Source organism: Mesorhizobium sp. UC74_2 (genome assembly GCF_042701485.1).
Taxonomy (GTDB): Bacteria; Pseudomonadota; Alphaproteobacteria; order Rhizobiales; family Rhizobiaceae; genus Mesorhizobium.
Genome location: NZ_CP170562.1, coordinates 4,629,742 through 5,538,660 on the forward strand (window position 1 = coordinate 4,629,742; position 908,919 = coordinate 5,538,660).

A 908,919-nucleotide genomic window follows, 5' to 3' on the forward strand; every position below is an offset into this window, starting at 1 on the left:
GCCGCCGACGTCGGCAGGATCGTCGGCGTTTCCTTCCTGACTTTCTGGGGCGGGCTGCTCACCGTCGTCGGCATGGCGATGCTGTTCGACCCGGCCGGCGTACCGGCACTCAGCCTGATTTCGCCTGTCGACGACCGCATCATCGGCGGAGCCATACTCGCCGGCATCGTGCTGGTGTTGTTGTGGCTGTCGCAGGGCAAGCGGCAGGTCTCGGTGCTCGGATGGACATTCCCGTTCCCTTCGGCACGCAGCGCGGCGGTGCAGATCCTGATCGGCGCGGTGGATATCGGGGCAGCGGCGGCGGCGCTCTACGTGCTTCTGCCGGCCGACGTCGCACCGCCGTTCACCGTGTTCCTCGCCCTGTTCGCGGTTGCGATCATCGCCACGGTTATCAGCCATGCGCCCGGCGGCCTCGGCGTGCTCGAAGCGACGATCCTGTTCGGCCTCGGCGCCGGTACACGGCCCGACGTGATTGCCGCGCTGGTCGTCTTCCGTGTCGTCTATTATCTGATCCCGCTGGCGCTGGCGGCGCTGGCCCTGCTCGTCTTCGAGGTCTACCGCGTGCGCAGCGCGGTCTCGACCGTGGCGGGCCGAACGGTCGCGCTGACCCGGCATATCGTGCCGCCGATCAGCGCCACGCTGGTCTTTGCCGGCGGACTGGTCCTGCTTCTGTCGGGTTCGGTTCCAGCCAACGGCGTCCGCACCGACTGGCTGAGCGACATCCTGCCCCTGCCCTTCGTCGAAGCCTCGCATCTTCTCGGCAGCGTCACCGGACTGCTGCTCATCATCATCGCGCGCGGCCTCTACCGCCGCATCGCGCTGGCGCGCTTCGCGGCGATCGTCCTGCTTCTGACCGGCGCCGCCTTCTCCATGCTGAAGGGGCTGGACTGGGAGGAAGCGATCGTGCTGACCGCCGTCGCCGCCTCGCTGTTCATCTACAAGGACGCCTTCTACCGCAAGGGCGACTGGCGCTCGTTCCGGCTGGACGCCACCTGGATCGGCCTTTCGGCGATTGTCATGACCGCCAGCGTCATCGTCGGATTGCTGGCCTACCGGCATGTCGAATATCAATCGACGCTGTGGTGGGAATTCGCCTGGGACGGCGACGCGCCGCGCTTCCTGCGCGCCAGCATGGCCGTCGCCATCGTCGCCGCCGCTCTCGCCATCGACATGGTCATCAACCGCCCGGCCCGGCTGAAGGGTCCGGTGCTGACGCCGGTGCCGGATGCCGTGCGGCGCATCCTTACGACCTCGTCCGGCACGGAGCCTTGTGTGGCCTTGCTCGGCGACAAATCCTTCATGATCTCGCCCTGCGAGAAAGCCTTCCTGATGTATGCGCGCTCCGGCAGCAGCTGGGTCACCATGGGCGATCCTGTCGGCGACCCGCAGGCCGGCAGGACGCTGATCTGGCGTTTTGCCGAAGCCGCCGACCAGGCCGGCGCGCGTGCCGTGTTCTATTCCATCCAGCCGGAATTCCTGACCCATTATCTCGACATGAGCCTGGCCATCCTGAAGATCGGCGAAGTGGCCCGCGTCGGCCTGACCGACTTTTCGCTCGAGGGAGCCGTGCGGCAGCCGCTGCGTTATGCCTATGGAAAGTCAGCGCGCGAAGGACTCACCTTCTCCGTCATCCCGAAAGCGGACGTCGCCAGCGTCCTGCCCGAACTGCGCGCGGTCTCCGACGAATGGATGGGCAAGAAGCATGGCAGCGAAAAGGGTTTCTCGCTCGGCTATTTCGACGACGACTACATGCTTGAATTCGACTGCGCCGTGCTGCGCAAGGGCGACGACATCGTCGCCTTCGCCAACCTGTGGCGCAGCGGCGATGGCGAGGAGCTGTCGGTCGACCTGATGCGCTACAGGCGCGGCGTCTCCAAGATCATGATGGATGCGCTGTTCGCGCACATCCTGCTGCTCGGCAAGGCGGAAGGCTACAAATGGTTCAACCTGGGGGCGGCGCCGCTGTCGGGGCTTGCCGATCACCCGCTTGCCTCGACCTGGAACCGGATCGGCACCTTCATCTACAAGCGTGGCGACGAAATCTACAATTTCGAGGGCCTGCGCGCCTTCAAGCAGAAATTCGACCCGGTGTGGACGCCGCAATATCTGGCCTGTCCCGGGGGACTCGCCATGCCGCAGATCCTGCTCGATATTACGACCTTGATTTCAGGGAACCCGATCCGAATCTTCAAACGATGAAAATCCTCGCCTCCCTCCTCGCCCTGCTGATTTTTCTCTGCGGCACCGGCTTCGCCAACGCGCAATCCAATACGGCGGCATCGTCCCTTTCGGTCGAGCGGCTGCAGAACGTGCGCCTGCTGCCCGCGAAAGGCGACGCCAAGGCGATGGTGGTCTACTTCTCCGACCGCGCGGGATGGACCGCGAATGACGACACCATGACGGCAGCGCTCAGCGAAGACGGCAACGTCGTGCTCGGCGTCGATCTTGCCGCCTATGCCACGGAACTCGACAAGGCCGACGGCGTCTGCCTCTATGTCGTCGGCGAGATCACCGACCTTGCCCAGACCGCGCAGCGCCAGCTCAACATCCAGACCTATCTGCCGCCGATCGTCGCCGGCACCGGCGAAGGCGCCACATTCGCCTATGCGGCGCTGGCCGATGCACCGGCCAACACGCTGGGCGGAGCGGTCGCTTCAGGCTTTGCCGACCGGCTGACGCTGCGCCTGCCGTTCTGCCCCGGCTCGACGGCGAGCAAGACCGCCGACGGCAAGGCCTACAGCTATGCTTTCGACAAGCCGATGCCGGAGGCTGCGACCCTGTTCGTCGCCGCCGATACGCTCGACACGATCCGCACGCAGGCCGCCCAGCAGCCGAACATCAAGGTGGAGGCGCTCGACGTCGACAACGCCACCACTCAGATGGTCGGCACCGTTTCCTCGCTGGTCGATGCGATCTCGCCGTTCGGCAAGCTGCCCGCCGTCGACCTGCCGTCGACGACGCCGCCCAAGGCGGTCGCCATCTTCATTTCGGGTGACGGCGGCTGGCGCGACATCGACAAGACCATGGGCGAATGGCTGTCGACGCAAGGGGTCCATGTCGTCGGGCTCGACGCGCTGCATTATTTCTGGTCCAAGCGCACGCCGCAGGAACTCGCCGCCGACATCACCACGCTGATCAAGGGTGCCGACCCGCAGGCGAAGCTGCCGGTGATGCTGATCGGCTATTCCTTCGGCGCGGATACCATCCCCTTCGCCTATCCGCTGCTGTCGAAGGATCTGCAGGACCGGACGAAGGTCCTCGGGCTGATGGCGCCAAGCCTTTCCACCTCGATGCAGGTCACCATCAGCGGCTGGCTCGGCATCGACGACAGCGGCTATCCGGTGCCGCCCGCGATCGCCGCCCTGCCGAAGGACAAGGTGCTCTGCATCTACGGCAAGGACGACGACGAGGGCGGCTGCGAGGACCCGGCTGTCAAGGACATCACCAAGATCGAGACGGATGGCGGCCATCATTTCGACGGCGAATACACCGACATAGCAAAGCGGTTCCTCGACAAGCTCTGAGCATCATCCTCCGAGGCACGCGCGGCGGCATCATGACGGATCGCAAGGCCGCCAGGTCAGATCCCGATCCCGGCTCTGGCTCAGCACAAGATCGGCATTGCGCAGATCGTTGCCTTCGACCTTCCGGCGCGCGACATCGGCCGAGAAGCCCAGGTCGAGCCACCGGCTCATCAGGCGGCGCTGCAATTCCCGGCGTGGCACGTCGATGAAGATGGTGCAGTCGAAATGCTGCCTGAGCATCGACCACGGCCCTGAATGGAGGGCGAGATAATTGCCCTCGACAAGCACGTATCTGACGTTCTGGCCGATCATGATCGCGCCGGCCCTCGCGACATCGAGCGCACGGTCGAACACCGGGGCAACCACGTCGGGCTCGATGCCCCTGATCCGTCGCAGCAGGATTTCGATGCCACGACAGTCGAACGTGTCGGGAGCGCCCTTGTGCTCCCTGCGGCCCAACCGGTCGAGCAGGGCGTTGTCGAAGTGGAAGCCATCGGCCTGCACGATGACGGTTTCATCCGGCGGCAGCGCTGCCGCCAGCGCTTCCGACAAGGTGGATTTTCCGGAGCCGGGTGGTCCCGCCAGAGCCGTCAGGTATCGCCTGGAGTGCTGCGCGCGGTCGACGATCGCCGCCGCAAGTTCCTCTACGCTCGACATGCTCAGCCGATCTTCTGGCCGGTCTTTGCCCAGTCGGCGAGGAACTGCTCGAGCCCCTTGTCGGTGAGCGGATGCTTGACCAGGGCCTTCAGCGTGGCCGGCGGGATGGTGGCGACGTCGGCACCGATCAGCGCCGCGCGCTTGACATGGTCCGGCGTGCGGATCGAGGCGGCCAGGATCTCGGTGTCGAAGCCGTAATTGTCATAGACCTGGCGGATCTCGGCGATCACTTCCATGCCGTCAAAGCCCATGTCGTCGAGACGGCCGATGAAAGGCGAGATGAAGGTGGCGCCGGCCTTGGCGGCGAGCAGCGCCTGGTTGGCCGAGAAGCAGAGCGTGACGTTGACCATGCGGCCCTCGGCACGGATGGCCCGGCAGGCCTTGAGGCCGTCGAGGGTGAGCGGCACCTTGATGCAGACATTGTCGGCGATCTTCGCCAGCACCTTGGCTTCCTTCATCATGCCGTCGAAATCGGTGGCGGTGACTTCGGCCGAGACCGGACCCTCGACGATGTCGCAGATCTGTTTGGTGACCTCATCGATCTTGCCGCCGGACTTCAGGATCAGCGACGGGTTGGTGGTGACGCCATCGAGCAGGCCCAGTGCGTTGAGCTCCTGGATTTCCTTCACATCAGCGGTGTCGACGAAGAATTTCATGGCTGTTCATTCCTGGTTGCATGGAGGGGTCTGGCCAGTGCCTGGCCGGTCGAGTAACCGCCGTGGTGCCCCCACCGCGAACGTCCTCCAACGGCATGCCGCAGGGAGCAGCGGCCGGCACTGGCCAAACTGGTTGGGCTCACGCGGGCACCGCCGGATCCTTTCCGGAAGCCCACAGAACCATGTTGCTCATCAGCCTGCCGTAGTGCGGCCAATCGAGGAATTCTGCCGACAGCCAGTGGGGACCGATGTCGGTCGTCCATGCCACGCTGCGGCCCTTGCCGATGCAGCGCGTGGCAAGCAGCGGCCAGTGGCTGTTGCGGTGGCCGCAGGTCGCCACGAGGATCGAGGAGCCGTCATATCGGAACGACACCTTGTTCAGTCCGAGAATGGCGGGCAGCGGTTCTTCGATCTCTGCCAGGATCGGGTGCGTGTCGCGGCGTATCGTCGGTTTCAGGCCCTCGGGTACCTCGAGGCCGTCGCTGTAGGGCAGGCACCGCACCGGAAGCACGTCTTCCACCGGCGTGTCGAAAAACTTCGCGCCGCCGAACATGCCCTGGAAGCCCATATAGCCACCGGCCATGACCAGGCCGCCGCCGGCCTCGACATAGCTTTTCAGGACCTCGAGGCGGTTTACACCGCAACGCCCGAGGCGCGTCTCGGGTGTCATCAGCAGGGAAAGCGCGCCGACGTCGGAGATGACGACGGCGCCATATTGTCGAAGGGCCTCGACGGAGGTCGGGAACTCCGAACCGCATTGTTCGGAGCCGATCTGGGTCACCGCGACATCGGCCTTTGCGAGAGCCGCGTTGAAGGCAATCGCGCCATTGGTCTGCGAGGCGCTGGCGATCACGTCACCGCCCACCGCAACCAGTGTCGTGGCCCGGAACGTTTCGCCGGCCAGCAGTATCTTCAAGGCTGCCATTGTGTTGCAAACTCCTTCGGCGGGCGAAGGCACACGGGGTGCGCCTCCGCCCCAACCGGTCAGAACTTGAATTCGGCGAGATTGTCCGGCGTGACGATCTTGGCCGGCCCGAGGATCAGTTCGCCCTTGGCGCCGATCGTGTATTCGCCGAGCCGTCCTGCCGAGAACTTGTCGCCCTCCTTGCCGGTGATCTTGCACTGAGCCAGCGCCTGGGCGGTCTGGTAGGTGAGGTAGCCGAGATCCGAAACGTTCCACCAGATGTCCTGGGCGGCGCCATCCTTGATGTATTTCGAGATCAGCGTCGCCGGCGCGAGACCGGTGAGCTTGACCTTGCCGATCATGCCGGCCTCCTCAAGCGCACGGGCCGCGGCAGGCAGGCCGATGCCGGCAGGCACGATGATCGCCTTCAGGTTCGGAAAGGCCTGCACCAGGGCCAGCGCCTGCTGCTGGTTGACCTGCTCACTCTCCTCGCCATAGGCAACCTGCACCAGCTTCATCCTGGCGAACTTCGCATCGCTGGCCAGCTTGCCCTTGATCAGCTCGATCCAGGCATTCTGGTTGGTGGCGGTCGGCGTCGACGACAGGATCGCGAATTCTCCTTCGCCGCCGGTGAGGTTGAAGGCGCTTTCCAGCATCATCTCGGCCAGGCTTGCGCCAAGGGCCTGGTTGACGAAGATCGAACGGGCATCGGCCGCGACATCGGAATCGTAGGAGATGATCTTGACGCCCTGCTTGGCGGCCCGTTTCAGCGCCGGCGCGACGGCATTGGCGTCATTGCCGGAAATGGCGATCACGCCGACCTGCTGCGACACCAGGCTGTTGATGAACTCGATCTGGGCATCGGCGGTGGCCTGGGAAGGCGCAACCTGAATGGCCTTGCCGCCGATCTCCTTGGCGGCTTCCTCTGCGCCCAGCTGGGCGGCCTTGAAATAAGGATCGGTGTCCAGCTTGGGCAGGAAGCCGACGGTCACCGGCTCCTTGGCGCATTCGTCCGCAATGGCGAATGTGGTCGGGACAAGAAAGGCAGCCGTTGCAAGAAGGGCCAGGCCAAGAGATTTCATGTTACTCCTCCTTTGGTTTTCGGGTCTTGTGGGTGGGGATGTTTCGATCATCCCTTTGTCTCGCGCAGCGCGCGCGACCTGCTTTGCGACTCCTCGAAGGAGCGCCAGTGGTTTCCAACCAGCAGCGAGCCGATCAGCAGCAGCCCGATGATCATGCCCTGCGCGTCGCCGCCGATCTGGTTGAGGGCGAGCACGTTGCGCACGATGGCGATCAGGACGAGCGCGAGCATCACGCCCGTCAGCTTTCCCTTGCCGCCGAACACGCTGACGCCGCCCAGAAGGACGATGGTGATCACGTCCAGTTCCATGCCGAGCGCGTTGTTGGCACGGGCGTTGGAAAGGCGCGCCGTATAGACCATGCCAGCGATCGCGGCCATCACGCCCGAGACGATGAAGAGGCCAAGCACCATTCGCCTGGTCCTGATGCCCGAATAGCGCGCCACTTCCGGATTGCCGCCGAGCGCGTAGATGCGTTTGCCGGTCGGGGTCTTCTGCAAGAGGACGGCGAAGATCGGAGCCAGGACAAGGAAAGGGATGATCGTCAGCGGGATCTGCGTGCCCGGCACATTGTCGATGCCGAAATCGACCAGCGACGGCGGCAGGACATTGATCGAGCCGGTGCCGAGCAGGATGTAGCCGAGGCCCCTGTACAGCGCCATCGTGCCCAGCGTGACGACGAGCGACTGCAGCGCGAGCGCCGAGACGAGGAATCCGTTGAAGGCGCCGAGGATGCCGCCGAACAGCAGCGTCAGCGGGATCGCGGCGGGCATCGGCACGCCGGCCTGCAGCAGCAGGCCGAAGATCACCGACGACAGCGCCAGGAGCGAGGCGATCGAGAGGTCGATCTCGCGCACGATGATCAGCAATGTCATCGGCAGGATGAGCAGCGCCTTCTCGGACACGCTGGCGGCAAGCTGCGACAGGTTGAAGCCAGACAGGAAGTTGGGGGCGAAAACCGTAGCGTAGCCGAAGACCAGCGCGCAGGCCGTGGCCAGAAGCAGATCCCAGAAGTCGATGGACGCAAGCAGCTTTTTCATGACGATCAGCCTCGCTTTGCCTGGCGGCCGCGGCGCACGATCAGGGCGTCGATGCCGATGGCGATAAGGATGACCAGCCCGTAGACCGCCTGCAGCCAGAGCGGATCGACCCTGACCAGCGTCAGCCCGTTGCGGATGAGCAGCAGGGTGAGTGCGCCGAGGGTCAGGCCGAGCAGCGTTCCGGCGCCACCCCTGATGGCGACCCCGCCGACAACCGCCGAGGCGATGACGGTCAGCTCGAAACCCACGGCGACGCGGGCGTCGATGGTGGCATAGCGCGAGGCCCATAGCGCGCCGCACAGGCCGCCGAGCAGCCCGGCGATGGCGAAAGCCGCCAGGATGCGCCTGTCGGCCGGAATGCCGATCAGCCGCGCGCCATCCGGATTCGAACCGACGGCGAAGAGTTCACGACCGAACGATGTCCGGTAGAGCAGGACATAGGCAGCCAGAAGCACCAGCGCGGCAATGACGACGATGAGCGGGATGCCCAGCATCCTGTAGCCGGTCATGTCCAGCCATCGCTGCGTGACCTCGTCGGCGCTGACCTGATTGCCGGCCGCCCACAAGGAATTGAAGCCGCGATAGATCGACATCGAGGCCAGCGTGACGACGATGGAGGGGATCTGCCCCCTGGTCACGACGAGACCATTCAGCAGTCCGGCAGCGAGGCCAACCGCACAGGCCACCGACAATCCGACCAGGATGTCGCCGCCGGGGAAGGCCTGGACCGCGCTTGCGGCCATGTAGGCGGAAAGGCCGATGACGGAGCCGATCGAAAGGTCGATGTTGCGGGTGATCAGCACCAGCATCTGGGCAAGGGCAGCGACGATCAGCAGGGCGGCATCCATCGAAACCGCCGTGAGATTGGCGGCGCTGACCATGCGCGGATTGATGATGGCAACGGGAATGACGACCGCCAGCATGGCTGCCAGGAGCCCGAGCTCGCGGCGCTTCAGGAAATCCAGCCGACCGGCTTTTCCGGCGCCCGGCTGATCATCCACGGAATGGGCCGACGCACTGGCGATGTCGCTGGTGGTGGCGGCCTCGAGGACCTTTTCCTGCGAGACCCCGCCCTTGATGAATTCGGCGGTCTTGTGCCCTTCGCGCAGGACAATGATGCGGTCGCACATGCCGATCAGTTCGGGCATCTCCGAGGAGATCAGGATGATGGCCATGCCTTGCGCGGCGAGATCGGCAATCATGGCATGGACCTCGGCCTTGCTGCCGACGTCGATGCCTTGCGTCGGCTCGTCCAGGATGAGGATGCGCGGTTCCGTGCGCAGCCATTTGGCCAGCACGACCTTCTGCTGGTTGCCGCCCGACAGTTCCTTGACCGGCTGCTGGTAGCCCGCGAAGCGGAGTTTCATCTGCTTGAGGAAGCCGGAGACCAGTTCGGTTGCCCGCCCCGCGTTGTAAAGACCGCGCGGAGCGGCCCGATCGAGACTGGGCAGGATCGCGTTGTCCAGGATCGAGAAATCGGTGACGAGGCTTTGTCCGAGGCGATCCTCCGAGACATAGGCGATGCGTGCGCGCATCGCATCGATCGCCGACGCGAACCGGACCGGCCCGCCGTCGATCAGGATGGTGCCGGCGTCGGGCCGGTCCACGCCGAACAGGGCACGTGCGATCTCGGTGCGGCCGGAGCCGACAAGGCCACCCAGCCCGAGCACCTCACCGGCATGCAGGGCAAGGTCGATGCCGGAGAAGGCGCCGGCTCGGGAAAGCCCCCTCGTCTCGAGAACGAGGTCGCCCCGGGTCTGCGTCCGCTCCGGATAGAGCTCGGTCAGTTCACGACCGACCATCATGGAGATGGCGCGACCACGGCTGAGCTCGGCCTTGGCGCAGACGTCGATCAGGCGGCCATCGCGCAGCACCGCGATGCGATCGGCGACATGGAAGATCTCGTCCATGCGGTGACCGACGAACATCATCGCCACGCCGCGGGCCCGCAGATCATCGACCACGGCGAACAGCCGGGTCACTTCCCTTTGCGAAAGCGCCGCGGTCGGCTCGTCCATGATGAGGACGCGGGCGTCGAGAGAAAGCGCACGCGCAATCTCGACCAGTTGCTGCTCGGATGTGCGCAGCGTCCCGAGCAGGGTTTCGGGCGGCACGTCCAGCCCGACGGTGGCGAGTATCGTCCCGGCCTTCGCCGAGGCGGTTGCGGCGTCTATGCCGCCGAAGCGGTCACGCGGCATATGCCCCAGATAGATATTCTCGGCCACGGACAGGTCGGGAAACAGTCCGGGATGCTGGTGCATGACGGCAATGCCGGCGGCCTGGGCATCGTGCGGCGACCGGAACGCGACCGGATGGCGATCGACATGGACGCTTCCCTCGGTCGGGGCATAGACACCGGCCAGCAATTTCACGCAGGTGCTTTTTCCGGCGCCGTTCTCGCCGAGCAGTGCCAGCACCTCGCCGGGACGCAGATCGAACGAGACATCCCTGATAGCGACGGTACCGCCGAATGCCTTGGTGACCCCGATCAGGCCAATGGGCGCGCCTGCGGCTGCCTCCCGCTGCACATCGCGATGCGCATCCATTCTCCGCCGACCTCCCGTAGCATCAAATGTTTTTTTAACTTGCTATATTAAATGAGATCGGATGACAATGGCGAAAATTGACTTCGCGGGAAGCGGCATGCGAAGCTCATTCATTACGAAGGGCTAACGCAACGATGCTCAGTGCGGCCTTCGCGACGAGGGCCGAGGCACGGAGAGTTCTCTTGAGCGGAAAAGGCAGCAATTCCATCAAGTTGAGGCACTACAACGAGCGTTTCGTGCTCGATGCCGTTCGCCGCATGAAAGAAGCCTCCAAATCGGACCTCGCCAGGGCGGCGAATCTCACGCCGGCCGCGGTCGCCGATATTGTCGATGGGCTTGAAGCGTCCGGTTTCGTTAAGCAGATTGGAAAAAGGTTCGGACAGCGTGGTTCGCCGTCCATCCTGTACAGACTGACGCCGGAACGCATCTACAGCGTCGGCATCAAGATCGGCCGGCGGGCGCTCGAAGCGGTGCTTGTCGATTTTGCCGGCGAGATCCGATCGCGGGAAACCCATGAATACCGCTATCCCGCGGCGGACATGGTGCTGCGCGGCGGCAACACGGCGCTGGCCAATTTCCGCAAGCTGGTGAACAGCCTCGACGAAGCCTCCATCGTCGGCGTGGGCATCGCTTCACCCTACTTTCTCGGCGACTGGGGTGACGAGCTCGGCTTTCCGGAAGACATCGGCGGAAGCTGGGCCGCCATCGAGCTGGAAAAATTCTTCGACATCGATCCGAAGACACCCGTCTTTGTCGAGAACGACGCGACCTCCGCGGCCCTGGCCGAACTGGCACAAGGCATCGGATCGCGGTATCGCGACTTCATGCATGTGTCGATCGACACCTTTGTCGGCGGCGGCCTCGTCCAGGGCGGCAAGGTGCATACCGGTCCGCATGGCAACAGCGCGGCGCTCGGGCCGCTGCCTGTCTCGCCGTCGAAACTCAGTTCGGCCTCGCGCAGCTCGGCAAAGTACCAGAGCCTGCTGCATCGTGCGTCGATCTATGTGCTGGTGAACCATCTCAAGGCCCACGGCATCGACATCAACCGCGTCCGCGAACTGGACCCGCTGCCTGCAGGCGCCCGCGAGCCGCTGCTCGAATGGATGGACGATTGCGCCGAGGCACTGGCCGAAGCCGTCATCGCCATCACCTCTGTCATCGACATCGAGGCGATCGTCCTCGACAGCATCCTGCCGCGATCGATCCATCAGGATCTGCTGGCGCGCGTCCAGGCGCAGTTCGGTTCCGCCAATGCGGTCGGCATCATCGCGCCGGACATCGTCTCGGGCCAGTTTGGTCCGGAAGCGTCGCCGCTTGGCGCCGCCCTGCTGCCCTTCTCGGTTCTCTTCGGCCCGGACTCGGGCGTGTTGATGATCGGCAAGGACAGGACCAAGCTGCCCGGCAGCCTGGCCACCTTCGCGGCAGGGTAGACAGCGGCAGCGCTGGGGCAGCCCGCGCCCCGCAACGGGACCGGAACCGATCTCACTCGATGGATGTAGAACCAACCGGCAGGTCAAAGACCAGGAGCCCCGGTTCGTCGAGCGGCAGTTGCGCGGCCACGTCGCCAGACGGGCTGAGGACAGCGGTCGGGCCCCAGCATATCTGCCCGTCCCTTTCGCCCGTCACGTCTGCCGAAACCAGCCACATCCCGGTCTCGCGACAGCGCTCGGCCCGCACCGCATTGTGGGCGTGCCGGTATTTTTCCGCCGTGTGCCGAGGCAGCATGTTGTTGGCCGGACATACGATGAGAGAGGCACCGCTGTCGGCCAGGGACTTCGACGCAGCGGGGAAATTGGTGTCGAAACAGATGTTGATGCCGAACTGCAACCTGCCGACCGCGAACACATCGGCACCATCTCCAGGATGGAAGCACCGTTCGCCGGCAAGCAGGCGGGTCTTGCGATAGCGCCCGACGAGCGCCTGATCGCGCACGACCACTGCGGTGTTGAAAAGCCGGTCTCCCGCGATCTCGATCAGGCCGAACACGGTCGTCGGCGCGTCCGGCTGAAACATGCGCAGCAATGCCGTGAAGGCCGGCGAGCCGAGATCGAGGGCATGCCGGCGCGCGGCCTGCCCATCGGTCAGATAGCCCTGGAGGAAACATTCCGGCAGGCACAACAGCGACACGCGCTCGCGCTGCGCCTTGTCGGCCAGATGCAGCATGTATCCAGTCGCTGCCGCGATATCCTCGCGGAATTCAGGCGTCTGAGCGGCCGCGATGCGAATGGTTGTCCCCATGGCGCGATCCTAGAGCAATTCCAGGAAAAGTGTGTAGCGGTTTTCGGTCCGGAATTGCGTTAAAACAAAGAGTTAGAGCGTTTCCGTCTTTCAAGAAAATGCCAGACCGCTGCGCGCTTTTGCTGGAATTGCTCCGCGGCATTTCCGCTTTCCGTGAATTGCGGGGCTGCTGCTGGCTCGCCTTTTCCACCTCGGTGGCCGTGCCGAACCGGCCGATGGCGCGATAGGCCCGTGTGTGAGACTGACAGAGGCACAGACATGGCGGAGATTTCGTTCCTTTCCCTGGCGCACGTCCCGCTCGCCGAGGCATGCGCAACGCTGAACGCCGGTTATGAAGGCTACGTCGTGCCGGTCGCCTTCGATCCCGTGTCGCTCGCCCGCCGCATCCAGGCGGAGCACATCGACCTGGTGGCGAGCCAGCTGCTGCGCGTGGACGATCGGAGCGCCGGGATCATGCTGATCGCGCGACGCGGCCACACCAGCCGCCTCGCGGCGCTCGGCATCGCGGCCCCTTTGCGCGGCGCCGGCATCGGCGCGCGGGCCGTAGCCGCGGCGATCGCCGAGGCGCGCTCGCGCGGAGACCTGCGGCTGGTGCTCGAAGTGATCGACAGCAACACCAAGGCGATCTCGACCTACACGAAGGCCGGCTTCGCACCACGCCGCAAACTGGCGGGCTACACGCACGATCCGGTCCCGCCCGCCGCATGGGAGGACAGTCTCATGCCTTGTGCGGCAGACGACATCCTGCCGTTGCTGCTCGGTGCCTGGCCCGATGATGCGAGCTGGCAGACGTCACCGCTTTGTTTTGCCGGCGCAACGAAGCCGATCGAGGCGTTCCGGACCGGTGACGCGGCCGCGCTGGTCGATGCGAGCGGACAGGCGGTGAGGCTGCTGGCCTTCGCGGTCCGCTCGCCACGGCAGGGCATCGGCCGGCGTTTCATGCAGAGCCTGCTGGCACGGTTTGCGGACCGGCCCTGGACGATCCCGGCAACACTGCCCGCCACCCAGGCCGCCGGCTTCCTGGCCGCTACCGGCTGGAAACAGGCAGCACTGTCGCAACTGGAGATGGAGCTGTCGCTGGCATAGGCGCGGTCATCGAGCCAGGCTGTAGCGCAGTATGGGGCGTGCAGCCGCGTGCCGCGCCACTTCCCTGAACCCTGCCCGGATAAAGGCCGATGCGACACCCGGAAATGTGTTGCGCGTGCTGCCAGCGATCGTCGTATCGATCGGATAGGCCTCGACGGCGGGAGCACCAGCCAGCCTGGCCGCGTTCAGCGCAGCTTCGATGAGTTCGCTCATCACCCCCTGCCGCCGGTGGCGATGGTGCACATAGAAGCAAGGTATCGACCAGACCGGGCTGTCATCCACCCGCACGAACCACGGCGCCTTTTCAAGCCAGGGCAGGCCGCTGCGCGGATACAGGCGGCACCACCCCACCGGCTTGTCTCCGTCGAAAGCCAGCAGGCCCGGTGGTGGATCTCCGGCAATCTGGTTGCGCAGCGCCTTCCTGTTCTCCTCGCGCGGTCTGCGATGGTAGGAGGCACCGACACACCAGTACATGCACCAGCATCCATTGCTCGCCCCGGCCCTTCCGAAGAGCGCCTCCAGATCAGGCCAGAGCTCGGGCGTTACGGATTGCACATGCATCGCGATGATCTCCGAAATGATCGTATCACCTGACTGCAGACGGCACCTAGATAAGCACCCTCCTGCAGATCGCCCTGATGATCTCGTCGGGTGCTACTGTTGCATCGATTGGCACTCCGAAATGAGCGTGCCGATGAGCTTCGACGCATTCCAGGGAACGACGGTGCTCAAACTCGCTGATGTCCCTTTTTTCGAGTGTCGCACGCCTCATCAAGCGAGCCCGAACCGTTTCCAGGGGAGCAACAAGGCAGAGTTTGTGAACAGGGGCGGTTTTGCCCAGAGCGGCGGCGAAAGTTTCGAAATAATCCCGATTGGTGAAAGCCATCGGCACGACAACAACAGTGGCATGTCGATGCTTGCGCCTCGCACCATGAACGATCAATCGACGCCAAAGGGCAAGATCCTGATAGTCTAGCGGCTGCCTCGCCATGCCAAGCGCCCAGGGAGGCAGCCGACGCAAAACGTACCCCACATCCTCGGGGTCGTAGAGAGCTGTATGCGCTACGCTACGCACCAGCAGCTCGGCCACCGTGGTCTTGCCAATGCCAAATGAACCATTGAGCAGAATGAACATTCGACCTCAGGGATTGGCCCGACTATCAGGCAGGAACGACTGTTGTAGCCCGTTGTTCCAGCTCGGCCGAAGCTTACGCCTGGATTGCCGTTCAGGCCATTCAAAGCGGCAGCACGGTTGCGGCGGCCTGCTTCAGCAGCGCGATCGTCTCCATGGTCCGCTGCTCGCCCATCCTCTCCCTGAGCACATAGATGCCGACCGTTCTCTTGCGCGCGGGGTCGGTCAAGGACAGCCGGTGCAGTCCGCGGCGCTCGAACTCCCTGGCCATCACATCGGTGTGGTTGATCACCGCATCGGTGTGTTCGACATAGTCGAGGCAGGCGGCGAGCGAGTTGGAGGCGAACGTATAGTGCTGCTGGTCGAAAGCGCTGTCGGCAAGGGTCTGCGTCCATGTCTCGAAGAAACGCTGGTGGCGCGCTTCCGGAACGGCGGTGCTGACCATCGGGAAGCGGTCGATGTCGGCCATGGTGCAGGGGCGCCCGAGAAGCGGATGGCCCGCGCGCACGAAATAGCCCGCGCCGACCTGCATGAGCGGGATCAGTTCGGTGCCGGTGTTGTGGCTCAACCCCTCGATCTCATGCGCCACGAACATGGAGATGTCCCCGCCGAGCAGCAGGTCCATGCAGCGCAGCTGATTTCCAAGACTGACATAAATGCGCGCGCCCGGATGGCGCTTCGAATGGTCGACCACCATGTCGCGGATGAACAGCGACCACCACGAATAGCCTGAGCCGATACGCAGACCTTCCTCGGTGCGCTGGCGCTGCCGCTCGAGCGCTTTCAGTGTGTTGTCGTAGAGACGCTGCATCAGCCTGGCATTCTGGTAGAGCGTCTCGCCATATTCGGTGAGCCGCACGCCGCGCGGCGTGCGGATGAACAGCGGGACGCCCATCGTCTCTTCGAGCCTGCGCATGTTGACGGTCAGGGAAGGCTGCGAGACCAGCGCGGCCGTCGCGCCGCCGCTCATCGTTCCAGCCTCCGCGACGGCCATGAACTGGCGCAGCATCTTGTTCATCGCGCGTGTCCTCCACCCATAGATTTTATCTATATCGAAGACGGTACTTCGTATTTTTCTTTCAATCCAGCCTGTGCGACCTTGGCGCGTCTAGACGACTTGCCGGAGATCCCCGGCAGGGGACGCAAGGTGCCCACAGGACCGCGGGAGGAACCGGTCGGTGGAACCGCATCACCGTCCCCGGGGAAACGGCCGGCGAACCCGGGAGGAACCTGAAATGCGATTCCATATGAACAGACGCCAGTTCCTGGCGGGTGGCTCGGCGACGCTCGCACTGGCGGCGGCCGGACCCGCATTCGCGCAGCAGCAGCGGCTGCGGATGATCTTCTGGGGCAGCCAGACCCGGGCGGAGCGCACCTATGCCGCCGCCGACCTCTTCATGAAGGCCAATCCCGGAACCGGTGTCGAGGGCGAGTTCCTCGGCTGGAACGATTACTGGGCGAAGCTGGCGACGCAGACCGCCGGCGGCAACGCACCCGACATCATCCAGATGGATTATCGCTACATCGTCGAATATGCGAGCCGTGGCGCGATCGCGCCGCTCGACGACTTCGTGGGGACGGCGCTCAATGTCGCGGACTTCGACCCGCTCCAGGTCGACAGCGGCAAGGTCGGCGGCAAGCTCTACGGCATCAGCCTCGGCGCCAACTCCGTGGCCATGATGGTCAACAGGGCCGTGTTCGAAAAGCTGAACCTGCCGTTGCCGAATGCCAGCACCACCTGGGATGATTTTTCCCAGCTGGCGGTGGAAATCACCAATGCCGGCATCCGCCGCAGGTTCTACGGCGCCGCCGACGGGTCGAAAAACGAGCAGATCTTCGAGAACTACCTGCGCCAGCGCGGCAAGGCGCTTTACACGGCGGACGGGCAGCTCGCCTTCGAGGCGAGCGACGTCGCCGAATGGTTCGACATGTGGGCAAAGCTGCGCGAAGCCGGCGCCATCCCGCCTGCCGACATCCAGGAGCTCGACCAGCAGAACATCGACACCTCGCTGCTGACCCAGAACAAGGTGGCCGTGGCCTATGCGAACTCGAATGAGCTGGTCGGCTACCAGAAGCTGAACAAGGAGCCGGTGGCGCTGGCGAATTTCCCCCGGCTCACCGCCGAGTCCAAGGGCGGCCACTACCGCAAGCCGGCGATGCTGTTCTCGGTCTTCGCCAAATCGCCGAACCAGAAGGCCGCCGCGGAATTCATCTCCTATTTCGTCAACGACCTGGAGGCGGCCAAGGTGCTCGGCACCGAGCGGGGCATTCCGGAATCCTCCAAGGTGCGCGACGCCTTGTCCGCGACGCTGGACGAGGTCGGCAAGACGATGCTGTCCTATGTTGCCGGCCTCGGCGACCTGGCGGCCAAGCTGCCGCCGTCGCCGCCGAACGCGGCCGGCGAGGTGCTGATCGCATTCCAGCGCACCGCGTCGGGCGTGGCGTTCGGTTCGCAGAGCAGTTCGGATGCCGCCCAGGCCTTCGTGACCGAAGCCGGCGCCATCCTGAAGCGCAAGACATGACAACGGAGTCGATAGCAGCGACGGCCGGAGATGTCGGCAGGGCCTCCGGCTGGTCGAGGCTTACGGAAGGCTTCGGTCCGGGCTATCTGTTCCTGACGCCCTGGCTGATCGGGCTGTTCTGCTTCACGCTCGGCCCCATCGTCTATTCCCTCTATCTCAGCTTCACCCGGTTCGATCTGCTGACGGCACCGGACTGGGTCGGGCTGGAGAATTACCGGCGCATCCTGACCGAGGATCCGAAGTTCCTCGCCTCGATGCGGGTGACCTTCCTCTACGTGCTGTTCTCGGTGCCGCTGAAGCTGGCCTTCGCACTGGCGGTGGCCATGCTGCTCAACAAGGGCATCAAGGGGCTCACCCTCTACCGGGCGATTTTCTACCTGCCGTCCCTGCTCGGCGCGAGCGTTGCGATCGCAACGCTGTGGCGCACCATCTTCTCGGCCGACGGGCTGATCAACCAGTTGCTGTGGTCCTTCTTCGGCATCAATGGGCCGAGCTGGATCACCAATCCGAAATACGCGCTCTGGACCCTCGTCGTGCTCGGTGTCTGGCAGTTCGGTTCGCCGATGATCATCTTCCTGGCCGGGCTCAGGCAGATCCCGCAGGACATGTATGAGGCAGCGAGCCTCGATGGAGCGAGCGGCTGGCGGCAATTCTGGAAGATCACGCTGCCGTTGCTGACCCCGATCGTCTTCTTCAACATGATCATCCAGACCATCGAGGCGTTCAAAAGCTTCACGCCGGCATTCATCATCTCTGGGGGCCTGGGCGGTCCCGTCAACTCGACGCTGTTCTACGCGCTCTACCTCTACCAGGAAGCCTTCAGCTTCTTCCGCATGGGTTATGCCTCGGCGCTGGCCTGGGTGCTGCTGGTCATCATCTCGCTGTTCACGGCGATCTCCTTCCTCACCTCCAGATACTGGGTGCACTATGACGACTGATGCACACCCGGGCTCTCTCGAGGCCGAACTGGCGGACCGGCGCCCTCTGTGGCGGTCGCTGCTCATCCATGCGGCGCTGATCGCGATCTGTTTCGTGATGATCTATCCGCTGCTGTGGATGATCTCGGCATCCGTCCGCCCACACGACGAGATCTTCAGCTCGGCGGGGCTGATCCCATCCTCGGTCGACTGGAGCGCCTACTGGCGCGGCTGGAACGGCCTGCGCGTCTCGTTCGGAACCTTCTTCCTGAATTCCTTCGTCATCGCGGGCCTCGCCGTCATCGGCAATGTGCTCGCGTGTTCGCTGACCGCCTTCGCCTTCGCGCGATTGGAATTCTTCGGCAAGCGCTTCTGGTTCGGCGTCATGCTGGTGACGTTGATGCTGCCCTATCAGGTCACGCTCATCCCGCAATATGTGCTGTTCCTGAAGCTGGGCTGGGTCGATACCATCCTGCCGCTGGTCGTGCCGAAATTCCTCGCCGCGGATGCGTTCTTCGTCTTCCTGATGGTGCAGTTCTTCCGCGGCATCCCGCGCGAGCTCGACGAGGCTGCAATGATGGATGGATGCTCGGCCTGGCGCATCTACTGGAAGATCATGCTGCCGCTGTCGACGCCGGTGCTGGCGACGGCCGCGGTCTTCACCTTCATCTGGACATGGGATGATTTCTTCGGGCCGCTGATCTACCTCAACGACATGCGCCAGTACACGGTGATGCTCGGCCTGCGCACCTTCACCGACTCGACTGGCGAGAGCGATTTCAGCGGCCTGTTCGCCATGAGCGTTGCGAGCCTGGTGCCGATCTTCCTGCTTTTCCTGGTCTTCCAGCGCCTGCTGATCGAGGGCATCGCCACGACGGGCATGAAACGGTGACGACAGGTCACCGAAGCCACTCCTCCAACTCATGAACGGTAGACTGATGAGCATTCGATTTGCAGCCATGGGCCTCAACCACGGCCACATATACGGGCAGGTGAACTGCCTGCTCGCAGCGGGTGCGGAGCTCGTCGCCTTCCATTCCCCGGAAGATGAGCTGGCGAGGTCCTTTTCCGCAAAGTATCCCGGCGTGAAGCGGGTCGGCGACAGGGCCGCCATCCTGGAAGACCGCTCCATTCATCTGGTGGTGACAGCGGCGATCCTGGACGAGCGCGCCGGCATTGCCATCGAGGCGATGCGCCACGGCAAGGATGTCATGAGCGACAAGCCCGGCATGATCAGCCATGCACAGCTGGATGCGATCCGCAGCGTGCAGGCCGAAACGGGTTGCATCTATTCGGTCTGCTATTCCGAGCATTTCGAGACACGTTCCACGGTCAAGGCCGGCGAGCTGATCAAGGCCGGCGCCATCGGCGAGGTGATCCACACGGTCGGCCTGGGGCCGCATGCCATTCACAATGGCCAGCGGCCGGACTGGTTCTTCGACCGCAGGCGCTATGGCGGAATCCTGTGCGATATCGGCAGCCACCAGTGCGAGCAGTTCCTCTTCTTCACCGGAACGCTGGATGCGGAAGTCGCCTCGGCTACCGTGGCGAACCGGGGCAACCCGGATCGCCCCGGCCTGCAGGATTTCGGTGACATGCACCTGAAATCGCCCAGGGCGACCGGTTACGTGCGGGTCGACTGGTTCACCCCGAAAGGCCTGCCGACCTGGGGCGACGGCCGCCTGACCATCCTCGGCACGGAAGGGTACATCGAATTGCGCAAATACATCGACATCGGCGGCAGCCCGGGCACCGATCACATGTTCCTGGTCGACAGGAAGGGAATACAGGCGATCGATTGTTCGAACGTCGAGCTGCCCTATGGCGGGCAATTGATTGCCGATGTCCTGAACCGCACCGAGACGGCGATGAGCCAGGCACACTGCTTCAAGGCAATGGAGCTGGCCCTCGATGCGCAGAAATTGGCGGAGCGCGGCACGGAGTGGGCCCAATGAGCAGGATTTTCAACGTCGCCGTCGTCGGTCTCGGCATCGGCAGAAGCCACATCACGGAAGGCTATGCCAGCAACGCCGACAAGTTCAGCGTCAAGGCGCTCTGCGATCTCGATCCGGGGCGGCTGAACGACGTCGGCGATACGTTCGGGGTCGAACGGCGCATCATCGACTTCGACGCGCTGCTCGGCATGGACGATATCGACATCGTCGATATCTGCACGCCGCCGGGCACGCATCTGGCTCAGGTCATGGCGGCCCTCAAGGCCGGCAAACATGTGATCTGCGAAAAGCCGCTGGTCGGCTCGCTGAGCCAGATCGACAGGGTGATCGCCCAGGAGAAGGTCTCCAGAGGGCTGCTGATGCCGGTCATGCAATATCGGTTCGGCGACGGCGTCGAGCAGGCCAGGGCCATCATCGACGCCGGCATCGCCGGCAAGCCCTATATCGGCACCGTCGAGACGTTGTGGCGCCGCGACGCGGACTATTATGCCGTTCCATGGCGCGGCAAATGGGCGACCGAGCTCGGCGGCGTGCTGATGACGCATGCCATCCACCAGCACGACCTCTTCACCTATCTGATGGGCGACGTCAAAAGGCTGTTCGGCCGGGTTGCGACGCGGGTCAACGCGATCGAGGTCGAGGATTGCGTGACCGCCAGCGTCGAACTTGCCAATGGTGCGCTCGGCAGCCTGACGGCGACGCTCGGCGCCGGGGACGAGATCAGCCGGCTGCGTCTGATGTTCGAGAACGTGACCTTCGAAAGCGATCATGAACCCTACAATCCCGGCGCCAGACCCTGGACGATCCAGCCGCGCAACGCCGATGCGGCGGCACGGATCGAGGCCTTGCTGAAGGACTGGAAACCATTGCCCTCACGGTTTCAGGCACAGATGGGCCGCTTCCACGAAACGCTGCTCGGAAGGGCGCCGCTGCCGGTCACCAGCGCCGACGCGCGCCGGTCGCTTGAGCTCGTGACGGCCTTCTATCATTCCTCCTCCACGCGTGAAGACGTAGAGCTGCCCATCGGCACGCATCACCCGCGCTATGACAGCTGGCTTCCGCCGCAGTATCGGGCCGCGTGACGGACAAGGGAGGGGGACCAATGGCCGCCAGTATCGAGCTGCGCAACATCACCAAGGCCTATGGCGACGTGAAAGTCATCCATGGCGTCGACCTGTCGATCGAACCGGGCGAGTTCACGGTCTTCGTGGGCCCTTCTGGCTGCGGCAAGTCCACCTTGCTGCGGCTGATCGCCGGACTGGAGCGGATCACCGGCGGCGACCTGCTGATCGATAGCCGGCGCATCAACGAGGTGCCGGCATCGAAGCGCGGCATCGCCATGGTGTTCCAGAGCTACGCGCTCTATCCGCATATGTCGGTTCGCAAGAACCTGTCCTTCGGCCTGGAGACCATCGGCACGCCGAAGGCCGAGATCGCGAGCCGCGTTGCGAAAGCCGCGGAAATCCTGCGCATCACCCCGCTTCTCGACCGGCGCCCGAAAGCGTTGTCCGGCGGGCAACGCCAGCGCGTCGCCATCGGCCGCGCCATTGTGCGGGAGCCCAGGATCTTCCTGTTCGACGAGCCGCTGTCGAACCTCGATGCGGAACTGCGTGTCCAGATGCGGGTGGAGATCGCGAAGCTGCACAACGATCTCGGCAACACGATGATCTATGTCACGCATGACCAGGTCGAGGCGATGACGATGGCCGACAAGATCGTCGTGCTGCGCAGCGGTGTCGTCGAGCAGGTTGGCGCTCCGCTCGACCTCTACAACAGACCGCGCAACCTCTTTGTCGCCGGCTTCATCGGCTCACCGAAAATGAACCTGCTCACAGCCGGCTCGAAAGACAGGCACCTGCAGGTGGCAGGCAATGCCTTGTCGCTGTCCCGCGCGACAGCGGGCGCGACGACACTGGGCGTACGGCCCGAGCATATCGGCATCACCGACAGCGAGGGCGTCAAGCTGGCGGACGTCAAGGTGGAGCTGATCGAAAGCCTGGGCGGGCAGACCCTGGTCTATGCCACGACCACGGACGGACAGGCGATGACGGTCGCCCTCAACGGCCAGCGACAGGTCGAGGTGGGGACAAGCATCCCGGTCTACATCGATCCGGCCCGCATCCATCTGTTTGCAGCGAACGGCAACGCGCTGCCTGAAGCATGATCCCGAAAAGATGGGAATGATGCCCAGGATATTTCGCGGATGAACGAGCAGGCTGTTGGCGGCGAGACCGAGGCGTCATGCGCCCCGGCCCTGCGTCGACAAGGTTACTTGCCGCAATAGTTATCGTTCACGATCGGCCCATTGCCCGGCTGTGGCCCGTCATAGGCCGATCCATAGGCACATGGACCGGCGCCACTGTTACCCTGGGACGGTCCACTCTGATCATGGATGCTCTGGGTGGTCGTCGTGTCTACCGCATTGGGATAGACCGGTTGTGGTTCCACCGTGGTCGGCCCCGGCTGGTTGGGATCGACGCGGTCGTTGACCATCGGATCACCCATACCCTGTGCCATAGCCGAACCGGCAAGTCCGACCGCGAAAGCCGAAGCGATGATGATCTTCCTGAGCATGATGCTCTCCTTCGTCTGGTTGCGGTTGCATAGGGCTAACCGGACAAAGGAACGAAGGTTCCGACAAAAATCGAGCGTTTCCGATCGGTCCCGGACCAGCTTCATTGAACGCCCGGCCACTCTATCGGCGCCCAGCCTTGAACAGCGGCGCGCGTGGCGTGCTCACCGTGACGGGCACATCTTCCGCGCGCACATAGATGCCGGTGACCTCCGCAAAGCCGATGAAGGTGCGCATGGCGTCGAGCTCCGACACATGACCGATCGATACGGCATTACAAGCGTTCCAGGTGCACATGTAGACGTGGCCGCGCCTGTCTTCCGGCCAACGGCGCAGGAAAGCTAGCGCGCGCTCGACCGTGGCAATCTCTTCGATCCTGCCGTCGAACATGACGTGCACGGGTTTGTTCGGCTGCCTGTCCATCGTGGCCTCCAACCCACAGCTGTGGGTTTAGATCAACGCGCCCATGCAGTCTCAGGTTTCAGAAATCTTCACCCGGGAGCATCATACCGCCCGGCAGATCGGGTCGTGTTCCGCCTGGGCCGCCGTCAGCGCCATCCGCGTTTCGGCCGTCAAATCGGTGGCCGGCCACCCTCGACAATTGCCGCATCGGCCGGCAACCGACCGCTACGCCTCGACACGAGCCGACGGATCACGACGTAAAAGACCGGCGTCAGGATCAAGCCGAAGGCGGTGACGCCAAGCATGCCGGCAAACACCGCGACACCCATGGCCTGGCGCATTTCCGCGCCCGCGCCCGTCGCGATGACCAGAGGCACGACACCCGCGATGAAAGCGAGTGACGTCATCAGGATCGGTCTCAGACGCAGGCGAGCGGCCTCCAGAACCGCGGCCAGCGGATCATGCCCCTTCTTTTCTTCTTCATGGGCAAATTCCACGATCAGGATGGCGTTTTTCGCCGCCAGTCCGACCAGCACGACAAAGGCGATCTGGGTAAAGACGTTGTTGTCGCCTGCGAACAGCCAGACGCCCGTGATCGCTGACAGCAGCGCCAGTGGTGCGATCAGAAGAACCGCGAACGGCAATGACCAGCTGTTGTACTGCGCAGCGAGGATCAGGAACGCCAGCAGCACCGCCAGGGGAAACACGATCATCGCCGTATTGCCGGCCTGCTTCTCCTGATAGGTCAGATCGGTCCATTCGAATGCCATGCCCGGGGGCAGCGTTTCGCGCATGATCTGCTCGATCGCCGCCGTGGCCTGCCCCGACGAATAGCCCGGGGCGGGTCCTCCGGTGATGTCGACGGAGGGATAGCCGTTGTAGTGCATCACCCGGTCAGGCCCGGAACTGGTCGCGACCGCAGCCAGGGCTGCGAGCGGGACCATCTCGCCGGCCGCATTGCGCACCTTCAGCTGCGCGATGTCGTCCACCTGCGTGCGGAACGGCTCGTCGGCCTGGACGATGACACGGTATGTGCGTCCGAAACGATTGAAGTCGTTGGCGTATAACGACCCCAGATTGACCTGAAGCGTATCGAAGACCTCGGTCAGGGGAATCCCTTGCGTCTTTGCCTTGACGCGATCGAGATCGACCTGGACCTGGGGCGCATTGACCTGGAAGCTTGCCATCATCCCGGCAAGCTGCGGTGTCGTCATGGCCTTCGCCATGACCTCGCCCTGTACCTTGGCAAGTGCCTCCAGCCCGGCGCCGGAACGATCCTCGATCTGAAGCTTGAAGCCACCCGTGGTGCCGAGCCCCGGCACCGGCGGCGGCGGGAAGATGCCAACGAAACCATCGGGTATCTGGCTGAATTTCCCCATCAGGCGGCCGGCGATGGCATTGGCGGAAAGCGATGGATCCTTCCGCTGGTCGAACGGATCAAGCATGGCGAAAACGACGGCGGCGTTGGGGAGATTGACGAAACCGTTCACCGAAAGGCCAGGGAAGGCGACGACGCTTTCAACGCCGGGTTCAGCCAGCGCGATCTTCGACATTTCCTTGACGACCGCGTCGGTTCGATCCAACGAGGCTCCGGACGGCAATTGGGCGATCCCGACGAGGTAATATTTGTCCTGGGCCGGCACGAAACCGGTCGGAACGCTCTGGAAGCCCATCCATGTCGCGCCGAGCAGGCCCGCATAGAGCAACAGCAGGATGCCGCTGACGCGAATGGCACGCCGCGCCGCGCCGACATAGGCGTTCGATGCGCGATCGAAGAAGCGGTTGAACAAACCGAATAAGCGCCCGAACAGGAGGTCGATGCCCCTGGTGAGCCAGTCTCGGCGTGCACCGGCATGATGCGGTGTCAAAAGCAGTCCAGCCAGGGCAGGCGAAAGGGTGAGCGAGTTGATGGCCGACAGGACCGTGGATATGGCGATGGTGACTGCGAACTGCCGATAGAACTCGCCCTGGAGGCCGGAGAGAAACGCCGACGGAACAAACACTGCCGCAAGCACCGAGGTGATCGCGATGATCGGCGCGGTCACCTCGTCCATCGCCTGGTGCGCCGCCTGCCGGGGTGTCCTGCCAAGGCCGATATGGCGCTCGACATTCTCGACGACGACGATGGCATCATCGACCACGATACCGATCGACAACACCAGTCCGAACAGCGACAGGGTGTTGAGCGAGAAGCCCAGCATATGCATCACTGCCAGGGTGCCGATCAGCGATATCGGAACGGCCACCAGCGGAATGATGGAGGCGCGCCAGGTCTGCAGGAACAGCACGACGACGATCACGACCAGCAGGATCGCTTCCAGCAGGGTTTCGACGACCGCCGCCAGGGACGCCCGAACGAAGACGGTGGGATCATAGGCGATCCGGTATTCCAGCCCTTCCGGGAAGTCGCGCTTCAGTTGCTCCATCTCGGTGCGAACGGCGTTGGAAACGTCCAGTGCATTGGCGCCCGGACGCTGGATGATCTGCATCGCAACAGCCGGTTCGCCGTCGAGAAGGCTGCGCAGTGCATAGCCGTCGGAACCAAGTCCGATCCGCGCGACATCCCGCAGACGCACGGTCTGGCCGTCCACACCGGTCTTGATGACGATCTCGCCAAACTCTTCCTCGCTGGACAGCCTTCCCCGCGTGCTGACGGTGACCTGGTAGCTCGCCGCCTGCGACGGTTGCTGGCCCACCGACCCCGCCGCCACCTGGACGTTCTGCTCGCGAATGGCGGCGATCACATCGCTCGCCGTCAGGCCGCGCGCCGCGACCTTCGCGGGATCCAGCCAGATACGCATGGCATATTCGCCCGCCCCCCAGATAACGACGTCGCCTACGCCCGGTAACCTGGCAATGGTGTCGCGCACCTGAAGGGTGGCAAAATTGGAGATGTAGAGGGGGTCATAGCGCTTGTCGGGCGAAACGAGATGGACAACCATCAGGATATCGGGCGACGTCTTCTGCGTGACGACACCGATCCGCTGCACTTCCTGCGGCAAACGCGGCAGGGCGCGCGACACGCGGTTCTGCACCTGGATCTGTGCCATGTCGGGATCGGTCCCGTGCGCGAAGGTGACGGTGAGCGTCATCCTGCCGTCGGTGGCAGCCTGCGAGCTCATGTACAGCATGCCCTCGACACCATTGATCGATTGTTCGAGAGGAGAGGCAACGGTCTCGGCAATGACTTCGGGATTGGCGCCGGGGTAACTCGCACTCACCTGCACGGTCGGCGGCGTGACGGACGGATATTCGCTCAACGGCAATTGAAACAGCGCAAGCGCGCCGACGATCAGCATCAGGGCCGAGAGCACGATGGCGAAGATCGGGCGGTTGATGAAAAAATGAGGCAGGTTCATCGGCGTGCCTCCCAGGCATCGCCGTCGTCAAGGCTGGATGCCGACTGCTGCGCCGGCACCATCGCCACCCGGTTCGGCGTCACCTGCATGCCAGGCCTGACAAGCCCCTTGATGATGATCGTTTCACCAGGCTTCAGGCCGCTGTCGACGATGCGCAAACCCTCGCTCATGGCGCCTAGGCCGACGGGCCGGTACTCGGCCTTGTCGCCGGCGCCGAGCACCAGCACATAGCGGCGCCCCTGATCTGTCCCGATGGCCTGGTCGTCGACAAGCACGGTTTCCCGCGGGGCGTCCGTCGCGAGTTTCACGCGGGCAAACAACCCGGGCATCAACAGTCCGCCCGGGTTGGCGAGCACCGCCCGTGCGCGAATCGTGCCGGTGCCTCGATCGACGCGGTTGCCCAGATAATCGAGCGTCCCGGTGTGCGGGTAGTTGGCATCGGTGGCGAGGCCGACCTCGACCGGAAACGAGGAGGAATTTTGACCGGCCTCCCCCTGGTGGGCACGGCTGAGGAAACTCAGATAGGTTGCCTCGTCTATGTCGAAATAGACATGCATCGGATCGACGGAAACGATCGTGGTCAGCAGCGTGGCGGCCGAACCCGATGCCCCTGTGACGAGGTTGCCCTCCGTCACCAGCACCCTGTCGGCACGTCCGGAGATCGGTGCGGTCACGCGGGAATAGGATAGCTCGAGTTCCGCCGCCGCGACCGCGGCCCTCGCTTCCTCCACCTGCGCCTGCCGTTCCCGCTTTCTGGACAGCGCATCGTCATGGGTCTTGCCGGAAATCGTTCCCGTCGGGGCAAGCCGTTGTGAACGGCCGAAATCGGTTTCCGCCTGGGCGAGCAGAACCTCGGCGCGCTGCTGTTGTGCCCTGGCATTCTGCAGCGCGACTTCAAACGGACGGGGATCGATCTGGAACAGAAGCTGGCCGCGCTCGACGAATCCGCCTTCCGGGACATGGGCGGATTCGATCATGCCGCCGACGCGCGGCCTGAGTTCGATCGTGCTCGGAGCAGCCACCATGCCGGTGAATTCAGCCCACGGCGCCATCACACGCGTGACCACTTCGGCGACCGGAACCTGCGGTCCGGGAGTGGAAGCGACCTCGCTTGTTTCAGCGGCTTTCGCCAGGCTGACATCCACGATCGGTGAATAGACATAAGCGAACAAGGCACCGCCGCTCAGCACGGCTGCCGTAAACAGGAATATTTTCGACCTGACGGTCATGTGAAGCGCCCTCGTCGTCGCAATGCGCGACGCCAGAACGACGCCGCTCGATGATCTTCGGCGACGCTACGGGTTCCCATGATGGGAAGGTCAACAGGGGTTCGAAACATTCGGGGTAGCCCAGCAGACCGGGCGGTGCGGATAGCCGCGGCTTGCTGTGGATCCTGCAGCGTCCCATCCACGCGCCTGCAGCGCGGCCAGATCGATGGTCCAGGCCAGCTGGAACAGGACACAGCTATTGTCCTCGCCGGCACATGACGATCTGCACCGCAACATGACAGCGCGCGGCTGCGTCGCGCAGGAGCAGCCCGATGTCCCAGACAGACCTAGCCATCGTCGAACGCGAGCCGGCCGTACGGCCCTGGCTGGTGATGCTGGCGCTGGCGATCGGCGGCTTCGCTATCGGCTCGACCGAATTCGCGGCGATGAGCCTGCTGCCCTACATCGCGTCGGGGCTCGGCATCGACGAGCCGAAGGCGGCGCATGCGATCAGCGCCTATGCGCTGGGTGTGGTGGTCGGCGCGCCGATCATCGCCGTGCTGTCGGCACGTGTCCCGCGCCGCACACTGCTGATGGCACTGATGGCAGCCTATGGCATCACCAACTGCCTCACCGCTTTGGTGCCCAACTATGAATGGCTGCTGGCGCTGCGCTTCCTGAGCGGCATGCCGCACGGCGCCTATTTCGGCGTGGCCGCGCTCGTCGCGGCATCGCTGGTCGGACCGAAGGAACGCACGACGGCCATCGCGCGCGTCATGCTTGGCCTGACGGTTGCCACGATCATCGGCGTGCCGGCGGCGACCTATCTCGGCCAGGCCTACGGCTGGCAGGCGGGCTTCGCATTGACCGGCCTGCTGGCGCTGGCCACCTTCATCATGGTGGCGCTGTTCGCTCCGCGCGACAGGCCGGACGAGGACGCCAGCCCGCTGCGTGAACTCGGCGCCTTCCGCAACCGCCAGGTGCTGCTGACGCTGGCGACCGCCATTGTCGGCTTCGGCGGGCTTTTCGCGGTCTATTCCTACACCGCCTCGACATTGCTCGAAGTCACCAGGGCCGATCCGCGCGTGGTACCGCTGGTGATCGGCCTGTTCGGCGTCGGCATGACGCTCGGCAACCTTATCTCAGCTTGGGCCGCCGACAAGGCGCTCAAGCCGACGGCCACGGTGCTGATCATCGCCAGTGCCGCCGCGCTCTTCGCCTTCCCCTCTTCGGTCGGTTCGCTGTGGTCGATCTCGCTGGTGGTTTTCCTGATCGGCTGCACCACCGGCCTCGCCATCGTGCTGCAGACCTACCTGATGGATGTGGCCCGCGACGCGCAGACGCTGGCCGCCGCCGCCAACCACAGCGCCTTCAATGTCGCCAATGCGCTCGGGCCCTGGCTGGCGGGCCTGGCGATCTCGGCCGGCTACGGCTTCCCCTCGGCCGGTTATGTCGGCTGCGCCCTGTCACTCGGCGGGCTGGTGCTGTGGCTGATCACCATGTGGGACGCGAAGCGGCGGAAGGTTTAGGAACGCGACTTCCCTTCTCCCCTTGAGAGAGAAGGTGGCCTCGCCAAGGGCGAGGTCGGATGAGGGGTGCTGGATGGAGTGCAGCTTTCCCGACTAACGACCGATGCAAGACGTTTAATCTCGCTCGATCTCGTTTCTTCCAACACCCCTCATCCGCCCTTCGGGCACCTTCTCCCTCAAGGGGAGAAGGGAGCGGAGTGTCGCGCTCCTACCGAAAACGCAAATTCTTCCGGGTGAGCTGATCGATCGCGGTGCAACCCATCAGCTTCATGGCGCGCTCGATCTCGATGCGCATCTGCTCCAGTGCGCGCTCGACACCGGCCTGGCCGGCGGCGGCGAGCGGGAACAGGTAATAGCGGCCGAGCCCGACTGCCTTGGCGCCAAGCGACAGCGCCTTCAGCACATGCGTGCCGCGCTGCACGCCGCCATCCATCATGACGTCGATGCGATCGCCGACGGCATCGACGATCTCGGCCAGCTGGTCGAAGGCGCTGCGGGAACCGTCGAGCTGACGCCCGCCATGGTTGGAAAGCACGATGCCGCTGCAGCCGATCTCGACGGCGCGGCGAGCATCCTCCACCGACATGACACCCTTCAGGCAGAACGGCCCGCCCCACAGCCGCACCATCTCCGCGACGTCGTCCCAGGTCATCGACGGGTCGAGCATCTCGGTGAAGTAGCGGCTGATCGACATCACGCCGCCGCCCATGTCGACATGGCTGTCGAGCTGCGGCAGCCTGAAGCTTTCATGGGTAAGGTAGTTCAGCGCCCAGGCCGGTTTCACCGCGAACTGGGTGATGCCGGCGAGGTTGAGCCTGAAAGGGATGGCGAAGCCAGTGCGCTTGTCGCGCTCGCGGTTACCGCCGGTGATGCTGTCGACCGTCAGCATCATCACCTCGACGCCGGCCTGCTTGGCGCGCGCCATCATCTCGCGGTTGAGGCCGCGATCCTTGTGGAAGTAGAACTGGTAGACCTGCGGCGCGCCGCTGATCCTGCGCGCCTCCTCCAGGCTGACGGTGCCGAGGGAGGAAACCCCGAACATGGTGCCGTACTTGCCGGCGGCGGCGGCGACCGCGCGTTCGCCCTGGTGGTGGAACAGGCGCTGCAGCGCCGTCGGCGAGCAATAGACCGGCAACGCCAGGTTCTGGCCCATGACGGTGACCGACAGGTCTATGTCGGTCACGCCGCGCAGCACGTTGGGCACCAGGTCGCAGGCCTCGAAGGCGGCGGTGTTGCGCCGGTAGGTGACTTCGTCGTCGGCGGCGCCGTCGATGTAGTTGAAGATCGGCCCCGGCAGGCGCCGCCTGGCCAGCTCCCGGAAATCGTGGAAGTTGTGACACTGGCTGAGACGCATGGAGCTGTTTCCCTGGATGCACCGCGAACCGAAGACAATCGCTTCAGAAGCATGCTGTGGCTTACGCCACCTTTTACACGACCGGCACCCGCAGACGATATCTAGCTGAGGGCCCGGTCGAGATGGGTATAGCCGCCATCGACGAACAGCCACTGGCCGGTGGTGTGGCTGGCGCGCTGCGACAGCAGGAACACGACGGTGGCGGCGATCTCGTCGGCGGTCGTCATACGCTTGCCGAGCGGGATGGCGGCGGTGATCTCCTGCAACCTGGCCTGCGGGTCAGGAAAGGTCGCCAGCCAGTTCGCGTAGAGCGGCGTCATGACTTCCGCCGGGATGACCGCGTTGACGCGGATGCCGTCTTCGAGAAGTGCGGCCGCCCATTCGCGCGTCAGCGACAGCTGCGCTCCCTTGGCCGCGGCATAGGCACTGGTGTTGCCCTGCCCGGTGACGCCGGTCTTGGACGAGATGTTGACGATGGCACCCCGGCTCTTCTTCAGCCACGGCAGCGCGTGGTGCACGACCGTATAGTAGTGGACCAGGTTGCGGTCGAGCGACCTGCGGAATTCGGCCGGGCCGGCATCCAGCCCGACGCTGTCGTTGACGCCGGCATTGTTGACGACGCCGTCGATCCGGCCGAAGACCGTTGCGATCTGGGCGACCGCTGCCTCGGTCTCATCGTCGGATTCGAGATTGGCCCGGACGAATGTTGCTGCCGGCGACAGCGCCTTGAGCTGCACCTCGAATTCTCTGCCGAGGGGGCTGCGGCTGACGATCGCGGGAATGGCGCCTTCGGCCGCCAGCCCAAGCGAGATGGCGCCGCCGATGCCGGCACCGCCACCCGTCACGATCACGACTTTTCCGGCGAGGCCGAGATCCATCGCGTCAGCCCTTGAACCGGTACTGGGCGCGCGACTGCGGCTTCATCTCGATAGAGAAGCCTGGCAGGACAGGTGGCATGTAGGCGGCGTCGCGGATCTCGCAGGGGTCGATGAAATGCTCGTGCAGATGGTCGACATATTCGATGACACGGCCTTCCTTGGTACCGGACACGCAGAGATAGTCGATCATCGACAGATGCTGGACATATTCGCACAGGCCGACGCCGCCGGCATGCGGCCAGACCGGAAGGTTGTATTTGGCGGCGATCAAAAGCACCGCCAGCACCTCGTTCAGGCCGCCCATGCGGCAGGAATCGATCTGCACGATGTCGATGGCGCCTTCGGCGATGAACTGCTTGAACATGATGCGGTTCTGGCACATCTCGCCGGTGGCGACCTTGATCGGCTTCACCGCCTCGCGGATTCTGCGATGGCCGGCGACGTCATCGGGGCTGGTCGGTTCCTCGATGAAGAAGGGTTTCGAGAAGGCAAGCTGCCTGAGCCAGTCGATCGCCTGCGGCACTTCCCAGACCTGGTTGGCGTCGATCATCAGGTAGCGGTCCGGACCGATGATCTCGCGCACGATGCTCAGGCGCCTGATATCATCTTCGAGGTCGCGGCCGACCTTCATCTTGATGTGGTTGAAGCCGGCGTCGATGGCTTCCTGGCAGAGCCGGCGCAGCTTTTCCTCGGAATAGCCGAGCCAGCCGGCCGAGGTGGTGTAGCAGGCATAACCCTCGCGCTTCAGCGTCGCCACGCGATCGGCCTTGCCGGCCTCGGCCTTGCGCAGGATCGCCAGCGCCTCGTCCGGGGTGAGCACGTCTGTCAGGTAGCGGAAGTCGATGATCTTCAGGATCTCTTCGGCGCTCATGTCGCCGACGAGTTGCCAGACAGGCTTGCCGGCCTGCTTGGCCAACAGGTCCCAGATGGCGTTGACGACTGCGCCGGTGGCGAGATGGATGGCGCCCTTGTCGGGGCCGATCCAGCGCAGTTGGCTGTCGCTGGTGAGATGGCGCCACATCCGGCCCGGATCCTCCGCGACCCGGCCGAGGTCGAGCCCGACGACGAGATGGCGCATGGCCTCGATGGCGGCGCAGCAGATCTCATTGCCACGGCCGATGGTGAAGGTCAGGCCATGGCCCTCGAGCCCGCCGTCGGTCTTCAGGATGACATAGGCGGCGGAATAATCGGGATCGGGGTTCATCGCGTCCGATCCGTCGAGATGCTCAGAGGTCGGGAAGCGCAGGTCGAGCACTTCCATATCGGTGATCTTGGCCATGACCGTTCCTTACGCTTGTTTATGCCGCGTCGACGACGCGCTGGCGCTGTTCACCCAGCCCCTCGATGCCGAGGCGCATCACCTGCCCGGCCTTGAGGAAGACGGGCGGCTTCTGGCCAAGGCCGACGCCCGGCGGCGTGCCGGTGGAAATGACGTCACCCGACTGCAGGCTCATGAAGCGGCTGAGATAGCTGACGATGTGGCGCACGGAGAAGATCATGGTCCTGGTGGAACCGTCCTGGCGCATGACGTCATCAACGGAGAGCCAGAGCTTCAGGTTCTGGGGATCGGGCACTTCATCGGCGGTGACAAGCCAGGGGCCGGTCGGACCGAAGGTGTCGCAGCCCTTGCCCTTGTCCCAGGTGCCGCCGCGCTCGATCTGGAACTCGCGCTCGGAGACGTCGTTGATGACACAATAGCCGGCGACGTGGTCAAGCGCGTCCGCCTCGTCGATGTAGCGGCCGGGCTTGCCGATCACCACGCCCAGTTCGACTTCCCAGTCGGTCTTGAGCGAGTTGCGCGGGATCTCGACATCGTCGTCGGGGCCGACGACGGCACTGGTCCATTTGTTGAAGATGATCGGTTCGGGCGGGATCGGCGCACCCGTCTCGGCGGCGTGATCGGCGTAGTTCAGGCCGATGCAGATGAACTTGCCGATCGCGCCGACGCAGGCGCCGAGGCGGACATCGGACTGGGGCGTTCCCTCAACCTTCGGCAGCGTCTCGGGATCGATGGCGCGCAGGCGGTCGAGGCCGGCCGGCGTCAACACGTCGCCGGCGATGTCGGGCACGATGCCGGAGAGCGACCGGATTTGGCCGGCCTTGTCGAGCAGGCCCGGAAGTTCGCGGCCCTTGAGGCCATAACGCACCAGTTTCATAGGGTCACCATTGTGGGAATGCGTGAGAAAACGCGCGGGCGACGACGTGTCGCCCGCGCAAGTCAGATCAAAGGGTCTCAGTCGTAGAGAACGGCAGCGATCTCGGGCTTGTCGATGTTGGTCTTGTCATACCAGTAGAAGCCGGTATCGATCTTCTTGTCGACGGTTTCGCCCTTGCTGGCCTTCACGGCGGCTTCGACGGTCTTGTAGCCGATGCCGACCGGGTTCTGGGTGATGGCGCCGGCCATCAGGCCGTCCTTGATCGCCTGCTTCTGCAGCGCGCCGGAATCGAAGCCGATGATGGTGACCTTGCTGCCGAGTTCCTTGGCGCCGTTGACCACGCCGATGGCCGAGCCTTCATTGGTGCCGAAGATGCCCTTCAGGTCGGGGTTGCCCTGCAGGATCGACTTGGTGATTTCCGTCGACTGCAGTTGGTCGCCGCCGCCATACTGCACCGAGACGATCTCGATCTTCGGATAGGCTTCCTTGATGCGGTTGACGAAGCCGTCGCGGCGGTCGATGCCGGTGCGGCTGGTCTGGTCGTGGGCGACCACCGCGATCTTGCCTTCCGAACCGATCAGCTCGGCCATCTTGTCGGCGGCAAGGGCAGCGGCGGCGACGCTGTCGGTCGCGGCGGTGGCAACCGGAATGTCGCTGTCGACACCGGAGTCGAAGGCGATGATCGGGATGCCGGCCGACTTAGCCTGCTCGAGCAGCGGAATGGCGGCTTGGCTGTCCAGTGCGGCGAAGCCGATGGCGGTCGGCTTCTTGGCGATGGCGGCGCTCAGCATGTCGATCTGGCGGTCGACCTGGGCCTCGGTATCCGGGCCCTCGAAGGTGACGGTGACGCCGAGATCGGCGCCCGCCTTGTCGGCACCGGCTTTCACCGCCTGCCAGAATTGATGCTGGAAGCCCTTCGAGATCAGGGCGACATAGGGCTTGTCCTGCGCCATCGCGGGCGCGGAAAAAGCAAACAGGGCGGCGCCGGCGGCGCCGATCAACAGACGTCTGGTAATCACTTCTTGGTCCTCCACTGATGTTGTTTTCCCACCACGCGCACTGGCGCGGTTCCTGACGGCGTGCAGGCCGCCAGAATTTGCGCGTCGTGGATCACGACGCGTTCCTGCTGCGCAGCATGTCGATGTAGACGGCGAGGATGATGATCGTTCCGGTGATCACCGTCTGCCATTCCTGGGGTACCGACATGATGCGCAGACCGTTGGCGAGCACCGAGATGATCAGCGCGCCGATCAGGGTGCCGAGAATGGTGCCGCTGCCGCCTGCGAGCGAGGTGCCGCCGATGACGACAGCGGCGATGGCGTCGAGCTCATAGCCCTGACCGAGCGCCGGCTGCGCCGAATTCAGCCGCGAGGCGATCAGCAGTCCGGCGATGCCGCAGATGGCGCCGGCCAGCGTGTAGACGGCGACCTTCCATCCCTTGGTGTTGACGCCCGACAGGCGCACCGCTTCTTCGTTCGAGCCCAGCGCGAAAGTGTAGCGGCCAAGCGCGGTACGGGTCAGCACCATGCTGATGACGATGGCGACCGCGAACAGCACCAGCACGCCATTCGGCACCGGCACCGCCGGGATGACGGTGCCGACGATCGAGCCCTGCGAAATCGAGGTGAAGCCGGGCGTGCCGTTGAAATAGATCGGCCGCGTGCCGGAGATGACCAGCGACAGACCTTTCAGGATCAGCATCATGCCGAGCGTGGCGATGAAGGGCGGGATGCGCAGCCTGGCGACGATGTTGCCGGTGACGAAACCGGCACCAGCGCCGGCCAGGATCGCACCGGCGACGCCGAGCGGCAACGGCAGGCCGAGGAAGGTCAGCACGACACCGGCGATGACCGCGCAGAACGTCATCAGGGTGCCGACCGAAAGATCGATGCCGCCGGTGATGATGACGACGGTGGCAGCAATGGCCAGCACGCCATTGACCGAGGTCGCCTGCAGGATCGCCAGGATGTTGCTGGTCTGCAGGAAATTGGGCGAGGCCAGGCTGAAGACGACGAACAGGATGATGAGGCTGCCGAAAGCGAGCAGCTTGTAGCGGGCACCACCGGCGCCTTGCGATTTGCCGATCAGGCCGGCGAAGACATTGTCGCTCATGTTGTTCTCCCTGCGCTGCCACGCAACGTCGCCAGACGCATGATCTCTTCCTGCGGCGCACCCGCCGGCAGGAAGCCGGTGAGCCGGCCCTCGCACATCACCGCGATGCGATGGCTGAGCCGCAGCACTTCCGGCAGTTCGGACGAGATGACGATGATGGCCTTGCCCTCGGCGGCGAGCGCGTTGAGCAGCTTGTAGATCTCGCTCTTGGCGCCGATGTCGATGCCGCGGGTCGGCTCATCGAAGATCAGCACCTTGCAGTCGCGCAGCAGCCATTTGGCGATGACGATCTTCTGCTGGTTGCCGCCGGAGAGCAGGCGTGCCGGCTGGCTGTCCGACGGCGTCTTGATGGCGAGCCTGGCGATGTATTCGCTCGCCGCCGCATGCATGGCCTGTTCGTCGAGAATGCCGAGCGGCCCGGTGAACCGTGGCAGGCTGGCCAGCGCGATGTTGTTGCGCACGTCGAGGCCTGTCGCCAGGCCAAGCGCCTTGCGGTCTTCGGACAGGTAACCGATGCCGCGGCGCACCGCATCCTGCGGTGTCGCGACGTCGACGCGCTCTCCGCCCATCAAGATCTCGCCGCTATCTGCCTTGTCTGCGCCGAAGATCAGCCGCGCCACCTCGGTGCGGCCAGCCCCCATCAGGCCGGCAAAGCCGAGGATTTCACCGGACTTGACTGCAAACGATACATCCCGCACCTGCGAGCCGCGCGTCAGGCCGCGCACTTCGAGCGCGACGGGCGCCGCCGACAGGTCGGGTGCCGCCGGTGCTTCATTGTCGATTTCGCGGCCGACCATCATCGAGATGATCTTCGAAATAGGCGTTTCCTTCGCGTCGACGGTGCCGACATAGGCGCCGTCGCGCATCACCGTGACGCGGTCGGCGATGCGTTTGATCTCGTCCATCTTGTGCGAGATGTAGACGACGCCGACACCGTCGGCCTTCAGGCGGTTGATGATGGCGAAGAGCTCGCCGACTTCCTTGTCGTTGAGGGCGGCGGTTGGTTCGTCCATGATCAGGATGCGCGAGCGGAACGACAGGGCCTTGGCGATCTCGACCATCTGCTGCCTGGCGATGGTGAGGGAGCCGACCAAAGTGCGCGGATCGAGCGAGAGCTGCATGGTCTTGAAGACATCGGCGGCATAGGCGTTGAGCGCGGCTTCATCGAGCAGCAGCCCGCCTGCCTTGCGCGGTTCGCGCCCGATCAGGATGTTCTGGGCGGCGGTGAGATGCGGCATCAGGATCAGCTCCTGATGGATGATGCCGATGCCGGCGGCGATCGCCGCGCGCGGCGAGCCGAGGTCGACCGGCTGGCCGCCGACCAGCACTTCGCCCGCATCCTGCCGGTAGATGCCGGCCAGGATCTTCATCAGCGTCGACTTGCCGGCGCCGTTCTCACCCATCAGCGCATGGACCTCGCCGGAGCGCAGGTCGAACCCGGCGCTCTTCAGCGCACGCACGCCGGGGAACGCCTTGTCTATGCCCCGCATGGTGACGAGGTCGGTCATGTCAGGCCGTCCAGCCGCCGTCGATGATGTAGGTGTGCCCGGTCGTGAAGGTCGCGCCGGCCAGGTAGACGACGAGATCGGCCACCTCGTCGGCGGTGCCGATGCGGCCCATCGGCTGGCGCGCGACGAAGGCCTTGCGGGCGGCCTCATAGTCGCCGGTAGCCTTCAGTCGTCCTTCGAGCGAAGGGCTGTCGACGGTTCCCGGGCAGATGGCGTTGCAGCGGATGCCGTGCGAGACGAAATCGGCGGCGACGGATTTGGTGAGACCGATCACCGCCGCCTTGCTGGCGGAGTAGGCGAAGCGGTTCGGCACGCCTTTGATGGAGGAGGCGACCGTCGCCATGTTGATGATGCAGCCGGAGCCGCGCTTCAGCATGCCGGGCAGCACGGCCTTGATGGTGCGGATCTGCGCCTTGAAATTGAGATCGAGGGCGAAATCCATCTCGTCCTCGGTGCAGTCCAGGATGGTGCCGTTGTGGACGACGCCGGCGCAGTTGAAGAGGATGTCGACGGCCCCGGTCTCAGCCGCCACGGCGTTGACCGCCGCACTGTCCAGCACGTCGAGCACGCGGGTATCGATGCCATCCCTGGCGAGCCCGAACAAGAGCTCTTCATTGATGTCCGTGGCGACGACACGGGCGCCGGCCTTGGCAAGCGCGATGGCCGAGGCACGACCGATGCCTTGCGCGGCCGCGGTCACGAGACAGCTCTTCCCTGCCAGGCTGGCCATGTGAATTCCTCCCGTAACGCGCCCGATCCCAGCGGACGGTTTCCAATATTTCAGCATCGGTCATGCTGTCAAGTGGTCAGACCACTTGCTGTCAGGTGGCCAGACCGATAGATAAAGCAGGCAGGCTTCCGCTGCGGTCGCCGCCAGATTATGGTCACCACGGGAACCGCGCCGATTTGCCGGCCGACCCGGACAGAGGGTACGGGTTTGAAACTTCAGGCTGTCTCGAACAGGAAGCTCTATCTGCAGATCGCCGACCAGATCCGCGATCAGATCCTGTCCGGCGAGGCGACGCCCGGACAGCAGCTGCCATCCGAGCGCGATCTAGCGGTCTCGCTCGGCGTCTCGCGGCCAACGGTGCGCGAAGCATTGATCGCGCTGGAAGTGGCCGGCATGCTGGAGGTCCGGGTTGGCGTGGGCGCCTTCCTGAAAGCGCCGGCCAATCCGGCCCAGGCCCTGCCGGAGGTCGGACATTCGCCGATCGAGGTCATGGCGGTGCGCCGGCTGCTGGAACCGGAAGCGGCAGCCCAGGCCTCACAGCACATTTCGGCGGAAGGACGGCGGCGGCTGAAAGCGGCGATCGTGGCCTTGCGCGAGGAGACGGCCCGCGGCGACTGGTCGAATGACAGTGACCGCGCCTTTCACATGACAATCGTCGAGAACTGCGGCAACCGGCTGCTGCGCGAGATGATCTCGCAGCTGTGGGCATCGCGGTCGGAAGGGATCGACCAGCAGTTCCACCGGCACCTCGCCGAGGCACCCGTGCTGCGCAGCCATATCCTGGACGATCACGAAGCCATCTGCACCGTAATCCTTGCCGGCGAGTCCGACCAGGCACGCGCCGCCATGGCCGCGCATCTGACCTATGTCGAAGAGGCGATGCTGCGCGTGTGGGATTGACGGCGGCGTCATCGCGGTTTCAGCGCCTTGCCGGGCCCATCCTTCGGCCCCCCTGGAAATGGATCCACAACCTTGCGAACGCCGGCTGAGCGCGAAATGCAGGGTCGCCCAGCATGCCGATGGCCCGGATGACAGGCGCGCGTGAACTAAGTTTCTGATTTGATATAGACTTTAATACAGGCATCTTTCCTTTTGCAGCTATTCTGTCACAAGATGGCGTGTCGCAAACATTTGGCGGGACGATTTCTGACAGGAGAGAAGCGATGACTTTTTTCTACGTGATTTTGGCTTTTATCGTCGGCTTGTTGCTCGGCTGGTTTTTATGGGGACGCCTGCGTGATGAACTTGCACAGGTGCGTGGCGATCTCGACAGCATCCGCAGCGAGCGCGACAGGCTGAAATCCGATACGAAGCGCCTGACCGGCGACCTGGAAAGCTGCGCCAGCGCGCGCACCGACCTCGAGCGGCAATTGCGCGAGGCAAAATCGTCCTCGCCAGCGCCGCTGCTGGCTTCATCGGCAACGCTTTCTTCAGCCGCCAGCAAGCCCGCGCAAGCCAAGGCTGCCCCGGCCAAGGCGCCCGCGGTGAAGGCAGCCGCGGCGCCTGCCGCCAAGGCAGCTCCAGCCAAGGCGCCTGCGGTCAAGTCGGCCCCGGTTAAGGCGCCTGCCGCCAAGCCGGCTGCGGCGAAGGCTCCAGCAGTCAAGGCGACCCCAGCCAAGGCACCAGCGGCCAAGCCGGCCACGGCAAAGGCACCCGCGGCCAAGGCAGCTCCAGCCAAGGCGCCAGCGGCCAAGCCGGCTACGGCAAAGGCACCCGCGGCCAAGGCAGCTCCAGCAAAGGCGCCAGCGGCCAAGCCGGCCACGGCAAAGGCACCCGCGGCCAAGGCAGCTCCAGCCAAGGCACCTGCGGCCAAGCCGGCGACGACAAAAGCTTCCGCGGTCAAGGCGACTCCAGCAAAGGCGCCAGCAGCCAAGCCGGCCAGATCATCGGCTGGAGACGACCTGCGCCGCCTGATCGGCATCGGGCCTGTCAATCAGCGTCGCCTGAAGGAACACGGCATCACGACCTATGCCCAGATAGCGGGATGGACCGCGGCGGACATCCAGCGCGTCGAGGAGTACCTCCAGTTCGACGGACGCATCGAGCGCGAGCGCTGGGTGCAGCAGGCCAAGCTCCTGGCCGCCGGCGATGAGAAGGAATTCGCGCGCCAGTTTCCGACAGCCGGCAGTTCCAACAACACGTGAGCATTCTCCAAACCGGCGGCGCGGATTCCCTCGCGCCGCCGGGAAAACGACAGTGATCAGCCGGTCGGGGTTTTCCTGCCGCGAGCAGACTCGCCAACACCTGCCGCACCCGGTGGCACGGCCTGGCGCGCACGGTCCAGTTGCCGCATTGCTGAAAACAGCAGTTCCCGGTCCCCGAGATGCGCCTCCCACAACGCGACGAAGATCGAATTGTCGGAGGTGTGCGGACCGGGCGCATCCTGCGCACGCCGCAGGCTCTCATCGGCAGTGCGCTTGGCCTGATGAAGCTGCGACAATGAGGCGTCGAGAGCCGCGCTGCATTCGTGGAAAGGGTCCGTTTCTCCGGTCAACCCGCCATGTTGCAAGGGTGCGCCGTGGACGCTGGAGGGCTTGTAATTGATCATCCCGTCCGTTTCCTAATCCTGTCATTGGCACTTCACCCAGGCAAGCCAGGCTCCCTCCTCAGTCGAGGTCGCGATGGGGCATCGACACCAATACAACGCGAATCCGGTTCTGCAAATAGAAACTGGAGTCAAATTGTCATGTTTTAGTCCGAACCGCCTTTCGTGGGATCGCGGACGTCTTTTGCGGCGGCAATCCCGCCACCTCAGGATCACTCGACCCTGCGCAATTCGGTCCACTGCCCTCGTGGATCAGACCTGTGGCGCAGCTCAAGCCCCGCGGTCCCATCTTCGAATTCACAGAGGGATGGCGCCGGTGTAGATGATAAGTCTGTCATGGCGCGAAGTGGGGAGCGATGTTCGGGAAACGCAAACGCGCGCTTCGCGCAGGCCGGCCGGCGGGGCCCGCCGGCGGCGAGCAATACGATACCGAACGCGCCCAGGCGATGGTGCGGATCATCCTCACCCCGCTGTTCGGATCCTATATCACCGTGATCACGTTCCTCGACGGCTTCCAGTCCGCCAGCCTGAATGCCGTCGCAGCCTATTTTGCCGCCTATATGCCGGTTTCGTTCTTTCTCTACTGGTGGATCATCCGGAAGCCGGGCGCCTATGTGCGACGGCGCGCGCTGTCGATGGGCGGAGACTACACCGCCATCACCTTCGGCATGTCGATCGGCGGCGCCGCGCTGCTTCCGGTCTATTCGGCACTGCTTTGGGTGACCGTCGGCAACGGGCTTCGCTTCGGCGCGCGCTACCTGGTCGTTTCCACTTTGCTGGCGCTGCTTTCGCTCGCCGTCACCACCTACTTCAATTCCTTCTGGTGGGATAACCCCTATGTGACCCTGACCCTGGTGATGACCACCATTCTGGTGCCGGCCTATATCTATGCGCTGCTCAAAAGGGTGCACGAGTCCTCCAACGCCGCCCAGGAGGCGAACCTCGCCAAGTCGCGCTTCCTGGCGCAGGCCAGCCATGACCTGCGCCAGCCGATCCACGCCATCAGCCTGTTCACCGCCTGCCTGCGCGATACCGGGCTCAACCGCGAACAGAAGCAGATGGTCGAGAACATCGATCGCTCGCTGCATTCGGTGTCCGGCCTGTTCCGCTCGCTGCTCGACATCTCGACGCTCGACAGTGGCAAGGTGTCACCTCATTTCGAAGTCGTCGCCGTGCAGGACATCGTCGATGAGGTGCTGGCGCAGAATGCGGACCGTGCGAAATGGTCGGGCACGCCATTCAAGCTGGTGCACACAAAGCTGCATGTGCGCACCGATGCCGCTCTGCTCACCACCATCCTGCAGAACATCGTTTCCAACGCGCTGAAATACGCGCCGGGCAGCGAGGTGCTGATCGGCTGCCGCCGCCATCGCTACGGCCTGTCGATCGAAATCCACGATCGCGGCGAAGGCATCGCCGAGGAACATCTGCCTTTTTTGTTCAACGAATTCTACCAGGTGCGCGAACGCGGCGACAAAGACATTGAAGGTGTCGGCCTCGGCCTGGCGATCGTCAAGCGGCTGGCGCATCTGATGTCCTTGCGGGTCTCGATCCGCTCGGTCAGGGAACGCGGCACCAGCGTGCGCATTGCCGGCCTGCCTGTCGTATCGACACCGGAGCGGACAAGACGGATGAGGCCGGACCGCTTTGCTTCGCCGCTGGAAGGCTTGCGGGTGCTGCTCGTCGAGGATGACGAGGACGTGCTGCTCGCCACCGCCACCCTGCTCAGGAAATGGGGCTGCGTCGTGCAGGCCGAAACCGGAGCGGATCTGTCCGTCGCGGCCTGCGATCTGGTCGTCACCGACTTCGATCTCGGCGGCGGCATCGTCGGTGCCGACTTCATCCAGGAAGTGCGCCGGCAGGCGGGCCGCGACATCCCCGCCATCGTCATGACCGGCCATGACGAGAACCGGGTGCGAGAGGAACTCGGGCAGCAGGACATCCCGATCCTGTCGAAGCCGGTGCGGCCTTCCGAACTGCGCTCAACCATGATCGCGCTGTCGCTGGGGCGCGAACGCAACCGACAGGTGCAGGCTGCCATCTAGAGTGTTTCTGCTTTTCGCGGAAACACTCTACCTTCTCGTTTTCAAGCAATTCCGGACGGGAAACCGCTACGCACTTTTCCTTGGACCTGCCCTGGCGGGGGCCTCCAGCCTGCGCGCCTCCTCGGTCTGGTTCAGGATCCAGTCGCGGAAGACCTTGATGCGCGAGGAATTGCGGCGGCTCTCGAGATAGACCAGCCAGTAGCCGTCTCCGTCCGAGCCCAGGGCCTCGAAAGGCTGGATGAGCTGGCCCTTGGCGAGAAGGGCATCGTAGAGATTGCGCGTGAGGATCGCGGCACCCTGGTCGGTGATCGCAGCCATCGCGTCATAGACCTGCGAGCCGAGGTCAGGCCCATGGATGGCACGATCAATATCATAGGGCACGCCGGCCGCCTCGAACCAGATCTTCCACCATGGATCGTCGGCGCAGCACAACGGCACTTTGTAGAGGTCTTCGGGCGTGTTGATGCCGCCGACGCTTTCCGCAAGGCGCGGGCTGATCATCGGGCAGTAATCCGCCTTGAACAGATAATGCGAGGCCAGCCCCGGCCAGCTGCCGCTCCCGGTGCGAATGGCGACATCGGTCGCCTCGCGGGTGAAATCGACCAGCCGGGGTGACGTCTCGACCTTCACTGCAAGCTCGGGATGCATCAGCTGGAATGTTCCAAGGCGAACCGCGAGCCAGTTCGACGCAAAGGTCTGCATCGTCGAGACGGAGAGCACGCCGCCTGCCCCGCCCTTTGCCGCCAGCCAGCCATCGGCCAATGTCGCAAAAGCCGAGGATGCTTCCGGCGCCAGCCGCGCGCCGGCCTCCGTCAGCTCTATCTGCCTTGTTTTGCGTATGAAAAGCGGCATTCCCGCACGTTCCTCCAGAAGCTTGATCTGGTGGCTGGCCGCAGACTGGGTCATGCCGAGTTCGTCGGCAGCCCTGGTGAAACTTCCAAGCCTGGCCGCGGCTTCGAACACACGGACGGCTCCGAGAGGGGGCAATTTCCAGCTCATGACACATTACTCCTCCTCATGCATGATACTCGACGTTCGATTGGAAATGAAGCGTTCTCGGGAGCAATATCCTTTCATCGGATCACAGAAAGGAACCCGCCATGACCACGCTCTCGCACCTTTCCCCTCGCCGTCATCTCGCCCGCCTGCTGCTCGCTCCATTCAAGCCACGCCCGCAGGACCTGCTCGCCCGCAGCGACCTGCCGGACTATCTGAAGCGCGATATCGGCCTGCTCGACGGCGACGCCGCCTTCTAGGCAAAAATCCGCAAGGGAGGATCACCATGACCATCGCCGCGGAAGCCCTGAAGCAGAGCCGCCAGGTCGTCGACATGTATGAAGCCTATGCCGACCGCTATGACGAAATCGTCGGCACCGAACCGATCGAACGCGTAAAGGCCGCGCTGAAGCGCCTTGCCGTCGAAGTCGGCGGCAACGGCGAGGCCCTGGAAATCGGGTCCGGAGCGGGCCGCGAGGCGGACCTGCTGGAAGAGCTTGGCCTGCGTGTAAGGCGCACCGACGCGACGCGGCGTTTCCTCGAGATCCAGGCGGCGCGCGGCAAGAAGGCCGATCTGCTGGACATCGTCACCGACCCGCTGGACGGCCCCTATGATGCCGTAGTCGCGCTCTGCGTCCTGTTCTACGTTCGCCGTGCGGAGATCGGAGACGTCCTCGGCAAGATCGCGCAATCCCTGCGGCCGGGCGGTGCCTTCCTCGTCTCGATGCGTCACGGCGACGGCGAGAAGAATGGCGACTACCAGACGGTGCTCTGGCGCCGAGACGATTTCGTGCGACTTCTCGAACAGGCCGGCATGACCGTTCTGTGGGAAGAGTTCGCCGTCAACAATGGCAATGGCGACGAATGGATCACCTTCCTGGCTACGAAGACGGCGTGACCCGACCGGCCCGAGCGTTTCATCTGCCGGAGGGCAGGCCCTCGAAATGCTCCACCGTCCCGTCGAGCCGAACCCATTCGTGTTTCGACTTTTCGAACACGGACAGCGCAGGGGGCGTGAAAGCCGGATCGGCGAATGAGCCGACCGCGACGCCGATCATTTCAGGCGACGCTTCCGCCTTCCAGTAGAGGGTCGAGCCGCAGGCCGGGCAGAAATACATGCGCACCTTGCGGCCGCTTTCGGCGGTGCGGATGAACTCCGTCGATCTCCCGGAAACCTCGGCGCAGGCAGCCGCGTAGAACGCGTTGGCGCTGAACGGCGAGCCAGTCCTGCGCTGGCAGGCAAGGCAGTGGCACAGCGCCGTCAGCTGCGGCGGTTCGCGAAGCGTCAGCCTGAGGGCGCCGCAGGCGCATCGGGCATTGGCGTGTCCGGCATCCTCGTGGATATGCAAAGGTCGCTCTGAGTTTGTTCGAGACATGGGAACTCCTTCCGCTCGCGCGGCGAAAATGCGTTGGATTTTTGGCTGAGATGCAGGCCCCAGGACGCGCTGCGGCGGGGGCCAAGGGCGAAGCCAGATCCGATGTCAGGCTCGCGAGGCTTTCAAGGTAGGCCGTGCCACGGTCGAAGTCCAGACACCGACCCGAATTGCACGCATCGGCCCGGACTGATTTTCAGAACGCAGGACGCGCGGATCAAAAAATATTGGAGCGTTGCGCGTTCGAATGAACGCACAGCGCTCTGATGTCAGCGCAGCCGCTTGCCGTCGTGGTCGAAGATCAGCGCGTTTTCCCGCCGGAATGAAACCGGCACCGAAGTTCCGAGACCCTGGTCGTGATAGCCGCGGCGTTCGACGCAGGAGTTTTTCCCCGCTGGACAAATGGCCATGCCAGATCGAATTGCCGCCCAGGTTCTCGATCAGGTCGATCTCCATCGTAAGCGAAACACCAGCCTCGGTTCCGATCTCGAAATGCTCCGGCCGCAATCCGATCGTTACCTCCTGACCGCCTCCGGGGCTGCAGGACAGCGCGGGCGCGAACGCGGTTTCCGCCAGGCCGATCGTGCCGTCGGGACGCAGGACACCCTTGAAGAAATTCATCTTCGGGGAGCCGATGAAGCCGGCGACAAACGCGTTGTCGGGATCGCGGTAGAGATCGATCGGGCGACCCTGCTGTTCGATGACGCCACGGCGCAGCACGACGATGCGGTCGGCCATGGTCATCGCCTCGACCTGGTCATGCGTGACGTAGATCATGGTGGCGCCGAGCTGCCGGTGCAATTTGGTGATCTCGACGCGCATCTGCACCCTGAGTTCGGCGTCGAGATTGGACAGCGGCTCGTCGAACAGAAAGGCCTTGGGGTGCCGCACGATGGCGCGCCCGATCGCAACGCGCTGACGCTGCCCGCCGGAAAGCTGTGCAGGCCTGCGCTTGAGCAGCGGCTGCAGTTGCAGCGCAGCCGCGGCCTCGGCGACGCGCCTTTCGACTTCGGCTTTCGCCATGCCATTCATGGAGAGGCCGAAGCCCATGTTCCGTTCGACAGTCATGTGCGGGTAGAGCGCGTAGGACTGGAAGACCATGGCAAGTTCGCGATCGCCGGGTTCGACGGCGTTGACCCGCCTTCCAGCGATGAACACATCGCCGGAAGTGACATCCTCCAGTCCGGCGATCATGCGCAGCAGGGTCGACTTGCCGCAGCCTGAAGGGCCGACGAAAACACAGAACTCACCTGCCCCGATGGCGAGATCGACGCCGTTGATGACGTCGACCACGCCGAAGGATTTCCTGACCGCTTTCAGCTCGATCGCACTCAAATCACGGCTCTCCCCTGCTCGATGCGCTGCGACGGCATTCATCCGGCCTTGCGTTGTGGCGACGGCCCGTTGAGCAACCAGTCGAGATCCGCCTGCGACAGCGTGATGTCGAGCGCCTGCAGGCTGTCGTCCAGCTCGCCCAGCGTCCTCGGCCCGATCAGGGGAACGGACGGGAATGGCTGCGCCAGCACATAGGCAAGCGCCACATGGATCGGGCTCTTGCCAAGGCGGCCGGCCAGTTCGATCGCCCTGTCGCGACGAGCGAAGTTGTCCTCGGAATACCAGACCCGCACCAGTTCCTCGCTGTCACGCCTGTCGCGGCCGGCACGTTCCGTGAAGAAGCCGCGCCCCTGGCTCGACCACGCGAAATTCGGCATCTGCCGCTGGATCAGCCATTGCCTCCAGCCGGCGTCGGAGGAGGCGACGCAACCATCCCAGATCGGCACCAGCATCTCGGCCAGCGAGAAATTGTTGGACAATGCATGGGGAGCCTGCCTGCCGTTCCTTTCGGCATAGTCGATCGCCGCCGCCATGCGCTCGCGTGTCCAGTTGGAGCCGCCGAATGGGCCACGGATGCGGCCTGCCCGCACCTCGGCATCCATGGCATCGACGAATTCGCCGACCGGCACGTCCGGGTTGTCGCGGTGCATGAAATAGACGTCGACATGATCGGTCTGCAGCCGGTCGAGCGATAACGTCAGCTGCCTGCCGATCGCATCGGGCGTGCAGAACGGCGTGTGAGCGCCCTTGCCTATGACGACGGATTCCGCGCGCGTGCCGCGATTGCGCTGCCATTCGCCGAACAGTTTTTCGGTATAGCCGCCGCCGTAGACAAAGGCCGTGTCGAAGAGATTGCCGCCAGCTTCGAAAAAGGCATCGAGCAAGATCGCGCCGGAGGAGAAGGTGCGGAAATCCTCGAAGCCGAGTGCCAGCACCGAAGACGGCTTGTCGAGGCCCGGGATCGGGCGCTTCGGGATGCGCGTGCCGTTGCGGGCAAGCCTGCGCCCCGAAATCGTGTTCGGGCGACCACCCGCTTTCTCGATGCCGTATTCGAGGCCGATCGCAGCACGCCATCTGTCCATGGCGCGCAGGTTGCCCAGGCTGTCGGCCCAGCCCATGCCCGGCCAGGCGAATTCCTGCCCACCGGCCATGATCGCGTCACCGGCCGCATCGACCTCGAAGGAATAAAGCCAGCCCTCTTCGTGGACTTCGACCGCCTGCTTGCCGTCGGCGGTGACGACATCGATGTAACCAGTGCCGCCCTGCTTGCCGGAGGCAAACCAGAAATCGGCGACTTCGATTTGTCCCTTCGTGCCGAAGATGCGCAGCACATTGTCCTGGGCGAGCAAGATGGAACAGGAGACCTCGGCGACAAGGCCGTTGGCAAATTTGAGCAGCGCAGAAGCCCATTCATCGACACCGGTCACACCGAGATGGCCGGCACCGGTGACGCTTTCGGGATCGAGGAACGGCTCGCCTGCCGCTGCACCGGCAATCAGGCGGGCCATGGAAACCGGATAGCCGCCGACATCGAGAATGCCGCCGCCGGCAAGGTCGTTGGCGAAAAGACGGTGCTCGGGCATGACGGACGGCATCGCATAACCGAAGCTGGAACGGATCAGCCGCACTTCGCCGATGGCGCCGCCTTTGATCAGCTCGACCAGTTTCAAGGTCTGCGGATGCAGGCGGTACATATAGGCTTCGCCGAGGAAGCGGCCTGCCTTGCGGGCAGCATGCATGATAGCATCCGCCTCGAAGGCGGTCAGCGCCATCGGTTTCTCGACCAGCACGTGCTTGCCGGCCTCGAGCGCCTTGATCGCCCATTCGGCGTGGCCCGGGTGAGGCGTGGCGATGTAGACCGCATCGACGTCCGGATCCTCGAGCAGCGCATCGTATCCCCGCAGGATCCGCGCGCCGGGAAAGGCGTCGGCGAGATCGGGCCTGCTGGGATCACGCGTGGCAATGGCGGCCAGAACGCCGCTGCGCGAATGCGCAACCCCACCGGCAAAAGCCCTGGCGATGTTGCCCGGGCCGACGATGCCCCAACGGATCTTGTTCGGCGTGTTCATGATGGTCTCCTCGATTGGCAGCGGGCCGGGACGGTCACTTGACTGCACCGGCCGAGATTCCGGCGATGAAATGGCGTTGCAGGGCGACGAACAGGGCAAGCATCGGTGCGGTCAGCACCACCGCGCCGACCATGATGCCTCCCCAGGACACTTTGGTGAGGCCGATCAGGCTGCCCAGCGCCACCGGCGCGGTCATCATCTCCGGCCGGCTGTTGACCAGCAGTGGCCACAGATAGTTGTTCCAGCTGTGCAGGAAGAGGATGATCGACAGCGCGGCGAGCGTCGGCCGTGTCATCGGCAGCGCGATGTGGAAGAACGTGCGCCATTCGCTGATGCCTTCGACCCGCGCCGCATCGAATACCTCTTCCGGCAGCATGGTGAAGGACTGGCGCATGAACAGCACGCCGAGCGAATTGAACAGCGGCGGCACGATCAGCGCGAACCAGCTGTTGGCCATGTTGAAGTCGCGCGCCACCATGATGAACTGCGGGATGACGACGACGAAATAGGGCAAGGTGATCGTGCCGAAGATGATGCCGATCACCGCCGTGCGTCCGACGAAGCGATAGCGGGCCAGCGCCCAGCCGGCCATCGCGGTGAGCGCCACCGACAGCAGCGTGTAGACGGTCGCCACGATGATGGAGATCACCATGGCGCGGATGAAATCCGTGTCGTGCTGCAGATTGGCGAAATTGTCGGCAAAGGCTGTCGACGGCAGCAATTGTATGGTCGAGCCGAAGATGCCGTCGTCGGGCAGCGTGGCGAAGACGAACATCGTCCAGAGCGGAAACAGCCAGATCAGCGCCAGCGGCAGGAGCACCGCGTGAAGCGCCATGGCGCGAGCGGTCCGGGAAGTGAAGGACGGCATCAGCGGCGTTCCTTTCCGGCCCACATGTTGAGCAGCGAAAGCGCCATGGCGATCGCCGCGATGGTGTAGGCGATGCTCGAGGCATAGCCGAAGTTGAACGACAGGAAGCCCTGCCGGTAGAGCAGCATTCCGAGCGTTTCCGTGGCGCCGCCGGGACCGCCGCGGTTGGTGATGAGGAACGGCTCGGTGAACAGCTGCATGGTGCCGATGATCGACAGCACGATGCAGAACAGGATGATCGGCCTGAGCAACGGTACGGTGATGAACAGGAACTGGCGGGTCTTCGAGACCTTGTCGAGCGTCGCGGCCTCGTAGAGGTCCTGCGGGATGGACTGCAGGCCGGCCAGGATCAGGATGGCGTTGTAGCCGGCCCAGCGCCAGGTGACGGCGATGATGATCAGCGCCATGGCCGCGGTCGGGTTCGAAGTCCAGGAGATCGGCGCGATGCCGATCAGAGCCAGCAGCTTGTTGATGATGCCGAATTCATAATTGAACATCAGCCGGAAGACGGCGGCATAGGCGACTTCGCCGACCACGACGGGTGCGAAGAAGGCAAAGCGGAACAGTCCACGCGCCCTGAGCAGAGGCGAATGCAGCAGCACGGCCAGCACCGTCGCCAGCGTGATCATGACCGGCACCTGCACGACGAGGATGATCAGCGTGTTCTTCAGCGCGTTGGCGAAGGCCGGATCGACCAGCAGGCGGCCCCAGTTGGCCTGCGGCGCGAATGTCCATGGCAGGCGACGCGTGTTGAGGAACGACATCCAGAACGAGCTGATGATCGGCCACACCCAGAAGGCGAGGAAGATCAGCAGATACGGCGTCAGGAAACCGTAGGCTGTGAGTGTGCGGGGCCGCATTCCAACTCCAGAAACAAGAGACACCGGCGACAGGACAACGTATCAGCCCGAAAATCGGGACTAGAGCGTCCATTGCGGTCGGAACAGACGCTCTAGTCCCCGCCGCCGGCGTCCCTGGGGAGGTTACTGGGACAGGGGCAGACCTGTTGCCAACTCGATCTGCCTGGCGGCATCGTCGAGCGCTGCCTTGGCATCCGGATAACCGCCTTCGATGTATTTCAGCTGCGTGGCGGTGAGGATCTTGTTGGCGTCGGTGAAATAGGTCGTGCCACGGCTTGGCTTGACCTTGGGCAGGGTCGACAGCACGTCGACCCATATCTTCTGGTCGCCCCAGTAAGGCTGGCCCGATTGCACGAACGGATCATCGAGCGCGGACAGCAGCGACGGCACCAGCCCGTAAGCCTTCAGCATGGTGACCTGGCCCTCGACCGTGCCCAGCGCGTAGCTGGTGAAGGCGTAGGCGGCTTCCTTGTTCTTGGAGGCTTCGGTGATCGCCAGCGACGAGCCACCCAGATTGGCCGCATGCGGACCGTCCACGGTTGCGCTGGGCAACGGATAGACGCCCCATTTGCCGGCAAGTTCCTTGGCATTGGAGCGGATCGTGCCTTCGTACCAGCCGCCGAAAATATGCGTCGCGACCTTGCCGGCCTTGGTAGCCTGGATCTTCTCGTCCCAGTTGGCGGCGCTGACGAGGTTGTTCGCCTTCATCTTCCGAACCGTTTCCAGCGCGGTGACGCAGCCGGGCTGGTTGACGGTGATGGTGGAACCGTCGGGCGAGAAGTAGCCGCAGCCTTGTTCGTTGGAGATCATGCGGAAGAATTCGTCGTCGCCGTTGAGGTCGGCCTCGGTCATGATGACACCGGGATTGGCCAGCGTGATCTTCTTGCCGGCGGCGATGAAATCGTCCCAGGTCCTGATGGACGCCGGATCGACACCCGCCTTCTCATAGAAGTCGCGGCGGTAGAACACAGTAACCGGACCGGAATCCCAGGGCATGGCATAGACCTTGCCGTTCGCTTCCAGTTCGACGCGTTTGAATTCGGGGAAAAGCTTAGCCGTGGCGTCGGTATAACCGAGCGTCTTCAGGTCGGCGAAGCAGTCGGGAAATTGGTTCCAGAATATCTCGGCTTCCTGGTTTTCGACCGTGATGATGTCGGGCAGCCCGGCGCCGCCGGCGGCGCAGCCGGCGAGGGTCTTGTCGAACACCTGCTGGTTGCCGAGGTCCTGGACGTTCACCTTTATGTCGGGGTGCTGCTTGTTGAAGCCGGCGACCGTCTCCTTCAGCGACGAGGCGGCGATGTTCCAGCTCCAGATCGTGATCTCGCCGGACTGGGCAAGCGCCGAACCCTGGCTGAGCGCAAGCGCCATCGCCGCGCACACGAGTGTGTTACGCATCCTGTTCCTCCCATTTCGATTGCTCTCTCCCGGAGCAGGCCGAGATTAGCCGATGGAACAGGCCGGTCTCCCGCAAACGGAACATGAATTTGCCGAATGGTAAGATCGCGGTATCCCGGCATCGATTGCATGCGTCCCGGCTTTGCCGGCTGGCCTTCCATTTGCGCTTGGAAAGGACCGCGTTACACTGCACGCGGTTCTTCGCTCGGCGAAAGGAGCTCTCTTCTTGGTGAACGGCAAGGTAGCGAGCGATTCCTACTGGCGTACCGGCGCAAGCACGGTTGAAGCCTTCCCCATGCAATTGCAGATGTTCCACACGCATCCCGTGGTCATGGAGGCGCCGCACTGGCACGCCCAGGTCGAGGTGAACTTCATCGTGGAAGGCAAGGTCCATTACCGGATGGCCGAGCGCGAGGTTCTGCTGACGAAAGGCGATCTCTGCCTGTTCTGGGGCGGCATCCCGCATCAGATGGACTGGCGCAGCGACGACACCATCTATGCGGGCGCGCATCTGCCGCTGGTGCATTTCTTCCGGCTGAACCTGCCGACCGGCGTCCAGCAGCACCTGATGGCAGGCCAGGTGCTCCTCCTGCGCGCGACCGATCCAGCCGATTGCTGCAATTTCGAGCGCTGGAACCTCTATGCCCGATCTGGCGATGCGACGAAGGCCGCGCACGCCGTGAACGAATTGCTGCTGCGGATCGAGCGCATGCGTTTCGAGCCTTATGAGCTGCTGCCCGGCGTGGGCGTCGCAACCGCCGCCGAGGAATTCGATCAGCGCGCGCTGCCATTGGCTCTGCGTCTTTGTACCTACATCGCCGACAATTTTCGCGACGACATCGGCATCGCCGACATCGCCGCCGAATTCGCCATCCATCCGAAATACGCCATGAGCGTCTTCCGGCGCTCCACCGGCATGACCCTCAACGAGTACCTGAACCTTTTGCGCCTCAGCTACGCGCAGGCGATGCTGATGCGCGAGGAGGACGCCAACGTGCTGCACATCGCCATGGAAAGCGGCTTCGGTTCGCTGAGCGCCTTCAACAAATCGTTCCGCAGGCTGGCCGGCATGACGCCATCCAGCTTCCGGCGTGCAGGATCAACGGCCTGACCCGCGCAGGCTGTCGTGCAGCCTTCGCAGGAAAAGGCGCCGCGTCACATGTTGAACATGCGCTTCAGAGACCGCGCGAAGGTCTCGTCGTCCTGCTCGCGGCGCATGTCGATGAACATCCTGGCGTCGTTGCCGCTCGGATAACGCAGGCGCTCCGCATCGTCGGTGGCGGCCGCAAAGATCGTCTCGGCGACATCCGATGTTTCCGCCGCCGGCAGGGTGGCAAAGGCTTCCACCGTGCCCTTCACCAGCTCGGCATATTCGGGCATGGACTCGTCGGAACTGAAGACAAGCGAACGGCTGCCGAAATCGGACTTGGTCATGCCCGGCTCGACGAGCTTGACCCGTACACCGATCGCACCGAGCTCGTAGGAAAGCGCCTCGGTAAGACCTTCCACCGCGAACTTGCTGCCGTGATAGAGCGAGCCCAGCGGAAACGCGACGCGACCGCCCATCGAGCTGATGTTGACGATCGTGCCGCAGCGGCGGCTGCGCATGTGCGGAACCACCGCCTGGGTGACCGCGAGCAGGCCGACGACGTTGGTATCGAACTGTTTGCGGATGGTTTCGAGCGACGTCGCCTCGAGCGGGCCATAAGCGCCGAAACCGGCATTGTTGATCAGGACATCGATCGAACCGAACGCGCCTATGCCTTCGGCGACCGCGTCACGGATGCTGACTTCATCCGTCACGTCGAGGCGCAGGACCCGGACATTGTCGAGCCGGTTGAGTTCGGTCTCGCTCTCCGGCGCCCGCATCGTGGCAATGACGTTCCAGCCACGGGCCTGGAACAGCCTGGCGGTTTCCCGGCCAATGCCGGTCGACGAGCCCGTTATGAGAACTGTCTGTGACATGCTAACTCCTTCGCCCGCCGCCATTCGGCAGGCCCTGACTTGCAGCCCAGGGATCGGGTCTGCGACGGGTGGCATGTAGCAATTCTGATTATGGAGATAATCTACAGGTGACGACAAGGGTCTTGAACCCAGGGTTCATAGTTGTAGGTTACCCTCCAGACACATCAAACGCTCCGGACTGGCTCAGCCGATGAATCGCGACCTGTTCGACGGACTGCCGCACTTCCTGGCTGTCGCCCGCCATGGCGGCTTCACCGCTGCCGCCGAGGCGCTCGATATCAGCCCGACCGCGATGAGCAAGGCGATACGGGCGCTCGAGACGCGCTACCAGACCAGGCTCTTCCAGCGCACGACCCGGCAGGTGCGGTTGACCGAGGCCGGCGCCGAACTGTTCCAGCGCCTCGATCGCGCGGCCAACGAGATCAGCGACGCGCTCGAGGCCCTGAGCACGGCCCAGTCGGTGCCGGCAGGCACGCTGCGCCTCACCATCCCGCGAAGCGCAATGCGTTATCCGATCCAGCCGATCATCGAGCATTTCCAGCTGCTGTACCCGAAGGTCGTGCTCGACATCTCGCTGAACGACGCGCTCGTCGATCTTGTCGCCGAAGGCTTCGATGCCGGCATCCGCCTGGGCGAGGCCATCGACAAGGACATGATCGCGGTGCGGCTGACGCCGGAAAACAGATGGGCCATCGCGGCGACACCCGACTATCTCGCCCGTTCGGGCACGCCGAGGCGGCTCGAGGACCTGCCGCGGCACAAGGCCATCCTGTTCCGGTTTCCATCCTCGCGAGCGCTTCACATCTGGGAGTTCGAGCGCGGCGGAAGGACGATCCGCGTGAAGATGCCCCAGCAGTTGATCGTGGACGACCGGCTGGCGCTCGTCCGACTGGTGAAGGCCGGCATCGGGCTTGGCTATGTCCAGGAGCTGGAGGTCCATGAGGAGGTCGAACGCGGCGAACTGCAGCTGCTGTTCGCCGACCAGATCGGCAAGGATGACGGCATCTTCCTCTATTTCCCGGCGGCGACGCAGAGCCAGCCGAAGCTGCGTGCCTTCATCGATGTGGTGCGGACGGTACACGGCCGGTAACGGCGTCGACCTTGCATGGATCGCGGCGGCGCGACGACCAGCTTCCTGTGGGCTTCCGCCATCTGGAAATTGCCTCGCCCGGCATCCTGTGTCATCGCCACGGCACATTGTGCTCGCGCGAGTCTCTTGGTAGTTTTGACCAAAAGATAAAAAAGCCAGCCAGGGGAACCAAGCAACATGTCGATTTCCAGCTCCTTCACGCCATCCCGCCGCACCGTCCTCAAAGGCGTCGGTGCCGGTGCCGCACTTGCCATGACCGGCGGCTTCGCCGGCCGCGCTTTCGCCGCCGACCCGATCAAGGTCGCCGCCGTCTATACGGTGCCGGTCGAGCAGCAATGGGTGAGCCGCATCCACAAGGCGGCCAATGCCGCCAAGGAACGCGGCGACATCGACTATGTCTTCTCGGAAAACACCGCCAACACCGACTATGAACGCGTGCTGCGCGAATATTGCGAGGCCGGCCACAAGCTGATCCTGGGCGAGGTCTTCGGCGTCGAGGACGCGGCGCGCGCAGTCGCCGCCGACTATCCGGACGTCGCCTTCCTCGCCGGCTCCAGCTTCAAGCCCGACGCGGCGAAGGCGGCCAATTTCGCCACCTTCGACAACTACATCCAGGACGCGTCCTATCTCACTGGCTTGATCGCAGGCGCGATGACCAAGTCGAAGAACATCGGCATGGTCGGCGGCTATCCGATCCCGGAAGTGAACCGGCTGATGAATGCCTTCATCGCCGGCGTCAAGGAGAGCGCGCCGGACAGCAAGTTCCAGATCGCCTTCATCGGCTCGTGGTTCGACCCGCCCAAGGCCAAGGAAACCGCCTTCGCGCAGATCGATGCCGGCGCAGACCTGCTCTACGCCGAACGCTTCGGCGTTTCAGACGCTGCCAAGGAACGCAAGGTGCTGGCGGTCGGCAATGTCATCGACACGCAGAAGGACTATCCCGACACGGTGGTCGCTTCGGCGCTGTGGCATTTCGAGCCGACCCTCGACCACGCCATCGCACAGGTGAAGGCCGGCGCGTTCAAGGCCGAGGATTACGGCGTCTATTCCTTCATGAAGAACGGCGGCTGCTCGCTGGCGCCGCTGGGTTCGTTCGACGGCAAGGTGCCGGCCGAGGTAATGGCCAAGGTCGCCGAGAAGGAAAAGGCGATCAAGGACGGCAGCCTGACGATCGAGATCGACGACAAGGAGCCGAAGTCGAGCTGATAGGGGTCGCGATCAGGGAGTTTCGAAGACATGCAGCATCGATCTGGTGCGTCCTTCGAGGCTCGCCCGCATGGTTCTTGGCAATTTTTTCAAAGCTGTGCAGGCTCGCACCTCAGGATGAGGGCTGTCGTGCAACGGCGCCCAAAATCCAACGTGTTTCGAAGTTTCCTCTCGACCTGCCACAACGGTCCTCATCCTGAGGTGCGAGCCCGCAGGTCGGTGCAAGGCAAGCCCTGTCTTGGCCGGGCGAGCCTCGAAGGACGCACCGGATGACATCACCTTCGAGCAGCTTCATCCAAAACGCTCCGGCACTCAGGCTCTCGGGCATCACGAAGCGTTTCGGTGCGCTGACCGCGAACGACGGCATTTCGTTCGAGCTTCGGCAGGGCGAGGTCATCGCCCTGCTCGGCGAGAACGGCGCCGGCAAGACGACGCTGATGAACATCCTGTTCGGCCACTATGTCGCCGACGAGGGCAGCGTCGAGGTGTTCGGCAAGCCGTTGCCGCCGGGAGACCCGAAGGCGGCGCTGGCTGCCGGCGTCGGCATGGTGCACCAGCACTTCACTCTGGCCGACAATATGAGCGTGATCGACAACATCGCGCTCGGCACGCAGCCATTGTTCCGACTGAAACTGGATCGTTCGGCGGCGCGCACCAAGATCGACCAGCTGGCCCGGGATTTCGGGCTGGCCGTCAAGGCAGATGCGCTGGTGGCCGACCTTTCTGTCGGCGAACGCCAGCGCGTCGAGATCCTCAAGGCGCTCTACCGCGACGCGCGGGTACTGATCCTCGACGAGCCAACGGCGGTGCTGACGCCGACCGAAACCGAGGCGCTGTTCAAGACGCTGAAACTGCTGGTAGCCAAGGGCCTGTCGGTGATCTTCATCTCGCACAAGCTCAACGAGGTGATGATGGCGAGCGATCGCGTGCTGGTGCTGCGCGCCGGCAAGTTGTCGGGCGAGCGCCGCACAGCTGAGACCAACCGCCACGAACTGGCCGCCCTGATGGTGGGGCGCGAAGTCGCGCCGCCTGTCGTGGCCAAGGTCGAGCGCGGGGCGCTGCTCTATGAGCTGAACAATGTTTCGACCGCACGGCGCGCGCATGGCACGGCGCTGCAGGAGATCGCGCTCGCGCTACATGGCGGCGAGATCACCGGTGTCGCCGGTGTTTCAGGCAACGGTCAGGCCGCGCTCGCCGGCCTGCTCGCCGGCATGGAAGCGCCGGTGTCCGGCACGGTGCGTGTCAATGGCGCCGCCGTGACGACATGGTCACCGCTGGCAGCCCTGAACGCCGGCATCGCCCGCGTGCCGGAGGACCGGCACAGACAGGGCGCCATCGCCGACATGAGCGTCAGCGAGAACGTCATCGCCGAGCGCTACCGCGACCGCCGCTTCAGCCGTGGCGGCCTTGTCGACTGGGCGGCCGCGCGGACCTTCGCGCAGTCGATCATCGACGACTATGAAGTGAAGTGCCCCTCGCCCGAGGCGCGCATCCGGCTGCTTTCGGGCGGCAACATGCAGAAGCTGATCCTCGGCCGCGCGCTCGATCCCGACCCCTCGGTCATCCTCGCCAACCAGCCCTCGCGCGGGCTCGATGTCGGGGCCGTCGCCTATGTGCATTCCAGGCTGCTCGAAGCGCGGGCGCGCGGCGCCGCGGTGCTGCTGATCTCGGAGGACCTCGAAGAACTGCTGGCGCTGTCCGACCGCATCGTGGTGATCTCGGAAGGACGGCTGTCGAAACCCTCGGCGCGCGGCGAACTAACCATCAGCCAGATCGGCGCCATGATGGCCGGGCACGAGGCGGCGTGATGGTTGGCGGTACATCTTGCGCCGGCTCTGTCCCTCTCATTGAGGTCGTGGAAAACCTCCGACGTTCCGGAATGGATCCCCGACACGCTTCGGTCGCTTCGCTCCCTCACGCGGTCGAGGATGACGGACTTCATTTTCGACCGGCGCCAATTGTGAATGTCGGCGCTTCCAACGCCAACGCTACCCACAAAATCAGAGCCGCCTGCGATGCTCGCGTCGAATTCGACGCCGCTGCCATCGGCGACATTGGAGATAGGTCGGAGCGCCCCATGCCACCCGTCATCCTCGACCTCGCAAGCGACCGCAGGGAGCGGCGAGTGTCGGGGATCCATGCCGGAACACCGCAGAACACGCACATGACTGGGCGTCTGCCATCGCCTCACGGACACCACCATGCGGCTTGAACCGAAACCAGCGCCGTCGCTGGCGATGTCGATCCTTTACCCGGCTGCGGCGATCGCGGTGACGTTCGTGATCGCCGGCGTGCTGGTGATGCTGGCAGGCGCCAATCCGTTCTCGGTGTTCCGGCTGGTGCTGAAAGGTGCGGCCGGTTCGCAATTCGCGATCCTGGAAACGCTGACGCGCGCGACGCCGCTGATCTTCACCGGCCTTGCCGTTGCCGTCGCCTTCCGCGCCAGGCTGTGGAACATCGGCGCGGAAGCGCAGCTCTATATGGGCGCCATCGTCACGGTGGTGCTGGGCACCGGGGCGCTGCCATTGCCGGTGATCATCCTGGTGCCGCTGGTGATGCTGGCGGCACTCATCGGCGGCGCGCTGCTGCTGGCCGGGCCGGCTTGGCTGAAGCTGCGCTTCGGCGTCGACGAGGTGGTGACGACGCTGTTGCTCAACTTCATCGTGCTTTTGTTCGTCTCCATGCTGCTGGAAGGCGTGCTGAAGGACCCGATGGCGCTCGGCTGGCCGCAGTCGCCCAAGATCATCGCCGAGGCGCAGCTGCCGCGCGTCATCACCGGCAAGCGCCTGCATTATGGTTTCGTCATCGCGGTGGCGCTGGCCGTCGGCCTGTGGTTCGTGATGAAGAAGACCGTGCTCGGCTACGAGATGCGCGCCGTCGGCCACAATGCCGAGGCGGCGCGCTTCCTCGGCATGCCGGTCAACGGCGTGCTGATGAAGACGGCGCTGCTGTCCGGCGGCATCGCGGCGCTTGGCGGCTTCTCCGAGGTCGCCGGTCTCAAGGGGAGCCTGACGCTCGATCTGTCGCCAGGCTTCGGTTACACCGGCATCGTCGTCGCCATGCTTGCCATGCTGAACCCGATCGGCGTGGTGTTTTCGGCGATCTTCGTCGCCGGCATCTTCGTCGGCGCGGCCGCCATGAGCCGCAGCGCCGGCGTGCCGAGCTACATTGCCGACGTGATGGTGGCGACCTCGCTGCTGACCATGGTGACGGCGATCATGCTGTCGAGATACCGGGTGAAGTGGAAATGATGGACGCCGTCGAGATCCTCTTCACCGCCAGCTTCTGGGTCGCCGCGATCCGCATCGCCTCGCCGCTGATCTTCGCCACCATGGGTGAACTGATCTGCGAGCGCGCCGGCGTGCTCAATCTCGGCATCGAGGGCATCATGACCGCCGGCGCATTCGCCGGCTGGTTCACCGTCTATATGGGCGGGGACCTGTGGACCGGCGTGCTGGTCGCCGCTCTGGTCGGCATGGCCTTCGGCCTGCTGCACTCGCTGCTCACCGTGCCGCTCGGCCTGTCGCAGCATGTCGTCGGCATCGGCGTGACGCTGCTGGCGACAAGCCTGACCTATTATGTCTACCGACTGGCCCTGCCCGAGGTGACCTCGCCGCCGAAGATCGAGCCGTTCCAGCCCTGGGCCGTGCCCGGCCTGTCGAAACTGCCGGTGGTCGGCGAAGCGCTGTTCACGCAGACGCCGCTGACCTATCTCGCCTTCATCCTGGTGATCGTCGTCGCCTGGGGGCTGTACCGCACGCCGCTCGGCCTTGCCGTGCGCGCGGTTGGTGAAAACCCGGGTGCCGTCGAGGCGCAAGGCATCTCGGTTACCGCCGTGCGCATGGGCGCGGTGATGGCCGGCAGCGCGCTGATGGCAATTGGCGGCGCGTTCCTGACCATGTCGGCGTTCAACTCGTTCTTCTTCAACATGATCAACGGGCGCGGCTGGGTCTGCATCGCACTGGTGGTGTTCGGCTCCTGGCGACCCGGCAAGGCACTGCTCGGCGCGATCCTGTTCGCCGCCTTCGACGCCTACCAGATCCGCCTGCAGCAGCTCTCCGGCGGCGTGGTTCCCTACCAGGTGTTCCTGATGCTGCCCTATGCGCTTTCGATCCTTGCCCTCATTGTGGTTGCAAGGCGGGCGACCTATCCAAAGGCGCTCATGGTCCCCTACCAGAAAGGCGAGCGATGAATTTCGACCTGATCGTCAAGACGGCAACGCTGGCCGATGGCCGCATCGCCGACATCGCCATCCAGGGCGACAGGATCGCGGCGATCGAGCCGAAGATCGAGGCCGAAGCCGGCCGCGTCATCGACGCCACCGGCAATCTGGTGTCGGCGCCTTTCGTCGATCCGCATTTCCATATGGACGCCACGCTGTCCTACGGCATTCCGCGCATCAACGCCTCGGGCACGCTACTGGAAGGCATCTCGCTGTGGGGTGAGCTGAAGCCGCTGCTGACGCATGAGGCGGTGAAGCAGCGCGCGCTCGCCTATTGCGATTGGGCGGTGTCGATGGGACTGCTCGCCATCCGCACGCATGTCGACACCTGCGACGACCGCCTGCTGGCCGTCGAGGCGCTGCTGGAGGTGAAGAAGGAGGTCGCGCCCTATATCGACCTGCAACTCGTCGCCTTCCCGCAGGACGGGCTCTACCGCGCGCCCAACGCGCGCGAAAACACCATCCGCGCGCTCGATCTCGGCGCCGACATCGTCGGCGGCATTCCGCATTTCGAGCGCACCATGGAAGACGGCCGGCGCTCGCTGACCGAGCTGTGCGAGATCGCCGCCCAGCGCGGACTGATGGTCGACATCCATTGCGACGAAACCGACGATCCGCTGTCACGCCATATCGAGCAGCTGGCCTATGAAACGCAGCGGCTCGGCCTGCAGGGCCGCGTCGCCGGCTCGCACCTGACCTCGATGCATTCGATGGACAACTACTATGTCTCGAAGCTGATCCCGCTGATCGCCGAAGCGCAGGTGTCGGCCATCCCCAATCCGCTGATCAACATCATGCTGCAGGGCCGCCACGACAGCTATCCGAAGCGGCGCGGCATGACGCGCGTGCCGGAGATGCTGAAGGCCGGCATCCGCGTCGGCTGGGGCCAGGACTGCGTGCTCGACCCGTGGTATTCGCTGGGCACCGCCGACATGCTGGACGTCGCCTTCATGGGCCTGCATGTGGCGCAGATGTCATCGCCCGCCGACATGGCGCGCTGCTTCGACATGGTCACCAACGTCAATGCCGCGATCATGGGACTGGACCATCTCGGCATCGAAGTCGGCAAGACCGCCTCGATGGTGATGCTGGATGCCGGCAACCCGATCGAGGCGATCCGCCTGCGCGCCGAAAGGCTGTGCGTGATCGCCAGGGGCAAGGTGGTGGCCGAACGGCCGAAGCGCGACATGGCGCTCAACATCGCCGGGCGGCCGTCGAGCATCAACCGGCGGCACAAGGCCTGACGCAAAGGGTGCGAGCGCTTTCAAGAAAGCTGGAAACGCTCTTTGTTTTCAAACAATTCCGGACGGAAAACCGCTATGCGCTTTTCCTGGAATTGCTCTAGGATCTCAGCCGCGCCGCAACGAAATCCCTGACCTGCGCAACGGCCTGCTCGCGGGAGATGCTGCCGGGCTGCAGCCCCAGCCTCAGCCAGAGGCCATCAATCAGGGCCGTAACGCCTAGCGCAACCTCTTCTGCCAGCGCGGCGGGAGCGAGCGGCCGCAACGCCGACATCAGGTTCGAACGCATGCGGGCATGAAGCACGGTCTGGATGCGGGCCAGGTTTTCGTCGCGTGGGACCTCGGCGCACAGTGAAAGCCAGGCGTGGCAGACAGACGGCTGGAAGAGATCCGGCTCGAAATTGCCTTCGATCACCGCATCCAGCCTTTCGGCCGGGGCGCGCGCCCGCCGCAGCCTGACGATCACCGCGTCCCGCAAGACGGCGTTGGCTTCGCGCATCGCGTGCTCGAACAATTCCTGCTTGCTGCGAAAATAGTGCAGCACGATGCCCTTGGATGCGCCGGCCTGCGCGGCGACCTTCTCCAGGGTCGTCCCGGCGGCACCCTCCTTCTGCAGGACCGCAAAGGCCGCCTGCCGCAATTCCCTGCGGCGGATGTCGCTGATGCGTGTGAGTTTCAAAATCCACTCCCGGTTCCGCGGGCATATTGACAGCGCCGTCCCATCAGATCAAGAATTGACCCATGGGACAACAAACATACCAATGGGTCAAAGGGAGATTGCCATGCACGGGTTCAAGGGTGTCGCTTCGTTTTTCGCCCTGGCGTTTTCAACGGGAGTCGCGATTGCCGGCGATGCGGATTCCTGCCGCACCGTGCGCATGGCGGAGCCGGGATGGAACGACCTTGCGTTCACCACCGGGGTGGCCAACGTCGTCCTCGACGCACTCGGCTACACGCCGAAGAGCGACATTCTGGGGATCAACGTCATCTACGAAGGTATGAAGAACAACGATCTCGATGTCTTCCTGGGCTACTGGAACCCGGCCATGGTCAGCTATTTCGATCCGTACAGGAAAGACGGTTCGATCGACACCGTGCGCGTCAACCTGACCGGCGCCAAATACACCTTTGCCGTGCCGACCTATGTCTGGGAGGCCGGCGTCAAGGACTTCAAGGACCTGAGCAAGTTCGCCGACATGTTTGAGCATCAGATGTACGGCATCGAGCCCGGTTCCAACCAGCTCATGCTCGATGCGATCGCCGACCCCGCACTCGACCTGAAGGGCTGGAAGGTGGTGGAGTCCAGCGAGGCCGGGATGCTTTCGGAGGTCGGCTACAAAATCAAGGAGAAGAAGTTCATCGTCTTCCAGGGATGGGCGCCGCACCCCATGAACACGATGTATGATTTCAAGTACCTCACCGGAGGCGACAAATATTACGGCCCGGACTTCGGTGCCGCGACCGTGTCGACGCAGACCCGCAAGGGCTACGCCGATGAATGCCCCAATGTCGGGCAACTCCTCAACAACCTCGCCTTCGACATCGATTTCGAAAATGCGGGCATGGGCTACCTGATCAACGATGGCATGCAGCCGCAGGATGCCGGCCTGAAGGCCATCAGGCAGAACCCGGAAAAGCTGGCTGCATGGCTGGCGGGCGTCACCACGTTCGACGGCAAGCCCGGGTTGGAAGCCGTCAAGGCAAAGCTCGGCCTGTGAGCACTTCCGTCGAACAGGACAGCTGGGCTGGCCGCAAGCGCCAGCTTCCCTTGCAGGACGGAACGGTTGCATTCGTCGAAGAAGCCGGCATCGAGCCGGCTGTCGTGCTGGTGCACGGCTTCACCGACACCAGCCGCAGCTTCTCCCTGCTGATGCCGCACCTGGCCGGGCATCGGCTGCTGATCCCGGACCTGCGCAACCATGGCGGCTCGTTCGGCGCGGAGCCAGACGGACTGGGCTGCTTCGCGTCCGACCTGATCGCGCTGGTCATGGCGAAGGATCTGCATCGCCCGGTTCTCGTCGGACACTCGCTTGGTGCGATGGTCGCGATAGAGGCGTGCGCGGCTGCGCCCGGCCTGTTCGGGGCACTCGTTCTCATCGGCTGCTCACTGCGCCCGCGGATCGGAGACGGGCATCCAGTCACCGCCGGCCTGAAGGCACTGCGCGATCCCATCCACCCCACGGATCCATTCTTCGACTATTGGCACCATTGCCGGGAGGACGTGCCCAAAGCCTTCCTTGAAAAGACTGCGCAGGAGGCATCCAAGATGCCCGCCGCGCGCTGGCGCTCGATGCTGGAACTGATCCGGCGTGTCGACCTCACCTCCAGGGTGCACGCGCGCGGCGGCATCGAAACCGTCCTCGTCAATGGCGTCCAAGATACGCTCTTCGGCAGCCGCGACCGCGCGGCATTGGTCTCGGCACTGCCGGAAGCGACGGTCGTCGATCTGCCGCTCACGGGCCACAACCCGCATTGGGAGGAACCCTCGCGGGTCGCGGCGGCGATCTGCAACTGCGCCAAGGGGAAAGCTGGCACACTGAAATCCGGACAAGACGTTGTAAAAGCCAGGATATCAAAACCGCGACGGGGTGCAGCATGAAGATCCTTTCCCACAGCGTCGACGTGCTGGCTGCGACATCCGGAGGATGGCGCATCTGGTCGCTTTCCGACGGCCATGTCGACATGGAGGCAGCTCTGTTGAGGGACGCCAGCGACAATCCCTTTCCGGCGATCGTGCAGGCCGAGGATCGGGTTCGCCTTTCCGTCAATTGTTTCGTCGTCGCAGGCCCCGATGGTCAAAGCGTCCTGATCGATTGCGGCGCCGGCGGCAGCTGGGAGCCGACCATGGGCAGGCTTGAGAAGGTGATGATGCGAGCCGGGATCGACCCGGCTTCGATCACGACCATGGCAGCCACGCACGCGCATGAAGACCATGTCAGCGGCCTCCTGACGCCGCATGGCCACGCGCTCTTGCCGAAACTGGAGGCGATCGTGATTGGCGAAGACGCCGTCAAGGGCTTCCTTGCAAAGACGCATCTCGCGGCATTCCGGCCTCTGCTGAAGCCCGTGCGGGACGGCGACCGGCTGGAGAGCGGACTTCAGGTGGTGGCGCTGCCCGGCCATGCTCCAGGCCATGTCGGCTACGCCCTCAGGACCGATGAAGACCATTTCCTGTTCTTCGGCGATGTCGTGCATGTCCCGGCACTGCAGTTTGCCGACCCGACACTCAGCTGGGGTTATGACGACGACCAGATCACAGCGCGCGCGACACGGTCGAAGATCCTGCGGCAGGCGGCAAGCCAAGGAACCTGGATCGCCGGCGTACATCTAGGCAGGCCAGGGATGGGCCGGCTGACGTCCGAAGAAGCATCCTACATCTACGAACCGGCAGCCTAGCGAAGCTGCGTGGTACTTTGGCCGGTGCCGAGCCAATCCGGCGCAAGGTACACCTTTCGGCAGGAGTGGCCGGGGCCAGCACAACGACGTGCAGGCCCCGGCCCAGGCAATCAATTCGATCTGGCCGGCAGCCACGATCGAACCGCTGTCAGGCCGCCATGCGGCCTGCCTTGATGTACTCCACCATCTGCGACACGACGGTGCCCCAGCCGTCGTGGAAGCCCATTTCCTCGTGCTTCTGGCGGCTGGCTTCCTCGCCATGGATGGCGATGGCGCGGTAGCGCGTACCCTTGCCGTTGCTGGCAAAATCCAGCACCGCGGTGAAGAACGGATTGGGCGATGGCCGATAGCCGCCGAGCAGCGTGTCGGTGGTGACCAGGCGCTCGAACGGCTTCACTTCGAGATAGCAGCCGCTGTTGGGGAACTCCTGGCCTTCGGGCGAACGCATGGTGAAGTTCATGGCGCCACCGGGGCGCACGTCCAGATCGCAGGCGGTGATCGTCCAGGGTTTCGGAACGAACCAGTGGCGCAGATGCTCCGCCGTCGTCCAGGCACGCCAGACGAGTTCCACCGGCACATCGAGCTCGCGTTCCAGAACGAGGTCGAGCTTCGGGTCGACCGTGATCTTGGGCAATGTCATGTGGTACCTTCCTCCTTCAGTTTGAGCAGATAGCTGTCCAGCCGATCGAGCCGGCGTTCCCAGAGATTGCGCTGGCGGCCGAGCCAATCCTCGGCAAGTCTCAGCTGATCGGCCGCCAGTTCGTAGGTCCTCACCCGCCCAGCCTTGTGCGAACGCACCAGGCCGCTTCCCTCCAGCACCTTCAGATGCTCGACGAAGGACGGCAGCGCCATGCCATAAGGCGCGGCTAGCTCGCTCACCGAAGCGGGCTGCGCTGAGAGCCGCTCCAGGACATTGCGACGCGTCGGATCCGACAGCGCGCGAAAGATACGATCCACGACTGTTGGATCGGGCATATGAGGCGGCGTGGCGCCAAGTGCTTGCGGTGTCATGTCCCTGCCCCTTCGAAAGCCTGCGGAGGCCTGCAACGGGGCGCTTGATAACCCGATAAAATACTTAGGTCAAATCCTTAGTTTTCGATACTGGACGGTACCGTCGTCAACAATGATGGACGATCAATCAGAAAATTTATAAATTTCTTGCTATTTGCAAAATATGAGTCATTTTGCACGGGCCCTATCGGGGCGGGACGGATAAAACGGAAAGATCAGGAATGACCGGAACGGGTGCAGCGGCGCTTCAGGAGCGCCTGTCCATCGATCGCGCGGCGTGCGTGGAGCTCGATGGAAAAGACGAACTGGCACCGTTCCGGGATCGCTTCGACCTGCCGCAGGGCCTCATCTATCTCGACGGGAATTCTCTCGGCGCCATGCCGCGCACGGTGCCGTCGGCCTTGACCGAGGCTGCGACACAGGGCTGGGGGCAGCAGCTGATCCGCAGCTGGAACGAACGCGACTGGCACAATCTGCCGCTGCAGGCGGGTGACCGGCTCGCAGGTCTTCTCGGTGCGGCACCGGGCGAGGTCCTGGTCGGGGATTCCACCTCGATCAACCTCTACAAGGTGCTGTACGCCGCCCTGTCGCTGAGAGCAGACCGCAAGACCATCATTTCCGAGCGCAACAACTTCCCGACGGACCTCTATGTCGTCCAGGGCATGCAACGGACGCTTTTTCCCGACCACGCCATGGTGCTTGCCGAGGACGGCGACGACAGCGTGCTGTCGCTGCTCGGAACCGACACGGCGGTGGTGAGCCTGTCCCATGTCAATTATCGCACCGGCCGGCTGCGCGACATGAAACGCATCACCCAGGCAGCCCACGCCAACGGCGCGCTGGTGGTCTGGGACATGTGCCATTCGGTCGGCGCCCTTGCCGTCGATCTCAATAGCGCCAAGGTCGATTTCGCGGTCGGGTGCACCTACAAGTACCTGAATGCCGGTCCCGGCGGCCCGGCCTGGCTTTATGCCGCCGCCCGCCATCTGCCGCTGGTGGAAAGCCCCCTGACCGGCTGGCATGGGCACAGGACGCCCTTTGCCTTCGACGGCACCTATGCGCCGGCCGCCACCATCGAGAAATTCCGCGTCGGCACGCCGCCGATCCTTTCCTACCTGCCGCTGCTGGAGAGCCTGAAGATCTTCCAGGACCTCGACATGGCAAAACTGCGTGCCAAGTCGCTGCGGCTGACCGACCTGTTCATCGAGCTTGTCGACACCGAGCTGGCCGATTTCGACTTCGAGGTGGTGACGCCGCGAGATCACGCGGAGCGTGGCAGCCAGGTTGCGCTGACCCACGACCACGGCTGGCCGATCATGCAGGCCCTGATCGATGCCAGCGTCATCGGCGATTTCCGCGCCCCCGACATCCTGCGCTTCGGTTTCACGCCGCTCTACGTCACCCACGCCGACGTGTGGGACGCGGCCATGACGCTGGCCGACATCATGCGCAGCGGGCGCTGGCGCGAGCCGCGCTTCGCGGAACGCAAGCTGGTGACGTGACGCCTGTTTTGAATTCGGGATGGAGACAGCTGATGACGATGAGCAAGATCGAACTGGCGGTTCCGCGACGTTCGGAAGTCTACGATGACGTGCGTGCGCTGGTCATCAGCTCGACCCTGACCCCCAACACGCGGATACGGGTCGAGGAAATCGCGAAACGCGTGGACGCCGGCACCACCCCGGTGCGGGAAGCGCTGTTCCAGCTTTCCGCCGAAGGGCTGGTGACAGTCAACCACCAGAAAGGCTTCTGGCAACCGGCGATCGACCCGATCGAACTGCGGCATCTGATCGACACGAAGACCGCGCTCGAGCAGCTGATCCTGCGGGATTCGCCCGAACACTGGAACGACAAGCACGAACAGGACCTCGTCGTCATCTTCCACCAGTTCAGGAAAATGGACACGCTGTCGCCGCTGGGCAGCTATGAGAGCAACCGCCTGTGGCTCGAAGGGCACCGGCGCCTGCACCTCGCCCTGCTGGCAGGATCGACCAACAACCCTGCCCTGCACATGGTCGACATCCTGAACACCAACACGGATCGCTATCGCTGCTACATCATGGGCGGCTGGCTGGAACAGACCGGCTCGACCGACCTCGTCGACGAGGTCCAGACGATGAACACGGTCGACGCGCATCTCGAACTCTACGAGCTCGCCATGGCGAGCGATTTCGCGGCGCTGGCCGCTGCTCTCGCCGCGCACAACGCCGAGGCCCACGCCCTGCTCGACAAGGCGCTCGAACGGCTTCTCAACGGCTGACCGGCTGGCGCCGCCATACAGGTTTCCCGAGGGACACGAACACCAGAAATCCAACAACGATCGAATGGGGAGGAAACCATGGACACGATCGAAAACGCAGTGAAACGAGAGGGAGGGTTGAGCCGCAAGCTGACCGCCAGCCAGATGGCGATGATCAGCATCGGCGGCGCCATCGGCACGGGGCTCTTCCTCGGCAGCAAATTCGCGATCGGCCTGGCCGGGCCAAGCGTGATCATCTCCTATATCATCGGCGGCGTCGTCGCGCTGCTGATCATGGGCTGCCTGGCCGAGATGACGACGGCACAGCCGACATCCGGTGCCTTCGGCACCTATGCCGAATGCTACATCAACCCCTTTGCCGGCTATCTCGTCCGCTATTGCTACTGGATCAGCCTGGTCCTGGCTGTCGGCCTCGAAATCAGCGCCGTCGGCGAATACATGACCTACTGGTTTCCGACCTCCGCGCCCTGGTTCTGGGTCGCGGCGTTCTCGGCGATCCTGATCGGTGTGAACGTGGCGAGCGTCAAAGCCTTCGGCACGATCGAATACCTGTTCTCGTCAACCAAGATCATCGCCATCCTCGCCTTCATCCTGGTGGCGGCCTACATCCTGTTCGCCGCGCCGCCGGCAGCGTCGGGCTTCGCCAACTATACCCGGCATGGCGGCTTCATGCCCAACGGCTCGTGGGGCATGTGGCAGGCCGTGATGGTTTCCATCTTCAGCTATCTCAGCATCGAGATGATCGCCGTAACCGCCGGTGAGGCCGACAATCCCCAGCAGGCCGTGCGCCGCGCTTTCTGGACAACGATCATTCGCCTGACGCTGTTCTATCTGCTGACGCTGTCGCTGATGCTCGCCCTCGTTCCCTGGACCGATATCGGCACTGGCGGCAGCCCCTTTGTGAAGGTGATGGAACTTCTCGGCATCTCCGGTGGCGGAGGCATCATGAACTTCGTCATCCTGATCGCCGCGCTATCGGCCATGAACAGCCAGCTCTATACCGCGTCGCGCATGCTGTTCAGCCTGTCGAGAGGCGGCCTGGCGCCACGCGTCTTCGGCACCATCAGCGCGCGCGGCATCCCGGTGAACGCGCTGGCCATTTCCTGCGTCGGCATCGCCATTGCCACGGCAATCAATGTGCGCTGGCCGGAAGACGCATTCCTGACGATGCTGTCCCTGTCGAGCTTCGGCGCGATGTTCACATGGCTGATGATCTTCGTGTCGCACTACTTCTTCCGGCTGCAATGGGAGCGGGAGGGTCGGCCGGTCCCGTCATTCCGCTTCCTCGGTTTTCCGTGGCTGACGCTGCTCGGCGCCTTCACCATGGTCGCCATCATGGTGAGCACACTGTTCTCGGAACCGTTCCGGCTGACCCTCATCGCCGGCGTGCCGTTCCTCGTGCTCCTGTCGGCAAGCTATCCGTTCGTGCGCAAGCGGCTGCAGACAGGGCTCGTCGCTTCGGCGAATCCCGGGTAAAAACAATCCCTTGCATGCATGGCCGTGGTGCGGAAGCGCCACGGCCACTTCTGCTTTGCCAATGCCCTACACACCACGTCTGCTGCGTGGAAGGCCCCATGATGGCCAGCACAATTCCTGCCCGATTACCATCCTGCGTCTTAAAATGCTTCACCAAAAGCAGGTCTAATCTCTTGCGTCCAAGTCATCGAAGATAAAGCTGCGTATTTCGTTCAAGCAGGGGAGGAGACCAGTTTGACCGCAACGTTATCGCACGTGCAGGTGCAGGCGCAGGAGCGGCCCGAGGACGAACAGCTCGGCCTGTTCGCCAACCTCGCCTATGGCTTTCAACATGTGCTGACCATGTATGGCGGCATCGTCGCCGTGCCGCTGATCGTCGGCCAGGCGGCCGGCCTTTCGCCAAACGAGATCGGCCTTTTGATCACGGCTTCGCTGTTCGCCGGCGGGCTGGCCACCATGTTGCAGACGCTCGGCGTCCCGTTCTTCGGCTGCCAGCTGCCGCTGGTGCAAGGCGTGTCCTTTGCCGGTGTCGCCACCATGACGGCGATCGTGACAGGCGGCGGCGGCCTGCCGCAGGTGTTCGGTGCCGTGATCGTCGCCTCGCTGATCGGCCTTCTGATCACGCCGGTGTTTTCGCGCATCACCAAATTCTTCCCACCGCTGGTGACCGGCATCGTCATCACCACGATCGGCCTCACCCTGATGCCGGTGGCCGCCCGCTGGGCGATGGGTGGCAACAGCGCCTCGCCTGAATTCGGCAGCATGGCCAATATCGGTCTCGCCGCCCTGACGCTGCTGATCGTGCTGCTGCTCAGCAAGCTGGGCAGTGCCACGATCTCCCGGCTTTCGATCCTGCTGTCGATGGTCATCGGCACCATCGTCGCCGCCGCGCTCGGGATGACGGATTTCTCCAGGGTGGCGGACGGGCCTTTCTTCGCCCTGCCGACGATCTTCCATTTCGGCCTGCCGGTGTTTGGAGTGGCGGCGACGATCTCGATGCTGATCGTCATCATCGTGACGCTGGTGGAGACATCGGCCGACGTGCTGGCGGTCGGCGAGATCATCGGCACCAAGGTCGATTCCCGCCGTCTCGGCGACGGCCTGCGCGCCGACATGCTGTCGAGCTCGCTGGCGCCGCTGTTCGGCTCCTTCACGCAAAGCGCCTTCGCCCAGAATGTCGGGCTCGTCGCCGTCACCGGCGTGAAGAGCCGTTATGTGGTGGCCAGCGCCGGCATGATCCTGATCGCGCTGGGATTGCTCCCGGTCATGGGCAGGATCATCGCGGCGGTGCCGCCTTCCGTGCTCGGCGGCGCCGGCGTGGTGCTGTTCGGAACGGTGGCGGCCAGCGGTATCCGCACGCTGTCCAAGGTGGAATACACCAACAACATGAACCTGATCATCGTCGCCACCTCGCTCGGCTTCGGCATGATCCCGATCGCGGCGCCGCAGTTCTACGAACATTTCCCGGCCTGGTTCGCCACCATCTTCCATTCCGGCATCAGCTCGGCGGCGGTGATGGCGATTGCCATGAACCTTCTGTTCAACCACTTCCGGGCCGGCAATTCCGACCAGCAGTCGGTGTTCGTCGCCGGCATGGAACGCACGCTGCGCTACCAGGACATCGCCTGCCTGCACGAAGGCGACTATTTCCTCGACGGCAAGCTCTACGATTCCACCGGCAAGCCGGTGCCGATCAAGCACGAGCATTGACAAGGAAAAGAGCGAGGCGCCGGCCCCCAACGCCACGCACTTACGGGCTGCCGCGAGGCAGCCCGTTCCTCATACAGCGGCGTCCCGGGCCTGCTCGTGCAGCCAGGCACACAGCTGCCGGGGCGCAAGGCGGGCATCATCGGCGCGCACCAGCGCAAAATGCCAGGCCGGACCGCTCAACACGCAGGAAAAGGGCGCTATCAGCTGCCCTGAGGCAAGAAGCGGTTCGAACAGGGAAGGCGACAGCAACGCCACGCCAAGCCCAGCGACGGCGGCGTTGGCGTCGAGCTCATGCGTCGGATAGTCGACCGACGCGAAGTGCAGATCCGCAGGCGTTTCACAGCGGACTGCCGCAAACCACCGCTCCCAGTCCGGGTGAGGCAGGAGTTCGAAACCGGCCAGCGCAGATGCGTCATCCAGCGTGCGCGTGCCAAGCAACGATGGTGCCAGCATCGGCGTCACTTCGACCGGAGTAAGCCGGTACTCGTCGAGCCCTGCCCAACCGCCGCGGCCCGTCCTGATCGCGACATCGAATGCATGAACGTCGCGCACATCGGCCGAGACATCGATCTCGATGCTGGATGGCACCGGACCAACGTAGCGCGCCAGGCGCGGGGCGAGCCAGCGCGAGGCAAATGTCGGTGGCGCCGTCAGCCGAAGCGGCGGTGTCGCGGCCAGGAATTCGGCGAGCGCGTCGGCGATGCCGGACAATGCTTCATGAACCCGGCCGGCCAGAATGGAAGCGGCGGCCGTCGGCACGACACGCCGGCCGACGCGCTCGAACAGCGGCTGGCCAAGCTCGGCCTCGAGGGTGCGGATGCGCAGGCTGACCGCTGCCGGCGTCAGGAACAGGCGCTCGGCCGCGCGCGCGAAACTGCCAGCCGATATGCAGGCTTCGAGCACCCGCAAGGATTCCAACGATGGCCGCATGAACAGTTTCTCTTGTGAAGCAGACAAGCAATGCGCGTTTTGAAAGTGGAACGCCCGGGCGCAGATGTCGGCCGAAACAGGAAAAATAGGAGATCGGCCGTGTCCCTGCAATCACAACATCTGTTCACGCTTTCCATAGCACTGCATCCGACGCTGGACCTCGGGCAGACGCCGGCCGGCGGCCGGCGCATCTTTCCTGTCGCTGGCGGACATTTCCGCGGCGAGCGCCTCAGCGGCGAGGTGTCGCCGCTGATCGGCTCCGACCTGCTCCTCGCCCGCCCGGACGGCACGTTCCAGCAGGATGTCAGGCTGCTGCTGGTGACCGACGATGGCGGCCTGGTGCTGATGACCTATCGCGGCATCCGACACGCGTCCCCAGAGGTCGACGAGCGGCTGCGCCGCAACGAACCCGTCGATGCCAGCGAATACTACCTGCGCACCACGCCCTGTTTCGAAACCGCGGCGCCGGCCCATGAATGGCTGAACCGGGTCGTATCGGTCGCCACGGGCGCAAGGTGCCCGGGCGGTGTCGAATATGAAGTCCACGAAATCCTCTGATGTGTCCCGGCTCGCCCGAAAGCCGGTTGTCCGGACAGTTGTGGAGGGCTCGATGAGAACGATGCGACGATATCTGCAGCGGGCATTGGACTGGCGTCGTCGTCAGCGGGCGAGGCGGCACAGCCGCCTGGAGCTGCTGGCCGACAGGGACCTGCAAGACCTCGGCTTCCAGCGCAGCGATTTCGACGGCCACGCCTATCCCATGCCGGCTGAGCCTCGGGCTATTTCGCCTGCAGCTGGGCGTCATAGGCACTGTCCAGACGGTCCATCATGCTCTGAAGCGCCTTGTCGACGTCGAACGCGGTCGGCCTGATCTGCAGTTGCAGGGCGGCGCGACGCAACAGGATGGCGACGTCATGCGGCGACAGCTCGGCGAGATTGTCCGCCGCGCGCACCAGTTCCTCGATCAACCACTCGTCGCTGCCCGATGGTACGCCCATGCTTCCCCGCGGAGCGCTGCCTGACCGTTCCTGTCTAGCACAATCGGGTAAACGAAGAAATCGTCCGACTTGTCGGCGCGGGAGCGCCCGAACCTATCTGGGCTGCAAATGGCTTGCCAGCTCGGCCCGGAGCGCATCCAGGCTCCAGCGGCCGGCACCGGCGGTAACGAGATACATGCAGACGACACTCGCCAGCATGAAGCCGGTTGCCTCCGTCGTCGGCCAATAAAAACCTGACTGATACCAGTAGGGAAACATGACGAGAAAATTGACCGAGAGGATGAATGCCGCGACGCGCGTGAACAGGCCGACGAGGATCAGCGCGCCGGCGAATATCTGCACCCAGCGCGAAGCCCAATAAAGCGTGAATGCCGGATGGTCCGTCCCGAGCGGTGGCTGCAAGAGGGTGGGAATGCTGCAGTACAGATACGTCAGACCGCAAACGATGCGCATGACGCCCAGCATGTGCTGAGAATACTTTTCTGGATTCATGACACGCGCCCCCGTCGTGTTTCATCTATTGCAAGAATGATGAATTTGTAAATCGACAAAATCACCACCAAGTCGATCGTGAAAAAATGCAAAATATGAAATAAGTTTCATTATTTGAACGATCATTTTCATATCATAAAATTCTCGCATCCTCCCCGATTTGTGCAGATGTATACTAGTATGCATGAGGATCACTTGATTTCCCCTCTCGGACACCGCCTGCCAGGCGACCGAACGCTCTCGACCATGCCGCCTCGGCTCCCATGCACGCCGAAATACGTCACTTGCCGTATTCTTGAAGCGGCGCCCGGCTGCTAGTTCGCAGGAGCAGCACGAGCCGTTACATGGAATCCTCGAAACCAGGCCGCGACAAGGTCGAACGCGAACGGCACGACATTGTCGACCTCCGACACGTGCAGTCGTTCCGCTCGGGGCAGCCCGTGCCCGAATGGCTGTTGTTCCTCGCGCCGCTAAGCCGGCAGGCAAATCGCGGCACGTTCTGCTTTGCGGCCGATGCCGATCTGTACGAGAAGCAGGGCAGATACTGGCTGCTGCCTGCCGATCCGCTGACCATGGAGTTCATGTTCGCGATCATCGGAACGCAGGACTGCACACTGGCTGCCGGCAGCCAGCAGGTATCCTGGCCGGCACAGATCATGACGGCGCGTTCGGCAGAGACGTGAGAATGCCTGCGGTGAAATTGCCGGTCAGCCACTGTCCCGCGGAGGCTGACTATCTGTCGTACGTCAGTTCACCCGGCTCGGGCACAGCGCCTTGAACTGACCGAGCGCGACGTCGTAGCCCGACGCGCTGGAGCCATCCAGCGGCTCTTTCCCATCCGCCTCGACCAGCAGGAATTCGGTCGCGGTACCGGCCGCTTCATAGTCCGGGTTCTTGCCCTGGAAGCGGTAGTCCTGTCCGTAGAAAGTCCTGAACGCGCCAGTTTCGCAGTTGGCCGTGATCTGCGGCTGCAACTCGGTCTTCATCGTGTCGGAGACGCATTTGCGCGTGACCTTCTGCACATATTCCCGGCAGTAGGCGATGGCGTTGGCCTTGGTGAGTTTGGCCGTGATCCTGGCGTCGGCGGAGCCGATGTCGGACTTGTCGGTCACTGTCACTTCCTCGCCGGCGCGCGAGCCGTAGAAAATCGTTTCGGCCTCTGCAGCGGCGCTCATGGCGAGCAGCAGCCCGATCGTGGTGACTATGCGCATCTTTGTTCCTTTCCAGCCACGGCCTTCATAACACGCCACGGCTCCCCTTTGCCTCCCATTCCTGCAGATGTTGCGGCACCTCCCCGGCATGCGCGACCTGCCGGGTTCGTGTTCGCTCCACCTTGGGCTTTTTTGGGGGCACCTTGCCCGACATCGCGCCGTGGCCCAAACGATTGGCGCCAGGCGAAGCAGCGGCGGCGCAACCGGCGATGGACGCCGCGCACCGGTTCTGGCTAGTCTTGGCGGCTGCAGTGGGAGGCACCATGCCATTGGATTCTATCGTCCTTACCGGGAAACATGTCGAGCTCGTGCCCCTGTCGCAGGATCATTGCAGCGCCCTTTCGGAAGCCGTGCGTGATGGTGACCTCTGGCAATTGTGGTACACCGCCATTCCTTCACCGGAGGCGATGAGTGCCGAGATCGACCGCCGGCTCGGCCTCAGGGCCACGGGAAGCATGTTTCCCTTCACGGTGCTGGAAGGCCCCGGCGGGCGGCCGGTGGGCATGACGACCTACATGAACATCGAGCTCGCGAAGCCGCGGCTGGAAATCGGTTCGACCTGGTATGCCGCCAGCATGCAGCGCACGCCGCTCAACACCGAAGCGAAGCTTCTGCTGCTGGGCTATGCCTTCGACAGGATCGGCTGCCTGGCCGTCGAATTCCGCACGCATTTCATGAACACGGCGAGCCGCCGGGCGATCGAGCGGCTCGGCGCCAGGCTGGACGGGATCCTGCGCCACCACCAGCGCATGGGAGACGGCACGCTGCGCGACACCTGCGTCTACAGCATCACGCAGCCGGAATGGCCGACGGTGCGTTCGCATCTGCGCTGGCAGATCGACAAGCCGCGCTGAGTGCGCAGGCCGCCTTCAAGGGAAGATCAGATAGGTCTTGCGAACCGTCTCGACGATGTTCCATTCGCCTTGCGTGTTGGCGGCGAAATAGATCGCGTCGCCGGCGCGGAATTCGATCGGCTCGCCGCCGTCCGGGGTAAAACTGCCCTGCCCCGAGATGAAACAGCTGTATTCGGCCTGCGGCACCTGGCGGCGGAAGCGGCCGGGCGTGCATTCCCAGAAACCGGTGGATCCGACCGGTAGCTCCTGATCGGCAGCGGTCCTGACAAGAGCTGCCGGCTCGCTGACCGCCACCGGTGGACCGAACGCGCTGTCGGCACGGATCAGGGTTGGGGACACGATGAGGTTCTCCTGGTTCAGGGAAGTGCGCGCGATCACTCGGGACGGCGTCCGACCGCCTATCGATCGTTCGCCGCATCGGCGAGAAAACTGAATAGACCTGAGAGATGGAAAAAGGCGTGCCAGTCGCTTTGGCTGTCAGGGTCGGCTGCCTCGGCACGGATGTCCGTCAGGCAATCGGCGACACTCGCCATCACTGGAGCCGGAACGGCGTCGAGATCGAACGCCTCTTCGAACCAGGTCTGCCAGAACGCGTCCTGAGCAACCGGATACCGGCTGATCCCACGATGCTCGAGCCGGTCGAAAAGCCCGTTCACGAGATTGCGCAATTCATGCAGATCGACCACGTCAGCCATCGTTTCACCCAAATGCAAACGTCGCTCGCAGGTGCAGGCTATGTCGTCGATTGCACGACGTCGAACGTTTCCAGTTCACCGTCGAGCATCTTCCCCAGGTGCAGGCGGAACAGTTCGAGTGCGGCATGGTCGAGGGGAATGGCGATGCGCGCCATCGAAAGACGGTCCGACACCTGGACCAGAAGCTGAAGGTGGCCGACGCGATCGGACTGGCTCGCCGTCAGGACGACAATTCCCGGTTCGACGATTTCCACCATGCTGTGCTGCAACGGAAAGCCTCCCAGTGCGGACAGGAACCCGCGCAGCCGGCGCACATCATCTTCATGGAGCGTGACGGTACCGCGTCCGCGGAACGCACCGCTCTCGACCGCCACATCAATGGAGCCCAGGTCAAAATCGCAATGGAATTCCGCTCGTGTCATGGGAGGTCGTGTGGCGGCAGCAAAACGTAGCGCTGCATCAACCTGAGTGTCGCGCCTGCGGCGGCTTCCAGTTCAGCTGGCAAATCAAGCCGTACCTGCAGGTTGTCGGTACCCTGGTCCACGCCCAAATACGCCGTGATCGGGTTGGGTCCGTCAAACTGGCACTCTGCCCATCTTGGTGGCGTTGCGTCGGCATCGGAGGTGTGGACCTCGTCGACAAACACTTTGCGCAAACCATGGTCGAGCTGCTCGCCGGCCAGGGCACTGATCTCATCGATCAGCGGGGTAAGGTTTTGAAGCAAGACCCAGTCGCCCAGTCTGGTCATATGTCCCCCGAGACACCCGGCATGTTGAGCCCTCCGATGCGTCCATGCTCCCGGCCCTTCCGGCAGCCCGCAACGATGGTAGTTCACGTATATGACTTATCATGACCTGCAACTGAAGTTGCGAGAGATCATCGCGGCTGAAAGCACCATCGCACCGCAATGGGCAAAGGTCGGTGAGTTGTCGCTTTCGCTGAAGGGGCAGCACGAACATGAGCTGGATGAAATCCCCGAGACTGTCTTTTCACTACCTCGACGACTTCGACATCCGCGAGCGCGACGCTGCCCACGCCAGCAGGCGACGCCAAGATTTGCAGCCGTTCCTGAACGGTGAAGATGATTGAGCCGAGGCCGGCAGCACTGCCAATGCCGCCCATTCGCACTCCCATCACGCCCAGACTGGGGATCAGAGTGCACGGCTGATCTAGCCCTTCGCCCGATATGCTTCGGGTACGACGAAGACCTCGTCGGCGCGGCCATAGCCGCCGTCCGGCACTTCCTCGATCAGCACCATGGTGTGCGGGCGCGCGGCCTCGCTGAAATAGTCGACGAACAGAGCGGTGACGCGGTGGACGATCTCCTCCTTCTGGACTTTCGAAAGGGCGGCCTGCGGCACCTTGATGTTGGCGAAAGGCATATCGGTTTCTCCGGATTTGATTGCGCTCAGATGACGCCGCCATTGGCGCGGACGACCTGGCCGTTGACCCAGCCGCCCTCGGGCGAGGCCAGGAAGGCGACGACCCGGGCGATGTCCTCAGGCTGGCCAAGCCGCCTGAGCGGGTTCATACCCGTGATGGCGCGGACCTGGTCCTCGCTCTTGCCCGCGAGGAAGAACTGCGTCTCGACCGGGCCGGGCGCCACCGCATTGACGGTGATGCCGCGCGGCCCGAGCTCCTTGGCCAGGATGTGGGTCATGGCCTCGACCGCCGCCTTGCTGGCGGCATAGACGCCGTAGCCGGGCTGATAGAGCCCGACGACGCTGGACGAGAAGGAGATGATGCGGCCGCCATCGCGCAGCCGCCGCGCCGCCTCGCGCATGCCGCGGAAGACGCCGCCGAGGTTGAGTGCGACCTGGCGGTCGAAATCTGCATCCGCGACTTCGGCGAGCGCGCCGAGCTTCATGGTGCCGGCATTGTTGACGAGCACATCGACACCGCCGAATGCCTGTTCGGCGGCATCGAACAGTGACACGACGGCGGACGCTTCGCCGATATCGGCCTGGACGGCGACGGCGCGGCCGCCTTCCCTTTCGATGGCGGCGGTGACCTGTTCGGCCTCCTCGCGGCCACGCGCATAGTTGACGACGACGGCGAAACCATCATGGGCAAGCCGTTGCGCCATTGCGGCGCCGATGCCCCTCGATGCGCCGGTGACGATGGCGACACGTTGCTGTTGCATGATCCGATCTCCTGTGCTGTGCGCTGGAGATAGCGATCGCGGCGTTCGGAATAATCCCTCTACTGCCGCCATCACTATTCGGATAAGCTGAACAATTGGATGGCTCCCTTCGAGCCGACTTACGGAGCCGCGACGCAAATGGACCGTCTCGAGCAGATGCGCCTGTTCGCGCAGGTGGTGGAACGGCGCAGCTTCACGGCGGCGGCTGCCGACCTCGGCATGCCGCGCTCAACCGCCACCGAAGCGCTGAAGAGCCTCGAAACCAATCTCGGCACCCGCCTGCTGGAGCGGACGACACGGCACGTGGCGCCGACGCCGGACGGGGAGGACTATTACCGGCGCTGCCTGGATATCCTCGCCCGGCTCGACGAGGCCGAGAGCGACCTGCGCGGCGGCCAGCCGCGCGGGCAGCTGCGGGTGGACGCGCCCGGCCTGTTGACCCACACCTTCCTTCTGCCGCGCTTGGCCGAATTCCTGGAGCGCTATCCGCTGATCGACCTGCATCTCGGGCAAGGCGACAGGCTGGTCGACCTGGTGCGGGAAGGCATCCATTGCGCGATCCGGGCGGGCGAGCCGGCGAGCAGCGGCATGATCCTGCGACGGCTGGGCACGATCGAGGAGATCACCTGCGCCAGCCCGGCCTATCTGGCGCGGCACGGCACGCCGCAAGGCCCGGACGATCTCGACGGGCACCGGATGGCGGGTTTCGTGTCGTCACGCACCGGCGAGGTGATGCCGCTGGAGTTCATGGTCGACGGCAGCGTGCGCAAGGTCGTGCTGCCGAGCCGCGTGACCAGCAACAACTCCGATACGGCGGCCGGCCTGGCGCGGCTCGGCCTCGGGCTGATCCAGGCGCCGCGCTATCGCTTCACACAGGACCTCGCCAGCGGTGCGCTGGTCGAGATCCTCCAGGCAACGCCACCGCCACCGACGCCGCTGTCGGCGCTCTATCCGCAGAACCGGCAGGTCGCGCCGCGTCTGCGCGTGTTCCTCGACTGGGTGACCGAGGTGTTCCGGCAGGCGCAGCTTTAGGCCGGTGATGCGGGAAGGCGGTAATATCACCGTGGGTGGTGGGTGCTTCCCAAAGACCCTCAAGGTCAGCGCGGGGGCCAGGGATCATAGTTTCTTTTGTCGATCAGGTCGTAGGCGACGATGCCGCGCTGCCGGCACCATTGCGAGGCTGTGGTTTCCGCCTCGGCCATCGCAGCTTCGGTGCGGTCCGGGTTCCGGGCAACAATCCAGCCCGAACCTTCTGTCTCCTGTCCGAGGGCGTCGAAGACAGTGACCTTGTAAAGCATCTGCTCACCGACGCGCAGGATCTCAAGTTGAAGAGACAGGGATTCGGCCACTCGTTCCCCCGAAGCTGTGACGCGATGCGCAAGAACAGATAGTTCAATTCACCAACGTAGTCGCGAGGATTCCCGACGCGACAAGCCGCAGTTGCGCGCGGTCAAAAATTTACCGGATTGTCCAAAGCAAATCCGCTCCATGATTGGAGCATGCGCATGCGATTTCCCGGCTGGATGTTCACCTTTGTCGTTGTCCTTTTCATGCACGGCGTGGCCGCTGCGGAGCCATGGCCGACGGCCGACCCGAAAGCCAGCGGCTGGTCGATGCAGGGACTTCAGGCGGTGGAGGAAGCCTCGAAGGCGCTGAAGCCGGCGGCCTTCCTGATCGTGCGGGACGGCAAGACGGTTGCCAGCTGGGGCGATGTGAGCGCCAAGATCAACGTCGCCTCGGTGCGCAAGAGCCTGCTCAGCGCGCTCTACGGCATCGCGGTGTCTGAAGGGCGCATCGACCTGTCGAAAAGCCTGGCCAGCCTCGGCATCGACGACAAGGCGCCCGGCCTGACCGACGTCGAGAAGGCGGCGACGGTGCGCGATCTCCTGATGGCGCGCTCGGGCATCTACCATCCCGCAGCGCATGAAACCAAGGACATGAAACGCAAGCGTCCGGAGCGCGGCAGCCACGCGCCGGGATCCTTCTGGTTCTACAACAACTGGGATTTCAACGCGCTGGGTTCGATCTACCGCAAGCTGACCGGCGAGGACATCTTCCAGAGCTTCGAGACGCGGATCGCCCGGCCGATCGGCATGGAAGACTATGCGCCCAGTGACGGCCACTATGTGACGGAGGCCTCCTCGGAGCATCCCGCCTATCCGTTCAAGCTCAGCGCCCGTGATGCCGCCCGCTTCGGCCAGCTCTACCTCAACGGCGGCACATGGGCCGGCAGGCAGATCGTGCCCACCGCCTGGGTGAAGGAATCGACGACGGCCTATTCATGGACGAAACGCGGGCGGCAGGGCTACGGCTACATGTGGTGGGTGTTGCCGCCAGAGCAGTGGGGACCGGGTGCCGCCTATGCCGCCGGCTTCGGCGGCCAGATCATCGCCTATGTGCCGGCCAGGAAACTGGTGGTGGTGCAGATGGTGGACCTGAAGCAGACGCCGAAGGGCATCAGGACCAGCGACTTCATCAAGCTGCTGAAGCAGATCACGGACGCTGCGCCTTAGCACGCGCAACCGGCAGGCACCTCACACCCTGACCGTGCCCATCTACCACCTGTGCCGTGATCCCGCGCAGGCCGAGCGCATGCGGCCATGGTTCAGCAACGCCAAATCGAAGGTGGACGCATGGGCGAATGCAGGACCGCAGGGATGACGTGAACGCCGAGCTGACCAGTTGGATCGAAATCGCGGCAACAGGCGAACCGGTTGCCAACAAAGGTTCTGACAGTTTTTGTCGGGTTTCCGCGATTTCAGGTGATCCGGCGGTCCATCCCCGGCGTAATCCCTTTGCTTTGCGAGAACCGGGGCTTGCGAGGGGGATGGACATGCGCGCACTTGTCTCGTCGTTCATGGTGTCGATTGTGGCTTGCGGAATGGCCATGGCCGACGGGATCGAGGGCAAATGGAAGCGAGGCGACGGCAACGCGCTGGTGCGCATCGCACCCTGCGGCAACAAGGTCTGCGCCACCAATCTGTGGATCGGCGACACCAGCAAGGGCGAGGCGACCGGCGACCGGCTGGTGATGTCGCTGACGCCGGGCGCCGCCGGCAGCTACTCGGGCACGGCCTACGATGCCAAGCGCAAGCTGAACTATTCGATCGTGCTGACGCCGCGAAAGGGAGGCCTGCTCACCCGCGGCTGTTTCGTCGGCAAACTGATCTGCAAGGACGTGTCATGGACCGCGGCCAGATGACGTCATGACCAGCAGTTCCATCATCGTGCTTTTCCGCAACGACCTGCGGATATCGGACAACAAGGCGCTCGCCGCCGCCGCGGACACCGGCAGGCCGGTCATCCCATTGTTCATTCTCGACGAAGCGGGTGCGGACGCAAGGCTCGCAGGCGGCGCCAGCCGGTGGTGGCTGCATCACTCGCTGGCCGCGCTCGGCAAGGCGATCGAGACGCTCGGCAACCGGCTGCTGTTGCGGGCCGGCGCGACCGACAGCATCGTGGCGGACACCATCAAGGCGAGCGGCGCCGACACGGTGCTCTGGAACCGGCGTTATGATCCGGCTGGAATGGCCGTCGACGCGGCGCTGAAGAGCCGCCTGCGCGCCGATGCATTGCAGGCCGAGAGCTTCGACGGGTTCCTGCTGCACGAGCCGTCGCGCGTGGCCACGCAATCGGGCGATTTCTACAAGGTGTTCACGCCTTTCCACAAAAGGCTGGCAGCGGACGGCGAACCGCGCGACCCGGTCGATGCGCCGAAGCAACTCGCACAATGCGACACGACACTGCCCTCCGAACGCCTGGACGCGCTCGGGCTGCTGCCGACGCCGGACTGGGCTGGCGGGCTGGCCAAACGCTGGACGCCCGGCGAGGACGGTGCGCTGGAGCGGCTGGAGACGTTCCTGGACGAACGCATGGCCAGTTGCGCCGAAGGGCGCGACAGGCCAGCCCAAGGCGCCACCTCCGGCCTGTCGCCGCATCTCGCGCATGGCGAGATCACACCGTTCCGGATCATGGCGGCGCTGCGGCGCAGGCGGGGACGCGGCGCCGAGAGCTTCGCCAGGGAACTGGCCTGGCGCGAATTCTGCTACCACCTGCTCTTTCATCGCCAGGCATTGCACCGCGAGAACTTCCGTCCGGAATTCGACACCTTCGCATGGCGCAGCACACCGGATGCCCTGAAGGCCTGGCAGCGCGGACGGACCGGCTATCCGATCGTCGACGCCGGCATGCGCGAACTGTGGCAGACCGGCTTCATGCACAATCGCGTGCGCATGATCGCCGCCTCCTTCCTGATCAAGGACCTGCTCATCGACTGGCGCGACGGCGAGGCCTGGTTCTGGGACACGCTGGTCGATGCCGATGCCGCCAACAACCCAGCCAGCTGGCAATGGGTGGCCGGATCGGGCGCCGATGCCGCGCCCTATTTCCGCATCTTCAACCCGGTGCTGCAGGGCGAGAAATTCGACCCGCAGGGCAGCTATGTGCGGCGCTGGGTGCCGGAACTGGGAAAAATTCCCGACCGCTTCGTCCACCGCCCCTGGGAGGCACCGGCAGCTGTGCTGCGCGACAGCGGCCTCGATCTCGGCAGGGACTATCCGCAGCCTATCGTCGACCACGCGCAGGCAAGAGAGCGGGCAATGGCGGCCTATCGGGCGACGCGCGGCGATGACTGATCCAATCGCGCGGCCGGCGCGTATCTTCTGCACATGCGCCGATGTGCCCGGGACAACGCCGCGGCCATCGGAACATGCGCCAGCCACCGGGAGACGACGCCGTGACCTACATCGTTGCCTACATCGCCTCGCTGATCGTGTTCGGCGCACTCGACGCCATCTGGCTGACCACCATGACCAGCCGGATCTACCGGCCGGTGCTCGGCGATATCCTGCTGAGCGACTTGCGGGTCGCGCCGGCGCTCGCCTTCTACCTGCTGTATCCGGTCGGCCTCGTCGTCTTCGCCGCCATGCCGGCGCTGCGCGCGGGATCGGCGGGAACAGCGCTCGCCCAAGGCGCGCTGTTCGGCCTGATCGCCTATGCCACCTACGACCTCACCAACTATGCGACGCTGCGCAGCTGGACGCTGCAGATCACGCTGATCGACCTCGCCTATGGCACGGTCGTCGCCGGCCTGACCGCGCTGGCCGCCTATCAGGCGGCGCGCTGGGTTGCGGGGTGAGGCTGTTCAACCTCGCGTGGGCGCCAGCCGGTAGTGGCTGACACCCCAGGCCGTGCCGTCAGCATGGCCGAACAGGCCTGACGTGGCGAGGAAGAACAGGCGCCAGCGGCGATGCCAGAGGGCGGACTCCTTGCCGTAGACCTCGCGCAGGATCGTGTCGATCTCGTCTGCCCTGGCTTCGAAATTGGCGAGCCAGGCATCCGCCGTGTGACGGTAATGCTCGCCGCTCCAGCGCCATTCCTGCTCGACGGTGAAGCTCTCTGGAAACGCGTGTATCAGGCCATGGCTCGGCATGAGGCCGCCGGTGAAGAAGTATCTGGCGATCCAGTCGGCGGGATTGTCGCTGTCAAAGCGATAGGGCGCCACGGCATGGCTGAAGACATGGATGAAGGCGCGCCCGTCCGGGACAAGCCAGCCCTTCATGCGCGCCAGCAGCAGCCGCCAGTTCGCCATATGCTCGAACATCTCGACCGAGACGACACGGTCGAACCTCTCACGGATCGTGAAATCATTCATGTCGGCGGTGATGACCGTCAGGTTGTTCAAGCCGCGTCTGGCCGCCTCCATGAGGATGAAAGCGCGCTGCGAATGCGAATTGGATACGCAGGTGATGCGGGCGTTGCTGAAGCGCTCGGCCATCCAGAGCGACAGCGAGCCCCAGCCGCAGCCGAGTTCGAGGATCGCCTGCCCGTCGCGAAGGCCGGCATGTTCGGCCGTGCGTTTCAGCGCCAGTTCCTCGGCTTCGGCGAGCGTGGTTGCGGAAGACGCGAACAGGCAGCACGAATACTTGCGGCGCGGCCCGAGAACCAGGCCGAAGAAGCGCTCGGGAAGCTCGTAGTGCTGGGCGTTCGCGTCTGCGGTGTGGATGGCGACAGGGTAGTCCGACATCGCCTCCGCGAACGCGCGGTCCGTGCCCTCCGCCGAGGAGCCGAGGCGGCGATCGGTGCGCGCGACCAGCAGGCCGATGGCGCTTCTCAGCACGGGATCAGGCCATGGAAACGCTTCGCCCAGTTGCGCGGTGCGGTCGATCAGTCCCATGAAGTCACCCGTGGTTTCATGCCCGGAGGCAAGGGAAAGAAAGTGCTGGTACGCCGCTGATAGGCCCGATAGGCATCGCCGCGCGTGGCCAGCATGTGCTCTTCCAGCGGCGGAACGCCGGACACATAGGCGAGCACCCAGTACATGCAGACAGGGGCGGCAAGGGCCAGCCAGCCCCACTGCCAGGCGCCGATGGCCAACAGCGGATAGGCAAGCCAGCCGAACCACTCGAAGAAATAGTTGGGGTGGCGCGACCAGCGCCACAGCCCAATTTCACAAACCTTCCTGCCACGAATGTCTGGGCCTCGGTTGGCCGGGTCGGCGGCGAAGCGGCGCAGTTGTGCATCGGCCGTCGCCTCGCCGATGATCGCAACCGCCATGATCGCGACCGCAAGCCAGTCCTGCGGGCGCAGAGCGGGTTCCGGATTGGCTGCGGCCAGCACCATGGCGAGGCCGAGCGGGATGCTGACCAAGGCCTGCTTCTGCAGGAGGACAAACATCTGGCGCGGCGCATCCGCGCCCCAGCCCTGCAGCAGCCTGGCATAGCGCGGATCATCGGTGATGCCACGCGTGCGCCGGGCGATGTGCAGGCCGAGCCGCAGCGCCCACAGGCAGGTGAACGCCGCCACCATGGCGCGGCGTGACGCGAGCGCGTCCGAACCTGTGGGCGGCAGGAGCGCGCCAGCCAACCCGACAAGGCCCACGCTGAAGGTCCACACCGTATCGACCCAGCCGGAATTCTTCGTCCGGCGCCATGCCAGCCAGGCCAGGCTCATGCCGCCACCCAGCGCCAGGGCGATGCAGAGGAGCGTGACCAGGAAGAGTGCGGGAGTCACGGCTCAGCGCTCCCTCACAGCCGGATCAGCGGCTGCAGCAGGCGGCCGAGGCGGCTCTGCAGGCGGATATTGCCCTGCAGCGCGACGATGCAGATACAGGGCTCGCCGTCGCAGACGACGGGCTTGTGCTCCATCGTTTCGTCGGCCTCGTCGAAGTCGCCGGGGCCGTAACGACCGAAGGCATGCTCGAAGGCGCCTTCCAGCACGCAGGTCCATTCATAGCCGCTGTGCTTGTGGTGCGGCAGCTTCGTACCCGGTGCGGCCTTCAGCATGAAGACCTTGATGCCATCGACCTCGGGAACGGACACGGAGCGCTGGCGAACGCCCGGCCCGACCCAGCGCCACGGCCCCAGCGCGTAGTCGTCGAGCGGGTCGGCCTGCGCGGTGTCCGCCGGCAGAACGCGTTCGTTCTCGATGAGCCGCAGGGCAACCTCCAGGGCATCGGCCTTCATCGCCACCGCCGGCGCCTGTTCCAGCAGAGCACCGCCAACGGCCTCGAATCGCGCCACCTCCTCGCGGCAGGCCGGGCAGCGGGCAAGATGCATGGAGACGATCAGCGCGCGTGCCTGGTCGAGCGTACCCGCTGCATACAGGGCGAGCGTCTCTTCGCTCGGGTGATGGGTGATGTGGTCGTTCATTGCAGTTCACCAAGCCGGTCGCGCAGGCGCTGCAGGGCAAGCCTGATGCGCGACTTCACAGTGCCAAGCGGAATGCCGAGCAGTTCCGCGATCTCGGAATGCGCGAGCCCGTCGAAGAACGACAGCCGGATGACCCGGGCCTGTTCTTCCGGCAGCGTCGCCATGGTCGAGCGGACAAGACCTTCACGCTCGGCGATGAGCAGATGCTGCTCGGGCTCATTCAGATCTTCCTCGTCCGGCTCGTCCTGCTCCTCCAGCCAGACGGCGGCGCGGCCTTCGCGCCGGATGATGTCGACGCTGACATTGCGGGCGATGGCGTAGACCCAGGCCGATGCGCTGGCGCGGGCGGGATCGAACTGTGCCGCCTTGCGCCACAGCCGGAGCAGCGTTTCCTGGGCGAGGTCCTCCGCCCGGTCGGTGCTGGCGCCCCGGCGCATCATCATCGCCTTCACGCGCGGCGCGTAAAATTCGAACATCGCCGCGAAGGCCGCCCGGTCCTGGGTTGCCGCGATGCGCGTGATCAGCCGGGCTGGATCGAATTCCACCATCACGTCGCAATATAGGTCCAAGCGTGCTGCGGCTGGCAAGAGATCACCACAATGCTGTTTCCCGTCGACTTTCCGACCGGATTACGCATGGCCGCGCGATTTGGATCACCCAAGCGATTCCGCAAAATCAGAGAATTGGAGCGTTTCCGCGTTTCCGCGAAAAACGGAAACGCTCCAGCCGTGATCCGATCGCACGCGCGGCACGTATCTGGTTGCGACGGCCGCTTTTCCCGGCCGCCGCAGGCAGGGGTGAAGCATGCAGCAGGCAAGAAAGCGCATCGCCGTGATCGGGGCAGGCATCTCCGGCCTCTCGGCGGCATGGCTCCTGGGGAAAAAGCACGAGGTCGTGCTCTATGAACGCGAAACGCGCCTCGGCGGCCATTCCAACACGGTGATGGTGAAAGGCGCGCCGGAGCCGGTGCCGGTCGATACCGGCTTCATCGTCTACAACGAGACGACCTATCCCAACCTGACAGCGCTGTTTTCGCATCTCGGCGTGAAAACCAAGGCTTCCGACATGTCGTTTTCGGTGTCGCGCGACGCCGGCCGGCTGGAATATTCCGGCGCCGGCCTCGGCGGCCTGTTCGCGCAGAAGCGTAACGTGGCCAATCCGCGCTTCTGGTCGATGCTGCGCGACCTTGTGCGCTTCTACCGTTCCGCTGCCGCCGACCTCGCCGACCTGCCCGCCTCGCACACGCTGGGCGACTATCTGCAACGCGGCGGCTATGGCGCAGCGTTCCGCGACGACCACCTGCTGCCAATGGCTGGCGCGATCTGGTCGGCGCCGTGCTCTGCCATCCTCGGCTATCCGGCCTGCGCCTTCATCTGCTTCTTCCATAACCATGGCCTGCTGATGCTGAACGGGCGGCCGCAATGGCGCACGGTCGACGGCGGCAGCATCGCCTATGTGCGCAAGCTGGCGGACGCCTTCAGCGGCAGCATCCGCCTCGGCGCCGACATCGCCGCGATCACCCGGCACGGCAGCCATGTCACCATCGCGGAGCGACAGGGCCGCAGCGAGCGCTTCGACGCAGTGCTGATCGCCACCCATGCCGACCAGGCGCTCGGACTGCTGGCCGACCCCTCATCCGAGGAACGGGCACTGCTCGGCGCCTTCCGCTACAGCCGCAACGATGCGGTGCTGCACACCGACACCAGCGCCATGCCGCGCCGGCGCGCGGTGTGGTCGAGCTGGAACCATGTCGACGGCAGCGCCGGCGACGATGCCGCCAGCGTGACCTACTGGATGAACCGGCTGCAGGGTTTCGAGACACCGCAGCCGCTGCTGGTGACGCTGAACCCGCGGCAGCTGCTCGACGAGTCCAAGGTGCTGCGTCGCGAGACTTATCACCATCCGATCTTCGACCGTGCCGCCATCGAGGCGCAGAGACAGTTATGGACGCTGCAGGGCGAGCGCCAAACCTGGTTCTGCGGCGCGCATTTCGGCTCCGGCTTCCACGAAGACGGGCTGCAGTCAGGCCTGGCCGCCGCCGAGGCGCTGGGCGGCGTGGCGCGGCCGTGGTCGGTCGCCGGACAATCGTCCCGCATCACGCTGCCGGAGAACTGGATGCAGGCACAGCAGCCAAGGGAGATCGCGGCGTGAGCGGATCGCTGCTCTATTTCGGCACCGTATCGCACCGCCGGCTGCGCCCGCGCCCGCACGCGCTGCGATACCGCCTGTTCTGGACGCTGCTCGATCTCGACGAGCTGGCCAGCCTGCCGAAGCGCAGCGTGCTGTTCTCCTACAACCGCCGCAACCTGCTGAGCTTCCACGACAGGGACCATGGCGACGGCTCGGGCGCGCCGCTGCGCCCCCAGGTCGAGCGCATCCTTGCCGACCACCGCATCGTCTTCGATGGCGGCGCGATCCGCCTGTTCTGCATGCCGCGCGTGCTCGGCTACGGCTTCAACCCGATCAGCGTCTATTTCTGCCATCAGCGGGACGGCCGGCTGGCGGCGATCGTCTACGAGGTGCACAACACGTTCGGCGAACGGCACAGCTACGTGTTCGACGCGCGGGACGGAAAGCAGCCCTCCGCGCATGGCTGCGACAAGCGCTTCCATGTCTCACCCTTCATGGACATGGGCATGCACTATGAATTCCGGACCCTTTTGCCGGCTGACCGTTTCGCGCTGGCCATCCGCGGCGCCGATGAGGACGGCACGCTGATCCATGCCTCGCTGGCGGGAACCGCCGCGCCGTTCGACAGCGCCGGCCTGACGCGCGGACTGCTGCTTTATCCGCTGCTGACGCTCAAGGTGATGGCGGCGATCCACTGGCACGCGCTGCTTCTGTGGCTCAAAGGCATCCACATCCGCCACAAGCCGGCGCCGCCGCAGGAGCCGACGACGCCGGTGCGGGCCTCACAAGATCAAACCGACGTCACGGCAGAGGCGTCAAACGCTCTTCGTCGCTCGGCAGCTTGACAGTCACGATGCCGGCCAGGGCGCGCCGCCATCCGGCTCGTGGTGCTCGGGCATCTGCTTCAGCTGGTCTTCGGTGAAGGCGGTGACGGCGTGAACCTCGCCGTCTTCGTCGCGCATCAGGTCGAGCTGGCCGGCGCGCAGTGCCACCGGCTTGGTGCCGATGCCGAGGAAGCCGCCGACATCGACGATGACCTCGCTGTCGCGACCGGCGCCATGGACATGGGAGATGGCGCCGAGATTGGCATCGTCCAGGCCGTAGACCGTGACGCCGGCCAGGGTGGCGGAGTTGATCTCGGCCGCGGTGAGACGGACATGATTGGTGTGGTCCATGGTTGTCTCCTTTCGAGCGTTGTCCTTTTCAGGCTCAGACAACCCCAACCATCGAGCCGACCGCCCGTTCCGAAAACCTGTGCCGGATGTCCTCGCCGCCGCGATCCGCGCGTTGCGGCATGGCCTGCTCAGAACCTGGCACCGGCGTTGATCGCAAAGCCGTGGCTGGCGCTGCTGCGGTTGCCGAACAGTCCGCGATACTCCAGACGCAGGGACAGGTCCTGCATGGTCTGGATGTCCAGGCCAAGACCGAGCAGGAAGCGGTCCCTCGCCGTTCCCTCGGCCGAGGCCGTGAAACCCGGCCCGGCGAAGATGTCGGCATAGTTCATGACGACCGAGCTGCCCGACTCGAAATCATGCTGGTATTCGAGCCGCAGCTTCGGGGTGACGGAACCGAAATCGACCGGGTATCTGTAGTCCAGCGTGACGCCGATGTTGCCGGTCTTGCTGCTGATGTCCTGTTCGCCATAACGCAGCGCATAGATCGCATCACCGGCTTCCGTGTAGGCCCCCAGCGTCGCCTTCGCCACATCGAGCCTTCCGTATGGCGTGATGCGCCATTGGTCGAACCGAAGCCTGGCGCCCGCGGAGATCGAGGCCAGCCACTGTCCGCCGTCACGGTTGCCGGTGACGAAATTTCCGTTCTGCGTGACGTAGCGCAGCGAATCGAAATTCAGCCACTGATAACCGGCCAGGCCGTCGATGAAGAACACGTCACCCGGGTGGTAGCTGGCGTAGACGACGGAGGTGTAGCTCTCGCCCTTGCTGCGGCTGCCCCTGTCGCCGATGTCGGTGTCGTCGCGGCCGTAACCGAAGCCCATGCCGAGCGTCAGGTCATGGTTGAGGCGATAGTCGATCCCCGTGCTGAGGCCGGTAGTCCTGAATTCGTAACCGGCATCGCCGTCACCCTTGCCGATGGCGATGGACCCTGCGGTCCACAGAGTGAGGCGCGCCCGGCGGCCGACGGCCGGTGCGGCATCGCCGAAAGCACTCCTGAACGGTGCCGTCAGGTCCGGTTTGGCCTGCAGGGCGCAATCCGGCTGCAGCGGCCGGCAGACCGTGTCGTAGCCCAGCGTGATGCCCTGGACGAAGCCGATCCCTTCCCCCAGCGGCTGCGTGGCGTCATCGTCGTGCAGGCCGTCGAGACGCTGCTGGAAGTTGCTGACCTGCGATGTCGCGAAGCGCCGCGCGGCCTGGGCCTGGGCCGCCATCATGCCGGTGACTTCCGGATCGGTGGTCGGATCGACCCGCGGCTGAACCGCGATCGTGACCGTTGCCGGCGCCGAGGTCGCGAAGTCGTTGGTCAGCGTGTAGGTAACAGTCACGGAACCGCCGAAGCGTGCGTCGGGCGTGAAGGAGAGATCGAAGCCGTTCAGCGCGGCCGTGCCGGCATTCTCCGGCGCCACCGATATCAGGGTGGCTGCCTTGAATGGTCCGCCGGCCGCCATCCTGGCGAGGTTGATCATCGTCGGCTGTCCGGCCACTGCCGAGACGCTTTGCGGCGCGGGGACCGGCAATGGATCGACCGTGACCGTCACCGTTGCCGGCACCGATGCTCCGCCCGGTCCATTCGCCACATAGTCGAACGTATCGGTGCCGGAAAATGTGGCGGCCGGCGTGTAGGTTATGACAAAGCCGGAAACGCTCGTCGTACCGTTTGCCGGAGCACGCGATACGGCAATCGAGGTGATGGAGCCGGCATCATTCCTGGTGACATCGACATCCACCGGCTTGCCGCCCATGGTGTGGGCCGTGTCGGCCGACACGGCTGGTACACCGTCGGCGATCACCAGGGAATAGTTCACCGTCCGGGTGCCGGGCGTTCCCGCGGTGCTGTCGGTGGCCGTCACCGAGATGCTGAAGGTGCCTGCCTTGTCCGGCGTGCCGCTCAGCACGCCGGTGTTGCGGTCGAGCCCGACGCCTCCCGGCAGGCTGCCCGAGACCTGGTAGGTATAGGGCGCGATGCCACCGCTCGCGGCGATGGTCGCGGCATAGGGTGTGCCTTGCAAGCCGCCCGGCAGGCTGGATGGTGTGACACTCACTTCTGGCGTCGCGACGACCAGCGTGTAGCCCTGCGTGACCTTCGCCGGCGTCCCGCCGGTGCTGTCGGTGACCTCGATCGACACCGCGAACGAGCCCGCCTGCGTCGGCGTGCCCCGCAATTCGCCGGTGCCAGGGTCGAAGCCGAGGCCGGACGGCAGGCTTCCCGACAGGGCGTAGCGGTAAGGGGCAATGCCGCCGGTAGCCGAGATGGTCTGGCTGTAGGCCCTGCCGGCGGTGCCTTGCGGCAGACTGACCGGGGCGAGACTCAACGCCGGAACACGGACGCCCAGTGCGTAGCCGATACTGGCCGACTGCCCGAACGCATCGGTGGCCTGTATGGTGAGCGGGAAGGAACCCGCCTCGGTCGGTGTACCCGAAATCACTCCTTCTATGAGCGTGAGCCCGTTGGGAAGCCGACCCGACTGCAGCACATAACCATAGGGTGCAACGCCACCATTGGCAGATAGCTGGACCGAGTAGCTCGCGCCGGCCGTCGCGTCTGTGAGAGCCCCCGGCGTGATGCCGAGGTTTGGCGCTGCAACCGTCAACGAGTAGCTGTTGGAAACGCTGAAAGGCGCGCCGCTGCCGGTCGTAGCGTCGGTCGCAACTATGCTGATGGGGTAGGTTCCGGGCTGTCTCGGCGTGCCGCTCAGCGTACCGCCGGAAAAAGCCATTCCGGCAGGCAATGCTCCACTCACGGCATAGCTGAAACTGCCGGAGCCGCCGGACGCCGTGAAGGCCTGCGAGGAGGTTTCGCCGTAACGCAGCGCGATGACGCCGCCGGCCGGCGACAGCGTCAGCGTCGGCGCCGCCACCTGGAGCGTGATATTGCCGTTGACAGGAAAGGGCCCGGTGCCGGTGCTGGCATCGGTTGCCGACACGGCGAGCTGGAAGCTGCCGACCTCGGTCGGCGTTCCGGAAATGGTGACGCCGTTCGCGCCGGTGCCGCTGACGGCGAGACCCGCCGGAAGCCCGGTTACCGCGACCTGCGTGTAGGGTGCGGCGCCGCCCGTGAAGGTGAAAGTCTGCGTGAACGGCCTGCCGGCCTGCGCCGACAATGAACCGGTGGGTGCGACCGCCGTCACCGGCGGCGTGACGGTGATGCTGACGGTGGCCGGCGCCGATGGTCCGGCCTCGTTGCTGGCGGTATAGGTGAAGGAATCGGGACCCGCATAACCCGGGACGGGCTGATAGGTGATCGATGTGCCTGACGGAAGCGCCACGCCATGCGCGGGAGGCGATGCCACGGCGACGGAAGTCGCGACACCGCCGCCGAAGCTGAGGGTAATCGCATTGGCACCGCTGCCATAGGCGACCGTGGCGGAGGCCGGGTTGGCGACGGGCGGGGTATCGGTGATGGTCAGCCGGTAGCTGCGCGTCCCGGTATAGGGGCCGGTGCCGGTGCTGCCGTCGCGCGCCGTGACCGTGAAATCATGGACGCCGGGCGTTGCGGTCGTTCCCGAAATCTGCCCGGTGCTGCCGAGTGCCATGCCGGAAGGCAAGGCACCGCCGGTGACGGCGTAGGTGTAGGGCGCCGTGCCGCCGCTGGCCGGATTGATCATGGCGGAATAGGCGGTGCCGACAATGCCATTGGCCAGCGTCGTTGCCGGCAGGACGATGGCGGCCGGATCGACGGTGAGCGTATAGGCGCGGGCGCCGGTCTGGTCGTTGGCGTCGGCGGCCGTGATGGTGAAGCCGAAGGATCCGCCGGCCGTCGGCGTTCCACTGACCGTGCCGCTCTGTTCGTCCAGCTGCAGCCCCGCCGGCAATGCGCCGCCGGTGCGGGTGAAACGATAGGGCGCGATGGCGCCGGAGGCCGACAGCGTCTGCGAATAGGGAAGACCGACGGTCGCGGCGGTCAGCGTCGTCGGCGTCACCGCTATGCTCGGCGGCATCACGACGAGCGAGAAAGCCTGCGTCGAGTCAATCGCATTGGCATCGGTGGCGCGGACGACGAAGTTGAAGGTGCCGCTCTGCGTCGGCGTGCCGGAGACCTGTCCGTTGGAAATCGACATGCCGGTGGGCAGCGCACCGCTGTGCAAGGCAAAGGCATAGGGCCCGGTACCGCCAGTCGCTGAAAGCGCTTGCGCGTAGCTCGTGTTGTAGGCGGCATTTGGCAAGACGCCCGGGCTGACCGAGATGACGACGAAGTCGACCGAATTGCTGGTGCTGGTCGATGCGAGGTTGGTCAGTCCCGAGGCACTCGCCACGCCTTCGGGAATTGTCGCTATCACCGTTCCGCTTCGCGTCATGCCGCTGACGGCGATGGTGTAGGTGGTGCCGGAGCCGCTGACGGTGGCGGTGGTGGCGCCGGCGGTGCCGGAAAGCTGGACGCCGGTTCGGGAAAACCCTGTCACCGCCCGCTCGAAAACGGCCGTGAAATTGACGGGGGCGGCGCCGGTCGGGCTGGCCTGGCCGGCGCCGTTGTTGATCGTGACGTTGGGCCGCGTGTTGACGATCAGGTTGCTGCCCGTCGCCGTGCTCCTGTCGCAGGCGGCGTTGCCCAGGAACTCGGCGGTGACCGCGTGGTTGCCGACAGGCAGCGTCGCGGTCGAGAAATCGGCATAGGAGTCGCCGGCACGGTCAGGCCGGCTGTAATTCAGCCCGGCGGTGGTCGACTGCGGACCCACGGTGATCTTGACGGAACCGCTCGGGGCCTGGCCCCCGTCGCAACCCATCGACGACACCCTGGCGCGGATCAGCACGGTCTGGCCGGGCAAGGCAGGATTGGGCGATGAGGAGACGCTCGTGGAGGTGCCGCCACCGCCCTGCTTCGTCGCGGTGGCGTAATTGGTGGTGAAGTCGAAATTGCCGCCGGTGCGGGTTCCGGTGAAGCGGATGTTGTCGCCGAACTGCCCGGTGGTGTTGTCCGTGGCAGTGGTCACATAAGAGCCCCTGCAGTTGAACGGAATGACGAAGCCGCTGGGTGGAATGGCGTCGCAGGTGATCGGCACACCCTTGATGTTGGAACTGGTGGCGTTGATCGACCGTATGTTGACGGAGCCCGGCGTGATCCTGATCGAATAGGTCATGGTGACGCCAGCGCCGGTGTAGGTAGCCGGCGAAATGGTGAGGGTGGCCGATTGCGAGAAGGCGGCCGGCGACGAAGCCAGCAGGCAGAAAAGCGCGATGCAAACCGCAAGGCCTGCACGGAAAGCAAGGCACAGCCGTGCCGCACGCTGGCCGCACGCGGCAACGTCATCCAGAACAAACACTTGAACCACCCCAGCACTCGCCGCGATCGCGGCCGGATCCCCATCCGATGGCCGCTTGAAACACGAGTCCTGCGAGGAGTCAGCAAGCCAATGGGCGGGCTTCCTGAAAAGGCGCCGCTTTGAGACGCTCGATCAATTGTTTCGCGAAATATCGAACATCCCGGCCGCGCGATTTTCCGGAACGTGGAAGTAACCAGACGCGTTGAGCCAAGATTGCCTGCTTGATCGGGCGCTGCCGTTTCGAAACGGATTTCGCTGCCGTGCCCGGTGGCGTATAGGCATGAATGGGAGAAGCTTTATCCACGCATGACCATACCGAGACTCTACTATGTGACAGCCGGGCTGGACCCGGACACGGCCTTTGCGACCTGGAGCGCGGTGTTGTCGCCACTGTTCGAACCGCGGCCATGGGCGCGCAGCAAGAGCCTGCCCACCGGATCGGCCAATGGCGCTATCCTCGGCGATATGATCATCGCCAAGGTGGCGTTCGAACCACAGGCATTCCTGCGCGACGCCGAACGCATTGCCGTCACTCCGGGCCACATCCTGCTGCATCTCTATATGAGCGGCGGTTTCACCGGAATGATTTCGGGGGAGCAGACCTCGATCGGACCCGGCAAGGTGGCGGTGATCGATCTTGCCCATGAGGTACGGACGCGTGCGTTCGCTTCCAACACGCTGTCGCTTGTCGTTCCCCGAACGATGCTGCCCGATATGGCACCCGGCACGCTGAAGCCACGGCTCGACGCCGCCCGCAACGAATTACTTGCCGCACACATCCGCTCGCTGCAGGAGCGCAGCATGCAGATCTCGGAGGAGGAAGTCGGCGCCGCCGTTGCCGATACGGCGGAGTTCCTGAAACGTCTGTTCACGCAGCCGGACCACCTGGCGCAGAATGCACGCAATGCCGAGGAAGACCTGTTGTCGCTGGCGCAGGCGGTCATCCGCGATCATCTTGCCATCGGCAAGCTGTCTCCGGATTTCCTGGCCGACAGGCTCGGCATTTCGCGCGCCTCGCTGTATCGGGTTTTTGCCCCACATGGCGGCATCATGCGCTATGTGCAGGAGCGCCGGCTGATCGCGGTGCGGGCAGCGTTGAGCGATCCGCTCGAAACCCGCAAGCTGTCGCGCATCGCAGCCGATCTCGGCTTCAACAGCGAAGCCCATTTCAGCCGCGCGTTCCGCCAGCGCTTCGGCATCACCGCGAGCGACTATCGCAGGACGCAGCTCGAGGCTTCATTGCACACCCAGCTGACCAGTCCGGAAGTCGTCAACCAGTGGTGGGTGGATGTCGCCACGCGGGCGCGACCGGCAGGTACCTAGCGGCGGCCAGCGAGCGCATTGGAAACAACATGAGGCTCAGGATTTCGCTCGGACCGCCCGCCACAGGCCGAACAGGAAGATCGCGCCGCCGAGTACGAAGGTGGGCACGAACAGCTGCAAGGCTTCCCAATCGCGCCATTTCAAAGAAAAGCCGGTGCATCCGGTCGGGCTCATGCCGCACGCGAAGGCATTGAGCAGATACCAGCCGGCAAAGGTAGCGCCGAAGATGACCGCGCCGAGGATCATGAGGATGATTGCGGATTTCATGCCTGCTGATAGCGGCAGGCGGGGTTCGGGGCAATGTGAAGGCGCCGGGTAACGCCGGCCTCGATGGAGAGCCCGCCCGGGTCGAGGGACTGGCGGGCGATGGTGCTGTTCGGCGCGCCGTCACGGTCTTCCTGACCATCGCGATCATGTTCCTCGCGGTTGCAAGCGATATGTGGCGCTGACGGATTGGCCCAGTCGGTCGCACCTTGACGGCGCCGGCGTGGTGGTTTCCAGTCGCGGCAACCGACAGAGAGGCGGCATATGGAAAAGATCATCCTGGACTGCGACCCCGGGCACGACGACGCCATCGCCATCCTGCTGGCGGCCGGCAATCCGGCCATCGACCTGCTCGGCATCACCACCGTTTCCGGCAACCACAATGTCGAGAACACGACGCGCAACGCGCTGTCGGTGTGCACCGCCTATGGCATCAAGGTGCCGGTGGCGAAGGGGTCGCCCGGGCCGATGCTGAGCGAGCAAGTGCTGGCGATCGAGATCCATGGCGAGACCGGGCTGGACGGCCCGGCGCTGCCGCCGGCTTCCTTCGAGCTGGACAGGCGCCATGGCGTGGACTTCATCATCGACACGGTGATGGCGCATGAGCCGAAGACGGTGACGCTGGTGCCGGTCGGCCCCTACACCAATATCGGCCTCGCCGCCCGCAAGGAGCCGCGCATCATCGAACGGGTGAAGCGGGTGGTGGCGATGGGCGGCAGCTATACGCGCGGCAACATCACGCCCGCCGCAGAGTTCAACATCTATGGCGATCCGGAAGCCGCCGACGTTGTGTTCCGCGCCAACTGGGACGTGACCATGGTGGGGCTGGACCTGACCCACCAGGCGCTGGCGACGCCAGAGCTGCAGGACAGGGTGCGCGCCGTGGGCGGGCCGATCAGCCAGTTCATTCTCGACATCTGGGACTTCATCGCGACGACGCATGGTGGCCTGCTGCAGATCGAACATCCCGCCGTGCACGACGCCTGCTGCGTGGCGGCTCTGATCGACCCGAGCGTCTTCACCACCGAGAAAGCCGACATCCGCGTCGAGATCGCCGGCCGGTGGACGAAGGGCATGACCGTGTGCAATTTCGAGAAGATGGGCGGCATGCGCCATTTCGGCGGCACCGCCAGCGAGCAGATGAACTTCCGCCACACCGTGGCAATGCAGCTCGACCACGCCAAGTTCTGCGACCTGATCGTGGATGCGCTGGAGCGGCTGACGGTGCGGAAGGGGTGAGTGGTCAGAGCTCCTGCGCCAACCCGATGAGCAGGCCCTCCGGCCCGCGGATGTAGCAGAGCCGATAGACGTCCTGGTAGTCGACGACCTCGCCTTCGAGCCGCGCGCCATGCTTTTGGAGCCGTTCCAGCGTGTCGTTGAGGTCATCGACGGCGAACATGACGCGCAGGTAGCCGAGCGCGTTGACCGGGGCGGTGCGGTGGTCGGCGACGACGGCCGGCCGGATGAAGCGGGAGAGCTCGAGCCGGCTGTGGCCATCCGGCGTGCGCATCATGGCGATCTCGACATGCTGGTCGCCGAGCCCGGTGACACGTCCGGCCCATTCGCCCTCGATCGTGGCACGCCCTTCGAGCTCGAGGCCGAGTTCGCGAAAGAAATCGACCGCCTTGCCGAGGTCCTCGACGACGATGCCGACATTGTCCATCCGTTTGAGCGCCATGTCGTGATCTCCAGATTGCCGGTTCTTTTCGGAGAATGATCTTTTCCAGAAACCGGTTCCCACTTTTTGGGATCATGCCCTTGGCGGCAAGACTGATCGCGCCGCCTGCGGATGGTCAAGCATGTTCGGCCCCACGCCATGCAGCCACGCCGGCGCGTTCGCGAAACTCAATCCGGCAGCATGTGATCCGCCACGCTGTAGCTGTGGCTGGCCTGGTAGGCGTTGCGACCCCGGTTCATGTGGGTGAGGTTGAAGGTGCGGATGGCGCGCAACGCACGGGGATTGGCAATGAATTCGCGGATCGAGGCAGCACCGCGCAGCTTGACGATGAACATGTCGGGGCCGCTCGGGAAGAACCAGCTGACGTCCTCCGGCGTCATGACGCTCTGTTCCAAAAAGGCTTCGTCGAGTTGGCCGGGCGTGGCCGAACCATCGCTGGTGAAATCCGACAGATGCACGATGAAGCGGGCGCGGACATCCTCGCCATCGGCATAAAGGGTGAACAGCTCCATCCAGCTCGCATTGACGCGGACGAGCGGCTTGTCCGAGGTCGACGGCAGGCAGGATACCGACCAGTAGAAACGCTCGGTCCGGCGCGGGATCGGGATGCAGGCCGGGCCGTAGAGCTTGAGCAGCTCCAGCACCTGCTTTCCTTGCGGGCGACGCAGCAGCTTCTCGAAGCGGGCGGCGTATCTGAAGCGCTGTTCAAGGGATTCCGAGCGCTCGGTGGTGTCGGGCAGGTCGATCTTGCCTTCGAGCCAATCACGCTGCTGGTCGAGATCGAGGAACTGGCGAAGACCGGTGGAGCGGATGGGTTTGGCCATTCAGGCATCCTGCGACAAGTATGTGCCCACCATTGTAACACCAACCCACGCAATGACCGGAATGGGACTGTCTCCAGACGGTCCGCCTTGGATCGTTCAGGATGGAATAGCAGCCGTTGAGTGAGCGGCAACGACGGCCAACCTGGGCTCCAGAGCCTGATGCCCAGGGGCTTTTTCCTGCTCTGCTTCAACGACAACGACCGTACCGATCGCGATAGTAGCAACGATCATATCGGCGGTCCCTTTGACTCCATTGATCGGCGCGGCGGCTCCTCTCGTTGCGTTCGCTTATGTTGCCCACCACCGCGCCGCCCACGCCGCCGGCGGCGGCGCCTATGGCAGCACCTTCCCATGAGCCGCTTGCCAGGCCACCGATTATCGCGCCACTGGCCGCACCGATCCCGGCTCCCTTTTCAGTCTGGCTGCACGCTGTCAGCGATAGGCAAACCAGCAAGCCTGAAATGACCTTCTTCATGTCTCATCCTCGTTACTCGAGCAATCAGGCACGGTTCATGTGTTGAAGCGCCGCACTGCCAGGATGCCTATGGCTGCCCACAATTACGGGTGCATTACGGCTGGCAAGACCACTTGAATTCGTGGTTTCCCAAGGTCGGCAGCGCGCATCCCGAGCCTGTAACTTTGCCGCAAGGCAAGCCCTCTACTGCGAGAAAGCAATTTTGACGTCGCGCTATCAGGCGACCATCGCAACCGGGATTTATTGAATGAACGTTCGCAGCAATTCGACCCATCTCGCGCGCCCTGGTTCGCTGGAGGTGACGGTCGTACTCGTTTCCTATTTCGGGCTGCTGGCGATTATGTCCGCCTTCATGCTGCGGATACCTGATGACCAGGCGGCCTTTCGCGGCAATTTTGGGATGGCTGGAAATGGCATTGTTGCTGTTCTCGCGTTTACCGCCGCGTTCTCCATCCGCATCGGCAATTTTCGAGCCTTTGGCTTCCGGACGGTTCCATGGAAATGGATGCTGGCTGGTGCCGCAATAGGATTTGCCGCCTACGGCGCTAGCCACGTTATGGAGAGCGTCTATTTCCTGCTCGTCACCGAAGTGAACACCCAGGCTGATTTCCAGGCTGGAGCCAAAGAAGGGATCGTGCCTTTGCTCATCCTGCTGTTCACAGGCGCTCTTCTTACACCAATTGGCGAGGAACTGGTGTTTCGCGCGGTCGTCGCCAACGCATTGAACCGTTATCCAGCGGGAATTGGTGTTGTTGGCAGCGCTCTGATTTTCGCCGCCGCCCACGGGCCAAGCGTCATCTTTTTCAACGCATTTCTGATCGGAATCCTCACAGCTTTCTTATTCAGGAAGACGTTGTCTATCTGGCCCGGTCTTGTTGTCCACGTTGTCTTCAACGCGCTCTGGCTCGTCACCTACGCACTCGCCTGACTGCCCTGGAGCGTTTCCGTTTTTCGCGGAAACGCTCCAGCCTTTTGTTTTTACGCAATTCCGGACGGAAAACCGTTACACACTTTTCCTGGAATTGCCCTGGCGGGCAGAGGAAGCTCGCCGCGATTGTTTCATGCATCATCCGGCACGGAAGTATCGCACACGCCGCGCCATCGCACAGCGAAAGTGCTGCCGCGTCCCAGCGAAGATTTCAACTCAATGAAACCACCATGACTGGTGACGATATCATGGACCATGCTGAGGCCGAGGCCAGCTCCGGAGCCGTGAGGATTGATCCGATAAAACGGTTCGAAGATGCGTGCATGCTTGTCGCTGGCGATACCCACTCCCTGGTCCGCGACACGAACGCTGCCATCCGCTTCGATGCCCACGCAAATCTCACCTGACTTGCCGCCATACTGAATGGCATTGCGCACCAGATTGGCGAAGGCTCTTTCCAAGGCATCGGAATCACCGATCAAGGAAACCTGTTTCGCCTTGCTGTCGAAGGAAATTTCGTAGCCCTCGGCAATGGCGAACGGCGCGAGATCGGCCACCACTTTTGAGACCACAGCATTGAGGTCCACCTTTGTTTTGCGCGGTGGTTTCTGCCGGTACTTCTCGATGTCCAGAAGTTGGTTGGTGATCGCTGCCAGCCTTTTGATGCCGTTTTGGAGCTGGGATTTTTCTTCGCTCGCCGGCAAGGTGCCGATACGGACCTGGAGGATGGCGATCGGTGTTCTCAACTCATGGGCTGCATTGACGAAGAACCGTTCTGTCGTCTCGAAGCCGTTGTCCAGTCTGCGAAGCGCCTTGTTGATGCCATCAACGACCCTCCACACTTCGGCTGGAAGGCCGCGAACATCCACAACTGCGCCTCGTGCGTCGAAGTCGATCGTGTTCAGGCGTCCGGTAAGATCATTGAAGGAGCGAAGCGACCATCTGGTGACCCAAGGAACGCCGACAAGCGTGATCGCGGCAAGGATCGCGGCCGGAATGGCGACCGCGGTATTTCCCAACCATACGATCAAGCCATGGAGAGACATGGAAACACCCCCCGCGAATATAGAGGCCTCGCCGGCGGCGGTAGCTATCCGTTCGAGCCGCGCGACACTCTTCGGATTGCCGACATAACCATGCAACTCAGCACTTCTGAACGTCCGCAGAAATGGAATATTCGCGGCGATAGCGCCTGGGACCTCCCCTTGCCTGATGACTTCACCGCCCGGCAATTCAACGACAAACCAAACGCTTGGCCATTCTTTCAGTGTGTTCGACAGGCTTTCGGTTGGAACCAGGATCGGCTTCCCGTTCGGTCCCACTTCGATCGAATCCGCGATCTGCTCCGACAACCATATGGATGGAATAGCACCGTCAGGGGCGATGCCAGAAGCAAGGTAAAGGACAAGAGCGAGGGAGGCTGCCGTAGCGAAGAGTTGCAGGACGATGAAGCCGAGCGTGAACCGCCAGCGGAGAGGTGTGCCGTTCATTTCATTCCGGCTCATGAAGGAAATAGCCGATCCCGCGGATATTTTTGATGACTATGTTCGCACCTGCCTCTGCGAGCTTGCGGCGCAACCGCGACATATTGGCTTCCAAGGTGTTCGATTGGATTTCCTCGTTGAAGGAATAGACATTTTCTTCCAGCGACGACCGCAAGACCGTTCGTCCGCGGTTCCTCAGAAGGGTCTCGATGATCAGGAGTTCGCGTCTGGTGAGTACAAGTCGGCTTCCTTCGACATGAATATCCAGGGTGCCGCGATCGTACGTAAGATTGCCCGCTGCGAGGATTTGCGAACCCGGCACCGGAGCACGTCTCAGAACTGCACTGATCCTTGCTATCAGTTCGTCGATCTCGAAGGGTTTGGGCAGGTAGTCATCCGCCCCTTCATTGAGTCCTGAAATCCTCTCACGTGTCGAACCAAGCGCGGAAATGATAATGGACCGGGCAGACTTGCCAGAGTTGCGCATCTCAGCAAGCAGGCTGCTTCCGTCGCCGTCCGGCAATTGTCGGTCAATGAGCACGATCTCGTAATCCGACATGGCGACTGCCTCTCGTGCTGCCGCAAGATTGGTCACCGAATCCAAAACGATACCATGTCTGGACAATGCGACCTGAAGCGCGTCGGCCATTTCCAGATCGTCTTCGACAAGCAAAAGCTTCATGAGATAGGGCGGGTGGGTCGTGTCATAGAAGCATCGTGTTCGACCGGAATTACATGAGCGTTACGGCCAGCCCGCATCTTCTCCGATCCGACCGAAGACACTTCGTCGAAAGAACCGTTGAAGGTAAACCTTTGTCGTCGAATGTCGACTTCAGAAATCCGGGCGCAAACCAGCCCCAACTCACCTGGCGCCGCAAGCAAATCCAACCCAGCGACTGATGGCTCTCCTCCCAAGGCGAGAAAGCGAAGCAGCCTAGGTGCATTTTGTAGCCAAGTGGAATCACTTGGCGTTACAAAAATGCGACGAAAACAAAAACTTAGAGCGTTTCCGCGTTTCCGTGAAAAACGGAAACGCTCTAGGTGCGGTTGAGATCAATCCGACTGATCACAACGTTTTTTCCGGTCGCCGGATCCTTGTCGGTGGTCGTCAAGCGCATCCGGTTGTTTGCGAGCTTCTCCAACCTGAGTTCCGCGGCACGGTCGCCATTGACTTCCTTGGCCCAGCGAATGCCCAAGACCAAAGCATTGTTCGCACGCTTGCCACGGAGGCCGGCGGGGCCGGTCCGGGAACCGTTGTAGACGCCGGTATAGGTTTTGCCGTCGGTCTTGACGTCGGCACCGATGGCTCGGGAGAAGACGACATATCCGGTGCATTTGCCATTCAACGACAGCGAGGTATCCGTCGCACGCGACGCAAATCTGCAGTCGATCTTGATAGGCTGAGACCCCGTCTCGGTTTTGACCGTGCCCTTGCCACCCCAACTTCCGCCCAGCGATTGGAGAAAGGCTGCGTCCGTGGCATGCGCGGGCCCCGCGAGACAGAGCATTCCCGCCGCCATGTAGCCAATGAATCTGGTCATGATCGATACTCCTTTGAGTCAGCGGATACCGGCATTCGAAACTTTCGTCCGAGCGGCCGCGATACGTGCGACAATCCGACGGTTATGTTCGAAAACGGGGCGGATCGCTTATCGTTCCGCTGTTCATCCGCCAGCCGCATGCCTGAATGGACGTTGTGGTCTGTGCCAGGATGATGGCCGCAACGTCGTCCGGCTCGCCATGTCCCCCAACGCAGAAGACCGGTTTGCCGGCTGCACCAGCCAGATGGGATTTGCCCTTCGTCCAAAAGGATGAATTCGTTTGAACGAAGTGCCGGATCGTCCGTTCTCAGCAAACCGGATAATTTCGGTGTTGCTCACAAACGAGGAGTCCCCATGAAGCTTTTCGCGAAACCCGTCTCCATTTTTGTCGGTCTTGGATTTCCGCGCGACGTGGAATCGGTCGAGGAGGCCTTTGAAATCCTCAACGAATGGGTCGGTTCGCGAAGCCCCACGCATGAGCAAGCCATTGCCACAGTTCGCGCGGCTCTCAGCGACGGTGATGTCTCGGTGGCGCGCCTCGCATTCGAAGCCTTCGCCCAGAAAACCGGGATTCTGGCACCCGACGCGCTGGAACTGGCCGCGGCAAGGGCTGCCGATGAATGGCTGTCTGCCTGATCTGACCTGACCTCGGCGGTCGTCTCACGCGGCCGTCCTTGTCCGAGGCGATCAATGGCAAAGACGCAAGCCAGCCGTCTGTGGCCTCGCGAACATCAACGCTAAACATCACCAGCATCTATCCTGTTAACGCAGCCCCTCGCGCCTCTAGGCCAACCCAACCAGCCGCGCTATCTTCCCGCAGTAACTTGGTGATTTGCTCGACATGAGCGGGGCCTTAGCGCCACCTGCCGGAGCAGCCTCGGTCCTCACCGCCGACAAAAGGGGAAGCTATGCCCCGCTCCATACAAGCCGGCTAATTTTAAACCATCTCTCGCATCGCCGCTCGCCTTACTTTGCGACCGGCTTGGCTCACTTCCATGCCTTTTCTATCCTCGGAGCAGCATGCCGATATCGACCAAATACTCACAGAAAACGGCTAGCACGATCTGCGACCGGATCGCGGAGGGTCAAAGCCTGCGCTCGATCTGCCGCGATGCGGACATGCCGGACAAGGCAACGGTTTTCCGCTGGCTGGCGGCTCGGGAAGACTTCGCCACGCAATATGCCCATGCCCGCGACGCCCAGGCGGATGCGCTGGTGGACGAGATGCTCGACATCGCCGATGACGGCAGCAACGACTGGATGGAGCAGCGCGGCCGCGACGGCGAGGTGACCGGCTGGAAGGAGAATGGCGAAGCGCTGAAGCGCTCGGCACTCAGGCTCAGCACGCGGCAATGGATCGCCGAGAAGCTGAAGCCGAAGAAATATGGCAACAAGGTCGCGCTCACCGATGCCGATGGCGGGCCGCTGACCGTGAATGTGATCCAGCGTGCCGCGCATCGAACTTCCGAATGACTGGGAGCCGCGCGCCTACCAGGAGCCTGCCTGGCAATCCTGGCTGAACGGCTGCAACCGGCAGCTGCTGGTATGGCACCGACGTGCCGGCAAGGACGACATAAACCTGCGCATGCATTCCGTCGGTGCGTTCAACCGCGTCGGCACCTACTGGCACATGCTGCCGGAATATTCGCAGGCGCGCAAAGCGATCTGGGACGCCGTCAACCCCAACACCGGCAAAAGACGCATCGACGAGGCCTTCCCTAAGGCGCTGCGCGAGAACACACGCGAATCCGACATGTTCATCCGCTTCAAGAACGGATCGACATGGCAGGTGGTGGGCTCCGACAATTTCAACGCGCTGATCGGCACGCCGCCGGTCGGCCTCACGGCCTCGGAATGGGCGCTGGCCAACCCGATGGCCTGGGCCTATCTGGCGCCGATCCTGGCCGAGAATGGCGGCTGGGCGTCGTTCATCTCGACGCCGCGCGGCAACAACCATCTGAAGGCGATGCTGGACCGGTTCCGCAGCGACGCAGCCTGGTTCACGCAGGTGCTGACGGCAAATGACACCGGCGCGATCTCGGACGCGGCGATCGAGGCGCAGCGAGCGGAATATGAGGCGCTGTTCGGCAAGACCGTCGCCGACCTGCTGGTGGAGCAGGAGTTCTTCTGCTCGTTTGCCGGTGCCACGGTGGGCGCTTATTGGGGCGCGGAGCTGGCCACGGCAGACGTGCAAGGGCGCATCGGCATGGTGCCTGTCGACTGGGGCGAGCCGGTGCACACGGCCTGGGATCTCGGCAAGGCGGCGAACAACCCGATCTGGTGTTTCCAGGTGATCGACGGGCGGCCGCGCATCGTCGATTTCTACCGGCCCGAAACGGATGACCTGGCTGATTGGTGCGAGTGGTTGGACAAACGCGGCTATCACGGCAACGATTATGTGCCGCATGACGCGGTGGTGAAGAACTGGGGCGACAAACGCACCCGGGTCGAGACGCTGAAGGCGCATGGCCGCAAGCCGAAGATAGTGACGATGGCAAGCGTGGCCGACGGCATCAATGCCGGGCGCGAGACGATCAAGCTGGCCGAGTTTCATCTCGGCCCCGACGAACGCGGCCAGCGCATGCAGCACGGCATCGACGGGCTGAAGATGTACCGCCGCACATGGGACGACGATCGCAAGAGCTTCGTCGACAGCCCGGTGAAGGACTGGGCCGAACATATCGGCTCGAGCTTCCGCTATCTCGGCCTGGCCTGGCGCGACGTGGCGCCGGCGTTTGTGCCGAAGAGACAGGCGGATGGGCCGACCTACCAGGTGACCGCAACGGGCGTGGTGCGCGCCGACATCGGCGTGAAAGCCGCGGTCGAGGCGATGATGCGGCGCAAGAAGAGGATGGACGGATGATGCGATTTCGCAAGTGCCCGGCTGGAGCGTTCTGACATGGCCAAGAAGACCGAAGCCGGCAAGGGTGCGGCGCTGCGCGACACCGGCCGGAAGTGGCTGGAGCGCATCAAGGCGGCCGAAGCCGACGAGAGGACGTTCCTCGACGACGCGGCGGTGGCGACTGCCGTCTATCGCGGCAAGGGCGCGCCGAAGACCGATGGCTCCTCGGACACGGCGCCGTTCGATTTCAACATCCTGTTCTCCAATGTCGAAACGATCGTGCCGGCGGTGATCAACTCGGCACCGGCGCCGGATATACGTCGTCGTTTCGGTGCCGACGACCCGGTGGCGCGCGACTTCGCGCAGCTGCTGGAGCGGGCGATCTCGGTGCAGATCGATGACAGCCGGCTGCAGAGCGAGCTGGAAGCGATGGCGCAGGACGGCTTCCTGGCCGGGCGCGGCGTGGTGCGGCTGCGCTTCATGAGCGATTTCATCGGCGGCGAGACCACGGATGAGGAGCTGAAGGGGATTGCCGACGACGACGACAGCGATGCCGGCGCGGATGACGCCGACCGTGGCGACCATGACGCCGGAAACAATGCTGGCGGTAGCGGAGATGGCGGTGCGATAGGTGCCGCAGGCGCCACCGGAAACGATGCGGGCGGCGAACATCTTGCCAATGAACGCATCGTGTTCGAGGCGGTGAGCTGGCGCGACTATCGCCATGGCAAGGCCAAGCGCTGGGACCAGCGGCCCTGGGAGGCGTTTCGGCATTCGATCGCCAGCGACGACTATGACCGCTTTGTCGACGGCGCGCTGGTGGCGCTTCAGGCCGACGACAGCGGCGACAGGGACGACAGCGACCACGAGGTCTGGGAGGTGTGGGACCGCAAGTCGCGCGCGGTGCTATTCATCGGGGCCGGTGACGGCAAGGTGCTGAAGAAAGTCGCCGATCCGCTCGGCTGGTCGGGTTTCTTCCCGACGGCGACGCCAGTGCAGCCGATCGAGGTCAACGGCAATCTGGAGCCGGTCAATCCGTTCTCGATCTACCGCAGGCTGGCCGACGAGCTTGACACCACCACCAAGCGCATCCGCGTCATCACAAGGCAGCTGAAGGTGAAGGGCTGGTACGGGGTGAGCCCGACCGACGTGCAGGCGGTGCTGGAAGCCGACGACAACGAGTTCGTGCCGGTCGCCGACGCCGAAGTGTGGGCCAAGAATGGCGGACTGCAGGCTGCCGTGCTGTTCTGGCCGGTGGAGCGGCTGATCGTGGTGCTGGCGCAGCTCTACGGGCTGCGCGACCAGACCAAGCAGGCGATCTACGAGATCACCGGCATTTCCGACATCGTGCGTGGCGCTTCCAACGCCGCCGAGACCTATGGCGCGCAGCAGATCAAGAGCCAGTGGGGCTCGCTGCGCATCCACAAGATGCAGCGCATGATCGAACGCGCCTCGCGCGACCTGTTCGTGATGATGGCGGAGGTGATCCCGGCGAAGTTTTCGCCTGAGACACTGCAGAAGATGACCGATGTGCAGCTGCTGCCGAGCGCGCAGGACCTGACGCCGGTGGCCCCAAAGCCGCCGCCACAAGGGCTGCCGCCGGAGGCGGTGGCCCAGGCGCAGCAAGCGGCGGCGCAGGAGGCGAGCCAGGCCGAGGCGGCGCGGCAGAAGAAACTGCAGCACCTCGCCGCATTGAACGGCCTGATGCATGAGCGGGTGACCGCCGGGTACCGCATCGATGTCGAGACCGACAGCACGGTGCGCGCCGACGTCAGCCGCAAGAAACAGGAAGCGACCGAGTTCATGTCGGCCTCCAGCGCGTTCTTCGCCTCGGTCGGCCCGCTGGTGCAGCAGGGCGTAATGCCGGCCAATGCGGCGATCACCATCTACGGATCGTTCGCCCGGCTGTTCAACCTCGGCAAGGCGATCGAGGATGTGCTCGACGACCTCATCGCCAAGGTGCAGCAGGGCGGCGGCGTGCCGCCACAGCAGGACGGCCAGGCCGATGCCGCAGCAGCAGCCGAGAAGCGGCGGCAGGAGGCAGCGCAGTTCGACCAGCAGATCAAGCTGCAGAACGCCGAGGTGGAGCGGCAGATCAAGCGCGAGAACGCCTCGCTCGACCTACAGATCAAGAACGCCGAACTGCAGATCAAGACCAGCCAGCTCACCGCAGTGCAACGGCAACTGCAGATGCAGCAGGTCGGCTTGGCCGGATAAACAGGAGACACAGCCATGCAACGCCTTTTTCACACGCTGCCCTCCGGGGTGCGTGAAGCCGCCGACGCGACCGTGGATCTGGCTTCGGCGCCCGCCTCGTCGCTCAAGGCTGTGACGCCGCATGCGACCGATACGCTGCCGAACGGCGTCTGCCGGGCGCTGTGGATAGGGGCCGCCGGCGACGTGGCGATGATCGCCGAAGACGACACGCTCGCCGTGACGCTCACCGCCGTGCCGGCGGGCAGCGTGCTGCCGGTGCGGGCGAAGGCGGTGCGCGCGGCGGGCACCACGGCAAGCAACATCGTGGCGCTCTACTGATGCGCCGCTACGTCTTTCGCGACGGCCATTTCCGCGACCCGGAAACCGGCGCGCCGATGCAGCTTCCGGCCGGGCCGCTGGCCAGGCCCGGCATCACCCGGCCGATGCCGGAATATGCCAGCCCGATCGACGGCCGTCTTATCAGCACCCGCCACGAGCGCCGCGAGGACATGAAACGCAACAACTGCGTGGAAGCCGGCGACATGCCGTCGCCGACCGGCGGCAAGATCAGGAACAAGGCCTTCGCCGCCAAGCGGGGCCTGACAGTCAGCGAGGACTACCGATGACCATCGAGAATGGCGAAGCCATGATCCCGGATGCCGCTGTCGCGAAGGGCGCCGATACCGCCAGCGACGATGCCGCGCTCGGCGCGGTATGGGACCAGATCGAAAGCGACAGCCAAGACACCACCGACGGTGGCCTGGCCGACCGTCGCGACGGTTCACCCCAGAATTCCCCGCTGGAAGGTGAGGGAACGGGAGGGGCGCGTGCGAAGGCCGAGGTTTCCTCGCCCCTCGCCGGCGCCGTGCCTCTCCCGGCCAACTGGCGCGGCATGGAAGGCGAATGGGGCAAGATCCCGGCGGACGTGCAGGCGAGGATCGCCCAGCGCGACGCCGAGCTGCACACCCGCATGTCGGAGCAGGGCCGGCAGATTGGCGCCATGCGCCACTACAACGAGATCTTCGAACGCAATGCCGACCTGCTGGCCGGACGGACCTTGCCCGACGGCTCGGCGCCGTCGATGGCCGAGGCGATCGACTTCCTGTTCAGCGCCCAGCGCCGGCTGGACGAGAACCCCATTGCCAGCCTGATCGACATCGCCGACCGCTACGGCGTGCGACAGCATCTCGCCGCGGCGCTGAGCGGCCAGATCGACATTCCCGCCGACCCGCAACCGCCGACGATGACGCCGGCCGACATTGCCTGGGTGATACGGGAAATCCAGCAGGAAGACGCCATGGCGCGATCCGCCAACGAGGAAGTGAGCCGCCTGGCCAAGGACAAGCCGCTCTATTCCGAGCTCGCCGAAGACGACATGGTGCATGCGATCCACAAGGCACGTGCCAGGCTTGGCGACACCGCTTCCCACGAAGCCGTGTTCGACCTTGCCTATGACATGGCCGTGAATGCCGACCCAGACCTGAGGGTCAAGGCAGCCGCCGCCGCCAGGGCCGCCGCCGCCGATCCGAGGAGAATGGCCGACGCACGCCGCGCCGCCTCCGTCAACGTGACCTCGACCTCCACCGGCCAGTCGCGGCAGTTCAGCGAAGACGAACTGCTCGGCCAGGCCTATGACGAAGCTCAGAACTCAAGGTGATCAAGATGGCAGGACCATCCACTGTGTTCACGCAGATGGTTTCGACCACGCTGCGTAACGCCGCGACGGAAGTCGCTGATAATGTGAGCAAGAACAATGCCTTGCTCGCCCGCCTCAAGAAGAAGGGCAATATCCGCAATCTCGATGGCGGCACCGAAATCCAGGTTCCGCTCGAGTATGGCGAAAACGGCACCTACCAGCGCTATGGCGGCTATGAAACCCTCAACACCAACGCCTCCGATGTGGTGACGTCGGCGAAATACGACTGGGCGCAGATCGCGCTGCATGTCGTGTCGAGCGGACGCGAACTGCGCCAGAACTCCGGCAAGTCGGCGATGATCAACCTGGTGAAGACCAAGAAGAAGAACGCGCTGCACACGGCGGCGAACAACTTCTCGATCGACCTCTATTCGGACGGCTCGCTGCCGAACCAGATCGCCGGTCTCGCCAACATCATCCAGTCGAACGGCCAGGGCACGGTCGGCGGCATCGACAGTTCGCTGTGGCCCTTCTGGCGCAACAAGTTCCGCGAGATTCCCGGCACGGACGCCTACACCAAGGACACGATCCTGGGTGAAATGAACCGGCTGTGGATGGCGCTGACGCGCGGCACCGACACGCCGGACCTGATCACGTTCAGCCATGACCTGTTCTCTGTCTACGAAGCCTCGCAGCAGCAGTTCCAGCGCTACCAGGATGCCGACCTCGCCCAGACCGGCTTCCTGTCCTACAAATACAAGACCGCCGACGTGATCTTCGACGACAATACCAACTTCGCCACCAATGCGGAGCGGGCCAACTTCCTCAACACCGACTATCTCTACATCTTCCAGCACAAGGAAGCGCAGTGGTCGCAGGACGAGGAGAAGAAACCGGTCAACCAGGACGCCGTGGTCATCCCCTACTACTGGATGGGCAATGTCGCCTGCTCGAACCGCTCGCTGCAGGGCCTCCTGCTCGACGCGGCTTGACACTGGGACCCTCAGGCGCCGGCGCGGCCCATCCGGGCCGCTTGGCTTCCGCGCCAACGGGGCGCGGCGCGCAGTCGCGCGCTCCAACGGTCAGATGACCGCTGGCACAGCAACATCAAACAAGGAGAACCAGATGGTTTATTCCGTTACCCCGATCGTCGGGCTGCGTCTCGGCGAGGTGATCAAGGCAGGCGAGGATGCCGCGGCACTGGGCACCGTCGTGACCGGCAATGACGGCCATGACTACATCCTGGCGCTGGCGACAGGCGCGATCGCCAATGCGGCGACCGTCACCCTGACCGAACCGGCAATGACGGTCGCCACCGGCGCCGGCGCGTGGACCAACACCAATGCGGCGCTCGTCGCGAGCGACCGTGCCTGGTTCAAGAAGACTGTGATCTAGGGGAAGTCTTTCGTCCTCGCGCTGTCGCCGCTACGCGGCTCCCCCTGCCCCTGCCGACCCATCGCTCCCCGGCTGGGCACGGCATCGGGCGCGAAGGCCCCCTCTCCGTCACTGCTCCTCCGGCGGCTAAGCGGCCACAGGCGCCACCCAAGCGCCGCCGCTTGAGCTGCAGTTCATCGCCCCTGCCAAAGGCGGCGGAGAGGTGGCTCGGCAAAGTCGGGATGGAGAGGGGGACCTTATGCGCAGCAAGGCTGAGAGGTCGACCGGACACAGCAGACATCAACATCAGAGGCGGGCCTTCGGGCCCGCCTCCCTCCTATCCGCTCACCTTCCAAGGAGGCCACCATGGCTGAGAACGACAAGCCGGTCATTCGACTGATCGGTTTCAGGACCACCTATGAAAAGCTGCCGGTGCGCAGCACCGATCCGCTCGCGGACAAGGCCGACCCGCAGGGCTTCCTGCTGAACGCGGCCGGCAAGCGCCTGATCGAGCCGCAGGAGGTCGACTGGGCGATCTACGCGCCCGGCCACAGCCCGCTCGGCACGCATACGGTGGAGCGCGTCAAGCACCTCATCCCCGATCCCGATCGCCATGGCGACGACCTCGACGGCACCAAGCTCGCCTTCATGACCGCGCGCTGGGAGAAGATCCGGCCGGCCTACGAAGCCTGGAAGGCCGGCAAGGAAATCCCGACCTCGGGCACGCCGCTGACGGCCTGGCCGGCGCTCAACGAAGAGCAGGTCAGGATCTTCCGCCAGGTCGGCATCCAGTCGGTCGAGGAGATCCGTGATCTCGCCGAAACGCAGATCGGGCGCGTGCCGCTGCCCAGCATGCGCGACCTGATCAAACAGGCGGCCGTGTTCCTGGGCAATCTCGACAGTTCGGCCGCCGCCGAGCGCGAAGCCAAGAAGGACGAGGAGATCAGCGACCTGAAGGAGCGCTTGATGGAGCTGGAAAAGCTGCTGGACAGCCGCGCCAAACCTGCCCCGGCTCATGTCGAAGTTCCAGCGAGCGAGGAGCTGACCAGCCTGCGCGCTCAACTCGACGCCAAGGGCATAGACTATGACCGGCGCTGGGCGGCACCGAAGTTGCGCGCGGCGCTGACCGAGGCAGCCTGACCATGGCGATCGGCGACGTGCTCAAGGAAGTCTGCGTGGCGGTGGGCGAAGCCATTCCGCCCGCCTTCTTCTCGACGGCGGCAGGCACTACCAGGACGTGGCAGCAGCTGCAGCTGCTGGCCAACGAGGCTGCCCGGCTGATCGCCGGCGGCTTCGACTGGCAGGTGCTGCGCAAGGTCGCCGAGATCTCCGGCAACGGCACGGCCGAAGGCTTCGATTTGCCGGCGAGCTTTTCGCGCATGCCGAAGAAGGCAAACCTGTGGTCGTCGCGCTATCGCTGGGACATGACCCATATCGTCGACAGCGACGACTGGCTGTCGTTCGAGTTCACGACGATCGCGCCGCTCGCCGGCGCATGGACCATGCATGGCGGGCAGATGCACATCCAGCCGGTGATGGCGGCAGGCGAGAAGGCGAAATTCTTCTACATCTCGAAACAGATCGTGCGGGCAAGCGACGGCACGCCGAAAGCCGCCTTCACGGCGGACGAGGACACGTTCCTGCTCGACGAGCGCCTGCTGCGCCTGGCGATCATCGCGCTGTGGAAGCAGTTGCAGGCACAGGACTTCGCGGCGGAACTTTCCGATTACGAAATCGCCTTCGACCAGGCCAGCGACAGCGACGGCGGTTCGAAACCAGTGCTGTCGGGCAACCTGCCGGTGAGCCGGAACGGCCGCATCACATGGCCGGGCACGGTGACGGGACAGGGCTGAAGGGCAGACCGATGAAAAGCGCCACTCTCGCACGGCTGGCACAACCGGCCCGTACCCGCCGCGCGCAGATGACCACCCTGCCCGCGCCGATGGCCGGCTGGTTCACCGCCGGCAACCTGGCCTCGATGCCGCAAGGCACCGCCATGCGGCTCGAGAACTGGCGCCCGACCAACACCGGCATCGTGCAGCGCGGCGGCAGCAAGACGCGCGCCACGATCTCGGACGGAACGAAGCCGGTCGAGAGCTTCATCTCCTACAACGCCACGCAGAAGAAGCTGTTCGCGGCGACGCGCACGGACATCTTCGACGTGACGACGGTGGCCAATCCGAACGTGCCGCCACCGGCGGCAGTGTCGGGCAGACGAGCGGCTACTATTCCTTCGTCAACTTCACCACCTCGGGTGACGAATACCTGACCGCGGTGAACGGCACCGATGCGCTGCTGCTCTATCATCCGAGCAGCGGCTGGAAGAAGATCACCGACACGTCGAGCCCGGCTATCACCGGCGGTTCGACGGCGACGCTCTCCTTCGTGTGGGTGTACCGCAACCGGCAGTTCTTCATCGAGGGCGGCGGGCTCAGGGCACGCTACCTGCCCGTCGCCAGCATTGCCGGGGCGCTCGGCACCATCGACCTGAACGGCGTGTTCCAGCGCGGCGGCTCACTGATGTTCGGCGCATCCTGGTCGGTCGATGCCGGCGACGGCCTTGACGACAAATGCGTGTTCGTCACCAACCAGGGCGAGATCGCCGTCTACCAGGGCGGCGATCCGGCAACGGCGGCGGGCTTCGTGCTGGTCGGCCGTTACGACCTCGCCCGGCCGCTCGGCCCACGCGCCACGATGCGCGTGGGTGGGGATCTGCTGATCGCAACCGAGATGGGCCTGCTGCCGCTGTCCCAGGCGATCACCAAGGACATCTCCGTGCTGGACCAGTCCTCCGTCAGCCGGGCGATTTCGCCGGACTGGCGCAGGGAAGCCAAGGCACGGCGGTCGCTGCCGTGGGAGATCGTCAAATGGCCGGAACGCGCCTATGCCATCATCAGCCTGCCGGTGACCAACGGAAGCCAGCAGGGCCTGTGCTATGTGCTGAACACCGAAACCGGTGCCTGGTGCACTTTCACCGGCTGGGATGCGCGCTGCCTGATCTTCCACAATGGCGAAGTGGTGTTCGGCACGAACAAGGGCAAGGTCAAGGACACCGAAGTCACCGGCACCGATGACGGCGTGCCGATCTACTACACCTGTGTCGCCAATCCTGACCATCTCGAGACATCTGGGGTGCTGAAGACGATCCTGCAGGCGCAGGCGACGCTGAAACGGGCGACGCCGAACGAGATCCAGCTTTCCGGCTCGACGGACTACCGCGTCAAGCTGCCGGCGCCGCCCAATCCCGCCCCGGACGTTCCGCCTGTCGGCATCTGGGGATCCGGCCGCTGGGACCAGGCGCTGTGGGACGCGACGATGGCGAGTGCCTTTCCCGACATCGTCAAGACCAGCATCGGCATGACCGGCTATGTCTTCCAGTGGCAGTTGCAGGTGACCGGCGCGCAATCCTCGGCGCCGATGGTCGAGCTGGTCAGCGTCGACGTGTCGTTCGAAACGGGCGCGCCGGCGCTTTAGGGCCGTCCATCGATGCAACCGTTCTGGGGCCATGACGAGGCCGTGGCGGCATGGGTCGCCCGGCACATACCAGGCTGCGAGCGCGGCTTCGAGACGTGTCGCGCCATGGGCGTGCTCGACGGCGAAAAACTCGTCGCCGGCATTGTCTATCACAACTGGGAACCGGAACATGGCGTCATCGAGATCTCCGGCGCGGCCAACACGCCGCGCTGGCTGACAAGGCCGGTGCTCTGGCAGATGTTTTCCTACCCCTTTGTCGGCATCGGCTGCCAGATGCTGCTGATGCGCGTTTCGCAACGCAACGAACAGTGGAACGGGCGCGGACTGCCGCGCCTGCTCAAAGCCTACGGCTTCGACAGACACACCATCCCCCGCCTCTACGGCCGGTACGAAGACGGGCACGTCTTCTCGCTGACCGACGACGCCTGGCGGGCCAACGGATTTCACAGGAAGGAGCTTGCTGCCAATGGGTAAGCCGAAAGCACCGACGCCGCCCGATCCGAAAGAAACGGCAGCCGCGCAGACGGGCACCAATGTGTCGACGTCGATCGCCAATGCCGCACTCGGCAACGTCAACCAGGTCACGCCCTACGGCAACCTGACCTACAACCAGTCGGGGACACACAAGTTCACCGACCCGACCACGGGCAAGACGATCGATGTTCCCACCTACACGGCGACGCAGACGCTGAGCCCGTCGCAGCAGGCTATCTTCGATCAGTCGCAGCAGGCGCAAGGCAATCTCGCGAAGATCGGCAACCAGCAATCCGCGTTCCTTGCCGACTACCTGAACAAGCCGATGGACTTCAGCAACCTGCCTGCCGGCGGCGATGCATCCAAGATCGGCACGCAACAATACCAGCAGTTCCAGTCCGGACCGCAGTTGAACACGCAGATCGCCGATGCCGGGCAGATCACCAAGGACTACGGGCCGAAGGACGGCTACGCCAGCAACACGCAGGAAGTGCGGGACGCGATGTTCTCGCGTCTCAACCCGGAACTCGACCGGCAGCGTGCCTCGCTGGAAACCTCGCTGGCCAACCAGGGCATCCGCATCGGCTCCACCGCCTATGACACGGCGATGAACCAGTTCAACCAGGGCGTGAACGACCAGCGCACGTCGGTGCTGCTGGCATCCGGCCAGGAACAGAGCCGGCTTGCCAATCTCGACGCGCAGCGCGCCGGCTTCCAGAACGCCGCGCAACAGCAGCAGTTCATGCAGAACAGTGCGCAGGGCGAATTCGGCAACACCGCCAGACAGCAGATGTTCCAGAACCAGAACAGCGTGACCGGGCAGAACAACGCGCTGCAGGACCAGCGCATGAATGCCCAGCTCGCGCAGTTCAACGCCGCCAACCAGCAGCGGCAGATGGCGCTGCAGGAAGCCTATGCGCGGCGAGCCCAGCCGATCAACGAAATCACCTCGCTGCTGTCCGGCGCGCAGGTGCAGAACCCGAACTTCGTCAACACCAACATGCCGAACATTCCGACCGTGGATTATGCCGGCCTGGTCAATCAGAACTACAACCAGAAGCTCGGCATCTACAACCAGCAGGTGGCGGCGCAGAACAGCCTTTTCGGCGGCCTTTTCGGCCTTGGCGCGTCGGCGATCATGAAGTCCGACCGCAGGGCCAAGAAGGACATCAGGAAGCGCGGCCGCATTGACGGCACCAACATCTACGAGTTCCGCTACCGTGGCGAGGACAGCGATGCGCCCAAGCATGTCGGGGTGATGGCGCAGGAAGTGGAGAAGACGCACCCTGGCGCGGTGATCGAGGTCGGCGGCGTCAAGCATGTCGACTACGCCAAGGTGCTTCCCGGCCTGTTCGGACTGGGGCAGGCATCATGGTGAGCTTCATCTTCGACGGCAACAAGCCGCGCCCGCCGATGACGCCGGAAGAACAGAGCCAGGCGCAGATGGCGCTGGCCACCAACATGCCGACGGACATCGGCAGCGGCCTCTCGGCGATCGGCCAGGCGCTGATCTACCGCCAGAACAGGGACGGCAGCTTCCCACCGGCTCCGGGCGCCAGCCCGCTGTCGGGGCTTTTCGGCCTCGGCCTCCAACGCAGCGAAAGGATCCCGCTCTGATGACCCTTTCCTTCATCTTCGGCAAAGGCCAGCAATACGAAACGCCCGAAGAGCTGGCGAAAGCGCGGGCCTCGGCCAACAGCCTGCTGACCGACCAGCCGATGCCGACCGATCTCGGCTCGGGTCTGAACGCCATCGGCCGGGCATTGCTCTATCGCGCGATGATGAGCGATATCCGTGCCTGCGAGAAAGCCGGCCGCGACAGTGCCACGGCCGCCTTCAATCCGATTGCCGGCGCGATGAGTGGTCCCGGCGCCTTCCCACCGCCTCCGGGCGGAGCGTCCAAGGTCGCGCAGGCACTGGCCGGCAGGCCGATTCCGAAACCCGACAACCCGAATGCGCCGAGCCGGTTCGATTTCGCGAGAGCGGACGCGCCGGGAGCAGCCACCGATGATGGCGGGCTACCGGACGTGCCGACGATGGAAGCCTATATCCGCCAGTCAGCCGGGCAGCGCGGCATCGATCCCGACGTCGCGGTGCGCGTGGCGCGCTCGGAAGGGCTTCAGCACGGAACCTGGCAGTCGAACGTCACCAGGAAAGGCGTGCGCGAGCCGAGCTACGGGCCATACCAGCTTCTCGTCGGCGGCAAGGGGACGGGTTTCCCGGAAGGCGTCGGCAATCGCTTCATCGATGCCACCGGTCTCGATCCGGCCGACACGGCCAACTGGCGGCAAGGCATCGATTTCGCCCTCGATACAGCCGGAAAACAGGGCTGGGGACAATGGTACGGTTCCAGGGCAGCGGGTATCAGTCCGTTCCAGGGGATCGGAACTGCCGGGCCTGCCGCTTCTGGCACGCAGGCGCCAAGGTCAATGCAAGACCTCCCGGTTCCCGGAGTTGCGCGAACCGCGCCTCAACCCGCAGCGATGCCGCAAGGCAACGCGCCCGCGCAGCCTCCGCAGGGCGATCAGTTCGACCTGTCACAACTTCCCGCCGCCGCCGGAGGCACCACGGATACATTCAACCCGTCGAAAGGGCCGACGCTACCGATGCTGCTCAACGCGCTGCAAAACCCCTGGCTGAACACAACGCAGCGCGGGTTGGTGGAGCGCGAAATCCAGCGCGTCAGTGGCTCGCGCTAGCGATCCTTGCTGGAACCACCGCAGGAGCGCGTCTTGTCCGATGCACTCAGGCGCGCGCCCCGAAGCCCGCACCCAGAACCGATCCTGGAAATGAACAATACAAACCTGGAGATCACTGCAAATGGTAACCGCTGACGAAGCCCGACGCGAACTGGCACGCCGAGAACTGCAGAGCAGGCGCGCGCAACAGGGAAGCCGGCCCGCGCCGGCTGACGACTATGGCAACAGCTGGTTCGCCCAGCTCACATCCGGTGCCAATGAAGGAATCGCCAAGACATTGGGGGCACCAGTCGACCTGACCAACAACTACATCGTCGGCCCGGCAATGCATGGCATCAATGCCATCGCGGGTACGGATTTCCAGCCTTCGCCAGAACCTTTCGGCGGTAGTGCCGGCCTGCTGCGCAGCCTCGAAGAGATCGGATCGATCAAACCACCAACGGATGATCCCGACAAGCAGCTCGGTCGACGACTGTCCGAAGAAGCTATCAGCGCGCTTCTTACCAGCATGGGTGGCATCGCAAAGGCCGAAGCGCCAATCCGCGAGACGTTGAAGGCCCTCTACAGCGGGCTTGGAAGCGGTGCCGGCGCCGCCTTTGCAGACTATGTTGCGCCCGACAACGCTTACGCCGAACTTCTCGGCAAATTCATTGGAGGACGGATCGGAAATGTCCCGTTTGAAATGGGCGGCCGTGCCGCCAGGCCGGTCTACGAAGCCGTTCCAGAGCTTGAGAAGCGGCAGGCGTTGCTGGAGGCAATGTACGAAAAAGCCGGCGATTTAGCGTCCCTGTCCGCGCCGGCCGCAGTGGACTATGTGAGACGGGCCTTCAAAGGTCCCTCTGTGATGAAGAGGCCGCGGCCAATGGAGCCTTTCAGGAAAGCCACCGGAAATCCCGTCTACGACGCGCTGACCGTTGGCCGGCCAACGGCTACCGCCGATTGAGCCGGTTGCCGTACCAGTTCTTGGCGTACCCGGCCACGCATCCCCAGAAGAAGGAAACGACGGCAGTCGAAATCGGGCTCTGAGGCAATGTGTTGCTGGATGGCGGCATTCCAATCAGACGATAAAGGGACAACAAGCCAACGGCAATCACGGCCGCGACAGCACCCCAGATGAATGGGTTTGTCTTCTTCATGGCATTGTTGCAGCCGGCTTGGCGGCAGCTCCCCGAACCCTTGCGATCATTCTCTCCTCCGACCTTCAGTGAACGGTAAGACATTCCCGAACGGTCGTTAAGGGCCAATTGGCCTGACCGGCACCGACCCTCTTTTTGTCACGCCTCCGATCTGCCGATGTGACCGACCCATGACGGCACGGGGCGAAAGACGGCCAGGACGACCAGAACGAAAGGATTCGCCGATGTCAAACGAGCTGCGCGCCTATGATCCCACCTGGCGCGATCGGGTTGCCGCCGCCCTGATCGGTGAAGGGAAACCAAGCCGCTACTATCGCGACGTCATTTCCGGCCTGGTCGGATCGGCCGGCATCGGCGGCACCGGATATTCCTTGTCTGATCTTACGCCCGCCGGCACCGTGTTCTCCGCCGACGAGATGGTCCGGAGTGCCCGGGACGGCAACTACGGCCAGGCGGCTCTCGATGCCGCGAGCATCATCCCTGCAGGTGTTGCTTTTCGGGCCGCTGCAAAGTTTGCGAAGGGTGCAAGACCCTTCGCAAACTTTGGCAGCAGGGTCGCGAGCGTGTATGATCCACGTGCGAAAAACCCGCGACCGTTCCACATCGACTACCCAACCGGAGCGCTGGCGGATGAAGTCGGAAATCTTACGCGGGACATCGAGGGAAGACCCCTCGTCGCAAGATACATTGCCGGCCGACGACTGGTGGGTGGGGCAAATACTGCACTGTCACCCACCGAAATCCGATCCATTGGCACGCAAGCGACGGGCCGACCAATTACGGAGGTTCCGCAGCGTGGGCCGACCGGGCTCGGATCTGATATGGGCCGTGTCACCCTCAACCGATACAGCCGTCGTCCCGAAAAAATCTTCATCTCGGAAAATCTGACCCCCCAACAGAGAGACAGGGTTCTCGCCCATGAGGTCGGTCACGTCATCGATCAGATGGCGGGCGAAATCCCCGTGGCAGGCCTCTCCCGTGAACTTGCATTCGTCTATGACGCATTGCTCACCGGACAGGAGCGTACCAGGAATTTTACCGGCCCTCAGCACCTTCGGTATCGAGGCGATGAAGTGCCGCGCGAATACATCGCCGAGGCCAGCCGTGCCTATATGGTCGATCCGAATTGGCTGAAGACCGTCGCTCCCAAAACCGCAGCCCGCATCCGCGAATATGTGAATTCACATCCCGAACTCAGCAAGATCATCCAGTTCAACAGCTTGGCCGCAACTGGCATCGGCAGCGGTTCATTGCTGGGGACGGAGAAGGCCGATGCGGGTGAAGCCGTCTCGGCGCCGCTTGCGTCGAAACCCGCAACAGCTCTGGCAACTGCGGCGGCAGTATCAGATGAACCAGGGCTGTTCGCCCGTACCGGCGAAAATGACAGTCCTGGCAAGGCGAACGGATTTGCTTTCAGAGGCGCTGACAACATCGTGACCGCGTCGAAGGGCGAGGACGGCGCGCGGGTTGCGGCAGGCCTGACCAGTCGAAACAGCCCGGCCCTGGACGCCTTGCTCGCTGGCGGCCTCAGCTGGCCGGCGTCGAAAGTCGATCGTGTCGCCAGGGCGTTGCTTATGTCCTCAGCCGAAAGGCGCTGAGCGATCCATTGCGTGAGTGATGAGGGCTACTCGATAGATGAGTTGCCGCCTACGGCTGCTCATCAGGGACTATCCCCACACGATGAATACGTTGCATCGCGTGACCTTGAGTGTTCGCCGACGATCACGACATAGCCTCCGGCATCGCCCTGAGGGCCTATCCATGAACTGCAGAGGAGATCGTCCATGCCGCGCGTGAACGGCGTCTACCAGCTTTTGCCGGGCGTCTACGGTGTTCCCAATGAGCCGATCGCCTCTGCTCCCTACAACAGCCAGTTGGATGACCTTGCAAAGGATGCCAATGATCCGCGGCCGATGGCGGCCGGAGGCACAGGTGCACAGACCCCTGGCGAGGCGTTGACCAATTTCGGTTTCACGGCTTTCGTCAAGTCGCTTGTCGGAAAAGCCAGCGATGTCTTGTTTCGCACGGCCATCGGCGCCGACGATGCGACAAACCTGACCAAAGGCACCCTGCCGGCCGGACGAATATCCGATGCCAGCCACGGCCAGCTCTCCGGCGGCAATCTTCATGCTGCCGCAACGGGCAGCGCCAGCGGTTTCATGTCTTCGGCCGACAAGACCAAGCTCGACGGGCTCGTCGAGAAGAACCTGACTGGCTGGATTTCCGGGCGTGATTTCACCAACGGCACGTTGATCACGACCAGTATCCCCGCAGCGGTCTCGGAGGGTGACGCGTTCCTGATCGAGATCGTCGGCAATTCGTACAACTCGCTGGTGCCGTTCGACATCAAGATTCAGGGCTATCTCTATGGCAATGCGATCATCAACCATGGGGCGCTCTCGACCGGCAGAAAGCCCACCGAGATCTGGCTGTTCAATGCCGGCGGCTTCCTGTGCTGCTGGCTGCCCTACATGGAATACTGGCAGGGCTATACGGTGTTTGCCAGCGTTGTCGGCAGCAATGCAGGTGACCGCCCCGCCAGGAACGTGGTGACAACCATCACCAACAGCGCAAAACCCGTCGGCCGCACCAAGGAGGTTTCTGTTTCGATTGTTCAAGCCGCGCTGAGCTCAGGAGCTGTCTTCAAGGGTCCAGTCGACGTTTCGAGCACGTCCGGCAAGGCGCTGCAGGCCATTACCTCGGGCGCCGATTATGGCATCTACGGCCGATCGACAAATGCGGGCTACGGCGGCGTGCTTGGATATTCGGCCGATCTGAACAGTTTCGGCATTCTTGGCTATGCAAATGCGTATTCGCTGTATGGCGCCGGCAAGCTCTACACTTCCGCCAACATCGAAGCTGGCGGCCACATTCTGGTGAACGGCGGTTATTTTTATGGCGGCTCGAACTATGCCGTTCTGGGCCCAAACGGAACGGGAGTCGTGTATCTCAGGCCATTGGGGCCTGGCAATTCGGCCGGCGAGGCAAGGGTCGACTCCAGCGGAAATCTCTGGGCTTACAATATCATCTACTCAGGCAATGGCGCGTCCTATCTCCACACGAACGGCAACGTCTATGGATCGGCGTGGGGCGGTTATCTTTCTGACTACATAAGCAGAGCCACAGTCGGCTACGTGGCCGGCCTGGGCGGCGACAGCATCGGCAGCCAGGTAGAAATGGTCAATGTCAGCGGTAGCACTATCGGCGTCAATTCGGTGGTGGATGGCAGCCTGCTTCGCGTCTGCATCGGAGACCAGAACGGGCAGTCGACGGGGCGACAGCCCGGCGGAGCCTGGCGAAACATCTCCACCGACGTCGCCAACAACAGATCGGTCACCTTCGTCCGAGCCTGGTAGAGGTAATCTCGATATGGACACGCAAGATATCACGATCCCGGATGCCGTGACGCAGCTACGCTGGGCGAGCCCGGACAACACGACCCTCGTGGCGCACGTCACGCTGCGGGACGGAACATCCTTTGATGCCAGCATTCGCGATGGCGACCTGCCGCATGTCCAGCATGTGTGGAACAAGGCCGTCGCCGGCGACTATGGACCTATAGCGGCCTATGAGCCGCCCGCCCCGCAGATACCCGACCGCGTGTCGTCCCGTCAGTTCAAGCTACAGGCGCACGCCGCCGGTTTGCAGAACCCCATCGAGGCTTGGATTGCTGCGCAGGACATTCCAACCCAAATCGCCTATGCGAGCGCGGCGACTTTCGTCCGAACCGACCCCATGTCGCGAGCCGGATTCGCAGCACTCGGCTTCACCGCGCAACAGATCGACGACTTCTATGTCGAAGCATCGCGGCTTTGATCGAACCGGCTTCGAGACTTCGCTTTGTGCGGCCCGCCTTTGCCGAGGGTATCCTTCTCATTTGAAAACCGCGCGGGAGACCCTTCATGCCGAGTTGCTACGATGCCGCAGGCGACTTGAGTTGCCTTTGCAAAGCTGAAAGAACAGGCGCGCTGTCCAATATCAGAACGGTGAGCAATCCTTTTGGCAAAGGCGTGCTATTTCTTCGCTGCTGACGCGACATACTTCCCTCATGCCGTCGTCGCAGCCCGGCGCGCAATGAGTTTATCCAGCTCTTTGCACGGCTTCATCTTAACAACGAGAATTCCAAATCAGGACATCGAAGTGGCGCGTGGGCTGCTTGGCAACGCAGTGCAAATCATCGACGTCTCTGCCTATGTCGAAGACTTGAACGTCAACACGTTCCGCCTTGGCATCGCGACCTATCTTCGCCTGTTCGCGGACGTTTTGCCGGAATTGCAACCGTTCGATCGAGCGATCTATCTGGATTGCGACGTGCTCGTGAACCAGGATCTGGCGACGTTGGCAAAGACAGAGATGATCGCGCCGCTGGTGGCCGCACACGACGATCAGCGTTATTTTGACGATGAGTTCCGCAAACGCCTGTCGATGCCTGCGGGTGCTCCTTACTTCAATGCCGGTGTCATGCTCCTCGATCTCGATACAATCCGGCGTGAGCGGCTTTTCGAGAAGACGCGCAGCTTTGCCGAAGAGCACCGCAATATCTGCAAACAACACGATCAAGATGCGCTCAACATCGTTTTCATGAACCGATGGCAAACACTCCACCCCAAGTGGAATGCCATGACCAACTTCAGCGGTCACATCCACTACGCAGACGCTTACATCCGCCATTTCAGTTGGGGCAAACCGTGGTGGAAGCGCCCGCTCGGTGTCGAACAGCCGGCGATGGACGAATATTATAAGCTGACCGGCGATACGCCTTGGGCAGCTATGTATCTGGGCAGATCAGATCACTGGGGGTTCTTGATGAAGCGGCTTGGGCGGAGTTTCGATCCCCTGCTTGGTTTCTTCGGCGACAAGCGGGCCAAGCGACGCGCGCCCTACAATGCCTTCAATGCACAGCAGGCCCAGATAGCAGACGCTGACGCGTTGCTCCTCGCCCGCTGGTTCCCAGAACGCACATGGAAACTCGATCCGCCGTATATGTGATTTGGAAATGATGGCTCGATAGTTGAGCCAGCGAACAATTCAGCCCTGAAAGCCAGGCCGAACGACGTGGCTCGCTAGGCCTCGACCAGGCAGAAAACAATCCGCACGGGTCGCGCGCGGACTGTTTCTCGCACGCAAGTCCGGCCCACACCTCACTTGTCCAAGACTGCACAGGAGACAGCCCATGCCCCGTGTGAACGGCGTCTACCAGCTTTTGCCCGGCGTCTACGGTGTTCCGAACGAGCCAATTGCATCAGCGCCTTACAACAGCCAGATGGACGACCTTGCGAAGGACGCCAACGATCCACGCCCGGTGACGGCCGGCGGCACAGGCGCACAAACGCCAGGCGACGCGCTGACCAATCTGGGGTTTTCGGCTTTCGTGAGATCATTGGTTGGCAAGGCCAGTGACGTGCTGTTTCGCACGGCCATCGGCGCGGACGACGCAACAAACCTGACCAAGGGCCGATTGCCGGCAGCGCAAAATACCGCTGGCGTCATTACCGCCGCAAGCGGCACCATCGACAATGCGGACTGGAACAGCCTGGTGGCTCCGGGATGCGCTCCCGCCCTCTATATGGGCAACAGCCAGAACGGACCCGGCGAGGGCACCTACTTCTATGTCTGGAATCTCGAATATAGCGGTGCGCAGATCACACAAATGGCTTGGCCGTATGCCTCTCCTCTTTCGAATGCATACATTCGCGGTCGCTATATTGGCGCTTGGACATCCTGGAAGAAGTTCGCCTACGAGAGTGACGTCGCCAAATTAACGGGTGCGACGTTCAACGGCGATGTCAAGGCGCCTCGCTTCTTGTCCGGCTATGCCGCGACTGATGTAGCCAACATTACGACAGCGGCTCAGATCATCTCCTATTCGCCACGCCGGGCAATCGAGTGGGGTTATCCCGGCAACAAACTTTATCCCAATACACTTGGAGCGGACGCGACGGGCTTCGGTCATATCCTGTTTGGCGGCGAGGCATCCGACACCTCCGGCAAGTGGAACGCGACAGCCGGCAACAAAGCGATCGGCTTGCGCAACGTGGGTGGCGGCAATGGCATCGAATTTTTTCATGTCCCGGCTGGGACCAACAAGGACTCGATTGCACTCGGCCGTATCAACGAGGGCGGCAACCAGGTTCTTCGTGGCTTCTACTTCGAGAACGAACAGAGCGGGCGTTACCGGCAACTGTGGAACATTCCTGCTGGGATGATCGGGTTTTTTGCGCTCGGAACTGCCCCAGCCGGCTGGCTGCCGGCAAATGGCGCAGGTGTCCTAAAAGCAGACTATCCGGACTTGTGGGCAGCCGCATCAAACACCGGAATGACGGTACCTGAATCGACATGGCAGGCCGGGTACTATGGCCGATACTCAGATTACAGCGCAGCCACCTTCCGTGTTCCACTGATCAATGGATCATTCGTCCGTGCACAGGATATGGGATCGGGCATCGATCCGGCAAACAGCTCGCTCGGTTACAAATATGCGGACTCAATACGCTCACACAATCACACTGTGACCATCGACGCGAACGGCAGTCACAATCACCGCCAACCAGTCTATCGCGGCTGGCAGGACGCTGGCACCTATGCGGCAGCGAACATTGCCACCGTTCTGAATGCATGGGCAGCAACCGACTATGATGGCGCCCATATTCACTCCGGCACCGTGGGTTACGCCGGTGGCACGCAAACCCAGCCCATCAACATCCCCCTTTACGCTGCCATCAAATATTGAGGCTGTCATGAAAGTGTACCATTTCGATATCAACACCAAACTGCTCACCGCCACCGCTGATGCACACCCAAATCCCATGCGGGAGGGTGAATTCCTGATACCTGCTTTTGCCACTGAAATCGCTCCCCCGTCGCTTGCGCCCAATGAAGCTGCAAAATGGGAGACCTATCAGTGGGCCATCGTCCCGATCGTGGTGGACCCCGGAACCGGGGACCTGGAATCGGTGAACTTAACTCAATATGCCGCTGATGTCAGATGGCGGCTTGAAACAGGCGGCACCGGAATTGTTTTTGAAAATATCTCGATCCCACTTGCGACAGACCGAGATTCACAGATTAAGGCCTTCGTCGCTCGTTACCAGGCCGACCAAAACCCCCAATTTACGATCAACTGGAAGTGTGCAGACGGTAATTGGAAGGCACTCAACGCCGCAAAGATTCAGGCTGCAAGCAATGCGATCTTACAGCACGTCAAAAGGTGGTTCGACGCCGAACAAATTGTTGTTCAAAAAATTGCAATGGGTGAGATCACAACTGCGCCGCAAGTAGACGCAGCATTTGCCATGATGTGAGCCATTCTTGCCCCGCATCGAAACGCAGGAGATGAAACTTATCTTGCTTGGAACCGGCATCCGTCTCACCGAGGCGCGCCGAGCAGGCATCGGTGGGCCCTCTCCATCGTTTACGCCAGCCGCCATATTCGCCAATGGGGAACAGGGGGCGTGGTACGATCCTTCTGACAGAGGCACATTATTTCGAGACACTGGTGGAACAGTGCCGGTGACGGCAGATGGCCAACGGGTTTCGCGCGTTTTAGACAAGAGCGGCAACGGGCATCACTTGGTGCAGCAGCTCAACGACAACCGCCCCTACTATAGGAGCGCGGGTGCGATCCCTTGTCTTGAACCCGCCGGTACTAGCGGTTTCATCAGTGGTGATCTGATCAACAATCCGATCGTCTACAGCGCGCGAAACAGTCCTCTCTAGATTGGTGTTCAGGCATCGCTTGAAATTGGAAACTCTTTCCCCTTGGGGCTTGTGCGGGATTCAACTGATAACATCTTCACCGGTTGTTCGACGACAGGTGTTAAGAACTGGTCGAGCCGACATAGGTGGGATGGTGACCAGATATTTTACTATAAGCCCGGCGTCGGCGAAAACCTATTTCATTGGGCCGATATGCAGACTAAGCAAGCGGCAATTGTCGCTAACGACTTCATCGATTTTCAAGTGGATGGATCCGCGGGTACGCTTGCAGCGAACAATGCCCCTGCCACTGGCAACATATCCTATGTGCCCGCCATAGGCACCCAGAATATGTCCACCGGCTCGCCTGATACCCACGCGTTCTTTGGCGGCATCATCGTGTTGCGGACCGTAATCCAAAACGACCGGGACAGACTACGAACCTATTTCCGCACGCCGCGCTGACCACTGCCGCCGCATGGCGGCACCCGATTTTAGACACTCTCCCAAAAGGACTTAGTCCCATGGATCGATCGCGTTTCTACGCGAGCGTTCGCGCTCGCACGTCCGGTGTTTTTGGCACGTCCCTCTCTCAAAGCCAGGTCGCCGGCATGGAAGTCATTCTTGATGCCGGCCAGCGCACGGGCCTGTCGCTGAAGCATCACGCCTATGTGCTGGCCACCGCCTATCATGAGACCGGTGGCAAGATGCAGCCCGTCAATGAAAACCTGAATTACACCAGCGCCGCACGTATCCGGGAGGTCTGGCCGAAGCGCTTCAGCAGCACCGCTGCTGCCATCCCCTATGTGGGCAACCCCCGGAGCCTTGCCAATCGTGTCTACGCCAACCGCATGGGGAATGGTCCGGAAGCCTCAGGTGACGGCTGGCGCTATCGCGGCCGCGCTCTGCCGCAGCTCACAGGCGAGGAAAACTATCGGAAGGCATCCAAACTCGTAGGTGTCGATCTGGTTGCTGATCCCGAAGCAGCCAATGACGCCGATATTTCGGCGCATATCCTTGTCGAGGGCATGCGGGCCGGCATGTTCACAGGCAGGAAACTGGCCGATTTCGATGTCTCATCGTCGGCCCGTCCGACAGACTATGACTATGTGGCGGCGCGATCGATCGTCAACGCAGATGTCCAGGTCAACGGCAAGCTGGTTGCCGGCTATGCCAAGGCGTTCGAAATCGCGTTGCGGGAAGCGGGCTACGCTGACCTGTCGCCGGTAACGACCTCGACAGAAAATCCGTTCGAGACGTCAAAGACAATTCCTGTCGCCACGCAACCTCCCATGCCACGGCCAACGACCCTGCCTGTGGCAACGCTCTGGGGGTTGATCCGCACGCTGCTTGCCACTGCTTTCAGCAAATCCGTCAAAGGAGCCTGACATGGGCCCGTATGTCCGCATCATTCTGCGCTACGGCGTGGGCGCCATCATTGGCTACCAACTCGGGGATCAGCTCTCGAACGATCCTGATGTGGTGACCGCGGCTACCGTTGTGGCGACCGCGCTTGTCGGAGTAGCTACCGAAGGAGCCTACTGCCTGGCGCGCAAATTCGGCTGGGACCGTTAACCATGTTGGCGCTCCTGCTCAGATTCTGGCCCCAAATCGTCGGTGCCGTTGCCACGATCTTCATCGGCTGGAAATTCCGGCAATCCGGCGCCGAGGCAGAACGCGCACGACAGGCGAAAGAGAAATTGGCGGCGGCCGAAGATCGCCTGGAGATGGACCGGGAGGCCACCGATATCGAACGGCACGTTTCCAGCCTGTCCGAGGACGAAGCACGGAAGGAAGCTCTGCGATGGTCAAGGCATTGATCCTTGCTGCTGCGCTGGCCCTTGCCGGTTGCGTCACCAAGCGAGACGGGCCGCTGCCGTCCGATCCACGCTCGATCTGGTGCGAATACAATTCGCCACGCCGGGATGCCCGGGCGGAGACACCTCGCGCCGGGCTGGATGAAATCAACAAACACAATGCCCTTGGTGAGAAATGGTGCGGGTGGAAGCCATGACAAGACATGTGTCCATCGATCCTGACGAACTGAAGCGCATCGTCAAGGAAGCCATCCGTGAGGAGCTTTCCGCCGCCGGATTGCGCATCGATGAGCCCGAACACCAATTTGAAGCTCGGGAGGATTTCCGGTTCCTCCGGAACTTCCGTCAAGCGCTGGCCGGCATATCGAGCAAGGTCGGCGCGGCCGTGATCCTGTCCATCGTTTCAGGGTTGCTTTGGCTGCTGTGGAATGGCGTCCAGGCCTTGCCAACGAAGTGAAGAACGAATGCCCGGTCGTGCAGGAACTGCTTCCATTCACGCGATGCCAGCCAGACGACAGCTGACGGCGCCAAGCAAGGGGAAACGTCCGTCAATCTCCGAGCAATTTGTCAGGATCGTAGACAGGTTTGCCTTGCAGAACCGTAGCAACCACCTTTGCGTTGCCGATGGCCTTGACCGGAACCTTGAGGATATCGCGGTCGATTATCGCAAGATCCGCGATCTTGCCGACCTCGATCGAGCCCGTCGTCCTGTCCTGATGCAACAGGCGGGCCGGGTTGATGGTCATCCAGGCGATCGCGGTAGCGACGTCAGGGGCACCGTCTTTCTGACGCGTGACAGCGGTCTGGATCTTGATCAGAGGCGACAGCTCGTCGGCGTCGAAATCGCTGCTCATCACCACATCGGCCCCCATGGCCTGAAGCGTGCCGGCGGGCATCATGGTGTCGGCCCTGTCGCCGATGAACTGGCGGATGAACTGTACATAGTCCGGATCGACGGAACTCGGGGCGAGCTGGAAATCGGCGACCACGCCCAACTGCTTGAAGCGAGGCAGATCGGCCTTGTCGACCAGATAGAGATGCGTCAGGCGGTGCGGCCCGGGCGCAGCATCGGCTTGCGCGATCGCGTCGAGAGCAAGCCGTGCACCACGATCCCCGGTCACATGATAGTGCAGTTGAAATCCCTTTTCGGACAGAACCTTTGAATAGCGGTTCAACGTGTCGATGTCGAAATAGAGAAAGCCGCGATCGAAACCGTGGTCGATGCCTGCTCCCGGCCGATAAGGTTCCAGAACCGCGCCGGTGCGCTGTTCTAAAATGCCGTCGACATAGATTTTGACCTGATTGAAGCGCAACAAGCTGTCCGGGTCATTTGAGAACTGCTTTGTCAGCGCTGCGACCTGCTCATCGAAAGGCATGTCCGGGTAGACGTAGAGCGCGTTGGAGGCCCTGACTGTCAGCGTGTTGTTGGCCAGTGCCTTCTGCCAGACCTTGACATGCCCCTGTGGCCAGAAACCTCCCGCATCACTCACGGTGGTGATGCCGTTCTTGGCCATGGTCTTCAGCGTCGGCAGCATGCTCTCATAGGCAAACTCGACATTCTCCGGTGTATCCGGGAACGCCAGGTTGCGCAGTTTCTGCTGTGCATTCTCCAATACCACACCGTTCGGCTTGCCTGTTTTCCTGTTGCGCAGGATGATGCCGCCGGGCGGATTGCCGTCGATCGCATCATAGCCGGCAGCACGCATGGCGGCCGAATTGGCCCATGCGCCATGGCCAATATCATCAAGAATCAAGACAGGGCGATCGGGTGAGATCTCATCGAGCAGCGCGATCGGATTGTCGCTCTGATCGAGCAGATTGGTCATGCTGACGCCAGAGCCGAGCACCCAGTCGGTCTTGCTGCTTTTCACACAGGCCTCGACCGTTGCAAGTGTGTCGTCGAGCTCGTCGAAGGGACCGAACTCGCACAGGATCTCGTTGACGCCGGCTTCGACGAGATGGACATGCGCATCCTGGAAGCCCGGCAGCACCATCTTGCCACCGAGATCGATGACCTCCGCTTCCTCGCCGGCGACTGCCACAACATCCTGCACCGCGCCAACGGCAATGATCATGCCGTTATCATCAATGGCCATGGCCTCGGCGGTCGGTGCCTTGGGATTGACGGTGTGAATGCTGGCGTTCGTCAGCACCTTGGTTTTGGCAAAGGCAGGCGGACTTAGCGCCATGCCTGCGGCCAGAAACAGTCCGGGAAGGTGCAATCGGCAATCGAAAATGCCAACCATCAATGGCCCTCCGAAACATGAGGCGATCTAAGCTGCTTTGCAGGAGGTACACAAGCAGCGATCTCTTCGCGCATGATTCTCTGGTTCGGTCCGGTGGTTTTAAACTCCCGCCTGCGCAGCAGATTCCGCGTCGACCGGGTGCGCCGAGTTGAACGACAGACGCACAGTCAGCCCTCCCCCTTCCGTCTCTCCGAGTGCAACCGTACCGCCATGCGCGTTCATGATCTGGTCGACGATGGCAAGTCCCAATCCCGTGCCTTCGCCTTCACGATCCCTGCCGCGCACGAACGGCTGCAGGACGTCGCGACGCTCATCCGACGGAATGCCCGGACCGTAGTCGACGACGCGGATTTCGGCCGGTGAGAGCGCCTCCACGACTATCAATTTCGTGCCGACGGCGTGCCGGACTGCATTGAGAAGCAGGTTTTCCAGTGCAACCCGGATCGCAGCCTCTGATCCGGAGAGCGAGACCGGGCGTGCCGGCGATCTCAGCTCGATGTCGATGCCGTGCTTGAGGGCCATCGGCACCTGATCGGAGACAACGGCCCTGGCGACGGCGGCAAGATCCATGTCGGCAAAGGTCAACGACTGGCCGGACAGACGCGCAAGCTGAAGCAGCGTGGTTACGATGGAACCGAGGCGTTTGGTGTCGCGGATCAATCCGTCGCGCAATTCGCCATCCGGCAATCGCTCCAGCTTCAGGCGCATCTTGGTCAAAGGAGTGCGCAATTCGTGCGCAGCATTGGCAAGGAAGTTGCGCTGAGCAGCAAAGGCGGCGTCGATCCGCATCAAGGCCGTATTGAAGGCTGCTACCATGGGCTTCAGTTCGCTCGGTGTGTCGGCGTCCGATATGCGTCTGCCATTGGGCAGCCCATCGATCCGCTCGGCGGATCGCACGACACGTTGTACCGGCCTTGCGATCGTGCCCCGGACGATGATGACGGCGATCGATGTGGTGGCAACAGGATGGCACCAAACAGTGGTAGCAGCCCCTGCGATCGCACCGGGACAAGGGCGACCAGAACGGTCTCCCAGTTCGAGAGCACGATCCCGCCAACGGAAACAATTTTCGGGCCGTCGCCTCGGCTGACCGACCTGATGCCCAGCATGTCGTGATTGTCTTGCCGGTAGCGGAACTCCGAATATTGAATTTCGCGCGGGGTCTGGTCGAACACCCGCTTGACCTCCGCGGGTTGTTGCCCATGTGAAATCACCTGCCGGCCATCGTCGATGACATACCAATAGGCCGGCTGGGCTTCGGCAAATTCGATGATGTTCGTGGCAAGCTTCTGCCTGTCGAGCGTGAGGTGGCCATCGGCATCATAGGCGATGGCGGCACCCAGCGTACGGGACAGTTCGCTGGTGTTGATCTGCAGGCGGTCTTCCGCGCTGATGCTGACGATGATCGCAAGTGTCAGAACCGTGCCGAGCAGCATCACGATCGCCATGCCGACGACCAGCAGCGCAGCGACAGGAAAGGCGATCGAGCGGTTCAAACTGTCACTCCAGAACCAGCATGTAGCCGATGCCGCGCACGCTCCTGATGACGGCCTCGCAGTCGGCATCGCGCAAGCGCCTGCGCAGGCGCGATATGTGTGAATCCAGCGCGTTCGATTCGATGTCCTCACCGATGTTATAGACGGAGGACTCCAGCGTTTCCCGCTGCACGACACGGCCGGCGCGACGCATCAGCGTTTCCAGTATCGCAAGTTCACGCCGCGGAATGTCGAGCACTTTCTGCCCGACGCTCGCCATCCGGTGGTTGAGATCGAAGGCCAGATTGCCGAATTGGGTCGAACCCAGCACGTCCAGGCTGTAGCGGCGCAGGACCGCACGTGCACGGGCGACAAGTTCCGTTGGTTCGAACGGCTTGCCGACATATTCGTCGGCGCCTTTGTCCAGGGCCGAGGCGATATCGTACGGATCATCCAGCGCGGTCAGGACCAGGGTCGCTGGCCGCGGTTGCAGCCGTCTCAGCACCGGAAGCAGCGAGAGTCCATCACCGTCAGGAAGCCTGCGGTCGATGACCACAAGATCAAATTTATGAGCCATAAGCGCGGCTTCGGCCTCGGCAATGGATCCAAAGGTGTCGGATATGCCGATCGCGCCCTCCATGATGGCTTTGAGGGAAGAGGCGAGTTCGCGATCATCTTCAACGATCAGAATATGCATGAAAGCTCACTTCCATCGAAACCCGGCACTCCAGGAGTGGACGCGGTCAGCCCTCATATCGTTCGCCATCTCGCGAGCGATAGTCCCTGCGATCCCTTTCAATGTCGAACCTTTGCAGGCATCGCGAAAAATCGGGGGTGTCGTCATCGAACCCATATGACAGGCATCGTTCCCGATCGCGTGTATTCTGGCACGCCGACAGCAATACACCGATGCATACGACATAGAACAAACGCATTTGCCGACCTCGAACTGTTTCACAGGCGGCCTGTTTCCGGGCGTCACATTGCAGCAATGTTACGAGCCGCCACGCTGCCAGCGATGCGAATGCATCCCCCGGTTTCATTTCCTTCCAGGCATTCGAGGTTCCGCGTCCCGGCATCTTAGTGGACAGCAGCTAGCCCGGATCTTGACGGACGGTTAGCCATCCCTTGCGGCAAATCGCCGATACAGCTCGCGGTGGCATTGATGTTCTCCGCGCCTTTCCTAAAATATCAGGTCTGCAGCGTGAGTCCCTACCGTCATGTCCGAGCAGGAAGCAAACCATCACGATCGCGAGCATCGGCAACGTGTGCTCAAAGGGGCTACCATCATCACCAGCATCCACAATTCGGAAATCCCTTGCGTGGTGCGCAACCAGCATACGAATGGCGCGGAACTCAAGGTGGCCGCCGATGCCATCATTCCTGAACGTTTCAGCCTCTATGTCCCTGTTGACGGTGTCGCCTATGAATCGCTGGTGCGCTGGCGCCGCAACGACCGCGTCGGCGTGCAATTCACCGGTACTGGCCCGAAACCGCGGTTCCACTACGGCTGACCCTCCAACCTTCGCTCGGACCGCTCACCGCTGCTCCACATCCTAGCCGGTTGACGCTCGGCATTGCCGCGGCTAGCTTCGGGTTGGAGCTGGTTCCGCCGCGAGGCGGATGAAAAGGGAACACGGTGCGGCCGAACCATCGGTCAAAGCCGCGACTGCCCCCGCAACTGTAACCGTTGAGCCTTCTTCCATGATGCCACTGGCCGCCTCGCGCGACCGGGAAGGCGGAAATGGGCGATGACACGGAAGTCAGGAGACCTGCCTGTTCCAGTCACCCATGCTTGATCACGAGGGGTGATCAGGCGCGGTCGTCCGTGGCGGTGACACGTGAAGTGTTGCCGCATGCGAGAACGGCCAGGAAGTGCGACTGAACGCAAATCTGTCCTAGCCAATCCGTCTGCGGTTCGAAATGAACCTCACGGCGCTCGACCGCGCCGTCAATCCTTTTGGGGGCGGATTTGAAGAAGACATTCTTGCTTGCCAGCACAGCATTGTTGGCTTTCGCAAGCCATGCCGGCGCTCAGAACAACAACATTCCCGGCAATGCCACGATGCTGGAACGCATTGTCATCACCACGCCGCTCCGACGCGAGACGACGCTGGAGCGTTCGACCTCGTCGGTAACGGTGGTCGACCGTGAGAGCATCGAGCACTCGGCTGCTCCCGACCTGCCTTCCCTGCTTAAATCCTACACCGGCGTTTCCATCGTCTCTTATGGCGGCCAGGGTGCTGCATCCAACCTCTATCTGCGTGGCATGTCGGCCAGCCAGACGCTGGTGCTGATCAACGGCGTGAGGGCAAGTTCGGCCACTACCGGCACCGCCTCGCTCGGCAATATTCCGCTCGAGTCAATCGAGCGCATTGAGGTCGCCAAGGGCGCGCATTCGGCGCAATACGGCTCCGACGCCATGGGTGGCGTCGTCAACATCATCACCAGGCAAGGCGGCCCTTGCGCAGACGGCCGCAACAGCTGTGGCTCGGTAACAGCTGGTGTGAGCTATCCGTGGGGAGGCACGTTGTCCGGCAATGTACGCGGCCAGAGCAGAAGCGGCTTCGACTATTCCCTCGGCGGCAGCCTGACCGGCACGCGAGGCTACGACTTCACGCTGCCGACCGCCTACGGCCATGAACCGGACGATGACGGTTTCCTGCTCGGCTCGATCAATGCCTCGCTGTCGAAGCAGTTCGACTGGGGCCGGATCTACGGCGACGCTCTGCTTGCCCGCAGCCGCGGCCAGTACGACGACTCGTATCCTGGCGCGAACGAAGTCGACACGACAAGTTTTGCCGGCAAGCTCGGTACCGAAATCAGACATTCCGAAGATTGGTCCTCGACCATCGAGCTGTCGAGTTCGGTCGATCGCTCCCGCAACTTCCGCGATGGCGTCGCAGGCGACAGCCGTTTTAACTCCAGCCGTCACGGTCTCTTTGCCTCCACCACCGGGAATTTCGACACCGGTGCCGTTGCGCATGTGCTGACCGGCGGTGCCGAAATCTATCGCGAACAGGTCAATTCGACCGTCGATTTCGATGTGAAGGCGCGAACGCTCGCTGCAGTGTTCAGCCAGTACTCGCTGTCCTATGAGGCGCTCACCATAGACAGCGGCATCCGCTATGACCACAATGGCCAGTTCGGCGGCGCCACCACATACAATGTCGGCGCGAGCTATGAGATCCTGCCAGACCTGAGACTGCGATCATCCTATGCCACCGGCTTCCGGGCGCCGAGCTTCAACGAACTCTATTATCCGAACTACTCCAATCCGAACCTCAAGCCGGAAAAGTCCAAATCCTATGAGATCGGGCTGAACTGGCAGGCGAGCGCCGACACCAATCTGGATGTTGCGTTCTATCAAACCTGGCTGACCGACGCGATCGCCTCCAACCCGCCGACCTACCTGCCCTTCAATGTCGCCAAGGCACGTATCACGGGTTTCGAAGCGGCACTTGCGCACCGGTTCAGCACCGAATGGAGTGGAAAGGTGAGCCTCGATGTCCGTCAGCCGCTGAACCAGGACAACGGCAAATACATCCCCTACCGCGACCGGCTCAAAGCAATGGCCGAGGTTACGTATAGCCCGATCGAGCAGTTGGACCTGACGACGCGCCTGCTCTACGGGGCGGCGCGCTACGCCAATGCCGCCAACACGACGAAGCTGCCGGACTATGTCACGGTGGACTTCACCGCGCTCTACGCATTGGATGCCTCATCGCAGGTGAAATTCGCGGTCGAGAACCTGTTCGACGCCGATTATTCGACGGTGACGGACTACCGCGCCCCCGGCCGCACTTTCAATCTGAGCCTCACCCGGACATTCTGAACCGCGGAGATGACGATGCAGGCAAGGGTACAGATCGCGACGACTACCGGCAGGGCTTCCTGCCGCTATGGACGAACTCTGCCCTTGAGCCTGATGGCAGGTAACCTGTTTCTAGCGGGCGCCTGCGCCGCCCTAGCCGCTGAAGCGCCGAAGCGTGTCGTTTCCATGAATGTCTGCACCGACCAGATGGCAATGCTGGTGGCGGATGACGGGCAGCTTCACTCTGTCTCCTACCTGGCCGGCGATCCGGCAACGTCGGTGCTGGCCGTGGAAGCACGACGCTTCGTGATCAATCACGGGCAGGCGGAAGAGGTTTTCCTGATGCAACCGGACCTCGTCCTTGCCGGGAGCTATACGACGCGTGCGACCGTCGGCCTGCTCAGGCAACTCGGCATTCGCGTTGAGGAGTTCCCGCCGGAAACCTCCTTCGACGACGTGCGAGCAAGCCTTCGGCGCATGGGCGATATCCTCGGCAGGCAAAGTCGGGCCGAGGCACTGGTGGCCGAACTCGACGGCAAGCTCGCCCGGGCGAGAGCACATCCCCACCGTGACCTCACCATCGCGACCTATTTTGCCAACTCCTACACATCGGGTGCCGGCACGCTGGTCGATGCGGTGGTCACCGCATCGGGCCTGACGAACCTGGCGACGAAGCTTGGCCTGTCCGGCACCCAGCAATTGCCACTGGAACTCCTGGTCCTGGCAAAGCCGGACATGCTGGTCGACTCGGAAGCACGCTATGCGACACCAGCCCTGGCACAGCAGACCTTCGTCCATCCTGCTTACAGGGCACTCAGCGAAGAGACCGCGCGCGTTTCAGTGCCGACTAGATATACCATCTGTGGCGCACCCTTCACGGCTACTGCCGTGGAGATGCTCACCGAGGCTGCCGCCAGTCGTTCAGAAAGCGGTCATGCAGGAGGGGCGCAGCCATGACAGACGTTGCGCGATACCGCACCCTGCTTTTTGTGCTCGGCCTGCTGGTTGCGGTGCTTTTCCTGCTGTCTCTCACCGTCGGCCCGGCAGCCATTGCTTTCAGCGACAGCATCAAGGCGCTGTTTTCCGGCAAGGGCGATGCGATCGCGCTGATCATGCGCGAGATCCGGCTACCACGCGCGCTGCTCGGCCTGATGATCGGTGCAACGCTCGGATTATCCGGCGCCGCACTGCAGGGCTATCTGCGCAATCCGCTGGCAGAGCCCGGGCTGATCGGCGTCAGCGCCTCAGCTTCGCTGGGCGCGGTGCTTGCCATCTACAGCGGCCTGACCATCATCTTCCCGCTGGCCCTGCCGCTCTCCGCCCTCTTGGCGGCAATGCTTGCGGTGGTCGTCGTGCAGGCGCTTGCCGGCCGGCGTTCCAACACACTCACCATCATCCTGGCAGGCGTCGCGGTCTCCAGCCTCGCGGGCGCCATGACGTCGCTGGCGCTCAACCTATCGCCCAATCCGTTCGCGGCACTTGAGATCATGTTCTGGATGCTTGGCTCCCTCACAGATCGCTCGATGATGCATGTCTGGCTGGCCGCACCCTTCATGCTGGCTGGCTGGGTGCTTTTGCTGATGCTTGGCCGCGCGCTCGATGCGCTGACGCTGGGCGCCGATACCGCGGCCTCGATGGGCGTCGACATGCGCCGCGTGCAACACCTGGCGGTGCTGGGTACGGCCGCCTCGGTGGGTGCTGCAACCGCCGTCGCCGGTGCCATCGGTTTTGTCGGGCTGGTGGTGCCGCATCTGCTGCGGCCACTGGTCGGCGCACGGCCGTCACGGCTTTTGCCTGCCTCCGCACTCGGTGGCGCGGCGGTGGTCCTTGCCGCCGACATCCTGGTGCGCCTCATAGCACCGGGCCGCGACCTGAAACTCGGCGTGCTGACGGCCATCGTCGGCGCCCCTTTCTTCCTGTGGCTTGTCTATCGCGAACGGCGGAGGCTGGCATCAGCCTGCTTGCCGTTTCCGGCCTGTCGGCCACACTCGGGCGGCAGCGCGTGCTGAGCGATGTTTCCTTCGCTGTCGGTCCCGGCGAATTCGTCGGGCTGATCGGGCCGAATGGTGCGGGAAAATCGACCCTGTTGAAGGCAGTACTCGGCCTTGTCGCCTCTCGGGGCAGCATCTCGATCGCCGGGCTCGAGGCCGCCACGCTCGGAGCGCGCGAGCGCGCGGCGAGCATTGCTTATGTCGCGCAGGAGCACGAGATCGCCTGGGCGATCCCGGTCGCAGCCGTCGTCGCGCTCGGACGTACACCATATCGGCCGGCATTCGCCGCCCTCTCATCGACCGATCACGTGGCCATCGAGCGCGCGATGCGGCAGATGGAAGTCGACAGCTTCCGGGACCGCGCCGCCACCGACCTTTCGGGCGGCGAAAAGGCGCGTGTGCTGATTGCCCGCGCGCTCGCCCAGGAAACGCCTCTGCTGCTCGCCGACGAGCCGACCGCGGGCCTCGATCCTTCGCATCAGATCACCTTGATGCGGCTGTTCGCCGACCAGGCGAAACAGGGTCGCAGCGTCGTCGCCTCCATGCACGACCTTGGCCTTGCAGCACGCTGGTGCAACCGGCTTATCCTGCTCGACCGGGGCCAGATCATCGCGGACGGCTCACCGGAAACGGTACTGACTCCTGAAAGCCTTGCCAGTGTCTATGGCGTCGAAGCCTATTTCGGTACGGCGGCAGGTCGTACCGTCATCCAGCCGCTCGATCTGGTTCAGCCTCCCCCTCAAACCGGAAAAAGACCATGACCGATCTTGAACCGCTGCTGCAGAGGCATCTTGGCGACTGGCGATCTGGCTGGAGCATGGGGTCGTTCGGCGCCATTGCCGAATTCCACCAGGATGCAGACGAGCAGCCGGTGATCGATGAGCCGCTGGATCTGACCCGCGCAACCCGGCGCGGTGCCATTCGGCTGGAGCGCCGACGTCTAGCCGAGGCAACCGCAGTTGCTTATGAGACGCTGAGCCCGAAGCGACATCGCTGGAGCCATGCCGTAGCGCTTTGCCTGCCGGAGGCGCGTGCGCGGCGCAACGGGCACAAGGTGCTGACCGAGATCGGCCCGGACGACGATGCCATTCGCGGCATCGACCGTACCGGCATCCTGTTCGACATGGGTCTCGGCCTGCCGCAATGCGATTTCTGCGTCCGCACCAGTGATCCGAAGCTGCTCGGTGAATTGCGCGCCAATCTCGGGCGATCGCTGTTCGAAGCCGGCAACGGCGCGACCACCGCCATCATGGCTGCGCATCCGCATCGCGTGGCGCTGACCGCGCTCGGGCGTGTCGAGGTCTATCAGAAGATCGGCGGCCCGGACACCGGCGGCGTTTCGCCAGCGGGACCGCATACACATCTCCTACCCAAGCTGCTGGCCAGCGGCCGCACCCATTCGGCCAACACGCCGATACCACAGGGATTGCTGCCCCTCGCCTTCCTGCATCCAGGCAATCCGGTCATCGGTCCGATGGGCGAGGATCAACCCTTCGACCTGGACCTGTACGCGGCATTCCAGAACCTGCTGACTCACTACGGAACCGCGGAGGCGCGCATGGCGAAACAGGCGATCAGCACAGCGATCGGCGGCAGCGTGCCGCCGCAAGACTGGACGCCTCCAGTCAGCCGCGCCGCCAAGGCAGCAGCGCGCATCGCGCTGCGCCAGGAAGCGAGGCTAGCTGCCTACCATGCCGATACCAGACGTGCCGACATCGTCACCGACTGGCAGGTGGCATTTGACCAGCTCGACCCGGAGGCTGCGGAGAGCATCGAAGACGAAGCGCCGGGGCACTGAAGCGGGCACGCCAGCAGAAACCTCGGATCATAAGCCGGCTACTTGGTAGCCTGCAGCTTGTCGACCGCTGCCGTAAAGCCCTTCAGTGAGACGGGGATGGTCACCGGCTTGCGCGTCACGGATTCCATGCCGATGCTCAGTGTTGTCCCCGACTTCAATCCCGTCAGCAGTTCCGGCGTGAGAGGCACGGCGGCATAGGCGCCGTTCTGGTCACTGGTCTGAATGGCAACAGGCGCCTTGTTGCCGGAATCAATCTGGTAAGATGCGCCAGCGGGCAGGAACAGGCCGTGCGGCAGTGCCAGCAACATGGCGAGGCTGCCATTGTCGGCCTGCCGGCGTACGGTCAGCGTCAACACGCGCTGACCGGTCTTGGACTCCGTCAGGTTCTGCGAAGCCTGGCACTCGAGGTCGGTTCCCGAACCGCCACTGGCGCAGTTTACGACCCAGGGATTGCCCTCGGGCTGCTTGGCGTCGGCGGCCTTCGCATCTGCAGGCTTGGCGCTGGGTTTGGCTTCCTCGGCATACACGCCAGAGACCGTGGCGCCCAGCATGACAAGCACTGTTGCGGCGCTCGCCCACATGCTCCATCGGGAGCCATAAGACCCACCCATACAGACTTTGCCTTTCGTCATTTCGCACCCCATACGCGGACCCGCGTGATCCCTACATCAGTGCATACTTTCTGGAAAGCGGAACTTCACCTGCCAGATTACATGCTGTTACCAAATAACCACAGTATTGATGACTCTTCTTGGGAGTGTTCCACTCAAGGACTCGCTAATCAAGTGATTTTGGATATTGTCCCCCAACCTGGGGATGTTGCTGAATGGTTTGGGGGAAACGCACGCCGTTTCGTGTTCAGGCTGGCGTGCGTGGCGCTGCCCGCATGGGGGCTCGGTATTTGCCACACGCCTCCATGCCACATGCGTATTCGCAGCACGCACGGCAGCTTCTCAAAACCTCGGCGCTGTCTACGGTAGCACTTGCGCTGTCGGGCATCACCACGGCGCAGGCCGATCCCGACGGGCTTTGGCAGCCACAGGTGCGTGCCATCATCGGCGCCGACAACCACGGCGCCAGTGCCGCCCTGGAAGGTTTCATCCTGCTGAAGCAGACCGCCGAGTCGGTGCTGTTTCTCGACGTCCGCGGCAAACATCGATTCGACGACGGCTTCGGCCAGGATGTCGGCATCGGCGTGCGCCGACTGGTCAACCCCGACCTGCTCGTGGGCGGCTATGCCTATGCCAACGTGCAGACCGTCGACGGCCACACTTACAGTGGAGCAACGCTCGGCATCGAGGCGATCACGGCCAATTACGATGGCCATCTGAATGTCTACCTGCCGTTTGGCGGCGACAGCAACGAGAGCAAAAGCAATTCCACCTTGTCGCTCGTCGGCAATCAACTGCTCGAGCAGGTATCCGTCCTCGACCGGCGCAGCTACAGCGCCTGGGGCGTCGAGGGCGAATTCGGCGTGCAGGTGCCGCTGGACCTGCCGGACAATCATTCACTGAGGCTGGATGTCGGCGGCTATCATTTCGCCGATCCCGACGGGCACGACGGCAGTGTTACCGGTGCCAAAGCCGGTATCGAATATGCCATTCGTGACGCATTCAGCGCCGGCTGGGACCTCACGCTCGCCGGCGAAGTACGCAGCGACAATCGCGACCACACCCAATTCGCCGGTTCGATCCAGCTCAGCGTGCCGTTCAATCCGCCTGCACGCAATGCCTCGCAAGAGGAGATCGCGACCGCTTATCCGGTGAGCGAGGGCCTGCGCAAACGGGTCAACGAGCGCGTGCGCGGCGATATCGGCGTGCGCGTCAACACCCAGGAGACGAAGCGCGACTTCACGCGCAACGCCATCAATGCCGCGACCGGCAAGGCCTTCGGCACCTTCTTCTTCGCCGACGGCGAAAATACACTGGGCCTCGGCACTCAGGGCGACCCGACGACGCTCGATGATGCCGTCGCCAAAGCAGGCAAGGATGGATTTGTCGTCGCCCTCGGCGGCAAGGGCAACATTTTGACCGCCGGGGCCATTCTGGCGCAGAACCAGACCGTGATCGGCGGCGCAGGTACCGTGAAGGCTCTTGCCCTCTCCGGAAACATCGAGACCTTCAGCTTCGGCGGCTCGAATGGCACCATCGCAGGAACGAACGCCGGCAATGCGGTGCTCAGTCTCGCAGACGGCGATACGATTTCTGGCATCACCGTAACGGGTGGCCGCGTCGGCATCTCGGGCGTCAACATCAAGGGCGCGACCCTGACCGATGTCACAGTAACCGGAACCGGCTCGCACGGCGTCGCCTTCACCGGCAGTTCGACGGGCGTCACAGGGACCAACCTGACGTCCAGCGGCAATGGCGGCGACGGGCTGCATATCGAAAGCGACGGCACCTTCAATTTCGCCGGAACCACCCTGCTCTCCGGCAATGCCGGCGACGGCCTCGATATCAAGGGCAAGGGCACCTACGCATTCGCAACGCTGAACGCGCAAAACAACGCCGGCGACGGCATCCATGTCGCAGGCACCTCCAGCACCGGCACATTCTCGACCACCGGCGGCACGGTCTCCGGCAATGGCGGCATCGGCGTCTTCGTGGACCCGATCACCGCCAGGATCACGCTGGGCTCGGTCGGCCAGAATGGCGGCACGTCGGGCATCGTGCTCGACAATGTGAGCGGCAGCTTCACCATCACCGGCCCGACGACCATCTCGAACACGAGCGGCGATGCGATATCGATCGCGAATTCGTCGGCGACGATCTCGTTCCTCGGCGGCGTTCTCATCACCAATCAGGCCTCCGGCTTCGCCGGAGTCGACATCGAGGGCAACAACGGCGCGATCAGTTTCGCCAACCTGCAGATCGCCCTGCAGTCAGGCAACAGCACCGGGCTCGATCTTTCCGGCGCGCTGGTGAACGGCAACATCACCGCGATCATCTTCAACCTGACCAGCACCACGCCCACCGGCACGGTCGGCGTCAACCTGGTCGGCGCGAGCGGCACCGGCGCCGTACGGCTCGGTGACCCCAACGCCCTGGGCGCGAATGCATCGATCGGCGGGGCTGGAGGCAATGCCACCGGTCCGGGAACCGGCGTGCTATTGTCCGCTGCGACAAGCCTGAATTTCATCTTCGGCGACGGCGAAGCCGGCACAGACGTCGGCTCGACCATCACGGCGGCGACGCCTGTCGCCGCAACCGACACCCTGCCGCTTGGCGGCAGCTACAACTTCCTCGACGCCAGGCTCATCGGCAACACATCCAATCTCGCAACCAACGTCTCGCTCTACTACGTCGACAACGTCACCGACGGCATCGACGACGGCTCGCGCGATCATCCGGGCACGATCCTCGGCGCCATGAACAGCACGGCGGCCGTCATCATACTGGTTGACCGCACCGGAACCGACGTCATCGACACCAATGCCGCCACGCAAGGGGCGCAGGCATCGCTGCTGCTCGATAACAACCAACGCCTGATGTCGTTCCTGGCCGGAGACACGATCAGCGTCGGCGGCGGCGCACCGGCCAACTTCCTGCTCACCGGTATCGATGTCGGCAAGGTCACCAACCCGTTCGCCGGCACCGGCTCGCCGATGCTGACCACCACCGCCGCAGCCAATACGGTGACCCTGGGCAACGCCAACCTGATCGAGGGCGTGCAGGTCAGCAATGGCGCCGGAGCCGCCTCGGTTTCCGGTGCGGGCTCCAGCGCAACGCTCCGCAACAGCGTGATCGGCGGCCTGGCGCTCAACGCGATGTCCGGCACGGTCACTGTCGACAGTACCACCCTGGACCAGCTGACGGTCACAGGCGGCAGCGTGGCCGTGGTCGGGGCCAAGGCCAATCTCGCCACCGGCGCCAATGTTGCGGCATTGTCCGTAACCGGTGGTCATTCAGGCTCGATCACCTTCGATGCCGCCTCGTCGATCCTGGCCAGCAACGGCACCGGCCTGCTGTTCGACAATGCCGACGGCATCTACGGTTTCAACGGCGCCACGACGCTCAGCGGCGGCGATGCGGGCATCGACATCCTGAACGGCTCGGCGGGCTCCTTCACCTTTGGCACCGGCGCCTCGATCGCCAGCCCATCCGGCACGGCGTTGACTGTCGACGGCAGCACAGCGACAGTGACCTTCGCCGGCTCGCTGACGCAGAACAGCGCCGCCACGGCAATTTCGGTAACCAACAATACGGGCGGCACGATCACCCTCGGCGGCATGGTGGTGGCCACCACCTCAACTGCCGACGCCATTCTGTTCCAGGGCAACGGCGCGGCGACGACGCTCTCCCTGAATGGCGGGCTCGACGTCAACACCACCTCGGGTATCGGCCTGCTGGCAAACGCCGCAGGCACGATCAACATCGCGGCGACCAGCGGCTTCGAATACATCAGCGCGCAGACCGGACAGGCAGTCGACCTGACCGGCGTGACTGCCAACATTGCGCTCGATCTGGTCTACGGCAATGGCGGCACGAGCGCGATCAGCCTGATGTCCGTCGACGGAACGTTTGCCGTCAGCAATTCGACCACCGTCTCGTCAACCAGCAACGACGGTATCCGGATCGTACAGTCCGCGGCCAATGTCTCCTTCGGCGGCACGACGACGATCACCGACACTGGTGGCAACGGCATCTATCTGCAGGACAATACCGGGACCGTCAGCTTCAACGGCAGCACGACGATCAGCAATCCGGGCGCGGCCTTCACGGCATCCGGTGTTGCCATCAAAGGCGTCAACGCGGCGATCGTTTTCAACAGCCTGGCCATCGACCTCGCGCAGCCCTCGACAACCGGCATCGACATGTCGAGCGCCGTGCTGGCAGGCAACATCACCGTCACGAATTTCGACCTCACCAGCAGCTCTGCCGCCGGCACGATCGGCATCGATATCAGCGGCGTGACGAGTCCGAGCAACAAGACGATCTTCATCGGCGACCCGAGCACGCCATTCGCGAGCGGCGAGAGCGCCACCATCGCCGGCGTCGACACCGGCGTGCTGGTGTCGCCACTCACCAATATCGGCTTCACCTTCGGCGACGGCGAAGCGGTGCAGGATGTCGGCTCGACGATCAACGCAACGACGCCGATCCGGTCGACCGGCGCGCTGCCCACGCTTGGCACCTACAACTTCCTCGACGCCAACCTGGTCGGCGACACCACCAACCTGTCCACCAATGTCTCCGTCTACTATGTCGACGATGTCACCGACGGCATCGACGACGGCTCGCGCGACCATCCGGGCACCATCACAGGCGCGTTGGCCGCCGCGGCCGACGCGATCGTGCTGGTCAACAATCCGCTGGACGGTGACGGCACCATCGACATCTTTTCGGCGACGCAGGGTGTCCAGACCACCGTGTTGCTCGATGCAAACCAGCGTCTTTATTCCTTCAACCAGAATGGCTCGACAATCAATATCGGCGGCGGCGCGCCGGGCACCTTCCTGCTGACGGGCATAAGCAACGGCACCATCACAAATCCGGGCATCGGCACGCCGATCCTGACGTCGTCGAGCGGGCTGAGCCAGACCATCACGCTCAGCAGCAGCAACACGATCGACGGCATTATCGTCAGCAACAGTTCGTCTCCCTCGATCAGCGGCACCGGCATCAGCGGTGGCGTTATTGCGAACAGCAATCTTGTCGGGATACTGCGCCTGGACAGCGCCATCGGAACGATGACAATCACCAACACGACGATGGCGAAGTTCCTTGTCGATGGCGGCAGCGTCAATGTGAACGGTACGAATGCCGACATATCGACAAACACCAGCGGCGAAGCATTCAGGGGATCAAGCGGCCATACCGGGACGATCAACTTCGACGCGGCATCGAGCGTTGTCGCGACCAGCGGTATCGGTTTCCAATTCGACAATGCAGACGGCTCGTACAGCTTCCTCGGCAACAACACGCTGAACGGCGATGACGCCGGCATCGACATCCTCAACGGATCGGGTGGCACATTCGTGTTCTCGACCGCCGGCTCGACCACGACAACGATCACCAATCCGACCGGGGTCGCCTTCAATGTCGATGCCAGTACGGCGACTGTGACCTACAACGGCAATATCACGCAGACGGTGAATCCAGCCGCGCTGGTGAATGTCACCAACCATAGCGGCGGCACCATCACCTTCCAGAACGGCACGCTGAGCGCCACCATGGGCACCGGCCTGCAGTTCAGCAATGCCGACGGCACCTACAACTTCAACGGCACCACGACGCTCAACGGCGGCGACGCGGGTGTCGACATCATCGGCGGTTCGAGCGGTACCTTCACCTTTGGCGCGGGCGCCTCGATCACCAGCCCGTCCGGTATTGCCTTCAACGTCGCCGCGAGCGCGGCGACCGTCACCTACAACGGCACGATCACGCAGAACAATGCGGCGAACGCGGTTTCGCTCACCGCCAACACCGGCGGCACGATCACCTTCGGCGGCGCGATCACGGCCAACACGACGACCGCGACGGCAATCTCGATCGCCAACAACACCGGCGGCATCTTCAATTTCAACGGACCGGTCACGACCAGCACGTCGAGCGGCACCGGCGTACTGCTCGACACCAACACGGGCGCGACAATCAACTTCACCGGCGGGCTCGACATCACGACGACCGGCGGCGATGGTCTGACAGCAATCAATGGCGGCACACTGACCGTCACCGGTTCCGGCAACACGATTGCGTCTGATGGCAACGGCCTCTTGATGGGCGGTATGAATGTCGGTGCCACGGGCATCAACTTCGACAGCATCTCGGCCGACTCCAGCATTGCCGGCATCGCACTGAGCGGCGTAACCCTGACAGGCGATGTGAATATCGGTGGATTGAAGGTCACCGGTGTCAATGGCGGCGCCTTCTCGGGACTGACAGGCCCGGGGAAAGTCAATCTGACCGGAACGATCGACCTGGACCTTACAGATCCAAACAGTATCGGCTTTGATTTCGGCGGCCAGATCGGCACCGTCAATATCGCGAACGCCACCGGATCCACACTGACGATCGATGGCGCCTGGCTCGGAATCCAGTTCAGCGGAGCACAGGGCGGCACGGCCAATATCGGCGGCAATGGCGGCTCGGCCACCATCACCGCGGCCCAGGCCACCGGTTCGGCGATCGCTTTGAACGGCAACACCATCGGTGGGCCAGTGCTCAACTACACTGGCGCGCTCAATGTCAGCGCAGGCAATGTGGTTTCTACGGCCGGCGCAGACCTTGCCGTCCTCAACCTCGCAGGCACCGTCACGTCGACGACAAACGACACAGCCTTCAATTTCGCCGTGGCGTCGGGCACCTACAACATCTTGAGCTTGATCACCCATGCCGGCGGAACCGGCGTCAATGTCGGTCCAGGCGCGCTCGCGACCGGGACCATCACGTTCTCAAGCGCATCGAAGACTTTCAGCACCGGCACCAACAATGCCGTCTCCATGGCCGGCCTGGGCACGCTGTCTTTCACCAATGGCGGCCTCGGCATCACGACCAGTTCCGGCATCGGCCTCGGAGCCGTCTCCGGCACCGTCAAGATTTCGGGCGGTACCGGCAACACCATCAATTCCATGCCCGGAACGGCAGTCAGCCTCAGCGGCACCACCGCCGACATCACGCTCAATTCCATCACCGCGGCCGGCGGCCTGAACGGCGTGTCGCTCAGCACCATGTCCGGCAGCTTCAGCGTTTCGGGCACGACGCAGGTATCGAACACGACGGGCGGCGGCATCGTACTGGCCGGCAACAGCGGAACAGTGTCGTTCCTCGGCACGACGACCATCACCAGTCTGACCACAGCCGCGGTCAAGATCAACGGCACCAACGGCGCGATCAGCTTTGCCGACCTCGACATCGCACTGACTGCCGCAAACACGACCGGCTTCGACGTTTCGGGAGCCGTCGTCAACGCCAACATCACGGCGACCGATTTCGACCTCACCAGCGCTTCGGCCACGAACACGACGGGTGTCAATCTGGTCGGTACAACTGGAACCGGCCTGATCCAGCTCGGCGACGGCAGCGCACCCGCCAGCGGCCAAAACGCGAGCATCGCGGGCACCCTCGCCAACCCAGGCGGCCCGACGACAGGCGTACTCGTGTCCAGCGCCACCAATGTCGACTTCATCTTCGGCGATGGCGAAGGCAGCACCGATGTCGGATCGTCGATCACCGCGGTAACGCCGATCGCCGCCACCGACGCGCTGCCCAACCATGGCACCGATGTCTACAACTTCCTCGACGTGACGCTGACCGGCGACACGTCGAACCTGTCCTCACCGTTCAGCGTCTACTACGTCGACAATTTCGACGACGGCACCAACAACGGCTCGCGAAGCAATCCAGGCACGATTGCCGGCGCGATCGCCAGCGGCCGCGACATCATCGTGCTCGTCAACAATGGCGGCACCATCGACGTCAACAGCGCATTCCAGGGTGCCGGCACAACGTTGACGCTGGCCAACAACCAGCGGCTCTATTCCTTCCTGGCCGGCGACACCATCAACGTCGGCGGCGGCGCCCCGGCGAGCTTCCTGCTGACCGGCGTCGACAGCGGCAACATCACCAATCCGGCCAGCGGCACGCCGACGCTGACGACCAGCGCGGCCGCAGCGAACACAGTCACGCTTGCCAACAACAACGTGTTGCAGGGCGTCCTGGTCACCTCGGGGCCGGGCGGCTATGGAGTCTCGGGCACCGGCAGCAACACGCTGACGATAACCGGCAGCAATGTCGGCGGACTGAGGCTCAGCTCCGCTACGGGCATGGCGAACCTCGGCGACACGCTCTTCAGCCATATCCATCTTGCCGGCGGCAGCATCGTGTTGACCGCCACCAATGCCGATATCAGCAGCACAACGGCGGTGAATGCGTTCGAAATTTCAGGCGGCCACACCGGCAACGTCACTTTCGATGCGGCGTCCACCATCAGCCAGACCGGTACGGCGCGCGGCGTCTCCATCACTAGCAAGACCGCGGGCACCGTCACCTTCGGCGGCCTTGTCACCGCCAACACCGGCGCGGCAGAAGGCGTCTTCCTGAGCGGCAACACCGGCGCCACGTTCAATTTCGACGGCGGCCTCGACATCGACACCACCACCGGCACCGGTTTCACCGCAACGGGCGGCGGCACGATCAATGTCGCCAGCAGCGCCAGCAACACGATCAACTCGACCGGTGGCCAGGCGATCAATCTCGCCAACATCACGAGCAACATCACGTTCGCCTCGATTGTCGCCGGCGGTGGGGCAAGAGGCATATCGCTGGATGCCGTTGCAGGCTCGTTCACGGTGTCGGGAACGACAACCATCAACGGTTCCACCGACGCCGGCATCCAGATCCAGAACTCGTCGGCCAACGCCACCTTCACCGGCAAGGTGACGATCCTCAACGGCATTGGCGCCAATGGCGACGGCGTGTGGATGGATACCAACACCGGAACCTACGATTTCAACGGCGGCGTCGACATCACGGTGAACGGGACCGGAGCGTTCGGTCTGCGGGCGCACAATTCCGGCACCGTCAACATCGCCAATGTCGCCGGCAACCAGATCACCTCGAACAACGGCACCGCGTTGTCGATCGATCCGACAGTGTTCAATGCCATATTCGACAGCCTGACGGCGGGCGGCGGCGTCAACGGCGTTTTGCTGGACCAGATGAGCGGCTCGCTGACGGTGACAGGCATGGTCACCATCAACAATTCAACCGGCAACGGCCTGATGATCGCCAATTCGGCGGGCACGGTAAGCCTCGGCAGCGTCGCCATCAATGGAACCGCCGGCAACGGCGTCGACATCTCCGGTGCCAACGGAGCCATCACGATCAGCGGCGGCTCGATCGGCGACAGCAACGATCCGGGCGGCATCGGCGTCAAGATCAGCGGCGGTACCGCGGCCGTCACCATCAATGCGTCGGTGGCAAAAACGACGGCAGGCGACCTCATCGAAGTCAGTGGCCGCACGGCCGGCACAGTCAGCTTCGGCGGCAATCTCTCGTCCAGCGCGCAGGGTGGCGGCATCGACGTCAACGGAAACAGCGGCACCGCAGTCATCAGTTTCAGCGGCGCGACCAAGGCGATCAACACCAGCGCCAGTGGCGCAGCCGCGGTTTCGCTCGTCAACAATGGCGGCGCCACGATCAATTTCCTCGGCGGTGGACTTGCCATCAGCAGCGGTGCAGGCACCGGCCTCAATGCCACCGGTGGCGGCACGATCAATGTGACGGGCAGCGCGAACCAGATCTCCACGACGACCGGCACTGCCGTCAACCTCGACACGGTCGTGATCGGCGCCAGCAATGTCACGTTCGATACGACGAACAAGACGGTCACGGGCGGCACCAGCGCCGTGGTGCTGAATACGGTAACCGGCGGCAGTATCGATCTCGGCAGCGGCACGCTCAACGGTGGCTCGGGCGCGGTGATCCGCGTCGGCGACGGCGCCGGCGGCGCCAACACCGGCGGCACGGCGGGACTTGTCTACAGCGGCAACATCGTCAGTGGCACCGGCCAGGCCGTCAACATCAGGACCGTGCGGCCGGCGCGCAGAACATAACGCTGTCAGGCAACATCACGCACGGCGTCAGTGGCCAGACGGGCATACTGCTCGACGACAACGCGGCTGGAACAATCACCTTCTCGGGCGCGTCGAAGTCGATCTCGTCGGGGTCGGCAACGGCCGTCAGCCTCACCGACAATGGCGGCGCAACGGTCAGTTTCCTCAATGGCGGGTTGAACATCACCGCCTCCGGAACAGGCTTCCTGGCCACGGGCGGCGGCACGATCAATGTGGTGTCCGGAGCCGGAACCAACGCCATCACCACGACCACAGCCACCGGCACAGGCGTCGACCTGAACGGGATCACCATCGGCGCCAGCAATATCGGCTTCGCGACGGTCAATGTGGATGGCGCCGCCACCGGTATCCGGGTGACCAATGTCACAGGCAGCGGCCTTTTCATCAGCGGCGGCACAATCCAGAACACGACAACGGCGGCAGTCGATATCAGCGGCGGCGGCAGCAGCATCAATTTCGCCAACATGACGATCAGCAATTCCGCCGGCCGTTCCCTGTCGGTTGTCGGCCGCGGCAGCGGCGCGATCAGTTTCGGTGGCGGCACTCTCACCGATACCGGCCAGGGCATGCTGTTCCAGAACAACACTGGCGGTTCGACAACATTCTCCGGCGGCACCCGCAGCGTCAACGTCGCAGGCGCGAACAACGCGCTGACCGTCATCAACAGCGCCAGCCACTCGGTAAGCTTCGGCGGTACGACCACGCTCCAGACCACGGGAACCGGCAATGCGGTGGACATTTCCAACGGCGCGACGCTCGCCTTCACCGGCACCGCCATCAATGCCAATGGCAGCGGCGCGGCTCTGCAGGCCGACGGCGGCGGCACGATCGTCATTACCGGAACGGGTGCGCTGAGCGCCGGCGCTACTGCAACGGCGGTCAGCCTGGACACCGTAGCGGTCGGCGCGGGTGGCATCACCTTCGCCTCCACCAGCAAGACAGCGGGCGGCACCACCGCCGTTCTGATGAGCAACGTGACCGGAACCGGAACGGTCAATCTCGGCACCGGCACGCTGAATGGCGGTTCGGGCGCGGTCGTCAGCATCACAGGCGGCACGGCCAGCTTCACCTACAGCGGCAACATCAACCAGAGCAACAACGCCGCTCTGCTCAGCGTCACCAACCACACGACCGGCACGGTCACGTTCCAGACCGGCACGCTCAGCGCCACCAATGGCACGGGCCTGCAGTTCGACAATGCCGATGGCACCTACAACTTCAACGGCACAACGACGCTGAATGGCGGCGATGCCGGCATCGACATCATCAACGGGTCGGCTGGCGCCTTCACGTTCGGTAGTGGCACCACGATCACCAATCCGACCGGCGCCGGCTTCCTAGTCAGCGGTGGCAACGGCAACATCACCTACAACGGCACCATTTCCAAGAACAATGCGGGCCGCATGATCGATATCCAGTCGCGTACGGGCGGCACCACGACGTTCAGCGGCAATCTGTCGGCAACGACAAATGCCACGGGCGGCATCTATGCCGCCAGCAACAGCGGCGGAACCTTCGATTTCAGCGGTGCCACGAAGACACTCTCGCTCAACGGCAGGGGTGTCGACCTCCAGGCCAACACCGGCGCGACATTCAATTTCACGAATGGCGGACTGGCCATCACATCGACCACCCAACTCGGTTTCAACGCCTCGGGCGGCGGCACGGTAACGGTTCAGGGCACGAACAACACCATCAGTTCGGGCACCGGGGGAGCGCTCAATATCTCCAACACCAGTATCGGGGCGGCCGACGTCACGTTCAGGTCGATTTCTTCGAACGGGGCAGCGAGCGGCATCGTCCTCAACAATACTGGAACCGCGGGTGGTTTGACGGTGACCGGCGATGGTGCTGCAGCCAACAACGGTTCGGGTGGCACCATCCAGAATTCCACGGGCGACGGCATCAGCCTGACGAACACCACCGACGTCAACCTTGCTCGCATGAACGTCACCAACAATCTCGGCGACGGCATCGGCGGCGCGACCATCAACGGCATGGTGCTGGATCGGTTAAATATTTCTGGAAACGGCAATGACGCAGGGACGGACGAATCCGGCATCAACATCGTTGACCTGACGGGAACCGCATCGGGTGGGGCGCACCGGACGGCGATCCTCAATTCGGTGATCAGCAACAACTACGAATTCGAGATCCAGATCACCAATAGTTCCGGAACGCTGACCAACCTCCAATTCCTCAACAACAGCGTAACCGCCAACGACAGCGGCGGTGTTATCGGCAACGCGTTCAACTTCCTGGGAGAGGGCACTTCAACCATGGGGCTGACCGTGAGTGGCGGCAGCTTCACCGGAAATTACAATCCTGCCAGCCCGCCCGCCAATCCAACGGCTACCGGACTCCATGCCGACACCAGTGGAACGGCAATGACGGTCAATGTGTCGGGTGCGACATTCACCGGCAACAATGTCGGCATCAACATCTCGACCGGACCGGGCAGCAGCACGGTTGTTTTCGACCTCGACAACAATACATTCGTCAATCAGCGCTCGACCGCGATCAATATCTTCAACAACGGCAACGCCCCATTCACCCGGACGGTCAACGGCACCATCACCAACAACATCATCGGGAATGGTGCCGACTTCTCAGGCTCGACTGTCGGTCGAGGCATTGATGTCGGCAACGAAGGTGCGGTCAACCTCACCGTGCTGATCAGCGGCAATACGATCCAGGACATCGGCACGCCGGGAACACTGACAAGCACCGGCAGCGCGGGTATCGGCTCCAACATCGGAATCGTGGGATCGCCAACGGGCGGTGGTACGACCAACCTGACAATCACGAACAACGCCATCAGCGATATCCACGACAGCCGCGCCATCGTGGTGGATGAAAGCAACGGCGCGACAGGCCCGCAGCCCACGGTGTTCGTCAACCTCTCCGGCAACACCATCAGCGGCTTCATTGGCGGCCAGGCCGGCGACGGCTCGAAGATTCGGCTGGATCAGGATAACGGCATCTTCCGTGTGACGCAGGGCGCCCCGGCAAGTGGCCCTGCCTCGCTCGAGGCCGTCAACACTGGCGTGACCGACGTGCAGATCAGTGTCGGCGGAACGGTTTCCTTCAACCAGGGCACTCCACCACTGCCGACAACCAATCCACTGCCGCTGCTCGCAGCCCCCGGCGGTGTTCAGGCTCCGGGCGACGACTTGTGGGGCGACGTGCTGACCGGCGAAACGCTGGACAGCATCATCGCCGCCGCGATCCAACGCTGGGCCGCCACCGGCCTGACCGACGAACAGCTCGCGGCTCTCAACGCCACGACCTTCGAGATCGCTGATCTCGGCGGCAATTATCTCGGCCTGGCGAGCGGCAACGTGATCCGGCTCGACGACAATGGCAATGGCCTCGGCTGGTATGTCGACCTCACTCCACTCAGCGATGAGGAATTTGCCAACCGTGTCGGCGAAACGCTCCTGTTTGCTGACGGAACAGCCGCGCCTGCCGGACGATATGACTTGCTTACCACCGTCATGCACGAATTCGGCCACGTACTTGGTCTTGGCGACGGCCACGCCGTCGATGACAGCTCCACCTTGATGTATGATGCATTGACACCAGGAGAGCGACGCCTTCCGGTCACCATATACAGTCCGCACGAAATTTACTATTCAGCTTCAACAGTAAAATGAGGCGTATATTACTGCATTTAAGAGCGAATTATATTGATATAACAGTTATACTTGATTGATTTACATCTTTGTTATTTACTTCAGAGTGAGATCGTGCATTATTGATCTTGGGTGAAAAAAGGGGGCATACCGTGGCAGAACCGTTTCTGTCTGAAATCCGGATCATGTCATTCGTGTTCGCACCGAGAGGTTGGGCACTGTGCAACGGACAGCTTCTGCCGATCGCCCAGAACCAGGCGCTCTTCTCACTCCTCGGCACGACTTTCGGCGGTGACGGCAGAGTGAACTTCGCACTGCCCGACTATCGCGGCAGAACACCCATCCATGTCGGTTCGGGACATACGCTCGGCGACAGAGGCGGAGAGCAGGCACACACGCTGTCGATATCGGAAATACCGCAGCATTTTCACACGCTGCTTGCGTCGAGCCAGACCGGCAATTCCAACAACCCGAATTTCGCGGGCACGGGCAACGTTCTCGCACAGGATCCCGGAAACGTTTATTCGCCGGGGTTTTCTCCCGGTGCCGCACCGCTCAACGCAGGATCCGTCGCCAATGTGGGCGGAAGCCAGGCGCATCTCAACATGCAACCATTCCTGACCCTGTCCTTTTGCATCGCGCTTCAGGGCATCTTTCCTTCGCCGACCTAGGAGACATCCATGGCACAACCTTATGTTGGCGAAATCCGCATGTTCGGTGGCAACTTCGCTCCGGCAGGATGGATGTTCTGCGAGGGGCAGCTTCTGCCCATCTCAGAAAACGAGACGCTGTTCCAGCTTATCGGCACGACCTATGGCGGCGATGGTCAATCCACTTTCGCGCTGCCGGATCTGCGTGGCCGCATCCCTATCCATCAGAGCAATGATTTCATCCTCGCCGAGACCGGTGGAGCCGAAGAGATAACGTTGACGGTTACCCAGATGCCGGCGCACAGCCATCCCCTGCTCGGATCGACCGGCAACGGTGCACAGGCAAACCCTCAAAACAATGTTCTGGCGAGCTCGACTGTCGTGAAGCCCTACGCGAATGAAAACGCAACCGCCAGTTTAGCTCCCACTTCGATCGGAACGGTTGGCGGAAGCCGTGCGCATACCAACTTCCAGCCGTACCTCTGCATCAATTTCATCATATCGCTGTTCGGGATATTCCCGTCACCGTCTTGAGAGAACGACATGGCCGACCCTTTCGTCGCTGAAATCCGAATTTTCCCTTTTAATTTTGCTCCCAGGGGCTGGGCTTGGTGCGACGGCCAATTGTTGCCGCTATCGCAGAACACAGCCCTTTTCTCCTTGCTTGGCACGACCTACGGAGGAAACGGCAAGTCGAACTTCGCACTGCCGGACCTTCAGGGCATGGCACCAATGCATCCAGGCCAGGGGCCGGGTCTTTCGCTGCACGATCTGGGCGAAACCGGCGGCTCGGAAACGGTCACTTTGCTTGAAAGCGAGATGCCCAACCATTCTCACCCACTGCGGGGGACCGTTGAAGACGGTACGCAGGGCACTTTGGCCCAGGGTATAACCCTCGCCACATCGGTTAGCGGCACCTTGTACCAAACAGCGACCGCGAGTGCCTCTCTGGTGCCTATGTCGGCGCAGGCTCTCGCCCCCGCCGGGGGCGACGGGCCGCACAACAACATGCAACCCTATCTCACCTGCTATTTCTGCATCGCGCTGCAAGGCGTTTTCCCGCCGCGAGGCTGATCCAAACCGACGCCCGGGAGGGGTATCATGGCCAATACTGAAGCTGCAGCGACGCCGGTCGCCGAGGCACCCGGTGCCGGACAGCCAGCCTTTTTCGAGTTGTCACGGTTGATGGTCGTGGCCGTCGACACCTCGACGTCATTCCTCTCCTACAAGGCGCAGACCAAGCCGAACGGCCCCTGGGAGACGAACTGGACGCCGATCGACAAGAAATACATCTATACGCTTGTGACCAGTGGGCTGACGAAGGACGGGCGCGTCGCCGTCGCGGGCCAGATCCAGGGCGGCGGCATTGCCTATATCGATGAATCCATCGATCAGTCAGGTGGCATCGAGCGGTGGAACGCGCCGACCCTGCTCGGCTCGCCTGGCGGCAATGTCAACATCGTCAGCCTGTCGATGGCGCGCGACGTCGATGGCCGCGTCGAGATCTTCGCCGTGGCCGCTACCACGGGCACCATCTGGTGGATCTACCAGAACCCGGACCAGATCGTCGAAAAAGACGTGACGATCACACCGCCCGGCACCACCACACCGATCACGGTGAAGGTGCAGGAGCGCATTCCTCCGGCAACGCCATGGAGTGCCTGGCAGCAGATCCCCGGCGGCCTGATCAGCATCAAGGCTTGCCGTCAGGGCGATGGCCGCATCGCGCTGTTTGGCATCAATTCGAACAACAACCTCTATCGCAGCGTGCAAGCCACGGCCACGGCCCTGAAGGTCGGCGACTGGTCACAGTGGGTGCAGATGGACGACGCCCTCACCGGCAAGATCCTATACATGGCGCCGGTCGTCGGTACCCTTGGCGCACTGCATCTGTTCGCGATCAACACGAACAAACAGGTGATCCACACGCTGCAGCAACCGGCTGCTTCAGACACCTGGACGCCATGGCTGCGCAACGGCTTCTCACGCACCGGCTTCAACATGGTGGCGACCGGCCTGGACGGCAACGGCCACCTGATGCTCGTGGCTGCCGATGCAACGAATGTGATTTCAGCCAACACGCAGACCGATCCTGCCGCGCTTGCCTGGACCGGCTGGCAAGACATGGCCAACTCGTCATGGCCAGTGCAGCTCGCGCTCGACTACAACGCCGACGGCCGGCTCGCCCTGTTCTCGCATTGGCTGCTGCCGCCGGGTTCCGGTATTGGCGGCCTGTGGACGATATCGCAGGCCGCGATCGACAGCACGGAATGGGAATTGGAGTGGACACAACTCGCAGCAAGCAGCATTCAGCAATATTCGGTGGTGCGCGATCTGACGCCGCCGGCCGGCTGAATGCGATGATGCAAGCGGAAGCCTCGTTGGCCGAATGGCCCAGCACGAGATCGGCCCGCCTGTCGTTTCGCCCTATCGGCGATGGCGACATGGTGTTTCTTGCGGCTCTCTACACCTCGACACGCATGGAAGAGCTCGCCCAGACCGGTTGGCCGGAGGCCGCAAAATGCGGCTTCCTCAACCAGCAATTCCTTGTCCAGCACCAGCACTACATGCGCCACTATGCCGGGGCGCATTGGCTGATCGTCGAATGCGATGCCACAGCCGTGGGACGGCTCTACTTCGTTCACTGGCCTCAGGAAATCCGCATCATCGACATCGCCCTGATGCCCGAGGCGCGCGGCAAGGGTTTCGGCACCGCCCTGCTGGAAGACATCATCAAAGAGGCAATCTCAGCCGGCAAAGCTATCTCGATCCATGTCGAACGCATGAATCCGGCATTGTCCCTCTACAGGCGGCTCGGTTTCCAGGAGGTCGAGGACAAGGGTGTCTATCTGCTGATGGAGCATCCGGGCGGCGCCGCGGATCCAACCCACACGATCATATAGACCCGAAGCTCTGTCCCGCCGGAGGCCGGATCAGGTGAAGACGGCCTCGTATCGCATTCCGTCATTCTGACGTGCGACCGGCACGATGAAGATATCCAGCCTGCCGAGCCTGGGGTGGACGAGCGGGTAGATGGCCTGCGACAAAGGCTCGGCCAGCGGACCACGGAAGGTCAGCGCGAAGGCGCCACCGCTGCGCAGGGCCGTTCCCAGCGCTCTCACCTCGAGCAGTTGCAACGCGAGCGGCGCGGATGTTTCGGCGACATCAAAATCCGTATCGATATGCGGCTCGAAATCCGCAGCCGTCAGCTCCACAACCATATTCTCTCCCCAGTTCGGCATGGTTTTGCGACTTGTGGCGATGGCTGTCCAGCCCTGCGGGATGGGATAAAACCGTGGGGCCGAAAACCTTCGTGTGAGGATCGGCCCAAACTCAACCGCCCTTGCGCAATTTGGCCACGTCATCGGGCTTGACGTCGGGCTGTTGACCTCCCCAGGTCGCGCGCGCCCAGTTGGCGAGATCGGCTATCTGCTGGTCGCTCAGCTTGTCTTCGAACGAGGGCATCGGCTGCATGCGTTCCAGGCCCGGAAAACGTTGCGCGGAAATACCCTTCAGGACGGTGTGGACGAAATTGCGCGCATCGGTGATGCGCATCGAGGCATTCGTGGCCAGCGGCACCACCACATGCGGAATGCCCTGGCCCTCGGCGCCATGGCAACCGGAGCAAAGGTTGATGTAGGTGGCTCGCGCCGATGCCGTGATGTCCGCGGCGACACTCACCGGCTCGGGGGCACGCGGCGGTTCGGACTGGCCAGGCACGGCATCGAGATCGAAAAGGAACGCCGACAGCGCCGTAAGATCGTCGTCGGTCATGTACTGCGTCGAAAAATGCACGACGTCGAACATCTGATTGGTCATCGCGCCTTGCGCGGAAATGCCGGACTTCATGAAGCTTGCCAGCAGCGGCACGTCGAACCCCATGCGTGTCAGGCCGTCCCTGGTGATGTCAGGCGCGTTGATGCCCTCGATGAGGGTTCCCTGCAGGTATCTCGACGGATCCATGCCCTGCAGCACATTGCGTGGCGTGTGGCATTCGCCGCAATGCGCCAGCGCATTGGCCAGATAACGGCCGCGGTTCCACAGCTCCGAGCGGGCAGGATTGTTTGCCGGCTTTTCTCCGGGCAGATTGACAAGGTTCCAGAACGTCAGCGACTGACGGATGTTGAACGGAAAAGCGAGTTCGTTGTCCCTGTTTGCGACCTTCATCGGCTCGCGCGTCATCAGATAGGCATAAACCGCATCGACATCCTGCGGCGTCATCTCCCGATAAGAGGCGTAAGGCATGGCCGGATAGAGATGGCGTCCACCCTTGCCGATGCCATCGCGCAGCGCGCGGTGGAAGTCGGCGCGGGTCCAACTGCCGATGCCGTTGTCCTTGTCCGGCGAGATGTTGCTGGCATAGATGGTACCGAACGGCGTCTCGAACGGCAGGCCTCCGGCCCAGGCCGCGCCCCCTTTGGCGGTGTGGCAGGCATAACAGTCCGCAGCCACCGCGACATAGGCGCCCCGCTCGGCCAGTGTCTTCATCTCGTCGGCACCGAGCGGCTGGTCGATGTCTTTCGCCACCACGCTCTTTTCGAACAGGCCAATAAAAATGCCTCCCGCAACAATCGCGGCCAGAACGACGAGTACCGCCACACCCCACAGCAGCCTGCGCACAGTCATGGAATGCTCCCTCAGGCTTTGACGAGGTCAGGCATCTTCAGAACCAGATCGCGCACCGCCTCATGATAGCGGACATAACCGGTGCAGCGGCAGATATGCTTGTCGAGCGCTTCAGTTATGGCCTTTTCGAGATCGGCCCTGGCGACCGGCTTGCGTTTCAACTGGTCGATGAAGACGGTGGCCCCGGTGACGAAACCCGGCGTGCAGTAGCCGCACTGAAATGAAAAATTCTCGATGAAAGCCTGCTGCACCGGCGACAGTTCGGAAATCGCACCGGCGGCATCGCGCTTGGCGTGCCCCTCCACCGTGCGCACCTTCTTGCCTTCGAACCAGTGCGCCCCGGTGATGCAGGTGCGGACCTCGTCCAGCGCACCGTCATCCTTTTCCACGATCACCGTGCAGGCATGGCAGATGCCCTGGCCGCAACCCATGCGCGAGCCGGTGAGATCGAGATATTCGTGGAGAAAATCCTGCATCATCATGGCTTCGGGCACGTCGACGGGATCGATCGCCCTGTCGTTGATGGTCAGCGACAGTTTTTTCGTGGGTAGCGTCATGCCAGTGCCCCCCGTATCTTTTCCGGCGTGATCGGCAAGTCATAGAAGCGCTTGCCGATGGCGTGGGCGATGGCATTGGCGAGCGCCGGCACCACGGCGATCATCACGACCTCGGCTATGCCCTTGGGTGGATCGGTTTCCGAAAGCGGTGCCAGTATTTCCGACGTCTGCGTCCACACCGCCACGTCCCTGGCGCGCGGCAATTCATAGCGGTTCCAGTTCCAGGTGCCGTCACCGGGCCCATCTTCGTAGAGCGGCAGATATTCCTTCAGCGCATGGCCGATGCCCATCGCGAGACCGCCCTGAAGCTGTCCGGAAACCAATTCGGGTACCACCTGCGTCCCGCATTCCATGATCGAATGATGCGACAGGATTGTCACGTCGCCCGAAGCGGTATCGACGACGATCTCGGCCAATGTCGCCATCGGCGCGTAGTAGGTGACGCCGGCATTGTTGCGCTGCGCCGGCGGATAGTGGACCGCCGCGCGATCGACGAAGTGCCAGCCGTCCAGTGTCATCAGCGCCTTGGTCTGGGCAGTCGCGCCGTCGCCATATCTGAGCGCGAGCGCATCCACCGGCAGGCGTGTCCTGCCGATGCCGGGAACATCGAAATCGGCCTGCGCCCACTGCCAGCGGTTGAAAGTGTGGACCGTCACACCTGTGACAAGACCGAGCCGATGCGCTTCGGCTGCTACCGCCTCAAAAGCCAGCGGTGGCATGCCGCCGGCATTCACCAGGCCGTTCTCCATGCGGATATCCTCGCGCCGCACGAAATAGGGCGCGATCGAACCGCCGCCGATGCCTTGCGACCACAGCGACTTCGCCGCCGGCCAGATGGCAAGCTCGACGAGCGCATGCGCAGCCTGCCGCGTGGCGTGGCCGAGGTAGTAGACGCTGTTGGTGGCGCTCATCGGTGACGTGAAACTGGGCGTCCAGCGCGGGTTGGCGCTGTTCCTGTCCTCGTCCGCCTGCGCCATCGTGTAGGGCTCGTCGGTGGTTTCGAGCGGCATCTGCGGCCAGCGAACCTTGCCGTATTCGGTCACATCGGGGACGCGACCGAGGATATCGCCCACCATGATCGCCTGCGAGGTCGTGGTGCCCGTGCCGATCTCATGCGCGACATGCGCGAAACTCACCTGCCCCCGGGCATCGAATTCGAGCGCGGCGAGCGCCGCCTCCGCGCCGGTGCCATAATCCTTCTGGACATGGCCGTAACCGACGCCGTAGCGCTTGCCGGGGTTGGCTGCATCGAAGGCCGCCTTTTTCGCCTGCCGTTGCGCCCAGAGCGGATGTTCCCTGGCCCTGAGCAGGATCTCCTCGTTGCGCAATGCGCCTGCCGGGATCGCCCCTTGCGTATTCTTCATGCCCGACTTGAAGACATTCTTCAGCCTGAGATCGATCGCATCCATGCCGAGCGCTTCGGCCGCTTCATCGACCATCATCTCGGTCGCAGACATGGATTGCAGCGTTCCATAGCCGCGCGTCGAGCCGGCGTCGACGGCACGCGAGGCAATGGCGGCGGCGGAGAAATCGCTTTTCGGCAGGTAGTAGATCGATTGCGCCGCAGTCGCTCCGACGAAGCCCACGGAAAATGAGAAATTGGCGCGGCCGCCGCCATCATTCTTGAAATGACCGGTCATGATGCGGAAATGGCCGGTCTTGCGGTCGACCACCAAAGTGTTGTCCATCCAGAAAGCGTGCCGCTTCAACCCCATCTGGAACTGTTCGTAGCGATCGTTGGCAAGGCGGACGGGACGGCCATCGCCATAAAGGCCGGCGACCACGCAGAAGAACGCGAAGATCGAGTGGTCCTTGGTGCCGTAGCCGACGGTATAGCCGACCTTGAGGTCGACTTCCTTGAGACGGAATTTCGACTTGGAGACGAGCACGGCCGAAACCTCGGCCACCTCATAGGGCGACTGGGTCGCCACCATGAGATGCAGGACGCCGGTCGCCGCGTCGTACCAGGCATTGCCGTTGTCGGCCTCCATGGCGGAAGCATCGACCGACTGCGAGAAATATTCGTTTCTCAGCACCAGGGCATCGTCGCCGGCCAAGCCGATCTCCTGCTCGATCTCGGCGGCGGCAGCCATGCCGCGTGCCATGGCATCACCCTCGACATCCGCCTCCGGCCATTTCGGATCGTCGCCGGAAAAGCCACCATAGATGACGGCATCCTTGAGTGGCGAGAACCGGTCGGGCGCGTCGGGCGTGCCGCCGTCGATGCGCACATAGCGCGCCGCGCCATAATGGGCGGGATGGCTGTAGGGCGCTTTCCCGCCATAGCGCACAACGGTATCGTCGAAACGGATCAACCGCTTGGCCGCGTCGTAACGGGCGAAATCGTGATAGATGAGCAGGGCGACCGGCTGGCCGAGCAGCCTTGCCGTCTGCCCCTTGGGCACCAGGAAAACATCGCCGTAGAAACCAGGCACCGGAATTGCGATGCCATCGGCGACCAGGTCTTCATGAAGAACGAGCCGGTCCGGCTTCAGCGCATCGCCGAGCAGGCCAAGATCGATGCCCTCGAAGGTCCGGTCGGCCCTGGTTGCATGGATCATGAAAGCATGCGCCTGCTGCTTTGGCCAGCCGTCGAGGTCGCGGGCGCGGTAGTCGCGCGAAAAGGTCTTTTCGCCGGTGACCTTGGCGATGGCGTCGAGCCGGTACTTCGGCTTGCCATCGGCCTTCAGCCAATCCGGGCCGGGACGCGGCGGTGTCTCGATCAAACGCGCCGCAGCGGGCGAAGACAGGAAGGAAACCTTGATGGCGATGCCCGCAACGGCACTGGCCTTGAGAAAATTCCGGCGCGAAAGGCTGGATCCCATCATCTTCTCCTGAGTCAGACCAGCATCGTCCAACGTGCGGGCTGCGCACCCGCCTGATCAGAAAGTCGACATATCTTCCACGAACCACCGAAGGTGCGGCGCGCGAACGGAAACGCTCCGGCGACAATTATGGGACTGCGCGGGTGTTTGTGCAACAAACCCGTTCAGGGATCTGCGGCTGCCGGAAAACGCATCGCTTCCGAGCCAGCCGTGCGCTTTGCGCCACAAGCCTTGGGGTCTGTTTCGCGGCCGGCGTTCAGCCCCAGGGCTCCGCAACACGCGGCCAGACAGGGCGTTTCAGCTTTTCATAATCGGTGGCAGCCGGATCGCTCGGGTAGGAGCTCGGCGACGACACATAGATGATCTCGGCCGCGATCGGCTCGAAGCCGGCGTAGAAATGGTTGGTCGACTTGATCAGCAGCACGTCCTTCGACAGCGGATCGACACCGAGGTTGGAGAAGATGTCCGGCTCGAAGGTCTGGGTGCGGTTGGTGTTGAGGATGACATCGATCTCGGTGCCTTCCAGCCTGACCAGCGCGGAGGCACCCAAGGTGACACGGCTCGGCCCGAAACTCTGCCAGCTCTCGGCGACAGCCTTCACCACGCGCACCCTGGCGTCGATCGGCTCACCCGCAAGCGGGCCAGCCTTGCCGCCGAAACGCAGGTCGATGACCGCGCCCTCGCCGGCGGCATGGCAGAAGGTGACGGCGAGTGGGTCCCAGATGGTGGCGACACCGACATTGTCCAGGCCACGCGCCAGCATGGCACGCAGCAGGGACGTACCGTCCCCGGCGACACCACCGCCCGGATTATCCCAGACATCGGCGATCACCACCGGCTTTGCCGTGCTGGCCGCGCGCACCTCCAGGGCTCGGTCGATGCCTTGGTCGGCCGCCAGCATCGGCATGGCCAGCTGCCCGCGCAGCGCGTAAAGCTCGCGCCCCAACTGCTCGGCCAGGGCATCGCCCTTGGCCTTGTCGTTGTCGGTGACGACCATGATGCGCGCGCCCATCTCCGGCACGTCGGCGGCCATGAAGCCGTGGATGACGGAAGCCGACAGCACGCCGTCCTTGCCGTGCAGCGCCTTGATGCGGTCGACGAAGCCGCGCATCGGCTGGCGACTGGTCGGCATCACCTCGATCATGTGGCAGTCGAAGGTCGAAATCACCGGCTTGATCTCGCCGCGGGCCGCGGCAAGCCCGAGTTCGACGACATGTTCACCGCGCTCATAAAAATCGGTGTGCGGAAATTCCAGGAAAGCAGCGAGCACATTGGCCGCGGCCACGCGCTTCGGTGTGAGGTGGCTGTGCGGGTCGAGCTCGGAAGCGACAACGACGTCTGGCCCGACGATGTCGCGGATATGGGCGAGAAGATCGCCTTCGCAGTCGTCATAACCCTGCGCCACCATGGCGCCGTGCAGGCCGAGGATGACTGCGTCGACCGGAAGGGCAGCCCGCAACTGGTCCAGGATCTCGTCGCGCAGCGCCTCGAAGGTCTGCCGCTGCACCAGCCCGCCGGGCTCGGCCCATGTCGCCGTGCCTTCGATGACGGTAAGGCCCTCGGCCGCCGCGCGGCGGCGCAGGGCGACGATCGGCGAGGAACACAGCGTCGGCGTTTCCGGATGTTGGCCAGGCCCCGCATAGAAGGCCATCTCGAAGGACGCCCTGTCGGTCGGCACCGGCGAGAAGGTGTTGGTCTCGGTCGCCAGCGAGGCGGTGAAGATACGCATGCGCTTTACTCGATTGATCCGTCGGAAGGTTGCCCTCCGCCGGTGATCGGCGGAGGGCATCCGGCAACTACTTCACCGGCGCGTAGGCAACCGCTTCGATCTCGACCTTGATGTCGATCATCAGCCGCGATTCCACGGTGGTGCGGGCCGGCGGCTCCTTGGCGAAGAAAGAGCCGTAGACCTTGTTCATGCCGCCGAAGTCGCGCGCGTCCTCGATCCACACCGTCGTCTTGACGACGTCGTCCATGGTGGCCCCGGCCAGCGCCAGCGCCGCCTTGACGTTCTCCAGAACCTGCCGGGTCTGCGGCTCGATGCCGCCATCGACCACCGAACCATCCGCACGTACCGGCACCTGGCCGGAAACAAAGACAAAATCGCCGGCGCGCACCGCCGGCGACAGCGGCACATGCGACGTTCCGAAAACCTGCTTGCGTGACATTTTCTGAAATTCTCCTGTTATTTGACGGCGCCCAGGGCAAGGCCCTGGACGAGATAACGCTGCAGCCAGGCAAACAGCACCGCCACCGGCAAGGTGGCCAGAAGCGCCGCCGCCATGACGTGATGCCATTCGATGGTGTAGCGCCCTGCAACCAGCGCGAACACCTGGATCGGCAGCGTGTAGTTCTCCTGACTGCGCAGAATGGTCAATGCGATGATGAACTCGTTCCAGGCATTGATGAAGGTGAAGATGGCGGTGACCGCGATCGCCGGCAGGCACAGCGGCAGGAACACCTTGCGCAAGGTCAGCCAGCGGCCCGCTCCCTCCATCCAGCTGGCCTCTTCGAGGTCACGCGGAATGGTGTCGAAATAGCTCTGCAGCATCCAAACGGTGAAGGCGACGTTGAAGGCCATGTAGACAACGCCGACGGCGGTCGTGCTTTCGATCAGCCCCCAGGCAGCGATCAGCCGGAACAGGCCGAGCACCAGCACGATCGAGGAGATCATCTGCGAGACGAGCAGGAACTGCCGCATCGCACCATAGCCGGCAAAACGAAAGCGCGACATGGCATAGGCTGCCGGGATGGCGACGATGATGGCGCCGACAGTCGCCAGCACCGAGACATAGAGCGAATTCAGCAAGGCGCGGCCGAAGCCGGTCGCCACCCACATGTCGGCGAAGTTCGACCAGCGGAATTCGCTTGGCCACCAGTTCGGCGTCAGCACTTCGGTGCGCGGTTTGACCGCGGTCAGGAACATCACCGCGAAGGGAAACAGCGTCACCACGATCAGCGGCGACAACAGCAGCCAGGCGACGATGGAGCGGACGAGCTTGCTTTTTCTCATGCTTCCCGCTCCCGCATGGCCAGGCGCACATAGATCATGGTGAAGATGAGCAGGATGGCAAACATCACCAGCGAGACGGCGGAAGCCTCACCCAGTTTGCCGACACGGAATGCCAGCTTGTAGAGGTACGTCACCAGGATATCCGTGGAGTTGGCCGGCCCACCCTGCGTCATCACCCAGATGATGGGGAAGGAATTGAACACGTAGATCATGTTCAGCACGATGGCGATGTTGATGAACGGCTTCAGCAACGGCAGCGTGATGGTGCGGAACTGCTGCCAGGTCGAGGCGCCTTCAAGTGCTGCCGCCTCGTAGAGATCGTCCGGGATCGAGGACAGGCCGCCGAGGAAGATGGTGACGGTGAACGGCACGGTGACCAGGATGCCGATCAGCACCTGCATCGGGAAAGCGGTGCCGGCGCTGGCCAGCCATTGGATGTTCTGGTCGATGATGCCGAGGCCCATCAGCGCCGAATTCAGCATGCCGCTTTCGCCGTTCAGCGCCCAGCGCCAGACCACGGCGGTCATGGTAAGCGAGACCGCCCAGGGCAGCAGGATGATGACGCGGGCAAGGCCGCGGCCATAAAAATCCGAATTGAGGATCATCGCCACCGGAATGGAGAGGATCAGCGCGCCGGCAACGACCGAAAGCGTCCACAGGCCGGTGCGCCAGAGCGCCGCCATGAAGTCGGGATCGCTCATCAGTGCCGCGAAATTGGCCAGGCCGGTGAAATCGCGCAGCTGGCCGAAGCGGCTGACGTCATGGGTCGAGATCTGCACCAGGTCATAGACCGGCCAGAAGATCACCACCGCCGCCAGGAACAGGCTGGGCAGGATGAGCAGGTAAGGCAGCGCGCGATTGTGCATCCGGGACTGTGTCTGAGAGTTTCTTGTCGCCGCGACAGGGATGCCACGGACATGAAAGCCAGCGGCGCGCCCCGCTGGAGGGACGCGCCGCTGTCTGGAGTTACTTCTTCAGCACACCGTTTGCCTTGGCAGCGGCTTCCTTCAGGATGGCTTCGGGCTCACCCTGTCCGAGATAGATCTTCTGGACGGCATCCGAGGTGATCTGGGCGATCTCTTCCCAACCCGGAATGATCGGCGCGAAGCGGGCATCGGGCAGCAGGGCGGTGAAGGCTGCGAGACCGGCGTTGTCGACGTAGTAAGGCATTTTCGCCTCTTCCTTGTTCACCGGCAGGAAGCCTTCATTCTGGGTGAACTTGGCGCGCTGCTCGGTGGTGAACAGGTAGTCGAGCAGCTTCCAGGCCTCTTCCTTGTTCTTGGAGTTCTTGAACATGATGATGGAATCGGTGACGCCATAGGTGCCGCGCGCGCCGGTCGGACCGGCCGGGATCGCCGCCACGCCATATTTCAGGTTGGGTGCCTCTTCCTTGATCTGGTTCATCATGAAGGGAGCGGTGATCATCATGCCGACCTTGCCCTGCTTGAACAGGGCCATGACGTCCTCGCGGTTCATCGAGGTGACGCCCGGCTGCGTCAGACCTTCGTCGATCATCGACTTGTAGAGCTTGGCCGCTTCCAGCGCGCCCGGTGTGGAGAGGCCCGAGGTGCCGTCCTTGTTGAGGATCTCGGTGCCGAACGACCACATGCCGTAATAATAATAGACGTCGGTCTCGATCTCCTTGCCCTGGATGCCGTAGCCGAAGGCGCCGGTCGCCTTGATCTTGCGGGCGTCTTCCTGCAGTTCGGCCCAGGTTCCGGGCGGGTTGGCGATGCCGGCCTTCTCGAACAGCTCCTTGTTGTAGTACATGGCGCGCGCCGAAGCGGCGATCGGCAGGCCGTAGGTCTTGCCCTCCATGATCGACGGCGACAGGAACGTCTCGATGAAGCGACCCTTGAAATCGGGCGTCAGATACTGGTCGAGCGGCTCGGCCACACCCTGCTGCACGAAATCGATCAGCCAGCGCGTGCCGATGATCGAAAGGTCGGCATTGGTGCCGGCGGTGATGTCGGTGGTCAGCTTCTGCAGCAGCACGTCCCACGGCACCACTTCGACCTTCAGAGTTGTGCCGGGATTGGCGGCCTCGAAGCCCTTCTTGACCTCTTCGAAATAGGGGCCGGTCTTCGAAGAGTATTCCGCAACGGTCACGCGGACTTCGCCCGCCTCGGCCTGCGCGGCCACCGCCAACATGCTCAACCCGGCCAGAAGGCCGGCAGTCCATCGTGCCAGTTTCATAAACTCTCTCCCATTGTCATTGCGAGCCCACCGTCCTTGCGGACCGATGCCCCGAGCAGCAACATGCGGCTTTTGCCCTTCATGTTATTTTCCTACATTATCGTGCAAAACGCGGCTTTCAAGCTGATTTTTCTGTTGCTTAATTACATTTTTGATACCATTTTCGCACCCTGCCAGGTTGGAGGAGACAGCGCGGGCAATGTCCAGTACGGAATTCCAGGGCAAGACCGTGGTGATCACCGGGGCCGGCGGCGGGCTCGGCTCGGCGCTCGTGGCACTGTTTGCCGAACGGGGAGCACGGGTGGTCGGCTGCGATCAGTCGGTCGAGGCCCTGAGCAACGAGGCCATAACCTCCCGCCATGTCTTCGACCTGACCCGGCGCGAGGAGATGGAGGCCGCGGCCAGCGCGGTGATCGCGCGGGACGGCATACCCGACATCCTGATCAACAATGCCGGCTGGACACGCGCGGAAACGCTTGCCGCGCTCAACGCGGCAACCATCGAACGCGAGCTCGATCTCAATCTCACCGGCGTCATGACCTTCGCCGATCCGCTGACCAAGGCGATGGCCGGGCGCGGCAGCGGCAGCGTCGTCTTCGTTTCGTCGGTCAACGCCATCGCGCATTTCGGCAACCCGGCCTATGCAGCGGCAAAAGCCGGGATCAATGCCTATGCCAAGGCGCTCGCGGTCGAACTCGGCCGCAGCGGCATCCGCGCCAATGTCGTCTGCCCCGGCTCGATCCGCACCGCGGCCTGGGATCATCGGCTCGAGAAGAACCCGGAGGTTCTCGGCAAATTGAAACGGCTCTACCCGCTTGGCCGCATCGTCGAGGCTCGCGAGGTCGCCGAGGCTGTCGCCTTCCTGGCATCGCCTCGCGCTTCCGGCATCACCGGCGTGGTGATGCCGGTGGATGCCGGTCTGACTGCGGGTTTCCTGCCCTTCATCGACGACATATTGGGAGGCTAGCCATGACCGACGTCTCGTTCCGCGGCCTGTCGAAATCCTACGGCCAGCACAAGATCCTCGAGGACATCAACCTGGAGATCGCCAGTGGCGAATTCGTCGTGCTGGTCGGCCCGTCCGGCTGCGGCAAGTCCACGCTGCTGCGCATGCTGGCCGGACTGGAAACGATCACCTCCGGCGATCTTCTCGTCGGCGGCATGCGCTCCAACGACCTGCCGCCGCAAAAGCGCAACATCGCCATGGTGTTCCAGTCCTACGCGCTGTTTCCGCATCTGAAAGCCTCGCAGAACATCGGCTTCGGCCCGAAGATCCGCGGCGAAAGCGCGCCGGTGGTCGAAGAGAAAGTCAGGAAGGCCTCCGGAATCCTCAACCTCTTCTCCTATCTCGACCGTTATCCGCGGCAACTGTCCGGTGGCCAGCGCCAGCGCGTCGCCATGGGCCGCGCCATCGTGCGCGAGCCTTCCGTGTTCCTGTTCGACGAGCCGCTTTCCAATCTCGACGCCCAGCTGCGCGTGCAGATGCGCACCGAGATCAAGGCGCTGCACCAGCGGCTGAAATCCACCATCGTCTATGTCACGCACGACCAGATCGAAGCGATGACCATGGCTGACCGCATCGTGGTGATGGACAAGGGCCGCATCCAGCAGGTCGGCAAGCCGCTCGAGCTCTACGACAAGCCGGCAAACAAGTTCGTCGCCTCTTTCATTGGCTCGCCGTCGATGAGCTTCGTTTCCGGGGCACTCAAATCGGAAAGCGACGGTATCTGGTTCGAACCGTCGGGCGGCGGCAAGCTGAAACTCGACAGCAACCGCACGGCCTTCGGAGCGATCGAAGCCGGCATCCGCCCGGAGCATTTCATCGTCGGCGGCGACAGCGCCGTCAGTCTGCGCGTCGACGTCGTCGAGCCGACCGGCTCGGAGACCCACGTCTATGGCGCCATCGGCGATGACGCCATCCGTGCGGTGTTTCGCGACCGCATCACTGTGAAGCCAGGCGACCGGTTGCCGGTCAGCGTTGCGCCTGGCAACATCCATCTGTTCGACACAGCCACGGGCCTGCCGCTGTGAAGACACCGGCGGACATCATCACCCGCCTGCAGATGATGGCCCAGGACGGCACCAAATCGGACCGTCGGCTCGCAGGCATGGTGCTGTCCGATCCCGATTTTGTCTCCAAGGCGGCAATCTCGGAGATCGCCGCTCGCGCTGGCATCAGCGAACCGACGGTGACGCGCTTTTGCCGCAATCTAGGCTGCGACGGCCTGCGCGATTTCAAGTTCTATCTCGCCCAGGCCATCGCCATCGGTGGCCAGTATCTTTCCGCAGAAGCTCCGGCCGGCGACGTGCGCGACCAGCGCATCGCTGCCGCCATCACCGAAGCCGCGATCGCTGCGATTCAGCGCGCCAGCGCCATGCTGCCGATGCCGAAGCTGATCGAGATCGCCGAACGCATCGCCGTTTCCGGAAACATCCTGTGCATCGGTTCGGGCGGCATCTCATCGATGATGGCGACCGAGATGCAGAACCGGCTGTTCCGGCTGGGGCTGTCCGCACTGGCACAGGTCGACGGCCAGCTGCAGCGCATGTACGCCTCGGTGGCAACACCTGAAACCACGGTGCTGGCCTTCTCCGTCTCCGGCTATGCACGTTCGGTGGTCGAAGCCGTCCAGGTGGCACGCCAGTACGGCGCCACCACCGTCGCCGTCACCGCACCCGATTCCGCGCTGGCCAAGGCAGCGGAGACGCTGATCCCGTTCCAGCCGTTCGAGGACGGCAACATCTACAAGCCGACATCCTCGCGCTTTGCCCTGCTTGCCATCGTCGACATCATCGCCACAGCCACCGCTGAAGCGCGCGGACCGAAGGCGCTGGAGAACCTGCGCCGCATCAAGCAAAGCGTGAACACGCTGAAGGTGGCTGATCCGCGCCTGCCGCTGGGGGACTGACAGTGGCATTTCCTTCTCCGAAAGCTCTGGGTACTGCCTTCCCGCGCGAATTCCTGTTTGGCGTCGCCACCGCGGCCTATCAGATCGAAGGGGCATTGACCGAAGACGGGCGTGGCGAATCGGTATGGGATCGTTTCCTGCGCCAACCCGGGCTTGTGATCGATGGCAGCGATGGCGCGGTCGCGGCCGACCACTATCATCGCTGGCGCGAGGATCTCGGCATCATGACCGAGCTCGGTCTCGGCGCCTATCGTTTTTCCATTTCCTGGTCCAGGGTCCAGCCGACCGGTGGCGGCGTGGTCAACGAAGCGGGGCTCGCCTTCTACGACCGCCTTGTCGACGGCCTGCTGGAACGGAACATCGAACCCGTCGCCACGCTTTTCCATTCCGACATGCCCGCCGCGCTGATGGATATCGGCGGCTGGTGCGCACGCGAAACGAGTGCACGCTTCGGCGATTTCGCGGAGCATGTGGCAAGAAGGATCGGCGACCGGGTCGGCAGCTGGTTCACCATTGCCGAACCCTACACCCTGATGCGTCACAGCTACGTGCTCGGCGAGCATGCGCCCGGCCTTCGGCTGTCGAGCGGCGCAGCGCTGCCGGTGATGCATCATCTTCTGCTTGGCCACGGTCTTGCCACGCGGGCAATCCGCTCGCATTCCAAAGCAAGAATTGGCCTGACCAACCATTCCTCGCCTTGTCGGCCTATTTCGCAGGCGACTGAAGACGTTGCGGCGAACACGATGTTCGACGCCCTGCGCAACCATACCGTCACCGATGCCGTCCTGCTCGGCCACTATCCGAAGGAACTGGAAGCCCTTGCCGATGCCGACTGGTCGGCCGTTCGTGAGGCTGACTTCGACATCATCAAGACCCCGATCGACTGGCTCGGCCTGACTTATTTCCACCCGATCGCGGTGAGCGCCCCAAAGGCGGCCGCCTCACCAGAGCCTTTCGATATCGCCGTAACCGGCGGCGAACCGGAAACAACCATGGGATGGCCGATCGTGCCGGCCGGCCTCGGCGAGGTGTTGACCGCACTCCGCGACCGTTATGGTGATAGCCTGCCGCCGATCGTCATCACCGAGAATGGCTGCTCAATGGCCGACCAGCTCTCCGAGCAAGGTCGCGTCGATGATCCGCAGCGGATCCGCTTCCTGGCAGGCCATCTGCAGGTGCTTGCCGAGGCGATACGATCCGGCATCCGTATTGACGGATACTTCATCTGGTCGTTCCTGGATCACTTCGAATGGGAACTTGGCTACACCAAGCGATGGGGCATCGTGTATGTCGATTTCGACACCCAGCAGCGAACGCTCAAATCGAGCGCCCGCTGGTATCGCGAACTGATCGAGGGCTGGCGATCCGCCCAGCCTTGATCAATCGACAATCGTTTCTGCCGACGAGAGAATGAAGATGAGCCCACGCCCCAAGACCATTGCTGAAATCGACACGCCGGCCGTACTGATCGACCTCGATCGCGCCGAACGCAACATCGCCAATGCACAGAAGGCGGCAGAAGCCGCCGGCGTGAAGCTGCGGCCACATATCAAGACGCACAAGCTGCCCTTCTTTGCGAAGAAGCAGGTCGAGGCGGGCGCCATCGGTATAACCTGCCAGAAGATCGGCGAGGCCGAAGTGATGGCCGATGCCGGCCTGACCGACATATTCCTGCCCTACAACATCATCGGCAAAGCGAAGCTGGAGCGGCTTCTGGCGCTGCACAGGCGCATCGCGCTGTCGGTGACCGCCGACAGTGCAACGACGATTGCTGGTCTTGCCGAGACCTTCACCGATCCCGGTCGTCCGCTCAAGGTGCTGGTCGAATGTGATACGGGTGCTGCCCGCTGCGGCGTCCAGACCGCCGAGCAGGCGCTGGCGCTGGCCAGGCAGATCGATGCGGCGCCGGGTCTCGCCTTCGGCGGCCTGATGACCTATCCAGCCGCCGGCGCGCCGGAAGGCGCCGAAGCCTGGCTCACCGCCGCGCGCGACCTGCTTCAAAAGGCGGGCCTTGCCTGCGAGACCGTGACCAGCGGCGGCACGCCCGACATGTGGCGGAAGCAGGATGCGGCGATCGTCACCGAGTACCGGCCCGGCACCTATATCTACATGGACCGCTACCAGGTGAAACAGGGCGCGGCGACAGCCGACGATTGCGCGCTGACCGTGCTCGCAACCGTGGTCTCGGCACCGACACCGACCCGAGCGATCCTCGACAGCGGCTCCAAGGCACTTTCCAGCGACCTGCTCGGCCTGCCCGACCATGGCGAACTGGTCGGCATTCCAGGTGCCCGCGTGACGGCGCTCAGCGAAGAACACGGCAAGGTCGAACTGGGCGGAGGTGCGACACTCGCGGTCGGCGACCGCGTGCGCGTGCTGCCTGATCATGCCTGCGTCGTCACCAACCTGTTCGACGAGGTCTACCTGGTTTCCGGTGACCGCGTCGTCGACGTACTGCCAGTCGCCGCGCGCGGCAAGCTTTCCTGAACCCAGACGAACGGAGCCTTCATGTCTGAACCCAAGAACCCATTTGCCGGCGACGCGGACCGCGCCTTCATCTGGGAAATGCTGATGCCGCGCGATTTCGAGGCTTTCGCCGCGCAGGACTGGTCGATGGTGGCCGGCGACTTCGACGAGATGCGTTTCCTCGGCATCCATGCCCATAATTCGCCCAACCAGGATGACTGGAACGCCGCCTTCCCGACCTTGCAGGCCTATCGCGATGAGTGGCTGCGCCAGGCCGCCGAATCCGCGTCGGTCGCCTATGCTGAGCCGTTGCCTTCGGCGCTGCTCAAGGCAGTGACGCTCAACCGCATCGACATCAACGGCAATGTCGCCGTGGCGCACAAGAAGTTCGACGGCACCGTGCCGCTGGCCGATGGCGGTGTCGACCGGCTGAACTGGCAGACACTCTATTTCTGCCGCAATGACGGCGACCGCTGGCGCATTACCGGCTTCGTCGGCTACATGAAATACCGCTGACATGCTCGAGGCGATCGCCTTGCGCACCAAGGCGATCGCCGTCAGAGCGTTTCCGTTTTTCACGGAAATGCGGAAACACGCTAACTCGTTGTTTTCACGCAATTCCGAACAGAAAGCCGTTGCACGGTTTTCCTGGAATTGCGGCTGAAACCGGCCGCGCGCGGGCAGTTTATTAACTGGCGCTGCAATAAGCTCCTTTCGGCCGTCGCATCGGCCACCGTCCGCATCCTGCGGGCGCGCATCGGAGCCGAGAAATGTCCGTGCATCGCCATCCCCGATTGGAAGGCCGCCTTGTCGATGGCATCGAGGCGACGGCATGTCGCTGAAAGGCTCCGCCAAGAGATTCCTCAAGCACGGCGCGATCCGTGCCGGCCTGGAAGGCGTCGCGCTGACACGCGCGGGCATGTTGTGGCCAGCGGCCGCGGGGCGCGGGGTGATCTTCACCCTGCATCACGTGCGCCCGGCGCGGCGTGGCGGCTTCGACCCCATTGCGACGCTTTCTGTCACGCCGGAATTCCTTGACGCGGCGATCCGCGTCTGTGTCGAGTCGGGCCTGACACCGGCGGCCTTGGACGATCTGCCGCGCTTGCTCACCGATCCCAACGACAAGCGCCGCTTCGTCGCTTTCACGCTGGATGACGGCCTGCGCGACAATGCCGAACACGCCGCACCGGTGTTTCGCCGCCACGGCGTGCCGTACACCATTTTCATCGCCAAGGGCTTCGTCGAACGCAGCCGCTCGATGTGGTGGGAAACCGGCAAGGTGCTGACGCGCTCCAAGGACCAGTTCGAGTTCGATTTCGGCAATGGCACGGAGACGGTCACCACACGAACCGTTGCCCAGAAGCAGGACGCTTACGAACGGATCGTCCACTTCGTGCATTCGAACAACGAAGATGCGGCCGTAGCGGAGATCGACCGGGCCGCCCGCTCGCGCATGATCGACCCGCTCGCCATCGTCGACCAGCTGATCATGACAGCGGACGAACTGCGGACCCTGTCAGACGACCCGCTGGTGCGCTTCGGCGCGCACACGCAGACCCACATCGCCATGGCGAGAGTGGATGAAGCGCGGCTCGCGGAGGAAATCAAAGGGTCGATGGATGCCGTCGAGGCCTATGTCGGCTACAGGCCGACCACCTTCGCCTATCCCTACGGAACCAAGGTTGCGATATCGCGGCGTGAATTCGACGCCGTTGCGAAGGCCGGCATCAAGCTGGCCGTCACCACACGTCCCGGCGTGCTGACGGCGGACAGCTTCAACCAGCCAACGGAGTTGCCACGCGTCTCCCTCAATGGCCACTATCAGCGGCGGCGTTATGTAAAGGCGCTGTTGACCGGCATTCCGTTCCGGCTGTTCTAGGCAGTTCCAGCCAAAATGCGTTGCTCAAGCGCCAGCCGGCAGCGGGCCCTCATAACGGGCGCGCGGGCGGATCAGCTTGCCTGACATGACCTGCTCGATGGCATGCGCTGTCCAGCCGACGCTGCGGCCGAGCGTAAACAGGCGGATGGGCGCATCGCTCGGCAAGCGGTAGGAACGGGTCAGCGCCACCAGCGCAAAGTCGACTGTCGGCTGCGCGCCGGTGGCATCAAGGGCTGCCTGGCGCAGCTCGAGAATATCGTCGTCCAGCCGCATGTCGGCCAGCAATGCTGCTCCGCGCGGATCGCCATCGGGATAGAGCGGATGGCCGAAACCAGGCAGCGGCCGGTCGTGATCGAGCCAGCGTGCCATCGCCGCGCGCACGCCGATCCGTGCCGCATCGTCCACAAGCATGGCGACGGCATCGGCCGCGGTGCCATGGCGAGGGCCGTAGAGTGTCGACAAGCCGGCCAGCAGGCAGGCGACGAGCGGCGCGCCGGTGGAAGCGGCGACGCGGGCCGCAAAGGCCGAGGCATTGAGTTCGTGATCGGCCACCAGCACCATGACGCGGCGCAACACCTCCGCCGCCTGTTCCACCCGCCAGCCCCTTGCCAGCCTGAGGTGCACCGGCTCCGCACCGGGTGCCGCCCCCAATGCGCCGGCGAGCGCCGCGATGGCCGGCATCGCATCCGCCTGCAACACGCCGGCGTTGCGCCCCAGCGAGGGCTGTCCCCTGGCCGCCAACCCAGCCAGCACGGAAAAAGCCTGCGTGATGCCTGTCTCGGCAGGTGCTCCCGATGTTGCGAAGCGGGGAGCAGCAGTGGTGGCCCACAACAGCCGTGCGGCGTCTTCCAGGCTGGCATCGCGCGAAAAGGTCACCGCATCCTCGCCACGGTAGATCAACCTGCCGTGGATGACGGTGGAGAGTTCCGTGGCGAACACCGGCTCGCCCCAGGCAACCGCACTTTCAGCGATCGCCGCGACGCGGCGCCCACGCGCCCGGCGCGTGGTCAGCGCCTCAATATCCTCTGATCGATAGAGGCTGCGGCGAGGATCGGCAGGATCGGGCTGCATACCGACCTGGTTGCGGCTGACATAGGCGTAGAGCGTCTGCGCGCGCACCCCCAGCCTGTCCAGCGCCTCGTCACGTGTCAGCCAGGTGCCCATATCGACCATATATTGATTCTGTTGATCAAGATTGATGACAATCAACAACAGCATTATCTCGGATCGAAAATTGGTCAAGGAGCAAGATGATGACAAGCGGACTGGACGATGTGATTGCCGCCGAAACCGTGCTGTCGGAAGTGGACGGGCAGGGCGGGCACCTGACGATCCGAGGACATGCCCTGCGCGATCTTGCCGGCCGCCGCGATTTCGCCAGCGTGACACATCTGCTTTTCGACGGTTTCTTCATCGATCTTCCCAACGAGAAGCAGTTGGCGGCAAGGCTTGGACGTGCCCGCGTCGAGGTGTTCGAACGTGTGCAGGCGTTGCTGCCGACGCTTGCCGCACTCTCCGTCTACGACGGCATGCGTGCCGGTACGGCGCTGATGCCCGATGGCGATACGCTTGACGATGCGTTGCGCCTGATCGCCGCGCCGGCTGTGCTGACGCCCGCGCTCTTGCGCCTGCGCAAGGGCCTCGATGCGATTGCTCCCAATGCCGACGCAGGCCACGCCGCCGACATGCTGGCCATGCTCACCGATACGGACGAACGCGGCCTGAGCGCCGCGCTAGACACCTATCTCGTCACGGTCTGCGATCACGGCCTCAACGCCTCGACCTTCGCCGCGCGGGTGGTGGCCTCGACCCAGGCGGGTCTCACCTCGGCGGCACTTGCCGGTCTCGGCGCCCTGAAAGGCCCGCTGCATGGCGGTGCGCCAGGCCCGGTGATCGCCATGCTCGATGCCATTGCCGAGGCTGGAGAAGCGACGGAATGGCTGAGCAGGGAACTGGCCGAAGGCCGCCGCATCATGGGTTTCGGCCATCGCATCTATCGCGTGCGCGACCCGCGCGCCGATGTCCTGAAGACCGTGGTGCGCCGCATCCCCGATGGTGCGGCAAGCCGCCGCCTGGCTTTCGCCGAAACGGTGGAACAGGCAGCGCTCGACGTCCTGAGGCGGGCCAAGCCCGGCCGGGTGCTGCAGACCAATGTCGAATTCTACACGGCACTTTTGCTGGAGGCAGCCGGGTTCCCGGAAGATGCGTTCACCTGCGTCTTCGCTGCGGGGCGCATGGCCGGCTGGATCGCCCATGCGCGCGAGCAGCAGGCAACCGGCCGGCTGATGCGGCCGCAGTCGCGTTACATCGGTCCAGTGCCGGATCTCGTCGCCTGAACGACGTGCTCAGACACCCTCGACAAGCACGATCTCGCCGTCCGCCACCTTCTGGCGGATGGCGGCGGCGCGCTGATATTCCGGCGAGTGGTAGCAGTCATGCGCCACCCGCAGGCTCTCGAACTCGATGATGACGTTGCGGCCACGACCCTGTCCCTCGGCCTTTTCGTGGTCGCCGCCGCGGGCGAGGAACTTCGCGCCGAAACGGTCGAAGGCGAGCTTCGCAGCCTCGACATAGGCCTTGTAGCCTTCCGCATCACGCACATCGACGCGAGCGATCCAGTATCCCTTGGCCATAAGCAGTCTCCATACGAAGCTTCAACGTTTCGGCTGGCTCAGGCAGCCGCCATCTCGTCCAGGATAGCCTGGGCAGCAGCGCGCCTGTCAACCGCGCCGACGATCGGCCGCGCCACAACGAGGTGGCTGGAGCCGTTGCGGATCGCGTCCGCCGGGGTGACGACACGCTTCTGGTCACCGCGGTCAGCGCCGGCCGGCCGAATGCCGGGTGTCACCACAGCCATGTCGGGACCAACGACCTTGCGCACGGCCGATGCCTCTTCCGCAGAGCAGACGATGCCACCCATGCGCGCCGACAGCGCCTGTTCGGCGCGCCGAAGCACCAGCGTGTGGGGATCATATTCGTAGCCGGCATCGATGACGTCCTGCTCGTCCATCGATGTGAGCACGGTGACGGCGAGCAGACAGAGATCACTGCCCTTGGCGGCTTCCACCGCCGCGCGCATCGTCTTCGGATAGGCGTGCAAAGTGAGCATGGTCATACCCATCCTGACGATGTTCTCGACACCCTTGGCGACGGTGTTGTCGATGTCGAGCAGCTTCATGTCGAGGAAGATCTTCTTGCCGTCGGCGGCAAGGTCGCGCGCGAACTCCAGCCCGCCGGCGAAGGCGAGCTGATAGCCGATCTTGTAGAAGGAGACGGTGTCGCCAAGCTCCTTCACCGCCCTCTCGGCCTCGGTAACGGTTGGAATGTCGAGGCCGACGATCAGCCTGTCGCGCATATCGGTCATGTCTATCCCCTCATTCTCTAGCCGCATGATCTGTGCCCGAAAACCGGTAACCACTTTTCGGGATCATGCTCTGGTGCGAGCCCGCTCGACAAGCGCCTGCGCCACCAGGTCCATGGCGTGGCGAAGCCGCTCGTCGACCAGATTGCCGTCCGCGTCGAAAGCGCTGCCGCCGTTCGGCACCGAGCATTCCGGCGTGACGATGTCCATGTGGCAGCGCAGCAGGATGGCGCGCAGATGGTTGATGGCGCGCACGCCGGCAAAATGCCCTTTCGACGAGGAGCACAGCGCCACCGTCTTGCCGGCCATCGGCTTCAGCTGCCGGCCGCCGTCATGGCGCACGATGCTGATCCAGTCGACGGTGTTCTTGAGCAGTGGCGACACGGAGCCGTTGTATTCCGGCGTCACAAGCAGCAACCCGTCATGGGCACCAAGCAGGCGCGCCAGTTTCATGACGTTTTCCGGGATGCCGGTTTCCTTCTCGATATCCTCGTCGAAGATCGGCATCGGATAGTCGGCCAGCGAGATGCGGGTCACATCCGCGCCCTGCATGGCCAGCGCCTTCTGCGCGACATCAGCCGTCCTGCCGCTGAAGGCACCGCTGCGGATCGAGCCCGCGAAGATGAGGATCCTGGGAATCACGGCATGGCGCTCCTTTGCCGTCCGGCAGCTATAGGCGATAGCGCCGCCGAATCAAGAGCGAAGCTCTGCCGAGCCTCAGGGCAGCGCCTCGAACGGATTGACGATGCGCACGCCGAGAGCGGCAAAATGCTTCACATTGTCGGTCAGCAACGTCAGGTCCCGGATTTTCGCGGTGGCAGCCAGAGCCACGGCCTCAAAGCCCGGGTCCGTACCCGCGGCCCTGGCACGATCCATCAGATGACCGGTTTCCGTCGCGATGGCCAGGTCCAGGGGCAGAATGCGCGCCGCATAGTAATGACGTATCTCGCCCCACCATTCGGCAAGATCGGCGGCCTTTCTGGCCGCACCGGTGCGCGCTGCCTTGGCAATACCGTCCTCGACCTCCGCTGCAGTGATCACCGACAGCCACAACTGGTCGGAATGGGTCACCATCCATGCAGCAAGGGACTCATCGGCTTCCGTTCGTCGGCGAGCCGGTGCTATCCGACTGATGACGTTGGTATCGAGGAGATACGTCAAAACCGGTCACGGCCAGAGACGCGTGCCGGCTTGCGCTCCGCCAGATCGCCTTCTTCCAACGGAGAACTGGTCAGAAGCCAACCGAGTTTCGGAACACGCGACAGCCGTTCGAACTCATCGTAGCTGATGATAACACCTTCGCGTTTGCCGTGGCGGGTGATGACCTGCGGCTCCCCGGCAATCGCACCGTCGAGTACCTGCGAAAGCATTGCTTTCGCATCTCTGAGCTGAATTTCCTCCATGGTGCGCCTACATATGACTACAGTAGTCATATGCAGGCAAAAGGCTCGAACTCGGCAAGACCTGGTGGTAACCGCAATGTCCGGCACGTCATTGCATCAAAGCCGACGCCCCCGGGGGCAATTCGCTAGTTCGCAGGCCGTCGATAGATCCACAGCCGCGTCGGCGGGATGTTGCGCAGCACGAAATGGAAATGCTCCACCGTGTAGTTGCCGCGTCCGGGCGGGATCGGCGACATCGGGCCGTAGGTCAGCTGAACCACCGGCCGGCCGGCCGGAATGCGGTCGAGCAGGCTTTCGAGGTAGCTGATGCGCTGGGCGACCGGGAAATTGAGCAGCGGAACGCCCGTGACCACGGAATCGAAGGTCAGGCCGCTATGTTCACCCAGCGTATCATTGAGGTTGAAGGCGTCGCCCTCGATGACGTTGACGCCCGGATAGAGTCGGCGCAGATGCTGGACGAAATCGTGGGAATATTCGACGGCATAGAGGTTTTCCGGCTTCACGCCGCGCTCCAGAATGGCGCGGGTGATGACGCCGGTGCCGGGGCCGACTTCCAGGACCGGCAGGCCGGAGCCGGTATCGACGATAGACGCCATCTTGCGGGCGGTGATCGAACTCGTCGGCACGATGGAGCCGACAGCCTTCGGCTTGTCGATCCATCCTTTGAAGAATTTCAGCTCGTCGTCAAACTTCTCGGCGAGCGACTTCCTCAATCCAGGGCCACGTCCCATCAAGCTCTCCTGACCGGCTCCCCCGGAACCCACTATGGATGCTACTTAGCAGTTACGCAGGGGTAGGCAAGGCAAACGTCCACCAATGTCGTGGACAAGACATTTTTTGTCGCCGCTCAGCGTTCGCTGAACGACTCGAAGAAATCCTTCATGCGCGAGAAGAAACCGCTCGACTGCGGGCTGTTCTCCTTCGACGACAACTGTTCAAACTCCTCCAGAAGCTCGCGCTGGCGCCGTGTCAGGTTCTGCGGCGTCTCCACCGCGGTCTGGATGTAGAGGTCGCCGATCTGCGGCTGGCGCAGCACCGGCATGCCCTTGCCCTTCATGCGGAACTGGCGGCCGTTCTGCGTGCCTTCCGGCACCTTCACGCGCGTCTGGCTGCCATCCAGCGTCGTCACCTCGAACGAACCGCCGAGGGCGGCTGTCGTCATCGAGATCGGCACCTTGCAATAGAGGTCGGCACCGTCGCGCTGGAAGAACTCATGCGGCTTGATGGCCAGGAAAATGTAGAGATCGCCCGACGGGCCGCCACGCAGCCCGGCCTCGCCCTCGCCGGCAAGCCGGATGCGGGTGCCGTCCTCGATGCCGGCCGGAATGTTGACCGAGAGCGAGCGCTCCTCGGTGATACGGCCCTGGCCGGCGCATTTCGGGCATGGATCCTTGATGGTCTGGCCGCGGCCCTGGCATTGCGGGCAGGTGCGCTCGATCGAGAAGAAACCCTGGCTGGCGCGCACCTTGCCGTGGCCGTGGCACATCGAGCAGGTGACCGGCTGCGTGCCCGGCTTGGCACCTGACCCCGAGCATTCGTCGCAGGTCAGCGACGCCGGCACGTGGATCTGAGCGGTCTTGCCGGCATAGGCCTCCTCGAGACTGATCTCCATGTTGTAGCGCAGATCGGCGCCGCGCTCGCGGCCGCCGGAGCTACGGCGGCGTCCGCCACCCATCATCTCGCCGAAGATGTCTTCGAAGATGTCGGCAAAGCCGCCGGCGGCAAAACCGGCACCGCCGCCATTCATGCCGCCATTTTCGAAGGCGGCATGGCCGAAACGGTCATAGGCCGCGCGCTTCTGCGGGTCCTTCAGCGTCTCGTAGGCTTCGTTGATTTCCTTGAACTTGTGCTCGCAGGAGGCATCCCCGGGATTGCGGTCGGGGTGGAACTGCATCGCCAGCTTGCGGAAGGCGCTTTTGAGCTCCTTCTCGTCGGCGCTCTTTTGCACGCCAAGCGTTTCGTAGAAATCAGCTTTCATCGAGAGCCTGTTCCAATCCCGCCGACCGATGGCTCAAGCAAAGGCCAACGTCTTTAGCGCATTGTTTCGACCAGTCGTCCAAAGACTGGCCTCCGATTTAGTAACGATGCCGCGCTAATGCCAGTACCGGCAAGGAAACGCTGCACTTTTCCGGTGCATGGTTGCAAAAAAGCCCGGCTTGGCGCCGGGCTTTTCTGGATTTTCGGCCCTCAGGCCACTTAAGCCGACTTCTTCTTGTCGTCCTTGTCGTCGATTTCCTCGAAATCGGCGTCGACCACATCGGAATCCTTGGCAGCATCCGCCTTGGCATCGGCTTCCGCGGCTTCCTTCTGCGAAGCCTCGTACATCGCCTGGCCAAGCTTCATCGAAGCCTCGGTCAGCGCCTGGCTCTTGGCCTCGATGTCGGCAGCGTCGTCGCCTTCGGCAGCCGTCTTCAGAGCGGCGATCGCGTCGGCGATCGCGGTGCGGTCGGCTTCGGAGACCTTGTCGCCATAATCCTTCAGCGACTTCTCGGCCGAATGCACCAGAGCCTCGGCCTGATTGCGGGCCTCGACCAGCGCGCGGCGCTGCTTGTCGGCCTCGGCATTGGCTTCGGCGTCCTTCACCATCTTTTCGATGTCGGCGTCGGACAGACCACCAGACGCCTGGATGCGGATCTGGTGCTCTTTGCCGGTGCCCTTGTCCTTGGCCGAGACGTTGACGATGCCGTTGGCGTCGATGTCGAAGGTGACCTCGATCTGCGGCACGCCGCGCGGAGCCGGCGGAATGCCGACCAGATCGAACTGGCCGAGTATCTTGTTGTCGGCAGCCATCTCACGCTCGCCCTGGAAGACGCGGATGGTCACCGCGCTCTGCGAGTCCTCGGCGGTCGAGAACACCTGGCTCTTCTTGGTCGGGATCGTGGTGTTGCGCTCGATCAGGCGGGTGAACACGCCACCCAGCGTCTCGATGCCCAGCGACAGCGGAGTCACGTCGAGCAGCAGCACGTCCTTGACGTCGCCCTGCAGCACGCCGGCCTGGATGGCGGCGCCGAGTGCGACCACTTCGTCAGGGTTCACGCCCTTGTGCGGCTCCTTGCCGAAGAACTGCTTCACCACTTCCTGGACCTTCGGCATGCGGGTCATGCCGCCGACCAGAACGACTTCGTCGATCTCGCCAGCCTTGAGGCCGGCATCCTTGAGCGCAGCCTTGCACGGCTCGATGGTGCGCTGGATCAGGTCGTCGACCAGCGATTCGAACTTGGCGCGGGTGAGCTTCAGCGTCAGGTGCTTCGGACCGGAAGCATCCGCGGTGATGAAGGGCAGGTTGATTTCGGTCTGAGCGGAAGACGACAGCTCGATCTTGGCCTTTTCGGCAGCTTCCTTGAGGCGCTGCAGGGCAAGCTTGTCGTTCTTCAGGTCGATGCCCTGTTCCTTCTTGAACTCGGCCGCCAGGTACTCGACCAGGCGCATGTCGAAGTCTTCACCGCCGAGGAAGGTGTCACCATTGGTCGACTTCACCTCGAACACGCCGTCGCCGATCTCGAGCACCGAGATATCGAAGGTGCCGCCGCCAAGGTCATAGACGGCGATGGTCTTGCCATCCTTCTTGTCGAGGCCGTAGGCGAGCGCGGCAGCGGTCGGCTCGTTGATGATGCGCAGCACTTCCAGGCCGGCGATCTTGCCGGCGTCCTTGGTGGCCTGGCGCTGGGCGTCGTTGAAATAGGCAGGAACGGTGATGACCGCCTTCTCGACCTTCTCGCCGAGATAGGCTTCCGCCGTTTCCTTCATCTTCTGCAGGATCATGGCCGAGATCTGGGAAGGCGACTGCTTCTTGCCGCCGGCCTCCACCCAGGCGTCGCCGTTGTCGCCATTGACGATCTCGTAGGGGACAAGCTTCTTGTCCTTTTCCGTCACCGGATCGTCATAGCGGCGGCCGATCAGGCGCTTGACCGCGAAGACGGTGTTTTCAGGATTGGTGACCGCCTGGCGCTTGGCCGGCTGGCCGACGAGGCGCTCGCCGTCGCCGCTGAAGGCGACGATCGAAGGCGTGGTGCGCGCGCCTTCCGCGTTTTCAATGACCTTCGCGTCCTTGCCGTCCATGACGGCGACGCAGGAATTGGTCGTCCCGAGGTCGATACCGATTACTTTTGCCATCTAGTCTCTCCACTAAGCAGGCTTTCAAGGACCCTGTCAGGCGTTCCGGCGAAAGCCCCTGTTCACAGAAATTCCGCGCCAGGCTGCCTTTCGGGCGGCCCGCACGGTTGCGGCGTATATAAGAACAGGCCGCCTTGCACGCAAGCATTCTGCGCCTCGGCTTTTCCACTGCCAATCATCCTTTTCGCTATCGGTGTGTCACAAGTCCTTCCATAGGCACAAATGTGAGCTAACGCCTTGAATCCACACATCGCTCTCATCGAACCCGATCTCGATTTCGACGCGCGGCGCGCCCATCGATCACATATGGAAACGGCATGTTAGAAAGCGCCAGAGCGGGATATCGGCACCAAAGTCCCATGTCTTTCGCGCTTTTCCGCACAAAATGGTGTGAAACCGGCGCCAAAGGCGCATTCCGGCGGCGAGAATCAGCCAAGGTGAATGGACGCTGTGTATCGGCTCGGCTAGGGTCCGCTCATCTCAGCGCATCGTCTCAAGCCTTCCCGGAATGCCCATCCTGCCAGCCTCTCCCCTGTTCGCTTTCGCCCGCAGATGTCTCGTTGCCCTTGTCACGGTGACCTTCGTCGCCGGCTGTACGGCTGCGACGCCGCCCGAGCAGGTGCTTTCCGTACCGGCGCCGGCGCAGAAATACGCGGCCATCGTCGTCGACGCCAAGACCGGCGCGACCGTGTTCGAAGTCAACTCGACCACGCCGCGTTATCCGGCTTCGCTCACCAAGATGATGACGCTCTACCTGCTGTTCGAGGCGCTGCAGAGCGGCCGCATCACCAAGGAAACGCAGATCCCGGTTTCGGCCAACGCCGCCTCGCAGCCACCGACCAAGCTGCGCTTCCGGCCCGGCGAGACGATCGACGTCGATTCCGCCATCCGCGCGCTGGTGGTGAAATCCGCCAATGACGTCGCCGTGGCGGTCGGCGAATATCTCGGCGGTTCGGAAGAAGGGTTCGCCGCTGCGATGACCTCCAAGGCACGCCAGATCGGCATGCGTTCGACCACTTTCCGCAACGCATCCGGACTGCCCGATGACGGCCAGCAGACGACGGCGCGCGACATGGCCGTGCTCGGCCTCGCGCTCAGGGCGCACTTCCCTCAGCATTATCACTACTTCTCGGAGGCCGATTTCATGTTCCGCGGCAAGCTGGTGCGCGGCCACAACGACATGCTGGGCCGCGTCTATGGCGTCGACGGCATCAAGACCGGCTACATCCGCGCATCCGGCTTCAACATCGTCACCTCCTACGATGCCGACGGCAAGCGTTTCGTGGTCGTGGTGATGGGCGCGGATACGGCCCGCCAGCGCAACGCCCATGCCGAAGCGCTGCTGCAGCGGGCGCTGAACCCCACCGGCTCCACGACACGTCTGCTCTATACGGCGGCGCAATAGCCGCCTGCGGTTCGGCTCAGACAGGCTCGGCGAAGAACCGCCGCAGTTCGCTGGCGACCAACTTTGGCTTGCCGACATTGTCCGCCGCGATGTGGCCGACGCCCTTGAGTTCGACCCGCTCCGCCTGCGGCAACCCATGCTGCAATGCGTCGAGCGCCATTGGCAGATAGGGGTTGGAATTGTCGCCGCCCATCAGCAGGACTGGTATGCGGATGGCGCTGAAGCGCTGCACCTGCCCGGCCGTGGCGGCAATCAGTTGCGCATCGTGGCGGAAAGTGGGCACCAGTTCACGGATGGCTGTCGCCTCCTCGCCGCTGCCGCGCAGCGCCATGCCCATGATCGGGACCAGCAGCAGGCGTGGCAAGCCTGTGAACCAGTCGCGCCGATCGCGCGTCCCCTTCATCACCGTGGCCATGGCGGCGGCCAGATTGCCGGCGGCAAGCTCGCGCTCGTAGCGTTGCACAAAGTCCAGCGGCGATGGCGTGCCGACGGGCACCGGCGGCTTGTACAGCGCAATTCTGCCCAGCGCCTGCGGCCGGCGCAGCGCCGTCCACAGCGTGGCGATGGCGCCGGAACTCAGGGCGAATACGTCACGTGCGCCTGTTTGCGCCAGCACCGCCGACAGATCGTCAACCTCGCTGTCGATGCCGTAGTCCAGCCCCGGCGGCCCGCTGAGGCCACGCCCGCGTCGGTCAGGCACATGCAGTGTGAAGCGATCGGCCAGCAACTCCGCCAGCTGGCTGAAGTTGCGGCTGCTCTGCATGCCGCCCGCCAGCAGCACGAGGCTGGGACCGGCACCGATCTGCCGGTAGCCGATGATCGTGCCATCACGCGAGACAGCATGATCAGCAGTCCATTGGGTCATGGCGCTCTCCGAGCTGTTGGGCGCGAGACCATAGCTCATGCGACGCATCTGCTCGATGACGCGCTCCATCTCGTCCTCGGGCAGGATCGGCGGCTCGCCGAGCGCTTCTGGCTTGGCGCCCCAGTGCTTGGTCTTGGCGAGGGCCTGCTCAATTGGGTTGAGGTCAGGGGAGCAGGGCGGCAAACACCAGAGCCTGGCAGCTCAGCCTTCCTTCGACAGCAAGGTCGCAAGTTGCGCCCGCGAGGCAATGCCGAGCTTGGTGTAGATGGCCTGCGTCTGGTTTCGAATGGTTGCTGGCGCCGAACCGAGGGCCGCCGCCGCCTGCTTGTAGGTTGCCCCAGCCGCAAGCGCCCGGGCCACCTGCGCCTCGCGCGGAGACAGCCGGTCAGATTTTGCCGTCTCCCTGAGACGCAATGCGACAAGATGCGAGTTCTCGAGGGTAACCAGCGAGGACGACAATACGACGCCTCGCCCCCTGATGGAGAACGTACCGGGTTCACGGACATAGCGCAGCAGCGATTTCGGCAATTGTTCGCCGCGCCAACCCGGCCAGACACCACGCAGAAATGCCTGCGATTCGCTGTTTGCGATATGCAAGCCGCCCTCCGCGTCGACAACCAGCATCTGTTCACCCAGCGTCCCGCGAGCATGACGTGTCGACACCTCCATCGCCAGCGAGATATGGTCGACCGCACATTGCAAAAGCTCGAGCTCATCCGGCTGCCAGTCGCGGCTGCGCGTGTCGCCGCGATAGATCGAGACGAAAAAGGCGGTTCGACTGCGCCGGTTGTGGTGCATGGCGCTGGCCCATTTGCGCAGATGATAGCGCTCGCACAGGGCGATCATGCCGTCGGTCTGCGCAGGCTGGGTCCGATCATAGGTGCCGATCAGCGTCCGTTTCTCCCGAAACGCCCGCGCCACCAGATCCTGGCTCTCGATTGTCGACCAGAATTTGGCAAACCCACCCGGCAGATTGACCGTCGCCGAGGCCGGCACGACGGTTCGGCCCGGCTCGAAACGCGACCAGCCGTACCAGGCGCTTTCGAAGCCCAGCACCGGTTTCAGCTTCTGCACCCCGAAGGCCGCAATCGCCTGAATATCCCGCTCACCGGCCAGCTTCTGGAGATCGGCGGCAAAGAGCGAAAATGCCTTGAGCTTCGAAATCACCACAAGTCCCGTCAGTTGTACTGGCGCAGTAGGTGTCTTGGGCAGTGTTGATCACACTACCGACGGCTTGCCGCAACGGCAAGGCGCGTGGCCGAGCACAGGCTGTTTGCCATTCTTCACCGATTCCATAGTGCATCTGCATCATTCGCAGGTTCGCCGAACCGGCTAACGTTTCTCCATCGCCGCAGGAGGATCGTAATGACGACAGGTTGGTTGTGGCATGAGCGCTTTGGCTGGCACGACACGGGCACAGCGGCGGGATTTCTGAAAGGCGAATTTCTGCAGCCGATGCAGCATGTTGAATCGCCGGAATCCAAGGCAAGATTTGCATCTCTCATCGAAGTTTCCGAATTGGCCAAATCGTTGCGCCGTCTCGACTGCGTGGCTGCCGGGGAAGAAGACATCCTGCGCGTCCACACACACGACCATCTCACGAAGATGAAGCTGCTGGGTGACGATGCCCGCGGCGGCGATATGGGTGACAATGTCTCGCCCTTCGGCCTGGGCGGCTATAAACTTGCCCTGCTGGCTGCCGGCGGCACCATCTCGGCCACCCGGGCTGTTGTCGCAGGCGATGTAGACAATGCCTATGCGCTTGTGCGTCCGCCGGGACACCATGCGCGTCCGGAAAAAGGCATGGGTTTTTGCATGTTTGCCAATGTCGCCGTGGCCATCGCCCACGCCCGGGCCAAGCTTGGCGTCGAACGGTTTGCTGTCGTGGATTGGGATGTGCACCATGGCAACGGCACCGAGGCCTGCTTCGAATCCGACCCCGATGTGTTGACGATCTCCCTGCATCAGGACGGCAATTTCCCGCCGGACACCGGCAAGGTCACCGATCGCGGCGTCGGTAAGGGTGCCGGTTCGGCCATCAATCTGCCACTTCCGGCGGGGTCAGGCGAAGGCGCATATCTCTATGCGTTCGACCGGGTCGTCCTGCCGGCGCTGCAGCGTTTCAGACCGGAGCTGATCCTGGTCGCCAGCGGGTTCGACGCGAGCAATGCCGACCCGCTGGGCCGTATGATGCTGACCTCGCGCGCCTATATCGAAATGACGCGCAGGCTGATGGACGCGGCCGAGACGCTGTGTGGTGGCCGGCTGGTGATGAGCCATGAGGGCGGCTACTCGCCCTTCTACGTGCCATTCTGCGGACTGGCGGTGGTGGAAACGCTGAGCGGCGTGCGCACCGGCGTCGAGGACCCCTATTTGCAGTTCTGGCAGGATTTGCCGGGGCAGAAATTACAGCAGAACCAGAAAATACTGGTCGACGACGTGGCGAAGGCCTGTGGCCTTTAGCGGATGATGGCCGGCGTGGAGAACCGCCGGCCGAAAACAGGGGAACAGGGACAATGCGAACCACCCAGCAACGCGCCCCGCACGGGCGGGCGGTACTGATCTTCAACCTGGTGTTGATGCTCTTTCCGCCGATCCACCTCTATTTCGCAAGCGGAAGCATCGACATGGCGCTGCTCTTCTTTCTGGGCAGCGGTGCGATGCTCGTCCTGACCATGCTGCATCTGCAGTCGAAGATGCAGGCATCGGAGGAGTAGCGTCGATGAACATGCTGATCGGCTATGGAATGCTGGCCGCATTTTTCGCAATTGTCGTCTTCGTTCTCGAACGCAACCAGCGCGAAAGCAAAAACTTCACCGACTATGCCGTGGCCGGCCGATCCTTCGGATCCTGGTTCCAGACCATGGCCTTCCTCAACACCTGGTTGCCTGGCACCATCTTCATCGCTTTCGCCGGCCTTGCCGCCTCGGCCGGCGTCATCGGCTATTATGTCATCTCGTATTCACTGCTGGCCGTGCTGTTCATGTTTTTCATGGCGCAGAAAGTGTTCGACTGGGGCCGCTCGTTCAATCTGCGCACACAGGCTGATTTTGTCGGCATGCGATACAATTCCACCAATGTCCGCAAAGTCGCCGCGGTCATCGGCGTCATCTCGGCGTTTCCATGGCTGGTGCTCGGCTTTCAGTCGCTCGGCCTGGTGTTTTCCTATCTGTCCTTCGGGGTCGTCTCGCCTACCGTCGCGGTTTTCATCGGCATTGTGGTGCTGGGAATCCGTCAGATCTGGACGGTTCGCATGGGCATGCACGGCATCGTCATTTCAGACATGGTGCAAGGCATCTTTGCCTATGGCGTCGGCGGCCTTGTCGCCATAGGCCTGATCGTCTGGCTGCTGGCGCAGGGCCATGGCTTCGACAGCCTTCCGCCAAGTTTTGCGACGCTTCCCGGTGTCGGCAGCAATCTTGGACCGCTCTATTATTTCTCGATCGTCGCAACCGGCGCGCTTGGTTCCTGGTGCTGGCCGGACATCTTCGTGCGGCTGTTCACCGCCCGCAGCGCCCAGGCGGTGCGCAACTCATCGGTGAAAGCCGCGCCATTGATGTTTCTCTTTCTGGCGATATTGCTGACCATGAGCCTTCTGGCCTCGCAATTGCCCGAGGTCGCGGCGGCACCTGACAATGTCTGGTTCCTCACAGCCGCCCATGGCGGACCGTTCGTCCTCGCATTGGCAGGCATTGCGGTCTTTGCAGCCACTGTCGGCAATGTGAACGCCATCACCGCCGCAATCGGCACCCACACCGCCCAGGACATTCTCCACATCGGCGCCGACGAGGCGACGACCACGCGCGCCGCCCGCGCCACCATTGTCGTCGTCACCGTGCTTGCAATCATCGGCGCGGTCCTCACGGTCAATGTCACCTCCGGTCTACTGACGCTGGCGCTCGCCTCGTATCAAGGCATCGTCCAGTTGGCGCCGGCGCTCTATCTCGGCATCTTCTGGAAACGCGGCAATGCATCGGCCGCCGTTGCCGGCATGCTGGTGGGCTTCGCCACGGCGGTGGTGCTGCAATATCTCTATCCGGTGTCAATCCCGGCGCTTGGCGGCATTACCTCCGGCATCGTCGGGCTGATCGTCAACACCACGATCTATGTCGTGTTATCCTATGCGATTCCGCACAGGCGCTCCGAAAGCGAACGTATCGAGACGTTGTTCAGCGACATGCAAGATGGGCCGGCCGCCGCTGCGGGCCGCACCCTATCAACTCGGACGGTGTAGAAAAAACGGCGCTTTGCGGCGTGGGCGAAATCGCGATCTTGCGAGGCTTCAGCTCTTCTTGAACATTCGCTTCAACTGGCCGTCAGATTGTCGCTGAAGTTCCTAGATAGTGTGACTTGCGACGCCAGAGGGTGGCGGCTCTGGCGCCGTGACTATGCCGAGCAGACGCCGCCAACTCCGCCAGAGCCTTTTGGGCCGCGACATTTGAATCGAGTGCATCTGCCAATCCACCCAGAGCATTTTGTAGCCAAGCGGAGCCATTTGGCGTTACAAAAATGCCACGAAAACAGAAACTTAGAGCGTTTCCGCGTTTCCGCGAAAAACGGAAACGCTCCAGTCTAGCGCCGGTGTGCGTCGCCGCCCTTGCTTTCCTCGTTGGGCGCGAGGCCGTAGCTCATGCGACGCATCTGCTCGATGACGCGCTCCATCTCGTCCTCGGGCAGGATCGGCGGCTCGCCGAGCATCAACGCCTGGACATACATGTGCGACAGCGTCTCGACCTCGATTGCCAGCCAGAGTGCCGCTTCCAGCGTCGTGCCCAGCGAGATCTGCCCGTGCTGGCCGAGCAGGCAGGCCAGCCGTCCTTCGAGCGCAACCAGCGCGTGGTCGGACAGCGCCTGTGTGCCGAAGGTGGCGTATTTCGCGCAGCGTATGGTCGAACCGCCGGCGACGCCGGTCATGTAGTGGAAAGCCGGAATCGTCTTGTGATGGCAGGCCAGTGTCGTGGCATGCACCGAATGGCAGTGCAGCACGACATTCACATCGCTGCGGTTGGTGAGGATGTCGCGATGGAAACGCCATTCCGATGACGGCATCCGGCCGACATAACCGCCCTCGAAATCCATCGCGACGATGTCTTCGGCATCCATGGTTTCGTAAGGCATGCCCGACGGGGTGACCAGGAAGCCGTCGCCCGAGCGCACCGACAGATTGCCGGCAGTGCCCTGGTTGATGCCGCTGGAATTCATGCGCCGGCAGATCGACACCATCTCCTCGCGCAAGGCCCTGTCGCTGCTGGTTGCTCCACTCATTGTCCACTACTCCATATGAAAAACCTGCTGCAGCGGCACCACCAGCGGCTCGTTGCTGTCGGTGACCTGCATGATGTCGGCCATGAAGTCCCACCAGCGGCGGTTGACCTCGGTTTGCGGCAGCGCGTCCATGGCATGGTCGTCGGCCCGCACCAGCGTCGCGAACAGATGATTGGTCTCGGGGTCGAGCCAGATCGAATAGTCCGAGACGCCTGCCTCGCGCAGCGCCTGCCGCAGTTCGGGCCAGATCGCGTCGTGCCGCTTCCTGTACTCGGCGGCCTGGCCGGGATCGAGCACCATTCGAAAGGCTATGCGTTCTGGCATGGCTGCCGCTCCGTTCAGACGATGCCGCCGCCAGCCGCGGCAATGGCCGGCCGTTCCGCGGCGACTTTCGCCCGATAGCCACTGGCGCGGTAGGCCGAGACCGGATCGACGGCCCCGCCCCGCTTCAGGCGCGCCATGGCCAGGATCGGATCGACGTCGGTGCGGTAGGCCGCCTTCAGCGTCTGCGTCGCCATCAGCGCGTCGTTCGCTTCCTGAAAGCCTTCCAGCGCCTTGCGATCGACCAGCAGTGCCGCAGCATAGGCTCGCTGCACCTCGATCGCCGACAGCATCAGGCTCTCGATCGGGTCGGTGACGTTGTGGCTCTGGTCGAGCATATGCGCCGGCTGGAAATCGCTTGCGCCGTTGAGCTCGGCATCGACCAGCTCGTTGAAGACGAGGAACAGCCGGTAGGGGTCGATCGAACCGGCATCGAGGTCATCGTCGCCATATTTGGAATCGTTGAAATGGAAGCCGCCCAGTTTGCCGAACTGGATCAGCCGCGACACGATCATCTCGATATTCACATTGGGCGCATGATGGCCGAGATCGACCAGGCAATAGGCCTTGTCGCCCAGCTCCCTGGCGATGATGTAGTTGGTGCCCCAGTCCTGCACGACGGTGGAATAGAAGGCCGGCTCATACATCTTGTGCTCGATGAACAGGCGCCAGTCCTGCGGCAGCGCGGCATAGATCGCCTTCATGGCGTCGAGATAGCGTTCGAAGGCGCGCGCGAAATTGACCTGGCCGGGGAAGTTCGAGCCGTCGCCGATCCACACCGTCAGCGCTCTGGAGCCGATCGTCTTGCCGATCTCGATGCATTCGAGATTGTGCTCGACCGCCTGGCGGCGCGCGCCGACATCGGCATGCGACAGCGAGCCGAACTTGTAGGAGAGCTTCTGGCCTTGCGCATCGGAGAAGGTGTTGGAGTTCATCGCGTCGAAACCGAGGCCAAAGCGCGAAGCTGCCTGCTTGAGACGGTTCGGATCCGCCTTGTCCCAGGGGATGTGCAGCGAGACGGTCGGCGTCGCCCGCGTCAGCTGGCTGATGACGGCGCAATCCTCGATCTTGTCGAACACATCGCGTGGTTCGCCCGGCCCCGGGAAACGGGCGAAGCGCGTGCCGCCGGTGCCGACACCCCAGGACGGGATCGCCACGCCGAAGGCCTCGACCTTCTCCAGGATCGCATCGACGGAAATGCCGCGCCGGTCGAGCTGTTCGCCGAGTGCCGCATAGTCAGCCTCGAGCGCTTTCCGGCGCGCGGCATTGCTCTGTTCGACGACATCACCCGCGATCACCGTTTCCATATCTTCCTCCTCACCATGTGAAAGCGCGCAGCAGGAAATCCGGCGTCGCTTGATGCTCGGCGTAAAGTTGCTGTTTTTCGACGGCTGTCGCGGTCTCGAGGATACCGGTCGTCACCAGAGCGGTGCTGAGTCCCGCCCCTCGCCCGCCGGCGATGTCGTGCTCGATGCTGTCGCCGACGCACACGACGCGAGTGCGATCCGGGTTGCCCAGCAGCTTCAGCGCGGCGGCGTAGATCTCGGCAAACGGCTTGCCGATCCAGGTCACCGGCCCACCGAGTTCGACATAGAGTTCGGCAATCGCCCCCGCCCCGAAACGCGGACCGACGGACGTCAGCATGATCTTGTCGGGGTTGGTGCAAAGGCAGACCACGCCACGCGCCGCGGCAGGTTCGAGCAGGCGGCGATAGTGGCCGAGATCGAAGCGATCGCCTTCGCTCGCCGCAAGCAGCACGATATCGGCTTGCGAACCATGATCGACCAGCGTCAGCGGCAGCCCATCGACCGCCGACCGATCGCCATCGCGCGAAACAAGCAGGCAGCGCACATTCTTCCCGCTGGCAAGCGAGCCGCGCAGGCTTTGCCAGGCGACCTCGCCGGAAGAGAGGAAATGCCCCCAGCTTCCGGGAACGAAACCAAGCTTTTCGAGCCGCGCTTCATTGGGCGCCGAGCGCTTGCCCGAATTGGACAGCAGCAAGATCGGCTTGCCGGCCTGCTTCAGCCGCACCAGCGTCTCGACCGCGCCGGGGTAAGGTGCAGAGCCGTCATGCAGCACGCCGAACTGGTCGAGGATGAAGGCATCGAAGCGGTCGGCAAGATCGCGAATGCCGGAAAGCTCGTGCACCATCACAGATCCCCCACGGCCTGCAGGCCACCCAAGGCAAGCCGCGCGGCGCCCGCTGCCGCCTCGGTGGATTGGGCAGGTAGTAACGGCACCTGCAGTTCGCGTTGCCGTATCGCGTTCCATTGCGCATTGGCGGCACCACCGCCGACGCTGCGCACCGATTGAAGCGGGTCGGCGCCGAGACCGGCCAGACGGTCAAACCCACGTTTTTCGATCGCCGCCATGCCTTCGAACATCGCCTTCAGGAAGTCGGCGTCGCTGGCCGGACGCGGCTGCAGCCGCGGCGCGAAAGCAGGATCGAAAATGGGGAAGCGCTCGCCCGGCTCCAGCAGCGGATAGAAGTGCAGGCCGGTCAAAACCGCCGGATCGATCGCGGCCGACAGCCGAACAATTTCTTCGGCGGAGAAGAAATGCGAGAGCACCTTGCCGCCGCTGTTGGAGGCGCCGCCCGCGAGCCACATGCCGTTGATGCGGTGGCTGTAGACGCCGTAGTCCGGCGCGAAGATCGGCCGGTCGCACAGCAGTTTCAGCGTCAGCGTCGACCCCAGTGCCGTGACCCCGTCGCCCGGCCGGTCGGCGCCGGTCGCCAGGAACGAAGCACAGCCATCCGTGGTGCCGGCAACGATCACGACCTCTTCGCCAAGCCCGAACGCCCTTGCCATGTCAGGTGCGATGGTTTCCACCGGTGCGCCGGGTGCAACCACGCGCGGCAGCAGATCCATGTCGAGGCCCGTCGCCGCGATCCATTCCGGCCACAGCCGCTCGACCGGGTCATAGCCGGTCTTCAGCGCGTTGTTCTCGTCGGTCGTACCGAAATGCCCCGCGAGCCGACCGGCGATCCAGTCGGCCTGGTGCAGTATCTTGGTAACGCCCGGCACCGACTGGAAGCGCAGCGCCTTTGCAAGCCCGGAGGTGGCGCCATGCGCGCCGCTCTCGGCTGGGATGACGGCGCGGATGCGCGCCAGCAACTCATCATCCTCGACCCGATCATTGTACATCAGCGGCGCGGCAAGCGGCTCGCCATCGCCATTGACCGGCAGCAGCGTGCCGGAAGTAGCATCGATCGCGATGGCATGAACGCTTGTCCGATCGATCCCGGCAAGGGCTTCGATCAACGCACGCTCGACCGCCTTCCACCAGATCGATGGATCGCGTGGATCGGGCCCGAATTCCGCGAGCCGGGCGCTGCCCTGCGCCACGATATCGAAGGACGGCGTCATCGCGACAGCACGAGCGCCGGAGGTACCGAGATCTATGCCAATGGCCAGAGCGTTTCCGCCTGTTTTGGAGACGCGGAAACGCTCCGTTTTTTGCCGAATTTGCTCGAGGGGGGTACCCATCAGGCGATCTTCTTCTGAGCTTTGCGGGCAAGCTCCTGCCGGTACTTTTCCGCATCCCAGTCGGTCAGCTGCCCGTGTTCCTCTTCGGTCAGCACACGGACTGGCGCATCGGCGGGAATGCGCGCCGTCACATCGGCAAGGCAGCGCGCCATGGCGTCGGCGCCGGGCACGGCATCGCCACGCATGAGAACGCCGACCCCGGGCCACAGGATCGCGATGGGCGCGGTGCCCAGGCGAGCGACCACGGCGGCGGCGTCTTCATCTTGCGTGGCGATGACCGAACCGGCGCCGAGGAAAATCACATGATCGGGATAGAGGCTGCCTTTTGCTGCCAGCGCGGTGCTCTGCGGATCGGTCGCTACCCAATGGGCCGCTTCGGACGAGGGTAACCGGTAATCGCTGCCGGCGATCAGCCGGGCCAGCCGGTCCAAGTCCGCGCCGGGCGCGGCACGCGGAGCGACATGCAACCTTGCCTTGACGTCGGAAAGCAGCGCCTCGGCCTCTTTCACCGTGCCGGCGCCGACGACCAGGCCGTGATTGGCGAGAATCAGCACGTCCGGCCGGTTGCCGCTGTTTTCCGCAATGGCGAGCGCCAGCGGCAGGCCGGGCCGCGCATAAGGCACATACGCCCAGTTGAGACCGGCAAGACGGGGCGCGACCTGATCGACGCAGTCGCCGCGCACGGCAAAAGCGATCGTGTCGACGCAATGGACGTGCAGCACGACGCGGTGCGGCATCAGTGCATGCACGGTGGTTTCGATCGATGGGCGCAGGCCCGAACCGTTGCGTTCGGTGACGACGAATTGCTGCGCCTGTTCGGCAGCGGGGTCGACAGCCTCGACTGCCGCTATCAGCGGCGCCATCTCGACCGGCACCATGATGTCACGCTCGGCGGCATGGGCGAGCCAGGTTCCGGACGCCTTGATCCAGAGCGTGCCGTCAACTTTCAGCGACGTGTTGCCGCCGGCCCCCTGCGTCAACAGAGGGTCGTCGCCGATACGGGCCGACAGGGTCTTCAGCGCGGCAAGCTCGGCTTGCCAATCGACCGCAGGCATGACGCGATCCTTTCCAGATTCAGTGTCGAAATCGGCCGGCAGGCGGGCCGGCCGATTTCATGGGAGGAGACACCAACGAGCGCCTCCTCCCGCAAACTCAGAAGTCGAAGTTGTTGATGTTGTCCTTGCTGAAGACGGTCGGCGCGCCGAGCAGGATCTCCGAGCCGTTGATGACGGAGAGATCGCCCAGCTTGCCGGCCTTCACCGAGGTTGCTCCCGGCGCCAGCGTGCCGTCGGCGACGGCACGCAATACATGGGCGGCGGCGTAGCCGAGATCGACCGGGTTCCACAGCACCACCGACTTCACGCAATCCGCGGCGACATAAGGCTTCATGGCGTTCGGCGTGGCGAGGCCGACGACCGCGACCTTGCCGCACTTCTTGGCCTGGGTGACCGCGTCGGCGGCAGCCGGCGTGGCGACACTGGTCATGCCGAAGACGCCCTTCAGCTCGTCACCATATTTGTTGAGCAGCGTGTTGGTCTGGTTGAAGGACAGGATGTTGTCTTCCTGCGCTTCCACCGTTTCCAGCCACTTCATCTTCGGATGGCACTTGGCCTGGTAGGCCGCCATTTCGGCGATCCAGCGCGCCTGGTTCGGCGTGGTGAAGGTGGAGGTGACGATGGCGAAAGCGCCATCCTCGCCGGTTTCCTTGGCCATGGAATCGACCATCGCCTTGGCGATGCCATTGAACTCGGCCTGGTTGACGAACCACTGGCGTGCATCCGGCGTCGAGTTGGCGTCATAGCCGACGACGTTGATGCCGGCGGCCAGCGCCTTCTTCAGCACCGGCGCGATCGCCACCGGATCGTTGGCGGCGAACAGGATGCCGTCGACGCCGCTGGTGATGTAGTTGTCGATCAGCGTGATCTGGTCGTCGATGTTGGCCTTGCTCGGACCATCGGTCTTGGCATCCATCGTGCCGATTTCCTTGGCGGCGTCGGCAATGCCCTTGGACGTGGCGTTGAAATAGCCGATGCCGACCAGCTTCGGCACGTCGACGACCTTCAGCGTCTTGCCCTTGCGGTCGGGCGCATTGGTCGGCGCGCCGCCATCGTAAGGCTTGGCCGCGACCGTTGCCGGCGTGGCATCGCAGGCGAGCGGATTGGTCGGCAGGTCGTCACCGCCGGTCCAGGCGGCGGATTGGGCATGGCTGAGGCTTGTCGAGAAGGACAAGGCCAGCAGTGCGCTGAGCACTTTATTACGCATTTTCATCCTCCAATTATTCGTCCGGACACTGATGAGCGGCAGTGAAGGACGCTTCTCCCTTGTTATCGAGTGCCGCTCCTCTCGAAGAGGTTGCTGGCGAGGATCGCCAGGATGAGTACCGCGCCGATGAGCATGATGGTGCCGTCGCCCTTCACACCGGCCAGAGACAGGCCGTTCTTCAGCGCCTGGATGAGGCAAAGGCCGATCATGGTGCCAACAATCGTGCCGCGGCCGCCGAAGATCGAGGTGCCGCCAAGCACCACCGCGGTGATGGCGTCGAGTTCGATACCGGTGCCCATGTCGGAGCGCGTCGTCGAGACACGCGAGACGAAGATGACGCCGGCCACGGCCGCCGCGAAACCCGATGCGGTGTAGAGGGCGAGCTTGGTCTTCTCGACCGAAAGGCCGGAGAAGCGGCTGGCGACCTCGTTGGAGCCGATGGCATAGACCGTGCGCCCCCAGCGCGTGTAGGCAAGGATGATCGAGGCGATGATCGCCGCCGCCACCAGGATCCAGAGCTGCGTCGGCACACCCAGCACCTCGCCCTGGCCGAGCACATAGAACCAGTCCGGGTAGCCGCGCACCGAACGCGCCTGGCTGATGCCTTCGGCAAGTCCGCGATATAACGCCAGCGTTGCCAGCGTCGCGATCAGCGGCGGCACGGTGAAGCGGGTGATGATCAAGCCGTTCACGAAGCCGGCAAACGTGCCGACCGCGATCGCAGCCACCGCAGCCGCCGGCAGCGGCAAGCCGATGTTCTGCCAGAACACGCCGGTCAGGATCGCGGTCAGGCCAAGGATGGAGCCGACGGAAAGATCGATGCCGCCGGTGGCGATGACAAAGGTCATGGCGATGGCGATGAGGCCGATCTCCGTCATCAGCCGGCCCTGGTTGAGCAGGTTGGAGACGGTGAAGAAACGATCGGACTGGAACGACAGCACGACCAGCACGACGACCAGCAGCAGGGCCAGGAAGGTTTCGTGACGGAGCAGGGATTTCCAGTTCATCCGTGCCCCCTCAGAGCCTGCCGCGCCGGCGCAGCATGTCGGCAAGCACCGTGGCCAGGATGAGCAGGCCGATGACCGCGCGCAGCCAGTAGGCCGAGACGTTGACGAAGATCAGCGCCGAGCCGATCGTGGCGAACAGTATGGTTGCCAGCGTCGAGCCGATGACCGTGCCCGAACCGCCGAGGATCGACACGCCGCCGATGACGGCAGCGGTGATGACGGTGAGCTCCAGATTGGGCGGCACCGTCGACTGGATCACCTGCAGCTGCGTGGCGAACAGGATCGTCGCCAGCCCGGCGAAGGCGCCGTGGATGACGAACACCGCGACCGTGCGACGCTCGACCGGGATGCCGGTGGCAAGGGCCGCCTCGGCATTGCCGCCAATGGCATAAAGCGAGCGCCCGAAGGCCGAGTAGCGCATCCACAGGGCAGCGGCGATCGTGAGAACGACCATGAAGACCAGCGGCACCGGCAGGCCCAAAATGCTCTTCTGGGCGATCAGGAAATCAGGCGGCAGGTCGGTGATCCAGGTGCCGCCGGTGACGCTGATCAGCCCGCCGCGCATGATCGACAGCGCACCCAGCGTCACCACGATCGAAGGGATGCGCGCGTAGGCGACCAGCATGCCGATGACCGCATTGACCGCCATGCCGACCACTACCGGCGCCAGCCAGGCGATCCAGACCGGATAACCTGCAACCGCCAGCGTGCCCGAGATCGTCGCCAGCACACCGATCAGCGCGCCGACCGACACGTCGATATGGCCGGTGATGATGACCATGGCCATGCCGATGGCGGCAACGGCGATATAGGCATTGCCGGAAAAGATCGTGGTCAGGTTGTTGGCGCTGATGAAGCGCGGATTGACCATCGTCACCACGACGAACAGGGCAACGATCGCGGCAAGGACGACGAGCTCCTGTCCATAGTCGGCAAACAGCCGCCGGAAGAAGCCGGGCCGCTGTGCGGCCGCAGAAGGACGGGTTGGCGGAAGATCGACGATAACACTCATCACGCCGCCTCCCCGCTCTGATGTGCCGTCATCGCCATGCCGACGCGTTCCGGCGTGGCGTCGGCCCGGTCGATCTCGCCGGTGAGGCGGCCACCGCTGATGACCAGCACGCGGTCGCTCATGCCGAGCACCTCCGGCAGCTCGCTGGAGATCATCAGGATGGCGACGCCCTGCTTCACCAGCTCACCCATGATGGTGTGGATCTCGGCCTTGGCGCCGACGTCGACGCCGCGCGTCGGCTCGTCGAGGATCAGCACCTTGGGATTGGTCTCCAGCCATTTGGCGATAACCACCTTCTGCTGGTTGCCGCCCGACAGTTCGCCGACCGGCTGTCCGATGTTGCGGCAGCGCACGCTGAGCCGCTTGACGGCGTCGAGTGCGCGCTGCGCCTCTTCACCCGCCTTGATGAAAATTCCGGACGAGAAGCGCTCTATCGAGGCCATCGACACGTTCTTGCGGATGGCCATCTGCTTCACCAGGCCCTGCTGGCCGCGATCCTCCGGCACATAAGCGATGCCGAGGTCGCGCGCCTGGCGCGGCGAGGTGATGCTGACCGTCCTGCCCTCGAGCGAAATCGAGCCCGAGGTCGCCGGCGTCATGCCGAACAGCGTGAGCGCGAGTTCGGTGCGGCCGCTGCCGACCAGGCCGGCAACGCCGAGAATTTCGCCGCGCCGCAGGGAAAAGGAGATGTCCTGCACATGGCGGCCGTGATTGAGGTTCCTCACCTCCAGCACCGTGTCGCCGATGACGGCTTCGGCCTTGGGGAACAGGCTGTCGATCGGCCGGCCGACCATCATGGAGACGAGAGCGGCCTCATCGACCTCCCCGATGTCGCGTGTGGCGACATAGCCGCCGTCGCGCAGCACGGTGACGCGATCGGCCAGCGCGAAGATCTCCGGCATGCGGTGGCTGACATAGACGATGCCGACGCCGCGCTCGCGCAGCTGCCGCACCACCGCCATCAGACGCTGCACATCCGCCTCCACCAGCGACGCGGTCGGCTCGTCCATGATCAGGATGCGCGCATCCTTGGAGAGTGCCTTGGCGATCTCGACGCGCTGGCGCTGCGCCACCGACAGCGTCAGCACCTTGGCGTCGACATCGAGGTCGAACGTGTCGAGCTGGTCGAGCAAGGCACGCGTACGCGCCCGCACCTCGCCCCAGTCGATCCAGCCGCCGGGCCGGCGCGGATAGTTGCCGAGGAAGACGTTCTCCGCCACGGTCAGCTCGGGAAACAGCAGCAGTTCCTGATAGACCGTGGCGATGCCGGCGGCGGAAGCGTCCCGCGTGGAAGCAAACCTCACTTCCTTGCCGTCGACCGTGATGGTGCCGGCATCGGGCGAATAGAGACCGGACATCATCTTGATCAGCGTCGACTTGCCGGCGCCGTTTTCGCCGAGCAGCGCATGCACTTCGCCCGGGCGCACGTCGAAGCTGACGTCCTTCAGCGCTTTCACGCCGACGAAGGATTTCGACATGCCGGTGAGGCTGACATAGGGGGCGACGGTCACAGGCTCGCCTCCTTCGCGGCTGTCTCTGCGCGCGCCGCATCGCGGGCATTGCCGGCCAGTTCACGCCAGCGATCGCGATAGGCTTCCAGGCCGGGCACGCTGCTCGCCGCAACCGGCACCGTCTCGTCGCGGAACGGCATCGTTCCGAGCGCCTTGAAGGCAAGGGCGGCAGCGCCGGTCGCCGAGCCTTCGCTCATTTCGGAATGGATCACCGTCTGGCCCGGGCGCAGTTGCGCCAGCATCGCCGTCAACAGTTCGATCTTGGCGAGACCGCCATCGACGACCAGAAGATTGTCGGAGCGGATAAGGTCGAGCGACAGGTCCGTCATCATCAGCACATAGAGGGCGGCAACAGCGGCACGCTCCTCGCCCTCGACATCGCCGCCGACGATCTTGCCGCTGGTTTCCGGGAACGGGCCGCCGGCAGCCCATGACGGCAGCGCGAAGATGCCGCGCGCCATCACCCGCTCGACTGCCTGCTGCGAGATCGGCTGGTTCCAGCTTTCGCTGATCAGGTCATACTCGCGCCCGCCCATGAAGCGCAGCGAAGGCGCCGGCTCGCCATCGACCGTGACGTTGGCGATCATGTCGCGCTCGCGGTCGAGCGCATCGAGCGGACAATCGAGGTTGATGATGATGACCCAGGTGCCGGTCGATACCAGCGTGAAGCCGGACAGGCCGGTCATGCGGTAGTAGGCAAGGGCGGCGTTGGAATCGTGCACGCCGTTGTGGACGCGGATCGAGCGACTGGACCCGTCCGGCAGCGCCACACGGGTTTCGCCGATGATCGCGCCGGCGGGCTCTATCTCGGGGAACTTCCCGCGCCAGTCCAGCCGGTCGACCAGTGAGGAAAAATCGCGCTTCAGCGGCGCCCACAACTGGCTGTGCGCGCCGAGATAGGACCATTCCGCGAGCGGGCGGCCGGAAAACCGCCAGCCCCAATATTGCGGATAGCAGAGGATCGCCTCCGTATTGGCGAAGACGCGCGGCTCCTCCTGCTTCAGCCAATAGATGTGGCGCGCGATCGAGAAGCCGAGCGGCAGCCAGGGCGTGTAGGTCTCCGAAAAATCCGGCAGCATCGGATCGATCACCCGCGCGATCGATGGCGGGATTTCCTGTTCGTAATCCAGCACGGGATGCAGAAGCTCCGCGCCACGCACCAGGGCGAAGGCGCAGCCATGGGCGGAAACCATAAGCCCACCGACATCGTGTTGGGCGACGACGTCGGCAAGCTCGCGGCTCATCCAGGCAAACAGGCGCTCGTCATCGAGCACATGGCGGCCGCGGTGATCTTTCCATACCGGCCTGGTGCGGCGCTCGTCTAGCAGGGCGCCGTCGGGTGCGAACACGAACAGCTTCGAATTGGTCTTGCCGAGATCGAAAACTGCCAGTGCGCCGCTCATCCTCCCTGCCCCCCACTTGGGGCGATGCGCAGGGCGATACCGGCGGCCTCCAGCATCTTGGCATGCTGGTCCGACAGGCCGTCGTCGGTGATCAGGACACCGATGCGGGTCAGCGGCAGGGCGGCGTGGCGCGCATGGATGGAGAATTTGCGGCTGTCAGCCAGCACGATGACCTGGTCGGCATTGCGGCTGAGATCCTGGATGGCGCGCACCATGAGCGGATGCGATTCCAGCAGCCCGTCGGCACTGATGCCCTGCGCGCCGAGGAAGAACTTCGAAGCAAAGAAGGCCGGCTGCGACGGTGAATAGAGGACACGCGGCTCGCGGTACAGTTCGCCGCCGGCAATCGTCAGGCTGCATTTGCCATGCTCGCCGAGATAGGCGGCGAGCGGCATGGAATTGGTGAAGAGGCGGACGTTGCGTTCGGCCAGCTTGACGCCGAGGTGGTAGCAGGTCGAGCCGCCATTGACGATGACGGCATCGCCGTCCATCACCATGGTCGATGCCAGTTCGGCGATCTGGCGCTTGGCATCGACGGCGAGGTCGCGGTTTTCGTCATAGGGTCGGGCGAACGCGGTCGTCTGCGAGGCGGCGCCATCGAGCGCGGAGATGCCGCCATAGACCTTCCGCGCGCCGCCGGACTGATCGATCTTGTCGATGTCGCGCCGGATGGTGGCTGCCGAAACGCCAAGCTGTTCCTGCAGCTCGCGCACCGACGCAAAGGGCCGGTCGCGCAGCAGCTCGATGATCTGCCGATGGCGGACCAAGTCGTTCAAGCCAGAATCCTCCCAAGACGATCGACAACCGACCATCATGAGCCAAGTTACGCAAAATCGATGCTTGCGCAAGTCATTTGTGAAAAACTTTGCTCATATTGCGATGCATATAACGCAGTTAGCAGCCGCAATATGAGTGACTTCAATCTTTCATGATTGACAAACCGCATGGCTTGGACTGATTTTAGCACTCATGCCGCGCCTGGGAGGCCGGCGGGAGGACCAGACATGCTCGACAAACAGCCGGCACGGCTCGCCAATCTCTGGAATGACGGGAAAGCGGCGGCGATGAGCGAACCGGAACGGCTCGTCTATCGCTCCAACCTGCTGGGTTCCGACAAGCGCATCACCAACTATGGTGGCGGCAACACATCATCGAAGGTCTGGCAGAAGGATCCCTTGACTGGCGAGGAGGTCGAGGTGCTGTGGGTGAAAGGTTCGGGCGGCGACAGCGCCTCGATCAAGCTCGACGGCTTTGCCACCCTTTACATGGACAGACTGCGCGCGCTGAAAAATCTCTATCGCGGCGCGGCACATGAAGACGAGATGGTCGGCTATCTGCCGCATTGCACCTTCAACCTCAACCCACGCGCGGCTTCCATCGACACGCCCTTGCACGCCTATGTGCCGAAGCCTTTCGTCGACCACATGCATCCCGACGCGATCATCGCCATCGCCGCCGCCAGGAATTCCAAAACGCTGACACAGAAGATCTTCGGCGACGCGATCGGCTGGCTGCCGTGGAAAAGGCCCGGCTTCGAGCTTGGCCTGTGGCTGGCCAAGTTCTGCGCCGAGAACCCGCAAGCGCGCGGTGTCATCCTGGAAAGCCATGGCCTGTTCACCTGGGGCGACACACCCAAGGCGTGCTACACGACCACGGTCGACGTGATCAACCAGGCCATCGACTGGTTCGAGCGCGAAACGAAAGGCAAGCCAGCCTTCGGCGGCACGGTCGTGCAAGCCTTGCCGGCGGCCGAGCGGCGCGCCATCGCGGCACGATTGATGCCGATCGTGCGCGGCATGATCTCGAAGCCGGGCGCGATGAAGATCGGTCATTTCGACGATTCCGACACGGTGCTCGACTTCGTCAATTCGGCCGAACTGCCGGCACTCGCCCCGCTCGGCACCTCTTGCCCCGACCATTTCCTGCGCACCAAGATCAGGCCGCTGGTCATTGGTTTCGATCCGGCCAACCCGGACATAGACGCGGTGGCGGCAACCCTGCCCGCGGCGCTCGACGCCTATCGCGCCGACTACCAGGCTTACTACGAGCGCTGCAGATATGCCGACTCGCCTGCCATCCGTGACCCCAATGCTGTGGTCTACCTGATGCCCGGAGTCGGCATGTTCACCTTCGCCGGCGACAAGGCCACCGCGCGCATCTCGGCCGAGTTCTACGTCAACGCCATCAATGTCATGCGTGGCGCGGCGGCGGTCTCCTCCTATGCCGGCCTGCCGGAACAGGATGCCTTCGACATCGAATACTGGCTGCTCGAGGAAGCCAAGCTGCAGCGCCTGCCGAAACCGAAATCGCTGGCCGGTCAGATCGCCTTCGTCACCGGTGGCGCCGGCGGCATCGGCAAGGCAACCGCCATCCGCCTGCTGCGCGAAGGCGCCTGCGTGGTGCTGGCCGACATCGACGAGGCGGCACTCGGCACTGCGCAGGATGAATTGGCCAAGGTCTTCGGCAAGGATCTCGTGCGCAGCGTCAGGCTCGACGTCACCGACGAAGCGGGCGTGGCCGCAGCCTACGCCGACAACGCCGTCGCATTCGGCGGCGTCGACATCCTGGTCTCCAATGCCGGCATCTCCTCCTCCGCGCCGATCGAGGATACGGAACTGTCGATGTGGAACCGCAACATGGACATCCTGGCCAAGGGCTATTTCCTGGTGTCGCGCGAGGCCTTCCGCACCTTCAAGCAGCAGAAGCTCGGCGGCAACATCGTCTTCATCGCTTCCAAGAATGGGCTTGCCGCCTCACCCAATGCAGCCGCCTACTGCACCGCCAAGGCGGCCGAGATCCATCTCGCCCGCTGCCTGGCGCTGGAGGGCGCGGACCATCAGATCCGCGTCAACACGGTGAACCCGGATGCCGTGCTGCGCGGCTCCAAGATCTGGACCGGCGAATGGCGTGAGCAACGCGCGGCCGCCTATGCGATGCAGCCGGATGAGCTGGAAGAGCACTACCGCAAGCGCTCGATGCTGAAACGCTCGGTGTTTCCGGAAGACATTGCCGAAGCGGTTTATTTCCTGGCGTCCGACATGTCGGCGAAATCGACCGGCAACATCATCAATGTCGACGCCGGCAACGCCCAGAGCTTCACGCGCTAGAGAAACTCCGTGCGGAGCACGCGCGGAGGCAAAAGCGGCAAATCGCGCGCGGTGGGGGCACCGCGCGCGGGAGGCGACTGGCATCGCCAGATGCCAGTCGCCTGACTTCAGAGGATGTTATGCTCCTCTCACGTAAGGCAGCAGCTCAAGTCCACCGCGGTAGATCATGTCGCCGGCGACATAGAGAATGACGACAAGGCCGACATAGGCGATCCAGCGATATTTCTGCAGCAGATTGGCGATGAAGCTCGCGGCGATGCCCATCAGCGCGATCGACAGGACGAGACCGAACACCAGCACCCAGGGATGCTCGCGCGCCGCGCCGGCGACGGCCAGCACATTGTCGAGCGACATGGTGATGTCTGCGATCACGATCTGCCAGGCGGCCTGCGCGAAGGTCTTCCTCGGCGCGGCCGTGCCGCCATGCGCGTCTTCGCCGGCAACGCCTTCAAGCGCTTGCTGGCCATGTCCATGCTGCAGTTCCTTCCACATCTTCCAGCAGACCCACAGAAGCAGCAGCCCGCCGGCGAAGAGCAGGCCGACGATCTGCAGAAGCTGGGTGGTGGCGGCGGCAAAGCCGATGCGCAGGACGGTGGCGGCGATGATGCCAAGCAGGATCGCCTTGGCGCGCTGATCCTTGGGCAGGCCGGCCGCGGCAAGGCCGATGACGACGGCGTTGTCGCCGGCCAGAACCAGGTCGATCATGATGACCTGGAACAGCGCCGTCATCGCTTCGGGGGTGAAAAAGGAATTGATAATTTCTGTCATACGGCACCCTTGATATCTGAAGGGCGGCGTAGCTTTCAGAGCTGCTCTGGCGCGATCGCGCTAGCGTATCGACATTTATTGCCAGAATTCAGGGACGTCTAAGCCAGGCCACCGGATTGAAAAATCCCAGTCCGACATCACAGCCTGGATGGCTGCCAGAGGGGCCCGGCCTGGTGGCTCTCACCTACTCGACATGACGGCAAAATTCAATGTCAAATTGTGGCGTGCCGGCAAGGGTGACAGCCGGCGCGGGCAGACCGCGATTCCACCGCAGGAGCCCCGGCGGTGGAACGAAGCGTTGCTCGAGGAGACTGCTATCCCTTCGCGAGGGTGGCGTTTCCGGAACCGGTCGGGACATTCCTCGCCTGCCATTTCCTGTGCAGGTAGAAATACAGCTTCACATATTGGCCGACGAGGATCGCGTTCAGGATCGTGCCTTCGCGGATGAACATGATCTGGTGCAGGAAGAGCAGGCCGATGCAGGCCGCCACCACCAGCAAGGTGCAGTCGAAGGCGGTTTTGATGTTGCCCCATTTCCGGCCCGTCCGCTTGAAGACCGTGTTGACGAACATGTCGATCGGCATCAGCACCAGATTGGCGCGGATCATCAGGAACAGGCCGAAGGCCAGCGCCGCGTCGCCGAACACCAGCAACAGCACCTTCTGGTAATAGACATCGAGCGCGATGAAGCTGGTCATCTTGAGGTTGAAATCCAGGAACACGGCAAGCGCGAAGGCCGGGATCAGCGAGGCGAAATTGGTGAGCTTGAAGTCCTTCGGCAGCACCAGATAGGTCAGGAACAGCATGATCAGCTCGAGGATGAAGTTGTAGGTTCCCTGGCTAAGCGGCGGAAACACCAGCGTCATCGTCCTTGTCAGGCTGCTTTGCGGCGAGATGCCGATGCCGGCCCTGATCGCCAGGCTGACGCCGACAGTCAAGATGTAGATGCCGAGCAGATACATGATCCACCGCGCCTTGAGGCTGCCGGTGCTTTGCATTTCGTCCGAGGCTGCTTGATGCGCCATGGATGTTCCCTCCCCTTTGTTCCGTTTCCACCCGCCGGGCCTCCTCCGCCCGCCAGGGTGTCGTGATCTTCGGCTGCCGGCTATTCCATGAACCGGAAGCGGTGCAATGAAATGAACAGGCTGAGCAGCTTGTTGACGACGGGCTCGCCCTCGTTGCGGTTGCCCATCTCTTCCAGCGCGGCATCGATGGCGGCGGCGCTGGTAGTCAATTCATCCACCGTCATATCCGCCATGACGCCATGGATTTCGAGCGGCATCACCGCCTTCTCCACCCTGTTGTCGGTGACGATGCAGGCGCCGGAATAGCGGTCGACCTGTTTCAGGCAATGACACATCTCATCGCTGTCCTGTCCGACGGCGACGAAATACGGCGTCGGGGCTGGCCAGAAGGTGGCGACGGCACCACGGGTCACGTTCACACCCTTGAACAGGCCGCTGACGATGTGGCGCTTGCCTTCGGCATAACGCTGGACGACGCAAAGCCGGCTCAGCGTCTTGCCGTCGTGTTCCTGGACGACCTTGCCGTCCCTGAAGGGAACCCAGATCTCCTGGTGGAATTTGGCATGGCCGCGCCCATAGACGTCGAACAGCAGGACCTTGGCCTGGCTGCCATCGGCCGAAACCTCCAGCGGCACAATGTCGAGCGCCTGTGGAGCCAGGTCATTCAGACCCGGACGTCCGGCGGTGCGCATGCCGGAATAGTCGATGTCGGCATTGCGCAGCAGCTTGCCGCCTTCGGCAATCAGCTCGCCATCCTTGAAGACGTAGAGCGGATTGATCCTGGACAGGCTGTCGGTCAGCACGATGTCGGCGAAACGGCCCGGTGTCAGCGAACCGATCTGGTCGTCCATGTGGAACGACCTGGCGGTGTTGTAGGACGCCATCTTGATCGCCTTGATAGGGTTGATGCCCATGTCGGCGCACAGCGAGATGATCCAGTCCATATGGCCCATCTTCTGCAGGCGCTCGATCGAGATGTTGTCGGTGCACAGCATGAAATTGTCCGTCGGGAACTTGCGGTCGACGATGCTGCGCAGCAGCGTCCTGATCACCTCGTTGCTGCCGACGCCGAACTTGATGTGCGTCGGGAAGCCGTAACGGATGCTCTTTTCGATGTCGTCGCCGGTCCAGACGTCATGGTTGTTGGAGACGCCGATCGCCGGCAGGTAGTTCAGTACCATGTCGGAGAGCGCGGTAACGCCCCAGTGGCCGTTGAGGAAGCCGCCCTTCTCCCGTACCCAGGCCGCCTTGTGGAAGTCGTCTTCGCTGCCCGAGCTGTAGGTGAAGTGTTCGAATTCACCCAGCCCGATGACCGGCTCCATCTCGAGCACGGCCTTCGTCACCGAAGCCGCCGTCTTCTTGCCTGGCGCGAAGGCATAGAGGCGATAAGGCAGCTTGTGATAATCCCTGAACAGGTCCTTCGCGGCCTGCACGCCGTCCTCGCCGGCGGCGCTCAGCAGATCCAGGCACTCGGCATAGATCGTCGTGGTGCCGCACGGCACCATCGCTTCGGCAAGTGCCGTCGGGTTGGCGAGCTGGGATTCGAAATGCAGGTGCGCGTCGATCAGACCGGGTATCGCGTAAAGCCCCTCGCCATCGAAGACCTGCCTGACCTGGATTGTCGCCTCGTCGGGATTCAGCGCCACGATGCGCTTGTCGTAGACGAGGATCGAACCCTGGTAGACCGTCTCGCCATGCACATCGAGGATGTTGAGGTTCTTCAGGAGAAGATCGGCCTCCTTCTTGCCGTGCAGGATGTCGAAGATCGCCCGGACCTTCTCGTAGTGATCGATCTTGACGTGCTGCATCGTGGCCGCTCCTCCCTCGCCGTGCTTATGCGGCTGATAAGAAGCGATTGAACCGCTTCCGAAAAGCAGTATTTTCTGCTCACATCGCTCTCTTTTCGAGAGCAGTAAGATGAGGGTATCCGGTGCTGCATTCACGCATCCTGCGCTATCTCGACGAGGTCGCGCGCAGCGGCTCGATCCGCGGGGCGGCGGAACGGCTGCACGTCGCCTCATCCGCCATCAACAAGCATGTGCTGCAATTGGAGGAAGCGATCGGCGAACCGCTGTTCGAGCGATTGCCGCGCGGCCTGCGATTGACACCAGCCGGCGAAATCCTGGTTGCCCATGTACGCAGGACGATGCGCGAATACAGCCAGGTCGAAGCGGAGATCCGCGATCTCAAGGCACTGCAAAGCGGCGAGGTCATCATCGCCACGATGAACGGGCTGGCCGGCGGCATCGTCCCGCAGGTGGCGGCCGCCTTCTGCGCGCGGCATCCGAAGATCAAGATATCGATCCGGGTGATGTTCATCCGCGACATCGTTCAGGCCGTGGCCGATGGCGAGGCCGACCTCGGCTTCGCCTTCAACCTGCCGGAACAGCAGCAGCTGGAAGTGCTGACCAGGATGGATGGCCGCCTCGGCGCCATCGTGTCGCCCGAACATGCGCTCGCCGGCATGGAGACCGTGCCGCTGGCGCATTGCGCCGACTATCCGCTGATCTTCGCCGACCGCAGCATGCTGATGTTCGACATCATGACGGATGCCTTCCACCAGGCTGGGCTCGATGTCGAGCCGAGCTTCCTGACCAACTCTATCGAGTCGATGAAATACCTGGCGGCAGCCGGTAACGGCGTCGCCTTCCTCAGCAAGTTCGACATCGCCGAGGAATACCGCAGCGGCACGCTGGCCTATCTGCCGATCCGGGATCGGGCCATGGGAAAGAACATCCTCTCGCTGGTGCAGCGCGAGCGACGCTCGCACGGCCTGGCGACCTCCATGTTCGCGGAAGAAATCGTCAGGGCGCTGCGCGCCACCATCGAGTGACGTAGCCCTGTGGGTCTGGAACGCTTCATCGCATCAGCGTTCCGGCGAAACACAACAGCGACCGGCAACATGCCGGCCGCTGTAGTCCAGATCGCCTCGCTTACAGCCCATTGTCCTTCAGGATCTGCGGCGCGTTTTCCTTGGTGATCGTCAGGGTCGGCAGGATGACGGTCTTCTCGACCTTTTCGCCGCCGAGGAACTTCAGCGCCTGGCGCAGGCCTTCGGCGCCCGGCGTGGCGTAGAGGAAGGTTGCCGACAACTCGCCCTTGTTGACGAGTTGCACGCCTTCATTGGGCAGGCCGTCGATGCCGATGAACTTCATCTCCTTCTCGCGGCCCGCATCCTTGGCGGCGAGATAGGCGCCATAGGCCATCGGGTCGTTGTGACCATAGACGAGATCGATCTTCTCGTTGTTGCGCAGCGCGGTCGCCATGATGTTGTAGGCCTGGTCCTGCTTCCAGTCGCCCGACTGCTTGTCGAGCAGGTACTTGATGCCCGACTCCTTGTCGGTGAATTCGTGGAAGCCGTCATGACGGTCATGCGCGGCCTGCGTGCCCATGCCGCCCCAGATCTCGACGACATTGCCGGCGGCCTTGCCCGTGCCGCCGAGCAGCCCGACGGCATATTCGCCCGCCGCGCGACCGATCAGCTTGTTGTCGCCGCCCACGAACTGCGTGAAATCATTGGTCTCGACATTGCGGTCGAGCACGAAGACCGGGATCTTGGCCTCGATCGCCTTCTGCACCACGCCGGTGAGACCAGCCGATTCCTTCGGCGAGATCAGAAGCGCGTCGACCTCCTGCTGGATCAGGTTCTCGACATCGGCAACCTGCTTCTCGGTCTTGTCCTCACCGTCGGTGATGATGAGATTGACGTTCGGATGCTTGGCGGCTTCGGCGAGGATGTCCTTGTTGAACTGCGCCCGCCACGGCTCGATGGTGGTGACCTGGCTGAAGCCGATGGTCCATTTCTTGTCCTCGGCGAAGGCACTGCCCGGCATCAGCACGGTGGTGGCGGCAAGCACTGTCGTCAGGGCTGCCAGCCCCAGGAATTCACGGCGTTTCATTTGCGTTTCCTCCGATTGTTCGAGACTGCGTCTCTTTTGTCGTCCGCTCCTCCGCGGACATTTTTGTCGTCCGCTCCTCCGCGGACGGTGGCGTCGACGCCGACCGCTTTCGCGGCAGGCGCAAATGGGAAAAGAGGTCGGCGGCATTGCGCTCCTGCACGAGCACGGTACCGATGATGATCAGGCCCTTCAGCACGAGCTGAAGGTTCGAATTGATGTTGTGCAGCTGCAGGATGTTGGACAGGAGCCCGAAGATCAGCACACCGCAGAAGGTGCCGGCGAGGCTGCCGCGACCGCCCATCAGGCTGGTGCCGCCGATGACGACGGCGGCGATGGCGTCGAGCTCGAGCCCGGCGCCGGCATCCGGCTTGCCCTGGCGGTATTGAGCCACATAGAGCACGGCGGCGATGCCGGCGAGCAGCCCCGACATGGCATAGGTCGCGATCTTGACGCGACCGGCAGCGATGCCGGAAAGTCTTGCAGCTTCCTCATTGCCGCCGATGGCGTAGACATAGCGGCCGAACGGCGTGAAGCGCAGCACGGCGCCATAGAGGACGATGGCGCCGAGGAAGAACAGTCCCGGCATCGGGATCACGCCGAAGGCGAGCGATCGCAGGGCCTCGAAATCCTCGGTCGCGTTGGAGCCGGTGTAGACCGGCAGCACGGCGTTGTTCTGCCCTGCGGTGAGGCGTGCGATGCCGAGTGCCGTCACCATCATGGCCAGCGTGACGATGAAGGGTTGCAGCCGGCCGGCGACGATGATGACGCCGTTCAGCGCGCCAAACAGCAGGCCGACGCAGGGCGCCACGATCAAAACGCCGAGCACGCCGAATTTCGAACTGACTTGTGGCAGCAGGAACCAAAGCGCGAGAGCGCAGAGGATGACACCGGCTACGGCAGGCAGCGTCACACCGCGCGTTAAATCGAGCCGGACAGCGCGATGCGACGCACCGGCCGCCGGCCTGGCGAGATTGGTGAACAGGAAGCGCGTGACGACGACGCCGAGGAACAGGGCGATGAAAGCCACGGCCGGGATGCCCATGACGGCTGCCGGCGTGGTGCCCGGCATGGTCAAGAGCATCGCCGTCACCACCGTGCAGATCGCCATCAGCGAACCGACCGAAAGGTCGATGCCGCCGGTGATGATCACCGCCGTCATGCCGGTGGCGATCAGGCCCGTGGTGGAGACCTGGCGCAGCACGTCGAGCAGGTTGCCATAGGACAGGAAGATGTTGCTGCCCTTGGAGGTGATCGGCGATGAAAACACGCCGATGAGGAAGATGGCGATCAGCCCCCAGTAGAGCTTGGTGCGCGACAGGACCTTCAGCGCGTTCATGCCGCGGTCCGCCCGTTGGCATGACGCGGTGCTGCCAGTTGCATGATGCGTTCCTCGCTGGCGTGGTTGCGGGGGAGAATGCCGGTCTGGCGGCCTTCGGCCATCACCAGGATACGGTCCGACAGATGCAGCAGTTCCGGCATCTCCGAACTCACGACGATGATGGCGAGGCCCTCGTCGGCAAGCTTGAAGACAAGATCGTAGATCTCGCGCTTGGCGCCGATGTCGATGCCACGTGTCGGCTCGTCGAGCAGCAGGACGCGCGGTTTGGTGGCCAGCCACTTGCCGATCACCACCTTCTGCTGGTTGCCGCCGGACAGCGTGTTGGCGATCTGGTCGATGCCGCTGCAGCGTATGCCCAGCGCCTTGACCGCGTCATCGGCGAGCGCCTTTTCACCCGATACCGAGCGCAGGCCGAAACGCGACAGCGTGCCGACCAAAGGCAGCGCGACATTGTCGACGATCGAAGCCTTGAGATAGAGCCCCTCCGCTTTGCGGTCCTCGGTGACCAGTGCGATGCCGAGATGGCGCGCATCGCGCGGCGAACGGATCGCCACCGGCTTGCCGTCGAGGCGGATGTCGCCGTCAACCCTGCCTTCCGCGCTGCCGAAAATCGACTGCAGGATTTCCGTGCGACCGGAGCCGAGCAGGCCACCGATGCCGAGGATCTCGCCGCGTCCGAGATCGAAGCCGACGCCGGAGATCACCCTGCGCCAGCCACTGCGGTCGGCTCGGTCGAAGGAAAGGTCGCGCACCGTCAGGATCGGCGTGTCGTAGTGGGCGGCGCGCATCGCCGTGGATGCGTCGAGCAGGGTGCGCCCGACCATGGCGGCGATCAGCCTGTCCTCGTTCAACTCGCTCATGGCGCGCGTCAGCACATGGCGTCCGTCGCGGAAGACCGTGGTGCGATCGGCAAGATGCATGACCTCGTCAATGCGGTGCGAGATGTAGACGATGGCGACGCCCTGCGCGGCCAGCTGGCGCATGATGCGGAACAGCCGCTGGCACTCGGCCGGAGACAGCGCCGATGTCGGCTCGTCCATGATCAGGATGCGCGCATCCTTCGACAGCGCCTTGGCGATCTCGACCAGTTGCTGTTCGCCAACCCGCAGGCCACCAACGCGTGCTTCCGGATCGAGATCGATGCCGAGCGAGGTGAGCAGAGAGCGCGATGCGGTGAGGCTGGCCTTGCGGTCGACGATCAGCCCGGCGATCAGCTTTTCCCGGCCAAGGAAGATGTTCTCGGCCACGGTGAGTTCGGGAACGAGGTTCAATTCCTGGTGGATGATGGCGATGCCGGCATCCTCGGCGTCGCGCACGCCGGAAAACCGCACCTGCTGCCCGGCAACCGAAACCGTGCCCTCATAGTCGGTGTAGACGCCGGAGAGGATCTTCATCAGCGTCGACTTGCCAGCGCCATTCTCACCCATCAGCGCATGGATCTCGCCGCGCCGCAGATCGAAGCCGACGTCGCTCAGCGCAACGACGCCGCCGAAAGCCTTCGAGACATTACTGGCGGCAAGGACAGGCTGCCCCGACGGAGGGACGCCATGATCCTGCGGAAACTCACGGTCGGCCATGACAGGAACGGCCTCCCTACCGTGCTGCCAGTCATGCAAAAAGCTAATCTAAACGTTTCGAATTAGTCAAGGATGGAGTCGGGCCATCAAGGCGATGTTTTTTTGATTCTTGCTAAAAACAGGAGAATTCCATAGGTATTGGCAATTGATGCGCTTCAAAACGTTTCGAAAATGACCGAGTCGAGTTCCAGAAAACCCCGAAAGAGCGGCGCGCCGACCATGCTGCATGTGGCGGAGGCCGCACGTGTTTCGGTGGCGACGGTCTCAGCCTATATCAACGGCACGACCACGGTCAGCCAGGAGCTTTCCGGCCGCATCGAGCTGGCGATCCGCGAGATCGGCTACAAGCGCAACGCCATTGCACGCAGTCTGAAGATCGGCACCACCCGCACCATCGGCCTGACGGTGCCACACATCACCAACCCGTTCTTCACTGACGTCGTCTCCGTCATCCAGCAGGCCTTCGACCGTGCCGGCTATGCGGTGATGCTGTGCTGCACCGACGAGGATCTGAACAACCAGGACGAGCAGATCCGGCTTCTGCTCGACCGCATGGTCGACGGCCTGATCATCGCCCGCGTCGGCGACGGCGCCTATCTGAGGGAGACCGTCGAACGCGCCAACGTGCCGGTGGTGCTGCTCGACCGCGAAGTCGACGGGGTCGACAGCGACCGGGTCGTGCTCGACAACCATCAGGCCGTCTTCGAGGCGATCACCTACCTTGTCGAACTCGGCCACCGGCGCATCGGCTACATCACCGGCGCCTTCAACATCACGCCGATGCGTGACCGCATGACCGGCTATCACGAGGCGCTGCTCGATGCCGGGCTCAACTTCGACCAGAGCCTGGTGCGCTCCGGCGACCTGCACGAAGCCGACGGCTACACTGCCGCCATGCAACTGCTTTCCCTGCATGACCGCCCGACCGCGATCTTCTCCGCCAACAATCCGATGGTGGTCGGCGCGATGAAGGCGATCCGCGACCTCGGCCTGTCCTGCCCGGAGGACGTCTCCGTCATCTGCTTTGACGATTTCCCCTGGGCCGACGTCTTCAACCCGCAGCTGACGACGATCGCGCAGCCGGTTCAGGCGATCGGCGAACAGACGGCGAGCCTGCTGCTCGACCGCCTGAACGGCAACCGCGAAGCGCCGTCGCGCCGGCTGGTGCTGAAAGGCCGGCTGATGGTGCGCAATTCCTGCCGGCCGGTGCAGGCAGGTGCCTTTGCAACGACCGCGGCAGTATCGTCTGACTGAAGCTTAACCGGCGTGCAGATCGCGCGGGATCGCTTCGCCGACGGTAAAGTCGGAGAATGATACGTCAAACCCCGGGCCTTGCGGCGAGCACGCCATGACGCCGACCCGGGCATCGGCCGCCGGGAACGGACACAGCCGCGCCATCTGCCAGGCCATGTCGCCGACCGAATATTGCACGCGCACGGCATCGCCGTGCCGGGTCAGGCGGATACGAACCGGATCGGTCGGCTTGGCAGCAGGCAGCGGAATGACGGACCAGTCCGAAACGCCGCGCGTAACGACGACGGAAAAATGCATCATGCCGTCGGTGTATTCGATGCCGGCCTTGATCCAGTGCCGTTCGTCCAGCCGCAGGAAAAGACCGGCCTGGTCATAGAGATCGGCATAGTCGCCGAGCACCGTCGCTTCCGCCGAAAAATCATCGGCGACCGCGCGGGTGTAGGCATGGCCGCTGTCGCGGATGAAACCGTAGAAGGTCTCGCGCCAGAAATCCGTATCCGGCTCGGTCGTAAGCTTCAGTGCACCGGCATCGCCGGACCGCGACTTGGGCTCATTGAACCAGGAAAACTGGGCTGCCATGATGAAGACCGTTCGCTTGGATGAAGGCGCGCCGGATGTCGCGGACTGTCCGGCTTGGAGCCGGTCGACAGGCCACGATTAACTTCCGGCTGGTTTCTGGGTCTGGCAAGCCAGCGAAAGGAATTCGCACACCCTGTCTTTCAGATTGGGCAACGCGTCCGGATCCTCGTTGAGGAAGTTCAGCAGGGCCGACTGGAACAGACCGTCGAGGGCCGCGTAGGCGACCGGCGGCGATATGCCGGGCTCTTTGCCGCTCAGGGCAAATGCCCGCGAAATCACGCGCCAGACCATCTGCTCCAGACTTTTGTCGATCTCGTGCACGTCCGCGCGAAACGCGTCTTCATAGAGCGCCTGCGCCCGCAGGTCATACCACAGGCGGTGAAGCAGGGCCTCTTCGCGCAGGGTCTGGACAAGCCCCTCGGCGAACCGGCTTTCAAGTTCCTGGTAGGAGGTCGCGTCAAGTACGATCTGGTCGTAACGCTTGACGCATTTTGCCTTGTACTCGCGCACGCAATAGGCAATCAGGTCGACCTTATCGCTGAAATAGTAGTGGATGGCACCGTGGGAGAAGCGCGACTTCTGCGCGATTTCGCGCAGGCTCGTGCGCGCATAACCCATCTCCGCCAGTGTCTGAAGGGCCGCCTCGACCAATTCGGCCCGACGTTCCAGGTACTTATCCACCGGAGGTCGCCGCTCGGTACGCTGTCGCGGGGCAGTTTGCATCAAATGCCTTCATTTCCAACTCTCTCGCGGCAATATGGTTTATTGCTTAAGTAAGTTCAACGTGCGCGGCCGCTTTGCGACCGTGACATTCTGGCGTTTCCCAGATCAGAACATGTAGCCACCACTGCAGACGAGCACCTGGCCGCTGACGTAATTCGATTCCGGAATGCAGAACAGATAGACCGCTCCTGCGGCTTCTTCCGGCGTGCCCGCGCGGCCAAGCGGGATGCCGGCTTCCATCGCCTTCATCACCTCGGGATTGACTCCCACCTTGATGTCCTTGCCTTCGATCTTGATCGCGCCGGCACCGCCCGCGACTTCGGTGAGGCGGGTCCTGATCAGGCCGAAGGCGACGGAATTCACGTCGACCTTGTAGCGCCCCCACTCCTTCGCCATGACCTTGGTCATGCCGTTGACGCCGGCCTTGGCCGCGCCATAGCCCAGTTGGCCGGCATTGCCGCCGACGCCGGCAAGCGAGGAGATGTTCACCACCTTGCGGAAGACCTCGCGGCCCTCCTCGGCCTCCCTCCTGGCCGCCAGCCGGATGAAGTCCGACGCCGCCCGCAACACACGAAACGGCGCCGTCATGTGAACGTCGACCATCGCGTACCATTGTTCGTCGGTCATCTTGCCGACGGTGTTGTCCCATGTGTAGCCGGCATTGTTGACGATGATGTCGATGCCATCAAATGCGTCGAGGGCCGTCTTCACCAGGCGATCGCCGAAATCGGGATTCGTCACCGAGCCGACACAGGCGACCGCTCCGGAACCCGACAGCTTCACCGCCTCGACTGCTTCCTCCGCCAGGGAAGCATCGAGATCATTGATGACGATGCTGGCGCCCTCACCTGCGAGTTTCAATGCGATCTCGCGGCCGATGCCGCGGCCGGAACCTGTTATCAGCGCCACCTTGCCATCAAGCTTTCCCATTGTTGTCCCTCCCATCCAGGAATTCGCGAACCGCTTTGGCGGCCTCGTCCGCGCTCGAGATCAGAAACAGATGACCGTCGTTGAGGACACGCAGACGGCTGTCGCGGATCAGCATCGAGAGCACGCGTGCATTGGCGAGCGGAACGACCGGGTCGTCGTCACCGGCCAATACCAGCGTCGGCTGCGCGAGCAGTGGAAGCCAGGGCATGCTGGTCCAGCCGAGCAGCGCCAGTTGCTGGTAGAGATAGCCACGACGGCTCGTCGTGCGAAACTCCTCGACCAGCAGGCGCTCGGTGCGCGCCTTGCCTCCGTAAATCTCACCGGCGATCTGCTTGCGGTAGCCGGCGTCATTGAACCGCCTCGGCGTCATGAATTTTGACAGCACCGAGAACCTTGGCGGCACCATCAGCATGCCTTGCGAGGTTGCCGCGAGAACCAGCTTGCGGCAGCGGTGCGGATTCTGCAGCGCGAACTGCTGCGCAAGCGCACCGCCCCAGGATACGCCCAGCACGTCCACCCGGCCGTAGCCCAGCCTGTCCAGCACAGCCGATGCCAGCATGGACAGCATCCACAGGCGGTAGGGCAGGATGGTGGCTTCGGATTTTCCCGAACCCGGCACGTCGAAGGCGATGATCTCGCGGTCCTCGAGCGCATCGGCGAAAGGCATCAGCATCTCCAGGCTGGCGCCAATGCCATTCAGCAGCAGCAGCGGGGTCCTGCGCCTGGCCGTGACACGGCCAGACGGCGACGCGGATATTCTTGCCGAAAACCCTGAGCTGGCGCGAAGACATCTCGCGCCTGTCGGGGTCGCGAGCCCGGTGTTCGGAGACTGTCTCGTTCTTGCGCCGCAAGGTCTCATCCACGCTCATGAACATAGGTCCCGGGTGCGGCACATAGTGGGGGGAATTCGGCGTTGCCTTCCGCTCGTGGCGCGCCAACCATCCTGCCGGCGCGGGCGGAGGTCCAGGCAACGCCATGATCCCACCAGCTGCCCGCGTGTCTTTCCGCCGTCGTCAGCCACTCTTCCGCCGACTCCGGTTTGTTCTCGTTGGTGAAGAAGCTGGCCTTCGGGTTTCCCGGCGGCGAGACGATGGTCTGGATATGGCCGCTGTTGCCGAGCACGAACTGGCTGCGTTCCCCCAGAAGCCGGGCGCTGCGGTACACGCTCTGCCAGACGCAGAGATGATCGTTGGCGGCGCCCAGGACATAGCTGTCGATGTCGAGCTGCGACACCGGCGCGATCGCGGTGCCGCGCACTTCCATCGCGCCGTCCTTAAGGAACGGATTCGCATCCACGAACGCCGAAAAATCATGGTTGAACTGCGCGGTCATGCCGGTCCCGTCGCCGTTCCAGTAAAGCACGTCGAAAGCGGCGGGCGTGGTGCCCATCAGATAGTTGGACACCCAGTAGTTCCAGATCAGGTCGTTGGGCCGCAGCATGGCAAACAGCAGCGTGAATTCATTGGCGCTGATGCGCTTGTTACGGCTCACCTTGCGCACCATCTGGCGGGCCATCCCGTTGCGCGGCTCAGCAAAGGCACTGAGTGAGGGCGCCTGCGCCATCGCCTTGGTGTCGAGCGGCGAGACAACCAGCAACAGGCTGTTGATCTTGCGGGTCTTCCTGGCGGCATAATAGCCAGCCAGCGAAACCGCGACGGGACCGGCGCCGCACACCGCCCACAGATTGACATCGTTCGAACCGGTGATCGCGGACGCCGTGCCGATGGCGGTATCGATCGAGTCCTGGTATTCGCCCATGCCCCAGCGATCGTGCCGCTTCTGCGGATTGCGCCAGGCCAGCATGAAAACAGTGTGGCCGTTCCTGATGTAGTGCTCGATGATCGAGCGGCCCGGCGCGATATCGAAAATGTAGAACTTGTTGACGATGGAAGGGACGATCAAGATCGGGCGCTCGTGCACCTTTTCGGTCTGCGCCCGATACTGGATCAGTTCGAACATGTCGGTGCGCAGCACGACCGAGCCCGGCGACACAGCCAGGTTTTCGCCGACCCTGAACGCACTGTCGTCGACCTGCGACGGAATCGGACGCAGCTTCGCGATGTCCCCGGCCAGGTTTCTGGCGCCCCGCACCAGGCTGGCGCCGCCGGTTTCGATGGCGGCACGCATCGCTGCCGGATTGCCAAGCAGGCTGTTGGTCGGAGCACCGGCCTCGACGAGCTGATCGAGCAGGAAACGTTCCTTCTCGTTCAGCGCGACGTCCGCGAAACCCTTCAGCGCGGATCGCCAGGCGAGGTAGCCCTGGAGCAGTCCCGCATAGAACAGGTTCTCGGTGTAGGCCTTGTCACCGAACCGGCGATCGCCCTGCTCAGGCTGCCGTTTCTCCGCCGTGCCGGTGGCGATCCTGGCGATATCGGTCCAGAAACCGAGCGTCGCCCTGCCGAGTGCCATCGGCTGGCGCGCCGCTCGGAACAGCAGATCGACCGCGGTCCCGTACAAATCGGACGGCAGGAAATTGCCCGTCACATTCTGGCCGAGCGCGCTGTCGATCGTCCGCCTGACCTGCTCGCTGGCCGGCCCGCCCTCATTGGCCGGCGCGGTCGGTGCCCGCTTTCCGGCGTTCATGCGGATGCCTCCGCGCGCCACTGATAGTCGGTGGACGACCTTGCGAATTCGATGAAATAGGCAAGCGAATCCGGGTTCGCCATCGCATCACGGCTCGCCGCTTTCCCGGGTTCCCAGCCCATCAGGATCTTGCGGATCGGCACTTCCATCTTCTTGCCGGTCAGCGTGTAGGGTACGGCGTCGATCGCGTAGATCCTGTCCGGCACATGCCGAGGGCTGTAGTCCTGCCTGAGACGCCTGTTGATGCCGGCGCGGATCTCGTCGGACATCTCGAAGCCCGGCTTCAACCTCACGAAGAGCGGCATGAAAAAATTGCCGCCGGGCAATTCGCAGCACACGATCAGGCTGTCGGCCACTTCCGGCTGCTGTTCGACGGAGCGATAGATCTCGGCCGTGCCGATGCGCACACCGTAGCGGTTCAGTGTCGAATCCGACCGGCCATAGATGTAGCAGCCGCCGCGCCGGTTGATCTTGAGGAAGTCGCCGTGACGCCAGACGCCGGCGAACACGTCGAAGTAGGATTCGTGATAGCGCTTGCCGTCCGGATCGTTCCAGAACTTCACCGGCATCGATGGAAACGGATTGGTGACGACCAGTTCGCCCACCTCATCCACCAGCTCCCTGCCGTCATCGCCCCAAGAGCGCACGTCCATGCCCAGCATGCGGGTCTGGATCTCGCCGGCATGGACCGGCAGGCTCGGCGCCGCCCCGACAAAGCCCGAGCAGATCTCGGTGCCACCGGACTGCGACGTAACCCAGAGGTCCTTCTTCACGCCCTTGTAGAACCAGGCGAAGGTTTCCGGCGTCGAAGGGGCGCCCGCCGCCATCACGCATTCCAGCGCCGACAGGTCGAATTTCCCACCCGGTTCCAGCCCGGCCTTTTCCATGATCTGCACGAAGGTCGGGCTGGCACCAAACATCGTCGCCCCGGTATCGGCGGCGAGCTTCCACAGGAAATCCGTTTCGGGGTGCGCGGGATTGCCGTCATAAAGCGTGGCAGCCGAGCCGGTCAGAAGCGCGGCCACCAGAAGGTTGAACATCATCCAGCCGGTTGTCGAATAGAAGAACATGTTCGATCCGGGCTTGAGATCGAGCTGGAAGTGCATGAGCTTCAGATGCTCGACGAGAACACCGACATGGCTGTGCACGATCGCCTTCGGCAGGCCCGTCGTGCCTGACGAGAACAGGATCCAGATCGGATGGTCGTGCGCCACGCGCTCGAATTTGAAGTCGGCGCGCGACGGTGCCCGAGCATCCATCAGGCTGTGCCACTGGGTGACATTGGCGACGCCCTCCAGCCTGGCATTCCGGTCGAGGTAGGGTAGCCAGATCACGTGCTCCAGCGTCGGCAGCGCATCGGTGATCGACCTGACGTCGCCACGCCGGTCGAAATCCTTGCCGCCAAAACGGTAGCCGTCCGCGGCGAAGATCAGTTTCGGCTCGATCTGCGCGAAACGCTCGATCACGGTCTTGACGCCGAATTCCGGTGCTGCGCTCGACCAGATCGCGCCGATGGCGATGACCGCGATCATCGCCACCGCCGTTTCGGGCAGGTTCGGCATGTAGGAAACCACGCGATCGCCCGGATTTATGCCCAGCTTGCGCAGCTGCGTTGCCAGCTTGCGTACATCGTTGCCGAGCTCGGCCCATCCCATCCGCCCGAGAGGCCGTATCTCCGAGAGATGATGGAAGGCAACGTCGTCCGGCCGCGCCTTCGTCTCGTAGCGCAGGAGATGTTCGGCATAATTGACCGTCGATCCCTCGAACCACTTCGCGCCCGGCATCCGCCGACTGTCCAGCACCTGCGCGTAGGGCATGCCCGATTGCACGTCGAAATAGTCCCAGATGCTGGCCCAGAACGCCTCGATCTCGGTGACCGACCATTGCCGCAGCGGTTCGTATTCCGGGAAGTCGAGACCGCGCTCCGTCTTCAGCCACTGCATGTACGCATGCAGGTTGGAGCGTTCGACGAACGCCCGCTTCGGCGTCCACAGCAATTCGCCTTCACTGACCATTTTCACCTCCCACGAATTCTGATGTTGCTGGCACCGCACTCATGGCGACCTCAGGCAATCATTCCGCCATCCACCACGAGGTCACTGCCCGTGATGTAGCTGGCTTCGCCCGAGGCAAGGAAAAGGACGCAATTGGCTATCTCGGCCGGTTCGGCGAAACGACCCATCGGAATGCGTGCCAGCGAGCGCCCGGCAAAGGCTTCCGCTTCCCCGGGGTCGAGCGCGGCGAGCGCATCGGCCACCATCTGCGTGCCGGCGAAACCGGGGCTTACCGTATTGACGCGGATGCCGTAGCCGTTGCGCGCGCAGTGGATCGCGGCCGAGCGGGTGAACATGCGGACCGCGCCCTTGCTGGCATTGTACGCCGGCAAACCAGGATCGCCGACCATGCCCTCGACCGAAGCGATGTGGACGATCGATCCTCCCCTGCCCTTCATCCGGGCGATCGCAGCCTTGGTGCCGAGGTAGATGCCGTTGAGGTTGATGTTGATCGTGCGGTTCCACTCGGCGTCCGAGATATCCTCGACGCTTGCGATCGAGCCGACACCGGCGCTCGAGACAAGCACGTCGAGCGGTCCGAACGCCTTTTCCGCAGCATCCAGCGCGGCATCCCAGGCCTTGGCATCCGTCACGTCCAGCCTGTGAAAGGCGGCCCTGTCGCCCAGCGTCCTGGCGGCGGCCTCTCCGCTGGCCGCATCGACGTCGGCGATCATCACCCTGGCGCCTTCGCGCACCAGCGCCTCCGCCGATGCCAGGCCGAGCCCCTTGGCTCCGCCGGTCACGATCGCCACCTTGTCCTGAACGCGTCCCATTTCTCCTCCCTTCGCGGTTGTCCCGCCGTGCTTTTCCGTTTCAGCTCACCTTCTCGAACAGCGTGACCACACAGGCACCGCCCAGACCCAGATTGTGCTGCAGGGCCAGACGCGCGCCCTCCACCTGGCGCGCGCCCACGACGCCGCGCAGTTGCGCGGTCAGCTCGGCGCATTGTGCCAGTCCGGTGGCGCCAAGGGGGTGTCCCTTGGACAGGAGGCCTCCGGACGGGTTGACGACGACGGCGCCGCCATAGGTGTTGTCGTTGTCGCTGACGAGCCTTTCGGCCTCTCCGGGACCGCACAGGCCGAGCGCCTCGTAGGTGATCAACTCGTTGTGGGCAAAGCAGTCGTGCAGTTCGATGACATCGATGTCGCGAGGGTCGATGCCCGTCTTGTCATAGACCTGCCTCGCCGCCATCCGCGCCATTCCCGCTCCGACCACGTCGCGCATATCGCGCGTTGCCGGATCGATTGCCGGATCGGTCGTCATGACCTGAGCCGAGATCACCACACGCATGTCGAGCCCGTGCCTGCGGGCGAATGCAGGTGAGCACAGCAGGCTCGCCGCAGCACCGCATGTCGGCGGGCAGGCCATGAGGCGGGTCATCACACCGTCCCACAACATGGGTGAAGCCATGACGTCTTCCACGCTTAGCGGCTTGCGGAAAATCGCCATCGAATTGTGTTCGGCGTGACGGCTGGCCTTGGCCCTGATGCTGGCAAAGGTTTCCAGCCTGGTCCCGTACTGCCGCATATGCGCCAGGCCGGCGCCACCGAAATAGCGGATGGCGATCGGAAGCTCCGCATGACCCGCCAGCCTGTCGGCTTCCTGATCGAACAGGTCGAACGGGCTTTCGCGGTCGGTGAAGACATTGCCGATGGCGCCGGGACGCATCTGCTCGAAACCGACCGCCAATGCGCACTCGACCGCGCCGCTCGCCACTGCCTGCCGCGCCAGGAAGAGAGCCGAGGAGCCTGTCGCGCAATTGTTGTTGACGTTGAAGATGGGAATTGCGGTCATGCCCGCCTGATAGACGACGCGTTGTCCCGCGCAGCTGTCGCCGTAGACATAACCGGCATAGACCTGCTGGATCACATCGTAGGACAAACCGGCATCCTGCAGGCACAGGGCAATTGCCTCAGCACCCATGCGCACATAGCTGTCGCCGGCATCCGGCTTCCTGAAGGGGATCGCTCCGACCCCCGCAACGACGACCTGCATGGACGCGGCATCTCCCTGGCGCACGGCGAACGGCCGAGCGCTCCTCCAATCGGCCGGCTCTTTTCCGGTTACAAAAAGGCTGACGACGCATCCGTCGATCGCCGTCAGCCAGGGGTCATGGTCTCTCGCGCGGCAAGCCGCGCATCGAGCTACCGATTGACCGTGACGATCGGCTCGCCGACGAAGCCGAAACTCTGCAGCACGCCGAGCAGTTCGCGGTGGCCGAAAGCCTGGCCTGCCGAAGCGAAGCCCGCACGCCTTGGTGGCTGCTGGATCAGTGAATAGGCAGCGTAGGCCTGCAGAAGACCGGTCTGCTTGTAGTTGCTGTTGCCATGGATGACGACATGCACGCGGGTCAGCGGACCGGAGGCGTGGACCGAGTCGATCGAGCGGTTGATGCGCGGATTTTCGCGCGGCGGCATGTTCGACTGGATCGACGAGGCGATCTTCTGCAATTCCTCGATCTGTTTGTCCATCGGCAACGGCTTGATGTTGTCTTCGTACATCTTCACCGTGGCGATGACGCCTTCCATGACCGGGCGCGCAAACACGCCGGCTGCCACCTTCACATTGGCGACGCGCGGATCATCCTTGAACCAGATCGGATGGCTGGTGCCGCCCCAGGGCAGGGCCAGCCCCATCTCGTGCTGGCCTGGAACGACGACGTCAAACTTGGTGCTGGTCGGCCATTCCTTGTATTCATTCTGCTCGAGATAGTACCACTTCGCCTTCAGGATGGTGAAAATGGTCTGCGTCGATGCCGTGGTCGGGAACCCGCCCCACAGCGTCAAGATGTCGAGTGTGTCGAGGCCCGGGGTTTCCAGCGCGATCTGTGCCGCGATCTCGCCGGTGGTGTACATGTGGGCGACGCCGGGAGAGAGCAGCAAGCCCTTCCTGGCGAAATCGGCGCCCCACTTTTCCTTGCACTCCAGGACCCAGTCCTGCTCTCCGGTGGTATCGAGATAATGACAGCCGGCTTCGAGACAGGCCTCGACCACGTCACCGCCATAGGAGATGAACGGGCCGACGGTGTTGCAGACCACCGATGCGCCCTTGAACAGCTTCACCAGGGAGGCCTTGTCGTGCTTGACGGTGGTGACGTCGAACCGCGCGGTTTCGGTGCCGGGCAGTTTGTCCATGACGTCCTTGACGAGCTTTTCGTTGCGGCCGACCGCCGTGAAAGGCACGTTCAGTTCACGCAGGTATTCGCAGATGAGACGGCCTGTGTAACCAGACGCGCCGTATACGATGACAGGCTTCTTGTCGGTCATGGAATTACCCTGAATGTTAGGTGAATTATCGCGGGTTCAAATGGGCGCGCGCCCTAGGTCCCCATGCCGCCGTCGACCGGAAGCCCGATGCCGGTGATGAACCGCGCGGCATCGGAGCAGAGGAAAACGACCGCATCGGCGATTTCCGGCTGCTCGGCCAGCCGACCGAGGGGCGTCTGTTCGACAACGCCGCCGACCGCTGTCGGAACATCCGGCGCAAGGCCGAGCGCGACGATGTCATTGGCCAGGGCGACACCCATCGCATTGGCGATCAGTCCCGGATAGACGCAATTGACCCGCACGCCATAGCCGAGCTTGCCGGCCTCGACCGCTGCGACGCGGGTCATGCGATCGACCGCGGATTTGCTGCCCGAATAGGCGGCGATGGCCGGAAACGCGATCGTCGCGGCGACCGAAGCAATGTTTACGACCGAGCCGCCGTTGCCTGCGGGGCCGCCCGGCCGCATGGCACGAAAGGCATGCTTCATGCCCAGTGCCGTGCCAACGCAATTGATGTTGAACATCCGCAACATGCTGTCGGCATCGATATCAGCCACGAGCGCCGTGACTTCGATGCCCGCATTGTTGACGACGATGTCGAGGCCACCGATCTGCTCGATGATTTGCGGAACGGCGGCTTCCCAGTCCTTGTCCTTGGTGACGTCCAGATGGACGAAGCCGGTCCTTGCTCCCTTGGCCGCGAGGTCCTTGGCGGTCGCCCGGCCAACATCATCCTGAATATCGCCAATCACGACATCGGCGCCGGCCGCGACCAAAGCGGCAGCAATGGCTGCGCCGATCGACTGGGCGCCACCGGTAACGAGAGCCTTCCTCCCCTTGAGATCTCCCATGTCAGCACCCGCTCGGCCTGGATGGGCTGCAGTCGCCGTTGAAATGCGTACCTCGCTTTTGCGAAACCATCAGACTCTCCTCCCGTAGATCGCTGATCGATACAAACCAGTATGGAAACGATACTTTACGACTGTCAAGTTTTCTTTTGACAAGTGTCAAGATTCATTGCGAAGCCTGCGATCCGTCGGGTGGAACATGGGCTCACGGAGTGCCTGTTCCACCAGATCGCCTGCCGCGTCCCCAAACAGAACCGGCTTGGAGAAACTCTAGAAAAGCTTCATCAGCCGAACGGTGCCGATGAAATCGTTGCGGAAGCCGCCCTGGGTGTTGAGGTCGGTGCCGATCATCCCCTGCACCTGCAAGGTGGGCGTCAGGAATGTGCTGCCGAACAGCCGCAACTGGTCGGAACGGGTCTTCGTGCCGGCATAAGTGTCGTTGACGAAATCCTTGCCGCCGAAGGTGCCCGAATAGCCGAACGAAACATTGGTCGTCGCCGAGAACTGATAGCGAAGATACGCCTGAACCTGCACGGAGGCGTCACGCGAGAACTCGATCCCGTTCTCGGAATGGTCGGATCGCACGGCGACGTCGAGAGCGCCGTCGAAGAAGAAGCCATTGCCGAGGCCCTGGATCAGGCCGATCTGCGGCGTGAAGGTCCAGGTGCCCGAGCCGATGTTGATTGCCCCCGGTTCGTCGCGGAAAGCGCCGGTAGGGAGGGAGACATAAGCCGTGACGCCAAGCGTGGTGCCGGTCGGGTCGGCGCTGCTCAGCGGCCATGCGGTGATACCGAACGTCAAGTCGCCAATGCCGCTCTTCGTCAGCGGTTCGGCCCCTCCGATCCGTGCCTCGGTGAAACCGCCAAACGGCAGGAAGGCCTGCAGTCCGACCGGTACCCCGCCAACGCTGGTGTAGTGCAGATAGCGTGCGATCCCGATTCCGAGGCCGAGTTTGGAATCCGGTACTTCGCCGACCCCGTCTACCTTCAGTTTCGAACTCTGCGAATACTGCCCGTAAAGCAAAAGCGCATTGGTCCCGGCAGGCAGCACCGTGTAGTCGCCGGGCATGATGTCAATTGCATTCGCGGGTACGGCAAACAAGACCGATGCAGCAAGCGCGATCGGGCTCATCCAGTGGCGCGGTCTGGTCATGCTCTCTCCCTCTCCCTCCGGCCGAAGCCGACTTGTCAAGCGTCAAGTAAAAATATTCAGTCGTCAAGGAAAATTTTGACAAGTGGATAAAAACGCTGCCAGGCCGCCTGTCCACGACAGGAAAGAGGCGTCGGGCGCAATCGTATCGGGCGCCGCAAAGACCGGACCAGCGGTGGAAAATCGGTGTCGGCGACCGAGGATGCTCGTTCAGGAAGCGCCTGCGATCCGACAGGCGCAGCATGGCCGCCGCGAACAATGGCGGTCCCCGCCTGTGCATGCCGGCGTCATGTCGAAGCTTGGTCGGAATGCCTCAATCCGAGGTGCGTTTGATTGCCCCGGCAACAGACATCACCGCCCCGGGGCGTGATGTCTGCCTCCCGCTCAGCGATGCGACAGACGTTCAGGGGCCATCAAACGACCAGGGCCACCGCCAGACCCGAAAAAGCCAGCAGGAAGCCGCAGATATAGATGCGGAACGTGGTCTGATAGCGGGTCGCCGCATCCGCGTGGATGCGGTTGTTGAGCATCCGGAACAGGACGATGGTGAAGAGAACGGCACTGCCGAACAGCGCCAGCGCGATGATGAAGTCAGAAGCACTGTAAAGAGCGGGCGACGAGCCATCGGCCTGCGAGGCCCAGTTGGCCAGGAACGCCAGCAGGAAGCCGAGGACGATGCCGACGGACGTGACCATCGGCTGTCGGTAGCCGGCAATCTCGCTCTCGAACTCCTTCTTCTGGTCGTCCATGCGGATCACCCCTTCCTGCAACGTCGATCCGGCAGATCGCTCCGCATCCTGAGGCTGCCGCATTCCAGAATGCCATGTTTTCACCCGCTCCGCAGGATGCAACTGTACGGACACTCGGGCTATGAAGCGTCCGCTTCGAAGAAATGCGGAAAACTCCGGCGAATCTCCGGCAGGTCGTCCAGCACCCTGCGCAGATGAATCTGCATGATCCCCGCTGCGCCGTCCGCGTCCGCCGCCGCCACCTTCTCTGTCAGGCGGCGGTGGTCGTCGACCAGCACATCCATATGGCCGCTCTGGATCGACAGCTTGCGCAGCCGGTCCATGTGCTTCTTTGCATCGGAAATGAAACTCCAGACGCTCTCCCGTCCCGCCAGCGCGCAGAACAGGCCATGCATGCGTTCGTCGGCCTCGAAGAAAAGCTCGGGGCTGTTCTCGTAGATCGCCAGTTCCTGTTCCTCGATCGCCTGCCTGATCCCGAGCAGGATGCGCCTGTTCGACTGGGTGGCCGCCTCCGCCACGATGGCCATCTCCAGTTTTTCGCGAACAAACTGCGCGGTGCGCACGGCATCGAGGCGGATCGGCGCGATGATGACACCTGCCCGCGCCCGCAAATCGACCAGACGCTCGGCGCTCAGTCTCGAAAGCGCTTCGCGGACCGGCGTACGGCTTACCCCAAGCATCTTCGCCAGCGCCTGCTCGCCAACCGGCTCGTTCGGCTTGAGTTCAAGCGAGACAATCTTGTGCGACAGCGTGCGATAGCAGTGCTCTGCCGCCGAAATCTTGGACTCTTGCGCCAATCCGCCAATCTCCATTCCCTGTGTTTTCTTGTATGCAAGTTCGCGAACTGTCAAGTATATCGGGTTGCCTCGGGCGACGAAGCCCCAGATATCGCTCGCTTGACACTCGATCATATTCTTGCATACAAGGATACAAACAGGGGAGGAAGCCTGTGATGTCGAGTGATCGGGCGAGATGCGGGACGAGCAGCCAAGGCGGCCTGCATGGCTGAGCTGGTCTTCGACGCGGGCGATATTGTCGGCGAAAGCATCATCTGGTCTCCCGCGGAGAAGGCGCTCTACTGGGTCGACATCGGCGGCAGCCGTATCCATCGGCTGGAACCAGCAAACGGTCGCCACAACCTCTGGCCGACACCGACCATCGTCACGTCGATCGGCATGCGCGGCGACGGCGGCTTCATCGTCGGCATGCAGCGCGACGTCTGCCTGTGGGCGCCGGACGGCGGTTTCGAGACTTTCGCTGTCCCCGAGCCCGACCTGCCGGACAACCGCCTCAACGAGGGCAAGGTGGCGCCGGACGGCTCGTTCTGGGTGGCTACCATGCAGAACAACCTGAACCCGGATGGCTCGCCCAGGGAGATGGATCGGGCTTCGGGCGCGGTCTACCGCATCGACCCCGACGGGACCGTGAAACAGCTGACACCCAACGAATACGGCATCTCGAACACGATGGCCTGGACCGACGACGGCGGCTTCCTCTTCGCCGATACCGTCGCCAACGAGATCTACCGGTTCGACCATGACGTCGATGGCCGGACAATCGGCAACCGGCGCACGATCGTGTCGGGGTTCGCGCCGGGCCTGCCTGACGGGTCGTGCATGGATGCGGCAGGCACGTTGTGGAACTGCCGCGTCGTCGGCGGTGCCGCCGTTGCCAACTTCGACACCGACGGTCGCCTGCTGCGCATGGTAGACCTGCCCGCCACATGGCCGACAAGCTGCACCTTTGGTGGAGACGATCTGTCGACGCTCTACGTCACCTCGGCCCGTTTCACCATGACCCCGGATCATCTTGCGGCGCATCCGCTCGAGGGCGGCGTGTTCGCGCTCAATCCAGGTGTCCGAGGCCGTCCGGAACCAAAATTCGGTCCGGGACCCCTATCCGTCGAAAAGGAGCAGAGATGATGGCCGAATTCAGCGGCAGGAGCATCGTCGTCACCGGCGGCAGCCTGGGCATGGGCCGCGCCTGCGCGGAGCGTTTTGCCAGCGCCGGCGGCAAGGTGCTGGTCATCGCCAACGACAAGGCCTCGGTCGACACGGCTGTCGCCGAGATCGGGACGAATGCGGCGGGTTTTGTCGGCGATGTGCGCAAGGCCGATGACATGCGGGCGGCAATGGGCCTCGCTGTCGAGAAGCACGGCGGCGTCGATATTCTGGTCTGCTGCGCCGGCATCCAGCGCTACGGGACGGTGGTGGATACCGCGGAAGACGTCTGGGACGATGTTCTCGACATCAACCTGAAAGGCATCTTCCTCGCTGCGAAATTCGCCATCCCGGAGATGAGGAAGCGCGGCGGCGGTGCCATCGTGGCGATATCATCGGTGCAGTCCTACGCCTCGCAGGCTGGCGTGGCCGCCTATACCGCCAGCAAGGGCGCCATCAACGCCCTGGTGCGCGCGATGGCGCTCGATCATGCCCCGGACAACATCACGGTCAACGCAGTCTGCCCGGCTTCGATCGACACGCCGATGCTGCGCTGGGCAGCGGATCTGTGGAAAGGCGACAGCACCGCCGAAAGGACGCTGGAGGCCTGGGGCAAGGGGCACCCGATCGGCCGCGTCGGCAAGGCGTCGGAAGTGGCCGACCTGGTGGCGTTCCTCGCCAGCGACAAGGCGCGCTTCATCACCGGTGCCGACATGAAGATCGACGGCGGCGCCCTGTCGAAACTCGGCATCGTGCTGCCCGAATAGGATGACAGGGATGAAGCCGGCGCCCGACTTCCGCTCGAAGGATTTCCTCATCGCGCATATGCGCGAGATCATGGATTTCTACCATCCGATCTGCCTGAACACCCTCGATGGCGGCTATTTCAACGAATATCGCGACGACGGGCTCATCACCGATGCCAAGACCCAGCACATCGTCTCCACCACGCGGTTCATCTTCAACTTCTCCATAGCGGCGGATGTGCTCGGCCGGCGCGACTACATCGATACCGCCGCGCATGGCGTGCGGTATCTCGCCGAGGTGCATCGCGACCCGGACCATGGCGGCTATTTCTGGGTGATGAACGGGCGTGAGCCCGCAGACACAACCAAGCATTGCTACGGCCACGCCTTCGTGCTGCTGGCCTATGCCTCGGCCGCCAGGGCCGGGATCGCCGGCGCGAAGGAAAAGGTCGCCGAGACCTGGGACCTGCTGGAACAGCGCTTCTGGGAGCCAGCGCGCCAGCTCTACAGGGACGAGATCAGCCGCGACTGGTCCACCGTATCGCCTTACCGCGGCCAGAACGCCAACATGCACATGACCGAGGCGATGCTTGCCGCCTACGAGACGACCGGCGAGACGCGCTATCTTGACCGGGCAGAGACACTGGCAAGGCGCATCTGCGTGGAACTCGCCGGCCAGGCACAGGGCGTTGTGTGGGAGCACTATCACGAGGACTGGTCCGTCGATTGGGATTACAACAGGGACGATCCCAAACACCTGTTCCGTCCCTATGGCTACCTGCCCGGCCATATGACGGAATGGACCAAGCTGCTGCTGATCCTCGAACGATACCGGCCGCGCGACTGGCTTCTGCCCACAGCCGTCACGCTCTATGAAACGGCGTTGGCCAGGAGCGCCGATCTCGAATTCGGCGGCATGCACTACAGCTATGGGCCTGACGGCAGGCTGTACGATCTCGACAAGTATCACTGGACACATTGCGAGACGGTGGCTGCAGCCGCAGGCCTGGCGATGCGCACCGGACGGGAGCGCTACTGGCAGGACTATGACCGGCTCTGGGGTTACAGCTGGCGGCACCTGATCGACCACGAGTACGGCTGCTGGTTCCGCATCCTTTCCCCCGACGGCGTGAAGCGGAGCGAGATCAAGAGCCCTCCCGGCAAGACCGACTACCACCCCTTCGGCGCGTGCTGGGAGATCCTGCGCGTTCTTGGGGAGGTGAAGTAGCACCAGGAGCAATTCCAGGAAAAGTGCGTAGCGGTTTTCCGTCCGGAATTGCGAAAACAAAGAGTTGGAGCGTTTCCGCGAAAGGCGGAAACACCAGGGCACCGGACCCGCGCCGCGCGCTCCGCGGATACCCGGCCTTGAAACAGGGCACGCCAATCAGAACCGGAGGAGAAGAAATGCTGAGGAAATCGTTGGTGGCCCTGGCCTTGGGCATTGCGTTTGCCGCGCCGGCACAGGCCAAGCCGAAATTCGTCTACCTGACGCAGACCGGCATCGACAACAGCTTCTGGCAATCGATCAAGAAAGGCATGGACGACGCCTGCGCCCAGTTCGACGCCGACTGTCAGCTGCTGTTCACCACGCCCAACGGCGACCTGCAGAAGCATCTGCAGAACCTGGAGACGGTGATCGAACAGGGTGTCGACGGCATCGTCACCGTCATCGTCAACGACGACCTCTATGACGAGGCCGTGAAGAAGGCGATCGACAAGGGCATCCCGGTCATCAGCGCCAATGTCGACGACACCAAGCGTGGCGACGGCAACGCCCGCCTCGCCTTTGTCGGCCAGGACCTTTTCCAGGCCGGTTACCTGCTGATGCAGGGCCTGTACAAGAAGATCCCCGAGGATCAGCCGGTGCATGCCCTTCTCGGTTTGTCCCGTCCGGGAGAAAGCTGGGCGGAAGACCGTATCGGCGGCGCGAAGAAATTCCTGGACGAGGCAAAGGCTGCCAATCCGAACCGCCAGATAGACTATGAGGTGATCGACTCGTCGAACGACATTTCGGTGACCGCGCAACGCATCTGCCAGTATGTGCAGGGCAAGCCGGAAACCAACGCCTATGTCGATGCCGGCTTCTGGGGTGCCGGTGCCGGCGAATGCCTGCGCGACCTCGGCATCAAGCCCGGCCAGCTCCACATGGCGACCTTCGACCTCGTGCCGGTCGTGCTCGACGAGATGAAGAAGGGCTATGTCGACCTGACGATCGACCAGCAGCCTTATTACCAGGGCTATCTGCCAATCCTGCAGCTGGCGATGATCAAGAAGTTCGGCCTGTCGGCCTTTGACGTGAACACCGGCAAGGCGCTGATCGAACCGAAGGATGTCGAAGCGGTCGAAAAATACGTCCAGATGGGGGTGCGCTGATCGGCCTGCCTTCCCTCGTCGACACAGCCTCCCGCTGAGGCGGGAGGCACGGAACCCTTCCGTTTTCACTGGAACGCGGAACCGATCCAATTCTTTGTTTTTCATGCAACTCCAGACGGAAGCCGCCACGCGTTTTCCTGGAATTACTCCAGCAAGGTTCAGCTCATGAACGTCAAGCTAAGATCCCTGATGGCACGTCCGGAGATGGCTGCGCTCGCCATCTTCCTCGTGCTCGTCGTCCTGTTCAGTTTCCTCAACGCCCGGTTCTTCACGACCGGCAACATGACCGTCTATCTGCAACCGATCCCCGAACTCGCAATCGTCGCCATCGGCATGACGATCCTGATCATCGCCGGCGAATTCGACCTGTCCGTCGGGTCCGTTTTCGGCCTGTCGCCCATGGTGACCGTGCTGCTGATGCAGGCCGGCTGGCCGGTGGCGGCCGCGATCCTGATCGGCCTCTTGGTGGCAGCGGCCATCGGCGTCGCCAACGGCCTGATGACGCTGCGGCTCAAGATACCCTCCTTCATCGCCACGCTTGGCATGCTGTTCATGGCGCGCAGCCTGGCCGTGGTGCTGGCCGGCGGCTTCCCGCCGATCTTCCCGCGCGAACTGGACGTATCGTGGCTGGTCGGACGTCTCGACCTCGGCATCGTCACACCGCGCGCCTCGCTGCTCTACATGATCGGCATCGCGCTGGCACTCGGCTTCGTGCTGCGACGCATGGATTTCGGCCACTGGATCTACGCGACGGGCGGCCAGCCGCAGGCGGCACGCGACATGGGCATCAAGACCGACCGGGTGAAGATGGCCTGTTTCGTGCTTTGCGCGACACTCGCGGGTTTCGCCGGCATCATCCAGAGTTTCCGCGTCAAGGTGATCGTGCCGAACCTCGGCACCGGGCTGGAGATGCAGGCGATCGCCGCGGCGGTCATCGGCGGCGTCGCGTTGACCGGCGGGGTCGGTTCGATCCTCGGCGCGATCGTCGGCACGCTGCTGATCGCGGTGATCGAGAACATCCTCGTGCTGAGCGGCGTCAACGCCAACTGGTTCATGTTCGCGGTCGGCGCGATGATCGTCATCGCCGTCGTTCTCAACACGCAGACCCGGCTCAAGGCCGAAAGCATGAAGGGAGCGTGAGATGAGCACCATCGCCAGCGAAATCGCACCCGTCATCACCGCGCAGCCATCGGCCAACCCGATCATCCGGTGCAGCAGCCTGCAGAAATGGTACGGCGCGGTGCATGCGCTCAAGGATGTCGACTTCCATGCCGAACGCGGCGAGGTCATCGGCCTGGTCGGCGACAACGGCGCCGGCAAATCGACGCTGATCAAGATCCTGTCGGGCGTGCATACGCAGGATAAGGGCCAGATCTTCATCGAAGGCAGCGAGGTCGCCATCACCGGACCGGAGGTCGCGATGCGCCTCGGCATCGAGACGATCTACCAGTACACGGCGATGGTCCCCGAGATGACGATCGCGCAGAACTTCTTCATCGGTCGTGAGCCGCTGAAGTTCGGCCGTCCCGGTCTCGGCGTCGTCGATCGCGACAAGATGCGGCGCGAATCCATGGAGGGGCTGAAGGGTGTGGGCCTGCACCTGCGTGGGCCCGACACGCCGGTGAAAGCGCTGTCCGGCGGCCAGCGCCAGGGCGTGGCGATCGCCCGCGCCATGCATTTCCGCTCCAAGGTGCTGATCCTCGATGAGCCGACGAACCATCTCTCGGTCAAGGAAACCAACAAGGTGCTGGACCACGTGGTCGAACTGAAGGCGCAGGGTGTCACCTCCATCTTCATCAGCCACAACCTGCATCACATCCACCCGATCTCCGATCGTATCGTTGCGATGGCGCGTGGCCAGAAGGTACTCGACGTGCCGCGCGACGACGTCAGCGTCGAAGAGATGACCCGCATCATCAGCTAGCCGGTGTCCCCCACCGGCCGCCGGCCGCTGGGGGCAGCGGCCGGCACCCCATTCGAAACGCATGCCAGGAGCCTTCCATGAAGCGGCCAAAGATCACCGATATCCGCGCAACAACAGTCACGGTTCCGCTCGAGGCGCCACTGCGCCATTCCAACGGTGCGCACTGGGGGCGCTTCGTGCGTACGATTGTCGAGATCGAAACCGACGTCGGCATCATCGGCCTTGGCGAGATGGGCGGCGGCGGCGAAAGCGCGGAAGCTGCGTTCCGTGCGCTGAAGCCCTATCTCGTCGGCCACGATCCGTTCGAGCTCGAGCAGTTGCGCTTCGCGATCTGCAATCCGACCGCCAGCCTGTACAACAACCGCACGCAGATGCATGCGGCGATCGAGTTCGCCTGCATCGACATCATCGGCAAGTTCCTGGGTGTGCCGGCCTATGACATCCTCGGCGGCAAGATGCGCGACATGGTGCCTTTCGCCAGCTACATGTTCTTCCGCCTGCCGAACAAGGATACCGGCGAGGGCGAGACGCGCACCGCCGACCAACTGATCGAACAGACCCTGGCGCTGAAGAAGAAATGCGGCTTCACCTCCCACAAGCTGAAAAGCGGCGTCTTCCCGCCCGACTACGAACTGGAGGTCTACCGCGCCTGGGCCAAGGCGCTGGGCGGCGACAGCGTACGTTATGATCCCAATGCCGCCTTCAGTGTCGAGGAGGCGATCCGTTTCGCGAAGGGCATCGAGGACCTGAACAACGACTACTACGAGGACCCGACCTGGGGTCTCAACGGCATGCGGCGCGTGCGCGAGAACACGTCGATGGCGCTGGCCACCAACACGGTGGTCATCAATTTCGAGCAGCTGTCGGCCAACATCCTCAATCCCGCGGTCGACGTCATCCTGCTCGACACGACCTTCTGGGGCGGCATCCGGCCCTGCATCAAGGCCGCCGGCGTCTGCGAGACCTTCCAGCTCGGCATCGCCGTCCACTCATCCGGCGAACTCGGCATCCAGCTGGCCACCATGCTGCATCTCGGCGCGGTGGTGCCGAACCTCGTCTTCCATGCCGACGCGCATTACCACCAGCTCGTCGACGACATCATCGTCGGCGGCCCGATGCAATATGTGAACGGCGCGATCGCAGTGCCGACAAAGCCCGGCCTCGGCGTCGAGATCGACCGTGACAAGCTCGGCAAGTATGCCGAACTCTACAAGTCGATCGGTGGCTACCCCTACGACCGCGACCCGTCCCGCCCGGGCTGGTTCTCGGTCGTGCCCAACACCCGCTGGGCAGACCCGCACGACAACCGGGTGGTGGAGTATTGACTGCCGAGGCGCGCGCAAGGTCGATAGGAGCACGCCATCATCCGAGAAAGCCTCGGCCGTTCACTTCAGCGGCCGCTTCTCCAGCTTCCGTGCCAATGTGCGGCGGTGCATTCCGAGCCGGCGCGCCGTCTCGGAAATGTTGAAGTCGGTCTCGACCAGCGTCTCGTGGATGCGTTCCCATTCGAGGTTCTTGATCGAGGTCGGGCGCTGCGACAGCGGCACGTCGACATCGCCCTCGGTCCTGCCGAAGGCGGCCTCGATGTCGTCGGTGTTGGCGGGCTTGGCGAGATAGTGGCTGGCGCCGAGCTTGATCGCCTCGACGGCCGTGGCGATACTGGCGAAGCCGGTGAGCACGACGATGCGGATCGACGGGTCGCGTCCGTGCAGCGCCTTGACGCATTCGAGGCCCGAGCCGGTGCCGAGTTTCAGGTCCACAACCGCGAATTCCGGCGTGCCCTGTTCGAGAAAGTCGGTGAGAGCCTGGACGCTGTCGCAGACATCGACATGGTAGCCGCGTTTCTCGAAAGAGCGTGCCAAAGTGCGCGCGAAAGCAGCGTCGTCTTCGACGATCACGAGCGAACGGTCAGATGCCATTTTCATCTCCTGCCGCCAGGGCATCGAGAGGCAATGTCAGCGTCACGCAAGCGCCTCGCCCGGTGTTGCGCGCGGTAACGGTTCCGCCGAGCTTCCTGATCACGTTGACGACCAGGAACAGCCCGAGCCCTCCACCCTCGCGCCCCTTGCTCGACATATAGGGCTTTCCGAGCGCCGCGAGTATCTCCTTGTCGAACCCTTTGCCGTGATCGCGGACCATCAGCACCAGGGCCTGCCCCTGCCGCCTGGCGGTGACGCCCACCCATTGCGGCGATGCCTCGAGCGCGTTGTCCAGCACGTTGAAGATGACCTGCTTGAGTGCCGCATCGGACACGATCGGCTCATCCGGTTCGAACTCGTTGTCGTAGTCGAGCTGCGCCGGCGACCTGTGATCGCGCCACTCGGCGACCAGCCCGTCGAGAAAGCCGCGCGCCGTGGTGTGGACGCTGCCCTCGCCGCGTGCCTGGCCGGACGACATCAATATGCCGGAGACGATGCGCTTGCAGCGGTCGAGCTGGGCCTGCATCTCGTCGACATCGCCAAGCAGTTCCGGATGCCGCGCGATGATGTCGGAATGGCGCCAGTCGCCGAGCAGCACGGAGATCGTGGAGAGCGGGGTGCCGAGTTCATGCGCGGCGCCCGAAGCCAGCAGACCCATGCGAACGATGTGGTCCTCCTCGGCCGACTGCTGGCGCAGGTCCGCCAGATAGGCGTCGCGTTCGCGCAGGTTGCGGTTGATGCGTGTCATGAACAGCACGATCAGCCCCGCCGCCAGGATGAAGCAGACGAACATGCCGCGAATGTGCAGGTCGAGGAGATCGCCGCCGTGATGCGACATCTCGATCGGCAGAAACACCATCGTCAGAAGCACGAAGCAGAGCGAGGCTGCAGCGACGAGCACCCATGTCGACCAGGGCGCCAGCAACACCGCGCCAAGCGTGATCTGCAGCAGATACAGCGAGACAAAAGGATTGGAAGCGCCGCCACTGAGGTAGAGCTGCGCCGTCAGCGCGGTCATGTCGAGCAGCAGCGACGCGAACAGGACGCCGTTCGACACCGGTCTTGCCATGCGCAGGAACAGCAGGCTGGCCAGGTTGAGGCCGACCAGCGAAAGCACGACGGCGGCCATTTCCGGCAGTGGCAGGTCGATTCCGAACCCCCACTCGATCGCCGCGATCGTGATCACCTGTCCCGCGACGGCAAGCCAGCGCAGCTGGATCAACAGAAGAAGGTTCTTCCTGTTGGTGGCATCCGGATTGAAAATGATCGTCCTCCCCAGAACGTTTCCGCTTGTCGCGGACCCGGTCGAGGCGTGTGTCTTCCAGCGTGGCGGCGGCGTCAAGGTCATCGGCGCTTCCCATCGGCGGCGTGATGCCGGCCGCGCAACAGGACAAAGCCCAATGCAGCCGAAAGCATGGCGGCAAGGCCGAACCATGTCAGCGCATAGACGAGATGGCTGTTGCGGAAGCTGACCACCGTCAGGCCGCCACGCGGCCAGGCATCATCGGCGATCGCATCCGCGTCCACGAAGAAGGGGGCGGCACCGGCAAGGCCGCGCGCGGCAGCGATGGCAGCGGCATCGCGTGAATACCAGCGATCATGGGCCGGATCGTTCTCGCGCAGAAAACCGCCACCCGGCTCGCTGATGCGCAACAGGCCGGTGACGGTGGTGGCGCCTTCGACGAGGCCGGCCTGCCGTGTGGCAGCAGCCTTGCGATCAGGCGGCACGAAACCGCGATTGACCAGGACGATGAAGCCTTCGTCGGTCCGGAACGGCGTCATCACCCAGAAGCCACCGCCCAAAGCCGTCACCGCCTGCGTGAACGTCTCGCGATCGTTGAGATAGGAGCCGCTCAGGCGCACCCGGCTGTATTCGTGTGTTTGTGGAGTGACGCCCGCCCATTCGGAAGGCCCTGGCACCGCGACCGCCGGTGCGTGGATACGCTGCTCGACGCGGGCGATGAGGTCCAGTTTCCACGCCCGTCGCTCGACCTGCCAGACGCCAAGGCCGACAAGGATGGCGATGCAAAGCAGCGAAAGCGCGAGGAACACGAAACGGATCACGGGTGAGCGCCGGGGGCGAAGCTCCCCCGCTTCTCTCGATCCGTTGCTGTTTTCGCCGACGTCGGTTCCCCCTGCGCCCTCGCCGGCGCTCACGGCATCTCGCTCATTTCGTGCAGCCCAGGCATCATGTTCGTGTTGAGATGATACATCACCCACAACGATCCGGTCAGCACGATCACCACCACGATGATGGTGAACATCATCGCCAGCATCGACCAGCCGCCTTCCGACGACGAGTTCATGTGCAGGAAGTAGATCATGTGCACGACGATCTGCACGACCGCGAAGACCATGATGACGATGGCGGCGGCCTGCTTGTTCTCGATCGCACCGGTCATGACCAGCCCGAACGGGATCGCCGTCAGGATGACGGACAGGACGAAGCCGGTCAGGTAACCCTTCAGCGAGGCATGGCCATGGCCGTCGTCATGCGTATCGTGGGCATGCGCGCTGTGGGCGTCATGCTTGTCATGGGCGGCGGCGGTATCGTGGTGTGCGCTCATCGCAGCATTCCCATCAGATAGACGAAGGTGAAGACGCCGATCCAGATCACGTCGAGGAAGTGCCAGAACATCGACAGGCACATCAGGCGGCGGCGGTTGGCCGCGATCAGGCCGCGCTGGCCGACCTGGATCATCAGCGTCACCAGCCAGATGATGCCGAAGGTGACGTGCAGCCCGTGCGTGCCGACCAGCGTGAAGAAGGCCGACAGGAAGCCGCTGCGCTGCGGCGTCGCCCCCTCGTGGATCATATGGGCGAATTCATAGAGTTCGATGCCGAGGAAGGCGAGGCCGAACAGGCCGGTCACGCCGAGCCAGATCTGCGTTGCGGCGACGCGGTTCTTCTCCATCGACAGCATGGCGAAGCCATAGGTGATGGACGACAAAAGAAGCATCGTCGTGTTGACCGCCACCAGCGACAGGTCGAACAGGTCCTTCGGCGCCGGGCCGGCGGCATAATTGGTGCCGAGCACACCATAGACGGCAAACAGGATCGCGAAGATGAGGCAGTCGCTCATCAGGTAGATCCAGAAGCCGAGCATGGTGCTGCCGCCCTCGACGTGGTCGTGCTCATCCTTCACATAGAAGGTCGGAACGGCTTTTTCGGCGGCCGTCACCGCGACGGCGCTCATGACCGCACCGCCAGGAGCTGGGTTCTCGCCTCTTCCGTGCGCGTGACTTCCTCGGCAGGAATATGGAAGTCGCGGTGGTAGTTGAAGGTGTGGCCGATGGCGACGACCAGCAGGGCGAAGAAGCCCACCGCCGCCAGCCACCAGATGTACCAGATCAGGGCGAAGCCGACGACGGTGCTGATCCCTGCCAGGATGACGCCGGTGCCGGTGTTCTTCGGCATGTGGATCGGGCGATAACCGGAGAGCGGCCGGCTGTAGCCGCGCTTCTTCATGTCCCACCAGGCATCGTTGTCATGCACGACCGGCGTGAAGGCGAAGTTGTAGGCCGGCGGCGGCGACGAGGTCGACCATTCGAGCGTGCGGCCATCCCAGGGATCTCCGGTGTCGTCGGCGAGCTTCTCGCGCCGCATGATCGAGACGAAGAACTGCAGCAGCATGGCGGCGATGCCGACCGCGATCAGGGCAGCACCCAGACCGGCGATGATGAACCAGATCTGCAGCGACGGATCGTCGAACACGCGCATGCGACGGGTGACGCCCATCAGGCCGAGGATGTAGAGCGGCATGAAGGCGAGCCAGAAGCCGACCACCCAGCACCAGAACGACACCTTGCCCCAGAACGGGTCGAGCTTGAAGCCGAACGCTTTCGGCCACCAGTAGGCGATGCCGGCGAACAGGCCGAACAGCACGCCGCCGATGATGACGTTGTGGAAATGCGCGATCAGGAACAGGCTGTTGTGCAGCACGAAATCGGCCGGCGGAACCGCCAGCAGCACGCCGGTCATGCCGCCGACCGTGAAGGTCAGCATGAAGGCCACGGTCCACATCATCGGCAGGTCGAAGCGGATGCGGCCGCGATACATGGTGAAGAGCCAGTTGAATATCTTGGCACCCGTCGGGATCGAGATGATCATCGTGGTGATGCCGAAGAACGAGTTGACGCTGGCGCCCGAGCCCATGGTGAAGAAGTGGTGCAGCCACACGAGATAGGACAGGACGGTGATGACGACGGTGGCGTAGACCATCGAGGTGTAGCCGAACAGCCTTTTGCCGGAGAAGGTCGACGTCACTTCCGAGAAGACACCGAACAGCGGCAGGATGAGGATGTAGACTTCCGGGTGACCCCATATCCAGATGAGGTTCACATACATCATCGGGTTGCCGCCGAAGTCGTTGGTGAAGAAGTTGGTGCCGACGTAGCGGTCGAGCGAGAGCAGCGCCAGCACCGCCGTCAGCACCGGGAAGGAGGCGACGATCAGCACGTTGGTGCAGAGCGAGGTCCAGGTGAAGACCGGCATCTTCATCAGCGACATGCCGGGTGCGCGCATCTTGACGATGGTGCACACCAGGTTGATGCCCGACAGGGTCGTGCCGACGCCGGCGACCTGCAATCCCCATATGTAATAGTCGACGCCGACCCACGGACTGTAGCCGATGTTGGAGAGCGGCGGATAGGCGAGCCAGCCGGTCTGCGCGAACTCGCCGACGAACAGCGAAGCCATCACCAGAACCGCGCCGCCGACCGTCATCCAGAAGCTGAAATTGTTGAGGAACGGAAACGACACGTCGCGTGCGCCGATCTGCAGCGGCACGACATAGTTCATCAGGCCGGTGACCAGCGGCATCGCCACGAAGAAGATCATGATGACGCCGTGGGCGGTGAAGATCTGGTCGTAGTGATGGGCGTTGAGGTAGCCCTCGGAACCGTTAAAGGCCATCGCCTGCTGCAGGCGCATCATGATGGCGTCGGCAAAGCCGCGCAGCAGCATGACGATGCCCAGCACCATGTACATGATGCCGATCTTCTTGTGGTCGACGGAGGTGAACCACTCCCGCCACAGATAGCCCCAGAGCCGGAACCAGGTGAGCGTGGCAAGCAACGCCACGCCGCCCAGCGCCACGACCGCGAAGGTCGCGACGACGATCGGTTCGTGCAGCGGGAATGCTTCCCAGGTCAGACGTCCGAAAAGGAAAGTGGTTTCCACGTTTTGCGGGACAGCCATGCGTCAGAGCCTTGAAGAAAGAGCGGGGACGTCGATTTGCGACATCGCGCCGGGCAGTTCGGGGCGCATCCACGGCCGGAGCATGCCGGCACCGCGGAGCGGAGAATGGTCCTTGGGACCGATGGCGTCGTCGCCGGCGGCGCGCGCCGCGCGGAACGCGGCTTCGGCTTCCTCGGCCGTGCAGATGGTGGCGACGTAGGATGGCCGCGGACCGAGGATCGAACCGCGACGGGCGAACTTGTCGTATTCGAGCGGCAAGGTGTTGTAGGCGCCTTCGAGGCCAAGCCCGCCCTTGGCGTTGATCGACATCATCTCGTTCATGCACATCTTGCCTGTTTCGACGCACATGTTGAGGATGGCCTGGTAGAGGTTGGGATCGACCGCGCCGTAACGGCGCACCGGCTCGTTCTCGCTCGGCCTTTCCAGCTCCAGATAGTGCGCCCGGTCCAGCGTCTGGCCGGCGGCCTTGGCCTTCGCCACCCACTGTTCGAAACCAGTCTCCGACTGGCCATGGAAATCGAAGCGCATGCCGGAAAAGCCGGCGCCGCTGTAGTTCGCCGAGAACCCCTTGTAGGTGCCTTCGTGGTTGATCACCGCGTGCAGCTTGGTCTCCATGCCGGGCATGGAATAGATCATGCCGGCGAGCGCCGGGATGTAGAAGGAGTTCATCACGCCGGACGAAGTGATGCGGAAATCGATCGGCCTGCCGACCGGTGCCGCCATCTCGTTGACCGCGGCAACGCCGTATTCGGGGTAGATGAAGAGCCATTTCCAGTCGAGCGACACGACCTCGACCCTGAGCGGCCTGTGCTCTTCGGTCACCGGTTGCCCGGGCGCGATGCGGTCGAGGCGGCGGTACGGATCGAGCAGGTGGGTGCCGAGCCAGGTCAGCGCGCCAAGGCAGATGATGATGAGCAGCGGCGCTGCCCAGATGACGAGTTCCAGCTTGGTGGAATGGTCCCAGTCGGGTGCGTAGGTGGCCGACGCATTGGACTGCCGATAGCGCCAGGCAAAGAGCACGATCAGCACCATCACCGGCACGATGATGATCAGCATCAGCAGCGTGGACACCACGAGCAGATCGCGCTGCTGCGCAGCAATGTCGCCGGCAGGCGCCAGCACCACGAAATCGCAGCCGCTGAGAATCACCGCCAGCGGCAGGATCAGCAGACTGGCGAGCCTGCGCCCGAGTCTATGTGAAGAGAACCAATGTGTGGACATGAAAGCGTCCGCCCGTCATTGTGCACTGCAAGATAGATGATGGAGTAGCCGAGCCGGACACGGCACCGACATTGGACAATTTGTCCAATCCCCCTGGAGAGTGCGATGCATCAAGATTTTAGGTGCACCGCGGCATGTCTCCGCGGCCTTGTTTTTTGCCGCATGATCCTCTTCCGGAAAGTCTGCAACTTTTTGCTTTGCGGACCTTCGGTTCGGGATCATGCTTCTGCACTGGGACGGCACCGCTGGGATGACTGAAGCCACACAAGCCGACGCGCACGGCGACCACCACGACGTCAATCCCGGCGACATCGCCGTCGGCGTCGTCATCGGCAGGACGTCGGAATTCTTCGACTTCTTCGTCTATGCGATCGCCTCGGTGATCGTGTTCCCGAAGCTGGTGTTTCCCAACAGCGACCCGCTGACGGCCACCGCCTACTCCTTCGCCATCTTCGCGCTCGCCTTCCTGACGAGGCCGCTCGGAACGATCCTGTTCATGGCCGTCGACCGCCGCTATGGCCGCAGCGCCAAGCTCACGATCGCGTTGCTGCTGCTCGGCACCTCGACCGTGGCCATCGCCTTCCTGCCGGGATATGCCACCATCGGTGCGGCCTCGGCCTGGCTGCTGGCGCTGGCGCGCATCGGCCAAGGCATCGCCTGGGGCGGCACCTGGGACGGTTTGCCGTCGCTTTTGTCGCTCAATGCGCCTGAGAACCGGCGCGGCCTCTATGCAATGGTGCCGCAGCTCGGTGCCCCGATCGGGCTGATCGTGGCCAGCACGCTGTTCGCCTTCTTCGTCGTCAACCTGTCGGCCGAGGACTTCTTCGGCTGGGGCTGGCGCTATCCGTTCTTCGTCGCTTTCGCCATCAACGTCGTTGCGCTGTTCGCCAGGCTGCGCCTTGTGGTGACGCCGGAATTCGCGCGCCTGTTCGAGAGCGGCGAACTCCAGCCGACACGTGTCCGCGAGACGATCAAGGCCGAAGGCCGCGTCGTCGGCATCGGCGCGTTCATACCGCTGGCGAGCTTTGCCCTGTTCCACATGGTGACGGTGTTTCCACTGTCGTGGGTGTTCCTGTTCACCAAGGAAGGTCCGGGTCGCTTCCTGCTGATCGAGGCGGGCAGCGCGGTGTTCGGCCTGCTGGCGATCGTCGCTTCCGGCCTGATCGCCGACCGCATCGGCCGGCGCTCGCTGCTGTTCAGCACGGCCATCGCGATCGCCGCCTTCAGCGGCTTCGCGCCGCAGCTTCTCGACGGCGGCACCGCGGGCGAGATCGCCTTCATGGTGCTGGGCTTCATCCTGCTCGGCCTCTCCTTCGGCCAGTCCTCCGGCGTGGTGGCTTCGCGTTTCTCGCGCCGCTACCGCTATACCGGCTCGGCCATCACATCCGACCTCGCCTGGATGTTCGGCGCCGGCTTCGCGCCGCTGGCGGCCTTGCTGCTGTCAGCTAATTTCGGCCTGATCTCGGCCGGCGCCTATCTGCTCTCCGGCGCCATCTGCACGCTTGTCGCACTGTGGATCGCCGGACAGGCTATCGACCGCGGCTGGCAGGAGAAAAGCTCGGCCGACTGACACCTGACGCGCTGCGATCCTGCAAGGAACGACATGCGCAAGATCGGGCGGCCGAGACGGGCAATCAGTCAAGGCGAGCCTTGCCTCCTGTCCTCACCCTACCGGATTGTCCAGGTTTCGTCTGACCACCTCAGAACTTGCCGACAACGTTGAGGAACACGCCCCTGTCGTCGAGCGTGAGGTCGCGAAGATCGTCGGAGAACCGGCCGAAATTGTAGCCCACGCCGACCTTGAAGTTCTCCCCGACGTGACGATAGAGCGCGACGAGTGCGCCATAGTCGACCGTGTCGGCCTCCGGCATCGCCAGGGCACGCGCTTCGACCAGCGCATCCCATTGCTTCACGATGTGCAGGTCGGCGCGCACGATGCCGAGATGCGCCGATGACCGTTGCCAGCCCTGATCGATGGCCACGTCGTTGCCGCTGACACGCTCGCGATAACGCACGTCGCCGATGCGGAAACCGTATTTGCCGCCGATCGAAAGCCACGGCACGAGATCGTAGGTGAAGTCCGCCGACAGTATGTGGCTGCGCTGCAGTGGCCCGAAACGGTCACCCGTCACGGCGCTGACCTGATCGTTGCCGGGCAGATCATAAAGCCAGGTGTATTTGAACAGGGCGTTCAGCCGGTCGTTGTCGACGGGACGGTAGGCGTAGCCGAGCGATGCCTCGACATAGTCGCCATCGCGGAAGGAGTTGATGCAGTTGTTGGCGATGATGCTGGCGTCGCAATTGCCGGATGCCGACCAGACACCCTCCAGATTTGCGAGCACGCGCCAGTTCGGGTCCGTCTTCCACGACAGGCCGGCAGCGAAGAGATAGGTGTTGACGTCGCCGCGGCCGGTGCTGGAACTGTCGAAGCGGGCCTCGCCGCGCACGCGGCCGGTGATGCCCGCTTCCTCATCATTGTAGCCGAGCGACATCGACACCGCCCTGCGGTTGAAACTGTCGCGCCGCTGGTACTGGCCGGTCTCCTTGCCGTTCTGGTCGAGGACGGCATAGATCCCGTCATCCTCGACCCGGCCTGCCTCGAAGGAGGCGTTGACTGTCCACATCGCGTCGGGCGTGTAGATGACGCCATAGGTCTGGTTCAGCGAACGCCGGCTGCCGAACATGTCGTAGCTGTCTTCGGAGAATGCCGACAAGGTGTCGTTGATCTTGCGCTTGACGCCGCCGACGATCTGGCCGCTGTCGCTACCGATCAGGTCATAATTGCGATCGAGATCGAAGGCACGGCTGGGGTCGAGCCTGTAGCCGATGTAATACTGGTCGTCGGCGGTGGGGTTGTATGTGATGGCGGCCAGGCCGCCGACACCGCCGGTGCCGTAGGAAATCTCGCCATTGAGGCCGATCTTCTCGGTCAGCTTGTATTCGGTGCCGACGCCGAAGCGGTCGTTGCGGTCGATGTCGCCGGAGCGGCTGATCGTCCCCTGGCCGAAGGCGTAATACAGCTGGTCGCTGTCGGGCCGGTATTCGACGCGCACGCCGCCATCGACCCTGTCGCCATTGTAGCCGGAACGGAAACCCGATCCCCGGGCCCGGAGCGGATCCGACAGTTCGGTGTAGGTGACGCCGAACGAAACCTTCCAGTATTCGTCCCACTGCCAGCTCAGCACGCCTTCGCCCTTGCGCTTGGAACGTGTCCTCAACGCGGGATCATCGATACCCGAAAGCGGTGCGACATAGCGATTGTAATCGTCGACCCGGTAGTCGTCATAGGTGACCTTGACCCCGACATCCTTGTTGACGGCGACATCGGCGAACGCGCCCCAGCTGCGCTCGTTGCCGTCCACCTGCGTGGACAGCGTCGAGAAGCCATCGTCCTTCTTTTCGAAATAGCCGCCGACGACGCCTTTCGGGCCGCCAGCGAACAGCTCGTCCACCGCCGCCTGGCCGCGCATGCGCCAGGCCATCGCGGAGTGGTCCCGCGATCCGGTGGTGGGAATGTCCTCGATGGAGAGACCGCCGTCGACCGAGCGCGAGGTGCCGAAACCCGGTCCCCTGGAGTGGGCAACCTCAGCCTCGAGGAAGGTGCGGTCCGACTGGCGCAGCTTGATGTCGGCGCCATAGGCGCGCTGGTGGGCCTCGCCGGTGTTCTCGTCCATGCCGGTCACGCCGACGCGGACCTTGTCGTTGATCCAGTGCTGGCCACGTCCGCCATAGACATAGCCGTCGACCTCGCCGACGGCCGGCGTGTATTCGTACTGGGAGATGATGTAGACCTTGTTGCCGCCCAGAGTCCCGTCGCGCACGGGATCGCTGGTGCCGGTCGTGGAGAAGATCGGCCGCGTCAGCAGCAGCGTGCCCTGCATGTAGTCGAACGAGTAGTCGTCGCCGTAGCGCAGGTTGCGCCGCTCCACCACCCGGCCGGTCACCGCATCACGGATCTCGAGCGTGATGGTTTCCGAGCCGATGGTGATGTCCTGGTGCTTCATCCAGTAGAAGGAGCCGCTGCCCAGGAATTCGTCGCGCTGCGGCAGCGTGTCGGGCTGCGCGGCATAGACGGTGGCTTCGGTCCTGCGCTCGCCGAAGGTGGTCGTCTCTTCCGAGCGGTAGACCGCGTTGGCGCCGTAGAGGCCGCGCTCGGAACGGATGAATTCCGTGCCGGTGATGCTCGTCTTGTAGTTGCCCCACATGACATGGCTGTCGCCGCGCTGCAGGCGGACATAGAACTTGCCCTTGGTCGGAGCGTCCTCGATGGCGGTCGAATCGTCGCCATAGACGGGATAGTAATCATCGGGGTCGAGACGGCGCAGCAACTGGCGCGGATCCTTCGAATCCAGCCCCTTGAACATGTTCTCGAACTTGTCGTTGCCGGTGTCGCCGGCGGCGGTGAGCAGGTATTTGCCCTGGATCTTGCCCTTCAGGTAGAAGGCCAGCCGTCCGTTGGTATAGACCTTGTCGTATTCGCCCGGCCGTACGTCCTCGATCTGGGGATCGCCGGAGCGTTTGCCGACAGTCAGGTCGGCGAGCGCGACATAGAACCAGTCATTGTTGGGGATGTTGATCTGGCGGCTGAAATTCAGCGCTCCGGTCTTGGCACCACCACGCACGGCGACATCGACGTCATGCTCGCCGGGCGGGAGGATGCGCTGCACGACGAAGGCCTGGTTCGGGTCGACCGGTATCGTCTCGCCCAGCGCCACCACCTGGTGGCCGGACGGCACGTTGCGGCCGAACACGGTGACGGCGCCACCGCGGATCGGGATGTTGCGCAGCGCCGTGCGATCCTCGCCCATGCCGGGTGCCGTCGCCTCGCGCGGCGCCACCGGCTTCAGGTCGGCATCGGTTCGCGCGATGGTCAGCGGCACCGTCTCGTCGTAGCGGCCCTGCGCGTCGTAGACACGCAACACGTAGAAATAGCCGACTTCCTTGCCGGTGTCGGGGTCGCGCTCATCCGGCATGACCCAGTTTCCCTCGCCGTTGATGGCGACAGGGAGCACCGCCAGCGCCGGCTCCCCTTCCCGCTTGTTCGTGCGATAGATGCGGATTTCCGAACGCTCGATGAAAGCCGGATAGTTGGCGGTGGCCAGGAAATCGATGCGCTCGCCTGCCTTGTAGACGCGGCGGATCGGCGTGGTGGAGATGTTGAGGGTCGGACGGCTCTCCAGCCCGTCATACTTGACCTGGATGTCGACGGCGTTGAGGCTGAGATCGGCCTTTCGCTGGGCGTCCACCGACTTGCCGGACGGTTTTGGCCGCGGTCCCTTGCGATTGTCCTTGTCTGAACGGGAGCCGGCTTCCCGGTTCTCCTGACGCAGGACTGCGGTCGACCTGCTCTCCATCGACGCTGATCGAGAAGGGGATATTGCCTTGCTCGCCAGGCTTCTCGGTCTCGGTGTTGCTGCCGGGCGCCACCGTTTCGCTGGAGCTGTCATCCAGCACCTTGCCGCGGATGGCGGGTTCGCATCCGCGTTCCAGGCAGGCACCCTGGGCAAGCGCGCTACCAATACCTGCCGGCATGACGAAGGCACAGCTGGCCAGCAGGAAGCCGGCACGCGTGGCGGCATCGATGCCAGCCTTGCGCAGCCCGGACTGGATGTGGGGATAGCGGGCTGCTTTCATCGGCCGGTCTCTATGCGTGTTTCGATTTCGAGCCTGTAGCGGCCGTCGACGGCCGACCAGCGTTGCGAAATCTCCTTCTCCAGTTGCTGGACGCGGCTGCGGGCGAGCTGCTCGTCGGCACCCGGTTCGATGTAGCTCAGGCGCAGCACCGACTGCTCCCTGGCCAGGACGGCGATCAGCTGATCGAGCCCTTTCTGCCATTTCGGATCGAGTGCCGTGGAACCGCGCTGGAACGCCTCGTCCTTCAGGTCGAGGCGCACCACCCGGCCGATGCGGGCGCCGAAGTTGAGCTTCGTCATCTTGCCGGCGGTCAGGCGCACCACGCGCGGATTCTCGGTCGTCAGCCGATAGCCGCTGGGCAAGGTGCGTTCGTCGAGCTTCATGATGAAGTTGGAGCCGATGCGCTTGTCCGGCAGGTCGGCGCAGGCGACATGGAAGCGCCCGTATTGATCGGTGGTGATCAGGAGCCCCCTGACGGTCACCACGCGCACTCCGGGCAGGCCGGGTTCGCCCTCGTCCTGGTAGCCGTTGCCATTCTTGTCGTCGAAGACCTTGCCGATGATGTCGCCGCAATCGAACACCGGCTCGGCGACGATCTCGACCCACGCCGAAGCTTCATCCGACAGCGGCGTGCCGCGTTCGTCCGTTGCCAGCGCCCGGTTGGTGTGCCGGCCCGGGCCAGCGGTGTTCAGCGCCAGCATCTGCAGGCGGATCTGCACCTTGGCATTCGGGCCGAAGTTGATGTTCCTGAAGATGACCTGACGGCCGGAGACCTCTGGGGTCACCGCGGTACCGTCGATGGAGGCGGAGCCGACCACGAAGCGGAAGCCGACGGGAATGGTGTCGACGATCGTCACCGGCCCGACATTGCGGGCTTCGTTGTTGGTGGCGGAGATGACGAACGGCGCCTTCTCGCCGATGCGGATCTGTCTGATCCCGGCCTGCTTGACCAGCGTCAGCGTTCCGGGTTTGCCGGTCGGCAGCGCCACCAGGGCGGTGCTGGCTGGCGAGACGATGCGCGTGCCGGAGGTGCGGTCGCCATTGGCGTAGGCTTCGCCCGTGGCGGTGTTCTTCACGCCGTCGGCTATGCCGGCCGCGGAATCGACGTCGGCGGTGCCCAGCACATAGGTGGCGCTGAACGTTGCCACGGCACCAGGGGTCAGCACGGCGACGCTTGCCGGCGAGAAGCTCGAAAGCTTGTTGGCGGCCGGCTTTCCGTTGAAAGTCGGGCCATCGTCCAGCGGCGCGACATCACGCAGCGTCGCGCTGCCGGTGTTGGTCACCTCGTAACGGTAGGTGATCTTGTCGCCCTCGCCACCGACCACGCCGTCACCATTGTCGTCGCGCAGCGCATCCGCCGTTTTCTTCAGCGCCAACGCCGGCTTGCTGTCGATCGGCACGACGGTGGGGTCGCTGTCGCCGGGCAATGTCGGGTCATCGGAGGTAGCGGTCACCGGAGGTCCGCTCGGCGGCGTGCCCGTCGCCGTCGCCTGGTTGACGACGCGACCGCTGTCGATATCGGCCTGCGTCAGCGCATAGATGGCCGTGGCGGTGCCGGCGGCGTTCGGCGCAAGCGTCGCCGGCGTCACCGCGAGCCCGGCGACGCCGATGCGGGCATCGTCGATCTTCAGGTTCGTCAAGGTGACGGTGCCGGTGTTGGTGACAGCAAAGTCGTAGGTCACCGTGTCGCCGGGATCGGTGCGGCCATTGCCATTGACGTCGACGATCTTGCCGGCGGTCTTCTTGAACGTCAGGCTCGCAGCCGACACCAGCGGCGTGGTCACGGCGCTGGGCGGACTGTCCACGGCGCCGCCAGCCGGAGACGCACCACTGGCGGTCGCCTGGTTGACGACAGAACCATTGTCGAGGTCCGCCTGCTTGATCAGATAGGTTGCCTTGAACGTGGTCGTGTCCACGGCCGCCGGCTGCAACGTCGCGATCGGGCCGCCGGTGAGCACGATATCCACCAGCGTGTCGGTGACCTTGACGTTGCGCAGCACGACATTGCCGGTGTTCTCGACACGGAAGGCGTAGACGATGGTGTCGCCCACATCCGTTCGCCCGTTGCCGTTGGTGTCCTGCACGGTCGCGGTCTTGACCAGGGTAAGCGTCGGCCGCTGCGTGGCATTCACCGTCTTCGAGGCCGGCGAGGAGGTGGTTGCGCCGTCGGTGGCGGTCGCGGTGTTGGTCACCGACCCGGCGTTGAGGTCCGCCTGGGTGACCGTATAGCTGGCCGTGCAGCTCAGCGTCCTGGTGGGCTCCAGCCCACCGGCCGGCAGGGCCGGACAGGTGACAGGCGTGATCTTGTTGTCGTCGACCGAGATCGGTTCGGTGATGGTGACATTGCCGCTGTTGGTGACGACGTAGCTGTAGGTGACCACGTCGTTGACGGCGGCATAGGGGTCGCCGGCGGTCACGTTCTTGACCAGCGTCAGGGCCGGCGACTGCACCGCGGTCACCGTCACCGTGGAAGGCGGCGAAGTGGTGGTGCCATCGGTGGCGGTCGCGGTGTTGGTCACCTTGCCCGCATTGAGGTCGGCCTGGGTGATGGTGTAGCTGGCGGTACAGGTCAGCGTCTTGTCCGGGTCCAGCCCGCCGGCCGGAAGCGCCGGGCAGCTGACCGTGTTCGGTGCGGCGATCTTGTCGTCGGCGACGCTGATCGGGCTGGTGATGGTGGTGTTGCCGCTGTTGGTGACGAGATAGCTGTAGGTGACGACATTGCCGACAGCGGTGTAGCCGTTGCCGGAGGTGGCGGATTTGACCAGCTTGAGGCCGGGCGTGCGCGAGATTGTCGTCGTGGCCGTATCGGTTTTCGAGACAGGGGCGCCGCTTGGCGGATTTGCCGTGATGGTGACGGAATTGACGCGGTCGGTGCCTGCATTGATCTGTGCCTGGTCGACGGCATAGGTCGTCGTGTAGGTCCAGATCTCGTCTATATCGAGCTTGCCGTTGCCGTTGGTGTCACCGCTCGGATTGGCGAGCGTGACGGTGGTGCCGTTCGGCAGCGTGTCGACCGGGTTGACATTGCTCAGCGAGACATTGCCGGTGTTCTCGACCGTGATCGTGTAGGTCAGCGTCGCCGGCCCGGTGATCGCCTGACGGTCGACCTCCTTCTTGACCTGCATGGCCGGCGCCTGGCTGATGGTCGTGGTCGCCGATGCGTCGACCGGGGTCGGTGTCTGCGTGCTGGTGACCGACGCGGCGTTGACCAGGCTGGTGCCGGCCTCGACGTCGGCCTGGCTGACGGCGAAGGTCGCCGTGTAGGTCCAGGTCTCGCCGACGTCGAGCACGTTGTTGGTCGAAATGCTCTCGCTTGGCGAACCGACATTGATCGGACGGGCGCCGGGCGCCAGCGTGTCGGTGACGCTGACACCGGTCAGCGACACGTTGCCGGTATTGTGCACGTCGATGGTGTAGGTCAGCGTGCCGGGTGCCGAAATCGAGGTCTTGTCGACACGCTTGGCGATGGTCAGCTTCGGTGCCGACGTGATCGTCGTCGTCGCCGAGGAACTGCCCGACAGCGCCGGCCCGCTTGGCGGATTTGCCGTGACCGTGACGGCGTTGACGCGGTCGGTGCCGGCATCGATCTGCGTCTGGTCGACGGCATAGGTCGTCGTGTAGGTCCAGACCTCACCGGTATCGAGCCTGCCGTTGCCGTTGGTGTCTCCGCTCGGATTGGCAAGCGTGACCGTGGTGCCGCTCGGCAGCGTGTCGACCGGGTTGACATTGCCAAGCGAGACGTTGCCGGTGTTCTCGACCGTGATCGTGTAGGCCAGCGTGCCGGGTGCGGAAATCGACTGGCGGTCGACCGCCTTCTTGACCAGCATGGCCGGTGCCTGGCTGATGGTCGTGGTCGCCGAGGCGTCGACCGGGGTCGGTGTCTGCGTGCTGGTGACCGAAGCGGTGTTCACCAGGCTGGTGCCGGCCTCGATGTCGGCCTGGAGGACATCAAAGGTCGCCGTGTAGGTCCAGGTTTCGCCGACATCGAGCACGTTGTTGTTCGACACGCTCTCGACCGGCGAGCCGGGGTTGATCGGACGGGCGCCGGGCGCCAGCGTGTCGGTGACGCCGACACCGGTCAGCGACACGTTGCCGGCATTGCGCACCTCGATGGTGTAGGTCAGCGTGCCGGGTGCCGAAATCGATGTCTTGTCGACGCGCTTGGCAACGGTCAGCTTCGGGGTCTTGGTGATCGTCGTCGTGGCCGAGGAACTGCCCGACAGCGCCGGTCCGCTCGGAGGATTTGCCGTGACCGTGACGGCGTTGACGCGGTCGGTGCCGGCATCGATCTGCGCCTGGTCGACGGCATAGGTCGTCGTGTAGGTCCAGGTCTCGCCGACATCGAGTCTGCCGTTGTTGTTGGCGTCTCCGCCCGGATTGGCGAGCGTGACCGTCGTGCCGTTTGGCAGCGTGTCGGTCGGGTTGACATTGCCAAGCGAGACGTTGCCGGTGTTCTTCACGGTGATCGTGTAGTTCAGCGTCGCCGGTCCGGTGATGGCCGTCGGATTGACGGTCTTCACCACTTCCATCGAGGCTGCCTGGCTGATGGTCGTGGTCGCCGAGGCGTCGACCGGGGCCGGCGTCTGCGTGCTGGTGACCGAAGCGGTGTTGACCAGGCTGGTGCCGGCGTCGATGTCGGCCTGGCCGACGGCGAAGGTCGCCGTGTAGGTCCAGGTCTCGCCGACGTCGAGCACGCCGTTGTTCGATACGCTCTCGACCGGCGCGCCGGGATTGATCGGTCGGGCGCCGGGCGCCAGCGTGTCGGTGACGCTGACACCGGTCAGCGACACGTTGCCAGCATTGTGTACTTCGATGGTGTAGGTCAGCGTGCCGGGTGCCGAGATCACGGTCTTGTCGACACGCTTGTCCACGGTCAGCCTCGGCGCCGTGGCGATCGTCGTCGTGGCGGTGTCCGTCTTCGAGACAGCGCCGCCGCCCGGCGGGTCGGCCGTGACTGTGACGGAATTGACGCGGTCGGTGCCGGCATTGATCTGCGCCTGGTCGACGGCATAGGTCGTCGTGTAGGTCCAGGTCTCGCCGACATCGAGCCTGCCGTTGCCGTTGGTGTCTCCGCCCGGGTTGGCCAGGGTGACCGTCGTGCCGTTGGGCAGCGTGTCGACCGGGGTGACGTTGCTCAGCGAGACGTTGCCGGTGTTCTCGACCGTGATGGTGTAGGTCAGCGTGCCGGGTGCGGCGATCGAATGGAGATCGACCACCTTCTCGACATGCATCGAAGCCGCCTGGCTGATGGTCGTTGTCGCCGACGCATCGACCGGGGTCGGCGTCTGCGTGCTGGTGACCGAAGCGGTGTTCACCAGGCTGGTGCCTGTGTCGATATCGGACTGGGCGACGGCGAAGGTCGCCGTGTAGGTCCAGGTCTCGCCGACGTCGAGCACGCCGTTGTTCGAAATGCTTTCGCTTGGCGAGCCGACATTGATCGGCCGTGCGCCAGGCGCCAGCGCGTCGGTGACGCCGACACCGGTCAGCGACACGTTGCCGGTGTTGCGCACGTCGATGGTGTAAGTGAGCGTGCCGGGCGCCGAAATCGAGGTCTTGTCGACACGCTTGGCGATGGTCAGCTTCGGTGTCGTCGTGATCGTCGTCGTGGCCGAGGAACTGCCTGACAGCGCCGGTCCGCCTGGCGGATTTGCCGTCACCGTGACGGAATTGACGCGATCCGTGCCGGCATTGATCTGCGCCTGGTCGACGGCATAGGTCGTCGTGTAGGTCCAGGTCTCGCCGATATCGAGCCTGCCGTTGTTGTTGGTGTCTCCGCTCGGATTGGCAAGCGTCACCGTCGTGCCGTTGGGCAGCGTGTCGGTCGGGGTGATGTTGCCCAGCGAGACGTTGCCGGTGTTCTTCACCGTGATCGTGTAGTTCAGCGTCGCCGGTGCGGAGATGGCCGTTGTATCGACGGTCTTGGCAACCGTCATCGACGGCGCCTGGCTGATGGTGGTGGTCGCGTCGGCCGTCTTGGGCGTCGGCGTCTCGGCGCTCGTCACCGAAACGGAATTGACCCGGCTGGTGCCGGCCTCGATCTCGGCCTGCGTCACGCTGTAGGTCGTCGTGTAGGTCCAGGTTTCGCCGACATCGAGCTTGCCGTCGCCGTTGACGTCTCCGGTCGGGTTGGCGAGCGTGACGGTCGTGCCGTTCGGCAGCGTGTCGACCGGCGTCACATTGCTCAGCGCGACATTGCCGGTGTTCTTCACGGTGATCGTGTAGTTCAACAGGCCGGGTGCGCTGACCGAGGCCTTGTCGACCTTCTTCTCGACAGCCAGCGAATGGAACTGGGTGATGGTCGTCGTTGCCGAATCCTGTGGCGACGGCGTCTGCGTGGTCGTGACCTGGACGGTGTTGACCAGCGTGCCGCCAGCTTCGATGGCGGCCTGGTCGACGGCGTAGGTGAAGACATAGGTCCAGGTTTCGCCGACATTGAGCACGTTGTTGGCGGAGATGCTCTCGGTGGGTGCCGGCAGCACCGCCGGGTCGCCGTTCGGCAGCGTGTCCGTGGGGGTGACGCCGGTCAGCGAGACGTTGCCGGTGTTGGTCAGCACGATGGTGTAGGTCAGCGTGCCGGGTGCCGAAATCGTCGCCTTGTCGACGGTCTTCTTGGTCGTGAAGGCGGCATTGCGGACGATCTGGGTGTCAGCCCGGCTGCTCGCCGGCGTCGGTGTCTGGGTGGTGGTGACCGAGGCCCTGTTGGTCAGCGTGGTGTTGGCAGGGTTGTCGATCGTTGCCTGGTCGACGGGATAGGCAAGGGTGTAGGTCCAGCTTTCGCCGACATCGAGCACACCGTTGGTCGTGACGCTCTCATTGGGCAATGGCAAAGTCGCCGGGTCGCCGTTCGGCAGCGTGTCGGTCACGTTCACGCCGGTCAGCGTGGTGTTGCCGGTGTTCCTGACGACGATGGTGTAGTTCAGCGTCCCCGGCGCCGAGATCGTGTTCCTGTCGACCGTCTTGGTGATCGAGACGCCAGGCGAGCGGCGTGTCGGCGGCACGGTCTTGGTGTCGGTGCCGGTGACACGCCCGGCCGACGTGTTGCCGGCCGCGGTGACGACATTGCGCAGTGCGGCCTGCTGGTCGATCTCCGCCTGGGTGACGGTGTGGGTATAGGCCGTACAGGTCGCGGTTGCGCCTGGCGCCAGCGTCTGCGGCGAGCAGCTGAGCGTCGTCGCCGGGGCGCCGTCCAGGCTGTCGGTGACGGTCAGGGCGGTGACGGTGACATTGCCGGTGTTCTTGACGGAAACACCATAGGTGATCACCTCGCCGGCGTCGGCGGTACCGTTGACGACGACGGTATCGGCGAGGCTCGCCGTCTTGGTCACGGTCAGCTGCCGCGTCTGGGCGATCGGTGTCGTCGTGCTGGAGGAATTGGTTACCGGCGGGCCGGACGGAGGCGTGCCTGTCGCGGTCGCGGTGTTGACGACCTGGCCGGCGTTGATGTCGGACTGGGTCAGCGTATAGGTGACGGCGGCGCCGCAGGACGCGGTAGCGCCCGCAGCCAGCGGTGCGACCGGACAGGTTATGGCGCCGCCGAGCAACGGATCGTTGACCGTCACCGGGTTGAGCGTGACGGTGCCGGTGTTCTTGACCGTGAAGGTGTAGGAAATGGTGTCGCCTTCGTCCGGCCCGTTGCCGTCGAGATCGTTGATCGCGCTGGCCGTCTTGGTGAGCACGATCGAGGTCGCGCCGGTGATCGGCGTGGTCGTCGTGGATGGCGGGCTGGTCACCTCGCCGCCGCTTGGCGGCCGGCCGCTGGCGGTAGCGCTGTTGTTGACGGTGCCGGAATCGATATCGGACTGGATCAGCGTATAGGTGACACTTGCCGTTCCCGTGGCGCCGGGCGCCAGCGTGGCAGGCGAAACGGCGAGATCGGTGACACCGATGCGCGCGTCATCGACATTGACCCCGGTCAACGGGACGTTGCCGGTGTTCTTGACGGTGAATGTATAGGTGATCTTGTCGCCGGCATCCTGGCGACCTGAACCATTGGCATCGACGATCGGGCCGGCGCTCTTGGTGATGGTCAGCTTCGGCGCCTGGGTTATCGGCACGGTGGCGGTGGCCGGCGGGCTGGTGACGTCGGATCCGCCTTCCGGCGGCGACCCGGTCGCCGTCGCGGTGTTCACCACCTGGCCGGCCGTGACCTCGGCCTGCGTCAGGGTGTGAGTGCCGGTGCAGGTCGCAACCGCACCGGGCGCCAATGTCGTCGGGCTGCAGACGGCGGCGGCGTCCAGCTTGGCGTCGTTGATGCGGACATTGGTCAGCGTCGTGTTGCCGCTGTTGGTGACCGTGAACGTGTAGGGGACCCGGTCGCCGGCATCCTGGGCGCCGCTGCCATTGGTATCGGCGATCGCGCCCGCGCTCTTGGCGATGGTGATGGCCGGGTTTCGCGGCGCATTGTTGAAGACGCAGGTGATGTCGTCGCCGGCAATGGGCCTTATCGTGCCTGTCCGCACGGCGCCGCCGGGCAACACCGTGGGCGAGCCCGCCTTGGCGTTGCTGCAGGTCAGGTTCGGCGCGTAGCTGCTTTGCGGGCTGGCGCTGCCGGCGGCCATCGCTTCGGAAATGGTATAGTTGGTGTTGACGGCGATGTTTGAAAGCTGCGCCTGGCCATTGACCGTCGTGCCGGCTCCCGTCGTGTTGACGTTGACCGGACCGTTGGTGCCGGCGATCGAAAGGGCGAACTGATCGCTCGCCGCCACGCGCGGACCGGCCAGCGTCTTCTGCACCGTGATACGGGCATCGTCGTCGATGATGGTGTAGGTGCCGGTGGCGGAGGGCGTGGCGCCGCAGGATTGCGTGCTGGCGATCGTGTAGCTTGCCGGATTCGGCGTGATCGTCAGCTGGATCGTTTCGTCGGGCTCGATCAGCGTGTCGTTGATGATGGCCATGCCCGTGGCGATCGGCTGGGTGCCATCATAGTTGCCGGCAGGAATGGTGACGGTGAATGTGTTTGTCCCGGATGGCGTGGTGTAGTCGGTGCCGAGCGTGGCAGTACCGCCGGTGATCTGGATCTCGACGGACGTCGGTGCGTTCAAAAGGCCCGCCACGCGCAGCGCGGGCAGGTTGGCTGTGGCGATGCTTTCCAGGCCGAACTGTTGCCGGGCACGAATTCAAGATAGGGCGTCAGCGTTATCTGGATGTTGTCGAGGAAATTGCCGGCAGTCGTGCCGCCGATGGCTTCGAAACCCAGCGTCTGGACACCAGATGGGCCGGGGAACGTGTAGGTGCCTGTCCGGTTTGCCCAGGCGGATCCCGAAACAGTTGACCTCACAATCTGCGTTCGCGTGCCATTGGCTGTCGGCGCGATGTTGAAGTCGGCGACTTCATTGCCGCCCGAGCGCGAGCGGTGGCTGAAACGGTAGGCGAACTGCTCACCGGCGACGAGGCAGACCGTCTGGTAGAGGCGCGAGGCGCGCTCGGCGTTCAGTTCGGCGAACTGGCTGCCCTCGGCTGCCGTCACGCCGTTGAACGGCGCGCGCCACAGCTCGATCAACGCGCCGGAGGCCGCCGAAGGCGAGGTGCAGTTGCCGCTGCCCTGTACGTTTGGATGTGTCGTCGACCAGCCGGGAACCGTGCCGTCCGTGACCTGGACATAACATCCGTTCGCCGCATTGGAAGGAACGAGAACGGGCTGTTCGAAGCCTTGGTTGATGAAGCTGCGCTGTACCTGCGCCTGCGAAGGCACAACGAACATCAGGACGGCGATCAGCGCGAGGAACCAAGAAACGGCGCGGGAAGCCGCCCGCTTTTCGCAGAAGCTTTCGTAAGGTCCTTTATGAACGACCTCAGCCAATTCTGCGGAATCGATCTCTTCGCGCCAAAACTTCAACCATCTCCCCCGATTTCAAATATTGGAAAACTCAATAGAAAACCCTCCCCGCAAGGCACGCCTTGCAAGGTAATATTAACAAAGGCTAATATACAGATATTCTAAAGTTTATTGTTGCCGCATTCGTCGAATCGAATAACCGCCTCAAGCTATTCGTCATCCCTCAGTATGAATAACCATTAATACTTTACAATGCGGTCTCGCGGCACATCAGGCCAAGGACAGCCCTATGTTGCATTCCAGCAACAACAGGTTGCACTGCAAGGCTTTGCAACCCAATTTCCCGATCACGGAATGCAGAAACGGTTGACCGCCCCCCGACGTCCCTCCAGCGAGCGCGACCGATACGGCTCCGCCAAGCCGCCATGGCAGGCAGAATCATTTCCCTTTGATTTAATGTTTCAGCTTTCGGAATTTCCGTTTCTCGGCTAGGCAAGTGGTGGGCAGCAAGGGGATAATCATGGCCGAAGACAAGGTTTCCAACGATCTGGTAACTGAACTTACCGCGGCAATCGTGGGTGCGTATGTCACCAAGAATCCGGTTCCGGTATCCGATTTGCCTGGCGTCATCGCCAGCGTGGCAGACAGCATCGGCAGGCTGGGACAAACTCAGGCAGAGGTCGCGCCGGAACCTCAGAAACCGGCAATTTCGATCCGGAAATCGCTCACCCACGATTATCTGATCAGCCTCGAGGACGGCCAGCAGTACCGCACGCTGAAGCGCCATCTCGGCAAGCTCGGTCTCACCCCGGAGGAATACCGCGCGAAATGGGGGCTTCCGGTCGACTACCCGATGGTCGCGCCGGCCTATGCCGCCAAGCGCTCGGAACTGGCCAAGAAGCTCGGGCTTGGCAGGAAGCCCGGCACCAAGCGCGGGCGGGGCAAGGCCAAGGGCTGAGCCGCGCGATCCCGGCGGGATACGAAAATCCGCATCCCGCCACCGGATTTGTGATCTTCTCGCGTATCGTGCCGGATAGCGGCATGTCGCATTCGCCGGCATCAGTCCCGACGCAAAATAGTGTTCACTTTCCAGAAGCGGTGAAGGCGGCGACGCAGCGGCTCGAAGGAAGCGCGGCGCATGTTGATGGCTGCCTCTCGCGGATGCCGGAGACCGGAACCGGAACGGAGAACGGTCGATTGTCGAAGTTGCGGCGGACGGGTAAACTGGGGGCAGCGAGCCGCTGGTTGCGTAGGGCCTCTGCCGGAGGCCGCGCAGAAGATTGAAAACTGTCTTCAATACGAGCGGTTCTCGAAAACGAGGGCTGAACGTATCGTGGTGTATTCGCCCTGTTGTTGGCATGGAGAACGACAATTGGCGCACGAGGACCATGAAAGCCGATATCCCACCGACCGGCTGCTGATTGCAAAGCTGGTGCTGATCGGGACTGTCGTCTGCATCGGTGTGTCCGCGATCTTCAACTACCTGCTGTCGTTCGGCGCCTTCACCCCCATACAAAAAACAACCATCACCGCATTCGCGGTGCCTGTCATCATTGGCGTGCCCGTCTTCACGTTGCTCAGCCTGAAGATCGATGAGATTCGCCGGCTCAGGAGAAAGCTGGCGCATTCGGCCAGCCATGACAGGACAACGGAGTTCTACCACGCTGACGTGTTCTCTTCCCTTGTGGATCGCCGCATCCGTGCACCGATGGGACCAACCCGCCCGCGAGGCGCTTTGCTGGTGGTCAACGCCGGCCAACTTCAGTCCACCGCGAAGCAATATGGTTTCGAATGGGCCAATGAGGCGCTGAGACAGATAGCGACGACGATCCGTGCATCGGTGCGCAAGGAGGATTTCGTCGGCCGGCTCGGCGAAACGGAGTTCGGTATATTCCTGCATCACGCCAGCGAAGAGGAAGCCCGGGACGTCGGTCAGCGCATCCGCGATGAAGTGGCCAAGGTCTTTCTCGCGCCACAGGGGAAAGCAATCGAGCTGGCCGTGCAGGTCGGCGGGATTTCCTTCGAGGACGCCACCACCGTCACCGAACTGCTGCGCGTCGCCGACAAGCAGCTCGAATCCGCCAAGCGCCAATCGGGCGGCCTGGAAATCAAGCGGCTGATCATCGACAGTTAAAGGCAGGCGCCCGCTCCGCCCGGGGGGGGGCAATCCGACATTGCAGCGCCAACCATTTCAGAGCAGCCCGTGCAGCCGCGCGGGCTGTTGACGTTTGCCCTACGGCCTGGATGCCAGGCGGCGCGAAGGACAATCGGCGCCAAGTATGGAATCCTCGCCCGCTTTCACCGCATTGGACGCGCACTTTCGCGATCACCACACTTTCATCAAGCGCTCAGAACTTTTTTGATTTTTTGATCAAACTTTCTTTACAGCGCCTTTTAGCCTCGCTTACAGTTGGCACCAGGTGTTCCACCGCGAGGTGGAATGAATCTGTGAGCCGCCAAGCCGCGTTTCCGGCACAACCGGCTTCCCAGCCGGGAGATTGAAGATGCGTCGCGTCGCCAAGCGGATATCGCAGACATCCGCCAAAAGCTTCGGCATGTATGACAAGGCGGCACGCCTTGCCGGCGAAGACCTCATTCATCTCGAGGTCGGCAGGCCACATGCCGACACGCCGGCCCACATCAAGCAGGCGACGATCGCGGCGCTCAACGCCGGCAAGGTTCATTATTCGGATCCGCGCGGCACGCTGGAACTGCGCGAAACCCTGGCCGCCAAGCTCGCCCAGCGCAACGGCATCAAGGCAGGCCCGCAGGATGTTCTGGTCACCAACGGCGTCACCCACGCCGCCTTCGTCGCCTTCATGGCGATGTTCGATCCCGGCGACGAGGTCATCCTGCTGCAGCCGCACTATCCGCAGCATGTCGGCAAGATCGAGCTGGCCGGTGCGGTGCCGGTGTTTGCGACGCTCGACGCCAAGGACAACTACACCCTCCACGCCGCGGCGATCGAGGCCAGGATCACTCCCCGCACCCGTGCGATCGTGCTGGTCAACCCGTCGAACCCGACCGGACGCGTCTACAGCCGCGTCGAACTGCAGGCGCTCGCGGATGTGGCGACACGCCATGACCTCATCGTCATTGCCGACGAAGTCTACGAGGACATCGTCTATGACGGCGCCCGGCACATCAGCATCGCCGCGCTGGACGGCATGCAGGACCGCACGGTGACGATGTTCGCCTTCACCAAATCCTACGCCATGGACGGCTGGCGCATCGGTTATCTCGCGGCACCGCAATGGCTGATGCCGGCCCTGCTCAAGATCGCCATGAACGATGTGACGCACGTCAACACCTTCGTCCAGGATGGCGCCCGCGCCGCGATCGAAGGACCGGAGGCCGTGCTCGAAGGGCTTGTCGCGGAAGACCGCGGCAAGCGCGACTTCGTGGTGCGCTCGCTCAACCAGATGCCCGGCGTGCGCTGCGCGCTGCCGCAAGGCACGATCTATGCCTTTCCCGACATCAGCGAGACCGGCATCCCGTCGCAGGAACTCGCCGACAGGATATTGCGGGAAGCGCATGTGGTGGTCGAGGCGGGAAGCTTCTACGGCGAGGCCGGCGAAGGCCATCTGCGCATCTGCTTCGGCTCGGAATCGAGCGAGCGGCTGGAAGAAGGGATGAAACGGCTGACCGCCTTTTTCAACGGGCTGTGATGACCTGCCCGCTGGGCATGTCGCGTGATCCAGGGCGAAATTCGCGGCAGACGGACCGATCAGTCGTCGCCGGGCCTCGCCCTCCACGATTTCTTGCCAGCGCGGCGAGTGCAGCAGCGCGGTGCCGTCGCGCCGATGACGCATCCTTCGGATCGCTTGACATTTATTTCGTTGCCAATACTGTTAGATTAGCTAACTATTAGATTTGCTAAATTGTTGGACCTATCCGGTCCGAGTGCAGGAGACCGGTTCCGGAAATCGCTTCCTCGACAGCAGGTATCACCTGCCTCAATTCCATCAGGGGGCATGACCATGAGCGACGACCTGGCTGCCGACAACGAGGCGCAGATCCGGCAACAGATCGAAGCCTGGGCCGCGGCGGTGCGACGCAAGGACATGGCCGCGATCCTTCGAGACCACGCCGACGACTTCGTCATGTTCGACGTGCCGCCGCCGCTTCTATGCAGGGGTATCGAAGCCTACCGGGCAACCTGGCCGTTGTTCTTCGATGCTTCACCCAGGCCGCCCGTCTTCGACATTCGCGAGCTCGACATCACGGCAGGCACCGACGTCGCTTTCGCCGTTGCCCTGATGCGTTGTGTCGTCGTCGAGAACGGGCAAGCCAGCGACCTGGATTTCCGGCTGACCATCGGTTTGCGCAAGGCCGGAGACCGATGGCTTTTCATGCACGAGCATCATTCGATCCCGGCTGCCGGCTAGGGCGACGCGGACTATCGCGTGCGTACGGCCAGTTGCCCGGGCGTCCTGCCGACGAAGCGCTGCAGCGATCGCGTCATATGCGCCTGATCGGAATAGCCGGCGATGTCGACGGTATCGAGGATCGACACCCCTGCCGACAGCAGTTCGACCGTGCGCTCCGCCCGCTCGATCTGGCGCACCGTGCCATAGGTCAGTCCGGTTGCACGCAGGAAGCGCCGCTGCACCGACCGTTCGGTGACGGCGACCGGCTTGCGCAGCATCGTCTGCTGCACGACCGGATCGCGGACCAGCGCACCCTCGCGCACGAGATGTTCGACGAAATCGAAGGCATTGTCGAAGTTCGGGATTTCCCAGCTTCTTCCTGCGAAGGCGACCTTGCTGGCCGAAACGGCGTCCAGTTCCCGCCCGACATTGACCAGTGCGTCGAGCGCGACTGCGGGCATGAATGCGCCGAGCTTGAACTCGATGCCAATGAATTCCGCATCCTGCGGTATGCCAGTCACGCTCGTCGTCGTCTCCGGTCCACGCACGACCGTCATCGGCCGGCCGTTCGCAGGTTTGACGACGACGATCTGCCAGTGAGGCAACGCCACCGACAGCATGTTCTCTTCGGGCACGCTCCATGTCCGCCAGATCCGTTCGACGAACTCCGACGGCTCCGTGCGGCTTTCAACCGAGAAGATCCTGGTTGCCCACTCCATCGGCTGAACCTACTCCGTCCGCCGACAGGCTGCAAAGAGTGCACCCAGCTCGCCGGGCGGGGAGACCTCGCTGTCGCTTTCTTTCAAGACCCGGCCCCCAGGTCATCGTAGCTCTTGCCCACATCCAACAGGAGACGATCATGACCAACAAGATCATCACGACCCAATACATTTCCGTCGACGGCGTCATCCAGGATCCCGTCGGCATGGAAGGCTCAGGCCTTGGCGACTGGACCGGCCCCTTCAGCCGCGGACCCAAGGGGGACCGGTTCAAACATCAGGAGCTGATGGATGCCGAAGCGCTGATCCTGGGCCGCGTGACCTATGACGGCTTTGCGGCGGTCTGGCCAACGGTCAACGATCCCGAAGGCTTCGCCGCGCGCATCAACGCCATGCCCAAGTTCGTGGCCAGCACGACGCTGAAAACCGCCGGCTGGAACAATTCCACGCTGATCGCCGGCGATCTCATCGAGGCGGCGAAATCCATCAAGACCGAGGCGAAGGGTGACATCCTGATCTACGGGAGCGCCTCGATCGTCCATCATCTGGCCCCTCATGGCCTGATCGACGAATACCGCCTGATGGTGTACCCGACCGTCCTCGGGCGCGGCATCCGCCTGTTTCCCGAAAACCACGCGCAGAGGCTGGCGCTGGTCGAGAACGAACAGTTCGGCGACGGCATCACCCTGCTGCGATACGTCAACGCGTAGCTCACCGCCTCGACAAGACCCGGGAAACGGCGCCGCGCGATCATGGACCATGATCGCGCTGGTTCCGATATGTATGGAGTACGATCAGGCCATGGTGAGATCGCCGGCAAGTGCCGATGCGGCCAAGCCGGCGATGAAATGAGGCAGATCGGAAACCGCAATCGACAGGACAGGCTCGTCAATGCCCGGCAGAGCCGATACGGCAGGATCAGATCAGAGGAAAGCTGGCGCACCCGACAGGATTCGAACCTGTGACCCCTGCCTTCGGAGCAATTTAGCCTGTCTATCCTAAATGCACGACAGGGCACGCTACAATGCGATATCTATCTGAAACGCCTAGACAATTCGGATTTTCATGCCGAACTGTCTATCCAGAATTTCGCTCTGATATCCATCCGGTTGCTTCCGTGGTGCTTCCGCGGAAACAGCCCCTCATCAGCGAGGGGAACCCCTCATGGCAAAGCTGACCAAACGAATCGTGGACGCTGCCGATGTTCGCGAGAAGGACTATTTCGTCTGGGACGACGAACTGCCCGGCTTCGGTCTCCGCGTGTTCGCGTCCGGCAAGCGCAGCTATCTCATTCAATATCGCGCCGCCGGACGCACGCGACGCTATACCATCGGTCTGCATGGCGTATGGACGCCGGAGACAGCCCGGCAGGAGGCGAAAGTCCAGCTGGGGCGCGTCGCGCGCGGCGACAACCCTTCCGAAGAACGCCAGCTCGATCACAAGGCCATCACTGTCAAGGAGCTTTGCGCTCTCTACACCGCTGACCTGAACGCCGGCCTCATCTTGGGCAAAGGCGGGCGGCCGAAAAAGCCGACCACCATCGTCACCGACACTGGTCGCATCGAGCGGCACATCATTCCACTGATCGGTGCGCGCCGGGTCAAGGATCTCACCAAGGCCGACATCAACAAGGTCTTGAAGGACATCATGGCCGGCAAGACACGCGTCGCCGTCAAGACGAAGAAGTTGCGCGGCAAGGCCATCGTGCGCGGCGGCGCGGGCACGGCGACTCGAACGGTCGGTCTGCTTGGCGGCATCCTCACCTATGCCGTGGACGCCGGCATCATCGAGAGCAATCCAGCGCACGGCATCAAGAAGCCCAAGGACAATGTCCGGAATCGCCGGCTGACAGAGGCGGAGTACCGCACCCTAGGCGAGATGCTCGTGAAGGCCGCAGAAAACGAAAAGTATGCAATGACGGTCGAGATTATTCGGCAGATCGCGCTCACCGGCTGCCGCCGCTCGGAAATGATTTCGCTAATGTGGATCGAGGCCGATACCGATGCGAGTTGCATGCGCCTTGTGGACAGCAAGGAAGGCGAGTCCATTCGCCCCATCGGGCTTCCCGTCGTCGATTTCCTGGAGGAGCGCCGCAAGACCGCCACGGGCACCTATGTCTTCCCCGGCCAGGGCGAGGACAATGCCTTCGGCAGCTTCCCAAACCATTGGGAACAGATATTCAAAGACAGCCCGCTCGCCGACGTCACGCCGCACGTCCTGCGTCACAGCTTTGCCAGCATCGCCAACGACCTCGGCTTCACCGAGATGACGATCGCGGCGCTGGTCGGCCACTCCAAGGGCTCGGTGACGAGCAAATATATTCACACGCTCGACACCGCCCTAATCATGGCCGCCGATACGATCTCCGGCTACATCCAAGGGCTGCTCGAGGGGATCGAATTCAAGCAGACGGCCTACGCACTGGATCGTGACTCTCGCCGAGCTGCGCTCGACCTCTTCCTGACCAAAGCGGTGGGAGAGCCGGCGAACGAAGCCGAAGAGCCGCGGCTTGCCGCCTAATCTACTGATGGTGTTAAGGAGCCAAAGTCCGTCGGGGCTTAGCGTATCGGTGAGCACTTCATTGCCGGACGCGATGCAGTCGAAAAAGCTTTTCGAAGAAATCGGCGATCTTCGGTTCAGCGCCATCGCCGACTAGTTCATTCGCTCCAAACCGGTAGACCTCATATCCGGCAAGGCGCAACTCACGGTCAGCCGACACCATGTCTGCATAGACCTTCAGTGACGGATGGTCGTTCTCCGAGAAGTGGTGCTTTCCATCGACCTCCAGCACGATGCGTTGTCGCCCAGGGAGAAGCAGCAGAAAATCCATGCGCTGACGTGGAAGAGGCAGACGATGACGTAGGGTTTTCACGACGGCTGGGTCATAGTGAAGATAGACCTGCGGCAGGAGGGCCGGCAGAGCCTCGCCCAAGACTGATCGATAGGTCTTGAAGTATGTGGCGAAGAGCTTGCGTTCGGCGTCCGAGGCCAAGGATTCTTGGAGGCGCGCTCCGAGATTTGCTGCATTGGTTCCTGGTGTGAAATCGCTCCACCAAGCGACAAGTTCGGACCAGAGAAGGCCGTTCGAGCCGATCGGCCGGTCGTAGACCAGGCAGCTCTCTTCGCCTGATAGAATCACGATGTCGTTGTTGATCGCGTCGGCGAAGCCGATCTCCGGCTTCGGTCCTCGCGAGGCAAAGATCAAGTTCTTGGGGCGACCACCGACTCCGCGCACCAGAGGGCGGAAGCCGAAGATCGGGTGACCAGAAAGTTCGCCTTCCTGCGCCAGCTCGTAGTCGTCGCGTGCAAGGATGTTGTTCAGGGCGGCGACCATCTGCGCCTGCTCGTCTCCCGACCTGGAAAGGGGGTGAACGGCTTCTTCGAGCAATGCACCAAACCTGGCTCTGGAGCAGTCGAATGCGCCGATTTCACCAAACAGATATTCCACCGACCAGTCGCCGGGATTGCGATCCATATGCTGAGCGATCTGATCGCGTAGGCTGCGACCGCTGCTTCCGAGGAAGCCTTCAAGCGGCGTGGAGAGAGGGAAATAGCGTCCGACCATCTCCACCGTGCTGCGCTCGCCGGCGAGGTCATCTCCGAAGGCACGCGCGACATCTCGTCGTGTGATGTGGGTCAGAGGCGGGTCGTTTGCCTCGATGACCTTACGGCTCGCTTCGTCGAGGGCGATGTCGCCACGATGAGCGGCGAACTTAAGCGCAAAACGCGCCAGTTCCTCTCGTGTAAGGTTCGCTAGCGTCAGGTCGATGCGCTGCCGCTTTGAGAGACCCTCCGCGTTAGGCACGACCAATCCCGCGATCCGCTGCGGCTCCTCACTCAGCTGGGAGTGGGTCATCGCCTGCAGAAATCCGGCGAGAAGCCCATGAAGGTCATCTGCCACGGCCTGTTTCCTTCTCCGCCGACATGACGGCAGCGAGCAAGTCGTGGCAGGTCACGCACGCTCCCTTCGCGATGGGCGCGCGTTTCTGGTCGCCAATCCAAGCGTGGAGCAAGGCTATGGTCTCCCTTTACGCATCGGCTGTCGGCCAGCGCAGCTTTCCGCGGCCGACACGCAAGGCTTCCACTAGCCTCGTGTCGCCCGGCAAACGGCCTGAAAAGAGGCTGGGCTTGGGATCGACAGCCGGCTTCTTGAACGCGGCGACTCGCTGATAGTCGGGCGTGGCCAGCCAAGTCCGCCCATCGCCCTCGTCAGTGACGATCCGATAAAGGCCAGCACGTGGGGCGGCCGCGCTATCGAGCAGGCGCTTGTAATGTTCGACAGACCACTTCTGGATGCCGCCGCTGAGGGCTTCGGTTCGGAACCGCGCCCAGAGCGCGGCCGTGTCGGGCGTCGGCCAGTCGCCGGCGTCCGTGTAGGCTGTGATCTCGTCGGATTCGAGCCAGGCCCGCATCTCGGCGGGTGTGACGAAGACTGGCTCGGCATCCTCGATCGCCGCCATGGCCGCGCGCCGTGACGGAAGGCCCGCGCGGATTAGCATCGACATCATGAATTGCGGGACGCCGGTTTCGACCGCCGCTGCGGCGCCGCCCGCCACCTTCTCCGGCGACCAGCCGAGGGACATGCGGCGGGTACGGATAGCTTCCAACGCCCAGACCAAGCGATAGGTGAAAGCCTCTTCGACCGCCCGCATGTTCTGCGGTCCGATCTTGGCGACATCATCGCCAGACACCCAACTCCGCAGGATGGCCTTCCAATTCGCCGGCAGCGCATTGGCCTTGTCGGGAATGAAGGGCCGCATGAACAGTAGACGCTCACCGAGACCGCCGAGCGCATCGACAAGCACGTCGATGTCGCCGCTCAAAGCCGCTTCGTCTGCCCGGTCGATGAGTTCGGCCAGCTCGTCGGCCATGGCGTCGATGGTGAGGCCAGCTTCAAGCCCGACACCCATGGCGAAATGTCCGCGTCGTGCCTGCGCCGTGGTGGTCTTCCAGATGAGATCGGCGCGCGCCTCGAACACCTTCCTGTGCAACGGGGCGACGTCCTCGTCCTCGCGGGCGATCTGGCGCGCCCAGAGCGATCCCTTGAGCGCCTCGTCCAAGAGCTTCGGCAGGTCGGCGCGATCGGAATCGAGTGCTTCGATCAGACCGAACACGGTCGCATCGAGTCGTTCGACGATTTGCGAAAGCGGCTCCTCGTCAACGGTCTCCTCTTCGTCATCACCGCCGCCTTCATCGTCGTCGCCATCAGCGTCGTACTCCGCACCGGCCGCCAGGCGCTCGGCGACCGCGGCTTCCTCCTCGGGCGATCGCCAGGCTTCGCGGGCATTGGCGAGATATTCCCAAGCGTCGTCGCGATCCAGGACACCTTCACGGGACAGGCGCTCAAGGATCTCGGCGACAATCTGGATGAGGCCGCTCTTCAGCGTGCGGGCCTTGGCGGAGGCGACCAGCTTTCGCCACTCCTTCTTTCGCCAGTCAATCTTGTCGAACATGACGTGGACGATGAGGCCTTCGACGTCCACGAAGGCGCGCCCGGCGCGGCCGGCGACGTTCGCGAACTCCTCGCCTTTGATCTTCTCGGACGCCCGATACAGCGCTGGCACCAACAGGACCGCGGCGTTGAGGTTGAGGCCCTGCGATAGCGTCGGCGACGCGACGATGACTTTCAGGATACCCTCGGACAACAGGGCTTCCAGCTCGCGCAGAAACGGGCTCGGCAGCCGGCCGTGGTGGATGGCAACGCCCGCCTTCAGGCAGGCAACGGCGGGATGGTCTTCGCCCAGCCATTCCTTTCCAACCTCCAGAGCGCGGGCGATCGACGCCTCATCCTCCAGCAGCGAGTCCAGATAGCCGCGCTTGCAAAGGTCCACGACTTGTTTGCCGTAGCTCTCGACCCAATTCGCCTGCGTGGAAAAGATCAGGGTCCGCTTGCCCTGGCCGGCGAATTCCCATGCCGCGAACATGGCGAGGTGCGAGTTCTTGCGCGGATAGGGCTTCTTCTCTTTCCCACGCGCCGGTTTCTGCACGACGAATTTGTCGAGGAACGGGCCATCGTCGTCGAGGTCGAGCCGAAGCAGCGCGTCCTTGCCCCGCCAGGTGAGTACGCCGAACCGCTGCCGCGTAGGGCGCCAGTCGGAACGCACTGGCTCGCCCGGCTCGTCGGAGCGTATCCATGCGGTGAGATCGTCGAGTTCGTCGCCGCTAGGCAGAATCGCGGAGAGGCAGACAATCCGGCGTTCGCCCGCGTCCGCGCGCCGAAGCAGGCGTTGCACCAGCGTCTCGTACCGGATTTCGCGCTCTGTCGGGCCGATCATGTGGCCTTCGTCGAGGACGATCAGGCCGACATCATCGATCAGTGACGGGTCGCTTCTTAGCGCGAAGTCGAGCTTCTCGGGCGTCGCGATGATGATTTCGCGGGAGCGCAAGGCGTCTTCATCGCCGGCCGAAAGGCCGCTGGCGCCGTAAAGCGAGGAGACGCTGAAGCCGAGGGGCGCGAAGGTCTTTCTGAAAGATCGCTCAGTCTGCGCCGACAAGGCGCGCAGCGGCGTGACGATCAACACCCGGCGCGCCGATGACAGGGTCATCAGTGCGGCGATCTCAGCCACCCGCGTCTTGCCGGCGCTGGTTGGCAAAGCGACGACCAGATCGTCAGTGACATCTGTTGAACGCTGGGCCGCTTCGCGCTGCGATGGCCATAGCTCCACCTCGGACGTCTTGCGGGCGTAAAGCGACGAGATGAACAGTCGGCGTAGGTCCGGGTATTTTTCCTCCGTCCCCTCTGGCGGCTCGGTCGGCAGATTCTGGTGCAGCGAATGCTGCCAAAGATCGTCGATCAGATGGCGGCAGAGGTTCGATATCCACCACAGCGGAACATTTTCCGCGTTGTCTGACAGGCTGACCGCGGTGGCGAGTAACGCCCGTGCGGTCTCGATCGGCTCGGGTTCGCCCGTCTCGAGTGCGAAATCAAAATGCGCCAGAGCCCGGCAGATCGTCGTGTTGAGGATGGTCGACAGCGCCTCATCGATGTCGCGGTCTTCGCCCATCAGCACCTCGCCGATCTGCTCATCGCCGTGCGCCTCGTCGTCCAACCATTCGCGAACGAAGCCGCGCAACTGGCCGAGATCGCGTAGGATAAGGTGCCGGATCGCCGTTTCGCCCGGCGAAGCATTGAGATCGTCCGCAACCTCGTTAAAGAGCGAATAGGCGACGGCCGAAAAGCCGGCCAGGTGGTAAGCCGCAGCGGCGATCGTGCGGCGGAAACCGCGATCAGCCGACTCCGGATCGCCATTGCGCACCAAGGCTTCGAAGGCATTGGCGGCGCGCTCGAACGCCTTGCTGGTCAGATCCGACGCACCGGCCTGAGCGCGCAGTGCCATCGCTCCCCGAAGCAAGGCGAAGCCGTGCTCGGCAAGATCGGTTTCGATCGTCGCGCCGAGAGGCGGTGCATTCGCCGGCAGCACGCCTTCCTCGCGCATCAGCGACCAGGCGGCGCCACGATAGAGCAGGCGTCCGAGGATGCCGTCGACGGTCGCGGCAGTCAGGAACGCGGTCAGTTCGTCAATTGTCTCCAAGGTCTTCCGCCTCCTGGTACATGGCCGCGATGAAGTCCTGGTGATCTTCGACGTGGATGTTCACGACGTAGTGGTCACGATTGGTCCCCGTGGCGTCGAGGTCCTCCTTGAGCGAAGCATGCGGACCGTTGCCCGACACTGTGAAGAGCATATGGTCGATGCGATCGGCGCGAAGGGATTTTAGGCCCACCTCGTCACGGAGGCTGCGGCCCAGCGTGTTGTCGTCGGGGTCGTTGCTTTCCAACAGGCGGTTGGCGACGAACAGCAGGGAATCGGGCGTGCAGCGGCCATTGTCGCGGTCGAGCACTTTGCGGGCGCTCGTGACCGTGGCCTTGCCGAGTACCTTATTGCTCTTAGCTTCGCCTTTCAGGAGCCAGAGCTTCTCATCGGCCCCCCCGTAACCGGCGCCGATGAAGTCGTCGCCGCGCATGGCCATGTTGCGGCCGTCCTTGTAGCGGAGGCGGCGCACTGGGACGCGCAGGCCGATCTCTTCCTCGACTAACTCGGTAGCGAGAATCTCGCCGAGATCACCGGAGCGGCCGCTGGGCGTCTGGGGCATGGCCTCGCTGAGGATCTTGGCGGCGACCTTGTATCCGAGCCGAGCCACGTCCTCGGCGATGCGTTCGAGCCGGTCGTAATGTGAGCGGATCGTCTCGGTGAGGTCTTCGCGAATCTCGTCGCGGCCGCCATCCTTCTCGATATAAGTCCAGTAGCGTTTGCGCTTGTCTTTTCTTTGGTGGCGTCGCACCACCTCTCATACAATCCCACGCCGTCCCCCCGCTACCATCATTGCGCTGCACAGTTCGATCAGTTGGTGATCTCTGCGCATGCGCTCAATTCCACAGACACGACAGTGGCGCCGCCGCCAGCCGGTCGCCGAACGGCACGACGTCTGCGCTGTCATAAAGGACGACACCGAAGGCAAAGCGATCCCCGCACGCCTCGGCCAGTGCCCGAAGGCCGGCGAAGTCGCCGGCCTTTACCGTGGCGCTCGCCTTCACCTCGATCCCGACGATCATGCCCTCATCGCGCTCAAGTACGATATCCACCTCGCGCATGTCCCGGTCCCGGAAATGATGCGGCGTCAGTCGCAGATCCGAGGCGCTCATCAGCTTCAGCACTTCCGAGAAGACGAAGCTTTCCAAGAGCGCGCCGAATGTGCTGCGATCGGCCTTCACCCTGTCGAAGGTGAGCCCGCGCACGGTCGCCAACAAGCCGGAGTCGAGAAAGTGCAGCTTGGGCGTCTTGACGATGCGCTTCAGCGCGTTGGTGAACCACGGCTGCACTGTCGTGATCAGGAACACCTGTTCGAGCAGTCCGACATAACGCTGCCCCGTCTTGTGGGTGACGTTGATGCCGGCGGCGAACTGCGAATAATTGACCAACTGTCCCGAGTGCTCGGCCAGTAGCCGCACGAACTTCGGAAGCTCGGTCAGTTTCTCCACGTCGGCGATGTCGCGCAGATCGCGCGTCAGGATCGACGTGAGATAGGAGCGTAACCAGTCCTGTCGCCGTCGCTCATTGTCGCGACTGATCGCCTCCGGAAACCCTCCGACCAGGACGAGTTGAACCAGATCGTCACCGACGATCGCGTCCCGCTGGCTTTGGGGCTTTCCCTCGAAAAGGCGCTCGAGGAAAGTCGGCGTCCGGCCTTCGATCTCGGCCCTGGCCAGCGGCAGCATCTGGATGGTCTCCATCCGTCCGGCCAGGCTGTCGGCGATCCGCGGCAGGGTCAGCACGTTTGCCGATCCCGTCAGCAGGAATCGTCCAGGCCGATAGTCCTCGTCGATCGTCTTCTTGATCGCCAGCAGCAGGTCGGGCGCGCGCTGGATCTCGTCGATGATGGCCTGGTCCGTTCCCCTGATGAAGCCGGCCGGATCGGATTGGGCCGCCGCGAGAACCGTCTGATCGTCCAGCGTGATATAGGTTCGGCCGGCGTCGCCCATCTTGCGGACGAGCGTGGTCTTGCCCGCCCGTCGCGGCCCCACGATGAGGACCACCGGGGTATCCGAAAGGGCTTCTTCCGCCCGTCGCTCTACAAACCGTCCGAACATACCAGCTCCGAATCCAGCTAATCGGGATTATTGGGCCCGGCTGTTTGGGAGTCAATGATCCGCTAATTGGGAGTGATTGGACCGCAATCTGGGAGGCTTGAAGGGGAAGGCCTTCCCCTGCGGCCGAGCCCAAGGTCTCGGCCGACCCCTTCAGCGGGGAGACCCCGCAACGCCCCCTGTAGAGTGAGAGTGCGGACGGGTTTTCCGTGACGGGTTGAGGACCGGAAGAGAGTCTTCCGGCGCCCGTCGCGGAGAACCGCGATGTCCAGATATGACCGCACCCCTCGCACCGGCGCCGACCGGGCGAACCTCTATGACGAAATCACCGACAAGATCATTGCCGAGCTGGAAGCCGGCCGCGTGCCGTGGGTCCAGCCCTCGGGCACCTCGGCGGCGAAGGCTCCGCTCGGCTTGCCGCGAAACGCCGCGACCTCGCGCAGCTATAGCGGCATCAACGTCCTGATCCTCTGGGGCGCCGTCATCGAACATGGTTTCCCCGGCCAGGGCTGGCTCACCTTTCGCCAAGCGCTGTCGCTCGGCGGCCATGTCCGCAAGGGCGAACGCGGCACCACCGTCGTCTATGCCGACCGCTTCACGCCGGAGGACGAGAAGCGCCGCGCCTTCAAGGCCGGCGAGGAAGCGCAGGCGATTCCGTTCCTGAAACGCTTCACGGTCTTCAATACAACGCAATGCGACGGTCTGCCCGAAGACATCGAGGCGGCCGCACCACCGCCGCCGCCCGGCATGATCGAGCCCCAGGTCGAGGCGCTCATCAAGGCGACTAGCATCGACTTCCGCATCGGCGGCAACAGGGCGTTCTACGTGCCGTCGCTCGACTATGTGCAGGTGCCGCCGCCGGCCGCCTATTTCGAGCCAATCAACTGGCATCGGACGGCGCTCCATGAACTCGGTCACGCCAGCGGCGCAGCGCACCGGCTGAACCGAAACCTCTCCGGCTCCTTCGGCTCGAAGCTCTATTCGGTCGAGGAAATCACGGCCGAGCTGATCTCGGCCTTTTGCTGCGCCTCGCTCGGAATCGTCCCGACCGTGCGCCATGCTGATTATATTGGCTCCTGGCTGGATGTGCTGCGCGAGGACAATCGCGCCATCGTCCGCGCTGCCTCGCAGGCCAGCAAGGCGGCGGACTGGCTGCTGTCCTTCCAACCGGACGCCGAGCATCTTCCCGACACCGGCGATATGCGGAGGGCCGCCTGATGCGTTTCCGCCGCTGGCATCGCCCCGAACCCTACCTGGACACCTCGCGCAAGCGCGCGGCGTTCCATCGCAAGCAGCGTCTCGAACGCGAGGCCCTGCCGCTCTTTGCCGATGACATCGCCGCCATGCAGCATGGCGTCGATGAGGAAATGGCTCGCCGCGCCATCTGGTGGGACGAGTACGAACGCGACCGTCGCGATCAGCGCGCGGCCTGGTGGCGGAAAGGCCGTGCCCGGCTCTTTGCGCTGCCCAATCCGCTGCGCGCCCGCGTCCGCGAGATCTGGCGGACCTGCCCATATCCCGCCGATCCGGCGAGCTTCGCCGATTTCCTGCATCAGATCGCGGTCGGCAAGCTTGATCCCTACCGGCCTCCATGGGTCTTTCATCAGGAGTGTTCGGCTCGCATCACCCGCAATCCGTCGAGCTTCCACGACGCCTTCCGCCAGATCGGCAAGCGCAAGGTCGCGGGTGGCCCGAACAGGCTCGACAGCGACGAGCGGCTGTTCTGCGGCAATCTCGGTTCGGGCATCCTGTTCCTCAACGAGCGGGTGCGTCCCATCGACCAAGGCGCGGGTTTCTACGCCGCGTCCGACCATCGCCTCCGCGATTCCCATCTTCATCACGCCGATCATCGCGTTGAAATTGAGGTGCGCGGGCAATGTTCGGATGCCGATGTGGCGTTGATCGAGCGGCTCGCGCGGACCGCCGAGACGCGGCCCGTCACCGTCCAGCGAATCGTCCCCGTCACTATCGCCGGAGGTGTCCGGCCATGAGCAGGCCCGGATCAGGTCACAACGGCGGGCCGCCGCTCGACCCGCCCGTTCGCCATGAGCGCGGCCAGTGCAAGAACTGCATCCACTGGCACGCGCCGCCGGAGAACGAACAGCGTGCCTACGAGATGTTCCGGCTCGGCCTTTCGCGAAAGCGCGTCAAGCGGCCGTCCGGCACATGCGACCGTGTGCTTCTTGATGGCCGATCCTCCACCGCCTTCTCGGCGACGACCGCCGAGTTCGGTTGCCTCAATTTCGAGCCGAAACCCCGACCGCCGCGCCCTGTCGGCGCGGCTTCGTCACGATCTGGCGGAACGGCCGGATCGCCTGGCAGGGACCGGAGGAGAAGACGCCTTCGCGTTATCTTCAGGAAACGCTCGATCTCGAAGGCGGCGAGACCCCGGAAACCGAAGGAGCATGAGGCGCAGCCGTGGCGCTCTGCCGGTTGGTGTCCCGGCAGCCACACCGCCGATAGAGGGAGAGAGGGGATGAGGATTTCATGACGGGTTAGGATCGAGAGAGAGGCTCTCGGCGCCCGTCGTGGAGTAAAGACCATGGCTAAAGCTGCCCGCAAGAAGAACCCTGCCGTCGCGATGATCGAGTTTTCGCGCACGCGCGACATTCCGTTCAACCGCATCAGGTTGTCGGACAGCAATGTCCGCGAGATCGACGTCGAACAGGGCCTCGATGAGCTGACCCAGGACATCGACCGCCGCGAAGACCTCGTGATGGGCCTCAATGTCCGCGCCATCCTCGATGATGCCGGCGCCGAGACCGGCGATTTCGAGACCCCGGCCGGCGGCCGGCGCTACCGTGCTATCGCCCGCCTGGTCGTGGCGGGTCGTTTCCCGGCTGACGGTCTCGTTCCCTGCCTCGTCAAGAAGGCCAATGCAAAGACCTCGGCCGTCGACGATTCCTACGCCGAGAACGTCATCCGGCTGGCGCTGCATCCGCTCGACCAGTTCAAGGCGTTCAAGCGCATGGTCGAAGGCGGCATGTCGAAGGAGGAAGTCGCCGACGCCTATCGCACCACGCCGCGCTATATCGCCCAGCGTCTGCGCCTTGCCCGCGTCGCGCCGTCCCTCATGGACGCCTATGCGCGCGCCGAGATGACGCTGGCGATGCTGGAGGCGTTCACCGTCAACCCGGATTATGCCCGTCAGGAGCAGGTCTGGGAGGCGATCCAGCGTTCTCACAACCGCCAGCCCTGGTATGCTCGCGATCTGCTGACCGAGACGACGGTGCCGACCGATGACAAGCGCGCGCAGTTCATCGGCATCGAAGCCTATGAACAGGCCGGCGGCGTGATGCTGCGCGATCTCTTCTCCGACGAGGACGAAGGCTGGCTGGAAAATCCCGAGCTGCTCGACCGGCTGGTCTCCGACAAGCTGAAGGGCATCGCCGATGAAGTCGCGGCCGAGGGCTGGAAGTGGATCGAGGTCGATACCGATCTGCCCTACGGCCATGATCGCGGCCTTCGCGTCCTGACCGCCACGTTCCCCGATCTGACCGAGGAGGAGCGCGCCACCCGCGAGACGCTGCGCGAGGAATATGAGCGGCTCGAGGCGGAACATGCCGATTACGATGAGCTGCCCGACGAGATCGACGCGCGCCTCGGCAAGATCGAGGCCGCGCTGAGCGCCTTCGAGAAACGTCCGGCGATCTATGACGCTGCCGAGATCGCCCGCGCGGGCGTCTTCATCAGCATCGACCGTGCCGGCGAGCTTGTCGTTGCCCGCGGCTATGTCCGTCCCGAGGATGAAGCGCCCGTCGCCGTCGACGGCGAGGAGGATGCCGGCGATGGCGAGTCCGAAGGCAGCGTGGTCGCGGCCCAGCCCGGCGTCCAGCGGGCCGTCATCACCATCGGCGGCGAGCCGGTCGATGCGGAGGACGACGAGGATGACGGCATCAAGCCGCTTCCCGAAAGGCTGGTGATCGAACTCACCGCGCATCGCACGCTCGCGCTCCACGATGCGCTCGCCAACAACCCGCATGTCGCGATGACGGCGCTCCTGCACCGCCTTGTCATGCAGCGTTATCACTATTCGGCGCCGACCGGCTGCATGGAGATCTCCGTGCGCCTGCAGCATTTCGGTGTGCAGGGCAGCGATCTCAGCGACACGCCCTCGGCCAAGGCCATCGACGACCGCTTCGCCGCCTGGAAGGCCGACGTTCCTTCCGACGAAGGTGCGCTCTGGGACTGGATCGCCGCGCTCGACGAGGCGAGCCGGATGGCGCTGCTGGCTCATTGCGTCAGCTATGGCGTCAACGCCCTCCACGAGCGGCCGAACCCCCACAGCGGTTCCGGCGTCTCGCAGTTCGGCCTTGATCGTCGCCTCTCCGGTGCCGATCGCATCGCCCGTGCCACCGGCTTCGACATGGTGGCCGATGGCGGCTGGAGGCCGACGGTCGACAACTATCTCGGCCGCGTCACCAAGCCCCGCATCCTCGAAGCTGTCCGCGAAGGTGCGGGCGAGCGCGCCGCTCAGCTCATCAGCCATCTGAAGAAGGGCGACATGGCGAAGGAAGCCGAGCGCCTGCTTGCCGAGACCGGCTGGCTGCCCGAGCCGCTGCGCCTGGCCGAACTCGACGGTGACGCCGCGGACACCGGCGATGCCGGTGACGGCGAGGTCCTGCCGGACTTCCTGGCAGGCGATGGCGACGAGGACGAAGCCACCGAAACCGAAGACGAGCACGCCGTTCTCGTCGCGGCCGAATGATCGAAACATGCGCCCCATCATCCGGTGGGGCGCATTTTTCATGCTCGCCACGGCCGCCTTCCAGGAGTGGAGAGAGGCAGAGGCCGGACGGCCTGGCCGTGACGGGTTACGAGGTGGAGGAGAGTCTTCCGCCGCCTGTCGCGGAGTAGACCCATGACTCTTTCCCGCCAATCCCGCGTCGCCCCGATCGGCGCCATTCTCGCCCGCCACGTCCTCCCGACCCTGCAGCGCGCACAGAAATTGCCGTTGCGGATCTCCTGCATAGGCACCGCCAGCTATGACGGCATCGATGAAGCCGGTGGTGTCGACCATATCGTCGTCATCGGCGAATGCCCGTCGCCCGAAGAGGCCATGTCCGTCGCCAGCAGCCGCATCGCAGGCGGCGACGTCCGCATCGGGACCGACGACATGCCGCGCTTCCGCCCGCGCATCGTGGTCATTCAGGACTGCGATCAGGGCCTGGTTCTCGCCGGAACGATCCGGGCCGGTCTGATCCTCTGGCAGCAGCCGGTCGCATCCGACTCCGAGGCACGCCAGATCGTGACCGAGGCCAGCAAGCTGCGCGGCGCGGCCTTCGCCGCAGCCGGTCGCGGCGAGCATGGCCCGGCTCGCGACTATCGCTACCGCGCGAGCCAGCTTGAGGCGCGGCTGGTCGATGCACTCTGGCGCGAAACGGCCGTCGAACTTCTGCGATTGCCGCTCGCCGCCTGACTTTCCGCCACGCTGTTTCATCCATTCGACCCGGCCATGCGCCGGGTTTCGTCGTTTCAGGAGCCTGTCATGGCCGATTATTTCACCCACTTTTCTTGCCTGCTCGACGTCGGCACGCCCGACAATGCCGCTCGCACGCTCGATCTCTACAACACGCTCGCCGCAGAGAACGCCGCCGAAGACCCACCATCGGAAGGCTTCCTCCTGTCGATCGTACCCGAGCATGGCGGCACGCAACTCTGGATGCGCGATGACACCACCGGCGATCCCGCGCATGTCGTCCAGTTTGTCCAGCGGTGCGCGGAGGCGTTCAGCCTCTCCGGTCGCTGGGGCTTCCAATATGCCAACAGCTGCTCGAAGCCGCGCCTCGACGGCTTCGGCGGCGGCGCGCATGTCCTCGATCTCGCCACCGGCGAGACCATCGCCTGGACCTATACGGACGGCTGGCTTGCCCGAGTTCTCGACGGAGGCGATCCCGATGCCTGAGATCATCGAAACAACCGTCTATCGGCTCGACGAGCTTTCCGACGCCGCCAAGGACAACGCCCGCGCCTGGTATCGCGAAGGCGGCTTCGACTACGACTGGTATGATTCCGTCTTCGAGGATTTCCAGCGCATCGCGGCAATCCTCGGCATCTGCCTCAAAACCCGGCCCGTTCGCCTCATGGGCGGCGGCACCCGGCAGGAGCCGCAGATTTCATTCACCGGCTTCTGGTCGCAGGGCGACGGCGCCAGCTATCAGGCGTTCTACGCCTTTCGGAAAAACGCCACCCGCGCAATTCGTAGCTACGCGCCGAAGGACACGCGCCTGCACGAGATCGCCGATGATCTGCTCGCGATCCAGCGCCGCAACTTCTATCAGCTCCACGCCGATGTCAGCCATCGCGGCCGCTATAGCCATGAATATTGCATGGCGATCTCGGTCGAGCGCGATAGCCCGACCTGGCAGGACATGACCGCCGATGCCGAGGATGCCGTGATCGAGGCGCTGCGCGATCTCGCCCGCTGGCTCTACCGGCAGCTCGAACGAGAATACGAATACCTCAGTTCGGACGCGGCCGTAGACGAGACGATCGCCGCCAACCAATACACGTTCACCGCAACCGGACGTCGGTTCGGCTGACCTTCGACAAGCGCCCCGCCGCACGGCCGGGCGCTTGTTTCATGTCGGCTATCGCCATGGCGTAGAGGGAGAGAGTGGCCGGGACGGGTTCGAGCCCGTCCGGTCCGAGAGAGAGCGCCGGCGGGCTTGCCCGTTTCCGCTCTCCCGAGGACTTCCCGATGAACGCTCTGCTTCCCCTTACCGATACGCTGCCGGCGACGCCGCTCGTCGCGTCCGACGATTCCGCCGCCGTCCACGCTGCCGCCGTCCTGATCCTGCCGCATCTCGAACGCGGCGCGCGTGTCGATGCCGTCGCCCTGCGCGGCGCCATGGAGGCGGCCTTCGGCGGCTCCGACGCGACCGGCCTCTGGGACTGGAAAACCGCCTATGAGGCGTGTGAGGTCGCAACCGTTCTCTTCCTGCGTAAATACGGAAAGGCGCTTTTCCGCAAAGCCGGTTCTCCGGTCGCAGCACTCCCGCTGCTCGGCAAGATCGTCGGACTTCTGCCGACGCACACCCGCCGTTCGCAGGAAAGCCAGGCCCTCCAGCAATTTTCGACACCGATCCCACTCGGTCTGGTCGCCGCGACCGCGGCCGCGATCACGCCCGCCGACCGCGTGCTGGAGCCCTCTGCTGGGACCGGGCTGCTGGCGATCCTCGCCGAGATCGCCGGCGGCTCGCTCGTGCTGAACGAGCTGGCCGACACGCGCGCCGCGCTGCTCTCCTCTCTCTTCCCGGCTATTCCCGTCACCCGCTTCGACGCGGCCCAGATCGACGATCATCTCGAGGCCGCTGCCGTGCCCTCCGTCGTGCTGATGAACCCGCCTTTCTCGGCGATGGTCCATGTCGAGGGCCGCGTGGCCGACGCCGCGTTCCGCCATGTCGCCTCGGCACTCGCGCGCCTGGCACCCGGCGGCCGTCTCGTCACGATCACCGGCGCGAATTTCGGCCCGGAAACCCCGGCCTGGACCACCGCTTTCGCCTGCCTACAGGAACGCGGCCGCGTCGTGTTCTCCGCCGGGATCGACGGCGCGGTCTATGCCAAGCATGGCACGACCTTCGCCACGCGGCTCACCGTCGTCGACAAGCTGCCCGCCGACGATCCCACGGTGTTTCCGGCCTCGCCGGGGATCGCGCCGGACGCCGCGACGCTCATGGAGTGGATCGGCGCGCATCTTCCCCCGCGCCTGCCAGTCGATCCGTCCGTCATCGTTCCGGCCGCTGCGCCCGCCGCCGCGCGCAGCATGCGCGGCTATCTCAACCGTGCCGCCAGGACCGCGCCCGCAGCACCTTTGGTCGAGCCTGAAGGCGTCGCACTTGACTATGAGATCATCGATGCCGAGGCAGCGGCCGATGGCGATGGCCGCATCTCCGACGCCATCTATGAAGAATACGGATTGCAGGCGATCCGTATTTCCGGTTCTCAGGCTCATCCGACCAAGCTCGTGCAGTCGGCGGCGATGGCGAGCGTCGCGCCGCCCAAGCCGAGCTACCGCCCGCAACTCCCCGCAAACATCCGCGAGCTTCTGTCCGACGCCCAGCTCGAAACGCTGGTCTATGCCGGCGAGGCCCATTCGGACTATCTCGCCGGAGCATGGACCGTGGACGAGACGTTCGATCTCGTTTCCGCCGCGCGTGACGATGCCGAGAAGGCCGTGCGCTTCCGGCGCGGCTTCTTCATCGGCGATGGCACGGGCGTCGGCAAAGGCCGCCAGTCCGCCGCGATCATCCTCGACAATTGGCTGCAAGGCCGGCGCAAGGCGGTCTGGATTTCCAAATCCGACAAGCTGCTGGAGGACGCGCAACGCGACTGGTCCGCGCTCGGCATGGAGCGCCTGCTGGTCACGCCTCTGTCACGCTTCCCGCAGGGGCGGCCGATCACGCTTCCCGAAGGCGTCCTATTTACAACCTACGCCACGCTGCGCTCCGACGACCGTGGCGAGAAGCTATCGCGCGTCAAGCAGATCGTTGAATGGTTGGGCTCCGATTTCGATGGAGCGATCATTTTCGACGAGGCGCACGCGATGCAGAATGCCGCCGGTGGCAAGGGTGAACGGGGCGATGTCGCTGCCTCCCAGCAGGGCCGCGCCGGGCTTCGCCTCCAGCACGCGCTTGCGAACGCCCGCATCACCTATGTCTCTGCGACCGGCGCCACCTCCGTCCACAATCTCGCCTATGCCCAGCGGCTCGGCCTCTGGGGCGGCGAGGATTTCCCGTTCTCGACCAGGGCCGAATTTGTCGAGGCGATCGAAGCCGGCGGCGTCGCGGCGATGGAGGTGCTGGCCCGTGACCTGCGCGCGCTCGGCCTCTACACCGCCCGCTCGCTCTCCTTCGACGGCGTGGAATACGAGCTGGTCGAGCACGCGCTGACGCCCGAGCAGACCCGCATCTACGACGCCTATGCCGGGGCCTTCGCCATTATCCATAACAATCTCGACGCGGCGATGGAGGTCGCCAACATCACCGGATCGTCGGGCACCCTGAACAAGCAGGCCAAGTCCGCCGCACGCTCGGCCTTCGAGTCCGCCAAGCAGCGCTTCTTCGGCCATCTGCTCACCAGCATGAAAACGCCGACCCTGATCCGGTCGATCACAACCGATCTCGAAAACGGCCATGCCGCCGTGACCCAGATCGTCTCGACCGGCGAGGCGCTGACCGAACGGCGCCTGGCGGACATCCCGACCGAGGAATGGAAAGATATTCGGGCGGACATCACGCCGCGCGAATATGTCCTGTCCTATCTCGAAACCAGCTTCCCCGTTCAGCTCTACGAGCCCTTCACCGACAGCGACGGCAAGGTCTCCTCCCGTCCGGTCATGCGCGACGGCCAGCCCGTCGAAAGCCGCGAGGCCGTCGCCCGTCGCACCGAACTGATCGAGACACTGGCGAGCTTGCCGGCCGTCCCCGGCGCGCTCGACCAGATCGTCCAGCACTTCGGCACCGACATGGTGGCCGAGGTGACGGGCCGCTCGCGCCGCATCGTCAGGAAGCGCAGTCCGGGCGGTATCGACCGCCTCGTGGTCGAGAACCGCGCGGCCTCGGCCAATCTCGCCGAGACTCAGGCGTTCATGGACGACACCAAACGCGTCCTGATCTTCTCCGACGCGGGCGGCACCGGGCGCAGCTATCATGCCGAACTCTCGGCGCGGAACACGCGCCTGCGCGTCCACTATCTGCTCGAACCAGGCTGGAAGGCCGATGCCGCCATCCAGGGCCTCGGCCGCACGCACCGCACCAACCAGGCGCAGCCGCCGCTATTCCGCCCGATCGCGACGGACGTGAAGGCCGAGAAGCGCTTCCTCTCGACCATCGCCCGTCGCCTCGACACGCTGGGCGCGATCACGCGCGGCCAGCGCCAGACGGGCGGGCAAGGTCTGTTCCGCCCCGAGGACAATCTGGAAAGCCCCTATGCGCGCGATGCGCTGCGCCAGCTCTACATGCTGCTGGTGCGCGGTAAGGTCGAGGGCTGCTCGCTCGACCGCTTCGAGTCCGCCACCGGCCTGAAGCTGATGGACTCGACCGGCATCAAGGACGAGCTGCCGCCGATCACGACTTTCCTGAATCGGCTGCTGGCGCTCACCATCGAGCTTCAGGGCGTCCTCTTCACGGCCTTCGAGCAATTGCTGACGGCGCGCATTGAGGGCGCCATCGCCAGCGGCACCTATGACGCCGGGCTGGAGACGCTGACCGCCGAGCGGTTCATCGTCACCGACCGCAAGACCATCTATGTCCATCCCGGCACCGGCGCCGAGACGCGGTTGCTCACCATCACGCAGCGCGAGCGCAATCGTCCGCTGACGCTCGCCGCCGCTCTTGGCTATCTCGATGACCGGCGCGCGAAGCTGCTCGTCAACGAGCGTTCCGGCCGCGTCGCCGTGCAGGTGCCGACGACGAGCATCATGCTCGACGATGGCGAGATCGAGCGGCGGGTGCGGCTGCTGCGGCCAATGGAGGGACATAACATTCCCCTCAAGGCCATGGCCGAAACGCACTGGATCGAAACCGATCAGGATGGTTTCGCCGCCGCCTGGAATGCCGAGATCGCGGAGGTGCCGGAGTTTGCCGACAGCACGATCCACGTCGTCACCGGCTTGCTGCTCCCCATCTGGAAGCGCCTGCCGAATGAATCGACACGGGTGTATCGCCTTCAGACCGATGACGGTGAGCGCATCATCGGCCGCAAGGTCTCTCCGGCCTGGGCCGCCAACGCGACCACGACCGGCACGACCGCGCTCGCGCCCGATGACGCCTTCATGGCGCTGATGGACGGCCGCACGATCCTCGATCTCACTGAGGGCCTTCAGCTTCGGCGCGCTCGCGTCATGGGTGCGAACCGTATCGAACTCTCGGGCTTCACCGACACCATGCGCGAGCGCCTGTCGGCCTATGGCCTGTTCCACGAGATCATCTCGTGGAAGCTCAGGATGTTCGTGCCGGTCGATGCCAACGGGCCGGTCGTGCTCGCAAAGCTGCTCGAACGCTGGCCGGTCGAGCGCATCGGCGAACGGGAGGCGGCGTAGATGGCCCGTCTCGACGCTGGCGAACTCGCGATCCGTCTCGGCCGGAAGGCCGAGGCGGTTTGCCGTCACTATCTGTCGTCCGGCCATCGCGCCGGGCGATACTGGCAGGTCGGCGACGTCCGCAACACGCCGGGCCGGTCCATGTTCGTCCGACTGACCGGGCCTGAAACCGGCAAGGGCGCAGCCGGCAAATGGACCGATTCCGCCACGGGCGAACATGGCGATCTTCTCGACGTCATCCGCGAAAGCTGCAGGCTGATCGACTTCAAGGACATTGCCGACGAGGCCCGGTCCTTCTTGGCCCTGCCGCATCCCGAACCCGAACCCGAACCCGGTGATCGCGACTGGCGACCGGCATCGGCGCCGACAGGTTCGCCCGAAGCGGCACGGCGGCTCCTGGCCATGGCGAAGCCCATCGGGCGGACGCTCGTGGAAGCGTATTTGCGGGGCCGCGCCATTACGGCTTTGCACGAAACCGGCGCGCTGCGCTTCCACCCCCGCTGCTATTATCGGGCCGACGAGAACGCCCCGACCGAGACCTGGCCGGCAATGGTCGCCGCCGTCACCGACCCCGCCGGCACTATTACGGGCGCGCACCGCACCTGGCTCGATCCCGACGGCTTCAGCGAGGCGCGTCTTGGCCGTGCGCCGATCGAGACGCCCCGGCGTGCGATGGGTGATCTCCTTGGGAACGCCGTCCGCTTCGGCGTGGGGTGCGAAGTGATGACGGCCGGCGAAGGCATCGAAACGGTGCTGTCCGTCCGCTCGGTTCTGCCCATGATGCCGGCACAGGCGGCGCTCTCGGCGGCCCATCTCAGCGCCATCCTGTTCCCGAAGACGCTGCGGCGGCTCTATATCGCCCGCGACAACGATCCGGCCGGCGACGGAGCGATGGCGACCCTGACGGAGCGTGCGAGCGCGGTCGGGATCGAGACGGTCGTGCTCACGCCACGGCTCGGCGACTTCAACGAAGATCTCAGGCTGCTCGGCCACGACGCATTGGCGGCACGGCTGCGGGATCAAATCGTCTCGCAGGACATAGCCCGCTTCAAGCTGCTGGCAGCCTGATCGCTCACGGTCAGGTGGTAGCGGCAACGCGGTATCGCGGGGCCGGTTCAGCCATGGCGGTCTACCTCCGGCGCGGGGAGGCCACGCCCACGGCCTTCTGAGAGGGCGATCGGGGCGTCAGCCGTGCCGGACAGGCAATGCCGGTTGCCGACGATTTTCCGCCGCGCCCCAAGGGGCGCTTTGCATCGCGAAGCAAAATCGCCGGCCCCCCTCATCCTCCTCTGCGTTCCGGCCTCCCGCTGCGCGTCCGGTGCAGGTCCGCCCCGCCCACCGCCTTTCGTCGCCACGAAGGCCGCGATGGGCGCGGCCACGAGCTGAAGGCAGACCACCAATGACCGAACACCACGACACCGACTACGAGCCGCACCACGCATCCTCCCCGACCGATCACGTCCTTCAGGAACTGGCGCTCTACGGCTACCGTCCCTTCGAGGACGAACCAGACCCGCGGCCGCTCCCCGAGGGCAATGTCGTGGCCGGCAGCATCGCCGACATCTTCGACGCGTTCGTGGTGGCGCTCTCGGACACACGCCTCGAACCCGACCTCGAAGAACTGCTCTGGGGCACGGTCAACCTCTTCCAGCGCGCGGGCGACCGGATTGAACGCGAGCTGGACGACAACGAAGTCGCGCAGCGCCGCCTCCAGAGGGAACAGGACGGCTCCGAGGTGAAGTCCGTCGAACTGGAGCGCCTGACGGCAGAGGGGCAGACCCTTCTCGAACGGCGCGACGCCTTCGAGCTGATGCGCGACCAGGCCGGCGATCACTTCGAGCGCCACACCCACTCAGTCTGGCGGCCACGCACGGGCTCCATGGTCAACCATCGCAACCTGACCGCCGCGATGATCGACAGCCGCGACTTCCTCGCCGCGAAGAAGCACGCCGAGAACGAGGTGCTCCTGCCGCCCGGCCCGAAAGTGGCCTTCACCGGTGGTCTCGACTACAACGACCATCGCCTGATCTGGGCCAAGCTCGATCAGGTTCACGCTAAGCACCCCGACATGGTGCTGCTGCACGGTGGAAGCCCGAAGGGCGCCGAACTCATCGCCGCGAAATGGGCCAGCAACCGCAAGGTCACGCAAATCCCCTTCAAGCCCGACTGGACCAAGCACGCCAAGGCAGCGCCGTTCAAGCGCAACGACGCGATGCTCGACACCATGCCGATCGGGGTCATCCACTTCCCCGGAACCGGGATTCAGGACAATCTCGCGGACAAGGCCCGCAAGCTCGGCATCCCGGTCATGAAGCACGGCGGCGGCGCGTGAGCGCCGCCATTCACCTCACCCTTGCGCAGCGTCGGGATTGTTGGTGATGTTGGGCGTCCGATCATCCGTCGTTCGCCCCGAAATGAAAGTGATCGTCGGAACGTCCACGTCATGTTGCCTGACGCGGATCGACGGACCGTCCGGCAAGCGGCGGGCGACATCGCTGCGGACGACGAGGCCGCTCGGCTCCATGAGGCGACGGAAGACCGCATCCCGATCATCCTTGCCTTCGATGCTGGCCACATCCTGACGATAGAACTCTCTCAGGGATTTCTGCACAAAATCCGGCGGCGGAACGCCTTCGTCATTCCAGCTACCAGGCGGGCACAGGATCGCTTCGATCCCAAAAAAGTGCTTCTGCAGATGACTCAGCCGCTTGTGATTCAGCCTTTTCTTAGGCGCTGAAGCCAGCTTCAGCTCCAGCTCTTCGGCGATGTCACAGGCAAAGGCCAGATTGATCCCCCGGACGGTCGGCGTCGTCCCTGCAAAAGCTGGATCGCGCGTTACGCTGTGGTGGTTGTAAAACATATAGAGCGGTATCCACGGATCGGGCGCGTCTCGCAGAGTCCGGAACTGGTAATCCAGAGCCTTCGGCGGCTTGTGCAGCAGCTCGTTATAGGCGCGGTTCTTGATCTTGACCTGCTTCGTTTTCGCGACATCGCTTTCCGCATTCAGACGCTTGGCCTGAATCCTGACGAACAGGTTGCGGCCACTCGCCGCGTGCCAGAAGCGCAGATCGATGTCGCCACCGGTTTCGACTTCGACCGGATATTGAATCACGAGATTGGAGCCGGCAAACGCGGCCAGAGCGCCCGTGAAAATATCGGTCATCGTCTCCTCTCGAAAGCGCCCGCGCTTGAGATGGCTTTCGCGATCGAGAAGCTGGCCGATCAAAAGCGGCAGCTTGGACGCGAGGTCACACATTGTCGTCGGCATAATTCCCCCTTTTTGAACACTGATAGAATTCCAGCGGGGGTGATGCCAGTTCGGGAGCGCCGTCCCATTGATCGTTACTTGCCTGTTCGCATTTTCCTGACGCGTCTCTACAGCAAATGCGATGCCCCAAGCTGGCTTGACGAACGCCGAAAAGCTGCGTCTTCTCTTTTGCGAAGAACCGGCGAAGCAGAACAGTCGCAGGCGGAGCGTATCTCCCGGCAGCCTGTCGTGATCCTCATGCCTTTATCTGGAGGTTTCCATGACGCTGATCCTTCTCGCCATCTCGCTCACCATCACCTTCTGCGTGATCGCTTGGCATCTCGCCATCTATGCGCTGCCAGTGATGACGTGCATTACCGCGTTCCAATATGTCTATGCGACCGGCTCGGGCTTCTGGCTTTCCGCCCTTGCTGCCATCGGTGCGGCCGTGGGCTCCATCGTGCTCGTCATCGGCGTCCTCGGCTTTGCCAAGAACCCGGCCTTGCGCCTGATCGCACTCGCCATCTTCGCCATTCCGGCCGTCATCGCGGGTTTTGCACTGGTTCATGGCGTGACCAAGCACATGATCGACTCGGCCATCGCCATCAACATCCTCGGCGGGATCGGTGGCATCGTCATCGGCATCGCCGCGGTGCTGAATCTCAATGCGGTCGGAACGGCTGCGCTTTCACGTTGATAGTGTCGTTTCGGTGATGCTGGCGGCATGGACCTGAAAGAAAGGATGCCGCCCTTCGGGCCGCGCTTTCGGCTGCGCCGGAACCACGCCTGCGGCGCGTTTCCGCCATTCGGCTTCAATCGCTGACACGGGGCGCTGACATGGGGCGGCGGCGATCCATCATTCCCATGTCCATCCCGGCAGCTTTCGCCATCAAGCCTCCGGCCATCCAATAAGTACAGAGCGTCATCGCCCTCGCTGGACATGCCGTTGCCGTGTCGGTCGCCCCGTCCGGCCCGGTGCGTCGGCATCGGGCCGGATCTGCGAGCACGGCGATTGATGCCGGGCTGATCCGTCCGTGGGACTGTGCGTAGAGCTGCGCCGCGAACATCTTCATGCCTTGCTGCAATGCCCTGGGTCGAGCCACGTTCCTTGGAACGATGATCCGGCCATCGGCGCGTTGACCCGGTAGGCGTCTCATTCTCGCGGAAGTCCTCGCTTGCCTGCGAAGCCAGAGCGCTGATCGGCAGGCGAACTGGGACGTGGCCGGTGAGCCTCCGGGGCGGTGCGTCTGGCTCTGTCATCATCTGGCGCCAGCAAGGATGCTGTTCTGGCTCCAGTCTCCATCGGGCTAACGGAAGCACCAATCCCTCCGACTGACTGATCCCTAAGTCCGTTCTGTTTCCTTCCGGCAACCCCCGCGGTTTCCGGCCGTGTTGCCGCGCTGGGCGCGGCTGCCCGCTCCACCCGGACCTTGGGGGTCAAGCCGCCGCCGGAAGCGGCGATGCAGGAGTCTCCAGACGGCCTTGGCCGGGTCTCGTCGGAGGGAATGGTTCCTCCGAGAAGCAACGGAGACCTACAATGCAGAACATCGTCATCCTCGCTGGCAACATCGGCCAGGACCCGGAAACCCGCACCACTCAGGGCGGCACCAGGATCACCCACTTCACCCTCGCGACCTCGCGCCCCCGCTACTCGGAAGGCAAGGTGGTCCGCGACGACAGAGGCTACCGGGTGCAGGACACCGAATGGCACCGGATCACCGCCTTCAACGGCCTCGGCAAGACGATCGAGGAGCATTGCGAAAAGGGCATGAAGGTTCTGGTTCGCGGTCGCATCCACTACACCAAATGGACCGACCAGCAGGGCAACGACCGCTACGGCTGCGAGATCATCGCCGAGACCGTTGATTTCCTGAGCCGGGCGAAGCAGACCGAGAACGGCGGCGACGACCAGCGCGACATGGATGACGACATCCCGTTCTGACCGGACGGCAGGAGACCCGGCGGCGAAAGCCGCCGGGATTTCTCATGTTCGCGCCGGATCGCCGCCACCATTGCATCCTGGCAGCGCATAGTGGGCGCCGCGCACCATCTCACGCGCTGGGATCGGAACGACCGAGGCACCCCAGCGCATATTCGGCGGCGGGCATCACGCAGATCACGGACGGCGGGGGACAATCGCGACCGTCAGGCAGCGGGCCAGGGCAGCACCGGCAATGGCAATGCAGGGACAACCGGCTCCGGCAGGCGGAAACCACCCCGCTCTTATGGCTTAACCTTGGTTCCGGTCCCGGCCTTCCAGGGTCAACCCTCATCGGGTCCGCTACGCAAAGCGTGCGGTCGCTTCGTCTTCGCCTGCGCGATGACCCCGGCCGAGCCCAAAACACTTCGGGCGCCCGTCGAGCGGGGAATGGTCCCCGCCAAAATCGGGAGCCGGACAATGACCCTCGCAACCGCCAACGCCTACGCCGCCAGTCTCGCCTCAACCCTGATGGTCGCCATCATCATCTTCCGCGCCGGCGACGGCACCATGAGCGTGATGCCCGCCACCGAATATGACGGCGACGACGACACCATCGTCTCCGAGATCGATCCCTTCGCATGAGACGGGGCGGATTATCCGCCCCTCCATCTATTTCAGACGCCGCCCGCCCGATGCGGTCGTCGGCGCGCGGCGGGGCTGGGGCCGCCTCTCAGGTTTCCTAATGCCACATGGCCCTGCGAATCACTGCACCGAAACACGTCATCGCGGGTTCCTCGCAACGTCTTCGGGCTGGCGAAAAGAAGCGATAACGACTAAAATAGCCGTAGTTCTGGAGTGCGCGTAGGTCCGAATGGGAGGTGATCATGCATGATCACCTCCCGACAATCACGGGCCGCACGCGCGTTGCTGGGTTGGACACAGGAGACGCTCGCTGACAAGGCCCGCATATCGCTGACCGCGCTCAAACGCCTCGAATCCGAAAGCGGACTCGATGTGTACGAGACAACGCGCGATCAGGTGCGCAGAGCTTTGGAAGCTGCCGGCATCGTCTTCCTGTCCACCGATAAAGGGCAAGGAGTGTTGCTGGTCGATGAACGCGGAAGTAAGCCCAATCCATCCAACGCCGCGCGCTGATCGGCGAGCAAATCCCGCCGACGCTTGCCATCGCTCCATTTTGGATCAAACTTGGTTAAGATGCAGCAGCTGCTCAGTAACCGAGCCTGCACCATGATCGAGACATTCGAAGATACCGCACCGGAGGGGCAGGAACTCACCGCCTACGACAAGGCGCACGTCAAGCTTTACGCGCGCTTGCTTGACGCAGATGCCGATGGCGCCGATTGGACAGAGGCGGTGCAGATTCTGTTCGGTCTCGATCCGGCACGCGACCCTGAACGCTGCCGACACATCCACGACAGCCACCTCGCTCGCGCCCGCTGGATGGCGCACACCGGCTATCGGCACCTTCTGCGCCAGTCCCACCACTGATCCGTCGATGTTCGCGCGATGCCCTTTCGGCATCACGCGATGTCCTCTCCCGGCCTTCCACCACCTACGATGAAATAGGAAAACTGGGCGTTCGACTTGTGCGCGTAATCTGCGAGGAGTTGACGCTATGAGGCCAGATACAAGCGACTGGCGGGACGACAGCCGTTACGACTATTTCGATGGCTTGCCGGTCGAAGGTCTCGCCTGGGAATGTCTTCGCCGATTCGTTCCTTATCAGCAACTTTACAGCAGTCTTGTGAGCGCCGCCGCCGAGGCCGCACCGCTTCCGAAAGATGCGGAACAACTCTGGGGGCTGCGATTTCGCCGCCAGGCGAGGTCTGTCCGCGCTTGACCAGGATGTCGTGTGGTCGCCCTCTTGCGATAGCGCCGTTCTTCTGCTGGCGCGCCGCCCGGAGTTTCTGCCTCCTGCCTCCGCGCCGTCGCTCGATCCGTTTGCCGTTGGACGCGATGCCCCCGAAGGCACCTATGCGTCCTACTCCGAGCATGACATCCGGGTTCTTTTCCTTTCCGGCGCCTTTCCTGACGATCAACTCGCGGCGCTGGTTCCGTTCGATGCCGACGTCTTCGACCGCATTGACGCCCTGATGCGAATGGCGCGCATCTGGCTCGGCCGCCCGCCGCCGCGCGACACGCGCATGACGGCCGAGCAACGGCGGCGCTTTCGGCTCAAGCTCCGCGCCGCCGACGGCCATATGAACGGCGCGACCTATCGCGAGATCGCCATCGCGATCTACGGCGCGGCGCGCATCGACACCGAGCCCTGGAAGACATCGCCGCTGCGCGATGCCGTCATCGCCTTCGTCGAAGGCGGCTTGGCGCTCATCAACGGCGGCTATCTGCAACTTCTTCGCCATCGTCGCCGCTCCTAGTCGCCGCGCCGCCATGGCATCCGGGGTGGAGATTTTAGCCACCTCAACTTCCCCATCCATCCCGCCGACGGTTCTCCGCCACCGTGGTCGCTGTCAGCCGCTGATCGCCAGCGGCCCCCAGAAACCCCAAGGAGGCCCGCCCCATGCGACCCGATACCGCCGCGCTCCCGCCACGCTACCTGCGGACCAAGGAAGCCGCTGAATTTCTCAGCCTGTCCGCCCGCACCCTCGAAAAACACCGGACCTACGGCACCGGCCCGGCCTACCGCAAGCTCGGCGGGCGCGTCGTCTATGCCGTCGACGATCTCGAAAACCTGGGCCGAACGCGGCGCCGTCACCTCGACCTCCGATCCGCGCGGCTCCGTGTTGCCGGCCAAGCGCCAGGTGCCGTCGACCGACCGTGCCCTCGGCCGCTTCGCACGCTGATCGTGGCCGGTCCCTTTCATGGTGGAGCGGCGTCGTGACCCTTCGGAGCGTGGGCAGCTCGATCTGTTTCGCGCGCTCCCCGGCGATTTCGCGCCACGAGATGCGCAGGATCTCATGGCCTATCCTTTCTTCTCCCTCTCCAAATCCCATCGTGTCGCCCCGATCGACTTTTCGGCCGGCGACATCACGATCCGCGTCGAGGCCGTTCCCGATCATGGCATGGCCACGATCTGGGACGCCGACATCCTGATCTGGGCCGCCAGCCAGATCGTCGAAGCCCGCGACAACGGGCTTCGCACGTCCAGGCTGATGGCTGCGACGCCCTATGAAATCCTCACCTATGTCGGACGCGGCACCAGCTTGCGCGACTACCAGCGCCTCAAGGCGGCGCTGGACCGGCTACAGTCGACCACCATCTCGACATCGATCCGCCAGCCGGCCGAAGGCCGCCGCCACCGTTTTTCGTGGATCAACGAATGGCAGGAGCGCACCGACCGCGATGGGCGGCCGGACGGCATCGAGCTGATCGTCCCCGACTGGTTCTACAAGGCCGTCCTCGACGACGCGCTCATCCTCACCATCGACCCGGCCTATTTCCATCTCACCGGCGGCCTCGACCGCTGGCTCTACCGCATCGTGCGCAAGCATGGCGGCCGCCAGCGCGACGGCTGGCGGTTCGACCTGCGCCACCTTCACATAAAATCCGGCAGCCTGTCGCCGTTCAAACGCTTCGCGTTCGAGCTGCGCGACATCGTGCGGCGCCAGCCGCTGCCCGGCTACCTCCTGTCGCTGGAGATGCAGATCGGCGGGCGCACGCTGCTCGCTTTCGAGCCGCTCCCGGCCTGTGGAAAACCTGTGGACGGGCTCGTGCTATCGGGAACCCGGACTAGCGTGCCATCGGGAACCCGAGGCTCGTGCTATCAGGAACCCAAACCGACCCTAACGTCTCGAAATCGCAGGCCGATTCGCGCCCTTAACTTAGAGTCTAACCAAGAATCTAACTTTGAAGAGCGCGCGCGCGATGTGGAGAACCTCATCCGCGGCACCGCCAGAAGCCTCAGCGTTGCGGCGAAAGAGAGCGTCCCGACCACACAGGCCGGCCCCCGAAGGGCTATCCCCTCCCCCCAGGTTGGCGATGCCGAAGCGCCCCGGCTCCCCCTCGATCCACCGGGGGAACGCTGATGATCGTCGCGCTCCTCAACCAGAAAGGCGGGGTCGGGAAGACGACGCTCGCGCTCCATCTCGCCAGTGAATTCGCCGGGCGTGGCAGGCGTGTCACGCTGATCGATGCGGACTCTCAAGGGTCGGCGCTCGACTGGTCCCAGCAGCGCAACCGTGAGGGCCTGCCGCGCGCGTTCGGCCAGCGCATCGTCTTCGCCGACGCCGCGCAGTCCGGGCGCCTCGCCTCAGAGATCGACAGCCGTTCGCCCGCCGCGCGCGAGATCGCCGCGCTCGCGTCCGAGATCGGGCGGCTGCACATCGGCGACGGAGGCGCGTCATGACGGCTCCCGTCGAAAAGCGCGGCTTCGCCAAACGCCCCGCCGATCCCGAGCAATGGATCAGGACGGCGGAGAGCCCGCCGCGCGCATCCGAGGCGACCGCCTATACGGCGCGGCTCACCATCGACGTGACGCCCGAGCTGCGCGGCCGGATCAAGATCGCGGCCTTCGGGCGCGGCGTCACCGTCGCCGACATGCTGCGAGAGCTGCTCGCGCGCGAATTTCCCCCGACCCCAGGAGACCCCACATGACCGGCATCGCGGCCCCCCGCGTGCGCGGCGGCCCGATGCCGTCCGCGCTCACTCATGATCGCATGACCCGCGTCGAACTGACGTGGATCGAGAAGAAGATCGAATACTGGATCAGGTTCGGCCAGCCGTCGAACGAACAGATCATCGACCGCCGCCAGCGCATTCTCTCTTTCCGGCCGAACACCGTCTTCGCCTTCGTCCGATGGGCGTCAAACGACTTCGGCACGATCATCTCACGCATCGACATCGTGCGCGCAGTCGAACCGGGCGAGGCTTACCAGACGCTGCCCTTCGTGCGGCCGGGCGGCGAGATCCTGCTGAAGATCGAGGGCTGGCCGAAGGTCGAGGACGTGCTGCGCCACGTCGATGCGATCGAGGCGATCGGCATCGATGCGGACGCCGTTTCGCCGGAACACTGGCGGCACGTCCACAACCGGATGGCCGCCGCTCAACGCCCGCGCGCCTATACGCTCGACCAGCATCGCGCCTTCCTCCTGCGCAGGAAGGTCCAGCCATGACGCGCGCCGGCCTCATCCTCGTCATGGCGATCGGCACGATGGGCATCGGCTATCCGGCGCTCACGCCGATGCCGATCAAGCTCATGTGGAACGCCTCGGCCAGCGCGCCGATCGGCCTCTACACGATCGACTTCGACAGGCCGTTCGACGTCACCGATCTTGTCGCGGTCGACGCGCCCGAACCGCTCGCCGCCTTCATGGCCGAGCGCGGCTATCTGCCCAAGGGCGTGCCGCTCTTGAAGCGCGTTCTCGGCGTTTCCGGGCAGACCGTTTGCCGCGCGAACCTCACCATCACCGTCGATGGCGTGGAGATGGGCAAGGCGCTTCAGCGTGACCGCATCGGGCGCAATCTGCCGGCCTGGCAGGGCTGTCGCCGCATCCAGACCGGCGAAGTCTTCCTCATGAACTGGCAGGTCCGCGACAGCCTCGACGGCCGCTATTTCGGCCAGACCTCCACCGACCGGATCATCGGCCACGCGGTCCCGCTGTGGACCGACGAAGATGGCCACGGCCGCTTCGAGTGGCGCGCGCCGACGCGCTGACCGCGTCCCCATCGGCGGGAGCGGTGCCCGCCGATGGCTTTTTCAACGCCACCGCAAAGGACGTACACATGCCTCAAATTGGTGAATTCGCGCGCGAAGAGACCGGCTTCATCGGCAACCTTCAGACGCTGTTGCTCGCCCAGGACATCATGATCGTTCCGGCCGAGCCGTCCGACGCGGAAAACGTGCCCGACTATCGCGTTCACGTCTTCGACACCATGAACAACGAAACGGGCGCGGAGATCGGCGCGGGCTGGAAGCGCACCGGCGAGAAGGCCGGCGAATATGTCGCGCTGCTGATCGACGATCCGACGTTTCCGCAGCCGATCCGCGCCAACCTTTTCCGTGACGATGATGCCGGCAAGGACTGGTCGCTGCACTGGTCGCGTCCGCGCGATCGCGGCGAGAAGGACTGACCGATGCCCACTCGCCGTCCATCGACGAGCCATCGGAGTGCGCATGGGCGGCATCACGCCGCCCGGCGCATGGCTCTCCTTCTCCTTTCCGGCCTGTCCATCGCGAACGTCATGCCGGCGATCACGATGGCGCAGGAGATGCCGATCGCGCGACCTTCGCCGCGCGATCCCTACGCCGCCCACATCACCGAGGCGGCGCAGCGGTTCGCGATCCCCGAACGCTGGATTCGCGCGGTGCTGCGCGCCGAGAGCGCGGGCGACGTGCGCGCCATCTCGTCGGCGGGCGCGTTGGGACTGATGCAAGTCATGCCCGACACATGGGCCGCCTTGCGCGTCCGCTACCGTCTCGGCCGCGCCCCCTATGATCCGCACGACAACATCATGGCGGGCGCGGCCTATCTGCGCGAAATGTGGGACCGCTATGGCGATGTCGGCGCGATGCTCGCGGCCTACAACGCCGGCCCCGGCCGCTATGACGACCATCGCTCCACCGGCCGCGCCTTGCCCGCCGAAACGCGGGCCTATGTCGCCGCGCTCGTGCCGGTTCTCGGCGGCGCGGCCGCAGCCGAAACGTCCGTCCGGCGAGCCGATCCGCCGCCCGACTGGCGCGAGGCGGCGATCTTCGTCGTGCGTTCCGCCGACGCTGGCTCCGCAATATCACGGTCGGACAACGCGCGTTCGGACGACAGCCGATCCCCCGTCACGGCGCGGCCATCCGATCCCGCCGCGACATCGGATTCGCCCCTTGTCATCGCCCGCTCCATCCCAGGAGATCGCCGATGAGCGTGCAGGCGGTCCTTCGCGCGCAATCGTGTTCCGGCGTGTCATGGAGAGCGCAAGGGGCAGAGGCAGGCACAACAACCGGACGATGGCGAGATAAAAAGGTGCACGGTGCGCTTCGGTCGGTCGGTTGTTTTTGCTTGGGTTTTCGGCGCGTTCCGCACTGTGCCGCGCTTTCGCGCACCGTGCTCGCCGCGCCCATCTTCCTGATTTTCCTGTCCCTTTGGCACCGTGCGGGGCTCCGCCATGGCCGATGACAGCGAAATTCGCGTCCGGCCTGGGCGCATCCGCTCGACCCGCGCACAGCAGGCCCGGCCTTTCATTTCGCAGGCGCTCGCCGCCGCGCAGAAGGCCGGGGGCCGCGTCTCGCGTTCCGGCAAGATCACGACGGGTAACCGCTCGCGCTTCGGGCGCGGCCAGCGCGCCAGCATCCAGGCCAATCGCCTGCTCACCGGCCGCTCGCGCATCGTCGTCATCAAGACCCGCGTGGTCCGCCATAGCGCACGCGCCGCGCCGCTGGCTGCGCATCTCTCATATCTGCGCCGCGACGGCGTGACCCGAGACGGGGAGAAGGCGCGGCTGTTCGGTCCCGAAGGCGACAATGTGGATGCCCGCGACTTCGCGGCGCGCTGCGAGGACGACCGGCACCATTTCCGCTTCATCGTCTCGCCCGAGGACGCCGTGGATATGGCCAACCTCAAGAACCACGCCCGCGAGCTGATGGGCCAGATGGAAAAGGATCTCGGCACGAAGCTCGATTGGGTCGGCGTCGATCACTGGAACACCGACAATCCCCACATCCATATCATCCTGCGCGGCCGCACCGATGACGGCCAGGACCTCGTGATCTCCCGCGATTACATCAAGGAGGGAATGCGCGCCCGCGCGCAGGATCTCGTCACGCAGGAGCTTTGCCAGCGCACTGATCTGGAGATCAACCGCAATCTGGAGCGGCAGGTCGAGGCCGAACGCTGGACACAGCTCGACAGGCAGCTTGTCCGCGACGCCGGCAAATCAGGCATCATCGACCTCGCGCCGCAGCCCGGCCAGCAGCCGGACGAGTTTCATGCGCTCAAGGTCGGCAGGCTGCGCACCCTCGAAATCCGAGGGCTCGCCGGACAGGTCGGACACCAGCAATGGTTCATCAAGGCCGAGGCCGAATCCACGCTTCGCGAACTCGGCGAGCGTGGCGACATCATCAAGCGGATGCACCGCGCGCTCACCGAACGCGGCATCGAGCGCGGCTCGGCGAGCTATGTCCTCGCCGGCGAAAGCCTCGACGTTCCCGTCATCGGCCGCCTGGTCGAACGCGGCCTTGACGACGAGCTGAAGGGAACGGCCTATGCCGTGGTCGACGGCGTGGACGGCCGCACCCATCACATCAGGCTGCCGCATCTCGACGCAACCGGCGACAGCCCGCCGGGATCGATCGTCGAGCTGCGCGCCTACGAGGACGCGAAAGGCGATCGCCGTGTCGCGCTCGCCGTCCGCTCCGATCTCGACCTCCAGCATCAGGTGAGCGCAACCGGCGCGACCTGGCTAGACCGGCAATCCATCGCACGCGAGCCTGTCGCCATGTCGGACGGCGGTTTCGGCGCCGAGGTGCGGGATGCGATGCGGCAACGCGCGGAGCATCTGGTCGGTGAAGGTCTCGCCGAGCAACAGGGCCGCCGCGTCATCTTCAACCGCAACCTGATCGAGACGCTCCGCCGCCGCGAAGTCGATGCCGTGGCGGGCCAGCTCGCGAAGGAGACCGGCCAGCCGTTCAAGCCGGCCGAAAGCGGCGAATACGTTGCCGGCACCTATCGTCAGCGCCTGACGCTCGCCTCCGGCCGCTTCGCCATGATCGACGACGGCCTCGGCTTCCAGCTCGTGCCCTGGTCGCCATCCCTCGACAAGCAGCTCGGCCGCCACGTCTCCGGCGTCGCCCGCGACGGCGGCGGCGTCGATTGGGATTTCGGGCGCAAGCGCAGGCTCGGCCTCTAACCTCAACAGACAAGGAACATCGCAATGTCCGCGACCAAAATCCTATGGGGACAGATTCTGATCGTCTTCCTCATCGTCCTCTCCACCACCTGGGGCGCGACCGAATATGTCGCATGGCGTCTCGGATTTCAGGCGCAGCTCGGGCCGCCCTGGTTCGTCCTGTTCGGCTGGCCGTTCTACCATCCGCCCGCCTTCTTCTGGTGGTGGTTCTCATACGACGCCTATGCGCCGGAGATTTTCACCCAGGGCGCGTTCATCGCCGCGTCCGGTGGCTTCATCGCCATCGCCGTCGCCATCGGCATGTCGGTCTGGCGGGCGCGCGAAGCCAAGGACGTCGCGACCTATGGCTCGGCGCGCTGGGCCGAGAAGGAAGAAGTGAAGGCCGCGGGGCTGCTCGATCCCGATGGCGTCGTGCTCGGCCGCTACGACCGCGACTATCTGCGCCATGATGGGCCGGAGCATGTGCTGTGCTTCGCGCCGACGCGATCGGGCAAAGGCGTCGGCCTTGTCGTGCCGTCGCTCCTGACCTGGCCGGGCTCGGCGATCGTCCACGACATCAAGGGCGAGAACTGGACGCTGACGGCCGGCTTCCGTTCACACCACGGCCGCGTGCTCCTCTTCGATCCGACCAATCCGAAATCCTCGGCCTACAATCCCTTGCTCGAGGTGCGGCGCGGCGAGTGGGAAGTGCGCGACGTGCAGAACATCGCCGATATTCTCGTCGACCCCGAAGGCTCGTTGGACAAGCGCAATCACTGGGAAAAAACCAGCCACTCCCTTCTGGTCGGCGCGATCCTGCACATCCTCTATGCCGGCGACGACAAGACGCTCGCCGGTGTCGCCGCCTTCCTCTCCGATCCGAAACGCCCGATCGAGTCGACGCTCGATGCGATGATGAAGACCAGCCATCTCGGTGAAGCCGGGCCGCACCCCGTCATCGCCAGCGCCGCGCGCGAGCTGCTCAACAAATCCGACAATGAACGCTCCGGCGTGCTCTCGACCGCCATGTCGTTCCTGGGCCTCTACCGCGATCCCGTCGTCGCCGAGGTGACGCGGCGTTGCGACTGGCGGATCGCCGACATGGTGGGCGGCAAGCATCCGACGACGCTCTACCTCGTCGTGCCGCCGTCCGACATCAATCGCACCAAGCCGCTCATCCGCCTCATCCTCAACCAGATCGGCCGGCGCCTGACCGAAGACCTGCAGGCGAAAGGCGACCGTCATCGCCTGTTGCTGATGCTCGACGAGTTTCCGGCGCTCGGTCGGCTCGATTTCTTCGAGAGCGCGCTGGCCTTCATGGCGGGCTACGGCCTCAAAGCCTTCCTGATCGCGCAGTCGCTCAACCAGATCGAAAAGGCATATGGCCCGAACAACTCGATCCTCGACAACTGCCATGTGCGCGTGAGCTTCGCGACCAACGACGAGCGCACCGCCAAGCGCGTGTCCGATGCCCTCGGCACCGCGACCGAGATGAAGGCGATGAAGAACTATGCCGGGCATCGGCTCTCGCCCTGGCTCGGTCATCTGATGGTCTCGCGCTCCGAGACCGCCCGCCAGTTGCTGACGCCGGGCGAGATCATGCAGCTCCCGCCGAGCGACGAGATCGTCATGGTCGCCGGCACCCCGCCGATCCGGGCGAAGAAGGCGCGCTATTACGAGGACGCCCGTTTCCGCGAACGCCTGTTGTCGCCGCCCGACCTAAAACGTCCCGACCAGCCGCGCCCCGACGACTGGAGCAGCCTGCCGGTCCCGGCGCGGCCCAAGGCTGGCGATGCCCAGCCGCCGATCCCATCCGACGGTGAGGACACTACCGATTCCGAACGCCGGCTGCAACCCGAACTCAGCCGCGCGAAGCCGACGGAAAAGAAGGAACTCATCGCCAACGAGTTCGAGATCGAGCTTCCCGATGAGAGCGACGAGGACGCCGCGCGTAATCGGCGCCTGATTCAGCGGGTTCAGGGCGTCGCGCGCCAGGCGTCGCTCGATCCCAATGACGGCATCGAGCTGTGAGCGCCATGACCAGCCATCGGAAGAAATCAAAGTTCACGGTCTATCTCGACCCCGACGTGACGCAGGCGCTGACGGATTTCGCCGCGCGCCGGGATCAATCGCAGTCCATGATCGCCGAGGCGGCAATCGCATCGTTCCTGTCGCCTGATGATGCCGAGCGGCGCGAGGCCGTCGTCGCCAAGCGCCTCGACCAGATCGACCGCCGCATGACCCGCCTGGAGCGCGACGTCGGCATCGCCGTCGAAACGCTGGCGGTGTTCATTCGCTTCTGGATCACGACCACGCCGGCCTTGCCGGAGCCTGCCGCGCAGGCGGCGCGCGCCAAGTCGGCCGAGCGATATGAGGCGTTCATCACCGCGCTCGGCCGGCGTCTCGTCAAGGGTCCGAAGCTGCGACAGGAGATCCCCGAGGACGTCTCCGACACCGAGTCGTGACGATCTCGCGCGTCATCTGGTGAGCCCTGTGAGGACATCAAGATCAGGGCTCCACCGCCGTTCTCCTGTATTTGCACGCCACGCTACTACTACGACCGATACTTGTTGAACCCGCCCGATTTCGGGCTCTTTTAATCGACCCCATTCCGGGGACTGTCTGTTGCGCCTCGTGAGGAAACGGGGCCGATATGACCACTTCACACCAGAAACCGGAGGCGATCCAGCGCGGCGCGCGCATGTTGCGCACCGCGCTCGGTCCGGCCATCGCGCGTTATCTCGACGACGCCAGCATCGTCGAAGTCATGCTCAATCCCGATGGCCGCATCTGGATCGATCGCCTGTCCGAAGGGCTGGCCGATACGGGTGAGCGACTGTCGGCCGCCGACGGCGAGCGCATCGTACGCCTGGTCGCCCATCATGTCGGCGCGGAGGTTCACGCGCGGTCCCCCGCGCGTCTCGGCCGAGCTGCCCGAGACGGGAGAGCGGTTCGAGGGGCTACTTCCGCCCGTTGTCGCGGCTCCCGCTTTCGCCATCCGCAAGCCCGCCGTCGCCGTCTTCACGCTCGACGATTACGTCGCCGCCGGGATCATGTCGGCGGACCAGGCCGCGACGCTGCGCGAAGCCGTCGCTTCGCGCGCCAACATTCTCGTCGCCGGCGGCACCTCGACCGGCAAGACCACGCTGACCAACGCGCTGCTGGCCGAAGTCGCCGAGAGCGCCGATCGCGTCGTCATCATCGAAGACACGCGCGAGCTGCAATGTGCCGCGCCCAACCTTGTCTCCATGCGGACCAAGGAAGGCGTCGCCACGCTCTCCGATCTTGTGCGGTCCTCGCTGCGCCTGCGCCCCGACCGCATCCCGATCGGCGAGGTGCGCGGCTCCGAGGCGCTCGACCTCCTCAAAGCCTGGGGCACCGGCCACCCCGGCGGCATCGGGACGATCCACGCCGGCACCGGCATCGGCGCGCTGCGCCGGCTCGAACAGCTCATTCAAGAGGCCGTCGTCACCGTCCCGCGCGCCCTGATCGCCGAGACGATCGACCTCGTGGCCGTCCTTTCCGGCCGCGGCTCCGCGCGCCGGCTCGCCGAACTCGCCCGTGTCGAAGGGCTCGGCCCGGACGGGGACTACCGCATCAGCCCCGCAACCCTTGACCACATTGGAGATCCTTCATGATCCGCATCCCCATGCGCGTCCGTCGCACCGTCGCGACCGTCGCCGCCGTCGCCTATGTCAATCTCGTCCTCGTTCCCGCCGCCCACGCCTCCGGCTCATCCATGCCGTGGGAAGCGCCGCTCCAGAAAATCCTCCAGTCGATCGAAGGCCCCGTGGCCAAGATCGTCGCGGTCATCATCATCATCGCGACGGGCCTGGCGCTCGCTTTCGGCGACACGTCGGGCGGCTTCCGCAAGCTGATCCAGATCGTCTTCGGCCTGTCGATCGCGTTCGCGGCCAGCTCGTTCTTCCTGTCGTTCTTCTCGTTCGGCGGCGGGGCGCTCGTCTGATGGCGGTCGCCTTCGAGCAACTGGATGTGCCGGGATTCACCGTCCCGGTTCACCGCGCGCTGACCGAGCACATCCTGCTCGGCGGTGCGCCGCGCTCCATCGCGATCCTCAACGGGACGCTGGCCGGGGCCGTGGGCCTCGGCCTGCGCCTCTGGCTGGTCGGCATCGCGATCTGGGCCATCGGCCATGTCGCGGCGGTCTGGGCCGCCAAGCGCGATCCCCAATTCGTCGAGGTCGGCCGGCGCCATCTGCGCGTCCCGGCTTTTCTCGCGGTCTGAGGGAGGCAACGCCCATGATGAACCTCTCCGAATATCGTCGCACCGCAGCCCGCCTTGCCGATTTCCTGCCCTGGGCCGCCCTGGTCGGCCCCGGCGTCATCGTGAACAAGGACGGCTCGTTCCAGCGCACGGCGCGCTTCCGTGGCCCCGATCTCGATAGCGCCGTCGCGGCCGAGCTGGTCGCGGTCTCCGGCCGCATCAACAACGCCTTCCGCCGTCTCGGTTCCGGCTGGAGCATCTTTGTCGAGGCGCAGCGCAGCGAAGCCGCGACCTATCCCGACAGCACGTTCCCCGATCCGGCCTCCGGCCTGGTGGACGAGGAGCGCAAGGCCGACTTCGAGGAAGCCGGCATCCATTTCGTGTCGGACTATTTCCTGACCATTCTCTACCTGCCGCCGGCCGAGGATGCCGCCCGGGCCGAGACATGGCTTTACGAGGGCCGCGAGCAATCCGGCGTCGACCCCCAGGAGGTGATGCGCGGGTTCATCGACCGCACCGATCGCGTCCTCGCGCTGCTCGACGGCTTCATGCCCGAATGCGGCTGGCTCGATGACACGGAGACGCTGACCTATCTCCATTCGACGGTTTCGACCAAGCGTCACCGCGTCCGCGTGCCGGAAACGCCGGTCTATCTCGATGCGCTGCTGGCCGATCAGCCGCTGACCGGCGGGCTCGAACCGCGCCTTGGCGACCAGCATCTGCGTGTCCTCACCGTCATCGGTTTTCCGACGGCGACGACGCCCGGCCTGCTCGACGATCTCAACCGGCTGGCTTTTCCGTATCGCTGGTCGACCCGCGCGATCCTGCTCGACAAGACCGACGCGACCAAGCTGCTGACCAAGATCCGGCGGCAATGGTTCGCCAAGCGCAAATCGATCGCCGCCATCCTCAAGGAAGTCCTGACCAACGAAGCCTCGGCGCTGGTGGACACGGATGCGTCCAACAAGGCAGCCGACGCCGACCTGGCCTTGCAGGAACTGGGCGCCGATGTCGCGGGCATGGCCTATGTCACCGCGACCATCGTGGTGTGGGACGCCGATCCGCGCGTTGCCGACGAGAAGCTGCGTCTGGTCGAGAAGGTGATCCAGGGTCGCGACTTCACGGCCATGGTCGAAGGCGTCAACGCGGTGGACGCATGGCTCGGCAGTCTGCCCGGCCATGCCTATGCCAACGTCCGCCAGCCTCCCATCAGCACCTTGAATCTCGCCCACATGATCCCGCTTTCGGCGGTGTGGGCGGGGCCGGAACGGGACGAGCATTTCGGTGCGCCCCCCTTGCTCTATGGCAAGACCGAAGGCTCGACCCCGTTCCGGTTATCCCTTCATGTCGGCGATGTCGGCCACACCCTCGTCGTCGGCCCGACCGGCGCGGGCAAGTCCGTGCTGCTCGCGCTCATGGCGCTCCAGTTCCGCCGTTACGAAAACAGCCAGGTCTTCGCGTTCGACTTCGGCGGCAGCATCCGTGCCGCCGCGCTCGCCATGGGCGGCGACTGGCATGACCTCGGCGGCGGGCTGACCGAAGGGGACGAGTTCTCCGTCTCCCTCCAGCCGCTCGCCCGCATTCACGACACCTATGAGCGTGCCTGGGCGGCCGACTGGATCGTCGCGATCCTGATCCGCGAAGCGATCCAGATCACGCCGGACGTGAAGGAGCATATCTGGACGGCGCTGACCTCGCTGGCCTCGGCGCCGGTCGAGGAACGCACCATCACCGGCTTCGCGGTGCTGCTCCAGTCAAACGACATCAAGCAGGCGCTTCGGCCCTATTGCGTCGGCGGGGCCTATGGCCGGCTGCTCGACGCCGAAGCCGAATATCTGGGCTCCGCCGCCGTGCAGGCGTTCGAGATCGAGGGGCTGGTCGGCACGGGTGCCGCGCGCGCCGTGCTGTCCTATCTCTTCCACCGCATCGGCGACCGGCTCGACGGGCGGCCGACGCTGCTCATCATCGACGAGGGCTGGCTGGCGCTGGACGATGAAGGCTTTGCCGGCCAGCTCCGCGAATGGCTGAAGACGCTGCGCAAGAAGAACGCCTCCGTCATCTTCGCCACGCAGTCGCTGTCGGACATCGACAATTCCAGCATCGCGCCGGCCATCATCGAAAGCTGCCCGACGCGGTTGCTGCTCCCGAACGAGCGCGCGATCGAGCCGCAGATCACCGCGATCTATCGCCGCTTCGGCCTCAACGACCGGCAGATCGAGATCCTCGCGCGGGCGACGCCCAAGCGGGACTATTACTGCCAGTCCCGGCGCGGCAACCGCCTGTTCGAGCTGGGCCTCAGCGAACTCGGCCTCGCGCTCTGCGCCGCATCCTCCAAATCCGACCAGACCCTGATCGCGAACCTCGTCGCCGAACGCGGCCGCGACGGCTTCCTCGCCGCGTGGCTGCGCGCCCGCGACGTGGGCTGGGCAATCGACCTCATCCCGACTTTTCCCACCGCAGCAAAGGAGTCCTGACTATGCTTACCCTTCGTTTCCGCTCGCGCGCCATGGCGCTCGCCGCGTCCATGCTGGCGGCAGCACCCCTCGCGCTCTCGCCGATGGTGGCGACGCCGGCGCACGCCATCATCGTCTTCGATCCCAGCAACTATGCGCAAAACGTCCTGACCGCCGCGCGCACGCTGGAGCAGATCACCAACCAGATCACCTCGCTTCAGAACGAAGCGCAGATGCTCATCAACCAGGCGAAGAACCTCGCGAGCCTGCCGTTCTCCGCGCTTCAGACCTTGCAGCAGAACGTGCAGCGCACCCAGCAGCTTCTCCAGCAGGCGCAGGGCATCGCGTTCAACGTCCAGCAGATCGACCAGATGTTCAGCCAGAAGTACGGCAACGTCTCCATGTCGACGACCGACAAGCAGATGGTCGCCGACGCGCGTTCGCGCTGGCAGAACACCGTCGGCGGCTTGCAGGACGCAATGCGCGTGCAGGCCGGCGTCGTCTCCAACATCGACAGCAACCGCACGCAGATGTCGGCGCTGGTCAGCCAGAGCCAGGGCGCGACCGGCGCGCTTCAGGCGACGCAAGCCGGCAATCAGCTTCTGGCGCTCCAGTCGCAGCAGCTCTCCGATCTCGTGGCGCTTCTCGCGGCGAACGGCCGCGCCGGTGCTCTGACCGAGGCCGAACGCACCGCCGCCGCCGAACAGGGCCGCGAGCAGCGTCGCCGCTTCCTCACGCCGGGCTCGGGCTACCAGCCCGGCAACGCCCAGATGTTCAACAGCGGCAAGTAAGCGCCGGAAAGGAGGAGGCTCATGGACGGCAAGTTGCTGGCCCGGTTGGGCGCTATCGTCTTCGTCGCGGTCGCCGTCACGGCCACGGCGATCGAAATGACCCGTAAGCAGGACGCACCGGCATCGCCGTCGGCGCGTCAGCTTCAGCCCGAAGGCGACCCGCTGCGCGAGAGCCAGCGCCGGTGCCAGCAACTTGGCCAACAGGCCGCGAGCGATGCGCAATGCCTGCGCGTCTGGGCCGAAACCCGCGACCGCTTTCTCGGCCATGCACCCGCGCCGGTCGCTCCGGTCGTGCCGGCGGCGTCCGCCGCAGCCGAAGGGCGGTGAGCCATGGGCGGCGCAGGCGTCATCGACAACTTCCTCGGCGTATTCACCAAATACATCGACTCAGGCTTCGGCCTTCTCTCCGGCGAAGTCGCGTTCATCGCGACCACCTTGATCGTCATCGACGTGACGCTGGCGGCCCTGTTCTGGAGCTGGGCCGGCGATGACGACATCATCGCGCGCCTCGTCAAGAAGACGCTGTTCGTCGGCGTCTTCGCCTATCTGATCGGCAACTGGAACAACCTCGCCAAGATCGTCTTCGACAGCTTCGCCGGGCTTGGTCTCAAAGCCTCGGGCACCGGCTTCTCGACCGCCGACCTGATGCGTCCGGGCAAGGTCGCGCAAACCGGCCTCGATGCCGCCCGGCCGCTGTTAGAGGCGATCTCGCCGCTGATGGGCTGGATCTCGGTCTTCGAGAACCTGATCCAGATCGTGTGCCTGCTGTTCGCCTGGGCGCTCGTGATCCTCGCCTTCTTCATCCTGGCGATCCAGCTCTTCGTCACCCTGATCGAGTTCAAGCTGGCGACGCTCGCCGGCTTCGTCCTCATTCCCTTCGGTCTCTTCGGCAAGACCGCCTTCATGGCCGAGCGCGTCCTTGGCAACGTCATTTCCAGCGGCATCAAGGTTCTGGTGCTGGCGGTCATCATCGGCATCGGCTCGACGCTGTTCGGCGAGTTCACCAAGGGCTTCGGCGGCACGACCCCGACCGTCGATGACGCCATGGCGATCGTGCTCGCCGCTCTCTCATTGCTCGGCCTTGGCATCTTCGGCCCCGGTATCGCCAACGGCCTCGTCTCCGGCGGCCCGCAGCTCGGCGCCGGCGCCGCGGTGGGCACGGGCCTCGCGGTCGGCGGCGCAGCCCTTGCGGCAGGCGGCGCGGCAGGTCTCGCCGTCAAAGGCGGATCGGCCGCGCTCTCCGGTGGCGCTGCTGTCGCACGCGGCGGCGCGACCGCGGCCGGCGGCGCATCGGCCGCATATTCGCTTGGCTCCATGGGGCAGTCCGGCGCGGCAGGCGTCGCCTCCGGCATGGGCGGCGTTGCCCGCGCCGCAGGCTCGGCGGCCGTCTCGCCACTGAAGCGCGCCGTGGCGCGCACCTCCGAAAGCATGAAATCCGGCTTCTCCGATGGCGCGAAGGCCGGCTTCGGCGTGACCGGAGGCAACTCGACCATGGGCACCGTCGGCGGCGGTGAAGCCGCCGAGGCCGCATCCACGCCGACAGCCGCGGCAGGCGGCGCCCCGGAATGGGCCAAGCGCATGAAGCGCGGCCAGCACCTTTCTCACGGCGTCAGCGCCGCCGCCCATGCCGTCCGTTCCGGCGACAGCCACGGCTCCGGTTCTTCCGTCAACCTCTCTGAAAGCGACCGCTCATGAACATCTTCAAAAGGCCCGCCGTGCATTACGGCAAGACGCCCGAACCCGAGACGCCTTACCAGAAGGCCGCGCAGGTCTGGGACGACCGCATCGGTTCGGCCCGCGTGCAGGCCAATAACTGGCGATACATGGCCTTCGGATCGCTCATCCTCTCGGCGGGGTTCGCCGGGGCGCTGGTCATCCAGTCGGCGCGCGGGACCGTCGTGCCCTGGGTGGTGCAGGTCGATAAGCTCGGCCAGGCGCAGAGCATCGCGCCGGCCACCGCCGACTATCGCCCGACCGATCCGCAAATCGCCTGGCATCTCGCCCGCTTCATCGAGCAGGTCCGCTCGATTCCGGCCGACCCGATCATCGTCCGTCAAAACTGGCTTCGCGCCTATGAGTGGACGACCGATCGCGGCGCGGGCGCGCTCAACGACTATGCCCGCACCAACGATCCCTTCGCCAAGGTCGGCAAGCAACAGATCGCCGTCGACGTCTCCAGCGTCATCCGCGCCTCGCCGGACAGTTTCCGCGTCGCTTGGACGGAGCGGCAGTTCGAGAATGGCGTGCTCGCGAGAACGGAGCGGTGGACGGCGATCTTGACCATCACCCTCCAGCCTCCCCGAGACGCCGAGCGGTTGAAAGCCAATCCGCTCGGCATCTACGTCAACGCCATTAACTGGTCGCGGGAGCTGAGCCAATGAGCCCGTCCATCCGCACCTTCGCCGTTCCGGCCCTGTTGCTGTCCGCAACCATGCTCGCGGGTTGCGCCAGCATGACGAAGCCTCCGGCGATCAGCTACGACGCCAGCGTGCCGCCTTTGCCGGCCATTCCCGCCGCGATCACCGATGACCGGCCCAAGCCCGTGCTGATCCCGCCGGCCTGGACGGTCGCACGCGGCGGCGAGACCGCCGGCACCCCGACCGGCCGCGTCGAAAACGCCAATGCCGCCGCCCGCGTGCAGCCGCGCCGCGAGGGCTATTATAACGCCATCCAGATCTACCCCTGGTCGGAAGGCGCGCTCTATCAGGTCTATGCCGTTCCCGGCCAGATCACCGACATCGCTCTGGAGCCGGGCGAAAGCCTGACCGGCGCGGGACCGATCGCCGCCGGCGACACGGCGCGCTGGATTATCGGCGATACCGAGAGCGGTTCCGGCGTCACGCGCCGCGTCCATATCCTCGTCAAGCCGAGCCGGCCCGACATCACCACCAACCTGATCGTGACGACCGACCGGCGCACCTACATGCTGGAGCTGCGCTCCGGCGAGAAGCCCTATATGCCGTCCGTCGCCTGGGCCTATCCGCAACCGCCGGCCAGCCAGCGCCAAAGCGTGCCGGCCACGCCGGTCATCCCGGCCATAGCCGCGCGCAATTATCGCTACGCCCTGACCGACACCGGCAATCCGCCCTGGAAGCCGATCGCCGTCTATGACGATGGCCGGCATGTCTATGTCGAGTTCCCGCGCGGCATCGTCCAGGGCGAGATGCCGCCGCTCTTCGTCATCGGCCCCGAGGGCGAAGCCCAGATCGCCAACAGCCGCATCTATCAACACATCCTGATCGTCGATCGCCTGTTCGGCGCGGCCGAGCTGCGCCTTGGCGCGGGCGACAAGCAGCAGACCGTCAGGATCACCCGCACCGACGGGAGGCCGTCATAATGACCGATACCGCAGGCAATACCGCAACCAGCACCCCCGTCGCGCCGATGCGGCTTCGCGCCGAAGCACCCAGAGTCACGCGCCTGTCACGCAAGATGCTCGCCAGCGTCGCCGCCGTCGCCCTGGTCGGCATCGGCGGATCGCTGATCTACGCCCTCCAGACGCGCGGGCCGGACGATGGCGGCGCCGAACTTTATTCCACCAACAACCGCCAGACCGCCGACGGTCTCGCCAGATTGCCGAAGGACTATACCGGCCCGGTCCTCGGCCCGGCGCTTCCCGGCGATCTCGGCCGCCCGATCCTCGACGCGCAGAACAACGGCCAGCCTGTCGCCACGCCCGCGGTTCCGACGCCCGGCGTCAGCGAGGCCGAGCAGCGCCGCCGCGCCGAGGAAGAGGCCGCGCGTCTCAGCACCGTCTTCTTCCAGTCGCGGCAGGGCTCGACGGCCGCCAGCACGGCGGGCGCAATACCCGATCTTGCCGGCCTCGATCTCTCCGGCGCGGGCGGACAGGCGGCCACCGGCCAGGACAAGCAGCTCGCCTTCCTCAACGCGGCGGCCGACCGGCGCACCGTCACGCCCGATCGCGTGACGCCGCCGGCGTCGCCTTTCGTGCTTCAGGCCGGCGCGGTGATCTCGGCGGCGCTCATCACCGGCATCCGCTCCGATCTTCCCGGCCAGATCATCGCCCAGGTCACGGAGCCGATCTATGACAGCCCCACGGGGCGCATCCTGCTCGTGCCCCAGGGGACGCGGATCATCGGCCAGTACGACAACAACGTGCAGTACGGTCAGCGCCGCGTGCTGCTCGTCTGGAACCGACTCATCATGCCGAACGGCCGCTCGATCGTTCTCGAGCGCCAGCCTGGGACCGACACGCAGGGCTATGCCGGACTGGAGGATGGCGTCGATTACCACTGGTGGGATCTCGCCAAGGCCGCCGGCTTCTCGACCCTGCTGTCGGTTGGAGCCGAGCTTGCCGTCGACGACCAGGACCGGCTGCTCCGCGCCATCCGCAACGGCGGCCAGGACACGATCAACGACGCCGGGCAGCAGATCGTTCGCCGCCAGCTCAACGTCGCACCGACGCTGACCATCCGGCCGGGCTTCCCGATCAGGATCGTGGTGACGCGCGATCTTGTCCTCGAACCCTTTAGGAACTGACCATGACCAAGCTGAAACTCGGCCCCATCTCCGACGACAAGCCCGTGAAAATCACAACGGAGCTGCCTGCGTCGCTCCATCGCGATCTTGTGGCTTATGCGGAAGTGCTGGCCCGCGAGACGGGTCAGCCTGCAACCGATCCGGTGAAGCTTGTCGTGCCGATGCTGGAGCGATTCATCGCTACGGACCGCGAGTTCGCGAAAGCGAGACGTCATCTAAATGCGACTTCCAAATAAAATTAAAGCGGCAAACTGAATACGATCAATACCGAAGGCAATATCGACGCGGACAGCTTTCTCGCCATACTGAGCAAGCGCCGCAACGCTGGATTATCGTTTCGGTGGGACCATATGGCGCTAAAGGGCAGGATCTCACCAACAATAGGTCGATAGGCGATACCAGGGAACTGGGCGGCGACGGTTGCTTCACTTACGATTGTCAGGGCACGACCGGTTGCCACTAAAGATAGAAGGTTATCCCGCCCAACTGCTTGCGTCTCGATATTTGGATGATGACCGAGGTTGGCCAACCTCTGGACAAGAAAATCATGGATTTCGGGACCCGGAGCGACTTCGCTTACCATAAAAGTCTCTCGGTCAAGGTCTTGCCACAGGAGGTTGTGCTTTCCTGCGAGTTTATGCCCTTCAGGCAGAACACCAAAAACTCGCTCAGACCACAACGGCACCGTCTCACATCCGCGCCAATTTCTAGTGCCCGTAAGGAATGCCACGTCGATTTTAAGCTGACGCACTGCGGCTATATGTTCATTGGGGTTTCCTTCTATAAATTCAACCTGCACATTTTTATGGATTAGATCGTATTGACGAAGAAGCTCGGCCAAAAAGCCGGACGCCATCGATGAGAAAATACCGATTCGAAGTCGCCCGACTTCCACGCGCCCAACACTTGCAATTTCGCTTACGCTACGGTCGATATTTCTTAGGATTCGTCGGGCTTCGGGTAGAAATTTGTGGCCGGCTACCGTCAAGCTCACGCCTGTACTCCGCCGATTGAAAAGTGACGCGCCGATTCGATCCTCAAGATCGCGGATGCGGCGGCTTATGGCTGATTCATTGATCCCAGTTGCACCACCCGCCTGCCGAAAGCTGCCGAATTCGGCTGCCGCCACAAAGTACCGGAGGTGGCGCATTTCAATTGACCGATGGGAGGTTGTAAGTTCCATCGTAAGGTTCGCCTCTTCCTCCTTCTACGAGGCGATTCCACGTTTGGATCAATCCGGCTCCTCCTCAATCGAGGGTTGAGCGTTGTTCCTAAGATTGCGAGTGACACGTGAAGGGGGCGCGCATCCCGATCTAATCGATCTACGTCAGATTGAGAAGATTACGCGCCAAGAGCGGTTTTAGAAGAGGATTGGGGAATTTTCTCTCCATCGTAACGGCAAAAAAGGTTTCGGATATGCCCGGCAACCTGTCCGCCTCGATTAGAACACCAGATTCCAGCTCGTCCTTAACGACGATCGGTGGCAGCACGGCAAGCCCGATATCCTCGCGCGCCAACAGCCGCATCATCGCCATATCTTCTACCTCTGCCACGATTTGCGGACGGATGCCCAGACGATCTACAAGCGCGTCAAAGCCGATCTTCACGCTGCTATCCGTCGTCGGCAGGATGATCGGATGTGATTTTAGCCGCTCGGCTAAGTCGTCTTTCCTAACTTTGCCAAGTCGAGCTCTTGTTCCGATCAAGCTTACAGGCTGTTCAGCAAGGCGATGAGCGACAAAGCGTGTTAGTTTATCGCGTGCCGGTGCCTGGTTAACAAGCACAACGTCAAGGCTGAGCGCTTCAAGCGATTGAAGAAGCTCGCCGCTACTGCCCGAGCGCAAAACAAGTTCAATGTCGGTACGTCCAAGTAAAGGTTTCAAGAACGCCATTTGGAAATTGCGAGAAAGCGTAGCCAGGGCGCCAACCCTGAGAACGCACCGCACCCCACCCGTGTTGCTCAAGGTACCGATCAATTCTTCGCCCGCAGCGAAAATCGTATCGGCGTGGTCCAGCGCGATCCGTCCAGCTTCTGTCAGATGAAGCTGTCGACCGCGCCGCTCGAACAATGCATGGCCTAATCGCGCTTCAAGCTTACGGATTTGCACCGACAATGCTGATTGCGTGAGGTTCAATCGCTCCGCCGTGCGTGTGAGATTCCCGTCGTGTGCGACGGCCCAAAAATATCGCAGATGGTTGTAGTTAAACGTGCTCATGATGTTCGATCATAGCGAACGATATCTCGCAAACAATGCATTTTATTCGTCTCGTTGCGGCTGATACCCCATTCGTGATGACAACATTGATTGGGGATTTCCTTGCCGTATTATCTGCTTCCGCTCATTGCGCCGCTGGCTCTTGTCGTTTCCACATTCGTCGCCTTCGCTTTGCCAGGACGACGCTATCGGCTGGCCGCCGCCGTCGCCGAGATCGCTGCGCTTTTGGCGTTGGCGTCCGCGTTGGGCTCGCTCGGCATTCTTATCCTTTGTGGTCCGGGGGAAAGCCCCTTCATTGGGGTGGCCGGGATCGGCTTTTCGGTGCGCCTTGACGCCGTCAGCGCGGCGATGCTGCTGCTCGTCGCGTTCGTCGGCTGGATCGTTGTGCGCTATGCACGGACTTATCTCGATGGTGAAGCGCGCGCGAGCGTGTTCACAGGCTGGCTGTGCGCCACCCTTGCCGCCGTGCTGCTACTCGTTCAGGCGGGCAATCTCGCCCAGCTTGTGTCGGGGTGGATCGCGACTAGTATATGCCTGCACAGGCTGTTGCTCTTTTATCCCAATCGGGTCGCCGCGCGGCGAGCCGCGCGTAAGAAGCTTATTTTTACTCGGCTAGGGGCGGTGAGCCTGATCATCGCCGCCATTCTCCTCGCATTTGCCTATGGCACAACCGATATCGCTGCGATCAACGCCGCCGCGAGAGAAGGCGATGGATCGGCGCTGGTTGTTTTCGCGACAGTCCTGATCGCGCTGGCGGCCCTGCTGAAGTCGGCGCAGTTTCCGACGCATGGCTGGCTCACCGAGGTGATGGAAGCGCCGACGCCAGTGTCGGCCCTACTGCATGCCGGAGTCATCAATGGCGGCGGATTTTTGCTCATCCGCTTTGCGGATGTGATGCTGCTGTCACCTGGAACACTGGCCGTATTGGCGATGCTGGGCGGCTTCACTGCGCTCTTCGGCGCACTGGTGATGCTGACGCAACCGGCGGTGAAGACCTCGCTTACCTGGTCGACGGTAGCGCAGATGGGCTTCATGACTTTGCAATGCGGGTTGGGACTATTCCCGCTGGCGCTACTGCATATCGTCGCTCATTCGCTCTACAAAGCCCATGCCTTCCTCGCCTCGGGCAGCGCGGTTGAACAGGTCGCCGCGATTCGGCGCCCCGGGCCGGTGGCGATCCCCGCCGGGGCGGCCGTCGGATGGGCCTTCCTCGCAGCGCTCGCGATCTATACCACGATCGGCGCGGTCTTCGGCACGATGTTTGGGTTTCACCACAAGTCGCCGCAATCTCTAGCGCTGGGCGCAATCCTGATTTTTGGCGTCGCCTATCTGCTGGCGCAGGGACTAGCCGACGCCGCGCCGCGGGTTTTGACACGCAAGACGGCCCTGTACTCAGTCACAGCGGCGGTCGGCTACTTCGCGCTGCAGACCCTGGCCGAGTGGCTAACCGCAACCGTGCTGCCCGTGCCGCCCGCGCCGGGACGCCTCGAGTGGACTCTGATGGTGCTTGCGATCCTGTCCTTCGGCACGGTGGCGGTCGCGCAAGCTCTATTCCCGCTATGGGCGCATCACCCAGCGGCTGCGGGCGTGCGGGTCCACCTCTCGAACGGCCTCTACATCAACGCAACACTCGATCGGATGCTCGGCGGCTGGTCCGTCCGCAAGGCGTCGTGACGACAGTATAGCAAGGAAAACGCCGATGCTGATGATCAAAACTAACGCCCCAACCCTCGATTCCGCGGCTATCCTTAAGGCGGCCGAACGCGCAGCACGCGCCATCCCGCCGCTTTGGCCGCTGGCCTCCAGCGTTGCGGTTAACCCCTTTCTGGGACAAAGCGAGGAGCCGCTATCGGCAGTGGCCGCGCGCCTAAGACGGGTCGCGGGAGCCACACTCACAATGCCGCGGGCCTGGTACGCCGAGCGGATTCATAAGGGCGAAATCGCCGAAGCGGATCTCGCGGCATCGTTTGAGGCTGCACCTGAAACTTGGCGGCCAAAGACCATTGCCTTATTGAAGTCGGCAATCGAAGCGGGCGCGCCGACCCCTGTTATGCTTCCGACGATGGCGGAGCTCGCGGCCGAAGCCTCGGGCATAGACTGGACAGGCGTGATCGCGGAGCGCTTCGGGCAATGGGCCGCCGGCTATTTCGATGCGGGCCAGGCCTTGTGGACGGCGCCTCAGAGCAGTTGCGCCTATGCTGCGTGGCGCTCGGCCGCCACCCACGATCTCACCCCAGAGATTCTCGGCCTTAAGGGCTTTGCCATGCATGTTGCGCAAGCCCCAGAGCGCGCTGAGGATGCGCTGATCCAGTCGATCGGAAAGCTCGGCCTCGACGAGGCGGCGCTCGAAACCTATTTGCACCGGCTGCTGATGAGCCTTGGCGGCTGGGCGCAGTTCGCCCGATACAAGCTCTGGCAAGCTGAGCTCTCGGGCGGGTCGGACAACACGATTACCGACCTTCTGACGATTCGTCTCGTCTGGGAACAAGCACTGTTTGAACAACACACGCTTCGCATCGCTAGCCAATGGAAAGAGGCGCTTTGCGCCTATGCCACGCCGGTCGAGCCGACACCGGACGATGCAATCGATGCGATCTTGCAGGAGGCGACCGAGCGCGCTGCGCAGCGGCAGCTGGGCAAGCTCCTTGAATCGCCTGCTCCCTCTAGATTGCAAGCGCGCCCAGCATTGCAGATGGCCTTCTGCATCGACGTTCGCTCTGAGGTGTTCCGCCGGGCATTGGAAAGCCTCGACCCCCACATCGAGACACTGGGTTTCGCCGGGTTTTTCGGCATCGGCATTCTGCATCGGCGCTTCGCGTCGGATGTCGCGGAGGCGCGGCTGCCTGTGCTTCTTGCGCCGCAAATACGAACATGCTCGGGCGGGCATTCGCATGATGTCGAGACTCGGGACAGAACAGCTCGGCTCCTGGCGCGAGCCAAGCGCGCCTGGGGGCGTTTCAAGCTCGCCGCCGTTTCCTCATTCGCTTTCGTCGAGGCAGCCGGGCCAATCTATGTTGGCAAGTTGGTGCGCGATGGCTTGGGACGCGCCGGCAACCGGATGCCGGATGACCCGGCGCCAAGGTTCGAACCCGCGCTCGATCCTGAGGCTCGCATTGGCATGGCCGAAAGCGTGCTGAAGGCAATGTCGCTAACCGAACGTTTTGCACCGCTTGTCCTTATCGCTGGCCATGGCGCCAACGTCATTAACAACCCGCATGCCAGTGCGCTCCATTGCGGCGCCTGCGGCGGCTATTCCGGTGAGGTGAACGCGCGGTTGCTCGCTGCGCTCCTCAATGAACGCGAAGTGCGCGCCGGCCTCGCAGAACACGGGATCGCCATTCCGGACGACACGTTATTCATCGGAGCCCTGCACGACACCACCACTGATCGTGTGACGATATACCAAGAGGACTCTCCATCAGCGCTACACAAGGAGAGCGTCAAACAGGCAAAAACCTGGCTTGCGACGGCTGGCGCGCTTGCGAGGAGCGAACGCGCTTTGAGGTTGCCCCGGGCGTCGGGAGCGGGGGACATTCTCCACCGCGCCCGCGATTGGGCCGAAGTGCGTCCGGAATGGGCGCTTGCCGGCTGCCAGGCCTTCATCGCCGCGCCGCGCCATCGGACTGCGGGGCGCGACCTCAAGGGACGCGCATTTCTGCACGACTATGACTGGCACCGGGACGACCGGTTTGCCGTTCTGGAGCTGATCTTGACAGCGCCGGTCGTGGTAGCGAGTTGGATCAGCCTGCAGTATTACGGATCGACTGTCGCGCCAACAGTGTTCGGAGCTGGCAACAAGCTCCTGCACAACGTCACCGGCGGCATCGGCGTGGTCGAAGGCAATGGCGGTCTTCTTCGCGCCGGGTTGCCCTGGCAGTCGGTTCACGACGGAGAACGGATAGCGCATGAGCCGGTGCGCCTGACCGTGCTGATCGAGGCGCCGCGCGAGGCGATAATCGCGATCCTTAAGCGCCACGACCAGGTAAGGGCGCTGTTCGACAACAAATGGCTCTACCTTGTTGCCCTCGACGAGCAGGGCCGCCTGGCTTGGCGGTACGCTGGTGGTCTTGGCTGGGAAGCCTTTGCCCCAAAGCACGTTGAACCGGAACGGACGATGGTGGTCGTATGAACCGGTTACCCGTCCATTTAGCGGCCTTGGAATCCGAGGCGATCCATGTGCTGCGCGATGGGGTCTCGGAGGCGCGCAATCCCGTGGTGCTGTTTTCGGGCGGCAAGGACTCGACCGTCCTTGCCGATATCGTCCTGCGCGCCTTCTTCCCTGCGCGGCCGCCGATTCCGCTTTTGCATATCGATTCGACCTGGGAGTTCGCGGAGGTTCTGACTTTTCGCGACGCCTTCGCCGAGCGCTATGGCTTTCGGCTGATCGTTCACGTCAACGAGTATGGCAGGGCACAGTCAATCAATCCGTTCGACCATAGCGATGTCTACACCACCATCATGCGCACCGATGCGCTCAGGCAAGCACTGACCGCCGGTGGTTATGACATCATCTTCGGCGGCGCTCGACGTGATGAGGAGGCAAACCGCGCCAAGGAGCGGATCGTTTCAGTTCGGAGCGCCAGCCATGCCTGGGAGCCTCGCATGCAGCGTCCCGAACTCTGGCGCTGTTTCAATTGGCGGCTGAAGCCTGGCGAGACTATCCGCGCTTTTCCGCTGTCCAATTGGACCGAGCAAGACCTTTGGACCTACATCCTGATGCGCAAGATCGAAATCGCGCCGCTCTACTTTGCACATGAGCGCAATGTCGTCACTCGAGCAGGAATGCGGATCGTCGTCGACGATCCTGCCCGAATGCGCTGGCAACCAGGCGAAACTGCGCTGCCGGAGAAGGTGCGCTTTCGTACGCTCGGATGCTGGCCGGTGACGGCGGCGCAACCTTCCGAAGCAGAAACCATCGCCGCTGTCGTGCTCGAGACCCTGCGCGCTGAAACCTCCGAACGCCACGGCCGCCTCGGCGACAATGGCTCGCTCGAGCGTCAGAAACGGGAGGGCTATTTTTGAGCAACGACGGTCATTCGCAAGCCACGGTTGGATGTCCGCTGTCCGGTCCTTATGCCGGGCTGCGCGCCGTGCTGGCCACCATGCATGGCAAAGATGCGGCAATCGTGCCGGTTTTCCAGGAGCGGCTCGAGCTGAGCGTCGTAACCCCGTCTGCAATCGACACCGACGCGCTCGGTACCTTCACCGGCGAGATTCCGCGCTCCGGCACCATCCGCGAGGCGGCCATAGCCAAGGCGAGGCTTGGGATGGCGGTGACGGGTCTGTCTATAGGCATCGCCAGCGAAGGCAGCTACGGTCCGCATCCTCATGTGCCGTTCATTCCCGGCGGGGTCGAGTTCATGGTTCTCGTGGACGACGAGCGCGGCATCGTCGTCACCGAGCATTTGATCGATGATGCCCCGGTCTACGAGCACGCCGTCGCGGCCGAGTTCGGCGATCTCAGGGCGTTTCTCGACCATATCCGGTTCCCCGATCACGCCGTGATCGTGCGGCCTCATGAACCTGACGATGATAGCGTTCTCATTCACAAAGGACTGCGCACAGATGAAGCGCTGGAAAGCGCTCTCGCAACTTCGGCCCCGCGATCGCGCGACGGGCGCGCGCTCGTTCAGACAGATATGCGCGCCCACATGAATCCGACGCGTATGGCGAACATTGGCAGTCTGGCACGTGCGCTCTGCGATCGGCTGGCGACCCCGTGTCCGGCCTGCGGCGCCCCGGGCTACGGGCAAATCGACGTGGAGACAGGGCTTCCCTGCGAATGGTGCGGCGCCCCGAGCATCATGGTTCGTCATCAGATCTTCGGTTGCGTGGCTTGCGAGTTTCGCGAGAAGCGTCCCCGCCCCGACGGACGCACCCATGCCGATCCCGGCCATTGCCCAGAATGCAATCCGTGATCGGCGGGACCGACCAAGGCAGATCGCAAAACCGGCTGTTGGAGCGGCGAAGGATGCTGGCTCGCGAGAGAGGTGAATTTGATGTCTTGGTATGACGACAGCTTGAAAGAAACCGAGGCACGAATTGCTTGGGTTCTGGCCCATCCGGGCATGAGCTTGTGGCTGAAAGATACGCTCGGGGCTGCACTTGAGCGCGACCCGGTCGATATCCTGAATGACCTCGAAATCCTGAACCATCTGCTGCGCGCCCGATCCGATGCGCTGATTCACGAAGCAGCCGGCGGAGAAGGAGGTGACCTCACACGAGAGGATTGAGCTAACGACCTCGGCAGTACGCGACCTACTAGAGAGCAGGAGCTGCTCACCTGTCATTACACCAGCAGACTCCAGGTGGCGATCGATTCTGCGACGAAGAGGTAGCAGGTGGCCGATTTCGACCAAAACCCGATATCGCGATCAATTCTCGATGAACTTGGCGTGCGAGGACGGATTGCGCTTTGCATCAACATTTCTCGGCTGTGCAATACGCGCTCCCAATCTACGATGTATTTGGCAGGCGCTTATCATTTGGTTCGAGCAAATCCATCGATAAACATAGCGCGTATGATACGAGAAAAACAATGGCCGGAGGTTCGTCATCATGGCAGGTAAGATCTTCAGACTGCTTTTGGCCGGCTTCTCGGTGATCGGCTATCGCGCCGGCGTCGAAGAGCCGTCTTATTCCATTGTCGGCCATATCGGCGAATTGGAAATTCGCCGATATGGCCGACGGCTCGCGGCCGAGACGACTTTGTCGGGCAAGACAATGGAAGAAACCCGCCGTGCCGCCTTCCAAATTCTGGCCGATTACATTTTCGGCAACAACAAGGCCAAAACGAAAATCGCGATGACGGCTCCGGTGGCTCAGTCATCGCAACAGATCTCAATGACCGCGCCCGTCAGTCAGCAGAGAACCGCCGAAGACTGGGCCATGAAATTTTTCCTGCCCAGCGATTTGACCGTGGACACTGCGCCGGAGCCGAAAGATCGCAGAGTAAAGCTAATCATCGTTTCAGAGCAGGATTACGCCGTACTGCGCTTTACCGGCCGCCGGGACGACGAAGCCGTGCAATCGCACATCGCCAGACTCAAGGCCGCGCTTAGCGGCAGCGCTTGGCAATCCGCTGGCGAGGCCGTCGCGTGGCTCCACGACCCACCCTGGACACTGCCTTTCCTGCGCCGCAACGAGGTGGCGATAAACGTCCATCGCAGCGGTGTAAAAGACTAATTTGCCTGCTCACGCCAATTGCGGCTGCTACATGGAACCTGAATGGCGATAAAGCGTTCAATCGGACGAAAAATCTCGAATGAAAGGGCGGCCCAGGTGGCACAGCAAACGACTGCGGGCCTGGACGAGCCTGATCCAGCAAGGGAAAGGATCATTCTCCTCGTTGAGGATGAGGTTCTAATACGCATGACGGTTGCCGATGTCCTGCGTGAGCATGGTTATTGCGTGATCGAGGCGGCAAGCGGCGACGAGGCTCTTCGTCTTCTTAATTCGGGCATCAACTGTGATCTCGTCGTGAGCGACGTGCAAATGCCCGGGGGCATAGACGGCACGGCACTCGTGCAGCGGTTGAAGATTGATCGGCCTCATCTGCCTGTTATACTCGCCTCGGGTCATCTTGCTGCCGCGCATGACTCTGAAGCCGTGGCATTCATAGCTAAACCTTATGGGCCATCCGATGTTGTTGCGATCGCGGCCCGGATTCTCGATTGACGCTGGGGAAAAACCAGGCGAAAGGTGTGCGGAGTGTCACCCCAAACCGTGCTGGTCGTTGATAGCGAGGTGCTTGTTCGCCATGCGATTGCGGACTATCTACGGTCTTGCGGATATACGGTAGTGGAAGCAGCTACTTCCGACGAGGCGCTGATCGTGTTCAAGGATATGCAGATCATGGTCGATGCCATGCTGTGTGACATCGAGGTAGATGGCTCGATGAATGGCTTTGAACTCGCGCGCGCCGCGCGGACGATTCATCCAGGGATCGAAATCGCCCTGGCCGGCAGCGTGCTATCCAGCGCCAAGGCTGCCGCGAATCTTTGTGATTCTGGTCCTCACCTTGGTAGGCCTTATGATCCGCAGGGCGTCGCTGACTACATCAAGCAATTGCTTCCCAAAAGGCGGACAGCGGAGGGCTGACGGTCCTCTGGCGCGTAATCAACCACGAAGCTCCCGGCGAACGTCTAAGACTGTAACTCGTAAGGACAAAAGTGCTAGCCAGAGCGCGAATCCGAAATGGGAGCTTGGATCAAAAAATCTCACCGGTCCGTGAAACTTGGATCGAAGCAACATTTGCATGAATGCCGCAACGACAACGCGGCCGGTCCAATCACGCGGGCTAGTGGATGCCTGATGATGAACCGCCCCGATTGCCCGAGATATCATTGAAATCCCGCCGATAGCCTAGGACCTGATTGACAAGCTGGAGACTGTGCTGCAGGCGCTCGTGAAATTTGCCGAGATCTGCGAGGAATTCATCTCGGAGTTCGTTAAAAGAAAGTTCCATTGCTTCGCACGTCGACTCATTGACGCGGCGCCCCGTTAAACCACCGCCTACGAACAGTCGATCAAGCATCTTTTCGGGGATTCCGATCGGGCATGGAACAATTTCTCCCTTGCGTCCAAAATCACAGTGGCTCGAACCGGAATATAAAGGGCCTCGAGAACTCCGTCGGAGCTCAACTCTACACGCGCTCGCTCGATACCCCCGGCATCCAATATGTCCACAACAAGCCGGAAACTGTCCTCCGATTGATGCGCTTCTGTGCCGGGATGCGCGAGCAAATGTTTGGTCCGAGACAAACGCATCTCCGGCTTTTGAGAGACTCCCGAACCGTCATAGATCGGTCATCCTCCGCCTGCCGGCGTCCAGTTAACATCCCGGCAGAGCAGACCGCCCAAAATGCAGCCGCGCGTAGTCAGGCTGTTGGGGTTGACGATCACGGTTATGCGATAGGTCTTTTCTCGTTTCGGATCGTAAGCCTTCCCCACCAGTTCAGTGGCAGATTTGCGATCAAGCGACATGATGAGCCGGTCTCCGACTTCCTCGCCCTTGCTCGTGTCCCTGATCCATAAATTTGTGGCACAAAGTTTTGACCCGCATGGCGCTATTCGCACACGAGCATTGCCGTCGTCGCGCATCCATACTCCTTCAGGACTGCGTTCCTGTGCGGCGACACTGATGCAGCTCGCCATCGACAATGCACAGACGGTCGCGGCACGCCACATCATGGATCAAGCTCCTTGAAGGTTCTTCTTCATCGGCTTTCTTTGATACGCAGCTTTCAATCGTACGGATCACATCTACATCGTCTGCTGCACGACCGGGGAGATTTGGTCTCTCAGACTTGGTGATCCGGTCCCATCGCTGGCGCGTACAATCATCGAGATTAAGCTGGGAAGGGAGTTGTCTTGAAAACCTATTCGATTGCCTACATCGCCACCGGATTGGTATTTCTCGCCATCGATGCGATCTGGCTGACCATTGCGGCGCAGCGGCTCTACCGTCCACTTATGGGTGACATGCTGGTTGAGAGTTTCAGATTGGCGCCGGCGGCGCTTTTCTACTTGATCTACATCGCCGGCATCGTCGTGTTCGCAATCGCGCCCGCTTTTGCCAACGACCGTTGGACGACGGCAACATCGTATGGCGCTTTCCTCGGACTTTTCGCCTATGCAACCTATGATTTGACCAACCAGGCGACGCTGAAAAACTGGCCGCTTGCCGTGACCATCGCCGATCTCTGCTGGGGAACGTTCCTGACCGCGGTTGCCGCAACGGCCGGGTTCCTGATCACCCGCGCCTTTACGACCGCCCATTAAGTCGGCCTATAAGCCCTGATGCTATCAGTCCCACAAAAACGGTGAGTGTTCCGACACTCATGGCGTTCAACCGGGAAAATGCATGGTACTCGGAAGATGAATAGAGATAGAGAGGCGCACCGTACGCACCATCCAGTCCCAGATATATAAGCAAGGCTACACCGATCAGGGTAAAAGCAGCCAGCCGCTCCGATGCTCTGAAGAACGTTGCTGCGATCAGAGCGCACGGAATGAGGAAAATCTCCACCCCTGACGCGTGCCCGAACACTTTCGCGCTGAGAACCGTGTTGGCCATACCGGCAATAGGAAGAAGCGCGCGACCGGCTACAGGCCATCGTTTGGCCACTGCCGGCACGGCCAGAAAAAACGGCGTCGACAAGAAGGTGAAAAAGACCGGCGAGACGTGGTCGCTGACCGCCCAATAGACATACAACGGATAAAAGGGCTGGTTGGAAGCAACGACCAGGGCAATCAGATTGCAGGACGCGACCATGGGATCGTCATGAGCGGCATAGGCCGCAACGCGTCTCCAGACTTTGCCGACAAAGGTGAAGGACATCCCGCGCACTATGCCGGGCGCAGGAGATAGTGGCTCACGCCCCACTCCTCACCGCCGGCGTGCCCGAACAGCCCCGCCGTCGCCAGATAGAAAAGACGCCAGCGCTGTCCCCAGAGGGCGGCATCGGAACCGTAGACCTCGCTCAGGATGTGATCGATCTGCGCGCGGTTTGCATCGAAGCGCGCGAGCCAGTCCATCGCCGTCTTCTTGTAGTGAAGCCCGCTCCACCGCCAATCCTGTTCAACCGCAAAGCAGTCGGGAAAATGTCTGAGCAAGCCGTGGCTCGGCATGATGCCGCCGGTGAAGAAATGCTGGGCGATCCAGTCAGCCTCGTTCTTGTGATCAAACCGGTAGGGGCTGCTCTTGTGGCTGAAGACGTGAATGAACAGCCGCCCCCGCTCGGGTTCCAACCACATCCTGACGCGGCCAAGGAGCCCTTTCCAGTTCGACATATGTTCAAACATCTCGACCGAGACGATCCTGTCGTACATCCCGTCGGCCATGAAGGCGTTCATATCAGCGGTGATGACACGGACATTGGCGAGACCGCGCTCGGCTGCCTGCGCCTCGATATAGCGCCGCTGCGGCACGGAATTCGAGACAGCTGTGATGGTCGAACGAGGAAAGCGCTCGGCCATGAACAGTGTCAGCGAGCCCCAGCCGCAACCAAGTTCCAGGATCGATTGTCCGTCGGCGAGATCGGCGTGCGCAACGGTTTCCTCAAGTGCCAGAAGTTCCGCTTCGGCCAACGTCTCCACGCCCGTCGGATAAAGACAGCAGGAATATTTGCGGTGCGGCCCGAGCGTGAGGGCGAAGAATTCGGGCGGCAGCTCGTAGTGCTGCCGGTTGGCGGCGTCCGCATGTTCGGCGATTTGATGTTCGCCCATGGCCGACGCGAACTCTTCTTCCTCCCGACCGGATTCTGCGTCCAGCTTCCGCTTCGTGCGCCCGACCAGGAACTCGATGCCCATGCGCGCCAATGGGTCGGGAAGCGGGGCGCGTTCGGCGGCGCGTATTGTCAAGGAAATTAGGCTCATCAGGGTTCTCTATCTGTGCTAGTAGCGCCCGCAACGTTTTGCGGACCGGGCCAGAATGCGTTGACGCGTTGCTGGTATTCCCGGAAGATTCTGCCGCGGGAGCGCAGCATATGCGCCTCGAGCGGCGGAATGCCTGAGGCGTGAACAAGGAGCCAATACATCAGCAGTGGGCTAGCGAGTGCCAGCCAGCCCTGGGGATAGGCGCCGGTGAGGTCGACCGCGATGACGGCGTAGGTGAGCCAGCCCAGCCACTCGAAAAAATAGTTCGGGTGGCGTGAGAGACCCCAAAGCCCGACGTCGCAGACCTTGCCCTTGTTCGCAGGATCCGAGCGAAAATCCGAGAGCTGTCGGTCGGCAAGCGCCTCGCCGGCGACTGCCACGATCAGGACGGCGACACCGAGCCAATCGAAAAATCTGAGACCGGGCGCCGGATTATGGGCCGCGAGCATGATCGACAGCGCGAGCACTAGCGCGGCCAGCGCCTGTATCTGCAGAAACCAGAACAGGCGAGTGTTGAAGGCTTTCCCCCACTCTTCACGCAATTGGCCGTAGCGCGGGTCATCGCCACTACGAGCGGTGCGCGCCGTGATGTGAATGCCAAGTCGCAGTGACCAGAGGAGCGCCAGCACGGCAACAAGCACCTGACGGACTGTCATCTCGGCATCGGCAAACGGGACAAGGGCCGCTGCCGCGCCAAACGCGCCGGTTGCGAAAGACCAGATCGCGTCGATCCAGCCCGACCGACCCGTCCGAAGCGCAATAAGCCAGGCGCCGATCATAGTCGCCGAGAGGCAAACCGCGAGTACGATAATTACGATCGGCGCGGTCATGCGCTCCTGCCCTGCGCTGTCGGCAAGCCGTGAAGTGATTGTTGATGGGTATGTTTGAGCGCAAAATCCGCGACATCATCGAGAACCGGCGCCAGGAAGCGCAACGGACCCGCAAACGCGCCGATCAGCGTGCGGTGGTTTACACGGTCGTAGAGCTTCGTTTCAGCCTCGCCGCCGACGCATCTTATGCGTTCGGTGAGTCGGATCGTGTTGCCGGGCTCGACGGTCCGATCATTCTTTCCTGTCGCCAAAAACGCCGGCGGAGCAAACGCATCCACGAAGTTGATCGGCTGTGTATCGCCGAGGCAGTTTTCCGGCCCAAAGATCTGTTTCAGCGTCCGGCTGTGAAGCGGGAGAAAGTCATAGGGACCGGCGAGGCCGATCATGGCGCTCAGGTCGACGCTTGCATCGAGACCAAGCCCAAGAAGCCATTTGCGATCGAAGGCCAGCATGGCGGCGATATGGGCGCCGGCGGAATGGCCCATGGCGATGACGCGATGAGGATCGCCCCCGAACTCCGCAATATGATCAACCGTCCAGCGCATCGCCTCAGCCCCATCTTCGAGGAAGCCGGGAAAGCAAACTTCCGGGAAAACCCGGTAATCGGGAATGGCGGTCGTAAAGCCTCGGGCGGCCAACGCCGATCCGACAAAAAAAATAGTCGCCACGCTCCCCTTCTTCCCAGCCGCCTCCGTAAAAGAAGACAATGACCGGAGATGGTCCGTCCGTGGCGGCCGGATAGATATCAAGGACATGGCGCGGGCAGCGCCCGTAACGGATACCTTGATGCGCGCGCGTTGCACTGATCCTGGCGATTGCGTTCAAAAAATCGACCGCCGACGGAAACGCTTTCATTCGCCGGTCACTTTTTGCGGCGCTTTGGCCATCGATACTGCCACGGCCATAGATCAGAAACCCACGATCGGACGAAGAAGGCGGCCGAGCAATCCGTGAAGGCGCGTATCGCCTTCCAGCGCGGCAAGACACACGCAGTCCGATTCCTGCCCGACGACAGGCCGATGATCCACATCGTCGTCGGCCTCGTCCAGATCCCCAGGAAAATATCGGCCACGCTCGTCGGCCAGCGATCCAGACAGAATTTGCATGAATTCGAGGCCGGTATGCCCATGAGCCGGCAGATGAAGCCCCGCCCTGCCTTTCAGCAGCATGACTTTTTCGTCAGGGCTACCGGGAATCTTGACCTTGCTCCATTTGAAGCCTGGCCCCAGCCATTTCCACGGTCCGACCTCGCAGTGCTGCATCGCCCGTGGGAGTTCGATTCCCAATTCCGGGTGCTTGTTCACGGGCCGCTCTTTGGTCTGCAATTGTTGGATAACCTCAAGACGCTCCATGGTGCGTCCGAACAAATCCGCTGCTAGCGGAGCGGGTGTCGTCTCATCCAGGATCGCGCCGCCAACGGCCTCAAAGTGCGCCATATGGTTGCGGCAGACCGCACATCCTTCGAGATGGACGGAAACGACAAGCGCAGGACCTGCGCCCAATGCGCCGGCCGCCATACGCATCAGCGTTTCATAGCTTGGGTGATGCTTGATCGTCATATATCGCTGTCCAAAAGGGTCCGAAGCCGATTCAATGCGAGCCGCACACGGGATTTTACGGTGCCGAGAGGAATGCCCAGCTCTCTTGCAATCTCCGCATGCGGCTTCTCGGCAAAGAACGACAGCCGCACAATGGTTGACTGATCGATCGGCAGGCTTTCCAACGCCTTGCGCACCCCTTCCTCCCGTTCGGCAACGATGGCGATATCTTCACCCGAAGGCGGCATCTCGGGTTCATCAGTCGGATCCAGAAGATTATCGGCAGTCCGAGATCGCATGCGGCGCAGACGGTCGATCCTTTGATTGCGGGCAATCGTAAACACCCAAGTCGACGCGCCGGCTTTACCGGGATCGAAATAGGACGCTTTTCGCCATACCGCTATCATGACCTCCTGGGCCACTTCCTCCGCGGCGGCATCTTCAAGGCCCGATCGCATGAGGAAGCTTTTGACGCGAGGCGCGAAATACCCGAAAAGTTGCGCGAAGGCATTCCGGTCATGCTTCCGCGCAACCGCGCCGATGAGACCGATAAGTTCCTCAGGAGACGGCAGCACATCTTTTTGCCTTGCCTCGTTCAAGACAACCAGCCTCGCTGCCGGACGGACCTGCCGCGCAATCCTAGTTCCAAAATATAAGCTCGCTGCATCCATTTGCCCTTCATACGCCCGCGCCCTGTAATCGGATCACGCCAGGAGTGATCTATCGGACGCCAAGTTCCGTAAATATTGGCAGTTTGGCGCGCGGAGGGAAATCCTTTGAATGGAAAGATTGCAACAACGGACGGACGTAACGGGTGGGAACCTAACCGGGTGGCTGATCAAGGCCTCGACGTCGCTGTCGTGGGCAGCGGCATTTCCGGGCTGTCCGCCGCATGGCTGCTGGCAAAAAGCCACCGGGTCACTCTCTTCGAATCCGATAACCGTTTGGGTGGACATAGTCACACGGTCGATGCTGCAGGCCTTGCGGTGGACACCGGCTTTATCGTCTTCAACGAAACCACCTATCCGAACCTGACGGCTCTGTTCGAGCACATCGGCGTCGCCACCAAGCGGTCAGACATGTCGTTTGCCGTTTCCCTCGACGACGGCCGTCTCGAATATTCCGGCACCGGATTGCTGGGGCTTTTCGCGCAAGGCCGGAACGCGATCAGCCCGCGATTCTGGATGATGTTGCGCGACCTCGTCCGCTTCTATCGTGAAGCGCCGCGAAACGTTGCGGCGCTGGGCATGATAACCCTCGATGAATACCTCGACGCAGCGGGCTACGGCGATGGATTCCGTAACGACCATCTCTATCCGATGGCGGCGGCCATCTGGTCGACCCCGGCCGCGAAAATCGGTGCCTATCCCGCGGCTTCGTTCATTCGATTTTGCCAGACGCACGGTCTTCTGAAGCTTACTGGCCGCCCGGCTTGGCGGACAGTGGTCGGCGGCAGCCGCTCCTACGTGCGGGTGCTTCGCGAAGCCATACCCGAAGTGGTGACCGACTATCCGATCAAGACGATTGCCAGTACTGCAAAGGGCGCCGAAATCATCGGGCTTGATGGTCATCGCCGCCACTTTGATAAAGTTGTCATTGCCACGCATGCGGACCAGGCGCTGGAGATGCTTGCCGATCCGAGCCCCGAGGAACAGCGTGTTCTCGGCGCGTTCGAGTACATTGTGAACGACACCGTCCTTCACTCCGACGCACGCCTGATGCCGCAACGGCAGCGGGTCTGGTCGAGCTGGAACTATATGACCAGGGATGACCATGACGGTCGCAGGCTTGCCGTCACCTACTGGATGAACCGTCTTCAGGGAATCGAAAGCAAGCGGCCGCTGTTCGTAACGCTCAACCCTCACCGCGAGATCGCACCCGACGCGGTCCTCAAGCGAATGAGCTACAGTCATCCCCGTTTCGACGCCCGGGCAATGCAGGCGCAAAAGGAGCTTTGGTCGTTGCAGGGCCGGCGCAACACATGGTTCTGCGGCTCCTATTTCGGCGCAGGGTTTCACGAAGATGGGCTGCAGGCCGGCCTCGCGGTCGCCGAAGCCCTCGGAGGCATGCGACGACCCTGGACGGTTCCGGACGAATCCGGACGCATCCATGTACAGGTCAGCGAGGCCGGCCTGCCGGAGATGGAGGCCGCCTGATGTCGGGCTTCAACTCGGCGCTCTACGCTGGCTCAGTGATGCACCACAGGTTACGGCCGCGCGAGCACCGCCTGCGCTACAGCATCTTCTATCTGTTGCTCGATCTCGACGAAATCGACGCACTGGCGAACAGACTTCGCTTTTTCTCGCACAATCGCTTCAACCTCTTCAGCTTCCATGATCGCGATCACGGCGAGGGGTCGACACAATCGCCACGCGACAAGATCATCCATCATCTGGATGAAGCCGGCATCGAAACGGGTGGGCCGATCCGGCTGCTCACCATGCCGCGCATCCTTGGATACGCCTTCAATCCGCTCAGCATCTATTTTTGTCATAGGCGCGACGGCTCACTGTCAGCGATCTTCTACGAGGTGAACAACACCTTTGGGCAGCGCCATAACTACCTCATTCCGGTAGCTCCCGGCATAACTGGGCCGGTGCGGCAAGAAAGCCAAAAATCCTTTTATGTCTCGCCCTTTATGACCATCGACATGATCTATTCCTTCTCTATCGTGCCTCCGGGAAAGGATTTGTCGGTTTCGGTTATCGGTCGCGATGACGATGGACCGCTCATTATCGCCAAGCTGACCGCTGTCAGGCAGGATTTGTCAGACGCCTCTCTAGCCCGCGCGTTCATCGTCTATCCGCTGCTGACGTTCAAAGTCATCACGGGCATCTATTGGGAAGCACTGCTGATCTGGCTGAAGGGGATCCGTCTCTATCCGCGGCCCGCCGCACCGGATCGGTCCGTCACCATAGGGCGCGGAGCAACCCCTGAAAGCAGTCGAGAGAAGAGAAGCGTGCATGACGTTTGACATCAAGACGAGAACCTTGAGCGGCTTTAAAAGGCCCAGAGAAAGCCTGGTCGCTCATTTGCTCGGCCGAATGATCGCGCGGATCGATTGCGGCCACATCACCATCGTGCTGCCATCCGGTGATCGTATCGAGCATTCTGCCGCGCGGTCTGGACCGTCCGCGACGCTTATCATCCATGACTGGCGAGCAATCCGGCGGCTCCTCAGCCACGGAGATCTAGGCTTTGCAGAATCCTACATCGACGGTGATTGGTCGAGCCCGGATCTCGTCGCACTACTGGAGCTGGCGGCGCGAAACATCGCGGTGCTCGATGGCAGTATTTCCGGCTTCTGGCCGGCCCGCGTGCTTAATCGCATTCGGCATGTTTTGCGCCCAAACAGCAGGGCTGGCAGCCGGAAAAACATTTCTTTCCACTATGATCTCGGCAACGCCTTTTACGAGTGCTGGCTCGATCGGAGCATGACCTATTCATCGGCGCTCTATGCGCAGCCAAACCAGACGCTCGAAGAAGCCCAGGAAGCCAAGCTGTCACGAGTAGAAGAACTCCTGGACCTTCGAGGCGGCGAGAACGTTCTCGAAATTGGTTGCGGCTGGGGCACCTTGGCCATGAGATTGGCTCGCGCAGCTTCCCACGTTACCGGCGTTACCTTATCGACCGAGCAACTGGCTTATGCTCGAAAACGCGTGGAACAGGAAACGCTGGTCGACAGAGTGAACTTGCAATTGACCGACTATCGCGACGTCGACGGTTCCTATGACAGGATCGTATCAATCGAAATGTTGGAGGCGGTCGGCGAAGCTTACTGGCCAGCTTACTTTGAAACTCTGCATGAGCGCCTGAACGTCGGCGGCAAAGCCGTTCTACAGGTGATCACGATCGACGAGGCGCGCTATGAGGCCTACCGCGGTTCGCCCGATTTTATTCAGCGTCACATTTTTCCGGGAGGAATGCTTCCGACCAAAGCGATCATTGCCGAACAAGGCGCGCAGGCCGGGCTCAAGCTGGTTTCGACGCAAATGTTCGGCCAGAGCTATGCGGCCACACTTTCCGAGTGGCGCAAACGCTTCCTGGCGTCATGGCCAGACATCGTCGAAATGGGTTTTCCAGAGCGCTTCCGTCGGCTCTGGGACTATTACCTCTGCTACTGCGAGGCTGGCTTCAGGACAGTCACCATCGATGTTGGCTTTTTTGTTTTCACCAAAAGCTGACGGTTTGGATGGAAAAGCATAACTTCCTGGGTGAGCTCACGGTCTGCTCCCACCCGGGCGCAAAAAGGCTACGACGGATTACCAGAACAAGCCTGCAGCAAACGGGCTTCAGGCATTTGTGCGACTGCCGTTTTCGCGCGACGCGGTCCTGACGCCGAGAAAGGCAACGATTGCGAGGCTCGATGCCGATGGTCGGCACGCCGCAACTCAACTTTGCGTGAATGGGAAATCCACAACGCAGGCTCCTTCGTACAAAGTTCTGTCAGATGACAGCGAAACAAGGAGGACTCCATGACCATGAAATTGTTGAAAGCCGCTATGTTTTCGATGGCACTTGCAATGTCTGGAACCGCTTATGCGGCCAATCCGATGGTAGGCGGCGCGCCAATGTACGCCAGCAAGAACATCGTCGAGAACGCGGTCAACTCGAAGGACCACACGACGCTTGTAGCGGCTGTCAAAGCAGCCGGTCTCGTGAAGACGCTCGAAGGACCGGGGCCATTCACCGTGTTCGCACCGACCAACGAAGCCTTCGCAAAACTCCCTAAGGGGACTGTCGATACGCTTCTCAAGCCGGAAAACAAGGACAAGCTGGTAAAGATCCTTACTGCGCATGTCGTCCCCGGAAAGGTCACTGCGGAGGATCTTATAAGCGACATCAAGAAGAATGGCGGCAAGTATAACATGACGACGGTGAGCGGAGATTCGCTGACAGCCGAACTGAAAGGTAAGCATGTCTACATCATCGATGAATCTGGTGGCGCTGCAGAGGTGACCATCCCGGATGTGATGCAATCAAATGGCGTCATCCACGTCGTCAACGCTGTTCTCTTGCCGAAATAAGCCGCGTGAGCCGTGGGCGGTGCTCCCAATGATGGGGCACCGCCCATTTTGATTTGATCATCTGCGTATCATCGTGGCGTAGCGAGAGTATTGAGCTTGATGCTCATCATTGCGCATCTGGTACTTAACCCGCGACACTTATCCATTTCTGTCGCTATGAACGACCCCATGCCCCTAGACTAATATTTCCCGGAGATGTCGATGACCTATCGCCCGCCCAAGATTCCGACATCATATATCACCGCCAAAGATGTATGGCTCTCTCGGAGGTCGTTTATTTCCTATGGCGCGGGAGCCGCTGTCGCGTCGATTGTACCCGCGGTGGCGGCCTCAGCGCCTATATCCGCCGCGAAAGCGGAGTACACCGTTGCCGACAAGCTGACGCCCAGAACCGATGTAACCACCTACAATAACTTCTACGAGTTCGGTTTGGATAAATCAGATCCTTCACGCAACTCCGCGGCCTTTAAGCCGCTTCCGTGGACCATCAAGGTCGATGGCATGGTAGCCCGACCGACGACCTTTGGTTTTGAAGACATTATGACGATGTTTCCGCTGCAGGAACGAGTTTATCGGATGCGCTGCGTCGAGGCTTGGTCGATGGTCATTCCATGGGATGGCTTTCCGCTGGCGGCGCTTCTCGACAAGGTTGAGCCCCTGGGCAGCGCGAAATATGTTGCATTCGAGACTGTGGTGCGGCCAGACGAAATGCCAGGCCAAAAGGGGTTGTTCCAATCGTTGGCGTGGCCGTATGTCGAAGGGTTGAGGCTCGACGAGGCGCGTCACCCACTCACGATTCTGGCAGTCGGCATTTATGGCGAAACACTGCCCAATCAGAATGGAGCTCCCATCCGTCTCGTCGTGCCTTGGAAATACGGCTTCAAAGGCATCAAGTCGATCGTTCGCATCAGCCTGACCGACAAACAGCCCTCGAATACCTGGAACACGACGGCCCCCAATGAATATGGATTCTATGCGAACGTGAATCCGAACGTACCTCATCCGCGATGGAGCCAGGCGACCGAAAGGCGCATCGGAAATGGCGGTTTCTTCAGTTCAAATCGGATTCCGACAGAGATTTTCAACGGCTATGGCGAGGAGGTGGCTAGCCTTTACAACGGCATGGACCTCAAGGCGAATTTCTGATGATCTCAACTGTCATTCTGAGGCGTCGCTGGAACGGCAAGGCCATCTGGCTGCTCTATCTGGCAGGGCTCTTGCCTGCGGCATGGCAATTTTATCTTGGCGCCACGGGTAATCTTGGAGCTGATCCGGTAAAAACGTTCGAGCTGTTTCTCGGTGTTTGGGCGGTGCGATTTCTGATTCTTACGCTAACCGTCTCACCACTGCGCGAGATTTTCGGATTGAACCTCATACGCTATCGGAGAGCGCTTGGCTTATTGTGCTTTTACTACGTGCTATTTCATTTCACCGTCTATCTGGTATTAGACCAAGAATTGGTACTGCACGCCGTAATAGCGGATGTCATGAAGCGACCCTTCATTATGTTCGGAATGGCGGGATTCGCTATACTGATGCCGCTCGCGATCACATCCAACAGCTTATCCATTCGCAGGATGGGAACGAACTGGGCACTGCTTCACCGGCTCGTTTACTTTGTCGCTCTATGCGGAGGGTTCCATTTTTATCTTGCGACGAAGGTTTTGTCGTCGCAGCAGTATATCTATTTGACATTAATTTCGCTGCTCCTGTTATACCGAATTGCCCGGCCCGCTCTGAAACGTAGAAAAAAGTCCGGCATACGAAAGCAGGGGCAGCATCTCCCTTCGGCTGCCCCAAACTAAATTGCCCACCATCGTGCCACTCCAGCCGATGGTATGAAAGCATTGCTTCCGACAACCTGCAGTCTCTCGACAATCGAGAACCGTCCAGCTCCGTGGCGTAGGGGACATGAGATCCAGAGCCCTAGATTTGGCGTATAAAGCTGCAGAAATTAGAAAAATGTTTAATTAGCGCTCGGTGCAATGAAAACGATAGAGCACACGCCCAATGTCGTTCTTGTACTCGGCAGCGCACCTGATGCTCTGGAAGTTCGTGAGTGGGATCGTTCCGCAATTGCATCGATTGTAGCCATAAACAATGCGTGGGTGATCCGCGACGATTGGGATTATTTGATATATCCTGACGATTTCCCAAGTGAGCGTTTACCCGCCACGCAGTCAACATCTGCCTTGAGGATCACGTCAGACGAATTTGTTCCTGCGCAGAACGAATTCGGTGGTTTCGTTTACGCGGGCGGGACCATGGCATTTACTGCTGCTTATTGGGCGCTTCATGCTTTGAAGCCAGACGTTCTCGTCTTTCTTGGCTGTGACATGATTTACTCCGAAGTGGGACGCACCCATTTCTACGGCAATGGAACGGCTGATCCACTTCGGCAAGACGTCACGCTGCGTTCTCTTGAAGCGAAGTCAAGCCGTCTGTTCGTGACAGCCCTGCGAGCAGGAACCATCTGCCTTAATCTTTCCAACCTCCCTCGGAGCAGATTGACTCTTCCGCGTACGACACTGGCGACACTTTCGCGCCTGACCACGCGTCGCATCAGAGCGTTGTACGAGATATTCTCAGGACTGGTCGTTCGGGAGGCCGAAGCCGCCGCAAAGTCGCTCGAGGCCAATTTGGGCTACTTCGTCGAAGACGGCCGGTACTGGAAAAAGATCACTGAATTCAGTGAATCCTGTATCGACCGTATCGATGCTTCATGGACCGACGCGATCGTTCGCATTCCGAGATCGTGCAATTCCCGAGATGTCTGCCAATGCAGAAACACCTGACCAAGGAGTGACGGAGCGCGAACAGTTTTGATGGTGGTGAAATCGCACCAGGCTCAGGAGAGAGAAATCTAATGGCGACGACGATTATTTACGGCGGTTCAGGCGGCATCGGTACGGCTATTCTCGGACGCATAAACGCCCGGGGTGAGAGTGTCCATCTCGTCGGGCGCGACACCAGCAAGCTTCAAAAACTTGCGGTGGAATCCGGAGCAACATTTACGGCTGTTGACGTGCTGGCTCCGGGCAGTTTCGAGCGTGTCGCTTCGGAAGTTCGCGGTTCCATCGATGGTCTCGTTTACGCGATAGGATCGATAAACCTGAGGCCGATCGGCCGCCTGACCGACGATGACTTCGTACGCGACTTCCGGCTCAACGCCGTCGGGGCAGCGCTCGCGATAAAGAACCATCTCCCGAGTCTCAAACAGAGCAGTACGGCTTCAGTGATTTTGTTCTCCTCGGTCGCCGCCTCGCAGGGATTTCCTTCTCATGCATCCGTCTCCATGGCAAAGGCGGCTGTCGAAGGGCTGACTATCGCGCTGGCCGCCGAACTATCGCCTACAATCCGCGTTAACTGCGTGGCGCCCTCGTTGACCAAGACGCCGCTTTCGGAATCCTTGACCAAATCGCCTCAAATGGCTGACGCCATTGCACAATTGCATGCGATGCGCCGTTTGGGTGAGCCTGACGATATTGCCGCAATTGCTGATTTCCTTCTGACACCAAAAGCCGGCTGGATAACAGGACAAGTGATAGGAGTGGATGGCGGACGCTCTCGACTGCGGACCAAGGGTTAAGTTAGCCCACGCGCGCCCACACAGGTAGAGACGGAAATATGTTGCCTGCGACCGCTATAATAGATGACCTCAGCAGAGAGCCACCAGCCGCTACGATTGGCAGCGCGTGGAAGCTTTTTACAGACGCAGTCATGGGCGGAATTTCCCAAGCAGTGATGGCCCGCGAGGAAGTTGCAGGCCGGTCCGCCATCCGTATGCGCGGCGACGTCCACCTGGAAAACAACGGAGGATTTGTTCAGGCCTCCCTCGATCTCTCTCCGACAGCCCATGTTGTGGATGCAAGTGGCTGGGACGGGATTGCGATAGACGTGTTCGGCAACGGCGAGGTCTACAACGTTCATCTGAGAACAGACTATCTGGAAAGACCCTGGCAGTCGTACCGCCAGGAATTTACGGCATATCCAGATTGGCGGACAGTAGTTCTGCGGTTTAGCGCTTTTGCTCCCTACCGCACCGCTATTCCACTTGATACACATCGGTTGAAGCGTGTCGGGTTAGTCGCAATAGGCCGCCCATTTCGTTGTGATCTGGCTATCGGTGGTCTGAGATATATTCGCGACGTTTCTCATGGCTTTGATCACGGAGAAGATATCAAGGGAAAACAAGCGGTTTTGAGGTCGCGAGCCATCTGATCGTGGCATGGGACCGACCGACGAATAACAGCATAATCACACGCGCCACCAAGGCGACAGTAAGTTAACGGCTGCGAAACCGAAGGACAAAATCAATGCGTGTATGTGGCCGCTCGATCGCCCTGGAAATACCGTCGTTAAGAACTCTCTGTCTGCTCAGTCGCGACACCCATATCGCCGCTGGCGAGGCAATGGACATAGCGACTGATCGGTCGCGATGAAAGTAGCAAAGACGAAGACAATCGTCCTCATCCTCGGCGATCAACTTAGCCATGACATCTCTTCGCTGCGGGGGTTTGACCCTGGGGAAGACGTGGTGCTCATGGCCGAGGTCGCCGACGAGACGACATACGTTCGACATCACAAACAGAAGATCGCCTTCATCTTGTCTGCCATGAGGCATTTTGCAGACGAATTGCGTGAACGCGGCGTCAGGGTTGAGTACGTCTGCCTAGACGACAAGGCGAACTCCGGCTCTTTTACCGGGGAATTGGTCCGGGCGGCTGCCCGTCACAAGCCAGATCGCGTCGTGGTTACCGAGCCCGGCGAATGGCGCGTGCGAAAAATGATGGACTGCTGGCCCGAACAGCTCGATTTACCTGTCGATGTTCGAGAAGATAATCGCTTTTTTTGCTCTATGGATCAGTTTCGAGCATGGGCGAATGGCCGCAAGACCTATCGCATGGAGTATTTCTATCGGGAAATGCGTCGTCGAACCGGCATATTGATGGAGGGTGACAACCCTTGCGGCGGTCAATGGAATTTCGATGCCGACAACCGCAAAAAGTTGCCGGACACGCTCAAAATCCTAGAACGGTTCGGTTCAAAACCGGATGCTATCACTCGCGAAATTCTGTCAATGGTTGCGCTGCGTTTCGCGGATCACTTTGGCGATCTCGAAGACTTCGCATGGGCGGTCACTCGAAAACAGGCACTCGCGACGCTAGATATTTTTATCTCTGAGGCACTTCCCCTCTTCGGCGACCATCAGGACGCAATGGCGATTCACGAGCCATTCCTCTTTCATGCGTTGATTTCGCCCTACTTGAACATCGGCTTGTTGAGTCCGCACGAAGTCTGTGCTGCGGCTGAGAACGCCTTTCGTCGTGGTGATGCGCCGATCAATGCAGTCGAAGGGTTCATCCGGCAAATTCTCGGATGGCGCGAATATGTTCGCGGAATCTACTGGCTAAAGATGCCACATTATGCCGAAACCAACGCTCTTGGCGCAGTCCGGTCGCTGCCCTGGTTCTACTGGTCAGGCGAAACCGACATGAACTGTCTTGCTACAGCGATAGCCGATACCCGGCGAAACGCCTACGCTCATCACATCCAGCGACTGATGATCACCGGCAACTTCGCCCTGCTTATAGGGGTCCGTCCGGCCGAGCTTGAAGAATGGTATCTGGCTGTCTACGCAGATGCCTTCGACTGGGTCGAATTGCCCAATACGCATGGGATGGTTCTTTTCGCCGACGGCGGTTTACTGGCATCAAAACCCTATGCTGCGTCCGGCGCTTACATCGACCGGATGTCCGATTATTGTGGGACCTGCGCATACAATCCCAAGATTAAGAACGGCCCTGGCGCATGCCCATTCAATTTTCTCTACTGGAATTTTTTGATCGAGAACCGCATTTATCTCGAGCAAAATCCCCGGATGGGCATGCCGTATCGGACGCTTGATCGGATGCCAAAAGAACGCGTGAAAATCATCACGCAGGAAGCGCGCGCGTTTATCGAAGGCCTATGACTAAAAGCCCTTGTGGCTCATCGAGCGGCGTGGTGCGCGACAATTCGCGCCCTGGCTCAAAACGCCTTACACCCAGCCTGCCAATTCCTTCCGGACCATATGCTCTATGACTTTTATGCCGTCCGTTCCGTCATTGAGGCACGGCACGTGGGTGAATCGCTCACCGCCGCTGTGAAGAAACGTTTCCTTCACCTCCACCGCGATCTCTTCGAGAGTTTCCAGGCAGTCGGAAACAAAACCCGGATTAATCACCGCGATTTTTTTTGTGCCTTCTCGTGCCAGTTTCTCGACGGTCTTGTCGGTGTATGGCTGCAGCCATTCTTCCGGACCGAACCTCGATTGAAACGTCACCATTATCCGGTTTTTACTCCAGCCGAGACGTTCCGTGAGCAGTCTCGTCGTTTTGTGACACTGGCAGTGATAAGGATCACCCTTCGTAAAATACGACATCGGGATACCGTGGTAGGAGGTCAGCAAGATCTCCGGATCCCAATCCAGAGTGGCGAGATGACTTTCGATCGAATGGGCGAGAGCGTCGATATAGACTAGATCGTCATGATATCGCGGCACCGTTCGGATTGCTGGCTGCCATCTAAGATCCATCAGCGCCCTGAAACTTTCGTCATTCACCGTCGCCGTCGTCGCGGCCGCGTACTGAGGATAAAGAGGATAGAGAAGTATCCTTTCGCAGCCGCATTTCTGAAGCTCTTCGATCTTGCTGCGTATCGACGGTTGGCCGTAACGCATCGCCCACTCCACCTGCACCGACGGAAGATCCGACAGTCTGCTGGAGAGTTGCAAAGCCTGGCTACGCGTATAAGTCCGCAGGTAGCTTTCCTCCTTTTCCTTGTTCCAAATCGTCTCGTAGGCTTTCCCGACTTTTTTGGGTCTCGTATTCAGCACGATGCCGTAGAGTATCGGATACCAGAGCCAACGAGACCACTCGATGACACGACGATCTGTCAGGAATTCTGCGAGATATCGGCGTATTGAAGCGGGATCCGTAGCATCTGGCGTGCCCAAATTAATCAGCAGTACGCCAATTTTGCCGAATTTTACCGTCGGATGGTTGGGGGGCAGGTTCTCAGTCAAGGTTCAATGATCCATTGCGAAAAAGAATTAGCCTCAGGATAGACACAAGCCTGACCCACGAAACTTTTACGTTCTGCTCTAAATAATCCTGTTCGCCTTCAATCGCTTGACTTCCTCGAGCGCCATCGAAAGCATGGTGTCCAGCTCAAAGAGAAGCTCACGTTTAGGATGGTTCAGAATGGCCTTGCGGATTTTTTCGATTTGTTTCTGAATGTCGTCCAACTCGGCCTCCTGCATTTCCAGCTACGTCTACGCGTGGAAGAGCCAAGCGGATCACTGCCGCGACGGAATAAGCAAACCCGGGCGATATCCGCGCCGTGACCTATTGCGGCAATGAGAAACGGCGGGGCGACGAAAATGGCGCGTAGGAATAGTTGGTCATGGCCGATCTGCCCGTAGCGGTCACGGCGGGGCGCCGTGTTTACGACAACACGCCGACAACCGTCTTTGTGCTCGTCCACAATGCCAGAAGGGAATTGCTCGTAATCCGCCGCGCCAAGCAGCCTGGCTACGGATTGCTGGGACTGCCAGGAGGCTATCAGATGCGTGGCGAGACATGGCAGGAAGCAGGCGCACGCGAATTGCTGGAGGAGACGGGCTGCTATCTCCAACCTTCGTTTTTAGAGTTTGTTTCGATTAGAACCGACGAATATCAAAACAACTTGATCATCGCCCGTTCGCAACGTTCCGTCTGCGTTGAATCCGAGAGAGACAATGAAGCTTTAGCCGTGTTTTTTTCAAACGAGATAGGAAACAGAAGCGACTGGGCTCATGGCGATCTCTACGAAGCGGCCGCTGCCTTTCTCTCTGAGATGAGCGAATGCCGCTGACACCGGATTAAGCTGCTTTGCCTTGGACGAGCATAGCTTCACGCATGCGGCGAATAACCATGTTGTCACGCGAATGAGCGGTTTATCGGCTTTAATCAACTTAGGCCCTTGAAGGCGTCGAGAGCGCGTCGACGGGCCAGATCGTGTTCGACGATTCTTCCGGCGTAAGCTTCAACCTTGCTCCCGAGCTGCCACGGACGATGGATGACGGATGGAGAAACATCGGCCAGTTCCGGCAGCCATCGTTTGACATAACGGCCATCCGGATCGAATTTCTCGCCTTGGAGAACCGGGTTGAAAACGCGGAAGTAAGGCGCGGCGTCCGCGCCGGAACCGGCGACCCATTGCCAGCTCGCCGCGTTGTTGGCCGGATCGGCATCGACAAGCGTGTCCCAGAACCACGTCTCGCCCTGGCGCCAGTCGATCAGCAAATGCTTGACCAGAAATGAGGCGACCACCATGCGCACTCGATTGTGCATCCACCCCGTGGTCCAAAGTTCACGCATGCCGGCATCGACGATCGGATAGCCCGTCTTGCCGAGCTGCCACGCTCGAAGCACGTCGGCATCTGATCGCCAAGGCATCGCATCAAATTTAGATTGCAGGTTTTGAGTCGCGATTTGTGGATTGTAATAGAGCAGGTGGTATGAAAACTCGCGCCAGCCCAGTTCGGAACGGAATTTTTCGAGATCTCGATGCAGCCCTGGATTGGTGGCCGAATTGGCGGCGGCCTCTGCGGCGTGCCACAGCTGCCGGGGCGAGATGTTGCCAAAGCGCAGATAGGGCGACAGTCGCGATGTCGCCGATCGGTTAGGAAAATCTCGAAGGTCTGCGTATTCTTTCAAATGCTCTTTCAGAAAAAATTCGAGCTGGGCCTGCGCGCCAGCTTCCCCGCGTCGCCAGCATGATCGCAGCCCGCCCGCCCAATCAGGCGATGACGGCTCAAGCGCCAGATCGATAAGCTCAACTTCCGTTGATGCTTGATTGCACGAACCATTGAACAGGTTTATCCGCGAGGGAACGCCAAGTGGCTGGCCAGGCTCGCCGGCCTCATGTGCGGCGCGCCAGAATGCGGAAAAAACACGGAACGGGGTGCCGGACTTGGTCTTGATCGACCACGGCTCGTAAAGCAGGTGGCCATTGAAGCTTTCCGCCTCGACCCCCTGTGCCTTGAGGGTGGCTTTCACGGCCTCGTCGACGCGGCGCTCGACAGCTCCATAGCGGCGGTTCCAGTAGACTGCCGCCGCGTTGCTGTCAGCCGCAAGCTGCGGCATGACCGTCGATGCAACCCCTTTATGGACGCAAAGACGACCGCCAAGGGCGCGCAGCGCATCGTCCAATTCCTTCAATGCGCCATGGAGCCACCATCGCGCCGCGCCACCGAGCGGGCGCACCCCCTCGGATTCCTCGTCATGCACGAAGACGCAGATGATCCTATGGCCACAGTTCGCGGCAGCGGTCAGCGCCGGGTTGTCGCACAGTCGAATATCGTCGCGAAACCAGACGATAACAGGACGTTCGGACTCGGGAAAAGGCGTTTCGGCGGCCATTGTCTGCTGCCGCTAGCCGTTCAGGCGCCAGATTTCGAAGTTCAGCAACGACGCAAATGCGACCCACGCCGCGAGAGGTATCAAACAAGCAGCGGCGACCAGATCGAGCCTACGGAACCGATCTATCGTTGCCAGGATGAGCAGGAACTGCGGTACGATGTTCAGCAAACCGGCGAGCGGATTGTTCAGCCCAAAGAACAGCCATGACCATAGCGCATTCAGCGCCAGCTGCAGGAAGAAAAACGTCAGCGCGATACGGCGCTCTGCCGGCCTGTCAGAAACCTTCAGGATGCGCCAGGCGGCATAAGCCATCAATAGGTAAAGAGTTGTCCAGACCGGAGCGAAAATCCAGTTCGGCGGGTTGAACGACGGCTTGACGAGGCCTGCGTACCATGAGGCGAGATTAGGATATGTCGCCCATTGACCCAGGAGCGACGCCGCAATCACGGGGATCAGGGCGACCAATGCTCTGATCCATACCGGCCGATTTATATTTTCTCGATTTTCCATACGATTGTCCTGAACCAAGCGCTTGAAATTCGATCAAATGCGATACGCATTTTGTATCGAAATTTTTCCTCAAAATTGTTTACGCGGTGAAGGCGGGCTTGGATCAGTAAAGCTTGCCGTGGATTTGCGAGCGCGATGATGTCCCAGCCGCTACGAAGGAAGGAGCATCCATGAATGAGGTTAGCCACGATCGGTCTGGATTTGGTCAAGAACGCATTTAAAGTGCTCAGGGCAGATAGGTCAGGCGCAATGGGGAACACAAACCGCGTGCGGTGGTTGCCATGACCGAAGGCTGCGGCGAGGCGGGCCTCGACGCGGCCATGCAGGAGCGGCTGAAGCACCCCGACAATCTGATCGGCCGCACCGGCACGCCACACATCTTGCACTTCCTCTAAGCGGGCCTTTGCCAGATTACGGGAACCCCCACTAACTAAGCCTGCACCACCTCTACGGTGACATGCGACAGGTCGTGAATCTGCGACAGCTTGGCCTTGTAGTCTGCCACTGGCTTCGGTGATTCCGACGCAACACAAACGATAGCGGCATGGTGCCCTGGTCCAACTTGCCAGACATGAAGGTCGTTGATGCTGTCTCCATCGGTTTCGATAAGAGCGCGGATTTCGTCGGGCAGATCTTCGTCCTCGGGTACGTAGTCGAGGAGGACACTGCCCGCGTCGTGGATGAGACCCCAGGACCATCTTGCGATCACGATGGCACCGACAACGCCCATAGAAGGGTCAAGCCAAACCCAGCCGTACAAGCTGCCGAGTGTCAGCGCCGCGATGGCCAGCACCGAGGTGAAAGCATCGGCGATGACGTGGATATAAGCCGCGCGGAGGTTGTTATCGGTACTACCCGCGCCGCGGTCGTGGTGATCGTGGTCATGATGCTCATGTCCATGATGTTCGTGTCCGTGATGATGGTGTGAATGATCGTCGCGTAGCAGGAATGCCGAGGCGATATTCACGGCCAGGCCGATCACCGCCACGAAGATCGCTTCGCCGAAGTTGATCGAGACCGGGGAGTAGAAGCGCTGCAAGCTCTCCCATCCAATGAGCACTGCGATGAGCGCCAGGATGATCGCGCTGGCGAAGGCAGCGAGATCACCGAGCTTACCTGTTCCAAAAGTGAAGCGCGCATTACGGGCATGCTTGCGCGCGTAGCGATAAGCAAGCGCGGCAATGAGCATGGCGGCGGCGTGGGTGGACATGTGCCAGCCATCGGCCACAAGCGCCATGGAACCGAAGATCGAGCCCGCCGTGATTTCCGCGACCATCATGGTCGCGGTGAGCGCGATTACGAACCAAGTGCGGCGCTCGTTGCGCTCGTGTTGGTCGCCAAGGAATACATGTTCGTGCGGCGTCGAGAGTCGGAATGTGTCGTTGGTCATTTGAGATACGTCCTTACAACATCAATCAGCTCGGCTGCCCCCTGCGCGCGCTCCGCGTCGTCGTCTTTGTCTGGGTTAGAGATGTGCTCGCGAATGTGATCCTCAATCAGCTCGGCGGTTAGCCCGGTGATCGCACCACGCATTGAAGCAACGAGATTGAGCGTTTCACCGCATGGAGCTTCGTTCGTCAGCGATTTCTCGACGGCTTCGAGTTGGCCTTTCAGGCGGCGGACTCTGGCGATCAATTTCGCCTTATTCTTTGTAAGATGCGACATAGTATAGGGGTCTATCCTATATTTTGATAAAATTCAACCTTTTTGATCCAGCTTGTAGAGTGGTAAGCTAACCGTGAACGCGCATGGAGCTTGAACGATGGCGCAGACAACGCCGGCTATTGTCACCAGGAGCCGCCGGCCAGCGTCATGCCGCTTGGCCTGCTGTTCCTCGGGCACGACGGCATCTGGTCGAAGCCGTATCTCGCGGGTGAAAAGGCAGCCTTGACCGCCGAACGCGCAAAGATTGCGAATGGCTTCGATCTCAGCGCGACCATGCATTGGGGCAAAACGAAAGCTAGGATCAGACAAATCCTGCTGCCTCGCGCCAATCAATTGCTCCAGCTTGCAAGCGTGCAGCGCCTCCTTGCCGAAGCGCTCGCGAGAGGCGAACGCATCCTGGTCTCAAATGGCATCGTCTTTTGGTACGAGGCCCACGGCGGCGTCGGCTGGCAGGTGAAGGAGACCTCCTCGACGCGCGAAGCCGACGGGGCGACGATCTGGAAGGAGGGTACAATCCTCTCCACCAACCACGGCCGGCTAGTCGTGCTTCCCTACATCAAGGAGAATGGCGAGCGCATCCGCGGCCATACCAAAAATGGCCCGAACGACGGGCGCGCTCTTCCTCGCCATCCAGACCACTATGTCGAGATTCCATTTTCTCTGTACGGCGGTGATCTAATGATCGGTCTGTTCGGTGAGCTACCCTACGAATGAGAGTAGATTACCCAGTGCCCGGTCGTTGTTTTGTTATCTGGGCGTAGGTTGCGAAACAAGTGCGGGAAGGAAGATCGATGTCGCCTGTTGAGGCATGGCTCAACGCCAATACCGAAGGCTACGCTCACTTGGTTCCCGACGAGCGGCAGGCAATCCACGAATTCTCCCTGCTCTGGAGCTTCTTCGAAGCGCGAGTGATGGCAAACAATGCCAGCATTGGCGGTTTCCGTGCGCGCGTCGCCCAGGCCGCGAACCATGGATCTGGCCTGGATGTTGGGCCCTTTCAGGAGGCTCTTGCGTTCTTCACGGCGCGTTACCGCGACGGTAGTGGTTTCAACCATCACTTCCAGGCGTTGCGCTTCCACCCCGGCTCGAACGGCGGCCGTCCCGAGGTAGAGGCTGTTTTGAGTGAGGCTCAAACGGGCGCCGCGGAGACCATTCTGGCCTTGCTCATCATCGTCTACCGCCTGCGGAACAACCTCTTTCATGGCGAAAAGTGGAGCTATTATTTCAAGGATCAGCTCGGAAACTTCACTCATGCGAGCGCCATCCTCATGCGCACGGTCGAGCTGTTTGCTGTGAAGGGATTGCTGACCGTTCCTGAATGATTGCGCGCCGCGAATATCGTGGGCATCCTCAGGAAGTCGGAGCCTTCCGCCCCGAGCCTCCGTCTCGGCCGACTCCTTCAACGGGAAAACTCCTCAACGCCCCATGAGTGAGAGAATCCGGAATGGATTCGTGACGGGCTGTTCGAGAGATGGGGAGCAACCGCTCGACCCTGAGCCATGTTAGGAGGCAGATGGCGCCCCAGCGTAGATGAAACTGATAACTATGTTTCCGCTGGGGCACTATGAGAGCGTATCCCACAAAACGCCAACGCCGCCTAAAATGCGATCCTGCACGCCATCTCCCTGCGACGACTTTGGGGTGCTGCAAACAAGTTGAAGGCGCTCGGCGACATGCTTGCCGTTGATACCAGCATTCAGAGCATGTAGCCGATATCCGAGGCGCCAGTGGGATACGCGAACATTGTCGTCTTCAGATTGTCGGCCGTCAGGTCGTGGCGGATCGCCAGGGCAAACAGGTTGATCACTTCATCGGCGTGCGGCCCGACAAGATGAGCGCCGATGATGCGCCCCGTATCGTCCTCCACCATCACCTTGAAGCCATAGGTCTTCTCTACGGCCTGGCGGGCCGTAAACCAGTCGGACGCCTTCTGGGACTTCGTCTGAAATTTCAGGTCCTGCTGACGTGCTTGTTCCTCGCTCAGCCCGACGGCGGCGATCGGCGGGATCGTGAAGGCGACGCTTGGCACGCCGCGATAGTCGGGTCTATGCCGATTGCCCTCCAGGAGGTTAGCGGCGACCATCTTGGCGTCGTGGCTGGAGACGGGAGTCAGCGGCGGCCCCTCCTGTGCCGCATCGCCGGCGGCATATACGGCTGCGTTAGAGACGCTCTGCAGGTACTCATTCAGCTTGAGCCGGCCCTTCTCCGCGGCGACGCCGCCGGCCTCAAGATCAAGCGCGTCGAGCGCAGGCGCGCGGCCGGCCGAATGGACAACGAGGTCGGCGTCGAAGGTCGCGTCTCCGCCTTCTGAGGAAGCGCGGACGACAAAGCCCGCATGGTCCTTCTCGATCGCGCTTACCGTGGTCCGCAAGCGCACATCCACCCGGATCTCCCGGAACTTGTCCATGAGCCAGCCCACGAGGTCCGGGTCAAAGTGTCCAAGCATCCGTTTGCCACGCTGGAGAATCGTCACCTGCACACCCGCACGCGCAGCGATGTGGGAGAACTCCGACGCAATATACCCGCCGCCAACCAGCACGATCCGGCGTGGCAGTCGCTCCATGGCCAAGAAGTCTTCGTTGGTGGCGAAGTACTCTTCACCGGGAATCCCTAGCCTTATCGGCTCGGCACCCGCAGCGATAAGGACGTGGCGGGCTTCAAGGCTCTCGCCGTCCACCGTCAGGCTGTTCCGGCCCGTGAAGCGCGCGTGCCCGCGGTACGTATGGATGCCCTTTTCATCGTAGCGGTGTTCATGTTTTTCAGGGACTGGATCGGTGAAGGTGCGCTTGAAGGCAATCAGTTCGGGCCAGTCGATATGGACGTCGCCGGCAACGCCGTTGCCCCGCATGCGCCGGGCGTGGTCGAGGGCCGAGGCACCGCCGACAAGCATCTTTTTCGGGTCGCAGCCGCGTAGGGCGCAGGTGCCGCCGAAAGGCCGGTAGTCGATGATCGCCACACTCCAGCCGGCAGCGCGCACGCGCATGGCAGCGACCATGGCAGCCGTGCCGGTTCCTATGACTACGAGGTCGTATTGCTCCGCCATTCGTCTCTCCTACTTATGCCTGCTGCCGCCCATCCGAACGCGGCGCCGATTCCCGCGAGAGCAAGCGGCATCAGCGTGCCTATCCGGGTCGCGCTCGTCACCGTTCTCTTGGTCTGCGGCGAGGTGGCAGGTATCAGGTCGATGACAGAAGCGCGCGGCAGTTCTTGCGCTTGAAAACGAGTATTGCCTGAATGAATCTCTATCAGCCCGCGCAGCACGACAGCTTCGCGACGTCCTTGCTGAACGACAGCGCCGCGAGCTTCAGGCCCTCGACTGTGGTGAGATACGGAAAGATCGTATCCGCGAGGTCGTCGATGGTGAGGCGGTGCCGGATCGCGAGCGCCGCGGTCTGAATGCTGTCAGCACCCTCCGGCGCCAGGATATGCGCGCCGAGCAGCCGGCCGCTGCCGGCGTCGGCGACAAGCTTGATGAGCCCGCGGGTGTCGCGCGCGGCGAGCGCGCGCGGCACCCTGGTCGAGACCGATCGTCGAGGCACGGACGGCATACCCCGCCGTTCGAGCCGCGGCCTCCGTCAGCCCGACACTCGCCACCTGCGGGTCGGTGAACACGACGGCGGGCATGGCGCTGTTGTCGTAGCGCAAGCTGTCGCCATTGAGGGCGTTCTTCGCCGCGAGCTTTGCGCCGTAGGCGGCCATGTAAACGAACTGGTCGCGGCCGGTGACGTCGCCGGCGGCATAGATGCCGGCGCGGGTCGTGCGCATCCGATCATCAATGACGATGGCGCCCCTAGACGAGACGGCGATCTCGTGTTCGGCGAGCCCCAGGCTTTCAATATTGGGTGTGCGGCCGGTGGTGATCAGTACCCGGTCCGCCTCGATCGTCGTGTCCTGGCCGTCGCGCGCAACAATGAGCGAGACACCGTCCTCAGTCTTCCGAATGGCGCGGTAGGCAATACCGGAGGTCACGGTGATCCCCTCGTCTGCGAAATACGCCGTCAGGGCCGCGCTGATCTCGGGCTCGGTCTCGGGGAGCAAGCGGGACCGGCACACGAGCGTCACCTTGACGCCGGCGCGGACGAACATCTGGGCGAGCTCCGCTCCGATATAGCCGCCGCCGATCACAAGCAGCGACCGCGGCAGCTCCTCGAGGTCGAGCGCCGTCGTGCTGGTGAGATACGGCACGGTCTCGATGCCGGGGATGGCAGGAACCGCCGGCCGCGCGCCGGTCGCGATGATGATCTTGCCGGCGGGAATGCGCGTGCCGTCCACCTCGACGCCACGGTCCATGAGGCGCGCCGGCCCTTCGCGATAGGCGATGCCGTTATAGGCCGGGAGGAGGTCAATGTACTTGGCCTGGCGCAACCCGGAAACGAGCGCGTCCTTCTGGCGAACGGTTCCCCGCCAGTCGGTCACTTCGGCCTCGGCCGAGATGCCGGCGAAGCGCGCTGCCGCCCGAGCATTGTGGAGCGTCTCGGCGGCGCGGATCAGCGTCTTCGACGGCACGCAGCCGATATTGACGCAGGTGCCGCCGATGGTGCCGCTCCCTATGAGCGCTACCTGCGCGCCTTGGTCGGCGGCTGTGATCGCGGCCGAGAAGCCGGCCGAGCCGGCGCCGATGACGACGAGATCGTAGCCACCGCCATTGCGCCCGTTCGAGGCAACCCGCCGGCCTGCCGTCGGCGTGTTTTTCGACACGGTATCGACCGATGATGGAAATGCTCCACGCGCCTCGGCAGCGAGGTCGACCGCACGTTCGCCGGCGGTCACACCGGCAAGGCTCGGCCCGAAGATCGCTCGACCTGCTTCCAGGGCTTCCTCGATTGACAGCCGGAATCCCGGTTCGGCGGATCGACGCTCCTGACGCCACGCGGCGAGGTGATCGTCCGAACAGAAGAATGACGTTGCCGCGCATAGTGAGTTCGCAGCGCACGCGCCTTCATAACGGACGCTGAGCCACACGAAGGCCGTCCGCGGCTCGACCTGGGCCAACGCCCTGCCTCGATCTCGCGTGGCGATCCGGATTGGCGCGCCACAGTAGCGGCAGCTCGATGCGATCGCGATGTCGTGGCCGGTCATGGCACCGATGCCGAGCGCGTCGACCGCGCACATGGCATTGAGAGTGCGTCCATCCAGTGTGACCCGGTGGCCGGTGTCGCGGTCGGTGAAAGGATAGGCGCCGACGATCTTGTCGCCGTCGAGAACGACCAGGTCGCGACGGCGGAGATCTTGGAGCAGCGGCTGGATGGCCGTCTCGCTCAGCGCCGCACACTTGGCAAGCGCACCGGGCGTCGGAGCTCGTCCGTGTTCGGCGTAAAGCTGAAGCAGCACAACGCGAACGCGGTCCGTGGCCGGGTCGTAGCCGCTCCAGCGGTTGAGCACATGGCCGGACCCGACCATTGCCAGCAGGGCGTCTTTGACCACGAGCGACGAAACCACCGGCCAGTCCGGGAACGTCACACCTGGCCGCACGGCATAGCTCGGCAGTGTCGCGGATGCGGAAGCCGCAACCTTGTCCCGGGACGCGGTGGATGCGCAGCAATCGTTCATTGCTTCAGGCCTTCTTCGTGATTCTCGTCTCGCAACAGGCGGCTCTGGTGCGGCGCCGATAAACGCCCCACGCGATGAGCCCGAGGCTCGCCGCCAGCAGTGGAAACAGCACTAGATCCGCGCGTGCCATCCACGCGCTCAGACCAACCAGCGGCAGGAGCACCGCGAGGACAGGCATCGCGCAGCAGATCGCGGCAACAGTGGCGCCGGCGGTGCCGGTGCGGATCAGGGCACGGTCATTCATGTCAACTGCCTTGCTGCTGCGTCGGGCGGGCGGGATAGCCGGCGTTCATGCTGGCCGCCGCGATGGCGTCGGGGTTCGTTTTCCCGTCATCGAAGGTCACGGTGGCGGTCTTCGCCTCGAACGAGACCGCCACCTTCGTCACCCCGGGCACCGCTGCCATCGAGGTCTTTACGATGTAGGGACAGGAGGCGCAGGTCATGTTGTCGACGGCGAAGGTGATCGTACGTTCGGCAGCAAACGCAGCCGGCGCCGTCATCACCGAGGCGATCAGGGCGAGAGCGCTCAAATAGGTCTTCATGGAATGGATCTCCTCTTTGCTCAGGCGCGAAGCAGCAGCGGCGCGACATAGTCGAAGGCGAAGGCAGCCGCGACGAGGACCGTTGCGATCCAAAGCGCGATTTGCACGAGGCGGCTGGGGATCGGGCGTGCACAGGCCGCGTCATCGGCGCAGGCTTGCCGCGGCTTCCAGTAGACGAGGTAGAAGCCGTAGCCGAGAACACCCGTCGTCCCGGCGACGAACAATGGCTTGTAGGGTGCGAGCGCCGTCAGATTGCCAATCCAGGCGCCACCGATGCCGAGGCTGAACAAGACGAGTGGCACGATGCAGCAGGAGGAGGCGGCAAGCGCGCCGAGAATGCCGCCGACGGCGACCAAGCGCTGCCGTCCGACCTCGCTCCGCTCCGACGCGGCGACGCCCGCTTCGCCCGATGTGACCGCTACTGTTCCTGGTCGCGCGGTGTCCATGTCCGACCTCTCTATCCTTGCCGAAATACTATCTGTGCCGTACCATGCGGTCTGTAGTCACTACAGGGTCAAGAGGGTTTTTGCGATGCGCGATCACGCCGTGGTGAAGGGCCTGCAACGGGCCGAGCTCGCCCAGCGGACGGGCTGCAACCTGGAGACCGTGCGCTATTACGAGAAGGTCGGCCTTCTACCCGACCCGCCGCGCACAGCGAGCGGCTATCGCAGCTACGACACCTCGCATGAGCGGCGCCTTCGGTTCGTGCTGCGGGCGCGCGAGCTCGGCTTCTCGCTCGACGAGATCCGCGAACTCTTGCGCCTCGTCGACGAGCGGGACCAGCCCTGCGCGGAAGCGCGGGTTGTGGCCGCCACGCACCTCGACGATGTGCGGGCGAAGATAGCCGACCTAAGACGGATGGAGCGGGTGCTTAAGGACGTGGTCGCGCAATGCGCCGACGGCACGCTGCCGGAATGTCCGCTTATCGAGACGCTGTTCGCCGGACACAAGTAGCCAGTCTGGAACAGGTGGCGAATTTTCTACGCCACAACTCACCTGCCTACGACGATGCCATCAGCAGTGATCGTAGTCTGGAGTGCGAGGTCGTGCCGCCGCGAAGAAAAGGCGGGATTTGGCGTCCCAGCGTAGATGAAACTGATAACTACGTTTCCGCTGGAGCACTCTGATATTGCGACCGCAGGCACGAAGATCCCGCCAAAAGTACCTTCGGCTAGCCAAATCTACTACGCTCGTTCGTAGAGCAGCCCTGCTACGGCGAGCATAGGCCGGAGAGGGCTTACTACGCTAGGGTCGCCGAAAAGTCGCCGCCTATCGTCCCTCACCGCCGCAGTACGATCGCGAGCGCCACTGCTGAGGGCATCTGTTGGCCGACAGCGGTCTATCTGTTTTGAGGAAGTGTCTCCGTGAGTCGTGCGTCTAACGCATTATTAGAATGGATCACGCGTTTCTGCGTTCACGCCATTCCCGAAGCGCGGCCTCCGTCGCCTCCCGGCGGGGTGACCCGATAAAAATCGGCCATCCCATCTCCTCGAGTCGGGCGCGGGTGCCATTCGAGGCAGTGATGCGGGCGCCGTTGCGCAACAACCTGGTCATGGCATCGAGCAAACGGTTCCACTCGGGCGGCCAGTCTCGCGAATACGCTGCCCTTGTTTGCGCATCTGGAACGCTATGGGACCCGATCATCCCGGAGCTGCCGGGTGCCGAGGCGTTCGGCGGCGCTATCCGCCATTCGGTGACCTCCCGCTCGGCCGATGAGGTGCAGAGCAGGCGCGTCCTGGTGGTCGGCGGCGGCAATTCGGGTGCCGATATCGCCTGCGACGTGGCTCGAACAGCTGCTTCCGTATCGCTTTCGATGCGTCGCGGCTACTGGTTCGTGCCGAAATTTATCGCAGGGCGGCCTAGCGACCAATTCTTCCGCCGCCGCGACGGGCTGCCGGAATGGGCGCACCCGCCCGACGCGGCGGCGCTGCTCAAGCTTCTCGTTGGCCCTCACGAGGCTTACGGGCTGGAGACGCCAGACCACCCGCCATTTGCGGCTCATCCGATCATGAACACTGAAGTGCTCCACCACATGGGTCACGGCCGCGTATGCGCCGGGATCGCGCACGGAACGACAACGACGCAGAAGAAGCACGGCATCCCAGCGGAGAGAATGCACTCCTTCTTCGGGGCGAGCTGTCGACGGGCGTCGCGTCGTTGTTTCGCAGAAGCATTCACGTAATGAGCCGGACAGGGCCAAACATTGCCGATAGCTATTCGACGGAGAATTGGCCCATCATTCCGTTGTCCTCGTGCTCCAGAATGTGGCAGTGATACATGAAGGGGTAGCCCTGCGAGGCCTTGCTAAACTTGACGAGCAGCTCCGCGGGTTCGCGCACCAGAACTGTATCTCTGAGTCCCTGATCCAGGACGTCTGGCTTCCTTCCCGCCCTGCTCAGCACCTCGAAGTGGACGCCGTGGATATGGAGCGGGTGAGCCATCATCTCGCCCGAGACTTCCCAAATCTCCGTATTGCCAAGGGTCACGCTCTCATCGATCCGCCGCATGTCGAAGGGGCGGCCATTGATGCTGAACGGGGCAGCCATGGGACCGGCTTCCGTTCTAGTGTCGCCCGACATCTGTTCTTCCATCATGCCGCCGCCCATCATTCCGCCCATACCCATGTTGAGGACCAGCCGGCGCCGCCGTATCGCTGCCGAAGGCTGAACCCGCTCCTGTGCGATGAGCAGCTTAGGCACGGATGCGGCTCCCGAAGCAGCCGCGCCCGGCTCAAACCTGATGAACGCTCCACCCGCAACACGGTCTCGGCCGAAGTCTTGCATCATAGGCATCATGCCCATTATTCTCGAGTTGGAATCAGCGGTAGTTAGCAGCCCCACGGGGCTTCGATCCGAGAAGTCCACCAGCAGTTCGGCGCGCTGCCCGGGAGCAAGGCGTATCGATTGCAACTGCACCGGTCGTTCAAGAAGGCCGCCCTCGGTCGCGATCCAGTGGAAGGCCCTCTTGTCCTCGAATGAAAGATCGTAGACGCGCGCGTTTGACGCGTTCACCATGCGTAGCCGCACGAGGCGTGGAGGCACCTGAGCCACGGGGTTAGGAGTGCCGTTTACCAGAACGATATCGCCGCGCCTGCCCTGCATGAGCGTCATCATGCCGTTTGGCATTACGAGCAGGCCGTCCTCAAACTGACGATCCTGTAGGACAAGCGGCAGGTCGTCCACTCCATAGTCGTTCGGAAGCCCGAGACGCTGCTCCTCGTCGTCCTGAATGATGAAGACGCCTGCCAGGCCCCGATAAACCTGTTCCGCGGTGAGCCCGTGAACGTGCGAGTGATACATCAAGGTGGCAGCCGGTTGGTCGATCGGGAGCAGCGGACGCCACGTCTGACCTGGACTGATAGGCTGGTGCGGCCCCCCATCCAGCGGGCCTGGAACGAGTAGGCCGTGCCAGTGCACAGTGGTGGTCTCAGCAAGCTCATTCTTGACGTTGACCTGGACGGAATCTCCCCGCCTGACCCGGATGGTCGGGCCGAGGTAAGACCCATTGTATCCGAGCGTCTCGCTGAACCGTCCAGGGTAGAACTCGGTTGTTCCAGTCTGCACGCGAAGCGAGGCAGATCCCCCGCTCGCCCGCGGGTCGAGTAGGGGTGGGATCTTGAGCGCCTGTGTGTCAGTTCCGCTCCTAGGCCACAGGATAGGGCGAGCAGCAAAGCCCGCAATGCCTAATCCAAGAACGCCAGCTCCCGCCAGAACCGTTCGACGTGAAAGAAGCATGAGGGAACCCCTTGATCAGATCGGCGGAAGATGCAGCAGGGCGAGCTAGCCTTGTATCGATGGTCCTTCCGGTTCAGCTCTCATGATCTCGGCCTCATCCGGGCAGTCCCCGCACATTCGATTGGCGGGCAGAGCGATATCGATCCGCTTCGGATATGGCAGGTTGAGATCGCTCATGATCTGGATGAACTCGTCCAAGCTTTTGCCGGCGCCAAGACGCGGGTTTCGCTCGCGCTCCTGCTCCACCGTACTAACGTGGCGGTGCTGGTAGTCATGGGCGGGATAGACGAGAGTTTCTCCGGGCAAAGTGAAGATCTTCTCGTGGATCGAGCGGTAGAGCGCGGCCGCGTCACCGCCCTGAAAGTCCGTTCGTCCGCACCCGTCGATCAGAAGGGCATCGCCTGTGAAAACCCTCGTCACGCCAGGAACGTCGATGAGGTAGCTGTGATGCGAGTCGGTGTGGCCAGGAGTATAGAGGGGATTGAATGTGAGGTGACCGACGGACAGCGGGTTGACCTCGCTCACGCCCACGTCGGCACAAGGAAGACCGTCCAGCTCAGGATAAGCCACCTTGCATCCAGTGATGCTCCGCAACCGGCAAGCGGATGTGACATGGTCGGCATGGATGTGCGTCTCGAGTGTGTATGCGAGCCTTAAACCGAGATCCTGGAGAGCGGAGAGGTCCCGGTCCAACGTCTCCAGGACCGGATCGAGAAGCACGGCTTCTCCTGTGTCGCGGCAGCCGAACAGGTAAGTGTAGGTTGAAGATTCCGGCTCATACAGTTGGCGAAAGTTCATGTTCAGGCTCCCGGCGGCTTGGAGTCCATGACGCGCGCGCTTTTGGCGAACCTCATGCGTTGCTTCGTGCAGGGCCGAATTATGGACGGCTTCCGTCGAGGCCATCGCGACGGCAGTAGTTCATGATCAATTCTCCTGAGGATCTGAGTTTTCAGGTCCGGTGTGGCTGTTCTTCACATGTGACTGGTCGTTAGCGCTGCCAGCAACCGCCGCGGGCGCGACAGCGGCTGCTTCCGCGATCGGCGCGCAATATATTCCATGGAGTGTCTCTATGACTTTGGCGGCCTCTGTGCTCGCGAGCGTGTAGTAGACAGTCTGGCCCTCACGCCGGGTGCGAACCAAGCCATCCTTGCGGAGCAGCGCCAGTTGTTGCGAGACAGCTGTCTCCCGTGCCTGGATGAGGCGAGCGAGTTCGCCGACCGACCTCTCGCCCTCCAAAAGGTAGCAGAGGAGGAGAAGGCGGTTCCGACTGGCAAGCGCCTTCAAGAGGTCTGTCGCTTGCTCTACCGCTTGGAACATCTCTTCTATCTTCATAGTTTCATACATATGAAGGGCATCGGCTCTCATCAAGGTTGCTTGGTGGGCGACTGGGCGCAGGCGTGGCGCAGTTCCTCAGCAGCAGGAGGATCAGCGACTCTATGAACGAGCCGTTCCTCCCGCATGTTGTTGCCCCCGAACGACCGGAAACGGTCACGGGTTGGCGCGAGCCTGGATAAACTCGCGAGGTGAATGGTAACCCGATACCACCAACGGTTTCCATCGTTCACCCGTCGTAGATGCATATCATCGCACTTGCGCAGATATGAAGGCAACCCTAAATAGGGATCGTCTAATGTTTTGATCGGGTCGAAGGAATGGACAACTTTACTCCGGTATCAGCGCTGCTCGGCGGCCTGTTGATCGGCGCCTCCGCGGCTCTGTTCCTCTTCCTGAATGGCCGCATCGCGGGTGTCAGCGGCATCCTCGGCGGCTTCATTCATCCTGCCCGCAATGAGATCGGCTGGCGCCTGGCTTTCGTCGCCGGCCTCTTCCTCGCCCCATTCCTCTACGCCGCGCTTGGCGGCGCGCTGCCGCAGATCACCCTGACTCCTTCGATAGAGCTTCTGGCCGTCGCAGGCCTGATCGTCGGCTTCGGCACCCGTCTCGGGGCAGGTTGCACCAGCGGTCACGGCGTTTGCGGCGTCGCACGCGGCTCGCCACGTTCGCTCGCCGCGACAGCGGTCTTCATGGCCACGGCCATCGCCACTGTCTTCATCACGCGTCATGTTCTCGGAGGCTGACTCCATGTCCCTCATCATCTCCGCCTTCGCCTCCGGGCTGCTCTTCGGCCTCGGGCTGGTCATCTCCGAGATGGTCAATCCGGCGAAGGTGCTCGGGTTCCTCGACGTCTTCGGCAACTGGGACCCGAGCCTTGCCTTGGTGATGGGCGGCGCCCTCGCAGTGTCTGCGCTCGGATACCTCCTCGCCAAGCGCCGAGGTGTCCCGGTCTTCGCGCGGCGGCTTGAGATCCCGACCCGCCGCGATCTTGATCCGCGCCTGATCGGTGGGGCCGTGCTCTTCGGCGTCGGATGGGGCCTGGTCGGCCTCTGCCCGGGCCCGGCTTTGACCGCGCTTACCTTCGGGCCTTGGCAGGTTTTCGTCTTCATCACGGCGATGATGACCGGCATGGCCCTGTTCCGGTTGCTCCCGGACGACTGGCCACAGGTGACCTTCCGACGCGGGCCGGCGGGAGTAGACGGCTAATGCCCGACCTCATCACCTCTCTCCTGGCCACAGGCTCGGGCGGCATCGTGGGGCTGGTTCTCGGGCTCGTGGGCGGTGGCGGCTCGATCCTTGCCGTGCCGCTGCTGGTCTACGTGGTCGGCGTGGCCTCGCCCCACGTGGCCATCGGCACAAGCGCTGTCGCTGTTTCCGCGAGCGCCCTTGGCAATCTCTTCCCGCACTGGCGCGCCGGCAACGTCAAATGGCGGTGCGCCGCAGTCTTCGCTGCCGCCGGTGTCCTCGGCGCATTTGCTGGCGCGGCCGTCGCCAAAGCCGTCGATGGCCAGAAGCTTCTGGCGTTGTTCGGCGTCGTGATGGTCGTGATCGGCGCCGTGATGCTCCGCAGGCGGGAGGGCCGCGGCAACCCGGACGTACGCCTCTCGTCCGAGACTGCGCGAGAGCTCCTGCCTCTTCTTCTCGGGATCGGCTTCACTGTCGGAGTGTTCTCCGGGTTCTTCGGGATCGGCGGTGGATTCCTGATCGTACCGGGATTGATGCTCGCGACCCGGATGCCGCTCGCGTTCGCCATCGGCACCTCGCTCGTTGGGGTGGCGGCCTTCGGGGCGGCGACGGCCGCCAGCTACGCGCTCTCAGGGCTCGTCGACTGGTGGCTCTCCGGCCTGTTCGTGCTCGGGGGGCTCGTCGGTGGGCTGGTCGGGACGGCACTTGGAAAAGTTGTCGCCAGCCGCAAGCAAATGCTGGGCACGCTTTTCGCCGGCCTCGTGATCGTGGTCGGCCTCTACATTATTGCCCGAGGGCTCCTCGCGCTGACAGCCACTCAGCCATGAATCAATCGAAAGGAGCAAACTGCATGCCCGCCTCGTCTTCGCCTCTGAAAGGCAACCCTGTCGTGAAGGGCTTCTTCGAGAAGCGCACGTCTAGCGTCCAGTATGTCGTCGCCGATCCGGAGACGAAGCGCGCCGCCATAATCGACCCGGTGCTGGACTTCGATCCGAAGTCCGGCGCTACGGCCACTCACTCGGCCGATCAGCTCCTCGCGCATATCGACCAGGAGGACTACACGCTGGAGTGGATTTTGGACACCCATCCGCATGCCGATCATTTCTCGGCGGCCGGCTACCTCAAGGACAAGACAGCCGTCCCGACCGCCATCGGCGAGAAGGTCGTCGAGATCCAGAAGCTCTGGAAGGGGATCTACAACCTGCCCGACAGCTTCCCGCCAGACGGCTCGCAATGGAACCGGCTCTTCGCCGACGGCGAACGTTTCAAGATCGGCAACATGGACGTCGAGGTGGTGTTCACGCCGGGGCACACGCTCGCCTCGATCGCCTACGTGGTCGGCGACGCCGCCTTCATCCACGACACTATCTTCATGCCGGATGGCGGCACAGCCCGGGCCGACTTCCCTGGCGGCTCAGCAAAGGTGCTGTGGAACAGTATTCAACGCATCATGGCGCTGCCCGACGACACCCGCTTGTTCACCGGGCACGACTACTGCCCTGGCGGTCGAAAGCCGGAATGGGAAAGCACAGTGGCTGAGCAGAGGGCCAGGAACACGCACCTCGTAAAGGCAAGAACGGAAGAGGAGTTCGTGGCCCTGCGCGAGAAGCGCGACCGCGAGCTGCCTATGCCGAAGCTCATCCTGCACTCCCTGCAGGTGAACATCCAGGGCGGTCGGCTGCCTGAGCCCGAGGAAAACGGCATACGTTATCTCAAGATCCCCCTCGATGCGCTCGACGCACCGTGGGACGAGTGAAGGAGCCAATCATGACGACGAAAAGTGCAAAGGATCTAGTGGCTGAGGCAAGCCGGGACATCGAGACGCTTTCGGGCCCAGAAGCAGCGAAGTTGGTGGGCGACCCCAGCGTGATGTTTGTGGACGTGCGCGAGGCCGAGGAGCTGCAAAAGACAGGTAAGCTCCGGGGTGCCGTGCATGTGCCGCGCGGATTCCTCGAGTTCCAGGCCGATCCGACCAGCCCGACGCACAAGCCGGAGCTGGGCGGGGGCAAGAAGCTGGTGCTCTACTGCGGATCAGGTAACCGCTCCGCTCTTGGCGCCAAGGCCCTCAAGGAAATGGGCATCACGAACGTAGCGCATGTCGCCGGCGGGTTCCCGGCCCTCCAGCAGGCGGGCGGACTCGTGGAAGAGGTCAACCGATGATGCAAGACATGATGGGTGGAGGAATGATGTGGGGCATGGGCTTTTTCTGGCTCGTCATCATCATTGTTCTCGTGCTCGCGGCGATCGCCCTCGCCAAGTACATCTTTTCACGCCGTCGGTAAGAGACAGCGTCTAACCAGAAAGGATCAAGGTCATGAGCTACTACCTTGCAAAAACGCTCTCGACGTCATTCGACGATGCTCTCACACGCACGACGGAAGCCTTGAAGGCGGAGGGCTTTGGCGTCATCACGCAGATCGACATCCGGGAAACCCTTAAGCGGAAGGTGAACGCGGATTTTCGGCCCTATACGATCCTCGGGGCCTGCAACCCGGCGCTCGCGTTAGAGGCGCTCAAGCTCGAGGACAAGGTCGGGACGATGCTGCCCTGCAACGTCATCGTCCAGGAACTTAGGCTTGGCGAGGTTGAAATCGCGGCAGTCGATCCTGTCGCCTCTATGCAGGCGATTCAGAACCGTGAGCTCGCCGATAAAGCGCAAACCGTGAGAGGCAAGCTGGAGAAGGTGATCCAGAGCCTCTGACAGCGGCATTTCTGCTCCATCAGCTTCACGAGCCAAAGCCTTCGGAGTTCTATGGAAAGGGAGGGAGACTGCGCCCTGAGGATCGAACTGCGTCATCTCCGCTATGTCGTTGCGGCTGCACGAATGGTCGACGTCTCCTGTGCGCTTTCGACGTATGCTGAACACGGTGCGTTCCGTGATTGTGCCGTTTCAGTGCAACGAAACGAGCGCTCTCGTGTCGATCGAGCTTAAACATCTACGCTATGCCGAGGCGGCGGCACACCATGGCAGCTTCCGCAAGGCGGCGGATTCGCTCGCACTGAAGCAATCCAATCTGAGCCGCCGGATCAGGCATCTCGAGGATCAACTCGGCGTTAGGCTTTTCGAGCGAACCAATGGCGGCGTGCGACCGACCTCGGCTGGGCGCGACTTCATCCACGGCGCGCGGCGCGTCCTCCACGAGCTGGAGGTTGTGATCGATGGCGTCAAGGCGGTGGGGCGGGGCGAAGCCGGACACATCACAATCGGATTCTATACGTCGTTGTCGGCGGGCAATCTCCGCGCCACGCTTATTGAGTATTCTCGGCGCTTTCCGCAGGTGCACATCAGCACGGTCGAAGGCTCGCGGGCACGACTGTCCAAGGGAATCGAGAACGGCAAGATCGACATCGCCATCGTTACCGGCGAGCCCGCACTGGACGGCAACCGCTCGATGATGCTGTGGAGCGAGCGCATTATCGTTGCCCTGCCTCAGGACCATCCTCTCGCCGCCAACGAGATTGTTTACTGGACTGACTTGAAGCGCGAACGGTTCCTCTTGTGCGAGCGCGATCCCGGCCCGGAGATCTATGATATCCTTGTTGCCAAGCTGGCTTCTCCCGGCGATCTGCCTAAGGTCGTTCGGCACGATGTTAGTCTGGAGAACATCAAGAGCCTGGTCGGCGCTGGCTACGGCGTCAGCGTGATGTGCGAAGCGTGCATGGGCGCCAACTATGAGGGCGTGGTCCATCGTGAAGCGCGCGACGGCAATGGCTCGACTCATATCGTCTATCGCGCCTATTGGAAGGGCCACGACGACAACCCTGCAGTGGGGCATTTCATTCGGCTTTTGGAGGAGCGCTGTCCGCCGGTCGCGAACGGGAACGGGATGCGTGGCGGAGTTTCGCGAAACCGCGATCCGTCGCCATGAAACGCTCGATCATCGGTGCGACGACCTTGGCGGGCTCGACGGCTTTGCCGCTTTCGCGGCCAAGGATCTCCGCATATGCGATGAGATCGCGGTGAAGAGCAGCGGGCAATTCCACCGAGAGTTTCACCGGCTTGTCGTCTTCGAGCGGCCCTAGCCTTAGCTTGGCCATCGGTTAGCCTCCGTGGGGTTCGAGGACCAGGTCACGCGTGACGATAACGCGAACGGGAAAGCCCGGCCGTATGGTCAACGTCGGCGCGACGTTGAGCTGGCGGCGGACGATCTGTTGGCCCGCATCGTTGATGGTGTCTTGCCCGCCGTTGCGGATCGCCTGAATCAGGCGGTCGTCGTCGTTGGTGGCGAGCTCGGCGCCAATGCTCAGCAGCGTGGATAGTCCCGCCGCCTTTGCCAGTTCCCACCAATGATAGTCGATGCCATCCTGAAGGCCCGCATAGCCTTCAGCGTCGGCGCCGGGCTGACGCTCGAGGACGATCGAGCGCCCGTTCGGGAGGATCAGCCGATTCCAGACCAGGAGCACACGGCTCTGGCCGAACTGAACATTGTTGTCGTACTGGCCGATGATCCGCGTCCCTTGCGGCACCAGCAGGATGCGCCCTGTCGGGCTGTCGTAGATGTTCTCCGTCACCTGCGCGGTGATCTGGCCCGGAAGATCGGAGCGGATGCCCGTGATGAGCGCGGCGGCGATCACGGCGCCCGCCTGAAGGATATAGGGGGACGCCGGCGCCGCAACGCGATCCTGTGCCACCGTGCGCCGATCGGCGGCCGCATTGAGGAATGCAAGCTGTCGATCTTGCGCTGATGGTGTGGCAGGTGGTGGCGCGAGGCCGAGGCCGGCGAGGTCAGGCGCCGGCGGTGGCGCGATCGTCGCAGCCGCGGGGCCCGTCGACGCCATTGGACGGTTCTCCGTCCCGGTGAAAAGCCTGCTGACGCGCGCAGTCTCGATCTCCTGCAAACGGCGCTGCTCCTCGGCGCTAAGACCAGGATTGGCTTGGGCTGGCAACGGCTGACCACGATTCTGCGCGCCCAGGATGGGGCGCCCGAGGTCGCCCGGGAGCGGCGGGCCAAGCTGCGGAACGCCGCTATAATCGCGCGGCAATCCGGAAAGGCCGTCGGCAGTCGAGCGATTGTCGGTCGAGTGGAGTTCCTCGGCGGGCGTCCCCCCCTCGCGGGTTTGGAGCGCATAGATCAACGCGCCGCCGATCCCGACGCTCGCCAGAAGGCCGATGCCGGCAAGCACCTTGCGCGAGAGGCGCGTGACGCGCGGCGCTTCCGCACGAAGCCGCATTGGGGCGGCAGCGTCGTCGGCCGGCCCGGTCAGCGGCGCCTCCTGTTCTTCTTTCCGGGGGCCAGGCTCACTCACGACGCGGGCCTCCCATCGGTGCGGACGATCCGGACGCGTTTCTGGCGGTCGCCTGCGCCGAAGCGCAGCTCGGCGGCCGCGAACAGGCGGTCGACGATCATGTAGTTTGCGCGAACGCGGTAGTTCACGAGTTCGGAGGTGTTGCCTTCCGGACCCACTACGAACAGCGGCGGCATTTCGCCCTGGCCGATGCCGCGGGGAAACTCGATGAAGACCTGGCGACCATCATCGTAGGCGCGCAGCGGTCGCCAAGGTGCGCGGTCGCCTTCGATCGCATAGCGGAAATTGATGTTGGCGAGGTCGACGCCGGTGGCGACTGGCCTAGCGGCCTCTGCCTGCGCGTTCTGGCGCCGCAGCGCGATGAGCTGATCCTGCGGATACTGCCAGGACACCGAAGCCATATAGGTGCGCTCGGTCGAGCGAAGTTCCATGTGGTAGGTGCGCAAGTTCGTGTTGATGATGAGATTCGTCATCAGGTCGGCGCGGGTGGGCTTCACCAGGATGTGGACTTGGCTCGTCGCGCCCGCGCCGCTCAGCGTATCGCCGATGATCCAGCGAACCGTGTCGCCGGCGGCGACTGGACCGGAGCCGACCAGTTGCTCGCCCGGCTGAAGGGCTATGTCGGTGATCTGGCCGACGGCGGTATAGACCTGATAGAGCGCGCCGCCCGTATAGGGATAGACCTGCATGGCGTTGATGAAGCCGTCGCGGACCGGCTGCACGCGCGCGGCGGCGTTGGCCTGATTGACGCGCGCTGTCGGATCGGTGGGTTCGGGTGTGCCGCGGGATGGCTCGACGGGCTTCATCTGACCAGGGAGCGGCAGAGGTCTCGGCAGCTCGACCACGCGCACGGGAGCCGGGGGATTGGCGCTCAGCGCCGCCGGCACTGCGTCATCGTAGGAGATCTCCGGCGGCCTGTTCGCCGTGGCGCAGCCGGCGAGGGCCGACGTGCACAGCAGCAGAATCGCAAATGTGGAAGTGCGAGAAGCCGGGTTTCCGGCTTTACGGAAAGACGGCTTCATTGCCCAAGCTCCCGTGACCAGTTGATGGCGTTGACGTAGATGCCGAGCGGGTTGGCGCGCAGCCGGTCGGCATTGCGGGGCACCTGCATGACGATGGTGAGGATGGCGGTCCAGCGGGTCGTCTCGGCGAGCTGGCCGTTCTCGTAGCGGCGCTCGACCCAGGCGACGCGGAAGCTGTCGGGCGACGCCCGGATGACGCTGGAGACATCGACAGCGATCTGCTGCCGGCCGACCTTGGTGAAGGGGTCGTTCGAGCGCGCGTAGTCGTTCAGTGCCATCGCACCGCGGTCGGTCGTGAAATCGTAGGCGCGCAGCCAATTCTGCCGGACGATGATAGCGTCGGACGGAATCGATCGAACCTGCTCGATGAAGCGCGCGAGATGGAAGGCGATCTGCGGGTCAGTCGGACGATAGTCGGCGACAGCGGGCGCGACTGCCTGCGCCTGGCCGAGCCTGTCGACCTGAACGACCCAAGGGACGATCGTTCCGCGCGCCGATTGCCAGACAAGCGCCGCCGCGAAACCAGCGGACAGGATCAGCGAGCCGAACGCCATGAAGCGCCAGTTCTTGGCCTGAACGCGCGCGGCGCCGATGCGCTCATCCCAGACCTGAGCGGCGCGCTGGTAGGGCGTCTCAGGTTCGGGCGTCTTGCCGTAGTGAACGGAGGGTCTTCTGAACATCAGCGATCGCCTTCGGAGAGATTGATGGAAGAGCCGCCGCCATGGCTGTCGCCGCTGCGCACGGCATGGGCGGCCGCGGTCACACCGTGGCTCAGGGCTTGAGAACGCTTCATGCGGCGGGCCCAGGCCGGCGGCCCGTCAGCAGCCTGCGATGGCGCAGCCTCGGCCGCGCTTCCGCCGATCGTACCCATGGTCGATGTGCCGCCGGTGGCGGCGAACGCGGACTTGGCGCCTTCGGAGAAGCTCGACTTCATGCTATCGGCGGCGCGCGAGGCCGTCCGGCGGAGGGGCGAAGCCGCCGCGCCGCCGGCTGCGCGTGCGACCCCGCCCAAGCCTGACGCCACGCCTGCGGCGCCCGACTGGCCAGCGGCGCCAAGGCTGTAAGCGGTCGAAGCGCCGCCCGCCATCGCCGCACCGCCACGGGCGGCGGCGGCGGCTCCTCCAGCAAGGGCGCCGCCGCCAGATGCCACGGCCCCAACAGTCGCAGCGCCCGCCGCCACTATGCCGCCCGCCGCGAGTCCGGTGCCGACCGCGGCGCCGGCGCCGAGCTGCGGACCACCCGAGACGAGGCCGTTGGCGATACCGGGACCGAAGATGCCGAGACCCAGCAGCGACAGTGCGGCGAGCACGATCGCCATGGCCTGGTCGATCGTGGGCGTCTGGCCAGCGAACCCGGCGGTGAATTGAGAGAACAACGTCGAGCCGATGCCGATGATGACGGCGAGGACCAGCACCTTGATGCCGCTCGAGATGACGTTGCCGAGGACGCGCTCGGCCATGAACGCGGATTTGCCGAACAGGCCGAACGGGATCAGCACGAAGCCGGCGAGCGTCGTCAGCTTGAACTCGATCAGGGTGACGAAGAGCTGGACGGCGAGAATGAAGAAGGCGAGCAGCACCAGCGCCCAGGCGAACAACAGACAGGCGATCTGGATGAAGTTCTCGAAGAAGGCGATCCAGCCCATCAGGTTGGAGATGGAATCGAGCAGCGGCCGGCCGGCGTCGAGGCCGGTCTGCGCAACACGGCCGGGACGCATGAGATCGTCGACGGTAAATCCCGTGCCCGACGCCTTCAGGCCGAGCCCGGCGAAGCTTTCGAACACGATGCGCGCGAGGTTGTTCCAGTTGCCGATGATGTAGGCGAAGACGCCGACGAACAGCGTCTTCTTGACCAGGCGCGCCATGATGTCGTCGTCGGCGCCCCAGCTCCAGAACAGCGCGGCCAATGTCACGTCGATGACGATCAGCGTGGTTGCGATGAACGCCACCTCGCCGCCGAGCAGGCCGAAGCCGCTATCGATGTAGCTGGTGAATACGCCGAGGAACTGGTCGATGACGCCGGTGCCGCCCATGGTTCACCGTCCGTCCTGCGGCTGGGGCGATGCTGGCGCGGGCGTAGCGCCAAGGAATCGGTCCCGGGTTTCGGCCCAGGTGCGCAGACATTCGGTATCCCGCGCGGCGGCCTCGCCGAGCAGTTGGCAGCGCCGTTGCGCCTGGCGCAGCGGATCAGCCGGCGTGACTTCAACCGGCTGCAGCGCTTGGCCGGCGGGGTCTTCCTCTTTCCGGGTCATCTCGATCGCCGTCGCGGTGATGGCGACGGCGACGAAGACGACGGCGCCGAGGCGCGCTAGAAGCTTGCCGTCCATGACACGATCCTCTTGGGGGGCCTTAGTTGCCATTCGGGAACATGCGGGCGTTGCCGGGCTGATAGCCGACGCCGGGCGTCAGGAAGCGGCGGCGCTGCTCACGGCCCTGCTCGGCAGCCGCCGCACGCTCCGCTTCGGTCAGCGCTTGAGCTCGTCCGTTCGCAGCGACGACGGCCGTGAGATCGGCGAGCTGCTGCGCCTGGAGCGCGAGGAGCTGATTGCCTGCCTGCGCCGCCTGCAAGGCGCCGGTCGCGCCCTGGCTTTGGCCGATGAGCGCCGACATCTCGGCGCGGTTGGTGTCGATGTTGCCGACGACACCGGCCTGCACCCGCATGGCGTCCTGCAGGCCGCCGACGGTGTTCTGCCAGCGCTCGCGCGCTTGCGCTACGAGTTGCTGGTCGGACGCCGACATCGACGCATTGCCGTAGGTGGAGGTGAAGGCCTGGTCGATCTGCTGGACGTCGTAGGCGATGCGCTGCGCCTGGCCGAGGAGTTGCTGCGTCCGCTGCACGGACTGCTGCAGGCGCTGAAGCGAGGAGTAAGGCAGGCTCGCGAGGTTTCGCGCCTGGTTGATCAGCATCGTCGCTTCATTCTGAAGCGAGGTGATCTGGTTGTTGATCTGCTCCAGGGCACGAGCTGCGGAGAGAACATTCTGCACGTAGTTCGTCGGGTCGTAGACGATCCATTGCGCGGACGCCGGCTGGATCATCACGGGCGACATCGCCACGGGGACGGAAAGGATCGATGCGGCAAGAAGCGCCGCGCGTGAGCGACGGAAGATCATGGCTGGGTCTCCAGGTTATTGAGGTTGGGGATGAGGTCGGCGGCCCAGGCGACGCCGCGCAGACGCAGCCAGGCCGGCAGGAAACCTTCGCGGCCGTGCTCTGCGATGACGCGCTCGATCGCCGCCTGATCGGTTTTTGAGGAGGCGGCGCAGAGCGCCAACGCCACGTCGGACAGACCGAGTTCGAAGAGTCGGTTGCCTCGGCGGGATTGGCAGTAGTAGTCGCGCTTCGGCATCGCGCGGGCGAGGATCTCGATCTGGCGATCGTTGAGCCCGAAGCGGCGGTAGATCGCGGTGATCTGCGGTTCGATCGCGCGCTCGTTCGGTAACAGCAGCCGCGTCTGGCAGCTCTCGACAATGGCCGGCGCGATCGCAGAACTGTCGATGTCGGAGAGCGATTGGGTGGCGAAGACGACGGACGCGTTCTTCTTGCGGAGCGTCTTCAACCACTCGCGGAGCTGGCCGGCGAAATCCTCGTCATCGAGCGCCAGCCAGCCTTCGTCGACGATGAGCAGCGTTGGGCTGCCGTCGAGGCGGTCCTCGATGCGGTGGAAGAGATAGGCGAGCACGGCCGGCGCGGCGGCCGTGCCGATCAGGCCCTCGGTCTCGAACGCCTGCACAACGGCTTCGCCAAGATGCTCGCTCTCGGCGTCGAGCAGCCGGCCATAGGCGCCCCCGACGCAATAGGGCCGCAGCGCCTGTTTGAGATCGTTCGATTGAAGGAGGACGGCGAGTCCGGTCAGGGTGCGCTCGACGACGGGCGCGCTCGCCAGCGAGGTCAGCGCCGTCCAGATGTATTCCTTCACCTCTGGCGCGATCGTCACGCCCTCGCGCTGCAAGATCGCGACGATCCAATCAGCCGCCCACGCGCGCTCCGGCACGTGGTGGATGCCGGCGAGCGGTTGCAGCGAGACGCTGTCAGCCGCGCCTTCTGTCAGGCCGCCGCCGAGATCGTGCCAGTCGCCGCCCATCGCGAGCGCTGCAGCTCGGATGCTTCCGCCGAAGTCGAAGGCGAAGACCTGGGAGCCGGGATAGCGCCGGAACTGCAGCGCCATCAGCGCCAGGAGCACCGATTTGCCGGCGCCGGTCGGCCCGACGACGAGCGTGTGACCGACATCGCCGACATGAAGGGAAAACCGGAACGGGGTCGAGCCTTCGGTCCTGCCGTAGAGCAAGGGGGGTTGCCCGAAATGCTCGTCCCGTTCCGGCCCCGCCCACACCGCCGACAGCGGAATCATATGGGCGAGATTGAGCGTCGAGATCGGCGGCTGCCGGACGTTGGCGTAGACATGGCCCGGCAGCGAGCCAAGCCAGGCGTCGACGGCGTTGATCGTTTCCGCCATCGCGGTGAAGTCGCGGCCTTGAACGATCTTCTCCACCAACCGGAGCTTCTCGGCTGCGATGCGTGGATCGGCGTCCCAGACAGCGACCGTCGCGGTGACATAGGCCTGACCCGCATAGTCCGCGCCGAGTTCCTGGAGCGCGAGGTCGGCATCGGCCGCCTTGTTCGCCGCATCGGTGTCGACGAGCACCGAAGCCTCGTTGGTCATCACCTCCTTGAGGATCGCCATGATGCTCTTGCGCTTGGCGAACCACTGCCGCCGTATCTTGGTTAGCAGCTTGGTGGCGTCGGTCTTGTCCAGTAGGACGGCGCGTGTCGACCAGCGATAGGGAAAGGCGAGCCGGTTGAGGTCGTCGAGCAGCCCGGGCGTGGTCGCGGTCGGAAAACCGACAATGGTAAGGATGCGGAGATGCGCGTCGCCGAGCCGCGGCTCCAGTCCGCCGGTGAGCGGTTGATCGGCCAGCAACGCGTCGAGATACATCGGCGTCTCGGGCACACGCACGCGGTGGCGTTTGGTCGAGACGGTCGAATGCAGATAGGTCAGCGTCTCGCCGCCATCGAGCCATGCGCATTCCGGCATGAAGTTCTCGATGAGCTGGAGCACGCGGTCGGTGCGATCGGCGAAGCCGCGCAACGCCTCACGAGGGTCGAGACCGTTATCGGCCTTGCCTTCATAGAGCCAGCTTTCGGCGCGGGCGGCGTCCTCGGCCGGCGGCAGGTAGACGAAGGTCAGGAAGTAGCTCGACTCGAAGTGCGAGGCGTCTTCCTCGAAATCGGCCTTGCGTTCGGCGTCGACCAGAGCCGACGCGGCATCGGGAAAGCGGCTCGCCGGATAGGTGCCGGCGCCATGGCGCTGGGCCTCGACGAAAATCGCCCATCCCGAGCCGAGCCGGCGGAAAGCATTGTTGAGCCGGCCGGCCACGGCGACGAGCTCGGCCGGCACCGCGGAGTCGAGGTCGGGACCGCGAAAGCGGGCGGTGCGTTGGTAGCTGCCGTCCTTGTTGAGGACGATGCCCTCGCCGACGAGCGCGGCCCAGGGCAGGAAGTCCGCGAGACGGGTTGAGGTTCGGCGATATTCGGCAAGGTGCATCATCGGGGCCTCACGCGCTTAGATGGCCGGGGATGCGCAGGTGACGGCGCACCACGTCGACGAATTGTGGATCGCGTTTGGCCGCCCACACCGCCGCGAAATGCCCGATCGCCCAGAGCCCGAGACCGACCAGCCAGAGCCGCAGGCCAAGGCCGAGCGCCGCCGCCAGCGTGCCGTTGAGGATCGCGATGGAGCGCGGCGCGCCGCCGAGCAGGATGTGCTCGGTGAGCGCCCGATGGACCGGGACGGCGAAGCCTGGCACGTCGCCGACGCTGTCGGTCAGGCTCGCCATCAGACGAGCGCTCCGCCGCCGAAGGAGAAGAAGGACAGGAAGAAGCTCGACGCGGCGAAGGCGATCGACAGGCCGAAGACGATCTGGATCAGCTTCCGCGCGCCGCCTGACGTATCGCCGAAGGCTAGCGTTAGCCCTGTGATGATGATGATCATCACAGCGATGATCTTGGCCACAGGCCCCTCGATGGATTCGAGGATCGATTGCAGCGGCGCTTCCCACGGCATCGAAGAGCCGGAAGCATGGGCTGCTGGCGCAAGCATCATGCTGAAGACGGCGACGGACGCGGCCGTCGCGATATGACGGCGAGCGCGCAGGGCATGGCGGATCATTCGGGTTCTCCTGGGGCGGGCTGGGTTGCGGGGATGACGCGGTAGTCGCCGTCCGGCTGTAGGCCTTCGACGCGGGCGAGTTCGGCGAGGCGACGGGTCGAGCCGCGACCGCTGAGCACCGCGACGAGATCGATGGTCTCGGCGATCAGCGCGCGCGGGACGGTGACGACGGCTTCCTGAATGAGTTGCTCAAGGCGGCGCAGCGCGCCGAGCGCGGTGCCGGCGTGGATCGTGCCGATGCCGCCCGGGTGGCCCGTCCCCCCGAGGCCTTGAGCAAATCCAGCGCCTCGGCGCCGCGCACCTCTCCGATCGGAATGCGATCAGGGCGCAAGCGAAGCGAGGAGCGGACGAGATCGGACAGCGATGCGACGCCATCCTTGGTGCGCATGGCTACGAGGTTGGGCGCGGCGCATTGCAGCTCGCGCGTGTCCTCGATCAGAACCACGCGGTCGAAGGTCTTCGATACCTCGGCGAGCAAGGCGTTGGTGAGCGTGGTCTTGCCGGTCGAGGTGCCGCCGGCGACGAGGATGTTGCGGCGGTCCGCGACGGCGCGGCGGAGCACCTCCGCCTGTTCGGCGGACATGATCTCGGCGGCGACATAGTCAGCGAGCGTGAAGACGGCGACGGCAGGTTTGCGGATCGCGAATGCCGGCGCGGCGACGACGGGCGGCAGAAGGCCTTCGAAGCGCTCCCCCGTCTCGGGCAACTCGGCCGAAACGCGCGGTGAACCGGAATGAACCTCGGCGCCGACATGATGCGCGACCAGGCGGACGATGCGCTCGCCGTCCGCGGGCGACAGGCGCGCTCCGGTATCGGAGAGTCCCTCGGACAGCCGGTCGATCCAGAGCCGCCCATCGGGATTGAGCATCACCTCGACGATCGACGGGTCTTCCAGGAATCCGGCGATGGCGGGGCCGAGGGCCGTGCGCAACATGCGCGCGCCTCGAAGGATCGCCTCTGATTGCTGGTGAGAAACCGCCATGTCGTCCCCGTTCTGCGCGGGACCGCAAACAAGCGGCCCTGGATCGGGGATGAGTAGAAGAGGCAGAAATCAGGGCATGACAACAAGCAGAACGGGGTCGTAGTGCTCTGGCGTACAAAGAGAGGGCGACGGCGGAACTGACAAACTCTTGCGATGCCCGGCGCGATGATTATTCCGCGCCCGGGACACCTACTACGTCGTCCGAAATCTCCTCACGCACTTTCGGTCCCTTCGCGAGTCGCCGCCCGAGTGCGGCGACGAAGGCGTCGTACCGCTCGCCGGCCTGTGCGCGTGCGGCCGCCTGGGCTGGCTCCGGAAGTGGCGGGTTGGTGGTGAGCCAGAAGCGGACGAACACTGCGAGCATTTCCACGGAAATGCCAAGGTCGCGTTCCATGCGCGTCATGCGCCGGTCGAGCTGGTCCAATCGCTTGGTGGTCGCGGCCTCTTGGCGCTCGGCGGCGTCGGGCGATAGGAAGGATGCGATGGCCGCTTCCGCGACCAGGGATCGCGATTGATCGCGACGCGCGGCATAAGCGGCGAGCGCTTTCGTGATATCCGGATCGAGATAGACCGAGAGGCGCTGCTTCTTCGGAATCTTCATGTTCACCACGCTCAGAGGTCCATCCCGTCACTGGGATCGAGCGAGACCTGCCGCGCGACGCCCTGCATCACCTGATTCAGCCGGCCTGCGCGCGCGGCGTCGTCGTCATCGGCGTCGTCGGGACCATCGAGCTCGAACTCGTTGTCGATCGGCGCCTTCCTCTCGACAGGCTTTACCGCGGTCAGCTCCGGTTGCTGACGCCGTTCGGAGCCGGTCGAGTCGTCATCGCCGGTGCCGTCCTGCTGCGCGGCTGCATCGGGTTGCGGCCGCGACGGCAATGGCAGGGCGCTCCAATCGTCCGGCTTTCCCGCGGCTGGCCTCGCGAGCGCGGGTGGTGGCAGGACGCGTTCCTGAAACCGGCGATCCTCGAAATAGCGGGCTTTCTTCGCGCGTATCGGCGGCGTACCGGCCACCATCACGATCTCGTCGGCGGGCGGGAGCTGCATCACCTCACCCGGCGTCAGCAGTGGGCGCGCCGTCTCCGATCGCGAAACCATCAGATGGCCGAGCCATGGGCTCAGCCTGTGCCCCGCGTAGTTTCGCATTGCCCGCATCTCGGTCGCGGTGCCGAGGGCGTCGGAGACGCGTTTGGCCGTGCGCTCGTCATTGGTCGCGAAGCTCACGCGCACATGGCAGTTGTCGAGGATCGAGTTGTTCGGACCATACGCTTTCTCAATCTGATTGAGCGACTGGGCGATCAGGAAGCTCTTCAGCCCATAGCCCGCCATGAACGCCAAGGCGCTCTCGAAGAAGTCGAGGCGCCCGAGTGCGGGAAACTCGTCGAGCATGAGCAGCAGCCGGTGCCGCCTGCCTTTGGCGTTGAGATCCTCCGTCAGTCGGCGTCCGATCTGATTGAGGATAAGCCGGATCAGCGGCTTGGTGCGCGCGATGTCAGATGGCGGCACGACGAGGTAGAGCGTCGACGGTCGCGCTCCGCCAACAATGTCTGTGATGCGCCAGTCGCAACGGCGCGTAACATCCGCCACCACGGGATCGCGATAGAGTCCGAGAAACGACATCGCGGTCGACAAGACGCCCGACCGCTCATTGTCGGACTTATTCAGCAGCTCGCGCGCGGCCGATGCGATGACCGGGTGCGGTCCAGCTTCGCCGAGATGCGCCGTCTTCATCATGGCGGCGAGCGTCGACTCGATCGGCCGCTTGGGGTCGGAGAGGAAGGCGGCGACGCCTGCGAGTGTCTTGTCGGTCTCAGCGTAGAGAACGTGCAGGATAGCGCCGACGAGGAGTGCGTGGGACGTCTTCTCCCAATGATTGCGGCGTTCCAAACTCCCTTCGGGATCGACCAGGATGTCGGCGATGTTCTGGACGTCGCGGACCTCCCATTCGCCGCGGCGGACTTCGAGCAGCGGGTTGTAAGCGGACGACTTCGCATTCGTGGGATCGAACAGCAGCACGCGGCCATGTTGGGCGCGGAAGCCGGAAGTGAGCTGCCAGTTCTCGCCCTTGATGTCGTGAACGATGGCGGAGCCCGGCCAGGTCAGCAGCGAGGGCACGACCAGGCCGACGCCCTTGCCGGAGCGGGTCGGCGCGAAGCACAGCACATGCTCTGGCCCGTCATGGCGAAGATAGGCGCGATCGAACCTGCCGAGCACCACGCCATCGGGCCCAAGCAGGCCGGCGGCGCGCACCTCGTCGGCTCGCGCCCAGCGCGCCGAACCATAGGTTTCGACATTTTTGGCCTCGCGGGCTCGCCACACTGACATGCCGATGGCGACCGCGATGGCAATGAAGCCGCCGGATGCGGCGATGTAGGCGCCCTCGACGAAAACCGAAGGCGCATAGGCGTCGTAGAAGTACCACCACCAGAAGAAGGCCGGCGGATGGTAGACTGGCCAGCCAAATGCCTCGAACCATGGCCGGCCGAGTTGCGGCTGGAAGCCTAGCTGCCATGCCGTCCACTGGGTCGCGGTCCAGGTCGTGGTCAGCACGATCACGAAGACGGCGAGAATCTGTCCCCAGAGAATCTTCGTGGCCGACATGGCGGTGTCCTTTCTTGATGAGGAGCGGTGATCACAGGCCGAGCCCCCGCTTGCGGCCGAAGCTCCAGTCGATGCCGCCATCGCTTCGCGCGAGACCGGAGACATGACGGCCGAGCTGCTTTTCGAGTGATGGAGACCAGGGAACGAGCTGGAAGCCGAGGCCGTCATCGATCATCGCGAAGCGGCCGGAGGCGAGCGCGAAGCGCTGCCTGTAGGTGCCGGCGACATACTCACCCGTCGAAGCACGCGTCAGCGGCCGCCCGCTTTCCGCCGACAGCTTATCGGCGAGCGCGTCCAGCTCGCGCCGGCGCAGCGTCTCGATCAGGTCGCGGCTGAAGCTGACGCCACGGCTCTGACGCTCCGCCAGACCTTGCGCGATCAGGTGCTCGGCGCGCCGGTCCAGCGCCTCGCGCACCTCTGCGCCAAAGCCGCCGACGCCGCCGCCGAGTGCGATCGGTTCACGGGCGATAGCTTGCCGGTCAAGCCAGGTGGCGCCGGCTGCGGTGATCTGCCGTTCGATCGAGAGGTCCGAGCGGACCGCCAGGGCGACGCGGCGCCGGCCCTGGGCATCGTCGAACTTGCGCAGCTCGACGATCGAGCCCGGCGCGCCGTCCCCGGCGGCGTCGAGATCGGGCAGCTTGATATGATGGGTCCGTCCGTCCGCGCCGTCGACCACGGCATAGGCGGTGCCCTTCAGCTCGTCGTCGAGGCCGCGAGCCACCAGACGGCCGACGACAGAATCGTCCAGGCTTTCGCCTGCCAGCACGTAGCTGGCCGTGCCGCGCTCGATGCCGCGTTCCGAAAGGCCGCGATGGATTCGCTTGATGATGTCGCCGCGTTCGCCCAGCTCGCGCAGAGTCGTCTCGGCATTCTCGGACACAATCCACTGGCCGGGGCCAACCTGGTCGGCAAGCCCAAGCGATTCGAGCTTGCGCAGGCGTCCGACCTTGAGGGCGTGGAATTCGTCGGGCTGCCGGTTGGGATGCGGCGCAAGGTCGATGACGCCGGTGCGACAGCCATCGCGCGTGAGCTGGCGATCGAGGTTGGTCCAGCGTTCGGCGTCGATCTGACGTTCCAGGGTGCGACGGATTTCGTGATCCGTGCGCGGACCCAACTCCCGCGTGATCAGATCCCGCGCCCGATCGCGCATGCCTTCCTTGATATAGTCGCGGGAGATGACGAGGTTCTCGCCGTCCTCGCGCACGCCACGCACAATCAGGTGGACGTGCGGATGCTCGGTGTTCCAGTGATCGACGGCGACCCATTCGAGCTTGGTGCCGAGGTCCTTCTCCATCTGGCCGACCAAATCGCGGGCGAAGGTCTTGAGGTCCGACATCTCCACGGCGTCGTCCGGCGAGACGATGAACCGGAAATGATGCCGGTCGTCCTCGCATCGCTGCGCGAACGCCTTCGGATCGGCATGGTCCGTACCAGGGCCGAACAGCCTCGCCTTCTCTCCGTCCCGGGTGACGCCCTCGCGGCGCAGATAGTTGAGATGGGTGGCGAGCGGCGCGCCGCGTCCGGCGTGACGGACGACGCGCGCCTTGACGACGGCGCCGCGCGAGCGGGAGGTGATGAGCCGGTTGGCCTGCACTGATGCGCGCTGACCGCGGCCGAACCGGGAGCGGTGGCCCGGCCCGATCGTCCCCTTGCGGGAAACCGATCCGCCGGCCCGCTGGGCGGCGGCGAGCGCCTGGGCGATGAAGGGTCTGGCGCGCTGCACGCGCGTCGAGCGGATGCGGCCTGGCCGGATTCGGAAATCGTTCTCGTCGGTCATGGTCGCGCGCCTGCACATCGCGCGATGGCGCTGATTTGCTTATGAAATCGCTGAAGCCGCAGACTGCGCCAGACAGGCGCACCTCGCGAATTTGCTGCATAAGCCCTTGAAAAAGCACAACCGAACCGAGGCGCACATCGCGCCCCTTTATCCTGCCATCGTGCGGTCGTGTTGCCTCGCTCCCCCTTCCACGCACGCCATGATGCGCCGGAGTACGCCAGACCGCGATCTCGAGTGAGCGCGGTCATTGCGGCCCTCGACCATCAGGCCGCGCGACGAACAGGCCGGAGGACTGCGGCATGATCGCGGAAACCTCGCGCACGGGAGGTGTCGCAGGAGCGTCGTCCGGATGGTGCGGGGTTTGCGCTGGATCGGCAGCCGAGATGCGCTCGATACGCGCGACGAACAGCGGGGCGCGGGTCCAAGCCTGTGGCGGATCGGCGACGGCGACGGCGACTGGACTGGGGAGATCACCGCCGCCGAATAAAGGGACCAGCGCGGCGACGTAGGCGCGGGTCTCGGCCGGGAGCGGGCGACCGGCGAGATACTCCTCGTAGCGTCCCGGCCCCGCATTGTAGGCGGCCAGGAAGCCTAGCGAACCATAGCGATCATACATCTCGCGCAGGTAGGCCGCGCCCGCGAGGATGTTGTCGCGCGGACTGTAAGGATCGCGCCCCAGTCGGTGGCGTGTGCGAAGCTCCGTCCATGTATGGGGCATGATCTGCATCAGACCCATTGCGCCCGCGGATGAGATCGCGCGCACGTCGCCCGCGCTTTCGGCACGCATGACGGCGCGAATCCAGCGCTCCGGAATGCCGAAGCGTTGCGAAGCCTCGGCGATGAAGACGGCGAACGGATCGGCTGGGCTTGCGCGCGAGGTCGTCGCGTTCTGCGCCAGCGCGGTGGCCGGTGATCCGCTGACGATCAGCAGGCCGGAAAGGAGAAGGACGGAGAGATGCCGGGCGGCGCGTGTCCGCCCGGTCTCCACCGGTTGCCTGCGCGATGGGCGGCGCGTCGGCATGCCGTCAGTCCCGCTCATTGCGCTTCGGCGGACGGTTCCAGTGCAGGCCCCAGGCGGACTTGTCGTCGCCGGACTGGAACAGGTTGGCGCGGATCGGTTGGCGGAGTGACGGGTCGTCGATCTGCAAGGAAACGTAGTCGCCGGCCTTCTCGCCGGTTCGCCTCCATCCGGCGCCGATCTCCGGACCGCCGTCGTCGCGAAGGTGAATGCGATAGTCCGGCGCGTTCTCGGTGTCGGAATGCTCGGCGGGGACGAGCACCATCTCGATGTCGAGAGCGACCGTTCGGATGCGGCCGGCATAGCCGGTCTTGGTGCGCGTGAACTCTCCGATCTGCGGCATGGAAGCCTCCTGTGTGGTGCGGTGAAATGGGAATGGGCGCGTCTTCACCGCGTCGCGGCGCGCCATTCGAAGCGGCCGTTGCCGTCTTCGTCGGTGTAGAGAGGGGTTGCTCGTCCGATGACCGAGCCGCGGGAAACTGGACCGAAGTAGCGACCGTCCAGGCTGTCCTCCACGGACCAGTTCATGAGGAAGATCTCGTCGGCGGCGATGCGGCGGCAGCCCTGCCAAACGGGGAGATGGCGGCCGAGACGGTCGCGCGGCAGCGCGTCGCCGACCGGGATGCCGTCTACGGTGACGTGTGCGCCGGTGCGGCAGACTTGTTGCCCCGATAGACCCGCAACGCGTTTCAGGAGCGGGACGCCGCGAGGCAGATAGCCGCGCTCAGCGAGGAACGATGCGAGCGGCTCGGGTGCGTTTACGGCGACCAGGTCGGTCACTTCGAGCTGCGGCGACCGATCGATTGAATAGAGGCCGACCGGCGTGCTGGCGGACGCGTTCCAGATCAGCCTGGGCGTGATGTGGATGAAGGACAGGCCACCGATCAAGATCACGGTGAAGTACGTCGTCATGACGTAGCCGAAGCGGGTCATGGCTCGACCTTCCGGCGCAGAAGGATGGCCCGATGCTGCTCCGCCGTGTAGCTGCGCGGTTCCTGGCCGGCAGCGAGACGATTATGAACATGCCGCCAATGATGCGGTGAGACCTCAGCCGGATTGATGCCGACCGACTCGATGGCGTCGACGATCTGCAGTACGCGCTCGACCTTTGGCCAGCCGTCCATCCTCAGCAGGATGTCGCCACCAGGACGCACGAAGGGCAGAGTCTGGTAGTGCTCGCCGGGCGAGATCGCGCGCACGATGTCGATGCGCGAGATGATCGTGCCGAAGTCGTTTGCCGCCCAACGGACAAAGGCGAAGACACTGTGGGGCGGGAAGCTGAGCACGCGCCGGCGTCGGTCGAGAATCTGTTCCTGGACGTCCTGGCCGAACCGAATCCAGTATTCGACCCTCTTCTCGATCCAGGTCAGTTCGACGCGAGTCAGACCGTCGAAGAGGAGCGCCGCCGGCACGCCGCGCAAATGACCAGCGCCGTTCATTGCGTGTCTCCTTCGGCTGGAGGAAATTCGCGGGCGAGCAGTTCGCGCAGCATGTCGGCGACGGTGACGCCGCGCTGGAACGCGGCGATCTTGATCTGGCCGCGCATGTCGGGCGTCACATCGATCGTGAGCCGTGCCGTGAACGCGGCGTCGCCGTTCCGAGCGGGTCGCGGATCGGAGGCTTTGACCCAGCTCTCAGGATCGACAGGACGTGCAGTGAAGCCGCGTTTCTGGGATCGCCCGGTCATGGCGCGATCCTCCCGATCTCGGCGCAGAGCGCGGTGATCTCGCGCGCTGCCGGGCCGTGCTCGTTGATCTCCGAGACGAGGCGTCCAGACCGCGCTGTGTCGGCGAAGGCGACGCGCTGGCCGATGGTGGACGCGAGCACCGGCGGATCATGGTCGGCGAGCGTCTCGGCCGTCTCGCGGGCGATGATGGTGCGCGCGCCGCATCGGTTCAGCACGAAACGAGCCACGACCTGCGGACGATAGATGCGCGCCTCGCCAAGCAGCGACAGCATCTCCGCCGAGGCCCAGCCATCGAAGGGCGATGGCTGCACCGGGATCAGCACCAGGTCGGCGGCAAGCAGTGCTGATCGCATCAGGCCGGCAACGCGCGGTGGCCCGTCGATCACCACATGATCGGCGCCTCGCGCCAGTTCCGGCGCTTCGTTGTGAAGCGTATCTCGCGCTAGACCGACAACACCAAACAGGCGCGGTAAACCTTCGCGCGCGCGCTGCTGCGACCAATCGAGCGCGGAGCCCTGTGGGTCCGCGTCAATGAGTAGGACGCGCCTCCCCCTGCTGGCCCATTCGCCGGCGAGATGGAGCGCGAGCGTCGTCTTGCCGACGCCGCCCTTCTGGTTGAGGAGCGCGACGATCATGACGCACCGCCACCGCGACGGGCGGCATTCCCATGGCCAAGCCTTGCGTGCGGCTTGGCGGGATGGACAACGTCATGTCCCGGATCAGATGTGGAAAGCCGCGTGCCACGATCCGCCCAGGCCTGAAGATCGTCGAGGGCATAGACAATGCGGCCGCCCAGCTTGCGATAGACTGGTCCGGTGCCATAGGTGCGATGCTTCTCGAGCGTGCGACCTGACAGGCCGAGGAAGCGCGCAGCCTCAGGGGTGCGGAGATAGCGTGGCGGGGGGTCGAGTCGCGCTGCTGGCATGGGGCCTCCGGGCTTCGGCTGCGCCTCCAGCGTGCGGTGGCGAAGCGGCGACCACGGTGGCGAACCATCGGCGTCAGGGTGGATGACGAAGTGAGGCCCCTGCGTGCGCATACCCCCTTACGGTCACGCTTGAGGGGAGCCGAGGCGGGGTCAGCGGCCGGCGAGCAAACGGAGATAGCCGCCGTGCATCATCGTCTGCGCATCCTTCACCAAGCGGATCGTCTGGGCGCGGATGGACGACGTCTTCCACTCGGCAGCGGACTGCCGGGGCGTGTCGAAAAGCACTCCGGCGATTTCGCGATAAGTCGCGCCCGCGGATCGGCCATCGAGCGCGCGCACCATGCGCACCAGCCGCAAGCGGTGGCGCGGTGTGAGCGTGAGCGCGCGCGGTAGCGGACCGGCGGCACGTCCAAATAGGCGGCGTTGGAATCGCAATGCCGCTTCGGTGCGGATGTGGAAGTTGTCGTCGAGCGGTAGCAGGATGGCGAGCGGCTGAGCCGGGTCGATGGCTCCGGCGACCAAATAATGATCACCGTCGGGATCGGCTATTACGATCGCACCTTCGCCTCCGGGCTGCGCGTGCAATGTGGCGTGGGTCAGGTCGAGTTGTTCGAGCCGCCGGGCCATGCGAAAGACGGCCGGCGCGGCTTCAAGCATCAGAACGCTGGCGACAACCTCGGGCCGCCAGAAGATCGCGGTCTCGTTAGCGGAGCGATCGGGGTCGAGCAGGAAATCGCAGCCCCCACTGTGGGGCGGCGGCGCTCCTATGGGGCAATGAAGCGCTTGACCGGCTGGCCGGCGTGCTGCGCAGACGGTCATAGTCGCTGCGATAGTCGGGATTCCGGCGCAGGAACTCCCACGCAAACCCTTGCCGCTCCAAGCGGTTCAGCGCGCGTTCGGTTGTCTGCAATCGCCAATCCGGCGGCTCGGCCATACGCGTCTCCTCGTCCGCGTTTTGAGTGGCCCCCTCCACGCCCAAGCCTCGCCGCCGACGAGGCGCGGCGGAAGTCCCCGAAAACTGCGCGGCGTGATGCCTCGCACAACCGGGAGGAGTGTCCTGCTTTAAGACACGCGGGGACGGAGGAGCTCGCGATAGCCGGTGGTGGTCATCCAGCGGGCGCGGGCGAGATGGCTGTCATGAACTATTCGGGCGCGGTCGGGATCGCGGTCCGGATCGAGCGCGAAAAGGATTTGCACCGCCTCACGCCAGTCGGCGCCTTCGGCGGCGGCATCGAGGAGCCGAATATAGAGAGCAAGATGGCTTTCGTCGTAACCCGTCAGGCGGTCGCCGTCGGGCGGACGGTCCTGGAAAGCAATGACGGTCATCGGCGCGTCCATCTTCTTTGGTTAATCGATCGTATCCGCATCGCCAATGCAAACCAGACCGATAGCTGAAATTTCCCGATGCTTTTCACGCATCGCGCCAGCCCAGTGGCGGCATCGCGAGGAGGCTTCGCGGCCGTGTATTATAACACGTAGCGATATAATACTCGATTGTCTCCTATCCTGCGGATGGACATTCGCAGAATTTTTGGAGCCAACGTCAGGAGGTATCGCGTCGCGGCCGGTCTGAGTCAGGAAGCGGTCGCCGTGAAAATGGGTGTGGACCGCGCCTATGTGAGCGGCATGGAGCGGGGCCAGCAGAATGTCACGCTGTTGACGATGTGGCATTTGTCGGAAGCGTTGGGCGTGAGACCCGCCGACCTTCTCGATGAGGCGGTAGAGGAAGCTGAGACGTGAGTCTCAGCGAGTCGCGGCCCGACTTGCCCGATCCGCACTGCCGGATAAGCGGAAACGTGCAAATCCGTCAAAACCGCCGGTAGTGCCTCAGTTTGAAATTCAGCCGGTGAAATAGCGATAGCCGAGCCATGCCGTCAGTCCAACGGATGCGACCCAGACGCAACTATTACTACGGCGGCGGTTCCACTCACCGGGCGCACTCCGGCAAGAGCGGCGGCGGCGCGGTGCTCTGCCAAAACTTCTGGCGGGATCATTTTGATCACAGCCAGAATGCCGAGCGGCACAATTATCGCGTCGTCGAGATACCCCAGCACTGGAATGAAGTCTGGAATCAGATCTATTGGCGACAGAGCGTATCCAGCAACGCATAGCGCCAGCGCTTTCGCGTACCAGGGGGTGCGAGGATCGCGAGCAGCGAGATAAATCGCATGCACGTCTCGCTTGATCGTGCGTGCCCAGTCTTTCAGCTTGCCGTTCATTGGACGACACTATCCGCAAAAGGGCGGTGGCGCGTAATTCAAACCGAGAGACTACCAAACCGCCGACGCGCAATGCCGACAATGCGCAAAGCCGGATCGACGAGCCTTGAAGGGCTTGCCCCGCCCGAGGATCGGGCGGGGCATCCTGAGCCGGGCGGTCAATCCGCGTTCCTACGGCTGGGGCGGGACCAGATGAGGCTGTAGCCCTCGCCGTCCTCGTCGTCGAAGAGGTTGGCGAAGATCGGGGCGGTGAAGCTCGGATCGTCGAGCTTGAGGCTCAGATAGTCGCGGCCTTCGTTCGAGCGCTTGGACCAGGCGGCGCCGATCTCGGCGCGGCCGACGAAGACGCGGTGGCTGGGAGCGTTCTCGGCTGAGCGGCCGTTCTCCGGGACGATGCGGACGTTCCTGCGCCTGGACCGAGAGGGTGACGATGTCGCCGACAAATTCGTTGTTGCCGGTCTTCTTGAAGGTGCCGATGGTCGCCATGATAGTTCTCCTTGAACTCTGTTCCGAGCCCGCACCATTGCGGCCTCGATGGCGATCGGCGGGCCGAAGGCGATCGACGCGGCATCGCTTGCGACCGCAGCGCAGCGGAGGATGGCAGCCAGGCGACTTTGTTGTTTCGCGAGGATGACGGCGCAGCCGGCAGGGGAAGAAAGTCGCTCGGCGCCATTGCCGCATAGGCGATCGAGGCGCAGCCGGCCTTCGGCCAGATCAGCCCATTGAAGAGGCCGTTTTGGAGCGGTCGGTTAGACAGAGATGGATTGAGGAGAACGTGGCGAGCGCGCTGCCGTCGCGGTCCCGGCGTCAACGCGGTTGGCGATTCCACGCGACCGTTCCGGGCCTGACCGCATCTCGACGCAGACACTGCTCTGGTATGAAAGCTCGCACACCGATGTTTCGATCGTGTGACCGAACGACGCCTCACTGCTCCAGCGTGAAACTGCGATGACGCGACACGGGTTGACCGAGACTAAGGTCCGAGTGGCGCTAACCGCCATTCCCATGGCTTCGATGACGAGGGCGGCGCTGGGGAGATCATTAGTTGGTTCTGCCTCTGCTGCTGATGGCGTCAGGCGCGTGCCAAGCCCCGCCCGGACGGTCCGGGCGCTGCCATCGCCGCCACGCGCACGAATGCTGTGACGCCGACGGCAATTGCGCCGATGACGGAAAAGACGATCTGCCACGTGTCGGAAGGCATCGTGTGCTTCACGATGCCATGGGTGGCGTGATAGCCGGCGAGCGCTGCGGGCGCGACGAACACGATCGCGATCGCGAGGCGCAGCCAGAGCGGCCGCACGAAGGCGAGCAGGAACTGGCCGATGCCGAACGTCAGTGCGGCGGCGACCAGGCCGACGACGATGCCGCCGATCCAGCCCGCGCCGGTCTGATAGGCCCAAACTCCAGTGGTGACGCCGGCGAAGGCGGGCAGTGCGAATACGGCAAGGGTGAACAAGAGCCAGCAGAGCATGCCAATGGCTGCGATGCTGGCGAGAATGCCGATGAAGATCATGGTAATGGGCTCCCGTGAGAAAATGTCTGACGGTCGTGCCTTCCACCACCACCATGGCGCGACCTGAGCATAGCCGAAATTGAGCGAAAACGGGAGCGGAAATCCGGCTGGACTTCCGCTTCCGCGAGCAGGTTAAGTTGGGAGGCGCTCACGCGCCGCCGAACTTCCAAACTGGGATGCCGAGCTTGCGAGCCTTGTCCGCAAGATTGCCCTGGATGCCGGTTCCCGGAAATACCATGGCGCCGATGGGCAGGACTTCGAGCATCTGATCATTGCGCTTGAACGGTGCAGCCTTGGCGTGTTTCGTCCAGTCGGGCTTGAACGCGACCTGCGGAACCTTGCGATGGTCGGCCCAGCGGGCGGCGATGCGCTCGGCGCCCTTCGGCGATCCGCCATGCAGCAGCACCATGTCCGGATGCTTGGCGTGCACCTGATCGAGCTTGGCCCAGATCAGCCGGTGGTCGTTGAAGTCGAGACCGCCGGTGAAGGCGATCTTCGGACCCGCGGGCAGCATCACTTCGGTTTCGGCGCGGCGCTTGGCGGCGAGGAAGTCGCGGCTGTCGATCATCGCCGAGGTCAGGTTGCGATGGTTGACCATCGATCCGCTGCGCGGCCGCCAAGATGAGCTGGTGTGGCGTTCGAAATGTTCGGCGGCCTGGTCGCGCATCAGCTCGAACGCGTCCCTGCGCTCAATCAGCGTTTGTCCCTCGGCGGTGAGCCGTTCCAGGTCGACGGATTTCACCTCGGAGCCGTCCTGCTCCCGCTGGCTCCGCCGCTGCGCCTGCTCATTGTCGTCGAGTTCGCGCTCGATCCGGTCGGTGGCGCGGTGGAAGAGATCGACGGTCGACCAAAGCAGATCGTCGAGGTCAGGCTCGAGGCGGGTGTCCCGCAAGGTGACAATCAGCGCATCGAAGATGTCGGCAATGGCGCCGGCGACGGCGTTCCCCTCAGGCAGCGGCCTCGGGTCTAGTTCGTCCTGGAAGGGGCGGAAGCCGTAAAGCTGTAGTTCGGTGAGAAGGTGGTCGGTAGGAGATGAAGCGTGATGGGGCTCGAAGTCGTCGCGATCGCTTGTCATGGGATGCTCCTTCGTCGGTTTGACCGCGACCCTCGCGGCCTTCTGGCGACGAAAGCCGTCGGGCGGGCCGGACCTGCACCCGGAGCGAAGCGCAGGGCCGAAGCGTCAGCGGAGGATGGCGAAGCCCGGTTGTTTTGCTTCGCGATGCAAAGGCCCGAAGGGCCGGCGGAAAAGAACCGGGCGTAGCCATTGCCGGACCGGACCGTTTGACGGCCGATCGCCCTCTCGAAGGCCGGGTCGCGGTCTCTCCGGCGAGATGGGAAGCAGCCAGGGTGATCGCGCTGACAGCGCCGCCCCTCTTGTCGCATCCCTCCGGAACTACATCGCCTCGGCCGCGACGAAGCGCGCGACATCTTCCGGGGCGAGCTGAACGCGGACATTGGCGCAAAGCGCAACGATGCCGATCAGCCTGAGATCCTCGTTGAAGTCTCCGAGCGTCGGCGACAGAACAATCGCATCGATCCCGACAGCGTTTGCCCGTTCGATCAGGCTGTCGCGCGCGCCATCGCCAGCCGGATCGTCGTCACGCACGATGTAGAGTCGGCGGAGTGTCGCCGGGAACAGGATGGCTGCAAGATGTGCGGCCGACAGCGCGGCGACCATCGGCATGCGGCGCGCTGCCATTCGCAGCGACAGAATGGTCTCGATGCCTTCGCCGGCCGCCATCACGTCATGCGCTATTCCGAACCGGACCGCGTGACCGAGGAGGTCGCCCATCGCCCGCCGCGGCGTGTCGACCGGTGCCTTGCCGCTGCCGTCAGGTGCAAGCCACGTGCGATGCACGCCGGTGATCCGGCCGCCGAGATCGGTGACAGATGCAATCATCGCCGGCCAGCTCTCGGTCGGACTATGCTCGTCCGGCCGGAAATAGCATCGCGGATGAAAGCGCAGCGATCCGGTTCCGTGCAAAGCCGTGATGCCGCGGTTCCGCAAATACGTGTCTACGACAGTGCGCGGAATCGGTTGCGACATGGCGAAGAGCCGGCGTGCGGCCTCGGGCGATCCGGTCGGAGCTGGCGCCAGCCGCGGACTTGATTGCCGCTCAGGCTCAGGATGCGGAAGGCTGAGGAAGGTTCGCGCCTCTTCGGCGACGTCCTTGAAATCCACGAGACCGCGTGTCTCGCGGATGACGTCGAGCAAATCGCCGTGTTCGCCAGTAGCGGCGTCGGTCCATTTGCCTGCAGCGCCCTTGCCGGATTCGGTGCCCTTTAGGCGGACGAACATGGACCGCCCCGGCGTGTTGCGGGCATCGCCTACCAGCCAATAGCGTCCTTCACGGCGGCCGTTGGAAAGATAATGCCGGCAGACCGCCTCAGCCTGCCTGGCCATGCGGCGCGCCAGATCGGATGCATTGTCCGACATCGTGTCCTCCGAGACGAAAAAGGGCCCGCCATCGCTGGCGGGCCCCTGGCAGTGCGGTTGGCTCCTTCGTTATTCGGCCGCGGTCGCGTGGGCTTCGAGCGCGACCGACTCATCCTCGGTCACTTCGTCGTCTTCGACCACGGCCGTTTCGCCGCCGTCCGCCGCCGTTTCTTCGCCCGCCGCGTCGGCGCCTGCTTCCGCAGCGTCGATGGCGTCGGACTCAACGGCGCTCAGCACGTCGCGACCCGGTGTGCGCAGCGGCTCCGGCAGCCATCCGGACCCGGCCAACAGCGTCTGGGCTTGTTCGGCCATCTCGGCCTTCTTCAGATGCTCAATGCGGTCGCCCGCACGCTCACCTTTCGCCTCCCGCACGGCTGCGAGGATGCGGGCCTTGGTCACCCGACCAAAATAGTTTTCGATCGTCGGCGTCCAACCGGCGGCAACCATGTCGAGATCGACGGCATGGGCGATCCGGTCGGCGTGGGCCAGCGCGCGAGGCTTGCGATTGTAGGCCTCATAGACCGCGTTGACCGACAGCGAGACGCAATGAGCGAAGAGCGCCCGACGGCTGTCGCCGTCGAACGTCACAAGCCCGTCCCAAAGGTCGGCCGGTTCCTTCGGCAGCGCGCTGACCCAAGCCTGATGCCGGGCGTCGAAAGCGACGGCAAGCGCACTGTCGGCAAGGCCCGGCGCCTGAGCGCTGAAACCGACACTCTTCAGGTCGAGCTCCAGACAGGTGTCCTGCGCGTAACGGTAAAACACCTTGAGGCACAGGGCGTGAAGCGCGGCGATGAAGGCGATGTCGGGATTCTCGCCCACCGCATGGCGAAGGGCCAGGGTCCGATGGGCGGTCAGCTCGGTCATCAGCCGGTCAGGAATCGGCTTGATACCATCGTCTTCTTCGGGCTCAGCGGCAGGACTCTCCGGGTCCGCGACCACGCTCGCACCGTCATGCTCAGCGCGTGTTGCGATGGTCGGCCCTTCGGCCGGATCGGTCTCGGCGTCAGACTCGGGGGCGATCCGAAGTTCGTCCTCGGGGCGGACATAGCCGCGCTCGATGCGCAGGGCGCCGGAGCCGTCGATGCTGATGAAGGCGCCAGCTCGCGCGACCTCCTCGGGATCGAAGGCCGGGGGGCGTTCATCGAAGGCGGCAAGCGCCGTCTCGATCTCGCCGAGTCGTTGATCGACCTCGTCGGGCAGTTCCTCGGCTTCGGCGTAGGTCTCCTCCAGACTGTCCATCTCGGCTTGCAACGCATCGCGCGTCGCCTGCTCATCGTGGGTGAGCGGAATCTGCTCGCCGCGCAATTGCCGCAGGCCGTAGGTGTGGCCGTAGGCAAAGTCGGGCGCGACATCGATCCACTTCCAGCCTTCGGCGCGGATCGCTTCGGACTGCTCGCGCAGCTTCTCGGCCACCAGCATGTCGAGGAGACCGACATCCTGCAGCCAGCCGCCGTCGTCGCCCTGGAACAGGTCGCGCAGGATCACGCCGCCCGCCTCGGTGTAGGCGTCGAGGCCGATGAATTGCGCGCGCTTGTCAGACGCCCGCACGGCCCCCTCGGTGAGCATCCGGCGGATGACATGCGGCTCTTTGGAGTACGACTGGGTCAGGCGCTCGAACACCTGCTCCTGGCGCTCATGATCGCCGTTGACGGTGAACGCCATGAGCTGGTCCAGCGTCATGCCGTCGTCGGCATAGACGTCGAGCAGCTTGGGCGAGACGGACGCAAGGCGGAGGCGCTGCTTGACCACCGACACAGCGACAAAGAAGGCCGCGGCGATGTCCTCCTCGGATTGGCCCTTCTCACGCAGCGCCAGGAACGCCCGGAACTGATCGAGCGGATGCAGCGGCGCGCGCTGGACGTTTTCGGCGAGGCTGTCTTCCTCGGGAATGCCGTTCTCGCGCACGACGCAGGGCACGGGCGCGGTCTTGGCCAAGCGCTTCTGCTTGACCAGAAGTTCGAGCGCGCGGAAGCGGCGGCCGCCGGCCGGCACCTCGAACATGCCGGTCTCGACGCCTTCGGCATCGCGAACCGGCCGCACGGTGATGCTCTGCAGGAGCGTGCGCCGGGCGATGTCCTCGGCCAGCTCGTCGATTGAGACGCCGGCCTTGATCCGGCGGACATTGGACTGGCTCAGCACCAGCTTGTTGAACGGGATATCCCGCGATGAGGACAGGACGATCTTCTGAACTCGGGTCATGGTCATTCTCCATGACGGGCGGCCGTGAGACTCTCTCGCGACCTCAACCCGTCACGAAGCGAGCGCAGCCCTCTTCCTCTAGGAGGCTCGGGCTGCGCGGAATCGTAAAGGCGTGGAGCCGTAGACACCGGCTTCACGCCTCCCGGTATTACCGGACGCTGGAAAGGAGTTTCGCGGCTTTGCCCTCCAGCTCCAGCCGCGCATCTTGATGTGGCTTGGCGCGGGCGAGCGCCGTGATTCCCTGGACAAAGTCGAAGATCGACTCCGGCGGCCGCCCTTCTTCCTCCAGCACGGTGGCGATGATCTTCTCAGTCTCGGGACGTGAGAAGCCGCGCCTGCGCAAGAAGCTCTCGCGATCCTCGTCCTTGCGGGCAACGACCTGCTCGCGAGCGGCCCTGATCCCCGCTAGAAACGGGGCGGGCGACGACGTGGCGAAGCGTTCCAGCGCCGGCGCCGCCTGATGCGCGAACCGGTGGCTGGCGAACTTGCTGTGACGGATCGAGATCTCCTCGAAGCCCTCGGCGCCCCAGATGTTGCGATTCATGCAAACCGCGCGGAGATAGAAGGACGCCATGCCGAGCGTCTTGGAGCCCACCTCGCTGTTCCAGCAATAGAAGCCCCGGAAGTAGAGATCAGGGTCGCCATTGGGCAGGCGGCCGGCTTCGATCGGATGAGTGTCGTCGACCAGGAAGAGGAAGACATCGCGATCGGAGGCGTAGAGGGTGGTGGTGTCCTTGGTCACCTCGACAAACGGATTGTGCGTCATGGTCGACCAGTCGAGCAGGCCCGGCACCTTCCAGCATGTATCGCCCGTGCCGTCGCCGGCGATCTTCATGATCGCAGCAACCAATTCATGGTCCCAGATGCGGCCGTAGTCCGGGCCGGTGACGGCGCGCAGTTCGATCCGCCCGTCGTCCGCTTCCAGCGTCTTCACCAGCTCGGCGCGGTGCGAGAGCAGCCCGTGCTGCATGTTGATGCCGGCAAGCGGCGCGGGAAGCTGCCGCATATAGCCGGCGGGCGCGCCGATGAGGCTGCACATCTGGCCGAACGACCAGTGCGTGGGAGCGATGGGCTCCTCGCGGCCGGGCACGATCAACGCCAGGCGCTCCGCGTCATCGCGACTGGCCTCGACGCGGATGGCGCGAGATTCGACGGTGCGCGCCGCGGCGCGATCGGCGCGGGCGCGAACCGCGGCGTGGAGGGCGCTGAGCGACAGATAGCGCTCGTCGTCGGGCCGCGAGAACCATTCGGACGACACCCGCCCGATCCGTTCGCCGCGCGAGATGTCGACCTTATAGCCGGCTGAAACCGGCGGGGCGCCGAAGGCATCTTGCTCGGCGACGATGTTTATCTGGGTCATGGCAGAATCTCCATGACGGGCCGGCCGGGAGCCTCTCTCTCGACCCTCAAACCCGTCACGGCGAATGCCGCAGCCCTCTTCCTCTAAAGGCCACTAGACGCCAGAAGCGAAACCACAACTCGCCGCCCCCCTCGGCCTAGCGCGTCTCGACAGTGACGTGCGCCAGCTCGTGCACCGGGGCCAACCGCGAGCGCACTGTGTCTCCATCCACACAGCCGGTCACGCTGACGATTGCCGCATGCGCCCCCGGCCCGACGCGCCAGATGTGGAGGTCGGTGATGCGCGTGTCACCCTTGCCTTCGACGTGCTCGCGGACCTCGGTTTCCAAATGGGTGTCGGACGTGTCGAGCAGCACGCCGGCGGTATCCCGCATCAGAGTCCAGGACCACACCGCGATTACGGTCGCGCCCACAATGCCCATCACCGGGTCGAGCCAGATCCAGCCGAGGTAGCTGCCGGCGAGCAGCGCAACAATCGCCAGCACCGAAGTGAGCGCGTCGGCCAGGACATGGACGAAGGCAGATCGCAGATTGTTGTCGTTATGGCGGGCCGCGTGTCCGTGATGATGATCGCCATGGTCATCGTGTTGGTGGCCATGATGGTGCCCGCCGCTGAGGAGTAGCGCGCTGGCGATATTGACCACGAGTCCGATCACCGCCACGACCGTCGCTTGCGAGAAGGCCACCGGGCGCGGTTCTAGGAGGCGGCCTACAGATTCGAAGGCGATTCCGACAGCCACGACCCCGAGGATCAGCGCTGAGGCGAAGCCGGCAAGATCTCCTACCTTGCCAGTGCCGAAGCTGAAGCGGCGGTTGGTGGCGTTGCGCTTGGCAAAAGCATAGGCGCCGGCCGCGATCGCGAGCGCACCGGCGTGCGTCGCCATGTGGAAACCATCCGCGAGCAGCGCCATCGAGTTGAAGATGGAGCCGGCGACGATCTCGCCGACCATCATCACGGTCGTCAGCGCGACCACCCAGAGCGTGCGCCGGGCGTTGTCGTCGTGGCCCTCGCCCAGGAACATGTGGTCGTGGTTTAGGGCTCCGATGTCCCGCTCGGTTGTCATCTCATCTGTCCCTATTTGATGTAGCGGCGCACGACCGCGATCAGTTCCTCGGCGCCCGTCGCGCGCGCGGCATCGCTGAGGTCCGGGTGGGCGACGTGCTCGCGCACATGGTCTTCGACCAACTCGTCCATGAGCCCATTGATCGCGCCGCGGGCGCCGGCGACCTGGTGCAGGACCGCAGAGCACCCGACCTCCTCGGTGATCGCCTTCTCGATCGCGGCCATCTGGCCTGCGATGCGGCGGACGCGTGCGATGAGCTGGTCTTTGTTGGATATGGTGTGTACCATAGGGTACTCCCCTATACTATTATCACGGCCAAAGGAAGCCGTCTTGCACACAGGGCGGTGCCGAGCAGACGGAAAACCGCCGGCCGCCTGTTTTGCTACGCCACAGCACGACGCCTCCTCCTTTTGATTGCGTCAGGCGCCGCGCGTCGCTCCAGTGAGGCATGGCCCAGAAGCGACGTGTACGCCGGGTCCTGCCTGAATGGTCCGGCGAGTCTGAAGACCTGTATGACTATGCGCGTCCGCCAGCGCCGCGCGCGGGGCGGTCGCCCCTGCGCTTAGAGGGGGCGATCACGGTGACTGACGACTGGCCCGAGATCGTGCCGATCACGGACGCCGAGTTGAGGGTCATGGAAAGCCATTTCGCCCAAGAGCTGGACGAGCTTTTCGGGCCGCGAGCCTGATGGGAATTTGGAAGTTGATTTGTTCGTCTATATGACGTACATTGTTGAGGAAACGTAGACCATGTCAGGAGTGACCCCAATGCCGCGCAAACAGCCCAAGATCGAACGGGAAACGCCCAACCGCGTCGAACGCCTCGGATTCCGGCTGGATGAAGAAACGAAGGATCTTATCGAGCGGGCCGCCCACCTCTCGCGGCGCAAGGTCAGCGACTTTTGCGTGACTGCGCTCACCGACACCGCACGCCGGACGATCGCCGAGCATGAGACGTTGGTGTTGTCCGATCACGACCGCGCGGCATTCTTCGACGCGCTGGTCAATCCGCCTGAGCCGAGCGAGCGGCTGGTCCGCGCCCTGGCCGAGCACAAGCGCCGGGTCGCTTCCTGAACATGGCGGCGTCTCGGCCAGATTTGAAGATCGAGGCGCTCGCGTCGCATCACGAGCGGGACGGCTTTGCCTGCGGCGTCGACAGCCTCGACCGTTATCTCCGGACGCAGGCAAGCCAGGATGTGCGGCGCAAGGCGAATGGGGTCTTCATTCTGGTCGAGCCTGACAAGCCGGACGTCGTGCTGGGCTATTATACGCTATGCGCGACCAGCGTGGCGCAGGGCGACGTGCCGGCCGCCACCCGCAAGCACATCCCGCGCTATCCACTGGTCAGCGCCACGCTGGTCGGACGGCTGGCGGTCTCCGAATCGCGGCAGGGCGAACGCCTGGGTGCGATGCTTCTCGCCGACGCCGTGCGGCGCGCCTATGCGAGCGCGGCCACAGTCGGTTCCTCGATGCTGGTGGTGGATGCTATCAGTGAGCGCGCCGCCGCCTTCTATGAGGGAAACGGCTTCGTGCGGCTGCCGGACTCCCTCCGGCTGGTCCTACCGATGCACGCAATCCAGCGATTGGTGGAGCCATGACCGACGCAGCACCCGCATCGCCTGACGTGACGGCTGGGCCTGCGATTGCCAAGGCGGCGCTCTATTTGCGCGTCTCGACGGGACGCCAGGCGGAGAGCGATCTCTCGATCCCAGATCAGCGCCGGCAGAATACGGCCTATTGCGTCGCCAAGGGCTGGGACGTCGCGGCTGAATTCGTTGAACGGGCAATACCGCTACTGATGATCGCCGGCCAGCGTTTCAGACGATGATCGACGCTGCGCTCGTGAAGCCGCCAACCTTCACCGTCATCGTCGTGCATTCCTTCTCGCGCTTCTTCCGCGATCAGTTCCAGTTCGAATTCTATGTTCGCAAGCTGGCCAAGAATGGCGTGCGGTTGATCTCCATCACTCAGGATCTCGGCGACGACCCGATGAGCGTGATGATGCGTCAGATCATGACGCTGTTCGACGAATACCAGTCGAAGGAGAACGCCAAGCACACCCTGCGCGCCATGAAGGAGAATGCGCGTCAGGGCTACTGGAATGGCGCGCTGCCGCCGATCGGTTACCGCATCGTGGCCGCCGAACAACGCGGAGCGAAGATCAAAAGAAGCTGGAGATCGATCCGATCCACGCCGACACGGTGCGCCTGATCTACAGGCTGGCGCTCAATGGTGGCGGCGACCGCGGTCCGATGGGTATCAAGTCGATCACCACCTATCTCAATGAGCGCGACGTTCGCACCCGCGACGGCGGCCGCTGGGGCATCGCCTCGGTGCATCAGATACTCACGCGCACCACATATATCGGGCAGCATCGGTTCAACACGCGCGACCACAAGACGCGCACGGCAAAACCCGAGGCCGAGCACGCGGTCATGGATGTTCCGCCGATCATCACCGAAGCGGAGTTCGAGGCCGTCCAGGCGGCGTTGAAGGCGCGCAGCCCGCAATGGATGCCGCCGCGCGCTGTGAGCGGTCCGACTTTACTGACCGGGATTTGCTTCTGCGCATTCTGTGGCGGTGCGATGACGCTACGGACCGGCAAGGGCAGCGCAGGCGGCATGTATCGCTACTACACCTGCTCGACGAAGGCGCGGCAGGGCGAGCGTGGTTGTCGCGGTCTGACGGTGCCGATGGACAAGCTCGACCGCGCTGTGGTCAATCACCTGGAGTGGCGGCTGCTCGATCCGGCGCGTTTGACGACGATGATGGATCAGTTGCTTGAGCGACGTGAAGAATGGAATGAACGCCGTCGCGGACACATCGCGGAGCTGCGAAAGCGCGCCGCCGAAGCCGAGGCGAAGTTGAAACGTCTCTATGAAGCGATCGAGAACGGCGTGGTCGATATGGCCGACCCGTCGCTGAAAGATCGCATCGCAGAACTCACCGCGGTGCGCGATCAGGCGCAGGCTGACGCGGAGCGCGCAACGTCCGCGGTGGAGCGACTCGGGCCCGCGATCACGCCGGACAGTTTGCGGCGGTTCGCGCTCGCAGCTCGACGCAAGCTGCGGAACGAAGATGGAACTTATCGGCGGGACCATTTACGCGCGCTTGCCCAGCGGGTCGAGGTCGTCGACCCGAGCGAGATTCGCATCATGGGCTCGAAAACTGAACTGCTACGGACACTTGTCGCTGCTGCTAGCGTAGAATCGGCGGCTGTTGGCGTTCGCAGTTTTATACCGAAGTGGCGCACCCATCAGGATTCGAACCTGAGGCCTCTACCTTCGGAGGGTAGCGCTCTATCCAGCTGAGCTATGGGTGCATTTATCTTCAAATAGTGTCCGAGGTCGACCAGGGTCAATCTCGATTCCAACTTTCAAACGATCGCAAACGGTGGGAGCCCGAGGCACTGCCGATTGTGGTCGTTCGTACTCTACAGCTTCCTTCAGTTTGCTTCCGCGGCGCTTCCGTGACCACGGAAGCAGTTTCTCTGCTTCCTTCGAGTTTCGCCAATCACTTGGTTTCCCTCGTCTTTTTCGACCCTCGCCCACAACACGCTTGACTTAGCCTTGCCTTCGGAGGGCAGTACTCTATCCAGCTGAGCTACGGGTGCTTCCGGGATCGCGAGATCCAGAAACGAACCAGCCCGTTGGAGCCGGTCACCGGCTTCATAGACGAAGCCGGGCCCTGCTTCAATGCAGAAATGGGGAAAGACCTTGCCTTCAATAGCGAAGGGTCATCTGTCCGGCGTCGGGGTCAGGTCCTCGAACGCCAACCCGAACCGCAGGAGATATTTGCGCAGGCGGTCGGCATCGTTGCCGCTTGTCTTCTGGAGACGGGAGGCGGCAAAGAGCTTGCGGCCGGCAGCGCTGATCGAGGCGCTTTGGCGGCACACATCGATCACCGCCGCCAGTTGCGCGCGATCGAACAGGTCAATCGCCTCGACGCTGTCCGCCCCGAGGATCGCCTGCAAACCCCTGTCTGGTGATGCCTCAACCTCGCCCGTCGACCATAGCTGCCTGAGACGGCCGATCTCGTCGCGAACGGTCTCTTCGTTGATGCGCCCCTCCGGCGCCAGCGTCGCCATGCGCGTCACCGATGCCGAGAGATCGCGAAAGTTCGCGCGCCAGGCGGCGTCCGGCATCATCGCGAAGGCGAGATAGAGGTCGCGAGCCTCCCTGTTGAAGGTCACGTTCTGCCCTTCGCGTTCAGAGAAGCGCCTGAGCTCGAAGTCGAGATTCGGCTCGATGTCTTCGCGACGATCCCTCAGCGCCGGAAGCCTGAACGTCCACAGGTTGAGCCGCGCGAACAGATCCTCCCTGAAGCGCCCTTCCCTGACCGCAACGGAGAGATCCCTGTTGGTACCGGCCAGCAGCTGGAAGTCCGAAGCGACATCCTGGTCGGCTCCGACCGGAAGGAAACGCTTCTCCTCGATCGCCCGCAGGCACATCGCCTGTTCGTCGGGACCGAGCTCGCCGATCTCGTCGAGAAACAGCACGCCCCTGTCCGCCGCCTTCATCAATCCGGCGCGGGCGGCCTGCGCACCGGTGAAGGCGCCCTTGACGTGACCGAACAGGGTGGACATTGCCTGGTCACCGCGCAGCGTCGCGCAATTGACCTCGACAAAAGCGCCGCTGACCTGGTGCTGGGCTTTCTTCAGCTCGTAGATCCGCCTGGCAAGCTGGGACTTCCCGGCTCCGGTCGGGCCCGTCAGAAGCACCGGCGCACGCGAGCGGATCGCAACCTTCTCGATCTGGTCGATCATGGAGTTGAAGGAGGGATTGCGGGTGGCGATGCCTGACTTGAGAAAGGACGCGGCATCCTCGCGCTCGGCGGCGAAGCGCGTCGCGATCGCATCGTAGCGCGAGAGATCAAGATCGATGATCGAATGACTGCCGGCGACGCTGCCGCCTTCGCCACGATCCTTCGGCGGCGAAAGCTGCAGCAGCCGCGCCGGAATGAAATGCGCCTCGGTGAGCAGGAACCAGCAGATCTGCGCGACATGCGTGCCGGTGGTGATGTTGACGAGATAGTCCTCGCGGTCCGGATCGAACGGATAACCGCGGGCAAATGCGTGCAGGCTGGTGTAGACCTCGCTGAAATCCCACGGATCCCTGAAGTCGATCACATGCGACCGCACCTCGGTCGCGGGGGAGACGTCGCCGATGTCGGCCGTCACCTGCGCTGCCAGCCCGGCGGCCGATCCTGTGCCATGGATCAGTTCGAGCCGATCGATGAAGAGGTCGGGCTGCTGGCATAGTGCGACGGTCGGGCGCCAGCGCTGCCAGCGCCCGCCTCGCCCCATATCCAGCGTGGTCCCAAGAAAACCGATAGCGACCCGACGGCGCATTTCTTATCCAAAAATCTAATCTCTTATCCCTCAATATCACGAACCAGGAACCAACTCAATCGCGCCGCTTTGAACAGCGAACCGGTCTGAATTTTTTTATAGTAGCAAAATCACACTGTTACGAAGAATTCGTGCCTTCGTCCGGTGCTTGGCATGCAAGTTGGCACGCAACTTGGAATGTAGATGGCGTGAACAGAAGGAACGAGAACAATGGCAAACAAATCCGTGTTTGCGACGATCAAGGGAAAGCTGCTCCCGCGCGCTGACGCCATGAACCATGCGGGTGCCCAGGCCTATGCCCTGACACCGCACCAGGCCCTGGCGCAGCTGGCATCGACGGGAACGATGAACGCGACCTTCTATGCCGAGCCGCGGGAGCAGCTGGACGAGGTTCTGAAGCTGGCCTGGCAGGTCGAGCCGGAATTCCTGGCGAAGACCGCCGTGCATGCCTACGAGACCGGATACATGAAGGACATGCCGGCGTTGCTGCTGGCCGTGCTGTCGATGATGCAGGGCGACGCCTTCGAACGCGCCTTCACACGAGTGGTGAAGAACGGGCGCATGCTGCGCAACTTCGTGCAGGTCATGCGCTCGGGAGCGGTCGGACGCAAGTCGCTTGGAACGCGCCCGAAGCGCCTCGTGCTCAACTGGCTCGAGCGCGCCTCGGACCTCGAGATCATGCGGGCTGCCGTCGGCAACGACCCTTCGCTGGCCGATGTCGTGAAGATGATGCACCCGAAGCCGGCTTCGGCCTCGCGTGCGGCGCTTTACGGCTACCTGATCGGCAAGCCGCATGACGTGCTGGCGCTGCCGGATCTGGTGAAGGCCTTCGAGGCCTTCAAGCGCGATCCGTCGCTGCCGGTGCCTGAAGTGCCGTTCCAGATGCTGACCTCGATGCCGCTGACGAAGGCGCATTGGGTGCAGATCGCGGAGACGGCCGGATGGCAGATGCTGCGGCAGAACCTCAACACCTTTGCACGCAATGGCGTGTTCGAGGTGGAGGGTTTCGCCGAGAAGCTGGCGGCTCGGCTGCGTGATCCGATGGAGGTGAAGCGCGCGCGCGTCTTTCCCTACCAGCTGATGGTTGCATTCAGCACCATCGGCACCGATGTGCCGGATGTCGTGCGGGATGCGTTGCAGGACGCGATGGAAGTCGCGCTCGGCAACGTACCCGAGGTGAACGGCCATGTCGTGGTGGCGCCCGACGTGTCGGGCTCGATGGGTTCGCCCGTGACAGGCCACCGCAAGGGGTCGACCTCGGTCGTGCGCTGCATCGACGTGGCGGCCCTGGTGGCGGCGGCGCTGCTGCGGCGCAACCCGACGGCGAAGGTGCTGCCGTTCGAGAACGATGTGGTGGATGTCCGCCTCAACGCTCGCGACTCGGTGATGACCAACGCACAGAAGCTTGCAGCGGTCGGCGGAGGCGGAACCAACTGTTCGGCTCCGCTCGCCCGCCTCGTCAAGGAGCGTGCCAAGGTCGACCTCGTGGTGTTCGTGTCGGACAACCAGTCCTGGGTGGATGGGACCTCCCATCCGCACCAGGGAACGGCGACGATGCAGGAATGGCGCAAGCTCAAGGTGTTGAACCCTGGGGCGAAGCTGGTCTGCATCGACATCCAGCCCTACACCACGGTGCAGGCCAAGCCGGAAGCCGACATCCTGAATGTCGGCGGTTTCTCCGACCGCGTCTTCGACGTGGTCGGGACAATGCTCTCCTCGAAGGGCGACCCGGACCATTGGGTCCGCACCATCGAGGCGACCGAACTTTAGAGCAAAACAAAGAGTTGGAGCGTTTCCGCGTTTCCATGAAAAATGGAAAAGCTCCAGCGACGATCCCGGCGGATGATCCGCCGGGATCAATAAACGGAGATATCGAACAAGGCATGACGAATGCCGATGGAACTACAGGCTGTTACCCTCCAGGTCGCGGGTTCGAATCCCGCCGGATCCACCAGATATGGGTCCGTAGCTCAGCGGTTAGAGCAGGTGCCGATCCGAACGGACCGGCGACGTTTCATCATTCTTGTCGTCATGACCTCGGATCATTGGAAGCTACACAAAGACAGACGCGGCGAATGCCGGACGGAACTACAGCACTCATCGGGAAATCCGCGAGGTTCGAACTCCTCGCCTTGCAGGCGCTCTCTGGCACGAGCGGGATCCCGGAGTTTCGTCCACCTTTGTCGCCGCGGCTACAAGTAACCGGCGAATGCTGGCAGGACTACAGGTAGCGCGCCCGTCGCAGGACGGGAGGTCGGATGTTCAAATCATCCCTTCGCCTTCGGGCGGAGTGGCGCAGCAGAAACGGTCTTGCCGATCTCGTCGCCGGTGCGGCGAATGCCTGCGGGACTACAGGGATAGAGCGCCTGCCTTGAGAGAGGCAGGAGGTCGGGTGTTCAATCCACCCCTTTCCGGATTTTCCGGAAAAGTAGCTCAGTACCGTCTCGCAATCTTGTCGCCGTGTTCGCGGGGGAAGACGAATGAATGCAGGACTACATTGGGATTGGCGGTTCGAATCCGCCCGGCGGCCTCCGCCGAATTGTCCTGCAGGGACTTGTCGTCTTCCCGGCCGAATGGCGGATGCAGGCCGGACTACAGGTAGACGCGACCTGCGCAGGCAGGTGTCGAAAGACGTGAAGGTTCGTGTCCTTCCTTCGCAGAGGTTGCGAAGTGGCGGAACAAGTCTTGCCGATCCTGGCCGCTATTCGGCCATCACGATCGATTGAAGGGAATGAGGTTATGGTTGACGTATTGAGTGGACAGGATCTGATCGACGCCGGACTGGCGCAGGGCAAGTGGTTCGGCAAGGCGCTGGCCGCGGCCAATGCCGTGCTCGAACGCGGCGGCTCGATGGACGAGGCGATGCAGGTGGCGCAGGGCTTCGCGCCGCCGCCGGTGATTGCCCTGCATCCTGCCGGGTCGGTGCCTTTCCACGTGAACATCGAAGCGGAAACGCCTGAGGAAGCCGCCAATGTCGAGGCGGTGAGCCGGAGCATGACGGAGCTGATGCGCACGCCGGTCATCAAGGCCGGCGCGATCATGCCCGATGCGTGCCCTGCCGGTCCATCCGGCACGATCCCGGTCGGTGGCGTGGCGATCTCCGAGGCCATCCACCCCGGCATGCATTCGGCCGACATCTGCTGCTCGATGGCGATCTCGACCTTTCCGGGCGTGGCGCCAGCTGCACTGCTCGATGCCGTTCACGCCGTGACGCATTTTGGTCCGGGCGGCCGGCCGCGTGGCCAGCAGGTGCGGCCGCCGAAGGATGTTGCCGAGCGCATCGACGCCAACCCGTTGCTGCGCGACGTCATGAGCGCCGCGATCGAGCATTTCGGCACGCAGGGAGACGGCAACCATTTCGCCTTCGTCGGCACGATCAAGTCGACGGGAGAAACGGCACTGGTGACCCATCATGGCTCCCGGGCCCCGGGCGCCAGGCTCTACAGCAAGGGCATGAAGATCGCCGAGAGCTACCGCAAGCAGCTCTCGCCCGAGACGCTGCCCCAGAATGCCTGGATCCCGGCCGACACAAGCGAGGGCGAGGACTACTGGGAAGCCCTGCAGACGATCCGCGCCTGGACGAAGGCGAACCACGAGCTGATCCATGACATGGCCGCCGAACGCCTGTCGGCCAAGGTCGCGGACCGGTTCTGGAACGAGCACAACTTCGTCTTCAGGCGTTCCGACGGGCTGTTCTACCACGGCAAGGGTGCCACGCCGGCCTTCGACAACTGGGCCGATGACGCGACGGAGCTGACGCTGATCCCGCTCAACATGGCGGAGCCGGTGCTGATCGCCCGCGGGAAGAACGCCCCGAACGGACTGGGCTTCTCGCCGCACGGTGCCGGGCGCAATTTCTCGCGCACCCAGCACCGCAGGCAGAAGGCAGGGCGGACGAACGAGGAGATCTTCGCCGAAGAGACCAGGGGCATCGACGCCCGCTTCTTCTGCGGCGTGACCGACATCTCCGAACTGCCCAGTGCCTACAAGAACGCCGCGGCGGTCCGCCGGCAGATCGAACATTACGATCTCGCCGAGATCGTCGACGAGGTGCTGCCCTATGGCTGCATCATGGCCGGAGACTGGGAAGTCAACGCGCCCTGGCGTAAGAAGAAGCAGCGTTCCTAGAACGCTCACCGGTTGCCGGGATGCATAGTCCCGGCAACCGTGACACCCGACCCGCCTACGCGACAGCAGCAGCGCGCGTGGCAAGCCGTGCGGGACGCGCCGGCTTTCGCTCGTCAACTCCCTTTTGTCCCAGATGCATATCGTGGATGTCGGCGACCAGCGAACGGATCGATTGCTGCATGGTGGACGGCAACGCCGAGAACTCCTGCCACATCTTCCAGTCCGACGGGTCGAGCCCGGCAATGCCATCTCTTGCGCCGCTGCCGCCTCTGCGCACGCGGGTGGCGAGATTGGACAACCTCGCATGCTCGGAGAAGAAATAGTCGATCGGCACGCCGAGATAGGCGGCGCAGCGCTGCAGCATTGCCGGCGAGATGCGGTTGCGGCCGCGTTCGTATTTCTGCAGCTGCTGGTAGGAAACGCCGATATGGGTGGCCAGCTCCATCTGGGTGACGTTGCGGAGCTGGCGCAGGCCCAGTAGTCGCGCCGCGATGTCGCCGGTTTCCGTATGGTGCATCTGCTTCCCCTTCACTGGTTTCCCGACGCTTCCGCGATGCGTGTCATCGGCTCAGCGTCAGATAGAGTTTCGGCAAAAGATCGGTCAGCCGCTCGACCGCTGCGATGGTGATGGCGTTGCGTTGGCCGAAGATGCGGCCGAGATAGGAATCCGCATTCGAATCCAGCCCGACACAGAACGTATCGATACCGAAACGATTGAGGTGATGCACAGCCTTGCGCGCATCCTCGACCAGATACTGGCGGTCCTCGACATCGATGTCGGACGGCTCGCCGTCGGTGACGACGAGTAGCAGGCGCCGGTAGCTGCGTTCGCGGGCAAGATCGGAGCCGGCATGGCGCATGGCGGCGCCGATGCGGGTGGATAGCCCGCTTTCCAGACCATCGAGCCGCGCATCGACAAGATCGTCATAGGTCTGGCCGAAATCCTTGATGCGGAGATAGCGCACATCATCGCGCTTGTCGGAACAGAAGGCCGCGATGGCGAAGGGATCGCCCAGTCCGGCCATCGCCCTGGCCAGCAGGGCTGCCGACTGGCGCTCGACATCCAGCACCGTGCGCGTCGAGCCGCGCACCTTCTCGGCCGTCGACTGCGAGATGTCGAGCAGCAGCAGCACCGACAGGTCGCGGCTGCGCCGCTCATAACGACCGTGGATGCGGTGGTCAGCCGCTTCGCCGATGCGGCGGGCCACCGTCGCCTCGATGCAGGCGTCCATGTCAAGGAATTCGCCCTCCGGCTGGCGGCGCAGGCGTTCGGCGCGGCTGACACGGGCGGAGCGGATGAGCGCCTTCACCCGCGCGACGAGATCGGCATGCTCTTCGGCAAGCCGCGCGGCCGGGCCGTTGGCGATGGCTTTCGGCGCGTATTCTTTGACCGATGTCCATTCGGGCTGATCGCGTGCGGCGACATAGTCATATTCGGGATAACGGGCGACGAGCACGCCGTCCTGCGCCTGCTCGATCACCTCGACGCGTCCACCGGTGCCACCCATTTCGGTTTCGGTGCGATCGGGCGGACGGCTGTCGTCCAGCTCCTGACGGATGCGTGCCGAAGACAGCACCTGCTCGGCTTCCGACGATTGCTGCTGGTCGTCGTCGCCGAAATCCCACAGGCCGAGATTGTCGTCGCGATAAGGCGGCTGCACGACATAGTTCTTCGGATCGAACTGCACGCGCATCTGGCCGAGATCGTTGCCGAGCAGGTCGCCGATGCGGCGGCTGAGCTGCTGGTTGCCCCACTCGGCCTCTGCCTCGAAGAAGGCGCGTCGGCCCTTCTGCACCCAGGCATCGGGATCGTCATAAGCCGGATCGGCGAGTGCCCGCGCCAGCCGCGCGAACAGGCCGGGCGCAGTGGCGGTGCCGGATGCTTCCGCCACATGGAAGGGTGCGAACAGGCGGCTGAGCCCCGGCAGCTCGCGCATCGCCAGCCGCTCGACCCTGGCATCCTCTATCAGCGACACCAGCGCGATCTGCGCCGGCTTCAGGGCGCCGACCGGAAAGCGTTCGTGCGAGAGTTTGAGGTGGGCGCCGATATGGGCGACGGCGGCCCGGTAGAGCTTCTCGCTATCGCTACCGGAAAAACCCGGATAGGCGGCAGGCAGCCTGACGACGCTGCCATCGAAACCCGGCCTGCGCTTCGCCTGTTCGGGCGCATTGGCCGGCGTTTCGCGCATCGGCGGCGTCTCGCCCCACAGGGCGGCCAGATAGGGCTTGAGCCTCGCCTCGAGGTCGAGAAAGCCGACCTCGCCGCTTTCGCGTAGCAGCCAGCGCCGCGCATTGGGATCTTCCAGCGTAAAGAAGCGCAGGCGCCGCTCCGGCTCGCCATGGTTCGAGCGCAGGCCGATCCGGATCCAGGACGCCAGCGCCCGCACGTCGAGGCGCGCGGTCAGGCTGGCGGTCTGGTCGAGCAGCGCTCCCGCCGATTCCGGTGCCTGCTCGCCGACCTGCTCGATGAGCCGCAGCCATTCCTGCAGCGAAGCGGCATCGGTATAGCGTCTTGCCGCGACGATCGCGGCGACAGGCGCCAGCGACGCCGCGCGGCGGCCGGCGCGGATCGCCAGTCCCGACACGATCGCGGCCAAGGCGATCGCCGCCTGCGGCGAGGCCAGGCGTGCGAGTTCGGGCGAGTGCCTCAGATAGCTGTCGGTGACGACATCGCCGTAACCGGCGCCGACCAGGCGGCGGCAGACCTCGCCCCGGATTCGTAGAGATCGCCCGGAAAGGCGGAACGCAAAGCGGCGTCCGACTGCATGGTCGTCTTCTGCTCAGCGATCATCGCCGTCAGAGACAGGCCGCGATCGCGGCGCTGAGCGCGTCGCGCATGTCGGCATCGTCGGTGATCGGCAGCACCAGCGCCACCTCGCAGGCCTGATCGAGCGCGATGCCGCCGGCGACGAGCTGGCCGGCATTGATCAGCATGCGCGTCGAGGCGCCCTCTTCCAGCCCGTGTCCTTTCAGATTGCGCGAGCGCTGGGCAATGCGCACCAGCGTTTCGGCAACTGGCCGTTTGACACCGGCTTCCGAGGCTACGATCTCCGCCTCGATCGCCGCGTCGGGATAGGTGAAGGCGATCGCCGCGAAACGCTGCTTGGTCGATTCCTTCAGGTCCTTCAGCACGCTCTGGTAACCCGGGTTGTAGGAGATGACGAGCTGGAAATCGGGATGCGCCCTCAAGACCTCGTTCTTCTTTTCGAGCGGCAGGATGCGGCGGTCGTCGGTCAGCGAATGGATGACGACCGTGGTGTCCTGCCGCGCCTCGACGATCTCGTCGAGATAGCAGATGGCACCGGAACGCACGGCAAGCGTCAGCGGCCCGTCATGCCAGACCGTGCCGTCGGCATCGAGCAGATAGCGCCCGACGAGATCCGAAGCGGTCATGTCCTCATGACAGGAAACGGTGACCAAAGGCCGCTGGAGCCGCCAGGCCATGTGTTCGACGAAGCGGGTCTTGCCGCAGCCGGTCGGCCCCTTGAGCATGACCGGCATGCGCGCGCCATAGGCCGCCTCGAACAGCGCGACCTCGTGCCCGACAGAGCGGTAATAGGGTTCCCGGTCGATCCTGAAATCGTCGAGCGCGGGATCGTGAGCGGATTTGGCGCCGCTGGTGCTGTGCATTTCCAACCTCGATGCGAATACTGGTCAAATTTCTCACCCACGTTCCTCCCTCGAGGAGACGCCGGATGAGCCGCCATGGAGAGTGCCTATGAGAAAATTCGACGCCAAAGCGTGCCGCGACCCCTCGCCTGCCGCGACACGCCAGTGGCCGCGCCGTTCAGCGGTGCGCCGCCACCTTGTTCGGAATGCCTTCGATCGGGCTTTCCGGCGTGCCGACCGTCTGGCGGGTCATCGCCTCGACCTTTTCGCGCGTGCCTTCCGGATCGGTGATCCACTGATGGTAGAAGTTGTACGGGCACACGGCATGGCCGCGGGTGTCGTCACCGGAATTGATCAGGCCGGTGTAACCGCGATGCAGCAGCTTGAAGAGATGGTTCTGTGACTGCATGTTGCGGCGCGCGTCGCGCAGCAGCGAGGTCGACAGCTGGGCATACTGGATGCCGTTCTCCTCGGTGCCGCATTCGCCGAGCGTGCGGCCGTCGAAGCCGATGATCGCCGAATGGCCGAAATAGGAATAGACGCCGTCGAAGCCGGCGGCATTGGCGACCGCGACATAGACGTTGTTGGCCCAGGCCATCGATTTCGAGATCAGGATCTGCTGTTCCTTAGCCGGGTACATATAACCCTGGCAGCGTATGATCAGCTCTGCTCCGCGCATGGCGCAATCGCGCCAGATCTCGGGATAGTTGCCGTCGTCGCAGATGATGAGCGAGATCTTCAACCCCTTCGGGCCATCGGAGACATAGGTGCAGTCGCCGGGATACCAGCCCTCGATCGGTACCCAGGGCATGATCTTGCGATATTTCTGCACGATCTCGCCCTTGTCGTTCATCAGGATCAACGTGTTGTAGGGCGCCTTGTTGGGGTGCTCCTCATGGCGCTCGCCTGTCAGCGAGAACACGCCCCAGACACGCGCCTTCCTGCACGCCTCGGCGAAGATCCTGGTTTCCTCGCCTGGAACGGCCGAGGCGGTCTCGTACATCTCCTTCTGGTCGTACATGATGCCGTGCGTGGAATATTCCGGGAAGATCACCAGATCCATGCCGGGCAGACCGCGCTTCATGCCTTCCACCATGTCGGCGATCTTGCGGGCATTGGCGAGCACTTCTTCGCGCGTATGCAGCCGCGGCATCTTGTAGTTGACGACGGCAACACCGACGGTGTCGTTGCTGCTCGAAATATCGCCATGGTACATTTTTCAGTCTCCTCCTGTGGTTGCTGAACGTTTTGTTGGGACATGATCCTTTGGGGTCGTGCTCCGGTGCCTAGACGACGAGATGTTTGTGGATGAGGTCGTCGCTTAGTTCGTGAATGGCGCCGCCGACGGCGACGCTGCCGCGATTGAGGATCGCGAAATGCTTCGAGGCGCGGCGGGCAAAGGCGATGTTCTGCTCGACCAGCACGACGGTCAGCCCCTGCTTGCGGTTGAGGTCGATCAGCACGTCCTCGATCTGCTCGACGATGTTGGGCTGGATGCCTTCGGTCGGCTCGTCGAGCAGCATCACCTTGGGTTCCGACAGCAGCGCCCGGGCGATCGCCAGCTGCTGCTGCTGGCCGCCGGACAGGTTGCCGCCGCGGCGGTTGAGGAATTCCTTGAGGATCGGGAACAGGTCGAGCACCCATTCGGCGATACGGCCACCACCACCCTTGGCGGCGAACGTGCCGACCATCAGGTTCTCGCGCACGGTGAAGCCCGGCAGGATGCCGCGCCCCTGCGGCACGTAGCCAAGGCCGGCCAGCGCGCGCTCATGGGTTGGCTTTGCCACCAGTTCCTCGCCGTCGAGGCGGATCGAACCGGAAGTGCGGCTCATCAGGCCGAGCATGGTGCGCAGCAGCGTGGTCTTGCCGACACCGTTGCGGCCGAGCACGGAGAAGAAGTCGCCTTGTTCGACCGTCATGGACACCGACTGCAGGGCGCGGCTGCGGCCATAGAAGCCATCGACATTGGCTAACTCAAGCATGGCCGATCCCTCCGGAACCGAGATAGGCGTCGCGCACCGCCTGGTTGCTTTCGATGTCGGCGATGCTGCCTTCAGCCAGCAGCTTGCCCTGGTGCATCACCGAGATGGTCTGGGCGATGTCGCGCACGAAGCCCATGTCGTGCTCGACGACGATCAGCGTGTGGCGGCCCCCTAGCCGGTTGAAGAGCTGCGCCGTCTTCCTGGTTTCCTGCGCCGTCATGCCGGCGGTCGGTTCGTCCATCAGGATCAGCGAGGGGTCCTGCGCCAGGATCAGCGCGATCTCCAGCCACTGGGTCTGCCCGTGCGAAAGATGCGCGGCCGGCGTGTCGAGCTCGTCCTCCAGGCCGACCAGTTCGGCGAGCCGCTCTGTGTCGTCGGTGTCGCCGCCCTGGCCGAAGGTCGCCAGATTGGCGAGCACGCCGGGCTTTCTCGAATGGCCGATATGCAGATTGTCGCGCACGCTGAGCGCCCGGAACACGCTGGGCACCTGGAACTTGCGGCCGATGCCGGCACGCGCGATGGCGTGTTCGCTGAGCCGGTGAATGGGCTTGCCCTTGAACATGATTTCGCCGCCCGACAGCCTTGTCTTGCCGCAGATCAGATCGAGCGCGGTGGTCTTGCCGGCGCCGTTGGGGCCGATCAGGCAGCGCAGCTCGCCGGCACGGACCTTGAGGCAGAGGTCCGACACGGCGCGGAAGCCGCTGAAGGACACGCTGGCGTTTTCGACGATCAGCTGATTTTCACTGGTCATCGCGTGCCCTCGATCTCACGGCCGTTTGGCATCGGTTCTGTGTGCTGCACCGGCTTTGGGACCGGCGTCGGGCGGTGCCGCTCGAAGCGTTTGGCGAGGCTCGCGAAGGCGCCGGCAATGCCTTGCGGCAGGAACAGCACGACCAGCACGAACAGCAGGCCCATGATCAGCGTCCAGGTGTCGAGGAAGGTTTCCGATTCCGACAGCGCGCCCTGGACGCCGGTGACGATGAGGGCACCGAGCATGGCGCCGAGCAGGCTCTGGCGGCCACCGACCGCGACCCAGATCACGACCGAGAGCGATAGCGGCACACCGAGGAAGGTCGGCGAGGCGAACTCCATGACGATGGTGTAGAGCATGCCGGCAAGGCCGGCGATCGCCGCCGAAACGGAGAAGATGAAGATCTTGTAGAGCGCAACGTCGTAGCCGAAGAAACGGACGCGATCCTCCTCGTCGCGGATCGCCTGCACGATCAGCCCGGTCTTGCTTTTGGTGATGGCCAGCGCCACGAACAGCGTGACCGTCAGGCAGATCGCGACGAGATAATAGCTCGACGAGCCATAGGCATCGAAGGTGATGCCGGCGATGTCGAACTGGCCGAGATCGGTGATGCCGTTGAAGCCACCGGTGAAGGCCTGCTGGTCGATGATGACGAGCTGCACCACCACCATGGCGGCAAGCGTGATGATGGCCCCGTAGACACCGGTCACCCGGCCCTTGAACACGAACCAGCCGAGCAGGGCCGCGACGCCGGCAGGCAAAAGGATGCCCGCCAGCACGCCGAACAACGGCGAATGGAAGGGCGTCCAGAACCAGGGCAGTTCGGTGACGTTGTTCCAGACCATGAAGTCGGGCAAGCCATCGGCGCCGGTGTGCACCGGAATGGTCTTCAGCTTCAGCATCATCGCCATGCAGTAGGAGCCGATGCCGAAGGTCATGGCCTGGCCGAGGTTCAGGATGCCGGCATAACCCCAGGACAGGCTGAGCGAGACGGCCAGCATGCCGAAGACGAGGTAGCGGGCGTATTTGTTGAGCAGGAAGGCATCCTGCAGGAACACCGGCACCAGCAGGACGGCCAAGCACACCGCCGCGTAGAGCGCGATTTCGGTCTTCGTTCTGGCTAGAGCGTTTCCGTTTTTCACGGAAACGCGGAAACGCTCTAGTTCTTTGTTTTCACGCAATTCCGGACGGAAAACCGCTACGCCCTTTTCCTGGATTTGCTCAGGCACTCTGTTGTTTCCTTGATTGGACATCGTCGCCTCAGGCACGCACACGGGCGGTGAACAGGCCCTGCGGCCGGAAGCGGATGAGGACGACGATGGCGAGCAGCACCAGCGCCTTGGCGATCGTGTCGTTGGAGTAGAAGGCGAGGTAACCCGACAGCTCGCCGAGGATGCCGGAGCTGGCCAGCGTGCCCATCAGGCTCTGCGTGCCGCCGAGCACCACCACCATGAAGGCGTCGACGACATAGGTGGTGCCCATCTCCGGCGACACGCTCTTCAGCGGCGACACCAGCGCGCCGGCAAGGCCGGCCATGCCCGCCCCATAAGCAAAGGTCGAGCGATAGATGCGGCCGGCATTGATGCCGAAGGACGAGGCGACCGCGCGGTTCTGGGTGATGGCACGCAGCTTCAGGCCGAAACTGGTGTAGCGGTAGATGCCCCATGTCAACGCGAACAGGCCGAGCGACAGGAACAGGATGAACAGGCGGTAGGCGGAATCCGTCGCGCCAAGGATGTTGACGCTCTGCGACAGCGATTCCGGCATCTGCACATAGCGCAGCTCACCGCCGGCGGTCAGGCGTATCGCCTGCTGCGCCATGACGCCGATGCCCCAGGTGGCGAGGATGGTGTCGAGCGGCCGGTCATAAAGATGGCGGATCACCAGCGCCTCGATGAGCCAGCCGAACAGGGCGAGAAGCAGGAAAATCGGCACCAGGCTCGCCAGCAGGCCGAGCCCGAACTGCGTCTGCAGGAACCAGGCCGCATAGGCGCCGAGCATGACGAACTCGCCATGGGCAAGGTTGATGACGCCGGTGACGCCGTAGATGATGGCGAGGCCGAGCGCGACCAACAGCAGGATGGAGCCGATGCTCAGGCCCGTCATGATCTGGGAGACGAAGATTTCCATGTCGCCGCTTCTTCCGGGAAAGAGGGGACGGTGGCGGTGCGAGGCCCGCCACCGGATTTCACACCATCAGCTCTGCTTGAGGCCTTCGGCCGTGCAGTGCTGATTGGGATAGGCCTTGTAGGGCGAAGGCTCGAGCCAGTTGGCCGACTGCTTCAGGATCTTGAACTGGCCGTCGGCCTGGCACTGGCCGATCTTCGGCCACAGCCAGCTGTGCAGGTTCTCCGGCTCGATGCGCACCTTGCCCTGCGGGGCGACAAGTTCCTGGCCCTTGACCGCTTCACGGATGGCGGTGGGCGAGATGTCGGAGCCGGCCAGTTTCTCGACCGCCTGCTTGAACAGATAGATCTGGAAATAGGACGGCTCGGACACGAAGTGGGTGACCTTGTCGCCGCCCCAGCGCTTCTTGTAGGCGTCGACGAATTTGTGGTTCTCGGGCGAATCCCACACCATGAAGTAAGGCGCCGAGGTGAAGTGGCCCGCGGCCGCCTCGCCGCCCATCGCAGCCACCTCGTTTTCGGAAGTGGTGAGGCTGGCCATCGGCATCTTCTCGGGATCGAGGCCGGCGGCATGGTACTGGCGGTGCAGCGCCACGACGGAATCACCGACAACGGTGGAGAAGATGACGTTCGGCTTCTCGGCCTTCAGCTTGTTGATGACGGACGAGAATTCCGAATGGCCGAGCGGCACATATTCCTCGGCCACCACCTCGGCGCCGAGCTCGGCCAGCAGCTTCTTGCAGTAGTTGTTCTCTTCCTTCGGATAGATGTAGTTCGAGCCGATCAGGTACCAGCGCTTGCCGAACTTCTCGACCAGCCACGGCACGAAATCATCCTGCTGCTGGTTGGGCACCGCACCGGTGTAGATGACGTTCTTCGAGCATTCGCGACCCTCATAGAGGGTCGGATACCAGTAGAGATTGTTCTGCTTCTCGAACACCGGCAGCACCGCCTTGCGGCTGGCCGAGGTGTAGGAACCAAACACCGAAACGCATTTGTCGGACAGCACCAGCTTGCGGGCCTTTTCAGCGAAGGTCGCCGGGTCGGAGGCCGGGTCCTCGACCACCGGCACGAGCTTCCTGCCGTTGATGCCGCCGGCTGCATTGATCTCCTCGATCGCCATGATCGTCGCCTTGTTGAGCGACTCCTCGATGATGGCGGTGGTACCTGTGAGCGAAAACAGCACGCCCACCTTGATCTCGCCGTCGGCGGCGTAGGCCAGCGACGAATTCTTGCTCCAGATATGCGGGAAACCGACAAGGGACACCGTGCCGAAAGCGGCGGTGGCCTTCAGAAAACTGCGACGATTGCTTTTCACCTTCTTCTCCCCTGAAAACAGAAAAGGCCCCGAAGCGAGCTGCCGAAGCAGACCGTTTCGAGGCCGTATTGCCCTGTTGTTTTGCGCGGCAGCGACGCCGCTGCGAACCCTTCATGGGCTCGCTAGAGTAAGGTCGTACGCAACAAAAAACCCCACGTCCCGCTTCCGCGAAAGTCGTGAGGTTCCGTTACCTTTATTTCGCCGGCAGCGTCGTTGCTGCCGATACCCGAACGCTAGCCAAGAAGTTCGTAGGAGTCAATGATGGCGCTGGCCACCGCGCCGATCGTCACGCGCCGTTCCATCGCCTGGCGCCTGAGATAGTTGTAGGCCTCTTCCTCGCTGACATTCTTTAGCCGCATAAGCAACGACTTCGCCCTTTCGACGCTGCGCATGGTGCGCAGGCTCTCGTCCAGCTTCTCGATGCGCCCGCGCAGCCGGCGTTCGTAGAGGAAATGCCCGCGCGCCAGCGCCAGGGTCGACTGCACCGAGCGCGACGTCACCGGGTAGTGCAGCACGCCATGGGCCGCGCAATTGTGCAGCAGGTTGAGGTCGAGCATGCCGGCGCCCGGATCGATGACCACCAGGGCCGACGCCGGCTCGCCCGGGATCCAGGGCAGGCGCTGCGGCAGGTCTGGCGAAAGCACGCAGAAGACGACGTCATACTGCGCCGGGATCTGCGAGGGCATCGGCCATTCGTGATGCACGTCGCAGCGCAGGCGCTGCAATTCGCGGATCAGCCGTTCGCCGTCGTCGTTGCGGTCGACGATGACCGCAACCTTGAGGTTCCAGAACGAACGCGATGATGACGGGCCGGAAGGCGCGTCACGGCCGCCCGCGTCCTTCCTGGTGCCTGCGCCCTGCCGTTCGCGGGCAAATCTTGCGATGTCGATGGTTTCCTGCATTCTCTCCTCCCCGCCGCGCTATGCGAGCTCGAGATTTTTCTGGCCGAGGCTGCGCCCGTAACCCAGCAGATAGGGGTCCGAGAGGACGCAGGATGGCGATTCATAGACGAGGTCGAACTGGCCTTGCCGGTTGGCGCGACCGATGCGCGTCCACAGGTCGGCATGCCCCCAGATCGGGTTGATCGCGACATCGCCCTGCGGCGCTTCGAACTCCGATCCCATCACCGACGCGCGCAGGATCTCGGTGTCCATCGAGTTGGTCTGCTCCAGCGTCTTGGCGAAGGCGTTGACCTGGAAATAGGAAGCTTCCAGGCACATGTTGGTCGGCTCGTCATCGCCGTAGCGTTTCTTGTAGTCACGCACGAAGGATGAATTGCGTTCATTGCCGACGCCCTGGAAATAGGGTGCCGCGGTGATGTGACCCTCGCCGACGTCGAAGCCCATGGCGCGGATCTCGGCCTCCGTCGTGGTCAGCGACGCGATCGGCATGACCTTCGGGTCGAGCCCGAGATCGGCATAGGCCTGGTAGAGATAGACGGTGCCATCGCCGACGACGGTGGAGAAGATGACATCTGGCTGCGCGCGCTTGACGTCGCGCATCACCGGCAGGAACTCCTCCCGCGACGCGCCCATGCGCACATAGGATTCGCCGACGACGGTGCCGCCGCTGTTGCGGATCAATTCACGCATGATGCGATTGGATTCGCGCGGATAGATGTAGTCGGCGCCGATGAAATAGAAGCGGGTTCCGTAGCGCTCCATCAGGATGCGGCACAGCTCGACGCTGTTCTGGTTCGGCGTCGCCCCGGTGTAGATGACGTTGGGCGAGAACTCGAAACCCTCATAGAGCGTCGGATACCACAGCAGCCCGTTCAGCCTTTCGACCACCGGCAGCACAGCCTTCCGGCTGGACGAGGTGTAGCAGCCGAAGATGGTCGAGACGCCATCCTCGACCATCAGCTTCTTGGCATAGCGGCCGAAGGCGCTCGCCTCTGAGCCGGGATCATAGACCACCGGCTCGAGCGGCCGGCCGTTGATACCGCCCGCCGCGTTGATTTCTTCGATCGCCGTCAGCGTGCCGCGCAGCTGCGTCTCCTCGATCACGGCCATGAAGCCGGTACGCGAGAAGAGGACGCCGACGCGCCACGGTTCGGAGGTATTGCTTGATCTCGCCAATATACGCTCCCACGATTCCCCAGTGCCGCTTGGTTCTTGTTTTTGATGCATGCCGCGGCCGGCCGCGCAGCTTGGAGCCGGCCGCCTTACGGGTCAACTGGCCAGAAGTTCCTTCAGCTTGCCGTCGAGGAATTTGACATCGTTCGGGCTGGTTCCCGGCCCACCCGCGAAATGCCCCCAGACCGACTCGAACGGAAGGAACCTGGCGTTCGGCATGTTGGCCACTTCGAACTCGCTGTCTTCCGGCGGGAAGTAGAGATCGGTGCGGCCGGGCATGACGAAGGCCTTGGCCTTGATGGCCTTGAGCGCCTTCTTGAAATCGCCCCTGTAGAGCTCGTTGTCGCTGATGTCGCCGTTCTGCCAGGTCCACAGCATGGTCAAAAGGTTGTTGGCGTCCTTGGGCAGGAAAAAACCTTCCCAGAAGGAGACGCGGAAATCCTCCAGCGAGGAATGGCCGAGCGCCTTGAGGTCGAGCTCCTGCCGATAGAAGGCCTGCGAGAAGCCCCAGCCGGCATAGACGCGGGCCATGGCGCGCAGACCCTTCTCCGGCTTGTCGTCGTACCAGCCATTGTTCCAGGCGGAATCGGCGGTGAGTGCTGCCTTGACGCCTTCCAGGAACACGAAATTGTGGCGCGAGCATTTGGCGGAACCGCAGAACGGCGCGATGCGCTCGACCATATCGGGATACATCGCCCCCCAGTGGAAGGTCTGCAAGGCGCCCATCGACCAGCCGACCACCAGCTTCAGCTTCTTGACGCCGAATTTCTCGGTGACCAGCTGGTGCTGGGCACGGACATTGTCGTAGGCCGTCACCTGGGGGAAGCGCGACTTGTTGTAGGGTTCCGGCGTGTTGCTGGGCGACGACGACAGCCCGTTGCCGAACATGTTCGGGATGATGATGAAATATTTGGCCGGGTCGAGCGTCATGCCCTTGCCGATCAGCCATTCATTGTCGACGTGCTGGCCGGAATACCAGGTCGGGAAGACGATGACGTTGTCCTTCCTGGCGTTCAGCTTGCCGAAGGTCTTGTAGGCAAGCTTGGCGTCGCGCAGCGTCGCCCCGCGTTGCAGGACAAGATCGCCGAGCGAGTAGATCTCATAGTCAGGCATCAGGCAGTTTCCTTTACTTGCGAACAGAAGGTGGGCGAGGCCTGTTCGTCAGGCCCCGCCCGAAAGATCATGCGGTTGCCCGCTCCGGCGATGCGCGCAGCGACAGTGCGGCATAGGCAATGCCGCCGGCGAGCGCCGCGCTGATGGCGGTCGAGAAATGCGGCAGGTAGAATTCGACGATGACGGCCACTGCCGAACCGATGATCCAGGCGATGAACGCGGTCGGGCGCCAGTCGCGGTCGATCTCGGCATTCCTGCGGGCGAGATACTGGTCGACCAGGATGATCGCGCCGATCGGCGGAACCAGGATGCCGAGCAGCGACAGCCACTGGATGAAGAAGGCCCAGACATTGCCGGCGGCGACGACGATGCCGATGGCGCCGAGGATGACCGCCATCACGCGCATGCGGGTGTGGAAGATGCGCGACCAGCCGGTGGCGGCATTGTAGAGGCAGTGCGCGCAGACCGAACCCAGGTTGAGGTAGAGGAAAACGAAAGCGAGTGCGCTGAGGAAGGCCACCTGCTTGCCGTTGATGTAGCCGAACATGTTGTCGGCGCCGAACGGATTGGCGTTGGGAACGGCAAGGGCCGCCGTCATGATGCCGCCGACCAGCATGGCGATCAGGTTGGCGAACGGGAACGCGCTGAAGGTCGCGATCAGCGAGGCCCTGCCATCCTTGGCCCAGCGGTTGAAGTCGGCACTGACCGTGCCGGCGTCGATGAACAGCGCGATGACCACGGTCAGCCCGACGCCCATCGACATGGTGGCTGCGCCATTGTTGCCGGGATAGGCCATGATCGCCTGCCAGCTGGTGGCGGAAGCGGCATCGAACACCACCCAGCCGCCGAGGATGACGAAGAGCGGCACAGATACCAGGCCGACGAGATGCAGTCCGTGCACGCCGACGAAGGTGATGCCGATGTAGAGCAGGCCGGCGATGATGGTCATCGCCACATAGTTGAGGTCATAGGCCGAACTGATCAGCGCACCGGTGATGCCGGTCTGCACCGCGTACCAGCCGAGCAGGAGCGTCGACAAAAGGCCGGAGGCGAAGACGTAGCCCTTGCGGCCGAACACGATCGAGGCCAGCAGCGCGAAGTTCATGCCGCGGTTGGTGCCGAGAAGCCCAAGCGCGCCGACATAGGCGAACATGATGAGGTTGCCGATCACCATCGCCCACAATGCGCTGGTGAAGCCCATGCCGAGCACGAGGATCGAGCCGGTCATGGCTCCGGTGATGATCATCGGAAAGCCGATCCAGACCGTCGTCACCGAAAAAGTCGAGCGCCGCGCCGCCATCGGCACCGGCTGATGTTCGTATTCTTCTCCCAGTATGTGATCGACGCTATCGAGCGCCTCGATCTCCGTCTTGTTGTTCATGCCACCCTCCCAGGGGTCAATCGCGTTGCGTGTGCGGCTGTCGTCGCGATTGGACATCCTTGTCCTCACCCGCTTTCCCCGGTGGAAGCGCATTCAGGCCATGGCCGAAAGGCGCGCGGCGCGACCTTCCGGTTCGCCGGCGCAAGCCCCTTGTCACAGCCGTCCGGCGCCGGTTCCCCATCGGCATCTCGGTCGGTATCGCCAAAACGACAAAGGCCTCCCGATGGCTTCGTTTCCGAAGTCAAAGGGAGGCCTTCTTGCCTTGATCTGATTGGGTGGCCCCGTTGCCACCTGCCTGCTTAACAGGCGAAGGAAACGTTAGACGGGCATCGAAACCCTGTCAATACGGCGTTTCGGAGTTCGAAATCATGCCCGGGAACAGGTTTCCGAGGCGCCTCGCGCCCTGACGCGGCTACAGTTGCAGCCGCGTGCGCGCATGCGCCACCGCCTTGTCGAGAGGCGCCAGCGAGGGTTTCAGCAGGTCCGAGACAAGCGCGGTGAGTTCGGTGCCGGCACGCGCCGGAGTACCGGCGTCATAGGGCGGTGCCGGCGCATATTCCAGGATCAGCTGGATCGACCGCGCCCATTCCTCATCACGGATGACCGAAGCGATGACCAGGCCGAAATCGAGCCCGGCGGTGACGCCGCCGGCCGTGATGCGGTTGCCGTCGCGCACCACGCGCCCATCTTCGAGAATGGCGCCGAGTTGCGGCAGCACATGCCGCGACTGCCAGTGGCCGGTGGCGCGGTAGCCCTTGAGCAGGCCCGCCGCACCGAGCAGCAGCGAGCCGGTGCAGACGCTGGTGACGAAGCGCGCCGACGCACCGGTCTTTGCCACGAAGGCAATCACGTCCGGGTCCTGCATGCAGGCAACCGTCCCTCTGATCCCACCCGGAACGAACAGCACGTCGGGCGCGGCATGGGCGTCGGCGAGAGTGGCAGTCGGGCGGATGTCGAGACCGACATCGGTGCTGACCGGGTTGCGATCCTTCCACACCAGTTGCACGTCACCCATGGTGAGCTTGAAGGCGGTCAGTGCCGGAACGAGATCGAGCAGCACCATGTCGGGATGCACCAGCATCACGAATTTCGGCTTCGGCGCATTCGGATCGAATTGGATGCCGGCCTGCGCCTCCGGCACCTGCAGCGCCGGCACGGCAAGCGCCGCCAGGGCCAGCATCTGCAACACGTCGCGTCTCTCCATCGTCATCGTCCTTTCGTTTGGTCGGGACGTGGATAGCGGAACGTGCTAATTGGCAGGATGACAACGAAGCTTCATTTCCTGCCAAAATGACAAGAACCATCCTGTTCCTCGCCTTCGACGGCGTGACCGATCTCGACCTCGTCGGTCCGATCCAGGTGTTTTCGACCGCATCCAGCGCGGGCGAACAAGGCAGCGGCCAGCCGATCTATACGATCGTGGTGACATCGATCGCCGGCGGCATGGTGCGCACGCGCTCCGGCCTGACGATCGGCACGCAGCCGCTTGCCGAGGTCGACATGGACACTGTCGACACCATCGTCGTACCGGGCGGCCGGTCAAGCCTGGAGGACGAGGCGGAACAGCCGCTTGTCGACTGGCTGGTGCAGAATGCCGGGCGGGCGCGACGCATCTGTTCGGTCTGTGTCGGCGCTTTCCTGCTCGCTGCCGCCGGACTGCTGGACAGCCGCAAGGCAACCACGCACTGGCGCGCCACGGACATGCTGAAGGCACGGTACCCTTCCACCACCGTCGTTCCGGAGCTGATCTACCAGCAGGATGGCCCGGTGTGGACGTCGGCCGGGGTCAGCGCCGGCATCGACCTCGCCCTGCATCTGGTCGAGCAGGATCATGGCCGCGGCCTCGCCATGATGGTGGCAAAGGCTCTGGTGGTGTTCCTGCGCCGGCCGGGCGGCCAGAAGCAGTTCAGTTCCACGCTCGCCCTGCAGGGCAGCGAGGCCTTCTCGCAGCTGATCGCCTGGGCGGCGGACAATCTTGCCGAAGACCTGTCGGTCGAGGCGCTGGCGGCGCACGCCGCCATGAGCCCACGCAGTTTTGCCCGCAAATTCCACGCCACTGTCGGCCAGACACCGGCGGCAGCCGTGGAGGCGCTGCGGCTCGAAGCCGCCAAGCGCATGCTGGAAGACAGCGCCCAGTCGATGAAAAGCATTGCCACGAAGAGCGGTTTCAGTGACCAGCAAGGATTGCGCCGCGCCTTCATGCGTGCGCTCGGCATCACCCCCAGCGAATACCGCGAACGATTCGGCTAGGGCGATATCCCCTTACCTTCTCCCCTTGCAGGAGAAGGAACCAGCCAATGCCCTCACGAAACCACCAGCTTCAGATGGCTCTGTCCGGTCGGCCGACGGTTCTTCATGCCGGAGATCGCATAGCCATCGCGACCGGCTTCCTTGGCGCGATAGAGCGCTTCATCCGCCCTGGCGGTGAGGTCGACAGCGGCGACATAGATGTCCGGCGTCCATTCGGCGATGCCGACGCTGATGGTGAAACGTTCCTCGTCTTCCGGCCTGCCGCTGCCTTCACGCACGGTGGCGACGAGAACGGAGGCAACCTTTTCCGCCTGGCGTGCGGTCGTTTCCGGCAAAAGGATCGCGAACTCGTCGCCGCCCAGCCGGAAAACGGTATCGCTGCCGCGTATCATCGCCCTGGCGATCTCGGCGAACTGGCGCAGGATGCGGTCGCCGAAGGCATGGCCATGAGTGTCGTTGAAGCGCTTGAAATGGTCGATGTCGATCAGCATCAGCGAAAAATGGCGGCCGGTGCGGCGCGTGCGTTTGTCCTCGGCCTCCAGCAAGGCCAGGAAGTGGCGGCGATTGGGGACACCGGTGAGATCGTCGGTCTGGGCGAGCTCGGCAAGCTCCTCGCGCAGCCGCCCGATCGACATGACGGTGAAGCCGAAGTTCCACACCACGCCCGAGAAGATCACACACAGCAGCGCATAGGATTCCACCGTGGAGTAGAAATCCTGGTCGACGCGGCCCAGCATCAACCCGACGTTCAAGGCACTTTCGATGAGATGGCCGAGGATGCCGACGATCATGGCGGTGGCCGCGATCATCGCGCCGAGATCCCTGCGATGCCAGCGCAGCAGGTACCAGGCGGCAAGCACCAGCGGCACCGACTGGCCGCCGGCATAGACGAGATTGCGGCCCTGCAGGCTGCCGAACAACAGCAGCAGCAGGAACAGGCTGCCGGCGGTGATGGCCACGCTCGCCTTCAGCCCGCCGGACTGGCCATAGAAGACGCGCACGCCGACCCAGAACATGCAGAAGCCGAAGATGACGAAGCCGTTGCCGATCACGGCAGGCCCGTAGCTGCCCTCATTGCCCTGCAGCGCCAGCACGCAGCCGCCGATGGTGGAAAGCACGCAGCCGGCCAGCCACACGCGTGCCGCCGCGAAATTGCGGTAGCGGTAGGCGATCGCGCCCCAGATGACCGCCACCGTCAGCGAGTTGAGCAGGATGACGATGTAAAGCGTCAGGAAGTCGAGTTTCATCACAATGTCCCGGGCGAAGCCCCCTCCTACGGGTTCGCCACTTGCCCAGACGTTAAAATAAAAGGTGCGTTTTGCGTCAACTGTTAGAAAAGCCAGTGGCGATGACAGGATAGCGGGCCGCAGTGGAAATACTCAGAGGTCCGGCTGCGTCATCCACGTCGTCTGCGCGCCGCGATGCACTGCGACAAAGGCCGCAGCCACGGCTCCCGCCGCCAGCACCCCGCCCAGCCAGGGCAGGCTCTGCAGAGGCAACCAGGCCAGGGCAGAGCCGCCCAAGGCCGTGCCGAGGCCGACACCGACATGCATGGCCGACAGGTTGAGGCCGACGCCGGCTTCCGCCGTCTGCGGTCCGGTGGCTATGAGGAAACTCTGCACCACGGGCGAGATCATCCAGCTGATCATTGCCCAGGCCATCATCGCGATGATGAAAAGCCCGGGCACTTTCGCCGCCAACGGTATGGCGAGAAGCGCGACCAGATAGGCGAGCGGCGTCGCCACAATGGCGAGACGCGGCCCGGCGACATCGGCCAGCCAGCCGCCGCAATAGCCGCCGCAGACGCCGGCGATACCGAAGGCGAGGAAGAACAGCGTGATGCTGCCTTGAGCGACGCCGACCACGTCGGTGAGGTAAGGCGCGAGATAGGCGAACAGCATGAAATGGCCGCCGATCATCAGAATGGAAACGAGCTGGGCGGCAACCAGCGGCAACGAGCGCAGATGCTGCCGATAGCCCGATGCCGCCGGCTGGCCATGCCCCACCGTCGGCAGCGTGCGCAGGCAAATCAGCAACACGGCCGCGGCAAGCAAGGCAAGCGCGACAAAAACCGCGCGCCAGCCGAAATGGCCGCCGATCAGCATCCCAACCGGCACGCCCAGCACCATGGAACCGCTGATGCCCATGAAGATGATGCCGATGGCCCTGCCGCGCATGGCAGGCCCGGCCAGTTCCGCCGCCAGCATCGTCGCAACGAGGCAGGCAACCGCGCTGGCGGCGGCCATGCCGATGCGGGCCATGAACAGAACGGCATAGCTGGCGCTTGCCGCGGCCAGCAGGTTGCTGGCGATGAACAGCAGCAGCGCCAGACACAGCATGGCCTTGCGTTCCAGCCGCGTCGCCACGAAGAGCGCCATCGGAGCGATCAGCGCGAAGGTGATCGAGAAGACGGCCGTCAGTTGGCCGGCAAGGCCGATCGGGATATCAAGGCCTGAAGCGACCTCCGGCAGGATACCGATGACGATGTTTTCCGCAGTGCCGGTGACGAAGGTGGCCAAAGCCAGCAGGAAGATCCGAAAGTCCATGAGCCCGTTCCGTTGCGCGTTGCGCCGCGACGGAAGTGCCTCCGATACGGCGTGGTGTTGCGTATCGGGTTTCGAGGCTATGCTTCGGTTATCCCACGAGCCGGCTTGTTACCATGCGCAGAGCTAGGCGGAAAGGCGATGAGCACGGCGCGACGATGGCGCCACTGCTCCAGGCTATCCTCGAGGCCGAGCTCGCGCGCGGCAACAGGATCGCCGAGGTCGGCGACTGGCCGCCGCACTGCCGGCTGCTCGTCGTGCTGGCGCAACCGTTCCACGCCATCTACCCGCTTGCGAAAGGCATGGAATTCCGCGAGATCGGCGACCCGCATTACTGGAAGGCCGAATACACGCTTGCAGGCGAATGCCTGGCCTGCCGCTTCCAAGCACCATGAACCGCCGACACTGCCTGCCCGCCCACATCGAACGACCGAGGACCGATGCCCATCCATGAACTCGCAGCCCTCGGCGCCGCAACCTGCTGGGCGCTGACCGGCATCATCTCGGCGGGACCGGCTGGCCATCTCGGCGCGCCGGCCTTCAACCGCCTGCGCCAGATCTTCGTCACCGCCATGCTGGCGCTCTATGTGCTGGCGACCGGTTCCTGGCGCGAGCTCGAGGCGGCCAATGTGCTGCCGCTTCTCGCCTCCGGCTTCATCGGCATCTTCATCGGCGACACGCTGCTGTTTGCCACGCTGAACCGTGTCGGCCCGCGCCGTTCCGGCATCCTGTTCGCGCTCAACGCGCCGATCGCGGCGATCCTCGGCTGGCTGCTGCTCGGCGAGACGCTGACCACCAAGGCAGTCGCCGGCATGGCGCTGGTCGTCGCCGGCGTGCTGCTGGCCATCCTGTTCGGCAAGCGCCGCGCGCAGCTGCATCAGTGGGAGAAAGTGAAAGGTCCGCTGTGGATCGGCGTGGCGCTGGGGCTGGGTGCCGCAACCGGCCAGGCGATCGGCTCGATCATCGCGCGGCCGGTGATGGAAACCGGCATCGACCCGTTCGTGGCTTCCATGCTCAGGGTCGGCATCGCGGCAGCTTTTCTCACCGTCATGATCCAGCTGCCCATTCCCGCGCTGAAGCCCAGGAACCCGCTGACCTGGAAGGTGGCGGCCATGACCGCGCTGACCGGCATCCTCGCGCTGGCAATCGGCATGACGCTGCTGCTGTTCGCGCTATCGGGCGGCAAGGTCGGCATCGTCTCGACACTGTCGGCAACCTCGCCCGTCATCATCCTGCCGCTGCTGTGGCTGCGCACCGGCGAGCGGCCGGCAGCAGGCGCCTGGACCGGCGCCGCCCTGGTGGTGGCCGGCATGGGGCTGATCTTCATGGCGTGATCCACGCCCGAATTTGCGTCTCTCTCTGTGGCGAACTAGCTGAACCAGTAACGGTTCATGGCCTGGAGAAACCCGATATCGTCGACAGGAAAACCCGACGCCTCACCGATGACCGCGTCTATCCCGCATTCAGGGCAAAGCGCGGTGACGCCTTTGTCAGTCCAGTCTTCGATCTCATTGAAATCGAACGTCTCGCAGCAATAAAAGCAGCCGCAGACAGCGCTATGATAGAGTTCGCCCCAATGATAGGAGGAATGCTCATGAGCTTCCTTCAACGCGTGGTCCGGCACATCCATGGCGGGAGAGCGCGGCGTCAGCGCAATGCCTGATTATCAGCTAGTCATCTAATCGAATTGCGGCGACGGGTCCAGAGAGGACCCAAGTCTGCATCTCACACAACCACCCCAACGGGAATACTGCCGCCGGGAATGGACATGACGCCGCTTTGTTCGCTTCTCCGAGGCAAGGTCGGCACTCGCCATGCCCTCGATTGATGTATGGTCTGCCGGGCGACGATCGACCGCGAAGCTTAATTGCCTGAATGCCCGAACAGGGGAAAACAATGAAGCACACCGACATGCTTGGCCGCAGCATCGCCGACCCGGTGGTGGCGTCTTATCTGGCCGATCATGAACTGTTGGACCCAACCGATTTTCGCAAATACACCGAGATCGGTAGTTTTGGTGGACCGAATAGCGGGTTCAACCTGCGGTCTGACCCTCTTCGCGTTTACCTCTCGCAGTACGAGGAAATCCGATCAAGAAACCTTCCAGACGACGAGGAGATGATTGTCACCCAGCTGTCCTTTACCGGACCTGATACCATCAATAACCAGCAGCGAGCCTACACATCGATACTGCCCCTGCGGCTGGCATTTGGCGACAGCACCGACATCGTGGCCAAGAAGCTGGACGTGCTGCCGTTTCGCGAGGAGAAAAGTGCGACATTACCCGACTATTCGGCGGAACGTTTCGTGTTCTGGTATGCCGTCGATCGTCTGCACGTCATCGCCAAATACGACGGTGAACATCGGCTGATGGCGGTTTACCTTCAGCAAGCCGATCGAAACACGCTTCGCGCAGAGCGCCGCCGTGCCTCTCTGGACAAGTATGAAATCATCCCAGGCAACGTCGAAAAGATCGAAGCGCTCCGGGCCAGAATTCCCACGCCTCGCTGGCGGGAGGCAATGGATGACGGCGACGATCTTTTCAACGAAGCCGATATCGCAAAAGCCGACGCGTTGCTCAACACCTTCATCGACAGGGTCAAGGACGCAACCGGTAAAGCTGATGCAGCGGCCATCTACGCGGCGGTCAAGCATCTCGTTCTCGGGCTAAATCAGATCAATACGCAAAGCGGGATGATCGAAACCCTGGAGCGCGACGAACTTGGCGACCTGATCGACGACGTCGTCAGGACAACAGGTTTCAATCTGGCCGAGGGCGAAGACGTCACAAGCGAATGGCGGGAATGGTAGAACGCAGCCGGATCGAGCCTGCCGTCGACACGGCTGGCGAGATCGCGGCCTTCATCGCCGCCAACCTGCCGGTCGCGCCTGTTCCGGGCATTCCCGAAATCCGGCTGCATGGCGCGCATGCGGGCAGCAATTTGCGCCGCGTCGTCGAACAGCGCAGCAGGCTCTCGCCCTACTGGGCCTATCAATGGGCCGGCGGCGCGGTGCTGGCACGCCATCTGCTCGACCGTCCCGAAACCGTACAGGGGCGCACCGTGCTCGATCTCGGTACCGGCTCCGGCCTCGTCGCCATCGCCGCGGCCAAGGCCGGCGCCGGCAAGGTGATGGCAGCGGACATCGACGCGCATGCGATCGCCGCGACGCGCCTCAATGCCGTCCTAAACGATGTGACCGTGGAGACTTTGCTGGCCGACCTTACAACCGAAGAGCCGCCAAGTGTCGACGTACTGCTGGTCGGCGACCTGTTCTACGAACGCCGGCTCGCGCGCCGCGTCACGACATTCCTCGACCGCTGTCTTGCCGCGGGCATTACGGTCCTGGTCGGCGATCCCGGGCGCACGCACTTGCCGCGCAGGCGGCTCAAGACCATCGCCGAATACCATGTGACCGACTTTGGCGCGGCGGGTGCGGCGACCCCGGCAACCGTCTTTGCTTTCATTCGGGAAAGCTAATTCAACCCAGGCGAAGGGACTCACTTTCCACGCCACCTGCGATTGCTCGGAAGAATAGCGCCAATTTTTGCGTGGATTGTCTTAAAAACAGAATCCCATGCTTCGCGTGAGCAGGAATCTTGCTGCAAGCTGAAATAATCATCCGGTGATTCCTCCCGTACCACCGGTTGTGTTCTTCCCTCCCAAGAGGCTTTTCAGCCTCTGCTTCGGCCGGGGCGCCAGTCGTCCCGGCTTTTTTCTGTGCTCTGTTTCTCGGGCGCTATTTTGCCGGGTCGACCCAGCCGTTCGGCGGTCCGAATTTGGCCATGGTTTCGGCAGGCCCCCAGGTGCCCGGCTCGTAGATCGCCGGCTGGCTCTTGTCGTCGAGTATCGGACCGACGATGCGCCAGGCAGCTTCTGATGCATCCTGACGGGTGAACAGGCGCACGTCGCCGTTCATGGCATCGCCGATCAGGCGCTCATACGGCTCCATGTCACCGGCGGAATCGTCCACGGCCGAAAGCTCGACCTGCTCGCCGACCATCTCGTCGCCGGCCTGCTTGCGGCGGGCGCCGATGCTGATGGATATTTCCGGGTTGATGCGGAAACGGACATAGTTGGCTTCGTCCGGCGCGATCGTGTCGAAGACATCGAGCGGCGGACGTTTCAGGCGGACCACCACCTCGGTGGCGCGCACCGGCAGGTTCTTGCCGGCGCGGATGAAGAACGGCACATCCTGCCAGCGCCAGGTGTCGACGAAGAAACGCACCGCGGCGAAAGTCTCGACGGTCGAGCCCGGCGCGACGCCCGGCTCCTGCAGATAGCCGGCGAACTGTCCGCGCACCACGTCGTCCTTGGTCAGCGTGCGCACGGCCTTCAGCACCTGCACCTTCTCATCGATCAGATCCTCCGCCGAGCGGCCCGATGGAGGCTCCATGGCCAGAAGCAGCATGATGTTGAGCAGGTGGTTCTCGATGACGTCGCGGATGCAGCCGACCTCGTCGTAGAACTTGCCGCGCCCCTGCACGCCGAAATTCTCCGCCATGGTGATCTGCACGCTCTCGACATAGTTGCGGTTCCAGATCGGCTCCAGGAAGGAATTGGCGAAGCGGAAATAGAGCAGGTTCTGGATCGCTTCCTTGCCGAGATAATGGTCGATGCGGAAGATCGAGTTCTCGTCGAAGACGATGTGCAGCACCCGGTTCAGCCAGCGTGCCGACTGCAGGTCGCGCCCGAACGGCTTTTCCACCATCAGCCTGGCGCCGACGGCGCCGCCCGACTGCTCCAGCCCCTGAACCACCGGCTCGAACATGGAAGGCGGCACGGCCAGATAGTAGAGCGGGTGGCGGAAGCCGTTCAGCTCTTCCTTCAGCTTGTCGAAGGTTGCCTGGTTGCGATAATCGCCGCTGACGTAGCGCAACAGCCCGACCAGCCTGGCGAACACTTTCTCGTCCACCTTGCCGAGGGCCGCCTTGATGCCGTCATGGGCGCGCTCGGCCAGTTTCTCCACCGTCCAGTCGTCATAGGCAATGCCGATGATCGGCTCCTTCAGGTGGTCGCGTTCGACCATCGAATAGAGCGCCGGAAAGATCTTCTTGTGCGCCAGGTCGCCGGTGGCGCCGAACAGCACAAGCACGTCCGATCGGGTTTCAGCCGCTGCTGCCATGATCCTTACCCCCTCAGGCTTTCGGCTTTTCGAGATGGCCGCCGAAGGCATAACGCATGGCGGACAGCAGCTTGTCGGCAAAGGCCGACTCGCCCTGCGAGGAGAAGCGATCGAACAGCGCTGCCGATAGCACCGGCGCCGGCACGCCGGTGTCGATGGCGGCCTTCAGCGTCCAGCGGCCTTCGCCGGAATCCGAGACGCGGCCGCCGTAGCCGGCCAGTGCGGGATCGGCCTTGAGCGCGCCGGCGGTGAGATCGAGCAGCCAGGAGCCGATGACCGAACCATGGCGCCACACTTCGGTGACCGCCGGCAGGTCGATGTCGAACTGGTAATATTGCGGCTCGGACAGCGGCGTCGTCTCGGCATCGGCGCTGCGCTTGGCCTTGCCGGAATTCGCGGCCTTGAGGATGTTCACGCCCTCGGCATAGGCAGCCATGACGCCATATTCGATGCCGTTGTGCACCATCTTGACGAAGTGACCGGCGCCGCTCGGGCCGCAATGCAGGTAACCGAAGGGGGCAGTGCCGGCGGCCGTGTCAGGCGTCGCACCATTGTCTGCACCTGGCGCCAGCGAAGCGAAGATCGGATCGAGATGTTTCACCGCGGCGTCGGGGCCGCCGATCATCAGGCAGTAGCCGCGCTCCAGGCCCCAGACGCCACCGCTGGTGCCGACATCGACGAAGGCCAGGCCTTTTTCGGCATAGCGGGCGCCGAGATCGACCGCGTCGCGATAGTTGGAGTTACCGCCGTCGATGATGATATCGCCCTTGTCGAGGAGGGCGGCCACCTGGTCGGCGACCTTGCCGGTGATGGCGGCGGGCAGCATGAGCCAGACGGCGCGCGGCTTGGCCAGCTTGCCGATGAAGTCTTCCAGCGACCCGGCGCCGGTCGCGCCTTCCTTGACCAGCGCGTCGACGCTGGCCGGATTGATGTCGTAGACGACGCATTCGTGGCCGTCGCGCTGCAGGCGCCTGACCATGTTGGCGCCCATCCTGCCCAGTCCCATCATTCCGATCTGCATGTTTCCATCCTGCTTGCTGACATTGACCTGCCCGATCGCCCTGCTCGCCGGCACCTGCCGACGCAACCGAGACGCCGACCATCTCCGATCCGGGGCCATCAAGCCAGAGGAATGTGAAGGCTGTTTCAAAGGAAGTGGCGAACAAAAGGCGATAGCCTGGCTATTCCCGGTGCCAGCCCTCGATCCGGCAGCCGCTCAGTCGTTCCGCGTCATCGCGCGGGACATGCCCGACGGTTTCGGCGAAGGTCCAGACATGGCCTTCCGGATCGCGCACCCGATAGGTGCGCTCGCCATAGAACTGATCGGCAGGCTCCTGCACGATCTCGGCGCCGGCGAGGCGCGCCCGTTCACAATGCTCGTCAAGTCCGCTCTGCAGCTTCAGGTAGACAAGCTGGGTATTCCTGCCGCCAACCGATACGGGGCTGGCAACATCGTCAGACCATTCGTGGTCGACGACGATATAGGCGTCGGCGAAACGCATCTCGGAATGCACCAACCGCCCGGATGGTTCCGTGACCAGCATGCTGCGCCGGAAGCCGAAGGCACGCTCCAGCCATTCGAGCGCTGCCCACGGATCACGGTAGAACACGCCGATGCCAAGGGTGGCATGCTGGAAGGGATCGTGCATCGTCAAACTCGTTTTAGAAGAGAGTTTAATCTTATTCCTTGCGGTATATTTACTCTTCCATGTTCTGTTGTTCAGAACGCACCAACCGGGAAAAAACAACAAAGGCCGCACATAAATGCCCGAAAGAAAGGACGGCCTCCCTTTGTTGCGGTACTCGATGGCGGACGGGACACGCCTTCTCAATCAAGAACAAACGGAGGCGATCCGGCGCCTACATTTTCTTATGGTTGTGGTGGCCATTCCCTTCGCCATTCCACTCACCTACACCGCGCTCATTTGGTTCACTGAGAACGGGAGCGCATTCCCATTTCTTATAAGTCTTGCAATTAGCCTCTTAGGCTCGATTCCAATCGATTTGGCTTTCCGCCGCCGCCGATTGGCGATCATTCAAGCAGCCCATTTGTCAACAGACCCAGCGGACAGACCGACCTTTGAATCAATGGGCGCTGATTTTCACCAAATCACACGGCATACTTGGCGTGACACGCCGAAACCTTTTCTCTGGCGGTTGCTGCACCGCCTTGCCGGTAAACTCGCAAGGGTCTTCAAATCTCCTTCCTAGCGTGAGGAGATAGGGGACGCCGGGTCGTCAGGCAGAGAACAGACCGCTCACCCTCTTCCAGCCAGGAACGCCGGCAAGTCCGCGACGGAGGCCAGCACCACATCGGCCAGCGGTGCAAGGGACTCGCGCGTGCCTGTACCCGACAGCACGCCGACCGCCAGGCCGCAGCCGCCGGCGCGGGCCATGTCGAGGTCGTGCCGGTTGTCGCCGACCATGGCGACTTCGGAGGGCTTCAGGCCGGTGAGGTCGCAGAAGGCGATCACCGCGTCGGGCGCAGGTTTCGGGTTGGCGACCGCATCGTAGCCATAGGCGGCGTCGAACAGCTGCGCCATGCCGATGGCCGACAGCGTGCGCTCGCAGCCGGCGGTGGAATCGTTGGTGGCAACGCCGAGCCGGTAGGATTTCGCGTGCAGCGCTGCAAGCGACTCGGCAATGCCGGGTAGCGGCACGGCGAGCGCCGAACCCTGTTCGGTGCTGATCGCGTTGAAATGATCCAGCGCGTCACGCTGCTCGGCCGCCGACAGTTCGGGGAACCATAGCGCGATGATGTCGGCATTTGTGCCGGCGGCGAAGACGGAGTCCGGCTTGAAGCCTTTTGTTTCCGCATCGTAGCCGGCCTTGGCCAGCAGATCGTCAGCCCTGGCGCGGTCGCCATTGGCGGCTTCCAGCGCCATGCGATCGGCCACGCCCGCCCAGGTGGCGTGGAAGTCGATCAGTGTTCCGTCCTTGTCGAAAAGGATGCCCTTGATGCCCGCCAAACCCTTCACTCCCGTCTGCCTGGTGTCGTCATTTCGCCGTTCTCCCGCTTCCTGGAATTGCACGTGGGCGAAACGAAGGAACGGACGACGCTGGAACCTCAACCTGCCGGGGTCCCGGCGATTCTGCTATTCGTTCACCGCCTAAATAAACAAAGGCCGCCGGAATGGCGACCTTTATCAAGCGGTGACGGATTTCAGAATCAGGACGCTAGCCGGTGGATATGCTCCACCAGCCCCGCCGTCGAGGCATCTCTGCTGGCGGCATTCTCCTTGCCTTCAACGACAGGCAGCAGGCTGGTGGCCAGTTCCTTGCCGAGTTCGACGCCCCATTGGTCGAAGGAATTGATGTCGTAGAGCGTGCCTTCGACGAAGACGCGGTGTTCGTAGAGCGCGATCAGCCGGCCGAAGGTGCGCGGGTCGAGCTTGCGGTAGAGGATGGTGAGCGAAGGCCGGTTACCGGAAAAGACGCGATGCGGCGCGATTCTGTCGACCTGCTCGGGTTTCATGCCCTTGGCCAGCATCTGCGCGCGCGCTTCCTCCAGGGTGCGGCCTTTCATCAGCGCTTCCGACTGCGCCACGACATTGGCGAGCAGCAGGTCGTGATGGTGCTTCAGGTCCGGCTCGTGGCCAACAGCGGCGGCGATGAACTCGACCGGGATGATGTCGGTACCCTGGTGCAACAGCTGGAAGAAGGCGTGCTGGCCGTTGGTGCCGGGCTCGCCCCACACCAGCGGGCCGGTCAGCGTCACTGCCTTTTCTCCATCCAGCATGACGCTCTTGCCGTTCGATTCCATGTCGAGCTGCTGCAGATAGGCCGGCAGGCGCGACAGGCGCTGGTCGTAGGGAATGACGGCGCGGGCCGGATACCCACAGACAACGCGATGCCAGAAGCCAACCAGGCCGAGCAGAACCGGCAGGTTCCTGTTCAGAGGCGCCGACTGGAAGTGTTCGTCCATGTCATGCGCGCCGGCCAGGAAGGCGCGGAAATTTGCGGGACCCACGGCAATCATCACCGGCAGGCCGATGGCGCCCCAGACCGAATAACGGCCGCCGACCCAATCCCAGAAACCGAAGACGCGATCTTTCTCGATGCCAAATTTGGCAACCAGGTCGAGCGCGGTGGAGACGGCGGCGAAATGCTTGCCGACGGCTTCCTTGCCGAGCTTGGCCTCGACCCATTTGCGCGCCGTCTCGGCGTTGGTCATCGTCTCGACGGTCGTAAAGGTCTTGGAGGCGACGATGATCAGCGTCGTTTCCGGCGACAGGCCCTTCAGCGTGTCGTGCATATGGGCGCCGTCGATGTTGGAGACGTAATGCGTGCGCGGCCCGTCGTGATAGGGGGCAAGCGCCAGCGTCGCCATGACCGGGCCGAGATCCGAGCCACCGATGCCGATGTTGACGACGTCGGTGATTTTCTGGCCGGTGTAACCGGTCGCCTTGCCGGAGCGGATAGCATCGGCAAAGACGCTCATGGCGTCGAGGACCGAACGGACATCCTTCTGCACGTCCTGGCCGTCGATGGTGAGGCCCTTGCCGTCAAGGTTGCGGAGCGCCGTGTGCAGCACGGCACGATCCTCGGTGATGTTGATGTGCTTGCCCGAAAACATCGCCGCGCGCCGGCCTTCGAGGTCGGCGTCCCTGGCCAGGCCTTCGAGCAGTTTCATCGTCTCTTCGTCGACCGCGCATTTGGACCAATCGAGCAGCATGTCGCCGTCGAGCGCCGAAAAGTGCCTGAAGCGGTCCGGATCGGCGGCAAAGGCCTCGCGCATGTTCATCGGTGTTGCCGCGCGATGGGCGCGCAGGGCGGCGAGCTGTTTGTCGAAAGCGGTGCGGTCCACGGCGATCTCCGGAGGATGATGGGCTGTTCGGCGGCAGTCTAGCAGAGCAGATGCAGCAAGCGAGAGGTTTGCACCGAAGTTATCTAGCGGAGTTTCAATCGGTTCAAGTCGGCGTTCGCGCACATTTTGCGTCGGCATGAAACGGGTCTGCGCAAACATGCCATGGCGCCAACCAGAGCGGGTAATTTCTACTTTTAGGTGTTCACCGGCGGGAATGAAGGATCACTGGCATAAATCCCAGCGATCAGAAAAATTGATTGGCGCAAACCCTTGGACCAATCATACAGTCCAATGGTCCACAAAACAAAAAAGACTGACCAACGAGGAGCGCCCGAATATGCCACAGCGTAACGACACAGCGATATGGTCGGGCCTGTTCAGGATTTCGGCCGAGTCCGGCCAGACCCTGCAGGCGCAGATCCGCCAGGCGATCGTGGCAGCGATTCTCGACCGTCAGATCGCCGCGTCCATGCCGCTTCCCTCCTGCCGCATCCTGGCCGAAAAGCTCGGCGTCGCGCGCGGCACGGTGGTGCTCGCCTTCCAGCAACTCGTCGACCAGGGCTTCCTGGTGGCGCGCGAACGGCGCGGCCACTTCGTGAACCCTGAGGTCCTGGCAACGCCGGCACGGCCGCAGAAGGCACCGGAACAGGCCAACGAGATCGACTGGAAGAAGCTGCGCCAGATCGCCGCCAGCGACATGCCGCCACCGAACAAGCACGACAACTGGATCAAGTCGTCATATCCATTCGTATACGGCCAGTTCGACCCGGCACTGTTCCCGACCGCCGAATGGCGCGAATGCAACCGCATGGCGCTGGCCGTGCTGGAGATCCGCAACTGGGCCTCCGACATGGTCGATCGCGACGACCCGCTGCTGATCGAGCAGATCCAGGCGCGGCTTTTGCCGCGGCGCGGCATCTTCGCCAATCCGGACGAGATCATCGTGACGCTGGGGGCGCAGAACGCGCTCTACATGCTGGCCACGCTGCTGATGACCAAGGGTTCCAAGGTGGCGATGGAAGACCCCGGCTATCCGGATGCCCGCTCGATCTTCCGGTTGGCCGGCGCCGACATCCAGCCGATCCCGGTCGACCAGTCCGGCATCGTCACCTCTGCGATCCCTGCCGATTCCGGCTTCGTGTTCGTGACGCCGAGTCACCAGTGCCCGACGATGGTGCCGCTGTCGCAGGAGCGCCGCCAGGACCTGCTGGCCCGTGCCAACCGCAACAACCAGATCATCATCGAGGACGGCTACGACAGCCAGCTGCTGGACGAGGCACCGCAGCAGGCACTGAAGAGCATCGACCGGTCCGGCCGCGTCGTCTATGTCGGCTCGATGTCGAAGACGCTGGCACCTGGCCTGCGCCTCGGCTACATCGTGGCCTCTGCCGGCCTGATCGCAGAGCTGCGCGCGCTGCGTCGTTTCATGCTGCGCCATCCGCCGGCCAACAACCAGCGTGCCGTCGCCCTGTTCCTGTCGCTCGGCCATCACGAGGCGCTGGTGCGGCGCCTGTCGACGGCCTTCGACGAACGGCGCAAACGGCTGGTGCATGCGATCTCGGCGTTCCTGCCGGACTGGCGCGCCACCGACTCGGCCGGCGGCACCTCGTTGTGGCTGGAAGGACCGCGCGGCAGCGACTCGCGCGATCTTGCCGCCGCAGCGGCCAGCCGCAGCGTGATCATCGAACCGGGCGACCGCTTCTTCGACCGCGCCGACAAACCGTCGCGTTTCATGCGACTGGGCATATCGTCCATCTCGCTGCAACATATCGAACCCGGCATCCGAGAGCTCGCTACCGCAGCGGGCCGGCGACCGGCAGCCGCTTAGCCGCATCCTCCCGACGGCTCACCTCCGCCCGGTCCAGCACCGGGCGGCTTTCTTTTTGGACAAGGAGCCAAGGACGAATTAGCCGGCGCAAGACCCGCATCGATCGGTTGGCGGCGACGGCAATTCCTCAACTGTTCAGCCAGGGGCGACAGTCGTCGCCAGGTTTCAATGCAGACGCAAGGCAAAGGACACAGGTAGCCACGATGGCAGCAGCCACCAGACGCCGGCTGTCAGCAGCGCGACGGTAACCAGAACGCCAGTCCACGCCAGCAGTCTGCCCAGACATCCAGCCGTGGAGCGGTCACCCCGGCTCCGGTCGGATTGGGCCAGAGAAAGGCCAGATCCGGCGACGATCGGCAAGATTGTCGCCCAACGGCGTGATTGCGCGCGAACACGTATAGTCCAGCCGAGGACCATTGGGCCGGTTTCCTTCAATGCATTCGTTGATTGTCGCGATGGCGACCGGACGAGGCGCCCGCTCTTTGTCTAGAGCGTTTCCGTTTTTCACGGAAACGCTCTAAGTTTTTGTTTTCGTTGCATTTTTGCTACGCCAAGTGATTCCACTTGGCTACAAAATGCTCTAGGGCCTCGGTCGCAGGAGCATGCCGCCGAACTTGCCCGCGGACGTCAGGGCGAAGCTCCATTCCACCTGACCATGCTCGAACTGCACGTCATAGACGTCCCAGCCCTCCTGGCTGACACCGCGGAATGTCACGCCGAGCAAGGCACCGAGACGCGCCAGGTCCTTGGCGATCACGTCCTTCTGGGCGCGCGCCGCTGCCGCCAATGCCGGGCTCATCCGCTCGTAATCGGGCTCCCCACGCATATGATCGCTGATGGTGGCACGCAGCAGCGCTTCACTGCCCGGCAGCGGAATCCTGTCGCGGATACGCCTGTCCAGCGCCGCCCTGATCTCATGGCTGACGCTCTCGTCGATGCGTTGCGCGGGAAGATCCAGTCCGCCCTGGTGCAGCACCAGCCGGTCGACCGTCCCCGTCACAGAGCGCAGGAAGGTGATCTGGGCCGGGACCAGCTTGAGGAAGAAGGCGTCGCCGCTCTCGGGAAAGGCTTCCACCTCGGGCTGGCCGGTCACCTGGATGAAGAGATGCCCGTCGCGATGGACTACGGCCAGATCCGGCCCGTCCTGCAACTGATAGTGGCCGGCATAGTCGGCATAGAGAGCAGGATCGATCTCGACCGCGGTGCGCGGCCGTGCCTGCTCGTAGCTGCGCCAGGCAATTGCGTCCGAAGAAATGTCGGTCATCTGGGTCTCCTTTGCCAATCTGACGAGATCGTCGATGGAAACACGCTCGCCTCCCGCAAGCTTGGCTCGCAGCGCCTCGACGATGATCAGGCCCTGCTCGGCCCGCTCACGCGTCTCACGCAGCACCGCCTGCTGCATGACGAACAGGCGCTCCAGGTCGGTTGCCTTGCCCGCCAGCAGGCCGGCGATGGCCGACAGGCTGAGCCCCAGCCGCTTCAGCGCCAGAACCTCGGTGAGGCGGGCAACATCGGCGGCCCCGTAAAGCCGCCAGTCCTTGTCGGTACGGCGCGGTGCAATGAGGCCATAACGTTCGTACAGCCTGAGTGCCCTCACCGTCAGCCCGATGCGGCCAGCGCATTCGGCGGCAGTCAGCCATTCGGTCTCGGCGATGTCTCTTGCCGGCTTGTCCATGAGAGCTCCTGAAGACCGCTGTAAGCTATGACCATAGGTCCGGCTCAAGCCTTATTTTGGAGACGGCGACAGATTATGACAGGGCAAAAGCCGGCTGGCGCGCCTCCATGACTGGTCCACTGGCCGGGCAGGTTTGGCTCATATGCTGTGCCAATGCGATTGGCATAGTTCCCCGAAACAAGGGGAAGAAGCTCGCTGATGGTGGACCAACCACCACATGCAAGGCTTCGGGACAAAAAGCGGAGGTTTTCCATGTCTATGACGGCGGAAAAGCAGGATTTGCAAGGCAATGGCGGGTCTCGACGATCCGGCGGGCGCGAAGCGCGACGGGCCATGCGCGCGGCACCGCTGGCTGACGACATTAGGCCAGTGAGAGCCGGACTGGAAGGTGGGCGTTACGGTCCATTGGCCCAGAACGACCTGGAGCGCATCCATGAGGCAGTGCTGACGCTGCTGGAAACGGTCGGCTTCGCCAATGCCATTCCCTCATGCATCGAAGCTCTGACCAGGGTCGGGGCCAGCTACAGCGAGGATGGCCGCATCCGCTTTCCGCGAGCGCTGGTGCTCGACACCATCCGCAATGCGGCGCGCAACTTCACGCTGCATGGCCAGGACCCGAAGCACGACATGCTGATCCAGGGCAAGCGCGTGCATTACGGCACGGCGGGCGCCGCCGTGCACCTGGTCGATGTCGAGAAGCGCGAATACCGCGAGAGCCTGCTGCAGGACATCTACGATGCCGCCCGCATCGTCGATGGACTGGACAACATCCACTTCTTCCAGCGGCCGATGGTGCCGCGCGACATCCCCGATCCACTCGAGATGGATTTCAACACGCTCTACGCCTGCGTGATGGGAACCTCCAAACATGTCGGCACCTCGTTCACGGTGCGCGAGAACGTGAAGCCGGCGCTGGAAATGCTCTACGCCATCGCCGGCGGCGAGGAGAACTTCCGCGCCCGGCCCTTCGTTTCCAACTCCAACTGTTTCGTCGTGCCGCCGATGAAGTTCGCCGAGGATGCCTGCGGCGTGCTGGAGGCCTGTGTCGAGGGCGGCATCCCGATCCTGCTGCTTTCCGCCGGCCAGGCCGGCGCGACCGCACCGGCGGCGATCGCCGGCGCAGTGGTGCAGGCGGTGGCCGAAGTGCTGGCTGGGCTGGTCTATGTCAATGCGCTCAAGCCTGGCCACCCGGCGATTTTCGGCACCTGGCCCTTCGTCTCGGACCTGCGCACCGGCGCGATGTCCGGGGGCTCCGCCGAGCAGGCGCTGCTGACGGCGGCCTGCGCGCAGATGGCGCAGTTCTACGACCTGCCGGGCGGATCGGCCGCCGGCATGGCCGATTCCAAACTGCCCGACATCCAGTCCGGCTTCGAAAAGGGCATCACCGACGTGATGGCAGGCCTGTCGGGCCTCAACCTCGTCTATGAATCCGCCGGCATGCATGCTTCCCTGCTCGGCTTCTGCCTGGAAAGCCTGATCATCGACAACGACATGATCGGCCAGTGCCTGCGCTGCGTGCGCGGCATCGAAGTCAGCGACGAAGCGCTGTCGATCGACACCATCACCGAAGTCTGCCTCAACGGCCCCGGTCATTATCTCGGCAATGACCAGACGCTGAAGCTGATGCAGACGGAATACTTCTACCCGGCCATCGGCGACCGCTTCTCGCCCAAGGAATGGAACGAAAAGGGCAAGCCCGACATCCTGCAGCGCGCCATCGCCGAAAAGAAACGCATCCTTGCCGAGCGCTTCCCACATCACGTGCCGCGCGCCATCGATGATCGGCTGCGGCAACGCTTCGACGGCATCATCCACCTGCCCCGTTCCGGCATGGGCGGCTGAGACGCGGCCGTTTCCTTCTCCCAGAAGGGGAGAAGGGGCGCCGTGTCGCTTAGTCACTACTCCCGCGTCAGGACACCCGGCAGGACACAAAGCATTTCGAACAGCAGATTGGCCGCGACGAGCGCGGTGTTGCCTGACGTGTCGTAGGGCGGGCTGACCTCGACGAGGTCGCAGCCGACGATGTTGAGCCCGGCGCAGCCGCGGATGATCTCAAGTGCCTGGATGGTGGTCAGCCCGCCGATCTCCGGCGTTCCGGTGCCGGGCGCATAGGCAGGATCGAGGCTGTCGATGTCGAAGGAGATGTAGACCGGGCCGTCGCCGATCTGCTGCCGCACCTCCTGCATCAGCGGCGACAGCGACTTGTGCCAGCACTCCTCGGCCTGGACGACACGGAAGCCCTGCTGGCGCGGCCAGTCGAAGTCGTCAGCCGCATAGCCGGTGCCGCGCAGGCCGATCTGGACGCAGCGGCGCGTGTCGAGCACGCCCGCTTCGACCGAACGGCGGAACGGCGTCCCATGCGCGATCGCCTCGCCGAACATGTGGTCGTTGATGTCGGCGTGCGCGTCGACATGGATCAGCCCGACCGGGCCGTGCTTCTCGGCGATCGCGCGCAGGATCGGATAGGTCAGCGTGTGGTCACCGCCCAGCGTCAGCGGAATGCAGCCAGCTTCCATGATCCCGGCATAGTGGCGGGTGATGATGTCCATGCAGGCCGGCAGGTTGAAGGTGTCGATCGGCACGTCGCCGATGTCGGCCACCATCAGGCTGTCGAAGGGCGCGGCGCGCGTCGCCATGTTGTAGGGCCTGACCATGCAGGATTCGGCCCGGATCTGCCGGGGTCCGAAGCGGGTGCCGGCACGGTTCGACGTGCCGACGTCGAGCGGCACGCCGACGAAGCAGGCATCCAGACCCGCCGCATCCTGCTGCGTCGGCAGGCGCATCATCGTCGCCGGGCCGCCGAACCGCGGCATCTCGTTGCCGCCAAGCGGCTGATTGAAGGGTCTGGTCACTATGAGGCCTGCTTGTGCTGTTGGGAGTGGGTGGGAGAAAAACCTCAGGCGACCGGCAATGTCGAGAGATGTTCATGGACGGCGAGCCATTGGCCGCCGTCCTTCCTGAAAACGATGGTTTCCCGCTCGTGGCTGGTGACGGCTTGCCCTTCAAACATCGCCCGGGTTTCGACCTGGTGCGTGAAGATCGCCATGTCGCCGAAAACTTTGATGTCGCGTCCGGACGATTTGCAGTCGAGAACCTTGAAGCCGAGCGAAGTCTCCCAGTCCTTCCACAAGAGGCGATAATCCTCGCGGCTGGCGAGCACCACCGGATGATTGTGGAAGATGAAGGTGGCGTCCGGCGCGAAGGCCGCGAAATAGGCTTCGGTGTCATGCCGCCCGAACGCGGCCACCAGACGGTCCGCCGCGGCAGTAACCGCATCCTGATCCATCGACAACTCCTTCATTCTCCGGTCGCCTGTGATTGTCGCTCAAGTGATCGGCGCGATTGCTTCGTCCGACACGGGAACGAGGCGCGGGCCTTTCGGGGCCGTAGACGGCGCGCGGCTCCGGGAAAACGAACAGCAGCGCCGGATAGATGATCGCCGGCAGCACCAGTGCCACGATCAGCGAGACATCGACACCGCCGAACAGGTTGCCGAGCCAGCCGACGAACTGGCCGGGAATGTTGACCGTCGCCAGCGCCAGCAGCGCGGTCGGGATCCAGGCGGTAATGCCGGCGATGTTCCAGCCGTTGCGGAACCAGTAGGCGCCGCCGGTCTTGCCCTGGTTGAACACCTGCATGTGCTCGGGAAGATAATAGCCGCGCCGCAGGAAGGCACCGACGATCATCACCGACATCCACGGCGTGGTCATGACGATGATCAGCGTCACCAGCGTGGTGATGGAGGAAATCAGGCTGAAGCTGAAGCGGCCGACAAAGATCAGCACGATCGAAATGATGCCGATCAGCAAGGTTGCCTGCACCCGGCTGAGCGCCGGGAAAACGCTCGAGAAATCGAGGCCCGTGCCGTAGAGCGAGGTGGTGCCGGTCGACATGCCGCTGACCAGGGCAAGGCAGAGCAGCGGCAGCAGGAACCATGCCGGAGCCACGGCGATGAGCCCGCCGGTATAATTCGCGTTGGTGATGTAGTCGGGAGCGGCGGCGGCAACCACCGTCGCGGTGATCAGGCCGAACAGGAAAGGCAGCAAGGTCAGGACCTGCGCCAGGAAGGCCGCGCCCATCAGCCTGAACTTGCTGGTCTGGCGCGGAACGTAGCGGGTCCAGTCGCCGAGAAAGGCGCCGAACGAGATCGGGTTCGACAGGACGATCAGCGTCGAACCGATGAAGGCCGGCCAGAAGCCCTCGCCGCCAACGGCGAGCCCGGCGCCGGCGAAGCTCTGGTCGAACTGCGGCCAGAAGGCGATCAGCCCGATGATCATCAGGCCGGTCACCACCACGACCGCGATCCGGTTCACCACCAGCATCAGCTGGAAGCCATAGATGCAGACCAGCAGGATCGCCCCCGCGAACAGGCCATAGGCCAGACCGTAGAGCCATTCGCTTTCGGCCGCGCCGAAAAGCCGGTGCAAGGTTCCCACAAGCGCGTCGCCGCTGGACCAGACGCTGATCGCGAAGAAGCAGATCGCGGTGAGCAAGGCGAGGAACGAGCCGACGATGCGCCCGACGACGCCGAAATGGGCGCTGGAGGAAACGGCATTGTTGGTGCCGTTCATGGCGCCGAAGATCGCCATCGGCGCCAGGATCAGGCCGCCGATGACCACGCCGGTGATGCAGGCGGCGACGCCTTGCCAGAAGGAAAGGCCGAAGATGATCGGAAACGAGCCGAGCACCGCCGTCGCCAGCGAGTTCGCGCCGCCCCATTCGATGCGCATGAAGTCGAACACCGTGGCGTGCCGCTCATGGTCGGGAATGATATCGATGCCGTGGGTTTCGATCTTCATGGCGGCAGGTGCCGCGGCCAGCGGCGCAGCCGCCTCGTAAGCCGTATTCATAGTCTCCCCCTCTATTCTCCTCGTCGCCATTTGGGAGGCAGCTTGCATTGGTTTTCAATCCTGATTTCGGTATGCATTAATAGACAGGAGCCTATGTAATGACCGGAATCTCCACCGACCTGGACCTGAGGCTGACCCGCATCTTCTTCGCGGTGGTCAATGCCGGCGGGCTTTCGGCGGCGCAGCATGCACTCAACATGCGCCAGCCGACGATCAGCAGCCATATCGCCGACCTCGAGATGCGGCTCGGCTACCGGCTGTGCGAGCGCGGTCGCAAGGGCTTCCGGCTGACGCCGAAGGGAGAGCGCTTCCTGCATGTGGCCCGGCGTTATCTCAACCTGCTCGGCGAGCTGAACATCGAGGCACGCAACATCGACCGCGAACTGGTGGGCATCCTCAATCTCGGCCTGATCGGCAACGCGCCGGCGGCGCAGAACGCCCTGCTCAGCCGGGCGATCTCGCGGTTCCGCAGGCGCGACGAGGCTGTCCAGATCAATGTGACGATCAACTCGCCGGACCTCATCGAGGACCTGCTGGAAAATGGCCAGCTGCATGCGGCGATCGGCTACTTCTGGCGCCGCGTGCCGGTGCTGGAATACCGGCACCTGTTTTCCGAACGCCAGGTCGCCTATTGCGGGCGCGGCCATGCGTTGTTTGCGGACAGCGGCACCTGCACCATGGAGCAGCTGTCCGGTCAAAGCTGGGCGTCGCGGCGTTATCCGGTGCCCACGGCGCCGCAGTTGCCGCCGAATTCACGCATGACCGCGTCGGCCGACAACATGGAAGCCAATCTCATCCTCATCCTGTCCGGCGAACATCTCGGCTACCTGCCGGATCATTTCGCCGAACCCTATTGCACGGCGGGAGACCTCGCACCGCTCAATCCCGATACGCTGTCCTACGGCGTCGATTTCCACCTTGCGCTGCGTCGCGATTACAAGGCCGATCCGGTGGTGAGCGCCTTCATCGAGGATCTGTCGTCGCAGGCGCTACGGCAGGCGTGACGGAGCTGAGCGACGCCGCGTGCTCGAGATATCCTGCGCACCGTTGCCTCCGCCCAGGCAGTCGTGGAACAGTGTGGCGGCAACGCCGGAGCAGCACCATGGCAACATCACACCAGGAGAACCTGGCCACCTTCCTCAACGATCTCGCAGCAGCGATCGCACCGAAAGCGACCGGCGACACACCTCTGGCGCTTGGCTGGCGACGCGTTGCAGACAGCATTCCTCGCAGCGATTTCGAGACCGGGACGACCGAGCCGGCCCGACGGCCGGCCTGCATCCACCTCGAGGCGAGCTATCGCAATCTCGAGAATGCCGGACTTCGCAAGCTGGCCGCCTCGTTCCAGGCAATCGAACCGCTGCTGGCCTGGAGCAGCCGCGCCGAGCGACGCATCTCCGACACGCTTGCCGAAAACTACGCCGAGGCGACGATCGTCGGCGACGGCGGCGCCATCTCCAGCGCAAGGGTCGAGATCGGCGCCTCGATCCTGAGCCCGAACACTGACTATCCAAACCACCGCCATCCGCCGGAGGAAGTCTATATCGCCCTGTCCAGGGGGCACTGGCGGCAGGATGACGATCCATGGGTGGAGCCAGGCATCGGCGGCCTCATCCACAACCCCGCCAACATCGTCCACGCCATGCGCTCGGGCGACCAGCCGCTGTTTGCGATATGGTGCCTGCCATTGCCTTAGCCGGCAAATAGAGCTTGCATCGCCGCTCCCGCCGCGGCCAGCAAGATCACCACCACCCAGGGCGGCATCCTGGCAAAGACCAGCAGCAGGAAGCCGCCGAGACCGAACACGGCATCCGTTGGCTGGACGATGGCACTGGTCAGCACCGGATCGTAGAAGGCCGCGGCCAGGATGCCGACCACGGCGGCGTTGGTGCCGCGCATGGCAGCCTGCGCCCTGGGCAGGGCGCGCAGATGATCCCAGAACGGCAGCGCGCCATAAACGAGCAGAAGGCCCGGCAGGAAGATCGCGATCAGCGCCAGCGATGCGCCAAGCAGGCCGTTGGGCACGACGCCGGAAACGGCGCCAAGATAGGCGGCAAAGGTGAAAAGCGGGCCGGGCACGGCCTGCGCCGCACCGTAACCGGCAAGGAAATCCTGCAGCGGCACCCAGCCGGGCGCGGCGACCGCGTTTTCCAGCAGCGGCAAGACGACGTGTCCGCCACCGAATACCAGCGCGCCCGAACGGTAGAAGGCGTCGAAGAAAGCCAGCACATGGCTGCCGGTCCAGGCAAGGAGTACAGGTGGGGCGACCAGCAGAACCGCGAACAGGACAAGCGCCACAATGCCGGCCCGGCGGCTGACCGGGAAAACCGGATGCGCCGACGCCGGACTGGCTTCGCCTCGACAGAGAAAAAGTCCGGCGACCGCGCCGGCGGCAATGGCACCCACTTGTCCAAGCCAGCCGCCGACGATGCTGGCAAAGATGAGCGCGGCGAGCCCGATGGCAATACGCTGGCGATCAGGCGTCAGCGTGCGCGCCATGCCCCACAGCGCCTGAGCGACCACGGCCACCGCCACCAGCTTCAGCCCGTGCAGGATGCCTTCGCCGACAGGGTTGTCGAGGGCTGCGGCACCAAAGGCAAAGGCGATCAGCAGTGCCGCCGAAGGCAGCGTGAAACCGATCCAGGCCGCAAGCCCGCCGGCGAGCCCGCCGCCGCGCAGCACGCCGAGCGAAAAGCCGACCTGGCTGGAAGCTGGCCCCGGCAGGAACTGGCAAAGCGCAACGAGATCGGCATAGCCGGCCTCGTCGATCCATTTGCGACGCACCACGAAGGCGTCGCGGAAATAGCCGAGATGGGCGATCGGCCCGCCGAAGGAGGTCAGGCCAAGGTGCAGAAAGGCGCGGAATACCTCGGCGACGCGCGATCCGGACGCCTCATCATTTTCCGCCGCCACCATGCGCCTCGCCCCCGTGTGCGGCGGCGATCCTAGCGGCTTGCCGTGAAGGAGCAAGGGCGGGGAGCGTCGCCAAGCCTTCTCCCCTTGAGGGAGAAGGGAACGCTGTCCCAACGCTCCATCATTCCAGCACAACAATGGCCTCGACTTCGAACAGCATCGGATCAATCGCAAGCTTGGGGACCGGCACCAGTGTCTGCGCCGGCAGCCTCTCGCCGAACATTTCCTTGACGTTCTGGGTGAGCACGCCGAGCTTGGACATGTCGTGATCGACAACGAAGATCGTGAGCTTGGCGACCTGATCCGGCCGGGCGCCGATCCCGTCCAGGGCCGCCTTCAGATTGGCATAAGCCTGCCGGACCTGAACGGCGAAATCGGGCGAGAGGCCACCCGTGGCGTCCTGGCCGCCCTGCCCTGAAATATAAGCCAGCCGGGCTCCGGCAGGCGTGATGACCGCCGTGCTGTAGCCGTTCGGCGAGGGATCGTAGAGGGGTTTCGGATTGACGATGGTCAGTTTGAGATCATTCGCCGTCGCCGCAGTGGAAACTGCCGTGGTCATGATGAAAAGGCCTCCGATAAGCAGATGGTTGATAACGCGTGACATGATTGGCTCCGCGGGTTGTGAGCGACGGACGTTGCGGGCAGCGCGATCGATGCTGGCCGACAATCGACTCGTACGATATACGATTCATCGTCTGGTACAATGTACGAGTCAAGCGCCCGACATCGACAATGCTGACGCCGCCTGCCAAACTCGCGGCCAGACCGGCAAGGAAAAAACGACGCATGGCAGCCAGACGCAGCGGCGCCCAGAACAAGCGGCCGCAACGGAAAAAACCGGAACCTGCACCGCGCGGCGAACCGCCCCTTTCGCTGGAGCGCATCGTGGCGACGGCGATCGAATTGCTGGACGACAGGGGCGCTGCCGGATTGACGATGCGCGGGCTGGCCGATCGCCTCGGCTCGGGCGTGATGAGCCTCTACTGGCACGTCGACAACAAGGAGAAGGTGTTCGATCTGGCGCTCGATGCCGTGCTCGCATATCGCGAGCCGCCGCAACACGCAGAAGCGCATGACTGGCGCAAGAACATCGTGCATCTGCTCGAAGACTGGCGCGCCAGCATGCTGCGCCACCCCTGGTCGGCATCGCTGCTGCCGAGCCGCACGCTCGGCCCGAACATCCTCGGCCGCCTGGAACTGATGAGCAGGACGCTGTCGGGAGCCGGCGTCGCGGACGCCGACCTGAATGTCGCGGTCTGGTCGCTATGGAACTGCGTGATGGGTGCCACCATCACCCGGGCAAGCTTCGACCGCTCGGAAGACGACCTGGCTGCCGCGCAGCAGCGCCTCGCCGGTCTCAACGAACATTATCCGACGATCGAACGCTCGCGGCTGTTGCTGGACAATGACTGGGACGGGGTGTTCAGGAACGGCCTCGACTTCCTGCTCGATGGTTTCGTCCCGAAAAACGCTGTCGCGAAGCGATAGGCCTCAGCTCTCTCCTTGCGGCGCCAGGCCGGCGCGTCCACGTGGCACGCCGAGGCCGGTGTCCGGCGGCTCGCCGGCAGCAGGGCGCTCCTCCTCGATCATGTGCATGGTCCGCCATCTGCCGAAACGGTAGTAGGCAGCCGCCAATGCCAGCGAAGCGATCGAGCCAGCCGGGAAACTCCACCACAAGGCTTCCTGCCCGAGCGTGTCACGCAGCGCATAGGCAAAGCCGGTACGGATGAACAGCACCGAGATGACGAGAATGATCAGCGGCGGCATCACCGCGCCGGTGGCACGAACGGTGGCGAACAGCACGATGGTGACGCCGAACAGGATGAACGACCAGGAGGCGACATTGTTGATGTGCTGGGCGATGTCGACCGCGGCACCGTCGGCGGCCAGGAACAGGCCGAGCAGGGAACGGTCGAAGACATAAAGCACCAGCACCAGCGTGCCGGTGAGCAGCAGGTTGAAGCCGACACCGGCGGCGGCGATACGCCCGATACGATCCCAGCGGCGAGCGCCGACATTCTGCGCCGCCATCGACGACACGGCGGCGCCGATCGCCAGAGCCGGCATCTGGACATAAGTCCAGAGCTGCGCGGCAATTCCGTAGGCGGCGGCCACCTGCGAGCCGTAACCATTGACCATGCCCATCAGCACCAGCGCCGCCATCGAGATGACGATCATCTGCAGCCCCATCGGGATGCCCTTGGTGACAACGATGCGCAGCAGCCTGGGATCGGGCTTCAGCAAGGCGAGATCGGCCCCGGCCAGCCGCAGCGGATGCTTGCGCCGGTAGAGCAGGATCAGGATCGCGGCCACGCTCACCGTCTGGCCGATCAGCGTGGCGAGCGCGGAACCAGCGATGCCGAAACCCGGGATCGGGCCATAGCCGATGATGAGCAGCGGATTGAGCACGATGTCGAGCAGCACGGCGAGCGCCATGAAATAGAACGGCGTGCGGGAATCGCCGGCGCCACGTAGGATGGTCATGACAAAGGAAAGCAGGTTGGCTGCCGGTACCGCCGCAAAGATGATGACCAGATAGGCGCGTGCCAGCGGCATCACATCGGCAGGCGTGCCGAGCAGCCCGAGTATCTGGTCCACCCACAGCCAGCCGCCGAGCGCAAAGACCAGCGAGACCAGGAAGAAGAATGTCGCGCTGGTGCCGACGATGCGCCGCGCCTCCGCCATGTCGCGGGCGCCGACGGACTGCGCCACCAGGATGGTGGCCGCCATGCCGATGCCGAACATGGTGCCGAGCAGAAGGAAAAGCACAAGATTGGCATTGGAGGTCGCTGCCAGCGCGGTTTCGCCAAGGAAGCGGCCGACCCAGACCGAGTTGATCGAGCCGTTGAGCGATTGCAGCACATTGGAGCCGAGCACCGGCAGCGCGAACATCAGCAGTGTCGAGGCGATCGGACCGCTGGTGAGGTCACGCGGACGGCGAGGTGCTGTCTTGTCATTCATGGCCAATCGTTCCTGATTCCGCCGTCCCGGGGACTGTAGCGAAAATACTGCCGCTGTTGAAACAGCAGGCCTATGCACCAGCTTCCGGGCAACGTCAATATTACCCGGGTAATATTGACTGATTCCCGACCGGACGACTGATGTCGGGCCAAAGCTCAGACCTGCAGATGCTCAAGAAGTCGATCGGCCTTTCATTGAATTTGATTAAAATGCGGCCTCGCACGGCATCCCATTCTTAAAGACGGCGGGCTACATAGAAGCTGGGCAGGGGGTGCATTCGATCACGCGCGGCTAATGCAACAAATACAAATACTTGGCTCCGGTCGGAAAGCGGGAACCATGGCACGGTTCCTGTTCTGGACCGCCTTGCTGGGCCTCGCCAACTACCTGTCGAATTCGCTGTTCCGCATCGAAGGCATGGTTGCCCTGCAGCTCACCTATGCCCTGCTGCTGGCAATCCTGCTTCTGACGCCCCGACGGCAATGGCCGGCCTACCTGATCACCGCGTTTCCGATGCTGCTGATCGTGCGGGCGCTGGCGATCGGCTCGGCCTCGGAACTGACCAGCCTGTTTGCATTGGTCAGCACCGCGACGTCGATCCTCGCCGCCACGGTGGGTGCTGCCATCCTTTCGCGCGACCGTGACTGGGTCGAGGGCCGTTCCGACCAGCTCGGAGCCTGGGCAACGGCCGGTTTCGTCACCGTGGTGGCATTGCCGCTCTTCTGCGCCACCGTTTTTGCCGCCGTGCGCATCCCGCCGGCGGGATACAGTTCGGCGCAATACTGGTTCAATGTCTATTCCAACGTCGCGCTGGCCTATCTGGTGCTGACGCCGCCAGTGCTGCGTGCCCGCCCAAAGCAATGGCGCGATCTCTACCGCAGCGGCAAACTGCCGGAAGCTATCGCCCTGATCGCGGGATTCGGTGTGTTCGCCGCACTGATCTTCACGCAGGAATCCGTGCTGCCGCTGTTCCTGATCCTGCCGCCGCTGATCATCATCCTGTTCCGTGTCGGATTCATCGGGCTTTCCGTCGCCATGGCGCTGCTGGTTCCGATCGCGGTGCTCCTGACCGGAGCGGGACAAGGTCCATTCTACGCCATAGACAATTTGCACGTGGCGCGCGCCAGCCAGGGCGCAGCCGATGTCCATCATGCGCTGCTGCTTTGCCGCGTGTTCCTGGTGCTCACCTTCATCGTCGTCGTCATGATCGCCGCGCTGCTGCACGAGCGCGAACAGCTGCAGCGCATGGCCCAGGCCGATCGCGACATCTACGAAATGGTCGCCCGCCAATCCGGCGACATGGCCTTCGTCTGCGATCTCGAAGGGCGCATCGTCTTCATCTCGCCGATCGCCGCGCGGGTACTGGGTTTTGCCGAGGGCGCGCTCGACGATTTCGACTGGCGCGACCACATACATCCGGAAGATCTGGGCACCATAGACGCCGCGTTGCAACGGGTGCGCGGCGGCGAAGAGGATGTCGACTATCTGTTCAGGGCCTTCGATGCCGGCGGAACCGAACTGTGGTTCGAAAACCGCGCACGCCTGTCGACCGCTACCGCCAAGGACGGGCCGCGCTACGTCGTCGGCTCGACGCGGGACGTGACGGCCCGCGTGCTGCGCGAACAGCAACTGGAAAAGATGGCAACCGTCGACGTTCTGACCGGGCTGCCCAACCGCCGCCAGCTCAACGAGCAAAGCCGCCTGAAATGGCGTCTGGCCGCACGGCACAGCGACTTTCTCACGCTCCACGTCATCGATATCGATTTCTTCAAGGCCTACAACGACGTCTATGGCCATGCAAAGGGCGACAAGTGCCTGCGAGAGGTGGGGGCCGCCATCCGCAAGGTGCTGAAACGGCCGGACGACTTCTGTGCACGCTACGGCGGCGAGGAATTCGTCGTGCTGTTGCCGGGAACCGACACGCCCGGCGCCCTGAAGGTCGGCGAGGATATCTGCGCGGCGGTGCGCGACCTCAATATACGCCATGATGCCAGCGAATATGGCATCGTGTCGGTGAGCGTCGGCTGCGCGACCGTCCGCCCCGCTTTCGCCGATGATGACGGCTCGCTGTTCGAGGCCGCCGATGCGGCCCTCTACCAGGCCAAACGCCAGGGGCGGAACCGGGTGGTGGCCAGCAACCTGCGCAGCCTCATCATCGAGGCGAACCTTGTCGAGCTGAACAAGCGGCGCGTCTAGAGCGTTTCCATTCTTCACGGAAACGCACCTATGCAATACCGGACGACTTGCCCGGTGTCGTCGCAGCCTATCTGATCCTGTCGAGAAACCGGCGCACCTCACGGTTGAACTGGACCGGGCGCTGCAGCGGCGCGAAATGACTGACGCCGGCAAGCACGACAAGTTCGGCGCCAGGAATGCTGAGCGCCAGATAGTCGGCATGGTCCTGCCGGATGAATTCGTCATGCTCACCAATGACGACGGCAACAGGCACCCTTATGCCTCTGAGCTGACCGGCACTGTAGTTCGGTTCGGTCGCCATCATGCGTCCGACATCCGCCACGAAAGTATCAAAGTCATCGGGTGTCGCCGACAGCGCCGCGTAGTCCTGCTTGTGACGGCTGAAACAGCGATCGATCAGCGGCGTCGGCTTGAACTCAAGCGTGCCGCTGGGATCCATGTTGCAAGCGAAGAAGAAGACACCTGCAACCCGCTTCGGATGTTTGTCGGCAAGGATCAATGCCGTACAGGCGCCATCACTCCAGCCGACAAGCGCCGCTTTCTCCAGGCCAAGGTGATCCATGACAGCCAGCACGTCACCCGCCATGCGCTCGTAACCGAACGGTGCGGCGTCACGTGTGCTGCGGCCATGGCCGCGGCTGTCGATGACGACCACCGTCCTGCCCGCCTGGACGAAGGCCGGCACCTGGTGCCCCCAGTTGCCGGCATTGCCCAGTCCGCCATGCAGCAGGATGACGGCCGGACCGGAACCATAGACGGCATGCCAGAGGCGCGCGCCGTCGTTTTCAACAAACCCTTCCGTCGTCGCCGCAGGAAGCGGCATGGCACCATTCGCATCGAAATTCAGCAGCTCGTCATCGGTGAAATGCATCGGCCTCTCCTTCATCGCTCAGCTTGAAGACGATCGGGCACGACCTTTCTCGACATGCGGAAACAAAAAAACTCCGTCGCGATCCTCGACACGACAAATGGCAGGCAAATACCTGCACGATGTTGACATGCAGGTATTTGCCTGCGTATATGACCCCATACTCGAGTGAGACCGATGGACGTTGACAAGGTTTTCAAGGCGCTGGGCGACCCGACCCGCAGGCGGTTGCTCGACCTTCTTTACGAAAAGAACGGGCAGACGCTCGGCCAGCTTTGCGAGAACCTCGACATGGCCCGGCAATCGGCCACGCAGCACCTCGGCATCCTCGAAGAGGCCAATCTGGTCAGCACGGTCAGGCGTGGCCGGGAGAAGCTGCATTTCATCAATCCCGTGCCGCTCCACGAAGTCTACGAGCGGTGGGTACGCAAATTCGAACGTCAGCGGCTCGATCTGCTGCATGACCTGAAGCAGGAACTCGAAGGAGAGTGACCATGACCAAGGAGACGACCAGCTTCGTCTACGTGACATATATTCTATCGACACCGGAAAAGGTGTTCGAGGCCATCGCCAGACCGGAGGTCACGCGACGCTACTGGGGCCATGAGAATGTTTCCGACTGGCGGCCCGGATCGAGCTGGGAACATGTCCGCGCCAATGACCAGCGCACCGTCAAGGTCGTCGGCAAGGTCGTCGAATCCACGCCGCCGACCCGCCTCGTCATCACATGGGCCGCTCCAGAGCACGCCGCCGACCCGGCGAGCCATAGCCGGGTGACCTTCGCGATCGAGGAGTATGGCGACATGGTCCGGCTGACCGTTACCCACGACGAACTGGAAGCTGGCAGCGATACGGCGGCGACCGTGACACAGGGCTGGCCAGCCGTTCTCTCCAGCCTCAAATCCTTCCTGGAAACCGGCCGCGGCCTCGACATTTTCGGCAAGCCCAAAGCGGCCTGAACCCGAGACATCAAGGAAAGCACTCCGATGACCAAGATCTATCGCGGCGGCTGCGCCTGCGGCGCGGTCCGTTATGAGACGACAAGCGAGCCCATATTCGAGAACCACTGCCAGTGCCGCGACTGCCAGAAGCAAAGCGGCACGGGACACGCCTCCTATCTGACCTTTGCCAGCCGGGCCGACATGACCATGACGGGGGAGACGAGCAGCTGGCGTGTCCCAAGCGACAGCGGCAACGAAAAGATCTACGCTTTCTGCCCGACCTGTGGCGCGCCGGTGTATCTATCAACCATCGCCATGCCGAATTTCATCGCGGTCTCTGCGGCCAGCCTGGACGACCCCGGCCAGTTCAAGCCGCAGGTGGTCACTTATGCTGCGCGTGGTCATGTATGGGACACGCTTGACCCGTCGCTGCCTGCCTTCGACGGGATGCCGCACGGATAGGAGTGGTGAAGGCGGCGCGGAATTGCGCCGCCCCCGGATCAATGGTTATCGCGCGGCACGCCCTGGGTATGGGCAACGTCCTGGTACTTGACGGCCGGCTTCAGCACCATGCCTTCCGAGAACTGGTCGACCATGGAGCGCTGGATTTCCTGCCATGGCGTCTGGTGCCTGGGATAGTGATAGCCGCCATTGCTGCCGAGCGCGGCACGACGACGCGCCAGTTCGTCCTCTGGCACCAGCATGTCGGCGGTGCCCTTGCGCAAATCGATGCGCACGCGGTCGCCCTTGCGCAGCAGCGCCAGACCGCCACCGACCGCCGCCTCCGGCGAGGCGTTGAGGATTGACGGCGTGCCGGAGGTGCCGGACTGGCGGCCATCGCCGATACAGGGCAGCGAGTGAATGCCCTTCTTGATGAGATAGGCCGGCGGCTGCATGTTCACCACTTCAGCGCCACCCGGATAACCGACCGGACCGGCGCCACGCATGAACAGGATGGTGTGTTCGTCGATGGCCTCGGCGGGATCGTCGATGCGGGCATGATAATCCTCAGGCCCGTCGAACACCGCGACCTTGCCTTCGAAGGCCTCGGGGTCATCCGGGTTCGACAGATAGCGGTCGCGGAACTCCTTCGAGATCACGCTGGTCTTCATGATGGCGCTGTCGAACAGATTGCCTTTGAGATTGATGAAGCCGGCCTCCTTTTTCAGCGGATCGGCCACCGTCAGGATCACCTTGGGGTCGAGGTTCTCGGCCTTGCCGCAATTCTCGCCCATGGTCCTGCCATTGGCAGTGATGGCGCCAGGATGCGGCAGCAGGCCCGCCTTCATCAATTCGGCGATCACCGCAGGCACCCCGCCGGCATGATGATAGTCCTCGCCCAGATATTCGCCGGCAGGCTGCAGGTTGACCAGCAGCGGGACCTTGTGGCCGATCGCCTGCCAGTCGTCATTGTCCAGCCTGACGCCGAGATGGCGGGCAATCGCGTTCAGATGGATCGGCGCGTTGGTCGAGCCGCCGATCGCCGAGTTGACGACGATGGCGTTCTCGAAAGCTTCGCGCGTCATGATGTCCGACGGCTTCAGGTCTTCATAGACCATGTCGACGATGCGCTTGCCGGTGTCGTAGGCGATCTGGCCGCGTTCGCGATAGGGCGCCGGAATGGCGGCCGAGCCCGGCAGCTGCATGCCGAGCGCCTCGGCAAGGCTGTTCATGGTCGTGGCCGTGCCCATGGTGTTGCAGTAGCCGACCGAGGGCGCGGACGAAGCCACGATCTCCATGAACTCGTCATAATCGATTTCGCCCGCCGACAGGCGCTGGCGCGATTCCCAAACGATGGTGCCGGAACCGGTGCGCTTGCCCTTGTGCCAGCCGTTCAGCATTGGCCCGACAGACAGCGCGATCGCCGGGATGTTGACGGTGGCCGCCGCCATCAGCATGGCCGGCGTGGTCTTGTCACAGCCGATGGTCAGCACGACGCCGTCGAGCGGATAGCCGTAGAGCACTTCCACCAGCGACAGATAGGCGAGATTGCGATCGAGCGAGGCGGTCGGGCGCTTGCCCGTTTCCTGGATCGGATGGCAGGGGAATTCGAAGGGGATACCACCGGCTGCGACGATGCCTTCGCGCACCCGCTTGGCGAGTTCGAGATGATGACGGTTGCAGGGTGAAAGGTCGGAGCCTGTCTGGGCAATGCCGATCAGCGGCTTGCCCGACTGCAGCTCGGCGCGGGTGAGACCATAGTTCAGATAGCGCTCCAGATAGAGCGCGGTCATGCCCGGATTGTCGGGATTGTCGAACCATTCCTGCGACCGGAACTTCTTCTTATCGCTAGGCACGCCTGCCATGGCTGTCTCCGCATTTGTCCGACAATTGGATATGTCATCGCGCGCGTTCGGGCAAGGCCATGACCCGGACTTTGGTGCGATGGACAGCATTGATGCACTGCGTTACGGCTTTGACCAGAGCATGATCCCAAAAAGTGGCCACCGGTTTTGCGAAAAGACCATGCTCCACAAGGAATGAGGGCCGTTCAGGCCGTCACAGCGGGAGGATTTCATGGCTCTGGTGATCGAAGGCGAAGAGCGCATCGCGGCCCCGGTGGAGAAGGTGTGGGCCGCGCTCAACGATCCGGCGGTGCTGAAGGGAAGCATTCCCGGCTGCCAGAGCCTGGAAATGAAGTCCCCCACCGACATGGCGGCGACCGTGGTGCTGAAGATCGGACCGATCAAGGCGACCTTCAATGGCGAAGTGACGCTGAAGAACCTCAACCCGCCGCACTCCTACACCATCCAGGGCGAAGGCAAGGGCGGCATCGCCGGTTTCGCCAAAGGCGGCGCGGATGTGACGCTGACCGCCGACGGTGACGGCGCGACATTGCTGAAATATGCCGCCAAGGCCGATGTCGGCGGCAAGATTGCGCAGCTCGGCAGCCGCCTGATCACCTCGACCTCGAAGAAACTCGCCGGCGAATTCTTCTCCACCTTCGGCAAGAAGGTCGGTGCCGCCGGCTGAACCATGCAGGGTGCGTCCTTCGAGGCTCGCCCGCTAGCGGGCGAGCCTCGAAGGACGCACCGAAAACACGCCGCCGCGTCAGCTCAACCTACTCGAAAATGATGCTGGGCCCGGTTTCGGCTGCGCCCTTGCCAGCCTGCAGCTGCGCCCAGGTCCTGGCGGCGATCTCCTTGTAGATCTTCGCTTCCGCGCCATCCGGCTTGGCGGCGACCACCGGCGCGCCGGCATCCGAGCTCTCGCGAATGCCCATTTCCAGCGGCACCGCGCCGAGGAACGGCACACCCAGGCGCTCGGCCTCCTTCTGCGCACCGCCATGACCAAAGATGTCGTAGCGCTTGCCGGTGTCGGGGGCGATGAAATAGCTCATGTTCTCGACGATGCCGAGCAACGGCACATCGACCTTCCTGAACATGTTCAGGCCCTTGCGCGCATCGATCAGGGCAAGATCCTGCGGCGTGGAGACGATCACCGCGCCGGCCAGCGGCACCTGCTGCGCCATGGTCAGCTGGGCGTCGCCGGTGCCGGGCGGCATGTCCACCACCAGCACGTCGAGCGGCCCCCATTCGACCTCGCGCAGCATCTGGGTGAGCGCCGACATCACCATCGGACCGCGCCAGATCATCGGCGTTTCCTCATCGACGAGGAAGCCCATCGACATCACCTTGAGGCCGTAATTCTCCTTCGGCTTCAACACCTTGCCATCGACCGTCTCGGGCTTGCCGTGGATGCCAAGCAGCTTCGGCATGGAAGGTCCATAGATGTCGGCGTCGAGAACACCGACCTTCAGGCCGTTGGCCGCGAGGCCGAGCGCAATGTTGACGGCGGTGGTGGACTTGCCGACGCCGCCCTTGCCCGAAGCGACCGCGATAATCGCCTCGATGCCGGGAACGCCGCGCTTGCCGGAACTCTGCGACGGCGGCGCCTGTCGCGGCGCGGGCGCTGCCGCGGCGGGCGGGGCGGCAGGACGGGGCGGGGCTGGACGCTGCGGCACCGGCGCTTCCATGCCGCCGCTCTTTTTCTCGGCTGTCAGCGCCACGACCGCACCGGCAATACCTGGAATGGCTTTCACGACGCGCTCGGCCGCCGCACGCAGCGGTTCCATCTCCTGGGCGCGGGCAGCAGGGACCGTGATGGAGAAGAAGACCTTGGCATCGGCGATGAAGATCTCCGATACCATGCCGAGATCGACGATGTTGCCGGAGAAATCCGGCCCGCTGATCGTCTTCAGGCGATCGATGACGGCTTCCTTGGTTACGGACATGCGCTGCTTCTTCTGTCTGTTGCCTGGGCCTGAAATAGTGCACTTCCTGCACTAGACCAACACATAATTCGGCCCGTTCCGTCGGGATAGGGCCAGTTCATGCGTCCTCGGGAAGCACACAATCCGTTCGCCGGCATGCCTTTGGCGAACCAACCAGAGCAAGGGAGATTGCAGATGCTTGCCAACAACAATGCAGCCGCCAACATCGCTGTCCGCGACGTCAAGGCCGCGCGCGCCTTCTACCAGGGCACACTGGGGCTGGAAGAGGTCTCGCACATGGACGACGACGTCGTCGTGCTGAAGAGCGGCGAGACTGTGCTCGTGGTCTACCGTTCCGAATTCGCCGGCACCAACAAGGCGACTTCCGTGACATGGGCCGTCGGCCCGCAGATCGACGACATCGTCAAGGAGCTGAGGTCGAAAGGCGTGTCGTTCGAGCACTACGACATGCCCGGCACCACTTTGGACGGCGACATCCATGTCGGCCACGGCATCAAGGTCGCCTGGTTCAAGGATCCGGACGGCAACATCCTGAACCTCATAGACCAGTAACCGGCACGGCGGCGGTCGTGAGCCCTAGACGAAGGCGACCTCCAGCCGCTTTTCCTGTTGCGACAGGATCCGGCATTGGGCCTCGAACCTGTCGGACGCGATGGCCAGATGGAAACGGTTGGGAATACCGATGGCGCTGGAGATATCCAATGTGGCGCCATCCTCGCCAATGCCGCGCACGGTGCAGTCAATGGTCGATGAGCGGTTGTTGAAAATGATCGACCCGGCCTTCAGGACACGCCGGCGCGAGGCGTGCGCTTGCGCGGACTGCCAAAGCGTACAGCGGTTACGCCCTGCCTGCTTGGACTGGTACATTGCAGCATCTGCCCGTTCGATGAGCGCCTCGAGGCTCGGCGCGGCCGGATCGAGCAGGGCTATACCGAAGCTTGCCGTGGCCTGAAGCATGATATCGCCGTGCCGGACACGCATCCGTTCGATGGTCGTGCGCAGACGCTCAGCCGTCTCGAAAGCGCCATTGCGGCCGGCATGGGCCAGCAGTGCGAATTCCTCACCGCCGATCCGGCCGAAGACATCGGTTTCGCGCAGCGTGTTGGCGCAATGCTCGGCCACGCTTTGCAACATGGTGTCGCCGGCGCTGTGACCGAGCGTGTCGTTGATCGATTTGAAATGATCGATGTCGAAGGCAATCACGGCGACATTGCCATACTGGCGCTGCGCCAGCGCGAAATCCCGCCTGGCGACCTCCATGAAAGCACGACGCGACAGGATGCCTGTCAGCATGTCTGTCGAAACGCGCTGGCGCAGCTCGATCTCGTTCATCGCCATGGCCGCGAAATCAACCAGGATGCCAAGCTCCTTTTCGCTGAAACCACGCGGCTCGAAGCCGATGGCGCAGACGCTGCCGATGTTGTGGCCATCGCTGGTGCGCAGCGGTACGCCGGCATAGCTGCGGACATGGGGATCGCCCACGACATAGGGATTTTCGGCGAATCGGGGATCGAGCCGGGCATCCGGCACGACCAGGGGTTCATCCTGCAGGATCGTATAGCGGCAGAACGTGTTGCGTCGGCCTGCCTCCGAGCCGCCCAGGCCGTCGCAGGCCTTGTACCATTGTCTATGAGCGTCGATGACGGAAACGATGGCGACCGGAATGTCCAGGATCGTCCGGATCAGCCGCACGATGCGATCAAAAGAGGCTTCGCGCGGCGTGTCGAGGAAATCATACCGGTCAAGTGCTGCCAGGCGTGCCGCCTCGCGCATGTCCAGATCGGCCTGCACTGCATCCATTCTCGGGCTCCCGTTCATCAAAGGTCGCCCGCACGGCACATGCCGGCAACCTCATCCCCTGGCAGCCCCCGCTTGCCTTCAAAGATGGTGTCGTCCACGATTACTAGAGCGTTTCCGTTTTTGACGGAAACGCGGAAACGCTCCAGCTCTTTGTTTTCACGCAATTCCGGACGGAAAACCGCTGCGCACTTTTCCTGGAATTGCTTTAAACAAGAGTTTCAATGATGGTTCACATTAAACACACCGTATGATCGACAAGCTGGAGTTTTTCATCGCCCTTGCTCGCGAGGAGCATTTCGGCCGTGCGGCCGAGATGTGCGGGGTGACACAGCCGACCCTGTCGGCCGGCATCAAGCAGCTGGAGGACCAGCTCGGCGTCATGCTGGTGAAGCGCGGCTCGCGCTTCCAGGGCCTGACGCCGGAAGGCGAACAGGTGCTGACCTGGGCGCGGCGCATCGTCAGCGACACGCGCTCGATGAAGGAAGAGATGCGTGCGGCCAAGCACGGTCTGTCTGGCCGCATCCGCATCGCTGCCATTCCGACCGCGCTCGCCATGGTGGCGAGGCTGACCACACCGTTCCGCGAAAAGCATCCCGGCGTCACCTTCTCGGTGCTGTCGCGCACCTCGATCGAAGTGCTGTCGCTGCTCGGCAATCTCGATATCGATGCCGGCATCACCTATCTCGACAACGAGCCGCTCGGCCGTGTGACGAGCGTGCCGCTCTATGACGAGCGTTATCAGCTGATCACGGCAGCCGGGACCGAATATTCCGATCGCGAAAAGGTGACCTGGGAAGAGGTGTCGAGCCTGCCGCTCTGCCTGCTGACGCCCGACATGCAGAACCGCCGCATCATCGACCAGCATCTGGCGGACGCCGGCGTGCAGGTGCGCCCGACGCTGGAGAGCAACTCCATGATCGTGCTGTTCTCGCATATCCGGACCGGCAAATGGTCGTCGATCATGCCGCTCAACCTCGCGGAAACATTCGGCTTTTCCGAGCCGATCCGGGCGATCCCGATCGTCGAGCCGGACGCACGCCATGCCGTCGGGCTGGTGACGGCGCCACGCGATCCACAGACACCGCTGGTGCAGGCGCTGCTGGACGAGGCGACGGCGCTGGCAGGCGATCTGCGCCGCGAGGCCGCGGCTAAGGTTCAACCGACCCGCAATCGATAGAAAATTTTTATCATACGACGAAACAGCTTTATTGATTCCAAGGGTTTGCATCGCGTTTAATAGACCAAAGGCGCCCAAAGGGCGTCGTGTCAGGGAGGGCGCTGCATGACGATGCAGCCTGCAAGTACCGAGATAGCGGCACGCACCGCCGCGCTGATCAGCGAAATGAAGAGCCTCGAGGGGCCGCTCCTGCCTATCCTGCACGGCATCCAGGAAGAGTTCGGCTACGTGCCGCAGGAAGCGCTGCCGGTGATCGCCGAGGCGCTCAACCTCTCCCGCGCCGAAGTTCACGGCGTCGCCACCTTCTACCACGATTACCGCAAGCAGCCGGCCGGCCGCCATGTGCTGAAGCTCTGCCAGGCCGAGGCCTGCCAGTCGATGGGTTCGGACGTGATCGCCGCCAAGGTCAAGCAGGCGCTTGGCATCGGCTTCCACGAGACGGCCAAGGACAATTCTGTTACACTGGAGCCGGTCTATTGCCTCGGGCTGTGCGCCTGCGCGCCATCGGCGATGCTGAATGGCGAAGTGATCGGCAGGCTGGACGACGAGGCGATCGACGAGATCGTCGCGGAGGTACGCCGATGAGCGCGACCATCTACATTCCGGGCGACTCGGGCGCGCTGGCGCTCGGCGCCGAAAAAGTTGCCAAGGCGACAGCCAGGGAATTGGCGGAGCGCGGCGTCGCGGCGAAAATCGTGCGCAACGGTTCGCGCGGCGCTTATTTCCTGGAACCGATGATCGAGGTGGAGACGGCTGAAGGCCGCCGCGCCTACGGGCCGGTGAAGGCTGCCGACGTCAAAGGGCTATTCGACGCAGGTTTCCTCGCCGGTGGCCAGCACAAGCTGGCACTCGGCGACCCGGAAGACATTCCGTTCTTCGCCAGGCAGACACGGCTGACCTTTGCCCGCTGCGGCATCACCGATCCCGTTTCGCTGGAAGACTATGAGGCGCATGGCGGCCTCGACGGTTTGCGCAAGGCCGTTGCCATGGTGCCTGCCGACATCGTCAAGCAGGTCACCGAATCCGGCCTGCGCGGACGCGGCGGTGCCGGCTTCCCGACCGGCATCAAGTGGAAAACGGTGCTCGATACGGCAGCGGACCGCAAATACATCGTCTGCAACGCAGACGAAGGCGACAGCGCCACTTTCGCCGACCGCATGATCATGGAAGGCGACCCGTTCGTCCTGATCGAAGGCATGACGATCGCCGGCATCGCCACGGGCGCCACCAAGGGCTTCGTCTACATCCGTTCGGAATATCCGCATGCGGTGGCGACGATGAACAAGGCCGTCGAGGTCGCCCGCAGGGCCGGTGTGCTGGGCGCCACCGTTCTCGGCTCGCCGAATGCGTTCGACATCGAGATCCGTGTCGGCGCTGGCGCCTATGTCTGCGGTGAGGAAACCTCGCTGCTGAACTCTCTGGAAGGCAAGCGCGGCGTGGTGCGCGCCAAGCCGCCGCTGCCGGCGATCCAGGGCCTGTTCGGCAAGCCGACGGTGATCAACAACGTGATCTCGCTCGCCTCCGTGCCGATCATCATGGACAAGGGGGCGACCTTCTACAAGGACTTCGGCATGGGCCGCTCACGCGGCACGATCCCGATCCAGATCGCCGGCAACGTCAGATATGGCGGCCTGTTCGAGACCGCCTTCGGCCTGACCTTGGGCGAGATCGTCGACGGGATCGGCGGCGGCACTCACTCGGGACGGCCGGTGAAGGCCGTGCAGGTGGGCGGGCCGCTCGGTGCCTATTTCCCGCGCGACCTGTTCGATACGCCGTTCGACTATGAGGAATTCGCCAAGCGCGACGGCCTGATCGGCCATGCCGGCATCACCGTGTTCGACGACACCGCCGACATGCTGAAGCAGGCGCGCTTCGCCATGGAATTCTGCGCCATCGAGAGCTGCGGCAAGTGCACGCCCTGCCGCATCGGCTCGACGCGCGGCGTCGAGACCATCGACAGGATCGCGGCCGGCATCGAACCGGAGAAGAACCTCGAGCTGGTCACCGACCTCTGCAACACGATGAAGTTCGGATCGCTGTGCGCGCTGGGCGGCTTCACGCCCTACCCGGTGATGAGCGCAATCAAGCATTTTGGTGAAGACTTCAAGCCGGCGCCTGTCGCCGAAGCTGCTGAATAGGAGCCTGGCCATGGGTCTCATTCATGAAATCGACTTCGGCACGCCCGCTTCGAAATCGGAGAAGCAGGTCACGCTGACCGTTGACGGCTTCACGGTCACCGTGCCGGAAGGCACCTCCATCATGCGGGCATCGATGGATGCCGGCATCGCCATTCCGAAGCTCTGCGCGACCGACATGGTCGACGCATTCGGTTCCTGCCGCCTCTGCCTGGTGGAAATCGAAGGCCGCAACGGCACCCCCTCCTCCTGCACCACGCCGGTGACACCGGGCATGGTGGTGCGCACCCAGACCGAGCGGCTGAAGGACATCCGCCGCGGGGTGATGGAACTCTACATCTCGGACCATCCGCTCGACTGCCTGACCTGTGCCGCCAATGGCAATTGCGAACTGCAGACCCAGGCTGGCGTCGTTGGCCTGCGCGACGTGCGCTACGGCTATGAAGGCGACAATCACGTCTTCAAGAAGAATGACGGCGAAGCGAACTTCCGCTGGATGGCGAAGGACGAGTCCAACCCGTATTTCACCTATGATCCCTCGAAGTGCATCGTCTGCTCGCGCTGCGTGCGCGCCTGTGAAGAGGTGCAGGGCACGTTCGCGCTGACCATCGAGGGTCGCGGCTTCGGCAGCCGGGTTTCGCCCGGCATGCACGAACATTTCATCGATTCCGAATGCGTCTCCTGCGGCGCCTGCGTGCAGGCTTGCCCGACCGCGACGCTGTCGGAGAAGTCGCTGATCAAGATCGGCCAGCCCGAGCATTCGGTGGTGACGACCTGCGCCTATTGCGGCGTCGGCTGCCAGTTCAAGGCGGAGATGCGCGGCGACGAACTGGTGCGCATGATGCCGTTCAAGGACGGCAAGGCCAATCGCGGCCACTCCTGCGTCAAGGGCCGCTTCGCCTATGGCTATTCGACCCACAAGGACCGCATCCTCAACCCGATGATCCGCGAGAAGATCACCGACCCATGGCGCGAAGTGTCGTGGGAAGAGGCGCTGACCCATACCGCCAACGAGTTCCGCCGCATCCAGTACCAGTATGGCCGCAGCGCCATCGGCGGCATCACCTCGTCGCGCTGCACCAATGAAGAGACCTATCTCGTGCAGAAGCTGGTTCGCCAGGGCTTCCGCAACAACAATGTCGACACCTGCGCCCGCGTCTGCCACTCGCCGACCGGTTACGGGCTCGGCCAGACCTACGGCACTTCGGCCGGCACGCAGGATTTCGATTCGGTCGAGGACTCCGACGTCATCATGGTCATCGGCGCCAATCCGTCGGCGGCGCATCCGGTCTTCGCTTCGCGCATGAAGAAGCGCATCCGCCAGGGTGCCAAGCTGATCGTGCTCGACCCGCGCCAGACCGAGACGGTCAATTCGGTCCACGCCAAGGCCACCTATCACCTGCCGCTGAAGCCGGGCACCAACGTGGCCGTCGTGACGGCGCTTGCCCATGTCATCGTCACCGAAGGCCTGTTCGACGAAGCCTTCATCCGCGAACGCTGCGACTGGGACGAGTTCCAGGACTGGGCGTCCTTCGTGATGCTGCCTGAGAACAGCCCGGAAGAAGTCGGCAAATTGTCCGGCGTCGACCCGGAACTGATCCGCGGAGCGGCGCGCCTCTACGCGACCGGCGGCAATGGCGCGATCTATTACGGCCTCGGCGTCACCGAACACAGCCAGGGTTCGACCACGGTGATCGGCATCGCCAACCTTGCCATGGCGACCGGCAACATCGGCCGGCGCGGTGTCGGCGTGAACCCGCTGCGCGGCCAGAACAATGTGCAGGGTTCGTGCGACATGGGCTCCTTCCCGCACGAGCTGCCGGGCTATCGCCATATCTCCGGCGACGCGGTGCGCGACATCTATGAAAGCCTGTGGGGCGTGAAGCTGGACGACGAACCCGGCCTGCGCATCCCCAACATGCTGGACGCAGCCGTCGACGGCTCGTTCAAGGGCATCTACATCCAGGGCGAGGACATCCTGCAGTCCGACCCCGACACCAAGCACGTCTCGGCGGGCCTTGCCGCCATGGAATGCGTGGTGGTCCAGGATCTCTTCCTCAACGAGACCGCCAACTACGCGCATGTGTTCTTGCCCGGCTCGACCTTCCTCGAGAAGGACGGCACCTTCACCAATGCCGAACGCCGCATCAACCGCGTGCGCAAGGTGATGGCCCCGAAGAACGGTTACGCCGACTGGGAAGTGACGCAGAACCTCGCCAAGGCGCTCGGGCTCGACTGGAACTACGCGCATCCGTCGCAGATCATGGACGAGATCGCCAAGACCACGCCGAGCTTTGCCATGGTGTCCTACGACTATCTCGAGAAGATGGGTTCGGTGCAGTGGCCCTGCAACGAGAAGGCGCCGGAAGGCACGCCGATCATGCATATCGACGGTTTCGTGCGCGGCAAGGGCAAGTTCATCCGCACCGAATATGTGGCAACGGACGAACGGACCGGCCCGCGCTTCCCGCTGTTGCTGACCACCGGCCGTATTCTCTCGCAGTACAATGTCGGCGCGCAGACCAGGCGTACCGACAACGTCATGTGGCATTCCGAGGACCGGCTGGAGATCCATCCGCACGATGCAGAGAACCGCGGCATCCGTGACGGCGACTGGATCCGGCTGGCAAGCCGTGCGGGTGAAACGACGCTGCGCGCGCTGATCACAGACCGTGTCTCGCCGGGTGTGGTCTACACCACCTTCCACCATCCGGACACGCAGGCCAACGTCATCACCACCGACTACTCCGACTGGGCGACCAACTGTCCGGAATACAAGGTCACCGCCGTGCAGGTGGCGCCGTCCAACGGTCCGACCGAGTGGCAGAAGGACTACAATGAGCAGGCCCGCCAGAGCCGGCGCATCAAGGGCCATCTCGAGGCGGCGGAGTGAACAGGCGCTTGGCATTCTCTTTCCCCCGTTCACGGGGAGAAGAAAGATGATCCGTCCGGCCACCACGTCGACGACCCGCATTGCCCGCCGCGCTGGCGGAACGAATGCGGCTGCGCGCATGGTGCCGGAGGAAACGCCAGTGGCGCTCTCCTATGCCGGCACCACCCATGCGGTGATGATGGCCTCCCCCGCCGACTTCGAGGATTTCGCGCTCGGCTTTTCACTGACCGAAGGCATCGTCGGCTCGCCGGACGAGATCGAATCCTTCGAAGTGCAGGACGTCGAGGCTGGCATCGACATCCAGATCCGGCTGAAGGACAAGGCCAACACACGGTTCGAGGCACGCCGCCGCCGGCTGGCAGGTCCGGTCGGCTGCGGGCTATGCGGCATTGAATCCATCGAGGAAGCAATGCGCTCGGTCGACGCTGTCGAAGCGTCGCGACTGACCTTGACCGCCGACGACATCGCCGGCGCGGTCAAGGCGCTGTCGAAACAACAGCCGCTGCATGCCGAGACCGGCGCGGTGCATGCCGCCGGCTTCTACCTGCCCGGCAAGGGGGTGGTGGCGGCGCGCGAAGACGTCGGCCGTCACAACGCCCTGGACAAACTGGCAGGCGCCCTGGCCAGGGCCGGCATCGATGGCACGGCTGGCGCGGTCGTCGTCACCTCGCGCGTTTCGGTCGAGATGGTGCAGAAGACTGCGGCTATCGGCGCGCCCTTCATCATCGCCGTCTCGGCGCCGACAGCACTGGCCATCCGTACCGCCGAAGCCGCCGGCATGACGCTGGTGGCGCTGGTGCGCGGCGACGAGTTCGACATCTTCACCCGCCCGGAGCGGGTCTTGAGCGGAGTTTCCCAACATGTCGCATGATGAGGATCATGTCGCCTCCACCCGCGAAAAGCTGGTGCGGATGGCCAACCAGATCGCGACCTTCTTCCACTCCAAGCCGCGCGAGGAAGGCATTGCCGGCGTGGCCGAGCACATCAACAAGTTCTGGGAGCCCCGTATGCGCCGCCAGATGTTCGAGATGATCGACGCTGGCGGAAAGGGTTTCGACGAGCTGGTCCTTGCCGCGTCGCCACTGATTCGCCGTCCGGCTCCGGAAGAGCGGCCCGCCGCCTGATTTTGACGGCGGATTGCTGTCCACCGACCCGTCTTTGACACGTCTGCCGCTGTAAAAAGCCCGGAGTCCTTTGCGAGTCGCCGATTCCTTCGTCGTACGCAGCACCCAGAAAACAATCCATCTGTCCAAATTTTGGCCACTTGTCATGGATTTTTTCCAAGTAGCAACGCACATCCAATGGTTGCGGATTCCTGACCTTTATTTTTCCGCCTCTAATTTAGAGCGAAGAATATTAGAGATACATTCAAAAACACAAGAATTGAATCGAACCACGGCTCTGGATCTACCCTTGTAAATGTGACGTACGGCGTACAGCGCTACGCACATGAACAATAACTTCTTGACTTAAGAATACTTGTGTTTAAGCGTTTCCTTATTCAGTAAGGAGAGGGCTCTCCGCATGAAAGGTATTTTACCTGGACTTGCGTTTCTTGGGCTTGCGGCATCTTCTTCTGTTACGTTCGCCGCAACGCAAGGCGTGATCTTCAATGGAACAGTGGCTTCTGTCTGCGTGCTGACGGTCGGCTCCAACGGCACGATGACCGTCAGCCCGAACCTTCAGTCCCTCAGTTCACACAACAGCGGCGGCACGGCCGGCACGGCAAATCTTGCAACCACAGGCGGTGTGACGCTCAGCGTCGATTCCGCCGTGACCGGCGTCACCACGCCGGCCGCCGACAGCGGCACCATCGCGTGGACTCCGACCTACGCGGTCTCAGGTGCGCATAATTTCCCGGAAGGCGGCGCTTCTCATGCATTGACGGGACCCGGGACGTCCGTGGTGACCGTCAATCTGGCCGGTGCCAAGACGGGCTCGGATACATTCGTGGCAGGCAACTACCAGGCGACGGTTACGGTTCGCTGCGAACCCTAGAGCAGCTCGAAAGGGACAATGATGATCAGCAAGCGCCTGTACGGGCCCTTGGCCCTGTTGTGCGTCCTTCCGGCGGCGGTTTCGGCTCAGTCGATGTCGCCGATGCGTGGCGAAATCATGAGCTTCTCCAATGCCTTCGCCGTGCGCGTCTACCCGGCCAACCCCTACAAGCAACGCATCAAGATCTCGGTCCGCGTCTACGACCAGGATTTCTACCCGGTCAAGGACGCGCGCGTCAGCCCTTCCGAATTCATGCTTGGGGGCGATGCCTCGCGTCCGGTTCTCGTCGTCGTTCCATTCAACGGCACAACCGAGCGCAAGGTTCGAATCTGCACGGAAAGCATCCCGTTTCCAAATGATCAAACCCAGATAAGGGCACAGATATGCGGAAAGTTTCTTGGACAAAGACGCTCCTGACCACGCTTGCGTTGATCGGAGCCGGCGCATGGCAGGCCGACGCCGAGGATGTCTACAAGCTCGTCCAGAACCAGAACGGCTTCGATCTGCCTGGGGTGGCTCTCCCGCAGGGACAGGATGAAGTGCGCGCGGCAGACGGCACGACATGCAGCTCATCGATTTCCGGCTCCGGCGCGTATCTCGACATGGGCGTCATCAGGAACAGTGCAGCCGTCAGCACACAGGACATGGCAGCTTACGGCCGCGTGGTGATCCCGCTCGGCAGCAGGCCTAAACGGCTCGATTGCTCCAAGCTCTACAATCTGGAGGTCGAACGCCTGCAGATAGAACTCGACCTGATGAAAATGGGGGTCGGTCCTGATGCCGGCATGACCACCGCATCGACCGCGCAACCGGCATCGACGACGACCACCGTTCCGGTGAAACGTCAGGCCAAGGCACAGCGCAAGAGCAAGAACTGGGTATCCGAGGGCTGGAGCGCGCGGGGCGACGGCAAATAGCCGACGGAGTGCCACGATGTCCTGCACCTCCTTGCGTATCGCTGCACTGCGCCTGACGGCCGCGTTTGCGATATCCGCGCTGGTCACCACCCCCGCGTCCGCGGCCCTGGACGGCACCTGCACGATCATGGTGACACGGACCGGAACCCTGGTGACCAATGCCAACACGTCCGTGCTGAGCTCAAAACTGGCCGGCGGTGCTTCCGCCACCGCCTCCATCACCATCCAGCCCGGCCTTCTTGGTGTCCTGTGCAGCCTCGCTCAACTGCTGAACTGTTTCGCCCTGTCCGTGGTGCCGCCGGCCAGCTTTTCGAGCGCGCCGTCCGGCGGCGGCACCAATGTCAGTTTCAATACGGTCTTCCGCATCGACGGCAGCGCAACCGACCAGCCCCAGAATACCCCGGTCACGGTGCTGAACGGCCCACACAGCGTTCAGATCGACCTGATCGCGACCAAAAGCTCGGGCATCTACGCCGCCGGCAATTACCAGGGGACCGTGACGCTGCGCTGCGAGTGAGGTGCCTCATGGCTTCAATTGGCCGCGTCGCGACGCTTGCCGTCCGCCGCGGTAGCGGCCGGGGAATGCCAAGTCTCCATTGATTATTTCAGTCTGTAAAATTTGTCTGAGCGGCCGCCGGCATTTTCTGCTATGATCAAGGCAGGGATCGTCTGGTTGGCGGGCAGTCGCGTGAGGTCGATCGAGACCAGATACGCGCGTAGCGGGGATGTGCGGATCGCCTACCAGGTGGTCGGCCAGGGTTCGTTCGATCTCGTCTTCGTGCCGGGCTTCATCTCCAACCTCGACCTGCATTGGGAAGACGAGGGTTACAGCCGCCTGCTGAGACGGCTCTCCGCCTTCTCGCGGCTGATCCTGTTCGACAAGCGCGGCACCGGGCTTTCCGACCGCGTCGACAGCAGCCACCTGCCCAGCCCCGAAAGCCGCATGGACGACGTGCGCGCGGTAATGGACGCTGTCGGCAGCGGCCGCGCGGCATTGCTTGGCGCGTCGGAAGGCGCGCCGATGGCGATGCTGTTCGCCGCCACCTATCCGGAGCGGACGCGAGCGCTGGTTCTCTATGGCGGTTACGCACATTTCCACAAATGGGTGATGCCGCCGGAACGCCTGGAAACCTTCCTTGAAACGGCCGATACTTCGTGGGGTACCGGCGCGACCTTGCCCAGTTTCGCGCCGGGCCGGATGGACGACACACATTTCATCCAATGGTGGGCACGGTTCGAAAGGTTGTCTGCCAGTCCGACCGCCGCATCGGTTCTTGCCCGCATGGATGCCGGGAGCGATGTGCGCGGCATCCTGTCGACGATCAACACACCGACGCTGCTCATCCATCGCCACAATGATGTGCGCGTCGACCCCGAGGCCAGCCGTTTCCTCGCCAGGAAAATCGAGGGCGCACGGCTCGTCGAGATCCCCGGGCGTGATCATCCGATCTGGACAGGCGACGTCGACCGTGTGGCAGACCTCATGGAAGAATTCCTGACCGGTCAACCGGCTGTAGCCGACACCGAACGTGTGCTCGCAGCGTTGCTGGCGACGCGTATCTACGACACCGCCAGGCTCGGCGACCGCATGTGGAGCGAGCGGAGCCAACGCTTCCACGAGACATGGCGACTGCTGGTCGGCCGCCATGGCGGGCGCGTCGCCGGAATGCATGGCGAGCTGATGATTGCGCGCTTCGACGGGCCGGCGCGCGCCATACGCTGCGCGGCCGCCCTGCGCGAAGCGGCGCAGCAGATCGGGGTGGCGAGCGCACAAGGCGCCCATGTCGGAGAAATCGAACTGCGTGGCCAGCCGGCCGGGCTGACGGCACGGGTGACCATGCAGCTCGCGACGCATGCGTCGCGCGGCGACATCATCGCCTCACGGCTGGTCGCCGAACTGGCGGTCGGCTCCGGCCTGCGTTTCATCGACGCCGGCCACGTCAGCCTCGACGAGCTGGGCGAACCGTTGCCAGTGGTCCAGGCAACCTCGGAACAACATCTGGAACCAGCCTGTCGCTCCAAAGCCAGACCTTTGGAGCCAGCAACGCTGACGGCGCGGGAAACCGAAGTGGTGAGCCTGATCGCCGACGGCAAGAGCAATGCGGCGATCGCCGCCGAACTGAAGCTCAGCGAGCATACGGTGAAGCGGCACGTCGCCAACATATTGCTCAAGCTCGACCTTCCGTCGCGGGCAGCCGCGGCGGCCTTTTCCGCCAGGCATGCTGGCCCGGACGGGCCATGAGAGCCATGGCGCTTTCGAGCGAAGCGCTCGGAGCACCTTGAGGCTTACGATTTGTCTCCATGCAGGCCAGGCGATGTCGCCGTTACGGCCCTGCGAATGGAGGATGAAATGCTGAGACTGATTGGCAAGACCGGATTGCTGGCATTGGCGGCAGCTGCATTGCTGGCGGTCGCGCCGGCGCGCGCCGAAGATGCTTCGGCAACAGCCGCCTACAAGGACATCCAGGCCACGCTTGGCTCGGTGCCGGACATGTTCAAGACATTGCCGGACGCCGCCGTTGCCGGCGCCTGGGCCGAGATCAAGGGGATCCAGCTCAATCCCAAGACCGCGCTGGACGGCAAGACCAAGGAGCTGATGGGGCTTGCCGTGGCATCGCAGATCCCCTGCCAGTACTGCATCTACTTCCACACGCTGGCGGCCAGGGCCAACGGTGCGAGCGACGAAGAAATCAAGGAGGCCGTGGCGATGGCGGCCATCGTGCGCCACTGGTCGACGATGCTCAATGGCGGCCAGGTCGACATGGCAACCTTCAAGAAGCAGACCGACGCGCTGTTCGCCGGCGCCAAGCCGAAGTCGCAGTGACCAGGCTGCCCGGCGATGGGCGTCGGGCGGCATCCGATCCAATCGATGGAGATCAAAAATGCTGACCAAGACAAAAGCAGTGGACGGTGTGGCAATCAAGAAGGCGATCGAGGGGCGCGACGGCAAGATGTTGTCGAGCTTCTACGCGGACGATGCGCTGGTGCGCGTGATCGACCGCAACAACCCGCCGAGCAAGCCGCGTGAGATCCGCGGCCGTGCCGCGATCAGCACCTTCTGGGACGATATCTGCAGCCGGGCGATGACCCACAAGGTCGACACCACCATCGCCGAAGGGGACAACCTCGCCTTCACCCAGGCCTGCGCTTATCCGGACGGTACGAAGGTGTTCTGCGCAGCGACACTCGAGCTGAAAAACGGCCTCATCGCGCGGCAGACGGTCGTGCAGGCCTGGGACGAATAGAGCAACGGCGAAGCCCCGGCCCGATCAATCGGGATGGGGCCCTGTTTCAGAGTGTTCGGGTCGCAACCAGGGAGGAGAACATCATGTTCAGCGCCAGATGGCAGATCGATGCCAAATTCGGTCACAAGCAGACCGTACTTGAGCTGATGCGGAAATGGGAACGCGAGATCGGCTCGCAGGTCAACATCGCCGACCTCAAATTCCAGATCATGACCGGATCGATCGGCGCGCGCGAGGCGACGATCGAGACACATCACCAGGTCGAGAGTCTTGCCCGGCTGGAGGAATTCTTCGCCAGGATCGGCAAGATCGACGCGCACGCCAAATGGGGCAAGGAGATCGAGCCCTATGTGGTGTCAGGCTCGAGCCTCTGGCAGATCTTCCGGGTGGTGGAGTAGCGCTTTCTCTTCCTTCTCCCCGTTCACGGGGAGAAGGACCCAAGAGCGTTTCCGTTTTTCACGGAAACGCGGAAACGCTCTGACTTTTTGTTTTACGCAATTCCGGACGGAAAACCGTTACCCACTTTTCCTTGGAATTGGTCTACCCGTGCGCCACCATGACGTGGCGCACCGCGGTGTAGTCTTCCAGCGCGTAGACCGACATGTCCTTGCCGTAGCCGGACTGCTTCAGGCCGCCATGCGGCATCTCGTTGGTCAGCATGAAGTGGGTGTTGATCCAGGTGCAGCCATATTGCAGGCGGGCGGCGGTGGCCATGGCGCGCGAGATGTCCTTGGTCCACACGGAAGAGGCAAGACCGTAGTCGCTGTCATTGGCCCAACCGACCGCCTCGTCGACGTCGGAGAAGCGGGTGATCGAGACGACCGGCCCGAACACCTCGCGGCGCACGATCTCGTCATCCTGCAGGGCGCCGGCGACAACCGTCGGCTGGAAGTAGAAACCCGAGCCTTCGCCCGGCTTGCCCCCGGTGGTGATCTCGATGTGCTTCAGCTCCGAGGCACGCTCTACGAAGGAAGCGACACGGTCGCGCTGGCGCCGCGATATCAGCGGCCCGATCTCGTTCTCGGTGTCATCGGCCTGATCGTATTTGATGGTCGATACCGCCGACGACAGTTGCGAGACCAGCTTGTCGTAGATTTTCCTGCCGGCGTAGATGCGGCAGGCGGCAGTGCAGTCCTGGCCGGCGTTGTAGTAGCCGAAGGCGCGCAGGCCGGTGACGACGGCGTCGAGATCCGCATCATCGAAGACGATGACCGGGGCCTTGCCGCCCAGCTCCAGATGCGTGCGCTTGACCGATTTGGCGGCCGCCTGCAGCACCTTCTTGCCGGTGGCGATATCACCGGTGATCGAGATCATGTTGATCTTGGGATGATTGATCAGCGGGCTGCCGACGCTTTCGCCGCGGCCGAGCACGACGTTGACGACACCTTCCGGCAGGATATCCGCAAGAATGCGGGACAGCTTCAGCGCGGTGAGCGGTGTCTGTTCCGACGGCTTGAACACCACCGTGTTGCCGCCGGCGATGGCTGGAGCAAGTTTCCATGCCATCATCATCAGCGGATAGTTCCACGGTGCGATCGAGGCGACGATGCCGATCGGGTCGCGGCGGATCATCGAGGTGTGGCCCGGCAGATACTCGCCAGCCACCTGGCCGGGCATGGAGCGCACCGCCCCGGCGAAGAAACGATAACAATCGACGATGGCCGGGATTTCGTCATTGAGCACGGCATTGATCGGCTTGCCGCAGTTCAGTGCCTCGAGTGCGGCGAATTCCTGCGCCTCGGCCTCGATACGGTCGGCGATCCTGAGCAGATAGGCCGAGCGTTGCGCCGGTGTGGTGCGCGACCACGTGGTGAAAGCCTTCTCGGCGGCGGCGACCGCGCGCTCGATCTGCGCTTCGCTTGCTTCCGGCAGGCTGAGGATGGTGGCGCCGGTGCGCGGGTTCAGCACGGCTTCCTCGGCCTCGGCGCCCTTTTCGAACGCAGCGCCGATCAGCATCTCGGTATCCATGACAATCTCCCTTCGAAATCGATCTTATTTGCCCGACCCGGCGACCTGGTCGCCGTCGCGGGTGAGGTAATAGGCAAGCAGGATGGGCAGCAGCGTCACCAGCACGACCACCATGGCCACGACGTTGGTGACCGGACGCTGGCGCGGCCTGATCAGTTCCTCCAGCATCCAGATCGGCAGCGTCTGCTGCTGGCCGGCGGTGAAGGTGGTGACGATGACCTCGTCGAAGCTCAGTGCGAAGGCCAGCATGCCGCCGGCAAGCAAGGCCGTGGCGATATTGGGCAGCACGACATGCCGGAAGGTCTGGAAACCGTCGGCGCCAAGATCATAGGACGCCTCGATCAGCGAACCCGATGTGCGGCGGAAGCGGGCGACCGCGTTGTTGTAGACCACCACAACGCAGAAGGTGGCGTGGCCGAGCACGATCGTCCAGAACGAGAACGGGATCTCGGTGAGGGCGAAGGCGGAGCGCAGCGCGATGCCGGTGATGATGCCGGGCAGCGCGATCGGCAGGATGACCAGCAGCGAGACCGTCTCCCGGCCAAAGAAGCGCGAGCGCGAGACGGCGGCCGCGCACAAGGTGCCAAGGATCAGGGCAACCAGGGTCGAGATCGCGGCGACCCTGACCGAAAGCGACAAAGCCTCCCAGACATCGGGCCGGTTCCAGGTGACCGCGAGCCATTCCGTGGTGAGGCCGGGCGGCGGCCATTGATAGCTCTTCTCTTCCGTCGTGAACGCGTAGACGAAGATCAGCAGGATGGGCAGGTGCAGGAAGAGCAGGCCGCAGGTGGCGGCGATCTTCAGGCCGAGCGGTGCCGACTGGCTGCGGTCAGAGCGCATCGAAGGCCCCCATACGCTTGGCGCCCCACAGGTAGAAGCCCATGATGACGATGGGCACCACCGCAAAGGCGGCGGCGAGCGGGATGTTGCCGGCAGTGCCTTGCTGCGAATAGACGGCCTGGCCGATGAACAGGCGCGACGTGCCGATGATCTGCGGCACGATGTAGTCGCCCAATGTCAGCGAGAAGGTGAAGATCGAGCCGGCGACGATGCCGGGCAGCGCCAGCGGGAACAGCACATTGCGGAATGTCTGCCCGGGCGAGGCACCAAGGTCGGACGAGGCCTCGACCAGATTGCCGGGCACGCGTTCGAGTGCGGCCTGCATCGGCAGGATCATGAATGGCAGCCAGACATAGACGAAGGCGATGAAGGTTCCAGTCGCCGACACTGACAGCGAGTTGCCGCCGACATAGGGCAAGGCCAGCCAGCCGTCGAGCAGCCACAGCAGGTGCACCTTGGCGAGAAACCAGGTGAGGATGCCTTCCTTGGCGAGGATCAGCTTCCAGGCATAGACCTTGACCAGATAGCTCGACCACAGCGGCAGCATCACGGCCAGATAGAACAACGCCTTCCAGCGGCCCTGCGCGTAGCGGGCGGCGTAGTAGGCAATCGGGAATGCGACGGCGATGGAAGCCAGCGTCACCAGAGCCGCCATCGTGACCGTACGCACGATGATGTCGAAATTCGCCGGCTGAAGGAGATCGGCATAGGTCTTCAGCGTGAACTGACGATTGATGAGGCCGGAGAACTCGTCGATCGAGAAGAAGCTCTGCAGCAGAAGCGCAAACAGCGAGCCGATATAGACGACGCCGAGCCAGAGCAGCGGCGGCAGCAGCATCAGCACGAGCAGGAAACGCGGCCGGCGCCAGAACAGGTCGGACAGCGCACCCAGCATGCCGCCGCGGGCAGGCAGGATCGCGGATGCCGGCGCGTCGCGCGTTGCGGTGACGGAAGCGATGCTCATGGGGTCTCGTCCATCATGTGGATGGCATCGCGGTTGAAGGTGAAGGCAATGGCGTCGCCCTGCTCCGGCACCGCCGAGCCCGACGGCACGCTGGCATGCAGGCGCAGCCCTTCCGTGTCGAGCGCCAGCCGCGTGGCGGCGCCGAGATAGCTGACGCCGGAGACCCGGGCCTGGACGGTGTCGCCCCCTGTTTCGCGTGTAATGCGGATCGCTTCCGGGCGCAGGCTGCCCCAGCGGCGCTGGCCGGCATAACGCTGTACGAAATCCGGCGGCAGCACGTTGGAGGATCCGACGAAGTCCGCCACGAAACGTGTCTTCGGCCGCTGATAGATTTCCTGCGGCGAGCCGACCTGCATGATCCTGCCTTCGTTGAAGACCGCGACGCGATCGGCCATCGACAAGGCCTCGCCCTGATCGTGAGTGACGAAGACGAAGGTGATGCCGAGCGCCTTCTGCAGCGACTTCAGCTCTTCCTGCATGTTTTCGCGCAGCTTGAGGTCGAGTGCGCCGAGCGGCTCGTCGAGCAGCAGCACCTTGGGCTGGTTGACCAGCGCGCGCGCCAGAGCGACACGCTGGCGCTGGCCACCGGAGAGCTGGCCCGGGCGGCGCGCGCCATAACCCGGCAACTGCACCAGCGCCAGCGCCTCTTCCGCCGCCTTCAAACGCTCGGCCCTGCCGACACCCTTGACCATCAGGCCGTAGGCGACGTTGTCGAGCACGTTGAGGTGGGGAAACAGCGCATAGTCCTGGAAGACCGTGTTCACATTGCGCCGGTAGGGCGGCACGCCCTCGGCGCGTTCGCCGAAGATCGAAATGGTGCCGGCGGTGGGTTGCTCGAAGCCGGCGATCAGGCGCAGGCAGGTCGTCTTGCCCGAACCGGAAGGGCCGAGCATGGCGAAGAATTCGCCGGCCGCGATGTCAAGGTCGAGCGCGTCGACGGCTTTCACAGCGCCGAAGTGACGGGCGACTTTCTGGAAGGAAACAGCTGGGGTCATCTCATCTGCGATCATTGTTACAAACGATCATGCCTGTCCCGGCTGCAAGACAGCCGTCGGGCAGACGCGGTCACCTCCGCCAGGGAGGCTGCGCCGAAGGGCGGGCGAAAGCTCAGGTCCGCATGGCTCCCGACCCGCCCCTGCGGGGCGACCCTCCCCGGTTACGGGGAGGGGATGGGAGGTCAACGCCCGCCGATGACGCCGATATAGTCGGAGACCCAGCGATAGTAAGGCACGCACTGGTCGTTCTGGCTGGCGCATTTCGAGGTCGGGGTACGCCAGAACTTGATCTTCTCGAACTGGTCGAAACCGTTGGTCTTGCAACCTTCGTCAGTCAGCAATTCGTTGCCCTTGCAAGCGGCCGGCACGACTGGAAGCGAGCCGAACCAGGCCGAAACATCGCCCTGCACCTTCGGCGACAGCGAATGTTCGAGCCACATATAGGCGCAGTTCGGATTGGCGGCGTCGGCCTCCATCATGGTGGTGTCTGCCCAGCCGGTGGCACCCTCCTCCGGAATGGTCGAGGCGACAGGCTGCTTGGCGGCAACCAGCGTGTTCACCTGGAACGGCCATGAACCGGAAGCGACGACGCCTTCGTTGCGGAAGTCGTCGACCTGGATGGCGGCGTCGTGCCAGTAACGGCCGACCAGGGTGCGCTGCACGCGCAGCAGGTCGAGTGCCGCCTTGTACTGGTCCTCGTTCAATTCATACGGGCTCTTGATGCCGAGATCCGGCTTGTGCGCCATCAGGTAGTTGGCGGCGTCGGCGATATGAATGGGGCCGTCATAGGCCTGGACGCGACCCTTGTTGGACTTGCCGTCCGAGAGCGTCTGTTCCTCGAAGACGACGTTCCAGCTCTTCGGCGCTTCCTTGAAGACGTTGGTGTTGTACATCAGCACGTTCGGACCCCATTGATAGGGAACGCCATAGTGCTTGCCGTCGACCGTGAACCAGGGTGCATCCTTGATGCGGTCGTCGACCGTCTTCCAGCTCGGGATGAGGTCGGTGTTGATGGGTTGCACGCGCTTGCCGGCAACGAGGCGCAGCGAGGCGTCGCCGGAGGCGGTAACGAGGTCGAAACCGCCCTCGTTCATCAGCGAAACCATTTCGTCGGAGGTGTTGGCGGTCTTGACGTTGACCTTGCAGCCCGACTTCTTCTCGAAGTCCGAGACCCAGTCATAGGCCTTGTCGGTTTCGCCGCGTTCGATGTAGCCCGGCCAGGCGATGATGTTGAGCTGCCCCTCGCCCTTGCCTACTTCCTTCAAGGCTTCCTGCGCCACGGCCTGACCGGCGAAGGTCAGCGCGATCGTCAGGGCAGTGCATGATTTGAGGAAAGAATTCATCGTCGTCTCCCATCTCAGGGGCCGCGCTCTGACGGCGGCTTCGCTCCCTGGAATGAAAGGTGTCGTGAAAATGCAGCTTTCGCAAATTCATTTATCAGAAAGGCGATATCGGTTTTTCCGATAGCTAATGGCTTATTGCCGCTGCCGGATCGTGCGCTGCGACTGGGCGATGCCGATGAAGTCGCGTGCCGGCTGCGCGAGGCCCGAGCCGCGTCGCCAGACCATGCCGACCTGGACGACCGGCAGCGAACCGGAAACATCCCGCGATTCAATACGATCACCTTCCAGCGACCACGGGCGATAGATCAGGTCCGGCAGCAAGGCCACGCCGGCACCAGTGGCGACAAGGCTGCGCACGGCCTCCACCGAACGCGTCCGGAAAGCGACATGCGGCCTGGCGCCGATCGCGGCCAGGAGCTTGCCGGTGTTCTCCTCGATCTCATCGATGGTCAGCATGATCAGCGGTTCGCTGACGATGTCGCCGACGCCGATGATGTCGGCGCCGGTCAGCCGATGGCCGAGCGGCATCCACAAACGATAGGCCGACACCTCGAGGATTTCCGATTGCAATGCCGTGCGGTCGCGCAGGTTCGAGATCACCATGACCGCGACGTCGAGCTTGCCGCCGACCAGCAGGTGCTCGAGATAGTCGCCATTGTCCTCGATCGCCGTGATCTCGACGCCGGGATAGGCGCGGCGATAGCGCGCCAATATGTCAGAAAGGACATAGCCGGCGACAAGCGAAGTGACGCCGAGCTGTAAGCGACCCTTGGTCTGTTCCTGCTCGCCGAGGAAGGTTCTGCGCGCATCCGACACATCCGACAGGATCTTGGTGGCGTGGCGCAGGAACTGGTGACCCTTGTGGGTGATGTTGAGGCCACGCGAATGGCGCTCGAACAGCTCGACGCCGAGGTCGGTCTCCAGCTCCTTGACCGCTTCGGTGACGGAAGACTGCGAGATGGACAGTTTCTGCGCTGCCCGTGAGACCGAGCCCTGATCCGCGACGGCGACGAAGAACTGAAGCTGCCTGAGGGTGAATGCCATGCCGTCGATATAAACACCGGCACGGTCAGGAAGAAAAGCGGTCAGCCGCGCGCCAATTCCGCACGACGGCGGCGTATCGAGCGATAGCGCAGCGCAAGGAAGAAGGTCAGCTCCACCAGCACGACGATGGCGAGGATGCGGAAACCGACGGACACCAGATTATGATCGCCGCCGCGCATCAGATAGCCGATGTAAAGGAACGCCGAATTCCATATCACCGCGCCCAGCAGCGTGGCGCAGGCAAAGGGCAGGATCGGCAGTCGTAGCGCGCCTGCACCGATACCGAGATAGTTGCGCACCGTTGGAATGAGCTGCGCGACCAATGAGGCGACAAAGGCCTTGTGGCGATAGGCTTCGGCGAGCTTGCGATAGGTCGAAAGCGGCAGGAAGACATATTTGCCGAAACGTCCGACCAGAGCCTCCGCGCGCGCCTCGCCGAGGCGGCGTCCCATCGCGTACCAGAACAGCGAGCCGAGAGTGGACCCGGCAACGGTGATCAGCAGAAGCAGTTCCAGCCGATCCAGACCCGGCGCCGCCGTCATGCCGAGGAACAGCAGGACGATGTGTGACGGCGGCGCCGGAAAGATCTTCTCGACGGACGCGATACAGAACACGCCAAGAAGTCCGGAACCCAGAATGACTGGCAGCGGACCGGTCACGATGCGTAGCGCCAGTCGTACGACTTGACGACCGGAATGCGGCTGATGCGATAGACCGTGGCCGGCGGGAAATTGCGCAGCGTGTGGCCTATACGGGTGGCTTTGAGGTCGAGCTGGTCGAGCATGCTCTGGTCGATCGGGCAACGCAGGCCGAGCGTGAACTGGTAGAGGGAGGCGCCGGGCCGCAGGTTGGCGAAGACCCCCTCCAGGATCAGTCGCGTGCGACGCGGCGAAATCAGCCGGAACGGCAGGCCACTGACGGCCGCGCCCAGGACCGGACCGTTGAACAGCGCCAGATGACGCAAACCGGTGGCGTCCATCTCAAAGATGCGCGCGGAGGGAAACCGCTTGGTGAGCAAGGCTGCAAAATCGCTGTCAGCCTCGATGAGGGTCAGGTCTTTTTCCCTGACGCCCTTTTCAATCAAAGCACGCGTGAAAGGTCCGGTGCCGGGTCCAAGTTCCAGGACCGGACCGGTGTCCGGGCCGATCTCCTTCGTCATCAAGGCCGACAACGTGGCACTGGACGGAGTTACCGAACCAATTTTGAATGGCGCCGCTGCCCAAGCCATCAGAAATGAGAAAGCATCATTGGTGTGCATATCATCCTCGATCCGAAATCGAACTGCCGGCGAATCGAACGCCAGCCGATGCAGCGCTGTTTGCTGGTGCTGGATTGCATAAACATTGCGAAAGATGGCGATCTGACACAAAAAGCGTGCCCCAGGCGCTCACATTATTTTGCCATGTTTACGCAATGTTGAGGTCGTAGCCCGCCGTAACGAGTTCTACTGCACGAGACGACAATGCGTATCCTTCTGGTCGAGGACGAACAGGAAATGGCTTCGGCACTGCGCGTGGCGCTCAAGCGTCATGACATGGTGGCCGATCACGCCGCCTCGCTTCTCGAGGCGGAAGATTTTGTGGCGACCGACAGCTATGACGCCATCCTGCTCGACCGCCAGTTGCCGGACGGCGATGGGCTTTCGCTGGTGAGCAAGCTGCGCGCCGGTGGCAGTGCCACGCCTGTGCTCGTCCTGACGGCACGCGGCGACACCGCCGACAAGGTCGATGGATTGAATGTCGGCGCAGACGACTATCTGGCCAAGCCTTTTGCCTTCGAGGAACTGATGGCGAGGCTGCGCGCACTGCTGCGCAGGCCGGCGACGGTGCATTCGCAGGTGATCCGCGCCGGCGACCTCGCCTTCGACGTCGGCCATCGCGAGGCCAGCATACGCGGCGAGCCGATGGCGCTGCCGAGGCGGGAATTGCTGGTGCTGGAAGCCCTGATGCGACGCATGGGCCGCATGGTGCAGCGCGAGTCGCTGATGGAGGCGGTGTTCGGCCTCGACGATGAAATCCAGTCCAACGCCCTCGACACCCATGTTTCGCGCCTGCGCCGCAAACTGGCCGAGGCCGGTGTCGGCGTGACGATCAATGGCGTGCGTGGTGTTGGCTATCTGCTGCGCGAGACATCATGATCCTCGGTAAACCACGTCGACCCCGTTCACTGAAATGGAGCCTGGTGCTGCGCATCGTCTTGCTGCAAGGCATCCTGATCACATTACTTGTTCCGCTGCTTATCGTGGCGTTGATGATGTTCGGCGCTGCCAGCCTGAACGACTATGAAGGCGGTACGGCCGATGTCATCAAGGACGCGCTTGCCCGCGACACAGACGGCAAGCTGATACTCAACCCGACACGCGAACTTGCCGAACTGCGAAGAACCGAGAAGAACCTCTGGTACGTCGTGCGCGACAAACAGGGCAACATGCTGAAGGAAGGCACGATCCCACCAGCGTTGGCGCCGTTCGCGGATCAGCTCGACAACATCAGCGAGGCGCGCTTTTCCTGGACGATGGGCAAGAACTCCGACAGGCCTGCCGGTATCGTGTCGTGGGAGAGCGAGACGGGAGCCGGCGAAGTGCAGATCCTGGCTGGCACCGAAGGCAAACTCTCCTGGGGCCGCCTGGGGCTTGCCGCCTGGCAGTTCTTTTTGGTCGTTATCCTGCCCGTCGTAGGTGTCATGGCGCTGGCGACGCTGTTCGTGACACCCTGGGTCGTGCGTGGCGCACTGCGAGGACTGGGGGCAGCGGCCACCGAGGCCGGGCAGATCGACATCGACAAGCGCGGCATGCAGTTGCCTCTCAAAGATGTGCCAATGGAGGTGACACCACTGGTCAATGCCGTGAACGAGGCGCTGGTGCGGCTGGACAATGGCTATGAGCGCCACCGCCGCTTCCTCACCGACGCCGCGCATGAGCTACGCACGCCGGTGGCCATCCTCAACACCCGCGTCGCCTCCTTGCCGCCAACGCCAGAACGAGCCCGTGTCTTGCGCGACGCAGCGCGGCTGTCCACGCTGACCGATCAGTTGCTCGACCTGCAGCGGCTCGGACGCCAGGTCGACAGCATGGCGAAAGTCGATCTGGTCGATATCGCCCGCAGCGTCGTGCTCGACATGGCGCCGATCGCCTTCTCCTCAGGCTATGAAATGGCCTTCGAGCCCGATGTTGAGAAACTGGCGGCCACCGGCGATCGCGCTTCGATCGAGCGGGCGGTCACCAGCCTTGTCCAGAACGCCATCGAACATGGCGGCAACCGCGGCAAGATCACCATCAGCGTCGTCAAGCCAGCGACCATCGAAATCCTCGATGAGGGTGAAGGCGTGCCCGAAGACGAGCGCAAGAAGATCTTCCAGCCCTTCTACCGTCTGCGTCCCCACGATCACGGCGCCGGGTTGGGCCTCAATCTGGTGCAGGAGATCATGCAGCTGCATGGCGGGCGCATCGAAGTGCTGGACGGCAGTCCGGGTGCGCTGTTCAGGATCAGTTTTCCGACGCGTCCGAAAAAGGAGGAAACGCCCCGCAAGGGGTGCTGATCCGAGCAATTCCAGGAAAAGTGCGTAGCGGTTTTCCGTCCGGAATTGCGTCGAACATAAAAGTTAGAGTGTTTTCGCGTTTTTCGAAAAAACCGGAAACGCTCTACGCGACGGCCGGAACCGGAGCCAGATTGCCCCTGGCCACCGACAGCAGCGAGGACACCAGCGACTGGCGTTCCTGCTCCGACAGGACCTGGAAGTCGAACAGGCTGGCGCTGCGCATGCCTTCGACCGCGAAATAGGTGAGCAAAAGCGCCTTGAAATCGGGGGTTTCCGCCTTCAGCCGGTCGAACAGCTCGCGCTGGAAAATGCGGATGGGAGCCAGGAAATCGGGATTTTCGGCGATGGCCGAGAATATCCACGCGGAAGGGGGCTGATCCTCCTCGAACTTCTTGGCCGACAGCTTGACATAGGCAGCCAGAAGATTGCCCTGGGCGCGATCCTGCCTGGCTGTCTCCAGCGCTTCCTGGAACTCCTGCAGATGATGCTCGACCAGTGCCTGCATCAGCTTGGCCTTGCTTGGAAAATTGTAGAGCAGACCACCCTTGGAGACACCGGCACGTTGAGCGACCGCATCCAGCGACAGATTGCCCGGACCCGACTCGCGGGCGACGTCGGCGGCCGCAGCCAGGATCTTTTCGCGTGAATTCGCTCGTGGTTTCTTCATCTGTCGCCCATAAGACACAGTTGTGTCCCTATTCTGAAATCCGCCGCAGCGAAGTTCGAAAACATGACACTAGGCGCAATTGACAAGACCGTCCAGACGGTACAGTAAAGCGTCGAAAAAAGTGAAGGCCGGGGTTTCGCAAAATGCGCACCCGGCTATTTTGATTCGACTGTCATTGCCACGCGCGTTCGAGGGATCCCATGATCAAGCGCTTCATCATCCGTTTCATCCTGCTTGTCCTCGTGGCCGTGGTGGCCGGCGGCATCATCTGGTTCAACTTCTTCCGCGACAAGATGATTGCCGGGTTCTTCGCCAACATGCCGGCCAATGTGCTGACGGTTTCGGCCAAGAAGATCGAGCCGACCACCTGGACCCCTGGCATCGAGGCCATCGGCACCGTCGGCGCCTCGATGGGTGTCGACCTGACGATGGAAACGTCTGGCGTGGTCAAGGAGATCCTGTTCAAGGCCAATGACAAGGTCGAGAGCGGCCAGCTCCTGGTGCGTCTCGACGATGCCGTCGAACAGGCTGACCTGATCGCCGCCAAGACCAAGGCAACGCTCGACCAGCAGGCACTGGCGCGCGCGCAGGCGCTGCGCAAGACCGGCGTCGGCACCGAGGCCGCACTGGACACTGCCAATGCCAATGCCGAAACCTCGATCGCCCAGGTCGCCAAGGCACAGGCCCAGGCGGATCTCAAGCTGCTCAAGGCACCCTTCGGCGGCATCGCCGGCATTCCGAAGATCGAGCTCGGCCAGTATGTCGCGCCCGGCAACGCCATCGTCACGCTGCAGGACATGGACACGATGCGCGTCGACTTCACGGTTCCCGAGCAGCAGCTCGAGAAGCTGAAGGTCGGCCAGCCGGTGACCTTCGGCCCGACCTCGGAAGACATGTCGTTCAAGGGTGTCGTCACCGGCATCGATCCCAAGATCGACCCGAGCAGCCGCCTGGTTTCGGTGCGTGCCCGCATCGACAATCCGGAAGGGCGCCTGAGCCCCGGCCAGTTCGTGCAGGTTCGCGTCGAGCTGCCGAAGGAAGACAACGTCATCACTGTCCCACAGACGGCGCTGACCACGAGCCTTTATGGCGACTACGTCTACACCGTCGTTCCGGCCAAGCCGAAGGAAGCGAAGCCCGCCGACAAGGCCGCGGAGGCGAAGCCTGCCGAAGGCGCCAAGCCGGCTGAAGCCGCTGCCCCTGCCGCGCAGAAGCCGGCTGGCAGCGAAGGCCCGCAGCTTGCCGTCGACCAGGTCTTCGTCAAGATCGGCCGGCGCTTCGGCGGTGTCGCCGAGATCATCGAAGGCGTCAAGGCAGGCGACGAGGTCGTCACCGCCGGCCAGAATCGGTTGAGCAACGGTGCCCTGGTCAAGATCGACAACACGGTCGACCCCAGCAAGCCGGCAGAGCAGAAGGCTTCCGCCCAATGAGTTTCTCTGACCTTTTCATCAGACGGCCCGTCCTCTCGACGGTGCTCGGCGCCATGATCCTGCTCCTGGGTATCCAGGGCATCTTCAACCTGGCGATCCGCCAGTATCCGAAGGTCGAGGAAACCGCGATCACGGTGACCACGGCCTATCCAGGCGCCAGCGCCGACCTGATCCAGGGCTTCATTTCAGCCCCGATCGCGCGCGCCGTCGCCTCGACGGAAAACATCGACTACGTCAAGTCATCCAGCGCGCCGTCGGCGAGCACCGTGACGGTGCAGATGAAGCTCGGCTCCAATCCGGATGTCGCGCTCGCCGAAGTCCTGTCCAAGGTGCAGGGCGTGCGCGGCGACCTGCCTTCGGAAGCCAAGGACCCGGTGATCGTCAAGGGCACCGGCGACTCGTTCGCGATGATGTACATCTCGATGCAGAATCCGAACATGACGAAGGAGCAGCTGACCGAATATATCGACCGCGTCGTGCGTCCGCGCATCACCACGGTCGAAGGCGTCGCCGACGTCAAGATCTTCGGTGCCCAGCAATATTCGATGCGCGTGTGGATCGATCCGATCAGGCTCGCTTCGCGCGGTGTCACCGCCGCGGAAGTGGTGCAGGCGATCAACAACTCGAACTTCCTGTCCGCTCCGGGCAAGACCGAGAACGAATATGTGATCTCGTCGATCACGGTGCGTTCGACCCTGCAGACGCCCGAGGCCTTCGCGGCCCTGCCAATCCGTTCGGTCGACGGCAATGTGGTGCGCCTGCGTGACGTGGCACGCGTGGAGCTGGGTGCCGAAAACACCGACACCCGCGTGACCTTCAACGGCAAGCCCGGTACCTTCCTGGCCATCTTCCCGACGCCGGCCGCCAACCCGCTGACGACCGCATCGGCCGTCCAGAAGCTGGTGCCGGTGATCCAGGAGACCCTGCCCAAGGGCATGACGATCCAGGTCGTCTATGACTCGACGGAGCAGATCAGCGCCTCGATCGAGGAAGTGTTCAAGACCATCGCCGAGGCCGTGGCCATCGTCGTCGTTGTCATCCTGCTGTTCCTGGGCTCGTTCCGGTCGGTGCTGATGCCGATCATCACGATCCCGCTGTCGCTGATCGGCGTCTGCTTCATCCTCTATTTCATGGGCTACTCGATCAACCTGCTGTCGCTGCTCGCCATGGTCCTGGCGATCGGCCTGGTGGTCGACGACGCGATCGTGGTGGTGGAGAACATCCACCGCCACATCGAAGAAGGCATGACGCCGATGCAAGGCGCTTTTGCCGGCATGCGTGAAATCTTCTCCGCCGTCGTGGCGATGACGATCACGCTGGCGGCGGTGTTTGCCCCGCTTGCCTTCACCGGCGGCCTCACCGGCTCGCTGTTCCGCGAATTCGCGGTGACGCTGGCGGGCGCGGTGGTCCTTTCCGGTGTCATCGCCGTGACCATCACGCCGATGATGTCGGCTCGTCTTCTCAAGGCCGGCTCGCACAGCCGGTTCCAGAAGATCGTGGACGGCACCTTCACGCGCATCGAAAACGTCTATGAGCGACTGGTCCAGGCATCGCTCGGTGCGCGCTGGGTGACCTTGCTGATCGTCATCGCGCTGGTCGGGGTGACGGGCTTCATGTTCACCAAGACCTCGAGCGAACTGGCGCCGGAAGAAGACCAGGGCTTCCTGCTCTCGATCGTCACCGGCCCGCAATATGCGACGTCGGACTACACCGAAGCCTACGTCAACCAGATGCTCGGCCTGGTGCAGGATATCCCGGAAACCCGGGCGCTGTTCTCGGCTGTCGCCTTCGGCGGCGCCACCAATGGCGCTTTCGTCGGCTTCGCCTTCAAGGACTGGGCCGACCGTATTCGTTCGTCGAAGGAAATTCAGGCTGACATCACCGAACGCCTGAAGAAGGTCGCCGGCGTCGAGGCTTTCGTCTTCGCACCGCCGACGCTGCCGGGTTCCGGCGGCGGCCTGCCGGTCGGCCTCGTCGTTCGCTCGACGGGCGAAGCTTCGAAGGTGTTCGAGGTGGCCGAAGAGATCAAGCAGAAGGCGCAGGCCTCCGGCCGTTTCATCGTCGTGCAGAACTCGATGTCGTACAACGCGCCGCAGACCACGATCACCATCGATCGTGATCGCGCCGCGGCACTCAACATTCCGATCAGCGACATCGGCCGCACGCTGACGCTGCTGGTCGGCGGCAATGAAGTGGCGAAGTTCGACCGCGACTCCAACGCCTACAAGATCATGCCGCAGGTGCCGATGGTCTATCGCGACAATCCCGACAAGCTCGGCGAGTATTTCGTGCGCAGCGTGACGGGCCAGATGGTGCCGCTGACCTCCGTGGTGAAGATCACCACCGATGCATCGCCGGCGGCAATCGAACAGTTCAACCAGCTGAACTCGTCGACGATCACCGCACTGCCGATGCCCGGCGTCACGACGGGCGATGGCTTGAAGACGATCGAGGACATCGCCCGGGCGAGCATGCCGGACGGTTTCTTCATCGACTACACCGGCCAGTCGCGGCAGGAGAAGGAACAAGGCAACACGATCATCATCGCCTTCATCGCGGCGATCATCGTGATCTACCTGGTTCTGGCGGCGCAGTTCGAAAGCTTCCGCGACCCGCTCATCATCATGATGTCGGTGCCGCTGTCGATCTTCGGCGCTATCTTGCCGCTCAACCTGATCAACGGTGGCATCGCCGGCGCAACGCTGAACATCTACACCCAGGTGGGACTGATCACACTGATCGGCCTGATCACCAAGCACGGCATTCTGCTGGTGGAGTTCGCCAACCAGCAGCGTGAGGAACACGGCCTGTCGATCCGCGAGGCCATCGTCGCCTCGGCCAAGGTTCGCCTGCGCCCGATCCTGATGACCACCGCCGCCATGGCGCTGGGCGTCGTGCCGCTGATCGTCGCCCAGGGTGCGGGTGCCGCCGCGCGCTTCTCCATGGGTCTGGTGATCTTCACCGGCATCCTGGTGGGCACCTGCTTCACGCTGTTCGTGGTGCCGATGTTCTACACATTCCTGGCGCATCGCGGCCACGCACCGGCAGAGAGGCCGGCGGCGGGGGCGCTTGAACCCGCGGAATAAGCGGCAGCCGACAGGCAAAAAAACAGGGCGCTGGAGCAATCCGGCGCCCTGTTTGCTTGAGACGCTGGAAATCAGCCGTTGGCGGCCGCTTCCAGCGCCGCGATGTCGATCTTCACCATCTTCATCATCGCCTGCATGACGCGGTCGGCCTTCGCTCCGTCCTTGTCCTTGAGCAGCCTGGGCAGAATGTCGGGCACCACCTGCCAGGAAATGCCGAACCTGTCCTTCAGCCAGCCGCACTGCACCTCCTTGCCGCCATCGGCGGTCAGCCCGTTCCAGAAATGGTCGACCTCTTCCTGGTTCTTGCAGTCGATGCTCAGCGAGATGGCATCGTTGAAGCTTGCATGCGGACCGCCGTTCAGCGCCTGGAAGCGCATGCCGTCCAGTTCGAAGTCGGCGACAAGCAGACTGCCTTCCGGACCATGGCCGCCCTTGCCCCAGCGCGTTTCGCTGACGATCCTCGAATTCTTGAAAATGGACGAATAGAACTTGATCGCATCCTCGGCGTCGTTGTTCTCGAACCAGAGGCAAGCGGTGATCTTCTGCATCTTCTTCTCCTGGGAGGTCCCGTTTCGAATGTTTTGCGGCGGCTCTGGAACGCGACCTGAAGGTCGCAAGACAGGCTGCCGTCACATCAAGGACGGGCCCGATTGCCGTGATCCGACAGGCGCCCTGAATTTTTCTCGGGAGACGACCGCGCGGCACGTCGCGCGTCCGTGAAGCCGGTTTTGTCGCAAAACCGTGGCCAGACTGGCTCATGGCGTATATAACGCCAGCTTCCTATCTACATTCATCGCACAGGAACGTGCCTTACAGGCATCAAGGACAGTACCCATGCCAGCCTACCGCTCCCGAACCACCACTCATGGCCGCAACATGGCCGGCGCCCGCGGCCTGTGGCGCGCCACCGGCATGAAGGACTCGGATTTCGGCAAGCCGATTATCGCGGTGGTGAACTCCTTCACCCAGTTCGTGCCGGGGCACGTGCATCTCAAGGACCTCGGCCAGCTGGTGGCGCGCGAGATCGAGACGGCCGGCGGCGTCGCCAAGGAGTTCAACACGATCGCCGTCGACGACGGCATCGCCATGGGCCATGACGGCATGCTCTATTCGCTGCCGAGCCGCGAACTCATCGCCGACAGCGTCGAGTACATGGTCAATGCGCACTGCGCCGACGCCATGGTCTGCATTTCCAACTGCGACAAGATCACGCCCGGCATGCTGATGGCGGCGATGCGGCTCAACATCCCGGCCGTCTTCGTCTCCGGCGGCCCGATGGAAGCCGGCAAGGTCGTCTGGAAAGACAAGGTGACCGCCGTCGACCTGGTCGACGCCATGGTGGCCGCTGCCGACGACAGGGTTTCCGACGAGGAAGTCAACGTTATCGAGCGCTCGGCTTGCCCGACCTGCGGCTCGTGCTCGGGCATGTTCACCGCCAATTCGATGAACTGCCTGACCGAGGCGCTTGGCCTTTCCCTGCCGGGTAACGGCTCGACGCTCGCAACGCACGCCGATCGCAAGCGGCTCTTCGTGGAGGCAGGCCATCTCGTCGTCGACCTGGCCCAGCGCTACTACGAGCAGGAAGACGAAAGCGTTTTGCCGCGCAACATCGCCTCAAAGCGGGCTTTCGAGAATGCGATGACACTGGACGTCGCCATGGGCGGCTCGACCAACACCGTGCTGCACATCCTTGCTGCCGCCCTGGAAGGCGGCATCGATTTCACCATGGACGACATCGACCGGCTTTCGCGCAAGGTGCCGGTGCTGAGCAAGGTCGCACCCGCCAAGTCCGACGTGCACATGGAAGACGTGCACCGCGCCGGCGGCATCATGGCCATCCTTGGCCAGCTCGACAAAGCCGGGCTGATCAATCGCGACCTGCCCACTGTGCACTCGGCGACAATGGGCGACGCGCTGGAGCGCTGGGACATCTCCCGCACCACCGCCGAGAACGTGCGCAAATTCTACATGGCAGCGCCCGGCGGCGTGCCGACCCAGGTCGCCTTCAGCCAGGACCGCCGCTGGGACGAGCTCGACCTCGATCGCGAAAAGGGTGTCATCCGCTCCGCTGAACACGCCTTCTCGAAGGATGGCGGTCTTGCCGTACTGAAGGGCAACATCGCACTCGACGGCTGCGTGGTGAAGACCGCCGGTGTCGACGAGTCGATCCTGAAGTTCACCGGCCCGGCCAAGGTCTATGAGAGCCAGGACGCCGCGGTGAAAGCCATCCTCGGCAACGAGGTCGTGGCCGGCGACGTGGTGGTGATCCGCTATGAAGGTCCGAAGGGCGGCCCCGGCATGCAGGAGATGCTCTATCCGACCAGCTACCTGAAGTCGAAGGGACTCGGCAAGGCCTGTGCCTTGCTGACCGACGGCCGCTTCTCCGGTGGCACGTCCGGCCTGTCGATCGGCCATGCCTCGCCGGAAGCGGCGACCGGCGGCGCCATCGGCCTGGTGCGCGAGGGCGACCAGATCGCCATCGACATTCCCGGCCGCACCATCAATCTCCTGGTCAGCGACGAGGAGCTGGCGGCACGCCGCAAGGAGCAGGACGCCAAGGGCTGGCAGCCGGCCGAGAAGCGCAAGCGCAATGTGACGCCGGCCCTGCGCGCCTATGCCGCCTTCGCGCTCAGCGCCGACAAGGGTGCAGTCCGCCACGTGCCGGAATAAGCGTCACCAAAAGCGTCAGCGTTTCCGTGGAAAACGGAAACGCTCTATCGGTTGGTGAAGGAATACTCGCAGGATTGTACGTCAGCAGAAGACGAGGCCCTTTGGGTCGAAAGGGCTGGCACGAAGCTGCCGAGATGTTGAAGATCGGCTAATTCGTGCCGAGGATCGGCGAGCAAGTCGTCACTTGAACGGCGTCGAGAACGAGAGATTCCACAACGAACCATCGTCGTGGTAGGTGGCGCGCACCTGCAGCCCGTCTTTGGCCCACTGGTCCCATTCGACGATATCTTCGTCTACTTCCGTCTTCTGTGGCGTACCGAACTCGCGCAGTGCATCTTCCCTTCTGGTGATGGGCCCGTCGCTGAACGGAATCGGCCCCAGATACGGCTTGAAGCCTTTGCTGACCGGGCCATATGCAAACACCCCGACCAGGATCGCCTTGCCCGCATCCTTGGGAGAGGTAATTTTCTGCTCGTAGCTTTCCCGTTCCCAGAATGCCAGTTCCAGTCCCAGAGACTTGAGTTCGATGGCATCCGAGCCTTCGACCCGGAGTGTCCTGGTGGACAAGGAATGAACGTCTGCTCCCGCGGACTTCAAAAGTTGAGCGAGATTGGTATTCAGTTCGGAATGCCCGAAGAAGGGTAATAGCTCTTTCAGTGTCATGGCTACCTCGGCGGATCCTCAAGCGACGCGTTTCTCTAAAGACTGTCAAGCGTTCAAGGCCGAGCTTTGCCACTTCCACCGGCGACTACCTCTGTCGTGAAATTGACCAACCCCTCGAACCACACCAACAGATTCAATCCAGAAGGCTTCGACTTTCCCTAGCCTACAATCCTGCTGAGTTTCCCTTGCTACCCCTCTACGCCTGGATCAGATACAGCTTGCGGGTTGTCTCGATGATCCGCCACTCGCCCTTCCAGCCTTTCGGCAGCACCAGCAGGTCGCCCGGACCAAGGATACGCGACTGCCCCTGATGGTCCCGCATCTCGGCCTTGCCCGAGACGATGTGGCAGATCTCCGTCGTGTCGGAGCGATCGGCGGTGAAGCGGCCCGGCGTGCATTCCCATACACCGACGTCCAGCTTGCCGTCCGGCGAGCTCCACAGCGACGTCGCGGCTTCCATCTGGTCGCCCTCGATGGAGGTCGGCTTGGGCACCGGCGCGCCCAATTCGACACCGGCGAGGCTCTTGAACGTCTCCAGATCGATCATCGTCATTCTCTGTTTTTCATGGAAAATCAGTGTCCCGTGATCCGGTCGGCGATCGCCGCCAGACGAGAGGAATGCTGCAGGCCCTTCGCCTCGCGCTCGTCGGCGATGCGATAGAGCTGGTACATGGAATGAACGCCGAGCCATCTAAATGGTTCGGGTTCCCACTTGCGCACCTGGCGGTTTACCCAGGGCAGCCGCACCAGATCGGTATCCTGGCCGAGAATGAGGTCGGTCAGCGTGCGGCCGGACAGGTTCGAGCTCGACACGCCCAGTCCGACATAGCCGCCGGCCCAGCCGATCCGTGTCTTCGGATCGAGGCCGACCGTGGTGCACCAGTCGCGCGGCACGCCGAGGACGCCGCACCAGGCATGGTCGATGCGCAGATGCGCGACCTGCGGCAGCAGGCGCTTCAGGATGGCATGCAGCTTGTCGATGGTCGCTTGCTGGGTCTGCCCGTTCACATCCGTCGCTGAACCATAGCGGTACGGCACGCCGCGCCCACCCATGGTGATGCGGCCTTCGCGGGTGCGCTGCGCATAACAATAGGCGTGGGCGGTATCGCCGAGCAGCTCGTAGCCGGCCCAGCCTATCTTTTCCCACAGATCTGCCGGCACCGGCTCGGTGACGATCTGCGCGCTGTTGAGTGCCAGCCAGGTGCGTTCCTGCCCGGGCAGGCCGGCGCTGAACCCTTCGGTCGCACGGATGATGGTCCCGGCCTTCACCGTCCCGCGATCGGTCGAAACGATGCCCGGTTCGATGTCCGTAACAGTGGTCTTTTCGTAGATCGCCACGCCCAGCCGCTCGACGGCCTGGGCCAGGCCGCGCACCAGTTTTGCCGGCTGCACGCGTGCCTGCCCGTTGATGACATAGCCACCCAGCGCATTGTTGATATCGACGCGGGCTTTCACCTGTGCGGCGTCCAGCCACTCCAGTCGGGAGGGGTCGACACTCCAGCTCCGCGCCTCGTCGAACTCAGACCTAGCCCGGTCGAGCTGCGGGACATTGGTGGCCACGCTGAGGTTGCCGGCGCGGCGGATGTCGGCATCGATCCCTTCCTTGCTCGTCACGCGGATGACCTCGTTGACCGTGCCGGCCATCGCCTCCTGCATGGCGACCACGCCCTCGCGGGTCGACGTCTTCAGATATTTCTCGCGCGACCAGCCGAAACCGCCGGAGAGCCAGCCGCCATTGCGCCCCGAGGCACCAAAGCCGGCAAACTCACGTTCGAGGATGGCGATGGAGATATCGGGCCTGGCCTGCTTGAGGTAATAGGCCGTCCACAACCCGGTATAGCCGGCACCGACGATGGCGACGTCGACGGCAAGGTCACCTGGCATCGGCGGCCGCGGTGCGGGCAGGCCGCCGATGTCGGCATACCAGAACGAGACGTCGCCATTGCGCTCAGCATGCATGATGATGGTCTTTCCGTTTCGTCAGGTGAGAGTGGTGTCGGCCGTGCTGTCGTCGGACAGCAGCTTGGCGTCTTCGCCGCGGAAGCACAGCTCGACCGCCTCGCCGATCGCGAAGCTTTCATCGGTCAGCGGCGATCGCACGATGGCCGTCGAGCCGTCGCGCAGCGAGACCTCGTATTTCGAGCCGGAGCCGAGATAGATCGCTTCCGATACCGTGCTGGAAAGCCGGTTGTCGCCGTCGCGGCGATCGAGGCCGGGCCGGCGGATTGCAAGCTTTTCCGGGCGCAGGAGCATGACCGGCTGGTTGTCGCCCGCGTGTTTTTGTGGTGCCGTCACGGTCTCGCCGGCGATGTCGAGCGCTGTGCTCGACCTGTCGCCGCGCGATTGGCCGCGCAGCACGGTGGAATCGCCGATGAAGCGGCCGACGAAGAGTGTCGCGGGCGCATCATACAGGTCGCGCCCGGTGCCAACCTGTTCGATCTTGCCGCGGTTGAAGACGGCGATGCGATCGGACAGCACAAGCGCCTCTTCCTGGTCGTGCGTGACATAGACGAAGGTGGTGCCGAGCTCGCGGTGGATGCGCTTGATCTCCAGCTGCAGCCATTCGCGCAGCTTCTTGTCGAGGGCACCGAGCGGCTCGTCCATGAGCAGCAGCGGCGGGTCGAAGACGATGGCACGTGCGAGCGCGACGCGTTGCTGCTGGCCGCCGGAGAGCTCGCTGGGATAGCGATGCGCGAAGTCCGCCATGCGCACCATGTCGAGCGCCCGCTTCACGCGGGCCTCGCGCTCGGCCCTGGCGATGCCGCGCAGGCTGAGCGGATAGGCGACGTTACGGCCGACCGTCATATGCGGGAAGAGCGCGTAGTGCTGGAAGACGACGCCAATGTTGCGCTTGTGCGCCGGCACACCAACCACGCTGCGCCCACCCACCTGCAGGCTGCCGGCGCTGACCTCGGTAAAGCCCGCCACCACGTTGAGCGTCGTCGTCTTGCCGGAACCGGAGGGGCCAAGCAGCGTCATGAATTCGCCGGGCTCGATATGCAGCGAAATGTCATCAAGCGCCCGGAAGCTGCCATAGGCCTTGCTGACCGCGCTCAGGTCGATGGCTGCACCGCGCTGTTTGCCGGTCTCGCTCACAGGCCGCTCCTTCTGTCGCGTCCCAGCAGCAGCAGGCCGCCGCCGATCAGGATGGTGGTGGTGCAAAGCAGGATCGTGCCGACGGCAGCCACCGTCGGATCCGCATCGCGTGTGATCGAAGTGAATATCTGCACCGGCAATGTCTTCATGTAGGGGCTGGTGATGAACAGCGAGACGATGACCTCGTCGAACGACGTCACGAAGGCAAAGAGCAGGCCGGACAGGATGCCGGGCGCGATCAGCGGCAGCGTCACCGTGCGGAAGGTCGCGATGCGGCCGGCGCCAAGGCTGGCAGCGGCGGTCTCCAGGCGCTTGTCGAAGACTTCGAGGCTGGCCTGCACGGCGATCAGCACGAATGGCAGCGCCAGGATCGTATGGGCAAGCACGAAGCCAGTCATGGTGCCGACAAGACGCGCATCGAGGTAGACCGCATAGATGCCGATCGCCAGCACGACGCCCGGCACCACCATCGGCGTCAGCAGCAGCATGCGCAGCAGCCCCGCCGACTGCGCCCGCATGCGGTCGAGCCCGAAGGCGGCGAGCGTGCCGAGGACGGTGGCAAGGACGGCGACGACCGTGGCCACCTTCAGCGAATTCAGGAAACTCGTCGACCATTCCGGATTGGCCACGAAATTCCGGTACCACTGCCAGGAGAAGCCCTGCGGCGGGAAAGCCAGCGACTTGTTCTCGTTGAAGGACATCGGCACGACAACCAGCGTCGGCGCGACCAGCCAGAGGCCGATGAGGATGCAGGCAAGGCCCAGCAGCGCGCGGGTGAGTGGATGCATGGCCATCAGCGCGTGCCCTGCTTGTGTTTCTGGCGCATCAGCGGGCCCGCAAGCGCCAGCAGGATAAAGGTCGCGACAAGAAGCACCACGCCCATCGCACCGCCGCGACCCCATTGCAGCAGGCTCAGCACCTGGTTCTGGACCAGCGTCGACAGCATGGTAGAGCGCGGCCCGCCGAGCAGAGCGGGGGTGATGTAGAAGCCCAGCGCCAGGATGAAGACGATGATCGCACCGGCATAGACGCCGGGCAGCGACAACGGCAGGTAGACGGTGAAGAAGGCCCGAACCGGACCGGCACCGAGGCTGCGCGCCGCCTGCACGAGGCGCAGGTCTATGCCCTTCATGACCGAGTAGAGCGGCAACACCATGAAGGGCAGCAGCACCTGCGCCATGCCGATGACAACGCCGGCCTGGGTTCGGATCAGCCTGACGCCATCAAGGCCGACCGAGCGCAGGATCGAGTTGATGACGCCGGAATCCTGCAGCAGGATGACCCAGGAAAGCGTGCGCACCACGCCGCTTACCCAGAACGGGATGAGCACGCAGAGCGTGAGCAGCAGGCGAACCTTGGGTCCGACGGCGGTCATGGCATAAGCGAAAGGATAGGCACAGATCACGCAGACGACCGTGACCCAGGCCGAGATGACAAAGGTACGCTGCAGCACGACGAGATTGACCGGCGTGCTGAAGAACCAGCTGTAGTTCTGCAGGCCCCATTGCGGTTCGGCGAAGCTTCGCAGAACGATCGTCGCCAACGGGTAGCCGATGACGGCGACGAGCAGGACCAGCGCCGGCAAGGCCAGCGCGAGCGCGCCCCAGGACCGCCGGGGAGGAGCGGGCCTTTCGGATGGAGTGACGCTCGCGCCCATCGGGTCAGCCGCCGGCCATCATGGCGGACCACTGCTCGGAGGCATCCTTGAAGTTTTCGACCCAGAACTTGATGTTCTGCTGGTAGCCCTGGCCCTGCCGCTCCGGCGTGTTGGTCAGGAAGGCCGCGACCGCGTCGTCGACAACGGGCTTCGCCTCGCTGTTGATCGGCGTGTAGGAGGTTTCCTTGGTCAGCGTCTCCTGCGCACTCTTGCCGAGATAGGCGTTAATCAGCGCATGGGCCGCGTCCGGGTCCTTGGCGCCGACGGGGATCGTCAACTGATCCATGACGACGAGCCAGTCCTGCCAGGCCGGCGTATATTTGGCGCCGTTCTTCACAGCGGTCATCGCGCGCCCGGTCCACATCATCAGCATGTCGGCTTCGCCGGATTCGGCGAGCTGCTGCGACTCGGCACCGGTCTTCCAATAGATCGTGTCGCCGCCAAGGTCGTGGACTTTCTTGATCGCGGTGGCGATGTCGTTCTTTGTCATCGCCTTCGGATCACCGCCGGTGGCCCGGAAAGCCTGTTCGAGCAGACCGCCGGTGAAGTCGCCGGAACCGTCGATGCCACGCACGCCCGGGAACTTCTCGGTGTCGAAGAAATCGACCCAGTTCTTGGGCGGGTTATCCTTGTACTTCTCGGTGTTGTACATCAGCACGACACCGTAGTTCATGGCCGGCACGGAGCATTCGCTGACCTGGCCCTGCGGGATCTTCGACGTATCGATCTTGCTGAAGTCGAGTTTCTGGAACAGCGTTCCGCAATGCACGTAAGGCGGGAAGTCGGCGGTATCGACGACGTCCCAGGTCACGTTCTTCGACTCGACCTGCGCCTGCACCTTGGCGATCTCGGTCGGGCCATCGCTCAGCAACTTGACGCCGGACTTGTCGACGAATTCCTTGAGGGCCGCGATCTGTCCGTCCTGAAAGATGCCGCCGAAGGAAGCGAACGTCAGGGTCTTGCCCTTGAGCGAACCCTCGGCAATCGCGCCGGCTACCGGTTTCTCCTGCGCAAAGACGCCTGTCGCCGCGGCAACACCCAGTGCCGCGAGGGCACTGATCGTTGCAAGTCTGGAGCATAAGATGGTCATCGTCATTCTCCCATTGGCTCACGTTGTGTGAAGCGTCGCTGGCCGCGAGCGGTTACCAGCTGACGTATTGGTCGAGCTCCTCGCCGCCGGATGTCGGTGGTGCGATGATCCACATCACCTCGGCCCGGCCATTGCCGATGTTCTCGGTGCGATGGGGAGTGGAGGTGGCGTATTCGATACTGTCGCCCTCTTCGAGCACGTGGCGGCTTTCGCCGAGGCTGACCTCGACAACGCCACGCGTCACGACCAGCATCTCGTGGGCGTCGCCATGCGTGTAGACGTCGGGGCCCGTGGAACCGCCGATCTCGAATTCACCGACATAGACCTCCATCTCGGTGGCAGGCCGACGCGACAGAAGGGTCTTGCGGCAGCCATGGCTGGTTGGAATGGCGGGCCGCTGGCTGCGTCGCAGCACGCCCTCGGTCGAAGGCGTCGCCGGCTCTTCGAAAAGCGCAGCTACGGTGACGCCGAGCGCCGCCGCCATCTGGTTGAGCGAGGCCGTGCTGGCGCCAGTCAGTCCCCGTTCGAGCTGGCTGATGAAGCTCGCGCTGGTGCCGGTCCTGTCAGCGAGCTGGCGGAGCGAAAACCGTCGCCGCTGCCTCAAATCCTTGAGGCGCTGGCCGAGTTTTGCCGTCTCGGGTCCGGCTCGTTCAGGCGGGTTCTCCATGGAGGCCTGCTCCAGGGAAGATGCGACAATCGTCATGCCATAAACTCCACTGAACAGACTGTACAGTGAGACTGCACAGCGATCAAGATGGTTGATCGCGATGCGAGATCGGATTTCTGGCCACGGTCATGACAGGAAAGCAGGCCGGATGAACGTCATCCGCCGCCGGCATTTCCTTCGCTGTCGAGGATAGTCTACAATGCGCCTCATCTTTTTGAATCGGAGAGAAGGCGATGTCGCTCAAAGTCCTGGCGGCGGTGCTTGTCGCGACCCTGCTGGCCGGTTGCCAGACGATGACGCCCGAACAACGGCGCGCCGCGGATGAAGCGAAATGCAGCGCCTACGGCTTCAAGAGGAAGACGGATGCCTTCGCCGAATGCCTGCAGCGGATCGATCTCGACCGCTCGGCCGAGATGCGTGCTCGCGACGCGGAGTTCGCCCGCTTCAACGCCCGCCCCCCGATTGTGATCTATCGTCCCATCGTGGTGAAACAGTAGTCAGCGGAAGGCGTCACAGCGCTCGTGCCCCATTCTGTCGCTGTAGAACCGGTCGAGGCTGGGCGCCGACAGGATGCATATCCAGGTCACCTGCCCACCGTCGACATAGTCCCCGGTCTTCAAAGTAACAAAGGTCGGCTTGTTTCCTGGCGGCAGGAACGTGCGCCCACGATTCTGCGCAAGAAATTCATCCGCATTCTCCACACTGTAGACTGGCGCCCCGCCCATGGCATCCCGATAGAACCTCGTTTCCTTCGGCGGTATCCTGCTCAGATCGAAATCCTCGACGTAGTGGAGACGCAGGCGGCGGCGAAAAGCCCGATAATGCAGGAACGAATTCCCGAACGTGGCCGCCATGCCGACGATCTTTCCATTGTCGGAACGACGGACAGCCCTTTGCGTGACGGCGTGATCAAGCTTCTCCAGGCGGAGGCCATCCGCGAGCACCTGGAAACCGCCCGTTGAAATGACCAGGGCGGCGGCCAGAAAGATGGACGGAGCCGTTGATTTCATCGTTGCTGCCTTATTGAGGAAATGAGCATCCGTCGCCCGGCGGGCGTGGTGGCACAACGATCGCAATGGTGGCGCCACCGTCCTGCCTGTTGCCCGCCTCCAGCCTGCCGCCATGGGCCTTGGCGATCGCCTCGACGATGGAAAGCCCCAGCCCGGTTCCACCGGTGGCGCGTGACCGCGAGGTGTCGCCGCGCCAGAAGAGGTCGAATGAAATCGCGCGGATCTCCTCGAGCAGCCCCGGACCACGGTCCAGGAAGCGGACAAACGCGTTGCCATCCCTGTCGAGACCGGTCTCGCACCGCAGCACGCCACCTGTCGACGCGTACCGACAGGCATTGTGCACAAGCGCCAGCATCGCCTGGCGCAAACGCTCCGGATCGACATTGGCCGGCGCCGCGCGGAGGTCTTTTTCGAGCCGCATGCCGGCCTCTTCAAGCATTGGGCGAGCGGCGGCGAGAACGGTCTTGGCTTCGGCTGAAAGATCCGTAGCCGATCTTTCGGCAATCAGCTTGTGGCCTGCCGCAAGCGAGAGCATGCGCAGGTCTTCGACCAGCCGCGACAGTCCCTGCACCTGCATGAGCAGGTCTTCCAGTCCCTGCTGGCGGACGGGAAAAACACCATCGATCATGCCCTGGAGATTGCCTTGCAATATGGTGAGGGGAGTGCGCAGTTCGTGCGCGACAGCCATTGTGTTGAAACGCAGGCGCTTTTCCATATGGCCAAGATCGGTCGCCAGCGCATCGATGGTCTTGCCGAGGCGGTGCACCTCCGAAGTACCGCCGCGAAAATTGCCGAGGCCAACCGCGAAGTCGCCTTCGCGCAGCGTTTCCGCCGCCGACACCAGCCGCTCCAGCGGGCGCGCGATACGCCGGGCGAGCCAATAGCCGATCGAACCGCAGATGAATGCCGCCAGCAGGATATGCCCCAAGAAGGCCAGGTTCATCTGGGCGTCCACGGTTTTCTCGAATTCCGGAACGACCAGCATCAGTTTCCGGAAGCTCTCGACGGATGGCATCACCCCGTCCTGGATGTCCCGATAGGCCTGGGCCACGTCGGCGGGCAGCGTCCGCAGCTCGATCTCCGTCAGTCGCTTCATGATCGCGAAGAAGGTGGTGTAGGCGATGATCATGCTGAGCACGAGCATCGCCCCGATCGTCACCGCGGTGACTGTTGAGAGGGAGAGACGACGCAGCTTCATTTCGGCGCCGCGAACCGGTAGCCGATGCCACGCACCGCCTGGAAGAGACCGGGAACCCCGGCATTTTCGAACTTGCGGCGCAGGTTGGCGACATGCGTGTCGACAGTCTTGGCCAGCGCATCGTTCTCCGGCAGGCAGGCATCGAGGATGTCGGCGCGCCCGAAGGCATGGGTCGGCCTGCGGATCATGTAGGCGACGATGCGGAACTCGCTGAGCGTCAGCGCCAGCGACTGGCGCCCGGTCTCCGCCTCGACAAAAGCGGCATGGGCGTCGAGATCGACCTCGACGGGAGCAAATCGCAGCGTCCGCGAGGCGCCGGCGGCGCGCGACCGGCGCAGCACCGCATTGACGCGCGCCACCACCTCCTGCGGATTGAACGGCTTGATCACATAGTCGTCGGCACCCAGCCGCAAACCCGAAAGGCGGTCGATGTCCTCGGCCAGCGCCGTCACCATGATGACCGGTGTGTTCGCGTCCTGGCGGATGCGCGCCAGGACCTCGAAGCCGTCCAGCCGGGGTATGTGCACATCGAGAAGCACGAGATCGGGCGACAGCATGGCATGGTGGGACAGTGCGATGTCCCCATTCACCGCGGTGACCGTGCGAAAACCCTCGCGCGCCAGATAGGCCTCGAGAATCTCGGCAATGCGCGGTTCGTCCTCGACGATAAGGATCAACCCCTTGTCCATGCGCAGTCCTTCGTTGGTTGGCACGGCCATATTCCGCAACACGAAGCGGCAGGCAATCGCAAACACCAGCGGTTGCCAGGTTCCTTGGCGAGCCTTGGCGGGCTCTCCGCCAAACCTTGATGAAACGCGACCAAGGTCCGGCCGTCGACGCGTCGTCACGGTCTGGGCGGAACCCAATGGCGCGCCGGCGTCACTTCGTCGGGACCATCATGCAAACGCCACCAAAGACCTTCGGACACATTCAGCGTCCACGCATTGCAGCCTTGTGGATCGTCACTTTGTTCCTCATCGCCTTTGCGCTGCTGTTCCAGTCCGCCTGGAAACTCTATCCGCCGGGCGGCGTCGATCTGCAGCTGACAATCAGGATCGCCGGTATCGGCCTCATCGGCACGGCGATCCTGGGACGGCTCTGGTGCACGCTCTACATCGGCGGAAAGAAGTCGGTGGTGCTGGTCGACGACGGCCCCTATTCGATGTGCCGAAACCCGCTCTATCTGTTCTCGATCATCGGGGCAGCGGGGGTGGGCGCACAGACAGGCAGTGCCGCACCCGCGCTGCTCTGCGCCATCGTGGTCCATGCGATCCTGCTGCGGACCGTGACCCGTGAAGAGCAGCTGCTCAGAACGCATTTCGGGCAGGCTTATGTGGACTACTGCAGGCGCGTCCCGGCGTTCTGCGTCGACTGCCGGCTATATACGGATCGCGAGATGATAGAGATCACGCCGAAGCGGCTCTACGGCACCCTGATCGACAGTCTGGTCTTCCTGGCCGCGGTGCCCGCGATGTTCCTGGTCGAATACCTGCAGGACGAAGGTTATCTGCCGGTGTTTTTCAGCCTGTATTGAACAACAGCCTGCCGCGGGCGGCTGGCGCAACCAAAAGTTTTGCTTCCCTCTCGCCAAACTTCCGGCCAACGGTTAGTCAGCCGTCGGCTGAACGATCGGCGTGAAGGATACTCGAGCCATGGCGCCGCTGCGGGCACTCGCACCCAAGAACCTTGTCGTGGCCGGCATCCTGCTGATGTTGGCCGGCGACTTCATGTTCGCGCTCAACGACGCGATGGGCAAATGGCTGGTCGCCAATTTTTCGGTCGGACTGGTGGTCGCCGTCCGCTCGATCGGCGCATTCATCATCCTCGGCCCGATGATCGCCCGGCAGGGTGTGACAAAGCTTTTCCAGGTCGAGAGACCCGGAACGCAGGTCCTGCGCGCCGTCATCGCAACGGTCGACACCGGCCTGTTCTATGCGGCCGTCGTCCACATGCCGCTCGCCGACGTGATGAGCTTCTACATGGCAGGACCGATCTATGTCGCGGCGCTTTCGCATTTCATGCTCGGCGAACGTATCCGCTGGCGCCGCTGGGCCGCCATCCTGGTCGGCTTCTGCGGCGTGCTCGTCATTCTCAATCCGTCCGCTTCCGCTTTTTCGACATCCGCCATCTTCGCCTTCATCGGCTCGGTCGCCTTCGCCCTGTCGATCGTCTACAGCCGGCAATTGCGAGGAACGCCCGATACGACGCTGGTGACCTGGCAGACCATCGCTGCCCTGGTGGCCGGTCTCATCTTCGCGATCCCCGACTGGCAGACGCCCGGCCTCATCGACATCGGCCCGATGCTGCTGCTCGGCGTCGTTTCCTGCGCCGCCCATCTGATGATCACGCGGGCGCTGAAGCTGGCGCCGGCCTCGACGCTGGCGCCGCTGCACTACAGCCTGCTTCTGTGGGCCATCGTGTTCGGCATGGTGTTCTTCGGCGACGTGCCTGGCCCGCGCGTGCTCGTGGGTGCCGCCATCGTCGTGCTGGCAGGCCTGTTCATCTTCCACCGGCAGAAGGTGGTCGACACCGTACCGCCGGAGAACGTGCCGAAGGGCGTCAACTAGGCTAGCAAAGCTTGGCGGTTTTGCGCCCGGAAGTTTTGTAACGACAAACGCCGGAGTCCCGCGTTTCCGCGCATGGCGGAAACGCTCGGGCGGTCAGCCGACGAAGCCGGCCGCCTTGTGGCTGCCGTCGCAGAACGGCTTGTTCTTCGAATGGCCGCAGCGGCACAGGAACACCTTGGTCACGCGGTCGACCGTGCGGCCGGTGCCGGAGACGATTTCGAGATTGCCTTCGACCTTGAGCGAGCCGTTGGGTGTTGGAGTGACCTTGACCACGCCATTGCGTGCCTCCAGCGCGATGGACTCCCTGGTCTCCGGTTCCCCGGTGGCCGCGAACCCGGCCTTGGTGTGACTGCCGTCGCAGAACGGCTTGTTCTCGGATGCGCCGCAACGGCAGAGCGTCGCCCGCAGCATCACCTCGCCATTGATGTCCATCTCGGCATTGAAGGCGAGTGGCCCGTTCTCGCGCACCCTCACCAGGTTGACCACCGGCGCAGCTTCTTCCCGTCCGCCATCCTTGCGGCGATAGGTGATCGCGCCGGACGGACAGGAATGCGCGACCCCGACGATCGCCTCGACGGCACCGGCTTCGGGGTGGATCCATTGGCCCGGCGCATTGGGTACGAAGACTTCCGGATGACCCAACACGCAGTTGCGCGAGTGGATACAGAGCTTGCCGTCGAAACCGACGTCGATATTTTCGCTCTCGACGAATTTCCGCGCCATTGGGTAGCTCCTCAGCTTGATGTTCCCCGATCATGCCGTACGGAAGCGGCCCACCGCAACTGGCCGAAAGAAGGGTGCGCGTCATCCCCGTCGCGACAGCCGCAGGAGATAATCCTTTCGATTGAGCGGATTGTCGTCGGTGCGTGGTCGCTCCGGGATCGCGGCGCGGATCGGGCGATGGTGATCGAACGCCGTTTCCAGGACGCCCTCGCCATGCGTAAGGCCGGGCACCATCTGCTGCAAAGCGTGGACGCGCCCCGCCGGAATGATGCCGGTCAACGTATAGGATGCACCCTCCATCGTCGGGTTCTGGGGCACCGCATCCAGCCTCGCCAGGACCGGCAGCAGCGACGGCAGCGTGTCCATCGGTGCTTCGAGTTGGAAGCGGTGGATCGGCTCGCACACCACCGTGCCGGCCTGCCTGAGAGCAGCCATCACGACCAGCGGAGTGAGTTTGCGATGCTCGGCGGCCGTCGTCATCGGCCCCCAGTGGCGCACGCGCGTCGCCTCCGTCATCGTCACGACGCAGTCCGTCACCTGCCAGCCGTGGAGACCCTGCCGCAGCGTCTCATGGACGGCGTCCTCCACGGCCTTGTGGTAGGAAAGCGGCAGCGTTCCGAACTCCATTTCCAGGCAAAAGGCGATGCCGCTGCCGATAGCCCCTGGCTCGACCCGCAGGGCGACCGTTGCCACGAACGGGTCGGGTGCCTCATCGCGCGCACCGCCGCTGCCGACAGGTCGCTCGATGCAGATCGGGGTGGTCTCGCGGAACAAGACGTCGAGCCCATACTCGTCGGCCAGCGTCTGCTGGATGACCTCCTTCTGCACCTCGCCATACAGCGAGACATAGGTCTCCTGCCGGCTGTCATCCTGCCTGAGGTTTATCAACGGGTCCTGTTCGGCGAGCAATGCAAGTGCGGCATGCAGGGCTCCTCGATTGGCCGGAAGCCGAGGCTGGATCACCGTCTCCAGCGTCGGCGGCGCGAAATGATGTTCCACGCGACCGCCGCGAAGGCCGATCGCATCACCTATCTGGGCGTCGGCGAGGCCCCACAGCTTGCCGATCTGCCCCGCCCTGAGAGAAGGTTTCTCGACCGCGCCGCCGCCGTCGAAAACCTTGAGCGCCGAGATCTTCGCTTCGCGCCCCCGACCGAAACCGACACGCTCGCGCGGCCGCAAGGTGCCGGAGAACAGGCGGACATAGGCGATCTTTTCCCCGGATCCGCCACGTTCGATCTTGAAGACCATGCCCGAAACGGGACCGTCGGCGGCACCTTCGGTTGCTGGCAAAAGGTCGCGGATGCCCGACAGCAACGGTGCGATGCCGGCACCGGTGACAGCCGAGCCAAAGAACACCGGATGCATCAGCGTCTTGCCTGTCTGTCTCGCGAGCGTCTTTTGCAGCGTGCCTGCGGACAGCGCCCTGCCACCGACATAGGCGGCGAGCAGCGTGTCGTCATGTTCGGCCAGCATCTCCGTCAGCAGCGTGCCGAACGCAGGTTCCGCGATGTCGAAGGGCAGCGGCAGCGCATCCGGCGACCCGGCCCTTTGCACCTTGCCCATCGCAATAGCAGCCGGCGTCAATCTTTTGGCGATCGCCTCCAGGACATGTTCGCAATCGGCACCGGTGCGATCGATCTTGTTGACGAAGATCAGTGTTGGAATACCGAGCCGCCGCAACGTCCGCATCAGTATGCGCGTCTGCGCCTGCACACCTTCCGCGGCCGAAATCACCAGCACCGCCCCATCGAGCACGCTGAGCACGCGCTCTACTTCCGCGATGAAGTCAGGATGGCCTGGCGTATCGATCAGGTTGATCGCCACGCCGTCGATGGTGAACGACATCACCGCCGATTTGATGGTGATGCCGCGTTGCCGCTCCAGGGCCAGGGTATCGGTCTGTGTGTTGCCGTCGTCGACACTGCCGATCTTGTCGATGACGCCGGCCGCATGGAGCAGCCGTTCGGTGAGGCTCGTCTTACCTGCGTCGACGTGCGCCAGAATTCCCAAATTCAAAGTCCGCATAGAGGTTCATGTCCCCAAGATGGATCAAAGCTCCTTTCTCGATGGACATGACTCGCATTGGTCGGCTCCTTACCGAACGTGACTTGGGAAAGATCACAGAGCACGCGATGGACGGCGGGGCAACCCCGTCGCACCGCCGAGCGCTTGCTACGCCGGCCTTAACATCGCCTTCTGTGGCGTATCGGTAACGCTTCGAATTCCGGCCCCGGATAGGTCTAAGTTTTCACCTTCTGTCCGGAAGGATCGTAGAGTGGTTCGAGGTGAAGTTTTGCTGGCACCTTTTGCGTCGCCACCACCAGTTCGTAGCCGCCCTCATCCAGGAAAGCATCGCTGACCCCGGCGGCATGACGCACATAGCCGTAGCCGATGTTCCTGGCCAGGGTGTAGCCGTAGCCGCCCGAGGTCAGGTAACCGACCGGTTCGCCATTGCGCAGGATCGTTTCGCGGCCGAGCAGGACGATTTCCGGATCCTCCACCGTGAAGCCGGCAAAACGCTTGGCCAGAGGCTGCCCATCCAGTTTTTGCAACGCCGCGCGACCGACGAAATCGGTTTCCTTCTTCAGCTTCACCGCCCAGCCGAGACCGGCCTCGAACGGCGTATCGTTCGGGGTGATGTCGGAACCCCAGGCGCGATAGCCTTTTTCGAGGCGCAGCGATTCCAGCGCACGATACCCGACCGGCCGGATGTCCTGCTCCCTGCCGGCCTGCATCAGGGCGTCGAACACCTCGCCGGTGGCGGCGATCGGAACATGCAGTTCCCAGCCGAGCTCGCCGACATAGGTGACGCGCAGTGCCCGCACCGCGTGCCCTGCGATGGCGATCTCGCGCACATGGCCGAATGGGAAAGCGGCGTTGGAGACATCGGCCTTTGTCACCTTCTCCAGCACCGCGCGCGCCTGCGGTCCCATCAGCGAAAGCGTGCCGAAGGCCTCGGTCACGTCGGCGACGTCGACATCCAGGCCAGAGCCGATGTGGTCGCGTATCCAGGCAAGGTCATGCGTGCGAAAACCGGTGCCGGTGACGATGTAGAATTTGTCGTCGTCCAGCCGCGCAACGGTGAGATCGGCCTCGATGCCGCCGCGCGTGTTGAGCAGCTGCGTATAGGTGAGCCGTCCGGCCGGCTTGGCGACATCGTTGGCGCAGATCCAGTCGAGCGCCTTGCCGGCATCCCTGCCGCTCAGCTCGTATTTGGCGAAGGACGACTGGTCGAAGACGCCGACCTTGTCGCGGACATGGCGATGCTCGTCGCCGACCGGCCCGAACCAGTTCTGCCGGCCCATCGAATAGATGTCCTTCGCCTCGGTTCCTGCCGGGGCGAACCAGTTCGGCCGCTCCCAGCCAAGTTTGGAACCGAAGACGGCATTGTACTTGTGCAGGCGCTGGTAGAGCGGCGAGACGATGCGCGGCCGGCCGCTGTCATACTCCTCATGCGGGAAGGCGATCGTGTAGTGCTTGCCATAGGCTTCGAGCGTGCGGTCGCACACCCATTGCCGGTCGCGATGCAGATCGGAGAAACGGCGGATGTCCACGACCCATAGGTCGAGCGGCGCCTCGCCGTCGACCACCCATTTCGCCAGCACCCAGCCGGCACCGCCGCCCGAGGCGATGCCGAAGGCGTTGAAGCCCGCGCCGACGAACATGTTCGAACATTCGGGCGCCACGCCGAGGATGAAGTTGCCATCCGGCGTGAAGCTCTCGGGGCCGTTGATCATCTGCTTGACGCCGACGGTCTCGAGCGCCGGCACGCGCGCGATGGCCTGCGTCATATGCTGTTCGAAATGATCGTAGTCGTCATCGAACAGGCGGAACTCCCATTCGTTCGGAACATCGCCGCCGGGCAGGCCGGTTTGCCAGGCCTGCGGGTCCGGCTCATAGCCGCCCATGACGAGACCGCCGACCTCTTCCTTGAAATAGGTGCGGCGATCCGGATCGCGGATGGTGGGCGCGTCGGTGGCGAGGCCCGGGATCTTCTCGGTGATGATGTACTGGTGCTTGACCGGTTGCAGCGGCACGCTGATGCCGGCCATGGCCCCGACCTGTCTCGCCCACTGGCCGGCGCAATTGACCACCTTCTCGCAGGCGATGTCGCCCTGGTCGGTCTTCACCGCGACGATGCGGCCGTCCTTCATGTCGAAGCCGGTCACACGGACCTTTTCGAACAGCCTGGCGCCATGCATGCGCGCTCCCTTGGCGAGCGACTGGGTGATGTCGGAAGGGCTGGCCTGGCCATCGGTCGGCAGCCAGCTGGCACCGACGAGATCAGAAGTCTCCATCAGCGGCCACATCGCCTTCACCTCTGCCGGCGACAGCAGGTGCATGTCCATGCCGAAGCTGCGCGCCGTCGTCGCCAGCCTCTTGAACTCGGTCCAACGGTCCTGGTTGGTGGCGAGGCGCAGGCAACCGGTCATCTTCCAGCCGGTGGCCAGCCCGGTTTCAGCCTCCAGCCCCTTGTAGAGCTCGACCGAATATTTGAGCACGCGGGTGATCGAGGCCGATGAGCGCAACTGTCCGACGAGGCCGGCCGCATGCCAGGTCGAGCCGGAGGTGATGGCGCCCTGTTCGAGCAGGATCACGTCCGCCTTGTGGTCGCGTGCCAGATGATAGGCCGTGGAACAACCGATGATGCCGCCGCCGATGACGACGATCTCGGCGTGATTGGGCAAGGTCATGACAGGATTTTTCCGTATCTGGAGCTGTAGCTTTCGAGCGCCGCGTCGAGGCGGGCGAGGTTCTCGGTGGTGTAGGCGACATAGTCGACGCCCGGCGCGTCGAGATGCAGTTCGGAGACCATGCTCCACATCGCCTCGCGCAGCAGCGACGCGCATTGCATGGCGGCGAAGGAACGGCGCATCGCCTCATCCGGCATGTGGCCGAGATAGGCGCCGAGCAACGGCTCTGCCTCCGCGTCCGGCATGCCGGAGTTGGAGGCGATGCCGGCGAGGTCGAACATGGCCGTGCCGAAGCCGGCATATTCGAAATCGATCAGCCAGAGCTTGTCGCCATCGTCGAGAAAATTGGCTGGCAGCAGATCGTTGTGGCCGAACACGATCGGCAGCGGCGCCTGCACGCTTTCCAGCCGATCCGCCAGCGCGAGGTAGAGCGGCAGCACCGGCATCATGCGGCTTTTCCCGGCACTCAGCGTGCGTGCATAGTCGCGGATGACGTGGAACACCCAGAACATGAAACCCGGGCCGGAAACATGTTCCGGCATCCGCTTGTGAAATTCGCGCATCAGCGTCGCGATGCGCCCGGCATTGGCGCGCACATCCTCCGCCGCATAGGTCTTCGCGCCAAGAAACTGGGTGACCATGACGCCGGGCTCGGCATATTCGACCGAGGGCCCGAACCCGGCCGCCGAGGCGGCCTGCGCCGTCATCAGCTCGCGCTCGCGCAGCACATGGTGAAATGGATAGTCACGCCCAAGCCGGACAACATGCTTGCCCGCCACGTCCGTCACCAGGAAATTCTCGTTGCTCAGACCGCCGGACAGGGGCGCGACATCGACGCTTCCCTTCCAGCAAGGCAGGCCGCGAATGCGATCCTCGCTCGTCACGTCTCCTCCCATCGACCGGCGGCCCTTCTGCAGAGGGCTTTTCACCGTGGTCCACCGCTTCTCCTTGCCCCAAGGTCAGACGCAGAGGCGGGATTGTCAACGCGATTCTGTGGTTTTTTATGTTTATCTGCCCGATTATGTTGTTTTCATTTCGGTGAACGCCTACAAATCAGTCATCTTGATGCCAGCGGCGAGGCCAGACTTCGGTGAACCATTCCAAGCGGCACGGTGAGATCCTGCGCCTCCTGAAAGAGGAAGGCACGGTCACCATCGCCGATCTCGCCCAGCGGCTGGATGTCTCGCTCGAGACCGTGCGGCGCGATGTGAAACCGCTGACCGAGGATGGTTCGGTGCTGAAGATGCACGGCGCCATCAGCCTGCCCGGCATCATCGGTGAAGCGCCGTTCGAGCGGCGCATGCGCGACAATGCCGATGCCAAGCGCACGATCGCGCGCATGGTGGCGGCAACGATCCGCGACGGCGAGTCGATCATGCTGGACTGCGGCACCACCACAAGCTTCCTGGCCCGGGAACTGCTCGGCCATCACCGGCTCACCGTGGTGACCAACTCCTCCGATATCGCCCGCACGCTGGCCACCGCCAACGGCAACCGGGTCTATATGGCCGGCGGCGAGCTGCGCAGCGATTCCGGTGCGGCCTTCGGCGTCTCGGCGATCGATTTCGTCGGCCGCTTCAGCGTCGACCACGCCATCATTTCGGCAGGCGCCATCGATGCGACCGGCGGCGTCATGGATTTCGACCTGGAAGAGGCGGAATTCGCGGCAACCGTGCTGTCGCGTGGCCAGCGCTCCGTCGTCATCACCGACCACAGCAAGTTCGGCCGCCAGGGACTCGTGCGGGTATGCGGCTTTTCCGGCTTCTCCGAACTCGCCACCGACAGCATGCCACCGGCAGACATTGTTACGGCCCTGGAAACGGCCGGCGCGCGCCTGCACGTGGCAGGCTGAAACGGGACAACCCGTCGCCTGACGCGATCCTTATCTTTTCTTGATACCCGCTACAGCTATTCCCAATCGATATTTGACCGGCATCGGGAGCATTTTCCGCACTTCTTGAACTGCGGAGAAGCATCGTGCTCGACCTCGCCTACCTTGCCCTTGGCATAGGATCCTTCCTGATTTTCGCGCTCTATGCGCGCGCGCTGACGCGGCTTTGAGGGGGGTGATCCTGATGGAAGCCTTACTCGGCCTCGCCGTTGCCGTAGCTCTCGGCGTCTACCTGTTGGTGACGCTGCTGCGGCCAGAAAAATTCTAAGAAAAAAGAGTTCCGCCATGTCTTTGATCGGATGGCTGCAGATCGGCCTGCTTTTTCTCCTCACATTTTTGCTGATCAAGCCGCTCGGCTTGTTCATGGCAAAAGTCTTTTCCAATGAACGAACCTTCCTGTCGCCCGTGCTTGGCCCCGTCGAGCGCGGTTTCTACGCACTGGCCGGTGTCGACCCGAAGAAAGAACAGGGCTGGCTGGCCTACACCTTCTCGATGATCGCCTTCTCGATCGCCGGGCTGGTGTTGCTCTACGCGATCCTGCGCCTGCAGGCTTACCTGCCTTACAACCCGCAAGGGTTCGCCGGTGTTGCACCCGACCTCGCCTTCAACACCGCGGTCAGCTTCGTGACCAACACGAACTGGCAGTCCTATGGCGGCGAAACCACGATGAGCCATTTCAGCCAGATGGCCGGCCTGACCGTGCACAACTTTCTTTCGGGGGCGACCGGAATTGCGATGGCCCTGGCGCTGACGCGCGCTTTCATCCGTTCAAACGGCACGACCGTCGGCAACTTCTGGGTCGATATGACCCGCTCCACGCTCTACGTGCTTTTGCCGCTCGCTGTCGTCGTCGCGATCGCCTTCGTGGCGATGGGCCTACCTCAGACACTTGACGGTTCGGTCACAGCGACCACGCTCGAGGGCGCCAACCAGACCATCGCGCTCGGACCGGTGGCCAGCCAGGAAGCCATCAAGCAGCTCGGCACCAATGGCGGCGGCTTCTTCAACGTCAACGCCGCGCATCCGTTCGAGAACCCGACCGCACTGTCGAACTATCTCAACATCCTGTCCATGCTGATGGTGACGGCAGCGCTTGCCTATACCTTCGGCCAGATGGTCGGTGACCGCCGCCAGGGCTGGGCCTTCGTTGCCGCCACAGCGATCCTGCTGATCGCCGGCGTCGGCATCATCTACTGGGCCGAGACGCAGGGAAATCCGATCCTGACCGCGCTTGGCCTCGACAACACGCTTGGCAACATGGAAGGCAAGGAAGTCCGCTTCGGCCAGGCCATGACCGCCGCCTATGCCGCCGTCACCACAGGCATTTCCGACGGTGGCGTCAACGCCATGCACGGTTCGCTGACCGGCCTAGGCGGCCTCATCCCGCTGTTCCTGATGCAGCTTGGCGAAGTGCTGCCCGGCGGCGTCGGCTCCGGCCTCTACGGCATGATCGTCTTCGCCATCCTCTCGGTCTTCGTCGCCGGCCTGATGGTCGGCCGCACGCCGGAGTTCCTCGGCAAGAAGATCGAAAGCCGCGAGATGAAATACGCCATGCTGGCGGTGCTCATCCTGCCGCTGTCGATCCTCGGCTTCAGCGCACTGTCGGCCATGCTGCCCTTCGCTCTCACATCGATCAGCATGAGCGGCCCGCATGGCCTGTCGGAAATCCTCTATGCCTATACCTCGACGACGGCCAACAACGGTTCGGCCTTCGGCGGCCTCTCGGCGAACACGCCCTGGTACAACACCACGCTCGGCATCGCCATGCTGCTCGGCCGCTTCGGCTACGTCGTGCCGGTGCTGGCCATCGCCGGCTCGCTGGTCGGCAAGACCAAGACGACGGCTTCGGCCGGCACCTTCCCGACCCATACGCCACTGTTCGTCGGCCTGCTCGTCGGCATCATCCTCATCCTGGGCGGCCTGCAATACTTCCCGGCCCTCGCCCTCGGCCCCATCGTCGAGCATTTCGCGATGCTGGCCGGCCAGACCTTCTAAAGGACACTTTCATGTCGACCCCTGTACAACACAAGCTGTTCGAGCCGGCCATCCTGTGGCCGGCCCTCGGACAGGCCTTCACCAAGCTGGCGCCGCAGAAGCTGATGCGCAATCCCGTCATCTTCGTCACCGAAGTGGTGGCCGCGCTGGTGACGCTGATGTTCCTGCGCGATCTCGTCATCGCCGGCGGCAAGCCGCTGTTCTCCGGCCAGATCGCCGCCTGGCTCTGGTTCACAGTGCTGTTCGCCAACTTCGCCGAGGCAGTGGCAGAAGGCCGCGGCAAGGCGCAGGCCGACAGCCTGCGCCGCACCAAGTCGCAGCTCACCGCGCGCAAGCTCATGTCGGAAGACGGGCTGGACGTTGCCAGCATCCCGGCCACCGATCTCAAGGTCGGCGACATGGTGCTCGTCGAGGCCGGTGAGCTGATCCCGGGCGACGGTGAAATCGTCGAAGGCATCGCCTCCGTCAACGAAAGCGCCATCACCGGCGAATCTGCCCCGGTCATCCGCGAATCCGGCGGCGACCGTTCGGCCGTCACCGGCGGCACCCAGGTGCTGTCCGACTGGATCAAGGTGCGCATCACCGCCGCGCCCGGCTCGTCCTTCGTCGACCGCATGATCGCCCTCATCGAAGGCGCCGAGCGCCAGAAGACGCCGAACGAGATCGCCCTGTCGATCCTGCTGTCGGGCCTGACGCTGGTGTTCCTGATCGCGGTGGCGACGCTGTGGGGTCTTGCCGGCTATTCGGGTACGGTGCTGTCGGTCACGGTGCTGGCCGCGCTGCTGGTAACGCTGATCCCCACCACCATCGGCGGGCTGCTTTCGGCCATCGGCATCGCCGGCATGGATCGCCTGGTGCGCTTCAACGTCATCGCCACCTCCGGCCGCGCCGTGGAAGCCGCCGGCGACGTCGACACGCTGCTGCTCGACAAGACCGGCACCATCACCTTCGGCAACCGCATGGCAACCGAATTCCTGCCGGTGCCGGGCATCAGCGCCGAGGAACTGGCCGAAGCCGCCATGCTGGCGAGCCTGGGCGACGAGACGCCGGAAGGCCGTTCGATCGTTGCGCTCGCCACCGGTGAGTTCGGCGTTGCCGCGCCGGTCAAGCAACCCGATGCGATCGTGCCGTTCGCGGCCGAGACGCGCTTTCGGGTGTCGATCTCGGCGAGCGTCGCCTGCGCAAGGGCGCGGTCGATTCCGTGCTGAAGTTCACCGCGCTCGACGAAGCACGCGTACCCGCCGCTTTCCGGCAGGCAGTGGAACTTGTGGCGCGTACCGGTGGCACGCCGCTGGCCGTGGCCGAGGGCAGCAGGCTGCTCGGCGTCATCCACCTGAAGGACGTGGTGAAGCCCGGCATCAAGGAGCGCTTCGCGGCGCTGCGCGCCATGGGCATCCGCACCGTCATGGTCACCGGCGACAATCCGGTTACCGCGGCGGCGATCGCCTCAGAGGCCGGGGTCGACGACTTCCTGGCGGAAGCGACGCCGGAGCAGAAGCTCGGCTATATCCGCAAGGAACAGGAAGGCGGGCGCCTGATCGCCATGTGCGGCGACGGCACCAACGATGCGCCGGCGCTTGCCCAGGCCGATGTCGGCGTGGCGATGCAGAGCGGCACCCAGGCCGCGCGCGAGGCCGCCAACATGGTCGACCTCGATTCCAGCCCGACCAAGCTCATCGAGATCGTCGAGATCGGCAAGCAGCTTCTGATGACACGCGGCTCGCTGACCACCTTTTCGATCGCCAACGACGTCGCCAAATATTTCGCCATCATCCCGGCGCTGTTCGTGGCGACCTATCCGGCGCTCGACCATCTCAACATCATGCGGCTGACCTCGCCGGAATCGGCGATCCTGTCGGCGGTCATCTTCAACGCGCTGATCATCATCGCGCTGATCCCGCTGGCGCTGAAGGGTGTCGCCTACCGCCCGGTCGGTGCTGCGGCGCTGCTGCGCCGCAATCTTCTCGTCTACGGCGTCGGCGGCCTGCTCCTGCCCTTCGCGGGCATCAAGCTGGTCGACATCGCCGTCTCGGCTCTTCATCTGGTGTAATCATGACAAGCAACCTTCGCCCCGCCCTGGTCATGATCGTGTTGTTCACGATCCTGCTCGGCATCGCCTATCCACTCGCCATCACCGGCGTCGGCCAGATCATCCTGCCGGCACAGGCAAACGGCAGCCTGATCAGGCAGAACGGAACCGTCATCGGTTCCGAACTGATCGGCCAGAACTTCACCAGCGACCGCTACTTCTGGCCGCGTCCGTCGGCTATCGGCAGCACGCCCTACGATGCCGGCAATTCCAGCGGCTCCAATCTCGGCACGACCTCGCAGAAGCTGAAGGAGCGCGTTGCGGCCGACATCCAGCGCCTGAATGGCGCCGGCATCGCGTCGCCGGTCCCGGCCGATGCCGCCACCACGTCCGGCTCCGGCCTCGACCCGCACATCACGCCGGATTTCGCCCGCGATCAGGTCGCTCGCGTCGCCAAGGCGCGCGGGTTGCCGGAGGCGGATGTGGCCAGGCTGGTCGACGAAACGCAGGAGGGCCGGCTGCTCGGCCTGATCGGCGAACCACGCGTCAACGTGCTGAAACTAAATCTCGCGCTGGATCGGCTAAAGTCCTAAATCTACCGAATGGGCGATAGCGACCGTCATCGAGAAAAGCGCGCCGACCCGGACGCGCTGCTGGCACTGGCAGGCGCCCAGGAACGCGGTCGGCTGACCGTGTTCCTGGGCGCAGCGCCTGGTGTCGGCAAGACCTTCGCCATGCTGTCGCGTGCGCGCCGCATGAAGGAAGACGGCGGCGATATCCTCGTCGGCCTCGTCGAGACGCATGGGCGCGGCGAGACCGCCGCGCTGCTCGAAGGCCTGGAGGTGCTGCCGCTGCGCAGCATCCCCTATCGCGGCCGCACGATCGAGGAATTCGACCTCGACGCGGCACTGGCGCGCCATCCCCACACCATCGTGGTCGACGAACTGGCGCATAGCAATGCGCCCGAGAGCCGCCACCCCAAACGCTACCAGGACATCGACGAACTGCTGGCCGCCGGCATCAATGTCTGGACGGCGCTCAACATCCAGCACCTGGAAAGCCTGTCAGACGTCGTCACCCAGATCACCGGCGTGCCGGTGCGCGAACAGATCCCCGACACGGTCCTGAAGAAGGCCGACGAAGTGCTGCTGGTGGACCTGCCGCCGGCGGAACTGCTGGAGCGGCTGAAGGAAGGCAAGGTCTACCTGCCGGCCAATGCGGCGCGCGCGGCGGATTCCTTCTTTCGCCTCGGCAACCTCACCGCGCTGCGCGACCTGGCGCTGCGGCGCACGGCAGACCGGGTCGACGACCAGATGGTCGACTATCTCAAGCAGAACGCCATCGAAGGCCCATGGCCTTCGGCCGAGCGGCTGCTGGTCTGCATCGGTCCGGATGCGTTGTCGGAAAAAGTCGTGCGCATCGCCAGCCGGCTCGCCTCCGGTCTCAATGCGCACTGGATCGTCGCGTCGATCGAACCCGTGGACCGCGCCGTCGCCGACCAGACGGGCGAGCGCCGGCTGGACGACACCTTCCGCCTGGCCGAACGGCTCGGCGCGGAGACACGGCGCGTGAAGGGCAGCGATTTCGTCGAGGAGATCCTGCGACTGGCAAGGCGCGAACACGCCACGCAGATCGTCATCGGCGGACGCAGGCAGTCTTTTCCCCTGGCGCCTGTTCCGGCGTTCGCTGCCCGACGCCCTGATGGAGAAAGCCTCCGGCATCGGCGTCTATGTCGTCACCGGCGACGATGCGATGCCGCCACCGGCCACCCCGGTGAAACAGCGGCCGCTGGCGCTTCGGCTGGCCCGGGAAGTCGGCACCGCCGTCGCCACGGTTACTGCTGCGACCGGCTTCGGCCTGACCATCGACGAGTGGGTGCGGCTGCCGAACATCTCGATCATCTATCTGCTGGCGGTGCTGGTCTCGGCGATCAGCAGCGGCTATCTGGCGGCGGTCGTTGCCGCGCTCGGCTCGGCGATCGCGTATAATTTCTTCTTTATTCCGCCGTTCTACACGCTGACCATCGCCGAGCCGCACGAAGTCTTCGCGCTGTTCGTCTTCCTTGCCGCCGCCATGCTTACCGGCGGCCTCACCTCGCGGCTGCGCGAACAGGCAAAGGTATCCGGCGAGCGCTCCGTCACGACGCAGACACTGTACGACTATTCGCGCAAGCTTTCCGGCACGGCGAAACAGGACGACGTGGTGTGGGCGACCGTTTCCCAGTTGCAGGGAGCGCTCTCGCGCACGGTGGCGCTGCTGCTGCCGGACCAGGGCGAATTGCGGCTGCAGGCGTCCTGGCCGCCGGACACCGAGCTCGGCGTCTCGGACATGGCGGCCGCGCGCTGGACCTATGAAAAAAGCGAGGAGGCCGGCAGCGGCACCGGAACGCTCCCCAACAGCGCCTTCCGCTTCATCCCGCTGATGAGTCCGCATGGCGTCGTCGGCGTCTGCGGCATCCAGCAGGATGGCGAACTGCTGGATGGAACCGAAGAGAGGATGCTGAATGCCATCCTCGACCAGTCGGCCGTGGCCATCGACAGGGCGCGTCTGTCCAGGGAAAGCCTTCGCCAAGCCACGGCGCTGGAGGGTGAGCGTTTCCGCTCGGCATTGCTTGCCTCGGTATCGCACGATCTCAAGACGCCGCTCGCCACCATCACCGGCGCTATCACCAGCCTGCGCGAACTCGGCGACAGGATGGACAAGCAGAGCCGTGACGACCTGCTCGTTTCGATCGACGAAGAGAGTGCCCGGCTGTCGCGCTTCCTTGCCAACCTGCTCGACATGACACGCATCGAATCCGGCTCGGTCGAAGCCAAGCGCGACTGGGTCGACGTACCAGACGTCATCAACTCCACGGTGGAACGTTCCCGCAAGGTGTTCCCGGAACGGGTTGTCGAAGTGCAGCTCGCCCCTGATTTGCCCTTGATCCGCGGCGACAGCGTGCTTCTGGGACAGGTGCTGTTCAACCTTGTCGACAATGCCGACAAATATGGCGGCGCCGAGCCGATCCGCATCTATGCGCGGCGCGACCAGAACGAGCTGGTTCTATCGGTTGTCGACATGGGCAAGGGCATTCCCGAAAAGGATCTCGAACAGGTGTTCGAGAAATTCTTCCGGCGCGGCAAGCCCGACGGACGCGCACCGGGTACAGGGCTCGGCCTGCCGATCGCACGCGGTTTCGTCGAAGCGATGAGCGGCACCATCAAGGCCGAAAGCCCGGCCCAGAAACGAAAAGGCACACGCATGATCCTGCGCTTCCCGGTCGAAGACATGCCTGTCGAAGCGGAGACCATGTCGTGAGCGGCTTTCGTGTCCTGGTCGTCGACGACGAACCGCAGATCCAGCGTTTCCTGCGCCCGGCGCTGACCGCCGCCGGCTATGAAGTGATCGAGGCCGGCACCGGCGCCCAGGCGCTGAAGGCGATCGCCACGGCGGCCCCGGACCTGATCATCCTCGATCTCGGCTTGCCCGACATGGACGGCAAGGAGGTGGTCAAGAATGTGCGCGGCTGGTCCGAGCTGCCGATCATCATCCTTTCGGCGCGCGACCGCGAGAGCGAGAAGATCGCCGCACTCGATCTCGGCGCAGACGACTATATCGAAAAACCGTTCGGCATCGGCGAGCTGACGGCGCGTATCCGCACCGCGCTGCGCCACCGCACCCGCGAAGATGGCGGCGTCACCGAGATCTCGGTCGACGGGCTGCATATCGACACCGTGCGCCGGCTGATCACCCGAAGCGGCGCGCCGATCCATCTGACGCCGAAGGAATACGACCTCGTGCTGATGCTGGCGCGCCATGCCGGACGCGTGGTCACGCACAGGGCGCTGCTGACCTCGGTCTGGGGACCGGCCCATGCTGATGACCTGCATTACCTGCGCGTCTTCGTCGGCCAGGTGCGCGGCAAGATCGAACGTGATCCGTCCGCGCCGGCGATCATCCGGACGGAGCCGGGGGTCGGTTATCGCTTTGTCGGCGACGAGACGTGAGGCTAGAGCCTTTCCGTTTTTCACGGAAATGCTCTAAGCTTTTGTTTTCGCCGCATTTTTGTAACGCCAAGTGATTCCACTTGGCTGCAAGAATGCTTTATGGTCGATCGGGATCCGCCGATCATCCCTTCGACAAGCGGAGGCAGTGTGTTCAATTTTCTCAAGCGCAAAAATCTGCCGTCGGGTTCGGAAACGCCGGTGCCGCAGGACCCAAAGGAATGGCAACGTCGCTGGCACCAGATCCTCGACGGCTACAACGATCATCCAGATGAGAAACCCGGCGACAAGGGCGTGCCAGATCCGCTGCCGGACATGGATAGCGATTTTCGACTGCAGTTCGGTTTCTGGTTCACTGATTGGAAAAGTGCTCGTCAGGCGCGCAGGCGTGCTTTCTCGATTCTGCCACGCGGCGATCGGATGCTGGCGCGCGTGGAAGAACATCTGTCAACGCGGCGAAAGCCGATCGATGCTGACTACGCCACCATGGTGTTGCGCAAAGGCGTCGATCTGACCAGAGAGCTTGGGGCGGAGGCAGCAGACCCCTTCGGCCATGTACGTGTGATGGAGAACCCGAGCATCTCTCCGCAGGACGCCTTTGCACGCGCGGATTCGCCCTTCGTGCATTTGCGCGCTGCACTTGGTGAGATGGCTGCCAAGGAGCATGGTCAAGCCGGCAGTGCCGCTTACTATTTCCTGTCGGAACCACTCTACCGCCTCGCCTCCAGCTATGATGTTTCCGACTGGGTAAAATGGCCTCTCTGCAGCCATTCAACCATAGGAGACGACCCCACCACCGCTGCGTATCTGCTGTGGAATGGGGGATGGTCGGCAGGTTGGGATGAAGAGGGGCTTTTTCTGTACGATCGAAGAAGAGAATTCGGACTGATACAATGATCCGTGTCGAGTTTGAGGCACCAGTTGCGTGGCAAGATCGAACGCAGACCGTCCACGCCGCGATCATCCTGGCAGAACCTGAGCTCGGTTATCGTTTCTTCGGCGACGAGAACTGAGATCGACCCGAAGTTCCAACGATCACGGCAGGGCTGCGAGCTTCGGCATTTGCCTTAAGCGACCGCTCGACCTCGACCAACAGCCATTCGCGAAAAGCCTTGATTTTGGGCACGTTTCGGCGCGACGTCGGATAGACCAGCCAGTAGGAATGGCCATCGTCACCGACGAGATCGAAGGGCTGGATCAGGCGGCCATCGGCGAGCTCCGCCTGGAACAGCTCGCGGGTCAGGATGGCGACACCGTGGCCGGCGATCGCGGCGCTCGCCTCATACATCTGCGCGCCCATGCTGGAGGCCGTTCGTGATGCAAGCTCACCGGAGTCGACACCAGCCAGCTTGAACCACTCCTTCCACCAGATGTCGCCGGGATCCATGATCGGCAAGCGCAGCAGATCGGCGGGTTCCTTCACACCGCCAATGCTCGCGGCGAGCGCCGGGCTCAGCATCGGCGTGAAGTCTGCCGAGAACAGCTTGTGCGTCTCGACGCCGGGCCATTTGCCGCTGCCGGAACGGATGGCGATGTCGACATCCTCACGTGCGAAATCGATCAATCGGGTCGACGTGTCGAGGCGCACGGCGAGCGAGGGATAGGTCATCTGGAAGGCGCCGAGCCGCTGCGCCAGCCAGTTGGAGGCGAAGGTCAGGATCGTGCTGACGCACAGGACGCCTTCGGCGCCGGAGCGAGCGGCCGAATAGGCCTCGCCGATGATGGCAAAGGCATCGGTGATCGCCGGCGCCAGCCGCTGCCCGACGTCGGACAATTCGATATGGCGTGGGTGGCGCAGGAAAAGCTGCGCGCCGACGCGCTCCTCCAGAAGCTTGATCTGATAGCTGACGGCGGCTTGCGTCATGCCCAGCTCGCGCGCAGCCTTGGTGAAGGACAGATGCCGCGCAACCGCTTCGAAGACGCGTGTGGCAGCGAGGGGCGGGAGCTGAAAGCTCATAAGCTGTCTTTATAGGTCATGATCGACATTCGATTGGAAACAAAGGCGTAGCGACACGACATTGAACCCTACGGATCAGATGCATTTAGGCATAACGGAGGCGTTCCGCCATGACAACGACACAGCACTTGTTGTTTTCGGTTTCCGGTCACCACTGGCTGTCCTGGCTGACTGACGGGTTCGGCCGTCGCAAGAAGGCGCATCTCGACGTCAGGGAATTGTCGCCGCACTTGCGCCGCGACCTTGGCCTGCTCGACGGCAACGACCCTTGCGGCCGTTGGCAAAGCTGACCGGTGATCTTGAGTTGTGATCCTGCGGGTTACTTCCCGGAGGACGGCCTACCCCACACCGACATAACGTTTGACCGCCGCAGGGTCGGCGCGCAGCGCCTCGGCGGTCATGGTCTCGCGGTTGCGACCGTTCTCGATGAAGGCGACGCGATCGGCGACGGCGAGCACCGCTTCCACCCGCTGCTCGACCAGGATGGTCGACACGCCAAGGCCGCGCAGCCCAGCGACCGTCTCGCGGATCTTCTCGATCATCGACGGCATCAGCCCCTCGGTCGGCTCATCCAGCAGCAGGACCTGCGGCTCCAGGCAAAGAGCACGCGCCATGGCGAGCATCTGCTGTTCGCCGCCAGAGAGCGTGCCGGACCGCTGCCTCAGCCGTTCGCGCAGGCGCGGAAACAGGTCCAGCACGGCTTCGCGCGTGGCCAGGCCCTTGTCGCGCGCCATCAGGCCGATCTCGATGTTTTCGGCGACCGTCATCTCGGCGAACAGCCGGCGGCCCTGCGGCACATAGGCAACGCCGGCCTTCGGCACCTCGTGCGCCGCCAGCGCCGTCAATTCGCGGCCTTCGAGGCTGATTGAGCCGGCTGCCGCCGGCACCAGCCCCATGATCGCCTTCAGCGTCGTCGTCTTGCCGGCACCGTTGCGCCCGAGCAGGCACAACACCTCGCCCTTGTTCAGTGCGAGGTCCAGCCCATGCAGGACCTGCACCTCGCCATAAAAACAATCGAGCCCTTCAATGGTGAGCAGTTCAGCCATGCGCTGCTCCGAGGTAAGCTTCCTGCACTTGCGTGTTGGCGCGGATTGCCGCCGGATCGCCCTCGGCGATGATGCGACCGGCGTCGAAGACGGTGATGCGATGGGCAAGCTGCATCACCACCGGCATGTTATGCTCGATGATCAGCACGGTGGCATCACGCGCAATCTCGCGGATCAGGCTGACGAAACCCTCGATCTCGCCATCGGAGAGCCCCTGCGTCGGTTCGTCGAGGATCAGCAGGCGCGGCTGCAACGCCAGGCCCATGGCCACTTCCAGAAGACGCTGATGGCCATAGGCGAGCTGCCCCGCCGGCGTTCCCGCGCGATCGGCCAGGCCGACCTGCTGCAGCGCCTTCATGGTCCCTGTACGCACCGCCCCCTTAGAGCGGCCGTCGGTCAAGGTGCGCTGCACCGACAGCGCGACATTGTCGTAGGCGGAAAGGTTGGCGAAGACGCTGGTGACCTGGAATGTGTAGGCGATGCCCAGCCGCACACGGCGATACGCCGGCAAGGCGGAGATTTCGGTTCCGGCGAAATCGATCGTGCCCGACGACGGCAGGACGCGGCCGCAGATCAGGCTGACGAAGGTGGTCTTGCCGGCACCGTTCGGGCCGATGATGGCGCGGATCTCTCCCGGCATCAGGCTGAAATCGGCCTTGTCCACGGCGCGAAGCCCGCCGAAATCGCGCGACAGACCGCTGGTGGTCAGCAAGGGCCGGGTCATGGCAGCCACCCGATCCAGCGGCGACGGACGAAACCAAGGATGCCTTTCGGCGCGAACAGCACCAGGAGCACGAGTGCCGCGCCGACGATCAGCAGCCAGGCCGAGGTGTAGCTGCTGGCGATATCGGTCACGTAATAGATGAACAATGTGCCGACCAGCGGGCCGAGCGTGGTGGCAGCCCCTCCAGCCAGCACCCACAGCAGCGGCAGGATGGAATACTGAACCGAAGCGAAGTTGGAGCCGACATAACCGAACAGCAGAGCATAGGCGGCACCAGCCGCAGCACAGAAAATGCCGGAAAGCACGACCGCCGCCAGCTTGTTGGTGAAGGTGTCGTAGCCCAGCATGCGCGTGCGCTCCTCGTTCTCCCGGATCGCCACCAGCACGCGGCCGAAACGCGAGCGGACAATGGCGAGTGTAGCGAACAACACCACCGCGAACAGCAGCAGCGCCGCAAGATAACGTACGACCGGCGCCGTGAGATCGAGGCTCGCATTGCCGATCGTCAGCATGCGGCTCGCCTGCTGCAACACCAGCCCCTGGTCACCGCCGGTCCACTGGTTGAAATAGACGATGGTCAGCACAAAGGCCTGCGCGAACATCATGGTGACGATCATGAAGGCGACGCCGGAGGTGCGGAGCGCGAGGACCCCCACCACCAGCGCCAGAACGGCGCCACAGGCAAGTCCGGCAAGGAAAGCCGATAGAACGCCGAAACCGAGATAAGTGATCGCCAATCCGCTGCCGTAGAGCCCAGCGCCGAAGAACATGGCATGGCCGAGGCTGAGCAGCCCGGCATAACCGAACAGCAGATTGTAGCCCATGGCAAAGGTAGCCAGCACCAGGATGCGCGCGAAAAGGCCATGGTGATAGTCGGGCAGCAGGAAGTTCAGCGCGAACAACACGGCCACCACGGCCATGTGCAGTCCATAAATCCTTGCCGTCGCCGTCATCGGGCCGCCGTTCCGAACAGGCCCTGCGGGCGGAACACCAGCACCATCGCAACAACCAGCGTCGCGATCAGCTTGGCCAGCGTCGGCGAGAAGAACATCGAGACGATGCCGTCGGACAAGCCGATCAGCAGTGCTGCCACCACGGTGCCGCGCAACGAACCGAGGCCGCCGATGATGACGACGATGAACGACAGCAGCAGCGGATCCTGCCCCATCAGGTAGTGCGCCTGGCTGATCGGCACGATCAGCACCGCGGCGAATGCCGCCAGCATGGCTCCCAGCGCGAAGACGCCAGCATAGACGCGCTCGACCGGAATGGCGAAGGCCTGCGCCATCTCGCGGTCATACTGCGTGGCGCGCATGACGAGGCCGATCCTGGTACGCGTCAGCACCAGCCATGTGACGACGAGCAGCAGGCCGGAGGCAGCGATGATCGAAAGCTTGTAGCCGGAATAGCCGAACCAGGGCAGCAGCACGCGATAGCTGAAGGGCGGGGTCACCGGCCTCGCTTCGGGGCCATAGAAGCTCAGCGCCAGTTGCTGGATGATGTAGAGCAGGCCGATGGTGGCGACGATCGTGGCTTCCGGGTCGTAATTGAGCCGGCGCAACACCAGCCGCTCGGAAAGCAGGGCAATCGCACCGACCACCAGCGGCGCCACGATCAGCGCCGCTACGAAGCCGATGGCCGGATGGGCGCCAAGCGCCGTCGCCACCGCCCAGGCAAGCACCGCGCCCAGCATGAAGAATTCGCCATGCGCGACATTGACGATGCGCATCACGCCGAACACCAGCGACAGGCCGAGCGCGGTCAGCGCCAGCACCGCCGCAGTAACCAGCCCTTCGAGGGTAGCCAGCAGAAGATGCGGTCCGAAAGCCATCAGGTCCCGGCCTTCGACGGCAGGATAATCACAGGGACTGCTTGGTGTAGTCGGCCTCCGGCTCGTACATGCCGTCCTCGATCGCGGTCTTGTGCACGACCTTGAGCTTGCCGCCCTCCAGCTTTGAGATGTTCTGGTGGCCGAAACACTGGTGGATCTTGCCGTTGAAAAGTTTTTTGCCCTGCGGATGCTCAGGCCCATCGGCGAATTCGGTCAGCGCCTCGGTCGCCTCGACCAGCTTGGCGCGATCCTCCGGCCCCTTGTAGCCGGCATCCTCCATCGCCTTCTTGATGACGTAGAGCGTTTCCCAGCAGCCGAACATGTGGGCGGCGGTGGAAACGTCCTTGGCGTCGGCAACGGCCGCACCATTGTCATCAATGCCGACAGCGGCGCGATAGGCCTTCTGCGCTTCGGTGTCGTCAGCCTGCGCGTAGCGCGGCGAACCTTCCCAGAAATGGCTGCCGTCGAGATATTCGAGGCCGGGGCTGTTGATGTCGACCGCCTCCAGCGAGTCGATGAAGCCGAACAGCTTCGGCCCGGTCGACCCGTAGAAGTCGCCCAGTTCCTTGACGAAGGTCAGCACCGCCGGCCCGACCATGACATGGTAGATGGCGTCGGTATCCGATGGGATCTGCGGGAAGTATTTGGTGAAGGAAGATTCCGTCGGCGGGATGGCGATCTTTGCCACGACTTCCGCGCCAGCCTTCTGCAGCGCCGGCGGCAGGTAGTCGCGATGATCGTAGCCAAAAGCATAATCGGGGAAGATCATGGTGATCTTCTTGCCGGCATTGGCGGCGATCCATGGCGCCACCGAAGTCACCTGCGCGCGCACGTCGGTGATGCCAGGCTGGAACACGTAGCGGTTCAGTTTGCCGGAGGCGACGTGATAGCCTTCCGACACGACGTAATACGGGATTTTCAGTTCGCCGGCGGCTGGTGCCGAGCCGACCACGACGTTGGAGAACAAGGTGCCGTAGACGATGTCGACCTTGTGCTGGTTGGCGAGCTTGGCCACCACCTCGGCGCCGCGGGCGGCGTCAGTGCCGTCGTCCTCGATGACCACTTCGATCGGGCGGCCGTTGATGCCGCCGGCTGCGTTGATCGCCTTCACGGCGGCAGCCGTTGTTTTTTCATACCAGCGGCCATAGGCGGCGCCGATGCCGGTGCGATGCGCCTGGAAACCGATCCTGATCGGGGCAGAGCTCTGCGCCTGCGCGTAACGCACGAAACCCGGCGCTGCGGCCAGGCCAGCACCGGCTGCCAGCCCTTTCAGGACCGAGCGGCGGGATGCCTTGCCTTTGGTCAGGTCGAAGAAGCGGCCAGTCATCGAATTCCCCCTCATGGCATTTGACCCGCGGCCGGCAGCGGCCGCGAAAATCGCGAGGCAAACCAAGCATCAAACCCCTGCCAAGGCAAGCGAGCATTGGCGGCAAGAGGGATCATAGCCTCAAGCGCCGGCGCGGCTTATCCAGGCCGCTTGGCTTACGCGCCAACGGGCGCGGCGCGCGGTCGCGCGCTCCAACGGTCACCTAAAATGACCGTTGGCATCAGCCGGCGGTGGGCGTAGCGAGCAGCCAGAGACCGAAAAGCGTATAGGCAACCATCAGCACGGTCAGCGGAACCTGCAGCAATGTCGCCTGCGACGTTGCAGGCGCCAATCGTGAGGCCGCGGCATGAGCGACGAGCACGGCCAGGATGTGCCCGCCGACGATCAGGGCCGCCTGCATGTTCCACAGCCACCAGGCCGCGTCCGCACCGGCGACGATGCCCGCGGTGACCGGCAGATGCGCCGTACCGAACAGATCCCATCCCAGGGCGAAGGGATCGGACAGGGCAACCAACGCATACTGACCGTTGACCAGCACGTCGGTGAGGTAGTGCGCGATGTGGTAGGCTAGCGCGATCGGCACGATCGACCAGACCAGCAGCCCGGAAAGCTGCCTGAAAGGCAGGCTGCTGCCCGCGATCCAGCGCCCGGCCAGGATGGAGACGCCGAACAACAGCGCCAGCAACAGGAACGTCGCGACGAGACCCGCGCTGCCCGTGCCGATCATTGCGGTCCGGCCAGGCAGTTCGAGCGGGTTCATGCCGTTCAGACCGAGCCAGAAGAAGGTCCGCATCAGCCCGTCGAAAGAGACCGACGACAGGGCGAGCAAAAGGAATGCGGCAGCGCTCAACGGCAACGGCGGCGCGTCGAGCAGTTTGGCGCCCGGCCAGCAGAGCGACAACCTGCCGGCGGCATCGCGATCGAGCGGCGAGAACCGCGCCAGCATGGAAAAGAAGACGCTCAGGAATTCGCCGCGGCGGCACCAGCCTTCATAGCCGAACACCAGCATCAACAGGAAGCTGAGCAACCAGTAGCCGCCGGCCGCGATCGCAAGTTTCGAAGGGTCATCCGGTGCGGGATAGATCAGTTCGAACCAGGCAAAGCCTAGGAAAAACAGGAAAGCCGGCCAATAACCGAGCCACGGCGGCATGTGTTTTGGTTCCTGGTCGGCGCCGGTCAGCCAGGCAACAAGCCGCCAGGGTCCATACCATGGGTTCAGCCAGGACCAGAGATTGCCGAACATGCCTTGCGCCAAGGTCATGCCGGTCCACAACAGCGTCCAGATCGTCAACGGCAAAGGATTGGAAAGAGGATCGCGGCTGCCCCATAACCCTGCTGCGATCAGGGCAACAAAAACGGCGAAGGAAAGCAGGCTGACCACGACGCGGGCAGCGTCCGGGAACCGGAAAAGAAAGAAGCGCCTGCGCCAGAGGCGGCCCAACGCTTGCGGCGATACCAGGCTCAGCACCAGGAAGGATGCCGCCACCGCGAAGGCCCCGCCGGCGAGATAATAGTTGGTTGGCAACAGCAGGACGTGGCCGCGATCGGAGGCGTGCGCCAATGCCTGCACGGGAAGAAGCGGGGTCGCGCATGCAATGAGCGCCGCCCACTGATTTTGCCTCTGACTGAACCGCTTGCTCATCCGGAGAAGGACAAACCGAACCCGGCCTTGCCTAAACCTTCACGAGCTGGCGCACCCGCGCCTCCTCGCCGAAGATACGGATGTAGCGGTCGATCTCCTTTTGATCGCCCGTGGCTTTCGCCGGGTTGTCGGACAGCTTCACTGCCGGGCGGCCATTGGCCTCGGTGACCTTGCACACCAGCGAGATGGCATTGAGCCGGTCGGTCGGCACCGGCGCGCAATCCTCGAAATCATTGGTGAGATTGGTGCCCCAGCCGAAGGACATGCGTACCTTGCCCTCGAAGTGGCGATAGGTCTCGATGATGGTGTCGACGTCGAGGCCATCGGAGAAGATCAGCAGTTTCTGGCGCGGATCGCGGCCACGCTCGCGCCACCAGGAGATGATGCGTTCGCCACCTTCGATCGGCGGCGCGCTGTCGGGACGGAAGCCGGTCCAGTCGGCGACCCAGTCCGGCGCATCGCGCAGGAAAGCGGCGGTACCGAAGGCATCCGGCAGCACGATGAGCAGATTGCCGCCGTAGTAGCGTTGCCAGTCCTGCAGGACCTTGTAGGGCGCCTGGCGCAGTTCGGCCTCGGAATTGGCAAGTGCTGCGAGCACCATCGGCAGTTCATGCGCGTTTGTGCCGAGCGCTTCGAGATCATTGTCCATTGCCAGCAGCACGTTCGAGGTTCCGGTAAAGGCCTCGCCGATACCTTCCTTCAGGGCCTCCACGCACCAGCGCTGCCACAGGAACGAGTGGCGGCGGCGCGTGCCGAAATCGGAGATGCGGATGCCGGGAAGCTCCTTGAGACGCTCGGTCTTGGCCCACATCTTCGCCTTGGCGCGCGCATAAAGCACATCAAGCGCAAACGGACCGAAAGCCTTGAGCGCCGAGCGCGAGCGCAATTCATTGATGATGGCCAGCGCCGGGATTTCCCACAGCGTGGTGTACATCCAGGGACCGGAGAAGGAGAGCTCGAACTGGCCGTCGCGCTTGGTCAATTCATATTCAGGCAGCCGGAAATTCTCCAGCCAGGCAAGGAATTCCGGCTCGAAGATCTGCTTGCGGCCGTAGAAATTGTTACCGCCCAGCCAGATCATCTCCTTCTTGGTAAAACGCAGGGTCCGGGCGTGGTCGAGCTGCTCGCGCAGTTCGCCGATATCGATCTCGTCGGCGAGCCGCACCTTGGTCTTGCGGTTGATGAGCGAGAAGGTGGCATCGACCTTGGGGTACATGCCCCAGATCATCTGCAGCATCAGCAGCTTGTAGAAATCAGTGTCGAGCAGCGACCGCACGATGGGGTCGAGCTTCCAGGTGTGGTTGTAGACGCGCCGCGCGATGTCAGTCTTGGCCATGTCCGAAACCTGCTTCCACCCTATCCGTTACCGGATAGGCCTCTTAGCATTGAAATGATTAACGCGCTTCCCGCTTTGTGATCGCAAGGCACGCAAGCCATGAACATGAGGGCATCGCCGGCGCTTGTCGAGCACCCCTCATTCCTCGGCTTTCGCCACCAGTTGCAATATGGGCCGTTTGCGGCGCGCGTTGAGCCTCGTACCCACCGTTTCGGCCCGGCTCTCGTCCTCGGCTTTTTCAGCGAACAGCCAGTCGACGAAAAGCTGCACGATGGGCGTGGAGCGCATCTCATTGCGGCAGATGACATAGAAGTCGTCGACCGCCGGCACCGAAAGGCCGAACGGCACGATCAGCTGGCCCATGGCCAGCAGGCGGCTCGCCGTCATCGTGTCGCCAAGCGCCACCCCGTGGCCGTGGAGCGCCGCTTCGATCGACAGGCGGGCGTCGTTGAACTGATGGCGCCGGCAGACCCGCTCGAGATCGAGCGCGTCGGCAGCGGCCAGCCAGGTGTGCCACTCGCGCCCGTCGTCGCCATGCAGCAGGACATGGTCGGCGAGATCGCGGATCGAGCGGATCGGCCGGTTGTTGGCCAGCGTCGGGCTGATGACCGGAAACAACTCCAGTCCAGACCATTTGCGGATCCAGCAATCGCTCCAGCTGCCGTCGCCATAGTGCACGCAGACATCGATGTCGGGCTGGCGGATATCGCGCGCATCATTGGAGGCTACGAGTTTCAACCGGATGTCGGGATAACGCGCCGTGAACGAGCCAAGGCGCGGGATCAGCCACAGCGACAGAAGTGCCGGCACGCAGGATACGACCAGCGCGCCGCTGCTGGCGGGACGAGTCAACCGTGCGGCGGCAGCGGCAATCCCCTCGAAAGCGCCGGATACTGCCGGCAGAAGCTCGGCACCGTGCGGCGTGAGTTTGAGACGCGAACCGATCCGCTCGAACAGCTTGACCCCGAGCGACTGCTCCAGTGCCTTGATCTGGTGGCTGACCGCACCGTGGGTGACGTGGAGCTCGGCCGCCGCCTTGGAAAGCGAGCCTTGCCGGGCAGTCGCCTCGAACGCTCGCAAAGGGTTGAGGGGCGGAAGGCGACGGGAACTGCTCATGGGCCGGCGTCAAGACACAGTGTGAGATTTTCTAACAGCCAGCGCTATAACAATATCAATTGATTTTCCATCCGCAGCCTCCGACAATCCGCGGCAATCAATCATAAAAACACGCTATCGCAGGCAGCTGTCACTGGTTCATGCCCCCGTATCGGAGGCTCATCGGCTCGCCTGATTTGATTTAGCGCCTTTGCGAAAATCGAACCCGATTTTCGGGCGCGGCAGGAGGAGTTGCAGGATGGGTTTCGACAGAGGCAAGCTCGACGCGTTGCGCCGCAAATATGGCGAGAGCCATGGCGGCGAGCTGTTCGACCCGAAATTCCGCCGGGTCGCCGACAAGATCTTCTCCAAGGGCGGTACCCGCCTGGCACCGTATTCCGGCATCCCGACCTTCCTGACCGCGCCGTATCGTGAAGTTGCCGCCGACAATCCGGATTTCGGCGACCTCCAGGTGGCAATGATCGGTGTGCCGATGGATCTCGGCGTCACCAATCGTCCAGGCTCCCGTTTCGGTCCGCGTGCATTGCGCGCCATCGAACGCATCGGGCCCTACAACCATGTGCTGGATTGCGCTCCCACCCACGAGCTCCGCGTGGCCGATATCGGCGACGTGCCGTTCCGCAGCCGCTATCGGCTGGAAATGAGCCACGAAGACATCGAGAAACGCCTCAACCAGATCGTCGATGCCGGCGTCATCCCGCTGTCGGTCGGCGGCGACCATTCGATCACCCATCCGATCCTGAAGGCCGTCGGCAAGGAGCGGCCGGTCGGCATGATCCATATCGACGCGCATTGCGACACCGGCGGCGCCTTCGACCAGACCAAGTTCCACCATGGCGGCCCCTTCCGCAACGCGGTGCTGGACGGCGTGCTCGACCCGTCGCGCACCATCCAGATCGGCATCCGCGGCGCGGCCGAATATCTGTGGGAGTTCACCTACGAATCCGGCATGACCGTCGTGCACGCCGAAGAGGTTCCCGGCCTCGGCATCCCGGCCATCATCGAGAAGGCGCGCAAGATCGTCGGCGACGGACCGACCTACGTCTCCTTCGACGTCGACAGCCTCGACCCTGCGTTTGCGCCCGGCACCGGTACGCCGGAGGTCGGAGGACTGACGACACGCGAGGTCCTGGAGATACTGCGCGGACTGAAAGGCCTCAACATCGTCGGCGGCGACGTCGTCGAGGTGGCGCCGCAATACGATTCCACCACCAATACGGCGCATGCCGGCGCGCAGGTGCTGTTCGAGATCCTGTCGCTGATGGTGTTCAGCCCGGCGCTGAGAGGATGACGGCGTGCTGGATGGAAGCATGATCCCGGAACCGGTTTTCGGAACAGATCATGCTCTATCCAGTGACACCGTTTTATAAGAAGACCATAAGGGAACCCGGCAAAGCCGGAACAACGGAGAACAATGATGACCGAGATCATGAAGACCATGCTCAGCCGGCGGAGCGTGCTTGGCGCCGGCGTTGCCGCCGCCGGCGTGCTTGCGATGCCCGCCATCCTGCGCGCCCAGGAGAAGTCGCTGAAGGTCGGCGTCTACGGCGGTTATTTCAAGAAGTCGTTCGACCAGCATATCTTCCCCGAATTCACCAAGGCGACCGGCATAACCGTCGAATCGGTGGCCGAGCCGACCGGTGAAGCCTGGCTGGTGCAGCTGGAGCAGGCCGCCAAGGCCGGACAGGCGCCGGCCGACCTTTCGATGATGTCGCAGACCTCGACGCTGAAGGGCCAGTCGACCGAGCTGTGGCAGCCGCTCGATACCGCCAAGTTCAAGCACTATGGCGATCTCCTGCCGCAGTTCATCAACAAGTATCCGGACGGCCGTGTTGCCGGCATCGGCGCGGTGGCCTGGTACATCACGCTGGTCACCAACACCAACGTCTACAAGGACGCGCCGACGTCGTGGGACGCGCTGTGGGACAAGGCCAACGCCGACAAGCTCGGCCTGCTGGCGCTCGCCTCCAACTCGTTCCTGCTGGAAGTGACGGCGAAGACCTTCATGGGCGGCACCAACGCGCTCGACACCGACGAAGGCATCGACAAGGCCTTCGCCAAGCTCGCCGAAGTGAAGCCGAATGTGCGCCTGTGGTACCGCGATGAGGCGCAGTTCGAGCAGGCGCTGAAGTCGGGCGAAATCCCGATGGGCCAGTATTATCACGACGTCACCGGCCTTGCCGCCAAGGACGGCCAGCCCGTGCGGTCGACCTTCCCGAAGGAAGGCGGCATCCAAGATTCCGGCAACTGGGTGCTGTCGCGCGCCTCGAAGAAGGTCGACGAGGCACATGCCTTCATCGACTATATGAGCCAGCCGGCGATCCAGGGCCTGATGTCGCGCAATGTCGGCACCGCACCGACGCTGAAGCGCGAGGTTCTCGATCTGAAGCCGGAAGAATTCGCGGCGGTTTCTTCCGACATCGCGCCGATCATCCCGCGCTACGACCTCTACGTGTCGAAGGCCGACGCCATCAACCAGAAATGGACCGAGCTGATCGTCGGCTGATCCAATCTTATCCAGCGACGATATCGGGAGCTCGCCTTGCGAGCCCCCGTATCTTCGTATCGACCGCAGACATGCCAGCCGCCTTTCGCTAATCTGGAAGGCGGAAGCGACCGCACCATCCGCATGCACGACCAGCCAAGCAGGATAACGCCATGCCCGGATTGTCCATAAATTCGATCACCAAGCGCTTCGCCGATTTCGCCGCCGTCGACGACGTCAGCCTTTCGGTCCCGGACGGAAAGTTCATCTGCCTGCTCGGACCTTCGGGCTGCGGCAAGACCACGCTGCTGCGCATGATCGCCGGGCTGGAGGAGCCGACCAGCGGCGCCATCGTGCTGGATGGCGACGACATCACCCGCGTGCCGACGCACAAACGCAATCTCGGCATGGTGTTCCAGTCGCTGGCGCTGTTTCCGCACCTGACCGTGGGCGAGAACATCGCCTATGCGCTGCGCATTCGGGGCGCTTCCAAAGACGACCAGCGCAAGCGCGTCGAAGAGCTGCTGGCCATGATCCATCTGACGGGCTTCGCCGACCGGCCGGTGGCCAAACTCTCCGGCGGACAGCGCCAGCGCGTGGCGATCGCCCGGGCACTGGCCTTGTCGCCGAAACTCTTCCTGCTCGACGAACCGCTGTCGGCGCTCGACGCCAAGCTGCGCGAAGCCATGCAGGTGGAATTGCGCCAGCTTCAGCAGCGCCTGGGTATAACCACCGTCGTCGTTACCCACGATCAGCGTGAGGCGATGACGATGGCCGACCTCGTCGTCGTCATGGGCAAGGGTAAGATCCTGCAGGCCGCCTCACCGATCGAGATCTACCGCAAGCCGGCCGACGCCTTCGTCGCCGACTTCATCGGCATCACCAACCTCTTGCCGGCGGAGGCCGACAGTGCCGGCCGCACCACCGTGCTCGGCGCCGCCGTTCCCGGCGTAGCCCTGCCATCAGGCTCGGCCAAGGCCACCATCTCGATCCGTCCCGAGGATATCCATTTCTCGACGCCCGGCGCCGGTGCGATCCCCGGCACCGTCAGCTTCGTGCGCGATCTCGGCGGCACGGTCGAAACCTTCGTCGAGGCCGGCGGCACCACCATCGTGGCCGTCGCAACACCGCGCGAGCGCCCCAATGTCAGCGTCGGCCAGGCCATCGGCGTGGTGCTGCCGCCTGAAAGCTGCGTGGTGCTGCAGCCATGAGACGCGAACCGCCAAGAGCACTCGCAGACTATGCGCCGCTGTTCTTCCCGGCGCTGATGCTCATCGTCTTCTTCGTCGTGCCGTTCTCGATCATGATCGCGGTGAGCTTCTTCAAGCGCAATCCGGCCGGCTTCTACACGCCGGATTTCGTGTTCGACAATTATGCACGCTTCCTGACCACCTTCTTCGGTTCGGTGCTCGGCTTCTCGCTGCTGCTGGCCGTTCTCGTCGCCGTGTGTTGCGTGGTCATCGCCTTCCCCTTCACCTATCTGCTGACCAAGCGGCCGCGTGCCGTGCAGACGCTGTGGCTGGTCGGGCTGCTCTCGGTGCTGTCGCTGTCGGAAGTCATCATCGGCTTTGCCTGGTCGACGCTGTTCTCGCGCACGGCCGGCATCACCAACCTGCTGGTCGCGGTCGGGCTGATGAAGGAGCCGGTGGCACTGCTGCCGAGTTTCTGGGCGGTGCTGACGGGCATGGTCTACCAGGCGCTCCCCTATACGATCCTGGTGCTCTACCCCGCCCTGGTCAGGCTCGACCCGACATTGCTGGAAGCCGCGCGCACGCTGGGCGCCTCGCCGGTGCGTGCCTTCTTCAACGTGGTCACGCCGGCACTGCGCAACACCATCGTGGCGACGCTGATCATGGTGTTCGTCTTCGCGCTCGGCTCCTACCTGCTGCCGCAGATCCTCGGCCGGCCGTCGAACTGGACGCTGTCGGTGCTGATCACCGACCAGGCGATCTACCAGTCCAACATGCCGTTCGCCGCGGCAATGGCGGTGTTCCTGGTGCTGATCTCGCTGGCACTGGTCGGACTTACCCTGCTCGTCGGCCGTAAGGAGAACGCGCTATGACCGTGCTTCGCCGGCTTTATTTCGTCCTTGTCGCATTGTTCCTGGCAGCACCGCTGATCGTGGTGGCAGGTGTCTCGGTCAACCAGAAGCAGGAGCTGACCTTCCCGCCGAAAGGTTTCTCGCTCGGCTGGTACGGGCAGATCTTCAACGATCCGGAATGGCGGCTGGCATTGATCCACTCCGTGACGCTGGCGGTCTGTTCGGCGGCGATCGCGGTGGCGATCGCGCTGCCGCTGGCCTGGTTCCTGTGGCGGCGCATCGCGCCCTGGGCGAACATCTTCCAGGTGCTGGGTCTCGCGCCCTTCATCCTGCCGCCGGTCATCACCGCGCTCGGCCTCCTGAGCTTCTGGGCGACGGTCGGGCTGTTCGGGCAATTCTACACGGCGATCATCAGCCACGCGATCTTCTTCGTGACGCTGCCGCTGGTGACGCTGTCGCTCGGCTTCGCCTCCATCGACCGCTCGCTGGTCGAGGCCGCCTCGACGATGGGCGCAGACGACCGCACGGTGCTGAAAACCGTAGTGCTGCCGCTGATCCTGCCCTATCTCGTCTCCGGCTTCGCCTTCGCCTTCGTGCTGTCGCTCAACGAATACATCGTTGCCTACATGACCATCGGCTTCACCACCGAGACACTGCCGATCAAGATCTTCAACGCACTGCGCTACGGCTACACGCCGACCATGGCGGCGGTGTCGATCTTCTTCGTCACGGTGGCGGCGGTGGTGTTCGGGGCGATCGCCTATTTCGGCGATATCCGCAGACTGCTCGGAGCGATGTCGTCGGAGGGTTGATATCTGTCGGTGCGTCCTTCGAGGCTCGCCCAGTCAAGGTCGCGCGTTGTTTCCTATGGCCTGCGGGCTCGCACCTCAGGATGAGGACCGTTGCGCGAAACCACATCCAAGTTCTGAAACGTTCCGATGTTACCCGAACGCACAACGGCCCTCATCCTGAGGTGCGAGCCCGCACGCCCACGGAGAAATAGCAGAACATCAGATGGGCGAGCCTCGAAGGACGCACCAAATCAATGCATCGCGATCACGCCTGACTTTGCCGGCAGACGGTCACGGCGCAGCCAGCGGCCGAGCAGCAGCACCGCGACGACCGCCAGTCCCGTCGAAAGGCCTATCCAGATGCCGATGCCGGCGAAGCCGAAATGGAAGGCAAGCAGCGCGCCGAGCGGCAGGCCGACGCCCCAATAGCCGATCGCCGCGTAGAGCATCGGCACCGTGGTGTCATGCAGGCCGCGCAGCATGCCGGCGCCGACGGCCTGGGCCCCATCGACGATCTGGAAAAGCGCGGCAAACGCCAGGAACGAGACGGCGAGGCCGACAACCTGGCTGTTGACCGGATCATGCACGTCGATGAAGCCGGAAATCAGCACGCGCGGCCACAAGATCATGGTGAGCGCGGTCAGCGACATGAAGCCGACCCCCATGGCGTAGGAGGTCCAGCCGGCGCGACTGATGCCGTCCTTGTCGCCGGCCCCATAGGCAAGACCGACGCGCACGGTGACGGCCTGGTTGAGACCCAATGGCACCATGAAGCTGATCGAGGCGATCTGCAGGGCGATGGCATGCGCGGCAAGCGACGGCGCGTTGATCAGCCCCATCAGGAAGGCAGCGGCGTTGAAGATCGTCACTTCGAAGGCCAGGATGCCGGCGATCGGCAGGCCGAGCTTCATGAGCGCCCGGAAGCGTGGCCAGTCGGAGCGCCAGAAACGGCCGAACAAATGGTAGCGGCGGAATTTCCTGTGCCGGGTCACCACCAGGACCATGCCGATGAACATCAGCACCGACGAGATGGTGGTGGCCAGTCCCGAACCGGCGATGCCCATCCTGGGCGCGCCGAGATTGCCGAACATGAACATCCAGTTGAGCAGCACGTTGGCGCTCACCGCAATGAAGACGATGACCAATGCCCAGCCGGGGCGCTCGAGCGCCGAAATGAAGGACCTCAGCACGATATAGCCGTAGAATGGCAGAAGCGCCCATTGCAGCCAGTGGATATAGATGCCGGCCTGATGCGCAAGCACGGGATCCTGGCCCATGGCCAGCAGGATCCTTTCGCCATTCCAGAGGAATATCCAGATCGGGACGGCGATGAAGATCGCGGACCAGAGACCCTGGCGCACGGTGCGGCGCACGTCGCGCACCGAATGGCGGAAGCGGCCGAGTTCCGTCGCCATCATCGGCGAGGTGGCCAGCATCAGGCCAAGGCCGAAGATCATCGGCATGAAATAAAGGTTGGAACCGAGCGCGCCGGCGGCGAGCGTCTCAGACCCGAGCCGCCCCATCATCATGACGTCGGTGGCGGTCATTGCCGTCTGGCCGAGATTGGTCAGCACCATCGGCCACGCAAGCGACAGCGTTGACTTGATTTCGGAGCGCCAGAGGCTTCCCGGCGCTCTCACACCGGCTTCGATCGCGGACATTGTCTTATACTTCCCTGCGGCGCGTCGGCGTCAGCCGGAATCCGCATCTGGCCGGAAACGGAATGGCTCCCGGCTCGAATCCGGTTTTCATTGAACAAACTGGCGTTTGCAAGGGCACAGCAGCCTGAAAAATTGATCCAGCCGGCGGCCGATTGCAGGAATTCGATTTATTTTGGCAGCCGCATAACGATATTATGATGTTAAAGTATTGCCGCGACAGGGGAACCGGAGAGGCCGAAAATGGCCGATCCGTCGATCGGGCCAACGCTCATGCATTTCGACAGGACAGCTTTCGGAGACCAGTTCCTGACAGTCGTCGCGGCGGCGATGCCGCTTGTCGGCTGCTGTTTCTATCGCGTCGAAGACGGCAGGCATGTCGTCGACCATCGCCTGTCGGGTCTCTCGCCCTACTGGCTGAACCGCTACTACCATCGCTTCTGGCGTTTCGACCCGCTGCATCCCGAACGCGTCGGCCAGGCAGGCATAAGGCTACGTTCGGTGACGCGCGAGACCGCGCGGCGCGACGTCGGCGCGCCAGAATATTTCGAGCAATTCCGGTACCGCAGAACACGGTGCACCAGACCGAACTTTATTTCCGGGCCGGATCGCGGATCGTCGCCGGCGCCTCGCTGCTGCGCAGCGAACGCAACGGGCCCTTCACGTCCGACAACCTCACCTTTCTCGACAGGCTGGTTGGTTTTGTCGAGGACAGCGTGCTCTCCGATGAGGACGAGGCATCCGCGCTCGACATCCCCGGCCTGACGCCGCGCGAGCGCGAGATCGCCAATCTTGTCGGCGCCGCCATGTGCAACAAGGACATCTGCCGGCGGCTCGATATCGAACTGCCGACGGTGAAGACCCACATCAGCCGCATCCTGGTCAAGGCCGGCGTGCGCAACCGCGGCGAGCTGATGAAGAAGCTGCACGGCCGCGGCTGACGAGGCGTCGTACTTCGGTATGATAGCCCCGGCCCGCCAAGTCTCCCTATCCTGCCGGTTCCTGTAGACGCCTGGGAGGAACGCGGCGTTGGAGGGAGATGGCTTGGCTTATGCCGACGCCCGTTCCCGCAGACATCGCTCCTCCGACCGACAGTTGGAGTATCGACCGGAATGGCCCCACGTCCCGCCTATGTCGCGCCCTACATGGCGATCGGACTTTCGACCATCGTCACCGGCGTCGCACAGCGCAAGCACATCCGGCACAATCTGGAGACGATCGAGGAAGCCATCCATGCCGCCGTCTCGATCTGCGCCATCAACGCGCCGATCCGCGTTGTGGCGCTGGCCGAAGGCGCGCTGACCGGTTTCACCGACGAAATCTTCGACGTGCCGCATGTCACCGCGGCGCGCGACATCTTCATCGACCTGCCCGGCGAAGAGACCGAGGCGCTCGGCAAGCTGGCCCGGCACTACGACACCTACATCATAGGCCAGTGCAAGGCGCGCTGGCCCGATGTGATGGAAGACCGCTTCTTCAACACGCTGTTCGTCATCGACCGCAAGGGCAAGCTCGTCCACCGCGCCGCCAAGAACCACATCTGGTGCCGCGAGCGCAGTTGCACGCCGCACGACATCTACGACCGCTGGGTCGAACTTTTCGGCGACGGCATCGAGGCTTTCTACCCGGTGCTGCGCACCGACGACATCGGCAACATCGGCACCATCTGCTGTTCCGACGGCGAATATCCGGAGGCGGTGCGCGCGCTCGCCTTCGGCGGCGCCGAGGTCGTCTATCGTCCTTCGGAGGCGATGCCGATGACCGGCTCGTCCTATCCCGGCGGCGGCAGCTGGATGATCCAGAACCGGGCGCACGCCGACTTCAACAGCGTCTACATGCTGTGTCCCAATATCGGGCCGGTCTATCTCTCGCCGAGTTCGCGCCATCCGATCGACATCGCCGGCGGCAACAGCCACATCGTCGACTTCCGCGGCAACATCAGCTCCTATTCGGCCAGCGGCGCCAACACCATGGTGGCCAGCCTGATCGACATCGAGGCGCTGCGGCAGTTCCGCGCCATGAACCTCAATTCGAACTGGCTGAAGGACCTGCGCACCGAGCTGTTCTCCAAAATGTACGAGAAGCCGATCCACCCGCGCAATCTGTGGCTGAACCGCGATCCGGAGCGTCACGCGACGGTGGACGAGGTCTATCGCGACAACATCGCAAGGCTGGTCGAGCGCGGCACCTGGACTCTGCCGGCGCATGAGATGCCGGGCGCGCGCTACACACCAGCGCCGTCGGAAGGCAATGACGACTGGGCCGCCGCACAGGCGATGTGGGCGCCCTGGAACGAGGACTGATCAGGAATACCGAACCCGCTGCCCGAAGCATAATCAACCAGGGAACAGGCGGCGCGGTTCGGTTCAACAAGGGAGGCTATCCATGCATATTTTACGACCCGGTCCGCTCCGGCGGCTCGCCAGATCCATCATATTGCCGACTGCGGTTTTGCTTCTCGCGGCAGGCACATCGGCAAGCGCGGAAGACGCAGCCAAGCCAGCCGGCATCGTCGGCACATGGGTGGTCAAGGCGGTCGACGCGCCCTTCACCCATCACATGTTCGTCTTCAATGCCGACGGCACCATGCAGCAGGCCAATCCGGACTCCGGAAATCCCGACAACAGCGACAGCGACGGCAAGGGTATCTGGGCACAGAAGGACGGCAAGGTCATCGGCAAATTCGTCGAGGTGACCGCCGACCGCAAGACCCACAAATTCGTCAGCCGCGGCGAGATCTCCTACGAGATCGACCTCGCCGGCGACGCCTTCACCGGCACGGCGGCGGCGCGGTTCTACGGTGCCGACGACAAGCTGCTGCGCGGCCCGCTGCCGACACCCCTGGAAGGCAAGCGCGTGACCCTGCCGTAAGAGCGGGCACCGCTTGCCTTCCCCTTTTCGTTTCACGCCATCGCCGGACCAAACGCCATGTCTTCCACCAACACCGCGCCAAGACGCAGCCTGCATTCCTTCGATATCTTCTTTCTCGTGGTAGCCGCTGCAGCACCGCTCGCCGCCGTAGCCAGCAACGGTGCACTCGGCGTGCTGATGGGCAACGGCGTCGGCATGCCGGGCTCCTACCTGCTGGCCGGCCTCGTGCTGATCCTGTTCGCCATCGGCTTCATCCGCATGAGCCCGCATGTAAAACACTCGGGAGCTTTCTATGCCTATGTCCGCCACGGCCTTGGACCGCTTGCCGGCGGGGCCGCGGCCTTCGTCGCCATCGTCGTCTACGGCATGATGGTCATCGGCAGCGTCGGCGGCTTCGGCTTCTTCGCCAGCGTGTTCTTCTCGGAAAACCTCGGCATCGACCTGTCGTGGAAAGCGTGGGGTGCGATCTGCCTGGTGATCACCGCCATCGTCGGCTACCGCGAAATCACGCTCGGCGCACGCCTGCTCGCCGTGTTGCTGACCCTGGAGGTCCTGATCCTGGTCGTGTTGACGGTGGCGGTGCTTGCACCGACCAGCCCGGCCCAGGTGACCTTCGGTTCATTCAGCCTGCCCAACATCGTCAGCGGTTCCTTCGGCGTCGGCCTGATGTTCGCCTTCGTCTCGTTCCTCGGCTTCGAATCCGCCGCCATCTACAGCGAGGAGGCACGCGACGGACACCGCACGGTCAGCCGGGCGTTGATCACCGCCGTGGTGTTCATCGCCATCTTCTATGCCATCACCATGTGGGCGGTGGTGCTCGCCTTCGGCGAAGACAAGGTCGTGGCCGCGGCCAGCGAGAACCCGGGCACGCTGGTGTTCCGTGCCTTCGCGCAATACACCCACCCGGTGTTCCTGGTGGCGGTGCAGTTCCTGATGGTGACGAGCGCGCTTGCCGCGACGCTTGCCCTGCACAACGCCGCTGCGCGCTACCTGTTCGCACTTGGCCGCGAAGGGATGCTGCCTGGCGTGCTCGGCAGCCTGCATGCACGGCTGCAGTCGCCGCATGTCGCCAGCATCACCGTCACGGTGGTTTCGGCGATTGCGGTGGCGCTGTTCGCGATTGCAGACGCCGACCCGCTGATGACCCTTTTGTCCAGCACATTCGGACTGGCGGCGCTCGGCATCATCATCCTGCAGGCGGTGACTTCGCTCTCGGTGGCGGTCTTCACGTGGAAGAACCGCGACAGGGAGACCGGCTCGCTGATCCAGCTGCTGATCGCCCTGGTCGCCACCATCGGCCTGGGCACGGCGGCGCTGCTGGTGATCAAGAACTACGCGACATTGACCGGCAGCCTCGGCCTGCTCGACTACGCACCTTGGCTGCTGCCGATCGCGGCAGTGCTCGGCATCGTCGTCGCGATGCGCTCCGGACAGGTGTCACAGCTGTCCGAAGCGTAGGCTCGCAGATGCACCACCTGACCGGGCGCGCTCCCGGTCAGCGCAGCGGCGGGGCGTACATCAGGCCACCGGCATTCCACAGCTTGTTGATGCCGCGGTCGATCTTGAGTGCGCTCGACTGGCCGAGATTGCGTTCGAAGATCTCGCCGTAATTGCCAACCTTCGAGACGATGTTGTAGGCGAAACGCGGATCGAGCCCGAGCTGCTTGCCGTTGTCGCCATCGGCACCGAGGAAGCGCTTGACCGCCGGATTGGTCGAGGTGAGCCCGGCTTCCGCCGTTGCCTGGGTGATGCCCAGCTCTTCCGCTTCAAGCAGCGCGAACAGCGTCCAGCGCACGATGTTGAACCACTTGTCGTCGCTTTGGCGCACGGCCGGTCCGAGCGGCTCCTTGGAGATGATCTCAGGCAACACGACATAGCCGTCGGGGTTGGCCAGCTTGAGACGCTGCGCGTATAGCGCGGAGGCGTCGGTGGTGTAGACATCGCAGCGGCCGCTGTCGAAGGCCTTGATGATGCCCTCTGCGGAATCGACCACAACCGGCTCATATTGCAGCTTGTTGGCACTGAAATAGTCGGCGGTGTTCTGTTCGGTCGTCGTGCCCTGCTCGGCGCAGACGGTAGCACCGGAAAGCTTCAGGGCGCTGTCGACATTGAGATCCTTGCGCACCATGAAACCCTGGCCGTCATAATAGGCGGTGCCGACGAAATGGATGCCGATGCCGGCATCGCGCGACAACGTCCATGTGGTCTGCCGCGACAGGAGATCGACAGTGCCGGACTGCAGTGCCGTGAACCTTTCCTTGGTCGACAGCGGCACGTAGCTGACCTTGTCGGCGTCGCCGAGTGCTGCGGCCGCAACGGCGCGGCAGAAGTCGATGTCGAAGCCATGCCATTTGCCGGCATCATCGGGAGCCGAAAAACCGGCAACGCCCTGGCTGACGCCACAGGTGACGGTGCCGCGCTGCTTGATCGTATCGAGCGTATCGGCCTTTACCGGCATGGCGGCTGCCGACGCCGTCAAAAGAGCTGCTGTGAAAAGGTGCTTCTTCATGGTCTCCTCCCTGTTGTTCGAGGCAAAGCCTCTCCTGACGCCGGTGCTCCCACACCGTCGTTGATCCTGTTTCCTGCCGTGAACCAACCGGCGGACAACACCGCCGGGGAAAGTCTCAGCGCAAGCGCTAGCGCGTGGCCAGCACCTCGCCGAAGGTGTCGTCCAATGCGCTGACCAGATGATCGGCATTGGCGCGGCTGAAGATCATTGGCGGGCGCATCTTCAGTACATTGTCAAACGGCCCCTCGGTGCCGATCAGCACACCGCGCGCGCGGACGCCGTCATTGATGCGTCGCGCCAGTGATGTCGCCGGTGCCTTGGTCTTGCGGTCTTCGACCAGTTCGATACCGAGGAAGAGCCCCATGCCACGCACGTCACCGATAATGTCGTAGCGCGTCTGCAATTCGCGGAAGCGTTCGACCAGATAGGCGCCGATGCTCGCTGCGTTCTCGCGCAGGCGGTCGCGCTCGATGACATCGAGCACGGCAAGGCCGGCCGCACAGGACACCGGGTTTCCACCGAACGTATTGAAGTACTCCATGCCGTTGTTGAAGGTGGCAGCGATCTCCTTCGTCGTCACCAGCGCCGCCATCGGGTGGCCGTTGCCGATCGGCTTACCCATGGTGACGATGTCAGGCACCACACCTTGCGTCTCGAATGCCCACCAGTGGCTGCCGACCCTGCCGAAACCAACCTGCACTTCGTCGGCGACGCAGACGCCGCCGGCTGCACGAACCAGGGCGTAGACCTCCTTCAGATAGCCTTCCGGCAGGAAGACCTGGCCGGCGACGCTCGGGATCGATTCAGCCATGAACAGCGCCGGCGCGCGGCCCTGCGCCTTGATCGCCGCGATCTGCTCGGCAATGCTCTCGGCAAAGCGGCTGGCATGTTCGGCGAGCGGCCATTCCTGCGGAGCACGATAGCTGTCGGGGATCGTCGCCTCGAACACATGCGCCGGCCGGCCCTTGCCGCCCTTGCGCTTGTATTTGTAGGGGCTGAGATCGATCAGTTCCTGGGTCGTGCCGTGATAAGCCCAGTCCAGCACGATGGCGTCGCTGCGCCCGGTGTGGTTGCGGGCCATGCGCAGCATCAGGCTGTTGGCCTCGCTGCCCGAGCAGGCGAAGGATGCCACCGAAAGCTCTTCCGGCAACGTTGCCGTCAGCCGCTCGGCATAGGTGACGATGGCGTCGTGCAGATAGCGCGTGTTGGTGTTGAGCCTGGCTGCCTGCCGGGCAATCGCCGCGACCACATCGGGATGAGCATGGCCGAGATGGCAGACATTGTTGAAGCAGTCGAGATAGGCGCGGCCGCGGTCGTCGATCAGCCAGGCACCCTCGCCGCGTACGAACTTGATCGGCTCGGAATAGGAGATCGACAGGTTGGGCAGCAGCGACGTCTTGCGCGCCGCCACGATCTCGGGACGGCTGCGACCGGTCTGGACGAAGGTCTCCGGCGGAATGCCGGCGAGTTCGGCGGCATCGGGGAAGAGCTGGCGCCAGACGTCGAGATAGCGTGCTTCGCCGACACCCAGGATCTCGCGCGCCGACAGGCTGGTGTCGGTGGAGATCTGGAAATGCAGATGCGGCGCCCAGCCGCCATTCTGCGCGGCCACACCCATCTCGCCGACGACTTCGCCCGCTTCCAGGCGCTGGCCCGGCTTCAGGCGGGACGCCGCCTCATGGGCGAGATGACCCCACAGGGTGACGAAGGCAGGACAGCCTTCCGGTGCGTGTTCCAGGGCGACGAGGCCGCCATAACCCAAGGGGTCCTCTTCGATTTCGACGCTCTTCACGGTCGCGGCAAGCGGCGTGCGCACCCTGGTGCCGGCCGGCATGAACAGGTCGAGGCCGAGATGATGGATGCGGCGCTCCTGTTCGACGAAGCGTGACTGGAACATGTCGCTGGCATAGACGGTGCGCACCTCACCCCAGGGGCCGATGCCGAGTTCGATGCCGTATTCCGCGCAATGCGCGTCCCACCAGGCGCTGGCCTTGGCCGGCTGCTGTGCCGCCGACGCGACCGTCATCGGGTGTCGCGGATCGCCATAGGGCACCAGTTCCTTGACCAGGGTCGCCGGATGGCGGTCGAGAACCGGTGCGAGGCTCTTTGTGTGAGCCGCGATCCAGCCGGTGACGGCGCGGGCGCCCGGTACGGCATCGAAGCCGCAGGCATGGCGCAGGATCGCGGTGGCGAAGCTGCGGTTCATGGCATCGAGCCGGCGCAGCATGCGCCAGGCCGGCGCTTCGCTGATGGCCAGATAGGGATTGTCCCCAGCCTCCTGCCGGCGCAGCGCCGACAGGGTCACGCTGGTGACGAGGCGCATGGCGATGAGATCGAAGAGAAGATCGATCTCCTCCTCGCGCAGAGGATATTCGGCGTGGAATCCGGCGGCGAGCTTCGCCGCCGCGCCGATCGGATCCTCGGTATCGAGAATGGAGTAGGCGCAGGCGACAGCCAGTTCGGCGATCAAGGGCGCATAGAGCGCGTCGCCGAAGTCGATCAGGCCGGCGACCCGCTTCGGATCGGCGGCATCGACCAGCACGTTCCAGTCATTGGCGTCGTTGTGGATGACCTGCGCGCGCAGCGCGGACAGGCGCGGTGCCACATGGGCGTCGAAGCGATCGAGGAACCGCTCCAACAGCGCCCTGTCATTGGCGTCGCCAACATGCGTCAGGCGGCGACGCGAGGCACCGGCGCGGCGGATGTCCCAGTCGAAGCTGCGCAGCGCGCCGGGATGGATGAAACCCTGCAGCGCGCGGTCGAGCTTGCCGAGCGCGCGACCGAGACTGTCGAGTGCCTCGGGCGAACGCTCGGCTTCCGCCAGCGGCTGGCCTGGCAGCCAGGAGACCAGCCGCAAGGCATGGCGGGTGCCGTCATTGGCCGCCGCGAAGGCGAGCGAAGTGTTGTCCAGCGTCTTTTTCAAGGAAGGCACTGAAAGGTCGATCCCGCTGCCGGCGAGATGATCCAGCAGCGCTGTCTGGAACTCGCTCTCGCCGCGCGGCTCGCTGGCATTGACCACCTTCAGGATCCAGTCGCCGTCTTCCGAAGTCAGCCTGAAATTCTGGTCGCGCTCGCTGTCGAGCGAGCCGACCGAGCCGGAAACGCCGAAATGGCTGGCGGCAAGCGCGCGCGCTTCGATCAGCGAGAAATTGGGAGCCGGGTGAGTGATGTTGGTCATTGCAGGTCCGGATTTGATCTTCATGGAGCTTGGCACGGGCGCAAAAATCGGGCATCCGGCAAAGCGTCGGTCAGACCGGCACTATGCCTGCTTCGACCGGCATATTAACGGTGAGTGGAAATCGCCATGAAGGAACTCGACGCAAAGGACCGGGATATCCTCGCCATCCTGTCCAAGGAGGCACGGATTCCGTTGAAAACCCTGGCGGCGCGCATCGGCTTGTCGCGCAGCGCCACCAGCGAGCGCGTGGCGCTGCTGGAGAAAAGCGGTGTCATCCGCGGCTACCGCGCCGATATCGGCCAACTGGAGCAGAACCAGCTTTCCGCTTTCCTGATGGTGACGCTGGTTCGCACGCCTTCGATCGGCGTGCTCGACCAGCTCGCACGCCATCCGGAGGTGCGGCGGGTCTCGTCCATTTCCGGGCAGGTCGACCTGGTGGTCGAGGTGGAGGTGCCGTCGATCGATCGGCTCAACACGCTGCGCGACCAGATCGCCTCGCACGCCAGCGTCGAGGACCTGACCTCGCTGATCGTGCTCAGGCGCGATATTGAACGCCAATAACTCCGAGAATACCCCGATGAAAATTCCAGCGACCCTTTTTCTTGCCCTCGCCGTTGCCGCTTCGCCGGCCACAGCCCAGGAATTCAAGGTTCCGAAACAATATGAAAGCCAGTTCATGGGCCAGGTGATGTCGCTCTCGCTCGCCCAGCAATGCGCGGCCTACGTCAAGACGCCCGGCATACTGGACGAGATGCGGACATCGCTGCTGAAGTTCGCGCGCAAGGTGAAATGGCAGGATCCGCAGGCCAAGGTGAACAAGTTGATGGCCGATTCCAAGGCCAAGGTGAACGGCCCGATCGGCCTCGAGACACCGGCAAGCTGTTCCGACCTCCTGCGCGATCTCAAGAAAAGCAACGGCAGGAAGGGCTGAGGCCGCTCTCTTCCTTCCCCCTTGAGGGAGAAGGGAACGCTAACGCACACCCTTCGCAGCCGCACGACCCGCGCTGCGGCCCGAGAAGATGCAGCCGCCGAGAAAGGTACCTTCGAGAGCCGCATAGCCGTGCACGCCGCCACCACCGAAGCCGGCCACCTCGCCGACGGCATAGAGACCCTCCACCGGCTGGCCATCGGCGCCCAGCACCCGGCTGTCGAGATCCGTGTGCAGGCCGCCCAGCGTCTTGCGGGTGAGGATGTTAAGGCGCACGGCGATCAGCGGCCCGTTGGCGGGGTCGAGCATCTTGTGCGGCCTGGCGGTGCGGATCAGCTTGTCGCCGAGATAGGTGCGGGCGCCGCGCAGCGCGATCACCTGCATGTCCTTGGAGAAGGGATTGTCGAGCTGCATGTCGCGGGCACGGATTTCGCGCTCGACCTGAGCGACATCGAGCAGTGGCTCGCCACCGGCCAGCGCATTCATGCGGGCGACGAGCGCCGGCAGCTCGCGCTCGACGATGAAGTCCTCGCCCTTGTCGAGGAAGGCCTTGACCGGACCCGGAATGCCCGATGTGGCGCGCTGCAGCACCTGGCGCCAGCTCTTGTTGGTAAGATCGGGGTTCTGCTCCGACCCCGACAGGGCGAACTCTTTGCGGATGATCTTCTCGGTCAGGATGAACCAGGAATAATCGAAGCCGGTCTTCATGATGTGGGCGAGCGTGCCCAGCGTGTCGAAGCCGGGATAAAGAGGCACCGGCAGGCGCTTGCCGCGCGCGTCCAGCCACAGTGACGACGGGCCGGGCAGGATGCGGATGGCGTGGTCGGTCCAGACCGGCGCCCAGTTCCTGATGCCCTCGACATAGTGCCACATGCGGTCGCGGTTGATGATCGAGCCGCCGGCACTTTCGGTGATCGCCAGCATGCGGCCATCGACATGGTCCGGCACGCCGGTGATCATGCGTTTCGGGGCCGCGCCAAGGCGGGTCGGCCAGTTCTGGCGCACCAGCTCATGATTGGCGCCGATGCCGCCGGAAGCGACGATGACCGCCTGCGCCTTGAAGGCGAAGTCGCCTGTCACCGTGCGCGAACTCTTGCGGCCGCGCTCGACGCTGCTCTCTTCCAGCACCTCGCCGCGTACACCATCGACCGCCTTGCCGCTCTTTGTCAGTTCGCTGACGCGATGCCGGAACTTGAAGGTGACGAGCCCGCGTTTCGCCGCTTCAAGCACGCGGAGCACGAAGGGCTCGATCACCCCAGGGCCGGTGCCCCAGGTGACATGGAAGCGCGGCACTGAATTGCCATGGCCGACAGCATTGCCGCCGCCGCGCTCGGCCCAGCCCACGACGGGGAAGAACTTGATGCCACGTTCGGAAAGCCAGGCACGCTTCTCGCCGGCGGCGAAACCGACATAGGCCTTCGCCCATTCCCGTGGCCAGTGATCCTCCGGACGATCGAAGGCGGCGGTGCCCAGCCAATCCTCCAGGGCAAGGTCATGGGAGTCGCGGATGCGCATGCGCCGCTGCTCGGGCGAGTCGACCAGGAACAGCCCGCCGAACGACCAGAAGGCCTGGCCGCCGAGTGACTGTTCGGGTTCCTGGTCGAGGATGAGGATTTTCCTGCCCGCCTCGGCGAGCTCGGCCGCAGCGACCAGCCCTGCGAGACCAGCGCCGACGATGATGACATCCGCGTCGTAAGCCAATGTTCCCCTCCCTTTTGCGTCGTCGATCCCGGCCTGTTCCTCCCGCCGGGGCGAAGCTAGAGCGTTTCCGCTTTTAACGGGAACGCGGAAACGCTCTAACTATCTGTTTTTACGCAATTCCGAACGCAAAACCGCTGCGCACTTTTGCTGGAATTGCTCTAATGTCAGACCGTCTCCCAGCCGTCCTTGTCGCCGGCGCGGAAGATCGCGTCGATGGCCTTCTGGTTCAGCACCGATTCCTCCAGCGTGAAGACGCGATCGCCGCCGCCAAGTGCAGCACGCACGAAGGCTTCTGCTTCGAGCTTGTACTGCTGCACGCCCGGGAAGCGGAAGACCTGCGCTTCAGCATGGTTCTGGTTGTGCAGTTCGACCCGGTGATGATCGTAGACGCCGGCATTGAAAGGCGAGGCCACTTCGATGAAACCCTTGTCGCCATGGAACACCATCGACTGGCGCCCGGCCATCTGCGTCGAGACATAGAAGGACAGTTCGAAATCGCCGAAATCGGCGCGCACGGAGGAATAGACATCGGTGCCGAAGGTCTTGTCGCGCTCGATCGTCGCCTGCACCCGCAACGGCTCGCGGTCAGCCGCGAAGCGCGTGGAAACGATCGGATAGACGCCGATGTCCAGCAGCCCGCCGCCACCGAGATCGAGCTGGTTGCGCATGTTGGCGGGGTCGACATTGTAATAGGTGAAGCAACCCTGCACCTGACGCAGCCTGCCGATGGCGCCGTCGGCAATCAGCTGGCGCACCTTGATCCACTGCGGATGGTAGATGACCATGAAGGCTTCGCAGACCAGCACCTTGTGGCGGTCGCGCAGCGCAATCAGCGGCGCGATATCCTTGGCGTCGAGCGCCAGCGGCTTCTCGACCAGCACGTGTTTCTTCGCCTCGATCGCCTTGGCCGCCCATTCGACATGCTGCGAGGTCGGCACGGGGATGTAGACGCCATCGACATGCGATGAGGCCAGCAACTCCTCATAAGAGCCAAAGGCATGCGGCGCGCCGAAACGGTCCGCCAACGCCCGCGCCTTGCCGACATCGCGGCTGGCCACGGCCGTCAGCACGCCATTGCCGGAATCGGCAATGGCCGGCAGAACCTGCTCACGTCCGATCTTGGCCGTCGACAACACACCCCAACGAAACATCCGGCATTTCCTCGCAAGATTCTGTGCTGGCGAGACTTGCGCGAAACGCGCCGAAAAACCAGTGCCGTTGCGGCAGCTTTCTAGCTGCGCCGCCCTGACAGCGTCATGTCGAATTCGACGACGTTGGAGTAGATCGGCGTTCCGACATCCATGCCGTAGCGCGAGCGCAGCACCCTGCCGGTGACCCGGAAGGTGATCATGCCGCCGGCAAAGGATTTGAGCTCGGCCTGGAACTTCTCCGACGAGGTCTTGCCACGGGCGGTGAGATTGCCGGTTATCGTCGCCGTGGCCTCGCCGGTCCGCCGCACGCTGGTCGAGCGGAAGCGGATCTCGGGGTCGTTGGCGGCATCGAAGACCGCATCCGAGCGCAGGAACGCATCGATGCGCCCCTGACCGGTACCGACACTGGCCGGCATGATGGTGATGTTGACCTCGGAACGGTCGGCATCGGCATTGTCGACGCGGATGTTGCCGGTGAAACGGGCGAAGGCGCCGTCCAGGCTGCCGCCGCCGGCCTTGCCGATGGAAAAGCGGATGCTGGATCCGGCCGGGTTGATCGTATAGCGGCCGCCGGCGGCGGAGAGCGAGGTCGCCGCGTAGGCAGTGGAGCTCGCGACGGCTATCGCGGCGAGCATGAAAAGGGCGAGACGGCGAAACGACATCGGAGCTTTCCGGCTGAGTGCGGTACTCGCTGGATCAACGCATCATGCAGGGCGTCTATTCCGGTTCAGTGTCATCACGCTGGCGTGAAGGTGAGATCATGCGGGCAAGCACGTTGTCTCCCAGCCGGAAATGATGCCGCAAGGCAGCCAGCACATGCACTGCCACCAGCGCAATGGCCATGTAGGCCAGATAGGCGTGCGCAGCCCGCCACCAGGCTTCACCCCTGTCCGAGACCGCAACTGGCAGGTTGGGCATCACGAACAGGTCGAACGGCATGCTTGGGATTTCGAGAACGGAAGCCGACACCAGCGCCCAGCCGGTGAGCGGCAGGAGAAGTTGCAGCGCATAGAGCGCGACATGGGTGGCCGGCGCTGCCCGCCTTTCCAGACGCCCGGTTCCGGCTGGAAGTCGCGGCGCGGCATTGGCCAGCCGCCAGCCGACCCGCAGCACGACAAGACCCAGCACCAGGAAGCCGAGGGACTTGTGCAACTGGATGAGCTCGAAGGCCGTGCGCTGGCTGGTTACCCGAACCATGGCGAGGCCAAGCACGATCTGGCCGATGAGCAAAGGAGCGATCAGCCAATGCAGCAGGATCGCGATCCAGCCATAGCGGGTCTGAGTGTTCCTGATCAGGAATGCCATGACGGATGAACGACCGCGACGCGGTCAATCATCCCGGTCACGCCAGCGGAAGAAATCGACGAAGGCGCGCAGTGCCGGTCGCATCTGGCGCCGGCTCGGGTAGTAGATCGAGAAACCCTCGAAAGATGGGCACCAGTCTTCCAACACCCGCACCAGACTCCCCGAGGCCAGCGGCTGCGCGACATACTCCTCGAAGACAAAGGCAAGACCGGCGCCATCGACAGCGGCGCGGACGATCGCACCATCGACGCCGAGGATCAGCGGCCCTTGCACCGGCAGTTCGATCTCCTCGCCATCTTTCTCGAACTCCCAGCGATAGAGCACCCCGCTCGAGAAGCGGAAGCGGATGCAGCGATGGCCGACGAGGTCGCGCGGATGTTTCGGCTTCGGCATCCTGGCGAAGTAGGACGGCGCACCAACCACGGCACTGCGGATCTGGGGGACCGATGCGCACGGCAACCATGTCCTGCTGCAGGCTCTCTCCAAGCCGCACGCCGGCATCGAAGCCACCCTCGACCACATCGGTGAAACGGTCCTCTATGACGACGTCGAGCACGATCTCGGGATAGGCCTTGGCGAAGGCCCCGAGCTTCGGCGCCAGTACGAGGTTCAGCGCGGTGCGCGGAACGGTCAGCCGCAGATTGCCGGCGGGACGGTCCCTGGCCTCGACCGCTGCTTCCAATGCCAGGTCGATTTCGGACAGGGCTGGACGCAAGCGTTCGAGCAGCCGGGCACCCTCTTCTGTCGGCGCGACCGAGCGCGTGCTGCGCGCCAGCAAGCGCACGCCGAGACGGGCTTCCAGGCTGGACACGGCATGGCTGACCGCCGAAGGCGCAATCGCCAGGTCGCGCGCGGCGCCGCGGAAACTTCCCCTGTCCGCCACGGCGGCAAGCACGGCAAGCTGGGCAAGATGGCTTCGATCCATTGTTCTAACTTTTAGAATAGCTCGTGCAGTTATGAGACAATTATCGAACACAAGGCAAGGCGCTATCTCTCTCGCATCGCAACCATCGAGACCAAGGAGCATCGCGATGCAAAAGCGCAAACTCGGAACCGAACTCACAGTCTTTCCAGTCGGCCTCGGCTGCATGGGCATGAGCTTTGCCTATGGCGGCCAGGAGGAAGCGGAAGCGATCCGTACGCTGCGGCATGCCGTCGACATCGGCGTCGACTTCTTCGACACCGCGGAAGTCTACGGTCCCTTCGACAATGAGATCCTGGTCGGCAAGGCGCTGAAGCCGGTGCGCGATCATGTGACCATCGCCACCAAGTTCGGCTTCAAGATCTCCGAACAGGGCAGCGGCACGGAACGCATGATCGGCGTCGACAGCCGGCCCGAGCATGTCAAAGCCGTCGCCGAGGCATCGCTGCGCCGGTTGGACACCGACGTCATCGATCTCTTCTACCAGCATCGGGTCGATCCCGACGTGGCGATCGAGGACACGGTCGGCGCGATGGCGGAACTGGTCAAGGAAGGCAAGGTGCGCGCACTCGGCCTTTCGGAAGTGAGCGCGGCAACACTGCGACGTGCCCATGCCGTGCATCCGATTGCCGCCGTACAGAGCGAATACTCGCTGTGGAGCCGTGATCCGGAAGAAGAGATCCTCGACGTCTGCCGTGAACTCGGCATCGGCTTCGTGCCCTACAGCCCGCTCGGACGCGGCCTGCTGACCGGCACGATCAGCAAGCCGGAGCAGCTTGGCGCCGATGACTGGCGTCATACCTTGCCGCGCTTCCAGCCCGAGGCGCTGGACGCCAATGCCAAGGTCGTGGCCGTGCTGGAACGCTTCGCAAAGGAAAAAGGCGTGACGGCCGCCCAGCTTGCTTTGGCCTGGGTGCTGCACCAGGGCGACTTCATCGTGCCGATCCCCGGCGCCCGCAAGATCCATCACCTGGAGCAGAATACAGGAGCGGCTGCAATCAAGCTGACCGGCGCAGAAGTCGCCGAGATCGGCAACGCGCTGTCGCCCGACAAGGTGATCGGCAAGCGCTACACGGAAGAGGCGCTGGCTCTGGTCAACGGCTGACCTGCAGCAATCGGCCCGGTCTTTCCTTCTCCCCCTGTGGGAGAAGGACCAGCTTTCACCGAGGCTCGACCGCGATACGAGGCCACACTAACCGCGCTGAACCATCAGGAAGAGGGCTGCTATCAGCAGCACAAAGAGCCCTGCGGCTGCCGCGACGATACCCAGAAGAGCGAACCAGGTCCGTACATTGCCGAGGCTTGGCCTGTGGCCGTCGGCGCTCTTTGTGCCGAGAAACGCCCACGCCCCGAGGAGCACTGGCGTGGCCCCCCCTACGATCATCGCCACTTCTCCGTCTGGAGCGGTGGTTCGCCAGATCATCCCGAACAGGTAAATCCCGGCGATCGTTCCAACGACAAGAGCGCCAAGAATGAGAAGGATGCGCATCGTGTTCCTTTCACTGCTTACCAGTGCTCGACCGTGATCTGCGGCCACAACCGCACGGCACGTTCACCTTTGGCCTCGTGGGTTTCGCGATTGTCCATCACCCTGTTCGGTGTGATGCGGAAGGAAAAGATGTCGTCGAGGCCGAACGGGGCGATGACGTCGATATCATTTGCCACCGTCAGCCGAACGCCCACGGCATGCGTACGCGAGGCGAAATAGCCGAGCGCCTCGGCGCTGGAGCGATAGGCTGGGCAAATGCGACCGAACCGGTCTGGATACCAGAGATGCACGCGGGCCTGGTTGCGCACTTCCACTGGCAGCGGCAAGCGTTCGAAATGCGCGGCCGCGCGCCGGATGACGGCATCTTCCGCCTCGTAGGAGAGGTCGGCGCCGTCACAGTAGAAGAGGTCGATGTCCTTGATACCATGGCCCGACGGCTTGCCGGTCAGGCTGTTCCAGACGCTGTTATAGATCGCGCCCGAGACGACCATTCCGTCCGGCAGGGTCAGGTCGCGGGCAAGCTCGAGCGCTTTCCAGACGATGGGGTCGGCCCGCAGGATCGTCTTGAGAGCAGCTGCCTGATCGGCAAAGGGCAGGCCGGAATGGCGCAGGTGATGCATGAGCCGAGAAGACGGCGATTCGCCAGTTTGAGCAACGCGCCGTCCCGTTGAAACGGAAATGGCCCGCGAGGTTTTGCGGGCCATTTCCGAGCTTGAGGCGTCCGGATGTATCAACATCCGGACCTCTGGTATCAAGCAGACGCTTCCTGGATCGCCGACAGCTTCCAGTCGTCGCCGTGCGGGCGGGTGAAGGTCCAGAGCTCGGTCGTCTCGCTGAGCCTCTCGTCGCCCTCGACCACCTTGCCGGTCTTGCGGTCGCGCATCACGTCGATCGACTCATAGCGGAAGGCCGCCGTGGCGTAGTCCTGGTTGTCTTCACGCCAGGCTTCGGCGATGTCGGCCTGCACCAGATGCACGTCGGCAACGTCGTTGCGAAGGCCGTTCTGTGCATTGTCGGCCAGCTCTTCCGAGAAGTAGGACACCATTTCGGGCGTCGACAGGCGACGCAGGCCGGCATGGTCTTCCTTGGCGAAAGCGGTCTGGACTTCGTCCAGCATGCGCTCGAACCGGTCGAGGTCTTCCTTGCCGAGCTCGATATCCTGCGAGGCCGGAGCCGCCTGGGTACCAAATCCCGGGATGCCAAACGAACCCGCACGGCCATTGCCGGCCGGGCGCTCATCCTCGACAGCGTCGCGATTGGCCATGCGTCCGAACATCTCGCCAGGCCCGCCGGCGGCCGGACCACTGGCCGTCGCCGTTGCCGGCGCCTGGCGCGAGCGGAAGAAGCGCAGCGCCAGCATCACGACAAGGCCGACCAGCAGAAGCTGCACGATGAAACCAAGCGCGCCGGCCATGCCGCCGAAACCGTAGCCGAACAGGACGCCAAGCAGACCGCCGATCAGGATGCCGCGCATCAGGCCGCCACCGAGACCACTGAACAGCCCGGGGCGCTGCTGCTGCGCCATGCCAGGCTGCTGCTGCCGCGTCGTCGCGGTCGGTCCGGTGTTCGGTGTCATCGAGCGTTCGACCGGAGCGGTCGGGGCCGGCGCGGTGCGTGTCGGCGGCGCCGACTGGAAAGTGCGCGTGCCGCGGCTGCCAAAGCTGCCGCCGCGCCGGGCGTCGGCGAAATCGGTCGACACCAGCGTGAACGCCATCAGAAGCGTGGCCAACAATGCAAATGAACGTGTCTTGCCAGAGATCATCGGGTCCTTCTCCCACAACCCGCTCCGGTGAAAATGCAAAGCGGGCCCAATTCAGCGGTCCGACATCACGTCTTGCATAGACGTCAGAGGGGCCCGGTCCGCGCACGGGATGTGGGAAATGCCGACGCGCTTTGCAAGAGCCGGTACATGGAAAAGGCAGAGGCGACAGCGACATTTCCAGGTTTGCGGTGCGTCCTTCGAGGCTCGCCCGGCTATGATCGCGCTTAGTTTCCACCGGCTCGCTGGCTCGCACCTCAGGATGAAGGCCGTTGGGTGCCAGGGCGCCTGTTCTGATGCGTCTCAGAAGCTGAGCGCGGTTGTACAACGGCCCTCATCCTGAGGCGCGAGCCCGCAAGGCGCTCGAAAATTCATGCAAAACTTGCCGGCGAGCCTCGAAGGACGCACCCAAGCGCTCGCGTTCAACCTTGCTCTCAGATCATCTCCAGCGGCACCTTGCGACGCGGCGGCGGGAAGATGGCGTCGAGTTCGGCGAGATCCGCCTCGGTCAGCACGAGATCGGCTGCGGCGCGATTGGCTCGGACATGTTCAGGCCTCACCGCTTTCGGAATGGCGATGATACCCTCGTGGCGCAGCACCCAGGCCAGCGCCACCTGCGTGGTGCTGACACCGTGCCGCCCGGCGATCGCGGCAAGCCTGTCATCGCCCGCGAAGCCGCCCTGCCCGATTGGCGAATAAGCCATGACCGGAATGCCGGCCCGCTGCGAAGCCGGCAAAAGATCGAACTCGATGCCGCGGCTTTCCAGATTGTAGAGTACCTGGTTGGTCTGGGCGCCGTTGGAAACACGCGCCAGTTCCTGCATGTCGTCGACGTCGAAATTGCTGACGCCCCAGTGGCCGATCTTGCCGGCAGCCATGAGTGCCTCGAAGGCCTCGACCGTCTCGGCCAGCGGCACGCCGCCACGCCAATGCAGCAGGTAGAGATCGATATGGTCCGTGCCCAGCCGCCTCAGGCTGGTCTCGCAGGCCGAAATGGTGCGCTGGCGCGAGGCATTCGACGGCAGTACCTTGGAGACCAGGAAGACCTCGTCGCGGCGACCGGCAATGGCCTCGCGCACGACCTCCTCGGCGCCACCCGAAGCATACATCTCGGCAGTATCGATCAACGACATGCCGAGATCGAGCCCAAGCCGCAGCGCCGCCACCTCATCGGCGGCGCGGCGCCTGTCCTCGCCCATGTACCAGGTGCCCTGGCCGAGCACCGGAACATCGGTGCTTGCTGGAAGTCGCGTGGTACGGATCGCCGGCATCGTTGCTATCCCCCATACAGATGGTCATGTGGCCCGGATGGGCCACGCCGGCGATTGAGACGCCCCGGATGCGTCAACATCCAGGGCAAGATGTTAAGTCCGCAGCACGCCGCCGGTCTGCTTGGCGACGTTTTCGACCACGCGCCTGGCCAGCGCTTCGAAATCCTCGTCGGTCAGCGTCTTTTCCACCGGCTGGATCGCAATCTCGATGGCGATCGACTTCTTGCCGGCACCGAGCGCTGCCCCTTCGAACACGTCGAAGACGGAAACGCCGGTGATCAGCTTCTTGTCGGCGGCAAGGGCAGCGCGCGTCAGCGTGCCGGCCTCGACCGCCTTGTCGACGACAAAGGCGAAATCGCGCTTCACGGCCTGGAAGGCCGAGAGTTCCAGTTTCGGCTTGGTGCGGGTCGGCTTGGCCTTCGGCTCTGGAATGGCGTCGACGAACACCTCGAAGCCGCAGAGCGGACCGGACGCATCGAGCACCTCCAGCGCCGTGGGGTGGAACTCACCGAAATGGCCGAGCACCACCTTTGGGCCGAGCTTGATGACGCCGGAGCGACCCGGATGGTACCAGGACGGCGCGCCCGTCTCGATCTGCAGCCGGTCGACCGGCGCGCCGCAGGCTTCGAGCGCCGCGATGGCGTCGGCCTTGGCATCGAACACGCCGACGCCCTGGGCGTTGCCGGCCCAGTGGCGGCCGGAACCGTCGAGCCTGGCGGTGCCGCGACGCACGCCGGCGGCGACACGGCGCTGCGTTTCGGGTGTATCGCCTTCATAGGTGCCGGAGACCTCGAACAGAGCCACATCGCCAAAACCGCGATCGGCGTTGCGCTGCGCTGCCGCGACAAGGCCGGGCAGCAGCGAAGGCCGCATGTCGGACATGTCGGCAGCGATCGGGTTCGCCAGCTTCAGGTGCTTCTGGCCGCCGCCGAACAGCTCGGCATGCTTTGCCGGAATGAACGACCAGGTCACGGCTTCCATCATGCCACGCACGGCCAGCGCACGCTTGGCGGCGCGGGTACGGATCTGCAGCGTGGTCAGGATCTTGCCGTTGACGACGCCATGGCTGGACAGCGGCTGCGGCCGGATCTCGTCGACACCGTGGATGCGCATCACCTCTTCGACCAGGTCGGCCTTGCCGTCGACGTCGGGGCGCCAGGACGGCACCGCGACCTCGACCACATCACCATCGCCTTTCACCACGAAACCGAGGCGGGTCAGGATGTCGAGGCTTTCTACCTTCGGCACGTCGATACCGGTCAGGCGCTTGACCTCGGCCACCGGGAAGGAGACCACCTTCGGCGTGAAACCGGTCTCGCCAGACACTTCGATCTCGGCCGGCTCGCCGCCGCACAGGTCGAGCACCATGCGCGTGGCAAGCTCGATGCCCGGAGTGTTGAAGACCGGATCGATGCCACGCTCGTTGCGGTAGCGCGCGTCGGTGATGATGCCGAGCGTGCGACCGGTGCGGGCGACGGTCAGCGGCTCCCAGACGGCAGCCTCGATCAGCACGTCGGTGGTGTTCTCGTCACAGCCTGAATGTTCGCCACCCATGACGCCGGCGATGGATTCGACGCCATTGTCGTCGGCGATGACACACATGTCCGGGGTCACCGAATAGGTACGACCGTCGAGCGCCAGCACGCTTTCGCCTTCCTTGCCGCGGCGGACCACCAGATTACCCGCAACCTTGGCGGCGTCGAAGACATGCAGCGGCCGGCCGCGATCGAAGGTGATGTAATTGGTCATGTCGACCAGGGCGTTGATCGGCCGCAAGCCGATCGCCATCAGCCGCTGCTGCAGCCATTTCGGCGACGGGCCGTTCTTGACGTTGCGCACCAGCCTGAGCGCGAAGACACGGCAGAGATCCGGCGCTTCGATCCTGACCTTGACCGGGGTGGCGCCCTTGCCGGCGACCGGTTCGACCGGTGCGGTCTTCAGTCTGCCGAGCCCCGATGCAGCGAGATCGCGCGCGATGCCGTAGACGCCGGTGGCTTCCGGATGGTTCGGCGTCAGGTTGATCTCGATGACCGGATCGTCGAGATGGGCATAGGCCGCGAAGGAGGTGCCGACCGGCGCATCCTGTGGCAGATCGATGATGCCGTTGTGCTCGTCCGACAGTTCGAGCTCGCGCTCGGAACACATCATGCCATGGCTTTCGACACCGCGGATCTTGCCGACCGAGAGGGTGACGTCGATGCCGGGCACATAGGTGCCTGGCGCCGCGAAGGCGCCAATGAGACCGGCACGCGCGTTCGGCGCACCGCAGACGACCTGAACCGGCGTACCGGAGCCGATGTCGACGCTCAGCACCTGCAGCTTGTCGGCGTCCGGATGCCTGGCAGCCGTCAGCACCCTGGCGATGACGAAGGGCTTGAGCGCCGCCTTGTCGTCGACCGCTTCGACCTCGAGGCCAATCGAGGTCAGACGCTCGACGATCTCGTCCAGCGTGGCATCGGTTTCGAGATGATCCTTGAGCCAGGAGAGGGTGAATTTCATGGGTTCACTCGTTTCGTATTGTTGCGGTCGAGCACTTCCACCAGCCGGAAACGCTCGCAAACCAGAATCATGTCAGGCGAATAACCGCCGTTGCGGCCGAAATAGGCTTCGTGCGCCTCTCGCCAGTAATCGTAGGACAGGTCGCCTTCGCCCTCTTCGCGCGCAAAGGTGGCATCGACCTCGTCGAAGCGCTTCATCTCGATCGACAGCGTCTCGATGACCGCGGCACGGCGGCCCAGGCCATCGAGCACGACATCGCGCCGTCCGACCTGCGGCACCGGCTCGTGATCGCCGAAGTCACGCAGTGCCCCGCAGGTCGCGGTCTTGCGGCCTGCCAGCACCAGCGCCAGCAGTTCGTCCTGCAGTTCCGGACTGTCGCCGAAAGCAAAGGTCACTGCGGGGTCGCCGACTTGCCGTCCAAGTGCCCAGACACCAGGCGTGATCTCGGCGAGAAGCAGCCATTCGCCGCTAGCATCGTTGCGATACACGCCCAAGGTCTTGGTCTCATTCGGGTAGAGCGGGTCGCCAAAGGTCAACGCACGCGGCTCATCGTTCCGGGAAACGATGCTCCCCAGTTCGGTCGTCGGCTCGGCGATGCCCCAGTCGATCTGGAAACGGCCAAGCGGTGTGTCTTCAACCGTCTTCATCATCAGGTGCTGAGGCCACCGAACAGCGTCGGCATGTCGAGCGGGCGGAAGCCGTAATGCGACAACCAGCGCACATCGGCGTCGAAGAAGGCGCGCAGGTCCGGCATGCCGTATTTCAGCATGGCGATGCGGTCGATGCCCATGCCCCAGGCGAAGCCCTGGTATTCGTCGGGATCGAGCCCGCCGGCGCGCAGCACATTGGGATGCACCATGCCGCAGCCGAGGATCTCCATCCAGTCGTTGCCTTCGCCGAAGCGCACTTCACCCGGCCGCGAACGGTCGCACTGGATGTCCACTTCGAGGCTCGGTTCCGTGAACGGGAAGAAGGACGGCCGGAAGCGCATCTTCAGGCTCGGCACTTCAAAGAACGCCTTGCAGAACTCTTCCAGCACCCAGCGCATGTTGGCGACGTTGGCCGTGCGGTCGATGACCAGCCCTTCGAGCTGGTGGAACATCGGCGTATGGGTCGCGTCCGAATCCATGCGGTAGGTCTTGCCCGGAATGACGATGCGGATCGGCGGCTTCTGCACCTCCATGGTGCGGATCTGCACCGGCGAGGTGTGGGTGCGCAGCAGCCTGGCTTCGTTGCCCTCGGCCGCCTGCAGGAAAAACGTGTCGTGCATCTCGCGCGCCGGGTGGCCGACGGGGAAGTTGAGCGCGGTGAAGTTGTAATGGTCGGTCTCGATGTCCGGACCTTCGGCGATGGCGAAGCCCATATCGCCGAAGATGGCGGCGATCTCGTCGATGACCTGGCTGATGGGGTGGATGCGGCCGCGCTCGGCCGGCGACTGGCGCACCGGCAGCGTGACGTCGACCGTCTCGGCAACGAGTCGGGCGGCGACGGCAGCATTCTTCAGTTCGGCCTTGCGGGTGGCAAGAGCCTCGGTGACGCGGTTCTTCAGCCCGTTGATCGCGGGCCCCTGGACCTGGCGTTCCTCGGCGGTCATCGCGCCCAGCGTCTTCAACAGCTCCGAGACAGAGCCCTTTTTGCCGAGGGCGGCGATGCGCACGGCCTCGATGGCCTGCTCGTCGGCAGAAGCTGCAATGTCGGCAAGCAGCGCGCTCTCCAGGACTTCGAGATTTCCAGCGTTGGCGTTCACGATAAAACTCTTTCGATCGGGGCTACGCGGCAGCGATCTGCCGATAGCCATTTGGTTGCTTTTGAGCGCGGCATAAGAAAAACCCGCGCCGGCCGAGCCAGCGCGGGTTTCCCAAATCAGATTTCGAAAAGCTTGGGAAGACGCTGGCTTAGGCGACAGCGCTTTCAAAAGCATTCGGGGTGGTGTTCTTCAGATATTCGAGCGCGACCTTGGCCTTGCCTACGAGCACGGCGAAAGCCTGCGGCTCGTGGATAGCCATGTCGGACAGGACCTTGCGGTCGATCTCGATACCAGCCTTGTTGAGGCCGTCGATGAAGCGGCCATAGGTCAGGCCGTGCTCGCGGACAGCGGCGTTGATGCGCTGTACCCAGAGCGCGCGGAAGTTACGCTTGCGCGCCTTGCGGTCGCGATAGGCGTACTGCAGCGACTTCTCGACCGCCTGCTTGGCGATGCGGATGGTGTTCTTGCGACGGCCGTAGAAACCCTTGGCGGCTTTCAGGACCTTCTTGTGCTTGGCGTGGGCGGTAACGCCTCTCTTTACGCGTGCCATGTCATGATCTCCTTAAATTGGGGCGCAGCCGGCTCAGAGGCCGTTCGGAAGGAAGTTCTTGATGACCTTCTTGCCATCCGGTTCAGCCAGAACCATCGTGCCGCGGGCATCGCGAATGAACTTGTTGCTGCGCTTGATCATGCCGTGACGCTTGCCGGCCGCAGCCGACAGGACCTTACCGGTCGCAGTGATCTTGAACCGCTTTTTGGCGGCGGACTTGGTCTTCATCTTGGGCATTTTGCTACTCCTATGCGAAGGCTTTAAGCCTTCTTGTTGTTGTTTCCGGGCCGACCAAAGCCTGGAAAGCAAGTTAAACCGCCACGGCATGCCCTGCCGGGCGGTTTTTCTGGAACGCGGCCCTATACTGCAAAGATGGCGGGTGTGCAATCCCTGCCGGTGTTGCAGCGTCAATACAGCCAGAACAGGATCGGTACCAGCCCGTTCTCCTGGCCTTCCTCGATCAGCTCGAAGAAGGGGATGGCTGCCAGGAACACCAGCCCGTCGCGCAAGGTGAGATTGAAGACGCGCGTGGTGAACGTCACCTCGGCCTGATCCCGGTAGAGGAACGGGTTTGGCAGAAAACGCGGCACGCGCCGCAGATAGTCCTCGTAGGGCGCGCCGAGCACGCTCTTCAGATAACGCTCTTCCCGCAGTGCAACGATGTGGAACACGGCCGCGCAGAGCAGCGCGGAGGCGATCGTCACCACCACACTGCCGGTCTGGGCGCCGATGCCGGCAGCGGCGATCGTCGAGAAGAAATACAACGGGTTGCGCATGATCGAATAAGGACCCGTCGAAACCAGCTCCGCGGATTTGCGCCCGCCGATGTAGAGGATCGACCAGAGCCGGCCGCCGATACCGACCAGGATCAAGACGAGCCCTGTCGATTCGATCCGCTCATGCGTGAGCTCGTCATGCAACGAGCCGCTGAAGGCAATGAGCCCGAAAAAGGCAGCAATCAGCACGGCGAGCCCGCCGCGCCGTCGCCGCTGATAGCGCCCCAATGCTTCGAGCGCCTCGGATGATGGGATCGTGGGCATGAAAGAAAACCCGACCGCAGAACTGCGATCGGGTTTTGTCGGATTCGTTTGCGGAATTTGTCGGGTGCGTTTGTGGAATTTACCCGATCTGTTTGCGGAGAAATCGTGGCGATCAGGGCAACCGGAAAAGGATCGGCAGTGCGCCGGACCCTTGCGCGTTCTCGATCAGTTCGAAGATCGGCATGGCGATCAGGAAGACCAGGCCGTCGAGCAGGGTGTTGAGCAGGAGGCGCGGACGGAAGGAGCCGGTATCGCCTTCCTCATAGAGCGAAAGCTTGGGAATGAAGCGTGGCACGCGCGCGAGATAGTCCCTGTAGGGCGCGCCGAGTTCCGCAGAGAGAAAACGCTCTTCGCGCAGGATGACGATGTGGAACGCCAAGGCGCAGAGCAGGCCGAAGCCGACAGTGGCGACGATCGAGCCCATCTGTGCGCCGACGCCGGCGGCGGCCAGCGTCGAGAAGACATAAAGCGGGTTGCGGGTTATCGAATACGGCCCACCGGTGACGACCTCGTGCGACTTGCGCCCGCCGATGTACAGCGTCGACCACAGGCGCCCTATGATGCCGAGGAAGATCATCAGCACGCCGACCATCTCCACGCTTTCGTGGACGAAGGTTTCAGGCGGATAGACTGCCTCCCCGAACAGCAGCGCCGCAAACATCGCAATGATGAGGATGGCCAGGACCAGGCGCCGGAGAGATTGATAGGTGCCGAGCGCGCGCCGGGCGTCCGTCTCGGCAATTTTGTTGTTCATGTTCAGAGGTCCGATCGTCGCTGAGCGTCGCATGCAAGGCGACAAATCACCGAGTTGAGGCAGGAAAAAGGCGCCCCGCTTTCGACGGGGCGCCTTCGTCCGAATCCGGCTGGCTCGGCCACGATCAACGCGGCGCCAGCACCATCATCATCTGGCGGCCTTCAAGCTTCGGCTCCGCCTCAACCTTGGCGATGGTGGCGACTTCCTCACGCACCTTGTTGAGAAGCTGCATGCCGAGTTCCATATGCGCCATTTCGCGGCCACGGAAACGCAGCGTCAGCTTGACCTTGTCGCCTTCCTCGAAGAAGCGGCGCACGGCGCGCATCTTCACGTCGTAGTCGTGGCTGTCGATGTTGGGGCGCATCTTGATCTCCTTGATCTCGATGACGCGCTGGTTCTTGCGGGCCTCGGCGGCCTTCTTCTGGTTGGCGTATTTCAGCTTGCCGAGGTCGAGGATCTTGGTGACCGGCGGGACGGCGTTGGGCGAGATCTCGACCAGATCCAGCCCGGCTTCCTCAGCCAGCTGCAATGCTTCGTTGATGGAAACGTCACCGCGGTTCTTGCCTTCTGCGTCGATAAGCTGGACGCGGGGGACGCGGATATCCCGGTTTGCGCGCGGGCCATCCTTCGTGGGCGCCGCTGCTTTGAAAGGTCTGCGAATTGTCGTGGTCTCCTCGAGCCGTTGGCGTTCTGGAATTCAGTTCAAAATTTGCTTTGGCGCGTCAATGTGGTGACCGCGCGGCGCGAGTCAATAGCACAGGCGCGACAACAAATCACCTGTTCAGGCAAATTAGTCCTACTGTTGCTTTCTGAACCAAGCAAAGAACTGAACAGCGCTCTTTTCGCTGCGTCCAGGCCATGCCAAGAAGCGCAACCTCGAGCGGGCGCGTCGAAGGGATACGCCGGCTCAAAACAGTTGAAGCTGCGCATCGCTCCTGGTCGAGCGATGCCTTAGGAACCGCACCATGCAGCCAACCGCTCCCGACTTTCTCGATGTCGACGGCACATCCATCGCCGTCCGCCATCAGGCCGGCAAGGCTCCGGGCCTGGCCTGGCTTGGTGGTTACAAGTCCGACATGCTGGGCACCAAGGCCGAGACGCTCGCCGACTGGGCCGACAGGAACGGCCACGCCTTCCTGCGCCACGACTATTCCGGGCACGGCGAATCCGGCGGTGACTTCAATGACGGCACGATCTCGACCTGGCTTGCCCAGAGCCTGGCCGTCTTTCGCCGATACGCCACCGGCAAACAGATCCTGGTCGGTTCCTCGATGGGCGCCTGGATCGCGCTGCGCATGGTGCAGGAACTGCGCAAGGCTGGCGACGATCGTGTCGCCGGACTGGTGCTGCTCGCACCAGCGCCCGACTTCACCGCCGAACTGATCGAACCGACATTGACCGATGCACAGCGCCGCGATCTTGCCGAGAACGGCTTCTTCGCCGAGCCGTCCGACTATTCCGACCAGCCTTACATCTACACGCGCGCCCTGATCGAGGATGGCCGCGACAACCTCGTCATGACCGGCCCGATCGACACGCATTGCCCTGTCCATGTCATCCAGGGCCTTGCCGATCCCGACGTGCCGCACACTCATGCGCTCAAGCTGGTCAGCCACCTGCCCTCCGACGACGTCACGCTGTCGCTGGTACCGGAAGGCGACCATCGGCTGTCACGCCCGCAGGATCTGGAGTTGCTGCAGCGCGCCGTCGAAACCCTGGTCAAGCGGGCCGGCTGATGCGCATCTCCATTCCGATATCGGCCTTCGTCGCGGCGATCGTCGGTTTTGGCGGCACACTCGCCATCATCATCGCGGCCGCCAACGCCGTTGGCGCCACGCAGCTGCAGACGGCAAGCTGGGTCACCGCGCTGTGCATCGCCATGGCGGTGGAGACGGCGTGGCTGTCCTGGCGCACCAGGATGCCGATCATCAGTGCCTGGTCGACACCGGGCGCGGCGCTGATCGCGGCGTCGAGCGGTTTCTCGATCGGCGAAGCCGTCGGCGCCTTCCTGATCGCCGGCGCGCTGCTGGTGCTGACCGGCCTGCTCAAGCCGCTGACCCAGCTGATTTCGAAGATTCCGGCCTCGGTGGCGTCGGGCATGCTGGCCGGCATTCTCGTCACCTTCGCGCTCAATGCCGTCAGGACCATTCCGGTCGATCCCTGGCTGGTGCTGCCGCTGATCGCGGCCTTCTTCCTGATCCGCCTGTGGAACCCGGCGCTGTCTGTGCTGGCGGTGCTGATTGGCGGCGGGCTTGCCGCTTTCCTCACCGGCCGCGTCGGCAGCCTGCCGGCGCCGGAGCTTTCGACGCTGACACTGATCGCACCGGTCTTCACCGCCAAGGCGGCGATCGGGCTGGCGCTGCCGCTCTATCTCGTCACCATGGCCTCTCAGAACCTTTCCGGTCTCGCCGTACTACGGGCCGCCGGCTACAATCCTGAGCCCGGTCCGTTGATCGGCTTCACCGGGCTGGTATCCTTCCTGCTTGCGCCATTTGGCGCGTCGACCTCCAATCTGGCCGCGATCTCGGCAGCGATCTGCACCGGACCTGACGTGCACCCCGACCCTGCCGAGCGCTGGAAGACCGGGCCATTCTATGCACTCGCCTATGTCGTGTTCGCGATCTTCGGCGCCTCGCTGGTGGCGATCTTCGCAGTGTTGCCGCAAAGCCTGATCGTGCTGGTCGCGGGCCTTGCCTTGCTCGGGCCATTCACCAACGCACTGACCATCTCACTGAAGGACGAGCATGAACGCATGGCGGCAACGACGGCTTTTGTCGTCACCGCCTCGGGCCTGACCCTGTTCGGCGTTGGCGCCGCGTTCTGGGGTCTGGTCGCCGGAATGATCGTGGTTGTGCTCGATCACGCAAAAAATCGCTAGGCTTTACAGGCGGTTGCCCTGGCGCCCCGGCGTTTGTGCTTGAACAAGGGGGCAACCCTTCCCACTTCGATCGGGAGCAGCCGTGCTTGGCTGCCTCCAACCGAAGGAACGGGAGAAATGAACACGACTGCATTGATCCGCCCGGCCTGGACGCCGGCAACCATCGCGCTGATGGTTCTTGGCTTCGTGGTGTTCTGGCCGCTGGGCCTCGCCATGCTCGCCTACATCATCTGGGGCGACCGGCTCGACGGCTTCAAGCGCGACGTCAACAAGGCCACCGATGGCATCTTCGCCGGCTGCCGCCGTGGCGCCGACAAGGCGCATCGCTGGGGCCATGCCTCCGCCCGCACCGGCAATGTCGCCTTCGACGACTGGCGCGACAAGGAACTGGAGCGCCTCGCCGAAGAGCGCCGCAAGCTCGATGAAGCGCTGGCCGAATTCGACGACTATGCCCGCGAGCTGCGCCGCGCCAAGGACCAGGAAGAGTTCGACCGCTTCATGGCCCAGCGCAACAAGCCGACAGCGCCGGCCACCACCAAGCCCACCAAGGGCAAGGGCACGAACCTGCTCGACGACTGATCGATGCGATCAGCATGAGTTCCAGCGGCGTCGCCAAAAGCGGCGCCGCTGTCGTTTCGGAGACCCGCCCCAGCTCGCCGAAACAATCAAATCGTCTTCCGGCGGCAATCACATCGCCGCGAAGACCGCTACAGATTTCCTCGAATCGCTTATGTTCCTCATATGTCCTTCGCCTTCTTCCGCAACCTGACCAAGCCCAGACCCGCCCCGGTCGAGGAGCGCGAGCACCATGTGGCCGGGCGGACGCTGCCGCTCCGGATCGTGGAGAACGAACGCGCGCGACGCCTGACGCTGCGGATCGATGCCGGCGGGCAGGGCTTGCGCATCACGGTGCCGCCAGGGCTGCGCCAGGGCGAGGTCGAAAGATTCCTCAGCCGCCACCAGGGCTGGCTCGAACAGCGGCTGGCCAAGGTTCCGGACCGGCCGCAGGTACGGCCGGGCATCAAGATTCCGCTGCGCGGCGTCCCGCATCTGGTCGTACACGAGCCGGGCAAGCGCGGCACCGTCGTGGTCGGTGCAGACGAGACCGGTCCGACACTCACCATTCATGGCGACCGGCTGCATTTGCCGCGCCGTGTCGCCGATTTCCTGAAACGAGAGGCCAAGCGCGATATCGAGGTGCTGGTGCAGCGCCACACCGGCGCGATCGGCCGCAAGGCGAAAAGCATTCGCTTCAAGGACACGTCGAGCCGTTGGGGCTCCTGCACCGCGGACGGCAACCTGTCCTTCTCGTGGCGCATCATGATGGCGCCGCCACCGGTGATAAACTATCTGGTGGCGCATGAGGTGGCGCATCTGAAAGAGATGAACCACGGCCCGAAATTCTGGAAGCTGTGCGCAGAGCTGTGCCCCGACACCGAGCGTTGCAAGGCCTGGCTGAAGAAGAATGGCGGCGCGCTGCAGGCGATCGCGTTCGATTAGGGATTTCTTGCAAGCCGCCCATCATGTCGGATCGATGCGCGTGTTGGGGAGCTCAATTCACCCGTCAGTCCGGCCCGTCAAGCCTTGCAATCCCGCCTGCAGCGCATCGTCGTCGCCCTGCTCAACACCGAACAGCACGTCCAGCAGCGGAAATGTGCAGCGATAGAAGGCCATGCGCTCGCGCATCGGCTGGGATATCGGCATGTGCCGTTCGACCAGGGTGACGAAGTCGTCGCCGAAACCCGCGGCCAGGCTTGCGAAATCATAGGCTGGATCGCCGATGCCACAGCCTGCGAAATCGATCACACCCGAGAGCCGGCCATCATGGACCAGGATGTTGCCGGCGCCGAAATCGCCATGGATGATCGCCCGGGCAGCCATACCGGAACCGGACAGGAAGGCACTGAACCGTTGCCTGAGGCCCGCGACGACATCCGCCGGCAGCAACGGGAAGGCATGGTCTTCGCATTGTCGCAGCAATTCATGCCATTCGGCCAGCGGATCGACGGCTTCAACGCCGGGCAGGAGCGAGACCGGCAGCGCATGCAATGCCGCCAGGAAAGCGGCCAGATCCCGCGCAAAAGATCTCTGCTCTTCGCCGGGCAGCATGCCTGGATCGGTTATCGGTTCGCCCGCGAGTTTGCGATGCATGGAGACGACATGAGCGCCGACGTCACGCAGTTCCAGGACAGGCACAAGCGGCGGCAAATGCGGGCGCAACGCGGCCAGCACATCGGCCTCTCGCGCCAGTTCGCGAACGCCGGATGGATAAAATGGCAGCCGCACGATCGTCTCGCCGAAATCGAGCACGAGGTTGTTCTGGCCCGTCGAAACGACTTTCGGCGAGGGCGGCAGCTTCAGCGCCGCCGCGATCTCGGTGGGCGTCGGCCTGTCCGCGATCGGGTTCGAAGGGATATCGCGCACCTCGCTCACAGCGATTTCGTCAGCCAGAGGATGAGGTCGTCATCGACGCGCACGGGCTGATCAGCAGCCACCGGCTTTTCGCCATAGGTGATGCCGCGCCCGTCCGGAAGATAACCCAGCCTGACATAGAGACGCTGGGCCGCGCCGTAGTCGGCATAGAGACCGACCCCCAAGCCGATCACCGGCTTGCCTGCTGAGGCGGCGAGCTGTTCGAAGCGGCCGATCATCTCCGTGGCGATACCGCCGCGCCGCGCGGCCTGCGCAACGACCAGATTGTTGATTTCAGGAATGCCGGCTTCGCTGAAAGGCAGATAGTCCGAATGCCACAGCAGCGTGCCGTAGCCGACAACATGCCGGCCCTGGAACGCCAGCAGCGCGACGCGGCGATCTCGAGCCGCTTCGGCAAGATAGCCCTGCCAGAGCACGGGATCGGCATTCCAGGCTGGTCCGCCGTCCGTCGCGGCGATCAAATCCAGATCGCCGGCCTCAAGAGCCCTGATGGTGAGGTCGTCCGTCATCGCCGTCAGTCCTCATTGCCGCAGTTCCGCACAAATGGCCCCGCCACCTGTCGGAAGCAACTCCACGGCATGGTCCAGACGGCAACGACAAACCGGCCAGGCAAGGCCCGGCCGGTCCGATTCGTCCACGTCAGGCGCTCCCACGCAGAAGCCGCCTAGCCTCCAACGATTTCGCTGAACTGCACGATCGGCGTGATATCCGTATAGTTGGCGACGTCCGCGGCGACTTCCGCCCGGTGTGGGGCGAACGTCTGCTGGAATATCTCCAGGCTCGGCGAGTAGACGTGGCATGCCGCGACGAACTCCGGCGCGCTTCCAGCCTCGCGACCCACAATGCCCTTCTCGATCTCGTAGCGCAGGCAGGCATCGCCGAGCCGTTGCTTTATGAGCGGCATGTGGGTGGTGCGGTAATAGTCGTGATCGAACCTCGAGCCGCCATCGGCCGGATAGTAGACGCTCATCTTGATCATGCTGGGCTCCTGCAGGGATGCCCCTCGGGGTCGGAGGGGCCTTTTTAAAGCCCGGACAATTTCTCAATGCCGGACAGGATGCGATATGCCGCCTTGATTCGGGCCGGGATCGGATAGCTCCTGTTGGCTAGAATGACGATGCCAACCTTCCTGGCCGGGATGAACGCGGCATAGCTGGCAAAGCCGTTGGTTGAGCCGGTCTTGTTGAGCCAGACGTCGCCGCCAGCCGGAACCGGGGGCTGAAGTTTCTCGGCCTTTTGCGGCTTGAACGCCATGTCGGCCGAGTTGCCGGCCAGCAGCGTGTCGAGGGCGGTTGGATAGGGATAGCTCTCCCAGCCCAGCCCCTGAGCCATCTCGCCGACCTTGTAGTAGCCGACATGGGTGGCGGTGATGGCACGACGCAGCTTCTCGTCCGACACCTTGCCATCGATATTGGCTTCGACGAAACGGATCAGGTCAGGAGCGGTGGTCTTGATGCCATAGGCTTCCGAATCCAGAACGCCGGGCGAGACGCGGATCGGCTTGCCGGCTTTGCTGTAGCCGTAGGCATAGTCACCCATGCGTTCCTTCGGCACGTGGATGAAGGTGTTGGACAAGCCAAGCTTGGGCAGGATTGTCTCCTGCATCAGCGCATCGAACGACTTGCCCATGCTTTCCGCCGCCAGATAGCCGAACAGGCCGATGCTGGGATTGGAATAACGCCGGTGTGTTCCCGCGGCGAACTCCGGTTTCCAGGCCGGAAATAGGCGATCATGCCATCCTGATTGGTCACGTCGTCGGGAACCTGCAGCGGCAGGCCGCCGGCGGTGTAGGTGCCGAGGTCGAGGACATCGACCTTGTCGAGGGCGCTGCCGGAAAGCGCCGGAAGATAGGCGCTTGCCTTTTCGGACAGGGAAAACGTACCGCTTTCGACGGCATAGGCGGCCAGCGTCGCGGCGAAGGTCTTCGACACCGAGCCGACTTCGAAGATGGTCTTTTCGGTGACTTTCTGGCCGCTTTCCCTGGAAGCGACGCCGTAGCCGAAGAAAAACTGCTGGCCGTTGACGGTGATGGCCACGGCCATGCCGGGCAGGTCGTTTTCCTTCATCAGTGGCCGTACGGTCTTGCTCACCAGCTGCTCGAGCCGGCGCTCGGCGTCCTTGTTGTCGGCGGCATGGGCATTGGCACCGAGTTGCAGAAGCGCGGCGGCAACGGTTCCGATTGCAAGAATTCTGGTCATGGTTCCTGGATCTTTCGATAGGTCGGTCATGTCAAACCTGCGAAGCGATGTGGCCGATCTCGGCGATGACGGCGTCGCGATCCCTGGAGGATATCCTGGGAATTTCGCAAAAGGCGGTCACGATCAGCGGGGCACGATCCGGCGGCCAGATCACAGCGATATCATTGTTGTTGCCGTACTCGTCACCATTGGTACCGGTCTTGTCCCCGACAAGCCAATCCCCGGGCAGGCCGGCGCGCAACCGTGTGTTGCCGGTCTTGTTGGTGATCAGCCAGGCCGCCAGTTGAGAACGCGAGGCAGCCGACAGGACATCGGTGAACAGCAGCTTGCGCAGGGTTTCCGCCATCGCTGCCGCCGTGGTGGTGTCACGCTGGTCGTCGGGACCGTCATGGATGTTCAGCGTGGGCTCGGTCCTGTCGAGACGCGTGATGTCGTCACCGAGACGGCGGCAGAAAGCCGTGACAGCCGCCGGTCCGCCAAAGCGTGCAAGCAACAGATTTGCTGCCGTATTGTCGCTGCGGGTGACGATCGCATCGCACAGTTCGGCGACGGTCAGACCAGGGCCGTCGACATGCGCCTCGGTGACCGGCGAATTCATCGTGACGAGGTCTTTCCTGGTGAACTTGATGCGTTCATCCAGCTTGCCCTCGCCTTTGTCGACATGCGCGAGAACCAAGGCAGCCAGCAGGGCCTTGAACGTGCTGCACATCAGGATGCGTTCATCGGCCCGGTGCTGGATACGCCTGCCGCTGCCAAGATCGAGGATGGTCACGCAGAAGCGGCCGGGGTGTCTGCGTTCCAGTTCGGCGAGCTTGTTTTCAGCTTCTCCGCCGCGCTCGGCGCGTGCGATCGAACTGAATGCCGCCAGGGTCGGGATGGCAAGAAGGCTGCCGGCAAGGGCCTGCCGGCGCGAAAAGGACATCGTCATTCGCGTGTTCCATATCAGCATTGATTGAGGGAGAGGAACGAACGCCCTGGTCCGGGACCGTGGCCAGAGCGTTTCCGTTGTCAACGGAAACGCGGAAACGCTCCAACTTTCTTGTTCTCCGCAATTCCGGACGGAAAACCGCTACGCACTTTTCCTGGAATTGCTCTGGCTCCCATTCGCGACTCTCGACAGCGACTATGGCGATGCCTCTTGCCCCAGGCAAACGATCAATTCTAAGCTCAGACATGAGAGAAACTTGGTCATAGCCGATGGAAGTGTCGCAACTGCCGCTCAATGCCCTGCGTGCCTTCGAGGCTTCGGCGCGCCATTGCAGCTTCACCCGGGCCGGTCTCGAATTGCGCGTCACGCAGACGGCGATCAGCCATCAGATCAAGGCGCTGGAGGATGCGCTGGGGGTGACGCTGTTCAAGCGGCTGCCGCGCGGGCTGACGATGACCGACGAGGGCCACGCACTGCTGCCGGTACTCACCGATGCCTTCCGCCGCATGAGCGCCACCCTGAGCCAGTTCGAGGAAGGCAACTACCGCGAGATCCTGACCGTCGGCGTGGTCGGTACCTTCGCGATCGGCTGGCTGCTGCCAAGGCTGAATGGGTTCAAGGAACAGCATCCGCATCTCGACCTGCGCCTCAAGACCAACAACAACCGCTCGGACATCCTGCTCGACGGGCTCGATTTCTTCGTCCGTTTCGGCGACGGCGCCTGGCATGGCACGGAAGCCTTTCACCTCATGGACGCCCCGCTCTCGCCAGTCTGCGCTCCGGCGCTGCAGGCCGATCTCGGCACTCCAGCCAATCTGGCCAATGCCGAGCTGCTGCGATCCTATCGGATGGACGAATGGAAGCTGTGGTTCAAGGCTGCCGGCATGGGAGCGCCAAGCCTGCGCGGCTGGATGTTCGATTCCTCGCTGACACTCGTGGAGGCAGCCGCACGTGGCGTCGGCGTCGCACTCGTTCCGGTGGCGATGTTCAGCCACGACATCGCAACCGGACGCATCGTGCAGCCCTTCGATATTGCCGTGCACACCGGCAGCTACTGGCTGACGCGGCTGAAATCGCGCGAGGAAACACCGGCCATGACCGCGTTCCGCGAGTGGCTGGTCGACACAACGGACAGCGACCGGGCCCGATAGACCCCGATCTCAGGACCCCGCCCGCATCGGCTCGCCCGGACGATAATTCATCGCGATCTTGTTGCCGGCGGTCTGACCGCCGTCGATCGGCAGCAGTGCGCCGGTGATGAAGCTGGCCTCGTCCGAGCAGAGCCACAGCACCGCGCTGGCGACTTCCTCGACGCGCCCGATGCGGCGCATTGGCGTGGCGAGCCCGGCCTGCCGCTGCGCCTCCGGCCCCGCCGCCTCGAGGTGATGCGTCAGAATCGGGCCAGGGGCAACGACGTTGATGCGGATACCGCGGTCGGCATAGTCGAGAGCGGCAGCCTTGGTGAGGCCGATGATGCCGGCCTTGCCGGCGACATAACCTGCCAGGCCCGAGGTACCATTGACGCCCGCGACGGAAGCCATGTTGACGATGGCGCCGCCACTGCCCTTCAGCATGGCGGCGATCTCGTGGCGCATGCTGATGAAGGTGCCGTCGATGTTGGTGCGGATGCCGCGCCCGAACCCATCGAGGTCGAGATCGGCGAGCGGCGCCGGCCGCGGGCCATCGGTGGCGTTGTTGAAGGCCGCATTCAGCCCGCCGAATTCGGCAACGGTCTGCTCGACCGCCCGCGCCATCTGCTCGTCATCGCCGACGTCGGCCTGGATGGCGATGGCCTTGCCGCCATTTTCCCGGATCTGTCGAGCCCTCGCCTCGACCAGATCGCCCGAGCGCGCAATCAACGCAACCGCCGCACCGGAGGCGGCGAAGGCCTCCGCGGTCGCCGCGCCGATGCCCTTGCTGGCCCCGGCCACCAGCGCAACCTTGCCCGCAAACGGCGCGGCACTTTTCAACTCAGTCATATCAGCCCTCGAGTTTGACCTTTCGATTTATTTAAAGTAGTACCAATATGGTGAGAGTCAAATTTTTAGAAACGACGTGATGACAGGTCCTGACAGCGCGTCCGCAGCCTGGCGACTGATGTTCGACTTCTTCATGCGCTCCGCGCCGGAACGCTCGGAAAGCCTGCGCCAGCGCGGTCTGACACCCAATGACGCGAGGGCGCTTTCCGGCCTGGACGGCTCGCAGGGCAGGCCGATCGGCGAACTGGCGCGACAATGGAAGAGCGACCCTTCCAACACGACATGGGTTGTCGACCGGCTGGAAAAGGCCGGACTGGTCGAACGCAGGGCCGCACCGGAAGACCGCCGCGTGAAGCTGGTGGCGCTCACGACCAAAGGGCGCCGGACGCGCGACGATCTGCTGGCTGAATTCCGCAGGCCGCCCCGTGAAATCACCGCGCTCGACGCCGATGATCTCGCCGCGCTGGAACGGATCTTCAAGAAGATCTCAGCCGCGACACCTGCGACCGACGATGACCGCTAAACGCCGACCGGTAAACGCTCAGTCGTCGTTGGCGGCGTTGAGTTCATCGCGCCTCAGCCCTTCATCTTCCTGGCGTGGCCACGGCAGGAATTTCCTGTCAAAGGCATCGCCGCCGAAATAATCGAGCGCGCGATGCGCCTCGGCACCGTTGAAGGCAGCCTTGTCGATCAGATGCGCGATCACGTCACGCGCCTGGGCAAGCTTTTCCTTCAGCTCGGTGACGGTGTTCTCGGCCATGGCGATGCTGCTCCATTTGCCGACAAGGTAGCTGCTTTCGCCATTTCGGCAAACCGTCGCTTTTCCTCGACTTTGCCGGCTTTTCGTGGCACTTGCCGCCCTATGGCACGCGAGATGGACACACGCGATATCAAGATATGCGGTCTCAGGACCGACGAGGCACTGGCTGCCGCGCTCGACAACGGCGCCAGCCATGTCGGCTTCATCTTCTTCGGCAAGAGCCCGCGCAACATCGCGCCTGCTGAAGCCGGGCGCCTGCGCCAGGCAGCGCGTGGTAAAGCCAAGGCGGTTGCTGTCACCGTCGATGCCGACGACGCCTCCCTGGACGGGATCGTGGCGGCAATGGCGCCCGATATGCTGCAGCTGCATGGATCCGAAAGCCCCGAACGCATTGCTGAAGTGAAGGCCCGCTACGGCCTGCCGGTGATGAAGGCGCTTTCGCTGCGCGAAGCCGGCGATCTCGCGGCGATCGCGCCCTATCGCGGCGTCGCCGACCGTTTCCTGTTCGATGCCAAGCCGCCAAAGGGTTCGGAACTGCCCGGCGGCAACGGTGTCTCCTTCGACTGGCGCATCCTGACCAGCCTTGACGCCGATCTCGATTACATGCTTTCGGGAGGGCTCAACGCGGACAATGTCGGCGAGGCGCTGGCGATCGCCAATCCGCCCGGCCTCGACATTTCATCCGGCGTTGAAAGCGCACCGGGGGTCAAGGATGTCCGGTTGATCGCAGAGTTTTTTCAGGCAGTGCGGGCAGCGCGCAAGATCCGCGCCGCCTGAGCATCGGACAGCATTCTAGGAGAGCGGCTATGAACAAGCCGGCATTGCCCAATTCCTTCCGTACGGGCCCTGACGAACAGGGAATGTTCGGCATCTACGGCGGGCGTTTTGTCGCCGAGACGCTGATGCCGCTGATCCTCGACCTGGAGCGGGAATGGGAGAAGGCCAAGAACGATCCCGCGTTCAAGGCCGAGCTCTCGGCGCTGTCGACCTTCTATGCCGGCCGCCCGTCCAAGCTCTATTTCGCCGAAGGCCTGACCCGCCATCTTCGTGACATTTCCTCGGCAAAGGGCCTCGGGGGTGGTGCGAAAATCTACTTCAAGCGCGAGGACCTCAACCACACCGGCTCGCACAAGATCAACAACTGCCTCGGCCAGATCCTGCTGGCCAAGCGCATGGGCAAGAAGCGCATCATCGCCGAAACCGGCGCCGGCCAGCATGGCGTCGCCTCCGCAACCGTCTCGGCCCGCTTCGGCTATCCTTGCGTGGTCTACATGGGCGCCACCGACGTCGCCCGCCAAAGCCCGAACGTCTTCCGCATGAAGCTGCTCGGCGCCGAAGTGCGGCCGGTCACCGCCGGCCACGGCACGCTGAAGGATGCCATGAACGAGGCGCTGCGGGACTGGGTCACCAATGTCGAGGACACCTACTACCTGATCGGCACCGCCGCCGGCCCGCACCCCTATCCGGAACTGGTGCGCGACTTCCAGTCGGTCATCGGCACGGAAGCGCGCCAGCAGATGCTGGAGCAGGAAGGCCGCCTGCCCGACACCATCATCGCCGCCGTCGGCGGCGGCTCCAATGCGATCGGCCTGTTCCATCCCTTCCTCGACGACAAGGATGTCGAGATCATCGGCATCGAGGCGGGCGGACGCGGGCTGGACGGCGTCGAGCACTGCGCCTCGATGAATGCCGGCAGGCCGGGCGTGCTGCATGGCAACCGCACCTACCTTTTGCAGGACGATGACGGGCAGATCCTGGAGGGCCATTCGATCTCGGCCGGCCTCGACTATCCCGGCGTCGGTCCCGAGCACAGCTTCCTGCGCGACACGGGCCGTGTCGACTACCAGCCGATCCTCGACGACGAGGCGCTGGAAGCGTTCCAGCTGTGCACCCGCACCGAAGGCATCATCCCGGCGCTGGAATCGGCGCATGCGATCGCCCATGCCGTCAAGATCGCCCCCACCATGGCCAGGGACAAGATCATCATCGTCAACCTGTCAGGCCGCGGCGACAAGGATGTCCACACCGTCGCAAAGATGATGGACATGGAGATATGAGCACTTTCGAGATCTATCACTCCAGGCACAATCCCCACCACTATGTGGCGGTGGAGGCCGGTGACCAGCGCGAGAACGCCAAGGGCGTGCGCGACAGCCAGAACCTGAAGTTCCTCACCAATGTCGCCGATGACGGCGAGCCGCGCATCGCCTTCGATCCGAACCAGGCGCGCAGCCGCATCGCTCGCGACGGCTTCTATGCCTTCGCCGTGACCATCGAAATCCGCGAACATCCTGAATGAGACGGATGCCTGCGTTCCTCGACCTTGCAGTGCCCGGCTCCGCAGCCGCCGGCGCAACAACTCCGGTTCATTCGACCCAGATCCATTCGACTATGAAGGGCATGGCATGACCACCCGCATCGACCGCCGCATGGCGAAGCTGAAGCAAGAGGGCCGTCCGGCGCTCGTCACCTATTTCATGGGCGGCGATCCAGACTACCAGACCTCGCTGTCGATCATGAAGGCACTGCCGAAAGCCGGCAGCGACATCATCGAGCTCGGCATGCCGTTCTCCGACCCGATGGCCGACGGCCCGGCGATCCAGGCCGCCGGCCTGCGCGCGCTGAAGGGCGGCCAGACGCTGAAGAAGACGCTTGCCATGGCGGCCGACTTCCGCACGGGCGACGACGAGACGCCGATCGTGCTGATGGGCTACTACAACCCGATCTATGTCTATGGCGTCGACCGCTTCCTGACCGAGGCCAGGACCAGTGGCATAGACGGGCTGATCATCGTCGACCTGCCGCCGGAGATGGACGAGGAACTGTGCATCCCGGCGCTGAAGGCCGGCATCAACTTCATCCGCCTGGCCACGCCGACGACCGACGACAGGCGCCTGCCCAAGGTGCTCGAGAACACGTCCGGTTTCGTCTACTACGTGTCGATGACCGGCATCACCGGTTCGGCACTGGCTGACACAACCAAGGTGGCGACCGCAGTACAGCGCATCAAACAGCATACCGAACTGCCGGTCTGTGTCGGCTTCGGCGTCAAGACCGCCGAGCAGGCGCGCACCATCGGTGCCTCCGCCGACGGCGTGGTGGTGGGCACGGCGATTGTCAATGCGGTGGCCAATGTGCTCGGCCCGAAAGGCGAGAAGACCGCCGATCCGGCCGAGGCAGTGGCCACGCTGGTCAGCGGGCTTGCACAAGGCGTGCGGTCGGCCCGCCTTGCTGCTGCCGAATAGTTTTCCTACCTCTTTCCAGATAAGCCCTACGAAACAAGGGCAGGAGCCGAAGCGATGAACTGGATCACCAACTTCGTTCGCCCGAAGATCAATTCGATGCTGGGTCGCCGGGAAGTGCCGGAGAACCTCTGGGTGAAAGACCCGGAAACCGGCGAGATGATCTTCCACAAGGATCTGGAGGGGAACCAGTTCGTCATCCCCTCGTCCGGCCACCACATGAAGATCTCGGCCAAGGAACGGCTGAAGTTCTTCTTCGACGACGGCAAGTACGAGGTCATCGACAACCCCAAGGTCGCTGTCGATCCGCTGAAATTCCGCGACGAGAAGCGCTACACCGACCGCCTCAAGGAAGCGAAGACCAAGACCGGGCTTGAAGACGCCATCCTCAACGCCACCGGCACGATCGAGGGTCTGCCCGTCGTGGTCACGGTGCAGGACTTCGCCTTCATGGGCGGGTCGCTCGGCATGGCCGCCGGCGAAGCCATCATCCGTGCCTTCGAGGTCGCGCTGCAGCGCAAGCGCCCGCTGATCCTGTTTGCCGCATCCGGTGGCGCACGCATGCAGGAGGGTATCCTCTCGCTGATGCAACTGCCGCGCACGACGGTTGCCGTCGACCGCCTGAAGGAAGCCGGCCTGCCTTATTTCGTCGTGCTCACCAACCCGACCACCGGTGGCGTCACCGCCTCCTACGCCATGCTGGGCGACGTGCACATCGCCGAGCCAGGCGCACTGATCGGCTTCGCCGGCCCGCGCGTCATCGAACAGACGATCCGCGAGAAGCTGCCCGAAGGCTTCCAGCGCTCCGAATATCTGATGCAGCATGGCATGGTCGACATGGTCGTCTCACGCCTGGAGATGAAGAAGACCGTGGCCGGCCTGCTCAAGCTGCTGCTCAAGCAGCCGGCGGAAAAGAAGGCCGCAGAGCCGGAAATCCTGCCACCGGTCGTGGCCAAGCCGGAAGCACGGCCGCAGGCATAAAACCTATCCAAGTGCAGCGCGGAGGCACCGCATGACCACACTCTCCGCCGAGCGTCAGATCGAACATCTGATGACGCTGCATCCGAAAGGCTTCGACCTTTCGCTGGACCGCGTCAGCCGACTGCTGGAGCGGCTGGGCAATCCGCAGGACAAGCTGCCGCCGGTGATCCACATCGCCGGCACCAACGGCAAGGGTTCCTGCGCGGCCTTCTCACGCGCGCTGCTCGAAGCTGCCGGCTATCGCGTGCATGTGCACACCTCGCCGCATCTGGTGAACTGGCACGAACGCTACCGGCTCGGTGCCGAAGGCGGCGGCAGGCTGGTCGAGGACAAGGTCTTCGCCGATGCCATTGCCCGCGTCGCGGAAGCCAATGCAGGCGAGACCATCACCGTCTTCGAGATCCTGACCGCCGTCGGCTTCCTGCTGTTTGCCGAGCATCCTGCGGATGCCGCGATCATGGAAGTCGGCCTCGGCGGGCGGTTCGACGCCACCAACGTCATCAAGCGGCCGGCGGTCTCGGTGATCATGCCGGTGTCGCTCGACCATGAGGCTTATCTCGGCGACCGCGTCGAGCTGATCGCGGCGGAAAAGGCCGGCATCATCAAGCGCGGCTGCCCGGTGGTGGTCGGCGCACAGGAATTCGAGGCGGCACAGCTGGTGCTGATCGAGACGGCCGAGCGGCTGCGTGCGCCGCTCTCGGTCTATGGCCAGGATTTCCTCGCCTTCGGCGAAAACGGCCGCATGGTCTATCAGGACGGCGACGGGCTGATGGACCTTTCGCCGCCGCGCCTGCCCGGCCGCCACCAGTTCGCCAACGCCGCGGCAGCCATCGCAGCCATCAAGGCGGCTGGTTTCGAGATCGGCGAACGCGACGCCGACCAGGCGATGACCAGTGTGTCCTGGCCAGGCCGCATGCAGCGGCTGACGCAGGGACGGCTGGTCGATCTGGCACCGCGCGGTGCCGAGATCTGGCTGGACGGCGGTCACAATCCCGGAGCCGGCACGGTGATTGCCGAGGCGCTCGCAGAACAGGAAGAAAAGACGCCGCGGCCGCTTTTCCTGATCTCGGGCATGATCAACACCAAGGACCAGACCGGCTATTTCCGCGCCTTCAAGGGTCTGGCCAGGCATGTCTACACGGTGCCGGTGTCGATGAGCGATTCCGGCGTTCCCAACGACGAACTGGCGGCACGTGCCGCGGAAGCTGAGCTGTCGGCCGAGCCGGTCAGTTCAGTCGCCAATGCGCTGATGCTGTTGCGCGATACCTGGGACGAGAGTGAAGTCCCGCCGCGTATCCTGATCGGCGGGTCGCTCTATCTCGCCGGTGCCGTGCTGGCCGAAAACGGCACCCCGCCGAGCTGAAGCCGCTAAGCCACAAGATGCAGGGCGGCCGGCAACGCCAGCGACAGGCCTGACAGGAAGAGCAGGACGAAGACGATCCTTCGCATCGCCTGCTGCGACAACGACGGTGGCCAGCGGCGCGCCGCATAAGTCATCAGCATCACCGTCGGTATGGCCAGGACGAGCGCGACAGGCGACATGGACGGCATGTTGCCGCTTGCCACCACCACGACGAGCCGGACCGCCTGAGCGACGCCGAAAGCGGTGACCAGCGTTTCGCGGATGCGTGCATGCGACAAGGGCTGACGGAAGAGATGATAGACGAGCGGAGGGCCGCCGGTCGCAAACAGCCCGCTCATCAGGCCCGAGATCACGCCGAAGCCGACAAAGCTCGCGTCGGATGACCGTTTTTCCAGTCCGGCCGGCCTGACGGCGAGTTGCAGACTGGACAGCATGATGACCAGTCCCAGTCCGATCTTGAGAAGGTCCGCACGCGTGTCCGCCAGCCACTCCAGCAGCGCGTAACCCACGAACAGCGAAGGCAGGCTCGCAACAGGATCAGCCGCAGCTCCCGAGGCGCCACCTCGCGCCAGCCACCCTGGACCAGCATCTGGGTGGCATTGACCAGGGTCAGCATGCCAACCATGGCAGCGGCATCCGGCAGCGGCAGCAGGCCGACAAGCGCGACGGCGCCCATCATGACCAGGCCGAAGGCAAAGCCCGTCAGCGTCTGGACGTAGGCGGCGACGGCAGCAAAGCCGACAAAGACAACGAGAGGCCCTAAACCCATGACATCCCGGCTGGCGCACGCAAGCTGGCTGCTGAGGTCACGACGCGTCTATTTCAGCTCGATTTCGATGAAGGCGTACTCGCCGTCATTGGCGTTGATGACATCGTGCTCGACGCCTTCGCCACGGAAATAAGGCACGCCCTTCTTCATCTCGGCGAGACTCTCGCCGTCCTTGGTCAGCAGCTTCACCTTGCCATCCATCAACGGCACGACGACATAGTCGTGGCCATGGCGATGCCAACCCGTATTGGCGCCCGGCGCGAAGCGATACTCGGTGACGATGACACGATCGTTGTCGATGAAGACGGTGGCTTTTGCGGTTCCGGTCATGTGCTTCTCCTCCCCGAGCAATTCCAGGAAAAGTGTCTGACGGTTTTCCGTCCGGAATTGCGTAAAACAAAGCGCTGGAGCGTTTCCGCGTTTCCATGGAAGACGGAAACGCTCCAGCGGAAAAAGCAAAAGGCATCAGGCGTGACAATGCGAGGGCCAGTACCAAGGTTCGGTGGGGGCAAACAAAAAGCCCGGCACGAGGCCGGGCTTTCTGGATCGATATCGTGATGGGATCAGGCGACGGCGCCGTTGATCCAATGCGACAGCGCGGTCTTGGGCGCGGCGCCAACCTTGATGTCGGCCACTTCGCCGCCCTTGAAGATCATCAGGGTCGGGATCGAACGAACGCCGAACTGCGCGGCGAGTTCCGGGTTCTCATCGATGTTGAGCTTGGCGACCTTGACCTTGGCGCCCAGTTCGCTCGCGATGTCTTCCAGCGCCGGGGCGATCATCTTGCAGGGACCGCACCACTCGGCCCAGAAATCGACGACGACCGGCACATTGGCCTCGAGCACGTCAGCGCGGAAATTGTTGTTGTCGACCTTGACGGTGGCCATAGCCAAGTCCTTTCGGATGTTTCGTTGTGCTAGATGTGGTGCTGCAGGCAGCTCCATTCAAGCAGAGTTTGTGTCACGCCTCGGTGAGTCGGGCAAGGGCATCGTCCATCGCCGCCGTCGGCAGCTCGATCAGCCGCGGCGCTTCGGTGAAGAGCAGGCCGGCTGCGACTTCCCTGCCGGGATAGAGCGGTTTGAGCAGGGCGCGATAGAGGCAGAGCTGCAGGATATAGGCCGCCGGCACGTCGACCAATGTCGCGGGCGCCGGGCGATTGGTCTTGTAGTCGACGATGAAGACCCGATCGGCGCCGACCGCCAGCCGGTCGATCTTGCCGGAGATGATGCGCGGCTTGCCTTTCACCGTCAGGCTGCCCATCACCGAGACCTCCGCACGCGAGCCGGGCGCAAACAGCGGCGCGAAAAGCGGATCGGCAAGGATGCTGGCGACCGATGCCAGTGCCTGCTCGCGATCGGCCTCCGTCCAGTCGCTGCCGGCCCGCGCCAGATAACGACGGGCCGCAGCCATATGCTGTTCCTGCGCGAGGTCGGGCAGCATCTGCAGCAATTTGTGCATGGCCAGGCCGCGCCGCACCGCCATTCCGGGCTCGCCGTCAGCATCCAGCACCGGCGAGCGGCGGTCCGGGATCGGTTCGACCGTCTCATCGATCAGCGCCGATGCGCCGGACGGCGACAGCGGCCGCGGCAGCTCTTCGACCGTCGGCAAGGGCTCGAACAGGGACGCTGGCACCGATGCGAAAGTCTCGGCTTCGAGCTGCTCGCCGGCTTCAGCGGCGGCGAGCGGCGGAAACTTCGTCCAGCGGAAGCGAAACACATCACTTTCGTCGACCGGATGCGGACGGCTCTCGGTCTCCTCGGCGCCGGCGAGAGCCCGCATCACCAGGGAATGCCAGGTGCCTGGGCTGGGTGTGCGCTTGCCGTGATAGCCGCAGACGATCAGCCTGTCTTCAGCACGGGTCATGCCGACATAAAGCAGCCGGCGGTACTCGTCGTCGGCGAGATCCCGAGCGCGCGCCGCTACGGATTGGGAAAAACCATTGGCGACTTCAGCGGCCGAGCGCCACAGGAAACCCTTGCCGAGCCAATGCCTGCCGGATCCGTCGAACGGCATCAGCCGCGGCAGATGCTGGTCGCTGAAGGGCGCGGCACCGCCATCGACCAGGAAGACCACCGGCGCCTCCAGGCCCTTGGCGGCGTGCACCGTCATCACCCGGACCTCGTCGCGGGTCTGGTCCATCTCGCGTTTGATCTCGGGGCCGGCATTCTCCAGTGTCGACAGGAAGGCTTCCAGTCCCGGCAGGCCGGCGCGTTCTTCGGCCAGGCAGAAATTGAGAAACTCGTCGAGGATGTCGCCGGCCTCCGGCCCCAGCCGGGCGATCATCCTGCGCCTGACGCCATCGCGTGCGAGCAGCCCGGCATAGAACTCGAACACCGGCTTGAAGGCGACCTCGTTGGCCCAGGCATCGAGCTGCGCGACGACGTTTGCCAGCGTTTCATCGCTGTCAGCGGCGGCACGCAATGTCCTGTAGAGCGAGGTGCCGCCAGTGCGATGCGCGGCAAGCTCGAACAGGGTCTCTTCGGCCAGGTCGAAGATCGGGCTGCGCAGCAATGCCGCCAGCGAAAGGTCGTCCTGCGACTGGATCAGGAAGCGGCCAAGCGCAACCAGATCCTTCACCGCGATATGGCCGGGCAAGCTCAGCCTGTCGGCGCCGGCAACCGGGATGCCCTTCTCCTTAAGGCTCCGGGACAGCGCATGCACGAAGCGGTCGCGCTTGCGCACCAGCACGACGACGTCGCCGGCCTTCAGCTTGCGGCCCTTGCCTTCTATGACCTCGCCGCTGTCGATCCAGCGCTTGACGGTCCTGGCGATCTGTTCGGCCAGCCGCACCGCCGGCGCGCTGACATGGTTGACCGGCAACGTCCAGTCGTCGGGCTCCTCGATCACATCCGCCCCGAGCGACGGCCAGACCTCGACATAGCCCGGCGCATCGTTGCGGATCGCCCTGTGGTCGAGCGGATCGGGATCGTTGCTGATGCCACGGCGCGTTTCCGACGTGGCGAAGACGCGGTCGACGGCGGCCAGCACGTCGCCTGTCGAGCGGAACGACCAGGTCAGTTTCAGATCGGCAAAGCCCGCCTCGGCTTCCCGTACGCGGCGCGCGAACAACTGCCGGCTCTCGTGGAAGGAATCCGGCGCCGCGCCCTGGAAGGAATAGATCGACTGTTTTTCGTCGCCAACGGCAAAGATCGTGCGCCGTACCAGCCGCGCACCTTCGCCGGCAAAGAACTCCTCGGCCAGACGCCTGACGACGCCCCATTGATCCGGGCTGGTATCCTGCGCCTCATCGAGCAGGATGTGGTCGATGCCCTGGTCGAGCTTGTATTGCACCCAGGGGCCGGCGTCGGTGCGCGACAAAAGGTTGACCGTGCGCGTGATGAGATCGTTGAAATCGAGGAAACCGCGCCCGCGCTTCAGCTGTTCGTAGCGGCTGATCAGCCAGTCGGCGACCGTCAGCGCCGCGACGGTGCCCTCCAGCATGCGAAACAGCGCCAGCCGGTCGGCGGTGCGGACAATGGCGGAGGCGGCGGCCTCGTACCTTTGAGGCAAATCGGGCAGCCGGTCCAGCAGGGCTTTCTTGAATGTCTTTGCCGGATCGTAGGGATCGCCATCCGAACGCAGGAAACCTTTCGCGAGCAGCGGCAATCGCCGCACCGGGTCCGCCTCGGAGAAGCCAAGGCCTGCGTAAGGCACGATGTTGTTGAGCACGGCCCGGGCATCGGTCGCCTCGGCGGCTTGCACGAAAGCCGCGAAATAGGAAGGTTCGAAGCCCGGCAGCGGCCACAGCGAAGCGGCAATGCCTGCGGCCGTTTCGCCGGGGCCGAAACCGAACTCGTCGAAAAGCGGGCGGAAGCCGTGGCCATCGCCGCCGATGGCATCGATGAAACCACGCAGGCCATCACGCTTGCGCATGATTTCGGACAGCAGATCGTCCAGACCTTTCTCGCCGCCGCGCTCGAGCACGGTGGCAAAAGCCTCGGCCAGTTCCTTACCGCCCGGCGCACCGGCGCCGGTGATCATGTCGCGCCGCGCCTGCGCCAACAGCGCCTGCTCCATCTGCGGGTCAAGCATTTCGAAATGCGCGGCGATGTTGGCTTCCAGCGGAAACTGGTGCAGCACCGATTCGCAGAAAGCGTGAATGGTCTGGATCTTCAGGCCGCCCGGCGTCTCAAGCGCTTCCGCAAACAGCCGCCGCGCCCGGCGCATGGTTTCGCCGTCGGGGATGTGGCCGTCGAGCGCGGTGATCTTCTTCTCCAGTTCCGCATCGGGCAAGACGGTCCATTCCGACAGGGTCGAGAAGACACGGTTCGACATGTTGGCGGCGGCGGCGCGCGTATAGGTCAGGCAGAGGATCTTCGACGGATCCGTGCCGCGCAGCAAAAGTCGGATGACGCGTTGCGCCAGCACATGCGTCTTGCCGGAGCCGGCATTGGCCGACACCCATGCGGATGTGCGCGGGTCGGAGGCACGTGCCTGGCTTTCGGCGGTGCCGGACGGAATGGGATAGAGCTTCTTCAAGCCTCCCCTCCCTCATCCGGGCCATCGCCGCCGGCAGACCATTCCAGGACACGGGCGAGGTGATCATAGTCGCCGTCGGTCTCGCCCTCACGAAAGGGCAAGGCCCGCGACAGGTAGCCGGTCTGCGGATCGGCGTAGTGAAGCAGCAGCTTCTCGAGCCTGGCCCAGGCCTCCTCACCGAGGTCGGACGCGGTGCGCGGCTTGCGGTTGTATTCGAGGATCGACTCCTGCTCGACCTCGCCATTGGCCTTGAGCCTGACGAAAGCGAGTTCGGCCGGGTCGCGTGCGCCGACGTCGCGGAAAGCACCGCGCTTCAGGAGAGCGGCCTCCAATGCCAGCTGTGGCGCCAGCAAGGTGTGCGCCTGCGCCTTCGATGGTGATGAACCCGTCTTGAAATCAAGAATATCGGCCATGCCGGCGGCGAGAATGTCGACCCGGTCGGCGTAGCCGGACAAGGTGATGCCGGATTGCCCCACAACCGTCTTCTCGGCGCGTTCTTCCGACTGCCGGCGCACGACATTGTCCGCACGCGAGCGCTCCCACTCGATGATACCGGAGGCCAGTTTCTCGAAGCGTGGCCACCAGACGGCTTCGACATCGGCCGGCAGTGCGGCCTCGGCGAAACAGGCGCGACCGGCATCGAGGAGCATGCCAAGCGCTTCCGGCGCGCGCGGATCGGCTACTGCCTGCGAGAAGTGATGCAGGATGGCGTGGAACAGCGTGCCGCGCTCGGCGGCGCCCGGGTCGCGGATCACCGGCTCAAGCGGCATCAGTTTCAGGATGCGGCGGGCATAGACGGCGTAGGGATCGCGCCGCAATGTCTCGATCTCGGTCACCGAGAAATGTTGCGGCCGGCTTTCCAGGGGTGGTTTGGGTTGCGGCCTGGACGCGAAATCCACCTTCGGACCGGCGTCGAGACCCCTCGCCCAGGCAAGCAGTTCATTGCCTCGCCGGCGCAGCGGCTCCGCCTGATCCTTGCCTATGAAGGTGAGCAGCCGCTGCAGCCAGCGCGATGCGACGGCGGGCGCATCACCGGCACGCGCCGAACGGGTCAGCACGACGGTTGGTGCCCCCATCGCCATCTGGAAATCGTGGGCGGCAAGGCCGATGCGCCGCTCGGGCGGCTCCAGGTCGATGCCGGTCTTCATCAGCCGCGACATGAAACGGTCACCCTCAGGCTTGCGCGGCCAGACACCTTCGTTGAGACCACCGACAACGAGCGTGTCGACGTGCTGCAGACGGGCTTCCAGCGTGCCCCAGATGGCGATCGCCGCATCGGCGCCGCGCGCCGGCTTGACCATTTCCGGCGCGATCAGCGCCATCGCCACATCAGGCCATTCCTGCGGCGAAAGCGTGAAGACCGCATTGGCGCCGACAAGGCCGCGCAGCAATTCAGCCAGCTTCTCGCCGGCGTCGCCATCATAGAGTTCTGAAAGAGAGCCGTCCTCGGATCGGCCAAGTGCCTCCAGCGCGACGACGCTTGCACGCACCAGGGACGCGACATCGCTTTCCGGCTCGCCGCGGCAGGCCGCTAGCGGGGCAAGGGCATCGGCCAGGTGCGAGAGCATGGCCTGCGCTTCCTCGATGCGCTTTGCCGACAGCCGCGCCAGCCAGAATGGCCGGCGTTCGGCTTCCTGCGCCAGCGTCCAGCGGGCCTCGAACAGCTCGGCCAGCGAAACGATGTCGGGCCGGCCGGTACCGCCGCGCAGGGTCACCAGTTCGACCGTCTCGGCAGCACGCCGTACGTCGGAACGCGGCAGGCCGAGACCGAGCAGCGGATGCTTGAGCAGCGCCAGGATCGCCACCGGATCGCCGGGCCGCAGCACGGTGTCGAGCAGCAGCCGCAGCAGGCTGGCCGGCGGTGTGTCGGCCAGCGGCCGGCCGCCTGAATCGTCGGCGACGATGCCAAACCGCAGCAATTCGGCGGAGACGCGGCGCGCCAGTGCGCGATCGCCGGTGACCAGTGCCGCGCGATGGCCCGGCTTAGCGACCGCCCGACGCAAGGCAAGCGCGATGCAGGCCGCCTCGTCGCGTTCGTTGGCCGCCTCCACCAGGGTGACCTCCTGCAAGGCAGCGGAAATCTGCGACGCCTGGAAAGCTGCCCGCGTCTCGGTCCACAATTCGGTGGTTTCGGCCGGTCGCAGCGCTTCGGAGACCAGGGCAGCGCGCCGGACCAGGGCATCGTTGGCGGTGCCGATCTCCTCGACATCGCCGCGCAGGATGCCGATCGTGCCGATCAGCCTGGCGAGACCATATTGCGGATGACCCAGCAGCGCCGGCCGGGGATCCGGCGCAGTGAGTGCGTCGAAGGATGGCCGATCGATCGCCGTATCGAGTCCAGGCAACACCACGGCACCATTCGGCAGCCCCGCGATCACGGCCAGAAGATCGGCTGTGGCGGGGATCGAACCGGTCGAGCCCGCGGCAATCACCGGTCCGGCCGGCGGATTGCGCCTGAGACGCTCGGCCTCCAGCCGGATCAGTGCGCTGCGATGCGCTGCCGGGTTCGAACGATCGCGTTCGACCAGGATACCCGGCCAGGCTTCGGTGACGATCTTCAGGAAATCCAGTGTCACCTGCCACCAGCCGGCCAGATTGCCCTCGACCAGCCCGGCAAGCCGGGTCCAGTCGGAGCCTTCCGTCTCGATCTCGTCCATCAGCCGGGCGAGGTCGCGCGCCAGCCACACGGCATCCGCCGCCGAAGCCGGGACGACGACCTCCTCGTCGAACAGGGCCGCGACATGGGCCGGGAGATGGCGTTTCCAGGCGCGCACCAGTGGCGCCAGCAACAAAAGCCTCTCCAGGGCGGCGATGGGTGGCGCGAGGTCGATGGCGCCAGCATCCTCGCCGTCCTGGTCGAAGGCCGCTTCGTCCTCGTCGAATTCGCCGAGCGGCTTGATGACCGGGAGGATGGTCGAGGCTCCGCCCAGACGTTCGGCGAAAACGCCGCGCAGGGCGCGGGCGGCGCGGCGCGTCGGCACATAGAGGGTTGTGCCGGCCAGGGCCAGGGGATCGCCGTCATGCCGGAAACCCGGGATCAGGTCACCTTCGATCAGCGCATCGGCGAGCGTCGACAGGAACGGCGAGCCGGGCGCAATTGTGAAGACGCGGGGCGGACCGCTCATCGCTGGTCTGGGCGGGGCGCGTCCGCGAAGGCCCTTGTGACCGCAGCTTCCGCCGGTGCGATGGCATCCGGCGTGCCGACCGTGATCCAGTGGCCCTGCATCACCAGGCCGAACAGCCTGCCGGCAGCGATGGCACGGTCGAAATAGGCGTTGAGTGAATGCGGCTCGGCAGCAACGGCTTCGAACAGGCCCGGATCGGCGATGGCCGCGCCGGCATAGATCAGCCCGCTCGGGTCGCCCTTGGCGCGGGACAGGCGCCCGTCCGGCGCGATCAGGAAATCGGTGCCGCCCGAATGGCCGGTGGTGGAAGGGAGTTCTGCCAGCATCAGCAGAATATCCATCGCCGAACCATCCCAGGCAAGGGCGAGCCGTTCGAGATTGGGCTTGCCGGCATCGAGCCAGAACGTGTCCGCGTTGACGATGTAGAAGGGCTTGCCGCCGAGTTCGGGCAGCGCCTTGACGATGCCGCCGGCAGAATCCAGCAGCCGCTCGCTCTCATCCGAGATGACGATCCGTGGCCGGGTGCGCGCCGCGACATGGCGCACGATCTGCTCCGGCAGATAGTGGACATTGACCACCGCCTTTTCGACGCCAACCTGCTGCAGGCTGTCCAGCCCCCAGTCGAGCAAGGTCTTGCCGGCGATCGGTACCAGCGGCTTCGGGATCGTATCGGTGACCGGCCGCATACGCTTGCCGAGCCCGGCGGCGAGCACCATCGCCGTGGTGGGGCGTTCGGCGGCCATCAAGCCGGCTCCTCGAGCACGCCGAGACGATCATAAAGCACCCGTACTTCAGCCAGGGCGGGATGGACCAGCAGCCGGCGGAGATAGTCGCGGATGCGCGGCAGATGCTTCAGATAAAACGGCTTGCCGTCACGCCGGTCGAGGCGCACGAAAATCCCCAATATCTTCGAATGCCGCTGCGCGCCCATGATGGCATAGGCCACGTCGAAGGCCGACCTGTCAAAACCGCCGGCCGCGGTGCGGGCAGCGACATAGGCGTCGACAACAGCATGTTCGAACGCAGGCTCGATGGTGACGCGCGGATCGAGCGCGAGCGATGCGACGTCGTATGCCGAAGGGCCGATCAGCGCATCCTGGAAATCGATGACGCCGAGTCTATCGAAGCCGGCAAGGTCTCCACGCCAGATGAAATTCGGTGACTGAACGTCGCGCAGCATCAAGCTCAGTTCGCCACCGCGCAGACGGTCCAGCACGGTGTTCCAGGCGACACGAAACGCATTCCGCTCCTCCTCGCTTGCCGCATGTCCGCGAATGGCGGGCAGATACCAGTCGATCAGCAGTTCCGCTTCAATCAGCATCGCGTCGCGGTCGAAGGGCGGCACGACATGGATTTTGTCCGATGTCACGGCGCTTCGATCGGGCCAGCGCTTCCGATGCATGAAGGCAAGCAATTCGGAAACCAGCGCATAGCGCTCCAGGATGGGCGCACCGTCGGAAGCCAGAATGCCCTCGGTTCCCAGATGATCGATAAGCAGGAACCCGTCGTCGAGATCCTGCGCATGGATTTCCGGCGCAGCGATGCCAGCTTCGCGAAGCAGCCTGTCGACCCCGACGAAGGCGGCAACTGTCTGCGCGGTGTGGGCTATCTCGGCGTAGGGCTTGCCGTCGCGCACCGGCGGGCCAAGCAGCAGCCGTGGCGAATTCATCAGGACGCGCGGCGCACGGTCGGCCAGCGAGACGATTTCGTAGGAGCGCGCCGAGGCGTCGCCGACGAAATGCCGGCGCCGTGCCGCGCCCCAGCCGGAACCTTGCAGGAAATCGCGCATGGCCAGCGATCGCGCTATGCGCTGATAGCCGGCACCGTCGCCCAGGATGCGCACGGAGCGGCCTTCATCCTGGTGCGCAAGCTCGACGGCGATCGTGGTATCCGGCAAGCGATCATCCGCTCGCTCGGGCCATTCGATCAGGGCGGCGCCATCCTTCAGCACGTCGGGAAAACCGAGTTCTTCCAGCTCGTCGGAGGAAGAGAGCCGATAGAGATCGAAGTGATGCACCGGCACGCGTGTGTCGTAGCTCTGCACCAGGGTGAAGGTCGGGCTTGGCACCTCGAGCATGGTGTCGTCGGCCAGCGCGCGGATCAGCGCGCGCGCCAGCGTCGACTTGCCGGCTCCCAGGTCGCCGTGGAGTGCCAGCACGTCGCCCGGGCGCAGGGCCATGGCGAGATCCTCGCCGAGACGCATGGTCGCCGCTTCGTCGGCAAGAAACCGCTCCAGCATCGGCAATGCTATTCGGCCGCTGCGCGGATGCCGGCCGGAGCTGCCGGAAACAGGCAGATCACCGTGGTGCCGCGGTTTTCGCCAGTCTCGATGCGGACGCTGCCACCATGCAGCTCCACGAAACTCTTGACGATGGAGAGTCCGAGGCCGGCGCCGCGCCGACGACCGCCGTTCACGCGCGGTTCAAAACGGCGGAACACCGAATCGAGAACATCCGGCGGCATGCCGGGTCCGTCGTCGTGAACGGAGAACTCCACGCCTTCGGCGGTTTCGCGGCAGGTCAGCGCGATCGTGCTCTTCTCGGGCGCATAATTGGCGGCATTGCTGAGCAGATTGTAGAGGATCTGTCGCACGCGGGTCTCGTCGCCGTGGAAGCTCTTGGGCGCCGCGGCGATGTCCACGCCCAGCCGGATCGAGTGCTCGGCCAGCCGGTCGGCGACCAGTTCCGCGGCAGCCGCCACGGTGCTCTCGACCTTAACCTCGGAAATTTCCAGCTGCATGATGCCGGCATCGACGGTGGCAAGGTCGAGAATGTCGTTGACGATGGTCAGCAGAACCGAGGACGACGAGCCGATATGGTCGAGATATTCCTGCTGCCGGGTGGTCAGGGGGCCTGTTGCCGGCAGGGACAGCAGTTCGGTGAAGCCGATGATGTTGGTCAGCGGTGAACGCAGTTCGTAGGAGACGTGCTGGACGAACTCGTTCTTCAATTGATCCGACTTCAGCAGCGCGTCGTTCTTCTCCTTCAGCGCCCGCTCGACATTCACGCTATCGGTGACATCGACAAACGTCAGCATAACCTGGCCATTCGGCAGGTGGATGACAGCATAGCGCAGCGTGCTGCCGTCCTCCAGCGTGACCTGGCCATGCCGGTCGCGGCGCTCGTCGTCAAAACCGGTGACTGCCGCAACGAAGCCGGCCCAGGGCCCGTCCGCGGCACGCGTGGCGCAGAGGTCACGGATCAGGGAGACGTGAATGCCCGGCTGCGTCGCATCGTTCGGCAGGGCCCACATGGCGGCGAAGGCCGGATTGGACAACCTCAGCCGGCCGTCCGGCCCGAACACCGCGACGCCCTCGGCCAGATTGTCGAGCGTTTCGCCCTGCACGCGCACGGCCGTCTGGTAGCGGCTCTCGAGATCGATCTTTTCCGTCAGGTTCTCGAAGACCCAGGTGACGCCGCCCTTCGGCTGTGGATTGCCGACCACGCGAATGGTCTTGCCGTCAGGCAGATGCCACCAGTGTTCGACCGGCTCGACCGAACGGTACGCCGACAGCAGGCTTTCCTTCCAGCGGCGCCACTCCGGCTGCTCGGCGATCTTGCCGCCACTGCGCAACCGGTCCAGCAGAAGCGCATTGTCGGGCGTGCTGACGAGAAAGGCCGTGTCCAGCCCCCACAGCTTCTGAAAGGCCTGGTTGTAGAAGCGCAGCTTCTCGTCGGCGTCGAATATCGCCACCGCGGTGTTGAGCTGATCGAGCGTATCGGCATGGCTGCGCACGGTGCGCTCATACTCCTCGCGCACGGTGTCTGCGGCACTGACATCATAGGCAAGGCCAGCCGACCCTTCGGTGCCGGCAACATCGGTGACCGAGAAGACATGCCGGTCGCCGGCAATGACGGTCGACAGCGTCTGTTCGAACACCGGCCGCTGCTGGTGCTGGCTGATGATGGCGTCGCGCGCCTGCCCACCGAGGAACTCGCGACCGTCCCTCAGGGCGGCTTCGCGATCGCTGGCCTCGACTGCGCTCCAGTAGGCGCGGTTAACCCACTTCAGACGACCATCGGCACCGCGCAGCCAGAACGGCATTTTCAGCGCATCGAACAGACCGAGCATGGTGTCGTGCTCGGTCGCGACCTGCTGGTGTTCCAGTCTGAGCCGCGCCAGATTGCGCTGTGTCTCCGACAGGGAAATGAACCGCACGATGGCGTGCGCGGCACTCTTGCGCCCCTGCACATCGAGCGGCGCACCGGCCTGGGTTTCCGCGACGAGATCGAAGGAAGTGCCCTTCTCCCGCAACGCAGCGATCGCATTCTCCAGTGCCGCGGCCGAACGCGGCATCAGCCAGCGCCCGAAAGCGAGGAACGCGGCGCGTTCATCCGGCGCTCCGGTCTCGATCGGCAGGCTGCCGACGATGTCCGACTTCCTGTTGTCAGCCGCCCACATGACCACGCGCTGGTCGCGCAGGTTGAGCAGTGCTTCGGAGCGCTGCAGCGAGACATTGGCATCGGCAAGGCGGGCGCGCAGATCGGTGTTCTCGACCGAAGTGCGCTGGCGTTCGCGGATCAGTACAATGGCGGAGATGAGTGCCGCGCCGAGCACCCCGACGGTGACGGCCAGCTGAATGACTTCGATGGTGCCGATCGGCAGGCTGGTGGCCTTGACCGTTGTCTCCTGGGCCTGGGCGGCCAGGTTACCAAAGGAGAAGGCCAACGCCGTGCCGCCAAGCAGGCGCGAAAGACGTCGGCGCGGCGAAAGCCCTATGCCGGCTGCCGCGAGGCGATCGATGATCGCCGAATCCTCTTTGCCGCCGGTTACGGCCTGTCCCGCCTCGTGCGGGTCTTCCCCCGGCATATGCTGGTCCTCTCCGCCTGAATACAAGCCGCCCCCGACCCGCCATCGTCCCGAATCCGGAGCACTGCGTGGTCCGCCCCGGACACGCAAAGAACGCCCCGTTACCGGAAACCCGCGCATCATGCCGTGAGTTGGATCGGATCGCGGCCGCGCGCGAGCAGGAAGCTTCGCGAATCACCTCACAATACCTGCTCGCCGAATCGACGTGAAGGCGGCGGTTCCGCAAAAATAAGGCCGGGCGAAATGTCAATCGCCCGGCCTCAATATCTTGTAGTACAATCAGATAGGGTTAATAGCGGTAGTGTTCCGGCTTATAAGGCCCCTGCGGCGTCACGCCGATATAGGAGGCCTGCTCACCGGACAGTTCCGTAAGCTTGGCGCCGAGCTTGCCGAGATGCAGGCGAGCCACCTTCTCGTCGAGGTGCTTCGGCAGCGTGTAGACCTTGTTTTCGTACTTGCCGGGCTGCGTCCACAGCTCGATCTGCGCCAGCACCTGGTTGGTGAAGGAAGCCGACATCACGAAGCTCGGATGGCCGGTGGCGTTGCCGAGATTGAGCAGACGGCCCTCCGACAGCAGGATCATGCGCTTGCCGTCCGGGAAGGAGATCATGTCGACCTGCGGCTTGACGTTGGTCCATTTGAGATTGCGCAGCGAGGCAACCTGGATCTCGTTGTCGAAGTGGCCGATATTGCCGACGATCACCATGTCCTTCATGGCGCGCATGTGGTCGAGCGTCACGACATCCTTGTTGCCGGTGGTGGTGATGACGATGTCCGCGGTCGGAGCGGCATCTTCCAGCGTGACCACCTCGAAACCGTCCATGGCAGCCTGCAAAGCGCAGATCGGGTCGACTTCCGTGACCTTCACGCGGGCGCCGGCGCCGGACAGCGACGCGGCCGAGCCTTTGCCGACATCGCCATAACCGCAGACCACGGCGACCTTGCCGGCCATCATGACGTCGGTGCCGCGACGGATGCCGTCGACCGGGGATTCCTTGCAGCCGTACTTGTTGTCGAATTTCGACTTGGTGACCGAGTCGTTGACGTTGATCGCCGGGAAGGGCAGCAGGCCCTTCTTCTGCAGCTGGTAGAGGCGGTTGACGCCGGTGGTGGTTTCTTCGGTGACGCCGCGGATTGCCTCACGCTGCCTTGTGAAGAAGCCGGGGGAAGCCTGGAGACGCTTCTTGATCTGCGCGAACAGGATTTCCTCCTCCTCGCTGCCCGGCTTCGACAGCACGTCCTCGCCGGCCTCGGCGCGCGCGCCGATCAGGATGTACATGGTGGCGTCGCCGCCATCATCGAGGATCATGTTGGAAACGCCGCCATCGGCCCACTGGAAGATCTTGTCGGTGTATTCCCAGTACTCTTCCAGCGACTCGCCCTTGACGGCGAAAACCGGAATACCTGTTTCGGCGATCGCCGCGGCGGCGTGGTCCTGGGTCGAGAAGATGTTGCAGGAGGCCCAGCGGATTTCCGCGCCGAGCGCCTTCAGCGTCTCGATCAGCACGGCGGTCTGGATGGTCATGTGCAGGGAGCCGGTGATGCGGGCGCCCTTGAGCGGCTTTTTCTCGCCGAATTCCTCGCGGCAGGCCATCAGGCCCGGCATTTCCGTCTCGGCGATCTCGATTTCCTTGCGGCCCCAGCCGGCAAGCGAAATATCGGCGATCACATAGTCCTTGCTACCCGTCATGGCGGTGCTCCGGTTGATTTGTTGTGCTGACGCGCTCGCGCCGGATGGCGCAAAAGATGAACGCGGCGTTGGCGACTGCCTAGCAGATCAAGCCGAAACAGACAACGGGATATAAAGAAATCTTTATCTGCGCATATGGCGCACAGGCATCACACGCACCGAAAGACACAGCTCGTGCCGGTCAGATCTCTTCGCCGAACTTCGAGGCGACGAGTTCATCGAGCGCGGCGATCACCTGGGCCGCCTCGCGCCCCGTGGCCGTGACGCGGATCGAGCAGCCGGGGCTGGCGGCCAGCATCATCAGTCCCATGATCGAGGTGCCACCGACCTTGGTGCCATCCTTCTCGACATGAACGTCGGCTTCGAAGCTGCCCGCCACCTGCACGAATTTGGCGGAAGCACGGGCATGCAGTCCGCGCTGGTTGATGATCCGCATATCGCGGACAACATAGCCGGCGTCGGAGGACATGGTGTTCATTTGCTGGTCAGGAGCTGGCTGGCGACGTTGATGTATTTGCGACCGGCTGTCTGCGCCTCGTCGAGCGCCGTGACCATGTTGTCGCTCTTGCGAACGCTGGAGAGCTTGATCAGCATGGGCAGGTTCATGCCGGCGATGACTTCGATGCGGCCCGCCTCCATCACCGAGATGGCGAGATTGGACGGGGTACCCCCGAACATGTCGGTCAGCAGGATGACGCCGGCGCCAGTGTCGACACGCCGCACCGCTTCGACGATGTCGCTGCGGCGCTGCTCCATATCGTCTTCGGCACCGATCGCAACGGTTTCGAAATTGTCCTGCGGTCCCACGACGTGTTCCACGGCAAGGCGGAACTCATCGGCCAGTCGACCGTGCGTCACGAGCACGAGTCCGATCATTCTTTGGCGGCTCCCGTCATGGCCCCTTCACAGGCGCATCTTATTCTCGCCATCTGTCCAGACGGCGGGAGCGCTATCTTGTCGACGCAAGTCGCGTTGACAAGCCCCAATTTGCGCCAGTGCGAGCCATTTTGACGCATTGCAGCATAAAACTTCCGTTGCGTCATCGAAAAGACGCGATCGACAGCCGCGCCGAAATCGCTGCCACGGCGGCAGTGACGTTGCGGGCCGCGACGTCGAGCGCAGGGATCTCGCAACCGGCGATGGTAACGGTTGCGTCAGCCTGAAACCGCTGCATCTCCGGGGCCGGAACCAGCCGGACACACAGATCGATCAACGCTTCCGGCTGATACGCCACCGGCTGCGGGCCAATGCCAGCAACCTCGGCCAGACCGGCGATGGCGGGTGGTGCGGCACAAAGCAGCCGGCCGTCATGGCTGGAAATCAACAGCTGGTCGTCGGCGATCAGTCGCGAAAACAGGCCCTGTCCGCGAAAATAGCCGACCAGCGCCAGAGCCAGCGTCGATTTTCCAGATCCCGATGCGCCGGTGATGAGGATGCCGCGATCGCTGGTCACCAGCGCGGTGCCGTGGATGTTCGGCGCAGGCTTTGCCCCGTCTGCGGCCAAGGCGCTCAGCCTTCGGCCGGAAGGGCGACGACGAAGCGGGCGCCCCGGATTTCGCCCGGCTTGGTGCCGGGGATGTTCTCGGCGGTCAGGGTGCCGCCGTGGGCCTCGACGATCTGTCGGCTGATCGACAGGCCAAGGCCCGAATTCTGCCCGAACGCCTCGCCGGCGGGTCGATCCGTGTAGAACCGCTCGAAGATCCGCTCGATGTTCTCGGCGCGGATGCCCGGACCATTGTCGTCCACCGTCAGGATGTTGAACTTGCCCGACCGGGCGAGCGACAGCGTGATCTGGCCGTGACCGTCGGGCACGAACGAACGCGCGTTCTCGATCAGATTGGTGATGACCTGGCCGAGGCGCAGGTCGTGGCCCTGGACATGATAACCCTTGGCGCCCTGCGGCAGCTTGGCGACCTTGAGTTCGATCTCGACCGACTTCTTGTGATGGGAAGCCTCACGTGAAACGCTGACCAGATCGGAGACGAATTGCTTGAAATCGACCCTGGCCGCATCGTCACGCGCCAGTTCGGCGTCAAGGCGCGAGGCATCGGAAATGTCGGTGATGAGGCGATCCAGCCGCCTGACGTCATGCTGGATCACTTCCATCAGCCTGCTGCGCGAGGTCTCGTTCTTCGCCAGCGGCAAGGTCTCCACGGCACTGCGCAGCGACGTCAGCGGGTTCTTCAGCTCATGCGAGACGTCGGCGGCGAAACTTTCGATCGCTTCGATACGGGCATAAAGCGCATTGGTCATGTCGCGCACCGCGATCGACAGGTTGCCGATCTCATCCTGGCGGTCGGAAAAGTCGGGTATCTCCTCGCGGTTCTTGATCGAGCGGCGCACGCGCACCGCGGCAGCCGACAGGCGGCGCAGCGGATTGGCGATGGTGGAAGCAAGCAGCATCGACAGGATCGCCGTCACCAGCGCCGCCACGCCGAAGACACGCAGGATCGCCTTGCGTTCGGTCGCCACGATCTTGTCGATGTCGCCGCCTTCGGTGGACAGCATCAGCACGCCCAGCACCGCTCGGGGGCGCTGGATGGGAACAGCGACCGAGACGATCTGCTCACCCCTCTCGCTAACTCTGACAAAGGTGGACGGTCCACCCGTCAGGGCCTTCATCACCTCCGGGAAGACGGTACCGTTGCCGCCCGGCTGTTCCTTGTAGACCGGCAACGAACGGTTCGAGAAAATGTCGAAGACGAATTTCTGGACGCGCTCTACGAGGTTCGGCTCCTCATCCTCCAGAGGCGGCAAATCATAGCGCAGAACCTGGCCTTTTGAATAAAGATGCCTGGAATCGAGCAGCAGGTTGGCATCACGGTCATAGATGCGGGCGCGGGTGCGGGTCGGCGAAATCAGCCGCCGCAACAGCGGCGCCACCCGCTCGGGGTTGATCGGAAAATCGAGATTGTCGAGCTGATCCGCTGAAGGGCCAAGGCTTTGGCCGGCCTGCAGCTCAAGCAGCTTTTCCGGATCGATGCGGATGGCATCGGTCTCGACCGTCGCCGAGGAGGCGACCGCGCCGGCGATGATCTCGCCCTGTGTCATCAGGCTTTCGACACGCGCGTCGATGAGGCCGTCGCGAAAGGTGTTGAGATAGAGAATGCCGACGACCAGCACGGCCAGGCCGGCGAGGTTGAGGAAGAGGATGCGCCGGGTGAGACTGGAAAAGATGTGATGGCCGAGGAAACGGCGCATCGGCACCGTTACCCTCGACAAGGCTGCGGGCAGGATACGCGACGACCGTCGCGTGGCCGAAGGCCTGTTCCGCTCTACCTCTGCTGCCATCGGATCCCGGTCAATCTCAGGCTTCGCGGAACCGGTAGCCGACCCCGTAAAGCGTTTCGATCATCTCGAAGTCGTCGTCGACGGCCTTGAACTTCTTGCGCAGCCGCTTGATGTGGCTGTCGATGGTGCGGTCGTCGACATAGACCTGCTCATCATAGGCCGAATCCATCAGCGCATCACGGCTTTTCACAACGCCCGGGCGCTGCGCCAGCGAATGCAGGATGAGGAACTCGGTGACGGTGAGCACGACGGGCTCGCCTTTCCAGGTGCAGGTGTGGCGCTCCGTCCATGACCAGCTGGCCGCGCTCCAATGAACGCGAAGCCTGCGTCGGCGCCTTGGCTGCTGCCTCGCGGGCGCTGGTACGGCGCAGAACCGCTCGCACGCGCTCCACCAGAAGGCGCTGTGAAAACGGCTTCTTGATGAAATCGTCGGCACCCATCTTCAGGCCGAACAGTTCGTCGATCTCGTCATCCTTGGACGTCAGGAAGATGACGGGCAAGTCGGTCTTCTGGCGCAGACGGCGAAGCAATTCCATGCCGTCCATGCGCGGCATCTTGATATCCAGGATCGCAAGATTCGGCGGACGCGCCGCAAGCCCCTCGAGCGCGGATGCGCCATCCGTATAGGTTTCGACCCGGTATCCTTCCGATTCCAAGGCAATCGAAACCGATGTCAGGATGTTGCGGTCGTCATCGACCAGCGCGATTGTCGCCATTTCCAGCGGCTCCCTCATGAGCGGGTGTCCCTTCGTACCGTAGGAAGGGGCTTTTGCAGGACAAATTGGGTACAAAATGTGGCACGCCGCCAGTCGTCCTACATCGGCCAAGCGCTTATGTCCACAATGAGCCCCTTGCCTCCCTATCGCCAGGATTGGACGCCGGGCGCTACCCGATCCTTTGGTCAACGGCTGGGGACAACCCGTATTTTTGCAGCTTTTAAACGATTTAAACATCTTTCAAAATTTTTAAATCGATTAATGATTTGATATCGTTTGCTTTTTCTGATTTTGGCCATTTTCTGAAGCTTGGATCACCCGATCCTGGGCAACCACCGAAGCGACAATCAACAGGGAGAATATCGATGGCGGAACGCGGCAAGCGTAACCCCGCATGCGGACTCGACGCGATTGGCCTGAAGACGACAGGCACGGTGCGCTACAATTTCGGGGCTGCCGAGCTCTACGAGGAAGCGCTGCGCCGCAACGAGGCGAAGTTGACCGCTCACGGCGCCCTCGTCGCCGAGACCGGCCAGCACACCGGCCGTTCGCCCAAGGACAAGTTCGTGGTGCGCGATGCCAAGACGGAAGACAGCGTCTGGTGGAACAACAACAAGGCCATCACTCCTGCCCAGTTCGACATGCTGCTGGCCGACTTCCTGGCGCATGCGGCTGACAAGGATCTCTATGTGCAGGATCTCGTCGGCGGCGCCGACACGGAGCTCAGCCTGCCGACCCGCGTCATCACCGAGTTCGCCTGGCACTCGCTGTTCATCCGCAACCTGCTGATCCGTCCCGAGCAGGAAGCGCTGGCCAGCTTCCTGCCGAAGATGACGATCATCGACCTGCCGTCCTTCCGTGCCGACCCGGCCCGCCATGGCTCGCGCACCGAGACCATGATCGCGCTCGATCTGACGCGCATGATCGTGCTGATCGGCGGCACCTCCTATGCCGGAGAGATGAAGAAGTCGGTGTTCACCGCCCTCAACTACCTGCTGCCGGAACAGGGCGTCATGCCGATGCACTGCTCGGCCAACGAAGGCCCCGATGGCGATGCCGCCGTGTTCTTCGGGCTGTCCGGCACCGGCAAGACCACGCTTTCGGCCGACCCTTCGCGCACGCTGATCGGCGACGATGAGCATGGCTGGGGACCACATGGCATCTTCAACTTCGAAGGTGGCTGCTACGCCAAGACCATCAAGCTTTCGGCGGAGGCCGAGCCGGAAATCTTCGCAACCACCCGGCGCTTCGGCACCGTGCTGGAGAACGTCATCCTCGACGACCAGCGCGTGCCGGATTTCGATGACGGCCGGCTGACCGAGAACACGCGCTGCGCCTATCCGCTGAATTTCATTCCGAATGCCAGCGCCAGCGGCCGCGCCAATCATCCGAAGAACATCATCATGCTGACCGCCGATGCTTTCGGCGTGATGCCGCCGATCGCCAGGCTGACGCCGGCACAGGCGATGTACCACTTCCTGTCGGGCTACACGGCCAAGGTGGCCGGCACGGAAAAGGGCGTGACCGAGCCCGAAGCGACGTTCTCGACCTGCTTCGGCGCGCCGTTCATGCCGCGGCATCCTTCGGAATACGGCAACCTGCTGCGCGAACTGATCGCCCGTCACGGCGTCGATTGCTGGCTGGTCAACACCGGCTGGACCGGCGGCGCCTACGGCACCGGCCGCCGCATGCCGATCAAGGCGACCCGCGCGCTGCTGACTGCCGCGCTGAACGGTTCGCTCAACCAGGCCGAGTTCCGTACCGATCCGAACTTCGGCTTCGAGGTCCCGGTGGCCGTGGAAGGTGTCGACGGCGCCATCCTCGAGCCGCGCTCGACCTGGGCCGACAAGGCCGGCTATGACCGCCAGGCCGCCAAGCTGGTCGGCATGTTCATCGACAACTTCGGCAAGTTCGAAGATCACGTCGATGCGGCCGTGCGTGGTGCCGCGCCCCGCGTACAGGAAGCAGCGGAGTAAGCTTCCTTCCCATCTCTGCCTCCAGCGGGCCCGACCGACTCAGGTCGGGCCTTTTCTTTTTGTCGCCGCCGCGCCATCACTGTGTCATGGCAAATGACGAGATCATCACGGTAAGCGCGGAGGCGGTCATCCACCCGGATGACCTCGAGGAGAGCTTCATCCGCTCTTCCGGCCCCGGCGGGCAGAACGTCAACAAGGTTGCCACCGCCGTGCAGTTGCGTTTCAACGCGGCGCTGGCGGCAGGCCTTTCCGAGCGGGTGCGCGACCGTGTCATCCGCTTCGCCGGGCAGCGCGCCACCAAGGACGGCGTCATCGTCATCGAAGCTGGCCGCTTCCGCACCCAGGAACAGAATCGCGCCGATGCGCGCGCACGACTGACGGCATTGGTGGCCAAGGCAGCTGAACCACCGCCACCTCCGCGCAAGAAGACCAGGCCGAGCAAAGGCGCGGTCGAACGGCGGCTGAAAAGCAAGGCCGGGCGCTCAACGGTCAAGAAGCTGCGCGGCAGGGTGGGCGAAGAATAACGGCCAAGTTCCGCTACGGGACTTCCCATCTGTGCTTTCTGATGCAAGGTTGGTGCTCCCGTTTAACAGGCATGGAGACCTCACCATGGGAATTTTCGATTTCGTCAAAGGCGTCGGCAAGAAGCTCGGCATTGGCGACGATGAGGAAGCAGCACCAGACGCCGGCACGCTGAAAAAGGAACTGGATTCACACAAGCTCGGCACCGACGGCGTGCAGATCGAGGTCAAGGGCGATACGGCCGTGCTGAAGGGCGAGGTCAAGGACCAGTCGATCTTCGAAAAGGCTGTGATTGCCGTCGGCAACACGCTGGGTGTTTCGAAAGTTCAGGCGGACGAGCTCAAGGTCGGCGCCGATACCGCCACCGCGGCGCCTGCCAAGGCCCCGGTTTTCTATACGGTGAAGAAGGGCGACAATCTGTGGAAGATCGCCGAGGCACAGTATGGCAAGGGCAACGGCGCCAAGAATCCGCTGATCTTCGAAGCCAACAAGCCGATGCTCACCCATCCCGACAAGATCTATCCGGGCCAGGTCCTGCGCATCCCCGAGCTCTCCTGATCCGGCTACCCGGGTCAAAACGACAAGGCGGCGGCTTTCGGGTCGCCGTTTTTCGTTGGCGGGTGCATTGTTGTCCCGCACACCACGCGAATCCGGAAACCAGCCCATGCTCGTCCTGCCCAAAGGCGTCCGCCATATGCCCGGCTATCTCGCGCGCCCGGCCCAGGAAGCCCTGGTCGAGGCTGTAAGAGCCGTCGTGCAGGAAGCACCGCTCTATGTGCCGGCCATGCCGCGCACCGGCAAGGAGATGAGCGTGCGCATGACCAATTGCGGCGCGCTCGGCTGGGTCACGGACAAGGAGCAGGGCTATCGTTACCAGGCGACGCACCCGGCGACGGGAAAGCCATGGCCTGCCATCCCGGAAAGCCTGCTTGCGCTGTGGCGCGAGGTTTCAGGCTATCCGCATGCGCCGGAAGCCTGCCTCGTCAATTTCTACACGGCGGAGGCCAAAATGGGGCTGCACCAGGACCGTGACGAACAGGAATTCGCCGCGCCGGTGGTATCGATCTCGCTCGGCGACGATTGCCTGTTCCGTGTCGGCCAGACGGTGCGCGACGGCAAGACGGTGTCGTTCAGGCTGAAATCCGGCGACGTCGTTGTGCTGGGCGGAGACGGCCGCCTCGCCTTCCACGGCGTCGACCGCATCTATCCGATGACCTCGGCGCTGCTGAAGAATGGCGGGCGGATCAACCTGACTTTGCGGCGCGTGACGAAGCCCTGACTTCACCCTTGAGGGCTAGAGTTTCCGCAGTGCCACTTCCTCGACCAGGTGGTTGGCGCCCTTGCGCAGGATGAGATCGGCGCGTGGACGTGTCGGCAGGATGTTCTCGCGCAGGTTCTTGAGATTGATGTTTGCCCACAAACCCTCGGCGATGGCGCGAGCGGCGGTCTCCGACAGTTGCGAATAGCGATGGAAGAAGGATTCCGGATTGCGGAAGGCGGTCTCACGCAGCCGCATGAAGCGGGCGATGTACCATTCGTGGATGAGCTCTTCGTCGGCGTCGATGTAGATCGAGAAGTCGAAGAAATCCGACAGGAACGGCACGAATTTGCCATCCATCGGCAGCCTGCCGGGCTGCAGCACGTTGATGCCTTCGAAGATCAGTATGTCCGGCCGGTCGATGGTGACATAGGCGCCCGGCAATACGTCATAGGTGAGGTGCGAATAGAGCGGCGCGCGGACGTCGCGTTCGCCGGATTTGATCGATGACAGGAACCGCAGCAGCGCACCGACGTCGTAACTGTCGGGAAAACCCTTGCGCTCCATCAGCCGGTCGCGGCGCAGCACCTCGTTGGGAAGAAGAAAACCGTCGGTGGTGACCAAATCGACCTTCGGGCTCGACGGCCAGCGCGCGAGCAGTTCCTTCAGAACGCGCGCGGTGGTCGACTTGCCGACCGCCACGGAACCGGCGATGCCGATGATGTAGGGCGTCTTGACCACGCTCGCCTTGTTGAAGAAGGCCTGGCGCTGGCGAAACAGCATCTGGCTGGATTCGACATGCGCCGACAGCAGGCGCGACATCGACAGATAGATGCGGGTGACTTCTTCCAGATCGACCGGGTCGTTCAGCGAGCGCAGCCTGTCGATCTCGTCCCTGCCGAGCGTCAGCGGCGTGTCGGCGCGGAATTTGGCCCAATCGTCGGCGGAAAAGAAAAGATAGGGAGAATATTTCTCGGTCGGCGTGAGCTGGTCCATCGAGTTCCCCGCCCTTTCCAGCATCAGCCCCGCCCGTCCCGCGATGCCTTCTCGGCGATGCCTGAACGCCCGGTCCGGCGTTCGAGTTCCGCCAGAACGTCATCCAGCGGCACACCGGCGATGCCGAGCACCACCAGCAAATGATAGAGGAGATCGGCGCTTTCCGAAACGAGGCCCTGCCGGTCGCCCTTGATGGCGGCGATGACGGCCTCGACGGCTTCTTCGCCAAGCTTCTGCGCGGCCTTGTCCATGCCGCGCGCATAAAGCTTGGCCGTCCACGATTCCGGGTCGCCGGAATGCGCGCGTTCGCGAATGGTCGCCTCGAGATCGGACAGCGAAAAGCCAGTCATAATAGCCGTTTAGGACCCTTTGGGGAGCGAGTCGAGTCGCATCGGCAGACCAGCCGCCGCCATGTGCTGCTTGGCCTCGGCGATCGTGTAGGTACCGAAGTGAAAGATGGAGGCGGCAAGCACGGCGGTGGCATGGCCATCGCGAATACCGGCGACCATATGGTCGAGATTGCCGACGCCGCCCGAAGCGATCACCGGAGCGCGCACTGCGTCCGCGACGGCGCGGGTCAGGGCGATATCGTAACCAGCCTTGGTACCGTCACGATCCATCGAGGTCAGCAGGATCTCGCCGGCGCCGAGGTCAACGACCTTGCGGGCAAATTCGACGGCATCGATGCCCGTCTTTTCGCGGCCGCCATGCGTGAAGATCTCCCAGCGATCGGCTTCACCTGCCGCCGACACCTTCTTGGCGTCGATGGCAACGACGATGCACTGGTTGCCGAACTTGTCGGCGGCTTCCGCAACGAAGGACGGATTCTTCACTGCCGTGGTGTTGATCGACACCTTGTCGGCGCCGGCCAGCAGGAGCCTGCGGATGTCCGCAACCTGGCGCACGCCGCCACCGACGGTCAGCGGCATGAAACACTGTTCGGCTGTGCGGGCAACGACATCGAAGATGGTTTCGCGATTGTCGGACGAGGCGGTGATGTCGAGGAAGCAGAGCTCATCGGCGCCGGCCGCGTCATAGGCCTTGGCGGCTTCCACCGGGTCGCCCGCGTCGACCAGATCGACGAAGTTGACGCCCTTCACCACGCGACCGTCTTTGACATCCAAACAGGGGATTACGCGTGCCTTCAATGTCAAAGGGGAGCTCCCGGTTCTTCCACCGTGGCCAGCAGCTCGGTGAGCAATTGTCCAACCAGCGGCGGCACTTCGGCCTGGGCGTCGAAGGCCGGGTCATAGGCCGAGATGGTGATGCCTACGACCGGCACATCCTTGGCCATGATGCAGGCTGCACGGCGCAGCTGCACCGGATTCGGGCCGCCTTCCGTCGTGTAGCGGTTGGCCTGCAGTTCCTTCGGATCATGCACGTCGAGGTCGATATGCATGTGGGTGCGCGTCGCCCCGGCTGCCTTGAGTCTGGTTACCGCTCCTACAGCGCCACCGCATTCGGTGCGGATGATCGGCAAGGTTTCGAGAAGCTTCCTTTCATCCGGGTCGAGGTCGCGTGCATTGACCAGGATGCAGCGCGACGAATCGACCGGCTTGAAACCCGGTATCTCCAGCGCCATCGGTTTCCAGCACAGGCCAAGCACCGTCGACAGCGCCATGCCGTCAAGGAAGCCATAGATCGAGGTTTCGGGCGTGTTGAGGTCACCATGCTGGTCGGCCCAGATGATGGAATCGGCATCTTCGCCGGCGACCGCCCCGGCAGCCGTCAGGCAATTGCCCGTCAGCACGACGGGAAACCGGCCCTCCTCGCGCACGGCACGCACCTTTTCGGAAATCGCGTTGCAGACCGCGAACCCCGTCGCGATCTCCCGGCCCGGCTCGTCACCGACCTTGCCGATGTCTTCCACGTCGACTTCGTGGCCGGCGAGCGTCAGCGCCTCGACCAGCCCACCGGCAATCAGCGCGTCGGGGCCCTGGCCGCAGCCGCCATGGAAATGGCCACTGTCGTAGGAGGCGAGGATGATCGACAGTTTCACCAGGCAGCCTCCTTCGTCTTGCCCTTCAGGATTGCCAGCGCCTCGGCGGGATCGATGCGGCCGTCGTAGAGCGCGCGGCCGGAAATGGCGCCTTCGAGCCTGGCGGCATCGGGCATGGTCATGCGCACGATGTCGGCGATCGAGGCCAGTCCGCCGGAGGCGATGACAGGGATGGAGACGGCTTCGGCGAGGTCGATGGTCGAATCCCAGTTGATGCCGGTCAGCACGCCGTCACGATCGATGTCGGTGTAGATGATGGCCGCGACACCGGCACCCTCGAACTTCTTCGCAAGCTCGACCACGCCAAGGCTGGAGGCTTCCGCCCAGCCCTCGACCGCCACCTTGCCGCCCTTGGCATCGATGCCGACGGCGATCTTGCCGGGAAATGCCCGGCAGGCTTCCTTGACGAGTTCGGGATCGCGCACGGCGACCGTGCCAAGGATCACGCGGGCAAGCCCGCGATCCAGCCAATCCTCGATCTGCGGCAAGGTGCGGATGCCGCCGCCGAGCTGCACCGGATTCTTGGTTGCCTTCAGGATGGCGCCGACGGCCGCGCTGTTGACGCTCCTGCCCTTGAAGGCACCGTTGAGATCGACGACGTGAAGCCATTCGAAACCCTGCGCCTCGAAGGCGCGCGCCTGGTCGGCGGGATCCTCATTGTAGACGGTGGCCGTATCCATGTCGCCAAGCTTCAGGCGAACGCACTTGCCGTCCTTCAGGTCGATTGCCGGAAAAAGGATCATCTATGCCCCCTCGACGATGGCGACCTTGCCGACCGATCCGGCCAGCCGATGCTTCAGTGCTTCTTGATATTCCGGCGAATTGTAGCAGGCGAGCGCCGTCTCGTAGGATTCGAACTCGATGATCACATGCCGGTTGCCGGTCGGGCCTTCCGGCTCGGTGTGACGGCCGGCACGCACCAGGAATTTGGCACCGTATTTGGCGAAGGCCGCACCGTTGGTTTCGATATAGGTCTTGTAGATGTCGAGGTCTTGGACATCGATCATGGCCATCCAGTAGCCTTTCTTGCTCACGATATCCTCCTCACGGCTTCCAGCGCAGGAAATTGGCGATCAGGGCAAGGCCGAGCGCCTGGCTCTTTTCAGGATGGAACTGCGTGCCGGCAAGGTTGTCGCGCGCGACGGCAGCCGTTACCAGCCCGCCATAGTCGGCCTCGGCAAGCACCTGGTTCGGATCACGCGCATCAAGATGGTAGGAATGGACGAAATAGGCATGAAGCCCGTCCGGGCCGGTCGGTATGCCGGCAAACAGCGGATGTTCCCGCTTCACCTCGATCGTGTTCCAGCCGATCTGCGGGATCTTGAGCGTGGTGTCGGCAGGCTTGATCTCCCTGACGTCGCCGCCGATCCAGCCAAAGCCTGGGGTAATCGTCTTTTCCAGCCCGCGCTCCGACATCAGCTGCATGCCGACACAGATGCCCAGGAACGGCCGGCCCCTGGAGATGGCGACGTCCTGCACGGCTTCCCACATGCCGTCCACCGCATGCAGGCCGGCAGCGCAATCCGCATAGGCGCCGACGCCCGGCAGCACGATGCGGTCGGCGCGGCGCACCCGTTCCGCATCCGCCGTCAATTCGATGTCGGCGGCTATGCCTGCCTCGCGCGCTGCGCGCTCGAAGGCCTTGGTGGCCGAGCGCAGATTGCCCGAGCCGTAGTCGATGATGGCAACCAGCATGTCAGTGTCGTCCGGGATGGGAAAGTCCAAGCGCCATGCCGGTCTGCACCGAGCGCGCGGGATTGGCGGCGGGCACGATCGTCGGGCGTGGCTCCGTTGGCTCGACCACGGGCTCGGAGGCTTCGCGCCCGAATGCGTAACGGGTTTCTGCGTCGGCCAGGTTCTCTGCCTCGACCACGCCCCATTCGCTCCAGCCCGCCCGGCGCAGTGCCGCGGCCCGCAATGCCGCCCCTTCGAAGCCGACGATGAGGGAGACAAGCAGGGTCAGCAGTGAACCGGCGACCGCCAGCCCTTCACTTTCGCCGACGAGGGACAGCGCGCCGAGAACGATGAAAGCCAGCACGGCGGCGAACCAGAGGCGATGCCACAGCAGCCAGAGTGGCGGCAGGATGAACGCCAGCCAGGAAAACCCGTCACGGATCAACCGTGTTCCTTCGGGCTTCGTGCCGAGGCCATCGGAAGGCGGCTCCATGACGATAAAGCTGGCCATCTCTACCCCTGCAGCGAACCCTTGGTGGAAGGAACCGCGTCCGGCTGACGCGGATCGCTTTCGAGCGCGGCGCGCAGGGCGCGCGCGACGGCCTTGAAGCAGGTTTCCGCGATGTGATGGTTGTTGGCGCCATAGTGGTTCGTCACGTGCAGCGTGATACCGGCATGCTGCGACAGTGCCTGGAAGAACTCACGCACCAGCTCGGTGTCGAAAGTGCCGATCTTCGGCGCCGAAAAGGCCACGTTCCAGAGCAGGAACGGCCGGCCTGACACATCGACCGCGGCGCGCGTCAGCGTCTCGTCCATGGCGAGATCGATCGAGGCATAACGCATGATGCCGCGCCGCTCGCCGAGCGCCTTGGCCAGTGCCTGGCCGATGACGATACCGGTGTCTTCGACGGTGTGGTGATCGTCGATGTGCAGGTCGCCTTTTGCCTTCACCGTCATGTCGATCAGCGAGTGGCGCGACAGCTGGTCGAGCATATGGTCGAAGAAGCCGACCCCGGTCGACATGTCGGACCTGCCGGTGCCGTCGACGTGAACCGACACGGTGATGTCGGTTTCCTTGGTCTTGCGGCTGATTTCGGCCGAACGGGGTGCCATGACCTCATCCTCGCTACAGGAAAACGAGTGCGTTCTAACAGCATGGTCCGGCGATTGCCAGTTGCCAAAACCGCCAGTCTAAACATATGCCTTCGGAGTCTATTGTGGACACGGGAGTCGGGTTGCGGCAGCTCCATTCCGGGTTTGCAAACGGGATGACGCTGCATACATATGCCGCAACTCAACTCGTAACGCGCCAATCGCCTCGGAAGGGATGGCGCGGAATCGGAGCAACATATGTCAGACGAACGTTCCATGCACTCCACGACCATCGTCACCGTGCGCAAGGGCGGCAAGGTGGTGATCGCCGGTGACGGCCAGGTCAGCCTTGGCCAGACCATCATGAAAGGCAATGCGCGCAAGGTTCGCCGCATCGGCAAGGGCGGCAGCGTCATTGCCGGTTTCGCCGGCGCGACAGCCGATGCCTTCACGCTTCTGGAGCGGCTGGAAGCCAAGCTGGAGCAGTATCCCGACCAGCTGATGCGGGCGAGTGTCGAACTCGCCAAGGACTGGCGCACCGATCGCTACCTGCGCCGGCTGGAGGCCATGATGCTGGTGGCCGACAAGAATGTTTCGCTGGCGTTGACCGGCAATGGCGACGTGCTGGAGCCGGAACAGGGCGTGATGGCGATCGGCTCGGGCGGCAACTATGCGCTGGCCGCCGCGCGTGCGCTGATCGACACCGACAAGGATGCCGAGGAGATCGCCCGCAAGGCCATGCAGATCGCGGCCGACATCTGCGTCTACACCAACCACAATTTCGTTGTCGAAACGCTGGACGCCGCCTGATCGTGAATTCTCCGAAAGCGCCCAGCTACGGCTTTCGTCCACTGACGCATGAGGACATGCCGCTTCTGGCGCGCTGGCTCGTCATGCCGCATGTCGCAGCATGGTGGGGCGACAAGGAAACGGAGATGAAAGGCATCGCCGAGACGATCGACAGCGTCGATACCGAGCCTTTCATCATCGAACTGGACGGCAAGCCGATCGGTTACATCCAGAGCTACGACCCGCATCTCGATGATGGCGAGAACCCGTTCCAGGACCAGCCGACCGGCACGCTCGGCATCGACCAGTTCATCGGCGAACCCGAGCTGGTCGGCAAGGGCCACGGCACCCGGCTGATCACGGAATTCGTCGAGATGCTGTTCGAGGAAGGCGCGCCGCGGGTCATCCTCGATCCGGATCCGGCGAACAAAGCCGCTGTCAGAACCTATGAAAAGGTCGGTTTCCGCCCGGTCCGTCGTTTCCGGACGGAGAATGGCGGGGACGCGCTGCTGATGGCGATCGACAATCCAGAAGAAGCGGACGACGAATGACCGCTGCGGGCGCCGGCGATCCGCCGCGGCACCAGCGGCCGGCCTGGCTGGCCGGCATTGCCATTGCCGCCGCACTTGTCGTCATCCAGGCGCTGGTTCTCCACTTTCAGGGCCATCCGGCCATCTGCACCTGCGGCACCGTCAAGCTGTGGCATGGCATCGTACAGAGCTCGGAGAATTCCCAGCACATTACGGACTGGTATACCCCCTCGCACATCATCCATGGCTTCCTGTTCTATGCGCTGGCGAAACTCCTGTTCCCGCGCTCGTCAATCTGGGTCCGGCTTGCCTTTGCGCTGGTGATCGAGGGCGGCTGGGAGATCCTGGAAAACAGCCCGATCATCATCGATCGCTACCGCGCCGGCACGATCTCGCTCGACTATTTCGGCGATTCCATCATCAATTCGGTCTCGGACACGCTGGCCATGGTGGCAGGCTTCGCCGCCGCCCGCTATCTTCCCGTCTGGCTGGTCGTGACCATCGCCATTCTGTTCGAGCTCGGTACTGGCTACATGGTCCGCGACAATCTCACGCTCAACGTGCTGATGCTGGTCTATCCGCTGGAAGCGGTCAAAGCCTGGCAGGGGACCGCATGATGACAGGGTATCTGTTGTGATCAGCCAGGAAACGCTCGACAGCGCCGTCACCCAGGGCGTCATCACCACGCAGCAGCGCGACCGGCTTTATGCGCTGGAACGCAGCGGCTCCTTCACCACGGAAGACGCTTCGGAATCGGCCGAGGAAAACCTGCGGCTGATCGGCGGCGGCAACGATCTGTTCGTGACCGTCGGCACGGTCCTGCTGACGGTCGGCTTCTATTTCGTGCTCAACACGCTGCTTCCCGGCCAGCGATTGTGGATAGCGGCGCTGGTGGCGGTGTTTTCCTGGGGGCTCGCCGAGATCGTCACGCGCCAGCACCGCATGAAACTGTCCTCGACGGTGCTCAGCCTGTTTTTCGTCATCTCCTTCACCGTCGCGCTCGGGCTTGAGATCTTCGCGCGCTATCCGATCCAGAAACCGGAATCGATCTGGCAATTGCTGGCGCTTCGCCAGCAGGTCTCGGGCGCCGGCTATCTGTTCCTCGGCGGCGTCATGGCGGCGGTCGCGCTCTATTTCTGGCGCTTCAGGGTGCCGATCCTGGCCGGTATTTTCGCGATCGCGGCGACACTGCTTGCCTTCCTGCAGACCGCGCTCCTGCTTTATGACGGGGTCACCACCGGAGCGGTCGCCCCGCCGCGACTGGAAGACATGCCGGAGCTGATGCGGGCGGCACTCTACATGCCGCTGATCTGCGGCCTGATCGTCTTCGGCACGGCCGTCGCGCTCGATGTGTACGACCGCGAGCGCCGCAAGATCTGGTCCGACTGCGCGTTCTGGCTGCATGTCGTGTCGGCGCCGATGCTGGTGCACCCTCTCTTCATCATGGCCACCGGCCAGGATGTCGTGATGGGCCGCATCGAACCCGACGCCAATGCCACGATCATGCTGGCGATCCTGATCATCGCCTTCGTCTATGTGGCGCTCGCGATCGATCGCCGATCGCTGCTGGTGCCGACGCTTGCTTATTTCGGATCGCTGGGCATCTACTATCTGGTCAATTCGACCGCCAACAGCACCGGCATTCCGCCATTCGCCCTGATCCTGCTGGTGGTCGGCGCCCTGATCATAACCTTCGGCGCCGGATGGCAGCATATCAGGCGCTTGATCGTACGCCCGACGCTCCCCACATCCGTGCTCAACAAACTCCCTCCCATCAAACAAGCGTAGACGTGTAATTTCATGAGCAATTTCTCCCCCCGCGAAATCGTTTCCGAACTCGACCGTTTCATCATCGGCCAGAAGGATGCCAAGCGCGCCGTCGCGATCGCGCTGCGCAACCGCTGGCGCCGCCAGCAGCTGGAAGGCCAGATGCGCGAAGAGGTGATGCCGAAGAACATCCTGATGATCGGGCCGACCGGCGTCGGCAAGACCGAGATCTCGCGCCGCCTGGCCAAGCTGGCGGGCGCGCCCTTCGTCAAGGTCGAAGCCACCAAGTTCACCGAAGTCGGCTATGTCGGCCGCGACGTCGAGCAGATCGTGCGCGACCTGGTCGAGGTCGGCATCGGCCTGGTGCGTGAAAAGATGCGCGAGGACGTCAAGGCGCGTGCGCATGTCAACGCCGAGGAGCGGGTGCTCGAAGCCCTGGTCGGCAAGACGGCTTCACCGGCGACCCGCGAGAGCTTCAAGAAGAAGCTGCGCGACGGCGAGCTGGACGACAAGGAGATCGAGATCGAGGTGACCGATACCGGCAATGGCGGCATGCCCGGCTTCGAGATCCCCGGCATGCCGGCAGGCGTCGGCGTGCTCAACATCAACGACATGCTGTCGAAGGCCATGGGCGGCAAGCGCACCAAGATGCGCAAGACCACGGTCAAGGAAAGCTATGACCTTTTGATCCAGGACGAGTCGGACAAGTTGCTCGACCAGGACGAAGTGGTGCGTCGCGCCCTGGAGGCGGCCGAGAATGACGGCATCGTCTTCCTCGACGAGATCGACAAGATCGCGGCGCGCTCGGACGTTTCGGGCGGACCTTCGCGCGAAGGCGTGCAGCGTGACCTGCTGCCGCTGGTCGAAGGCACGACGGTGGCGACCAAATACGGACCGGTCAAGACCGACCATATCCTGTTCATCGCCTCGGGCGCCTTCCATGTCTCCAAGCCGTCGGACCTTTTGCCGGAACTGCAGGGCCGCCTGCCGATCCGTGTTGAACTCAGGGCGCTGGAAAAGGAAGACTTCGTGCGCATCCTGACCGAGACCGAGGCCAGCCTGATCAAGCAGTATATCGCGCTGATGAAGACCGAAGGCGTCGAGCTGGACTTCACCGACGATGCCATCGATTCGCTGGCCGGTATTGCCGTCGATCTCAACGCGACCGTCGAGAACATCGGCGCACGCCGGCTGCAGACGGTGATGGAACGCGTGCTGGACGAGATCTCCTACGACGCGCCGGACCGCAACGGCAGCAAGGTGACGATCGACGCCGACTATGTGAAGAAGCATGTCGGCGACCTGTCGAAGAACACCGACCTGTCGCGCTTCATCCTGTAATTTGTAGCAAGGGGTCGCCTGGTAGCGTCATGCGTCAGAACTCAAGATGACGACTGCCGGGCGGCCTGTTGCCACCGTCGTGAACTGTGCCGCCGCGTCGGACGGCGGTTCGCTGTGGCTCCAGCTCTCGATCGATGGACAGATCAAGGATTACGGCCTCGACCGATCGCTCGCGTCGCGCGGCACCGCTCGCTATGGAAGCGTGAGTGGAGAGCGTGGCCCTCTTTCGAAAGAGGAAATCTCGGAGCTGGTGCTTATGCTTGATGTGCCCCAGCAGGGCATGTGCGCCGGGCTCGTCGAGGAGTTCGTGCGATTCCTGAAGACGTCGGGCCTCAGCTAGACTTCGCCAAGACGTCCGTCGAAAATACCGGCCAGTGTCCTGTCCCGGTGTGGCCAAATGGAAGCAGGCCCGGGCCTTTCGCCACAATCCCGCACGAAGGGCTCGACTCGCCTGCCCGCTTTTCCTAGAGCAAATCCAGCGTGAGGCCTTTTGCGGCGTCGCGGGTTCCCGGATTGCACGATTTCGAGCGGTCGCTGATGAAGAAACTGGTCACTTTCCTTCTCGCTTCGGTGCTGACCATGGCGCCGCTGGCTGCGGTGCATGCGACCACGCTGGTACCGCCCGGCAACCGCAATGCCGAACAGCCGCCAATCCCCGGCTCCTCCAGCAAGCGCACCAAGGCGACCAATACGTCTTTCGACGCCAAATACCGCAAGGTCTATGCTTTGCTGCAGAATGACGCCGAGCTGCGCGGCAAGATCAAGAAGGCCGCGGCTGCCTACGGTGTCGATCCCATCCACATCGTCGGAGCGCTGGTCGGCGAGCATACCTACAATGTCGGCGCGTATGACCGCCTGCAGACGTACTATGTCAAGGCGATGTCCTATCTCTCCTCGAAGCTGACCTTTGCCTACAAGGGCGAAGACGTCTCCGAATTCATCCGTCGGCCGGAATTCCAAAAATGCGCCAATGAGACCGGCAGCAACGACATCTGGGAATGCCGCGAGCAGGTGTGGAACCGCTCCTTCAGGGGCAAGACCGTTGGCGGCACGAGCTTCCCCAACGACCGCTTCGGTGCGACCTTCTTCCAGCCCTATTATGCCGGCCAGACCTTTGGCCTCGGCCAGCTCAACCCGCTGACGGCGCTGCAGATGAGCGACATGGTCAACAAGGTGTCGGGCCTGCCCAGGCTCGACGTCGACGACCCGAACGAGATCTACAAGACGATCATGGACCCGGACATGACGCTGCCCTACGTCGCCGCGATCGTGAAGACCTCCATCCAGGCCTATCGCAACATCGCCGGCTTCGACATCTCGCAGAACCCGGGCCTTACCGCCACGCTCTACAATGTCGGCAACCCGGAAGCGCGTGCCTCCCAGCTGAAGGCCGAAAACGACCGCCGCCGCGCTGCCGGCGAGCCGGAAAAGCTGCCTGAGGAGAACTACTACGGCTGGCTGGTCAACGACAAACTGGCCGAGCTGAAGGCGCTGTTCTAGTTTTCGACCCGTCGCCCCGGCCGTTTCGGCGTTGAGACTTCGCTGAACGTTCGAGAGCGCATTTGTCATGCGCATGGAGCTTGACGGCTCTCCGGAGTATGGAATAAACATTTCATACAGAATATTTCTGGTTCTTTCGTTCTAAAATCCGGACGAAGGCTCCTGCTCTCCAGCCCTTATCGATGAGGTTGTCATGACAGTGCGTTTTGGTCTCCTCGGTGCCGGACGTATCGGCAAGGTGCACGCCCGGGCGGTCGGCTCGAACCCGCAGGCCAAGCTGGTCGCCGTTGCCGATGCCTTCGAGAAAGCGGCCAAGGAACTGGCGGCGGGCTACGGCGCGGAAGTCCGCTCCATCGAGGCGATCGAGAAGGCTTCGGACATCGACGCCGTCATCATCTGCACGCCGACCGATACCCATGCCGATCTGATCGAGCGCTTCGCCAGGGCCGGCAAGGCGATCTTCTGTGAGAAGCCGATCGACCTCGACGTCAAGCGCGTCGAGAAATGCCTGGCCGTGGTCGACAAGACCAAGGCGGCACTGATGGTCGGCTTCAACCGCCGCTTCGATCCGCATTTTGCCGCGGTGCGCAAGGCGATCGACGACGGTGTCATCGGCAAGGTCGAGCAGGTGGTGATCACCTCGCGCGACCCCGGTGCACCGCCGGTCGACTACATCAAGCGGTCGGGCGGCATCTTCCGCGACATGACCATCCATGATTTCGACATGGCGCGTTTCCTGCTCGGAGAAGAACCGGTTGCGGTGTCGGCCCACGCTTCCGTGCTGGTCGACAAGAAGATCGGCGAGGCCGGCGACTTCGATTCCGTCAGCGTCATCCTTGCAACCGCATCGGGCAAACAGGCGGTCATCTCCAACTCGCGCCGCGCCACCTACGGCTATGACCAGCGCATCGAAGTGCACGGCTCCAAGGGCATGGTGGCGGCCGAGAACCAGCGCCCCGTCTCCATCGAAGTGGCGAGCGAGAAGGGTTACACCCGGCCGCCGCTGCATGACTTCTTCATGACCCGCTACATCGATGCCTATGCCAATGAGATCGCTACCTTCATCGAGGCGACGACCACCGGCAAGAAAGCCTCGCCCAGCGGCATCGATGGCCTGATCGCGCTGAAGATCGCCGATGCGGCGCTCAAATCCGCCGTCACCGGCAAGACGGTTGCGATCAAGGCGAGCTGAACAATGTCGGCGCAGCTAAACTTCGCGCTGAACCATATGGCGACACCCCGGCTGAACTGCCGGGAATTCCTCGACCTCGCTGTGTCGCTTGGCTGCATCGGCGTCGAGCTCCGCAATGACCTGGCCGACAAAAGGCTCACCGATGCCGCGTTCTTCGATGGTGAAGCGCCGGAAGCGATCGGCGCCCATGCCCGATCGAACGGCGTCCGTTTGCTCGGACTGTCCGAAGTCTATGGTTTCAATGCCTGGTCGGATGCGATGCGCGCCAGGGTTCAGCTGCTGATCGACCAGGCGGGACGGGCTGGCGCGGAATCGATCAGCCTGATCCCCCGCAACGATGCTCCCCAATATGGCGAAGGCGAACGCGAAGAGGCGTTGCGCCGCTCGCTGGGCGAAATCCTGCCCATGCTGGACAAGGCCGGTCTCATAGCGCTGATCGAGCCGCTGGGCTTCACCTCGTCATCATTGCGCCTCAAGGCGGACGCCGTCGCGGCCATCGAAGCGGCCGGCGGCAAGGCGCGTTATCGATTGGTGCACGACACCTTCCACCACCACCTGGCGGGCGAGAAGGAATTCTTCCCCGAATATACCGGCATCGTCCACATCTCGGGCGTGGTCGATCCCGCGCTGACGGCGGAAGAGATGCGGGACGAGCATCGCATCCTCGTCGACGGCCGTGACCGGCTCGGAAATATCGAGCAGATCCGCGACCTGCTTTCCCTTGGCTATGGCGGACCGTTCTCCTTCGAACCGTTTTCGCCGGATATCCACGCGCTGGACAATCCCGCCGTGGCGCTGCGCAACAGCATGGACTTCATCCGCGACGGTCTTGCCTGAAAGGCGGCTTGACCGGCGTGTTGAAGCAGGCGGGGGTCGAACAGATCGGAACCGGGAGGCCTGAATGACCACACTCGATACACGCAACAGCGCGACGCGCGCGCTGATCACCGGCGGCGCACAAGGGGTCGGGCTGGCCGTGGCACGGCAGCTCGTCGACGAAGGCTGCAAGGCGCTGGTCCTGCTCGGACGTTCCGAGGCAAAAGGCCGGACCGCCGTCGCCGAACTGGAAAAGAAGGGTGCCGAAGCGATCTTCGTCAGCGCGGACCTCGCCGACCCGGCCGCCTGCCTCGCTGCCGTTGAAACAGGCTTGAAGCGGTTCGGCAGCCTGAATGCCCTGGTCAATGCGGCAGCTTCGGCCGCGCGCGGCTCGCTGGTCGAGACCACACCCGACATGTTCGACGAGATGTTCGCCATCAATGTACGCGGGCCGTTCTTTCTGATGCAGGGGCTGGTCAAGCATCTGCTTGCGAGCGGTCAGGCAGGCTCCATCGTCAACGTGCTCTCGGTGAATGTGCATGGCGGCCAGTCCTTCCTGTCGTCCTATTCGGCAAGCAAGGGTGCGCTGGCGACACTGACGAAGAATGTCGCCAACGCCTATCGCCGCAACCGCATCCGCTGCAACGCGGTGCTGCCCGGCTGGATGGACACGCCGGGCGAGGCCGACACGCAGGCGAAATTCCATGGTGCGGGAGCCGACTGGCTGGCCAGGGCCGAGGCTGGCGCGCCGATGGGGCAGCTGGTGAAGACGCATGAGATGGCGGGCCTCATCACCTACATGCTGTCGCCCCAATCCGGCGTGATGACCGGCGCGCTGGTGGATTACGACCAGAACGTGCCGGGCATCATCGGCGAATAGGCGGGCCGGCAACGAACCGCGCGACGACGACGCGTTCTGGTCGGTTGGGACAAGGGGCGTGACAAACACCGCGGCTTCCGTTACAAGGCACGCCATGATCCACCTGACCGCCTCGTTTTGGTACTTTAGCTACGGTAGCTCGCTGGCGGCGGGAGGATTGCGCTCGATCTGAAGATTGCAGCATAAAGATCCGAACAGCCGCCAGACCTGGCGGCTTTTTTGTTTCAGCCGGCAGGTCTCCCAACCAGGAGCAGAAAGCCGTGTTGACCACCACTGACGACCTTCGGGTCAAGGAACTCAAGGAACTGAGCACACCTGACCAGGTGATGCAGGAGATACCGCGCACGCTGACGGCGACCCGAACGGTCACCGCCTCGCGCAATGCGATCCATGCCATGTTGACCGGCACCGACGACCGGCTGCTGGTCGTGGTGGGTCCCTGTTCGATCCACGACCCGGCCGCGGCCATAGACTATGCCAACCGTCTGGCGGCGTTGCGCGAAAGTCTGTCCGACCGGCTCGAGATCGTCATGCGGGTCTACTTTGAAAAGCCACGCACCACGGTCGGCTGGAAGGGCCTGATCAACGATCCCGATCTCGACGGCAGCTTCAACATCGACAAGGGGCTGAGACTGGCGCGCAACGTGCTGGCGGCGGTCAACAATCTCGGCCTGCCGGCAGCGACCGAATTCCTCGACATGACGACGCCGCAATACATCGCCGACCTCGTCGCCTGGGGCGCGATCGGTGCGCGCACGACCGAAAGCCAGATCCATCGCGAACTGGCATCGGGCCTGTCCTGCCCGGTCGGCTTCAAGAATGGTACCGACGGCAATGTCCGCATCGCTGCCGACGCGGTGAAGTCTGCGGCGCACCCGCATCATTTCATGGCGGTGACCAAGGGCGGACGCAGTGCGATCGCGGCCACCACCGGCAACGAGGATTGCCATGTCATCCTGCGCGGCGGGCTTGCGCCGAACTATGACGCGGCAAGCGTCGAGGCGGCCAGTGCGGAACTCACCCGCGTCGGCCTCGCCCCGCGGCTGATGATCGATGTCAGCCATGCCAACAGCAGCAAGAAGCCGGAGAACCAGCCGAAGGTCGCGGCCGACGTGGCGGCACAGGTCGCAGCAGGTGACGAGCGCATCATCGGCCTGATGATCGAGAGCAATCTCGTCGCCGGCCGGCAGGATGTCGTGCCCGGCAAGCCGCTGGTCTACGGGCAGAGCATCACCGACGGCTGCATCGACTGGGCAATGACCGAGACGGTGCTGCGCGGGCTTGCCGATGCGGTCGAACATCGCCGCGCCGCACGCCATGCGCTGATCGCCAAGCGGCCCGGCGCGGCGTGAACAGTTGCCTGGCGGCGGAAGCGTCTTCGTCGCCAGGCGATCTCAGCGCACGTCGACCCAGCGCTTTTCCTCGAACGAGCGTGCCATGGCATGCACGGTACGCTCGATCTCCAGCCCTTCGTCAAACTCGATGAGGTTTGCCTCTTCGCCCCGGATGCGGCGGATCAGTTCCCGGCACTCGATCGTCTTGAGGTCGTTGAAGCCCAGTCCATGACCCGGCGCCGGGATGAAACGGTCATAAGGCTTGTGGACGGGTGCTGCCAGTATGGTGCGGTAGCCCTGCTCGGTGGCACGATCCGAGGTGACATAGAGCTGGAATTCGTTGAACCGTTCCTGGTCGAACAGGATCGAGCCCTTAGAACCGAATATCTGCACGGCAATGTGGCCCTTGCGTCCCCAGGCGGAACGATTGACGAGCAGCGTGCCCGAGACGCCATTGTCGAGATGGATGAGGCTGCTGGCGATATCATAGGTCTCGACGGCGCGGCGGCCCCCACCGGCCAGAGCACGGTCGGCATAAGGCCTGGCCATGTCGCACATCACGCTGGCCACACGGCCGAACAGGGCCTTCACCAGCGACAGCGGATGCACGGCGAAGTCATCGAGCGCGCCATAACCGGAAGCAGCCTCATGCTTCCAGTTGAACAGCGCCTCGGGAGCAGCCATGAAGTCTTCGTCCATCTCGATGCGCAGATGGCTGATATCGCCGATGACGCCTTCGTCAAGCAGCGCGCGGATGTGCCGGACCGTCGGGCCCTGGATATAGTTGTAGCCGAGCGCGGCAACCCTGCCGGAACGGCGCGACGCCGCCAGCATCGCTTCGGCATCGGCGAACGATGGCGCCATCGGCTTCTCGCACCAGACATGCTTGCCTGCCTCGAGGGCGGCAATGGCCATCTGAGGATGGAACTGGTTCGGCGTGGTGACCGAGACGACATCGACGGCCGGATCCTCGATCAGGCGGCGCCAGTCACTGGAGGCCTTGTCGAAGCCGAATTCGTCGGCACGCTGTCGCGCCAGTTCCGTACTGGCCTCGGCGAGATGGACAAGCCGCACCGGTTCGACATCGCCAAACACGGTACGCACAGACGTCCAGGCCAGCGCATGACACTTGCCCATGAAGCCGGTTCCGATCAAGCCAACGCCGATCATGTGCACTCTCCCTGACTGTGTGACGATACTCTTTTGAACTCTTTAGTCCATTTCTGTCTTTGATGGAATATATGATCCATTTTGGATGGCATCTTTTCCGCGAACCGCTATGCTCTTGCGATTGGAGACAGAACAGGGGATTCTTGAACCCATGAACCCTCGCCTGCCGCAAGACTACGAATCGCTCCGCAACCTCGTTCTGGAAAAGCGTTCCGCGCTGCCGAAGCGCATCGCGCAGATCGCGGCCTATGCACTCGACAATCCCGACGAAATCGCTTTTGGCACGGCCGCCAGCATCGCCGCTTCCGCCGGCGTGCAGCCTTCCACCCTTATCCGTTTCGCGCAGTTTCTCGGTTTCGACGGTTTCACCAGCCTGCAATCGGTGTTCCGCGAAAGGCTGCGCGAACGCACCGTCTCCTATGAAGACCGGCTGAAGGCACTGCGCGGCGGCGGTGTCACCCAGAACCGCACCATCCTCGACGGCTTCGTGGAGTCCGCGACACGATCGCTCGAAGCCGTATCGCGCGCGCTCGACGACGGCCTGCTCGACCGCGCCGTGGAAGTACTGGCCAGGGCCGAGACCATCTATCTGGTTGCGCGCCGCCGCTCCTACCCGATCACCTCCTACATGGCCTATGCGCTGGGCAAGCTGAAAATCCGCTACACGCTGGTCGAATCCGCCGCCGGCCTCGATCCGGAGATCATGTCGTTCGCCACGCCGAAAGATGCCGTGGTGGCCATCAGCTTTTCGCCCTACGCCTCCCAGACCGTGGACTATGCCCGCGTGCTCTCCGACCAGGGCGTGCCGGTGGTGGCCATCACCGACAGTGCCTTTTCCCCGCTCGCCCAGTCGGCCAAGGTCTGGTTCGAGGTGGCGGAGGCCGATTGCGCCGGCTTCCGTTCCCTGTCAGCCACCATGGCGCTGGCAATGACGCTGGCCGTGGCAACGGCCGAGCGGCGCAATGGAACGTGAATTCCAAAAATAGCCCAATCATTCCATATTGACTGTGGAATGGAATTAATATTTCATAGCCTGGAGTACCGACGGCGTCCTGGGACGCCAGAAAACCTGTCGTTTCAGGGAGGAAAGCATGGCGAGCCTTCGCAGCGCCGACAAGGCGCTCGACGTCATCACCATCGGCCGCGCCTCGGTGGATCTCTACGGTCAGCAGATCGGCTCCCGGCTGGAAGACATCACCTCCTTCGCCAAGTCGGTCGGCGGCTGCCCGGCCAACATCGCTGTCGGGACCGCGCGACTTGGCCTGAAGTCGGCACTGCTGACACGCGTCGGCGACGAGCAGATGGGTCGTTTCATCCGCGAACAGCTGACGCGCGAGAAGGTCAATGTCGATGGCCTGCGCACCGACCCCGAACGATTGACGGCTTTGGTGCTGCTCTCGGTCGAGGACGAGGGTGTCTCGCCGATGATCTTCTACCGCTCCGACTGCGCCGACATGGCACTGTCCGAAGACGACGTCGACGAGGCTTTCGTCGCGTCGGCCAGGGCCATCGTCGTTACCGGCACGCATTTTTCCCGCCCCAACAGTGACGCCGCCCAGCGCAAGGCAATCCGCATCGCCAAGGCAAATGGCGGCAAGGTGGTGTTCGACATCGACTATCGCCCGAACCTGTGGGGCCTGGCAGGCCATGCCGAAGGGTTCGGCCGCTACATCAAGTCCGACCGTGTCTCGGCACAGTTGAAGACCGTATTGCCGGATTGCGACCTGATCGTCGGCACGGAAGAAGAAGTGCTGATCGCATCGGGCGAAGGCGACCTGCTGGCGGCGCTGAAGACCATCCGTTCGCTGTCTGCCGCCACCATCGTGCTGAAGCGCGGCGCCAAGGGCTGCATCGTCTATGACGGGCGGATCAGCGATGACCTCGAAGACGGCATCGTCGGCGACGGCTTCGCCATCGAAATCTACAACGTGCTGGGTGCCGGCGATGCCTTCATGTCCGGCTTCCTGCGCGGCTGGCTCGGCGGCGAGGATCTGGCGACGGCTGCCACCTGGGCCAATGCCTGCGGGGCGTTTGCGGTGTCGCGCCTGCTCTGCGCACCGGAATATCCGACGTTCACGGAACTGCAGTTCTTCCTGGGGAACGGCTCGAAACACCTGGCGTTGCGCAAGGACGAGGCGATCAACCATGTACATTGGGCGACCACCCGCCGCCGCGACATCCCGCTGCTTATGGCACTGGCCTGCGACCATCGTGTGCAACTGGAAGATATCGCGAGCAAAGCCGGCGCGGATGTCTCCCGCATCAACGCCTTCAAGGTGCTTGCGGTGAAGGCTGCCGCGGAAGTTGCAGCCGGGCGCGACGGCTACGGCATGCTGATCGACGAGAAGCATGGCCGGGAAGCGATGTTCGAATTCGCCCGTCATCCCTTCGCCTGGCTCGGCCGCCCGGTCGAACTGCCGGGCTCGCGACCCCTGCGTTTCGAATTCAGCCAGGATATCGGATCGCAGCTGGTCGACTGGCCCGTCGATCACTGCATCAAGTGCCTGTGCTTTTATCACCCAGACGATCCGGAGGCCCTGAAACGGGAGCAGCAGGAGAAACTGCGCGCTCTGTTCGAGGCCGCACGCAAGGTCGGCCGCGAACTGCTGGTCGAGATCATCGCCGGCAAGCATGGCAAGGTTGACGACGACACCATTCCGCGTGCCCTTGAAGAGCTCTACGCGCTCGGCATCAAGCCCGACTGGTGGAAGCTGGAGCCACAGGCTTCGGCCGGCGCCTGGGCGAAAGTGGAGGAGACGATCGTGCGCAATGATCCGCTCTGCCGCGGTGTCGTCCTGCTGGGCCTCGAGGCGCCGCTCGACGAACTTGAGGCGGCTTTCGCCGCTACCGCGAACGCGCCGATCGTCAAGGGTTTTGCAGTTGGCCGCACCATCTTTGTGCACGCAGCCGAACAATGGCTTGCCGGCAAAATGAACGACGAGCAGGCCGTCGAGGATATGGCGCGGCGCTTCGAGGAATTGACCAGGGCCTGGCTTGCCGCACGAGACCGCAAGGCGGCATAAGACCGGTCGGAGGAGACGCATGATGACCAAGACCGTTCGCCTGACCATGGCGCAGGCGCTCACCCGCTTCCTCGCCGCCCAGATGACCGTGATCGACGGCGAAAAGCTGCCGATCTTCGGTGGCGTCTGGGCGATTTTCGGCCATGGCAATGTCGCCGGCATCGGCGAGGCGCTCTATCAGCTGCGGGACGAATTGCCGACCTTCCGCGCCCACAACGAGCAGGCCATGACGCATGCGGCGATCGGCTACGCCAAGGCGCATTTCCGCCGCCGTTTCATGGCCGCCACCACCTCGATCGGTCCAGGCGCGGTCAACATGGTCACGGCCGCAGCGCTCGCCCACGTCAACCGGCTTCCGGTGCTGCTTCTGCCAGGCGACGTCTTCGCCAACCGCCTTCCCGACCCGGTGCTGCAGCAGGCCGAGGATTTCTCGGATGGCACGGTTTCCGTCAACGACTGTTTCCGCCCGGTCTCCCGCTACTTCGACCGCATCACCCGGCCGGAACAGATCATTCCCGCACTGGCCCGCACCATGCAGGTCCTGACCGATCCCGCCGAATGCGGCCCGGTGACGCTTTCGCTGTGCCAGGACGTCCAGGCGGAAGCCTATGACTATCCCGAGCGCTTCTTCGAGGAGCGCATCTGGCAGGTGCGCCGGCCTCGCCCCGACCGCACCGAACTGAATGACGCCGTCGCGGCATTGAAGGCCGCCAGGAAGCCGCTGGTGATCGCCGGCGGGGGCGTGCTCTATTCCGGTGCGTCCGCCGAGCTGGCACGTTTCGTCGAAGCGGCCGGCATTCCGGTCTGCGAGACGCAGGGCGGCAAATCCTCCTTGGCCGACAACCACCCGCTCAACATGGCGGCTGTCGGCGTCACCGGCACCACGGCCGCCAACCGGCTGGCCGAAGAGGCGGACGTCGTTGTCGCGGTCGGCACCCGGCTGCAGGATTTCACCACCGGCTCCTGGGCGCTGTTCCAGAATTCCGCCAAGACCATCATCGGCCTCAACGCACAGCCCTTCGACGCCGGCAAACATCGCGCCTTGCCGCTGGTGGCGGATGCCGCGGAAGGACTGGCGGAGCTGGCGGCCGGCCTGAAGGGTTGGAAAGCCCCGGCGAGCTGGACGGAGAACGCCACCAAGGGCAAGAACGAGTGGCAGGCCGCCGCCGCCAGGGTCACGGCTCCAACCAATGCGGCCTATCCTTCCGACGCGCAGGTGATCGGCGCGGTCCAGCGCGCGATGGGCTCCGGCGTAACCGTGCTGCATGCCGCCGGCGGGCTGCCGGGCGAACTGCACAAGCTGTGGCAGGCCGGCGCGCCGGGTTCGTATCATGCCGAATACGGCTTCTCGACCATGGGCTACGAGATCGCCGGCGCGCTCGGCGCCAAGATGGCAAGGCCGGACCAGGAAGTGGTCGTCATGCTCGGCGACGGCTCCTACCTCATGCTCAATTCCGAGATCGCCACTTCGGTGATGCTCGGCCTGAAGCTGACCATCGTCCTGCTCGACAATCGAGGCTATGGCTGCATCAACCGGCTGCAGATGGCGACCGGCGGCGCCAACTTCAACAATCTGCTCAAGGATGCCCGCCACGAGACGCTGCCCGACATCGACTTCGCTGCCCATGCCGCGAGCCTCGGCGCGGTCGCGCAAAAGGTCTCCTCGATCGCCGACCTGGAAAGCGCCCTGGCGAAAGCGAAGACCAACAGTCGCACGACGGTGATCGTCATCGACACCGACCCCTCGGTATCCACCGAGGCCGGCGGGCACTGGTGGGACGTGGCGGTGCCGGAAGTGAGCGCCCGCAAGGAAGTCACCGTCGCCCGCAAGGGCTATGAGGAAAAGCGCAGGCTGCAGCGCGTCGGCGACTGAGTTTGCGACCCAATCATCGAGATCGGAGTTTATGAATTGAAAGCCAAACTGGGCATGTCCCCCATCGCATGGTGGAACGACGACCTCGTGGAACTGAGCGACGACGTCTCGCTCGAGGAATGCCTGAGGCAATCGCGTTCGGCCGGTTTTACCGGCATGGAGCAGGGTCGCCGTTTCCCGGGCACACCGGAAGAGATGCTGCCGATCCTGAGAAACGCCGACGTCACGCTGTGCGGCGGCTGGTTTTCCGGTACGCTGGTCAATGAAGAGCTCGCGGTCAACAAGGACCGCATCGCCCCGATGATCGAGCTGTTCAAGGCGGTCGACGCGCCCTGCATCGTCTATGGCGAGGTCGGCCGTTCGATCCAGGGCGACCGCTCCAGGCCGCTCGCCACCAAGACCGTGCTGAGCGATGACGAGATGAAAGCCTATGCGCGCAAGGTAACGGAGTTCGGCGAATGGTGCGCGGAACAGGGCATGCCGCTCTCCTACCACCACCATATGGCGGCGGTGGTGCAGTTCGAGCACGAACTCGACACTTTCATGAAGCATTCGGGCGAAGGCATTCCGCTGTTGCTCGATGCCGGCCACCTGGCCTTCGCCGGCGGCGATGTCCTGCGCGCCATCGACAATCATCACCGGCGCATCAACCATGTGCACGTCAAGGACGTGCGCATGGACGTCATCAAGGCACTGGACTGGCAGAAGCAATCCTTCCTCGATGCAGTCGCACTTGGCGCCTTCACCGTGCCAGGTGACGGGTCGCTGGATTTCGGCGCGATCGTGCAGAAGTTCGCCGGCTATGGATATGAAGGCTGGTTCGTCGTCGAAGCCGAGCAGGATCCGAAGAAGAACCCTCCCCTGAGGATGGCCCAGGTCGGACACAAGGAACTGATGCGCGTGATGACTGCAGCAGGCTATACGGTAGAGACACAGGGCTTCCCTACCAGTTGAAGAAACGGACATCGCGATGAACAAGGACAACCAGCATCCCTTCTTCCGGCCATTGTGGCGCCGGCTCGCGGTGATTGCGGTGTGCGTGATCTGGTCGGCCGTCGAATTCGCGGTGGGAACGCCATTCTGGGGTACGCTGGTCGGAGGCATGGCCGTCTACGCCGTGTGGACGTTCCTGATCAGCTACAAGCCCGACGACGGAAGCCAACAGCCAGGTGAAACCAAGACGCCCGAAACCGGGACTGCCGACAACAGGGATTGAGGAACGAACATGTCGAAACTGCTGGTGAAGGCCAGGACAGGCCATGGCCATGTCGCAAACGTCACGCCGCAGAACGCCGGCTGGACGCATGTCGGTTTCGACCTGCACCGGCTGGCGCCGGGACAAAGCGTGTCAGGCGAGACGGGCGACCGTGAAACCTGCCTGGTGTTCGTCACCGGCAAGGGCAAGGCCACGGCCGGCGGGCAGAAACTCGGCCTGCTCGGCGAACGCATGTCGCCTTTCGACGGCAAGCCCTGGTCCGTCTACGTGCCGCAGGGCTCTGGCTGGTCCGTCATCGCGGAGACCGAACTGGAGCTTGCCGTCTGCACGGCACCGGGACTGAATGGCGGCCTGCCGGTGCGGGTGATCGGACCCGACGATCTCGGCCAGGAAACGCGCGGCAAGGGCACCAACACCCGCTACGTCACCAACATCCTGCCTGAAGGCGAGCCGGCGGATTCGCTGCTGGTGGTGGAGGTGATCACGCCGGGCGGCCATACATCCAGCTACCCGCCGCACAAGCACGATCAGGATAACCTGCCCGCCGAATCCTATCTGGAAGAGACCTACTATCACCGGCTCAACCCGCCGCAGGGCTTTGCTTTCCAGCGCGTCTATACCGATGATCGCTCCCTGGACGAAGCAATGGCGGTGGAAGACGGCGACGTGGTGCTGGTGCCCAAGGGTTACCACCCTTGCGCCGCCTGCCACGGCTACGATCTCTATTATCTCAACGTCATGGCCGGGCCGAAGCGGACGTGGAAGTTCCACAATGCCGTGGAGCATGAGTGGCTGGTAAGCAGGTAAGGGAATAGGGGAGTAAGGCGGTAGGACAAAAAGGGCTGTTGAACGACACCAGCCCGCTCCCTTATTCCCCCATTTTCCTACTCCCTTATTCGCAGCATGTGATTGTCCCAGACAAAATCCGGCTCCTTCGCCGTGTTGCCGTCGGGCTGCATGATGACGCCGGCGCCAGTGGTGGCGAGGAACCCGTCATGGTCGGGCGCCAGGCCGCAGACCTCGGTCAGGCTGCTGGTCTTGAGCACCTTGCCGCTGGCCGCCTCGATCACCGCGAAGGCATTGCCTTGCGGTGATGACACGGCAACCGTGCCGGCATCCGGATTGGCGGCCACCGAGCCGATATAGTTGCGGAAGCCGGTCAGCACATCCTTCGGCATGTCGAGCAATGCGAGGTCCTTGCCGCGCTCGGCACGCCCGACCAGCAGCGGCTGCTCCGTCGCCGGTCCGCGATGCTGGCAGCCGAACCACACCGTGCCCCTGGCGTCGAGATCCATGTGGCGGATGGACAGCTGATGCAGCGCCGGCGGCAGCTCATGCTTTTCGATCAGGTCGCCGGTGACGCGGTCGACCAGCACGTAGGACGGCTTCATGGTGGCGATGTTGAGCTCGGCGCGACCGAAATCGGGATGCGTCTCGATGCCGCCATTGGCAATCGCGATGGTGCGGCCATCGCCGAGCAAAAGCAGTTCGTGCGGACCGACGCCGTAGGTGGGGAACTCGCCGATGCGCTTGAAGCCAGCCTTGGTATCGTAGACGCCGACCATGCCGGCGGCATTGTCGAAGTCGTTTTCGGTGGCGTAGAGCAGCGCGCCATCGGTCGAGAACGCGCCATGGCCGAAGAAATGCCGATCGGGCAGGCTGGCTATGGTCAGCGGTTCGCTGCGGCCCTTGTGGTCGAAGACGACGAAGAACGTCCCTGGCTGGCGGGCGAACACTGCCGAGCGGCCCGAGACCGGGTCGAAGGTGACGTCATGGCCGCGATCGGGCAGATCGACCGCATGCAGCATTTTTCCGGCTTCGGACAGCACGGCAGCGCCATAGCTGCCGTCGCGTTTCATATAGGCAGTGGCAAAGACGGCATCCGCCGCCAGCGTCGCGGCCCAGGCCTTCGGCGCCAGCGCCGCCAGAAAGCCGGCGCCTGCCGCCTTGAGAAAATCACGGCGATCGATGAGTGGCGTGCGCATGGGGATGACCTCAGAGCAATTCCGGAAAGATTGAAGCGCTTCCGTGAAAAACGGAAACGCTCTAGTCGCCATCCAGCGAGGAAAAGCCGGCGGTCAGGCCGAAGGCGCCCGACAGCCGTGTGCCGAACAGGTTGCTCAGGCTGCTGGTGATGAGCTGGAAGTGCTCCAACGCAGCGCGACGCTTCGGGTCAGCCAGAACCTCGGTGGCCGGGCCGGATGCCTCCTTGGCCGCGGCAACACTGTTGACCATCTGGATCCCGATCGAATCGGCGATCCAGCGTTCGTCCTTGGGCAGCGCATCGCCGAGATTCGAAGCCTGGAACAGGCGGTTCATGCCGTCGAGATTGGCCGCAAGCGAGGCGCCGGTGAGGCCCGAGCGCCAATAGATCGCCTGCTTTGGCTTGTCCTCATCCGGGCTGGCCCCAAAGAAGCTCTTCAGGCGCTGATCCCGCACCAGCTCAAGTCCGTTGATGAAGGCGCCCATCAATTCGGTCACCGCCTCACTGCCGTCGCGGTAGAGTGGGTTGTCAGGACCGGGGCTCGCCCATTGAGCGGCGAAACCATCCGGCTTCGCCCAGGCAGCAGACACCTCGGTGGCGATCGTCTCGATGTTGCCGGCGATGGCCAGGCCGTAGGCGCAGCGATAGGCGCCGTCCTTGCCGGCGAGTGTCTCCGCGTCCTGGCCATGGAGGACGAATTCCAACGCACCCAGCCCCTGCATGGCGATGCTCTTGCCGGCAACGCCGGTAGCATCCGCGGCTGATGCGTCCTTATCGGCCAGTGCCGCCTGTACCTGCTTCAGGCCAAGTCCCTTGCGGTCCGGCCAGTAGAGCATGCGCTCCAGACGGTTGTTCTCGGTGATCGGCCCGAAACGAACGATTTCGACGGTCGACCAGGCCGTCACCGCGCCTGCGAACTCGGTTCGCGCGGTATCGAGAGCCTGTTTCGACGGCGCCGCGCACAGGGCCTTGACGGCCTTGGCTGTCGACGCCGTGTGTTGCTGCAGCGACGCGTAGGCCGGGCGGATGAAGCCATCGACCGCGCCGTTGACGACATCCGAAGCCTGCACGGCCGCTCCGGCCGGCTGGGCAGCGGCAAGGGCCATCGGGAAAACAAGCAGCGCGGAAAATTTGCTTAGGCGTTTCATCATAGCGACTCCAGGAACTTGATCAGCGCGTCACGCTCGCCGGCGCCGGCGGCGGCGAAGCGGTCGCGGGCCTTCCGGCCTTCGCCGCCGTGCCACAGGATAGCTTCGGTCAAATTGCGGGCACGGCCGTCATGCAGGAAGAAAGTGTGACCGCTGACACGCTGGGTCAGGCCGATGCCCCACAGCGGCGGCGTGCGCCATTCGTTGCCGGTGGCGTCACCGACGGCCTGGCCATCTGCCAGCCCTTCGCCCATGTCGTGCAGCAGGAAATCGGAATACGGCCAGATCAGCTGGAACGACTGCGCCTTGTTCGGTGCATCGCGGCGGGTGACGAATTTCGGCGTGTGGCAGGACGCGCAGCCCATTTCGTAGAAGGCCTTCTTGCCTGCCAGCACGGGCTGCTTGTCGACGTCGCGCCGTGCCGGCACGGCAAGGTTCTGCGAGTAGAAGGTGACCAGATCCATCACCGGCGTTGGCGCCTCCACTGGCCCGAGCCGCTCCTGAACGCCGTTCGGCATATCCAGGCAGGCTTTCTGGGCCTTGGTGCAATCGCCCCAATGCCTGGGCACTTCCGGCGTCGAAATGCCGATGTCGCCGGCAAAGGCATCCGCCGATTGCTGGCGGATCGATGGCGTCTGCGCCTTCCAGCCGAAGCGACCGAGGGCGAGTTCACCGGTGAGCTCGTCGCGCACGATGTTGGGGCGACCGGAGATGCCGTCGCCGTCGCGATCTTCAGGATCAGCATTGGCCAGGATGTCGGCGGGATGAATCTGCTCGATCAGGCCAAGCCCGATCATGGCCGGGGTCACGCGCGGCGACAGCGTCGTGGCCGGATCCATGGGACCATAGCCGAGACCGTCGACCACATAGCTCGGCTTGCGCAGCGACACTTTGGTGCCGTCACCAAGCGTCACCGGTTGCTCGACATAGGTGATGCGCATGCGTCCTTCGCCGACAAGGCCGGGAACGGCGAGGTCCTGCAGCTGCGTGCCGTAGGTCGGGTCGGGAAAGTTCAGCACCTTGCGCTCGGCGCGCTGCGCTTTTTCTTCCTCGGTCGAGGCCTCGCGCGCCAGTCTCAGGAACATCGAGGTGGCATCGGCTTTGCCTTCCGGCGGGTGGCCGCGGCCGTCCTTTAGGTGGCATGTCTGGCAGGCACGGGCATTGAACAGCGGCCCGAGCCCATCCGACGCCTGCGTCGACGATGGCGAGGAGACCCAGTTCTTGCGGAAAATGGCGTTGCCGAGCTTGAAGGTGCCTTCTTCCTCGAAAGTGATGTTGGCCGAGGACTGTGAAAAAGCGTCGGCGGTGACGCGTTTCCTGGAAGTGCCGGCGCCGCCCTGCATCAACTCATACTCCTCCGGCCTGGAGAAGTCGGTCGTCGGCCTGGTGATGGCCTCGACGCGAGCGCGATCCTTTTCGGAAAGATCGGTGCGCGCGGTCGGCAGATCAGGCGCATCGCCGGCCAGCACGAGCGCGGTCGGCGACATGGTTGCAAGCAACACGACAATCGCCAGATGATTGGTATGTCGAAAAATACCGACCACCCCGGTGGCGGGTTGGTCGGTTTGTTCAGCTTTCCATCCGCGTGATGCGCGGCGCAACAAGTCTACGATGCGCCGCATGCGCGCATGTCCTATTCCGCTTCGTTGGCCGAATCCGCGTTGAGCAGGCCATACTTCTCTTCGCCGAGCGAGCCGAGCAGATCGAGCTGGGTTTCGAGGAAGTCGATATGGCCTTCCTCGTCGGCGAGCAGTTCCTCGAACAGCTTCATGGTCACATAGTCACCATGCTCGTGGCAGATATCACGCGACTGCTTGTAGGAGGCGCGGGCGTCATATTCGCCGGCCAGGTCCGATTCCAGCACTTCCTTGACATTCTGGCCGATCCGCAGCGGCGCGACCGACTGCAGGTTCGGATGCCCCTCAAGGAAGATGATGCGGGCCACCAGCTTGTCGGCGTGCTGCATTTCCTCGATCGATTCCGCCCGCTCCTTCTTTGCGAGCTTGGTGTAGCCCCAGTCCTCCAGCAGGCGATAGTGGACCCAATACTGGTTGACGGCACCGAGCTCTAGGAACAGAGCTTCGTTAAGCCGCTCGATGACCTGTTTTTCGCCCTTCATGGGTTTTGCTCCCGTATTGGACGCGCAGTTCTCTCACGCGATCCAGATGTGAAACGATATCCACGCCGCCCGCCTCCGAGCGGGCGTGGTAGTTCTCGGTGACCCGAATGATCGTTTCCACCACATTTGGGAAGCAGCCGCAACAGCGACCACGCTTGCGCATCGAATGGTAGACCTTGGCCGGCACGATAAGCTGCCAGGGATCCTCATCCAGCAGGGCGATGATGGCCTGCTCGATCTCCTTTTCAGTGATGATATTGCAATGACAGATCAGCATTTGCGGTTCTGGATGGCTGGCGGCGCTTCATCGGCGCCGCGTGGCTTTCTGGGTTTCTCTCAACACCCGCCTGAACGGCAGGTGCCACGCTCCTACTTGAACACCTTCTCGGGCGAATCGAGGCTGGCCGAACCTTCGAAGGCGATGGCGTCCAGCTTCAGTGCCGCAACGACGCGTTCGATCGACTTGGTCTGGTCGACCAGCGCGTCGATCGCCGCCTGCACGGTGGCATTGCCTTCCTTGTTGCCTTCGCCGATCTGCTGGTCATAGGCCTCGCCTTTTTCAGCGCGCGCCTTGATCGCTTCCATCTTGGCAACGCTGGTTTCCAGCTTGCCGGTGAGCTCCTTGTCGAGCGCCGGATCGGTCGCCTTGACGAGATCCGCCACCGAAGGACCGGAAACGGTGCTGCCGTCGACGCGCTTGTAGCTCGCGAGGTAGGCGTCACGGATGCCAACGGCATCATAGAGGTGCGAGTTGTAGGTGTTGTCGGAGAAGCAGTCGTGCTCCTCTTCCGGATCGTGCAGCAGCAGGCCGAGCTTCATGCGCTCGCCGGCCAGTTCGCCATAGGAAAGCGAACCCATGCCGGTGAGGATGACAGCGATGCCGGCCTTCGGATCGCCTTCCTCCAGCGCCTTGCGCGCCGCGCCGCCGTCCTTCCAGTTGCCGACCATCTCCTGGAGGTCGTCAACCAGCAGGTCGCTGGCCGCCTTCAGATATTCGGCACGGCGGTCGCAATTGCCGCCGGTGCAGTTCTTGGTGTCATAGTCGGTAAAGGGGCGATTGCCGGCCCCCGGCCCGGTGCCGTTCAGGTCCTGGCCCCACAGCAGGAATTCGATGGCGTGATAGCCGGTAGCGACGTTGGCCTCGATGCCGCCGGCTTCCTGCAGCGAACCTGACAGGAATTCCTTGGTCAGCTTCGACGCATCGACCTTCTTGCCATCAATCTCGATTTCCTTGTTGGCGATGACATTGGCCGTATAGAGCGCGTTCTGGTCGGAGTCCGTGCCATAGCTCTTGTCGACATAGTCGATCAGGCCCTCGTCCAGCGGCCATGAATTGACGCGGCCTTCCCAGGCATCGACGACCGGGTTGCCGAAACGATAGACTTCGGACTGCTGATAAGGCACGCGCGCCGCCTTCCAGGCGGTGCGGGCCGCGTCCAGCGTTTCCTGCGACGGCTTGGCGATCAGCGCATCGACGGCCGCATCCAGCGCCTTGGCGGTGGTCAGCGAGTCCTCGTATTTCGCCAGCGCGATATCGGAATAGGTCTTGATGACCGCCTTCGGATCGGTCTCTGCCTTGGCAGGCAGCGCGAAAACGGCCGTGGTCAACGCCAGCGTGGCGGCGATCGCGGCAATCTTGCCGCCGAAGCGTGCCGTCACCTTGTTGTTCTGCATTTCAAACGTCTCCCTCGGGACCATCTTAAAGACCGACCACCCGCGCCGGGAAGCAAGGCCCGACCGGCAGATGGCGCAATGTGTGAGAAAAAGGCGTGCAGACGCGGCGACGGTTGTCGCCAAAGGCCGAGCGGATAACCGCCGAAAGGCGCGGCGCACGCGGGAAAAGCAAAGACTGCCTCCAATCGAAAGGGTTCAAGGCCCAGACATCAAAGGAATGCGCGGGGTTGCGCGAGCCTCCATAAAGCTGCGAGAACGGCGAAAGTCAACGCAAATCGGCAATAAAGCCTTTCAAAACAATAGTTTGGAACTATTCTAAACTAGAAGGATCAAGTTTAAACCGGACAAGCTAGCGGATCCTCACCCACACCTCGCCAGCTTAGCTTTTGTTTTATCAAGCATTCTCGCCGCAAAACCCCGGCGGATTTTGGCACGCAACTGCCATGGCCCGGAAATGGCATTGACAGCCGGCTGTCCAGGGTGCGACCCGGATGTGGCCTCTTGCGGCGGCAGCGGACAATCGCCACTTGCGGCTTCGATCTAAATTCCATGTGAAGGCAGGTTGCGATGAAGAATGGTGTCGTCATTGTCGGAACTGGCCATGCGGGGGTTCAGGCCGCGGCCAGCCTGCGCGAGGAGGGCTATGACGGCCCGGTCGTGCTGCTCGGCGACGAGACCGACCTGCCCTATCACAAGCCGCCGCTGTCCAAGACCTTCATCAAGGACGCCGAGGCCAAGCCGCAGCCGCTGCGCGGCGAAACCTTCTATTCCGGCCACAACATCGACCTGCGCCCCGGCCTGCGCGTCGAGCGCATCGATGCAGGTGCTGGCGTCCTCGACATTGCCGGCGGCGGCACGATCCCTTTCGACCGGCTGGTCCTGGCGACCGGTTCGCGGCCAAGATTGCTGCCCCTCCAGGGTGGCGACCTCGCCGGTGTGATTTCCCTGCGCTCGCTGGACGATGCCCGCATCATCCGCGATCTAAGCGCAGCGGCTTCGGATGCCGTCATCCTCGGCGGCGGTTTCATCGGACTGGAGATCGCGGCGACGCTCAGTGCCGGCGGGCGCAAGGTGACCGTGATCGAGGCGGCCGACCGGGTGCTCGGCCGTGCCGTGGCGCCGGTGATCGCTGCCCATGTCCATGAGCGGCTGATAGCCGGCGGCGTGCGTATCCTGACCGGCACGACCGTAGCCAGGCTGGAGGGCGAAAACGGCCATGTCGCTGCAGCCGTCACCTCGTCCGGAGACCGGCTGCCGGCGCAACTGGTCATCGTCGGCATCGGCGTGGTGCCGAATGTCGAGCTGGCCGAGGCGGCGGGCATCGCCACCGGCAACGGCATCCGCATCGACACAAGCATGCGCACCTCCTTGCCGGAGGTGCTGGCCGTCGGCGATGTCGCCAACTACCGGCATTGGGCGACGGACACCGATGTGCGGCTGGAGTCGGTGCAGAACGCCACCGACCAGGCAAAACTTGCCGCCCGCACCATCCTTGGCCGCGAAGAGACCTATTCGGCGGTGCCATGGTTCTGGTCCGACATCGGCGACATGAAACTGCAGATGGTCGGGCTGACGGCGGCCGGCGACCGGCACATCGTCGTGGGCGACGCCACCGAGAACAAGCTGTCCGTCTATCATTTCTGCGGCGACCGGCTGATCGCCATCGAATCCATCAATCGGCCGGCCGACCATATGCTCGGCCGCAAGATGCTCGGCGCCGGCTTCTCGCCAACGGCCGAGCAGGTACAGGCCGGACCCGACACGCTGAAAGCTGCCCTCGCCGCACACCAGCAGGCTGCGCCTGCCGCCTGAGCGACGCGCACACGCCAGGAACTGGATCAGGGCTCACGCGCCGCGTGGAACTGCGTGAACACCGGCTGACACGCTATGGGATTTTCGGTTGCGCCGCGCGGCTGCAATTGAGTTTCCACGAGGTCGAGCTTGCAGAACCCATCGGATAAAGCGGCCGAAGGCCAAGCGCCCTCGCAGCTGGGGCTGGCCGTGCTGATGGCGGTCGCCGCGATGATCTCGGTGCAACTGGGGGCAGCGCTGGCAAAGCCGGCGATGGACAGTTTCGGCCCGTTTGCGGTGACCTGGGGCCGCCTTGCCTGGGCGGCGATCCTGCTGTGGCTGATCGTGCGCCCCGATATCCGGAGCTACCGGCCGCGGGACCTGGCTGCCGCGATCGCCCTGGGCGCCACGATCGCGGTCATGACACTCACGTTCTACCTGGCGATCATGCGCGTGCCGCTTGGCCTTGTCGTCGCCATCGAGTTCCTTGGGCCACTCAGCGTTGCGGCATTCGGCTTTGCCCGCAGCTGGCGCCTGATCTGGCTGGTGCTGGCCTTCGTCGGTGTGCTGCTTCTTGTGCGAAACCTCGAAAGCTGGACGATCGATCTGCTTGGCCTGGTGTTCGCGCTGGCGGCGGGCACAGGCTGGGGCACCTACATCGTGCTGAACAAGCACGTCGGCAGCGCCTTCAAGGGTCTCGACGGCCTGGCCATCTCCTTCGTCGCGGCGGCGCTCATCGCCACGCCTTTCGGCCTGTACGAGACCGGCCTCGGCCTTCCCGGCGGCCTGATCGTGCAAACGGTCGGGCTCGCGGTCCTGACCCCGCTCTTGCCCTATGTGCTGGAAATGCAGGCCCTGCGCAGATTGCCCTCGGCCACGTTCGGCATCCTGATGAGCGCCGAACCCGGTATCGGCGCGCTTGCCGGCTATCTCATCCTGCACGAGCCGCTGAGCCCGCAGCAGATCGCGGGCATCGCCTGCGTCATCTGCGCCAGCGTCGGGGCAACGGTCAGCGCCCGAAGCTGACGTCCGGCGACGATAAAAAAGCCGGCGCTCTAGTGCGCCGGCCTTTCCATTCAGAGCTGCAGATAGAGCTTAAGCCCTTACTTCACGGATCGAAGTCTCCAGGATATCAAGCGCCTCGGTCATGACATTGTCCTGGACGGTGATCGGCGCCAAGAAACGGATGACGTTGCCGTAGACGCCGCAGGTGAGCAGGATCAGGCCCTTGTCCAGGGCCTTCAGCCGGACATTGTTGGCGAACTCGGCCGACGGCAGCTTGGTCTTGGCGTCGTTGAACTCGACCGCATTCATGAAGCCGGGGCCGCGGATGTCGACGATCTCGGGCACGTCGTCGCGCAGGGCTTCCAGCCGCTGCTTGAGCCGGGAGCCGAGCAAATTGGCGCGGTCGTTGAGCTTTTCTTCCTCGATCACGTCGAGCACCGCATTGGCGGCGGCGACGCCGAGCGGGTTGCCGGCATAGGTGCCGCCGAGACCGCCGGGGTTCGGCGAGTCCATCAGTTCGGCGCGGCCGGTGACGGCGGAGAGCGGGAAGCCGCCGGCAAGGCTCTTGGCCATGGTGGTGAGGTCCGGCGCAACGTCATGATGTTCCATCGCGAACATCTTGCCGGTACGGGCGAAGCCGGTCTGCACTTCGTCGGCAATCAGCAGGATGCCGTGCTGGTCGCAGATCTTGCGCAGCGCCGCGACGAAATCGCGCGGCGCTTCGTAGAAGCCGCCCTCGCCCTGCACCGGTTCGACGATGATGGCGGCGACGCGGGCCGGGTCGACATCAGCCTTGAACAGCTTGTCGAGCGCGGCCAGCGAATCCGCCGTGGTCACGCCGTGCAGCGCGACCGGGAACGGCACGTGGAAAACGTCACCCGGCATCGCGCCGAAGCCGGCCTTGTAGGGCTGGACCTTGCCGGTCAGCGCCATGCCCATGAAGGTGCGGCCATGGAAAGCACCGGTGAAGGCGACGACCGCCTGGCGGCCGGTGGCGTGGCGCGCGATCTTGACGGCATTCTCGACCGCCTCGGCACCGGTGGTCGCGAAGATGGTCTTCTTGTCGAACTTGCCCGGCAGCAGTCCGTTCAGGCGCTCGGCCAGACGCACATAGTTCTCATAAGGCACGACCTGGTGGCAGGTGTGGGTGAAACGGTCGAGCTGCGCCTTGACCGCCTCGATCACCTTGGGGTGGCGGTGGCCGGTGTTGACCACGGCGATGCCGGAGGCGAAGTCGATGTAACGGCGGCCCTCGACGTCCCAGATCTCGGAATTTTCGGCGCGTTCGGCATAGATCTGTGTCGTCATGCCGACGCCGCGTGAGATGGCGGCATTCTTGCGGGCGGAAATGGTCGCGTTGCTCATCGTGCTTCTCTCCTTGGGGCTTCGTTGCCCTGTGTCTTGCGGCCTTCGCTAGCCTTCTGGCTTTATTTTCGATGCAACTCAAGCCGGCAGCCTGGATCAAGCCATTGGGCCTGCGCAAGTCGCCTTTCTCCGGATTCCGCCGCGTCAGCGGTACGGAATCAATGACCTATTTCAAATTCCGGACCGCAAGGTATCCTGCCTCCCGGTAGCGCTCCTCGCGTTGAGGCGCGCCCGGCGCGGAGGTGTTCCATGGCGAGACGACGACCAGTCGCGTTGAGAACCGCAGCTTGCCTGCAACCGTCCATGCCGCGCACGGCCTGCATGCTCCTTGCCGCGGCGGCAACCGTGGCGCTTGTTTCCGGCTGCCAGCGGCAGGAGGCCCGGAAGGCTGAAAAGCTCCCCGTTCTGGTCGCCACGCAGAAAGCCGCGATTTCGGACTATGCCGACACGGTGTCGCTCACCGGTGTGATCGCCGCGCGCACGCTGAACAACCTCTCCTTCCGGGTCGGCGGCCGGGTTGCGGAACGGCTGGTCGAGGTCGGAGACCACGTCGACACAGGCCAGGTGCTGGCCCGCATCGACCCGCAGGAGCAGGAATCGGATCTGAGGACGGCGCAGGCGAACCTGGATGCGGCGCAGGCACAGCTGACGCAGACGTCGGCCGCCTTCGACCGCCAGAAGACGCTGCTTGGGCAGGGCTATACGACACGGCGCGACTACGATCAGGCCGACCAGGCGCTGAAGGTGGCGCAGGGCAGCGTCGAAGCGGCACGGAGCGCGCTCGCCAACGCCAGGGAAAACCAGTCATTCACCGAACTGCGCGCCGGTGCGCCGGGCATCGTTACGGCCCGCACGGTCGAGGCAGGCCAGGTCGTGCAGGCGGCGCAGACCGTCTTCGTCGTCGCCGAGGACGGCGACCGTGACGCGGTCTTCAACGTTCAGGAGACGCTGGTGGCCGGCGTGCATGGCAGCGGGCCGCCACCCGTCACCGTCGCATTGCTGGCGAACCCCAAGATCACGGCGCAGGGTGTCGTGCGCGAAATCTCGCCTGTGGTGGACCCGGCTTCCAGTTCGGTGCGCGTCAAGGTCGCCATCCCCGAGACCCCATCCGCGATGCCGCTTGGCGCGGCGGTCGTCGGCAGCGTCAGCGGCATGCACGGCCAGGCGGTGACGCTGCCCTGGCAGGCGCTGACCTCAAGTGACGGCAAGCCGGCGGTCTGGGTGGTCGATCCCGCCAGCAAGGCGGTCGCCATCGCCCCCGTGACCGTGCTTGCCTATGGCACCGCCACCGTCGCCATAGGCGATGGATTGAAGGCAGGCCAGACCGTCGTCACGGCAGGCGGCCAGTTGTTGAGCCCCGGCCTGGTTGTCGAGACCACGGAGGCGGCGCAATGAGGTACATGCTGATCCTGACAGTTCTGCCTGTTGCAGCGCTGCTTTCCGCCTGCTCGCAGGAGAAGGATGACAAGACGGCGGAGACGCCGCGACCGGTGCTGTCGGTCGTGGTGCAACCCCGCGCGGCCGAGAGCTTCGGCTTCGCCGGCACCATCGAGCCGCGCTACAGCGCAGGCCTTTCCTTCCGGCTGCTCGGCCGCGTCGTCGCCCGCGACGTCGATGTCGGCGACACCGTCGCCAAGGGCGCGACGCTCGCCGCGCTCGACCCGACCGCGCTCGACCTTGCCGTGCAGGCGGCCAAGGCCGAACTCTCCAATGCGGAGGCGCAAGCCGCCAATGCCAATGCCAGCGAAGAGCGCATGCGACAGTTGCTCGCTTCGAAGAACGCCTCGCAGGCTGTCTACGACGCCGCCAAACAGGCGCAGCAGGCGGCCAACGCCAATGTCGAACGCGCCCGCGCCTCGCTGGCCAAATCAGAGGAACAGCTGGGTTACGCCCGGCTTTTCTCGGATTTCGACGGGGTCGTGACGGCGGTCGGCGCCGAGGTCGGCCAGACCGTTTCGCCCGGGCAGATGGTGGTCACCGTGGCCCGTGCCGACACCCGCGAGGCGGTCGTCGACATTCCGGACTGGCTGACCGGCGACCTTGTCGCCGACGCACCCTTCGAGGTTGCGCTGCAGTCCCTGCCGTCGATCAGGACGCAGGGCAAGCTGCGCGAACTGGCGCCGCAGTCCGACGATTCCACCCGCAGCCGTCGTGTCAGGCTTTCCTTGATCGATCCGCCGGATGCGTTCCGGCTGGGCTCGACCGTCACGGTGACCCGCGCGTCGACCATCAAGCCAGCGATCGAGCTGCCGTTATCGGCACTGCTGGAGAAGGACGGCAGGACCCAGGTCTGGATCGTCGACGAGAAGACGGCAAGCGTCGCTCCGCAGGATATCCAGGTGACCGCCCGCACCGGAGGCACCTTCACGGTGGCGGACGGCCTGGCCGCCGGAACGCGCGTGGTAACCGCCGGCGTCCACAGCCTGACGCCCGGCCAGAAGATCAAGCTGCAGTAGGAGCGGACACGTGAAGCGTTTCAACCTGTCCGACTGGGCACTCGAGCACCGCTCGCTGGTCTGGTATTTCATGCTGGTCTTCATCGTGGCCGGCGTCTTCGCCTACATCAATCTCGGCCGCGAGGAAGATCCCTCCTTCACCATCAAGACGATGCTGATCCAGGCCAACTGGCCGGGCGCCTCGGTGGATGAGCAGGCCAAGCAGGTTACCGACCGCATCGAGAAGAAGCTCGAGGAACTCGACAAGCTGGACTTCACCCGCTCGGTCACCACCGCCGGGCGCACCATCGTCTTCGTCAATCTCAAGGACAACACCAAGGCGCGTGACGTGGTGCCGACCTGGCTGCAGGTCCGCAACATGATCGAGGACATCAAGCCGCAATTCCCGCAAGGCGTGCTCGGACCTTTCTACAACGATCGTTTCGGCGACGTGTTCGGCAACATCTATGCCTTCACCTCCGACGGGCTGTCGCCGCGCCAGCTGCGCGACTATGTCGAGAACGTGCGCGCGGAAGTACTCACGGTCCCGAATGCCGGCAAGGTGGAACTGATCGGCGCGCGCGACGAGGTCATCTATCTCGAATTCTCGACCCGGCAGATCGCCGCACTCGGCCTCAACCAGCAGCAGATCATCGCATCACTGCAGGCGCAGAATGCGATTGCACCTTCCGGTGTCATCCAGTCCGGTCCGGAACAGGTCAGCGTGCGCGTCACCGGCCAGTTCAGCTCCGAGGAAAGCCTGCGCGCCATCAATCTAAGGGTAAACAACCGCTTCTTCCGCCTCAGCGATGTCGCCACGATCACGCGCGGCTACACCGACCCGCCGGCCTCGCTGTTCCGCTTCAACGGCGAGGATGCGATCGGGCTCGCCGTGGGCATGAAGCCGAACGCCAATCTGCTGGATTTCGGCAAGGCGCTCGAACACAAGATGGAAGAGGTGAAAGGCGAGCTGCCGATCGGCGTCGGCGTGCATCTGGTCGCCGACCAGCCGCTGATCGTCGAGGAAGCGGTTTCGGGCTTCACGCGGGCGCTGTTCGAGGCGGTCGCCATCGTGCTCGCCGTCTCCTTCGTCAGCCTGGGCGTGCGCGCCGGCTTCGTGGTCTCGCTGTCGATCCCGCTGGTGCTGGCCATCACCTTCCTGGTCATGACCTATCTCGACATCTCGCTGCAGCGCGTTTCACTGGGAGCGCTGATCATCGCCCTCGGCCTTCTGGTCGACGATGCGATGATCGCGGTGGAGATGATGGTGGCCCGCCTGGAGGCGGGCGATCCGCTCAACAAGGCGGCGACCTATGTCTATACCTCCACCGCCTTCCCGATGCTCACGGGTACGCTGGTGACGGTGGCCGGCTTCATCCCGATCGGCCTCAATTCGAGTGCCGCAGGCGAATACACCTTCACGCTGTTCGTGGTCATCGCTGTATCGCTCCTGATCTCATGGATCGTCGCGGTGCTGTTCGCACCGCTGCTCGGCGTCACATTCCTGCCTGCGACGATGAAGAAGCACGATGACAAGCCAGGCCGTTTCACCACGCTCTTCCAGCGTGTCCTGCTGTGGTCGGTGCGCCGCCGCTGGCTGACCATCATCGCCACGGTCCTGCTTTTCCTGGCCTCGCTCGCCGGCATGACCCTGGTGCAACAGCAATTCTTCCCGGCATCCGACCGGCCGGAGCTGATCGTCGACTGGAACCTGCCGCAGAACAGCTCGATCGCCGAGACGCGCGCGCAGATGGAGCGTTTCGAGAAGATGGCGCTGGTCGGCAACAAGGACGTCGACCATTGGAGTTCCTATGTCGGCCAGAGCGCGGTGCGTTTCGTGCTCGCCTATGACGTGCAGCCATCCAACCCGTATTACGGGCAGACCGTCATCGTCACCAAGGGTGTCGAGGAACGCAACCGCGTGCATGCGGCGATCGACAAGATGCTGCGTGAGGATTTCGTCGGCACCGACACCTTCGTCAAGACGCTGGAGCTCGGGCCGCCGGTCGGCCGGCCGGTGCAGTACCGCGTCAGCGGCCCGGACGTGCAGGTGGTGCGCAGCCTGGCGCAGGATCTCGCCGGCCGCATCTCGGTCAATCCCAAGCTCGCCGCGCCCAATTTCGACTGGAACGAGCCTGAGCGCGTGCTGAAGGTGGATGTGCTGCAGGACAAGGCGCGCCAGCTCGGCATCACCTCGCAGGACATCGCCTCGGCGCTGAACAGCGTGGTCGGCGGCGTCACCATCACCCAGGTGCGCGACTCGACCTATCTGGTCAATGTCGTGGTGCGTTCGCGCGAGGCCGAGCGCAGCTCGCTGGAAACGCTTAAGAACATGCAGTTGCCGACCGGCAGCGGCGAATCCATCCCGCTCGCGGCAGTGGCCAATTTCGACTACACGCTGGAACAGCCGACAATCTGGCGGCGCAGCCGCATCCCGACGCTGACGGTGCGGGCCGGGCTGGTCGGCGGCGCATTGCCGGATACGGTCGTCAACGAACTGAAGCCGACGGTCAATGCCTTCATCGCCGAGCTGCCGGCCGGCTACAACGTCGTCACCGGCGGTTCCGTCGAGGAAAGCGCCAAGAGCCAGGGGCCGATCGCCGCGGTGGTGCCCCTGATGCTGTTCGTCATGGCGACCATCCTGATGATCCAGCTGCAGAGTTTCCAGCGCCTGTTCCTGGTCGTGGCAGTGGCGCCGCTCGGCCTGATCGGCGTGGTCGTGGCACTGGTGTCCTCCAACTCGCCGATGGGCTTTGTGGCCCTGCTCGGCGTGCTGGCGCTGATCGGCATCCTGATCCGCAACTCGGTGATCCTGATCGTGCAGATCGAAGACCTGGTCAGGGAAGGCAAGGACCGCTGGCTGGCGGTGATCGAGGCAAGCGAGCATCGCATGCGACCGATCGCACTCACTGCCGCCGCCGCGTCGCTGGCGCTGATTCCGATCGCGCGCGAAGTGTTCTGGGGACCGATGGCCTATGCGATGATGGGCGGCATCATCGCCGGCACGGCGATCACCCTGCTGTTCCTGCCGGCGCTCTACGTGGCATGGTTCCGGTTGAAGGAGCCGACGAAGGAACAGCCGCTTTCCCCATGACCGGAGACTACGACAAGCGGCGCAAACTGCAGGTCGGTGATTTTACGCCGGGGGAAATCGCATCCGATCTGTCGTGGGTGCCGGATACCGTCTCGCTGGGGTTGTTGCCGCTGACCGCGGCAGCCTATGTGCAGCAATATCTGGCCGATCCGGAAGAATGGTGGTGGACGACGAATAATTATTCGCCGGCTGAGAGCGCCGTCGTGTTGAAACGAACTCTCGCCATCATCAAGCAAGCCCGGCGACCCGACCACGACAAGGCGCTTGGACAGCTGGGCGTTGGCCCGCTCGAGAACATGATGAGCAACGAGCTGCTCGACAGCCTGCAGGGCTGGATGCCTTTCACCCCTGCCATGTGCCACGCGCTGGACCAGACGAGAATGGAATTCGAGCCGCCTGACGTTCAAAGGCGGGCGACTGCAATGATCACTGCTTCAAAGCGTCAGTTCTCGCCGGAACGTGAATGAGCGACCAAGGCTCTCCGCGCGAGCGCGTCAGGCAAGTTTGCCGAGCAGGCGCAGGAACTGCGCGGCTTCTTTCGCCGTCAGCGGCGCCAGCGTCTCCTCGGTAATCGTCCTGGCCAGGGGAATGAGCTCTTCTACGGCGTTGCGCCCCGCTGCCGAGAGCGACACCAGAAGAAGCCGCTTGTCGGTGTCGTGTTTCTGGACCGACACATAACCCCGTGATTTCAGGCGGTCGATGACCCCCTTCACCGTGGCGGCATCCATGGCGATCATCTGGCCAAGCTGGTTCTGGGAGGCCTCGCCCACTTCATGGAGCCTTGCCAGCGCGGCGAATTGCGGCGGCGTCAGATCGGCAATGCGGCTGGCGAAAATCGCGACATGGCGCTGGTGCGCCTTGCGCAGCACGAACCCGATCTGTTCCTGCAGGCGATAGCTGTCGTCGGACTCAACGCCGACCAGTGCCAGAGATGCCTTGGCCGCTGTCATCGCTGGCCGTCCCAGGTCTTGATGTCCCTGGCCTCCAGCCCGCCCATGCGGTTGTGGATGCGCGGACCGCAGGTCATCACCAGGCAGAAAAGGATTTCATCGGACCGCGGACCATCGGCGATGCCGACTTCCATGGCATCGAAATGCGAGCGCACGTAGGAAGCATTGATATGGCCGATCGGCACGTCGAGACGTGCGCCGAAACCGCCGACCTTCTTGGCTGACGGCACGATCGCCTTGGCCTCGCCAAGCCGTTCGCGCATCGCGTAGCCGCCCGGCACATGCCAGAGGGCGCCATGCTCAAGCTCGCCGGCACTGCCGACGATGGCGCCCTTGCCGTAGCCGTCGATGACATGGGCGTCGCCGCCGAGCGCTGCGATCAGCCGGTCCGTCAGGACCAGACCGAGCGGCTTCAGGTCCTCCATCGCGCTTTGCAGGTCTTCCACATAGCGCCCGGCGAAAGGGTTCCTGACCACCGCCATCGCCGCTGCGCGGCGGCGCGGTACATTCACCGCCGGCCCGCCATCATGGACGATTTCCTCGGTGAGCACCGCGATCTTGCGAATGGGGAATTCAGGCATGGACGAGATCCTTGGTTTTGTCGGATGGGCGCAGGCGGCCGCTGCGAGGATCGGGAAAACTCCCGGCGAGAGCGGTGGCCCCGTTGAGAAACAATGCTGCCGCGGCGATCAGCCCGCGCCGCCGATACTCCTCGGCGACGATCAGGCCGGCCTCCAGCGCTTGCGCGGTTTCCCGGGGCGATACCATTGCAACCCCGACCGTCACAAGCCGCGCACCGAGATCGCTGTCGGGGGCAAGTTCGAATGCCGGTTGCCGTTTGACGGCAGAATGGCCAGGCAGGTCGACGGCGTTGGCGATCAGTGTGGCGGCAGCATCGGCCGCCGCTCCGCAGTCGGCAAGCACGGTCACTGCATCGGCAATGCCGAGCGAAAACGATCGGCCACGCCAGCCGCTGGTGGCAACACCGCGCACACCGTCTTCGGCGCGCACGAGAATCCGATCCGCGAAGCCGTATCCGGTTCCGGCAATCGCCAGTTTCATCGACTGGCCAGGGGCCAGGTGCAGTGCGCTGTCGCCGCCATTGTTGACGTAGGCACGATCCAGTTTTCGTCCTGAAGCCATTGCGGCCAGCACTTCATCGGCGACAGAGCCCGCTACAGCCGCCATCGGAGTTATGAAGCGCTCCGCCAACGGCGAGACGGCGGCTTCCATACGTCGCGCGGTCGGCCCCGCGAAGGTACGACGGGCGCCAGAGGCGGGTTGGCGCAACGCCGACAGTTCCTCGACCAGTTCCGGCAGGATGCTCTGGAAACGCGCCACCGCCTGTTCGTAGGCCGCGCGCATTTCAACGGCCTCGCCGAAGGCCTCGACGACCAGATCGATCGGCCCGTGATTCAGATGTAGCCTCCTGCGATCGGCCAGCCAATGTGCCTGAGGCCCGTTCACAGATCAGCTCCGTTACGCCTGAGCTGCGCCAGGGGTGGCCAAGGGTTCGTTTCGGGTGCTCCGGTGCTGCTGCGAGGATTGAGATATTCGCCCCCGCGCGAAAAGATATCGGCAAGGCTGCGGATTTCGGCTTCGTAGCCGCCCAGCCTGAGATAGTCGTCACGCCGCAAGGTGAACTCGATCGGCGCCACCAGCGCCGGTGTCGGCACATAGCCGAACGCACCCTGCGGCACCCGGCTGACATCGACCATCAAGGTGATGCCGCCGCCCGGCCAGACATAGACCGGCGCGCCGCCGACGGTGACGTAGGTCTCCAGCCGCTGCACGGAGCGCGTGAGGTTGACCGGGTTCTCCGTCACGCCTGCCCTGAGGCTGCCGCCGGCACCACCGATGAACAGCACCGTGCACAATGCCGGCTCGCAATTCTCCTCGATGAGCGACACCGATTTGTGCAACCGTTCGGGGAACGGCTTTTCGACCGGCTTCAGCGCTTCATCCAGTTCGTAATAGGCAAACTGCTCACCGGTGGTGGAAACCATCAGCAGCGACAGGCCGGGCCGGGCGCCTTTGCCGGCATTCCAGGGACCGAGGATCGACAGCGGATCATCGATGGCGGTACCGCCCCAGCCAAGGCCGGGTTCCGAGACCTTGAAATAGCGGCCCGGCGTGGAGCGGCGACCGATGATGCGAATGCCGGTGTCCGGCCAGCCGAGCACCTTGCCGGCCTGATGTTCGGAAACCACGCCGGTTATGTGATCGTCCACCACGACGACTTCATCGACAAGCCCGCGCCATTGCGCGGCGAACATGCCGATGGTGGCCGAACCGCAGCCCACCCGCATGCGATGTTCCAGCTTGCCGTCGATCACCGGCGCCTTGCCGGCCTGCACGACGACGGTGGCGCCACCGTCGATGGCAAGCTCGACCGGCTGCTGGTTGCACAGTGCCAGCAAGGCGTCGCAGGTGGCACGCCCTTCCGCCTTGGAGCCGCCGGTGAGGTGATGGACGCCGCCCAGTGACAACATCTGCGAGCCATATTCGCCGGTGGTGACATGGCCGATGGCCTCGCCGCCGGCGCGCACGGTCGCCGTCTCGTCGCCGATATGCCGGTCGGTGTCGATCTTCACCTTGACGCCGCAATAGGAGAAGATGCCCTCGGTCACCACGGTGACGAGATCCACCCCTTCCACGTCCTGGCTGACGATGAAGGGCGCTGGCTTGTAGTCCGGATAGGTGGTGCCGGCGCCGATCGCGGTCACGAAACGCCGGCCTGTGTTGACCAATTCGCCGGACCACGTCTCCCCCTCGGCGACGAAAGGCACCACGGCCTGGCCGGTCTCGGCGGCATGGTCGAGAATGGTCAGCGGATCGAGCCGCACGACGCGGCCTGCGCGGTTGCCATAACGATCACAGGCACCGGTGCGGCCTTCGGCGATGTAGCACATGACCGGGCAGGCATCGCAGCGGATCTTCTCGGCAAGCTGTTTTTCGCCGGGATCGCGCGTGTCGAAACGTTCGGCGAGTTCGCTCATCGGCCCACCTCCCTGATTGCCGACAGGATCCGTGACGGCGTCGCCGGCACTTTCGCCATCATCACGCCGGTGGCATGGCGGATGGCGTTGAGGATGGCCGGTGCCGTCGGAATCAGCGAATGTTCGCCGAGCCCCTTGGCGCCGAAAGGTCCCTCGGGGTCCGGCACCTCGACCAGGATCGTCTCGATCGGAGGCACGTCGCCGATGGTCGGGATGAGATAATCGTGCAGGTTTTCGGTGCGACCGGGGATGTATTCTTCCATCAGCGCCATGCCGATGCCCTGGGCGATGCCGCCTTCGATCTGTCCTTCGGCCAAGATCGGGTTGATCGCCTTGCCGACATCGTGCGCTGCCGTGATCTTGATCAGCCGCACCGTGCCGAGGCGCATGTCGACTTCGAGTTCGGCGAGCTGCGCGCCGTAACCATAGACGGCATAGGGCTTGCCCTGCCCCTTGGCGTCGAGCGCTGAAGTCGGCGGATCATAGGTCTCCTCGGCACGGAAGACGAAGCCGTCATCGTCCGCCGCCAGCGCGGCGAGATCGATGCAGCGCGTGGCATCGCCCTCGTGGATAAACAGCAGGCCGCTTCCGAACGAGAGCGTGGCCGCACCGGAGACATTGGCATAGCGCAGGACGTGCTCGCGCAAGGCGCGCCCTGCCTTTTCGGCGGCCTTGCCGGTGACGAAGGTCTGGCGCGACGCCGACGTCTTGCCCGCGTCCGGAGAAATCGCGGTATCAGCGCCCTTCAATTTCAGCGCTTCCAGCGGAATGCCGAGCGCGTCGGCACAGATCTGGGCAATGACCGTGTTGGAGCCCTGGCCGATATCGACCGCGCCCTGATGGAGAACGACTTCGCCCGTCGGCGCGATGCCCAGCTTGATCGTCGAGGGATTGGGCAGTGAAGTGTTGCCGCAGCCATACCAGCAGGACGCAATGCCGACCCCGCGCCGCAACGCGTGCCTTGCCGCTTCCTCGCCGGCGTTGAAGCTGTCCGCCTCGGCCAGAGCGCGGGTCCAATGTGTCGCGAGTGCCTCGAGACAGGCGCCGATGCCGACGCCGGCTTCAAGCTTCTGGCCGGTCACCGTTTCCGAGCCGTTTCGCAGGCAATTCTTCAGCCGGAATTCCAGACGATCGATGCCGAGCCTGTCGGCCAGCTGATCGTACAGCGCCTCCTGCATGATCGTTGCCTGCGGCACGCCAAAACCGCGGAACGCGCCGGAGATCGGACCGTTGGTATGGATGGCGCGGCCTTCGGCGCGGTAATGCGGTGTCGCATAAGGACCCGAGGCATGCACCGGCACGCGGTTGGCCACCGTCGGCCCCCAGCTGGCATAGGCACCGGTGTTGAAGTCGCCTTCGAACCGCATGGCGCACACCCTGCCGTCGGCCGCCACGCCAACCGTGGCCCGCATGGCAGCGGGGTGGCGCTTGGTCGTCGCCATCATCGATTCCGTGCGGGAGAAGGCAAGCGCGGCCGGACGACCGGTCTTCAAGGCGACCAGACCGATCAACGGCTGCACGGAGATGTCGAGCTTGGCGCCGAACCCGCCGCCGGTCGCCGTCGGCACGATACGCACCTTGTCCGGGGCGAGCCCGAGAACACGCGCGGTATCGTCACGGTCCATGTAGGGCGCCTGCGTGCAGGCAACGACGACCAGCGTGTCGCCATCCATCCAGGCGTAGCCCGCTTCCGGCTCGATATAGGCATGTTCGACATAAGACGTCTCGATCGTTGCCGAGGCGGTGGCGAAGGCTGCCGCCAGAACCTTGTCTGGCTCACCGCGCTCCACGAAGCCTTTCGTCAGCAGATTGCCGGCACGATCCGGGTGGATGGCGGGGACATCTCCGGCCTGGGCTTCGTCTGCCGAGAGCAGATGCCGCGACTGCACCCACGTAACCGGGAAATCCGTGAGATCGAGATCAGCGGCGACAACCCGCTCGGCGGCAACCAGAGCCACCGCTTCTCCGCGAAAACGGACAATACCGTCCGCCAGCGCGGGCTGGTCGGCAAAGGTCGGAATGACGCCGAACAGGTTCCGGCCCGGAATGTCGGCTGCCGTGAATACACCGGCGACGCCGGGATGCGCTGCCTGCCAGGCTGCGAGATCGCCGAACGCAAACCGAGCGTGATGATGCGGCGAGCGCACGACCAGAACGGCCAGGGCATCTTCAGGGAAAGAGTCGGCACCGAACTTCTCGGCGCCTGTGACCTTCGGCACGCCATCCAGCCGCACCGGCGAGGATCCCACCGCCTTGCCCGCGACCGGCAGCCGCAAATCGAGATCAATGCCGCCGTGCTGCCCGGCCGGATCGCTGCCGGCGACATCCAGCACCGCGGCAATGATCTTGCGATAGCCGGTGCAGCGGCAGAGGATTCCGCCCAAAGCGTCGCGCACCTCCGCTTCGCAGGGATGCGGGTTGTTCTCCAGCAGCGCGGTCGCGGTCACCAGGAGGCCTGGCGTGCAGATGCCGCATTGCGCGGCACCGTGTTTGAGAAACGACGCTTGCAGCATGGACAGCCGGCCATTGGCCAGTCCTTCGACGGTTGTGACACTGGCTCCATCGACGGATGCGACCGGCGTCAGGCAGGCGCAGACCGGCTCGCCATCGACAAGCACGGTGCAGGCCCCGCAATCCCCGGCATCGCAGCCAACCTTGGTTCCGGTGAGCTGCAGTTCGTCGCGCAGGACCGATGAAAGCCGGCTGACAGGCGAGACCGTGACGGAGGCCCGGGCGGCATTGACCTGGAAGCTCATCTCTCCGCGCGGCATGTTCATGCCGCAACCTCCGCGGGCGGTCGGCGGGTCGCTGCCTGGACAGCGCGGGCAACGATTTCACGGGCGGCATCCAGGCGGTAAGCCGCAGAGCCACGCACGTCGTCGATCGGCACAAGTTGCGGCATCGCCGCGGTCTCGACGATGTCGCCGAGCGGACCATCGAGCCTCTGGCCGACAAGCGCCTGTTCGAGATGGGGCAGGCGTGTGGCGACAGCAGAGCAGGCGCCGACGGCGATTGCCGCATGCCGGATGATCCTGTCTTCGACGGTCAGCCGGATCGCCGCCATGGCAATCGAGATCACCAGATACCGCCGTGCGCCGAGCTTTACGAAAGCCGAACTCCCGGCCGCACTGGCCCTGGGCACACGGACAGCGGTCACCAGCTCATCCGGCCTGCGCGCGGTGCGGCGATTGCCAAGGATGAAATCGGCAAGCGGCAGATAGCGGGTCCCGCCGGTCGAGCGCAGTTCCACCTCGGCATCCAGCACCAGCAGCGCGGGTACGCCGTCCGCGGCGGGCGACGCGTTGCAGAGATTGCCGGCAACCGACGCGACATTCTGGATCTGCGGCGAGCCGACTTCGCGCGCGGCCTGTTTCAGCCCGTCGAAGGCGGAAGGCAGAGGCTGGCGGATGATGTCCGTCCAGGTCGTGCGGGCGCCGATCGACCAGTGTGTATCTTCCTCGACAACGCCGCGCAGCGTGCCGATGCCGTTTATGTCGAGGATGTTCTCGCGAATGGGCCGGCTGCCCTGGGCGGGGTAGAAGTCGGTGCCGCCGGCAAGCACGCGCCACGATGTTTCGTCGAGCAGCGTGAGCGCTTCGTCGAGTGTGGCGGGTTTCGCGTAACGGATCACGCCTGCCTTCCCGGTTCCTCCCGAAGGAGGTTTTCTCCCCTGACGATCAACCGGTGCATCGCCGGCAAATTCATTCGTATGCAAATGATATCAGTCGCACCGGCTTTGTCAAAGCGGACGGCGTTTCCGGGCCGACTTCGGCAGTCTCGCGCTTTAGAAGGTTGACGCGGGCGACCATCTGATTGAGGTTCTCCCCCCGGTCGTCCAGGATGTGTCCTCAACACACCCGAGGCGACCGTCTCCAGTAAGCCGAAAGGGAACGCGATGGCCGACGAAGCACTGATCGTTGTCGATTTGCAGAACGATTTCTGCCCGGGCGGCGCGCTTGCCGTGACCGGCGGCGACGAGATCGTGCCGCTGGTCAACGACCTGATCCGCAACGCCGAGCACGTGGTGATGACGCAGGACTGGCATCCGGCCGGTCATTCCAGCTTTGCATCGAGCCATCCAGGCAAGCAGCCTTTCGAGCTGATCGAGATGCCCTATGGCCCGCAGACCCTGTGGCCGGATCACTGCATCCAGGGCAGCCTCGGCTCCGATTTCCATTCCGGGCTTGCCTGGAGCAAAGCCGAATTGATCATCCGCAAAGGCTTTCGCCCAGGGATCGACAGCTATTCGGCATTCTTCGAAAACGATCACACGACGCCGACCGGCCTTGCCGGCTACCTGCGTGAGCGCGGCATCGGCGCCATCACACTGGTCGGTCTGGCAACGGATTTCTGCGTAGCTTTTTCGGCACTCGACGCCATCCGCCAGGGTTTCGCGACGACGGTGCGTCTGGATGCCTGCCGGGGCATCGATCTGAATGGCTCGCTCGACGCGATGCTGGGCCGTATGCGCGACGCCGGCGTGGTGCTGGCTTAAGTATGTTGGGGCGTGGTCCTTTCCGAGAACCGGCTCCGGCTTTCCGGGATCACGCTTTGGGCATTTGAGGGGCAGAGTGCATTTCAGGAAATTTCTGACGGCCATTGCGTTGCTTTGCGGGAGCGCGGTTCCCGCTTTCGCTTCGGAGGGATTGCCCGGCGCGACCATGCCGCTCTGGTGGGCACTGCCCTTTGCCGGGCTGCTGCTGTCGATCGCCAGCGGCCCGCTGCTGTTTCCACACCTCTGGGAACACCACTACGGCAAGATCGCGGCAGGCTGGGCCGCGCTGGTTGTCGGCCCGCTGGCGCTGGCTTTCGGGGTCGACCTTTCTCTCGGCGCCGTCCTGCACGCGCTGCTCACCGAATACATGTCGTTCATCATCCTGCTGTTCGCCCTGTTCACCATCGCGGGCGGCATTCTCGTTGCCGGCAACATCCACGGCACGCCGTGGACGAATGCCGGCCTGCTGCTGCTCGGAGCGATCCTTGCCTCGGTGGTCGGCACCACCGGCGCCTCGATGATCATGATCCGGCCCGTCATCCGCGCCAACGACAACCGGCCGTTCAATGCGCACGTCGTCGTCTTCTTCATCTTCCTGGTGTCCAACATCGGTGGTTCGCTGACGCCGCTCGGCGACCCGCCACTGTTCGTCGGCTTCCTGCGCGGCGTCGACTTCTTCTGGACGACGGCGAACCTGTGGCGCGAAACGCTGTTCGTCACCGCCCTGGTGCTGGCTGCATTCCTGGTGCTGGACTTCGTGCTGCACCGGCGCGAGGCCGGCCAGCCGAAGATCAAGGACCCGACGCCGGATTCCAGGGTGCGCCTGCGTGGCCTGCCGAACCTGCCGCTGCTTGTGGGTGTGATCGCCGCGATCCTCATCTCGGCGTCATGGAAGCCCGGCATCGAGATCCCTGTGTTCGGCGTGAAGCTGGAATTGCAGAATCTGGTGCGCGACGCGATCATCCTGGCGCTCGCCTTCGTCTCGCTGGCGGTGTCGCGCAGCGAATACCGCAAGGCAAATGGCTTTGCCGGGGCCCGATCGCCGAGGTGGCAAAACTCTTTGCCGCGATCTTCATCTGCATCGTGCCGGTGATCGCGATCCTGAAGGCCGGCACGGATGGCGCCCTGGCGCCCCTGGTTGCCCTGGTGACGGCGGCTGACGGAACGCCCAACGATCTCGCCTATTTCTGGTTGACCGGTGCGCTGTCCTCGTTCCTCGACAATGCGCCGACCTATCTCGTCTTCTTCGAACTGGCCGGCGGCAACGCGCGCCACCTGATGACGGAGCTCGCGACGACGCTCGCCGCGATCTCGGCGGGTGCCGTCTTCATGGGAGCCAACACCTATATCGGCAACGCACCCAATTTCATGGTCTATGCCATTGCGCGTCATCAAGGCGTCAGGATGCCGGGATTCTTCGGCTATATGTTATGGTCGGGGGCAGTGCTGATCCCGACTTTCCTCATCGCCGGATTTGTCTTCTTCCGGTGAAGGCCTTAGAGCGCACTGGGCGACATTGTCACGTCGCCTCAAACCTATAGAAAGAACGGCGAAAGGATAACCGATGACGCCAAAAGCCGTTTTCTGGGACATGGATGGAACGCTCGTCGACAGCGAGCCGCTGCACGATGCCGCCCTGGTCTCGGCCATGCGCAGCGTCGGCCTTGAGGCGCCTGCCGATCTGCATGAGCGTGTGCTCGGCAAGACCGCCGCTTTCGTCTACGACATGATGCGCGATGAATTCGGCCTGACGCTGCCGTTCGATGAATGGATCGCGCTTAAGTATGATTATTATATGGCCAATGTCGCCGGCCTGCAGCCGCGACCGGGCGCAATCGAAATCTATCAGGAGCTGCGGGCGCTCGGCGTGCCTCAGGCAGTGGTTTCGAATTCCGACCGGCTGATCGTCGACGCCAATCTCGGCGCGGTCGGTCTTTCGCATGCCGGCATGAAGACGGTGAGCCGCAATGACGTGCGTGAAGGCAAACCGCATCCCGAGCCATTCCTGCGCGCGGCCTGGCTGTTCGGTGTCGACCCCGGCGAGGCGGTCGCGATCGACGACAGTGTCACGGGTGCGATGTCCGGCCTGGCCGCCGGCATGAAGACGATCTTCTGGCCGGAGAGGCCGATGCCAGGCCCTGACGGCGCGGTCGTCATCGACACCGCGGACGAACTGCGCGCCGAACTCGGGCTTTAGAACGATCCCGGCAGAGCCGGGACGTATCCGTCAGCTGCGATAGACGGGTTCCTGCTCGTCGAGGATCGCCTTCAACTCGGCCAGATGCCGTTCCGCCTGGCCGGGATAGTCGTCCATCTCCGATGCCGTCTTTTCGGCGATCTCGTCCGAGAGCACGCGCAGCGGCCGGCCGGTCCACAGAGCCTTGATGTAGGTTTCGGCCGCGCGCTCGAAATAGAACATGCGGTTGAAGGCGTCCGCCACGCTGTCGCCGATGACCAGCACGCCGTGATTGCCCATGATCATCACCTTGTGCCTGGGATTGGCCAGCAGCTGCGAACAGCGCTCGCCCTCCTCCTCGAAGGCAAGCCCGCCATAGTGCCCGTCGACGACGGTGCGATTGAAGAAGGCAGCCGAATTCTGGTCGATCGGCGGCAAGGTGGAGTCGGCCAGCGATGCCAGCACGGTGGCATGGATCGAATGCACATGCATGACGCAGCGTGCGTGCGCGACATTGCGATGGATGGCGCCATGCAGGCCCCAGGCGGTCGGATCCGGCGCATTGGGGCCCTTCAGGGTCTCCGGGTCGTTGGCGTCGATCAGGATGAGGTCGCTCGCCTTGACGCGCGAGAAGTGCACCTGGTTCGGGTTCATCAGGAAGCGCGTGCCGTCCTCGTTCACTGCCAATGAGAAATGATTGGCCACCGCTTCGTGCATGTTGAGGCGCGCGGTCCAACGGAAGGCGCAGGCGAGATCGACCCGCTCGTCGTAGAAAGGCAGGTTGCTCAGCGGTTCCTTCTGCAGGCGTGCCAGGGTCATGGTCTTCTCCTCGATTTCAAGAGGAGCATGACGCGCGCCTGACGTCACGGCAACCGGAAACGGCTGATCCAGATTTTACGTCGGGAACTGCGAGACTCCCAGGAGCACGAAGCCGGCACCGATCAGCAGGCAGAGCGGCGAATAGAAGCTCCGGTCAAGCCGCGCGAACGGCTGCTCCGGCGTCTGATGTCGCCACCACGGCGTGAAGCCGAGCACACCACGACCAAGGAAAACCAGCGCGATCATCACCGATGTGGCAGCAAGGCCCTGCTGCGGAAACGGCGTCGCGAAAACGCCCATGAGCGCCAGCGGCCACAGGGTCGCCAGAACCAGGCAGGCCGCAACGGCGAAACAGGCGAAGGTCGAAGGCATCTCGGTGACGCCGCGCGTTCCGACGACAGCCCGGGCGCAGGAGGCGGCATCATGGCCGGGCCAGATACCGCCGATACCCCAATAGACGTGCAGCGAGGTGATCACGAGCAGGATTGCGGAAAGCGCGAAGGCAAGGACGATCATGAACAGTGTGCTCGAATGGGGCGATGAACTGAGCCGGCTGGCTATTGCGGGCCGCAAACGGCTTGCGACCGCGTCCGGGCCGGCCGCCCCAGCACGCGATCCATGTAGGCGTTGACGCTGTCGGACGCGATCGGGAACTTGCCGGCGCGCGCCCAGGCGCCCATGTCGCCCAGCAGCACGTCGACTGCTGAAAACCGATCGCCCAGCGCGAATTGTTTTTCACCCAGGCGACGGTCCAGCGCCTTCACCTCCGAGGCAAAATCATACGCCGCGGCCGGTCCGACATCGACACGTACCTCGCTTGGCAGGATGAAGCGGTGGCGCAGCTTGTTCCACAGCGGCGCCTCGAACTCCGACTGCGCGAAATGCATCCAGGAATCCATCTCGGCGCGTCCGGCTACGCCCGCATTGGCGCCCATGCCCTTGTCTGCATGCTTGTCGGCCAGATAGACACAGATCGCTGCGGAGTCGGTAACGGTCAGACCGTCGTCGACCAGGATCGGCACCTTGCCAGACGGGTTCAGCGCATAGGCCTCCGACGAGCGCAGTTTCACCGGAACGAACTCATAGGGTTCGCCAAGCTCTTCAAGCATCCACGTCACGCGGGAAACCCGCGATCCGCGCGATCCGACAGCCTTGTACATGCCGCTACCTCCGTGCATCGCGTTTCTAGACCATCGTGATCATCTACCCAAGCAGGCTCAAACGATGGTGTCGAAGAGCCGCAGGATCCACCAGGCCTGATAGATCATTGTGAAGATGATGAAAGCGATGTGGAAGCGCCGGCTCGTCGTATAGATGGCGATACCGCAAAGGATGACGAACAGCGGCGTGCGGATCAGGTATTCGTGGCCGAACCGCGCGAAATGCGCCTCGCCCTTCAGCAGAGTGTCGACGACATCGAGCAGGTAGGTCGCCGCCAGCAGGCCGAAAAACCAGTTCCGGCGCGCAAAGAAGTAATCCTCGTAACTTTTGTAATCCTGCATCGAATCGGGAAACAGAAAGGCGCACAGCAGATAGAGCGTCACCGAATAGCTGATGATGAAGAGATATTTGCCGAAGGTCCAATTGGCGACTTCAAAGAGGCCGAACTGCCACCACCAGAAATGCACCAGCGTCAGCAGCAGCGAGGCGACCCAGGCCAGATGCACCGGATAGAGCTTGTAGGCCTTGGGATGCTGGATGATACGGGCAACCCCGGACAAAAGCCGCGTCACGCCGAGACCGATCACCATGCCCATGACGATGCGCAGATGTGGGAAAACGTCATGCGCCTGGGATAAAGGCTGCTCCATCACGGTTCACCCTCTGCAGCGCGTCAACGGTCGCGCCCGTTGAACTTCTGCGGCGTCAGTGCGTCGGGTTCGACCCCTTCGAGGCAGCGTGCATTGATGGCAACCGATGCCGTACCGTCTGGCTTGGTTCCGCGGGCGAAGGATTCGATGCCGCAGACCCGGCAGAACAGATGATGGATGACATGCTTGTTGAAGAGGTAATCGGTCAGCACATCCTCACCCGAAAGCAGGGTGAAATTTCTGCAGGGGCGAAAGTCAGGATACTGCCCAACCTGCCGCAGCGTGAACAGTTGCAGGATACCGTGTGGTCGAGGTCGACTGTCGCCTCATATGTCACGGCGCCGCAGTGACAGCTGCCATGGTACGTCTTCATCGCCATGTGAAATCCCTCGCGTTTGTCCGTCCTTGGTTTCGTCAGTCGCAGCTTCTTCGCAAACCGTGGAGCGCTTATGCCGAATCTGCTCAGGCGGCGTCGGCGCGCGGCGCACAGCCTTCGGCTTTGAACACGCGCCTGGTCGATGCCGGGTATTTCTGCAGGAGTGCCGCAGGCCGGATCGGCCGCGCCGAGAAATTGCCGCCGCAGTTCGGGCAGACACCCCTCAGCACCGACTCGACGCAATCCGCGCAGAAGGTGCATTCGAAGGTGCAGATCATCGCGTCGGTGGCATCGGGCGGCAGATTCTTGTCGCAGCATTCGCATCCGGGGCGCAGTTCGAGCATTTCGTTCTCCCATTCGTCGGATATCGGCGACTGAAGCCAGTCTTTCCCCTTTGTCGTGGAAAGTTAGCGATCCCGCAAGTTAAGTATCGAGCAGCTTTGTCCATAACGGTTGTTGCCTCGCCGGGTTTCGGTTCCTATAGAGGAGGCGGCCTTGATGCCGCCACAACGGGCGGCTCTACGCGTCATGCATCCGTCAGGAGCAACGAGAACAGGGGCGTCGAGACGCCTCCCAGGCACGAAATGCGGATTTGGGGGAAGGACTTCGAATGGCTGACGAATTGGCAAACGAGATCATCGCTAAGATCAAGGCTCATGCCGAGCCTGGTGGCGAGGAGATCACGACCAATACCGAGCTGACGGCACTCGGCATCCATTCGCTCGAGCTTACCGAAATCATCTTCGATCTCGAGGAAGCCTATAACATCGAAATCGAGATGAACACGGTCGATGCCTGGAGCAACCTCAAGAATGTCGGTGACATGGTTGAGGCCGTTCGCGCGCTGATTGCGAAGAAAGCCTGACCGAGGCTCCATGCGTACACGCGTCGTTATTACCGGTATCGGCGGCATCTGCGGGCTTGGCTCCGATGCCATCTCCATCTGGAACGAGATGAAGGCAGGCCGCCCGGCGATCGGGCAGGTGGTCGGCGCGGATCTGCATCAGCTGAAGGTGCAGGTCGGCAGCGAGATCAGGACGCTTCCGGAACATGGCCTGGAGCGCAAGCGGCTGGTCACGCTCGACCGCTTCAGCCTTCTTGCGATCATCGCCGCCAGCGAAGCCATGCAGCAGTCTGGCCTCACCGTCGGTGCCGAGAACACCTATCGCATCGGCGCAACCGTCGGCGTCGGCGTCTGCGGCTGGGAAACGGTCGAGGAAAATTACCGAGCGCTGCTGCTGAATGGCCGAAGCAGAGCCGATATCTTTTCCGTGCCCAAGGTCATGCCGGGTGCGGCAGCTGGCCAGATCAGCATGCAATTCGGCCTGCGCGGTCCCGTCTTCGGTGTCACCTCGGCCTGCGCTTCCGCCAACCATGCCATTGCCTCGGCCGTCGATCAGATCCGGCTCGGCAGGGCGGACGTCATGCTGGCCGGAGGCGCGGATGCTCCGCTGGTGTGGGGTATCATGAAGGCCTGGGAAGCCTTGCGTGTCCTTTCCCCAGACACATGCCGTCCGTTCTCCGCTGACCGGCAAGGGCTGGTGATGGGCGAAGGCGCCGGCATGGCCGTGCTGGAAAGCTATGAACATGCCATGGCGCGGGGCGCGACCATCCTCGGCGAGATCGCCGGCGTCGGCATTTCGGCGGATGCGTCGGATATCGTCGCGCCGACGGTCGAGGGCCCCGAGGCGGCCATGCGCTTCTGTCTCGCCGATGCTGGTTTCAATCCGGAAGACGTCGATTATCTCAACGCACACGGCACAGGCACCAAGGCCAACGACCAGATCGAGACCGCCGCGATCAAGCGCGCCTTCGGCGATCACGCCTACAAGCTCTCCGTATCGTCGACCAAGTCGATGCACGGCCATGCGCTGGGTGCATCCGGAGCGCTGGAGATGATCGCCTGCGTCATGGCCATCCGTGACGGTATCGTGCCGCCGACAGCCAACTATCGCGAAGCGGATCCGGACTGCGATCTCGACATCACGCCGAATGTTGCGAAGGAACGCCCTGTTCGCGCGGCGCTGAGCAACGCCTTCGCCTTTGGCGGCACCAACGCCGTGCTGGCGTTCAAGGCGGTTTGATCCTGGAGCGTTTCCGTTTTCCGCGGGGATGCTCCAGCTCCTTGTTTTCATACAATTCCGAACGCAAAACGGTTGCGGATTTCACTGAAATGCTCTGGCGCCTCTTGAATGCGGCGCAGGCAGGTCTAATTTTTGCACACCCACCCAGGCGGGGCGTTCGCGCCGCACTTTCCCCGAGGCAACAATGACCGATCTTTCCGCCTTCCCGATCAATGCGCGCTGGCCTGCACAACACCCTGACCGTCTGCAGCTTTATTCGACGGCAACGCCCAATGGCGTGAAGGTGTCGATCATGCTGGAAGAGATCGGCCTGTCTTACGAGCCGCATTACGTGAATATCGGCCAGGATGAGAGCTGGACTCCCGAATTCCTGTCGCTCAACCCGAACGGCAAGATTCCCGCGATCATCGATCCCAATGGCCCGGACGGCAAGCCGCTGCCGCTGTTCGAATCCGGTGCCATCCTGATTTATCTGGCCGAGAAGACCGGCAAGCTGCTGCCGGACGATGCGGCGCTGCGCTACGAAACCATCCAGTGGGTGTTCTTCCAGATGGCATCCGTCGGCCCGATGTTCGGCCAGCTCGGTTTCTTCCACAAATTCGCCGGCCGCGAGATTTCGGACAAGCGCCCGCTCGAGCGTTACCGCAACGAATCGCGTCGCCTGCTTGGCGTGCTTGAGAAGCGCCTCGAAGGTCGCAAATGGATCATGGGCGACGACTACACCATTGCCGATATTTCGCTGCTGGGCTGGGTGCGCAACCTCATCGGCTTTTATGAAGCCGGCGAACTGGTCGGCTTCGCCGATTTCAGCAATGTCGCGGCCTGGCTGGAGCGTGGCCTGGCTCGGCCTGCCGTCCAGCGCGGCCTCAACATCCCGGCCAAGCCCTGACGCTCCAGGGCAATCCCGGGAAAGTGCGCAGCGGTTTTCCGGCCCCGAATTGACTAAAACAAATAAGCGTTTCCGTGAAAAACGGAAACGCTCTGGAGGCGCGGCCGGCGGTCAGCCCTGCCGGATGACCAGGTCCGCCGACCGGCGGCGGGCCAGCACGCGTTCGATGTTGGGCATATCGTTGGACGCGATCCAGGCGATGGCGTCCTCGTCGCTGCGGCCATGCTCATGCCAGCGCTGGCACAGCCGCCGCTCGAGCTCGCCGCGGGTCACCTCGACAAAGATGGTAAAGTCGAACAGCGGCGCCAGTCGAGACCAGGGCTCTTCGTCCAGAAGCAGGTAATTGCCTTCCACCAGGATGAAGCGGGTGTCGCTGCTGACAACGCCAGCCGCCGCTCGCGACAGTTCGATGCTGCGGTCGAAGACCGGGATGGCGATGTCCGGCTCGACCGCGCGTATGCGCTTCAGCAGCACCTCGAAACCCGCGAAGTCAAAGGTTTCCGGTGCGCCCTTGCGGGCGCGCAGACCACGCCTGTCGAGGATGATGTCGTCATAGTGGAACCCGTCCATCGGCACCACTTCCGCCGTTCCATCCGGCAACACGTCGTGCAGGGCCGCGGAGAGCGTCGACTTGCCGGCCCCGGGGGGACCGGCAATGGCAACAACGAAGCGTTTCGCCTTGGCCGCACGCTTGAAGATGGCGGCGGCAATGGTGGCAATCTCGGACATAGGCCGTTCCCTGCTCCAGTGGCGGCATCTTGCCGGCCATCCGCGAAACTTTCAAATCTCCCGTGGTGGGAGGATGTCCGGCTCAGCCGCTGCTGTCGATGCGCAGGAATTGCGCATCATAAGGGACATCCAGCACGGCGCCGGCAGTGGTCGTAACCCGCAACTGGCCCGTGGCGGCGGAAACATCGTGCACCGCCTTCCCCGTTGCCGCCGGAACGGCACCGATGACATGGCGGAAGGCAACGCGCCGGTCCGGACCGAGCTCGAAGGCCGTCGTCACCCCTTCCCGCTTCAGCCAGTTGTCGCCCAGCGAAGCGGCATGGCCGACCGCGGTACGGCCGTCCTCGACGCCGAGCACACCGCGATGACGGCCGTTCCAGGGTGCGTAATCGCGCCCGCCATTCGAGATCCACAGCATGGTGATCGGCAGTTCGGCCGGATTCTTCAGGATCAGCACGACATCCTTTTCCGCGGTGCGCGTAACCGCTGTCCAGCCGGGGCCACCGTGCTCCGCCTCGACCAGCGTGACGAAGTCCTCATGGCGCCTGTCCATGCGGTAATCGGTGAGGTCGACGGTCGCGCCATCCTTGCCGGGAAAATGGCGCAGGTCCTCGCTGCGGGCCGGATAGGCGAGCAGGTAGCTGCCACGTGCCGGATCGGGCTCCAGCGGATCGCCATCCGTCACGGCGACACGCTTCGGTGAAAAAGCAAGATGTCCGCCTTCGCGCATCGCCGTCATGGGGTGATGCGCAACGGAAATCGCGCCGTCGCCACCGATGAAGGCATGCTCCTGATACAGGAACGGATGACCGTCGCGAAGCGTGAGGATCTTCTCGACGGTGGCACCCATCACGGCGCGCTGGAGACGGAACGTTGCTCGCCAGCCGTCCGCCGTCGCCGAACTGTCGATCAAATCCCATGGGCTGTTTGCGGGCCAGCCATGCAGCGGCGCCTCCTCGATGTTGCTGCGCGAAAACGGCGCACAGAGGAAATCGCCGGAAAGCCGTGTGACGCCGTCGGGCAAACCTTGGGGCAGCGCCTCCTGCGGCTCATCGATCCAAGGCGCCCGGTGCAGCGGCTTGAGCAGGCGCCCGTCCGCCTCGATGGTGAGGTCCGCGATATGGCCGACCGCGGTGTCGACCGAAACCGAAATGCCCCTGGCCTTGAAGGTGACCGTATCCATCGCCTGCCTCCGATTCGCGTGTCGCCAGCAAAGCGTGACGGCCGGGTGACGCGCAAGATGCGGTCGGGCTATGGCAACCGCTTTTCAGACACTTCAGGGAATCTGGCAGCCACGTTCAGGACAAACAGGACTGGCGCCGCTCGATCCGTTGTGGAGAAAATTTGGGGGAGGTGAGAGGAGAACCTGGAACCGGAACAAGGCCGCGACTGCAGCCTGGCTTTTGCCTGCCCCGTCGGAGGCATGAGCGAAACGAACCGCCGTGATATCTGAAAAAATGGTGGAGCCAATCGGAATCGAACCGACGACCTCTTGAATGCCATTCAAGCGCTCTCCCAACTGAGCTATGGCCCCACTCCGGCTTCTGCCGGCCGCCGTTTCCGGCGGGATATTCCGGCAAGGTTGGGACCCCGCCGGTCAGTGCAGGGCGGCTTCTAGCGCCGCCTTGCCGCAATAGCAAGTCTTTCGAAACAGCTTTTTTCGCAAAGCCGGCTCGAAAGCTGGCGGACGCTCTGCGTCCGCCGAAATATCAGACGTCGTCGTCGTCGTCGCCGACGCCGATCATGTCGGAAACGTCGTCGTCTTCTTCTTCCTCGTCTTCAAGGAAGGTGTCGTCGTCATCGTCGCCCAGGTCGACGTCGTCATCGTCGTCGCCCATGTCAGGCAGGTCGTCGCCGCCCTTCGCCTCATCGTCGGCATCCTCGAGCGATACGATCTCGGCGCCTTCGTCCTCGTTTTCGACTTCCTTGTCCTCAGCCTCGTCCTCTTCTTCGAGCACGGCAGCCTTGCTGTCCTGGAAATAGGAAAGGGGATAGCTCTTGCCCGTATAGGGAGAGACGATCGGATCCTTGTTCAGATCATAGAATTTGCGGCCCGTTTCGGGGTCAACGCGTTTTGTGCCAAGTTCGGGTTTTGCCACGGCAAGCCTCGTACAAAAAGATTGGTCCCCTTAATCGCAGTTTGCGGCGCTGTCAAAGCCTAATGCCACTGCCTTCACATGAGCCGTTTTGCCGCCTTTTTCGGGATGACGGCACGAAACGGGCGTGTTAGGAACTTCCCTGCAAAAATGACCACCCCAAGGCCTTGAGCCAGGCTCGGCCCGACAAATCCAGGACATCCGACATGGCGCATGACGCCACACCACAACCTGCGACCGCGCGGCGCTCGCCGCCGCTTTCCGGCACGGCACGTGTGCCCGGCGACAAATCGATCTCGCACCGCTCCTTCATGTTCGGCGGCCTGGCTTCCGGCGAAACCCGCATAACCGGCCTGCTCGAGGGCGAGGACGTGATGCGCACCGGACAGGCCATGAAGGCGATGGGTGCTCATATCGAGAAACATGGCGACGAATGGGTGATCCGCGGCACCGGCAACGGCGCGTTGCTGCAGCCCGAGGCGCCGCTCGACTTCGGCAATGCCGGCACCGGCTCACGCCTTACCATGGGCCTCGTCGGCACCTATGACATGGAACCCACCTTCATCGGCGACGCCTCGCTGTCCAGCCGCCCGATGGGCCGTGTGCTGGAGCCGCTGCGCCAGATGGGCGTGCAGGTGCTGCAGGCCGCACCGGGAGACCGCATGCCGATCACCTTGCGGGGACCGAAACATGCCGCACCCATCACCTATCGCGTGCCGATGGCCTCGGCGCAGGTGAAATCCGCCGTGCTTTTGGCCGGGCTCAACACGCCGGGCATCACCACGGTGATCGAGCCGGTGATGACGCGCGACCACACCGAAAAGATGCTGAGGGGCTTCGGCGCCAACCTTACGGTCGAAACCGACGAGCGCGGCGTGCGCCACATCTTCATCGAAGGCCAGGGCAAACTCAGCGGCCAGGTCATCGCTGTTCCAGGCGACCCATCTTCCGCCGGCTTCCCGCTGGTGGCCGCGCTGATCGTGCCGGGCTCCGACATCATCATCGAGAACGTGCTGATGAACCCCACACGCACCGGCCTGCTGCTGACGCTGCAGGAGATGGGTGGCCAGATCGATGTCCTCAACCCGCGCAATGCCGGCGGCGAAGATGTCGCCGACCTGCGCGTGCGCTCATCGGAACTCAAGGGCGTCACCGTTCCGTCCGAACGCGCACCCTCGATGATCGACGAGTATCCGGTTCTGGCGGTCGCGGCCGCGTTCGCCGAGGGCGAAACGCTGATGCAGGGACTGGAAGAGCTGCGGGTGAAGGAAAGCGACCGGCTCGCCGCCGTCGCCAACGGCCTCAAGCTCAATGGCGTCGACTGCACGGAAGGCGAGGCTTCGCTCAGCGTGCGTGGCGTGCCGGGCGGCAAGGGCCTGGGCTGCGTGACAAAGGGCGAGGCGGTGAAAACGCATCTCGACCACCGCATCGCGATGAGCTTCCTGATCATGGGGCTTGCCAGCGAAAAGCCGGTCACGGTAGACGACCGCGCCATGATCGCCACCAGCTTCCCGGAATTCATGGGGCTGATGACGCGTCTGGGCGCCGAGATCGAATAACCGCAGCGCCTCCATCTTGTCATGGACCGGGTGATACAAGCTCGGCCCATGCCCTCCTATTCCCTGCCGGGACCTGCGGCTGCAGCCGGCATTCTTGAAGAACGCTCAGAGCCTGAACCATGATCCGCCTCGAAAATATCGGCAAACAGAACGGCAAGCAGATCGTCTTCATCGAGGCCTCGGCCACGATCCAGCGCGGCGAGAAGGTCGGGCTTGTCGGCCCCAACGGCGCCGGCAAGACCACGCTGTTCCGCATGATCACCGGCGAGGAACTGCCCGACGAGGGGCAGGTCGCGATCGATCGCGGCGTGCGGATCGGCTATTTCAACCAGGACGTCGGCGACATGGCCGGTCGGAGCGCAGTTGCCGAGGTGATGGACGGCGTCGGCCCGGTCAGTGCGCTGGCGGCCGAAATGGCCGAACTGGAAGCCGCCATGGGCGATCCGGACCAAGCCGACAACATGGACGAGATCATCACCCGCTACGGTGAGGTGCAGGGCCGTTTCGACGAGCTGGACGGCTATGCGCTGGACGGCCGCGCCCGTGAGGTGCTCGACGGGCTGGGTTTCAGCCAGGAGATGATGAGCGGCGACGTCGGCAAGCTGTCGGGCGGCTGGAAGATGCGCGTCGCGCTCGCCAAGATCCTGCTGATGCGGCCAGACGCCATGCTGCTCGACGAGCCGAGCAACCATCTCGATCTCGAAAGCCTGATCTGGCTGGAGAACTTCCTGAAAGGGTATGACGGCGCCATCCTGATGACGTCACACGACCGCGAATTCATGAACCGGATCGTCGGCAAGATCGTCGAGATCGATGGCGGCGCGCTGACCAGCTATTCCGGCGACTACGAATTCTACCGCCAGCAGCGCGCCGTCGCCGAAGTGCAGCAGCAGGCGCAGTTCGAGCGGCAGCAGGCGATGCTGGCCAAGGAAATCGCCTTCATCGAGCGGTTCAAGGCGCGCGCCTCGCATGCCGCGCAAGTGCAGAGCCGTGTCAAGAAGCTGGAGAAGATCGACAAGGTCGAACCGCCCAAGCGCCAGCAGACCGTGCGTTTCGAATTCCAGCCGGCACCGCGCTCGGGCGAGGACGTGGCGACGCTGAAGAACGTCTCCAAGAGCTATGGCAGCCGTACCATCTATGACGGGCTCGATTTCCAGGTGCGCCGGCGCGAACGCTGGTGCGTGATGGGCGTCAACGGCGCCGGCAAGTCGACGCTGCTGAAGCTGGTGGCCGGTGCTTCCGAGCCGGACGATGGAACGGTGTCGCGCGGTCCCAGCGTCAAGATGGGCTATTTCGCGCAGCATGCGATGGAGCTGCTCGAGGGAGAGCGCACCGTGCTGGAATCGCTGGAGGATTCTTTCCCGCAGGCCGGCCAGGCACCATTGCGCGCACTCGCCGGCTGCTTCGGCTTCACCGGCGATGAAGTCGAGAAGAAGTGCCGGGTGCTGTCGGGTGGTGAAAAAGCCCGGCTGGTGATGGCCAAGATGCTGTTCGATCCACCGAACTTCCTGGTCCTGGACGAGCCGACCAACCACCTCGACATCGCCACCAAGCAGATGCTGATCGAGGCGCTGTCGCGCTATGAAGGAGCGATGCTGTTCGTCAGCCACGACCGCCATTTCCTGGCGGCGCTGTCCAACCGCGTGCTGGAGCTGACGGAAGACGGCATGCACGCCTATGGCGGCGGCTACACCGAATATGTCGAGCGCACGGGGCATGAAGCACCGGGCCTGCGCGGATAGGAAGCGCAGACTGGCAGTCTCAAGGCTGGCGTTGAAGTGCGCAGCGGCTTCCGTGAAAAGCGGAACCGCGCCTATGCCGGCGCATATTCCAGCGCCACGACGCCATTGCTGAACGGCGCGGCCGAAATCAGCGCGAATTTCTGCTGTTCTCCGGGCGCGAAAAACGGTTTCCCCTGGCCGACCGCAAGAGGATAGCTGAGCAGCCGGATGCGGTCGACGAGACCGTGGTGCAGCAGCTGCTGGGCCAGGCTGATGCTGCCGTGGACATAGATATTGCCGCCGGCGGCTTTTTTCAGCTCCCTGACGGCCTCGGGCAAAGGCCCCTCCAGCCTTTGAGCAGGCTTCCAGTCGAGCTGCCTCACCGTGGTCGACGCGACATATTTCGGCAGCGCGTTGAACCTGTCGGCGAAATCCCCCCGTCTCGTGCCGGCCAGGATGCCGCGAAGATCTGGTAGGTCACGCGACCCAGCAACATGGCGCTGCTGTCGGCAAGCTCCTCTTCCTTGAACCTGTCCATCTCGGCATTCCAGGCAATGCCCGTCAGCTTTTCGACCTCGGCTATACCGTCGGCGCTGATGAATTCGGTGACGATGACTTCCCTCATTCGGCCCTCCATCGCAGGAAACGCATGCTGGAAAGAATGCAGCAAGGATAACAACGGCGCACCGCCTGCACAAATTCCGCCGGTCCGTCATTCTGTCGATCGGAAGCGGGTTTGGTCGGGAACAGACTTGCTTTCCATCGGCGTCTCCGCTTGAAGCATGGCCATGCCTCACACTCTCACCATAGCCATCGACGGTCCGGCGGGCGCCGGCAAGGGAACCCTGGCCCGGCGGCTGGCGGACTACTACCACCTGCCGCATCTCGACACCGGCCTCACCTACCGCGCCGTGGCGCATATGCTGCTTGCCAAGGGCTGGCCGCTCGGCGACGAGCCGCATGCCGTGGAAGCCGCCCGCCTGATCGATCTCGGCGATCTCGATCGCTCGGTGCTGTCGGCGCATGCCGTTGGCGAGGCCGCCTCCAAAGTCGCCGTCATCCCGGAAGTGCGCCGCATCCTGGTCGAAAAGCAGCGCGCCTTCGCGGCACAACCTGGCGGCGCGGTTCTCGACGGCCGCGACATCGGCACGGTCGTGTGCCCTGGCGCGATGGTAAAGCTCTATGTGACCGCCAGCGCGGAGGTGCGGGCGCGGCGCCGGCTGGCGGAAATCGAGGCCAATGACGGCACCGGTGATTTCGCCACCATTCTCGCCGACATCACGCGCCGCGACGAGCGCGACATGGGCCGGGCCGACTCCCCGCTCAGGCCCGCCGGCGACGCGCACTTGCTTGATACGTCGCAAATGTCTATAGAAGCCGCGTTTCTGGCGGCCAAGACGATCGTTGACGACGTTCTGGCCAAAGGAGACAAGGCCTGATCCGGCGTTTTCGCCGCTTGCTGTTGCGAGCTTTGTGAAAATACCCATATCGGGCGGGAGCATGATCTCTGAGAGATCATGCGACAAACACTGAATAGAACCGGCCTGCCAGCATTCTTTGCGCCGAACCGCCGCTTCAACGCGGCACAGGGTCTTGACCCGGAATACCGGCAGGTCATCGCAACGCTAACCCACGGCGCCAGCCTCCAGGCGAGGCTTTCAGGAGAAAGTATGTCTCAATCCATTCCGACTCGCGACGATTTCGCGAGCATGCTCGAAGAATCGTTCTCGGACGGTCATTCGGGCGAAGGCCAGGTCGTTCGCGGTATCGTCACCGCGATTGAAAAGGACATGGCCATCATCGACGTCGGCCTCAAGGTCGAAGGCCGCGTGGCACTGAAGGAATTCGGCGCCAAGGGCAAGGACGGCAGCCTCAAGCCGGGCGATACCGTCGAAGTTTATGTCGAGCGCATCGAAAACGCGCTGGGCGAAGCCATGCTCTCGCGCGACAAGGCGCGCCGCGAGGAAAGCTGGGTCAAGCTGGAAGAGAAGTTCGCCAAGGGCGAGCGCGTCGAAGGCGTCATCTTCAACCAGGTCAAGGGCGGCTTCACCGTCGATCTGGACGGCGCCGTGGCCTTCCTGCCGCGTTCGCAGGTCGACATCCGTCCGATCCGCGACGTCACCCCGCTCATGCACAACCCGCAGCCGTTCGAGATCCTCAAGATGGATCGCCGTCGCGGCAACATCGTCGTTTCGCGCCGCACCGTGCTTGAAGAGAGCCGTGCCGAGCAGCGCTCCGAGATCGTCCAGAACCTCGAAGAGGGTCAGGTGGTCGAAGGCGTGGTCAAGAACATCACCGACTACGGTGCGTTCGTCGACCTTGGCGGCATCGACGGCCTGCTGCACGTCACCGACATGGCCTGGCGCCGCGTCAACCATCCGACCGAGATCCTCAACATCGGTCAGACGGTCAAGGTGCAGATCATCCGCATCAACCAGGAAACCCACCGTATCTCGCTCGGCATGAAGCAGCTCGAGAGCGATCCGTGGTCGGATATCGGCACCAAGTTCCCGATCGGCAAGAAGATCACCGGTACGGTCACCAACATCACCGACTACGGCGCGTTCGTCGAGCTGGAGCCGGGCATCGAGGGCCTGATCCACGTTTCGGAAATGTCGTGGACGAAGAAGAACGTGCATCCGGGCAAGATCCTGTCCACCTCGCAGCAGGTCGACGTGGTCGTGCTGGAAGTCGATCCGGCCAAGCGCCGCATCTCGCTGGGTCTCAAGCAGACGCTGGAGAACCCGTGGCACGCCTTCGCCGCCAACCACCCGGTCGGCTCGACCGTGGAAGGCGAAGTCAAGAACAAGACCGAGTTCGGTCTGTTCATCGGCCTCGACGGCGACGTGGACGGCATGGTGCACCTGTCGGATCTCGACTGGAACCGTCCGGGCGAGCAGGTCATCGAAGAGTACCAGCGCGGCCAGATGGTGCGTGCCCAGGTTCTCGATGTCGACATCGACAAGGAGCGCATCTCGCTCGGCGTCAAGCAGCTTGAGCGCGATACGGCCGGCGATGCCGCCGCTTCGGGCGAACTGCGCAAGAATGCCGTCGTCACCTGCGAAGTCACCGGTGTGAAGGATGGCGGTCTGGACGTGCGGCTGGTCGAAAGCGGCATCGACACCTTCATCAAGCGCTCCGACCTGTCGCGTGACCGCGACGAGCAGCGTCCGGAACGCTTCACCGTTGGCCAGAAGGTCGACGCCCGCGTCATCGCCTTCGACAAGAAGACCCGCAAGCTGCAGGTCTCGATCAAGGCGCTGGAAATCGCCGAAGAGAAGGAAGCCGTTGCTCAGTACGGCTCGACCGACTCCGGCGCTTCGCTGGGCGACATCTTGGGTGCCGCGCTGAAGAAGCAAGGCGGCAACTAAGCCAGCCTCCGGCACTGCCTTCGCGGCAGAGCAAAATCGACAAGACCCGCCGGAGCGATCCGGCGGGTTTTTTGTTATGCCTGCGACGAAGAGACCGCCTTGCAAGCCGGCAGGCAGCCGAGGACAGTGCCTCCGCCAGCGTTGGTGCTGGTGTTGTCCGGGAGGCAGTTCTGCAATGATCGACCACGTCACCGTCGCCGTCAGCGACCTTGCCGCGAGCAAGCTGTTCTACGAGACGGCCTTCGTGCCGCTCGGCTACCAGCTTTCATTCGGAGAGGAAGGCGTGTTCTGGGCCTTCGACATCGGTGACGGCCTGTTCGAGATCATGCAGTCGGCAACCCCTGGACCGCTGACGCGTCTGCATGTCGCCTTCCGCGCGAAAAGCCATGCCGAGGTGGATGCCTTCTATCAGGCCGCACTGGCCGCCGGAGCAACCGACAACGGCGCGCCGGGGCCGCGCCCGGCCTATACGCCGAACTACTATGCTGCCTTCGTGATCGACCCGAACGGCTACAACATCGAAGCCATGATCGACGCGCCATTTTCCTGATCTCACGCCAGTTCGCTTCGCTCACGGCTCCGATGGGGCGGCCTGACGGCCGACGGGCGGTCGCCCTTGCGAACCCACGGGTTCGGGCTGATCTCACGCCAGCTCGCTTCGCTCACGGCTCCGATGGGGCGGCCGGACGGCCGACGGGCGGTCGCCCTTGCGAACCTATGAGTTCGAGTTCGTCGCTCAGGCGCGCCCGTAGAGCGGGACCAGTGTTCCGCTCATCGCCTCGTTGCGCGGTGAAGCGAGATAGACGATCGTTTCGGCCGCGGCGTCCGGGCTTACCCATTTCGAGAAATCGGCATCCGGCATGTCGGCGCGATTGGCGGGTGTGTCGAGCGTGGAAGGAGCAATGGCGTTGACCAGGATACCCTTGCCTTTCAGCTCCTCGGCCAGCGCAACCGTCATCGCCGCCACCGCAGCCTTGCTTGCCGCATAGGCGACCATGCCGGCGCCGCGTCTCGGTTCGAGCCCAGCGCGAGCCGAAACGTTGACAATGCGGCCGCGCGTTCCGGAAGCGAGCATGGCACGCACCGCGGCCCGGCTGCACAGGAAGGCGGTGCGCGCATTGGTGTCCATCATCTCGTTGTAGGCAGCCGATTCGGTCTTCTCGACCGGTGCCATGGCGAAACCGCCGGCCAGGTGGATCGAGGCCCATAGGTCCGGAACACCGGCGTAGAAGGCGGTGACGGCTTCCGTGTCCTCGAGATAGACGTTGTTCACCAGATGCACGCGATCGTGTTTGCTGAACGGGAAATGCGCCGGCGCCGCGGCATGGCTGTTCGGCACGTGGCAGATGGCGCCTTCCTGCAGGAGCTGCGCCACCACGGCACTGCCCAGCGCACCCGTTCCGCCGGTGACGACAACATGTTTTTGGTCCAGCGTAGCCGCCATCCGCGACAACTCCTGCTCAGTCATTTGATGGATTTCCGAAAATCGCGCCTTTCGCGCTCTCACTCAACCGAAATCTCTATGAGGAAAGGCTTTTTTGTCGCTCGCGCCCTGCCGAGGGCCTGCCCAAGCCCGGCAGGCCCCTCCAATCTCTGGGAACCAATGCCATAAGCATCCGCCAATTTGCAGAAATCCGGCGGTGCAGGCGAGACGCCGACCGGCTCAACACCGACATCGCGCATGGAGGTTTCGATTTCCCGATAGCCGCGATTGTTCCAGACGATGAAGATAACCGGCGCCTGCAAATCGAGTGCCGCTGCGATCTCCGGCAGCGTGAACTGGAACCCGCCATCGCCGGTGAGGCACACCACCGGCGCACCCGGAACAGCCAAGGCCGCACCGATCGCCGCCGGCGGACCGTAGCCCAGGGCACCAAAACCGGTAGCCGCGTTGAACCAGCCGGCTGGCCGATCATGATCGTAATAGAGATTGGCGGCATAGATCGGCTGCGTCGAATCGCCGACGATGATGGCCCCGGGCAGGCTCGTCCGAATGGTCTCGACGGCCGCCACCTGGGCCTGCATGGCAGGACCGATCTCGGCAAACGCGGCCGAACGTGCCGCGGCGGCCCGCTCAGGGCCGCTCGCCGAAGCCTTCGGACGATCGATTGCCGCTGCCAGCGCTTCGAGCGCGGCTCCACAATCGGCTTCGATGGCGACCGTTGCCGGATGCCGCTGGAGCTGGCCCGCGTCGATATCGATGCGCACCAGCTGGCCCGGCACCACGAAACCGCCATCGCCATACATGTCATAGTCGGTCGGTCCGAACTCGGTACCGGCCGCCAGCACGACGTCGCTGTCGGCCATCAGCGCCCGCACGGCCTTGAGGCTCGGACTGGCGGGGACAGCCAGTGCATGGCCATGCATCAGGCCGCGGGCGTTGGCGGTCTGGACAACCGGGGCGTCGAGGCATTCGGCGAGCAGGCGCAGCGCGGCCTCGGCATGGCGGGCGCCACCGCCGGCGAGGACAAGAGGTCGACGAGCGCGGCCTAGAAGCGCCGCGGCGTTCCCGATCGCGACGGCATCCGGCATATTGGGGCGGGCATCGGAGCGCACCGGCTTCATCGCTTCGGCAGGCAGGCCCATGACGTCGAGCGGGATTTCGATGTGCACGGGACCGGGGCGGGCGGTACGAAAAAGATCGAAGGCGCGACCGAGAACGGCAGGCAATCGGGCCGCGTCGGTGATGCGCTCCGAAAACGCCGCCACCTTGGCCATCATGCCCTGCTGATCCGGCAGTTCGTGCAGATAGCCCAGGCCGCGCCCCAGCGTTGCCGTTGCATTGACGCCGGAGATCACGAGCATGGGTACCGAATCGGCCCGCGCCTGGCCCATGGCCGTGATGGTGTTGGTGAGGCCGGGTCCGGTGATGACGAAGGCAACGCCCGGTTTTCCGCTGGCGCGCGCATAGCCGTCGGCCATGAAACCGGCGCCCTGCTCGTGGCGCGGCGTGACGTGGCGGATGCGCGAACCGGCAAGGCCGCGATAGAGTTCGACCGTATGGACGCCGGGAATGCCGAAGACGGTGTCCACGCCATGCGCCTCGAGCAGCGCTATCAACGCTTCGCCGACGGTGGTCATTGGCTTTCTCCATTTTGAGCAAGGGGCATGATTCTCTTCCGAAAACTCCGCTGGTTCTCGGAATCATGCTCCAGCGGCGCAAGATTCAGCTGGGCTTCGACAGCCCTGATGCCGATCGCCGCCAGTTCGCCGGGCGAGAACATCTCGCCGGCCAGGCAGCCTTCGATCCAGAGTCCGTCGATGATTGCGTTGATCGCGATGGCATGGTGGCGCAGCTGGCTTGCGTCCGGCTTGCGCTGTTCGGCGGCAAGCACTTCGGCGACGACCGCTTCCACCTCGTTGCGAAAGGCGAGATAGCCTTCACGATGGGCGTGGGCCAGGGCAGGATCCGCGGATGCCCGGCCGATAAAGGTCGCCCAGAGCGAAAACACCCGCGCATCGATGATCGGCGCGCCGAGGTTGGCGGCGACGAAAGCCGCAAGACGCTGACGCGGCGACGCGCCCTCTGCAACAAGTGCAGCCTTGGCCTGCTCCGTCATGCGGCCGACCAGCGTCGTATAAGCTTCCTGCAGCAGCTCTTCCTTGCCGGGGAAATAGTGCCGGATCAGCCCGGCGGTAACGCCGGCACGCAACGCGATGGTGCGCAGGGTGGCGCCCTGCAGGCCACGCTCGGCCACGCTGTCCAGGGTCGCCTCGATCAGATCCTGTCGCCGCCGCTCCTCGCCTTCGCGACGGAACTTGCGCCGGGACGGCGCATTCATTGCCGCAGGATCGGCCGCGTCAGGCATGTCGGCCCGCCTTCGCAGGCGATGCAGAGCGCATCCGCCTCGAAGATTTCGACGGTGCAGCCGGCTGCTTCCATCGCAGCCTTGGTCCTGGGGAAACCGGCAACAGCAATGACCTTGTGCGGGCTGGTCGGCAGCACATTCAGGCTGAGGCCGTTGGAAGCGGCGAACTCTTCGGCATCACCTTCGACCAGCCTGATGCCGCGCGCCTTCAGCATCTGGTAGAACGGCGCCGGCAGAAGCGGCGAGTAGACCAGAGCAAGATCGTCAGCCAGCGGGCTGATCACCGACATCAGATGCAGGCAGGCCTCTTCGCCCTGCCACAGCGGCAGGTCGAAGCCGTAGACGGAAATACCGAGCGGCGTCAGCAGGTTGGAGACCTGCTGGATGCCTTCCTGGTTGGAGCGGACACCACGCCCGATCGCCAGCGTGCGGGCGTCCACCCACACGCAATCGCCACCTTCGACCTGCCCTGGCGCCTCGACACGACCCAGGATCGGAATGCCCAGTCTCTTGTAGGTTTCCTCGTGCAGGGATGGCTCCCTGGCGCGCAGCGGCTTGCCCATGGACAGGATCAGCGCGCCACGGTCCGTCATCAGCGACGGATCGTGCGTGAACACCGAATCCGACAGCCCGTCGGCCCTGTCCTCGATCCAGTCGATCTCGGCCCCGGCAGCTGCCACAAGATCGGCGAGGGCCTTGTGCTGTACCGCCGCTTTCGCCGGATCGAAGCCCGGCCCATAGTGCCAGGCGGCCCGGTCGGCGGCCCGCATGGCATTGGTCGCCGACCGCATCAGCACGCGCCGCAGCGGCGCCGCCATGGACTGTGATCCGAAAGCGCTCATCGATGCCCTTTTAAGCTGAAAAAAGTCGACAAAATTTCATCGAAGGCTATTTATACACTTGCGCAACAAGGCCGCAAGTGCCGTAATGAGCGGGATTGACGGGCTCGCGCTGCCGGGTCCATGCTGAAGTCTGGAGCGGGACAGTACAGCGTATGTTGATTAGCCGGATAGTCGTTCGACGAACTGCCGTCGATCGTACGGAGATCACACTGTGAACGCGGCGAGTGCCGCCACGATCCCATCCGGCAAGGCGCAGAATAGCGCCGCCGAAGCCATCCATGTCGAGAACCTGCATAAGAAATTCGGCGAGCTTCATGTTCTCAAGGGCGTGTCGCTGTCGGCGCGCGACGGTGAGGTCGTGGCCATCATCGGCGGCAGCGGCTCCGGCAAGTCGACGCTGCTGCGTTGCATCAACTGTCTTGAGAACCCGACCAGCGGCATCATTCGCGTCAATGGCGAGGAGATCAAGCTCAAGGCGGACAGCCACGGCCATACCGTGCCGGCGGACCGCCGCCAGATCGAACGCATCCGCTCGCGGCTGGGCATGGTGTTCCAGAGCTTCAACCTGTGGAGCCACATGACGCTTCTGCAAAACGTCATCGAAGTGCCGGTGCATGTTCTTGGCGTGAAGCGAGATGAAGCGATCGCCACCGCTGAAAAGCTGCTGGCGCGTGTCGGGCTTGCCGAAAAACGCGACGTCTATCCACACTTCCTGTCCGGCGGACAGCAACAGCGCGCGGCGATCGCCAGGGCGTTGGCCATCCAGCCGAGGGTCATGCTGTTCGACGAGCCGACCTCGGCGCTCGATCCGGAACTGGTCGGCGAAGTGCTGCGGGTGATCGCAGACCTCGCGCGCGAAGGACGCACCATGGTGCTGGTCACCCACGAAATGAAGTTTGCCCGCGAGGTCGCGACGCATGTCGTCTACCTCCACAACGGGCTGGTCGAGGAGGAAGGAGCGCCGGAACAGGTGTTCGGCGCGCCGAAGTCCGAGCGGCTGAAACAGTTTCTGCGCAACGTCGGCTGACCCCAGAGGGGTCGGGCGACGACAAGAAAAGACAACGGGAACACTCAAAAACAACGGGAGAACAGGGCATGAAAACATTTCTGAAGACGGCGGTTGCCGCTGCCGCGATCGCGTTGGCGGGGACCTTCGCGGCCAGCGCCGAGCAGGTGAAGGTCGGCTTCTCGCCGGAAGCGTATCCGCCTTTCTACTCGCAGGACTCGTCCGGCAAGTGGGGCGGCTGGGAAGTCGACATCGCCATGGCGATCTGCGCCGAAGCAAAGCTCGACTGCGTGCTGACGCCGATCCCGTGGGATGGCCTGATCCCGGGCCTCAAGACCAAGAAGATCGACACCATCATGAACTCGATGTCGATCACCGCGGAGCGCCAGAAGGAGATCGACTTCTCCGACAAGTACTACAACACCCCGACTTCGATCGCCGGTGCCAAGGACCAGAAATTCGACGCCTCGCCGGAAGGCCTCAAGGGCAAGGTTATCGGCGTGCAGGTCTCGACCATCCATGCCGCCTACGCCAAGAAGCACTTCGCTTCGACCGCGGCCGAGATCAAGGAATACCAGACGCAGGATGAGGCCAACCAGGATCTCGCCGCCGGCCGCATCGACGCCACGCAGGCCGACCAGATCGCGCTGGACGCCTTCCTGAAATCCGACCAGGGCAAGGCCTGCTGCGACATGAAGGGCAACGTCGCGCCCGATCTCGAAGTGCTCGGACCGGGCGTCGGCGCCGGCGTTCGCAAGGGCGACACCGAACTCAAGGACAAGATCAACGCCGCCATCAAGGGCATCCGCGCCAACGGCAAGTATGCCGAGATCACCAAGAAGTACTTCGACTTCGACGTCTATGGCGACGCCGTGCAGTCGAACTAGCACCCCGAGGTTCCGCGCGTCGTTCCCGAGAGACGACGCGCCATCCGGCCGGCGTTCGCGCCAGGCTGGGTCATGAGCCGGCACGTCGGGGGGCGCGCCGGCTCATTCGAGATCCTCCAACGGCGGCATGCGGCGCCGTTCAAGGCGATTTCGAAGAATTATTGCATCGATTTTGAACCAAAAGTCGCGCTCAGCGGAAGGCAATAATTCTTCGAAATCGCCTCAATCGGAGTGACGGCGCTGACAGACATTTTCCTTTCGGCCTCGGCGGCCAGCCTTGCCGAACTTCTGGCATTCGATCCACCCGGATGGGGCGGCAATCTGCTGCGTGGCCTGCTGGCCTCGGTCGGCATTGCCTGCGGCTCGTTCGGCCTCGGCCTGCTGATCGGTATCTGTGGCGCCTATGGCAAGCTCTATGGCAGTCCGGTGGTGCGCGATCTGTTCGGCCTCTACACCACCATCGTGCGCGCAGTGCCTGAGCTGGTGCTGATCCTGCTGCTCTACTTCGCCGGCACCGATCTGGTGAACAGGCTGCTCACCTTGCTCGGCTACGCGCCGGTCGACATCAACGGCCTGATCGCCGGCATCTGCGTGCTCGGCGTCGTCCAGGGCGCGTATTCGACGGAAGTGCTGCGGGGCGCCATCCTCGCCATCCCGCAGGGACAGATAGAGGCGGCGCGCGCCTATGGCATGTCGCCGTCGCTGCAGCTCAGGCGCATCACCTTGCCGGCGATGGCACCCTATGCGATCCCCGGCCTCGCCAATCTCTGGCTGATCGCCACCAAGGATACGGCGCTGCTCGCTGTCGTCGGCTTCAACGAGCTGACGCAGACGACCCGGCTGGCCGCCGGCGCCACCAAGGCGTATTTCACCTTCTTCATCGCTGCCGGCGTGCTGTATCTCGCGCTGACGCTGGTCTCCAACGTGATCATTTCCCGCTTCGAACGCTACTCGCGGCGCGGCATGCCTTCCGTGGCGGAGACGCGCTGATGAGCACCACCACAACCACGATCGCGCGCACCTCGGAGTGGCTGCAGCCGCACCGCATCATCCTCATCATCCTTGCGGCGGCGATCGTGCTTGCCTGCGCGTTCACCATGCGATGGGACTGGCTGCCGGCCTATCTGCCGCTTGCCCTGCAAGGCATATGGCGCACCATCTGGCTGCTCGCGGTCACCGCTACGCTGGGCATCCTGCTGGCAATCCCGATCGGTTTCGCGCAGGCCGCCGGCCCGGCATTCCTGGCGGTGCCGGCCCGGCTGTTCTGCACGATCATCCGCGGCACGCCGCTGCTGTTGCAGCTGTGGCTGCTCTACTACGGGCTCGGCTCGCTGTTCCCGCAGTTTCCCTGGATCCGCGATTCGTTCCTGTGGCCATATCTCAGGCAGGCCTGGCCATACGGCGTGCTGGCACTCACCCTTTCCTACGCCGGATATGAGGGAGAGGTCATGCGCGGCGCCTTCGCCGGCGTGCCGAAGGGGCAACTCGAAGCGGCCCGCGCTTTCGGCATGCGGCGCTGGACCGCCTTCCGACGCATCTGGCTGCCGCAGGCGCTGCGGCGAGCCCTGCCGACGCTGGCCGGCGAAACCGTGTTGCAGCTGAAAGCGACACCCCTGGTGGCGACCATCACCATGGTCGATATCTATTCCGTCGCCTCGCGAGTTCGACAGGAGACCTTCGTCACCTATGAACCCTTGCTGCTGCTCGCGCTGGTCTATATGGCCATTACCGGGGTTATCGTCTTTGCGTTCCGCAAGATCGAAGCGCGCATTCCGGCAAGACTCGGCTAGCCGAATTACGGCCCGGATTACGGCTTGGGTGCAAGCTACGGACGCAGCTTGAGCATGGTCCCGAAAAGTTGCAGACTTTTCGGATAAGATCATGCGTCAAAACAAGGAGATAGAGCGTTTCCGTGAAAACGGAAATGCTCCGGGGGTGGAAGGCATGCAGCTCAGTCTCGAACAGGCCACAGCACTTTGCCGCATGGCGGCACTCGGTGCCGGCGCCAGCGATGAAACCGCCCGTTCGATTGCCGCCGCCGCGATCGCCGCCGAGGCCGAAGGCAACAAGGCCGTCGGCCTCTCCCACTACATCGACTATCTGGAGGCGCTTGAGGCCGGCCGCATCCGCGGCAAGGCCGAGCCGGTGATCACCCGGCCGGCACTCGCCGTCTATCTCTCGGACGCAAACGGTGGCGCGGCCCATACCGGCTTCGACCGTGTTTTCGACGACCTGGCCAAGGCGGCCAAGCTGTTCGGCGTCACGATCTTCTCGCAGAAAAATGCCTATACCGCCGGTGCGCTCGGTTATTTCACCGGACGCCTCGCCGCGCAGGGGCTGATCTCCTTCGCCGCCACCAACGGTCCGGCCGTGCTAGCGGGCTCCGGTTCGACGAAGCCGGTCTACTGTACCAACCCGATGTCATTCGCCTGCCCGCAGGCCGACGGCGCGCCGCTGATCATCGACCAGTCGTCGAGCGCAACCGCTTTCGTCAACATCCGCAAGGCCGCGGCCGACGGCAAGGCGATCCCGGAAGGCTGGGCGCTGGATGCCGGCGGCAATCCGACGACCGACGCCACCTCCGCCATGAAGGGCGCGCTGCTGGCCTTCGGCGGGGCACGCGGCGCCAACATCGCCCTGATGGTCGAGGTTCTGGCGGCCGGTCTATCCGGCGCGAACTGGTCGCTCGACGCACCGTGGTTCAGCGGCGGCCCGGACAGCCCCGGCACCGGGCTGTTCGTGCTGGCGATCGAGCCCAAGCTGCTCGATCCCGATTTCGAGAAGCGCATGAAGGACCAGATCAACCGGCTGGACCGCCGTTACGGCGTTCACATTCCCGGTCTTTCGAAAGCCGCCGCGACGGAAAAGGCCGCGGCGCGCGGCATCACCGTTTCCAAGGAAATCGTCGAGCGCATCGCCGATTTCGCCGAGCGACACAAGCGCTGAAGCGGGAGCTTCTCGGCGGTCGACGATCAACGCCGACATGCGTCCATAAAACCAATGGCGGCGACCTCCTGTCGCCCTTTGCCTTTGGCGAGAAACCCATTATGAAACGGCATTAGAGCGCCGCGCGTCCGTGGACGCGCAGAGGACGCTCTAGGACTTTGAACCTACGCGTCGTGCTTCCCGAAAATCGATGTCGATTTTCGGGCCGATGCGCTAGCCAAGCTTTCGTGCGCCGGAGCCAGCCATGACCGAAATCCTGCAAACCCCCAAGCTCGTCGTCGTTTTCGGCGGCTCAGGCTTCGTCGGGCGGCATGTGGTGCGCGCGCTGGCCATGCGCGGCTATCGCATCCGGGTCGCCTGCCGCCGTCCCGACCTCGCCGGCCATCTGCAGCCGCTTGGCAATGTCGGCCAGATCCAGCCCATTCAGGCCAATGTGCGCGTGCGCTGGTCTGTGGACCACGCCGTCCAGGGCGCCGACCATGTCGTCAACCTCGTCGGCATCCTTTACGAAGGCGGCCGCCAGCGTTTCGGTGCCGTGCAGGATTTCGGCGCGCGCGCCATCGCCGAGGCCGCCCGTTCGGTGGGCGCCGGCATGACCCATGTCTCGGCGCTCGGCGCCAGCGTCGATTCCGAATCCGACTATGCCCGCACCAAGGCACTCGGTGAAAAAGCCGTTCTCGAGACCATACCGGATGCCGTGATCTACCGGCCATCGATCAATTTCGGACCGGAGGACGGTTTCTTCAACCGCTTCGCCGCCATGGCGCGGTTCTCGCCTGTCCTGCCGCTGCTCGGTGGCGGCGCAACCCGTCTGCAGCCGGTCTATGTCGGCGATGTCGCCGAGGCGATCGCACGCTCGGTCGACGGCGCCGTCGAGGGTGGCAAGATCTATGAGCTTGGCGGGCCGAAGGTACTGACCTTCAGGGAGTGTATGCAGGAGATGCTGGCAGTGATCGAGCGCAAGCGCCTGCTGGTGTCGGTGCCGTGGTGGGCGGCCAGGCTCCAGGCTTCGATCCTGGAACTGCTGCCGAAGCCGCTGCTCACCAATGATCAGGTCACACAGCTGATGTCGGACAATGTCGTTTCCGAAGAAGCGATCCGGCAAGGCCGTACCTTCGCCGCGACGGGCATCACGCCGCGCACGATCGGGGCGATCCTGCCGAGTTATCTCTGGCGTTTCCGCGCCACCGGACAGTTCGATCAACGCAAGCCCGCAGCCTGATCTTTCCAACTTCGCAAGCATCAAAAAAGGCCGGATCGCTCCGGCCTTTTTCTTTGGGCAACTCCTGGAATTGCTCTTTGCGCTCAACCCCAGATGAACAGGGCAACGAGCCCGACGCCGCCGACGATCAGCCGCCACCAGCCGAACAGCGAGTAGCCGTGCCGCGAGACGTAGCCGAGCAGGCTGCGCACGACGATGACCGCGGTGATGAAGGCCGCGATGAAGCCGACCGCGATGATCGGGAAATCGCCGCTCGTCAGCAGGTGGCGGTTCTTGATCAGGTCGAGCGTGAAGGCGCCGAGCATGGTCGGAATGGCGAGGAAGAAGGAGAATTCAGCCGCCGCCCGCTTGTCGACGCCCATCAGGAGCGAACCGACGATCGTGGCACCCGAGCGCGAGGTGCCCGGGATCATCGCCAGGCATTGGAACAGGCCGATCTTCAGGCACATCGACAGAGGCAGCTCCGAGGCGTTGTGATATTTCGGCTTCAGATCCAGCCGGTCGATCCACAGGAGCACGATGCCGCCCAGGATCAGCATGATGCAGATCAGCTTCGGCGTTTCGAACAGCACCGTCTTGATGAAATCATGCGCCAGGACGCCGATGACGGCCGCCGGCAGGAAGGCCAGGAACACGCCCACCAGCAGGCGCACGCTGTGGTCGCTCGAGATTTCCGGCGGCACGAACATGTTGACGCGACGGCGCCTGACGGTTGCTGCAACCAGTTCGAAAGCGCAGCCGCCCAGCCATATGATCGAAGCGATCGAGCCTATTGCTGCCTCGACCAGCCGGCCGAACGCGCCCGGCCGGCGCAGGAACGCCCAGATCTTGCCGGCATAGAGGCTGAGTATGGCGAGAATGGCGCCAAGCTGGATCAGCACCTCGAAAACCTTGCCGGTGGACTCGAAGCCAAGGAAATGGCCGGCCAGCAGGATGTGGCCGGTCGAGGAAACGGGAAGGAATTCGGTCAGCCCTTCAAGCAGGCCGAGCAGCAGTGCTTCCACCAAAGTCTGGAAATTCATAAAGTACCTCGCGGGCGGCGCGATCGGCAAAGCGGGACCCGGTCTTTGCGTCCGCTCGCGCTCGAATCTGTAGAACAGGCGCTTAGAACACTGCCAAAGTTGCAAAACTGTGACGAATGCAGCGTCGGGGCTTGCTTGTCAGCGTGCCCAACTGCTCCTATAGCTCGCAGCACCCTGACAACCCGTGTATTCGGGCAATAAAGACTTATCGGCGCGGCCAGCGATTCGCCAGCGCATATAATCATTCGGACGATGCTGACGCTTTTCCACCACCCCATGTTCGCCAGTTGCCGCTTCGTACGCCTCGCTTTCGGCGAGTATGGCGAGGAGCTTGCACTGATCGAGGAAAAACCCTGGACGCGGCGCAAGGAGTTCCTGGCGCTCAACCCGGCCGGCACGCTGCCGATCCTGCTTGCCGAAGGCGACGTGCCGATCATCGGCGCCGGCGTGATCGCCGAATATCTCGACGAGACGCGCGGCGTGCTGAAGCGCGAGAAGCGCCTCTTCGTGGAAGGACCGATGGAGCGGGCGGAAATCCGCCGGCTTACGGACTGGTATCTCGTCAAGGCAGAGAGCGAAGTGACACGCCATCTGGTGCGCGAGCGGGTGCTGAAGCCGCACATGCCGGCAGATGCCGGCGGTGGTTCGCCGGATTCGACCGCCATCCGCGCGGCGCGCGCCAACATCCGCCAGCATATGAAATACACCAACTGGCTGGCCGGAACGCGGCATTGGCTGGCCGGCAGTCGCATCACCTATGCGGACCTGGCTGCCGCGGCGACGCTTTCCGTCCTCGACTATCTGGGCGAGATCGACTGGCGCGAACACGGCGCAGCGCGCGAGTGGTACACACGCGTGAAGTCGCGCCCTTCCTTCCGTCCGCTTCTGGCCGATCGCGTCCGCGGCCTGTCGCCGGTGTCGCACTATGCGGACCTCGATTTCTGACCAGGCCAAGCTGCGTAAACTGATCGACCGTGAAGCGCGGCGTGCCGGCTTCGATGCCGTCGCCATCACCACGCCGGGTGCCATCCCGCAGGCACCGGCGCGGCTGGCCGACTTCGTGGCGGCCGGCTATCACGGCTCGATGGGCTGGATTGCCGAAACACTCGAGCGCCGGGCCGATCCGTCCGTCCTGTGGCCTGATGTCCGCTCCATCATCGTGCTGGCGATGAACTATGGCCCCGATCACGACCCGCGAGCGCTTCAGCAGCTGCCCGATCGCGGCGCGATCTCCGTCTATGCCCGCAACCGCGACTATCACGACGTCATCAAGGGTCGTCTGAAGGAACTCGCCGGCAAGATCGTCGCGGCGGCGGGCGGCGATGTGAAGGTATTCGTCGACACCGCCCCGGTGATGGAAAAGCCGCTGGCCGAAGCAGCGGGGCTGGGCTGGCAAGGCAAGCATACCAATCTTGTCAGCCGCGCGCATGGATCGTGGCTGTTTCTCGGCTCGATCTTCACGACGGCGGAACTCGAGCCGGACAGGGCGGAGGAAGACCATTGCGGCTCCTGTCGCGCCTGTCTCGATGCCTGCCCGACCGATGCGTTCCCGGCGCCCTACAAGCTCGATGCACGCCGTTGCATCTCCTACCTCACCATCGAGAACAAGGGGCCGATCCCGCCCGAATTCCGGGGCGCCATCGGCAACCGCATCTATGGCTGCGACGATTGCCTTGCGGCCTGCCCCTGGAACAAGTTCGCCCAGGCAGCCTCCGAGGCAAAGCTCGTTGCAAGGGCCGATCTGCGCGAACCGGCGCTCGCCGATCTGCTCAAGCTCGACGATGCCGGCTTCCGCACACTGTTCTCCGGTTCGCCGGTCAAGCGCATCGGCCGCGACCGTTTCCTCCGCAATGTGCTGATTGCCGCTGGCAACTCCGATGACCGGAGCCTCGTCGCGCCGGCGCGGGAACTGCTTGCCGATCAATCGCCGCTGGTTCGGGGTGCGGCGGTGTGGGCACTGTCGCGGCTGGCGGCTGGCGATACAGTGCGCGAGCTGGCAACGGCAGCATTGCAGGACGAGAACGACAGCGCCGTCCAGGACGAATGGCGATTGGCTCTGGGCGTGACCGACAACAACGGAAGGGCAGCATGACCGGCAACAGGATCTTCATTTTCGGCGCCGGCTATTCCGCCCAGGCATTCGCCGCCCAGAACCCGGATTTCGGGCGCTTTGTCGGCACGACGCGGTCGCAGGGCAAGTTCGACACCCTTCGGCAGGCCAACATCGAGCCCTTGATCTTCGATGGAACACTCACATCGGACATTGAAACCGCACTCGCGGAAACCACGCATCTGGTGATCTCGATTGCGCCGGAGATGGCGGGCGAACCCGTGCTGCAGGCGGCGCGCGGCGTGATCGCAACCAGCATGCCGGCGCTGCGCTGGATCGGCTACCTGTCGACGGTCGGCGTCTATGGCGATCATGGCGGCGGCTGGGTCGACGAAAACGCCGAATGCCGGCCGGTGTCGGATCGCTCCACCTTGCGACTGCAGGCGGAACAGGCCTGGCAAAGCCTTGGCAACGAGATCGGCAGGCCGGTCGCCGTGCTGCGCCTTTCCGGCATCTATGGCCCCGGCCGCAACGCTTTCGTCAATCTGAAGGATGGTACCGCCAAGCGACTGATCAAGCCCGGCCAGGTCTTCAACCGCATTCATCGCGACGACATTTCCGGCACTCTGCGCCATCTTGCAGGGCATGGTACAGGCGGTGTCTTCAATGTTACCGACGACCTGCCCGCACCGCCACAGGACGTGGTGACCTACGCCGCAACCCTGATGAGCGTGCCGCCGCCACCGGAAACCGATTTCGCCACCGCCCAACTTTCGCCCATGGCGCGGTCCTTTTATGGCGAGAACAAGCGTGTCTCCAACGCGGCGGTCAAGGCAGCGGGCTATACATTCCGCTTCCCCGACTACCACGCCGCATTCGACCACATGTGGGCGAGCGGAGACTGGGACAAGGGAGCGGCACGCAGCGCGATGAAGCGCTAGCGCGTGACCCCGAAAATCGGAATCGATTTTCGGAAAGGAAGGGTGGCATGCGCCACCCGTCATGCGTCAGCTCAAAGTGCTGGAGCGACCTTTGCGCGTCCAAAAGGACGCGCGGCGCTCTGGTGATCGCATGCAACGGTCGCTCCGTGGTATGATTCGGATTGCGACAGCTGCAGTGAAGGGACTGCGCGAGCAGGGAGTGGGCAAGTGACAGAACGACTGCGAACCATTGCACGCAAGACTATCCTGGCATTGGCGGGCGTGGCGGCATTGGCTGGCGCTTTCGAATTCGAGACGCGTCCGGTCATGGCCGCGGAACTGGCCAAGGACCTGTTCGGCGCTGAAAAACTGCCGGCGGCAACCGAGCCGCAGTCCTTCGGCTTCTATTCCAAGGGCTGTTTCACGGGCGGTGTCGCGATCCCGCTGGAGGGCGACACCTGGACGGTGATGCGTCCTTCTCGCAACCGGCGCTGGGGCCATCCGGCGATGATCGCGCTGCTCGAGAAATTCTCGCGCGACGCCGAGGCTGACGGCTGGCCGGGCCTCCTGCTCGGCGATATCTCGCAGCCGCGCGGTGGGCCGATGCTCACCGGTCACGCCTCGCACCAGATCGGCCTCGATGCCGACATCTGGCTGACACCGAAGCCGCGGCGGGACCTGACCATCGCCGAGCGCGAGAACAAAAGCGCGATGCTGATGGTCGATCCGAAGACGCATCGCGTCTACGATCGGCTATGGACGGCCCAGCACACGCAACTGCTCAAGCGCGCCGCCAGCTATCCGGAAGTCGAGCGCATCCTGGTCAATCCAGGCATCAAGAAGAAACTCTGCGATACGGTGACGGGTGACCGCGGCTGGCTGCGCAAGATCCGGCCGTTCTGGGGCCACGATTATCATTTCCATGTCCGCATCGGCTGCCAGCCGGGATCGCATGGCTGCAAGGAGCAGGCGGCGACAGCGGCAGGCGACGGCTGCGACAAGTCACTGGCCTGGTGGTTCACCGAGGAACCATGGCGCCCGAACAAGAACCCGGACGCTCCCAAGGCACGTGACATCATGACCATGGCAAGCCTGCCGAAGGAATGCCGCCTGGTGTTGCAGGCGCCTGGGCCGGTGTCGGCGGAAGCAGCGACCTACTACGGCAATGGCCGGCCGCCGGTCGCCGTGGCCGCATCGCCAGAGCCTGCACCGCCACCGTCGGGCACGATCGGCGAGGCGCCGCTGACCCCGGTGACGGCCAATGCCTTCGCGCCGACGCCGAAGATCGGCATCCCGTTGCCGCGTCCACGTCCCGGCAACTGACATCCCATCGCCTGGAACAGACGAAAAGCGCCCTTTCCCGGGCGTTTTTGTTTGTTTATAGCATTCAATCGATTGAGGCGGTTGCAGCCGGCCGAATCGGCATGAAGACTTGCAACAAGGCTGACAATTGCGAACGCAAGGCGAGCCATCGCCGCATCGAACCGGGGATGGGAATGACTGACGCAATCGGCGGGCTGAGATTCCCGATCCTGATCGGCGACATCGGCGGCACCAATGCGCGCTTCTCCGTCGTGCTCGACGCCAATGCCGAGGCCGGCGAGCCGCACATCGTCCAGACCGCCGATTTCGAGACGATCGATGCCGCCATTCAGGCCGCCGTGCTTGACCACTCCTCGGTACGGCCGAATTCGGCGGTGCTGGCGATTGCCGGGCCGGTCGACGGCGATGAGATTCCGCTCACCAACTGCCCATGGGTGATCCGGCCCAAGGTGATGCTGCGCGATCTCGGCTTCAGCGATGTCGTTGTCTTGAACGATTTCGAGGCGCAGGCGCTCGCCGTGGTGGCACTCGGCGACGAACACATGGAAAAGATCGGCGGCGGCGAACCCGAACCCAATGCCGGTCGGGTCGTGCTGGGTCCGGGTACCGGTCTCGGCGTTGCCGGACTGATCCACGCGCTCGGGCACTGGATTCCGGTGCCGGGCGAAGGTGGACATATGGACATCGGCCCGCGTACGCCGCGCGATTTCCAGGTGTTTCCACATATCGAGAAGATCGAAGGCCGCATTTCCGGTGAGCAGATCCTGTGCGGGCGCGGACTGGTCAATGTCTATCGCGCGGTCGCCGCAGCCGACGGCAAGACCGCTCCCTTTACCAAACCGGCCGAGATCACCGCGGCAGCGCTGGCAAAATCCGACCCTGTCGCAGAAGAAGCATTGTTGCTGTTCGTGACCTGCCTCGGCCGAACGGCGGGCGATCTGGCGCTGGTGTTCAAGAGCCGCGGCGGCGTCTTCCTCACCGGCGGCATTGCCCAGAAGATCGTGCCGGCGCTGAAAGCGGGGAATTTCCGCGCCGCCTTCGAGGACAAGGCGCCGCACAGCGAGATGATGCGGTCCATGCCTGTCTATGTCATCACGCATCCGCTGGCCGCGCTGGCCGGGCTCGCAGCCTATGCGCGGGCACCATCCCTGTTTGGCGTCGAGACCGACGGGCGGCGCTGGAGCGCCTGAGCCGCAAGCCAGCCTGTTGGTTCTGATCGCAAAACCACAGCCACCTCGCGGAACCTGCCGCCAAAGCATTTTGCGCGCGTTGCCCATTGGCCATAGGCAAGGACGGCCGATGAGGCTAATAGGATGCCCGACGCCGCAGGGCGACCCGACGAATACAGCGCGCGGACTGAAATTTGGCTTCCAACGAACCAAAAAGAAGGGCTGACCCCAGCGAAGTCTTCGCTGTGTTACGCCGCATCTACCAAGAGGCCGGTCGCGGGCACCTGAAATCCTACTGGCTGGCGGCATTCTGCCTGATCGCCCTGGCCGCGACCACCGGTGGCGCGGCCTGGATCATGCAGCCCATGATCGACGACCTCTTCTACAAGCACCAGTACGACAAGGTGCCGTGGATCTGCGGCGCCATCATCGGCATCTTCCTGGTCCGCGGTCTTGCCACCTATGGCTCCGCCGTGACGCTCGCCAAGATCGGCAACAGCATCGTCGCCTACTATCAGAAGCGCGTCTTCGGCCACCTCATGAAGCTGGGCATCGACTTCTACACCGAGACACGGTCGGGCCAGCTGGCGGCGCGCATCAACGAAAACGTCGCCGGTATCCGCGATCTGTTCTCGATGACGCTGAAATCGATCGCCGGCGACCTCGTTGCCCTGATCGGCCTGGTGACGGTCATGGTCTATCAGGCGCCCTTCCTGGCAGCCAGCATCTTCCTGATCGGGCCGCCGCTGGTCTGGGCGGTCAGCTACATCATGCGCCGCGTGCGCCGTGTCACGCGGGAATCGGTCGAGATCAATTCGCATCTGATCGGCGCCATGCAGGAATCGGTGCAAGGTATCGCGGTGGTGAAGGCCTTCACCATGGAAGAGCAGCTCACCCACAAGATCGGCGACCTCGTCGACCGGGCGGAGTCCCGCTACAACAAGATCGCGCGTGTTTCGGAGCGGCTGGCGCCGGTCACGGAAATGCTGGCCGGTTTCGCCATCGCCGGCGTCGTCGCCTATTCGGTGTATCGTTCGGCTTACAGCAGCCAGCCGCCCGGCAATATCATGTCGTTCATCACCGCATTCATGCTGGCCTATGATCCGGTCCGGCGCCTTGCCCGCACCCAGGTCAATGTCGAGCGCGCCATGGTCAATGCGCGCATGATCTACGAATTGCTCGACATCGAACCCCGGCAAGGCGATGCCGAGGGAGCGAAAGAGGCCAAGGTCGAAAAGGGCGAGATCCGCTTCAATAACGTGACCTTTGGCTATTCGGCTGACCAACCTGTCATTCGCAATCTCAGCTTCACCGCCGCGGCTGGCAAGACCACCGCGATCGTCGGGGCATCCGGCGCCGGCAAGTCAACCCTCGTCGCCCTGCTGCAGCGCTTCTACGACGTCGATGGCGGCCTGATCGAAATCGACGGCCAGGATATTTCCAAGGTCACCAAGCGGTCGCTGCGCGAGTCGATCGCCTTCGTCTCGCAGCAACCCTATTTGTTCGAAGGCACGATCAGCGACAACATCCGCTACGGCCGTCCGGATGCCGGTGACAAGGAAATCGCATTCGCCGCGCAACAGGCCGCCGCGGACGAATTCATCCGCCAGCAGCCGCAGGGTTATGATACGCCGGTCGGCGAAAATGGCGTCACACTTTCAGGCGGGCAGCGCCAGCGCCTGTCAATCGCACGCGCCATCATCCGCCAGGCACCGATCCTGCTTCTCGACGAGGCCACATCGGCGCTCGACAATGAATCGGAAGCCCGCGTCCAGCAAGCGCTGGCCGCCATCATGCGGGACTGCACGACCATCGTCATCGCGCACCGGCTGTCGACGGTGGTCAATGCCGATCATATCGTCGTGCTCGAGCAAGGGCAGCTGGTCGAGCAAGGCACGCACAGCGAGTTGCTTGCCAGGCCGAACGGTGCCTATGCCCATTTCTACAACCTGCAAGGCGGGCAGGGGCTTGGCCTGGTCGATGACGGCAAGGTCGAAGCGATCGCAGACAGGGCCGATGGAACGACCGGGGGATAACGCATGAGCGAGATGAAGCTGGTGGTGGTGGGTGCCGCGGGCCGCATGGGCCAGGCTCTGGTTCGTGCCATAGCCACGATACCCGGGGCGACCGTTGCCGCCGCCGTCGAGCGTAAAGGCTCCCCTCACATAGGCAAGGACATCGGACAGATCGCCGGCATCGGCCCGATCGGCGTGGCGATCGGTGACGATCCGCTGCCGGCCTTCGCCAAGGCCGACGGCGTGCTCGACTTCACCTCGCCCGCCGCCACCGTCGAGTTCGCCGGCTATGCCGCCCAGGCGCGCATCGCCCACATCATCGGCACCACCGGATGCTCGGACGAAGACGATGCGGCGATCGCCGCCGCCGCGCGCCACGCCACGATCGTGAAATCGGGCAATATGAGCCTCGGGGTCAATCTGCTCGCCGTCCTGGTCGAGCAGGCGGCCAAGGCGCTCGACCCGGAGGATTTCGATATCGAGATTCTCGAAATGCACCATCGCCAGAAGGTCGATGCTCCCTCGGGAACCGCCCTTCTGCTCGGCGAGGCGGCCGCGGCCGGTCGCGAGATCGCGCTGGCTGAAAACAGCGTGCGCACGCGCGACGGCCATACCGGCGCGCGCAAGGCGAAGACCATCGGCTTCGCAACGCTGCGCGGTGGCTCGGTGGTCGGTGAGCATTCGGTGTTCCTTGCCGGTCCGGGCGAGCGCATCACGCTCAGCCATCATGCCGAGGACCGCGCCATCTTCGCTCGTGGCGCCGTCAAGGCGGCGCTCTGGGCACACGGCCGCAAGCCCGGCCTCTATTCGATGCGGGACGTGCTCGGCCTTGGCCGGGTCGACTGACCTATTATTCGTAAGGAGAAAACATGTCGCGAACTCTCGTGCTCGTGCGCCACGGCCAGAGCGATTGGAACCTGAAGAACCTGTTCACCGGCTGGCGCGATCCCGACCTGACCGAACAGGGCCATGTCGAGGCCAAGGCCGCCGGCGCCAAGTTGAAGGCGCGCGGACTGAAGTTCGACATCGCCTTCACGTCCAGCTTGCAGCGCGCTCAGAAGACCTGCCAGCACATTCTCGACGCCGTGGGCCAGAGCGACCTGAAGACGATACGCGACGAGGCGCTCAACGAGCGCGACTACGGCGAGCTGTCGGGCCTGAACAAGGATGATGCCCGCCAGAAATGGGGCGAGGACCAGGTGCATGTCTGGCGCCGCTCCTATGACGTGCCGCCGCCCGGCGGCGAAAGCCTGAAAGACACCGGCGCGCGCGTGTGGCCCTATTACCTGCATACGCTGCAACCGCATGTGCTCTCCGGCGGCACGGTTCTGGTCGCGGCCCACGGCAATTCGCTGCGGGCACTGATCATGGCGCTGGACGGCCTGACGGGCGAAGAGATCGTCAAGCTGGAACTCGGCACCGGCGTGCCGGTCATCTATCAGCTCAACGCCGATTCGACCGTGGCCTCGAAGGAAGTCCTGGCCTGAAACAGGCTCCGGTTCTGGGCGGGGCGGCCGCGTTGTGACAATTTGCCGGCGCCATCGGCCGGCATTTGTGCGCTGCCTTCGCATTGCATGAAAAAAGCGCGTTGACAGGGTCCGTCTGCCCGCTTACATGAGCGCCCACCAGCCCAGATGGCGGAATTGGTAGACGCGCACGGTTCAGGTCCGTGTGCCGCGAGGCGTGGAGGTTCGAGTCCTCTTCTGGGCACCAAGTTTCCGCAGCTGCTTCGACACGAAGCCGCTAGCATTTGCAAAAAGCCCGGCCATGCCGGGCTTTTTCATTTCCGGTCCCTGCAACACGCCGACCTGCAGGTCTTCCACAGTCGACAGATGATTTTGTCCGGCGATGGAAGAACTAGGCCGGTTTTGAGCCGCAGGATAATCCGCTGTGTGGTAACGACAGAACGATCCAGCGACAGCTCAGATTTCATGGAAGAGTTCTGGAATTGTACTTGGAGATCAGACTCGTGCGCGCTACTGGGATCCTGTCTTCGGGCGCCGCGATTCGCAATCTGCACTGCCCATTCGTCGGACAATAGTCTGACAGACTGTTTCCTGATGTTTCAAAACGTGTGCACCTGCCACGGAATCGCCCGAAACGCGCCGGATTTGCCGCCGCATTTCACCCTACGGCCTCCGAACGATTAACGGAGCCGTTCCCTCGGGATGACTATCAACAAGAAGAAGGCCGCCCTTGCCGCGGTCACCGTCGCAGTCGGCCTTGCCGCCGGCGCGTCCACCTCCTCCGCCGCTGCGCAATGCGGCCGCGCTTCCTGGTATGCCCTGCACTCGAAGACTGCATCGGGCGAGCGCATGAACCCTTCAGCCCTGACTGCCGCTCATCGCAGCCTGCCTTTCGGCACCCGGCTCAAGGTTACCAACAAGAACAACGGCAAGAGCGTCGTCGTGCGCATCAACGACCGTGGCCCGTTCATCAAGGGTCGGGTGCTCGATCTGTCGCGCGGTGCTGCCAGCCAGCTGGGCTTCGTCAGCTCCGGCCACGCCGCCGTCTGCATGGCCAGGGTCTGATCCGGCCATTGCCTGAAAGCAAAAGAAAAAGCGCCGCCCCGTAACGGCGCTTTTTCTTTGATCGACCAATGGCGCGGCGCCCCCTCTTCTCACGTCCAAGCAGTGTCTTCGCACCTGCACTCATAGCCGGCTGGGCCTCCCGCCCGGCTTTTTCCAAGGCTTTGGCCTAAAGTATGGGGATAACTCACCCAACGTGATCTATTGCGCCGCAACAATTTCTTGTTAACTTCGTTGCGACAGAGTGAAGCGGCTGGGCCGCTTGTCGCCCTTCGTTCCAAGGGCAGCGGAGACCGTTTTAGATGTTCTACCAGTTCTATGAGATGAACCATGCTGCCTTGCAGCCGGCACGTGCTTATGCCGAGGCGGTGCGGGTTCTCTACACCAATCCGCTCAACCCGTTTTCGCACACGCCATGGGGCCGCTCGGTCGCCGCAACGGCGGAATTGTTCGAGCGCACCACGCGCCGTTACGGCAAGCCGGCGTTCGGCCTGGACAAGACCGTGGTCGACTGGAAGCCCGTGCCGGTGACGGAGCGCGTCGTCTGGTCGAAGCCGTTCTGCAACCTCATCCATTTCCAGCGCCAGCTGCCGGCGGGTCGTCGCAGCGACCCGAAGCTGCTGATCGTGGCACCGATGTCCGGGCATTACGCGACGCTGCTGCGTGGCACGGTGGAGGCGATGCTGCCTCATGCCGAGGTCTACATCACCGACTGGGTCGACGCGCGTATGGTTCCGCTCTCCGCCGGCCATTTCGACCTCGACGACTACATCGACTATGTCATCGACATGCTGCACGAGCTTGGGCCCGACACCCATGTGATGGCGGTGTGTCAGCCCTCGGTGCCCGTGCTTGCGGCGGTGGCGCTGATGGAAGCGCGCGGCGATCGTTTCGCGCCGTCCACCATGACCCTGATGGGCGGCCCGATCGACACGCGCCGCAACCCCACCGCGGTCAATCTGCTGGCCGAGGAAAAGGGCATCGACTGGTTCCGCGACAATGTCGTCATGCCGGCGCCATGGCCGGTGCCTGGCTTCGGCCGTGAGGTCTATCCGGGCTTCCTGCAGCTTTCCGGTTTCATGAGCATGAACCTCGACCGACACATCATCGCCCACAAGGACTTCTTCATGCACCTTGTGAAGAACGATGGCGACAACGCCGAGAAGCACCGCGAATTCTACGACGAATATCTGGCGGTGATGGACCTGACAGCCGAGTTCTATCTGCAGACCGTGGAAACCGTGTTCGTGCGCCATGCCCTGCCGAAAGGCGAGATGAAGCATCGCGGCATCAGGGTCGACCCGAGCGCCATCCGCAACGTCGCGCTGTTCACGGTCGAGGGCGAGAACGACGATATCTCCGGCCTTGGCCAGACAGAGGCGGCGCACAGTCTGTGCGCGAACGTCCCTGCCGACATGAAGGCACACTACGTGCAACCTGCCGTTGGCCACTACGGCGTGTTCAACGGCTCGCGCTTCCGCTCGGAGATCGTGCCGCGCATCGTTGACTTCATCACCAGCTACGGCCGCAGCAACAGGGTCGCCGTGAAGCGGAAGGCCAGCAAGCCGGCTCAGGCTTGATCACGTATTTGTGAATAGGGCGGTATGTTGCCGCCATTTTGCGTGCGGATGGTTCGCAGAACCCTGCCGCCGCATTGTTATTTTCCTGACTGGACCGGATTTCGCGTGAAATCGGCATCGCCGGGTGTTGCGCAATCAGCGCAATGACGACGGCGCGGTTAACCCTTTCGGTGAATCCGCCACAGGGACGAATTGACACGCCATGTAAATCCTCATTAACGTTTCGTTAATAACAGGGGCGAGCGGGGGACGATGAATTCCTCACCAGCGACGCAAGGTTTGCGTGTCTTTGCGGCTGCGGCGATCGGGATCGCTGCTGCGGTCTGGGCGGTGCCCTCAGCCTCCGCGGCGGGAGCCATGGCGACCGGCGGCCCGACCACCCAGCCCATCGGCCACTACGAATTCTGCAAGACGCGTCCAGCCGAATGCTCGGTTCGCCCGAAGGATCTGGCGCCGGCCAGGCTGACGTCCGCGCTGTGGGGCAAGCTGACCCGCGTCACCGCTTCGGTCAACGCCGCGGTCAAGCCGCTCAGCGACCAGGAGATCTACGGCAAAGATGAGGTCTGGGCCTACCCGGACAAGGGCGTCGGCGACTGCGAGGACTATGTGCTCGAAAAGCGTCGCCGGCTGGCCAGGCAAGGTATTTCCCTTGCGAACCTGCTGGTGACGGTCGTGCGCAAGCCGGATGGCGAAGGCCATGCGGTGCTCACCGTGCGCACCGACAAGGGCGATTTTGTGCTCGACAACCTGACTGACAAGGTCAAGCCCTGGGATCAGAGCGGCTATCGCTTCCTGAAGCGCCAGGCCATCGACAACACCGGTCGCTGGGTCTCGATCCGCGAAGGCCAGCAGGTGCTGGTGGGCGCTGTTCAGTAGCGGTTTCTTTTCGCCATACGCTGCGCTGCGGCCAGGCGGACGTCGTCGAGCGTCAATTTATTCCAGAAGCCGTTCTGCACGATGTGCAACGTATTCCCGCGTGCCTGACAGAGCGAGGCACGTTCGGAAAACGTGCTTTGCAATGCATGGCGAAAACGAGCCACGTTTTGGACTGCGTCTCGAAATTCCAGCAAGGTGACACGATCCTTGTGAGGGGAGTAACCGCCGACGATCATGGCGCCTTCCGAGTCGCAGGCCAGCGAATGCCCGCCCGTGACCGTCGTCTGGCGGATCCTGGTGCGGCTGGTCGCGGTCGCGATTTCGACGATTGGAAAATCGGTATAGTAGTAGGCCCAGGCCGTACCGCGACTGACGTTCAAGGCATAGCAATCGGCCATGGATGGATCGTCGAGCCGCCAGAGGACGTTGCCCGATGGATCGAACTGAACCAGGCCCGCCATGCTGATGGGCGCCTTGGTTCCCGGCAGCTTCCAGCCATCGTTGCCGAATACGCCTTCGTCGAAATAGCCAACCCAGATGTTGCCGCGATCATCGCATTGCAGATGCTCGATTCCGTCGCCGAGACAAAATCGGTTGGCGACGCCCCCTTTGTCGTTGAACAGCATCGCGTTCGCGTCGGTCGGCCTGCAGCGGGCACTGGCGACGATCCAGCCGCCGTCCTGATGGGTGTCAAAGACCGGAAACGCCGTCTCCAGGGGAAATTCGATCGTCCCGTACTCCGTCATGCCGTCGAAGATCGACAGCCTGGCCATCGTGTCCTTGGTCAGCAGCGGCCGGCCAGCGCCTTTGGTTTTTACGTTGCGATACCAGTTTCCCGTCACATCGCAGGTGGATCTGAGCAATGCCAGAAGTCCGTCGCCCGTGATGGCATAGGAAACGTCGAACCAGCCGGGCTCCGGTTCCGGCAGAGGTGCGAAGGGAGAGGGCTGAAGAATTTCGATCAAGACGGGACCCTGGTTCAGCTGGGATCGTCATTCGAGAGTGAGTCGCCGCGCGTGGCAATACGGCCGATGGACTGCTCCTCAAGCGGCTTGCGACAAACGCTCCGGAGCCATGCGATACGAAATCGCCTCGGCCAGATGGATGCGCCCGACCGTTTCGCAATCATCGAGGTCGGCCAGGGTACGCGCGACTTTCAGCACGCGGTGGTAGGCGCGAGCGGAAAAGCCGAGCTTTTCGCTGGCTTCGCTGAGCAGGGCAAGGCCAGCCGTATCCGGCGCCGCGATCGCCTCGATCATGGCTGGCGAACAATGGGCATTGAGCGCAACGCCGGTCATGCCTTGAGCCTCGAAACGCCGGCGCTGGGTCTCGCGCGCCCGCACCACCCGCTCTGCCACAACCGCGCTCGGCTCCGCCTGATCCGGGCGGATCAGATCGCTGGCCGAAACGGCCGGCACATCGACCCTGAGGTCAATGCGGTCGAGCAGCGGTCCTGAAATGCGGGCCTGATAGTCGGTCCGGCAACGATCGCCGCGCAGGCAGCGATAACCGGGTTCGCCGGCCATGCCGCAACGGCACGGGTTCATCGCCGCGACCAGCTGGATGCGCGCCGGATATGCAACGCGATGATTGGCGCGCGCAATCACACAGTCGCCGGTTTCCAAGGGCTGGCGCAGCGCATCGAGCGTCTGCGGCGAAAATTCCGGGAATTCATCGAGGAAGAGTACGCCATTGTGGGCAAGCGACACCTCTCCGGGACGTGCTCTCACGCCACCGCCAACCATTGCCGCCATCGAAGCCGAGTGATGGGGCGCACGAAATGGCCGCCGGTCGGTCAGCTTGCCACCGGCGAGTTCCCCGGCAACCGAGGCGATCATCGAGACTTCCAGCAATTCCTTCGGTGCCAGCGGCGGCAGGATCGAGGGAAGACGCTGTGCCAGCATCGACTTGCCGGACCCGGGCGGGCCGACCATCAGCAGATTGTGGCCGCCGGCCGCCGTCACCTCCAGCGCACGCTTGGCACTTTCCTGGCCTTTGACATCGGCGAGGTCCGGCAGGTTGCGTGCGCTCTGATGCACGCCGGGTTCCGGGCGTGACAACACCTGCGTGCCGCGGAAATGGTTGGCCATCGCGATCAGGCTGCGTGGCGCGACGATATCGATGTCGGGGCCGGCCCAGGCCGCTTCTGGGCCACAGGCGTGCGGACAGATCAGCCCGCGCCCTTCGGCATTGGCGCCGACCGCCGCCGGCAGCGCACCCGCCACCGCCGCGATCGTGCCATCCAGCGAAAGCTCGCCCAGCACGACATAGGAGGCGAGCATGTCGCCCGGTATGGCGCCGAGTGCAGCCATCAGGCCAAGCGCGATGGGCAGATCGTAGTGGCTGCCTTCCTTCGGCAGATCCGCCGGTGCCAGATTGACCGTCACCTTGCGCGCCGGCATCGACAGGCCGGAGGCGTGAAGCGCCGCCTGGACGCGTTCGCGGCTCTCGGCCACCGCCTTGTCCGGCAGGCCGACGATGGACATGCCGACCTTGCCCGGCGCGATCATCACCTGCACGTCGACCGGCACGGCCTCGATGCCCTGGAACGCCACCGTGCGAACGCGAGAAACCATCCGAGCCCCCAGGCGGGCTGCCTACCCGCATGGCCGCAACGGCCACGGGGTCAAGAAAAGCATGGTTTCCCGATCAGATCAAGAACAATACATGAACAAAAACGCTTGCAGGATGTCGTCGCGTTGCCGCCCTGGCGAAGCAACGGAACGGCCGCGGGAAGGTCAGCCGCGCTTGGCTTCCACCGCATCCCAGAACAGGGCGGCGATGTCCGCGCCACCGAAGCGCTTCACTTCGCGTATGCCGGTCGGCGAGGTGACGTTGATCTCGGTCATGTAGTCGCCGATCACGTCGATGCCGACGAGGATGAAACCGCGTTGCTTCAGCGACGAACCGATACGGGCACAGATCTCGCGCTCCCGCGCGGTCAGGTCCGTCTTCTCCGCCCGGCCGCCGACATGCATGTTGGAGCGCGACTCGAATTCGGCGGGCACGCGATTGATGGCGCCGACCGGTTCGCCGTCGATCAGGATGATGCGCTTGTCGCCCTTGCGCACGTCCTTCAGGTAACGCTGGACAATGTAGGGTTCGCGGAACAGCTGGCCGAACATCTCCAGCAGCGAGGCCAGATTGCGGTCGGCCTCCTGCAGATGGAAGATGCCGGCGCCGCCATTGCCGTAGAGCGGCTTGACGATGATGTCGCCGAACTCCTTGCGGAAAGCGGCCACTTCCTGCGGATCCTTGGTGATCAGCGTCTCCGGCATCAGGTCGGCGAATTCGGTGACGAAGATCTTCTCGGGGCTGTTGCGCACCCAGGCCGGGTCGTTCACCACCAGCGTCTTCGGATGGATGCGTTCAAGAATATGCGTGGTGGTGATGTAGTTCATGTCGAAGGGCGGGTCCTGGCGCAGCAGGATCACGTCCATCTCGGCGAGATCCGTACGCACAGCCTCGCCGAGCGTGAAGTGGTCGCCCTTGACGTCGCGCACCTGCATCGCCTCGATCCGAGCGAAGACCTTGCCATCGCGCAATGACAGCCGGTCCGGCGTGTAGTGATACAATCTGTGACCACGCCGTTGCGCTTCCAGGGAGAGCGCGAAGGAGGTGTCGCCGGCGATGTTGACGGTCGAGACATGGTCCATCTGGACGGCGACTTCGAGGGACATGCAGGGTCTCCAATCTGGAGCAATTCCAGCAAGAGTGCGCAGCGGTTCTGCGTTCGGAATTGCACGATAACAAAGAGTTAGAGCGTCCCGCGTTTCCGCGAAAAGCGGCAACACTCCAACGAGCAGGACATGAAGCGACGCGCCTCAACCTGTCAAGCGCCGCAACCGCCTAACCGGTGACACCAGCGGTGGAAGGCGCAAGAGCATCGACCTCAGGCGTTGATGACGATCAGACCGCCGACGATCAATGCCGTGCCCAGCATATATCGCGCCGTAAGGGCCTCACCAAGCAGGCCCCAGGCAAGGAGCGGCACGACGCAGAAGGTCATCGCCATGAACGGATAGGCGACGGTGAGCGGCACGGATTTCAGCACATAGACCCAGACGATCGTGCCGATGCCATAGATGGCAAAGGCAGCGAGCAGGTAAGGATCCAGGATGGTTGCGATCAGGCCAGCCAGGTCGGCCGCGCCGGCGCGCGCGCTTGTGAGCTTGAAGAGGACCTGACCTGCCGAAATCATCAGCGGCGTCAGCACCAGACCCGCCAGCACAGGAAAAGGCAGCGCGCCGACCACGATCAAGCCCCGGGCCGGTCTTCGCAGTAGAAGATGTCGCGTCCGACATCGACACAGACATGGCTGGTCGGCACCGGATGCATCGCACGCAGGAACGAGTGCGTGTAGGGGAAGAAGTTGAAATGCGGATTGAAGGAATAGCGGTATTCCCGCTCGCGCGGGACGACGATGATCAGGCGTTTGCGGGCAATCCGCCGCAACTCGGCAATCGCCTGCCGATATTCGAGGACGTGCTCGATGACATGGGTGCAGACCACGGTGTCGAAGGCGCCATCCTCGAAAGGCAGATCCTCGATGCGCGCGGCGACATAGTCGATGCCGTCGATGGCGGCCGCATCCTCGACAACGAAGTCGACACCGACATAGCGGCCGCCTTCGCGCGCCGCGCGAATACGTTTCAGCAGAATGCCGGTGCCGCAGCCAACGTCGCAGACCGACTGACCGACCGTCGAGGCGATGATCTTCTCTATGCAGGCCTGCGAGTTGTCCGTGCCCTCATGAACCCGTGGATGGTCGCGATAGAGCGTCTCGTACTCCTCCGCGGTCAGGAAGGGAGCACGTTCGCGAAAGGAAGCCAGCCGCGCGATATGGTCGCCCCAGGCCAGGCTGGCGACAGAGCGGAACAGCCGCGAGTCGCGGATGACCGGCGGCAGGACATCTTCGAGAACAAAGCGGATGCGATTGGTGGTTTCGCGGTTCAAGGAGATTTCTCCAAAACGATTGCTGTCAAGCCGCCCTGTTCGACGCATCTGGCGTGGAGGCGGTACTGTTCTGGCGACCCGGCATGCTGAGATAAAAAATCCGCTTCTGCTCTGCCCGGCCCCGCGAGACGGAATCGAGGACCAGTCCGGTTGCCAGCATCAGCATCGACAGAAGCAGCAGTCCGACCGAAAGCACCCAGGTGGGAATGCGCGGCACGAGACCCGTTTCGGCGAACTCGACAAACACCGGCACGCCCAGGACCGCGCTGGCAGTCAGCAGCAAAATGGAAATCGCCCCAAAGAAGCGCAGCGGCTGCGTCTCCTTCATCAGCATGGTGAACATCCAGAGAATCCTGGCGCCATCCTGGAACGTTGACAGTTTTGAAGACGAGCCCTCGACGCGACGGCCATAGTCGAGTGCGATCTCGCTGACCGGCAGCTTGAGCTGCGAAGCGTGTACCGACATCTCCGTCTCGATTTCGAAGCCGCCCGACACCGCCGGAAAACTCTTGACGAAACGCCGGCTGAAGACGCGGTAGCCGGAGAAGATATCCGTGAAATCGCGTCCGAACAGGCGCTTGTACAGGCTGTTGAACAGGCGATTGCCGAAAGCGTGGCCTTGCCGCCCGGCATCGTTCGTGACGCCGCGCCTTGTGCCGACAACCATGTCGCAGCGCTCGGTAAGCAGCGTATTGATGAGCAGAGGTGCGTCCTCTGGCGCGTAGGTGCCGTCACCATCGGCCATCAGGTAGATATCGGCATCGATGTCGGCAAACATGCGCCGCACGACATTGCCCTTGCCCTGTCTTGGCTCGCGCACGACGACGGCGCCGGCAGCGCGTGCCTTCAGCGCCGTAAGGTCTTTCGAATTGTTGTCATAGACGTAGATCGTCGCGACGGGCAGCGCCTCGCGAAACCGCCGCACGACATCGGCGATGGTCAGCTCCTCATTGTAGCAGGGCAGCAAGACCGCAATCGTCGGTTCATAGCGGACTTCGTGTACCATCGCTGTTTCTCGCTGGACCCCGGCGACCGAGCGCTGGAGGCTGACTTTACTATTTATTGAAGCCGTTAAGGCTAGGTTTAGACACATCTGGGTTTGGGGGCTTTTCGATGGGCGCGGCCGAAAATAGGGCCTCGAGCTGGCGGCGTGATCTTGCCTGGACGCTTGTCGTCGCGCTGGTGGTGCTGACAATCAGTGCCATCGGCGGCTTCAAGACGATGAGCAACAGCAATGGCGACAATGACAGCCTGCTCAGACTCGTCGAAGTGCGCGATTTCATGGCCGGCCAGGGCTGGTTCGACCTGCATCAGTACAGGATGGGTCCGGAAGGTGGATTCGTCATGCACTGGTCACGGCTGGTCGACGTATTGCTCAGTGCTTTGATCCTGGTTGCAAAGGCTTTCGGCGCGCCCACATGGCTTGCCGAAAGCTTCGCCAAGGTGGCTTGGCCGACGCTGATGTACTGGCTGACCGCTTTCTTTGTCGTTCGGGCCGCGCGACGCCTTGGCGGTGATGCGGTGGGCCTCCCGGCGATGATCATCACCGGTGCCGCGCTGTACTTCATGGGTATTTTCGCACCCGGCGACATCGACCATCACAATATCCAGCTCCTGCTCGTCATGGCTGCCGTCAATTTCCTGCTCGCCGCGCCCGACTGGCGCCCAGCGGCCATGCTGTCGGGAACCTGCGCTGCCCTGAGCCTGGCAATCGGTATGGAAACCGCGCCGTTGGTTGCGGCAATCGGTTCGTGTGTGGCGGGTTTGTTTCTCTTCTCCGGAAGGCAGGAAGCGCCCACTGCGGCCGGTTTCGGGCTTGGTTTCGCCGGCGTTTCGGTATTGGTCCTTGTGTTGACGGTTGCCCCTTCAAACTGGGGAACGGCGACTTGCGATGCTTTCTCAGCGGTCCAATTTGCCGTTGCCTTCATTTGCGGAATCGGGCTCGCCGCCGCCGCTTCAGTCGACCGGTTCAATGCCAGCGTTTCGCGTAGGCTACTGGCCCTCGTTCTGTTGGCAGGCATCGTCGCCGTCGTCGTAATCCTGCTGTTTCCACAGTGCCTGCAGGCGCCGTTCGCCAATCTCGACCCCCGCCTGCACACACTCTGGCTGAACAACGTCGAGGAAGCACAGTCGCTGTTCCAGCTGATGAAACACGATCGCGCGTCGGTCGTCGGCTGCTACGTCACGCCGCTGATTGCACTGGTCCTTCTCGCCTTCCGCCTGATTCGTGGGGACCGTCGCCGCGTGGTCTACGTCATGACCGCGCTGCTGCTCATGGCCTTTGCCGTCAGCATCTGGCAGGTCCGGGGCATGGTATTTTCAGTCACCCTGGCGGTCATTCCACTCGCTGCCTGGGTGGCGATGTGGCGCGAACGCGCAGCAAGATCGCCGTCGTTGCGTACGTCTGTGGCAATGGTGCTGGCCTGGCTGATCTCGCTCAACGTGACATGGAGCACGGCGGCCCGGTCGACGACGATGTTGACCAACACCGCGCGAGAGAGCGCCGCTGAAAGCAGCGCGAGCGGATGCAAGGGCTCACTCGACTACGCCGTGCTGGCCGGCATGCCCGCAACCACGGTGCTGGCAGTCTCCAATCTCGGCTCACCGATCCTTGCCTATACCGACCATCGCGTGTTGGCCGGCCCTTATCACCGCAATGTCGAAGGCAACCTTCTCGTTCTGGACGCCTTCACCGGTCAGGCTGCAATGGCTCAGACAGTCGTTCGAAACCAGCATATCGGACTGGTCGCGCTCTGCCGCTCCGATCCCGAAGCCGGCAATCTCGTCGACGCGGCGCCGAACGGTTTCCTGGCCGAACTCCTCGAAGGCCAACTGCCAACCTGGCTGGAACCCGTGCCCGGCACGGCAGGCCAGCCGCTCGAGCTTTATCGTGTCAAACCCGACTAAGCTTCAGCCTGCCGGCGTCGTTCGCTGAGAAAGCGCCGGCTTATATTCGAGATACCTTTCTTAAACGGTTTGCTGTCACTCTGATAAGAAATTCCAGAATAAGAACAGGGACGCCGATGCAAACCTCGTTTGGCACCGGGCAGACGAACAGGGAGAATACGGATCTGGCCTTCACCGATCCGTTGACCGGCCTCGGAAACCACCGTCGTTTCTTCGACAAGGTGGAACGCTTGATTGCGGACCGTTCGGACGATCCGGCCCCTTTTGCCGTCGGCATTCTCGACCTCGACGGTTTCAAGCCGATCAACGATCTGTTCGGCCACAAGGCCGGGGACGACATCCTGATCCAGGTGGCGATGCGCCTGCGCGCTTCCATGGACAGCCATTCCACGGTCTGTCGTATCGGCGCGGATGAGTTCGCCTTTCTCTACCCGATGGTCTTCAGCGAAGAAGCCGCCACCGAGCGGGCGCGCATGCTGATCGAGATCCTGTCGGCGCCCTATGATGTCGGCGAGCGCACCGCCAGGCTTTCGGCCTCCACCGGCTGCTCGCTGTTCTATTCCGGCGAGGAGACGACCGAGATCCTCATCAACAAGGCGGAGACGGCGCTTTACCACGCCAAGCGCTCCGGCCGCGGCAAGGTCGTCGTCTATACTCGCGAGATGGAAGAGGCGGCCAAGCGCGTCACCCGCATCGAACAAGCCCTGCGACGCGCGGTTTCAGCCGGCGAGGTCGAGCCGCATTTCCAGCCGATCGTCGATCTCGGCACCCGCCGCACCATCGGCTTCGAGGCTCTGGCGCGCTGGTCGGATCCAGACCTCGGCCCGGTCTCTCCCGCCGTCTTTATTCCGATCGCCGAAGAGCGAGGCATCATCGGCCCGCTGTCGCAGCTGGTGCTGCGCAAGGCAACGGAGGCAGCACGCGGCTGGCCCGGCGATCTGTTCCTGTCCTTCAACCTGTCACCGTCGCAACTCGTCGACCAGAACACCGGGCTGCACATCCTGTCGATCCTTGACCGTACCGGTTTCGATCCGCGCCGGCTGGAGATCGAGATCACCGAGACCGGCCTGATGAACGATCCGATTTCGGCCGAGAAGATCGTCGAAGATCTGCGCCGCGTCGGTATCCGTGTCTCGCTCGACGATTTCGGCACCGGCCAATCGTCGCTCGGCCGCCTGCGCGAATTCAACTTCGACAAGCTCAAGATCGACCGCGCCTTCGTATCGTCCATCCTGGAGGATCGTCCGTCCGAACACATCATCCGGGCCATTCTGGCCATGTGCGAAGGGCTCGGCATGGATGTCGTGGCCGAAGGCATCGAGCAGGAGGCGCAGGCCGACCGGCTCGTGCAGTTCGGCTGCGCCGGCGGTCAGGGCTATCTGTTCGGCAAGCCGGCCAATGCCGATGCGACGCTCGGTTATCTGCGGGATTCCTTTCGCGGCGCCTTGCGCGCCAAGGCGATCTGAAATCTGAAACGTTGCCAGACCGCCGGTCCTCACGGATTGGCGGTTTTTCTTCCCGTTTCCCATTTGTCCGACAAAATGATGCTGTAGGCACTTTCGCGCTTGCTCCGTCCAAGCCGCTGGCTAGGATGCGGCGCCGTCAGACCAGAGCGCCGCACGTCCTCTCGGACGCGCAAAGGACGCTCTAGCATTTTTGAAGGGCGCATCGTGCTTTCCGAAAATCGGTTCCGATTTTCGGGCCGATGCGCGAGTGGAGGAACGCATAATGATGCCATCGGCGCGGTTTGCCGATCTGGAAGGCGCGTCGGTGCTGATCACCGGCGGAGGTACCGGCATCGGCGCCAGGCTGACGGAAGGCTTCGCCCGGCAGGGAGCCAAAGTCGCTTTTGTCGATATCGCCGAAACACCGAGCCAGGCACTTTGCGATGAAGTCGCGGGCCTGACCGGCAACAAACCGCTGTTCCTCAATGCCGACCTACGCGACATCGAGGCGTTGCGGCAGGCGGTGCAGACAGCCGACCAGGCACATGGACCGATCAGTGTCCTGGTCAACAACGCCGCCAACGACATCCGTCACACCGCCGAGACGGTGACCGTCGACGAATGGGATGACAATCTTTCGATCAACCTCAGGCCGCATTTCTTCACCATTCAGGCCGTCGTGCCCGGAATGAAGAAGCTGGGCCGCGGCGCCATCGTCAATTTCACCTCGACATCCTTCATGCTGAACATCGGTGACATGCCGGCCTATACGGCCGCCAAGGCGGGCATCATCGGCCTGACCAAGGGCCTGGCCGGCCGCTATGGCAAGGACGGCATTCGCGTGAATGCAATTGCGCCCGGCTGGGTCATCACCGAACGCCAGCGCCAGCTCTGGGCTGCCCCTGGCAAGGTCGAGGCCCATATCGCACGACAGGCCATCCCGCGTGAGATGCATCCCGATGACATGGTCGGGCCATGCCTGTTTCTGGCATCGGATGCCTCAGCCATGCTGACGGCACAGACGCTGATCGTCGACGGAGGACTGCTGTGAACGCCACACCTGCGATCGCCGCTATCGACTGGGGCACGACCCGGCTGCGCGCCTGGCTGCTTGCCGGCGACGGCAAGGTGCTGGCCGAGCGGCGAGGCGACGACGGCCTGATCACGGCGCGCGAAGCCGGCTTTTCAAACGTGCTCGAGCGGCACCTCGCGGCAATGGACGCACCGGCAACCTTGCCCGTGGTCATCTGCGGCATGGCCGGCTCGCGCCAGGGCTGGATCGAGGCGTCGTATGTCGATGTGCCGGCACCGATCAATGCCATCCTGCAAGGCGCTATCCGCGTGCCCGATACGGCGCGCGACGTGCGCATCGTCCCCGGCCTGGCCCAGCGGCTGGCGGATACGCCGGATGTGATGCGCGGCGAGGAAACGCAACTGGCCGGCGCGGATCTCCCGGCCAGGGGACAGCATCTTGTCTGCATGCCCGGAACCCATTCGAAATGGGTGGTGGTGGAAGATGGCGCGGTGACCAGTTTCGGCACCTGGCCGACGGGCGAATTGTTTTCCGTGCTGGCGACCCATTCGATCCTGCGCCATTCGCTTGGTGAACAGCCGGCAGCGGTCATCGCAGGCAATGAAGGTTTTCGATACTGGTGCCGGGAAGCCCTCGAAGACGGCGGCGATATCTCGTCGCGCCTGTTCGCCATTCGCGCTGCCGGACTGCTGCAGGATCTGAAACCCGCCGAGGCCGCCGCCCGTCTCTCCGGCCTGCTCATCGGCGGCGAAATCGCTTCGGCCAGACGGCGCTACGGAAGCGCCGGCGGGCCGGTGGTGCTGGTAGGCTCGGGCGCGCTCGCTGCACTCTACGCCGAGGCGCTGGTTTTATCCGGACTTCAGGTTCGATCCGTCGACGCCGATGCCGCCGTGCGCGCCGGGCTGTTTGCAGCCGCACGAGAAAACGGCATGATTGCCCGCAAGGAAGACACAGCATGAACCCAACCGCGTCGTTCCCGAAACTGAAGCGTGGTCTCGTTGCCATCCTGCGCGGCCTGCATCCGAATGAAGCGGTGGCTGTAACCGAAGCGATTTACCGCGCCGGCATAGAAGCCATCGAAGTGCCGCTGAACTCACCTGATCCATTCACGTCCATTGCGGCGATCGTGAAGGCGCTGCCGGAAAAGGCGCTGATCGGTGCCGGCACCGTGCTGACCGCCGAGGATGTCGACGCCTTGAAGCTTGCCGGGGGGCGGCTTCTGGTCAGCCCGAATATCGACGCGGATGTCATGCGCCGTGCCGCGCACCACGGCCTGGTCACCATGCCCGGCGTCCTCACCCCTACCGAAGCCTTCCAGGCAATTCGCCTTGGCGCCTCGGCGCTGAAGTTCTTTCCGGCAAGCGTGCTCGGTGCGGGAGGCATCGCCGCCATGCGCGCAGTCCTGCCGGCAGCCACTCTGGTGGGGGCTGTGGGCGGCGTTTCGGAAAAGGACTTCGCCGGCTACAGGACGGCCGGCGTCAGCGTCTTCGGGCTGGGCTCCAGCCTGTTCAAGCCGGGCATGACGGTAGCCGATGTAACCGCGCGCGCCGAAGCTGCCGTTACCGTCTGGGATCAGGTTTTTGGAGAACAAGCATGACCGGCATCGTTTCGATCCTGTCCGACTATGTCTGCGAACTCGGCGAAGGCCCGAGCTATGATCCGACAACGGGCAAGCTCTTCTGGTTCAACATCGTCCATGGCCAGTTGCTGGAGCGCGGCCGCAGCGGCGCCACCAAAGCGCACGACCTCGGCCAGATGGCGAGCGCGATCGCCATCGTCGATGACAAGCGGCAGCTGGTTTTCACCGAGACCGGCCTGCATCTGCGCGACGCCGCGACCGGCAAACTCACGCTTCACACCTCGATCGAAGCTGAAAACAAGAGCACCCGCTCCAATGATGCGCGCGTACACCCATGCGGCGCCTTCTGGCTCGGCACCATGAGCAAGACCCATGAAAAGAAGGCAGGCGCCATCTACTGGTTCTTCAAGGGCGAGCTGCGCAAGCTCTACGACGGCATCACCATCCCCAATTCCATCGCCTTCAGCGAAGATGGTACCGTCGCCTACTATGTCGACAGCAATGAAAAACTACTGATGCGGGTCGACTGCGATCCGAAGACCGGACTGCCGGTGGGCGAACCCAGGCTGTTCGGCGACCATCGGCAGAGTGTCGGCGATGTCGACGGCTCGGTCGTCGATCGCGACGGCATCCTGTGGAATGCGTGCTGGGGTGCTGCTGCCGTCAATGCCTATGCGCCGGACGGCAAGCTGGTGCGTTCCATCCGCATGCCCGTCACCCAGCCGTCCTGTCCGGCTTTCGTCGGCGCAAGCGCGGATCGGCTGGCCGTGACGTCGGCATGGGCCGACCAGGACGAAGCGCAGCGGGCCGCCGATCCCGATGCCGGCAAGACGTTCGTGATCGATTTTCCGGTCCGGGGCCGGTTCGAGCCACGCGTGCTGATCTGAACGGCCAGCATTGTTCTGGTCGCTGGCGTTGCCGCGCAGGTCGGTTTCGTCGGAACCGAGAGACCGACCAATAGCGAGACTGGTTCCAATTCCATGGGTCCAGCCGTTATGCCGCAGCCACGCCTTTTCCTTGTCTATGAACCGGAGAAAGCCTGTCTCGACCGGCTTGTGAACCAGGGCCATCCTCGAGAGCGTGCGGCCGAAATTTCGTCCTACCTCGCCCAGTCGACCGATCTCGCGCCCGAATTTGCCGAGATCTGGCGCGAAGCGAGCAAGCGGGGCATAACCTTCACGCCGCTGGAGCTGGATGAAGCAACCGCTGCGATCGCCGGTGCAGACCCTGCCAACTCACTCGTTTGGACGCTGACGGACGGCATCGCCTATTTCCGCGGCGGCACAGCCCCTGCCTTGGCTAGGCTGGCAGGGCTGAAGGCGGTCGGCGCGGACGATTCCCTCTTTGCGCTCTGCCAGGACAAGTTCCGCTCGGGTGCCGTGCTTTCCGCTCTCGGACTGCCGGTGCCACAGGCTGGCCTTGCCCGTGACGGCCACTGGCTGGCCGAACCACCTGCCAGCCAAAACGGCTGGTTCGTGAAACCGAACCGGCTCGGCGCCAAGATAGGCATCTGGCCGGATTCGCATTGTCGCGACTTAAGCCAGGCATTGGAGCTCAGCCGCCGCGTCTTCTCGCATTACCGCGACGATGTGGTGGTGCAGCCCTATGTCGCCGGCCGCAATGTGCGCGCGAGCTTCCTCGACGTGACAGGACATGCCGACATCTCGTCGCTGGGAGTTTTCCTGGTCGATTCCGGAGGCGATTTCCAGACCATGGCCGACAGCCTGGCGCTTTACGGCGACACCGGCGCCGCGGCCAGGGCAACCGGTGTCTATGCCGAGCCTGAACTTGTCGCGCTCGCCGCCTCGCAGCCCGCGGCGGATGCCGAGATCCGCCGCATCGCCTCCAGGCTGATGGCCGGTCTTGGTCTGCGCGATGTCTTTTCCATCGATCTGCGCGTCGATGCGGACGGTACGGTTCATCTGATCGAATTCGAGGTCTGCCCCGGCTTGCCCTGTTTCGATTTCCGCGCCTATTGTCGCGCGCAGTGGTCGATGAGCCTTGCCGAGGCCATGGCCGAAACCGCTGCCCGCCGCCTGGCGAGCTGAAATCAAGAAATCCGACGCTAGAGCGTTTCCGTTTTTCACGGAAACGCTCTAGGTTTTTGTTTTCGCCGCATTTTTGTAACGCCAAGTGATTCCACTTGGCTACAAAATGCTCTATCGGATGGTCCGCGCCGACCGCGCGGGCGAGGGAAGGAATCACGACATGAGCGAAGCGTATATCTGCGATTATGTTCGCACGCCGATCGGCCGGTTCGGCGGGGTTCTTGCCTCGGTTCGTGCGGATGATCTCGGTGCCGAGCCGATCAGGGCACTGGTGGCGCGCAATGCCGGTATCGACTGGGAAGCGGTCGACGACGTCTATTATGGCTGCGCCAACCAGGCCGGCGAGGACAACCGCAACGTCGCCCGCATGGCAGCGCTCCTGGCCGGCCTGCCGGTCTCGGTGCCGGGTTCGACCGTCAACAGGCTGTGCGGCTCTGGCATGGATGCGGTGGCCATCGCCGCCCGCGCCATCAAGGCCGGCGAGGCCGAACTGATGATCGCCGGCGGCGTGGAATCGATGAGCCGTGCCCCCTTCGTCATGCCCAAGGCCGAGACCGCCTTCTCACGCCATGCCGAAATCCACGACACCACCATCGGCTGGCGCTTCGTCAATCCGCTGATGAAGAAGCAGTACGGCATCGATTCCATGCCGGAGACGGCTGAGAACGTCGCCGAGCAGTTTTCTGTCAGCCGGGCCGACCAGGATGCCTTTGCGGTGCGCAGCCAGGACAAGGCGGTGGCGGCACAGGCCAATGGCCGGCTGGCCAGGGAAATCGTTCCCGTCACCATCCCGCAGCGAAAGGGTGATGCGATCGTGGTGGCACAGGACGAGCATCCGCGTGCCGGCACCACCGTCGACACGCTGGCCAGGCTTGGAACCCCATTCCGCAAGGAAGGCGGCACGGTGACGGCGGGCAATGCATCTGGCGTCAATGATGGCGCGGCGGCGCTGATTGTGGCTTCGGAAGCAGCCATCGCCAAATATGGCCTCACTCCGATCGCCCGCGTGCTGGGCGCGGCCACGGCCGGTGTCGAACCGCGCATCATGGGCATCGGACCGGTGCCGGCAACCCGCAAGCTCTGCGCCCGGCTCAACCTGACACCACGGGACTTCGACGTGGTCGAGCTCAACGAGGCGTTCGCGGCGCAGGGTCTCGCGGTGCTGCGCGAACTCGGCCTCCCGGAAGACGCTGCCCACATCAACCCGAATGGCGGTGCCATCGCGCTCGGCCATCCGCTCGGCATGAGCGGAGCCCGCATCACCGGCACGGCGGCGCTGGAACTGAAGGAACGCAACGCCCGCCTCGCGCTCGCCACCATGTGCATCGGTGTCGGACAGGGCATCGCCATCGCACTCGAAAGGGTCTGAGCGGAAAGACGTTTTGGGGCGTGTTGAGGTTCATGCCCAACACGGAGTATCCAGCCATCATGGACAGGCCTGCATCGCTCGAAACTCAACACGCCCTGCTCGATCGGCTTTTGTCACACAAATGCTCGTTGCCGGGCCGAAAGGCGCCGGATATGGTTGTTCGAGGCTTCAACAAATAAGGCCTGTCGGCGCAACGACGTCGCGTCCCACACGGGGAACAGGGGCGACGAAACAAGGAAATTCGAAGATGATGATGCACAAGATCACTCTCCGCTCGCGCACCTTCCTGACCGGTGCCGCGCTTGCCGCCCTGGTTTATGCCGGCGCCCCGGCGCTGGCCGACACCCCGCCCGACACGCTGGTCCAGGCCTGGGCGATCGACGATATCATCTCGCTCGATCCCGCAGAGGCGTTCGAGCTGTCGACCGGTGAGATCACCGGCAACACCTATGACATGCTGGTCCGCCTCGATGCCAACGACACCACCAAGGTGGTCGGCGGCATTGCCGAAAGCTGGACCGTCTCCGACGATGCACTGACCTACACCTTCAAGCTGAAGCCGGGCCTGAAGTTCGCTTCCGGCAATGAGATCACCGCCGCCGATGTGGCCTGGTCGTTCGAGCGCGCCGTCAAGCTCAACAAGAGCCCCGCCTTCATCATCCAGCAGTTCGGGCTCACCGCCGACAATGTCGCCGAAAAGGCGAAGGCAGCGGATGCCTCCACCTTCGTCTTCACGGTCGACAAGGCCTATGCGCCGAGCTTCGTGCTGAACTGCCTGACCGCCACCGTCGGCGCCATCGTCGACAGCAAGTTGGTCAAGGAACATGTCGCCGCCGCCACGCCAAGCGCCGACTACAAGTTCGACAATGATTTCGGCAACGCCTGGTTGAAGACCAACTATGCCGGTTCCGGTCCGTACAAGACCCGCGAATGGCGCGCCAACGAAGTCGTCGTGCTGGAGCGCAACGACAACTACTACGGCACCAAGGGCAACATGACGCGCGTGATCTATCGCCACGTCAAGGAAAGTGCCGCGCAGCGCCTGCTGCTGGAGAAGGGCGACATCGACATCGCCCGCAACCTGCAGCCGGGCGACTATGAGGCCGTCGGCAAGAATGCCGACCTCGCCACCGCTTCGGTGCCGAAGAGCACGGTCTACTACATCAGCCTCAACCAGAAGAACCCGAACCTCGCCAAGCCGGAAGTGCGGGAAGCGTTCAAGTACCTCATCGACTACGACGCGCTTGGCGACACGCTGCTCAAGGGCATCGGCGTGGTGCACCAGAACTTCCTTCCCAAGGGCATCCTCGGCTCGGTGGACGGCAAGCCCTACAAGCTCGACATCGCCAAGGCCAAGGAACTGCTGGAAAAGGCCGGCCTGAAGGACGGGTTCACCATCACGCTCGACACCCGCAGCGGCCAGCCGGAATCCGGCGTTGCCGAATCCATCCAGCAGACCGCGGCGCAGGCCGGCATCAAGATCGAACTGGTGCCGGAGGACTTCAAGCAGCTGCTGACCCGCTACCGCGCCCGTCAGCATGATGCCGCCATCCTGATGTGGGGCGTCGACTACTGGGATCCGAACTCCAATTCGGAGACCTTCGCCACCAACCCGAACAATGCCGACGATTCCATGAACAAGACGCTGGCCTGGCGCAACGCCTGGGACGTGCCGGCGGACATCCAGAAAGAATCGGCGGCGGCCTTGCTCGAGCGTGATCCCGCCAAGCGTACCCAGATGTATCAGGACGTTCAGACCAAGATCCGCGAACAGGGTCCGTTCAACTTCATCTGGCAGCAGACCGAGGTTGCCGGCCTGCGCAAGAACGTGCAGGGCTTCAAGCTCGGGCCGACTTTCGACACCAATTTCGTGGCGCCGGTAACCAAGTAACCGACCTTGTCGCTCGCCCACACGACCAATCAGCCGGGGCGGAGGCGCAAAAAAGCCTCCGCCCTCGGGCTCGCGCTGCTGCGCTTCATCTTCATCGCCGCGGTCACCTTCCTGGGGCTGATCGCGGTCACCTTCTTCATCGGCCGCGTCATGCCGATCGACCCGGTGCTGGCGATCGTCGGCGACCGCGCTCCAGCCAGCGTGGTTGCGGCCGCGCGCCAGCAATACGGCTTCGACCTGCCGGTCTGGCAACAGTTCCTGCTCTACGTCCAGAAGGCGCTGCAGGGCGACTTCGGCACCTCCGTTTTGTCGACCTATCCGGTCATGCAGGACATCCGCCGCGTTTTCCCGGCAACGCTGGAACTGGCGACGGTCGGCACGCTGATCGGCCTGCTGTTCGGCATCCCGCTCGGCGTGCTGGCGGCGGTAAAACGTGGTTCGTTCATCGACCAGGCAGTGCGCGTCATTGGCCTCATCGGCTATTCGATGCCGATCTTCTGGCTAGGCCTGCTCGGCCTGCTGGTCTTCTACGCAAGACTCGGCTGGGTCGAGGGACCAGGTCGCATCGGCATCGCCTATGAATACACCTTCACGCCGATCACCGGGCTCTATCTGGTCGATGCCGTCATCCAGCGCGACTGGGGCGCGTTCCGCGACGTGTTCTCGCACATCATCCTGCCGGCCTCGCTGCTGGGCTACATCTCGATGGCCTATATCAGCCGCATGACGCGCTCCTTCATGCTGAACGAGCTTGCTCAGGAATACGTGGTGGCTGCCCGTGCGAAAGGCCTGTCGGAGACACGCATCATCTGGGGGCATGCGCTGCGCAATGCCGCTGTTCCGCTGGTGACGGTGATTGCGCTGTCCTACGCCACCTTGCTCGAAGGCTCGGTGCTGACGGAGACGGTGTTCTCGCGGCCTGGCATCGGGCTTTATCTCACCAACTCGCTGCAGAACGCCGACATGAACGCCGTGCTCGGAGCTACCGTCATGATCGGCGCGGTGTTCATCGCGCTCAACCTGTTGTCGGACCTGCTCTACCAGCTTCTCGATCCGAGGACACGGTCATGAGCATCGCCGAGACCTCAAAGACAGGCTGGCGCGAGTGGCTGCTGTCGGAGCGGCCGCATTCGCGCACGCAGGCGCGGCTTGGCCGCTCCTACATGACCTGGCGCCGCTTCACCGCCAACAAGCTGGCGGTGATCGGGCTCTTCATCATCCTGGCACTGGTCTTCGTCGCCATCTTTGCCGGTCTGCTGGCCCCCTACTCGCCGGTGGTGGGCGACCTGCGTGGCTCACGCTTGCTGGCGCCCGACTGGACGCACTGGATGGGAACCGACGACCAGGGGCGCGATATTCTCTCGCGCGTCATCTACGGCTCGCGGCTGACGCTTTATGTCATCGTGCTGGTTGCGCTGATCGCCGCGCCCATCGGCCTCATCGTCGGGACCGTCGCCGGCTATGCCGGCGGCTGGACCGATGCGATCCTGATGCGCATCACCGACATCTTCCTCGCTTTTCCGAAGCTGATCCTGGCGCTGGCCTTCGTGGCCGCCCTCGGGCCCGGCATCGAGAACGCCATCATCGCCATCGCCATCACTTCATGGCCGCCTTACGCCCGCATCGCCCGCGCCGAAACGCTGATGGTGCGCAATTCCGATTACATCAAGGCCATCGAGATCATGGGCGCCTCGCCGGCGCGGATCGTGCTGCGCCACATCATGCCGATGTGCATCTCCTCGCTGATCGTGCGTGTCACCCTCGACATGGCCGGCATCATCATCATTGCCGCCGGCCTCGGCTTCCTAGGTCTGGGCGCGCAGCCGCCGTTGCCGGAATGGGGAGCGATGATTGCGTCGGGCCGTCGTTTCATCCTCGACCAGTGGTGGGTGGCTGCCATGCCCGGCATGGCCATCCTCATCGTCAGCCTCGGCTTCAATCTGCTCGGTGACGGCCTGCGCGATGCGCTCGATCCAAGGAGCTCCGGCCAATGAGTGCTGAGAAGAGCCTGCTCGAAGTCGACAATCTCAGGGTCCGCTTCCCCACCCGCACCGGGGTCATCGAAGCGGTGCGCGGCGTCTCCTTCTCGTTGGGACGCGAACGCCTCGGCATCGTCGGTGAATCCGGCTCCGGCAAATCCCAGACCGGCCGCGCCATCATGGGCCTGACAGATCCGAGGGCAGAGGTGAGCGCAGCCCGGCTGCAGTTCGACGGCATCGACCTTCTGTCGCTGCCGGCGCGCGAACGCCGGGCGCTGCGCGGCAAGCGTGTCGCCATGATCCTGCAGGATCCGAAGTACTCGCTCGATCCCGTCATCAGCATCGGCCGCCAGATCGTCGAGACCCTGCGCACCCATGAGAAGGTCTCAAAAGCCGAGGCAAGGGAACGTGCCCTCGACATGCTGGCGGCGGTGCAGATCCGCGATCCGAAGCGTGTCTTCGATCTCTATCCGCATGAAGTCTCGGGTGGCATGGGCCAGCGCGCCATGATCGCCATGATGCTGATTGCCGATCCGGAATTGCTGATCGCCGACGAGCCGACCTCGGCGCTCGACGTGACGGTGCAGCTCGACGTGCTGGCCATCCTCGACCGGCTTGTGGCGGAGCGCGGCATGGGCCTGGTCTTCATCTCGCATGATCTCAGGCTCGTCTCCTCCTTCTGCGACCGTGTCGTGGTCATGTATGCCGGCAAGGTGGTGGAACAGCTGCCGGCTTCCGAGCTTTCCAACGCCCGGCATCCCTACACACAAGGCCTGCTCGACTGCATGCCCAAGATCGGCAACGACCGGCATCCCTTGCCGGTGCTGGCACGCAAGGCGGAGTGGGCGGCATGACGGCTGCACTTCTGGCAGACAGGGTCGAGGTCATCTTCGACCAGTTCCGGGCACTCAAGGGTGTCAGCGTCGCGGTGCAGCCGGGTGAATCCTTCGGACTGGTCGGGGAATCGGGCTCCGGCAAGTCGACGCTGCTGCGCGCCATTGCCGGTCTTGCCCCGATCGCCTCGGGCAGCATCAGCGTCAACGGAAAGCCGCTTGGCCGCAGGCGTGACAAGGCCTTCTACCGTCAGGTGCAGATGGTGTTCCAGGACCCTTATGGGTCCCTGCATCCGCGCCAGACGGTGGACCGGCTGCTGCAGGAGCCGCTGGCCATCCATGGCGTCGGTGACAGCGAGGCCCGCATCCGGCGTGCTCTGGAAGAAGTGGGGCTCAGCTCCGGCTTCCGCTTCCGCTATTCGCACCAGCTGTCGGGCGGCCAGCGCCAGCGTGTGGCGATCGCGCGTGCGCTGATCCTGGAGCCATCGATCCTTCTGCTCGACGAGCCGACCTCGGCGCTCGATGCCTCGGTGCAGGCGGAGGTGCTGAACCTGCTCGAACAGGTGCGGCGCGATCGCGGCCTCACCTATCTGATGGTCAGCCACGACCTCGCCGTCATCAACCACATGTGCGAGCGGCTGATGGTCATGCAGAACGGCGAGGCTGTCGAACAGCTCGCCGCCGCCGACCTCGTCTCCCACAATGTCGCTCAGGACTACACCAGACGCCTGCTCAAGGCATCCGAAGGCTTCGTCAGGGCAGGGTGACCAATCGCCGGCTTCGAGCAGCTTCAGGAAAAGTGTGTAGCGGTTTTCCGTCCGGAATTGCGTGAAAGCAAAAGTTAGAGCGTTTCCGTGAAAAACGGAAACGCTCTAAGATTCACCCGAACAGCCGGTTCGCTTCCTCGGCCGTGTAATATCCCATCGCGACGTCGTGCCGGACGGCCTCGCTCGATCGTTCGAGCGGGTTGCCATAGCCACCGCCGCCCGGCGTGCCGACACGCACCCGGTCGCCGGCTTTCAGCGGGATGTCCTGTTCCTTGGAAAGGTGCGGCGGCACGTGTTCCTTGCCGTCGCGGATGACGGTCACGGTGTTGACGGCGCCGTCCTTGCCGCCGAGCACACCCTGCGGGCCGAAACGGCCGTGGTCCATGACGAAGGAAGCACGCGCCTCGCCACGCAGCAGTTCGACCTCATAGGCAAGGCCCATGCCACCGCGATGGCGGCCGGCGCCGCCGGATCCCTCGCGCAGCGCATAGTGCCGGTAGAGCACCGGAAAAGCCTGCTCCATGATCTCGACCGGCGGCGACTTCGAGATGCCTATGGTCGAGCAGCCGTTGGACAGGCCGTCATGCCAGGCATTGCCGCCGTAACCGCCTCCGGAGATCTGGTACATGACGAAGTCGCGGCCACGGGCCGGGTCATGGCCGCCAAGCGCAAAATTGCCGCTGGAGCCGGCAGGCGCAGCCGTCACCTTGCCCGGCAGCGCCAACACCATGGCCGCGAAAACGGCTTCGGCGATGCGCTGCGACACTTCCGCGGCACATCCGGACACCGGCCGCGGATATCGGGCATCGAGGAACGTGCCTTCCGGGCTTTTGACGATGAGCGGCTCGAAGGCACCGGCGCTGATCGGCACATCCGGGAAGATGTGACGCATGGCGAGATAGACGGAAGACAGCGTCGTCGCCAGCACGCTGTTCATCGGCCCCGCGCAGGGCTTGGAGGAGCCCGTGAAGTCGAAGGTCAGCGTGTCGCCCTCCTTCTCCACCGCGAGCGCGATGGTCAGCGGTTCGTCGACGACGCCATCGGAATCGACAAAAGCCTTCGAGCGATAGACCCCGTCCGGGATCGCCATGATGTTGGCGCGCATCTGTTCGGCGGCGCGCTGGCGCAGTTCCCGGATCGCCGCGGAGACGGTCTGGTCGCCATAACGATCGAGGATTTCGCCGAGCCTGTCCTGGCCGACCAGCAAAGCGGCCGCCTGCGCCTTGATGTCGCCGATACGCTGGTCGGCGACACGGATGTTGGAGCAGATGATGGCGTAGATCTCGGGATCGAGCACGCCCTGCTTGAACAGCTTCACCGGCGGCAGGCGCAGCCCTTCCTGCTCGACGGCGGTGGCTGAAGCGGAAAAGCCGCCTGGCACGGCACCGCCGATATCGGGCCAATGGCCGGTGTTGGAGAGCCAGCAGAAGATGTCGCCATCGCGATAGACCGGCATGGCGAAGCGCACATCCATCAGATGCGTGCCACCGAGATAGGGGTCGTTGACGATGTAGATGTCGCCAGGCTGCGGCGGCAGGCAACGGCCAGCCGCGATCATCTCGATCACCGTTTTCGTCGAGTGTTGCATGACGCCGACAAAGACCGGCAGGCCCTGCGAACCTTGGGCAATGAGCGAACCATCGACAGCGGAATAGATGCCGTCGGAACGGTCATTGGCCTCGGCGATGACCGGGGAAAAGGCGGCGCGCGAAAAGGTCAGGTCCATCTCGTCGCAGACCTGCTGCAGAGCAGCCTGGATGACGGACAGGGTGATGGCGTCCAGCATGACGTGCGTCATCGACTTCCAACCTCCACGATCAGGTTGCCGTCCGAATCGCTTGTGGCCCTGTCGCCTGGCTCCAGTACCGTGGTGGCGTCCATCTGCTCGATGATCGCCGGGCCCTTGATGACGGCTTCGAGCGGCAGTCTGTCGCGCGCATAGACCGGGGTGTCGTGCCAGGTGCCGTCATACCAGACCGGGCGGATTTCCAACCGCGCCTTCCGCAGCGTGGGAGCCCGGCCGGCCGGATCGATCAGCGCCGAAAGATCGATCTGCGGACGCACACCGATGACGGACGTATTCAGATTGACGAGATTGGCGCGGATTTCCGGCAGCTCGACCTTGAAGCGGGTAAAATAGGCCTTCTCGAACAGATCCTGCAGCGTGGCCCGATCAACATTGGACGACGGCAGCGGCACATTGATCAGATGGGTCTGGCCGACGAACTGCATGTCCGCGGAATGGCTGATGCGGACCGTCTGCGGTTTCACCGCCTCCTTGGCGATCAGCGCCTCGCCTTCGGCGCGATGACCGTCGAGGACGCGATGGACCTGTTCTTCATCCAGGGTCGCGACCGGACGATTCAGCGTGTTGACGAAATCGTGCCGCAAGTCGGCGACCACGCAGCCGAGCGCATTGGTGATCCCGGGCCGCGCCGGCACCAGGACACGCGGCAGGCCCAGTTCGCGCGCCAGAGCACTGGCGTGCAGCGGACCGGCGCCGCCAAAGGCAAACAGGGTGAAGTCGCGCGGATCATGACCACGGCCGACCGAGACCATGCGGATCGCGCCGGCCATCTTCATGTTGGCAAGCCTCAGCACTGCGCCTGCCGCCTCGACGCCGGAGAGGTTGGTGAACAGGCCGATCCTGTCTTCGAACACGCGGGTGACGCTTTCAACGGTAACAGGATTGGCGACGGCCAGCAGCTTGTTCGGGGAAAGCCGACCGAGCACCAGATTGGCATCGGTGATCGTCGGCTCAGTGCCGCCCCGGCCGTAACAGATCGGGCCCGGGCTGGCCCCGGCACTTTCCGGTCCGACGCGGACAAGGCCCGCGGCATCGACGCGGGCGATCGAGCCTCCGCCGGCGCCGACGGTATGCACAGCCACCATCGGCACATGGATCGGCATGGCATATTCGAGTTCGATTTCGTTGGAGACCGCAGGCTCGGCATCACGGATCAGCGCCACGTCAGTGGATGTGCCGCCCATGTCGTAGGTGACGAGATTGCGATGGCCGGAGCGTCGGCCGGTGTAGGCCGCGGCTATGACGCCCGAGGCCGGACCGGACATGACCGTCTTGGCGGCCTCTCGCGCCACGAACCGGGCCGAGATCATGCCGCCATTGCCATTCATGATCAGGAAATCGCGTTCATAGCCCTGAGCGGCGAGTTCACTGCGCAGGCGGGCGACATAACGCTCCAGGATCGGCTGAACGGCAGCGTTGACGGAGGCCGTCACGCCCCGCTCGAATTCACGCGCTTCCGACAGCAGCGTGTGGCCGGTGGTGATATGGTCGTTCGGCCACAGCTCTTTCGCGATCGCGGCGGCGCGGCGCTCATGCGCGGGATTGGCGTAGGCGTGCAAGAAATGGATGACCGGGGATTCGCAGCCCGCTGCCAGCAGGTTCTGCACCGCGTGCCGTACAGCCGCCTCATCCAAAGGCACGCGCACCGAGCCGGATGCTTCCATGCGTTCGGCAACCTCCAGTCGCAGGTTGCGAGGTATGACCGGCACGAAGGTCCCGGTCATGCCATAGGCCTGCGGGCGGGTGCGGCGACCGAGTTCGATCACATCGCGAAAACCCGCCGTGGTGATCATGCCGGTCCTGGCCAGCCGGCGCTCCAGCACCGCATTGGTGGTGGTGGTGGTACCGTGCACGATGAGGTCGATGGCGGAAGCGGAGAAACCGGTCGCTCCGAGGGCAGAAACGACGCCGAAGGCCTGGTTGTCGAGCGTCGTCGGTGTCTTGGCGATGCGCACCTTGCCGCCATCGCGGCCGTCGATGAGGATCAGGTCGGTGAAGGTGCCGCCGACATCGATGCCAGCCACGACATTATCCGATTGCGCCGGAACTTTCTCATCCATTGCCAAAATCCGAAATGTCCCACCTGCCAACAAGGGCCAGTTTGGAAAGGCGTTCCGCGGCTCGATCTTGACGCTAAGTTCATTTGTATACTAATAGATTTCCGACACAAGAGCCTGCCTCCTGAACAATGCCGTGGCATATCGGGGCCCGCCGAGCGGGCACGCAGGACGGCCAAAGCATCAGGAAAAGGTTGGTTCGATGAGCACCGCTTCCGCCCCCAGCACGGACGCCGCCAAGCCGCTGGAATTTCCGATTCCGGCGAATGTCTATGCCGAGAAGGTCGTTTCGGTGAAACATTACACCGACCGCCTTTTCGCCTTTCGCATCACCCGGCCGCAGTCGCTGCGGTTCCGTTCCGGCGAATTCGTGATGATCGGCCTGCCCAATGCCGAGAAGCCGGTGTTCCGGGCCTATTCCGTGGCGAGCCCGGCCTGGGACGAGGAACTCGAGTTCTTCTCGATCAAGGTGCCGGATGGCCCACTGACCCAGCACCTGCAGAAGATCCAGCCAGGTGACACCGTCCTGATGCGCCAGAAGGCGACCGGCACGCTGGTGCTGGACGCTTTGACGCCGGGCAAGCGCCTGTTCATGATCTCGACCGGCACCGGCATCGCGCCGTTCGCCAGCCTGCTGCGTGATCCCGACACCTATGAGAAGTTCGAGCACGTCTATCTCACCCACACCTGCCGCGACGTCGCCGAACTGGCCTACGGGCAGGAGCTGGTGGCATCGCTGGCCGAGGATCCGCTGATCGGTGAGTTCACCAGTGGCCGCGTGACGCTGTACAATTCGACGACACGCGAAACCTCCGATCGCATGGGCCGCATCACTGCGCTGGTCGGGTCCGGCAAGTTCTACACCGATCTCGGTATCAAGGCGCTGAACCCGGAAACCGACCGCATCATGATCTGCGGTTCGATGCACATGCTGAAGGACGTCAAGGAAATGGCGGAGAACCTCGGCTTCGTCGAGGGTTCGCTGAGCGCCCCGGCAAGCTTTGTGGTCGAGCGCGCCTTCGTCGGCTGATTTCCGGAGTTAACCGCATAAAAAATGGCGCCTGATGGCGCCATTTTCGATTTGGCCGTCTGTTCCTATTTCACCGTCTTGCCGTCGGCATCGAAGCGGTACGTCTTGCCCGCTTCGGGGGTTGCATAAAGTGTCGACCCCGGCTCGGCGTCATAGACGCCGAAGATGCGCGCGGTGATCAGGCCGGCCTTCTCGCAATCGAGATAGACATTGGTGTCGGCGCCGAGATGTTCGGTGTGCACCACCGTGCCTTTCCAGGTGCCCGCAGTCTTGTCGACCGTCAGATGCTCGGGACGCACGCCGACCGTCTTGACGCTCTCGCCCAGTCTGGCGCCCTCGATGAAGTTCATCTTCGGCGAGCCGATGAAGCCGGCAACGAATTCATTGGCCGGCGCATGATAGAGCTCCATCGGCGCACCGATCTGTTCGATGCGGCCGGCGTTCAGCACCACGATCTTGTCGGCCAGCGTCATCGCCTCGACCTGGTCGTGGGTGACGTAGATCATCGTCGCCTTGAGACGGCGATGCAGCTGCGCGATCTCCAGGCGTGTGTTGACGCGCAGAGCAGCGTCGAGGTTCGACAGCGGCTCGTCGAACAGGAACAGCTTCGGCTCGCGCACCACGGCACGGCCGATGGCGACGCGCTGGCGCTGGCCGCCAGACAGTTCCGCCGGGCGGCGCTTCAGATACGGCTCCAGCGACAGCATGGTGGACGCTGCGGTGATGCGCTTGTCGATCTCTGCCGCCGGCTCACCAGCCTGCTTCAGGCCGAGCGCCATGTTGTCGCGCACGGTGAGATGCGGATAAAGCGCATAGGTCTGGAACACCATGGCGATGCCGCGCTTGGCCGGCGGCGTCGAGGTGACTTCCTGGCTGTCGATCAGCACGCGGCCGGAGGTCGCGTCCTCCAGGCCGGCGATGACGCGCAGCAGGGTCGACTTGCCGCAACCCGACGGGCCGACGAAAACGACGAATTCGCCATCCTTGACGTCAAGGTCGATGCCCTTCAGCACATCCACCGGACCGAAGGATTTCTTGACATTCTCGATCTTCAGAGAGCCCACGGCTGTTCCTCGCTCGATTGTTAGAGTTTTACGGGCTTGCCGGTGCGCACGCTTTCGTCGGCCGCAAGGCAGACTGCAAGCGAACGCACGGCATCGTCCATATGGCGGGTGAGGTCGATATCCTCGCGAATGGCCTTCAGCACGAAGGCCTGCTCGAGGTCGCAGAGTTCCTGGTGGCCCGGCTCGCCTTCCATGGAAAGCAGCTCGTCCGGCTTCAGAAACTTGCCGTCCGGCCCGGTCGCGGCCTGGTGCAGGCGGATGGTCGAGGTCTTGGTGTGGGTATCGATGTCATCGGACTTCACGCCTTCGGCCATGACGATCGAGACGCAGCCGTTCGGCGACATCACGTCCTTCACGAAGAAGGCGGTCTCGGAAATCATCGGACCCCAGCCGGCTTCATACCAGCCGACAGAACCATCCTCGAACAGCACTTGCAGGTGGCCGTAATTGTACATGGTCGGCGCGACCTCGTCGGACAGGCGCACGCCCATGCCGCGAACCTCAACAGGCTTGGAATCGGTGATCTGCAGCATGACGTCGAGATAGTGCACGCCGCAGTCGACGATCGGCGACGTCGTCTGCATGAGCTGCTTGTGCGTCTGCCAGGTATGGCCCGACGACTGCTGGTTGAGGTTCATGCGGAAGACGTAGGGACCGCCAAGCTTGCGACCTTCGGCGATCAGCCGCATCCATGACGGGTGGTGGCGCAGAATGTAGCCGATCACCACCTTCTTGCCGTTGGCCCTGGCGGCATCGACGACACGCTGTGCGTCGGCAACCGTCGTCGCCAGCGGCTTTTCGACAAAGACGTGGCAGCCGGCTTCGAAGGCCTTGACCGCATAGTCGGCATGGCTGTCCGAATAGGTAGCAATGCAGGCCAGTTCCGGCTTCTCGTCGCGCAGCGCGTCCTCGAAGGAGCGGCGGATCTCATGACCGGCGAGTCCACCCGGCAGCGGCACGTCGGAACGGTTGACGAGCGCCGCGATCTCGAAGCCCGGGTTGTTGTGATAGGCCAGAGCGTGGCTGCGGCCCATATTGCCCAGACCGGCAACGACCACGCGTATGGGTTTCGTCGAAGTCACTGAGTTGTCCCTGTCTGTTTTTCTTGGTTCTTGGTTTGAAAACGGCGTCTTACTTCACGGCACCCGAAGTGATGCCGCGGATCAGCTGACGCGAGAAGATCAGGTAGAGGACAAGCACCGGCAGGATCGCCAGCGACAGTGCCGCCAGGATGGCGTTCCAGTTGGTGACGAACTGGCCGAGGAATATCTGCGCGCCGAGCGTGACGGTCTTGGTCGCTTCCGAAGGCGCCAGGATCAGCGGGAACCACAGGTCGTTCCAGATCGGGATCATGGTGAAAACGGCGACGGTGGCCATTGCCGGACGCACCAGCGGCAACACCAGCCGGAAGAAGATCGTGTATTCGGACAGCCCGTCGATGCGGCCGGCGTTCTTGAGGTCGTCTGATACGCCCTTCATGAATTCCGACAGGATGAAGATGGCGAGCGGCAGGCCCTGCGCGGTGTAGACCAGGATGAGCGCCGTCAGCGTGTTGACCAGCCCCGAGGCCACCATCAACTGCAGGATGGCGACCGTGCCGAGGCGGATCGGAATCATGATGCCGAGCGCCAGATAGAGGCCCATCAGCGTGTTGCCGCGGAAGCGGTACTCCGACAGCGCGAACGCTGCCATGGCGCCGAACAGCAGCACGAAGAACAGCGACACGACGGTGACGATCATGCTGTTCTGGAAATAGAGGAAGAAGTCGCCCTGGCCGAACACGGTGGTGTAGCCGATCAAGTCGAAGGTCTTGGGCGTCGGCGGCGTCAGCGGCTGCTGGAAGATCGCCTGGCGCGACTTGAACGAGTTGATGACGACGACGAAGACCGGGAACAGCGCGATGATGGTGTAGGCCAAAAGGATCGCGTGTGCGCCGATGGTCCGCGGCAGGGAGGAGGTGGCCTTGCTCATCGTGACACCTCAGAACTGGTAGCGGCGCAGGCGCCGCTGCACGAGGAAAAGATAGAAGCAGACGCCGATCAGGATGATCAGGAACATCATGGTGGCGATGGTTGCACCCATGTGAGGGTCACCCACCTGCAGCTGGAAGCCGAAGAAGGCGCGATAGAGGAACGTGCCGAGGATATCGGTCGAATAGTTCGGTCCGGCCAGAGCGCCCTGCGCCGTGTAGATCAGGTCGAAGGCGTTGAAGTTGCCGACAAAGGTCAGGATCGAGATGATGCCGATGGCGGGCAGGATCAGCGGCAGCTTGATCTTCCAGAACTGTGACCAGCCGGTGATGCCGTCGCATTCGGCGGCCTCGATCACCTCGTCCGGGATGGACAGCAGCGCGGCATAGATCAGCATCATCGGAATGCCGACAAACTGCCACACAGAGATCAGGCTGAGCGCGGTCAGCGCATACTGCTCCTTGCCGAGCCAGGGTGTGAACAGGCTCTTGAGGCCGACCATTCCCATGAGATCGGGGGCCACACCCCAGATCGGCGACAGGATCAGCTTCCAGGCGAAACCGACGATGACGAAAGACAGGATGGTCGGGATGAAGATCGCGGTGCGGTAGAAGGCGGTGAAACGCAGCTTCGGGCTGGACAGGAGTGCCGCCAGCATGACGCCGATCGGGTTCTGCACCACCATGTGGATGATGAAGAACCAGAGATTGTTCTTCAGCGCATTCCAGAAATTGAACGACCAGGAGGGGTCGGTGAACAAGGTGCGGAAATTGTCGAAGCCGACAAAGGTCTGTACCTGCTCGACGGAACGGAACAGCGAGAGCTGCAGTGTACCGAACAACGGCAGGATCATGATCGCCGTATAGACAAGCACCGCCGGCGCCAGGAAGACGCCGATGTGCCAACGGAACGGTTTTTTCGATGCTGCAGCCATGAGTTCGGTCCTTGCCGCCTCCAGAGCGTCGACGGAAACGCTCCAACTCTTCTCTGTTTCAACGCAATCCCGGGCGCAAAAACCGCTACGCACCTTGCTGGAATTGCTCCGGTGTCACCGTCAAATTGTCGGAATGCCGCCCCTCGGTTGCCCACCGTCTCTTCCTTCGACTTCAAGGAAGCGGTGAAACGTGAAGCCGGCGCCCCCTTCTCCAGTCTTCAACGAACAATTCCAGGAAAAGCGTTTGACGGTTTTCCGTCCGGAATCGCGTAAAAACAATCAGTTAGAGCGTCTCCGCGTTTCCGTGAAAGACGGGAACGCTCTAACGAAGAGCGTAAGGGCGAGGAACCGCGCCGACAATCGGAAATTAGTTCGGGACAGGCCGGGCCGCGGCAAACCGCGGCCCGGTCGTTTGGCAGTCTTACTTCGCCGGCTTGTACCAGCTGTCGAGACCCTTCTGCAGCTTTTCGGCTGCAACTTGCGGAGTGTCGGTGCCGTTGATGACGTTGGCCGATTCAACCCAGGTCTCGTTTTCCAGGTTCGGTGTGCCACGCGACAGGATCTGATAGGTCGAGCGGATTGACGGCTTGCACTTCTCGCGCCAGGAAACGAATTCCTGCGCCAGCGGATCTTCCATCTTAACCGGCGACGAATTCAGGCTGAAGAAGCCCGGCAGGGCGTTGGCATAGATGGTGGCGAATTCCGGCGAGGCGACCCAGGTGAGGAAGGTCTTGGCCGCGTCGGCATTCTTGCTCTTGGCGTTCAGGCCGATGCCGATGTCGGTATGGTCTGAGATGTAGCAGGTGTCGCCGGCTTTGCCGACCGGCGGCGGGAAGGCGCCCATCTTGAACTGGGCCTGGGTATTGAACAGGCCGATTTCCCACGAGCCCGCCGGATAGATGGCAGCGCGGCCGAGCGTGAACAGGTTCTGGCTGTCCGGATAGGTCTGCGCCTCGAAGCCATCACCGAGATAAGGCTTCCACTTGGCGAGTTCGGCGTAGGGCTCGACCCAGTCCTTGTCGGTCAGCTTCTGCTCGCCCTTGATCAGCGCCAGACGCCCCTCTTCGCCCTTCCAGTAGTTCGGACCGATGTTCTGGTAGCCCATGGTCGCGGCTTCCCAGAGGTCCTTGGTGCCCATGGCCATCGGGATATAGGTGCCGTCGGCCTTGATCTTGTCGAGAGCGGCGAAGAATTCGTCGCGGGTTTGCGGAACCTTGAGGCCGAGCTTCTCGAAGGCGTCCTTGTTGTAGATGAAGCCATGGATGACCGAGGCCATCGGCACGCAGAAGGTGGCCGAGCCGTCGTCGGTGGTCCAGGCAGCCTTGGCAACACTGGAGAAGTTCTCCATGCCGGACAGCTTGGTCAGGTCGGCGAGATCGCCCTTCTTGTAGAGCTCGAGTGACTTGTCGAACGGACGGCAGGTGATCAGGTCGCCGGCCGAACCCGCGGCGAGCTTGGCACCGAGTGCCGCGTCATATTCGGTTGGAGCCGAAGGCGCGAACACCACCTTGATGCCGGGGTTCTTCGCTTCGAAGGCCGGGATCAGCTTGTCCTTCCAGATGGCGAGATCGTCACCACGCCAGCTCTCGATGTTGAGCGTGGCATCGGCGGCCGACGCCACGCCGGCAAAGCCGAGTACGCTGGAGCCTAAAAGTAGCGCCGTAAGAAGTTTCGTCTTCATGCTCAGTCTCCCTGTTGACCTTTTTCAGGTTCGGTTTTGACGAGATGGAGGCTTCACGCCCCCGGTTCTCCTCTGATGGCGGAAAGGGCCGGCCGCAGCTTCTGGCCGGTCTTCTCCAATATTCCCTCGGCCGCATCGACGCTTTCAGCACCGGCGGCGAGCAGAATGGCAGTCTTCACCGCGCCACCGCTCTGCTCGAGCGAGCGGTTGGCGACATCGCGATCGAGCCCGGTTATGGCAGTGACGATGCGCGCCGCGCGGTCGCGCAGCTTGGCGTTGTCGGCGAAGAGATTGACCATGTAGCCGTCATGGACATGGCCAAGATGGACGGCTGCCAGGGTCGACATCATGTTGAGCGCGATCTTCTGGGCGGTGCCCGCCCCCATGCGAGTCGAGCCGGCGATGACTTCCGGCGGGGTCTTCAGCAGGATGGCGACATCGGCGGCATTGAGCAGCGGCGTGTCGCCATTGTTGGCGATCGCGATCGTCGCGGCGCCACGCTGACGCGCGTCGCGCAAGGCGCGGACCGGATAGGGGGTCGAGCCACTGGCCGAAAGAGCGATGACGCAATCGGCCGAGGTGACGCCAGCTCCGGCAATCCCGGAGGAGGCCTCTTCCTCGTCGTCCTCGGGACCACCCGCCAGATTGTGGAAAGCCTCATTGCCCCCGGCGATGAGGATGACGATGCGATCGCGTTTGATGCCGAAGGTACCGGGAAGCTCGAGCGCATCGGCGACGGCCATGAGGCCGGAACTGCCTGCGGCGGCATAGACAAGCCGCCCGCTGGCCTTGAGGCGCTCGGAGATCAATGCGGATGCGGCGGCAATGGCAGGAATGGCTTCGCGCACGGCGCTGGCGGCCTCGATCTGGGCCTCGGCCAGCGACTTCAATACGGCTTCGGGCGCCTGGATATCCAGCCCCTCGGCATCTCGATGCTGCGCTTCAGTGCGCTTCTGCGCCATTCCAGTTCCTCCACCTCCTCAGACAATACCAAAAAAATACCACTTGTCCACTGGCATTAGCGATTTCGTAACGACCCGATCTCCGCCCGCATAAAATTTCCAATAATTTCATGTAAGTAGCGATTATTGAATCGAACCATAAATTTATCCTTGGCTATTGGTATTTTATTGGTATTATCCAGCAAGAGGAGATTTCAGTGTGACTTTCGTGCTCGGCATTGACGGCGGCGGCACCAGCTGCAGGGCAGCGCTCGCAACAGCGAGCGGCAAGATCCTCGGTCGCGCGAAATCGGGCGCCGCCAACATCCGCAGTGACCTGACGGGCGCACGCACGCATATCGTGGACGCTGCCAGGCAGGCATTTCTCGCAGCTGGCGAAGACCCTGAACTGATTACGCAGACGCCGGCCATACTGGGGCTCGCCGGTGCCAATGTCGGCACCTACAAGCAGCAGCTCGAAGCCATCCTGCCGTTCAGCCGCTCCAGCGTGGAAACCGATTTCGAGATCGCGCTCGAAGGCGCGGTCGGCTCCGGTGACGGCGCCATCGCGATCCTCGGCACCGGCACGGCCTATATGGTGCGCAAGCAGGGCAAGTCGCATTCGGTCGGCGCCTGGGGTTTCCAGGTCGGCGACCAGGGCAGTGGCGCACGCATCGGACGTGATCTTCTCGAACAGACCCTGCTTGCCTATGACGGCATCCGTGAAGCTTCGCCGCTGACCCGCGAAATGATGGGCATCTTCCGCGACAATCCGCAGGACCTGGTCGAATTCACCACCCACGCCAAGCCGGGTGATTTCGGCGGGTTTGCGCCAAAAGTGTTCGAGAATGCCGCCACGGGCGATATCGTTGCGACGTGGATCGTCGACAAATCGGTTGGAGATGTGGAAGCTTCACTCGGCGTGCTCGACCTGCAGGCCGGCGATCCGCTGTGCCTGCTCGGCGGGCTGGCGCCCCTCTATGCCCCGCGCCTCTCCGAGCGTTTTCGCGCATTGCTGAAAACGCCACTCGACGATGCCCTCGGCGGTTCGGTGCGGATGGCAGTGCGAAAATTCGCCGGCGCGGCGGAGACGGCACGATGAACGAGGCGGCGGACGTCATCTTTGCCTCGCTCAAACAAGCCTCGCAAAGCGGTGCGCCGCTCTATCTTCAGCTTCGCCGCAGCATCGAGGATGCGGTCAATCGCGGCCTGATCGGCCCGGGCGACGCGCTGCCTTCGGAGCGCGACATCGCCTCGATGGCCGACATCTCGCGCGTCACCGTGCGCAAGGCGGTGCAGGATCTGGTCAAGGGCGGAGTCGCGTGCAACGCCATGGCTCGGGCACATTCGTGGCGCCACGCATGGAGCGTGTCGAACAATCGCTGTCGCGACTCACCTCCTTCACGGAAGACATGGCACGGCGCGGCAAGCAGGTGCGTTCCACCTGGCTCGACCGCGGACTTTATGCCCCATCGCCGGAAGAGATGATGGTACTGGGTCTCGCCGCCAGCGAGATGGTGGCTCGGGTGGCTCGACTGCGCATTGCCAACGATACGCCGCTGGCGATCGAACGCGCTTCGCTTTCGGTCAATGCGCTGCCCGATCCGAGCGTTGTCGGCTCTTCGCTCTATGCGGCCCTCGAAGCGACCGGCAACCGCCCGGTGCGCGCCGTCCAGCGCATCTCGGCCGTCAATCTCAACGAAGCTGATGCCCGGCTGCTCGATGCGCCCACCGGTTCGGCAAGCCTGCGCATCGAGCGCATCTCCTATCTGGCCAGCGGCAAGGTGATCGAGTTCACACGCTCGGTCTATCGCGGCGATGCCTATGATTTTGTCGCCGAGCTGAGGCTTGGCGTGACCAGCGACGACAACGGAGTGCGGCAATGACAACAACAAAATCCCATATGCTCCGCGAGGTCGAGGAGATCCCCCAGGCGACTGCCCGTCTTCTCGACGGATCGGGCAAGGTGCTGGCTGAGGCCGGACGCGGCATCCGCGAGCGCGACCCCAACTTCATCATCACCGTGGCGCGGGGCTCTTCCGACCACGCCGCCACCTTCATGAAGTATGCCGTGGAACTGACTGCCGGCCTCGCCGTCGCTTCGGTCGGCCCTTCGGTCGCCTCGATCTACGGCGCGAAACTGCGGCTGAATGGCTCGGCCTGCCTTGCCATTTCGCAATCGGGCAAGAGCCCGGACATCGTTGCCATGGCCGAAAGCGCGCGCGCGCGCGGCGCGCTGACCATCGCCCTCACCAACACGGCCGATTCGCCGCTGGCGCGCGCGGCCGACTATGCCGTCGACATCCTGGCCGGACCGGAACTCAGCGTCGCTGCCACCAAGACCTACGTCAATTCGGCTGTCGCCGGCCTGGCGCTGATGGCGCACGCCACCGGCGACGAAACGCTGATCGCCGCCCTGAAGCAGCTGCCCGAGCATTTCAGCAAGGCCGTCGCCTGCGACTGGAGCCCGCTCACCGCCGCGCTCGACGGACACAACTCGTTCTTCATCCTGGGCCGTGGACCGTCCTTCGCCATCGCCTCGGAAGCGGCGCTGAAATTCAAGGAAACCTGCGCGGTGCACGCCGAAGCCTACAGCGGCGCGGAAGTCATGCACGGCCCAATGGCGCTGGTCGGACCGCAATTCCCGGTGCTGGCGCTTGCCGCCCGCGATGCCTCTGAGCCGTCGCTTGCCGCCGCAGCCGATACCCTTGCCGCGAAGGGTGCCGCCACCTTCATCACCTCGAAGCTGGCCAAGAGCGCAACGACACTGCCACATGTCGCGACCGGGCATCCGCTGACCGATCCGCTGACGCTGATCGTATCGTTCTATGCTTTCGTGGAGTCCTTCGCCCGCCATCGCGGTCTTGATCCCGACACTCCGCCAAACCTGCGCAAGGTGACGGAGACCGTATGAGCAAGCACCTCGCACTCACCGGCGCACGCATCTTCGACGGCACCGACTGGCATGACGATGCAGCCTTGATCGTCGCCGACGGGCTCGTCGAAACGATTGCCGGGCGCAGTGCCATCCCGCCGGAAGCCGAAGTCGTCGACCTTGACGGCGGTATCCTGGCGCCAGGCTTCATTGACCTTCAGGTCAACGGCGGCGGCGGCGTGATGCTGAACGATCATCCCGACCTTGCTTCCATCGAAACGATCTGCAGGGCGCATGTGCCGTTCGGTACCACAGCCCTGCTGCCGACACTGATCACCGATACGCCGGCAATCACAGCTGCCGCTATCGCGGCAGGTGCCGAAGCTGCACAGCGCAAGCTGCCGGGCTTCCTCGGCCTGCATCTGGAAGGGCCGCACCTGTCGCTTTCGCGCAAGGGCGCGCACGACCCCAAGCTGATCCGGCCGATGAACGCGGCCGACCAGGCGGCACTGATTGCAGCCAGGGGGAAGCTGCCGGTCCTGCAGACCACGGTCGCCCCGGAATCAGTGACCGCTGCTCAGGTCGAAGCGCTGGCAAAGGCCGGCATCGTCGTCAGCCTCGGCCATTCCGACACCGATTATGCAACCGCCACGGCCTATGCCGGGGCCGGCGCCTCCATGGCCACGCATCTGTTCAACGCGATGAGCCAGATCGGCAACCGTGAACCCGGCCTGGCCGGGGCGGCCATCGAGGGCGGCACCATCTTCGCCGGCCTGATCGCGGACGGCATCCATGTGCATCCGGCAACCATTGAGATCGCGCTGAAGGCCAAGCAGGGTCCGGCGCGCATCTTCCTGGTCACCGACGCGATGGCGACGATCGGCACCAACATGACCGAGTTCACGCTCAACGGCCGCACCATCTATCGCAAGGAAGGCAGCCTGCGGCTGGCCGACGGCACACTGGCCGGCGCCGATCTCGACATGATCTCGGCTGTTCGTTTCATGCACCAGGTGGTCGGCATCGATCTGGCAGAGGCACTGCGCATGGCCTCGCTCTATGCGGCTGAGGCGGTTGGCCAGTCACACCGGCTCGGCCGCTTCGCAAAAGGCACTGCGGCCGATATCGTCGCCTTGAGCGACGACCTTGCCATGAAGGGCGTCTGGATCGGCGGCGACCGGGTCTTCGGCTGATAGCGCGGCGCTGGTTACCGCGCCGCCTCGTCGCCTCTCTCTGACGGTGCGTCCTTCGAGGCTCGCCCGCCTGCCTTTTTACAATCTATCCAACGCGTTGCGGGCTCGCACCTCAGGATGAGGGCCGTTGTGCTATGCGGACGAGAATTCTGAAACGTCTCAGAACTTGGCCGTCGTTGTACAGCCGCCCTCATCCTGAGGTGCGAGCCCGCAACGCGTTGGGTTATAGCGAAAAGCAGTGGGGGCGAGCCTCGAAGGACGCACCCATCCGAAAGCATAGGGATCAGATCGCTGCCTGGTCCGCGGCCGTCCGGATCGCCGTGATGTTGTTGCGATAGGCATCGACCGTGCCGCCCTTGAATACGGCAGCGCCGGCGACCAGCACATTGGCGCCGGCAGCGGTAACCAGCGGCGCTGTCTCCGGCGAAACGCCGCCGTCGATCTCGATGTCGATAGGCCGGGTACCGATCAGCGCCTTGACCCGCTTCACCTTCTCGACGACCGCCGGGATGAAGGCCTGCCCGCCGAAGCCGGGATTGACCGTCATCAAGAGGACGAGGTCCAGGCGGTCGAGCACATATTCGATGACGCTTTCCGGCGTGCCGGGATTGAGCGCGACACCCGCCCTCTTGCCGAGATTGCGGATGGTCTGCAGCGAACGGTCGAGATGCGGACCGGCCTCGGCATGCACGGTGATGCCGTCGCAGCCTGCCTCGGCAAAAGCCGCCAGATAAGGATCAACTGGCGCGATCATCAGATGGCAGTCGAAATAGGCCTTGGTACGATTGCGGATCGCCTTGATGACCGGCGCGCCGAAAGTGATGTTGGGTACGAAATGACCGTCCATGACGTCGAGGTGGATCCAGTCGGCGCCGGCTTCGACGATCGCTTCGACCTCATCGCCGAGCCTGGAGAAATCCGATGACAGCACCGATGGTGCGATAAGGGTTCTTCCGGTCATGGCCGCTCCCGCAACTTGTTTGCCACCGCCTAACCGCATGAGTGCCGCTTGTCGACAGGAATCGCCACCTGCTGATCCACAACTTCGGGTCAGCTTGACCGGCGCTGGGCACAATGCCAGCTTCGCCGGGCAATGCGGCTCTCTCAACAAGAAAGGTATAGGTGCTCAAATTGAGCGAATCAGAACAGTTAAAGGCATGGATTGACAAAAACGGCCCGATCGAAAGCGTTCAGGCGGTGGTCTGCGACCTCAACGGCATCATGCGCGGCAAGCGCATCCCGGTCGAACAGGCATCCAAGGTTCTCGGCGGCGGCATTCGCATGCCGCTTTCCATCGTCGGCGTCGACGTCTGGGGCGAGGACATCATCGGCAGCACGCAGGTTTTCGCCACGGGTGACGGCGACGGCATCTGCGAGGCGACGGGACGCGGACCGCTGCCAGTCAGCTGGACCTCGCGGCCCAGTGCACTCATCCCGCTGCAATTGTCGCTGGAGGATGGCCGCCCTTTCCTGGCCGACCCGCGACAGGCACTGGCGGCAATCGTCGCGCAATATCGCGAACTGGGCCTGCGGCCGGTCGTGGCGACGGAAATGGAATTCTACCTGATCGACCCCGAGCCTGACAGCGCCATGCCGCCGATCTCGCCTTATACAGGCAAGCGACTCGATTCCGACGCCATCCTCTCCATCGATGAGCTGGACGATTTCGGCGAGTTCTTCTCGGACGTCTACAAGGAATGCGCCAGGCAGGACGTGCCGGCCGACGCTGCGATCGCTGAAAATGGCATCGGCCAGTTCGAGATCAATTTGCTGCACACCGACGATCCGCTGAAGGCGGCGGATGACAGCGTTTTCTTCAAGCGCATCGTCAAGGGCGTGGCACGCAAGCATGGGCTGGCCGCAACCTTCATGGCCAAGCCCTACGGCACGCGTTCTGGCAACGGCATGCATGTGCATTTCAGCCTGCTCAACGAGAAAGGCGAGAACGTCTTCGACGACGGTACCGCCGAAGGCTCGCCGGTCCTGAAGAGCGCAGTCGCCGGCCTGCTGCGCGGCATGGCGGAAACGACACTGATGTTTGCGCCGCACTACAACTCCTACCGTCGCTTGCGGCCAGACACGCATGCACCGACCTCGATTTCCTGGGGCTACGAAAACCGCACGGCGGCGATCCGCATTCCGGGCGGCAATCCAAAGGCACGGCGTATCGAACACCGTGTCGCCGGGGCCGATTCCAATCCCTACCTGGTGCTGACGGCGATCCTGGGTGCGGCTCTGGTCGGCATCCGGAACAACTGGAAACCGACGGCCCCGCAAACGGGACGAGCCTATTCGGCCAAGAAACAGCGCAAGATCCCGGCGGAATGGGGCCAGGCGGTGGACGCGTTCGAGAGCGGCCCGATCGCAGCCGAGATATTCGCGCCCGTGCTCAGGCAGATGATGGTCGCCTGCAAACGTCAGGAGATTGCCGGCTTTGCCGAGCAGGTGACGGACTACGAGTTCAGCGCCTATCTCGAAATCGTCTAGCCTCGGCTCTGCAGTGGAATGCAGTCACGGCATTCCACTGCATCCTGTTGTTCTGGGCATCCTTCCCTCGAACAGGTCGCGCTCGCGGGCCAGCCCGTCGCCTACCTGTTCGAAGAAAGCCCGCACCCGTGCCGTCCGTTTCAGATCGGCATGGGTGACGATCCAGAATTCCCCTTCCAGATCGGGCAAGGGTTCCGGCCGCACCCGTACAAGGCCGGGATCGCTGTCGCCGAGATAGCAGGGCAGCAGCGCCAGCCCGATACCTGCCTTTGCCGCCACGAACTGGTTGACCAGGCTGTTGGTGCGATAGACGAAGGCGCTGTCCGGTGCTGCCCGACCCAGCCATTCCGCTGCCTGGATACCGGCAGCCCCCTCCTCCCAGCCGATCAGATCCTGCCGGTCACTGATGTCCTCGATCGGATCATCGAGGCCCCCCGGATAGGTGGACGCCGCAAAGAAGGTCCAGGCCGCAGCACAGAGCTTGCGCCCCCACAGGTCGCCTTCCTTGGGACGCACTGGCCGCAACGCGATGTCGGCTTCGCGGCGTGACAGGCTGAGCACGCGGTTGTCGATCAGCAGTTCCACCACGATACCGGGGTTCGTCCTGCGAAACGCCGCCAGGTGGTTCGGCAGCCGGCTGTATGCCAGCGTTTCCGAGGACGTCACCCGCAATCGGCCCGACAGCCGATGGTCGGACCCGGCAATGTCGCGATCGAGCGCCAGCGTTTCGTCCTCCACGCGCTCGGCGGTCGTCGCCATGCGTTCGCCGGTGGCGGTGGCCTGATAGAGACCGCCGGGCAGGCGCTCGAACAGGCGCACGCCGAGACGCGCCTCCAGGACATTCAGCCGGCGAAAGGCTGTCGAGTGATCGACGCCGAGCGCCTTGGCCGCGCCGGTCAGGCTTCCCTCGCGTTGGACCGCAAGCACCAACCGCAATTCATTCCAGTCATCCATGTCGGGTGGATAGCACAGTGTGGGCTTGCAGTCATGCAAGCACGACAGGTAAAATCTCAATGAGCAATGCGCATATGCCAATCCTATTCTTCAGAGCGGAAGATGTCGCCAATGACGGCGACACCAATGCCCGCAAGGATCCGCCATGAAACTCTACTACGCCACCGGCACGTGCTCGCTGTCGCCGCACATCGTCGCACTGGAAGCCGGCATCGAACTCGACCTTGAAAAGGTCAACCTCGCCAAAACTCCACATCCGACAGAAACCGGTGCCGATTTCACCACCGTCAACCCGAATGGATATGTGCCGGCGCTTGAGCTCGACGATGGTTACGTGCTGACCGAGGGCGCCGCCATCGTGCAGTATCTCGCTGATCTCAGGCCCGGATCGCAGCTGATGCAGCCGGCAGGATCGGCCGGGCGCTATCGGGAACAAAGCTGGCTCAACTTCATCGCCAGCGAACTGCACAAGATGTACAGCCCGTGGCTGTTTCACCCTGAATACGGATCGCAGGCGCAGGACGTCGCGCGCAACATGCTCGCCAGGCGACTGGCGTTTGTCGAAAACCACCTGGCGACATCAGGCCCCTATCTGGCCGGCGACCGCTTCGGCGCCGCCGACGCCTATCTCTTCACCATCGTCGGCTGGTCCGCCTTCACCAAGGTCGATCTCACGGCATTCCCGATGTTGCGTGCCTTCATGGATCGGGTCGCCGCGCGACCGAAGGTGCGCGAAGCGATGCAGGCTGAAGGCATGAAGATCGCGGCTTAGAGCAATTCCAGGAAAAGTGCGTAGCGGTTTTCCGTCCGGAATTGCGTAAAAACAAAGAGTTAGAGCGTTTCCGCGTTTCCGTGAAAAACGGAAACGCTCTAAGGAGGTTTCATGCAAACGCTCACCCTCGTCAGCCATCATCTGTGCCCTTATGTGCAACGCGCAGCCATCGCGCTCAGCGAAAAGGGCGTACCCTTCGAAAAGATCCTCATCGACCTTGCCGACAAACCGGCATGGTTCCTCGGCCTGTCGCCGCTCGGCAAGGTGCCGCTGCTGATCGTGCGGCAAGCCAACCGGCCAGAGGCCGTGCTCTTCGAGAGCTCGGTGATCTGCGAATACATCGAAGAGACAAGGGCCGGCCCCAAGCTGCATCCGGGCGATCCGTTGCTGCGTGCCCAGCATCGCGCCTGGATGGAGTTCGGCTCTACCATCCTTTCGGACATATGGGGACTGGAGACAACGCAGGATCCTGCGATCTACGAACAGAAACGCTCCGCCATCACGGACAAGTTCGAACGACTGGAAGCAGTGCTTGGCAATGGACCCTATTTTGCCGGCAAGGATTTCAGCCTTGTCGACGCGGTGTTCGCGCCGGTGTTCCGCTATTTCGACCTGTTCGACACGCTTGCCGAAACGGCGGTCTTCACCAAAACGCCGCATGTCCGTGCCTGGCGGGCGGCCCTGGCGGAACGCCAGAGCGTGAGGCAAGCTGTCGGCCCGGATTATCCGGAACGCCTGCACGCCTTCCTGCGGAAACACGATGCATATCTGCTGAAGGCGGCCTGATTTCTGCGACGGGATGAAGGCGCCGCAGCCGCGGCGCCTTCGGAGCATTTTCGTTGAACGCGGAAACGCTCGATCAGGCCGTGACCTGTTTCGCGGCGCCGAGCAGGCGCAGCGCATTCAGGGTGACCAGCACGGTCGCGCCGGTGTCGGCCAGGATCGCCGGCCACAGGCCGGTGATGCCAAGCACCGTGGTGACCAGGAACACCGCCTTCAACCCGATGGCGATGACGAGGTTCTGCTTGATGTTGGCCATCGTGCGCCTGGACAGCTCGATCATTCCGGCGATGTCGCCGACACGGCCGTGCAGCACCGCCGCATCCGCGGTCTCGAGCGCGACATCGGTACCGCCGCCCATCGCGATGCCGACATCGGCGGCGGCCAGCGCCGGCGCATCGTTGATGCCGTCACCCACCTTGGCGACGGTGAAGCCCTGCGCCTTCAGCTCGCCGACAATGCGCTGCTTGTCCTCGGGCAGCAGTTCCGAACGCACCTCGATGCCAAGCTGCTTGCCGATCGCCGTGGCGGTGCGGCTGTTGTCGCCTGTCAGCATTACCGTCTTGATGCCGCGGGCGGCCAAGGCCCTCAGGCCAGCTACGGCATCGGGGCGCGGCTCATCGCGCATCGCCAGCGCCCCGGCCAGCTTGCCACCGGCGAGCAGAACCGAAACGGTCTTGCCTTCGTCATTGAGTGCCGTGATGCGGGCGGACTGTTCGGCACTGAGCGGGACGCGCTCGGCTGCGGCTTTCGGCGAAGCAGGAAAATCTCCATCCCGTCGATGAGACCCGCAACACCCTTGCCGCCGAGTGCCCTGGCGCCGGAAGCCTCCGGAACCGCGATACCGTCGGCCTCGGCACGAGCAAGAATGGCCTTGGCAAGCGGGTGGGAAGACCCGGTTTCCAATCCCGCAGCCAGCCGCAGCACTTCGTTCGCCGGCAGGCCAAAGCTGTCGATGTCGGTGACCTTCGGCTTGCCTTCGGTCAGGGTGCCTGTCTTGTCGAATGCGACGGCCGTCATCGTACCGAGATTCTCCAGCACGGCGCCGCCTTTCATGAGCAGGCCGCGCCGCGCCCCCGACGAGAGCGAGGCCGCGATTGCCGCCGGTGTGGAGATGACCAGTGCGCATGGGCAGCCGATCAGCAGGATGGCAAGGCCCTTGTAGATCCATTCATCCCACGCACCGCCCATGAGCAGCGGCGGGATGACCGCAACCAATGCTCCGAAGATCACGACGCCGGGCGTATAATATTTCGAGAAGCGGTCGATGAAACGTTCGGTCGGCGCCTTCGATTCCTGCGCCTCCTCGACCAGACGGACGACGCGGGCGATGGTGTTGTCGGCGGCAGCCGCCGTCACGCGAATGCGCAGCACCGCATCGCTGTTGACCGTGCCGGCAAAAACGCTCGCACCCGGTTCCTTGCGCACCGGCACACTTTCGCCTGTGACCGGCGCCTCATCGACGGCGCTTTCACCAGAGACAACGATGCCGTCCGCCGGGATGCGGTCGCCGGGACGCACCATGATGATGGAGCCGACGGCGAGCGTTTCCGCCTGCACTTCGCTGACCTTGCCATCGCGCTCCAGCAATGCCGTCTTCGGCACCAGCGCGGTGAGCGACTGGATCGATGCGCGCGCCTTGCCGGCGGCGACGCCTTCGAGCAATTCGCCGATCAGGAACAGGAAGACGACAGCCGCGGCCTCTTCGGTGGCGCCGATGATGACCGCGCCGATGGCGGCTATGGTCATCAGCATCTCGATGGAGAAGGGCGTGCCGACAAGGGCGGCCGCAATGGCCCGACGCGCGATCGGCACGAGGCCGACCAGCATGGCGACGGTGAAGATCCAGGTCTCGTAGCCCGGAACCAGCTTGCCGATACCGTAGGCGACGGCCAGTGCAAGCCCCGCGGCAATTGTCAGCTTGCCCTTGCTGGATTGCCACCAGCGGCCGGTGGTCGGACCATGATCATGGCCATGCAGGGCTGTAGCAGCAGCCGGTTGCGCTGCAAGGCTCGAGATCGCAGGTGCCGCGTCGCCGCGCGGGGCATGATCATGGCCGGAATGGTCGTGACCCTTGTGATCGTGCCCGGCATGGTCGTGGCCAGCGTGGTCGTGGTCTGCATGATCGTGACCCGAGTGGTCATGATCGCTGTGATCGTGCTTGTCATGAGCATGATGATCATGACCGCAGCCGCATGCGTCTTCCTTGACAACGGTCGCAGGAGCCGGCGCGGTCGACGGCACCAGCGCGAGCTTGTAGCCGAGGCCGGTGACCCGCTTCTCGATCGCCGGTGCCAGCTCCGCGCTGCCATCGTGCTTGACCGTCATCGTGCCGCGCGTCACCGAGACGGAGACATCCTCGACGCCTTTCAGACGCCGGACGGCGGTGTCGATTTTCGAAGCGCAGGAAGCGCAATCCATACCGTCGACGCGGTAGCGCATCTGCTCTGATGCTCGTGCCATGATCATTCCCTTGATTATGTTCGAGCAGACGCTACATCCTCTAGCGACTAGAGGAGCAAGAGGAAAAATGAAGTCCGAATTGACGATCGGCGACGTCGCCAGGGAAAGCGGCGTGAAAGTGCCGACCATCCGCTATTATGAGCAGATCGGCCTGCTGCCCGAGCCGCCACGCACCGACGGCAATCGGCGTTTCTATGACGAGAAGGGCTTACGCCGGCTTGCCTTCATCCGCCACGCGCGCGAACTCGGCTTCGAGGTATCCGCCATCCGCACGCTGCTCGCGTTGCAGGATGATCCGGCCCAGCCCTGCGCGACAGCCGACGCTATCGCCAAGGCCCGACTGATCGAGGTGGAGCAACGCATCGCGAGCCTGATGGCGCTGAAGGCGGAACTGGAAGTGATGGTGGAAGAATGCCGGCACGGGCGCCTCGCCGAATGCCGGGTGATCGAGGTGCTGGCCGATCACGGCAAGTGCATGCACGACCACCACTAGGAATGAAGCGCCGGCGGATGCCGGCGCCGGCATCATTACATGCGCATCAGCAGGCCGCCATCGACGGCAAGTTCGATGCCGGTGATGTAGCTGGCGGCATCGGACAGCAGGAACAGCGCGGCATTGGCCATGTCCTGCGGCGTGCCGATGCGGCCGAGCGGCGCGTAGTTCGCCACCGCCTGGCGCTTTTCCTCGGTGTCCCAACGCGCCTGCAGCGGCGTCAGCGCCATGCCCGGGCAGATGGCGTTGGAGCGAATCCGCTCGGCGGCCAGCTGCATTGCCAGGGACTTCGACAGTGCGCAGACACCGGCCTTCGATGCCTGATAGGCATCCTGCGGCGCGGGGTCGCCGCGATACCACTGGATGGTCGAGAAATGCACCATGGCGCCGCCACGGCCGCTCGAACGCATGAAGGGCACGACTGCACGCGCCGTATGGGCAAATGATTTCAGATTGATGCTGAAGACCTGGTCCCAGACATCGAGGTCCATCTCCAGTACTGACTTGTCGCGGCCGAACCACAGCACGCCGGCGACGTTGGCTAGATAGTCGATCCCGCCACGCGCTTTTCCGGCCGAACCAATGGCCTCCAGGACAAAAGCCTCATTTGTGAGGTCGCCCTGCTCATAGGTGAGCCTGTCGCCGAAAGAGGCGAGCGATGCCGGGCGCTCCTTGACGTCGATCGCCGTCACCGCCGCCCCGGATTCAAGCAATGTAAGTGCGATTGCCTCGCCCATGCCGCCACCAGCACCCGCGACAACCGCGTGCCTGCCGCCGAAATCAAACTCGACCATCGATATCCCCTCCTCCGTTCAGCATTGCCGTTGGAGCGGACAATAGGGGCGGGCATGCAATCCATCAAGCCGGAATAGAAAAAATTTGCCAAAATGGAAAATCTGGATATCGTGCCGAAAATAACACCAACAAGCCGTCGGACATCACACCATGAACCTGCGCACTGACATCCGGTCCTTCCCCGTCACATCTCCCATCGATGGCTCCATCTATGTGCGGCGAGACTATGCCGATGGCGCCGCGATCGATGCCGCGATGGCCAAAGCCCGCGCCGCGCTGAAACCCTGGCAGGCAACGCCGCTGGCCGAGCGGCTGGCGATCCTGCTGAGATTCGGCGAAGAGATGAAGGCACGCGCCACCCAACTCGCCGAGATGGTCGCCTGGCAGATCGGCCGCCCGCTCTGGCAGGCCGACGAGACGCCGCGCCTGGCGCTGGTCGGCGAATTGCTGGCCGAAGCCGCCGAAGAGACGCTGGCGGACCTGCCCTATCCTTCGGACGAGAACATCCGCCGCTATGTGCGTCCGACCCCTGGCGGACTGCATCTTTCGATCTGCGCCTGGAACTATCCGACGGCGATGCTCGGCTATCTGGTTACGGCGCCGCTGGCGGCGGGCAATGTCGTCATCTTCAAGCACTCGCCGCAGACGCCGCTGATCGCCGAAGTGGCGAAGGACGCCTTCCGCGCCGCCGGCGGCCCCGACGGTGTTTTCCAGAGCCTGCATCTCGACCACGCGGATGCCGAAAGGCTGATCGCCTCGGGCGCTTTCAACGCCGTCAACTTCATCGGTTCCGTCAATGGCGGCCGCCGCGTGCACGCAGCCGCGGCCGGCACCTTCACGCAGGTTCACCTCGAACTCGGCGGCAAGGATCCGACCTATGTTCGCGCCGATGCCGATCTCGATGCCACGGTAGGGCAGATCGCCGAAGGCACCTATTCCAATGCCGGCCAATCCTGCTGCTCGGTCGAACGCATCTACGTCGATCGTTCGATCCATGACCGCTTCGTCGAAGCGCTGGTGGCGGAAACGGCAAAATGGACGATCGGCCACCCTATCGAGGAAAAGCCGATGGTCGGCCCGGTGGTGCGTGCAACAGCAGCCGAGACGATCCGTGGCCTCACGGAGCAGGCCGTTCGCGCCGGCGCCAGACGATTGATGCCGGATACCGCCGCACAAAAGGCAGCTGCACTTGGTGCCGCCTATGTCGCTCCCGACGTGCTCGTGGGCGTCGATCATTCCATGCCGATCATGCGCGACGAGTTGTTCGGACCGATCGCCTGCGTGCAGGCAGTGGAGAGCGACGAACAGGCCATCACCCTGATGAACGACAGCGACTACGGCCTCAGCGCCAGCATCTGGACGCAGGACATCGACCATGGCACCGCATTGCTCGACAAGGTCGAAGCCGGCACGGTCTACCTGAACCGTTGCGATCACGCCGACCTCTATCTGCCCTGGGGCGGCATCAAGAATTCAGGCATGGGCCGCACCAACGGCCGATCAGGCCTGATCGAATCGACAGCGGCGAAGTCCTATCATGTCCGCTCCAAGATCGTCTGAGATCCGCCTCGACGCTGCCGAGGCCGCGGCACTTGCGACCGACGCCGTGGAATGCCTGCTGCCTGACGCGGCCAGCCCCTATCTGCTGATTGCCGAGCATGCCGGCAACAAGGTACCGGCACCGTGGCGCGACCTTGGCCTCGCCGCGCCTTATCTTGAGACGCATTTCGCCGTCGACCTCGGCATCGATGCCCTGACGAGAAGGCTGTCGCAGCGCCTCCGGGCGCCAGCGGTGATCGCGCATTATTCGCGGCTCTTCCTCGACTATAACCGTCCCGTCGAGGAATGGGATCACATGCGCCCCGACCTCGGCGGCATTCCGGTGCCGGGAAATCTCGACGTCGGCGACAATGATCGCCAGTTGCGACGAGACATCGGCTGGGCGCCGCTGGAGCAGGCGATCGCCAACGGCGTGCCGGGACGAAAAGCCCTCGTTTCGGTCCACTCCTTCACGCCCGTCATGGCCGGCGTGCGCCGTGATGTCGAGATCGGCATCCTCTGGCGTGAACCATCGCCCTTCGTCTCGGCGATCCTGCAGACAATACGGGGCAGGGGCCATGCGGCCGGCCTGAAGGTTGGCGACAACGAGCCTTATGACTGGCGCCAGGCCGTCGGCTACACGCTGAACCGCCACGGCCTCCAGCAGGATCTGCCCTGTTTCTATCTCGAAGTCCGCAACGACCTGCTCACCGACCCCGATCGGCTGGAGAAGGTCAGCCGGATTCTCGAGGACAGTCTTTCCAAGGTGGCGAGAACCCTTTGGCCGGAGAACGCAGTAGCCGTCTAAGGCGTTTCGGCTTTCGCGGAAACGCTCTGGCTCTTGCAAAAGAGCTGCGCGCTTTTGCCGGAATCCTCCAAACGCTGGACGCCGGCAGGCGGCCTCGCTACAGCTTGTCTTAGGCGATTTCGGAGAATTGTTGCATCGATTTTGGACCAAAGCGCGCGCTTGACGGACGATGGATGCAACAATTCTTCAAAATCGCCTGAATGGAAACACGACAGCCAAGGGCGCGGACGATGCAGGGCAATGTGGGATCCAAGATCCGGGATGCGCGCAAGCAGCAGAACATCACGCTGCGCGAGCTCGGCGAGCGTTCCGGCCTTTCGGTTTCACAACTGTCCAAGCTGGAGAACGGCAAGGCCCGGCTGACGGTCGACGTCGCGCTCACCATCGCCGGCGTGCTGCACGTGCCGGTGGCATCCTTCCTGTTCAGCCCGAAACCGGGGATGCAGGCCAGGCGCTCGATCACCCGGGCGGGAAGCGGCGTGCTGCATGAAGGCAACGCCATGGTCTTCGAGGTGCTCTGCAGTGATTTTCGCGACAAAACCAACATCTTCTGGCGCGTCACGCTCAATGCGAAGTCGTTCGAGGAGAATGGCGGCTGGCGCAGCCATTCGGGCGAGGAATTCATCCACGTGCAGAGCGGCAGCCTCGAGCTGCACACCATCCACTATGACCCGGTGATCCTGCAGCCGGGTGACAGCATCCTGTTCGACGGCGAGATGCAGCACGCCTATGTGTCGCTGGGCGACGAGCCGACGATCATGCTGATGTCGAATACGGTTCCGCGCGATGGCGTTCCGAATGCCATGGTCGGCTAGTGCCGCCGGTACACGCCGGATCGGAGGCAATTACTTTTTCCAAAATGGAAAAAAATGCTTGTTATGGAAAAGAAGCAGGTCTAGCATCCTGAAAACCAGCCGAAGGGAGCAAACAGCCCACGGCCGGAACGGGAGGCGAAACCGATGTTGTCGGTGGAGGCAGTCAGCAAGACATTCGGCGGCGTGCAGGCCTTGCGCCAGGCCTCGCTGTCTTGCGCCGAGGGCGAGATCCTCGGCCTGATCGGCCCCAACGGTGCCGGCAAGTCCACGCTCGTCAATGCGATTTCCGGCGTGCTCCGGCCCGATACCGGCAGCGTCAGGCTGGCGGATCGCGACCTGACGGGGCGTGGCCCCGAAGAATGTGCCCGCGCCGGCATCGCCCGAACCTTTCAGAACATACGCCTGTTCAAGGAGCTGACAGTCCGACAGAACGTCGAGGTCGCGCATATTACCTGCCGTGACGTACGGCCCGATGCCGCGCAGCGCATCGATATCGACAGCTTGCTCGCGCAGTATGAACTCGATGCGGCAGCCGATGTGCCCGCCGGAACCCTTTCCTATGGCAGCCAGCGGCGGCTGGAGATCGCGCGCGCGCTCGCACTCGGCCCTTCGCTGCTGCTGCTCGACGAGCCGGCCGCCGGCCTCAACGAAAGCGAATCCGAGACACTGGCCGAGGCGATCGAGACCATCCGCCGCGATTTCGGCTGCGCCATCATCGTCATCGACCACGACCTGCGCTTCATCAACCGCCTCTGCGACCGGCTCTGCGTCATGGACCAGGGCCAGGTCATCGCCTCGGGCGACACGGCACAGGTCTGGCGCGATCCGCGCGTCATCGAGGTCTATGTCGGCCAGGCAGAGCCGTCCTGATTGCCCGGTATCCGAATGACAAGAACAAGGGAGGGTTCGAAATGGACAAACTGACTTTGGGAGCCGCCGTCCTGACGGCCGGGCTGCTGCAGGCGGCCCATGCGGGAGCGAGCGAGCTCAAGATCGGCCTGGCCGTCGCCATGACGGGCACTTATGCGCCTTACAGCGAAGCGGAAGGCGCACGCTGTATGGCCGACAAGCTGAACAAGGCGGCGGGCGCCAGCGATCCGAAGATCGAGCTGATGATCGAGGACAACCGCTCCGATCCGCAGCTCTCCGTCTCGCTCGGCCAGAAGTTCCTCGACGCCGGCGCGCAGGTCATCACCGGCGTTCCTTTCCCGGATGCCTTGATCCCGACCGCCCAGATCGCCGAGCCTTACGGCGCAACCGTCTTCTCGGCACCCAATACCCAGCTCGAGATGCAGCAGGCCGGCCTCGACAACTTCATCGCCGGCGCAGTGCCCGATCCGATCAATGCCGCGGCGACCGCCAATGCACTGTACGGCAAGGGCGCACGCACGGTGGCGTTGCTGGTTTCGCCCGACGCAGGCTCCTATTCGGAAAAACTGCCGGGATGGTTCGGCGAGGTGTTCGAACATCTCGGCGGCAAGGTGGTCTCCAAGCTCAACTATTCCTGGGGCACCACCGACTGGTCGCCGCAGATCGCCTCGATCAAGGCGCTGCCGCAGAAGCCGGACGCGATCCACATCTGCGCCGTGTTGCCGGACGTCGGCATCCTTATCCGGCAACTGCGCGCCAATGGCTATGACGGCTGGGTCGCAGGGTGCGATGCCTTCGACGACAAGTCGCTGGAGGGAACAGTCGGTGATACGGCAGCGCTCGAGAAGGTGATGTTCACCACCCACGGCGCCACCGGCATCGATGGGCCGATCGACCACTTCCTCGCCCAGTGCAGGGCCGACGGCTACAAGGTGAACGGCATCTTCGACGCGCTCGGCGCCGACATGGTGCAGGTGACCTACGAGGCGGCCAAGAAGGCGGGCACGACGGAACCGGCACCACTGCGTGAAGCGATCCGTGCTCCCGGCGGTTATCCCGGCACCACCGCGCCGACGATCTCCTTCGCCGAAAAGAAGGGTTATCCCGTCAAGGCCGTTCCGGTCATGGGTTTTGCCAATGGCAAGCGCGTGCTGATCACCGATACGCCGCCGACTTTTGTCCCGGCCCTGAAGTAACGGACAGCCTCGCGATGATGCCTCACGTGCAAATCCGGACGCCGTCGTGCTGAAGGTCGAGAACCTGTCCGTCCGCTACGGCGCGGTCGCGGCTGTGCGCGACCTGTCGCTCGAGCTGGGGCGAGGTGAACTCGTCGCCCTGCTCGGTCCGAATGGTGCCGGCAAGAGTTCTACCATCAATGCGCTGACCGGCCTGGTCACGCCGACGGCGGGGCGGATCGTCTTCGACGGCAAGGACATCTCGCGCACGCGCACGGAGGATCGCATCCGGGGCGGCCTTACCTCGACGCCGGAAGGCAGGCACATCTTCGCCAACCTGACTGTAGGAGAGAACCTGCGGCTTGGTGCGGCGACGCGCCGTGATCCGAAAGGCGTGCGCGCGGATATCGACCGTTTCCTGGCGCTGTTTCCCGTCCTGGGTGAACGCTACACCCAGGCAGCCGGCACGCTTTCAGGCGGCGAGCAGCAGATGCTGGCCATCTCGCGTTCGCTGATGTCGCGGCCGAAACTGCTGCTGCTCGACGAACCTTCGCTTGGGCTGGCGCCACGCATCGTCGCGCAGATCTTCGATTTCATCGGACAGCTGAAGGCCGAAGGGCTGACCCTGCTGGTAGTCGAGCAGAACGCCACGCAGGCACTGCGTTTTGCCGACCGCGTCTACGTCGTGAGTTCGGGCGCGTTGCGTTATGACGGGCCACCGGCAAAGCTTGCCAACGAGCATGGCCTCCTCAATCTCTATCTCGGCGGGTAGGCCATGGATTACGCCTTGCAACAGCTTCTGAACGCGCTGGCCTTCGGCGCGGAATATTCGCTGGTGGCTCTCGGCCTCGCCGTGGTCTTCTCCATCATGGGCCTGGTCAACTTCGCCCATGGCGAGATCATCGGTGTGTCGGCCTACAGCGTGTTCCTGGCGGCAGCGCTTGGCCTGACCTCACCGATCGTCGCGGTGCTGCTTGCCGTAGGTGCGGCAGCGCTTGCCGCCCTGACATTCGAACGCGTGGCATTCCGCCCCGTGCGCTATGCACCGACGACGACAGGCCTGCTGACCGCTTTCGGTGTTTCGATCGTGGTGCAGAACCTTTTCATGCTGCTGATCTCGCCGAAGCCGCAATCGGTCTCGATCCTCAATGGTCTCAACCAGATGTGGTTCTTCGGACCATTCGCGGTGTCGTCACTGCAGGTGATGGAGCTGGTGGTTTCGGGCCTTACCATCCTTGCGCTGGTGCTTTTCCTCAACCGGTCGACGCTCGGCCTCGCCATCCGCGCGGCGTCACGCGACTTTGCCACTGTCCGGCTGATGGGCATCCGCGCCAACCGTGTGATCGCGACGGCCTTTGCCATCTCCGGCGCTCTCGCCGGCATCGCCGCCGTGTTCATCCTGGCACGGCGCGGCTCGGTCTCGCCGGATCTCGGTTTCGGCCTCGTGCTCAAGGCCTTCGTGGCCTGCGTCATCGGCGGCTTCGGCTCGCTGGCCGGCGCCGCGGTCGGCGGCATGCTGCTCGGCTTCATCGAAGTCGGCCTGCTGGTGGCACTGCCGCAGGAATACGGAGGCTTCAAGGACGCTCTCACCTACGTGATCATCGTCACGCTGCTCGTCTACCGGCCGGAGGGGCTGCTCGGGCAGCGGGTCGAACTGGGCGACAAGGAGATCTGATGTGAGCGAGAGCACAGAGATCGTCGTTGCCCGTTCATCCGCCGCCGCAACGCCGGCCGGCAATAGCAAAGTCCGCCGCTCGCTGATTGGCGGGCTGGTCACTGCGCTGCCGGTCGTCCTGATCGGCCTCGCCCTCCTCGTCTTTGCACCGGCCTACTACACGCATCTGGCGCTGGCCGCCTTCGTCAACCTGATCATCGTGGTCGGCCTCCAGGTGTTCATGGGCAACAGCAACATCGCCAATCTCGGCCACAGCGCCTTCGTCGGCGTCGGCGCCTATGGCGTGGCGGTGCTGTCGACGCCGCTGGCGATGAAGAAGCTGTCCATCCCCGACGCACCGTTCGGGCTGGCCTCCGTCGAGCTGAACCCTTTCGTCGCCGCCGTGCTGGCACTGCTGGTCGTTGCCATCCTGGCGGCGATAAGCGGGAAGATCATCAGCCGGCTCTCTGGCGTTGCCGCCACCATCGTCAGCCTGGCGCTGCTGATCATCGTGCATTCGGTGTTCCTGAACTGGACTGACCTGTTCAAGGGCAACCAGGCCTTCTTCGGCATCCCCAAGGTGATCAACCTGCCGGCGATGCTGGTCGCTTCGGTGGCGGTCATCGTCATCGCCCGCCTTTTCAAGGACAGCCGCTGGGGCCTGCAGCTTCGCGCCAGCGCCCAGAGCCCACAGGCCGCAGCCGCCTTCGGCATCGACGCCAGGCGCCTGCGGCTGATGGCATGGATAGTCTCCGCGCTGATCTGCGGGCTGGCCGGCGTGCTCTTTGCCTATTTCGCCGGCACGATCAGCCCGAAGCTGTTCTACTTCCAGCAGATCTTCATGACGCTCGCCATGCTGATCCTTGGCGGCATGGCCACTGTGACCGGTGCCGTCACCGGCGTGGTCGTGCTCTCGATCGGGCTCGAATTCATCCGCAGCATCGAATCCGGCGTGACCATCGCCGGCATCCAGCTGCCGCAGCTGCTCGGCCTGTCGGGCGTGGCGCTCGGCGTCGTCATCGTGCTCTGCATGGCCTTCAGGCCGGGCGGCATCAGCGGGCGGCTCGAACTCGACGAACAGCTTTCCAGGCTATTCCGGCGCAACGCCCGCTAGGCGGCGCCGATATTTTCTCAGGGTGGAGGACAAAGTGGAGTTTCAGGACAAGGTCGCCGAATATGGGCCAAGGCTGGAGGCATTGCAGGAGAAACTGGCGCTGGATGGCGTCGAGTTCATCCAGGTGCATACGGTCGACACGTCGGGCGCCTTCCGCTCGAAGATCACGCCGCTGAAACTTTCGCGCTACGGCGAAGCCATCAACGCCATTCTCTATTGCGTGGCACATGGCGATGGCCAGCCGATGGGCGACGTCGCCTTCGCCTCGCCGACCGCGAATGAAGAGAACGGCTTCCCCAACATCAAGGGCATCATCGATCCGGCAACCGTCGTCCAGCACGGCTGGAAACCGGAATACGCCTCGGCGATCACCTTCTCCTACATGCTCGACGGTTCGCCCTGCCCCTACGACCCGCGCGGCGTTCTCGCCCGTGTCGAGCAGCGTGCGGCGGCACTCGGCTATGAGCCGCGCTTCGCACTCGAATACGAATTCGGCATCTTCCATGCCGATCACGACCTGATGCGGGCCGGCCGTTACCGTGAGCTGAAGCCCTGGGGCCATTCGCTGACCAACTACGATCTGGTGCGCACCGGCGAATATCAGGACTTCGCTGCCGAACTGATCCGCCGCATGAAGAGCATCGGCATCGGCATTGCCTCGCTGGTCACCGAATACGGTTTCGGCATGTATGAATACGCGCTGACGCCGAAGACAGCGCTGCAGGCGGCGGACGACGCGATGCGCGCCAAACTGCACCTGCGCGAGCTCTGCGCGGAGCGTGGGCTGGTAGCCACCTTCATGACCCGCTTCCAGCCGCCCCGCAAGGAAAGCGCCTGCGGGGCGCATCACCATGTCAGCCTCTGGAAGGACGACAAGCCGGCCTTCGCCGCCGGACCCAACAAGCTGACGCCGGTGGCCGAGAAATTCCTGGCCGGCGTGCTCAACCGCATGCAGGAAACGCATCTCCTGTTCCGGCCGACCGTCAATTCATACCGCCGTTTCGACCGTGGGGCGTGGTCCCCGGAAGATGTTGCCTGGGGTTATGAGAACCGTACGGCGGCGATCCGCGCCATCACCACACCCAACGACGGCGCCTGCCGCTTCGAGCACCGGGCTCCGGGTGCCGATATCAATCCCTACCTCTCGGTCGCCGCGATCCTCGCCGCCGGCTGCGAAGGCATCGAGAAGGAGCTGCCCCTGGAAGCGCCGGTGAGCGGCGACCTGGCCGCACTGGGAAAACCGAAGCTGCCGCGTACACTGAACGCCTCGATCGACGCCTTCGCGAATTCCGACTTCTGCGCCGAGGCTTTCGGCGAAGCCTTCCGAGACAACTATGCCGAAAGCCGCCGCGCCGAGCAGGCTGCCTTCGAGGCCTGGCAGGCCTCGCACATCACCGATTTCGAGTGGCAGCGCTACTTCATCAACTGATGCCGCTGTGCGGACGCCGGGTGCCGGCGTCCGTCTCTGTCCACCGATCGTCAAGTGTTGACATCCTGCGATCCGGTATCAACATGGTTGCAGCTGGTCCGCGTTGTTTCCCGCGCCCAGGCACGTCGAAAACACAGTCTACAGCTTCAGCCGATCTCCCTCACAGCTTTCCGATATTCGCGAAAATCGCGAAACTGTTTGCGACAAAGCCGCCCGATTGGCCCCTTGCGCCGAGCAAATGAGCGGAAGTACTTCAAGATAACTTGAGCGGGCGAGTGCGCCTCATGTCTGCTTGTCGGTCACTCCTGGTGGCGAGATCGACATCATGCGCCGGCAAACCGGTGCATCCAGACTGTCAGCGTTCAACGAAGGTCAAGACCGCGTCCCGTGCCATGCACAGCGCGGCATCGTGTTGCGGATGGCAAGGGGGCCGTGCGTGACCCGGTGAGGAGGAAACGGGCAGCGGAGGAAAAGCTATGCTCGAGAAGTATTTCGAACTGAAGGAACTGGGGACGTCGGTACGGATCGAAGTGATCGCCGGTCTCACCACCTTCCTGACCATGTCCTACATCATCTTCGTCAACCCGGAGATCCTGTCGACGACGGGCATGGACAAGAGCTCCGTGTTCGTTGCCACCTGTCTGGCTGCAGCACTCGGCTCGCTGATCATGGCTCTCGTGGCCAAATGGCCGATCGGCATGGCACCGGGCATGGGCCTCAACGCCTTCTTCGCCTTCGGCGTCGTCGGCGCCATGGGCTTCACCTGGCAGCAGGCGCTTGGCGCCGTCTTCATCTCGGGCGTGATCTTCCTGATCCTGACCGTGACCGGCATCCGCAGCTGGCTGATCGCGGGCATCCCGCATTCGATGCGCAGCGCCATCGCCGCCGGTATCGGCATGTTCCTGGCCATCATCGCCCTGAAGAGCTCGGGCATCGTCATCGCCAGCGAGGCCACGTTCGTGACGCTCGGCCATCTGACGACGACCGGCCCGCTGCTCGCCATCCTCGGCTTCTTCATCATCGCGTCGCTGGACGGCCTCAAGGTGCCCGGCGCCATCCTGATCGGCATCCTGGCGATCACCATCCTGTCGTGGATACTCGGCGTCAGCCAGTTCCAGGGCATCGTCTCGATGCCGCCGTCGATCGCCCCGACCTTCCTGCAGCTCGACATCGTCGGCGCCATGCACACCGGCCTCGTCCACGTCATCCTGGTGTTCGTGCTGGTCGAGGTGTTCGACGCCACCGGCACGCTGATCGGCGTGGCCAAGCGCGCACGCCTGATCGAGGAAGGCAAGCCGAACCGTCTCGGCCGTGCCCTGCTCGCAGACAGCAGCGCGATCGTCGCCGGCTCGCTGCTCGGCACTTCCTCAACCACCGCCTATGTGGAAAGCGCTTCCGGCGTGCAGGCCGGCGGCCGCAGCGGCCTGACCGCCCTGGTCATCGCCGTGCTGTTCCTGGCCGCGCTGTTCATTTCGCCACTCGCCGCCTCGGTTCCGGTCTATGCGACCGCGCCGGCGCTGCTCTACGTCGCCTGCCTGATGATGCGCGAGCTGATCGAAGTCGACTGGACCGAGATCACCGAAGCAGCACCGGCCGCGCTGACCGCGCTGATGATGCCGTTCACCTACTCGATCGCCAACGGTCTCGCCTTCGGCTTCATCAGCTATGCTGTGCTGAAGACGGCAACCGGCCGGTTCCGCGAAGTGCATCTGGCGACCTGGCTGGTGGCGATCCTCTTCGTCATTCGCTTCGCCTTCGTGGAATAGTCCCCCACGAAGAACGAAAAAGCCGCGGCCGGATTCACATCCGGTCGCGGCTTTTTTGTTGCTCGTAACCTGCGCGAATACGCAAGTTATTTGTCAAACTTCAGCACCGCCTCGACTTCATCGTCGTACATGTCGCCGGTCTCCCTGAAGCCCAGCCGCTTGTAGAAGCCCCCGGGGCTGGCGGGCCCAAGACCATAGCTGGTGTAGAGTTCACCGATACCGCGCGCCTTCAGGTCGCGAACGACCAGACCAATCGCTTTCTCGCCAAAGCCCTTGCCCTGGAATGGGCCGCCGATCATCAGCCGCCACAGGAACACGCCCGGGCAATCGATGCCGTCATCGTGGTCTGCGCCGATGTGCAGCATGATGAAACCGACCGGCGCGTCGTCGGCATAGATGGCGCGAAACCAGGCGTTCTCGGAGAAATGCGCCTCGGCAATCGACATGCTGTTGTCGGCGACCTTGTTGCGCTGTTCTTCGCTCAGCGTCTCGCTGAGGTCGCAGATATCGGACACGGTTTGAGCCGAGATGCGCCGAAGCGTCACTTCGGCACCGACAGATGGATCCTCTTCACTCATCGCAAATTCCTGACCTGCATCTCTCATTCAGTTCTGCCGATCGCGTCACCGCGCCGGCCGGAACAGGCGGTAAGGGGAAAGACGCCGGCGATCAAGCAGCAGCGCCACCCGCCACCTAGCGTCGGACATGCTCAATGTTCAGGATGCAGCGCGTCGGCCAGATACATGCAGGTCAGCATGGTGAAGATGTAAGCCTGGATGAGCGACATCAGCAATTCGAGCGCCGTCAGCGCAACCGTCATGAAGAGGGGCAGGATGGCAGTGGCGATGCCGACCGCGCCGAGGCTCGTTAGACTGACCACGAAACCGGCAAAGACCTTCAGCGTGATGTGGCCGGCCAACATGACGGCGAACAGGCGAACCGAATGGCTGACCGGCCGCGACAGATAGGAGACAATTTCGATCGGCACGATGAGCGGTGCCAGCGCCAGCGGAACGCCCTTCGGCAGGAACAGTCGGAAGAAGCGCAGGCCATGCGCCCACAGCCCGTAGAACGTCACCGTCAGGAACACCAGCATCGCAAGCGCGAAGGTGACGATGATGTGGCTGGTGACCGTGAAGGCAAAGGGCAACATGCCGAGCAGGTTCGCCATCAGCACGAACATGAACAGCGAGAACACCAGCGGGAAAAACCGCATGCCTGCCTCGCCGGCATTGTCGCGCAGGGTCCTGGCCACGAACTCGTAGATCAATTCGGCGCTCGACTGGAAGCGCGACGGGACCAACTCACGCCGCAGCGTGGCGCCAAGCAGGAACAGGCCGCCCAGGACCGTGGCCGCCACCATATAGGCGGCGGAATTGGTGAAGGCGATTTCCTGGCCGGCGATCTCGCCGAAGGTCACGATCGGCTTGATCTCGAACTGCTTTAGCGGACTGGCCATATTGGCCTCCTCTTTCTGATGGCGGAAACGGTTTGAGAGAAGGCATCACGCAAGCAAAGGCGCGGCAGCGCGCTGCGTGCAGTAGCCCGGAAAAAAGAGAAGGTGGTGCCGGCCGGCGGCAGGGAGATCAGGTCTGGACAAGACGCCATCGCTCGGGTTCCCGAAACAATGGGGCCGTCCCCGATACGAATCCGAAGGCGCGGGTCGTCCAGCGCACGAGCCTGATAGCTTCTGCCGACGGGCATGGCCACCCGTCCCGGTGGCCCAGATTGTCGCATCCGGGTGCCGGCGACCCCTATCTGCCGATCGATCGCCTGCCGCGTTTTCCGCCGGAAGTGCCGGGTTTTTGTTTTCTCGCTGCGACGTCCTTCCCCGAAAGCGCGGCGGCAATCGCTTCCCTGAGGTCGTCGCCGCTGACCGGTTTGTGCAGGATGCGGAAACCGCTGGCCGTGGCCTCCCGGATACGCGACGGCGAGGTATCGCCCGTCACGACGATGCCCGGCACCGTTCGGCCGAGATAGGCCGACAGCGACTTGATCGCCTCGACGCCGGTGGCGTTATCCTTCAGGCGGTAGTCGGCCACGATCAGGTCGACAGGCGCCGGCCCCATCCTTGCGGCCTTGCTGTGAGCAGCCTCCACCTCCGCGGCGGATTGCCCGGCGTAGATCCTGTGCCCCTCCAGAACGAGCAGGCCCACCATGGCATCGAGCACATCCCGCTCGTCATCGACGATCATCAGGCTTGCCGCTGTCTCGATCCGTGTCGTGCCGCCGACCGGAAGGGCCGGCGCCGCGATGGGGGCGGAAGGCAGCGTCACCGAAAACAGCGAGCCCCGACCTGGCACCGAGACGAGTTTGAGCGGATGCCCCAGCAGTTCGGCGGTCCTGCGCACGATCGCCAGGCCGAGACCGAGACCCTGGGCCTTGTCGCGCGCCGGGTTGTTCAGCTGAACGAACTCCTCGAAGATCGCCGCCTTCTGATCCTCCGGTATGCCGAGGCCGGTGTCGCAGACCTGGATCTCCACCGCCGCTCCACGTCGGCGGCAGCCGAGCAGCACGCTGCCGGTGTTGGTGTAGCGGAAAGCATTGGTGAGAAGATTGTCGAGGATCCGCTTCAGCATCATCGGATCGGTATCGACACGGACAGACGTATCCACCACGCGCCAGCTCAGGCCCTTTGACCGCGCGGACGCGGAAAACTCGTCGCGCAGGCTGCGGAAGAGTTCGCCAAGATCGACATTTTCCCTGGCCACGGCAACAACGCCGGCATCGAGCTTTGAAATGTCGAGAAGTGCATTGAGCAGGCCGCTCAGATTGCCGACGATCGCCTTGGCCGAACTGGCCAGGCTGCGCGCCTCGCCGGATGGCACGTCGCCGCGGCGACCGAGAACCGACAGGGTCGAGATCAGCAGCCCCAGCGCGTGGATCGGTTGGCGCAGGTCGTGCGAAGCCGCCGCAAGGAAGCGCGTCTTGGCGCGGTCGGCGGTCTGCGCGCGATCCCGCTCCTCCTGGAGGTGTCCGATCAGCCCGACATTTTCCAGACGCAGCCGGATCATCTCGTGCAGCATGCGATAGGCGATGCGCCCATAATAGATGTTGATGGCGATCAGGCAGGCGAGCAGGAAGAGATAGGCATCACCGACAGCACCCGGCATTGTCGTGAAGCGGGCGGCAACCGGCAGCGTTGTCGCCAGGATCGAACCGATCAGCGCCGGTGGGAAGGCCGACATGGACGGAATGGTGCCGCTGACCAGACCGGCAAGAATCGCGACAATGAAGGCAAACAGATGCGGCTGGTCGGGAACGTAGCCGATCCAGGTGAGCGAGCCCCAAAGCAGACCCGAAACCCATGAAAAGCCGGCAGCCGTCCAGGCCCATCCGCGCAACGAGGCCGGCGTCCTGGGATGTTTCCAGAAACGTCGTGCCGCCAGGACGCGCGCTGCGATCAGCGCATAGACCGCGACGGCCCAGGGCACGAGCCAGTCTGTCGGCACGGAACCGTAAAGCACATAGATAATGCCCAGCGAGATGGTGACATTCGAAATCACCACTCCATAGGCATTGCGATAGAGGTGCTCGATCAGGGCTTCCTGGATCTTGTCTTCCTGCATCGAATTCCTTGAACCGTCGGAGCAACTCCAGGAAAAGCGCGTAGCGGTTTCCGGAATTGCGCGAAAATAAAGGGCTGGAGTGTTTCCGTTAAGAGCGGAAACACTCCAGCCGGGTTGGTCCGGCCCTTTCCCCGGCTTGCTGCTTGATCTATCGCCTGCTTGTTTCCCATACGTTAGCAATCGCAGATCTAAGCTGCCGCCCCCAGGACAGAGACATCATGCATCGCCCGCTGACCGCCATCCTCGCTGACGACCACGCCATCATGCGCGAAGGCGTCAAGCTGCTCATCGGCGCGATGGAGAACGTGTCGGTGGTGGCGGAAGCAGCGGAAGGCGAGACGCTGCTCAAACGCGTGCGCGACACCAGGGCCGACCTGCTCGTTCTCGATCTCGGCATGCCTGGCGTTTCGGGCGTGCCGTTCATCGCCGAAATCAGGCAGCTGGCGCCGCGGCTGAAGATTGTCGTGCTGACCGCCAACATCGAACCTCGAACGGTACGGCTGGCACTGGAATTCGGAGCGGACGCCTACCTCACCAAGGATGGTGATCCCGAGGAACTCGGCGCGGCGATCGAGGCGCTGCGACAAGGCGAAACCTATCTTGCGCAAACGGTGCGTTTCGCGGTCAGCGAGCCGGACAGGAGAAGCCCGGCACCCGATGCCCAGGAGATCATTTCGCCTGTGCCTTTGACGCAGCGGGAACGCCAGATCCTGCTTCTGGTGGCGCAAGGCATGACCGCGCGCGAAACGGCCGAACGGCTTGGCATCAGCCAGGCCACCGCCCGCAAGCATCGCGAAAACCTGATGCGCAAGCTCGATCTCCATAACGTTGCCGAACTCACCGCTTATGCTGTGCGGCTGGGCCTGCCCACCGGTTGAGACTGCCGCACCGGTCGCCATGTCCCTGGTAACACCTGCTTAACCAAGATCATCGTAGCGGCGACGGGCGCGTGCCGAAATACGGCATCTGCCGTATGTCTCCATTCTCGCTGTCCTCCTACCCCTTTCCGCGACGGCAACTGGGTGCCGGATGGTTCGTACGTCGCAGAGGCGCTGTGGAACGGAGGGAGGATCGCATGTTGCTGGAGCCGTGGATCCCGTTCGTTCTCGCAACGGCGGCCTTTGCCTTCGTGCCCGGGCCGGCGATCCTCTACATGACCGCGCAGACGGTGGCCCATGGCCGCCAAGCCGGATTGATGGCGGCACTTGGCATCCATCTCGGCTGCTATTTTCACATCGCCGCCGCCACGATCGGCCTGGCGTCGCTGATCGAAAGTGCGCCGACGGTCTACGCGGCAGTCCGGTTTGCCGGTGCGACCTATCTGGTGTGGCTTGGCGTCAGCATGTTCCTGGGATGGAACCACGGTGCTGAAAACTGCGAAGTGCAGCGACCGAACACGCTGCGCGACAGCATCGTCGTGGAAGTGCTTAATCCGAAGACCGCGCTGTTCTTCCTGACCTTCCTGCCGCAATTCGTGGACAGCGGCGCGGCTGTCCCGTTGTGGCTGCAGTTTCTGGTCCTCGGCGTGGTGGTCAACCTGGTGTTCTCGGCCGCCGATGTCGGCGCCGTCGGCCTGGCCTCGGTCACGCTCGGACGATTGTCATCGAACGCATCGAGCTGGGTGGTGCCCAAGGCCTGCGGTTCGATCCTGATCGGGCTGGGCGTCACGCTCGTCACCCATCAGGTATAGCCGGAAGCCCGGCAGGACATTGCCCGACGTCCAGCCGTCACGCTCTACACACATCGTCGTACTAGGATTCCCCGACATGGCCATGCCATGCTGACTTTTCGCACGCGTCCTTGCTAGACTGCAAAAAGGGTGAGGGTTCGCATGCGGCGGCTGGAGGGCCGCAGTCCATTCGGGAGGAACCATATGGCGATGATCTCACGCGCGCTCGCGGTCGCGCTTCTGGCAAGCGTTTCGTTACCTGCAGCCGCACAGCAGTTTTCAGACAACAAGGTCAAGATCGGCATCCTGAACGACCAGTCCGGCGTCTATGCCGACTTCGGTGGCAAATGGTCCTATGAGGCGGCCAAGATGGCGGTCGAGGACTTCGGCGGCAAGGTGAAGGGCGTACCGATCGAAGTGGTCACCGCCGACCACCAGAACAAGGCCGACATTGCTTCCAACATCGCACGCCAGTGGTACGACACCGAGCAGGTCGACGCGATCATGGAGCTGACGACGTCCTCGGTCGCGCTCGCCGTGCAGGGCATTTCGAAGGAAAAGAAGAAGATCGACATCGTCACCGGCGCGGCCACGTCCGAACTCACCGGCAAGTCCTGCTCGCCCTACGGCTTCCATTGGGCCTACGACACCCATGCGCTGGCCGTCGGCACCGGCGGCGCGCTGGTGCAGCAAGGCGGCGACACCTGGTTCTTCCTGACGGCCGACTATGCCTTCGGCTATTCGCTGGAGGAGCAGACCTCGAAATTCGTCACCTCGAAGGGCGGCAAGGTGGTAGGCGCGGTGCGCCACCCGCTCGCCACCACCGACTATTCTTCCTTCCTGCTGCAGGCGCAGTCCTCGGGAGCCAAGGTCATCGGCCTCGCCAATGCCGGTCTCGACACCGCCAACGCGATCAAGCAGGCGGCGGAGTTCGGCATCGTCTCGGGCGGCCAGCGCATGGCGGCACTGCTCTTCACCCTTGCCGAGGTGCATGGCCTCGGCCTGGAAGCCGCGCAGGGGCTGACGCTGACCGAGGGTTTCTACTGGGATCGCGACGATGAATCCCGTGCCTGGTCGAAGAAGTTCATGGACCGCACCGGCCGCATGCCGAACATGATCCAGGCTGGCACCTATTCGGCGGTGCTGCAATACCTCAAGGCCATCGACAAGGCCGGTACCGATGAAACCGAAGCGGTCTCCAAGAACCTGCACGAAATGCCGGTCGAAGACGTCTTCGCCCGCGGCGGCAAGGTCGGCCCCAACGGCCGCATGATCTACAACATGTATCTGATGGAAGTGAAGAAGCCGTCGGAGAGCAAAGGCCCGTGGGACTACTACAAGGTGCTCGCGACCATTCCGGGCGACGAAGCCTACACCAAGCCCGCGGAGTCCGGATGCCCGCTGGTGCAGTAGGGCGCAGCCACGAGCAGGGGCGGGTGTATCGTTGAGCACCGAATCCCAACCGAACCCGCCCGTCCTGTCCGCGCGTGGCCTGCGGCGCGACTTTGCCGGTTTCGTTGCCGTGAAGGATGTCGACCTCGACGTCCATCACGGCAAGATCCACGCCCTGATCGGCCCGAACGGGGCCGGCAAGACCACCGTGTTCAATCTTCTGACCAAGTTCCTGCAGCCGACCGCAGGCACCATCACCCTGGCCGGTCACGACATCACCAGGACGGCGCCGGCCAAGGTGGCGCGTTTGGGCGTCGTGCGTTCGTTCCAGATATCGGCGACCTTTCCGCACCTCACCGTGCTCGACAATGTGCGGGTGGCACTGCAGCGCCCGAACGGGCTGGCCACCCAGTTCTGGCGGTCGCTTTCCGCGCTCGACCAACTGACGCCAAAGGCCATGGACCTTTTGCAGGCCGTCGGCCTGGACAATGCTAGGAACAGGCTGGCGTCGGATCTCTCCTATGGCCGCAAGCGTGTGCTGGAGATCGCCACCACGCTGGCCCTCGACCCCAAGGTCCTGCTGCTCGACGAGCCGATGGCAGGCATGGGACATGAGGATGTCGGCGCCATCTCGAAACTGGTCCACACCATTGCCCGCGACCGTGCCGTGCTGATGGTGGAGCACAATCTTTCCGTTGTCGCCGATATCGCCGACTGGGTGACGGTGCTGCAGCGTGGCCAGATACTGGCCGCCGGCGACTATGACACGGTAAGCAGGGACGAACGCGTGCGGGTCGCCTATATGGGGACCGAACATGAGTAGCCCGTCTCCTCTGCTCTCGGTCCGCGGCCTGAACGCCTGGTACGGCGAAAGCCATGCGCTGCATGGCGTCGATCTCGACATCCGCGAAGGCGAGACCGTCACGCTGCTTGGCCGCAACGGTGTCGGCAAGACGACGACATTGCGGGCGATCATGGGGCTGATCCGCAAGCGGACCGGCCAGGTGACGTTTGCCGGCAAGGACCTGATCCGCATGCCGTTGCACCACACCGCACGGGCCGGCATCGGCTATGTGCCGGAAGAGCGCGGCATCTTCGCCACGCTGACGGTAGACGAGAACCTGATGCTGCCGCCGGTGGTGGCCAGTGGCGGCATGAGCGTCGACGAGATTTTCGAGCTGTTCCCGAATCTCAAGGAACGGCGCAACAGCCAGGGCACCAAGCTCTCCGGCGGCGAGCAGCAGATGCTGGCGATCGCGCGCATCCTGCGCACCGGCGCCAGGACGATCCTGCTCGACGAACCGACGGAAGGGCTGGCGCCGGTGATCGTGCAGCGCATCGGCGAATTGCTGGCGGAACTGAAGCGTCGCGGCATGACGATCCTGCTGGTCGAGCAGAATTTCCGCTTCGCCAGTCGGGTCGCGGACCGTTTCTACCTGATGGAGCACGGCAAGGTGCTGTCCGAGTTTCCGGTCGGCGAACTCGAGAACAGGATGGATGAACTGCATGAAGTGCTGGGGGTCTGACCAATGATTTTCGGCATCCCGATCCAGGCCTTCGCCGGACAGCTGCTGGTCGGGCTGATCAACGGCTCGTTCTATGCCATGCTGTCGCTCGGCCTTGCCATCATCTTCGGCCTGCTGCGAGTCATCAACTTCGCGCACGGCGCGCAATACATGCTCGGCGCCTTCATCGGTTATCTCGTCCTCGCCAAGCTCGGCATCGGCTACTGGCCGGCGTTGATCCTGGTGCCGGTCGTGGTCGGCCTGTTCGGCATCGTCGTCGAGCGCCTCGCGCTGTCGCGACTCTATGAGGTGGACCCGCTTTACGGCCTGCTCTTCACCTTCGGCCTCGCCCTGGTTCTGGAAGGCGTGTTCCGCTATGTCTACGGCGTTTCGGGCAACCCCTATCCGGTGCCGCCCGCTCTCGCCGGCGGTGTCAACCTCGGCTTCATGTTCCTGCCGATCTATCGCGGCTGGATCGTCGTCGCGTCGCTCATCGTCTGCCTGGGTGCCTGGCTGCTGGTCGAAAAGACCAAGTTCGGTTCCTACCTGCGCGCCGCGACCGAAAACCCCAAACTGGTGCAGGCCTTCGGCGTCAACGTGCCGATGCTGCTGACGCTGACCTACGGGCTCGGTGCCGGCCTTGCCGGGCTCGCCGGCATCATGGCGGCGCCGGTCTACCAGGTCAGCCCACTGATGGGTTCCAACATGATCATCATCGTGTTCGCCGTGGTGGTGGTCGGCGGCATGGGCTCGATCCTGGGAGCCATCCTGACCGGCTACATGCTCGGCCTCGCCGAGGGCCTGACCAAGGTTTTCTACCCCGAGGCCTCCAGCATCGTCATCTTCGTGATCATGGCCATCGTGCTTCTGATCCGCCCAGCCGGCCTGTTCGGGAAGGATGCCTGACATGGCAGACGCAACCGTACACGCCAGCAAAGCGGGAACCGCGAACCGCGTCGAGATGGTCCTGATCGGGCTCGGTATGGTGGCGCTGCTGGCGCTGCCCTTCTTCGTCTACCCGATCTTCCTCATGAAGATGATGTGCTTTGCGCTGTTTGCCTGCGCCTTCAATCTTCTGCTCGGTTATACGGGCCTGCTGTCCTTCGGACACGCCGCGTTCTTCGGCGGAGCCGCCTATTTCACCGCGCACGCCGTCAAGGTCTGGGGCGTTTCGCCGGAGATCGGCATTCTCATCGGCGTCGCGGGCGCTGCCCTGCTCGGCCTCGTCATCGGCTTCGTCGCCATTCGCCGCCAGGGCATCTATTTCGCCATGATCACGCTGGCGCTTTCGCAGATGTTCTTCTTCTTTTGCGTGCAGGCCAGTTTCACCGGCGGCGAGGATGGCATCCAGGGCGTGCCGCGCGGAACCTTCCTCGGCGTGTTCGACCTGCATGACGAACGCACGATGTATTATTTCGTCGCCGCCAATTTCCTGCTCGGCCTGTTTATCGTCTGGCGCATCGTCAATTCTCCCTTCGGCCTCATCCTGCGATCGATCCGCGAGAACGAAAGCCGCGCCATCTCGCTCGGCTATTCCGTGCAGAACTACAAGCTCGCCGCCTTCGTGATGTCGGCGGCGCTTGCCGGACTTGCCGGTGCGATCAAGGCGCTGGTCTTCCAGTTCGCGACGCTGACCGACGTCGCCTGGCAGATGTCGGGCGAGGTCATCCTGATGACGCTGCTCGGCGGCATCGGCACGATGGCCGGCCCGATCTTCGGCGCCGGCTTCGTTGTTGCCCTGCAGAACCTGCTTGCCACCTCCGACTTTCCCGTCACCATCGCCACCGGCCTGATCTTCATGATCTGCGTGCTGATCTTCCGGCGCGGCATCGTCGGCGAAATCTACGCGTGGCTGGACCGCCGGCGCGGAGAAAAGCCGGAGTAAACGCGCAGCCTCACGGCTTGGCCCCGACGGGGTCGAATTTCTTGAAAAGCCAAACCACAGTCATGGCCGGCGAGTACCGTGATTCGCCGGCAGGCCCGACTGCACTGGAGAAACACATGACCTATTCACCATCCCCGGCGCGCTATGAAAGCATGCTGTACCGACGCGCGGGCAGAAGCGGGCTGAGGCTGCCGGCGATCTCGCTTGGGCTCTGGCATAATTTCGGCCACGATATCCAGCCCGATCGCTCGCGGAAGATCCTGCACGAGGCATTCGACCTCGGCATCACCCATTTCGATCTCGCCAACAACTATGGCCCGCCACCCGGCTCTGCCGAGGAATTCCTCGGCACGATCATCTCCACGGATTTCAAGGCTTATCGCGACGAGATGATCATCTCGTCCAAGGCCGGCTGGGACATGTGGCCCGGACCCTATGGCGATGGCGGCAGCCGGAAATACCTTGTCTCCAGTCTGGATCAGAGCCTGAAGCGCATGAAGCTCGACTATGTCGATGTCTTCTATTCGCATCGCTTCGATCCCGAGACGCCGCTGGAGGAGACGATGGGTGCGCTGGATACGATCGTGCGCCAGGGCAAGGCGCTCTATGTCGGAATTTCCTCCTACACGAACGAGCAGACCGCGCAGGCCGCCAATATCCTGCGCGACCTCGGAACCCCTGCCCTGATCCATCAGCCGAGCTATTCGATGTTCGATCGCTGGATCGAACAGGACGGTCTGCTCGACAGGCTGGAAACCGAAGGCATGGGATGCATCGTGTTTTCGCCGCTGGCGCAGGGCGTGCTCACCGACCGCTATATCAACGGAATCCCCTCTGACAGCCGCGCTGCCGGAGGACGTTTCCTCAAAGCCGGTTCCATCACCGAAACGAACATCGCCAGGGTCCGTGCGTTGCAGGCTATCGCGCATCGACGCGGCCAGACGCTGGCCCAGATGGCGCTCGCCTGGGTTCTGCGCGATCCCAGGATGACCTCGGCCATCATCGGCGCGAGCCGACCCGAGCAGGTGCGCGAGGGGGTAGGTTCACTTGCCAATCTCGCCTTCACTGAGGAAGAGATCTCCGACATCGAGCCGCATGCCGTGGACGGGGCCCTGGAAATCTCGTGAGACGGTGACCTGGCCGCACGGGGTCTTGCTTCATCCTCCCGCCGCAAGCGGTATCGGCGCGCTCATGGCCCCGGCATAACTTGCCGGCGAAACCCGCCAGTACAGTGCGGCGACGACGAGGACCGCGCCCAGATGCAACAGCCAGCCGGCAACGAAGCTGCCGGTGGCGTCATGCAGCGCGGCGACGATCCAGGGCGGAAATGCCGTGATCAGGAAGCCGCCTCCCTGCATCAGGGCCGATAGCGCCCCGGCTTCGGCCGGATCGGGCAGATGGTCGAGCGCGACGATCATCGACAGCGCGAAACAGCCGCCCAGCCCGCTGCCGAGCAGCATCGCCGAGGCGTAAGGGGCGGCTTCAGGCCGAAACGCCAGCGCGACGAAGCCGACGGCCTGCATGGCAAGTGTCAGCCACAGCCACGGCCGCAGGTCCTTGCCCCGGGCGAGCATCGGCAACAACAGGGCTGCCAATCCCTGGAACACAGCCATGATCGCCAGCAGGCTGCCGCTGGCGGCGGCGCTCCATCCGTGCTCGCGATAGAAAGGCGCCAGCCATGCCACGACGGTCGAGTAGCCGCCATTGACCAGACCGAAGCAGGCCATCAGCAGCCAAAGGCGAGGCCGCCCGAGCATGGCCATCGCATTGATGCCACCTCGTGGCCCTGTGCGGTCGCGCGGCAAGGTATAGGCCGCAAGCAGAAGCGCCAGCACCGCCGGGATCGCCATCCAGGCCAAACCGAAATGCCAGTCGCCGGTGGCCGATGCGATCAACGGTGCGGTCTGCGCGCCCAGAGCGCCTCCACCGACCAAAGTGGCGGAATAAAGTCCCATGACGACGCCGACATGGTTCGGGAACTGCTTCTTGACGATGCCGGGAAACACCGCCTGGATGACCGCCACGCCCAGACCAAGCAGGGCTGCGGTCCCGACCATCTGCCAGCCGGTCGTCGCAAACAGGCGTAGCAGGGAGCCGGCGGCAAGCACGAAAAGCGAGGCGATGACCGAGCGTCGTGCACCGACGCGGGCCTGCAGGAACGGCCCGGCAAAGGCCACGACGCCCATCAGGGCCATCGGAACCAGGGTCAGCAGCGAAATGCCCTTGAGGGACAGGCCGGTCTGCGCGCCGATGTCGTCCACCAATGGCCCGATGCCGGTGATGAACGGCCTGAGATTGAGGCCGACCAGAGCGACGGCCGCCAGCAGCAACACGCGCGCGGCATGCGAAGGGCCTTCGACGGCCATGGTCTATTGCCGCCTGTTCCGCGCCTCGGCCCACTCGGCATAGAGCGCGCCTTGGGGTTGTACCGGCACGTGGCGGATCGTCATCGACTGTTCGGCGAACGGCTTGGCAAGATCCTCGTAGATCGCAGCGGTGGAAAGCCCGAACGGGGCAGCATCGTCGTTGGAACAGGCGTAGAAGACGCTGCCGATGCCGGCCAGCCGCATCGCGGCCATGCACATGGGACAGGGATGGCCGCTGGCATAGACGGCACTGCCCTTGAGATCAGGGGTACCGAGCCTGCGGCTGGCAGCGCGGATGGCATTCATCTCCGCATGCGAGGTGGGATCGTTGCTGATGTGGATCTCGTTCACCGCCGTTGCGACGACCTCACCGTCCTGCACCAGCACCGCACCGAAAGGCCGCCCGCCCTTGCCGATGTTGGCGCGGGCAAGGGCGATGGCCTGGCCGAGATAATGGTTTTCGTCGGTCATCATGATCCCCGCTCAATGCGCGCCGGCAGCCAGCAGCGTCGCCTCGATCTTCCTGTAGCCGCCCGAGCGGGCGTGCTGGAGCGGGGTGACGCCATTGCCGTCGGCAAGATTGACATCGGCCCCGGCCTTGACCAGCAACGCGACGATCTGCTGGTGGCGTTCGCCGCCATCGCCGAGCATGATCGCCTCCAGCAGCGCGGTCCAGCCGAGCTTGTTGACATGATCGACATCCACACCGGCCGCGATCAGCGTGCGCACTGTCTCGACATGGCCGCGCTCGGAAGCCGGGATGAGGGCCGTGCCACCATAGCGGTTGATACTCTTGAGATCCGCACCGTGCGCGAGCGTCATCCTGAGGATTTCAAGATGGCCGCGGGCGCCGGCGTAGAGATACGGGCTGTCCTCGATATTGTCCTTGGCGTTGACGTCGGCTCCCGCGTCGATCAGTACCTTGGCGACCTCGACCTGGTTGGCGTGGGTGGCCACCAGCAGCGCGGTCGCACCGCTGCCGTCCCGCGCATCGATCTTCGCGCCCTCGGCAATGCGTTTTTTGACAGACACGACATCGCCGCTTGTTGCGGCAGCATGCAAAGTGGGTTCGCTCATGGTTTCCCCTGACGCAGAAAGAGGGGCCGTGGCCAGCAGCAGGCACGCGACACCCAGGAGAACGGATCGACGAAGCATCTGCAATCCTCCTACGGCTTGTCCAAACCGGCTGGCGACCTCCAGGCCGCTGGCCACAGCATCCAGATAAGGACGAGATCGAGCATTTGGAAATTAAATGTCTGGATCGAATATATTGCGTTTATAAATGCAAACTCGCGGCACACCCGGGCATACGCCATGCTTGATCCACGCCTTCTTCGCGCTTTCTCCGCCATCGTCGATGCCGGCAGCTTCACGCTTGCAGCAGACCGGCTTCACATGACGCAGTCCACCATCAGCCAGCAGCTCGCCCGGCTCGAGGAAACGGTCGGGTCGATGCTGGTCGACCGCGCCGCGCGGCCGGTCGAGCCGACATTGGCCGGCGAACGGCTTCTCGGCTACGCCCGGCGCATCCTGGCTTTGCAGCAGGAGGCGGAAGCCGCTTTGCGCGATCCGGCGGGCACGACATCGATCCGCATCGGCGTCCCCGAGGACATCGTCAGCGCCGCGATGGCAAAGACGTTCAACGACTTTGCCCGGCGCCATCGCGGCATCCAGCTGGACGTCACCGCCGGGTTGAGCCGAGACCTGATCCGGCGCTATCGCGCCGGCGACTTCGACATCGCGATCGTCAAGGAACCCGAGGCCGGATCCGATTGCCGCGCGACGTTCCCGGAAGTCATGGCCTGGTTCGAAAGCGCGGACGTGTCGGCCGGGTGGCCGAACCCGATCCCGCTGGTCACATTTCCTCCCGGAGGCCTCTACCGCGAGACGATGTTCGAACGCATCGAAGGCGAGGAGCTTCGCTGGTACATCGCCTTCTCGGGCAGCAGCCTTCACAACGTCCTGGTGGCCGTGGAGGCGGGTCTCGGCCTGTCCCTTCTGCCGCGAAGCGCGACGGCGGGCTATCGCGTCCGGCAATACGCGCCTTTCGGCATGGGTCCAGCGATGGCCGTCTCCATCTATTCCTGGGAAAATGCCGGGCCCGTATCGGAACTGGTCGAGCGGATGGGAGCGGTGCTCGCCGCCAGTCGCGCGACGATGCAGGCGGAGTGAAGAGGGCTGATGCCGGATTCGGACACGAGGATATCTCGGCATATTCGAGCTGATGCGGCGAAAGAGCGGGAAGTGAGGTCACCTGGCTGGGGCGCCTAGCTGCGCTCGCCGGCAGCAAGCTGCAGCTTCCGCTCGAGGCCGAGCACGAACGCCTCGACGAACATCTCGAATCCACCGACGAGCGGATTGGTGTCGCCGCTTTCCCATCTCAGCACAAAGGCGCGGTTGGCCAGCAGTTGAAAATTCTGTTGCAGGTGCGGATAGCGCCCTTCGGGCAACGCCTCGAGCGCCTGCTGAAACTCCTTCGCCCAACGGTCCGGTTCGTCGGACGGCGACGGTGCGAATTCGAGCGTGACATAACCGAGCATCGCGGCCAGCGTGGCATTGTAGGCGTCGACGAGCGCGGCGCCGTGAAACCCTGCGCCATGCAGCGCCGCGAGAATCCGTTCGACCAGTTCGGGGTTGACGCCTGCGTTCGAGACCAGCTGTGCGCCGAGCAGTGGCGCCACATTGGGATGGCGGCTGAGCGCCTTGCGGTAGCGGTGGAAGAGCTGGCGCAGCCAGTCCTTCCAGTCATCGCCCGCGCCGGGTTCAGGTGCGACGTGTTCCAGCGCGCGCGCCGCGACCGCCGCAAGCATCTCGTTGCGGCCGCCTTTGACGTGCCAATAGAGCGCGGTTGGGAAAACGCCCAGGGCGCGCGCCAGTTCGCGTACGCTGAACCCATCGAGGCCTCGCTCGTCGATCAGGCTCAGCGCTGTTTCGACGACATGATCGCGCGTCAGCAGATCCGATCCGGCTCGCCGCTTGCCCTGCACTTTTGTCACCAAGATCGTTCCGTTCCCGTCTTTGCGATTCACATCCTCACCCTAAACCGCTTCCGCCTCTTCTGCTACCTGTACACTGGACAAGAATTCTTGTTCGGTGTACAGGAGACTGAAATCGAGAGAGCGGTCGACGCGTCGGGAGGATGCATGAACGAGCCGATTGGAGAACCCGGCAGGTCGCCGGCCAGCGATACGGCAGAGAAAGCGCAGGCAATTGCAGCGGCACGCAACACGTTCGCTCGTGACAATCCCGTCAGCGCCGGCCATCACGAACGCGCACGGCGCTCGATGCCAGGGGGCAACACGCGCAGCATCCTGTTCCACCGACCATTCCCGCTGGTCATCGCGCAAGGGACAGGTTCGCGCTTCCAGGACGTCGACGGCCACGCCTATGTCAATTTCCTGGGGGAATACACGGCGGGCCTGTTTGGACATTCCCATCCCGTCATTCGCGCCGCGGTCGAACGCGCGCTCGCCATCGGCCTCAATCTCTCGACGCAGACGGAAAACGAGGCGCTTTTCGCGGAGGCGGTGTGCGACCGCTTTCCTTCGATCGACCTGGTGCGCTTCACCAATTCCGGGACCGAAGCCAACCTGATGGCGCTGGCGACGGCGACCGCGATCACCGGCCGAAAGACGATCCTGGCGTTCGACGGCGGCTACCATGGCGGCCTGCTGAATTTCGCCAGCGGACACGCACCGACAAACGCGCCCTACAACGTCGTGCTTGGCAACTATAACGACGTCGAGGGAACGGCCGACCTGTTGAAACGCCACGGACACGACTGCGCCGCGATCCTGGTCGAGCCGATGCTGGGTGCCAGCGGATGCGTGCCGGCCGAACGCGCCTTTCTCGATCTCCTGCGTGCCGAGGCAAGTCGCTGCGGCGCGCTGCTGATTTTCGACGAAGTGATGACCTCACGCCTGTCAGGTGGCGGTGCACAGGAGATGCTCGGCATATCCGCCGATCTGACGACGCTCGGGAAGTACATCGGCGGCGGCATGTCGTTCGGTGCGTTCGGCGGCCGGCGCGATCTGATGGAACGGTTCGATCCGGCGCGCGACGGCGCCTTCGCGCACGCCGGCACATTCAACAACAACATCCTGACGATGAGTGCCGGCCACGCCGCGTTGACGCAGATCTACACGCGCCAGGCCGCATCCGATCTGTCCGCGGCCGGCGACCGGTTCCGCGCCAATCTCAATCGCATCGCAACCGAGAACCAGGCGCCGCTCCAGTTCACCGGGCTCGGGTCGCTCGGAACCATTCACTTCAGTCGCGCGCCCATCCGCTCGGCGGGCGACGTCCGCGCGGCCGACCAGCAACTCAAGGAGCTGTTTTTCTTTCACATGCTGCGTAAGGGTATCTATCTCGCGCCGCGCGGCATGTACGCGCTGAGCCTGGAGATTGCGGCTGCCGACCGCGACGCATTCGCCGAAGCCTTGACCGATTTCATCGGCGATCGGCGCGCCTTGCTGATGTGATGGCGGAACGGCAACGGGAGCTCAACGCCTGAACATATGATCTCGAAATGTCGTCGGAGTTTCGGGATCATGCCTCAGGATTTTCCAGACATCCTCTGCTCCAGCAATCGCATCAGTTCGCCATTGCGGGGCAGCTTGTCGGTCTTCTTCTGCTCGCTGAGCCAATAGAACTGGCCCGGCTTAAGACTGGCGGGCAGTTCATAATCCATCCCGTCCCAGACGTCCTCGCGGAATGAATAGAATGCCCAGTGGCCGCCGCGCGCGTCGACGGCGTCCATGACATCCTTGAGGTAGGTCCCGCAATCCGCCCAAAGGCGCATGCAGCCGAACTCCGCCGCCACGATGCGTGTCGGCTTCAGACCCTGCGCCTGCGCCCAGTCGAATGCCGTGTCGATATGAGCGCCGACCGCATCGCGGTCCCAGGCGATCGTACCGCCCGCATAGTCCGTTTTCGCGCCCGGATAGCGAAGCGGGATCTTGCGCTTCATGTTCGGCACGCTGGTCGCCTGATAGGGCTCGTACATGTGGAAAGCGTACAGCACCCGATCGTCGGAAAGCGGTTTTGGCCAGGCAGCAAGCGAACGCGGATTGGCATAATAACCACTGTCGACCATGACCGGCGTAACCGGATCGACGGCCCGGATTGCGGTGACGATCCGTTCGTAGAGCTTGGTCAGGTCGCGCGGGCCACCCGCCTGTTTTGCCTGCCATGCCGCGAGATCGCGCGACGAGCCGTTCTCGGCAAGGCCGGTCGTCTTCTCGGGCGCGGGTTCGTTGACGATGTTGTAGGCCGCAATGGCTGGATGATCCTTGAGCGCGGCGGCAAGGTCGGACCAGAAGCGAACCGCCTGGTCGGCGAAGGCAGGATCAGACCAGAGCCGGTCGTCGAATTTGCCGCCGTTCTGCTGCGCCCAGCGCGCGCCCGGCAGACTGAGCGGAACCACCACGACCTTCAGCTTTGCAGTCTGCGCCGCGTCGAGCACCTTGCGCAGCCTTGCAAGATCATTGGCCTTCAGACCCTCGTAACGATCCGCGTCTCCGATCAGGAAATCCCGTCCCTCGCCCTTCCATTTGCTGAAGGTGAGGCGCACCCAGGTCGCGCCCGTTGCTGCAAGCGCCTTGAAATACTCTTCGCCGGGAGGCGCCTCGTTGAAGCTGTTTCCGCCTCGCTCGCGTTGATCCCAGAAACCCATGAGATCCGCAGCGGCGGCATGGTTCATGCCCTGCATGCCCAACAAGGCTCCCAAGACAGTCGCAAGGCACCAACGTTTCATCACCACGCCTCTCCAGATCAGGATGAGGGGCGCAGTGCTTGCGTTTGGTGGCGGTTTTGTGTCGTCCTGGGGAACACGGAAGAGAAACCCGCGTGCAGCGCGCAGCACGTTTTCCACTCAAAACATGAAAATTCTGGAAGTTAGATGGCGCGCCCGAAGAGATTCGAACTCCTGACCCCCAGATTCGTAGTCTGGTGCTCTATCCAGCTGAGCTACGGGCGCGCAACAGGCTTTGCCTGACAGCATTCACGGCCTGCGTTTGGCGCCAGCCGCGATGCGAGGTGTTCCCTAACGACTCAAATTCCGAAAAGCAAGCGATCAATGCAAAAGTTTTGCCGTCGTTGTGAAAGGCGGCTCGCGGGCTCCGTCAGGCCGAGCGCCTGAGACCGCGGCGGGCACGGTCGAGACTGACGGGCTGGTCGGGGATGCTCACGGAAAAGACCGTGCGGCCGCCGATGCTTTCGACAAGCTCGAGCTTGCCGCCATGGGCACGCACCAGTTCGTGCGCGATGGCCAGGCCAAGGCCAGTGCCGCCGCTGCGCGCCGAACCGCGGAAAGCCAGGAACAGGTTTTCCCGCGCCTTCGCGGGCAGGCCGGGGCCGGTGTCCATGACCAGGATCTGGCTGATGCCGCCGGTCCGGTCCGCCGATATGACCAGACGCCGCACCACGGCGCCTTCGGTGTCGGCGGCCATGGCCTGCACGGCATTGCGCGACAGGTTGGTCAGGACACGGAACAGCTGTTCGGAATCGGCATCGACTTCGAAAGCGGCGTCGACGCCATTCTCGAAATCGATGCCGTCGCCCATGTCGAGCAGCCCGTGCACCTCGTCGACCAGCTGGCGCAGGCGCAGCATGCGCCGGGCCGGCGGCGCCTCCTGCGCACGGCCATAGGCCAGCACGCCTTCAGTGTAGGAAACGGCTCGGTCCAGCGACTTCAGCAGCTTCGGTGCAAAGGCCTGGACGCTGGCATCCTTCACCTGAAGCAGGCGATCGGACAGGAGTTGCGCCGACGCCAGCACGTTGCGCATGTCGTGGTTGATCTTCGACACGGCGAGGCCGAGGTCGGCGAGGTGTCGCTGTTCGGCGAGCATTTTCTGCAGCCGCCCCTGCATCTGCGCCAGTTCGCGCTCGGCGACGCCAATTTCGTCGTCGCGGTTGGCCGGGCACACAATCCGCCCCGGATCGTCCGGCGCTTCAGAGAAAGACAGCATCGAGCGTGTCATCGCCCGCACCGGTCGGATCATGATGCGATCGACGGCGACATAAACGAGCATCGCGGAGAAGACCGAAATCAAAAGTCCGATCAGGGCAATGTTGCGTGAAAAGGACAGCATGGCCGCGCGCAGCCGGTAATCCGGCATGATCAGCTCGAATTCGCGGCCCTGCTCGCCGACCGGCCCGAAGATGCGCAGCGTGCGGTCTCCGCCCCAGAACAGGGTCTCAAGTGCATCCGACAGCTGTGTGAACATGCCGGTATTGGCGATGTCGATATGCTCGTCGACCTTGGGCGGCATGGCCGCAACCGCCAAAAGGCGCGAGGCATCACCGTCGCGCACCGCGATCGCCTTTGCGCCAAGTGCCATCAGAAGGTCGTCCTGGGCGGTGCGGGACAGCGCGCCCGGGTCACCTTCCACCAGAACCACGGACACGGCCGCCGCCGTGTTGAGACGTTCACGCAGCCAGCGCGTCCGGTAATCGGCGATCGAGGGCAGGAAGATCAGCACTTCGGCAAGAAGCACGAAAACGATGGTCAGCAGGATCAGCTTGGCCGACAGGCCACGCGCCAGCGGCACGACCCTGGCCAGGGCGCCAGCCGCGGGCCTGGCAGCCTCCGTGTTCTCAATCGTGGAAGGTTCGACGCTCATTCACCCGGTGCCGCCATGCCTTCCCATGCAAACTAGGCAATTGTGACGGAATTTCCAGCTATAAGGCGCGATGGGCGATTGCCAGCGAATCTTTGCCGCCCGAGTCGGATTGACTTCCAAAACCCTTCTACCTATAAGCCCCGCTCACGCTCGGGCCCCAGAACCCGGCGCGGTTTCGATCGCGCCAAACAGGGCCCAGCCAACAAGCTCCTGTTACACAGTGACAGACACAAGAAGGGCCGCACCCCGCGGTATTTAAACAAATGAAGCGTACCTACCAACCCTCCAAGCTCGTTCGCAAGCGCCGGCATGGCTTCCGTGCCCGCATGGCTACCAAGGGTGGCCGCGGCGTCGTCGCTGCTCGCCGCAACCGCGGTCGCAAGCGGCTGTCCGCCTAAGCGGACGCCACGGCCGTTGCCCTCGACCCGGCCAATGGGACAGGCACCCAAACGGCTTCTGAAACGCACGGATTTCCTAACCGTCCGGCGCGGCGAAAAGCGGCGCGGGCGGTTTTTCCTCGTTGAGGTCCTGAACCGCGGCGACAGCGAAGCGCCGCGGGTCGGGTTCACGGTCACCAAAAAGGTCGGCAACGCCGTCGTGCGCAACCGGGTCCGCCGGCGGCTGAAGGAAGCCGTGCGCACTTATGCCGCCGCTGACATGGAAAGCGGCCATGACTATGTCATCGTGGGGCGCGAGGATGTACTCACCGCGCCTTTCGGTGAGCTGAAAGCCGAGCTTTCCCGCCGTATCCACGCAAAACGCTAGCGCGACAGGCCAAGGTCTCGATGGAAAACAACCGCAATTTCTTCATCACCATCGCCTTGTCGGTGCTGATCCTGACGCTGTGGCAGGTGTTCTACATGAACCCCCGCGTCGAAACCCAGCGCGAGACGGCACGTATCGAGGCCGAGCGCCAGGCCAAGACGGCACCGGCGGCGGGAGCGACGGGCACGCAGACGCCAGCCCAGCATGGTGCGGTGCCAAGCCTGCCCGGCACGGACGGCGCGACCCCGGCCGGACGCGAACAGGCGCTTGCCGCCACCAGCCGCATCAAGATCGATACGCCCAGCCTCGAAGGGTCGATCAACCTCATCGGCGCGCGTCTCGACGACCTCAAGCTGAAGCGCTACCGGCTGACCGTCGACAACAATTCGCCGGAGATCGAGCTGCTCAACCCGTCGGCGCTGCCGAACGGCTACTATGCCGAACTCGGTTTCGTCGGCAATGAAGCGACCGGCAAGGTGCCGAGCCCGGATACGGTCTGGACGGTCGAGGGCAATGCCACGCTGACGCCGACGACGCCGGTGACGCTCGCCTACACCAATGACAAGGGCCTGACCTTCAAGCGGACCATCTCGGTCGACGCGAACTACATGTTCAAGGTTTCGGACACCGTGCAGAATTCCGGTGCGGCGGCTGTCACCCTGTCCAACTATGGCCGCGTCACCCGCTTCGACAAGCCGAGCACGCCGTCGATCTATGTGCTGCACGAAGGCCTGATCGGCGTGACCGGCGAGGAAGGCCTGCAGGAGCACAAATACGCGTCCGTCGAAAAGGACAAGCAGTATGTGCCCGCCAAGTCGACCAATGGCTGGCTCGGCATCACCGACAAATACTGGGCGGTGACGCTGGTTCCGACCGAAAAGCAGCCGTTCCAGCCGCGCTTCGCCTATTTCGACGACGGCCGGCCGCGCTATCAGTCCGACTTCCTGACCGACCCGATCACCGTCGAGGCCGGCCAGTCGGCCACGGTGGAATCGCTGGTCTTTGCCGGCGCCAAGGAAGTGTCGAAGATCAATGCCTATGAGAAGGATCTCGACATCCGCCGCTTCGATCTCCTGATCGACTGGGGCTGGTTCTCCTTCATCACCAAGCCGATGTTCTGGCTGATCGACACGCTCTACAAGTTCTTCGGCAATTTCGGCCTGGCGATCCTCGCCACCACCGTCATCGTCAAGGCAATCTTCTTCCCGCTCGCCAACAAGTCGTACAAGTCGATGGCGAACATGAAGAAGGTGCAGCCCAAGATGCTGGAAATCCGCGAGAAGTACGCGGACGACAAGATGAAGCAGCAGCAGGCGATGATGGAGCTGTACAAGACCGAGAAGATCAATCCGATCGCCGGCTGCTGGCCGGTGCTGATCCAGATCCCGGTGTTCTTCGCGCTCTACAAGGTGCTCTACGTCACCATCGAAATGCGGCATGCGCCGTTCTTCGGCTGGATCCACGACCTGGCGGCACCCGATCCGACGTCACTGCTCAACCTGTTCGGCCTGTTGCCTTTCGCCACGCCCGCCATGCTGCATATCGGCATCTGGCCGCTGCTGATGGGCGTGACCATGTTCCTGCAGATGCGCATGAACCCGGCGCCGCCGGATCCGACCCAGGCCGCGATCTTCAACTGGATGCCGGTGATCTTCACGTTCATGATGGCGGGCTTCCCGGCCGGCCTGGTGATCTACTGGGCGTGGAACAACCTTCTGTCGATCCTGCAGCAGGGCGCGATCATGAAACGCCAGGGCGCCAAGATCGAGCTGTGGGACAATCTGGCGGGTCTCTTCAAGAAGAAACCGACGCCCGCGGAGTAGCGAGCCAAGCTATCCCTTTGGAAAAAGGCCCTGGCACAGCCGGGGCCTTTTGCTATTGGCGAAAGGATTGGGCTATCTTTCAATTCCGCCGCAATCTCGCCGGAGATCACAATGAACGGCCCTAATCCCAACACCAAGCATCCGACGCTGCATCACAATCGGGTCGGCTTCCTGAAGCCGATCGTCCACGCTCCCAACATCGAGATCGGCGACTATACCTATTACGACGATCCGGGTGGGCCTGAGAGTTTCGTCCAGACCTGCGTGCTGCACCATCAACCGTTCATCGGCGACAAGCTGATCATCGGCAAGTTCTGCGCCATCTCCGAAGGCGCCCGTTTCATCATGAACGGCGCCAACCACGTCATGGGCGGCTTTTCGACCTATCCGTTCAACATCTTCAGCCACGGCTGGGAAAAAGGGTTCGACGTCGCGACCTGGAAAGCCGAACTGCGTGGCGACACGGTGATCGGTAACGACGTCTGGATCGGCATGAACACCGCGATCATGCCCGGCGTGAAGATCGGCGACGGCGCGATCATCGCCGCCAAGTCGGTGGTGACGCGTGATGTGCCGCCCTATGCGATCGCCGCCGGCAACAGCGCCAAGGTGGTGAAGATGCGTTTCGACGACGAAACCATCACGCGGCTGCGGCAGATCGCCTGGTGGAACTGGCCGGCCGACAAGATCACCCGCAACCTGGATGCCATCCGCGGCGCCGACATCGACCGGCTCGAGGCATCGACGTGACCGCAGAAACGATACCTGTGGTCGGCGAGGACATCTTCACGCGGCCATGGATCTTCATCCGCGGCGTGCCGGCGATGAAGTTCCTGCCGCCGGAGGGTCCTCCGGAGATCGCCTTTGCCGGCCGTTCCAATGTCGGGAAGTCGTCGCTGATCAACGCGCTGGTCGGCCAGAAGGGGCTGGCACGTACATCCAACACGCCTGGACGCACGCAGGAGCTCAATTATTTCGTGCCCGACGGGTTTTCCGGCGAGGGCGCCGACCTGCCGCCCTTGGCGCTGGTCGACATGCCGGGCTATGGCTACGCCCAGGCGCCGAAGGAGCAGGTCGATCAGTGGACGAAGCTTGTCTTCGACTATCTGAAGGGCCGGGTCACGCTGAAGCGCGTCTATGTGCTGATCGATGCCAGGCATGGCATCAAGAAGAACGACGAGGACGTGCTGACGCTGCTCGACAAGGCCGCCGTCTCCTACCAGATCGTGCTGACCAAGACGGACAAGATCAAGGCCGCCGGCGTGCCGCGCCTGATCGAGGAGACGTTGCTGAAGATCAAGAAACGGCCGGCTGCGTTCCCAGGCGTGCTGGCAACGTCATCCGAGAAGGTCGACGGCCTCGATGAACTGCGCGCGGCGATCGTGCTGGTGGCCAATGGCGGCTAAGACCGCCATTCACTCGACAGGTCTTGCCTTGTCCTGAGCCACGAACGTTTCGGTGCCGTAGGCCTTCAGGAACACGTCGACACCCGCGCGCACCACATATCTGATCTCGTGATCGGCCGGCGACTGGCGGCGGTACCCGTACAGGCGCTGCCTGAGCAGGCCGGCCATGCAGAGTTCGGACAACTGGTAGGCGGCAAGATCGACGTCGGGTATCTCAAGCAGGCCCTTGGCGATCGCCCGGTTGAGGAATGCCTCCACCTTGGCATGGCCCTGCTTGGGTCCCTTCTCGTAAAAACGCAGGCCGAGTTCCGGAATGCGCTCGGCGACACCGATGACGGTGCGCTGCGCCATCACCACCTTGTCCGAGGTGATCTTGTAGGAAAGAGCCATGCCGAAATCCTCCAGGACATCCCGCAGATTGTCCTCGCGATCGAGCACCTCATAGAGATTCTGGAAGATCTTGCAGCGTTCTTCCTCGACCAGTGCCTCGAACAGCTCTTCCTTGTTGTCGAAGTAGACGTAGATCGTGCCCTTCGAAACGCCGGCTTCGCGGGTGACATCGTTCATCGACGCCGCGTCAAATCCCTTGTCCATGAAGACGCGCCGGGCACCCTCCATGATCTGGTCGCGCTTGACCGGATCCTGGCCGGCGGCGGGCCGGCCGCGCCCCAAGGCCTCCTCGGCTCTGTCCGGTTTCGCTTCGGTTTCTACGAGGATGTCGCTCATTTCCCTGTACACGTAAAATAATTCGAACCGATCGGTTCGATACCTCTTGATATGGGCCTGTTCTTACGTTAAGTCAACATCGAACCGAACGGTTCAGTTCGCAAATCACAAGAGCGTTGCCATGTCGAACTCTTCTACCCCGACCACCGCCGAAGTGCATCCGTTTCCAAATGCCAAGGCGCCGTCCGCCGAAGCCCCAAGCGCGCCGGTGGAGAGTGCCGCCGCGGCACCGGCAAAGAAGAAACGCTCGGTGCGTTCGCTGCTGCTGCCCATCATTGGACTGGGCCTGGTCGGCACCGGCCTCTGGTACGGTTACGGCTATTGGACCGACGGCCGTTTCATGATCTCGACGGACGATGCCTATGTGCAGGCCGACATGGCCTTCGTGTCGCCGAAGGTCTCCGGCTACATCGACGAGATCAAGGTCGAGAACAACCAGCAAGTGAAGGCTGGTGACCCGCTGTTCATTGTCGATTCCGGCGACTACCGCATCGCCGTCGACCAGGCTGCAGCCCAGATCGCAACGCTGGACAAGACGCTGGTGCGCATCGACGCGCAGATCACCGCCGCCCATGCCTCCCTGCAGCAGGCCGAGGCGCAGAAGAATTCGGCGCAGGCAGCCGCCGACAATGCCCAGCGCACCCAGGGACGCACGGCACAACTGCTGAAGACGCATGTCGCCACGCAGGCACAACTGGACGATGCGCAGACCGCGGTCGACCAGACCCGTGCCTCGCTCGCCAGCGCCGATGCGCAGATCGCCGCGGCGAAGGCCAATATCGGCGTGCTCGAAGCACAGCGCGCGGAATCGGCCAGCACGCAGGCATCGCTGCGCCTGACCAAGGACAAGGCCGAGCGCGACCTCGGCTTCACCGTGCTGCGGGCTCCCTATGATGGCGTCGTCGGCAACCGCTCGGTCGAAAAGGGCAATCTCGTCAGCCCAGGCCAGAAGCTGGCCGCGATCGTGCCTCTGAACAAGCTCTATATCGTCGCCAACTTCAAGGAGACACAGCTCGCCCGCCTGGTGCCGGGTGAGACGGTGCGCATCGCGGTCGATGCCCTGCACAATGAAACGTTCGAAGGAACCGTCTCCTCGCTGGCGCCGGCCTCCGGCGCGGTGTTCTCGATGCTGCCGCCGGAAAACGCCACCGGCAACTTCACCAAGGTGGTGCAACGCGTGCCGGTGCGCATCGATGTGTCGCCCGAAGCCCTCGCGACGGGCAGGCTGCGCGCGGGTCTGAGCGTCATCGTCGACGTCGACAGCCGCACCGCACCGTCAGCAACGACCAAATAGCGGGAAGCGACCATGTCGAGCGTCGACGCCGTTGCCGCAGCAAGGCCAGTCGATCACATCGAACCACGGCGCGTCATCGCCTTCCTGGCGATGGTGTTCGGCATGTTCATGGCGATCCTCGATATCCAGATCGTGTCGGCGTCGCTGGCCGAGATCCAGGCAGGCCTTTCAGCCAGTTCCGATGAGATCCCGTGGGTTCAGACCTCCTACCTGATCGCCGAAGTGATCATGATCCCGCTGTCGGGGTTCCTGAGTCGCATGCTGTCGACACGCGTGCTGTTCACGATCTCCGCGGCCGGCTTCACCGCGGCGAGCGCATTGGCGGCCACTGCCACCAACATCGACCAGATGATCGTCTACCGCGCGATCCAGGGCTTCATCGGCGGCGGCATGATCCCTTCGGTCTTCGCAGCCGCGTTCACCATCTTCCCGCCGTCGCGGCGTGCCGTCGTCTCGCCGATGATCGGTCTGGTCGCCACGCTGGCGCCGACCATCGGCCCGACGGTCGGGGGCTATATCAGCCACGCCATGTCCTGGCACTGGCTGTTCCTGATCAATGTCGTGCCTGGCATCATGGTGGCGACGGCGGCGTGGACGCTGATCGATTTCGACAAGCCGGACATGAGCCTGCTGAAGAAGTTCGACTGGTGGGGCCTCGCCGGCATGGCGGCTTTCCTCGGCTCGCTGGAATATGTGCTGGAGGAAGGTCCGAACCATGACTGGCTGCAGGAGCAGTCGGTACTCATCTTCGCCATCGTCATGACGGTCGGCGCGATCATCTTCTTCTGGCGCGTGTTCACCGCCGAAGAGCCCATCGTCGACCTGCGCGCCTTCAGCAACATCAACTTCGCCTTCGGTTCGCTGTTCTCCTTCGTCATGGGTATCGGCCTCTACGGGCTCACCTATCTCTATCCGATCTATCTCGGCCGCATCCGGGGTTATGATTCCATGATGATCGGCGAGGCGCTGTTCGTGTCCGGTCTCGCCATGTTCCTGACGGCGCCGATCTCCGGCATCCTGTCGAACAAGCTCGACCCGCGCCTGATGATCGCGACCGGCTTTGTCGGCTTCGCCGCCGGCACCTGGCAGATGACCCATCTCACCGCCGACTGGGACTTCTGGGAACTGTTCGTTCCGCAGATCCTGCGCGGCGCCTCGATGATGTTGTGCATGGTGGCGATCAACAACATTGCGCTCGGCACGCTGCCGCCGTCGCGGCTGAAGAATGCCTCGGGCCTGTTCAACCTGACCCGCAACCTCGGCGGCGCGGTGGGGCTGGCATTGATCAACACCATCCTCATCGACCGCAACGCCTTCCACTATGCCCGCCTGTCGGAGCATGTGCAGTGGGGCAGCGAAGCCGCACAGGACAAGCTGCGCAACATGACGCAGAACTTCCAGTCCCAGGGTGGACTCGATGCCGGCAGCGCGGCCCTTTCCAAGCTCTCGGCCATCGTGCATCAGCAGGCGGCACTGCTGTCCTTCATGGACGTGTTCTATCTGCTGACGATGCTGTTCCTCTCGCTGGCAGCCTTCGTGATGGTCATCAAGCGGCCCCCGACCGCGGCCGGTGGTGGAGGCGGCGGCGGCCACTGAAGCCTTTCCGTTTCCTCACGGAGACGCTTTCCGGACGGAAAACCGTCGCACACATTTCCTGGGATTGTCCCCCGCCTGGAAACGGTCAGGCAGCCGCGGCCTGGAAGTTCAGGGCAACGCCGTTGATGCAATGGCGTTTGCCGGTGGGTGGTGGGCCATCGTCGAAGATATGGCCAAGATGACCGCCGCAGCGACGGCAATGGCATTCCACCCGGACCATGCCGAGTGTCCTGTCTTCATGCGTGCCGATGGCATTCGGCAAGGCCTGCCAGAAGCTCGGCCAACCGGTGCCTGAATCGAATTTCGTCTCGGACGCATAAAGCGGCAGGTCGCAGCCGGCGCAGGCAAAGACACCCTTGCGGTGCTCGTTGAGCAGCGGGCTGGTGCCCGGATACTCCGTATCCTCCTGGCGCAGCACGGCATATTGCTCGGGCGTCAGTTTGGTTTTCCATTCAGCATCGGTCTTCTGGACTTCGAAGGTTTCGGCCCGCGCCGGTTGCGTGCCGCCGAGGCGCGAGAAAGCCCAGGCGCCAACTCCGGCCGTCACAACGGCTACGGTGCCAAGAAGAAGGTCACGCCGATCCATAAGTCGTATCCTTTTTACTATCCTGCCTGCTCCAGCGTCCGTCGTGAAATCACGTTGTCTTGTGGTTCGGTCGGGGCTGAAATGAGAGCAGCCGCACGCCAGTCTGGGAGGACCAACGTGCGGCCGCCATGCCTTCTTCCGCTTTTCGCCGGAAACCGGCCTGCCGTTACATCTTGGGAAGCAGGACCTTGTCGATGACGTGGATGACGCCGTTCGACTGTTCGACATCGGCGATGGTGACATGGGCGACGTTGCCGCTTTCGTCGGTCACGGTGACCTTGCCGCCCTTTTCCTTCAGCGTCAGCTCGCAGCCGCCGGCGGTCTTGACCTTGTGCGCGCCGCCATCAGCCTTGACCATCTTGGCGACATCGGCCGACATCGCCTTGGCGGCAACGACGTGACAGGTGAGGATCTTGGTGAGCTTGTCCTTGTTTTCCGGCTTCAGCAGGGTTTCGACCGTGCCCTTGGGCAGAGCCGCAAAAGCCTCATTGGTCGGTGCGAAGACCGTGAACGGGCCCTTGCCCTGAAGGGTCTCGACCAGGCCCGCGGCCTTGACCGCGGCAACCAGCGTGGTGTGATCCTTCGAATTGACCGCGTTCTCGACGATGTTCTTCTCGGCATACATCGGCGCGCCGCCGACCATCGGGTTCTTGGCATAGGCGATGCCGGCGAGTGCGGATATGGCCACGGTACCTGCGAACAGCAGCTTGGTGATCTTGTGCATGTCTCAATCTCCTCTGGTTCAACCCTCTTGGGGACACGAGGAGATACGGGACGCGATCCTTGCGAGTTTCAGCCGTTCGGATTTTTTTCTGCGCTGGAGCAAGCCCAGGAAAAGTGCGTAGCGGTTTTCTGCCCGAAATTCCGTGAAAACAAAGAGTTGGAGCATTCCCGCGTTTCCATAAAAGCGGAAACGCTCCGGTCGGATCAGATGTCCTTCAGGTCGCCGGCTGCAACCACGGGTCCCGTCGGCTGCCCGGTCGGCGAACCGCCTTTCGGCTCGAGGCTGATGGCGAGAACCGCGCCTTGCGCCAGCCTCTCTTGAACAACTGCGGATGGGTTCAATTGTGCGGTGGCACCGGCGGGGACGACACCGACGGAGACCGGTGCATTCGTTCCCTCGATCAGCCAGAGTTCGAAATCCTTGTCCGCTGCCAGCTGACCGGAAAGGCGCGACAGCCGCACCTCGTTGCGAACCCCGTCATAGACCGCGACATAGCGCACATCGCTGCCTTCGCCGGCAAGCGACGCAACCAGTTCCGCCTGCGGCGGCGCAGACGGCGCACCGAGATACGGAACAGCGATGGCAAGCACCAGCGCGGCGAGGGCCGCAGCAGCCAGGCCCCGCCAGAAGGCAAGGCTGGACCAGAGGCTGCCTCTATCCTGCCGCTCGGCACCGCTCGAAAACAGCCTGCGATCGATCGCTGCTTTCACCGAGGCCGGCGCCTCCACCTCGGCATAGCCGGCAGCAAGCGGTGAAAGCCGCCCCTCCCAGGCATGGACCAATCGTGCGAAGGCAGGATCCTGTTCGACCCGCTGTGCGATCGCCTGCCGTTCGTCCGCCGAAAGCACGCCGAGCACATACTCCGCGGCAAGCGCGTCGTCGTCGCGTTCCGGTCCGATATGATCGCTTTCGCTCATCGCTCCAGGCATTCCCGCAATCTGATCAGGCTGCGTCGCAGCCAGGTCCGCATCGTGTTGAGCGGAACGCCATGGCGCTCCGCGAGTTCGGCATAACTCTCTCCCTTGAGATAGGCACCCCGCACGGCATCCGCCCTATCCTGTTCAAGCTCTTCCAGGCAGCGATGGATACGGTCGGCTTCGCCGCCCGCCATCGCCATTGCCTCGGGACCCGGCGCCGGATCGGCCACCTCAAGCGCGGCGTCGATATCGACAGCCGGCCTGCGCCGCACCCTGATGCGGTCGATGGCATGGTTGCGGGCCACCGCGATCAGCCACGACATCGCGCTCAGCTCCGAGACGGCGAAACGGTCGGCTTTCGTCCAGACCTTGACGAACACCTCCTGCAACGCCTCCTCGGCCTCCGCGCGATCGCTCAAGACACGCAGGCAGACGCCGAAAAGTTTCGCGCTCGTCTGCCGGTAGAGCAGATCGAACGCTGCCCGGTCCTTCAACGAGGTCCGAACGATCAGTCTGGCGATGTCCTGTGGCGTCATCGGCGCCAGACTATGATGGCCGCCGCGCCTTGCCTAGAGCGTTTCCGTTTTTCACGGAAACGCGGAAACGCTCTAAGTTTTTGTTTTCGTTGCATTTTTGTGACGCCAAGTGATTCCACTTGGCTACAAAATGCTCTAGTGGAGCAGATCCGGTTCCGGTTCGACGCCAATTGCAAAGGCAACGCCGGCCCGATCGCCTTTTTCCATCGGCTTGGGAGGGCTGCATGTCTGTCGAGCGGACGCTATGGGAGAACGACGCAATTGGCCTGGCGGCCCTGATCCGCAACGGCGAGCTGTCGCCGCTCGAACTGGCCGATGCCGCCATAGCGCGCGCCGAGGCGACGCGCGGTGACATCAACGCCATAGTGGAACCGCTCTACGATGCCGCCAGAAAACGGGCGAAAACGATCGACCGCACCCTGCCACTGGCTGGTGTGCCTTTCGCCATCAAGGACCTCGGCATCGCCATCGAGGGCATCGCGACGCATGGCGGCAGCCGGGTTGCGCCCTTCGTGCCTGATTTCAATTCGGTTCTGACCGAGCGTTATCTGGCAGCCGGTCTCAACCCGATCGCCACCAGCACCACGCCGGAATACGGCCTGCGGCTCATGACGGAATCCGCCGCTTTCGGTGTCACCCGCAGCCCCTGGAATACCCGCCATACCACCGGCGGCTCCTCCGGAGGTGCGTCGGCGCTGGTCTCGGCGGGCGTCGTGCCGGTGGCACATGCGTCCGACGGTGGCGGCTCGATCCGTGTGCCATCCGCCTGCACAGGTCTGGTCGGCCTCAAGACTTCGCGCGGTCGCGTGCCACTGTCCCCGCTGGCGTCGGAGAGCTGGTACGGCTTCGTCGTCGACCATGCCGTCACCCGGTCTGTCCGCGACAGCGCGCTGCTTCTCGATCTTACTCACGGTGCCGACCCGCTCGCACCCTATGCGGCGCGACCACCGCACGGCACCTTCGCCGCGGCCGCAGCTCGCCAGCCCGGAAACCTCCGACTCGCCGTGTATCGCAAATCGCCGCTCGGGCTACCTGTCTCGACCGAAACGATGCAGGCGCTCGACAAAGCGGTGGCGATCGCGCGCGAAGGCGGCCACACGGTGGAGGAGATCGACCTGCCGATGATCGACCGTGCGTTCATGACCGCCTTTGCCATGTGTGTCGCTTCGGCCGTTGCCGGATCGCTGCGCATGGAAGAAACCCGCAACGGCAGATCGGTCGCGGGTGATGTCGAACGTGCGACGCGCCTGCTCGGGCGCTTCGGTGAACTGATGTCCGGCGGAGAGACCTACACCTTGCTGGAGCGGCTCCACGCCGCCTGCCGCCAGCTGATCGCCACAACCGCCCAATATGACGCCGTGCTGATGCCGATCATCGCGCATCCTCCGCTCGCCTGCGGCGCGATGAGCCCGAAGGGCGTCGATGAATTCATCGAAACCGTCCTGGACAGGCTGCATCTGACACGGCTGCTCAGGATTCCGGGCTTCTTCTCGCAACTGCTCGACAAGAGCCTGTGGTTCACGCACTGGCCGGCGATCCAGAACGTCAGCGGCCAGCCTTCCATCGCGTTGCCGGTCCATGTCACCGATGCCGGCCTGCCGCTTGGCATCCAGGCTGCCGGCCGTCCCGGCGACGAAGAGACGCTGCTGTCGCTGGCGGCACAGATGGAAGCGATTTCCGGCTGGCTGAAACGGCGCGCGCCGTTGCGCGTGCCGCAATAGGAAGTTCAAGCCTCGCGTCGGAACGTGCCGAAGTGGAAATGCTGTACCGCGTGCCAGGGCGTGAGGTGGTCGTAACGCCTGCTGTCGATCAGCCGGAAGCCTGCACCAAGTGCTGCGCCCAGAGATCGCGCATCGTAGCGCTGCACAGTCAGGCCGCTGCATTTTTCCGGACCGTCCGGTGCAAAGGTCCCGATGATGGCATGGCCGCCTGCAGGCAGAGCTGAACGCAGCCGCTCGACATAGGCGATCCGGCTGTTCTCCTCGACCAGGAAGTGGAACGCGGCACGATCGTGCCAGATGTCGTAGGAACGCTCCGGGCGCCATTGCGTGACGTCCGCGACAATCCAATCGACCTTGCCCGCCGCAGCGCCGAGACGCGTCCGTGCAGCTTCAAGCGCGGCTTGTGAGATATCGAGCACGGAAAGATCGCCGTGGCCGAGGGCCAGAAGCGTGTCCGTAAGGATCGAGGCGCCGCCACCGATATCGATGATGCCGGTGTCCGGTCCGGCACCCGCCAGCTGCAGCAGATCGAGCGAAGGCGCAGGTGTCTCCTGGTACCAGCTCACCGCCGTCGTCGCCTTGCTGGCATAGACGTCCTGCCAGTGGGTTTTCGAATCGAACCCCGTCATCGTGACAGCTCCTTGACGGTTTCACCGCTGTTCACGAACAGATGACGCCGACAGCAGGCCAAAACAAGACGGCCCGCCTGCTATCGATTGCCCCTCTCGTCATTTCCCGCTAAGACCTCGCCGTTTCTTTCCAGCCAGCCGGGAAATTCGCCATGACGGAAGCCGCCGCCAACGCCGAGATGCAGGCCGCGCTGCTCTCGAGGGCGCTGCCCTATATGCAGCGTTACGAGCACAAGACGGTCGTGGTGAAGTATGGCGGCCACGCCATGGGCAACATCGAACTCGGCAAGGCTTTTGCCCGCGACATCGCGCTCCTGAAGCAGTCCGGCGTCAACCCCATCGTCGTGCACGGCGGCGGTCCGCAGATCGCGGCCATGCTGACCAAGATGGGCATCGAGTCACGTTTCGAAGGCGGCCTGCGCGTCACCGACGAAAAGACCGTCGAAATCGTCGAAATGGTGCTGGCCGGCTCGATCAACAAGGAGATCGTCGCGCTCATCAACGCCGAAGGCGAGTGGGCGATCGGCCTGTGCGGCAAAGACGGCAACATGGTCTTCGCACGCAAGGCCCACAAGACGATCAAGGACCCGGATTCCAACATCGAGCGCGTGCTCGATCTCGGTTTCGTCGGTGAACCGGTCGAAGTCGACCGTACCCTGCTCGACCTGCTCGCACGGTCGGAAATGATCCCGGTCCTGGCTCCGGTGGCGCCCGGCCGCGACGGCCACACCTACAACATCAACGCCGACACGTTCGCCGGTGCCATTGCCGGCGCGGTCAAGGCCAAGCGCCTTCTGTTCCTGACCGATGTTCCCGGCGTGCTCGACAAGAACAAGAAACTCATCGACGAATTGACCGTGGCGGAAGCCAAGGCACTGATTGCCGACGGCACGGTTTCCGGCGGCATGATCCCCAAGGTGGAGACCTGCATCGAGGCGATCGAACGCGGCGTCGAAGGCGTCGTCATCCTCAATGGCAAGACGCCGCATTCGGTACTGCTGGAGCTCTTCACGGAACACGGCGCCGGCACGCTGATCGTGCCGTAAGGCTGCAGTTCCGGCAAAACCGCTGCACGCGTTAGTCTGGCTGTTCGCCTGCCTTCAGCTTCCGCAGTTCGTTGTGCTGGAGATCCGCGGCCGCGGTCATGAATTCCAGGATCGTGCCGAGTTCGGCGTCGCTGAAGGTGCGCAGCATCTTTTCACCCTCGCGGGCGATGCCGCCATAATAGCGTGCCGACAGCTCCCGCGTTTTTTCAGTGGCTTCGACCACCACCTTGCGCCTGTCCTCGGTGCTGCGCGTACGAGTCAGAAAGCCGCGCGCCTCCAATCTGTCGATCAGCGCCGTGACCGCCGCCGGCGTCAGGCCTGAGACACGCGCTATGGCGCCCGCGGACTGCGACCCGTGATAGAGCAGGCTGAGACAGCGGCCTTCAGCGCTGTTGATGTTCATTTTTTCGCGCACCGCTTCGTCGAAACTCTGCGTCTCGTCCTGCCAGCGCATGATGGCGCTCAGCAGAGCGCCAAGCAGTTCGTCGCGATTCACGGTTGACGAATTTATTTCGATCATCTAATTATCAATCTATCGAACATTTCGACTGACTTATCATTAGATGAAAGTCGGGATGCCGACAAGTCGAACCCTTAAAGAAGGAGAAGCCCGATGGCCCAGTCACAGATGTCGCGAGAAGAAGAGATGCGTTTCGCCGAACGTTCCATGGAATGGTACGGCTGGGGATCGCCGATCGGCATGGGCATCATGATCGTTGCACTGGCGATGGCGGCGGTGCTGCTGCGCATCGCCATCTACGGTCTCTGAGTCCCGATCCTGTCAGGCGGCGCGGGAGACCGCGTTGCCGACGATCACCAGGTTGCGGCCGCGGCGCTTGGCTTCGTAGAGCCGCAGGTCCGCGCTGCGCATCAGGTCTGGCAATGTCATGGTTTCCTGGAAGAGCGCCCCGCCGATCGACACCGTCAACCGGACAGTGCGCTCCAGCGGCCGGAACAGGATCAGCTCGACTTCCGTGCGGATGCGTTCGGCGATGCGGGCGGCCTCCCGTTCGTCGGCACCATGCAGGAAGGCGGCGAATTCCTCGCCGCCGATACGGCCGAGTACGTCGCCAGAGCGCATCGCACGCTTGATGGCGTCGGCGATCAGCAGCAGGGCCTCGTCTCCGGTGAGGTGTCCGTAGCTGTCATTGATCGCCTTGAAATGATCGGCGTCGATGATGAGCAGTGCGCCGCCGGTCCTTTCCTTGGCGCTCTCCATCGCCGTGAAAAAACTCTCGCGGTTGAGCATGCCGGTCATGTCGTCGCGACTGGCCTTGTGGGACAGGCGCCTGTGGGCGACGGCGAGCTGGGCATGGGTGCGGGCAAGTTCGCGATGCGCTGCCTTCAGCCTGTCGCCTTGCGCAAACATGTAGGCGCTTGTCGGGCCTGCGATGAGCAACGGGCAGACCGTGCCGATGATCCAGGAGTCAAGACCGATCAGGTCGTTGGCCAGAAAGCCGATGGCGAGAATGACCCCAAGCGAGACGAGAACCGCAACCCCAGCAACAGCTGCGGAACGCATGACTATGCTGGTCATAACTGCCCTCCCTCCCGGCTGGCGGCCTTATGACGGCTAGACTTGAAGGTCTTCTTTAAGCGCTGGCTAAAATTTGAACGATCGCGCCAATTTGGCCCCAATCGCCGCCGAAAAACGATCGACAAAGCTGCTTCCGCTTCGCTGGTTTCATGCGATAACTGCGCCATGACCGAATCCCCAGATCCCGCGCGCTTCACCCATGTCACCGACTGGGTGTTCGACCTCGACAACACGCTCTATCCGCATCACTCCAATCTATTCTCGCAGATCGACGCGAAGATGACGGCCTATGTGTCGGAGCTTCTCACGCTGTCGCGCGAGGACGCGCGCAAGCTGCAGAAGGAACTCTACCTGGAATATGGCACCACGCTGAACGGCCTGATGGAACGCCACCAGATCGATCCGGACGATTTCCTGGAGAAGGTGCACGACATCGACTATTCCTGGCTGGTGCCGGACCCGGTGCTGGGAACGGCGATCCGTCAGTTGCCGGGGCGCAAATTCATCTTCACCAATGGCGATCGTGGCCATGCCGAGCGCGCGGCGCGTCAGCTTGGTATCCTCGACCATTTCGATGATATTTTCGACATTGTCGCAGCAGGGCTGACGCCGAAGCCGGCGCGCCAGACCTACGAGAAATTCGCAAACCTGCATGCTGTCAGTGGCCCTAATTCGGTGATGTTCGAAGATCTGGCCCGTAATCTGGCCGTGCCGAAAGCGCTCGGCATGACGACGGTGCTGGTGGTGCCGCGCAACTTCGAACCGACCTTTTCGGAAATCTGGGAGCGTGACCCCGACAACGCCGACGACGTCGATTATGTCACCGACGACCTTGCCGGCTTCCTCTCAACGATCGTCGAAACGTAAATTTGAGGCAATTTACCTCCGTCGAAGCACTCATCGATGCCGCCGCCCACCGCGTACTGGACCGGCTGCCGGCGCGCGGCGTTTCGGGTGCCGCGATCGAGTTCCTCGTCTTTGGTCTGAAACAGGGCTGGGCCTGCCTGTTCGGCGGAGCAATGCTTGCCCTTATCATGGCCACCAAATTCTGGTGGCCGGATCATGCCTGGCTTGCCCGCTATGATTTCCTGTTCCTGGCGGCGCTGGCGATCCAGCTCGCCATGCTCGGCTTCAAGCTGGAAACCTGGTCCGAAGCCAGGGTCATCCTGGTTTTCCACGTCGTCGGCACGATCATGGAGATCTTCAAGACCTCGGCCGGATCGTGGATCTATCCCGAGGAAGCCTTCTTCCGCATCGGCGGCGTGCCGTTGTTCTCCGGCTTCATGTACGCCGCCGTCGGTTCCTACCTGGCACGCGTCAGCCGCATCTTCGACATGCGCTATACGCGCTATCCGCCGTTATGGGCAACCGCGCTGCTTGCCGCGGCGATCTATGTCAATTTCTTCGCGCATCATTTCACGGTCGACATCCGCTACGGCCTGTTCGCGGCGACGGCCGTCCTCTTCTTCAGGACGACGGTGCACTACCGCGTCTTCCGCTTCCGCCACCGCATGCCGCTGCTGCTCGGCTTCCTGCTGGTCTCGCTGTTCATCTGGTTCGCCGAGAACATCGGCACATGGTCACGCGCCTGGATCTATCCGAACCAGAACGAGGGTTGGGCGCCGGTCTCCATCCAGAAACTCGGCGCCTGGTATCTTCTGATGATCATCTCGTTCGTTCTGGTCACATTCGTGCACCGGCCGCGAACGATGGACGAGATCGAACCGAAACCCTCGCCTCAGAGTGTGTAGAAGCGGCGGATAATGTCCCAGGCCTCGTCGGCGGTATCGACGAAATCGATGATGTCCTGGTCGCCCGGCGTGATGGTGCCCTGCTCGGCCAGATAGTCCAGATCGATGGCTCGCTGCCAGAACTCCTTGCCGAACAGGATCACCGGCACGCGCTCCATGCGCCCGGTCTGGATCAGTGTCAGCGTCTCGAAGAACTCGTCCATGGTGCCGAAACCGCCAGGGAAAACCGCCACGGCCTTTGCCCGCATGACGAAATGCATCTTGCGGATGGCGAAGTAGTGGAAGTTGAAGCACAGTTCCGGCGTTACGTAGGGGTTGGGCGCCTGTTCATGCGGCAAGACGATGTTGAGGCCGATCGACGGTGCCCCGACATCGTCGGCGCCACGGTTGCCGGCCTCCATCACGCCTGGCCCGCCACCGGTGACGACGACGAACTCGCGATAATAGGACGCAGCCGAATGCTGCGAGCACAGACGGGCGAACTTGCGTGCCTCGTCATAGTAGCGGCTGTTCTTTTCGAGGTTTCGCTTCTGCGTCTCGTTCTTGGCGGCCCAGGCCTCGCCACCGGGCTCCGGAATTCGGGCGCCGCCGAACAGAATGACGGTGGAGCGGATGCCGCGCTCCGCCAGGATCATCTCCGGCTTCAGCAGTTCGAGCTGCAGCCGCACCGGCCTCAGCTCGCGCCGCGTCATGAATTCTTCGTCGTTCCAGGCGAGACGATAGGTCGAAGCGCGTGTCTGCGGCGTGTCGGGTACGCTGCGGGCACGTTCCAGGTCTTCGTCCGAGTGAGGCAGGGGCGTCCAGCCCGTCTTTTCCATTGGGTTCATATCCACCCGTCCAAATCCCTTTCAAGCGTCGTCCCATGACGCAGCTGCGATTGACCCTCACATTCCCTTCAAATAGGGTCCGCGCGGCTTTCAAACAGGTTAAGAGCCTGCCTTTCACTGCGTTGTAACGGAGCATTTGATGTCGAAGCCCGATCTGGCGAGCCTTGAAAAGACCCTCGACAAGGCTTTCGAGGAGCGCGACGGCATTTCGACCGCGACTCGCGGCGAGGTGCGCGACGCCATCGAATCAGCGCTGGAACTGCTCGACAAAGGCACCGCGCGCGTTGCCGAACGCCAGGCCGATGGCCAGTGGAAGGTCAATCAGTGGCTGAAGAAGGCCGTGCTGCTCTCGTTCCGCCTGAAGCCGATGGAACTGATTTCCGGTGCTCCCGGTGGCGCCTCCTGGTGGGACAAGGTCCCCTCGAAGTTCGACGGCTGGGGTTCACTCGAATTCGAAAAGGCCGGGTTCCGCGCCGTGCCATCCGCGGTGGTGCGCCGCTCGGCCTATGTCGCACCGGGTGCGGTGCTGATGCCATCCTTCGTCAATGTCGGCGCCTATGTCGACAGCGGCACGATGGTCGACACCTGGGCCTCCGTCGGCTCCTGCGCCCAGATCGGCAAGAATGTTCATCTCTCCGGCGGCGTCGGCATCGGCGGCGTCCTGGAACCGATGCAGGCCGGCCCGACCATCATCGAGGACAATTGCTTCATCGGCGCGCGTTCGGAGGTGGTCGAGGGCTGCATCGTGCGTGAAGGCGCGGTGCTCGGCATGGGTGTGTTCATCGGCAAGTCGACCAAGATCATCGACCGCGCCACCGGCGAGGTCTTCTACGGTGAAGTGCCCGCCAACGCCGTGGTGGTGGCTGGCTCGTTGCCGGGCAAGCCATTGCCGAATGGCGAGCCCGGTCCAAGCCTCTACTGCGCCGTGATCGTCAAGCGCGTCGATGCCAAGACCCGGGAAAAGACGTCCATCAACGAACTGCTGCGTGACTGAACGGTGATTTTGTGAGCCTTCAGCAAACGCTCTGGACATTTTTCGGATTCAACGGCCGACTGAGCCGGCAAGCTTTCGCGCTTGCCGGACTGTTGCTCTACGTCATCCGCTCCTATCCGATCTATCGTCTCTACACCGCCCCCGATCAGGCCTCGATGGAACAATGGGCTTCGGTGTTCCTGGTGGTGCTCGGCGTGTTGATCCTGTCCCATCTCGCGCTCGCAGCAAAGCGGCTGCATGATTTCGACAGGACCGGCTGGTATGGCCTGTTCTTCATCATCGGCGACATCATTGTCTTTATTCTGCTCTGCCTGCCACAGGGAACACGAGGCGCAAATCGCTACGGCCGCGAGACCAACGCTCCGGCCTGACGAAACGTCGATATTCTCACCGCTATTCTTGTCGCTATAATGGAATCCTAAGAGATTCTTAGCCGATCCGTGCAAGATGGAACGGATGTTGTAGCGACATCTCAGGGGGAACGACTGTCAGACCCGACAAAAGTTCTCGGCAGCCTCTCCAGGCAAGCGGCGCGCCTCTTTGACTGGTTCTCGACCCCCTTGGAGAACGAGGCCAAGGCTGTTCGCTCCCGTTTCCTGGAAACGACCTACGATCGCAAGTTCGCCATCCTCTTTGCCAGCCTGAGCGTGCTCGTGCTCGCCGGGACGACAATCGTGCTGACGGGCGCCTGGTGGCCATGGTTATGGATCGCCGCCGAGCTTGTGCTGCTGGTGGTGCGGTTCACGCTGATCCTGCGCTGCGAACTGGCGCGGCGGCATGGCGAAAACCCGCCTCTCGGTGCGCTCATGACAGCGGGGGGCGTCTGGTCAGCGGTCTTCGGCCTCGGCTGCTTCGGCTGCATCGCAAGCGAAAACCTGGTTCTTTCGGTGCTGGCCGGGCTGAACGTTGCCGGCGTTGTCGGTGTCGTCTCCTCACGCAATGCCGCGACGCCGCGTTATGCCATCCTGGTGATGCTGCTGGTCAGCTTGCCCTTCATGGTCGGCGCGCTGGTTTCACCGCAATCCGGCATGTGGGTGGTCGGCCTGCAGATGCCGTTCTATGTCGCCGGCATCATCGGTGTCCTCGTGCACAACCACGCCATCAGCGTGCGCATGATCCGGGCGGAACTCGACAACCGGGACCTGGCGGTAAGAGATGCGCTGACGGGTCTGCCCAACCGCATCCTCATGCAGGAAGAACTGCATCGGATGTGCAGCCAGTTGGCCGCACAGGCGGCCAATGGCGGCAAACCGTTCGTCGTGCTCAGCATGGATCTCGACGGCTTCAAATACATCAACGACAACCACGGCCACACAGCTGGCGACCGGCTGCTGCGTCTCGTTGGAGAAAGGCTGAGAAGGACCTTCCGTTCCACCGACATGGTGTTCCGGATCGGCGGCGACGAGTTCGTCGTGCTTTTGCCTGCAACATCGGAAATCGAAGCCGCCCACCTCGCCAAGAGGGCGATCGACACGATTTCCGAACCTTTCGACATCGACGTTGCTGCCGCGGCCTATATCGGTCTCAGCGTCGGCAGTGCGCGGGCGCCGATGGATGGCGACACTGCGGAACAGCTGCTGACCTGCTCCGACCTCGCGCTCTACGAAGCCAAGCGCGCCGGAAAGGGCCGGCATCGGGCACATCTGCCCAGCGCTTCCTGAAAACAGTGATCCCGGCAGCTAAACCTGCGCGATGGCATCGGCCGTCAATTTCGGCGACCCTTGGCCTCGCTCCTCTGCCTCCCGCACCAAGGCAGTAATGCGCTCGACCAACGGTACCCGTACTCCGCTCCTTGCGGCAAGCCGCAGGATCGCGCCTTGCAACTCGTCGATTTCCGTCCTGCGACGCTGTTGCAGATCCTCCCACATCGACGAACGCGCCTGCGGATCGATCGCCAGCATGCGCCTGGCCAGGCGCAGGAAAACGAAGTTCGGCAACCGCAGGATCGTCGGCAGCAGCGCTGGCGGCGGGCCGGCAACCCGACCCGGCCTGATGCCCACTGCCTTCATCGCCGCCCGCGCCTCGTCGATCTGCGCGGCCAGAAGCAAGCGCCAGCGACGATCCGTCAGTTCGGTGGCCAAAGGCAGATCGGACAGCGCCACGAGCGCGTTGTTGAGATTGAACAGCAGCTTGCCCCACTGCACCGACCGCATGTCATCATGCGCGACCGTTGCGAAGCCTTCGACATTCAGGAGGGTTGAGATCCCCGGTGTACCGCTCTCGATCAGGACGGTTCCCGCACTGGCGCGGTGCACCCTGAAGGGGGTCTCGCCATCCTGCTGCACGACATTGAAAGGCACCATGCCGGCAAGTACCTGTCTGCCGTCCACGGTCGAGGCCAACCGGTCGGCATTGTCGACACCGTTCTGCAAGCTGACAACGATTGCGTGGGCGGGCGCGTACGCCGCGATCTGTCTGCCGATCTCTTCCGTCGCGCCGCTCTTGGTGGTGACGAGAACGATGTCCGCACCTTTGAGCGCCGCTTCAGCACCCGTCTCGACGACAAAAGCGGCCTGGCTCAGCCGCCGGTCGCGCTTTTCGAGATCGGTGACACGCAGGCCGCCGCGCAGCAGGGCCTGCTCTATTCGTGGCCGGACCAGCAGCGTCACCTTCCGTCCCGCCAGTGCCAGGCATCCTCCGGCGTAGCAGCCGATGCTGCCGGCGCCGGCGACAACAACGGATGCGTCACGCAATGTCATCGCAATCTCCGAGCAAGGCACGGCGGCTAAGTGGCCGTCGGCCTATTGTTGACCAGATCAAGCAGGCTTGCCAAGAACCGCAGGCCCTCCCACTTCAAGGGCCGTGACACGATCCCATCTTTGGAATAACGCTGCGCACATGACCCTGCCGACCGATCCCGCCCAGAATCTCGCCGCCCTTATCCGTTGCCCGTCGGTGACACCGGCGGAAGGTGGTGCCCTGTCGGCTCTGGAAGCCATGTTGAGGCCGCTCGGCTTCGCCATTGAGCGCCCGGTGTTCCAGGAAGACGGCACGCCCGACGTCGAGAACCTCTACGCGCGGCGCTCCGGCAATGGCCCACATCTGATGTTCGCCGGACATACCGATGTGGTGCCTGTCGGTGATGAAGCGGCGTGGACGCATCCGCCTTTCTCGGCAGCGATCGCCAACGGCGAGATGTATGGCCGCGGTGCGGTTGACATGAAGGGCGGCATCGCCTGCTTCATTGCCGCACTCGCCCGCCATATCGCGGCGAAAGGCGCTCCGAAGGGTTCGGTTTCGCTGCTGATCACCGGTGACGAGGAAGGCCCTTCGATCAACGGCACCGTGAAGCTCCTGGAGTGGGCCACCGCCAAGGGCGAAAAGTGGGATGCCTCGATCGTTGGCGAACCCACCAACCCGAACGTGCTCGGCGACATGATCAAGATCGGTCGCCGCGGCTCTCTGTCGGGAACGGTGACCGTCAACGGCCGCCAGGGCCACGTCGCTTATCCACATCTTGCCGACAATCCGGTGCGCGGCCTGATGACGCTCGCCGACGCGCTGCTCAATCCCGTCTTCGACAAGGGCACGAAGGATTTTCAGCCGACCAATCTGGAAGTCACGTCGATCGACGTCGGCAACCCAGCCACCAATGTCATTCCGGCCAAGGCAAGCGCCACCTTCAACATCCGTTTCAATGACACCTGGGATGCGGAAACGGTGCAGGCCGAAATCCACAACAGGCTCGACGCCGCCAGCGGTCGCAAGAAATACCGCAAGGGCCGCAAGGAGCCGATCGACTTCGAACTCGTGTGGAAGGATCGGCCGAGCCATGTCTTCCTGACGCGCGACGACAAGCTGATCGACACGCTCAGCGGCTCGGTTGCCGCCGTCACCGGCCGCAAGCCGCAGCTGTCGACGTCAGGTGGTACATCCGATGCCCGCTTCATCAAGGACTATTGCCCGGTGGTCGAATTCGGCCTGGTTGGCCAGACCATGCATATGGTGGACGAGCGCGTGGCACTGGACGATCTCGAAACGCTGACCGTGATCTATCAGCGTTTCATCGAGGACTGGTTCGGGTAAGCAGGCCGCGATGCTTTCAGCCGATGAAATCCAATCGTCGCTGAACGGAGCCTGGCGCATGATGCTGGGCAAGGCCGACGGGCTGCGCCTGCTCGACCTCTCGGTGGACGGATTCTGGAATTCCTTTGTTGCCATCGCCGTCGCGGCGCCCGCCATGATCGTCGGCTGGGTCGGCATCGCCAACACAGGCGAGACCGCCGCGAGCCGATTTGAATTGCTGTTGCGATTGGCTTTCGTCGACATCGGCACCTGGATCCTGCCCGTGCTGGCGCTGGCGATCATTGCGCCCCGGGTCGGACTTGGCGGACGTTTCGTGCATTATGTGGTGGCCAGCAACTGGGCTTCCGCCATCATCGCCTGGCTGATGCTGCCGGGCGCACTCATGCGGCTGCTTTTCCCGGCCGCCGAACAGGCAAGCGGCCTTGTCTCGCTTGCACTCTTCTTGTCTCTCTGGTGTTTAGCTGGCGCATGACCAACCAGGCGATCGCCAAAGGAGCGGCGATGGCCACCGCGGTGTTTGCCGGTATGTTCGTCACCGCGCTGATCGTGCTGTTCGCGCTGCAGTGGCTGGTGGGCGTGTCGATGTTTGTGGACTAGCCGGGCAATCCAACCCGATCCCGCGATCGCCAGCTCCCGGCCGCTGCGGCGATGAGCATGAGGCAGAGCGCCGTCGCGGATGCGAAAGCAAAACCCCATGTCGCGTAGAGCGGACCGAAGCCGGTCGTTCCTGCAAACACCGCGAGATAGGTGACGGCGCTGTTGAGGCCCATGATGGTGCCGCGACGCGAAGGATCGATCGCCGCGAGCCGCATGATCAGCACATTCAAGCCGAAGTGGTTGGTGAGCCCCCACAGGAAGGTGAGCCCCAGCACCGCAACGAAGCTGCCCCCTGCCAGTGCGAAACCGAGATAGACGGCCCCTACGGCCAGGAAAGCGAACGGCATGACACGCCGAGAGCCCAACCGGTCGACGATGCCGTCAAGAAGAGCTGCCGCGCCGAAACCGATGCCGTAGACCAGCGCGACGATGCCATTGGCGCTGACCGGCTCGCCGAGGCCACTGTGCAGATGATCGCCCAGATAGCCGTAGATCCCATAGAAGGCACTCATGAACGCCGCGCAGGCGATGAGCAGCGGCTTGACGCCGACGATGCGCAGCGCGGCGAGCGGCTGCGGTGCCGGACCGGTCGCAGGCACATCGCGGTAGCGACTGACCTTCAAGGTGAGCGACGCGATGAGGGCAAGCATTGCCACGACCGCATAGACGGCGCGCCAGTGAACATAGTCGGCCACCACGGCCGACAGCGAAACGCCGGCGACCATGCTCAACGTCCAGCCGGTCAGAACCAGGCCGATGGTGCGGCTCTCGCGCCCGGGCGGCGCCACCGCGGCAGCGCTGGCGTAGATTGCCGGCAAGGCGATGCCGGAGGCGACACCAGCCATCAGTTGCGCGCCGGCCAGTGCCGGCACGGCGGGTGAGAGCGCGCTCAAGCCCAGTGCCGCCGCCAGTCCGAGCAGCGCCCACAGCAGCATGCGTCTGGCACCTAATCTGTCGACATGGCGCGCCATCAGAAGTGCGCTCGCAGCCGTGCCCAGCCCGAAGGCAGCCGATGCCGACATGACCAGCGCAACACTCGAGCCCAGTGTCCGCGCCACCTCCGGCGCGATCGGCCCAAGCACCAGCGAGTTGGACCCGATGACCGCGATGCAGACGGTCAGCACATAGGCGACAGCCGGCAACCGGTCAGCGGGTTCAGCAAACAAGGGAGATGATTGATCCGTCTTCGTCATTGCCGCATGATGGCGGAATGACATTCCGTAACAAGGGGAATTTCCACAATGAGGCAAGAAACAGATCACGTTCAGCAAAACAGTGTTCCGGAACGGGAGCTGGACGAGATGGACAGAAAGCTATTAGGCGCCCTCTGCGAGGATGCCACCGTCAGCTATGCCGAACTCGGCGAGAAGGCCGGGCTTTCGGCACCCGCCGCGCATGAGCGCGTGAAGCGGTTGCGCCGCAGCCGCGCGATCCGCAGCACTTCGGTGCTGATCGATCCGGTGGCCGTCAACAAGCCATTGCTCGCCTTCGTCCACGTCGACACGCGCGGCTGGGGCAAGACCCCCGAGCTGATGGCGATTTCCGCCTATCCGGAAGTGGAAGAGATCCACTCGGTCGCCGGGGATGCCTGCATGTTGCTGAAGGTTCGCGCCAGGGACACGCGCGCGCTGGAGGGATTGCTGGCCAGGCTGTATGACACGCCGGGTGTCATGACCACACGCAGCTACGTGGTCTTGTCGACCTATCTGGAACGACCGGTGCAGCCCGGCTCGACCAAAGTCTGGCCAATGCCGAGCCACATGGCGCAACCGATCGAGCACCGGCGCAGCATCGATGCGACGACCAGGAGCGAGTAGGCGAAGATCAGGATGCGGGATAGTCGACGCCGGTGAGGAACAGACCGTCGGGTGGAGCGACCTGACCGCAAGCCGCGCGGTCACGCGCTTCCAGCGCAGCCTTGAGATCGGCGGCGGTCCATGCGCCTTCGCCGACGCGCTTCAGCGAGCCGACCATGGAGCGGACCTGATTGTGCAGGAAAGAGCGCGCCGAGGTGCGGACTTCGATCGCCTCGCCCTGCCGCGTGACATCGAGCCGCTCCAGCGTGCGCAAAGGACTGTTGGCCTGGCATTGCGTGGAACGAAAGGTGGTGAAATCGTGCCGGCCGAGCAGAACCTTCGCCGCCTCGTGCATGGCTTCGGCATCGAGCCGCTTCGGCACCCACCACACCTTGCCCATATCCAGCGCCGGAGGCGCGCGACGGTTGGCGATGCGGTATAGATAATGCCGGCCGACGGCCGAGAAACGCGCATCGAAATCACCCGGCACGGCCGCCGCGCTTAATACGGTGACCCGTTCGCCAGCGCGCTGCATGTAGGCGTTGACGGCGTCGCGCACGGTATCGGCCGGCCACTCCTTGCTGAGATCCGCATGCGCGACCTGGGCCGTGGCGTGCACGCCGGCATCCGTGCGGCCAGCCCCCCGGATGGAGATGGCATCGCCGCAGAAACGCTCTATCGCCTGTTCGATCGCGGCCTGCACCGAATGCTGGCCCGCAGCCTGCCGCTGCCAGCCGGAATAAGGCCCGCCGTCATACTCGATGTCGAGGCGATAGCGGGGCACGTCCGGACGCTATGCCGCCAGCGCGGTGCCGAAAGCCGAAGCGTAGACCAGCTCACCGTTCTGAGGCGCCTCGCCCAGGCCTGGGCCTGCAGCGCTTCGCCCTGATACTCGCTGGCGAAACCGGCTGCACGCTCGTGGCTGTAGCCGAAACGGCCATAGTAGGCTGGATCGCCCAGCACGATTGACAGGTTTTCGCCGGCATCCTTGAGGCGGATGTGAGCCTCGCGCACCAGCGCGCCACCGATGCCCGTGCCGTGGAAATCCGGCTCGACCGCAAGCGGCGCAAGCGCCACCGCAGGGAACTGCCTGCCACCGTTCTCGACATAGAGGCGCGAGAACAGGATATGGCCGACAACCTGGCCCTCTTCTTCAGCAACCAGTTCCAGGACGGCATCGCCTTCGGTGACAATCGCATCGACGAGACCAGCTTCGGTCTGCTGGCCGAAAGCATGTTCTTCAACGAGGCGGATCGCCTCGCGATCCCGCGGCGTCGCCGCGCGTATCGACATCATGCTCATGACAGTTTCATTCCTTCTTCCAACTTTGCGCCGCGCAGGAACTCCTGTGCGGTAACGGGCTTGCCACCCGCACGCTGCACCTCGACCAGCCTGACCGCGCCTGACCCACAGGCGACCGTCAGCCGGTCGTCGAGAATTCCTCCCGGTTCCCCCATGCCATCGACTACAGTCGAACGAAGCAACTTCAGTCGTTCGACACGGCCGCCGATCGTGGCCTCGCACCATCCGCCGGGGAAAGGCGAAATGCCGCGAACATGATTGTGGACCACATCCGCGGGACGGGTCCAGTCGATCCGGGTCTCCGTCTTATCGATCTTCGCGGCATAGGTCACGCCCTTGGCGGCCTGTTCCACAAAGCTCAACGTGCCCGCCTCCAGCCGTGACAAGGCCTCGACCATCAGTCCGGCGCCCGCCACCATCAGTCGGTCATGCAGTTCGCCGGCCGTCATATCGGGATCGATCGCCAGTTTTTCAACCAATCCGACCGGACCGGTATCCAGCCCCTGTTCCATCTTCATGACCATCATGCCGGTTTCGGCATCGCCGGCCATGATGGCACGCTGGATCGGTGCTGCACCACGCCAACGTGGCAAAAGCGAGGCGTGACCGTTGAGGCAGCCAAGGCGCGGCGCATCGAGGACGGGCTTTGGCAGCAGCAGACCATAAGCGACAACAACGGCAACATCGGCGTCCAGAGCCCGAAACGCGACCTGTTCGGCCTCATCCTTCAGCGAGACTGGCGTATGCACGGCTATGCCGAGCCGCTCAGCCTCACGCTGCACCGGCGAAGGCGTCAATTCCAGGCCGCGCCGGCCGGCGGCACGCGGTGGCTGGGTATAGACGGCAACAATGTCATGCCCGGCCCCGGCCAGCGCACGCAACGTCGCGACCGAAAAATCAGGCGTGCCCATGAAGACCACGCGAAGCGCCATGAATGTGTCCCGGGTCAGCCCACCAGGCGGCTCGGCGCCTTGTCGCGGGCAAGCTTCTTGAATTTCTTGACCACCATATCGCGCTTCAGCTTCGAGATGTGGTCGATGAACAGCACACCGTTCAGGTGATCGATCTCGTGCTGCAGGCAGGTGGCCATCAGCCCATCGGCTTCGATCTCCTGCAGGCGGCCGTCGCGATCCAGGTAACGGACCCGGACGGTGGCCGGCCGCTCGACCTCGGCATAATAGTCGGGGATGGACAGGCAACCTTCCTCATAGACCGAGCGCTCGGAACCGCTTTCGAGAACGTCCGGATTGATGAAGACATGCGGAGCAGGCGGCTCGCCTTCCTTGGCGAGATCGATCACCAGCATGCGTAGAGGCTCCCCGATCTGGATCGCGGCCAGACCGATGCCCGGAGCGTCGTACATTGTCTCCAGCATGTCATCGGCCAGCTTGAGCAACGGTTCGTCGATGCGCTCGACCGGCTTCGAAACCTGGCGCAGGACGGGATCGGGAAGAATGATGAGCGGCTTGATCGACATATCGCTCACCTAAAACCTTGCAGGGAAAGCGTCAACCGCACTGCCGTCAGCATGTTCATGGTTTGATCTTCTCCTGTCGCAAGAATCGTTTATGCTGGTCGGATGAACGACCTCAGTTCCATCCTTTCCGAACCTGTAGCCCGGCTCGGTGCGACCACAGTCACGCTGGGCCAGGTGCTGGGTTTCGTCGTGTTTCTCGTCCTTGTCCTGTTCCTGGCGCTGATCGTCGCCTTGTGGCGCGCTGCCAAGGCGCGCAGCATCGCCGCGGCCGAAGCGGCAGATCACGCCCGTGACGCCGAAGCCCGCATGGCCGGCATCCTGCAAAGCCAGGCCGAAATGCAGGGCCGCATGGGGGCTCTGGCGGAGGTATTCGGCGCGCGCCAGGCCGAACTGACGCAGTCAATCGGCCAGAGGCTCGACGCGATGACCGGCCGTATCGGTCAGACGATGACCGAGCAGACGAAGTCGACGCATGAAAGCCTTGCGAGGCTGCAGGAGCGACTGGCCGTGATCGACACCGCGCAAGGCAATATCCAGTCACTTGCCGGACAGGTGGTGCAGTTGCAGGCGATCCTCTCCAACAAGCAGACGCGCGGCGCCTTCGGTCAATCTCGCATGGAGGCGATCGTTGCCGACGGACTGCCGCACGGCTCGTACGAATTCCAGGCAACACTTACCAATGGCAGCCGGCCGGATTGCCTGGTGAAAATGCCGAACGCCGCGCCATCGCTGGTGGTCGACGCCAAGTTTCCGCTCGAGGCCTGGAACGCCATCCGCGCCGCCGAAAGCCCCGAGCTGCAGAAGGTGGCAGCGCAGGCGTTCCGGCGCGATATCGAGGTGCACATCCGCGACATCGCCGAGAAATATCTTATCCAGGGCGAGACCCAGGATACCGCATTCATGTTCGTGCCCTCGGAATCGGTGTTCGCCGAGATCCACGAAAATTTCGAGGCGCTGGTGCAGCGTGCCCATCGCGCCCGCGTCGTCATCGTCTCGCCGTCACTGCTGATGCTGTCGATCCAGGTCATCCAGGCGATCCTGAAGGATGCGCGCATGCGCGAACAGGCTCACCTGATCCAGGGCGAAGTGATCCGGCTGATGGAGGACGTCTCGCGCCTCGATGAAAGGGTCCGCAAGCTGCAGACCCATTTTGGCCAGGCCTCGAAGGATATCGACGATATCCTCGTTTCCTCTTCCAAGGTCACCAAGCGCGGCCAGAAGATCGAGGCGCTGGAATTCGGGGGAACGGAAAGCGCCGACGAAACGGCGGCCGGGCAAGCCAAAAACGGGTCCGCGCCACGGAGCGCAGACTCCAAGACCGGGCAGCTCAGGCTCCGCGTGGTCGATCCCGACGACGCCTGATCGTTCCTGGCCGCATGCCGGCGCTCATTGCGCCTCGATCGTCGTCTCTACGCTCTCGAAATGCGGCAGCCAGCGCAGCGCCGATCCGTGCCATTTTTCCGATCGCGGCACGAGATCCTGCCGCTGTCGGGTGGTGCCGATCCTGATGCCGTAGATCTTCGGGCCATCGCCAGCGCCGACGACGTAAAGGTGTGAACCGCACTCCCCACAGAAGGCCTGCAGGCGCCTGGCGCCGCTGCTGCCGGTCTTCACATAGATTTTGGGCTCGCCCTTGATGAGCCGGAACTGCGCTTCCGGCGCCGGAACCGTGAGGCGAAAAGCCGTGCCGGTAAGCTGCTGGCAGTCAGCGCAGTGGCAGATCGAGGCTGTGCCGGGATCGACCTCCGCTTCATAGGCAATCGCGCCGCAATGGCAGCTACCGTCGATCTTCATGGTTTTTCTCCCGATGTTTCAGGCAATCTAGCGCTGCAGAGCAGCCGGGCAATGGCTGTTTGCAACTGGCCTCATCAGTGTTGGAGCGGAATGCGGCCAGACGACCCGGCATTCCGCTCATCCCCTTGTTTTGCCGCATGATCCTGGTTCGAACAGCCTGCGACTTTTTGGGATCATGCTTTGGCGGGTGCCTTGCTCTTTGCAAGATCTGTTGTTTCATTGGTTCCTGTCCCAACGGAGGAGCGAATCATGGCTAAAGGTTCGATGAGACCGGGCAAGGAAGCCCGCAAACCCAAGAAAGACGCCAAGAAGCCCGCAGCCGCACCGGCGATAAAGGCAACGCCCGTGCAGGCAACGCGCATCAAGGACAAGTGAGGCCAGCTGGCACGCAACCAGCGCTTCGCAGCCGGCGCCTGTCGCGCCGGCTGTAAGTCCGGTGTTCCGGGAAACGTGCCCTACACCTCGCGCAGCCCGCGCCGGAATGCGGCCATGAACGGTTCCATCAGATAGGCAAGAACCGTCCGCTTTCCCGTCACGATCAGCACTTCGGCGGGCATGCCAGGCATCATGACGATGCCATCGTCCAACGCTTCCAGTTCACTTTGCGGCACCTCGACCCTGGCAAGATAATAGGACTGGCCGGTTGTTTCGTCGGTCACCCTGTCGGCAGACACCGATTTGACCGTCCCGGTGACACGCGGCATGCCGCGACTGGAATAGGCCGTCAGGTGAACGGTCGCCTGAAGGCCCGCGGCCACGACATCGATGTCGCTGGGCGATACCCGCGCGTCGATCAACAGTTCCTCATTGGTCGGCACGATGTCGAGGATGGCCTGGCCCGGCCCGATCACACCGCCAGAGGTCTTGAACTTGAGGTTGGCTATCTTGCCGGTGACCGGCGCGGTGATGACGGTGCGGTCGAGTACATCCTTGCTGGCATTCAGCCGTTCAGCCGCATCGATGTAACCTGCCCTCGCCTTCTCCAGCTGATCGGCGATATCGGCCGACTGTGTGGCTCTCAGCGACATGCTCTGGGTGTCCAGTTCACCGATCTTCTGCTCCACTTCGGCGATCTGACCCATGAAGCTGCCGCGATCACCGTCCAGCGCCGCCTTTGACCGCTCCAGCTTCAGTGTCTCGGAGCGAGCCAGCAGTGCCTTGTCGACCAGGCTCTTCTTGACGCTGTGTTCCTGTTCGGTCAGCGCAAGCTGCGCGTCGACGCTGACCACCTGCGCCCGCAGACCCAACAACTGCTCTTCGAACTGGCGCTTGCGAACATCGAGGATCTGCAATTGCGCCTCGAGCGAGGAACGACGCTGGTTGAACAGCAGGGTCTGGCCGGCGATGATCTTTCTGGCCCGCTCATCGGCGCTGGCCAGAAGGTCTGGTGGAAAATTGATCTCGCTTTTGTCCTCCTGCTCAGCGCTCAGGCGCGCCTGTGTCGCCTGCAGCGTTCGAGCCTGCTCCAGATAGAGGTCATAGAGGGCCGCCGCCTGCGTGCTTTGCAAGGTGACCAGCGGATCGCCCGCACGAACCAGATCGCCGTCGCGTATCCTCAACTCCTTGATGATGCCACCCTCTAGATGTTGAACGGTACGCCGGCTCCCATCGGGACTGACAATGCCGGTCGCTGTCGCTCCCTCCGCCATCGGCGCCAAGGCCGACCAGGCAATACCGCCGATGATGAACAGATAGGCGAGAGCCATCCCGTAGCGAACAGGCATTCGGACAACCTCCTGCAATCTGGGCGGCTCGACCCTGGCGTCGATGACATTCGGCGAACTCCGGACGAGCGCCTGCGACTTACCGGGCTGAAGTTCTGCCATCCCACTCTCCCCCTGGAAGCATCTCACACACCCATCTCAAGCGATCTGTTCGACCTGAGACTCAGATGGCCCACTCGTCTGCGGTTTGGAATCCGTGTCTTCCTCGGCCTGCGTTTCGGCCCTGATCACATGCAGCGGCGCGCGCTCTCCCTCCTTGGCGATGGAGCGCAAGCGGACCAGAACCTCGTCGCGCGGCCCGAACAGGTGCAGGCGGCCATCGCGCAGGAAAAGCACCTTGTCGGCCTGGGCAAGCGTCGACGGACGATGGCCAACGATGATCAAGGTCCTCCCCTGTGCTTTCAACTCGGCGATCGCGGCCGCCAGAGCGGATTCACCCACCTGATCCAGATTTGCATTTGGCTCGTCGAGCACGACGATCCTCGGAGATCCAAACACGGCGCGGGCAAGACCGACGCGTTGACGCTGGCCACCTGACAGGCGCGAACCTGAATCGCCGATCGGCGTCTCGTAACCCTGCGGCAGGCGCTGGATCATGTCATGGGCATGCGACAGCCTGGCTGCATCGATTACCGCCTGGTCCTCGGCTTTGGCCATGCGCGAAATGTTGTCGCGCACGCTGCCGGAAAACAGCTCGACATCCTGCGGCAGGTATCCCATTGCCTCGCCGAGCTGCTCGTTGTTCCAGTGCTGGACATCGGTGCCGTCGAGGCGCACGGTTCCGGACGTTGGCAAAACGATGCCGGCGATCAGGCGGCACAAGGTGCTCTTGCCACTGGCCGACGGGCCGATGATCGCAACGGCCTCGCCGGGCTGGAACGCGACGCTCAGATTGTCGATGATGGCGGGCCGCCCGGGCTGGACAAGGTAGGAGACGTTCTCAAGCGTGATGCGCCCCTCCGGCTGCGGCAGGCGGATGCGGTAGGGCTCTGCGCTGACATTCTGCAAGCGCTCCGTCAGCCTTGCATAGGCGATACGCGTCTGACCGAGATTGCGCCAGATCGCCATCAGGTGCTCGACAGGTGCCAGGGCGCGACCGAGCAGGATCGACGACGCAATCATGACGCCGCCCGTGGCGGCGCCCTGCAGCAGCAGATAGGCGCCGAGGCCAAGCGTTGCCGACTGGACGAACAACCGCACGAACTTCGTGATGCCGACGATGGTTGCGCCGCGTTGCGAAGCCACATCGGAGGCGCCGAGAAAGGCATCGTTGCTGACACGGAAGCGATCAAGCAGGCCTGGCAGCATCCCCATCGCGCGGACCACTTCCGCGTTGCGGATCGTCATGTCGGCGTGCTGGAGAGCCTGGATCTGCGAGGTGCTCGCGACGAGGGCCGATTTACGTGTCACCATCTCGTTGAGAACGCCCAGCAGGACGAGAAGGATCGTCGCGGCGAGCGCGAAAGCACCGAGCGCCGGGTGCAGCAGCCAGATCAGCAACAGGAAGACCGGTGTCCATGGGAGGTCGAACAGTGCGGTCGAGGCCTGCGACGACAGGAATGACTGCACCTGGCCAAGATCACGCAGCGGCTGGGTGCCGGCCTGATCGCCAAGCAGGCGCGCGCGGACGCTGCCGGCAATGATGACGGGACCCAGGCGATCGCTCAGCCAGTTTGCAGCGCGCGCCATGATGATGTTGCGCAGCATGTCGAGCAGGCCAAGCACGAGCAGCGCTACGCCGGCCATGATCGTCAGCAGCACCAGCGTTTCCAGATGGCCGGTGACCAGGACGCGGTCGTAGACCTGCAGCATGTAGATAGGCGAAGCCAGCATCAGCAGGTTGATGGCAAGACTGAAGACCGCAACGATGATCATTGCGGACTTCACTTGCCCCATCGCATCGTCGAGTTCCGTCTTTCTTGCCTTGCGGGCTCGTGAACCGGCGATTGCCATCCCATCCCTCCGTTTTCAGTTCACTCAGGCCAGAAGCGCGGGATCGACGAACAGGTCGTGCGAAACGAAGCTGCTGAACGCGTTGGTTATGGCGGCATCCGGATTTGTGGTCGTGCGCTCGCCGAGCACGACGAAGGTCGAGCTCTCCATGCCAGGCGCGGTGCTGGCGACCCGCGCGACCCAGTAGGCGAGGCCGCTGACCGTGAGTGACGCCAAGGACGCCGAGACGGAACCCGGGTTTGAGCGGATAAAGACATCTTCGCCCGCCTGATAGTCGAAGATCAGATTGTTTGTGCCACCCAGCACCCGGAATGTGTCCTGGCCCGCCAAACCGCCGTCGGAAACACCGTCGCCGAAGACGGTCTTGGTGCCCGTACCTGTGATCGAGAGAATGTCGGCGCCGCTGCCGCCGCGCATCTGGTCATTACCGCCGCCGCTGATCAGCCGGTCGTTGCCGCCGCCGCCTACAAGCGTGTTGGTCAGCGCATTGCCGATGAGCAGGTCGCTGAAATTCGACCCGGTCAGGTTTTCGATGCCGCTCAGCTGGTCGCCTTGCGCATGGCCACCAATGCCAATCGCCGCACCAGTGTTATCGAGTTGCACGAAGACACCCGCCGTGGAGCTTGAATAAGAAGCCGTATCAATACCGTCTCCTCCACCTAGCACATCGGCCCCATCGCCGCCATTGAGGATATCGTTGCCCATACCTCCCTCGAGGCGATTTGCACCCGAGGCGCCAATGAGTTCGTCATTGAATGCCGAACCTATGATGTTCTCCACCGCGACAAGCACGTCGTTTTGCGCATCGCCACCACTCGACAGCACGCCGGATGTCAGACTGTCGGAGAGAACGGCGCGAACCGCCGCCGCGGACGTCGAGTAGTCGGCAGTGTCGACGCCATCACCACCGATAAGGAATTCGGTGCCGGCATTGGCGCCGCCGCGAAGGAAATCGTTGCCGGCGCCGCCATCGAGGCGATTGGTCAAGCCGTCGCCAATGAGAGTGTCGTCGAAGGATGAGCCAATCAGGTTTTCGATGCCGCTCAGGATATCGCCTGCCGCATCGCCACCGGCCGCCGTCGCGCCGGCGAGGTTGACCGATACGGCCGCCGATGAAGTCGAATACTCAGCGGTGTCATTGGTACCCATGCCGCCATCGATGCGATCGGCACCCGCGCCTCCGACAAAGATGTCGTTCAGTTCGCCACCCACCAGCATGTCGTCAAAGGCCGAACCGATGATGCGCTCGATCAATTGCAGCTGATCGCCTTCGGCATCGCCACCGGCGCCTGTGCCGACTGCCAGGGGATCGGCGACGGTGGTGTTGAGATGGATCGTTATCGCCGCTGCCGAAGTGGAATAGTCGGCCGTGTCGACGCCGCCCTGGCCAATCAAGGTGTCGGCGCCACCGTTGCCGGCAAAGGTGTTGGGATTGGCGTCGCCGACCAGGATGTCGTTCTGTCCGGAGCCGACGATGTTCTCGATGCCGATCAGCTGGTCGCCCGCCGCAGCTCCACTGACGGAACCTGTCGCAAGGTTGATGCCGACGGCACCGCCCTGCGAATAGTCCACGGTATCGACACCCGCGCCGCCATCCATGTAGTCAGCACCAGCGTCGCCCTGCAGTATGTCGTTGCCAACCCCGCCGAGAAGACGGTCGTCGCCGGAAGATCCGACCAGCCGGTCATTGCCAGCGCCGCCGTCGACCAGATCGTTGCCGTCGCCGGCCTGCAGATCATCGTCGCCAGCTTCGCCGAACAGCTGGTCGTCGCCGATCGACGCGGTCAGGAAATCATCGCCTTCGCCGCCATGCATGACATCGTCGCGGAGGCTGCCGATCAGCTCGTCATTGCCGCTGCCGCCATCCATGAAGTCATCGCCGTCACCGCCGGTCAGCAGATCATCGCCTGGGCCACCATAAAGCGTGTCATCGCCGAAGCCGCCGATGAGCGTGTCATTGCCGCTTCCGCCGAAGAGGCGATCGTCGCCGAAGCCGCCGTCGAGCGTGTCATTGCCGCCGCCGGGGGCATCGATCCCATCCGGAATTCCGTCGCCGTCAATGTCGTCGGCAATGCCATCCTGGTTGGCGTCATTGGCGCCGTCACCGATCAGAACATCGTTGCCGTCCATCCCGCGCAGCAAATCGTCGCCGGCATTGCCGATCAGCTGGTTGTCGAGCTTGTTGCCGGTCAACGTGTCGTGGAACGCCGAACCGGTGATGTTTTCGATTCCGCTCAGCACATCCAGCGCGGCATCTCCGCCGGAACCACGCGCGGTACGCTGCGGATCCATGGGCAACCCCACCATCACCTTCAGGCTCGAGGTTGAATAATCGGCCGTATCGATGCCGTCACCACCGTTCAGCGTGTCCGCGCCGGCACCACCGCGCAGCAGGTCGTTGCCGGCACCGCCGTTGAGAATGTCGTTGCCGTCGCCGCCATCGAGCACATCGTCGGTGGCGGCGGCGTTCAGCGTGTCGTTGCCGGCTCCGCCATCCAGATGGTCGCCGCCGAGAGAGGCAGCCGCTACGGTGATGACGTCACTGCCACCCAGCCCTTCGATGCGATAGCTCCCATCCGCCGGCTGGGTGAAATTGTCCGCGTTGTTGGAGAGCTGGATCAGCACGAAGGGATCCGCCGCCAATGCAGCCAGTCCCGCCGATATGCGGGGGTTGGAGGCTGCTGTCGAGGACGCAGGTGCAGATACTGCCTCGTTGGCCGCAGCGGTGATCTTCTGGCTGCCGATCTGACGGGATATCGATATCTTGCGCATCTGAGCCTCTCTCCGTCTGCCCTTTGCCTAGACAGGATTTCTGCAAGGGCACCCAACTGGAGCTTAGCGGCGATGCGGCGGCGGCGGCACAACGCTTAGGTGGAGTTACACTTCAGGCGTAGACGACGACGTCTTTGGTAGGATCAAGTGGCTCCTCTCGGATCCAACCACCGACCTAGCCTATAGAAAAAAGGCCCCGCGCGAAGCGGAGCCTTTTTCGGTCGGGCTGCAGCGATGGGAGGATGCGCCGCAGTCGACTGCGAAGGTCATCAGCCGGCAGCCGCGTAGCCGGTTGCCGTGATGCTCGACCACTCGTTTTCCTGAACCGCAACGACGAGATTGAGGTCGGTTGCAGTGTCATGGCCATAGGCCTGGACGTCGATCGCAAACGTGGCTTCGTTGCCGTTGATGTCGACGCAGACGTCGATGTCGTGATTGACGTCGAGGTTGCTGTCGATATCCGAATACAGGTCGAAGTCGATATCGATGTTGGAATCGAAATCGTACGAGGCGTCCAGATTCACGTCGGAAGGATCACAGTAAAAAGTCATTTCACTCTCCTTGTCGCTTTGATTATGTCCGGAATTAATGTCCGGCACATTCAAATCCTAGAACTAATCCCCGACATCATCAAATATTCAAGTGACGTAAATTCTCTATCTTGCAGAGTAATACTTTAGATACATCAAAGCGAATGTGATATAAACTGAAAAACAAAAAGCATCCACCCTCAGAGGGTGGATGCCAAAAGTTTCAAGTTTCAGCTATTCAGCCAAAGACGGCCAGAAGGTCCCCCAGCTGAAAGGTGAGTTGCGCATCCGTCAACGCCGGATTGGTATCGGCATCCGCGGCTATGGCATGCATGATCGTGGCCGTTTGCTGCGCGCTGAACGCTCCTCGCATTGGCATCGCGCCAAATTCGGGATTGTTGGCGAAGAATTCGTCCAAGGTGAGCGTCGAACGCTCCCCATCCAGGCGTAGCGTCACGACAAGGTCATCCCGATCGCCTCGGTCGCGTTCCATCGAAATCGTCCGCGAACCGGCGGCGATCAACACATCGAGATCGTCGATGGCAAGCCGGTCACCGCCACTGACCGAAAAATCGACGATGGTATCGTCGTCGAACGTTCCGGTGATGAGATAGGTGTCGCCCCCCGCGCCTCCCCTCATCAAATCGTCGCCGTCGCCGGAAGAGGAGCCTAGCCGGAAGACATCGTTGCCGGCGCCGCCCGAAATGTCGTCACGGCCATCGCCTCCGTCGAGCAGATCGTCGCCGCTGCCGCCTGTGATCAGATCGTTGCCATCACCGCCGACGATCAGGTCGTTGCCGGCGTCACCTGAAAGGGTGTCCTTGCCATCACCACCAAACAGCCAATCGTCACCATCGCCGCCACCGAGATTGTCGCGGCCATCGCCGCCAAGGGCCGTGTCGTTGCCGCCACCACCACTGATGCGGTCGTCGCCATTGCCGCCAAAAAGCCAATCATCACCACCGCCGGCACGTATGGTGTCGTCACCACGATCTCCACGGACAAGCGAGTCGCCATTGCCCGTTACGATGTTATCGTCCCATCTGGTGCCAACATACTCTGTGTAGACAACCTGGCTGTCGACAGCCGACGTGGCCGAAACGACGCTCGAGGAATATTGATCGTCCAAAGCAACGGCATCGGCCTGGAGGTCGACAAAGCTGTTCTCGCCATGTGCGATCACATTCGCATCAAAAGTTGCCAGATTGCCCTGCAGCGACCCTATGCCGGAACGGCAACTCTCGACGGCAGCGTCATGGGCCTGATGGGCAGGAGCGAGGCCCGTTTCGAACGCAAAGCTCGCACCGATCGCCGAAACGACCGTCTGCTGGCTCATTCCGTGTGAGTCGGAACCGGTGACCGTCCTGCTGTTGGTAACCGAAACATCGGCGTCGGTCATCGCGACCATCGCCGACGCCATGGCGAATGGCGATTGATCGCCATAGGCCCGCGCGGCCGCCTGTGCTCCGACCGCTGCGATGGCAAACGAAGCGAGTCCACGGTCGATGGTGGTCAGATGGACCTGCGTGTTGGAAAACGTCGCTTGACCGAAGGCATCCGCGCTTGCCTGTGCGGAAACGCCGATTGCACTTTGCGCCGTCACCGTGCGCACCTGCACGGCCTGGGCGGATGGTTGCCACAGCCGTGCTGGTGGCCTTTGCTTGAATTCGACGTGCCCATGGCAAACTCCTCCATTGCGCGACAAGCATAGTCTGCAAGGAGGTGCCGGAAACGGCTTCATAGCGCTGATCGCCTTGATTGCAGACCTACGCCTTCCGGCTGAGCACCGTTGGAGCGGATGGTGCACCTAAGGCGGGTTCTGTACCTTGGTCGACAGGGTAAGCCTTGGAAGTCCAAGGGAATTCGGCGGCTCGTCCGGCATTCACGGCAGGCGCTTTCGATAGCGGCCCGATGCATGTGAAGCGCCTCACATCGGAGGTGTCCTCATTGCGATACGACTGGAGTAATTCCAGCAAAAGCGCGCAGCGTTTTTGCGTCAGGAATTGCACAAACAATGAGTTAGAGCTTTTCCGATTTCCACGGAAACGCTCGATATGAAACGGATCGGAAAGAGGGTTCCGGTGGCGCACAGGCAAGCGCCCACAAACCGAGGAGACTTAAATGACTGGGGATGCACAAAAGGCGGTTGTGCTGGTAGTTGATACTCTGGCGCTGAGATGCGCCGGCATTACGACCTTGATCAACGAATGGGTCAGCCCTCTCGGCAAATCGGCCCATGCGATAGAGCCGGAAAACATCGGTTTCTATTCTCAACCAGGCAATATCGTTTCACTTATCGTCCTGAATATCGGCGGCTCATCGTTGCATGATCTGCAGACGCGGGCGGTCCTGCGGAGTGTGCGGGAGCAGTTCCCGACAACACCCTGCGCCATTCTTTCGGACCGGACGGAAGCGGAAGAGGCTGTGGGCGCCGTGAGCTTCGGCTTCCAGGCTTTCATTTCGACCACCACGCCGCTGGCCGTGGTGCACCAGGCACTTGCCTTCATCATGAATGGCGGCGCGTACTTCCCTCGCGAAGCCCTGTTGGAGATCGCAGACGGCAGAGACCGTGCTCGCCATCATTCGGGCGCAGCGACGGGCAGCGGCCTGACACCCAGGCAGAACCAGGTTCTCGACCGCCTCCGCTCGGGCAAATCCAACAAGCTTATCGCGCGCGAGCTCGACATGCAGGAATCGACCGTCAAGGTTCATGTTCGGCAGATCATGAGCAAGCTTGGGGCGACAAACCGCACCCAGGTAGCCATCATGGCTCTGATGAAAGGGGATCATGCCACGGGTGGGCCGGAGCCGGCCCTTGCCTAGACGGCTTGGCAGCGCGCCGGCAAGAAACAAATCCGCTTCCCGTCCGCTATCCAAGCCGCGCTGCCGCGCGTAGACTTTCCCACGGACAAGGCAGCAAACGAAGTTCAGAACAAACAAAAGCAGAATCTCACTTGAACTGAGATCACGTTGGGGGCACCGATGTTGATGACCAGTCTGGATCAGGAACCTAAACACACACTGGCGAAGTTCGCCCACTATGACCGCGACCTGCTGGACCGGATGTTCGGCGACGCCAAGCCGGAAAAATACCCCGCGGGTCGACTGCTTTTTCTCCAGGACGATCCATCCGACCGTGTCTACGGTCTGCTCGCCGGCTCGGTCGAGATTTCGATCTTCTCAGCCGAAGGCGACAAACTTGTCGCCAACCTGCAATTCCCGCCGAGCCTCATTGGCGAAATCGGGGTGCTGGACGGTGGCCGCAGGACAGCGACAGCCATCTGCAGGTCGGAATGCTCCATCGTGTCCCTGACGCGCAAGCAGGTGCTTGACCGCATCGAGCGGGACCCTTTGCTGGGTCGAGCCATCATCGAACTGCTGTGCAAGCGACTGAGGTGGATCAGCGAAGAGCTCGGCGACCATACCTTCCTCGCCATCGAGGCCAGGCTCGCCAAGCGGCTGCTGCATCTTAGCGAACTGCTTTCCGATGCCGCGGGCTGGATCGCCATCTCACAATCGGAACTCGCGCAGACGCTGGGGGCGACGCGGGAATCCGTCAACAAACTTCTCAACGACTGGCGTGGCCGCGGCCTGATCGCGACAAAACGTGGTCACGTCAAAGTCAATGATCCGGCCCGCCTGCGACGCGTCAGTTCCGAGTAAGTTGCCTCTGATCGGCCAGGCTTGCCGATCAGAGGCCCCGATCTCAATCCTTGATCATCGGGCACGCACTCAGCTGGTGGCCAGACGCCAGTGCAGGAACTGCAACGCTGCACGGCTCGGCATGAAGAAATAGCCTCCGCCGCGCGTCGTTATGAACGACGGCAGGGTCGTCAGTTCCACCGCCCCTTCCCATCGCGGGATGGTAAAGCGTCCCCTCGGCGCCTCTGCATCGCCGGGCTGCCTGCCGATCAGCGGGTCCTTTTCACCGCGCAAGCCGTGGAAATTCTGCGCCGACATCCAGGTCTGCTGGATGAATTCATATTGCCGTTCGAAGCTCGCATTGAAGCAGATGAACAGCAGCCCTTTCTCCGTCTTGCCGTTGCGGTCGAGAACGTAGCTCCGACCCGCTCGCAGGATACGATGCCGCTTCGAGATGCGCAGTTGGGTGTCGATGTCGGTGCCGAGGGAATCACGGGGGTTGGAACGCCTGATATGGGCCCCAAGGGGGCAATGCAGTCCCTGCGGATCTTCGGCGCCGTAGGTGAACTCATTGTCGAGTTCGCGCCCGGGTCCATCCGGATTCCTGGTCAACGACGAGCCGTTTTTCCATCGCCCGACAATGCGGGCACCGATCCACTCTTCATCCACGGCTTCGAAATCATACGTGCCGCTGCCACGCAGATTGGCGGCCTCCTCGCGGCAGTAGTCGTTGAAACGCCCTACATGCTGCTCGAGCTGGCGGATGACGACGAACGAACCGTTGCGGCCAAAATCATGCGTGGCGGCCCGGCCGTCGACCGGTTGGCCGTCCGCGTCGATCGCCAGCAGGCGCCCCTCTGCGTCAAACTCCGCGGGTGTCGTCGGGCTGGGCGGGTAGAAACCGTGCTCATCCCGATAGCCGAACAGGAATTCGCCTGCAGCGATCTGGTGAATGGGGCTTGAATTGTGGTTGCGCCGGCGCCGTGTGCCCTTGATCACCGGCTGGGATACACCGTCGACGAAACCGAAATGCTCCCGCGCCGGGCGTTTCTCCTCATCACCCTCCGCGACATGTTTCACCGGACATCTGGCGCTGCTGCGGTCGATCATGAGTGGAACGACTGCCCTTGATATCAGCCCGGTTCTGTTGGCAAGCTTGCCTATGTCCAGCACCATTCCATCCAGCTTTGCCTTGTCGGCGGCATAGCAGATCATGGCGAGATCGACGGGTGTCGTCTTGGAACCCCACGACCAGTTTTCAGGTGCGCTGTCGCCCTGATCGTCAAGGATGCGGCTACGATAGTCATTCGCCATGCCTTGCCTGAAGGTCGGCGGAAAACTGCCGAGTGCATCGCTGTCTGGATTGCCGGCGAAGCCCAGCTTGGTCAGGCCCTGAGGGCCAAAGACACAGAACATCGCACGCGACGGCGGTTTGCTGTCGCCGAAACTCGTGTGTTTCAAAAGATGCGCCAGCACCTCCTGTCGTTGCGCTACAGAACTCCCGTCACCGACTTCGAACGCAAGCATGACGGCATGTTCGAGATTGCCGAGCGGTCCGAATATGAGGGACTGTATTTCGCCGCTTTCCAGGCTCTCTACCGACGTCTCACTGGCCTGGTTCAGAAGCGCCCGGGTCAGCGACGGTTTGATGCCATCCTGCCGAGGCAACGAAGTGAACAGGCTCAGCCAGTCGCGTGCCTGGCTCGCGCGCGCGGCATGGAAGCCCTGCCTGATGCGCGAGTTCTTACGGATTATCGTGGTGTTCAGCTCCGGATAGGCCGAATACCAGAAAGAAGTCGGAATCTGCTCGGCGCGAGCCCAGCGCTTGAAGCGGTCGCCATCTCGACTACCGTCCAGGAACAGAAAACGTGTCCTGGGAAAACCTCGGGTGTTGCTCCAGATGCCGGTCAGGCCGGCGGAGGCCTTGGTGACGAAATCCTCCAGGTAGCTTTCCCAGCTGCCGCCATAATTGCTGAAGAAAACGAGGCGGTCGGTGCGTGGAATCCTGACCCAGCGCGCGAAATGGATCGTATTTATGTCGGCGAGATACCCTGGCCTGTATGCGCGCCGGGCAGCGATTGAAATGACGTAGAACGAAAACCGCAGCAGGACCCGCCGAAGCACTCCAGGTTTCAACCACCATCCCGGCTTGATGACGGAGACGGCGGTCATGTGGTTCTGGACGTATCCTTCCTTGTCCTCGCGCTCCTGAAGCTTCGCCAAATTGTCGAGCTTTATTCCAGCGGTGCTGATCTCCTCGCGTTGCTCGATATGCCGCAACCGCAAGGCCACGACCAAGAGCAGCATCCCCATCGCCAGGATCAGTCCGCCGACGGCCAGGATGAAGGAATCGCCAAGGCGCGCCACGGTGCGGAACCAATGCACGCCTTTGTCGAATTGCAGGTAGTAGGTCAGCCAGGTGAAAACCCCGACCAGGACGACCAGCGGTATTGCGGTGCGCAGGTTGAAGATGCTGTGCACTGTAGCCGACAGAAGCGTGCCGCCCGGCTTTTCCAGAAGACTTTGCGCGGGCGAGAACGCCCAGTCGAAATGCTCTTCTTTCTCCAGCTCCTTGCGCACGTCCTTCAATATCTCTCCGGCCGAGGAGCTGTCCGATATCACCGCCGTGGATGGCGGGGCGAGCAGGGTCTGTTGTTCGACAAGCTCCGCAAGCCTGTTCGCCAGCAACTGCTCGGCCTTGATGCGCGCAACGGAATGTCCCGGCGTGCCAGCGAACACCAGCCCCGACATTTCGCCGAACTGCGGCGACACATCGATCGCATGTTTGAGCAGAAAGGTTTCCAGCGGGCCTTTGAGCGAATCGGCCGCAAAACGCTCGAATATCGGTTGCAGTTGCGTCTTCGTCGCGGCGACAAATGCCTCGATCACCGCGCGTTTGCTGCCGTCGCCCGACAGTTCGAGCACGAGATGGAAGCCATCCCCGGTCTTTTTTCCGGCATCGCTTGTCGAAATGGCCGCGAGACTGGCAAAGTGGATGATGCCGGTCTCGTTCAGAGCCGTTCGGATTGCCTCAGCTGCAGGATTGCCGAGGAGATCGACTTCCTTCTGGAGCTGTTTCGCATCGGCCCCGGCGCGCACCGGCACGCACACGGTGACCAGCGCCTGTTCGACAAGACGGTTCTCGGCCGGCGCATCGAACTCCACCATCAGCCTGTCCGGATAGGGACCGATGCGCGTGAGCTTGCCCTCCTTGCCGCGAGCCCGTCGAAAGCCTGGCCTTTCGAATAAGGCACGGAAGGCCTCGGCAACCTGAACGCTGGCGATCGCGGCACCGATGCAGCGATGAATGCCGACCCCGAAAACCATGTTCTCGCTCAAGCTGCGGTCAGGATTGAACGTCCAGGGGTCGCGGACGACCGACGCATCAAACATGGCCGAGCGCGTGAAGGGCAGAACCGACACGTTGGCCGGAATCCTGTACGGGCGCGATCGGCCGACGCCGATCGTCTTCTCCTCGCGCGTGTAGCGCCAGGGCCAGATCCAATGCGGCTTGAAGCGCATGGCCTCGAGCACCGCCTTGTCCAGGCGTGCGTTGTCCTCTTCGTCGACAGCCTTCTTGATGCAGCCGAAGATCTCCGGCCGGCTCAGAACGGCATCGAGGCAATTGGTGCCCCCAAGCAGGTTCGTCGGCGCAAACCCGACGACCATGCCGATCATGATCGCGCGCACCTCCTGCCGGCCAGCAACCTGGCCGCCGTCTTTCGACATATGGATGAGCCGCCCGAGCGGATTGTCGACCACCTCTCCGCGGTCGATCGCCGCCTGGGCGATGTCGATGGAGCGGTCGACCGCCGCGAACATGTTCTTGGCCGCCGCCACGGCCAGTTCGCGCGTGACGGGGTCCGCGTTCCAATCCCCGAACAGGATATGGTTTATGGAGATGGCCCAGTCGCCGAATTGCCGATCGTCCTCGATATCCAGGCCGTAATACTCCCGGCAGATACGTATCGGCACAACGCGCATCAATTCGGTGGCCGCGTCGAATTTCTCGCCGGCATGACGCACGATCTCCTGCGAATGCGTGGCCGCTATGTCCCGCACCCGCTCCTCGACCTCGCTGGGTGGAAACGCGCTGAGGACCACGGACTTTTGCGTGCGATAAAGCTTGCCGTCCTTCAGACTGAGCAGGAAATCGAGACCTCCTGAAAACTCGCGCAACTCGGGGCCATAAGGCGTTTCGAATTCCGATTCACGCTCGAGGACTTCGCGGACATCCTCGAAGCCCAGCAGGAACACGACCTTGCCCACGCGGAAGCGTGGAAGGAGACTGCGCAGGATTCGGAGCCACCAATCCGGGGTTTCCAGGAACCAGCCGATGGCGCGTCCCACAAGGGTCGTCTTGCGCTTGCGCTCGAAGTCGAACGGCGGTGTTTCACTGCCAAGAGGCAGGCTGGCCTGGCCCTTGAGAACTCCTTCATAATATTTGGTCGAGAAGCCCATTCCGACGATCCCCCCGGAAAACGCAAAGACGTGCAGGCTATGCTATGAACCGGCCTTCACCGGGTAAGTGATCCGCTTCACATTGCTGCCTGGCGGAGCGGCATAAACTCGAGCCTTGGCCTGGCTCAGCCGGCCGCGTCGAAATTGTCCAGCAGCCGCTGGTTGATGGAGCCGTCCGCGAACGGGATCCAATCGATCCAGCTACGGCTGAATCGCGGATGCCTAGCCTCGAACAGAACGCGCTCGGCACGAGCCTCCGCGACTTGCCCGCTGCGCACAAGCGCGCCGATCTTGAGAAATCGCGGATAGAAATAGTCCTGGGCAAAAGACAGCGAACGCTCGGCGGTTGTTATGACAGCCGGCCAATCCTCCAGCAGCGTGTACGCCGCTGCCAGCTCACCCAGCGTGTGAAAGCGATAGTTCTCGAAAGGCGACAAGCGATCAGCCCGCTTCAGAACGGTGATCGCCTCCTGCGGACGCGACGCCATGAGCCGGGCACTGCCCATGGCCTGGTAGGCCAACACAAAACTCGGGTTGTAGTGAAGCGCCTGCTGCAGGAAATCCTGCGCAACAAGCGGGCGTCGCCGCAGCACTTCGATGGAGCCCAGAAACGCATATGGACGGGCATCCTGACTGTCCACCAGCAAGGCCCGCTGCGACAACTCGGCAACCCGGGCAAGATCATCGGGCTCGCCGCGGTTGAGCCAGCCGCGCCAGAGATACCACCAGGCCAGTTCGCTGAGCACCGTGCCCGAATTGGGGTCTTCGTCATAGGCCTGCTGGAACAGCTTGAGGGCCGCATCCATGTCGGCGCGCGTGCGCCGTTGCATATGCCAGCGGCCACGGCGCACAAGTTGCCAGGTTTGCAGCCGCTCCCACGGAATCTGGAAGGTACGCACCTGTTCGACCCGATCGACCTCTCGCTCAAGGGTGGACACGATTTCTCCACCGAGATCGTCCTGGAGCTGGATGAGTTCCTCAAGGCCGCGCTCGAACCGGCCGGACCAGACCACACGGCTGTTGCTGCTGTCGGTGAGCGACGCACTCAACCGGATGTGCTTGTCGAAGCTGGCAACCGAGCCCGTCACCAGATAGCGCGCGCCAAGAAGATTGCCGATCGCTGCGGTTCCCAGCCACTGATCGCGGAACTGGAAGCTGGAATCGCGCGCGATGACCGGAAGCGATCGTGTCGCCGCAAGCCCGTGGATGATGTCGTCGACGATGCCGTCCGCCAGATAGTCCGTCGATCGGTCGGGACTGCTGTTCTGAAAGGGCAACACCGCGATGGCCGGCTGATGATCCCTGGAATCGGTGTTGACGGGCTGCACGATGGACGAGCGAACCGCGGCGAATGCGAGAGACTTCGTCTGGGCTGAGGCAGGCGCGGTAACCAGGATCCTGACCGGCAAGGCGATGTTCTTGAGCTGCATCGGGCCGAGATCGGTGAATTCGACCGAAAACCTGCCGCTGATATGTTCGTGCGTTGTGCCTGTTATCGCGACACCGCCCGGCGGCGAGAACTCCTGCAACCGTGCCGATATGTTCACGCAGTCGCCGAAAGTCCCATCTTCGCTCTGGATGACCACACCCGTCGCGACGCCGATGCGGAACGGCATGCGCAGGTTTTCCGCCTCGCTTGCATTGAGTTTGTCGAGCCGAAGCTGAGCTTCCAGCACGGCGCGCAGCGCCTCGACAGGGCTGCCGAACTCCGCCATCAGGCTGTCGCCCGCCGCCCCGAAGATACGGCCACCAAATTCACCGACCGTTTCAGCTATCAGGTTTCGCCGTTCATGGAAGATCCTGACGGCGGTTTCCTGATTTTCGTTCATCAGGCGCGAGAAGCCGACTGCGTCGATGGCGCAGATGGTGGAAAGCTGCCGGATCGCCTGCTGATCAACCATTCATGTTGATCTCAAAACCTCGTTAGCCCTCAAGCCGACACAAGCCTGAACCGGCGGTCTCAAGGCCGATGGCAGATACTTTGAATCGCAGAACGATTTGAAGTACTTCGCCATTGTCCCCACCTGGGCAAAGCCAAGAGGACGCTAGCACGGATTTGGACACCCGCAAATCATTAGAGTACAAACAACTACTGACTTGCCGTGCAATTTTGACCGAGGTCGGCATCTAACTGCAATATGCCGATAGATGAAACGCTCCGCAGCGAAACCGCCACGGAGCGTGCAGGACCTATTCGGCGATATCGACGCTTTCGAAACGGTGCGAACCGAGCGGGTCCATGACGTAGCCCGTTATCTTCTTCGACATCGGCAGCGATACGGTCGAATGGTCGAGTGTGGCCCAGGGCGCCTGTTCTTTGAACAGGACCTGAAGCTCGTGATACATCCTGGTACGTTCCGACTGGTCGGAGGTGATGCGCGCCTTCTGCATCAGGTCTTCGACCGGCTGGTAGCACCAGTTGGCGAAATTGGCACCGCCGACACCCGAACAGGCGAAGAAGTAGCTGATCAGATTGTCGGGATCGCCATTGTCGCTGGTCGCGCCAAGGATGATGGCACCATCGCGGTCCTTGTCGCGGGCGCGCTTCACATACTCGCCCCACTCATAGGACACGATCTCGACCGTGACCCCCACCTTGGCGAAATCCGCCTGGATCAGCTCCGCGGTACGCCGCGCGTTCGGCATGTAGGGGCGACTGACCGGCATCGCCCAGATCTTCATCTTGAGATCCTTGACGCCAGCCGTCTCCAGCATCTTCCTGGCCGCTTCCGGATCATATTTGTCGTCCGCCACCGCATCGTTGTAGCCCCACATGCCTGGCGGCAAAGGGTTCTTGGCGACCTGGCCCGTGCCCTGGAAGATGGCGTCGATGATCGCCTGCTTGTTCATGGCCATGTTGAGCGCGCGGCGCACGTCCGCCTTGTCGAAAGGCGGCATCAGCGTGTTGTAGGCGAGATATGCCACGTTCAGACCCGGCTTTTCCATTACCGTCAGGTTGGGATCGGCCTTGAGCTCCGCGATATCGGCCGGCGCCGGGTAAGGCGCCATCTGGCATTCACCTGCCCGCAGTCGCTGGATGCGTGCGGTCGGATCGACGGTGACGGCGAAGACCAGCTCGTCGAGTTTCGGCTTCTCGCCGAAATAATCGGGATTTGCCTGGAAGCGGATGACGGCATCCTGCTGATAGTCGACGAAACGGAAAGGCCCGGTGCCGATCGGCTGCTGGTTCAGTTTTTCCTTGGTGCCCGCGGCCAGGAGCTTGTCGGCATATTCCTTCGACAGAACCGAGCCGAAATCCATCGCCAGCATGGCCAGAAGCGAAGCGGACGGCTGGTTGAGGACGATCTTCAGCGTGTTGTCGTCGATCCTGGAGATGTCCTTGATCAGGTTCTGCATCTCCATGCCTTCGAAGATCTCCCAGCTCGAGCCGGCGATGTAGCCGTACCAGGGGTTGTCTTTCAGGCGCTGGCGATCCAGCGAGAAGATCACGTCATCGGCGGTGAGCTCGCGGCTCGGCGTGAAATAGTCGGTGGTCTGGAACTTCACACCTTTGCGCAGCTTGAAGGTGTATTCGAGCTTGTCGTCCGAAATCGTCCAGCTTTCTGCGAGACCAGGGACCACGTTGGTGGTGCCCTGTTCAAACTCGACCAGGCGGCTGTAGATCGGCTTGGACGACGCATCCCAGGTGGAATTGGTGGAGTAGAGTGCCGGGTCGAACCCTTCCGGTGAGCTTTCCGAGCAGTAGACGAGGCTCTTGGCCAGTGCCTGTCCGCCAAAGAGGCCGGACAGGAGGGCTACGGCGACCCCTGTGACGAGCCGCGCAGCCGAGCGGCTGCGTTGTGAAACAGTCATGATCTTCCCCTTTTTCTGGTTGTTGTTGGCAGTCATGCGATGGCCAGCCCCTCACAGCGCGGACCATCGCTGGATTTACAGCTACTCGGCCCTGCCGCCGGTGGTTTCCAGCCCGCGGCCGGCACGCCAGACCGGATCCGGTCGCGTCCACAGGATATCCGAGGTGATGAGGCTGGCGACCTCACGCGCATGCAGGGCCAGGAACTTCTCGCCCTTTTCTGCAGTGCCCTTGCTGGGGAAGCCCCAGGTGCCGGTCTTCGGTGCGCGCTCGGAGAAGGAGTAGAAACGCGATGCACCGTGCGGCGCCTCGTTCTGGCCCGCCTGCAGCGCCTCGGCTTCCTTGAACTTGTCGGTTTTGACGATGTCACCGGCAATAGCCAGCATGACGGAGGCCTCGCCCTCGCAGGCGTGCTTGGGGCCATCGTCGGATTCGAACAGCGCCGAGGTTTCCTCCTGCGCGAGGAACCATGGTGTCGTCGCCACGATCGGCATGTCGAATTCCACGGCCAGTTCGCGCACGGCGACGGCCAGCGGATCGACATTGCCGCCGTGGCCGTTGACGATGAGCAGGCGTGTGAAGCCGATCGCCTTCAGCGAACGCGCGATCGAACGCAACACGCCGTGATAGGCGGCATAGTCCAATGTGATCGTGCCGCCGAACGGCAGATGATGCTCGCTCATGCCAAGCCAAAGGCCAGGCAGGACGGCCAACGGCACGTCGTCTGAAACCAGCCGCGCCCCACGCACGGCGGCAGCTGCAGCACTCGCCGTGTCGGTGATCACCGGCAGATGCGGCCCATGCTGTTCAAGCGAACCGACTGGCAGGATGGCCAGCGCATTGCCGCGCTCGGCAATCGCCCGCAACTCCGGCGCCGTCATGCGCGCCCATTCGACTTCCCGAACCATGAATTCCTCCTCAAACAGCGGTTGCATCGCCGGGCCGAGCTTATTGGCGGTCGGCTCCAGCAAGCGCTGACCATCTGGTTTGTTATTCCCACCCACGCGGCGAGAATTTCATTTTCCGATCCGCTAAATGATTTTCCTTGTTGTGGATATTGTCAACGGCTATCGTCCAATCGACACACTGGACCAACTATTGGGGATTGATGGCCAAGCACCCGAAACTCGGATCGAACCTCAAGGCATTGCGCCAGAAACATGGCTGGAAGCTGAGCGATGTCAGCAGCAAGACCGGCGTGGCGATCTCGACGCTGTCCAAGGTCGAAAACGACCAGATGTCGCTTTCCTATGACAAACTCCTGCAAATCGGCGAGGGGCTCGGCCTGTCGATGGCCGAACTGGTGGCCGAACCTGAGGTACCCGGTCACCCGTTGACCCGGCGCTCGATCAACCTGCATGGCGACGGGCTGCAGCAGAAAACCCAGAATTACGACTATCTCTACCTCAGCACGGAAATCACCAAGAAGCGCATGGTTCCGGTGCTGACGCGCATCACCACCCGCTCGCTGGACGAGTTTGGCCCGCTCATCAAGCATTCCGGCGAGGAGTTCCTGTACGTGCTGGAGGGAGCTATCGAGGTGCACACCGAGCACTACGCGCCGGTCCGCCTCGAGAAAGGCGAGAGCATCTACATCGACAGCACCATGGGTCACGCCTATCTCGCCGTCGGCGAAGGCGATGGGCTCGTGCTCGCGGTCTGCTCCAGCGCGCAGCCGGATTTCCAGTCGGCGCTGATCGAGATGCTGGACCACTGAAGCGCTTGACGCCGTTTTCAAATTTTGAAAATGCTTAGCGGATAGGAAATTTGTATGCGCGCCGGCGACCGATCGCTGGTGCCGAAGGATTGCCAATGACGACGCAAGAAGCCGGGCCTGTAAAAGCCGATGTCCTGATCATCGGTGGCGGCATCGCCGGCGCTTCCGTCGGCTACTGGCTGGCGCCGCACCTGAAGACGGTGTTGCTCGAGCGCGAGAGCCAGCCCGGATACCATTCGACCGGCCGCTCGGCCGCGCTGTTCAGCGAAACCTACGGCACGCGCCAGGTGCGCGCATTGACGGCAGCGAGTCGCGCCTTCCTTGAAAATCCTCCGGCCGGCTTCGCGGAGCATCCGATCCTGACGCCGCGCGGCATGCTGGTCGTGGCTTCCGCGGAGCAGGAACACCTGCTTGCCGAACATCAGGATGCGGTCCGTTCGATCGGACTGGCGGGTGAACGACTCGATTTCGAAGGCGCCAGGGCCTGGGTCCCGGTGTTGCGGCCGGAAGGCGTCACCGGCGCCGTCTACAATCCCAATGCCGAGGATATCGACGTGCATGCCCTGCATCAGGGCTATCTGCGCGGCCTGAAACGCGCCGGCGGCACCGTGATCGGCAACGCGGAAGTGACCGCGGCCGAACAAAGCGGGGCCGACTGGCGCCTTGTCGCTTCGGGCAGGGAGTATATTGCGCCGATCGTGATCAACGCCGCGGGGGCCTGGGGCGATGAGATCGGCGCGTTGTTCGGCGCCAGCCCGATCGGATTGGAACCACGCCGGCGCACGGCCTTCGTCTTTGCGCCGCCCGCCGGTCACGACGTCACCCGCTGGCCGATGTTCATCACCGCCGATGAAAGCTGCTACATCAAGCCCGATGCCGGCCTGCTGCTCGGCTCACCAGCCAATGCCGACCTGATGGCGCCGCAGGACGTTCAGCCCGAAATGGAAGACATTGCGCTCGGCATTCATCGCATCGAAGAACTGACGACGCTCTCGGTCGGCCGCCCCAGCCGCGTATGGGCAGGATTGCGATCCTTTGTCAGCGATGGCGATCTGGTCGGGGGTTTCGACGCGAAGGTGCCCGGCCTGTTCTGGCTGGTCGCACAGGGTGGCTACGGTATCCAGACATCCGCCGCCATGGGAGAAGCCTGCGCCGCCCTCGTGCGCGGCCAGCCACTGCCGGCGCGCATCGCCGACTTCGGGCTCGACAATGCCATGCTCAGCCCGAAACGGCTCGACAGATAGCAAGACCGGGACCAATCCGGCGACCAGAGCGCTTCCGTTTTTCAAGGAAACACTCCAACTCTTTGTTTGCCGCATGATCTTGTCCGAAAAGTCCGCAACTTTCCGGGATCATGCTCAAACCGCTTCGCGGCACATGCAAAAAGCCCGCTTCATCTCGCGTGAAGCGGGCTATTTTTTCGCTGCCAAAGCAATCAGCGCGCCGAGAAACCCGGAGGCGTGCGGCCGACGCGCGACTTGCGCGCGGCATAGCGCGCATCGCGCTTGGCCTTGCGTTCGGCCTCATCGGCCAGCAGGCGCGAGATGCGATCATTCTCTTCCGCCTCGCGCAATGCGGCTTCTTCGCGCGCCTTCGCTTCAGCTTCGAGTCTCGCAGCCTCCGCCGCGGCTTCACGCTCCGCCTTTTCAGCGGCTTCGCGTGCCAGGCGTTCCTGCTTCAGCCGAGCCTTCTCGGCTTCACGGATAGCGCGTGCCTCGAGGATCGCCTTGCGTTCCGCCTGGCGAGCCAGCACTGCCGGATCGTCCGCTGCGGGCTTTGCCTTGAAGCGCTCCAGGAGCGCCTTCTTTGCCTCGTTCGCGGCATTGCGCCGCTCGAAAATGTCTTTTTCCCTGTAGATAGCCAAGTCCAGTTCCCTGAAATCTATGTGCGGGGCTTACATACGCGCGCGAAAGCAGAGATCAAGCACCAATTCGGTATGCCAGCCATGAATAGAACGCGCATGTTGCAGCGCAACGACATATTAGCGGGCCGCGCGTCATTTCGAACGCGCGATGGGCACACAAGACTTCGAACCCGCGCCCCGTGCTTTCCGAAATTGATTCCAATTGTCGGAAGGGTGCTTCAACGGCTGGCCCAATCTCCAGATTTGGTACTTCGCTAACCTCACCCTATATGCCCTCGGACCAGCCAGCGGGACACGCGCATGACCGATCTTTCCGTTCTCGACCTCTCGCCCGTCGGCGAGGGCAGCACACCAGGGCAGTCTCTTGCCAATACGCTGGACCTTGCCCGCCACGCCGAACGGCTGGGCTACAAGCGCTACTGGCTGGCCGAGCACCATAACATGCCTGGCATTGCCAGCGCCGCGACCGCCGTCGTCATCGCCCATGTCGCAGCCGGCACCAGGACCATTCGCGTCGGCGCCGGCGGCATCATGCTGCCCAACCACGCGCCGCTGGTGATTGCCGAACAGTTCGGCACGCTGGCCGCCCTGCATCCCGGCCGCATCGACCTCGGTCTCGGCCGAGCCCCTGGAACCGACATGATGACGGCACGCGCACTGCGTCGAAACCTCGATGCCGGCGTCGACAACTTCCCGCGCGACGTCGTTGAACTGATGGCCTATTTCGAGCCTGCCGAAGACGGCCAACGCATCCGTGCCGTGCCAGGAGAGGGTGAAGCCGTGCCGGTCTGGATCCTCGGTTCCAGTCTTTATGGCGCGCAACTCGCCGCCATGCTCGGCCTGCCCTACGCCTTCGCCTCGCATTTCGCGCCGGCGGAGCTGGACCACGCGCTCGAGGTCTATCGCACGCGGTTCGAGCCTTCCCAGCATCTCGACAAACCGCGCGTCATGCTCGGCATCAATGTGATCGCGGCACCGACCGACGCGGAAGCAAGGCTGCTGTTCACCTCGCTGCAGCAGGCTTTCGTGAACCTGCGCAGTGGCCGCCCGGGTCGGCTGCCGCCACCGGTCGAGAATTTTGACCGCGATCTCGATCCCGTGGCGCGCACCATGCTGAATCAGGCGCTGTCCTGCGCCGTGGTCGGCTCGCCTGAAACGGTGAAGCAGGGCGTCGAGGCTTTCATCGCGCGCACCGGCGCCGACGAGCTGATGGTGACGGCCCAGGTCTTCGATCACGCCGCCCGGGTGCGTTCCTTCGAGATGCTTGCAGATATCCATCGGGGCATGTCGAAGGCTGCGTGATCGCCGTTGCGGGCTATTTCAGCGCCCGCACCAGTTCCGCGTCGGGATAGCAGGTCGCGGCGCGGCCGTTCCTGGCCTGCCATTCGCCGATCGAACGCCGCGTCTTGAAGCCCGGAAGGCCATCGGCGCTGCCGACGTCATAGCCCTTCTTTTCCAGCACGCGCTGCAGGCTGGCGATATCCGACCTGTAAAGTCCTCCCACCGCTCCCCATTCCGCCGAAAACCGGTGATCGCCCTGCGCTATGCGATCAGCGCCCGAGGCCGATGAACAGCGCATAGAGGTCTGAGGTGTTGTATTCCTTCAGCACATAAAAGTTCGGTGTCACCAGGAATGCCGGGCCATGGCGGCCGGCGGGCATCATCAGGAATGCCTCGGCTGCATTTTCGCCGGGCGGGAACGGCTTGCCGTCGACCCGCCTGATGCCGAGCTTGTTCCAGGCCGAGACCGGCTTGCCGCGATCAGGCCCTTCCAGCGCGCAGGAGACCGTATCCGGCGCGGTGACCTCGTAGCCCCAGCCGCGCCCTTTCACCCAGCCGTAGTGGACGAGATAGTTGGCGATCGATCCCATGACGTCCGGTACCGAGTTCCAGATGTCGGTCTTGCCGTCGCCGTCGAAGTCGACTGCGTGCTTGAGGAATGAGGTCGGCATGAACTGCGGCTGCCCGAGCGCGCCGGCCCAGGACGATTTCATCGCTCCGACCGGAGCAAGACCGCGCTGCACGATTTCCAGCGCTGCCAGCAGTTCCTGACGGAACATGTCCTTGCGCGTTGCCAGAAAAGCCTTGGTGCCCAACACTTCGAAGGCATCGTAGGGGATCTTCGCCGCGCCGAAGCCGCTTTCGCGGCCCCAGATCGCCAGCACCACCGATCCCGGCACGCCGTAGCGCTTCTCGATCTGGCGCAGCGTCGCGGCGTATTTCCCAGCGCGGGCACGTCCGCCATTGGAAACCGCCGCCACGATCTTTTCGGCAAAATAGGCGCCTGGAGAACCGAACTCGGCCTGGTGCTGTTTCTTCGGTGTCTTCGGCTTTTCCCCCGGCAGCACGAGATCGGGCAGCTTGAGATTCGGTTTCACGCCGTCGAAGGCAGCATTGAACGTCGCCTGCGAAATGCCCTTTGCCTTGGCCTCCGGCCAGAGATCGTTCTGCAGCCAGGTCCGGAACTGGTCATCGACGGTCGCAGCCGAAACGGAACCCGCGAAGCTCGCAACAAGGGCAGCGAGCAGAAACAGCCGTTTCAGCGAGGGGAACAGAAAGCTGCCAGGGAAACGGTTCATCCTGTCTCCTCGAGAATCTCGTTCAGAATGTCGTGCGCGACTTCAACGCCGCGGCCAGCGTGCCCTCGTCGAGATAATCGAGTTCGCCACCCACCGGCACGCCATGCGCAAGCCTTGTCACTTTCACATCAAAGCTGGAGAGCTGGTCGGTAAGGTAGTGTGCCGTCGTCTGCCCCTCGACCGTGGCGTTGACGGCGAGAATGACTTCCTTGACCGCACCGGCAGCGATCCGATCCACAAGTGAACGGATATTCAGCTGGTCGGGACCGATGCCGTCGAGCGGCGAAAGCGTGCCGCCGAGGACATGGTAGCGAACATTCATGGCCGCCGCCCGTTCCAGCGCCCAAAGATCCGAAACATCTTCGACCACGATCAGCGTGGCTTCATCGCGGCGCGGGTCGGTGCAGATCATGCAAGGATCGGCGGTATCGACGTTGCCGCAGGTCGAGCAGATGCGCACCTTCTCGACCGCCTCGCCCATGGCATTGGCCAAGGGTGCCGAGGAGTTGATCCTTTTTCTTGATGAGGTGCAGGGCCGCGCGGCGCGCCGAACGCGGTCCCAGCCCGGGCACCTTGGCCAGAAGCTGGATCAGGCGTTCGATTTCAGGACCGGCGATTCGCTTGGACATCGCACCGATGTAGGATTTTTTCAGCCGCTTTGGAACTGAGCAGCAACGGCGCCCGCGCCGTTGCTGATGAACGCTGTCGGTAGCCCGAGGCTCAGCCCTCCATACGAATCACTGCAGCGGGCGGCTTTCCGACACGATCAGAGCGCCGATGGCATCGGTGTTTTCCGGCGTCGACTGGAACGACATCACGACGTCAGGCTCGGATGTCGTCGCCGAGGCCAGAACAGGCTGCGGCCTTTCGCTTGGCACCGCCGAAGCGGTCTTGAACGGAAGTCGGGCCGGTTCGGCCGAGGCCACCATAACCGGCGCGGCGGCCGTGGCTGGCGCCGGCTTTGTCGAAACAAACGCCGTCGCCGGGATCGTGGCAGCCGAGGCGACAGCAACGGTCTCAACCGGAGCAACCGGCGCCGCCGAGGCCATCATGGTGGCGCCTTCTTCCGGCAGCGGCTGCCAGTTGCGGCCGCGCTTCTCGTAGAAGGCGTTGCCACCAGCGACCAGCACGTAGTGCATGTTCTTGTAAGGGAACTTGAGGCCGGCCGTATGGAAGAACATCGAGTTCTTGGCCTTGGTCGAGCGTTCGCCCTTGAGCACCGCCTCGGCAGCATCCATGACATCAGGCAAGGCCTTGGAGTTCATGCGACGGGTCATCACGCCCGGCGCGAACTGGCCTGGCTGACCAACAACGGTGCAGATGTTGTCGCCATACTTGCCCGAGCGCAGGCGGTTCATCACCACCGTGCCGACGGCGACCATGCCATCGCGGCTGGAACGATTCGATTCGAAGAACATCGCGCGCGCCAGGCATTCCTTGTCGCGGCTGGTGTAGCGGTAAGCGCCGACCTTGGAACTGGGGGCAACCGAATCGGAGAGCTTGGCAACGGACAGGCCGTGACTGCCGGTGGTCTGGCTGCAGGCAGCCAGGAAGAGCGGGCCCAGGACAACCGTCCCGAGGGCGATCAGCTTTTTCCAACGCGTGGCGATCAACAAACGTCCCTCATTCTTGCTGCCGCCTTGTCCCCAGGATATGCGGCAAGAATGAGACACTTTCGGGCAAAAAGATGGCCAAAGCCTTACTTTGCCGAACAAGGTGAACAATTCGTGGATTTAACGAAGTCGTTACCGAGTGGTTAAGCCCAGGATATAACGCAATATTTCATCCTGTAACAAAAAAGGAGCAAGAGAAACACACCTGATATTCTAAGCGATTTCTCTTGCTTCCTTCAGAAATACTTATTCCTTCGAATTAAAATGGCAGCTTCATGCCGGGCGGCAGAGGCAAACCGGCAGTCAAAGCCTTGGTTTTTTCCTGCATGATCTGTTCGACCTTGACCTTGGCGTCGTTGTGGGCGGCTAAAATAAGGTCTTCCAGGATTTCGACCTCGTCTTCCTTGAAGAGGGATGGATCGATCTTCAGCACCTTCATCTCGAATTTGCCGGTCAGCGTCACATTGACCAACCCGCCGCCGGCCTGGCCGGTGGCTTCGAGATTCGCGATCTCCTCCTGCATGGACTGGAACTTGGCCTGCATTTCCTTTGCCTTGCCCATCAGGCCGAGCAGATCTTTCATCGTCTGATCCTTCTCAAAAATCGATGTCGTCGTCCGAAGCCGGCTCCACCGGCTGGTCGGCATCTTCGCTTTCTTCATTCGGCGCATCGGGAATGCGCACGTCGATGATCTTCGCGCCTGGAAAACGGGCGAGAATGGCCGCCACCGCCGGATCGGCGCGCGCGTCGGAGAAGGCGATCTCGCGACGCGTCGTCTCGACCTCGGCCATCGTCTGGCCGCCCTCTTCCTTCGACAATGACACCAGCCAGCTACGGCCCGTCCAGGCCCGCAGCTTCGAGGTCATTTCGTTGAGCAGCATCTTCGGCGCGTCTTCGGTCAACGTCACATCGATGCGACCCGGCTCGAAGCTCACCGGACGAACGTAGCGCTTGATCTGCACCTTGAAGGCGATGTCGCGGTTCTGATCGGCAAGAGCGATGATGTCGGCCAGGGATTTGACCGGTACGGACTGCTGCTCCTGTGCCGGCTCCGGTGCCGGCACGAAGGCGGGAGATTGAACGGGCTCGACCAGGCGCATGGTCTGTCCGCCGCCGGGCGTGACCGGCATGCGAACCGATGCGGTGGCCATGGCCGCGCCACCGTTTCCGCCACCGGGAGCAGGGGCGCCATTCGCGCGCGCGGCTGTGCCAGGCGCCGGCTGCCCGTTCTCCAGCGACTTCAGGGCCTCATCGAGCGTCGGCAGGTCGGCGGCATGGGCAAGTCGAATCAGCACCATCTCGGCGGCACTCACCGGGCGGTTGGAACTTTGCACTTCCGGGATGCCCTTGAGCAGCATCTGCCAGGCACGGGACAGCACCCGTACCGACAAGGTGCGCGAAAATTCGACGCCGCGCGTGCGTTCATCCTCGCTGAGCGCCGCATCGTCTGCCGCTCCTGGCACGAATCGCAAGCGCGTGACGAGGTGGGTGAATTCGGCCAGATCGGTCAGCACGGCCGCGGGATCGGCACCGACATCGTAGAGCGCCCTAAGTCCCTGCAGTGCAGAGGCGATATCGCCTCTCATGATGTGTTCGAACAGGTCGACGATGCGGGCGCGGTCGGCGAGGCCGAGCATGGCGCGCACCGCTTCCGCCGTGACATTGCCGGCACTGTGGGCAATGGCCTGGTCGAAGATCGACTGGGCGTCGCGCATCGAGCCTTCGGCAGCGCGGGCGACCATGGCAAGCGCATCGTCGTCGGCCTCGATCTGCTCGAGGCCGGCGATGCGTTTCAGATCCGCCTTGATCATCGCGGCATCGATACGACGCAGGTCGAAACGCTGGCAGCGCGACAACACCGTGATCGGAACCTTGCGGATCTCGGTGGTGGCGAAGATGAACTTCACATGCGGCGGCGGCTCCTCCAGCGTCTTCAGCAGGCCATTGAAGGCCTGCGTGGAGAGCATGTGCACCTCGTCGATGATGTAGACCTTGTAGCGCGCGGAGACAGGCGCGTAGCGGACACGATCGATGATGTCGCGGATGTCGTCGATGCCGGTATGGGAGGCGGCATCCATCTCGATGACATCGACGTGGCGACCTTCCATGATCGCCTGGCAATGCTCGCCGGGCACCGAAAGATCGACGGAAGGGCGATCGATTTCGGCAGTCCTGTAGTTGAGCGCTCGCGCCAGGATGCGCGCGGTGGTTGTCTTTCCGACGCCGCGCACACCCGTCAGCATCCACGCCTGTGCGACACGTCCGGTGGAAAAGGCGTTGGTGAGTGTCCGAACCATCGGCTCCTGGCCGATCAGTTCGGAGAAATTGGATGGCCGGTATTTGCGCGCCAGGACGCGATAACCGCCAGGGGCCTTTTCCGGTGCGGGATTGTTTCCGGCTTCGCTCATCCGCCCTGACTGCTCCCTGGAGCCTGTTTCCGCAAATAAGTTTCGCCCGCCAAGCTGCGCGCCATCATTGTTCGCGACAGAAGGACCGCGGGAGAAGAGCGAAGAGGCGGGAGGCTGGAACAATGACCCGTTCCGGGCTCGTTAGGGCTGCTTCCTTCCGGACCTGACCCGGTTGGCGAGTGGATCGTCCACCACCAACCTCCCAACCCCCATATCGGCAATTTGACGCCAGAATGCAAGGGTCAAGCAAGGGTCCGGAACAGCCATGGCTTCTTGGGGCAGACAGAATGAAGGGCTTGCGACGAAACCGGCGCCGTTTTAGCCTCCTGTCAAATCTCTGGGGGAATGCCGATGCTGCCTGGCCTCAAGGCCGGATTTTCGCTGGACGCCCGGTTGGAGGCAGACAGCGAACAATTGCTGTGGCTCGGCCTGTGCGAACTGCGCATCATGAACGATTGCCGCTGGCCCTGGCTGATCCTGGTGCCGCAGCGACCCGGCATCGAAGAGTTGCACGACCTCACCCCGTTGGACCAGGCGATGCTGACCTTCGAGGCCAACATGGTAGGGCAGGCGCTGAAGCAAGCCACCGCGTGCACCAAGATCAACACTGCCGCACTCGGCAACATCGTGCGCCAGCTGCATGTCCACGTCATCGCCCGCAACGAAGGCGACACGGCCTGGCCCGGGCCGGTCTGGGGCCATGGGCCGCGGGAGCCATACAAACGTTCCGATCTCCATCGGTTTGCCGAACAGATCAAGGCGGCGCTATAACGCGCCGACAACTTCGCCGAGTTCCCGAGTCTCTCCATGACCTTTCGCCTGTTCGACGCACCTTTGCGCGAGCCCAGTCAATTCGTCGGCTTTGCCGGCAACCGCATCGACCGCCAATCCGAGAATCGCTCCGACGATTGCGTGGAAATTGCGCTCAAGGATCCCGCGGCGCGCATCCTGCCGATGCGCGACGGTCGCCTCTATCTGAAGCTGAAGGATGGTGGCGCCTTTGATCCCTGGTTCGACCTGGCCGAAAGCGCCGGCGTCGAAACCACGCTTTCAGCAGCGATCCTGCTGGGGTACGCCGAGGGGCAACCGATCCTGGCGGCGCCCGCGGCCATGGTCCCGGAAGCACTGCCGGAAACCATCAAGGCCATCGACCACCGCTCGGTCTATATCCAGGGGCTGATCGACGAAGCCGCGTTAGGCGCGTTGGCACAGGGGGCCGCGCTGCTGTCCTGGAATGCCAGCCATCGTTTCTGCTCGAAATGTGGAAATCCGTCCGAAATGCGCGCCGGCGGCTACAAGCGCCATTGCCCGGCCTGCGGCACCGACCATTTTCCACGCACCGACCCGGTGGCGATCATGCTGACGGTCTCGCGCGAGCGATGCCTGTTGGGCCGCGGCCCGCATTTCGCGCCCGGCATGTACTCTTCGCTCGCAGGGTTCATCGAACCTGGCGAAACGATCGAGGCAGCGGTGCGCCGCGAGACCCTGGAAGAGGCCGGCATCCGGCTCGGCCGCATCGTCTACTACGCCAGCCAGCCCTGGCCGTTCCCCTATTCATTGATGATCGGCTGTTTTGGCGAAGCGCTGAACGAGGACATCCAGGCCGACCTCAGCGAACTGGAGGACTGCCGCTGGTTTTCGCGCGACGAGACGCGGCTGATGCTGGAGCGGCGGCACCCGGAAGGGCTGATGACGCCCCCGCCGGGCGCCATCGCGCATCACCTGATCAAGGCCTGGCTGGATAGCGGAGGCTGAGCGTAGCGGTCTGGAAATAGCCGCTGCTCGCTCCGATATGACGACTTCCACGCGGAGCCGTGTGGAGGTCGCTACCCTTGAAGCAGGAGCATTCCTTGATCCGACGCCAGACACTCAACCCCGCCGGACTGTTCGACAGCCAGCAATATGGTTTCAGCCAGGCAGTGGTGGTCGAAGGCGGGCGCAGGATGCTCCTGTCCGGCCAGGTCGGCGTCGATGAACATGAAAAGACCGTCGAGGGCGGGATGGGTCCGCAGACGGTCAAGGCCCTCGACAACATCGACTATCTGCTGAAACAGGCCGGCGGCGACCTTTCGCACGTCGTGATGCTGCGCATCTATATCGCGCAGGCAGCCCAAGACGACCAGGGGCCGATCGCGGAGGCCCTGCGCCGTTACTTCCCGACCGACCCGCCGCCTTCGTCCTGGATCATCGTCACCGGCCTGTCGCTGCCGGAATGGCTGATCGAGATCGAAGCGGAAGCGGTATTGCCTTAGAGCATTTTGTAGCCAAGTGGAATCACCTGGCGTTACAAAAATGCAACGAAAACAAAAGCTTAGAGCGCTTGCGCGTTTCCGTGAAAAACGGAACCGCTCTAGTCCGCCACTTTCCACTGCTCGCGCGAATCGCTGGCCGGATAGACGCCGAGGATGCGCACTTCCTTGGAGAAGAAGCGCAGTTCCTCGAGCGCGTTCTTGACGCCGGGATCCTCAGGATGGCCTTCGATGTCGGCGTAGAACAACGTCGCGGTGAAGGCGCCGAGCTGATAGCTCTCCAGCTTGGTCATGTTGACACCGTTGGTGGCGAAGCCGCCCATCGCCTTGTAGAGCGCGGCCGGCACGTTGCGGACGCGGAAGATGAAGGTGGTCATCATCCTGGTGTCGGGCGAGGGGCGCTGCACCCAGTGCTTCGACTTGGTCAGGACGACGAAGCGGGTGACGTTGGAATCGGTATCCTCGACATTTTCTTCCAGGATATCGAGGCCGTAGAGCGAAGCAGCCAGCCGCGGCGCCAGGGAGGCCATCGTGCGATCCTTCTCGGCGGCCACGAATTTCGCCGAACCGGCGGTGTCGCCGGCCACGACCGGCTTCCAGCCGTTCTTGCGGATGTATTTCCGGCATTGGCCGAGCGCATGGATATGACTGTGCACGGTCTTGATCTCGGAGCGCTGCACGCCTGGCAACACCATCAGCTGGAAATGGATCGGCAGGAAATATTCGCCGATGATGTGCAGCTTCGATTCCGGCAGAAGATGATGGATGTCGGCGACGCGCCCGGCGATGGTGTTCTCGATCGGGATCATGGCGAGATCGGCCTTGCCAGTCTCCACGGCGTTGAAGGCATCCTCGAATGTCGGGCAGGGCAACGGCTCCATCGTCGGAAACATGTTGCGGCTGGCGGTATCGGAATTGGCGCCGGGTTCGCCCTGGAACGAGATGCGGTTGGTGGGGGCAGGAGACATTCTTGGCCAGGCCTTCGTCAGTGAGACAGGATTTCGCGCGCGCGTTCCAGATCCTCGGGCGTGTCGACGCCGAGCGGCACCGAGCGCACGATTTCGGCATCGATGCGCATGCCGGCTTCCAGCGCGCGCAGTTGCTCGAGGCTTTCCCGGCGCTCCAGAACCGACTGCTTCAGCGCCACGAACCGTTCGAGCGCGGTGCGGCGATAGGCGTAGAGCCCGACATGGTGATAAAGAGGACCGTCCCCCCAAGGGGCGGTTGCGCGTGTGAAATAAAGCGCCCGCAGCCGCGTCTCGGACAGTGGCGAACCGACGATCTTGACCACGTTGGGGTTGGTCTTCTCTTCCGGGCGAACGATCTCGACGCCAAGCGTGGCGATGTCGACAGCCTTGTCTTCGAACGGCTTCAGCGCCGCACGGATGATGGCCGGCTCGACGGTCGGCAGATCGCCCTGGACATTGACGATCGTCTCGATCTCGCCTTTCGGATCGAAGGTGCTGAGCGCCTCGAAAATACGGTCCGAGCCGGACTGATGGTCGGCGCGGGTCATCACTGCCTCGAAACCATGCGCGCGCACCGCTTCGGCCACCGCCTCGGTGTCCGTCGCGACCGCCACACGGCCGAGATCGGCCTCGGCGGCGCGGGCGGCGACATGCACGATCATCGGCTTGCCGGCGATGTCGGCAAGCGGCTTGCCGGGCAGCCGGGTGGAAGCCATGCGGGCGGGAATCAGGATCAATGTCGACATGATTGGCGCGGAACGGAACGGGCAGGGCGAAAAGTGGCAAAAGGTCTCACAGGAAGCGCCCTTATAGGTGTTGCAACCGAATAGCAAAAGACCTAGTTTCCGCCCGATTTGACCCCCTCGACGGGGAGGGTCTCGATACCGACAGCCGGAAGGACGGAACGGTCTGCCGGAAAAGGGAGCTGGGGTTTATGGATTCCAACGAAGTCAACAAGGTACTGGCCGGCCTGCTCGGAACCGTGTTCGTGGTTTTTTCGGTCGGTATCGTATCCGACTCGCTGTTCGCCTCGCCAAAGCCCAAGAAGCCCGGCTTCACGATCGAGGCGGCTGAACCGGAAGCCGGCGGCGGCGGCGGCAAGGAAGCCAAGGCGGCAACGCCGGTTGCCGACCTTCTGGCGGCAGGCAAGGCGGAAGCCGGTGCCACCGTTTTCAAGAAGTGCCAGGCCTGCCACAGCGGCGAGAAAGGTGGCCCCAACAAGATCGGTCCGGATCTGTGGGACATCGTCAATCGCCCGGTCGCCCATCACGAAGGCTTTGCCTATTCGGCCGGCATGAAGGATTTCGCCAAGGGCGACAACAAGTGGACGTTCGAAAACCTGAACCACTTCCTGACCTCGCCGAAAGGTCTCGTGAAGGGTACGGCCATGGGCTTCGCCGGCCTGCCCAAGGACGAGGACCGCGGCAACCTGCTCGCCTATCTGCGCACGCTGTCCGACAGCCCGGCGCCACTGCCTGAGGCCGGTGCTGCGCCTGCAGCCACTCCGGCGGCTGCGCCAGCCGACGCCAAGCCGGCCAACTGACGAATTTGTAATCGCTGCAATCACGAAAAAGCCGGGTTTGACCCGGCTTTTTTGTTGCGCGCATGGAATTAGGTGGTTTCAGCCGGTTTTCGCTGGCCGCGAATAAGCTAAAGTGCCTGTTCGAATATGCCGTCAACAGGCAGAAGGATGAGGAATGCAGCGTTTCCGGCTCGGGATGCCATTGAAGTTCCTGGCGGCAGGTGCCGCCCTCGCCATCGGCATCCATGCGGCATCCGCCGATGAATGGCGCACCACCTCTTCGCTCATTGGCGAATCGAAATATGGCGAGAACTTCCAGCGCTATGACTACGTGAACCCGGACGCCCCGAAGGGCGGAACGCTCAATTCGACGGTCGTCGGCACTTTCGACAGCTTCAATTCCTATATCGTGCAGGGTTCGCCTGCCGCCGGCTTCGTCCCGTATGGCGGAGGCCTGCTCTATGAAACGTTGATGGAACAGGCCATCGACGAAGGCAGCGTCAGCCACCCGCTGATCGCCGACGCCTATAAATATCCTGCCGACTATTCGTCGGCCACCTATCGCCTCGATCCACGGGCGAGATGGCATGACGGCAAGCCGATCACCGTCGATGACGTGATCTGGTCGTTCAACGTGCTGAAGGCCAACAGCCCGATGTACAATCGCTATTTCGCTAACGTCACCGAGGCGGTGGCGGTCGGTGAGCGCGAAGTGGAGTTCCGCTTCGACCAGAAGGGCAATCGTGAACTGCCCAAGATCATCGGCGACCTCGCCATCTTGCCCAAACATTGGTGGGAAGGCACCGACGCCAAGGGCAACAAGCGCGACATAACCAAGCCGACCCTGGAGATTCCTCTGGGCTCGGCCGCCTACAAGATAAAAAGCTTCAAGCCGGGGACGGAGATCGTCTGGGAACGCGTGCCCGACTACTGGGGCGCCAAGCTGCCGGTGAAGATCGGCCGCGAGAATTTCGATATCAGGCGCTATGTCTATTTCCTTGACGACAGCGCCGCCTGGCTCGCCTTCACCAAAGGCGGACTGGAAGACATCAACGCCGAGAACAGCGGGCGCGGCTGGAAGACGAGGTACGACTTCCCGGCGGTCAAGGCCGGTGACGTCATCAAGAAGGAGTTCAAGGCCACCTCTCGCGCGACCTATCAGGGTTTCATGATGAACACCCGCCGGCCACTGTTTCAGGACCGGCATGTGCGACAGGCGCTGGCCTATCTCTACGATTTCGAAGCCATCAACCGTATGTCTTTCGGCCTGAACACCCGCCTCACCAGCTACTACATGGGCAGCAATGATCTTGCTTCCAGCGGCCTGCCGCAAGGCAAGGAACTGGAGATCCTCGAACCGTACAAAGACAAGCTGCCGCCGGAACTCTTTACCCAGCAATTCTCGATACCGGCATTCGACAATCCCCAGGCGGAACGCAGGATCCTGAAGATGGCCGTCGACCTGTTCGCGGAGGCCGGATGGGCGATCCAGGGTGGCAAGATGGTCAACACCAAGACCGGACAGCCTTTTGCTTTCGAGATCCTGGATTTCCGGCAAGGTGCAGAGGCGACGTTGAACCCTTATGTCGACATGCTGCGCAAGATCGGCATTACTGCGACGCTGCGCTTTGTCGACAGCAGCCAGTACATCAACCGCGTCAACAACTTCGACTACGACATGATCACTTCGGTCCTGCCGCAATCGGATTCGCCAGGCAATGAGCAGCGCGATTTCTGGTCGTCAAAGGCCGCCGATACACCAGGCTCACGCAACTACGCCGGCATCAAGGATCCTGTCGTCGATGCGCTGGTCGACCGCGTCATCTTCGCGACCGACCGTGACGATCTCAGCGCTGCCGCACGCGCGCTCGACCGCGTGCTGTTGTGGAATTACTACTCTGTACCACAGTTCACGCGACCCGACGTGTGGCTGGCTTACTGGAACAAGTTCGGCATCCCCGACAAGCAGCCGACCTATCTTGGGCCGGACACCGATTCCTGGTGGATCGATGTCGACAAGGAAAAGGCGCTGGCCGCCAAATACAAAGGCCTCAATTGATGGCAACCCGCCGCGACGTGCTGGCATTGGGGGCAGCCACCGCAGCCGTTGCGCTTCTGCCAAGTCGGGTCTTTGCGAACAGCCCGACCGAAGCACCGCTGCACGGACTGTCTGCCTTCGGCGACCTGAAATACCCGGCCAGTTTCACGCATTTCGACTATGTGAACCCGGACGCCCCCAAGGGCGGCACGTTTAATTTCGCGCCTTTCACCTGGGTGTTCAACCAGAACCCCCAGACCTTCAACACGCTGAATTCCTTCATCCTGAAGGGCGACTCCCCGCCACGCATGGACATGTGCTTCGACGCATTGATGGCGTCCGCGCTGGACGAGCCTGATTCGATGTACGGGCTGGTCGCGGAAACCGTGACGATCGCGCCCGACCGCAACAGCTTCACCTTCAAGCTGCGACCAGAGGCGCGGTTCCATGACGGTTCGCCGCTGACTGCCGAAGACGCCGCCTTTTCCTACAAGCTATTGAAAAGTGACGGGGCTCCGGATTTTTCCATTCCGCTGGCCCGTCTTGCCGATGCCGTTGCCGACGACAAGCAGACGTTGCGGCTTGTCTTCGACGGCAAGCAGAGCGAGCGGCTCGTCCTGTCGGTCATCGGATTTCCTATCCTGTCCAAGGCCGATATCGAAGCCAACGGCTTCAAGGGCGGCATGCGCCCGCTGCTCGGCTCCGGCGCCTACAAGGTCGGGCGCGTTTCTCCCGGCCAGACCATCGAGTATGAGCGCGTTGCCGACTATTGGGCACGCGATCTCAACGTCAATCGCGGCCAGAACAACTTCGATCGCCTGCGCATCGACTTCTACCTCGACCGCCGGGCCAATTTCGAAGCCCTCAAGAAAGGCGACACCTTCTACCGGGAAGAATCGGTCTCGCGCAGCTGGGCGCTCGACTATGATTTTCCATCGGTCAAAGAAGGCAGGGTCATCAAGCGCGAATTCCCGACCGAAAAGCGCCCGCGTATGCAGGCGATGGCGCTCAACCACCGCCGCGACCGCTTCAACGACGCCAGGGTGCGGCAGGCAATTGGGCTCTGCTTCGATTTCGAATGGGCAAAGCGCAACTTCTTCTACGATCTCTACAATCGCTCCCAATCGTTGTTCGAACTTTCGGACTTCCGAGCCGACGGCCAGCCAGGCGCTGAAGAACTTGCCTTGCTGGAGCCGCTACGTGGCAAGATCCCCGACGAGGCCTTCGGTGAAGCCGTCCTGCAACCGGTGTCCGACGGCTCGGGCCGCGATCGCAAGATGCTTGGCAAGGCCTCGAAACTGCTCGCCGACGCCGGCTGGAAACGCAACGGCTCGTTCGTCGAGAATGACAAGGGCGAAAGACTGACACTGGAAATGCTGAGCGACGAAGAGACGCTGTCGCAGCGATTTTCGCCTTTCGTCGAGAACATGCGCGCCGTCGGCATCGACGCCACCTCTCGCATCGTCGACACGCCGCAATATCAGCGGCGTCTCTCGGAATACGACTTCGATCTCGTCATCGCAGCATTCCTGTTCTCACCGTCACCGACGCAGGACGAAATGGAACAGTTCTTCCATTCGCGCAGCGCGGCGATGCCGGGAACCCGCAACTATGCCGGCATCTCCGATCCGGCGATCGACACGCTGGTCGACGCCGTCGGCGCTGCCAAGGACCGGAAAAGCCTGGTTACGGCCATGCGCGCGCTCGACCGGGTCTTGCGCGCGCGACACGACTGGATTCCAAACTATCACAACGCGAATCACTGGGTGGCGTTCTGGGACATGTTCGGCTTCAAGGAGCCGAAGCCCGATTATGCCTTCCCGGTTGAATCGCTGTGGTGGTTCGACAAGGACAAGGCGGCAAAGATTGGCAAGGCCTGACAGGGTGCGTGGCATCCGACATCATAAGCATCGACTCCTCTGCCTCCCGGAAGGCGTGGCCTGATGGGTGCCTATATCCTTCGCCGGCTGCTTCTGATGATCCCGACGCTGTTCGGCATCATGGCGATCTCCTTCGTGGTGGTGCAGTTCGCGCCCGGCGGTCCGGTCGAACAGGTCATCGCCAAGCTGACCAACCAGGGCGGCAGTGCCTCTGACCGCCTCGGTGGCGGTGGCGGCAACGATCTCGCCGGCGGCAACAACTTCGATCCGGCCGGCAACGTCAACTCCAAGTACCGTGGCGCGCAGGGGCTCGATCCCGAATTCATCGCCAAGCTGGAGAAGCAGTTCGGCTTCGACAAGCCGCCGCTCGAGCGCTTCGGGCTGATGCTGTGGAACTATGCGCGCTTCGACTTCGGCGACAGCTACTTCCGCGACATTTCGGTGGTGAACCTGATCCTGGAAAAGATGCCGGTTTCGATCTCGATCGGCCTGTGGATCACGCTGCTTTCCTACCTGATCTCGATCCCGCTCGGTATCCGCAAGGCGGTGAAGGACGGTTCCTCCTTCGACACCTGGACCAGCGCCATCGTCATCATCGGCTACGCCATTCCCGGCTTCCTGTTCGGCATCCTGCTGATGATCCTGTTCGCCGGCGGCTCGTTCTGGGACTGGTTCCCGCTGCGTGGCCTGACGTCCGATAACTGGGACCAGCTGTCCTGGCCACAGCGCATCCTCGACTATTTCTGGCACCTAGCGCTGCCGCTGACGGCCATGGTGCTGTCGGCCTTCGCCACCTCGACCCTGCTGACCAAGAACTCCTTCCTGGAGGAGATCCGCAAGCAATATGTGGTGACGGCGCGCGCCAAGGGCCTGTCCGAACGGCAGGTGCTGTACGGCCACGTCTTCCGCAACGCGATGCTGATCGTCATCGCCGGTTTCCCCGGCGCGTTCATCTCGGCCTTCTTCTCCGGCTCGCTGCTGATCGAGAACATCTTCTCGCTCGACGGACTTGGCCTGCTGGGCTTCAAGTCGGTGGTCGACCGCGACTATCCCGTCGTGTTCGCCAATCTCTACATCATGTCGCTGATCGGCCTGTTCGTCAGCCTGATCTCCGACCTTACCTACACCTGGATCGATCCGCGCATCGACTTCGAGCGGAGAGACGTGTGATGGCGGATGTCGCAGGCAATCCTGTCGCCGACGCTGCACCTGTCGGACGACCGAGAGTTTCTCCGCTCAACCAGCGCCGCTGGGCCAATTTCAAGGCCAACCGCCGCGGCTACTGGTCGTTGTGGATCTTCCTGGTGCTTTTCGTGCTGTCGCTGGGATCAGAACTGATCGCCAACGACAAGCCGATCATCGCTTCCTACAAGGGCGAGATCCTGTTCCCGGTGCTCGTCGCCTATCCGGAAGAGAAATTCGGTGGTTTCTACGCTGTCACCGACTATCGCGACCCGGTGATCCGCGACGAGATCAATGCCAATGGCTGGATGATCTGGCCGCCGATCCGCTATTCCTTCCGCTCGGTCAACAACGCCGTGCCGGAGCCGGCCCCATCCAAGCCTTCCTGGATGTACGATGCCGAAAAGCGCTGCGCGCAATATCCGCAGAAAACGGCCGACCCCGACTGCATCGTCGGCAACTGGAACTGGCTGGGCACCGATGACCAGGCGCGCGACGTGCTGGCACGCGTCATCTACGGCTTTCGCATTTCCGTGCTGTTCGGCCTGATCCTGACGCTGGGTTCGGCGCTGATAGGGGTTTCCGCCGGCGCGATCCAGGGCTATTTCGGCGGCTGGACCGACCTGCTGTTCCAGCGTTTCATCGAAATCTGGTCGGCGATCCCGGTGCTTTATCTGCTGCTCATCGTCGCCGCCGTGCTGCCACCAGGCTTCTTCATCCTGCTCGGGCTGATGCTGCTGTTTTCCTGGGTCGCCTTCGTCGGTGTGGTGCGGGCGGAGTTCCTGCGCGCCCGCAACTTCGAATATGTCAACGCGGCCCGCGCCCTTGGTGTGCCGAACGGCACGATCATCTTCCGCCACCTGTTGCCCAACGCGATGGTGGCGACGCTGACCTTCCTGCCGTTCATCCTGAACGGGTCGATCTCGACGCTGACGTCGCTCGACTTCCTCGGTTTCGGCCTGCCGCCCGGCTCGGCTTCGCTCGGCGAATTGCTGAAACAGGGGCAGCGCAACCTCAACGCACCCTGGCTCGGCCTGTCCGGCTTCGTCGTCATTTCGGTGATGCTGTCGCTGCTGATCTTCATCGGCGAAGCCACCCGCGACGCCTTCGATCCGAGGAAGACCTTCAAGTGAGCGAGACGCCTCTTCTCTCCGTCCGCGATCTTTCGGTTGCCTTCCTGCAGGGCGGCAAGGTCTCGACCGCCGTCGACCATATCTCCTTCGATATCGCCAAGGGCGAGACGGTGGCGCTGGTCGGCGAATCCGGCTCCGGCAAGTCGGTCTCGGCGCTTTCCGTGCTCAAGCTCCTGCCCTATCCGCCGGCAAGCCATCCTTCGGGCCAGATCCTGTTCGGCGGCCAGGACCTGCTCAAGCTCGACGAGCGGCAGCTGCGCAGCGTGCGCGGCAACAAGATCACCATGATCTTCCAGGAGCCGATGACATCGCTGAACCCGCTGCACACGATCGAGCGGCAGATCGGCGAAATCCTGCGGCTCCACCAGGGCATGGGCGAGGCGCAGGCACGCAAGCGCACGATCGAACTGCTCAACGAAGTCGGTATCCGGGAACCGGAAAAGCGGCTCGACGCCTATCCGCACCAGTTGTCCGGCGGCCAACGCCAGCGCGTCATGATCGCCATGGCGCTGGCGAACGAACCCGAGCTGCTGATCGCCGACGAGCCGACCACCGCACTCGACGTGACGGTTCAGGCACAGATCCTGGAACTGCTGGCCAAGCTCAAGACGAAGAACGGCATGTCGATGCTGTTCATCACCCATGACCTCGGCATCGTGCGCAAGATCGCCGACCGGGTCTGCGTGATGACCAAGGGCAAGATCGTCGAGACCGGTCCCACCAAGGAGATCTTCGCCAACCCGCAACATGCCTATACGCGCCACCTGCTTGCCGCCGAGCCGAAGGGCCGGCCGCCGGCCGCCGATGCGAATGCCAAGGCCGTGATGCGCGGCGACGACATCAAGGTCTGGTTCCCGATCAAGCAGGGCTTCTTCCGCCGCGTGGTCGACCACGTGAAGGCCGTGGACGGCATCGACGTGACCGTGCGTGCCGGCCAGACGCTGGGCGTCGTCGGCGAATCCGGTTCCGGCAAAACGACACTGGGTCTGGCGCTGTCGCGCATGATCTCTTCGACGGGTGCGATCCAGTTCGACGGGCGCGACATCAACAAACTCTCTTTCAGCGCCATGCGGCCGCTTCGCAGCGAGTTGCAGATCGTCTTCCAGGATCCGTTCGGATCGCTCAGCCCGCGCATGTCGATCGCCGAGATCATCGAGGAGGGGCTGAAGATCCACGAGCCGAAGCTGACGGCCGACGAGCGCGACCAGCGTGTCGTCGACGTCCTGACCGAAGTCGGGCTCGATCCTTCCACCCGCTTCCGTTATCCGCACGAATTCTCGGGCGGCCAGCGTCAACGTGTGGCGATCGCGCGCGCCATGGTGCTGAAGCCCCGTTTCGTCATGCTGGACGAGCCGACCTCCGCGCTCGACATGAGCGTGCAGGCACAGGTGGTGGACCTGCTGCGAAACCTGCAGTCCAGGCACAATCTGGCCTATCTGTTCATCAGCCACGACCTCAAGGTGATCCGGGCCCTTGCCAATGACGTCATCGTCATGCGCAACGGCAAGGTCGTCGAGGCTGGACCATCCGAACAAATTTTCGAGCGGCCGCAGACCGAGTATACTCGGGCCTTGATCTCGGCCGCTTTCCGCATCGAGACAGCGCCGCTCGGCGCCGTCAGCGAGTAGCGGCTCCATAACCCTCGGGGGAAGAAAGAAGAATGTCCGTTCTGGAAAAGGGCCGCGTCCTGCTCTCGGTCACCGGATTTCATCCGCAGCGCTGGCACGAGCTGCTTTCCGCCGAGCGCGAAGTGGTGACCGAGCCTGCCGGAAAGGACGATCCTTCGATCGCCTACGCGGTGGTCTGGAAGCACAAGCCCAACCTGCTTGCCAGCCTGCCGAACCTGCGCGCCATCTTTTCGATCGGCGCCGGCGTCGATCATATCTTCAATGATCCCGGCCTGCCCGACGTCCCGATCGTCAAGGTCGTCGCCGACAACCTGACCCAGTACATGACGGAATATGTGGTGTGGCGCGTGCTCGACCATCATCGCCAGGGCTCGCTCTATCGCTACCAGCAGCAGAAGAAGACGTGGCACGAACCACAGCAGCGGCCGGCCAGCGACATCTCCGTCGGTATCATGGGACTTGGCACGTTGGGCAGAGCCGCAGCCTCGGTGCTTCTGTCCCTTGGCTTCTGTGTCAATGGCTGGTCACGCAACGTACGGCCGATGGAAGGCGTCACCACCTATGCCGGCGACAATGGCCTGATCCCCTTCCTCAACGCCACCGACATCCTGGTGGTGCTGCTGCCGCTGACGACGACCACGCAAGGCATCATCAATTACGGGCTGCTCAAGGAACTGCGCCGCAGGAACGGGCTTGGCGGCGCCGTGCTGATCAATGCCGGCCGCGGCCGGCTGCAGAAGGACGATGACATCGTCCGCGCGCTGGACGATGGCATCCTGAAGGAAGCGAGCCTTGACGTGTTCGAGGTCGAGCCTTTGCCCAGGACCAGCCCGCTGTGGAGCCATCCGAAGGTCTATGTGACACCGCATGCGGCGGCGACATCCGATCCCAATCACCTCGTGCCGATCATGCTTGCGCAGATGTCGGCCCTCGAGCGCGGCGAACCGCTGCAGAACACGGTCGACCGCGCGGCAGGCTATTGAGCCCCACCGCACGCGCTTGCCGCGACCGGATCAAGCAGCAGGCTTGGGAATGCACTGACGCCTGATCAGCGAGCGGTTCATGGCGTCGACCTGGCCAGCGGCCTGGTCGGCTGACCGCTGTTTCGTCGAACGGACATCCGGCAGCACCGGGCCAAGCCCCAACGGAGTTTCGGCAAAAACCGGCTTGGCGTCGGTGGCGACACCACCGGTGCCTGCGACCGCGTTGCGCTGGGCGATCAGCTTCTTGCACTCGATCTTGTCGTATTGGATCGATGTCTGCACGGCCGCATCCTGGCGCGACACCAGCGAAGCATCACCAGCGCAGCCGGCCAGCAACAGCAGGAACAGGAAGGCGGGTGATCTCGGCGCCATCGGCGAATCTCCTAAGGCATTTTGCAGCCAGGTGGAGCCACCTGGCGTCGCAAAAAATGCGGGCGAAAACAAAACTTGGAGCGTCTCCGCGTTTCCGTAAGAAACGGAACGCTCAAAGTCAGGCCGCCCATTTCGCACGGCTGCGGCTATACCCGCAACCGTGCTTGGAAGACTTTGGAATGCGGAGCTGTACCGCTCGGGCCTATCCGCGCAGTTCGCGCCGCAGGATCTTGCCGACATTGGTCTTCGGCAGTTCGGTGCGGAACTCGATGTATTTCGGCCGCTTGTAGCCGGTGAGGTTCTGCTTGCAATATTCCAGCAGCGCCTCGGCGGTGAGATCCGGATCCTTCCTGACGACAAAGAGCTTCGGGATCTCGCCGGACTTCTCGTCGGGAACGCCGATCGCCGCGACTTCCAGCACGCCCGGATGCTGGGCGACGACTTCCTCGAGCTCGTTTGGATAAACGTTGAAGCCGGAGACCAGGATCATGTCCTTCTTGCGGTCGACGATCTTGGTGTAGCCCTTGTCGTCCATGAAACCCATGTCGCCGGATTTGAAGTAGCCATCGTCGGTCATCACCTTGGCGGTCTCGTCGGGCCGGTTCCAGTAACCGGCCATGACCTGAGGGCCCTTGATGCAGATCTCGCCGACTTCGCCGAGCGGTACCGGATTGCCGTCCTCGTCGCGGATGGAGATTTCGGTCGACGGGATCGGCAGGCCGATCGTGCCGGTGAACTCATCGGCGTCGAAGCGGTTCGCCGTCGCGACCGGCGAAGTCTCCGACAGGCCGTAGCCCTCCGAGATGTTGACGCCGGTGAGTTGCTTCCAGCGTTCGGCGACCGGCCGCTGCGCCGCCATGCCGCCGGCGAAGACCAGAAGCAGCGGCTTGAAGTCGAGCTTGCGGAAGTCCTCGTTGTTGAGCAGCGCGTTGAACAGCGTGTTGAGTCCCGGGAACACGTTGATCGGATATTTCTGAAGTTCCTTCACGAAGCCGGGAATGTCGCGCGGGTTCGGGATCAGGATGTTCTGCGCGCCCTGCTGCATGCCCATCAGCGCATTCACCGTCAGGGCGTAGATATGATAGAGCGGCAGCGCGCACACGAAGATCAGGCGATCCGGCCGCGCCCGTTTGATGAAGGCCGTTTCCTGCCACAGCCGGTTCTGCTCGACATTGGCCAGCACATTGCTGTGCAGCAGGGTGGCGCCCTTCGAAATGCCGGTGGTGCCGCCGGTATATTGCAGGAAGGCGACGTCGCTGCGGGTGACGGCGACCGGCTTGAAGGCCTTGCCCGCCCCTTCACGCAGAGCTGCAGGGAATTTGACATGCCCCGGCAAAGACCAGGCCGGGACCAGCTTCTTGACCTTGCGCACGACCAGATTGACGATCATGCCCTTCAGACCGCCCAGCATATCGCCCATGGAAGCGACGATGACATGCTTGACCGGCGTGCGGGCGATGACGGCCTGCAGCGTGGTGGCGAAATTCTCCAGGATGATGATCGCTTCCGCGCCGGAATCCTTGAGCTGGTGCTCGAGTTCGCGCGGGGTATAGAGCGGATTGACGTTGACCACCGTATAGCCCGCCCGCAGCACCGCCATCATCGCGACCGGATATTGCAGAACGTTCGGCATCATGATCGCGACCCGCGCGCCCTTCGCCAGCCCCTTCGATTGCAGATAGGCGGCGAAGGCGGTCGAATGCCGCTCCAGCTCGCCATAGGTCATCGACTTGTCCATGCAGGTATAGGCCGGATGCGATGCGAACTTCTTGCAGGCCGTGACCAGCAGGTCACCGATGGATTCCGCCGGCAGGCCGGCGATTTCCGCCGGAACCACGCTTGCATAGCTGGCAAGCCATGGTTTCGCAGGCTGACCTGCTGCGAGTGAAGCAATGGCCTTGGGAAGGGCCGCTGACGCCTTTGGCGTGTTGGCCGGTTTGCTCGCCTTGGCCGGGGCCTTCTTCGCGGCAGGCTGGGCGGCAGTCGGCTTCGCGGTCGCTGCAGGCTTGGCCGCTGCGGCCTTCGGCCTGGCGGGAGCCGAGGCTGTTTCGGCTGCTGCTGTTGCAGCGGGCTTTGCTGGCTTGGCTTTCTCGACCGGCTTCGACGCGACCGCCTTCGCGGAGGACGAGGCTGTTTTTGCAGCTTCGGATTTCGCGGCCGCCGGCTTTGCGGAAGCTTTGGTTGCCGGCGCTGTTGGTTTGGTTGCCCTGGCGGCCGCAGCAGTGGCGGTTTTCGCCGTCGCAGCCGCGGTTGGCTTTGCAGCAGGTTTGGTTGCCAGCGCAGCCTTGGCGGCTGCCGGTTTGACCGGCTTGCTGGCGGCCGGCGTCTTCGTACTGGCCTGGGTCGGCTTTGCCGCCGCAGGTTTTGTTTCGGCAGGCGCCCTTGCCTTGGCCGTTGACTTGACCGAACCTGCTGTCTTCGTTGCCTTCGCCACCTGTTCCTCCCTCGACGATATGGGTCGGCTCGACCCCTCTTGGGCGGGGGCTGCTGCGCCGTGCGACTGGCGCTGTCCGCGCCGAAAAACCCTGCTGCCGACTATGTATTGCGACTATTCGTTCGCGTGCAAGTCTTGCCCCAACGGCAGCTTGGCCGGAATTTGCAACAGGGTGCCGACAACCCGCTGGGCGCGTTCTTTTCCGTCGCAAACAGCTGTAGGAGGTTTTTGCACTTCAACGAAAGATACGGGCCTTCATATTCCCGTGATGAGCAGTTGAAGCAATAATGTTGTCAGATATTTGCCGGTTTATAGAATTTTATTTCCATAACAGGATGGGGGACAGACAGGTAGTTCCAATGCCGCAAAAACGGTGCTTATATGCGCGCTTCGCGAGCCTAGAGGGGCTTGGCAGAACACCAGGGAGTGCTCAATGAAAACGAAACTGACTTTTGCGGCCGCGTTGCTGGCCGCAACCGTCATGGGTGGGATGGCGAACGCCAAGCAGTTGGTTTACTGCTCGGAAGCGTCGCCAGCGGGTTTCGACCCATCGCCGTGGAGCGGCGGCAATGACTTCGACGCGTCATCGCGTACCATCTATTCCCGCCTGGTCGAATTCGACCACGGCAAGACCACCATCTCGCCCGGCCTGGCCGAGAGCTGGACCGTTTCCGACGACGGCAAGGAATACACCTTCAAGCTGCGCAAGGGTGTGAAGTTCCAGACGACCGACTGGTTCACGCCGACCCGCGAACTCACCGCCGAAGACGTCAAGTTCTCCTTCGAGCGTCAGTGGAAGAAGGAAAGCCCGTGGTACAGCTACCTGGCCGGCACCGGCTGGGAATACTTCGCCGGCATGGGCTTCCCGGACCTGCTGAAGGAAATCGTCGTTGTCGACGACCACACCGTCAAGTTCGTGCTGAACAAACCGGAAGTGGCTTTCCTGCCGGACCTCGGCATGGACTTCGCCTCGATCGTCTCGAAGGAATACGCCGACCAGCTCGAGAAGGCCGGCACCCTGCCGCAGTTCTCGCAGAAGCCTGTCGGCACTGGCCCCTACCAGTTCGTCGACTACCAGGTTGACGCGGTCATCCGCTATCAGGCCTGGGACGGCTATTTCGGCGGCCGCCAGAAGATCGACGACCTGATCTTCGCCATCACGCCGGATGCGGCCGTGCGCGCGCAGAAGCTGAAGGCCGGCGAATGCGATATCATGTCCTATCCGGCCCCGGCGGATATCGCCGGCCTGAAGGCTGACACCAACCTCAACGTCGCCGAGCAGGAAGGCCTGAACGTCGGCTACATGGCCTACAACACGACGGTCGCTCCGTTCGACAAGGTCGAGGTCCGCAAGGCCCTCAACATGGCCGTCAACAAGCAAGCGATCATCGACGCGGTCTATCAGGGCGCCGGCCAGGTGGCCGTCAACCCGATCCCGCCGACGATGTGGTCCTACAACAAGAACATCAAGGACGATCCTTACGATCCCGAAGCGGCCAAGAAGATGCTGGCCGACGCGGGCGTGAAGGATCTCTCGATGAAGATCTGGGCCATGCCGGTGTCGCGTCCGTACAATCCGGGTGCGCAGCGCGTCGCCGAAATGATCCAGGCCGACTACGCCAAGGTTGGCGTCAAGGCCGAGATCGTTTCCTACGAGTGGACCGAGTATCGCGAACGCGGCAAGGCCAAGGATCGTGACGGCGCCTTCCAGCTCGGCTGGACCGGCGACAACGGCGACCCGGACAACTTCCTCTTCCTGCTCGGCTGCTCGGCCATCGGCCAGTCCAACTACGCGATCTGGTGCAACAAGGAGTTCGAGGACCTGCTCCAGGCGGGCAAGGCCACCACGGACGTCGCCAAGCGCACCGAGATCTACGAGAAGGCCCAGGAAGTGTTCAAGCGCGAGGCCCCATGGCTGACGATCGCTCACTCCAAGGTGTTCATGCCGATGAACAAGAAAGTCGTCGGTTTCGCCATGGATCCGCTCGGTATTCACCGTTTCGACGGTGTTGACGTCACCGAATAAGCGTTTCAACGCGAAATAGGGAACGGCGGCGCTGGACTTTCAGCGCCGCCGTTTTATTAAGGCCCATGTTCCGCTATCTACTCCACAAGCTGGCACTGATTGTGCCAACCATCTTCGGCATCTCGCTGGCGGCCTTCGCGTTTGTGCGCCTGCTTCCAGGAGACCCGATCCTCGCTATGGCTGGCGAGCGCGGCGTGAGCCCCGAACGCTATGCCGAACTGATCGAACGTTTCGGTTTCAACCGACCCTATGTCGTCCAGTACTACGACTACATCGTCCGCGTTCTCGGCGGTGATTTCGGCATCTCGCTTTCCACCAAGCGGCCGGTTTTCGGCGAATTCATGACGCTGTTCCCGGCGACGCTCGAGCTGGCTCTCGTTGCCATGATCATCGCCATCCTGATCGGCATTCCCGCCGGCATCTTCGCTGCCGTCAAGCGCGGCTCCTGGTTCGACCAGGCCACGATGGGCGTGGCGCTGACCGGCTATTCGATGCCGATCTTCTGGTGGGGCCTGCTGCTCATCATCTTCTTCTCCGGCTATCTCGGCTGGACACCCGTCTCCGGCCGCATCGGCCTGCAGTTCTTCTTCAAACCCGTCACCGGTTTCATGCTGATCGACAGTCTGCTTTCCGGACGACCCGGCGCCTTCTGGTCCGCATTAAGCCATCTGATCCTGCCTTCGATCGTGCTCGCCACCATCCCACTCGCGGTCATCGCGCGACAAACGCGGTCGGCGATGCTCGAGGTGCTGGGCGAGGATTATGTGCGCACCGCGCGCGCCAAGGGCCTGTCGCCGCGTCGCGTCATCGGCCTGCACGCTTTCCGCAACGCGCTCATCCCGGTCATCACGACGATCGGCCTGCAGGTCGGCACGCTGATGGCCGGCGCCATCCTGACCGAGACGATCTTTTCCTGGCCGGGTATCGGCAAGTGGATGATCGACGCCATCGGCAAGCGCGACTATGCCGTCGTGCAGAGCGGGCTGCTTATCATCGCCCTCATCGTCATGGCCGTGAACCTCGTCGTCGACGTGCTCTATGCCGTCATCAACCCACGTATACGGGTGCAGTGACATGACAGATCAAACCGCAGGCGAGACCACCGCCGCCACCGTGCCATCCGGCCCCAAGCAGCGCGCATTCGCCGAATTCTGGCACTACTATTCCATGAACACCGGCGCTGTCATCGGCCTGGTGGTGTTCACTCTCCTCGTCCTGGTGGCGATATTCGCGCCGCTGGTGGCGCCACACATGCCAGATGAACAATACCGCGATGCCCTGCTCACTCCGCCGGCCTGGCAGGAGGGCGGCAAGTCGATGTTCATCCTGGGCACCGACGCAGTCGGCCGCGACATCCTCTCTCGCCTGATCTTCGGCGCGCGCTACTCGCTGTTCATCGGCCTCATCGTCGTCGTCTTCGCGCTGTCCTCGGGCATCGTGCTGGGCGTGCTGGCCGGTTATTTCCGCGGCTGGGTCGACACGCTGATCATGCGCGTCATGGACATCATCCTCGCCTTCCCGTCGCTGCTGCTGGCGCTTGTGCTGGTGGCCATCCTCGGGCCTGGCCTGTTCAACGCCATGCTGGCCATCGCGCTGGTGCTGCAGCCGCACTTCGCGCGCCTGACCCGCGCCGCGGTGATGGCGGAGAAGAACCGCGAATATGTCGTCTCGGCCAAGGTCGCCGGCGCCAGCCATTGGCGAATGATGGTGGTGACGATCCTGCCGAACTGCGTGGCACCGCTGATCGTCCAGGCGACGATGTCCTTCTCCAACGCCATCCTCGAAGCCGCCGCGCTCGGCTTCCTTGGCATGGGTGCGCAGCCGCCGACGCCGGAATGGGGCACGATGCTCGCTTCCGCGCGCGAGTTCATCCTGCGTGCGCCATGGGTCGTCACCTTCCCCGGCCTCGCCATCCTGATCACCGTGCTCGCCATCAACCTGATCGGCGACGGTCTGCGCGATGCGCTCGACCCCAAGCTGAAGAGGTCGTGACATGGCGTTGCTAGAGATCAAGAACCTGACGGTTTCGTTCGACACCTCGAGCGGACCGTTCATGGCGGTGAAAGGCATCGACCTGTCTATCGAGCCGCGCGAGGTGCTGGCGATCGTCGGCGAATCCGGCTCCGGCAAATCGGTGTCGATGCTGGCGGTGATGGGCCTGCTGCCGCCCTCGGCGACGGTGAAGGCCGACCGCATGAGCTTCAACGGCATCGACCTGCTGGCGCTCGATCCGGCGGAACGGCGCAAGATCATCGGCAAGGACATCTCGATGATCTTCCAGGAGCCGATCGCCAGCCTCAATCCGTGTTTCACGGCGGGCTACCAGATCGAGGAAGTGCTGCGCGTGCATATGGGTATGGACAAGGCCCAGCGTCGCGCCCGTGCCATCGAGCTGTTCAAGCTTGTCGGCATTCCCGAACCGGAGGAGCGGCTCAATTCCTTCCCGCACCAGATGTCGGGCGGCCAGTGCCAGCGCGTGATGATCGCCATGGCGATCGCCTGCAACCCGAAGCTTTTGATCGCCGACGAGCCGACCACTGCGCTCGACGTGACGATCCAGAAGCAGATCCTCGATCTCCTGATGAAGCTGCAGGCCGAACACGGCATGGGCCTCATCATGATCACCCACAACATGGGCGTGGTCGCCGAAACGGCCGATCGCGTCGTCGTGCAGTACAAGGGCACGAAGATGGAAGAAGCCGACGTGCTGTCGCTGTTCGAGAATCCGAAGAGCAACTATACGCGCGCGCTGCTTGCGGCCCTGCCGGACAACGCCACCGGCGACCGGCTGCCGACCGTCTCCGACATGCTGTTCGAGCCCGCCGTTTCGGGAGCCGCATCATGACCGTCGTCGTCGAAGGAAAAGACATCAAGCGCGACTACCATGTCGGCGGCGGCATGTTCCGGCCGGCGCGCACGGTGCATGCGGTGAAGGGTGTTTCCTTCTCGGTCGAGAAGGGCAAGACGCTGGCCATCGTCGGTGAATCCGGCTGTGGCAAGTCGACCCTTGCGCGCATCATCACGCTGATCGATGCACCGAGCGCCGGCGAGCTGTTCATCGACGGCAAGAAGGTGGATATCGCCAAGGACGGTCTCTCCAAGGAGATGCGCCGCAAGGTGCAGATCGTGTTCCAGAACCCTTATGGCTCGCTCAACCCGCGCCAGAAGATCGGCGACATACTGGGCGAGCCGCTGGTGATCAACACCGACGTTCCAGCTTCCGAACGCCGCGATCGCGCCATGTCGATGCTGAAGAAGGTCGGCCTCGGACCAGAGCACTACAACCGCTATCCGCACATGTTCTCGGGTGGCCAGCGGCAGCGCATCGCCATCGCGCGTGCACTGATGCTGAACCCGAGCCTGCTGGTGCTCGATGAGCCCGTATCGGCGCTCGACCTTTCGGTGCAGGCACAGGTTCTCAACCTGCTTGCCGACCTGCAGGACGAGTTCCAGTTGACATATGTCTTCATCAGCCACGACCTGTCGGTGGTGCGCTACATCGCCGACGACGTCATGGTGATGTATTTCGGCGAGGCCGTCGAATATGGCCCGCGTGACGAGGTCTTCGCCAACCCGCAGCACAGCTACACCAAGACACTGTTCGCCGCGACGCCGCGCGCCGACGTCGACAGCATCAAGGCGAGGCTTGCCCGCAAGAAGGCGGCCTAGGCCGCCTTCCATGTCTCTCGTCTCGGCCCCTGAAGCGTGTGTTCGGCGCTCGCAGGCATCTGCCTGATGGGCCCGCCGCGCCTGCCTTATCTGCCCGTTACCGCCGTATTGCCCGCGCTGACTGCGGCGCTGGACAATGGCAGCAGCGCCGTGCTGGTCGCACCGCCCGGAGCAGGCAAGACGACTTTGGTGCCACTCGCCCTGCTCGACGCCTCCTGGCTCGGCTCCGGAAAGATCGTGCTGCTCGAACCGCGCAGGCTTGCCGCCCGCGCAGCCGCCAGGCGCATGGCTGCCCAGCTCGGTGAGGAGCCTGGCGGCACGGTCGGCTACGCCATGCGCATGGAAAACCGCGCGTCGGCCAGGACACGCATCCTAGTCGTCACCGAGGGCGTTCTGGCGCGCATGATCCTCGATGACCCGGAACTGCCGGGCGTGTCGGCGGTGATTTTCGATGAATTCCACGAGCGCTCGCTGGATGGCGACTTCGGACTGGCGCTCGCCCTCGATGTCCAGGGCGCGCTGCGACCGGACCTGCGCCTTCTGGTGATGTCGGCGACCCTCGACGGCGCACGTGTGGCGAAACTTTTGTCCGGTGCTCCCGTCATCGAAAGCGAGGGGCGCAGCTTTCCCGTCGAAATCCGCTACGACGAGCGCCCCTCGGGTATGCCTGTCGAAGAAGCGATGGCCAGGGCGGTGCGAACGGCACTCGTGGATGAACCCGGCAGCGTCCTCGCCTTCCTGCCCGGACAGCGTGAGATCGAGCGCACGGCGGCACAACTCGAAGGCCGCGTCGGTGCCGGCACCGATGTCGTTCCCCTTTACGGCCAGCTCGACGGCAAGGCGCAGGACGCCGCCATTCGCCCAGCGGCGGAAGGTCGGCGCAAGGTTGTGCTGGCAACCGCGATCGCCGAAACCTCGATCACCATAGACGGCGTGCGCGTCGTCATCGATTCCGGGCTGTCACGGCTGCCGAAATATGAACCGGCGAGCGGCCTGACGCGGCTGGAGACCGTGCGCGCCTCGCGCGCCTCCGCCGAACAGCGCGCCGGCCGCGCCGGGCGCACACAGCCGGGCGTTGCCATCCGGCTCTGGCGTTCCGAACAGACCGCGGCACTGCCGGCCTTCACACCACCCGAGATGCTCGAAGCCGATCTTTCCGGTCTGATGCTGGATTGCGCCGCTTTCGGTGTCGCAGATCCGGCCAGCCTTTCCTTCCTGGACGCGCCGCCAGCGCCGGCGCTGGCAGAAGCACGTACGCTGCTGAGGGCCTTGCATGCGATCGACGATGCCGGACGCCTGACCGAAGCCGGTTCCGCCATGCGCAAGCTCGCGCTGCCGGTGCGCCTCGCCCATATGGTGGCCGAGGCTGCCGACCACGGCCGTGCAGCAGACGCGGCACGGCTGGCGGTCCTTCTCACCGAGCGCGGGCTGGGTGGCGACAGCGCCGACCTGGAACGGCGCCTGATGCGTTTCGCTTCCGATCGTTCGCCCCACGCCAACGCCGCGCGGCAACTGGCCGACAGGCTGGCACGCACTGTTTCTTCCACGGCACCCGAAACGGTCAGCACAGGGGCGCTTCTTCTCAATGCCTGGCCCGATCGTGTCGCCAGGGCGCGTGGCGAGCGCGGGCGTTTCGTGCTCGCCAACGGGTCCGGCGCCATGCTGGATACGGCCGATGGGCTCGCCGGCGAGACATTTCTGGTCGTGGCCGATCTGCAGGGCAGGGCGCAGAACGCCCGCATCACCGCAGCAGCGCCGGTGAGCGAGCAGGAAATCCGCGAAGCGCTTTCCGACCGCATCGAAACACGCCGCGAAACCAGTTTCGATCGGGAAAGGCGCTCGGTGCGCGTGCGCGAGACGGTTCGCCTCGGCGCCATCGTGCTGGCTGAACGGATGCTGCCTGCTCCGGTGGGAGCAGATGCCGACAATGCCGTCATCGAAGCGATCCGCGAACACGGCCTTGCCCTGCTGCCGTGGAGCAAGGAAGCCGAAAGCCTGCGCAACCGCCTTGCCTGGCTGCATCGCGGCCTTGGCGCGCCATGGCCGGACATGACCAACGATGCATTGATCGAACGGCTCGATGACTGGCTGGCGCCCTTCCTGAGCGGCGAGGCTTCGCTCAACGCCATCTCGGGAAGCGCCTTGACGAGCGGCCTGATCGCGCTGGTGCCGCACGACCTTCAACGCAGGATCGACACACTCGCACCGACGCATTTCGACGCGCCGTCCGGCAGCCATGTGCCGATCCGTTATGACGGCGAAACACCGGTGCTGGCCATTCGCGTCCAGGAACTGTTCGGCCTCGATCGCCACCCCTCAATCGCCAATGGCACAGTGCCGTTGACCCTGGAACTGCTGTCGCCCGCACATCGGCCGATCCAGACGACACGCGATCTGCCCGGCTTCTGGCGCGGTTCCTGGACCGACGTGCGCTCCGACATGCGCGGCCGCTACCCGAAACATGTCTGGCCGGAAAATCCGCTCGAGGCGGCCGCCACCAGCCGCGCCAAGCCGCGCGGCACCTGATTTGCCAAAGCAATTCCTGCAGAAGTGCACAGCGGTTTGTGTCTGGAATTGTATAAAAACAGAGAGTTAGAGCGGTTCCGCAGTTCCGTGAAAAACGGAAACGCTCCGGGTACCGAACTGGCGCCGTCAAGGCACCCGCGATAGAAGACCTGATGATCAAGATCCAGCGCTCTCCCGACTTCCAGCCGACGGACCGGTTGCGGCTCAACACGTTGATCTGGCTGCGCTGGCTGGCCATCGTCGGACAGAGCATGACCGTTCTGGTCGTCGCCTATGTGCTGAAATTCCCGCTGCCGGTGAGCTTCTGCTTCACGCTGATCGCCTGTTCGGCCTGGATGAACCTGTTCCTGGCCTTCCGCTACCCCGCCGCGCATCGGCTGGCGCCGCCCGCCGCCTTCGGCATCCTGGTGTTCGACAGTCTGCAGCTTGCGGGGTTGCTCTATCTTACCGGCGGCCTCACCAACCCGTTCGCGCTGCTGCTCACCGTGCCGGTCGTCATCTCGGCAACGTCATTGCCGCTGCGGCTCACGGCCATTCTCGGTGCATTGGTCGTCGCTGCAGCGACGCTGCTTGTCTTCTTCCATGAATCCTTGCCCTGGTATGAGAACATTACGCTGGTGATGCCAGTTCCCTATGTGGCAGGCGTATGGGTGGCGGTGCTGTGTTCAATCGCCTTCACTGGCATCTATGCCTTCCGTGTCGCCAAGGAAGCGCGTCAGCTGGCCAACGCGCTAGCCGCCACGGAACTGGTGCTGCAGCGCGAGCAGCATCTTTCGGCGCTCGACGGCCTGGCGGCCGCCGCTGCGCATGAACTGGGTACTCCGCTCGCCACCATCACGCTGGTGGTACGCGAGATGGAAAAGACGCTGGGCAAGGATCCGAAGTACCGCGAGGATGTTTCCCTGCTACGCAGCCAGAGCGAACGCTGCCGCGAAATCCTCAAGCGCCTGACCAATCTCTCCTCGGAAGGCGAGCCGCTGCTTGCACAGCTGTCGTTGACCTCGCTGGTCGAGGAGGTGGTGACGCCGCATCGCGACTTCGGCATCAAGATCGACCTGCAGCCAGGCGAATGCATCGGTACCGAGCCTGTAAGCCGCCGCAATCCCGGCGTGCTCTATGGGCTCGGCAATCTGGTCGAAAACGCGGTCGACTTCGCCCGCTCCTCGATCACCGTGCGCTGGGGCTGGAACGATCAGCGTGTGACGCTGTCGATCACCGACGACGGGCGCGGTTTTCCGCCGGAGATCATCGACCGCATCGGCGAGCCCTATATGTCGACCAGGCAAGGAACCGAACGTGGCGGCGGCGGGCTCGGGCTCGGCCTGTTCATCGCCAAGACACTGATCGAACGTTCAGGCGCGAATATCGAATTCCAGAATTCGGGCGGCCCCGGCGAAGGAGCCGTGGTGCGCATCGACTGGCCGCGCGAGGTGTTCGTCAATGCAGCGGCGATGCATCCTGCTGGTTTCGATGCGGCGGAATAACGCAGAACGCCCCTGAAACCGGGCTGAAAACCGCTCAAAATTGGACAATTACGGCTTAGTCGCTATATCTGAGCCGAAAAATAAAGAAGAAGGACAAGGACCATCATGAGCGGTGAAGATGCCCAAGGCAGCATGGTGACGGGCGACGATACCTCGCTGTTGATCGTCGAGGACGACAAGCCATTTCTCACCCGCCTGGCACGCGCCATGGAAGGACGCGGTTTCGTGGTCGAGACCGCCGAAAGCGTCGAGGAAGCGCTGGTGAAGGCCCGCGCCAATCCGCCGGCCTATGCTGTCGTCGACATGCGTCTCGGCGACGGCAGCGGGCTCGACGTCGTTGCCGCGATCCGCGAGAAACGCGCTGATGCGCGTGCCATCATCCTGACCGGCTACGGCAACATCGCCACCGCGGTGACAGCGGTGAAGCTCGGCGCCATCGACTATCTTTCCAAGCCCGCCGACGCCGACGATATCTTTGCGGCGCTGACGCGCACCGGCGCCGAACGCGTCGTGCCCCCGGAAAATCCGATGTCGGCCGACCGGGTACGTTGGGAACATATCCAGCGTGTCTATGAAATGTGCGAACGCAACGTTTCGGAGACCGCGCGTCGGCTGAACATGCACCGCCGCACGCTGCAGCGCATCCTGGCCAAACGCGCCCCGCGCTGATTTTTCGGCGAGAATCCGTCCAGACCCCGCCATTATTGTCGCAGGCGACGCGGCTTTGCTTGCCGCATCGCCCTGCCTTCGGCATCATCGGCCCAGCCACAACCCGATCCAGAGCGTTCCGCTTTTCACCGAAACGCGGAAACGCTCCAACTTTTCCGGACGCAAAACAGCCAAGCACTTTCCGGAATTGCCTAAGGAGCAGACATGGTGAACGACAACCCGCGTCCGATCTCGGTTTTCCGCGAATTCCTGGACGGCGAGGCCGCGGGCGGCATCATCCTGATCGCGGCTGCGGCACTTGCGCTGATCGTCGCCAATTCGCCGTTGGCGGAAACCTATTTCGCCGCCCTGCATGCCTATCTTGGCCCGCTCAGCGTGCTGCACTGGGTGAACGACGCGCTGATGGCGGTGTTCTTCCTGCTAGTCGGCCTGGAGATCAAGCGCGAGATGCTGGATGGCCAGCTGTCGACCTGGCCGCGCCGCATGCTGCCGGGCATCGCGGCCGCCGGCGGCATGGTTGTGCCGGCGCTGGTCTATATCGTCATCAACCGGGACAATGCAGCGGCCCTGCCCGGCTGGGCGATCCCGACCGCCACCGACATCGCCTTTGCGCTCGGCGTGCTCTCGTTGCTCGGCAACCGCGTCCCGGCCTCGCTCAAGGTGTTCCTGACAGCACTCGCCATCATCGACGATCTCGGTGCCGTCATCATCATCGCATTGTTCTACACAAGCGGCCTCTCGCTCGCCTATCTCGCCGCAGCGCTGGCCGTCATCGTCATCCTGATCGCGCTCAACCGCATGGGTGTGTTGTCGCTCGCGCCCTATCTCGTGCTCGGCGCGGTGTTGTGGGTGCTGGTGCTGAAGTCGGGTGTGCACGCCACCCTTGCCGGCGTCGCGCTGGCGCTGACCATTCCGCTCAGGGCAACGCCCGGCATCGCGCACGACCTGGAGCATTCGCCGCTGCATCGGCTGGAGCACGCGCTGCACCGTTTCGTGCCGCTGATCATCATCCCGATCTTCGGCTTTGCCAATGCCGGCGTTTCGCTGGCCGGCTTCACGCCAGCGACATTGATCGAGCCGCTGACGCTCGGCGTCGCCGCCGGCCTTGTCGTCGGCAAGCTGGTGGGTGTGCTCGGCGCGTCGGCATTGGCGATCAAGCTCGGCCTGGCCGACCTGCCGGTGCGTGCCGGCTGGATGCAGATGACCGGTATAGCGCTTCTGTGCGGCATCGGCTTCACGATGAGCCTGTTCATCGGGCTGCTGGCCTTTGCCGACAACCCGGCGCTGCAGGATGCGGTCAAGGTCGGCATCCTCGCCGGTTCGCTGGTCGCGGCGCTGGCAGGCGCGGCTCTGCTTCTGGCGGCCCCAGGTGTCGCGGATCACGGCGAAGACGAATAAGCACAAAAAAGCCGGCGCTTCGTGACGAAGACGCCGGCTTTTGTGAAATCTGACTTGACCGGATTGCCCGCCGGCAATCCTAGGCTGGCGCGGTTTCCAGCAACACTGCAACCAGCATGCCGGCCGCCATCAGGGCGAGGACGATCTTCTTCATCAGGTTCATTCGCGTCTCCTTGTTGCAGGCCCTAAGTGGTGCCTGGGCAGGCATCCGTCCAGAGGAAGGATGCCGCAAGAATCAAAGCCTGAGTGTGCGCAATCTCAGTGAATTGGCAATGACCGATACCGAAGACAGGCTCATCGCCGCTGCTGCCAGCATCGGCGACAGAAGCGCCCCGAACACCGGATAAAGCACGCCAGCGGCCACCGGAACGCCGGCGACGTTGTACAGGAACGCGAAGAACAGGTTCTGGCGGATGTTGGCCAGCGTGCCCTTGGCAAGCTTGCGCGCCCGCACGATGCCGGTGAGGTCGCCCTTCACCAGAGTGATGCCGGCGCTTTCCATCGCCACGTCGGCGCCCGTTCCCATGGCGATACCGACATCCGAAGCGGCCAGCGCCGGCGCATCGTTGACGCCGTCGCCTGCCATGGCGACGACGCCGCCGCGGCTGCGCAGTTCCTCGATCAGCGCGCTCTTGTGCTCAGGCAGCATGTTGGCGCGCACCTGGTCGATGCCGAGCCGCTTGGCAATCGCCTTGGCCGTGCGCTCATTGTCGCCGGTCGCCATCACCACGGTGATGTTCTCATCATGCAGGGCGCGGATTGCTTCGGCGGCGGTGGCCTTGATCGGATCGGCAACCGCAACGATGCCCGCCAGCCTGCCGTCGATCGCCACATACATGGCTGTCTTGCCTTCGATCTGCAGCGCGCCGGCACGATCGGCGAGGGTGCCGGCATCCAGTCCGAGGTCCGTCATCATGGCCAGGTTGCCTAGCGCCACCTTGTGGCCGGATACGGTGCCGGACACGCCCTTGCCGGTGACGGCCTCGAAGTCGGCGGCGCCCGCGATCTTCAGGCCGCGCTCCTCGGCGCCGTCGACGATCGCCTCGGCGAGCGGATGCTCTGAACCCTTCTCCAGCGCCGCCGCCAATCCAAGGAGTTCCTCGCCGGACACACCGTCCACCGCGATGACGTCGGTGAGCTTCGGCTTGCCTTCGGTGAGCGTGCCGGTCTTGTCGACCACCAACGTGTTCACCGAGGCGAAACGCTCCAGCGCGGCGGCATCCTTGATCAACACGCCGGCCTGCGCGCCACGCCCGGTGGCGGTCATGATCGACATCGGCGTCGCAAGTCCCAGCGCACAGGGACAGGCGATGATCAGCACCGACACGGCCGCGACAATGGCAAATACCAGGCTGGGCTCGGGCCCGAACACCGCCCAGGCAATGAAGGCGACAATGGCGATCAGCACGACCGCCGGGACGAAATAGAAGGACACACGATCGGCCAGGCTCTGGATCGGTGCACGACTGCGCTGCGCCTTGGCGACCAGTTCGACGATGCGGGCGAGCGTCGTCTCCGAACCGACCTTCTCGGCCAGCATGACCAATGAGCCATTCTTGTTCAGCGTGCCACCGGTCAGCGCATCGCCCTCGATCTTCTCGACCGGCACCGGCTCGCCGGTAATCATCGATTCGTCGACGGAGGAGCGGCCCTCCAGCACGATGCCATCCACCGGCACCGCTTCGCCCGGCCGCACGCGCAGCCGGTCGCCGCCCTTGACCTGGTCAAGCGGCACATCCTTCTCGGAACCGTCGGCGCCAATCAATCGCGCCGTCTTCGGGGCGAGGTCGAGCAGCGCCCGGATCGCGGAACCGGTCTTTTCGCGCGCGCGCAATTCCAGCACCTGACCAAGGAAGACCAGTGCGATGATGACGGCGGCGGCCTCGAAATACACCGGCACAGCGCCACCATGGCCACGGAACTGATGCGGGAAGATGTCCGGGAACAGCGTGGCGACGACGCTGTAGATATAGGCTGCGCCGACGCCGAGCGAGATCAGCGTCCACATGTTCGGGCTGCGGTTGACGATGGAGGCCCAGCCGCGTTCGAAGAAGGGCAGCGCCGCCCACAGCACCACCGGTGTCGCCAGAACGAGCTCGACCCAGACAGCGGCCTGTTCGCCCAGCCAGTCACGCAGGAACGGCAGGCCGACCATTGGCCCCATGGTGATGACCAGGAGGGGAATGGAAAGGACCGCGCTTACCCAGAAGCGGCGGGTGAAATCGACCAGCTCCGGATTGGGACCTTCCTCGCCCGTCGGCATCATCGGCTCCAGCGCCATGCCGCAGATCGGGCAGGATCCGGGTTTGTCACGGATGATCTCGGGATGCATTGGGCAGGTGTATTGGCTGCCCGCGGGCAGAGGCGCGGGCGTTGGACGGTCGCCGAGATAGGCCTTGGGGTCGGCCTCGAATTTCGTCTGGCAGCGTTCCGAGCAGAAATAGAATTTCTCGCCTTCATGGCGCAGGAAATGCCTGGCGCTGGCACGGTCCACATCCATGCCGCAGACCGGATCCTTGGCGGTGAGGAACGCCTCGGGATGCGCTTCGAACTTGCCGCGACAACCTTCCGAGCAGAAGTGGAAAAGGCGCCCGCCACGCTCGAGGGTCGGCTTGCCGGCATTCGGGCTGACCTCCATGCCGCAGACCGGATCGCGCAGGACCGCGTCGCTTGCAGGCTTGGCGCCCGAACAGCACGACCCATCCCTGGCGTGTTGATGGTGGCTGTGGTCGTGATGCCCGTCATGCGCCTTCGTCATAGCCGAATCCCTTGGTTCTTCCGCTTTTGACTGCAGATAGGGCTTCCAGTAACTGGAAGGTCAAGGGGCAAATCATGCGTCGCCTTCAGGCTGGCGGGTGCCCATACCCATAGCCGTCAAAACAGGCTATAGACGCCGCCGGAAAGGCGCTGCTGAAGGCCAATGGCGAAGATTCCCCTCAAGCTTGACGAGATTATCGACGGCAGGCGGCTGCGCGAGGAACTGTCGGCGCTGACCGCCGACACAGGCGGCGACGGATCGGGCGTAGCGGTACGCACAGCCGTGCTGAAGCTGCTCAAAGCCAAGATGTTCGAAGGCCGCAAGGCCGCCGAACGCCTGCTGATGGTCGACGGCGGCGGCACGGCCTGCGCAGCACGGCTCTCGCATCTGATGGACGAGGTCATCGCCGCGCTCTACGATTTCGCTGTCAGCCATGTCTATCGCGCCAAGAATCCGTCCTCCGCCGAGCGCATGGCGATCGTCGCCGTCGGTGGCTACGGACGCGGTACGCTGGCACCAGGCTCCGACATCGACCTGCTTTTCCTGCTGCCTTACAAGCAGACCCCCTGGGGCGAGCAGATCGTCGAATACATGCTCTACATGTTGTGGGACATGGGCCTGAAGGTCGGCCACGCCACCCGCAACATCGAAGAATGCCTCAGGCTGTCGCGGTCGGATATGACGATCCGTACCGCAGTGCTGGAAGCCCGCTTCGTCTGGGGCGAAAAGGCACTGTGCGACGAGTTGATCACCCGTTTCGACCGCGAAGTGGTGCGCAACACAGGCGCCGAATACGCACAGGCCAAGCTGGCCGAGCGCGACGAACGGCACCGCAAGGGTGGCGAGAGCCGCTATCTGGTCGAGCCCAACATCAAGGACGGAAAAGGCGGCCTGCGCGACCTGCAGACGCTGTTCTGGATCGGCAAATATTTCTACCGCGAGCGTACGGTGGAGGAACTGGTCGCCCAGGGCGTGTTCACGAGCGACGAGTTCGCCCAGTTCCAGAAGGCCGAGGACTTCCTCTGGGCAGTGCGCTGCCACATGCATTTCCTGACTGGCAAGGCCGAGGAGCGGCTGCATTTCGATATCCAGCGCGATATCGCCGAACGGCTAGGCTACAAGAGCCATCCCGGCCTTTCGGCCGTCGAACGCTTCATGAAACACTACTTCCTGGTCGCCAAGGATGTCGGCGACCTGACCCGCATCTTCTGCGCGGCGCTCGAGGAAGAACAGGCGAGCCACGTGTCCGGCTTCAACCGCCTGTTCCTGACCTTCTCGCGCCGCCGCCGCAAGCTGGCCGGGACCGCCGATTTCATCGTCGACAACGATCGCATCAACATCGCCGACAGCAAGGTCTTCGACCGCGATCCGGTCAACCTGTTGCGGCTGTTCTGGTTTGCCGACCGGCACGCGCTGGAGTACCACCCGGATGCGTTGAAGCTGGTGACCCGCTCACTCAAGCTGGTCGACCGCAACCTGCGCCGCGATCCCGAGGCCAACCGGCTGTTCCTCGACATCCTGACCTCGGACCGCCAGCCGGAACTAAACCTGCGCCGCATGAACGAGGCCGGTCTGCTCGGCAAGCTGATCCCGGACTTCGGCAAGATCGTCGCCATGATGCAGTTCAACATGTATCACCACTATACCGTGGACGAGCATCTGTTGCGCTGCATCGACGTGCTGTCCGAGATCGAGCGGGGCGGCGGCGAGAAGATCCATCCGCTCTCGCACAAGCTGATCGGTGAGTTGAAGAACCAGCGTGAGGCGCTTTACGTCGCCGTACTGCTGCACGACATCGCCAAGGGCCGGCCCGAGGATCATTCCGAAGCCGGTGCGAAAATCGCCCGGCGCCTCTGCCCGCACATGGGCCTTTCCGCCACCGACACCGAAACCGTTGCCTGGCTCGTGGAAAACCATCTGATCATGTCGATGACGGCACAGACGCGCGACCTCAACGACCGCAAGACGATCGAGGATTTCGCCAATGTCGTGCAGTCGGTGGAACGGCTTAAAATGCTGCTCATCCTCACCGTCTGCGACATCCGCGGCGTCGGCCCCGGTGTCTGGAACGGCTGGAAGGGCCAACTGCTGCGCACGCTCTATTACGAAACGGAGCTGCTCCTGACTGGCGGTTTCTCCGAAATGTCGCGCGCCGAACGCACGGCCGCGGCGCGCGAGCGGCTGGAGGAGGCCTTGTCCGACTGGCCGCAGGAAGAGCGCAAGCATCTCGTCGGCCTGCACTATGAAAACTATCTGCTCACCGTCGACCTGAAGGATCAGCTACGCCACGCCGCCTTCGTGCGCGAGGCCGATGCTGCCGGCAAAAAACTCGCCACAATGGTCAAGACGCACGAGTTCGAGGCGGTCACCGAGGTAACCGTGCTGGCGCAGGACCACCCGCGCCTGCTTTCGGTCATCGCAGGAGCATGCGCGGCTGCCGGCGGCAACATCGTCGATGCGCAGATCTTCACCACCGCCGATGGCCGCGCCCTGGACACGATCCTGATCAACCGGGAATTCGACCGCGACGAAGACGAGCGCAGACGCGGGGAACGCGTCGGCAAGCTGATCGAAGACGTCCTGTCGGGCCGGGCCTGGCTGCCGGAAATGATCGAGAAGCGCACCAAGCCCAAACGCGGCGCCAAGACGTTCCGCATCCAGCCGCGCGCCGAAATCCGCAACACGCTGTCAAACCGCTTTTCGGTGATCGAGGTCGAGGGACTGGACCGGCCGGGCCTGCTCTCCGAGATCACCGGCACACTTTCTGACCTGTCCCTCGACATTGCCTCGGCGCACATCACCACTTTCGGCGAGAAGGTGATCGACACCTTCTATGTCACCGATCTGACCAACCAGAAGATCGAGAGCCCGAACCGGCTGAAGACCATCCGCGAGCGGCTGATCGCGACGCTGGAGGGAAACCACGGCGCGCGCAGTAAAACCAAGGCCGCGGCGGAATAACGGTAGAACCCATGCCTCATCGTTTCTTTACCAGTGCCTGGCACAGGACCGCTGCATGAGCCTCGTCAAGAAATTCGCGACGGTTGCCTCGGGCACGCTGATGAGCCGCATCCTCGGCTTCACGCGCGAGATGTTCATGGCGGCCGCGCTCGGCACCGGACCGGTGGCGGACGCGTTCAACGCGGCATTCCAGCTGCCCAACACCTTCCGCCGCCTGTTCGCGGAGGGCGCCTTCAACGCCGCCTTCGTGCCGCTGTTCTCCAAGGAGATCGAGGCGAATGGCATCGACGGTGCCAAGCGCTTCTCCGAGGAAGTCTTCGGCGTCCTGTTTTCGGTGCTGCTGGTGCTGACGATCGCCATGGAACTGGCGATGCCGCTGATCGTGCGCTACCTGGTGGCGCCGGGCTTCGCTGATATTCCCGGCAAATTCGACGTGACGGTGCGGCTCGCTACCATCATGTTCCCCTATCTCATCTGCATGTCGCTCGGCGCCATGATGGCGGGCATGCTGAATTCGCTGCGCCGCTATTTCGCGGCCGCGGTGGCACCGGTATTCCTCAACATCATCCTCATCGCCGTGCTTGCCTATGCCTGGTACGAAGGCAAGGACGCGCATTATGTCGGCTACGGACTGGCCTGGGGCGTGCTGGCGGCAGGTATCGTGCAACTGGCGATCGTCTGGATCGCGGTCCGCAATGCCGGCATGCGCATCGGCTTCCGGCGGCCGCACATGACGCCAAACGTGAAACGGTTGCTGTGGCTGGCGCTGCCGGCAGCGATCACCGGTGGCATCACCCAGATCAACCAGTTGATCGGCACGGCGATCGCATCCGGCCAGAACAGTGCCGTTTCGTCGCTTGCCTATGCCGACCGTGTCTATCAGCTGCCGCTCGGCGTGGTTGGCATTGCGGTAGCGATCGTGCTCCTGCCGGAGCTGTCGCGCGCATTGAAATCCGGCAACATGGTCGAGGCCGCCAACCTGCAGAACCGTTCGGTCGAATTCACGCTGTTCATGACGCTGCCGGCGGCGGCCGCCCTGCTGGTGCTGTCCGATCCGATCGTGCGGCTGCTCTATGAGCGTGGTGCCTTCGCCGCCAACAACTCGACCCCGACGGTGGCCGCAATCCTTGCAATCTTCGGCCTTGGCCTGCCGGCCTTCGTGCTGATCAAGGCGTTCACACCCGGCTATTTCGCGCGCGAGGATACGCGCACGCCAATGATCTTCGCGGCCATTTCGGTGGTGGTGAACGTCGCCGTCGCGCTGACCTTGTTTCCGTCGATGGGCGCGCCGGGCATAGCGGTGGCATCCGCGGTGGCAGGCTGGCTCAACGCCGTCATGCTGCTTGCCGTGCTGATCAGGCGCGGCCACTGGGGCCGCGACATCCCGCTGCTCAAGCGCATCCCCCGGCTGGTCCTGGCGGCGGTGCTGATGGGCGTCGCGCTCTATTTCGGCGAACGCTGGTTTGCTGTCGAGCTGTCGTCGGCCTCGCACCTGGCCACCAAGGCGGTCACATTGACCACGCTGTGCGCGGCCGGTGCAGCGATCTACTTCGTGGTCGCGTTCGCTATCGGCGGCGCCGATCTCGGGATGATCCGCCGCAACATCAAGCGCGGCGGCGCCAAGACGCCAGCCACACCAGCCGACATGGAATAAGACGACCCAGCCCGATTTTTTAAGGTTTCCCGCCTAAGAGGAGCCTGATCGGCCGAGGCAACACAGCCTCGCGCAAAGAGAGCGCGGGCCCCATGCAGGACACCAGGCTTCACTACATCGACTGGCTGCGCGTCTCGGCCTTCGGCCTGCTGATCCTCTATCATTCGTCGGCGGCGTTTCTCTATGATCTCGACTGGTTGTTCAACAGTCCCGAGAAGAGCCAGACGCTGTCGCTGGTGACTTTGTTTCCCCGGGCATGGCGGCTGGCGCTGCTGTTCTTCGTCTCCGGCATGGGCACCTGGTTCGCCTTCCGCTCGCAGACGGCTGTAGAATTCCTGAAAGGTCGCTTCGTGCGGCTGTTCCTGCCGCTGATCTTTGCCATGTGCGTGATCATCGTGCCGCAGGTCTGGTACGAGCGCCTGCTTGATGGCCGCTTCCAGGGTTCGCTGCTGGAATTCTGGGTGTTGCGCTATTTCACTGAAGGCCGCTACCCGACCGGCAATTTTTCCTGGGCGCATATGTGGTTCGTCGCCTACCTGCTGGTGATGACGGTAATCTGCACGCCGATCTTCTGGTTGCTCACCCATTCGCATGGCCACAGGCTGGCGGACTGGTTCGAGCGGATGGCCCGTACACCGGCCATCTATCTGTTCGTGCTGCTGCCGCTCGTGCTGCACCTGATCTTCCTGCCCTTCTTCCCGCGCGAAACCAACGTTCTCTACAATGACGGTGCCTGGTTCGCGGTATGGGCAAGCTGGTTCGGCCTGGGTTTTCTGGTCGCCAAGCATCACTCCGCCATAGTACCCACCGTCGTGGCGAAACGGTGGATCAGCCTTGGCCTTGCCGCTGCCTTGACCGCCTTGCTGTGGCGCTATTCCTGGATGAGCAAGGCCGCCGGCATCGGCGGCGAAACCGGTGGCATGCAGATGGTGCTCTACAAGACATTGACCTTCTCGCTGGCCTGGACGGTGATCCTTGCCGCCATCGGTTTTGCCGCACTCCACCTGAACCGCAAGAGTGCCGCGCTCACCTGGCTGAATGCCAAGATCTTCCCGCTCTACATTGTCCACCAGACCTTCGTGGTCATGGCGCTGTATTATGTGCTGCCGCTTGACCTGTCGTTGTGGAGTAAACTTGGCCTGGTGATCGCAATCACCGCAGGCTGGTCGCTGCTTGCAGCCATGCTCGCCGACCTCTGGCCCGCGCCCTACCGCATCCTGGTCGGCCTGCCGGACCGTCGCAAAGGCAGCGCCGGTCGCCAACCGGCAATTGTGGCCGAAGGTTAGCTCTCGCACCCGCGCAATTCCGCCGCCTCTTGAACGCGAAGCCCGCTTCGTCCATAACGCGCCGTCCGAAATTTCGCCGCGCGCGAAACGGCCCTCCACAAGCCAAGGAAACCATCATGACCGCCTTCAAACCGCTTATCTTTTCCGGCGTGCAGCCGACCGGCAATCTGCACCTCGGCAACTATCTCGGCGCGATCCGGAAGTTCGTCGCCCTGCAGGAAACGATGGATTGCATCTACTGCGTCGTCGACCTGCATTCGCTGACCGCCCAGCTCGTGCATGAAGACCTCAAGGATCAGACCCGGCAGATCACCGCCGCCTTCCTGGCCGCCGGCATCGACCCGGAAAAACACATCGTCTTCAACCAGAGCCGCGTGATGCAGCACGCCGAGCTTGCCTGGGTGTTCAACTGCGTGGCGCGCATCGGCTGGATGAACCGCATGACCCAGTTCAAGGACAAGGCCGGCAAGGATCGCGAGAACGCCTCGCTCGGCCTGCTTGCCTATCCGAGCCTGATGGCTGCCGACATCCTGGTCTACCGCGCCACCCATGTGCCGGTTGGCGACGACCAGAAGCAGCATCTGGAGCTCACCCGCGACATCGCCCAGAAGTTCAACAACGACTTCTCGCACCGCATTGCCGAGCTCGGCGTCGGCGTGGAGATCCAGATGGGCGATGAAACGGTGAATGGCTTCTTCCCACTGACCGAGCCGGTCATCGGCGGGCCGGCCGCACGCATCATGAGCCTGCGTGACGGATCCAAGAAGATGTCGAAATCGGATCCGTCCGACCTGTCGCGCATCAACCTGACCGACGATGCCGATTCGATCTCGAAGAAGATCAAGAAGGCGAAGACCGATCCCGAAGCGCTGCCTTCCGAAATTGCCGGCCTGGCCGGCAGGCCGGAAGCGGAAAACCTCGTCGGCATCTATGCCGGGCTCGCCGACACCAGCAAGGAAGCCGTGCTGAAGGAATATGGCGGCCAGCAATTCTCGGTGTTCAAGCCGGCGCTCGCCGACCTTGCGGTCGAGAAGATGGCGCCGATCGCCGGCGAGATGCGTCGCCTCATGGCGGATCCCGGCCATATCGACGGGGTGCTGCGCAATGGCGGCGAACGCGCCGGTGTGCTGGCCGAGGCCAACATGAAGACGGTGCGCGACATCATCGGTTTGCTGCAGGGCTGAAAAGCCATTGATCCAATCCTGAAGGGCGACCCTCACGGTCGCCTTTCTTTTTCAGGAAAGCCTCGGCCTGACCGCATGGCGGGGCCGCTTGCAAGAGACCCTGCGCGAGTGGCAGATTGCGGCAAAGCTGGAGCGTTTCCGTTTTTCACGGAAAGGCAGAAACGCTCTGACTTTTTGTTTACGCAATTCCGGACGGAAAACCGCCGCGCACTTTTCCTGGAATTGCCTTATCGAACAGGATAGCCATGGTCTCCAAACGCCTCAGCCGTGAAGCCGGCCACCGCCGCAAATTCCTGGCGGTCATCGACGACACGCCGGAATGCGAGCGCGCCGTGGCCTATGCTTCGAAACGTGCGCAGAGCACAGGCGGCGTTCTTGTGTTGCTCTATGTCATCGAGCCGGACGATTTCCAGCACTGGCTGGGCGTTGAAAAGATCATGCGCGAGGAAGCCAACACCACGGCACGGTCCGCGCTGGACGCCTATGCCGGCAAGGTACGGCAGAAGGTTGGTATCGAACCCGAACTGGTCGTCCGCGAAGGCAAGCGCGCCGAGGAGATTCACAAGCTGATCGAGGAAGACCAGGATATCGCCATCCTGGTTCTGGCGGCAGGCGCCGGCAAGGAAGGGCCCGGCCCGCTGGTCGCGTCCATCGCCGGCAAAGGCGCAGCTTTCCCGATCCCGGTTACCGTCGTTCCGCAAAACCTTTCCGACGACGATATCGAAAGCCTGGCCTGACCGCCCTATATCAGCATTAGATTCGACAGCCGTGCCGGCTTTTGCTTGAATGCCCGGCGGATTGGGCTTATTTAGAACCATTCCAAACTATCGCCCGCACGATACGGGCCGGAGACAGCCATGTTCATTCAGACCGAGTCGACCCCCAATCCGGCGACGTTGAAGTTCCTGCCCGGCAAGGAAGTGCTGCGCGAAGGCACCGCCGACTTCCGTGACGCTGGCGCCGCGAGCGAAGCATCACCGCTGGCCGGTCGTCTGTTCGGAATCCCGGGCGTGACTGGCGTGTTCTTCGGCTACGACTTCATCACCGTGACCAAGGATGGTCCCGACTGGCAGCATCTGAAACCAGCGATCCTCGGCGCCATCATGGAACACTTCATGTCCGGTCAGCCGGTCATGGCCAGCACCGCTCCATCGACCACCGCCGACGACGAAGGCGAGTTCTACGACAAGGAAGACGCGGAGATCGTCGTCACCATCAAGGAACTGCTCGACACGCGGGTTCGGCCTGCGGTGGCACAGGACGGTGGCGACATCACCTTTCGCGGCTATGAGAAGGGCACCGTCTTCCTGCACATGAAGGGCGCCTGTGCCGGTTGCCCGTCCTCGACCGCGACGCTGAAACACGGCATCCAGAATCTGCTTCGTCACTTCGTGCCCGAAGTGGAGCATGTCGAACAGGTGTCCTAAGCGCCGACTTCCTTCCAGCGAAAACCCGGGACCTCGTCCCGGGTTTTCTGTTTCCAGACCCATCAACAAAAAACCGGGCATCATGCCCGGTTTTCTGTTTGGGACGTCCGTGTTGCCTAGACGGTCCGCGTACGAAACCTGCTTTGCACCTTCCTTGGAGGCAGGTGCTTACATCACGATGACCTTGGCGCCGACTTCGGCACGGTTGTAGAGGTCGATGATGTCCTGGTTCATCAACCGGATGCAGCCCGAAGACATCGCCTTGCCGATCGACCACCATTCCGGCGTGCCGTGCAGGCGATAGCCGGTGTCACCCTTGTTGAACAGATAAAGCGCGCGCGCGCCGAGCGGGTTCTTCAGACCGGGATCCATACCGTTGCGGAACTGCGCAAGTTCCGGCTGGCGCTTGATCATCTGCGACGGCGGCGTCCAGGTCGGCCACTCGCGCTTGATGGCGACGCGAGCCGTCCCATTCCACTCGAACCCCTCGCGGCCGACGCCGATGCCGTAGCGCACCGCTTCGCCTTCCGGCAGCACGAAATAGAGGAACTTGTTGCCGGTATCGACGACGATCGTACCCGGCTTCTCATTGGTGTCGTAGGCGACGATCTGGCGATGGAACTGGCGCGGGACCTTCTCGATCGGGATGCGCGGCAGCTGATAGCCGGCGTCACTGACGCCACCATAGTCGTTGGTGAAAAGCCGCATCTGGCCGATGGTGCTGCAGCCGGCAAGCGAGGCGGCGAGCGCCGCGACGACGATGGCAGATTTCAAGCGCATGAACAGTTTCTACGCTCCGTCCCGTTGATCCGCGGCGATTCGATAAAAATCGTTAACGCATTCATGCTGGCATTTCTTTTGCTTGCCAAGCAGCCGATGCTTATATGGAGGGGTGTGTCTGCCGGTAAGGCACCGGCTATGGCATTTCGGCAACATTTGTCACAGGATTATCGAGCAAAAACAAAGAAAGCGGCCTCATAAACACGCCAGCAAAGGCCGCAGAGGACGAAATCATGAATATCGGCGACGCCGCCCGCCACTCCGGACTGCCGGCCAAGACCATCCGCTACTATGAAGAGATCGGACTGATCTCTCCCGAGCGTTCGGACAACAGCTATCGCGACTACTCGAGCGACGACGTTCACCGGCTTGCTTTCCTGAAGCGCGCTCGCAATCTCGGCTTTTCCATCGACGACTGCCGCCAATTGATGGCGCTGTACCAGGATCGCGAGCGCGCCAGCCAGGACGTGCGGGCGATAGCCTCCGCGCACGTCTCGGCGATCGAGGAAAAGGTGCGCGAATTGCAATCCATGCGGGCGACTTTGAACAAGCTGATCCACGCGTGCCACGGCGACAATCGCCCGGACTGCCCGATCCTTGAGGAGATGGCAGGAGAGTTGGAGACGGTGGACTGAAGGGTTCAAACCGTGAACGGAATCGGGCATGATGGGTCATGCCCATTGTCTCACCGCTTTCCCCAAATCCGCTGATCGACGGCCGCCAGTCGGAGCGCGCCATGCTGGTACGGCGCGGCGTGCAGCGACTGCTTACCCAGATGGGCGCGCATGTCCTGCCTGAACTGTCGCTGGCGACCGGACGGCGCGCCGACCTCGTCGCGCTTACCCGCCAGGGCGACATCTGGATCATCGAGGTCAAATCCTCGATCGAGGACTTTCGGGTCGACCGCAAATGGCCGGATTACCGGCTGCATTGCGACCGCTTCTTCTTCGCCACGCATCCCGGTGTGCCGGCCGAGATCTTCCCCGAGGAATGCGGCTTCATCCTGTCCGACGGCTATGGCGCCGAAATGCTGCGCGACGCGCCGGAACACCGCATCGCGGCCGCCACCCGCAAGGCACTGATGCTGAGGATCGCACGCGCCGGGGCAGCCAGGCTGCTGGCCGCGGAACTGGCCGGCGTTGCCGTGCCAGCGCTCGACGGCGAAAGCGAGTAGCGCCTGCCCGCCTGTTCCTGAAGCCGGCAGATCTCTGAATGCCGGTTCGTACAACCTTGACTCTCGGACTTTCTCGTAACATATAAAGTTGCATGAAACGAGACAGTCGACTTTCCGGCGTCCTGCACGTCCTGCTTCACATGGCCGAGGAAGGTCGGCCGATGACCTCGGAACAGCTCTCAAGGACGCTGAGCACCAATCCCGTGGTGATCCGGCGCATCATGGCGGGCCTGCGTGACATGGGCATCGTGCAGTCCGAACGCGGTCATGGCGGCGGCTGGACCATCAGCCGCGACCTCGGCAGCGTCTCGCTGCGTGACGTCTACGCAGCGCTCGGCGAGCCGATGGTCTTTGCGCTCGGCAACCGCCAGGAGGCACCGGACTGCCTGGTGGAGCAGGCGGTCAACGCAGCGCTCAATGACGCTTTCCGCCAGGCGGAAGCACTTCTGATCCAGCGGCTCGGCGAGGTGACGCTGGCCGATCTGGCCGCCGATTTTCATGAACGCTGGAAACGCAACAAGACAAAGAAGGCCAATCCCCATGCAGCCTGATGTGCGGATGTTTGCAAAACCCTTCGATGCCGTCGTGATCGGCGGCTCCTATGCCGGCTTGTCCGCAGCCATGCAGCTGGCGCGCGGACGCCGCAACGTCGCCGTCATCGATGCCGGCAAGCCGCGCAACCGCTTCGCCACCGCCTCGCACGGCTTCTTCGGCCAGGACGGCGTCGAGCCTGCCCGCATGATCGAAACGGCTCGCGAAAAACTCGCCGCCTATCCCAATGTCTATTTTGTCGCCGATGAGGCCGTGGATGCCGGCGGACAGGAGGGCGCCTTTACGGTCATGCTCGCATCAGGGTCGACGCTGGAGGCTTCCCGCCTGGTCCTTGCGACAGGCATCACCGACACCCTTCCCGATATGCCCGGCCTGGCCGAGCGCTGGGGCGTCAGTGTGCTGCATTGTCCCTATTGCCACGGTTATGAATTCGGCGGCGCGCCGCTCGGCGTGCTGGCCACCACGCCGCATTGCGCCGAAAAGGCTCTGATGATCACGGAATGGGGTCCGACGACGCTGTTCCTCAACGGCCAGCCGATGCCTGACGCCGGTGTGCTGGCGAAGCTCGCGCGACGCGGTGTCACCATCGAACCGTCACGCATCGAGGCCCTGGAAGGCGAGGGGCGGACGCTACAGGCGGTCGTGCTCGCCGACGGTCGGCGGATCGCCACGACCGCCCTTTACCTGACACCGCGCACGGCGATGGCCAGCCCGCTGGCCGAAAAGCTGGGCTGCGCCTTTGAAGACGGGTTCTTCGGCCCGATCATCGCCACCGACGGCAAGAAGGCCACGAGCGTGCCCGGCGTCTTTGCCGCCGGCGATGCGGCGCGCGGCATGCACAATGCCACCTGGGCCTCCGCCGATGGGGTCACCGCGGGTGCCGCCGTGCACCACAGCCTGATCTTCGAAGGTCTGGATGCAGCCTGAGCCAGCATCTGGATAGATCAGGCTCCGGCGACGCCCAGCCGCTGGCGGATACTCGCCATGGTGCGGGAAAACACCGCGGGATCGTCGAAAGCCCGTGCCAGCGTTAGCGCACCCTGGATGCCGCCAACGCTCTCTTCGGCCAAACGTACGACTTCCGCCTCCGGCCGGCCCGCTCGCCGTAGCGCGCCGGCCAGGTCCGCCACCCAGCGCTCGAAATACGATCTGATCTCGGCAGCGAAACGATCTCGTGCATCGTCCAGCGCAAAGGCGCCGACCAGGCAGACGCGGCGGCCCGAGTGGAAGTACGCGTCCGTCGCGGCCAGCATTCGGCTGATGCCATCCTGCGATTGATCCGCTTTTCGTAACGGCGAAAAAACCTCGTCTTCGAACCAGCGGTCGATATGCGCCAGCACGGCCGCCGCCATCTCGTCCTTGCCGCCTGGAAAGAAGTTGTAGAGGCTGCCCTTGCCAAGCCCTGTCGCCTCAGTGATCAGCGACAGGCTGGCGCCGGCATAGCCATGCGCGCGAAACACTTCGGCTATCGCCGCGATCAGTTCATCCCTGCCGGCCGCACCCTTGCGCATTCAAAGCATGATCCCGAAAAGTTGCAGACTTTTCGGATAATGATCATGCGACAAACAAGGAGATAGAGTGGGGTTCATCTTGATCGAATCCCACTCTAAAGCCCGAGATCGCTGAGACCCGGATGATCGTCGGGCCGGCGACCAAGGGGCCAGTGGAACTTGCGCTCCGCCTCGGTGATCGGCAGGTCGTTGATCGATGCGACGCGCCTGCGCATCAGACCTGCCTCGTCGAATTCCCAGTTTTCGTTGCCGTAGGAGCGGAACCAGTGACCGCTGTCGTCGCGCCACTCGTAAGCGAAGCGCACGGCGATGCGATTCTCATTCCAGGTCCAGACTTCCTTGATCAGGCGATATTCGAGCTCACGCGCCCATTTGCGCGCAAGGAAGGCAGCGATCTCAGGCCGCCCCCTGACGAATTCGGCGCGATTCCGCCAGAGGCTGTCCTCGGTATAGGCCAGCGACACCTTCTCGGGATCGCGGCTGTTCCAGGCGTCCTCGGCCTTGCGCGCCTTCTCGGCGGCGGTCTCGGCATTGAAAGGCGGCAGGGGCGGACGACTCATCGGGATCTCCATCAGGCTCACGCTTTTGTCAGGCGGGTTGAGATCTTTGTACCAATCGGTACAAAGCACGTCAACTCCCCTGAAACCGATTTGCGCGTGTCGGCCTTTACGCGTCCCGCATTTTGCGCAATCTCACTGTCATTCCAGGGAGGCACGCGTTCCATGTTCAATGTCCTGAGCCTCACTCCGAAATGGATAGCAGCGGCCGTTGTCGGAATTCTGACGGTGATATCCGTCACGGAAGGGAATGCCACACCTAGCTGTGGTCAGCTGACCCTGGCAGGCGAACGGGCCAGGATGGCCAAGCTGCTTGCAGCAACGGGTTATTCCAGTGAACAGAGTTCGTTCCTGATGCGAGGTTCTCACGCCGCATTTCACCCCTTTCCCGCCGCATCGATGACACCCGAAGCCGGGACATGCGGGCGTACGGCCATTCAGGCCTTGGTGCTCAACTGCACCGGCAGCATGCTGAAATCGTCGCTTGCGGAAACATCCGACCCGGACGCGATGAAGACGACCAGCTATTGGGGCCGTAAGAAGCTCGCGGTGCGCGAACTGCTTTTCATCGGACTTTTTCACAGCTGCCAGGCCGCGGCTCGCGAACGGTTCGAGAGACGGTGATAGCCATTATGGACAGACCATGCAGCTCAGGCATTTGAAGACATTCGTTGCCGTTGCTTCCGATCTCAACATCACGCGAGCCGCGGAGCACATCCACCTTGCCCAGTCGAGCGTGAGCGAACAGATTCAGGCATTGGAGGCTGATCTGAATGCCGCGCTTTTCGACCGCACCGGCCGCAAGCTGAAGCTGACCGAAGCAGGCCAGCGCCTGCTCGATCATGCCCACGAACTTCTGGCCCGCGCCGACGAAGCGCGCGCAGCGGTGGCAGCGGCTGCAAACACGATAGCGGGCACGCTGGCGATTGGTGGGCTGGAAACGCTGTGCGCAGGCTACCTGCCTCCACTGCTTGCATACTTCGGCACCGAGCATCCGGAGGTTGGGCTGCATCTGAGAAGCGCCGGCAGCGGTGACCTGCGCGGCGGCGTGAGGAGCGGCGCCCTTGATGTTTCCTTCGTTTTCGGCGAACCGCCCGATACGCCGGAACTCAAACACGAAGTGGTGGCGGAAGAAGAACTCGTCGTTGCGCTGCCTGCCGGCCACCGGCTGGCAGGACAAGTCGCGGCAGGTCCCGATGACCTGCGCAACGAGCCGTTCCTGGTGACCGAACAGGGATGTGTCTATCGCCAGATGTTCGAAGCGGCCTTTGCGGACAATGGTGCGCGGCCGCGCATCGCCGTCGAGCTCGGCTCGATCGCGGCGATCCAGAAACTCGTGGCGGAAGGCGCCGGTTGCGCCCTCATCCCGCGCGTTGCCGCCGAGGCCGGTAACACGCGCATGGTGGCGCTGCCATGGACCGGCGGCAATTCACCGGTCCCGGTCTCCATGATCTGGCACAGCAGGCGCGGCAAGCGGCCGGCTGTGCGTCTTTTCCTGGAAGCCGCGCGCCGGCAATTCAAACCAGGCGATGCCCGCCTTCGGCGTGCAGCACCGTTCCGGTGACAAAGCCATTTCGCATCAGGAAACGGATGGCATCGGCAATATCTTGCGGCTGGCCTATGCGACCCACTGGCAGGCGGGCAGCCATGGCATCGAGCGTTGCCGCCTTGGCGTCACCGGCAACGTGCTGCCAGATTGGCGTGTCGACCCAACCTGGTGAAACCGCATTGACGCGGACAGGCCCGAGTTCGACCGCGAGCGCGCGCACCAGCGAGGCAAGCGCGCCATTCATGGCCGCCGTCACAGAGCCGCGCGCGGCCGGACGATAGGCATTGATGCCCGACGTGAAAGTGATCGACCCCTTCTCGGACAAGACCGGCGCGCCATGCTTGGCCAACAGCAGCGGTCCGAAGAATTTCGAATCGACCACCCTGCGCGCTTCCGCGATGTCGAGCTCCGGCAACAGCCTGTAGGAGGCACCGATGTCGGCGGCAGTCGAGACGATGTGGTCCAGCGGGCCGATATCGGTAAAAAGCCTGCTGACGTCATCTTCCCTGGCGATGTCGGCGACGGCGATGCGCAACAAAGATGGGTTGCCCAGGCCGCTGCCGGCCGCATCCAGCTTTGCCCGCGAGCGCCCGACGATCGTTACTTCGGCTCCCTCCGACAGAAGCAGTCCCGCCAGCGCCAGACCCATGCCGGAGCTGCCACCGGCGATCAGGACGCGCTCGGCCCTGTTTTCAGTTGTCGTATCCATGAGCTCTCCATTTGGCCAGCCTTCGTTCGGATGGCCCAGGCGGAGTTTTCTGACCGGGCGGGCGCAAAGGGAAACGGGAAGATACGAATGTCGTCATCGGAAACTCCGATGGTAGCCCCGCACCAATTGCACTTAGCCGGCGCCGCGCGCCGCCATGGCCAGGATGGTCTGATAAAGTTCCTCGCGGGCTTCATCCGCAGTGATCTCTCCCGAAGCCGCAGCAGCGGACAGACCGGCAGCCGCCCCCAGCATGCTGCAGAGGCGCGCCGTGGTGAGACTGCGCGCAAACGGCGCCAGAGCTGCCCGGCATTTCTCGAGGAATACCGCCTCGTGCTCACGCTTCATCGTCGCCAGTTCCGGCGTCCCGACAAGGGCGGCCACCACGCCGGGGATTTCGCGGCCCTGCTCCAGCACGCAATCGACATAAGACGAAGCGATCACCGAGGCACGACCATCGAGCGTCGGTTCGCTTGCCGCCAGCGCCGTATCGATGACCAGGTTCTGGCGCTCATCGAATTCCTGGTAGAGCGCCGCCAGCAGAGCCGAGCGCGTAGCGAAGTGATCGTAGACCACGGGCTTGGTCACCGCCGCCTGTTCCGACAACCGTCCGAGCGTCAGCGCCTCGGTGCCTTCCTCCCGCGCAATGCGCCAGGCGATATCGAGAAGCTGGCGATGCCGCTCTTCCCGCAGCAGGCGCTGGCGACGCGGACGCGCCGGCGGATCCTTCAAATGGTCGCTTGACATCGCTATATACCAAAAGTAATTTACTAAAAGTATATAAGCCTGATCCTTTCCCTGCAACACCCCCCAGGAGCTTCGTCATGCACGCGCTCGTCGTCGTCGCGCATCCCGACCCCAATTCGCTCACCCATCTGATCGCCAGCCGCGTCGGCGAAGGCATCGCGGCGTCGGGCAACAGTTTCGAAATCGCCGATCTGGCCGCAGAAAGGTTCGATCCACGTTTCGGCAAGAGCGACATCGCCGTTAACCTGCACCAGGCGACCCCTGATGCCGACGTCATCGCCGAACAGGGGCGCATCGACCGAGCCGATGATCTGGTCCTGGTCTATCCCGTGTATTGGTGGTCGATGCCCGGCCTGCTGAAGGGCTGGATCGATCGCGTATTTTCCAACGGCTGGGCCTATGATGAGCCACCGGGCGGCAGGCTGACGAAGAAACTGCAGTGGCTGAACGTGCATCTCGTCGCGATCGGCGGGGCCAGCCAGCGCACCTATGCCAGGCATGGCTATTTCGGCGCCATGAAGACCCAGATCGACCACGGCATCTTCGATTATTGCGGCGCCAAAGTTGTAACATCCGAATTGCTGCTCTTCCCGGAAGCGCAGGATCAAGCACAGCTTCCAGCCGAGGCCCATGCCATCGGCTACCGGCTGTTCCAGAAACAGCAACGCGTGGCGGCGTAGAATTCTTCGCCGCATGGGATTTCCAGGAGGAAGCTCCCATGCGGCAGCCAAGACCGAAACCGCTGCTGAACGGAACCGTTTCTCCACCCGAACGCATGCTGCTTGCCTTTCGGCTTTGTTATGTTACAACGTAACAATACCTCAGTGGCCTTCCCACGAATTTGGTCACTCCTCACCACGGGCGCCCCCTCAGGGTTCCGCCTCACCGCAGCTTCTGGAAAGCAGTCATGCCCACGCACAATCGAAGGCGTCTTCCCGTAACCGTCCTTTCCGGGTTCCTCGGCGCCGGCAAGACCACACTTCTCAATCACATCCTGCACAATCGCGACGGACGCCGGGTTGCCGTCATCGTCAACGACATGAGCGAGGTGAACATCGACGCCGCGCTGGTACGCGACGGTGGCGCAAATCTCTCTCGGACCGACGAACAGCTGGTCGAGATGACCAATGGCTGCATCTGCTGCACCTTGCGCGACGATCTCCTGGCAGAAGTGCGACGGCTCGCCGAACAAGACAGGTTCGACTACCTGCTGATCGAGTCGACCGGCATTTCGGAACCTCTGCCCGTCGCTTCGACCTTCGAGTTCCGCGACGACGCGGGCAACAGCCTTGCCGACGTGTCGCGTCTCGACACCATGGTGACGGTCGTCGATGCCGCGAACCTGCTGCGAGACTATTCCTCGTCGGATTTCCTGCGCGACCGCGGCGAGGCACTCGGCGCTTCGGATGAACGAGTGCTCGTCGATCTTCTGGTCGAGCAGATCGAATTTGCCGATGTGATCGTGCTCAACAAGGTTTCCGACACCTCGGCAAAGGACCTCGACCTGGCCCGCAAGATCATCCGCTCGCTCAACCCGCAGGCCGAGCTCGTCGAGACGGATTTCAGCCGCGTGCCGCTCGCAAAGGTGCTCGATACCGGCCGTTTCGATTTTGACAAGGCTGAGCAGCACCCGCTCTGGTTCAAGGAGCTGAACGGGTTCAGGGACCACATCCCCGAAACCGAGGAATACGGCATCCGTTCCTTCGTCTACCGCGAGCGCCGTCCATTCGATCCCGTCAGGTTGCAGGCCTTCATCAGCAGGCCGTGGCCAGGTGTGGTGCGCGCCAAGGGTTTCTTCTGGCTGGCGACACGCCCCAATCATGTCGGGGAATTGAGCCAGGCCGGCGTCCTGGTGCGGACCGGCAGGCGCGGGCTCTGGTGGTCAGCGGTTCCCCGCAACCGCTGGCCCGATAGTCCGTCATGGCAGGAAGCCATGAAACCCTATTTCGATCCAATGTGGGGCGACCGCCGCCAGGAACTGGTCTTCATCGGCTGCGACCCGATGGACGAAAGCCGCATCCGCGCCGAGCTCGATGCCTGCCTGGTGGACGAGCCCGTCTTCGCGCCGCAGCTGTGGCGCGACCTGCCGGACCCGTTTCCGAGCTGGAGCGAACAGGCAGCATGATCATCAAATCCCTGATTTCCCTGTTCAAGGGACGCCACCAGAATTGTGACTGTCATCCGCGGCGCGCCCGCTACATTCCGCCGGCAGAGCGGCACGCTACCACAGGTCCCAGCCAAGAATCGCCATTGCCAGGCGGCGGCGGTCACAATAGGGTCCGCGACGATGGTGCCTCGAATCGAAAGGTCCGGGGTGAAAAGGGAATACGGTGACGTCCGCAAGGGCCAAGACCGTGGCTGCCCCCGCAACTGTAAGCGGTAGCAAAGTCCGAGAACGCCACTGGCCAAAGTGCCGGGAAGGCAGGACCGCGCAACGATCCGCGAGCCAGGAGACCTGCCATCACAGTGAGTTGACCGGACGGGGTGTGCCGGGAGGACGCTACAAGGGCGGCCCTGCCGTCGTTCTGGCCATCCTTCCGCACCTGATCAATGAGGGATCAGTTGGAAGGTTTTGCCGTTTTTCAGCGTGATGGCGCGACGCATTTTCCCGACCACGCACTGCAGCGCGCCGATGAAGGTGCTTGCGCGCGCGCGGTTATCCTGCAGGCGCGCGACCTTAGCTATCGGCCGGAAAAGGGCATCACCCTCGTCGAGGACGTCTGCCTCGACATGCGCGCCGGCGAAAGGCTCGCCATCATTGGTCCAAACGGCGCCGGCAAGACGACGCTGATGCGCATGCTGTGCGGCATGCTCAGACCTGTCAGCGGCCTGGTGAGCCTCGATGGCGAACCGCTCGACCGACTGCCGATGGCGGAACGAGCGCGACGCATCGCCGTGGTCGGCCAGTCGGATCAGCCGGATGCCCAGCTTGCGGTCCACGACTATGTCGGGCTCGGCCGTATCCCGCATGCCGGGCTTCGTCGCCGCAGCGACGACCGCAACGTCGTGATCGACGCGCTGGAACGTACCGGCCTGCTCGCCCTGCGCGATCGCCGCATGGGCTCGCTTTCCGGTGGCGAGCGCCAGCGCGCGCAGCTGGCGCGGGCGATCGCACAGCAGCCGCACGTGCTGTTCCTTGACGAGCCGACAAACCATCTCGACCCGCGCGCCCGCGGCGAATTGCTCGAGTTCGTCGCCAGGCTGGGCATCGCTGTCGTCACGGTGCTGCACGATCTGCCGCTGGTTGCCCCCTTCGCCACCCATGTCGCCGTGATGAGCAAGGCGCGCCTCGTCGCGCTCGGCACGCCGCGCGAGACCCTGACTGCAGAGCTGGTGCGCGAGGTCTTTGGCATCGACGTGCTCAGACTGCCTCATCCGGACGAACAGGATCGCGAGCTGACGGTCTTCGACGTGCCGATACGCCTTTCCCGATGAACCGCCCCATCCACGGAGCCGCCATGAAACGCCTCGCTTTTTGCCTCGCCGCCACGCTTCTCTCGTCGACCGCCTTTGCCTTCCCGGTTACTGTAGACAGCTGCGGCATTCCGCTGACCTTCGACGCCGCGCCGCAGCGCGCGGTGATCAACGATCTCAACATGTCGGAAATGGCCTTTGCGCTGGGTCTGCAACCCGAGATCGTCGGCCTGACCGGCATCACCGGCTGGTACAAGGTCGATGACGCCTTCAAGAAGGCGCAGGGTTCGATCCCGGAACTCGCGCCCAAATATCCGACGCTGGAGAATCTCCTGGCGGTGGAGCCGGACTTCTTCTTTGCCGGCTGGTATTACGGCATGAAGCCCGGCGGCGACGTGACGCCCGACACGCTGGCGCCGCACGGGATCAAGACGCTGGTGCTCAGCGAAAGCTGCGTCCACCTCGACAAGAACCGGCCGGCGGCCTCGATGGATCTGCTGTTCGGCGACGTCGAGAAGCTCGGCAAGATCTTCGGCAAGGAAGGCGAGGCCAACACGCTGGTTGCCGGATGGAAGGAAAGGCTTGCCGGCATCACCGCCAAGGTCGGCGCTCGCGGCGGCACACGTGTATTCCTCTACGATTCCGGCGAGGACAAACCCTTCACCGCCGGCAAATTCGCGATCCCCACGGCGATGATCGAAGCTGCCGGCGGCAGGAACATCATGGACGACCTGCCGACCAACTGGGGCAACACCGATTGGGAAACCGTCGCCACCCGGAACCCGGAATTCCTGGTGTTGCTCGACTACCAGGACGACGCCGGCTACCGGAAACTGCTGAACTTCCTGAAGACGCACCCGGCGATGAAGGAGACGGACGCCGTCAAGAACGAGCGTTTCGTTGCACTGCGCTACGCGGAACTGACGCCCGGCCCGGCCAACATCGAGGCCATCGACAAGATCGCCAAGGCAATGCACCCGGAGGCCTTCTGAACGTGCCAAGCCGAGCATACGGCGTGGCCATCGGCACAGGTCTGGCGCTGGTCATCGCGCTGGCGCTGCTATCCATCGCCTATGGCTCGACCGTCATTCCACTGGGCGATGTCATTGCAGCGCTCGCCCGTTCCGTCGGCCTGGACGCCGGCCGCGTGACCGCGCCGGTGGAGAAGATCATCGTCGACCTCAGGCTACCGCGCGCCATCCTCGCCGTCTGCGTCGGCGCCGGTCTCGCCGTGGTCGGCGCACTTCTGCAGACGGTGACGCGCAACGACCTGGCCGATCCATTCCTGTTCGGCCTGTCCTCGGGTGCCGCGGCGGGTGCTGTTTCGGTCATCACGGTCTTTGGCGACCGCCTTGGCGTGTGGACGCTTCCGATCGCCGCTTTCGCCGGCGGTATCCTGACAGCCTTCGTCGTGTTGCTGCTCGTCAATCGAATCCGCGGCCAAGGGCCGGAGCGGCTGATCCTTGCCGGTCTCGCCGTGTCCTTCCTGTTCACGGCGCTGACCAACTATCTGGTCTTCGCCGGCGACCAGCGCGCCGCCCATTCGGTGCTGTTCTGGACCATGGGCGGACTGGGCCTCGCCCGCTGGGGCAATATCGGCCTGGCGATTGCCGGGGCAGCCGTCATTCTCTGCTTCGCGCTACGTTATCATCGCTGGCTCGACGCCTTCCTGGCCGGCGAAACCACCGCCGAAAGTCTTGGCGTTCCGGTAACGCGCTTCCGGACACTGACATTCCTCGCCGCAGCGCTGTCGACGGCGATCCTGGTTTCCGTTGCCGGCGTCATCGGCTTCGTCGGATTGATGATCCCGCATGTCGCGCGCCGCTTCGCCGGCCCGCTGCATCTGCGACTGGCCATCGCCTGCGCCGTCTTCGGCGCGGTGCTCCTGCTTGCCAGCGACCTGCTGGCGCGCACGCTGCTGCCGCCGCAGGAATTGCCGATCGGCATCATCACCAGCTCGATCGGCGCCCTGTTCGTGGTTGCCACCCTGCTGCGCAAGCGGTTCTGAGCAACCGGCCATTCCATCGCTCCGGAATAGCGCCACACTTGTTACTCACACTGTTCGGCCTCCGAAGGCAGACTGGCACCAGCACCGAGTGTCGAGCAACGACGCTTCGACCTCGAGGCACGGCATCGCCCTGACAAGGAGGTTCAGAACAATGACCGCATCCGCCGAAAACAAACGAGACGAGATCCTGGCCGCCCTGCACAGGCCGCCGGTGGTTGATCATGAGGCGTGGGAGCAGGCGCGCCAGCAACTGCTGGTGAAGGAAAAAGCCCACACGCACGCACGCGATGCACTGGCCGCAGAGCGGCGCCGCATGCCGTGGGTGGAAGTGACCAAGGACTACGTCTTCGAGACCCCGAACGGCAAGGCAAGCCTGCATGACCTTTTCGCCGGCCGTCGTCAGCTGATCCTTTACCGCGCCTTCTTCGAGCCCGGCGTGTATGGCTGGCCTGACCATGCCTGCCGGGGTTGCTCGATGGTGGCCGACCAGGTCGCCCATGTCTCGCATCTCAATGCCCGTGACACCACGCTGGTCTTTGCTTCGCGCGCACCGCAGGCGGACATCCAGCGTGTGAAGGTCCGGATGGGCTGGGACCGTATTCCCTGGGTCACCATCGTCGACAGCTTCGACGTCGATTTCGGCGTGGACGAATGGCATGGTCACAACGTCTTCCTGCGCGACGGCGATCGCATCTTCCGCACCTACTTCATCGCCGACCGTGCCGACGAACAGATGGGCGGCACCTGGAACTATCTCGACATCACGCCGCTCGGCCGCCAGGAAGTCTGGGAGGATTCGCCCGAGGGCTATCCGCAGACCCCGACCTATAAATGGTGGAACTGGAACGACAGCTACGTCACCGAAGCCGAGCCGGACAAGGGATGGGTCGCGATTTCCGACGCCGGCGAAGAAGCGATGCGCGCCAAACCAACGAGTGCGAAATCATGAGCCGCTCCTGCTGCTCCATCTGGTCCGACGAGGAGAATCCTCGTCGGACCAGTACCAGCACTGTCGACAAGCCCGTCGTGAATGCCGCAGCGCAGGCGGCAACCGACAGCGCTGCGCTCGACAACGCACCCACAATGACAGCATCGGATTGGCTGGTGCTGGCCGCAGCGCCGACTTTCGCCGCCATGGCCTTGCTGACCGCGATCATGGCTGGGCCAGCCGAGACGCTCTGCTCATCCGCCATGGGCATGCCGCTCGGCGGTATGGTGCTGATGTATCTGCTGATGAGCGCCTTCCATCTCGCACCTTGGCTGAAGCTGGTTCGGGCGGATCGCTCGGCAACGCGCTAAGGACAGGGGCATCGCGGCGTTGACTTGTCCCTTCGCCCGGAGCCGATCGTATTTAACCATCGATGCTATCAGAATATTAGCGATTGCTTGGCAACGTCTTGGCGCCGACGGTCGTTAGCCTGGATCCGCAACAATCCGAGCGACGATCGACCTGACAGAATGGCGCCGGGGGCGTTGATGCGTGTCGTCTCATGCTTGGTCACGGAGCATAACCCGTGGCTCGTGCTGCTTGCCGTGTTTGTCTGCATTGCCGGCAGCTGGGTGACGTTCAGGCTTTTCCGACAGGCCGAGGCGCGTGACGGCTGGCAGCGGGCCGGCTGGATCTTCCTTGCGGCGCAGGCCGCCGGCTGATCGATCTGGTGCACGCATTTCATCGCCGTCATCGCCTATGAGCATGAAGCTCCGGTCACCTTCGACCCGGCCTTTACGATGGTCTCGCTGCTGATCGCGGTTGCCGGCTGTGCCTATGGTTTCTGGCTCTCGATCAGCTTCCGCTTTCCCCTAGCCGCCGAGGTCGGCGGCGGTGTCGTCGGTATCGCGATCGCGGCGATGCACTACAGCGGCATGATGGCCTACCGCGTCGACGGGCTGATCGACTGGAATCTGGACTACGTGCTCGCCTCGGTGGCGCTGTCGGTTCTGTTTGCCGGCGTTTCCCTCAGGCAGGCAATCAAACCATGGCTGGGCGAGACCCGGTATCTGCCGGTTGGTTTGTTTGTCCTCGCCGTGGCATCCCTGCATTTCACCGGAATGGCCGCCATCTCGGTGACGCCGTTCTCCACGGCGGCCGACAGCACCACCTCATCGACCCTGGCCGCCTTTGCCGTCGTCGGCGTAGGCATGCTGGTCCTGGGAGCCGGCGTCATCAGCTATCTCATCGACGAGCAGACCTCGCAGGAAGCATTCGATCGCCTGCAGAAGCTGGCGATGACCGATTCCCTTACCGGACTGCCCAACCGGACCAGTGCCATCGAGCACCTGGATCAGGAAATGGAGCGGGCACGCTATACGATCGCAAAAGTCGCCATCATCGGCATCGATCTCGATCGCTTCAAGGAGATCAACGATCTGCGCGGACACCAGGCCGGCGATGCCACGCTGGCAACGATCGGCCATCGTCTTGGCGATCTTCTCCAGAACGACGAATTTGCCGCGCGCATCGGTGGCGACGAGTTCATGTGCGTCAAGCTTTTCATCGAGCGCCAGCAACTCGACGATTTCCTGAAGCGTCTCGAACAGGTCTTTTCGGAGCCGCTTCATATCGGCAATGTCGACCTGGCGGCGGGGGCGAGCCTGGGCGTCGCCTTGTTTCCCGACGACGGCCACGACCGGCAGGTGCTCATCAGCAATGCCGATCTTGCCATGTATCGCGCAAAAGCCGACATCACCCGCGCCATATGCTTCTATGAACCGCAGATGGACAAGGCAGCGCGCGAGCATCATGCCCTTGCGTCGGAACTCAGCCACGCCCTTGAACTCGGCCAGCTTGAGCTCCATTACCAGGTGCAGAAATCCGTCCAGTCCGGCGATGTACTTGGCTATGAAGCGCTGCTGCGCTGGAGACATCCCACGAGAGGACCGATCTCACCTTCGGTTTTCATCCCCATCGCCGAGGAAACCGGCCTCATCCTCGCGATCGGCGAATGGGTCTTGCGGACGGCCTGCGCAGAAGCAGGCCGGTTGTCCAGACCCCACAAGATCGCCGTCAATCTTTCGCCTGTCCAGTTCGTCCATAACGATCTTGCAGGCCTGATACGCGACATCCTCGTCGAGACAGGATTGTCGCCGTCCCGGCTGGAGTTGGAAATCACCGAATCAACCTTCATTGCCGACAAGAGCCGGGCCCTGCACATCCTGCGTCAGATCAAGGCATTGGGCGTGAAGGTGTCGATCGACGACTTCGGCATCGGCTATTCGTCATTCGATACGCTGCGCAGCTTTCCCTTCGACAAGATCAAGCTGGATGGGTCCTTCACGCGGGAGATGGAGCGGAACACCCATGCCATGGCCATCGTCCGCTCCGTTCTTGCATTGGGACAGAGCCTCGGGATTCCGGTTCTGGCCGAGGGTGTTGAGACTGCCGCCCAGTTGCAGATCCTGCGCATCGAAGGCTGCCATGAAGCACAGGGCTACTACCTCGGGCGTCCGGGACCGAGGGAGAACATCTTGCCGACTTCCGCAGAGCGCCAGGCCATCGTGAATCTCGGCGACGATCTGGCTATCTCGACCGGATGAGAACAGTTATCCCGCGCAGAAAACCCCGGCCATGGCCGGGGTTTCATCGCTCCATCAGGCCCAGCGCCTGACCCAGACGCGCTCACGCCAGCACCGAACATGCCAGCGGCCACGACGGTAAACGCGACGGCAGACACGGCGCCAGCGGGGCCGGCCCGGAGGCCGGTGATGCCTCGGGCGACGATGCCAGGGACGGTGATCGATCAGCTCGACATTGGCCTCGGCACCGTCATCGAGCACGGTCATCTCCGCGTCGGACTTTTCCAGTTCATCCAATATGCCGCCGCCAGTCGTGGGCACACCTGCCACCGCCTGGCCCGGACGTATTGCCGTCATGACGACTGCGGCACCTGCAACGCCGAGTATTCCCGTCAGAAATAACCGTCGATCCATTGGTTCCTCCGATCTGCGCTCCCCGCACAGCGGACAACATAGCGATATCTGATTTGTTCCTGAATGCTTTTTGATGGTCCAGCGATCGACTTCGCGCCGCTGGAGCCGACATCGTGCAAATGCGCCTGTGTGATCGCCCCGCGATGGGCCGACGCGCATGATGGCGTCATTGCGATGGAAAAAGCCCGGTTTGAAGGCGTAGCTCGACCGCAGCCTCCTTAGCCCTCAGCGATCCATCAGCCCTTTCAGCCGATAGATCGCTTCCAGCGCCTCGCGTGGCGTCATCTCGTCAGGGCTGATGGCGGCCAGTGCCTCGCCGAGCGCATCGGTCTTGGCAGATTTGGGGGCTTCGCGCTTCACCGCCACCGAAAACAGCGGCAGGTCGTCGACCAGCCGGTCGGCCTTGCCCGAGGTCTCGCCTTCCTCCAGCTGGTGCAGCACCTGCTTGGCGCGCGCCACCACCGCTTCCGGCAAGCCGGCAAGCCGCGCCACCTGCACGCCATAGCTGCGGTCGGCCGCACCCTTGCCGACCTCGTGCAGGAAAACGACGTCGCCCTCCCACTCCTTGACCCGCATCGTGACGTTGTGCAGCCGGCCAAGCTTGTTGCTCAGCGCCGTCATTTCATGGAAATGCGTGGCGAAGATCGAGCGGCAGCGGTTCTTCTCGTGCAGATACTCGACGGCAGCCCAGGCGATCGAGAGACCGTCGAAGGTGGCGGTACCGCGGCCGATCTCGTCGAGGATGACCAGCGCGCGCTCCCCGGCCTGATTGAGAATGGCTGCGGTTTCGACCATCTCGACCATGAAGGTCGAGCGACCACGTGCGAGATCGTCGGACGCGCCGACACGGGAAAACAGGCGATCGACCACGCCGATATGGGCGCTTGCCGCCGGCACGAAGGAACCGGTCTGGGCCAGTATGGCGATCAGTGCGTTCTGGCGCAGGAAGGTCGACTTACCGCCCATGTTCGGGCCGGTCAGCAACCAGATGGCGCCATTCCTGGCATCGCCTTCGGGAGAGAGGTCGCAATCATTGGCGACGAACGGGCCTTCTCCGGTACGGCGCAGCGCCTGTTCCACCACCGGATGGCGGCCACCGACAATTTCGAAGGCGAGCGAAGCATCGACCTGCGGCCGGCACCAGTTCTCGCTCACCGACAGGGCAGCGAGCGCGGCCGACACATCGAGCACCGCCAGCGCGTCGGCCCCGGCACGGATGGCATCCGCCTCGGCGACCACTTCGGCAAGCAGACGATCGAAGGCGGCGAGCTCGATGGCCAGAGCTCGGTCGGCGGCGTTGGCGATCCTGGTCTCCAGCCCCGCCAGTTCCGTCGTGGTGAAGCGCATGGCATTGGCCATGGTCTGGCGGTGGATGAAGCGTGCCTTGGCTTCATCGGTGCCCGTCATGATCGCCTGATGGTTGACCGTCACCTCGATGTAATAGCCGAGCACATTGTTGTGCCGGATCTTCAGCGAGCGGATGCCGGTCTCTTCGATCAGGTCGCGCTCCATTCCGGCGATGACCTTGCGCGTCTCGTCACGCAGCGCACGCATCTCGTCGAGCTCGGCGTCGTAACCGCTGCGCAGGAAGCCGCCGTCGCGCTTCAGCAGCGGCAATTCGTCGGCAAGCGCTCCGGCGAGATGGTCGGCGAGCGGCTTCGGCAAGGCGTGGATGGCAGCAAGGGCTGTCGCCAGTTCCGCGGGCGGTGCGACGCGCGCAAAGATCTGCGCGATGTCGCCGGCGGCGAGGAAGCCGGCGCGCAGCGCACCGAGGTCGCGCGGGCCGCCGCGGTTCAGCGCCAGTCGCGACAAGGCGCGCGGCATGTCGGCGACACCCTTGAGCGCCAGCCGCAACGCTTCGGCGAGACGTGTCTCGTCGCGGAAGAAGGAAACGGAATCCAGCCTGGCGCCGATGGCGGCGGCGTCGGTGAGCGGCGCCATCAGCCGGTCGGCCAGCAACCGCGCACCGCCACCGGTGACGGTGCGGTCGATGGCCTTGAACAGTGAGCCTTCGCGGCTGCCGGACAGGGTTCGCAGCAATTCCAGGTTGGCGCGCGTCGCCGGATCGATGAACAGCGTCGCGCCGTTTTCCTCGCGCTCAGGCCGCGACAATGGCGGGCGTTCGGCCTTCTGCGTCTTCTCGACATAGGCGATTGCGCCGGAGATGGCGGAAAGCTCGGCGCGGCTGAACGTACCGAAGGCATCCGGCGTCGCCACATTGAAGAAACGGGCGATGCGCGCCGTGGCCGAGGCGGAATCGAACAGGCTGGCCGGTTGCGGGCTGGCGACGCGGCCGAGCACATCGAAAACGGGCTTCAGCTCCGGATCATAGAACACAGGTTCGGCGACGATCAGCTCGCGCGGGTCGACACGGAAGATGTCGGCCAGCAGGCGCTCGGCATTGGTCTCGGCAACGCGGAAAACGCCGGTGGAAATCTCGATCCAGGCCAGCGCGAAGCTCTGCTCGGCGCCGCCCTTGATCCGGCCCAGCGTCATCAGGAAGCTCGATTCCGACGGCGCCAGCAACTTGTCTTCGGTGATAGTGCCCGGCGTGACAAGACGGACGACGTCGCGCTTGACCACCGATTTCGAGCCGCGTTTCTTGGCCTCTGCGGGGTCCTCGATCTGCTCGCATACGGCGACGCGGAAACCAAGTCCGATCAGCTTCTGCAGGTAGTCGTCGGCGGCATGCACCGGCACGCCGCACATCGGGATCTCGGTACCCTGGTGCCTGCCGCGCTTGGTGAGCACGATGCCCAGCGCCTGGCTTGCCTTCTCGGCGTCTTCGAAGAACAGCTCGTAGAAATCGCCCATGCGATAGAACAGCAGCGAATCCGCATTCGCCGCCTTGATCTCAAGATACTGCTCCATCATCGGCGTGGCGCCGGCCGTGGAAGGCACTGGCGCGGCATCGCTTGCCAGCGGCGCGCTGTCTTGCGTGGCGATGGGGGTTTCGTCGTTCAAGAAACTGTTTCCAAAAAATCCGAAGGCAATTGCTTGGCGCTTTACTCACCTGAAGTGTAGCCTTAATCCCGAACGCTCCACAAAGAAATTGAGTGCGCCTCAGGCACGCCGAAGGGGAAGAAACAAAAGCATGGCCCGCAGAAATGGACAGGACGGACAAGGCCCTTCGGTGAGCGCCGAGGAGGCGCTGGAATTCCATGCCATGGGACGGCCGGGCAAGCTGGAGATCGTGCCGACCAAGCCGATGGCCACGCAGCGCGACCTCAGCCTCGCTTATTCGCCGGGTGTCGCGGTGCCGGTGAAGGCAATCGCCGAAGACCCGTCGCGCGCCTTCGACTACACAACCCGCGGCAACATGGTCGCCGTCATTTCCAACGGCACCGCCATTCTCGGCCTCGGCAATCTCGGCGCACTCGCCTCCAAGCCGGTGATGGAAGGCAAGTCGGTGCTGTTCAAGCGCTTCGCCGACGTCGATTCCATCGACCTCGAAGTGGCCACCGAAGACGCCGACGAGTTCATCAACTGCGTCAGGTTCCTTGGGCCGTCCTTCGGCGGCATCAACCTGGAGGACATCAAGGCGCCGGAATGCTTCATCATCGAGCAGCGCCTGCGCGAACTGATGGACATCCCGGTCTTCCATGACGACCAGCACGGCACCGCCATCATTGCCGCTGCCGGCCTGATCAACGCATTGGCGATCACCGGCCGCGACATGAAGACGACGAAGCTCGTCTGCAACGGCGCCGGCGCTGCCGGCATCGCCTGTATCGAGCTGGTCAAATCGATGGGCTTTTCGCCGGAAAACGTCATCCTGTGCGACACCAAGGGCGTCGTCTACCAGGGCCGCACCGAAGGCATGAACCAGTGGAAGTCGGCGCATGCGGTCAAGACCGATGCGCGCTCGCTGGCCGATGCGCTTGACGGTGCCGATGTGGTGTTCGGCCTTTCCGCACGGGGCGCCTTCACCAATGCCATGATCCAATCCATGGCCAAGAACCCGATCATTTTCGCTATGGCCAATCCGGACCCGGAGATCACGCCCGAGGAAGTGGCCGAGATCCGCACCGACGCCATCATGGCCACCGGCCGTTCGGACTATCCGAACCAGGTCAACAATGTGCTGGGCTTTCCCTACATCTTCCGCGGCGCGCTGGACGTGCGCGCCACCACCATCAACGATGCCATGAAGGTGGCCGCCGCCCGAGGCCCTGGCCGAGCTTGCCCGCAAGGATGTGCCCGACGATGTCGCCGCTGCCTATCAGGGCAACCGGCCGAAATTCGGTCCCAACTACATCATTCCGGTGCCGTTCGATCCGCGCCTGATCTCGGCGATCCCGATCGCGGTGGCGAAGGCGGCAATGGAAAGCGGCGTGGCCCGCAAGCCCATCCTCGACCTCGACCGCTATGAGCATGAACTGTCGGCCCGCCGCGATCCGATCGCCTCGACGCTGCAGCGCATCTATGACCGCGTGCGGCGCCAGCCCAAGCGCATCGTCTTCGCCGAAGGTGAAGAGGAACAGGTGATGCGCGCCGCGGTCGCCTATGTGAACCAGAAGCTCGGCACCGCCATTCTCCTCGGCCGCGACGACATCATCAAGGAAAATGCCCGCCATGCCGGCATCGAGCTGGACAAGCCGGGCCTGGAGATCATCAACGCCCGGCTGTCGCGCAAGAACGCCATCTATGCCGACTTCCTCTACGAGCGCATGCAGCGCAAAGGTTATCTGTTCCGCGACTGCCAGCGGCTGATCAACAACGACCGCAACCATTTCGCCGCCTGCATGGTGGCGCTGGGCGATGCCGACGGCATTGTCACGGGTGTGACGCGCAACTATTCGACGGCGCTCGACGATGTGCGCCGCGTCATCGACGCCAAGCCCGGCCATCGCGTCATCGGCGTGTCGATCGTGCTGGCGAGAGGACGCACCGTGCTGGTGGCCGACACCGCCGTGCACGACATGCCGAATGCCGAGCAGATCGCCGACATCGCCGAGGAGGCGGCCAGTTTCGCCCGCCGCATGGGCTATGAGCCGCGCGTGGCGATGCTGGCCTATTCCACCTTCGGCCACCCGCAGGGCGAACGTTCCGAACGCGTGCAGGAAGCGGTGCGTATCCTCGACAAGCGCCGGGTCGATTTCGAATATGACGGCGAGATGGCCGCCGACGTCGCGCTCAACCCGCGCGTGATGGCGCAGTATCCGTTCTGCCGGCTGACCGGGCCGGCCAACGTGCTCGTCATGCCGGCGTTCCACTCGGCCTCGATCTCGACCAAGATGCTGCAGGAGCTGGGCGGCTCGACCGTCATCGGCCCGCTGCTGGTCGGTCTCAACAAGCCGGTGCAGATCGTCGGCCTCAACGCCAAGGACAGCGACATCGTCAACATGGCCGCGATTGCGGCGTATTCGGCGGGGACTTGAGGCCTCTCACCTCGCATCGGTGTCATCCATGGCCATGAACGACGATCCCATCGTCATCGAGATGAAACGCACCGACCAGATCTCTGTCTTCGTGGCGACGGTGATCGGTGGCAGTTCGTTCGTGGCTTTCCTGCCGGATCTCGCCGGCTGGCTGCTGCAACTGCCTTGGGTGCCATGGGAAGAGCCGCTCAATCTTGTGTTGTCGATTGGCCAGAAACTGTCGTCTTGGGCGCTCGCCATCATCGGCGGCCTGCTCGGCATCGGCGCCGGTTTTCTGATCGTGCATGACGAACCGACGGTAACCGTTTCGGCCACCGAGCTGATCGTGCAGCAGGGTGACAAGCGCCACCGCTTCGCCCGCTCGCAGGTACGCACGGCCATGATCCAGGGCAAACATCTCACCGTGCGCGACCACGACGATGTCGAGCTGCTTTATCTCAAGCTCGACCAGCGCCGCGTGGTGGGAGCGGCGCTGCGCGATAAAGGATGGACGGCGGGCTAATCCTTTTATCCGTCCTCAGGCCTCGACAACTTCGGCCACGGCCGCTTCTCCCGTCTTTCGCCCCATGAACAGGAACACCACGACCGCCGTGACGATCGTGATGACGGTGAGCACGACCAGCAGGCTGGAGAAGGCGAGGCCGTATTGCGCCAGCAGCTGGTCATGGCCGCTTGTCGGCAGCAACACCTGCGCCGCCGCGAGATCACCGGTGACAAGCCGCTGCGCCGCGGCAACGCGCTCTCCGGGCTGGCCAAGTCCTGCGCTGGCAAGGTGGCCGGCCGTCAGCGCCGACAGCACTGCGCTGACCACCGCCAGCGCCAGGCCTTCGCCGGCGACACGCGTCGTGTTGAAGATGCCGGTAGCCATTCCGGCGCGTTCGGTCGGCACCACCGAAACGGCGAGACCGTCCATGAGGCCCCAGGGCAGGCTGATGCCGACACCGATGGTGAGCATGGGCAGGACCAGTGTAACGGCTGGTGCGCCGGCCGGCACGCCGGACAACCAGAACAGACCGACGGCGGAGATGACAAGGCCGGTGGCGCACAGCACGGAAGCCGGCAGCCAGCGCGTGAGCCATCCGGCGACCAGCGGCAGAACCAGCAATGGGGCCGACAGCGCAATCATCAGGCGGCCGGCGGCAATTTCCCCCATGCCTTCGACGCCGACGAAGCGGATCGGGAGCAGGACCAGCAGCACGACGAAGGCATAGGCGGGTGCCGCGGCCAGCAGCTGCACGCCGACGAAACGTGGGTAGCGAAACAGCGAAAGGTCCAGCATCGGCCGTCTCACCTTGCGCTCGATGATGCCGAACATGGCGAAGAACAGCACCGCGCCGACCAGCAGGCCGACCACCGCCGGATCGCTCCAGCCGGCCTCCGGTGCCTTGAGGAAGCCGTAGGTGAGCAGAGCAAGCGCGGCGGTGAAGCTTGTCGCACCCGGCCAGTCGAGCCCGGTTGCGGCGGGATCACGACTTTCGCGCATGAAACGGGCAGCGATCCCGAAAGAAAGCGCTGCCGCGACGACGACCGGCAGGAAGATCGAGGGCCAGCCGAAGGCGTCGATCAGGAGGCCCGAGGTAATCGGGCCGAAGGAAAGGCCGATGCCGAAGGAGGTGCCGAGCAGGGAAAAGGCGCGCATGCGTCCTGGACCTTCAAATTCCTGCGCCAGGGCCGCCGCGCCGCCGGCGAAGGCGAGTGCTGCCGCCAGGCCTTGCGCGGCCCGGGCAAGATCGAGCCAGAGGATGGAGGGCGACACCGAGGCGAGTGTCGAAAACAGGCCGAACGCAGCCACGCCGGTCAGGAACATGCGCTTGCGGCCATAGGCGTCGGCCAATGCACCGGCCGCCATCAGCGAGGAACCGAAGGTCAGCATGAAGGCGTTGGTCACCCAGTTTAGCGCGATCGGGCTGCCGCCGAGTGCTCGGCCGATGGCCGGAAGCGCCACGGCGGGCCCGGTGAAGGTGAGCGGCATCGAAAGTGCCGCCAGGCACACCGCGACGAGAACAAGCGCTTTTTCGGCCGCGCCCGGGGCCTTCTTCGAATTTGCCATGATGTCCACGGAGGTTTCCGCAGCGGTCGCCTGCGCGAACCAGCCAACGGGCTTGTTGAAAGACCCGTTCATGATAGATTTGCATCAATCAGAGCAGAATGGGGCTCGTACTCCAGATATAATGGAGAAAAACGCTCGAATGGATCGATCGCTGGACCGGCTGAGCGGGCTTGCCGCCTTCGTGCGCACCGCCGATCTCGGCAGTTTCGTTGCCGCCGGGCGGGTGCTGCGGCTGTCACCCTCGGCGGTCGGCAAGGCGGTGACAAAGCTGGAGGAGCAGCTCGGAGTTCGTCTGCTGCAGCGCTCGACGCGCAGCCTGAGGCTGACCGAGGAGGGCCGTCTGTTCCATGAGCGCTGCCGGCGCGTCCTGGACGACCTCGACGATGCCCAGGCCATGCTGGCCGAAGCCATCGAAACACCGCGCGGACGCCTGAGGGTGAGCGCGCCGGTGGTGAGTTACCACCTTTTCCTGCCGGTGCTGCCGGAGTTTGCCTCGCGTTATCCGGAGGTCGAGCTCGATCTCGATTTCAACGACCGCATTGTCGACCTGATCGACGAAAGCGTCGATGTCGCGCTGCGCAGCGGCGACCTGCCGGATTCCAGGCTGATGACGCGCTCGCTCCGGCCTTTCCAGCAATTGCTGTGCGCTTCGCCTTCCTATCTGGAACGCCACGGCACGCCGGCCTGCCCGCGCGATCTCGACCGCCATCTCTCGGTCCGCTTCCGCTTCCCCAACAGCGGCAAGCTTTATGACTGGCCGCTCGTCCTGCCGGCCGGCGAAGCTGAACCACGCCCGAAGATCGTGCTGACCTGCAACAATATGGAAGCGCTGCGCGGCGCCACACTGGCCGGGCTCGGCATCGGCTGCATGCCGGATTTCCTGGTGCGCGGGCCGCTCGCGAAGGGCGAACTGGTGACACTGCTGGACCGCTATCTCGATGCACCTGGCCAGTTTCGGTTGCTCTGGCCATCCAACCGGCAATTGTCGCCGAAAGTCAGGGTGTTCGTGGATTTCCTGTCGGAAAGGCTGTTCGCCGACCGCTGCGAGACGCTTGCCCGACCGGAGCCGGCAGCTTCCTAGAAGGTTTCCGCTTCCTCGCAAACGCGGAAAAGTTCCGGCTCTTGTCTACGCAATTCCGGATGCAAAACCGTCTCGCGACAGATCAGGTCTGGTTCCAGCGGCGCACCACCGGCTCGCTCATGTCGTGTTCGTAGCCAAGAACGGAGACACTGGCCGTATCGAGCACGAACAGCGCCCCTTGCGATGCCGGCAGGCCGAGCCAGCGAGCGGTGAGCGTGCGCAGGAAATGCGACGACGAGAACAACAGCACATTGCCGCCCACTTTGCGCAACGCTGCCACGATGCGATCGGCGCGGGCACCGGCCTGCATAACACTCTCGCCATCCGGGCAGCCGTCGCGAAACAGGCTCCAGCCCGGGCGGTCGACCAGGATTTCCTTGGTTTTCAGGCCCTCATAGGCGCCGTAATCCCATTCGGCGAGGTCGGGCCTGATTTCCGCCGTGGCGAAACCGGCCAGTTCCGCCGTGCGGCGGGCGCGTGAGGACGGACTTGACCAGATCGCGCTGAAGGTTCTGTCCTGCAGCCGCTCGACGAGTCTGCGCGCAGCGTCTTCGCCTTTGACAGTCAGTGGAATGTCGCTGCGACCGGTGTGCTTGCCGGTGGCGCTCCATTCGGTCTCGCCATGCCGCACCAGGGTGATCTCGGGGTAGGGGCCGGCCATGACCTGATCCTTGTTGGCTGGGCTAGCCCAGCCCTGCCTGTTCGGCTTCGAGCTTGAGGTTCTGACGCGGGCGCGGCCCGATCTGCTGGATGACAAGGCCCGCGGCCAGCGAACCGAGGTCACCGCAGGTCTTGAGATCGCGGCCTTTGGTGTAGCCATGCAGGAAACCCGCCGCATAGAGGTCGCCGGCGCCCGTGGTATCGACCAGTTCGCTGATTTTGGTGGCCTCGATGACGAAGGTATCGTCGCCATTGACGATGACGGAACCCTTTTCCGACCGTGTCACGGCGGCGATGCGGCAATCCTTGCGGATTTGCGCCAGCGCCTCATCGAAGGACGAGGTCTGGTAGAGCGACTTGATCTCGTGGCTGTTGGCAAAAATGATGTCGACCGTGCGCGAACGCATCAGGTCGAGGAATTCGCCACGGTAGCGGTCGACGCAGAAACTATCCGACAGCGACATCGATACCTGGCGGCCGGCGGCGTGCGCATGCTGCGCGGTCAGCCGGATGGCTTCCTTGGCGCGGGGCGGATCCCACAGATAACCTTCGAAATAGGTCACGGCCGCACCGGCCGCCTTGTCGGCCTCGACATCCTCGGGGCCAAGCTCGACGCAGGCGCCGAGATAGGTGTTCATCGAGCGCTCGCCGTCCGGCGTGACGAAGATCATCGAGCGCGCCGTCGGTGGCGTGCCGATCAGCGGCTTTGTATCGAACGCAACGCCCTGGGCCTGGATGTCGTGGGTGAAAATCTCGCCGAGATGGTCTCTGGAGACCTTGCCGAAATAGGCGGAACGGCCGCCGAAGCTGGCGATACCCGCGGCCGTGTTGCCAGCGCTGCCGCCGGAGGCTTCCAGTGCGGGACCCATGCGACGATAAAGAAGTTCGGCACGCTCGGCGTCGATCAGGTTCATCGCGCCCTTGATGATGCCGTTGTCGGCGAGGAAAGCTTCGTCGCACTGGGCGATGATGTCGACAATGGCATTGCCAATGCACAGAACGTCGTAATCCGGCATTCAGGTCTCCGCGCGGCATAAATCAATATTCCAGAGCGATCTTTGCACGTCCTTTCGGACACGCGGCGCTCTGGTAGCCCAAAACCCCGGCTTTCTGCCACGCCGGCCGGGCGCGGGTCTAGCGGAATGCCGATTTTTTGCAAGCCATTGCTTTGAATGGGCGCGGCAGCAATGCCGCTCAGAACATCGGCGCGAAGTTGAGTTTCAGTTCGCGCCAGCGCTCGTAAGGAATGCGCGTGCGCTTCATGCTGCGGAAAGGCGCGCAGCGCTCGACAGCGCGCACGGCGCTGGCTGCGAGCAGCTTGGCTTCCTTGGCCTTGGGCGGATTTTCAACCGTCGGCTTGGCGGCCAGGGAGCCGTCGCGCTTGAGGCGGACCTTGACGATGATCGGCGCCGGCTTCGTGCCTTTCATATCCGGCGGCATCCAGCAGCCGGCGATCTCGTTGTGCAGCGCCTCGACCAGCACGGCAAACTCGCCCTTCTCGTCGGCGAGCGCCGCGGGGCCGAAGCCGACCGACAGCGCGGCGGCGATCAACACGGCACGTATCGCAACATTCATCGCAGCAGGAACCCTCGGCCAGGCGCGTCGTCGACGATAGCGCGGCCTTATAATAGGCGCGGCCGCAGACCTCCGCAATGTTCGGGCATGCGATCTCGTGTCGTCGTACTCATCCTTGATCTGACGAAAACAGTTCGGTCATCTTCCTGTAGGTCATGCTGTTGGCCCGGTTGAAGGTGAAGGACCCGACATCCAGCATCTCGCGACCAGCCCGTTCAAGAGCGCTGAAAGCCGTACAGGCGAGCTGCGAACCGACGGAAATGCGCCTGGCGCCGGCTCCAGCCAGGGCCGGCACCGTGAAATCCGCGGTCGACAGCACATTGACCGGTTTCTCGAGCGCCTGGCAGACCGCACGCACCGAAGCGATATCGGAGAGACCGGGCGCATAAAGCACGTCGGCACCTGCCTTCTGGTAGGCCTGCAGGCGGCGGATGGTGTCGTCGAGATCGGGACGGCCGTGCAGGAAATTCTCGGCGCGCGCCGTGAAGACGAAATCGTGCTTCAGGGCTCGGGCGGCTTCCGCCGCCGCGGCGACACGTTCCACGGCCTGGGTGAAATCGTAGATCGGGTTGTCGGCATCGCCGGTATGGTCCTCGATCGAGCACCCTGCCAGCCCCGCGGCCTCGGCGGCAAAGATGGTCTCGCCAGCGCTTTCGGCGCTGTCGCCCTTGCCCTTTTCCAGATCGGCCGAGACAGGCAGGCCGGTGGCGGCCACGATCTCGCGGCAATGCTGGATCATCTCCTCGAAGCCGATCGCACCGTCCGGCAGGCCGCGCGCGAAGGCGTAGCCGGCACTGGTCGTGGCCAGCGCCTTGAAGCCCAGCGAAGCAAGCAGTTTGGCCGAACCAACATCCCACGGGTTGGGGATGACAAAGGTTTCTGCGTGCAGGTCTCGGAAAATCTTGCCCTTGTCCATCGAAGTCTCTCCGCTAAAGACGCGCCGGCCACAGCCTTCGATCTAAAAGACGGCTGTGGCGAATTTCAGGAGCGGAAGACTACCGAGACCGCCTAAACGCAGCAAACGAATGCGATTGGCTCAGGCAGCCTGCGCGGTACACTCCTGCCAAAACGCCGGCAGCAGGTGCGACGAAACGGTCATGAAGTTTGGGATCGCTCAGCGCAGCGGGATCAGCCCAGGCAAGTCGCGCATGTCGGCAAAGAGGATGCCGCCCGCCTTTTCCAGCCCTTGGGGGTCGGAGTGTGGATCGCCGTGGTAGGAGAAGACCCGCATGCCGGCGGCAATACCGGCCCTGGTGCCGGCCACCGAATCCTCGATGACGATGCAATCGGCCGGCTCAACACCCATTTCCCTGGCCGCATGCAGGAACAGGTCCGGGAACGGTTTCGAGCGTCCGACCATGGTGGAACTGAACATGGCGTGTTCGAACAGCGGAAGCAGCCCGGTGACGCCGAGCGTAATGTGCATCTTGGAAACGCGCGCCGAGGAAGCGACACAATAGGGAATGTCGGCCGCGCGCACGGCATCGATCACGCCGCGCACATGGGGGATTTCGTCGACGCCTTTCGCAAAAAGCTCCGGCAGGCCGACGTTCCAGCGATCAGCGAAATCCTCGCCGAGATCGATGCCTGCCACTTCGAGGATCTCGTTGCGCACGGAGATCATCGAACGGCCGGAAAAGTGCTTGCGGCAATAGTTGAAATCGACCGGATAGCCGGCCTCGGTAAGCCACAGCGCCAGGCGTTCATTGGCCATGTTCTCGGTATCGACGCAGGATACCGTCACAGTCGAAGATGACCAGGCCCGGCAGCACCATCAGGCCGTTCCGGTCGATCCGAAACCACCGCCGCCGCGATCGGTGCCACCGGCGAGACTGCGTTCCTCGGAACGGACCTGCACGACGGGCGCGAAGACGATCTGGGCGATGCGCATGCCGCGCTCGACGTAGAACTCTTCGTCGCCATGGTTGATCAGCAGCACCTTGACCTCGCCGCGGTAATCACTGTCGACCGTGCCGGGCGTGTTGAGACAGGTGATGCCATGTTTCAGCGCAAGGCCGGAACGGGGGCGAACCTGGCCTTCGAGGCCCTCGGGGATTTCCATTACCAGCCCGGTCGGCACCAGGGCGCGGCGGCCGGGCAGGATGAGCAGCGGCCGATCCTCGGGAACGGCAGCCCTGAGATCCATGCCGGCGGCGCCGGCACTTTCATAGGCCGGCAGCGCCAGCCCCTCGCCATGCGGCAGGCGGACGAAACCGACCGTCTGGCCGAAGACGGATTGATTTTGAGGTGTCGGGTGCATGGCGCGATCCTATCGGGCGAGCCGCGCGGTTAGTCAACCGGTTACCCGTGTTTCAACGCGAATCTTTCACCGACTGCCAGGCTTTGACAGCCGAGCTCGAAAAGACAGCAGGCCGACAAGGGTCACAAGCGCAAAAGCAGCGCCGGCCAGGAAGGTGGCCTGCGGTCCGATCTGATCCCAGAGGAAACCGGCCACCACGCTGGCGACCAGCAGGGCGACGCCCGTGATCAGGTTGAACACGCCAAAGGCGGTACCGCGCAACTCCGCCGGTGCCGCATCGGCGATCAACGTTGCCAGCAGGCCTTGTGTGAAACCCATGTGCAGCCCCCACAGAGCGACGCCGATGAGCAGACCCGGGATGTCGGGGACCAGGGCGAGCACGAGGTCGGCGACCACCAGAAGCATAAGGCCGACGGCCAGAAGCACCGGCCGGCTGACACGATCGGCAAACACACCGACCGGATAGGCCGACAGCGAGTAGGCCAGATTCATCACCACCAGCACGATCGGCACGAGCGCCAACGACAGGCCGATCGACTGCGCGCGCAGGATCAGGAAGGCCTCGCTGAAACGGGCGAGCGTAAAGACGGTCGCGACTGCCACGACCAGCCAGAAGGTCGCGTCCAGTAGGCGCAGCTCCGAGCGCCTGAGCGGCATGCGAACCTTGCGCAGGCCGGCCGGCCGCTCAGGTTCCTTCACTGCGACGATGATGAGGAAGACGGCGAAAAAGGCCGGGATGACGGCGATCCAGAAAACTGCCTGGAAATGATCCGCGGTCGCCCACATCAGCACGATGGCCAGCAGCGGGCCGATGAAAGCGCCAATGGTGTCGAGCGACTGCCGCAGGCCGAAGCCGGCGCCGCGCTGTTCCGGCGGCGTGATGTCGGCGATCAGCGCATCGCGCGGAGCACCACGAATGCCCTTGCCGATGCGGTCAATGAAACGAGCGGCGACCAGCCAGCCGATCGACGGCGCCAGCGGAAAGACCGGCTTGGTGATCGCAGCCAGCCCATAACCGAGCGCCGCCAGCATCTTGCGTTTGCCGAGCCAGTCGCTGAGCGCTCCCGAAAACACCTTGGTGATCGAGGCGGTGGCTTCGGCGATGCCTTCGATGATACCGACGGTCAGGCTGGAGGTGCCGAGCACCGCAACCATGTAGACAGGCAGCAGCGCGTGGATCATCTCCGAGGAGATATCCATGAACATTGATACGAAACCGAGCGCCCAGACGCCGGCCGGGAGACTCCGACGGGGTGCCGGACCGCCGGTAGTATCGTTCGTCTCAACGGTTCTCGTCATGGGCCTCGAAGACTCGTTTGGCGTAGCTGTCCAGCAGAGCCTCGCAGGCACGCAGGCGTTCCGCTGCTTCCTCGGCCAGCGGCGCTTCGTAGAAGTCGAGTTTGCGAATTTTCTCGAGCCAGCCCTGAAGCTTCCTGAGATCCGCGTCCTCTTCGTCCAGCTCGGCGTAGGTGAACTTGCTGATGGCGACTTCCTTGGCGATCTCGGCCTCGAAATCCGCGCAGCGGCCCAGAAACTCACGATACTGGTCGTCGCGATCGGCGCGGAAGCGCTGCACGACCTTGTCCTCCTGCGCGCGATCCAGAGCCACGGTCTCCAGAATGACGGACTCGCCCGCCATTTCGAGGATGTCGTTCTCGATCATCTTCAGGCGGCGGATGTGATCGTCGGTCCTGGGCAGCAGGCAGACACCGTTCTGCAGATAGACCGCGCCCATGCCTTTCAGCTTCCGCCACAGCGCAATACGCTTCGTCGCCGGTTCGGGCGGCACCTTATAGGTCAGCAGGAGCCAGGAAAGGGAAACCATGGTTGAGTCCAGATGTTACTGCTGTAACATACAGACATTAACCGTGGCAGTCGAGGCCGCGATCCGGCGCTAGCGAATCTCCACCGGGACGACGGTCGTTTCCTTGATTTCCTCCATGACGAAGGAAGCCGACACGTCGGACAACGGCACCTTGGCGATCAGGCGCTGGTAGAGCCGGTCGTAGGCCTTCACGTCGGCGACGCGGGCGCGAAGCACGTAGTCGAGATCGCCGGACATGCGGTAGACACCGGTGATCTCGGGAAAGGACGTCACCGCCATGCGGAACCTGGCCAACCAGTCCGGATCATGGCTGGAGGTGCGCACGATGATGAACACGGAAAGACCAAGGCCGAGCTTGTCGGCATCGACCAGCGCGACCCGGCCGGTAACGACGCGCTCGTCCTCCAGTCTTTTGACCCGGCGCCAGCAGGCGTTGCGGGACAGGCCGACCCGTTCCGAGAGCTGGTCGACCGACAACGTGCCGTCGCGCTGCAGTTCGGCCAGGATTCTTCGATCGATCGTATCGAGTTCATGGGTCATTTTGGGATGATTGTCCCAATCGAGAATGCCTGGCAAGGACAAATTGGGATCAAAGTCCCGAGATTGCATGGGACGATGGCGCAAAGATGGGAGAATCACCATGACGACGCGCATCGCCCGCCTGTTCACCGACCACCCGCATTCGGTCGATGAAAGCTATTTCGAACACATGCGCTTCGCCGGCTGGTTCGCCAGCAGACTGTTCATGGCCGGCGGCGCGGCGCTCATTCATGCTTTCTTACCCTTCCTGTTCGAAACTACGGCAAGCGGGATCATCCGCCAGCTTTACGAGCGCACGCACAACCGGCGTCCGCAGGCGTGATCCAGAAACTGGCTGGAGCCAGCGTGCCTGAAGGGCGTTGAAACATGTGCCGATGGGCGGCCTATCTCGGTGAAGACGTCTTCCTGGAAGACATCGTCAGCGCGCCTTGTCATTCGTTGATCGCGCAGAGCCATTGCGCGCAGGAGGCAAAATCACCGACCAATGGCGACGGTTTCGGGCTTGCCTGGTATGGCGGCCGCGCTGAACCGGGTCTCTACCGTGACATCCTGCCGGCCTGGTCCGATCCCAATCTCAAGAGCCTGTGCAGGCAGATCCGCTCCGGCCTGTTCCTGGCGCATGTGCGCGCCTCGACCGGTGGCGCCACCAGCCGCGCCAACTGCCACCCCTTTGTTTCCGGTCACTGGTCGTTCATGCACAATGGCCAGATCGGCGGCTTCGACCGCATTCGGCGCACGCTCGAAGCGACTTTGCCGGACGCGCTTTATGACCAGATCGAAGGCACGACCGATTCCGAACTGTTCTTCTTCCTGATGGTGGACGAGGGGCTGGAAAGCGATCCGCAAAGCGCGCTGGAAAAGGCGACCAGACGCGTGCTCGACGCTGCCCGGCGGGCGGGTGTCGATCCGGCGTTGAAACTGACCGCCGCGTTCTCCGACGGCGAGGCAGTGCATGCCGTGCGCTATTCCACCGATGGCCAGGCGCCGACGCTCTATACGTCGGCGTTTCACGGCGGCCGTTGCATCGTCTCTGAGCCGTTCGATTGCGAAGGAGCCGAATGGCAGGCCATCCCGCCGGCGAGTTTCGTCACCATGACGAAGGCCGGGATAACCATCCAGTCCTTTACACCCGCCGCCGAGACGCTTCCCATCGCGGCCGAATAGGCCGACCAGACCGCACTCCGTCAGCCGGCTAGTTTGACTGTTCCATACGGATTGAACTTGAATTCGTCCTCCGCATATTGGGATTCGAACGAAAGACTTGCACCGCGTTTCTTAAGGATCGCCTCGAGCCCCTGTGTGGCAATCTCATCGGCGACGGCGTCCATGGTCGCGACAGCCTCGCGCTCGCTGGCCTGGGATATCGGCACATAGACCTCCGGCAATCCGACGAGGTGGAAGCCGACACTTTCCAGATAGCCCCGGGCCGACAAAGGGCGCTTGGCGAAGGCAAGCCGCCCGATCCGCCTTTGTCCGAGAGCATCGTCCGCCTTCAAGGCTGCAGCGCCCTGGAGTGCAAGCTGTTTCCAGCGAACCAGCCCATGCGCTATGCCGGCGCTCTCGCCTTTGACGGCCACGGCACCCTTGTCGATCATGTGGTCGACAAGGAACAAGGCTCCGATGGTAACGGTGACCGCATTGCTTTTCGTCATCGGCGGGCCGAGCACGTAGAGAACGGATTGATGGCTGGCGACGGCAGCTTCGTCAGCTTCCGTCCAGGCACCTGGCTCGACCCGATCCCAGCAGACATTGAAGGATTCAACCATCCGATTGTCCGGTTCGGGCTGGGAATAGGCTTCATCTGCGATGAATCCGTCGGCGAAATCCCGAACGGCACTCGACGCCGCATCCAGCAAGGGGCTCAAATCGCGATCCTTGCCAAGAAAGCAAAGGACGTGGCGCGGTTTGACAGCTTCGGTTTCGGATGGTTCTGTCGGGCTCTCTCCCACTCCGGACGTCGCCGCAAACGAAGTTCGCCAGGCAGGCAATGCTCCAATCAGGCCCAGAAGCGCGCGCCGCTTTGTGTCCAAGAACTTTTTCTCCCAACGTTCAATCACGCACGATCTGGCCCGACACTTTGCCCGTGCCGACAAAAGGGCACCATAAAACCGCAGTCGCAAAAGGGTTTCGGATTTCATCCTTCCAACGTCACCCGGCATGTTATAGCCGGAGGCTAACAAGCGTAAGGAGGCAGGAGTGGCCGAAAAACTCATCCTGGCGTCAGGCAGCCCTTTTCGGCTGGCCATGCTGAAGAATGCCGGCATCGATGTCGAAGCGGTACCGGCCAATGTCGACGAGCGCGCGCTGGAGGCGCCGCTCAAGGACAGCGGCGCTTCGCCGGAGGATGTGGCGATGATCCTGGCCGAAGCCAAGGCGACCGAAGTGAGCGAGCGATTGCCGGGAGCCCTGGTGCTGGGCTGCGACCAGACACTGTCGCTGGGCGACGAGGTGTTCCACAAGCCAGCCGACATGGAAGGGGCGCGCCGCCATCTGCTGGCTTTGTCAGGCAAGACACATCAGCTGAACAGTGCCGCCGTGCTGGTGCGCAACGGCGCGGTGTTGTGGCGCCATGTCGGCGTCGCCAATCTCACCATGCGCAAGCTCGATCCCGCCTTCATCGGCCGCCATCTGGCGCGGGTCGGCGCGAAAGCGCTCTCGAGCGTCGGCGCCTACCAGATCGAAGGTGAAGGCATCCAGCTGTTCGAAAAGGTCGAAGGCGACCATTTCACCATCGTCGGCCTGCCGCTGCTGCCACTGCTGACCGAACTCAGGTCCCTCGGTGCCATCGATGGCTGAAATGAAAAAGGCCTTCGTGATCGGCCATCCGATCGCGCATTCGCGTTCACCGAAAATACACGGCCATTGGCTGAAGGCCTACGGCATCGCCGGCAGCTACGAAGCGATCGATGTCATGCCGGGCGATCTGCCTGCGTTCCTGTCTGCGTTTGGGGAGAATGGCTTCAATGGTGGCAACGTCACCATCCCGCACAAGGAAGCCGTGTTCGCGGTCGTCAAACGCCGGGACGCGGCAGCAGAACAGATCGGCGCCATCAATACGCTGTGGACGGAGGACGGCGAGCTCCGCGGCGGCAACACCGATGCGCATGGCTTCGCCGCGAATCTCGACGAATACGCACCGGGCTGGGCCGGCAACGGCCCCGCCGTGGTGCTGGGCGCCGGCGGCGCTGCGCGTGCCATCATACACGCCCTGAAGGAACGCGGCGTCAGCGACATCCGCATCGTCAACCGCACGAAAGCGCGCGCAGTGGAACTGCGCGATCAGTTCGGTGCTGGCGTTTCTGCGCATGGCAGCGAGGCGACCGATGAGTTGAATGCCGATGCCGGACTGCTGATCAACACCACCGCGCTCGGCATGCACGGCAATGAGGGCCTGCCTGCCGACCCCGCCGGCCTGCCCGCCCATGCCATCGTCACCGATATCGTCTATGTGCCGCTGGAAACGCCGCTGCTTGCCGCAGCCAGGCGGCGCGGTCTGAAAACGGTCAATGGTCTGGGCATGCTGCTGCATCAGGCGGTGCCTGTTTTCGAACGCTGGTTCGGCCGGCGGCCGGAGGTCACGCCGGAACTGCGCGACCTTGTCGTTGCGGATCTGGGAGCCAGCCATTGATCGTCCTCGGCCTCACCGGCTCCATCGGCATGGGCAAATCAACCGCCGCGAAGATGTTCCGCGAAGCCGGCGTGCCGGTGCATGATTCGGACGAGGCGGTGCACCGGCTCTACTCCGGCAAGGCGACAGCTTTGATCGAAGCGGCCTTTCCAGGCGTGACACGGGACGGCACCGTGGATCGCACGCTGCTTGGCCAGCGCGTGCTGGGCGATGCAGCCGCGCTCAAGACGCTGGAAGACATTATCCACCCACTGGTGCGCGCCGAAGCCGACGCCTTTCTAGGCCTCCAAAGAGAAGCTGGAAAACCGCTTGCCGTGCTCGACATTCCGCTGCTGTTCGAAACCGGCGGCCGTGGCCGCGTCGACAAGGTCGTGGTGGTGAGCGCACCCGTGGAGCAGCAGCGTCGACGCGTGCTGGCGCGCCCCGGCATGACCGAAGAGAAGTTCGAATCAATTCTCGCCAAACAGGTCCCGGACGCCGAAAAGCGGCGGCTGGCAGACTATGTGGTCGATACCGGCACCAGCTTTGACGTCACCCGGGCGGCCATCCGGGCGATCATCGCCGAGCTATCGGGGGAAAATGGCAGCAATCACGCCAGGTGATCTTGCGGGAAAGCCGGCCGGACTCCATTTTCGTTCCGAACGAACAAGCGCCGAGATCTCATGGAACGGGATGCTCAGGCCGCGGAGCGTCGCGATGCGCGAAATCATCTTCGATACGGAAACAACCGGGCTTGATGCGCGCGAGGACCGCATCATCGAGCTCGGCTGTATCGAACTGGTCAACCGCTTCCCGACCGGCAACACCTTCCACCACTACATCAATCCGGAAGGCCGCATGATCAATGCGGAGGCTGAAGCCGTGCACGGCATCAGCGCGGCACAGCTGGTTGGCAAGCCGACCTTCTCGGAAATTGCCGATCTCTTCCTGACCTTCATCGATGGCGCCAAGCTGATCGCGCACAATGCCGGCTTCGACATGGGCTTCATCAACGCCGAATTCGCGCGGCTCGGCCATCCCGCCGTCGGCGCGGATCGCGTGATAGACACGCTGGCGCTGGCGCGCCGCAAGCATCCGATGGGTCCCAATTCGCTGGACGCGCTTTGCCGTCGCTACGGCATCGACAACAGCCATCGCACCAAGCACGGTGCGCTGCTCGATTCCGAACTTCTGGCGGAAGTCTATGTCGAGCTGATCGGCGGCAAGCAGGCTGCGCTTGGCCTGGATGGCGGACTGTCCCAGGCCGGACGCCGTGGCGGCTCCGAGGTCGAACTCACCATCGCCATGCGGCCGGTTCCGCTGGCCTCGCGGCTTACCGAGGCCGAGCGGGAGGCCCACAGACGGCTGGTCGAATCGCTCGGCGAAAAGGCGCTGTGGGTGAAATTCGCCGGCGAGAGCTCGGAAGCAGCCGAATAGTTCGGGGCGACAAATCGAATCAAACAAAAAACCCGGCGCGAAGCCGGGTTTTTCATTGGGAACCGAGACAGCGCTTAGCTGACCATCACCTTGGAAGCGGCCTGGTCTTCGGCCAGTTTCTGCTGGAACATCTGCGCAAAGTCGATCGGATCGAGCATCAGCGGCGGGAAACCACCGTTGCGGGTCGCATCCGAGATGATCTGGCGGGCGAACGGGAACAGCAGGCGCGGGCATTCGATGAACAGGATCGGCAGCATGTGCTCCTGCGGGAAGCCGGCAATGTTGAAGACGCCGCCATAGACCAGCTCGACGTTGAACAGCACTTCCTTGTCGAAGGAAGCCTTGGCGTTCAGCGTCAGGTTGACGTCGAACTGCTCGTCGGACAGTGGATTGGCGTTGACATTGACGCTGATGGCGATGCCCGGAGCCTTGTCACGGCCGCGCAGCGAATTCGGCGCACCGGGGCTTTCGAACGAAAGGTCCTTCACATACTGGGCCAGAACGTTCAGCGTCGGCTGCGCTCCGTTGCCGTTGCTTGCCTGCGCTTCATTGTTGTCGGCCATGAGCCAAAATCCCCTTGTTGGACCGTCCGGCCCCTATTGAAATCGGGCGTTGGCTATCACGGCAGGCGCTTCAAGACAAGATTTGGCGCCTGTTCATTCATCCTTGAGCCGTCGCCAGGGCGAATTCGGGTTGGGATCGCGCGAAAAATCCTCGGTATCGAGATCGATCGTTTTCTCGCGCTGGCGCGGCCTGAAACCACCTTCACCGAAGGAAGACACCACCGAAACGCGGGACTTGAGGAAACGCCAGGCGAAGTCGCGCACAGCAGGAACCAGGAAAACCAGGCCGATGATGGAGGTGATGAAACCCGGCACCATCAGGAGAAGCGCCGAAAAGATCGTCATCGCGCCATGCGCCAGCGGGCGGCTCGGATCGCGCCCGGCCTCAATTTCGGCGCGGGCATTGACCATCGTGCTGAAACCCTGGCGCTTCAGCAGCATGGCACCGGCAATGGTCGAAGCGAGCACAAGGGCCACCGTGGCCAGCGCGCCGACCTGTTTGCCGACCACGACAAAGCCGGCGATCTCCAGCAAAGGAAGCGCCAGCACGAAGAAGGGGAGAAAGGAAGTACGCAAAACCCGCCCAATCGTTGTATGTTTAGCCAAGCGACCAATCGCCGCTACTGTCCGGGTTCTGAAATTCGCTACAGCCTGATATCGGGTGCTGAGCGAACTTTGAAATCGCGACACTGGCATTCACTATACCAAATAGGTATGCGCTGCTTGCGTTTGAATGATGGCGCTGCACGTTCTATATGGTTTTATAGTTTGGTGATCAGTCGCGAACCGGAGGCGCGACCGGTTGAGTTGGTAGGCCGCTTCGAGGGTGATTGGCACAGCACATGGCATTTTTCGACTTCGGCACGATATTCTTCCTGGTCGCAGCGGTGGTGATCTTCTTCCAGCTGCGCAATGTGCTTGGCCGCCGTACCGGCAATGAACGTCCGCCGTTCGACCCCTATACGGCGAGCCGTACGCGCGACAAGGATGCCGCCAAGCCTTCCGAGAACGTTGTATCGCTGCCGCGCAAACGCGCACCGGGCGATGCACCGGCGCCCGACGCCTATGCCGCCATCGATGCCTTCGCCAAGCCGGACACCGATCTCAACAAGGGCCTGCGCGCCATCAAGGACGCGGACGGCAGCTTCGAGCCGAAGGGTTTCGTCGACGGCGCCAAGATGGCCTACGAGATGATCGTGATGGCTTATGCCGACGGCGACCGCAAAACGCTTAAGAACCTGCTGTCGCGCGAGGTCTATGACGGTTTCGTCGCCGCCATCGGCGAACGCGAGGCCAAGTCGGAGAAGATCCAGTCTTCCTTCGTCGGCATCGACAAGGCCGACATCGTTCTGGCTGAAATGAAGGGTTCGGAAGCCCACGTCACGCTGCGCATTGTCAGCGAGCTGATTTCGGCCACGCGCGACAAGGCCGGCACCGTCATCGACGGCGATCCTGAAACCGTCGCCGAGGTCAAGGACGTCTGGACCTTCGCTCGCGACACCCGTTCGCGCGATCCGAACTGGAAGCTTGTCGCCACCGAGGAAGAAGATTGAGTTCCGCAGGTGCCGCTGTCGCCACTCCTTTCGGCGCGATCCTATGACGATCTGCCCGGCTGGGCCGACGACGAGCATCTTGCGGCCTTTGAAGCTTTCCGTCGCTCTGCCTTCCACGTTCCGATAAAGCCATACCGCAGCGGATCTCTCGGCATCGATTTCGCGGCTTTCGAACCGGCCTACGAGGCTGCGCGGGCCGCTCCACCGACCAGCAACGCCGAGGCACGGGTGTTCTTTGAACATCATTTCGCCCCGGCCCATGTTTCCCCCGACAATGATGCCGGTCTGGTCACGGGTTTTTACGAGCCCGTGGTCGAGGCTTCTCCGGTGCCAAGCGAACGCTATCGCTGGCCGTTGCTGGCGCGCCCTGCCGATCTGATCGACATCGACGATAAAAACCGGCCTTCCGGCATGGACCCTTACCTGGCATTCGCCCGCCAGACGGCGGATGGACCCGTGGAATACCACGACCGCAGCGCGATCGAAGGCGGAGCACTTGCCGGGCAGGGGCTCGAGATCGCCTGGTTTGCCGACAAGGTCGATGTCTTCTTCATCCATGTGCAGGGTGCGGCCAGGCTCGACATGACCGATGGGCGGCAACTGCGCGTCACCTATGCCGCAAAGTCCGGCCAGCGTTTCACCGGACCGGGTCGCGTGCTCGCCGATACGGGCGAAATCCCGCTGGAAAAGGTGACGATGCAGTCGATACGCGCCTGGTTCAAGACGAACCCGGATCGTATCGATGAAATTCTCTGGCAGAACCGCTCCTTCATCTTTTTCCGCCCGGCTGCGGTGGACGATCCGCAACTGGGGCCGATCGCCGCGGCGAAGGTACCGCTCTCGGCAGGCCGTTCGATGGCGGTGGACCGTCTGCTGCACACATTCGGCACGCCGTTTTATGTCGATGCGCCGACCCTCAGGGCTTTTGACGGCGAACCGTTCCGGCGGTTGATGATCGCGCAGGATACGGGCTCCGCCATCACCGGCCCGGCGCGCGGCGACCTGTTCGCTGGTTCCGGCGATGCCGCCGGCGAGATCGCCGGCGTGATCCGCAACGCGGCTGATTTCTATGCGCTGGTGCCTCGTTCGCTGCTCGGAGGAGCAGCGGGATGAGCCGGCGCCGCGACCAGGGTCTTTCCGAAGAAGATCGTGTCCTGTGGAATCTCGTCGCGCGCTCGGCCAAGCCGCTCAAAGGCAAGTCAATCGTCGAGCCCGCGGACGCGATCGAACCGAAACCGCCGCAAAAAGAGCCTGCCCCGGCCAACATCGTTGCCGCGGCGCCCGCCAAGCCGAAAGCGCAGCCCGTGCGCCACAGCCTCGACGAGCCGACACTGGACAAGCTGTCCAAGGGCAGGCTGCCGATCGAAGGCCGTGTCGACCTGCACGGCATGACGCAGGAAGAAGCCTATTCGCTGCTTTTCTCCTTCCTCCACCGCGCACACGCCAACGGCGTGCGCTTTGTGCTGGTCATCACCGGCAAGGGCTCGTCCTCCGGGGGTGACGGTATCCTGAAACGCTCGGTGCCGGCATGGCTTTCGACGCCCGCCTTCCGGATGCTGGTTTCCAGCCACGATCACGCCGCCCGGCATCACGGCGGTGCCGGCGCACTTTACGTACGCCTGCGGCGGACCCGACCATGACCCCGCTCGGTGAACGCATCCGTGTGCTGCGCGAGGAACGCGGCGTCAGCCAGAAACAGATGGCCGCGGCGATCGGGGTGAGTGCCGCCTATCTGTCGGCACTCGAGCATGGCAAACGCGGCGTACCGAGCTGGCCGCTGATCCAGAAGATCATCGGCTATTTCAACATCATCTGGGATGACGCCGAGGACCTGCAGCGGCTGGCCGAAAACTCGCACCCCAAGGTGAAGATCGACACGGCCGGGCTGTCTCCGGCCGCGACCGAACTTGCCAACCTGCTCGCCGAAAGGATCGGCAAGATCAGCGACGCGGATATCCAGCGCGTCACGGCGCTGGTGCGTGAGATAAAACCCGCCTAGAGCAATTCCAGGAAAGTGCGCAGCGGTTTTTCCGTCCGGAATTGCGCAGAAACAAAGAGTTAGAGCGTTTCAGCGCTTCCGTGAAGAACGGAACCGCTCTACGCCGCCTTGTCGCGGACCTGGTAGTCCTTGATGGCGGCGAAACGGATCGCCTTCCACCGTTCGGCCTCGTAATTCAGCGAGAATTCGTGCTGCGCCAGGAAGACCGGATCATTGTCGAGGTCGCGGGCGATGTCGCCGCGATGCGCCTCGACGAAGCGCTGCAGGTCGAGCTTGTCTTCGGCGCTGATCCAGCGGCAGACCGAGAAGCGCGACATCTCGAAATCGACGGGCAGCGAATATTCGATGTTAAGGCGTTCCTTCAGCACGTCGATCTGCAGCGCACCGACCACACCGACAATGGCCGGCGAGCCGTCTTCCGGCTGGAACAGCTGAACCACGCCCTCCTCGGCCATCTGCTGCAGGGCCTCCTTCAGTTTCTTGGCTTTCATGGCATCGCCGAGACGCACACGGCGCAGGATTTCCGGCGCGAAGTTGGGCACGCCGCGAAACAGGATGTCCTCGCCTTCGGTCAGCGTGTCGCCGATGCGCAGCGTACCATGATTGGGGATGCCGACGACGTCGCCGGCATAGGCTTCGTCAGCGGTGATGCGCGAGCGCGCGAAGAAGAACTGCGGCGCGCTCAGCGACATCGGCTTGCCGGTGCGCACCAGCTTCGCCTTCATGCCGCGCTCCAATGTGCCCGAGCAGACCCGAACGAAGGCGATGCGGTCGCGATGGTTTGGATCCATGTTGGCCTGGATCTTGAAGACGAAAGACGTCATCTTCGGTTCCGTCGCTTCCACCTTGCGCGTATCGGCCTCCTGCGCGCGCGGCGCCGGGCCGAAGGCGCCGAGCGCCTCGATCAGGTCACGCACGCCGAAATTGCGCAGCGCCGAGCCGAAATAGACCGGCGTGAGATGACCCTGGCGGAAAGCGTCGAGATCGAATGGCCGGCACGCCTCACGCGCAAGTTCCAGTTCCTCGATAAAGGCCGGCCGGTCATTGTCCGGCAGCAGGCCCGCAGCGCGGTTGGAATCCGGCCCGTGAACCGGGGTGCGCTCGACTTCCTCGTCATTGCGGCGCACGGCGTTTTCGGCGAGGTGGTAGGTGCCGGCAAAAGTCTTGCCCTGACCGATCGGCCAGGTGATGGGGGCGGTGTCGAGCGCCAGCTTCTGTTCGATCTCATCGAGGATCTCGAACGTATCGCGCGCTTCACGGTCCATCTTGTTGACGAAGGTGATGATCGGGATGTCGCGCAGGCGGCACACTTCGAACAGCTTCAGCGTGCGCGGCTCGATACCCTTGGCGGCGTCGATGACCATGACGGCCGAGTCGACGGCCGAAAGCGTGCGATAGGTGTCGTCGGCGAAGTCCTCGTGACCTGGCGTGTCGAGCAGGTTGAAGACGTTGTCGCCATATTCGAAAGTCATCACCGAGGTGACGACCGAAATGCCGCGTTCGCGTTCGATCTTCATCCAGTCCGAACGGGTCTGGATGCGGTCCTTCTTGGCCTTGACCTCGCCGGCGAGCTGGATGGCGCCACCGAACAGCAGCAGCTTTTCGGTCAGTGTGGTCTTGCCGGCATCCGGGTGGGCGATGATCGCGAAAGTGCGGCGGCGGGCAACCGCCTTCTCGATTGTTTCGGTCATTTTACAGGAATTCCGTTCGTTGCGCCGGCTTCTAGCAGCGACAAACCCGCCTGTCGAACGGAAACGCGGCCTTGGTGCCGCACCCACCTAGCTCAGCGTGAGATCGAACCCGCTGGTGGCCAGGATCTCGCCATTGACGATCAGCTCGACGCGATGATGACCGGCATGGTGCTTGCGGGTGGTGAAGTCGCGAACGACCTGGCTGATGGAAAGTTCTGCCCTTGCCGCCGGCGCCAACTCGATCTCCTTCAGCTTGAACACCTTCTTCGAGGCCGTGCCCGCCTTCTTCACATAGTGGACGGCATAATCGATCACGAGCTTCTGGTTGTTGCTTGCCGTCGAGGCAATCCGCGCCTCAAGCACGATCCGCTCGCCAAGACGAATCCGGGACGGCGTCACCGCGAAATGCTCGACGTCGACCTCCGGCGTGCCTGTGCTGCCGATGAGCTGTAGAGCCCGCGCATCACCTTTCTTGATCAGCGTGCGCAGCGCATGCTTGACGATCCAGGCGGTGTGGGCGTTCTGCATATCCCAGCCGCCGACACGCTCAATGACCCGGTCTGGATTGTCTTTGGTGATGTCGTTGAGATGATTGGCCACAGATTTGCGGACATAGAGGCTGCTGTCGTTTTTCAGTGCTTCGAGGATGGGGGCCGTCGGCGCCGGGTCGCTGATCAGGGTTTTCAGGTTGAACGACCACGGCAGGCGTGGCCGCGAGCCTTCGCTGGCGAGTCGTCGCACATGCTCATTGTCGTCATGCGCCCAGCTGATCATCACAGCCAGCGTGCGCTCGAAATCGCGTGCCAGGAAATGACGGATCGCGAACTCCGCCGAACCATAGCGGGTGAAATTGTGCAACGCCCGCATGGAAAGATCGAAATGCTCCTGTCCGCACACCGCGACGAATTCGGAAAGGACGATCGAGGCAAAGCCATGATTGATGCGCGGGGCGAGCGCATCGAGGATCTCCAGTGCCTCGCCGTAACTGGCCGGCAGAGTTGCCTGGAAACCGACAGCGGTCTGACGTAGCCGCTGCATGATGCCGAGCGCGTCAAGATTGTCGGTGGCAAGCAGCAAAAACCGTTCGGCATCGAAACCCGGGGCGATCGCCGCGGTTTCACGTGCAAAATGGCTGAGCCGTGCCCTGTCGAAGATCTCCTTCAGCGCCGGCGCTGCCTGTACTTCCGTCATGCCTGTTTCGCCCTGTGCTGAGCCGTCAGTCCGCTGTAGTCCGGATCGCGGCGCCACGCCATCAGGCTTCCTGACACAGTCTGGCAGGAGAAATCCCTCACCAGCCGGATTGACGGCCCGAAATGGTCCAGCCTCAAGCTCTTTGGAGCTCGCGGGACCTTGTCGCAATCTCCGGGATCCAGTCTTGCAGCGCTGCGCCGATCGCATCGGCATGGTCTTCCTGCAGATAATGCGCGCCTGCTCCGAGATTGATGACGTCGCAGTTCGTCAACCGGGCCGCGAAGGCGCGCGCTGCTTCCGGGGAGACCAGCGCGCCGGGATCGCCGTGGAAGAGCAGCTTTGGAAAGGTGGACGCTCTCAGCGCGCGATGATCGTGCGCGCTGATGGCTGCGACATCCGCCGGTTTGCCCTCGATTGGCATGTCGTTGGGCAAGGCAAGGATCGGCTTGCGGGTCTCGGCCGTCGGGAATGGCGCCCGGTAGGCATCCATCTCATCCTCGGTCATCGTCCGCAGTACGGAGTTCGGCAACACGCGTTCGATGAAGATATTGTCGTCGAGCACCAGCTTGTCTCCCTGTCCTGGTGTACGGAACGCCCTGAACAGGTCGCGCGCCTGCGGCCGCTGGTGGAAGTCTTCCCAGCGCGCGAAAGGCTGGATGAATTCCATGAAGGCGAGCCCAAGCACCCGTTGCGGACGCCGCGCGGCGAAGTGGAAGGCAAGCGCCGTACCCCAATCCTGCGCCACCAGCACGATGTCGTCGAGGTTCATCCTTTCAACAAAGGCGTCGAGGTAGCGGACCTGGTCGAAGAAGCGGTAGCCGATATCGGGCTTGCCGGACTGGCCATAGCCGATCAGATCGGGGGCAATACACCGGCCAACCGGCGACACATGCGGTATGATGTTGCGCCAGATATAGGAGGAGGTTGGATTGCCGTGCAGGAACAGGACGGTCGGGCCTGCCTTGCCGGCTTCGACATAGCTCATCGTTGAATCGAGCACCGCCACCTCGTGACGTTCAAACTGCTGTTCGGTCATGGTGAAACGCCTCCAAAAACAGTTCCAAAAACGATCGTCTTGAACCGCTCGAGCGGTTCCGGGCTGCGTTCGACCTTCATGCGCAACATGGCACCCTGCCACGAGGAGAGCAGGAAATCGGCAAGGTCGACCGCGTTGAAGCGATCCGTGATCTGGCCGGCCGCCTGTCCCTGCACGATGCATTCAGCAAACGGTTCGCGCCAACGCTCGAAGATGGCGACCAGCTGCAGCCGAAGCGGCTCGCTGTGAACGACCGTCTCGAGGCTGAGATTGCCGATCATGCAGCCGCGTGACCAATCCGCCGCTTCCAGCCTGGAGGTGATGACATCGAGATACCGCCGCAGCCGCTTTACCGGCGGTGTGCCGTCCTCGGCCAATGCCTGCTCGACCAGCCCCGAGACATAGGCGAAGTAGCGGTCAAGCACCTCGCCGACAAAGGCTTCCTTGGATGGGAAGTGGTTGGTGAAGGAACCGGGCTTGGCTCCTGCCGCGGCAACGATATCGCGCACGCCTGCGGCGCTGTAACCGGCATCCCAGATGGTCTGGAAACCGGCGTCGAGAAGGTTTTCGCGGAGCGAGTGTCTAGCCATGTTCTGTTTAATACGTACGTACGTATTAAAGTCAAGGCGCTTATCTGAACCACCATGAAAGGCGTTGCCGAAGCCTAAACGGCACCAGGTGCCGTGAACCGGAGGGAAGCGGTGTTTCTACCGCGTCTTCTCGCGCAACAAGGCCACGATGGCCGCGGCTGTCTCTTCGATCGAGCGGCGGCTGACGTCTATGGTCGGCCAGCCGTGGCGCCCGCAGAGCTGGCGGGCGTAGGTCAACTCCTCATTGATGGAAGCCCGGTCGACATAGGCGGTGGAATCAAAACCTGTGGTCGACCCTAGCAGGCGATTCTGCCTGACATGTGAAATGCGCTCGGCCGTTGCCACCAGGCCAACCACCAGCGGTGTTTTCGCTTCGACCAGCGCCTGCGGCACCGGCACGCCGAGCACGATCGGGATGTTGGCGGTCTTGATGCCGCGGTTGGCCAGATAGATCGAGGTCGGCGTCTTCGAGGTGCGCGAAATGCCGATCAGCACGACATCGGCCTGTTCCATGTCGAGCGGCAGTTGGCCGTCATCATGCTCCATGGTGAAATTCAATGCGTCGATACGCCGGAAATATTCGGCATCCAGGACGTGCTGGGCGCCGACGCGCCGGCCGGCCGGCGTGCCGAGATAGGATTGAAAGACCGCCAGCACCGGCTCCAGCACCGACACGCAGGGCAGGCCCATGGCCGCGCAGCGTTCGTCTATACGATGGGCAAGCGCCTGATCCACAACCGTGTAGAGCACGATGCCCGGCTCCTCCTCGATGTCGTCGAACACCTTCATCAACTGCTTTTCGGTGCGGATGAGCGGATAGATGTGCTCGATGGCGCGCGCGTCCTTGTATTGCGCCGATGCGGCACGGCCGGCGGCCAGCAGGGTCTCTCCGGTGGCGTCTGAAATCAGGTGCAGGTGGAAGAAGCTTTGCGGTTTGTTCACAAGGACTCGCGTCGTGCTGTGGGTGGATGTGGATAAGTCGGGACCAATCCGGCGGGTGTGCAAAAGCGACTGTATCAGATGGCCACTTGTCCACAATTGAAGCCGCTGTCAGCTTTTTTCGACAGCTGGGGACAAGTCTGGGGAGGACGGAATCTGGCTGGATCTCGTTCACAGCCGAGACAAAAGATCACGGCAGACAGTACCTTGATTCCAAATATGGATTCGGGTTTTCCCCATTGTTCCCAAGGCTGCGGAGCAAACCGCGCGACATTATGGAGACTGGCGTTTTGGCGCCCGATGCTGGACAGCTCGACATCCCCGATTCAAACAGACTCGTAGAATCAGAAGACTCTTTTAGAATCTCTTTTAGTTTTAGATAGGCTTTCGAAAGCGGGCTCATGGCTGTCAGACGGACTGTGCTTGAAGTGCTGAACGGGGAGACGGTTTCTCCGCCTCCGCTCTGGATGATGCGCCAGGCTGGCCGTTATCTGCCTGAGTATCGCGAAACCCGGAAACGGGCGGGCAGCTTTCTCGATCTCTGCTACAATCCGGATCTGGCGGTCGAAGTGACGCTGCAACCGATTGAGCGTTTCGGCTTCGACGCTTCGATACTGTTCTCCGATATCCTGGTTGTACCGCATGCGCTCGGTCGCGATCTGCGCTTCGAGGAAGGCCGCGGACCACTCCTGACGCCGATCCAGGCTGATGAGGTCGATGTGCTGAACACCGAGTTGTTTCACGTGAATCTGGCACCGGTTTACGAAACGGTGCGCCAACTGCGCCGAAAACTGCCGGATGAAACCACCCTGATCGGCTTCTGCGGAGCACCCTGGACTGTAGCGACTTACATGATTGCCGGCCACGGCACGCCGGACCAGGCGCCGGCCAGACTGTTTGCCTATCGCGAGCCGGACGCTTTCAAACGGCTTTTGAAGACGCTGGCCGATCAGTCTGCATCCTATCTCATCCGCCAGATCGAAGCGGGTGCGGATGTCGTGCAGATATTCGATTCCGCGTCCGGGGTGCTGGACGAAGCTTCCTTCCAGGCCTTCTGTGTCGAGCCGGTTGCCGAGATCATACGGCAGGTCCATGCCACGCATCCGGATGTTCCGGTGATAGGCTTTCCAAAGGGTGCAGGCGCCAACTACGCCTCTTATCGCTCCAGGACAGGTATATCAGGCCTCGGCCTCGACTGGACCGTGCCGTTGACCGCGGCGAAGGCCTTGCAGAAGGGCGGCGCGGTGCAAGGCAATCTGGATCCACTGCGGCTTGTCGCCGGTGGACGCGCCTTGCAGGAGGGTGTCGATGCCATCCTGGATGTTCTGGCCGACGGGCCGTTGATCTTCAACCTTGGTCACGGCATCACGCCGGAAACGCCGATCGCGCATGTCGAAGCCATGGTGAAGCAGGCGAGGAGCCGCCGATGACCGACAGCAACAGCGCAGCCAGCGGCGGGCAGGCCATGCGCCGCGCGGCGATCGCCATTGTCGTCTTTCTGGTTCTGGCGGCGCTGCTCTATCTGGTGGCGCCGGAGGATTTCTATCCCTGGGCCAAGGCCATCCATGTGATTGCGGTGATTTCCTGGATGGCGGGCATGCTCTATCTGCCGAGGCTGTTCGTCTATCATTCCGAGACCGAGCGTGGTTCGCAGCAGTCAGAGACTTTCAAGGTAATGGAGCGGCGCCTGCTGCGCGGCATCATCAATCCGGCGATGGTGATCAGCTGGGCGTTCGGCTTGTGGCTGGCCTGGAAGGGGTTCGGGTTCCAGGGTGGCTGGCTGCACGCCAAGCTCGCGGCCGTGGTGGCGCTGTCTGCGGTACATGGCTATCTGTCGGCTGCGGTTCGCAAATTCGCAGAAGATCGCAATGAAAAACCCGCAAGGCACTGGCGGATCGTCAACGAGATCCCCACATTGCTGATGATCATCATTGTTGTGCTGGTGATCGTAAAGCCGTTCTAAGCGGCGAAAGCTTGGCGGAACCTATGATTTCGCGCCTTGCTCTTTGGTTGGCGTGACGGTACAAGACGGGTCTCTCCTCGTCACGCGCCCCATTTAGCTTCCTACCTTTCGGTCGCGTTCGGCATTTTCTCTCGCCGGCCCATTTTCCCATTTTTACACTTAGGCTCCTCTCATGCAGGAAATGAAACTCCAAGAATTCAAGAACAAGAAACCGACCGATCTGATCGCGTTTGCCGAATCGCTCGAGGTCGAAAACGCCAGCGTGATGCGCAAGCAGGAGCTGATGTTCGCGATCCTCAAGAAGCTCGCGGCACAGGATATCGAGATCATCGGTGACGGCGTTGTCGAGGTTTTGCAGGACGGCTTCGGCTTTCTGCGCTCGGCCAACGCCAACTATCTGCCAGGCCCGGATGATATCTACATCTCGCCCTCGCAGATCCGCCGTTTCTCGCTGAAGACAGGCGATACGGTCGAAGGGCCGATCCGCAGCCCGAAAGAAGGCGAACGCTATTTCGCGCTGCTCAAGGTCAACACCATCAATTTCGACGATCCGGAAAAGATCCGGCACAAGATCCACTTCGACAACCTGACGCCGCTCTATCCGAACGAGCGGCTGAAGATGGAAATCGAAGCGCCGACCAAGGATCTGTCGGCCCGTGTCATCGATCTGGTGGCGCCGCTCGGCAAAGGCCAGCGTGGTCTGATCGTTGCGCCGCCGCGTACCGGTAAGACGGTGCTGCTGCAGAACATTGCTCATTCCATCACCGCCAACCACCCGGAATGCTATCTGATCGTGCTTCTGATCGACGAGCGCCCGGAAGAAGTGACGGATATGCAGCGTTCGGTGAAGGGCGAGGTTGTGTCCTCGACTTTCGACGAGCCGGCGGTTCGCCACGTTCAGGTCGCGGAAATGGTCATCGAGAAGGCCAAGCGCCTCGTCGAGCACGGCCGTGACGTCGTCATTCTGCTCGATTCGATCACCCGCCTCGGCCGCGCCTACAACACCGTCGTACCGTCCTCCGGCAAGGTACTGACGGGCGGTGTCGACGCCAATGCCCTGCAGCGGCCGAAGCGCTTCTTCGGTGCGGCTCGTAACATCGAGGAAGGCGGCTCGCTGACCATCATCGCGACGGCGCTGATCGATACCGGTAGCCGCATGGATGAGGTGATCTTCGAAGAGTTCAAGGGTACCGGCAACTCGGAAATCGTGCTCGACCGCAAGGTCGCCGACAAGCGTATCTACCCGGCGATGGACATTCTCAAGTCGGGCACCCGTAAGGAAGACCTGCTGGTGCAGAGACAGGATCTGCAGAAGATCTTCGTGTTGCGTCGTATTCTCGCGCCGATGGGCACGACCGATGCGATCGAATTCCTGATCGATAAGCTGAAGCAGACCAAGACCAATGGCGACTTCTTCGATTCGATGAACACCTGACCGGTAAGTTCTCGAACGAGATCGAACGGCTTAGGAAAAGCGCGCTCCGAAAGAGCGCGCTTTTCGTTTCCGAGGATATCGAGTGCGGCTCCGGACTGGTCAGCCGCTGACGCGTCTGGTGGAAATTCCTTACGTCATTTTCGGGCGAAGAAGCTTTGCCAACTCGCCGGGTTCGGACACCGGTGGCAAACAGGACTGGGCCATGCAGAGATAGGCGCCAGGCTTGTCTGTCGAAGGCAGAACATCGCCCGGCAGGCTTGGTGCAGTACCACCCAGACCAACCGCTATGTCGATGCGACGCGGATCGGGATTTCGATTCGCTACCGCAACGAGGCTTTGTTGGTCCGGATCCTCGACGACAACAAGTTTCAACGGATCAAGCGCCAGTGCGCAGGAATTGACGATGCCGACCTGACCATAGGTCTGCTGGCCTGCTCGGCCCAAGGCGTGTTCGGCGATCACCAATGCCTTTTCGTGAAGCGCGATGTCGCCTGTCGCGGTCGCCAGCCGCACCAGGGCTTCAATGATCTGCCCGGTTGCGGACGGGATTGCCTCGTCGACGTCGCCCCGAATGCGGATCGGAACATCACTGCTGTCGGAAGCAGACAGGAAGTAACCCGTGTGATCCGCGTCGGCATGCCACCGCTCAAGCTGTTCCGCCAGAGTTCTGGCGATATCGATGTATCCCGTATCATTGGTTGCTTCGAACAGCGCTGTCGCCGCGGTGATCATCGCTGCATAGTCGGTGGACAAGGCCGGGAACAGTTTCCTGTCGCCGAGAACGGAATGCGGAAGGCGCCCGGTCTCTGCGGTGGCCAGGATGCCTGCAAAGCCTTTGGCAGCGAGATCGATCCAGTCGCTTCGGCCGAAGCTTCGCCCGCATTCGGCCAGGGCCGTGATCAGCAGGCCGTTCCAGTCGGTCAGTATCTTGTCGTCTCGGCCCGGGCGGATACGGCTGGCCCGGCCGGCAAGGAGCCTCGTTTTCAGGTCTGCCACCGCTGGATAGTCGGCAACCTCTCGTTCGCTCTGCTCGTCGCTCTGTCGCAGGATGGGTTTGCCTTCCCAGCCGGCGGGAGCGGAAAGGCTGTAATGGCCGGCAAATGTGGTGACGTCCGTCTGAAGGGTTTCGGTAATCTCGTCTTTGCTCCAGGTATAGAAAAGACCCTCTTCGCCATCGCTGTGCGCATCGAGGCTGGAAGCAAAAGCCTGGGTCTCGGTGCGCATCTCACGCGAAAGCCAGGCAATCGTTTCTTCGATTCGTATCCGGAACAGTTCATCCAGGCTTGTCGCGTAGGCCCAGTTCGCCATTCGCAGCAACTGGGCGTTGTCATAGAGCATCTTCTCAAAGTGCGGCACGGTCCATTCCGCATCCGTCGAATAACGGCAAAGGCCGCCGCCGACATGATCGTAGATGCCGCCGGCGAGCATCTTCCGCAGCGAGAAAAGAACGGCGTCGCGATGCGTTGTGTTTCCGGTTTGCAGCCAGGAAAGCCAAAGCGTGGTCATGAAGGGTGCATTCGGGAACTTCGGAGCGCCTTTCAATCCGCCTTCCGCCCAGTCGATCATGCCGGCGATGCCGTCGGCGAGCCTCCCCAGGGCCTGCCGGTCGAGGGCGTTCCTTGGCTGGGTTGCGGATAGTCGCGTGGCAACATGGGCGATCAAACCGTCGGCGCTCTGGCTCAAGCTATCCCGCTTTTCCCGCCAGGCCTTGTCGATCGCTTCCAACACCTGCACGAAACCCGGACGGCCGTAGCGTGAGCGCGGCGGAAAGTAGGTTCCACCCCAGAACGGTTTGCCATCGGGTGTCAGGAACATGGTCAGTGGCCAGCCGCCCTGTTCTCCCATGGCCGAAAGTGAAGCCATGTAGATC

853 protein-coding genes, 4 tRNA genes, 1 other RNA gene, 29 pseudogenes and 2 riboswitches (2 of these 889 cut by a window edge) are annotated in these 908,919 nt (G+C 63.4%); of the genes and pseudogenes, 451 read left to right on the forward strand and 436 right to left on the reverse strand.

The features are described from left to right. Positions 1-2,199 carry the 3' portion of a bifunctional lysylphosphatidylglycerol flippase/synthetase MprF gene (gene mprF, locus ACFJIU_RS22505; protein ID WP_379063696.1) on the forward strand. The gene continues 420 nt to the left of window position 1, outside the view, so 2,199 of the gene's 2,619 nt are visible here — the last part of the coding sequence; its start codon lies off the left edge, out of view; the stop codon is at positions 2,197-2,199. Beyond that, positions 2,196-3,524, forward strand: coding sequence for an AcvB/VirJ family lysyl-phosphatidylglycerol hydrolase (locus ACFJIU_RS22510; RefSeq protein ID WP_379063698.1), 1,329 nt, complete (start codon positions 2,196-2,198; stop codon positions 3,522-3,524). The genes mprF and ACFJIU_RS22510 overlap by 4 nt, the downstream gene beginning before the upstream one ends. Positions 3,525-3,554: 30 nt before the next feature. Here ACFJIU_RS22510 and ACFJIU_RS22515 read toward each other — a convergent pair whose 3' ends face one another. The 6 genes from ACFJIU_RS22515 to ACFJIU_RS22540 form a co-directional block, all read right to left on the reverse strand. After that, entirely contained in the window at positions 3,555-4,181 is a 627-nt protein-coding gene (locus ACFJIU_RS22515) for a nucleoside/nucleotide kinase family protein (RefSeq protein WP_379063700.1), read from the reverse strand. Between the two features lie 2 nt (positions 4,182-4,183). After that, complete coding sequence (gene fsa, locus ACFJIU_RS22520) at positions 4,184-4,837, reverse strand: fructose-6-phosphate aldolase (RefSeq protein WP_379063702.1); 654 nt, start codon at positions 4,835-4,837, stop codon at positions 4,184-4,186. 139 nt (positions 4,838-4,976) lie between these two features. Continuing rightward, positions 4,977-5,762: a glutamine amidotransferase gene (locus ACFJIU_RS22525; protein WP_379063704.1), complete on the reverse strand. Its 786-nt coding sequence runs from the start codon at positions 5,760-5,762 to the stop codon at positions 4,977-4,979. A 59-nt stretch (positions 5,763-5,821) separates the two neighbouring features. Beyond that, positions 5,822-6,823, reverse strand: a complete 1,002-nt coding sequence (locus tag ACFJIU_RS22530; RefSeq protein ID WP_379063706.1) for a rhamnose ABC transporter substrate-binding protein — start codon at positions 6,821-6,823, stop codon at positions 5,822-5,824. 47 nt (positions 6,824-6,870) lie between these two features. After that, entirely contained in the window at positions 6,871-7,860 is a 990-nt protein-coding gene (locus ACFJIU_RS22535; RefSeq protein ID WP_379063708.1) for an ABC transporter permease, read from the reverse strand. A 5-nt stretch (positions 7,861-7,865) separates the two neighbouring features. After that, a complete protein-coding gene (locus ACFJIU_RS22540) occupies positions 7,866-10,406 on the reverse strand; it encodes an ATP-binding cassette domain-containing protein (protein ID WP_379063710.1) in 2,541 nt (846 codons plus the stop codon). 182 nt (positions 10,407-10,588) lie between these two features. Between ACFJIU_RS22540 and ACFJIU_RS22545 the strand changes: the two genes are divergently transcribed. After that, complete coding sequence (locus ACFJIU_RS22545; RefSeq protein WP_379063712.1) at positions 10,589-11,836, forward strand: ROK family protein; 1,248 nt, start codon at positions 10,589-10,591, stop codon at positions 11,834-11,836. A 52-nt stretch (positions 11,837-11,888) separates the two neighbouring features. Here ACFJIU_RS22545 and ACFJIU_RS22550 read toward each other — a convergent pair whose 3' ends face one another. Further along, complete coding sequence (locus tag ACFJIU_RS22550) at positions 11,889-12,644, reverse strand: carbon-nitrogen hydrolase family protein (protein WP_379063714.1); 756 nt, start codon at positions 12,642-12,644, stop codon at positions 11,889-11,891. Positions 12,645-12,902: 258 nt separating this feature from the next. Between ACFJIU_RS22550 and ACFJIU_RS22555 the strand changes: the two genes are divergently transcribed. Then, positions 12,903-13,730, forward strand: coding sequence for a GNAT family N-acetyltransferase (locus ACFJIU_RS22555; RefSeq protein ID WP_379063716.1), 828 nt, complete (start codon positions 12,903-12,905; stop codon positions 13,728-13,730). Positions 13,731-13,736: 6 nt separating this feature from the next. On the opposite strand, the gene ACFJIU_RS22560 is transcribed toward ACFJIU_RS22555, so the two are convergent. The 3 genes from ACFJIU_RS22560 to ACFJIU_RS22570 form a co-directional block, all read right to left on the reverse strand. Then, positions 13,737-14,204, reverse strand: coding sequence for a GNAT family N-acetyltransferase (locus ACFJIU_RS22560; protein ID WP_379063718.1), 468 nt, complete (start codon positions 14,202-14,204; stop codon positions 13,737-13,739). Between the two features lie 133 nt (positions 14,205-14,337). Then, positions 14,338-14,865: an AAA family ATPase gene (locus ACFJIU_RS22565; protein ID WP_379063720.1), complete on the reverse strand. Its 528-nt coding sequence runs from the start codon at positions 14,863-14,865 to the stop codon at positions 14,338-14,340. Positions 14,866-14,965: 100 nt separating this feature from the next. Further along, positions 14,966-15,880 carry a LysR family transcriptional regulator gene (locus ACFJIU_RS22570; protein ID WP_379063722.1) on the reverse strand — a complete coding sequence of 305 codons (915 nt, stop codon included), beginning with the start codon at positions 15,878-15,880 and terminating at the stop codon, positions 14,966-14,968. 217 nt (positions 15,881-16,097) lie between these two features. Here ACFJIU_RS22570 and ACFJIU_RS22575 point away from each other — a divergent pair, with 217 nt between their 5' ends. Genes ACFJIU_RS22575 through ACFJIU_RS22600 form a run of 6 tightly spaced genes read left to right on the forward strand, consistent with a single transcriptional unit; the run spans position 16,098 to position 22,420 of the window. After that, complete coding sequence (locus ACFJIU_RS22575; RefSeq protein ID WP_379063724.1) at positions 16,098-17,384, forward strand: ABC transporter substrate-binding protein; 1,287 nt, start codon at positions 16,098-16,100, stop codon at positions 17,382-17,384. Next, entirely contained in the window at positions 17,381-18,322 is a 942-nt protein-coding gene (locus tag ACFJIU_RS22580; RefSeq protein ID WP_379063726.1) for a carbohydrate ABC transporter permease, read from the forward strand. Before ACFJIU_RS22575 ends, ACFJIU_RS22580 begins: the two co-directional genes overlap by 4 nt. Further along, the gene (locus ACFJIU_RS22585) at positions 18,312-19,193 is read left to right on the forward strand and encodes a carbohydrate ABC transporter permease (protein WP_379063728.1); all 882 of its coding nucleotides are present in this window, start codon (positions 18,312-18,314) and stop codon (positions 19,191-19,193) included. The genes ACFJIU_RS22580 and ACFJIU_RS22585 overlap by 11 nt, the downstream gene beginning before the upstream one ends. A 43-nt stretch (positions 19,194-19,236) precedes the next feature. Then, positions 19,237-20,256 carry a Gfo/Idh/MocA family protein gene (locus ACFJIU_RS22590; RefSeq protein ID WP_379073196.1) on the forward strand — a complete coding sequence of 340 codons (1,020 nt, stop codon included), beginning with the start codon at positions 19,237-19,239 and terminating at the stop codon, positions 20,254-20,256. Then, complete coding sequence (locus tag ACFJIU_RS22595) at positions 20,253-21,338, forward strand: Gfo/Idh/MocA family protein (RefSeq protein WP_379063730.1); 1,086 nt, start codon at positions 20,253-20,255, stop codon at positions 21,336-21,338. Before ACFJIU_RS22590 ends, ACFJIU_RS22595 begins: the two co-directional genes overlap by 4 nt. A gap of 20 nt (positions 21,339-21,358) precedes the next feature. Further along, complete coding sequence (locus tag ACFJIU_RS22600) at positions 21,359-22,420, forward strand: ABC transporter ATP-binding protein (protein WP_379063732.1); 1,062 nt, start codon at positions 21,359-21,361, stop codon at positions 22,418-22,420. Positions 22,421-22,524: 104 nt separating this feature from the next. Here the strand turns inward: ACFJIU_RS22600 and ACFJIU_RS22605 are convergent, their stop codons facing one another. From ACFJIU_RS22605 to ACFJIU_RS22620, 4 genes are all read right to left on the reverse strand, one after another. Further along, positions 22,525-22,830 carry a hypothetical protein gene (locus ACFJIU_RS22605; RefSeq protein ID WP_379063734.1) on the reverse strand — a complete coding sequence of 102 codons (306 nt, stop codon included), beginning with the start codon at positions 22,828-22,830 and terminating at the stop codon, positions 22,525-22,527. A 121-nt stretch (positions 22,831-22,951) separates the two neighbouring features. After that, complete coding sequence (locus tag ACFJIU_RS22610; protein WP_379063736.1) at positions 22,952-23,251, reverse strand: DUF982 domain-containing protein; 300 nt, start codon at positions 23,249-23,251, stop codon at positions 22,952-22,954. Between the two features lie 149 nt (positions 23,252-23,400). Then, positions 23,401-26,589 (reverse strand): efflux RND transporter permease subunit, encoded by a 3,189-nt coding sequence (locus tag ACFJIU_RS22615; RefSeq protein ID WP_379063738.1) that lies wholly within the window; start codon positions 26,587-26,589, stop codon positions 23,401-23,403. Continuing rightward, a complete protein-coding gene (locus ACFJIU_RS22620) occupies positions 26,586-27,818 on the reverse strand; it encodes an efflux RND transporter periplasmic adaptor subunit (RefSeq protein WP_379063740.1) in 1,233 nt (410 codons plus the stop codon). The genes ACFJIU_RS22615 and ACFJIU_RS22620 overlap by 4 nt, the downstream gene beginning before the upstream one ends. Before the next feature lie 311 nt (positions 27,819-28,129). Here ACFJIU_RS22620 and ACFJIU_RS22625 point away from each other — a divergent pair, with 311 nt between their 5' ends. Then, positions 28,130-29,326, forward strand: coding sequence for an MFS transporter (locus ACFJIU_RS22625; RefSeq protein WP_379063742.1), 1,197 nt, complete (start codon positions 28,130-28,132; stop codon positions 29,324-29,326). Between the two features lie 208 nt (positions 29,327-29,534). Here the strand turns inward: ACFJIU_RS22625 and ACFJIU_RS22630 are convergent, their stop codons facing one another. The 8 genes from ACFJIU_RS22630 to ACFJIU_RS22665 all read right to left on the reverse strand — a co-directional run bounded on the left by ACFJIU_RS22630 (position 29,535) and on the right by ACFJIU_RS22665 (position 38,064). Further along, complete coding sequence (locus tag ACFJIU_RS22630) at positions 29,535-30,680, reverse strand: alpha-hydroxy acid oxidase (protein WP_379063744.1); 1,146 nt, start codon at positions 30,678-30,680, stop codon at positions 29,535-29,537. Between the two features lie 101 nt (positions 30,681-30,781). Then, entirely contained in the window at positions 30,782-31,558 is a 777-nt protein-coding gene (locus ACFJIU_RS22635; RefSeq protein ID WP_379063746.1) for an SDR family oxidoreductase, read from the reverse strand. Positions 31,559-31,562: 4 nt separating this feature from the next. Continuing rightward, the gene (locus ACFJIU_RS22640; protein ID WP_379063748.1) at positions 31,563-32,837 is read right to left on the reverse strand and encodes an L-fuconate dehydratase; all 1,275 of its coding nucleotides are present in this window, start codon (positions 32,835-32,837) and stop codon (positions 31,563-31,565) included. 19 nt (positions 32,838-32,856) lie between these two features. Continuing rightward, positions 32,857-33,714 carry a fumarylacetoacetate hydrolase family protein gene (locus ACFJIU_RS22645; RefSeq protein ID WP_379063750.1) on the reverse strand — a complete coding sequence of 286 codons (858 nt, stop codon included), beginning with the start codon at positions 33,712-33,714 and terminating at the stop codon, positions 32,857-32,859. Positions 33,715-33,791: 77 nt separating this feature from the next. Next, positions 33,792-34,733 carry an ABC transporter substrate-binding protein gene (locus ACFJIU_RS22650; protein WP_379063752.1) on the reverse strand — a complete coding sequence of 314 codons (942 nt, stop codon included), beginning with the start codon at positions 34,731-34,733 and terminating at the stop codon, positions 33,792-33,794. 91 nt (positions 34,734-34,824) lie between these two features. Further along, the gene (locus tag ACFJIU_RS22655; protein ID WP_379063754.1) at positions 34,825-35,826 is read right to left on the reverse strand and encodes an ABC transporter permease; all 1,002 of its coding nucleotides are present in this window, start codon (positions 35,824-35,826) and stop codon (positions 34,825-34,827) included. Further along, the gene (locus ACFJIU_RS22660; protein WP_379063756.1) at positions 35,823-37,334 is read right to left on the reverse strand and encodes a sugar ABC transporter ATP-binding protein; all 1,512 of its coding nucleotides are present in this window, start codon (positions 37,332-37,334) and stop codon (positions 35,823-35,825) included. Before ACFJIU_RS22660 ends, ACFJIU_RS22655 begins: the two co-directional genes overlap by 4 nt. 1 nt (position 37,335) lies before the next feature. Further along, a complete protein-coding gene (locus ACFJIU_RS22665) occupies positions 37,336-38,064 on the reverse strand; it encodes an SDR family oxidoreductase (RefSeq protein ID WP_379063758.1) in 729 nt (242 codons plus the stop codon). 207 nt (positions 38,065-38,271) lie between these two features. On the opposite strand from ACFJIU_RS22665, the gene ACFJIU_RS22670 reads away from it, so the two are divergent. Both ACFJIU_RS22670 and ACFJIU_RS22675 read left to right on the forward strand, forming a co-directional pair. After that, entirely contained in the window at positions 38,272-38,964 is a 693-nt protein-coding gene (locus ACFJIU_RS22670) for a FadR/GntR family transcriptional regulator (protein ID WP_379063760.1), read from the forward strand. A gap of 263 nt (positions 38,965-39,227) precedes the next feature. After that, positions 39,228-40,208 (forward strand): proton-conducting membrane transporter, encoded by a 981-nt coding sequence (locus ACFJIU_RS22675; RefSeq protein ID WP_379063762.1) that lies wholly within the window; start codon positions 39,228-39,230, stop codon positions 40,206-40,208. A 56-nt stretch (positions 40,209-40,264) separates the two neighbouring features. On the opposite strand, the gene ACFJIU_RS22680 is transcribed toward ACFJIU_RS22675, so the two are convergent. Then, positions 40,265-40,612 (reverse strand): hypothetical protein, encoded by a 348-nt coding sequence (locus tag ACFJIU_RS22680; protein ID WP_379063764.1) that lies wholly within the window; start codon positions 40,610-40,612, stop codon positions 40,265-40,267. Positions 40,613-40,965: 353 nt separating this feature from the next. Between ACFJIU_RS22680 and ACFJIU_RS22685 the strand changes: the two genes are divergently transcribed. After that, positions 40,966-42,654, forward strand: a complete 1,689-nt coding sequence (locus ACFJIU_RS22685; RefSeq protein WP_379063765.1) for a hybrid sensor histidine kinase/response regulator — start codon at positions 40,966-40,968, stop codon at positions 42,652-42,654. A gap of 66 nt (positions 42,655-42,720) precedes the next feature. Here the strand turns inward: ACFJIU_RS22685 and ACFJIU_RS22690 are convergent, their stop codons facing one another. Continuing rightward, complete coding sequence (locus tag ACFJIU_RS22690; RefSeq protein ID WP_379063766.1) at positions 42,721-43,653, reverse strand: LysR substrate-binding domain-containing protein; 933 nt, start codon at positions 43,651-43,653, stop codon at positions 42,721-42,723. Positions 43,654-43,754: 101 nt separating this feature from the next. On the opposite strand from ACFJIU_RS22690, the gene ACFJIU_RS22695 reads away from it, so the two are divergent. Further along, positions 43,755-43,910: a hypothetical protein gene (locus ACFJIU_RS22695; protein ID WP_165358088.1), complete on the forward strand. Its 156-nt coding sequence runs from the start codon at positions 43,755-43,757 to the stop codon at positions 43,908-43,910. Between the two features lie 26 nt (positions 43,911-43,936). Continuing rightward, positions 43,937-44,548, forward strand: a complete 612-nt coding sequence (locus ACFJIU_RS22700) for a class I SAM-dependent DNA methyltransferase (RefSeq protein WP_379063767.1) — start codon at positions 43,937-43,939, stop codon at positions 44,546-44,548. Positions 44,549-44,567: 19 nt separating this feature from the next. On the opposite strand, the gene ACFJIU_RS22705 is transcribed toward ACFJIU_RS22700, so the two are convergent. The 6 genes from ACFJIU_RS22705 to ACFJIU_RS22730 form a co-directional block, all read right to left on the reverse strand. Then, positions 44,568-45,026: a GFA family protein gene (locus ACFJIU_RS22705; protein WP_379063769.1), complete on the reverse strand. Its 459-nt coding sequence runs from the start codon at positions 45,024-45,026 to the stop codon at positions 44,568-44,570. A gap of 105 nt (positions 45,027-45,131) precedes the next feature. Further along, positions 45,132-46,358 (reverse strand): ABC transporter ATP-binding protein, encoded by a 1,227-nt coding sequence (locus tag ACFJIU_RS22710; RefSeq protein ID WP_379063771.1) that lies wholly within the window; start codon positions 46,356-46,358, stop codon positions 45,132-45,134. Between the two features lie 38 nt (positions 46,359-46,396). Continuing rightward, a complete protein-coding gene (locus tag ACFJIU_RS22715) occupies positions 46,397-48,427 on the reverse strand; it encodes an aldo/keto reductase (protein ID WP_379063773.1) in 2,031 nt (676 codons plus the stop codon). A 34-nt stretch (positions 48,428-48,461) separates the two neighbouring features. Further along, positions 48,462-49,295 (reverse strand): carbohydrate ABC transporter permease, encoded by an 834-nt coding sequence (locus tag ACFJIU_RS22720; protein ID WP_379063775.1) that lies wholly within the window; start codon positions 49,293-49,295, stop codon positions 48,462-48,464. Next, a complete protein-coding gene (locus tag ACFJIU_RS22725; RefSeq protein WP_379063777.1) occupies positions 49,295-50,155 on the reverse strand; it encodes a carbohydrate ABC transporter permease in 861 nt (286 codons plus the stop codon). Before ACFJIU_RS22725 ends, ACFJIU_RS22720 begins: the two co-directional genes overlap by 1 nt. 123 nt (positions 50,156-50,278) lie before the next feature. Then, complete coding sequence (locus tag ACFJIU_RS22730; protein ID WP_379063779.1) at positions 50,279-51,550, reverse strand: ABC transporter substrate-binding protein; 1,272 nt, start codon at positions 51,548-51,550, stop codon at positions 50,279-50,281. 295 nt (positions 51,551-51,845) lie between these two features. On the opposite strand from ACFJIU_RS22730, the gene ACFJIU_RS22735 reads away from it, so the two are divergent. Beyond that, positions 51,846-52,661, forward strand: a complete 816-nt coding sequence (locus tag ACFJIU_RS22735; RefSeq protein ID WP_379073197.1) for a helix-turn-helix domain-containing protein — start codon at positions 51,846-51,848, stop codon at positions 52,659-52,661. A 44-nt stretch (positions 52,662-52,705) separates the two neighbouring features. Here ACFJIU_RS22735 and ACFJIU_RS22740 read toward each other — a convergent pair whose 3' ends face one another. Next, positions 52,706-53,515, reverse strand: a complete 810-nt coding sequence (locus ACFJIU_RS22740; protein WP_379063781.1) for an SDR family oxidoreductase — start codon at positions 53,513-53,515, stop codon at positions 52,706-52,708. A 190-nt stretch (positions 53,516-53,705) separates the two neighbouring features. Between ACFJIU_RS22740 and ACFJIU_RS22745 the strand changes: the two genes are divergently transcribed. The 6 genes from ACFJIU_RS22745 to ACFJIU_RS22770 all read left to right on the forward strand — a co-directional run bounded on the left by ACFJIU_RS22745 (position 53,706) and on the right by ACFJIU_RS22770 (position 61,277). Continuing rightward, entirely contained in the window at positions 53,706-54,605 is a 900-nt protein-coding gene (locus tag ACFJIU_RS22745) for a LysR family transcriptional regulator (RefSeq protein WP_379063783.1), read from the forward strand. A 177-nt stretch (positions 54,606-54,782) separates the two neighbouring features. Next, positions 54,783-55,811, forward strand: coding sequence for a BMP family protein (locus ACFJIU_RS22750; RefSeq protein ID WP_379063785.1), 1,029 nt, complete (start codon positions 54,783-54,785; stop codon positions 55,809-55,811). Between the two features lie 269 nt (positions 55,812-56,080). Then, positions 56,081-57,619: an ABC transporter ATP-binding protein gene (locus ACFJIU_RS22755; RefSeq protein ID WP_379063787.1), complete on the forward strand. Its 1,539-nt coding sequence runs from the start codon at positions 56,081-56,083 to the stop codon at positions 57,617-57,619. Between the two features lie 393 nt (positions 57,620-58,012). Next, on the forward strand, positions 58,013-59,062 hold the full coding sequence (locus ACFJIU_RS22760; RefSeq protein WP_379063789.1) for an ABC transporter permease: 1,050 nt from the start codon (positions 58,013-58,015) through the stop codon (positions 59,060-59,062). Beyond that, positions 59,062-60,003, forward strand: coding sequence for an ABC transporter permease (locus ACFJIU_RS22765; protein ID WP_379073198.1), 942 nt, complete (start codon positions 59,062-59,064; stop codon positions 60,001-60,003). Before ACFJIU_RS22760 ends, ACFJIU_RS22765 begins: the two co-directional genes overlap by 1 nt. Beyond that, the gene (locus ACFJIU_RS22770; protein WP_379063791.1) at positions 60,000-61,277 is read left to right on the forward strand and encodes an amidohydrolase family protein; all 1,278 of its coding nucleotides are present in this window, start codon (positions 60,000-60,002) and stop codon (positions 61,275-61,277) included. Before ACFJIU_RS22765 ends, ACFJIU_RS22770 begins: the two co-directional genes overlap by 4 nt. A gap of 97 nt (positions 61,278-61,374) precedes the next feature. On the opposite strand, the gene betI is transcribed toward ACFJIU_RS22770, so the two are convergent. Continuing rightward, the gene (gene betI / locus ACFJIU_RS22775) at positions 61,375-61,953 is read right to left on the reverse strand and encodes a choline-responsive transcriptional repressor BetI (protein WP_379063793.1); all 579 of its coding nucleotides are present in this window, start codon (positions 61,951-61,953) and stop codon (positions 61,375-61,377) included. Positions 61,954-62,056: 103 nt separating this feature from the next. Between betI and choX the strand changes: the two genes are divergently transcribed. The 3 genes from choX to ACFJIU_RS22790 are packed head-to-tail and all read left to right on the forward strand — an operon-like array spanning position 62,057 to position 64,670. Then, positions 62,057-62,992, forward strand: a complete 936-nt coding sequence (choX, locus tag ACFJIU_RS22780) for a choline ABC transporter substrate-binding protein (protein WP_379063795.1) — start codon at positions 62,057-62,059, stop codon at positions 62,990-62,992. Further along, a complete protein-coding gene (locus ACFJIU_RS22785) occupies positions 62,989-63,873 on the forward strand; it encodes an alpha/beta fold hydrolase (protein ID WP_379063797.1) in 885 nt (294 codons plus the stop codon). Before choX ends, ACFJIU_RS22785 begins: the two co-directional genes overlap by 4 nt. Further along, complete coding sequence (locus ACFJIU_RS22790) at positions 63,870-64,670, forward strand: MBL fold metallo-hydrolase (protein ID WP_379063799.1); 801 nt, start codon at positions 63,870-63,872, stop codon at positions 64,668-64,670. Before ACFJIU_RS22785 ends, ACFJIU_RS22790 begins: the two co-directional genes overlap by 4 nt. 148 nt (positions 64,671-64,818) lie before the next feature. Here ACFJIU_RS22790 and ACFJIU_RS22795 read toward each other — a convergent pair whose 3' ends face one another. Together ACFJIU_RS22795 and ACFJIU_RS22800 are read right to left on the reverse strand one after the other, a co-directional pair. After that, positions 64,819-65,310: an SRPBCC family protein gene (locus ACFJIU_RS22795; RefSeq protein ID WP_379063801.1), complete on the reverse strand. Its 492-nt coding sequence runs from the start codon at positions 65,308-65,310 to the stop codon at positions 64,819-64,821. Next, a complete protein-coding gene (locus ACFJIU_RS22800) occupies positions 65,307-65,681 on the reverse strand; it encodes an ArsR/SmtB family transcription factor (RefSeq protein ID WP_379063803.1) in 375 nt (124 codons plus the stop codon). Before ACFJIU_RS22800 ends, ACFJIU_RS22795 begins: the two co-directional genes overlap by 4 nt. Positions 65,682-65,902: 221 nt before the next feature. On the opposite strand from ACFJIU_RS22800, the gene kynU reads away from it, so the two are divergent. From kynU to ACFJIU_RS22820, 4 genes are all read left to right on the forward strand, one after another. After that, entirely contained in the window at positions 65,903-67,183 is a 1,281-nt protein-coding gene (kynU, locus tag ACFJIU_RS22805) for a kynureninase (protein ID WP_379063804.1), read from the forward strand. Between the two features lie 32 nt (positions 67,184-67,215). Further along, positions 67,216-67,941 carry a GntR family transcriptional regulator gene (locus ACFJIU_RS22810; RefSeq protein WP_379063806.1) on the forward strand — a complete coding sequence of 242 codons (726 nt, stop codon included), beginning with the start codon at positions 67,216-67,218 and terminating at the stop codon, positions 67,939-67,941. Positions 67,942-68,019: 78 nt separating this feature from the next. After that, complete coding sequence (locus ACFJIU_RS22815; protein ID WP_379063808.1) at positions 68,020-69,417, forward strand: amino acid permease; 1,398 nt, start codon at positions 68,020-68,022, stop codon at positions 69,415-69,417. A 234-nt stretch (positions 69,418-69,651) separates the two neighbouring features. After that, entirely contained in the window at positions 69,652-71,127 is a 1,476-nt protein-coding gene (locus ACFJIU_RS22820) for a nucleobase:cation symporter-2 family protein (RefSeq protein ID WP_379063810.1), read from the forward strand. A 69-nt stretch (positions 71,128-71,196) separates the two neighbouring features. Here ACFJIU_RS22820 and ACFJIU_RS22825 read toward each other — a convergent pair whose 3' ends face one another. Continuing rightward, positions 71,197-72,057 carry a LysR family transcriptional regulator gene (locus ACFJIU_RS22825; RefSeq protein ID WP_379063812.1) on the reverse strand — a complete coding sequence of 287 codons (861 nt, stop codon included), beginning with the start codon at positions 72,055-72,057 and terminating at the stop codon, positions 71,197-71,199. Positions 72,058-72,156: 99 nt separating this feature from the next. Between ACFJIU_RS22825 and ACFJIU_RS22830 the strand changes: the two genes are divergently transcribed. After that, on the forward strand, positions 72,157-72,615 hold the full coding sequence (locus tag ACFJIU_RS22830; protein WP_379063814.1) for a DUF3237 domain-containing protein: 459 nt from the start codon (positions 72,157-72,159) through the stop codon (positions 72,613-72,615). Positions 72,616-72,836: 221 nt separating this feature from the next. Here the strand turns inward: ACFJIU_RS22830 and ACFJIU_RS22835 are convergent, their stop codons facing one another. Together ACFJIU_RS22835 and ACFJIU_RS22840 are read right to left on the reverse strand one after the other, a co-directional pair. Beyond that, positions 72,837-73,055, reverse strand: coding sequence for a hypothetical protein (locus tag ACFJIU_RS22835; RefSeq protein ID WP_379063816.1), 219 nt, complete (start codon positions 73,053-73,055; stop codon positions 72,837-72,839). Between the two features lie 93 nt (positions 73,056-73,148). Then, the gene (locus ACFJIU_RS22840) at positions 73,149-73,547 is read right to left on the reverse strand and encodes a DoxX family protein (protein ID WP_379063818.1); all 399 of its coding nucleotides are present in this window, start codon (positions 73,545-73,547) and stop codon (positions 73,149-73,151) included. Positions 73,548-73,891: 344 nt separating this feature from the next. On the opposite strand from ACFJIU_RS22840, the gene ACFJIU_RS22845 reads away from it, so the two are divergent. Continuing rightward, positions 73,892-74,230 carry a hypothetical protein gene (locus ACFJIU_RS22845; RefSeq protein ID WP_379063820.1) on the forward strand — a complete coding sequence of 113 codons (339 nt, stop codon included), beginning with the start codon at positions 73,892-73,894 and terminating at the stop codon, positions 74,228-74,230. 63 nt (positions 74,231-74,293) lie between these two features. Here ACFJIU_RS22845 and ACFJIU_RS22850 read toward each other — a convergent pair whose 3' ends face one another. Then, entirely contained in the window at positions 74,294-74,758 is a 465-nt protein-coding gene (locus ACFJIU_RS22850) for a hypothetical protein (protein ID WP_379063822.1), read from the reverse strand. Between the two features lie 263 nt (positions 74,759-75,021). On the opposite strand from ACFJIU_RS22850, the gene ACFJIU_RS22855 reads away from it, so the two are divergent. Further along, positions 75,022-75,612, forward strand: coding sequence for a GNAT family N-acetyltransferase (locus ACFJIU_RS22855; RefSeq protein WP_379063824.1), 591 nt, complete (start codon positions 75,022-75,024; stop codon positions 75,610-75,612). Positions 75,613-75,627: 15 nt separating this feature from the next. Here the strand turns inward: ACFJIU_RS22855 and ACFJIU_RS22860 are convergent, their stop codons facing one another. The 4 genes from ACFJIU_RS22860 to ACFJIU_RS22875 are packed head-to-tail and all read right to left on the reverse strand — an operon-like array spanning position 75,628 to position 77,055. Further along, complete coding sequence (locus ACFJIU_RS22860; RefSeq protein WP_379063826.1) at positions 75,628-75,951, reverse strand: cupin domain-containing protein; 324 nt, start codon at positions 75,949-75,951, stop codon at positions 75,628-75,630. A 59-nt stretch (positions 75,952-76,010) separates the two neighbouring features. Beyond that, positions 76,011-76,307, reverse strand: a complete 297-nt coding sequence (locus ACFJIU_RS22865) for a hypothetical protein (protein WP_379063828.1) — start codon at positions 76,305-76,307, stop codon at positions 76,011-76,013. Positions 76,308-76,345: 38 nt separating this feature from the next. Beyond that, positions 76,346-76,729, reverse strand: coding sequence for a hypothetical protein (locus ACFJIU_RS22870; protein WP_379063830.1), 384 nt, complete (start codon positions 76,727-76,729; stop codon positions 76,346-76,348). Then, a complete protein-coding gene (locus ACFJIU_RS22875) occupies positions 76,726-77,055 on the reverse strand; it encodes a hypothetical protein (protein WP_379063832.1) in 330 nt (109 codons plus the stop codon). Before ACFJIU_RS22875 ends, ACFJIU_RS22870 begins: the two co-directional genes overlap by 4 nt. Before the next feature lie 209 nt (positions 77,056-77,264). Here ACFJIU_RS22875 and ACFJIU_RS22880 point away from each other — a divergent pair, with 209 nt between their 5' ends. Next, a complete protein-coding gene (locus ACFJIU_RS22880; protein ID WP_379063834.1) occupies positions 77,265-77,396 on the forward strand; it encodes a hypothetical protein in 132 nt (43 codons plus the stop codon). An 80-nt stretch (positions 77,397-77,476) separates the two neighbouring features. Here ACFJIU_RS22880 and ACFJIU_RS22885 read toward each other — a convergent pair whose 3' ends face one another. Both ACFJIU_RS22885 and ACFJIU_RS22890 read right to left on the reverse strand, forming a co-directional pair. Further along, entirely contained in the window at positions 77,477-77,689 is a 213-nt protein-coding gene (locus ACFJIU_RS22885; RefSeq protein WP_379063836.1) for a 4-oxalocrotonate tautomerase family protein, read from the reverse strand. Between the two features lie 26 nt (positions 77,690-77,715). Continuing rightward, a complete protein-coding gene (locus tag ACFJIU_RS22890; RefSeq protein ID WP_379063838.1) occupies positions 77,716-78,450 on the reverse strand; it encodes an SDR family oxidoreductase in 735 nt (244 codons plus the stop codon). Between the two features lie 138 nt (positions 78,451-78,588). Between ACFJIU_RS22890 and ACFJIU_RS22895 the strand changes: the two genes are divergently transcribed. Further along, on the forward strand, positions 78,589-79,482 hold the full coding sequence (locus ACFJIU_RS22895) for a LysR family transcriptional regulator (protein ID WP_379063840.1): 894 nt from the start codon (positions 78,589-78,591) through the stop codon (positions 79,480-79,482). A gap of 65 nt (positions 79,483-79,547) precedes the next feature. On the opposite strand, the gene ACFJIU_RS22900 is transcribed toward ACFJIU_RS22895, so the two are convergent. Beyond that, positions 79,548-79,799, reverse strand: a complete 252-nt coding sequence (locus tag ACFJIU_RS22900) for a hypothetical protein (RefSeq protein ID WP_379063842.1) — start codon at positions 79,797-79,799, stop codon at positions 79,548-79,550. Positions 79,800-79,955: 156 nt separating this feature from the next. Between ACFJIU_RS22900 and ACFJIU_RS22905 the strand changes: the two genes are divergently transcribed. The 4 genes from ACFJIU_RS22905 to ACFJIU_RS22920 all read left to right on the forward strand — a co-directional run bounded on the left by ACFJIU_RS22905 (position 79,956) and on the right by ACFJIU_RS22920 (position 83,587). After that, positions 79,956-80,963, forward strand: coding sequence for a serine hydrolase domain-containing protein (locus ACFJIU_RS22905; protein ID WP_379063844.1), 1,008 nt, complete (start codon positions 79,956-79,958; stop codon positions 80,961-80,963). Positions 80,964-81,283: 320 nt separating this feature from the next. Then, entirely contained in the window at positions 81,284-81,652 is a 369-nt protein-coding gene (locus tag ACFJIU_RS22910) for a DUF2147 domain-containing protein (RefSeq protein ID WP_379063846.1), read from the forward strand. Between the two features lie 4 nt (positions 81,653-81,656). Then, the gene (locus ACFJIU_RS22915; protein ID WP_379063848.1) at positions 81,657-83,084 is read left to right on the forward strand and encodes a cryptochrome/photolyase family protein; all 1,428 of its coding nucleotides are present in this window, start codon (positions 81,657-81,659) and stop codon (positions 83,082-83,084) included. A 101-nt stretch (positions 83,085-83,185) separates the two neighbouring features. Beyond that, positions 83,186-83,587 (forward strand): DUF2177 family protein, encoded by a 402-nt coding sequence (locus tag ACFJIU_RS22920; protein WP_379063850.1) that lies wholly within the window; start codon positions 83,186-83,188, stop codon positions 83,585-83,587. A gap of 6 nt (positions 83,588-83,593) precedes the next feature. Here the strand turns inward: ACFJIU_RS22920 and ACFJIU_RS22925 are convergent, their stop codons facing one another. Genes ACFJIU_RS22925 through ACFJIU_RS22940 form a run of 4 tightly spaced genes read right to left on the reverse strand, consistent with a single transcriptional unit; the run spans position 83,594 to position 86,668 of the window. Further along, positions 83,594-84,625 carry an SAM-dependent methyltransferase gene (locus ACFJIU_RS22925; protein WP_379063852.1) on the reverse strand — a complete coding sequence of 344 codons (1,032 nt, stop codon included), beginning with the start codon at positions 84,623-84,625 and terminating at the stop codon, positions 83,594-83,596. Then, the gene (locus ACFJIU_RS22930) at positions 84,616-85,461 is read right to left on the reverse strand and encodes a DUF1295 domain-containing protein (RefSeq protein WP_379063854.1); all 846 of its coding nucleotides are present in this window, start codon (positions 85,459-85,461) and stop codon (positions 84,616-84,618) included. The genes ACFJIU_RS22925 and ACFJIU_RS22930 overlap by 10 nt, the downstream gene beginning before the upstream one ends. Positions 85,462-85,475: 14 nt before the next feature. Beyond that, positions 85,476-86,099: a ChrR family anti-sigma-E factor gene (locus ACFJIU_RS22935; RefSeq protein ID WP_379063856.1), complete on the reverse strand. Its 624-nt coding sequence runs from the start codon at positions 86,097-86,099 to the stop codon at positions 85,476-85,478. Continuing rightward, the gene (locus tag ACFJIU_RS22940; protein WP_379063858.1) at positions 86,096-86,668 is read right to left on the reverse strand and encodes a sigma-70 family RNA polymerase sigma factor; all 573 of its coding nucleotides are present in this window, start codon (positions 86,666-86,668) and stop codon (positions 86,096-86,098) included. Before ACFJIU_RS22940 ends, ACFJIU_RS22935 begins: the two co-directional genes overlap by 4 nt. Before the next feature lie 235 nt (positions 86,669-86,903). Between ACFJIU_RS22940 and ACFJIU_RS22945 the strand changes: the two genes are divergently transcribed. Beyond that, a complete protein-coding gene (locus ACFJIU_RS22945; RefSeq protein ID WP_379063860.1) occupies positions 86,904-88,250 on the forward strand; it encodes an NAD(P)/FAD-dependent oxidoreductase in 1,347 nt (448 codons plus the stop codon). Further along, complete coding sequence (locus ACFJIU_RS22950; protein ID WP_379063862.1) at positions 88,247-89,074, forward strand: DUF1365 domain-containing protein; 828 nt, start codon at positions 88,247-88,249, stop codon at positions 89,072-89,074. The genes ACFJIU_RS22945 and ACFJIU_RS22950 overlap by 4 nt, the downstream gene beginning before the upstream one ends. 3 nt (positions 89,075-89,077) lie before the next feature. Here the strand turns inward: ACFJIU_RS22950 and ACFJIU_RS22955 are convergent, their stop codons facing one another. Both ACFJIU_RS22955 and ACFJIU_RS22960 read right to left on the reverse strand, forming a co-directional pair. Next, complete coding sequence (locus tag ACFJIU_RS22955) at positions 89,078-89,404, reverse strand: PRC-barrel domain-containing protein (RefSeq protein ID WP_379063864.1); 327 nt, start codon at positions 89,402-89,404, stop codon at positions 89,078-89,080. Positions 89,405-89,532: 128 nt separating this feature from the next. Further along, positions 89,533-94,662 (reverse strand): putative Ig domain-containing protein, encoded by a 5,130-nt coding sequence (locus ACFJIU_RS22960; protein ID WP_379063866.1) that lies wholly within the window; start codon positions 94,660-94,662, stop codon positions 89,533-89,535. A gap of 306 nt (positions 94,663-94,968) precedes the next feature. Between ACFJIU_RS22960 and ACFJIU_RS22965 the strand changes: the two genes are divergently transcribed. Continuing rightward, positions 94,969-95,985, forward strand: coding sequence for a helix-turn-helix domain-containing protein (locus tag ACFJIU_RS22965; protein ID WP_379063868.1), 1,017 nt, complete (start codon positions 94,969-94,971; stop codon positions 95,983-95,985). Between the two features lie 36 nt (positions 95,986-96,021). On the opposite strand, the gene ACFJIU_RS22970 is transcribed toward ACFJIU_RS22965, so the two are convergent. Continuing rightward, on the reverse strand, positions 96,022-96,252 hold the full coding sequence (locus tag ACFJIU_RS22970) for a hypothetical protein (protein WP_379063869.1): 231 nt from the start codon (positions 96,250-96,252) through the stop codon (positions 96,022-96,024). Next, complete coding sequence (locus ACFJIU_RS22975; protein ID WP_379063871.1) at positions 96,249-96,527, reverse strand: hypothetical protein; 279 nt, start codon at positions 96,525-96,527, stop codon at positions 96,249-96,251. Before ACFJIU_RS22975 ends, ACFJIU_RS22970 begins: the two co-directional genes overlap by 4 nt. Here ACFJIU_RS22975 and ACFJIU_RS22980 point away from each other — a divergent pair. Then, entirely contained in the window at positions 96,514-97,488 is a 975-nt protein-coding gene (locus tag ACFJIU_RS22980; RefSeq protein ID WP_379063873.1) for a nucleoside hydrolase, read from the forward strand. The two genes, ACFJIU_RS22975 and ACFJIU_RS22980, sit on opposite strands and share 14 nt — an antisense overlap. A 4-nt stretch (positions 97,489-97,492) precedes the next feature. Here the strand turns inward: ACFJIU_RS22980 and ACFJIU_RS22985 are convergent, their stop codons facing one another. The 3 genes from ACFJIU_RS22985 to ACFJIU_RS22995 form a co-directional block, all read right to left on the reverse strand. Further along, positions 97,493-97,927, reverse strand: coding sequence for a VOC family protein (locus tag ACFJIU_RS22985; protein WP_379063875.1), 435 nt, complete (start codon positions 97,925-97,927; stop codon positions 97,493-97,495). Positions 97,928-98,094: 167 nt separating this feature from the next. Continuing rightward, positions 98,095-98,751: a hypothetical protein gene (locus ACFJIU_RS22990; RefSeq protein ID WP_379063877.1), complete on the reverse strand. Its 657-nt coding sequence runs from the start codon at positions 98,749-98,751 to the stop codon at positions 98,095-98,097. Between the two features lie 187 nt (positions 98,752-98,938). Next, on the reverse strand, positions 98,939-99,226 hold the full coding sequence (locus tag ACFJIU_RS22995; protein ID WP_379063879.1) for a YMGG-like glycine zipper-containing protein: 288 nt from the start codon (positions 99,224-99,226) through the stop codon (positions 98,939-98,941). 247 nt (positions 99,227-99,473) lie between these two features. Here ACFJIU_RS22995 and ACFJIU_RS23000 point away from each other — a divergent pair, with 247 nt between their 5' ends. Continuing rightward, the gene (locus tag ACFJIU_RS23000; protein ID WP_379063881.1) at positions 99,474-100,154 is read left to right on the forward strand and encodes a CPBP family intramembrane glutamic endopeptidase; all 681 of its coding nucleotides are present in this window, start codon (positions 99,474-99,476) and stop codon (positions 100,152-100,154) included. A gap of 131 nt (positions 100,155-100,285) precedes the next feature. On the opposite strand, the gene ACFJIU_RS23005 is transcribed toward ACFJIU_RS23000, so the two are convergent. The 3 genes from ACFJIU_RS23005 to ACFJIU_RS23015 form a co-directional block, all read right to left on the reverse strand. After that, complete coding sequence (locus ACFJIU_RS23005; protein WP_379063883.1) at positions 100,286-101,644, reverse strand: sensor histidine kinase; 1,359 nt, start codon at positions 101,642-101,644, stop codon at positions 100,286-100,288. A gap of 1 nt (position 101,645) precedes the next feature. Continuing rightward, entirely contained in the window at positions 101,646-102,320 is a 675-nt protein-coding gene (locus ACFJIU_RS23010) for a response regulator (protein ID WP_379063885.1), read from the reverse strand. A gap of 355 nt (positions 102,321-102,675) precedes the next feature. Then, positions 102,676-103,179 (reverse strand): hypothetical protein, encoded by a 504-nt coding sequence (locus ACFJIU_RS23015; protein ID WP_379063887.1) that lies wholly within the window; start codon positions 103,177-103,179, stop codon positions 102,676-102,678. 354 nt (positions 103,180-103,533) lie between these two features. On the opposite strand from ACFJIU_RS23015, the gene ACFJIU_RS23020 reads away from it, so the two are divergent. The 28 genes from ACFJIU_RS23020 (at position 103,534) to ACFJIU_RS23155 (ending at position 128,280) form a co-directional block, all read left to right on the forward strand. Continuing rightward, on the forward strand, positions 103,534-103,815 hold the full coding sequence (locus tag ACFJIU_RS23020) for a DUF982 domain-containing protein (protein ID WP_379063889.1): 282 nt from the start codon (positions 103,534-103,536) through the stop codon (positions 103,813-103,815). 384 nt (positions 103,816-104,199) lie between these two features. Further along, complete coding sequence (locus ACFJIU_RS23025) at positions 104,200-104,652, forward strand: terminase small subunit protein (protein ID WP_379063891.1); 453 nt, start codon at positions 104,200-104,202, stop codon at positions 104,650-104,652. Continuing rightward, positions 104,627-106,042: a hypothetical protein gene (locus ACFJIU_RS23030; protein WP_379063893.1), complete on the forward strand. Its 1,416-nt coding sequence runs from the start codon at positions 104,627-104,629 to the stop codon at positions 106,040-106,042. Before ACFJIU_RS23025 ends, ACFJIU_RS23030 begins: the two co-directional genes overlap by 26 nt. A gap of 36 nt (positions 106,043-106,078) precedes the next feature. Next, positions 106,079-108,238, forward strand: a complete 2,160-nt coding sequence (locus ACFJIU_RS23035) for a hypothetical protein (protein WP_379063894.1) — start codon at positions 106,079-106,081, stop codon at positions 108,236-108,238. A 15-nt stretch (positions 108,239-108,253) separates the two neighbouring features. Further along, positions 108,254-108,556: a hypothetical protein gene (locus ACFJIU_RS23040; protein WP_379063896.1), complete on the forward strand. Its 303-nt coding sequence runs from the start codon at positions 108,254-108,256 to the stop codon at positions 108,554-108,556. Then, positions 108,556-108,843 carry a hypothetical protein gene (locus ACFJIU_RS23045; RefSeq protein ID WP_379063898.1) on the forward strand — a complete coding sequence of 96 codons (288 nt, stop codon included), beginning with the start codon at positions 108,556-108,558 and terminating at the stop codon, positions 108,841-108,843. Before ACFJIU_RS23040 ends, ACFJIU_RS23045 begins: the two co-directional genes overlap by 1 nt. Beyond that, positions 108,840-109,874 (forward strand): hypothetical protein, encoded by a 1,035-nt coding sequence (locus ACFJIU_RS23050; RefSeq protein WP_379063900.1) that lies wholly within the window; start codon positions 108,840-108,842, stop codon positions 109,872-109,874. The genes ACFJIU_RS23045 and ACFJIU_RS23050 overlap by 4 nt, the downstream gene beginning before the upstream one ends. A gap of 5 nt (positions 109,875-109,879) precedes the next feature. Continuing rightward, the gene (locus ACFJIU_RS23055; RefSeq protein ID WP_379063902.1) at positions 109,880-110,845 is read left to right on the forward strand and encodes a phage major capsid protein; all 966 of its coding nucleotides are present in this window, start codon (positions 109,880-109,882) and stop codon (positions 110,843-110,845) included. A gap of 133 nt (positions 110,846-110,978) precedes the next feature. Beyond that, a complete protein-coding gene (locus tag ACFJIU_RS23060; protein ID WP_379063904.1) occupies positions 110,979-111,248 on the forward strand; it encodes a hypothetical protein in 270 nt (89 codons plus the stop codon). Positions 111,249-111,593: 345 nt separating this feature from the next. Beyond that, positions 111,594-112,367: a hypothetical protein gene (locus ACFJIU_RS23065; protein WP_379063906.1), complete on the forward strand. Its 774-nt coding sequence runs from the start codon at positions 111,594-111,596 to the stop codon at positions 112,365-112,367. A 2-nt stretch (positions 112,368-112,369) separates the two neighbouring features. Beyond that, on the forward strand, positions 112,370-113,080 hold the full coding sequence (locus tag ACFJIU_RS23070; protein ID WP_379063908.1) for a hypothetical protein: 711 nt from the start codon (positions 112,370-112,372) through the stop codon (positions 113,078-113,080). Positions 113,081-113,091: 11 nt separating this feature from the next. Further along, positions 113,092-113,496 carry a hypothetical protein gene (locus tag ACFJIU_RS23075; RefSeq protein ID WP_379063910.1) on the forward strand — a complete coding sequence of 135 codons (405 nt, stop codon included), beginning with the start codon at positions 113,092-113,094 and terminating at the stop codon, positions 113,494-113,496. 5 nt (positions 113,497-113,501) lie between these two features. Continuing rightward, a complete protein-coding gene (locus ACFJIU_RS23080; protein WP_379063912.1) occupies positions 113,502-114,701 on the forward strand; it encodes a hypothetical protein in 1,200 nt (399 codons plus the stop codon). Between the two features lie 12 nt (positions 114,702-114,713). Continuing rightward, on the forward strand, positions 114,714-115,175 hold the full coding sequence (locus tag ACFJIU_RS23085; protein ID WP_379063914.1) for an N-acetyltransferase: 462 nt from the start codon (positions 114,714-114,716) through the stop codon (positions 115,173-115,175). After that, on the forward strand, positions 115,168-116,553 hold the full coding sequence (locus ACFJIU_RS23090; RefSeq protein WP_379063916.1) for a tail fiber domain-containing protein: 1,386 nt from the start codon (positions 115,168-115,170) through the stop codon (positions 116,551-116,553). Before ACFJIU_RS23085 ends, ACFJIU_RS23090 begins: the two co-directional genes overlap by 8 nt. Then, positions 116,547-116,792, forward strand: coding sequence for a hypothetical protein (locus tag ACFJIU_RS23095; protein WP_379063918.1), 246 nt, complete (start codon positions 116,547-116,549; stop codon positions 116,790-116,792). Before ACFJIU_RS23090 ends, ACFJIU_RS23095 begins: the two co-directional genes overlap by 7 nt. Further along, the gene (locus tag ACFJIU_RS23100; RefSeq protein WP_379063920.1) at positions 116,792-117,874 is read left to right on the forward strand and encodes a hypothetical protein; all 1,083 of its coding nucleotides are present in this window, start codon (positions 116,792-116,794) and stop codon (positions 117,872-117,874) included. Before ACFJIU_RS23095 ends, ACFJIU_RS23100 begins: the two co-directional genes overlap by 1 nt. A gap of 121 nt (positions 117,875-117,995) precedes the next feature. Next, on the forward strand, positions 117,996-118,817 hold the full coding sequence (locus tag ACFJIU_RS23105) for a hypothetical protein (RefSeq protein ID WP_379063922.1): 822 nt from the start codon (positions 117,996-117,998) through the stop codon (positions 118,815-118,817). 591 nt (positions 118,818-119,408) lie between these two features. Continuing rightward, the gene (locus ACFJIU_RS23110; RefSeq protein WP_379063924.1) at positions 119,409-120,608 is read left to right on the forward strand and encodes an ImmA/IrrE family metallo-endopeptidase; all 1,200 of its coding nucleotides are present in this window, start codon (positions 119,409-119,411) and stop codon (positions 120,606-120,608) included. A 186-nt stretch (positions 120,609-120,794) separates the two neighbouring features. Next, positions 120,795-122,366, forward strand: coding sequence for a hypothetical protein (locus ACFJIU_RS23115; RefSeq protein WP_379063926.1), 1,572 nt, complete (start codon positions 120,795-120,797; stop codon positions 122,364-122,366). Between the two features lie 13 nt (positions 122,367-122,379). Continuing rightward, positions 122,380-122,826: a hypothetical protein gene (locus tag ACFJIU_RS23120; RefSeq protein WP_379063928.1), complete on the forward strand. Its 447-nt coding sequence runs from the start codon at positions 122,380-122,382 to the stop codon at positions 122,824-122,826. Positions 122,827-123,009: 183 nt separating this feature from the next. Further along, the gene (locus ACFJIU_RS23125; protein WP_379063930.1) at positions 123,010-123,999 is read left to right on the forward strand and encodes a glycosyltransferase family 8 protein; all 990 of its coding nucleotides are present in this window, start codon (positions 123,010-123,012) and stop codon (positions 123,997-123,999) included. A 184-nt stretch (positions 124,000-124,183) separates the two neighbouring features. Continuing rightward, the gene (locus ACFJIU_RS23130) at positions 124,184-125,740 is read left to right on the forward strand and encodes a tail fiber protein (protein ID WP_379063932.1); all 1,557 of its coding nucleotides are present in this window, start codon (positions 124,184-124,186) and stop codon (positions 125,738-125,740) included. A 7-nt stretch (positions 125,741-125,747) separates the two neighbouring features. Continuing rightward, positions 125,748-126,311: a DUF4376 domain-containing protein gene (locus ACFJIU_RS23135; RefSeq protein ID WP_379063934.1), complete on the forward strand. Its 564-nt coding sequence runs from the start codon at positions 125,748-125,750 to the stop codon at positions 126,309-126,311. 7 nt (positions 126,312-126,318) lie between these two features. Next, positions 126,319-126,726 (forward strand): hypothetical protein, encoded by a 408-nt coding sequence (locus ACFJIU_RS23140; protein ID WP_379063936.1) that lies wholly within the window; start codon positions 126,319-126,321, stop codon positions 126,724-126,726. 42 nt (positions 126,727-126,768) lie between these two features. Then, the gene (locus ACFJIU_RS23145) at positions 126,769-127,170 is read left to right on the forward strand and encodes a hypothetical protein (RefSeq protein ID WP_379063938.1); all 402 of its coding nucleotides are present in this window, start codon (positions 126,769-126,771) and stop codon (positions 127,168-127,170) included. Positions 127,171-127,229: 59 nt separating this feature from the next. Beyond that, a complete protein-coding gene (locus ACFJIU_RS23150) occupies positions 127,230-128,093 on the forward strand; it encodes a hypothetical protein (protein ID WP_379063940.1) in 864 nt (287 codons plus the stop codon). A 1-nt stretch (position 128,094) separates the two neighbouring features. Then, positions 128,095-128,280 (forward strand): hypothetical protein, encoded by a 186-nt coding sequence (locus ACFJIU_RS23155; protein ID WP_379063942.1) that lies wholly within the window; start codon positions 128,095-128,097, stop codon positions 128,278-128,280. On the opposite strand, the gene ACFJIU_RS23160 is transcribed toward ACFJIU_RS23155, so the two are convergent. Next, positions 128,277-128,465: a hypothetical protein gene (locus ACFJIU_RS23160; protein WP_379063944.1), complete on the reverse strand. Its 189-nt coding sequence runs from the start codon at positions 128,463-128,465 to the stop codon at positions 128,277-128,279. The two genes, ACFJIU_RS23155 and ACFJIU_RS23160, sit on opposite strands and share 4 nt — an antisense overlap. Before the next feature lie 44 nt (positions 128,466-128,509). Here ACFJIU_RS23160 and ACFJIU_RS23165 point away from each other — a divergent pair, with 44 nt between their 5' ends. Both ACFJIU_RS23165 and ACFJIU_RS23170 read left to right on the forward strand, forming a co-directional pair. Continuing rightward, the gene (locus ACFJIU_RS23165; protein WP_379063946.1) at positions 128,510-128,719 is read left to right on the forward strand and encodes a hypothetical protein; all 210 of its coding nucleotides are present in this window, start codon (positions 128,510-128,512) and stop codon (positions 128,717-128,719) included. Further along, complete coding sequence (locus tag ACFJIU_RS23170; RefSeq protein ID WP_326890720.1) at positions 128,707-128,979, forward strand: hypothetical protein; 273 nt, start codon at positions 128,707-128,709, stop codon at positions 128,977-128,979. Before ACFJIU_RS23165 ends, ACFJIU_RS23170 begins: the two co-directional genes overlap by 13 nt. Positions 128,980-129,070: 91 nt before the next feature. Here ACFJIU_RS23170 and ACFJIU_RS23175 read toward each other — a convergent pair whose 3' ends face one another. The 4 genes from ACFJIU_RS23175 to ACFJIU_RS23190 all read right to left on the reverse strand — a co-directional run bounded on the left by ACFJIU_RS23175 (position 129,071) and on the right by ACFJIU_RS23190 (position 132,940). Next, positions 129,071-130,768 carry an amidohydrolase gene (locus ACFJIU_RS23175; protein WP_379063948.1) on the reverse strand — a complete coding sequence of 566 codons (1,698 nt, stop codon included), beginning with the start codon at positions 130,766-130,768 and terminating at the stop codon, positions 129,071-129,073. Between the two features lie 99 nt (positions 130,769-130,867). Continuing rightward, positions 130,868-131,584 carry a sensor histidine kinase gene (locus ACFJIU_RS23180; RefSeq protein WP_379063950.1) on the reverse strand — a complete coding sequence of 239 codons (717 nt, stop codon included), beginning with the start codon at positions 131,582-131,584 and terminating at the stop codon, positions 130,868-130,870. A gap of 5 nt (positions 131,585-131,589) precedes the next feature. Next, positions 131,590-132,216, reverse strand: coding sequence for a hypothetical protein (locus ACFJIU_RS23185; protein WP_379063952.1), 627 nt, complete (start codon positions 132,214-132,216; stop codon positions 131,590-131,592). A 52-nt stretch (positions 132,217-132,268) separates the two neighbouring features. After that, complete coding sequence (locus ACFJIU_RS23190; protein ID WP_379063954.1) at positions 132,269-132,940, reverse strand: response regulator; 672 nt, start codon at positions 132,938-132,940, stop codon at positions 132,269-132,271. A gap of 523 nt (positions 132,941-133,463) precedes the next feature. On the opposite strand from ACFJIU_RS23190, the gene ACFJIU_RS23195 reads away from it, so the two are divergent. From ACFJIU_RS23195 to ACFJIU_RS23220, 6 genes are all read left to right on the forward strand, one after another. Beyond that, positions 133,464-133,757 (forward strand): PilZ domain-containing protein, encoded by a 294-nt coding sequence (locus ACFJIU_RS23195; protein WP_379063956.1) that lies wholly within the window; start codon positions 133,464-133,466, stop codon positions 133,755-133,757. A gap of 73 nt (positions 133,758-133,830) precedes the next feature. Next, positions 133,831-134,038: riboswitch (cobalamin riboswitch) on the forward strand. 270 nt (positions 134,039-134,308) lie between these two features. Beyond that, positions 134,309-136,078 carry a TonB-dependent receptor domain-containing protein gene (locus ACFJIU_RS23200; protein WP_379073199.1) on the forward strand — a complete coding sequence of 590 codons (1,770 nt, stop codon included), beginning with the start codon at positions 134,309-134,311 and terminating at the stop codon, positions 136,076-136,078. A gap of 15 nt (positions 136,079-136,093) precedes the next feature. After that, positions 136,094-137,014, forward strand: a complete 921-nt coding sequence (locus ACFJIU_RS23205; RefSeq protein ID WP_379063958.1) for an ABC transporter substrate-binding protein — start codon at positions 136,094-136,096, stop codon at positions 137,012-137,014. Then, positions 137,011-138,066 carry a FecCD family ABC transporter permease gene (locus ACFJIU_RS23210; protein WP_379063960.1) on the forward strand — a complete coding sequence of 352 codons (1,056 nt, stop codon included), beginning with the start codon at positions 137,011-137,013 and terminating at the stop codon, positions 138,064-138,066. Before ACFJIU_RS23205 ends, ACFJIU_RS23210 begins: the two co-directional genes overlap by 4 nt. Further along, a complete protein-coding gene (locus tag ACFJIU_RS23215) occupies positions 138,009-138,809 on the forward strand; it encodes an ABC transporter ATP-binding protein (protein ID WP_379073200.1) in 801 nt (266 codons plus the stop codon). The genes ACFJIU_RS23210 and ACFJIU_RS23215 overlap by 58 nt, the downstream gene beginning before the upstream one ends. After that, entirely contained in the window at positions 138,806-139,846 is a 1,041-nt protein-coding gene (locus tag ACFJIU_RS23220; protein WP_379063961.1) for a DUF6925 family protein, read from the forward strand. Before ACFJIU_RS23215 ends, ACFJIU_RS23220 begins: the two co-directional genes overlap by 4 nt. A 38-nt stretch (positions 139,847-139,884) precedes the next feature. Here ACFJIU_RS23220 and ACFJIU_RS23225 read toward each other — a convergent pair whose 3' ends face one another. After that, positions 139,885-140,478, reverse strand: coding sequence for an invasion associated locus B family protein (locus ACFJIU_RS23225; RefSeq protein WP_379063963.1), 594 nt, complete (start codon positions 140,476-140,478; stop codon positions 139,885-139,887). 194 nt (positions 140,479-140,672) lie between these two features. Here ACFJIU_RS23225 and ACFJIU_RS23230 point away from each other — a divergent pair, with 194 nt between their 5' ends. After that, complete coding sequence (locus tag ACFJIU_RS23230) at positions 140,673-150,401, forward strand: beta strand repeat-containing protein (protein ID WP_379063965.1); 9,729 nt, start codon at positions 140,673-140,675, stop codon at positions 150,399-150,401. On the opposite strand, the gene ACFJIU_RS23235 is transcribed toward ACFJIU_RS23230, so the two are convergent. Next, positions 150,370-150,585 (reverse strand): hypothetical protein, encoded by a 216-nt coding sequence (locus tag ACFJIU_RS23235; protein WP_379063967.1) that lies wholly within the window; start codon positions 150,583-150,585, stop codon positions 150,370-150,372. The genes ACFJIU_RS23230 and ACFJIU_RS23235 overlap by 32 nt on opposite strands. Here ACFJIU_RS23235 and ACFJIU_RS23240 point away from each other — a divergent pair. The 6 genes from ACFJIU_RS23240 (at position 150,578) to ACFJIU_RS23265 (ending at position 157,610) form a co-directional block, all read left to right on the forward strand. Then, a complete protein-coding gene (locus ACFJIU_RS23240; RefSeq protein ID WP_379063969.1) occupies positions 150,578-154,078 on the forward strand; it encodes a beta strand repeat-containing protein in 3,501 nt (1,166 codons plus the stop codon). The genes ACFJIU_RS23235 and ACFJIU_RS23240 overlap by 8 nt on opposite strands. Before the next feature lie 164 nt (positions 154,079-154,242). Next, the gene (locus ACFJIU_RS23245) at positions 154,243-154,728 is read left to right on the forward strand and encodes a phage tail protein (RefSeq protein WP_379063971.1); all 486 of its coding nucleotides are present in this window, start codon (positions 154,243-154,245) and stop codon (positions 154,726-154,728) included. Between the two features lie 39 nt (positions 154,729-154,767). Further along, entirely contained in the window at positions 154,768-155,241 is a 474-nt protein-coding gene (locus ACFJIU_RS23250; RefSeq protein WP_379063973.1) for a phage tail protein, read from the forward strand. 9 nt (positions 155,242-155,250) lie between these two features. Continuing rightward, the gene (locus ACFJIU_RS23255) at positions 155,251-155,781 is read left to right on the forward strand and encodes a phage tail protein (RefSeq protein ID WP_379063975.1); all 531 of its coding nucleotides are present in this window, start codon (positions 155,251-155,253) and stop codon (positions 155,779-155,781) included. Between the two features lie 27 nt (positions 155,782-155,808). Then, on the forward strand, positions 155,809-157,062 hold the full coding sequence (locus ACFJIU_RS23260; protein WP_379063977.1) for a hypothetical protein: 1,254 nt from the start codon (positions 155,809-155,811) through the stop codon (positions 157,060-157,062). Positions 157,063-157,088: 26 nt separating this feature from the next. Further along, positions 157,089-157,610, forward strand: a complete 522-nt coding sequence (locus ACFJIU_RS23265; RefSeq protein WP_379063979.1) for a GNAT family N-acetyltransferase — start codon at positions 157,089-157,091, stop codon at positions 157,608-157,610. Positions 157,611-157,640: 30 nt separating this feature from the next. Here ACFJIU_RS23265 and ACFJIU_RS23270 read toward each other — a convergent pair whose 3' ends face one another. The 10 genes and pseudogenes from ACFJIU_RS23270 to ACFJIU_RS23315 form a co-directional block, all read right to left on the reverse strand. Further along, on the reverse strand, positions 157,641-157,928 hold the full coding sequence (locus tag ACFJIU_RS23270) for a DUF6916 family protein (RefSeq protein WP_379063981.1): 288 nt from the start codon (positions 157,926-157,928) through the stop codon (positions 157,641-157,643). Between the two features lie 112 nt (positions 157,929-158,040). After that, positions 158,041-159,333, reverse strand: a complete 1,293-nt coding sequence (locus tag ACFJIU_RS23275; protein WP_379063983.1) for a c-type cytochrome — start codon at positions 159,331-159,333, stop codon at positions 158,041-158,043. A gap of 11 nt (positions 159,334-159,344) precedes the next feature. Continuing rightward, positions 159,345-159,890 (reverse strand): (2Fe-2S)-binding protein, encoded by a 546-nt coding sequence (locus ACFJIU_RS23280; protein WP_379063985.1) that lies wholly within the window; start codon positions 159,888-159,890, stop codon positions 159,345-159,347. Beyond that, positions 159,887-161,995, reverse strand: coding sequence for a xanthine dehydrogenase family protein molybdopterin-binding subunit (locus ACFJIU_RS23285; RefSeq protein ID WP_379073201.1), 2,109 nt, complete (start codon positions 161,993-161,995; stop codon positions 159,887-159,889). The genes ACFJIU_RS23280 and ACFJIU_RS23285 overlap by 4 nt, the downstream gene beginning before the upstream one ends. Before the next feature lie 663 nt (positions 161,996-162,658). Next, positions 162,659-162,718, reverse strand: a pseudogene (locus tag ACFJIU_RS23290) (twin-arginine translocation signal domain-containing protein); the annotation flags it as partial. Between the two features lie 253 nt (positions 162,719-162,971). Next, positions 162,972-164,444 carry a M81 family metallopeptidase gene (locus tag ACFJIU_RS23295; protein ID WP_379063987.1) on the reverse strand — a complete coding sequence of 491 codons (1,473 nt, stop codon included), beginning with the start codon at positions 164,442-164,444 and terminating at the stop codon, positions 162,972-162,974. Between the two features lie 67 nt (positions 164,445-164,511). Continuing rightward, the gene (locus ACFJIU_RS23300; RefSeq protein WP_379063989.1) at positions 164,512-164,883 is read right to left on the reverse strand and encodes a RidA family protein; all 372 of its coding nucleotides are present in this window, start codon (positions 164,881-164,883) and stop codon (positions 164,512-164,514) included. A 17-nt stretch (positions 164,884-164,900) separates the two neighbouring features. Next, positions 164,901-165,728, reverse strand: coding sequence for a carbohydrate ABC transporter permease (locus tag ACFJIU_RS23305; protein ID WP_379063992.1), 828 nt, complete (start codon positions 165,726-165,728; stop codon positions 164,901-164,903). After that, positions 165,725-166,594, reverse strand: coding sequence for a carbohydrate ABC transporter permease (locus ACFJIU_RS23310; protein ID WP_379063994.1), 870 nt, complete (start codon positions 166,592-166,594; stop codon positions 165,725-165,727). Before ACFJIU_RS23310 ends, ACFJIU_RS23305 begins: the two co-directional genes overlap by 4 nt. Positions 166,595-166,694: 100 nt before the next feature. Then, positions 166,695-167,924 carry an ABC transporter substrate-binding protein gene (locus ACFJIU_RS23315; protein ID WP_379063996.1) on the reverse strand — a complete coding sequence of 410 codons (1,230 nt, stop codon included), beginning with the start codon at positions 167,922-167,924 and terminating at the stop codon, positions 166,695-166,697. A 199-nt stretch (positions 167,925-168,123) separates the two neighbouring features. Here ACFJIU_RS23315 and ACFJIU_RS23320 point away from each other — a divergent pair, with 199 nt between their 5' ends. The 7 genes from ACFJIU_RS23320 (at position 168,124) to ACFJIU_RS23350 (ending at position 175,178) form a co-directional block, all read left to right on the forward strand. Next, complete coding sequence (locus tag ACFJIU_RS23320; RefSeq protein WP_379063998.1) at positions 168,124-168,891, forward strand: SDR family oxidoreductase; 768 nt, start codon at positions 168,124-168,126, stop codon at positions 168,889-168,891. Between the two features lie 2 nt (positions 168,892-168,893). Next, positions 168,894-169,955 (forward strand): ABC transporter ATP-binding protein, encoded by a 1,062-nt coding sequence (locus ACFJIU_RS23325; protein WP_379064000.1) that lies wholly within the window; start codon positions 168,894-168,896, stop codon positions 169,953-169,955. Beyond that, positions 169,952-170,833 (forward strand): MurR/RpiR family transcriptional regulator, encoded by an 882-nt coding sequence (locus tag ACFJIU_RS23330; RefSeq protein WP_379064002.1) that lies wholly within the window; start codon positions 169,952-169,954, stop codon positions 170,831-170,833. Before ACFJIU_RS23325 ends, ACFJIU_RS23330 begins: the two co-directional genes overlap by 4 nt. Before the next feature lie 2 nt (positions 170,834-170,835). Further along, positions 170,836-172,212, forward strand: a complete 1,377-nt coding sequence (locus ACFJIU_RS23335) for a GH1 family beta-glucosidase (protein WP_379064004.1) — start codon at positions 170,836-170,838, stop codon at positions 172,210-172,212. A 37-nt stretch (positions 172,213-172,249) separates the two neighbouring features. Continuing rightward, positions 172,250-173,320, forward strand: coding sequence for a D-TA family PLP-dependent enzyme (locus ACFJIU_RS23340; protein WP_379064006.1), 1,071 nt, complete (start codon positions 172,250-172,252; stop codon positions 173,318-173,320). Between the two features lie 21 nt (positions 173,321-173,341). After that, a complete protein-coding gene (locus ACFJIU_RS23345; RefSeq protein WP_326890692.1) occupies positions 173,342-173,815 on the forward strand; it encodes a hypothetical protein in 474 nt (157 codons plus the stop codon). 316 nt (positions 173,816-174,131) lie between these two features. After that, the gene (locus ACFJIU_RS23350) at positions 174,132-175,178 is read left to right on the forward strand and encodes a polysaccharide deacetylase family protein (RefSeq protein ID WP_379064008.1); all 1,047 of its coding nucleotides are present in this window, start codon (positions 174,132-174,134) and stop codon (positions 175,176-175,178) included. A 24-nt stretch (positions 175,179-175,202) separates the two neighbouring features. On the opposite strand, the gene ACFJIU_RS23355 is transcribed toward ACFJIU_RS23350, so the two are convergent. After that, positions 175,203-176,342, reverse strand: coding sequence for a citrate synthase (locus ACFJIU_RS23355; protein ID WP_379073202.1), 1,140 nt, complete (start codon positions 176,340-176,342; stop codon positions 175,203-175,205). 89 nt (positions 176,343-176,431) lie between these two features. Between ACFJIU_RS23355 and ACFJIU_RS23360 the strand changes: the two genes are divergently transcribed. Continuing rightward, entirely contained in the window at positions 176,432-177,514 is a 1,083-nt protein-coding gene (locus ACFJIU_RS23360) for a citrate synthase/methylcitrate synthase (RefSeq protein ID WP_379073203.1), read from the forward strand. 9 nt (positions 177,515-177,523) lie between these two features. Here ACFJIU_RS23360 and ACFJIU_RS23365 read toward each other — a convergent pair whose 3' ends face one another. The 8 genes from ACFJIU_RS23365 to dnaK form a co-directional block, all read right to left on the reverse strand. Continuing rightward, positions 177,524-177,811, reverse strand: coding sequence for a DUF1330 domain-containing protein (locus tag ACFJIU_RS23365; protein WP_379064010.1), 288 nt, complete (start codon positions 177,809-177,811; stop codon positions 177,524-177,526). A 38-nt stretch (positions 177,812-177,849) separates the two neighbouring features. Continuing rightward, entirely contained in the window at positions 177,850-178,542 is a 693-nt protein-coding gene (pyrF, locus tag ACFJIU_RS23370) for an orotidine-5'-phosphate decarboxylase (protein ID WP_379064012.1), read from the reverse strand. Positions 178,543-178,605: 63 nt separating this feature from the next. Then, complete coding sequence (locus ACFJIU_RS23375) at positions 178,606-179,181, reverse strand: NADPH-dependent FMN reductase (RefSeq protein ID WP_379064014.1); 576 nt, start codon at positions 179,179-179,181, stop codon at positions 178,606-178,608. Positions 179,182-179,256: 75 nt separating this feature from the next. Continuing rightward, on the reverse strand, positions 179,257-179,700 hold the full coding sequence (locus ACFJIU_RS23380) for a type II toxin-antitoxin system VapC family toxin (RefSeq protein ID WP_379064016.1): 444 nt from the start codon (positions 179,698-179,700) through the stop codon (positions 179,257-179,259). Then, the gene (locus tag ACFJIU_RS23385) at positions 179,697-179,942 is read right to left on the reverse strand and encodes a type II toxin-antitoxin system Phd/YefM family antitoxin (RefSeq protein ID WP_379064018.1); all 246 of its coding nucleotides are present in this window, start codon (positions 179,940-179,942) and stop codon (positions 179,697-179,699) included. Before ACFJIU_RS23385 ends, ACFJIU_RS23380 begins: the two co-directional genes overlap by 4 nt. A gap of 125 nt (positions 179,943-180,067) precedes the next feature. Next, complete coding sequence (pmtA, locus tag ACFJIU_RS23390) at positions 180,068-180,673, reverse strand: phospholipid N-methyltransferase PmtA (protein WP_379064020.1); 606 nt, start codon at positions 180,671-180,673, stop codon at positions 180,068-180,070. 116 nt (positions 180,674-180,789) lie between these two features. Beyond that, on the reverse strand, positions 180,790-181,920 hold the full coding sequence (gene dnaJ / locus ACFJIU_RS23395) for a molecular chaperone DnaJ (protein ID WP_379064021.1): 1,131 nt from the start codon (positions 181,918-181,920) through the stop codon (positions 180,790-180,792). Positions 181,921-182,138: 218 nt separating this feature from the next. Next, a complete protein-coding gene (dnaK, locus tag ACFJIU_RS23400) occupies positions 182,139-184,055 on the reverse strand; it encodes a molecular chaperone DnaK (protein WP_379064023.1) in 1,917 nt (638 codons plus the stop codon). Positions 184,056-184,563: 508 nt separating this feature from the next. Here dnaK and ACFJIU_RS23405 point away from each other — a divergent pair. Further along, entirely contained in the window at positions 184,564-185,460 is an 897-nt protein-coding gene (locus ACFJIU_RS23405; protein WP_379064025.1) for a D-alanyl-D-alanine carboxypeptidase family protein, read from the forward strand. Positions 185,461-185,476: 16 nt separating this feature from the next. Here the strand turns inward: ACFJIU_RS23405 and ACFJIU_RS23410 are convergent, their stop codons facing one another. The 3 genes and pseudogenes from ACFJIU_RS23410 to ACFJIU_RS23420 all read right to left on the reverse strand — a co-directional run bounded on the left by ACFJIU_RS23410 (position 185,477) and on the right by ACFJIU_RS23420 (position 187,492). After that, the gene (locus tag ACFJIU_RS23410; RefSeq protein WP_379073204.1) at positions 185,477-186,364 is read right to left on the reverse strand and encodes an alpha/beta fold hydrolase; all 888 of its coding nucleotides are present in this window, start codon (positions 186,362-186,364) and stop codon (positions 185,477-185,479) included. Beyond that, a pseudogene (locus ACFJIU_RS23415) lies at positions 186,341-186,427 on the reverse strand (class II aldolase); the annotation flags it as partial. The gene ACFJIU_RS23410 and the pseudogene ACFJIU_RS23415, both read right to left, overlap by 24 nt. Before the next feature lie 99 nt (positions 186,428-186,526). Beyond that, on the reverse strand, positions 186,527-187,492 hold the full coding sequence (locus ACFJIU_RS23420) for a response regulator transcription factor (protein WP_379064026.1): 966 nt from the start codon (positions 187,490-187,492) through the stop codon (positions 186,527-186,529). A 198-nt stretch (positions 187,493-187,690) separates the two neighbouring features. Between ACFJIU_RS23420 and ACFJIU_RS23425 the strand changes: the two genes are divergently transcribed. Genes ACFJIU_RS23425 through ACFJIU_RS23435 form a run of 3 tightly spaced genes read left to right on the forward strand, consistent with a single transcriptional unit; the run spans position 187,691 to position 190,559 of the window. Beyond that, positions 187,691-188,788: a class II histone deacetylase gene (locus ACFJIU_RS23425; protein ID WP_379064028.1), complete on the forward strand. Its 1,098-nt coding sequence runs from the start codon at positions 187,691-187,693 to the stop codon at positions 188,786-188,788. Positions 188,789-188,841: 53 nt separating this feature from the next. Next, positions 188,842-189,042, forward strand: a complete 201-nt coding sequence (locus tag ACFJIU_RS23430; RefSeq protein WP_144224074.1) for a hypothetical protein — start codon at positions 188,842-188,844, stop codon at positions 189,040-189,042. 5 nt (positions 189,043-189,047) lie between these two features. After that, positions 189,048-190,559 carry a sodium:solute symporter gene (locus tag ACFJIU_RS23435; RefSeq protein WP_379064030.1) on the forward strand — a complete coding sequence of 504 codons (1,512 nt, stop codon included), beginning with the start codon at positions 189,048-189,050 and terminating at the stop codon, positions 190,557-190,559. Between the two features lie 338 nt (positions 190,560-190,897). On the opposite strand, the gene ACFJIU_RS23440 is transcribed toward ACFJIU_RS23435, so the two are convergent. The 12 genes from ACFJIU_RS23440 to ACFJIU_RS23495 form a co-directional block, all read right to left on the reverse strand. Next, a complete protein-coding gene (locus ACFJIU_RS23440) occupies positions 190,898-191,590 on the reverse strand; it encodes a class II aldolase/adducin family protein (protein ID WP_379064032.1) in 693 nt (230 codons plus the stop codon). A gap of 6 nt (positions 191,591-191,596) precedes the next feature. Beyond that, a complete protein-coding gene (rhaM, locus tag ACFJIU_RS23445) occupies positions 191,597-191,914 on the reverse strand; it encodes an L-rhamnose mutarotase (protein ID WP_379064034.1) in 318 nt (105 codons plus the stop codon). A gap of 14 nt (positions 191,915-191,928) precedes the next feature. Then, complete coding sequence (rhaI, locus tag ACFJIU_RS23450; protein ID WP_379064036.1) at positions 191,929-193,218, reverse strand: L-rhamnose catabolism isomerase; 1,290 nt, start codon at positions 193,216-193,218, stop codon at positions 191,929-191,931. Between the two features lie 10 nt (positions 193,219-193,228). Beyond that, positions 193,229-194,062 carry a TIGR01459 family HAD-type hydrolase gene (locus tag ACFJIU_RS23455; protein ID WP_379064038.1) on the reverse strand — a complete coding sequence of 278 codons (834 nt, stop codon included), beginning with the start codon at positions 194,060-194,062 and terminating at the stop codon, positions 193,229-193,231. Further along, positions 194,062-195,399, reverse strand: a complete 1,338-nt coding sequence (locus ACFJIU_RS23460) for an FGGY-family carbohydrate kinase (RefSeq protein ID WP_379064040.1) — start codon at positions 195,397-195,399, stop codon at positions 194,062-194,064. Before ACFJIU_RS23460 ends, ACFJIU_RS23455 begins: the two co-directional genes overlap by 1 nt. Next, positions 195,399-196,454, reverse strand: coding sequence for a class II aldolase/adducin family protein (locus ACFJIU_RS23465; protein ID WP_379064042.1), 1,056 nt, complete (start codon positions 196,452-196,454; stop codon positions 195,399-195,401). The genes ACFJIU_RS23460 and ACFJIU_RS23465 overlap by 1 nt, the downstream gene beginning before the upstream one ends. 97 nt (positions 196,455-196,551) lie before the next feature. Beyond that, complete coding sequence (locus ACFJIU_RS23470) at positions 196,552-197,661, reverse strand: substrate-binding domain-containing protein (RefSeq protein WP_379064044.1); 1,110 nt, start codon at positions 197,659-197,661, stop codon at positions 196,552-196,554. 62 nt (positions 197,662-197,723) lie between these two features. Beyond that, positions 197,724-198,668, reverse strand: coding sequence for an ABC transporter permease (locus tag ACFJIU_RS23475; RefSeq protein ID WP_379064046.1), 945 nt, complete (start codon positions 198,666-198,668; stop codon positions 197,724-197,726). 10 nt (positions 198,669-198,678) lie between these two features. Further along, positions 198,679-199,680 carry an ABC transporter permease gene (locus ACFJIU_RS23480; protein ID WP_379064048.1) on the reverse strand — a complete coding sequence of 334 codons (1,002 nt, stop codon included), beginning with the start codon at positions 199,678-199,680 and terminating at the stop codon, positions 198,679-198,681. Next, on the reverse strand, positions 199,680-201,191 hold the full coding sequence (locus tag ACFJIU_RS23485; protein ID WP_379064050.1) for a sugar ABC transporter ATP-binding protein: 1,512 nt from the start codon (positions 201,189-201,191) through the stop codon (positions 199,680-199,682). The genes ACFJIU_RS23480 and ACFJIU_RS23485 overlap by 1 nt, the downstream gene beginning before the upstream one ends. Continuing rightward, on the reverse strand, positions 201,188-202,594 hold the full coding sequence (locus ACFJIU_RS23490) for an FGGY-family carbohydrate kinase (protein WP_379064052.1): 1,407 nt from the start codon (positions 202,592-202,594) through the stop codon (positions 201,188-201,190). Before ACFJIU_RS23490 ends, ACFJIU_RS23485 begins: the two co-directional genes overlap by 4 nt. Next, positions 202,591-203,370: a DeoR/GlpR family DNA-binding transcription regulator gene (locus ACFJIU_RS23495; protein WP_379064054.1), complete on the reverse strand. Its 780-nt coding sequence runs from the start codon at positions 203,368-203,370 to the stop codon at positions 202,591-202,593. The genes ACFJIU_RS23490 and ACFJIU_RS23495 overlap by 4 nt, the downstream gene beginning before the upstream one ends. Before the next feature lie 228 nt (positions 203,371-203,598). On the opposite strand from ACFJIU_RS23495, the gene ACFJIU_RS23500 reads away from it, so the two are divergent. Continuing rightward, positions 203,599-205,701, forward strand: coding sequence for a bifunctional rhamnulose-1-phosphate aldolase/short-chain dehydrogenase (locus ACFJIU_RS23500; protein ID WP_379064056.1), 2,103 nt, complete (start codon positions 203,599-203,601; stop codon positions 205,699-205,701). Positions 205,702-205,818: 117 nt separating this feature from the next. Here ACFJIU_RS23500 and ACFJIU_RS23505 read toward each other — a convergent pair whose 3' ends face one another. From ACFJIU_RS23505 to ACFJIU_RS23515, 3 genes are all read right to left on the reverse strand, one after another. Next, a complete protein-coding gene (locus ACFJIU_RS23505) occupies positions 205,819-206,469 on the reverse strand; it encodes a TerC family protein (RefSeq protein ID WP_379064058.1) in 651 nt (216 codons plus the stop codon). A 314-nt stretch (positions 206,470-206,783) separates the two neighbouring features. After that, positions 206,784-207,494, reverse strand: a complete 711-nt coding sequence (locus ACFJIU_RS23510) for a YitT family protein (protein ID WP_379064060.1) — start codon at positions 207,492-207,494, stop codon at positions 206,784-206,786. An 80-nt stretch (positions 207,495-207,574) separates the two neighbouring features. Beyond that, a complete protein-coding gene (locus ACFJIU_RS23515; protein ID WP_379064062.1) occupies positions 207,575-209,302 on the reverse strand; it encodes an amidohydrolase family protein in 1,728 nt (575 codons plus the stop codon). 122 nt (positions 209,303-209,424) lie between these two features. On the opposite strand from ACFJIU_RS23515, the gene ACFJIU_RS23520 reads away from it, so the two are divergent. After that, positions 209,425-210,327: a LysR family transcriptional regulator gene (locus ACFJIU_RS23520; protein WP_379064064.1), complete on the forward strand. Its 903-nt coding sequence runs from the start codon at positions 209,425-209,427 to the stop codon at positions 210,325-210,327. Positions 210,328-210,427: 100 nt separating this feature from the next. Here the strand turns inward: ACFJIU_RS23520 and ACFJIU_RS23525 are convergent, their stop codons facing one another. Genes ACFJIU_RS23525 through ACFJIU_RS23535 form a run of 3 tightly spaced genes read right to left on the reverse strand, consistent with a single transcriptional unit; the run spans position 210,428 to position 214,309 of the window. Then, positions 210,428-211,393 (reverse strand): substrate-binding domain-containing protein, encoded by a 966-nt coding sequence (locus ACFJIU_RS23525; RefSeq protein ID WP_379064066.1) that lies wholly within the window; start codon positions 211,391-211,393, stop codon positions 210,428-210,430. Continuing rightward, entirely contained in the window at positions 211,380-212,729 is a 1,350-nt protein-coding gene (locus ACFJIU_RS23530; protein ID WP_379064068.1) for an ABC transporter permease, read from the reverse strand. The genes ACFJIU_RS23525 and ACFJIU_RS23530 overlap by 14 nt, the downstream gene beginning before the upstream one ends. Continuing rightward, the gene (locus ACFJIU_RS23535; RefSeq protein WP_379064070.1) at positions 212,726-214,309 is read right to left on the reverse strand and encodes a sugar ABC transporter ATP-binding protein; all 1,584 of its coding nucleotides are present in this window, start codon (positions 214,307-214,309) and stop codon (positions 212,726-212,728) included. The genes ACFJIU_RS23530 and ACFJIU_RS23535 overlap by 4 nt, the downstream gene beginning before the upstream one ends. A gap of 219 nt (positions 214,310-214,528) precedes the next feature. Between ACFJIU_RS23535 and ACFJIU_RS23540 the strand changes: the two genes are divergently transcribed. After that, positions 214,529-215,563, forward strand: coding sequence for a LacI family DNA-binding transcriptional regulator (locus tag ACFJIU_RS23540; protein WP_379064072.1), 1,035 nt, complete (start codon positions 214,529-214,531; stop codon positions 215,561-215,563). 3 nt (positions 215,564-215,566) lie between these two features. Here the strand turns inward: ACFJIU_RS23540 and ACFJIU_RS23545 are convergent, their stop codons facing one another. The 13 genes from ACFJIU_RS23545 to ACFJIU_RS23605 form a co-directional block, all read right to left on the reverse strand. Beyond that, a complete protein-coding gene (locus tag ACFJIU_RS23545) occupies positions 215,567-216,142 on the reverse strand; it encodes a DUF1349 domain-containing protein (RefSeq protein ID WP_379064074.1) in 576 nt (191 codons plus the stop codon). Positions 216,143-216,220: 78 nt separating this feature from the next. Then, positions 216,221-216,865 carry a TetR/AcrR family transcriptional regulator gene (locus tag ACFJIU_RS23550; RefSeq protein ID WP_379064076.1) on the reverse strand — a complete coding sequence of 215 codons (645 nt, stop codon included), beginning with the start codon at positions 216,863-216,865 and terminating at the stop codon, positions 216,221-216,223. Positions 216,866-216,970: 105 nt separating this feature from the next. Beyond that, a complete protein-coding gene (locus ACFJIU_RS23555; RefSeq protein WP_379064078.1) occupies positions 216,971-217,795 on the reverse strand; it encodes an SDR family NAD(P)-dependent oxidoreductase in 825 nt (274 codons plus the stop codon). Continuing rightward, positions 217,782-218,654, reverse strand: coding sequence for a poly(3-hydroxyalkanoate) depolymerase (gene phaZ / locus ACFJIU_RS23560; RefSeq protein ID WP_379064080.1), 873 nt, complete (start codon positions 218,652-218,654; stop codon positions 217,782-217,784). The genes ACFJIU_RS23555 and phaZ overlap by 14 nt, the downstream gene beginning before the upstream one ends. After that, a complete protein-coding gene (locus ACFJIU_RS23565; protein WP_379064082.1) occupies positions 218,651-220,378 on the reverse strand; it encodes an alpha/beta fold hydrolase in 1,728 nt (575 codons plus the stop codon). Before ACFJIU_RS23565 ends, phaZ begins: the two co-directional genes overlap by 4 nt. Further along, complete coding sequence (locus ACFJIU_RS23570; protein WP_379064084.1) at positions 220,375-222,393, reverse strand: acetoacetate--CoA ligase; 2,019 nt, start codon at positions 222,391-222,393, stop codon at positions 220,375-220,377. The genes ACFJIU_RS23565 and ACFJIU_RS23570 overlap by 4 nt, the downstream gene beginning before the upstream one ends. A gap of 50 nt (positions 222,394-222,443) precedes the next feature. Continuing rightward, positions 222,444-223,205: a glucose 1-dehydrogenase gene (locus ACFJIU_RS23575; RefSeq protein WP_379064086.1), complete on the reverse strand. Its 762-nt coding sequence runs from the start codon at positions 223,203-223,205 to the stop codon at positions 222,444-222,446. 40 nt (positions 223,206-223,245) lie between these two features. Then, positions 223,246-224,427 carry a lipid-transfer protein gene (locus ACFJIU_RS23580; RefSeq protein WP_379064088.1) on the reverse strand — a complete coding sequence of 394 codons (1,182 nt, stop codon included), beginning with the start codon at positions 224,425-224,427 and terminating at the stop codon, positions 223,246-223,248. 149 nt (positions 224,428-224,576) lie between these two features. Continuing rightward, positions 224,577-225,698 (reverse strand): DUF5938 domain-containing protein, encoded by a 1,122-nt coding sequence (locus ACFJIU_RS23585; protein WP_379064090.1) that lies wholly within the window; start codon positions 225,696-225,698, stop codon positions 224,577-224,579. A gap of 53 nt (positions 225,699-225,751) precedes the next feature. Further along, a complete protein-coding gene (locus ACFJIU_RS23590; protein WP_379064092.1) occupies positions 225,752-226,549 on the reverse strand; it encodes an SDR family NAD(P)-dependent oxidoreductase in 798 nt (265 codons plus the stop codon). Between the two features lie 267 nt (positions 226,550-226,816). Further along, positions 226,817-227,698 carry a transporter gene (locus ACFJIU_RS23595; RefSeq protein ID WP_379064094.1) on the reverse strand — a complete coding sequence of 294 codons (882 nt, stop codon included), beginning with the start codon at positions 227,696-227,698 and terminating at the stop codon, positions 226,817-226,819. 410 nt (positions 227,699-228,108) lie between these two features. After that, positions 228,109-228,507, reverse strand: a complete 399-nt coding sequence (locus ACFJIU_RS23600) for a hypothetical protein (protein WP_379064095.1) — start codon at positions 228,505-228,507, stop codon at positions 228,109-228,111. Between the two features lie 56 nt (positions 228,508-228,563). After that, a complete protein-coding gene (locus tag ACFJIU_RS23605; RefSeq protein WP_379064097.1) occupies positions 228,564-229,241 on the reverse strand; it encodes a GntR family transcriptional regulator in 678 nt (225 codons plus the stop codon). Positions 229,242-229,445: 204 nt separating this feature from the next. On the opposite strand from ACFJIU_RS23605, the gene ACFJIU_RS23610 reads away from it, so the two are divergent. The 7 genes from ACFJIU_RS23610 (at position 229,446) to ACFJIU_RS23640 (ending at position 236,752) form a co-directional block, all read left to right on the forward strand. Continuing rightward, positions 229,446-230,366: an SMP-30/gluconolactonase/LRE family protein gene (locus ACFJIU_RS23610; protein WP_379064099.1), complete on the forward strand. Its 921-nt coding sequence runs from the start codon at positions 229,446-229,448 to the stop codon at positions 230,364-230,366. Further along, positions 230,366-231,151, forward strand: coding sequence for an SDR family NAD(P)-dependent oxidoreductase (locus ACFJIU_RS23615; RefSeq protein ID WP_379073205.1), 786 nt, complete (start codon positions 230,366-230,368; stop codon positions 231,149-231,151). The genes ACFJIU_RS23610 and ACFJIU_RS23615 overlap by 1 nt, the downstream gene beginning before the upstream one ends. 10 nt (positions 231,152-231,161) lie before the next feature. Continuing rightward, complete coding sequence (locus ACFJIU_RS23620; protein WP_379064101.1) at positions 231,162-232,358, forward strand: AGE family epimerase/isomerase; 1,197 nt, start codon at positions 231,162-231,164, stop codon at positions 232,356-232,358. Between the two features lie 176 nt (positions 232,359-232,534). Beyond that, complete coding sequence (locus tag ACFJIU_RS23625) at positions 232,535-233,503, forward strand: sugar ABC transporter substrate-binding protein (protein WP_379064102.1); 969 nt, start codon at positions 232,535-232,537, stop codon at positions 233,501-233,503. Between the two features lie 165 nt (positions 233,504-233,668). Next, a complete protein-coding gene (locus tag ACFJIU_RS23630; protein WP_379064104.1) occupies positions 233,669-234,643 on the forward strand; it encodes an ABC transporter permease in 975 nt (324 codons plus the stop codon). A gap of 1 nt (position 234,644) precedes the next feature. Further along, positions 234,645-235,427 (forward strand): ATP-binding cassette domain-containing protein, encoded by a 783-nt coding sequence (locus tag ACFJIU_RS23635; RefSeq protein ID WP_379064106.1) that lies wholly within the window; start codon positions 234,645-234,647, stop codon positions 235,425-235,427. Positions 235,428-235,504: 77 nt separating this feature from the next. Further along, the gene (locus ACFJIU_RS23640) at positions 235,505-236,752 is read left to right on the forward strand and encodes an enolase C-terminal domain-like protein (protein ID WP_379064108.1); all 1,248 of its coding nucleotides are present in this window, start codon (positions 235,505-235,507) and stop codon (positions 236,750-236,752) included. A 60-nt stretch (positions 236,753-236,812) separates the two neighbouring features. Here the strand turns inward: ACFJIU_RS23640 and ACFJIU_RS23645 are convergent, their stop codons facing one another. The 7 genes from ACFJIU_RS23645 to cyoA are packed head-to-tail and all read right to left on the reverse strand — an operon-like array spanning position 236,813 to position 243,766. Next, positions 236,813-237,346, reverse strand: coding sequence for a response regulator transcription factor (locus tag ACFJIU_RS23645; protein WP_379064110.1), 534 nt, complete (start codon positions 237,344-237,346; stop codon positions 236,813-236,815). After that, entirely contained in the window at positions 237,336-238,694 is a 1,359-nt protein-coding gene (locus tag ACFJIU_RS23650; RefSeq protein ID WP_379064112.1) for an ATP-binding protein, read from the reverse strand. Before ACFJIU_RS23650 ends, ACFJIU_RS23645 begins: the two co-directional genes overlap by 11 nt. Beyond that, the gene (locus tag ACFJIU_RS23655; RefSeq protein WP_379064114.1) at positions 238,691-239,503 is read right to left on the reverse strand and encodes an SURF1 family protein; all 813 of its coding nucleotides are present in this window, start codon (positions 239,501-239,503) and stop codon (positions 238,691-238,693) included. The genes ACFJIU_RS23650 and ACFJIU_RS23655 overlap by 4 nt, the downstream gene beginning before the upstream one ends. Further along, positions 239,500-239,913: a cytochrome o ubiquinol oxidase subunit IV gene (cyoD, locus tag ACFJIU_RS23660; protein WP_379064117.1), complete on the reverse strand. Its 414-nt coding sequence runs from the start codon at positions 239,911-239,913 to the stop codon at positions 239,500-239,502. The genes ACFJIU_RS23655 and cyoD overlap by 4 nt, the downstream gene beginning before the upstream one ends. After that, complete coding sequence (gene cyoC / locus ACFJIU_RS23665) at positions 239,910-240,542, reverse strand: cytochrome o ubiquinol oxidase subunit III (RefSeq protein WP_379064120.1); 633 nt, start codon at positions 240,540-240,542, stop codon at positions 239,910-239,912. The genes cyoD and cyoC overlap by 4 nt, the downstream gene beginning before the upstream one ends. Next, the gene (gene cyoB / locus ACFJIU_RS23670; protein WP_379064123.1) at positions 240,539-242,545 is read right to left on the reverse strand and encodes a cytochrome o ubiquinol oxidase subunit I; all 2,007 of its coding nucleotides are present in this window, start codon (positions 242,543-242,545) and stop codon (positions 240,539-240,541) included. Before cyoB ends, cyoC begins: the two co-directional genes overlap by 4 nt. A 3-nt stretch (positions 242,546-242,548) precedes the next feature. Beyond that, entirely contained in the window at positions 242,549-243,766 is a 1,218-nt protein-coding gene (cyoA, locus tag ACFJIU_RS23675; protein ID WP_379064126.1) for a ubiquinol oxidase subunit II, read from the reverse strand. Positions 243,767-244,016: 250 nt separating this feature from the next. On the opposite strand from cyoA, the gene ACFJIU_RS23680 reads away from it, so the two are divergent. Beyond that, on the forward strand, positions 244,017-245,336 hold the full coding sequence (locus tag ACFJIU_RS23680) for an MFS transporter (RefSeq protein WP_379064129.1): 1,320 nt from the start codon (positions 244,017-244,019) through the stop codon (positions 245,334-245,336). A gap of 130 nt (positions 245,337-245,466) precedes the next feature. On the opposite strand, the gene ACFJIU_RS23685 is transcribed toward ACFJIU_RS23680, so the two are convergent. Then, entirely contained in the window at positions 245,467-249,120 is a 3,654-nt protein-coding gene (locus tag ACFJIU_RS23685) for a TonB-dependent receptor (RefSeq protein WP_379064131.1), read from the reverse strand. 28 nt (positions 249,121-249,148) lie between these two features. Between ACFJIU_RS23685 and ACFJIU_RS23690 the strand changes: the two genes are divergently transcribed. After that, on the forward strand, positions 249,149-249,439 hold the full coding sequence (locus ACFJIU_RS23690) for a hypothetical protein (RefSeq protein WP_379064133.1): 291 nt from the start codon (positions 249,149-249,151) through the stop codon (positions 249,437-249,439). On the opposite strand, the gene ACFJIU_RS23695 is transcribed toward ACFJIU_RS23690, so the two are convergent. Together ACFJIU_RS23695 and ACFJIU_RS23700 are read right to left on the reverse strand one after the other, a co-directional pair. Continuing rightward, positions 249,397-258,441, reverse strand: coding sequence for a beta strand repeat-containing protein (locus tag ACFJIU_RS23695; RefSeq protein ID WP_379064135.1), 9,045 nt, complete (start codon positions 258,439-258,441; stop codon positions 249,397-249,399). The genes ACFJIU_RS23690 and ACFJIU_RS23695 overlap by 43 nt on opposite strands. Beyond that, the gene (locus ACFJIU_RS23700) at positions 258,438-259,100 is read right to left on the reverse strand and encodes a hypothetical protein (RefSeq protein ID WP_379064137.1); all 663 of its coding nucleotides are present in this window, start codon (positions 259,098-259,100) and stop codon (positions 258,438-258,440) included. The genes ACFJIU_RS23695 and ACFJIU_RS23700 overlap by 4 nt, the downstream gene beginning before the upstream one ends. A gap of 595 nt (positions 259,101-259,695) precedes the next feature. On the opposite strand from ACFJIU_RS23700, the gene ACFJIU_RS23705 reads away from it, so the two are divergent. The 4 genes from ACFJIU_RS23705 (at position 259,696) to ACFJIU_RS23720 (ending at position 263,563) form a co-directional block, all read left to right on the forward strand. After that, complete coding sequence (locus ACFJIU_RS23705; RefSeq protein WP_379064139.1) at positions 259,696-260,133, forward strand: MucR family transcriptional regulator; 438 nt, start codon at positions 259,696-259,698, stop codon at positions 260,131-260,133. A gap of 180 nt (positions 260,134-260,313) precedes the next feature. Continuing rightward, complete coding sequence (locus tag ACFJIU_RS23710) at positions 260,314-261,309, forward strand: GGDEF domain-containing protein (protein WP_379064141.1); 996 nt, start codon at positions 260,314-260,316, stop codon at positions 261,307-261,309. Positions 261,310-261,679: 370 nt separating this feature from the next. After that, entirely contained in the window at positions 261,680-262,843 is a 1,164-nt protein-coding gene (locus ACFJIU_RS23715; RefSeq protein ID WP_379064143.1) for a pyridoxal phosphate-dependent aminotransferase, read from the forward strand. Positions 262,844-263,155: 312 nt separating this feature from the next. Continuing rightward, positions 263,156-263,563, forward strand: a complete 408-nt coding sequence (locus ACFJIU_RS23720; protein WP_379064145.1) for a nuclear transport factor 2 family protein — start codon at positions 263,156-263,158, stop codon at positions 263,561-263,563. A gap of 11 nt (positions 263,564-263,574) precedes the next feature. Here ACFJIU_RS23720 and ACFJIU_RS23725 read toward each other — a convergent pair whose 3' ends face one another. Then, positions 263,575-264,264 carry a helix-turn-helix domain-containing protein gene (locus tag ACFJIU_RS23725; RefSeq protein ID WP_379064147.1) on the reverse strand — a complete coding sequence of 230 codons (690 nt, stop codon included), beginning with the start codon at positions 264,262-264,264 and terminating at the stop codon, positions 263,575-263,577. A 140-nt stretch (positions 264,265-264,404) separates the two neighbouring features. Here ACFJIU_RS23725 and ACFJIU_RS23730 point away from each other — a divergent pair, with 140 nt between their 5' ends. Both ACFJIU_RS23730 and ACFJIU_RS23735 read left to right on the forward strand, forming a co-directional pair. Next, entirely contained in the window at positions 264,405-264,974 is a 570-nt protein-coding gene (locus tag ACFJIU_RS23730; protein ID WP_379064149.1) for a dihydrofolate reductase family protein, read from the forward strand. A 454-nt stretch (positions 264,975-265,428) separates the two neighbouring features. Continuing rightward, the gene (locus ACFJIU_RS23735; RefSeq protein ID WP_379064151.1) at positions 265,429-266,784 is read left to right on the forward strand and encodes a tyrosine-type recombinase/integrase; all 1,356 of its coding nucleotides are present in this window, start codon (positions 265,429-265,431) and stop codon (positions 266,782-266,784) included. A 58-nt stretch (positions 266,785-266,842) separates the two neighbouring features. Here the strand turns inward: ACFJIU_RS23735 and ACFJIU_RS23740 are convergent, their stop codons facing one another. From ACFJIU_RS23740 to ACFJIU_RS23755, 4 genes and pseudogenes are all read right to left on the reverse strand, one after another. Continuing rightward, positions 266,843-268,165 carry a hypothetical protein gene (locus ACFJIU_RS23740; protein WP_379064153.1) on the reverse strand — a complete coding sequence of 441 codons (1,323 nt, stop codon included), beginning with the start codon at positions 268,163-268,165 and terminating at the stop codon, positions 266,843-266,845. 127 nt (positions 268,166-268,292) lie between these two features. After that, positions 268,293-271,796, reverse strand: a complete 3,504-nt coding sequence (locus ACFJIU_RS23745; protein WP_379064155.1) for a DEAD/DEAH box helicase — start codon at positions 271,794-271,796, stop codon at positions 268,293-268,295. Beyond that, positions 271,783-272,564, reverse strand: a pseudogene (locus ACFJIU_RS23750) (DUF1837 domain-containing protein). The gene ACFJIU_RS23745 and the pseudogene ACFJIU_RS23750 overlap by 14 nt, the downstream one beginning before the upstream one ends. A 65-nt stretch (positions 272,565-272,629) precedes the next feature. Continuing rightward, on the reverse strand, positions 272,630-273,850 hold the full coding sequence (locus ACFJIU_RS23755; RefSeq protein ID WP_379064157.1) for an ATP-binding protein: 1,221 nt from the start codon (positions 273,848-273,850) through the stop codon (positions 272,630-272,632). Between the two features lie 261 nt (positions 273,851-274,111). Between ACFJIU_RS23755 and ACFJIU_RS23760 the strand changes: the two genes are divergently transcribed. From ACFJIU_RS23760 to ACFJIU_RS23805, 10 genes are all read left to right on the forward strand, one after another. Continuing rightward, on the forward strand, positions 274,112-275,065 hold the full coding sequence (locus tag ACFJIU_RS23760) for an ArdC family protein (RefSeq protein ID WP_379064159.1): 954 nt from the start codon (positions 274,112-274,114) through the stop codon (positions 275,063-275,065). Next, the gene (locus ACFJIU_RS23765) at positions 275,065-275,838 is read left to right on the forward strand and encodes a hypothetical protein (protein ID WP_379064161.1); all 774 of its coding nucleotides are present in this window, start codon (positions 275,065-275,067) and stop codon (positions 275,836-275,838) included. Before ACFJIU_RS23760 ends, ACFJIU_RS23765 begins: the two co-directional genes overlap by 1 nt. A 241-nt stretch (positions 275,839-276,079) precedes the next feature. After that, positions 276,080-276,256 (forward strand): hypothetical protein, encoded by a 177-nt coding sequence (locus tag ACFJIU_RS23770; protein ID WP_379064163.1) that lies wholly within the window; start codon positions 276,080-276,082, stop codon positions 276,254-276,256. Positions 276,257-276,389: 133 nt separating this feature from the next. Then, positions 276,390-278,555 (forward strand): chromosome partitioning protein ParB, encoded by a 2,166-nt coding sequence (locus tag ACFJIU_RS23775; protein ID WP_379064165.1) that lies wholly within the window; start codon positions 276,390-276,392, stop codon positions 278,553-278,555. Positions 278,556-278,708: 153 nt separating this feature from the next. After that, the gene (locus ACFJIU_RS23780; protein WP_379064166.1) at positions 278,709-279,266 is read left to right on the forward strand and encodes a hypothetical protein; all 558 of its coding nucleotides are present in this window, start codon (positions 278,709-278,711) and stop codon (positions 279,264-279,266) included. Between the two features lie 69 nt (positions 279,267-279,335). Continuing rightward, entirely contained in the window at positions 279,336-279,752 is a 417-nt protein-coding gene (locus ACFJIU_RS23785; RefSeq protein ID WP_379064168.1) for a hypothetical protein, read from the forward strand. Next, on the forward strand, positions 279,745-280,389 hold the full coding sequence (locus tag ACFJIU_RS23790; RefSeq protein ID WP_379064170.1) for an antitoxin of toxin-antitoxin stability system: 645 nt from the start codon (positions 279,745-279,747) through the stop codon (positions 280,387-280,389). The genes ACFJIU_RS23785 and ACFJIU_RS23790 overlap by 8 nt, the downstream gene beginning before the upstream one ends. A 158-nt stretch (positions 280,390-280,547) precedes the next feature. Continuing rightward, positions 280,548-284,888: a strawberry notch-like NTP hydrolase domain-containing protein gene (locus tag ACFJIU_RS23795; RefSeq protein WP_379064172.1), complete on the forward strand. Its 4,341-nt coding sequence runs from the start codon at positions 280,548-280,550 to the stop codon at positions 284,886-284,888. Then, positions 284,889-285,956, forward strand: coding sequence for a toprim domain-containing protein (locus ACFJIU_RS23800; RefSeq protein ID WP_379064174.1), 1,068 nt, complete (start codon positions 284,889-284,891; stop codon positions 285,954-285,956). A gap of 331 nt (positions 285,957-286,287) precedes the next feature. After that, a complete protein-coding gene (locus ACFJIU_RS23805) occupies positions 286,288-287,220 on the forward strand; it encodes a DUF2493 domain-containing protein (RefSeq protein WP_379064176.1) in 933 nt (310 codons plus the stop codon). Positions 287,221-287,235: 15 nt separating this feature from the next. Here the strand turns inward: ACFJIU_RS23805 and ACFJIU_RS23810 are convergent, their stop codons facing one another. Beyond that, a complete protein-coding gene (locus ACFJIU_RS23810) occupies positions 287,236-288,156 on the reverse strand; it encodes a DUF6615 family protein (RefSeq protein WP_291398893.1) in 921 nt (306 codons plus the stop codon). A 259-nt stretch (positions 288,157-288,415) separates the two neighbouring features. Between ACFJIU_RS23810 and ACFJIU_RS23815 the strand changes: the two genes are divergently transcribed. The 29 genes and pseudogenes from ACFJIU_RS23815 to ACFJIU_RS23955 all read left to right on the forward strand — a co-directional run bounded on the left by ACFJIU_RS23815 (position 288,416) and on the right by ACFJIU_RS23955 (position 311,056). Continuing rightward, complete coding sequence (locus ACFJIU_RS23815) at positions 288,416-288,832, forward strand: hypothetical protein (RefSeq protein WP_379064178.1); 417 nt, start codon at positions 288,416-288,418, stop codon at positions 288,830-288,832. Between the two features lie 840 nt (positions 288,833-289,672). Then, complete coding sequence (locus ACFJIU_RS23820; RefSeq protein ID WP_379064180.1) at positions 289,673-290,077, forward strand: single-stranded DNA-binding protein; 405 nt, start codon at positions 289,673-289,675, stop codon at positions 290,075-290,077. A gap of 456 nt (positions 290,078-290,533) precedes the next feature. Beyond that, positions 290,534-290,698: a hypothetical protein gene (locus ACFJIU_RS23825; protein WP_169516635.1), complete on the forward strand. Its 165-nt coding sequence runs from the start codon at positions 290,534-290,536 to the stop codon at positions 290,696-290,698. Positions 290,699-290,944: 246 nt separating this feature from the next. Beyond that, positions 290,945-291,211 (forward strand): multiprotein-bridging factor 1 family protein, encoded by a 267-nt coding sequence (locus ACFJIU_RS23830; protein WP_379064182.1) that lies wholly within the window; start codon positions 290,945-290,947, stop codon positions 291,209-291,211. A 93-nt stretch (positions 291,212-291,304) separates the two neighbouring features. Next, positions 291,305-291,565: a DUF2285 domain-containing protein gene (locus tag ACFJIU_RS23835; RefSeq protein ID WP_379064184.1), complete on the forward strand. Its 261-nt coding sequence runs from the start codon at positions 291,305-291,307 to the stop codon at positions 291,563-291,565. 127 nt (positions 291,566-291,692) lie between these two features. Next, the gene (locus ACFJIU_RS23840; protein ID WP_379064186.1) at positions 291,693-291,917 is read left to right on the forward strand and encodes a transcriptional regulator domain-containing protein; all 225 of its coding nucleotides are present in this window, start codon (positions 291,693-291,695) and stop codon (positions 291,915-291,917) included. Positions 291,918-291,927: 10 nt separating this feature from the next. Further along, on the forward strand, positions 291,928-292,455 hold the full coding sequence (locus ACFJIU_RS23845) for a DUF2285 domain-containing protein (RefSeq protein ID WP_379064188.1): 528 nt from the start codon (positions 291,928-291,930) through the stop codon (positions 292,453-292,455). Between the two features lie 143 nt (positions 292,456-292,598). Then, positions 292,599-292,881 (forward strand): annotated as a pseudogene (locus tag ACFJIU_RS23850) (helix-turn-helix transcriptional regulator). Positions 292,882-292,899: 18 nt separating this feature from the next. Next, a complete protein-coding gene (locus ACFJIU_RS23855; protein WP_379064190.1) occupies positions 292,900-294,063 on the forward strand; it encodes a replication initiator protein A in 1,164 nt (387 codons plus the stop codon). Continuing rightward, positions 294,063-294,239 (forward strand): annotated as a pseudogene (locus ACFJIU_RS23860) (AAA family ATPase); the annotation flags it as partial. The gene ACFJIU_RS23855 and the pseudogene ACFJIU_RS23860, both read left to right, overlap by 1 nt. 140 nt (positions 294,240-294,379) lie before the next feature. Then, entirely contained in the window at positions 294,380-294,631 is a 252-nt protein-coding gene (locus ACFJIU_RS23865) for a hypothetical protein (protein ID WP_379064192.1), read from the forward strand. Next, positions 294,628-295,149: a DUF2840 domain-containing protein gene (locus ACFJIU_RS23870; RefSeq protein ID WP_379064194.1), complete on the forward strand. Its 522-nt coding sequence runs from the start codon at positions 294,628-294,630 to the stop codon at positions 295,147-295,149. The genes ACFJIU_RS23865 and ACFJIU_RS23870 overlap by 4 nt, the downstream gene beginning before the upstream one ends. Continuing rightward, positions 295,146-295,691, forward strand: coding sequence for a S26 family signal peptidase (locus ACFJIU_RS23875; protein ID WP_379064196.1), 546 nt, complete (start codon positions 295,146-295,148; stop codon positions 295,689-295,691). The genes ACFJIU_RS23870 and ACFJIU_RS23875 overlap by 4 nt, the downstream gene beginning before the upstream one ends. A gap of 68 nt (positions 295,692-295,759) precedes the next feature. After that, the gene (locus ACFJIU_RS23880) at positions 295,760-296,107 is read left to right on the forward strand and encodes a DUF736 domain-containing protein (protein WP_379064198.1); all 348 of its coding nucleotides are present in this window, start codon (positions 295,760-295,762) and stop codon (positions 296,105-296,107) included. Between the two features lie 69 nt (positions 296,108-296,176). Continuing rightward, positions 296,177-296,890 carry a lytic transglycosylase domain-containing protein gene (locus ACFJIU_RS23885; RefSeq protein WP_379064200.1) on the forward strand — a complete coding sequence of 238 codons (714 nt, stop codon included), beginning with the start codon at positions 296,177-296,179 and terminating at the stop codon, positions 296,888-296,890. Positions 296,891-297,133: 243 nt separating this feature from the next. After that, on the forward strand, positions 297,134-298,873 hold the full coding sequence (locus tag ACFJIU_RS23890; RefSeq protein ID WP_379064202.1) for a relaxase/mobilization nuclease domain-containing protein: 1,740 nt from the start codon (positions 297,134-297,136) through the stop codon (positions 298,871-298,873). A gap of 24 nt (positions 298,874-298,897) precedes the next feature. Beyond that, a complete protein-coding gene (locus tag ACFJIU_RS23895; protein ID WP_379064204.1) occupies positions 298,898-300,883 on the forward strand; it encodes a conjugal transfer protein TraG in 1,986 nt (661 codons plus the stop codon). Positions 300,884-300,888: 5 nt separating this feature from the next. Beyond that, positions 300,889-301,317: a CopG family transcriptional regulator gene (locus tag ACFJIU_RS23900; protein WP_379064206.1), complete on the forward strand. Its 429-nt coding sequence runs from the start codon at positions 300,889-300,891 to the stop codon at positions 301,315-301,317. Positions 301,318-301,505: 188 nt separating this feature from the next. Further along, positions 301,506-302,490 (forward strand): annotated as a pseudogene (gene trbB, locus ACFJIU_RS23905) (P-type conjugative transfer ATPase TrbB). Further along, entirely contained in the window at positions 302,487-302,819 is a 333-nt protein-coding gene (locus ACFJIU_RS23910; RefSeq protein ID WP_374629406.1) for a TrbC/VirB2 family protein, read from the forward strand. Before trbB (ACFJIU_RS23905) ends, ACFJIU_RS23910 begins: the two are co-directional and overlap by 4 nt. Beyond that, positions 302,819-303,097 carry a VirB3 family type IV secretion system protein gene (locus tag ACFJIU_RS23915; protein ID WP_374629407.1) on the forward strand — a complete coding sequence of 93 codons (279 nt, stop codon included), beginning with the start codon at positions 302,819-302,821 and terminating at the stop codon, positions 303,095-303,097. Before ACFJIU_RS23910 ends, ACFJIU_RS23915 begins: the two co-directional genes overlap by 1 nt. Before the next feature lie 14 nt (positions 303,098-303,111). Then, positions 303,112-305,550, forward strand: coding sequence for a conjugal transfer protein TrbE (gene trbE / locus ACFJIU_RS23920; protein ID WP_379064208.1), 2,439 nt, complete (start codon positions 303,112-303,114; stop codon positions 305,548-305,550). Between the two features lie 2 nt (positions 305,551-305,552). After that, positions 305,553-306,320, forward strand: a complete 768-nt coding sequence (gene trbJ / locus ACFJIU_RS23925; protein WP_379064210.1) for a P-type conjugative transfer protein TrbJ — start codon at positions 305,553-305,555, stop codon at positions 306,318-306,320. A gap of 21 nt (positions 306,321-306,341) precedes the next feature. Then, the gene (gene trbK-alt, locus ACFJIU_RS23930; protein ID WP_379064212.1) at positions 306,342-306,647 is read left to right on the forward strand and encodes a putative entry exclusion protein TrbK-alt; all 306 of its coding nucleotides are present in this window, start codon (positions 306,342-306,344) and stop codon (positions 306,645-306,647) included. Between the two features lie 3 nt (positions 306,648-306,650). Next, positions 306,651-308,015 carry a P-type conjugative transfer protein TrbL gene (gene trbL, locus ACFJIU_RS23935; protein WP_379064214.1) on the forward strand — a complete coding sequence of 455 codons (1,365 nt, stop codon included), beginning with the start codon at positions 306,651-306,653 and terminating at the stop codon, positions 308,013-308,015. After that, positions 308,012-308,701 (forward strand): conjugal transfer protein TrbF, encoded by a 690-nt coding sequence (trbF, locus tag ACFJIU_RS23940; RefSeq protein ID WP_379064216.1) that lies wholly within the window; start codon positions 308,012-308,014, stop codon positions 308,699-308,701. The genes trbL (ACFJIU_RS23935) and trbF (ACFJIU_RS23940) overlap by 4 nt, the downstream gene beginning before the upstream one ends. Beyond that, positions 308,698-309,657: a P-type conjugative transfer protein TrbG gene (trbG, locus tag ACFJIU_RS23945; RefSeq protein ID WP_379064218.1), complete on the forward strand. Its 960-nt coding sequence runs from the start codon at positions 308,698-308,700 to the stop codon at positions 309,655-309,657. Before trbF (ACFJIU_RS23940) ends, trbG (ACFJIU_RS23945) begins: the two co-directional genes overlap by 4 nt. Next, entirely contained in the window at positions 309,657-310,820 is a 1,164-nt protein-coding gene (locus ACFJIU_RS23950; RefSeq protein WP_379064220.1) for a TrbI/VirB10 family protein, read from the forward strand. Before trbG (ACFJIU_RS23945) ends, ACFJIU_RS23950 begins: the two co-directional genes overlap by 1 nt. A gap of 2 nt (positions 310,821-310,822) precedes the next feature. Next, entirely contained in the window at positions 310,823-311,056 is a 234-nt protein-coding gene (locus ACFJIU_RS23955; protein ID WP_379064222.1) for a DUF2274 domain-containing protein, read from the forward strand. Between the two features lie 2 nt (positions 311,057-311,058). On the opposite strand, the gene ACFJIU_RS23960 is transcribed toward ACFJIU_RS23955, so the two are convergent. Then, positions 311,059-312,003: a LysR family transcriptional regulator gene (locus ACFJIU_RS23960; protein ID WP_379064224.1), complete on the reverse strand. Its 945-nt coding sequence runs from the start codon at positions 312,001-312,003 to the stop codon at positions 311,059-311,061. 139 nt (positions 312,004-312,142) lie between these two features. Next, the gene (locus tag ACFJIU_RS23965) at positions 312,143-313,036 is read right to left on the reverse strand and encodes a LysR family transcriptional regulator (protein ID WP_379064226.1); all 894 of its coding nucleotides are present in this window, start codon (positions 313,034-313,036) and stop codon (positions 312,143-312,145) included. Between the two features lie 102 nt (positions 313,037-313,138). Here ACFJIU_RS23965 and ACFJIU_RS23970 point away from each other — a divergent pair, with 102 nt between their 5' ends. From ACFJIU_RS23970 to ACFJIU_RS24005, 8 genes are all read left to right on the forward strand, one after another. Beyond that, positions 313,139-314,710, forward strand: coding sequence for a proton-conducting transporter membrane subunit (locus ACFJIU_RS23970; RefSeq protein ID WP_379064228.1), 1,572 nt, complete (start codon positions 313,139-313,141; stop codon positions 314,708-314,710). A 25-nt stretch (positions 314,711-314,735) separates the two neighbouring features. Then, on the forward strand, positions 314,736-317,165 hold the full coding sequence (locus ACFJIU_RS23975) for a YbcC family protein (protein WP_379064230.1): 2,430 nt from the start codon (positions 314,736-314,738) through the stop codon (positions 317,163-317,165). After that, positions 317,162-318,058: a sulfate adenylyltransferase subunit CysD gene (gene cysD / locus ACFJIU_RS23980; protein WP_379064232.1), complete on the forward strand. Its 897-nt coding sequence runs from the start codon at positions 317,162-317,164 to the stop codon at positions 318,056-318,058. The genes ACFJIU_RS23975 and cysD overlap by 4 nt, the downstream gene beginning before the upstream one ends. After that, a complete protein-coding gene (locus tag ACFJIU_RS23985; RefSeq protein ID WP_379064234.1) occupies positions 318,055-318,954 on the forward strand; it encodes a DUF6671 family protein in 900 nt (299 codons plus the stop codon). The genes cysD and ACFJIU_RS23985 overlap by 4 nt, the downstream gene beginning before the upstream one ends. Positions 318,955-319,035: 81 nt before the next feature. Further along, complete coding sequence (locus tag ACFJIU_RS23990) at positions 319,036-319,269, forward strand: hypothetical protein (protein ID WP_379064236.1); 234 nt, start codon at positions 319,036-319,038, stop codon at positions 319,267-319,269. A 325-nt stretch (positions 319,270-319,594) separates the two neighbouring features. Beyond that, positions 319,595-320,221, forward strand: a complete 627-nt coding sequence (locus tag ACFJIU_RS23995) for an SOUL family heme-binding protein (RefSeq protein ID WP_379064238.1) — start codon at positions 319,595-319,597, stop codon at positions 320,219-320,221. A gap of 42 nt (positions 320,222-320,263) precedes the next feature. Then, complete coding sequence (locus tag ACFJIU_RS24000; protein ID WP_379064240.1) at positions 320,264-320,713, forward strand: response regulator; 450 nt, start codon at positions 320,264-320,266, stop codon at positions 320,711-320,713. 33 nt (positions 320,714-320,746) lie between these two features. Beyond that, positions 320,747-321,136, forward strand: a complete 390-nt coding sequence (locus tag ACFJIU_RS24005; protein WP_379064242.1) for a response regulator — start codon at positions 320,747-320,749, stop codon at positions 321,134-321,136. A gap of 708 nt (positions 321,137-321,844) precedes the next feature. On the opposite strand, the gene ACFJIU_RS24010 is transcribed toward ACFJIU_RS24005, so the two are convergent. Next, positions 321,845-322,228 (reverse strand): DUF2147 domain-containing protein, encoded by a 384-nt coding sequence (locus tag ACFJIU_RS24010; protein WP_379064245.1) that lies wholly within the window; start codon positions 322,226-322,228, stop codon positions 321,845-321,847. A gap of 180 nt (positions 322,229-322,408) precedes the next feature. Between ACFJIU_RS24010 and ACFJIU_RS24015 the strand changes: the two genes are divergently transcribed. Next, entirely contained in the window at positions 322,409-322,819 is a 411-nt protein-coding gene (locus ACFJIU_RS24015; RefSeq protein WP_379064247.1) for a DUF2177 family protein, read from the forward strand. Here the strand turns inward: ACFJIU_RS24015 and ACFJIU_RS24020 are convergent. The 6 genes from ACFJIU_RS24020 to ACFJIU_RS24045 all read right to left on the reverse strand — a co-directional run bounded on the left by ACFJIU_RS24020 (position 322,803) and on the right by ACFJIU_RS24045 (position 327,382). Next, the gene (locus ACFJIU_RS24020; RefSeq protein WP_379064249.1) at positions 322,803-323,378 is read right to left on the reverse strand and encodes a hypothetical protein; all 576 of its coding nucleotides are present in this window, start codon (positions 323,376-323,378) and stop codon (positions 322,803-322,805) included. The two genes, ACFJIU_RS24015 and ACFJIU_RS24020, sit on opposite strands and share 17 nt — an antisense overlap. A gap of 8 nt (positions 323,379-323,386) precedes the next feature. Beyond that, positions 323,387-324,415, reverse strand: coding sequence for an SAM-dependent methyltransferase (locus tag ACFJIU_RS24025; RefSeq protein ID WP_379064251.1), 1,029 nt, complete (start codon positions 324,413-324,415; stop codon positions 323,387-323,389). After that, positions 324,415-325,245 (reverse strand): DUF1295 domain-containing protein, encoded by an 831-nt coding sequence (locus tag ACFJIU_RS24030; RefSeq protein ID WP_379064253.1) that lies wholly within the window; start codon positions 325,243-325,245, stop codon positions 324,415-324,417. Before ACFJIU_RS24030 ends, ACFJIU_RS24025 begins: the two co-directional genes overlap by 1 nt. Then, positions 325,242-325,913: an alpha/beta hydrolase gene (locus ACFJIU_RS24035; protein WP_379064255.1), complete on the reverse strand. Its 672-nt coding sequence runs from the start codon at positions 325,911-325,913 to the stop codon at positions 325,242-325,244. The genes ACFJIU_RS24030 and ACFJIU_RS24035 overlap by 4 nt, the downstream gene beginning before the upstream one ends. 240 nt (positions 325,914-326,153) lie before the next feature. Continuing rightward, a complete protein-coding gene (locus tag ACFJIU_RS24040; protein WP_379064257.1) occupies positions 326,154-326,804 on the reverse strand; it encodes a ChrR family anti-sigma-E factor in 651 nt (216 codons plus the stop codon). Continuing rightward, entirely contained in the window at positions 326,801-327,382 is a 582-nt protein-coding gene (locus ACFJIU_RS24045) for a sigma-70 family RNA polymerase sigma factor (protein WP_379064259.1), read from the reverse strand. The genes ACFJIU_RS24040 and ACFJIU_RS24045 overlap by 4 nt, the downstream gene beginning before the upstream one ends. Positions 327,383-327,613: 231 nt before the next feature. Between ACFJIU_RS24045 and ACFJIU_RS24050 the strand changes: the two genes are divergently transcribed. The 10 genes from ACFJIU_RS24050 to ACFJIU_RS24095 all read left to right on the forward strand — a co-directional run bounded on the left by ACFJIU_RS24050 (position 327,614) and on the right by ACFJIU_RS24095 (position 337,784). Continuing rightward, complete coding sequence (locus ACFJIU_RS24050) at positions 327,614-328,939, forward strand: NAD(P)/FAD-dependent oxidoreductase (RefSeq protein ID WP_379064261.1); 1,326 nt, start codon at positions 327,614-327,616, stop codon at positions 328,937-328,939. Beyond that, on the forward strand, positions 328,939-329,757 hold the full coding sequence (locus ACFJIU_RS24055; RefSeq protein ID WP_379064263.1) for a DUF1365 domain-containing protein: 819 nt from the start codon (positions 328,939-328,941) through the stop codon (positions 329,755-329,757). The genes ACFJIU_RS24050 and ACFJIU_RS24055 overlap by 1 nt, the downstream gene beginning before the upstream one ends. Continuing rightward, the gene (locus ACFJIU_RS24060; RefSeq protein WP_379064265.1) at positions 329,747-330,967 is read left to right on the forward strand and encodes a class I SAM-dependent methyltransferase; all 1,221 of its coding nucleotides are present in this window, start codon (positions 329,747-329,749) and stop codon (positions 330,965-330,967) included. Before ACFJIU_RS24055 ends, ACFJIU_RS24060 begins: the two co-directional genes overlap by 11 nt. Positions 330,968-331,258: 291 nt before the next feature. Beyond that, entirely contained in the window at positions 331,259-331,810 is a 552-nt protein-coding gene (locus ACFJIU_RS24065; RefSeq protein ID WP_379064267.1) for a fasciclin domain-containing protein, read from the forward strand. A gap of 201 nt (positions 331,811-332,011) precedes the next feature. Continuing rightward, positions 332,012-332,956, forward strand: coding sequence for a protein-methionine-sulfoxide reductase catalytic subunit MsrP (msrP, locus tag ACFJIU_RS24070; RefSeq protein ID WP_379064269.1), 945 nt, complete (start codon positions 332,012-332,014; stop codon positions 332,954-332,956). Beyond that, positions 332,956-333,615, forward strand: a complete 660-nt coding sequence (gene msrQ, locus ACFJIU_RS24075; RefSeq protein WP_379064271.1) for a protein-methionine-sulfoxide reductase heme-binding subunit MsrQ — start codon at positions 332,956-332,958, stop codon at positions 333,613-333,615. The genes msrP and msrQ overlap by 1 nt, the downstream gene beginning before the upstream one ends. Before the next feature lie 180 nt (positions 333,616-333,795). Further along, on the forward strand, positions 333,796-334,605 hold the full coding sequence (locus tag ACFJIU_RS24080; RefSeq protein WP_379064273.1) for a hypothetical protein: 810 nt from the start codon (positions 333,796-333,798) through the stop codon (positions 334,603-334,605). A gap of 71 nt (positions 334,606-334,676) precedes the next feature. Beyond that, positions 334,677-335,399 (forward strand): SDR family NAD(P)-dependent oxidoreductase, encoded by a 723-nt coding sequence (locus ACFJIU_RS24085; RefSeq protein ID WP_379064275.1) that lies wholly within the window; start codon positions 334,677-334,679, stop codon positions 335,397-335,399. Between the two features lie 131 nt (positions 335,400-335,530). Then, entirely contained in the window at positions 335,531-336,031 is a 501-nt protein-coding gene (locus ACFJIU_RS24090; protein WP_379064277.1) for a CIA30 family protein, read from the forward strand. 217 nt (positions 336,032-336,248) lie between these two features. Then, on the forward strand, positions 336,249-337,784 hold the full coding sequence (locus ACFJIU_RS24095) for a cryptochrome/photolyase family protein (protein WP_379064279.1): 1,536 nt from the start codon (positions 336,249-336,251) through the stop codon (positions 337,782-337,784). Positions 337,785-337,850: 66 nt separating this feature from the next. On the opposite strand, the gene hemH is transcribed toward ACFJIU_RS24095, so the two are convergent. Together hemH and ACFJIU_RS24105 are read right to left on the reverse strand one after the other, a co-directional pair. Then, positions 337,851-338,876, reverse strand: a complete 1,026-nt coding sequence (gene hemH / locus ACFJIU_RS24100; protein ID WP_379064281.1) for a ferrochelatase — start codon at positions 338,874-338,876, stop codon at positions 337,851-337,853. Between the two features lie 78 nt (positions 338,877-338,954). Further along, a complete protein-coding gene (locus tag ACFJIU_RS24105) occupies positions 338,955-339,098 on the reverse strand; it encodes a hypothetical protein (RefSeq protein ID WP_379064283.1) in 144 nt (47 codons plus the stop codon). 158 nt (positions 339,099-339,256) lie between these two features. Between ACFJIU_RS24105 and ACFJIU_RS24110 the strand changes: the two genes are divergently transcribed. Further along, the gene (locus tag ACFJIU_RS24110; protein ID WP_379064285.1) at positions 339,257-339,706 is read left to right on the forward strand and encodes an NUDIX domain-containing protein; all 450 of its coding nucleotides are present in this window, start codon (positions 339,257-339,259) and stop codon (positions 339,704-339,706) included. Positions 339,707-339,801: 95 nt separating this feature from the next. On the opposite strand, the gene ACFJIU_RS24115 is transcribed toward ACFJIU_RS24110, so the two are convergent. Both ACFJIU_RS24115 and ACFJIU_RS24120 read right to left on the reverse strand, forming a co-directional pair. Further along, positions 339,802-341,256: a cryptochrome/photolyase family protein gene (locus tag ACFJIU_RS24115; protein WP_379064287.1), complete on the reverse strand. Its 1,455-nt coding sequence runs from the start codon at positions 341,254-341,256 to the stop codon at positions 339,802-339,804. A 12-nt stretch (positions 341,257-341,268) separates the two neighbouring features. Then, positions 341,269-341,721: a TspO/MBR family protein gene (locus ACFJIU_RS24120; RefSeq protein ID WP_379064289.1), complete on the reverse strand. Its 453-nt coding sequence runs from the start codon at positions 341,719-341,721 to the stop codon at positions 341,269-341,271. Between the two features lie 326 nt (positions 341,722-342,047). Here ACFJIU_RS24120 and ACFJIU_RS24125 point away from each other — a divergent pair. Further along, a pseudogene (locus tag ACFJIU_RS24125) lies at positions 342,048-342,140 on the forward strand (2-deoxy-D-gluconate 3-dehydrogenase); the annotation flags it as partial. Positions 342,141-342,196: 56 nt separating this feature from the next. On the opposite strand, the gene dmeF (ACFJIU_RS24130) reads toward ACFJIU_RS24125, so the two are convergent. Together dmeF (ACFJIU_RS24130) and ACFJIU_RS24135 are read right to left on the reverse strand one after the other, a co-directional pair. Next, a complete protein-coding gene (gene dmeF, locus ACFJIU_RS24130; protein ID WP_379064291.1) occupies positions 342,197-343,156 on the reverse strand; it encodes a CDF family Co(II)/Ni(II) efflux transporter DmeF in 960 nt (319 codons plus the stop codon). Continuing rightward, complete coding sequence (locus ACFJIU_RS24135; RefSeq protein WP_379064293.1) at positions 343,153-343,431, reverse strand: metal/formaldehyde-sensitive transcriptional repressor; 279 nt, start codon at positions 343,429-343,431, stop codon at positions 343,153-343,155. Before ACFJIU_RS24135 ends, dmeF (ACFJIU_RS24130) begins: the two co-directional genes overlap by 4 nt. A 90-nt stretch (positions 343,432-343,521) precedes the next feature. Here ACFJIU_RS24135 and ACFJIU_RS24140 point away from each other — a divergent pair, with 90 nt between their 5' ends. Together ACFJIU_RS24140 and ACFJIU_RS24145 are read left to right on the forward strand one after the other, a co-directional pair. Beyond that, on the forward strand, positions 343,522-344,145 hold the full coding sequence (locus tag ACFJIU_RS24140; RefSeq protein ID WP_379064295.1) for a hypothetical protein: 624 nt from the start codon (positions 343,522-343,524) through the stop codon (positions 344,143-344,145). Positions 344,146-344,222: 77 nt separating this feature from the next. Next, on the forward strand, positions 344,223-344,753 hold the full coding sequence (locus ACFJIU_RS24145) for a hypothetical protein (RefSeq protein ID WP_379064297.1): 531 nt from the start codon (positions 344,223-344,225) through the stop codon (positions 344,751-344,753). Positions 344,754-345,127: 374 nt separating this feature from the next. Here ACFJIU_RS24145 and ACFJIU_RS24150 read toward each other — a convergent pair whose 3' ends face one another. From ACFJIU_RS24150 to ACFJIU_RS24170, 5 genes and pseudogenes are all read right to left on the reverse strand, one after another. Further along, positions 345,128-346,474 carry an NAD(P)/FAD-dependent oxidoreductase gene (locus tag ACFJIU_RS24150; RefSeq protein ID WP_012114891.1) on the reverse strand — a complete coding sequence of 449 codons (1,347 nt, stop codon included), beginning with the start codon at positions 346,472-346,474 and terminating at the stop codon, positions 345,128-345,130. A 202-nt stretch (positions 346,475-346,676) separates the two neighbouring features. Continuing rightward, positions 346,677-348,981: pseudogene (merBA, locus tag ACFJIU_RS24155) on the reverse strand (bifunctional organomercurial lyase/mercury(II) reductase MerBA). Between the two features lie 4 nt (positions 348,982-348,985). Beyond that, entirely contained in the window at positions 348,986-349,225 is a 240-nt protein-coding gene (gene merF / locus ACFJIU_RS24160; RefSeq protein ID WP_041575624.1) for a mercury resistance system transport protein MerF, read from the reverse strand. A gap of 1 nt (position 349,226) precedes the next feature. Next, positions 349,227-349,523: a heavy-metal-associated domain-containing protein gene (locus ACFJIU_RS24165; protein ID WP_012114889.1), complete on the reverse strand. Its 297-nt coding sequence runs from the start codon at positions 349,521-349,523 to the stop codon at positions 349,227-349,229. Between the two features lie 20 nt (positions 349,524-349,543). Beyond that, positions 349,544-349,969, reverse strand: a complete 426-nt coding sequence (locus ACFJIU_RS24170; protein WP_012114888.1) for a mercuric transporter MerT family protein — start codon at positions 349,967-349,969, stop codon at positions 349,544-349,546. An 85-nt stretch (positions 349,970-350,054) separates the two neighbouring features. Here ACFJIU_RS24170 and ACFJIU_RS24175 point away from each other — a divergent pair, with 85 nt between their 5' ends. Continuing rightward, positions 350,055-350,477 (forward strand): helix-turn-helix domain-containing protein, encoded by a 423-nt coding sequence (locus ACFJIU_RS24175; protein WP_012114887.1) that lies wholly within the window; start codon positions 350,055-350,057, stop codon positions 350,475-350,477. Between the two features lie 580 nt (positions 350,478-351,057). Further along, positions 351,058-351,705, forward strand: coding sequence for an NAD(P)-binding domain-containing protein (locus ACFJIU_RS24180; protein WP_379064300.1), 648 nt, complete (start codon positions 351,058-351,060; stop codon positions 351,703-351,705). 31 nt (positions 351,706-351,736) lie between these two features. On the opposite strand, the gene ACFJIU_RS24185 is transcribed toward ACFJIU_RS24180, so the two are convergent. The 3 genes from ACFJIU_RS24185 to ACFJIU_RS24195 form a co-directional block, all read right to left on the reverse strand. After that, entirely contained in the window at positions 351,737-353,257 is a 1,521-nt protein-coding gene (locus tag ACFJIU_RS24185) for a multicopper oxidase family protein (RefSeq protein ID WP_012114885.1), read from the reverse strand. A gap of 45 nt (positions 353,258-353,302) precedes the next feature. Beyond that, positions 353,303-354,055: an MBL fold metallo-hydrolase gene (locus ACFJIU_RS24190; RefSeq protein ID WP_012114884.1), complete on the reverse strand. Its 753-nt coding sequence runs from the start codon at positions 354,053-354,055 to the stop codon at positions 353,303-353,305. A gap of 126 nt (positions 354,056-354,181) precedes the next feature. After that, positions 354,182-354,589 (reverse strand): metalloregulator ArsR/SmtB family transcription factor, encoded by a 408-nt coding sequence (locus tag ACFJIU_RS24195; protein WP_078947116.1) that lies wholly within the window; start codon positions 354,587-354,589, stop codon positions 354,182-354,184. A 320-nt stretch (positions 354,590-354,909) separates the two neighbouring features. Between ACFJIU_RS24195 and ACFJIU_RS24200 the strand changes: the two genes are divergently transcribed. From ACFJIU_RS24200 to ACFJIU_RS24235, 8 genes are all read left to right on the forward strand, one after another. After that, the gene (locus tag ACFJIU_RS24200) at positions 354,910-355,335 is read left to right on the forward strand and encodes a YeeE/YedE family protein (RefSeq protein ID WP_012114882.1); all 426 of its coding nucleotides are present in this window, start codon (positions 354,910-354,912) and stop codon (positions 355,333-355,335) included. Between the two features lie 4 nt (positions 355,336-355,339). Then, positions 355,340-355,798, forward strand: a complete 459-nt coding sequence (locus ACFJIU_RS24205; protein ID WP_012114881.1) for a DUF6691 family protein — start codon at positions 355,340-355,342, stop codon at positions 355,796-355,798. Beyond that, positions 355,798-356,604 (forward strand): sulfite exporter TauE/SafE family protein, encoded by an 807-nt coding sequence (locus ACFJIU_RS24210; protein ID WP_012114880.1) that lies wholly within the window; start codon positions 355,798-355,800, stop codon positions 356,602-356,604. The genes ACFJIU_RS24205 and ACFJIU_RS24210 overlap by 1 nt, the downstream gene beginning before the upstream one ends. A 23-nt stretch (positions 356,605-356,627) precedes the next feature. Then, complete coding sequence (locus ACFJIU_RS24215) at positions 356,628-357,533, forward strand: MBL fold metallo-hydrolase (protein ID WP_012114879.1); 906 nt, start codon at positions 356,628-356,630, stop codon at positions 357,531-357,533. 11 nt (positions 357,534-357,544) lie between these two features. After that, positions 357,545-357,937 carry a rhodanese-like domain-containing protein gene (locus ACFJIU_RS24220; RefSeq protein ID WP_012114878.1) on the forward strand — a complete coding sequence of 131 codons (393 nt, stop codon included), beginning with the start codon at positions 357,545-357,547 and terminating at the stop codon, positions 357,935-357,937. Continuing rightward, entirely contained in the window at positions 357,934-358,059 is a 126-nt protein-coding gene (locus ACFJIU_RS24225; protein ID WP_281271806.1) for a hypothetical protein, read from the forward strand. Before ACFJIU_RS24220 ends, ACFJIU_RS24225 begins: the two co-directional genes overlap by 4 nt. Positions 358,060-358,091: 32 nt before the next feature. Then, entirely contained in the window at positions 358,092-358,478 is a 387-nt protein-coding gene (locus tag ACFJIU_RS24230) for a DUF302 domain-containing protein (RefSeq protein WP_012114877.1), read from the forward strand. A 214-nt stretch (positions 358,479-358,692) separates the two neighbouring features. Beyond that, entirely contained in the window at positions 358,693-359,646 is a 954-nt protein-coding gene (locus tag ACFJIU_RS24235) for a LysR family transcriptional regulator (RefSeq protein ID WP_211325953.1), read from the forward strand. Here ACFJIU_RS24235 and ACFJIU_RS24240 read toward each other — a convergent pair. From ACFJIU_RS24240 to ACFJIU_RS24355, 24 genes and pseudogenes are all read right to left on the reverse strand, one after another. Next, on the reverse strand, positions 359,555-359,815 hold the full coding sequence (locus ACFJIU_RS24240; RefSeq protein WP_078947110.1) for a DUF2274 domain-containing protein: 261 nt from the start codon (positions 359,813-359,815) through the stop codon (positions 359,555-359,557). The two genes, ACFJIU_RS24235 and ACFJIU_RS24240, sit on opposite strands and share 92 nt — an antisense overlap. 3 nt (positions 359,816-359,818) lie before the next feature. Then, positions 359,819-361,024: a TrbI/VirB10 family protein gene (locus ACFJIU_RS24245; RefSeq protein ID WP_012114876.1), complete on the reverse strand. Its 1,206-nt coding sequence runs from the start codon at positions 361,022-361,024 to the stop codon at positions 359,819-359,821. Further along, positions 361,021-362,046 carry a P-type conjugative transfer protein TrbG gene (trbG, locus tag ACFJIU_RS24250; RefSeq protein ID WP_012114875.1) on the reverse strand — a complete coding sequence of 342 codons (1,026 nt, stop codon included), beginning with the start codon at positions 362,044-362,046 and terminating at the stop codon, positions 361,021-361,023. Before trbG (ACFJIU_RS24250) ends, ACFJIU_RS24245 begins: the two co-directional genes overlap by 4 nt. Next, on the reverse strand, positions 362,043-362,726 hold the full coding sequence (trbF, locus tag ACFJIU_RS24255) for a conjugal transfer protein TrbF (RefSeq protein WP_012114874.1): 684 nt from the start codon (positions 362,724-362,726) through the stop codon (positions 362,043-362,045). Before trbF (ACFJIU_RS24255) ends, trbG (ACFJIU_RS24250) begins: the two co-directional genes overlap by 4 nt. Further along, positions 362,726-364,078, reverse strand: a complete 1,353-nt coding sequence (gene trbL / locus ACFJIU_RS24260) for a P-type conjugative transfer protein TrbL (protein ID WP_012114873.1) — start codon at positions 364,076-364,078, stop codon at positions 362,726-362,728. The genes trbF (ACFJIU_RS24255) and trbL (ACFJIU_RS24260) overlap by 1 nt, the downstream gene beginning before the upstream one ends. A 3-nt stretch (positions 364,079-364,081) precedes the next feature. Beyond that, positions 364,082-364,372: a putative entry exclusion protein TrbK-alt gene (gene trbK-alt / locus ACFJIU_RS24265; protein WP_012114872.1), complete on the reverse strand. Its 291-nt coding sequence runs from the start codon at positions 364,370-364,372 to the stop codon at positions 364,082-364,084. Between the two features lie 22 nt (positions 364,373-364,394). Next, the gene (gene trbJ / locus ACFJIU_RS24270; RefSeq protein ID WP_012114871.1) at positions 364,395-365,156 is read right to left on the reverse strand and encodes a P-type conjugative transfer protein TrbJ; all 762 of its coding nucleotides are present in this window, start codon (positions 365,154-365,156) and stop codon (positions 364,395-364,397) included. Further along, a complete protein-coding gene (gene trbE / locus ACFJIU_RS24275; RefSeq protein WP_012114870.1) occupies positions 365,153-367,591 on the reverse strand; it encodes a conjugal transfer protein TrbE in 2,439 nt (812 codons plus the stop codon). The genes trbJ (ACFJIU_RS24270) and trbE (ACFJIU_RS24275) overlap by 4 nt, the downstream gene beginning before the upstream one ends. 7 nt (positions 367,592-367,598) lie before the next feature. Continuing rightward, on the reverse strand, positions 367,599-367,880 hold the full coding sequence (locus ACFJIU_RS24280; RefSeq protein WP_012114869.1) for a VirB3 family type IV secretion system protein: 282 nt from the start codon (positions 367,878-367,880) through the stop codon (positions 367,599-367,601). After that, positions 367,880-368,212 (reverse strand): TrbC/VirB2 family protein, encoded by a 333-nt coding sequence (locus tag ACFJIU_RS24285; protein WP_012114868.1) that lies wholly within the window; start codon positions 368,210-368,212, stop codon positions 367,880-367,882. Before ACFJIU_RS24285 ends, ACFJIU_RS24280 begins: the two co-directional genes overlap by 1 nt. Further along, positions 368,209-369,194 (reverse strand): annotated as a pseudogene (gene trbB / locus ACFJIU_RS24290) (P-type conjugative transfer ATPase TrbB). The gene ACFJIU_RS24285 and the pseudogene trbB (ACFJIU_RS24290) overlap by 4 nt, the downstream one beginning before the upstream one ends. Before the next feature lie 169 nt (positions 369,195-369,363). Beyond that, on the reverse strand, positions 369,364-369,795 hold the full coding sequence (locus ACFJIU_RS24295) for a ribbon-helix-helix protein, CopG family (RefSeq protein ID WP_012114866.1): 432 nt from the start codon (positions 369,793-369,795) through the stop codon (positions 369,364-369,366). Positions 369,796-369,806: 11 nt separating this feature from the next. Beyond that, positions 369,807-371,795, reverse strand: coding sequence for a conjugal transfer protein TraG (locus ACFJIU_RS24300; protein WP_012114865.1), 1,989 nt, complete (start codon positions 371,793-371,795; stop codon positions 369,807-369,809). 31 nt (positions 371,796-371,826) lie between these two features. After that, positions 371,827-373,572, reverse strand: coding sequence for a VirD2 family relaxase/mobilization nuclease (locus ACFJIU_RS24305; protein ID WP_041575619.1), 1,746 nt, complete (start codon positions 373,570-373,572; stop codon positions 371,827-371,829). A 244-nt stretch (positions 373,573-373,816) separates the two neighbouring features. Then, the gene (locus tag ACFJIU_RS24310; protein ID WP_379064308.1) at positions 373,817-374,611 is read right to left on the reverse strand and encodes a lytic transglycosylase domain-containing protein; all 795 of its coding nucleotides are present in this window, start codon (positions 374,609-374,611) and stop codon (positions 373,817-373,819) included. Next, positions 374,598-374,933, reverse strand: coding sequence for a DUF736 domain-containing protein (locus ACFJIU_RS24315; RefSeq protein WP_012114862.1), 336 nt, complete (start codon positions 374,931-374,933; stop codon positions 374,598-374,600). Before ACFJIU_RS24315 ends, ACFJIU_RS24310 begins: the two co-directional genes overlap by 14 nt. A 44-nt stretch (positions 374,934-374,977) precedes the next feature. Then, a complete protein-coding gene (locus tag ACFJIU_RS24320; protein ID WP_012114861.1) occupies positions 374,978-375,523 on the reverse strand; it encodes a S26 family signal peptidase in 546 nt (181 codons plus the stop codon). Continuing rightward, positions 375,520-376,029 (reverse strand): DUF2840 domain-containing protein, encoded by a 510-nt coding sequence (locus ACFJIU_RS24325; protein ID WP_012114860.1) that lies wholly within the window; start codon positions 376,027-376,029, stop codon positions 375,520-375,522. Before ACFJIU_RS24325 ends, ACFJIU_RS24320 begins: the two co-directional genes overlap by 4 nt. Further along, positions 376,026-376,277 carry a hypothetical protein gene (locus ACFJIU_RS24330; RefSeq protein ID WP_012114859.1) on the reverse strand — a complete coding sequence of 84 codons (252 nt, stop codon included), beginning with the start codon at positions 376,275-376,277 and terminating at the stop codon, positions 376,026-376,028. Before ACFJIU_RS24330 ends, ACFJIU_RS24325 begins: the two co-directional genes overlap by 4 nt. Beyond that, positions 376,274-376,912, reverse strand: coding sequence for a ParA family partition ATPase (parA, locus tag ACFJIU_RS24335; RefSeq protein WP_012114858.1), 639 nt, complete (start codon positions 376,910-376,912; stop codon positions 376,274-376,276). Before parA ends, ACFJIU_RS24330 begins: the two co-directional genes overlap by 4 nt. Then, the gene (locus ACFJIU_RS24340) at positions 376,909-377,202 is read right to left on the reverse strand and encodes an AlpA family transcriptional regulator (RefSeq protein ID WP_012114857.1); all 294 of its coding nucleotides are present in this window, start codon (positions 377,200-377,202) and stop codon (positions 376,909-376,911) included. The genes parA and ACFJIU_RS24340 overlap by 4 nt, the downstream gene beginning before the upstream one ends. 150 nt (positions 377,203-377,352) lie before the next feature. Further along, complete coding sequence (locus ACFJIU_RS24345) at positions 377,353-377,859, reverse strand: DUF2285 domain-containing protein (protein WP_049775951.1); 507 nt, start codon at positions 377,857-377,859, stop codon at positions 377,353-377,355. A gap of 46 nt (positions 377,860-377,905) precedes the next feature. Continuing rightward, entirely contained in the window at positions 377,906-378,136 is a 231-nt protein-coding gene (locus ACFJIU_RS24350) for a transcriptional regulator domain-containing protein (protein WP_119037542.1), read from the reverse strand. A gap of 128 nt (positions 378,137-378,264) precedes the next feature. Beyond that, positions 378,265-378,528, reverse strand: coding sequence for a DNA -binding domain-containing protein (locus ACFJIU_RS24355; protein WP_041577054.1), 264 nt, complete (start codon positions 378,526-378,528; stop codon positions 378,265-378,267). A gap of 264 nt (positions 378,529-378,792) precedes the next feature. Between ACFJIU_RS24355 and ACFJIU_RS24360 the strand changes: the two genes are divergently transcribed. Next, positions 378,793-378,942 carry a helix-turn-helix domain-containing protein gene (locus tag ACFJIU_RS24360; protein WP_245968671.1) on the forward strand — a complete coding sequence of 50 codons (150 nt, stop codon included), beginning with the start codon at positions 378,793-378,795 and terminating at the stop codon, positions 378,940-378,942. Positions 378,943-379,103: 161 nt separating this feature from the next. On the opposite strand, the pseudogene ACFJIU_RS24365 reads toward ACFJIU_RS24360, so the two are convergent. Next, positions 379,104-379,400, reverse strand: a pseudogene (locus ACFJIU_RS24365) (YkvA family protein); the annotation flags it as partial. A 179-nt stretch (positions 379,401-379,579) separates the two neighbouring features. After that, positions 379,580-379,907 (reverse strand): annotated as a pseudogene (locus ACFJIU_RS24370) (DUF736 domain-containing protein). Positions 379,908-379,918: 11 nt separating this feature from the next. Here ACFJIU_RS24370 and ACFJIU_RS24375 point away from each other — a divergent pair. Continuing rightward, on the forward strand, positions 379,919-380,104 hold the full coding sequence (locus ACFJIU_RS24375) for a hypothetical protein (RefSeq protein ID WP_379064313.1): 186 nt from the start codon (positions 379,919-379,921) through the stop codon (positions 380,102-380,104). A gap of 389 nt (positions 380,105-380,493) precedes the next feature. On the opposite strand, the gene ACFJIU_RS24380 is transcribed toward ACFJIU_RS24375, so the two are convergent. The 7 genes from ACFJIU_RS24380 to ACFJIU_RS24410 all read right to left on the reverse strand — a co-directional run bounded on the left by ACFJIU_RS24380 (position 380,494) and on the right by ACFJIU_RS24410 (position 388,280). Then, complete coding sequence (locus ACFJIU_RS24380) at positions 380,494-380,934, reverse strand: hypothetical protein (RefSeq protein WP_012114852.1); 441 nt, start codon at positions 380,932-380,934, stop codon at positions 380,494-380,496. Positions 380,935-381,082: 148 nt separating this feature from the next. Next, complete coding sequence (locus ACFJIU_RS24385; RefSeq protein ID WP_379064315.1) at positions 381,083-382,009, reverse strand: DUF2493 domain-containing protein; 927 nt, start codon at positions 382,007-382,009, stop codon at positions 381,083-381,085. A gap of 318 nt (positions 382,010-382,327) precedes the next feature. Further along, positions 382,328-383,371 carry a toprim domain-containing protein gene (locus ACFJIU_RS24390; protein WP_012114850.1) on the reverse strand — a complete coding sequence of 348 codons (1,044 nt, stop codon included), beginning with the start codon at positions 383,369-383,371 and terminating at the stop codon, positions 382,328-382,330. Between the two features lie 69 nt (positions 383,372-383,440). Then, a complete protein-coding gene (locus tag ACFJIU_RS24395; protein WP_379064317.1) occupies positions 383,441-385,570 on the reverse strand; it encodes a ParB/RepB/Spo0J family partition protein in 2,130 nt (709 codons plus the stop codon). Positions 385,571-385,718: 148 nt separating this feature from the next. Then, on the reverse strand, positions 385,719-386,930 hold the full coding sequence (locus tag ACFJIU_RS24400) for a hypothetical protein (protein ID WP_012114848.1): 1,212 nt from the start codon (positions 386,928-386,930) through the stop codon (positions 385,719-385,721). A gap of 136 nt (positions 386,931-387,066) precedes the next feature. Then, entirely contained in the window at positions 387,067-387,993 is a 927-nt protein-coding gene (gene dmeF / locus ACFJIU_RS24405) for a CDF family Co(II)/Ni(II) efflux transporter DmeF (RefSeq protein ID WP_012114847.1), read from the reverse strand. Positions 387,994-388,004: 11 nt separating this feature from the next. Continuing rightward, positions 388,005-388,280: a metal/formaldehyde-sensitive transcriptional repressor gene (locus tag ACFJIU_RS24410; protein WP_012114846.1), complete on the reverse strand. Its 276-nt coding sequence runs from the start codon at positions 388,278-388,280 to the stop codon at positions 388,005-388,007. A 480-nt stretch (positions 388,281-388,760) separates the two neighbouring features. Between ACFJIU_RS24410 and ACFJIU_RS24415 the strand changes: the two genes are divergently transcribed. The 5 genes and pseudogenes from ACFJIU_RS24415 to ACFJIU_RS24435 all read left to right on the forward strand — a co-directional run. After that, the gene (locus tag ACFJIU_RS24415) at positions 388,761-389,066 is read left to right on the forward strand and encodes a DUF1778 domain-containing protein (RefSeq protein ID WP_012114844.1); all 306 of its coding nucleotides are present in this window, start codon (positions 388,761-388,763) and stop codon (positions 389,064-389,066) included. A 23-nt stretch (positions 389,067-389,089) separates the two neighbouring features. After that, the gene (locus ACFJIU_RS24420) at positions 389,090-389,590 is read left to right on the forward strand and encodes a GNAT family N-acetyltransferase (protein WP_211325951.1); all 501 of its coding nucleotides are present in this window, start codon (positions 389,090-389,092) and stop codon (positions 389,588-389,590) included. Then, a complete protein-coding gene (locus ACFJIU_RS24425) occupies positions 389,587-389,820 on the forward strand; it encodes a recombinase family protein (protein WP_379064319.1) in 234 nt (77 codons plus the stop codon). The genes ACFJIU_RS24420 and ACFJIU_RS24425 overlap by 4 nt, the downstream gene beginning before the upstream one ends. Further along, positions 389,817-390,203, forward strand: a complete 387-nt coding sequence (locus tag ACFJIU_RS24430) for a recombinase family protein (protein WP_379064320.1) — start codon at positions 389,817-389,819, stop codon at positions 390,201-390,203. Before ACFJIU_RS24425 ends, ACFJIU_RS24430 begins: the two co-directional genes overlap by 4 nt. Further along, positions 390,194-390,661, forward strand: a pseudogene (locus tag ACFJIU_RS24435) (recombinase family protein); the annotation flags it as partial. The gene ACFJIU_RS24430 and the pseudogene ACFJIU_RS24435, both read left to right, overlap by 10 nt. Here the strand turns inward: ACFJIU_RS24435 and ACFJIU_RS24440 are convergent. The 3 genes from ACFJIU_RS24440 to rtcR all read right to left on the reverse strand — a co-directional run bounded on the left by ACFJIU_RS24440 (position 390,584) and on the right by rtcR (position 393,342). Continuing rightward, positions 390,584-391,093, reverse strand: coding sequence for a hypothetical protein (locus ACFJIU_RS24440; RefSeq protein WP_041575610.1), 510 nt, complete (start codon positions 391,091-391,093; stop codon positions 390,584-390,586). The pseudogene ACFJIU_RS24435 and the gene ACFJIU_RS24440 sit on opposite strands and share 78 nt — an antisense overlap. 144 nt (positions 391,094-391,237) lie before the next feature. Continuing rightward, a tRNA-Arg gene (locus ACFJIU_RS24445) sits at positions 391,238-391,314 on the reverse strand. A 414-nt stretch (positions 391,315-391,728) separates the two neighbouring features. Next, positions 391,729-393,342, reverse strand: a complete 1,614-nt coding sequence (gene rtcR, locus ACFJIU_RS24450) for an RNA repair transcriptional activator RtcR (RefSeq protein ID WP_379064321.1) — start codon at positions 393,340-393,342, stop codon at positions 391,729-391,731. Positions 393,343-393,552: 210 nt separating this feature from the next. On the opposite strand from rtcR, the gene ACFJIU_RS24455 reads away from it, so the two are divergent. After that, the gene (locus ACFJIU_RS24455) at positions 393,553-395,112 is read left to right on the forward strand and encodes an RNA-binding protein (protein ID WP_379064322.1); all 1,560 of its coding nucleotides are present in this window, start codon (positions 393,553-393,555) and stop codon (positions 395,110-395,112) included. A 969-nt stretch (positions 395,113-396,081) separates the two neighbouring features. Beyond that, complete coding sequence (locus ACFJIU_RS24460; RefSeq protein ID WP_379064323.1) at positions 396,082-397,470, forward strand: RtcB family protein; 1,389 nt, start codon at positions 396,082-396,084, stop codon at positions 397,468-397,470. 55 nt (positions 397,471-397,525) lie between these two features. Here ACFJIU_RS24460 and ACFJIU_RS24465 read toward each other — a convergent pair whose 3' ends face one another. The 14 genes from ACFJIU_RS24465 to ACFJIU_RS24530 all read right to left on the reverse strand — a co-directional run bounded on the left by ACFJIU_RS24465 (position 397,526) and on the right by ACFJIU_RS24530 (position 413,035). Further along, on the reverse strand, positions 397,526-397,987 hold the full coding sequence (locus ACFJIU_RS24465) for a helix-turn-helix domain-containing protein (protein ID WP_379064324.1): 462 nt from the start codon (positions 397,985-397,987) through the stop codon (positions 397,526-397,528). 43 nt (positions 397,988-398,030) lie between these two features. Beyond that, on the reverse strand, positions 398,031-400,067 hold the full coding sequence (locus ACFJIU_RS24470; protein WP_379064325.1) for a nitric oxide reductase activation protein NorD: 2,037 nt from the start codon (positions 400,065-400,067) through the stop codon (positions 398,031-398,033). A 199-nt stretch (positions 400,068-400,266) separates the two neighbouring features. Continuing rightward, positions 400,267-401,100, reverse strand: coding sequence for a CbbQ/NirQ/NorQ/GpvN family protein (locus ACFJIU_RS24475; protein WP_379064326.1), 834 nt, complete (start codon positions 401,098-401,100; stop codon positions 400,267-400,269). Positions 401,101-401,257: 157 nt separating this feature from the next. After that, positions 401,258-402,295: an aliphatic amidase gene (locus ACFJIU_RS24480; protein WP_379064328.1), complete on the reverse strand. Its 1,038-nt coding sequence runs from the start codon at positions 402,293-402,295 to the stop codon at positions 401,258-401,260. Positions 402,296-402,365: 70 nt separating this feature from the next. Continuing rightward, positions 402,366-403,061 (reverse strand): urea ABC transporter ATP-binding subunit UrtE, encoded by a 696-nt coding sequence (urtE, locus tag ACFJIU_RS24485; protein ID WP_379064330.1) that lies wholly within the window; start codon positions 403,059-403,061, stop codon positions 402,366-402,368. Continuing rightward, positions 403,054-403,812 carry an urea ABC transporter ATP-binding protein UrtD gene (urtD, locus tag ACFJIU_RS24490; RefSeq protein ID WP_379064332.1) on the reverse strand — a complete coding sequence of 253 codons (759 nt, stop codon included), beginning with the start codon at positions 403,810-403,812 and terminating at the stop codon, positions 403,054-403,056. Before urtD ends, urtE begins: the two co-directional genes overlap by 8 nt. Beyond that, complete coding sequence (gene urtC, locus ACFJIU_RS24495) at positions 403,809-404,897, reverse strand: urea ABC transporter permease subunit UrtC (RefSeq protein WP_379073206.1); 1,089 nt, start codon at positions 404,895-404,897, stop codon at positions 403,809-403,811. The genes urtD and urtC overlap by 4 nt, the downstream gene beginning before the upstream one ends. A 175-nt stretch (positions 404,898-405,072) precedes the next feature. Next, positions 405,073-405,942: an urea ABC transporter permease subunit UrtB gene (gene urtB / locus ACFJIU_RS24500; protein WP_144377591.1), complete on the reverse strand. Its 870-nt coding sequence runs from the start codon at positions 405,940-405,942 to the stop codon at positions 405,073-405,075. A 66-nt stretch (positions 405,943-406,008) separates the two neighbouring features. Continuing rightward, on the reverse strand, positions 406,009-407,256 hold the full coding sequence (locus ACFJIU_RS24505) for a transporter substrate-binding domain-containing protein (protein ID WP_239369164.1): 1,248 nt from the start codon (positions 407,254-407,256) through the stop codon (positions 406,009-406,011). 233 nt (positions 407,257-407,489) lie between these two features. Further along, on the reverse strand, positions 407,490-408,158 hold the full coding sequence (locus ACFJIU_RS24510; RefSeq protein ID WP_379064335.1) for an ANTAR domain-containing response regulator: 669 nt from the start codon (positions 408,156-408,158) through the stop codon (positions 407,490-407,492). Between the two features lie 18 nt (positions 408,159-408,176). Next, on the reverse strand, positions 408,177-409,385 hold the full coding sequence (locus ACFJIU_RS24515) for a transporter substrate-binding domain-containing protein (protein WP_379064337.1): 1,209 nt from the start codon (positions 409,383-409,385) through the stop codon (positions 408,177-408,179). 42 nt (positions 409,386-409,427) lie between these two features. Continuing rightward, on the reverse strand, positions 409,428-410,444 hold the full coding sequence (locus tag ACFJIU_RS24520) for an alpha/beta fold hydrolase (protein ID WP_379064339.1): 1,017 nt from the start codon (positions 410,442-410,444) through the stop codon (positions 409,428-409,430). Between the two features lie 67 nt (positions 410,445-410,511). Further along, on the reverse strand, positions 410,512-411,825 hold the full coding sequence (locus ACFJIU_RS24525) for a purine-cytosine permease family protein (RefSeq protein WP_379064341.1): 1,314 nt from the start codon (positions 411,823-411,825) through the stop codon (positions 410,512-410,514). Positions 411,826-412,237: 412 nt separating this feature from the next. Further along, on the reverse strand, positions 412,238-413,035 hold the full coding sequence (locus ACFJIU_RS24530) for a DJ-1/PfpI family protein (protein ID WP_379064343.1): 798 nt from the start codon (positions 413,033-413,035) through the stop codon (positions 412,238-412,240). Positions 413,036-413,115: 80 nt separating this feature from the next. Here ACFJIU_RS24530 and ACFJIU_RS24535 point away from each other — a divergent pair, with 80 nt between their 5' ends. Further along, positions 413,116-414,075: a GlxA family transcriptional regulator gene (locus ACFJIU_RS24535; protein WP_379064345.1), complete on the forward strand. Its 960-nt coding sequence runs from the start codon at positions 413,116-413,118 to the stop codon at positions 414,073-414,075. A gap of 53 nt (positions 414,076-414,128) precedes the next feature. Here the strand turns inward: ACFJIU_RS24535 and ACFJIU_RS24540 are convergent, their stop codons facing one another. Both ACFJIU_RS24540 and ACFJIU_RS24545 read right to left on the reverse strand, forming a co-directional pair. Then, complete coding sequence (locus ACFJIU_RS24540; protein WP_379064347.1) at positions 414,129-415,322, reverse strand: GGDEF domain-containing protein; 1,194 nt, start codon at positions 415,320-415,322, stop codon at positions 414,129-414,131. A 132-nt stretch (positions 415,323-415,454) separates the two neighbouring features. Then, positions 415,455-416,621 carry an MFS transporter gene (locus ACFJIU_RS24545; protein WP_379064349.1) on the reverse strand — a complete coding sequence of 389 codons (1,167 nt, stop codon included), beginning with the start codon at positions 416,619-416,621 and terminating at the stop codon, positions 415,455-415,457. 155 nt (positions 416,622-416,776) lie between these two features. Here ACFJIU_RS24545 and ACFJIU_RS24550 point away from each other — a divergent pair, with 155 nt between their 5' ends. Together ACFJIU_RS24550 and ACFJIU_RS24555 are read left to right on the forward strand one after the other, a co-directional pair. After that, on the forward strand, positions 416,777-417,013 hold the full coding sequence (locus ACFJIU_RS24550; RefSeq protein ID WP_379064351.1) for a hypothetical protein: 237 nt from the start codon (positions 416,777-416,779) through the stop codon (positions 417,011-417,013). Positions 417,014-417,058: 45 nt separating this feature from the next. Then, positions 417,059-417,952 (forward strand): DMT family transporter, encoded by an 894-nt coding sequence (locus ACFJIU_RS24555; RefSeq protein WP_379064353.1) that lies wholly within the window; start codon positions 417,059-417,061, stop codon positions 417,950-417,952. A gap of 35 nt (positions 417,953-417,987) precedes the next feature. On the opposite strand, the gene ACFJIU_RS24560 is transcribed toward ACFJIU_RS24555, so the two are convergent. After that, positions 417,988-418,227 carry a cytoplasmic protein gene (locus ACFJIU_RS24560; protein WP_379064355.1) on the reverse strand — a complete coding sequence of 80 codons (240 nt, stop codon included), beginning with the start codon at positions 418,225-418,227 and terminating at the stop codon, positions 417,988-417,990. A gap of 287 nt (positions 418,228-418,514) precedes the next feature. Between ACFJIU_RS24560 and ACFJIU_RS24565 the strand changes: the two genes are divergently transcribed. Together ACFJIU_RS24565 and ACFJIU_RS24570 are read left to right on the forward strand one after the other, a co-directional pair. Further along, positions 418,515-419,429 (forward strand): hypothetical protein, encoded by a 915-nt coding sequence (locus ACFJIU_RS24565; RefSeq protein WP_379064357.1) that lies wholly within the window; start codon positions 418,515-418,517, stop codon positions 419,427-419,429. Continuing rightward, positions 419,423-420,097, forward strand: coding sequence for a class I SAM-dependent methyltransferase (locus ACFJIU_RS24570; protein WP_379064359.1), 675 nt, complete (start codon positions 419,423-419,425; stop codon positions 420,095-420,097). The genes ACFJIU_RS24565 and ACFJIU_RS24570 overlap by 7 nt, the downstream gene beginning before the upstream one ends. A 259-nt stretch (positions 420,098-420,356) precedes the next feature. Here ACFJIU_RS24570 and zwf read toward each other — a convergent pair whose 3' ends face one another. The 3 genes from zwf to ACFJIU_RS24585 all read right to left on the reverse strand — a co-directional run bounded on the left by zwf (position 420,357) and on the right by ACFJIU_RS24585 (position 423,397). Continuing rightward, the gene (gene zwf / locus ACFJIU_RS24575) at positions 420,357-421,742 is read right to left on the reverse strand and encodes a glucose-6-phosphate dehydrogenase (protein WP_379064361.1); all 1,386 of its coding nucleotides are present in this window, start codon (positions 421,740-421,742) and stop codon (positions 420,357-420,359) included. Between the two features lie 13 nt (positions 421,743-421,755). Continuing rightward, positions 421,756-422,763, reverse strand: coding sequence for a phosphogluconate dehydrogenase (NAD(+)-dependent, decarboxylating) (gene gnd / locus ACFJIU_RS24580; protein WP_379064363.1), 1,008 nt, complete (start codon positions 422,761-422,763; stop codon positions 421,756-421,758). A gap of 160 nt (positions 422,764-422,923) precedes the next feature. Continuing rightward, a complete protein-coding gene (locus tag ACFJIU_RS24585; protein WP_379064365.1) occupies positions 422,924-423,397 on the reverse strand; it encodes a VOC family protein in 474 nt (157 codons plus the stop codon). A 109-nt stretch (positions 423,398-423,506) separates the two neighbouring features. Between ACFJIU_RS24585 and ACFJIU_RS24590 the strand changes: the two genes are divergently transcribed. Further along, positions 423,507-423,953, forward strand: coding sequence for a hypothetical protein (locus ACFJIU_RS24590; RefSeq protein ID WP_379064367.1), 447 nt, complete (start codon positions 423,507-423,509; stop codon positions 423,951-423,953). A 47-nt stretch (positions 423,954-424,000) separates the two neighbouring features. On the opposite strand, the gene ACFJIU_RS24595 is transcribed toward ACFJIU_RS24590, so the two are convergent. Together ACFJIU_RS24595 and pgi are read right to left on the reverse strand one after the other, a co-directional pair. Further along, on the reverse strand, positions 424,001-424,711 hold the full coding sequence (locus tag ACFJIU_RS24595; protein ID WP_379073207.1) for an HAD family hydrolase: 711 nt from the start codon (positions 424,709-424,711) through the stop codon (positions 424,001-424,003). A gap of 200 nt (positions 424,712-424,911) precedes the next feature. Next, positions 424,912-426,549 (reverse strand): glucose-6-phosphate isomerase, encoded by a 1,638-nt coding sequence (gene pgi / locus ACFJIU_RS24600; protein WP_379064369.1) that lies wholly within the window; start codon positions 426,547-426,549, stop codon positions 424,912-424,914. Between the two features lie 337 nt (positions 426,550-426,886). On the opposite strand from pgi, the gene ACFJIU_RS24605 reads away from it, so the two are divergent. Beyond that, positions 426,887-428,377, forward strand: coding sequence for a PLP-dependent aminotransferase family protein (locus ACFJIU_RS24605; RefSeq protein WP_379064371.1), 1,491 nt, complete (start codon positions 426,887-426,889; stop codon positions 428,375-428,377). Positions 428,378-428,957: 580 nt separating this feature from the next. Here ACFJIU_RS24605 and ACFJIU_RS24610 read toward each other — a convergent pair. Continuing rightward, a complete protein-coding gene (locus ACFJIU_RS24610) occupies positions 428,958-430,052 on the reverse strand; it encodes a MerR family transcriptional regulator (RefSeq protein WP_379064373.1) in 1,095 nt (364 codons plus the stop codon). A gap of 252 nt (positions 430,053-430,304) precedes the next feature. Between ACFJIU_RS24610 and ACFJIU_RS24615 the strand changes: the two genes are divergently transcribed. Then, complete coding sequence (locus tag ACFJIU_RS24615) at positions 430,305-431,894, forward strand: trimethylamine methyltransferase family protein (RefSeq protein WP_144377615.1); 1,590 nt, start codon at positions 430,305-430,307, stop codon at positions 431,892-431,894. Between the two features lie 56 nt (positions 431,895-431,950). Here ACFJIU_RS24615 and speB (ACFJIU_RS24620) read toward each other — a convergent pair whose 3' ends face one another. From speB (ACFJIU_RS24620) to ACFJIU_RS24630, 3 genes are read right to left on the reverse strand one after another with little or no spacing between them, the layout of a single operon-like run. Next, a complete protein-coding gene (gene speB / locus ACFJIU_RS24620) occupies positions 431,951-432,904 on the reverse strand; it encodes an agmatinase (protein WP_379064374.1) in 954 nt (317 codons plus the stop codon). A 44-nt stretch (positions 432,905-432,948) separates the two neighbouring features. Further along, positions 432,949-433,338 (reverse strand): nuclear transport factor 2 family protein, encoded by a 390-nt coding sequence (locus ACFJIU_RS24625; RefSeq protein ID WP_379064376.1) that lies wholly within the window; start codon positions 433,336-433,338, stop codon positions 432,949-432,951. Beyond that, a complete protein-coding gene (locus tag ACFJIU_RS24630) occupies positions 433,277-434,902 on the reverse strand; it encodes a purine-cytosine permease family protein (protein WP_379064378.1) in 1,626 nt (541 codons plus the stop codon). The genes ACFJIU_RS24625 and ACFJIU_RS24630 overlap by 62 nt, the downstream gene beginning before the upstream one ends. Positions 434,903-435,000: 98 nt before the next feature. On the opposite strand from ACFJIU_RS24630, the gene ACFJIU_RS24635 reads away from it, so the two are divergent. Both ACFJIU_RS24635 and ACFJIU_RS24640 read left to right on the forward strand, forming a co-directional pair. Continuing rightward, positions 435,001-435,906: a LysR family transcriptional regulator gene (locus tag ACFJIU_RS24635; protein ID WP_379064380.1), complete on the forward strand. Its 906-nt coding sequence runs from the start codon at positions 435,001-435,003 to the stop codon at positions 435,904-435,906. A 98-nt stretch (positions 435,907-436,004) separates the two neighbouring features. Continuing rightward, entirely contained in the window at positions 436,005-436,598 is a 594-nt protein-coding gene (locus ACFJIU_RS24640; protein WP_379064382.1) for a dimethylsulfonioproprionate lyase family protein, read from the forward strand. Here ACFJIU_RS24640 and chrA read toward each other — a convergent pair. Both chrA and ACFJIU_RS24650 read right to left on the reverse strand, forming a co-directional pair. After that, positions 436,595-437,818, reverse strand: coding sequence for a chromate efflux transporter (gene chrA, locus ACFJIU_RS24645; protein WP_379064384.1), 1,224 nt, complete (start codon positions 437,816-437,818; stop codon positions 436,595-436,597). The genes ACFJIU_RS24640 and chrA overlap by 4 nt on opposite strands. A gap of 118 nt (positions 437,819-437,936) precedes the next feature. After that, positions 437,937-438,419 (reverse strand): RidA family protein, encoded by a 483-nt coding sequence (locus ACFJIU_RS24650; protein ID WP_379064386.1) that lies wholly within the window; start codon positions 438,417-438,419, stop codon positions 437,937-437,939. Between the two features lie 182 nt (positions 438,420-438,601). On the opposite strand from ACFJIU_RS24650, the gene ACFJIU_RS24655 reads away from it, so the two are divergent. Next, the gene (locus tag ACFJIU_RS24655) at positions 438,602-439,303 is read left to right on the forward strand and encodes a TetR/AcrR family transcriptional regulator (RefSeq protein ID WP_379064388.1); all 702 of its coding nucleotides are present in this window, start codon (positions 438,602-438,604) and stop codon (positions 439,301-439,303) included. A 3-nt stretch (positions 439,304-439,306) separates the two neighbouring features. Here ACFJIU_RS24655 and ACFJIU_RS24660 read toward each other — a convergent pair whose 3' ends face one another. Beyond that, positions 439,307-440,776 carry an MATE family efflux transporter gene (locus tag ACFJIU_RS24660; RefSeq protein ID WP_379064390.1) on the reverse strand — a complete coding sequence of 490 codons (1,470 nt, stop codon included), beginning with the start codon at positions 440,774-440,776 and terminating at the stop codon, positions 439,307-439,309. Positions 440,777-441,115: 339 nt separating this feature from the next. Here ACFJIU_RS24660 and ACFJIU_RS24665 point away from each other — a divergent pair, with 339 nt between their 5' ends. Beyond that, positions 441,116-442,972, forward strand: a complete 1,857-nt coding sequence (locus ACFJIU_RS24665) for a diguanylate cyclase (RefSeq protein WP_379064392.1) — start codon at positions 441,116-441,118, stop codon at positions 442,970-442,972. 67 nt (positions 442,973-443,039) lie between these two features. On the opposite strand, the gene ACFJIU_RS24670 is transcribed toward ACFJIU_RS24665, so the two are convergent. After that, entirely contained in the window at positions 443,040-443,843 is an 804-nt protein-coding gene (locus ACFJIU_RS24670; RefSeq protein WP_379064394.1) for an alpha/beta fold hydrolase, read from the reverse strand. Between the two features lie 174 nt (positions 443,844-444,017). Between ACFJIU_RS24670 and ACFJIU_RS24675 the strand changes: the two genes are divergently transcribed. From ACFJIU_RS24675 to ACFJIU_RS24685, 3 genes are read left to right on the forward strand one after another with little or no spacing between them, the layout of a single operon-like run. Then, positions 444,018-444,332 (forward strand): ArsR/SmtB family transcription factor, encoded by a 315-nt coding sequence (locus tag ACFJIU_RS24675; protein ID WP_379064396.1) that lies wholly within the window; start codon positions 444,018-444,020, stop codon positions 444,330-444,332. A gap of 2 nt (positions 444,333-444,334) precedes the next feature. Further along, positions 444,335-444,799: an SRPBCC family protein gene (locus ACFJIU_RS24680; RefSeq protein WP_379064398.1), complete on the forward strand. Its 465-nt coding sequence runs from the start codon at positions 444,335-444,337 to the stop codon at positions 444,797-444,799. A 27-nt stretch (positions 444,800-444,826) separates the two neighbouring features. Beyond that, positions 444,827-445,243, forward strand: coding sequence for a GFA family protein (locus tag ACFJIU_RS24685; RefSeq protein ID WP_379064400.1), 417 nt, complete (start codon positions 444,827-444,829; stop codon positions 445,241-445,243). Between the two features lie 38 nt (positions 445,244-445,281). Here the strand turns inward: ACFJIU_RS24685 and ACFJIU_RS24690 are convergent, their stop codons facing one another. Continuing rightward, a complete protein-coding gene (locus ACFJIU_RS24690; RefSeq protein ID WP_379064401.1) occupies positions 445,282-447,087 on the reverse strand; it encodes an IlvD/Edd family dehydratase in 1,806 nt (601 codons plus the stop codon). Between ACFJIU_RS24690 and ACFJIU_RS24695 the strand changes: the two genes are divergently transcribed. Together ACFJIU_RS24695 and ACFJIU_RS24700 are read left to right on the forward strand one after the other, a co-directional pair. Next, the gene (locus ACFJIU_RS24695) at positions 447,086-447,265 is read left to right on the forward strand and encodes a hypothetical protein (protein WP_379064403.1); all 180 of its coding nucleotides are present in this window, start codon (positions 447,086-447,088) and stop codon (positions 447,263-447,265) included. The two genes, ACFJIU_RS24690 and ACFJIU_RS24695, sit on opposite strands and share 2 nt — an antisense overlap. Positions 447,266-447,298: 33 nt before the next feature. Further along, a complete protein-coding gene (locus ACFJIU_RS24700) occupies positions 447,299-447,754 on the forward strand; it encodes a carbon monoxide dehydrogenase subunit G (RefSeq protein WP_379064405.1) in 456 nt (151 codons plus the stop codon). 88 nt (positions 447,755-447,842) lie between these two features. Here ACFJIU_RS24700 and ACFJIU_RS24705 read toward each other — a convergent pair whose 3' ends face one another. Beyond that, a complete protein-coding gene (locus tag ACFJIU_RS24705; RefSeq protein WP_379064407.1) occupies positions 447,843-449,015 on the reverse strand; it encodes an Mrp/NBP35 family ATP-binding protein in 1,173 nt (390 codons plus the stop codon). A gap of 174 nt (positions 449,016-449,189) precedes the next feature. Between ACFJIU_RS24705 and ACFJIU_RS24710 the strand changes: the two genes are divergently transcribed. After that, positions 449,190-449,567 (forward strand): VOC family protein, encoded by a 378-nt coding sequence (locus ACFJIU_RS24710; protein ID WP_379064409.1) that lies wholly within the window; start codon positions 449,190-449,192, stop codon positions 449,565-449,567. 24 nt (positions 449,568-449,591) lie between these two features. On the opposite strand, the gene ACFJIU_RS24715 is transcribed toward ACFJIU_RS24710, so the two are convergent. Continuing rightward, positions 449,592-450,815: a diguanylate cyclase gene (locus tag ACFJIU_RS24715; RefSeq protein WP_379064411.1), complete on the reverse strand. Its 1,224-nt coding sequence runs from the start codon at positions 450,813-450,815 to the stop codon at positions 449,592-449,594. A gap of 247 nt (positions 450,816-451,062) precedes the next feature. Between ACFJIU_RS24715 and ACFJIU_RS24720 the strand changes: the two genes are divergently transcribed. The 14 genes from ACFJIU_RS24720 (at position 451,063) to ACFJIU_RS24785 (ending at position 463,578) form a co-directional block, all read left to right on the forward strand. After that, positions 451,063-451,992 carry a LysR family transcriptional regulator gene (locus tag ACFJIU_RS24720; protein ID WP_379064413.1) on the forward strand — a complete coding sequence of 310 codons (930 nt, stop codon included), beginning with the start codon at positions 451,063-451,065 and terminating at the stop codon, positions 451,990-451,992. A 105-nt stretch (positions 451,993-452,097) separates the two neighbouring features. Next, on the forward strand, positions 452,098-452,577 hold the full coding sequence (locus tag ACFJIU_RS24725; RefSeq protein ID WP_379064415.1) for a formate dehydrogenase subunit gamma: 480 nt from the start codon (positions 452,098-452,100) through the stop codon (positions 452,575-452,577). Continuing rightward, positions 452,574-454,130 (forward strand): formate dehydrogenase beta subunit, encoded by a 1,557-nt coding sequence (locus ACFJIU_RS24730; RefSeq protein WP_379064417.1) that lies wholly within the window; start codon positions 452,574-452,576, stop codon positions 454,128-454,130. Before ACFJIU_RS24725 ends, ACFJIU_RS24730 begins: the two co-directional genes overlap by 4 nt. A gap of 10 nt (positions 454,131-454,140) precedes the next feature. Continuing rightward, positions 454,141-457,020 (forward strand): formate dehydrogenase subunit alpha, encoded by a 2,880-nt coding sequence (fdhF, locus tag ACFJIU_RS24735; RefSeq protein WP_379064419.1) that lies wholly within the window; start codon positions 454,141-454,143, stop codon positions 457,018-457,020. A gap of 46 nt (positions 457,021-457,066) precedes the next feature. Continuing rightward, a complete protein-coding gene (gene fdhD, locus ACFJIU_RS24740) occupies positions 457,067-457,891 on the forward strand; it encodes a formate dehydrogenase accessory sulfurtransferase FdhD (RefSeq protein ID WP_379064421.1) in 825 nt (274 codons plus the stop codon). Further along, complete coding sequence (locus ACFJIU_RS24745) at positions 457,881-458,144, forward strand: formate dehydrogenase subunit delta (RefSeq protein ID WP_379064423.1); 264 nt, start codon at positions 457,881-457,883, stop codon at positions 458,142-458,144. The genes fdhD and ACFJIU_RS24745 overlap by 11 nt, the downstream gene beginning before the upstream one ends. A 400-nt stretch (positions 458,145-458,544) precedes the next feature. Next, entirely contained in the window at positions 458,545-459,018 is a 474-nt protein-coding gene (locus tag ACFJIU_RS24750; RefSeq protein ID WP_326890551.1) for a hypothetical protein, read from the forward strand. A gap of 21 nt (positions 459,019-459,039) precedes the next feature. Then, positions 459,040-459,435 carry a hypothetical protein gene (locus ACFJIU_RS24755; RefSeq protein WP_379073208.1) on the forward strand — a complete coding sequence of 132 codons (396 nt, stop codon included), beginning with the start codon at positions 459,040-459,042 and terminating at the stop codon, positions 459,433-459,435. Beyond that, on the forward strand, positions 459,402-459,935 hold the full coding sequence (locus tag ACFJIU_RS24760) for a hypothetical protein (RefSeq protein ID WP_379064425.1): 534 nt from the start codon (positions 459,402-459,404) through the stop codon (positions 459,933-459,935). Before ACFJIU_RS24755 ends, ACFJIU_RS24760 begins: the two co-directional genes overlap by 34 nt. A gap of 16 nt (positions 459,936-459,951) precedes the next feature. Next, a complete protein-coding gene (locus ACFJIU_RS24765; protein WP_379064427.1) occupies positions 459,952-460,452 on the forward strand; it encodes a hypothetical protein in 501 nt (166 codons plus the stop codon). 171 nt (positions 460,453-460,623) lie between these two features. Beyond that, positions 460,624-462,177, forward strand: coding sequence for an alpha/beta fold hydrolase (locus ACFJIU_RS24770; RefSeq protein WP_379064429.1), 1,554 nt, complete (start codon positions 460,624-460,626; stop codon positions 462,175-462,177). Positions 462,178-462,285: 108 nt separating this feature from the next. Then, on the forward strand, positions 462,286-462,759 hold the full coding sequence (locus ACFJIU_RS24775) for a carboxymuconolactone decarboxylase family protein (protein WP_379064431.1): 474 nt from the start codon (positions 462,286-462,288) through the stop codon (positions 462,757-462,759). Positions 462,760-462,817: 58 nt separating this feature from the next. Continuing rightward, the gene (locus ACFJIU_RS24780) at positions 462,818-463,180 is read left to right on the forward strand and encodes a nuclear transport factor 2 family protein (RefSeq protein ID WP_379064433.1); all 363 of its coding nucleotides are present in this window, start codon (positions 462,818-462,820) and stop codon (positions 463,178-463,180) included. 83 nt (positions 463,181-463,263) lie between these two features. Beyond that, positions 463,264-463,578: a hypothetical protein gene (locus tag ACFJIU_RS24785; RefSeq protein ID WP_379064435.1), complete on the forward strand. Its 315-nt coding sequence runs from the start codon at positions 463,264-463,266 to the stop codon at positions 463,576-463,578. A gap of 142 nt (positions 463,579-463,720) precedes the next feature. Here ACFJIU_RS24785 and ACFJIU_RS24790 read toward each other — a convergent pair whose 3' ends face one another. The 8 genes from ACFJIU_RS24790 to ACFJIU_RS24825 all read right to left on the reverse strand — a co-directional run bounded on the left by ACFJIU_RS24790 (position 463,721) and on the right by ACFJIU_RS24825 (position 471,493). Next, the gene (locus ACFJIU_RS24790; RefSeq protein ID WP_379064437.1) at positions 463,721-465,148 is read right to left on the reverse strand and encodes a gamma-aminobutyraldehyde dehydrogenase; all 1,428 of its coding nucleotides are present in this window, start codon (positions 465,146-465,148) and stop codon (positions 463,721-463,723) included. A gap of 24 nt (positions 465,149-465,172) precedes the next feature. Then, on the reverse strand, positions 465,173-465,988 hold the full coding sequence (locus ACFJIU_RS24795; RefSeq protein WP_379064439.1) for an ABC transporter permease: 816 nt from the start codon (positions 465,986-465,988) through the stop codon (positions 465,173-465,175). Beyond that, the gene (locus ACFJIU_RS24800; RefSeq protein WP_379064441.1) at positions 465,978-466,952 is read right to left on the reverse strand and encodes an ABC transporter permease; all 975 of its coding nucleotides are present in this window, start codon (positions 466,950-466,952) and stop codon (positions 465,978-465,980) included. Before ACFJIU_RS24800 ends, ACFJIU_RS24795 begins: the two co-directional genes overlap by 11 nt. Beyond that, positions 466,949-467,947: an ABC transporter ATP-binding protein gene (locus ACFJIU_RS24805; RefSeq protein WP_379064443.1), complete on the reverse strand. Its 999-nt coding sequence runs from the start codon at positions 467,945-467,947 to the stop codon at positions 466,949-466,951. Before ACFJIU_RS24805 ends, ACFJIU_RS24800 begins: the two co-directional genes overlap by 4 nt. Positions 467,948-468,129: 182 nt before the next feature. Continuing rightward, positions 468,130-469,290: an ABC transporter substrate-binding protein gene (locus ACFJIU_RS24810; RefSeq protein ID WP_379064445.1), complete on the reverse strand. Its 1,161-nt coding sequence runs from the start codon at positions 469,288-469,290 to the stop codon at positions 468,130-468,132. A gap of 132 nt (positions 469,291-469,422) precedes the next feature. Continuing rightward, entirely contained in the window at positions 469,423-470,334 is a 912-nt protein-coding gene (locus ACFJIU_RS24815) for a LysR substrate-binding domain-containing protein (RefSeq protein WP_379064447.1), read from the reverse strand. 41 nt (positions 470,335-470,375) lie between these two features. Further along, the gene (locus ACFJIU_RS24820) at positions 470,376-470,993 is read right to left on the reverse strand and encodes a DedA family protein (RefSeq protein ID WP_379064449.1); all 618 of its coding nucleotides are present in this window, start codon (positions 470,991-470,993) and stop codon (positions 470,376-470,378) included. After that, entirely contained in the window at positions 470,990-471,493 is a 504-nt protein-coding gene (locus tag ACFJIU_RS24825; protein ID WP_379064451.1) for a class I SAM-dependent methyltransferase, read from the reverse strand. Before ACFJIU_RS24825 ends, ACFJIU_RS24820 begins: the two co-directional genes overlap by 4 nt. Positions 471,494-471,796: 303 nt before the next feature. On the opposite strand from ACFJIU_RS24825, the gene ACFJIU_RS24830 reads away from it, so the two are divergent. Together ACFJIU_RS24830 and ACFJIU_RS24835 are read left to right on the forward strand one after the other, a co-directional pair. Then, positions 471,797-472,471 (forward strand): response regulator transcription factor, encoded by a 675-nt coding sequence (locus tag ACFJIU_RS24830; RefSeq protein WP_379064453.1) that lies wholly within the window; start codon positions 471,797-471,799, stop codon positions 472,469-472,471. Then, a complete protein-coding gene (locus ACFJIU_RS24835; RefSeq protein ID WP_379064455.1) occupies positions 472,468-473,871 on the forward strand; it encodes a sensor histidine kinase in 1,404 nt (467 codons plus the stop codon). The genes ACFJIU_RS24830 and ACFJIU_RS24835 overlap by 4 nt, the downstream gene beginning before the upstream one ends. A gap of 103 nt (positions 473,872-473,974) precedes the next feature. Here the strand turns inward: ACFJIU_RS24835 and ACFJIU_RS24840 are convergent, their stop codons facing one another. Beyond that, complete coding sequence (locus ACFJIU_RS24840) at positions 473,975-474,538, reverse strand: TetR/AcrR family transcriptional regulator (protein ID WP_379064457.1); 564 nt, start codon at positions 474,536-474,538, stop codon at positions 473,975-473,977. A gap of 200 nt (positions 474,539-474,738) precedes the next feature. On the opposite strand from ACFJIU_RS24840, the gene ACFJIU_RS24845 reads away from it, so the two are divergent. Together ACFJIU_RS24845 and ACFJIU_RS24850 are read left to right on the forward strand one after the other, a co-directional pair. Then, positions 474,739-475,968 (forward strand): efflux RND transporter periplasmic adaptor subunit, encoded by a 1,230-nt coding sequence (locus ACFJIU_RS24845; RefSeq protein ID WP_379064459.1) that lies wholly within the window; start codon positions 474,739-474,741, stop codon positions 475,966-475,968. Continuing rightward, positions 475,965-479,054 carry an efflux RND transporter permease subunit gene (locus ACFJIU_RS24850; RefSeq protein ID WP_379064461.1) on the forward strand — a complete coding sequence of 1,030 codons (3,090 nt, stop codon included), beginning with the start codon at positions 475,965-475,967 and terminating at the stop codon, positions 479,052-479,054. Before ACFJIU_RS24845 ends, ACFJIU_RS24850 begins: the two co-directional genes overlap by 4 nt. A 71-nt stretch (positions 479,055-479,125) precedes the next feature. Here the strand turns inward: ACFJIU_RS24850 and ACFJIU_RS24855 are convergent, their stop codons facing one another. Beyond that, entirely contained in the window at positions 479,126-479,602 is a 477-nt protein-coding gene (locus tag ACFJIU_RS24855) for a VOC family protein (protein ID WP_379064463.1), read from the reverse strand. Positions 479,603-479,888: 286 nt separating this feature from the next. On the opposite strand from ACFJIU_RS24855, the gene ilvD reads away from it, so the two are divergent. Further along, on the forward strand, positions 479,889-481,724 hold the full coding sequence (gene ilvD, locus ACFJIU_RS24860; protein WP_379064465.1) for a dihydroxy-acid dehydratase: 1,836 nt from the start codon (positions 479,889-479,891) through the stop codon (positions 481,722-481,724). Between the two features lie 180 nt (positions 481,725-481,904). Here the strand turns inward: ilvD and ACFJIU_RS24865 are convergent, their stop codons facing one another. From ACFJIU_RS24865 to ACFJIU_RS24900, 8 genes are all read right to left on the reverse strand, one after another. Next, positions 481,905-482,387, reverse strand: coding sequence for a hypothetical protein (locus ACFJIU_RS24865; protein WP_379064467.1), 483 nt, complete (start codon positions 482,385-482,387; stop codon positions 481,905-481,907). Positions 482,388-482,583: 196 nt separating this feature from the next. Beyond that, entirely contained in the window at positions 482,584-482,934 is a 351-nt protein-coding gene (locus ACFJIU_RS24870) for a cupin domain-containing protein (RefSeq protein ID WP_379073209.1), read from the reverse strand. Positions 482,935-482,960: 26 nt separating this feature from the next. After that, a complete protein-coding gene (locus tag ACFJIU_RS24875; protein WP_379064469.1) occupies positions 482,961-484,346 on the reverse strand; it encodes an NAD(P)/FAD-dependent oxidoreductase in 1,386 nt (461 codons plus the stop codon). Positions 484,347-484,367: 21 nt separating this feature from the next. Next, positions 484,368-485,483 (reverse strand): ABC transporter ATP-binding protein, encoded by a 1,116-nt coding sequence (locus ACFJIU_RS24880; RefSeq protein ID WP_379064471.1) that lies wholly within the window; start codon positions 485,481-485,483, stop codon positions 484,368-484,370. Then, positions 485,480-486,277 carry an ABC transporter permease gene (locus ACFJIU_RS24885; RefSeq protein ID WP_379064473.1) on the reverse strand — a complete coding sequence of 266 codons (798 nt, stop codon included), beginning with the start codon at positions 486,275-486,277 and terminating at the stop codon, positions 485,480-485,482. The genes ACFJIU_RS24880 and ACFJIU_RS24885 overlap by 4 nt, the downstream gene beginning before the upstream one ends. Continuing rightward, on the reverse strand, positions 486,277-487,140 hold the full coding sequence (locus ACFJIU_RS24890) for an ABC transporter permease (protein ID WP_379064475.1): 864 nt from the start codon (positions 487,138-487,140) through the stop codon (positions 486,277-486,279). Before ACFJIU_RS24890 ends, ACFJIU_RS24885 begins: the two co-directional genes overlap by 1 nt. A gap of 4 nt (positions 487,141-487,144) precedes the next feature. Further along, positions 487,145-488,230 carry an extracellular solute-binding protein gene (locus ACFJIU_RS24895; RefSeq protein WP_379064477.1) on the reverse strand — a complete coding sequence of 362 codons (1,086 nt, stop codon included), beginning with the start codon at positions 488,228-488,230 and terminating at the stop codon, positions 487,145-487,147. Between the two features lie 52 nt (positions 488,231-488,282). Further along, positions 488,283-488,897 (reverse strand): helix-turn-helix domain-containing protein, encoded by a 615-nt coding sequence (locus tag ACFJIU_RS24900; RefSeq protein WP_379073210.1) that lies wholly within the window; start codon positions 488,895-488,897, stop codon positions 488,283-488,285. Positions 488,898-489,130: 233 nt separating this feature from the next. Here ACFJIU_RS24900 and ACFJIU_RS24905 point away from each other — a divergent pair, with 233 nt between their 5' ends. Then, a complete protein-coding gene (locus tag ACFJIU_RS24905; RefSeq protein ID WP_379064479.1) occupies positions 489,131-489,394 on the forward strand; it encodes a hypothetical protein in 264 nt (87 codons plus the stop codon). Here ACFJIU_RS24905 and ACFJIU_RS24910 read toward each other — a convergent pair whose 3' ends face one another. The 3 genes from ACFJIU_RS24910 to ACFJIU_RS24920 are packed head-to-tail and all read right to left on the reverse strand — an operon-like array spanning position 489,395 to position 491,794. Then, the gene (locus ACFJIU_RS24910) at positions 489,395-489,973 is read right to left on the reverse strand and encodes a hypothetical protein (RefSeq protein ID WP_379064481.1); all 579 of its coding nucleotides are present in this window, start codon (positions 489,971-489,973) and stop codon (positions 489,395-489,397) included. Beyond that, positions 489,918-491,105 (reverse strand): ATP-binding protein, encoded by a 1,188-nt coding sequence (locus ACFJIU_RS24915; protein ID WP_379064483.1) that lies wholly within the window; start codon positions 491,103-491,105, stop codon positions 489,918-489,920. Before ACFJIU_RS24915 ends, ACFJIU_RS24910 begins: the two co-directional genes overlap by 56 nt. Then, the gene (locus ACFJIU_RS24920) at positions 491,102-491,794 is read right to left on the reverse strand and encodes a response regulator (protein WP_379073211.1); all 693 of its coding nucleotides are present in this window, start codon (positions 491,792-491,794) and stop codon (positions 491,102-491,104) included. The genes ACFJIU_RS24915 and ACFJIU_RS24920 overlap by 4 nt, the downstream gene beginning before the upstream one ends. Positions 491,795-492,003: 209 nt before the next feature. On the opposite strand from ACFJIU_RS24920, the gene ACFJIU_RS24925 reads away from it, so the two are divergent. Beyond that, a complete protein-coding gene (locus ACFJIU_RS24925; RefSeq protein ID WP_379064485.1) occupies positions 492,004-492,639 on the forward strand; it encodes a methyltransferase family protein in 636 nt (211 codons plus the stop codon). Positions 492,640-492,757: 118 nt separating this feature from the next. Next, complete coding sequence (locus ACFJIU_RS24930; RefSeq protein ID WP_379064487.1) at positions 492,758-493,672, forward strand: DMT family transporter; 915 nt, start codon at positions 492,758-492,760, stop codon at positions 493,670-493,672. 93 nt (positions 493,673-493,765) lie between these two features. On the opposite strand, the gene ACFJIU_RS24935 is transcribed toward ACFJIU_RS24930, so the two are convergent. From ACFJIU_RS24935 to ACFJIU_RS24950, 4 genes are all read right to left on the reverse strand, one after another. Next, a complete protein-coding gene (locus tag ACFJIU_RS24935; RefSeq protein WP_379064489.1) occupies positions 493,766-494,395 on the reverse strand; it encodes a CDGSH iron-sulfur domain-containing protein in 630 nt (209 codons plus the stop codon). Between the two features lie 81 nt (positions 494,396-494,476). Continuing rightward, the gene (locus ACFJIU_RS24940; RefSeq protein ID WP_379064491.1) at positions 494,477-496,420 is read right to left on the reverse strand and encodes a GTP-binding protein; all 1,944 of its coding nucleotides are present in this window, start codon (positions 496,418-496,420) and stop codon (positions 494,477-494,479) included. A gap of 215 nt (positions 496,421-496,635) precedes the next feature. Next, the gene (locus tag ACFJIU_RS24945) at positions 496,636-499,089 is read right to left on the reverse strand and encodes an FAD-dependent oxidoreductase (protein WP_379064493.1); all 2,454 of its coding nucleotides are present in this window, start codon (positions 499,087-499,089) and stop codon (positions 496,636-496,638) included. After that, on the reverse strand, positions 499,086-499,973 hold the full coding sequence (locus tag ACFJIU_RS24950) for a phosphotransferase (RefSeq protein ID WP_379064495.1): 888 nt from the start codon (positions 499,971-499,973) through the stop codon (positions 499,086-499,088). Before ACFJIU_RS24950 ends, ACFJIU_RS24945 begins: the two co-directional genes overlap by 4 nt. A 206-nt stretch (positions 499,974-500,179) precedes the next feature. Here ACFJIU_RS24950 and ACFJIU_RS24955 point away from each other — a divergent pair, with 206 nt between their 5' ends. The 8 genes and pseudogenes from ACFJIU_RS24955 (at position 500,180) to ACFJIU_RS24990 (ending at position 509,887) form a co-directional block, all read left to right on the forward strand. Continuing rightward, positions 500,180-500,941, forward strand: coding sequence for a DeoR/GlpR family DNA-binding transcription regulator (locus tag ACFJIU_RS24955; protein ID WP_379064497.1), 762 nt, complete (start codon positions 500,180-500,182; stop codon positions 500,939-500,941). Between the two features lie 223 nt (positions 500,942-501,164). After that, entirely contained in the window at positions 501,165-501,248 is an 84-nt protein-coding gene (kdpF, locus tag ACFJIU_RS24960; protein WP_379073212.1) for a K(+)-transporting ATPase subunit F, read from the forward strand. Between the two features lie 17 nt (positions 501,249-501,265). Further along, a complete protein-coding gene (gene kdpA, locus ACFJIU_RS24965) occupies positions 501,266-502,975 on the forward strand; it encodes a potassium-transporting ATPase subunit KdpA (RefSeq protein WP_379064499.1) in 1,710 nt (569 codons plus the stop codon). Positions 502,976-502,986: 11 nt separating this feature from the next. Continuing rightward, a pseudogene (gene kdpB / locus ACFJIU_RS24970) lies at positions 502,987-505,025 on the forward strand (potassium-transporting ATPase subunit KdpB). Between the two features lie 2 nt (positions 505,026-505,027). Beyond that, a complete protein-coding gene (kdpC, locus tag ACFJIU_RS24975) occupies positions 505,028-505,597 on the forward strand; it encodes a potassium-transporting ATPase subunit KdpC (RefSeq protein ID WP_379064501.1) in 570 nt (189 codons plus the stop codon). Positions 505,598-505,606: 9 nt separating this feature from the next. Beyond that, positions 505,607-508,304, forward strand: a pseudogene (locus tag ACFJIU_RS24980) (DUF4118 domain-containing protein). Then, a complete protein-coding gene (locus ACFJIU_RS24985; RefSeq protein ID WP_326890503.1) occupies positions 508,301-508,993 on the forward strand; it encodes a response regulator in 693 nt (230 codons plus the stop codon). Before ACFJIU_RS24980 ends, ACFJIU_RS24985 begins: the two are co-directional and overlap by 4 nt. 99 nt (positions 508,994-509,092) lie before the next feature. After that, the gene (locus tag ACFJIU_RS24990; protein ID WP_379064503.1) at positions 509,093-509,887 is read left to right on the forward strand and encodes a hypothetical protein; all 795 of its coding nucleotides are present in this window, start codon (positions 509,093-509,095) and stop codon (positions 509,885-509,887) included. 88 nt (positions 509,888-509,975) lie between these two features. On the opposite strand, the gene ACFJIU_RS24995 is transcribed toward ACFJIU_RS24990, so the two are convergent. Next, positions 509,976-510,947, reverse strand: a complete 972-nt coding sequence (locus tag ACFJIU_RS24995; RefSeq protein WP_379064505.1) for a LysR substrate-binding domain-containing protein — start codon at positions 510,945-510,947, stop codon at positions 509,976-509,978. Positions 510,948-511,057: 110 nt separating this feature from the next. On the opposite strand from ACFJIU_RS24995, the gene ACFJIU_RS25000 reads away from it, so the two are divergent. After that, the gene (locus ACFJIU_RS25000) at positions 511,058-511,237 is read left to right on the forward strand and encodes a hypothetical protein (protein WP_379064507.1); all 180 of its coding nucleotides are present in this window, start codon (positions 511,058-511,060) and stop codon (positions 511,235-511,237) included. Between the two features lie 48 nt (positions 511,238-511,285). Here the strand turns inward: ACFJIU_RS25000 and ACFJIU_RS25005 are convergent, their stop codons facing one another. The 8 genes from ACFJIU_RS25005 to gcvA form a co-directional block, all read right to left on the reverse strand. After that, on the reverse strand, positions 511,286-511,993 hold the full coding sequence (locus tag ACFJIU_RS25005) for an ABC transporter ATP-binding protein (protein ID WP_379064509.1): 708 nt from the start codon (positions 511,991-511,993) through the stop codon (positions 511,286-511,288). After that, a complete protein-coding gene (locus ACFJIU_RS25010) occupies positions 511,986-512,717 on the reverse strand; it encodes an ABC transporter ATP-binding protein (protein ID WP_379064511.1) in 732 nt (243 codons plus the stop codon). Before ACFJIU_RS25010 ends, ACFJIU_RS25005 begins: the two co-directional genes overlap by 8 nt. Continuing rightward, positions 512,714-513,670: a branched-chain amino acid ABC transporter permease gene (locus tag ACFJIU_RS25015; protein ID WP_379064513.1), complete on the reverse strand. Its 957-nt coding sequence runs from the start codon at positions 513,668-513,670 to the stop codon at positions 512,714-512,716. Before ACFJIU_RS25015 ends, ACFJIU_RS25010 begins: the two co-directional genes overlap by 4 nt. After that, entirely contained in the window at positions 513,667-514,548 is an 882-nt protein-coding gene (locus ACFJIU_RS25020) for a branched-chain amino acid ABC transporter permease (RefSeq protein WP_379064515.1), read from the reverse strand. Before ACFJIU_RS25020 ends, ACFJIU_RS25015 begins: the two co-directional genes overlap by 4 nt. Positions 514,549-514,576: 28 nt before the next feature. Beyond that, on the reverse strand, positions 514,577-515,875 hold the full coding sequence (locus ACFJIU_RS25025; protein WP_379064517.1) for an ABC transporter substrate-binding protein: 1,299 nt from the start codon (positions 515,873-515,875) through the stop codon (positions 514,577-514,579). 220 nt (positions 515,876-516,095) lie between these two features. After that, positions 516,096-517,445, reverse strand: coding sequence for a hypothetical protein (locus ACFJIU_RS25030; RefSeq protein ID WP_379064519.1), 1,350 nt, complete (start codon positions 517,443-517,445; stop codon positions 516,096-516,098). Between the two features lie 103 nt (positions 517,446-517,548). Then, a complete protein-coding gene (gene pncB / locus ACFJIU_RS25035) occupies positions 517,549-518,853 on the reverse strand; it encodes a nicotinate phosphoribosyltransferase (RefSeq protein ID WP_379064521.1) in 1,305 nt (434 codons plus the stop codon). Positions 518,854-518,991: 138 nt separating this feature from the next. After that, positions 518,992-519,969: a transcriptional regulator GcvA gene (gcvA, locus tag ACFJIU_RS25040; protein WP_379064523.1), complete on the reverse strand. Its 978-nt coding sequence runs from the start codon at positions 519,967-519,969 to the stop codon at positions 518,992-518,994. A gap of 238 nt (positions 519,970-520,207) precedes the next feature. Between gcvA and speB (ACFJIU_RS25045) the strand changes: the two genes are divergently transcribed. The 5 genes from speB (ACFJIU_RS25045) (at position 520,208) to ACFJIU_RS25065 (ending at position 525,307) form a co-directional block, all read left to right on the forward strand. Continuing rightward, a complete protein-coding gene (speB, locus tag ACFJIU_RS25045; protein WP_379064525.1) occupies positions 520,208-521,260 on the forward strand; it encodes an agmatinase in 1,053 nt (350 codons plus the stop codon). Positions 521,261-521,386: 126 nt separating this feature from the next. After that, positions 521,387-522,475: a PotD/PotF family extracellular solute-binding protein gene (locus ACFJIU_RS25050; protein ID WP_379073213.1), complete on the forward strand. Its 1,089-nt coding sequence runs from the start codon at positions 521,387-521,389 to the stop codon at positions 522,473-522,475. A gap of 152 nt (positions 522,476-522,627) precedes the next feature. After that, positions 522,628-523,665 carry an ABC transporter ATP-binding protein gene (locus ACFJIU_RS25055; protein WP_379064527.1) on the forward strand — a complete coding sequence of 346 codons (1,038 nt, stop codon included), beginning with the start codon at positions 522,628-522,630 and terminating at the stop codon, positions 523,663-523,665. Continuing rightward, positions 523,662-524,516, forward strand: coding sequence for an ABC transporter permease (locus tag ACFJIU_RS25060; protein WP_379064529.1), 855 nt, complete (start codon positions 523,662-523,664; stop codon positions 524,514-524,516). Before ACFJIU_RS25055 ends, ACFJIU_RS25060 begins: the two co-directional genes overlap by 4 nt. Then, on the forward strand, positions 524,513-525,307 hold the full coding sequence (locus ACFJIU_RS25065) for an ABC transporter permease (RefSeq protein WP_379064531.1): 795 nt from the start codon (positions 524,513-524,515) through the stop codon (positions 525,305-525,307). The genes ACFJIU_RS25060 and ACFJIU_RS25065 overlap by 4 nt, the downstream gene beginning before the upstream one ends. 230 nt (positions 525,308-525,537) lie before the next feature. Here the strand turns inward: ACFJIU_RS25065 and ACFJIU_RS25070 are convergent, their stop codons facing one another. Next, positions 525,538-526,947: an MATE family efflux transporter gene (locus tag ACFJIU_RS25070; RefSeq protein ID WP_379064533.1), complete on the reverse strand. Its 1,410-nt coding sequence runs from the start codon at positions 526,945-526,947 to the stop codon at positions 525,538-525,540. 572 nt (positions 526,948-527,519) lie between these two features. Between ACFJIU_RS25070 and ACFJIU_RS25075 the strand changes: the two genes are divergently transcribed. From ACFJIU_RS25075 to ACFJIU_RS25090, 4 genes are all read left to right on the forward strand, one after another. Then, on the forward strand, positions 527,520-527,885 hold the full coding sequence (locus tag ACFJIU_RS25075; RefSeq protein WP_379064535.1) for a response regulator transcription factor: 366 nt from the start codon (positions 527,520-527,522) through the stop codon (positions 527,883-527,885). A gap of 171 nt (positions 527,886-528,056) precedes the next feature. Then, positions 528,057-529,247, forward strand: coding sequence for a nitrilase-related carbon-nitrogen hydrolase (locus ACFJIU_RS25080; protein ID WP_379064537.1), 1,191 nt, complete (start codon positions 528,057-528,059; stop codon positions 529,245-529,247). 82 nt (positions 529,248-529,329) lie between these two features. Continuing rightward, a complete protein-coding gene (locus ACFJIU_RS25085) occupies positions 529,330-529,815 on the forward strand; it encodes a hypothetical protein (protein WP_379064539.1) in 486 nt (161 codons plus the stop codon). A gap of 57 nt (positions 529,816-529,872) precedes the next feature. Then, positions 529,873-531,273 carry an APC family permease gene (locus tag ACFJIU_RS25090; RefSeq protein WP_379064541.1) on the forward strand — a complete coding sequence of 467 codons (1,401 nt, stop codon included), beginning with the start codon at positions 529,873-529,875 and terminating at the stop codon, positions 531,271-531,273. Between the two features lie 37 nt (positions 531,274-531,310). On the opposite strand, the gene ACFJIU_RS25095 is transcribed toward ACFJIU_RS25090, so the two are convergent. Both ACFJIU_RS25095 and ACFJIU_RS25100 read right to left on the reverse strand, forming a co-directional pair. Further along, on the reverse strand, positions 531,311-532,324 hold the full coding sequence (locus tag ACFJIU_RS25095; RefSeq protein WP_379064543.1) for an amino acid ABC transporter substrate-binding protein: 1,014 nt from the start codon (positions 532,322-532,324) through the stop codon (positions 531,311-531,313). A gap of 127 nt (positions 532,325-532,451) precedes the next feature. Further along, positions 532,452-535,502, reverse strand: coding sequence for an aminotransferase class III-fold pyridoxal phosphate-dependent enzyme (locus ACFJIU_RS25100; protein WP_379064545.1), 3,051 nt, complete (start codon positions 535,500-535,502; stop codon positions 532,452-532,454). A gap of 126 nt (positions 535,503-535,628) precedes the next feature. Here ACFJIU_RS25100 and ACFJIU_RS25105 point away from each other — a divergent pair, with 126 nt between their 5' ends. Both ACFJIU_RS25105 and ACFJIU_RS25110 read left to right on the forward strand, forming a co-directional pair. Beyond that, positions 535,629-536,063 carry an Lrp/AsnC family transcriptional regulator gene (locus ACFJIU_RS25105; protein WP_379064547.1) on the forward strand — a complete coding sequence of 145 codons (435 nt, stop codon included), beginning with the start codon at positions 535,629-535,631 and terminating at the stop codon, positions 536,061-536,063. Positions 536,064-536,079: 16 nt separating this feature from the next. Continuing rightward, positions 536,080-536,433 carry a hypothetical protein gene (locus tag ACFJIU_RS25110; RefSeq protein ID WP_379064549.1) on the forward strand — a complete coding sequence of 118 codons (354 nt, stop codon included), beginning with the start codon at positions 536,080-536,082 and terminating at the stop codon, positions 536,431-536,433. A gap of 39 nt (positions 536,434-536,472) precedes the next feature. On the opposite strand, the gene ACFJIU_RS25115 is transcribed toward ACFJIU_RS25110, so the two are convergent. The 5 genes and pseudogenes from ACFJIU_RS25115 to ACFJIU_RS25135 all read right to left on the reverse strand — a co-directional run bounded on the left by ACFJIU_RS25115 (position 536,473) and on the right by ACFJIU_RS25135 (position 541,512). Next, complete coding sequence (locus ACFJIU_RS25115; RefSeq protein WP_379064551.1) at positions 536,473-538,131, reverse strand: FAD-binding dehydrogenase; 1,659 nt, start codon at positions 538,129-538,131, stop codon at positions 536,473-536,475. Positions 538,132-538,295: 164 nt separating this feature from the next. After that, positions 538,296-539,282, reverse strand: a complete 987-nt coding sequence (locus tag ACFJIU_RS25120) for a Gfo/Idh/MocA family protein (protein WP_379064553.1) — start codon at positions 539,280-539,282, stop codon at positions 538,296-538,298. An 80-nt stretch (positions 539,283-539,362) separates the two neighbouring features. Beyond that, positions 539,363-539,944: a YceI family protein gene (locus tag ACFJIU_RS25125; protein WP_379064555.1), complete on the reverse strand. Its 582-nt coding sequence runs from the start codon at positions 539,942-539,944 to the stop codon at positions 539,363-539,365. Positions 539,945-539,999: 55 nt separating this feature from the next. Then, complete coding sequence (locus tag ACFJIU_RS25130) at positions 540,000-540,587, reverse strand: cytochrome b (protein ID WP_379064557.1); 588 nt, start codon at positions 540,585-540,587, stop codon at positions 540,000-540,002. Between the two features lie 24 nt (positions 540,588-540,611). Continuing rightward, positions 540,612-541,512: pseudogene (locus ACFJIU_RS25135) on the reverse strand (LysR substrate-binding domain-containing protein). Positions 541,513-541,618: 106 nt separating this feature from the next. Between ACFJIU_RS25135 and ACFJIU_RS25140 the strand changes: the two are divergent. Next, a complete protein-coding gene (locus ACFJIU_RS25140) occupies positions 541,619-542,614 on the forward strand; it encodes an aldo/keto reductase (protein ID WP_379064559.1) in 996 nt (331 codons plus the stop codon). Positions 542,615-542,701: 87 nt separating this feature from the next. On the opposite strand, the gene ACFJIU_RS25145 is transcribed toward ACFJIU_RS25140, so the two are convergent. From ACFJIU_RS25145 to infC, 12 genes are all read right to left on the reverse strand, one after another. Further along, complete coding sequence (locus tag ACFJIU_RS25145; protein ID WP_379064561.1) at positions 542,702-542,998, reverse strand: hypothetical protein; 297 nt, start codon at positions 542,996-542,998, stop codon at positions 542,702-542,704. Positions 542,999-543,015: 17 nt separating this feature from the next. Continuing rightward, entirely contained in the window at positions 543,016-543,618 is a 603-nt protein-coding gene (locus ACFJIU_RS25150) for a nucleotidyltransferase family protein (protein ID WP_379064563.1), read from the reverse strand. 131 nt (positions 543,619-543,749) lie between these two features. Next, complete coding sequence (locus tag ACFJIU_RS25155) at positions 543,750-544,760, reverse strand: Tim44 domain-containing protein (RefSeq protein ID WP_379064565.1); 1,011 nt, start codon at positions 544,758-544,760, stop codon at positions 543,750-543,752. Between the two features lie 431 nt (positions 544,761-545,191). Further along, positions 545,192-546,028: an aldo/keto reductase gene (locus ACFJIU_RS25160; protein WP_379064567.1), complete on the reverse strand. Its 837-nt coding sequence runs from the start codon at positions 546,026-546,028 to the stop codon at positions 545,192-545,194. A gap of 93 nt (positions 546,029-546,121) precedes the next feature. Beyond that, positions 546,122-548,527, reverse strand: coding sequence for a phenylalanine--tRNA ligase subunit beta (gene pheT / locus ACFJIU_RS25165; protein ID WP_379064569.1), 2,406 nt, complete (start codon positions 548,525-548,527; stop codon positions 546,122-546,124). Continuing rightward, a complete protein-coding gene (locus tag ACFJIU_RS25170; RefSeq protein WP_379073214.1) occupies positions 548,524-548,970 on the reverse strand; it encodes an ASCH domain-containing protein in 447 nt (148 codons plus the stop codon). Before ACFJIU_RS25170 ends, pheT begins: the two co-directional genes overlap by 4 nt. A gap of 206 nt (positions 548,971-549,176) precedes the next feature. Next, the gene (gene pheS / locus ACFJIU_RS25175) at positions 549,177-550,274 is read right to left on the reverse strand and encodes a phenylalanine--tRNA ligase subunit alpha (RefSeq protein WP_379064571.1); all 1,098 of its coding nucleotides are present in this window, start codon (positions 550,272-550,274) and stop codon (positions 549,177-549,179) included. Between the two features lie 148 nt (positions 550,275-550,422). After that, on the reverse strand, positions 550,423-550,824 hold the full coding sequence (gene rplT / locus ACFJIU_RS25180; RefSeq protein ID WP_024924238.1) for a 50S ribosomal protein L20: 402 nt from the start codon (positions 550,822-550,824) through the stop codon (positions 550,423-550,425). Positions 550,825-550,857: 33 nt separating this feature from the next. Further along, positions 550,858-551,061, reverse strand: coding sequence for a 50S ribosomal protein L35 (gene rpmI / locus ACFJIU_RS25185; protein WP_027166935.1), 204 nt, complete (start codon positions 551,059-551,061; stop codon positions 550,858-550,860). Between the two features lie 170 nt (positions 551,062-551,231). Continuing rightward, positions 551,232-551,864 carry a methyltransferase family protein gene (locus tag ACFJIU_RS25190; protein WP_379064576.1) on the reverse strand — a complete coding sequence of 211 codons (633 nt, stop codon included), beginning with the start codon at positions 551,862-551,864 and terminating at the stop codon, positions 551,232-551,234. Positions 551,865-551,976: 112 nt separating this feature from the next. After that, positions 551,977-552,618, reverse strand: a complete 642-nt coding sequence (locus tag ACFJIU_RS25195) for a methyltransferase family protein (RefSeq protein ID WP_379064578.1) — start codon at positions 552,616-552,618, stop codon at positions 551,977-551,979. A gap of 124 nt (positions 552,619-552,742) precedes the next feature. Then, on the reverse strand, positions 552,743-553,279 hold the full coding sequence (infC, locus tag ACFJIU_RS25200) for a translation initiation factor IF-3 (RefSeq protein ID WP_082407524.1): 537 nt from the start codon (positions 553,277-553,279) through the stop codon (positions 552,743-552,745). Between the two features lie 304 nt (positions 553,280-553,583). Here infC and ACFJIU_RS25205 point away from each other — a divergent pair, with 304 nt between their 5' ends. From ACFJIU_RS25205 to ACFJIU_RS25220, 4 genes are all read left to right on the forward strand, one after another. Beyond that, on the forward strand, positions 553,584-554,354 hold the full coding sequence (locus ACFJIU_RS25205) for an alpha/beta hydrolase (RefSeq protein WP_379064580.1): 771 nt from the start codon (positions 553,584-553,586) through the stop codon (positions 554,352-554,354). Continuing rightward, a complete protein-coding gene (locus tag ACFJIU_RS25210) occupies positions 554,354-555,496 on the forward strand; it encodes a benzoate/H(+) symporter BenE family transporter (protein ID WP_379064582.1) in 1,143 nt (380 codons plus the stop codon). The genes ACFJIU_RS25205 and ACFJIU_RS25210 overlap by 1 nt, the downstream gene beginning before the upstream one ends. Before the next feature lie 117 nt (positions 555,497-555,613). Beyond that, the gene (locus tag ACFJIU_RS25215) at positions 555,614-556,075 is read left to right on the forward strand and encodes a DUF2852 domain-containing protein (protein WP_379064584.1); all 462 of its coding nucleotides are present in this window, start codon (positions 555,614-555,616) and stop codon (positions 556,073-556,075) included. 162 nt (positions 556,076-556,237) lie between these two features. After that, the gene (locus ACFJIU_RS25220) at positions 556,238-556,996 is read left to right on the forward strand and encodes a M48 family metallopeptidase (RefSeq protein ID WP_379064586.1); all 759 of its coding nucleotides are present in this window, start codon (positions 556,238-556,240) and stop codon (positions 556,994-556,996) included. Positions 556,997-557,053: 57 nt separating this feature from the next. On the opposite strand, the gene ACFJIU_RS25225 is transcribed toward ACFJIU_RS25220, so the two are convergent. From ACFJIU_RS25225 to bla, 5 genes and pseudogenes are all read right to left on the reverse strand, one after another. After that, positions 557,054-557,929, reverse strand: a complete 876-nt coding sequence (locus ACFJIU_RS25225) for a phosphotransferase family protein (RefSeq protein ID WP_379064588.1) — start codon at positions 557,927-557,929, stop codon at positions 557,054-557,056. Continuing rightward, positions 557,926-558,438, reverse strand: a complete 513-nt coding sequence (locus ACFJIU_RS25230) for a GNAT family N-acetyltransferase (RefSeq protein WP_379064590.1) — start codon at positions 558,436-558,438, stop codon at positions 557,926-557,928. Before ACFJIU_RS25230 ends, ACFJIU_RS25225 begins: the two co-directional genes overlap by 4 nt. A 155-nt stretch (positions 558,439-558,593) precedes the next feature. Continuing rightward, complete coding sequence (locus ACFJIU_RS25235; protein ID WP_379064592.1) at positions 558,594-558,908, reverse strand: EthD family reductase; 315 nt, start codon at positions 558,906-558,908, stop codon at positions 558,594-558,596. A gap of 44 nt (positions 558,909-558,952) precedes the next feature. Then, positions 558,953-560,127, reverse strand: a pseudogene (gene ampC / locus ACFJIU_RS25240) (class C beta-lactamase). Between the two features lie 31 nt (positions 560,128-560,158). Continuing rightward, entirely contained in the window at positions 560,159-561,055 is an 897-nt protein-coding gene (gene bla / locus ACFJIU_RS25245) for a class A beta-lactamase (protein ID WP_379064594.1), read from the reverse strand. 269 nt (positions 561,056-561,324) lie between these two features. On the opposite strand from bla, the gene ACFJIU_RS25250 reads away from it, so the two are divergent. Next, positions 561,325-562,206 carry a LysR family transcriptional regulator gene (locus tag ACFJIU_RS25250; protein WP_379064596.1) on the forward strand — a complete coding sequence of 294 codons (882 nt, stop codon included), beginning with the start codon at positions 561,325-561,327 and terminating at the stop codon, positions 562,204-562,206. A gap of 9 nt (positions 562,207-562,215) precedes the next feature. Here the strand turns inward: ACFJIU_RS25250 and ACFJIU_RS25255 are convergent, their stop codons facing one another. Further along, positions 562,216-563,034, reverse strand: a complete 819-nt coding sequence (locus ACFJIU_RS25255; RefSeq protein ID WP_379064598.1) for an SDR family NAD(P)-dependent oxidoreductase — start codon at positions 563,032-563,034, stop codon at positions 562,216-562,218. Positions 563,035-563,113: 79 nt separating this feature from the next. On the opposite strand from ACFJIU_RS25255, the gene ACFJIU_RS25260 reads away from it, so the two are divergent. Then, positions 563,114-563,557, forward strand: coding sequence for a MarR family winged helix-turn-helix transcriptional regulator (locus ACFJIU_RS25260; RefSeq protein ID WP_379064600.1), 444 nt, complete (start codon positions 563,114-563,116; stop codon positions 563,555-563,557). Between the two features lie 18 nt (positions 563,558-563,575). Here ACFJIU_RS25260 and ACFJIU_RS25265 read toward each other — a convergent pair whose 3' ends face one another. Beyond that, the gene (locus ACFJIU_RS25265) at positions 563,576-563,794 is read right to left on the reverse strand and encodes a hypothetical protein (protein ID WP_379064602.1); all 219 of its coding nucleotides are present in this window, start codon (positions 563,792-563,794) and stop codon (positions 563,576-563,578) included. Between the two features lie 114 nt (positions 563,795-563,908). On the opposite strand from ACFJIU_RS25265, the gene ACFJIU_RS25270 reads away from it, so the two are divergent. From ACFJIU_RS25270 to ACFJIU_RS25295, 6 genes are all read left to right on the forward strand, one after another. Continuing rightward, entirely contained in the window at positions 563,909-564,571 is a 663-nt protein-coding gene (locus ACFJIU_RS25270) for a phosphoribosylanthranilate isomerase (RefSeq protein ID WP_379064604.1), read from the forward strand. Between the two features lie 29 nt (positions 564,572-564,600). Beyond that, positions 564,601-565,851, forward strand: coding sequence for a tryptophan synthase subunit beta (gene trpB / locus ACFJIU_RS25275; protein WP_379064606.1), 1,251 nt, complete (start codon positions 564,601-564,603; stop codon positions 565,849-565,851). Continuing rightward, positions 565,848-566,093: a hypothetical protein gene (locus ACFJIU_RS25280; RefSeq protein WP_379064608.1), complete on the forward strand. Its 246-nt coding sequence runs from the start codon at positions 565,848-565,850 to the stop codon at positions 566,091-566,093. Before trpB ends, ACFJIU_RS25280 begins: the two co-directional genes overlap by 4 nt. 106 nt (positions 566,094-566,199) lie before the next feature. Next, positions 566,200-567,039, forward strand: a complete 840-nt coding sequence (gene trpA, locus ACFJIU_RS25285; RefSeq protein WP_379064610.1) for a tryptophan synthase subunit alpha — start codon at positions 566,200-566,202, stop codon at positions 567,037-567,039. A 54-nt stretch (positions 567,040-567,093) separates the two neighbouring features. Beyond that, on the forward strand, positions 567,094-568,017 hold the full coding sequence (gene accD, locus ACFJIU_RS25290; protein ID WP_379064612.1) for an acetyl-CoA carboxylase, carboxyltransferase subunit beta: 924 nt from the start codon (positions 567,094-567,096) through the stop codon (positions 568,015-568,017). Positions 568,018-568,048: 31 nt separating this feature from the next. Next, positions 568,049-569,380, forward strand: a complete 1,332-nt coding sequence (locus ACFJIU_RS25295) for a bifunctional folylpolyglutamate synthase/dihydrofolate synthase (protein WP_379064614.1) — start codon at positions 568,049-568,051, stop codon at positions 569,378-569,380. Between the two features lie 5 nt (positions 569,381-569,385). On the opposite strand, the gene ACFJIU_RS25300 is transcribed toward ACFJIU_RS25295, so the two are convergent. From ACFJIU_RS25300 to ACFJIU_RS25365, 14 genes and pseudogenes are all read right to left on the reverse strand, one after another. After that, entirely contained in the window at positions 569,386-570,168 is a 783-nt protein-coding gene (locus ACFJIU_RS25300) for a TSUP family transporter (protein ID WP_379064616.1), read from the reverse strand. A 29-nt stretch (positions 570,169-570,197) separates the two neighbouring features. After that, positions 570,198-570,479 carry a cupin domain-containing protein gene (locus ACFJIU_RS25305; protein WP_379064618.1) on the reverse strand — a complete coding sequence of 94 codons (282 nt, stop codon included), beginning with the start codon at positions 570,477-570,479 and terminating at the stop codon, positions 570,198-570,200. A gap of 233 nt (positions 570,480-570,712) precedes the next feature. After that, positions 570,713-571,036, reverse strand: a complete 324-nt coding sequence (gene trxA / locus ACFJIU_RS25310; protein WP_024924257.1) for a thioredoxin — start codon at positions 571,034-571,036, stop codon at positions 570,713-570,715. 73 nt (positions 571,037-571,109) lie between these two features. Continuing rightward, a complete protein-coding gene (gene addA, locus ACFJIU_RS25315; RefSeq protein WP_379064620.1) occupies positions 571,110-574,628 on the reverse strand; it encodes a double-strand break repair helicase AddA in 3,519 nt (1,172 codons plus the stop codon). Then, a complete protein-coding gene (gene addB / locus ACFJIU_RS25320) occupies positions 574,625-577,753 on the reverse strand; it encodes a double-strand break repair protein AddB (protein ID WP_379064622.1) in 3,129 nt (1,042 codons plus the stop codon). Before addB ends, addA begins: the two co-directional genes overlap by 4 nt. Further along, a complete protein-coding gene (locus ACFJIU_RS25325) occupies positions 577,750-578,496 on the reverse strand; it encodes a nucleotidyltransferase family protein (protein ID WP_379064624.1) in 747 nt (248 codons plus the stop codon). Before ACFJIU_RS25325 ends, addB begins: the two co-directional genes overlap by 4 nt. Beyond that, positions 578,496-580,004: a tRNA (adenosine(37)-N6)-threonylcarbamoyltransferase complex ATPase subunit type 1 TsaE gene (tsaE, locus tag ACFJIU_RS25330; protein WP_379073215.1), complete on the reverse strand. Its 1,509-nt coding sequence runs from the start codon at positions 580,002-580,004 to the stop codon at positions 578,496-578,498. The genes ACFJIU_RS25325 and tsaE overlap by 1 nt, the downstream gene beginning before the upstream one ends. Continuing rightward, complete coding sequence (locus ACFJIU_RS25335; protein ID WP_379064626.1) at positions 580,001-582,562, reverse strand: ATP-binding protein; 2,562 nt, start codon at positions 582,560-582,562, stop codon at positions 580,001-580,003. Before ACFJIU_RS25335 ends, tsaE begins: the two co-directional genes overlap by 4 nt. 289 nt (positions 582,563-582,851) lie before the next feature. Next, entirely contained in the window at positions 582,852-584,252 is a 1,401-nt protein-coding gene (gene ahcY / locus ACFJIU_RS25340) for an adenosylhomocysteinase (protein ID WP_379064628.1), read from the reverse strand. A gap of 181 nt (positions 584,253-584,433) precedes the next feature. Next, a complete protein-coding gene (locus tag ACFJIU_RS25345; RefSeq protein WP_379064630.1) occupies positions 584,434-584,730 on the reverse strand; it encodes an HPr family phosphocarrier protein in 297 nt (98 codons plus the stop codon). Next, a complete protein-coding gene (locus ACFJIU_RS25350; RefSeq protein ID WP_144378785.1) occupies positions 584,727-585,128 on the reverse strand; it encodes a PTS sugar transporter subunit IIA in 402 nt (133 codons plus the stop codon). The genes ACFJIU_RS25345 and ACFJIU_RS25350 overlap by 4 nt, the downstream gene beginning before the upstream one ends. Before the next feature lie 163 nt (positions 585,129-585,291). Then, complete coding sequence (locus tag ACFJIU_RS25355) at positions 585,292-585,756, reverse strand: HPr kinase/phosphorylase (protein ID WP_379064632.1); 465 nt, start codon at positions 585,754-585,756, stop codon at positions 585,292-585,294. Between the two features lie 5 nt (positions 585,757-585,761). Next, positions 585,762-587,543, reverse strand: coding sequence for a stimulus-sensing domain-containing protein (locus tag ACFJIU_RS25360; RefSeq protein ID WP_379064634.1), 1,782 nt, complete (start codon positions 587,541-587,543; stop codon positions 585,762-585,764). 16 nt (positions 587,544-587,559) lie between these two features. After that, positions 587,560-588,259: pseudogene (locus tag ACFJIU_RS25365) on the reverse strand (response regulator transcription factor). Between the two features lie 365 nt (positions 588,260-588,624). Between ACFJIU_RS25365 and ACFJIU_RS25370 the strand changes: the two are divergent. From ACFJIU_RS25370 to ACFJIU_RS25385, 4 genes are all read left to right on the forward strand, one after another. Then, a complete protein-coding gene (locus ACFJIU_RS25370) occupies positions 588,625-590,235 on the forward strand; it encodes a phosphoenolpyruvate carboxykinase (RefSeq protein WP_379064636.1) in 1,611 nt (536 codons plus the stop codon). 86 nt (positions 590,236-590,321) lie between these two features. After that, the gene (arfB, locus tag ACFJIU_RS25375) at positions 590,322-590,759 is read left to right on the forward strand and encodes an alternative ribosome rescue aminoacyl-tRNA hydrolase ArfB (RefSeq protein WP_379064638.1); all 438 of its coding nucleotides are present in this window, start codon (positions 590,322-590,324) and stop codon (positions 590,757-590,759) included. An 85-nt stretch (positions 590,760-590,844) separates the two neighbouring features. Next, complete coding sequence (lysM, locus tag ACFJIU_RS25380; RefSeq protein WP_379064640.1) at positions 590,845-591,315, forward strand: peptidoglycan-binding protein LysM; 471 nt, start codon at positions 590,845-590,847, stop codon at positions 591,313-591,315. Between the two features lie 106 nt (positions 591,316-591,421). Then, positions 591,422-592,036, forward strand: coding sequence for an alpha-ketoglutarate-dependent dioxygenase AlkB family protein (locus tag ACFJIU_RS25385; RefSeq protein WP_379064642.1), 615 nt, complete (start codon positions 591,422-591,424; stop codon positions 592,034-592,036). Between the two features lie 15 nt (positions 592,037-592,051). Here ACFJIU_RS25385 and coaA read toward each other — a convergent pair whose 3' ends face one another. Genes coaA through hisB form a run of 9 tightly spaced genes read right to left on the reverse strand, consistent with a single transcriptional unit; the run spans position 592,052 to position 597,797 of the window. After that, entirely contained in the window at positions 592,052-593,011 is a 960-nt protein-coding gene (gene coaA / locus ACFJIU_RS25390) for a type I pantothenate kinase (protein ID WP_379064644.1), read from the reverse strand. Positions 593,012-593,034: 23 nt separating this feature from the next. Next, positions 593,035-593,361 (reverse strand): phosphoribosyl-ATP diphosphatase, encoded by a 327-nt coding sequence (locus ACFJIU_RS25395; protein ID WP_379064646.1) that lies wholly within the window; start codon positions 593,359-593,361, stop codon positions 593,035-593,037. A gap of 9 nt (positions 593,362-593,370) precedes the next feature. Next, positions 593,371-594,165 (reverse strand): imidazole glycerol phosphate synthase subunit HisF, encoded by a 795-nt coding sequence (gene hisF, locus ACFJIU_RS25400; RefSeq protein WP_144378778.1) that lies wholly within the window; start codon positions 594,163-594,165, stop codon positions 593,371-593,373. Continuing rightward, the gene (locus ACFJIU_RS25405) at positions 594,162-595,010 is read right to left on the reverse strand and encodes an arginase family protein (protein ID WP_379064648.1); all 849 of its coding nucleotides are present in this window, start codon (positions 595,008-595,010) and stop codon (positions 594,162-594,164) included. The genes hisF and ACFJIU_RS25405 overlap by 4 nt, the downstream gene beginning before the upstream one ends. Beyond that, positions 595,007-595,753 carry a 1-(5-phosphoribosyl)-5-[(5-phosphoribosylamino)methylideneamino]imidazole-4-carboxamide isomerase gene (gene hisA, locus ACFJIU_RS25410; RefSeq protein ID WP_379064650.1) on the reverse strand — a complete coding sequence of 249 codons (747 nt, stop codon included), beginning with the start codon at positions 595,751-595,753 and terminating at the stop codon, positions 595,007-595,009. The genes ACFJIU_RS25405 and hisA overlap by 4 nt, the downstream gene beginning before the upstream one ends. Beyond that, positions 595,754-596,044, reverse strand: coding sequence for a DUF1330 domain-containing protein (locus ACFJIU_RS25415; RefSeq protein WP_326894135.1), 291 nt, complete (start codon positions 596,042-596,044; stop codon positions 595,754-595,756). It abuts the gene before it with no gap. A gap of 10 nt (positions 596,045-596,054) precedes the next feature. Next, positions 596,055-596,705 carry an imidazole glycerol phosphate synthase subunit HisH gene (gene hisH, locus ACFJIU_RS25420; RefSeq protein ID WP_379073216.1) on the reverse strand — a complete coding sequence of 217 codons (651 nt, stop codon included), beginning with the start codon at positions 596,703-596,705 and terminating at the stop codon, positions 596,055-596,057. 1 nt (position 596,706) lies between these two features. Further along, a complete protein-coding gene (locus ACFJIU_RS25425) occupies positions 596,707-597,195 on the reverse strand; it encodes a DUF2628 domain-containing protein (RefSeq protein WP_379064652.1) in 489 nt (162 codons plus the stop codon). Between the two features lie 2 nt (positions 597,196-597,197). Next, the gene (gene hisB, locus ACFJIU_RS25430; protein WP_379064654.1) at positions 597,198-597,797 is read right to left on the reverse strand and encodes an imidazoleglycerol-phosphate dehydratase HisB; all 600 of its coding nucleotides are present in this window, start codon (positions 597,795-597,797) and stop codon (positions 597,198-597,200) included. Between the two features lie 237 nt (positions 597,798-598,034). Between hisB and hslV the strand changes: the two genes are divergently transcribed. From hslV to ACFJIU_RS25485, 11 genes are all read left to right on the forward strand, one after another. Beyond that, the gene (gene hslV, locus ACFJIU_RS25435; RefSeq protein WP_054312621.1) at positions 598,035-598,586 is read left to right on the forward strand and encodes an ATP-dependent protease subunit HslV; all 552 of its coding nucleotides are present in this window, start codon (positions 598,035-598,037) and stop codon (positions 598,584-598,586) included. A 56-nt stretch (positions 598,587-598,642) separates the two neighbouring features. Continuing rightward, positions 598,643-599,116, forward strand: coding sequence for a GNAT family N-acetyltransferase (locus ACFJIU_RS25440; protein ID WP_379073217.1), 474 nt, complete (start codon positions 598,643-598,645; stop codon positions 599,114-599,116). Continuing rightward, entirely contained in the window at positions 599,113-599,712 is a 600-nt protein-coding gene (locus tag ACFJIU_RS25445) for a DUF2585 domain-containing protein (protein ID WP_379064656.1), read from the forward strand. Before ACFJIU_RS25440 ends, ACFJIU_RS25445 begins: the two co-directional genes overlap by 4 nt. Before the next feature lie 16 nt (positions 599,713-599,728). Further along, complete coding sequence (locus ACFJIU_RS25450) at positions 599,729-600,883, forward strand: hypothetical protein (protein WP_379064658.1); 1,155 nt, start codon at positions 599,729-599,731, stop codon at positions 600,881-600,883. A 12-nt stretch (positions 600,884-600,895) separates the two neighbouring features. Further along, positions 600,896-602,203, forward strand: a complete 1,308-nt coding sequence (gene hslU, locus ACFJIU_RS25455) for an ATP-dependent protease ATPase subunit HslU (protein ID WP_129412125.1) — start codon at positions 600,896-600,898, stop codon at positions 602,201-602,203. Positions 602,204-602,249: 46 nt separating this feature from the next. Next, positions 602,250-602,543, forward strand: coding sequence for a hypothetical protein (locus ACFJIU_RS25460; RefSeq protein ID WP_379064660.1), 294 nt, complete (start codon positions 602,250-602,252; stop codon positions 602,541-602,543). A 239-nt stretch (positions 602,544-602,782) separates the two neighbouring features. After that, positions 602,783-603,703 (forward strand): DUF1402 family protein, encoded by a 921-nt coding sequence (locus ACFJIU_RS25465; RefSeq protein ID WP_379073218.1) that lies wholly within the window; start codon positions 602,783-602,785, stop codon positions 603,701-603,703. A gap of 193 nt (positions 603,704-603,896) precedes the next feature. Then, entirely contained in the window at positions 603,897-604,895 is a 999-nt protein-coding gene (gene iolG / locus ACFJIU_RS25470) for an inositol 2-dehydrogenase (RefSeq protein ID WP_379064662.1), read from the forward strand. Positions 604,896-604,898: 3 nt separating this feature from the next. Further along, a complete protein-coding gene (locus ACFJIU_RS25475; RefSeq protein ID WP_379064664.1) occupies positions 604,899-605,732 on the forward strand; it encodes a TIM barrel protein in 834 nt (277 codons plus the stop codon). A 64-nt stretch (positions 605,733-605,796) separates the two neighbouring features. Further along, positions 605,797-606,591: an SDR family oxidoreductase gene (locus ACFJIU_RS25480; protein WP_379064666.1), complete on the forward strand. Its 795-nt coding sequence runs from the start codon at positions 605,797-605,799 to the stop codon at positions 606,589-606,591. 260 nt (positions 606,592-606,851) lie between these two features. After that, positions 606,852-607,943, forward strand: a complete 1,092-nt coding sequence (locus tag ACFJIU_RS25485; RefSeq protein ID WP_379064668.1) for a 3-deoxy-7-phosphoheptulonate synthase — start codon at positions 606,852-606,854, stop codon at positions 607,941-607,943. Between the two features lie 42 nt (positions 607,944-607,985). On the opposite strand, the gene ACFJIU_RS25490 is transcribed toward ACFJIU_RS25485, so the two are convergent. After that, complete coding sequence (locus ACFJIU_RS25490; RefSeq protein WP_379064670.1) at positions 607,986-609,095, reverse strand: Gfo/Idh/MocA family protein; 1,110 nt, start codon at positions 609,093-609,095, stop codon at positions 607,986-607,988. A gap of 151 nt (positions 609,096-609,246) precedes the next feature. Here ACFJIU_RS25490 and ACFJIU_RS25495 point away from each other — a divergent pair, with 151 nt between their 5' ends. The 6 genes from ACFJIU_RS25495 to iolB all read left to right on the forward strand — a co-directional run bounded on the left by ACFJIU_RS25495 (position 609,247) and on the right by iolB (position 616,014). Next, entirely contained in the window at positions 609,247-610,068 is an 822-nt protein-coding gene (locus tag ACFJIU_RS25495; RefSeq protein WP_379064672.1) for a MurR/RpiR family transcriptional regulator, read from the forward strand. Positions 610,069-610,186: 118 nt separating this feature from the next. Continuing rightward, on the forward strand, positions 610,187-612,118 hold the full coding sequence (iolC, locus tag ACFJIU_RS25500) for a 5-dehydro-2-deoxygluconokinase (protein ID WP_379064673.1): 1,932 nt from the start codon (positions 610,187-610,189) through the stop codon (positions 612,116-612,118). Between the two features lie 22 nt (positions 612,119-612,140). Next, entirely contained in the window at positions 612,141-613,991 is a 1,851-nt protein-coding gene (gene iolD / locus ACFJIU_RS25505; protein WP_379073219.1) for a 3D-(3,5/4)-trihydroxycyclohexane-1,2-dione acylhydrolase (decyclizing), read from the forward strand. Positions 613,992-614,027: 36 nt separating this feature from the next. Next, positions 614,028-614,945, forward strand: coding sequence for a myo-inosose-2 dehydratase (gene iolE, locus ACFJIU_RS25510; protein WP_379064675.1), 918 nt, complete (start codon positions 614,028-614,030; stop codon positions 614,943-614,945). 16 nt (positions 614,946-614,961) lie between these two features. After that, positions 614,962-615,207: a DUF3329 domain-containing protein gene (locus ACFJIU_RS25515; protein WP_379064677.1), complete on the forward strand. Its 246-nt coding sequence runs from the start codon at positions 614,962-614,964 to the stop codon at positions 615,205-615,207. A 9-nt stretch (positions 615,208-615,216) separates the two neighbouring features. Continuing rightward, on the forward strand, positions 615,217-616,014 hold the full coding sequence (iolB, locus tag ACFJIU_RS25520) for a 5-deoxy-glucuronate isomerase (protein WP_379064679.1): 798 nt from the start codon (positions 615,217-615,219) through the stop codon (positions 616,012-616,014). Positions 616,015-616,091: 77 nt separating this feature from the next. On the opposite strand, the gene ACFJIU_RS25525 is transcribed toward iolB, so the two are convergent. The 6 genes from ACFJIU_RS25525 to ACFJIU_RS25550 all read right to left on the reverse strand — a co-directional run bounded on the left by ACFJIU_RS25525 (position 616,092) and on the right by ACFJIU_RS25550 (position 622,132). Then, entirely contained in the window at positions 616,092-617,192 is a 1,101-nt protein-coding gene (locus tag ACFJIU_RS25525; RefSeq protein WP_379064681.1) for a DUF1513 domain-containing protein, read from the reverse strand. 61 nt (positions 617,193-617,253) lie between these two features. After that, entirely contained in the window at positions 617,254-618,342 is a 1,089-nt protein-coding gene (locus ACFJIU_RS25530; RefSeq protein ID WP_379064683.1) for an imelysin family protein, read from the reverse strand. Then, positions 618,339-619,961 (reverse strand): di-heme oxidoredictase family protein, encoded by a 1,623-nt coding sequence (locus ACFJIU_RS25535; protein ID WP_379064685.1) that lies wholly within the window; start codon positions 619,959-619,961, stop codon positions 618,339-618,341. The genes ACFJIU_RS25530 and ACFJIU_RS25535 overlap by 4 nt, the downstream gene beginning before the upstream one ends. Before the next feature lie 11 nt (positions 619,962-619,972). Next, a complete protein-coding gene (gene bfr, locus ACFJIU_RS25540; protein WP_379064687.1) occupies positions 619,973-620,458 on the reverse strand; it encodes a bacterioferritin in 486 nt (161 codons plus the stop codon). After that, positions 620,424-620,735 (reverse strand): (2Fe-2S)-binding protein, encoded by a 312-nt coding sequence (locus ACFJIU_RS25545; RefSeq protein ID WP_101939490.1) that lies wholly within the window; start codon positions 620,733-620,735, stop codon positions 620,424-620,426. The genes bfr and ACFJIU_RS25545 overlap by 35 nt, the downstream gene beginning before the upstream one ends. A 92-nt stretch (positions 620,736-620,827) precedes the next feature. Continuing rightward, positions 620,828-622,132, reverse strand: a complete 1,305-nt coding sequence (locus ACFJIU_RS25550; RefSeq protein WP_379064689.1) for an imelysin family protein — start codon at positions 622,130-622,132, stop codon at positions 620,828-620,830. Positions 622,133-622,699: 567 nt separating this feature from the next. Between ACFJIU_RS25550 and ACFJIU_RS25555 the strand changes: the two genes are divergently transcribed. Together ACFJIU_RS25555 and ACFJIU_RS25560 are read left to right on the forward strand one after the other, a co-directional pair. Further along, positions 622,700-623,944: an NAD(P)/FAD-dependent oxidoreductase gene (locus ACFJIU_RS25555; RefSeq protein WP_379064691.1), complete on the forward strand. Its 1,245-nt coding sequence runs from the start codon at positions 622,700-622,702 to the stop codon at positions 623,942-623,944. A 129-nt stretch (positions 623,945-624,073) separates the two neighbouring features. Further along, positions 624,074-624,949, forward strand: a complete 876-nt coding sequence (locus ACFJIU_RS25560; RefSeq protein ID WP_379064693.1) for a DMT family transporter — start codon at positions 624,074-624,076, stop codon at positions 624,947-624,949. Positions 624,950-625,018: 69 nt separating this feature from the next. Here ACFJIU_RS25560 and ACFJIU_RS25565 read toward each other — a convergent pair whose 3' ends face one another. Then, complete coding sequence (locus tag ACFJIU_RS25565; RefSeq protein ID WP_379064695.1) at positions 625,019-626,293, reverse strand: 4-aminobutyrate--2-oxoglutarate transaminase; 1,275 nt, start codon at positions 626,291-626,293, stop codon at positions 625,019-625,021. 303 nt (positions 626,294-626,596) lie between these two features. On the opposite strand from ACFJIU_RS25565, the gene ACFJIU_RS25570 reads away from it, so the two are divergent. Genes ACFJIU_RS25570 through ACFJIU_RS25585 form a run of 4 tightly spaced genes read left to right on the forward strand, consistent with a single transcriptional unit; the run spans position 626,597 to position 632,289 of the window. After that, the gene (locus tag ACFJIU_RS25570) at positions 626,597-627,688 is read left to right on the forward strand and encodes an efflux RND transporter periplasmic adaptor subunit (RefSeq protein WP_379064697.1); all 1,092 of its coding nucleotides are present in this window, start codon (positions 626,597-626,599) and stop codon (positions 627,686-627,688) included. Then, entirely contained in the window at positions 627,685-628,749 is a 1,065-nt protein-coding gene (locus tag ACFJIU_RS25575; RefSeq protein WP_379064699.1) for an efflux RND transporter periplasmic adaptor subunit, read from the forward strand. The genes ACFJIU_RS25570 and ACFJIU_RS25575 overlap by 4 nt, the downstream gene beginning before the upstream one ends. 10 nt (positions 628,750-628,759) lie before the next feature. Continuing rightward, a complete protein-coding gene (locus tag ACFJIU_RS25580; protein WP_379064701.1) occupies positions 628,760-631,822 on the forward strand; it encodes an efflux RND transporter permease subunit in 3,063 nt (1,020 codons plus the stop codon). Further along, a complete protein-coding gene (locus ACFJIU_RS25585) occupies positions 631,819-632,289 on the forward strand; it encodes a hypothetical protein (RefSeq protein WP_379064703.1) in 471 nt (156 codons plus the stop codon). The genes ACFJIU_RS25580 and ACFJIU_RS25585 overlap by 4 nt, the downstream gene beginning before the upstream one ends. A gap of 27 nt (positions 632,290-632,316) precedes the next feature. Here the strand turns inward: ACFJIU_RS25585 and ACFJIU_RS25590 are convergent, their stop codons facing one another. Genes ACFJIU_RS25590 through ACFJIU_RS25615 form a run of 6 tightly spaced genes read right to left on the reverse strand, consistent with a single transcriptional unit; the run spans position 632,317 to position 639,402 of the window. Continuing rightward, complete coding sequence (locus ACFJIU_RS25590; RefSeq protein ID WP_379064705.1) at positions 632,317-632,772, reverse strand: MarR family winged helix-turn-helix transcriptional regulator; 456 nt, start codon at positions 632,770-632,772, stop codon at positions 632,317-632,319. Further along, positions 632,769-633,353, reverse strand: a complete 585-nt coding sequence (locus ACFJIU_RS25595) for an amino acid synthesis family protein (protein ID WP_379064707.1) — start codon at positions 633,351-633,353, stop codon at positions 632,769-632,771. The genes ACFJIU_RS25590 and ACFJIU_RS25595 overlap by 4 nt, the downstream gene beginning before the upstream one ends. Next, the gene (locus tag ACFJIU_RS25600) at positions 633,346-634,239 is read right to left on the reverse strand and encodes a UPF0280 family protein (protein WP_379064709.1); all 894 of its coding nucleotides are present in this window, start codon (positions 634,237-634,239) and stop codon (positions 633,346-633,348) included. Before ACFJIU_RS25600 ends, ACFJIU_RS25595 begins: the two co-directional genes overlap by 8 nt. Beyond that, positions 634,236-635,771 carry a 6-hydroxynicotinate reductase gene (locus ACFJIU_RS25605; protein ID WP_379064711.1) on the reverse strand — a complete coding sequence of 512 codons (1,536 nt, stop codon included), beginning with the start codon at positions 635,769-635,771 and terminating at the stop codon, positions 634,236-634,238. Before ACFJIU_RS25605 ends, ACFJIU_RS25600 begins: the two co-directional genes overlap by 4 nt. Further along, positions 635,768-638,548 (reverse strand): molybdopterin-dependent oxidoreductase, encoded by a 2,781-nt coding sequence (locus ACFJIU_RS25610; protein WP_379064713.1) that lies wholly within the window; start codon positions 638,546-638,548, stop codon positions 635,768-635,770. Before ACFJIU_RS25610 ends, ACFJIU_RS25605 begins: the two co-directional genes overlap by 4 nt. Continuing rightward, complete coding sequence (locus ACFJIU_RS25615) at positions 638,545-639,402, reverse strand: FAD binding domain-containing protein (protein WP_379064715.1); 858 nt, start codon at positions 639,400-639,402, stop codon at positions 638,545-638,547. The genes ACFJIU_RS25610 and ACFJIU_RS25615 overlap by 4 nt, the downstream gene beginning before the upstream one ends. A gap of 264 nt (positions 639,403-639,666) precedes the next feature. Between ACFJIU_RS25615 and pncA the strand changes: the two genes are divergently transcribed. From pncA to ACFJIU_RS25630, 3 genes and pseudogenes are all read left to right on the forward strand, one after another. After that, positions 639,667-640,266 carry a bifunctional nicotinamidase/pyrazinamidase gene (pncA, locus tag ACFJIU_RS25620; RefSeq protein ID WP_379064717.1) on the forward strand — a complete coding sequence of 200 codons (600 nt, stop codon included), beginning with the start codon at positions 639,667-639,669 and terminating at the stop codon, positions 640,264-640,266. A 94-nt stretch (positions 640,267-640,360) separates the two neighbouring features. Next, positions 640,361-641,757: pseudogene (locus tag ACFJIU_RS25625) on the forward strand (sodium:proton antiporter). 73 nt (positions 641,758-641,830) lie between these two features. Then, a complete protein-coding gene (locus ACFJIU_RS25630) occupies positions 641,831-642,463 on the forward strand; it encodes an HAD family hydrolase (RefSeq protein ID WP_379064719.1) in 633 nt (210 codons plus the stop codon). A gap of 30 nt (positions 642,464-642,493) precedes the next feature. Here ACFJIU_RS25630 and ACFJIU_RS25635 read toward each other — a convergent pair whose 3' ends face one another. The 6 genes and pseudogenes from ACFJIU_RS25635 to ACFJIU_RS25660 all read right to left on the reverse strand — a co-directional run bounded on the left by ACFJIU_RS25635 (position 642,494) and on the right by ACFJIU_RS25660 (position 645,792). Next, a complete protein-coding gene (locus tag ACFJIU_RS25635; protein ID WP_379064721.1) occupies positions 642,494-643,261 on the reverse strand; it encodes a class II aldolase and adducin N-terminal domain-containing protein in 768 nt (255 codons plus the stop codon). A gap of 75 nt (positions 643,262-643,336) precedes the next feature. Beyond that, positions 643,337-643,777: a DUF3995 domain-containing protein gene (locus ACFJIU_RS25640; protein WP_379064723.1), complete on the reverse strand. Its 441-nt coding sequence runs from the start codon at positions 643,775-643,777 to the stop codon at positions 643,337-643,339. 41 nt (positions 643,778-643,818) lie between these two features. After that, a complete protein-coding gene (locus ACFJIU_RS25645) occupies positions 643,819-644,421 on the reverse strand; it encodes a glutathione S-transferase family protein (protein ID WP_379064725.1) in 603 nt (200 codons plus the stop codon). Positions 644,422-644,478: 57 nt separating this feature from the next. Further along, positions 644,479-645,072, reverse strand: coding sequence for a hypothetical protein (locus tag ACFJIU_RS25650; protein WP_379064727.1), 594 nt, complete (start codon positions 645,070-645,072; stop codon positions 644,479-644,481). 23 nt (positions 645,073-645,095) lie between these two features. After that, positions 645,096-645,451 (reverse strand): annotated as a pseudogene (locus tag ACFJIU_RS25655) (GFA family protein). Positions 645,452-645,534: 83 nt separating this feature from the next. Continuing rightward, the gene (locus tag ACFJIU_RS25660; protein ID WP_379064729.1) at positions 645,535-645,792 is read right to left on the reverse strand and encodes a DUF1272 domain-containing protein; all 258 of its coding nucleotides are present in this window, start codon (positions 645,790-645,792) and stop codon (positions 645,535-645,537) included. A 266-nt stretch (positions 645,793-646,058) separates the two neighbouring features. On the opposite strand from ACFJIU_RS25660, the gene ACFJIU_RS25665 reads away from it, so the two are divergent. The 3 genes from ACFJIU_RS25665 to ACFJIU_RS25675 all read left to right on the forward strand — a co-directional run bounded on the left by ACFJIU_RS25665 (position 646,059) and on the right by ACFJIU_RS25675 (position 648,421). Further along, a complete protein-coding gene (locus ACFJIU_RS25665; protein WP_326894184.1) occupies positions 646,059-646,313 on the forward strand; it encodes an acyl carrier protein in 255 nt (84 codons plus the stop codon). A gap of 10 nt (positions 646,314-646,323) precedes the next feature. Further along, the gene (locus ACFJIU_RS25670; RefSeq protein ID WP_379064731.1) at positions 646,324-647,532 is read left to right on the forward strand and encodes a beta-ketoacyl-[acyl-carrier-protein] synthase family protein; all 1,209 of its coding nucleotides are present in this window, start codon (positions 646,324-646,326) and stop codon (positions 647,530-647,532) included. Positions 647,533-647,716: 184 nt separating this feature from the next. After that, complete coding sequence (locus ACFJIU_RS25675) at positions 647,717-648,421, forward strand: glutathione binding-like protein (RefSeq protein ID WP_379064733.1); 705 nt, start codon at positions 647,717-647,719, stop codon at positions 648,419-648,421. Positions 648,422-648,532: 111 nt separating this feature from the next. On the opposite strand, the gene ACFJIU_RS25680 is transcribed toward ACFJIU_RS25675, so the two are convergent. From ACFJIU_RS25680 to ACFJIU_RS25695, 4 genes are all read right to left on the reverse strand, one after another. Next, the gene (locus ACFJIU_RS25680) at positions 648,533-649,150 is read right to left on the reverse strand and encodes a nucleoside triphosphate hydrolase (RefSeq protein WP_379064734.1); all 618 of its coding nucleotides are present in this window, start codon (positions 649,148-649,150) and stop codon (positions 648,533-648,535) included. Between the two features lie 82 nt (positions 649,151-649,232). After that, the gene (locus tag ACFJIU_RS25685) at positions 649,233-650,333 is read right to left on the reverse strand and encodes a hypothetical protein (RefSeq protein WP_379064736.1); all 1,101 of its coding nucleotides are present in this window, start codon (positions 650,331-650,333) and stop codon (positions 649,233-649,235) included. 275 nt (positions 650,334-650,608) lie between these two features. Then, a tRNA-Ala gene (locus ACFJIU_RS25690) sits at positions 650,609-650,684 on the reverse strand. Positions 650,685-650,859: 175 nt separating this feature from the next. Further along, entirely contained in the window at positions 650,860-651,249 is a 390-nt protein-coding gene (locus tag ACFJIU_RS25695; protein WP_379064738.1) for a TIGR02300 family protein, read from the reverse strand. A 203-nt stretch (positions 651,250-651,452) separates the two neighbouring features. Between ACFJIU_RS25695 and aroA the strand changes: the two genes are divergently transcribed. Both aroA and ACFJIU_RS25705 read left to right on the forward strand, forming a co-directional pair. Beyond that, the gene (aroA, locus tag ACFJIU_RS25700; RefSeq protein WP_379064740.1) at positions 651,453-652,805 is read left to right on the forward strand and encodes a 3-phosphoshikimate 1-carboxyvinyltransferase; all 1,353 of its coding nucleotides are present in this window, start codon (positions 651,453-651,455) and stop codon (positions 652,803-652,805) included. A gap of 119 nt (positions 652,806-652,924) precedes the next feature. Then, entirely contained in the window at positions 652,925-654,547 is a 1,623-nt protein-coding gene (locus ACFJIU_RS25705) for an ABC-F family ATP-binding cassette domain-containing protein (RefSeq protein ID WP_379064742.1), read from the forward strand. Positions 654,548-654,618: 71 nt separating this feature from the next. Here ACFJIU_RS25705 and ACFJIU_RS25710 read toward each other — a convergent pair whose 3' ends face one another. Both ACFJIU_RS25710 and ACFJIU_RS25715 read right to left on the reverse strand, forming a co-directional pair. After that, the gene (locus ACFJIU_RS25710; protein ID WP_379064744.1) at positions 654,619-654,864 is read right to left on the reverse strand and encodes a dihydrofolate reductase family protein; all 246 of its coding nucleotides are present in this window, start codon (positions 654,862-654,864) and stop codon (positions 654,619-654,621) included. Positions 654,865-654,905: 41 nt separating this feature from the next. After that, positions 654,906-655,151 carry a hypothetical protein gene (locus tag ACFJIU_RS25715; protein WP_379064746.1) on the reverse strand — a complete coding sequence of 82 codons (246 nt, stop codon included), beginning with the start codon at positions 655,149-655,151 and terminating at the stop codon, positions 654,906-654,908. A gap of 163 nt (positions 655,152-655,314) precedes the next feature. On the opposite strand from ACFJIU_RS25715, the gene cmk reads away from it, so the two are divergent. The 3 genes from cmk (at position 655,315) to ACFJIU_RS25730 (ending at position 658,447) form a co-directional block, all read left to right on the forward strand. After that, positions 655,315-655,965 (forward strand): (d)CMP kinase, encoded by a 651-nt coding sequence (gene cmk, locus ACFJIU_RS25720; RefSeq protein WP_379064748.1) that lies wholly within the window; start codon positions 655,315-655,317, stop codon positions 655,963-655,965. 231 nt (positions 655,966-656,196) lie between these two features. Continuing rightward, a complete protein-coding gene (gene rpsA, locus ACFJIU_RS25725) occupies positions 656,197-657,897 on the forward strand; it encodes a 30S ribosomal protein S1 (RefSeq protein ID WP_379064750.1) in 1,701 nt (566 codons plus the stop codon). A 175-nt stretch (positions 657,898-658,072) separates the two neighbouring features. Next, a complete protein-coding gene (locus ACFJIU_RS25730) occupies positions 658,073-658,447 on the forward strand; it encodes a VOC family protein (RefSeq protein WP_379064752.1) in 375 nt (124 codons plus the stop codon). A gap of 186 nt (positions 658,448-658,633) precedes the next feature. Here ACFJIU_RS25730 and ACFJIU_RS25735 read toward each other — a convergent pair whose 3' ends face one another. The 4 genes from ACFJIU_RS25735 to ACFJIU_RS25750 are packed head-to-tail and all read right to left on the reverse strand — an operon-like array spanning position 658,634 to position 662,548. Beyond that, positions 658,634-659,341 carry an SDR family NAD(P)-dependent oxidoreductase gene (locus ACFJIU_RS25735; RefSeq protein WP_144378733.1) on the reverse strand — a complete coding sequence of 236 codons (708 nt, stop codon included), beginning with the start codon at positions 659,339-659,341 and terminating at the stop codon, positions 658,634-658,636. A 59-nt stretch (positions 659,342-659,400) separates the two neighbouring features. Beyond that, positions 659,401-660,978, reverse strand: coding sequence for a 5-guanidino-2-oxopentanoate decarboxylase (locus tag ACFJIU_RS25740; protein ID WP_379064754.1), 1,578 nt, complete (start codon positions 660,976-660,978; stop codon positions 659,401-659,403). Then, a complete protein-coding gene (locus ACFJIU_RS25745; protein ID WP_379064756.1) occupies positions 660,975-661,706 on the reverse strand; it encodes a TetR family transcriptional regulator C-terminal domain-containing protein in 732 nt (243 codons plus the stop codon). Before ACFJIU_RS25745 ends, ACFJIU_RS25740 begins: the two co-directional genes overlap by 4 nt. Then, positions 661,676-662,548 carry a dimethylarginine dimethylaminohydrolase family protein gene (locus ACFJIU_RS25750; protein WP_379064758.1) on the reverse strand — a complete coding sequence of 291 codons (873 nt, stop codon included), beginning with the start codon at positions 662,546-662,548 and terminating at the stop codon, positions 661,676-661,678. The genes ACFJIU_RS25745 and ACFJIU_RS25750 overlap by 31 nt, the downstream gene beginning before the upstream one ends. 211 nt (positions 662,549-662,759) lie before the next feature. Here ACFJIU_RS25750 and ACFJIU_RS25755 point away from each other — a divergent pair, with 211 nt between their 5' ends. The 6 genes from ACFJIU_RS25755 to ACFJIU_RS25780 all read left to right on the forward strand — a co-directional run bounded on the left by ACFJIU_RS25755 (position 662,760) and on the right by ACFJIU_RS25780 (position 668,609). After that, positions 662,760-663,575, forward strand: coding sequence for an ABC transporter ATP-binding protein (locus ACFJIU_RS25755; RefSeq protein ID WP_379064760.1), 816 nt, complete (start codon positions 662,760-662,762; stop codon positions 663,573-663,575). A 68-nt stretch (positions 663,576-663,643) separates the two neighbouring features. Next, positions 663,644-664,441, forward strand: coding sequence for a transporter substrate-binding domain-containing protein (locus ACFJIU_RS25760; RefSeq protein ID WP_379064762.1), 798 nt, complete (start codon positions 663,644-663,646; stop codon positions 664,439-664,441). A gap of 240 nt (positions 664,442-664,681) precedes the next feature. Continuing rightward, a complete protein-coding gene (locus tag ACFJIU_RS25765; RefSeq protein WP_379073220.1) occupies positions 664,682-665,431 on the forward strand; it encodes an ABC transporter permease in 750 nt (249 codons plus the stop codon). Next, on the forward strand, positions 665,431-666,231 hold the full coding sequence (locus ACFJIU_RS25770) for an ABC transporter permease (RefSeq protein WP_379064764.1): 801 nt from the start codon (positions 665,431-665,433) through the stop codon (positions 666,229-666,231). The genes ACFJIU_RS25765 and ACFJIU_RS25770 overlap by 1 nt, the downstream gene beginning before the upstream one ends. Positions 666,232-666,385: 154 nt before the next feature. Then, a complete protein-coding gene (locus ACFJIU_RS25775) occupies positions 666,386-667,387 on the forward strand; it encodes an Ldh family oxidoreductase (protein WP_379073221.1) in 1,002 nt (333 codons plus the stop codon). Between the two features lie 244 nt (positions 667,388-667,631). Further along, complete coding sequence (locus ACFJIU_RS25780) at positions 667,632-668,609, forward strand: complex I NDUFA9 subunit family protein (protein WP_379064766.1); 978 nt, start codon at positions 667,632-667,634, stop codon at positions 668,607-668,609. 83 nt (positions 668,610-668,692) lie between these two features. Here ACFJIU_RS25780 and ACFJIU_RS25785 read toward each other — a convergent pair whose 3' ends face one another. After that, on the reverse strand, positions 668,693-669,631 hold the full coding sequence (locus ACFJIU_RS25785) for an undecaprenyl-diphosphate phosphatase (protein ID WP_379064768.1): 939 nt from the start codon (positions 669,629-669,631) through the stop codon (positions 668,693-668,695). A gap of 252 nt (positions 669,632-669,883) precedes the next feature. On the opposite strand from ACFJIU_RS25785, the gene ACFJIU_RS25790 reads away from it, so the two are divergent. The 12 genes from ACFJIU_RS25790 (at position 669,884) to ACFJIU_RS25845 (ending at position 682,092) form a co-directional block, all read left to right on the forward strand. After that, positions 669,884-670,576: a glutathione S-transferase family protein gene (locus tag ACFJIU_RS25790; protein ID WP_379064770.1), complete on the forward strand. Its 693-nt coding sequence runs from the start codon at positions 669,884-669,886 to the stop codon at positions 670,574-670,576. Next, positions 670,557-671,723 carry a tRNA epoxyqueuosine(34) reductase QueG gene (gene queG, locus ACFJIU_RS25795; RefSeq protein WP_379064772.1) on the forward strand — a complete coding sequence of 389 codons (1,167 nt, stop codon included), beginning with the start codon at positions 670,557-670,559 and terminating at the stop codon, positions 671,721-671,723. The genes ACFJIU_RS25790 and queG overlap by 20 nt, the downstream gene beginning before the upstream one ends. Continuing rightward, on the forward strand, positions 671,720-672,622 hold the full coding sequence (locus tag ACFJIU_RS25800) for an SDR family oxidoreductase (protein ID WP_379064774.1): 903 nt from the start codon (positions 671,720-671,722) through the stop codon (positions 672,620-672,622). The genes queG and ACFJIU_RS25800 overlap by 4 nt, the downstream gene beginning before the upstream one ends. A 207-nt stretch (positions 672,623-672,829) precedes the next feature. Further along, positions 672,830-673,924, forward strand: a complete 1,095-nt coding sequence (mepA, locus tag ACFJIU_RS25805; protein WP_379064776.1) for a penicillin-insensitive murein endopeptidase — start codon at positions 672,830-672,832, stop codon at positions 673,922-673,924. A 173-nt stretch (positions 673,925-674,097) separates the two neighbouring features. Beyond that, the gene (locus ACFJIU_RS25810) at positions 674,098-675,114 is read left to right on the forward strand and encodes a glucokinase (protein ID WP_379064778.1); all 1,017 of its coding nucleotides are present in this window, start codon (positions 674,098-674,100) and stop codon (positions 675,112-675,114) included. A 173-nt stretch (positions 675,115-675,287) separates the two neighbouring features. Then, positions 675,288-677,129 carry an ABC transporter ATP-binding protein gene (locus tag ACFJIU_RS25815; RefSeq protein ID WP_379064780.1) on the forward strand — a complete coding sequence of 614 codons (1,842 nt, stop codon included), beginning with the start codon at positions 675,288-675,290 and terminating at the stop codon, positions 677,127-677,129. 3 nt (positions 677,130-677,132) lie between these two features. Beyond that, positions 677,133-677,954: a 4-hydroxy-tetrahydrodipicolinate reductase gene (gene dapB, locus ACFJIU_RS25820; RefSeq protein WP_379064782.1), complete on the forward strand. Its 822-nt coding sequence runs from the start codon at positions 677,133-677,135 to the stop codon at positions 677,952-677,954. A 23-nt stretch (positions 677,955-677,977) separates the two neighbouring features. Then, on the forward strand, positions 677,978-678,595 hold the full coding sequence (locus ACFJIU_RS25825) for a 2,3-bisphosphoglycerate-dependent phosphoglycerate mutase (protein ID WP_379064784.1): 618 nt from the start codon (positions 677,978-677,980) through the stop codon (positions 678,593-678,595). Positions 678,596-678,736: 141 nt separating this feature from the next. Then, positions 678,737-678,821, forward strand: a tRNA-Leu gene (locus tag ACFJIU_RS25830). Positions 678,822-679,276: 455 nt separating this feature from the next. Then, positions 679,277-679,639 carry a septal ring lytic transglycosylase RlpA family protein gene (locus ACFJIU_RS25835; protein WP_379064786.1) on the forward strand — a complete coding sequence of 121 codons (363 nt, stop codon included), beginning with the start codon at positions 679,277-679,279 and terminating at the stop codon, positions 679,637-679,639. A 299-nt stretch (positions 679,640-679,938) separates the two neighbouring features. Continuing rightward, positions 679,939-681,216 (forward strand): polyhydroxyalkanoate depolymerase, encoded by a 1,278-nt coding sequence (locus ACFJIU_RS25840; protein WP_379064788.1) that lies wholly within the window; start codon positions 679,939-679,941, stop codon positions 681,214-681,216. Between the two features lie 252 nt (positions 681,217-681,468). Continuing rightward, positions 681,469-682,092: a transglutaminase-like cysteine peptidase gene (locus tag ACFJIU_RS25845; protein ID WP_379064790.1), complete on the forward strand. Its 624-nt coding sequence runs from the start codon at positions 681,469-681,471 to the stop codon at positions 682,090-682,092. Here ACFJIU_RS25845 and ACFJIU_RS25850 read toward each other — a convergent pair. The 6 genes from ACFJIU_RS25850 to ACFJIU_RS25875 all read right to left on the reverse strand — a co-directional run bounded on the left by ACFJIU_RS25850 (position 682,086) and on the right by ACFJIU_RS25875 (position 688,054). Then, entirely contained in the window at positions 682,086-682,865 is a 780-nt protein-coding gene (locus ACFJIU_RS25850) for a hypothetical protein (protein ID WP_379064792.1), read from the reverse strand. The genes ACFJIU_RS25845 and ACFJIU_RS25850 overlap by 7 nt on opposite strands. Positions 682,866-683,135: 270 nt before the next feature. Next, positions 683,136-684,668, reverse strand: a complete 1,533-nt coding sequence (locus tag ACFJIU_RS25855) for a YifB family Mg chelatase-like AAA ATPase (RefSeq protein ID WP_379064794.1) — start codon at positions 684,666-684,668, stop codon at positions 683,136-683,138. Between the two features lie 162 nt (positions 684,669-684,830). Next, positions 684,831-685,772, reverse strand: a complete 942-nt coding sequence (gene gshB / locus ACFJIU_RS25860) for a glutathione synthase (RefSeq protein ID WP_379064796.1) — start codon at positions 685,770-685,772, stop codon at positions 684,831-684,833. Positions 685,773-685,984: 212 nt separating this feature from the next. After that, a complete protein-coding gene (locus ACFJIU_RS25865; protein WP_379064798.1) occupies positions 685,985-686,347 on the reverse strand; it encodes a transporter in 363 nt (120 codons plus the stop codon). A 2-nt stretch (positions 686,348-686,349) separates the two neighbouring features. Then, positions 686,350-687,048: a class I SAM-dependent methyltransferase gene (locus ACFJIU_RS25870; RefSeq protein WP_379064800.1), complete on the reverse strand. Its 699-nt coding sequence runs from the start codon at positions 687,046-687,048 to the stop codon at positions 686,350-686,352. Positions 687,049-687,073: 25 nt separating this feature from the next. Then, entirely contained in the window at positions 687,074-688,054 is a 981-nt protein-coding gene (locus ACFJIU_RS25875) for a glycosyltransferase (protein WP_379064802.1), read from the reverse strand. Positions 688,055-688,161: 107 nt separating this feature from the next. Here ACFJIU_RS25875 and ACFJIU_RS25880 point away from each other — a divergent pair, with 107 nt between their 5' ends. The 13 genes from ACFJIU_RS25880 (at position 688,162) to ACFJIU_RS25940 (ending at position 702,899) form a co-directional block, all read left to right on the forward strand. Continuing rightward, entirely contained in the window at positions 688,162-689,955 is a 1,794-nt protein-coding gene (locus tag ACFJIU_RS25880) for a GtrA family protein (protein ID WP_379064804.1), read from the forward strand. 116 nt (positions 689,956-690,071) lie between these two features. After that, positions 690,072-691,421, forward strand: a complete 1,350-nt coding sequence (locus tag ACFJIU_RS25885; protein ID WP_379064806.1) for a putative bifunctional diguanylate cyclase/phosphodiesterase — start codon at positions 690,072-690,074, stop codon at positions 691,419-691,421. A gap of 262 nt (positions 691,422-691,683) precedes the next feature. Continuing rightward, complete coding sequence (locus ACFJIU_RS25890) at positions 691,684-692,451, forward strand: SDR family NAD(P)-dependent oxidoreductase (RefSeq protein WP_379064808.1); 768 nt, start codon at positions 691,684-691,686, stop codon at positions 692,449-692,451. Beyond that, positions 692,448-693,392, forward strand: coding sequence for a 2-dehydro-3-deoxygalactonokinase (locus ACFJIU_RS25895; RefSeq protein ID WP_379064810.1), 945 nt, complete (start codon positions 692,448-692,450; stop codon positions 693,390-693,392). The genes ACFJIU_RS25890 and ACFJIU_RS25895 overlap by 4 nt, the downstream gene beginning before the upstream one ends. Beyond that, positions 693,389-694,030: a 2-dehydro-3-deoxy-6-phosphogalactonate aldolase gene (locus ACFJIU_RS25900; protein ID WP_379064812.1), complete on the forward strand. Its 642-nt coding sequence runs from the start codon at positions 693,389-693,391 to the stop codon at positions 694,028-694,030. Before ACFJIU_RS25895 ends, ACFJIU_RS25900 begins: the two co-directional genes overlap by 4 nt. Continuing rightward, positions 694,027-694,899, forward strand: coding sequence for an SMP-30/gluconolactonase/LRE family protein (locus ACFJIU_RS25905; protein WP_379064814.1), 873 nt, complete (start codon positions 694,027-694,029; stop codon positions 694,897-694,899). The genes ACFJIU_RS25900 and ACFJIU_RS25905 overlap by 4 nt, the downstream gene beginning before the upstream one ends. A gap of 93 nt (positions 694,900-694,992) precedes the next feature. After that, positions 694,993-696,060, forward strand: a complete 1,068-nt coding sequence (locus tag ACFJIU_RS25910; protein WP_379064816.1) for a D-alanine:D-lactate ligase-like protein — start codon at positions 694,993-694,995, stop codon at positions 696,058-696,060. A gap of 160 nt (positions 696,061-696,220) precedes the next feature. Next, positions 696,221-697,429 (forward strand): 3-oxoadipyl-CoA thiolase, encoded by a 1,209-nt coding sequence (gene pcaF / locus ACFJIU_RS25915; protein ID WP_379064818.1) that lies wholly within the window; start codon positions 696,221-696,223, stop codon positions 697,427-697,429. Between the two features lie 247 nt (positions 697,430-697,676). Further along, positions 697,677-699,320, forward strand: coding sequence for an ABC transporter substrate-binding protein (locus ACFJIU_RS25920; protein WP_379064820.1), 1,644 nt, complete (start codon positions 697,677-697,679; stop codon positions 699,318-699,320). Positions 699,321-699,395: 75 nt separating this feature from the next. Beyond that, entirely contained in the window at positions 699,396-700,391 is a 996-nt protein-coding gene (locus ACFJIU_RS25925; RefSeq protein WP_379073222.1) for an ABC transporter permease, read from the forward strand. Continuing rightward, entirely contained in the window at positions 700,388-701,314 is a 927-nt protein-coding gene (gene nikC / locus ACFJIU_RS25930) for a nickel transporter permease (RefSeq protein ID WP_379064823.1), read from the forward strand. Before ACFJIU_RS25925 ends, nikC begins: the two co-directional genes overlap by 4 nt. Further along, positions 701,311-702,153 carry an ABC transporter ATP-binding protein gene (locus tag ACFJIU_RS25935; protein ID WP_379064825.1) on the forward strand — a complete coding sequence of 281 codons (843 nt, stop codon included), beginning with the start codon at positions 701,311-701,313 and terminating at the stop codon, positions 702,151-702,153. Before nikC ends, ACFJIU_RS25935 begins: the two co-directional genes overlap by 4 nt. Continuing rightward, positions 702,150-702,899, forward strand: coding sequence for an ABC transporter ATP-binding protein (locus ACFJIU_RS25940; RefSeq protein WP_379064827.1), 750 nt, complete (start codon positions 702,150-702,152; stop codon positions 702,897-702,899). The genes ACFJIU_RS25935 and ACFJIU_RS25940 overlap by 4 nt, the downstream gene beginning before the upstream one ends. Positions 702,900-703,011: 112 nt before the next feature. Here the strand turns inward: ACFJIU_RS25940 and ACFJIU_RS25945 are convergent, their stop codons facing one another. Both ACFJIU_RS25945 and ACFJIU_RS25950 read right to left on the reverse strand, forming a co-directional pair. Beyond that, positions 703,012-704,697 carry a hydantoinase B/oxoprolinase family protein gene (locus ACFJIU_RS25945; RefSeq protein WP_379064829.1) on the reverse strand — a complete coding sequence of 562 codons (1,686 nt, stop codon included), beginning with the start codon at positions 704,695-704,697 and terminating at the stop codon, positions 703,012-703,014. Next, the gene (locus ACFJIU_RS25950) at positions 704,694-706,766 is read right to left on the reverse strand and encodes a hydantoinase/oxoprolinase family protein (RefSeq protein WP_379064831.1); all 2,073 of its coding nucleotides are present in this window, start codon (positions 706,764-706,766) and stop codon (positions 704,694-704,696) included. Before ACFJIU_RS25950 ends, ACFJIU_RS25945 begins: the two co-directional genes overlap by 4 nt. Before the next feature lie 199 nt (positions 706,767-706,965). Between ACFJIU_RS25950 and ACFJIU_RS25955 the strand changes: the two genes are divergently transcribed. Continuing rightward, positions 706,966-707,793: a ferredoxin--NADP reductase gene (locus ACFJIU_RS25955; RefSeq protein ID WP_379064833.1), complete on the forward strand. Its 828-nt coding sequence runs from the start codon at positions 706,966-706,968 to the stop codon at positions 707,791-707,793. A 65-nt stretch (positions 707,794-707,858) separates the two neighbouring features. On the opposite strand, the gene ACFJIU_RS25960 is transcribed toward ACFJIU_RS25955, so the two are convergent. The 6 genes from ACFJIU_RS25960 to ACFJIU_RS25985 all read right to left on the reverse strand — a co-directional run bounded on the left by ACFJIU_RS25960 (position 707,859) and on the right by ACFJIU_RS25985 (position 714,404). Then, entirely contained in the window at positions 707,859-708,857 is a 999-nt protein-coding gene (locus ACFJIU_RS25960; protein WP_379064835.1) for an ABC transporter ATP-binding protein, read from the reverse strand. Between the two features lie 20 nt (positions 708,858-708,877). Beyond that, entirely contained in the window at positions 708,878-709,891 is a 1,014-nt protein-coding gene (locus ACFJIU_RS25965) for a Gfo/Idh/MocA family protein (RefSeq protein WP_379073223.1), read from the reverse strand. 97 nt (positions 709,892-709,988) lie between these two features. Next, on the reverse strand, positions 709,989-710,828 hold the full coding sequence (locus ACFJIU_RS25970) for a carbohydrate ABC transporter permease (protein ID WP_379064837.1): 840 nt from the start codon (positions 710,826-710,828) through the stop codon (positions 709,989-709,991). A gap of 9 nt (positions 710,829-710,837) precedes the next feature. Continuing rightward, on the reverse strand, positions 710,838-711,761 hold the full coding sequence (locus ACFJIU_RS25975; RefSeq protein ID WP_379064839.1) for a carbohydrate ABC transporter permease: 924 nt from the start codon (positions 711,759-711,761) through the stop codon (positions 710,838-710,840). Between the two features lie 421 nt (positions 711,762-712,182). After that, the gene (locus tag ACFJIU_RS25980; RefSeq protein ID WP_379064841.1) at positions 712,183-713,442 is read right to left on the reverse strand and encodes an ABC transporter substrate-binding protein; all 1,260 of its coding nucleotides are present in this window, start codon (positions 713,440-713,442) and stop codon (positions 712,183-712,185) included. A 53-nt stretch (positions 713,443-713,495) separates the two neighbouring features. Further along, entirely contained in the window at positions 713,496-714,404 is a 909-nt protein-coding gene (locus ACFJIU_RS25985) for an N-acetylmuramic acid 6-phosphate etherase (protein ID WP_379064843.1), read from the reverse strand. Positions 714,405-714,603: 199 nt separating this feature from the next. Between ACFJIU_RS25985 and ACFJIU_RS25990 the strand changes: the two genes are divergently transcribed. The 4 genes and pseudogenes from ACFJIU_RS25990 (at position 714,604) to nagA (ending at position 718,451) form a co-directional block, all read left to right on the forward strand. Next, positions 714,604-715,485 (forward strand): BadF/BadG/BcrA/BcrD ATPase family protein, encoded by an 882-nt coding sequence (locus tag ACFJIU_RS25990; protein WP_379064845.1) that lies wholly within the window; start codon positions 714,604-714,606, stop codon positions 715,483-715,485. After that, positions 715,482-716,269: pseudogene (locus ACFJIU_RS25995) on the forward strand (GntR family transcriptional regulator). Before ACFJIU_RS25990 ends, ACFJIU_RS25995 begins: the two are co-directional and overlap by 4 nt. Further along, complete coding sequence (locus tag ACFJIU_RS26000; protein WP_379064847.1) at positions 716,266-717,297, forward strand: SIS domain-containing protein; 1,032 nt, start codon at positions 716,266-716,268, stop codon at positions 717,295-717,297. Before ACFJIU_RS25995 ends, ACFJIU_RS26000 begins: the two are co-directional and overlap by 4 nt. Further along, positions 717,294-718,451 (forward strand): N-acetylglucosamine-6-phosphate deacetylase, encoded by a 1,158-nt coding sequence (gene nagA / locus ACFJIU_RS26005; protein ID WP_379064849.1) that lies wholly within the window; start codon positions 717,294-717,296, stop codon positions 718,449-718,451. The genes ACFJIU_RS26000 and nagA overlap by 4 nt, the downstream gene beginning before the upstream one ends. Before the next feature lie 283 nt (positions 718,452-718,734). Here nagA and rpe read toward each other — a convergent pair whose 3' ends face one another. Further along, the gene (gene rpe, locus ACFJIU_RS26010; protein WP_379064851.1) at positions 718,735-719,412 is read right to left on the reverse strand and encodes a ribulose-phosphate 3-epimerase; all 678 of its coding nucleotides are present in this window, start codon (positions 719,410-719,412) and stop codon (positions 718,735-718,737) included. A 170-nt stretch (positions 719,413-719,582) separates the two neighbouring features. Here rpe and ACFJIU_RS26015 point away from each other — a divergent pair, with 170 nt between their 5' ends. Further along, positions 719,583-720,938 (forward strand): glutamine synthetase family protein, encoded by a 1,356-nt coding sequence (locus ACFJIU_RS26015; RefSeq protein ID WP_379064853.1) that lies wholly within the window; start codon positions 719,583-719,585, stop codon positions 720,936-720,938. Between the two features lie 24 nt (positions 720,939-720,962). On the opposite strand, the gene ACFJIU_RS26020 is transcribed toward ACFJIU_RS26015, so the two are convergent. Next, on the reverse strand, positions 720,963-721,865 hold the full coding sequence (locus tag ACFJIU_RS26020; protein ID WP_379064855.1) for a LysR family transcriptional regulator: 903 nt from the start codon (positions 721,863-721,865) through the stop codon (positions 720,963-720,965). A 172-nt stretch (positions 721,866-722,037) separates the two neighbouring features. On the opposite strand from ACFJIU_RS26020, the gene gstA reads away from it, so the two are divergent. Together gstA and ACFJIU_RS26030 are read left to right on the forward strand one after the other, a co-directional pair. Further along, the gene (gstA, locus tag ACFJIU_RS26025) at positions 722,038-722,664 is read left to right on the forward strand and encodes a glutathione transferase GstA (RefSeq protein ID WP_379064856.1); all 627 of its coding nucleotides are present in this window, start codon (positions 722,038-722,040) and stop codon (positions 722,662-722,664) included. A gap of 111 nt (positions 722,665-722,775) precedes the next feature. Further along, complete coding sequence (locus ACFJIU_RS26030; RefSeq protein ID WP_379064857.1) at positions 722,776-723,450, forward strand: glutathione S-transferase family protein; 675 nt, start codon at positions 722,776-722,778, stop codon at positions 723,448-723,450. Between the two features lie 73 nt (positions 723,451-723,523). Here ACFJIU_RS26030 and ACFJIU_RS26035 read toward each other — a convergent pair. Continuing rightward, positions 723,524-725,907: pseudogene (locus tag ACFJIU_RS26035) on the reverse strand (heavy metal translocating P-type ATPase). A gap of 67 nt (positions 725,908-725,974) precedes the next feature. Between ACFJIU_RS26035 and ACFJIU_RS26040 the strand changes: the two are divergent. Further along, complete coding sequence (locus tag ACFJIU_RS26040) at positions 725,975-726,400, forward strand: helix-turn-helix domain-containing protein (RefSeq protein ID WP_379064858.1); 426 nt, start codon at positions 725,975-725,977, stop codon at positions 726,398-726,400. 35 nt (positions 726,401-726,435) lie between these two features. On the opposite strand, the gene ACFJIU_RS26045 is transcribed toward ACFJIU_RS26040, so the two are convergent. After that, positions 726,436-727,194 carry an SDR family NAD(P)-dependent oxidoreductase gene (locus ACFJIU_RS26045; protein WP_379064859.1) on the reverse strand — a complete coding sequence of 253 codons (759 nt, stop codon included), beginning with the start codon at positions 727,192-727,194 and terminating at the stop codon, positions 726,436-726,438. Positions 727,195-727,345: 151 nt separating this feature from the next. Between ACFJIU_RS26045 and ACFJIU_RS26050 the strand changes: the two genes are divergently transcribed. The 10 genes from ACFJIU_RS26050 to ACFJIU_RS26095 all read left to right on the forward strand — a co-directional run bounded on the left by ACFJIU_RS26050 (position 727,346) and on the right by ACFJIU_RS26095 (position 738,365). Beyond that, positions 727,346-728,755: an aldehyde dehydrogenase family protein gene (locus ACFJIU_RS26050; RefSeq protein ID WP_379064860.1), complete on the forward strand. Its 1,410-nt coding sequence runs from the start codon at positions 727,346-727,348 to the stop codon at positions 728,753-728,755. Continuing rightward, entirely contained in the window at positions 728,733-729,542 is an 810-nt protein-coding gene (locus tag ACFJIU_RS26055) for an N-formylglutamate amidohydrolase (protein ID WP_379064862.1), read from the forward strand. Before ACFJIU_RS26050 ends, ACFJIU_RS26055 begins: the two co-directional genes overlap by 23 nt. A 242-nt stretch (positions 729,543-729,784) precedes the next feature. Beyond that, positions 729,785-730,357 (forward strand): helix-turn-helix domain-containing protein, encoded by a 573-nt coding sequence (locus tag ACFJIU_RS26060; protein ID WP_379064864.1) that lies wholly within the window; start codon positions 729,785-729,787, stop codon positions 730,355-730,357. Between the two features lie 144 nt (positions 730,358-730,501). Then, positions 730,502-731,227, forward strand: a complete 726-nt coding sequence (locus ACFJIU_RS26065; protein ID WP_379064866.1) for an ABC transporter ATP-binding protein — start codon at positions 730,502-730,504, stop codon at positions 731,225-731,227. Positions 731,228-731,268: 41 nt separating this feature from the next. Further along, complete coding sequence (locus ACFJIU_RS26070) at positions 731,269-732,423, forward strand: ABC transporter substrate-binding protein (RefSeq protein ID WP_379064868.1); 1,155 nt, start codon at positions 731,269-731,271, stop codon at positions 732,421-732,423. Positions 732,424-732,469: 46 nt separating this feature from the next. Continuing rightward, complete coding sequence (locus ACFJIU_RS26075; protein WP_379064870.1) at positions 732,470-733,174, forward strand: ABC transporter ATP-binding protein; 705 nt, start codon at positions 732,470-732,472, stop codon at positions 733,172-733,174. A gap of 15 nt (positions 733,175-733,189) precedes the next feature. Continuing rightward, positions 733,190-734,077 carry a branched-chain amino acid ABC transporter permease gene (locus tag ACFJIU_RS26080; RefSeq protein WP_379064872.1) on the forward strand — a complete coding sequence of 296 codons (888 nt, stop codon included), beginning with the start codon at positions 733,190-733,192 and terminating at the stop codon, positions 734,075-734,077. A 1-nt stretch (position 734,078) separates the two neighbouring features. After that, entirely contained in the window at positions 734,079-735,170 is a 1,092-nt protein-coding gene (locus ACFJIU_RS26085) for a branched-chain amino acid ABC transporter permease (protein WP_379064874.1), read from the forward strand. Between the two features lie 34 nt (positions 735,171-735,204). Beyond that, positions 735,205-736,599, forward strand: coding sequence for a glutamine synthetase family protein (locus ACFJIU_RS26090; RefSeq protein WP_379064876.1), 1,395 nt, complete (start codon positions 735,205-735,207; stop codon positions 736,597-736,599). A gap of 476 nt (positions 736,600-737,075) precedes the next feature. Continuing rightward, the gene (locus ACFJIU_RS26095; RefSeq protein ID WP_129412239.1) at positions 737,076-738,365 is read left to right on the forward strand and encodes an NCS2 family permease; all 1,290 of its coding nucleotides are present in this window, start codon (positions 737,076-737,078) and stop codon (positions 738,363-738,365) included. Between the two features lie 86 nt (positions 738,366-738,451). Here ACFJIU_RS26095 and ACFJIU_RS26100 read toward each other — a convergent pair whose 3' ends face one another. From ACFJIU_RS26100 to ACFJIU_RS26110, 3 genes are all read right to left on the reverse strand, one after another. Further along, a complete protein-coding gene (locus tag ACFJIU_RS26100) occupies positions 738,452-738,943 on the reverse strand; it encodes a GNAT family N-acetyltransferase (protein ID WP_379064879.1) in 492 nt (163 codons plus the stop codon). Between the two features lie 131 nt (positions 738,944-739,074). After that, complete coding sequence (locus ACFJIU_RS26105) at positions 739,075-739,824, reverse strand: F0F1 ATP synthase subunit A (RefSeq protein WP_379064881.1); 750 nt, start codon at positions 739,822-739,824, stop codon at positions 739,075-739,077. Between the two features lie 295 nt (positions 739,825-740,119). After that, on the reverse strand, positions 740,120-741,934 hold the full coding sequence (locus tag ACFJIU_RS26110) for an ATP-binding protein (protein WP_379064883.1): 1,815 nt from the start codon (positions 741,932-741,934) through the stop codon (positions 740,120-740,122). Between the two features lie 218 nt (positions 741,935-742,152). On the opposite strand from ACFJIU_RS26110, the gene ACFJIU_RS26115 reads away from it, so the two are divergent. From ACFJIU_RS26115 to mgrA, 8 genes are all read left to right on the forward strand, one after another. Then, positions 742,153-742,812, forward strand: a complete 660-nt coding sequence (locus tag ACFJIU_RS26115) for a response regulator (protein ID WP_379064885.1) — start codon at positions 742,153-742,155, stop codon at positions 742,810-742,812. 197 nt (positions 742,813-743,009) lie between these two features. Further along, complete coding sequence (locus tag ACFJIU_RS26120; RefSeq protein WP_379064887.1) at positions 743,010-743,624, forward strand: LysE family translocator; 615 nt, start codon at positions 743,010-743,012, stop codon at positions 743,622-743,624. Positions 743,625-743,813: 189 nt separating this feature from the next. Continuing rightward, complete coding sequence (locus ACFJIU_RS26125; RefSeq protein WP_379073224.1) at positions 743,814-745,016, forward strand: ABC transporter substrate-binding protein; 1,203 nt, start codon at positions 743,814-743,816, stop codon at positions 745,014-745,016. Positions 745,017-745,047: 31 nt separating this feature from the next. Continuing rightward, positions 745,048-745,818 (forward strand): ABC transporter ATP-binding protein, encoded by a 771-nt coding sequence (locus tag ACFJIU_RS26130; protein ID WP_379064889.1) that lies wholly within the window; start codon positions 745,048-745,050, stop codon positions 745,816-745,818. Continuing rightward, positions 745,811-746,521, forward strand: coding sequence for an ABC transporter ATP-binding protein (locus ACFJIU_RS26135; RefSeq protein ID WP_379064891.1), 711 nt, complete (start codon positions 745,811-745,813; stop codon positions 746,519-746,521). The genes ACFJIU_RS26130 and ACFJIU_RS26135 overlap by 8 nt, the downstream gene beginning before the upstream one ends. 3 nt (positions 746,522-746,524) lie before the next feature. Then, complete coding sequence (locus ACFJIU_RS26140) at positions 746,525-747,406, forward strand: branched-chain amino acid ABC transporter permease (RefSeq protein ID WP_379064892.1); 882 nt, start codon at positions 746,525-746,527, stop codon at positions 747,404-747,406. Position 747,407: 1 nt separating this feature from the next. Then, entirely contained in the window at positions 747,408-748,385 is a 978-nt protein-coding gene (locus ACFJIU_RS26145) for a branched-chain amino acid ABC transporter permease (protein WP_379064894.1), read from the forward strand. A 116-nt stretch (positions 748,386-748,501) separates the two neighbouring features. Next, positions 748,502-749,512: an L-glyceraldehyde 3-phosphate reductase gene (gene mgrA, locus ACFJIU_RS26150; protein WP_379064896.1), complete on the forward strand. Its 1,011-nt coding sequence runs from the start codon at positions 748,502-748,504 to the stop codon at positions 749,510-749,512. A gap of 30 nt (positions 749,513-749,542) precedes the next feature. Here the strand turns inward: mgrA and ACFJIU_RS26155 are convergent, their stop codons facing one another. Genes ACFJIU_RS26155 through ACFJIU_RS26165 form a run of 3 tightly spaced genes read right to left on the reverse strand, consistent with a single transcriptional unit; the run spans position 749,543 to position 751,828 of the window. Next, positions 749,543-750,751, reverse strand: a complete 1,209-nt coding sequence (locus ACFJIU_RS26155; RefSeq protein WP_379064898.1) for a cyanate transporter — start codon at positions 750,749-750,751, stop codon at positions 749,543-749,545. A 3-nt stretch (positions 750,752-750,754) separates the two neighbouring features. Next, positions 750,755-751,222 carry a nucleoside deaminase gene (locus tag ACFJIU_RS26160; RefSeq protein WP_379073225.1) on the reverse strand — a complete coding sequence of 156 codons (468 nt, stop codon included), beginning with the start codon at positions 751,220-751,222 and terminating at the stop codon, positions 750,755-750,757. Positions 751,223-751,234: 12 nt separating this feature from the next. Continuing rightward, positions 751,235-751,828, reverse strand: a complete 594-nt coding sequence (locus tag ACFJIU_RS26165; RefSeq protein ID WP_379064900.1) for an ankyrin repeat domain-containing protein — start codon at positions 751,826-751,828, stop codon at positions 751,235-751,237. A gap of 237 nt (positions 751,829-752,065) precedes the next feature. Here ACFJIU_RS26165 and ACFJIU_RS26170 point away from each other — a divergent pair, with 237 nt between their 5' ends. Further along, a complete protein-coding gene (locus tag ACFJIU_RS26170) occupies positions 752,066-752,923 on the forward strand; it encodes a LysR family transcriptional regulator (protein ID WP_379064902.1) in 858 nt (285 codons plus the stop codon). Positions 752,924-753,018: 95 nt separating this feature from the next. Here ACFJIU_RS26170 and ACFJIU_RS26175 read toward each other — a convergent pair whose 3' ends face one another. Further along, on the reverse strand, positions 753,019-753,561 hold the full coding sequence (locus ACFJIU_RS26175) for a TetR/AcrR family transcriptional regulator C-terminal domain-containing protein (RefSeq protein WP_379073226.1): 543 nt from the start codon (positions 753,559-753,561) through the stop codon (positions 753,019-753,021). A gap of 69 nt (positions 753,562-753,630) precedes the next feature. After that, positions 753,631-753,780 (reverse strand): annotated as a pseudogene (locus tag ACFJIU_RS26180) (hypothetical protein); the annotation flags it as partial. 255 nt (positions 753,781-754,035) lie between these two features. Between ACFJIU_RS26180 and ACFJIU_RS26185 the strand changes: the two are divergent. Further along, entirely contained in the window at positions 754,036-755,232 is a 1,197-nt protein-coding gene (locus ACFJIU_RS26185) for an aspartate aminotransferase family protein (RefSeq protein ID WP_379073227.1), read from the forward strand. 74 nt (positions 755,233-755,306) lie between these two features. Here the strand turns inward: ACFJIU_RS26185 and ACFJIU_RS26190 are convergent, their stop codons facing one another. The 3 genes from ACFJIU_RS26190 to ACFJIU_RS26200 all read right to left on the reverse strand — a co-directional run bounded on the left by ACFJIU_RS26190 (position 755,307) and on the right by ACFJIU_RS26200 (position 758,373). Then, positions 755,307-756,461: a glycoside hydrolase family 5 protein gene (locus ACFJIU_RS26190; protein WP_379064904.1), complete on the reverse strand. Its 1,155-nt coding sequence runs from the start codon at positions 756,459-756,461 to the stop codon at positions 755,307-755,309. 190 nt (positions 756,462-756,651) lie between these two features. Beyond that, positions 756,652-756,728: transfer RNA gene (locus ACFJIU_RS26195), tRNA-Arg, on the reverse strand. Positions 756,729-756,873: 145 nt separating this feature from the next. Further along, on the reverse strand, positions 756,874-758,373 hold the full coding sequence (locus ACFJIU_RS26200) for an ATP-binding protein (protein ID WP_379064906.1): 1,500 nt from the start codon (positions 758,371-758,373) through the stop codon (positions 756,874-756,876). Between the two features lie 263 nt (positions 758,374-758,636). On the opposite strand from ACFJIU_RS26200, the gene rpmH reads away from it, so the two are divergent. Genes rpmH through yidC form a run of 3 tightly spaced genes read left to right on the forward strand, consistent with a single transcriptional unit; the run spans position 758,637 to position 760,961 of the window. Next, the gene (gene rpmH, locus ACFJIU_RS26205) at positions 758,637-758,771 is read left to right on the forward strand and encodes a 50S ribosomal protein L34 (protein WP_008833937.1); all 135 of its coding nucleotides are present in this window, start codon (positions 758,637-758,639) and stop codon (positions 758,769-758,771) included. Between the two features lie 34 nt (positions 758,772-758,805). Then, positions 758,806-759,138 (forward strand): ribonuclease P protein component, encoded by a 333-nt coding sequence (gene rnpA / locus ACFJIU_RS26210; protein WP_239368940.1) that lies wholly within the window; start codon positions 758,806-758,808, stop codon positions 759,136-759,138. 20 nt (positions 759,139-759,158) lie between these two features. Next, positions 759,159-760,961 carry a membrane protein insertase YidC gene (gene yidC, locus ACFJIU_RS26215; RefSeq protein ID WP_379064908.1) on the forward strand — a complete coding sequence of 601 codons (1,803 nt, stop codon included), beginning with the start codon at positions 759,159-759,161 and terminating at the stop codon, positions 760,959-760,961. Positions 760,962-761,361: 400 nt separating this feature from the next. Here yidC and ACFJIU_RS26220 read toward each other — a convergent pair. Then, positions 761,362-761,436, reverse strand: a pseudogene (locus ACFJIU_RS26220) (hypothetical protein); the annotation flags it as partial. 32 nt (positions 761,437-761,468) lie between these two features. Here ACFJIU_RS26220 and ACFJIU_RS26225 point away from each other — a divergent pair. Together ACFJIU_RS26225 and yihA are read left to right on the forward strand one after the other, a co-directional pair. Then, on the forward strand, positions 761,469-761,711 hold the full coding sequence (locus ACFJIU_RS26225; RefSeq protein WP_379073228.1) for a hypothetical protein: 243 nt from the start codon (positions 761,469-761,471) through the stop codon (positions 761,709-761,711). A 74-nt stretch (positions 761,712-761,785) separates the two neighbouring features. Further along, a complete protein-coding gene (yihA, locus tag ACFJIU_RS26230; protein ID WP_379073229.1) occupies positions 761,786-762,367 on the forward strand; it encodes a ribosome biogenesis GTP-binding protein YihA/YsxC in 582 nt (193 codons plus the stop codon). A gap of 9 nt (positions 762,368-762,376) precedes the next feature. Here the strand turns inward: yihA and ACFJIU_RS26235 are convergent, their stop codons facing one another. Then, on the reverse strand, positions 762,377-763,093 hold the full coding sequence (locus ACFJIU_RS26235) for a TetR/AcrR family transcriptional regulator (protein ID WP_379064910.1): 717 nt from the start codon (positions 763,091-763,093) through the stop codon (positions 762,377-762,379). A 121-nt stretch (positions 763,094-763,214) separates the two neighbouring features. Here ACFJIU_RS26235 and ACFJIU_RS26240 point away from each other — a divergent pair, with 121 nt between their 5' ends. After that, positions 763,215-764,387, forward strand: a complete 1,173-nt coding sequence (locus ACFJIU_RS26240; protein WP_379064912.1) for an HlyD family secretion protein — start codon at positions 763,215-763,217, stop codon at positions 764,385-764,387. 12 nt (positions 764,388-764,399) lie between these two features. Continuing rightward, on the forward strand, positions 764,400-765,983 hold the full coding sequence (locus tag ACFJIU_RS26245) for a DHA2 family efflux MFS transporter permease subunit (protein ID WP_379064914.1): 1,584 nt from the start codon (positions 764,400-764,402) through the stop codon (positions 765,981-765,983). An 85-nt stretch (positions 765,984-766,068) separates the two neighbouring features. Here the strand turns inward: ACFJIU_RS26245 and msrB are convergent, their stop codons facing one another. The 4 genes from msrB to ACFJIU_RS26265 all read right to left on the reverse strand — a co-directional run bounded on the left by msrB (position 766,069) and on the right by ACFJIU_RS26265 (position 768,746). Further along, complete coding sequence (gene msrB / locus ACFJIU_RS26250; protein ID WP_379064916.1) at positions 766,069-766,569, reverse strand: peptide-methionine (R)-S-oxide reductase MsrB; 501 nt, start codon at positions 766,567-766,569, stop codon at positions 766,069-766,071. A gap of 166 nt (positions 766,570-766,735) precedes the next feature. Continuing rightward, complete coding sequence (locus tag ACFJIU_RS26255) at positions 766,736-767,293, reverse strand: fasciclin domain-containing protein (RefSeq protein WP_129412269.1); 558 nt, start codon at positions 767,291-767,293, stop codon at positions 766,736-766,738. Between the two features lie 203 nt (positions 767,294-767,496). Next, positions 767,497-768,210: an anti-sigma factor domain-containing protein gene (locus ACFJIU_RS26260; protein WP_379064918.1), complete on the reverse strand. Its 714-nt coding sequence runs from the start codon at positions 768,208-768,210 to the stop codon at positions 767,497-767,499. Beyond that, positions 768,207-768,746, reverse strand: coding sequence for a sigma-70 family RNA polymerase sigma factor (locus ACFJIU_RS26265; protein ID WP_379064920.1), 540 nt, complete (start codon positions 768,744-768,746; stop codon positions 768,207-768,209). The genes ACFJIU_RS26260 and ACFJIU_RS26265 overlap by 4 nt, the downstream gene beginning before the upstream one ends. A 224-nt stretch (positions 768,747-768,970) precedes the next feature. Between ACFJIU_RS26265 and ACFJIU_RS26270 the strand changes: the two genes are divergently transcribed. Next, the gene (locus tag ACFJIU_RS26270; RefSeq protein ID WP_379064922.1) at positions 768,971-770,467 is read left to right on the forward strand and encodes an amidase; all 1,497 of its coding nucleotides are present in this window, start codon (positions 768,971-768,973) and stop codon (positions 770,465-770,467) included. Positions 770,468-770,472: 5 nt separating this feature from the next. On the opposite strand, the gene ACFJIU_RS26275 is transcribed toward ACFJIU_RS26270, so the two are convergent. Next, positions 770,473-771,096, reverse strand: a complete 624-nt coding sequence (locus ACFJIU_RS26275; protein ID WP_379064924.1) for a class I SAM-dependent methyltransferase — start codon at positions 771,094-771,096, stop codon at positions 770,473-770,475. Positions 771,097-771,248: 152 nt separating this feature from the next. Between ACFJIU_RS26275 and argB the strand changes: the two genes are divergently transcribed. After that, positions 771,249-772,142, forward strand: coding sequence for an acetylglutamate kinase (argB, locus tag ACFJIU_RS26280; RefSeq protein ID WP_379064928.1), 894 nt, complete (start codon positions 771,249-771,251; stop codon positions 772,140-772,142). 31 nt (positions 772,143-772,173) lie between these two features. Here the strand turns inward: argB and ACFJIU_RS26285 are convergent, their stop codons facing one another. Next, positions 772,174-772,662, reverse strand: coding sequence for a MarR family winged helix-turn-helix transcriptional regulator (locus ACFJIU_RS26285; RefSeq protein ID WP_379064930.1), 489 nt, complete (start codon positions 772,660-772,662; stop codon positions 772,174-772,176). Positions 772,663-772,755: 93 nt separating this feature from the next. Between ACFJIU_RS26285 and ACFJIU_RS26290 the strand changes: the two genes are divergently transcribed. Continuing rightward, positions 772,756-772,911, forward strand: a complete 156-nt coding sequence (locus ACFJIU_RS26290) for a hypothetical protein (RefSeq protein WP_165358117.1) — start codon at positions 772,756-772,758, stop codon at positions 772,909-772,911. A 12-nt stretch (positions 772,912-772,923) separates the two neighbouring features. On the opposite strand, the gene ACFJIU_RS26295 is transcribed toward ACFJIU_RS26290, so the two are convergent. Then, on the reverse strand, positions 772,924-773,679 hold the full coding sequence (locus tag ACFJIU_RS26295) for a GGDEF domain-containing protein (RefSeq protein WP_379064932.1): 756 nt from the start codon (positions 773,677-773,679) through the stop codon (positions 772,924-772,926). A gap of 165 nt (positions 773,680-773,844) precedes the next feature. On the opposite strand from ACFJIU_RS26295, the gene ACFJIU_RS26300 reads away from it, so the two are divergent. Both ACFJIU_RS26300 and ACFJIU_RS26305 read left to right on the forward strand, forming a co-directional pair. Continuing rightward, on the forward strand, positions 773,845-774,546 hold the full coding sequence (locus tag ACFJIU_RS26300; RefSeq protein WP_379064934.1) for a pyrimidine 5'-nucleotidase: 702 nt from the start codon (positions 773,845-773,847) through the stop codon (positions 774,544-774,546). Positions 774,547-774,548: 2 nt separating this feature from the next. Beyond that, on the forward strand, positions 774,549-775,430 hold the full coding sequence (locus ACFJIU_RS26305; RefSeq protein WP_379064936.1) for a DUF817 domain-containing protein: 882 nt from the start codon (positions 774,549-774,551) through the stop codon (positions 775,428-775,430). Here the strand turns inward: ACFJIU_RS26305 and ACFJIU_RS26310 are convergent. Then, positions 775,418-776,257 carry an LOG family protein gene (locus ACFJIU_RS26310; RefSeq protein WP_326892973.1) on the reverse strand — a complete coding sequence of 280 codons (840 nt, stop codon included), beginning with the start codon at positions 776,255-776,257 and terminating at the stop codon, positions 775,418-775,420. The two genes, ACFJIU_RS26305 and ACFJIU_RS26310, sit on opposite strands and share 13 nt — an antisense overlap. A 139-nt stretch (positions 776,258-776,396) precedes the next feature. Between ACFJIU_RS26310 and dapD the strand changes: the two genes are divergently transcribed. The 3 genes from dapD (at position 776,397) to ACFJIU_RS26325 (ending at position 778,912) form a co-directional block, all read left to right on the forward strand. After that, entirely contained in the window at positions 776,397-777,251 is an 855-nt protein-coding gene (gene dapD / locus ACFJIU_RS26315) for a 2,3,4,5-tetrahydropyridine-2,6-dicarboxylate N-succinyltransferase (RefSeq protein ID WP_379064938.1), read from the forward strand. A gap of 11 nt (positions 777,252-777,262) precedes the next feature. After that, positions 777,263-777,622: a DUF805 domain-containing protein gene (locus tag ACFJIU_RS26320; RefSeq protein WP_165358119.1), complete on the forward strand. Its 360-nt coding sequence runs from the start codon at positions 777,263-777,265 to the stop codon at positions 777,620-777,622. A 189-nt stretch (positions 777,623-777,811) separates the two neighbouring features. After that, complete coding sequence (locus ACFJIU_RS26325; protein ID WP_379064940.1) at positions 777,812-778,912, forward strand: diguanylate cyclase domain-containing protein; 1,101 nt, start codon at positions 777,812-777,814, stop codon at positions 778,910-778,912. Positions 778,913-778,930: 18 nt separating this feature from the next. Here ACFJIU_RS26325 and ACFJIU_RS26330 read toward each other — a convergent pair whose 3' ends face one another. Continuing rightward, positions 778,931-779,950, reverse strand: a complete 1,020-nt coding sequence (locus ACFJIU_RS26330; RefSeq protein WP_379064942.1) for a 2-dehydropantoate 2-reductase — start codon at positions 779,948-779,950, stop codon at positions 778,931-778,933. 139 nt (positions 779,951-780,089) lie between these two features. Here ACFJIU_RS26330 and dapE point away from each other — a divergent pair, with 139 nt between their 5' ends. Both dapE and ACFJIU_RS26340 read left to right on the forward strand, forming a co-directional pair. Further along, on the forward strand, positions 780,090-781,277 hold the full coding sequence (dapE, locus tag ACFJIU_RS26335; RefSeq protein ID WP_379064944.1) for a succinyl-diaminopimelate desuccinylase: 1,188 nt from the start codon (positions 780,090-780,092) through the stop codon (positions 781,275-781,277). A gap of 10 nt (positions 781,278-781,287) precedes the next feature. Then, a pseudogene (locus ACFJIU_RS26340) lies at positions 781,288-781,874 on the forward strand (transporter). On the opposite strand, the gene ACFJIU_RS26345 reads toward ACFJIU_RS26340, so the two are convergent. Further along, on the reverse strand, positions 781,871-783,067 hold the full coding sequence (locus ACFJIU_RS26345; RefSeq protein ID WP_379064946.1) for an MFS transporter: 1,197 nt from the start codon (positions 783,065-783,067) through the stop codon (positions 781,871-781,873). The pseudogene ACFJIU_RS26340 and the gene ACFJIU_RS26345 overlap by 4 nt on opposite strands. 48 nt (positions 783,068-783,115) lie before the next feature. Between ACFJIU_RS26345 and ACFJIU_RS26350 the strand changes: the two genes are divergently transcribed. Beyond that, positions 783,116-783,691 carry an Lrp/AsnC family transcriptional regulator gene (locus ACFJIU_RS26350; protein ID WP_379064948.1) on the forward strand — a complete coding sequence of 192 codons (576 nt, stop codon included), beginning with the start codon at positions 783,116-783,118 and terminating at the stop codon, positions 783,689-783,691. A 7-nt stretch (positions 783,692-783,698) separates the two neighbouring features. On the opposite strand, the gene truA is transcribed toward ACFJIU_RS26350, so the two are convergent. The 4 genes and pseudogenes from truA to def all read right to left on the reverse strand — a co-directional run bounded on the left by truA (position 783,699) and on the right by def (position 786,449). After that, positions 783,699-784,454, reverse strand: a complete 756-nt coding sequence (gene truA / locus ACFJIU_RS26355) for a tRNA pseudouridine(38-40) synthase TruA (RefSeq protein ID WP_379064950.1) — start codon at positions 784,452-784,454, stop codon at positions 783,699-783,701. A 9-nt stretch (positions 784,455-784,463) separates the two neighbouring features. Next, positions 784,464-784,972, reverse strand: a pseudogene (locus tag ACFJIU_RS26360) (GNAT family N-acetyltransferase). Then, positions 784,969-785,904: a methionyl-tRNA formyltransferase gene (gene fmt, locus ACFJIU_RS26365; protein WP_379064952.1), complete on the reverse strand. Its 936-nt coding sequence runs from the start codon at positions 785,902-785,904 to the stop codon at positions 784,969-784,971. The pseudogene ACFJIU_RS26360 and the gene fmt overlap by 4 nt, the downstream one beginning before the upstream one ends. 14 nt (positions 785,905-785,918) lie before the next feature. Next, entirely contained in the window at positions 785,919-786,449 is a 531-nt protein-coding gene (gene def, locus ACFJIU_RS26370; RefSeq protein ID WP_129412289.1) for a peptide deformylase, read from the reverse strand. Between the two features lie 102 nt (positions 786,450-786,551). On the opposite strand from def, the gene ACFJIU_RS26375 reads away from it, so the two are divergent. Continuing rightward, positions 786,552-787,811 (forward strand): DNA recombination protein RmuC, encoded by a 1,260-nt coding sequence (locus ACFJIU_RS26375; protein WP_379064955.1) that lies wholly within the window; start codon positions 786,552-786,554, stop codon positions 787,809-787,811. 24 nt (positions 787,812-787,835) lie between these two features. On the opposite strand, the gene ACFJIU_RS26380 is transcribed toward ACFJIU_RS26375, so the two are convergent. Continuing rightward, positions 787,836-788,243 carry a GFA family protein gene (locus ACFJIU_RS26380; RefSeq protein WP_379064957.1) on the reverse strand — a complete coding sequence of 136 codons (408 nt, stop codon included), beginning with the start codon at positions 788,241-788,243 and terminating at the stop codon, positions 787,836-787,838. Between the two features lie 249 nt (positions 788,244-788,492). On the opposite strand from ACFJIU_RS26380, the gene ACFJIU_RS26385 reads away from it, so the two are divergent. Further along, entirely contained in the window at positions 788,493-788,618 is a 126-nt protein-coding gene (locus ACFJIU_RS26385; protein WP_101938428.1) for a hypothetical protein, read from the forward strand. A gap of 80 nt (positions 788,619-788,698) precedes the next feature. On the opposite strand, the gene ACFJIU_RS26390 is transcribed toward ACFJIU_RS26385, so the two are convergent. The 5 genes from ACFJIU_RS26390 to ACFJIU_RS26410 form a co-directional block, all read right to left on the reverse strand. Further along, complete coding sequence (locus ACFJIU_RS26390; protein WP_379064959.1) at positions 788,699-790,069, reverse strand: HlyD family type I secretion periplasmic adaptor subunit; 1,371 nt, start codon at positions 790,067-790,069, stop codon at positions 788,699-788,701. Positions 790,070-790,105: 36 nt separating this feature from the next. Further along, positions 790,106-791,920, reverse strand: a complete 1,815-nt coding sequence (locus tag ACFJIU_RS26395) for a type I secretion system permease/ATPase (protein ID WP_379064961.1) — start codon at positions 791,918-791,920, stop codon at positions 790,106-790,108. 24 nt (positions 791,921-791,944) lie between these two features. Further along, a complete protein-coding gene (locus tag ACFJIU_RS26400) occupies positions 791,945-794,692 on the reverse strand; it encodes a calcium-binding protein (protein ID WP_379064963.1) in 2,748 nt (915 codons plus the stop codon). 269 nt (positions 794,693-794,961) lie between these two features. Next, entirely contained in the window at positions 794,962-795,243 is a 282-nt protein-coding gene (locus ACFJIU_RS26405) for a hypothetical protein (RefSeq protein ID WP_379064965.1), read from the reverse strand. A gap of 217 nt (positions 795,244-795,460) precedes the next feature. After that, complete coding sequence (locus ACFJIU_RS26410) at positions 795,461-796,834, reverse strand: calcium-binding protein (protein ID WP_379064967.1); 1,374 nt, start codon at positions 796,832-796,834, stop codon at positions 795,461-795,463. Positions 796,835-797,343: 509 nt separating this feature from the next. Between ACFJIU_RS26410 and ACFJIU_RS26415 the strand changes: the two genes are divergently transcribed. Together ACFJIU_RS26415 and ACFJIU_RS26420 are read left to right on the forward strand one after the other, a co-directional pair. Next, positions 797,344-798,045: a response regulator transcription factor gene (locus tag ACFJIU_RS26415; protein ID WP_379064969.1), complete on the forward strand. Its 702-nt coding sequence runs from the start codon at positions 797,344-797,346 to the stop codon at positions 798,043-798,045. Between the two features lie 159 nt (positions 798,046-798,204). After that, positions 798,205-798,885 (forward strand): Crp/Fnr family transcriptional regulator, encoded by a 681-nt coding sequence (locus ACFJIU_RS26420; RefSeq protein WP_379064971.1) that lies wholly within the window; start codon positions 798,205-798,207, stop codon positions 798,883-798,885. Between the two features lie 69 nt (positions 798,886-798,954). On the opposite strand, the gene ACFJIU_RS26425 is transcribed toward ACFJIU_RS26420, so the two are convergent. The 4 genes from ACFJIU_RS26425 to ACFJIU_RS26440 all read right to left on the reverse strand — a co-directional run bounded on the left by ACFJIU_RS26425 (position 798,955) and on the right by ACFJIU_RS26440 (position 808,044). Beyond that, entirely contained in the window at positions 798,955-803,325 is a 4,371-nt protein-coding gene (locus ACFJIU_RS26425) for a cytochrome P450 (protein ID WP_379064973.1), read from the reverse strand. A 125-nt stretch (positions 803,326-803,450) separates the two neighbouring features. Further along, positions 803,451-805,226 carry an adenylate/guanylate cyclase domain-containing protein gene (locus ACFJIU_RS26430; protein ID WP_379064975.1) on the reverse strand — a complete coding sequence of 592 codons (1,776 nt, stop codon included), beginning with the start codon at positions 805,224-805,226 and terminating at the stop codon, positions 803,451-803,453. Between the two features lie 289 nt (positions 805,227-805,515). Further along, positions 805,516-807,138, reverse strand: coding sequence for an ABC transporter substrate-binding protein (locus ACFJIU_RS26435; RefSeq protein ID WP_379064977.1), 1,623 nt, complete (start codon positions 807,136-807,138; stop codon positions 805,516-805,518). Between the two features lie 81 nt (positions 807,139-807,219). Then, positions 807,220-808,044: a creatininase family protein gene (locus ACFJIU_RS26440; protein ID WP_379064979.1), complete on the reverse strand. Its 825-nt coding sequence runs from the start codon at positions 808,042-808,044 to the stop codon at positions 807,220-807,222. Positions 808,045-808,244: 200 nt separating this feature from the next. Here ACFJIU_RS26440 and ACFJIU_RS26445 point away from each other — a divergent pair, with 200 nt between their 5' ends. Together ACFJIU_RS26445 and ACFJIU_RS26450 are read left to right on the forward strand one after the other, a co-directional pair. Further along, a complete protein-coding gene (locus ACFJIU_RS26445) occupies positions 808,245-808,853 on the forward strand; it encodes a helix-turn-helix domain-containing protein (RefSeq protein ID WP_379064981.1) in 609 nt (202 codons plus the stop codon). A gap of 95 nt (positions 808,854-808,948) precedes the next feature. Continuing rightward, entirely contained in the window at positions 808,949-810,097 is a 1,149-nt protein-coding gene (locus ACFJIU_RS26450; protein WP_379064983.1) for an NAD(P)/FAD-dependent oxidoreductase, read from the forward strand. 191 nt (positions 810,098-810,288) lie between these two features. Here the strand turns inward: ACFJIU_RS26450 and ACFJIU_RS26455 are convergent, their stop codons facing one another. Continuing rightward, the gene (locus tag ACFJIU_RS26455; RefSeq protein ID WP_326892945.1) at positions 810,289-810,717 is read right to left on the reverse strand and encodes a DUF6481 family protein; all 429 of its coding nucleotides are present in this window, start codon (positions 810,715-810,717) and stop codon (positions 810,289-810,291) included. 300 nt (positions 810,718-811,017) lie between these two features. Here ACFJIU_RS26455 and ACFJIU_RS26460 point away from each other — a divergent pair, with 300 nt between their 5' ends. Then, positions 811,018-812,019: an LLM class flavin-dependent oxidoreductase gene (locus ACFJIU_RS26460; protein ID WP_379064986.1), complete on the forward strand. Its 1,002-nt coding sequence runs from the start codon at positions 811,018-811,020 to the stop codon at positions 812,017-812,019. Positions 812,020-812,032: 13 nt separating this feature from the next. Here ACFJIU_RS26460 and ACFJIU_RS26465 read toward each other — a convergent pair. The 6 genes and pseudogenes from ACFJIU_RS26465 to ffs form a co-directional block, all read right to left on the reverse strand. Then, positions 812,033-813,296 (reverse strand): annotated as a pseudogene (locus tag ACFJIU_RS26465) (lytic murein transglycosylase). A 22-nt stretch (positions 813,297-813,318) separates the two neighbouring features. Beyond that, positions 813,319-813,925 (reverse strand): annotated as a pseudogene (recR, locus tag ACFJIU_RS26470) (recombination mediator RecR). Positions 813,926-814,033: 108 nt separating this feature from the next. Then, positions 814,034-814,909, reverse strand: coding sequence for a cell wall hydrolase (locus tag ACFJIU_RS26475; protein WP_379064988.1), 876 nt, complete (start codon positions 814,907-814,909; stop codon positions 814,034-814,036). 259 nt (positions 814,910-815,168) lie between these two features. Next, complete coding sequence (locus ACFJIU_RS26480) at positions 815,169-815,492, reverse strand: YbaB/EbfC family nucleoid-associated protein (protein ID WP_054311855.1); 324 nt, start codon at positions 815,490-815,492, stop codon at positions 815,169-815,171. 13 nt (positions 815,493-815,505) lie between these two features. Beyond that, positions 815,506-817,317, reverse strand: coding sequence for a DNA polymerase III subunit gamma/tau (locus ACFJIU_RS26485; protein WP_379064990.1), 1,812 nt, complete (start codon positions 817,315-817,317; stop codon positions 815,506-815,508). 106 nt (positions 817,318-817,423) lie between these two features. Beyond that, an RNA gene (gene ffs, locus ACFJIU_RS26490) (signal recognition particle sRNA small type) lies at positions 817,424-817,520 on the reverse strand. Between the two features lie 148 nt (positions 817,521-817,668). Here ffs and ACFJIU_RS26495 point away from each other — a divergent pair. From ACFJIU_RS26495 to ACFJIU_RS26505, 3 genes are all read left to right on the forward strand, one after another. Then, the gene (locus tag ACFJIU_RS26495; RefSeq protein WP_379064992.1) at positions 817,669-818,088 is read left to right on the forward strand and encodes an HIT domain-containing protein; all 420 of its coding nucleotides are present in this window, start codon (positions 817,669-817,671) and stop codon (positions 818,086-818,088) included. Between the two features lie 36 nt (positions 818,089-818,124). After that, positions 818,125-819,072: an NAD(+) diphosphatase gene (nudC, locus tag ACFJIU_RS26500; RefSeq protein ID WP_379064994.1), complete on the forward strand. Its 948-nt coding sequence runs from the start codon at positions 818,125-818,127 to the stop codon at positions 819,070-819,072. Between the two features lie 95 nt (positions 819,073-819,167). Beyond that, positions 819,168-819,569, forward strand: a complete 402-nt coding sequence (locus tag ACFJIU_RS26505) for a RidA family protein (protein ID WP_379064996.1) — start codon at positions 819,168-819,170, stop codon at positions 819,567-819,569. 98 nt (positions 819,570-819,667) lie between these two features. Here the strand turns inward: ACFJIU_RS26505 and ACFJIU_RS26510 are convergent, their stop codons facing one another. Further along, entirely contained in the window at positions 819,668-820,534 is an 867-nt protein-coding gene (locus ACFJIU_RS26510; protein ID WP_379064998.1) for a prephenate dehydratase, read from the reverse strand. Between the two features lie 17 nt (positions 820,535-820,551). Beyond that, complete coding sequence (locus ACFJIU_RS26515) at positions 820,552-821,280, reverse strand: 3-deoxy-manno-octulosonate cytidylyltransferase (RefSeq protein ID WP_379065000.1); 729 nt, start codon at positions 821,278-821,280, stop codon at positions 820,552-820,554. A 188-nt stretch (positions 821,281-821,468) separates the two neighbouring features. On the opposite strand from ACFJIU_RS26515, the gene ACFJIU_RS26520 reads away from it, so the two are divergent. The 7 genes from ACFJIU_RS26520 (at position 821,469) to ACFJIU_RS26550 (ending at position 830,900) form a co-directional block, all read left to right on the forward strand. Then, positions 821,469-822,077 (forward strand): c-type cytochrome, encoded by a 609-nt coding sequence (locus ACFJIU_RS26520; protein ID WP_379065002.1) that lies wholly within the window; start codon positions 821,469-821,471, stop codon positions 822,075-822,077. 175 nt (positions 822,078-822,252) lie between these two features. Further along, positions 822,253-824,115 (forward strand): extracellular solute-binding protein, encoded by a 1,863-nt coding sequence (locus ACFJIU_RS26525; protein WP_379073230.1) that lies wholly within the window; start codon positions 822,253-822,255, stop codon positions 824,113-824,115. Beyond that, positions 824,115-825,974: an extracellular solute-binding protein gene (locus tag ACFJIU_RS26530; RefSeq protein WP_379065005.1), complete on the forward strand. Its 1,860-nt coding sequence runs from the start codon at positions 824,115-824,117 to the stop codon at positions 825,972-825,974. Before ACFJIU_RS26525 ends, ACFJIU_RS26530 begins: the two co-directional genes overlap by 1 nt. Positions 825,975-826,037: 63 nt before the next feature. Further along, entirely contained in the window at positions 826,038-827,144 is a 1,107-nt protein-coding gene (locus ACFJIU_RS26535; protein WP_379065006.1) for a microcin C ABC transporter permease YejB, read from the forward strand. Further along, positions 827,144-828,289, forward strand: coding sequence for an ABC transporter permease (locus ACFJIU_RS26540; RefSeq protein ID WP_379065008.1), 1,146 nt, complete (start codon positions 827,144-827,146; stop codon positions 828,287-828,289). Before ACFJIU_RS26535 ends, ACFJIU_RS26540 begins: the two co-directional genes overlap by 1 nt. Next, complete coding sequence (locus ACFJIU_RS26545) at positions 828,286-829,917, forward strand: ABC transporter ATP-binding protein (protein ID WP_379065010.1); 1,632 nt, start codon at positions 828,286-828,288, stop codon at positions 829,915-829,917. Before ACFJIU_RS26540 ends, ACFJIU_RS26545 begins: the two co-directional genes overlap by 4 nt. Positions 829,918-829,958: 41 nt before the next feature. Next, on the forward strand, positions 829,959-830,900 hold the full coding sequence (locus ACFJIU_RS26550; RefSeq protein WP_379073231.1) for a 2-hydroxyacid dehydrogenase: 942 nt from the start codon (positions 829,959-829,961) through the stop codon (positions 830,898-830,900). 30 nt (positions 830,901-830,930) lie between these two features. Here the strand turns inward: ACFJIU_RS26550 and ACFJIU_RS26555 are convergent, their stop codons facing one another. Next, positions 830,931-831,272 (reverse strand): hypothetical protein, encoded by a 342-nt coding sequence (locus ACFJIU_RS26555; RefSeq protein ID WP_379065012.1) that lies wholly within the window; start codon positions 831,270-831,272, stop codon positions 830,931-830,933. A 202-nt stretch (positions 831,273-831,474) separates the two neighbouring features. After that, positions 831,475-833,109 (reverse strand): long-chain-fatty-acid--CoA ligase, encoded by a 1,635-nt coding sequence (locus tag ACFJIU_RS26560; protein WP_379065015.1) that lies wholly within the window; start codon positions 833,107-833,109, stop codon positions 831,475-831,477. A 55-nt stretch (positions 833,110-833,164) separates the two neighbouring features. On the opposite strand from ACFJIU_RS26560, the gene ACFJIU_RS26565 reads away from it, so the two are divergent. From ACFJIU_RS26565 to nhaA, 10 genes are all read left to right on the forward strand, one after another. After that, positions 833,165-833,986, forward strand: a complete 822-nt coding sequence (locus tag ACFJIU_RS26565) for a hypothetical protein (RefSeq protein WP_379065017.1) — start codon at positions 833,165-833,167, stop codon at positions 833,984-833,986. Positions 833,987-834,139: 153 nt separating this feature from the next. Beyond that, positions 834,140-835,732 (forward strand): ABC transporter substrate-binding protein, encoded by a 1,593-nt coding sequence (locus ACFJIU_RS26570; RefSeq protein WP_129412318.1) that lies wholly within the window; start codon positions 834,140-834,142, stop codon positions 835,730-835,732. A gap of 65 nt (positions 835,733-835,797) precedes the next feature. Continuing rightward, entirely contained in the window at positions 835,798-836,805 is a 1,008-nt protein-coding gene (locus ACFJIU_RS26575) for an ABC transporter permease subunit (protein ID WP_379065020.1), read from the forward strand. A gap of 1 nt (position 836,806) precedes the next feature. Further along, the gene (locus ACFJIU_RS26580; RefSeq protein ID WP_129412320.1) at positions 836,807-837,724 is read left to right on the forward strand and encodes an ABC transporter permease subunit; all 918 of its coding nucleotides are present in this window, start codon (positions 836,807-836,809) and stop codon (positions 837,722-837,724) included. Between the two features lies 1 nt (position 837,725). After that, complete coding sequence (locus tag ACFJIU_RS26585) at positions 837,726-838,577, forward strand: ABC transporter ATP-binding protein (protein WP_129412321.1); 852 nt, start codon at positions 837,726-837,728, stop codon at positions 838,575-838,577. Continuing rightward, positions 838,574-839,401 carry a dipeptide ABC transporter ATP-binding protein gene (locus ACFJIU_RS26590; protein WP_379065023.1) on the forward strand — a complete coding sequence of 276 codons (828 nt, stop codon included), beginning with the start codon at positions 838,574-838,576 and terminating at the stop codon, positions 839,399-839,401. The genes ACFJIU_RS26585 and ACFJIU_RS26590 overlap by 4 nt, the downstream gene beginning before the upstream one ends. A 66-nt stretch (positions 839,402-839,467) precedes the next feature. After that, a complete protein-coding gene (hrpB, locus tag ACFJIU_RS26595) occupies positions 839,468-841,927 on the forward strand; it encodes an ATP-dependent helicase HrpB (protein ID WP_379065025.1) in 2,460 nt (819 codons plus the stop codon). Between the two features lie 152 nt (positions 841,928-842,079). Next, on the forward strand, positions 842,080-843,411 hold the full coding sequence (locus ACFJIU_RS26600; protein WP_379065028.1) for an ActS/PrrB/RegB family redox-sensitive histidine kinase: 1,332 nt from the start codon (positions 842,080-842,082) through the stop codon (positions 843,409-843,411). A 105-nt stretch (positions 843,412-843,516) separates the two neighbouring features. Further along, entirely contained in the window at positions 843,517-844,080 is a 564-nt protein-coding gene (locus ACFJIU_RS26605) for an ActR/PrrA/RegA family redox response regulator transcription factor (protein WP_129412325.1), read from the forward strand. Positions 844,081-844,284: 204 nt separating this feature from the next. Beyond that, on the forward strand, positions 844,285-845,478 hold the full coding sequence (gene nhaA, locus ACFJIU_RS26610) for a Na+/H+ antiporter NhaA (RefSeq protein ID WP_379065030.1): 1,194 nt from the start codon (positions 844,285-844,287) through the stop codon (positions 845,476-845,478). A 79-nt stretch (positions 845,479-845,557) separates the two neighbouring features. Here the strand turns inward: nhaA and ACFJIU_RS26615 are convergent, their stop codons facing one another. Together ACFJIU_RS26615 and ACFJIU_RS26620 are read right to left on the reverse strand one after the other, a co-directional pair. Beyond that, a complete protein-coding gene (locus ACFJIU_RS26615) occupies positions 845,558-845,686 on the reverse strand; it encodes a hypothetical protein (RefSeq protein WP_379065032.1) in 129 nt (42 codons plus the stop codon). Positions 845,687-845,713: 27 nt separating this feature from the next. Further along, positions 845,714-848,236 carry a heavy metal translocating P-type ATPase gene (locus ACFJIU_RS26620; protein WP_379065034.1) on the reverse strand — a complete coding sequence of 841 codons (2,523 nt, stop codon included), beginning with the start codon at positions 848,234-848,236 and terminating at the stop codon, positions 845,714-845,716. Positions 848,237-848,398: 162 nt separating this feature from the next. Here ACFJIU_RS26620 and ACFJIU_RS26625 point away from each other — a divergent pair, with 162 nt between their 5' ends. From ACFJIU_RS26625 to ACFJIU_RS26650, 6 genes are all read left to right on the forward strand, one after another. Then, positions 848,399-851,197 (forward strand): [protein-PII] uridylyltransferase, encoded by a 2,799-nt coding sequence (locus tag ACFJIU_RS26625; protein WP_379065036.1) that lies wholly within the window; start codon positions 848,399-848,401, stop codon positions 851,195-851,197. Positions 851,198-851,252: 55 nt separating this feature from the next. Continuing rightward, positions 851,253-852,851: a murein biosynthesis integral membrane protein MurJ gene (gene murJ, locus ACFJIU_RS26630; RefSeq protein WP_379065038.1), complete on the forward strand. Its 1,599-nt coding sequence runs from the start codon at positions 851,253-851,255 to the stop codon at positions 852,849-852,851. 92 nt (positions 852,852-852,943) lie between these two features. Further along, positions 852,944-854,137 carry an acyltransferase family protein gene (locus tag ACFJIU_RS26635; protein WP_379065040.1) on the forward strand — a complete coding sequence of 398 codons (1,194 nt, stop codon included), beginning with the start codon at positions 852,944-852,946 and terminating at the stop codon, positions 854,135-854,137. Positions 854,138-854,253: 116 nt separating this feature from the next. Continuing rightward, positions 854,254-855,321 (forward strand): tryptophan--tRNA ligase, encoded by a 1,068-nt coding sequence (gene trpS, locus ACFJIU_RS26640; protein ID WP_379065042.1) that lies wholly within the window; start codon positions 854,254-854,256, stop codon positions 855,319-855,321. Positions 855,322-855,566: 245 nt separating this feature from the next. Next, positions 855,567-856,058: a universal stress protein gene (locus tag ACFJIU_RS26645; RefSeq protein WP_129412331.1), complete on the forward strand. Its 492-nt coding sequence runs from the start codon at positions 855,567-855,569 to the stop codon at positions 856,056-856,058. A 120-nt stretch (positions 856,059-856,178) separates the two neighbouring features. Further along, positions 856,179-856,748: a NifU family protein gene (locus tag ACFJIU_RS26650; protein WP_379065044.1), complete on the forward strand. Its 570-nt coding sequence runs from the start codon at positions 856,179-856,181 to the stop codon at positions 856,746-856,748. A gap of 168 nt (positions 856,749-856,916) precedes the next feature. On the opposite strand, the gene ACFJIU_RS26655 is transcribed toward ACFJIU_RS26650, so the two are convergent. Next, positions 856,917-857,528, reverse strand: coding sequence for a L,D-transpeptidase (locus ACFJIU_RS26655; RefSeq protein WP_379065046.1), 612 nt, complete (start codon positions 857,526-857,528; stop codon positions 856,917-856,919). Positions 857,529-857,761: 233 nt separating this feature from the next. Between ACFJIU_RS26655 and cueR the strand changes: the two genes are divergently transcribed. The 4 genes from cueR to ACFJIU_RS26675 all read left to right on the forward strand — a co-directional run bounded on the left by cueR (position 857,762) and on the right by ACFJIU_RS26675 (position 860,181). After that, positions 857,762-858,163, forward strand: a complete 402-nt coding sequence (gene cueR / locus ACFJIU_RS26660) for a Cu(I)-responsive transcriptional regulator (protein ID WP_379065048.1) — start codon at positions 857,762-857,764, stop codon at positions 858,161-858,163. A 38-nt stretch (positions 858,164-858,201) separates the two neighbouring features. Beyond that, entirely contained in the window at positions 858,202-858,702 is a 501-nt protein-coding gene (locus ACFJIU_RS26665; protein WP_379065050.1) for an MmcB family DNA repair protein, read from the forward strand. 92 nt (positions 858,703-858,794) lie between these two features. Then, complete coding sequence (locus tag ACFJIU_RS26670) at positions 858,795-859,253, forward strand: Rrf2 family transcriptional regulator (RefSeq protein WP_379065052.1); 459 nt, start codon at positions 858,795-858,797, stop codon at positions 859,251-859,253. A gap of 7 nt (positions 859,254-859,260) precedes the next feature. Then, positions 859,261-860,181, forward strand: coding sequence for an NAD(P)/FAD-dependent oxidoreductase (locus tag ACFJIU_RS26675; protein WP_379065054.1), 921 nt, complete (start codon positions 859,261-859,263; stop codon positions 860,179-860,181). A gap of 17 nt (positions 860,182-860,198) precedes the next feature. Here ACFJIU_RS26675 and ACFJIU_RS26680 read toward each other — a convergent pair whose 3' ends face one another. Together ACFJIU_RS26680 and ACFJIU_RS26685 are read right to left on the reverse strand one after the other, a co-directional pair. After that, positions 860,199-860,765 carry a TetR/AcrR family transcriptional regulator gene (locus ACFJIU_RS26680; protein ID WP_379065056.1) on the reverse strand — a complete coding sequence of 189 codons (567 nt, stop codon included), beginning with the start codon at positions 860,763-860,765 and terminating at the stop codon, positions 860,199-860,201. Positions 860,766-860,860: 95 nt separating this feature from the next. Further along, a complete protein-coding gene (locus ACFJIU_RS26685; RefSeq protein ID WP_379065058.1) occupies positions 860,861-861,325 on the reverse strand; it encodes a DUF1348 family protein in 465 nt (154 codons plus the stop codon). 297 nt (positions 861,326-861,622) lie between these two features. Here ACFJIU_RS26685 and ACFJIU_RS26690 point away from each other — a divergent pair, with 297 nt between their 5' ends. Both ACFJIU_RS26690 and ACFJIU_RS26695 read left to right on the forward strand, forming a co-directional pair. Beyond that, positions 861,623-861,946: a hypothetical protein gene (locus tag ACFJIU_RS26690; RefSeq protein ID WP_379065060.1), complete on the forward strand. Its 324-nt coding sequence runs from the start codon at positions 861,623-861,625 to the stop codon at positions 861,944-861,946. Between the two features lie 19 nt (positions 861,947-861,965). Continuing rightward, on the forward strand, positions 861,966-862,886 hold the full coding sequence (locus ACFJIU_RS26695; RefSeq protein ID WP_379065062.1) for a LysR family transcriptional regulator: 921 nt from the start codon (positions 861,966-861,968) through the stop codon (positions 862,884-862,886). Here the strand turns inward: ACFJIU_RS26695 and ACFJIU_RS26700 are convergent. Together ACFJIU_RS26700 and ACFJIU_RS26705 are read right to left on the reverse strand one after the other, a co-directional pair. Next, positions 862,840-863,580 (reverse strand): SDR family oxidoreductase, encoded by a 741-nt coding sequence (locus tag ACFJIU_RS26700; RefSeq protein ID WP_379065064.1) that lies wholly within the window; start codon positions 863,578-863,580, stop codon positions 862,840-862,842. The genes ACFJIU_RS26695 and ACFJIU_RS26700 overlap by 47 nt on opposite strands. A 132-nt stretch (positions 863,581-863,712) precedes the next feature. Next, positions 863,713-864,324 (reverse strand): TetR/AcrR family transcriptional regulator, encoded by a 612-nt coding sequence (locus ACFJIU_RS26705; protein ID WP_379065066.1) that lies wholly within the window; start codon positions 864,322-864,324, stop codon positions 863,713-863,715. Positions 864,325-864,401: 77 nt separating this feature from the next. On the opposite strand from ACFJIU_RS26705, the gene ACFJIU_RS26710 reads away from it, so the two are divergent. The 9 genes from ACFJIU_RS26710 to ACFJIU_RS26750 all read left to right on the forward strand — a co-directional run bounded on the left by ACFJIU_RS26710 (position 864,402) and on the right by ACFJIU_RS26750 (position 873,280). Further along, positions 864,402-865,004: an NAD(P)H-dependent oxidoreductase gene (locus tag ACFJIU_RS26710; protein ID WP_379065068.1), complete on the forward strand. Its 603-nt coding sequence runs from the start codon at positions 864,402-864,404 to the stop codon at positions 865,002-865,004. Positions 865,005-865,231: 227 nt separating this feature from the next. Beyond that, positions 865,232-866,449, forward strand: a complete 1,218-nt coding sequence (gene zigA, locus ACFJIU_RS26715; RefSeq protein ID WP_379065070.1) for a zinc metallochaperone GTPase ZigA — start codon at positions 865,232-865,234, stop codon at positions 866,447-866,449. 146 nt (positions 866,450-866,595) lie between these two features. After that, positions 866,596-866,802: riboswitch (cobalamin riboswitch) on the forward strand. 84 nt (positions 866,803-866,886) lie between these two features. Further along, on the forward strand, positions 866,887-867,759 hold the full coding sequence (locus ACFJIU_RS26720) for an ABC transporter ATP-binding protein (RefSeq protein ID WP_379065072.1): 873 nt from the start codon (positions 866,887-866,889) through the stop codon (positions 867,757-867,759). Between the two features lie 23 nt (positions 867,760-867,782). Continuing rightward, positions 867,783-868,730: an ABC transporter substrate-binding protein gene (locus ACFJIU_RS26725; RefSeq protein WP_379065074.1), complete on the forward strand. Its 948-nt coding sequence runs from the start codon at positions 867,783-867,785 to the stop codon at positions 868,728-868,730. A gap of 2 nt (positions 868,731-868,732) precedes the next feature. Further along, positions 868,733-869,746 (forward strand): FecCD family ABC transporter permease, encoded by a 1,014-nt coding sequence (locus tag ACFJIU_RS26730; RefSeq protein WP_379065076.1) that lies wholly within the window; start codon positions 868,733-868,735, stop codon positions 869,744-869,746. A 151-nt stretch (positions 869,747-869,897) separates the two neighbouring features. Beyond that, the gene (locus tag ACFJIU_RS26735) at positions 869,898-870,695 is read left to right on the forward strand and encodes a DUF899 domain-containing protein (protein ID WP_379065078.1); all 798 of its coding nucleotides are present in this window, start codon (positions 869,898-869,900) and stop codon (positions 870,693-870,695) included. Continuing rightward, a complete protein-coding gene (locus ACFJIU_RS26740) occupies positions 870,692-871,045 on the forward strand; it encodes a hypothetical protein (RefSeq protein WP_379065080.1) in 354 nt (117 codons plus the stop codon). The genes ACFJIU_RS26735 and ACFJIU_RS26740 overlap by 4 nt, the downstream gene beginning before the upstream one ends. Positions 871,046-871,222: 177 nt before the next feature. After that, a complete protein-coding gene (locus tag ACFJIU_RS26745) occupies positions 871,223-871,396 on the forward strand; it encodes a hypothetical protein (protein WP_379065082.1) in 174 nt (57 codons plus the stop codon). A gap of 30 nt (positions 871,397-871,426) precedes the next feature. Further along, positions 871,427-873,280 carry an EAL domain-containing protein gene (locus ACFJIU_RS26750; protein ID WP_379073232.1) on the forward strand — a complete coding sequence of 618 codons (1,854 nt, stop codon included), beginning with the start codon at positions 871,427-871,429 and terminating at the stop codon, positions 873,278-873,280. Positions 873,281-873,334: 54 nt separating this feature from the next. Here ACFJIU_RS26750 and ACFJIU_RS26755 read toward each other — a convergent pair whose 3' ends face one another. Both ACFJIU_RS26755 and mutS read right to left on the reverse strand, forming a co-directional pair. After that, the gene (locus tag ACFJIU_RS26755; RefSeq protein ID WP_379065084.1) at positions 873,335-873,673 is read right to left on the reverse strand and encodes a protamine-2 (modular protein); all 339 of its coding nucleotides are present in this window, start codon (positions 873,671-873,673) and stop codon (positions 873,335-873,337) included. Positions 873,674-873,898: 225 nt separating this feature from the next. Continuing rightward, positions 873,899-876,637: a DNA mismatch repair protein MutS gene (gene mutS, locus ACFJIU_RS26760; protein ID WP_379065086.1), complete on the reverse strand. Its 2,739-nt coding sequence runs from the start codon at positions 876,635-876,637 to the stop codon at positions 873,899-873,901. A 130-nt stretch (positions 876,638-876,767) separates the two neighbouring features. Between mutS and ACFJIU_RS26765 the strand changes: the two are divergent. Continuing rightward, a pseudogene (locus ACFJIU_RS26765) lies at positions 876,768-879,054 on the forward strand (NADP-dependent malic enzyme). A 28-nt stretch (positions 879,055-879,082) separates the two neighbouring features. Further along, on the forward strand, positions 879,083-879,556 hold the full coding sequence (locus tag ACFJIU_RS26770; protein WP_379065088.1) for a hypothetical protein: 474 nt from the start codon (positions 879,083-879,085) through the stop codon (positions 879,554-879,556). A gap of 15 nt (positions 879,557-879,571) precedes the next feature. Here the strand turns inward: ACFJIU_RS26770 and ACFJIU_RS26775 are convergent, their stop codons facing one another. Beyond that, on the reverse strand, positions 879,572-881,104 hold the full coding sequence (locus ACFJIU_RS26775) for an MFS transporter (RefSeq protein ID WP_379073233.1): 1,533 nt from the start codon (positions 881,102-881,104) through the stop codon (positions 879,572-879,574). A gap of 151 nt (positions 881,105-881,255) precedes the next feature. Between ACFJIU_RS26775 and ACFJIU_RS26780 the strand changes: the two genes are divergently transcribed. Continuing rightward, entirely contained in the window at positions 881,256-882,185 is a 930-nt protein-coding gene (locus tag ACFJIU_RS26780) for a LysR family transcriptional regulator (protein ID WP_379073234.1), read from the forward strand. 82 nt (positions 882,186-882,267) lie between these two features. On the opposite strand, the gene ACFJIU_RS26785 is transcribed toward ACFJIU_RS26780, so the two are convergent. The 9 genes and pseudogenes from ACFJIU_RS26785 to ACFJIU_RS26825 all read right to left on the reverse strand — a co-directional run bounded on the left by ACFJIU_RS26785 (position 882,268) and on the right by ACFJIU_RS26825 (position 889,045). Then, a complete protein-coding gene (locus ACFJIU_RS26785; protein WP_379065091.1) occupies positions 882,268-882,846 on the reverse strand; it encodes a histidine phosphatase family protein in 579 nt (192 codons plus the stop codon). Between the two features lie 22 nt (positions 882,847-882,868). Continuing rightward, positions 882,869-883,861, reverse strand: a complete 993-nt coding sequence (locus tag ACFJIU_RS26790; protein WP_379065093.1) for an adenosine kinase — start codon at positions 883,859-883,861, stop codon at positions 882,869-882,871. 178 nt (positions 883,862-884,039) lie between these two features. Continuing rightward, entirely contained in the window at positions 884,040-884,420 is a 381-nt protein-coding gene (locus ACFJIU_RS26795) for a hypothetical protein (RefSeq protein WP_379065095.1), read from the reverse strand. Between the two features lie 109 nt (positions 884,421-884,529). Further along, complete coding sequence (locus tag ACFJIU_RS26800; protein ID WP_379065097.1) at positions 884,530-885,336, reverse strand: isocitrate lyase/phosphoenolpyruvate mutase family protein; 807 nt, start codon at positions 885,334-885,336, stop codon at positions 884,530-884,532. Positions 885,337-885,534: 198 nt separating this feature from the next. Further along, positions 885,535-886,195, reverse strand: a pseudogene (locus ACFJIU_RS26805) (HAD family hydrolase). Next, the gene (gene dut / locus ACFJIU_RS26810) at positions 886,195-886,680 is read right to left on the reverse strand and encodes a dUTP diphosphatase (protein WP_379065099.1); all 486 of its coding nucleotides are present in this window, start codon (positions 886,678-886,680) and stop codon (positions 886,195-886,197) included. Before dut ends, ACFJIU_RS26805 begins: the two are co-directional and overlap by 1 nt. Before the next feature lie 66 nt (positions 886,681-886,746). After that, on the reverse strand, positions 886,747-887,979 hold the full coding sequence (locus tag ACFJIU_RS26815; RefSeq protein WP_379065101.1) for an MFS transporter: 1,233 nt from the start codon (positions 887,977-887,979) through the stop codon (positions 886,747-886,749). Further along, positions 887,963-888,505: a Chromate resistance protein ChrB gene (locus ACFJIU_RS26820; RefSeq protein ID WP_379065103.1), complete on the reverse strand. Its 543-nt coding sequence runs from the start codon at positions 888,503-888,505 to the stop codon at positions 887,963-887,965. The genes ACFJIU_RS26815 and ACFJIU_RS26820 overlap by 17 nt, the downstream gene beginning before the upstream one ends. Before the next feature lie 69 nt (positions 888,506-888,574). Further along, positions 888,575-889,045 (reverse strand): Lrp/AsnC family transcriptional regulator, encoded by a 471-nt coding sequence (locus ACFJIU_RS26825; RefSeq protein ID WP_379065105.1) that lies wholly within the window; start codon positions 889,043-889,045, stop codon positions 888,575-888,577. 100 nt (positions 889,046-889,145) lie between these two features. On the opposite strand from ACFJIU_RS26825, the gene ACFJIU_RS26830 reads away from it, so the two are divergent. Both ACFJIU_RS26830 and ACFJIU_RS26835 read left to right on the forward strand, forming a co-directional pair. After that, complete coding sequence (locus ACFJIU_RS26830; protein WP_129412364.1) at positions 889,146-889,367, forward strand: DUF6356 family protein; 222 nt, start codon at positions 889,146-889,148, stop codon at positions 889,365-889,367. Between the two features lie 44 nt (positions 889,368-889,411). Continuing rightward, positions 889,412-890,209 carry a class II glutamine amidotransferase gene (locus ACFJIU_RS26835; protein ID WP_379065107.1) on the forward strand — a complete coding sequence of 266 codons (798 nt, stop codon included), beginning with the start codon at positions 889,412-889,414 and terminating at the stop codon, positions 890,207-890,209. Between the two features lie 20 nt (positions 890,210-890,229). Here the strand turns inward: ACFJIU_RS26835 and ACFJIU_RS26840 are convergent, their stop codons facing one another. Then, positions 890,230-891,075, reverse strand: a complete 846-nt coding sequence (locus tag ACFJIU_RS26840) for a hypothetical protein (RefSeq protein WP_379073235.1) — start codon at positions 891,073-891,075, stop codon at positions 890,230-890,232. 166 nt (positions 891,076-891,241) lie between these two features. Here ACFJIU_RS26840 and ACFJIU_RS26845 point away from each other — a divergent pair, with 166 nt between their 5' ends. The 4 genes from ACFJIU_RS26845 (at position 891,242) to dnaQ (ending at position 894,089) form a co-directional block, all read left to right on the forward strand. Beyond that, positions 891,242-891,841, forward strand: coding sequence for a Maf-like protein (locus ACFJIU_RS26845; protein WP_379065109.1), 600 nt, complete (start codon positions 891,242-891,244; stop codon positions 891,839-891,841). Beyond that, a complete protein-coding gene (locus ACFJIU_RS26850) occupies positions 891,834-892,673 on the forward strand; it encodes a shikimate dehydrogenase (RefSeq protein ID WP_379065111.1) in 840 nt (279 codons plus the stop codon). The genes ACFJIU_RS26845 and ACFJIU_RS26850 overlap by 8 nt, the downstream gene beginning before the upstream one ends. Beyond that, on the forward strand, positions 892,670-893,275 hold the full coding sequence (gene coaE / locus ACFJIU_RS26855) for a dephospho-CoA kinase (protein ID WP_379065113.1): 606 nt from the start codon (positions 892,670-892,672) through the stop codon (positions 893,273-893,275). Before ACFJIU_RS26850 ends, coaE begins: the two co-directional genes overlap by 4 nt. 94 nt (positions 893,276-893,369) lie before the next feature. After that, entirely contained in the window at positions 893,370-894,089 is a 720-nt protein-coding gene (gene dnaQ, locus ACFJIU_RS26860) for a DNA polymerase III subunit epsilon (RefSeq protein ID WP_379065115.1), read from the forward strand. A gap of 74 nt (positions 894,090-894,163) precedes the next feature. Here dnaQ and secB read toward each other — a convergent pair whose 3' ends face one another. Continuing rightward, entirely contained in the window at positions 894,164-894,652 is a 489-nt protein-coding gene (secB, locus tag ACFJIU_RS26865) for a protein-export chaperone SecB (RefSeq protein WP_129412371.1), read from the reverse strand. Between the two features lie 93 nt (positions 894,653-894,745). After that, positions 894,746-895,228: an FxsA family protein gene (locus tag ACFJIU_RS26870; RefSeq protein WP_326892872.1), complete on the reverse strand. Its 483-nt coding sequence runs from the start codon at positions 895,226-895,228 to the stop codon at positions 894,746-894,748. Positions 895,229-895,494: 266 nt separating this feature from the next. Between ACFJIU_RS26870 and ACFJIU_RS26875 the strand changes: the two genes are divergently transcribed. Genes ACFJIU_RS26875 through ACFJIU_RS26890 form a run of 4 tightly spaced genes read left to right on the forward strand, consistent with a single transcriptional unit; the run spans position 895,495 to position 898,204 of the window. Further along, positions 895,495-896,205: a Tim44/TimA family putative adaptor protein gene (locus ACFJIU_RS26875; RefSeq protein ID WP_379065118.1), complete on the forward strand. Its 711-nt coding sequence runs from the start codon at positions 895,495-895,497 to the stop codon at positions 896,203-896,205. A gap of 9 nt (positions 896,206-896,214) precedes the next feature. Next, positions 896,215-897,318, forward strand: coding sequence for a murein transglycosylase A (locus tag ACFJIU_RS26880; RefSeq protein WP_379065120.1), 1,104 nt, complete (start codon positions 896,215-896,217; stop codon positions 897,316-897,318). Beyond that, positions 897,315-897,845 carry a Smr/MutS family protein gene (locus ACFJIU_RS26885; protein ID WP_379065122.1) on the forward strand — a complete coding sequence of 177 codons (531 nt, stop codon included), beginning with the start codon at positions 897,315-897,317 and terminating at the stop codon, positions 897,843-897,845. Before ACFJIU_RS26880 ends, ACFJIU_RS26885 begins: the two co-directional genes overlap by 4 nt. After that, positions 897,842-898,204 carry a helix-turn-helix domain-containing protein gene (locus ACFJIU_RS26890; protein WP_379065124.1) on the forward strand — a complete coding sequence of 121 codons (363 nt, stop codon included), beginning with the start codon at positions 897,842-897,844 and terminating at the stop codon, positions 898,202-898,204. Before ACFJIU_RS26885 ends, ACFJIU_RS26890 begins: the two co-directional genes overlap by 4 nt. A 98-nt stretch (positions 898,205-898,302) precedes the next feature. On the opposite strand, the gene ACFJIU_RS26895 is transcribed toward ACFJIU_RS26890, so the two are convergent. The 5 genes from ACFJIU_RS26895 to ACFJIU_RS26915 all read right to left on the reverse strand — a co-directional run bounded on the left by ACFJIU_RS26895 (position 898,303) and on the right by ACFJIU_RS26915 (position 903,654). Next, the gene (locus ACFJIU_RS26895) at positions 898,303-899,895 is read right to left on the reverse strand and encodes a peptide chain release factor 3 (protein WP_379065126.1); all 1,593 of its coding nucleotides are present in this window, start codon (positions 899,893-899,895) and stop codon (positions 898,303-898,305) included. A gap of 87 nt (positions 899,896-899,982) precedes the next feature. Further along, positions 899,983-901,086 (reverse strand): DNA alkylation repair protein, encoded by a 1,104-nt coding sequence (locus ACFJIU_RS26900; protein ID WP_379065128.1) that lies wholly within the window; start codon positions 901,084-901,086, stop codon positions 899,983-899,985. Between the two features lie 133 nt (positions 901,087-901,219). Further along, positions 901,220-902,122 (reverse strand): haloalkane dehalogenase, encoded by a 903-nt coding sequence (locus ACFJIU_RS26905; protein ID WP_379065130.1) that lies wholly within the window; start codon positions 902,120-902,122, stop codon positions 901,220-901,222. Beyond that, positions 902,119-902,712: a TetR family transcriptional regulator C-terminal domain-containing protein gene (locus ACFJIU_RS26910; RefSeq protein ID WP_379065132.1), complete on the reverse strand. Its 594-nt coding sequence runs from the start codon at positions 902,710-902,712 to the stop codon at positions 902,119-902,121. The genes ACFJIU_RS26905 and ACFJIU_RS26910 overlap by 4 nt, the downstream gene beginning before the upstream one ends. A 117-nt stretch (positions 902,713-902,829) precedes the next feature. Beyond that, positions 902,830-903,654, reverse strand: a complete 825-nt coding sequence (locus ACFJIU_RS26915) for a pyruvate, water dikinase regulatory protein (protein WP_379065134.1) — start codon at positions 903,652-903,654, stop codon at positions 902,830-902,832. Positions 903,655-904,052: 398 nt separating this feature from the next. On the opposite strand from ACFJIU_RS26915, the gene hemE reads away from it, so the two are divergent. From hemE to rho, 3 genes are all read left to right on the forward strand, one after another. Beyond that, entirely contained in the window at positions 904,053-905,081 is a 1,029-nt protein-coding gene (hemE, locus tag ACFJIU_RS26920; RefSeq protein WP_379065136.1) for a uroporphyrinogen decarboxylase, read from the forward strand. Continuing rightward, positions 905,078-905,614, forward strand: a complete 537-nt coding sequence (hemJ, locus tag ACFJIU_RS26925; protein WP_379065138.1) for a protoporphyrinogen oxidase HemJ — start codon at positions 905,078-905,080, stop codon at positions 905,612-905,614. Before hemE ends, hemJ begins: the two co-directional genes overlap by 4 nt. 172 nt (positions 905,615-905,786) lie before the next feature. Then, positions 905,787-907,049, forward strand: coding sequence for a transcription termination factor Rho (gene rho, locus ACFJIU_RS26930; RefSeq protein WP_129412386.1), 1,263 nt, complete (start codon positions 905,787-905,789; stop codon positions 907,047-907,049). Between the two features lie 129 nt (positions 907,050-907,178). On the opposite strand, the gene ACFJIU_RS26935 is transcribed toward rho, so the two are convergent. After that, on the reverse strand, positions 907,179-908,919 hold the 3' portion of the coding sequence (locus ACFJIU_RS26935; protein ID WP_379065140.1) for a thioredoxin domain-containing protein. Its footprint extends 278 nt past the window's final position; only the last 1,741 of its 2,019 coding nucleotides appear in the window; its start codon lies off the right edge, out of view; the stop codon is at positions 907,179-907,181.

Bases quoted from the DNA above. Each gene is read 5' to 3' on its own strand.
- ACFJIU_RS26495 (WP_379064992.1), top strand. From the start codon at position 817,669: ATGCTGCCTGGCCTCAAGGCCGGATTTTCGCTGGACGCCCGGTTGGAG.
- ACFJIU_RS24610 (WP_379064373.1), bottom strand. From the start codon at position 430,052: ATGGACAAGCCGGCAAGAGACATCGCCGAGACCGAATGGCTGACTGCC.
- ACFJIU_RS22795 (WP_379063801.1), bottom strand. From the start codon at position 65,310: ATGACATTGCCCAAGATCACGGTCGACCCGAAGCTCGACCTCGTTCTG.
- ACFJIU_RS22760 (WP_379063789.1), top strand. From the start codon at position 58,013: ATGCGGCTTGAACCGAAACCAGCGCCGTCGCTGGCGATGTCGATCCTT.
- ACFJIU_RS25120 (WP_379064553.1), bottom strand. From the start codon at position 539,282: ATGTTTCGTTGGGGTGTGTTGTCGACGGCCAAGATCGGACGTGAGCAG.
- aroA (WP_379064740.1), top strand. From the start codon at position 651,453: ATGGCGCATGACGCCACACCACAACCTGCGACCGCGCGGCGCTCGCCG.
- ACFJIU_RS23650 (WP_379064112.1), bottom strand. From the start codon at position 238,694: ATGACCTTGACGCCGCCGCCACGCTGGAAGACACACGCCTCGACCGGG.
- ACFJIU_RS26255 (WP_129412269.1), bottom strand. From the start codon at position 767,293: ATGCACAAGATCACCAAGCTGCTGTTCGCAGGTACCGTGGCCATATCC.
- ACFJIU_RS23070 (WP_379063908.1), top strand. From the start codon at position 112,370: ATGGCGATCGGCGACGTGCTCAAGGAAGTCTGCGTGGCGGTGGGCGAA.
- ACFJIU_RS23050 (WP_379063900.1), top strand. From the start codon at position 108,840: ATGACCATCGAGAATGGCGAAGCCATGATCCCGGATGCCGCTGTCGCG.
- ACFJIU_RS25260 (WP_379064600.1), top strand. From the start codon at position 563,114: ATGACAGGTCCTGACAGCGCGTCCGCAGCCTGGCGACTGATGTTCGAC.
- ACFJIU_RS24060 (WP_379064265.1), top strand. From the start codon at position 329,747: ATGACGTTTGACATCAAGACGAGAACCTTGAGCGGCTTTAAAAGGCCC.
- ACFJIU_RS23515 (WP_379064062.1), bottom strand. From the start codon at position 209,302: ATGCAGCACGTCAAGATCGATCACTACGAGAAGGTCCGGGCGATCTTC.
- trbF (WP_012114874.1), bottom strand. From the start codon at position 362,726: ATGTTCAGAAGACCCTCCGTTCACTACGGCAAGACGCCCGAACCTGAG.
- trbG (WP_012114875.1), bottom strand. From the start codon at position 362,046: ATGAAGCCGTCTTTCCGTAAAGCCGGAAACCCGGCTTCTCGCACTTCC.
- ACFJIU_RS22975 (WP_379063871.1), bottom strand. From the start codon at position 96,527: ATGATCTTTTCCATATGCCGCCTCTCTGTCGGTTGCCGCGACTGGAAA.
- yidC (WP_379064908.1), top strand. From the start codon at position 759,159: ATGGAAAACAACCGCAATTTCTTCATCACCATCGCCTTGTCGGTGCTG.
- ACFJIU_RS24325 (WP_012114860.1), bottom strand. From the start codon at position 376,029: ATGAACGGCGCTGGTCATTTGCGCGGCGTGCCGGCGGCGCTCCTCTTC.
- ACFJIU_RS22605 (WP_379063734.1), bottom strand. From the start codon at position 22,830: ATGCTCAGGAAGATCATCATCGCTTCGGCTTTCGCGGTCGGACTTGCC.
- choX (WP_379063795.1), top strand. From the start codon at position 62,057: ATGCACGGGTTCAAGGGTGTCGCTTCGTTTTTCGCCCTGGCGTTTTCA.
- ACFJIU_RS24930 (WP_379064487.1), top strand. From the start codon at position 492,758: ATGGCGCCGCTGCGGGCACTCGCACCCAAGAACCTTGTCGTGGCCGGC.
- kdpF (WP_379073212.1), top strand. From the start codon at position 501,165: ATGGAAGCCTTACTCGGCCTCGCCGTTGCCGTAGCTCTCGGCGTCTAC.
- ACFJIU_RS24995 (WP_379064505.1), bottom strand. From the start codon at position 510,947: ATGAGCTTTCAGCTCCCGCCCCTCGCTGCCACACGCGTCTTCGAAGCG.
- ACFJIU_RS23490 (WP_379064052.1), bottom strand. From the start codon at position 202,594: ATGAGCGGCGCACTGGCAGTTTTCGATCTCGGCAAGACCAATTCGAAG.
- ACFJIU_RS25095 (WP_379064543.1), bottom strand. From the start codon at position 532,324: ATGAAGAAGCACCTTTTCACAGCAGCTCTTTTGACGGCGTCGGCAGCC.
- ACFJIU_RS26620 (WP_379065034.1), bottom strand. From the start codon at position 848,236: ATGACGAAGGCGCATGACGGGCATCACGACCACAGCCACCATCAACAC.
- ACFJIU_RS23600 (WP_379064095.1), bottom strand. From the start codon at position 228,507: ATGCGGCAGCCTCAGGATGCGGAGCGATCTGCCGGATCGACGTTGCAG.
- ACFJIU_RS24915 (WP_379064483.1), bottom strand. From the start codon at position 491,105: ATGAAGCTGCGTCGTCTCTCCCTCTCAACAGTCACCGCGGTGACGATC.
- ACFJIU_RS22615 (WP_379063738.1), bottom strand. From the start codon at position 26,589: ATGAACCTGCCTCATTTTTTCATCAACCGCCCGATCTTCGCCATCGTG.
- pmtA (WP_379064020.1), bottom strand. From the start codon at position 180,673: ATGGGACGTGGCCCTGGATTGAGGAAGTCGCTCGCCGAGAAGTTTGAC.
- ACFJIU_RS23205 (WP_379063958.1), top strand. From the start codon at position 136,094: ATGCAGGCAAGGGTACAGATCGCGACGACTACCGGCAGGGCTTCCTGC.
- ACFJIU_RS23790 (WP_379064170.1), top strand. From the start codon at position 279,745: ATGCCTGAGATCATCGAAACAACCGTCTATCGGCTCGACGAGCTTTCC.
- rplT (WP_024924238.1), bottom strand. From the start codon at position 550,824: ATGGCACGCGTAAAGAGAGGCGTTACCGCCCACGCCAAGCACAAGAAG.
- ACFJIU_RS26140 (WP_379064892.1), top strand. From the start codon at position 746,525: ATGATTTTCGGCATCCCGATCCAGGCCTTCGCCGGACAGCTGCTGGTC.
- urtD (WP_379064332.1), bottom strand. From the start codon at position 403,812: ATGACCAGTGAAAATCAGCTGATCGTCGAAAACGCCAGCGTGTCCTTC.
- ACFJIU_RS24855 (WP_379064463.1), bottom strand. From the start codon at position 479,602: ATGCAGAAGATCACCGCTTGCCTCTGGTTCGAGAACAACGACGCCGAG.
- ACFJIU_RS25005 (WP_379064509.1), bottom strand. From the start codon at position 511,993: ATGGCTGAACTGCTCACCATTGAAGGGCTCGATTGTTTTTATGGCGAG.
- ACFJIU_RS25525 (WP_379064681.1), bottom strand. From the start codon at position 617,192: ATGCGCACGCCACTCATCGATCGCCGTGATTTTCTCAAGGCGGCAGGC.
- ACFJIU_RS23175 (WP_379063948.1), bottom strand. From the start codon at position 130,768: ATGGTTGGCATTTTCGATTGCCGATTGCACCTTCCCGGACTGTTTCTG.
- ACFJIU_RS24515 (WP_379064337.1), bottom strand. From the start codon at position 409,385: ATGCATCAAAAACAAGAACCAAGCGGCACTGGGGAATCGTGGGAGCGT.
- ACFJIU_RS25160 (WP_379064567.1), bottom strand. From the start codon at position 546,028: ATGCCGGCGATCCGTACCACGCGACTTCCAGCAAGCACCGATGTTCCG.
- ACFJIU_RS25220 (WP_379064586.1), top strand. From the start codon at position 556,238: ATGTCCTTCGCCTTCTTCCGCAACCTGACCAAGCCCAGACCCGCCCCG.
- ACFJIU_RS25150 (WP_379064563.1), bottom strand. From the start codon at position 543,618: ATGCATCACCTGCGCCATTCCGGCCTGCCCTTTGCCGATCAGGCAGCT.
- ACFJIU_RS25345 (WP_379064630.1), bottom strand. From the start codon at position 584,730: ATGAACACCATGTCCTCCGACGCCGGCTATGTTGTCCGCGATATGCGG.
- ACFJIU_RS22640 (WP_379063748.1), bottom strand. From the start codon at position 32,837: ATGGCCAAGATCACCGATATGGAAGTGCTCGACCTGCGCTTCCCGACC.
- ACFJIU_RS26415 (WP_379064969.1), top strand. From the start codon at position 797,344: ATGACTGGGGATGCACAAAAGGCGGTTGTGCTGGTAGTTGATACTCTG.
- ACFJIU_RS24550 (WP_379064351.1), top strand. From the start codon at position 416,777: ATGGCGCCACTGCTCCAGGCTATCCTCGAGGCCGAGCTCGCGCGCGGC.
- ACFJIU_RS25905 (WP_379064814.1), top strand. From the start codon at position 694,027: ATGACCGGCATCGTTTCGATCCTGTCCGACTATGTCTGCGAACTCGGC.
- ACFJIU_RS22645 (WP_379063750.1), bottom strand. From the start codon at position 33,714: ATGAAACTGGTGCGTTATGGCCTCAAGGGCCGCGAACTTCCGGGCCTG.
- ACFJIU_RS24145 (WP_379064297.1), top strand. From the start codon at position 344,223: ATGTCGCCTGTTGAGGCATGGCTCAACGCCAATACCGAAGGCTACGCT.
- hisH (WP_379073216.1), bottom strand. From the start codon at position 596,705: ATGCTGGTTGCCATCATCGACTACGGCTCGGGCAATCTGCGCTCGGCC.
- ACFJIU_RS22575 (WP_379063724.1), top strand. From the start codon at position 16,098: ATGCGATTCCATATGAACAGACGCCAGTTCCTGGCGGGTGGCTCGGCG.
- ACFJIU_RS25350 (WP_144378785.1), bottom strand. From the start codon at position 585,128: ATGATCGGACTCGTGCTCGTGACGCACGGTCGACTGGCCGATGAGTTC.
- ACFJIU_RS23995 (WP_379064238.1), top strand. From the start codon at position 319,595: ATGGCAGGTAAGATCTTCAGACTGCTTTTGGCCGGCTTCTCGGTGATC.
- trbE (WP_012114870.1), bottom strand. From the start codon at position 367,591: ATGATGCACCTTGCCGAATATCGCCGAACCTCAACCCGTCTCGCGGAC.
- ACFJIU_RS22895 (WP_379063840.1), top strand. From the start codon at position 78,589: ATGGACCGTCTCGAGCAGATGCGCCTGTTCGCGCAGGTGGTGGAACGG.
- ACFJIU_RS25640 (WP_379064723.1), bottom strand. From the start codon at position 643,777: ATGATCGTCCTTGCCTTCGCGCTTTCCGCAATCCTGCTCGTGATCACC.
- ACFJIU_RS23460 (WP_379064040.1), bottom strand. From the start codon at position 195,399: ATGGGTACCCCCCTCGAGCAAATTCGGCAAAAAACGGAGCGTTTCCGC.
- ACFJIU_RS25575 (WP_379064699.1), top strand. From the start codon at position 627,685: ATGAGGTACATGCTGATCCTGACAGTTCTGCCTGTTGCAGCGCTGCTT.
- ACFJIU_RS24875 (WP_379064469.1), bottom strand. From the start codon at position 484,346: ATGCATGCTGAGCGCAATGGCGACGTCTCGTTCTGGTATGCCGACATC.
- rtcR (WP_379064321.1), bottom strand. From the start codon at position 393,342: ATGCGCCGTCGGGTCGCTATCGGTTTTCTTGGGACCACGCTGGATATG.
- ACFJIU_RS24705 (WP_379064407.1), bottom strand. From the start codon at position 449,015: ATGTCCGTAACCAAGGAAGCCGTCATCGATCGCCTGAAGACGATCAGC.
- ACFJIU_RS24775 (WP_379064431.1), top strand. From the start codon at position 462,286: ATGCTGAGACTGATTGGCAAGACCGGATTGCTGGCATTGGCGGCAGCT.
- ACFJIU_RS24790 (WP_379064437.1), bottom strand. From the start codon at position 465,148: ATGGATACCGAGATGCTGATCGGCGCTGCGTTCGAAAAGGGCGCCGAG.
- ACFJIU_RS26400 (WP_379064963.1), bottom strand. From the start codon at position 794,692: ATGCGCAAGATATCGATATCCCGTCAGATCGGCAGCCAGAAGATCACC.
- ACFJIU_RS22945 (WP_379063860.1), top strand. From the start codon at position 86,904: ATGCAGCAGGCAAGAAAGCGCATCGCCGTGATCGGGGCAGGCATCTCC.
- ACFJIU_RS23630 (WP_379064104.1), top strand. From the start codon at position 233,669: ATGAACGTCAAGCTAAGATCCCTGATGGCACGTCCGGAGATGGCTGCG.
- ACFJIU_RS25875 (WP_379064802.1), bottom strand. From the start codon at position 688,054: ATGGTACACGAAGTCCGCTATGAACCGACGATTGCGGTCTTGCTGCCC.
- ACFJIU_RS24780 (WP_379064433.1), top strand. From the start codon at position 462,818: ATGCTGACCAAGACAAAAGCAGTGGACGGTGTGGCAATCAAGAAGGCG.
- ACFJIU_RS25130 (WP_379064557.1), bottom strand. From the start codon at position 540,587: ATGGCATTCCTGATCAGGAACACTCAGACCCGCTATGGCTGGATCGCG.
- ACFJIU_RS26655 (WP_379065046.1), bottom strand. From the start codon at position 857,528: ATGCGCTTGAAATCTGCCATCGTCGTCGCGGCGCTCGCCGCCTCGCTT.
- ACFJIU_RS25740 (WP_379064754.1), bottom strand. From the start codon at position 660,978: ATGACCACCGTCGGCGAAGCGTTGATAGCGCTGCTCGAGGCGCATGGC.
- ACFJIU_RS24190 (WP_012114884.1), bottom strand. From the start codon at position 354,055: ATGAACTTTCGCCAACTGTATGAGCCGGAATCTTCAACCTACACTTAC.
- pheT (WP_379064569.1), bottom strand. From the start codon at position 548,527: ATGAAATTCACCCTCTCCTGGCTCAAGGATCATCTCGAAACCGATGCC.
- ACFJIU_RS26100 (WP_379064879.1), bottom strand. From the start codon at position 738,943: ATGAGTGAAGAGGATCCATCTGTCGGTGCCGAAGTGACGCTTCGGCGC.
- ACFJIU_RS24345 (WP_049775951.1), bottom strand. From the start codon at position 377,859: ATGCTTGAAGCCGCGCCGGCCGTCTTTCGCATGGCCCGGCGGCTCGAA.
- ACFJIU_RS25440 (WP_379073217.1), top strand. From the start codon at position 598,643: ATGCCGCTTCTGGCGCGCTGGCTCGTCATGCCGCATGTCGCAGCATGG.
- ACFJIU_RS24720 (WP_379064413.1), top strand. From the start codon at position 451,063: ATGATCGACAAGCTGGAGTTTTTCATCGCCCTTGCTCGCGAGGAGCAT.
- ACFJIU_RS23000 (WP_379063881.1), top strand. From the start codon at position 99,474: ATGAACGTTCGCAGCAATTCGACCCATCTCGCGCGCCCTGGTTCGCTG.
- ACFJIU_RS24110 (WP_379064285.1), top strand. From the start codon at position 339,257: ATGGCCGATCTGCCCGTAGCGGTCACGGCGGGGCGCCGTGTTTACGAC.
- ACFJIU_RS23305 (WP_379063992.1), bottom strand. From the start codon at position 165,728: ATGAGAAAAAGCAAGCTCGTCCGCTCCATCGTCGCCTGGCTGCTGTTG.
- ACFJIU_RS23470 (WP_379064044.1), bottom strand. From the start codon at position 197,661: ATGCGTAATAAAGTGCTCAGCGCACTGCTGGCCTTGTCCTTCTCGACA.
- ACFJIU_RS24850 (WP_379064461.1), top strand. From the start codon at position 475,965: ATGAGTTTCTCTGACCTTTTCATCAGACGGCCCGTCCTCTCGACGGTG.
- ACFJIU_RS25545 (WP_101939490.1), bottom strand. From the start codon at position 620,735: ATGCTGATCTGTCATTGCAATATCATCACTGAAAAGGAGATCGAGCAG.
- iolB (WP_379064679.1), top strand. From the start codon at position 615,217: ATGTCGAAACTGCTGGTGAAGGCCAGGACAGGCCATGGCCATGTCGCA.
- gcvA (WP_379064523.1), bottom strand. From the start codon at position 519,969: ATGAGCAGTTCCCGTCGCCTTCCGCCCCTCAACCCTTTGCGAGCGTTC.
- ACFJIU_RS23725 (WP_379064147.1), bottom strand. From the start codon at position 264,264: ATGGAGTGGGCAACCAGGATCTTCTCGGTTGAAAGCCGCACGGAGCCG.
- ACFJIU_RS25490 (WP_379064670.1), bottom strand. From the start codon at position 609,095: ATGATCGGCGTTGGCTTGATCGGAACCGGCTTCATGGGCAAGTGTCAT.
- ACFJIU_RS22535 (WP_379063708.1), bottom strand. From the start codon at position 7,860: ATGAAAAAGCTGCTTGCGTCCATCGACTTCTGGGATCTGCTTCTGGCC.
- trpA (WP_379064610.1), top strand. From the start codon at position 566,200: ATGACCACCCGCATCGACCGCCGCATGGCGAAGCTGAAGCAAGAGGGC.
- ACFJIU_RS26440 (WP_379064979.1), bottom strand. From the start codon at position 808,044: ATGGTTCGGGAAGTCGAATGGGCGCGCATGACGGCGCCGGAGTTGCGG.
- ACFJIU_RS25535 (WP_379064685.1), bottom strand. From the start codon at position 619,961: ATGCGGCGCATCGTAGACTTGTTGCGCCGCGCATCACGCGGATGGAAA.
- ACFJIU_RS26155 (WP_379064898.1), bottom strand. From the start codon at position 750,751: ATGGCCGTCGAAGGCCCTTCGCATGCCGCGCGCGTGTTGCTGCTGGCG.
- ACFJIU_RS23500 (WP_379064056.1), top strand. From the start codon at position 203,599: ATGCTCGACAAACAGCCGGCACGGCTCGCCAATCTCTGGAATGACGGG.
- ACFJIU_RS26690 (WP_379065060.1), top strand. From the start codon at position 861,623: ATGGCCAAGCTGCTTGCAGCAACGGGTTATTCCAGTGAACAGAGTTCG.
- ACFJIU_RS24310 (WP_379064308.1), bottom strand. From the start codon at position 374,611: ATGAGCGGGACTGACGGCATGCCGACGCGCCGCCCATCGCGCAGGCAA.
- ACFJIU_RS25335 (WP_379064626.1), bottom strand. From the start codon at position 582,562: ATGCCGGGGGAAGACCCGCACGAGGCGGGACAGGCCGTAACCGGCGGC.
- ACFJIU_RS26460 (WP_379064986.1), top strand. From the start codon at position 811,018: ATGACCGATCTTTCCGTTCTCGACCTCTCGCCCGTCGGCGAGGGCAGC.
- ACFJIU_RS26515 (WP_379065000.1), bottom strand. From the start codon at position 821,280: ATGTCGACATTGATCCTGATTCCCGCCCGCATGGCTTCCACCCGGCTG.
- ACFJIU_RS26695 (WP_379065062.1), top strand. From the start codon at position 861,966: ATGCAGCTCAGGCATTTGAAGACATTCGTTGCCGTTGCTTCCGATCTC.
- murJ (WP_379065038.1), top strand. From the start codon at position 851,253: ATGAGCCTCGTCAAGAAATTCGCGACGGTTGCCTCGGGCACGCTGATG.
- ACFJIU_RS23590 (WP_379064092.1), bottom strand. From the start codon at position 226,549: ATGGGAGATCTCAAGGGGAGGAAGGCTCTCGTTACCGGTGGCGCCCAG.
- ACFJIU_RS25935 (WP_379064825.1), top strand. From the start codon at position 701,311: ATGAGTGCTGAGAAGAGCCTGCTCGAAGTCGACAATCTCAGGGTCCGC.
- ACFJIU_RS23270 (WP_379063981.1), bottom strand. From the start codon at position 157,928: ATGGTTGTGGAGCTGACGGCTGCGGATTTCGAGCCGCATATCGATACG.
- ACFJIU_RS23260 (WP_379063977.1), top strand. From the start codon at position 155,809: ATGGCCAATACTGAAGCTGCAGCGACGCCGGTCGCCGAGGCACCCGGT.
- ACFJIU_RS26485 (WP_379064990.1), bottom strand. From the start codon at position 817,317: ATGAGCGAAGCCGGAAACAATCCCGCACCGGAAAAGGCCCCTGGCGGT.
- ACFJIU_RS24895 (WP_379064477.1), bottom strand. From the start codon at position 488,230: ATGACCATCTTATGCTCCAGACTTGCAACGATCAGTGCCCTCGCGGCA.
- ACFJIU_RS23565 (WP_379064082.1), bottom strand. From the start codon at position 220,378: ATGAACGCCGGAAAGCGGGCACCGACCGCGCCGGCCAATGAGGGCGGG.
- ACFJIU_RS26580 (WP_129412320.1), top strand. From the start codon at position 836,807: ATGACAGATCAAACCGCAGGCGAGACCACCGCCGCCACCGTGCCATCC.
- trbE (WP_379064208.1), top strand. From the start codon at position 303,112: ATGATGAACCTCTCCGAATATCGTCGCACCGCAGCCCGCCTTGCCGAT.
- ACFJIU_RS22695 (WP_165358088.1), top strand. From the start codon at position 43,755: ATGACCACGCTCTCGCACCTTTCCCCTCGCCGTCATCTCGCCCGCCTG.
- ACFJIU_RS24020 (WP_379064249.1), bottom strand. From the start codon at position 323,378: ATGTCCTTCACCTTTGTCGGCAAAGTCTGGAGACGCGTTGCGGCCTAT.
- bfr (WP_379064687.1), bottom strand. From the start codon at position 620,458: ATGAAGGGCGAAAAACAGGTCATCGAGCGGCTTAACGAAGCTCTGTTC.
- ACFJIU_RS26885 (WP_379065122.1), top strand. From the start codon at position 897,315: ATGAGCCGGCGCCGCGACCAGGGTCTTTCCGAAGAAGATCGTGTCCTG.
- ACFJIU_RS26605 (WP_129412325.1), top strand. From the start codon at position 843,517: ATGAGCGGTGAAGATGCCCAAGGCAGCATGGTGACGGGCGACGATACC.
- ACFJIU_RS23755 (WP_379064157.1), bottom strand. From the start codon at position 273,850: ATGTTCGGACGGTTTGTAGAGCGACGGGCGGAAGAAGCCCTTTCGGAT.
- ACFJIU_RS26290 (WP_165358117.1), top strand. From the start codon at position 772,756: ATGGCCCAGTCACAGATGTCGCGAGAAGAAGAGATGCGTTTCGCCGAA.
- ACFJIU_RS26190 (WP_379064904.1), bottom strand. From the start codon at position 756,461: ATGCAGGGCATGAACCATGCCGCCGCTGCGGATCTCATGGGTTTCTGG.
- ACFJIU_RS26115 (WP_379064885.1), top strand. From the start codon at position 742,153: ATGCATCGCCCGCTGACCGCCATCCTCGCTGACGACCACGCCATCATG.
- ACFJIU_RS26590 (WP_379065023.1), top strand. From the start codon at position 838,574: ATGACCGTCGTCGTCGAAGGAAAAGACATCAAGCGCGACTACCATGTC.
- ACFJIU_RS24315 (WP_012114862.1), bottom strand. From the start codon at position 374,933: ATGCCGCAGATCGGAGAGTTCACGCGCACCAAGACCGGCTATGCCGGC.
- ACFJIU_RS23345 (WP_326890692.1), top strand. From the start codon at position 173,342: ATGTCTGAACCCAAGAACCCATTTGCCGGCGACGCGGACCGCGCCTTC.
- ACFJIU_RS26910 (WP_379065132.1), bottom strand. From the start codon at position 902,712: ATGGCTAGACACTCGCTCCGCGAAAACCTTCTCGACGCCGGTTTCCAG.
- ACFJIU_RS25140 (WP_379064559.1), top strand. From the start codon at position 541,619: ATGCAAAAGCGCAAACTCGGAACCGAACTCACAGTCTTTCCAGTCGGC.
- ACFJIU_RS22745 (WP_379063783.1), top strand. From the start codon at position 53,706: ATGAATCGCGACCTGTTCGACGGACTGCCGCACTTCCTGGCTGTCGCC.
- ACFJIU_RS22680 (WP_379063764.1), bottom strand. From the start codon at position 40,612: ATGATCAATTACAAGCCCTCCAGCGTCCACGGCGCACCCTTGCAACAT.
- ACFJIU_RS24675 (WP_379064396.1), top strand. From the start codon at position 444,018: ATGGACGTTGACAAGGTTTTCAAGGCGCTGGGCGACCCGACCCGCAGG.
- ACFJIU_RS24025 (WP_379064251.1), bottom strand. From the start codon at position 324,415: ATGAGCCTAATTTCCTTGACAATACGCGCCGCCGAACGCGCCCCGCTT.
- nagA (WP_379064849.1), top strand. From the start codon at position 717,294: ATGAGCAAGCACCTCGCACTCACCGGCGCACGCATCTTCGACGGCACC.
- ACFJIU_RS26425 (WP_379064973.1), bottom strand. From the start codon at position 803,325: ATGGGCTTCTCGACCAAATATTATGAAGGAGTTCTCAAGGGCCAGGCC.
- ACFJIU_RS24755 (WP_379073208.1), top strand. From the start codon at position 459,040: ATGATCAGCAAGCGCCTGTACGGGCCCTTGGCCCTGTTGTGCGTCCTT.
- ACFJIU_RS23195 (WP_379063956.1), top strand. From the start codon at position 133,464: ATGTCCGAGCAGGAAGCAAACCATCACGATCGCGAGCATCGGCAACGT.
- ACFJIU_RS23615 (WP_379073205.1), top strand. From the start codon at position 230,366: ATGGCCGAATTCAGCGGCAGGAGCATCGTCGTCACCGGCGGCAGCCTG.
- ACFJIU_RS24725 (WP_379064415.1), top strand. From the start codon at position 452,098: ATGACGATGCAGCCTGCAAGTACCGAGATAGCGGCACGCACCGCCGCG.
- ACFJIU_RS23720 (WP_379064145.1), top strand. From the start codon at position 263,156: ATGAGCGACGACCTGGCTGCCGACAACGAGGCGCAGATCCGGCAACAG.
- ACFJIU_RS22915 (WP_379063848.1), top strand. From the start codon at position 81,657: ATGACCAGCAGTTCCATCATCGTGCTTTTCCGCAACGACCTGCGGATA.
- rpmH (WP_008833937.1), top strand. From the start codon at position 758,637: ATGAAGCGTACCTACCAACCCTCCAAGCTCGTTCGCAAGCGCCGGCAT.
- ACFJIU_RS22700 (WP_379063767.1), top strand. From the start codon at position 43,937: ATGACCATCGCCGCGGAAGCCCTGAAGCAGAGCCGCCAGGTCGTCGAC.
- ACFJIU_RS26135 (WP_379064891.1), top strand. From the start codon at position 745,811: ATGAGTAGCCCGTCTCCTCTGCTCTCGGTCCGCGGCCTGAACGCCTGG.
- ACFJIU_RS25605 (WP_379064711.1), bottom strand. From the start codon at position 635,771: ATGAGCGAACTCGCCGAACGTTTCGACACGCGCGATCCCGGCGAAAAA.
- ACFJIU_RS26645 (WP_129412331.1), top strand. From the start codon at position 855,567: ATGGTCTCCAAACGCCTCAGCCGTGAAGCCGGCCACCGCCGCAAATTC.
- ACFJIU_RS23955 (WP_379064222.1), top strand. From the start codon at position 310,823: ATGACCAAGCTGAAACTCGGCCCCATCTCCGACGACAAGCCCGTGAAA.
- ACFJIU_RS24030 (WP_379064253.1), bottom strand. From the start codon at position 325,245: ATGACCGCGCCGATCGTAATTATCGTACTCGCGGTTTGCCTCTCGGCG.
- ACFJIU_RS23355 (WP_379073202.1), bottom strand. From the start codon at position 176,342: ATGGGCACCTGGCTGACACGTGACGAGGCGCTGGACAGGCTGGGGGTG.
- ACFJIU_RS23250 (WP_379063973.1), top strand. From the start codon at position 154,768: ATGTTCGGTGGCAACTTCGCTCCGGCAGGATGGATGTTCTGCGAGGGG.
- ACFJIU_RS24900 (WP_379073210.1), bottom strand. From the start codon at position 488,897: ATGGAGAACCCGCCTGAACGAGCCGGACCCGAGACGGCAAAACTCGGC.
- ACFJIU_RS25105 (WP_379064547.1), top strand. From the start codon at position 535,629: ATGAAGGAACTCGACGCAAAGGACCGGGATATCCTCGCCATCCTGTCC.
- ACFJIU_RS25715 (WP_379064746.1), bottom strand. From the start codon at position 655,151: ATGAGGGAAGTCATCGTCACCGAATTCATCAGCGCCGACGGTATAGCC.
- ACFJIU_RS26700 (WP_379065064.1), bottom strand. From the start codon at position 863,580: ATGGATACGACAACTGAAAACAGGGCCGAGCGCGTCCTGATCGCCGGT.
- ACFJIU_RS25370 (WP_379064636.1), top strand. From the start codon at position 588,625: ATGGCGGAACGCGGCAAGCGTAACCCCGCATGCGGACTCGACGCGATT.
- ACFJIU_RS23535 (WP_379064070.1), bottom strand. From the start codon at position 214,309: ATGGCCGACCGTGAGTTTCCGCAGGATCATGGCGTCCCTCCGTCGGGG.
- ACFJIU_RS26800 (WP_379065097.1), bottom strand. From the start codon at position 885,336: ATGGACAAGGGCAAGATTTTCCGAGACCTGCACGCAGAAACCTTTGTC.
- ACFJIU_RS26555 (WP_379065012.1), bottom strand. From the start codon at position 831,272: ATGGCGCCGAGATCACCCGCCTTCCTGTTCCTGCTGTTGCTGGCCGGC.
- ACFJIU_RS26790 (WP_379065093.1), bottom strand. From the start codon at position 883,861: ATGCCGGATTACGACGTTCTGTGCATTGGCAATGCCATTGTCGACATC.
- ACFJIU_RS22630 (WP_379063744.1), bottom strand. From the start codon at position 30,680: ATGCGTCTCAGCCAGTGTCACAACTTCCACGATTTCCGGGAGCTGGCC.
- ACFJIU_RS25265 (WP_379064602.1), bottom strand. From the start codon at position 563,794: ATGGCCGAGAACACCGTCACCGAGCTGAAGGAAAAGCTTGCCCAGGCG.
- ACFJIU_RS22600 (WP_379063732.1), top strand. From the start codon at position 21,359: ATGGCCGCCAGTATCGAGCTGCGCAACATCACCAAGGCCTATGGCGAC.
- ACFJIU_RS22515 (WP_379063700.1), bottom strand. From the start codon at position 4,181: ATGTCGAGCGTAGAGGAACTTGCGGCGGCGATCGTCGACCGCGCGCAG.
- trpS (WP_379065042.1), top strand. From the start codon at position 854,254: ATGACCGCCTTCAAACCGCTTATCTTTTCCGGCGTGCAGCCGACCGGC.
- ACFJIU_RS25630 (WP_379064719.1), top strand. From the start codon at position 641,831: ATGACGCCAAAAGCCGTTTTCTGGGACATGGATGGAACGCTCGTCGAC.
- ACFJIU_RS23825 (WP_169516635.1), top strand. From the start codon at position 290,534: ATGACCCTCGCAACCGCCAACGCCTACGCCGCCAGTCTCGCCTCAACC.
- nudC (WP_379064994.1), top strand. From the start codon at position 818,125: ATGACCTTTCGCCTGTTCGACGCACCTTTGCGCGAGCCCAGTCAATTC.
- ACFJIU_RS24605 (WP_379064371.1), top strand. From the start codon at position 426,887: ATGCCACAGCGTAACGACACAGCGATATGGTCGGGCCTGTTCAGGATT.
- ACFJIU_RS24285 (WP_012114868.1), bottom strand. From the start codon at position 368,212: ATGATCCGCCATGCCCTGCGCGCTCGCCGTCATATCGCGACGGCCGCG.
- ACFJIU_RS23885 (WP_379064200.1), top strand. From the start codon at position 296,177: ATGGCTCTCCTTCTCCTTTCCGGCCTGTCCATCGCGAACGTCATGCCG.
- ACFJIU_RS25305 (WP_379064618.1), bottom strand. From the start codon at position 570,479: ATGACCGGAACCGCAAAAGCCACCGTCTTCATCGACAACGATCGTGTC.
- ACFJIU_RS22660 (WP_379063756.1), bottom strand. From the start codon at position 37,334: ATGACCGACCTCGTCACCATGCGGGGCATAGACAAGGCGTTCCCCGGC.
- ACFJIU_RS26785 (WP_379065091.1), bottom strand. From the start codon at position 882,846: ATGGCCGGCCCCTACCCCGAGATCACCCTGGTGCGGCATGGCGAGACC.
- ACFJIU_RS25015 (WP_379064513.1), bottom strand. From the start codon at position 513,670: ATGACGGCGACGGCAAGGATTTATGGACTGCACATGGCCGTGGTGGCC.
- ACFJIU_RS23735 (WP_379064151.1), top strand. From the start codon at position 265,429: ATGGCAAAGCTGACCAAACGAATCGTGGACGCTGCCGATGTTCGCGAG.
- ACFJIU_RS24010 (WP_379064245.1), bottom strand. From the start codon at position 322,228: ATGATGTGGCGTGCCGCGACCGTCTGTGCATTGTCGATGGCGAGCTGC.
- mgrA (WP_379064896.1), top strand. From the start codon at position 748,502: ATGACCTATTCACCATCCCCGGCGCGCTATGAAAGCATGCTGTACCGA.
- ACFJIU_RS23255 (WP_379063975.1), top strand. From the start codon at position 155,251: ATGGCCGACCCTTTCGTCGCTGAAATCCGAATTTTCCCTTTTAATTTT.
- ACFJIU_RS24115 (WP_379064287.1), bottom strand. From the start codon at position 341,256: ATGGCCGCCGAAACGCCTTTTCCCGAGTCCGAACGTCCTGTTATCGTC.
- ACFJIU_RS24320 (WP_012114861.1), bottom strand. From the start codon at position 375,523: ATGACCCGCTTCGGCTACGTCATGACGACGTACTTCACCGTGATCTTG.
- ACFJIU_RS24765 (WP_379064427.1), top strand. From the start codon at position 459,952: ATGTCCTGCACCTCCTTGCGTATCGCTGCACTGCGCCTGACGGCCGCG.
- cyoC (WP_379064120.1), bottom strand. From the start codon at position 240,542: ATGAGCGCCGTCGCGGTGACGGCCGCCGAAAAAGCCGTTCCGACCTTC.
- ACFJIU_RS23585 (WP_379064090.1), bottom strand. From the start codon at position 225,698: ATGACCGACAAGAAGCCTGTCATCGTATACGGCGCGTCTGGTTACACA.
- ACFJIU_RS23835 (WP_379064184.1), top strand. From the start codon at position 291,305: ATGATCGAGACATTCGAAGATACCGCACCGGAGGGGCAGGAACTCACC.
- ACFJIU_RS25465 (WP_379073218.1), top strand. From the start codon at position 602,783: ATGGCGCCGCTGGCTGCGGTGCATGCGACCACGCTGGTACCGCCCGGC.
- ACFJIU_RS23095 (WP_379063918.1), top strand. From the start codon at position 116,547: ATGGTGAGCTTCATCTTCGACGGCAACAAGCCGCGCCCGCCGATGACG.
- ACFJIU_RS25855 (WP_379064794.1), bottom strand. From the start codon at position 684,668: ATGGTTTCTCGCGTTCGCACGGTGGCGTTCCAGGGCATCGAGGCCGTG.
- ACFJIU_RS26175 (WP_379073226.1), bottom strand. From the start codon at position 753,561: ATGCTTGCGGCGGTCGCGGCGCGCGCGCTGGAACACGTCGCACCTGAA.
- ACFJIU_RS23090 (WP_379063916.1), top strand. From the start codon at position 115,168: ATGGGTAAGCCGAAAGCACCGACGCCGCCCGATCCGAAAGAAACGGCA.
- fdhF (WP_379064419.1), top strand. From the start codon at position 454,141: ATGGGTCTCATTCATGAAATCGACTTCGGCACGCCCGCTTCGAAATCG.
- ACFJIU_RS24890 (WP_379064475.1), bottom strand. From the start codon at position 487,140: ATGGGCGCGAGCGTCACTCCATCCGAAAGGCCCGCTCCTCCCCGGCGG.
- ACFJIU_RS24355 (WP_041577054.1), bottom strand. From the start codon at position 378,528: ATGACCGTCATTGCTTTCCAGGACCGTCCGCCCGACGGCGACCGCCTG.
- ACFJIU_RS23875 (WP_379064196.1), top strand. From the start codon at position 295,146: ATGACGCGCGCCGGCCTCATCCTCGTCATGGCGATCGGCACGATGGGC.
- ACFJIU_RS23815 (WP_379064178.1), top strand. From the start codon at position 288,416: ATGACGCTGATCCTTCTCGCCATCTCGCTCACCATCACCTTCTGCGTG.
- ACFJIU_RS25385 (WP_379064642.1), top strand. From the start codon at position 591,422: ATGCTCGTCCTGCCCAAAGGCGTCCGCCATATGCCCGGCTATCTCGCG.
- ACFJIU_RS23805 (WP_379064176.1), top strand. From the start codon at position 286,288: ATGACCGAACACCACGACACCGACTACGAGCCGCACCACGCATCCTCC.
- ACFJIU_RS25790 (WP_379064770.1), top strand. From the start codon at position 669,884: ATGCTGACGCTTTTCCACCACCCCATGTTCGCCAGTTGCCGCTTCGTA.
- ACFJIU_RS26095 (WP_129412239.1), top strand. From the start codon at position 737,076: ATGCTCGAGAAGTATTTCGAACTGAAGGAACTGGGGACGTCGGTACGG.
- ACFJIU_RS22880 (WP_379063834.1), top strand. From the start codon at position 77,265: ATGAGCTGGATGAAATCCCCGAGACTGTCTTTTCACTACCTCGACGAC.
- ACFJIU_RS23545 (WP_379064074.1), bottom strand. From the start codon at position 216,142: ATGGCAGCCCAGTTTTCCTGGTTCAATGAGCCCAAGTCGCGGTCCGGC.
- ACFJIU_RS23530 (WP_379064068.1), bottom strand. From the start codon at position 212,729: ATGAACGCGCTGAAGGTCCTGTCGCGCACCAAGCTCTACTGGGGGCTG.
- ACFJIU_RS25835 (WP_379064786.1), top strand. From the start codon at position 679,277: ATGACTATCAACAAGAAGAAGGCCGCCCTTGCCGCGGTCACCGTCGCA.
- ACFJIU_RS24640 (WP_379064382.1), top strand. From the start codon at position 436,005: ATGGCAACATCACACCAGGAGAACCTGGCCACCTTCCTCAACGATCTC.
- ACFJIU_RS24295 (WP_012114866.1), bottom strand. From the start codon at position 369,795: ATGAAGATTCCGAAGAAGCAGCGCCTCTCGGTCTATCTCGATCCGGAT.
- ACFJIU_RS25210 (WP_379064582.1), top strand. From the start codon at position 554,354: ATGCGCATCTCCATTCCGATATCGGCCTTCGTCGCGGCGATCGTCGGT.
- ACFJIU_RS23570 (WP_379064084.1), bottom strand. From the start codon at position 222,393: ATGGTCAGTGAAGGCGAATTGCTGTGGACGCCGAAGCGGGCGTTCGTC.
- ACFJIU_RS23765 (WP_379064161.1), top strand. From the start codon at position 275,065: ATGCGTTTCCGCCGCTGGCATCGCCCCGAACCCTACCTGGACACCTCG.
- rpmI (WP_027166935.1), bottom strand. From the start codon at position 551,061: ATGCCCAAGATGAAGACCAAGTCCGCCGCCAAAAAGCGGTTCAAGATC.
- ACFJIU_RS23865 (WP_379064192.1), top strand. From the start codon at position 294,380: ATGACGGCTCCCGTCGAAAAGCGCGGCTTCGCCAAACGCCCCGCCGAT.
- ACFJIU_RS24425 (WP_379064319.1), top strand. From the start codon at position 389,587: ATGACCGACGCAGCACCCGCATCGCCTGACGTGACGGCTGGGCCTGCG.
- ACFJIU_RS26030 (WP_379064857.1), top strand. From the start codon at position 722,776: ATGCAAACGCTCACCCTCGTCAGCCATCATCTGTGCCCTTATGTGCAA.
- ACFJIU_RS26160 (WP_379073225.1), bottom strand. From the start codon at position 751,222: ATGACCGACGAAAACCATTATCTCGGCCAGGCCATCGCCCTTGCCCGC.
- ACFJIU_RS24870 (WP_379073209.1), bottom strand. From the start codon at position 482,934: ATGATCGATCTGGAGACGTTCAAGAGCCTCGCCGGTGTCGAATTGGGC.
- ACFJIU_RS23115 (WP_379063926.1), top strand. From the start codon at position 120,795: ATGCCGCGCGTGAACGGCGTCTACCAGCTTTTGCCGGGCGTCTACGGT.
- ACFJIU_RS24455 (WP_379064322.1), top strand. From the start codon at position 393,553: ATGGCAAACAAATCCGTGTTTGCGACGATCAAGGGAAAGCTGCTCCCG.
- ACFJIU_RS26650 (WP_379065044.1), top strand. From the start codon at position 856,179: ATGTTCATTCAGACCGAGTCGACCCCCAATCCGGCGACGTTGAAGTTC.
- iolD (WP_379073219.1), top strand. From the start codon at position 612,141: ATGACCAAGACCGTTCGCCTGACCATGGCGCAGGCGCTCACCCGCTTC.
- ACFJIU_RS24805 (WP_379064443.1), bottom strand. From the start codon at position 467,947: ATGACCCCAGCTGTTTCCTTCCAGAAAGTCGCCCGTCACTTCGGCGCT.
- ACFJIU_RS24305 (WP_041575619.1), bottom strand. From the start codon at position 373,572: ATGACCGACGAGAACGATTTCCGAATCCGGCCAGGCCGCATCCGCTCG.
- ACFJIU_RS22565 (WP_379063720.1), bottom strand. From the start codon at position 14,865: ATGTTCATTCTGCTCAATGGTTCATTTGGCATTGGCAAGACCACGGTG.
- ACFJIU_RS24865 (WP_379064467.1), bottom strand. From the start codon at position 482,387: ATGACACTGAAAGAGCTATTACCCTTCTTCGGGCATTCCGAACTGAAT.
- ACFJIU_RS26300 (WP_379064934.1), top strand. From the start codon at position 773,845: ATGACCGAATCCCCAGATCCCGCGCGCTTCACCCATGTCACCGACTGG.
- ACFJIU_RS24670 (WP_379064394.1), bottom strand. From the start codon at position 443,843: ATGCATTTCACCGATGACGAGCTGCTGAATTTCGATGCGAATGGTGCC.
- ACFJIU_RS24080 (WP_379064273.1), top strand. From the start codon at position 333,796: ATGAAAACGATAGAGCACACGCCCAATGTCGTTCTTGTACTCGGCAGC.
- ACFJIU_RS23340 (WP_379064006.1), top strand. From the start codon at position 172,250: ATGAGCCCACGCCCCAAGACCATTGCTGAAATCGACACGCCGGCCGTA.
- ACFJIU_RS25255 (WP_379064598.1), bottom strand. From the start codon at position 563,034: ATGACTGAGTTGAAAAGTGCCGCGCCGTTTGCGGGCAAGGTTGCGCTG.
- ACFJIU_RS24220 (WP_012114878.1), top strand. From the start codon at position 357,545: ATGACGACGAAAAGTGCAAAGGATCTAGTGGCTGAGGCAAGCCGGGAC.
- ACFJIU_RS22740 (WP_379063781.1), bottom strand. From the start codon at position 53,515: ATGTCACAGACAGTTCTCATAACGGGCTCGTCGACCGGCATTGGCCGG.
- ACFJIU_RS26775 (WP_379073233.1), bottom strand. From the start codon at position 881,104: ATGGCAAATTCGAAGAAGGCCCCGGGCGCGGCCGAAAAAGCGCTTGTT.
- phaZ (WP_379064080.1), bottom strand. From the start codon at position 218,654: ATGAGACCTTGCGGCGCAAGAACGAGACAGTCTCCGAACACCGGGCTC.
- cmk (WP_379064748.1), top strand. From the start codon at position 655,315: ATGCCTCACACTCTCACCATAGCCATCGACGGTCCGGCGGGCGCCGGC.
- ACFJIU_RS26600 (WP_379065028.1), top strand. From the start codon at position 842,080: ATGATCAAGATCCAGCGCTCTCCCGACTTCCAGCCGACGGACCGGTTG.
- ACFJIU_RS26420 (WP_379064971.1), top strand. From the start codon at position 798,205: ATGTTGATGACCAGTCTGGATCAGGAACCTAAACACACACTGGCGAAG.
- ACFJIU_RS23025 (WP_379063891.1), top strand. From the start codon at position 104,200: ATGCCGATATCGACCAAATACTCACAGAAAACGGCTAGCACGATCTGC.
- ACFJIU_RS26735 (WP_379065078.1), top strand. From the start codon at position 869,898: ATGACCGCATCCGCCGAAAACAAACGAGACGAGATCCTGGCCGCCCTG.
- ACFJIU_RS23100 (WP_379063920.1), top strand. From the start codon at position 116,792: ATGACCCTTTCCTTCATCTTCGGCAAAGGCCAGCAATACGAAACGCCC.
- zigA (WP_379065070.1), top strand. From the start codon at position 865,232: ATGCCCACGCACAATCGAAGGCGTCTTCCCGTAACCGTCCTTTCCGGG.
- ACFJIU_RS25845 (WP_379064790.1), top strand. From the start codon at position 681,469: ATGAATTCCTCACCAGCGACGCAAGGTTTGCGTGTCTTTGCGGCTGCG.
- ACFJIU_RS23220 (WP_379063961.1), top strand. From the start codon at position 138,806: ATGACCGATCTTGAACCGCTGCTGCAGAGGCATCTTGGCGACTGGCGA.
- ACFJIU_RS22870 (WP_379063830.1), bottom strand. From the start codon at position 76,729: ATGACACGAGCGGAATTCCATTGCGATTTTGACCTGGGCTCCATTGAT.
- ACFJIU_RS23225 (WP_379063963.1), bottom strand. From the start codon at position 140,478: ATGACGAAAGGCAAAGTCTGTATGGGTGGGTCTTATGGCTCCCGATGG.
- ACFJIU_RS23780 (WP_379064166.1), top strand. From the start codon at position 278,709: ATGACTCTTTCCCGCCAATCCCGCGTCGCCCCGATCGGCGCCATTCTC.
- ACFJIU_RS25650 (WP_379064727.1), bottom strand. From the start codon at position 645,072: ATGGAGCAGCCTTTATCCCAGGCGCATGACGTTTTCCCACATCTGCGC.
- ACFJIU_RS24590 (WP_379064367.1), top strand. From the start codon at position 423,507: ATGCCCGAAAGAAAGGACGGCCTCCCTTTGTTGCGGTACTCGATGGCG.
- trbK-alt (WP_379064212.1), top strand. From the start codon at position 306,342: ATGGACGGCAAGTTGCTGGCCCGGTTGGGCGCTATCGTCTTCGTCGCG.
- ACFJIU_RS24635 (WP_379064380.1), top strand. From the start codon at position 435,001: ATGACCGGAATCTCCACCGACCTGGACCTGAGGCTGACCCGCATCTTC.
- ACFJIU_RS25785 (WP_379064768.1), bottom strand. From the start codon at position 669,631: ATGAATTTCCAGACTTTGGTGGAAGCACTGCTGCTCGGCCTGCTTGAA.
- ACFJIU_RS23425 (WP_379064028.1), top strand. From the start codon at position 187,691: ATGACGACAGGTTGGTTGTGGCATGAGCGCTTTGGCTGGCACGACACG.
- ACFJIU_RS24300 (WP_012114865.1), bottom strand. From the start codon at position 371,795: ATGTCGGCCACGAAGATTCTCTGGGGACAGATTCTCGCCGTCTTCGTG.
- ACFJIU_RS26225 (WP_379073228.1), top strand. From the start codon at position 761,469: ATGCCCGGCGTGAAGATCGGCGACGGCGCGATCATCGCCGCCAAGTCG.
- ACFJIU_RS26725 (WP_379065074.1), top strand. From the start codon at position 867,783: ATGAAACGCCTCGCTTTTTGCCTCGCCGCCACGCTTCTCTCGTCGACC.
- ACFJIU_RS26815 (WP_379065101.1), bottom strand. From the start codon at position 887,979: ATGACGAGAACCGTTGAGACGAACGATACTACCGGCGGTCCGGCACCC.
- ACFJIU_RS24945 (WP_379064493.1), bottom strand. From the start codon at position 499,089: ATGACCTTGCCCAATCACGCCGAGATCGTCGTCATCGGCGGCGGCATC.
- ACFJIU_RS22705 (WP_379063769.1), bottom strand. From the start codon at position 45,026: ATGTCTCGAACAAACTCAGAGCGACCTTTGCATATCCACGAGGATGCC.
- trbJ (WP_379064210.1), top strand. From the start codon at position 305,553: ATGCTTACCCTTCGTTTCCGCTCGCGCGCCATGGCGCTCGCCGCGTCC.
- ACFJIU_RS23465 (WP_379064042.1), bottom strand. From the start codon at position 196,454: ATGCCTGCGGTCGATTGGCAAGCCGAGCTTGCCGCGCTGAAGACCCTG.
- ACFJIU_RS25645 (WP_379064725.1), bottom strand. From the start codon at position 644,421: ATGTACAAGGCTGTCGGATCGCGCGGATCGCGGGTTTCCCGCGTGACG.
- ACFJIU_RS25055 (WP_379064527.1), top strand. From the start codon at position 522,628: ATGCCCGGATTGTCCATAAATTCGATCACCAAGCGCTTCGCCGATTTC.
- ACFJIU_RS26445 (WP_379064981.1), top strand. From the start codon at position 808,245: ATGGCCAAGCACCCGAAACTCGGATCGAACCTCAAGGCATTGCGCCAG.
- ACFJIU_RS23190 (WP_379063954.1), bottom strand. From the start codon at position 132,940: ATGCATATTCTGATCGTTGAAGATGATCGCGAACTCGCCTCTTCCCTC.
- parA (WP_012114858.1), bottom strand. From the start codon at position 376,912: ATGATCGTCGCGCTCCTCAACCAGAAGGGCGGCGTCGGCAAGACGACG.
- ACFJIU_RS24175 (WP_012114887.1), top strand. From the start codon at position 350,055: ATGCGCGATCACGCCGTGGTGAAGGGCCTGCAACGGGCCGAGCTCGCC.
- fsa (WP_379063702.1), bottom strand. From the start codon at position 4,837: ATGAAATTCTTCGTCGACACCGCTGATGTGAAGGAAATCCAGGAGCTC.
- ACFJIU_RS26185 (WP_379073227.1), top strand. From the start codon at position 754,036: ATGCCAGGGGGCAACACGCGCAGCATCCTGTTCCACCGACCATTCCCG.
- gshB (WP_379064796.1), bottom strand. From the start codon at position 685,772: ATGTCCCTCGAAGTCGCCGTCCAGATGGACCATGTCTCGACCGTCAAC.
- ACFJIU_RS26385 (WP_101938428.1), top strand. From the start codon at position 788,493: ATGGCTAAAGGTTCGATGAGACCGGGCAAGGAAGCCCGCAAACCCAAG.
- ACFJIU_RS22580 (WP_379063726.1), top strand. From the start codon at position 17,381: ATGACAACGGAGTCGATAGCAGCGACGGCCGGAGATGTCGGCAGGGCC.
- ACFJIU_RS22625 (WP_379063742.1), top strand. From the start codon at position 28,130: ATGTCCCAGACAGACCTAGCCATCGTCGAACGCGAGCCGGCCGTACGG.
- ACFJIU_RS24185 (WP_012114885.1), bottom strand. From the start codon at position 353,257: ATGCTTCTTTCACGTCGAACGGTTCTGGCGGGAGCTGGCGTTCTTGGA.
- ahcY (WP_379064628.1), bottom strand. From the start codon at position 584,252: ATGACGGGTAGCAAGGACTATGTGATCGCCGATATTTCGCTTGCCGGC.
- ACFJIU_RS23595 (WP_379064094.1), bottom strand. From the start codon at position 227,698: ATGACCAGACCGCGCCACTGGATGAGCCCGATCGCGCTTGCTGCATCG.
- ACFJIU_RS23310 (WP_379063994.1), bottom strand. From the start codon at position 166,594: ATGCACAATCGCGCGCTGCCTTACCTGCTCATCCTGCCCAGCCTGTTC.
- ACFJIU_RS23645 (WP_379064110.1), bottom strand. From the start codon at position 237,346: ATGGCATCTGACCGTTCGCTCGTGATCGTCGAAGACGACGCTGCTTTC.
- ACFJIU_RS24225 (WP_281271806.1), top strand. From the start codon at position 357,934: ATGATGCAAGACATGATGGGTGGAGGAATGATGTGGGGCATGGGCTTT.
- hrpB (WP_379065025.1), top strand. From the start codon at position 839,468: ATGGGCCCGCCGCGCCTGCCTTATCTGCCCGTTACCGCCGTATTGCCC.
- ACFJIU_RS23820 (WP_379064180.1), top strand. From the start codon at position 289,673: ATGCAGAACATCGTCATCCTCGCTGGCAACATCGGCCAGGACCCGGAA.
- ACFJIU_RS26295 (WP_379064932.1), bottom strand. From the start codon at position 773,679: ATGACCAGCATAGTCATGCGTTCCGCAGCTGTTGCTGGGGTTGCGGTT.
- ACFJIU_RS23975 (WP_379064230.1), top strand. From the start codon at position 314,736: ATGCTGATGATCAAAACTAACGCCCCAACCCTCGATTCCGCGGCTATC.
- speB (WP_379064525.1), top strand. From the start codon at position 520,208: ATGGGTTTCGACAGAGGCAAGCTCGACGCGTTGCGCCGCAAATATGGC.
- def (WP_129412289.1), bottom strand. From the start codon at position 786,449: ATGTCGATCAAGCCGCTCATCATTCTTCCCGATCCCGTCCTGCGCCAG.
- ACFJIU_RS23625 (WP_379064102.1), top strand. From the start codon at position 232,535: ATGCTGAGGAAATCGTTGGTGGCCCTGGCCTTGGGCATTGCGTTTGCC.
- ACFJIU_RS22845 (WP_379063820.1), top strand. From the start codon at position 73,892: ATGGAATCCTCGAAACCAGGCCGCGACAAGGTCGAACGCGAACGGCAC.
- ACFJIU_RS24540 (WP_379064347.1), bottom strand. From the start codon at position 415,322: ATGAAACTCGACTTCCTGACGCTTTACATCGTCATCCTGCTCAACTCG.
- ACFJIU_RS22750 (WP_379063785.1), top strand. From the start codon at position 54,783: ATGTCGATTTCCAGCTCCTTCACGCCATCCCGCCGCACCGTCCTCAAA.
- ACFJIU_RS22665 (WP_379063758.1), bottom strand. From the start codon at position 38,064: ATGGCCAGCCTGGCAGGGAAGAGCTGTCTCGTGACCGCGGCCGCGCAA.
- ACFJIU_RS22925 (WP_379063852.1), bottom strand. From the start codon at position 84,625: ATGGGACTGATCGACCGCACCGCGCAACTGGGCGAAGCGTTTCCATGG.
- ACFJIU_RS25595 (WP_379064707.1), bottom strand. From the start codon at position 633,353: ATGCCTGAATTCCCCATTCGCAAGATCGCGGTGCTCACCGAGGAAATC.
- ACFJIU_RS25900 (WP_379064812.1), top strand. From the start codon at position 693,389: ATGAACCCAACCGCGTCGTTCCCGAAACTGAAGCGTGGTCTCGTTGCC.
- ACFJIU_RS25885 (WP_379064806.1), top strand. From the start codon at position 690,072: ATGCAAACCTCGTTTGGCACCGGGCAGACGAACAGGGAGAATACGGAT.
- ACFJIU_RS25125 (WP_379064555.1), bottom strand. From the start codon at position 539,944: ATGTCGTTTCGCCGTCTCGCCCTTTTCATGCTCGCCGCGATAGCCGTC.
- ACFJIU_RS22905 (WP_379063844.1), top strand. From the start codon at position 79,956: ATGCGATTTCCCGGCTGGATGTTCACCTTTGTCGTTGTCCTTTTCATG.
- ACFJIU_RS23005 (WP_379063883.1), bottom strand. From the start codon at position 101,644: ATGAACGGCACACCTCTCCGCTGGCGGTTCACGCTCGGCTTCATCGTC.
- ACFJIU_RS22735 (WP_379073197.1), top strand. From the start codon at position 51,846: ATGCAATTGCAGATGTTCCACACGCATCCCGTGGTCATGGAGGCGCCG.
- ACFJIU_RS23910 (WP_374629406.1), top strand. From the start codon at position 302,487: ATGATCCGCATCCCCATGCGCGTCCGTCGCACCGTCGCGACCGTCGCC.
- ACFJIU_RS24630 (WP_379064378.1), bottom strand. From the start codon at position 434,902: ATGAATACGGCTTACGAGGCGGCTGCGCCGCTGGCCGCGGCACCTGCC.
- ACFJIU_RS24165 (WP_012114889.1), bottom strand. From the start codon at position 349,523: ATGAAGACCTATTTGAGCGCTCTCGCCCTGATCGCCTCGGTGATGACG.
- ACFJIU_RS24330 (WP_012114859.1), bottom strand. From the start codon at position 376,277: ATGACCGGGCGATCCCAGAAACGCGGCTTCACTGCACGTCCTGTCGAT.
- ACFJIU_RS23120 (WP_379063928.1), top strand. From the start codon at position 122,380: ATGGACACGCAAGATATCACGATCCCGGATGCCGTGACGCAGCTACGC.
- ACFJIU_RS26265 (WP_379064920.1), bottom strand. From the start codon at position 768,746: ATGACGCCACAGGACATCGCCAGACTGATCGTTCGGACCTCGTTGAAG.
- ACFJIU_RS26145 (WP_379064894.1), top strand. From the start codon at position 747,408: ATGGCAGACGCAACCGTACACGCCAGCAAAGCGGGAACCGCGAACCGC.
- ACFJIU_RS23230 (WP_379063965.1), top strand. From the start codon at position 140,673: ATGGTTTGGGGGAAACGCACGCCGTTTCGTGTTCAGGCTGGCGTGCGT.
- ACFJIU_RS25280 (WP_379064608.1), top strand. From the start codon at position 565,848: ATGAGCACTTTCGAGATCTATCACTCCAGGCACAATCCCCACCACTAT.
- ACFJIU_RS25205 (WP_379064580.1), top strand. From the start codon at position 553,584: ATGCAGCCAACCGCTCCCGACTTTCTCGATGTCGACGGCACATCCATC.
- ACFJIU_RS24390 (WP_012114850.1), bottom strand. From the start codon at position 383,371: ATGTCGGACAATGCATCCGATCTGGCGCGCCGCATGGCCAGGCAGGCT.
- merF (WP_041575624.1), bottom strand. From the start codon at position 349,225: ATGAATGACCGTGCCCTGATCCGCACCGGCACCGCCGGCGCCACTGTT.
- ACFJIU_RS22755 (WP_379063787.1), top strand. From the start codon at position 56,081: ATGACATCACCTTCGAGCAGCTTCATCCAAAACGCTCCGGCACTCAGG.
- ACFJIU_RS24760 (WP_379064425.1), top strand. From the start codon at position 459,402: ATGCGGAAAGTTTCTTGGACAAAGACGCTCCTGACCACGCTTGCGTTG.
- ACFJIU_RS22800 (WP_379063803.1), bottom strand. From the start codon at position 65,681: ATGACACCGCAAGCACTTGGCGCCACGCCGCCTCATATGCCCGATCCA.
- ACFJIU_RS25270 (WP_379064604.1), top strand. From the start codon at position 563,909: ATGGACACACGCGATATCAAGATATGCGGTCTCAGGACCGACGAGGCA.
- ACFJIU_RS22980 (WP_379063873.1), top strand. From the start codon at position 96,514: ATGGAAAAGATCATCCTGGACTGCGACCCCGGGCACGACGACGCCATC.
- ACFJIU_RS23325 (WP_379064000.1), top strand. From the start codon at position 168,894: ATGACCGACGTCTCGTTCCGCGGCCTGTCGAAATCCTACGGCCAGCAC.
- dmeF (WP_379064291.1), bottom strand. From the start codon at position 343,156: ATGACCAACGACACATTCCGACTCTCGACGCCGCACGAACATGTATTC.
- ACFJIU_RS25190 (WP_379064576.1), bottom strand. From the start codon at position 551,864: ATGCCCACGATCCCATCATCCGAGGCGCTCGAAGCATTGGGGCGCTAT.
- hisB (WP_379064654.1), bottom strand. From the start codon at position 597,797: ATGGCACCCCGTTCGGCCGAAATCAGCCGCAAGACCAAGGAAACCGAC.
- ACFJIU_RS24845 (WP_379064459.1), top strand. From the start codon at position 474,739: ATGATCAAGCGCTTCATCATCCGTTTCATCCTGCTTGTCCTCGTGGCC.
- hslU (WP_129412125.1), top strand. From the start codon at position 600,896: ATGAGCAATTTCTCCCCCCGCGAAATCGTTTCCGAACTCGACCGTTTC.
- ACFJIU_RS23620 (WP_379064101.1), top strand. From the start codon at position 231,162: ATGAAGCCGGCGCCCGACTTCCGCTCGAAGGATTTCCTCATCGCGCAT.
- ACFJIU_RS24085 (WP_379064275.1), top strand. From the start codon at position 334,677: ATGGCGACGACGATTATTTACGGCGGTTCAGGCGGCATCGGTACGGCT.
- ACFJIU_RS26850 (WP_379065111.1), top strand. From the start codon at position 891,834: ATGGCTGAAATGAAAAAGGCCTTCGTGATCGGCCATCCGATCGCGCAT.
- ACFJIU_RS25515 (WP_379064677.1), top strand. From the start codon at position 614,962: ATGAACAAGGACAACCAGCATCCCTTCTTCCGGCCATTGTGGCGCCGG.
- ACFJIU_RS23320 (WP_379063998.1), top strand. From the start codon at position 168,124: ATGTCCAGTACGGAATTCCAGGGCAAGACCGTGGTGATCACCGGGGCC.
- ACFJIU_RS23430 (WP_144224074.1), top strand. From the start codon at position 188,842: ATGCGAACCACCCAGCAACGCGCCCCGCACGGGCGGGCGGTACTGATC.
- ACFJIU_RS22525 (WP_379063704.1), bottom strand. From the start codon at position 5,762: ATGGCAGCCTTGAAGATACTGCTGGCCGGCGAAACGTTCCGGGCCACG.
- ACFJIU_RS26430 (WP_379064975.1), bottom strand. From the start codon at position 805,226: ATGGTTGATCAGCAGGCGATCCGGCAGCTTTCCACCATCTGCGCCATC.
- ACFJIU_RS26110 (WP_379064883.1), bottom strand. From the start codon at position 741,934: ATGCAGGAAGACAAGATCCAGGAAGCCCTGATCGAGCACCTCTATCGC.
- ACFJIU_RS25550 (WP_379064689.1), bottom strand. From the start codon at position 622,132: ATGCAGAACAACAAGGTGACGGCACGCTTCGGCGGCAAGATTGCCGCG.
- urtB (WP_144377591.1), bottom strand. From the start codon at position 405,942: ATGGAAATCTTCGTCTCCCAGATCATGACGGGCCTGAGCATCGGCTCC.
- cyoD (WP_379064117.1), bottom strand. From the start codon at position 239,913: ATGAGCGCACACCACGATACCGCCGCCGCCCATGACAAGCATGACGCC.
- ACFJIU_RS25250 (WP_379064596.1), top strand. From the start codon at position 561,325: ATGGAAGTGTCGCAACTGCCGCTCAATGCCCTGCGTGCCTTCGAGGCT.
- ACFJIU_RS25800 (WP_379064774.1), top strand. From the start codon at position 671,720: ATGACCGGCAACAGGATCTTCATTTTCGGCGCCGGCTATTCCGCCCAG.
- ACFJIU_RS25730 (WP_379064752.1), top strand. From the start codon at position 658,073: ATGATCGACCACGTCACCGTCGCCGTCAGCGACCTTGCCGCGAGCAAG.
- ACFJIU_RS25360 (WP_379064634.1), bottom strand. From the start codon at position 587,543: ATGGCAGCAGAGGTAGAGCGGAACAGGCCTTCGGCCACGCGACGGTCG.
- ACFJIU_RS23350 (WP_379064008.1), top strand. From the start codon at position 174,132: ATGTCGCTGAAAGGCTCCGCCAAGAGATTCCTCAAGCACGGCGCGATC.
- cysD (WP_379064232.1), top strand. From the start codon at position 317,162: ATGAACCGGTTACCCGTCCATTTAGCGGCCTTGGAATCCGAGGCGATC.
- ACFJIU_RS23385 (WP_379064018.1), bottom strand. From the start codon at position 179,942: ATGGAGGAAATTCAGCTCAGAGATGCGAAAGCAATGCTTTCGCAGGTA.
- ACFJIU_RS23685 (WP_379064131.1), bottom strand. From the start codon at position 249,120: ATGGAGAGCAGGTCGACCGCAGTCCTGCGTCAGGAGAACCGGGAAGCC.
- ACFJIU_RS24830 (WP_379064453.1), top strand. From the start codon at position 471,797: ATGCGTATCCTTCTGGTCGAGGACGAACAGGAAATGGCTTCGGCACTG.
- ACFJIU_RS23280 (WP_379063985.1), bottom strand. From the start codon at position 159,890: ATGACGCTACCCACGAAAAAACTGTCGCTGACCATCAACGACAGGGCG.
- cueR (WP_379065048.1), top strand. From the start codon at position 857,762: ATGAATATCGGCGACGCCGCCCGCCACTCCGGACTGCCGGCCAAGACC.
- ACFJIU_RS22585 (WP_379063728.1), top strand. From the start codon at position 18,312: ATGACGACTGATGCACACCCGGGCTCTCTCGAGGCCGAACTGGCGGAC.
- ACFJIU_RS26510 (WP_379064998.1), bottom strand. From the start codon at position 820,534: ATGTCTCCTGCCCCCACCAACCGCATCTCGTTCCAGGGCGAACCCGGC.
- ACFJIU_RS23360 (WP_379073203.1), top strand. From the start codon at position 176,432: ATGACAAGCGGACTGGACGATGTGATTGCCGCCGAAACCGTGCTGTCG.
- ACFJIU_RS23060 (WP_379063904.1), top strand. From the start codon at position 110,979: ATGGTTTATTCCGTTACCCCGATCGTCGGGCTGCGTCTCGGCGAGGTG.
- ACFJIU_RS25025 (WP_379064517.1), bottom strand. From the start codon at position 515,875: ATGACTGGCCGCTTCTTCGACCTGACCAAAGGCAAGGCATCCCGCCGC.
- ACFJIU_RS24465 (WP_379064324.1), bottom strand. From the start codon at position 397,987: ATGCACCATACGGAAACCGGCGACATCGCGGCGCGACTACTGGGCCTG.
- ACFJIU_RS26740 (WP_379065080.1), top strand. From the start codon at position 870,692: ATGAGCCGCTCCTGCTGCTCCATCTGGTCCGACGAGGAGAATCCTCGT.
- ACFJIU_RS26575 (WP_379065020.1), top strand. From the start codon at position 835,798: ATGTTCCGCTATCTACTCCACAAGCTGGCACTGATTGTGCCAACCATC.
- ACFJIU_RS24415 (WP_012114844.1), top strand. From the start codon at position 388,761: ATGCCGCGCAAACAGCCCAAGATCGAACGGGAAACGCCCAACCGCGTC.
- ACFJIU_RS23700 (WP_379064137.1), bottom strand. From the start codon at position 259,100: ATGTTCGTTGTGCCTTCGCAGGCGCAGGTACAGCGCAGCTTCATCAAC.
- ACFJIU_RS25475 (WP_379064664.1), top strand. From the start codon at position 604,899: ATGTCGGCGCAGCTAAACTTCGCGCTGAACCATATGGCGACACCCCGG.
- ACFJIU_RS26525 (WP_379073230.1), top strand. From the start codon at position 822,253: ATGCCATTGAAGTTCCTGGCGGCAGGTGCCGCCCTCGCCATCGGCATC.
- ACFJIU_RS25070 (WP_379064533.1), bottom strand. From the start codon at position 526,947: ATGTCCGCGATCGAAGCCGGTGTGAGAGCGCCGGGAAGCCTCTGGCGC.
- ACFJIU_RS25705 (WP_379064742.1), top strand. From the start codon at position 652,925: ATGATCCGCCTCGAAAATATCGGCAAACAGAACGGCAAGCAGATCGTC.
- ACFJIU_RS23410 (WP_379073204.1), bottom strand. From the start codon at position 186,364: ATGAGCTATGGTCTCGCGCCCAACAGCTCGGAGAGCGCCATGACCCAA.
- ACFJIU_RS25965 (WP_379073223.1), bottom strand. From the start codon at position 709,891: ATGGGCCGCAGCCACGCTCTGGCCTATCACAACAACCCGGGCTTCGAG.
- dapE (WP_379064944.1), top strand. From the start codon at position 780,090: ATGACCCTGCCGACCGATCCCGCCCAGAATCTCGCCGCCCTTATCCGT.
- addB (WP_379064622.1), bottom strand. From the start codon at position 577,753: ATGAGCGGTCCGCCCCGCGTCTTCACAATTGCGCCCGGCTCGCCGTTC.
- ACFJIU_RS23555 (WP_379064078.1), bottom strand. From the start codon at position 217,795: ATGGGAAAGCTTGATGGCAAGGTGGCGCTGATAACAGGTTCCGGCCGC.
- ACFJIU_RS24885 (WP_379064473.1), bottom strand. From the start codon at position 486,277: ATGGCCATGCATCCACTCACCCGCGCGCTGCTGGGCCTTGCCTGCATC.
- ACFJIU_RS26745 (WP_379065082.1), top strand. From the start codon at position 871,223: ATGCGTGTCGTCTCATGCTTGGTCACGGAGCATAACCCGTGGCTCGTG.
- ACFJIU_RS22970 (WP_379063869.1), bottom strand. From the start codon at position 96,252: ATGAAATCCGCAATCATCCTCATGATCCTCGGCGCGGTCATCTTCGGC.
- ACFJIU_RS24815 (WP_379064447.1), bottom strand. From the start codon at position 470,334: ATGGCATTCACCCTCAGGCAGCTTCAGTTCTTCGTCGCCGTCGCGGAT.
- ACFJIU_RS26450 (WP_379064983.1), top strand. From the start codon at position 808,949: ATGACGACGCAAGAAGCCGGGCCTGTAAAAGCCGATGTCCTGATCATC.
- ACFJIU_RS24095 (WP_379064279.1), top strand. From the start codon at position 336,249: ATGAAAGTAGCAAAGACGAAGACAATCGTCCTCATCCTCGGCGATCAA.
- ACFJIU_RS24685 (WP_379064400.1), top strand. From the start codon at position 444,827: ATGACCAAGATCTATCGCGGCGGCTGCGCCTGCGGCGCGGTCCGTTAT.
- trbK-alt (WP_012114872.1), bottom strand. From the start codon at position 364,372: ATGGACGGCAAGCTTCTAGCGCGCCTCGGCGCCGTCGTCTTCGTCGCC.
- ACFJIU_RS23960 (WP_379064224.1), bottom strand. From the start codon at position 312,003: ATGGAACTTACAACCTCCCATCGGTCAATTGAAATGCGCCACCTCCGG.
- ACFJIU_RS26795 (WP_379065095.1), bottom strand. From the start codon at position 884,420: ATGAATGTTGCGATACGTGCCGTGTTGATCGCCGCCGCGCTGTCGGTC.
- ACFJIU_RS26830 (WP_129412364.1), top strand. From the start codon at position 889,146: ATGACGACGCGCATCGCCCGCCTGTTCACCGACCACCCGCATTCGGTC.
- dnaK (WP_379064023.1), bottom strand. From the start codon at position 184,055: ATGGCAAAAGTAATCGGTATCGACCTCGGGACGACCAATTCCTGCGTC.
- ACFJIU_RS25685 (WP_379064736.1), bottom strand. From the start codon at position 650,333: ATGGATACGGTCACCTTCAAGGCCAGGGGCATTTCGGTTTCGGTCGAC.
- rpe (WP_379064851.1), bottom strand. From the start codon at position 719,412: ATGACCGGAAGAACCCTTATCGCACCATCGGTGCTGTCATCGGATTTC.
- trbL (WP_012114873.1), bottom strand. From the start codon at position 364,078: ATGGGCGGCACCGGCGTCATCGACCAGTTCCTCGGCGTATTCACCAGC.
- ACFJIU_RS25065 (WP_379064531.1), top strand. From the start codon at position 524,513: ATGACCGTGCTTCGCCGGCTTTATTTCGTCCTTGTCGCATTGTTCCTG.
- ACFJIU_RS24530 (WP_379064343.1), bottom strand. From the start codon at position 413,035: ATGACGATGGAGAGACGCGACGTGTTGCAGATGCTGGCCCTGGCGGCG.
- hemJ (WP_379065138.1), top strand. From the start codon at position 905,078: ATGACCGACAGCAACAGCGCAGCCAGCGGCGGGCAGGCCATGCGCCGC.
- ACFJIU_RS26375 (WP_379064955.1), top strand. From the start codon at position 786,552: ATGAACGACCTCAGTTCCATCCTTTCCGAACCTGTAGCCCGGCTCGGT.
- ACFJIU_RS22910 (WP_379063846.1), top strand. From the start codon at position 81,284: ATGCGCGCACTTGTCTCGTCGTTCATGGTGTCGATTGTGGCTTGCGGA.
- ACFJIU_RS25980 (WP_379064841.1), bottom strand. From the start codon at position 713,442: ATGAAGACGAAACTTCTTACGGCGCTACTTTTAGGCTCCAGCGTACTC.
- ACFJIU_RS24665 (WP_379064392.1), top strand. From the start codon at position 441,116: ATGGCACGGTTCCTGTTCTGGACCGCCTTGCTGGGCCTCGCCAACTAC.
- ACFJIU_RS23180 (WP_379063950.1), bottom strand. From the start codon at position 131,584: ATGGTAGCAGCCTTCAATACGGCCTTGATGCGGATCGACGCCGCCTTT.
- ACFJIU_RS23245 (WP_379063971.1), top strand. From the start codon at position 154,243: ATGTCATTCGTGTTCGCACCGAGAGGTTGGGCACTGTGCAACGGACAG.
- trbL (WP_379064214.1), top strand. From the start codon at position 306,651: ATGGGCGGCGCAGGCGTCATCGACAACTTCCTCGGCGTATTCACCAAA.
- ACFJIU_RS26835 (WP_379065107.1), top strand. From the start codon at position 889,412: ATGTGCCGATGGGCGGCCTATCTCGGTGAAGACGTCTTCCTGGAAGAC.
- ACFJIU_RS26670 (WP_379065052.1), top strand. From the start codon at position 858,795: ATGAAACGAGACAGTCGACTTTCCGGCGTCCTGCACGTCCTGCTTCAC.
- ACFJIU_RS22935 (WP_379063856.1), bottom strand. From the start codon at position 86,099: ATGAACGACCACATCACCCATCACCCGAGCGAAGAGACGCTCGCCCTG.
- ACFJIU_RS24680 (WP_379064398.1), top strand. From the start codon at position 444,335: ATGACCAAGGAGACGACCAGCTTCGTCTACGTGACATATATTCTATCG.
- ACFJIU_RS26820 (WP_379065103.1), bottom strand. From the start codon at position 888,505: ATGGTTTCCCTTTCCTGGCTCCTGCTGACCTATAAGGTGCCGCCCGAA.
- ACFJIU_RS24210 (WP_012114880.1), top strand. From the start codon at position 355,798: ATGCCCGACCTCATCACCTCTCTCCTGGCCACAGGCTCGGGCGGCATC.
- ACFJIU_RS23760 (WP_379064159.1), top strand. From the start codon at position 274,112: ATGTCCAGATATGACCGCACCCCTCGCACCGGCGCCGACCGGGCGAAC.
- ACFJIU_RS25235 (WP_379064592.1), bottom strand. From the start codon at position 558,908: ATGATCAAGATGAGCGTCTACTATCCGGCCGATGGCGGCTCGAGGTTC.
- fmt (WP_379064952.1), bottom strand. From the start codon at position 785,904: ATGGCGCTTCGCGTGGTCTTCATGGGCACGCCTGATTTTTCGGTCGCG.
- ACFJIU_RS24205 (WP_012114881.1), top strand. From the start codon at position 355,340: ATGTCCCTCATCATCTCCGCCTTCGCCTCCGGGCTGCTCTTCGGCCTC.
- dnaJ (WP_379064021.1), bottom strand. From the start codon at position 181,920: ATGAAAGCTGATTTCTACGAAACGCTTGGCGTGCAAAAGAGCGCCGAC.
- ACFJIU_RS26565 (WP_379065017.1), top strand. From the start codon at position 833,165: ATGGCCTTGGGAAGGGCCGCTGACGCCTTTGGCGTGTTGGCCGGTTTG.
- ACFJIU_RS24480 (WP_379064328.1), bottom strand. From the start codon at position 402,295: ATGTACCATGGCGATATTTCGAGCAGCAACGACACCGTCGGTGTTGCC.
- ACFJIU_RS25230 (WP_379064590.1), bottom strand. From the start codon at position 558,438: ATGACGGACGACCTCACCATCAGGGCTCTTGAGGCCGGCGATCTGGAT.
- ACFJIU_RS22725 (WP_379063777.1), bottom strand. From the start codon at position 50,155: ATGCGGCCCCGCACACTCACAGCCTACGGTTTCCTGACGCCGTATCTG.
- ACFJIU_RS25215 (WP_379064584.1), top strand. From the start codon at position 555,614: ATGAACACGACTGCATTGATCCGCCCGGCCTGGACGCCGGCAACCATC.
- rho (WP_129412386.1), top strand. From the start codon at position 905,787: ATGCAGGAAATGAAACTCCAAGAATTCAAGAACAAGAAACCGACCGAT.
- dapB (WP_379064782.1), top strand. From the start codon at position 677,133: ATGAGCGAGATGAAGCTGGTGGTGGTGGGTGCCGCGGGCCGCATGGGC.
- ACFJIU_RS23855 (WP_379064190.1), top strand. From the start codon at position 292,900: ATGGTGGAGCGGCGTCGTGACCCTTCGGAGCGTGGGCAGCTCGATCTG.
- ACFJIU_RS24555 (WP_379064353.1), top strand. From the start codon at position 417,059: ATGCCCATCCATGAACTCGCAGCCCTCGGCGCCGCAACCTGCTGGGCG.
- ACFJIU_RS26165 (WP_379064900.1), bottom strand. From the start codon at position 751,828: ATGAGCGAACCCACTTTGCATGCTGCCGCAACAAGCGGCGATGTCGTG.
- rhaM (WP_379064034.1), bottom strand. From the start codon at position 191,914: ATGCCAGAACGCATAGCCTTTCGAATGGTGCTCGATCCCGGCCAGGCC.
- ACFJIU_RS24000 (WP_379064240.1), top strand. From the start codon at position 320,264: ATGGCGATAAAGCGTTCAATCGGACGAAAAATCTCGAATGAAAGGGCG.
- ACFJIU_RS26200 (WP_379064906.1), bottom strand. From the start codon at position 758,373: ATGAGCGTCGAACCTTCCACGATTGAGAACACGGAGGCTGCCAGGCCC.
- ACFJIU_RS26125 (WP_379073224.1), top strand. From the start codon at position 743,814: ATGATCTCACGCGCGCTCGCGGTCGCGCTTCTGGCAAGCGTTTCGTTA.
- ACFJIU_RS25745 (WP_379064756.1), bottom strand. From the start codon at position 661,706: ATGCCTGACGCGGCCGATCCTGCGGCAATGAATGCGCCGTCCCGGCGC.
- ACFJIU_RS23840 (WP_379064186.1), top strand. From the start codon at position 291,693: ATGAGGCCAGATACAAGCGACTGGCGGGACGACAGCCGTTACGACTAT.
- ACFJIU_RS26055 (WP_379064862.1), top strand. From the start codon at position 728,733: ATGTCCGCTCCAAGATCGTCTGAGATCCGCCTCGACGCTGCCGAGGCC.
- ACFJIU_RS22560 (WP_379063718.1), bottom strand. From the start codon at position 14,204: ATGTACTGGTGTGTCGGTGCCTCCTACCATCGCAGACCGCGCGAGGAG.
- ACFJIU_RS26000 (WP_379064847.1), top strand. From the start codon at position 716,266: ATGACAACAACAAAATCCCATATGCTCCGCGAGGTCGAGGAGATCCCC.
- ACFJIU_RS25635 (WP_379064721.1), bottom strand. From the start codon at position 643,261: ATGACCCTGGCACGCCTGCAGAAGGAACCGCTGAGCAACCTGCCTTTC.
- ACFJIU_RS22675 (WP_379063762.1), top strand. From the start codon at position 39,228: ATGACTTTTTTCTACGTGATTTTGGCTTTTATCGTCGGCTTGTTGCTC.
- ACFJIU_RS25460 (WP_379064660.1), top strand. From the start codon at position 602,250: ATGACGACTGCCGGGCGGCCTGTTGCCACCGTCGTGAACTGTGCCGCC.
- ACFJIU_RS24810 (WP_379064445.1), bottom strand. From the start codon at position 469,290: ATGAATTCTTTCCTCAAATCATGCACTGCCCTGACGATCGCGCTGACC.
- ACFJIU_RS25020 (WP_379064515.1), bottom strand. From the start codon at position 514,548: ATGGCTTTCGGACCGCATCTTCTGCTGGCTACCCTCGAAGGGCTGGTT.
- ACFJIU_RS24750 (WP_326890551.1), top strand. From the start codon at position 458,545: ATGAAAGGTATTTTACCTGGACTTGCGTTTCTTGGGCTTGCGGCATCT.
- ACFJIU_RS25295 (WP_379064614.1), top strand. From the start codon at position 568,049: ATGACCACACTCTCCGCCGAGCGTCAGATCGAACATCTGATGACGCTG.
- ACFJIU_RS26040 (WP_379064858.1), top strand. From the start codon at position 725,975: ATGAAGTCCGAATTGACGATCGGCGACGTCGCCAGGGAAAGCGGCGTG.
- kynU (WP_379063804.1), top strand. From the start codon at position 65,903: ATGACCGGAACGGGTGCAGCGGCGCTTCAGGAGCGCCTGTCCATCGAT.
- ACFJIU_RS23365 (WP_379064010.1), bottom strand. From the start codon at position 177,811: ATGGCCAAGGGATACTGGATCGCTCGCGTCGATGTGCGTGATGCGGAA.
- ACFJIU_RS23480 (WP_379064048.1), bottom strand. From the start codon at position 199,680: ATGAGTGTTATCGTCGATCTTCCGCCAACCCGTCCTTCTGCGGCCGCA.
- ACFJIU_RS25060 (WP_379064529.1), top strand. From the start codon at position 523,662: ATGAGACGCGAACCGCCAAGAGCACTCGCAGACTATGCGCCGCTGTTC.
- msrP (WP_379064269.1), top strand. From the start codon at position 332,012: ATGACCTATCGCCCGCCCAAGATTCCGACATCATATATCACCGCCAAA.
- ACFJIU_RS23210 (WP_379063960.1), top strand. From the start codon at position 137,011: ATGACAGACGTTGCGCGATACCGCACCCTGCTTTTTGTGCTCGGCCTG.
- coaA (WP_379064644.1), bottom strand. From the start codon at position 593,011: ATGGACCAGCTCACGCCGACCGAGAAATATTCTCCCTATCTTTTCTTT.
- ACFJIU_RS24460 (WP_379064323.1), top strand. From the start codon at position 396,082: ATGGTTGACGTATTGAGTGGACAGGATCTGATCGACGCCGGACTGGCG.
- ACFJIU_RS23035 (WP_379063894.1), top strand. From the start codon at position 106,079: ATGGCCAAGAAGACCGAAGCCGGCAAGGGTGCGGCGCTGCGCGACACC.
- cyoA (WP_379064126.1), bottom strand. From the start codon at position 243,766: ATGTCCACACATTGGTTCTCTTCACATAGACTCGGGCGCAGGCTCGCC.
- ACFJIU_RS22510 (WP_379063698.1), top strand. From the start codon at position 2,196: ATGAAAATCCTCGCCTCCCTCCTCGCCCTGCTGATTTTTCTCTGCGGC.
- ACFJIU_RS24800 (WP_379064441.1), bottom strand. From the start codon at position 466,952: ATGAGCATCGCTTCCGTCACCGCAACGCGCGACGCGCCGGCATCCGCG.
- ACFJIU_RS23235 (WP_379063967.1), bottom strand. From the start codon at position 150,585: ATGTTCAACCCGCCATTGAGGAAACTGACCGTTGCGCCGCCATTGTCG.
- ACFJIU_RS25735 (WP_144378733.1), bottom strand. From the start codon at position 659,341: ATGGCGGCTACGCTGGACCAAAAACATGTTGTCGTCACCGGCGGAACG.
- ACFJIU_RS23880 (WP_379064198.1), top strand. From the start codon at position 295,760: ATGCCTCAAATTGGTGAATTCGCGCGCGAAGAGACCGGCTTCATCGGC.
- ACFJIU_RS25950 (WP_379064831.1), bottom strand. From the start codon at position 706,766: ATGGATGAGAAAGTTCCGGCGCAATCGGATAATGTCGTGGCTGGCATC.
- dmeF (WP_012114847.1), bottom strand. From the start codon at position 387,993: ATGACAACCGAGCGGGACATCGGAGCCCTAAACCACGACCACATGTTC.
- ACFJIU_RS26585 (WP_129412321.1), top strand. From the start codon at position 837,726: ATGGCGTTGCTAGAGATCAAGAACCTGACGGTTTCGTTCGACACCTCG.
- ACFJIU_RS24230 (WP_012114877.1), top strand. From the start codon at position 358,092: ATGAGCTACTACCTTGCAAAAACGCTCTCGACGTCATTCGACGATGCT.
- ACFJIU_RS23405 (WP_379064025.1), top strand. From the start codon at position 184,564: ATGCCCATCCTGCCAGCCTCTCCCCTGTTCGCTTTCGCCCGCAGATGT.
- ACFJIU_RS26770 (WP_379065088.1), top strand. From the start codon at position 879,083: ATGGCCATGAACGACGATCCCATCGTCATCGAGATGAAACGCACCGAC.
- ACFJIU_RS24905 (WP_379064479.1), top strand. From the start codon at position 489,131: ATGTCGCTCAAAGTCCTGGCGGCGGTGCTTGTCGCGACCCTGCTGGCC.
- ACFJIU_RS25145 (WP_379064561.1), bottom strand. From the start codon at position 542,998: ATGCGCATCCTTCTCATTCTTGGCGCTCTTGTCGTTGGAACGATCGCC.
- ACFJIU_RS22885 (WP_379063836.1), bottom strand. From the start codon at position 77,689: ATGCCTTTCGCCAACATCAAGGTGCCGCAGGCCGCCCTTTCGAAAGTC.
- ACFJIU_RS26395 (WP_379064961.1), bottom strand. From the start codon at position 791,920: ATGGCAATCGCCGGTTCACGAGCCCGCAAGGCAAGAAAGACGGAACTC.
- ACFJIU_RS24660 (WP_379064390.1), bottom strand. From the start codon at position 440,776: ATGAATGACAAGACAGCACCTCGCCGTCCGCGTGACCTCACCAGCGGT.
- ACFJIU_RS23300 (WP_379063989.1), bottom strand. From the start codon at position 164,883: ATGTCACGCAAGCAGGTTTTCGGAACGTCGCATGTGCCGCTGTCGCCG.
- ACFJIU_RS26120 (WP_379064887.1), top strand. From the start codon at position 743,010: ATGTTGCTGGAGCCGTGGATCCCGTTCGTTCTCGCAACGGCGGCCTTT.
- ACFJIU_RS22550 (WP_379063714.1), bottom strand. From the start codon at position 12,644: ATGGGGACAACCATTCGCATCGCGGCCGCTCAGACGCCTGAATTCCGC.
- hemE (WP_379065136.1), top strand. From the start codon at position 904,053: ATGGCTGTCAGACGGACTGTGCTTGAAGTGCTGAACGGGGAGACGGTT.
- ACFJIU_RS26105 (WP_379064881.1), bottom strand. From the start codon at position 739,824: ATGGCCAGTCCGCTAAAGCAGTTCGAGATCAAGCCGATCGTGACCTTC.
- ACFJIU_RS26675 (WP_379065054.1), top strand. From the start codon at position 859,261: ATGTTTGCAAAACCCTTCGATGCCGTCGTGATCGGCGGCTCCTATGCC.
- ACFJIU_RS24570 (WP_379064359.1), top strand. From the start codon at position 419,423: ATGGTAGAACGCAGCCGGATCGAGCCTGCCGTCGACACGGCTGGCGAG.
- ACFJIU_RS26070 (WP_379064868.1), top strand. From the start codon at position 731,269: ATGGACAAACTGACTTTGGGAGCCGCCGTCCTGACGGCCGGGCTGCTG.
- ACFJIU_RS23040 (WP_379063896.1), top strand. From the start codon at position 108,254: ATGCAACGCCTTTTTCACACGCTGCCCTCCGGGGTGCGTGAAGCCGCC.
- ACFJIU_RS26275 (WP_379064924.1), bottom strand. From the start codon at position 771,096: ATGACGGGGTTCGATTCGAAAACCCACTGGCAGGACGTCTATGCCAGC.
- ACFJIU_RS24340 (WP_012114857.1), bottom strand. From the start codon at position 377,202: ATGCCAGCAGCGCGACTCGACCCCCCGCCACGCTATCTCCGCACCCCT.
- hslV (WP_054312621.1), top strand. From the start codon at position 598,035: ATGTCAGACGAACGTTCCATGCACTCCACGACCATCGTCACCGTGCGC.
- pncB (WP_379064521.1), bottom strand. From the start codon at position 518,853: ATGGCCAAGACTGACATCGCGCGGCGCGTCTACAACCACACCTGGAAG.
- ACFJIU_RS23055 (WP_379063902.1), top strand. From the start codon at position 109,880: ATGGCAGGACCATCCACTGTGTTCACGCAGATGGTTTCGACCACGCTG.
- ACFJIU_RS22810 (WP_379063806.1), top strand. From the start codon at position 67,216: ATGACGATGAGCAAGATCGAACTGGCGGTTCCGCGACGTTCGGAAGTC.
- ACFJIU_RS25780 (WP_379064766.1), top strand. From the start codon at position 667,632: ATGACCGAAATCCTGCAAACCCCCAAGCTCGTCGTCGTTTTCGGCGGC.
- ACFJIU_RS23830 (WP_379064182.1), top strand. From the start codon at position 290,945: ATGATCACCTCCCGACAATCACGGGCCGCACGCGCGTTGCTGGGTTGG.
- ACFJIU_RS22875 (WP_379063832.1), bottom strand. From the start codon at position 77,055: ATGACCAGACTGGGCGACTGGGTCTTGCTTCAAAACCTTACCCCGCTG.
- ACFJIU_RS23640 (WP_379064108.1), top strand. From the start codon at position 235,505: ATGAAGCGGCCAAAGATCACCGATATCCGCGCAACAACAGTCACGGTT.
- ACFJIU_RS23965 (WP_379064226.1), bottom strand. From the start codon at position 313,036: ATGAGCACGTTTAACTACAACCATCTGCGATATTTTTGGGCCGTCGCA.
- ACFJIU_RS26705 (WP_379065066.1), bottom strand. From the start codon at position 864,324: ATGTCAAGCGACCATTTGAAGGATCCGCCGGCGCGTCCGCGTCGCCAG.
- ACFJIU_RS24410 (WP_012114846.1), bottom strand. From the start codon at position 388,280: ATGGTACACACCATATCCAACAAAGACCAGCTCATCGCACGCGTCCGC.
- gstA (WP_379064856.1), top strand. From the start codon at position 722,038: ATGAAACTCTACTACGCCACCGGCACGTGCTCGCTGTCGCCGCACATC.
- ACFJIU_RS25750 (WP_379064758.1), bottom strand. From the start codon at position 662,548: ATGAGCGCTTTCGGATCACAGTCCATGGCGGCGCCGCTGCGGCGCGTG.
- ACFJIU_RS22685 (WP_379063765.1), top strand. From the start codon at position 40,966: ATGTTCGGGAAACGCAAACGCGCGCTTCGCGCAGGCCGGCCGGCGGGG.
- ACFJIU_RS24825 (WP_379064451.1), bottom strand. From the start codon at position 471,493: ATGACGAAGGAGATCGGCCCGGACACCGGTCCGGTCCTGGAACTTGGA.
- ACFJIU_RS24055 (WP_379064263.1), top strand. From the start codon at position 328,939: ATGTCGGGCTTCAACTCGGCGCTCTACGCTGGCTCAGTGATGCACCAC.
- hisA (WP_379064650.1), bottom strand. From the start codon at position 595,753: ATGATCCTTTTTCCGGCAATCGACCTGAAGGACGGCAAGTGCGTTCGC.
- ACFJIU_RS26530 (WP_379065005.1), top strand. From the start codon at position 824,115: ATGGCAACCCGCCGCGACGTGCTGGCATTGGGGGCAGCCACCGCAGCC.
- ACFJIU_RS26350 (WP_379064948.1), top strand. From the start codon at position 783,116: ATGAGGCAAGAAACAGATCACGTTCAGCAAAACAGTGTTCCGGAACGG.
- ACFJIU_RS23915 (WP_374629407.1), top strand. From the start codon at position 302,819: ATGGCGGTCGCCTTCGAGCAACTGGATGTGCCGGGATTCACCGTCCCG.
- ACFJIU_RS25570 (WP_379064697.1), top strand. From the start codon at position 626,597: ATGCCGCGCACGGCCTGCATGCTCCTTGCCGCGGCGGCAACCGTGGCG.
- ACFJIU_RS24215 (WP_012114879.1), top strand. From the start codon at position 356,628: ATGCCCGCCTCGTCTTCGCCTCTGAAAGGCAACCCTGTCGTGAAGGGC.
- fdhD (WP_379064421.1), top strand. From the start codon at position 457,067: ATGATCCGTCCGGCCACCACGTCGACGACCCGCATTGCCCGCCGCGCT.
- ACFJIU_RS22690 (WP_379063766.1), bottom strand. From the start codon at position 43,653: ATGAGCTGGAAATTGCCCCCTCTCGGAGCCGTCCGTGTGTTCGAAGCC.
- ACFJIU_RS22835 (WP_379063816.1), bottom strand. From the start codon at position 73,055: ATGGGCGTACCATCGGGCAGCGACGAGTGGTTGATCGAGGAACTGGTG.
- pcaF (WP_379064818.1), top strand. From the start codon at position 696,221: ATGAGCGAAGCGTATATCTGCGATTATGTTCGCACGCCGATCGGCCGG.
- ACFJIU_RS26900 (WP_379065128.1), bottom strand. From the start codon at position 901,086: ATGACGGAAGTACAGGCAGCGCCGGCGCTGAAGGAGATCTTCGACAGG.
- queG (WP_379064772.1), top strand. From the start codon at position 670,557: ATGCGGACCTCGATTTCTGACCAGGCCAAGCTGCGTAAACTGATCGAC.
- lysM (WP_379064640.1), top strand. From the start codon at position 590,845: ATGGGAATTTTCGATTTCGTCAAAGGCGTCGGCAAGAAGCTCGGCATT.
- ACFJIU_RS26755 (WP_379065084.1), bottom strand. From the start codon at position 873,673: ATGGATCGACGGTTATTTCTGACGGGAATACTCGGCGTTGCAGGTGCC.
- ACFJIU_RS26615 (WP_379065032.1), bottom strand. From the start codon at position 845,686: ATGCCTGCCCAGGCACCACTTAGGGCCTGCAACAAGGAGACGCGAATG.
- ACFJIU_RS25425 (WP_379064652.1), bottom strand. From the start codon at position 597,195: ATGGCCAGCTTTATCGTCATGGAGCCGCCTTCCGATGGCCTCGGCACG.
- ACFJIU_RS24380 (WP_012114852.1), bottom strand. From the start codon at position 380,934: ATGATCTTCATCGGCATTCTCGCCAGCATCGCAGCCATTGGCATGCTC.
- ACFJIU_RS24655 (WP_379064388.1), top strand. From the start codon at position 438,602: ATGGCAGCCAGACGCAGCGGCGCCCAGAACAAGCGGCCGCAACGGAAA.
- trpB (WP_379064606.1), top strand. From the start codon at position 564,601: ATGAACAAGCCGGCATTGCCCAATTCCTTCCGTACGGGCCCTGACGAA.
- ACFJIU_RS22770 (WP_379063791.1), top strand. From the start codon at position 60,000: ATGAATTTCGACCTGATCGTCAAGACGGCAACGCTGGCCGATGGCCGC.
- ACFJIU_RS22850 (WP_379063822.1), bottom strand. From the start codon at position 74,758: ATGCGCATAGTCACCACGATCGGGCTGCTGCTCGCCATGAGCGCCGCT.
- ACFJIU_RS25610 (WP_379064713.1), bottom strand. From the start codon at position 638,548: ATGAACATGCCGCGCGGAGAGATGAGCTTCCAGGTCAATGCCGCCCGG.
- msrQ (WP_379064271.1), top strand. From the start codon at position 332,956: ATGATCTCAACTGTCATTCTGAGGCGTCGCTGGAACGGCAAGGCCATC.
- ACFJIU_RS24840 (WP_379064457.1), bottom strand. From the start codon at position 474,538: ATGAAGAAACCACGAGCGAATTCACGCGAAAAGATCCTGGCTGCGGCC.
- ACFJIU_RS25325 (WP_379064624.1), bottom strand. From the start codon at position 578,496: ATGGCCGCCGAACGCCCCACCACGGCGATGGTGCTCGCCGCCGGGCTC.
- ACFJIU_RS25660 (WP_379064729.1), bottom strand. From the start codon at position 645,792: ATGCTCGAACTGCGCCCCGGATGCGAATGCTGCGACAAGAATCTGCCG.
- ACFJIU_RS23075 (WP_379063910.1), top strand. From the start codon at position 113,092: ATGAAAAGCGCCACTCTCGCACGGCTGGCACAACCGGCCCGTACCCGC.
- rpsA (WP_379064750.1), top strand. From the start codon at position 656,197: ATGTCTCAATCCATTCCGACTCGCGACGATTTCGCGAGCATGCTCGAA.
- rnpA (WP_239368940.1), top strand. From the start codon at position 758,806: ATGGGACAGGCACCCAAACGGCTTCTGAAACGCACGGATTTCCTAACC.
- ACFJIU_RS24240 (WP_078947110.1), bottom strand. From the start codon at position 359,815: ATGGCCAAGCTAAGGCTAGGGCCGCTCGAAGACGACAAGCCGGTGAAA.
- ACFJIU_RS23890 (WP_379064202.1), top strand. From the start codon at position 297,134: ATGGCCGATGACAGCGAAATTCGCGTCCGGCCTGGGCGCATCCGCTCG.
- ACFJIU_RS26310 (WP_326892973.1), bottom strand. From the start codon at position 776,257: ATGAACCCAATGGAAAAGACGGGCTGGACGCCCCTGCCTCACTCGGAC.
- ACFJIU_RS26240 (WP_379064912.1), top strand. From the start codon at position 763,215: ATGTCGAACTCTTCTACCCCGACCACCGCCGAAGTGCATCCGTTTCCA.
- ACFJIU_RS26170 (WP_379064902.1), top strand. From the start codon at position 752,066: ATGCTTGATCCACGCCTTCTTCGCGCTTTCTCCGCCATCGTCGATGCC.
- iolC (WP_379064673.1), top strand. From the start codon at position 610,187: ATGGCGAGCCTTCGCAGCGCCGACAAGGCGCTCGACGTCATCACCATC.
- ACFJIU_RS23200 (WP_379073199.1), top strand. From the start codon at position 134,309: ATGCTGGAACGCATTGTCATCACCACGCCGCTCCGACGCGAGACGACG.
- ACFJIU_RS23150 (WP_379063940.1), top strand. From the start codon at position 127,230: ATGGATCGATCGCGTTTCTACGCGAGCGTTCGCGCTCGCACGTCCGGT.
- ACFJIU_RS23155 (WP_379063942.1), top strand. From the start codon at position 128,095: ATGGGCCCGTATGTCCGCATCATTCTGCGCTACGGCGTGGGCGCCATC.
- ACFJIU_RS25945 (WP_379064829.1), bottom strand. From the start codon at position 704,697: ATGACGCACGTCATGCTGGACGCCATCACCCTGTCCGTCATCCAGGCT.
- ACFJIU_RS22715 (WP_379063773.1), bottom strand. From the start codon at position 48,427: ATGAACACGCCGAACAAGATCCGTTGGGGCATCGTCGGCCCGGGCAAC.
- ACFJIU_RS25395 (WP_379064646.1), bottom strand. From the start codon at position 593,361: ATGACTGGCTTTTCGCTGTCCGATCTCGAGGCGACCATTCGCGAACGC.
- ACFJIU_RS26520 (WP_379065002.1), top strand. From the start codon at position 821,469: ATGGATTCCAACGAAGTCAACAAGGTACTGGCCGGCCTGCTCGGAACC.
- ACFJIU_RS22555 (WP_379063716.1), top strand. From the start codon at position 12,903: ATGGCGGAGATTTCGTTCCTTTCCCTGGCGCACGTCCCGCTCGCCGAG.
- ACFJIU_RS23105 (WP_379063922.1), top strand. From the start codon at position 117,996: ATGGTAACCGCTGACGAAGCCCGACGCGAACTGGCACGCCGAGAACTG.
- ACFJIU_RS25770 (WP_379064764.1), top strand. From the start codon at position 665,431: ATGAGCACCACCACAACCACGATCGCGCGCACCTCGGAGTGGCTGCAG.
- ACFJIU_RS24925 (WP_379064485.1), top strand. From the start codon at position 492,004: ATGCAAACGCCACCAAAGACCTTCGGACACATTCAGCGTCCACGCATT.
- ACFJIU_RS25910 (WP_379064816.1), top strand. From the start codon at position 694,993: ATGGGTCCAGCCGTTATGCCGCAGCCACGCCTTTTCCTTGTCTATGAA.
- ACFJIU_RS23065 (WP_379063906.1), top strand. From the start codon at position 111,594: ATGGCTGAGAACGACAAGCCGGTCATTCGACTGATCGGTTTCAGGACC.
- ACFJIU_RS24430 (WP_379064320.1), top strand. From the start codon at position 389,817: ATGATCGACGCTGCGCTCGTGAAGCCGCCAACCTTCACCGTCATCGTC.
- ACFJIU_RS26535 (WP_379065006.1), top strand. From the start codon at position 826,038: ATGGGTGCCTATATCCTTCGCCGGCTGCTTCTGATGATCCCGACGCTG.
- ACFJIU_RS23525 (WP_379064066.1), bottom strand. From the start codon at position 211,393: ATGAAACGCCGTGAATTCCTGGGGCTGGCAGCCCTGACGACAGTGCTT.
- ACFJIU_RS23785 (WP_379064168.1), top strand. From the start codon at position 279,336: ATGGCCGATTATTTCACCCACTTTTCTTGCCTGCTCGACGTCGGCACG.
- ACFJIU_RS24785 (WP_379064435.1), top strand. From the start codon at position 463,264: ATGTTCAGCGCCAGATGGCAGATCGATGCCAAATTCGGTCACAAGCAG.
- ACFJIU_RS25850 (WP_379064792.1), bottom strand. From the start codon at position 682,865: ATGGCCAGGCTGTCGATCTTCGACGGCATGACGGAGTACGGGACGATC.
- ACFJIU_RS26890 (WP_379065124.1), top strand. From the start codon at position 897,842: ATGACCCCGCTCGGTGAACGCATCCGTGTGCTGCGCGAGGAACGCGGC.
- ACFJIU_RS24400 (WP_012114848.1), bottom strand. From the start codon at position 386,930: ATGACCCAGATAAACATCGTCGCCGAGCAAGATGCCTTCGGCGCCCCG.
- ACFJIU_RS22815 (WP_379063808.1), top strand. From the start codon at position 68,020: ATGGACACGATCGAAAACGCAGTGAAACGAGAGGGAGGGTTGAGCCGC.
- ilvD (WP_379064465.1), top strand. From the start codon at position 479,889: ATGCCAGCCTACCGCTCCCGAACCACCACTCATGGCCGCAACATGGCC.
- ACFJIU_RS24695 (WP_379064403.1), top strand. From the start codon at position 447,086: ATGGCTGTCTCCGCATTTGTCCGACAATTGGATATGTCATCGCGCGCG.
- ACFJIU_RS22840 (WP_379063818.1), bottom strand. From the start codon at position 73,547: ATGAATCCAGAAAAGTATTCTCAGCACATGCTGGGCGTCATGCGCATC.
- ACFJIU_RS26625 (WP_379065036.1), top strand. From the start codon at position 848,399: ATGGCGAAGATTCCCCTCAAGCTTGACGAGATTATCGACGGCAGGCGG.
- ACFJIU_RS26895 (WP_379065126.1), bottom strand. From the start codon at position 899,895: ATGACCGAAACAATCGAGAAGGCGGTTGCCCGCCGCCGCACTTTCGCG.
- cyoB (WP_379064123.1), bottom strand. From the start codon at position 242,545: ATGGCTGTCCCGCAAAACGTGGAAACCACTTTCCTTTTCGGACGTCTG.
- ACFJIU_RS26330 (WP_379064942.1), bottom strand. From the start codon at position 779,950: ATGACATTGCGTGACGCATCCGTTGTTGTCGCCGGCGCCGGCAGCATC.
- ACFJIU_RS25585 (WP_379064703.1), top strand. From the start codon at position 631,819: ATGACCGGAGACTACGACAAGCGGCGCAAACTGCAGGTCGGTGATTTT.
- ACFJIU_RS26045 (WP_379064859.1), bottom strand. From the start codon at position 727,194: ATGGTCGAGTTTGATTTCGGCGGCAGGCACGCGGTTGTCGCGGGTGCT.
- ACFJIU_RS23010 (WP_379063885.1), bottom strand. From the start codon at position 102,320: ATGAAGCTTTTGCTTGTCGAAGACGATCTGGAAATGGCCGACGCGCTT.
- ACFJIU_RS23015 (WP_379063887.1), bottom strand. From the start codon at position 103,179: ATGACCAGATTCATTGGCTACATGGCGGCGGGAATGCTCTGTCTCGCG.
- ACFJIU_RS24510 (WP_379064335.1), bottom strand. From the start codon at position 408,158: ATGCAGGAAACCATCGACATCGCAAGATTTGCCCGCGAACGGCAGGGC.
- nikC (WP_379064823.1), top strand. From the start codon at position 700,388: ATGAGCATCGCCGAGACCTCAAAGACAGGCTGGCGCGAGTGGCTGCTG.
- trbG (WP_379064218.1), top strand. From the start codon at position 308,698: ATGAGCCCGTCCATCCGCACCTTCGCCGTTCCGGCCCTGTTGCTGTCC.
- ACFJIU_RS24920 (WP_379073211.1), bottom strand. From the start codon at position 491,794: ATGGACAAGGGGTTGATCCTTATCGTCGAGGACGAACCGCGCATTGCC.
- ACFJIU_RS24615 (WP_144377615.1), top strand. From the start codon at position 430,305: ATGTCTATGACGGCGGAAAAGCAGGATTTGCAAGGCAATGGCGGGTCT.
- ACFJIU_RS25590 (WP_379064705.1), bottom strand. From the start codon at position 632,772: ATGACAGCGGCCAAGGCATCTCTGGCACTGGTCGGCGTTGAGTCCGAC.
- ACFJIU_RS25880 (WP_379064804.1), top strand. From the start codon at position 688,162: ATGGGCGCGGCCGAAAATAGGGCCTCGAGCTGGCGGCGTGATCTTGCC.
- ACFJIU_RS25675 (WP_379064733.1), top strand. From the start codon at position 647,717: ATGACCGATCTTTCCGCCTTCCCGATCAATGCGCGCTGGCCTGCACAA.
- ACFJIU_RS23810 (WP_291398893.1), bottom strand. From the start codon at position 288,156: ATGCCGACGACAATGTGTGACCTCGCGTCCAAGCTGCCGCTTTTGATC.
- ACFJIU_RS24935 (WP_379064489.1), bottom strand. From the start codon at position 494,395: ATGGCGCGGAAATTCGTCGAGAGCGAAAATATCGACGTCGGTTTCGAC.
- ACFJIU_RS25555 (WP_379064691.1), top strand. From the start codon at position 622,700: ATGAAGAATGGTGTCGTCATTGTCGGAACTGGCCATGCGGGGGTTCAG.
- ACFJIU_RS26570 (WP_129412318.1), top strand. From the start codon at position 834,140: ATGAAAACGAAACTGACTTTTGCGGCCGCGTTGCTGGCCGCAACCGTC.
- ACFJIU_RS23895 (WP_379064204.1), top strand. From the start codon at position 298,898: ATGTCCGCGACCAAAATCCTATGGGGACAGATTCTGATCGTCTTCCTC.
- ACFJIU_RS24350 (WP_119037542.1), bottom strand. From the start codon at position 378,136: ATGGCCGAGCCGCCGGATTGGCGATTGCAGACAACCGAACGCGCGCTG.
- ACFJIU_RS25100 (WP_379064545.1), bottom strand. From the start codon at position 535,502: ATGACCAACATCACTCACCCGGCTCCCAATTTCTCGCTGATCGAAGCG.
- ACFJIU_RS22865 (WP_379063828.1), bottom strand. From the start codon at position 76,307: ATGGCTGACGTGGTCGATCTGCATGAATTGCGCAATCTCGTGAACGGG.
- ACFJIU_RS22635 (WP_379063746.1), bottom strand. From the start codon at position 31,558: ATGGATCTCGGCCTCGCCGGAAAAGTCGTGATCGTGACGGGTGGCGGT.
- ACFJIU_RS22610 (WP_379063736.1), bottom strand. From the start codon at position 23,251: ATGGACAGGCAGCCGAACAAACCCGTGCACGTCATGTTCGACGGCAGG.
- ACFJIU_RS24535 (WP_379064345.1), top strand. From the start codon at position 413,116: ATGACAAGAACCATCCTGTTCCTCGCCTTCGACGGCGTGACCGATCTC.
- ACFJIU_RS26245 (WP_379064914.1), top strand. From the start codon at position 764,400: ATGTCGAGCGTCGACGCCGTTGCCGCAGCAAGGCCAGTCGATCACATC.
- ACFJIU_RS24065 (WP_379064267.1), top strand. From the start codon at position 331,259: ATGACCATGAAATTGTTGAAAGCCGCTATGTTTTCGATGGCACTTGCA.
- ACFJIU_RS23285 (WP_379073201.1), bottom strand. From the start codon at position 161,995: ATGGCACGCGGCATGGCTGCCGCCGCCGAGATCGAGCAGGAGATCGGC.
- trbJ (WP_012114871.1), bottom strand. From the start codon at position 365,156: ATGATCTTCCGTCGCTCACGCGCGGCGCTTCTTGCCGCATCGATCCTT.
- ACFJIU_RS25920 (WP_379064820.1), top strand. From the start codon at position 697,677: ATGATGATGCACAAGATCACTCTCCGCTCGCGCACCTTCCTGACCGGT.
- trbF (WP_379064216.1), top strand. From the start codon at position 308,012: ATGAACATCTTCAAAAGGCCCGCCGTGCATTACGGCAAGACGCCCGAA.
- ACFJIU_RS26665 (WP_379065050.1), top strand. From the start codon at position 858,202: ATGCCCATTGTCTCACCGCTTTCCCCAAATCCGCTGATCGACGGCCGC.
- ACFJIU_RS25530 (WP_379064683.1), bottom strand. From the start codon at position 618,342: ATGATGAAACGCCTAAGCAAATTTTCCGCGCTGCTTGTTTTCCCGATG.
- ACFJIU_RS24280 (WP_012114869.1), bottom strand. From the start codon at position 367,880: ATGGCGAGCCTGACCGACAGCGTCGGCGACGTGCCAGGCTTCGCCGTC.
- ACFJIU_RS26875 (WP_379065118.1), top strand. From the start codon at position 895,495: ATGGCATTTTTCGACTTCGGCACGATATTCTTCCTGGTCGCAGCGGTG.
- ACFJIU_RS24395 (WP_379064317.1), bottom strand. From the start codon at position 385,570: ATGACCCGAGTTCAGAAGATCGTCCTGTCCTCATCGCGGGATATCCCG.
- ACFJIU_RS24565 (WP_379064357.1), top strand. From the start codon at position 418,515: ATGAAGCACACCGACATGCTTGGCCGCAGCATCGCCGACCCGGTGGTG.
- ACFJIU_RS25445 (WP_379064656.1), top strand. From the start codon at position 599,113: ATGACCGCTGCGGGCGCCGGCGATCCGCCGCGGCACCAGCGGCCGGCC.
- ACFJIU_RS23295 (WP_379063987.1), bottom strand. From the start codon at position 164,444: ATGCGTATCTTCACCGCCTCGCTGGCGACCGAGACCAACACCTTCTCG.
- ACFJIU_RS24730 (WP_379064417.1), top strand. From the start codon at position 452,574: ATGAGCGCGACCATCTACATTCCGGGCGACTCGGGCGCGCTGGCGCTC.
- ACFJIU_RS24525 (WP_379064341.1), bottom strand. From the start codon at position 411,825: ATGAACAACAAGACGGAGATCGAGGCGCTCGATAGCGTCGATCACATA.
- ACFJIU_RS26380 (WP_379064957.1), bottom strand. From the start codon at position 788,243: ATGAAGATCGACGGTAGCTGCCATTGCGGCGCGATTGCCTATGAAGCG.
- ACFJIU_RS24200 (WP_012114882.1), top strand. From the start codon at position 354,910: ATGGACAACTTTACTCCGGTATCAGCGCTGCTCGGCGGCCTGTTGATC.
- ACFJIU_RS26050 (WP_379064860.1), top strand. From the start codon at position 727,346: ATGAACCTGCGCACTGACATCCGGTCCTTCCCCGTCACATCTCCCATC.
- ACFJIU_RS22620 (WP_379063740.1), bottom strand. From the start codon at position 27,818: ATGACCGTCAGGTCGAAAATATTCCTGTTTACGGCAGCCGTGCTGAGC.
- ACFJIU_RS24040 (WP_379064257.1), bottom strand. From the start codon at position 326,804: ATGACGATCAAGCATCACCCAAGCTATGAAACGCTGATGCGTATGGCG.
- ACFJIU_RS26905 (WP_379065130.1), bottom strand. From the start codon at position 902,122: ATGACCGAACAGCAGTTTGAACGTCACGAGGTGGCGGTGCTCGATTCA.
- ACFJIU_RS23085 (WP_379063914.1), top strand. From the start codon at position 114,714: ATGCAACCGTTCTGGGGCCATGACGAGGCCGTGGCGGCATGGGTCGCC.
- ACFJIU_RS22990 (WP_379063877.1), bottom strand. From the start codon at position 98,751: ATGGCCAAACCCATCCGCTCCACCGGTCTTCGCCAGTTCCTCGATCTC.
- ACFJIU_RS23455 (WP_379064038.1), bottom strand. From the start codon at position 194,062: ATGGTGCACGAGCTTTCCGGCATTCGCGATCTTGCCGACCGCTTCGAT.
- ACFJIU_RS24520 (WP_379064339.1), bottom strand. From the start codon at position 410,444: ATGCCTGACTATGAGATCTACTCGCTCGGCGATCTTGTCCTGCAACGC.
- iolG (WP_379064662.1), top strand. From the start codon at position 603,897: ATGACAGTGCGTTTTGGTCTCCTCGGTGCCGGACGTATCGGCAAGGTG.
- ACFJIU_RS26540 (WP_379065008.1), top strand. From the start codon at position 827,144: ATGGCGGATGTCGCAGGCAATCCTGTCGCCGACGCTGCACCTGTCGGA.
- ACFJIU_RS24135 (WP_379064293.1), bottom strand. From the start codon at position 343,431: ATGTCGCATCTTACAAAGAATAAGGCGAAATTGATCGCCAGAGTCCGC.
- ACFJIU_RS23580 (WP_379064088.1), bottom strand. From the start codon at position 224,427: ATGCAGGTCGTCGTTGCGGGGGTCGGAGCGATCCCCTTCAGGAAGCCG.
- yihA (WP_379073229.1), top strand. From the start codon at position 761,786: ATGAAGTTCCTGCCGCCGGAGGGTCCTCCGGAGATCGCCTTTGCCGGC.
- ACFJIU_RS24795 (WP_379064439.1), bottom strand. From the start codon at position 465,988: ATGCGCTCTGACCGCAGCCAGTCGGCACCGCTCGGCCTGAAGATCGCC.
- ACFJIU_RS25480 (WP_379064666.1), top strand. From the start codon at position 605,797: ATGACCACACTCGATACACGCAACAGCGCGACGCGCGCGCTGATCACC.
- ACFJIU_RS22570 (WP_379063722.1), bottom strand. From the start codon at position 15,880: ATGAACAAGATGCTGCGCCAGTTCATGGCCGTCGCGGAGGCTGGAACG.
- ACFJIU_RS25810 (WP_379064778.1), top strand. From the start codon at position 674,098: ATGACTGACGCAATCGGCGGGCTGAGATTCCCGATCCTGATCGGCGAC.
- ACFJIU_RS25670 (WP_379064731.1), top strand. From the start codon at position 646,324: ATGCGTACACGCGTCGTTATTACCGGTATCGGCGGCATCTGCGGGCTT.
- ACFJIU_RS22955 (WP_379063864.1), bottom strand. From the start codon at position 89,404: ATGGACCACACCAATCATGTCCGTCTCACCGCGGCCGAGATCAACTCC.
- ACFJIU_RS24150 (WP_012114891.1), bottom strand. From the start codon at position 346,474: ATGGCGGAGCAATACGACCTCGTAGTCATAGGAACCGGCACGGCTGCC.
- ACFJIU_RS26270 (WP_379064922.1), top strand. From the start codon at position 768,971: ATGTCTGTCGAGCGGACGCTATGGGAGAACGACGCAATTGGCCTGGCG.
- ACFJIU_RS24440 (WP_041575610.1), bottom strand. From the start codon at position 391,093: ATGGTCCCGCCGATAAGTTCCATCTTCGTTCCGCAGCTTGCGTCGAGC.
- ACFJIU_RS25890 (WP_379064808.1), top strand. From the start codon at position 691,684: ATGATGCCATCGGCGCGGTTTGCCGATCTGGAAGGCGCGTCGGTGCTG.
- ACFJIU_RS23990 (WP_379064236.1), top strand. From the start codon at position 319,036: ATGTCTTGGTATGACGACAGCTTGAAAGAAACCGAGGCACGAATTGCT.
- ACFJIU_RS26635 (WP_379065040.1), top strand. From the start codon at position 852,944: ATGCAGGACACCAGGCTTCACTACATCGACTGGCTGCGCGTCTCGGCC.
- ACFJIU_RS22730 (WP_379063779.1), bottom strand. From the start codon at position 51,550: ATGCGTAACACACTCGTGTGCGCGGCGATGGCGCTTGCGCTCAGCCAG.
- pncA (WP_379064717.1), top strand. From the start codon at position 639,667: ATGGCCGACGAAGCACTGATCGTTGTCGATTTGCAGAACGATTTCTGC.
- ACFJIU_RS25110 (WP_379064549.1), top strand. From the start codon at position 536,080: ATGAAAATTCCAGCGACCCTTTTTCTTGCCCTCGCCGTTGCCGCTTCG.
- ACFJIU_RS25495 (WP_379064672.1), top strand. From the start codon at position 609,247: ATGAACCCTCGCCTGCCGCAAGACTACGAATCGCTCCGCAACCTCGTT.
- ACFJIU_RS25050 (WP_379073213.1), top strand. From the start codon at position 521,387: ATGACCGAGATCATGAAGACCATGCTCAGCCGGCGGAGCGTGCTTGGC.
- ACFJIU_RS23705 (WP_379064139.1), top strand. From the start codon at position 259,696: ATGGCCGAAGACAAGGTTTCCAACGATCTGGTAACTGAACTTACCGCG.
- ACFJIU_RS25955 (WP_379064833.1), top strand. From the start codon at position 706,966: ATGAGCACCGCTTCCGCCCCCAGCACGGACGCCGCCAAGCCGCTGGAA.
- urtE (WP_379064330.1), bottom strand. From the start codon at position 403,061: ATGCTTGAGTTAGCCAATGTCGATGGCTTCTATGGCCGCAGCCGCGCC.
- ACFJIU_RS25085 (WP_379064539.1), top strand. From the start codon at position 529,330: ATGCATATTTTACGACCCGGTCCGCTCCGGCGGCTCGCCAGATCCATC.
- ACFJIU_RS25565 (WP_379064695.1), bottom strand. From the start codon at position 626,293: ATGAGCAACGCGACCATTTCCGCCCGCAAGAATGCCGCCATCTCACGC.
- gnd (WP_379064363.1), bottom strand. From the start codon at position 422,763: ATGCAGATCGGAATGATGGGACTGGGCAGGATGGGCGCCAACATGGTC.
- ACFJIU_RS23610 (WP_379064099.1), top strand. From the start codon at position 229,446: ATGGCTGAGCTGGTCTTCGACGCGGGCGATATTGTCGGCGAAAGCATC.
- ACFJIU_RS26680 (WP_379065056.1), bottom strand. From the start codon at position 860,765: ATGCGCAAGGGTGCGGCCGGCAGGGATGAACTGATCGCGGCGATAGCC.
- ACFJIU_RS23550 (WP_379064076.1), bottom strand. From the start codon at position 216,865: ATGCAAACTGCCCCGCGACAGCGTACCGAGCGGCGACCTCCGGTGGAT.
- ACFJIU_RS23130 (WP_379063932.1), top strand. From the start codon at position 124,184: ATGCCCCGTGTGAACGGCGTCTACCAGCTTTTGCCCGGCGTCTACGGT.
- ACFJIU_RS24625 (WP_379064376.1), bottom strand. From the start codon at position 433,338: ATGGATCAGGATGCGGTTACTGCCGCGGCGGACCGTCTGGTGGCCGCG.
- ACFJIU_RS23135 (WP_379063934.1), top strand. From the start codon at position 125,748: ATGAAAGTGTACCATTTCGATATCAACACCAAACTGCTCACCGCCACC.
- ACFJIU_RS26710 (WP_379065068.1), top strand. From the start codon at position 864,402: ATGCACGCGCTCGTCGTCGTCGCGCATCCCGACCCCAATTCGCTCACC.
- ACFJIU_RS26685 (WP_379065058.1), bottom strand. From the start codon at position 861,325: ATGAGTCGTCCGCCCCTGCCGCCTTTCAATGCCGAGACCGCCGCCGAG.
- ACFJIU_RS22720 (WP_379063775.1), bottom strand. From the start codon at position 49,295: ATGCCGTCCTTCACTTCCCGGACCGCTCGCGCCATGGCGCTTCACGCG.
- ACFJIU_RS23800 (WP_379064174.1), top strand. From the start codon at position 284,889: ATGGCCCGTCTCGACGCTGGCGAACTCGCGATCCGTCTCGGCCGGAAG.
- ACFJIU_RS24990 (WP_379064503.1), top strand. From the start codon at position 509,093: ATGGTCGATCGGGATCCGCCGATCATCCCTTCGACAAGCGGAGGCAGT.
- ACFJIU_RS26235 (WP_379064910.1), bottom strand. From the start codon at position 763,093: ATGAGCGACATCCTCGTAGAAACCGAAGCGAAACCGGACAGAGCCGAG.
- ACFJIU_RS25825 (WP_379064784.1), top strand. From the start codon at position 677,978: ATGTCGCGAACTCTCGTGCTCGTGCGCCACGGCCAGAGCGATTGGAAC.
- ACFJIU_RS25985 (WP_379064843.1), bottom strand. From the start codon at position 714,404: ATGGCGCAGAAGCGCACTGAAGCGCAGCATCGAGATGCCGAGGGGCTG.
- argB (WP_379064928.1), top strand. From the start codon at position 771,249: ATGACGGAAGCCGCCGCCAACGCCGAGATGCAGGCCGCGCTGCTCTCG.
- msrB (WP_379064916.1), bottom strand. From the start codon at position 766,569: ATGGATCGGCGTGACCTTCTTCTTGGCACCGTAGCCGTTGTGACGGCC.
- secB (WP_129412371.1), bottom strand. From the start codon at position 894,652: ATGGCCGACAACAATGAAGCGCAGGCAAGCAACGGCAACGGAGCGCAG.
- ACFJIU_RS23635 (WP_379064106.1), top strand. From the start codon at position 234,645: ATGAGCACCATCGCCAGCGAAATCGCACCCGTCATCACCGCGCAGCCA.
- ACFJIU_RS23540 (WP_379064072.1), top strand. From the start codon at position 214,529: ATGCTGCATGTGGCGGAGGCCGCACGTGTTTCGGTGGCGACGGTCTCA.
- ACFJIU_RS26435 (WP_379064977.1), bottom strand. From the start codon at position 807,138: ATGACTGTTTCACAACGCAGCCGCTCGGCTGCGCGGCTCGTCACAGGG.
- ACFJIU_RS26480 (WP_054311855.1), bottom strand. From the start codon at position 815,492: ATGAAAGATCTGCTCGGCCTGATGGGCAAGGCAAAGGAAATGCAGGCC.
- ACFJIU_RS22825 (WP_379063812.1), bottom strand. From the start codon at position 72,057: ATGCGGCCATCGTTGGAATCCTTGCGGGTGCTCGAAGCCTGCATATCG.
- zwf (WP_379064361.1), bottom strand. From the start codon at position 421,742: ATGGCAGCAGCGGCTGAAACCCGATCGGACGTGCTTGTGCTGTTCGGC.
- ACFJIU_RS23775 (WP_379064165.1), top strand. From the start codon at position 276,390: ATGGCTAAAGCTGCCCGCAAGAAGAACCCTGCCGTCGCGATGATCGAG.
- ACFJIU_RS22595 (WP_379063730.1), top strand. From the start codon at position 20,253: ATGAGCAGGATTTTCAACGTCGCCGTCGTCGGTCTCGGCATCGGCAGA.
- ACFJIU_RS22890 (WP_379063838.1), bottom strand. From the start codon at position 78,450: ATGCAACAGCAACGTGTCGCCATCGTCACCGGCGCATCGAGGGGCATC.
- ACFJIU_RS25680 (WP_379064734.1), bottom strand. From the start codon at position 649,150: ATGTCCGAGATTGCCACCATTGCCGCCGCCATCTTCAAGCGTGCGGCC.
- ACFJIU_RS26285 (WP_379064930.1), bottom strand. From the start codon at position 772,662: ATGATCGAAATAAATTCGTCAACCGTGAATCGCGACGAACTGCTTGGC.
- ACFJIU_RS22790 (WP_379063799.1), top strand. From the start codon at position 63,870: ATGAAGATCCTTTCCCACAGCGTCGACGTGCTGGCTGCGACATCCGGA.
- ACFJIU_RS24195 (WP_078947116.1), bottom strand. From the start codon at position 354,589: ATGAAGATAGAAGAGATGTTCCAAGCGGTAGAGCAAGCGACAGACCTC.
- ACFJIU_RS23165 (WP_379063946.1), top strand. From the start codon at position 128,510: ATGGTCAAGGCATTGATCCTTGCTGCTGCGCTGGCCCTTGCCGGTTGC.
- kdpC (WP_379064501.1), top strand. From the start codon at position 505,028: ATGACAAGCAACCTTCGCCCCGCCCTGGTCATGATCGTGTTGTTCACG.
- ACFJIU_RS24835 (WP_379064455.1), top strand. From the start codon at position 472,468: ATGATCCTCGGTAAACCACGTCGACCCCGTTCACTGAAATGGAGCCTG.
- ACFJIU_RS25195 (WP_379064578.1), bottom strand. From the start codon at position 552,618: ATGAACAACAAAATTGCCGAGACGGACGCCCGGCGCGCGCTCGGCACC.
- ACFJIU_RS25665 (WP_326894184.1), top strand. From the start codon at position 646,059: ATGGCTGACGAATTGGCAAACGAGATCATCGCTAAGATCAAGGCTCAT.
- ACFJIU_RS23505 (WP_379064058.1), bottom strand. From the start codon at position 206,469: ATGACAGAAATTATCAATTCCTTTTTCACCCCCGAAGCGATGACGGCG.
- ACFJIU_RS23475 (WP_379064046.1), bottom strand. From the start codon at position 198,668: ATGAACTGGAAATCCCTGCTCCGTCACGAAACCTTCCTGGCCCTGCTG.
- kdpA (WP_379064499.1), top strand. From the start codon at position 501,266: ATGTCTTTGATCGGATGGCTGCAGATCGGCCTGCTTTTTCTCCTCACA.
- ACFJIU_RS22530 (WP_379063706.1), bottom strand. From the start codon at position 6,823: ATGAAATCTCTTGGCCTGGCCCTTCTTGCAACGGCTGCCTTTCTTGTC.
- ACFJIU_RS24710 (WP_379064409.1), top strand. From the start codon at position 449,190: ATGCTTGCCAACAACAATGCAGCCGCCAACATCGCTGTCCGCGACGTC.
- ACFJIU_RS22995 (WP_379063879.1), bottom strand. From the start codon at position 99,226: ATGAAGAAGGTCATTTCAGGCTTGCTGGTTTGCCTATCGCTGACAGCG.
- ACFJIU_RS26260 (WP_379064918.1), bottom strand. From the start codon at position 768,210: ATGAGCGAAAGCGATCATATCGGACCGGAACGCGACGACGACGCGCTT.
- ACFJIU_RS23900 (WP_379064206.1), top strand. From the start codon at position 300,889: ATGACCAGCCATCGGAAGAAATCAAAGTTCACGGTCTATCTCGACCCC.
- ACFJIU_RS24475 (WP_379064326.1), bottom strand. From the start codon at position 401,100: ATGCACAGCACCAGCGGCGCCAAATCCGCTCACGATCCCGCGCTCGAC.
- ACFJIU_RS23020 (WP_379063889.1), top strand. From the start codon at position 103,534: ATGAAGCTTTTCGCGAAACCCGTCTCCATTTTTGTCGGTCTTGGATTT.
- ACFJIU_RS23315 (WP_379063996.1), bottom strand. From the start codon at position 167,924: ATGAAACTGGCACGATGGACTGCCGGCCTTCTGGCCGGGTTGAGCATG.
- arfB (WP_379064638.1), top strand. From the start codon at position 590,322: ATGGCAAATGACGAGATCATCACGGTAAGCGCGGAGGCGGTCATCCAC.
- ACFJIU_RS23435 (WP_379064030.1), top strand. From the start codon at position 189,048: ATGAACATGCTGATCGGCTATGGAATGCTGGCCGCATTTTTCGCAATT.
- chrA (WP_379064384.1), bottom strand. From the start codon at position 437,818: ATGGTGGCGGCGGAAAATGATGAGGCGTCCGGATCGCGCGTCGCCGAG.
- dnaQ (WP_379065115.1), top strand. From the start codon at position 893,370: ATGCGCGAAATCATCTTCGATACGGAAACAACCGGGCTTGATGCGCGC.
- ACFJIU_RS25940 (WP_379064827.1), top strand. From the start codon at position 702,150: ATGACGGCTGCACTTCTGGCAGACAGGGTCGAGGTCATCTTCGACCAG.
- ACFJIU_RS24715 (WP_379064411.1), bottom strand. From the start codon at position 450,815: ATGGATGCAGTGCAGGCCGATCTGGACATGCGCGAGGCGGCACGCCTG.
- ACFJIU_RS22540 (WP_379063710.1), bottom strand. From the start codon at position 10,406: ATGGATGCGCATCGCGATGTGCAGCGGGAGGCAGCCGCAGGCGCGCCC.
- ACFJIU_RS25080 (WP_379064537.1), top strand. From the start codon at position 528,057: ATGGCCCCACGTCCCGCCTATGTCGCGCCCTACATGGCGATCGGACTT.
- ACFJIU_RS25010 (WP_379064511.1), bottom strand. From the start codon at position 512,717: ATGACCCGGCCCTTGCTGACCACCAGCGGTCTGTCGCGCGATTTCGGC.
- ACFJIU_RS25000 (WP_379064507.1), top strand. From the start codon at position 511,058: ATGACAACGACACAGCACTTGTTGTTTTCGGTTTCCGGTCACCACTGG.
- ACFJIU_RS26825 (WP_379065105.1), bottom strand. From the start codon at position 889,045: ATGACCCATGAACTCGATACGATCGATCGAAGAATCCTGGCCGAACTG.
- ACFJIU_RS26405 (WP_379064965.1), bottom strand. From the start codon at position 795,243: ATGACTTTTTACTGTGATCCTTCCGACGTGAATCTGGACGCCTCGTAC.
- ACFJIU_RS26065 (WP_379064866.1), top strand. From the start codon at position 730,502: ATGTTGTCGGTGGAGGCAGTCAGCAAGACATTCGGCGGCGTGCAGGCC.
- ACFJIU_RS26345 (WP_379064946.1), bottom strand. From the start codon at position 783,067: ATGACGAAGACGGATCAATCATCTCCCTTGTTTGCTGAACCCGCTGAC.
- ACFJIU_RS24170 (WP_012114888.1), bottom strand. From the start codon at position 349,969: ATGGACACCGCGCGACCAGGAACAGTAGCGGTCACATCGGGCGAAGCG.
- dut (WP_379065099.1), bottom strand. From the start codon at position 886,680: ATGCACCCGACACCTCAAAATCAATCCGTCTTCGGCCAGACGGTCGGT.
- ACFJIU_RS24090 (WP_379064277.1), top strand. From the start codon at position 335,531: ATGGGCGGAATTTCCCAAGCAGTGATGGCCCGCGAGGAAGTTGCAGGC.
- ACFJIU_RS24385 (WP_379064315.1), bottom strand. From the start codon at position 382,009: ATGACAAGCGATCGCGACGACTTCGAGCCCCATCACGCTTCATCTCCT.
- pyrF (WP_379064012.1), bottom strand. From the start codon at position 178,542: ATGACCGATATGCGCGACAGGCTGATCGTCGGCCTCGACATTCCAACC.
- nhaA (WP_379065030.1), top strand. From the start codon at position 844,285: ATGGTGAACGACAACCCGCGTCCGATCTCGGTTTTCCGCGAATTCCTG.
- ACFJIU_RS22655 (WP_379063754.1), bottom strand. From the start codon at position 35,826: ATGAGCGACAATGTCTTCGCCGGCCTGATCGGCAAATCGCAAGGCGCC.
- bla (WP_379064594.1), bottom strand. From the start codon at position 561,055: ATGACGATGTCCTTTTCGCGCCGGCAGGCCCTTGCCGGCAGCCTTCTT.
- ACFJIU_RS25975 (WP_379064839.1), bottom strand. From the start codon at position 711,761: ATGGCTGCAGCATCGAAAAAACCGTTCCGTTGGCACATCGGCGTCTTC.
- ACFJIU_RS24545 (WP_379064349.1), bottom strand. From the start codon at position 416,621: ATGGACTTTCGGATCTTCCTGCTGGCTTTGGCCACCTTCGTCACCGGC.
- dapD (WP_379064938.1), top strand. From the start codon at position 776,397: ATGTCGAAGCCCGATCTGGCGAGCCTTGAAAAGACCCTCGACAAGGCT.
- ACFJIU_RS25155 (WP_379064565.1), bottom strand. From the start codon at position 544,760: ATGATCTCTGGCAAGACACGTTCATTTGCATTGTTGGCCACGCTTCTG.
- ACFJIU_RS24690 (WP_379064401.1), bottom strand. From the start codon at position 447,087: ATGGCAGGCGTGCCTAGCGATAAGAAGAAGTTCCGGTCGCAGGAATGG.
- ACFJIU_RS23185 (WP_379063952.1), bottom strand. From the start codon at position 132,216: ATGGCGATCGTGATGCTGCTCGGCACGGTTCTGACACTTGCGATCATC.
- ACFJIU_RS23275 (WP_379063983.1), bottom strand. From the start codon at position 159,333: ATGACTGTGCGCAGGCTGCTGTGGGGTGTGGCGGTACTCGTCGTTCTG.
- ACFJIU_RS23730 (WP_379064149.1), top strand. From the start codon at position 264,405: ATGACCAACAAGATCATCACGACCCAATACATTTCCGTCGACGGCGTC.
- ACFJIU_RS23680 (WP_379064129.1), top strand. From the start codon at position 244,017: ATGACTGAAGCCACACAAGCCGACGCGCACGGCGACCACCACGACGTC.
- ACFJIU_RS25970 (WP_379064837.1), bottom strand. From the start codon at position 710,828: ATGAGCAAGGCCACCTCCTCCCTGCCGCGGACCATCGGCGCACACGCG.
- ACFJIU_RS23870 (WP_379064194.1), top strand. From the start codon at position 294,628: ATGACCGGCATCGCGGCCCCCCGCGTGCGCGGCGGCCCGATGCCGTCC.
- ACFJIU_RS24940 (WP_379064491.1), bottom strand. From the start codon at position 496,420: ATGCGGACTTTGAATTTGGGAATTCTGGCGCACGTCGACGCAGGTAAG.
- ACFJIU_RS23715 (WP_379064143.1), top strand. From the start codon at position 261,680: ATGCGTCGCGTCGCCAAGCGGATATCGCAGACATCCGCCAAAAGCTTC.
- ACFJIU_RS23950 (WP_379064220.1), top strand. From the start codon at position 309,657: ATGACCGATACCGCAGGCAATACCGCAACCAGCACCCCCGTCGCGCCG.
- ACFJIU_RS24700 (WP_379064405.1), top strand. From the start codon at position 447,299: ATGGCTCTGGTGATCGAAGGCGAAGAGCGCATCGCGGCCCCGGTGGAG.
- ACFJIU_RS23710 (WP_379064141.1), top strand. From the start codon at position 260,314: ATGTTGATGGCTGCCTCTCGCGGATGCCGGAGACCGGAACCGGAACGG.
- ACFJIU_RS22765 (WP_379073198.1), top strand. From the start codon at position 59,062: ATGGACGCCGTCGAGATCCTCTTCACCGCCAGCTTCTGGGTCGCCGCG.
- ACFJIU_RS23510 (WP_379064060.1), bottom strand. From the start codon at position 207,494: ATGGCGCATCAAGCAGCCTCGGACGAAATGCAAAGCACCGGCAGCCTC.
- ACFJIU_RS23440 (WP_379064032.1), bottom strand. From the start codon at position 191,590: ATGAGTGGAGCAACCAGCAGCGACAGGGCCTTGCGCGAGGAGATGGTG.
- ACFJIU_RS24745 (WP_379064423.1), top strand. From the start codon at position 457,881: ATGTCGCATGATGAGGATCATGTCGCCTCCACCCGCGAAAAGCTGGTG.
- ACFJIU_RS25775 (WP_379073221.1), top strand. From the start codon at position 666,386: ATGCAGCTCAGTCTCGAACAGGCCACAGCACTTTGCCGCATGGCGGCA.
- trxA (WP_024924257.1), bottom strand. From the start codon at position 571,036: ATGGCCACCGTCAAGGTCGACAACAACAATTTCCGCGCTGACGTGCTC.
- ACFJIU_RS23045 (WP_379063898.1), top strand. From the start codon at position 108,556: ATGCGCCGCTACGTCTTTCGCGACGGCCATTTCCGCGACCCGGAAACC.
- ACFJIU_RS23575 (WP_379064086.1), bottom strand. From the start codon at position 223,205: ATGGGACGCGTTCAGGACAAGGTGGCGATCGTGACCGGCGGAGCCAAG.
- ACFJIU_RS24650 (WP_379064386.1), bottom strand. From the start codon at position 438,419: ATGTCACGCGTTATCAACCATCTGCTTATCGGAGGCCTTTTCATCATG.
- ACFJIU_RS23795 (WP_379064172.1), top strand. From the start codon at position 280,548: ATGAACGCTCTGCTTCCCCTTACCGATACGCTGCCGGCGACGCCGCTC.
- ACFJIU_RS25840 (WP_379064788.1), top strand. From the start codon at position 679,939: ATGTTCTACCAGTTCTATGAGATGAACCATGCTGCCTTGCAGCCGGCA.
- ACFJIU_RS25090 (WP_379064541.1), top strand. From the start codon at position 529,873: ATGTCTTCCACCAACACCGCGCCAAGACGCAGCCTGCATTCCTTCGAT.
- ACFJIU_RS26390 (WP_379064959.1), bottom strand. From the start codon at position 790,069: ATGGCAGAACTTCAGCCCGGTAAGTCGCAGGCGCTCGTCCGGAGTTCG.
- ACFJIU_RS22965 (WP_379063868.1), top strand. From the start codon at position 94,969: ATGACCATACCGAGACTCTACTATGTGACAGCCGGGCTGGACCCGGAC.
- ACFJIU_RS25760 (WP_379064762.1), top strand. From the start codon at position 663,644: ATGAAAACATTTCTGAAGACGGCGGTTGCCGCTGCCGCGATCGCGTTG.
- ACFJIU_RS22855 (WP_379063824.1), top strand. From the start codon at position 75,022: ATGCCATTGGATTCTATCGTCCTTACCGGGAAACATGTCGAGCTCGTG.
- rhaI (WP_379064036.1), bottom strand. From the start codon at position 193,218: ATGGAAACGGTGATCGCGGGTGATGTCGTCGAACAGAGCAATGCCGCG.
- ACFJIU_RS22985 (WP_379063875.1), bottom strand. From the start codon at position 97,927: ATGGCGCTCAAACGGATGGACAATGTCGGCATCGTCGTCGAGGACCTC.
- accD (WP_379064612.1), top strand. From the start codon at position 567,094: ATGAACTGGATCACCAACTTCGTTCGCCCGAAGATCAATTCGATGCTG.